General features: G+C 35.4%; 904 protein-coding genes, 1 tRNA gene, 3 other RNA genes, 43 pseudogenes, 12 riboswitches and 11 other annotated features (1 of these 974 running past the window's edge). Of the genes and pseudogenes, 706 read left to right on the forward strand and 245 right to left on the reverse strand.

What is annotated here, in order from left to right; all coding sequences use genetic code 11:
• Positions 1–641 carry the 3' portion of an ABC transporter permease gene (locus tag NSQ40_RS05580; RefSeq protein WP_033797723.1) on the forward strand. Its footprint begins 571 nt before the window's first position, so 641 of the gene's 1212 nt are visible here — the last part of the coding sequence; its start codon lies beyond the left edge, outside the window; it ends in the stop codon at positions 639–641.
• A gap of 13 nt (positions 642–654) precedes the next feature.
• Positions 655–1374, forward strand: coding sequence for an EcsC family protein (locus NSQ40_RS05585; RefSeq protein WP_003195743.1), 720 nt, complete (start codon positions 655–657; stop codon positions 1372–1374).
• A 277-nt stretch (positions 1375–1651) separates the two neighbouring features.
• Here NSQ40_RS05585 and NSQ40_RS05590 read toward each other — a convergent pair whose 3' ends face one another.
• A complete protein-coding gene (locus NSQ40_RS05590; protein ID WP_003195745.1) occupies positions 1652–2131 on the reverse strand; it encodes an NUDIX hydrolase in 480 nt (159 codons plus the stop codon).
• Between the two features lie 518 nt (positions 2132–2649).
• Between NSQ40_RS05590 and NSQ40_RS05595 the strand changes: the two genes are divergently transcribed.
• From NSQ40_RS05595 to NSQ40_RS05650, 12 genes are all read left to right on the forward strand, one after another.
• Positions 2650–3636, forward strand: coding sequence for an alpha/beta fold hydrolase (locus NSQ40_RS05595; protein ID WP_033795934.1), 987 nt, complete (start codon positions 2650–2652; stop codon positions 3634–3636).
• A 34-nt stretch (positions 3637–3670) separates the two neighbouring features.
• A complete protein-coding gene (locus tag NSQ40_RS05600; RefSeq protein WP_033795935.1) occupies positions 3671–4342 on the forward strand; it encodes a response regulator transcription factor in 672 nt (223 codons plus the stop codon).
• The gene (locus NSQ40_RS05605; RefSeq protein ID WP_033795936.1) at positions 4339–5346 is read left to right on the forward strand and encodes a sensor histidine kinase; all 1008 of its coding nucleotides are present in this window, start codon (positions 4339–4341) and stop codon (positions 5344–5346) included. Before NSQ40_RS05600 ends, NSQ40_RS05605 begins: the two co-directional genes overlap by 4 nt.
• A 94-nt stretch (positions 5347–5440) precedes the next feature.
• On the forward strand, positions 5441–5623 hold the full coding sequence (locus NSQ40_RS05610) for a hypothetical protein (RefSeq protein WP_018782678.1): 183 nt from the start codon (positions 5441–5443) through the stop codon (positions 5621–5623).
• A gap of 87 nt (positions 5624–5710) precedes the next feature.
• The gene (locus NSQ40_RS05615; RefSeq protein ID WP_003195753.1) at positions 5711–6187 is read left to right on the forward strand and encodes a PH domain-containing protein; all 477 of its coding nucleotides are present in this window, start codon (positions 5711–5713) and stop codon (positions 6185–6187) included.
• Positions 6180–7589: a PH domain-containing protein gene (locus tag NSQ40_RS05620; RefSeq protein ID WP_097787158.1), complete on the forward strand. Its 1410-nt coding sequence runs from the start codon at positions 6180–6182 to the stop codon at positions 7587–7589. The genes NSQ40_RS05615 and NSQ40_RS05620 overlap by 8 nt, the downstream gene beginning before the upstream one ends.
• Before the next feature lie 730 nt (positions 7590–8319).
• Positions 8320–9768, forward strand: a complete 1449-nt coding sequence (locus NSQ40_RS05625; protein ID WP_191663961.1) for a transglutaminase domain-containing protein — start codon at positions 8320–8322, stop codon at positions 9766–9768.
• Between the two features lie 555 nt (positions 9769–10323).
• On the forward strand, positions 10324–10710 hold the full coding sequence (locus NSQ40_RS05630; protein WP_033796644.1) for a VOC family protein: 387 nt from the start codon (positions 10324–10326) through the stop codon (positions 10708–10710).
• A gap of 464 nt (positions 10711–11174) precedes the next feature.
• The gene (locus tag NSQ40_RS05635) at positions 11175–11708 is read left to right on the forward strand and encodes a TetR/AcrR family transcriptional regulator (RefSeq protein ID WP_018782671.1); all 534 of its coding nucleotides are present in this window, start codon (positions 11175–11177) and stop codon (positions 11706–11708) included.
• 159 nt (positions 11709–11867) lie between these two features.
• Positions 11868–12290 (forward strand): DUF3995 domain-containing protein, encoded by a 423-nt coding sequence (locus NSQ40_RS05640; RefSeq protein WP_003204883.1) that lies wholly within the window; start codon positions 11868–11870, stop codon positions 12288–12290.
• Positions 12291–12467: 177 nt separating this feature from the next.
• Positions 12468–13175: an IS6 family transposase gene (locus NSQ40_RS05645; RefSeq protein ID WP_033796643.1), complete on the forward strand. Its 708-nt coding sequence runs from the start codon at positions 12468–12470 to the stop codon at positions 13173–13175.
• Positions 13176–13418: 243 nt separating this feature from the next.
• Positions 13419–13715, forward strand: a complete 297-nt coding sequence (locus NSQ40_RS05650) for a hypothetical protein (protein ID WP_033796642.1) — start codon at positions 13419–13421, stop codon at positions 13713–13715.
• A 90-nt stretch (positions 13716–13805) separates the two neighbouring features.
• Here the strand turns inward: NSQ40_RS05650 and NSQ40_RS05655 are convergent, their stop codons facing one another.
• Positions 13806–14009 (reverse strand): hypothetical protein, encoded by a 204-nt coding sequence (locus tag NSQ40_RS05655; protein ID WP_003203517.1) that lies wholly within the window; start codon positions 14007–14009, stop codon positions 13806–13808.
• A 175-nt stretch (positions 14010–14184) separates the two neighbouring features.
• Here NSQ40_RS05655 and NSQ40_RS05660 point away from each other — a divergent pair, with 175 nt between their 5' ends.
• From NSQ40_RS05660 to NSQ40_RS05685, 6 genes and pseudogenes are all read left to right on the forward strand, one after another.
• A complete protein-coding gene (locus NSQ40_RS05660) occupies positions 14185–14637 on the forward strand; it encodes a hypothetical protein (protein WP_098217686.1) in 453 nt (150 codons plus the stop codon).
• Positions 14638–15068: 431 nt separating this feature from the next.
• A pseudogene (locus NSQ40_RS05665) lies at positions 15069–15158 on the forward strand (ABC transporter ATP-binding protein); the annotation flags it as partial.
• 289 nt (positions 15159–15447) lie between these two features.
• Positions 15448–16677 (forward strand): serine hydrolase domain-containing protein, encoded by a 1230-nt coding sequence (locus NSQ40_RS05670; protein WP_098217685.1) that lies wholly within the window; start codon positions 15448–15450, stop codon positions 16675–16677.
• 734 nt (positions 16678–17411) lie between these two features.
• Positions 17412–17609: a hypothetical protein gene (locus NSQ40_RS05675; protein WP_018766616.1), complete on the forward strand. Its 198-nt coding sequence runs from the start codon at positions 17412–17414 to the stop codon at positions 17607–17609.
• 222 nt (positions 17610–17831) lie between these two features.
• The gene (locus tag NSQ40_RS05680) at positions 17832–18029 is read left to right on the forward strand and encodes a hypothetical protein (RefSeq protein WP_018766615.1); all 198 of its coding nucleotides are present in this window, start codon (positions 17832–17834) and stop codon (positions 18027–18029) included.
• A gap of 152 nt (positions 18030–18181) precedes the next feature.
• The gene (locus tag NSQ40_RS05685; RefSeq protein WP_003209449.1) at positions 18182–18967 is read left to right on the forward strand and encodes a GNAT family N-acetyltransferase; all 786 of its coding nucleotides are present in this window, start codon (positions 18182–18184) and stop codon (positions 18965–18967) included.
• A 164-nt stretch (positions 18968–19131) separates the two neighbouring features.
• On the opposite strand, the gene NSQ40_RS05690 is transcribed toward NSQ40_RS05685, so the two are convergent.
• Complete coding sequence (locus NSQ40_RS05690) at positions 19132–19386, reverse strand: SunI/YnzG family protein (RefSeq protein WP_003195766.1); 255 nt, start codon at positions 19384–19386, stop codon at positions 19132–19134.
• 435 nt (positions 19387–19821) lie between these two features.
• Here NSQ40_RS05690 and NSQ40_RS05695 point away from each other — a divergent pair, with 435 nt between their 5' ends.
• The 7 genes from NSQ40_RS05695 (at position 19822) to NSQ40_RS05725 (ending at position 26033) form a co-directional block, all read left to right on the forward strand.
• A complete protein-coding gene (locus NSQ40_RS05695) occupies positions 19822–20298 on the forward strand; it encodes a PH domain-containing protein (RefSeq protein WP_003195767.1) in 477 nt (158 codons plus the stop codon).
• The gene (locus NSQ40_RS05700) at positions 20291–21715 is read left to right on the forward strand and encodes a PH domain-containing protein (RefSeq protein ID WP_258248171.1); all 1425 of its coding nucleotides are present in this window, start codon (positions 20291–20293) and stop codon (positions 21713–21715) included. The genes NSQ40_RS05695 and NSQ40_RS05700 overlap by 8 nt, the downstream gene beginning before the upstream one ends.
• Before the next feature lie 380 nt (positions 21716–22095).
• Positions 22096–22170, forward strand: a complete 75-nt coding sequence (locus NSQ40_RS05705; RefSeq protein ID WP_327823658.1) for a hypothetical protein — start codon at positions 22096–22098, stop codon at positions 22168–22170.
• Between the two features lie 30 nt (positions 22171–22200).
• Positions 22201–22482 carry a hypothetical protein gene (locus NSQ40_RS05710; protein ID WP_003195771.1) on the forward strand — a complete coding sequence of 94 codons (282 nt, stop codon included), beginning with the start codon at positions 22201–22203 and terminating at the stop codon, positions 22480–22482.
• 236 nt (positions 22483–22718) lie between these two features.
• Positions 22719–23393 (forward strand): response regulator transcription factor, encoded by a 675-nt coding sequence (locus NSQ40_RS05715; RefSeq protein ID WP_003195773.1) that lies wholly within the window; start codon positions 22719–22721, stop codon positions 23391–23393.
• A 68-nt stretch (positions 23394–23461) separates the two neighbouring features.
• Positions 23462–24724, forward strand: coding sequence for a HAMP domain-containing sensor histidine kinase (locus NSQ40_RS05720; RefSeq protein WP_258248172.1), 1263 nt, complete (start codon positions 23462–23464; stop codon positions 24722–24724).
• Positions 24725–24908: 184 nt separating this feature from the next.
• Complete coding sequence (locus NSQ40_RS05725) at positions 24909–26033, forward strand: hypothetical protein (RefSeq protein ID WP_258248173.1); 1125 nt, start codon at positions 24909–24911, stop codon at positions 26031–26033.
• A gap of 73 nt (positions 26034–26106) precedes the next feature.
• Here NSQ40_RS05725 and NSQ40_RS05730 read toward each other — a convergent pair whose 3' ends face one another.
• Entirely contained in the window at positions 26107–26580 is a 474-nt protein-coding gene (locus NSQ40_RS05730) for an antibiotic biosynthesis monooxygenase family protein (protein WP_006093868.1), read from the reverse strand.
• 128 nt (positions 26581–26708) lie between these two features.
• On the opposite strand from NSQ40_RS05730, the gene NSQ40_RS05735 reads away from it, so the two are divergent.
• The 4 genes from NSQ40_RS05735 to hemY all read left to right on the forward strand — a co-directional run bounded on the left by NSQ40_RS05735 (position 26709) and on the right by hemY (position 32445).
• On the forward strand, positions 26709–28826 hold the full coding sequence (locus NSQ40_RS05735; protein WP_033797562.1) for a transglycosylase domain-containing protein: 2118 nt from the start codon (positions 26709–26711) through the stop codon (positions 28824–28826).
• 176 nt (positions 28827–29002) lie between these two features.
• The gene (gene hemE / locus NSQ40_RS05740; protein ID WP_003195782.1) at positions 29003–30049 is read left to right on the forward strand and encodes a uroporphyrinogen decarboxylase; all 1047 of its coding nucleotides are present in this window, start codon (positions 29003–29005) and stop codon (positions 30047–30049) included.
• Positions 30050–30063: 14 nt separating this feature from the next.
• Entirely contained in the window at positions 30064–30999 is a 936-nt protein-coding gene (hemH, locus tag NSQ40_RS05745; protein ID WP_098101325.1) for a ferrochelatase, read from the forward strand.
• Between the two features lie 24 nt (positions 31000–31023).
• Positions 31024–32445, forward strand: a complete 1422-nt coding sequence (hemY, locus tag NSQ40_RS05750) for a protoporphyrinogen oxidase (RefSeq protein WP_258248174.1) — start codon at positions 31024–31026, stop codon at positions 32443–32445.
• A gap of 346 nt (positions 32446–32791) precedes the next feature.
• On the opposite strand, the gene NSQ40_RS05755 is transcribed toward hemY, so the two are convergent.
• Together NSQ40_RS05755 and NSQ40_RS05760 are read right to left on the reverse strand one after the other, a co-directional pair.
• Positions 32792–33100 carry a carboxymuconolactone decarboxylase family protein gene (locus tag NSQ40_RS05755; RefSeq protein ID WP_033795946.1) on the reverse strand — a complete coding sequence of 103 codons (309 nt, stop codon included), beginning with the start codon at positions 33098–33100 and terminating at the stop codon, positions 32792–32794.
• A complete protein-coding gene (locus tag NSQ40_RS05760; RefSeq protein ID WP_003195789.1) occupies positions 33093–33512 on the reverse strand; it encodes a tautomerase family protein in 420 nt (139 codons plus the stop codon). The genes NSQ40_RS05755 and NSQ40_RS05760 overlap by 8 nt, the downstream gene beginning before the upstream one ends.
• 109 nt (positions 33513–33621) lie before the next feature.
• Between NSQ40_RS05760 and NSQ40_RS05765 the strand changes: the two genes are divergently transcribed.
• A complete protein-coding gene (locus tag NSQ40_RS05765) occupies positions 33622–34497 on the forward strand; it encodes a LysR family transcriptional regulator (protein WP_018766603.1) in 876 nt (291 codons plus the stop codon).
• Positions 34498–34598: 101 nt separating this feature from the next.
• Here the strand turns inward: NSQ40_RS05765 and NSQ40_RS05770 are convergent, their stop codons facing one another.
• On the reverse strand, positions 34599–35441 hold the full coding sequence (locus tag NSQ40_RS05770) for a LysR family transcriptional regulator (RefSeq protein WP_258248175.1): 843 nt from the start codon (positions 35439–35441) through the stop codon (positions 34599–34601).
• Positions 35442–35561: 120 nt separating this feature from the next.
• Between NSQ40_RS05770 and NSQ40_RS05775 the strand changes: the two genes are divergently transcribed.
• The 4 genes from NSQ40_RS05775 (at position 35562) to NSQ40_RS05790 (ending at position 41450) form a co-directional block, all read left to right on the forward strand.
• Positions 35562–36302, forward strand: a complete 741-nt coding sequence (locus NSQ40_RS05775; protein WP_098159222.1) for an SDR family NAD(P)-dependent oxidoreductase — start codon at positions 35562–35564, stop codon at positions 36300–36302.
• Positions 36303–36909: 607 nt separating this feature from the next.
• Positions 36910–37581, forward strand: coding sequence for a response regulator transcription factor (locus NSQ40_RS05780; protein WP_018766599.1), 672 nt, complete (start codon positions 36910–36912; stop codon positions 37579–37581).
• Complete coding sequence (locus tag NSQ40_RS05785; protein WP_098802915.1) at positions 37578–38564, forward strand: HAMP domain-containing sensor histidine kinase; 987 nt, start codon at positions 37578–37580, stop codon at positions 38562–38564. The genes NSQ40_RS05780 and NSQ40_RS05785 overlap by 4 nt, the downstream gene beginning before the upstream one ends.
• Positions 38565–39083: 519 nt before the next feature.
• A complete protein-coding gene (locus NSQ40_RS05790; protein WP_098188000.1) occupies positions 39084–41450 on the forward strand; it encodes a DUF6359 domain-containing protein in 2367 nt (788 codons plus the stop codon).
• Between the two features lie 42 nt (positions 41451–41492).
• On the opposite strand, the gene NSQ40_RS05795 is transcribed toward NSQ40_RS05790, so the two are convergent.
• Positions 41493–42350: a hypothetical protein gene (locus tag NSQ40_RS05795; protein WP_033797564.1), complete on the reverse strand. Its 858-nt coding sequence runs from the start codon at positions 42348–42350 to the stop codon at positions 41493–41495.
• A gap of 363 nt (positions 42351–42713) precedes the next feature.
• Here NSQ40_RS05795 and NSQ40_RS05800 point away from each other — a divergent pair, with 363 nt between their 5' ends.
• The 10 genes and pseudogenes from NSQ40_RS05800 (at position 42714) to NSQ40_RS05845 (ending at position 51049) form a co-directional block, all read left to right on the forward strand.
• Complete coding sequence (locus NSQ40_RS05800; RefSeq protein WP_018766595.1) at positions 42714–43286, forward strand: TetR/AcrR family transcriptional regulator; 573 nt, start codon at positions 42714–42716, stop codon at positions 43284–43286.
• 313 nt (positions 43287–43599) lie between these two features.
• Positions 43600–44010 (forward strand): annotated as a pseudogene (locus tag NSQ40_RS05805) (YhgE/Pip family protein); the annotation flags it as partial.
• 265 nt (positions 44011–44275) lie between these two features.
• Entirely contained in the window at positions 44276–45259 is a 984-nt protein-coding gene (locus NSQ40_RS05810; RefSeq protein ID WP_018766593.1) for a LacI family DNA-binding transcriptional regulator, read from the forward strand.
• Positions 45260–45363: 104 nt separating this feature from the next.
• Positions 45364–46812, forward strand: coding sequence for a sucrose-specific PTS transporter subunit IIBC (locus NSQ40_RS05815; protein ID WP_018766592.1), 1449 nt, complete (start codon positions 45364–45366; stop codon positions 46810–46812).
• A 65-nt stretch (positions 46813–46877) separates the two neighbouring features.
• Positions 46878–48350, forward strand: a complete 1473-nt coding sequence (locus NSQ40_RS05820) for a glycoside hydrolase family 32 protein (protein WP_033795943.1) — start codon at positions 46878–46880, stop codon at positions 48348–48350.
• Between the two features lie 17 nt (positions 48351–48367).
• The gene (locus NSQ40_RS05825) at positions 48368–49351 is read left to right on the forward strand and encodes a carbohydrate kinase family protein (RefSeq protein ID WP_003195811.1); all 984 of its coding nucleotides are present in this window, start codon (positions 48368–48370) and stop codon (positions 49349–49351) included.
• Positions 49352–49506: 155 nt separating this feature from the next.
• Positions 49507–49809, forward strand: coding sequence for a DUF2087 domain-containing protein (locus NSQ40_RS05830; RefSeq protein WP_033795942.1), 303 nt, complete (start codon positions 49507–49509; stop codon positions 49807–49809).
• A 22-nt stretch (positions 49810–49831) separates the two neighbouring features.
• The gene (locus tag NSQ40_RS05835) at positions 49832–50023 is read left to right on the forward strand and encodes a hypothetical protein (RefSeq protein ID WP_003195817.1); all 192 of its coding nucleotides are present in this window, start codon (positions 49832–49834) and stop codon (positions 50021–50023) included.
• A gap of 27 nt (positions 50024–50050) precedes the next feature.
• Complete coding sequence (locus NSQ40_RS05840) at positions 50051–50467, forward strand: hypothetical protein (protein WP_224796020.1); 417 nt, start codon at positions 50051–50053, stop codon at positions 50465–50467.
• A gap of 159 nt (positions 50468–50626) precedes the next feature.
• Positions 50627–51049 carry a YfmQ family protein gene (locus NSQ40_RS05845; RefSeq protein WP_018766587.1) on the forward strand — a complete coding sequence of 141 codons (423 nt, stop codon included), beginning with the start codon at positions 50627–50629 and terminating at the stop codon, positions 51047–51049.
• A 195-nt stretch (positions 51050–51244) separates the two neighbouring features.
• On the opposite strand, the gene NSQ40_RS05850 is transcribed toward NSQ40_RS05845, so the two are convergent.
• Together NSQ40_RS05850 and NSQ40_RS05855 are read right to left on the reverse strand one after the other, a co-directional pair.
• Entirely contained in the window at positions 51245–51769 is a 525-nt protein-coding gene (locus tag NSQ40_RS05850) for a DinB family protein (protein ID WP_003195824.1), read from the reverse strand.
• 94 nt (positions 51770–51863) lie between these two features.
• Positions 51864–52805: a helix-turn-helix transcriptional regulator gene (locus NSQ40_RS05855; protein WP_003195826.1), complete on the reverse strand. Its 942-nt coding sequence runs from the start codon at positions 52803–52805 to the stop codon at positions 51864–51866.
• A gap of 197 nt (positions 52806–53002) precedes the next feature.
• On the opposite strand from NSQ40_RS05855, the gene NSQ40_RS05860 reads away from it, so the two are divergent.
• Positions 53003–54016, forward strand: a complete 1014-nt coding sequence (locus tag NSQ40_RS05860) for a LacI family DNA-binding transcriptional regulator (RefSeq protein ID WP_003195828.1) — start codon at positions 53003–53005, stop codon at positions 54014–54016.
• A gap of 40 nt (positions 54017–54056) precedes the next feature.
• Here the strand turns inward: NSQ40_RS05860 and yhfH are convergent, their stop codons facing one another.
• Complete coding sequence (gene yhfH / locus NSQ40_RS05865; protein ID WP_000567010.1) at positions 54057–54185, reverse strand: protein YhfH; 129 nt, start codon at positions 54183–54185, stop codon at positions 54057–54059.
• 200 nt (positions 54186–54385) lie between these two features.
• Here yhfH and NSQ40_RS05870 point away from each other — a divergent pair, with 200 nt between their 5' ends.
• The 3 genes from NSQ40_RS05870 to NSQ40_RS05880 all read left to right on the forward strand — a co-directional run bounded on the left by NSQ40_RS05870 (position 54386) and on the right by NSQ40_RS05880 (position 57864).
• Positions 54386–55120 (forward strand): MBL fold metallo-hydrolase, encoded by a 735-nt coding sequence (locus tag NSQ40_RS05870; RefSeq protein WP_006093885.1) that lies wholly within the window; start codon positions 54386–54388, stop codon positions 55118–55120.
• Between the two features lie 11 nt (positions 55121–55131).
• A complete protein-coding gene (locus NSQ40_RS05875) occupies positions 55132–56121 on the forward strand; it encodes a lipoate--protein ligase (protein WP_098188001.1) in 990 nt (329 codons plus the stop codon).
• 210 nt (positions 56122–56331) lie between these two features.
• A complete protein-coding gene (locus tag NSQ40_RS05880; RefSeq protein ID WP_003206106.1) occupies positions 56332–57864 on the forward strand; it encodes a fatty acid--CoA ligase family protein in 1533 nt (510 codons plus the stop codon).
• 84 nt (positions 57865–57948) lie between these two features.
• Here NSQ40_RS05880 and NSQ40_RS05885 read toward each other — a convergent pair whose 3' ends face one another.
• The gene (locus NSQ40_RS05885; RefSeq protein ID WP_018782653.1) at positions 57949–58476 is read right to left on the reverse strand and encodes an isochorismatase family protein; all 528 of its coding nucleotides are present in this window, start codon (positions 58474–58476) and stop codon (positions 57949–57951) included.
• 303 nt (positions 58477–58779) lie between these two features.
• On the opposite strand from NSQ40_RS05885, the gene NSQ40_RS05890 reads away from it, so the two are divergent.
• The gene (locus NSQ40_RS05890) at positions 58780–59889 is read left to right on the forward strand and encodes a metallophosphoesterase (protein WP_033795941.1); all 1110 of its coding nucleotides are present in this window, start codon (positions 58780–58782) and stop codon (positions 59887–59889) included.
• A gap of 45 nt (positions 59890–59934) precedes the next feature.
• On the opposite strand, the pseudogene NSQ40_RS05895 reads toward NSQ40_RS05890, so the two are convergent.
• Positions 59935–60090 (reverse strand): annotated as a pseudogene (locus tag NSQ40_RS05895) (anti sigma factor C-terminal domain-containing protein); the annotation flags it as partial.
• Between the two features lie 134 nt (positions 60091–60224).
• On the opposite strand from NSQ40_RS05895, the gene NSQ40_RS05900 reads away from it, so the two are divergent.
• The 3 genes and pseudogenes from NSQ40_RS05900 (at position 60225) to NSQ40_RS05910 (ending at position 63445) form a co-directional block, all read left to right on the forward strand.
• Positions 60225–61133 (forward strand): AraC family transcriptional regulator, encoded by a 909-nt coding sequence (locus NSQ40_RS05900; protein WP_003195840.1) that lies wholly within the window; start codon positions 60225–60227, stop codon positions 61131–61133.
• 172 nt (positions 61134–61305) lie between these two features.
• Positions 61306–61499 (forward strand): annotated as a pseudogene (locus tag NSQ40_RS05905) (SAM-dependent methyltransferase); the annotation flags it as partial.
• An 845-nt stretch (positions 61500–62344) separates the two neighbouring features.
• Positions 62345–63445 (forward strand): acyltransferase family protein, encoded by a 1101-nt coding sequence (locus NSQ40_RS05910; protein WP_239500255.1) that lies wholly within the window; start codon positions 62345–62347, stop codon positions 63443–63445.
• A gap of 218 nt (positions 63446–63663) precedes the next feature.
• Here the strand turns inward: NSQ40_RS05910 and NSQ40_RS05915 are convergent, their stop codons facing one another.
• Complete coding sequence (locus NSQ40_RS05915) at positions 63664–65424, reverse strand: sensor histidine kinase (RefSeq protein ID WP_033795940.1); 1761 nt, start codon at positions 65422–65424, stop codon at positions 63664–63666.
• 9 nt (positions 65425–65433) lie between these two features.
• Positions 65434–66138 carry a response regulator transcription factor gene (locus NSQ40_RS05920; protein WP_003195844.1) on the reverse strand — a complete coding sequence of 235 codons (705 nt, stop codon included), beginning with the start codon at positions 66136–66138 and terminating at the stop codon, positions 65434–65436.
• A 141-nt stretch (positions 66139–66279) separates the two neighbouring features.
• Between NSQ40_RS05920 and NSQ40_RS05925 the strand changes: the two genes are divergently transcribed.
• The 3 genes from NSQ40_RS05925 to NSQ40_RS05935 all read left to right on the forward strand — a co-directional run bounded on the left by NSQ40_RS05925 (position 66280) and on the right by NSQ40_RS05935 (position 67821).
• Positions 66280–67107 (forward strand): CPBP family intramembrane glutamic endopeptidase, encoded by an 828-nt coding sequence (locus tag NSQ40_RS05925; RefSeq protein WP_033795939.1) that lies wholly within the window; start codon positions 66280–66282, stop codon positions 67105–67107.
• Between the two features lie 215 nt (positions 67108–67322).
• Positions 67323–67622 carry a hypothetical protein gene (locus tag NSQ40_RS05930; RefSeq protein WP_026008640.1) on the forward strand — a complete coding sequence of 100 codons (300 nt, stop codon included), beginning with the start codon at positions 67323–67325 and terminating at the stop codon, positions 67620–67622.
• Positions 67623–67632: 10 nt separating this feature from the next.
• Complete coding sequence (locus NSQ40_RS05935; RefSeq protein ID WP_003206100.1) at positions 67633–67821, forward strand: hypothetical protein; 189 nt, start codon at positions 67633–67635, stop codon at positions 67819–67821.
• A gap of 185 nt (positions 67822–68006) precedes the next feature.
• Here NSQ40_RS05935 and NSQ40_RS05940 read toward each other — a convergent pair whose 3' ends face one another.
• Complete coding sequence (locus NSQ40_RS05940; RefSeq protein WP_018766572.1) at positions 68007–68591, reverse strand: SCO family protein; 585 nt, start codon at positions 68589–68591, stop codon at positions 68007–68009.
• Between the two features lie 157 nt (positions 68592–68748).
• On the opposite strand from NSQ40_RS05940, the gene NSQ40_RS05945 reads away from it, so the two are divergent.
• On the forward strand, positions 68749–70011 hold the full coding sequence (locus NSQ40_RS05945; protein ID WP_258248176.1) for a M48 family metallopeptidase: 1263 nt from the start codon (positions 68749–68751) through the stop codon (positions 70009–70011).
• Between the two features lie 317 nt (positions 70012–70328).
• Here the strand turns inward: NSQ40_RS05945 and NSQ40_RS05950 are convergent, their stop codons facing one another.
• From NSQ40_RS05950 to NSQ40_RS05960, 3 genes are read right to left on the reverse strand one after another with little or no spacing between them, the layout of a single operon-like run.
• Positions 70329–70856 (reverse strand): permease, encoded by a 528-nt coding sequence (locus NSQ40_RS05950; RefSeq protein WP_018782645.1) that lies wholly within the window; start codon positions 70854–70856, stop codon positions 70329–70331.
• Entirely contained in the window at positions 70853–71335 is a 483-nt protein-coding gene (locus NSQ40_RS05955; protein ID WP_016113725.1) for a hypothetical protein, read from the reverse strand. The genes NSQ40_RS05950 and NSQ40_RS05955 overlap by 4 nt, the downstream gene beginning before the upstream one ends.
• Positions 71328–71669: a PadR family transcriptional regulator gene (locus NSQ40_RS05960; protein ID WP_003195853.1), complete on the reverse strand. Its 342-nt coding sequence runs from the start codon at positions 71667–71669 to the stop codon at positions 71328–71330. The genes NSQ40_RS05955 and NSQ40_RS05960 overlap by 8 nt, the downstream gene beginning before the upstream one ends.
• 598 nt (positions 71670–72267) lie before the next feature.
• Between NSQ40_RS05960 and NSQ40_RS05965 the strand changes: the two genes are divergently transcribed.
• The 12 genes from NSQ40_RS05965 to NSQ40_RS06025 all read left to right on the forward strand — a co-directional run bounded on the left by NSQ40_RS05965 (position 72268) and on the right by NSQ40_RS06025 (position 95313).
• Positions 72268–73194 (forward strand): DMT family transporter, encoded by a 927-nt coding sequence (locus tag NSQ40_RS05965; RefSeq protein ID WP_033795938.1) that lies wholly within the window; start codon positions 72268–72270, stop codon positions 73192–73194.
• Between the two features lie 260 nt (positions 73195–73454).
• A complete protein-coding gene (aceB, locus tag NSQ40_RS05970) occupies positions 73455–75044 on the forward strand; it encodes a malate synthase A (protein ID WP_003195855.1) in 1590 nt (529 codons plus the stop codon).
• 21 nt (positions 75045–75065) lie between these two features.
• Entirely contained in the window at positions 75066–76343 is a 1278-nt protein-coding gene (aceA, locus tag NSQ40_RS05975) for an isocitrate lyase (RefSeq protein WP_018766564.1), read from the forward strand.
• Between the two features lie 352 nt (positions 76344–76695).
• Positions 76696–76899 (forward strand): cold-shock protein, encoded by a 204-nt coding sequence (locus tag NSQ40_RS05980; RefSeq protein WP_003195857.1) that lies wholly within the window; start codon positions 76696–76698, stop codon positions 76897–76899.
• A gap of 750 nt (positions 76900–77649) precedes the next feature.
• Complete coding sequence (locus tag NSQ40_RS05985; protein ID WP_003206092.1) at positions 77650–78237, forward strand: competence protein ComK; 588 nt, start codon at positions 77650–77652, stop codon at positions 78235–78237.
• Positions 78238–79386: 1149 nt separating this feature from the next.
• Positions 79387–83586, forward strand: a complete 4200-nt coding sequence (locus NSQ40_RS05990; protein WP_258248177.1) for a Cna B-type domain-containing protein — start codon at positions 79387–79389, stop codon at positions 83584–83586.
• A 590-nt stretch (positions 83587–84176) separates the two neighbouring features.
• Complete coding sequence (locus NSQ40_RS06000) at positions 84177–85964, forward strand: PAS domain-containing sensor histidine kinase (RefSeq protein WP_097787221.1); 1788 nt, start codon at positions 84177–84179, stop codon at positions 85962–85964.
• Between the two features lie 399 nt (positions 85965–86363).
• Positions 86364–86957, forward strand: coding sequence for a TVP38/TMEM64 family protein (locus NSQ40_RS06005; protein WP_003195862.1), 594 nt, complete (start codon positions 86364–86366; stop codon positions 86955–86957).
• 58 nt (positions 86958–87015) lie between these two features.
• Complete coding sequence (lepB, locus tag NSQ40_RS06010; RefSeq protein WP_098158814.1) at positions 87016–87579, forward strand: signal peptidase I; 564 nt, start codon at positions 87016–87018, stop codon at positions 87577–87579.
• A gap of 125 nt (positions 87580–87704) precedes the next feature.
• Entirely contained in the window at positions 87705–91220 is a 3516-nt protein-coding gene (gene addB, locus NSQ40_RS06015) for a helicase-exonuclease AddAB subunit AddB (RefSeq protein ID WP_098125539.1), read from the forward strand.
• A complete protein-coding gene (addA, locus tag NSQ40_RS06020) occupies positions 91217–94942 on the forward strand; it encodes a helicase-exonuclease AddAB subunit AddA (protein ID WP_258248178.1) in 3726 nt (1241 codons plus the stop codon). The genes addB and addA overlap by 4 nt, the downstream gene beginning before the upstream one ends.
• Positions 94943–95019: 77 nt before the next feature.
• Positions 95020–95313: an RNA polymerase alpha subunit C-terminal domain-containing protein gene (locus NSQ40_RS06025; protein WP_003195866.1), complete on the forward strand. Its 294-nt coding sequence runs from the start codon at positions 95020–95022 to the stop codon at positions 95311–95313.
• Between the two features lie 85 nt (positions 95314–95398).
• Here the strand turns inward: NSQ40_RS06025 and gerPF are convergent, their stop codons facing one another.
• The 7 genes from gerPF to NSQ40_RS06060 form a co-directional block, all read right to left on the reverse strand.
• Positions 95399–95614, reverse strand: coding sequence for a spore germination protein GerPF (gerPF, locus tag NSQ40_RS06030; protein ID WP_003195867.1), 216 nt, complete (start codon positions 95612–95614; stop codon positions 95399–95401).
• Positions 95615–95659: 45 nt separating this feature from the next.
• Positions 95660–96046, reverse strand: coding sequence for a spore germination protein GerPE (locus NSQ40_RS06035; RefSeq protein ID WP_098125537.1), 387 nt, complete (start codon positions 96044–96046; stop codon positions 95660–95662).
• 12 nt (positions 96047–96058) lie between these two features.
• Positions 96059–96253, reverse strand: a complete 195-nt coding sequence (locus NSQ40_RS06040) for a spore gernimation protein GerPD (protein ID WP_098125536.1) — start codon at positions 96251–96253, stop codon at positions 96059–96061.
• A 6-nt stretch (positions 96254–96259) separates the two neighbouring features.
• A complete protein-coding gene (locus tag NSQ40_RS06045; protein WP_098125535.1) occupies positions 96260–96874 on the reverse strand; it encodes a spore germination protein GerPC in 615 nt (204 codons plus the stop codon).
• 263 nt (positions 96875–97137) lie between these two features.
• Complete coding sequence (locus tag NSQ40_RS06050) at positions 97138–97344, reverse strand: spore germination protein GerPB (protein ID WP_098102085.1); 207 nt, start codon at positions 97342–97344, stop codon at positions 97138–97140.
• A 16-nt stretch (positions 97345–97360) separates the two neighbouring features.
• Complete coding sequence (locus tag NSQ40_RS06055) at positions 97361–97582, reverse strand: spore germination protein (RefSeq protein ID WP_006093916.1); 222 nt, start codon at positions 97580–97582, stop codon at positions 97361–97363.
• A gap of 135 nt (positions 97583–97717) precedes the next feature.
• On the reverse strand, positions 97718–97897 hold the full coding sequence (locus NSQ40_RS06060; protein ID WP_003206142.1) for an aspartyl-phosphate phosphatase Spo0E family protein: 180 nt from the start codon (positions 97895–97897) through the stop codon (positions 97718–97720).
• A gap of 241 nt (positions 97898–98138) precedes the next feature.
• Here NSQ40_RS06060 and NSQ40_RS06065 point away from each other — a divergent pair, with 241 nt between their 5' ends.
• Both NSQ40_RS06065 and NSQ40_RS06070 read left to right on the forward strand, forming a co-directional pair.
• Complete coding sequence (locus NSQ40_RS06065; protein ID WP_003195873.1) at positions 98139–99038, forward strand: fumarylacetoacetate hydrolase family protein; 900 nt, start codon at positions 98139–98141, stop codon at positions 99036–99038.
• Positions 99007–99513 (forward strand): HXXEE domain-containing protein, encoded by a 507-nt coding sequence (locus tag NSQ40_RS06070; RefSeq protein WP_033795951.1) that lies wholly within the window; start codon positions 99007–99009, stop codon positions 99511–99513. Before NSQ40_RS06065 ends, NSQ40_RS06070 begins: the two co-directional genes overlap by 32 nt.
• A 34-nt stretch (positions 99514–99547) precedes the next feature.
• Here the strand turns inward: NSQ40_RS06070 and rocD are convergent, their stop codons facing one another.
• A complete protein-coding gene (gene rocD, locus NSQ40_RS06075; RefSeq protein ID WP_003195875.1) occupies positions 99548–100738 on the reverse strand; it encodes an ornithine aminotransferase in 1191 nt (396 codons plus the stop codon).
• Between the two features lie 161 nt (positions 100739–100899).
• On the opposite strand from rocD, the gene NSQ40_RS06080 reads away from it, so the two are divergent.
• A complete protein-coding gene (locus NSQ40_RS06080; RefSeq protein WP_003195876.1) occupies positions 100900–101259 on the forward strand; it encodes a YisL family protein in 360 nt (119 codons plus the stop codon).
• Positions 101260–101459: 200 nt separating this feature from the next.
• Here the strand turns inward: NSQ40_RS06080 and NSQ40_RS06085 are convergent, their stop codons facing one another.
• Complete coding sequence (locus NSQ40_RS06085) at positions 101460–102014, reverse strand: DUF2777 domain-containing protein (RefSeq protein ID WP_003195877.1); 555 nt, start codon at positions 102012–102014, stop codon at positions 101460–101462.
• Between the two features lie 272 nt (positions 102015–102286).
• On the opposite strand from NSQ40_RS06085, the gene asnB reads away from it, so the two are divergent.
• Together asnB and NSQ40_RS06095 are read left to right on the forward strand one after the other, a co-directional pair.
• Positions 102287–104140 (forward strand): asparagine synthase (glutamine-hydrolyzing), encoded by a 1854-nt coding sequence (asnB, locus tag NSQ40_RS06090; protein ID WP_258248179.1) that lies wholly within the window; start codon positions 102287–102289, stop codon positions 104138–104140.
• Between the two features lie 304 nt (positions 104141–104444).
• Positions 104445–105629 (forward strand): glucan-binding protein, encoded by a 1185-nt coding sequence (locus NSQ40_RS06095; RefSeq protein ID WP_098188346.1) that lies wholly within the window; start codon positions 104445–104447, stop codon positions 105627–105629.
• Between the two features lie 245 nt (positions 105630–105874).
• On the opposite strand, the gene NSQ40_RS06100 is transcribed toward NSQ40_RS06095, so the two are convergent.
• The gene (locus tag NSQ40_RS06100; RefSeq protein WP_003195880.1) at positions 105875–106672 is read right to left on the reverse strand and encodes a LysM peptidoglycan-binding domain-containing protein; all 798 of its coding nucleotides are present in this window, start codon (positions 106670–106672) and stop codon (positions 105875–105877) included.
• Positions 106673–107150: 478 nt separating this feature from the next.
• Between NSQ40_RS06100 and hemH (NSQ40_RS06105) the strand changes: the two genes are divergently transcribed.
• Both hemH (NSQ40_RS06105) and NSQ40_RS06110 read left to right on the forward strand, forming a co-directional pair.
• Entirely contained in the window at positions 107151–108110 is a 960-nt protein-coding gene (hemH, locus tag NSQ40_RS06105; RefSeq protein WP_258248180.1) for a ferrochelatase, read from the forward strand.
• A 57-nt stretch (positions 108111–108167) separates the two neighbouring features.
• Positions 108168–109634 carry a catalase gene (locus tag NSQ40_RS06110; protein WP_003195883.1) on the forward strand — a complete coding sequence of 489 codons (1467 nt, stop codon included), beginning with the start codon at positions 108168–108170 and terminating at the stop codon, positions 109632–109634.
• Between the two features lie 212 nt (positions 109635–109846).
• On the opposite strand, the gene NSQ40_RS06115 is transcribed toward NSQ40_RS06110, so the two are convergent.
• Complete coding sequence (locus NSQ40_RS06115; protein ID WP_097787067.1) at positions 109847–111109, reverse strand: ammonium transporter; 1263 nt, start codon at positions 111107–111109, stop codon at positions 109847–109849.
• A 247-nt stretch (positions 111110–111356) separates the two neighbouring features.
• On the opposite strand from NSQ40_RS06115, the gene NSQ40_RS06120 reads away from it, so the two are divergent.
• Positions 111357–112628: an alpha-amylase family glycosyl hydrolase gene (locus NSQ40_RS06120; RefSeq protein WP_097787066.1), complete on the forward strand. Its 1272-nt coding sequence runs from the start codon at positions 111357–111359 to the stop codon at positions 112626–112628.
• 651 nt (positions 112629–113279) lie between these two features.
• Here the strand turns inward: NSQ40_RS06120 and NSQ40_RS06125 are convergent.
• A complete protein-coding gene (locus NSQ40_RS06125) occupies positions 113280–114620 on the reverse strand; it encodes a SpaA isopeptide-forming pilin-related protein (RefSeq protein ID WP_033798421.1) in 1341 nt (446 codons plus the stop codon).
• A 671-nt stretch (positions 114621–115291) separates the two neighbouring features.
• On the opposite strand from NSQ40_RS06125, the gene NSQ40_RS06130 reads away from it, so the two are divergent.
• The gene (locus NSQ40_RS06130) at positions 115292–116962 is read left to right on the forward strand and encodes an IS200/IS605 family accessory protein TnpB-related protein (protein WP_341286071.1); all 1671 of its coding nucleotides are present in this window, start codon (positions 115292–115294) and stop codon (positions 116960–116962) included.
• A gap of 278 nt (positions 116963–117240) precedes the next feature.
• Here NSQ40_RS06130 and NSQ40_RS06135 read toward each other — a convergent pair whose 3' ends face one another.
• Positions 117241–117732 (reverse strand): YajQ family cyclic di-GMP-binding protein, encoded by a 492-nt coding sequence (locus tag NSQ40_RS06135; RefSeq protein ID WP_003195889.1) that lies wholly within the window; start codon positions 117730–117732, stop codon positions 117241–117243.
• 142 nt (positions 117733–117874) lie between these two features.
• Here NSQ40_RS06135 and NSQ40_RS06140 point away from each other — a divergent pair, with 142 nt between their 5' ends.
• A complete protein-coding gene (locus NSQ40_RS06140; RefSeq protein WP_003195892.1) occupies positions 117875–118741 on the forward strand; it encodes a CvfB family protein in 867 nt (288 codons plus the stop codon).
• A 322-nt stretch (positions 118742–119063) separates the two neighbouring features.
• Here NSQ40_RS06140 and prsA read toward each other — a convergent pair whose 3' ends face one another.
• Together prsA and NSQ40_RS06150 are read right to left on the reverse strand one after the other, a co-directional pair.
• Entirely contained in the window at positions 119064–119918 is an 855-nt protein-coding gene (prsA, locus tag NSQ40_RS06145) for a peptidylprolyl isomerase PrsA (RefSeq protein WP_003195894.1), read from the reverse strand.
• 169 nt (positions 119919–120087) lie between these two features.
• Positions 120088–120219, reverse strand: a complete 132-nt coding sequence (locus NSQ40_RS06150; RefSeq protein ID WP_001120851.1) for a DUF3941 domain-containing protein — start codon at positions 120217–120219, stop codon at positions 120088–120090.
• Between the two features lie 107 nt (positions 120220–120326).
• On the opposite strand from NSQ40_RS06150, the gene NSQ40_RS06155 reads away from it, so the two are divergent.
• On the forward strand, positions 120327–121184 hold the full coding sequence (locus tag NSQ40_RS06155) for a YitT family protein (protein WP_033798103.1): 858 nt from the start codon (positions 120327–120329) through the stop codon (positions 121182–121184).
• 27 nt (positions 121185–121211) lie between these two features.
• On the opposite strand, the gene NSQ40_RS06160 is transcribed toward NSQ40_RS06155, so the two are convergent.
• The 3 genes from NSQ40_RS06160 to NSQ40_RS06170 all read right to left on the reverse strand — a co-directional run bounded on the left by NSQ40_RS06160 (position 121212) and on the right by NSQ40_RS06170 (position 122460).
• Positions 121212–121409: a DUF3813 domain-containing protein gene (locus tag NSQ40_RS06160; RefSeq protein WP_003195898.1), complete on the reverse strand. Its 198-nt coding sequence runs from the start codon at positions 121407–121409 to the stop codon at positions 121212–121214.
• Positions 121410–121550 carry a hypothetical protein gene (locus NSQ40_RS06165; RefSeq protein WP_003195901.1) on the reverse strand — a complete coding sequence of 47 codons (141 nt, stop codon included), beginning with the start codon at positions 121548–121550 and terminating at the stop codon, positions 121410–121412.
• Between the two features lie 100 nt (positions 121551–121650).
• Positions 121651–122460, reverse strand: coding sequence for a Cof-type HAD-IIB family hydrolase (locus NSQ40_RS06170; protein ID WP_003195903.1), 810 nt, complete (start codon positions 122458–122460; stop codon positions 121651–121653).
• Positions 122461–123003: 543 nt separating this feature from the next.
• Between NSQ40_RS06170 and NSQ40_RS06175 the strand changes: the two genes are divergently transcribed.
• Positions 123004–123183, forward strand: a complete 180-nt coding sequence (locus tag NSQ40_RS06175; RefSeq protein ID WP_018763997.1) for a YjzC family protein — start codon at positions 123004–123006, stop codon at positions 123181–123183.
• Positions 123184–123388: 205 nt separating this feature from the next.
• Positions 123389–125989 carry an ATP-dependent chaperone ClpB gene (clpB, locus tag NSQ40_RS06180; RefSeq protein ID WP_003195906.1) on the forward strand — a complete coding sequence of 867 codons (2601 nt, stop codon included), beginning with the start codon at positions 123389–123391 and terminating at the stop codon, positions 125987–125989.
• A 38-nt stretch (positions 125990–126027) separates the two neighbouring features.
• Here the strand turns inward: clpB and NSQ40_RS06185 are convergent, their stop codons facing one another.
• Positions 126028–126210 carry a YjzD family protein gene (locus NSQ40_RS06185; protein ID WP_016113766.1) on the reverse strand — a complete coding sequence of 61 codons (183 nt, stop codon included), beginning with the start codon at positions 126208–126210 and terminating at the stop codon, positions 126028–126030.
• A gap of 157 nt (positions 126211–126367) precedes the next feature.
• Here NSQ40_RS06185 and NSQ40_RS06190 point away from each other — a divergent pair, with 157 nt between their 5' ends.
• The 8 genes from NSQ40_RS06190 to NSQ40_RS06225 all read left to right on the forward strand — a co-directional run bounded on the left by NSQ40_RS06190 (position 126368) and on the right by NSQ40_RS06225 (position 133920).
• Positions 126368–127102, forward strand: a complete 735-nt coding sequence (locus NSQ40_RS06190) for a hydrolase (RefSeq protein ID WP_018783038.1) — start codon at positions 126368–126370, stop codon at positions 127100–127102.
• Between the two features lie 57 nt (positions 127103–127159).
• Positions 127160–128020, forward strand: a complete 861-nt coding sequence (locus tag NSQ40_RS06195) for an NAD-dependent epimerase/dehydratase family protein (RefSeq protein WP_003195909.1) — start codon at positions 127160–127162, stop codon at positions 128018–128020.
• A gap of 417 nt (positions 128021–128437) precedes the next feature.
• Positions 128438–128611 carry a ComZ family protein gene (locus NSQ40_RS06200; RefSeq protein ID WP_003195910.1) on the forward strand — a complete coding sequence of 58 codons (174 nt, stop codon included), beginning with the start codon at positions 128438–128440 and terminating at the stop codon, positions 128609–128611.
• A gap of 346 nt (positions 128612–128957) precedes the next feature.
• On the forward strand, positions 128958–129890 hold the full coding sequence (gene fabH / locus NSQ40_RS06205) for a beta-ketoacyl-ACP synthase III (RefSeq protein ID WP_018764000.1): 933 nt from the start codon (positions 128958–128960) through the stop codon (positions 129888–129890).
• 31 nt (positions 129891–129921) lie between these two features.
• Complete coding sequence (fabF, locus tag NSQ40_RS06210; protein ID WP_003195912.1) at positions 129922–131160, forward strand: beta-ketoacyl-ACP synthase II; 1239 nt, start codon at positions 129922–129924, stop codon at positions 131158–131160.
• Between the two features lie 295 nt (positions 131161–131455).
• Complete coding sequence (locus NSQ40_RS06215; protein WP_003195914.1) at positions 131456–131959, forward strand: SMI1/KNR4 family protein; 504 nt, start codon at positions 131456–131458, stop codon at positions 131957–131959.
• 254 nt (positions 131960–132213) lie between these two features.
• Entirely contained in the window at positions 132214–133002 is a 789-nt protein-coding gene (locus NSQ40_RS06220; protein WP_003195915.1) for a DUF2268 domain-containing protein, read from the forward strand.
• A gap of 171 nt (positions 133003–133173) precedes the next feature.
• Complete coding sequence (locus NSQ40_RS06225) at positions 133174–133920, forward strand: YjbA family protein (protein WP_003206164.1); 747 nt, start codon at positions 133174–133176, stop codon at positions 133918–133920.
• Between the two features lie 275 nt (positions 133921–134195).
• Here NSQ40_RS06225 and trpS read toward each other — a convergent pair whose 3' ends face one another.
• Together trpS and NSQ40_RS06235 are read right to left on the reverse strand one after the other, a co-directional pair.
• On the reverse strand, positions 134196–135185 hold the full coding sequence (gene trpS, locus NSQ40_RS06230) for a tryptophan--tRNA ligase (RefSeq protein WP_003195917.1): 990 nt from the start codon (positions 135183–135185) through the stop codon (positions 134196–134198).
• Positions 135186–135536: 351 nt separating this feature from the next.
• Positions 135537–135756: a binding site (T-box leader), on the reverse strand.
• Positions 135757–135988: 232 nt separating this feature from the next.
• Positions 135989–136324 carry a DUF3899 domain-containing protein gene (locus tag NSQ40_RS06235; protein ID WP_371388987.1) on the reverse strand — a complete coding sequence of 112 codons (336 nt, stop codon included), beginning with the start codon at positions 136322–136324 and terminating at the stop codon, positions 135989–135991.
• Between the two features lie 155 nt (positions 136325–136479).
• On the opposite strand from NSQ40_RS06235, the pseudogene NSQ40_RS06240 reads away from it, so the two are divergent.
• From NSQ40_RS06240 to NSQ40_RS06265, 6 genes and pseudogenes are all read left to right on the forward strand, one after another.
• Positions 136480–136692: pseudogene (locus NSQ40_RS06240) on the forward strand (hypothetical protein).
• Positions 136689–138323, forward strand: a complete 1635-nt coding sequence (locus NSQ40_RS06245) for a peptide ABC transporter substrate-binding protein (RefSeq protein WP_341286072.1) — start codon at positions 136689–136691, stop codon at positions 138321–138323. Before NSQ40_RS06240 ends, NSQ40_RS06245 begins: the two are co-directional and overlap by 4 nt.
• 126 nt (positions 138324–138449) lie before the next feature.
• The gene (gene opp3b, locus NSQ40_RS06250; protein WP_003195920.1) at positions 138450–139379 is read left to right on the forward strand and encodes an oligopeptide ABC transporter permease; all 930 of its coding nucleotides are present in this window, start codon (positions 138450–138452) and stop codon (positions 139377–139379) included.
• Positions 139376–140392, forward strand: a complete 1017-nt coding sequence (gene opp3C, locus NSQ40_RS06255; RefSeq protein WP_018764006.1) for an oligopeptide ABC transporter permease — start codon at positions 139376–139378, stop codon at positions 140390–140392. Before opp3b ends, opp3C begins: the two co-directional genes overlap by 4 nt.
• A gap of 20 nt (positions 140393–140412) precedes the next feature.
• Positions 140413–141456 (forward strand): ABC transporter ATP-binding protein, encoded by a 1044-nt coding sequence (locus tag NSQ40_RS06260; protein ID WP_018764007.1) that lies wholly within the window; start codon positions 140413–140415, stop codon positions 141454–141456.
• Entirely contained in the window at positions 141449–142384 is a 936-nt protein-coding gene (locus NSQ40_RS06265) for an ABC transporter ATP-binding protein (RefSeq protein ID WP_017152841.1), read from the forward strand. The genes NSQ40_RS06260 and NSQ40_RS06265 overlap by 8 nt, the downstream gene beginning before the upstream one ends.
• Before the next feature lie 346 nt (positions 142385–142730).
• Here the strand turns inward: NSQ40_RS06265 and NSQ40_RS06270 are convergent, their stop codons facing one another.
• Positions 142731–144128 (reverse strand): MATE family efflux transporter, encoded by a 1398-nt coding sequence (locus tag NSQ40_RS06270; RefSeq protein ID WP_098159457.1) that lies wholly within the window; start codon positions 144126–144128, stop codon positions 142731–142733.
• A 649-nt stretch (positions 144129–144777) separates the two neighbouring features.
• On the opposite strand from NSQ40_RS06270, the gene NSQ40_RS06275 reads away from it, so the two are divergent.
• On the forward strand, positions 144778–146424 hold the full coding sequence (locus tag NSQ40_RS06275; RefSeq protein WP_098159456.1) for a peptide ABC transporter substrate-binding protein: 1647 nt from the start codon (positions 144778–144780) through the stop codon (positions 146422–146424).
• A 33-nt stretch (positions 146425–146457) separates the two neighbouring features.
• On the opposite strand, the gene NSQ40_RS06280 is transcribed toward NSQ40_RS06275, so the two are convergent.
• The gene (locus tag NSQ40_RS06280; protein WP_000225326.1) at positions 146458–146661 is read right to left on the reverse strand and encodes a hypothetical protein; all 204 of its coding nucleotides are present in this window, start codon (positions 146659–146661) and stop codon (positions 146458–146460) included.
• A 620-nt stretch (positions 146662–147281) separates the two neighbouring features.
• Between NSQ40_RS06280 and spx the strand changes: the two genes are divergently transcribed.
• On the forward strand, positions 147282–147677 hold the full coding sequence (spx, locus tag NSQ40_RS06285) for a transcriptional regulator Spx (protein WP_000258267.1): 396 nt from the start codon (positions 147282–147284) through the stop codon (positions 147675–147677).
• A gap of 412 nt (positions 147678–148089) precedes the next feature.
• Here spx and NSQ40_RS06290 read toward each other — a convergent pair whose 3' ends face one another.
• Positions 148090–148761: a TerC family protein gene (locus NSQ40_RS06290; protein ID WP_098101427.1), complete on the reverse strand. Its 672-nt coding sequence runs from the start codon at positions 148759–148761 to the stop codon at positions 148090–148092.
• Positions 148762–149039: 278 nt separating this feature from the next.
• Here NSQ40_RS06290 and NSQ40_RS06295 point away from each other — a divergent pair, with 278 nt between their 5' ends.
• From NSQ40_RS06295 to pepF, 5 genes are all read left to right on the forward strand, one after another.
• A complete protein-coding gene (locus tag NSQ40_RS06295) occupies positions 149040–150710 on the forward strand; it encodes an IS200/IS605 family accessory protein TnpB-related protein (protein ID WP_341286073.1) in 1671 nt (556 codons plus the stop codon).
• A 528-nt stretch (positions 150711–151238) separates the two neighbouring features.
• On the forward strand, positions 151239–151916 hold the full coding sequence (mecA, locus tag NSQ40_RS06300) for an adaptor protein MecA (protein WP_003195931.1): 678 nt from the start codon (positions 151239–151241) through the stop codon (positions 151914–151916).
• 83 nt (positions 151917–151999) lie between these two features.
• Positions 152000–153544, forward strand: a complete 1545-nt coding sequence (gene cls / locus NSQ40_RS06305; protein WP_003195932.1) for a cardiolipin synthase — start codon at positions 152000–152002, stop codon at positions 153542–153544.
• A 94-nt stretch (positions 153545–153638) separates the two neighbouring features.
• Positions 153639–154880, forward strand: coding sequence for a competence protein CoiA (locus NSQ40_RS06310; protein WP_098158611.1), 1242 nt, complete (start codon positions 153639–153641; stop codon positions 154878–154880).
• A gap of 46 nt (positions 154881–154926) precedes the next feature.
• Positions 154927–156753 carry an oligoendopeptidase F gene (pepF, locus tag NSQ40_RS06315; protein WP_098101357.1) on the forward strand — a complete coding sequence of 609 codons (1827 nt, stop codon included), beginning with the start codon at positions 154927–154929 and terminating at the stop codon, positions 156751–156753.
• A 69-nt stretch (positions 156754–156822) separates the two neighbouring features.
• Here pepF and NSQ40_RS06320 read toward each other — a convergent pair whose 3' ends face one another.
• The 4 genes from NSQ40_RS06320 to NSQ40_RS06335 all read right to left on the reverse strand — a co-directional run bounded on the left by NSQ40_RS06320 (position 156823) and on the right by NSQ40_RS06335 (position 159395).
• Entirely contained in the window at positions 156823–156936 is a 114-nt protein-coding gene (locus NSQ40_RS06320; protein ID WP_157837860.1) for a hypothetical protein, read from the reverse strand.
• 267 nt (positions 156937–157203) lie between these two features.
• Positions 157204–158097, reverse strand: coding sequence for a ClpXP adapter SpxH family protein (locus tag NSQ40_RS06325; protein WP_006093953.1), 894 nt, complete (start codon positions 158095–158097; stop codon positions 157204–157206).
• Entirely contained in the window at positions 158097–158495 is a 399-nt protein-coding gene (locus NSQ40_RS06330) for a globin domain-containing protein (protein WP_003195936.1), read from the reverse strand. Before NSQ40_RS06330 ends, NSQ40_RS06325 begins: the two co-directional genes overlap by 1 nt.
• A gap of 321 nt (positions 158496–158816) precedes the next feature.
• The gene (locus NSQ40_RS06335) at positions 158817–159395 is read right to left on the reverse strand and encodes a CYTH domain-containing protein (RefSeq protein ID WP_097969768.1); all 579 of its coding nucleotides are present in this window, start codon (positions 159393–159395) and stop codon (positions 158817–158819) included.
• Positions 159396–159539: 144 nt separating this feature from the next.
• On the opposite strand from NSQ40_RS06335, the gene NSQ40_RS06340 reads away from it, so the two are divergent.
• From NSQ40_RS06340 to NSQ40_RS06355, 4 genes are read left to right on the forward strand one after another with little or no spacing between them, the layout of a single operon-like run.
• On the forward strand, positions 159540–159911 hold the full coding sequence (locus NSQ40_RS06340) for a UPF0738 family protein (RefSeq protein WP_003195938.1): 372 nt from the start codon (positions 159540–159542) through the stop codon (positions 159909–159911).
• Positions 159912–159941: 30 nt separating this feature from the next.
• Positions 159942–160580, forward strand: a complete 639-nt coding sequence (locus NSQ40_RS06345; protein ID WP_016113795.1) for a GTP pyrophosphokinase — start codon at positions 159942–159944, stop codon at positions 160578–160580.
• 18 nt (positions 160581–160598) lie between these two features.
• A complete protein-coding gene (locus tag NSQ40_RS06350; protein WP_003195940.1) occupies positions 160599–161396 on the forward strand; it encodes an NAD kinase in 798 nt (265 codons plus the stop codon).
• A gap of 15 nt (positions 161397–161411) precedes the next feature.
• The gene (locus tag NSQ40_RS06355) at positions 161412–162299 is read left to right on the forward strand and encodes an RluA family pseudouridine synthase (protein WP_033796974.1); all 888 of its coding nucleotides are present in this window, start codon (positions 161412–161414) and stop codon (positions 162297–162299) included.
• Between the two features lie 34 nt (positions 162300–162333).
• Here the strand turns inward: NSQ40_RS06355 and prpE are convergent, their stop codons facing one another.
• Positions 162334–163074, reverse strand: a complete 741-nt coding sequence (gene prpE, locus NSQ40_RS06360) for a bis(5'-nucleosyl)-tetraphosphatase PrpE (RefSeq protein WP_098158612.1) — start codon at positions 163072–163074, stop codon at positions 162334–162336.
• Positions 163075–163149: 75 nt separating this feature from the next.
• Positions 163150–164310, reverse strand: a complete 1161-nt coding sequence (locus NSQ40_RS06365) for an FtsW/RodA/SpoVE family cell cycle protein (protein WP_018764018.1) — start codon at positions 164308–164310, stop codon at positions 163150–163152.
• A 666-nt stretch (positions 164311–164976) separates the two neighbouring features.
• Here NSQ40_RS06365 and fabI point away from each other — a divergent pair.
• Both fabI and NSQ40_RS06375 read left to right on the forward strand, forming a co-directional pair.
• The gene (gene fabI, locus NSQ40_RS06370; protein ID WP_003195944.1) at positions 164977–165753 is read left to right on the forward strand and encodes an enoyl-ACP reductase FabI; all 777 of its coding nucleotides are present in this window, start codon (positions 164977–164979) and stop codon (positions 165751–165753) included.
• A gap of 437 nt (positions 165754–166190) precedes the next feature.
• A complete protein-coding gene (locus tag NSQ40_RS06375; protein WP_098158613.1) occupies positions 166191–167360 on the forward strand; it encodes a glycosyltransferase in 1170 nt (389 codons plus the stop codon).
• 279 nt (positions 167361–167639) lie between these two features.
• On the opposite strand, the gene pseI is transcribed toward NSQ40_RS06375, so the two are convergent.
• Genes pseI through pseB form a run of 6 tightly spaced genes read right to left on the reverse strand, consistent with a single transcriptional unit; the run spans position 167640 to position 173364 of the window.
• Complete coding sequence (pseI, locus tag NSQ40_RS06380; RefSeq protein ID WP_098128847.1) at positions 167640–168689, reverse strand: pseudaminic acid synthase; 1050 nt, start codon at positions 168687–168689, stop codon at positions 167640–167642.
• Positions 168690–168704: 15 nt separating this feature from the next.
• Positions 168705–169283, reverse strand: coding sequence for a formyltransferase family protein (locus NSQ40_RS06385; RefSeq protein WP_003195948.1), 579 nt, complete (start codon positions 169281–169283; stop codon positions 168705–168707).
• A gap of 17 nt (positions 169284–169300) precedes the next feature.
• Positions 169301–170386 carry a UDP-2,4-diacetamido-2,4,6-trideoxy-beta-L-altropyranose hydrolase gene (pseG, locus tag NSQ40_RS06390; protein ID WP_098158614.1) on the reverse strand — a complete coding sequence of 362 codons (1086 nt, stop codon included), beginning with the start codon at positions 170384–170386 and terminating at the stop codon, positions 169301–169303.
• Positions 170387–170391: 5 nt separating this feature from the next.
• Complete coding sequence (locus NSQ40_RS06395) at positions 170392–171129, reverse strand: glycosyltransferase family protein (protein WP_341286074.1); 738 nt, start codon at positions 171127–171129, stop codon at positions 170392–170394.
• 20 nt (positions 171130–171149) lie between these two features.
• The gene (pseC, locus tag NSQ40_RS06400; protein WP_018764024.1) at positions 171150–172343 is read right to left on the reverse strand and encodes a UDP-4-amino-4,6-dideoxy-N-acetyl-beta-L-altrosamine transaminase; all 1194 of its coding nucleotides are present in this window, start codon (positions 172341–172343) and stop codon (positions 171150–171152) included.
• Positions 172344–172398: 55 nt separating this feature from the next.
• Complete coding sequence (pseB, locus tag NSQ40_RS06405) at positions 172399–173364, reverse strand: UDP-N-acetylglucosamine 4,6-dehydratase (inverting) (RefSeq protein ID WP_018764025.1); 966 nt, start codon at positions 173362–173364, stop codon at positions 172399–172401.
• 667 nt (positions 173365–174031) lie between these two features.
• Here pseB and NSQ40_RS06410 point away from each other — a divergent pair.
• The 3 genes and pseudogenes from NSQ40_RS06410 to NSQ40_RS06420 form a co-directional block, all read left to right on the forward strand.
• Complete coding sequence (locus tag NSQ40_RS06410; RefSeq protein WP_341286075.1) at positions 174032–176731, forward strand: glycosyltransferase; 2700 nt, start codon at positions 174032–174034, stop codon at positions 176729–176731.
• Between the two features lie 161 nt (positions 176732–176892).
• Positions 176893–178128, forward strand: a complete 1236-nt coding sequence (locus tag NSQ40_RS06415; protein ID WP_224796036.1) for a surface carbohydrate biosynthesis protein — start codon at positions 176893–176895, stop codon at positions 178126–178128.
• A gap of 358 nt (positions 178129–178486) precedes the next feature.
• Positions 178487–178621, forward strand: a pseudogene (locus NSQ40_RS06420) (sugar phosphate nucleotidyltransferase); the annotation flags it as partial.
• Between the two features lie 262 nt (positions 178622–178883).
• On the opposite strand, the gene NSQ40_RS06425 reads toward NSQ40_RS06420, so the two are convergent.
• Both NSQ40_RS06425 and NSQ40_RS06430 read right to left on the reverse strand, forming a co-directional pair.
• Complete coding sequence (locus tag NSQ40_RS06425) at positions 178884–179849, reverse strand: CgeB family protein (protein WP_003206191.1); 966 nt, start codon at positions 179847–179849, stop codon at positions 178884–178886.
• Positions 179850–179877: 28 nt separating this feature from the next.
• Positions 179878–180117 carry a hypothetical protein gene (locus NSQ40_RS06430; RefSeq protein WP_003203888.1) on the reverse strand — a complete coding sequence of 80 codons (240 nt, stop codon included), beginning with the start codon at positions 180115–180117 and terminating at the stop codon, positions 179878–179880.
• Between the two features lie 618 nt (positions 180118–180735).
• Between NSQ40_RS06430 and NSQ40_RS06435 the strand changes: the two genes are divergently transcribed.
• Positions 180736–181056, forward strand: a complete 321-nt coding sequence (locus NSQ40_RS06435) for a MerR family transcriptional regulator (RefSeq protein WP_240522695.1) — start codon at positions 180736–180738, stop codon at positions 181054–181056.
• A gap of 15 nt (positions 181057–181071) precedes the next feature.
• Here the strand turns inward: NSQ40_RS06435 and NSQ40_RS06440 are convergent, their stop codons facing one another.
• Together NSQ40_RS06440 and NSQ40_RS06445 are read right to left on the reverse strand one after the other, a co-directional pair.
• Positions 181072–181317 carry a DUF3880 domain-containing protein gene (locus NSQ40_RS06440; protein WP_240522696.1) on the reverse strand — a complete coding sequence of 82 codons (246 nt, stop codon included), beginning with the start codon at positions 181315–181317 and terminating at the stop codon, positions 181072–181074.
• Between the two features lie 273 nt (positions 181318–181590).
• Entirely contained in the window at positions 181591–181821 is a 231-nt protein-coding gene (locus tag NSQ40_RS06445) for a CGEA protein (RefSeq protein WP_170957042.1), read from the reverse strand.
• A 284-nt stretch (positions 181822–182105) separates the two neighbouring features.
• On the opposite strand from NSQ40_RS06445, the gene NSQ40_RS06450 reads away from it, so the two are divergent.
• Together NSQ40_RS06450 and NSQ40_RS06455 are read left to right on the forward strand one after the other, a co-directional pair.
• Positions 182106–182327 (forward strand): hypothetical protein, encoded by a 222-nt coding sequence (locus NSQ40_RS06450; RefSeq protein WP_018764031.1) that lies wholly within the window; start codon positions 182106–182108, stop codon positions 182325–182327.
• A pseudogene (locus tag NSQ40_RS06455) lies at positions 182311–182593 on the forward strand (SDR family oxidoreductase); the annotation flags it as partial. The gene NSQ40_RS06450 and the pseudogene NSQ40_RS06455, both read left to right, overlap by 17 nt.
• Before the next feature lie 76 nt (positions 182594–182669).
• Here the strand turns inward: NSQ40_RS06455 and NSQ40_RS06460 are convergent.
• Positions 182670–183875: a glycosyltransferase gene (locus NSQ40_RS06460; RefSeq protein WP_141521829.1), complete on the reverse strand. Its 1206-nt coding sequence runs from the start codon at positions 183873–183875 to the stop codon at positions 182670–182672.
• Between the two features lie 547 nt (positions 183876–184422).
• Between NSQ40_RS06460 and NSQ40_RS06465 the strand changes: the two genes are divergently transcribed.
• From NSQ40_RS06465 to rfbD, 9 genes are all read left to right on the forward strand, one after another.
• The gene (locus NSQ40_RS06465; RefSeq protein ID WP_098158621.1) at positions 184423–185337 is read left to right on the forward strand and encodes an NAD-dependent epimerase/dehydratase family protein; all 915 of its coding nucleotides are present in this window, start codon (positions 184423–184425) and stop codon (positions 185335–185337) included.
• Between the two features lie 571 nt (positions 185338–185908).
• Entirely contained in the window at positions 185909–186655 is a 747-nt protein-coding gene (locus tag NSQ40_RS06470) for a TylF/MycF family methyltransferase (RefSeq protein ID WP_098158655.1), read from the forward strand.
• A 117-nt stretch (positions 186656–186772) separates the two neighbouring features.
• A complete protein-coding gene (locus tag NSQ40_RS06475) occupies positions 186773–187441 on the forward strand; it encodes a glycosyltransferase family protein (RefSeq protein ID WP_098158622.1) in 669 nt (222 codons plus the stop codon).
• 184 nt (positions 187442–187625) lie between these two features.
• Positions 187626–188249: a cephalosporin hydroxylase family protein gene (locus NSQ40_RS06480; protein WP_098158623.1), complete on the forward strand. Its 624-nt coding sequence runs from the start codon at positions 187626–187628 to the stop codon at positions 188247–188249.
• Positions 188250–188979: 730 nt separating this feature from the next.
• Complete coding sequence (locus NSQ40_RS06485) at positions 188980–189648, forward strand: glycosyltransferase family protein (RefSeq protein WP_098158656.1); 669 nt, start codon at positions 188980–188982, stop codon at positions 189646–189648.
• Positions 189649–189916: 268 nt separating this feature from the next.
• Positions 189917–190666, forward strand: a complete 750-nt coding sequence (locus tag NSQ40_RS06490) for a sugar phosphate nucleotidyltransferase (protein WP_098158624.1) — start codon at positions 189917–189919, stop codon at positions 190664–190666.
• Entirely contained in the window at positions 190663–191229 is a 567-nt protein-coding gene (gene rfbC / locus NSQ40_RS06495; protein WP_098158625.1) for a dTDP-4-dehydrorhamnose 3,5-epimerase, read from the forward strand. Before NSQ40_RS06490 ends, rfbC begins: the two co-directional genes overlap by 4 nt.
• Positions 191226–192197, forward strand: a complete 972-nt coding sequence (gene rfbB, locus NSQ40_RS06500; protein ID WP_098158626.1) for a dTDP-glucose 4,6-dehydratase — start codon at positions 191226–191228, stop codon at positions 192195–192197. Before rfbC ends, rfbB begins: the two co-directional genes overlap by 4 nt.
• Before the next feature lie 6 nt (positions 192198–192203).
• A complete protein-coding gene (rfbD, locus tag NSQ40_RS06505; protein ID WP_098158627.1) occupies positions 192204–193046 on the forward strand; it encodes a dTDP-4-dehydrorhamnose reductase in 843 nt (280 codons plus the stop codon).
• 96 nt (positions 193047–193142) lie between these two features.
• Here rfbD and NSQ40_RS06510 read toward each other — a convergent pair whose 3' ends face one another.
• Both NSQ40_RS06510 and NSQ40_RS06515 read right to left on the reverse strand, forming a co-directional pair.
• Positions 193143–194024, reverse strand: coding sequence for a hypothetical protein (locus tag NSQ40_RS06510; protein ID WP_341286076.1), 882 nt, complete (start codon positions 194022–194024; stop codon positions 193143–193145).
• 369 nt (positions 194025–194393) lie between these two features.
• Positions 194394–195176, reverse strand: a pseudogene (locus NSQ40_RS06515) (exosporium glycoprotein BclB-related protein); the annotation flags it as partial.
• Between the two features lie 310 nt (positions 195177–195486).
• Here NSQ40_RS06515 and NSQ40_RS06520 point away from each other — a divergent pair.
• Positions 195487–196155, forward strand: a complete 669-nt coding sequence (locus NSQ40_RS06520; protein WP_341286077.1) for a CotO family spore coat protein — start codon at positions 195487–195489, stop codon at positions 196153–196155.
• 66 nt (positions 196156–196221) lie between these two features.
• Here the strand turns inward: NSQ40_RS06520 and NSQ40_RS06525 are convergent, their stop codons facing one another.
• Positions 196222–196716 (reverse strand): CotY/CotZ family spore coat protein, encoded by a 495-nt coding sequence (locus NSQ40_RS06525; protein ID WP_003195957.1) that lies wholly within the window; start codon positions 196714–196716, stop codon positions 196222–196224.
• 201 nt (positions 196717–196917) lie between these two features.
• Here NSQ40_RS06525 and NSQ40_RS06530 point away from each other — a divergent pair, with 201 nt between their 5' ends.
• Together NSQ40_RS06530 and NSQ40_RS06535 are read left to right on the forward strand one after the other, a co-directional pair.
• A complete protein-coding gene (locus NSQ40_RS06530; RefSeq protein ID WP_033795971.1) occupies positions 196918–197277 on the forward strand; it encodes a DUF1360 domain-containing protein in 360 nt (119 codons plus the stop codon).
• 113 nt (positions 197278–197390) lie between these two features.
• Positions 197391–197588 carry a hypothetical protein gene (locus NSQ40_RS06535; RefSeq protein WP_003195959.1) on the forward strand — a complete coding sequence of 66 codons (198 nt, stop codon included), beginning with the start codon at positions 197391–197393 and terminating at the stop codon, positions 197586–197588.
• Between the two features lie 232 nt (positions 197589–197820).
• Here the strand turns inward: NSQ40_RS06535 and NSQ40_RS06540 are convergent, their stop codons facing one another.
• From NSQ40_RS06540 to NSQ40_RS06560, 5 genes are all read right to left on the reverse strand, one after another.
• Positions 197821–198288, reverse strand: a complete 468-nt coding sequence (locus NSQ40_RS06540; RefSeq protein WP_098158630.1) for a CotY/CotZ family spore coat protein — start codon at positions 198286–198288, stop codon at positions 197821–197823.
• A gap of 162 nt (positions 198289–198450) precedes the next feature.
• On the reverse strand, positions 198451–200514 hold the full coding sequence (locus NSQ40_RS06545) for an ATP-dependent helicase (protein WP_098158631.1): 2064 nt from the start codon (positions 200512–200514) through the stop codon (positions 198451–198453).
• A 101-nt stretch (positions 200515–200615) separates the two neighbouring features.
• Positions 200616–201038, reverse strand: a complete 423-nt coding sequence (locus NSQ40_RS06550) for a GNAT family N-acetyltransferase (RefSeq protein ID WP_003195962.1) — start codon at positions 201036–201038, stop codon at positions 200616–200618.
• Between the two features lies 1 nt (position 201039).
• A complete protein-coding gene (locus NSQ40_RS06555; protein WP_003195963.1) occupies positions 201040–201558 on the reverse strand; it encodes a YjcG family protein in 519 nt (172 codons plus the stop codon).
• Between the two features lie 92 nt (positions 201559–201650).
• Positions 201651–202382, reverse strand: coding sequence for an alpha/beta hydrolase (locus tag NSQ40_RS06560; protein ID WP_018764047.1), 732 nt, complete (start codon positions 202380–202382; stop codon positions 201651–201653).
• Between the two features lie 366 nt (positions 202383–202748).
• Between NSQ40_RS06560 and NSQ40_RS06565 the strand changes: the two genes are divergently transcribed.
• The 4 genes from NSQ40_RS06565 (at position 202749) to NSQ40_RS06580 (ending at position 206457) form a co-directional block, all read left to right on the forward strand.
• The gene (locus NSQ40_RS06565; RefSeq protein WP_098158632.1) at positions 202749–203660 is read left to right on the forward strand and encodes a DMT family transporter; all 912 of its coding nucleotides are present in this window, start codon (positions 202749–202751) and stop codon (positions 203658–203660) included.
• 398 nt (positions 203661–204058) lie between these two features.
• Positions 204059–204475, forward strand: coding sequence for a VOC family protein (locus NSQ40_RS06570; protein ID WP_098158633.1), 417 nt, complete (start codon positions 204059–204061; stop codon positions 204473–204475).
• A 151-nt stretch (positions 204476–204626) separates the two neighbouring features.
• Complete coding sequence (locus NSQ40_RS06575; protein WP_098158634.1) at positions 204627–205043, forward strand: PH domain-containing protein; 417 nt, start codon at positions 204627–204629, stop codon at positions 205041–205043.
• Positions 205044–205338: 295 nt separating this feature from the next.
• On the forward strand, positions 205339–206457 hold the full coding sequence (locus NSQ40_RS06580; protein WP_341286078.1) for a glycosyltransferase family 1 protein: 1119 nt from the start codon (positions 205339–205341) through the stop codon (positions 206455–206457).
• Positions 206458–206500: 43 nt separating this feature from the next.
• Here the strand turns inward: NSQ40_RS06580 and NSQ40_RS06585 are convergent, their stop codons facing one another.
• Together NSQ40_RS06585 and putP are read right to left on the reverse strand one after the other, a co-directional pair.
• Entirely contained in the window at positions 206501–206890 is a 390-nt protein-coding gene (locus NSQ40_RS06585; protein WP_041488302.1) for an Ig-like domain-containing protein, read from the reverse strand.
• 177 nt (positions 206891–207067) lie between these two features.
• The gene (gene putP / locus NSQ40_RS06590; protein ID WP_018764053.1) at positions 207068–208534 is read right to left on the reverse strand and encodes a sodium/proline symporter PutP; all 1467 of its coding nucleotides are present in this window, start codon (positions 208532–208534) and stop codon (positions 207068–207070) included.
• 305 nt (positions 208535–208839) lie between these two features.
• Positions 208840–209078 (forward strand) — a binding site (T-box leader).
• Positions 209079–209127: 49 nt separating this feature from the next.
• Positions 209128–209371: a binding site (T-box leader), on the forward strand.
• A 52-nt stretch (positions 209372–209423) separates the two neighbouring features.
• On the opposite strand from putP, the gene trpE reads away from it, so the two are divergent.
• The 9 genes from trpE (at position 209424) to scfB (ending at position 217768) form a co-directional block, all read left to right on the forward strand.
• Complete coding sequence (gene trpE / locus NSQ40_RS06595; protein ID WP_003195972.1) at positions 209424–210842, forward strand: anthranilate synthase component I; 1419 nt, start codon at positions 209424–209426, stop codon at positions 210840–210842.
• Entirely contained in the window at positions 210839–211426 is a 588-nt protein-coding gene (locus tag NSQ40_RS06600) for an aminodeoxychorismate/anthranilate synthase component II (protein ID WP_098101371.1), read from the forward strand. The genes trpE and NSQ40_RS06600 overlap by 4 nt, the downstream gene beginning before the upstream one ends.
• Entirely contained in the window at positions 211423–212448 is a 1026-nt protein-coding gene (gene trpD / locus NSQ40_RS06605; RefSeq protein WP_033795966.1) for an anthranilate phosphoribosyltransferase, read from the forward strand. The genes NSQ40_RS06600 and trpD overlap by 4 nt, the downstream gene beginning before the upstream one ends.
• A complete protein-coding gene (gene trpC / locus NSQ40_RS06610; protein ID WP_003195975.1) occupies positions 212449–213210 on the forward strand; it encodes an indole-3-glycerol phosphate synthase TrpC in 762 nt (253 codons plus the stop codon). It begins immediately after the preceding gene.
• Positions 213207–213815, forward strand: a complete 609-nt coding sequence (locus tag NSQ40_RS06615) for a phosphoribosylanthranilate isomerase (RefSeq protein ID WP_041488304.1) — start codon at positions 213207–213209, stop codon at positions 213813–213815. Before trpC ends, NSQ40_RS06615 begins: the two co-directional genes overlap by 4 nt.
• 2 nt (positions 213816–213817) lie before the next feature.
• Complete coding sequence (gene trpB / locus NSQ40_RS06620) at positions 213818–215011, forward strand: tryptophan synthase subunit beta (protein WP_033798131.1); 1194 nt, start codon at positions 213818–213820, stop codon at positions 215009–215011.
• Positions 215012–215014: 3 nt separating this feature from the next.
• Positions 215015–215776, forward strand: coding sequence for a tryptophan synthase subunit alpha (trpA, locus tag NSQ40_RS06625; RefSeq protein WP_003206234.1), 762 nt, complete (start codon positions 215015–215017; stop codon positions 215774–215776).
• 308 nt (positions 215777–216084) lie between these two features.
• Positions 216085–216234 carry a six-cysteine ranthipeptide SCIFF gene (gene scfA, locus NSQ40_RS06630; protein WP_016113838.1) on the forward strand — a complete coding sequence of 50 codons (150 nt, stop codon included), beginning with the start codon at positions 216085–216087 and terminating at the stop codon, positions 216232–216234.
• Positions 216235–216361: 127 nt separating this feature from the next.
• Positions 216362–217768 (forward strand): thioether cross-link-forming SCIFF peptide maturase, encoded by a 1407-nt coding sequence (gene scfB / locus NSQ40_RS06635; protein ID WP_033798130.1) that lies wholly within the window; start codon positions 216362–216364, stop codon positions 217766–217768.
• Positions 217769–217946: 178 nt separating this feature from the next.
• Here the strand turns inward: scfB and NSQ40_RS06640 are convergent, their stop codons facing one another.
• Positions 217947–218510 (reverse strand): DUF4240 domain-containing protein, encoded by a 564-nt coding sequence (locus tag NSQ40_RS06640; RefSeq protein WP_033798129.1) that lies wholly within the window; start codon positions 218508–218510, stop codon positions 217947–217949.
• A 160-nt stretch (positions 218511–218670) separates the two neighbouring features.
• On the opposite strand from NSQ40_RS06640, the gene NSQ40_RS06645 reads away from it, so the two are divergent.
• The 4 genes and pseudogenes from NSQ40_RS06645 to NSQ40_RS29420 all read left to right on the forward strand — a co-directional run bounded on the left by NSQ40_RS06645 (position 218671) and on the right by NSQ40_RS29420 (position 223955).
• A complete protein-coding gene (locus NSQ40_RS06645; RefSeq protein ID WP_258248195.1) occupies positions 218671–220167 on the forward strand; it encodes an L-lactate permease in 1497 nt (498 codons plus the stop codon).
• Between the two features lie 88 nt (positions 220168–220255).
• Positions 220256–220939 carry a YukJ family protein gene (locus NSQ40_RS06650; RefSeq protein WP_258248196.1) on the forward strand — a complete coding sequence of 228 codons (684 nt, stop codon included), beginning with the start codon at positions 220256–220258 and terminating at the stop codon, positions 220937–220939.
• A 504-nt stretch (positions 220940–221443) separates the two neighbouring features.
• Complete coding sequence (locus NSQ40_RS06655; protein ID WP_003203207.1) at positions 221444–221956, forward strand: hypothetical protein; 513 nt, start codon at positions 221444–221446, stop codon at positions 221954–221956.
• Positions 221957–222085: 129 nt separating this feature from the next.
• Positions 222086–223955: pseudogene (locus tag NSQ40_RS29420) on the forward strand (GMC family oxidoreductase).
• Between the two features lie 175 nt (positions 223956–224130).
• On the opposite strand, the gene NSQ40_RS06670 reads toward NSQ40_RS29420, so the two are convergent.
• On the reverse strand, positions 224131–224964 hold the full coding sequence (locus NSQ40_RS06670; protein ID WP_041488701.1) for a hypothetical protein: 834 nt from the start codon (positions 224962–224964) through the stop codon (positions 224131–224133).
• A 182-nt stretch (positions 224965–225146) separates the two neighbouring features.
• Here NSQ40_RS06670 and NSQ40_RS06675 point away from each other — a divergent pair, with 182 nt between their 5' ends.
• Both NSQ40_RS06675 and NSQ40_RS06680 read left to right on the forward strand, forming a co-directional pair.
• On the forward strand, positions 225147–225947 hold the full coding sequence (locus NSQ40_RS06675) for a zinc ribbon domain-containing protein (protein ID WP_258248197.1): 801 nt from the start codon (positions 225147–225149) through the stop codon (positions 225945–225947).
• Positions 225948–225966: 19 nt separating this feature from the next.
• Entirely contained in the window at positions 225967–227226 is a 1260-nt protein-coding gene (locus NSQ40_RS06680; protein WP_033798127.1) for a TcaA 3rd/4th domain-containing protein, read from the forward strand.
• Positions 227227–227552: 326 nt separating this feature from the next.
• On the opposite strand, the gene NSQ40_RS06685 is transcribed toward NSQ40_RS06680, so the two are convergent.
• Positions 227553–227984, reverse strand: coding sequence for a hypothetical protein (locus tag NSQ40_RS06685; RefSeq protein ID WP_033798126.1), 432 nt, complete (start codon positions 227982–227984; stop codon positions 227553–227555).
• A gap of 451 nt (positions 227985–228435) precedes the next feature.
• Here NSQ40_RS06685 and NSQ40_RS06690 point away from each other — a divergent pair, with 451 nt between their 5' ends.
• Both NSQ40_RS06690 and NSQ40_RS06695 read left to right on the forward strand, forming a co-directional pair.
• Positions 228436–229770, forward strand: a complete 1335-nt coding sequence (locus NSQ40_RS06690) for an FAD-dependent oxidoreductase (RefSeq protein WP_258248198.1) — start codon at positions 228436–228438, stop codon at positions 229768–229770.
• 186 nt (positions 229771–229956) lie between these two features.
• Positions 229957–230367 (forward strand): DUF3908 family protein, encoded by a 411-nt coding sequence (locus NSQ40_RS06695; protein ID WP_003203224.1) that lies wholly within the window; start codon positions 229957–229959, stop codon positions 230365–230367.
• A 349-nt stretch (positions 230368–230716) separates the two neighbouring features.
• Here NSQ40_RS06695 and NSQ40_RS06700 read toward each other — a convergent pair whose 3' ends face one another.
• The 6 genes from NSQ40_RS06700 to NSQ40_RS06725 form a co-directional block, all read right to left on the reverse strand.
• On the reverse strand, positions 230717–231307 hold the full coding sequence (locus NSQ40_RS06700) for a class I SAM-dependent methyltransferase (protein WP_258248199.1): 591 nt from the start codon (positions 231305–231307) through the stop codon (positions 230717–230719).
• Between the two features lie 117 nt (positions 231308–231424).
• The gene (locus NSQ40_RS06705) at positions 231425–232990 is read right to left on the reverse strand and encodes a SagB family peptide dehydrogenase (RefSeq protein WP_258248200.1); all 1566 of its coding nucleotides are present in this window, start codon (positions 232988–232990) and stop codon (positions 231425–231427) included.
• Positions 232991–233012: 22 nt separating this feature from the next.
• Positions 233013–234962 (reverse strand): TOMM precursor leader peptide-binding protein, encoded by a 1950-nt coding sequence (locus NSQ40_RS06710; RefSeq protein ID WP_341286079.1) that lies wholly within the window; start codon positions 234960–234962, stop codon positions 233013–233015.
• Positions 234962–236881: a putative thiazole-containing bacteriocin maturation protein gene (locus tag NSQ40_RS06715; protein WP_097787001.1), complete on the reverse strand. Its 1920-nt coding sequence runs from the start codon at positions 236879–236881 to the stop codon at positions 234962–234964. The genes NSQ40_RS06710 and NSQ40_RS06715 overlap by 1 nt, the downstream gene beginning before the upstream one ends.
• Before the next feature lie 357 nt (positions 236882–237238).
• Positions 237239–238483, reverse strand: coding sequence for a 2-oxoglutarate dehydrogenase complex dihydrolipoyllysine-residue succinyltransferase (gene odhB, locus NSQ40_RS06720; protein ID WP_006094002.1), 1245 nt, complete (start codon positions 238481–238483; stop codon positions 237239–237241).
• Positions 238484–238639: 156 nt separating this feature from the next.
• The gene (locus tag NSQ40_RS06725; RefSeq protein ID WP_098715872.1) at positions 238640–241525 is read right to left on the reverse strand and encodes a 2-oxoglutarate dehydrogenase E1 component; all 2886 of its coding nucleotides are present in this window, start codon (positions 241523–241525) and stop codon (positions 238640–238642) included.
• A gap of 881 nt (positions 241526–242406) precedes the next feature.
• Between NSQ40_RS06725 and NSQ40_RS06730 the strand changes: the two genes are divergently transcribed.
• The 18 genes and pseudogenes from NSQ40_RS06730 to NSQ40_RS06815 all read left to right on the forward strand — a co-directional run bounded on the left by NSQ40_RS06730 (position 242407) and on the right by NSQ40_RS06815 (position 257542).
• Positions 242407–242613, forward strand: coding sequence for a helix-turn-helix transcriptional regulator (locus tag NSQ40_RS06730; RefSeq protein WP_098101378.1), 207 nt, complete (start codon positions 242407–242409; stop codon positions 242611–242613).
• A gap of 19 nt (positions 242614–242632) precedes the next feature.
• A complete protein-coding gene (locus NSQ40_RS06735; RefSeq protein WP_341286080.1) occupies positions 242633–243010 on the forward strand; it encodes a permease in 378 nt (125 codons plus the stop codon).
• 46 nt (positions 243011–243056) lie between these two features.
• Positions 243057–243242: a DUF3976 domain-containing protein gene (locus NSQ40_RS06740; RefSeq protein ID WP_006094007.1), complete on the forward strand. Its 186-nt coding sequence runs from the start codon at positions 243057–243059 to the stop codon at positions 243240–243242.
• A gap of 220 nt (positions 243243–243462) precedes the next feature.
• Entirely contained in the window at positions 243463–244866 is a 1404-nt protein-coding gene (locus NSQ40_RS06745) for a 3D domain-containing protein (RefSeq protein ID WP_341286081.1), read from the forward strand.
• 316 nt (positions 244867–245182) lie between these two features.
• Positions 245183–245836: a hypothetical protein gene (locus NSQ40_RS06750; protein ID WP_144568503.1), complete on the forward strand. Its 654-nt coding sequence runs from the start codon at positions 245183–245185 to the stop codon at positions 245834–245836.
• Between the two features lie 587 nt (positions 245837–246423).
• Positions 246424–247531: pseudogene (locus tag NSQ40_RS06755) on the forward strand (RNA-guided endonuclease InsQ/TnpB family protein).
• A gap of 186 nt (positions 247532–247717) precedes the next feature.
• Entirely contained in the window at positions 247718–247927 is a 210-nt protein-coding gene (locus NSQ40_RS06760; protein ID WP_341286082.1) for an SPASM domain-containing protein, read from the forward strand.
• Positions 247928–247952: 25 nt separating this feature from the next.
• Positions 247953–248186, forward strand: coding sequence for a hypothetical protein (locus NSQ40_RS06765; RefSeq protein ID WP_240523075.1), 234 nt, complete (start codon positions 247953–247955; stop codon positions 248184–248186).
• Between the two features lie 243 nt (positions 248187–248429).
• Positions 248430–248699 (forward strand): DUF1292 domain-containing protein, encoded by a 270-nt coding sequence (locus NSQ40_RS06770; protein ID WP_006094014.1) that lies wholly within the window; start codon positions 248430–248432, stop codon positions 248697–248699.
• Between the two features lie 593 nt (positions 248700–249292).
• Positions 249293–249568 carry a TIGR04197 family type VII secretion effector gene (locus tag NSQ40_RS06775; RefSeq protein WP_341286083.1) on the forward strand — a complete coding sequence of 92 codons (276 nt, stop codon included), beginning with the start codon at positions 249293–249295 and terminating at the stop codon, positions 249566–249568.
• A 40-nt stretch (positions 249569–249608) separates the two neighbouring features.
• Entirely contained in the window at positions 249609–249971 is a 363-nt protein-coding gene (locus NSQ40_RS06780; RefSeq protein ID WP_006094028.1) for a DUF3958 family protein, read from the forward strand.
• The gene (locus NSQ40_RS06785) at positions 249968–251587 is read left to right on the forward strand and encodes an EndoU domain-containing protein (RefSeq protein WP_098187872.1); all 1620 of its coding nucleotides are present in this window, start codon (positions 249968–249970) and stop codon (positions 251585–251587) included. Before NSQ40_RS06780 ends, NSQ40_RS06785 begins: the two co-directional genes overlap by 4 nt.
• A gap of 33 nt (positions 251588–251620) precedes the next feature.
• Complete coding sequence (locus NSQ40_RS06790; protein ID WP_018781095.1) at positions 251621–251968, forward strand: hypothetical protein; 348 nt, start codon at positions 251621–251623, stop codon at positions 251966–251968.
• A 584-nt stretch (positions 251969–252552) separates the two neighbouring features.
• Entirely contained in the window at positions 252553–253125 is a 573-nt protein-coding gene (locus tag NSQ40_RS06795; RefSeq protein ID WP_006094033.1) for a recombinase family protein, read from the forward strand.
• A gap of 2031 nt (positions 253126–255156) precedes the next feature.
• Positions 255157–255360: a hypothetical protein gene (locus NSQ40_RS06800; protein ID WP_018781094.1), complete on the forward strand. Its 204-nt coding sequence runs from the start codon at positions 255157–255159 to the stop codon at positions 255358–255360.
• Positions 255357–256481, forward strand: a complete 1125-nt coding sequence (grrM, locus tag NSQ40_RS06805) for a cyclophane-forming radical SAM/SPASM peptide maturase GrrM/OscB (RefSeq protein WP_258248206.1) — start codon at positions 255357–255359, stop codon at positions 256479–256481. Before NSQ40_RS06800 ends, grrM begins: the two co-directional genes overlap by 4 nt.
• 443 nt (positions 256482–256924) lie before the next feature.
• Entirely contained in the window at positions 256925–257260 is a 336-nt protein-coding gene (locus NSQ40_RS06810) for a hypothetical protein (RefSeq protein ID WP_018781092.1), read from the forward strand.
• Between the two features lie 93 nt (positions 257261–257353).
• Positions 257354–257542: a hypothetical protein gene (locus tag NSQ40_RS06815; RefSeq protein WP_098124573.1), complete on the forward strand. Its 189-nt coding sequence runs from the start codon at positions 257354–257356 to the stop codon at positions 257540–257542.
• Positions 257543–257661: 119 nt separating this feature from the next.
• Here the strand turns inward: NSQ40_RS06815 and NSQ40_RS06820 are convergent, their stop codons facing one another.
• On the reverse strand, positions 257662–258060 hold the full coding sequence (locus NSQ40_RS06820) for a hypothetical protein (protein ID WP_018781090.1): 399 nt from the start codon (positions 258058–258060) through the stop codon (positions 257662–257664).
• A 15-nt stretch (positions 258061–258075) separates the two neighbouring features.
• Positions 258076–258387, reverse strand: coding sequence for a hypothetical protein (locus tag NSQ40_RS06825; RefSeq protein WP_018781089.1), 312 nt, complete (start codon positions 258385–258387; stop codon positions 258076–258078).
• Positions 258388–260009: 1622 nt separating this feature from the next.
• Between NSQ40_RS06825 and NSQ40_RS06830 the strand changes: the two genes are divergently transcribed.
• The 9 genes from NSQ40_RS06830 to NSQ40_RS06870 all read left to right on the forward strand — a co-directional run bounded on the left by NSQ40_RS06830 (position 260010) and on the right by NSQ40_RS06870 (position 266153).
• The gene (locus NSQ40_RS06830; protein ID WP_018781086.1) at positions 260010–260219 is read left to right on the forward strand and encodes a helix-turn-helix domain-containing protein; all 210 of its coding nucleotides are present in this window, start codon (positions 260010–260012) and stop codon (positions 260217–260219) included.
• Positions 260220–260248: 29 nt separating this feature from the next.
• Complete coding sequence (locus tag NSQ40_RS06835) at positions 260249–261067, forward strand: MarR family transcriptional regulator (RefSeq protein ID WP_006094050.1); 819 nt, start codon at positions 260249–260251, stop codon at positions 261065–261067.
• Between the two features lie 99 nt (positions 261068–261166).
• Complete coding sequence (locus tag NSQ40_RS06840; protein ID WP_224795964.1) at positions 261167–261904, forward strand: BRO family protein; 738 nt, start codon at positions 261167–261169, stop codon at positions 261902–261904.
• A gap of 95 nt (positions 261905–261999) precedes the next feature.
• On the forward strand, positions 262000–262677 hold the full coding sequence (locus tag NSQ40_RS06845; protein WP_258248207.1) for a hypothetical protein: 678 nt from the start codon (positions 262000–262002) through the stop codon (positions 262675–262677).
• A gap of 75 nt (positions 262678–262752) precedes the next feature.
• Positions 262753–263439 (forward strand): hypothetical protein, encoded by a 687-nt coding sequence (locus NSQ40_RS06850; RefSeq protein ID WP_098124574.1) that lies wholly within the window; start codon positions 262753–262755, stop codon positions 263437–263439.
• Positions 263402–264115 carry an HGGxSTG domain-containing protein gene (locus NSQ40_RS06855; RefSeq protein ID WP_257151598.1) on the forward strand — a complete coding sequence of 238 codons (714 nt, stop codon included), beginning with the start codon at positions 263402–263404 and terminating at the stop codon, positions 264113–264115. Before NSQ40_RS06850 ends, NSQ40_RS06855 begins: the two co-directional genes overlap by 38 nt.
• A gap of 583 nt (positions 264116–264698) precedes the next feature.
• The gene (locus tag NSQ40_RS06860) at positions 264699–265793 is read left to right on the forward strand and encodes a response regulator aspartate phosphatase (RefSeq protein ID WP_006094061.1); all 1095 of its coding nucleotides are present in this window, start codon (positions 264699–264701) and stop codon (positions 265791–265793) included.
• Positions 265790–265924 carry a hypothetical protein gene (locus tag NSQ40_RS06865; protein ID WP_018781079.1) on the forward strand — a complete coding sequence of 45 codons (135 nt, stop codon included), beginning with the start codon at positions 265790–265792 and terminating at the stop codon, positions 265922–265924. Before NSQ40_RS06860 ends, NSQ40_RS06865 begins: the two co-directional genes overlap by 4 nt.
• Positions 265905–266153 (forward strand): hypothetical protein, encoded by a 249-nt coding sequence (locus NSQ40_RS06870; protein ID WP_170959233.1) that lies wholly within the window; start codon positions 265905–265907, stop codon positions 266151–266153. Before NSQ40_RS06865 ends, NSQ40_RS06870 begins: the two co-directional genes overlap by 20 nt.
• Positions 266154–266714: 561 nt before the next feature.
• Here the strand turns inward: NSQ40_RS06870 and NSQ40_RS06875 are convergent.
• From NSQ40_RS06875 to NSQ40_RS06885, 3 genes are all read right to left on the reverse strand, one after another.
• Positions 266715–267497, reverse strand: coding sequence for a helix-turn-helix domain-containing protein (locus NSQ40_RS06875; RefSeq protein ID WP_006094065.1), 783 nt, complete (start codon positions 267495–267497; stop codon positions 266715–266717).
• A gap of 157 nt (positions 267498–267654) precedes the next feature.
• Positions 267655–268575, reverse strand: coding sequence for a tyrosine-type recombinase/integrase (locus NSQ40_RS06880; protein ID WP_006094066.1), 921 nt, complete (start codon positions 268573–268575; stop codon positions 267655–267657).
• 171 nt (positions 268576–268746) lie between these two features.
• Positions 268747–268819: transfer RNA gene (locus tag NSQ40_RS06885), tRNA-Val, on the reverse strand.
• A 304-nt stretch (positions 268820–269123) separates the two neighbouring features.
• Here NSQ40_RS06885 and NSQ40_RS06890 point away from each other — a divergent pair.
• From NSQ40_RS06890 to calY, 9 genes are all read left to right on the forward strand, one after another.
• On the forward strand, positions 269124–269666 hold the full coding sequence (locus NSQ40_RS06890; protein ID WP_003196022.1) for a hypothetical protein: 543 nt from the start codon (positions 269124–269126) through the stop codon (positions 269664–269666).
• Positions 269667–269784: 118 nt separating this feature from the next.
• The gene (locus tag NSQ40_RS06895) at positions 269785–270006 is read left to right on the forward strand and encodes a hypothetical protein (RefSeq protein WP_006094068.1); all 222 of its coding nucleotides are present in this window, start codon (positions 269785–269787) and stop codon (positions 270004–270006) included.
• 160 nt (positions 270007–270166) lie between these two features.
• The gene (locus NSQ40_RS06900; protein WP_098100939.1) at positions 270167–271435 is read left to right on the forward strand and encodes a D-alanyl-D-alanine carboxypeptidase family protein; all 1269 of its coding nucleotides are present in this window, start codon (positions 270167–270169) and stop codon (positions 271433–271435) included.
• A gap of 135 nt (positions 271436–271570) precedes the next feature.
• The gene (gene sipW / locus NSQ40_RS06905) at positions 271571–272146 is read left to right on the forward strand and encodes a signal peptidase I SipW (RefSeq protein ID WP_016113886.1); all 576 of its coding nucleotides are present in this window, start codon (positions 271571–271573) and stop codon (positions 272144–272146) included.
• 203 nt (positions 272147–272349) lie between these two features.
• On the forward strand, positions 272350–272397 hold the full coding sequence (locus tag NSQ40_RS29425; protein WP_371388584.1) for a hypothetical protein: 48 nt from the start codon (positions 272350–272352) through the stop codon (positions 272395–272397).
• 245 nt (positions 272398–272642) lie between these two features.
• The gene (locus tag NSQ40_RS06915; RefSeq protein ID WP_224795965.1) at positions 272643–273479 is read left to right on the forward strand and encodes a DUF4047 domain-containing protein; all 837 of its coding nucleotides are present in this window, start codon (positions 272643–272645) and stop codon (positions 273477–273479) included.
• A 161-nt stretch (positions 273480–273640) separates the two neighbouring features.
• Positions 273641–274231 (forward strand): CalY family protein, encoded by a 591-nt coding sequence (locus tag NSQ40_RS06920; RefSeq protein ID WP_258248208.1) that lies wholly within the window; start codon positions 273641–273643, stop codon positions 274229–274231.
• 73 nt (positions 274232–274304) lie between these two features.
• Entirely contained in the window at positions 274305–274973 is a 669-nt protein-coding gene (locus NSQ40_RS06925) for a TasA family protein (protein ID WP_033795994.1), read from the forward strand.
• A 230-nt stretch (positions 274974–275203) separates the two neighbouring features.
• Positions 275204–275797 carry a biofilm matrix protein CalY gene (calY, locus tag NSQ40_RS06930; RefSeq protein WP_003196030.1) on the forward strand — a complete coding sequence of 198 codons (594 nt, stop codon included), beginning with the start codon at positions 275204–275206 and terminating at the stop codon, positions 275795–275797.
• Positions 275798–275893: 96 nt separating this feature from the next.
• Here the strand turns inward: calY and NSQ40_RS06935 are convergent, their stop codons facing one another.
• Together NSQ40_RS06935 and NSQ40_RS06940 are read right to left on the reverse strand one after the other, a co-directional pair.
• A complete protein-coding gene (locus NSQ40_RS06935; RefSeq protein ID WP_003196031.1) occupies positions 275894–276217 on the reverse strand; it encodes a helix-turn-helix domain-containing protein in 324 nt (107 codons plus the stop codon).
• Positions 276218–276299: 82 nt separating this feature from the next.
• On the reverse strand, positions 276300–276431 hold the full coding sequence (locus NSQ40_RS06940; protein WP_003196032.1) for an anti-repressor SinI family protein: 132 nt from the start codon (positions 276429–276431) through the stop codon (positions 276300–276302).
• A gap of 367 nt (positions 276432–276798) precedes the next feature.
• Here NSQ40_RS06940 and NSQ40_RS06945 point away from each other — a divergent pair, with 367 nt between their 5' ends.
• The 11 genes from NSQ40_RS06945 (at position 276799) to NSQ40_RS06995 (ending at position 290644) form a co-directional block, all read left to right on the forward strand.
• A complete protein-coding gene (locus tag NSQ40_RS06945) occupies positions 276799–279186 on the forward strand; it encodes an immune inhibitor A domain-containing protein (protein WP_003206430.1) in 2388 nt (795 codons plus the stop codon).
• A 324-nt stretch (positions 279187–279510) separates the two neighbouring features.
• Positions 279511–280878 (forward strand): aldehyde dehydrogenase, encoded by a 1368-nt coding sequence (locus NSQ40_RS06950; protein ID WP_003196034.1) that lies wholly within the window; start codon positions 279511–279513, stop codon positions 280876–280878.
• Between the two features lie 235 nt (positions 280879–281113).
• Entirely contained in the window at positions 281114–282097 is a 984-nt protein-coding gene (gene potA, locus NSQ40_RS06955; protein WP_003196035.1) for a spermidine/putrescine ABC transporter ATP-binding protein PotA, read from the forward strand.
• Positions 282094–282939, forward strand: a complete 846-nt coding sequence (potB, locus tag NSQ40_RS06960; RefSeq protein ID WP_018764143.1) for a spermidine/putrescine ABC transporter permease PotB — start codon at positions 282094–282096, stop codon at positions 282937–282939. The genes potA and potB overlap by 4 nt, the downstream gene beginning before the upstream one ends.
• Positions 282940–282945: 6 nt before the next feature.
• Complete coding sequence (gene potC / locus NSQ40_RS06965; protein WP_003206425.1) at positions 282946–283746, forward strand: spermidine/putrescine ABC transporter permease PotC; 801 nt, start codon at positions 282946–282948, stop codon at positions 283744–283746.
• A 35-nt stretch (positions 283747–283781) separates the two neighbouring features.
• Positions 283782–284831: a polyamine ABC transporter substrate-binding protein gene (locus NSQ40_RS06970; protein ID WP_003196038.1), complete on the forward strand. Its 1050-nt coding sequence runs from the start codon at positions 283782–283784 to the stop codon at positions 284829–284831.
• A 225-nt stretch (positions 284832–285056) separates the two neighbouring features.
• Positions 285057–285704 (forward strand): phosphatase PAP2 family protein, encoded by a 648-nt coding sequence (locus tag NSQ40_RS06975; RefSeq protein WP_003196039.1) that lies wholly within the window; start codon positions 285057–285059, stop codon positions 285702–285704.
• A gap of 324 nt (positions 285705–286028) precedes the next feature.
• Positions 286029–288224 (forward strand): MMPL family transporter, encoded by a 2196-nt coding sequence (locus NSQ40_RS06980; RefSeq protein ID WP_258248209.1) that lies wholly within the window; start codon positions 286029–286031, stop codon positions 288222–288224.
• 283 nt (positions 288225–288507) lie between these two features.
• A complete protein-coding gene (locus NSQ40_RS06985) occupies positions 288508–288924 on the forward strand; it encodes a hypothetical protein (RefSeq protein WP_003196041.1) in 417 nt (138 codons plus the stop codon).
• A 100-nt stretch (positions 288925–289024) separates the two neighbouring features.
• On the forward strand, positions 289025–289948 hold the full coding sequence (locus tag NSQ40_RS06990; RefSeq protein WP_003196042.1) for an RluA family pseudouridine synthase: 924 nt from the start codon (positions 289025–289027) through the stop codon (positions 289946–289948).
• A 90-nt stretch (positions 289949–290038) separates the two neighbouring features.
• Complete coding sequence (locus NSQ40_RS06995) at positions 290039–290644, forward strand: DUF1648 domain-containing protein (protein WP_018764147.1); 606 nt, start codon at positions 290039–290041, stop codon at positions 290642–290644.
• Positions 290645–291012: 368 nt separating this feature from the next.
• Here the strand turns inward: NSQ40_RS06995 and NSQ40_RS07000 are convergent, their stop codons facing one another.
• The 4 genes from NSQ40_RS07000 to NSQ40_RS07015 all read right to left on the reverse strand — a co-directional run bounded on the left by NSQ40_RS07000 (position 291013) and on the right by NSQ40_RS07015 (position 296344).
• Entirely contained in the window at positions 291013–291855 is an 843-nt protein-coding gene (locus NSQ40_RS07000) for a CAP domain-containing protein (protein WP_341286084.1), read from the reverse strand.
• Positions 291856–292313: 458 nt separating this feature from the next.
• The gene (locus NSQ40_RS07005; RefSeq protein ID WP_033795993.1) at positions 292314–293642 is read right to left on the reverse strand and encodes a (Fe-S)-binding protein; all 1329 of its coding nucleotides are present in this window, start codon (positions 293640–293642) and stop codon (positions 292314–292316) included.
• Entirely contained in the window at positions 293639–295051 is a 1413-nt protein-coding gene (glcD, locus tag NSQ40_RS07010) for a glycolate oxidase subunit GlcD (protein WP_003196046.1), read from the reverse strand. The genes NSQ40_RS07005 and glcD overlap by 4 nt, the downstream gene beginning before the upstream one ends.
• A gap of 177 nt (positions 295052–295228) precedes the next feature.
• Entirely contained in the window at positions 295229–296344 is a 1116-nt protein-coding gene (locus NSQ40_RS07015; protein WP_003196047.1) for a CdaR family transcriptional regulator, read from the reverse strand.
• A 137-nt stretch (positions 296345–296481) separates the two neighbouring features.
• Between NSQ40_RS07015 and NSQ40_RS07020 the strand changes: the two genes are divergently transcribed.
• From NSQ40_RS07020 to NSQ40_RS07060, 9 genes are all read left to right on the forward strand, one after another.
• Entirely contained in the window at positions 296482–297459 is a 978-nt protein-coding gene (locus NSQ40_RS07020) for a YncE family protein (RefSeq protein ID WP_033798114.1), read from the forward strand.
• On the forward strand, positions 297456–298130 hold the full coding sequence (locus NSQ40_RS07025; protein ID WP_258248210.1) for a response regulator transcription factor: 675 nt from the start codon (positions 297456–297458) through the stop codon (positions 298128–298130). The genes NSQ40_RS07020 and NSQ40_RS07025 overlap by 4 nt, the downstream gene beginning before the upstream one ends.
• Position 298131: 1 nt before the next feature.
• Positions 298132–299532 carry a sensor histidine kinase gene (locus NSQ40_RS07030; RefSeq protein WP_003206404.1) on the forward strand — a complete coding sequence of 467 codons (1401 nt, stop codon included), beginning with the start codon at positions 298132–298134 and terminating at the stop codon, positions 299530–299532.
• Between the two features lie 313 nt (positions 299533–299845).
• Positions 299846–300535: a FadR/GntR family transcriptional regulator gene (locus tag NSQ40_RS07035; RefSeq protein ID WP_255258758.1), complete on the forward strand. Its 690-nt coding sequence runs from the start codon at positions 299846–299848 to the stop codon at positions 300533–300535.
• Positions 300536–300706: 171 nt separating this feature from the next.
• Positions 300707–301426 (forward strand): (Fe-S)-binding protein, encoded by a 720-nt coding sequence (locus tag NSQ40_RS07040; protein WP_003206400.1) that lies wholly within the window; start codon positions 300707–300709, stop codon positions 301424–301426.
• Positions 301427–301442: 16 nt separating this feature from the next.
• Complete coding sequence (locus NSQ40_RS07045) at positions 301443–302864, forward strand: LutB/LldF family L-lactate oxidation iron-sulfur protein (protein WP_003196053.1); 1422 nt, start codon at positions 301443–301445, stop codon at positions 302862–302864.
• Positions 302864–303574 (forward strand): LutC/YkgG family protein, encoded by a 711-nt coding sequence (locus NSQ40_RS07050; RefSeq protein ID WP_003206397.1) that lies wholly within the window; start codon positions 302864–302866, stop codon positions 303572–303574. The genes NSQ40_RS07045 and NSQ40_RS07050 overlap by 1 nt, the downstream gene beginning before the upstream one ends.
• A gap of 53 nt (positions 303575–303627) precedes the next feature.
• Entirely contained in the window at positions 303628–304410 is a 783-nt protein-coding gene (locus NSQ40_RS07055) for a prepilin peptidase (RefSeq protein ID WP_003206396.1), read from the forward strand.
• 64 nt (positions 304411–304474) lie between these two features.
• Positions 304475–304786, forward strand: a complete 312-nt coding sequence (locus NSQ40_RS07060) for a cyclic-phosphate processing receiver domain-containing protein (protein ID WP_016113915.1) — start codon at positions 304475–304477, stop codon at positions 304784–304786.
• A 29-nt stretch (positions 304787–304815) separates the two neighbouring features.
• Here NSQ40_RS07060 and NSQ40_RS07065 read toward each other — a convergent pair whose 3' ends face one another.
• The 7 genes from NSQ40_RS07065 to phaQ all read right to left on the reverse strand — a co-directional run bounded on the left by NSQ40_RS07065 (position 304816) and on the right by phaQ (position 310452).
• The gene (locus NSQ40_RS07065; RefSeq protein WP_003196057.1) at positions 304816–305667 is read right to left on the reverse strand and encodes a formate/nitrite transporter family protein; all 852 of its coding nucleotides are present in this window, start codon (positions 305665–305667) and stop codon (positions 304816–304818) included.
• Positions 305668–305985: 318 nt separating this feature from the next.
• On the reverse strand, positions 305986–306783 hold the full coding sequence (locus NSQ40_RS07070) for a TerC family protein (RefSeq protein WP_033795989.1): 798 nt from the start codon (positions 306781–306783) through the stop codon (positions 305986–305988).
• 75 nt (positions 306784–306858) lie between these two features.
• Positions 306859–307039: riboswitch (yybP-ykoY riboswitch) on the reverse strand.
• Positions 307040–307077: 38 nt separating this feature from the next.
• Positions 307078–308397 (reverse strand): TrkH family potassium uptake protein, encoded by a 1320-nt coding sequence (locus tag NSQ40_RS07075; RefSeq protein ID WP_098159143.1) that lies wholly within the window; start codon positions 308395–308397, stop codon positions 307078–307080.
• Positions 308398–308512: 115 nt separating this feature from the next.
• Positions 308513–308698 carry an alpha/beta-type small acid-soluble spore protein gene (locus NSQ40_RS07080; RefSeq protein WP_000241213.1) on the reverse strand — a complete coding sequence of 62 codons (186 nt, stop codon included), beginning with the start codon at positions 308696–308698 and terminating at the stop codon, positions 308513–308515.
• 189 nt (positions 308699–308887) lie between these two features.
• On the reverse strand, positions 308888–309331 hold the full coding sequence (locus NSQ40_RS07085; RefSeq protein WP_018764158.1) for a MaoC family dehydratase: 444 nt from the start codon (positions 309329–309331) through the stop codon (positions 308888–308890).
• Positions 309332–309432: 101 nt separating this feature from the next.
• Positions 309433–309957 (reverse strand): polyhydroxyalkanoic acid inclusion protein PhaP, encoded by a 525-nt coding sequence (gene phaP, locus NSQ40_RS07090; RefSeq protein WP_003196062.1) that lies wholly within the window; start codon positions 309955–309957, stop codon positions 309433–309435.
• Between the two features lie 42 nt (positions 309958–309999).
• Entirely contained in the window at positions 310000–310452 is a 453-nt protein-coding gene (gene phaQ / locus NSQ40_RS07095) for a poly-beta-hydroxybutyrate-responsive repressor (protein WP_003196063.1), read from the reverse strand.
• A gap of 198 nt (positions 310453–310650) precedes the next feature.
• Between phaQ and phaR the strand changes: the two genes are divergently transcribed.
• The 5 genes from phaR to NSQ40_RS07120 all read left to right on the forward strand — a co-directional run bounded on the left by phaR (position 310651) and on the right by NSQ40_RS07120 (position 315922).
• Positions 310651–311133: a polyhydroxyalkanoic acid synthase subunit PhaR gene (phaR, locus tag NSQ40_RS07100; protein WP_098159142.1), complete on the forward strand. Its 483-nt coding sequence runs from the start codon at positions 310651–310653 to the stop codon at positions 311131–311133.
• Positions 311134–311293: 160 nt separating this feature from the next.
• Complete coding sequence (locus NSQ40_RS07105; protein WP_003196065.1) at positions 311294–312037, forward strand: acetoacetyl-CoA reductase; 744 nt, start codon at positions 311294–311296, stop codon at positions 312035–312037.
• 83 nt (positions 312038–312120) lie between these two features.
• The gene (gene phaC, locus NSQ40_RS07110; protein ID WP_003196066.1) at positions 312121–313206 is read left to right on the forward strand and encodes a class III poly(R)-hydroxyalkanoic acid synthase subunit PhaC; all 1086 of its coding nucleotides are present in this window, start codon (positions 312121–312123) and stop codon (positions 313204–313206) included.
• Positions 313207–313355: 149 nt separating this feature from the next.
• The gene (locus NSQ40_RS07115) at positions 313356–314549 is read left to right on the forward strand and encodes an NAD(P)/FAD-dependent oxidoreductase (RefSeq protein ID WP_003206390.1); all 1194 of its coding nucleotides are present in this window, start codon (positions 313356–313358) and stop codon (positions 314547–314549) included.
• Positions 314550–314572: 23 nt separating this feature from the next.
• Positions 314573–315922: a TrkH family potassium uptake protein gene (locus tag NSQ40_RS07120; protein WP_003196068.1), complete on the forward strand. Its 1350-nt coding sequence runs from the start codon at positions 314573–314575 to the stop codon at positions 315920–315922.
• Between the two features lie 37 nt (positions 315923–315959).
• On the opposite strand, the gene NSQ40_RS07125 is transcribed toward NSQ40_RS07120, so the two are convergent.
• A complete protein-coding gene (locus NSQ40_RS07125; RefSeq protein ID WP_016113926.1) occupies positions 315960–316295 on the reverse strand; it encodes a DUF3905 domain-containing protein in 336 nt (111 codons plus the stop codon).
• Between the two features lie 174 nt (positions 316296–316469).
• Between NSQ40_RS07125 and NSQ40_RS07130 the strand changes: the two genes are divergently transcribed.
• The 5 genes and pseudogenes from NSQ40_RS07130 to cbpA all read left to right on the forward strand — a co-directional run bounded on the left by NSQ40_RS07130 (position 316470) and on the right by cbpA (position 320083).
• Positions 316470–316622, forward strand: a complete 153-nt coding sequence (locus NSQ40_RS07130; protein WP_000240797.1) for a hypothetical protein — start codon at positions 316470–316472, stop codon at positions 316620–316622.
• 266 nt (positions 316623–316888) lie between these two features.
• Positions 316889–317423: pseudogene (locus NSQ40_RS07135) on the forward strand (2-aminoethylphosphonate-binding protein).
• Between the two features lie 28 nt (positions 317424–317451).
• On the forward strand, positions 317452–318234 hold the full coding sequence (locus tag NSQ40_RS07140) for a DeoR/GlpR family DNA-binding transcription regulator (RefSeq protein WP_003196072.1): 783 nt from the start codon (positions 317452–317454) through the stop codon (positions 318232–318234).
• 472 nt (positions 318235–318706) lie between these two features.
• Positions 318707–319336 carry a class II aldolase/adducin family protein gene (locus NSQ40_RS07145; RefSeq protein WP_003196074.1) on the forward strand — a complete coding sequence of 210 codons (630 nt, stop codon included), beginning with the start codon at positions 318707–318709 and terminating at the stop codon, positions 319334–319336.
• Between the two features lie 123 nt (positions 319337–319459).
• On the forward strand, positions 319460–320083 hold the full coding sequence (cbpA, locus tag NSQ40_RS07150) for a cyclic di-AMP binding protein CbpA (RefSeq protein ID WP_018764164.1): 624 nt from the start codon (positions 319460–319462) through the stop codon (positions 320081–320083).
• A gap of 41 nt (positions 320084–320124) precedes the next feature.
• Here cbpA and NSQ40_RS07155 read toward each other — a convergent pair whose 3' ends face one another.
• Positions 320125–320892 carry a divergent polysaccharide deacetylase family protein gene (locus tag NSQ40_RS07155; RefSeq protein ID WP_003196076.1) on the reverse strand — a complete coding sequence of 256 codons (768 nt, stop codon included), beginning with the start codon at positions 320890–320892 and terminating at the stop codon, positions 320125–320127.
• A 552-nt stretch (positions 320893–321444) separates the two neighbouring features.
• Between NSQ40_RS07155 and NSQ40_RS07160 the strand changes: the two genes are divergently transcribed.
• Complete coding sequence (locus tag NSQ40_RS07160) at positions 321445–321726, forward strand: aspartyl-phosphate phosphatase Spo0E family protein (RefSeq protein WP_033798111.1); 282 nt, start codon at positions 321445–321447, stop codon at positions 321724–321726.
• Between the two features lie 29 nt (positions 321727–321755).
• On the opposite strand, the gene NSQ40_RS07165 is transcribed toward NSQ40_RS07160, so the two are convergent.
• Complete coding sequence (locus tag NSQ40_RS07165) at positions 321756–323252, reverse strand: DUF3149 domain-containing protein (protein WP_041488318.1); 1497 nt, start codon at positions 323250–323252, stop codon at positions 321756–321758.
• 238 nt (positions 323253–323490) lie between these two features.
• On the opposite strand from NSQ40_RS07165, the gene NSQ40_RS07170 reads away from it, so the two are divergent.
• The 4 genes from NSQ40_RS07170 to NSQ40_RS07185 all read left to right on the forward strand — a co-directional run bounded on the left by NSQ40_RS07170 (position 323491) and on the right by NSQ40_RS07185 (position 327409).
• On the forward strand, positions 323491–323937 hold the full coding sequence (locus tag NSQ40_RS07170) for a MarR family winged helix-turn-helix transcriptional regulator (RefSeq protein WP_003206377.1): 447 nt from the start codon (positions 323491–323493) through the stop codon (positions 323935–323937).
• Between the two features lie 712 nt (positions 323938–324649).
• Positions 324650–326344, forward strand: coding sequence for a M3 family oligoendopeptidase (locus tag NSQ40_RS07175; protein ID WP_003196081.1), 1695 nt, complete (start codon positions 324650–324652; stop codon positions 326342–326344).
• Between the two features lie 138 nt (positions 326345–326482).
• Positions 326483–327016, forward strand: a complete 534-nt coding sequence (locus NSQ40_RS07180) for a DinB family protein (protein ID WP_018764166.1) — start codon at positions 326483–326485, stop codon at positions 327014–327016.
• Positions 327017–327292: 276 nt separating this feature from the next.
• A complete protein-coding gene (locus NSQ40_RS07185; protein ID WP_000018497.1) occupies positions 327293–327409 on the forward strand; it encodes a DUF6254 family protein in 117 nt (38 codons plus the stop codon).
• A gap of 8 nt (positions 327410–327417) precedes the next feature.
• On the opposite strand, the gene NSQ40_RS07190 is transcribed toward NSQ40_RS07185, so the two are convergent.
• Positions 327418–328626, reverse strand: a complete 1209-nt coding sequence (locus NSQ40_RS07190) for an ATP-binding protein (protein WP_033796979.1) — start codon at positions 328624–328626, stop codon at positions 327418–327420.
• 420 nt (positions 328627–329046) lie between these two features.
• Positions 329047–329090, forward strand: a riboswitch (PreQ1 riboswitch).
• Positions 329091–329183: 93 nt separating this feature from the next.
• Between NSQ40_RS07190 and queC the strand changes: the two genes are divergently transcribed.
• The 4 genes from queC to queF are packed head-to-tail and all read left to right on the forward strand — an operon-like array spanning position 329184 to position 331575.
• A complete protein-coding gene (queC, locus tag NSQ40_RS07195; protein ID WP_258248211.1) occupies positions 329184–329846 on the forward strand; it encodes a 7-cyano-7-deazaguanine synthase QueC in 663 nt (220 codons plus the stop codon).
• Complete coding sequence (gene queD, locus NSQ40_RS07200; protein ID WP_003196086.1) at positions 329846–330340, forward strand: 6-carboxytetrahydropterin synthase QueD; 495 nt, start codon at positions 329846–329848, stop codon at positions 330338–330340. The genes queC and queD overlap by 1 nt, the downstream gene beginning before the upstream one ends.
• Complete coding sequence (gene queE, locus NSQ40_RS07205) at positions 330333–331049, forward strand: 7-carboxy-7-deazaguanine synthase QueE (protein ID WP_018764168.1); 717 nt, start codon at positions 330333–330335, stop codon at positions 331047–331049. Before queD ends, queE begins: the two co-directional genes overlap by 8 nt.
• A gap of 28 nt (positions 331050–331077) precedes the next feature.
• The gene (queF, locus tag NSQ40_RS07210) at positions 331078–331575 is read left to right on the forward strand and encodes a preQ(1) synthase (protein ID WP_003196088.1); all 498 of its coding nucleotides are present in this window, start codon (positions 331078–331080) and stop codon (positions 331573–331575) included.
• 48 nt (positions 331576–331623) lie between these two features.
• Here queF and NSQ40_RS07215 read toward each other — a convergent pair whose 3' ends face one another.
• Positions 331624–331809: a YkvS family protein gene (locus NSQ40_RS07215; protein WP_003196089.1), complete on the reverse strand. Its 186-nt coding sequence runs from the start codon at positions 331807–331809 to the stop codon at positions 331624–331626.
• A gap of 232 nt (positions 331810–332041) precedes the next feature.
• Here NSQ40_RS07215 and NSQ40_RS07220 point away from each other — a divergent pair, with 232 nt between their 5' ends.
• The gene (locus NSQ40_RS07220) at positions 332042–332200 is read left to right on the forward strand and encodes a hypothetical protein (RefSeq protein WP_003196090.1); all 159 of its coding nucleotides are present in this window, start codon (positions 332042–332044) and stop codon (positions 332198–332200) included.
• Between the two features lie 94 nt (positions 332201–332294).
• Positions 332295–332897, forward strand: a complete 603-nt coding sequence (locus NSQ40_RS07225) for a histidine phosphatase family protein (RefSeq protein ID WP_018764170.1) — start codon at positions 332295–332297, stop codon at positions 332895–332897.
• 37 nt (positions 332898–332934) lie between these two features.
• On the opposite strand, the gene NSQ40_RS07230 is transcribed toward NSQ40_RS07225, so the two are convergent.
• The gene (locus NSQ40_RS07230; RefSeq protein ID WP_003196092.1) at positions 332935–333513 is read right to left on the reverse strand and encodes a GNAT family N-acetyltransferase; all 579 of its coding nucleotides are present in this window, start codon (positions 333511–333513) and stop codon (positions 332935–332937) included.
• 217 nt (positions 333514–333730) lie between these two features.
• Between NSQ40_RS07230 and NSQ40_RS07235 the strand changes: the two genes are divergently transcribed.
• From NSQ40_RS07235 to NSQ40_RS07330, 20 genes and pseudogenes are all read left to right on the forward strand, one after another.
• Positions 333731–333925, forward strand: coding sequence for a hypothetical protein (locus tag NSQ40_RS07235; protein WP_003196093.1), 195 nt, complete (start codon positions 333731–333733; stop codon positions 333923–333925).
• 24 nt (positions 333926–333949) lie between these two features.
• The gene (locus NSQ40_RS07240) at positions 333950–334261 is read left to right on the forward strand and encodes a hypothetical protein (protein WP_003196094.1); all 312 of its coding nucleotides are present in this window, start codon (positions 333950–333952) and stop codon (positions 334259–334261) included.
• A gap of 545 nt (positions 334262–334806) precedes the next feature.
• Positions 334807–335166, forward strand: a complete 360-nt coding sequence (gene nrdI / locus NSQ40_RS07245) for a class Ib ribonucleoside-diphosphate reductase assembly flavoprotein NrdI (RefSeq protein WP_003196095.1) — start codon at positions 334807–334809, stop codon at positions 335164–335166.
• Positions 335153–335851, forward strand: a pseudogene (locus NSQ40_RS07250) (ribonucleotide reductase N-terminal alpha domain-containing protein); the annotation flags it as partial. The gene nrdI and the pseudogene NSQ40_RS07250, both read left to right, overlap by 14 nt.
• Positions 335852–336899: 1048 nt before the next feature.
• Positions 336900–338288, forward strand: coding sequence for a ribonucleoside-diphosphate reductase subunit alpha (locus tag NSQ40_RS07255; RefSeq protein WP_003196099.1), 1389 nt, complete (start codon positions 336900–336902; stop codon positions 338286–338288).
• Positions 338289–338469: 181 nt separating this feature from the next.
• The gene (nrdF, locus tag NSQ40_RS07260; protein ID WP_003196100.1) at positions 338470–339438 is read left to right on the forward strand and encodes a class 1b ribonucleoside-diphosphate reductase subunit beta; all 969 of its coding nucleotides are present in this window, start codon (positions 338470–338472) and stop codon (positions 339436–339438) included.
• 415 nt (positions 339439–339853) lie between these two features.
• Positions 339854–341203, forward strand: coding sequence for an APC family permease (locus NSQ40_RS07265; protein WP_003196101.1), 1350 nt, complete (start codon positions 339854–339856; stop codon positions 341201–341203).
• A 219-nt stretch (positions 341204–341422) separates the two neighbouring features.
• On the forward strand, positions 341423–342721 hold the full coding sequence (locus NSQ40_RS07270) for a Glu/Leu/Phe/Val family dehydrogenase (protein WP_003196102.1): 1299 nt from the start codon (positions 341423–341425) through the stop codon (positions 342719–342721).
• A gap of 18 nt (positions 342722–342739) precedes the next feature.
• Complete coding sequence (locus NSQ40_RS07275) at positions 342740–343030, forward strand: SAV0927 family protein (protein WP_003196103.1); 291 nt, start codon at positions 342740–342742, stop codon at positions 343028–343030.
• A 27-nt stretch (positions 343031–343057) separates the two neighbouring features.
• Entirely contained in the window at positions 343058–343306 is a 249-nt protein-coding gene (locus NSQ40_RS07280) for a hypothetical protein (protein ID WP_003196104.1), read from the forward strand.
• A 137-nt stretch (positions 343307–343443) separates the two neighbouring features.
• Positions 343444–345573, forward strand: a complete 2130-nt coding sequence (locus NSQ40_RS07285) for a sigma 54-interacting transcriptional regulator (RefSeq protein WP_003206364.1) — start codon at positions 343444–343446, stop codon at positions 345571–345573.
• A gap of 203 nt (positions 345574–345776) precedes the next feature.
• Entirely contained in the window at positions 345777–347270 is a 1494-nt protein-coding gene (locus NSQ40_RS07290) for an aldehyde dehydrogenase family protein (protein ID WP_033795986.1), read from the forward strand.
• Complete coding sequence (locus NSQ40_RS07295; protein WP_003196107.1) at positions 347271–348653, forward strand: putrescine aminotransferase; 1383 nt, start codon at positions 347271–347273, stop codon at positions 348651–348653.
• A 99-nt stretch (positions 348654–348752) separates the two neighbouring features.
• On the forward strand, positions 348753–349940 hold the full coding sequence (locus NSQ40_RS07300) for a CaiB/BaiF CoA transferase family protein (protein WP_003206362.1): 1188 nt from the start codon (positions 348753–348755) through the stop codon (positions 349938–349940).
• Between the two features lie 13 nt (positions 349941–349953).
• Positions 349954–351171, forward strand: a complete 1218-nt coding sequence (locus NSQ40_RS07305) for an acyl-CoA dehydrogenase family protein (protein WP_003196109.1) — start codon at positions 349954–349956, stop codon at positions 351169–351171.
• Positions 351172–351298: 127 nt separating this feature from the next.
• Positions 351299–351676 carry a GntR family transcriptional regulator gene (locus NSQ40_RS07310; RefSeq protein WP_003196110.1) on the forward strand — a complete coding sequence of 126 codons (378 nt, stop codon included), beginning with the start codon at positions 351299–351301 and terminating at the stop codon, positions 351674–351676.
• Positions 351676–352374 carry an ABC transporter ATP-binding protein gene (locus tag NSQ40_RS07315; protein ID WP_003206361.1) on the forward strand — a complete coding sequence of 233 codons (699 nt, stop codon included), beginning with the start codon at positions 351676–351678 and terminating at the stop codon, positions 352372–352374. The genes NSQ40_RS07310 and NSQ40_RS07315 overlap by 1 nt, the downstream gene beginning before the upstream one ends.
• On the forward strand, positions 352371–353162 hold the full coding sequence (locus NSQ40_RS07320; protein WP_033795985.1) for a hypothetical protein: 792 nt from the start codon (positions 352371–352373) through the stop codon (positions 353160–353162). Before NSQ40_RS07315 ends, NSQ40_RS07320 begins: the two co-directional genes overlap by 4 nt.
• 14 nt (positions 353163–353176) lie before the next feature.
• Complete coding sequence (locus tag NSQ40_RS07325) at positions 353177–354079, forward strand: ABC transporter ATP-binding protein (protein WP_033795984.1); 903 nt, start codon at positions 353177–353179, stop codon at positions 354077–354079.
• Positions 354079–354855: an ABC transporter permease gene (locus NSQ40_RS07330; protein ID WP_003206358.1), complete on the forward strand. Its 777-nt coding sequence runs from the start codon at positions 354079–354081 to the stop codon at positions 354853–354855. The genes NSQ40_RS07325 and NSQ40_RS07330 overlap by 1 nt, the downstream gene beginning before the upstream one ends.
• 30 nt (positions 354856–354885) lie before the next feature.
• Here NSQ40_RS07330 and NSQ40_RS07335 read toward each other — a convergent pair whose 3' ends face one another.
• On the reverse strand, positions 354886–356343 hold the full coding sequence (locus NSQ40_RS07335; protein ID WP_003206356.1) for an alanine/glycine:cation symporter family protein: 1458 nt from the start codon (positions 356341–356343) through the stop codon (positions 354886–354888).
• Between the two features lie 228 nt (positions 356344–356571).
• Here NSQ40_RS07335 and NSQ40_RS07340 point away from each other — a divergent pair, with 228 nt between their 5' ends.
• On the forward strand, positions 356572–357585 hold the full coding sequence (locus tag NSQ40_RS07340; RefSeq protein WP_033796977.1) for a CPBP family intramembrane glutamic endopeptidase: 1014 nt from the start codon (positions 356572–356574) through the stop codon (positions 357583–357585).
• A gap of 59 nt (positions 357586–357644) precedes the next feature.
• Here NSQ40_RS07340 and NSQ40_RS07345 read toward each other — a convergent pair whose 3' ends face one another.
• Together NSQ40_RS07345 and NSQ40_RS07350 are read right to left on the reverse strand one after the other, a co-directional pair.
• Positions 357645–357827, reverse strand: a complete 183-nt coding sequence (locus tag NSQ40_RS07345) for a DUF3913 family protein (protein ID WP_003196117.1) — start codon at positions 357825–357827, stop codon at positions 357645–357647.
• A gap of 96 nt (positions 357828–357923) precedes the next feature.
• Positions 357924–358382 carry an Lrp/AsnC family transcriptional regulator gene (locus NSQ40_RS07350; RefSeq protein WP_003196118.1) on the reverse strand — a complete coding sequence of 153 codons (459 nt, stop codon included), beginning with the start codon at positions 358380–358382 and terminating at the stop codon, positions 357924–357926.
• Positions 358383–358508: 126 nt separating this feature from the next.
• Between NSQ40_RS07350 and NSQ40_RS07355 the strand changes: the two genes are divergently transcribed.
• The 3 genes from NSQ40_RS07355 to NSQ40_RS07365 all read left to right on the forward strand — a co-directional run bounded on the left by NSQ40_RS07355 (position 358509) and on the right by NSQ40_RS07365 (position 360011).
• Positions 358509–358931 carry a carboxymuconolactone decarboxylase family protein gene (locus NSQ40_RS07355; protein WP_018764186.1) on the forward strand — a complete coding sequence of 141 codons (423 nt, stop codon included), beginning with the start codon at positions 358509–358511 and terminating at the stop codon, positions 358929–358931.
• Complete coding sequence (locus NSQ40_RS07360; RefSeq protein WP_003196120.1) at positions 358931–359500, forward strand: cysteine hydrolase family protein; 570 nt, start codon at positions 358931–358933, stop codon at positions 359498–359500. Before NSQ40_RS07355 ends, NSQ40_RS07360 begins: the two co-directional genes overlap by 1 nt.
• 112 nt (positions 359501–359612) lie before the next feature.
• On the forward strand, positions 359613–360011 hold the full coding sequence (locus tag NSQ40_RS07365; RefSeq protein WP_003196121.1) for an SseB family protein: 399 nt from the start codon (positions 359613–359615) through the stop codon (positions 360009–360011).
• A 354-nt stretch (positions 360012–360365) separates the two neighbouring features.
• Here NSQ40_RS07365 and NSQ40_RS07370 read toward each other — a convergent pair whose 3' ends face one another.
• Complete coding sequence (locus NSQ40_RS07370; protein WP_003196122.1) at positions 360366–361274, reverse strand: S66 peptidase family protein; 909 nt, start codon at positions 361272–361274, stop codon at positions 360366–360368.
• A 117-nt stretch (positions 361275–361391) separates the two neighbouring features.
• Between NSQ40_RS07370 and NSQ40_RS07375 the strand changes: the two genes are divergently transcribed.
• Complete coding sequence (locus tag NSQ40_RS07375; protein WP_258248214.1) at positions 361392–362489, forward strand: NAD(P)H-dependent flavin oxidoreductase; 1098 nt, start codon at positions 361392–361394, stop codon at positions 362487–362489.
• A gap of 17 nt (positions 362490–362506) precedes the next feature.
• Here NSQ40_RS07375 and dltD read toward each other — a convergent pair whose 3' ends face one another.
• The 5 genes from dltD to NSQ40_RS07400 all read right to left on the reverse strand — a co-directional run bounded on the left by dltD (position 362507) and on the right by NSQ40_RS07400 (position 366825).
• On the reverse strand, positions 362507–363682 hold the full coding sequence (gene dltD, locus NSQ40_RS07380; protein ID WP_258248215.1) for a D-alanyl-lipoteichoic acid biosynthesis protein DltD: 1176 nt from the start codon (positions 363680–363682) through the stop codon (positions 362507–362509).
• Positions 363679–363918: a D-alanine--poly(phosphoribitol) ligase subunit DltC gene (dltC, locus tag NSQ40_RS07385; protein WP_003196126.1), complete on the reverse strand. Its 240-nt coding sequence runs from the start codon at positions 363916–363918 to the stop codon at positions 363679–363681. Before dltC (NSQ40_RS07385) ends, dltD begins: the two co-directional genes overlap by 4 nt.
• Before the next feature lie 70 nt (positions 363919–363988).
• On the reverse strand, positions 363989–365155 hold the full coding sequence (gene dltB, locus NSQ40_RS07390) for a D-alanyl-lipoteichoic acid biosynthesis protein DltB (RefSeq protein ID WP_018764189.1): 1167 nt from the start codon (positions 365153–365155) through the stop codon (positions 363989–363991).
• Entirely contained in the window at positions 365152–366666 is a 1515-nt protein-coding gene (gene dltA, locus NSQ40_RS07395; RefSeq protein WP_003196128.1) for a D-alanine--poly(phosphoribitol) ligase subunit DltA, read from the reverse strand. The genes dltB and dltA overlap by 4 nt, the downstream gene beginning before the upstream one ends.
• A gap of 12 nt (positions 366667–366678) precedes the next feature.
• On the reverse strand, positions 366679–366825 hold the full coding sequence (locus tag NSQ40_RS07400; protein WP_003206349.1) for a teichoic acid D-Ala incorporation-associated protein DltX: 147 nt from the start codon (positions 366823–366825) through the stop codon (positions 366679–366681).
• A gap of 314 nt (positions 366826–367139) precedes the next feature.
• Between NSQ40_RS07400 and NSQ40_RS07405 the strand changes: the two genes are divergently transcribed.
• From NSQ40_RS07405 to NSQ40_RS07425, 5 genes are all read left to right on the forward strand, one after another.
• Complete coding sequence (locus NSQ40_RS07405) at positions 367140–368318, forward strand: M20 metallopeptidase family protein (protein ID WP_018764190.1); 1179 nt, start codon at positions 367140–367142, stop codon at positions 368316–368318.
• Positions 368319–368563: 245 nt separating this feature from the next.
• The gene (locus NSQ40_RS07410) at positions 368564–368716 is read left to right on the forward strand and encodes a hypothetical protein (protein WP_018764191.1); all 153 of its coding nucleotides are present in this window, start codon (positions 368564–368566) and stop codon (positions 368714–368716) included.
• Positions 368709–369155 (forward strand): flavodoxin, encoded by a 447-nt coding sequence (locus NSQ40_RS07415; RefSeq protein WP_016113977.1) that lies wholly within the window; start codon positions 368709–368711, stop codon positions 369153–369155. The genes NSQ40_RS07410 and NSQ40_RS07415 overlap by 8 nt, the downstream gene beginning before the upstream one ends.
• Positions 369156–369178: 23 nt before the next feature.
• The gene (locus NSQ40_RS07420; protein ID WP_003196133.1) at positions 369179–369952 is read left to right on the forward strand and encodes a hypothetical protein; all 774 of its coding nucleotides are present in this window, start codon (positions 369179–369181) and stop codon (positions 369950–369952) included.
• 97 nt (positions 369953–370049) lie between these two features.
• A complete protein-coding gene (locus NSQ40_RS07425; protein WP_016113979.1) occupies positions 370050–370211 on the forward strand; it encodes a hypothetical protein in 162 nt (53 codons plus the stop codon).
• Here NSQ40_RS07425 and NSQ40_RS07430 read toward each other — a convergent pair.
• The 4 genes from NSQ40_RS07430 to NSQ40_RS07445 form a co-directional block, all read right to left on the reverse strand.
• On the reverse strand, positions 370208–371116 hold the full coding sequence (locus tag NSQ40_RS07430; RefSeq protein ID WP_003196134.1) for an aminoglycoside phosphotransferase family protein: 909 nt from the start codon (positions 371114–371116) through the stop codon (positions 370208–370210). The genes NSQ40_RS07425 and NSQ40_RS07430 overlap by 4 nt on opposite strands.
• Before the next feature lie 229 nt (positions 371117–371345).
• Entirely contained in the window at positions 371346–371495 is a 150-nt protein-coding gene (locus NSQ40_RS07435) for a hypothetical protein (RefSeq protein ID WP_003196135.1), read from the reverse strand.
• A gap of 18 nt (positions 371496–371513) precedes the next feature.
• On the reverse strand, positions 371514–371687 hold the full coding sequence (locus NSQ40_RS07440) for a hypothetical protein (protein ID WP_003196136.1): 174 nt from the start codon (positions 371685–371687) through the stop codon (positions 371514–371516).
• A 74-nt stretch (positions 371688–371761) separates the two neighbouring features.
• On the reverse strand, positions 371762–373120 hold the full coding sequence (locus NSQ40_RS07445; RefSeq protein WP_003196137.1) for an MATE family efflux transporter: 1359 nt from the start codon (positions 373118–373120) through the stop codon (positions 371762–371764).
• Between the two features lie 193 nt (positions 373121–373313).
• Here NSQ40_RS07445 and bacA point away from each other — a divergent pair, with 193 nt between their 5' ends.
• Positions 373314–374108, forward strand: coding sequence for an undecaprenyl-diphosphate phosphatase (bacA, locus tag NSQ40_RS07450; RefSeq protein WP_003206340.1), 795 nt, complete (start codon positions 373314–373316; stop codon positions 374106–374108).
• Between the two features lie 28 nt (positions 374109–374136).
• Here bacA and NSQ40_RS07455 read toward each other — a convergent pair whose 3' ends face one another.
• Together NSQ40_RS07455 and NSQ40_RS07460 are read right to left on the reverse strand one after the other, a co-directional pair.
• On the reverse strand, positions 374137–374691 hold the full coding sequence (locus tag NSQ40_RS07455; protein WP_003196139.1) for a thioredoxin family protein: 555 nt from the start codon (positions 374689–374691) through the stop codon (positions 374137–374139).
• 67 nt (positions 374692–374758) lie between these two features.
• A complete protein-coding gene (locus NSQ40_RS07460; protein ID WP_003196140.1) occupies positions 374759–375202 on the reverse strand; it encodes a YrvL family regulatory protein in 444 nt (147 codons plus the stop codon).
• Positions 375203–375710: 508 nt separating this feature from the next.
• On the opposite strand from NSQ40_RS07460, the gene NSQ40_RS07465 reads away from it, so the two are divergent.
• The 3 genes from NSQ40_RS07465 to NSQ40_RS07475 all read left to right on the forward strand — a co-directional run bounded on the left by NSQ40_RS07465 (position 375711) and on the right by NSQ40_RS07475 (position 378517).
• Positions 375711–376130 carry a MarR family winged helix-turn-helix transcriptional regulator gene (locus tag NSQ40_RS07465; RefSeq protein ID WP_003206336.1) on the forward strand — a complete coding sequence of 140 codons (420 nt, stop codon included), beginning with the start codon at positions 375711–375713 and terminating at the stop codon, positions 376128–376130.
• A 172-nt stretch (positions 376131–376302) separates the two neighbouring features.
• Positions 376303–376458, forward strand: coding sequence for a hypothetical protein (locus NSQ40_RS07470; protein WP_016113985.1), 156 nt, complete (start codon positions 376303–376305; stop codon positions 376456–376458).
• Between the two features lie 715 nt (positions 376459–377173).
• On the forward strand, positions 377174–378517 hold the full coding sequence (locus tag NSQ40_RS07475) for a TrkH family potassium uptake protein (protein ID WP_006094139.1): 1344 nt from the start codon (positions 377174–377176) through the stop codon (positions 378515–378517).
• A gap of 33 nt (positions 378518–378550) precedes the next feature.
• Here the strand turns inward: NSQ40_RS07475 and NSQ40_RS07480 are convergent, their stop codons facing one another.
• A complete protein-coding gene (locus tag NSQ40_RS07480; RefSeq protein ID WP_003196147.1) occupies positions 378551–378913 on the reverse strand; it encodes a hypothetical protein in 363 nt (120 codons plus the stop codon).
• Between the two features lie 355 nt (positions 378914–379268).
• On the opposite strand from NSQ40_RS07480, the gene ytfJ reads away from it, so the two are divergent.
• Positions 379269–379670 carry a GerW family sporulation protein gene (gene ytfJ, locus NSQ40_RS07485; protein ID WP_018764198.1) on the forward strand — a complete coding sequence of 134 codons (402 nt, stop codon included), beginning with the start codon at positions 379269–379271 and terminating at the stop codon, positions 379668–379670.
• 115 nt (positions 379671–379785) lie between these two features.
• Entirely contained in the window at positions 379786–379875 is a 90-nt protein-coding gene (locus NSQ40_RS07490) for a hypothetical protein (RefSeq protein ID WP_016113989.1), read from the forward strand.
• Between the two features lie 351 nt (positions 379876–380226).
• On the opposite strand, the gene NSQ40_RS07495 is transcribed toward NSQ40_RS07490, so the two are convergent.
• Both NSQ40_RS07495 and NSQ40_RS07500 read right to left on the reverse strand, forming a co-directional pair.
• On the reverse strand, positions 380227–380466 hold the full coding sequence (locus NSQ40_RS07495) for a YkuS family protein (protein ID WP_003196153.1): 240 nt from the start codon (positions 380464–380466) through the stop codon (positions 380227–380229).
• Between the two features lie 193 nt (positions 380467–380659).
• The gene (locus tag NSQ40_RS07500; RefSeq protein ID WP_016113990.1) at positions 380660–380899 is read right to left on the reverse strand and encodes a DUF3911 family protein; all 240 of its coding nucleotides are present in this window, start codon (positions 380897–380899) and stop codon (positions 380660–380662) included.
• Between the two features lie 57 nt (positions 380900–380956).
• Between NSQ40_RS07500 and NSQ40_RS07505 the strand changes: the two are divergent.
• The 21 genes and pseudogenes from NSQ40_RS07505 (at position 380957) to NSQ40_RS07605 (ending at position 399612) form a co-directional block, all read left to right on the forward strand.
• A pseudogene (locus tag NSQ40_RS07505) lies at positions 380957–381153 on the forward strand (hypothetical protein).
• 157 nt (positions 381154–381310) lie between these two features.
• Positions 381311–382207, forward strand: coding sequence for a branched-chain-amino-acid transaminase (gene ilvE, locus NSQ40_RS07510; RefSeq protein WP_003196156.1), 897 nt, complete (start codon positions 381311–381313; stop codon positions 382205–382207).
• 16 nt (positions 382208–382223) lie between these two features.
• Positions 382224–382452: a binding site (T-box leader), on the forward strand.
• Positions 382453–382525: 73 nt separating this feature from the next.
• Positions 382526–384226: an acetolactate synthase large subunit gene (gene ilvB / locus NSQ40_RS07515; RefSeq protein ID WP_003206333.1), complete on the forward strand. Its 1701-nt coding sequence runs from the start codon at positions 382526–382528 to the stop codon at positions 384224–384226.
• The gene (gene ilvN, locus NSQ40_RS07520) at positions 384223–384735 is read left to right on the forward strand and encodes an acetolactate synthase small subunit (RefSeq protein WP_016113993.1); all 513 of its coding nucleotides are present in this window, start codon (positions 384223–384225) and stop codon (positions 384733–384735) included. The genes ilvB and ilvN overlap by 4 nt, the downstream gene beginning before the upstream one ends.
• Positions 384736–384762: 27 nt before the next feature.
• Complete coding sequence (gene ilvC, locus NSQ40_RS07525; protein ID WP_098610617.1) at positions 384763–385773, forward strand: ketol-acid reductoisomerase; 1011 nt, start codon at positions 384763–384765, stop codon at positions 385771–385773.
• Position 385774: 1 nt separating this feature from the next.
• Positions 385775–387295, forward strand: a complete 1521-nt coding sequence (locus NSQ40_RS07530) for a 2-isopropylmalate synthase (protein ID WP_041488321.1) — start codon at positions 385775–385777, stop codon at positions 387293–387295.
• Between the two features lie 85 nt (positions 387296–387380).
• Positions 387381–388445, forward strand: coding sequence for a 3-isopropylmalate dehydrogenase (leuB, locus tag NSQ40_RS07535; protein ID WP_003196166.1), 1065 nt, complete (start codon positions 387381–387383; stop codon positions 388443–388445).
• On the forward strand, positions 388445–389839 hold the full coding sequence (gene leuC / locus NSQ40_RS07540; RefSeq protein WP_003196167.1) for a 3-isopropylmalate dehydratase large subunit: 1395 nt from the start codon (positions 388445–388447) through the stop codon (positions 389837–389839). Before leuB ends, leuC begins: the two co-directional genes overlap by 1 nt.
• The gene (gene leuD / locus NSQ40_RS07545) at positions 389817–390395 is read left to right on the forward strand and encodes a 3-isopropylmalate dehydratase small subunit (RefSeq protein WP_018764205.1); all 579 of its coding nucleotides are present in this window, start codon (positions 389817–389819) and stop codon (positions 390393–390395) included. The genes leuC and leuD overlap by 23 nt, the downstream gene beginning before the upstream one ends.
• A gap of 350 nt (positions 390396–390745) precedes the next feature.
• The gene (gene hisZ, locus NSQ40_RS07550; protein ID WP_003196170.1) at positions 390746–392008 is read left to right on the forward strand and encodes an ATP phosphoribosyltransferase regulatory subunit; all 1263 of its coding nucleotides are present in this window, start codon (positions 390746–390748) and stop codon (positions 392006–392008) included.
• Positions 391984–392619, forward strand: coding sequence for an ATP phosphoribosyltransferase (gene hisG, locus NSQ40_RS07555; RefSeq protein ID WP_097787085.1), 636 nt, complete (start codon positions 391984–391986; stop codon positions 392617–392619). Before hisZ ends, hisG begins: the two co-directional genes overlap by 25 nt.
• Before the next feature lie 14 nt (positions 392620–392633).
• Positions 392634–393923, forward strand: a complete 1290-nt coding sequence (hisD, locus tag NSQ40_RS07560; RefSeq protein WP_003196174.1) for a histidinol dehydrogenase — start codon at positions 392634–392636, stop codon at positions 393921–393923.
• Entirely contained in the window at positions 393923–394507 is a 585-nt protein-coding gene (gene hisB, locus NSQ40_RS07565) for an imidazoleglycerol-phosphate dehydratase HisB (protein ID WP_003196175.1), read from the forward strand. The genes hisD and hisB overlap by 1 nt, the downstream gene beginning before the upstream one ends.
• A complete protein-coding gene (gene hisH / locus NSQ40_RS07570) occupies positions 394508–395137 on the forward strand; it encodes an imidazole glycerol phosphate synthase subunit HisH (RefSeq protein ID WP_258248216.1) in 630 nt (209 codons plus the stop codon).
• Entirely contained in the window at positions 395110–395829 is a 720-nt protein-coding gene (gene hisA / locus NSQ40_RS07575) for a 1-(5-phosphoribosyl)-5-[(5-phosphoribosylamino)methylideneamino]imidazole-4-carboxamide isomerase (RefSeq protein WP_018781017.1), read from the forward strand. The genes hisH and hisA overlap by 28 nt, the downstream gene beginning before the upstream one ends.
• Positions 395823–396581 (forward strand): imidazole glycerol phosphate synthase subunit HisF, encoded by a 759-nt coding sequence (gene hisF, locus NSQ40_RS07580; RefSeq protein WP_018764211.1) that lies wholly within the window; start codon positions 395823–395825, stop codon positions 396579–396581. Before hisA ends, hisF begins: the two co-directional genes overlap by 7 nt.
• Positions 396578–396883 (forward strand): phosphoribosyl-AMP cyclohydrolase, encoded by a 306-nt coding sequence (hisI, locus tag NSQ40_RS07585; protein ID WP_016114006.1) that lies wholly within the window; start codon positions 396578–396580, stop codon positions 396881–396883. The genes hisF and hisI overlap by 4 nt, the downstream gene beginning before the upstream one ends.
• Before the next feature lie 12 nt (positions 396884–396895).
• Positions 396896–397219: a phosphoribosyl-ATP diphosphatase gene (gene hisE / locus NSQ40_RS07590; protein ID WP_003196185.1), complete on the forward strand. Its 324-nt coding sequence runs from the start codon at positions 396896–396898 to the stop codon at positions 397217–397219.
• A 14-nt stretch (positions 397220–397233) separates the two neighbouring features.
• Positions 397234–398256: a histidinol phosphate phosphatase domain-containing protein gene (locus NSQ40_RS07595; protein ID WP_003196188.1), complete on the forward strand. Its 1023-nt coding sequence runs from the start codon at positions 397234–397236 to the stop codon at positions 398254–398256.
• A 69-nt stretch (positions 398257–398325) separates the two neighbouring features.
• A complete protein-coding gene (locus tag NSQ40_RS07600; RefSeq protein WP_003196190.1) occupies positions 398326–398490 on the forward strand; it encodes a DUF4025 domain-containing protein in 165 nt (54 codons plus the stop codon).
• Between the two features lie 150 nt (positions 398491–398640).
• A complete protein-coding gene (locus NSQ40_RS07605; RefSeq protein WP_258248217.1) occupies positions 398641–399612 on the forward strand; it encodes a 2-hydroxyacid dehydrogenase family protein in 972 nt (323 codons plus the stop codon).
• Positions 399613–399642: 30 nt separating this feature from the next.
• Here the strand turns inward: NSQ40_RS07605 and pssA are convergent, their stop codons facing one another.
• Together pssA and NSQ40_RS07615 are read right to left on the reverse strand one after the other, a co-directional pair.
• Positions 399643–400350 (reverse strand): CDP-diacylglycerol--serine O-phosphatidyltransferase, encoded by a 708-nt coding sequence (gene pssA, locus NSQ40_RS07610; RefSeq protein ID WP_026008425.1) that lies wholly within the window; start codon positions 400348–400350, stop codon positions 399643–399645.
• A 380-nt stretch (positions 400351–400730) separates the two neighbouring features.
• The gene (locus NSQ40_RS07615) at positions 400731–402617 is read right to left on the reverse strand and encodes an LTA synthase family protein (RefSeq protein ID WP_033795981.1); all 1887 of its coding nucleotides are present in this window, start codon (positions 402615–402617) and stop codon (positions 400731–400733) included.
• A gap of 207 nt (positions 402618–402824) precedes the next feature.
• On the opposite strand from NSQ40_RS07615, the gene NSQ40_RS07620 reads away from it, so the two are divergent.
• From NSQ40_RS07620 to NSQ40_RS07675, 12 genes are all read left to right on the forward strand, one after another.
• Positions 402825–403217: a DUF3888 domain-containing protein gene (locus NSQ40_RS07620; RefSeq protein WP_080547186.1), complete on the forward strand. Its 393-nt coding sequence runs from the start codon at positions 402825–402827 to the stop codon at positions 403215–403217.
• Between the two features lie 88 nt (positions 403218–403305).
• A riboswitch (Lysine riboswitch) is annotated at positions 403306–403488 on the forward strand.
• Between the two features lie 331 nt (positions 403489–403819).
• Positions 403820–405136: a diaminopimelate decarboxylase gene (gene lysA / locus NSQ40_RS07625; protein ID WP_033795979.1), complete on the forward strand. Its 1317-nt coding sequence runs from the start codon at positions 403820–403822 to the stop codon at positions 405134–405136.
• Positions 405137–405240: 104 nt separating this feature from the next.
• Positions 405241–405349: riboswitch (SAM riboswitch) on the forward strand.
• Between the two features lie 69 nt (positions 405350–405418).
• Positions 405419–405562: a YezD family protein gene (locus NSQ40_RS07630; RefSeq protein ID WP_003196202.1), complete on the forward strand. Its 144-nt coding sequence runs from the start codon at positions 405419–405421 to the stop codon at positions 405560–405562.
• Between the two features lie 85 nt (positions 405563–405647).
• Complete coding sequence (locus NSQ40_RS07635) at positions 405648–406352, forward strand: phosphoadenylyl-sulfate reductase (protein WP_258248218.1); 705 nt, start codon at positions 405648–405650, stop codon at positions 406350–406352.
• A 45-nt stretch (positions 406353–406397) separates the two neighbouring features.
• Entirely contained in the window at positions 406398–407534 is a 1137-nt protein-coding gene (sat, locus tag NSQ40_RS07640; protein ID WP_033795978.1) for a sulfate adenylyltransferase, read from the forward strand.
• Between the two features lie 12 nt (positions 407535–407546).
• Entirely contained in the window at positions 407547–408140 is a 594-nt protein-coding gene (cysC, locus tag NSQ40_RS07645) for an adenylyl-sulfate kinase (RefSeq protein WP_003196208.1), read from the forward strand.
• An 11-nt stretch (positions 408141–408151) separates the two neighbouring features.
• Positions 408152–409774 (forward strand): nitrite/sulfite reductase, encoded by a 1623-nt coding sequence (locus tag NSQ40_RS07650; RefSeq protein ID WP_341286085.1) that lies wholly within the window; start codon positions 408152–408154, stop codon positions 409772–409774.
• A gap of 11 nt (positions 409775–409785) precedes the next feature.
• Positions 409786–409998 carry a DUF3906 family protein gene (locus tag NSQ40_RS07655; RefSeq protein ID WP_003196212.1) on the forward strand — a complete coding sequence of 71 codons (213 nt, stop codon included), beginning with the start codon at positions 409786–409788 and terminating at the stop codon, positions 409996–409998.
• A gap of 249 nt (positions 409999–410247) precedes the next feature.
• Positions 410248–411024: a uroporphyrinogen-III C-methyltransferase gene (gene cobA, locus NSQ40_RS07660; RefSeq protein WP_258248220.1), complete on the forward strand. Its 777-nt coding sequence runs from the start codon at positions 410248–410250 to the stop codon at positions 411022–411024.
• 1 nt (position 411025) lies between these two features.
• On the forward strand, positions 411026–411778 hold the full coding sequence (locus NSQ40_RS07665) for a sirohydrochlorin chelatase (RefSeq protein ID WP_003206312.1): 753 nt from the start codon (positions 411026–411028) through the stop codon (positions 411776–411778).
• Positions 411753–412370: an NAD(P)-binding protein gene (locus tag NSQ40_RS07670; protein WP_033795977.1), complete on the forward strand. Its 618-nt coding sequence runs from the start codon at positions 411753–411755 to the stop codon at positions 412368–412370. Before NSQ40_RS07665 ends, NSQ40_RS07670 begins: the two co-directional genes overlap by 26 nt.
• A 176-nt stretch (positions 412371–412546) precedes the next feature.
• Positions 412547–412792 (forward strand) — a binding site (T-box leader).
• 111 nt (positions 412793–412903) lie between these two features.
• A complete protein-coding gene (locus NSQ40_RS07675; protein WP_033795976.1) occupies positions 412904–414262 on the forward strand; it encodes a sodium-dependent transporter in 1359 nt (452 codons plus the stop codon).
• A gap of 84 nt (positions 414263–414346) precedes the next feature.
• On the opposite strand, the gene NSQ40_RS07680 is transcribed toward NSQ40_RS07675, so the two are convergent.
• Together NSQ40_RS07680 and NSQ40_RS07685 are read right to left on the reverse strand one after the other, a co-directional pair.
• Positions 414347–414511, reverse strand: coding sequence for a hypothetical protein (locus tag NSQ40_RS07680; protein WP_003206306.1), 165 nt, complete (start codon positions 414509–414511; stop codon positions 414347–414349).
• Positions 414512–414717: 206 nt separating this feature from the next.
• Positions 414718–415959: a murein hydrolase activator EnvC family protein gene (locus NSQ40_RS07685; RefSeq protein WP_003196224.1), complete on the reverse strand. Its 1242-nt coding sequence runs from the start codon at positions 415957–415959 to the stop codon at positions 414718–414720.
• Positions 415960–416456: 497 nt separating this feature from the next.
• Between NSQ40_RS07685 and gltP the strand changes: the two genes are divergently transcribed.
• From gltP to NSQ40_RS07730, 9 genes are all read left to right on the forward strand, one after another.
• Positions 416457–417728, forward strand: a complete 1272-nt coding sequence (gene gltP / locus NSQ40_RS07690) for a glutamate/aspartate:proton symporter GltP (RefSeq protein ID WP_003196226.1) — start codon at positions 416457–416459, stop codon at positions 417726–417728.
• Between the two features lie 65 nt (positions 417729–417793).
• Positions 417794–418312, forward strand: a complete 519-nt coding sequence (locus NSQ40_RS07695; protein ID WP_018781009.1) for a DUF402 domain-containing protein — start codon at positions 417794–417796, stop codon at positions 418310–418312.
• Positions 418313–418461: 149 nt separating this feature from the next.
• Positions 418462–418566, forward strand: a riboswitch (SAM riboswitch).
• Positions 418567–418660: 94 nt separating this feature from the next.
• On the forward strand, positions 418661–419977 hold the full coding sequence (locus NSQ40_RS07700; protein WP_006094179.1) for a Na+/H+ antiporter NhaC family protein: 1317 nt from the start codon (positions 418661–418663) through the stop codon (positions 419975–419977).
• Between the two features lie 200 nt (positions 419978–420177).
• Entirely contained in the window at positions 420178–420534 is a 357-nt protein-coding gene (locus tag NSQ40_RS07705; protein WP_003196230.1) for a lmo0954 family membrane protein, read from the forward strand.
• Between the two features lie 44 nt (positions 420535–420578).
• The gene (locus tag NSQ40_RS07710; protein WP_341286086.1) at positions 420579–421241 is read left to right on the forward strand and encodes a PspA/IM30 family protein; all 663 of its coding nucleotides are present in this window, start codon (positions 420579–420581) and stop codon (positions 421239–421241) included.
• 108 nt (positions 421242–421349) lie between these two features.
• On the forward strand, positions 421350–422090 hold the full coding sequence (liaF, locus tag NSQ40_RS07715) for a cell wall-active antibiotics response protein LiaF (protein WP_033795975.1): 741 nt from the start codon (positions 421350–421352) through the stop codon (positions 422088–422090).
• Positions 422090–423142: a sensor histidine kinase gene (locus NSQ40_RS07720; RefSeq protein WP_003196236.1), complete on the forward strand. Its 1053-nt coding sequence runs from the start codon at positions 422090–422092 to the stop codon at positions 423140–423142. Before liaF ends, NSQ40_RS07720 begins: the two co-directional genes overlap by 1 nt.
• Before the next feature lies 1 nt (position 423143).
• On the forward strand, positions 423144–423776 hold the full coding sequence (locus NSQ40_RS07725) for a response regulator transcription factor (RefSeq protein WP_341286087.1): 633 nt from the start codon (positions 423144–423146) through the stop codon (positions 423774–423776).
• A gap of 270 nt (positions 423777–424046) precedes the next feature.
• Positions 424047–424310, forward strand: a complete 264-nt coding sequence (locus NSQ40_RS07730; RefSeq protein ID WP_003196240.1) for a DUF3992 domain-containing protein — start codon at positions 424047–424049, stop codon at positions 424308–424310.
• A 27-nt stretch (positions 424311–424337) separates the two neighbouring features.
• Here the strand turns inward: NSQ40_RS07730 and brnQ3 are convergent, their stop codons facing one another.
• Together brnQ3 and NSQ40_RS07740 are read right to left on the reverse strand one after the other, a co-directional pair.
• Positions 424338–425693, reverse strand: a complete 1356-nt coding sequence (gene brnQ3 / locus NSQ40_RS07735; RefSeq protein WP_003206476.1) for a branched-chain amino acid transport system II carrier protein BrnQ3 — start codon at positions 425691–425693, stop codon at positions 424338–424340.
• Between the two features lie 57 nt (positions 425694–425750).
• Positions 425751–426011, reverse strand: a binding site (T-box leader).
• A gap of 43 nt (positions 426012–426054) precedes the next feature.
• Positions 426055–427593, reverse strand: coding sequence for a bifunctional metallophosphatase/5'-nucleotidase (locus tag NSQ40_RS07740; RefSeq protein WP_041488325.1), 1539 nt, complete (start codon positions 427591–427593; stop codon positions 426055–426057).
• Between the two features lie 306 nt (positions 427594–427899).
• Here NSQ40_RS07740 and NSQ40_RS07745 point away from each other — a divergent pair, with 306 nt between their 5' ends.
• On the forward strand, positions 427900–428109 hold the full coding sequence (locus NSQ40_RS07745; protein ID WP_016114037.1) for a hypothetical protein: 210 nt from the start codon (positions 427900–427902) through the stop codon (positions 428107–428109).
• Between the two features lie 35 nt (positions 428110–428144).
• Here the strand turns inward: NSQ40_RS07745 and NSQ40_RS07750 are convergent, their stop codons facing one another.
• Positions 428145–428921: a class I SAM-dependent methyltransferase gene (locus NSQ40_RS07750; protein WP_003206471.1), complete on the reverse strand. Its 777-nt coding sequence runs from the start codon at positions 428919–428921 to the stop codon at positions 428145–428147.
• 126 nt (positions 428922–429047) lie between these two features.
• On the opposite strand from NSQ40_RS07750, the gene NSQ40_RS07755 reads away from it, so the two are divergent.
• The gene (locus tag NSQ40_RS07755) at positions 429048–429884 is read left to right on the forward strand and encodes a hypothetical protein (RefSeq protein ID WP_003196248.1); all 837 of its coding nucleotides are present in this window, start codon (positions 429048–429050) and stop codon (positions 429882–429884) included.
• 53 nt (positions 429885–429937) lie between these two features.
• Here the strand turns inward: NSQ40_RS07755 and NSQ40_RS07760 are convergent, their stop codons facing one another.
• Entirely contained in the window at positions 429938–430135 is a 198-nt protein-coding gene (locus NSQ40_RS07760) for a hypothetical protein (RefSeq protein WP_016131282.1), read from the reverse strand.
• A gap of 308 nt (positions 430136–430443) precedes the next feature.
• Here NSQ40_RS07760 and hmpA point away from each other — a divergent pair, with 308 nt between their 5' ends.
• The gene (gene hmpA, locus NSQ40_RS07765) at positions 430444–431652 is read left to right on the forward strand and encodes an NO-inducible flavohemoprotein (protein WP_033796002.1); all 1209 of its coding nucleotides are present in this window, start codon (positions 430444–430446) and stop codon (positions 431650–431652) included.
• Positions 431653–431673: 21 nt separating this feature from the next.
• On the opposite strand, the gene NSQ40_RS07770 is transcribed toward hmpA, so the two are convergent.
• A complete protein-coding gene (locus NSQ40_RS07770) occupies positions 431674–432186 on the reverse strand; it encodes a Crp/Fnr family transcriptional regulator (RefSeq protein ID WP_018764236.1) in 513 nt (170 codons plus the stop codon).
• 397 nt (positions 432187–432583) lie between these two features.
• Between NSQ40_RS07770 and NSQ40_RS07775 the strand changes: the two genes are divergently transcribed.
• The gene (locus NSQ40_RS07775) at positions 432584–432808 is read left to right on the forward strand and encodes a hypothetical protein (RefSeq protein WP_003196257.1); all 225 of its coding nucleotides are present in this window, start codon (positions 432584–432586) and stop codon (positions 432806–432808) included.
• Positions 432809–433099: 291 nt separating this feature from the next.
• On the opposite strand, the gene NSQ40_RS07780 is transcribed toward NSQ40_RS07775, so the two are convergent.
• The 3 genes from NSQ40_RS07780 to NSQ40_RS07790 all read right to left on the reverse strand — a co-directional run bounded on the left by NSQ40_RS07780 (position 433100) and on the right by NSQ40_RS07790 (position 435648).
• Entirely contained in the window at positions 433100–433900 is an 801-nt protein-coding gene (locus tag NSQ40_RS07780) for a sulfite exporter TauE/SafE family protein (protein ID WP_033796001.1), read from the reverse strand.
• A gap of 117 nt (positions 433901–434017) precedes the next feature.
• Positions 434018–435016 carry an inorganic phosphate transporter gene (locus tag NSQ40_RS07785; protein WP_003196261.1) on the reverse strand — a complete coding sequence of 333 codons (999 nt, stop codon included), beginning with the start codon at positions 435014–435016 and terminating at the stop codon, positions 434018–434020.
• A gap of 11 nt (positions 435017–435027) precedes the next feature.
• Positions 435028–435648 carry a DUF47 domain-containing protein gene (locus tag NSQ40_RS07790; protein WP_000231447.1) on the reverse strand — a complete coding sequence of 207 codons (621 nt, stop codon included), beginning with the start codon at positions 435646–435648 and terminating at the stop codon, positions 435028–435030.
• A 312-nt stretch (positions 435649–435960) separates the two neighbouring features.
• On the opposite strand from NSQ40_RS07790, the gene NSQ40_RS07795 reads away from it, so the two are divergent.
• Positions 435961–438000: a transglycosylase domain-containing protein gene (locus NSQ40_RS07795; RefSeq protein WP_341286088.1), complete on the forward strand. Its 2040-nt coding sequence runs from the start codon at positions 435961–435963 to the stop codon at positions 437998–438000.
• A gap of 70 nt (positions 438001–438070) precedes the next feature.
• On the opposite strand, the gene NSQ40_RS07800 is transcribed toward NSQ40_RS07795, so the two are convergent.
• Entirely contained in the window at positions 438071–438508 is a 438-nt protein-coding gene (locus tag NSQ40_RS07800; protein WP_033796000.1) for a hypothetical protein, read from the reverse strand.
• 146 nt (positions 438509–438654) lie between these two features.
• Between NSQ40_RS07800 and NSQ40_RS07805 the strand changes: the two genes are divergently transcribed.
• Positions 438655–438840, forward strand: a complete 186-nt coding sequence (locus NSQ40_RS07805; RefSeq protein ID WP_050775666.1) for an ADP-ribose pyrophosphatase — start codon at positions 438655–438657, stop codon at positions 438838–438840.
• A 74-nt stretch (positions 438841–438914) separates the two neighbouring features.
• Here the strand turns inward: NSQ40_RS07805 and NSQ40_RS07810 are convergent, their stop codons facing one another.
• Positions 438915–440168 carry an ATP-binding protein gene (locus tag NSQ40_RS07810; protein ID WP_003196267.1) on the reverse strand — a complete coding sequence of 418 codons (1254 nt, stop codon included), beginning with the start codon at positions 440166–440168 and terminating at the stop codon, positions 438915–438917.
• 134 nt (positions 440169–440302) lie between these two features.
• On the opposite strand from NSQ40_RS07810, the gene NSQ40_RS07815 reads away from it, so the two are divergent.
• The 3 genes and pseudogenes from NSQ40_RS07815 to NSQ40_RS07825 all read left to right on the forward strand — a co-directional run bounded on the left by NSQ40_RS07815 (position 440303) and on the right by NSQ40_RS07825 (position 442983).
• Positions 440303–441148, forward strand: coding sequence for a DUF72 domain-containing protein (locus NSQ40_RS07815; protein WP_003196269.1), 846 nt, complete (start codon positions 440303–440305; stop codon positions 441146–441148).
• 428 nt (positions 441149–441576) lie between these two features.
• Positions 441577–442709, forward strand: a pseudogene (locus NSQ40_RS07820) (RNA-guided endonuclease InsQ/TnpB family protein).
• Between the two features lie 64 nt (positions 442710–442773).
• Positions 442774–442983 carry a hypothetical protein gene (locus NSQ40_RS07825; protein WP_224796169.1) on the forward strand — a complete coding sequence of 70 codons (210 nt, stop codon included), beginning with the start codon at positions 442774–442776 and terminating at the stop codon, positions 442981–442983.
• Positions 442984–443107: 124 nt separating this feature from the next.
• On the opposite strand, the gene NSQ40_RS07830 is transcribed toward NSQ40_RS07825, so the two are convergent.
• From NSQ40_RS07830 to deoD, 4 genes are all read right to left on the reverse strand, one after another.
• Positions 443108–443302, reverse strand: coding sequence for a DUF3924 family protein (locus NSQ40_RS07830; protein ID WP_003206602.1), 195 nt, complete (start codon positions 443300–443302; stop codon positions 443108–443110).
• A gap of 131 nt (positions 443303–443433) precedes the next feature.
• Positions 443434–443964 carry a tyrosine-type recombinase/integrase gene (locus NSQ40_RS07835; protein WP_018764243.1) on the reverse strand — a complete coding sequence of 177 codons (531 nt, stop codon included), beginning with the start codon at positions 443962–443964 and terminating at the stop codon, positions 443434–443436.
• Positions 443965–444071: 107 nt separating this feature from the next.
• Positions 444072–445886: a sensor histidine kinase gene (locus NSQ40_RS07840; protein WP_098100771.1), complete on the reverse strand. Its 1815-nt coding sequence runs from the start codon at positions 445884–445886 to the stop codon at positions 444072–444074.
• A gap of 187 nt (positions 445887–446073) precedes the next feature.
• Positions 446074–446781, reverse strand: coding sequence for a purine-nucleoside phosphorylase (deoD, locus tag NSQ40_RS07845; protein ID WP_097836234.1), 708 nt, complete (start codon positions 446779–446781; stop codon positions 446074–446076).
• Positions 446782–447209: 428 nt separating this feature from the next.
• On the opposite strand from deoD, the gene NSQ40_RS07850 reads away from it, so the two are divergent.
• The gene (locus NSQ40_RS07850; RefSeq protein WP_141521846.1) at positions 447210–447992 is read left to right on the forward strand and encodes a hypothetical protein; all 783 of its coding nucleotides are present in this window, start codon (positions 447210–447212) and stop codon (positions 447990–447992) included.
• A gap of 5 nt (positions 447993–447997) precedes the next feature.
• On the opposite strand, the gene mprF is transcribed toward NSQ40_RS07850, so the two are convergent.
• The gene (gene mprF / locus NSQ40_RS07855) at positions 447998–450580 is read right to left on the reverse strand and encodes a bifunctional lysylphosphatidylglycerol flippase/synthetase MprF (protein ID WP_003206592.1); all 2583 of its coding nucleotides are present in this window, start codon (positions 450578–450580) and stop codon (positions 447998–448000) included.
• Between the two features lie 219 nt (positions 450581–450799).
• Between mprF and NSQ40_RS07860 the strand changes: the two genes are divergently transcribed.
• The 14 genes from NSQ40_RS07860 (at position 450800) to NSQ40_RS07925 (ending at position 464524) form a co-directional block, all read left to right on the forward strand.
• The gene (locus NSQ40_RS07860) at positions 450800–451189 is read left to right on the forward strand and encodes a hypothetical protein (RefSeq protein WP_003196277.1); all 390 of its coding nucleotides are present in this window, start codon (positions 450800–450802) and stop codon (positions 451187–451189) included.
• A 23-nt stretch (positions 451190–451212) separates the two neighbouring features.
• On the forward strand, positions 451213–451704 hold the full coding sequence (locus NSQ40_RS07865; protein WP_018764247.1) for a DUF3907 family protein: 492 nt from the start codon (positions 451213–451215) through the stop codon (positions 451702–451704).
• Positions 451705–452054: 350 nt separating this feature from the next.
• Positions 452055–452969 (forward strand): superoxide dismutase, encoded by a 915-nt coding sequence (locus NSQ40_RS07870; RefSeq protein ID WP_003206588.1) that lies wholly within the window; start codon positions 452055–452057, stop codon positions 452967–452969.
• 109 nt (positions 452970–453078) lie between these two features.
• Positions 453079–454200: a D-alanyl-D-alanine carboxypeptidase family protein gene (locus tag NSQ40_RS07875; RefSeq protein WP_033796017.1), complete on the forward strand. Its 1122-nt coding sequence runs from the start codon at positions 453079–453081 to the stop codon at positions 454198–454200.
• On the forward strand, positions 454193–454789 hold the full coding sequence (gene spmA, locus NSQ40_RS07880) for a spore maturation protein SpmA (RefSeq protein WP_016114058.1): 597 nt from the start codon (positions 454193–454195) through the stop codon (positions 454787–454789). The genes NSQ40_RS07875 and spmA overlap by 8 nt, the downstream gene beginning before the upstream one ends.
• Entirely contained in the window at positions 454786–455316 is a 531-nt protein-coding gene (spmB, locus tag NSQ40_RS07885; RefSeq protein WP_033796016.1) for a spore maturation protein SpmB, read from the forward strand. Before spmA ends, spmB begins: the two co-directional genes overlap by 4 nt.
• Positions 455317–455604: 288 nt before the next feature.
• Entirely contained in the window at positions 455605–456333 is a 729-nt protein-coding gene (gene rluB, locus NSQ40_RS07890) for a 23S rRNA pseudouridine(2605) synthase RluB (RefSeq protein WP_098217169.1), read from the forward strand.
• Between the two features lie 186 nt (positions 456334–456519).
• Positions 456520–457041: a thiol-disulfide oxidoreductase ResA gene (gene resA / locus NSQ40_RS07895; RefSeq protein WP_003206580.1), complete on the forward strand. Its 522-nt coding sequence runs from the start codon at positions 456520–456522 to the stop codon at positions 457039–457041.
• Positions 457042–457190: 149 nt separating this feature from the next.
• Complete coding sequence (locus NSQ40_RS07900; protein ID WP_033796984.1) at positions 457191–458816, forward strand: cytochrome c biogenesis protein ResB; 1626 nt, start codon at positions 457191–457193, stop codon at positions 458814–458816.
• A 14-nt stretch (positions 458817–458830) separates the two neighbouring features.
• Entirely contained in the window at positions 458831–459988 is a 1158-nt protein-coding gene (ccsB, locus tag NSQ40_RS07905; RefSeq protein ID WP_003196285.1) for a c-type cytochrome biogenesis protein CcsB, read from the forward strand.
• A gap of 358 nt (positions 459989–460346) precedes the next feature.
• Positions 460347–461063 (forward strand): DNA-binding response regulator ResD, encoded by a 717-nt coding sequence (resD, locus tag NSQ40_RS07910; RefSeq protein WP_026008430.1) that lies wholly within the window; start codon positions 460347–460349, stop codon positions 461061–461063.
• Positions 461063–462838, forward strand: a complete 1776-nt coding sequence (locus tag NSQ40_RS07915; protein ID WP_003206574.1) for an ATP-binding protein — start codon at positions 461063–461065, stop codon at positions 462836–462838. The genes resD and NSQ40_RS07915 overlap by 1 nt, the downstream gene beginning before the upstream one ends.
• A gap of 415 nt (positions 462839–463253) precedes the next feature.
• Positions 463254–463826 carry a cob(I)yrinic acid a,c-diamide adenosyltransferase gene (locus NSQ40_RS07920; protein ID WP_018764255.1) on the forward strand — a complete coding sequence of 191 codons (573 nt, stop codon included), beginning with the start codon at positions 463254–463256 and terminating at the stop codon, positions 463824–463826.
• A gap of 83 nt (positions 463827–463909) precedes the next feature.
• Positions 463910–464524 carry a peptidoglycan DD-metalloendopeptidase family protein gene (locus NSQ40_RS07925; RefSeq protein WP_033796015.1) on the forward strand — a complete coding sequence of 205 codons (615 nt, stop codon included), beginning with the start codon at positions 463910–463912 and terminating at the stop codon, positions 464522–464524.
• A 28-nt stretch (positions 464525–464552) separates the two neighbouring features.
• Here NSQ40_RS07925 and NSQ40_RS07930 read toward each other — a convergent pair whose 3' ends face one another.
• Positions 464553–465236: a hypothetical protein gene (locus NSQ40_RS07930; protein WP_003206567.1), complete on the reverse strand. Its 684-nt coding sequence runs from the start codon at positions 465234–465236 to the stop codon at positions 464553–464555.
• Between the two features lie 266 nt (positions 465237–465502).
• Positions 465503–465640, forward strand: a riboswitch (FMN riboswitch).
• Positions 465641–465803: 163 nt separating this feature from the next.
• On the opposite strand from NSQ40_RS07930, the gene NSQ40_RS07935 reads away from it, so the two are divergent.
• Positions 465804–466382 (forward strand): ECF transporter S component, encoded by a 579-nt coding sequence (locus NSQ40_RS07935; protein ID WP_033796014.1) that lies wholly within the window; start codon positions 465804–465806, stop codon positions 466380–466382.
• A 117-nt stretch (positions 466383–466499) separates the two neighbouring features.
• Here the strand turns inward: NSQ40_RS07935 and NSQ40_RS07940 are convergent, their stop codons facing one another.
• On the reverse strand, positions 466500–466748 hold the full coding sequence (locus tag NSQ40_RS07940) for a ferredoxin (protein ID WP_003206564.1): 249 nt from the start codon (positions 466746–466748) through the stop codon (positions 466500–466502).
• A 319-nt stretch (positions 466749–467067) separates the two neighbouring features.
• Here NSQ40_RS07940 and NSQ40_RS07945 point away from each other — a divergent pair, with 319 nt between their 5' ends.
• The 12 genes from NSQ40_RS07945 to NSQ40_RS08000 all read left to right on the forward strand — a co-directional run bounded on the left by NSQ40_RS07945 (position 467068) and on the right by NSQ40_RS08000 (position 477179).
• Positions 467068–468129, forward strand: coding sequence for a helix-turn-helix domain-containing protein (locus NSQ40_RS07945; RefSeq protein ID WP_033796013.1), 1062 nt, complete (start codon positions 467068–467070; stop codon positions 468127–468129).
• Positions 468119–469666, forward strand: a complete 1548-nt coding sequence (locus NSQ40_RS07950) for a RecQ family ATP-dependent DNA helicase (RefSeq protein WP_033796012.1) — start codon at positions 468119–468121, stop codon at positions 469664–469666. Before NSQ40_RS07945 ends, NSQ40_RS07950 begins: the two co-directional genes overlap by 11 nt.
• Positions 469647–470210, forward strand: coding sequence for a CPBP family intramembrane glutamic endopeptidase (locus NSQ40_RS07955; RefSeq protein ID WP_018780991.1), 564 nt, complete (start codon positions 469647–469649; stop codon positions 470208–470210). The genes NSQ40_RS07950 and NSQ40_RS07955 overlap by 20 nt, the downstream gene beginning before the upstream one ends.
• A 22-nt stretch (positions 470211–470232) precedes the next feature.
• Complete coding sequence (locus NSQ40_RS07960; RefSeq protein WP_006094243.1) at positions 470233–470715, forward strand: LysM peptidoglycan-binding domain-containing protein; 483 nt, start codon at positions 470233–470235, stop codon at positions 470713–470715.
• 137 nt (positions 470716–470852) lie between these two features.
• Positions 470853–471626, forward strand: a complete 774-nt coding sequence (locus NSQ40_RS07965; protein WP_003206555.1) for a metallophosphoesterase — start codon at positions 470853–470855, stop codon at positions 471624–471626.
• 29 nt (positions 471627–471655) lie between these two features.
• Positions 471656–472555 carry a MerR family transcriptional regulator gene (locus tag NSQ40_RS07970; protein ID WP_003206552.1) on the forward strand — a complete coding sequence of 300 codons (900 nt, stop codon included), beginning with the start codon at positions 471656–471658 and terminating at the stop codon, positions 472553–472555.
• Positions 472556–472632: 77 nt separating this feature from the next.
• Positions 472633–473235 (forward strand): genetic competence negative regulator, encoded by a 603-nt coding sequence (locus NSQ40_RS07975; protein WP_003206550.1) that lies wholly within the window; start codon positions 472633–472635, stop codon positions 473233–473235.
• A gap of 259 nt (positions 473236–473494) precedes the next feature.
• Positions 473495–474778, forward strand: coding sequence for an NAD-specific glutamate dehydrogenase (gene gudB / locus NSQ40_RS07980; RefSeq protein WP_003196304.1), 1284 nt, complete (start codon positions 473495–473497; stop codon positions 474776–474778).
• Between the two features lie 98 nt (positions 474779–474876).
• Positions 474877–475098: a hypothetical protein gene (locus NSQ40_RS07985; RefSeq protein ID WP_003206548.1), complete on the forward strand. Its 222-nt coding sequence runs from the start codon at positions 474877–474879 to the stop codon at positions 475096–475098.
• A 139-nt stretch (positions 475099–475237) separates the two neighbouring features.
• Entirely contained in the window at positions 475238–475474 is a 237-nt protein-coding gene (locus NSQ40_RS07990) for a DUF3961 domain-containing protein (protein WP_026008432.1), read from the forward strand.
• A gap of 78 nt (positions 475475–475552) precedes the next feature.
• Entirely contained in the window at positions 475553–476083 is a 531-nt protein-coding gene (locus NSQ40_RS07995) for a peptidoglycan recognition protein family protein (protein WP_003206547.1), read from the forward strand.
• Positions 476084–476195: 112 nt separating this feature from the next.
• Positions 476196–477179 (forward strand): YpdA family putative bacillithiol disulfide reductase, encoded by a 984-nt coding sequence (locus tag NSQ40_RS08000; RefSeq protein WP_003206546.1) that lies wholly within the window; start codon positions 476196–476198, stop codon positions 477177–477179.
• Between the two features lie 28 nt (positions 477180–477207).
• On the opposite strand, the gene NSQ40_RS08005 is transcribed toward NSQ40_RS08000, so the two are convergent.
• Entirely contained in the window at positions 477208–478182 is a 975-nt protein-coding gene (locus tag NSQ40_RS08005; protein ID WP_258248222.1) for an asparaginase, read from the reverse strand.
• Between the two features lie 206 nt (positions 478183–478388).
• Here NSQ40_RS08005 and NSQ40_RS08010 point away from each other — a divergent pair, with 206 nt between their 5' ends.
• From NSQ40_RS08010 to NSQ40_RS08030, 5 genes are all read left to right on the forward strand, one after another.
• Positions 478389–478562, forward strand: a complete 174-nt coding sequence (locus NSQ40_RS08010) for a DUF5359 family protein (protein ID WP_003196311.1) — start codon at positions 478389–478391, stop codon at positions 478560–478562.
• Between the two features lie 133 nt (positions 478563–478695).
• Positions 478696–479373: a (d)CMP kinase gene (cmk, locus tag NSQ40_RS08015; protein WP_098100766.1), complete on the forward strand. Its 678-nt coding sequence runs from the start codon at positions 478696–478698 to the stop codon at positions 479371–479373.
• Positions 479374–479727: 354 nt separating this feature from the next.
• Entirely contained in the window at positions 479728–480876 is a 1149-nt protein-coding gene (rpsA, locus tag NSQ40_RS08020) for a 30S ribosomal protein S1 (RefSeq protein WP_003206542.1), read from the forward strand.
• 12 nt (positions 480877–480888) lie between these two features.
• Entirely contained in the window at positions 480889–481938 is a 1050-nt protein-coding gene (gene fni / locus NSQ40_RS08025; protein ID WP_098187774.1) for a type 2 isopentenyl-diphosphate Delta-isomerase, read from the forward strand.
• Positions 481939–482164: 226 nt separating this feature from the next.
• Complete coding sequence (locus tag NSQ40_RS08030) at positions 482165–482356, forward strand: response regulator transcription factor (protein ID WP_080547189.1); 192 nt, start codon at positions 482165–482167, stop codon at positions 482354–482356.
• A gap of 53 nt (positions 482357–482409) precedes the next feature.
• On the opposite strand, the gene NSQ40_RS08035 is transcribed toward NSQ40_RS08030, so the two are convergent.
• On the reverse strand, positions 482410–482544 hold the full coding sequence (locus tag NSQ40_RS08035) for a YpzI family protein (RefSeq protein WP_003206535.1): 135 nt from the start codon (positions 482542–482544) through the stop codon (positions 482410–482412).
• Between the two features lie 118 nt (positions 482545–482662).
• Here NSQ40_RS08035 and NSQ40_RS08040 point away from each other — a divergent pair.
• The 31 genes and pseudogenes from NSQ40_RS08040 to NSQ40_RS08190 all read left to right on the forward strand — a co-directional run bounded on the left by NSQ40_RS08040 (position 482663) and on the right by NSQ40_RS08190 (position 509833).
• Positions 482663–483273, forward strand: a pseudogene (locus NSQ40_RS08040) (YphA family membrane protein).
• On the forward strand, positions 483266–484159 hold the full coding sequence (locus NSQ40_RS08045) for a YIEGIA family protein (RefSeq protein ID WP_258248223.1): 894 nt from the start codon (positions 483266–483268) through the stop codon (positions 484157–484159). The pseudogene NSQ40_RS08040 and the gene NSQ40_RS08045 overlap by 8 nt, the downstream one beginning before the upstream one ends.
• The gene (locus tag NSQ40_RS08050) at positions 484156–484341 is read left to right on the forward strand and encodes a capping complex subunit for YIEGIA (protein ID WP_016114087.1); all 186 of its coding nucleotides are present in this window, start codon (positions 484156–484158) and stop codon (positions 484339–484341) included. The genes NSQ40_RS08045 and NSQ40_RS08050 overlap by 4 nt, the downstream gene beginning before the upstream one ends.
• 124 nt (positions 484342–484465) lie before the next feature.
• Positions 484466–485776 carry a ribosome biogenesis GTPase Der gene (gene der, locus NSQ40_RS08055; RefSeq protein WP_003206531.1) on the forward strand — a complete coding sequence of 437 codons (1311 nt, stop codon included), beginning with the start codon at positions 484466–484468 and terminating at the stop codon, positions 485774–485776.
• A gap of 18 nt (positions 485777–485794) precedes the next feature.
• The gene (locus NSQ40_RS08060; RefSeq protein ID WP_003196326.1) at positions 485795–486817 is read left to right on the forward strand and encodes an NAD(P)H-dependent glycerol-3-phosphate dehydrogenase; all 1023 of its coding nucleotides are present in this window, start codon (positions 485795–485797) and stop codon (positions 486815–486817) included.
• 115 nt (positions 486818–486932) lie between these two features.
• Complete coding sequence (locus NSQ40_RS08065) at positions 486933–487184, forward strand: stage VI sporulation protein F (RefSeq protein WP_000369751.1); 252 nt, start codon at positions 486933–486935, stop codon at positions 487182–487184.
• Between the two features lie 565 nt (positions 487185–487749).
• Complete coding sequence (locus NSQ40_RS08070; RefSeq protein WP_016114089.1) at positions 487750–487953, forward strand: DUF2768 domain-containing protein; 204 nt, start codon at positions 487750–487752, stop codon at positions 487951–487953.
• Positions 487954–488062: 109 nt separating this feature from the next.
• Positions 488063–488773 (forward strand): hypothetical protein, encoded by a 711-nt coding sequence (locus NSQ40_RS08075; protein ID WP_026008435.1) that lies wholly within the window; start codon positions 488063–488065, stop codon positions 488771–488773.
• Positions 488774–489020: 247 nt separating this feature from the next.
• Positions 489021–490499 carry a stage IV sporulation protein A gene (gene spoIVA, locus NSQ40_RS08080; protein WP_016114091.1) on the forward strand — a complete coding sequence of 493 codons (1479 nt, stop codon included), beginning with the start codon at positions 489021–489023 and terminating at the stop codon, positions 490497–490499.
• Positions 490500–490851: 352 nt separating this feature from the next.
• The gene (locus NSQ40_RS08085) at positions 490852–491124 is read left to right on the forward strand and encodes an HU family DNA-binding protein (protein WP_001043860.1); all 273 of its coding nucleotides are present in this window, start codon (positions 490852–490854) and stop codon (positions 491122–491124) included.
• A gap of 122 nt (positions 491125–491246) precedes the next feature.
• Entirely contained in the window at positions 491247–491816 is a 570-nt protein-coding gene (gene folE, locus NSQ40_RS08090) for a GTP cyclohydrolase I FolE (RefSeq protein WP_003206523.1), read from the forward strand.
• Positions 491817–492199: 383 nt separating this feature from the next.
• A complete protein-coding gene (locus NSQ40_RS08095; protein ID WP_003206521.1) occupies positions 492200–492955 on the forward strand; it encodes a heptaprenyl diphosphate synthase component 1 in 756 nt (251 codons plus the stop codon).
• Positions 492956–492985: 30 nt separating this feature from the next.
• Entirely contained in the window at positions 492986–493699 is a 714-nt protein-coding gene (locus NSQ40_RS08100; RefSeq protein ID WP_003206519.1) for a demethylmenaquinone methyltransferase, read from the forward strand.
• A 32-nt stretch (positions 493700–493731) separates the two neighbouring features.
• The gene (gene hepT, locus NSQ40_RS08105; protein ID WP_003206518.1) at positions 493732–494694 is read left to right on the forward strand and encodes a heptaprenyl diphosphate synthase component II; all 963 of its coding nucleotides are present in this window, start codon (positions 493732–493734) and stop codon (positions 494692–494694) included.
• 125 nt (positions 494695–494819) lie between these two features.
• On the forward strand, positions 494820–495266 hold the full coding sequence (ndk, locus tag NSQ40_RS08110; protein WP_003206516.1) for a nucleoside-diphosphate kinase: 447 nt from the start codon (positions 494820–494822) through the stop codon (positions 495264–495266).
• Between the two features lie 517 nt (positions 495267–495783).
• Positions 495784–496956, forward strand: coding sequence for a chorismate synthase (gene aroC, locus NSQ40_RS08115; protein ID WP_018780987.1), 1173 nt, complete (start codon positions 495784–495786; stop codon positions 496954–496956).
• Complete coding sequence (gene aroB, locus NSQ40_RS08120; protein WP_003206512.1) at positions 496956–498047, forward strand: 3-dehydroquinate synthase; 1092 nt, start codon at positions 496956–496958, stop codon at positions 498045–498047. Before aroC ends, aroB begins: the two co-directional genes overlap by 1 nt.
• A gap of 53 nt (positions 498048–498100) precedes the next feature.
• Positions 498101–498395 (forward strand): annotated as a pseudogene (locus NSQ40_RS08125) (chorismate mutase).
• Between the two features lie 14 nt (positions 498396–498409).
• The gene (gene hisC, locus NSQ40_RS08130) at positions 498410–499522 is read left to right on the forward strand and encodes a histidinol-phosphate transaminase (RefSeq protein WP_258248224.1); all 1113 of its coding nucleotides are present in this window, start codon (positions 498410–498412) and stop codon (positions 499520–499522) included.
• 331 nt (positions 499523–499853) lie between these two features.
• A complete protein-coding gene (gene aroA, locus NSQ40_RS08135) occupies positions 499854–501137 on the forward strand; it encodes a 3-phosphoshikimate 1-carboxyvinyltransferase (RefSeq protein WP_373568678.1) in 1284 nt (427 codons plus the stop codon).
• Between the two features lie 121 nt (positions 501138–501258).
• Positions 501259–502521: a tetratricopeptide repeat protein gene (locus NSQ40_RS08140; protein ID WP_003196347.1), complete on the forward strand. Its 1263-nt coding sequence runs from the start codon at positions 501259–501261 to the stop codon at positions 502519–502521.
• Positions 502522–502594: 73 nt separating this feature from the next.
• Entirely contained in the window at positions 502595–503131 is a 537-nt protein-coding gene (locus NSQ40_RS08145; protein ID WP_003206504.1) for a ReoY family proteolytic degradation factor, read from the forward strand.
• Between the two features lie 164 nt (positions 503132–503295).
• Positions 503296–503757, forward strand: a complete 462-nt coding sequence (locus NSQ40_RS08150) for a YpiF family protein (RefSeq protein ID WP_018764280.1) — start codon at positions 503296–503298, stop codon at positions 503755–503757.
• Between the two features lie 139 nt (positions 503758–503896).
• The gene (qcrA, locus tag NSQ40_RS08155; protein WP_003196349.1) at positions 503897–504409 is read left to right on the forward strand and encodes a menaquinol-cytochrome c reductase iron-sulfur subunit; all 513 of its coding nucleotides are present in this window, start codon (positions 503897–503899) and stop codon (positions 504407–504409) included.
• Entirely contained in the window at positions 504410–505084 is a 675-nt protein-coding gene (gene qcrB, locus NSQ40_RS08160; protein WP_000932700.1) for a menaquinol-cytochrome c reductase cytochrome b subunit, read from the forward strand.
• 57 nt (positions 505085–505141) lie between these two features.
• On the forward strand, positions 505142–505909 hold the full coding sequence (qcrC, locus tag NSQ40_RS08165) for a menaquinol-cytochrome c reductase cytochrome b/c subunit (RefSeq protein WP_003206500.1): 768 nt from the start codon (positions 505142–505144) through the stop codon (positions 505907–505909).
• A 124-nt stretch (positions 505910–506033) separates the two neighbouring features.
• Complete coding sequence (locus tag NSQ40_RS08170; protein WP_098100765.1) at positions 506034–506624, forward strand: DUF1405 domain-containing protein; 591 nt, start codon at positions 506034–506036, stop codon at positions 506622–506624.
• A gap of 27 nt (positions 506625–506651) precedes the next feature.
• Positions 506652–507338 (forward strand): lipoprotein intramolecular transacylase Lit, encoded by a 687-nt coding sequence (lit, locus tag NSQ40_RS08175; protein ID WP_018764282.1) that lies wholly within the window; start codon positions 506652–506654, stop codon positions 507336–507338.
• A gap of 78 nt (positions 507339–507416) precedes the next feature.
• Positions 507417–508205 (forward strand): sporulation protein YpjB, encoded by a 789-nt coding sequence (ypjB, locus tag NSQ40_RS08180; RefSeq protein ID WP_018764283.1) that lies wholly within the window; start codon positions 507417–507419, stop codon positions 508203–508205.
• A gap of 104 nt (positions 508206–508309) precedes the next feature.
• Complete coding sequence (locus NSQ40_RS08185) at positions 508310–508993, forward strand: zinc metallopeptidase (protein ID WP_018764284.1); 684 nt, start codon at positions 508310–508312, stop codon at positions 508991–508993.
• Positions 508994–509194: 201 nt separating this feature from the next.
• On the forward strand, positions 509195–509833 hold the full coding sequence (locus tag NSQ40_RS08190) for a uracil-DNA glycosylase (RefSeq protein ID WP_371391949.1): 639 nt from the start codon (positions 509195–509197) through the stop codon (positions 509831–509833).
• 105 nt (positions 509834–509938) lie between these two features.
• Here the strand turns inward: NSQ40_RS08190 and NSQ40_RS08195 are convergent, their stop codons facing one another.
• A complete protein-coding gene (locus tag NSQ40_RS08195) occupies positions 509939–510820 on the reverse strand; it encodes a YitT family protein (protein ID WP_016114108.1) in 882 nt (293 codons plus the stop codon).
• 384 nt (positions 510821–511204) lie between these two features.
• On the opposite strand from NSQ40_RS08195, the gene NSQ40_RS08200 reads away from it, so the two are divergent.
• From NSQ40_RS08200 to NSQ40_RS08280, 17 genes are all read left to right on the forward strand, one after another.
• Positions 511205–511546, forward strand: a complete 342-nt coding sequence (locus NSQ40_RS08200; protein ID WP_044880798.1) for a nucleotide pyrophosphohydrolase — start codon at positions 511205–511207, stop codon at positions 511544–511546.
• A complete protein-coding gene (dapB, locus tag NSQ40_RS08205) occupies positions 511546–512346 on the forward strand; it encodes a 4-hydroxy-tetrahydrodipicolinate reductase (RefSeq protein WP_003206495.1) in 801 nt (266 codons plus the stop codon). Before NSQ40_RS08200 ends, dapB begins: the two co-directional genes overlap by 1 nt.
• Before the next feature lie 17 nt (positions 512347–512363).
• Positions 512364–512759, forward strand: coding sequence for a methylglyoxal synthase (gene mgsA / locus NSQ40_RS08210; protein WP_003196367.1), 396 nt, complete (start codon positions 512364–512366; stop codon positions 512757–512759).
• An 11-nt stretch (positions 512760–512770) separates the two neighbouring features.
• Entirely contained in the window at positions 512771–513475 is a 705-nt protein-coding gene (gene bshB1 / locus NSQ40_RS08215; protein WP_003196368.1) for a bacillithiol biosynthesis deacetylase BshB1, read from the forward strand.
• Entirely contained in the window at positions 513472–514617 is a 1146-nt protein-coding gene (bshA, locus tag NSQ40_RS08220) for an N-acetyl-alpha-D-glucosaminyl L-malate synthase BshA (RefSeq protein ID WP_018764288.1), read from the forward strand. The genes bshB1 and bshA overlap by 4 nt, the downstream gene beginning before the upstream one ends.
• Positions 514604–515797, forward strand: a complete 1194-nt coding sequence (locus tag NSQ40_RS08225) for a CCA tRNA nucleotidyltransferase (protein ID WP_033796007.1) — start codon at positions 514604–514606, stop codon at positions 515795–515797. Before bshA ends, NSQ40_RS08225 begins: the two co-directional genes overlap by 14 nt.
• Positions 515782–516762 carry a biotin--[acetyl-CoA-carboxylase] ligase gene (locus NSQ40_RS08230; protein ID WP_098100763.1) on the forward strand — a complete coding sequence of 327 codons (981 nt, stop codon included), beginning with the start codon at positions 515782–515784 and terminating at the stop codon, positions 516760–516762. Before NSQ40_RS08225 ends, NSQ40_RS08230 begins: the two co-directional genes overlap by 16 nt.
• Positions 516763–517145: 383 nt before the next feature.
• Complete coding sequence (gene panB, locus NSQ40_RS08235) at positions 517146–517982, forward strand: 3-methyl-2-oxobutanoate hydroxymethyltransferase (protein ID WP_003196375.1); 837 nt, start codon at positions 517146–517148, stop codon at positions 517980–517982.
• Positions 517982–518830 carry a pantoate--beta-alanine ligase gene (gene panC, locus NSQ40_RS08240; RefSeq protein WP_098114633.1) on the forward strand — a complete coding sequence of 283 codons (849 nt, stop codon included), beginning with the start codon at positions 517982–517984 and terminating at the stop codon, positions 518828–518830. Before panB ends, panC begins: the two co-directional genes overlap by 1 nt.
• Positions 518831–518843: 13 nt before the next feature.
• On the forward strand, positions 518844–519227 hold the full coding sequence (gene panD / locus NSQ40_RS08245; protein WP_006094314.1) for an aspartate 1-decarboxylase: 384 nt from the start codon (positions 518844–518846) through the stop codon (positions 519225–519227).
• A gap of 373 nt (positions 519228–519600) precedes the next feature.
• Positions 519601–522393: an ATP-dependent DNA helicase DinG gene (gene dinG, locus NSQ40_RS08250; RefSeq protein WP_098187777.1), complete on the forward strand. Its 2793-nt coding sequence runs from the start codon at positions 519601–519603 to the stop codon at positions 522391–522393.
• 413 nt (positions 522394–522806) lie between these two features.
• Positions 522807–522977 (forward strand): YpmA family protein, encoded by a 171-nt coding sequence (locus NSQ40_RS08255; RefSeq protein WP_000412180.1) that lies wholly within the window; start codon positions 522807–522809, stop codon positions 522975–522977.
• 7 nt (positions 522978–522984) lie between these two features.
• On the forward strand, positions 522985–523461 hold the full coding sequence (locus tag NSQ40_RS08260) for a cell wall elongation regulator TseB-like domain-containing protein (protein ID WP_003206481.1): 477 nt from the start codon (positions 522985–522987) through the stop codon (positions 523459–523461).
• 19 nt (positions 523462–523480) lie between these two features.
• On the forward strand, positions 523481–524668 hold the full coding sequence (gene aspB, locus NSQ40_RS08265; RefSeq protein ID WP_003206480.1) for an aspartate transaminase AspB: 1188 nt from the start codon (positions 523481–523483) through the stop codon (positions 524666–524668).
• A gap of 144 nt (positions 524669–524812) precedes the next feature.
• Positions 524813–525520, forward strand: coding sequence for a DNA replication protein DnaD (dnaD, locus tag NSQ40_RS08270; RefSeq protein ID WP_016114116.1), 708 nt, complete (start codon positions 524813–524815; stop codon positions 525518–525520).
• Between the two features lie 15 nt (positions 525521–525535).
• Positions 525536–526183, forward strand: a complete 648-nt coding sequence (nth, locus tag NSQ40_RS08275) for an endonuclease III (protein ID WP_006094317.1) — start codon at positions 525536–525538, stop codon at positions 526181–526183.
• A 4-nt stretch (positions 526184–526187) separates the two neighbouring features.
• A complete protein-coding gene (locus tag NSQ40_RS08280) occupies positions 526188–526706 on the forward strand; it encodes a YpoC family protein (protein WP_006094318.1) in 519 nt (172 codons plus the stop codon).
• A gap of 191 nt (positions 526707–526897) precedes the next feature.
• On the opposite strand, the pseudogene NSQ40_RS08285 reads toward NSQ40_RS08280, so the two are convergent.
• Both NSQ40_RS08285 and recU read right to left on the reverse strand, forming a co-directional pair.
• Positions 526898–529399: pseudogene (locus NSQ40_RS08285) on the reverse strand (PBP1A family penicillin-binding protein); the annotation flags it as partial.
• Positions 529400–529464: 65 nt separating this feature from the next.
• Positions 529465–530067, reverse strand: coding sequence for a Holliday junction resolvase RecU (gene recU / locus NSQ40_RS08290; protein ID WP_018764294.1), 603 nt, complete (start codon positions 530065–530067; stop codon positions 529465–529467).
• Positions 530068–530170: 103 nt separating this feature from the next.
• Here recU and NSQ40_RS08295 point away from each other — a divergent pair, with 103 nt between their 5' ends.
• The 3 genes from NSQ40_RS08295 (at position 530171) to NSQ40_RS08305 (ending at position 532222) form a co-directional block, all read left to right on the forward strand.
• Positions 530171–531196, forward strand: a complete 1026-nt coding sequence (locus NSQ40_RS08295) for a DUF2515 domain-containing protein (RefSeq protein ID WP_258248227.1) — start codon at positions 530171–530173, stop codon at positions 531194–531196.
• Between the two features lie 423 nt (positions 531197–531619).
• Complete coding sequence (locus NSQ40_RS08300) at positions 531620–531862, forward strand: hypothetical protein (RefSeq protein WP_003206610.1); 243 nt, start codon at positions 531620–531622, stop codon at positions 531860–531862.
• Between the two features lie 33 nt (positions 531863–531895).
• Positions 531896–532222 (forward strand): YppE family protein, encoded by a 327-nt coding sequence (locus NSQ40_RS08305; protein ID WP_006094321.1) that lies wholly within the window; start codon positions 531896–531898, stop codon positions 532220–532222.
• A 23-nt stretch (positions 532223–532245) separates the two neighbouring features.
• On the opposite strand, the gene NSQ40_RS08310 is transcribed toward NSQ40_RS08305, so the two are convergent.
• Positions 532246–532437, reverse strand: coding sequence for a YppF family protein (locus tag NSQ40_RS08310; protein WP_006094322.1), 192 nt, complete (start codon positions 532435–532437; stop codon positions 532246–532248).
• A 175-nt stretch (positions 532438–532612) separates the two neighbouring features.
• Here NSQ40_RS08310 and NSQ40_RS08315 point away from each other — a divergent pair, with 175 nt between their 5' ends.
• The 11 genes from NSQ40_RS08315 to NSQ40_RS08365 all read left to right on the forward strand — a co-directional run bounded on the left by NSQ40_RS08315 (position 532613) and on the right by NSQ40_RS08365 (position 541696).
• A complete protein-coding gene (locus NSQ40_RS08315) occupies positions 532613–533077 on the forward strand; it encodes a YppG family protein (RefSeq protein WP_018764297.1) in 465 nt (154 codons plus the stop codon).
• Positions 533078–533228: 151 nt separating this feature from the next.
• Positions 533229–533654 (forward strand): spore coat protein, encoded by a 426-nt coding sequence (locus NSQ40_RS08320; protein ID WP_258248228.1) that lies wholly within the window; start codon positions 533229–533231, stop codon positions 533652–533654.
• Positions 533655–533710: 56 nt separating this feature from the next.
• Positions 533711–534265, forward strand: a complete 555-nt coding sequence (locus tag NSQ40_RS08325) for a DUF1273 domain-containing protein (RefSeq protein WP_003196406.1) — start codon at positions 533711–533713, stop codon at positions 534263–534265.
• 97 nt (positions 534266–534362) lie between these two features.
• On the forward strand, positions 534363–534698 hold the full coding sequence (gene gpsB, locus NSQ40_RS08330) for a cell division regulator GpsB (RefSeq protein ID WP_016114126.1): 336 nt from the start codon (positions 534363–534365) through the stop codon (positions 534696–534698).
• Positions 534699–534785: 87 nt separating this feature from the next.
• An RNA gene (gene rnpB, locus NSQ40_RS08335) (RNase P RNA component class B) lies at positions 534786–535177 on the forward strand.
• Between the two features lie 180 nt (positions 535178–535357).
• Positions 535358–536497 carry a THUMP domain-containing class I SAM-dependent RNA methyltransferase gene (locus NSQ40_RS08340; RefSeq protein ID WP_018764299.1) on the forward strand — a complete coding sequence of 380 codons (1140 nt, stop codon included), beginning with the start codon at positions 535358–535360 and terminating at the stop codon, positions 536495–536497.
• Positions 536498–536559: 62 nt separating this feature from the next.
• On the forward strand, positions 536560–536745 hold the full coding sequence (locus NSQ40_RS08345; RefSeq protein ID WP_003196411.1) for a DUF3921 domain-containing protein: 186 nt from the start codon (positions 536560–536562) through the stop codon (positions 536743–536745).
• 133 nt (positions 536746–536878) lie between these two features.
• Positions 536879–538816 (forward strand): ATP-dependent DNA helicase, encoded by a 1938-nt coding sequence (locus tag NSQ40_RS08350; RefSeq protein WP_003196413.1) that lies wholly within the window; start codon positions 536879–536881, stop codon positions 538814–538816.
• 147 nt (positions 538817–538963) lie between these two features.
• Complete coding sequence (locus tag NSQ40_RS08355) at positions 538964–540481, forward strand: carboxypeptidase M32 (RefSeq protein WP_098100759.1); 1518 nt, start codon at positions 538964–538966, stop codon at positions 540479–540481.
• 84 nt (positions 540482–540565) lie between these two features.
• Positions 540566–541045, forward strand: a complete 480-nt coding sequence (locus tag NSQ40_RS08360; RefSeq protein ID WP_003206633.1) for a GNAT family N-acetyltransferase — start codon at positions 540566–540568, stop codon at positions 541043–541045.
• 93 nt (positions 541046–541138) lie between these two features.
• Positions 541139–541696, forward strand: coding sequence for an SMI1/KNR4 family protein (locus NSQ40_RS08365; RefSeq protein ID WP_033798090.1), 558 nt, complete (start codon positions 541139–541141; stop codon positions 541694–541696).
• Positions 541697–541786: 90 nt separating this feature from the next.
• Here the strand turns inward: NSQ40_RS08365 and NSQ40_RS08370 are convergent, their stop codons facing one another.
• On the reverse strand, positions 541787–543436 hold the full coding sequence (locus tag NSQ40_RS08370; protein WP_258248229.1) for a b(o/a)3-type cytochrome-c oxidase subunit 1: 1650 nt from the start codon (positions 543434–543436) through the stop codon (positions 541787–541789).
• Entirely contained in the window at positions 543433–543906 is a 474-nt protein-coding gene (locus NSQ40_RS08375) for a cytochrome c oxidase subunit II (protein WP_003196423.1), read from the reverse strand. Before NSQ40_RS08375 ends, NSQ40_RS08370 begins: the two co-directional genes overlap by 4 nt.
• A 439-nt stretch (positions 543907–544345) precedes the next feature.
• On the opposite strand from NSQ40_RS08375, the gene NSQ40_RS08385 reads away from it, so the two are divergent.
• The 3 genes from NSQ40_RS08385 to pbuX all read left to right on the forward strand — a co-directional run bounded on the left by NSQ40_RS08385 (position 544346) and on the right by pbuX (position 547344).
• Positions 544346–545092, forward strand: a complete 747-nt coding sequence (locus NSQ40_RS08385; protein WP_341286165.1) for a type I methionyl aminopeptidase — start codon at positions 544346–544348, stop codon at positions 545090–545092.
• Between the two features lie 125 nt (positions 545093–545217).
• Positions 545218–545319: riboswitch (purine riboswitch) on the forward strand.
• A gap of 106 nt (positions 545320–545425) precedes the next feature.
• Positions 545426–546019, forward strand: a complete 594-nt coding sequence (locus tag NSQ40_RS08390; protein WP_003196427.1) for a xanthine phosphoribosyltransferase — start codon at positions 545426–545428, stop codon at positions 546017–546019.
• Positions 546020–546021: 2 nt separating this feature from the next.
• Positions 546022–547344 carry a xanthine permease PbuX gene (gene pbuX, locus NSQ40_RS08395; RefSeq protein WP_003196428.1) on the forward strand — a complete coding sequence of 441 codons (1323 nt, stop codon included), beginning with the start codon at positions 546022–546024 and terminating at the stop codon, positions 547342–547344.
• Between the two features lie 19 nt (positions 547345–547363).
• Here pbuX and NSQ40_RS08400 read toward each other — a convergent pair whose 3' ends face one another.
• Positions 547364–548527 (reverse strand): DUF418 domain-containing protein, encoded by a 1164-nt coding sequence (locus tag NSQ40_RS08400; protein WP_098187784.1) that lies wholly within the window; start codon positions 548525–548527, stop codon positions 547364–547366.
• Between the two features lie 490 nt (positions 548528–549017).
• Here NSQ40_RS08400 and NSQ40_RS08405 point away from each other — a divergent pair, with 490 nt between their 5' ends.
• The gene (locus tag NSQ40_RS08405) at positions 549018–552677 is read left to right on the forward strand and encodes a dynamin family protein (protein ID WP_341286090.1); all 3660 of its coding nucleotides are present in this window, start codon (positions 549018–549020) and stop codon (positions 552675–552677) included.
• Between the two features lie 3 nt (positions 552678–552680).
• Here NSQ40_RS08405 and NSQ40_RS08410 read toward each other — a convergent pair whose 3' ends face one another.
• Positions 552681–552935, reverse strand: a complete 255-nt coding sequence (locus NSQ40_RS08410; RefSeq protein ID WP_000369734.1) for a DUF3931 domain-containing protein — start codon at positions 552933–552935, stop codon at positions 552681–552683.
• Between the two features lie 71 nt (positions 552936–553006).
• On the opposite strand from NSQ40_RS08410, the gene NSQ40_RS08415 reads away from it, so the two are divergent.
• From NSQ40_RS08415 to ssrS (NSQ40_RS08435), 5 genes are all read left to right on the forward strand, one after another.
• Positions 553007–553462: a GNAT family N-acetyltransferase gene (locus NSQ40_RS08415; RefSeq protein ID WP_003196437.1), complete on the forward strand. Its 456-nt coding sequence runs from the start codon at positions 553007–553009 to the stop codon at positions 553460–553462.
• Between the two features lie 56 nt (positions 553463–553518).
• Positions 553519–553791, forward strand: coding sequence for a DUF2533 family protein (locus tag NSQ40_RS08420; protein WP_003196439.1), 273 nt, complete (start codon positions 553519–553521; stop codon positions 553789–553791).
• Between the two features lie 2 nt (positions 553792–553793).
• Positions 553794–554627, forward strand: coding sequence for a sulfurtransferase (locus NSQ40_RS08425; protein WP_258248231.1), 834 nt, complete (start codon positions 553794–553796; stop codon positions 554625–554627).
• Positions 554628–554742: 115 nt separating this feature from the next.
• Positions 554743–554926: non-coding RNA, 6S RNA (ssrS, locus tag NSQ40_RS08430), on the forward strand.
• Positions 554927–554947: 21 nt separating this feature from the next.
• Positions 554948–555131, forward strand: a non-coding RNA gene (gene ssrS / locus NSQ40_RS08435) — 6S RNA.
• Positions 555132–555432: 301 nt separating this feature from the next.
• On the opposite strand, the gene NSQ40_RS08440 is transcribed toward ssrS (NSQ40_RS08435), so the two are convergent.
• Positions 555433–555882 (reverse strand): hypothetical protein, encoded by a 450-nt coding sequence (locus NSQ40_RS08440; protein WP_018764313.1) that lies wholly within the window; start codon positions 555880–555882, stop codon positions 555433–555435.
• An 82-nt stretch (positions 555883–555964) separates the two neighbouring features.
• Here NSQ40_RS08440 and NSQ40_RS08445 point away from each other — a divergent pair, with 82 nt between their 5' ends.
• The 8 genes from NSQ40_RS08445 (at position 555965) to NSQ40_RS08480 (ending at position 563249) form a co-directional block, all read left to right on the forward strand.
• Positions 555965–556276: a hypothetical protein gene (locus tag NSQ40_RS08445; RefSeq protein ID WP_003196444.1), complete on the forward strand. Its 312-nt coding sequence runs from the start codon at positions 555965–555967 to the stop codon at positions 556274–556276.
• Between the two features lie 3 nt (positions 556277–556279).
• Entirely contained in the window at positions 556280–557512 is a 1233-nt protein-coding gene (locus tag NSQ40_RS08450; RefSeq protein ID WP_003196447.1) for a glutathionylspermidine synthase family protein, read from the forward strand.
• Positions 557509–557895, forward strand: a complete 387-nt coding sequence (locus tag NSQ40_RS08455; protein WP_018764315.1) for a DUF350 domain-containing protein — start codon at positions 557509–557511, stop codon at positions 557893–557895. Before NSQ40_RS08450 ends, NSQ40_RS08455 begins: the two co-directional genes overlap by 4 nt.
• A gap of 67 nt (positions 557896–557962) precedes the next feature.
• Positions 557963–558126, forward strand: a riboswitch (M-box (ykoK) riboswitch).
• Positions 558127–558520: 394 nt separating this feature from the next.
• Positions 558521–559252, forward strand: a complete 732-nt coding sequence (locus NSQ40_RS08460; RefSeq protein WP_003196451.1) for a P-type ATPase — start codon at positions 558521–558523, stop codon at positions 559250–559252.
• Between the two features lie 134 nt (positions 559253–559386).
• Complete coding sequence (locus NSQ40_RS08465; RefSeq protein ID WP_258248232.1) at positions 559387–560253, forward strand: 5'-3' exonuclease; 867 nt, start codon at positions 559387–559389, stop codon at positions 560251–560253.
• A gap of 247 nt (positions 560254–560500) precedes the next feature.
• Positions 560501–560641, forward strand: a complete 141-nt coding sequence (locus NSQ40_RS08470; RefSeq protein WP_006094338.1) for an FbpB family small basic protein — start codon at positions 560501–560503, stop codon at positions 560639–560641.
• A gap of 110 nt (positions 560642–560751) precedes the next feature.
• A complete protein-coding gene (locus NSQ40_RS08475) occupies positions 560752–561003 on the forward strand; it encodes a hypothetical protein (RefSeq protein ID WP_098160399.1) in 252 nt (83 codons plus the stop codon).
• A 266-nt stretch (positions 561004–561269) separates the two neighbouring features.
• Entirely contained in the window at positions 561270–563249 is a 1980-nt protein-coding gene (locus NSQ40_RS08480) for an acetoacetate--CoA ligase (protein ID WP_033798096.1), read from the forward strand.
• 271 nt (positions 563250–563520) lie between these two features.
• Here the strand turns inward: NSQ40_RS08480 and NSQ40_RS08485 are convergent, their stop codons facing one another.
• Positions 563521–563928: a nitrous oxide-stimulated promoter family protein gene (locus tag NSQ40_RS08485; RefSeq protein ID WP_327807416.1), complete on the reverse strand. Its 408-nt coding sequence runs from the start codon at positions 563926–563928 to the stop codon at positions 563521–563523.
• 746 nt (positions 563929–564674) lie between these two features.
• Here NSQ40_RS08485 and NSQ40_RS08490 point away from each other — a divergent pair.
• The 7 genes and pseudogenes from NSQ40_RS08490 to NSQ40_RS08520 all read left to right on the forward strand — a co-directional run bounded on the left by NSQ40_RS08490 (position 564675) and on the right by NSQ40_RS08520 (position 573095).
• On the forward strand, positions 564675–565178 hold the full coding sequence (locus NSQ40_RS08490; RefSeq protein ID WP_258248233.1) for a GNAT family N-acetyltransferase: 504 nt from the start codon (positions 564675–564677) through the stop codon (positions 565176–565178).
• A gap of 156 nt (positions 565179–565334) precedes the next feature.
• A pseudogene (locus NSQ40_RS08495) lies at positions 565335–566384 on the forward strand (IS4 family transposase); the annotation flags it as partial.
• Between the two features lie 513 nt (positions 566385–566897).
• Positions 566898–568205 carry a group II intron reverse transcriptase/maturase gene (gene ltrA / locus NSQ40_RS08500; protein ID WP_098159124.1) on the forward strand — a complete coding sequence of 436 codons (1308 nt, stop codon included), beginning with the start codon at positions 566898–566900 and terminating at the stop codon, positions 568203–568205.
• Between the two features lie 143 nt (positions 568206–568348).
• Positions 568349–568735 (forward strand): annotated as a pseudogene (locus NSQ40_RS08505) (IS4 family transposase); the annotation flags it as partial.
• 742 nt (positions 568736–569477) lie between these two features.
• Positions 569478–570647, forward strand: coding sequence for a serine hydrolase domain-containing protein (locus NSQ40_RS08510; RefSeq protein ID WP_258248715.1), 1170 nt, complete (start codon positions 569478–569480; stop codon positions 570645–570647).
• Positions 570648–571564: 917 nt separating this feature from the next.
• The gene (locus NSQ40_RS08515) at positions 571565–572221 is read left to right on the forward strand and encodes an SMI1/KNR4 family protein (protein ID WP_033796812.1); all 657 of its coding nucleotides are present in this window, start codon (positions 571565–571567) and stop codon (positions 572219–572221) included.
• Positions 572222–572525: 304 nt separating this feature from the next.
• Positions 572526–573095: a dihydrofolate reductase family protein gene (locus NSQ40_RS08520; protein WP_258248716.1), complete on the forward strand. Its 570-nt coding sequence runs from the start codon at positions 572526–572528 to the stop codon at positions 573093–573095.
• 707 nt (positions 573096–573802) lie between these two features.
• On the opposite strand, the gene NSQ40_RS08525 is transcribed toward NSQ40_RS08520, so the two are convergent.
• Positions 573803–573943 (reverse strand): hypothetical protein, encoded by a 141-nt coding sequence (locus NSQ40_RS08525; RefSeq protein WP_162617288.1) that lies wholly within the window; start codon positions 573941–573943, stop codon positions 573803–573805.
• A 118-nt stretch (positions 573944–574061) separates the two neighbouring features.
• Here NSQ40_RS08525 and NSQ40_RS08530 point away from each other — a divergent pair, with 118 nt between their 5' ends.
• Entirely contained in the window at positions 574062–574667 is a 606-nt protein-coding gene (locus tag NSQ40_RS08530) for a hypothetical protein (protein ID WP_003204814.1), read from the forward strand.
• A 118-nt stretch (positions 574668–574785) separates the two neighbouring features.
• Here the strand turns inward: NSQ40_RS08530 and NSQ40_RS08535 are convergent, their stop codons facing one another.
• The 5 genes from NSQ40_RS08535 to NSQ40_RS08555 all read right to left on the reverse strand — a co-directional run bounded on the left by NSQ40_RS08535 (position 574786) and on the right by NSQ40_RS08555 (position 577801).
• Positions 574786–575376, reverse strand: a complete 591-nt coding sequence (locus NSQ40_RS08535) for a DUF4030 domain-containing protein (protein ID WP_003204817.1) — start codon at positions 575374–575376, stop codon at positions 574786–574788.
• 164 nt (positions 575377–575540) lie between these two features.
• A complete protein-coding gene (locus NSQ40_RS08540) occupies positions 575541–575708 on the reverse strand; it encodes a hypothetical protein (RefSeq protein ID WP_003204819.1) in 168 nt (55 codons plus the stop codon).
• A 20-nt stretch (positions 575709–575728) separates the two neighbouring features.
• On the reverse strand, positions 575729–576673 hold the full coding sequence (locus NSQ40_RS08545; RefSeq protein WP_258248717.1) for a tyrosine-type recombinase/integrase: 945 nt from the start codon (positions 576671–576673) through the stop codon (positions 575729–575731).
• Between the two features lie 287 nt (positions 576674–576960).
• Complete coding sequence (locus NSQ40_RS08550) at positions 576961–577188, reverse strand: zinc-ribbon domain-containing protein (protein WP_437435425.1); 228 nt, start codon at positions 577186–577188, stop codon at positions 576961–576963.
• Positions 577189–577324: 136 nt separating this feature from the next.
• On the reverse strand, positions 577325–577801 hold the full coding sequence (locus NSQ40_RS08555; protein WP_258248719.1) for a hypothetical protein: 477 nt from the start codon (positions 577799–577801) through the stop codon (positions 577325–577327).
• A gap of 390 nt (positions 577802–578191) precedes the next feature.
• On the opposite strand from NSQ40_RS08555, the gene NSQ40_RS08560 reads away from it, so the two are divergent.
• From NSQ40_RS08560 to NSQ40_RS08600, 9 genes and pseudogenes are all read left to right on the forward strand, one after another.
• The gene (locus NSQ40_RS08560; protein WP_003204372.1) at positions 578192–578434 is read left to right on the forward strand and encodes a DUF3937 family protein; all 243 of its coding nucleotides are present in this window, start codon (positions 578192–578194) and stop codon (positions 578432–578434) included.
• Positions 578435–578566: 132 nt separating this feature from the next.
• Entirely contained in the window at positions 578567–579016 is a 450-nt protein-coding gene (locus NSQ40_RS08565; protein ID WP_258248720.1) for a GNAT family N-acetyltransferase, read from the forward strand.
• A 123-nt stretch (positions 579017–579139) separates the two neighbouring features.
• Positions 579140–579364 (forward strand): hypothetical protein, encoded by a 225-nt coding sequence (locus NSQ40_RS08570; RefSeq protein WP_258248721.1) that lies wholly within the window; start codon positions 579140–579142, stop codon positions 579362–579364.
• Between the two features lie 1347 nt (positions 579365–580711).
• Complete coding sequence (locus NSQ40_RS08575) at positions 580712–581845, forward strand: aminotransferase class V-fold PLP-dependent enzyme (protein ID WP_097795875.1); 1134 nt, start codon at positions 580712–580714, stop codon at positions 581843–581845.
• 281 nt (positions 581846–582126) lie between these two features.
• On the forward strand, positions 582127–582732 hold the full coding sequence (locus tag NSQ40_RS08580; protein WP_258248681.1) for a recombinase family protein: 606 nt from the start codon (positions 582127–582129) through the stop codon (positions 582730–582732).
• Positions 582733–582769: 37 nt separating this feature from the next.
• Positions 582770–583264, forward strand: a complete 495-nt coding sequence (locus NSQ40_RS08585) for a hypothetical protein (RefSeq protein ID WP_258248682.1) — start codon at positions 582770–582772, stop codon at positions 583262–583264.
• 450 nt (positions 583265–583714) lie between these two features.
• Positions 583715–583875 (forward strand): annotated as a pseudogene (locus NSQ40_RS08590) (DUF6262 family protein); the annotation flags it as partial.
• A 125-nt stretch (positions 583876–584000) separates the two neighbouring features.
• On the forward strand, positions 584001–584534 hold the full coding sequence (locus NSQ40_RS08595; RefSeq protein WP_258248683.1) for a GrpB family protein: 534 nt from the start codon (positions 584001–584003) through the stop codon (positions 584532–584534).
• A gap of 45 nt (positions 584535–584579) precedes the next feature.
• Entirely contained in the window at positions 584580–584711 is a 132-nt protein-coding gene (locus NSQ40_RS08600; RefSeq protein ID WP_255258802.1) for a hypothetical protein, read from the forward strand.
• 312 nt (positions 584712–585023) lie between these two features.
• Here the strand turns inward: NSQ40_RS08600 and NSQ40_RS08605 are convergent, their stop codons facing one another.
• Positions 585024–586457, reverse strand: a complete 1434-nt coding sequence (locus tag NSQ40_RS08605) for an IS4 family transposase (protein ID WP_258248684.1) — start codon at positions 586455–586457, stop codon at positions 585024–585026.
• Positions 586458–586646: 189 nt separating this feature from the next.
• On the opposite strand from NSQ40_RS08605, the gene NSQ40_RS08610 reads away from it, so the two are divergent.
• The 4 genes from NSQ40_RS08610 to NSQ40_RS08625 all read left to right on the forward strand — a co-directional run bounded on the left by NSQ40_RS08610 (position 586647) and on the right by NSQ40_RS08625 (position 590586).
• A complete protein-coding gene (locus tag NSQ40_RS08610) occupies positions 586647–587045 on the forward strand; it encodes a BlaI/MecI/CopY family transcriptional regulator (RefSeq protein ID WP_018768172.1) in 399 nt (132 codons plus the stop codon).
• A 2-nt stretch (positions 587046–587047) separates the two neighbouring features.
• The gene (locus NSQ40_RS08615; RefSeq protein ID WP_258248688.1) at positions 587048–588925 is read left to right on the forward strand and encodes a M56 family metallopeptidase; all 1878 of its coding nucleotides are present in this window, start codon (positions 587048–587050) and stop codon (positions 588923–588925) included.
• 398 nt (positions 588926–589323) lie between these two features.
• Positions 589324–590157, forward strand: coding sequence for a type II CAAX endopeptidase family protein (locus tag NSQ40_RS08620; RefSeq protein WP_098135981.1), 834 nt, complete (start codon positions 589324–589326; stop codon positions 590155–590157).
• A 141-nt stretch (positions 590158–590298) separates the two neighbouring features.
• The gene (locus NSQ40_RS08625; protein ID WP_018767780.1) at positions 590299–590586 is read left to right on the forward strand and encodes a DUF5316 family protein; all 288 of its coding nucleotides are present in this window, start codon (positions 590299–590301) and stop codon (positions 590584–590586) included.
• 299 nt (positions 590587–590885) lie between these two features.
• Here the strand turns inward: NSQ40_RS08625 and NSQ40_RS08630 are convergent, their stop codons facing one another.
• Positions 590886–591086: a hypothetical protein gene (locus tag NSQ40_RS08630; protein ID WP_258248685.1), complete on the reverse strand. Its 201-nt coding sequence runs from the start codon at positions 591084–591086 to the stop codon at positions 590886–590888.
• A gap of 213 nt (positions 591087–591299) precedes the next feature.
• Between NSQ40_RS08630 and NSQ40_RS08635 the strand changes: the two genes are divergently transcribed.
• From NSQ40_RS08635 to NSQ40_RS08660, 6 genes and pseudogenes are all read left to right on the forward strand, one after another.
• Entirely contained in the window at positions 591300–592244 is a 945-nt protein-coding gene (locus tag NSQ40_RS08635; RefSeq protein ID WP_258248686.1) for an ETX/MTX2 family pore-forming toxin, read from the forward strand.
• A 468-nt stretch (positions 592245–592712) separates the two neighbouring features.
• Positions 592713–593333 carry a recombinase family protein gene (locus tag NSQ40_RS08640; RefSeq protein ID WP_258248687.1) on the forward strand — a complete coding sequence of 207 codons (621 nt, stop codon included), beginning with the start codon at positions 592713–592715 and terminating at the stop codon, positions 593331–593333.
• 99 nt (positions 593334–593432) lie between these two features.
• The gene (locus tag NSQ40_RS08645) at positions 593433–594098 is read left to right on the forward strand and encodes a serine/threonine protein kinase (protein WP_033796652.1); all 666 of its coding nucleotides are present in this window, start codon (positions 593433–593435) and stop codon (positions 594096–594098) included.
• Positions 594086–594262: pseudogene (locus NSQ40_RS08650) on the forward strand (recombinase family protein); the annotation flags it as partial. The gene NSQ40_RS08645 and the pseudogene NSQ40_RS08650, both read left to right, overlap by 13 nt.
• Positions 594263–594543: 281 nt before the next feature.
• A complete protein-coding gene (locus NSQ40_RS08655; protein ID WP_341286166.1) occupies positions 594544–594930 on the forward strand; it encodes an IS3 family transposase in 387 nt (128 codons plus the stop codon).
• Between the two features lie 295 nt (positions 594931–595225).
• A complete protein-coding gene (locus tag NSQ40_RS08660; RefSeq protein ID WP_003203502.1) occupies positions 595226–595693 on the forward strand; it encodes a DUF2691 family protein in 468 nt (155 codons plus the stop codon).
• A gap of 59 nt (positions 595694–595752) precedes the next feature.
• Here NSQ40_RS08660 and NSQ40_RS08665 read toward each other — a convergent pair.
• Positions 595753–595935, reverse strand: a pseudogene (locus tag NSQ40_RS08665) (N-acetylmuramoyl-L-alanine amidase); the annotation flags it as partial.
• Positions 595936–596230: 295 nt separating this feature from the next.
• Here NSQ40_RS08665 and NSQ40_RS08670 point away from each other — a divergent pair.
• The 4 genes and pseudogenes from NSQ40_RS08670 to NSQ40_RS08685 all read left to right on the forward strand — a co-directional run bounded on the left by NSQ40_RS08670 (position 596231) and on the right by NSQ40_RS08685 (position 598582).
• The gene (locus NSQ40_RS08670; RefSeq protein WP_003209493.1) at positions 596231–596506 is read left to right on the forward strand and encodes a TIGR04197 family type VII secretion effector; all 276 of its coding nucleotides are present in this window, start codon (positions 596231–596233) and stop codon (positions 596504–596506) included.
• 40 nt (positions 596507–596546) lie between these two features.
• Positions 596547–596909 (forward strand): DUF3958 family protein, encoded by a 363-nt coding sequence (locus NSQ40_RS08675; protein ID WP_098159515.1) that lies wholly within the window; start codon positions 596547–596549, stop codon positions 596907–596909.
• Positions 596906–597877: pseudogene (locus NSQ40_RS08680) on the forward strand (pre-toxin TG domain-containing protein); the annotation flags it as partial. The gene NSQ40_RS08675 and the pseudogene NSQ40_RS08680, both read left to right, overlap by 4 nt.
• A 417-nt stretch (positions 597878–598294) precedes the next feature.
• Entirely contained in the window at positions 598295–598582 is a 288-nt protein-coding gene (locus tag NSQ40_RS08685) for a hypothetical protein (RefSeq protein WP_003205136.1), read from the forward strand.
• 128 nt (positions 598583–598710) lie between these two features.
• On the opposite strand, the gene NSQ40_RS08690 is transcribed toward NSQ40_RS08685, so the two are convergent.
• Positions 598711–599271, reverse strand: coding sequence for a recombinase family protein (locus NSQ40_RS08690; protein WP_258248402.1), 561 nt, complete (start codon positions 599269–599271; stop codon positions 598711–598713).
• A 396-nt stretch (positions 599272–599667) separates the two neighbouring features.
• Here NSQ40_RS08690 and NSQ40_RS08695 point away from each other — a divergent pair, with 396 nt between their 5' ends.
• The 4 genes and pseudogenes from NSQ40_RS08695 to NSQ40_RS08710 all read left to right on the forward strand — a co-directional run.
• Positions 599668–600000, forward strand: coding sequence for a hypothetical protein (locus NSQ40_RS08695; protein ID WP_003196463.1), 333 nt, complete (start codon positions 599668–599670; stop codon positions 599998–600000).
• A 24-nt stretch (positions 600001–600024) separates the two neighbouring features.
• Positions 600025–600216: an RNA chaperone Hfq gene (hfq, locus tag NSQ40_RS08700; protein ID WP_255258825.1), complete on the forward strand. Its 192-nt coding sequence runs from the start codon at positions 600025–600027 to the stop codon at positions 600214–600216.
• Positions 600217–600609: 393 nt separating this feature from the next.
• Complete coding sequence (locus tag NSQ40_RS08705) at positions 600610–601296, forward strand: IS6 family transposase (protein ID WP_341286091.1); 687 nt, start codon at positions 600610–600612, stop codon at positions 601294–601296.
• Between the two features lie 56 nt (positions 601297–601352).
• Positions 601353–601844: pseudogene (locus NSQ40_RS08710) on the forward strand (GNAT family N-acetyltransferase); the annotation flags it as partial.
• Between the two features lie 401 nt (positions 601845–602245).
• Here NSQ40_RS08710 and NSQ40_RS08715 read toward each other — a convergent pair.
• Positions 602246–602806 carry a cysteine hydrolase family protein gene (locus NSQ40_RS08715; RefSeq protein ID WP_003196473.1) on the reverse strand — a complete coding sequence of 187 codons (561 nt, stop codon included), beginning with the start codon at positions 602804–602806 and terminating at the stop codon, positions 602246–602248.
• A gap of 99 nt (positions 602807–602905) precedes the next feature.
• Between NSQ40_RS08715 and NSQ40_RS08720 the strand changes: the two genes are divergently transcribed.
• Together NSQ40_RS08720 and NSQ40_RS08725 are read left to right on the forward strand one after the other, a co-directional pair.
• A complete protein-coding gene (locus NSQ40_RS08720; RefSeq protein ID WP_003196475.1) occupies positions 602906–603076 on the forward strand; it encodes a hypothetical protein in 171 nt (56 codons plus the stop codon).
• Positions 603077–603180: 104 nt separating this feature from the next.
• Positions 603181–603441, forward strand: a complete 261-nt coding sequence (locus tag NSQ40_RS08725) for a DUF6123 family protein (RefSeq protein ID WP_003196477.1) — start codon at positions 603181–603183, stop codon at positions 603439–603441.
• Between the two features lie 2 nt (positions 603442–603443).
• On the opposite strand, the gene NSQ40_RS08730 is transcribed toward NSQ40_RS08725, so the two are convergent.
• From NSQ40_RS08730 to NSQ40_RS08740, 3 genes are all read right to left on the reverse strand, one after another.
• On the reverse strand, positions 603444–604349 hold the full coding sequence (locus NSQ40_RS08730) for a DMT family transporter (RefSeq protein WP_003196479.1): 906 nt from the start codon (positions 604347–604349) through the stop codon (positions 603444–603446).
• Positions 604350–604362: 13 nt separating this feature from the next.
• Positions 604363–604749 (reverse strand): reverse transcriptase-like protein, encoded by a 387-nt coding sequence (locus NSQ40_RS08735; RefSeq protein ID WP_003196481.1) that lies wholly within the window; start codon positions 604747–604749, stop codon positions 604363–604365.
• A 95-nt stretch (positions 604750–604844) separates the two neighbouring features.
• On the reverse strand, positions 604845–605717 hold the full coding sequence (locus NSQ40_RS08740; protein WP_003196483.1) for an aldose 1-epimerase family protein: 873 nt from the start codon (positions 605715–605717) through the stop codon (positions 604845–604847).
• 131 nt (positions 605718–605848) lie between these two features.
• Positions 605849–605893: riboswitch (PreQ1 riboswitch) on the forward strand.
• A gap of 6 nt (positions 605894–605899) precedes the next feature.
• On the opposite strand from NSQ40_RS08740, the gene NSQ40_RS08745 reads away from it, so the two are divergent.
• From NSQ40_RS08745 to NSQ40_RS08755, 3 genes are all read left to right on the forward strand, one after another.
• Positions 605900–606385, forward strand: coding sequence for a QueT transporter family protein (locus NSQ40_RS08745; RefSeq protein WP_003196485.1), 486 nt, complete (start codon positions 605900–605902; stop codon positions 606383–606385).
• Between the two features lie 595 nt (positions 606386–606980).
• Entirely contained in the window at positions 606981–607640 is a 660-nt protein-coding gene (locus tag NSQ40_RS08750) for a ribonuclease H family protein (RefSeq protein WP_006094345.1), read from the forward strand.
• A gap of 12 nt (positions 607641–607652) precedes the next feature.
• Positions 607653–607829 carry a zinc-finger domain-containing protein gene (locus tag NSQ40_RS08755; protein WP_003196489.1) on the forward strand — a complete coding sequence of 59 codons (177 nt, stop codon included), beginning with the start codon at positions 607653–607655 and terminating at the stop codon, positions 607827–607829.
• Between the two features lie 31 nt (positions 607830–607860).
• Here the strand turns inward: NSQ40_RS08755 and NSQ40_RS08760 are convergent, their stop codons facing one another.
• Both NSQ40_RS08760 and cspB read right to left on the reverse strand, forming a co-directional pair.
• Positions 607861–608109, reverse strand: coding sequence for a DUF2564 family protein (locus NSQ40_RS08760; RefSeq protein WP_003206638.1), 249 nt, complete (start codon positions 608107–608109; stop codon positions 607861–607863).
• A 120-nt stretch (positions 608110–608229) separates the two neighbouring features.
• A complete protein-coding gene (cspB, locus tag NSQ40_RS08765) occupies positions 608230–608427 on the reverse strand; it encodes a cold shock-like protein CspB (protein ID WP_003196492.1) in 198 nt (65 codons plus the stop codon).
• A 269-nt stretch (positions 608428–608696) separates the two neighbouring features.
• Here cspB and NSQ40_RS08770 point away from each other — a divergent pair, with 269 nt between their 5' ends.
• The 7 genes and pseudogenes from NSQ40_RS08770 to NSQ40_RS08800 all read left to right on the forward strand — a co-directional run bounded on the left by NSQ40_RS08770 (position 608697) and on the right by NSQ40_RS08800 (position 614868).
• The gene (locus tag NSQ40_RS08770) at positions 608697–609425 is read left to right on the forward strand and encodes a YqcI/YcgG family protein (protein ID WP_003196494.1); all 729 of its coding nucleotides are present in this window, start codon (positions 608697–608699) and stop codon (positions 609423–609425) included.
• A 141-nt stretch (positions 609426–609566) separates the two neighbouring features.
• Positions 609567–610199 (forward strand): LysE family transporter, encoded by a 633-nt coding sequence (locus NSQ40_RS08775; protein WP_003196495.1) that lies wholly within the window; start codon positions 609567–609569, stop codon positions 610197–610199.
• A 19-nt stretch (positions 610200–610218) separates the two neighbouring features.
• Positions 610219–610512: a hypothetical protein gene (locus tag NSQ40_RS08780; protein ID WP_003196497.1), complete on the forward strand. Its 294-nt coding sequence runs from the start codon at positions 610219–610221 to the stop codon at positions 610510–610512.
• 83 nt (positions 610513–610595) lie between these two features.
• Positions 610596–611242, forward strand: a pseudogene (locus NSQ40_RS08785) (sterol desaturase family protein).
• Between the two features lie 191 nt (positions 611243–611433).
• Entirely contained in the window at positions 611434–611772 is a 339-nt protein-coding gene (locus NSQ40_RS08790; protein WP_018764329.1) for a DUF485 domain-containing protein, read from the forward strand.
• A gap of 2 nt (positions 611773–611774) precedes the next feature.
• Positions 611775–613325: a solute symporter family protein gene (locus tag NSQ40_RS08795; protein ID WP_003196504.1), complete on the forward strand. Its 1551-nt coding sequence runs from the start codon at positions 611775–611777 to the stop codon at positions 613323–613325.
• Between the two features lie 190 nt (positions 613326–613515).
• Positions 613516–614868 carry an aspartate aminotransferase family protein gene (locus NSQ40_RS08800; protein ID WP_033796022.1) on the forward strand — a complete coding sequence of 451 codons (1353 nt, stop codon included), beginning with the start codon at positions 613516–613518 and terminating at the stop codon, positions 614866–614868.
• 139 nt (positions 614869–615007) lie between these two features.
• Here the strand turns inward: NSQ40_RS08800 and NSQ40_RS08805 are convergent, their stop codons facing one another.
• On the reverse strand, positions 615008–616165 hold the full coding sequence (locus tag NSQ40_RS08805) for a cation:proton antiporter (RefSeq protein WP_018764331.1): 1158 nt from the start codon (positions 616163–616165) through the stop codon (positions 615008–615010).
• Positions 616166–616458: 293 nt separating this feature from the next.
• On the opposite strand from NSQ40_RS08805, the gene NSQ40_RS08810 reads away from it, so the two are divergent.
• Positions 616459–617292 (forward strand): MerR family transcriptional regulator, encoded by an 834-nt coding sequence (locus NSQ40_RS08810; RefSeq protein WP_003196509.1) that lies wholly within the window; start codon positions 616459–616461, stop codon positions 617290–617292.
• Positions 617293–617388: 96 nt separating this feature from the next.
• The gene (locus NSQ40_RS08815) at positions 617389–618747 is read left to right on the forward strand and encodes an MATE family efflux transporter (protein ID WP_033794770.1); all 1359 of its coding nucleotides are present in this window, start codon (positions 617389–617391) and stop codon (positions 618745–618747) included.
• Between the two features lie 20 nt (positions 618748–618767).
• Here NSQ40_RS08815 and NSQ40_RS08820 read toward each other — a convergent pair whose 3' ends face one another.
• Positions 618768–619445 carry a DUF421 domain-containing protein gene (locus NSQ40_RS08820; RefSeq protein WP_003196513.1) on the reverse strand — a complete coding sequence of 226 codons (678 nt, stop codon included), beginning with the start codon at positions 619443–619445 and terminating at the stop codon, positions 618768–618770.
• Between the two features lie 173 nt (positions 619446–619618).
• Here NSQ40_RS08820 and NSQ40_RS08825 point away from each other — a divergent pair, with 173 nt between their 5' ends.
• The 10 genes from NSQ40_RS08825 to NSQ40_RS08870 all read left to right on the forward strand — a co-directional run bounded on the left by NSQ40_RS08825 (position 619619) and on the right by NSQ40_RS08870 (position 627240).
• Positions 619619–620197 carry a YdcF family protein gene (locus NSQ40_RS08825; RefSeq protein ID WP_033671070.1) on the forward strand — a complete coding sequence of 193 codons (579 nt, stop codon included), beginning with the start codon at positions 619619–619621 and terminating at the stop codon, positions 620195–620197.
• Positions 620198–620309: 112 nt separating this feature from the next.
• Complete coding sequence (locus NSQ40_RS08830) at positions 620310–620627, forward strand: DUF4870 domain-containing protein (RefSeq protein WP_018764335.1); 318 nt, start codon at positions 620310–620312, stop codon at positions 620625–620627.
• A gap of 197 nt (positions 620628–620824) precedes the next feature.
• Positions 620825–621559, forward strand: a complete 735-nt coding sequence (nfsA, locus tag NSQ40_RS08835) for an oxygen-insensitive NADPH nitroreductase (protein WP_003196519.1) — start codon at positions 620825–620827, stop codon at positions 621557–621559.
• A 98-nt stretch (positions 621560–621657) separates the two neighbouring features.
• Positions 621658–622242 (forward strand): DJ-1/PfpI family protein, encoded by a 585-nt coding sequence (locus NSQ40_RS08840; protein WP_033796990.1) that lies wholly within the window; start codon positions 621658–621660, stop codon positions 622240–622242.
• A 132-nt stretch (positions 622243–622374) separates the two neighbouring features.
• The gene (locus tag NSQ40_RS08845) at positions 622375–623346 is read left to right on the forward strand and encodes an ArsR/SmtB family transcription factor (RefSeq protein ID WP_003196523.1); all 972 of its coding nucleotides are present in this window, start codon (positions 622375–622377) and stop codon (positions 623344–623346) included.
• Positions 623337–624146 (forward strand): ABC transporter permease, encoded by an 810-nt coding sequence (locus NSQ40_RS08850; RefSeq protein WP_033796024.1) that lies wholly within the window; start codon positions 623337–623339, stop codon positions 624144–624146. The genes NSQ40_RS08845 and NSQ40_RS08850 overlap by 10 nt, the downstream gene beginning before the upstream one ends.
• Before the next feature lie 11 nt (positions 624147–624157).
• Entirely contained in the window at positions 624158–625141 is a 984-nt protein-coding gene (locus NSQ40_RS08855) for an ABC transporter ATP-binding protein (protein WP_003196527.1), read from the forward strand.
• A 2-nt stretch (positions 625142–625143) separates the two neighbouring features.
• A complete protein-coding gene (locus NSQ40_RS08860; protein WP_003196531.1) occupies positions 625144–625941 on the forward strand; it encodes an ABC transporter permease in 798 nt (265 codons plus the stop codon).
• Between the two features lie 17 nt (positions 625942–625958).
• Positions 625959–626387, forward strand: a complete 429-nt coding sequence (locus NSQ40_RS08865) for an NUDIX hydrolase (protein WP_003196533.1) — start codon at positions 625959–625961, stop codon at positions 626385–626387.
• 31 nt (positions 626388–626418) lie between these two features.
• Positions 626419–627240, forward strand: coding sequence for a GNAT family N-acetyltransferase (locus NSQ40_RS08870; protein WP_003196535.1), 822 nt, complete (start codon positions 626419–626421; stop codon positions 627238–627240).
• 280 nt (positions 627241–627520) lie between these two features.
• On the opposite strand, the gene NSQ40_RS08875 is transcribed toward NSQ40_RS08870, so the two are convergent.
• The gene (locus tag NSQ40_RS08875; RefSeq protein ID WP_018782499.1) at positions 627521–627985 is read right to left on the reverse strand and encodes a VOC family protein; all 465 of its coding nucleotides are present in this window, start codon (positions 627983–627985) and stop codon (positions 627521–627523) included.
• A 334-nt stretch (positions 627986–628319) separates the two neighbouring features.
• On the opposite strand from NSQ40_RS08875, the pseudogene NSQ40_RS08880 reads away from it, so the two are divergent.
• A pseudogene (locus NSQ40_RS08880) lies at positions 628320–629105 on the forward strand (nucleoside triphosphate hydrolase); the annotation flags it as partial.
• Positions 629106–629319: 214 nt separating this feature from the next.
• Here the strand turns inward: NSQ40_RS08880 and NSQ40_RS08885 are convergent.
• The gene (locus tag NSQ40_RS08885) at positions 629320–629922 is read right to left on the reverse strand and encodes an HD domain-containing protein (protein WP_341286092.1); all 603 of its coding nucleotides are present in this window, start codon (positions 629920–629922) and stop codon (positions 629320–629322) included.
• A gap of 181 nt (positions 629923–630103) precedes the next feature.
• On the opposite strand from NSQ40_RS08885, the gene NSQ40_RS08890 reads away from it, so the two are divergent.
• From NSQ40_RS08890 to NSQ40_RS08925, 8 genes and pseudogenes are all read left to right on the forward strand, one after another.
• Complete coding sequence (locus NSQ40_RS08890) at positions 630104–631009, forward strand: DNA-binding domain-containing protein (RefSeq protein ID WP_033796025.1); 906 nt, start codon at positions 630104–630106, stop codon at positions 631007–631009.
• A gap of 99 nt (positions 631010–631108) precedes the next feature.
• Entirely contained in the window at positions 631109–631522 is a 414-nt protein-coding gene (locus NSQ40_RS08895) for an NUDIX domain-containing protein (protein ID WP_003206653.1), read from the forward strand.
• A 209-nt stretch (positions 631523–631731) separates the two neighbouring features.
• A pseudogene (locus NSQ40_RS08900) lies at positions 631732–631877 on the forward strand (alanyl-tRNA editing protein); the annotation flags it as partial.
• Between the two features lie 111 nt (positions 631878–631988).
• Positions 631989–632819: a TrmB family transcriptional regulator gene (locus NSQ40_RS08905; RefSeq protein WP_003196548.1), complete on the forward strand. Its 831-nt coding sequence runs from the start codon at positions 631989–631991 to the stop codon at positions 632817–632819.
• Entirely contained in the window at positions 632819–633544 is a 726-nt protein-coding gene (locus NSQ40_RS08910) for an AzlC family ABC transporter permease (RefSeq protein WP_003196550.1), read from the forward strand. The genes NSQ40_RS08905 and NSQ40_RS08910 overlap by 1 nt, the downstream gene beginning before the upstream one ends.
• Complete coding sequence (locus NSQ40_RS08915) at positions 633535–633846, forward strand: AzlD domain-containing protein (protein WP_033796026.1); 312 nt, start codon at positions 633535–633537, stop codon at positions 633844–633846. The genes NSQ40_RS08910 and NSQ40_RS08915 overlap by 10 nt, the downstream gene beginning before the upstream one ends.
• A gap of 62 nt (positions 633847–633908) precedes the next feature.
• The gene (locus tag NSQ40_RS08920; protein WP_003196553.1) at positions 633909–634079 is read left to right on the forward strand and encodes a DUF3951 domain-containing protein; all 171 of its coding nucleotides are present in this window, start codon (positions 633909–633911) and stop codon (positions 634077–634079) included.
• 83 nt (positions 634080–634162) lie between these two features.
• Positions 634163–634378: pseudogene (locus NSQ40_RS08925) on the forward strand (hypothetical protein); the annotation flags it as partial.
• Between the two features lie 30 nt (positions 634379–634408).
• Here the strand turns inward: NSQ40_RS08925 and NSQ40_RS08930 are convergent.
• From NSQ40_RS08930 to NSQ40_RS08950, 5 genes are all read right to left on the reverse strand, one after another.
• Entirely contained in the window at positions 634409–634768 is a 360-nt protein-coding gene (locus tag NSQ40_RS08930) for a hypothetical protein (RefSeq protein ID WP_003206656.1), read from the reverse strand.
• 12 nt (positions 634769–634780) lie between these two features.
• Positions 634781–635386: a dienelactone hydrolase family protein gene (locus tag NSQ40_RS08935; protein WP_003206659.1), complete on the reverse strand. Its 606-nt coding sequence runs from the start codon at positions 635384–635386 to the stop codon at positions 634781–634783.
• Between the two features lie 3 nt (positions 635387–635389).
• Positions 635390–635725, reverse strand: coding sequence for an antibiotic biosynthesis monooxygenase family protein (locus NSQ40_RS08940; protein WP_003196559.1), 336 nt, complete (start codon positions 635723–635725; stop codon positions 635390–635392).
• Positions 635726–635967: 242 nt separating this feature from the next.
• Positions 635968–636147, reverse strand: coding sequence for an H-type small acid-soluble spore protein (locus NSQ40_RS08945; protein ID WP_003196561.1), 180 nt, complete (start codon positions 636145–636147; stop codon positions 635968–635970).
• A 68-nt stretch (positions 636148–636215) separates the two neighbouring features.
• Complete coding sequence (locus tag NSQ40_RS08950) at positions 636216–637430, reverse strand: helix-turn-helix domain-containing protein (RefSeq protein ID WP_003196563.1); 1215 nt, start codon at positions 637428–637430, stop codon at positions 636216–636218.
• 117 nt (positions 637431–637547) lie between these two features.
• Between NSQ40_RS08950 and NSQ40_RS08955 the strand changes: the two genes are divergently transcribed.
• From NSQ40_RS08955 to NSQ40_RS08995, 9 genes are all read left to right on the forward strand, one after another.
• Positions 637548–638816: an MFS transporter gene (locus NSQ40_RS08955; RefSeq protein WP_033797736.1), complete on the forward strand. Its 1269-nt coding sequence runs from the start codon at positions 637548–637550 to the stop codon at positions 638814–638816.
• A 134-nt stretch (positions 638817–638950) separates the two neighbouring features.
• Positions 638951–639475, forward strand: a complete 525-nt coding sequence (locus NSQ40_RS08960) for a DUF4398 domain-containing protein (protein WP_018782492.1) — start codon at positions 638951–638953, stop codon at positions 639473–639475.
• 21 nt (positions 639476–639496) lie between these two features.
• Positions 639497–639640 carry a hypothetical protein gene (locus NSQ40_RS08965; RefSeq protein ID WP_176523902.1) on the forward strand — a complete coding sequence of 48 codons (144 nt, stop codon included), beginning with the start codon at positions 639497–639499 and terminating at the stop codon, positions 639638–639640.
• Complete coding sequence (gene ucpA, locus NSQ40_RS08970; protein ID WP_003196572.1) at positions 639637–640431, forward strand: SDR family oxidoreductase UcpA; 795 nt, start codon at positions 639637–639639, stop codon at positions 640429–640431. The genes NSQ40_RS08965 and ucpA overlap by 4 nt, the downstream gene beginning before the upstream one ends.
• A gap of 165 nt (positions 640432–640596) precedes the next feature.
• Complete coding sequence (locus NSQ40_RS08975; RefSeq protein WP_003196574.1) at positions 640597–640758, forward strand: hypothetical protein; 162 nt, start codon at positions 640597–640599, stop codon at positions 640756–640758.
• A gap of 171 nt (positions 640759–640929) precedes the next feature.
• Complete coding sequence (locus NSQ40_RS08980; RefSeq protein ID WP_003196576.1) at positions 640930–641556, forward strand: cupin domain-containing protein; 627 nt, start codon at positions 640930–640932, stop codon at positions 641554–641556.
• A 136-nt stretch (positions 641557–641692) separates the two neighbouring features.
• Complete coding sequence (locus NSQ40_RS08985; RefSeq protein ID WP_003196578.1) at positions 641693–642781, forward strand: serine hydrolase; 1089 nt, start codon at positions 641693–641695, stop codon at positions 642779–642781.
• Between the two features lie 142 nt (positions 642782–642923).
• Entirely contained in the window at positions 642924–643487 is a 564-nt protein-coding gene (locus NSQ40_RS08990) for a histidine phosphatase family protein (protein WP_098716161.1), read from the forward strand.
• Positions 643488–643607: 120 nt separating this feature from the next.
• A complete protein-coding gene (locus NSQ40_RS08995) occupies positions 643608–643997 on the forward strand; it encodes a hypothetical protein (RefSeq protein WP_041488385.1) in 390 nt (129 codons plus the stop codon).
• Positions 643998–644043: 46 nt separating this feature from the next.
• On the opposite strand, the gene NSQ40_RS09000 is transcribed toward NSQ40_RS08995, so the two are convergent.
• From NSQ40_RS09000 to NSQ40_RS09010, 3 genes are read right to left on the reverse strand one after another with little or no spacing between them, the layout of a single operon-like run.
• Positions 644044–644976: an alpha/beta hydrolase gene (locus tag NSQ40_RS09000; protein WP_098716160.1), complete on the reverse strand. Its 933-nt coding sequence runs from the start codon at positions 644974–644976 to the stop codon at positions 644044–644046.
• A 14-nt stretch (positions 644977–644990) separates the two neighbouring features.
• Positions 644991–645320 (reverse strand): DUF3147 family protein, encoded by a 330-nt coding sequence (locus NSQ40_RS09005; protein ID WP_018764360.1) that lies wholly within the window; start codon positions 645318–645320, stop codon positions 644991–644993.
• Positions 645304–645714: a MarR family winged helix-turn-helix transcriptional regulator gene (locus NSQ40_RS09010; protein WP_003196588.1), complete on the reverse strand. Its 411-nt coding sequence runs from the start codon at positions 645712–645714 to the stop codon at positions 645304–645306. The genes NSQ40_RS09005 and NSQ40_RS09010 overlap by 17 nt, the downstream gene beginning before the upstream one ends.
• A 162-nt stretch (positions 645715–645876) precedes the next feature.
• On the opposite strand from NSQ40_RS09010, the gene NSQ40_RS09015 reads away from it, so the two are divergent.
• The 5 genes and pseudogenes from NSQ40_RS09015 (at position 645877) to fbpA (ending at position 650060) form a co-directional block, all read left to right on the forward strand.
• On the forward strand, positions 645877–646671 hold the full coding sequence (locus NSQ40_RS09015) for a protein phosphatase 2C domain-containing protein (RefSeq protein WP_003196590.1): 795 nt from the start codon (positions 645877–645879) through the stop codon (positions 646669–646671).
• Between the two features lie 254 nt (positions 646672–646925).
• Complete coding sequence (locus NSQ40_RS09020; RefSeq protein WP_003196592.1) at positions 646926–647492, forward strand: sigma-70 family RNA polymerase sigma factor; 567 nt, start codon at positions 646926–646928, stop codon at positions 647490–647492.
• On the forward strand, positions 647489–648589 hold the full coding sequence (locus tag NSQ40_RS09025; protein ID WP_033796028.1) for a DUF4179 domain-containing protein: 1101 nt from the start codon (positions 647489–647491) through the stop codon (positions 648587–648589). The genes NSQ40_RS09020 and NSQ40_RS09025 overlap by 4 nt, the downstream gene beginning before the upstream one ends.
• Positions 648590–648868: 279 nt before the next feature.
• Positions 648869–649698, forward strand: a pseudogene (locus tag NSQ40_RS09030) (cation diffusion facilitator family transporter).
• Positions 649699–649889: 191 nt separating this feature from the next.
• A complete protein-coding gene (gene fbpA, locus NSQ40_RS09035) occupies positions 649890–650060 on the forward strand; it encodes a Fur-regulated basic protein FbpA (RefSeq protein WP_003196601.1) in 171 nt (56 codons plus the stop codon).
• Between the two features lie 62 nt (positions 650061–650122).
• Here fbpA and NSQ40_RS09040 read toward each other — a convergent pair whose 3' ends face one another.
• Positions 650123–650794 (reverse strand): GntR family transcriptional regulator, encoded by a 672-nt coding sequence (locus NSQ40_RS09040; RefSeq protein ID WP_003196602.1) that lies wholly within the window; start codon positions 650792–650794, stop codon positions 650123–650125.
• Positions 650795–650810: 16 nt separating this feature from the next.
• Positions 650811–651776: a DMT family transporter gene (locus NSQ40_RS09045; protein WP_003196604.1), complete on the reverse strand. Its 966-nt coding sequence runs from the start codon at positions 651774–651776 to the stop codon at positions 650811–650813.
• A gap of 157 nt (positions 651777–651933) precedes the next feature.
• Here NSQ40_RS09045 and NSQ40_RS09050 point away from each other — a divergent pair, with 157 nt between their 5' ends.
• Positions 651934–652248 (forward strand): DUF3784 domain-containing protein, encoded by a 315-nt coding sequence (locus NSQ40_RS09050; protein ID WP_003196606.1) that lies wholly within the window; start codon positions 651934–651936, stop codon positions 652246–652248.
• A gap of 85 nt (positions 652249–652333) precedes the next feature.
• On the opposite strand, the gene NSQ40_RS09055 is transcribed toward NSQ40_RS09050, so the two are convergent.
• A complete protein-coding gene (locus NSQ40_RS09055; RefSeq protein WP_341286093.1) occupies positions 652334–653521 on the reverse strand; it encodes a GTP-binding protein in 1188 nt (395 codons plus the stop codon).
• Positions 653522–653708: 187 nt separating this feature from the next.
• Between NSQ40_RS09055 and NSQ40_RS09060 the strand changes: the two genes are divergently transcribed.
• The 8 genes from NSQ40_RS09060 (at position 653709) to NSQ40_RS09095 (ending at position 661389) form a co-directional block, all read left to right on the forward strand.
• Positions 653709–654683 carry a permease gene (locus NSQ40_RS09060; protein ID WP_033796029.1) on the forward strand — a complete coding sequence of 325 codons (975 nt, stop codon included), beginning with the start codon at positions 653709–653711 and terminating at the stop codon, positions 654681–654683.
• Between the two features lie 15 nt (positions 654684–654698).
• Positions 654699–655589 (forward strand): TIGR03943 family putative permease subunit, encoded by an 891-nt coding sequence (locus NSQ40_RS09065; protein WP_003196609.1) that lies wholly within the window; start codon positions 654699–654701, stop codon positions 655587–655589.
• Positions 655590–655678: 89 nt separating this feature from the next.
• Positions 655679–655855, forward strand: coding sequence for a hypothetical protein (locus NSQ40_RS09070; protein WP_003206688.1), 177 nt, complete (start codon positions 655679–655681; stop codon positions 655853–655855).
• Positions 655856–656206: 351 nt separating this feature from the next.
• The gene (locus NSQ40_RS09075) at positions 656207–656737 is read left to right on the forward strand and encodes a cysteine hydrolase family protein (RefSeq protein WP_003196613.1); all 531 of its coding nucleotides are present in this window, start codon (positions 656207–656209) and stop codon (positions 656735–656737) included.
• Positions 656738–657165: 428 nt separating this feature from the next.
• On the forward strand, positions 657166–658569 hold the full coding sequence (gene nhaC / locus NSQ40_RS09080) for a Na+/H+ antiporter NhaC (protein WP_341286094.1): 1404 nt from the start codon (positions 657166–657168) through the stop codon (positions 658567–658569).
• Positions 658570–658761: 192 nt separating this feature from the next.
• On the forward strand, positions 658762–659547 hold the full coding sequence (locus tag NSQ40_RS09085; protein ID WP_033797739.1) for a TerC family protein: 786 nt from the start codon (positions 658762–658764) through the stop codon (positions 659545–659547).
• 108 nt (positions 659548–659655) lie between these two features.
• Positions 659656–661044 (forward strand): class II fumarate hydratase, encoded by a 1389-nt coding sequence (fumC, locus tag NSQ40_RS09090; protein ID WP_341286095.1) that lies wholly within the window; start codon positions 659656–659658, stop codon positions 661042–661044.
• A 96-nt stretch (positions 661045–661140) separates the two neighbouring features.
• Positions 661141–661389 (forward strand): hypothetical protein, encoded by a 249-nt coding sequence (locus NSQ40_RS09095; RefSeq protein ID WP_018764369.1) that lies wholly within the window; start codon positions 661141–661143, stop codon positions 661387–661389.
• 95 nt (positions 661390–661484) lie between these two features.
• Here the strand turns inward: NSQ40_RS09095 and NSQ40_RS09100 are convergent, their stop codons facing one another.
• From NSQ40_RS09100 to NSQ40_RS09110, 3 genes are all read right to left on the reverse strand, one after another.
• Positions 661485–662705, reverse strand: coding sequence for a macrolide family glycosyltransferase (locus NSQ40_RS09100; RefSeq protein ID WP_258248404.1), 1221 nt, complete (start codon positions 662703–662705; stop codon positions 661485–661487).
• A gap of 608 nt (positions 662706–663313) precedes the next feature.
• Positions 663314–663730, reverse strand: coding sequence for a PH domain-containing protein (locus tag NSQ40_RS09105; RefSeq protein WP_033796031.1), 417 nt, complete (start codon positions 663728–663730; stop codon positions 663314–663316).
• A gap of 596 nt (positions 663731–664326) precedes the next feature.
• Positions 664327–665997, reverse strand: a complete 1671-nt coding sequence (locus NSQ40_RS09110; RefSeq protein WP_341286096.1) for an IS200/IS605 family accessory protein TnpB-related protein — start codon at positions 665995–665997, stop codon at positions 664327–664329.
• Positions 665998–666486: 489 nt separating this feature from the next.
• Here NSQ40_RS09110 and NSQ40_RS09115 point away from each other — a divergent pair, with 489 nt between their 5' ends.
• Both NSQ40_RS09115 and NSQ40_RS09120 read left to right on the forward strand, forming a co-directional pair.
• The gene (locus tag NSQ40_RS09115) at positions 666487–667251 is read left to right on the forward strand and encodes a DUF2087 domain-containing protein (protein WP_003196625.1); all 765 of its coding nucleotides are present in this window, start codon (positions 666487–666489) and stop codon (positions 667249–667251) included.
• A 30-nt stretch (positions 667252–667281) separates the two neighbouring features.
• Positions 667282–668691 carry an MATE family efflux transporter gene (locus NSQ40_RS09120; protein ID WP_003196627.1) on the forward strand — a complete coding sequence of 470 codons (1410 nt, stop codon included), beginning with the start codon at positions 667282–667284 and terminating at the stop codon, positions 668689–668691.
• A 73-nt stretch (positions 668692–668764) separates the two neighbouring features.
• Here the strand turns inward: NSQ40_RS09120 and NSQ40_RS09125 are convergent, their stop codons facing one another.
• Positions 668765–669463, reverse strand: a complete 699-nt coding sequence (locus tag NSQ40_RS09125; protein WP_003196629.1) for a Type 1 glutamine amidotransferase-like domain-containing protein — start codon at positions 669461–669463, stop codon at positions 668765–668767.
• A gap of 169 nt (positions 669464–669632) precedes the next feature.
• Here NSQ40_RS09125 and NSQ40_RS09130 point away from each other — a divergent pair, with 169 nt between their 5' ends.
• The 4 genes from NSQ40_RS09130 to NSQ40_RS09145 all read left to right on the forward strand — a co-directional run bounded on the left by NSQ40_RS09130 (position 669633) and on the right by NSQ40_RS09145 (position 675314).
• Positions 669633–670187 carry a TlpA family protein disulfide reductase gene (locus NSQ40_RS09130; protein ID WP_018766734.1) on the forward strand — a complete coding sequence of 185 codons (555 nt, stop codon included), beginning with the start codon at positions 669633–669635 and terminating at the stop codon, positions 670185–670187.
• A 234-nt stretch (positions 670188–670421) separates the two neighbouring features.
• Positions 670422–670563, forward strand: a riboswitch (cyclic di-AMP (ydaO/yuaA leader).
• A gap of 109 nt (positions 670564–670672) precedes the next feature.
• Entirely contained in the window at positions 670673–672340 is a 1668-nt protein-coding gene (gene kdpA, locus NSQ40_RS09135) for a potassium-transporting ATPase subunit KdpA (protein WP_033796032.1), read from the forward strand.
• Between the two features lie 179 nt (positions 672341–672519).
• Positions 672520–673875: a D-serine ammonia-lyase gene (locus NSQ40_RS09140; RefSeq protein ID WP_003196645.1), complete on the forward strand. Its 1356-nt coding sequence runs from the start codon at positions 672520–672522 to the stop codon at positions 673873–673875.
• Positions 673876–674066: 191 nt separating this feature from the next.
• Complete coding sequence (locus tag NSQ40_RS09145) at positions 674067–675314, forward strand: DUF445 domain-containing protein (RefSeq protein WP_003196647.1); 1248 nt, start codon at positions 674067–674069, stop codon at positions 675312–675314.
• 86 nt (positions 675315–675400) lie between these two features.
• On the opposite strand, the gene NSQ40_RS09150 is transcribed toward NSQ40_RS09145, so the two are convergent.
• From NSQ40_RS09150 to NSQ40_RS09165, 4 genes are read right to left on the reverse strand one after another with little or no spacing between them, the layout of a single operon-like run.
• Positions 675401–676357 (reverse strand): LiaF transmembrane domain-containing protein, encoded by a 957-nt coding sequence (locus NSQ40_RS09150; protein ID WP_018766732.1) that lies wholly within the window; start codon positions 676355–676357, stop codon positions 675401–675403.
• The gene (locus NSQ40_RS09155; RefSeq protein ID WP_341286097.1) at positions 676354–677424 is read right to left on the reverse strand and encodes a hypothetical protein; all 1071 of its coding nucleotides are present in this window, start codon (positions 677422–677424) and stop codon (positions 676354–676356) included. The genes NSQ40_RS09150 and NSQ40_RS09155 overlap by 4 nt, the downstream gene beginning before the upstream one ends.
• Entirely contained in the window at positions 677417–677869 is a 453-nt protein-coding gene (locus NSQ40_RS09160; protein WP_033797407.1) for a hypothetical protein, read from the reverse strand. Before NSQ40_RS09160 ends, NSQ40_RS09155 begins: the two co-directional genes overlap by 8 nt.
• The gene (locus NSQ40_RS09165; protein WP_255258779.1) at positions 677866–678411 is read right to left on the reverse strand and encodes an RNA polymerase sigma factor; all 546 of its coding nucleotides are present in this window, start codon (positions 678409–678411) and stop codon (positions 677866–677868) included. The genes NSQ40_RS09160 and NSQ40_RS09165 overlap by 4 nt, the downstream gene beginning before the upstream one ends.
• 218 nt (positions 678412–678629) lie before the next feature.
• Here NSQ40_RS09165 and NSQ40_RS09170 point away from each other — a divergent pair, with 218 nt between their 5' ends.
• The 5 genes from NSQ40_RS09170 to NSQ40_RS09190 all read left to right on the forward strand — a co-directional run bounded on the left by NSQ40_RS09170 (position 678630) and on the right by NSQ40_RS09190 (position 683738).
• Positions 678630–679268, forward strand: coding sequence for a response regulator transcription factor (locus NSQ40_RS09170; RefSeq protein ID WP_026008651.1), 639 nt, complete (start codon positions 678630–678632; stop codon positions 679266–679268).
• A gap of 4 nt (positions 679269–679272) precedes the next feature.
• Positions 679273–680376 carry a sensor histidine kinase gene (locus NSQ40_RS09175; protein ID WP_033797406.1) on the forward strand — a complete coding sequence of 368 codons (1104 nt, stop codon included), beginning with the start codon at positions 679273–679275 and terminating at the stop codon, positions 680374–680376.
• Between the two features lie 133 nt (positions 680377–680509).
• Positions 680510–681448 (forward strand): ABC transporter ATP-binding protein, encoded by a 939-nt coding sequence (locus NSQ40_RS09180; protein ID WP_018766726.1) that lies wholly within the window; start codon positions 680510–680512, stop codon positions 681446–681448.
• Between the two features lie 33 nt (positions 681449–681481).
• The gene (locus NSQ40_RS09185; protein WP_033797405.1) at positions 681482–682591 is read left to right on the forward strand and encodes an ABC transporter permease; all 1110 of its coding nucleotides are present in this window, start codon (positions 681482–681484) and stop codon (positions 682589–682591) included.
• 1 nt (position 682592) lies between these two features.
• Positions 682593–683738 carry an ABC transporter permease gene (locus NSQ40_RS09190; protein WP_033797404.1) on the forward strand — a complete coding sequence of 382 codons (1146 nt, stop codon included), beginning with the start codon at positions 682593–682595 and terminating at the stop codon, positions 683736–683738.
• Positions 683739–683787: 49 nt separating this feature from the next.
• Here NSQ40_RS09190 and NSQ40_RS09195 read toward each other — a convergent pair whose 3' ends face one another.
• A complete protein-coding gene (locus NSQ40_RS09195; RefSeq protein ID WP_033797403.1) occupies positions 683788–684732 on the reverse strand; it encodes a lipase/acyltransferase domain-containing protein in 945 nt (314 codons plus the stop codon).
• An 85-nt stretch (positions 684733–684817) separates the two neighbouring features.
• Between NSQ40_RS09195 and cls (NSQ40_RS09200) the strand changes: the two genes are divergently transcribed.
• Positions 684818–686029, forward strand: a complete 1212-nt coding sequence (gene cls, locus NSQ40_RS09200) for a cardiolipin synthase (protein WP_033797402.1) — start codon at positions 684818–684820, stop codon at positions 686027–686029.
• Positions 686030–686129: 100 nt separating this feature from the next.
• Here the strand turns inward: cls (NSQ40_RS09200) and NSQ40_RS09205 are convergent, their stop codons facing one another.
• Complete coding sequence (locus tag NSQ40_RS09205; protein ID WP_003196672.1) at positions 686130–686552, reverse strand: GNAT family N-acetyltransferase; 423 nt, start codon at positions 686550–686552, stop codon at positions 686130–686132.
• Between the two features lie 310 nt (positions 686553–686862).
• On the opposite strand from NSQ40_RS09205, the gene NSQ40_RS09210 reads away from it, so the two are divergent.
• Positions 686863–687531, forward strand: a complete 669-nt coding sequence (locus NSQ40_RS09210; protein WP_033796038.1) for a uridine kinase — start codon at positions 686863–686865, stop codon at positions 687529–687531.
• A gap of 173 nt (positions 687532–687704) precedes the next feature.
• Here the strand turns inward: NSQ40_RS09210 and pyrH are convergent, their stop codons facing one another.
• Complete coding sequence (gene pyrH, locus NSQ40_RS09215; RefSeq protein ID WP_003196676.1) at positions 687705–688448, reverse strand: UMP kinase; 744 nt, start codon at positions 688446–688448, stop codon at positions 687705–687707.
• A gap of 379 nt (positions 688449–688827) precedes the next feature.
• Between pyrH and NSQ40_RS09220 the strand changes: the two genes are divergently transcribed.
• The 8 genes and pseudogenes from NSQ40_RS09220 (at position 688828) to NSQ40_RS09260 (ending at position 701665) form a co-directional block, all read left to right on the forward strand.
• Entirely contained in the window at positions 688828–690099 is a 1272-nt protein-coding gene (locus tag NSQ40_RS09220) for a cation:dicarboxylate symporter family transporter (protein WP_003196680.1), read from the forward strand.
• Positions 690100–690123: 24 nt separating this feature from the next.
• Positions 690124–691563, forward strand: a complete 1440-nt coding sequence (gene aspA, locus NSQ40_RS09225) for an aspartate ammonia-lyase (protein WP_003196682.1) — start codon at positions 690124–690126, stop codon at positions 691561–691563.
• A 52-nt stretch (positions 691564–691615) separates the two neighbouring features.
• Positions 691616–693349 carry an oxaloacetate-decarboxylating malate dehydrogenase gene (gene malS, locus NSQ40_RS09230; RefSeq protein ID WP_097787194.1) on the forward strand — a complete coding sequence of 578 codons (1734 nt, stop codon included), beginning with the start codon at positions 691616–691618 and terminating at the stop codon, positions 693347–693349.
• 73 nt (positions 693350–693422) lie between these two features.
• Positions 693423–694736: an ATP-binding protein gene (locus NSQ40_RS09235; protein WP_003196685.1), complete on the forward strand. Its 1314-nt coding sequence runs from the start codon at positions 693423–693425 to the stop codon at positions 694734–694736.
• Position 694737: 1 nt separating this feature from the next.
• On the forward strand, positions 694738–695670 hold the full coding sequence (locus NSQ40_RS09240) for a response regulator (RefSeq protein ID WP_003196687.1): 933 nt from the start codon (positions 694738–694740) through the stop codon (positions 695668–695670).
• A gap of 96 nt (positions 695671–695766) precedes the next feature.
• Positions 695767–696240, forward strand: a pseudogene (locus NSQ40_RS09245) (LysE family transporter); the annotation flags it as partial.
• A gap of 375 nt (positions 696241–696615) precedes the next feature.
• Positions 696616–698289 (forward strand): ribonuclease J, encoded by a 1674-nt coding sequence (locus NSQ40_RS09255; protein ID WP_097787190.1) that lies wholly within the window; start codon positions 696616–696618, stop codon positions 698287–698289.
• A gap of 160 nt (positions 698290–698449) precedes the next feature.
• Positions 698450–701665, forward strand: coding sequence for a DEAD/DEAH box helicase (locus NSQ40_RS09260; protein ID WP_341286098.1), 3216 nt, complete (start codon positions 698450–698452; stop codon positions 701663–701665).
• 131 nt (positions 701666–701796) lie between these two features.
• On the opposite strand, the gene NSQ40_RS09265 is transcribed toward NSQ40_RS09260, so the two are convergent.
• Positions 701797–701934, reverse strand: a complete 138-nt coding sequence (locus NSQ40_RS09265; protein WP_003196698.1) for a DUF3934 family protein — start codon at positions 701932–701934, stop codon at positions 701797–701799.
• Positions 701935–702537: 603 nt separating this feature from the next.
• Positions 702538–702798: a binding site (T-box leader), on the forward strand.
• 69 nt (positions 702799–702867) lie between these two features.
• On the opposite strand from NSQ40_RS09265, the gene asnA reads away from it, so the two are divergent.
• The 6 genes from asnA to cyoE all read left to right on the forward strand — a co-directional run bounded on the left by asnA (position 702868) and on the right by cyoE (position 710944).
• A complete protein-coding gene (gene asnA, locus NSQ40_RS09270; RefSeq protein WP_003196704.1) occupies positions 702868–703851 on the forward strand; it encodes an aspartate--ammonia ligase in 984 nt (327 codons plus the stop codon).
• Positions 703852–704227: 376 nt separating this feature from the next.
• Positions 704228–706243: a class I SAM-dependent methyltransferase gene (locus tag NSQ40_RS09275; RefSeq protein WP_003196706.1), complete on the forward strand. Its 2016-nt coding sequence runs from the start codon at positions 704228–704230 to the stop codon at positions 706241–706243.
• 294 nt (positions 706244–706537) lie between these two features.
• Positions 706538–707428, forward strand: a complete 891-nt coding sequence (locus tag NSQ40_RS09280) for an ABC transporter ATP-binding protein (RefSeq protein ID WP_003196708.1) — start codon at positions 706538–706540, stop codon at positions 707426–707428.
• A gap of 37 nt (positions 707429–707465) precedes the next feature.
• Positions 707466–708986: a hypothetical protein gene (locus tag NSQ40_RS09285; RefSeq protein WP_003196710.1), complete on the forward strand. Its 1521-nt coding sequence runs from the start codon at positions 707466–707468 to the stop codon at positions 708984–708986.
• Positions 708987–709007: 21 nt separating this feature from the next.
• Positions 709008–709811 carry a DUF4097 family beta strand repeat-containing protein gene (locus NSQ40_RS09290; protein WP_033796043.1) on the forward strand — a complete coding sequence of 268 codons (804 nt, stop codon included), beginning with the start codon at positions 709008–709010 and terminating at the stop codon, positions 709809–709811.
• A gap of 209 nt (positions 709812–710020) precedes the next feature.
• On the forward strand, positions 710021–710944 hold the full coding sequence (gene cyoE, locus NSQ40_RS09295; protein ID WP_033796044.1) for a heme o synthase: 924 nt from the start codon (positions 710021–710023) through the stop codon (positions 710942–710944).
• A 190-nt stretch (positions 710945–711134) separates the two neighbouring features.
• Here cyoE and NSQ40_RS09300 read toward each other — a convergent pair whose 3' ends face one another.
• From NSQ40_RS09300 to NSQ40_RS09310, 3 genes are all read right to left on the reverse strand, one after another.
• Complete coding sequence (locus NSQ40_RS09300; protein WP_033797396.1) at positions 711135–712226, reverse strand: sensor histidine kinase; 1092 nt, start codon at positions 712224–712226, stop codon at positions 711135–711137.
• Positions 712223–712942, reverse strand: a complete 720-nt coding sequence (locus NSQ40_RS09305) for a response regulator transcription factor (RefSeq protein WP_033796046.1) — start codon at positions 712940–712942, stop codon at positions 712223–712225. Before NSQ40_RS09305 ends, NSQ40_RS09300 begins: the two co-directional genes overlap by 4 nt.
• Before the next feature lie 144 nt (positions 712943–713086).
• Positions 713087–714316 carry an aspartate kinase gene (locus NSQ40_RS09310; protein ID WP_003196721.1) on the reverse strand — a complete coding sequence of 410 codons (1230 nt, stop codon included), beginning with the start codon at positions 714314–714316 and terminating at the stop codon, positions 713087–713089.
• Positions 714317–714546: 230 nt separating this feature from the next.
• Positions 714547–714733, reverse strand: a riboswitch (Lysine riboswitch).
• Between the two features lie 200 nt (positions 714734–714933).
• On the opposite strand from NSQ40_RS09310, the gene NSQ40_RS09315 reads away from it, so the two are divergent.
• The 4 genes from NSQ40_RS09315 to NSQ40_RS09330 all read left to right on the forward strand — a co-directional run bounded on the left by NSQ40_RS09315 (position 714934) and on the right by NSQ40_RS09330 (position 719464).
• Entirely contained in the window at positions 714934–715842 is a 909-nt protein-coding gene (locus tag NSQ40_RS09315) for a DoxX-like family protein (RefSeq protein ID WP_033797395.1), read from the forward strand.
• A gap of 4 nt (positions 715843–715846) precedes the next feature.
• A complete protein-coding gene (locus NSQ40_RS09320; RefSeq protein ID WP_003196726.1) occupies positions 715847–716467 on the forward strand; it encodes a DUF4166 domain-containing protein in 621 nt (206 codons plus the stop codon).
• Positions 716464–718095, forward strand: a complete 1632-nt coding sequence (locus tag NSQ40_RS09325) for a YndJ family protein (RefSeq protein ID WP_033797394.1) — start codon at positions 716464–716466, stop codon at positions 718093–718095. The genes NSQ40_RS09320 and NSQ40_RS09325 overlap by 4 nt, the downstream gene beginning before the upstream one ends.
• Positions 718096–718201: 106 nt before the next feature.
• Entirely contained in the window at positions 718202–719464 is a 1263-nt protein-coding gene (locus NSQ40_RS09330) for an MFS transporter (protein ID WP_003206737.1), read from the forward strand.
• A gap of 43 nt (positions 719465–719507) precedes the next feature.
• On the opposite strand, the gene NSQ40_RS09335 is transcribed toward NSQ40_RS09330, so the two are convergent.
• Positions 719508–719969, reverse strand: coding sequence for a hypothetical protein (locus NSQ40_RS09335; RefSeq protein ID WP_003196732.1), 462 nt, complete (start codon positions 719967–719969; stop codon positions 719508–719510).
• Positions 719970–720293: 324 nt separating this feature from the next.
• On the opposite strand from NSQ40_RS09335, the gene NSQ40_RS09340 reads away from it, so the two are divergent.
• Together NSQ40_RS09340 and NSQ40_RS09345 are read left to right on the forward strand one after the other, a co-directional pair.
• Positions 720294–720833: a PadR family transcriptional regulator gene (locus tag NSQ40_RS09340; RefSeq protein ID WP_003196735.1), complete on the forward strand. Its 540-nt coding sequence runs from the start codon at positions 720294–720296 to the stop codon at positions 720831–720833.
• A gap of 34 nt (positions 720834–720867) precedes the next feature.
• On the forward strand, positions 720868–722619 hold the full coding sequence (locus tag NSQ40_RS09345; RefSeq protein ID WP_033797391.1) for an MFS transporter: 1752 nt from the start codon (positions 720868–720870) through the stop codon (positions 722617–722619).
• Positions 722620–722719: 100 nt separating this feature from the next.
• Here the strand turns inward: NSQ40_RS09345 and NSQ40_RS09350 are convergent, their stop codons facing one another.
• Complete coding sequence (locus NSQ40_RS09350; RefSeq protein WP_003196738.1) at positions 722720–723121, reverse strand: hypothetical protein; 402 nt, start codon at positions 723119–723121, stop codon at positions 722720–722722.
• A gap of 477 nt (positions 723122–723598) precedes the next feature.
• Between NSQ40_RS09350 and NSQ40_RS09355 the strand changes: the two genes are divergently transcribed.
• Entirely contained in the window at positions 723599–724195 is a 597-nt protein-coding gene (locus NSQ40_RS09355; RefSeq protein ID WP_033796992.1) for a DedA family protein, read from the forward strand.
• 58 nt (positions 724196–724253) lie between these two features.
• Positions 724254–724679 (forward strand): hypothetical protein, encoded by a 426-nt coding sequence (locus tag NSQ40_RS09360; RefSeq protein ID WP_003196742.1) that lies wholly within the window; start codon positions 724254–724256, stop codon positions 724677–724679.
• 162 nt (positions 724680–724841) lie between these two features.
• Here the strand turns inward: NSQ40_RS09360 and NSQ40_RS09365 are convergent.
• Positions 724842–725168: pseudogene (locus NSQ40_RS09365) on the reverse strand (RNA-guided endonuclease InsQ/TnpB family protein); the annotation flags it as partial.
• A 243-nt stretch (positions 725169–725411) separates the two neighbouring features.
• Between NSQ40_RS09365 and NSQ40_RS09370 the strand changes: the two are divergent.
• The 3 genes from NSQ40_RS09370 (at position 725412) to NSQ40_RS09380 (ending at position 728412) form a co-directional block, all read left to right on the forward strand.
• On the forward strand, positions 725412–725978 hold the full coding sequence (locus NSQ40_RS09370) for an undecaprenyl-diphosphatase (protein ID WP_003196743.1): 567 nt from the start codon (positions 725412–725414) through the stop codon (positions 725976–725978).
• Between the two features lie 365 nt (positions 725979–726343).
• Positions 726344–726856 (forward strand): hypothetical protein, encoded by a 513-nt coding sequence (locus NSQ40_RS09375; protein ID WP_003206744.1) that lies wholly within the window; start codon positions 726344–726346, stop codon positions 726854–726856.
• Between the two features lie 272 nt (positions 726857–727128).
• Positions 727129–728412, forward strand: coding sequence for an MFS transporter (locus NSQ40_RS09380; protein ID WP_033797389.1), 1284 nt, complete (start codon positions 727129–727131; stop codon positions 728410–728412).
• A 399-nt stretch (positions 728413–728811) separates the two neighbouring features.
• Here NSQ40_RS09380 and NSQ40_RS09385 read toward each other — a convergent pair whose 3' ends face one another.
• On the reverse strand, positions 728812–729633 hold the full coding sequence (locus NSQ40_RS09385; protein ID WP_003206747.1) for a YwqG family protein: 822 nt from the start codon (positions 729631–729633) through the stop codon (positions 728812–728814).
• Positions 729634–729747: 114 nt separating this feature from the next.
• Here NSQ40_RS09385 and NSQ40_RS09390 point away from each other — a divergent pair, with 114 nt between their 5' ends.
• From NSQ40_RS09390 to cysK, 5 genes are all read left to right on the forward strand, one after another.
• Positions 729748–730554, forward strand: a complete 807-nt coding sequence (locus tag NSQ40_RS09390) for a polyphosphate kinase 2 family protein (RefSeq protein ID WP_018766693.1) — start codon at positions 729748–729750, stop codon at positions 730552–730554.
• 583 nt (positions 730555–731137) lie between these two features.
• Complete coding sequence (hflX, locus tag NSQ40_RS09395; RefSeq protein ID WP_003206751.1) at positions 731138–732397, forward strand: GTPase HflX; 1260 nt, start codon at positions 731138–731140, stop codon at positions 732395–732397.
• Between the two features lie 330 nt (positions 732398–732727).
• Entirely contained in the window at positions 732728–734290 is a 1563-nt protein-coding gene (locus NSQ40_RS09400) for a Vga family ABC-F type ribosomal protection protein (protein ID WP_003203794.1), read from the forward strand.
• A 374-nt stretch (positions 734291–734664) separates the two neighbouring features.
• Positions 734665–735873 (forward strand): MFS transporter, encoded by a 1209-nt coding sequence (locus NSQ40_RS09405; protein ID WP_033797387.1) that lies wholly within the window; start codon positions 734665–734667, stop codon positions 735871–735873.
• Between the two features lie 15 nt (positions 735874–735888).
• The gene (gene cysK / locus NSQ40_RS09410; protein WP_341286099.1) at positions 735889–736806 is read left to right on the forward strand and encodes a cysteine synthase A; all 918 of its coding nucleotides are present in this window, start codon (positions 735889–735891) and stop codon (positions 736804–736806) included.
• 52 nt (positions 736807–736858) lie between these two features.
• Here cysK and NSQ40_RS09415 read toward each other — a convergent pair whose 3' ends face one another.
• A complete protein-coding gene (locus NSQ40_RS09415; protein ID WP_018766689.1) occupies positions 736859–738493 on the reverse strand; it encodes a putative polysaccharide biosynthesis protein in 1635 nt (544 codons plus the stop codon).
• 230 nt (positions 738494–738723) lie between these two features.
• Positions 738724–738947, forward strand: a binding site (T-box leader).
• Between the two features lie 303 nt (positions 738948–739250).
• Between NSQ40_RS09415 and NSQ40_RS09420 the strand changes: the two genes are divergently transcribed.
• Positions 739251–740588, forward strand: coding sequence for a sodium-dependent transporter (locus tag NSQ40_RS09420; RefSeq protein WP_003203801.1), 1338 nt, complete (start codon positions 739251–739253; stop codon positions 740586–740588).
• A gap of 51 nt (positions 740589–740639) precedes the next feature.
• Here NSQ40_RS09420 and NSQ40_RS09425 read toward each other — a convergent pair whose 3' ends face one another.
• Positions 740640–740957, reverse strand: coding sequence for a hypothetical protein (locus NSQ40_RS09425; RefSeq protein ID WP_018783276.1), 318 nt, complete (start codon positions 740955–740957; stop codon positions 740640–740642).
• 291 nt (positions 740958–741248) lie between these two features.
• On the opposite strand from NSQ40_RS09425, the gene NSQ40_RS09430 reads away from it, so the two are divergent.
• On the forward strand, positions 741249–741512 hold the full coding sequence (locus NSQ40_RS09430; protein WP_003206761.1) for a CD3324 family protein: 264 nt from the start codon (positions 741249–741251) through the stop codon (positions 741510–741512).
• Positions 741513–741654: 142 nt separating this feature from the next.
• A complete protein-coding gene (locus NSQ40_RS09435; protein ID WP_003206763.1) occupies positions 741655–742293 on the forward strand; it encodes a FusB/FusC family EF-G-binding protein in 639 nt (212 codons plus the stop codon).
• A 157-nt stretch (positions 742294–742450) separates the two neighbouring features.
• Here NSQ40_RS09435 and NSQ40_RS09440 read toward each other — a convergent pair whose 3' ends face one another.
• A complete protein-coding gene (locus NSQ40_RS09440) occupies positions 742451–743527 on the reverse strand; it encodes an N-acetylmuramoyl-L-alanine amidase family protein (protein ID WP_003206765.1) in 1077 nt (358 codons plus the stop codon).
• Between the two features lie 517 nt (positions 743528–744044).
• Between NSQ40_RS09440 and speB the strand changes: the two genes are divergently transcribed.
• Positions 744045–744989: an agmatinase gene (gene speB / locus NSQ40_RS09445; protein WP_258248526.1), complete on the forward strand. Its 945-nt coding sequence runs from the start codon at positions 744045–744047 to the stop codon at positions 744987–744989.
• Between the two features lie 190 nt (positions 744990–745179).
• Here speB and msrA read toward each other — a convergent pair whose 3' ends face one another.
• Positions 745180–745716 carry a peptide-methionine (S)-S-oxide reductase MsrA gene (gene msrA, locus NSQ40_RS09450; RefSeq protein ID WP_003202698.1) on the reverse strand — a complete coding sequence of 179 codons (537 nt, stop codon included), beginning with the start codon at positions 745714–745716 and terminating at the stop codon, positions 745180–745182.
• 91 nt (positions 745717–745807) lie between these two features.
• Positions 745808–746566 (reverse strand): SDR family oxidoreductase, encoded by a 759-nt coding sequence (locus NSQ40_RS09455; RefSeq protein WP_003202700.1) that lies wholly within the window; start codon positions 746564–746566, stop codon positions 745808–745810.
• A gap of 240 nt (positions 746567–746806) precedes the next feature.
• Positions 746807–747052, forward strand: a binding site (T-box leader).
• Positions 747053–747505: 453 nt separating this feature from the next.
• Here NSQ40_RS09455 and ilvE (NSQ40_RS09460) point away from each other — a divergent pair.
• From ilvE (NSQ40_RS09460) to ilvA, 6 genes and pseudogenes are all read left to right on the forward strand, one after another.
• Positions 747506–748405 (forward strand): branched-chain-amino-acid transaminase, encoded by a 900-nt coding sequence (ilvE, locus tag NSQ40_RS09460; RefSeq protein WP_018783445.1) that lies wholly within the window; start codon positions 747506–747508, stop codon positions 748403–748405.
• 24 nt (positions 748406–748429) lie between these two features.
• A pseudogene (locus NSQ40_RS09465) lies at positions 748430–748951 on the forward strand (thiamine pyrophosphate-binding protein); the annotation flags it as partial.
• Between the two features lie 86 nt (positions 748952–749037).
• Positions 749038–749268 carry an ACT domain-containing protein gene (locus tag NSQ40_RS09470; protein ID WP_141547016.1) on the forward strand — a complete coding sequence of 77 codons (231 nt, stop codon included), beginning with the start codon at positions 749038–749040 and terminating at the stop codon, positions 749266–749268.
• A gap of 15 nt (positions 749269–749283) precedes the next feature.
• Positions 749284–750297, forward strand: coding sequence for a ketol-acid reductoisomerase (locus NSQ40_RS09475; protein ID WP_033796052.1), 1014 nt, complete (start codon positions 749284–749286; stop codon positions 750295–750297).
• Positions 750298–750340: 43 nt separating this feature from the next.
• On the forward strand, positions 750341–752014 hold the full coding sequence (ilvD, locus tag NSQ40_RS09480) for a dihydroxy-acid dehydratase (RefSeq protein WP_098715900.1): 1674 nt from the start codon (positions 750341–750343) through the stop codon (positions 752012–752014).
• Between the two features lie 32 nt (positions 752015–752046).
• Positions 752047–753309 (forward strand): threonine ammonia-lyase IlvA, encoded by a 1263-nt coding sequence (gene ilvA, locus NSQ40_RS09485; protein ID WP_018766679.1) that lies wholly within the window; start codon positions 752047–752049, stop codon positions 753307–753309.
• Positions 753310–753354: 45 nt separating this feature from the next.
• On the opposite strand, the gene NSQ40_RS09490 is transcribed toward ilvA, so the two are convergent.
• Entirely contained in the window at positions 753355–754452 is a 1098-nt protein-coding gene (locus NSQ40_RS09490) for a CapA family protein (protein WP_098715899.1), read from the reverse strand.
• A gap of 461 nt (positions 754453–754913) precedes the next feature.
• Between NSQ40_RS09490 and NSQ40_RS09495 the strand changes: the two genes are divergently transcribed.
• Entirely contained in the window at positions 754914–755627 is a 714-nt protein-coding gene (locus tag NSQ40_RS09495) for a DUF554 domain-containing protein (protein WP_033796054.1), read from the forward strand.
• A gap of 59 nt (positions 755628–755686) precedes the next feature.
• Here NSQ40_RS09495 and NSQ40_RS09500 read toward each other — a convergent pair whose 3' ends face one another.
• Genes NSQ40_RS09500 through NSQ40_RS09510 form a run of 3 tightly spaced genes read right to left on the reverse strand, consistent with a single transcriptional unit; the run spans position 755687 to position 758038 of the window.
• Positions 755687–756415 (reverse strand): ABC transporter permease, encoded by a 729-nt coding sequence (locus NSQ40_RS09500; protein WP_327807170.1) that lies wholly within the window; start codon positions 756413–756415, stop codon positions 755687–755689.
• Positions 756415–757131: an ABC transporter permease gene (locus tag NSQ40_RS09505; RefSeq protein ID WP_018783452.1), complete on the reverse strand. Its 717-nt coding sequence runs from the start codon at positions 757129–757131 to the stop codon at positions 756415–756417. Before NSQ40_RS09505 ends, NSQ40_RS09500 begins: the two co-directional genes overlap by 1 nt.
• A complete protein-coding gene (locus NSQ40_RS09510) occupies positions 757106–758038 on the reverse strand; it encodes an ABC transporter ATP-binding protein (protein WP_003206779.1) in 933 nt (310 codons plus the stop codon). Before NSQ40_RS09510 ends, NSQ40_RS09505 begins: the two co-directional genes overlap by 26 nt.
• Before the next feature lie 177 nt (positions 758039–758215).
• Here NSQ40_RS09510 and NSQ40_RS09515 point away from each other — a divergent pair, with 177 nt between their 5' ends.
• From NSQ40_RS09515 to NSQ40_RS09530, 4 genes are all read left to right on the forward strand, one after another.
• Positions 758216–758887, forward strand: coding sequence for a response regulator transcription factor (locus NSQ40_RS09515; RefSeq protein WP_003202718.1), 672 nt, complete (start codon positions 758216–758218; stop codon positions 758885–758887).
• The gene (locus NSQ40_RS09520) at positions 758884–760233 is read left to right on the forward strand and encodes a HAMP domain-containing sensor histidine kinase (RefSeq protein WP_327807169.1); all 1350 of its coding nucleotides are present in this window, start codon (positions 758884–758886) and stop codon (positions 760231–760233) included. Before NSQ40_RS09515 ends, NSQ40_RS09520 begins: the two co-directional genes overlap by 4 nt.
• Positions 760234–760247: 14 nt before the next feature.
• Entirely contained in the window at positions 760248–761111 is an 864-nt protein-coding gene (locus NSQ40_RS09525; RefSeq protein ID WP_003206782.1) for a GNAT family N-acetyltransferase, read from the forward strand.
• Between the two features lie 160 nt (positions 761112–761271).
• Positions 761272–762486 carry a multidrug efflux MFS transporter gene (locus tag NSQ40_RS09530; RefSeq protein ID WP_033796055.1) on the forward strand — a complete coding sequence of 405 codons (1215 nt, stop codon included), beginning with the start codon at positions 761272–761274 and terminating at the stop codon, positions 762484–762486.
• A 69-nt stretch (positions 762487–762555) separates the two neighbouring features.
• On the opposite strand, the gene NSQ40_RS09535 is transcribed toward NSQ40_RS09530, so the two are convergent.
• Complete coding sequence (locus tag NSQ40_RS09535) at positions 762556–763317, reverse strand: DODA-type extradiol aromatic ring-opening family dioxygenase (RefSeq protein ID WP_003206784.1); 762 nt, start codon at positions 763315–763317, stop codon at positions 762556–762558.
• A gap of 225 nt (positions 763318–763542) precedes the next feature.
• Here NSQ40_RS09535 and NSQ40_RS09540 point away from each other — a divergent pair, with 225 nt between their 5' ends.
• The 6 genes from NSQ40_RS09540 to NSQ40_RS09565 all read left to right on the forward strand — a co-directional run bounded on the left by NSQ40_RS09540 (position 763543) and on the right by NSQ40_RS09565 (position 769256).
• Entirely contained in the window at positions 763543–764466 is a 924-nt protein-coding gene (locus tag NSQ40_RS09540; protein ID WP_327807168.1) for an alpha/beta hydrolase, read from the forward strand.
• Between the two features lie 57 nt (positions 764467–764523).
• Complete coding sequence (locus NSQ40_RS09545) at positions 764524–765129, forward strand: pentapeptide repeat-containing protein (RefSeq protein ID WP_018781419.1); 606 nt, start codon at positions 764524–764526, stop codon at positions 765127–765129.
• 78 nt (positions 765130–765207) lie between these two features.
• Positions 765208–765654 (forward strand): GNAT family N-acetyltransferase, encoded by a 447-nt coding sequence (locus NSQ40_RS09550; protein ID WP_003202739.1) that lies wholly within the window; start codon positions 765208–765210, stop codon positions 765652–765654.
• 27 nt (positions 765655–765681) lie between these two features.
• A complete protein-coding gene (locus NSQ40_RS09555; RefSeq protein ID WP_018766670.1) occupies positions 765682–766026 on the forward strand; it encodes a YunG family protein in 345 nt (114 codons plus the stop codon).
• Between the two features lie 111 nt (positions 766027–766137).
• Positions 766138–767445, forward strand: a complete 1308-nt coding sequence (locus NSQ40_RS09560) for a bifunctional S-methyl-5'-thioadenosine deaminase/S-adenosylhomocysteine deaminase (RefSeq protein ID WP_003206790.1) — start codon at positions 766138–766140, stop codon at positions 767443–767445.
• 182 nt (positions 767446–767627) lie between these two features.
• Entirely contained in the window at positions 767628–769256 is a 1629-nt protein-coding gene (locus tag NSQ40_RS09565) for a peptide ABC transporter substrate-binding protein (protein ID WP_003202742.1), read from the forward strand.
• A gap of 174 nt (positions 769257–769430) precedes the next feature.
• Here NSQ40_RS09565 and NSQ40_RS09570 read toward each other — a convergent pair whose 3' ends face one another.
• On the reverse strand, positions 769431–769961 hold the full coding sequence (locus NSQ40_RS09570) for a GNAT family N-acetyltransferase (RefSeq protein WP_003202743.1): 531 nt from the start codon (positions 769959–769961) through the stop codon (positions 769431–769433).
• Positions 769962–770160: 199 nt separating this feature from the next.
• Between NSQ40_RS09570 and NSQ40_RS09575 the strand changes: the two genes are divergently transcribed.
• The 3 genes and pseudogenes from NSQ40_RS09575 to NSQ40_RS09585 all read left to right on the forward strand — a co-directional run bounded on the left by NSQ40_RS09575 (position 770161) and on the right by NSQ40_RS09585 (position 772921).
• Positions 770161–770859 (forward strand): response regulator transcription factor, encoded by a 699-nt coding sequence (locus tag NSQ40_RS09575; RefSeq protein ID WP_003202744.1) that lies wholly within the window; start codon positions 770161–770163, stop codon positions 770857–770859.
• Positions 770849–771938, forward strand: a pseudogene (locus NSQ40_RS09580) (sensor histidine kinase). Before NSQ40_RS09575 ends, NSQ40_RS09580 begins: the two are co-directional and overlap by 11 nt.
• 83 nt (positions 771939–772021) lie before the next feature.
• Positions 772022–772921: a M23 family metallopeptidase gene (locus NSQ40_RS09585; protein ID WP_003206793.1), complete on the forward strand. Its 900-nt coding sequence runs from the start codon at positions 772022–772024 to the stop codon at positions 772919–772921.
• Positions 772922–772996: 75 nt separating this feature from the next.
• On the opposite strand, the gene NSQ40_RS09590 is transcribed toward NSQ40_RS09585, so the two are convergent.
• Positions 772997–774295: an Nramp family divalent metal transporter gene (locus tag NSQ40_RS09590; protein ID WP_003202747.1), complete on the reverse strand. Its 1299-nt coding sequence runs from the start codon at positions 774293–774295 to the stop codon at positions 772997–772999.
• A 528-nt stretch (positions 774296–774823) separates the two neighbouring features.
• On the opposite strand from NSQ40_RS09590, the gene trhO reads away from it, so the two are divergent.
• Positions 774824–775798 (forward strand): oxygen-dependent tRNA uridine(34) hydroxylase TrhO, encoded by a 975-nt coding sequence (gene trhO, locus NSQ40_RS09595; RefSeq protein ID WP_033796057.1) that lies wholly within the window; start codon positions 774824–774826, stop codon positions 775796–775798.
• 119 nt (positions 775799–775917) lie between these two features.
• On the opposite strand, the gene NSQ40_RS09600 is transcribed toward trhO, so the two are convergent.
• The gene (locus tag NSQ40_RS09600) at positions 775918–776379 is read right to left on the reverse strand and encodes a YfbM family protein (RefSeq protein WP_003202749.1); all 462 of its coding nucleotides are present in this window, start codon (positions 776377–776379) and stop codon (positions 775918–775920) included.
• Positions 776380–776727: 348 nt separating this feature from the next.
• On the opposite strand from NSQ40_RS09600, the gene NSQ40_RS29430 reads away from it, so the two are divergent.
• Positions 776728–776988, forward strand: a complete 261-nt coding sequence (locus NSQ40_RS29430; protein WP_429675430.1) for a hypothetical protein — start codon at positions 776728–776730, stop codon at positions 776986–776988.
• A pseudogene (locus tag NSQ40_RS09605) lies at positions 776940–777703 on the forward strand (IS200/IS605 family accessory protein TnpB-related protein); the annotation flags it as partial. The gene NSQ40_RS29430 and the pseudogene NSQ40_RS09605, both read left to right, overlap by 49 nt.
• Positions 777704–778107: 404 nt before the next feature.
• On the opposite strand, the gene NSQ40_RS09610 reads toward NSQ40_RS09605, so the two are convergent.
• Positions 778108–778653, reverse strand: a complete 546-nt coding sequence (locus tag NSQ40_RS09610; protein ID WP_003196811.1) for a GNAT family N-acetyltransferase — start codon at positions 778651–778653, stop codon at positions 778108–778110.
• A gap of 171 nt (positions 778654–778824) precedes the next feature.
• Here NSQ40_RS09610 and panE point away from each other — a divergent pair, with 171 nt between their 5' ends.
• From panE to NSQ40_RS09625, 3 genes and pseudogenes are all read left to right on the forward strand, one after another.
• Positions 778825–779739 carry a 2-dehydropantoate 2-reductase gene (gene panE / locus NSQ40_RS09615; protein WP_033797945.1) on the forward strand — a complete coding sequence of 305 codons (915 nt, stop codon included), beginning with the start codon at positions 778825–778827 and terminating at the stop codon, positions 779737–779739.
• A 150-nt stretch (positions 779740–779889) separates the two neighbouring features.
• Entirely contained in the window at positions 779890–780165 is a 276-nt protein-coding gene (locus tag NSQ40_RS09620) for a hypothetical protein (RefSeq protein ID WP_018765378.1), read from the forward strand.
• A gap of 64 nt (positions 780166–780229) precedes the next feature.
• Positions 780230–780388 (forward strand): annotated as a pseudogene (locus tag NSQ40_RS09625) (phospholipase); the annotation flags it as partial.
• 465 nt (positions 780389–780853) lie between these two features.
• Here NSQ40_RS09625 and NSQ40_RS09630 read toward each other — a convergent pair.
• The gene (locus NSQ40_RS09630; protein ID WP_041488401.1) at positions 780854–783295 is read right to left on the reverse strand and encodes a PAS domain S-box protein; all 2442 of its coding nucleotides are present in this window, start codon (positions 783293–783295) and stop codon (positions 780854–780856) included.
• Positions 783296–783673: 378 nt separating this feature from the next.
• A riboswitch (cyclic di-AMP (ydaO/yuaA leader) is annotated at positions 783674–783822 on the forward strand.
• Between the two features lie 141 nt (positions 783823–783963).
• Here NSQ40_RS09630 and NSQ40_RS09635 point away from each other — a divergent pair.
• The 18 genes from NSQ40_RS09635 (at position 783964) to NSQ40_RS09720 (ending at position 806652) form a co-directional block, all read left to right on the forward strand.
• Positions 783964–785790, forward strand: coding sequence for an APC family permease (locus NSQ40_RS09635; protein ID WP_003206802.1), 1827 nt, complete (start codon positions 783964–783966; stop codon positions 785788–785790).
• Between the two features lie 662 nt (positions 785791–786452).
• Entirely contained in the window at positions 786453–787976 is a 1524-nt protein-coding gene (locus tag NSQ40_RS09640) for a sensor histidine kinase (RefSeq protein ID WP_033796058.1), read from the forward strand.
• Positions 787939–788613 (forward strand): response regulator, encoded by a 675-nt coding sequence (locus tag NSQ40_RS09645; RefSeq protein ID WP_097787396.1) that lies wholly within the window; start codon positions 787939–787941, stop codon positions 788611–788613. The genes NSQ40_RS09640 and NSQ40_RS09645 overlap by 38 nt, the downstream gene beginning before the upstream one ends.
• A gap of 223 nt (positions 788614–788836) precedes the next feature.
• Positions 788837–789943 carry a hypothetical protein gene (locus NSQ40_RS09650; protein ID WP_003196827.1) on the forward strand — a complete coding sequence of 369 codons (1107 nt, stop codon included), beginning with the start codon at positions 788837–788839 and terminating at the stop codon, positions 789941–789943.
• A 36-nt stretch (positions 789944–789979) separates the two neighbouring features.
• Complete coding sequence (locus NSQ40_RS09655; RefSeq protein WP_341286100.1) at positions 789980–791080, forward strand: hypothetical protein; 1101 nt, start codon at positions 789980–789982, stop codon at positions 791078–791080.
• Between the two features lie 960 nt (positions 791081–792040).
• The gene (nheA, locus tag NSQ40_RS09660; RefSeq protein WP_003196831.1) at positions 792041–793201 is read left to right on the forward strand and encodes a non-hemolytic enterotoxin subunit A; all 1161 of its coding nucleotides are present in this window, start codon (positions 792041–792043) and stop codon (positions 793199–793201) included.
• A gap of 53 nt (positions 793202–793254) precedes the next feature.
• On the forward strand, positions 793255–794463 hold the full coding sequence (gene nheB / locus NSQ40_RS09665; protein WP_003196833.1) for a non-hemolytic enterotoxin subunit B: 1209 nt from the start codon (positions 793255–793257) through the stop codon (positions 794461–794463).
• A gap of 196 nt (positions 794464–794659) precedes the next feature.
• A complete protein-coding gene (gene nheC / locus NSQ40_RS09670; protein ID WP_033797946.1) occupies positions 794660–795745 on the forward strand; it encodes a non-hemolytic enterotoxin subunit C in 1086 nt (361 codons plus the stop codon).
• A 281-nt stretch (positions 795746–796026) separates the two neighbouring features.
• Positions 796027–796965, forward strand: coding sequence for a sugar-binding transcriptional regulator (locus NSQ40_RS09675; RefSeq protein ID WP_003196838.1), 939 nt, complete (start codon positions 796027–796029; stop codon positions 796963–796965).
• A 404-nt stretch (positions 796966–797369) separates the two neighbouring features.
• The gene (deoC, locus tag NSQ40_RS09680; RefSeq protein WP_341286101.1) at positions 797370–798041 is read left to right on the forward strand and encodes a deoxyribose-phosphate aldolase; all 672 of its coding nucleotides are present in this window, start codon (positions 797370–797372) and stop codon (positions 798039–798041) included.
• Positions 798042–798152: 111 nt separating this feature from the next.
• Complete coding sequence (locus NSQ40_RS09685; protein WP_003196842.1) at positions 798153–799334, forward strand: NupC/NupG family nucleoside CNT transporter; 1182 nt, start codon at positions 798153–798155, stop codon at positions 799332–799334.
• A gap of 48 nt (positions 799335–799382) precedes the next feature.
• Positions 799383–800684 carry a pyrimidine-nucleoside phosphorylase gene (locus NSQ40_RS09690; protein ID WP_006094518.1) on the forward strand — a complete coding sequence of 434 codons (1302 nt, stop codon included), beginning with the start codon at positions 799383–799385 and terminating at the stop codon, positions 800682–800684.
• Positions 800685–800722: 38 nt separating this feature from the next.
• A complete protein-coding gene (locus tag NSQ40_RS09695) occupies positions 800723–801118 on the forward strand; it encodes a cytidine deaminase (RefSeq protein WP_003206815.1) in 396 nt (131 codons plus the stop codon).
• Positions 801119–801456: 338 nt separating this feature from the next.
• The gene (locus NSQ40_RS09700) at positions 801457–803808 is read left to right on the forward strand and encodes a xanthine dehydrogenase family protein molybdopterin-binding subunit (protein WP_098187837.1); all 2352 of its coding nucleotides are present in this window, start codon (positions 801457–801459) and stop codon (positions 803806–803808) included.
• The gene (locus tag NSQ40_RS09705) at positions 803795–804631 is read left to right on the forward strand and encodes an FAD binding domain-containing protein (protein WP_033796061.1); all 837 of its coding nucleotides are present in this window, start codon (positions 803795–803797) and stop codon (positions 804629–804631) included. The genes NSQ40_RS09700 and NSQ40_RS09705 overlap by 14 nt, the downstream gene beginning before the upstream one ends.
• Entirely contained in the window at positions 804631–805098 is a 468-nt protein-coding gene (locus tag NSQ40_RS09710; RefSeq protein WP_003196852.1) for a (2Fe-2S)-binding protein, read from the forward strand. Before NSQ40_RS09705 ends, NSQ40_RS09710 begins: the two co-directional genes overlap by 1 nt.
• Positions 805098–806048, forward strand: a complete 951-nt coding sequence (locus NSQ40_RS09715) for an XdhC family protein (protein WP_098187836.1) — start codon at positions 805098–805100, stop codon at positions 806046–806048. The genes NSQ40_RS09710 and NSQ40_RS09715 overlap by 1 nt, the downstream gene beginning before the upstream one ends.
• Before the next feature lies 1 nt (position 806049).
• Entirely contained in the window at positions 806050–806652 is a 603-nt protein-coding gene (locus tag NSQ40_RS09720; RefSeq protein ID WP_080547197.1) for a nucleotidyltransferase family protein, read from the forward strand.
• Positions 806653–806785: 133 nt separating this feature from the next.
• On the opposite strand, the gene NSQ40_RS09725 is transcribed toward NSQ40_RS09720, so the two are convergent.
• A complete protein-coding gene (locus NSQ40_RS09725) occupies positions 806786–807016 on the reverse strand; it encodes a DUF896 domain-containing protein (protein ID WP_018765396.1) in 231 nt (76 codons plus the stop codon).
• Positions 807017–807599: 583 nt separating this feature from the next.
• Between NSQ40_RS09725 and NSQ40_RS09730 the strand changes: the two genes are divergently transcribed.
• Positions 807600–808496: a LysR family transcriptional regulator gene (locus tag NSQ40_RS09730; RefSeq protein ID WP_003196862.1), complete on the forward strand. Its 897-nt coding sequence runs from the start codon at positions 807600–807602 to the stop codon at positions 808494–808496.
• 48 nt (positions 808497–808544) lie between these two features.
• Entirely contained in the window at positions 808545–809393 is an 849-nt protein-coding gene (locus NSQ40_RS09735; RefSeq protein ID WP_003196864.1) for a YitT family protein, read from the forward strand.
• Between the two features lie 174 nt (positions 809394–809567).
• Here NSQ40_RS09735 and NSQ40_RS09740 read toward each other — a convergent pair whose 3' ends face one another.
• On the reverse strand, positions 809568–810800 hold the full coding sequence (locus NSQ40_RS09740; RefSeq protein ID WP_003196866.1) for an ATP-grasp domain-containing protein: 1233 nt from the start codon (positions 810798–810800) through the stop codon (positions 809568–809570).
• 197 nt (positions 810801–810997) lie between these two features.
• Between NSQ40_RS09740 and NSQ40_RS09745 the strand changes: the two genes are divergently transcribed.
• The 28 genes and pseudogenes from NSQ40_RS09745 to NSQ40_RS09880 all read left to right on the forward strand — a co-directional run bounded on the left by NSQ40_RS09745 (position 810998) and on the right by NSQ40_RS09880 (position 837383).
• The gene (locus NSQ40_RS09745) at positions 810998–812038 is read left to right on the forward strand and encodes a YheC/YheD family endospore coat-associated protein (RefSeq protein ID WP_003206826.1); all 1041 of its coding nucleotides are present in this window, start codon (positions 810998–811000) and stop codon (positions 812036–812038) included.
• Positions 812039–812092: 54 nt separating this feature from the next.
• Complete coding sequence (locus NSQ40_RS09750; RefSeq protein WP_176523891.1) at positions 812093–812248, forward strand: hypothetical protein; 156 nt, start codon at positions 812093–812095, stop codon at positions 812246–812248.
• A 553-nt stretch (positions 812249–812801) separates the two neighbouring features.
• Positions 812802–814946 carry a DNA topoisomerase III gene (gene topB, locus NSQ40_RS09755; RefSeq protein WP_003196873.1) on the forward strand — a complete coding sequence of 715 codons (2145 nt, stop codon included), beginning with the start codon at positions 812802–812804 and terminating at the stop codon, positions 814944–814946.
• A gap of 970 nt (positions 814947–815916) precedes the next feature.
• Complete coding sequence (gene fdhF / locus NSQ40_RS09760; RefSeq protein WP_003206898.1) at positions 815917–818856, forward strand: formate dehydrogenase subunit alpha; 2940 nt, start codon at positions 815917–815919, stop codon at positions 818854–818856.
• A gap of 15 nt (positions 818857–818871) precedes the next feature.
• Positions 818872–819354 carry a DUF1641 domain-containing protein gene (locus NSQ40_RS09765; RefSeq protein ID WP_003196878.1) on the forward strand — a complete coding sequence of 161 codons (483 nt, stop codon included), beginning with the start codon at positions 818872–818874 and terminating at the stop codon, positions 819352–819354.
• Between the two features lie 179 nt (positions 819355–819533).
• Positions 819534–819878, forward strand: coding sequence for a DUF2294 domain-containing protein (locus NSQ40_RS09770; protein WP_000041501.1), 345 nt, complete (start codon positions 819534–819536; stop codon positions 819876–819878).
• A gap of 16 nt (positions 819879–819894) precedes the next feature.
• Positions 819895–820692, forward strand: a complete 798-nt coding sequence (fdhD, locus tag NSQ40_RS09775; RefSeq protein ID WP_033796071.1) for a formate dehydrogenase accessory sulfurtransferase FdhD — start codon at positions 819895–819897, stop codon at positions 820690–820692.
• Positions 820693–820712: 20 nt separating this feature from the next.
• The gene (moaA, locus tag NSQ40_RS09780) at positions 820713–821729 is read left to right on the forward strand and encodes a GTP 3',8-cyclase MoaA (RefSeq protein ID WP_341286102.1); all 1017 of its coding nucleotides are present in this window, start codon (positions 820713–820715) and stop codon (positions 821727–821729) included.
• A 215-nt stretch (positions 821730–821944) separates the two neighbouring features.
• Positions 821945–822739 (forward strand): formate/nitrite transporter family protein, encoded by a 795-nt coding sequence (locus tag NSQ40_RS09785; RefSeq protein WP_029427105.1) that lies wholly within the window; start codon positions 821945–821947, stop codon positions 822737–822739.
• 63 nt (positions 822740–822802) lie between these two features.
• Entirely contained in the window at positions 822803–823819 is a 1017-nt protein-coding gene (locus NSQ40_RS09790; RefSeq protein ID WP_003196886.1) for a molybdopterin-synthase adenylyltransferase MoeB, read from the forward strand.
• 18 nt (positions 823820–823837) lie between these two features.
• Entirely contained in the window at positions 823838–825133 is a 1296-nt protein-coding gene (locus NSQ40_RS09795) for a molybdopterin molybdotransferase MoeA (protein ID WP_097786833.1), read from the forward strand.
• A 170-nt stretch (positions 825134–825303) separates the two neighbouring features.
• The gene (locus NSQ40_RS09800) at positions 825304–825768 is read left to right on the forward strand and encodes a molybdenum cofactor biosynthesis protein MoaE (protein ID WP_097786832.1); all 465 of its coding nucleotides are present in this window, start codon (positions 825304–825306) and stop codon (positions 825766–825768) included.
• 4 nt (positions 825769–825772) lie between these two features.
• Complete coding sequence (moaD, locus tag NSQ40_RS09805) at positions 825773–826009, forward strand: molybdopterin converting factor subunit 1 (protein ID WP_003196891.1); 237 nt, start codon at positions 825773–825775, stop codon at positions 826007–826009.
• Between the two features lie 50 nt (positions 826010–826059).
• Positions 826060–827145: a P-loop NTPase gene (locus NSQ40_RS09810; protein WP_003196895.1), complete on the forward strand. Its 1086-nt coding sequence runs from the start codon at positions 826060–826062 to the stop codon at positions 827143–827145.
• A gap of 32 nt (positions 827146–827177) precedes the next feature.
• The gene (locus NSQ40_RS09815) at positions 827178–827399 is read left to right on the forward strand and encodes a hypothetical protein (protein WP_003196897.1); all 222 of its coding nucleotides are present in this window, start codon (positions 827178–827180) and stop codon (positions 827397–827399) included.
• Between the two features lie 553 nt (positions 827400–827952).
• Positions 827953–828306, forward strand: a complete 354-nt coding sequence (locus NSQ40_RS09820; protein WP_003196899.1) for an ArsR/SmtB family transcription factor — start codon at positions 827953–827955, stop codon at positions 828304–828306.
• 1 nt (position 828307) lies between these two features.
• Positions 828308–828748: a hypothetical protein gene (locus NSQ40_RS09825; RefSeq protein WP_003196901.1), complete on the forward strand. Its 441-nt coding sequence runs from the start codon at positions 828308–828310 to the stop codon at positions 828746–828748.
• A 142-nt stretch (positions 828749–828890) separates the two neighbouring features.
• Positions 828891–830654 (forward strand): SulP family inorganic anion transporter, encoded by a 1764-nt coding sequence (locus tag NSQ40_RS09830; RefSeq protein WP_003196903.1) that lies wholly within the window; start codon positions 828891–828893, stop codon positions 830652–830654.
• A gap of 43 nt (positions 830655–830697) precedes the next feature.
• Positions 830698–830937, forward strand: coding sequence for a D-alanine--poly(phosphoribitol) ligase subunit DltC (gene dltC, locus NSQ40_RS09835; RefSeq protein WP_003196905.1), 240 nt, complete (start codon positions 830698–830700; stop codon positions 830935–830937).
• Positions 830938–831064: 127 nt separating this feature from the next.
• Positions 831065–831406: a zinc ribbon domain-containing protein YjdM gene (locus NSQ40_RS09840; RefSeq protein WP_003196906.1), complete on the forward strand. Its 342-nt coding sequence runs from the start codon at positions 831065–831067 to the stop codon at positions 831404–831406.
• A 347-nt stretch (positions 831407–831753) separates the two neighbouring features.
• Positions 831754–833106 (forward strand): branched-chain amino acid transport system II carrier protein, encoded by a 1353-nt coding sequence (gene brnQ, locus NSQ40_RS09845; protein ID WP_018765410.1) that lies wholly within the window; start codon positions 831754–831756, stop codon positions 833104–833106.
• Between the two features lie 186 nt (positions 833107–833292).
• Positions 833293–833712, forward strand: coding sequence for a VOC family protein (locus tag NSQ40_RS09850; protein ID WP_003196910.1), 420 nt, complete (start codon positions 833293–833295; stop codon positions 833710–833712).
• 14 nt (positions 833713–833726) lie between these two features.
• Positions 833727–833894 carry a hypothetical protein gene (locus tag NSQ40_RS09855; RefSeq protein WP_003196912.1) on the forward strand — a complete coding sequence of 56 codons (168 nt, stop codon included), beginning with the start codon at positions 833727–833729 and terminating at the stop codon, positions 833892–833894.
• A 294-nt stretch (positions 833895–834188) separates the two neighbouring features.
• Positions 834189–834608: pseudogene (locus tag NSQ40_RS09860) on the forward strand (copper resistance CopC family protein); the annotation flags it as partial.
• A 209-nt stretch (positions 834609–834817) separates the two neighbouring features.
• Positions 834818–835153: a DUF4064 domain-containing protein gene (locus NSQ40_RS09865; RefSeq protein ID WP_097786830.1), complete on the forward strand. Its 336-nt coding sequence runs from the start codon at positions 834818–834820 to the stop codon at positions 835151–835153.
• Between the two features lie 80 nt (positions 835154–835233).
• Positions 835234–835584, forward strand: a complete 351-nt coding sequence (locus tag NSQ40_RS09870) for a DUF4064 domain-containing protein (protein ID WP_097786829.1) — start codon at positions 835234–835236, stop codon at positions 835582–835584.
• A gap of 151 nt (positions 835585–835735) precedes the next feature.
• The gene (locus tag NSQ40_RS09875; RefSeq protein ID WP_003196922.1) at positions 835736–835888 is read left to right on the forward strand and encodes an IS3 family transposase; all 153 of its coding nucleotides are present in this window, start codon (positions 835736–835738) and stop codon (positions 835886–835888) included.
• A 59-nt stretch (positions 835889–835947) separates the two neighbouring features.
• Positions 835948–837383, forward strand: a pseudogene (locus NSQ40_RS09880) (IS1182 family transposase).
• A 217-nt stretch (positions 837384–837600) separates the two neighbouring features.
• On the opposite strand, the gene NSQ40_RS09885 reads toward NSQ40_RS09880, so the two are convergent.
• Positions 837601–838512 carry a DMT family transporter gene (locus tag NSQ40_RS09885; protein ID WP_041488404.1) on the reverse strand — a complete coding sequence of 304 codons (912 nt, stop codon included), beginning with the start codon at positions 838510–838512 and terminating at the stop codon, positions 837601–837603.
• A gap of 97 nt (positions 838513–838609) precedes the next feature.
• Between NSQ40_RS09885 and NSQ40_RS09890 the strand changes: the two genes are divergently transcribed.
• The 6 genes from NSQ40_RS09890 (at position 838610) to NSQ40_RS09920 (ending at position 843709) form a co-directional block, all read left to right on the forward strand.
• Complete coding sequence (locus NSQ40_RS09890; protein WP_341286103.1) at positions 838610–839479, forward strand: LysR family transcriptional regulator; 870 nt, start codon at positions 838610–838612, stop codon at positions 839477–839479.
• A gap of 133 nt (positions 839480–839612) precedes the next feature.
• Entirely contained in the window at positions 839613–840044 is a 432-nt protein-coding gene (locus NSQ40_RS09895) for an Rrf2 family transcriptional regulator (RefSeq protein ID WP_018765415.1), read from the forward strand.
• Positions 840045–840159: 115 nt separating this feature from the next.
• Positions 840160–840810, forward strand: coding sequence for a DsbA family oxidoreductase (locus NSQ40_RS09900; protein ID WP_098716356.1), 651 nt, complete (start codon positions 840160–840162; stop codon positions 840808–840810).
• Positions 840811–840885: 75 nt separating this feature from the next.
• On the forward strand, positions 840886–841488 hold the full coding sequence (locus NSQ40_RS09905) for a nitroreductase family protein (RefSeq protein ID WP_003196936.1): 603 nt from the start codon (positions 840886–840888) through the stop codon (positions 841486–841488).
• Positions 841489–842084: 596 nt separating this feature from the next.
• Positions 842085–842213: a hypothetical protein gene (locus tag NSQ40_RS09915; protein WP_003196938.1), complete on the forward strand. Its 129-nt coding sequence runs from the start codon at positions 842085–842087 to the stop codon at positions 842211–842213.
• Positions 842214–842674: 461 nt separating this feature from the next.
• Positions 842675–843709: an AI-2E family transporter gene (locus tag NSQ40_RS09920; RefSeq protein ID WP_098101300.1), complete on the forward strand. Its 1035-nt coding sequence runs from the start codon at positions 842675–842677 to the stop codon at positions 843707–843709.
• 74 nt (positions 843710–843783) lie between these two features.
• Here the strand turns inward: NSQ40_RS09920 and NSQ40_RS09925 are convergent, their stop codons facing one another.
• Positions 843784–844728, reverse strand: coding sequence for an L-lactate dehydrogenase (locus NSQ40_RS09925; RefSeq protein WP_003196943.1), 945 nt, complete (start codon positions 844726–844728; stop codon positions 843784–843786).
• A gap of 411 nt (positions 844729–845139) precedes the next feature.
• On the opposite strand from NSQ40_RS09925, the gene NSQ40_RS09930 reads away from it, so the two are divergent.
• The gene (locus tag NSQ40_RS09930; protein ID WP_033798357.1) at positions 845140–846066 is read left to right on the forward strand and encodes a CobW family GTP-binding protein; all 927 of its coding nucleotides are present in this window, start codon (positions 845140–845142) and stop codon (positions 846064–846066) included.
• A gap of 88 nt (positions 846067–846154) precedes the next feature.
• On the opposite strand, the gene NSQ40_RS09935 is transcribed toward NSQ40_RS09930, so the two are convergent.
• Positions 846155–846295, reverse strand: a complete 141-nt coding sequence (locus NSQ40_RS09935) for a hypothetical protein (RefSeq protein ID WP_003196947.1) — start codon at positions 846293–846295, stop codon at positions 846155–846157.
• A gap of 312 nt (positions 846296–846607) precedes the next feature.
• On the opposite strand from NSQ40_RS09935, the gene NSQ40_RS09940 reads away from it, so the two are divergent.
• From NSQ40_RS09940 to NSQ40_RS09980, 9 genes are all read left to right on the forward strand, one after another.
• On the forward strand, positions 846608–847831 hold the full coding sequence (locus NSQ40_RS09940) for a serine hydrolase domain-containing protein (RefSeq protein ID WP_098716355.1): 1224 nt from the start codon (positions 846608–846610) through the stop codon (positions 847829–847831).
• Between the two features lie 312 nt (positions 847832–848143).
• A complete protein-coding gene (locus NSQ40_RS09945; RefSeq protein ID WP_003196951.1) occupies positions 848144–849361 on the forward strand; it encodes a substrate-binding domain-containing protein in 1218 nt (405 codons plus the stop codon).
• A gap of 106 nt (positions 849362–849467) precedes the next feature.
• Positions 849468–850241, forward strand: a complete 774-nt coding sequence (locus NSQ40_RS09950; protein ID WP_018781374.1) for an ABC transporter ATP-binding protein — start codon at positions 849468–849470, stop codon at positions 850239–850241.
• A complete protein-coding gene (locus tag NSQ40_RS09955) occupies positions 850219–850923 on the forward strand; it encodes a branched-chain amino acid ABC transporter ATP-binding protein (protein WP_018781373.1) in 705 nt (234 codons plus the stop codon). The genes NSQ40_RS09950 and NSQ40_RS09955 overlap by 23 nt, the downstream gene beginning before the upstream one ends.
• Positions 850924–850948: 25 nt before the next feature.
• Complete coding sequence (locus tag NSQ40_RS09960) at positions 850949–851809, forward strand: branched-chain amino acid ABC transporter permease (protein WP_003196956.1); 861 nt, start codon at positions 850949–850951, stop codon at positions 851807–851809.
• A gap of 4 nt (positions 851810–851813) precedes the next feature.
• Positions 851814–852815 carry a branched-chain amino acid ABC transporter permease gene (locus NSQ40_RS09965; RefSeq protein ID WP_003206860.1) on the forward strand — a complete coding sequence of 334 codons (1002 nt, stop codon included), beginning with the start codon at positions 851814–851816 and terminating at the stop codon, positions 852813–852815.
• A gap of 322 nt (positions 852816–853137) precedes the next feature.
• Complete coding sequence (locus tag NSQ40_RS09970) at positions 853138–853359, forward strand: hypothetical protein (RefSeq protein WP_003196960.1); 222 nt, start codon at positions 853138–853140, stop codon at positions 853357–853359.
• A gap of 98 nt (positions 853360–853457) precedes the next feature.
• On the forward strand, positions 853458–853634 hold the full coding sequence (locus NSQ40_RS09975; protein WP_003196961.1) for a spore germination protein: 177 nt from the start codon (positions 853458–853460) through the stop codon (positions 853632–853634).
• 238 nt (positions 853635–853872) lie between these two features.
• The gene (locus tag NSQ40_RS09980; RefSeq protein WP_003206858.1) at positions 853873–854322 is read left to right on the forward strand and encodes a DUF6376 family protein; all 450 of its coding nucleotides are present in this window, start codon (positions 853873–853875) and stop codon (positions 854320–854322) included.
• Positions 854323–854397: 75 nt separating this feature from the next.
• On the opposite strand, the gene NSQ40_RS09985 is transcribed toward NSQ40_RS09980, so the two are convergent.
• The 3 genes from NSQ40_RS09985 to NSQ40_RS09995 form a co-directional block, all read right to left on the reverse strand.
• Complete coding sequence (locus NSQ40_RS09985; protein WP_018765425.1) at positions 854398–854736, reverse strand: EamA family transporter; 339 nt, start codon at positions 854734–854736, stop codon at positions 854398–854400.
• Complete coding sequence (locus NSQ40_RS09990; protein WP_018765426.1) at positions 854729–855070, reverse strand: EamA family transporter; 342 nt, start codon at positions 855068–855070, stop codon at positions 854729–854731. The genes NSQ40_RS09985 and NSQ40_RS09990 overlap by 8 nt, the downstream gene beginning before the upstream one ends.
• Before the next feature lie 283 nt (positions 855071–855353).
• The gene (locus NSQ40_RS09995; protein ID WP_341286167.1) at positions 855354–856325 is read right to left on the reverse strand and encodes a S66 family peptidase; all 972 of its coding nucleotides are present in this window, start codon (positions 856323–856325) and stop codon (positions 855354–855356) included.
• 261 nt (positions 856326–856586) lie between these two features.
• Here NSQ40_RS09995 and NSQ40_RS10000 point away from each other — a divergent pair, with 261 nt between their 5' ends.
• Positions 856587–857570 (forward strand): D-alanyl-D-alanine carboxypeptidase family protein, encoded by a 984-nt coding sequence (locus NSQ40_RS10000; RefSeq protein ID WP_098610275.1) that lies wholly within the window; start codon positions 856587–856589, stop codon positions 857568–857570.
• Between the two features lie 250 nt (positions 857571–857820).
• The gene (locus NSQ40_RS10005; protein WP_097786823.1) at positions 857821–858420 is read left to right on the forward strand and encodes a nitroreductase family protein; all 600 of its coding nucleotides are present in this window, start codon (positions 857821–857823) and stop codon (positions 858418–858420) included.
• Between the two features lie 243 nt (positions 858421–858663).
• Here the strand turns inward: NSQ40_RS10005 and NSQ40_RS10010 are convergent, their stop codons facing one another.
• Complete coding sequence (locus NSQ40_RS10010) at positions 858664–858846, reverse strand: hypothetical protein (RefSeq protein ID WP_018781367.1); 183 nt, start codon at positions 858844–858846, stop codon at positions 858664–858666.
• 83 nt (positions 858847–858929) lie between these two features.
• Positions 858930–859703 (reverse strand): sulfite exporter TauE/SafE family protein, encoded by a 774-nt coding sequence (locus tag NSQ40_RS10015; protein ID WP_097786822.1) that lies wholly within the window; start codon positions 859701–859703, stop codon positions 858930–858932.
• Positions 859704–859881: 178 nt separating this feature from the next.
• On the opposite strand from NSQ40_RS10015, the gene NSQ40_RS10020 reads away from it, so the two are divergent.
• Together NSQ40_RS10020 and entFM are read left to right on the forward strand one after the other, a co-directional pair.
• Positions 859882–860664 (forward strand): TrmB family transcriptional regulator, encoded by a 783-nt coding sequence (locus tag NSQ40_RS10020; protein WP_097786821.1) that lies wholly within the window; start codon positions 859882–859884, stop codon positions 860662–860664.
• 409 nt (positions 860665–861073) lie between these two features.
• Positions 861074–862390 (forward strand): enterotoxin EntFM, encoded by a 1317-nt coding sequence (gene entFM / locus NSQ40_RS10025; protein WP_006094561.1) that lies wholly within the window; start codon positions 861074–861076, stop codon positions 862388–862390.
• A 75-nt stretch (positions 862391–862465) separates the two neighbouring features.
• Here entFM and NSQ40_RS10030 read toward each other — a convergent pair whose 3' ends face one another.
• On the reverse strand, positions 862466–863224 hold the full coding sequence (locus NSQ40_RS10030; RefSeq protein ID WP_003196982.1) for an alpha/beta fold hydrolase: 759 nt from the start codon (positions 863222–863224) through the stop codon (positions 862466–862468).
• 294 nt (positions 863225–863518) lie between these two features.
• Between NSQ40_RS10030 and NSQ40_RS10035 the strand changes: the two genes are divergently transcribed.
• From NSQ40_RS10035 to NSQ40_RS10045, 3 genes and pseudogenes are all read left to right on the forward strand, one after another.
• Positions 863519–864100 carry an ATP-binding protein gene (locus NSQ40_RS10035; RefSeq protein ID WP_097786820.1) on the forward strand — a complete coding sequence of 194 codons (582 nt, stop codon included), beginning with the start codon at positions 863519–863521 and terminating at the stop codon, positions 864098–864100.
• A gap of 188 nt (positions 864101–864288) precedes the next feature.
• A complete protein-coding gene (locus tag NSQ40_RS10040; protein ID WP_016114516.1) occupies positions 864289–865008 on the forward strand; it encodes a 3-ketoacyl-ACP reductase in 720 nt (239 codons plus the stop codon).
• A gap of 436 nt (positions 865009–865444) precedes the next feature.
• Positions 865445–865765 (forward strand): annotated as a pseudogene (locus NSQ40_RS10045) (DUF2935 domain-containing protein); the annotation flags it as partial.
• A gap of 269 nt (positions 865766–866034) precedes the next feature.
• Here the strand turns inward: NSQ40_RS10045 and NSQ40_RS10050 are convergent.
• The 4 genes from NSQ40_RS10050 to NSQ40_RS10065 all read right to left on the reverse strand — a co-directional run bounded on the left by NSQ40_RS10050 (position 866035) and on the right by NSQ40_RS10065 (position 870043).
• Positions 866035–866571 carry a PCYCGC motif-containing (lipo)protein gene (locus NSQ40_RS10050; protein WP_097786818.1) on the reverse strand — a complete coding sequence of 179 codons (537 nt, stop codon included), beginning with the start codon at positions 866569–866571 and terminating at the stop codon, positions 866035–866037.
• Between the two features lie 32 nt (positions 866572–866603).
• Entirely contained in the window at positions 866604–867188 is a 585-nt protein-coding gene (locus NSQ40_RS10055; protein ID WP_016114519.1) for an SCO family protein, read from the reverse strand.
• 61 nt (positions 867189–867249) lie between these two features.
• Positions 867250–869694: a heavy metal translocating P-type ATPase gene (locus NSQ40_RS10060; RefSeq protein WP_098715997.1), complete on the reverse strand. Its 2445-nt coding sequence runs from the start codon at positions 869692–869694 to the stop codon at positions 867250–867252.
• On the reverse strand, positions 869687–870043 hold the full coding sequence (locus NSQ40_RS10065; RefSeq protein ID WP_016114521.1) for an ArsR/SmtB family transcription factor: 357 nt from the start codon (positions 870041–870043) through the stop codon (positions 869687–869689). The genes NSQ40_RS10060 and NSQ40_RS10065 overlap by 8 nt, the downstream gene beginning before the upstream one ends.
• A 264-nt stretch (positions 870044–870307) precedes the next feature.
• On the opposite strand from NSQ40_RS10065, the pseudogene NSQ40_RS10070 reads away from it, so the two are divergent.
• The 15 genes and pseudogenes from NSQ40_RS10070 (at position 870308) to NSQ40_RS10140 (ending at position 881135) form a co-directional block, all read left to right on the forward strand.
• Positions 870308–871245, forward strand: a pseudogene (locus NSQ40_RS10070) (flavin-containing monooxygenase).
• Between the two features lie 27 nt (positions 871246–871272).
• The gene (locus NSQ40_RS10075) at positions 871273–871674 is read left to right on the forward strand and encodes a BlaI/MecI/CopY family transcriptional regulator (protein ID WP_097786815.1); all 402 of its coding nucleotides are present in this window, start codon (positions 871273–871275) and stop codon (positions 871672–871674) included.
• Positions 871674–872516: a M56 family metallopeptidase gene (locus tag NSQ40_RS10080; protein ID WP_098187830.1), complete on the forward strand. Its 843-nt coding sequence runs from the start codon at positions 871674–871676 to the stop codon at positions 872514–872516. The genes NSQ40_RS10075 and NSQ40_RS10080 overlap by 1 nt, the downstream gene beginning before the upstream one ends.
• 93 nt (positions 872517–872609) lie before the next feature.
• Complete coding sequence (locus NSQ40_RS10085; protein WP_098187829.1) at positions 872610–872810, forward strand: hypothetical protein; 201 nt, start codon at positions 872610–872612, stop codon at positions 872808–872810.
• Positions 872811–873069: 259 nt separating this feature from the next.
• Positions 873070–873651, forward strand: a complete 582-nt coding sequence (locus NSQ40_RS10090; RefSeq protein ID WP_016114528.1) for an SCO family protein — start codon at positions 873070–873072, stop codon at positions 873649–873651.
• A gap of 489 nt (positions 873652–874140) precedes the next feature.
• Positions 874141–874488, forward strand: coding sequence for an ArsR/SmtB family transcription factor (locus NSQ40_RS10095; RefSeq protein ID WP_258248380.1), 348 nt, complete (start codon positions 874141–874143; stop codon positions 874486–874488).
• Positions 874489–874516: 28 nt separating this feature from the next.
• Positions 874517–875572, forward strand: coding sequence for an ACR3 family arsenite efflux transporter (gene arsB, locus NSQ40_RS10100; RefSeq protein ID WP_016114530.1), 1056 nt, complete (start codon positions 874517–874519; stop codon positions 875570–875572).
• Between the two features lie 25 nt (positions 875573–875597).
• Positions 875598–876002, forward strand: coding sequence for an arsenate reductase (thioredoxin) (arsC, locus tag NSQ40_RS10105; RefSeq protein ID WP_016114531.1), 405 nt, complete (start codon positions 875598–875600; stop codon positions 876000–876002).
• A 65-nt stretch (positions 876003–876067) separates the two neighbouring features.
• Positions 876068–876427, forward strand: a complete 360-nt coding sequence (gene arsD, locus NSQ40_RS10110; RefSeq protein ID WP_016114532.1) for an arsenite efflux transporter metallochaperone ArsD — start codon at positions 876068–876070, stop codon at positions 876425–876427.
• A gap of 18 nt (positions 876428–876445) precedes the next feature.
• Positions 876446–878206, forward strand: a complete 1761-nt coding sequence (arsA, locus tag NSQ40_RS10115) for an arsenical pump-driving ATPase (protein ID WP_097786812.1) — start codon at positions 876446–876448, stop codon at positions 878204–878206.
• Between the two features lie 37 nt (positions 878207–878243).
• Positions 878244–878525 carry a HesB/IscA family protein gene (locus tag NSQ40_RS10120; RefSeq protein WP_341286104.1) on the forward strand — a complete coding sequence of 94 codons (282 nt, stop codon included), beginning with the start codon at positions 878244–878246 and terminating at the stop codon, positions 878523–878525.
• A pseudogene (locus tag NSQ40_RS10125) lies at positions 878515–878610 on the forward strand (methyltransferase); the annotation flags it as partial. The gene NSQ40_RS10120 and the pseudogene NSQ40_RS10125, both read left to right, overlap by 11 nt.
• A 155-nt stretch (positions 878611–878765) precedes the next feature.
• Positions 878766–879638: pseudogene (locus tag NSQ40_RS10130) on the forward strand (aminoglycoside 6-adenylyltransferase).
• A gap of 125 nt (positions 879639–879763) precedes the next feature.
• Complete coding sequence (locus tag NSQ40_RS10135; protein WP_097786810.1) at positions 879764–880609, forward strand: peptidoglycan-N-acetylglucosamine deacetylase; 846 nt, start codon at positions 879764–879766, stop codon at positions 880607–880609.
• A 181-nt stretch (positions 880610–880790) separates the two neighbouring features.
• Positions 880791–881135: an SdpI family protein gene (locus NSQ40_RS10140; protein ID WP_033796066.1), complete on the forward strand. Its 345-nt coding sequence runs from the start codon at positions 880791–880793 to the stop codon at positions 881133–881135.
• Positions 881136–881224: 89 nt separating this feature from the next.
• On the opposite strand, the gene NSQ40_RS10145 is transcribed toward NSQ40_RS10140, so the two are convergent.
• Positions 881225–881839, reverse strand: coding sequence for an NUDIX hydrolase (locus tag NSQ40_RS10145; RefSeq protein WP_003196996.1), 615 nt, complete (start codon positions 881837–881839; stop codon positions 881225–881227).
• 89 nt (positions 881840–881928) lie between these two features.
• Between NSQ40_RS10145 and NSQ40_RS10150 the strand changes: the two genes are divergently transcribed.
• The 12 genes from NSQ40_RS10150 to NSQ40_RS10205 all read left to right on the forward strand — a co-directional run bounded on the left by NSQ40_RS10150 (position 881929) and on the right by NSQ40_RS10205 (position 896570).
• Positions 881929–882567 carry a pyridoxamine 5'-phosphate oxidase family protein gene (locus tag NSQ40_RS10150; protein ID WP_003196998.1) on the forward strand — a complete coding sequence of 213 codons (639 nt, stop codon included), beginning with the start codon at positions 881929–881931 and terminating at the stop codon, positions 882565–882567.
• 473 nt (positions 882568–883040) lie between these two features.
• Positions 883041–883274, forward strand: a binding site (T-box leader).
• Between the two features lie 115 nt (positions 883275–883389).
• Positions 883390–883623 (forward strand) — a binding site (T-box leader).
• A gap of 156 nt (positions 883624–883779) precedes the next feature.
• Complete coding sequence (locus NSQ40_RS10155) at positions 883780–885075, forward strand: homoserine dehydrogenase (protein ID WP_258248379.1); 1296 nt, start codon at positions 883780–883782, stop codon at positions 885073–885075.
• A complete protein-coding gene (thrC, locus tag NSQ40_RS10160) occupies positions 885068–886126 on the forward strand; it encodes a threonine synthase (protein WP_258248378.1) in 1059 nt (352 codons plus the stop codon). Before NSQ40_RS10155 ends, thrC begins: the two co-directional genes overlap by 8 nt.
• Positions 886123–887037: a homoserine kinase gene (gene thrB / locus NSQ40_RS10165; protein WP_258248377.1), complete on the forward strand. Its 915-nt coding sequence runs from the start codon at positions 886123–886125 to the stop codon at positions 887035–887037. The genes thrC and thrB overlap by 4 nt, the downstream gene beginning before the upstream one ends.
• Positions 887038–887220: 183 nt before the next feature.
• A complete protein-coding gene (locus NSQ40_RS10170; RefSeq protein WP_016114540.1) occupies positions 887221–889524 on the forward strand; it encodes a glycoside hydrolase in 2304 nt (767 codons plus the stop codon).
• Between the two features lie 271 nt (positions 889525–889795).
• A complete protein-coding gene (locus NSQ40_RS10175) occupies positions 889796–890794 on the forward strand; it encodes an LCP family protein (protein WP_258248376.1) in 999 nt (332 codons plus the stop codon).
• Between the two features lie 277 nt (positions 890795–891071).
• Positions 891072–891893, forward strand: coding sequence for a peptidoglycan-N-acetylglucosamine deacetylase (locus NSQ40_RS10180; protein WP_258248375.1), 822 nt, complete (start codon positions 891072–891074; stop codon positions 891891–891893).
• A 17-nt stretch (positions 891894–891910) separates the two neighbouring features.
• Positions 891911–892567, forward strand: a complete 657-nt coding sequence (locus NSQ40_RS10185; RefSeq protein ID WP_003197013.1) for a YkyA family protein — start codon at positions 891911–891913, stop codon at positions 892565–892567.
• Positions 892568–893016: 449 nt separating this feature from the next.
• Positions 893017–893694 (forward strand): MgtC/SapB family protein, encoded by a 678-nt coding sequence (locus NSQ40_RS10190; RefSeq protein WP_003197014.1) that lies wholly within the window; start codon positions 893017–893019, stop codon positions 893692–893694.
• A gap of 473 nt (positions 893695–894167) precedes the next feature.
• Positions 894168–894698: a GNAT family N-acetyltransferase gene (locus NSQ40_RS10195; protein ID WP_003197016.1), complete on the forward strand. Its 531-nt coding sequence runs from the start codon at positions 894168–894170 to the stop codon at positions 894696–894698.
• A 165-nt stretch (positions 894699–894863) separates the two neighbouring features.
• The gene (locus tag NSQ40_RS10200; protein ID WP_003197017.1) at positions 894864–895070 is read left to right on the forward strand and encodes an alpha/beta-type small acid-soluble spore protein; all 207 of its coding nucleotides are present in this window, start codon (positions 894864–894866) and stop codon (positions 895068–895070) included.
• A gap of 270 nt (positions 895071–895340) precedes the next feature.
• Positions 895341–896570 carry an MFS transporter gene (locus tag NSQ40_RS10205; protein ID WP_003197019.1) on the forward strand — a complete coding sequence of 410 codons (1230 nt, stop codon included), beginning with the start codon at positions 895341–895343 and terminating at the stop codon, positions 896568–896570.
• A 451-nt stretch (positions 896571–897021) separates the two neighbouring features.
• On the opposite strand, the gene NSQ40_RS10210 is transcribed toward NSQ40_RS10205, so the two are convergent.
• A complete protein-coding gene (locus tag NSQ40_RS10210) occupies positions 897022–897633 on the reverse strand; it encodes a LysE/ArgO family amino acid transporter (RefSeq protein ID WP_098187824.1) in 612 nt (203 codons plus the stop codon).
• Positions 897634–897754: 121 nt separating this feature from the next.
• Between NSQ40_RS10210 and NSQ40_RS10215 the strand changes: the two genes are divergently transcribed.
• The 3 genes from NSQ40_RS10215 to NSQ40_RS10225 all read left to right on the forward strand — a co-directional run bounded on the left by NSQ40_RS10215 (position 897755) and on the right by NSQ40_RS10225 (position 900500).
• Positions 897755–899206 carry an aminotransferase-like domain-containing protein gene (locus NSQ40_RS10215; protein ID WP_098101006.1) on the forward strand — a complete coding sequence of 484 codons (1452 nt, stop codon included), beginning with the start codon at positions 897755–897757 and terminating at the stop codon, positions 899204–899206.
• A 66-nt stretch (positions 899207–899272) separates the two neighbouring features.
• A complete protein-coding gene (locus tag NSQ40_RS10220; RefSeq protein WP_003197025.1) occupies positions 899273–899440 on the forward strand; it encodes a DUF3933 family protein in 168 nt (55 codons plus the stop codon).
• A 226-nt stretch (positions 899441–899666) separates the two neighbouring features.
• Positions 899667–900500, forward strand: a complete 834-nt coding sequence (locus tag NSQ40_RS10225) for a VanW family protein (RefSeq protein ID WP_018781341.1) — start codon at positions 899667–899669, stop codon at positions 900498–900500.
• Positions 900501–900765: 265 nt separating this feature from the next.
• On the opposite strand, the gene NSQ40_RS10230 is transcribed toward NSQ40_RS10225, so the two are convergent.
• Entirely contained in the window at positions 900766–901695 is a 930-nt protein-coding gene (locus NSQ40_RS10230) for a patatin-like phospholipase family protein (RefSeq protein ID WP_341286105.1), read from the reverse strand.
• Between the two features lie 88 nt (positions 901696–901783).
• A complete protein-coding gene (locus tag NSQ40_RS10235; RefSeq protein ID WP_003197032.1) occupies positions 901784–901951 on the reverse strand; it encodes a YjcZ family sporulation protein in 168 nt (55 codons plus the stop codon).
• Between the two features lie 239 nt (positions 901952–902190).
• On the opposite strand from NSQ40_RS10235, the gene NSQ40_RS10240 reads away from it, so the two are divergent.
• The 4 genes from NSQ40_RS10240 (at position 902191) to NSQ40_RS10255 (ending at position 905306) form a co-directional block, all read left to right on the forward strand.
• The gene (locus NSQ40_RS10240) at positions 902191–902928 is read left to right on the forward strand and encodes a YwqG family protein (protein WP_003197034.1); all 738 of its coding nucleotides are present in this window, start codon (positions 902191–902193) and stop codon (positions 902926–902928) included.
• Between the two features lie 206 nt (positions 902929–903134).
• Positions 903135–904295, forward strand: coding sequence for a transglutaminase domain-containing protein (locus tag NSQ40_RS10245; RefSeq protein WP_003197037.1), 1161 nt, complete (start codon positions 903135–903137; stop codon positions 904293–904295).
• 312 nt (positions 904296–904607) lie between these two features.
• Positions 904608–904805 carry a DUF4083 domain-containing protein gene (locus NSQ40_RS10250; RefSeq protein WP_033796073.1) on the forward strand — a complete coding sequence of 66 codons (198 nt, stop codon included), beginning with the start codon at positions 904608–904610 and terminating at the stop codon, positions 904803–904805.
• A 39-nt stretch (positions 904806–904844) separates the two neighbouring features.
• Positions 904845–905306: an NUDIX hydrolase gene (locus NSQ40_RS10255; RefSeq protein ID WP_098101851.1), complete on the forward strand. Its 462-nt coding sequence runs from the start codon at positions 904845–904847 to the stop codon at positions 905304–905306.
• 70 nt (positions 905307–905376) lie between these two features.
• Here NSQ40_RS10255 and nadE read toward each other — a convergent pair whose 3' ends face one another.
• On the reverse strand, positions 905377–906195 hold the full coding sequence (gene nadE, locus NSQ40_RS10260; protein ID WP_098716179.1) for an ammonia-dependent NAD(+) synthetase: 819 nt from the start codon (positions 906193–906195) through the stop codon (positions 905377–905379).
• 269 nt (positions 906196–906464) lie between these two features.
• Between nadE and NSQ40_RS10265 the strand changes: the two genes are divergently transcribed.
• From NSQ40_RS10265 to NSQ40_RS10275, 3 genes are all read left to right on the forward strand, one after another.
• The gene (locus NSQ40_RS10265; protein WP_098101847.1) at positions 906465–908345 is read left to right on the forward strand and encodes an FtsX-like permease family protein; all 1881 of its coding nucleotides are present in this window, start codon (positions 906465–906467) and stop codon (positions 908343–908345) included.
• A 265-nt stretch (positions 908346–908610) separates the two neighbouring features.
• Positions 908611–910752 (forward strand): MMPL family transporter, encoded by a 2142-nt coding sequence (locus NSQ40_RS10270; protein WP_003206908.1) that lies wholly within the window; start codon positions 908611–908613, stop codon positions 910750–910752.
• Positions 910753–910919: 167 nt separating this feature from the next.
• The gene (locus NSQ40_RS10275) at positions 910920–911870 is read left to right on the forward strand and encodes a S8 family peptidase (protein WP_018765452.1); all 951 of its coding nucleotides are present in this window, start codon (positions 910920–910922) and stop codon (positions 911868–911870) included.
• A 40-nt stretch (positions 911871–911910) separates the two neighbouring features.
• On the opposite strand, the gene NSQ40_RS10280 is transcribed toward NSQ40_RS10275, so the two are convergent.
• On the reverse strand, positions 911911–912219 hold the full coding sequence (locus tag NSQ40_RS10280; protein WP_033794805.1) for an ArsR/SmtB family transcription factor: 309 nt from the start codon (positions 912217–912219) through the stop codon (positions 911911–911913).
• A 58-nt stretch (positions 912220–912277) separates the two neighbouring features.
• Here NSQ40_RS10280 and NSQ40_RS10285 point away from each other — a divergent pair, with 58 nt between their 5' ends.
• Both NSQ40_RS10285 and NSQ40_RS10290 read left to right on the forward strand, forming a co-directional pair.
• A complete protein-coding gene (locus tag NSQ40_RS10285) occupies positions 912278–913213 on the forward strand; it encodes an aldo/keto reductase (protein WP_097786775.1) in 936 nt (311 codons plus the stop codon).
• Positions 913214–913251: 38 nt separating this feature from the next.
• Positions 913252–913878, forward strand: a pseudogene (locus NSQ40_RS10290) (MFS transporter); the annotation flags it as partial.
• Between the two features lie 48 nt (positions 913879–913926).
• On the opposite strand, the gene NSQ40_RS10295 reads toward NSQ40_RS10290, so the two are convergent.
• Positions 913927–914151, reverse strand: coding sequence for a hypothetical protein (locus NSQ40_RS10295; RefSeq protein ID WP_033796076.1), 225 nt, complete (start codon positions 914149–914151; stop codon positions 913927–913929).
• Positions 914152–914235: 84 nt separating this feature from the next.
• On the reverse strand, positions 914236–914583 hold the full coding sequence (locus tag NSQ40_RS10300; protein WP_003197058.1) for a DUF4257 domain-containing protein: 348 nt from the start codon (positions 914581–914583) through the stop codon (positions 914236–914238).
• A gap of 199 nt (positions 914584–914782) precedes the next feature.
• Here NSQ40_RS10300 and NSQ40_RS10305 point away from each other — a divergent pair.
• From NSQ40_RS10305 to NSQ40_RS10320, 4 genes and pseudogenes are all read left to right on the forward strand, one after another.
• Positions 914783–915300 (forward strand): annotated as a pseudogene (locus tag NSQ40_RS10305) (DinB family protein).
• 179 nt (positions 915301–915479) lie between these two features.
• Positions 915480–916529, forward strand: coding sequence for a ribosome small subunit-dependent GTPase A (rsgA, locus tag NSQ40_RS10310; RefSeq protein ID WP_141540137.1), 1050 nt, complete (start codon positions 915480–915482; stop codon positions 916527–916529).
• 149 nt (positions 916530–916678) lie between these two features.
• On the forward strand, positions 916679–916993 hold the full coding sequence (locus tag NSQ40_RS10315; RefSeq protein ID WP_006094578.1) for a hypothetical protein: 315 nt from the start codon (positions 916679–916681) through the stop codon (positions 916991–916993).
• A gap of 333 nt (positions 916994–917326) precedes the next feature.
• On the forward strand, positions 917327–917695 hold the full coding sequence (locus NSQ40_RS10320; protein WP_097786778.1) for a DUF3979 family protein: 369 nt from the start codon (positions 917327–917329) through the stop codon (positions 917693–917695).
• A gap of 32 nt (positions 917696–917727) precedes the next feature.
• Here the strand turns inward: NSQ40_RS10320 and NSQ40_RS10325 are convergent, their stop codons facing one another.
• Complete coding sequence (locus NSQ40_RS10325) at positions 917728–918768, reverse strand: YkvI family membrane protein (RefSeq protein ID WP_097786779.1); 1041 nt, start codon at positions 918766–918768, stop codon at positions 917728–917730.
• Positions 918769–919008: 240 nt separating this feature from the next.
• Here NSQ40_RS10325 and NSQ40_RS10330 point away from each other — a divergent pair, with 240 nt between their 5' ends.
• The 3 genes from NSQ40_RS10330 (at position 919009) to NSQ40_RS10340 (ending at position 921258) form a co-directional block, all read left to right on the forward strand.
• Entirely contained in the window at positions 919009–919452 is a 444-nt protein-coding gene (locus NSQ40_RS10330) for a Dps family protein (RefSeq protein WP_003197069.1), read from the forward strand.
• A 95-nt stretch (positions 919453–919547) separates the two neighbouring features.
• Complete coding sequence (locus tag NSQ40_RS10335; protein ID WP_097786780.1) at positions 919548–920003, forward strand: DUF3939 domain-containing protein; 456 nt, start codon at positions 919548–919550, stop codon at positions 920001–920003.
• 304 nt (positions 920004–920307) lie between these two features.
• The gene (locus NSQ40_RS10340) at positions 920308–921258 is read left to right on the forward strand and encodes an alpha/beta hydrolase (protein ID WP_018781332.1); all 951 of its coding nucleotides are present in this window, start codon (positions 920308–920310) and stop codon (positions 921256–921258) included.
• 55 nt (positions 921259–921313) lie between these two features.
• On the opposite strand, the gene NSQ40_RS10345 is transcribed toward NSQ40_RS10340, so the two are convergent.
• Complete coding sequence (locus NSQ40_RS10345) at positions 921314–922315, reverse strand: LLM class flavin-dependent oxidoreductase (protein ID WP_003206914.1); 1002 nt, start codon at positions 922313–922315, stop codon at positions 921314–921316.
• Between the two features lie 92 nt (positions 922316–922407).
• Positions 922408–922611, reverse strand: a complete 204-nt coding sequence (locus tag NSQ40_RS10350; protein ID WP_003197079.1) for a DUF3896 family protein — start codon at positions 922609–922611, stop codon at positions 922408–922410.
• Positions 922612–922746: the final 135 nt, after the last annotated feature.

Below are 922746 nucleotides of genomic sequence, written 5' to 3' on the forward strand. Positions count from 1 at the left end.
ACATCGGAGTAATTCTCTTTGTAATGGTTGTATACCTTGCTTTCATGTATCAAAAGGTACAAGGAAAACCGTTAAACTGGGAATACTTAATTGCAGAAGAAGGAAAGAAAATGATGCGCCTGTACCGCATCGCCAACATGTTTGTCGATGTACCAGCATTAAAAGAGCGAGTATCACGCCGGAAATGGCTTGATTTTGTACTTTCCATGATTGGTGAAAAACGTACATATTTATATTTGTATACACGGACATTTTTAAGATCAGGCAACTACTTTGGTTTATATATGCGCTTACTTGCTATTGGTGGTGTCATTCTTTACTTTATACCGTTTTTATATGGGCGTTTCATTGTGAGTATCGTATTTCTATACTTAATTGGTTATCAACTATTAAGCCTTTGGAAACATCATCGTTTAAAACTTTGGCTTGATTTATATCCAGTGACCGTAGAAGAAAAGAAAAAGGATTTTCTGAAACTGTTAAATGCAATTCTATGTATAGGCAGTGTTGTATTTACCATCATTTTTGCTTTCGCAACAAAAGATATCATCATGACTTGTATTTTACTTGCCGCTAGCATAGTATTTAGTATCGCTTTCGTATATCAATACGGTGCAAAGCGCATCGAGCGTTTAAACTGAAAGGAATGAACTTATGACTGAATATGAAGGGAAGGTCATAAAAGAATTACAGCAGTGGAAACTTACAATCATGAAAAGTTCTTCTATGATGACCAGGTTTTCGAAAAAGGTACAAACGAAAGTACAACAGCTAATTCCAGAAAAAGTGCAAAATGTGTTAACAGAAACAATTAAAAAGATGGTGCAAGGTATTAGCGCCGGATCCAATTTTATAAAACCGAAGTTAAAAGAAACAGACTGGTCGCTCGAAAGAAGAGATGCAGAAGTGTTAAAGAAAATGGACGAGTACAAAAAGATTGCCGCAGCAGAAGGCGCCGGAACAGGAGCTGGTGGTATTCTTTTAGGACTTGCCGATTTTCCGCTCCTGCTCAGCATTAAAATTAAATTTTTATTCGATGCAGCGACTATGTATGGATTCGATACGAGTAAAGAAGAAGAGCGACTTTTTATTCTGCACGTGTTTCAATTAGCATTTTCAAGTGATGATCATCGCAAGGAAATATGGAAAGCGATCGAAACGTGGGACACAGAGAAAGAAAATCATATGGACTGGGAGAAATTCCAGCAAGAGTACCGCGATTATATCGATTTAGCGAAGATGCTGCAGCTTGTGCCGATTATTGGTGCCCCGGTCGGTGCATATGCAAACTATCAATTGTTGCAACGCCTCGGAGAAGTGACGATGAATTGTTATCGTTTGCGGTTGCTTCAGCGGAAGGGAATATCGATTTGATATGTGGCTTTGAAATGAAGTCACGAAGTTTCACCCCCTTTGGTTATGCTTATCAAAGGGGATTTTTATGTCTAAAAGAAGAACATCTGGAGTGGGAGTGTGGATGAGATTTTAGTAAAAAAGGATTATCTTAATCATTCGTACATCAGTTATAAAGAAATTAAAGAGACCTCTATACTTGGAGGTCTTTTGGTATGTATTCTTTACCCGTTTCTATATGTAGAAAAATGATTGGGGAAGTAGTGCTCAACAAATGGAAGTAATCGTGTTACGCTATTTATAGATTGCTTTGAAGTGAGTGATGGTATGAGTATTTTAATTTATAATCTTCGAGTACAGGTCTATCTGGTGGGCTTATATTTTTTGGCAAGTCATATAAAGAGAAAAATTGAAGGTCTGTTGCCTCATTCTTATCATGACTTAAATGACCGTTATATTTTTTACATTCAAAGGCCGTCACAACATTATAGACTTCATCACCATGAGGATATTGATAATAAAAAGCTTCCCCTGAATATGTATGAATTAATTTCAGATTCTCAGCCGTTAGTCCTGTTTCCTCAAACAATTCTCTATGAGCTACTTGTTCAAGTGTTTCTCCTAACTCCATAGAACCGCCAATCAGTCCCCAACATCCATTATCTTTTCGAAGTTGTAATAAAACTCGCTGCTCATGATCTATAACAAGGACACACGCCCCGACCATAATTAAAGGTCTACTTCCAACCAAATTACGCAAATCCATAATATATCCCATATATATGTCTCCTTTAAAAATTCTGCAATCCCTGTACTATCAGAATTAAATTTCATTGTCTTAGTTCGTTACTATGCAATTCCTTTTGGGGCTAAAAGAGCATCAGATCTAATATAAGAGTCTACATGAAAACTAGCTTCATACACTTTTAGAGTTTCAACTGCACACTATTCACTATATTTGTTTTAAAATCTCTCTATATAATTTATTAAACAGGAGTATTCGGCATTAACCATAATATTCCTTCTAAAACAATAAAAAACCTGTCGAAATTGATAGGTAATTCGTTATAAATTAAAGTTTTAAATCAGTAGCATGTAGTTCATTAAAATAATACTTTCATTTCTTTAAACATTACAGAAACAACTTTAAAAGCTTGCCAACAGTCATTGACTGGAAGGCTTAAAATTAAGGGCGCATATTATTCCTTTACAAACAAATGATTTCTATTTAGAAAAATTTATTAGAAATTTATTTTTGTATCGTATCCTTTCAATATAGCTTGAAAGGAGAATTCTATGAGAAAATTATGTAAAGTATTAAAGAATATATGTATTGTGTCGATTGCGGTTATCTTACTGGTGTTACTATCTGTTTTTATATACCATAATTATCAATTAAGTAAAGAATCGTCATTAATCAAAAGTGAGGGAACATTAGTCAATTTTAATAATAAAAAAATCAATGTATACAAGGAAGGGAGCGGTGAGGATACATATGTATTTATGTCTGGATCTGGGATAGCTGCTCCTGTTTATGAACTGAAAGGACTATATAGCAAGTTTTCAAAAGAAAACAAGATTGCGGTTATTGAAAGAGCCGGTTATGGATACAGTGATGCTTTTCACGATGATAGAGATATTGATACGATGTTAGAACAAAGTAGAGAAGCGCTCATACAAAGTGGAAATAAACCTCCGTATATATTAGTGCCACACTCTATCTCGGGTATCGAAGCAATTTACTGGGCACAAAAGTATCCAAATGAAGTGAAGGGAATTATTGCTTTAGATATTGGTTTACCGAAGCAATACGTAACTCATAAAATGAACCTAGTGGATTCATTAAAAGTAAGAGGATTCAATCTGTTAACGAAAATGGGTGTACATCGTCTTTTTCCTTCTGTTACGTATAATCCTGAGGTGATCCGACAATCTTTTTTAACTGAACATGAAAAAGAAATGTATAAAGCACTATCATATAAACAATTTTTTAATAATGATATGGAGCAAGAGCTTTTACAGAGTTACAATAATGGTAAAAAATCAATTAACCTACCGATACCAAAAGAAACACCTATTTTATTTTTAGATGCGATCGCTAAACAGAATGAAAATTCTAAATATACAAAACGAAAAAACGAAGATTATGAGGAGTTTGCAGAGCAACTATTGATAGCAGATGTAATAAAAATTCAAGGTACGCACAGCATTTATTTATATGAGCCTGATGAGATATATAATCTTGCCATGAATTTTATCAATAAAAAAGTAGAAAAACATTAAGAGATTCTTATTTTGAAAATGGAAGGTCTATGTGATGAAGGGATATAAAATTTTAATTGTTGAAGACGATTTAATGATTGGAGATTTATTACAAAAGATTTTGCAACGCGAAGGGTATTATGTATGTTGGAAGAAAGAAGGAAAAGAAGTTATTGATATCATCCACGAGATAGATTTAGTCATAATGGATATTATGTTGCCAGGTGAAGATGGCTATCAAATTACAAAGAAAATAAAAAATCTAGGACTAAATATTCCAATTATTTTTCTATCTGCTCGAAGCGATATGGACAGCAAACTCCAAGGTTTAACAATCGGAGAGGATTATATGATAAAGCCTTTTGATCCTAGAGAACTATTACTAAGAATGCAGAAAATGCTAGATAATCGCTATGGTACTTTTACACAAATCAAACATTTATATATTGATGCTGAGCATAAAAAAGTTTTCAACAATAACTTACATAATGAAGTTGAATTTACTGCGATTGAGCGTAAAATATTCTTCTATTTATATGAAAATAGGAATCGTATTTTAACGAAAGAACATTTCTTTGATTATTTATGGCAACTCGAAGATAGAAATCAAAATATCGTGAATGTGCACATAAAAAAAGTAAGAACAAAAATCAATGATAACACGGGTGAAATTATTCAAAATATATATGGAGAAGGGTATAGATTAAATACCTATATAAAGAAATGAAATTAAAGAAAAAATACCAGTTATTATTATTTTCTGCTGTTATAAGCGTACCGTTTTTATTACTGTTGATTAGTATCTTTATGTCAGTCATTTATAATCTTGCCTTTAAAACGAAAAATAATAATATTCCATTTCATGAATCTTTTGCATATCCTACTATGCTAGGCGTCTTTTTTTTATCGTTATTATTGTTAGCCTTTTTATTTTCGAAATCCATTAATTCACTATTAAATAAAATAAATATATTGAATAAAACCATTCGAAATTTAGCTAGTGATGAAAAAGTTCCGAATAAATTAGATGTTAAAAACGACGATGAAATAGGGGAACTCGTCAGGGCGGTAAATTTATTAATTGAAAGAACTACATATCGAGAATTAGAACTTAAACAGCAAGAGGAAATAAAAAAGGAACTTTTAAATAAATTAAGACATGATATTAACACACCTTTAACAGCTGTTAGGTTACAATTATTCTACTTAGAAGGTCAATATAATGATCAAGCACCAATACTAGAATCGTTATATCAACAAATACAGTATATTGCTGAATTAACCAATGAATTTAATTTACAATCCACTGATACATTAGAGAGTTCTTATGTTTTAAATCATGAGGTGAATATACACGATTTATTAGAAGATATGGTTAAAAAGTGGGACTATTTGTATAGTATTCATGATATTGAATTAATATATAATCCAATAAATAAGGATTTAATATGGACGAGTAACGATTTATGGATTCAAAGGTTATTTGATAACATTTTCCAGAACACGTTAAAACATTCAAAAGCTAAAAAACTTGAGATAACCATTGAAAATAAGGTTGTTTCTATTAAGGATAATGGAATTGGTTTCGATATGAACCGTAAAAGTGCGGGGTTAGGATTAAAAATTATTCAGGATATATCTAGAATGCTCAATGTAAAATATACGTTACAATCAAGTAAAGACGGGACTATATTTTGTTTTACAATAAGTGAAAATAAAAAGAGAAAATGAGTGCAGGTCTTCTTTTGTTTTCATAGCCGAGATGTGGATATTGGGAATCGAAAATAGATAGAATCAATGAATCGGTAGAGAGGAGAAGAAAAAGATGAAATTTCGAAAAGACTGGTGGCTTGGTTTTCTTGGATTAATTGGAGTTTATAAGTTTCCGAATGTAATTGATGCGTTTCAAGGCGAAAAGGAATGGACGGCATTGATTAGCCTCATTTGGTTTATTTGGTTCGGTTATTTTATTCCGGAGAAGAAAGATGATGAAAAGAAAGAATTATAATAAAAACATTTCTATTTCCATGTAATTTTCTGTAAAATAGTAAATGAGAGAATTCATATATTAGATTACTAAATTTGGAGTGATTAGATGCAGCCATTGGAAAATGAAATTCATCCTGATATGGTCAGAGTTTGGAAAGCTCGTGTTTTAATTGAACTAGGCATAAGTGTATTAGTAATCCTTGCTTATCTCTTTTTCATGATTAAATTTAATTGGTGGGCTTGGCTGTTTTATGTACTTATTGGATTGACAGTTGTGTATACACCGTTTGACTACTTTATATTTCCGAAATTACGTCAGCGTTATTACAGCTATCGGTTAAATGAAGAAGAATTAGAAATTCAGCACGGAATGTTTACGGTTAAGCGTGTATTAGTTCCGATGATTCGCGTGCAACACGTTACAATTGAGCAAGGTCCAATTATGAGAAAATATGATTTAGCAGAATTACAAATTTCAACTGCCGCTACTTCGCACAGTATTCCGGGTTTAAAGATGAGAGAAGCAGAACAATTGAAACGACAAATTGGAGAACTTGCGAAGGTGAGTGATGAGGATGTATAAGAGGCAGCATCCAATCACAATGTTACTTGAATTAAAGATTACAGACTTTATACCATTTATTATTTTTCTGTTTAGTTTAAAAGGAAAATTTCCATTTTGGTATTTAGTACCGATAGGTTTCTTAGTGATTTCAGTTATCTCTGTTATTGTTGAGTGGTACTATAAATTATATTGGATCGAAAATAATGTACTGCACATTAAACAAGGACTATTTGTGAAAAAAGAAAGTTACTTGAATAAAGAGCGCGTACAGACGATTAATACAAGTTCAAGTATGTTATATCAAATATTAGGTTTAACGAAGCTCAAAATTGAAACAGCTGGCGGTGGTGGTGAGCCTGAGGTTAGCTTAGCTGGTATTACAGCTGACGAAGCAAAAACATTAATTACAATGTTAAATGAACAGGCAGAGGAACATACAGAAATAGAAGAGGATACTGTAAATGCTAGTTTGACAGAAGAAAATCGGACGGAATATAAGTTGACTTGGAAAGAGATTTTATTAGCATCCGTTACATCTGGTCAATTTGGTTTGTTGTTCTCTTTATTATTCTTTATTTACTCCCAAGTAGATGAATATATCCCGAAATGGATGAAAGAAAGAGTAGAAACATATGTGATGGATCATGATGTGTATGGCTGGATTTATATGGTTGCGGTCTTACTTGTTGTTTCTTGGATTGTATCCACATTTGGTTACGCCTTAAAGCACGCGAACTTTACCGTGCATCGGAAAAATGATGAAGTTCGCATTTCACAAGGACTTCTAGAAAGAAAAGAACTTGTGTTAAAGCTGCACCGCATTCAAGGGATCACGATAAAAGAAGGGATATTCCGTCAACCATTTGGTTACTGCTCTGTACATGTAGAAGTGATTCAAAACAATGAAAAAGGTGAGGAGAATGTTACGCTTCATCCGGTCATTCGGAAAGACCGCGTCGCAGAATTGCTTGCTCATTTGCAGTTGCCATATGAACTAAATCAAAATGTTACAGCCTTGCCAAAAACGGCACTGCGCCGCTATTTATTAGAGAGTTTTCTTTTCTTTTGTATATTAGCAGTTCCGATTACAGGCGCAAGTGTATATTTTGAAAAATATTTTGTGATTTGGACACTGTTACCCTTGTTTGGATTACTTTTGTCACTCGGATATGCGAAATTCCGTGCAGGTGGCTATAGAGTAGAAGGAGAGCAGTTAACGATGGTGTATCGTAACATTGCTAAATATACAGGTTTAGTAAGAAGAAGACATGTACAATCAATCGAGAAAACGCAATCTTATTTTCAGCGTGGAGCGCATTTATGTTCGCAGACTTTCTCTAGTGCATCCACAAATTATAAATTAGAGCATACGCGTTTAGAAGATGCAGAGTGTATGTTAGATTGGTATAAGAATAAGTAGAAACCTAAATAGAAAAAAGACAAACCTTTTCTTTTTAGAGGGGGAATAGAGGATCTGGCCATGCGTAGAAGCGGTCAGATCCTTTTTTAGCCCCATGTCAAGTGAAAACAAAAGGAGAAAATGAGTGGAGATCTGCTTTTGTTTTCATAACCGTAATTTGTATGTTGGAAATCAAAATTATATAAAATGAAAAACTGATAGAAAACCATTCTTTTTGGGTAGGAGAGAGGATTCGATCATGGATAGAAGCGGTCAGCTCTTTTTTTCTCCATGCCAAGTGAAACCAGAGAGAGAAAACGAGTGCAAGTCCATATTGTTTTTCATAGCAGCGACTTATATGTAAAAAAGGGGTTCATCAAGTTAAGGAAAATCATTACCAAAAAAACGAAAAAATACTATTCTTTCTGTATTACGATAGAAAGTGTTGAATGATAATAATGTTGTTTCATTTGTTATGCGAATAACACAGCAGGACAGTTAATTGATAGACAAACAAGTGAATGGCAACCTCTATTTTCTTTCCAATCGTTTTTATGCAATATCGCATGAAAAATGATTGGAATTTTTGTTATAATATTATAATTGTACACTTCAAATCTTGTTGTTTAGTCGCTAATATTGTCTATGAAAACGAAAAACTTATAATATTGGATATTTATTTTAGTTTTGCAACGCCCTCACTGTTAATGCTTGATAGATAAATAGGTCAACAGAAGGGAAATATGAATTTATGAAACAAAACATCAAAATGTTAGCTATGGCAGTTGGTCTAACAGTTATGGGGTCAACAGTAGCTACTTATGCAAGTGCTGATACAGGGTGGAAACAAACTGGATCGGTATGGAATTACTACAATGTAAACGGCGCGAAGCAAACAGGTTGGCAGTCAATTAATGGAGCATGGTACTACTTCAACGGAAGCGGAGCAATGCAAACAGGTTGGCAGTCAATTAATGGAGCATGGTACTACTTCAACGGAAGTGGAGCAATGCAAACAGATTGGCAGTCAATTAATGGGGCATGGTACTACTTCAACGGAAGTGGAGCAATGCAAGCAGATTGGCAGTCAATTAATGGGGCATGGTACTACTTCAACGGAAGTGGAGCAATGCAAACAGATTGGCAGTCAATTAATGGAGCATGGTACTACTTCAACGGAAGTGGAGCAATGCAAACAAATTGGCAGTCAATTAATGGAGCATGGTACTACTTCAACGGAAGTGGAGCAATGCAAACAGGTTGGCAGTCAATTAATGGAGCATGGTACTACTTTAGTGGAAGCGGAGCAATGCAAACAGGCTGGATCCAAGATAATGGTAAAAAGTATTACTTTGAAAGTAATGGTGTTTGGAATCCAAACGCTGCAAATGCAAATAACGTTTCACGACCTGACGGGCAACTATTAGACGCATTTCAAAATGAAATAAAAAAGCATATTAATAATCAAGAAGAAAATATAACAATGACATACAAATCCAAAAACTCTAATATTAATGAAGTTATGGATACACTTGTTAAAGAATACGACAAGGCAGTCGAATCTAACGAATACTTAAATTATAATATCGCAAATACACAATACTCTATTCGTGGTATTCCAGGAAATTACACGTTTACATTAAAGATTACATACCGTGAATCTAAAGAACAAACGAACTATGTAAAGACACAAGCGAAATCAATTATCAATTCCATTGTTCAAGCTGGTATGGATGAACACGAGAAAGTAAAAGCAATTCATGATTATGTTGTAAAACATGTCTCTTATGATACTTCTTTCCAAGCTTATACAGCGTATGAAGCTTTAGCAAACCGTTCTGCTGTTTGTCAGGGATATGCATTATTAACATATCAATTGTTAAAAGAGGCTGGAATAGAAAATCATATTGTAACAGGAACTGGAAATGGACAACCACATGCTTGGAATCAAGTGAAAATTGAAGGAAAATGGTACCATCTTGATACAACTTTTGATGATCCAATTCCAGATGTGCAAGGACGAGTAACTTATTCATACTATAATCTGTCTGATGCACAAATCGCTCAAGATCACCAGTGGGATCGTAATAAATTTGCGGCAGCAACAACAAATTACACGAATGAATTAGCAAATAAAATCCAGTCAGGTAGCTCAAAATCATGGAAATACCAGGACATTTTAAAAGCCATCAAACGTTAAACTGTATCTTTTGGTACAAAAACTTTAATACATTTGCTTAGACATACGGATATGATGAGCCTATAAAGGTGAGTAATATCCGTATGAAAAAGTACATGTATTCACGTAGAGGGCGTTGCAAAACCAAAATAAATATTTAATATTACATATCAATAAAACTAGCTAAACATAGAATATATAGTGATTCAATTTTCACGATAGTAGCGACTATTGGGGCTACACTTAAGAAGTCTAATCTTAACGAATATATATTGTAGTTCTAGACAACTGCATTTGATGGCACATTGGAAGGGAGGAAGCAACTTTAATTGATGAAGAGTGCTTCCTTATTCTATTTTCTAAAGCTTTAATCTCAAAACTTAACCATATAGAGAATATTCTTTCTGTATCACGATAGAAAGTGTTGAATGATCATAATGTTGTTTCATTTGTTATACAGATAACACAGCAGGATAGTTACATGAAACATGAAGGAATATTGGAATCAGTAACGAAATGTTCAATGAATGACGATGGTGTTGGCTCTTCGATAGTATTTTTTAGGAGATGATTGATTTGAAGTTGTTGCAAATAAGACTTTTGGTCAAAGATTTTAAGAAAAGTGCCGTGTTTTACAGAGATCTATTGGAATTTCCAGTGAGTTGGTACGAGGAAGACATGGAATATGCGCTTTTCAATAATGGAGAAACGAAAATTGAGCTTGTATCTCGAAACGTGATGGCCGAATTGGTCGGAGAAGGAAATAAGCCTTTAGAAGCTGAGTCCCAATCAAAATTCTTGCTTCAATTTGAAGTTGAAGATGTCGATCAGACTTATAACCGTTTCAAAGAAAAAGGAATTGAATTTGTTAATGAACCGCATGATCGTGAGGAATGGCGAGCGCGTGTTGCACATTTTCGTGACCCTGACGATAACTTAATTGAGATATATAAAATGCTGTAATTCGATTGTTCAAAATGGGATTAGGTTAAACAACTTTAGTAACACAGTTCGATTTATTTGAACTGTGTTACTTGTGTTTGTAAGAGTAGAATCTTTATAGGGAACGAACAGAAAAGACGGTGTTTTTTTGCATGAGGTATCAGATTAACTTACTTGTTTATCTCCACAAGCTCTCCAACTGCTGGTCAAAAAGGTAGGGAGTAAGTACTAAGCAAAATATTTCATAGCATTATGCGTGTAGTTAAGCTAAAAAGTACATAACGTTAAAAAATGACCTATTTCAGGTTTATTTCGCATGCCTTCCTTCAGTAACGTAGAAAATTGTCTTGTAGAAAGAGTTCTACTCTAGCCATTTATAAATATTTAGCTTGATGGGCATGGGCTGAACCCCTAATTGACAAAAAATGAGAATAGTAGTAATCTAACGTAAAACATACGCTACCGTATTTTACTGGAGAGATGATATGCAATTAACGAGGGAAGATTGGATAAAAGCAGGATTACAACAATTAGCTGATGAAGGGATACATAAAGTTCGCATTGAAGCACTTGCTCGATTGCTAAAAATAAGCAAAGGAAGCTTCTATCACTATTTTCGTGACCATCAAGAGCTTTTAGATTCTATGCTCGACTTTTGGGAAGTACATGCAACAAAGCTGATTGTTCAAAGTATGGAGCAACAGGATGCCTCTTTAGAAAAGCTATTACAGATTAGTTTTAATCGAGATAAAAAAATTGAGAATGGTATTTATACTTGGGCTAAATATGATCCTGTTGTGGCAGTACGTTTAGTAGATATGGAAGAACAGAGAATTTCTTGTGTTGCAAAATTGTATCAAAAAATGGGCATAGACGAAACTGAATCAATTGATCGAGCGAGACTTGCCTATTTAACGTATGTAGGATGGATGACAAGGTTTGAAGCAAATCCTAATTTTGATATTGATAAAATGGTTGAGCTTTTAACTTCTTTCAGCGGGTGTCCAAACATCCGCTGAAAGAAGTTAAAGCCTCCGGACGCAATTATGCCGAGGCATAATTGATTATTCGATAATAAATGTCCCTAATATGGTTATAAAACCTGAAGGGACAAAATTTTCACTATAACATACGGTAGTGTATGTTTTATTTGAAGTTACGACATTGGGGGCGAATAAATGAAATTACTATTAATATTAGTAGCTGTAGGGCTTCTGTGGTTTATCAGTTTTTTGCATATTTATTGGGCTTTTGGAGGTCGATGGGGTTCTGCCGCTGTTCTCCCAGTAAAAGAGGGAGAACATAAGCCTGCTTTTACTCCGAGAATATGGGGAACATTATTCGTAGCCATTCTTATTCTACTGGCTAGTGTCATTATTGTTGTTCAAGGAGGTTATTTGCAAGGGTTCCAAGCAAATAGTTTATCTAAAATCGGAAGTATTGTCTGTGCTTTAGTTTTCATCATTAGGGCAATTGGTGATTTTAAGTTTGTTGGATTTTTTAAAAAAATTAAACATTCTCAGTTTGCTAGATACGACACTTGGTTCTATAGTCCATTATGTTTATTCTTTGGCTTTGTCTATATCATGTTGTTGTTTTAATAAGTATAATGAATTCCCTATAAGGGGCACCGCAACATCGCCATCAAGCTAAGAAAAACATAATACAGAAATATGTAAAATTTTCGGTTCCGGTGCAAAAACTTCAAGATACATGCAAGTAACCTCTAAATCTTGGACATACTGATACTATTACTCTAAAAAAGGTGTGTGATCGGTATGAAAAAGGAAAATTTGTTCAAATGGAAACATTACCAACCTGATATTATTTTGTTAACGGTAAGATGGTACCTACGGTACAACCTCAGCTTTCGTGATTTGGTGGAAATGATGGAAGAACGGGGTTTATCCATTTCCCATACAACGATTATGCGTTGGGTTCATCAGTATGGTCCTGAATTGGACAAGCGAATCCGACGTCACCTCAAACAAACAAATGACTCCTGGAGAATCGATGAAATATATATCAAAGTAAAAGGTCAATGGATGTATCTGTATCGTGCCGTGGATTCCGAAGGAAACACGATTGATTTTTATCTCAGTAAAACAAGAGACAAACAGGCTGCAAAGCACTTCTTTAAGAAAGCTTTGCGGTCTTTGCATGTTTCTAAACCTCGTGTCATAACAGTCGATAAGAATCCGGCTTATCCTATAGCAATTGAACAGTTGAAAAAAGAGAAAAGCATATCTGACGGTATGCAACTTAGACAACAGAAGTACTTGAATAACATAGTAGAGCAAGATCATCGCTTTATAAAGAAACGAGTTCGTTCTATGTTAGGATTAAAAACGTTTCAAACAGCCAAACGGATCATCTGTGGAGTAGAGGTGATGTATATGCTGAAAAAAGGACAACTGCAACAAGGGATGGAGTCTGTCCAAAACGAGATTGAATTCATACATAAATTATTTGGAGTAGCATCATAACTCCTAGATGAAAAGGATATGGAGGCTCTATGTTTCTAACAAATCATATTTGCACCAGAACCCGATAGATTGATAAGCATTTCAAATGCCATTCCACGGTTTCCTAATCCCATTGTTATTCCTCACTTTCTATTAAAAGGATTATTTTGTTAAAAACTTTGTTCAAATTCATATCTAGTATATTTTTCTTATATTTTCCATTAAAATTAAATCAAAACTACTTTACTAACTAAGGAGAAAACAATGAAACATAACATTAATCTATGGTCCTTTATTTGTTCTCTGATTTGTATTGGTTTATTCCGTTTATATTTTGAAATCCCATCTGAAATATTCAAGTTTTTTACGGATTCACTACACATTCACCCTTTATTCATTTTACTAGTTTTAACAGTAGGAACTTTTTTTGCTGGCATGATTGGCTTCTCTAAGGTAAATAATTGGGTAGCGATGCTTAGAAGCATAGTAACAGTCCTACTAACATTTTCATTATCTGTATTTCTAACACTTACTTTGATTGTAGGATATGCGTTAAGTTAAAACGCAATTTAAATACAAGACTGAATAAAACTCAATATTCCGTCAATACTGTAGATACCCATTTCTTAACCTATTCCACAACCTGAGCAGTTAGCTTTTGCTAGCTGCTCTTATTTCTTCTTCTGAAGCATGTCTTAAAAATTCTGTAGAAGCTAACCACCTAGTTTTATCACCACATAATTCAATTCTGATAATTTGATTTCTTGGCTTTATAACTCGTGCTAGCCCATGTAGTTCTGGATAATCTGGATGAACAACCATTACATAGTCATCTTCTTTGAATTCCATATCCATCCCCCTTTTCTACAAAATGAAATTTTAGTTCATATTTTCGTCATATTTCCAAAAAATTTTCATCAACTTACAAAATATGACACTATCTCTATTTCTTAATTGGTCTTATTTAGTATGTCAATTAGGTTATAACACTTGATTGATAGATAACCAATATAGAATAGGAGATGTATTTATGTTAAAAAAATTAGCGATTGGAACATTAGCGATCGGAATTTTATTGCCTGGAAACTTGGCACATGCCACGTCGCCTCCACAAGTGCATAACCCCTTAGAAATTAAACCACTAGTACAAACGTCATTACTCTCAGAACAATATTCTTATAGTTTCTCAAGTTTATCTGATCCTAGACAATTCGGTCACATCTATGTGAATAATGCAGGACATATCACTTTTAATGTTGATCAAAAAACAGTTGATGGTAAAAGAATAACGTACGCCTTCTTAAAAATGGAACCAGATGGTTCTTCGACTATCTTCGGTTCTGGTACATTTAAAGGTACCGGTTCATTTACTTTTACAACTAATAAGCCAGCTCCTGTAGGAACTTATATGCTGTATGTGAAAAAGGTGGACTCTATACGTTCCTCTGATTCATCAGGAACTATCACATTTACCACACCTTGATATTCATACACTTCTCTTTTCGGTTCTGGTGCAAATATAGGGTTCAGCCGAGATACGTGTAAAAACGGGTCATAGGCTTACTTTTATTTCCAGTAGATGACCCGTTTTATGTTTATACCGGTATATTTTCCTCTACTGGTTGAGGGATGCTTTGTAAATCGATGACATAATCACCAAAACGTTTAATGTGCCTTGTAAGGTATGGACTCAGCATAACATGATCTTCTCGTGAAAACTTATACCCTTCATTTATGGGGCGAATTTATTAAGCACACAGAAAAGCTGAAGAGAGCTCTTTTATTTTTGTTCCGCAATCGGGCTATATTCTGGAAAAAGAAAGGGATTTAGATAAGGCATCTAGAAAGTTAAAGTTACTTCCAAAAAAGGGAAGTATTGAATTAGATATGTAGATAGATAAAGATATATAGCTACAAGTCCTAAAGGGCGTAGATTTCGAGGTGGATAAGGGCAGTATTTTCGCCCTGCTCGGCTCCAATGAGGCGGACAAGACAACGGTTGTAGAATAAACGTCTGATGAACACATGGCTCTATGTTAAGTGCAGGACATATCTCGATTCTGATAACCCAGAAAAGGAAGTGAGTCAGATTTTGATTGCCAATATTCATTTTCTTTAATGCATCGAATCCACCTTTTTGACAAAGGGCTTTCAAGCATGAATAACAAAAGAGAATTTGTAGTTTTAAAACAATAGGGCTGATAAAAAAGTAAAAAGAGGGAAACCAAATGAAAAAGATTACAACAGAAGATTTTCGTTCATCAGAAAATGGGGAAAAAAGGAGAGATTCATGATGGGACAAAGTAACAAAGGCTTCTCCGAAACAGGGCTGCACAAAATGCGCAACGTGCTGGCACGACATGTCGATTCCGGGAAGATTCCTGGGGTCGTCGCCTTAGTCAGCCGGAACGGTGAGACGCACGTCGAAGTGCTCGGCACGATGCGCCATGATGGTGGTGCGCCGATGCGCCGGGACACGATCTTTCGGATGGCCTCGACGTCCAAGCCGCTTGCGATTGCGGCGGCAATGATCCTGCTCGACGAGTGCAGGCTGCGGCTGGATGACCTGGTAGAGACGTGGCTACCGGAACTCGCCGACCGGCGGGTGCTGAAGCGGATCGACGGCCCGCTGGACGATACCGTGCCAGCGCGGCGGCCGATCACCGTACGGGACCTGCTGACTTCCACGTTCGGGCTCGGCATGGATATTACGTCGCTGGGCACTCCGATCATGAACGCGATCTTCGAGAAGGGGCTCACGCCCGATCTACCGGTGCCGATGCCCAAGCCGGATGAGTGGATGCGCCGCCTTGGCGAGCTTCCGCTGATGCACCAGCCCGGAGAGCGCTGGCAATACCACATCAGCAACGATTTACTCGGCGTGCTCGTCGCCAGGGTCACGGGCCAGTCGTTTGAGACGTTCCTGCGCGAACGCATCTTCGCCCCCCTAGGCATGAAGGACACCGGTTTCCACGTGCCCGCCAACAAGATCGACCGGTTGCCGACCCTCTACGCCCCGAACCCGCAGAACGGAGAGTTCATCGTGTGGGACGAGGCCAAGGGGGGACGCTGGAGCCAGCCTCCGGCGTTCCAGGGCGGCGGCGGTGGGCTGGTCTCCACCGTCGACGACTACAACGCGTATTTACGGATGCTGCTGAATCACGGGATGCACGAAAGCGAACGGATCCTGTCCCGGCCCGCCGTCCAGCTGATGACCACCAACCGCCTCACGCCCGAGCAGCAAGCCGCTCGAAACGCCATGGCCACAAACAACGTCCATGTGTCATTCGGCCAAGGGCAGCACGGCGGCTGGGGCTTCGGGATGGCGGTGCGCACCTATCGTGGCGACTACGCGCCCATCGGCCAGTTCGGCTGGGACGGCGGAAGCGGCACCACGACCTACGCCGACCCGGACAACCAGCTCACCGGAATCCTGCTTACTCAGGTCGGGCTGTCAGTCCCGAATTCGGCACGGCTTATCCACGACTTCTGGACCATGGTCTACCAGGCAATCGAAGACTGACACCGAGCCCGCGGTTCGTCGTTCGTTTAAAAAAAGGCTGGTGAATTTCATCGACCTTATTGGGGCAGAATCAGGACGTGACGCGGAGTTGGTTGGACGGAGTGGAAGCGGGCAGGGGCATGGCCGCAAGTCCTTGGAGGTCTATTCAAAGCTTGCAATCACCGATGCCCAGCAGGGATATAACGAGGTCATCAATAATTTAATTACATCTACATTGCGGGTGGTGTCAGCTTCGCTGGTACTACCCCCAATAGGGGGCTTAGCTTAACAAGCCAAATTATAAAGTCGGTTCCTAAGGAATTCGACTTTTTTAGGTTGAATTTCACAATTCGTGTTTCTTTAATACTATTTTTGACATTGTTCGATTTGGAAATAAAAGTAATCCTATGACCCGTTTTTACACGTATCTCGGCTGAACCCCATCTAAGCGTACGAAATCTGCGAAATGATGGTGCTACCTCATCACCATCAAGCTAAGAAAAGCGAATACCCCAAAACGAAAAAATTGACATCTCCAGGAGAAAATGTGCATTTTTTGTTTTGGGGTGTTATAAAATTCTTAAGTTGATGGGCATCATGGGGGTCCCGCCATATATAAGTAAAATAAAAAAGAATCCGATCTTTGGATTCTTTTTTGCTACTGATAAGTGGGGTTATGTGAACTGATTTAGATACCCTTACTTGAATTCTACAATATGGTATAATTTGGTTGTGAAATTAAAAGGGGTGTGGGTATGGAAGACGTATATGGAGGACTAAGATATTTTGGTTTTTTACTTGTATTAGTATTTGGTATGGGATTTATTATACGTTGGATTTTTCGTGATGTAATTTCGTTAGATCAATTACTTGGTTTAAGTATAGGAATTATTACGTTAATAATGGCGTTTTTTGTAAAGAAATACAGTAAGGAGCTAAATACTACTAGTTAATTTATGCTTTCTTTGATGAGTATCTCAATAGTGATGAGATACTCATTTTTTTGCTTGCATGGGATTTAATCCCTTTATTTATATTGTTTTGAATGTATACTTTTATTGTTGATTTTGAGGATATCAGAGGATTTGAAAGTAAACTAATAATAAAAAGTTTACATTTGATTTTTAAAATTTTAATTTGTTTGTGCTATATTTATTAGAAAAGGGCACGAATTAATGCTGAAATTTATTTGGTCTTTAGTTTTTGCTCTTATATTTTTTTGGGTGGTACGTGGCCCACTGATACCATACATATCTTCAAATCAAAATATTGTTGCTATTTTAGTTATTTTCACAGTAGTTATTATTAATTCTTGGATTATTGATTTAATAAATCGTTTATACAAGAAAAAGAAAACTGGACTAGATGGTTAATTTAGTTCATTTTTCTTTTTCATTTTTTCTTGAAAATATTTTTTTGAATGGTATGAGATATATTTTAACCAAAAAACTGAAAATTAAAATATTTAAATGTATAATAAAGTACAGAAGATATTGAAGAAAAAATAGAGAAGAGGGAATATCGTATGACTAGTTTAAAAAATGTTCTTGAGCTTGATTTTGCATATCTTGAAACCTTTACTAGCCGAATAGAGAAATCATGGGGTTCTATATTTTATAATGAAAATAACCCATGTTATTATGATGCAAATCATGCACATGTAAGTGTAGTAAGTTTGAATCCACAAATGATAGTAGATGAAGTAGTTCATTTCTATAAGACTAAAAATATAGTACCTAGATTTTATATATACAACTTAGATATGCAAGAAAAACTGATTTCTGAATTACAAATAAAGAATTTTGGGTTTGAAGAATTAATAAGTCCAATCCAATTATGGAATAAGAAATTAACTAAAAAAGATAAAAATGAAAAAGTTACTATTGAAAAGGTATCTGAATTAAATTTTGAAGAAGCTTTAGATATTGAATGTAGTATAAAAGAGTTAGGAGGCGAAGTTAGAAAAAAAGCTTTTCAAGATGAATTCCAACATCCAGCATTCACTCACTATCTACTTAGATACAATGGAGTAGCATGTTCCATCGCTTGTATTTTTGAACATGAAAAACAGGCTCGAATGGAAAGTGTAGCTACAATTGAAAAGTTTAGAGGTAAAGGATTAATAGGTGAACTTATTCACTTTATTCAAAGTGAAGTAATGAATAGAGGACTAGATAATCTTTGGGTGATCCCAATTAACGAAACAGTAGAAAAAGTGTATGAAAAGTATGGATTTGAAACAGTAGAAAAAATTAAAACGGGACATGCGTTTTTAGAAGGAAAAAGCATTAAAGAAATTCACGAGGGGTAGAAAAAATCAACCTATTTTGCTGAAGATAATTATTTAGTTAACAAGTATCTTGAAAGTGAACTAATAATAAGAGGTTTACTTTCATATTTATTATAAGAAGAAAAAAAGACGACTTTACATTAGTCGCCTTTTTTTCTAAAAAATCATGTTAAATCATTAAGTAATTAAGCGTTTATTTTATTTAAAATTGAAACCTTATTAGTGGTAAATAATATATAATTCTGTTTTTTAGTTTTAATTAAAATGCGATCAGTTGTGCCATATGCTGTTCCTATTCGAATCGCATCAGCTTTTTCAATACCAGCATAAGTATCATCTTCAGTAACTTCAATAATTTCATTTAATGGAATACTAACTTTTGCTAATTGCCATTTAATAATTAGTTCCTCTGTTGTTTTTATAACATCAATACCTAACATATCACCAAGACCTTCCTATTCTATTTTCTAAATATAATTATAAATTAAATAAATATATTTGTAATTAACTATCTTTATTGGATATTTATGTTTACGGATGATATGGATAACAAAGTATTTTTATCTATTATTAAAAGTTTACTTTCAACGGTTCACTACATACTTATAATTTAATATGCACATTAATAATAGTGTAATATAGTTAAAAGGTTCAGTTCTATCATAAATATATTGACTCAAATCCAGGGAAATATTCAATGACTGGAAAAGTAAAATACGTAAATCTAATCTATTGTTGGTTGTATTCTACATATTCAGAAAATAACAAGTTTTATTTTTACAAAAAATGTTTATTCTTCCTTGTTTTGTATTGTATGATTATGGCATATTACAAAGTATACATATTTAATAGATTTCTAAATTTGGAGTGATCAAATGCAGCCATTAGAAAATGAAATTCATCCGAATATGGTTAAGGTGTGGAAGATCCATGCATTAATTGGTGCAGGGGTACTTGTAAGTATCGTTTTAGCATATCTCTTTTTTATGATCAAGTTTAATTGGTGGGGTTGGTTGTTTAGTATATTGGTCGTTGCCACGATTATATATACGCCACTAGACTATTTTATCTTTCCGAAACTACGTCAGCGTTATTATAGCTATCGATTAGATGAAGAAGAGATTGAAATTCAAAAAGGGATGTTTGTTGTAAAGCGTGTGTTAGTTCCAATGATTCGTGTTCAGCATGTGACGATTGAACAAGGGCCGATTATGAGAAAATATGAACTAGCAGAATTACAAATTTCAACGGCAGCGACTTCTCATAGTATTCCAGGACTAACAAAGAGAGAGGCAGAACAGTTGAAACGACAAATTGGGGAACTTGCGAAAGTGAGTGATAAGGATGTATAAGAGGCAACATCCGATTACTATATTATTTGATATAAGGATTTCTAGTTTATTTCCCCTTATTATCATTGTTTTATTTGGTCCTAAAGATGAAGTAGAGCCTTGGTACTTATTTCCCATTTTCATTCTAGGTTTTTTGTTGATTTTGGCCATATTTTCGTTTGTGAAATGGTACTTTAAAGTGTATTGGATTGAAAATAATATTTTACATATAAAACACGGGGTATTTGTCAAAAAAGAAAGCTATTTAAATAAAGAGCGTGTGCAAACAATTAGTACAGCTTCAAATATCATCTATCAGTTATTTGGGTTAACGAAGCTCAAAATTGAGACGGCTGGTGGCGGAAAGGACCCAGAGGTGACGTTAGCTGGAATTAAGGAAGAGCAAGTGAAAGAATTAATCGCCTTATTAAATAAAGTAGAAAGTAAGAAAACTTTAAAAGAAGAGGAAACCCTACCGTCAGAAACAAATACAACTGTTTATCAGTTAACGCCAAAAGAAATTTTGCTAGCATCTATTACATCTGGTCAGTTCGGTTTATTATTTTCTGGGTTGATTTTCCTTTATACACAGTTTGATAACGTTCTTCCGAAATGGTTAATAGAAAAAGTAGAAACGTATGTGAAAGACAATAGTGTGTATGATTTGTTATGTATGGTTGCTATTTTAATTGTAATCTCATGGATCATTTCTACAATTGGTTATGCTTTAAAACATGCGAACTTTACAGTGCAGAGAAATGGAAATGAAATTCGTATTTCACAAGGGCTACTTGAAAAGAAAGAGATTGTGTTAAAACTGCACCGGATTCAGGCATTGACAATGAAAGAAGGAATCCTTCGTCAACCGTTTGGGTATTGTTCTATTGAAGTAGAAGTCATTCAGAGCATAGATACAAATAATATGAATGTCATATTGCACCCGCTCATGAAGAAAAAAGATGTGCAAGAGTTGCTGGCATATTTAGATTTGCCTTATGAAATGGAAGAGGAGATCGTCCATTTACCGAAAGCAGCATTACGCCGTTATCTCATTATGAGTTGGATGATTTTTGTAGCTGTAGCAGTACCGATTATAGGAGCGAGTGTATATTTTCAGCAATATAGTGCTTTATTTGTATTAGTGCCATTATTTTTGTTCTTTACGATTCTTGGATATGGCAAGTATAAAACGGGTGGATATGCGATAAAATCTGATCAGTTAACGCTTGTGTACAGGGGCATTGCAAAGTATACAGGATTTGTGAAAAGAAAACATGTACAAGCAATGACAAAAACGCAATCATACTTTCAGCGAAAAGATAGATTGTATACGTATATTGTAGCAGTAGCTTGCAGTGTTGCGGGACGTCATTATGAATTGAAGCATGTGCGTGAAGAGGATGTAGCCCGTATTCATGAATGGTATAAGCAAAAATAAAAAAAAGTTAGATATATAACCCGGATAGTGGATAATTCAAAAATTCTATTATTCGGGTTTCTTGTATGTTATTGCATGTATTTTATGGTCATTTTTAAGATAGAAGTGCTTTTGACGCAAGTATTGTGAAAGAGGGAAGAGATAGGTGAAAATTAGAATTCAGTGCAGGCGATTATAATTAGAGACAACCAAATATTAACGATTAAGAAATATGACTATAACAAGTTTATCCCGCATTAACGGACAGTAACACTCCCACCTCAAAATTCAGCGAAAGCAAGGAAGTTAGGTGGGAGATGAACTGTCCGTAAAAGCCCGATTGGTTCAACTAATAATCAGTGGGGGATGAAGAAAACCCCCACTGATTAAAGTTTCACTTTATGAACATCCTACCTGGTGGTGGTCAAAAACCGGGAGAAACTTTAAAAGAAGCTGTTGTCAGAGAATGTTTGTAGGAAACTGGATTAAAAGTACAAGCAGGAGAATTGCTAATTGTAAGTGATGAGTATATAGGAAAGAATCATGAACATGCCGAGTGGGATCGTAATGTACATGTCGTTGTTCATCTTTTTGAATGCCTGTATCCGGATGACGATCGTTCTTTTGGGGAAGGGACAGAATTTGATCCTGATCAACTAGCACTTGAATGGTTGCCGCTAGAAGACCTTTTAAACACAAACCTTTATCCAAAAGCAATCATACCGTTCTTAACAGAATATGGTCTTCAAAGTAGGAAGTCCGCAATTTATGTTGGGGACATGGGATAATATGTAGCAATTCGTAAATGAAAATGAGAGATTCAGTCAAAGTTAAAATCGTAACTAGATGAATATAAATGATAGAAAACAGCACCTCTTTTCCCTTGCATTAACTGCCCGTAAAGAAGCCTCTCACTGATTAAAGTTTCACGTTATCTAGTTAAAAATAGACACTTATAAGCATATGTTGTGGTTAGGGAAACTCAATAAATGTGTGAAGATTTATTGTAGAGGAGAGAAATGTGATGGGATTAACAATTTTACATATAGAAGATGATAAAGAAATTGGATTATGGGTAAGTGAGTTTTTTACTGAACGGGGATATAAAGTGATTTGGTTAAAGTCTGGCCATCATGCATTTGAATACATGGAACAAACGGACGTTGTTATTATGGACATTATGCTTCCGGGGCTTGATGGTTATACGGTTGGACAGCGAATGAAGCAAAAGTTCCCTGAAATACCAATTATGATGCTCACAGCGAGAGCTTCAATAGAAGATAAACTGCAAGGGCTTGCTTTTGCAGATGATTATATGACGAAGCCGTACCATCCTGATGAACTCGAGGCCCGCATTCATGTTCTCTTAAGGCGACTCGGTGTGGTTTCTCCGGATCATATACAGTTGAACCATTTAAGTATTGACCGGAAAGCCAACCGTATTTTGAGTTCACAAACGAATAAAGAGATTGTCTTAACTGGTAAACAGTTTCATATCTTTATGTTTCTCTTCAATCATCCAAATCAGATTTTGACTCAAAAGCAAATATATGAAGCTGTGTGGGAAGATTCATATATAAAAGGGGATCGGACTCTTATGGTCCACATTCGTCATTTGCGTGAAAAAATAGAGATTGATCCCAGTCATCCTCAGATTATCGAGACGATTCGCGGCATCGGGTATCGGTTGAAGTTATGAATATTCGAAGATCGCTCGTTACCAAATATTTATTATTGATCCTTGCCTCTTTATTCATGTGGCCTATTTTGCCAGCAATCTATTATTTACCTGACATTTTGCTTAAACAAGATACGATACATGAGCCACTGGAAATAGAAAAAATGTGGGAACATGAAGCTGAACAACTAAATGAAGCTAATGAGAATACAATCAATGAAAAGCTCGGTAAGATACAAGGACATTATCCGAAAGCTGAGCTGTTTTGGGTCGATAAAGCGGGGAAAACCCATGTGATCAATCAGCGTATCGTAGAGATTCCTGATCAATGGACACCTTTGAACCTCATCAACTATCTCGATAGGAAAAGGCAACAAGATATATTCACTGTGACAGCTACGATTGGTAAAGATGGTGAACAAGGATTTATGGTATTTCATATCCCAAAATCTATTACGACGCTTGCGATTCAGCCAGTAAATGGAGATCTCTTTTTAATCCTTATTATTTTTGTCGTAGGTGTTTCGATTGTAGTGGTATCTGTGTTGTTTTTTTTAAGTATTCGCAAAAGACTTGTACAACTTCAAAGCGCAATGTCAGATACCGTAAATGATGGAATACCTGATAAGGTTACAGTCAATAACAGTGATGAGATTGGACAATTGGAAAAAGCCTTTAACAGGATGATCAATCAGTTAAAAGACAGCCGGAAGCGCGAGAAGGAAGAAGAGTATCTACGAAAACAATTGATTGCGAATATCTCTCACGATTTACGGACTCCTTTAACCGTTATTAGACAGCATGCCTACTCCATTCAGAATAACCCCTCATCCTTAAAAGCAACCGCATCGGTACAAATTATCGTCAACAAACTAAATGATGTTGGAAAATTACTTGAAAATCTTCTTACTTACACATTACTTTCAGCTGGAAAGTATCCATTAGAGAAGACAAACATAGATGTGATTGAAGAGTTACGTAGTGCTGTCGCCGAGTGGTATCCGGTTTTTGAGAAAGAAGGCTTTGAAGTGAATGTCCATTTGGCTGACTGTTCATTGATTTGGGAGGTGGATCCTCTCTGGCTGCGTAGTATATTGGATAACCTGTTTCAAAATGTCATTAGGCATGCCAGTTCTGGCGGATATATTTGTGTAGAAACAATTGATCGTGACGGCGACTTATTTATGGTCATCAGAGATAAAGGGCGGGGAATGGAGCACCACTCAGAAGCAAAAGGAGCGGGCATCGGGCTATCCATCGTTTCACTCATGACCAGGGAAATGGATGTTTTTTGGGAGGTATCCAGTTCTCCGCAAGGTACATGGCATTATTTAAGGCAAAAATTAAACTAGATTTAAACTTGAGGTCACCTCGATTTTCCATTCGCTCAATACAATGGATATCGAGGTGATTTTTTATGAGAGTTAAAAAAAGAAAGGGGCTGTGAGCAGGTTAGTGTCAAATTTGGATGCATGTGTATACAAAAAAACGGGGTAGATCAGTCTCAAGAAAATAATAGGAAAGGGTGTTTTTTGAGTGGATTCAAAGACTTCCATTGACAAATCTAACGTGGATACAAATTCTGCATTGCCTTCACCAAAGAAAAGAGAAGGAATGAGCCTAAAGCGATGGCCATCTTGGATTGGGTATATAGCCATTGCTTGGTCAGCCATTTATGGATCGATGCATCTTTACTGGTTGCTTGGAGGAGAGGGGTATCCTTTTAAGAATGAAGATGGTATGGATTTGTTTGCTGGAAAGGTTACTTATCTTCCGTCCCAGGTTGGAGGTATCATATTTGTTGTTCTTTGTCTGATAGGTATATTGGTTGGATTTTCAATGAGGAAGCCAGTGGAAAAGACTTTCCAACAGCGGCTTATCCTCATTTATGCCTGGGGGTGGGCGGCTGCTTTACTCCTCTTTGTACCGGATGCCAGTCTGATTGCGGCCATGGCTTATGCTTTTTTATTAAAATTTAAATTTGACTGGCTGATGCTCAATCAAATTATATGTGTTCTAGGAGGAATATCTTTGGGGTTTTTCGCTGTAGCTTATCGAAGAAAAATACGCCATGCATGTGAATATTGCGGAAGGAAAGCGGACGGGAAAACATCTCTTCTCATGCGATGGAGTCGATGGATTACCTATCTTGCGGCTCTTGCTCCTATTCCATACGCAATTACGCGCTATGCTTGGGCATTGAAAATCCCGCTAGGAATTGACGCGAAGTTTTTGCAGGACTTTTCAAATGTTAACCCAGCGCATCATATTACTGAATGGGCTTTCGGATCGATATGTATCGCCGGTAGTATTCTTACGCTGGGTTTGATCCAAAAATGGGGTGAAACCTTCCCGCGATGGTTCCCATTCGTTAACGGTAAAAGGGTGCCAATCCTGCTGGCGGTGATTCCAGCATCGTGTGTAGCGATTGCTGTAACCGCTGCTGGCTTCACCTTTACTTTCGCTTTTATCGCGGTTAAACTTCACCTCGTGTCTACAGATAATATTTTGTTGAGTCACATTTGGGGTTCAATAGGGCCAATGCTTTTATGGATTCTCTGGGGAATAGCGCTAGGTCTTGCTTCTATCGCTTATTATTATCGTAGACGAGGTCAATGTAGTTACTGTGGTAGAAATGAAGTGGAAAGTATTTCAAGATAAAAGGGCGATGAGTTCGTGGAAGACAGAGAAAAAAGCTGTAGCTTCTCCTCAATCGAAGTTACAGCTTTTTTGTTTAAGCTAACACATCAAAAGTAGTCACAAAAGAAGGTCTTGAAAAAATGCTTTTTTGCGGCTCTGCATTTGTTTGTGCAGGGCGTTTTTTATGTGCATTTTCGAAAGAACGTGACTCTGTCCAATCTTTAAAGTTTTGTTCATTTTCCCACATTGTCATAATGACATATGTATCGTTACTTAATGGGCGAAGAACGCGGATTGCTTGGAAACCAGGCTCATTTTCAATCAGTCCTGCACGGTTTTTGAAACGATTTTCAAAAACAGGACGGCCTTCATCTGTAACAGAAATGTTGTTACACACAATATAGCCAGGTTGTCCTTTAAATTCCCCGACAGCATCTAGCACGTCATATTGAAGTGATCCTTCTACAGTTTCCTCGGTATTTTCTTTATAAAACATATCTTTCTCATCATTCTTTGCAGTGAAATGTGGTTGTTCTAGAGGTGTTTCGTATGAAATAATCGCTTTCATTGTAATGCCCCCTTTATGAGTTTAGTTTCATTATAGCAACTCTTACAAAAAACTTCGAAGATTATATACATAAAGATAATCGTTTTTCAAATAATAAACATACCATCATTTGGAAAGAAGGACGATGTATGAAGAAAATAAAGTGGAGCCTAATGGGCGGCGTAGCAGTGTTTGTAGTGGCGATTGTATTCTATAAACTGATTGTGTTAGCTGGTGGTTATATAATGGATGAAAAACGGCTTGTTTTCCACTCTTCATCACGTATCGTTGATCAGCGAGGAAAAGAAATTACGAAGTTATATGTAGAAAATAGAGAGCTTGTACCAATTGAGCGAATTCCAAAACATGTAGCAGAGGCGTTTATAGCTGTAGAAGACGCTAGATTTTATGAACATTATGGAATCGATTACCCTTCTGTGTTTCGCGCGTTGTATAAAGACATTTTAGCAGGAGAGAAAGTGGAAGGCGGAAGTACAATTACGCAGCAGTTAGTTAAAAATGTTTTTTTAACTCATGAAAAAACATTTACACGTAAATTAAAAGAAGTGGCAATCGCTCTTCAATTGGAACATAAATATACGAAGCAACAGCTTCTTGAAATGTATATGAATCATATTTATTTTGGTCATGGTGCTTACGGGATTCAAGCAGCGGCGAAATTGTATTTTAATAAAGATGTAGAAAAATTAACAGTTGAAGAAGGGGCGATGCTTGCAGGTCTTCCGAAAGCACCGAATGGATATTCTCCCTTTTTATATCCAGAAAAGAACAAAGAGCGCCGTGATTTAGTTTTATCTCTTATGCATAAACAAGGATATTTATCAGCTGAGGAGAGTGTTCGTTACCAAGGAAAGACAATTGCTCTTTATAAAAGTTTAGATGAGCGAGAACTTGCTTATATACCATATGTGGATATGGTTGTAGATGAAGCAGCACAGTTATATGGTTTGTCACATCAAGAAGTGCTTCGCGGAGGATATACATTTATTGTATCTATGGATGAAAAAATTCAAAAAGTAGCTTATGATCAATTTCAAGATGCACGAAATTTTCCAGGTAAAGAAAACGGGGCACAAGGTGCTTTTTTATTAATGGATAATGCAACTGGAGGAATTAAAGCCGCAATTGGCGGAAGAGAGTATGTCCCAAGAGGATTTAATAGAGTGTTTGCGAAAAGACAGCCAGGGTCTGTTTTAAAGCCGCTCATTGTGTATGCACCAGCGCTGGAAACAAAAAAATATAATCCGTATTCTTTATTAACAAACGAGCAAACATCTTTTGAAGGGTATGAACCACGAAATTATAATCATAGGTATTCAAAAGAAGTAACGATGTATGATGCACTCTTAGAATCGGCGAATGTACCGGCTGTATCTTTATTACGTGAAATGGGTGTAGAGCAAGGGAAGCAATATTTAGAGAAGGGAAATATTCATATTGCAGAATCTGGTTTAAGTACGGCACTTGGCGGACTTAAAGAAGGGGTCTCTCCATTTGAACTTGTAAAGATGTACCGTGCGTTCTTAGCGAATGGAAAAATTATTGAGCCGCATGTTATTGAACAGGTACTCGATCGACACGGAAAGGTGATTGGAGAATCACCTAAAAACGAAACGAAAGTTTTTTCAAAACAAACAGCATGGTATATGACAAAAATGTTAGAAGGGGTTGTAAGGGAGGGGACAGCGAGAGCGGGAGTATATAACGGTGCATTAGCTGGGAAAACAGGTACAACGTCACTTCCTAATCAAAGTGAAGGCGCTAGGGATATTTGGTTTGTTGGATATACTCCGAGTTTAGTAGGCGCGGTATGGATTGGGTATGATCGTACGGATAAAGAACACCAACTTTATGATGGAAAGCTATCTGCAACAGAATTATTTAAAAAGATTTTAACGAAGGCAAATGTACAAGATAATTCAAATTTCAAGCGGCCAAAAGGTGTCGAAACAATTGGAAAACCAATCCGCCTAAGTAAAATTGAGAACGTGGAAGCACAGTTATCTTTTAGTCCATTTAGCTTGTTTACTGCAAAATTACACTGGACTCCACTTCCCGATAAACGGGTTGTATATAGAATCTATAAAGTAGAACAAGGGAAGCATATTCACGTTGGAACGGTAAAAGGGATTGGTGAGTATGAGGAAAAGTTTATTAACATATTCTCTAAACCAAGCTTTTATGTAGTTCCGTACAATCCACAAACAAATCGAGAAGGAGAAAAGACAAAAGTAGCTAAACCGTAATTTTTGCTTGTGATATAATAAGAATGTTATGAAAATAGTAAGCGGTTTTACGAGCGTTTGTGTCAATTTCATGAACAACGTACATAATGTTATGCATTTTGTTTTTACAAGCTGTATAGTAAAAAAAGATAAATAATAGGATAGGGTTCGTATAGGTAAGGAAGGGAGCAAGGGTTTTGGTAAGAAATATAAATGAGACATTTTTAAAAGCATGTAAAGGGGAACAAACAGAATATATACCAGCATGGTATATGCGACAAGCAGGGCGTTCACAACCTGAGTATAGAAAGATAAAAGAGAAGTATTCTTTATTTGAAATTACACACAATCCGGAGTTATGTGCATATGTTACAAAGCTTCCAGTTGATCAATATAATGTAGACGCAGCAATTCTTTATAAAGATATTATGTCACCACTTCCAGCAATTGGCGTTGATGTTGAAATTAAATCTGGGATTGGACCGGTTATTGATAACCCAATTCGTTCTTTACAGGACGTAGAAAAACTTGGTGAAATTCATCCAGAAGAGGATGTTCCATACATATTAGATACAATTCGTTTATTAACAAACGAGATGTTAGATGTTCCGCTAATTGGCTTTTCAGGGGCGCCATTTACATTAGCAAGTTATATGATCGAAGGCGGACCTTCTCGTAATTACCACAAAACGAAGGCGTTTATGTATGCAGAACCGAAAGCTTGGTTTGCTTTAATGGATAAGCTTGCAGATATGGTAGTTACATATTTGAAGGCACAGATCAAAGCAGGGGCAAAAGCAGTGCAAGTCTTTGATTCTTGGGTTGGAACAGTGAATGTAGCAGATTATCGTTTGTTTATTAAACCTGCAATGGAGCGTATTTTCACGGAAGTTCGCACGATGGGCGTTCCGATGATTATGCACGGCGTTGGAGCAGGACATTTAGCAAATGAATGGAATGACTTATCTCTTGATGTAGTCGGACTTGATTGGCGCCTGTCAATTGAAGAAGCGCGTGCACGCGGCATTCATAAAGCAGTACAAGGCAATATGGATCCTTCATTCTTACTTGCACCATGGGACGTTATCAGAGAGCATGTAAAAGGGATTCTCGATCAAGGAATGAAGCAGCCTGGTTATGTATTTAACTTAGGTCACGGTGTATTCCCAGAAGTAAATCCAGACACATTAAAACGCTTGACGACATTTATTCATGAGTATTCTAAAGAACAGTTAGCGAAATAAAGGAGAATAGGTGTATGAAAAAGAAAATTGGTTTGCTTGTAATGGCATACGGCACACCGTATAAAGAAGAAGATATTGAACGGTACTATACGCATATTCGCAGAGGGCGAAAGCCGAGTCCGGAAATGCTGGAGGACTTAACGGAACGCTATCGCGCGATTGGCGGTATTTCTCCTTTAGCTACTATTACATTAGAACAAGCGAAAAAAGTAGAAAAGCGTTTAAACGAAATGCAGGATCATGTGGAATTCCACATGTATCTTGGCTTAAAACATATAGAACCTTTCATTGAGGATGCTGTGAAAGAAATGCATAATGATGGGATTGAAGAGGCAATTGCCCTTGTTCTTGCTCCGCACTATTCTACGTTCAGCGTAAAGTCCTATGTCGGCCGGGCGCAAGAAGAAGCAGATAAGCTTGGAAACTTAACAATTCATGGTATCGATAGCTGGTATAAAGAACCGAAGTTTATCGAGTATTGGGTAAACGAAGTGAAAAAAATATATGATGGTATGGCAGAAGAAGAACGTGAAAAAGCAGTGTTAATCGTGTCTGCGCATAGTTTACCAGAGAAAATTATTGCGTTAGGTGATCCTTACCCAGAACAGTTAAATGAAACAGCTGATTATATTGCACGTGGTGCGGAAGTTCGAAACTATGCAGTCGGTTGGCAAAGTGCTGGAAATACACCGGACCCATGGATTGGGCCAGATGTACAAGATTTAACGAGAGAGCTACATGAAAAGTATAACTACACTTCATTTGTATATGCACCGGTTGGATTTGTAGCTGAACATTTAGAAGTGTTATATGACAATGATATTGAATGCAAAATCGTTACAGAAGAAATTGGAGCAAAGTATTATCGTCCAGAAATGCCAAATGCATCAGATTCATTTATTTCTTGTTTAGCAGATGTAGTGTTAAAGAAACAAATGGATGTTTCGTAATACCTTGGGAAAGGAGGAGCCGTTTTGAAGAAGAAAGTTGTTATCATCGGTGGTGGAATTACAGGTTTAACAACAGCGTATTACTTACAAAAAGAAATTCGCGAAAAAGGATTGCCGATTGATACATTGTTAATAGAAGCATCGGGTAAACTTGGAGGGAAAATTCAAACCGTTCGAAAAGATGGATTTACAATTGAGCGTGGTCCAGATTCTTTCTTAGAAAGAAAAGAGAGTGCAGCTAGACTAGCAAGAGAACTCGAACTTGGAGATGAGCTTGTAAACAATGCAACTGGTCAATCATTTGTTCTCGTGAACAATCGATTACATAAGATGCCGAGCGGATCTATGATGGGCATTCCAACGCAAGTTACCCCGTTTCTATTTTCAGGATTGTTCTCTCCGATTGGTAAAGTAAGAGCAGGTTTTGATTTTGTATTGCCACGTTCAAAACCTATTTCTGATCAATCACTTGGTCAATTTTTCCGTCGTCGTCTAGGAAATGAAGTGGTTGAAAACTTAATCGAACCATTGTTATCTGGAATTTATGCGGGGGATATTGATCAAATGAGTTTAATGGCCACGTTCCCACAATTTTATCAAGTGGAGCAAAAATATCGTAGTATTTCACTAGGTATGCGTACGTTGGCTCCGAAGAAAATAAAAGATGTAAAGCCGAAAGGGATCTTTTTAACATTAAAAACAGGCTTACAATCCATTGTAGAAAAAATAGAAGAGCAGCTAGAAGATGGAACTGTTGTGAAGGGCACTCGCATTGAAAAAGTTGCAAAAATGGGTGATGGTTATCATATTACACTAAGTAATGGAAAAGAAATTGAGGCGGATTCCATCGTTGTTGCTGCGTCTCATAAAGTATTGCCATCTATGTTTGCACAGTATAAAGAGTTCCGCTTCTTCCGCAATATTCCATCAACATCGGTTGCGAATGTTGCACTCGCTTTTCCGAAAGAAGCAATCAAGCGTGATATTGATGGTACGGGCTTCGTTGTATCTCGAAATAGTGATTTTTCTATTACAGCATGTACGTGGACACATAAGAAGTGGCCGCATACAACACCAGAAGGAAAAGTTCTTCTTCGTTGTTACGTTGGGCGTCCTGGTGATGAAGCAATCGTAGAGCAAACAGATGAAGAAATTGTTCAATTTATATTAGAAGATTTGCAAAAAACAATGGATATTAAGGCAGATCCAGACTTTACTGTTGTAAGCCGCTGGAAAGATGCAATGCCGCAATATACAGTGGGACATAAAGAACGTATGACAAAGTTAAAAACATTTATGGATAAAGAATTACCGGGTGTTTATTTAGCAGGTAGTTCTTATGCTGGATCTGGTCTTCCAGATTGTATTGATCAAGGTGAGGCGGCAGTCAGGCATGTGTTGTCTTATTTAGAAAAAATAGATGAAGCGGAATTAATTGCGCAATGATGAAACAGACCACCTTTAAATTAGAAGGTGATCATACTTTTTCTAACCTATTTTGCGAAGCATAAAAGTGATTATTAAGTTAACAGGCGCTTTTTTAATAATAATCGCAAGAAATGATTAAACTTTTCTATAAAAATCAAAAACATAATTTAAAGAATTAACTCCATTTTGAACAATCTTTATTCAAAATGGAGTTTTTACGTTAGTTGCTAAATTAGGGTTTGTGATTTCATTTAATCAATTCCCCCTATATAAACAGAACTAGAGTGATTACCTGTATGAAAGTTTTTAATAAGTTTCCGAATGCCAATAGGAAACAGAGGATAATGTAATAAGTCATTTATTTTTAACGCAGTATTACGTTCAGTGCTGCAGCTGCTTTTGGCCATCCGGCGTAAAAGGCTAAATGTGTTATGAGAGTGATGATTTCTTGTTGGTTCATTCCGTTTTTTTCGGCTAGTTGTAGATGAAATGGTAGTTGTTCAGTATTACCAATACTAATTAAAGCAGAAAGTGTAATGAAACTTCTTTCTTTTGGTGTTAAAGCAGGGTCTCTCCATACCTTTTCGAATAACACATTTTCACTATAATCAACAAAATTGGGAGCAGTATCCCTCATTTTCTTTGAAATATTGAGTTCGATACGATCATTCATGATTCTTTTTCTCCTTCATTGTAACCATTTGGGCTATTCCCTGACCAAATGACCAATTTTCAGCAGATGTTTCATTCAATGTAATAAAAATATTAGTTGTAGAGATGTTTAAATGGTCATAAAAAGCTTCTGAGATTGATTGATACAAATTTCTTTTTTGCTGTATTGTTCGTTCAGGTCCACATGTAATAGAAACATGTATCATTTTATCTGTTCTCTTTTTCTCCTCTTCTAAGAGATAATGCGGGTCGTAAAAAAAATGATTGGGTGGGTAGGGTAAAAACATGTGAAAGTAATCATTTTCTGGAATGCTAAAATGTTCAATTAATGAATAGTGAATACGATTGCTTACTCTTTTTAACTCTTCTCTATGCAATTGACCGTCTGGATAATAAACAGTAACAAATGGCATATATTCACTCCCTTTCTTATGGATTTATTTTACTGCTGTGATTTTGATTTGTATAATTGAAAATATATAATACAATTATCAATAAAACCGATAGAGATTAGGTGTGAAAATGGAAATAAAAGAGTTAAAAACGTTCAAAATGATTGTCCAGGAAGGAACTTTTTCACTTGCGGCCAAAAAATTAAACTATGCTCAATCAACCGTAACAACACATATAAAAAAACTCGAAAATGAACTTGGTTTTCTTCTATTTGAACGTGGATGGGATGCTCGGTTAACAGAGGAAGGCATTTTATTTGCAGAGGAAGTAGATAACTTATTAATGCATTGGAATTATTCAATATCTCAAGCGCAGCGTATAAGTAATGAGGAGAAAGGAACATTAAGAATCGGGATATTAGAATCTGTTGCAGAAAAATTAATTCCCCCCATATTAAAATATTTAAACGATGAGAAACCGTACATACATTGTGATTTTGTTGTAGGAAACACAGCGCTTTTATCACAAATGATAGAGCAAAATAAGATTGATTTTGCTGTTTGTGCAAACAACGAAAATATTTCTAATCTAAATTTCACCCCACTTAGCAAAGAACAAATCGAATTTATAGTCAATAACCCGAATCATCCAGTATTAAAAAAAGAGTCAGTTGAAATATCTGATATCATTCATTATCCAATCTTGATTGGAGAAAATAGTTGTAATTATTACAAAGCTGTAAACTCTTTCTTAGTAGAAAACAATGTATCTTTTCAAAGAGTCTACAATTGTAGTGCGGTACATCTCATTCCACAAATGGTTTTTGGAAATGCCATAGGTATTCTCCCTAAGGGAACGGTCTTAAAACAAAGTAATATATCATTTAAGATTAAAGGGTTTAATCCTAAAGTGCCTATAGGATTATTAATTTCTTCTAAAAAAAGAAACTATTTGAGCCAAACAAAACAACAACTTATGAAACTAATTGAATCGTTGTTGTTATAAATACACATATTGTTTTAGGAGAGGGGAAAAACGTATCTTCTGTTCAAGTGAGGTTTCAAACAAAGTCCCTTTTGAAAAACTAAAGGGGCTTTGTTTAAAATTTATAACTTTTTTAAAAAACGAATGAATTTCTTTAAGCTTTGCGGTTGTTGTTTTCTACGCTTAATCACAAAGTCAATTTTGACTGTTTCAGGTAGTTCTTCATAATGAATCGCTTTTGTCTTTGTTCGGCTATATGCCACATTAGCCGGTATAATCGTAATACCAAGTCCATTTTGAGTAGCTTGCACGATAGACTCAAGTGAATCAAATTCCATTATCGTTTTCGGATTAAAGGCATGGTCCTTACAGTAATCTAATAGCTTTTTTCTATAGATACAATTTGGATCACTGTTTACAAGTAAAGTTTGATGATGCTTCGTTTCAATTTGAGTATGTTGTGGTGAAATGAGTATGATATTTTCATAATAACTGTACACACTTTCGAATTGTGAATCATTATATAAACCGCTTATGAAAATCCCATCAAGTTCTCCATACAAAAGCATTTCTTGTAACTTTGCGTTATCAGTCGTTTTTATTTTTACATCCATATTTTTATAGCATGCCAAAAAAGAAGAGAATAGCTGAGGCACTTTCACCGCGGAAATGGTTTGTGATGCTCCAATTGCTAAAGATTCTCTCCATTTCTGAGGGTTTATTTTTGATTTTGCCTCATTCATTAAAAGCATAATTTCATTTGTGTAATCTAATAACACTATTCCTTCTTCCGTTAATGTGACACCTCTATTATTACGCTTTAATATTTTAACGCCTAATTCATCTTCTAAATTTTTAATGCGCTGGCTTATATTCGGTTGTACATATCCTAATTTCTCAGCAGCTCTAGATATTGATTGTAGTTCTGCAACATGTTTAAAAATCCATAAGTCATGGCTTTCCAAGAATAGATCCCTCCACTAGGTATCATTTAAAATGATATCGGCTTCATTATTCAGTATTATACTCCTCAAATGAACGAAGATAAAATGAAATGGAATCAGATACAGTGGGGAGATTTTAAAATGGACATAAAAGATAAAGTAGTTATTATAACAGGTGGCGGTACGGGTATCGGAAAGGCTACTGCTTTGAAGTTAGCTAGTTTAGGAGCAAAAGTTGTGATTAATTATAGTCGTTCAGAAAAAGAAGCGTTAGAAGCAGTGAATGAAATAAAGCAGCGAGGAGGTACAGCGATCACTTTGAAAGCAAATGTAGCACAAAAAGAAGAAGTGGAGGCGATGGTATCTCAAACTGTTCATTTTTTTGGAACAGTAGATTGTTTAGTGAATAATGCGAGTATAACAGCTCAAATACCGATGGATGACCTAGAGTCCGTAACGGATCAAGTGTGGGATTCTCTTTTCAGTGTAAACGTGAAAGGGATGTTTCATTGTATAAAAGCTGTTGTTCCTTATATGAAGAAGCAAAAATCAGGTGCGATTGTGAATATGGGGAGCGTTGCAGGGATAACGGGACTAGGATCATCTATACCGTATGCAGCAACAAAATCAGCCATTCATACGATGACAAAGTCGCTCGCTATTGCATTAGCACCTGACATCAGAGTAAATAGTATTTCTCCTGGTGCAGTTCATACGAGATGGTGGTCAGGTAATGAGGAGAAGATGTACCAACTTGCGGGAAATCTACCACTTCAAAGAATTTCAACACCAAATGATATTGCAGAGGCTATCCTTTTTCAATTGACTCAGGAATCTATTACGGGACAGGTATTTACAATTGATAATGGACAGACGCTTTAATAGTATTAGCAACTTAATAGAAAGGTGTATTTTAAGAAGTGACAGTAAAGTGTGTATTGTTTGAAACGAAATGGATTGAACAATGAGAAAAACAATCTTAATGTATTTATATAATTAGAAGAGGATACTATGTTCCACATGAGGACATAGTATCCTCTTTCTTTGCAAGCTATACACCGTTTATTAATTAACAAGAAATTCAAAAATAATCATTTCAGTGTTAATAAAATCTTTATAAATACCCATTACCATAAAGATAAGTTCACTAAAAGGAGTTGATTGTTAATGGGTGTATTATCAGCAGTAAGTTTAATAATTTCTATGGTTAGTTTCATTTTCTCAATAGCTTTGCTTATTAACGAAGTAGTTTTTAAGGGAGTAAGGAAAATGAAGGAAATAAAGTTAAGACCAATTCTTATACTTTTTATTACGTATTTTTTATTTTTTGTATTGTTTCTTGTGTTTCAAAATAGGTAAATGTTAAAAGGCACTTGAAAAATATTATCGGAGTTCATGTAGGGCGATGAATTATCATGTGATATAGTTTAGTTAAATACTGGTTAATTTTGGACTATTCAATCGTACAATTCAAAGAGGTGATTTGCTAATGAATGGATATACTATTTTAATTATTGAGGATGATCACGCCATCGGTTCCATGTTACAAGAGATATTAAAAGGAGAAGGGTATCATGTACTTTGGATAACTGATGGTCAAAGAGTCCTAAAAGAAGTAAAATACGCTGATCTTATAATAATCGATATCATGTTACCAGGTGAAAACGGGTATGAAATATCAGAGAAATTGAAGGCGAATGGATATTCACTTCCGATTTTATTCCTTACAGCCCGAAGTGATATAGATAGTAAATTAAAAGGGTTATCTCTTGGAGAAGACTACTTGGTAAAGCCGTTTGACCCACGTGAACTATTAGCAAGGATACACTTGATACTTAAGAATAAATACGGTTTATTTACTCAAATTCAAAATATATACGTTGATGCAGTTGGTTGTAAAATATTTAAACAAAACATACATTCTGAAATAAAATTGACAGCAACAGAAAGGAAGCTGTTTTTTTACTTATATGAAAATAGAGACAGAATTTTAACTAGGGAACAGATATTCAATTATTTATGGCCATTAGAGTATTCTAAAAACAGTGTATTAAATGTTCATATTAAAAAAATCAGAGAGAAAATTTTGGATGAAAATAATGATATTATTGAAACAGTTCATGGAGAAGGGTACAGATTAAATACCCTTAATCACGGATGAGTCTTAAGAAAAAATATTACTTGTTATTAGCAGCTATAGTCTTTTTTGTACCAATTTTATATTTACTAACTAACCTCATTCTGTTTTTACTTTATTTAGTTATATCAACAGTTTTTTACTTAGAACAGCCGTATAATCAAACATTAATTTATTCAAGCATATTTGGAGTGTTCTTTGGATTACTGATTTTATTAATCGTAATATCTTCTAAATCAATTAATCATATTTTGCGACAAATCAACGAAATAAATAAAACAATCAAAAAGATATCTCAAGACAAAAAGTTACCTGAAAAGTTACCAGTAAGAAAAAATGATGAGATTGGTTGGCTAGCTGAATCAATCAACATACTAATTGATCGTTTAGCTCATAAAGAACTTATGTTAAACACAGAGTTATCCTTTAAAAAAGAGTATTTAAATAAATTGTCTCATGATATTAATACACCTTTAACAGCAATGAGATTAGAGCTATTTTTGTTTCAAAAGAATGGGATGCTGGAAGAAAAATCTGTTTCATCGCTCTATCAACAAATTGAGTATATTTCAAAATTAGTAAATCAATTGAACCAAGAAGATTTAGAGTCTGTTAAAAAATCCTATATAATTTATGAAAACGTTGATATAGCAAACTTAATGGAAAAAATAATTAAGAAATGGACATATATATATAATAATAAAAATATAGAGATTAAATATATGGTTAAGGATGAGAAACTTGTTTGGCGCAGTAACGAATTATGGATAGAAAGAGTACTTGATAATGTATTTCAAAATACACAACGTCATTCAAAGGCGAGTTCTATTCATGTAATGATAGAAAATGGTGCTATTGTTATACAAGATAATGGAATAGGGTTCAATGTGAGGGACTCTCATCAAGGGCTAGGCGTTTTAATAATTAAAGAAGCATGCGAGATATTAAATATTAAATGTGAGTTGTCTTCAAATGATAAGGGTACTAAATATGTATTTAAAAGATAACCATATTAAAAATAATATAGAGCTTACACATTTCCTAGATACACGTAAAAGGCTATCATAATAATATTAGTCATGGCTATTATTATGATAGCCATGACTTTTTACAATTTAGTCTAGATAAATCTTTTAAGAGTGCTTTTGCTGTTATAATACTCTCTTTCATACTCACGAGGTTGCTTAGTAGGTTGGTCATTCAGCGCAATGGATGGTAATGAATTTGCATCAAATATAAGGTCGTAGAGAAAAGATAAGACCAAAACGCTACAGAATATATAGATGAACATTTCTCTTCACTTCTTTCTGTATGATTCTTACTTTTATTGTAAGAAAATCAGCTATCAATAAAATCCATAAAAGGAATGGAATACTGTAAGAAAATAGTAGGGGAATCATAATAGAAATCTCATACGGAAGTATGAGATTAATTTTTTGTGAAATTTGTCGAATTTTAAGTTCTTTATAAAGAATTTTTTGTTATGATAATACATGCTAAGAGAATATTAAAATTAGGGGAGGACGATGAATTTGAAGAAACTAGTAAGTATCTTGCTATCATTTATACTACTGATTTCATTTACTGGAACTTTAGTAAAAGCAGAAGAACGTTCTGCATTGTCTGTGCAGGATGCGATTCAAATGTTTAAGCAGCAAGGAAGCAGTAAAGGGGTAGTGGAAGGGTATATTGTTGGATATACAGAAAGCTCTTCTAAGTATACGAAGGATCCAGCGAAGTTTGGAGATACGAATGTAGCGATAGCAGATTCGCCAAATGAGACGGATCCAGAGAAAATTATGCCTGTTCAGTTGCCAAAAGGTGACGTGAGAACAGCAGTGAATGTAAAGGATCATCCTGAAAATGTTGGGAAGAAAGTTCAATTAACAGGGACGCTTGAGCTCTATTTTAGTAGCCCTGGTTTAAAATCCGTAACAGCTTATAAGTTTCAAGGGGAAACACCACATCGTGTGAGCGATGTTACGGCATCACCAAATGGTGGAGAGGTTGAAAAGGGAACAGCGGTGACATTAACAACAAATACAGAAGGGGCAACAATCTATTATACGTTAGATGGATCTGTTCCTACGAATAAAAGTATTCGTTATAATGAACCGATTGTTTTAAATGAAAACAGTGTTCTAAAAGCAATTGGAGTAAAAGAAGGTCTTTCATCTTCAGCCGTTGCTACTTTTTCTTTTACGGTTGTAAAAAATGAGCAAGTTCGTATTCATGATATTCAAGGTGCATCACATATTTCTCCTTATAATGGGAAAAAAGTACGAAATGTAGAAGGTATTGTAACAGCGCTAGATAAGAATGGATTTTATATGCAAGACTCGCAGCCTGATAATGATCCTGCAACTTCAGAAGGGATTTATGTATATAAAAAAGAGGCAAATGTAGCTGCTGGAGATCTTGTTCAAATTGATGGAGAAGTCGAAGAGTTTATTGGATCTGGATATGCTGACAGATTTGATACAGATTTATCCATCACAGAAATTAAAGCAAGCAATATTGCTGTGAAAGCAAATAATCAACAATTGCCATCTGCGATTGTATTAGGTGAAAATGGCGTAAAGATTCCTGATCAAATTATTGATAATGATGCATTTGGTGTATTCGATCCAAATGAAGATGCAATTGACTTTTATGAGAGTTTAGAAGGTATGCGTGTTACAATGCCGACTCCTCAAATTGTTGGACCGCAGAAAAATGGGAATTTATATGTAACAGTTGCAAATGGTGGAGATAAAGTAACTACGAAATATGGAACGCCGTTATTAGGCGAGAACCAATTCAATCCAGAGCGTCTATCTTTAAAAGTACCTCGTGATTATGTAGCGAAAGCAGGAGACAAGTTTACTGGAGATATAACAGGTGTAGTCGGGTATGACTATGGTGCGTATCGAATTTCACCAGTAACAGAATTACCATCAGTAACAGATGGTGGATTTAAACAAGTAGGGGCAAATATTCAGCCTCGCCTTGGAAAATTAACAGTAGCAACATATAACATTGAAAACTTTTCAGCGAATGCAAAAGAAACATCTGATGAAAAGGTAAAAGCAATTGCTTATTCTATTAAATATAATTTAAAGATGCCAGATATTATTGGTGTACAAGAAATGCAAGATAATAATGGATCAATCAATGATGGAACAACAGATGCTTCATTAAGTGCTAAGCGAATTATTGATGCGGTACAAGAGATTCGTGGACCAAAATATGAGTATGTAGAAGTTGCTCCGCAAAATAATCAAGATGGAGGAGCGCCAGGAGCGAACATTCGCGTTGGTTTCTTCTATAATCCATCACGTGTGAAATTGGCAGATAAGCCAAAGCTATTAGAAACAAATCCAACGCGCATAGGACAAGAAAATTCGCTGTTTGATAATACTCGTAAACCGTTAGCTGCGGAGTTTACATTCCAAGGACAAAATATCGTCGTTGTTTCAAATCACTTAAATTCAAAACTTGGTGATGCGACGCCGTTTGGGAAAATTCAACCACTTGTATTAAAGAGTGAAGAGAAACGAATTCAGCTTGCACAAGAAGCAAACAATTTTGTAAAAGAAATTCAAAAACGAGATGTGAATGCACCAGTTGTTATAGTTGGTGATATGAATGACTTCGAATTCTCGAAACCACTGCAAGCATTAAAAGCAGAAAACATGCAAGATATGTTAGAAACGGTTTCGAAAGAAAATCGTTACACGTATATTCATGACGGAAATGCACAAGTATTAGATCATATTTTAGTAACAAATAATATTGCACCGCATACAGTTGTCGATCCGGTACATTTAAATTCAAACATTATGAAAGAACATGGCCGTGTAAGTGACCATGATCCAGTGCTTGCGCAAATTGATTTAAAAAAAGCTTCCTAAGTATAAATATCCCTCAGCATAATTGCTGTGGGATATTTTACATTACATACTAACTGATTTTTGAATCGATTTTTTACACCGGATTCTTTTTTGAAGTCTCCGCATATATTTTTTCCGATCTTTCTGTACACCTTTCATATACATAAATAAACTAATTCCAAAAAATACGGTGCATTGCATGATTAAAATGTAAGGCGACATTCCTTGGAGCGGCTGTTTTGGGTCGTATAAATGAATAGGTGCTCCTCCAATCGTAGGGAATACGATATTTAAAACAACATATGGTAGAGAGGTTATAGCAAAAGGGCATAGAATTGCCATGTAATCTTTTCTGGACCATATGGATGCAGAGAGACCCAATACCGCCATAAGACCAGCAAACAAGAAAATAATCCCAATATATAGGGAAATATAAGTAATTGGAGAAGAGAAATACAATGATGCAAACATACCGTTGTCTTTTATAATACTTAAGGCGGGTGTAGGAATACCATCTTGGATTGTCAGCTTACAAAAAAGCAATGAAAATACGAATGGGAGAATATAAAGAAGCCCCCCGCTTAGGAAGGTAACGATATATTTCGTACATACATAGGGAAAAAAGGGAACTTCTTTACTTACAAATGATTTAAATTTATCAGCTTTATCAGAGTTATAGCTTGTACTAAAAGGGAGTGCTGCTAGTACAGGCATTAAAAGCAAATACACATCCATTTCATCATCACGAAAGCCAATCCATTTATAAGCCGTTGCTAAAAGCTCGTCAGGTACCCCTCCTAAATATTTTAAAATATAGAAATAATGATAAATTGAAACAAGAATCAACCAACTAAACAAGAGAGTGAGAGAAATCTTATTTAAAAAGGCTTGTTTTATATGTAAGCTAAGTGCACGTATCATGATTGAAAGAGCCCCCACTATTTTTAATAAATATATCTATGTTCTATATTACTACTAATTGTAAAAAATTTCTTGTTTTTTCAATTGATAATTTGAAAAAGAGGGAAAATTCGTAAAAGATATTGTTTTTGTTGCTTAATATTTGCTAATGGATTTTACTACGTTTCTTGACCTTTTCATTTTCTCCCTTTTTTTGATACACTATGACAGTAGTATCTTAAATAAAGGTCGATGTATAGATTTAAATGTTTTATACTTGGAAATAAATAAAAAGAGAACTTGTAAACAATGGAAAACCGTGATAATATCAAAAATGTACTAATTGACTGGATTACCCAATTGGTCATTTTTGGAGGTGAAGATGTGGCTGTCGATCGAAAACGTTCTATTATTGAAGCTGCAACAAAATCTTTCTCAGCATTTGGTTATAAGGCGACAACAATGGATCAAGTCGCAAAATTAGCGAATGTAGGGAAAGGAACAATTTATACTTTTTTCAAAAATAAAGAAGAATTATTTGGCGAAATTATTTCTAATTTAATTACTGAAATGAAGCAAGTTGCAAAAGAAGCAATTCGTCCAGATGTTTCATTTTTTGAAAATGTACATAGGGCATTATATAACATCTTAGAATTTAGAAAAGAACATCAGCTCATGATTAAACTGATTCAAGAAGAGCGAGATATGGGAACAAAAGAAGTACAAGATGTTATGCAACAAGTAGATGTTGAAATTGTATCTGTTATTCAATCTTATTTAGAAATTGCGATTGAAAAAGGTGAAATTAGTAAGTGTGATCCAGAAATTACGGCGTTTATCATGCTTCGGTTATATGTATCACTTATTTTCGATTGGGAAAAGAATCATGAACCATTAGAAAAGGAAAGAATTGCAGAATTATTTGAACTTTATTTGTTAAAGGGATTGTCAAACTAAGATAATCCTTTTATTATAGTTAAAAATGACCGATTGAACAAATTGGTCATAAGTCCAAAAGGAGGAAGTAGAGAAAAAATCAGATTACGTATGTAAGGTTGTGAAAAGATAATTTTTGAATACGTTCACGTTGACCAAATGAATTTAATAGTCATTCAAAATAAAAAGGTGCATAGAGTATAGAGATAAGGTGAAACGTTAATCAGTAGGTGAGCTTCATCCCCGGCTAATTATTAACGCTCACTAATCGGGCTTTTATGGAAAGTTGATTCCACGGAGGTCTTACTGTCCGCAAATAGCGGGATAAAAGTTAGGGTTAGGTGTGGAAGTACAGAGTGTTCCATATTTCATTCTGTTTAGTATTCTTACAAGCTTAGCATTTATTGCGTTAATTCAATGTTTAGTAACAGCTTTTGGAGATGCAGGACGTTTTATTGCGATTTTAACATTAATTATGCAGTTAACAACAAGCGCAGGAACATTCCCGCTGGAATTAATTCCAAAGTTTTTACAACACTTTAATGCGTGGTTACCAATGACATATTCTGTATCCGGATTTAAAGCAGTTGTATCAAGTGGAGACTTCGGATTTATGTGGCAAAATGCAGGGATATTAATGATCTTTATTGTTATATTGTCACTTGGAACAATTGGTTCGTTGACTTGGATGCATAAGCGAAAATATCGAAATTTGGCTGAAGGAGAATATAGTCAGGGAGTTTGAGGTCAATCATAGAAATAAGAGGAACAGTCCTTCATTTGATTTTTTCATCAAATGAAGGACTGTTCTGTATTTACGTAAAAAGGTGTAATAGTTCCATTAAACTTTCTAAATAGAATAATTCACTTTATACTTATGATAAAAGTAGAGTGGCCTATAAGGTTTTGAGCGAAAAGATATTGGATTTTATTTATAAAAGTTTGATTTCTTAGAAGTTGTAGGAAATGTGAAATTGATATAGTAAGCAATCGGATATGGAGATGAAATGATGAAAAAGACGATTTTGGATATAGCGCAAATAGCGGGGGTTGCAAAGAGTACGGTTTCCCGTTATTTGAATGGAGGATCTGTCAGCGATGCGACCAAACGAAAAATTGAGCGTGCGATTCAAGATACAGGATATGTTCCGAATACATTTGCCCAAAGTTTAAAGGCGAAGAAAACGAATATTATTGGTACAATCGTCCCACGTTTGGATTCTTATGCGTCATCGCTCACATTAATTGGTATTGATGAAGAGTTAAGAGAGCTGAATTATCAAATGTTAATATCGAATTCCAATCAAGATTTGGAACGAGAAATTGAAAATATTTATACATTGGTTAATCAAAAAGTTGCGGGGATTATTTTGTTGGCTGCACAAGTTACTGATCGGCATATCGAGGCGTTTCGTAAAATTGATATACCAGTGATGCTTGTTGGACAGCAGCATCAGGAGGTGTATAGCTTTATTCATGATGATTATGGAGCAGCCTATGATATAGGGCGATATATCTTGGCAAGAGGGCATAAAAAAATTAGTTATTTAGGTGTAACAGAGCACGATATTGCAGTTGGTACAAAGCGAAAGCAAGGCTTTAAACGAGCAGTAGACGAAGCTGCTGGATGTGAAGTGAAATATTACGAAACAAGTTTTAAGATTGAAGATGCAATTGAAAAGGCCTCTGAAATTATTGAAGAATTTCGTCCATCTGTTTTAGTGTGTGCAACAGATAATATCGCGCTTGGTGCACTAAAAGCAGCCTATATGAAAGGGTTGCGAGTACCTGAAGATTTGTCTATTACGGGTTTTGGTGGATACCAAGTAACAGGGATGATTCATCCCGCTTTAACAACTGTGAAATTTTATTATAAAGAGGTTGGACAAATTGCAGCTCGAAATATTGTGAAACTCGTAAATGAAGAAATGATAGAAAAAATTTCGGTATCAAAATATGAAATAATTGAAAGAGAAAGCGTTGACAATATATAAACGCGAGCATATAATCTAATTGAAACCGGTTCCAAAAGCTGGTTTTTAATTAGGTTCTTTTTTGGAACCGGTTCCAAAAATAAGTATAATAAAGGAGGAGCATTATGAACTACAATCAAATTGCAAAAGAAATTTTAGATGCAATTGGTGGTAAAGAGAATGTATCGGCAGCAGCACACTGTGCAACCCGTTTACGTTTAGTTCTACATGATGAGGGGAAAGTGGATCAAAAGAAATTGGATCGTATGGATGAGGTTAAGGGGACTTTCTCTACGGGAGGACAGTTTCAAGTTATTATCGGTTCAGGAACTGTGAACGAAGTGTATAAAGAGTTTGCGAGATTGACAGAGATTTCTGGGATGTCTACAACAGACGTGAAAGCTGCTGGAACGAAAAAGTTGAATCCACTTCAACGATTTGTAAAAATGCTTTCTGATATCTTTGTTCCTATTATTCCGGCTATTGTAGCGGGCGGATTATTAATGGGGATTAATAATTTATTAACAGCAAAAGACTTATTTATTGCAGGAAAATCATTAGTAGAAGCCAATCCTCAAATTACAGATTTAGCAGCTCTTATTAATACATTCGCAAACGCAGCATTCGTATTCTTACCAATTTTAATAGGTTTCTCGGCAACACAACGATTTGGCGGGAATCCTTATCTTGGGGCAGCTCTTGGTATGTTAATGGTCCATCCAGATTTATTGAACGGTTATGGATATGGGGCAGCTTTATTGGCTGACAAAGTACCCGCTTGGGATATACTAGGTTTTAGTATTGAGAAAGTAGGATATCAAGGCACTGTATTACCAGTCCTCGTGGCATCATTTATTTTAGCGAAAATAGAAACATATTTAAGAAGAGTCATTCCAACGGCACTTGATAATCTTCTTACGCCTTTATTAACGATTTTTGTTACAGGTTTACTAACATTTACAATTGTAGGACCCATTACACGTTCTGCAGGTAACTTGTTAACAGATGGAATCGTTTGGTTATATGATACAGCTGGATTTATTGGTGGCGGTATTTTTGGATTACTGTATGCACCAATTGTTATTACAGGTATGCACCATAGTTTTATTGCAGTGGAAACACAATTACTTGCTGATGTTGCAAAAACGGGTGGTTCATTCATATTTGTGATTGCGGCAATGTCTAACGTTGCTCAAGGCGCAGCAACTCTTGCAGTCTTTTTAGTTACACGCGATAAAAAAGTGAAAGGAGTTGCCTCAGCAGCAGGGATTTCTGCCCTCTTAGGTATTACAGAACCAGCGATGTTTGGTGTTAATTTAAAATTAAGATATCCGTTTATAGGAGCGATTATTGGTGCAGGAATTGCATCTGCTTTTGTAACCTTTTATAAGGTAAAAGCTATTGCATTAGGAGCTGCTGGGTTGCCTGGTATTATTTCCATTAGACCAGATAGTATTATCCCGTATGTAATTGGAATGGTGATTTCTTTTATAGTGGCTTTTGGTGTAACACTTCTTTTAGCAAAACGAGCAAAAAATGGGGGAATGGACTCTTCTCAAAAAGATGCAGCTTAATTTATTGTAATGAACAGAGAAGAATGATAGGGTTCTTCTTTGTTCATTAAGGGAGTTTGATGGAAATGATATGGACAAAAGAACAACGTTATCGCCGGATTGAGGAAGTAAGCGACGAAAATATGCAAAGTTTAAAAGAAAGAGTAAACGATTGTTTGTGGAGACAAACATTTCATATACAGCCTGAAACAGGTCTACTGAATGATCCAAATGGGTTTTCTTATTATAATGGTGAATACCACCTATTTTATCAGTGGTTTCCGCTCGGACCTGTGCACGGTTTAAAGTATTGGTATCATACGAAATCAACAGATCTTGTTCATTGGAAAAATGTTGGTATAGGGATTAAACCGACAAATGATTACGATAGCCATGGCGCTTATTCGGGAAGTGCAATTGAGCATGAAGGGAAGTTGTATTTACTTTATACGGGTAACACTCGTGATGAAAACTGGGTAAGAAAACCATATCAATGTATTGCTATTATGGATGAAGCAGGGGAAATTACAAAGTTAGAACAGCCTGTTATTGATAAAGTGCCAGATGGATATACAGATCATTTTCGGGATCCGAAGGTCTGGAAAAAAGATGAGATGTTTTATACAGTTATTGGAGCACAGCGGAAAAATGGGACAGGATGTGTTGTAGTGTATTCTTCTCCTGACTTGTTACATTGGCAGTGCGAAGGGGAACTGCAAACTGATTTAAATGACTTCGGTTATATGTGGGAATGCCCAGATTATTTTGAAGTAGAGGATAGAGGCATCCTATTATTTTCTCCACAAGGTTTAAACGCTAAAGGAGATCATTATGAAAATATTTTTCAATCTGGTTATATTCTTGGAGACAAGTTAGATATAAAACAAATGTTTATGCCACACGGCTCCTTTCATGAATTAGACAGAGGATTTGATTTTTATGCCCCGCAAACAACAGTTGACCCGGAAGGCAGACGTATTGTAGTTGGATGGATGGGGTTACCAGAAATAAATTATCCAACTGATAAAAATGGTTGGGCGCATTGTTTGACACTACCAAGGGAATTACTTGTTCGTGGAGATAAACTTATTCAGCGTCCAATCAAAGAATTGCAAGTACTTCGTAAACGGGAGTATAAAATAAAGGATAGAATATGTAGCGAACAGAAAATGTACGAAGGATTTACAGGGGAATCATATGAACTGATTTGTGAATTTGAAAATAACAATGCAGATGAATATGGAATTATAGTGAGAGCAAGTGAAAATGAGGGAACGATCGTTAAGTATGATGCTGTTCAAAGAAAGGTTATATTAGACCGTGCACATTCAGGCGAAGCAGTAGGAGAGGCTTATGGGACACGGAGGAAGTGTTCAATAGAATCACAAACAATTAAATTTCATGTATTTGTAGATGTATCTTCTGTTGAAATCTTTATAAATGATGGGGAAGAAGTATTTACTAGCCGAATTTTCCCGAGAGCTGATAGTAATGAAATTCGTTTCTTTGCTAATAAAGGAAGTGTAATGTTCCAAGCGACAAGATGGGATTATGAATAAGAGAAGAGGTGGAGTGTATGAAACGGTTATATGCGATTGGGGAAGTTTTAATTGATTTCATTCCTGTTCAAAAGGGAATGTTTTTAAAAGATGTGGGAGAGTTTCAAAGAGTTCCAGGGGGGGCGCCTGCAAATGTAGCAGCTGCTGTTGCAAAATACGGAGGAAATGCATCTATAATTACCCAATTGGGCTTTGATGCATTCGGCGACTTCCTTTTAGAACAATTGCAGCAAGTAGGTGTAAATACAGAAAAGGTTATGAGAACGAGCGAAGCGAATACAGGTCTTGCTTTCGTCTCATTACGTGAAGATGGTGAACGTGATTTTTCATTTTATCGTAATCCTTCTGCAGACCTATTGTTTAGTGAAAATGAAATAGATGAAGAATGGTTTGAAGAAGGTGATATTCTTCATTTTTGTTCTGTTGATTTAGTAGAAAGTCCGATGAAATATGCACATGTGAAAGCGATTCGCTCTGCTAAAACAAAAGGAGCGATTATTAGTTTTGATCCCAATGTGCGGCTACCGCTTTGGAAACATGCAGACGATTGTAGAAAGACGATTTTAGAATTTATCCCAAGTGCACATATCGTAAAAATTTCAGATGAAGAATTAACATTTATTACAGGTATTTGTAATAAAAAAGAAGCGATTGCATCTTTATTTATAGGGGATGTAAAAGCTGTAATTTATACAAAAGGATCCCAAGGTGCGGAATTATATATGAAGAATAAACAGTATGAGTTGACTGGATATCATGTAGTAGTACAGGATACAACAGGTGCAGGGGATGCATTTATTGGTGGGTGTTTGTATAAATTATTAGAGAAAGAAGTAAAACAGCACAATGTAGAAGAGGTACTTCATATGCATTGGCAGGAGATACTAGCATTCGCAAATGCTAGTGGGGCCCTTACTACGACAGGAAAAGGAGCGATGTCTTCTATTCCAACGAAAGAAGAAATTGATCAGTTGATTCAAGCTTCACTTTATAAAGTATAAAAAAGAGTCGTATGTATTGTTACGGCTCTTTTTGGCATGAAAGATAAAGAAAGAGAAAGTGAATTAATTGTATTCTGTAGTATTACAGTTTCCAATAATATACTATATAATTTACTCAATAAAGCATGTTTTCCAAAAGGGAAGGGGGAATCGTGATGAACGACAGCCAAATAAAATTCAGAGATACGGTCATTAGAAATTTTTTTGATGCAAATGGTAAGTTAAAAGCAATGCCTAGTCAAAAGAAGAAAAAGTTAGTGAAATTTGAGTACCTCATAAGTAAATTGAATCCTGAACAACAATATACAGAAAAAGAAGTAAATACATTTATTAAACAGTATCATGAAGATTGTTGTACGATTAGAAGAGAATTCATCATTCATGGATTTATGGACCGGAATGAAAGTGTGTATCGTGTAAATAAAGAGCAAGAATGGAAGAAGTGGGAGGAGTTATAAATGAGTAAAGGAGAGATGGGATTTGACGATTGTAGGTATTTTAGGTATGGTTCATGATGAAGAATGGCAAAAGAAATATAAGTTTCCTCTATCCTTAGTTAAGGAACTAATTCTTGAATTTAAGCCAGATGTAATTTGTGGCGAGGTTCATCCAGATAGCTGGAATCTATATTTGAGAGACGGAAATCCAAAGGGAATCTATGAAGAAACATAAAATGAGTATCCCAATCTTATATTTCCATTGTGTGAGAGAAATAATATCACCTTTGTTCCGGTAAACTGGTTTGAATTTGACGTGTTTAAAGGGAGTTTTGATAAATTTCCTAGTGATGAAAGACTTCGGTCAGAAGAAGAATTATCGCATTGGCTTCAGAAACAATTGTCCCTTTTTAATAAGGGAGCTATTCCTTTTAACTCAGTTGAGTATGATAAAATTACACAAGAAAAATATGAGTGGTTACAAAGTGTGAATCCAGAATTGCAAAATATTGTTTCGAATGCAAGGCACTATATTATGGTGGCTAGGGTGAAGAATGTAATAGAGGAAAATGAGGGAAAGAGAATTCTTTGCATTCATGGTGCAGACCATAATTATTGGTATTATGCTGCGTTAAAAGATGAAAAGAATATCGAGGTTATTTATCCGTTACGTTCATGAGAGCAGTAGTAGAATATACATAAATGAAAAACATACTAATCCTAGTATGTTTCTTTGTGTTACCAAGTTTCACATAATGTACAAAAAATAACCATTTACACTATGGTAATATTAATAATGTAATCATATTAATTTAGAACGTAATGGAGATGATACAATATGACGACATATTTTATAGTTATGTTAATTATTCTCGGTGGTCTTAAAATAATAGTGACGTGCCTTCCAAGCTCTGTTGTGAAGTCGCTTTCCAGCAAATTTGAATTGCATCCAAAACTTAGTGATGCGGCTGTCACTGTAACCATCGACGGAAAGCAATTAGAAGGTAAAGATAAAATTCAAATTATTGATCAATTTAATGAAGCGATATTTTTAGAGAAATATTATTTTCCGCCACAGAGCAGTGGGACTCCAGTAGTTATTAATACGAAAAAAGGAAAAACCGATGTTCGTTTTTCTGTGTACAGTTACGACGATCACGTTGATGTAATCAAACAATACAAGAAAAAAGTAGTCGGGTATAGTCTGCGTTCCAAAGGCCTTCAAAACCGTTCTATGTTAGTAACTGAGGACTTAGCCTAAAAGGATTGGTACTGTCTGTTAATGCGGGATAAATCAGGTCAAATTAATTTGAAAATAATCTTTAAGTAAGTGTACTAGTTTACTTCTGTTCCAGATCAAAAAGAGGATTCCTAAAATATAGGGAATCCTTTTTCTTATTCACCAGGAGTTCTTTTAAATTAATAAGCAACTATATCTCTAGTAATAAAGTATCACTTATTTTAGAATAATATGCTGCTCCAGCCTTTCCTTCTGATGAAGGTGGTGAGAGAAATGCATATAAATCAATTGAAACCACTCTACAGCATTTAAGTACCCAAGTCCTGGATGTGCCACTTTATAATTGGCTAGAATTGAAGGGAGTTGTGGCTCAATCCCTTTCATTTTCTCAATGATCTGTAACAATGCTTGTTTAATTTCCTCTTTATCTGTAGGGTTTTCAGGTGTGTATCCAGGGCGATCAGGTATTTTTATTTGTACTGGAGGGAAAGCACCCATTGCATATACTTTTTCACCCATTTCTGTTTTCTTACCATCTATAGTTGCAGAATCAGTTGTACACTTTGCAATGGCATCTAATTGCATATTTGAAGCTGTAAGTAAGTGATTATACATTTGTCCAAGAGACCATTCGTCTTCGGAAGGTTTTCTTCTCAATTGTTCAAGGGAGTATTTCTCTAATTCTTTTATGTAATACATTGTTACACTTTCAAATTTCTCTAAAATGGCATTTGGATTCATAGGGTTAGCTCCTTTTCTTTTATAAAATGTAGTTCTTAAGGATCACTATAAACGAGTGATGTTGACACCATTATGTCAGCAGTGAAAGAAAAAATTACATTTGTAGCATTTTCTTTGCTTCTTCTCGAAGTTTCTCAGAAAGAATAGTCGGTTCTAGCACTTTTACTTGGCTTCCCCAGCTCAATACCCATGGAAATACTTCATCTATACTTCTTGATGTTAGAAGCACATGAAAGCCATCATCTTTTTGTTCATAGGAATCTATAAAAAAGTAGCGAGACTCAATAATTTTGTGTGCAATATGGGATGGAAATAATAAATGAATGATAATGGTTCGATTATTTTCAGGTTGATAGTCTGGTAAATAAAAGTTCTCCGGTTTAATAAAGAACGTTTGCTCTTGCTGTAAGTTGTCCATGCGATCCAAACGGAAATGACGTATTTGTTGCCGAAGTAGACAATGGGCAACAATGTACCAAATCCCTGAAATATTGACTAAACCATAAGGATTTACCGTACGTTTATTTTGTTCACTTTGATTCGGTTTACGATAAGAAAAAGAAACACATTGTTGTTCCTGAATAGCTTCTTGTAATAGAAGAAGTTGTTTCTCTAGTTGTTCTTGAGCAAATGTTTGATGAGAGAAAGTACCGGAGAGGAAACGAAAAGTTCCTCTTAACTCCTTGACCTTCTTTTGCTGTTCAGAAGGGAGGATTGCTTCTAATTTTTCTTTAGCAGATTTTGCATGTGTAGAAAAAGCTGAGTCGAGATTTTGTTCGACATAATCACTTCCTAATAGAAGAGTTACTGCCTCTTCTGGTTTGAATTGAATGGGCGGCAAGAAATAACCATCCATTAAAGAATAACCTTGTCCAGGCATTGAAAAGATTGGGACACCGGATTCACTGAGTGCTTGCATATCTCTGTATATTGTTCTTTTACACGTCTCAAATTTTCCCGCTAAACTTTGAGCTGTAACAATTTGTTTTCTCTGTAACTCAATGAGAATAGAGAGTAAACGATCTGTTCGATTCATGAAATATCATCCTTCATATGTAATAAATATCCTTATTGTGAAGTTCTAAATATGAGTCAAATCTTCCTGCAAATAACAGACTTTTTTCTATGTATAATATTAATATAGTAAAATCATGCGAGCCTGTATTGCGGTTTCCAATAATATACTATATAATCTACTTAAGAAAACGTTTTCATACAAAGGGGGAGAATTTCGTGTCAACGATCGAGGACGTGGCGAAATTAGCGGGGTTATCAAGAACAACGGTTTCTCGGGTGATTAACAACCATCCGTATGTATCAGATGAGAAGAAAAAGAGAGTTCAATTGGCGATGAAGCATTTAGGATTCGTTCCTAATTCTGCAGCAAGAAGACTTCGTAAACAGAAAACAGAAACAATTGCAGTGCTAGTTCCAAGGATTACAAATCCTTTTTTCAGTAGATTTATTGAAGCAATTGAAATTGCTGCTTCTGAACATAAATATAAACTGATTATTTGCCAAACAAGATATTTACCAGAAAAAGAGATGGAATACTTACAACTGTTATCAACAAAACAAGTTGATGGTATTATCTTATGTTCACTTGAGAATCCATGGGAGAACGTGGAGCCATATTTACAACACGGTCCAATTGTGTTATGTAATGAATACATTGAAGAAGCAAATATTCCAACGGTTAAATTTGATCATGCACAAGGGGCATACATAGCTGCGAAACATGTGCTAGAACAAGATTATCGCAACCTTATTTTTTGCCGTGGAAATGAAACAAAAGTAGTGAGCCAACAGCGAAAAATGGGCTTTTTACGTGCAATCACTGAAAAGAGCAAAGAAGTAGAAGCGATTGATTTTCTTGAAAACGCTTTCTCTTGGGAAGATGGAAAAAGAATATTCCATGAAGTATTAAAGGACAAAAAAAATCCTACCGCTATTTTGGCAGGAGGCGATGAAGTCGCAGCTGGAATTATCGCAGAAGCGAAACGCCATGGCTGGAGCATTCCTGATGATTTAGCTGTAGTTGGCTTTGATAATCAAATTTTATCACAGATTACAGAACCGGGTATTACAACGATTGAACAGCCAATTGATGAAATGGCTCATAAAGTTGTTGATTTAATGATGGATAAAATCCATACGAAAAATTATCGCAAAAAAGAATTGTATGAGTTTGAACTGGAGCTCTTGGTGAAAGGTTCAACGGTGAAGAATACGATGTTACTAGCCTAGTAGACAATGTCTGCTAGGTTTTTCTTATGTTTACAAACTATTATTCTTCGTGAACGCAATCGTCACATTTATTATGATATGCTTCGTGTTGCTCATCAATTTCCTTCCCGCAGTGCGCACACGTTTTTGTTGGTAAATTTCTGAAAAATTCCATCGGTTGATCGATCATGTAAATCCCTCCATTTCCATTTCTTAGTATCATTGTATTAGTACAAAAATGAAATGTCAACAACTGTTTTATAACAAAGTGAAAAATAATGAAAAAGTTTAGGAAATGGATTATAGTTAACAATGTAGAGTGTAAGTAAAAATCTTTCTCATTAGAGGAAGAATACTGCATTTCTAGTGGTTTAGAAAGGATGGATACATATGAAAATGACTGTTGTTGGCTTTTGGGGCGGCTTTCCAGAAGTGGGAGAAGCAACGTCGGGGTATTTGTTTGAACACGATGGTTTTCGTTTACTTGTTGACTGTGGTAGTGGTGTACTAGCACAGATTCAAAAATATATAACACCATCTGATATAGATGCGGTTCTGTTGTCACATTATCATCACGATCATGTTGCGGATATTGGGGTATTGCAATATGCAAGATTAATTACAAGCATGGCAAAAGGGCAATTACCAGAACTACCGATTTATGGACATGGATTTGATGTGCAAGGATTCTCTTCCTTAACACATGCACCACACACGAAAGGGATTGTGTACAATCCGGAAGAAACATTACAGATTGGGCCGTTCTCTATTTCATTTTTAAAGACGGTGCATCCTGTTATATGCTATGCGATGCGTATTACGGTGGGAGATAAAGTTATCGTATATAGTGCTGATTCTAGCTACATTCCTGAATTTATTCCATTTACAAAAGATGCAGATTTATTTATTTGTGAGTGTAATATGTATGCACATCAGGAAGCTGCAAAAGCAGGGCATATGAATAGTACAGAAGTAGCGGATATTGCAAAGAATGCAAATGTAAAGGAATTACTGTTAACGCATCTGCCGCACACAGGAAACATATCTGATTTAGTAGAAGAAGCAAAACAAATTTTTGACGGCCGCATTACGCTTGCGCATAGCGGTTATGTTTGGAATTCATGAGGTGAGATATGATGTTATTTATTGATAATAAAGGAATTACAGATCCAACAATTAACTTAGCGATTGAAGAATACTGCGTGAAAAATTTAGATATTAACGAAACATACCTTTTGTTCTACATTAACGAACCTTCTATTATCATTGGAAAAAACCAAAACACAGTAGAAGAAATTAATGCTGATTATGTAAAAGAAAAAGGTATTCATGTCGTAAGGCGCTTGTCTGGCGGAGGCGCTGTATATCATGATTTAGGGAACTTAAATTTCAGCTTTATTACGAAAGATGATGGGGATAGTTTTCATAACTTTAAAAAGTTCACAGAGCCTGTTACGAAAGCGCTTGGAAAATTAGGTGTAAATGCAGAGCTTAGCGGTCGTAATGACATTTTAGCTGAAGGTAGAAAAATTTCAGGTAATGCGCAGTTTTCAACGAAAGGTCGTATGTTTAGTCACGGTACATTACTATTTGATTCTGAAATCGATCACGTTGTATCTGCACTCAAAGTAAAAATGGATAAGATTCAATCAAAAGGGATTAAATCAATTCGTAGCCGCGTAGCGAACATTACGGAATTTTTACATGAAAAAATGACAACGGAAGAATTTAAACAGCTTCTTCTAGCGACGATTTTTGAAGGAGAAACAGAAATTCCAACGTATGAATTAACAGAAGAAGATTGGAAAGAAATCTATAAAATTTCTGAAGAGCGCTACCGTAATTGGGATTGGAACTACGGAAAGTCTCCTAAGTTCAACTTACAACATTCACACCGTTTCCCAGTTGGACAAGTTGATGTTCGCCTAGAGGTAACAAAAGGAACAGTAACTGAATGTAAAGTATACGGTGATTTCTTCGGCGTGGAAGATGTTCATGATATTGAAGAGTGTTTAACAGGAGTACAGTTTGATAAAGAAGCTTTTGCCGCGGCTTTAGAAGATGTAGATGTAAAACGCTACTTTGGTAATATAACAAAAGAAGATTTCTTAGCGTTATTCTTTTAACTCGTAAAAACAGTCATATTGTCCGTATGACTGTTTTTTATTTTGTTGCAAAAAAGCGCATAAAAACAAGAAATGGAGTCTCTAATTAAAAAATGAATGAATGCTCATTTATATGCAGTTAATTAAATGTTACTTGCTAGTTTAATTTTCTTTTAATATAATGTATTTAGAATTTTTAAATTTTCTAAATTTTATAAAGGTGGGGTTTGTGTGAATCTCGTTCAATCTTTAGCTGAAACAGCAAAACAGAAAGGAGAGAAACCGGCGTATATATTTATGGATCAGTCGGTCTCATATGACCAATTAAATAAAATGGTCACACAGTTTTCTAGTAATTTAGCAAAAATGGGCATTGGAAAAGGGGACAATGTTGCATTAGTTGTTGGTAATTCACCACATTTTTTAATTGGTTTATATGGAACAATGAAAGCTGGAGCAACTGTCGTTCCAATTAATCCAATTTATACAGCAGACGAAATGCATTATATTTTACAAAATGGAGATGTAAAAACAATCATCACACTCGACGTTCTTCTACCTGTTATACAATCTCTTACAACAAGACTTCCTTCTCTTGAACATATCATCATATGTGAAACCTCAGCAGATTTCAATCATACAGAAACCGAAAAAATGAAAACGTTTACTAGTCTTATAGGAACCGGTGACCTATCTTATGAAGGTCCTGAGCTAAATGAAGAAGACGTAGCTGTTATTTTGTATACGTCAGGAACAACTGGAAAGCCAAAAGGCGCTATGCTTACACATAAAAATTTATATAGTAATGCTAGCGATGTAGCATCGTATTTACAATATACTGCGGATGATCGCGTTGTTGCTGCGCTTCCAATGTTCCATGTGTTTTGTTTAACCGTTGCAGTCAATGCCCCAATTGTTAACGGTGCAACGATTTTAATGTTACCAAAGTTTAGTCCGAAAGAAGTATTTCGTATTTGTCGTACGTATGAACCGACAATATTTGCCGGTGTACCGACAATGTACAATTATTTATATTTATATGAGGAAGCAAGCGCAGACGATGTTCAGACACTTCGTCTATGTATTTCTGGCGGGGCTTCTATGCCTGTTGCTCTCCTGAAAAACTTTGAAAATCGCTTTAATGTTATTGTTTCAGAGGGATATGGATTATCAGAGGCTTCACCAGTTACTTGCTTTAATCCATTAGATCGTCCGCGTAAACCAGGTTCGATTGGAACAAATATTTGGCATGTGGAAAATAAAATTGTGAATGAGCTTGGGGAAGAAGTTTCTGTAGGCGAAGTAGGTGAATTAATTGTTCGTGGTCCAAACGTGATGAAAGGATATTATAATGCACCAGAAGACACAGCGGCAGTGCTTCGTGATGGATGGCTGTATACAGGGGACTTAGCAAGAATGGATGATGAAGGTTACTTTTATATTGTTGATCGTAAAAAAGATATTGTCCTTGTAGGCGGTTATAACGTATATCCTCGTGAAGTAGAAGAAGTACTATATCAACATGAAGCGGTTGCGGAAGTTGTTGCGATTGGTGTTCCAGATGAAAACTTAGGAGAAGCAGTGCGCGCCTATGTTGTTCTGAAGAATGGTGCGGTAACAGAAGAGGAGTTAACGCATTACTGTTCTTTACATCTTGCAAAATATAAGGTGCCAAAGAGTATCGAGTTTTTGGAGGAGTTGCCGAAGAATACGACTGGTAAACTACTTAGAAGAGCGTTAAGGGAAAAGGCAGTGCAAGCATAAAACATGGATACCTGTTAGGGAAAATAAAACGAACCGTCCGTAAATAAGGATGGTTCGTTTTATTTTTATAATAGAATTCTATATTTATAATTTTATTTTACCATCAATGACAGTTAGGAATCTGTTATTCCAAATCGATTGATGATGATTAATAATATCACCCGCATCTAAAATAGCACCATCTATTGTACTATGTGTTTCTTTGAAAAGTAGATTTTTTTGATACCCTAAACTAAAGGCAGCTCTAATCGTTGTGTCGAGACAAAATTCCGTCTGTGCTCCTGCAAAAATAAGTTGTTCTATTTCATTGGTCTTTAAGTAATCTAAGAGTTCAGTTTGATAGAATGAATCCCATTTTGATTTTTGGATAATTTTATCGGTAGGGGATACGAATAAATTTTTATGAAGTTTCCAGTCATCTTTTCCTTCAAAAAGTTCGTCTTGTTCGTTTTGACTCGTATGTTGAATAAAGATAACTTGTACATTTTTTTCATGAGCTTGCTTAATTAGTTCGTTTATATTTGTAACTAATTGCTCATTGTTAAATAAATAGTTTTGAGGATAATTAAAGAAAATTTCTTGCATGTCAATGATTACTAGAGCCTGTTTCATCAAGTAGCACTTCCTTTAGTTTCTTTTTAAATATAGCAGAAGATAATAAAACTTTTCAATAAAAGAAAATGTCCCTGTCCCTGCTCAACAAAACGTATCCTAAAATGAGCAAACTTTTTTGGGTAGTACGTACTACAACATTCAGCAAAAGCAAAGAGGTTAGGGAGAGAGGAAGAAAATCCCCACTAATTAAAGTTTTATTTTATGAAATGATAGGGAATTGTTAGTCGTTCATGATACGTAATATTTATAGTTTGAATAGCTATCGAGTTATAATAAAAGAAAGAGAAAAGGAGGCACGCTGTGAAAATTCGTCGATATTTTAATATAGTTACTATTTTGATTCTATATACATTACTGATGTTCTACATCGGATGGAACGGATGGGTTTGGCTTCAAACAAGTTTTGGTTGGCAATCTTGGGGATATTATGCTTTGTTAGTTGCATTATTCTCATATGCGTATGTAATCGTCCAGGTTTTCAAATTCCTTCCGTTCTTAAGGACAATTGGTTCCTATTGGTTTGCGGTAATGCAATATGCACTTATTTTGCTGCCGCTAGCTGATATAGCAGTATTTATCTTACAACTGGTAGCGGTGCCGAGAGATACAGCTATTATTTGGACAGGAATTGTTACCCTTATTATGTTTCTTTTCATATTTGGTTATGGAACATTTAATGCATATAGTCCGATTGTTCGAAAGTATGAAATTCACATACCAAAAGAAGCGAAAGGGCGGAAAACGCTTCGCATTGCGATGGCGTCTGATATGCATTTTGGCAAATTATCAGGTGTTTCTCATTTGAAAAGACTCGTGCACCATGTAAATGAAATGAAGCCCGATATTATTTTGTTGCCAGGGGATATCATTGATGACCATCCTGGAGAATTTATAAAAAAGAACATGGGACAAGTTATGAAACAAATGCAGGCGCCTCTTGGTGTGTATGGAGTACTCGGAAATCATGAATATTACGGAAGAGCCATTCCAGAATTTTTGCAAGAAATGAAGAAAATCGATATTCATATCATGTTAGATGAAGTAATCAAAATGGAAGAGGGTTTTTATCTCGTTGGAAGAACAGATAAAACGGAGCGAGATCGTCAAAGTTTCGAAGAGTTAATGAGCACCGTAGATAAATCGCTTCCTGTTATAGCGATGGATCATCAGCCGTTTGAATTAAAACAGGCAGCGGAATCTGGCGTTGATTTATTATTATCGGGCCATACGCATAGAGGACAAATGGCACCGAATCATCTTATTACTAGAAGAATGTATGAACTGGACTGGGGATACTTACAAAAGGAAACATTTCATGCGATTGTTTCTTCTGGATTCGGATTTTGGGGTCCGCCGCTTAGACTTGGGAGCCGGTCGGAAGTTATTCAGATCGATGTTACTTTTGAGTGATGTAATAATAAAACAACCATTCAACTTCGAATGGTTGTTTTCACTTTAGTGACGAGAACCACTTGGACGCTTAAACCAATTCCAAAACTCAATATCTCCAAGAGTAGCGTCGCGAACATGAGGAGAATTTTGTGATTTTACTAATTCTTTCGATGGGCCAGTAATGACAATACCGTACACTTTCACACCATGTTTTTTCAATTATCTCCCTCCTTTTACTTATAACAACGAATGTAATATGAAAAAGTTGCAAATTTCTGTAAAATAAAAGCAAAAAACGTCAAGAAAAGAATTGTCTTCTCTTTTATGATAATACATAAGGCGGGTGAACAGAGATGGAAAGCTATGAAACACAAATTCAAAAAGCAATTGATTATATTGAAGAAGATGTAATGGAGAAGCAAACATTAAGTAATTTGGCTCGTATTGCAGGGTTCTCGGAGTATCATTTTCATCGCGTATTCCAAGCGCTAGTAGGCGATACTGTCATGGAGTATGTTCGTAGGAGGAGGCTAGCCCGGGCAGCTTATCGGCTTTCTCATACGGAAGAAAAAATTCTTGATATCGCATTAGAACATGGCTTTCAATCTCATGAAACGTTCATTCGAGCCTTTAAAAAGTTGTTTCAGATGACGCCAAGTAGCTACCGAAGGCAAGGAATTAAGACACCGATGTATTATAAAGCAAATGTGAAGCAGCGGAAGTTCAATCCATATTTAGGGGGAATACAAATGGAATTTCGTATTGAAAAAAAACCAGCGTTTCATGTGGCTGGATATGAGATAAAGACGTCTAGTAAAGAAGGGAAAAACCTTAAAGATATTCCGGCATTTTGGGACCGTTATTTACAAAACAATCTTGCGAGTAACATTACAAACCGTAAACATACAGATCAATATGTAGAGCTTGGAATGTGCACGGATTTTAATTTAGAAACAGGAGATTTCACGTATATTATTGGAATGGAAGTTACAAGTTTTGATGGGGTACCGACTGAACTAGCGCAGCGCACGTTCCCAGAAGCAACTTACGCTGTATTTACAACGCCTAAAGTACCGCATAAAGATATGGTATCTTCCATTCAACAAACGTGGAATGCAGTTTTCACAGAATGGTTCCCGCACTCAGGGTATGAACATGCTGGAGTTACAGAGTTTGAATTATACGATGAACGTTGTCATGAGGATAAGAGCGAGTTTGCGCAAGTTGAGATTTGGTTGCCGGTGCAGAAGAAACAACAATAAGAAGAGAAAAAGTTTCCTAGATTCTAGGAAACTTTTTTTCGTATTAAGGCTAAGATTAATCATATTAAAGAAGTTGTGTAAACGATAGCTCGGCTTCGGGCGCTGCGTCCAACGATTATGAAAAGTGACGACGGTATGGAAGTAGGGGCTGTTCATGAAGTATTCGTATGAAACGGATTGGGAAGTGTACAAACTACAAAGTCTTAAAAGTGGATTAGGTTTTACAGATGAAAAGCTTAGAGATATCTTTAGAGGTTTTTTTAAGTAGAAATACGTAGAATGAAAGAAATAAAACAATCGAATAAAGTATTTGGTGTCTCTGAACTGTGGACGGCCTTATTTATGAAGAAGCCTACTGAATCGTAAAAAGAATTATGTTTTCTTAAGCGAATTATATATTTCTGTTAGCAAAGACTATGTGAATGAAGAAATCCTTCAAAAGGTTTGAAAGGCTTACATACTAATAGAATATCATTTCATTGCTATTAAGCTGAGGTGAATTTGTATCTAAATAATTAGAAAAACGCCATTTTTTTATATAAGTATGCAGAAAGTATGCAGGAAGTATGGCGTTTTTTGAACAAATTTATCGATTTCTAATAAACTAGAATTGGTTTCTCAAGAATTACAACAATATATGTTACCATATGCTTTGAAACAATTAGCTAGAAAAATTGGAAATGTACTTTGATAATTTTGATTGGATTAAAATTTGGATTATCCATTATCGCTTTAATCGGTTTTAAGCTTTTTTTAAGAAATAGCCAGTATCATATGATTTGCATATCTATTCTACAAATCCTATTTTATCCCGTAAAAGCCCGATTGGTCGGGCTAATAATCAGTGGGGATGAAAAAACCCTCCACTGATTAAAGTTTCACTTTATTTTTTACCACGTTTAAGTACCTATTCCTCTTGTCTATATTACTCTTAAGAGGAGAAATAAAGAAATAAAGTAAAGAAAATGAAAGAACAGTTATATGTGGAAATATTTCAAAATACGTAAAAATTTAATGATGGTGTAATAGGACTGGCATCTCACTATCATTATTCACTTAACAAACTACTTTCTTATCATTAAAAGAAAAACAGGAATTGAGATAGATGCGGCTGTGGATTTTGAAAAATAAGTTGCTTTTCCAAATAAATTTGCTATGTCGAAAATTCATTTGGAATTATGGATATGTAATTTATGTTGAAGGTGGAATGTATGAAAAACAAAGTTTCAGAAATTACTATATTAAGAAGTTTAGCATGTTTAAGTGTAGTTCTCATACATGCCATAACACGAAGTTCTGCAAATTTTGCATCTGAAAATACAATAGATGTATTGGTATCGTATCTTCAATTACTACTTATGTACGGTACACCTATGTTTGTTTTTATATCTGAATTTGTAATAGCTTATAATTATAGGGATAAAGTACCTAATCAATTCATTTTAAAAAGAGTAAAATTTATTTTATTGCCTTTTATATGTATGGGTATTTTTTATGCAGCTATTTCAAATTATACGAATGGATTCCATGCAATCTTAGTACAATCTATAAGAAATATTGTATTAGGAGAGTTCCATGGCTATTTTGTTTTAATTATATTTCAGTTCTACTTTTTGCACATTATTTTTAATAAAATTGAGAAGTTTTTTTCTCCTAAATTTGTTCTTATTTTCTCGTTACTGATTAATTTAATCTACTTAGGCTTTTTTAATTTTATTCAACCGTTTGATATTCCATATGCAAATGATATTTGGTATTACTACTCTTGGATTCCATTTCCAGGCTGGATCATTTACTTCTTTATTGGATATTATGCAGGTGCTCATTATGAATACTTTAAAACATGGCTAAATAAAAACCGTAAATGGATCATCTCTTCATGGATATTAACAGGAATCATCGTTATTCTTTTTCAACATTTTAATATTTTAACTGTTACTAGTTCTAAAAGAGTGGATGTTCTTTTATTTACAATATCTACAATACTGGTGCTTTTCCATATTGCATCAAAAATAAAACATGTACCTAAATTTTTAATACTAATCAATCAATACTCATTTGGAATTTATTTGCTACATCCGTTTTTTCATCGGACTATATCTAATGTGATATTAGCAAAAATGCCTCAGTTTAATACTCTTTTTGGCACAATAAGTATTGATATGTTGGTTGGTATACTATGTCCAATTCCTATGGTATATCTCCTAAATAAGACAAAAATAGGTCCATATATTATAGGGAAAATAAGGGTTAATTCAAAACAAAAGTTAAAAAGTAGATGGTTTCATAGTACAAAGTTTCATGAAATGTAGTACCACGTATTATTGGTGGACTACTATATACGGATTTCCTATTAACTATAGTAGTACTTTCCTAATATCAAAATTGTTACCTGTCTTTTACTTACAACATCGGATATGATGTACAACCATATACATTTCAACCATTAGAATTGGAGCAAATGATAACTAAAGTGAAACTTGAATCAGCGGAGGGAGTTTATCCCCGCTGATTAGAGTTTCACTTTATATTAGGACTCTTTTTTGCTATTAGGTGAGAATGGGAACACCATCGTAATGGTTGTTCCTTTTTCAATTTCACTTTCAATGGAAATCGTACCGTTATGTGCAAGAACAAGTTGTTTTGTAATCGCTAAGCCAAGGCCTGTTCCTGCGTTGTTTTCTTCAGTATTTGTACCGCGGTAATATCGTTCAAATAAAAGCTCTTTCGTTTGCTCATCCATTCCTTTTCCATTATCAGAAATAGAAAGTGTAAAAGATTGTTTATTCTGTCCAAGTTTTACAATAACATTTGTTGTTTCATTATTATGCTTTACTGCATTTGCTAATAAATTCTCAATGATACGTTGGAACCATTTTTCTTCAATAGAGTAATGAATTGCATTGGAACTAGGAACAAATTCTATGTTTTGATTTTGAAGTGTCGGGTTATTAATAAATTGTAACAAGACTTTTTGGACAAATTGATTAATCTCAACTTTAACGTGCTGAGAGGGAATCGCGTTGTTTTTTAATTGGTAAGTTAAGCTTAGATCATCAATTAATGTTGTCATATATTGAGATTTTTCTCGTATAACACGACCGAATTGTTGAATGTCGTTATCATCCCAGTTATATTGTTTCGATTCTAGTAATAGAGAGTACCCATAAATGGAACTGAGTGGTGTTTTTAAATCATGAGTGAGGCCAGTAATCCATTCCTCACGTGTTTGTTGAATAACTTGTCGTATGGACTCATTTTTTTTGAGTGTAATAGAAAGGTGCTCTAGAGCATTTGTTACATCTTTAAACAGTCTGAATGACCATTTTTCTTTACCTGAGCGCCGGAAGCGAACTGTTCTTCCTTTTTTACTTACCGGTTCTTCATATTTTCCACTAGCTATATTTTTGAGCCAACGCATTGTGTGTAATAATGGTTTACCAAATTTTCTTCCGTACCAAATAGAAAGAATAACTAAGTAGACAAAAGCGATTAGAATAATAACTCCAAATCCTATGAATATTTTTTTTGTTAATAAATCTTCATTCATATCAGATGGATAGTAATGATCATTTTTTACTGTTATGGTAAATAAGGTTTGGTCCTCTGGATTATATAAACTCGAGATATTTTCTTTGTGATTCCAAGGCTCTTTTTCAGAAAGTACAGCTTGAATGGCTGAAAAGGAGTTTCTTTTTGTTTTAGGATAAGCAAAAATCTCTTCTCCTTGTGCGTTAAATATTTGCAGCGTAGCACCTTCTGCGGTAAGCTGTTTCTTTTCTTTTTCTGTTAAAGAAAATTCAGCTGATAATGGTGAACCGTGTTCTTGTTTTAACTCTTGAAGTAAAGTATTACTCTTTAGCTTTCCACCATAAATCACAATTGCTGTCTTCTCTTTAACTTCAATGTCCCAATACGTAAATTTGTAAGGGCTTTGTATATGATGCTGCAAATAAGCAACTAATGTTGTTTTTGTATAAGAACCAGGAACATCTTCAGGAGTATTGAAGTCATAGAGTACCTTTCCATTTTTATCGACAATTTGAAGCCAATCATTTTTCTCCTCAATCATTTCTTTTACCTCAGAACTTAATGTAATACGTCCGTTTTCTGAAGAAACATGCTGAGACATAGTAAAGTTATCAAACTCTGGAACATTTGGTTCATAAAGGGTCGTACTAAAAAGATGCCCCAGGTAGACGAAAGCGACGATGACTGCAATGAGTAAAGTAAACAAGACGAAAATATGTTGTATAATAAATTGTATAATAATCCTTCTACTTAAATTCATAGTTGGTACCTACTTTGCGATGAATTTATAACCAAGTCCGCGAACAGTTTTTATGTACTCCGGGTTACTTGGGTCAAGCTCAATTTTTTCACGTAGTTTTCGAATATGAACCATAACTGTGTTGTCATCTCCATTATAGGCAGGAGCCCCCCATACTTTTTCGTATATTTCTTCTTTTGAGAACACGTAATTAGGATGTTCACAGAAAAAGAGTAGTAGTTGAAAGAGCTGAGCTGAACATTCCACAATTTTCCCATCTACTTGTAATTCAGCTGCATGTTTATCGACCTGAAATCTCCCAAATGAAATAAAGTGTGTCTCTTTCATAGGTTGTGTAGTTTGTTTCATATGTCTTCGAAGTTGAGCTTTCATACGAGCGACGACTTCCAGTGGATTGAATGGTTTTGTAATATAGTCGTCTGCCCCGTATAAGAAACCAGATACTTTATCTAAATCAGATGATTTTGCTGTTAGGAAGAAAATTGGACAATCTGTTTTTTGACGAATAATTGGACAAATGTCAAAACCAGATTGCCCGGGAAGCATGACATCTAAAATCATTAAATCATAACGATTTTGTTCTACGAATTGTAAAGCTTCTTCTGCAGATGTAGCAGTTGTAATATGAGAAAATCCTTCTTTTTGTAGAATAGTAGTTAATAGTTGTAAAATTGCCGTTTCATCATCAACAAGTAAAACATTTGCATTATACAATCTGAATCGCCCCCTATTTTCATCGAATATCATAACATTTTATTGTAAGTTATGGGATTTTTAAGGAAAATTTAAGGTTTTCTTTGCTTAAAAATAAGATTCGAATGATATGATAAATGTAACATAGGGGAGGAGATGAGTGTGAATCCGTTTTGTTCGATGCGAGCCAGATATTTTTTGATTGTATTTACACTACTTGTTTTGATTGAACGTATTAGTAAACAATTGTTAGAGAATACATTTCATATATCAATTTCTTCTTTTGCAAGCACACTTGTACTCTACATATTTCCATCACTTTGGTTATGGTATCAATGTAAGCGCCATCGTATTCCATTTACTTTATTTGTGAATAGAAGAGAAGCATTTAATCTTTTACAAGTTTTAATGATTACGGGAATGCTATGCCTTTTTAGTTATGGATATCTTGTATTGTATATGTATAGCTTTGTATGGATTACACCGGATTTTATTATAAATATATTACATGAACCGATTATAGGGAGTGCAGGCGGATACATATATCAATTTATAATAATCGTACTAGTAGCTCCTATTGTATGTGAATTTGTATTTAGGGGATTTCTATTTCAGCGTTTTGCAGCGAAATGGGGAACCGGAAAAGCGATGGTTATTGTAGCGATTCTTTTCGGATGTTTTCATATTGATTTCCTCAGTGCTGTCATGTTTAGTATCGTACTATCAATTGTATACATTCGGACGAAAAGCTTACTGATGCCGATTAGTATTCATATGTTAAATAATGCAATCGTACTTATTACATCTTTTATGTTCAGTAAGGAAGAAATGATAAGCTTCGCAGATTTTTCTAATCAAACTCCATTTTTTACAGGACTTATTATTTTTATCATTGGATTAAATTTAGTACTCGTCTTTTTGTTCGTGAATCGTCGTTATATGAATAAAGAGGTGCCGGTAGTATATATGAATAAAATGAGAGAGTTATAGGTTAGAGAACGTAGAATTTATTGAATAATAAAAAAGATATACCTATTTTTTTTAGGCCGGAGAGAGAATCCGTCTATGGATAGAAGCGGTCAGAGCCTATTTCATCCTCATGCTAAGTGAAAATAAAAATACAGGTCACCTTTTGTTTTCATAGTGGCGATTTGTATGTTGGAAAATCAAAAAAGATTTATATAGAAAGGAATGGATATGATTCTATGAATGAAACAATTCAATCAAATAAATTGTTTTATGTGATTATGGTGAGTTTAATTGTGATTACAACAGTGAATGTAGGCTTTCGCTGGAATGAAGCATACTTTTTTGTTTATTTAGCACTTCATCTTCTAGGGCTACTATGCATTGGGGGCGGTATTGTAGTTGAGAAAAGAAGTGAAGATGGGATTAATTATATATGTGTACTTGGTCTTATACTACTTCTAGCTGTACAAGGAATTATGAAATATAGCTTCATTTCTTTTCAGGATTTAAGTTTTTTTATTAACATTTTTCAATAAGGAGTGCTGATTGGTATTGTCGAAAAAACAAGTTGGATATGTAGTTGTTTTACTTGGATTTATCTTAATTCTTGTAGGGAAGGTTTATCTAAACCATTATGAATACGGGAAATATATAAGTGGTTTCGGTCTTGTTTGCTGGATTGCGAGTGCGCTTCTTATTCCAACATATGAGCCGAAGAAACATACAGAGAGATAAAGTGAAACTTTAATCAGTGGGGGGTTCTTCATCACCCACTGGTTAAAAGCCCTCACCAATCGGGCTTGTACTGCCCGTTAATGCGGGATAAATAGAGAGTGTAGAATGGATAGGTTTAAAGTTTCGTAGCATAGTTTATATAGAATAATATGTGTGAAAAACCTCTTCGAATGATGAAGAGGTTTTTATAATGCATTTTTAATTTTCTCAAGCACTTTTTTACTGTTAAAACCGCGTTCTCCCATACCGAAGACTTCGATTAAACGATCATTTTCATCGAGTAGATAGGAGTTAGAAGTATGAATATAGAGTCCGCTTCCTGGATCGCGGTACTGAAAGTTAAATGTATCTGCTAGTTTTTTCGTTTCATCTTCATCACCGCGCAGTAAGTGCCACCCTTTCGTTTTTTTCATTTCAAACGTGTTGGCATATGTAGTTAATATTTCTTTTGTATCGAACTTAGGATCAATGGTAATTGTAATAAATTCAATTTTTTTACCAAATAGTTTATCCTTTTCTAGTTCGTCTCGTAAATGCTTCATTTTGTATGTAGTAACGGGACAAATATCAGGGCATTTTGTGTATATAAATTCTACGAGTTTAAGCTTTTTTGGTAGTTGATCAAAAGATAGCGTTGTACCATTTACATCCTCCATAACGATTCCACGTGGTATTTCAGCAGAAGCTTTACGATAATCTGTAAAATAGTAAATTCCAATTCCAATTACGATGACTAAACCTAATGTAAACGTAATATAAATTTTTTTCAATTTCCATCCTCCTCCTAATTTTATTTTATAAGAAAAATCCGAAAATTTATGGGGAGGGATTGAAAATTGCATGACAATTCGATGTATTAGCTTGTTCTATTTTAGGAGGAACGAACTTACAATAATAAGAGACAGGCAGCATAGAGGAGGAGATACCGTGAAGAAGGTTGTGAAGTGGTCACTTTTTTTGTACGTTGGTTTTGCATTATTTATATATTGGTATTTATTTGGATGGAATCATGAAATTATTCCAGATATGTATAAAGGAACGAGTGCTGATCCAGAGACGTTTATGAATGCAAAGGAACTTACATTAAGTCAAGATTATTCGCGTGTGAAAAATTTACTCTTTTTTTTAGCGACGCCTCTTGAATGGATTATTTTATTGTTTGTGCTTGTTTTAGGTATATCAAATCGTTTTGAAAAATGGTCAAAAGAAACGACGAAAGTACGGGTTATTCAAGTTGCTATCTATCTCTTTTATTTATCATTGCTTACAACCGTTCTTGCATTGCCTCTGCAATGGATGGGGCATCAAATCTCAATTGATTACGGTATTTCAACGCAATCCACAGCGAGTTGGATAAAAGATCATGTAATTGATTTTTGGGTAAATTATATTATGATGTTTCTCGTTGTTTCTGTTCTTTTATGGCTGATTTATAAATTTCCGAAGCGGTGGTGGCTAGCTGGTTGGGCTTTGTCAGTACCGTTTACAATCTTTTTAACCTTTGTACAGCCCGTTGTAATTGATCCGTTATACAATGATTTTTCTACATTGCAAAATAAAGACTTAGAGAAGAAAATTTTAGCAATTGCGGACAGGGCAGATATTCCAGCTGAGCATGTATATGAAGTGAACATGTCTGAAAAAACAACGGCCCTAAATGCATATGTGACAGGAATTGGATCGAATTCTCGAATTGTATTGTGGAATACAACGCTCCAGCAGTTAAAAGATAAAGAGATTTTATTTATTATGGCTCATGAAATGGGACATTACGTGATGAAACATATATATTGGGGTGTGGCGAGTTATATTGTGTTAACGTTTGTAGGGATGTATTTGATTAGTCGTATTATCAACATGTGCCTCAGAAAATGGGGAGATACATTGCACCTATCAAAGATGGCGTGCTTATCGATTATCCCATTATTTTTTCTTATCTCCTCTGTGTTATCTTTTGCAGTAAGCCCGCTATCAAACTACGTATCACGTATAGAAGAACGGGCAGCTGATCTATATGCTTTAGATATGACGAAAGATGGAAAGTCTGGTGTAAAGACGTTCCAGTATTTATCGAAAACAAGTTTAAGTCAAGTAAATCCACCGGCGTTAGTGAAGTTTTTCTTATATACACATCCGCCAATTTTTGAAAGAATTCATGTGTTTGAGGAGTATGAGAAGCAGAAGAAATGAGGAGTAGCGGTGACGCTGCTTCTCATTTCTTTGCGTATAAGTTTAGGAAAAGAGCGTCCGTCCATGGATAGAAGCGGTCAGAGCCTTTTTTCGCCCGATGCCATGTGAAAACAAAAGAGAGGATATCAATTTTTGTTTTCATAGCTGTGATTTATATGCGGAAATCCCAAAAGTATGAAGTATTTTTTGTGAAATTTTATCATTTTAACTGAGAAGCCCTCTCCTCTAAACGAAGTGAAGGTGGGGAGAGTTCAATTAAAAGTTACAGTTACGAAAGGAGCTAAAAGTTAGAGGCTTAAAGAACGATTCCTCTAACTCTATCCTTCTTTAGTTATATCATATTTCAACAATTGTCGTTTATCATAGAACTTCTCATAAATAATACCCATTAAATAGAAAAATAATAGACCAAAACAAATATGGATGAGTGTAAATTTAGCTCCAAATGAAGAAAATTCATACACCATAACCGGTAATTTTGCAGTTGTCCAAACTCCTAGAAAAAATACAATGTATCGTATGCTCGCTCCTTTTTTTAATAAAAGTGCCGCGATTGGAAAAGCAACATAGAGGGGACCAGCTGCAATTCCTCCTAATAATAGGGAGAATAAGATGCCATAGATGCCAGATTTTTCCCCCATATATTTAATTAATGTTTCTTTCTTCACCCACTGGTCAAGCAATCCTACGAATATTAAGACAGGAGGAAGTAGAAACAGCATATCTAAAATACTTTTTCCTGTTAATTGAAATGCGTTCCATCCCAACGAATGGTTTATAAAAGTACATATAATGAGCCCAAATAATAAAATGAAAAAGAAACGATATCTTCTTAATTCATTCATACCATCACCACCCAAATAATATACGAGAATATGAGAGACATTAACAATGCAGATGCATTACGAGAATAAGCAAAACTTCGCCCAAATATCTTTTGTTCCATCGGTAAAGTTGTGATTCCTACTGACATTAATGTAGACATTAATGCCGCAACTTGAGGGAGGCCCGCACCATTTTGGACTAATGTATTTCCAAGAGGAAACACAACAAAGCTTGGAATGAGTGCAACAGAGCCAATTATTGCTGAATAAACAATACCGATGAATCCAGATTTTTCCCCAATGATGGAAGAAATGAAGGAAGGCGTTAATATAGATAGTGATAGTCCAACGAAAAGCATAATTGATAGCATGGAAGGTATAAGATTACGAAACATTTTCCATGACTTTAATAGAGCATCTTTTGTTTTATTCCGATCCTTTACAAAAGAAATACTGATAAGAATAATGGCTAAAGAGTAAAGGAGAGCGCCATTAATCATGATTAGACTCTTTCCAGTCTTTATATTTGTCTAAGAAAAATGATAAGTTTTTAATTTTTTCTTCAATATCTATTTGAAACTCTTCTAATTGTTTTTTTCCCACTGTAGTAATTTTGTACATCTTTCTCGGCTTATCTTGATCAGATGTGTCCAAATAAGACTCAACAGCACCTTCGTTTTCTAATTTTTTTAGGGTGCGGTATATAATGGCACTATCAATTGGATTGATGGGAAGCTCTTCTTCACATTTCTGCAGAAGTTTCCCTCCATAGCTATCTCCCTCTGTTAAAAACAGCAAAAGAAATGCACCTGTATGTCTCCCTGTATGTTTCATAAAACATCTAACCTCCTTAATGAAATGTGAAAAATAGTTTTGTTATTATAACAGCAATATATCACTGTTAATACCATTATACTGTCATTAACAGTGGTATGTTACTGACAGTATAAACTTAATATAATTTCATGTCAATTCTAAAATAAACAACATGTTTTTGATCAAACTTTATTCCAAAGCTACAACAGGATCTGTCCATGCATAGAAGGATCAGTACCTATTTTCGCCCCATGCCATGTGAAAACAAAAGAGAGGATGTCACTTTTTGTTTACATAGCCGTGATGTATATGTTAGAAAATCAAAATAGATTGTTTAGGAAAAAATATTTTTATGTAAAATATGGTAAAATATATAGGTGGCTATAACGGGGAAAACGAGTATTTCTATATTGCCTTTTATCATCTTTATTTTTTACAATGATGCTTTACATTGTAAAAGGAATGAGGATTGCAAATGCCACTTCGTGAGAATAAATGGCTTTAAGTATCTTTACGATTTTTTACATTCCATTCATCTTATTGTATATTTAAAATTGAGAATATTACGAAACTTGGAATGTAAATGTTCGTTTTAAACTAATGGGGGTTGTTTATATTGTTTCAAAAGAGCGCCACAAATAGGTTATTCCAAACAAAATCATCGCCAGCTATAAAAATGATCATATCGATGTCTATTTTTGGCTCAATCGGATTTTTTTCAGTGAAAACAAATTTACCATCATTTGAATTAGTATTTGTTCGTTGTATTTGTGCCACTATATTTTTAACGTTATGTTGGATTGCAACAGGTCAGTTTAAAGAAGAAAAGTGGAATCGAAAAGAAATACTGCAAATATTAGCGTGTGGTGTCTTTCTTGTTTTTAACTGGGTGTTTCTGTTTAAAGCTTTCGAAGTCATGTCAGTGACAATTGCAATTTCTGTGTATCATCTTGCACCAATTATCGTATTAATGATTGGGAGTGTCGTGTTTAAAGAAAAGTTAACAGTGCTATCTGTTATTTCAATTGTTATTTGTTTTCTCGGTACTGTTTTAGTAGCGGGAGTAGATGGAAGTGTTTCGATAGAAAAGTTAATGTCCTCTGGGATGGTTTGGGCACTTCTTGCAGCATTATTTTATGCATTTACCACCTTGTTAGGGAAAGGAATTAAACAAACAAGTGCATATGCAATGACATTTTTGCAAACTTTTTTAGGGATATTTCTGTTACTACCATTTGTAGACTTTGGAGCGTTTCAAGGGTTAACAGAGAGTAATTGGATTGCGATTACAGCGACAGGACTTATTCATACTGGCTTTGTTTATTACTTATTTTTTGATAGTTTAAGAGATTTACCAACAAGGCTCATTTCTGTATTAGTGTTTTTGGATCCAGGTGTAGCTATTTTACTTGATACAGCATTTACAGGGTTTCGTCCGACCACGATGCAGACAGCGGGAATTATTTTGATTTTTGTTGGGATGGCGTTTACTTTTCAAAAATCCAAAACAAAGACAGTAGTATTAGAGGAAAGTAAAACATAATCAACAAAACGAGTGCAGTTGTTATATAACAACTGCACTCGTTTTGTTTTAGTAAAGGGTAACAGGTAAGAGCTTTAAATATGCTGCAAAATACGATGCTACCTCATTTACTAGTAAGAAAAGTGCCGGTTTTGAATAGATGGATGTTATAGAAAAAGGATAAATTTTCAAAAAACTCCTTCACTTTCAGGAAATTTGTTATATAATATAAAATATAAAATCAAATCTGTTATAAAACAGTTTACGAAGGGGATGCTAATATGTCGACGCAAACTTCGCGGGTTACACTCGCTTTAGAAGTATTACCGGCGTATGGAGAAATTTTGACACCGGAAGCGCTCACTTTTTTAAAAGAGCTGCATGAGAATTTTAATACACGTCGTAAAAATTTACTGCAAAAACGTGTGGAAAAGCAAAAAAGAATTGATGCAGGGGAGTTTCCAAGCTTTTTACCAGAAACAGCACATATACGTGCTGGAGATTGGACGATTGCCCCGCTTCCAAAAGATTTAGAAGATCGTCGTGTGGAGATTACAGGACCGGTAGATCGTAAGATGGTTATTAATGCTTTAAACTCGGGCGCGCATCTCTTTATGGCAGACTTTGAAGATTCTAATTCGCCAACGTGGCAAAATGCGATGGATGGCCAAATTAATTTAAGAGATGCAGTGAAAGGAACGATTTCATATAAGAATCCTAATGGCAAGGAATATCGTTTAAGTGATAAAACAGCTGTACTTATTGTGCGTCCGCGCGGCTGGCATTTAGAAGAAAAACATATGTTAGTCGATGGAGAAAAGATGTCAGGTAGTCTCGTTGATTTTGGTTTGTACTTTTTCCATAATGCAAAAACATTATTAGAAAAAGGAAGCGGACCATATTTTTACTTACCGAAAATGGAGAGCTATTTAGAAGCGAGATTGTGGAATGATGTTTTTATTTTTGCACAGAAATATATCGGGATTCCGAATGGAACGATTAAAGCAACAGTGTTATTAGAAACAATCCACGCTTCTTTTGAAATGGATGAAATTTTATATGAACTTCGTGACCACTCAGCAGGATTAAATTGTGGGCGCTGGGATTATATTTTTAGTTTCTTAAAAAGCTTTCGTAACCATAACGAATTTCTACTTCCGGACAGAGCGCAAGTTACGATGACGGCTCCTTTTATGCGCTCATATTCTTTAAAAGTGATTCAAACGTGCCATCGCCGGAATGCACCAGCGATTGGCGGAATGGCAGCACAAATTCCGATTAAAAATAATCCGGAAGCAAATGAAGCTGCTTTTGAAAAAGTGCGTGCTGATAAAGAACGTGAAGCTTTAGATGGACATGACGGGACTTGGGTTGCCCATCCGGGACTTGTATCTGTTGCGCTGGAAGTGTTTAATCACATTATGAAAACACCGAATCAAATTTTTAGAAAGCGTGAAGAGATTGATGTAACAGAAAAGGATTTGTTAGAAGTACCGGTGGGAACGATTACAGAAGAAGGGCTTCGTATGAATATTAGCGTCGGCATTCAATATATTGCATCATGGTTAAGTGGTCGCGGGGCAGCACCGATTTATAATTTGATGGAAGATGCGGCAACTGCAGAAATTTCACGAGCACAAGTGTGGCAATGGATTCGTCATGAAGGCGGGAAACTGGATGACGGACGTAAGATTACATTTACTTTAGTAGAAGAGTTCAAGGTGGAAGAACTAGCGAAAATAGAACGAGAGATTGGCAAGGAACAGTTTGAGAAAGGTAGATTTGTAGAAGCAACAAAGCTTTTTACTAATTTGGTGCGTAATGATGAATTTGAAACATTTTTAACATTACCAGGTTACGAGATTTTATAAAAGGAAAAGGGGATGGAAGAGATGAAAAACGAAAGAGTACAAAAGTTACAAGAAAGCTGGGAGTTAGATGAACGTTGGAAAGGGGTAACACGTCCTTATTCTGCTGAGGATGTAATTCGTCTGCGCGGGTCAATTGATATTGAGCATACGCTAGCACGCCGCGGGGCAGAGAAGCTTTGGGAATCACTTCATACAGAAGATTATATTAATGCGCTTGGCGCGTTAACAGGAAATCAAGCGATGCAGCAGGTGAAAGCAGGATTAAAAGCAATTTATTTGAGCGGTTGGCAAGTGGCAGCGGATGCTAATCTATCCGGGCACATGTATCCGGACCAAAGTTTATATCCAGCGAACAGTGTACCAGCTGTTGTAAAGCGTATTAATCAAACATTGCAGCGTGCAGATCAAATTCAGCATATGGAAGGAAGCGGTGATACAGATTATTTTGTACCAATTGTTGCGGACGCTGAAGCAGGATTTGGCGGGCAATTAAACGTGTTTGAACTAATGAAAGGTATGATTGAGGCAGGCGCGTCAGGCGTTCACTTCGAAGATCAATTATCTTCAGAAAAAAAATGCGGACATTTAGGCGGAAAAGTATTACTACCAACGCAAACAGCGGTACGTAATCTAATTTCTGCTAGACTTGCTGCGGATGTAATGGGCGTGCCAACAATTATTGTAGCAAGAACGGATGCAGATGCTGCGGATTTAATTACGAGTGATATTGATCCAGTTGATCAAGAATTTATTACAGGAGAGAGAACACCAGAAGGGTTCTACCGTACAAACGCAGGGCTTGATCAAGCAATTGCGCGCGGTTTAGCATATGCACCGTATGCAGATCTTGTTTGGTGTGAAACATCTGAACCGAATTTAGAAGATGCAAAGCGTTTTGCGGAAGCAATTCATGAGAAATATCCAGGGAAATTACTAGCGTATAACTGTTCACCATCTTTTAACTGGAAACAAAAATTAGATGAAAAAACGATTGCAAACTTCCAAAAAGAAATTGCTTCATACGGATACAAATTCCAATTCGTAACACTTGCAGGATTCCATGCATTAAACTACGGTATGTTTGAACTCGCGCGTGGCTATAAAGAGCGTGGTATGGCAGCATATTCTGAATTACAACAAGCAGAATTTGCAGCAGAAGAGCATGGCTATTCTGCAACGCGTCATCAGCGCGAGGTTGGAACAGGCTACTTTGACGAAGTAGCACAAGTGATTACAGGCGGAACATCTTCTACAACGGCTCTGAAAGGGTCTACGGAAGAGGCACAGTTTACGAAGTAAGTGAGGAAGTGGGTGTCCTTTAAGGGCACCTGCTTTTCTTTTGTATGTATCCCGCTGATGGAAGTTTCATTTTATTATGAAGTAAAAATTGTACTAGTGATACTGTATTTTATGAGGGGTACCAAAAATTAGAAAATTAGAATTTCAAAAAATATTGTACATTCTATTTTAAGTATGCTATGATTATCTCAGTTGAATAACTAAATCAAGCAATCCATATATTATCAAGTGCTGAAAACGAACGAGAAAAAGTATGTGAGAACTGTTTTATGTTTCGTATTTGATAATGTGTGGATTCTTTTTTTATGTATGAAGACTAAAAAAACTTATATTTTCTTAGGAGGAAATAATTATGACAGTAACAGGACAAGTAAAATGGTTTAACAACGAAAAAGGTTTCGGTTTCATCGAAGTTCCAGGCGGAAACGATGTATTCGTTCACTTCTCTGCAATCACAACTGAAGGTTTCAAATCTTTAGAAGAAGGCGAAAAAGTTAGCTTCGAAATCGAAGATGGCAACCGCGGACCTCAAGCTAAAAACGTTGTAAAACTATAATTTTATAGTACGTGATAAAAAAGGATGGCATATGCCATCCTTTTTTTGTTGAGAATTTTGTAATCATCTTTCCATTCGAGTTTGAGCGTAGCAAAAAAACTTCCTTTACAATTAAGCCAACGATTGTAAAACATCTACCGAAAAATAATAAACAATACAAATGGATGTATTTAATATTAGAATAACTTTTTATATTACGATCTTTAATATTGAACATGTACCTTTCATGTAAATATTAAATGAAAAAACAAGTGAATCTATTTTCTATTAGTAGACAGTAATACTTCTACTTCAAAATTGTACAGAAAGTAAAGGATTTAGATGAGAAGTAAATTATTCGTAAAGGACTGATTGATAAGGATTTCTGTTAGTAAGTGCGGAAAGCTGTTTATTAATTAAAGTTTTATTTTTCCTGTAAGAGAGATACGTAAATGGGTGTGGAAATATATACGGAATAGGTAATTTGTACAAGTTTATTGAATCATATATGTGAAACAAGATTTTGTTATGTTACAAATATTTCAAAAAAGAAAATTTCTGTTTTTATATAACAATATATCTTTTTCCTGTAGAGAAATATGGAGATTTTATATAGATATTTATATGAAGGAATATTATGAAATTTTAAAGTTTTATAAGAAAATGTAAAATATTTGAAAATATTAACTATTTTGGGTTTTGGGTGGTACAATTATCCATGCAGCTGCTGTTATGGATTGTAAGAAAAAATAATGAAGGAGCGAATGTAAGATGGGTGAACAAGTAGAACGCTACGTCGAAAACTATGTCGTAAACAAGAACACTATGGCCTTACTTCCAGTTATTTTAGGAGAAAAACGTATTGTAACGCGAGTGGTTGAAGTAGAAGACTCTTTTTTTATGTTTCAAAAGCCGCTTGATATTGTCGAACGAAGTTGCCGCAAGCACGGATCTAGTTTTTTAGGTAGAAAAGACGGTACAAAAGAGTTAACACGTATTACGCACAAAGCACCCATTGCGATTAGCCCGACAGATCAACTTTACTTTTTTCCTACGTATTCTTATTCTAGAAAGGAATGTGCCTGGTTGTCTCACTTCCATATTGAAAACAATAAAGAATTAGCAGATGGTAACTTAATCATTCGATTTATTAATGGCCTCGCAGTGAAATTAGAAATATCAAAGAGTAGTTTCGAGAATCAGCAAAATCGAACCGCAAAACTTCGGACAGAGTATGAAGATCGTAAAGATAAACAAAGGGGGCTTCATTTTAAGCAAGTCGATAAGGAATATATATCTACATTGAAACCTGCGTATGAAAAAGCATATCTTGTGAAAGAAGAAGACGAAAAGGAATGATAATTGATAGGTGGAAAGGATGGGACAACCATCCATGGTCATGAAGTTAACAAAAATAAACCAGATGTTTTTCAGCATCTGGTTTATTTTTGTTAGATATAGGTATGAGAAGTAAAATGTTGATTCAAACCATCAGAAGAAAGAGAAACACCAGTTGTCTCAAACCGCTTATGAGCCACTTCAAGAGTTTCAGTAAGTGAGGGTTCTTCTTTTTTAATGTTTAAATATTTTTTTGTTGAAATAGCCTCTTTGTATTACATATTAATTAACGATAAGTGGTGTTATATTAACTTCTAAATAAATGTCGAATTTATCAGAAAATTGTATATTTTTGTCTTGTTATACCTTATGTTTAGTGTTAAACTCATAATCACAAAGAGAGTAGTTGCAAATGGCCTCCTTTAAAATAAAGAGACTGAAAATTCAGCTTTTTTAATTTTCATCTGATTGACGTGTATGTTTACTACTCTTTCTTTTATATATTAAGCATTAAAAATTGATATTTCGGTACAGATAGGAGGGACTATAAAATAGGAGGTCTATCCAAAAGTTGGTATTTATCCATGTTGGAACAACTGTTAGGTTTCTTTAATTACAAAATTGGTTACAAAAGTTACAAAAACTATTTTTATTGTTGAAATAGTCCTAATATTACGGGTGAGAGCATGAAAAATGCCTTTAAGAGGGAGGTGAAGGGTTCTGGTGAATAAAATTGTGAATCATTAAAAAGGTGCTATCAAACTTGGACATAATGATGTTATGAATCTAATAATAACGGAAAGTAATATGAATAAACCAATAGCACTTAAATGAAAACATTATTAACCAGAAATTTATGCTCACAATAAGATGGCATATATGATACAACTTAAGATTTTGAGATTTGATAGGAATGGTGAGAGAATATAATTTTCCTAGTTGTAATACTATCATGATATGTTAGAGATGTAAATATTAAAATTAATAGATTTAGTGTTACATTAGAAAAAATGAAGATGTATGGAGAGTAGAAGAATCATTTATAGAGATCTATTTTCAAGCTTTTAAGCTTATAACAGTCGAAAGAGAAAAATACCATCAGCCTATTGAGTCATTGTCATAGCATATTCATATTAGAAGCCATCTAAAAATAATTGATAGGAGAATGATATGGTAAAAAGAGTAACTTCGATTTTTTCAATTCTAATGCTTTTTATGTTTACAATAGGTCAAAGTTTAATGCCTATAATAGCAAATGCACAAGAGTTAAATACAACAGGATTTGTGGATAGTTTTAAGATTGATAAAACAAAACTAAGTTACGGCGAACAGGCTAAAATAAATGTAACTTTTAGTGATAAATCTGGAAATAATATGAAGTCTGGAGATACACTAACATTAACGCTGCCCCCAGAATTACAAGGATTTAACGGAACGATTCCGTTAAATGATGGGCAAGGTAATAATTTTGGTACTTGTAAAGTAAGTGCAGGTAATGTGGTATGTACATTTAATGATATTGTGGAGAAACTTCACAATATTAAAGGGCATTTTAATTTTACAGTTCAAGCGACTGATGTAGGAACGGATCAAACGAAAAATGTTGAAACAAATTTAGGCACAACTTTAGATAAGCAAACTGTAACGATTACCGGTCCAACCAGTGGTGGTGGTACAGGCTCTAAACCGTTTTTCTACAAAACTGGTGATATTCAACCAGATACCCCGGATGAAGTGCGTTGGTTCTTGAATATAAACTTAAACAAAGAATATTTAAGTAGAGATATTGTTGTGTCTGACAGTTTGCAGGAAGGTCAAACACTTAATAAAGATAGTTTTCGGATAACAGTTAATGACAGAGAGTCTTTATCAATTAAACAATTTGAAGATCAACGTTATGGATATGTTCAGTTTAATGACGACGGTCATTCATTTAAAGTCGTGATTAATTGGAATATGGGAAGTGCTAGGTCTTTTACCGTTTTTTATACAAGTACTATAACGGAAAGCGGAAAGAGCCAAGAATCTTTTAAGAATGATTATAAGATTGATTATCAAATTCTATACAAACAACCGGTTTCTGAGTCGGGTAGTGCCACAGTCACAAATATAACATCTGGTGGTGGTGCTCAAGGTGATTTACCTCCTAAAGGAACATTAAGAATTGTTAAGCACCTTGGAACGGATGAAGACAAAGTAATACCGAATGTCTCGTTTAAGTTGTATAAAGAGTCAGGTGAACAAGTTGGAGATGTATATGTAACGGATGAAAAAGGAATAATTGAAATTCCTAATTTACAATCAGGTAAATATTATGTGCAAGAGGTTTCAGCTCCAGAGTATATTGATTTCAATCCTCAGGAAAAAGTAAGTTTTGAAGTTAAATCAGGTGCTGTAAATGGAGTTAAGCTGCCGATTTCGAATAAAGTGAAAACTACATTCATTACAGGAACAAAAATATGGAAAGGCGATAATGCGACAGAACGTCCGAAAACAATCAAAGTAGACTTACTACAAGATGGTCAGGTCATCGCAACGCAAGAAGTAAGCGAAGCAACAGGCTGGAAGTATGAATTCAAAGACTTAGCGGCATACAATGCAGATGGCAAAGGATATAAGTATGAAGTAAAAGAACAACCAGTAGATGGATATCAAACAGAAGTCAAAGGTTATGACATTATAAATACAAAAGTGGTACAAATAACAAAAGTAGAAGGAACAAAAACGTGGAAAGACGATAATGCGAAAGATCGTCCGAAAACAATCAAAGTAGACTTACTCCAAAATGGTCAGGCCGTCAGCACGCAAGAAGTAACAGAAGCAAGCGGCTGGAAGTATGAATTTAAAGACTTAGCGGCATACGATGCGAATGGCGCTGCCTACAAGTATGAAGTGAAAGAACAAGCGGTAGATGGGTACAAAACAGAAGTAACTGGTTACGACATCACAAATACAAAAGTAGGTCAAACAAAAGTAGAAGGAACAAAAACGTGGAAAGACGACAATGCGAAAGATCGTCCGAAAACGATTCAAGTAGACTTACTTCAAAACGGTCAAAAGATTGATACGAAAGAAGTAAGTGAAGCAACAGGTTGGAAATACGAATTTAAAGATTTAGCGGCATACGATGCGAATGGAGTAGCCTACAAGTATGAAGTGAAAGAACAACCAGTAGCGGGATATCAATCAGAAGTAACTGGTTACGACATCACAAATACAAAAGTAGGTCAAACAACAGTAGAAGGAACAAAAACGTGGAAAGACGATAATGCGAAAGAACGTCCGAAAACGATTCAAGTAGATTTACTTCAAAACGGTCAAAAGATTGATACGAAAGAAGTAAGTGAAGCAACAGGGTGGAAATATACATTTAAAGACTTAGGGGCATACGATGCGAATGGAGTAGCCTACAAGTATGAAGTGAAAGAACAACCAGTAGCGGGATATCAATCAGAAGTAACTGGTTACGACATCACGAATACAAAGGTTGGCCAAACAACCGTGGACGGAACAAAAACGTGGAAAGACGACAATGCGAAAGAACGTCCGAAAACGATTCAAGTAGACTTACTCCAAAATGGCAAATTGATTGATACGAAAGAAGTAAGTGAAGCAACAGGTTGGAAATACGAATTTAAAGATTTAGCGGCATACGATGCGAATGGAGTAGCCTACAAGTATGAAGTGAAAGAACAACCAGTAGCGGGATACAAATCAGAAGTAACTGGTTACGACATCACAAATACAAAAGTAGGTCAAACAAAAGTAGAAGGAACAAAAACGTGGAAAGACGATAATGCGAAAGAACGTCCGAAAACGATTCAAGTAGATTTACTTCAAAACGGTCAAAAGATTGATACGAAAGAAGTAAGTGAAGCAACAGGGTGGAAATATACATTTAAAGACTTAGGGGCATACGATGCGAATGGAGTAGCCTACAAGTATGAAGTGAAAGAACAACCAGTAGACGGATATCAATCCGAAGTGAACGGTTACGATATCACAAATACAAAAGTAGGTCAAACAAAAGTAGAAGGAACAAAAACGTGGAAAGACGATAATGCGAAAGATCGTCCGAAAACAATCAAAGTAGACCTACTACAAAATGGTCAGGCCATCAGCACACAAGAAGTAACAGAAGCAAGCGGCTGGAAGTATGAATTCAAAGATTTAGCAGCATACGATGCGAATGGCGCTGCCTACAAGTATGAAGTGAAAGAACAAGCGGTAGATGGTTACAAATCAGAAGTAAACGGTTATGACATCACGAATACAAAAGTAGGTCAAACAAAAGTAGAAGGAAAGAAAACGTGGAAAGACGATAATGCGAAAGATCGTCCGAAAACAATCAAAGTAGACCTACTACAAAATGGTAAAGTGATCGCAACGGAAGAAGTAAGTGAAGCAAGTGGATGGAAGTATGAATTTAAAGATTTAGCGGCATACGATGCGAATGGTGTTGCCTATAAGTATGAAGTGAAAGAACAACCAGTAGTAGGATATGAAGCAAAAGTGAATGGTTATGACATCACGAATACAAAGGTTGGCCAAACAACCGTAGAAGGAACAAAAACGTGGAAAGACGACAATGCAACAGATCGTCCGAAAACGATTCAAGTAGACTTACTTCAAAACGGTCAAAAGGTTGATACGAAAGAAGTAAGTGAAGCAACAGGGTGGAAATATACATTTAAAGATTTAGCAGCATACGATGCAGACGGCGCTGCCTACAAATATGAAGTGAAAGAACAACCAGTAGATGGATATCAAACAGAAGTCAAAGGTTATGACATCACGAATACAAAGGTTGGCCAAACAAAAGTAGAAGGAACGAAGACGTGGAAAGACGATAATGCGAAAGATCGTCCGAAAATGATCAAAGTAGACTTATTCCAAAATGGAAAATTGATTGATACGAAAGAAGTAAGTGAAGCAACAGGTTGGAAATACGAATTTAAAGATTTAGCAGCATACGATGCAGATGGCAAAGCCTACAAGTATGAAGTGAAAGAACAACCGGTAGATGGATATCAAACAGAAGTAAATGGTTATGATATCACGAATACAAAAATCAAGGACGAACCAGGTGTAGATCCAGACAAAGATCCAGACAAAGATCCAAACAAAGATCCAGACAAAGATCCAGACAAAGATCCAAACAAAGATCCAGACAAAGATCCAAACAAAGATCCAGATACAAATACAAACATAAATAGCGATCCAAAAGTTCCACCTACTAAAGAAAATGATAAGACGACAGCATTACTTCCTAAAACAGGTGGAACACCAACGGAAATGATTTCAATTATTGGAGGTATGGTATTGTTCGTTTTAGGTGGATTCCTATTCGTTCGTCAACGAATGAGATAATAAACAACTGGTTCTGGTGCAAGAAATCTATCAAACGTGGACATGCTGATCCTAGTAACTTAGAAAGACTGGAGATTATGTATATCAAAGTCAAATGATTTCAAATAGAAACTATCAAGGTATTATCTTGTTAATAGTAAGTGACTTAGTGAAGATAATAGGAGAACATAGATTATCTAATGCGTATACCCGATTGGTGAGGGCTTTCCATCAGTGGGAGATGAAGACCCCTCACCGGTGGAAGTTTCACCTTATAGCGTGCCGTTGATTCAGAAGGAAAACTGATTTTTATTTAGGAAAAACAAGAGATCATAAGGCCGCAAAGCGCTTTTTCAAGAAAGCTTTGCGGCCTTTTCATATTTCAAATCCGTGTGCTATCACTCTACACAAGTATCTGGCGTAGAGTCGAAGGAAGAGAAAAAGATACCAGCAAGCATTGCGAAAAGACAGGTGAAATATCTAAATCACAATGTAGAACAAAATTATCGTTGTATTAGGAAGCTGTTTAAAGTGCTCATGTTATTTTCCGAATAATTAGTTTTCCCGAGAGTTATAATGATATATTAAATAAAAAGGAGATGGGTTAAATAATGAGATATACACTTAAAGACCTTATAAATATAAACGAGTTCAAGAACATAACAGAACAATTTTATAATTTAACTAAAGTTCCATACTGTCTCCTCGATAATAATCAAAATGTTATATTTTTCAAAGGCGAACCTTTTTTTTATAATCAAAAAAGCAAATTGTTCAAAGAAACTCATATTCCCATCGTTATTGAACAGGAGCATATAGGGACCTTTGTTATTGGGACAAGTATTAATAAAGAGGTTATTGTAGATTCTCAGATAACACCTTTTAAATGTATTGTAAATCTCATTGAAGAGATGGCAACTCAACAATTATACTTAAAAAATTTTCATGAAAAAAATTCACAAATAAAAACCGTAACACAACATGATGAAAATCATTTATATAGCATATTACAAAATATGCCGATTATGATTAATGCTCTTGATGAAAAAGGAAGTATTATTATGTGGAATCGAGAATGTGAATTAGTAACTGGATATAGTGCAGATGAAATTATTAACAATCCTACAGCAATAGAATTGCTACACCCTGATAAAGCTTATAGAGATCAGTTATGTAACGATTTATTAAAAAATGGAAATGATTTTAGGGATTGGGAAGTGAACATAACTTGTAAAAATGGTGAGATAAAAACTATCATGTGGTCAAATATATTACAGAGTATTCCTATTTTAGGATGGAATATTGGAGCAATTGGGATTGATATAACCAACCGTAAGAGAATGGAAGAAAATCTTAAACAAACATCGGCTGAACTGGAATTAATTTTTAAAGCAATTCCTGATTTATACTTTTTGTCAGACCTTGATGGGACCATTAGGAAGTGTAAAACTAATTCTATATCTAAATTTTATGTTCAAATCGAAGAATTTATAGGGAAAAAAATTCAAGAGGTATTACCTGTTTCTATAACAAAGCAATTTGAGAAAGCTATTAATCAAATACAAATTTCAGCTGTTCCGGTTTTAATAGATTATCCTCTACAATTAGATGATGAAATTTATTATTTTGAAGCGAGACTTTTACCGCTTTTTAAGGATAAAATTATGATTATTGTACGTGATATTACAGAACGTAAAAAAACAACGGAATTATTAAAAAAATCAGATACCCTTAAAGCAGTAGGGCAATTGGCAGCTGGAATTGCTCATGAAGTTCGTAACCCTTTAACAGTAATTAAAGGGTTCATGCAATTATTACAACAAGAAGCAGGAGAAGACAAGGAATATTTTAGGCTAATATTTTCTGAAATCAGAGGTATTGAAACAATTCTTCAAGAATTTTTATCTATTGCAAAACCGAACGTTGTAGTATTTGAACCTAAAAATCTTTGTACTATATTAGATAACGTGGTTGCTTTAATAAGTACGCAAGCAATTATAAAGAATATTCGTATTACATTAAACATGGATTTTGAAAATTTATTGGTTGAATGCTGCGAAATTCAATTAAAACAAGTTTTTTTTAATATTTTACAAAATTCTATTGAAGCTATACAGAATGGTCAAGAAATCACCATTAACGTGAAAAAACATAATAGTACCGAGGTTATGATTTGTATTTCAGATAAAGGAGTAGGTATTCCACCAGAAAGAATTAAAAGGCTAGGGGAACCTTTCTATAGTACAAAAGAAAAGGGAACGGGTGTTGGGCTTATGATTAGTTATCAAATTATTGAAAGTCATGGTGGAAAAATAAACATAAGAAGCCAAGTAGGGAAAGGAACCACTGTTATAGTATTTTTGCCCATTTATAATAATACGGTTGTTGACTTTAGTTGAAAACTGGATTGATAATTTACAATATGAAGGAAGATAAAGGGCGTTTTTGGGGATATAAATTTATCCCGCTATTTGCGAGCATTAAGACTCCCACCTCAAGATTCCGAGAGAAGCGAAGAAGATAGGTGGGAGATAACTGCCCGTAAATACCCGATTGGTGAGGGCTAATAATCAGTGGAGGATGAAGAAAACTCCACTGATTAAAGTTGCACTTTATTTCTCAATATGTAACATCCTGTCAAATAATGATAGATTATCATACAATAATAATGAAGGATTTTTACATAAAACTATGGAACTTTAATAAATACATCTCCATATGTCGTATCTACCATTTCCTCTTTACAATAAGCGATGATAAAGTAGAGGTAGGAATATAGCAAAGGGGTAAATTGTAGAATGGATTTTCAAACAATCAAAGAGTATTTTTCAGCAGAAAATATGGATCAGCTTGTAGCTAGTTATCGGGCACTTGGACCGCTCCTTGGTATTAGCTTGCCGATGGTAGAGGCACTTATCCCGGCACTGCCACTTATTTTGTTTGTGATGGCAAATGCAGTTGCCTTCGGGTTTTGGCTTGGTTTTTTGTATTCATGGCTTGGATCGGTTCTTGGTGCATTAATTGTATTTTCAGTTATTCGTCGTTTTGGAAGAAGTCGATTCTTCTCGTTTGTGAATAAACATCCGAAAGTGCGCAAAGCGATGGGATGGATTGAGCGAAAAGGATTCGCACCTATTTTTATATTATTTTGTTTTCCTTTTACGCCGTCTGCACTTATTAATGTTGTGGCTGGTTTATCACGTATTAGTAGACGACAATTTGTGTTAGCGTTAGCGCTTGGAAAGTCAGTCATGATTCTTATTTTAAGTTATATTGGGCATGATTTAACTTCTTTTATCCATAAGCCTGTGAAAACTATTATTGTCATAGGTGTCATTTTTATTTTATGGTATGTCGGTAAGAAGATTGAGGTAAAGCTAGAACTACATTAAGACTAGTCTTCGCTGTAATTACAACTTCATTATAGGAAAAGGGTGAGGGGAGAGGCAGATGAAGCGAGCTTTGAAAAAAGAAGGCCTAGAGTGGATGAGAACGATCTTTATAGGTGTGCTATTAGCTGTTTTTTTTCGAACGTTTTTCTTCTCAACGTATGTTGTAGAGGGAAAGTCAATGATGCCGACACTTCAAGATGGAAATATGCTTGTTGTGAATAAGGTTAGCTATCAAGTTGGGGAGTTGAACCGATTTGATGTTGTCGTGTTTCATGCGAATAAAAAGGAAGACTATGTAAAGCGAATTATCGGTCTACCAGGCGATCGGATTGAATATAAGCATGACAAATTGTATATAAACGGTCAATTTATTGATGAGCCTTATTTGGAAACATATAAGAGGCAAGCGGAAGGCCGGCAGTTGACAGGTGATTTTAAGTTAGAAGAATTAACGAGAGAAAAGGCTGTTCCGAAGGGGTATATTTTTGTGATTGGTGATAATCGTCTCGGCAGTTGGGATAGCAGGCATTTTGGATTTGTAAAAGCAGATACTGTTGTCGGGAAAGTGGATTTACGCTATTGGCCGATTAATGAAGTGCAAACGAATTTTTCAAAAGGATAATGAAAGAGTTTACAGCTTATAGGGAAGGAAAAGACAAGCAGCCTCTGTTTGTCTTTTTTCCTGTCCTATAATACAATGATGACAGCAAACTAACGTTCGTTATGTAAGTGAAAGGTGGGGATTACATGTCGCTTCGATTTGTGATTGGACGAGCTGGAAGTGGAAAAAGTACATTTTGTTTACATGAAGTGCAAGAAGAATTAGGGCAGCGTCCAAGAGGCGAAACAATTTTATATCTTGTACCGGAACAAATGACGTTCCAAACGCAGCAAGCTTTAATAGGTAATGAAGGAGTTAGCGCCTCCATCAGGGCGCAAGTTTTTAGTTTTTCAAGGCTAGCGTGGAAGGTCTTGCAAGAAGTTGGTGGTGCAAGTCGCCTTCATATTGATGAGGCTGGCGTGCATATGTTACTACGTAAAATTGTAGAAGCGCGTAAAGAAGGGTTGTATGTGTTTCAAAAAGCAGCAGAACAAAATGGCTTTTTTGAACATTTAGGCAGCATGATTGCCGAGTTTAAACGTTATAATGTAACGCCATCGAATGTATATGAGATGTGGCAACAGTTAGATGCTCATAGTAGCGGTGATGAGCAAAAATTATTAGCAAATAAAATGTACGATCTTCAGCTTTTATATGATGATTTTGAACGGGCTTTAATTGGTAAATATTTAGATTCAGAAGATTATTTACAGTTGCTTGTAGAAAAGCTTCCGGATTCTGATTATGTAAAGGGCGCAGAAATTTATATAGACGGATTTCATTCATTTTCACCTGGGGAATTAGAGATTATTAGACAGCTCATGATTTGCGGAGCAAGAATAACAATTACGTTAACAGTAGATGAAAAAACATTATCGCAGCCAACAAGTGAACTAGATTTGTTTTATCAAACAGTACTTACGTATGAAAAGGTAAAACAACTGGCACGTGAGGAGAAAATCGCAGTTGAAAGTACAATTTCAATGAGAGAGCAGCCACGTTTTCTTTCGCCAGCATTGGCACATCTAGAAGCTGAGTTTGAATCTCGTCCGTCTAAGAAGTTCCAAAGTGAACCAGACATTACATTATATACAGCGGCAAACTTGCGAGCGGAAGTTGAAGGTGTAGCTAGGGAAATTCGTAGACTTGTTGCGGAAGAGGAGTATCGCTACAGAGATATTACGGTTCTTCTTCGTAATGGAGAAAGCTATTATGATGTAATGAAAACATTGTTTACTGATTACGATATTCCGCACTTTATCGATGAAAAGCGTCCAATGTCACATCATCCATTGATTGAATGCATTCGTTCTGCATTAGAAGTCATTAGTGGGAATTGGCGTTATGATGCTATTTTTCGCTGTATAAAAACGGAATTATTATATCCGTTGGATGTGAGAAAAGAATCAATGCGCGAAGAAATGGATGAGTTTGAAAATTACTGTTTAGCATATGGCGTACAAGGAAAGAGATGGACGGCAGATGAGCCGTGGACGTATCGTCGTTATCGTTCGCTAGATGGAGTAAACGGAATGCAAACAGATAGCGAACGTGAAATGGAAGAGAAAATAAACCGCCTTCGTGATGTGGTAAGGACACCAATTATTCGTTTGCAGAAGCGTTTAAAACGTGCAAGTTCAGTTGTACAAATGTGTGAAGCGGTTTATTTGTTTTTAGAAGAATTAGATGTTCCTAAAAAACTGGAAGATTTGCGTATGCGTGCTGAGGCAGAAGGGAATTTTCTATTTGCAAGTGACCATGATCAAGTTTGGGAAGAAGTAATGAATCTTCTTGATACATTTGTAGAAATGCTTGGTGAGGAAAAGATGTCTCGTTCAATGTTTATCGATGTAATGACAACGGGACTTGAGGCACTTCAATTTGCAAATATCCCGCCTTCTTTAGATCAAGTGCTCATTGCGAACATTGATCGTTCAAGGTTATCGGATATTCGCGCGGCTTTTGTGATTGGTGCGAATGAAGGAATCATTCCGGCAGCCCCTTCAGATGAAGGGATGTTATCGGATGAAGAAAGGGAATTTCTCGTTACAGCTGGTGTAGAATTAGCACCAACAACAAGGCAGACGTTATTAGAAGAGCAATTTGTTATTTATCAAACAGTAACTCGTGCATCTGAGAAGTTATATATTTCTTGTCCCCTTGCGGATGAAGAAGGAAAGACGCTACTTTCATCTAGCTTTATTAAGAAAGTGAAAAGAATGTTTCCTTGTGTTAAAGAAGTATTTGTAACGAATGATGTGAATGATTTATCTCGTCAGGTACAAATTTCGTATGTAGCAACGCCAGAGGTTACCTTGTCATATGTAACGCAGCAATTACAAAATTGGAAACGATATGGTTTTGAAGGGAACCTTGATTTTTGGTGGGATGTTTACAACTTCTATGTTACATCGCCCGAGTGGAAGCAAAAAAGTAGTCGTGTACTATCTAGTTTATTTTATCGAAACCGTGCGCAGAAGCTTAGCTCAGTTGTAAGTAGAGATCTATACGGAGATAAAATTAAAGGAAGCGTCTCTCGCATGGAATTATTTAATCGATGCGCATATGCTCATTTTGCGCAGCATGGATTATCGCTGAGAGAGCGTGATATTTTCAAGTTAGATGCACCGGATATCGGTGAATTATTCCATGCAGCATTAAAGAAAATTGCAGACAAGTTACTTAGGGAAAATCGTACTTGGGCTGATTTATCGATAAAAGAGTGTGAGCATCTTTCTGCTGTAGTAATTGAAGAAATCGCACCGTTATTACAAAGACAAATTTTATTAAGTTCTAATCGGAATTATTATTTGAAACAAAAGTTACAGCAAATCATTTTCCGTACGTCACTTATCCTTCGTGAACATGCGAAGTCCAGTGGGTTTGTGCCAGTTGATTTAGAGGTTCCATTTGGTATGGGCGGGACAGGCTCACTTCCGCCGATGGAGTTTTCGTTGCCGAACGGTGTGAAAATGGAAGTTGTTGGCCGGATTGACCGTGTAGATAAAGCGGAAGACGAAAATGGTACCTTCCTTCGCATTATTGATTATAAATCGAGTACAAAAGCTTTAGATTTAACAGAAGTATATTATGGGTTAGCACTTCAAATGTTAACGTATTTAGACGTTGTTATTTCAAATGCGAATACGTGGATGAAAAAAGATGGAACGGCATCACCTGCTGGCGTTTTATATTTCCATATCCATAATCCGATTGTGGAGATGAAGGGCGATGCTTCAGAAGAAGAGATTGAAAAGGAAATTTTAAAGAAATTTAAAATGAAAGGTCTCGTACTAGGAGATGCGGATGTTGTTCGATTGATGGATAACAAGCTTTCAACGGGAAGTTCAGACATTATTTCTGCAGGTCTGAAAAAAGATGGTAGCTTTAGTGCACGTTCTAGTATTGCAAGTGAGCAAGAATTTACAACTTTACAGCAATATGTACATCATACATTTGAAAATATCGGGAAAGACATTACAGAAGGTGTTATTGATATCGCACCGTATAAAATGGGGAACAAAGCAGCTTGTACATTCTGTAATTTCCGTTCTGTTTGTCAGTTTGATGAATCACTTGAAGATAATCAGTTTCGCACGTTAAAAGATATGAAAGATAGTGAAGCGATGGAGAAAATGAGAGAGGAGGTTGGCGGAGAATGATAGAGAATTGGCCAAAGAAACCTGAAGGTAGTCAATGGACAGATGATCAATGGAAGGCAGTTGCCCGAGATGGCCGTGATATTTTAGTAGCGGCGGCAGCGGGATCGGGAAAGACAGCGGTACTTGTAGAAAGAATTATTCGCAAAATTATTAATGCCGAGAATCCAGTAGATGTGGATCGTTTGCTTGTCGTAACGTTTACAAATGCAGCGGCACAAGAGATGAAAAATAGAATTGGTGAAGCGTTAGAAAAAGTATTAATTGATGAGCCAGGATCAGGGCATGTTCGGAAACAGCTCAGCTTATTAAATAAAGCATCAATTTCAACCATTCACTCGTTCTGTTTACAAGTGATTCGAACGTACTATTATATGCTCGACGTTGATCCGCGTTTTCGCATTGCTAATCAGACGGAAAATGAATTATTAAAAGAAGAAGTATTAGATGACATATTAGAAGAGGAATATGGAATCGAAGGAAATGACATTTTCTTTGAACTAGTTGATCGATATACGAGCGATCGTAGTGATAATGACCTGCAGCGTATGATTTTAGCGCTTCATACGGAATCGAGGGCGCATCCAGATCCAGAGAAGTGGCTGGATAAGCTTGTCGAAGCATATGATGTGGAAGGGAAATCAATTGAAGACTTAACGTATGCAACTTATTTATTAGAAGATGTGAAGTTTCAGCTGGAAACTGCTGAAAAGCATATTCGGAAAGCAATTGAGTTGGCTATGCTTCCGGATGGGCCAGCGCCCCGCATTGAGACATTACAAGCAGACCTTGTGTTACTCGGGACGTTATCTAGTGCAGCACATCAGTCTTGGACAAGTGTATATGAAGCGATGCAAAATGTTTCGTGGCAAACGTTAAAGCGTATTAAAAAGAGTGATTACAATGAAGAGATTATCAAACAAGTAGATTCACTTAGAAATAAAGCGAAAGATGAAGTGAAGAAGCTACAAGAAGAGTTGTTTGGCCGGAAACCAGAAAGCTTTTTACGTGATTTCAAGGATATGCACCCTGTACTAGAAAAGCTTGTTCAGATTGTAAAAGTATTTACTGAGCGTTTTCAAACGATAAAGCGTGATAAAGGAATGGTTGATTTCACAGATTTAGAGCATTTTTGCTTACAAATTTTAAGTGAACGTACAAATGATGGCGAGCTTCGTCCATCACCAGTTGCGCTTCAATATCGGAATAAATTTGCCGAAGTACTTGTCGATGAATATCAAGATACGAACTTTGTGCAGGAGTCAATTATTAAGTTTGTAACGAAAGACTCTGAACAAGAAGGTAATCTGTTTATGGTCGGCGACGTAAAACAGTCGATATACCGATTCCGATTAGCAGAGCCTGGCTTATTTCTAGGAAAGTATAAACGTTTTACACCTGAAGGAATAGACGGCGGGATGAAGATTGATTTAGCCAAAAACTTCCGCAGTCGTCATGAAGTACTAGCAGGTACGAACTTTATTTTTAAACAAATTATGGGCGAAACTGTCGGGGAAATCGATTACGATGCTGATGCTGAACTAAAGTTAGGTGCGAGCTACCCAGAAGGAGAAGATGTAGCAGCCGAACTGTTATGTATTCATCAGTCTGAGGAAGAAGAATCGGTAGAGGGAGAAGACGGTGTAGAAGTAGAAAAAGCACAGCTTGAAGCACGTTTAATGGCGCAGCGAATTAAAGCGATGGTTGATTCAGGTTATGAAGTATATGATCGTAAAACAGATAGCATGCGCCCTGTGAAATACCGTGACTTTGTCATTTTACTTCGCTCGATGCCGTGGGCTCCGCAAATTATGGAAGAGTTAAAATTACAAGGCATTCCTGTTTACGCTGAGCTCGCGACAGGTTATTTTGAAGCGACAGAAGTGACCGTTATGATGAATGTGTTTCGGGTAATTGATAATTCGATGCAAGATATTCCGCTTGCTGCTGTGCTTCGTTCCCCGATTGTTGGGTTAAATGATGAAGAGCTTGCGATGTTACGTGCTCATGAGAAAAAAGGCTCGTTTTATGAAGTGATGCGTTCCTTCTTACAAGGCGCGCCGCTTGAAGAAGCGGCAGAATTACACGGGAAATTACAATGGTTCTATAATCTCTTGCAAGGGTGGCGTGAATTTGCGCGCCAGCAGTCTCTTTCTGATTTAATTTGGAAAGTATATCGTGAGACAGGTTATTACGATTTCGTTGGTGGTCTTCCAGCGGGAAAACAGCGTCAAGCTAACTTACGCGTACTATATGATCGCGCAAGGCAGTACGAAGCAACATCTTTCCGCGGTTTATTCCGTTTCCTTCGCTTTATTGAACGTATTTTAGAGCGCGGGGATGATATGGGAACAGCGAGAGCGCTTAGTGAACAAGAAGATGTGGTTCGAATTATGACGATTCATAAAAGTAAAGGGTTAGAGTTCCCAGTTGTATTTGTAGCGGGGCTTGGGCGCCGTTTTAATACACAAGATTTAATGAAACGATTCTTATTACACAAAGATTTCGGTTTTGGATCACAGTTTATTGATCCTCGTAAACGAATTAAATATACAACGTTATCACAACTGGCCATTAAACGTAAAATGAAGATGGAACTAATTGCGGAAGAGATGCGCGTATTATATGTTGCTCTAACGCGTGCAAAAGAAAAACTGATTTTAATTGGTACGGTGAAAGATAAAGAAAAAGAAATTGAAAAGTGGCTTGACTCGCGTGAACATACAGATTGGTTGTTACCGGATTACGTTCGTGCAGGAGCATCTTGTTACTTAGATTGGATTGCACCGTCACTATATAGACATCGTGATAGCGAAATGCTTCTTGAACTTGGACAAGGAAATATACCAAATGAAATTTATGAATACGATGCGAGCTGGAAAGTGGAAGTGGTTGATGGTAGCACTTTACTTGCACCGGAACCAGTACAAGAAGAAAAGCAAGAATTGTTAGAAGCGCTTCGTGAGAAAAAACCTGTTCCTCTAGAAAGTGAACGAAAAGAAGAGGTGTATGCTCGTTTAACTTGGGAATATGCGTATGAAGGTGCAACAGCGCATCGGGCGAAGCAGTCTGTTACTGAGATAAAGCGGAATTATCAATCGGAAGATGGAAGTGATAATGCCTTCATTAAAAAACTTCGTACTCCTATAAAAACGCGTCCTCGTTTTATGGAGAAAAAGGGGTTAACTTATGCTGAACGGGGGACAGCTGTTCACGCCGTAATGCAACATGTTAACTTACAAAAACCGATCACGCTTGAAACCGTTCAAGAGCAAATTGCGGAAATGGTAAATAAAGAGTTACTAACATTTGAGCAAGCAGAAGAAATTGCGATTAATCGAATTGTAGCATTTTTTGATACGGATCTTGGTAAGCGTGTGTTAGCTGCGAAAAGTGTAGAACGTGAAGTGCCGTTTACGATGATGCTTTCAGCGGAAGAGGCGTATCAAGATTGGCAAAATCAGAGCAGAGAATCTGTACTTGTCCAAGGGGTTATCGATTGTATGATAGAAGAGGAAGACGGAGTTGTATTAATCGATTTTAAAACAGATACAATTGAAGGAAAGTTCCCAGGTGGATTCGATCAAGCAAAGCCGATTTTAGCAGAACGTTATAAAGTACAGCTTTCATTATATGCGAAAGCGTTAGAGAAAAGTTTACATCATCCAGTGAAAGAAAAGTGCTTATATTTCTTTGATGGAAATCACATAGTACATGTTGATTAACAAAGTAAGTGAAACATACATCAAAGTATAAATGTGAAAAAGGGGAAAGATGTAACTCTAGGAAGGGAGTATGTAAAATGGTAACTTCCAAAAAAAGTTTAAGAACTTGTGATAATAGACACCAATACTATAAAAGTAGCGATTGTCCTTCTTGCCCGATCTGTGAGAAAGAACGAAAACCGGAAAGTGGATTTCTTTCACTTCTCTCGGCACCAGCAAGAAGAGCATTGGAACACAATGAAATAACTTCTTTGCAGCAGCTCTCAAAATGTAGTGAGAAAGAGATTTTACAACTGCACGGTATGGGGCCAGCATCTTTACCTAAACTTAGAACTGCTTTGAAGGAAAGTGGGTTATCATTCAAAGGCTAAACAATAAGAATGATTACACTTATTGAAGCGCGAACAAGAAAATCAAAAGAAAGAAAAAAGTAGGAGAACAATTCTCCTACTTTTTTTAAGCCGTTCCAATTTGATCTTGATCTGCAACATCTGAATCGAATGTATTTGTTGCGCTGACACCGTTAAATGTATTAACAACAAAAGCAACATTTGATGCTCCTGAACCGTTATATGCCTTTGTATTTTCCTTAGGAGAGACATTATAGAAGTCACCTAAGTTAAAAGAGCCATTACTATTTTGAACAACGAGGTTTCCAACGACAGAGGGCATGTTATTCACCTACCTAAGCACTTTTCTTTAACATTACTATATGATTTATTTGTTGAAAGGTGCATCTGTGATATATTGGCGGATTTGGAGAATACGTGAATTATTAAATGCGTAGTCAACGGAGCCAATTTGAAAGCAAGCAGCATTTAATAAGGAACGAATCGTAACATCATTGACTTCAATAAAGGGACATTCATTTATAATATTCATTTTGACATCAGTTGATCGGGTGGGAATTGTGATTTCATCATCTGTAAAGATTTCATAAGCATCTAATTTTCCTTCGCCTTTTAAATAGTAAGGAATTTCACGGTGTACAATAAGCGCTCGGCTTTTTAATTCCATCTGTTTTGCGTCGCCAACTTGAAAAACACCAGCAATCCCCATAGAAATAACTTTGGATTGATGAACAACTGAAATGTGCTGAAGCATAAAGCTCCCTCCTTAACCTGGAGTAGTAGGCACGTCAGTTACGAGAGGTATAAATGGACCCCCAGTAACTGATTCGAAAGGTGTATCGAGAATAGAAGAGAGAATGAGAAGGTTCGCATCACCGATTAAAAAAAGTGCAGATGAAGATACCCCGTTCATTTTAATCTGACCAACTTTCATTTCACGATTAATCACGTTAAAATTCATATAAACTTACTCCTTTCGAAAATTGTTCGGTATGTGCTGAATAAAGGAAAGGAATGCTTTATCAATATCTTGTTTCATAGCTTGAATAATTGCATCTTTCATATACTGAGGATCTGATGTAATCTCTTCATACGGTTGTACTTGTGATAAATAGTAAGGAAGGCGATGCTCCATTTGTTTTTTTATATCATCAATCATCATTTGTCGATACATATCATCGAGTGGTGTCCGCTGTTCTTGTTCAAAATGAAGAATTCTATTATATGCTTCTTCATCTAAATAGCGATGCATTTCTTGAATAATGCCTTGATAAAAATCAGGAGTTGTTTGTGTTTCTGGATTTACTTTTAATGTTTCTGTATCTACTTGAAAATCTTCAATTTGTTGTCCTTTCGTTGCGAATGGATTTAAGCCGATATTTAACGTACCATTTAAGTTTTCTACTTTTAATTGATCGAATTTATATTCTACTTTTCCTATAGAAGAGGAGGGCCGGCCTTTTAGTTCATCAAGTTCTTCCCTTAATGTCCGTACTTGCTCTTCTAATGCATGAATTGCTTCTTGTTGTTTTTGAAGAACTTGTTGAAATTGTTGTAGGTAAATATATACATCTTGATTCACTGTGTGAAGCCTCCTTTTTGAACAGGGAGGTGTGTTTCTGGGTGTTCTACATATATCCACTTTGATTTTCCAACATATAAGTTGTTGCTATGAAGAACAAAAGATGACCTGTATGCGTTTTTTCTCTTTGTTTTTACTTGGAATGGGACAGGAAAAGGATTTGACCGCTTCTATGCATGGCCGGATGCTCTCTCCCACCTAAAAAGAATGGTTTTATGTCGGTTTTTCAATTTGTATTTATATATGTTTATGACATAAAGAGCTTAAGAAGAACCCATCATCGGTTTAATAGAAATAATTTGTCCTTTTGATTTCAAGGGGCGAAGTGGCGCTGTAAATCCACCGGTATTGGAAAATTTAGATAATGCTTTAATGCTGCCGGCACTTCCAATTTGAAAAACGGAGGATGTTGTAATGCTCTCAATTCTTATATTGTTAATGATAATACTTTGCTGTACATAAAAGTTCACTTGCGAATCGCCTCCTTTAGTTGGATCCAATTATAGCTTGATCGATTATGTCTGTATCATTGACTGTTGTCGCATTTTGATAATTGTATACTGAAATATTTTCACCAACATTAAAAGAACCAGCTCCTGCAAAAGCACGTGAGTAACTAATCGGTCTAATTGCAAATACATCTCCAACATGAAAAATACCACTTGATCCAATGTTAACGATATGAATATGTCCAACCATCGCTGGCATAGCAAACACCTTTCATAAATAAAATTTTTCTTGCTGTTATTATGCGTGTTCTATATGAAAAATCAAGATCCTTTTCTATTATTGTATGGGCGTTTTCATTAAAATGTGTCTTTTTTCAAATAAAAGACACACACTTCATTGTGTGTGTTCGTCTATAGTATAAGTTGAGGTAAAATCCGCTTTCAAAAGCCAAACCACATTTAAGAGCCTGTCCAGTTCTTGGCTACAATCCACTGTTTTTTGAGAAGTTATTCCGTAACGTTCAGCAAAATACATCATTTTCTCACGTTTTTTTTCAATCGCTTGCTCAAACATAGAATCGGCTCCATCTCTTTATAAATTTTAAGTATATATGTAGTACATATTATACAAAAGTTCCATAAAAAAGAAATAGCTTCGATAAAAAAAGTAAAAATTCTACATTTTATTCCAAAATAACATCGGACAGTGTGAAAAATGAAGAATCTTGTAAAAATTAAAATGTATTGGCAGGTTTTTTTTAAAGGAATGCGAATACAATTACATTGTATGAGTTTTAGGATGGAGAGTGGAAATCATGCGGTTTGTTACAGTGAAGAAGGAAGAGAAAGTATTTGTTGGCATTGTGGATGAGTATGAAGAAAAAGTGCTGCATATTAGAGAAGCACAGCGGCAAAAAGGCGAAAAGATTACAGTTCCTATTACAATGCTAGAGTGTATCGAAAAAGGAAATGCTTTTATTGAAAAGGTGGTAGAAATTATAAATTGGGCAAAGGAAAATGAAACGACGGCGTATTATCCATTGCAAGATGTTAAAATATTAGCACCTATTCCAAGACCAAGAAAGAATATTCTTTGCGTCGGAAAAAACTATCGTGATCATGCGATAGAGATGGGTGGAGAAGAGTCTATTCCGAAAGATATCATGATTTTCACAAAGGCGCCGACGACGGTTATCGGGAATGGAGAGAAAATTCACAGTCATCCGCATGCAACGAGTGAACTAGATTATGAAGGAGAACTCGCAATTGTGATTGGGAAACGCGGAAAACAAATTGCAAAAGATAAGGCGCTTGAATATGTTTTCGGTTATACAATTGTAAATGACATAACTGCTCGAGATATTCAAAGAAAACATAAACAATTTTTCTTAGGAAAAAGTTTTGATACATTTTGCCCAATGGGGCCGTATTTAGTTCATAAGACGGCTATTGAAACCCCGAATCAATTAGATATTGAAACAAGAGTGAACGGAGAGGTTCGGCAAACTTCAAATACTGCAAATATGATATTTTCAATAGAAGATATTATTTCTATCGTAAGTAAAGGGATGACGTTAGAGCCTGGGGATATTATTGCGACTGGAACACCAGCGGGAGTTGGGAAAGGGTTTATACCACCTAAATTTCTAAGCGCTGGTGATGAAGTGACAATAACGGTGCAGCATGTTGGAACGCTTCAAAACCTGGTCAAATAGTACGTTATATATTTGGCTCATCCCTATTCTATTTGCATTTCATAATGCTGAGGAATATTATTTTTTCCCTGAAATGAAATATTTCCAACCGATTCGTATGGAAGAAAGCGCGGGGCAAAAACAATATTTCTTCATTGCATTATGTTTGTTAACAAGCATTGTCTTTCTGCTTGTGTGTATTCATTCTATATTTAAAAAGAAAGTCACGCTTTATATATTGCTCGTTATACAAGCGATGATTTTTATGAATGGGTTGTTTCATATCACTGGGGCAATTTTGACAGAAAGATATGTTCCAGGATTGGTAACGGCAGTGATATTCATTATACCTTTTTCATTTTTTTGGTTTCGGAAAGGGATAAGAAATGATTGGTGGGAATTGAAACATGTGATTGTCTCCTGTATAGCAGGTGTGTTGCTTCTATTTCCGGTTATCGTTGGGATATTACTTTTCTCAAAAATGATTGTTTCATGAAACAAGCTGCCTCGTAAGAGGCAGCTTGTTTTGATTAAGATAATACCGCTTTAATTTTTTGGAATGCCCACTCTAGGTCTTCCTCAGAAATAACAAGAGGTGGTGCGATACGAATTACATTTTCATGTGTTTCTTTACATAATAAACCCGCTTCTTTTAATTTTTCGCAATATGGACGAGCAGGCTCGTTCAATTCGATTCCGATAAATAATCCTTTACCACGGATTTCTGTGATCATAGGATTATCAATTTCTTTTAATTGTCCTACTAATTTTTCACCTAATTGAAGAGAACGCTCTGTTAATTTCTCATCTAATAATACGTCAAGAGCTGCAATAGAAACAGCACATGCAAGTGGATTACCACCGAATGTAGAGCCGTGAGAACCTGGTTCGAATACGCCTAAAATATCACGATTTGCTGCAACGCAAGAAATTGGGAATACGCCGCCGCCAAGTGCTTTACCAAGTATGTACATGTCAGGAATTATGTTGTCCCAATCACATGCAAATAGTTTACCAGTACGCCCTAAACCAGTTTGAATTTCGTCAGCTACAAATAAAACGTTTTCTTTTTTACATACATCGTATGCTTCTTTTAGGAATCCAGCTGGTGGAATGTTAATTCCTGCTTCTCCTTGAATTGGTTCTAAAATAAATGCAGCTGTATTTGGTGTAATTGCAGCTTTTAATGCTTCTAAATCACCGTAAGGAATCACAATAATGCCAGGAAGCATTGGTCCGAAGCCACGTTTGTATTCTTCATTGGATGACATGGAAACTGCCCCCATTGTACGACCATGGAAGTTATCTTCACAAACGATAATTTCAGCTCTATTTTCTTCTACCTTTTTCACATCATATGCCCAGCGACGTGCTGTTTTGATTGCGGTTTCAACAGCTTCCGCACCTGTATTCATTGGAAGTACCATATTTTTATTTGTTAATTCCGCTACTTTTTCGTACCAAGGACCTAATTGATCACTATGGAAGGCACGTGAAGTTAACGTAACACGGTTTGCTTGTTCAATTAAAGCGTCAATAATTTTCGGATGACGGTGTCCTTGGTTTACCGCAGAATATGCACTAAGTAAGTCCATGTAGCGGTTTCCTTCAGGATCTTCTACCCAAACTCCTTCTGCTTTCGAAATTACGATTGGTAGCGGATGATAGTTGTGAGCTCCATATGTGTCTGTTAGTTCGATAATATCTTTTGTTTGAATCATGATTGTTCCCCCTTTTGTTATTACAAGAAGTTTATAAATACTCTAAATATTATATCATTTAAATGTAAAAAAGCGAAATATTTCCTGAAAAGAAGTGGACATGGTATCATATAAAGTGAAGAAGTGTGAAAAGAGGAGGTTGGGATATCGTGACAACACACATGCATATTACAGCATGGGCATTAGGGATTATTTTATTCTTTGTGGCGTATTCTATGTATACGGCAGGAAGAAAAGGTAAAGGCGTACATATGGGGCTTCGTCTTGTGTATATCATCATCATTGTAACGGGTTTCTTACTGTATCAAAGCATTATGAAAACAGCAACAGGGAACATGCATATGTGGTATGGCCTAAAAATGTTAGTTGGCGTTTGGGTTATTGCTGCAATGGAAATGGTTCTTGTGAAAACAAGTAAGAAGAAACCAGCAGGGGCGTTTTGGGTTCAATTTATTATTGCGCTTGTTATTGTACTATATCTTGGATTACGATTACCGATGGGATTTTCACCATTTGCGTAAAATAAAACCATCTTATTTTTCTGTAAAGGAGAATAAGATGGTTTTTGTTTAATGGTTTGTCAAATTTGAACTTATATGAAATGAAATACATTTATGAGGTTTGATTACGGAAAAGATAGAGATGAGGTATAGCTATTGTAACAAAAATAAGAAGAATCGCTCGTTCTATAGAGAATGAGTGATTCTTCTTATTTTTGTATTCACGTAGATTCTATATGTAGTTGTTCCCCGTTTGTTTTTGTAAATTGAAATATATTTTTATTACAAGTGGAATAACGAACGTAATGATGGTGCAACGAGCAAATCATTTCTTCGTTATCAAATAATAGCAGGTTTACACCTTCACAAGGCCCTTCTTTCGGCTGAAACGATAAGAAATTATGACAATATATACAGTCATATAAAGAATAATTGAAGGATTGCAATGTTTCTGCAAATAACGCAAAAGCGGAATCGGATAGTTCTTCTAACCATTCATGATAACTGAGTAGTAATTTTTTACGAATTCGTATCATTTCACCATTTTGCAATGGATGATGTTCATTTGCAATTTGTAATATGTTTTGTTCGTAGAATCTTGCCGGTAGCCAATTGTTGTTATATAAAACTTCAAATCCATCTTCAATAATATCCTCAAGCAAAAATGCTTCATCATTTTCATCATCAAAGAATATCCATTCATTGTTTATATATTCCACATTCCCAATTGTATGAGCACGCGGTTGATTATACAAAATATGTTTGCGTTGTTTCATTCGTGATTTCTCCTTTTATAGAAGTAGTTATTCCTGTTATGGACAGTTCAGGCATTCTTTATAACTATGGAACACCTAAAGAAAGGTGGGCATAGAATAAAAACATGCTTCATACAGTGAATTTTTTATCCGGACGGAGAAATTCCGTCTGGATCATTAACCCTCATCAACTAGGCTTTTACGTGCAGTCGTTTCAGTTCAGCCTTTTTGGTTCTATTTGGGTTTTGAACGGAGTAAAGTTATACGGATATAGGATAGGAAGGATGATTTATATGTGCGGGATTACAGGATGGATTGATTATAAGCGGTCGTTAGAAGGTGAAAGAGAAACGGTTACGAAGATGGCAGAAACACTTGCAAAGCGCGGTCCAGATGATACGAATGTCTGGATCAAAAGGTATGTTGCTTTTGGGCATAAACGTTTAATTGTGGTTGATCCTGAAGGTGGGAAACAGCCGATGACATGTACATGTATGAAAGAAGAAGAGTATTACACAATTTGTTATAATGGGGAACTTTATAATACAGAAGATATTCGTAAAGAATTAATGCAAAGAGGTTATAGATTTAAAGGGCATTCTGATACGGAAGTATTATTAGCGTCTTATATCGAATGGAAAGAAGAATGTGTGAATCATTTAAATGGAATATATGCTTTTGCGGTTTGGGATGAGAAAAAAGAACAAGTGTTTATTGCACGGGATCGATTAGGTGTGAAACCATTATTTTATAAATATGAAAACGGAAGATTATTGTTTGCTTCAGAATTAAAAGCTATTTTAGCTCATCCAGATGTAAAGACAGAAGTTACGATAGAGGGACTATCAGAAATATTTGGATTAGGACCGTCTCGAACACCTGGACATGGTATTTATGCAGGAATTCAAGAGCTACGTCCAGGTCATGTTCTTACTTTTTCAAAAGATGGTTTATGTATATGGCGCTATTGGAATGTTGAGAGTAAAAAACATGAACATTCATTTGAAGAAACAGTAGAACAAGTACGGTTCCTGCTTAAGGATGCAATTACAAGACAATTGGTTTCAGATGTACCGTTATGTACATTTTTGTCGGGTGGGGTAGATTCAAGTGCCATTACAGCGTTTGCGGCAATGGCATATGAAAGAGAAGGAAAAGGGAAGTTGCATACGTATTCGATTGATTATGAAGATAATGAAAAATATTTTAAAGCAAATGCTTTTCAACCAAATTCGGATGCACCATTTATTGATTTGATGACAGAAACATTTGGTACAATTCATCACCGCTGTGTGATTTCCAATGAACAGTTAGCCGAGTATTTAACAGAAGCAGTACTCGTTCGCGATTTACCTGGTATGGCAGATATCGATTCTTCATTATTATGGTTTTGCCGAGAAATCAAACAAGATTTTGTCGTCGGTTTGTCGGGCGAATGTGCCGATGAAATCTTTGGAGGTTATCCATGGTTTTACCGGGAAGATGATTTGCAATCAAGTACATTTCCGTGGATGCGTTCTACAGAGGCGCGTGAACAACTTCTGAAAAAAGAATGGCGTGATAAATTAAAACTGCAAGAATATGTACAACGACGCTACGAAGAATCTATACAGGAAGTGCCGGTTTTAGAAGGAGAAAGTACAATTGAAGCAAAAAGACGACAATTATTTTATTTGAATATGGTTTGGTTTATGACGACATTATTAGATAGAAAGGATCGCATGAGTATGGGAGCGAGCCTAGAAGTACGTGTTCCATTTGCGGATCATCGTCTTGTCGAATATGCGTGGAATATTCCTTGGGAAATGAAAATGTATAAAAATCGCGAAAAAGGTCTATTACGTAAAGCATTAGAAGGTGCATTACCAAATGATATATTATACAGAAAGAAAAGTCCGTATCCCAAAACGCACAATCCGCACTACACAGAAGCAGTAACAGTGTGGTTACAGAATCTGTTAACGGATAACAACTCAATTTTGCATGAGTTGTTTGATAAAGAACAATTACAAGGGTTGATTCAATCAGGTGGTAGTGCGTTTCAAACGCCATGGTTTGGTCAGTTGATGACCGGGCCACAACTATTGGCACATTTGGCACAAATTCATGTGTGGTTTAAGGAGTATGGAGTAAATATTAAAGAATAGTGAAAAGCGGCTCACAATCATTGTGAGCCGCTTTTTTTCGCTATTTAACTTGAATATACATTTCCAGAATATAGGCCCTTTATCTATTCTTAATGTCGCAAAGAAATAACTAATTTGAAAATTTATTAAAATAAAAATATAACAAAAATGTAATAAAAATTAACTTTAATTAATTTTTATTTCGGTTAAATAAAAAATATTACAAATATATTACAAAAAATGTTGATTATATTGAAATGTCGTAATATAATTCTCCTTGTGGAAATAAAAACACAAATTATTCATTATTTGGGGGATATGGAAAATGAAGAAAACTATTTTACCAGTTTTAATGTCTGCAATGTTTGTAGTTCCTGCAGTATCTCATGCTGAAAACCAAGAAGCTGTAAAACAACTTGCTCCAAAAACAGAACAGGTAATGCAGAAAACAGGTTGGGTAAAAGAGGGGAATACATGGTATTTCTATGATCAAAATGGTGTGAAGAAAACAGGGTGGTTAAGTGATGGAGGAAAGTGGTACTACTTTGATGAAAATGGAAGAATGAAAACAGGTAGTATTTTTGATCAAGTTGATTGTTACTTATTAGGAGCAGACGGTGCGTTATATACAAATGAAGGCTGGGTTCAGTACGAGGGAGAATGGTATTACGTTCACCAAGGAGGAAAGCTACACGAGGGCTATCTTGAATATAACGGTAAGGTATATTCCATGGCTATAGAGAGTGGCAAAATGCAAAAGAACATTTGGTTAGGTTCACATCCAGATGGTAACTATTTTCTTGAAGATGGATCCATGGCAACTGGTTGGAATTTGATTAATAATGAATGGTATTACTTCAAAGAAAGTGGGATGCATTTTAATACTTATAATGGTTGGCTAAGTTATAAAGGAAGCTGGTATTACTTTGTGGCTTCTAAGATGCAAACAGGTTGGATTGAAGATAATGGGAATTGGTACTACCTGAATGCAGATGGAACGATGAAAACAGGCTGGTTAAAAGATAAGGGCGCATGGTATTACTTAAATGCAAATGGCACAATGAAAAGCTCAGCAAATGGGTGGAACGAAGGTTGGTTAGATGAAGGAGGAAAGCGTTACTTTTTTGATGACAGTGGTGCTATGCGGACAGGAAAACTAGCTGAAGGTGGTACTGTATGGTATTTCAATCCAGATGGATCAATGGTAACGGGATGGGAATTAGTTGATGGTGATTGGTATTACTTTGATGATAAAACTGGAGCAAGCCACGCAGGTTGGTTAAGTTATAACGGGAACTGGTATTACTTTTATGATGGCCCGATGACAACAGGCTGGGTGCAAGATAATGGCACATGGTATTACATGAATACAGATGGAACGATGAAAACAGGATGGCTACAAGAAAATGGCACATGGTATTATTTACAGTCTAGCGGTGCGATGGCAACAGGTAAACATTTCATTGATGGGAAATGGTATTCATTCAAAGATAACGGCGCTATGATGTAACGAAAGTTTTTTTATGAGTATGTAGGATACTAGATACATATTTTAAGAGATTTTTACAACGAAAGAAGACACTTGTTAGAGTGTCTTCTTTATCATTTTAACCGAGAAGACTCACTCCTCTAAACGAAGTGAAGGTAGGGGTAGTTGAATATTCTCTATGAATCTATAGAAGAGAAATGAAAAGGGACAGACCTTCCAAGGGAAGAGATCTGTCCGAGAGTAAATATAGTTAATGAATCAATTCCTCATTTAGCAAACACATGATTCCCAATTACTGCAACAGTTTGGCGTGTCGTAATCCATTTGTCGGTAGAGGTTTTTGGATTATAAAAATAAAGCCAATCAGAATTAATTCCTTTAGTAGAAATTGCTTCTTCTACCGCCATTCTCGCTTCGCGGGTTGCTGGTTGATCAATTCTTCCATCTGTAACTGGTGTAAAGGCATAGCCGTATTTAATAGGTTCATAAATAACATCGGTAATTGTATTTGGAAATCCTACTGCATCAACGCGATTTAATATAACTTTGGCCACTGCGACTTTCCCAGCGTAAGGCTCTCCTCCGGCTTCGGCAGTGACCAAACGAGCCATTAAGTCCAGTTCTTGTTCTGAAATACCTGTCGTAATAATTAAGTGTTGACCTGCATAAATCCGATCGCCGTTTGTATTGTTAGCTTGTCTAATTGATTGTATGGATACATTGTATCGTTTTGCGATAGCTTCTAATGTATCTCCTCGTTGAACTTGATAAACAATTTGAGCTGAATGATTTGAAGCTGCCACATCTTTTTGTTGTGTAGATTCGCTTGATGAAGGCGAGACTGGAATGGTTAATTGTTCTCCAATATAAATTCGATCATTCGTCTTATGATTCGCTTGTTTAATGGCTTGAACTGAAACTCCATAGTGGATGCTAATATCCCCGAGAGTGTCATTCTTTTTAACAGTATAAACCGTTGCTGCATCGGCCGTTCCTTGATTAGATACGAGTGTAATTGTTGCAGCAGATATAGGTAGCAAATGTTTCATCTTATGTAACTTCATCTGAAAAAACCTCCTGAAAATCGTTGAGATATACTTAGCTGTGAATAAGAATTCATAAATTAGAATATTTATTGATCATTCATGGTTAAGTCATTTATATACTAACAAATTGAATGAGTATCGTCATTAATTGTGTATCAACATATTAATGATCTTTATGTAACTGAATATCTTAATGATCTTATATCTTACGTATAATTTTTATTCATTTGTTATTCATTTTATTTTGATTTTAGAATGTTAACTGTTACATTTTTATCTCGCTATTTGCGGACAGTAAGACCCTATCTCAAAATTCAGTGGAAGCAAACCAGAATATGACAAATGATATTAAATAAATTGTCAAATAAAATTAAAAATCATATTATAAATAATACTTATTTATAATTATTATTTTGACGTACTCATTATCGATTGGTATACTGGAAACGAATGTTCTTGAAAAAGATTCTCATTTCTGATATTGAGGTGAATATAGATGAATAAGAAGAAAATAGGTTTACTTGTGATGGCGTACGGAACGCCAGAATCACTTGAGGATGTAGAGGCGTATTATACGCATATTCGTCATGGACGTAAACCATCTCAAGAAGCGCTTGATGATTTAGTGGGGCGTTATAAAGTGATTGGTGGTATTTCACCACTTGCGAAAATTACAAAGGAACAAGCTAGAAAATTAACAAATGAGTTAAATAAGAGTTTTTCAGAATTTGAATTTGTATGTTATTTGGGACTAAAACATATCGCTCCATTTATTGAAGATGCGGTGGAAGAGATGAAGCGGGATGGTATTGAGGAAGCAATTAGTATTGTGTTAGCACCTCATTATTCAACTTTTAGTATTAAAGCGTACAACGAGCGTGCCGAAAAGATTTCTGAGAACATAAATGGTCCTGTTATAGAGCCGATTGAGCAATGGTACGATGAACCGAAATTTATTGCGTATTGGGCAAACCAAATAAAAGAAACATTTACTAGAATTACAGACCGAGAGAAAGCTGTTGTAATTTTTTCAGCGCATAGTTTACCAGAGAAGATTATTGCAGCAGGAGACCCGTATGTGAAGCAACTACAGCATACGGCAGATTTAATTGCTGAAGCAGCAGGTATTCAAAATTATACAATTGGCTGGCAAAGTGCAGGAAATACACCAGATCCATGGATTGGACCAGATGTACAAGATGTAACGAAAGATTTATACGAAAAGCATGGTTATGAATCTTTTGTATACTGTCCTGTCGGGTTTGTGGCAGAACATTTAGAAGTGCTGTATGACAACGATTATGAATGTAAAGTTGTAACGGATGAACTAGGTGCATCCTATTTCAGGCCAGCTATGCCGAATGCTCAAGGCTTATTTATTGCTTGTTTAGTAGAAATTGTTTCCAAAAAAGTGAATAAAATAATTGACAAAAAATTAATTTTGAACAATAATTAAATTATAATAATTTTAAATAAGTAATTATTATTATGAAATAATAGGAGGTTCCTCTTGATGAATCCAAATAATCGCTTAACAACAAACCAAGGTGCTCCGGTAGGAGATAACCAAAATTCTCGTACAGCTGGTCGCCGTGGACCGGTATTATTAGAAGATTATCATTTAGTAGAAAAACTTGCTCATTTTGATCGTGAACGTATTCCAGAACGTGTTGTTCATGCGCGTGGCGCAGGTGCTCATGGTGTTTTCGTAACGAAAAATAGCATGAAAGCATATACGAAAGCAGCGTTTTTACAAAACGAGGGAACAGAAACACCTGTATTCGTTCGTTTCTCAACGGTTATTCATGGGCAAGGTTCACCGGAAACAGCTCGCGACCCGCGTGGTTTCGCTGTAAAGTTTTATACAGAGGAAGGAAACTATGATATCGTTGGTAACCATTTACCAGTTTTCTTCATTCGTGATGCAATTAAATTCCCTGACATGGTGCACTCTTTAAAACCAGCACCAGATACAAATATTCAAACTCCAGATCGTTACTGGGACTTCATGACTTTGTCTCCAGAGTCTACACACATGATGACATGGGTATTCTCTGATTACGGTACTCCTGCAAACTATCGTCAAATGGAAGGTTTCGGTGTACATTCATTTAAATGGATTAGTGCAGAAGGTAAAATTGTTTATATTAAATATCATTGGAAACCACAGCAAGGTGTTCGTAACTTGAGTGCAAAAGAAGTAGAACAAGTACAAGGAAAAGACTTCAACCATGCAACTCGTGATTTATTTGATGCAATCGAGCGCGGAGATTATCCAAAATGGGATCTTCACGTACAGGTAATGCAACTTGATGAAATGGATTCTTTAGACTTTGATCCATTAGATCCAACAAAAGTATGGCCAGAAGATCGCTTTCCATTAATAGAAGTCGGAACAATGACGTTAAATCGCAACCCACAAAACTTCTTTGCAGAAGTAGAGCAAGCTGCGTTTACTCCAAGTGCGACTGTACCTGGTATTGAACCGTCTGAAGATAAATTATTACAAGGACGTTTATTCTCTTATCCAGATACACAGCGATACCGTCTTGGTGCGAACTACTTACAAATCCCTGTGAACTGCCCATATGCAGCTGTTCGTAATCAACAACGTGATGGTGCAATGCAAATGAATCAACAACCATCAACAATTAACTACGAGCCAAGTCGTCATGCTGAAAATCCAGTTGAGGATCCAGCATACCGTGATTCAACTATGAAGCTTGAAGGTTATGTATCTCGTGAAAAAATCGATAAACCAAACGACTTCCAGCAAGCGGGTGAGCGTTACCGTTCATTCTCTAAAAAGGAACAAGATAACTTAATTGCCAACTTAACAAACGATTTAAAAGATGTGCATGAGCAAACAAAATTACTTGCAATCTGTAACTTCTTCCGTGCAGATCGTGATTACGGTATGCGCTTAGCAAAAGCATTAAACGTTGATATTTCAGCGTATGTAGGAAATCCTAAGAAATAATAATATTCCTGGTTCTATTTTATTCTCAAATTTTAATTGCTATATGTGTCTACTAATATAATGAATAAAAAGACGGCTGAATTTTCAGTCGTCTTTTCTTTTAAAATACTTATAAGAACTTTATTTTTTATTAGATTTTTTACTTTCTAAATTCGAATTTAAAAAGAGATAAACCTTTTTCTATTATAAAAGTTATATACTTATAAAATGCATCACTTAGCCTCTTTTTGTATTTCCACCTCGCCTAGTGATTTCTCACTATATTCATAAGCCTTCTCACCGTGCATAGAAATATCCAAACCCATTTGCTCTTCATGCTCATGCGCGCGAACGGGAAGGAAGAAACTAATTCCTTTAATAATGGCGTACGTCATCACGATTGTAAATGCATAAGTCGCTCCAATTGCAGCGAGCTGTTTCCAAAGGAGTGCGGCATTTCCATAAAATAGTCCATCAGCGCCGCCGCTATTTACAGAAGTGGTTGCAAATAGTCCTGTTGCAATGCCGCCCCATGTTCCGCCGATACCGTGACATCCAAATGCATCAAGTGCATCATCATAGCCAAGTTTATGTTTTAAAAAGAAGACAGCTCCGAAGCAAAGAACGCCTCCGATCGCTCCGATTAAAAGAGCGGAGAAAGGAGTGACGAATCCGCAAGCTGGTGTAATAGCAACGAGGCCTGATACAGCGCCGCAAGCCGCTCCCATTACGGTCGGTTTTGATTGGAAGAACCACTCTGCTAAGATCCATGTTAAAGCGGAAGCTGCTGCAGCGGTATTTGTATTAATGAATGCGGTCAGTGCTACATCGTTCAGTGTAAGGGCGCTACCGACGTTAAACCCGAACCATCCAAACCATAATAAGCCTGCGCCTAAAAGTGTAAAGGGGAGATGGTGGGGAGAAGATCCGTTTACGTCTTTTCGCTTACCGAGGAAAATCGCTAATACAAGCCCAGCAACACCGGATGTGATATGGACAACGTTACCGCCAGCGAAATCTAATGCTCCGAGTTCGCGAAGCCATCCGCCAACGCCCCATACCCAATGGGCAACGGGATTATAAACGATTGTCGTCCAAAGAAGGATGAAAATGAGAAAAGCAGAAAATCGCATTCTTTCAGCGAATGCTCCTGAAATGAGCGCTGGTGTTAAGATTGCAAACATAAGTTGAAACATCATAAATAAATTGTGAGGAATAGTAGCGGAGTAGTCTGTGTTTGGCGCGTAAGTTACGTTTTGTAAGCCGAACCAATCTAATGTACCAATGACGCCATTCCAATCTGGCCCGAATGATAAAGAATAACCGATAAAAATCCATTGAATGGAAACAATCGCCATCGCGCTATAGCTATGCATTGTAGTACTCAGTACATTTTTGCTACGAACCATTCCGCCGTAAAAAAGTGCCAAACCTGGCGTCATAATCATAACCATTACCGTCGCTAAAAATAAAAACACAGTATCTCCCATGTTCATTCTTTTCCCCTCCTATAATGTTATAAAATATTACATTCAATGTTATGTTTCATATCATATTCAATAATAAATAAAAAATCAACATGTTTTTCAGAAAATTCCAAATGTTGCGTAAGGAAACCTAACATGTCGTTTGTGTAAGTGCGGTTTGTTCGGAAAATTGATATACTATTCTTACAATTAAAAAGAAGTTGGGGGATATTATGTGAAGAAGATATGGAGAAGAGGAGTGTTGATTTGTTTTTGTATGGTATTTGCTTTCTTAGCGCCTATACATACATTAGCGGAAGAAAAAAGAGAGTGGCAAGATGAAGTAGTATATTCTATTATGGTTGACCGTTTTAATAATGGAGATGCAAAAAATGATAAACAGCTTGATGTAGGGAATTTAGAAAGATACCAAGGGGGAGATATACAAGGGATTGTAAAGCGAATAGATTACATAAAAGAGATGGGATTCACTACTATTATGCTTTCGCCAATTTTTAAAGGTGAAACGTATGATGGGTATGGTATGGTTGATTTGCAAAAAGTGAATGAACATTTTGGATCAATGCAAGATGTGAAACAACTTGTACAAGAAGCACATAAACGAGATATGAAAGTGGTGTTTCAATTTGTTGTAGAAAAAGAGCAAGAAACGCTTATTGATTCGATAAAATGGTGGATGAAAGAAGCGAACATAGATGGAAGTTATCTTATGCATAGTAAAGAAATATCTCGTGCCTTTTTAAATACAGTAAAACAAAGTGTTCAAGGAATAAAAAAAGATTTCCTCGTTATGGCTGATGAGGGAGAGGGTATACATAATGAGTACTATAAGCACATAACAGATGTCTTTGCGAAAACGGATACACCTATTAAACCACTTTATGACGTTAGTTTAATAGAAAATGGTAAAGTAACAAGTAATTTTTTAGATAATCAAGATACAAAGCGGTTTGTCAGAATCGCGAAAGAGAACGCATATTATCCGCCGACTCGTTTAAAACTTGCGCTTACTTATTTATATACAACACCAGGGATGCCGATTGTTTACTACGGAACGGAAATTGCGCTTGATGGCGGAGGAGTGCCAGATAATCGCCGTTTAATGGACTTTAAAACAGATGAAAAGTTTTTACAGTATGTAACGAGATTGGGAGAGATTCGTCAAAAATTCCCTTCTCTTCGCCGTGGGACATTTGAGTTGTTATATGATAAGACTGGGATGAGTGTGCTAAAAAGGACGTATAAAGCTGAAGTGACACTTGTTGCAATTAACAACACGAAAGAGACACAAAAAGTTTCACTTTCGGCAAATGAGATAGGAGAAAATCGAGAATTAAAGGGATTATTGGAAGATGAAATCATTAGAGAAGAAGATGGGAATTATTATCTCGTATTGAAGCGAGAAGAAGCAAATGTATATCAAGTTAGAGAAAAAACGGGGATTAATTGGATCTTTATTTCTTTACTAATTGGGGTAAATGTTTTGTTTATTGCTTTTTTAATCGCGGTAAAGAAAAAGAAGAAATAGTAGGAGTGGGTAGGTTTTAGACTATATACAAGCCGTAGTTATGAAAATAAAAGGAGATTATGAAGAACACCTCCAATTGTTAGACACAGTTTAACAATTGGAGGTGCTTTTTAATTTACAATCGAAGAGAAATTAAAGGTTGTAAAACGTTATTTAAATGGTTCAGAGATCTGAAAAGACATCGCAGATTCTATTTAAGTAGCTCCTCCTGTTCTGCGGACATAGGTTCAACAGTATCAGTTTCATGGTGAAAAAGCTTTTTATGCTTTAGTATGTAAATGTAATTGCCGCCAATGAATACCCTTTTTGTGCATTATACGGTTCTATTTGATAAATTTGTTTTTTGCTTATTCTTTATCTCACCTATTTACTAAACTATTACCACTTGCAAAATTGGATGGATTCTCCTGAATACAAAATTAATGTTCATTTATTTTAGTAGGCGTCTCTCATAGTTCCTAGGATAAAAAGACATACCTATAGTTTAATAAACTTTAATTTTGCAAGCGTTTTCATTTTTAAGAATCATTATAAGCTACATTTTCACGAAACATCTGTTAACATTATATAGGGCTATTAAGGTATCTTGAATATTAAGTATTAGCTACTACCTTCTATAAATTTTAATAATAAGCCTCTACTATTTGTAACTTATTTGTGTTTTACTTTCAATATGTAGAGTCCTAAAACAACAAATGATATTCCTATATATGATGTAATTGGAAATTTTCCTCCTGTTGATGGTAAGTAATATTGTTCTTGACTTACATGCTCTTTTTCTTCTGTGTACTCTTTATTTTGTATATCATCAGATTGTTTAGTGTTTTTATATGTATCATGTATTTTTGTAACTTGCAGCTCATTTTTTATTTTTTTATTCTTTATTTCTATTTTTGCTATTTCGCCGTTCTTTACTTCCATTCTCTGTATTGTAGGGTCCAGTACATAACCCTCTGGTGCCTGAATTTCCTTTATAATATATGTACCAATAGGAAGCTGATTTAATAGTGCAACTCCATCTTTAGTTGTAGTGATTTCTTTCCTAAAATCGCCATTTTCACTTGCAACCTCAAATACCGCTCCTTTTAAAGTTTCTCTATTCTCTCCTACCTTCGTAATTTTTAGAGATCCTAATGATTCCCATTGCACTGCTATATCAGTACTACTTTTTTCACTCATTCTTGGCAATAAAGCTGTGGTATTTTGAACCTTTTGTTTGCCATCAAAAATAACTGCTTGTAAACTTTGCAATTTTGTATGTACTCTTAGTTTGAAAGTTCCATTTGTCGATTTTTTTGGAATTAAAATTTTAAATTTTTCCTTTATAGAGAATTCATTCTTTTCTTCACCTTGTTCATTTAAAATTTTCACTCCTTCTGGTGCCCCCTCCAATTGAACGGAATATACTCCAGATAAGGCATTTGATTGAACCGTATATAATTTGGTTTCAAGATAGTCCCCATTTTGCTCTACTGTCTGTTTTTCATTAGGTATTATGTTTAAGTATGTTTCCTGTACTTCAGTACCTTTAGAAGCTTTGTCTATCAGCTGTTTTACAAGATTATATACCGGTTGGTTCTCTGGTTTTGAATCAGCAATTTCGATTTTTTTAGATGCAACCCAGATAGCTAATTGAGTTGCATAGTATGCTTCCTCTTTTGTAGAAACTCCCAGTTCAGCTGGTGTTTTTTGAGGATAGCCATAAAGTAAAACACGATATACAAAATCATTTTCTTTCCCGATTTCAGGAAGTTCCTCTCCGTTTGGTGAATTCAAATCAGGTGATAAACAATATGCAACATCTTTTGATGAAGTTTTTAAGAGATCTGCCTTTATTTTTACTTCAGCACCTTTGAATTTAATGTGATTCCAGTTAATTTGAAACTTTTCTTGATGTATTATCTCAGCTGCTGCTTGTGGAATAGAAACTCCTAGCAACATAATGATTAAACTTATAATTCCAAACCATTTTGTTAATACTTTGCGTTTCATTTCATTCCCACCATTCATTAAAGTTTTAGTAATAAATATGTACATGTTAATTTTTTTTACTTCGGATATTTCAGTTTGATTATTCTGAAAATTTAAATTAAAATAATGGTTATTTTAGAATCTTATAATGTCTGACAATATTTGTTGACTTATCTGAGCTATAACCTTTATTAAGATTACTATGTATTGGACTAACTTTCTTGATATAAATATTATTCTATACTATTAAAAATCTTTTCAAAAAAATGAGTTTTGAAAGGTGAAATCTAACTATTTGAAAATAAACACAATTAATAATTCGTTTATTAGATGAACGTTTTTGGTATTCAATCCGCTCTTTAAAATTACCTTTATTTATTTTCTGAAAATTTAGCCATATTTTATGTTTATTATATTCAGAAAATAGATGGTTTGCAATCTGTTTTCATATGCAATATTGCATATGAAGTTATTATATTTTTATGTTATAATTTATAATTTTATATATAAGGAATATCATGGGTAGAATAATGGATTTTATCATTTTAACCGAGAAGACCCCCTCCTCTAGACGAAGTGAAGGTGGGGGTCTTCTCGGTTTTTTTCTTTTTAAAGAAAACGTCTCTTTTTTGTAGAACGTATGTTTGTTCCGGTGCATAATGATCTTATCAAATAAAATGAGGTGAGAACAGGTGAAGAAAGCGTATTTTTCGAAACGGATCTATAAGACAGATTTACCATATGAAATGGTAGAGGCATTAACACATACAATCGAAACATGTAATCGGGCGAAACGCTTTGCATTTCAAACGATTGTTCGGGAAAAACGTTGGAACCGCAAGATGCATGCGGATAGTCTTCATCTTGTTCTCAAGCGGAACTATCAATTGAATGATTATTATGCAAACAGTGCGGCGCAAGAAGCGAAGGCGTTGTTTACAGGTTTAATGGAATTACAAAAACTATATGAGAAACAGACACAAGAGAAAATTAAGAAACTCAAGAAAAAGTTGAAACAAGAACGGACAAAACTGACAAACCTTCGTAAAATCAAACAAAGTTGTGTGAAAGGAAAGCTGACGTTTCCAAAAAACACTCACTTCGCGAAGCACAACACTCTCATCTCCTTATCCCGTAAAAAAGACACATTGATTTGGCTGAATGAATATCTGTTTGAGCACCAATACTTGGATGTTCAAATGAAAAGGATTCAGGCGAAAATCGGCCTTTTAACCCATAGGCAATACCGTTTAAATCAGAAACTTACATCATATAAAACGCATATTCCAAGCGCGGTATTTGGAAGCAAAAAACTATTTCGCTCTCAATTTACCACCCGCGAGTTTGTACGTAACCATGACAAATGGAAAACATTATTTTCCTGTGCTCGAAATAAACAACTCATTCTATCTGGCCGTAAAGATGCCAAACATGGGAATTTTGTGTTTCAGTATGCGCCTGAGACAAAGGGATTATGGATGACGACAAGTTCCGGAAAAACACTTAAGTTCCCAGCTGTTACGTTCCCGCATGGACAAGAAGTCATTGAGAAAGTAATCACAACCCAATTACAGTGTAAGAATAAGAAAAAGCATGGTAAATCGATTGCATGGTCTGTTGAAGACCACGGGGAGTATTACATTGTAAAATGTTTACTCGATGTGCCGAAAAACCCTCATACGAATTACAGTACATCAGATGGTGTCATCGGTGTAGATTGTAATCTTGAGCATTTTGCTTGGGCAAATGTAACAAAGGATGGAAATTACAAAGGAAGTGGTTCTCTTGGTTTTTCTATCATGGGTAAATCTACCGGACAAATCACAAAGATCGTCGAAGCGGAGGCCGTTCGCTTAGTGGACTTAGCGGAGCGGTATAACAAGCCAATTGTCATCGAGAAGTTAGATACAACCCAATCGAAAACAGGGGATCGTTATGGAAATAAGCGAGCAAATCGAATGAAGAGTATGTTCGCTTATGAAAAGATGACAAGTGCAATTCTAGGTCGCGCGGATAAAAGGGGCGTGGCTGTCTTTCAAGTGAATCCCGCTTACACTTCGATTGCAGGAAAGATGAAATACATGCGGAAATTCGGCATCTCTATTCATCAATCCGCGGCTTTTACGATTGGACGCCGCGGGTTAGGGTATAAAGAAAAAGTACCTGGGATGCTTCAGCCTTATATTCCAAAGAAAGACGCACATCACTGGAGCCATTGGCATCAATTAAACAATCGATTGGATATTCGCACGCATCATTTCTATCAGCTATACGATGTAGATCAGCCGAAAGAGGTCTTACAAATCGAACGGTTACCCTTGTTTGAAAATGAAAAGAAAAAACTAGCAAAACGATTTGCATGATAAAAAAGAGCACTTTGTCCCAGATTTTTACGCTTATTACCAGAGCAGATAACAAGTCTAGGAACTGGATGCATGACAAAGTGTTCGATCCTCGATATAAGAACAAAGTAGTTGTACCTATTTTGTTTGCCTTTCGTCGGAAGATAGAATGGGTCGTCTTACATAAGGACACTACGGAACTTCTATACCGTTGTATCCTCTTTGTTGAACGAGAGGAAGTGTTTTGAAATAGTAGAATCCCCCACCTAGGTAGGTGGGGGTAGTTCAATGTTTTTCTTTTAGCGATAGTTAATGAATTGTACGTCGATTGGTAAATCAGCGCTACGAACTGCTGCGATTACTGCTTGTAAGTCATCGCGGCTTTTTGCTGTTACGCGTACTTGATCATCTTGTACTTGTGTTTTCACTTTTAATTTTAACTCTTTAATAATGTTATTAATTTTCTTCGCGTTATCTTTATCGATACCTTGTTGCAGTGTTGCACGTTGACGTACTGTGTTACCAGTAGCGCTTTCTACTTTTCCGTAGTCTAAGTTTTTAATTGGTACTTCGCGTTTAACTAGTTTTGAAATAAGAACATCTTTTACTTGATCTAATTTAAATTCATCATCAGAAGTTAAAACGATTACTTCTTTTTCTAATTTAATATCACTCTTGCTTCCTTTAAAGTCATATCGATTTTGAATTTCTTTTAATGCGATGTTAATAGCATTTGTTACTTCTGGTAATTCTACTTTTGAAACGATGTCAAAAGAACTATCTTTTGCCATAGTAAGCACCTCCAAATTAAATTCCACCTCTTATTATAGTGAATTTTTGCGAGTTGGACAAATAAAGGAAAATTCGTGTTATAATGAAGCTTTCTTTGGAATGATAAAAATATACTTTATATATAGAAGGGAATTAAAATATATGTATTTGCAGCCAGGATCGATTGAACAGGTAACTGTTTTACGAGAAACGGAAATTGGATATATGGTTGGATTTGACGATGAGGATGGTTATGAAGAAGTATTTTTACATAAAAATGAAGTAGCGGGAGAAATTGAGGAAGGCGATGCGATTGATGTATTTCTATATCTTGATCATCAAGAGCGAATTTCTGCGACAATGAAGACGCCGCTTATTACGATAAGTGATTGGAATTGGGTAAAAGTCGTAGAAGTAAAACCTGATTTAGGTGTGTTCGTTGATATCGGTGTTTCTAAGGATATCTTAATCCCAGCTGATGAGTTTCCAATTTATACACCAGTTTGGCCAGAAGAAGGCGATGAGTTATATTGTACATTAAAATTAACAAATCGTGGTCGTCTTATTGCTCTTCCGGCAAGAGATTCAGATATGCAGGAAATTATTGTAGAGGCAACGCCATCTATGCGTAATAAAAATGTGAACGGACGTGTATATCGCTCACTTCAAGTTGGTTCGTTTGTATTAACGGATGAACATTTCCGTGCCTTTTTACACCACACAGAAAGAAAAGAACAAGTTCGTATTGGTGAGCGTGTAACGGGCCGTATTATTGATGTGAAAGATGATGGTACGATTAATATTTCACTTCTTCCGCGTAAAGAAGAGGGAATGGAAGATGATGCTGCGGTGGTTTATGAGTACATGGAGAGCCGCGGAGGAGCAATGCCGTTTTGGGATAAGAGCCATCCAGAAGACATTAAAGAACGTTTTAATATGAGTAAAGCAGCGTTTAAACGTGCGCTTGGTAAGTTGATGAAAGAAGAAAAGGTTTATCAAGAAGAAGGTTGGACGTACTTCAAGAAATAAAAAAATCCGAACAGGCTCATGCCTGTTCGGATTTTCAGAGTGTTGGGAAACAGGAGTCAGCAGGCTCCTGTTTTTTGTCGTTATGTGTCGGAACGTCGATATATTCGAATTTGCTCCGATAAAGTGAAACTTTAATCAGTGGGGTTTTCTTCATCTCCCACTGATTATTAGCTCTCGCCAATCGGGCTTTTACGAGCAGTTGATTCCTCACTTATCTTTCTTGTTTTTCTCTGAATCTTGAGGTGGGAGTCTTACTGCCCGTTAATGCGGGGTGAAATTTCATTTACTATTTTTCTACCAGCCCACTCTGTTGCTAGATTTTTTATTGTTGTCCGGAAAGACGAGAGAATGTATCTTTCAAATCACTATCTTTTACTTTAATATCAGCTTTCTTGAATTCGTCTAACAATATTTTTTGACCGGTAGTTTGATCTGCTAACAACTTTTCTTCCAGATTTTTACGAATGGAATCTTTTACTTCATCATATGGTTTTAATTCTTTTTTATCGGTAAGTTTAATAATGTGATAGCCTTGTGATGACTTGATAGGTTTGCTAATTTCACCGACATTTAATTTGTAAGCCGCTTCTTCAAATTCAGGTACCATTTTACCTGGACCGAAGTATCCAAGGTCTCCGCCATTTTCCTTTGAACCTGGGTCCTGTGACTGTTGTTTTGCTAACTCTTCGAATGAAGCACCTTCATCCAGTTGTTTCTTAATATCATTTGCCGTTTTTTCATCGTTTACTAAAATGTGGCTGGCTTTAATTTCAGGTTTATAGTTTGCTTTTACATCTTTATCTGTAATGCTTTTCTTAATGGCTTCGTTCATTGCTAATTTGAACCTAATTTGATTTTTAAAGTCATCTTCATCTTTTAGGCGGTTACTTTCTAATACCGTTTTGAATTGATCACCAAATTGATCTTTTGCTTTTTTGAATTCTTTATCGACTTCATCATCAGATACTTTATATTTTTTTGTCATGATATCTTGTGCCATCATTTCATATAGCATATCTTTTCCGTACCGTTCTTTTAACTGCTTGTCAAAATCACCTTTTGTAATGGTTGAAACTTTTGATGTTGCAATCGCCTCTGAGTTATCTTTTGGACCACAAGCAGACAGCATTAACGTTCCGAGCGCAGCTGTTGCTATCCATAATTGTTTTCTTTTCATCCTAACACCTCATCTAATTATGCTGTTATTATTGTAAAATAGTGAGGTGAACATGAAGTGAAATCGATATGTTTTTTGGTTATCCTGCATGAACGGGCAGTGTGAGAGGAGAAGGTTCACTTTATGATACAAAAAAGTACATCAACAAGATTGTTGATGTACGAAATAATTAAAGATGATCTGTTTTTTTAGAATATGCACGTTTTCCTTGCTGAATATTTTTTTGTTCTTGTTCATTTTTTTGTGTGCGCTTTGCATTATTATCGCGTGCTTTTTTGTCATTATCGCTTGTATGCGGCATACATATCAACTCCATTTCTAAACAGTTGTACGTTTATCATTTCCGTTTTCGTAAAGACTATGTATACGAGTAGTGGTGAACCTATTATGTATAAAGGTGGATGGGGTATGGACTTAAAATTAAATTATGCCGAATTAACGAAAAAACTAATTGTTGTTATCATCGCAGGTTTATTAAATGCAATTGGAATGAACTTGTTCTTAACACCAGCAAAAGTATATGCGAGCGGTTTCGCGGGATTATCTCAATTGCTTTCGCAAGTGTTAGGCGATTTTGCATCGATTCACATATCGACGGGAGTACTTTTTGCTTTATTTAATATTCCGGTTGTTATTTTAGCATGGAAAAAGGTCGGAAAAGCGTTTACGTTATTTAGTTTTTTATGTGTTGTATTTATGACACTGTTTTTAGAAATTATACCAGTGAAGGCTGTTTCAAATGATATTATATTGAATGCTATTTTTGGTGGTCTCATTTCAGCGATAGGGGTAGGAATTTCCTTAAAATGGGGAGCTTCCACAGGTGGTTTAGATATCATTGCAATGATTTTGTCAAAAATAAAAGATAAGCCTGTCGGAACATATTTCTTTTTCTTTAATGCAATCATCATTATTGCAGCTGGCTATTTGTACGGATGGGAAAAAGCGTTATACACGTTAGTGACACTATATGTATCATCGAGGATTATTGATGCAATTCATACTCGTCATGTGAAAATTACAGCATTTATCGTTACGAAAAATGGTAAAGATGTACGAAAAGCGATTCAAGCACGTTTAGTACGCGGTATTACAACTATACCAGCGACAGGGGCATATACAAATGAAAATAAAGAAATGCTAATGATTGTGATTACCCGTTACGAGCTATATGAACTAGAGAGAATTATTAGACAGGTAGATCCTGGCGCATTTACAAATGTGATTCAAACAGTCGGTATATTTGGGTTGTTTCGGAAAGATTAAAGAGGACCGGGAATCGGTCCTCTTGTTTTAATGTGTGTTAGTAATGTTTTGCAGTTGCTGTTGCATCTCACGCAGTTGTACCTTTTCAGCAGTTGAAGAATTGGCATAAGCGGATTGCAAAGCATTTTTGGCTCTATAAACGAGTTCCCGCTGTTCTGTGCCGCTTGAACAAGAAACGGCGCCTGCAACAGCATCTCGTGCTTGCTGAAATAATAAGTTACCCATTTAAACCCCTCCGAGAGAAGAGTTGTTTCGTTCTTTTTCTGCATCAGCTAATGTACCGCGGTACGGGAATCTTTCAGCATGCTTCATAACAGCATCGGCCCCTTGTTGGGTGAAACGTTTTGATTTGTTCTTTTTACCCATTCGTAATTCCCCCTTTTTTAGCAGAAAACAACTGACACATCGCTGTGTCTAGTTATAGTATGAGCGTTTTGAGCCAAACTATAAGTAGGGAATTTTTAGATTACAATCCAAGAACCTCTTCTAAATAAAGAGCAATTCCATCTTCTTCGTTTGTTAATGTCGTATGATTCGCTAATGTTTTTAATTCAGGAATGGCATTACCCATGGCGATGCCGTGACCTGCAAACTCAATCATCTCAAAATCATTGTCTTCGTCACCGAACGCAATAATTCGTTCTTGTGGAATGTTATAATAGCTAGAAACTTTTTGAAGTCCAATCGCTTTATTGAGGCCGCTTTTCACAATTTCAATAATCGGCCAAGGAGCACCCCATTTTCGATGATCAATCACTTCTGCATGCATATCTGTTAAATGCTTACGAATAGCTGTTGATTGCTCATCCAGTGCATCGATTAATAAGCATGTTGGATGATCTTGCAAAATGTTTAGTAAGTCTCCTGTAAAAATATTTGGAGAGCCAAATTCAAAGATATGCTTTTTATCCTCATCAATTTCGCGAACATATACATCGTCAATTACTTCGGCATAAATGTTTTTAACGCCAAAATCAAAGCAAGCGCGAACGATTTCTTGTGCAGTAGAAAGCTCAAGGGGGGAATGGTGCGTTCCCCAATTTGTATCAAGGGGGTGATGAACATAAGCGCCGTTAAAGTTAACGATAGGTGTATTCAAACCAAGTTCTTTATAATAAGCGTGACTAGCGCGAAATGGACGTCCTGTTGAAATGACAACAACATGTCCTTGTTCTTTTGCTTTTTCGATTGTTTGTTTTGTTCGTGCGGAAATAATTTTATTGTCTGTAAGTAAAGTGCCATCTAAATCTAATGCGATTAAATGTTGTTTTTTCATGTTTTCACCTCTTATGAAAAATTTTTTGTTTCTATCTGTATTTCCGTTTTAAGATGCAGAAATAAGAGGTTGGAAAGTGTATAGATAAAGTGGAACTTCCATCAGCGGGGGTCTCCATCCCCCGTTAATGCGGGAGAAACAACCATGAATGGAAGTTTCATTATATATTCATCTTACGTCGCGAAACATGTTAGTGTCCACTATTTCCTACCCAAAATCAGAAAAGTCAATGATTTTTTTGAAAGTTCAAATAATGTTTCTTTCATTTTGTACAATTTGTGAAAAGGGTTACATTACGGGCGCAGCAAGACATATAATGAACATGTAATCTTCTCGTATATGTTTGACTCTCCTTTGGAACTGGCCTAGAATAGGTCGGTTTCTTTTTTTTCAACAAGTGATGCTTTTTCTCCTGCTTTATCATGTAAAGTCATACATATGAACAGTAATAAAAAATATGATTCGTTTCCTAAACATAACAGAAAGGCTTTTTCAAAAATGGATATACTAACGGTGTAAAGATGTCATGGAAGGAGAATGAAAATGGGACAAAATCATAGGTTTCGTTCTGGACAGAAAGCACCAAATGATGGGATTTATGTAGAAATTGGTGAAACAGGAAGTATGGTTAAAGATCCACAACTAGTAAAATTAACAGCTGGTCAAAGGTTTCCTGAGAATTCGAATCAGAACCGCCAGTGGACATATAAAAGAAAGCCGTAAGAGAAGCCGCAATTTATATTGCGGCTTTTGTGATTGAAGAGCAGAGGTATACATACTTTTTTGGGAAACAAAGTTCAAATTTCATAATCAAATTCATTGTATAAAAAAGACAATTGGCGTATAATCAAATTAAAGGTCAAATAAAGTCAAAAAATCAAAAAAGGTCAAACATCAAGAGGATTCCAATGTTTGGAGGTTTGTGAAGATGGACTTAAATCAAATGACGACGAAAACACAAGAAGCAATTATGAGTGCTCAATCTTTAGCGGTATCTCATCATCATCAAGAAGTTGATACTGTTCATCTATTACTTGCATTATTACAGCAGCAAGATGGATTAGCAGTGCGTATTTTTCAAAAAATGAATGTCAATATAGAACAATTAACGAAAGAAGTAGAAAGATTGCTTCAAAAGAAACCATCTGTTACAGGAAGTGGTGTAGAAGCTGGCAAAGTGTATGTGACAAATGCTTTAGGGCAATTACTCGTTAAAGCAGAGGCAGAGGCAAAAAAACTGCAAGATGAATATATTTCAGTGGAACATGTATTGCTCGCATTTTGTGAGGAAAAAGGTGATATGAATCACTTGTTCACAGCATTTCACATTACGAAGGATACATTATTACAGTCTTTAATGGAAGTTCGGGGGAATCAGAGAGTGACTAGTCAAAATCCAGAAGTAACATATGAAGCGTTAGAAAAGTATGGCCGTGATTTAGTGGCAGAAGTAAGACAAGGGAAAATTGATCCTGTCATTGGTCGTGATAGCGAAATTCGCCGGGTTATCCGCATTCTTTCTCGTAAAACAAAAAACAACCCTGTTTTAATTGGTGAACCAGGCGTTGGGAAAACAGCCATTGTTGAAGGATTGGCACAACGAATTGTGCGAAAAGATGTACCAGAAGGATTAAAAGATAGAACAATATTTGCGTTAGATATGAGCGCGCTTGTGGCGGGTGCAAAGTTCCGTGGTGAGTTTGAAGAACGTTTGCAAGCTGTGTTAAATGAAATCAAAAAAAGTGAAGGGCGTATTCTTTTATTCATTGATGAGCTCCATACAATTGTTGGTGCTGGTAAAACAGAAGGGGCGATGGATGCAGGGAATATGTTAAAACCAATGCTTGCGCGCGGTGAACTTCATTGTATTGGAGCGACTACTTTAGATGAGTATCGAAAATATATTGAGAAAGATCCAGCGCTAGAACGTCGTTTTCAACAAGTGTTAGCAGAAGAGCCAACGGTAGAAGATACAATTTCTATTTTACGTGGTTTAAAAGAGCGCTTTGAAATTTATCATGGTGTAAATATTCATGACCGTGCGATTGTAGCGGCGTCTGTATTGTCTGATCGATATATATCTGATCGCTTTTTACCAGATAAAGCGATTGACCTTGTTGATGAAGCGTGCGCAACAATTCGAACAGAAATTGATTCTATGCCAACAGAATTGGATGAAGTAACGCGCCGCATTATGCAGCTGGAAATTGAAGAAGCTGCTTTAGGAAAAGAAACGGATCGTGGTAGTCAAGAGCGACTCAAAACATTGCAACGTGAACTATCTGATTTAAAAGAAGTTGCAAATGGAATGCGAGCGCAATGGCAAAAAGAAAAAGAAGAAATCCATAAAGTTCGTGACTTAAGGGAACACCTTGAACGTTTACGTCGTGAATTAGAAGAAGCAGAAGGGAATTACGACTTAAATAAAGCAGCAGAGCTTCGTCATGGTAAAATTCCAGCAATGGAAAAAGAATTAAGAGAGGCGGAAGAAACGGGAGCGCATAACGAACAAGAGAACCGTTTGCTTCGTGAAGAAGTAAGTGAAGAAGAAATTGCAAATATCGTTTCACGTTGGACTGGCATACCAGTTGCAAAGCTTGTAGAAGGTGAACGTGAAAAACTGCTACGTTTAGAGCAAATTTTATCAGAACGTGTTATTGGGCAAGAGGAAGCAGTTAGTCTTGTGGCGGATGCAGTTCTTCGTGCTCGCGCTGGTATTAAAGATCCAAATCGTCCAATCGGTTCATTCATTTTCTTAGGACCAACAGGCGTTGGGAAAACAGAACTTGCGAAAACATTAGCACAATCTTTATTTGATAGTGAAGAGCAAATCATTCGCATTGATATGTCCGAGTATATGGAGAAACATGCTGTGTCTCGCTTGATTGGAGCTCCTCCTGGATATGTAGGATATGAGGAAGGTGGACAATTAACAGAAGCCGTACGCCGTAAACCATATTCCGTTATTTTATTAGATGAAATTGAAAAAGCACATCCAGAAGTATTCAACATTTTATTACAAATGTTAGATGATGGGCGTATTACGGATTCACAAGGACGAACAGTGGATTTCAAAAATACAGTGATTATTATGACATCAAATATTGGTTCAGGGCATTTATTAGAAGGGTTACAAGAAGATGGTACAATTAAAGAGGAAGCAAGAAATCTTGTTATGGGGCAGCTTAGAGGACATTTTCGCCCAGAGTTTTTAAATCGTGTGGATGAAATTATTTTATTTAAACCACTTACAACAAATGAGATCAAAGGAATCGTTGATAAAATTGTAAAAGAGTTACAAGGGCGTTTAATAGATCGTCATATTACAGTGGAATTAACAGAAGTAGCAAAAGAGTTTGTTGTGGAATCTGGGTTCGATCCGATGTATGGAGCGCGTCCATTAAAACGATATGTACAGCGTCAAGTTGAAACAAAGTTAGCACGTGAATTGATTGCGGGAACAATTACTGATAATAGTCATGTAGTTGTTGATGTGGAAAATAACGAACTAGTTGTTCATGTCCAATAAAAAAAGAGTCCGGAGATTGAATCCGGGCTCTTTCTTTATTAGTGTTGTTCTACTGGTTCGTTTGGAATTGCTGCTGCAATTGCCATTACAAGCACAGCAAGAACAATTGAGAATTTAGACGCTAGCGCGAAATCGTATACACCGCCAGTCATAGAGCTAATTACGTAGCTCATCATATGTACAAGCATAAACGACCAAATAAAGGCCCAAATTACACGCATCTTTTCACACCCCTATTCGTTCAATCTGTCCTTATTGTAACACAATTGAAAAAAGAATATAGAAAAAATATTTGTAGATTTTTCAAAGCAAAATTGTATTCCTTTCATACATTATAAAGGAGTAGTTTTTATGTTTAGAAAATAAGGCGGGAGAATGATGAGTGTTACGGAACGTTTTTTTTACTTAGAACAAGAACCATGTGTGATTTATTTGCCAGAGAAGCCCAATGGATTTGGTGTCATGCTTCTTGGTGATTACAATTATTTTATTGAGAATGGTACAAGTTTATGGACGCAGCATGCGGGGCGCGCTCATTTTTTAAATGGGCTGATAGAAAATGGATATACCGTTTTTTCATCTAATTTATACGGGAGACATTGGGGGAATGATCAATCGGTTCGTTTAGCGAAGCGTTTGTATCATGTTGTTATGAAAAAAGAAACACTAAACGAACAAATTCATATCATTGCAGATGGAATGGGGGCTCTTGTGGCTCTTGAAATGATGAATCGATACCCAGAATGTATTCGATCTGTAGTGATGCTTACTCCATGCCTAGATTTGCCTGCACATGTGGAATTTGAAAAAGAGCATAAATTTTTCTATAAAAGGTTAGTGAGAGAGTTATTGCTTGCGTATGATGTGAAGGAAGCTCAGTTAGAAGCGGAAATTGCTAAGAAGTCTTTTTCTTATTTACCTTCTTGTGTGCCTGTAAAAATATTTGTATCCACACAAGAACAAAAAGCGCGTAAGCAATTGTTACGTGAATATGAAAAAAAGCGGATAAATAAAAATTGTGAGACCTCACTATCGTTTCATTTGCAACATGTAAAATATAAGATGGTTCAACATACATGTCATTTCTTTAAAAAATATGAAGAAGATTTATGAAGCTCCAATATACATAAATGAGGAGCTATTTGTTTAGAGGGAGAAAGGGTTGGTGACATGAAGCGCATACTAATTATAGGGGCACTTTCGTTTGTAGGCTATCATCTTGTAAATAAAATGCTTGCGGAAGAAGTAGAAGTATATGGCCTTGATTTTGCTGATCTGGAAAGTATGTCAAAAGTAAGTGAAGAAAAGCTATTTTTAATTGGGCGGAATGATTTGTTTATGTATTCGTCTATAAGAGATGAGAGCGGATGGAAGACAGTAGAAACCGATCAATTTGATGCGGCTTACTTTTGTTTATGTGAACCGAACAGGCAAAGCGGATTTCGAAATGAACGAATCATTTTACAATATTTAAAGCGTGTCATTCATATGTGCGAAAGAAAACAAGTGAAGCTAAATGTACTTTCTTCTATTGAAATAGCAAATGTGCAAGATCAATCTGAAAATAAACGATTATTTATGAAAGTAGAGGAAGAAGTGGAGAAGGGGAATATTCGTTATAGTATACTTCGTGTTCCAACTTTATATGGCCCATGGCAGCCTTCCTTTATGACGTACCACAGGCTTATTCTTTCTGAACTTATGGAAAAGGAATATGAGCTTCTTCAAAATGAAAATGGAGCGGACCTTCTTTATGTAGAAGATGTGTGTGAATATTTATGGGAAAAAGGCAAAAACATAGAAAATTTAGGTGTATATAATATGATCAGTGGTAAAGAAAATCTATGGGAAAAAGGAATTATCCTTTTAAATGCCGAGCATAAAGTGAAAAAAACTGTTAAAGAAGTAAAAGGAGAAGAGATAAAGAGTGTTTGTATTGTAAAAAACACGCCGTTAGAATTCGGTTTAAATAAGCAATTGACACATTTAAAACGATATAAAGAGTTATACGAAGAACACAACATATGTTAAACTATACAAATATAAATTGAAAAACCCATATAAAACCTTTCTTTTTTAGGTGGGAGAGAGCATCCGCCCATGCATAGAGGCGGTCAGGTCCTTTTTTGGCCCCATGCCAAGTGAAAACAAAAGGAGAAAACGAGTGAAAATCTCCGTTTATTTTCATAGCCGTGGTTTGTATGTTGGAAAATCAATATAAATACAAATTGAAAAACCGATATAAAACCTTTCTTTTTTAGGTGGGAGAGAGCATCCGCCCATGCATAGAAGCCATAGCCCATACCAAGTTAAAAACAAAGAGAGAACACGAGTGCAAGTCACCTTTTGTTTTTGTAGCACCGACTTATATGTTGAAAAATCAAAAGGAATTTATATAGTGTAGAAGTAAGGAGATTAGTGCTCCTTTTATGGAAAGGATGAAGAAATATGAATGAAAAAAATATGCAGTTTTTACAAATCGCTATGAAACACCTGCCGGAAGCAAAGGCCATTTTGGATGATAATGGGATTGCACTTGATATGGAAAAAGCGCAGCCAGTACTAGAGTTGTTAATGAAAGTAATGAACGAAGCATATGAGCTTGGAAAAGCGGGAAAATAAGGTGAACTAGACATAAAACCCTTTTTTTGGAGGAAGAGAGCATCTAGCCATGCATAGAAACGGTCAGAGCCTTTTTCTGCCCCACGCCAAGTAAAAGCAGATACGGAAGTATTTTTGTCATTTTAACCGAGAAGACTCCCTCTTCTAAGCAAAGTGAAGGAGGGGGGAGTTCAATTGGAAAAGAGCGGGATATATAGGTAGTTTGCTTTTGGTTCTACTATGAGATAAGGTCGACAATATGTCGGCTTTATTTTTTTACTTAGAAATATATTCTAGACAAATAAACATTTATGTTTTAGAATTAGTACCAAGTCATAATAATTGATATAAAACGGAGGGCTGCGATGTGAACGTAGGCATTTTAGGGATCGGAAGATATGTGCCAGAAAAAGTAGTCACAAATCACGACTTAGAGAAAATCATGGATACATCTGATGAGTGGATTCGTACGAGAACGGGAATTGCAGAGAGACGCATTGCCGATGATACAATAGATACTTCATATATGGCGGTAGAAGCTGCCAAGAAAGCTATTGAAAATGCAGGGATTAGTGGAGAAGAAATTGACCTTATTTTAGTTGCAACAGTAACGCCAGATCGCTCTTTTCCAGCCGTTGCTTGTGTAATTCAAGAACAAATTGGTGCGAAACATGCAGCGGCAATGGATTTAGGTGCAGCATGTGCGGGCTTTATGTACGGAATGATTACAGCGCAGCAATTTATTCAAACTGGAACTTATAAAAACGTATTAGTAGTTGGTAGTGATAAATTATCTAAAATTGTAGATTGGAACGACCGCAATACGGCAGTGTTATTTGGAGACGGAGCAGGTGCTGTTGTAATGGGAGCTGTTTCAGAAGGAAAGGGTATCCTTTCATTTGAATTAGGCGCAGATGGAAGTGGTGGCAAGCACCTTTATCAAGATGAATATGTTATGATGAATGGCAGAGAAGTCTTTAAATTCGCTGTTCGTCAACTTGGTGATTCTTGTCTTCGTGTTGTAGAAAAAGCAGGTCTTACGAAAGAAGATGTGGACTTTTTAGTTCCGCATCAAGCAAATATTCGTATTATGGAATCGGCAAGGGAACGATTAGGTTTGCCACAAGAAAAAATGAGTACAACAATTGAAAAGTTTGGGAATACGTCAGCTTCTTCAATTCCAATTGCGATGGTAGAGGAATTGCAAAATGGACGTATTCAAGACGGTGATTTAATTATATTAGTCGGCTTTGGTGGCGGATTAACATGGGGAGCAGTCGCTCTTCGTTGGGGCAAATAAGGACTGAGAGAAAAAAAGGAGTGTATTTTGTATGGAAAAGAAGCGTGTCGTAATTACAGGACTAGGAGCTGTTACGCCGATCGGAACAGATGTAGAAACAGCTTGGGAAAACATTAAAAATGGTGTATCTGGAATCGGACGGCTTACACGCTTAGATCCGGAACAATTTCCAGCAAAAGTAGCAGCGGAAATTAACGACTTTGAAGCTGAAAAATATATTGAGAAAAAAGAAGCGCGCCGTATGGATCGCTTCACACAATATGCGGTAGCAGCAGCGAAAATGGCAGTTGAAGATGCAAAGTTGGACATTACAGAAGAAAATGCACCGCGTATTGGTGTATGGATAGGTTCTGGTATTGGTGGCATGGAAACGTATGAAGAGCAATTTAAAATCTTTACGGAAAAAGGTCCGCGCCGTGTAAGTCCATTTTTGATACCAATGATGATTCCTGATATGGCTGCGGGTCAAGTCTCAATTGCTACAGGTGCAAAAGGAATTAATACTTGTTCTGTGACAGCTTGTGCATCTGGGGCAAACTCAATTGGTGACGCATTTAAAGTCATTCAGCGCGGTGATGCAGATGCAATGATTACAGGCGGTGCAGAGGCGCCGTTAACAAGTATGGCATTTGCAGGATTTAGTTCAGCGAAAGCATTAACATTTAATGAGGATCCAGCAACTGCTTGTCGTCCATTTGATAAAAATCGTAGTGGATTTGTAATGGGAGAAGGAGCTGGTATTCTTATACTAGAAGAGTTGGAGCATGCGTTAGCACGAGGAGCACGTATTTATGCTGAACTTGTCGGATATGGTGCAACAGGTGATGCGTTCCATATTACAATGCCTGCTCCTGGCGGTGAGGGCGGTGTTCGTGCGATACGTCAAGCATTAGCAGATGCCGGTCTTCAGCCTGAGGATATCGATTATATTAATGCGCATGGTACAAGTACAGATGCGAATGAGAAATACGAAACGATGGCAATTAAAGAAGCATTTGGTGAACATGCATATAAAGTAGCGATTAGCTCTACAAAATCAATGACTGGTCATTTATTAGGAGCAGCAGGCGCTGTTGAGGCGATTTTCTCTGTTAAATCTATTACAGATGGCGTGATTCCGCCAACAATTAACTATGAAACACCAGATCCAGAATGTGATTTAGATTACGTACCAAACAAAGCGAGACATCAAGAAGTACGCACTGTTTTAAGTAACTCATTAGGGTTCGGTGGTCATAACGCAGTGTTAGTATTTAAAGCTTATAAATAATGTAGTAAAAGGGTGTTTTGGGAAGTAGCAAAGGAGAGCTACTTCTTAAAACACCCTTTTTTGGATGGAAGAGAGCGTCCGATCATGTGTAGAATCGATCGGCTTTTTTCATTTATCTTATTCTTCTCTTTTTTTATAATGAACGGTATGATGGAAGGAAACAACAAGATACCTATGTTACATATAACAGAAGTCATTCTAAAGTTTACAAAAATGTAAAAAACATGATGCTCCTTTTAGTTATCAGGTTGGGGTATAAAGAAAAAGCACACGATGAAAAGGAAGTGAAACTCATATGGTGAACACATTGCATACCTTTTGGGAGGACTCTGACGAGTTCGTAAACCCAAATCCAGTTACAGATGAAATGATTCGGATTGCAGAAGAAAAATTAGGTTATAAATTACCAGATTCCTATATTCGCTTAATCAAATCGCAAAACGGTGGTACACCTGTACAGAATTGTTTTTCTACTACCGTACCTACCTCTTGGGCTGAGGATCATATTTACGTAGCGGGGTTCTATGGCATTGGTGGAGAGCATGGGGTTGATACGGAGGGAATTTACATGATAGAGGAATTTGAATATCCATCTTCTTGTATATATGTAGGAGAATCGCCTACAGCTGGACACGATGCTGTTTTGCTAGACTATAGCGAGTGCGGAAAACAAGGCGAACCAAGAGTAATTCATGTGAATGTAGAAAATTATCAAGATCCAATCATTACGTTCTTAGCGGACGATTTCCAAACTTTTTTAGAAGGGTTACTCCCGTACTCTCATTTTGACAAGGATTAAATGTTAGATTGTCGACAAACAGGCTCTTTTTTGAGGGGCCTGTTTGTATGAACAAAAACCAAATTATAATTCTTATACCCGCCTTTTCCCCTCAGTTTAACAGTGCTCCAACAGAAATTTCCTTCAGCAAGCACATGCAGGAAAGATGGAGCTGTGCAATTAGAAATAAATCAAAGCCAATCAAAAGTTTCATTTTATCACTTCGCGTTCGCTCCTTTTCTTGCATATATATAGAAGAAAAGGGAGGAGTGAAGATGGGGGTTATTCAAACGGCAGATTGGCTGCACCTTTATTATGGGCGTCCAGAAAAGCTTTGTGAGAAGTTTACAAAATACATTCCATTGCCAAAGGAGAGGTTGTACCGTTTTTTAATTTCTAAAGGTATGTATCGTCCAGTGATGGAAGGACAAAAAGAAATTGAGCGACTAGAGGAAAAGCAGATTTGGAAAGAGCTTTCTGAGGAGTATGAGGAACTAAAGCACTGGTTACAAGGGCCAGATGTCCCTATCTTTATTTTGTTATCAGATTCATATAATCGCACGGTACAAGCGGAATATAACGGAAAAGCTGGCTTAACAATGCGTCATGTGATTTTCCTGTTTGTCTGTGGACGGAATACCGTGAAGGAATTAAAAGCATTGCTTACCCATGAATATCATCACATATGTCGGTTACATCAAATTGAAAAGAAAGAAAAGGATTATACATTACTTGATACAATGATAATGGAGGGGCTTGCAGAGCAAGCGGTGTATGAAAGGCACTCAGAAAAGAGTTATGCACCGTGGACATCGTACTATACAAAAGAGGAAGCGGTTCATTATTGGGAGAAGGTTGTAAAAAAGAAACAGGATATGAAGAGAGGAACAAGGGAGCATGACTGCTTACTAAATGGAATGCAAATGTACCCGAAGATGCTTGGATATGGCGTTGGATTTCATATTGTAAAAGATTGTGTGGAATTTGAGAAAGATAACACGCTTTCTTTATTGTCCATGGATGCCATATGTATATTAAATAAAGCAAATACTTTTACCTCTTAATAGGTGATAAATATAAAAAACTTGGCGCTGCCAAGTTTTTTTGCATGATGAAAATGGAAGTGAGAATTAGTGAAGAAATAATAAGTAGAATATATTCCCTTGGATGGAATAAATTTCACAAAAAATGAACATAATGAGATGTACAAACAGTAGTGAAGTGAGGGGTAGAAAATGTTATATCTACATGATGTGTGGGTAAATTGGTTTGAAGGTGAAGAAAATGGGTATAACGTTTGTCATTTTTACGAATGGCGGAAGGATGATACGATCGAATTATTAGATCAAGTGCCATTATTAAAAGTAGATTCTACATTATATCATTACATCGAGAACGAATTATTGGAACTTCCGCAAAAACTATTGGAAGACGTACATCATAAGGCGTATATTCGTAAAAATCATGAGCGTTTGCAACAAGAGTATTGTTTTGTTGTTACAGATGGAAAAGGAATTATTGCAGTGGATTCAATTGGGTACAATGTACCGATTCGAAAAAGTAGGCTTATTCCTCGTCAAGAGCAGATGGTATATGAGATGGTGGAAAATGTCCAAGCAGAAAAGTATGAGTTTCAAGTGGAAGAATCACAAAAAGAGCATCATATTTTATCACCATCGCCATATATTATGAATGGCTTAACTCGTAAAGAACGACAATTAAAACAATTGCTTTTTATGGCGCTAGATCAACTACATACAACGAAAAATCCAGCTGAAATTCGCTATTGGTATACAGAATGGGATCCATCTGCATATGGGACTGTTCAACATATGAAATTTGAAGACGTCTGGGAGCGCCTTTATGAGGAAGCGAAATATGGTTGGTCAAAAAAGCATGAACAGCTATGTGAACGCCTTGTAAAAGGGCAACCATTCTTTGAAAAGTTATGGGAAATGGAAAATGAACAAAAGGTAAATTAAAAAACCGCCAAATTGGCGGTTTTTTAATTTGATCCAGCTCCGGTGGCAAGCTCTTCCTGTCTAAGAACCTTCCGCATAAGAAGGCAAAGAACGCCTTCTATACGAAAAAACCTTAGACCGTCAGAGCTGAATGATCCACCTCCGCTTTTTGTATAATCCAGCTCCAGCGGCAAGAATGATGGGTGGCTTCGCGTCTTCCTAAGAGGCAAAAAGCGCCTCTACGTCAGGAGCTCCATCCCCCTCACATTCTAAGCGAGCCACTTCCGCTTTTTTCATTACCTACGTTTTCTGCTTAATCCCATTGCATTTTCAACTTTACGTAGTTGTTTCATTGCAACGCGGTTTGCTTTTTCAGCACCTTTGTCAAGAATTTCATCTAATTCAGGGGAGTTAATTAGTTCGTTATATTTTTCTTGAATTGGACGAATTGCTTCTACGACTACTTGTGCTAAATCACCTTTAAAGTCGCCGTATCCTTTTCCTTCATAGTAAGCTTCTAGTTCTTCAATTGTTTTACCTGAGAATGAAGAGTAGATTGTTAATAAGTTGGAAATACCAGGTTTGTTTTCTTTGTCGTATTTTACGATACCGTCAGAATCAGTTACTGCACTTTTAATTTTCTTTTCGATTGTTTTTGGCTCATCAAGCATACTAATCATTGATTTTGGATTTGGATCAGATTTGCTCATTTTTTTCGTAGGTTCTGTTAATGACATAACACGAGCGCCTACTTTTGGAATGCGAATCTCTGGAATTGTGAAAATTTCACGGAAACGTTTATTGAAACGCTCTGCTAAATCGCGAGTTAACTCCATATGTTGTTTTTGATCGTCGCCAACTGGCACAATCTCAGTGTTGTAAAGTAAGATGTCAGCTGCCATTAATGGTGGATACGTAAGTAATCCAGCTGGAACAGATTCTCTACCAGATGATTTATCTTTATATTGCGTCATACGTTCTAATTCTCCAACATATGCGATAGATTGCATAATCCATCCGAGTTGAGCGTGCGCAGGTACCTCTGATTGTACAAATAAAGTAGATTTTTCAGGATCAATACCACAAGCTACATATAGCGCAGCAAGGCTGCGGATGTTTTTACGAAGTTGTACAGAATCTTGAGGAACTGTAATCGCATGCTGGTTTACAATGCAGAAATAACAATCATGTTCGTTTTGTAATTCTGTAAATTGTTTCATTGCTCCTAAATAGTTTCCAAGCGTAATTGTTCCGCTTGGCTGAATACCAGAAAAAATAACTGACATAATAATGCCTCCTTGAAATTTGTATGTATTGTTGAAGAGTGGGGGAAGTAGGTCAATGCGAGCCGCTTCCGCTTTTTATATAATCCAGCTCCAGCGGCAAGAATGATCGGTGGCTTCGCGCCTTCCTGCGAGGCAAAAAACGCCTCTACATCAGGAGCTCCATCCCCCTCAGATTCTAAGCGAGCCGCTTCCGCTTTTTATATAATCCAGCTCCAGCGGCAAGAATGATCGGTGGCTTTGCGCCTTCCTGCGAGGCAAAAAACGCCTCTACATCAGGAGCTCCATCCCCCTCACATTCTAAGCGAGCCGCTTCCGCTTTTAAATACAAAAAAGCCCATTCATCCCAAATGATCTAGGGACGAATGGACCGCGGTACCACCCTAATTATTTCACAAATAGTGAAATCTCTTTTATCCATTATAACGCCTGGATATAACGCCAAAGCCTACTCCTAAGTTGTTTCGGTTTGGTGCTCAAAAGCCCATTCCATACTGTACAATTACTTGTTCTCACCAACCACAAGCTCTCTGAAATTGCTGCAATATGTACTCTTCTTTCTCATCGCATGCATATGAATTTATTATAATATAGCTCTGTTTTTAACAGCTGAGCGAGCCACTTACGCTTTTTGAGTAATCCAGCTCCAGTGGCAAGAATACTCGGTGGCTTCGCGCCTTCCAGCGAGGCAAAAAGCGCCTCTACGTCAGGAGCTCCATCCCCCTCGCATTCTGAGCGAGCCACTTGCGCTTTTTATAACAAAATGTTTTGCAAGTAATTATATCATATGGAAAAACGTTTGCAAACTACATCAAAATAGTAAAGCTAATGATCGTAGAGATGAGGCCTAAAAGAACACCTGTAATGCAGATGGGGTATGTCCATGTGAAAGAATACGTTTTATATATTCTTTCTTTTTTATCTATTGCTGATTCTTCTTCTTCAATTAAAGATTCTACCTTTTTATTTGTTCCAAATACTTTTTGGAAAGCGTACATTGTTATGTTGAAAAATCCACTTTGAAATAGAAATAAAAAACCTCCTAAAATAACAAAAAATAATGCAATGTAAAACATGATATTGACAAAATTCAACAAAAATTGAGCTGAAAATAGGAATGCACCAATGCTAGAAACGATTATTGCTAACAATATTAATATACAAGTGTGAGAATAAAGTCTATTCAAAATGTTCCCCTCCGTCAAAATATTACTAGAATTATTATACTATAAAAGTTATAATGAGTACTAGGGATAATTATTTGAAAATTATACGCAATTTTGTATTTTCTTTCAATATGATGGGAGCAATGTTGAGTACCTAATTTACAAAAAATAAAAAAAATAAACATTTTATTAAAAATTTTAACAAAAAAACAAAAAACTATATTCACAATCGTCACATTATATGTATAATGAAAATTGTAGAAACTTGGAGATTATTCTTTCAATTCTGCTTTTTAGTAAGTGGGGGTACAGGAGGTGCAATTAGGGGAGGTAGTACAATATGAAGAAAAAGATACCACTAATACTTGCATCGACATTGACGGTCAGTATGCTTGGTGCTTGTAGTTATCAGCAAGAAGATACGAAAGCGAGTACGAAAGAAGGCAGTGCTTCAGGCAAACAAGTACTAAATTTACCTGAAGCTGCTGAAATTCCGACAATGGATACAACATTATCAACAGATGCGGCATCTTCTAACATAATGAATAACACAATGGAAGGATTATATCGCCTTGGAAAAGACGATAAACTCGTTCCAGGTGTGGCAAAGTCTTACGAGAAAACGGAAGATGGTAAGAAGTACGTATTTAAATTACGTGATGATGCGAAGTGGTCTAATGGGGAACCTGTAACAGCTAAAGACTTTGTATATTCTTGGAGACGAGCTGTCGATTCAAATACAGGTGCAAAATTTGCTTACATATTATTCGATGTAAAGAATGCAGAAAAAATTAATAAAAAAGAGTTGCCAGTTGAAGAACTTGGCCTAAAAGCAATTGATGATCACACACTAGAAGTGGAATTAGACAACCCTGTTCCTTACTTTGTTAGCTTAACGGTATATCCAACATTCTATCCATTAAATGAAAAGTTCGTAAAAGAACAAGGGGATAAATTTGGATTAGAATCTAATACGACGCTCTATAACGGTCCGTTCGTCTTAAATGAGTGGAAACATGAACAAAGTTTCCAGCTTAAGAAAAATGAGACGTACTGGGACAATAAAGTAGTGAAGCTGGAAGAAGTAAACTTCAATATTCTAAAGGATCGTTCAACTGCAATAAATTTATATGAAACAAATGCAATTGATCGTGTCGTATTGACATCAGAATTTGTAGATAAATACAAAAAAGATTCTGATTTCAAGACAATTAAGAAACCTTCTACACAGTTTATTCGTTTAAACGAAAAGAACAAGTTCTTAGCGAATAAGAACATCCGTAAAGCAATATCAATGGCCTTTGAACGTGAAAATATCGGGAAAGTTATTTTAAACGATGGTTCACAGGGGATATACGGTTTTGTTCCGAAAGGTTTAGCGAAAGGACCAAATGGAAAAGACTTCCGTGAAGAAAATGGAAATCTGATCAAAGAAGATATAAAAGAGGCTCAAAAATATTGGGAAGCTGGTAAAAAAGAACTTGGTGTTGATAAAGTAGATTTAGAGTTGCTGAACTTTGATACAGATGATGCTAAGAAAATCGGTGAGTATTTAAAAGGGCAATTTGAAAAGAATTTACCAGGCTTAACAATTTCAATGAAAATGCAGCCATTTGCACAAAAATTAAAACTTGAAGCAAGTGGAGAATATGCAATGTCGTATGCAGGATGGGCCCCAGATTATATGGATCCGATGGCATTCCTAGATATGTATACAACAGGAAATCCGCAAAACAAAGTCAACTATGCAAATCCAGCATATGACGAATTAATTAAGAAGGCAAAAGTAGAGACAGATGTACAATCTCGTTGGGATGCACTGTTGAAAGCTGAAAAACAATTGTTGGATGATGCAGCAATTGCTCCAGTATATCAACCAGGAAAAGCATATTTACAACGCAGCTCTATTACAGGGTTGCTAGAACATAAATATGGTGGCGAATTTAGCTACAAATGGGTTGAAGTCAAAAAATAAAAATGGTTTCCATCATGAATAAGGGTATATGCCTATGATGGGCATATGCTCTTATTTAAAAAAATAAAAGTAAGAATATTTCAAACTATCTTATTGCTTTTGAGAAAAATGGGGAGGTGCTTGATTATGGGACGTTATGCATTAAAACGTTTCGTGTACATGGCTTTGACGTTATTTTTAATCACTACGCTGACATTCTTTTTAATGAAATTACTGCCGGGTTCTCCGCTTAAAAACCAAGAGAAATTATCTCCGGCGCAGAAAGAAATCATTTTAGAAAAATATGGTTTGAATGATCCGGTGCCAGTGCAATATGCGCGCTACTTAGGGAACTTAGTAAAAGGTGATTTAGGAGTATCATTCCAGTACGATAACCGTCCTGTAACGGATATGATTGTTGATCGTATTGGACCATCAGCACAGCTTGGTTTCCAGGCGATCGTATTAGGAACATTTATAGGTCTAATTTTAGGGATTATCGCAGCACTTCGTAATAATACATGGGTGGATTACGGGGCAACCATTATTTCTGTACTCGGAATGTCGGTACCATCCTTCGTATTCGCAGCGTTACTACAATATTTTGTAGGGGTAAAACTTGGGTGGTTCCCAGTTGCATTCTGGAAAGGTCCTGAATTTACAGTCATGCCAACGGTTGCTTTATCGATGGCAGTTACTGCGACAATTGCACGTTTCGCTCGTGCGGAGTTAATCGAAGTAATGCAAGCAGATTATATTTTAACAGCAAAAGCAAAAGGAATTAGTCAAGGTGTCATTATTATAAAACATGCACTTCGTAATGCATTGATTCCAGTTGTTACAATTTTAGGACCAATGGTTGCGGGATTAATTACAGGGACGCTTGTTATTGAGCAAATCTATGCTGTACCTGGACTTGGGGAGCAATTCGTTAAATCGATTCAATTGAATGATTATACGGTTATTATGGGAACAACAATTTTCTATAGTGCAATCTTTATTTTAGTAATTTTCATTGTTGATATTTTATACGGAATAATTGATCCTCGTATTCGTTTAGCGGGAGGGAAAAAATGATGAAAGACGTACAAAAATTATCTCCAGATTTATTTCAACCAGCCAATCAAAGCAATGTTGATAATGAAGTCATTGCCCGACCAAGCTTAACGTTTTGGCAAGATGTAAGAAGACGTTTGTTTAAACATAAAGGAGCAATGTTTGGTTTTGTATTGCTTGTCATCATTGCGCTTTTAGCAATTTTTGGACCGATGGTAAGTAAACATTCCTATAAAGACCAAGATTTAGGACGTGCAAAAATGCCGCCGAAAATTCCAGTGATAGAAAATATTCATTGGTTACCATTTGATGGTACAGATCAATATGGTGTTGATCAATATGAGAAACGTGATATTAAAGAGTATTTCTGGTTCGGTACAGATGATCTTGGACGTGACCTTTGGACAAGAACATGGGAAGGAACACGCGTATCATTATATATCGCTCTTTTAGCAGCGGCAATTGACCTAGTAATTGGGGTTGCATACGGAGGTATTTCAGCGTTCTATGGTGGACGAGTGGATAACATTATGCAACGTGTTATGGAAATTATTAACGGTATTCCATATTTAATCATTGTAATCTTAATGGTAATTATTATGGATCCAGGTATTTTATCAATTACATTCGCGATGGCAATTACAGGTTGGATTGGAATGTCGCGGATTGTACGTGGACAAGTATTAAAATTAAAAAACCAAGAGTATGTATTAGCATCTCGTACATTAGGTGCAACAAACACACAATTAATTGTGAAGCACTTAATTCCGAACGTAATGGGACCAATTATCGTTATGACAATGTTTACAATTCCTACAGCGGTGTTTGGTGAAGCATTCTTAAGCTTCATTGGTCTTGGTATTCAGCCGCCAACTGCATCACTTGGTTCTCTTGTAAATGATGGATATAAGTCAATTCAAACATATCCACATATGATGTTCATCCCTGCGGTTGTCATCAGTATGTTAATTTTAGCATTTAACTTAATGGCAGATGGATTACGCGATGCGTTAGATCCAAAAATGCGTAAGTAAACGAGGGAGGAGAAGTGAAAATGAAAACATTGTTAGAGGTAAAAGATTTACAAGTCTCCTTTGATACACATGCTGGTGAAGTACAAGCTGTTCGCGGAGTTACATTTGATTTGAAAAAGGGAGAAACATTAGCGATTGTAGGAGAATCTGGTTCTGGGAAATCAGTTACTTCGAAAGCGCTAATGGGACTCATCCCAAATCCTCCAGGACGTATTAAAAATGGGGAAATTGTATTTGATGGTCGTGATTTAACAAAATTAACAGAAAAAGAAATGCAGCAAGTACGCGGGAAAGAGATTGCAATGATTTTCCAAGATCCGATGACATCACTAAATCCAACGATGACAATCGGTAATCAAATTATGGAAGGTCTTATTAAACACCAAGGGATGAGCAAAGCGGATGCGCGTAAAGTTGCGTTAGAACTGCTTGATCTTGTTGGAATTCCAAATCCAGAAGCGCGTTTAAAGCAATACCCACACCAATTCTCTGGTGGTATGAGACAGCGTGTTGTTATTGCGATGGCATTAGCTTGTAATCCGAAACTATTGATTGCGGATGAGCCGACAACAGCACTTGACGTTACAATTCAAGCACAAATTTTAGAGCTTATGAAGGACATTCAACAGAAAACAGAAGCGGCGATTATTTTCATTACGCATGATTTAGGTGTAGTAGCGAACGTTGCGGACAGAGTTGCTGTTATGTATGCAGGTAAAGTCGTTGAAATTGGTACGGTTGATGAAATTTTCTACAACCCAAAACACCCGTATACATGGGGATTAATCGCATCTATGCCAAGTTTAGATGGCTCAGAAGCAGAGTTATATGCAATTCCTGGAACACCTCCAGATTTATTAAAACCGCCAAAAGGGGATGCATTTGCACCACGTAACCCACAGGCACTAAAAATTGACTTTGAAATGGAACCACCATTCTTTAAAGTTAGTGATACACATTATGCGGCAACATGGTTACTTCATGAGCAAGCACCAGAAGTACAACCGCCAGAAGTCGTTCAAAAACGAATTCTTCAAATGAAAGCAGGTGAACAACATGACTAATCAACGTGAAAAATTAATTGAAGTAAAAAATGTAAAGCAGCACTTCAACGTTAGTGGTGGTGTTGTAAAAGCGGTCAACGACATTTCATTTGATATTTACCGCGGTGAAACATTTGGACTTGTAGGGGAATCTGGTTGCGGAAAATCAACAACTGGAAGAACGATTATCAGGTTATATGATGCAACTGCTGGAGAAGTGCTGTTCGACGGTGAAAATGTACATGGTAAGAAATCACGAGCAGAATTAAAGAAATTTAATCGTAAAATGCAAATGATTTTCCAAGATCCATACGCATCATTAAATCCTCGTATGACAGTTGGGGATATTATTGCAGAAGGCATTGATATTCACGGTTTAGCAAAAAGCAAAAAAGAACGTATGGATCGTGTGCATGAATTATTGAACACAGTTGGGTTAAATAAAGAGCATGCCAATCGTTTCCCGCATGAGTTCTCTGGTGGACAACGTCAACGTATCGGAATTGCTCGTGCACTTGCGGTAGAACCGGAATTTATTATTGCGGATGAACCAATTTCAGCACTTGACGTATCCATTCAGGCGCAAGTTGTAAACTTACTGAAACAACTGCAAAGAGAAAAAGGCTTAACATATTTATTCATTGCCCATGATTTATCGATGGTAAAATACATCAGTGATCGCATTGGTGTTATGTACCGTGGACAAATTGTTGAATTAACAAGCAGTGATGAGCTATACGAGAATCCAATTCATCCGTATACAAAATCACTATTATCAGCAATTCCGCTTCCAGATCCGGATTATGAACGCAATCGTAAGCGTATCGTATATGATCCATCTCAGCATCAATATGGTAATGAAACGCCTACTATGCGAGAAATTCGCCCTGGACATTTTGTTCTTTGTTCAGAAGCAGAATACAAGAAATATAAAGAAATCTATCAATAATAGAAAAGAAGCGGCTGGAGAGGTCGCTTCTTTTTTATATACATACAAATAAGAAAACTGATATAAACCTTTTCTTATTGGATGGGAGAGAGGATCCGCCCAAGCATAGAAGCGGTCAGGTCCTTTTTTCGCCCCATGCCGAGTGAAGACAAAAGAAGAGAAGGAAAAGCTGGAGTAGAGATTTCAGCAATAGAGTGGAGTGATAGAAAAATAGTAAATGAAATTTTATCGGCGCAAATCCAAATATATTGACCGTTCCTCAAAATATATCGGCGTTCCGATAAATAACAACACAAAAACAGGTTGGAGAAGGCTTTCTCCAACCTGTTTTTTCTGAATATCAACATTAATATTGAGCTTGAACAGGAGCTGATTCTTCAGAAGTCTCCGGTTTAACAAGTGCATAATTTTCCCATGCTCTGCTTTTCCAGCGGAAGAACATAATGATGGCACGTGTCCATTCATCAATCGCAATGGCTAACCAAATGCCGGGCAGTCCCATGTGCAAATAAAATACAAAAAAGTAGCCAAGTGGTAAACTCATTAATACCATTGAGAATGCGCCAATTAAAACTGGATATTTTGCATCACCAGCAGCCCGCAAGGAATTAATGATGACAATATTCATCGTTCGGCCTGTTTCTAGTAGAATGCTTAATAAAAGAACGGTTGCGCCTAAAGCGATGACATGAGGATTATCTGTAAATAACCCCATTAACTGCGTGCGAAATGTTATGACGAGAATGACCATACATAACGTAACACCAATGGCCCACTTTACACTTTTCCATACACGTACATATGCTTCGTCTTTCTCATTTCCACCGACTAAACGCCCAACAATGATCGCTGTTCCCATTCCGATGGCGATAGCGAATAAGTAAGTAAACATTGAAATATTTGTTGCATACTGTCTTGCAGCTAATGATTCTGCTCCTAAGTATGTCGCATAATATAAAAAGACAATTTGACATGCTTGGTACATAACTTGTTCAAAAGCCGATGGAATACCAATCTTTAAAATCTTGCCGATATATTCTTTTGATAAGGTAATGTAGTAGTTCAACTTCACGCGATATTCCATGACGCGGTATAGTAACCAGAAGAAGACAATGAGTGCGATTAAACGGCTGAAAGATGATGATATAGCAGCACCTTGAACACCCATTTCTGGAAAACCGAATTTCCCGAAAATAAGTACATAGTTTCCAGCAATATGAAAGATGTTCATTCCTAATGAAATCAACATTGCTTGTTTTGTAAATCCATGAACACGAATAATGGCAGCCAGTGAATTGATAATGGCTTGAAGAAAGATTGCTCCTCCAACAATTGATAAATAATTTTGTGCGTAAGTTAATACGTCACCTTGTAAATTCATTGCCATCATCATATTTTTCGAAAATAAAAGAAAACCGGCGCTTATGATGAGCCCGACTCCTAAGTTTAATGTTACCGCTAAAGCTGATATTTTTGATGCTTCCATATATCGTTTAGAACCAAGGTATTGAGAAACAACAATTGCGGCCCCGTTTCCGATTACTTCTAGTACTAATATTGCGATATGAAGGTATTGATTCGCTGCCCCAACACCTGATACCGCGTCATCTGATAGTGCACTTAGCATAAAAGTATCAGCAATCCCCATTATCATAAAAAGAAAAACCTCTAAAAAAATGGGCCATGTTAAGAAAAATAAATTTAATTTTTCTCCCTGCCCTTTTTTGGACGTAGTCACTGTCATATCATCCCCCACTTTACCGATATCCTTTTTGAAGCAAAATGTATCTTAACACACTTCAGCAACACTTGCATTCATTTTGCAGCTTGGTTATTGAACTACCCCCACCTTCACTTCATTTAGAGGAGGGGGTCTTCTCGGTTGAAATGATAAATATATATTTCGAAAAAATAGGACATATATAAGTACAAATTGAAAAATCAATAAAAATCCTTTTTTTGGTTGGGAGAGAGCGTCCGCTCATGCGTAGAAGCGATCATCCCTTTTTTTCACCCCATGCCGCGTGAAAACAAAAGGAGAAAAGGAGTGGAGATCTTCTTTTATTTTCAAAGCTGTGACTTATATGTTGAAAGATCAAAATGGTGCATATTAGAAGGGAATAATTATACAAAAGATATTATGTGATATAAAATTAATTATACCCTGATAATTTAGATAATTATAAAAACAGGTATATTTAGTATTTCAGGCAGGAAAATAAGTAATATAAAACGTTTACAGAAAATGCTATGGTAACAGAAAATTTTAATAAGATAGAAAAACAAATATACAAATAATATATTTATATGTATAATATGAATTATTAGAACATATAAATATTTCTTTCTGTTTGAAAATGAAAGGGCTAACATTTTTTTAGGGGGATGGAAGGATGAAGAAAAAAGTACCAGTTTTAGTAGCGTCGACATTAGCGATGAGCATGGTTTTAGGAGCATGTAGTTATCAAAAAGATGAGTCGCAAGCGAAAGCAAAAGGGGAAAGCGGCAATAATAATGCGAAACAAGTTATAAATTTAACTGAAACACAAGAAATTCCAACGATGGACACAGCGTTATCAGCTGATGCAGTATCATCGCGAGTGATGAATAATACGATGGAGGGGCTATACCGCCTTGATAAAGGGGATAAACTCGTTCCAGGTGTAGCGAAATCAAGTGAAAAATCAGCAGACGGGAAAAAGTATACTTTTAAATTACGCGAAGATGCGAAGTGGTCAAATGGAGATCCTGTAACAGCGAAAGACTTTGTATATGCTTGGCAACGAGCAATTAATCCAGATAAAGCAGCATTATCAGCATATATTATGTTTGATGTTAAAAACGCACAGAAAATTAATAAAAAAGAAATGACACCAGATCAATTAGGTGTAAAGGCCATTGATGAGTATACATTAGAAGTAGAATTAGAGCATCCAGTTCCTTACTTTGAAAACTTAATGATTTATCCACTGTTTTATCCTGTAAATGAAAAGTATGCGAAAGAGCAAGGGGACAAGTTTGGTCTAGAGGCAAATACAACACTATATAATGGACCATTTGTATTAAGTGACTGGAAGCATGAAAGAAGTTTCCAAATAAAGAAAAATCCATCATACTGGGACAATAAAGAAGTGAAGCTAGAAGAAGTGAATTTTAATATTGTAAAAGACTTGGCGACAGCAATTAATTTATATGACACAAAAGCGATAGACCGTGTTATCTTAAGATCTGAGTTTGTTGATAAATATAAAGGGGACAAAGATTTTAAAACTGCAAGTGAAGCTTCTGTATACTTCCTTCGTTTTAATCAGAAAAACGAAGCTTTAGCAAATAAGAATATACGTAAAGCAATCTCTCTTGCTTTTGAGCGTAAACCACTTGTTGATACAATTTTAAATAATGGTTCGATTGAAGCGACAGGATTGATTCCGAATAAATTTATTACGGGGCCAAATAAAAAAGATTTCCGAGCTGAAAATGGCGAGTTAGTAAAGGCGAACGCGAAAGAAGCGAAGAAATATTGGGAAGCGGGTAAAAAAGAACTAGGTAAAGATAAAATTGAAATTGAGCTATTAAATGAAGATGTAGATTTATCTAAGAAAACAGGGGAGTATTTAAAAGGAGAGTTAGAAAAGAACTTACCAGGTTTCACGCTGAAAATTAAGCAACAACCATTTGCACAGAAGCTTAAACTGGAGGAAAGTGGCGATTATGAAATGACATTTGCTGGATGGAGTCCAGACTTCCCAGATCCAGTTACTTACCTTGATATGTTTATAACAGATGGCACGCAAAATAAAATGAAATACTCTAACCCGAAATATGATGAAATTATCACGAAAGCAAAGACGGATGGCAGCGATGTAAAAGCGCGCTGGAATAGTTTACTTGAAGCAGAAAAAATCCTTATGGATGATGCAGCAATTGCTCCTGTATATCAACGTAGCGCGGCTTACTTACAAAGAGGAACAGTTAAAGATATTTATAAGCATAATTATGGCGGAGATTTAAGCTTCAAGTGGGCATCTGTCGGAAAATAATTTAAAAAGAAGCAGGGAATTTCCTGCTTCTTTTTAGTATGTTCGTTTTTTATAAATCCCTTTGCCGCCAACTTGCTTCCATCCAGATTGTACTTCCGCACTTTTATCAACAAATTTCATTTTCTCTTTCCCACCAAATAGCTTTTCACCGATGCCATTCGTAATGACACCAATCAATGCTGTAATTCCGATGACGAGGGCAGCGACAATTGCAAAATCAATAAAAAAAGCAACCATATGAAAATTCCCCCTTTGCCTGTCTGTATCATTATTGTATGAGAAAAAAAGTTAAAAAGAAAGAAAAGTTAGAAAATAATTATTTTACTTAAAAATAGTCTAGACAATAATAATGAGGTTTGATAAAATCAACAAGAACAAACGTTCCTTTTTCGTAGCTGTTTTACATAGCGGTAAGTCTTACATTTCACCATTGTTTTATCAGAAAAAGGTAATAAAGCGCTATCGGAAACATGTGGTGAAGTACATTATATGAAAGAGAGTCTATCAAAAAAATAGTTCTAAAGACGTATACGAATGGGATATAGGGCTTATGTCTTCAAGTATTTATGCCAGCTTTACTGGTCCTAAGCAACAGTTAAAGACATATGGTGTTTTCCCTATTAATAAGGAAATTTACTGTGTATTTCTTTCTGAATCTATTGTATAATGATTATAGAAGTTACTTATTTAAAGTAATTGTTGTTTATTAAAAGTTGCTTGCTCATAAGTTGTTGTTTACATCGAAAGCAATTTTTCATTTTGTTGTAAGACAAGTCATAGTGAAGAATTGCTGGGAAATAGAAATTCAAACTGTAATTAGTACAGAATCTGTACTCTTTAAGGAGAGTGAGTCTTGTATGGTAACACTATATAGTTCTCCAAGTTGTACGTCTTGTAGAAAGGCGAAATTATGGCTAGAGGAAAATCATATTCCCTATACAGAACGTAATATTTTCTCAGATCCATTAACGATTGAGGAAATTAAAGAAATTTTACGCATGACAGAAAGCGGAACGGATGAGATTATTTCAACTCGTTCGAAAGTTTTCCAAGAGTTAAACGTTAACTTAGAATCTTTACCACTTCAAGATTTATATAAGATGATTCGTGACTACCCAGGCATTTTACGTCGTCCTATTATGATTGACGAAAAACGTCTTCAAGTAGGTTATAACGAAGATGAAATTCGTCGTTTCTTACCACGTACAGTAAGAACATTTCAGTTACGTGAGGCACAGCGTCTTGTAAATTAACAATAAAAGTTTTGTATATGAAAACCTTCTACCTTACAGTAGAAGGTTTTCGCATACATATATTCATTACTGAGTATTATTTATATATAACTTCATTTTGATTTTCCGACATATAAATTAAAGTTATGAAAATAAAAGGAGTTCCTCGCTCATTCTCTTTTTTATTTTTACAAGGCATAGGGCGAAAGAGGTCCTGCTCGCTCCCGCCAAAAAAGAAAGATTGTATGTCGTTTTTCAATTTGTATGTATTTTGATTTCCTAACATACAAATCACGGCTATGAAAATAAAAGGGGCTTTCCACTCATTTTCTCCTTCTGTTTTAACGTGGCATGGGGCGGAAAAAGGCCCTGACCGCTACTATGCATGGCCGGACGCTCTCTTCCACCCAAAAAAGAAAGGGTTATGCATGTTTTACTTTACATTCCCTAATTTGATATGCTGAACAATAAACCCGATTGTTAATACTGTGAAAATAAAGAGGAGGGGTATACTTGTTGCAAAGGCCGGGTTGTGCTGGAAAAAGTTCGCAAGTCTCGCTTCATGGGTGATCATTCTGCCAGCCGTGTAAGCAAGAACTGCTCCTCCGCAATAAATGAGAAAAGGAAACCGCTCCATAAATAGTAAGATGAGTTTGCTTCCCCAAATAATAATAGGGATAGAAATTAATAATCCGATAATTACGAGTGTAAAATTCCCATGAGCCGCTCCAGCAATCGCAAGGACATTATCAAAACCCATAACGAGATCGGCAAATACAATTGTACGGATTGCTTGAAATAATGTCGTTTTTCCTTGTATAGAAGAAAGGTCATTATTATTGTTGATTAGTAAATTTACGGCAATCAGTGTAAGTAGGATGCCGCCAATAAGTTGTAAGAAGGGAATATCGAGTAAGTATACAGCAAGTATTGTAAGGAGAATTCGCAGCACGATTGCTAGGACCGTACCAATAAAAATAGCTTTATTCCGTTTAGATTCAGGTAAGTTTCGGCTTGCAAGCGCAATTACAATTGCGTTATCACCGCCTAGTACAACATCGATACCGACAATCATTAGTATAGATGTCAAAAAATCTAACTCCATCATTTTGCCTCCATTTATTCTGTTTTAATCAGTAATATAGGTGCAGTTGTATGTATGAAACGAAAAAGCTTGACCAGCTCTATTACAATTGTACGGCGCTAGGTGGAATTGTATGTCCGATTTTTTATCATTTTAACCGAGAAGCCCCCCTCCTCTAAACGAAGTGAAGGTGGGAGATGAATCGGTTTTTTCTTTTTGAAAAAAACGTCTCTTTTTTGTAGAACGTATGTTTGTTTCGGTGTATAATGATCTTATCAAATAAAATGAGGTGAGAACAGGTGAAGAAAGCGTATTTTTCGAAACGGATCTATAAGACAGATTTACCATATGAAATGGTAGAGGCATTAACACATACAATCGAAACATGTAATCGGGCGAAACGCTTTGCATTTCAAACGATTGTTCGGGAAAAACGTTGGAACCGCAAGATGCATGCGGATAGTCTTCATCTTGTTCTCAAGCGGAATTATCAATTGAATGATTACTATGCAAACAGTGCGGCGCAAGAAGCGAAGGCATTGTTTACAGGTTTAATGGAGTTACAAAAAATATATGAGAAACAAACACAAGAGAAGGTTAAGAAACTCAAGAAAAAGTTGAAACAAGAACGGACAAAACTGACAAATCTTCGCAAAATCAAACAAAGTTGTGTGAAAGGAAAGCTGACGTTTCCGAAAAACGCCCGCTTCGCGAAGCGCAACAATCTCATCTCCTTATCTCGTAAAAAGGACACATTGATTTGGCTGAATGAATATCTGTTTGAACACCAGTACTTAGATGTTCAAATCAAAAGAATCCAGGCGAAAATCGGCCTTTTAACCCACAGACAATTCCGTTTAACACAGAAACTTGCATCATATAAAACGCATATTCCAAGCGCAGTATTTGGAAGCAAAAAACTGTTTCGCTCTCAATTTACCACCCGCGAGTTTGTACGTAACCATGACAAATGGAAAATATTATTTTCTCGTGCTCGAAATAAACAACTTATTCTATCTGGCCGTAAAGATGCCAAACATGGAAATTTTGTGTTTCAGTATGTGCCTGAGACACAGGAATTATGGATGGCGACAAGTTCCGGAAAAACACTTAAGTTCCCAGCTGTTACATTCCCGTATGGACAAGAAATCATGAAAGAAGTAATCACAACCCAATTACAGTGTAAGAATAAGAAAAAACATGGCAAATCGATTGCATGGTCTGTGGAAGACTATGGGGCGTATTACATTGTAAAATGTTTACTCGATGTGCCGAAAAACCCTCATACGAATTACAGTACATCAGATGGTGTCATCGGTGTAGATTGTAATCTTGAGCATTTTGCTTGGGCAAATGTAACGAAGGATGGAAATTACAAAGGAAGTGGTGCCCTTGTTTTTTCTATCATGGGTAAATCCACAGGACAAATCACAAAGATCATCGAAGTGGAAGCGATTCGCTTAGTGGACTTAGCGGAGCGGTATAACAAGCCGATTGTCATCGAGAAGTTAGATACAACCCAATCGAAAACAGGGAATCGATATGGAAATAAACATGTGAATCGAATGAGGAGTATGTTTGCTTATGAGAAGATGACAAGTGCAATTCTGAATCGTGCAGATAAAAGGGAAGTGGCTGTCTTTCAAGTGAATCCCGCTTACACTTCAATCTCCGGAAAGATGAAATACATGCGGAAATTCGGCATCTCTATTCATCAATCCGCGGCTTTTACGATTGGTCGCCGAGGGTTAGGGTATAAAGAAAAAGTACCTGGGGTGCTTCAGCCTTATCTTCCAAAGAAAGACGCACATCACTGGAGCCATTGGCATCAATTAAACAATCGATTGGATATTCGCACGCATCATTTCTATCAGCTATACGATGTAGATCAACCGAAAGGAGTCTTACAAATCGAACGGTTACACTTGTTTGAAAATGAAAAGAAAAAACTAGCAAAACGATTTGCATGATAAAAAAGAGCACTTTGTCCCAGATTTTTACGCTCATTACCAGAGCAGATAACAAGTCTAGGAACTGGATGCATGACAAAGTGTTCTATCCTCGATATAAGAACAAAGTAGTTGTACCTATTTTGTTTGCCTTTCGTCGGAAGATAGAATGGGTCGTCTTACATACAGATACTACTGAACTCTATATTGTTGTATCCTCTTTGTTGAACGAGAGGAACTGTTTTTGTGAGGGCAGAGACAGGAGAATCCCCCACCTCAAGCTCTTGTAGAGGGAGGTGGGGGTAGTTCAATAAGAAGGAATGAGGGAATTTATATCGCAAGTGTATATAATGGAATATATAAGAGGAAGGAAGTATGATGTATTAGCATAGAATAATCTAGGCGAATGACTGTTTTTCTAAAATGAAACGATTTTATTTCCATTCTGGAGAATCTTATCATAAAATGAAAGTACAAGAATCTATTGATTTGTCATATGAGTGGGGAATCCCTTCATAACAATTCCGAATAGGAAGGGAGAGTTGGATTTTGGACATTGAAAGAATTAACGATCATACGATGAAGTTTTTTATTACGTACGTTGATATAGAAGATAGAGGGTTTAATCGAGAAGAGATTTGGTCCAGTCGTGAACGAAGCGAACAATTGTTTTGGGAAATGATGGATGAAGCTCGCGATCATGATGATTTCTTTATTGATGGGCCACTATGGATCCAAGTACAGGCGATGGATAAAGGCATTGAAGTACTTGTAACGAAAGCACAGCTTTCAAAAGATGGACAAAAATTAGAATTACCAATAGGTCTAGATAAAATCATTGATATTCCTCTAGATGAGCGGATTGAATCACTATTTCAACAAGAGTTAGAGGAAGAGATGGAAGCGGGAACAAACTTTAACGAAGATGGAACATTTGGTTTTTTAATTAAATTTGATGATTTTGAAGACGTTATTTCGTTAAGTCATCGTCTTATATTTGAAGATATAAAAGATGAATTGTATTCGTTTGAAGACCGCTATTATGTATATGTTGAATTTGATGAAGTGCTACACGATGAAGAAGAAATTGACCGTATTTTAAGTATTATTTTAGAATATGGGGAAGAGTCTACTTTAACGGTTCACCGTGTAAGTGAGTACGGTAAACAGGTTGTTAAAGAACGCGCACTTGAGACGATTCGCAGTCATTTTTCTCCTAAAACGTAGGCCGATTTCAATATTATGAAATCGGCTTTTTATATGATGGGTATGATAAGAGTAGAAAAGCTATGTAAGTAAGGGGGGTAGGAATGAAAAATACATTAAAGTTACTTTTCTTTTTTCTAGGTTTATTCGCAGTGTTTGTTTCGTTACGAATGTTTATTGATGTAGCATTTTATTCGGATGTTATAGGCATAAAAGATATTTCGTTTTTAGGAATTATAAGTATTGTATTTACTATTTCTGCATTTTTAATTGGCTGTGTTATTTTCTTGGAAAATCGGCATCCATCTAAAACATTGACATGGTTAATTGTACTCGGTATTTTTCCTGTATTTGGTTTCTTTGCGTATTTATTGTTTGGACAAAACTTCCGCAGAAAACGAATGTTTCAAAAGAAGGCTCTTTTGGATGAACAAGCTTTCTTACAGTACAAAGGACATGAAGATTATCAAGAACGCATTCTACAGAATCATAAACATCAAGAACTGCTATTTCATTTAGCGGATCGGCTTGGTGCGTTAAATATTTCATTTCAGACAGAAACAAAAGTGTTAACGAATGGGGATGAAACGTTTCAAGCAATTTTAGCAGGATTGCAAAAAGCAAAGCATCATATCCATATGGAATATTATATTGTACGTGATGACAAGCTTGGTACACAAATTAAAGACATTTTAATTCAGAAGGCGCAGGAAGGTGTTACCGTCCGTTTTTTATATGATGCGGTTGGAAGTTTTAAGCTGTCAAATGCTTATATTGATGAATTAAACGATGCAGGTGTCGAGATGATTCCTTTCTTTCCAGTGCGTTTTCCGATTTTGAACGATAAAATTAATTATCGAAATCATCGAAAAATCGTTGTCATTGATGGGAATGAAGGTTTTGTGGGCGGACTGAATATTGGTGATGAGTATTTAGGGAAAAATAAATATTTTGGATTTTGGCGAGATACGCATTTGTATTTACGAGGTGAGGCCGTTCAAAGCCTGCAGCTCATATTCGTACAAGACTGGTTTTATATGACAGGGGAAGCAGTATTAGCACCTGAATATTTACAGGCGGAAGCAGTGGATGGAGATCATTGGGGCGGTGTCCAACTTGTCGCAGGTGGGCCAGATAATAAATGGGAGACAATTAAGCATCTTTATTTTGCGATGATTGCTTCGGCAAGGAAGTCTATATGGATTGCTACACCTTATTTTATTCCAGATGATGATATTTTATCTGCATTAAAAGTAGCAGCTCTTGCGGGCATTGATGTCCGTTTATTAATGCCGAGTAAACCGGATAAACGAACGGTGTTTTATGCATCAAGGTCATATTTTCCGGAGTTATTAGATGCAGGGGTAAAGGTATACGAATATGAAAAAGGTTTCCTTCACAGTAAAATTGTCATTGTCGATTCTGATTTAGCATCAATTGGGACAGCGAATATGGATATGAGAAGCTTTCATTTAAACTTTGAGGTGAATGCCTTTTTATATGATACGGATAGTATTCGAAAGCTTGTTAAGGATTTTGAGGAGGATTTACAAGAATCCAGTGAAATTCATGTGGATCATTTTCATAAACGCCGCCTTCATAGGCGAATTGTAGAATCGGCATATCGTTTATTATCACCTTTATTATGAGGAGGATGTTCTTACAAGGACGTCCTCTTTTTGTCTAAAAAGGAATTTGTAATAAATTGTAGAATACAAAGCGGTATAGAAAGGATGTGGTATTATGTTTGTTGCAAGGAGAGAAAATGGAGGGAAAGTTCACCTTCTTGAAAGCCGCAATGAAAAGGAGCTACTTGCAATGCGAAAGAAGGAACGCTTTTTTTGCCCGATTTGCAGGCGAGAGGTGCAGCTCAAGTTAGGGAAGCAAAAGAGATGGCATTTTGCTCATAAAAAATTAAATCAGTGCCTCGTTTCATCTGAGCCTGAATCCGCTTATCATATGCGCGGGAAGGAACAGTTATATAGATGGCTCAAGTCGCAAGGATTTCATGTGAAAATCGAACATTACCTCCCAGAGATTCGCCAAAGACCCGATCTGTTTATTGAAATGAAAGGAAGACAGATTGCAATTGAATATCAATGTGCCTCTTTATCCACTGAGCAGTTATTAAAACGAACGCGTTCCTATTGGGAAATAGGGATACAAATCATTTGGATATTAGGTGGAAATCAACTGAAAAGGCACTCTGCTTATTGGATCTCATTATCCTCGTTTCATTTTCTCTGCATACAATCTTATCCTCAGCCTTCACTTTTCTTTTTTTGTCCAAATAAAAAATCATTTCTTAAATGCGAACTTCTTACCCCGTTTTCTGCAAAGGTTTATTTTTCACAGATCATGTATTTCCCGGTACGTACCGTTACTTTTGAGAAACTCTTTTGCCAAGCACCAATTACGAAAGAACGATTGGAGCGGGAATGGCAGAATAAAAAGACCTACTTTCGAACGAATGTCCTTCCAATATGGAATTATAGTCATAAATTACTTTTACATCTTCTATATCAATATCACCTTTCTCCCTCTTGTTTTCCATCTGAAATTGGTGTTCCTCTTCCATCTGCATTTGCATTTCAAACACATCCTTTTGTATGGCAGGCTTTTCTTTGTATAGACTTTATTGGCAAATTTAAAATTGGAGAATATTTTTCATTACATGCTGTTTTTTACTATGTAAATAAAAAGCGTAGTATTCAGAGGCGCACGTTACCATATTTTTCGCAACATGTATGGCAATTGGCAATCGTAGAGTATGTAACGTTTTTATGTAAAGCGGGAATGATTGAAAGGGTGGATGTGCATAAGTACCGAAAAATAAGGCGATTTATGATGCCGAAAACAGAAGGGGAAATTAAAGAATACGATGCGATTTGTTTGTCGCATGCGCTATCTTTATTCGAAACAAAGTACAACATGGGAAAAGGAAAAGCGGATATAATAAAGGAGTATCCTGAAGGAATTACATAAGCAGAATCGAATTGTACTAGTAGAGATTAAAAGGGGGTTTTTATTGATGTCTAATCAAAAAACAGCAAAAACATTGCCAGACCGCAGTGAGATTGAAGAAATGAACACATGGCGTTTGGAAGATGTTTTCCAAACTGATGAAGAATGGGAAAAAGAATTTCAAGCAGTAAAAGAATTACTACCAAAGTTAACTGAATTTAAGGGGAAACTTGGTGATTCTGCTGATTCATTATTAGCAGCTTTACAATATGAAGATGAAGTCTCAATGAGATTAGGAAAATTATATACATATGCTCATATGCGTTACGATCAAGATACAACAAATTCTGCTTATCAAGCGCTAAATGATCGAGCAACAAACTTATATTCTCAATCGTCCAGCAGCATGGCGTATATCGTCCCGGAAATTTTAACAATTTCAGAAGAACAATTACAGTCGTTCTTACAAGAAAATAAAGAATTAAGTGTGTATGAACATGCGTTAGAAGAAATTACGCGTCAGCGTCCGCATGTACTGTCAGAGGCGGAAGAAGCATTGTTAGCAGAAGCATCTGAAGTTATGAGTGCATCAAGTAATACATTTGGTATGCTTAATAATGCGGATTTAAAATTCCCATCTATTAAAGATGAAAATGGTGAAGAAGTAGAAGTAACACATGGCCGTTATATTCAATTTTTAGAAAGCGATGATCGTCGTGTTCGTCATGATGCATTCCATGCTGTTTTTGAAACGTATGGGAAATATAAAAATACATTTGCAAGCACACTTAGTGGTGCAGTGAAACGTAATAATTTCAACGCGCGCGTTCGTAAATACGATTCTGCACGCCAAGCTGCGTTAAGCAATAATAACATACCTGAAACAGTATATGACCAACTTGTCGAGACAGTAAATGATAACTTACATTTATTGCACCGTTATATTGATATTCGTAAACGTGCACTAGGTCTTGATGAACTGCATATGTACGATTTATATACACCACTTGTACCAGAAGTGAAAATGAATGTGAAATATGAAGAGGCACAAGAGATTCTGTTGAAATCTTTAAACGTCCTTGGTGATGAGTATGTTGAGATTTTGAAAGAAGCATATGAAAATCGCTGGGTAGATGTATATGAAAACAAAGGAAAACGAAGCGGTGCGTATTCATCTGGTGCATATGGAACAAATCCGTATATTTTAATGAACTGGCATGATAATGTAAATAATTTATTTACACTTGCACATGAGTTTGGTCATTCTGTGCATAGCTACTATACAAGAAAAACACAGCCACATGTATATGGTGACTATTCCATATTCGTTGCGGAAGTTGCATCAACTTGTAACGAAGCAATTTTAAATGATTACTTATTAAAAACGACAGAAGATAAGAAAGAACGTTTATATTTATTAAATCATTATTTAGAAGGATTCCGCGGAACTGTATTCCGTCAAACGATGTTTGCTGAATTTGAACATATCATTCATAAAAAGGTACAAGAAGGCCATGCAGTAACGCCAGATATGTTAACAGAGATTTACTATGATTTAAATAAAAGATACTTTGGCGATGCTTTAGTCATCGATAAAGAAATTGGTTTAGAGTGGTCTCGTATTCCGCACTTCTATTACAACTATTATGTTTATCAATATGCAACAGGATTTAGTGCGGCAACAGCTTTATCAAAGCAAATTTTAGAAGAAGGACAACCAGCAGTAGAACGTTATATTAACGAATTCTTAAAAGCTGGAAGCTCCGACTATCCAATTGAAGTATTGAAAAAAGCAGGAGTAGATATGGCATCACCAGAGCCTGTTAAAGAGGCATTACAAGTATTTGAAGAGAAGTTAAATGAATTAGAAGCGCTATTATTTGAAGGTAAATAATAGCGAAAGAGGGAAGGCGAGAGTGGGATTTCTCGCCTTCTTTCTTTTTAAAAACCTTTGAACCGCTTTCTATGATTGAAATAAGAGAGGCCAATAACAATGACTGCAAACAAAAGAGGCAAGGCAATCATCTTTGGAAATGCTTGTAATAGTGAAAGGATGTACAGAAAAAAAGAAATACAAATGCCAAATAGTAGAAAGAAGATATGTGTTTTTTTCATAAAATCCCTCCTAAAAAGCTTCTTTTCATAGCTTATTCAGTAATGAAAACGTTTAGAATGTGACAAAAGTGTGAAATTCGACAAAAAGGCTTGTCATCTGACGTCGAATCTTGTAATATAATAAGCGTGAACGAATTCACATACAAACATATACCCCTTTGTTTGAACGTGAAAATTTCTCCCATCCCCTTTAATATTTTTATAAGCCGTAAAGAAAAAGACCTGGTGTTTACACCAGGTCTTTTTCTTTTGCAATCCATTTCCAATAACGTTCGCATTTCACTTCAATCATTCGTACTTTTCTTTTTAATGACAATTTTTTTAGTTCTCGTTCTATTTCTTGCTCTGAGCAGTTATAAATAAATGCAATTTCTTTCGATGACATAAATTGGACCATTTCTAATAAGAATTCCAGTGGTGGTAAAGGTGCTGGCTCAATGTCACATTTTACAATTTCTTTTAAGAGTTGTACGTACACATCATACGAATAAATTCCTGCAATTTTAATGCCCTCTTCATCTGAATTTGCATGAAAGAATACGAGAGAAGGGATTTCGGTAATGTGCATTTCGTTTGTGAACTTTAAATCGCACTGAAATGCTTTTTTTGCACTAATCGAATGCAAATCTTTTTTAAATTCCTCTACATCAATGCCGCTTTGCTGTGCGCATGCAAGTAGTGATTGCAAATCTGGTTTTGATATATTTTCAAGAAAAATGTATTCTTGAAGTTTCCGTAAAAATTTCGAACCTGCTTTTCGACCTTGCAACTCAGCTGCTTTAATTGCCATAGAAACTAAATACGGTGTAGATGAGGCGTCCTGCATATGTACTTTTCCATCGCATGAAAAGCCGTGCAAACTTGTTGTCTTTTCCCACACAAATCGAATATTAGCAGGTTTATTCCATTTGTGTGGGGAGGCGATTGCCCCTTCCACTTTGCCGGTTAATATGTGCCGAATCGAAAAATATTTTCCGTATTCGAGCCATAATTTAATGATGACTGGTTCGATTTCCCAGCAATCTTTGCAAAGTGGATCAATAAACAAATAGGCTTCCACAGATTTATGTTCGCATTTGGAAAGAGAAGGAATGCGCATATGCTTTGCTTCCTGTTTATCCATTACGCTTCACCTGTTTCGTTTGGAGTGTTGACCATATGCTGCGCAGTTAATGCTAAACGTTCAAAAACAAATTCTCGAATCTGCCCTTGTACTCCTGTATCTTCCATTGCTTGCTCCATACATGCTAACCAGGCTTTCGCGCGCTTTGGTGTAATCTCAAAAGGGAGATGGCGTGCTCTTAGCATAGGGTGACCGTGTTCCTCTGTATACAAATTCGGTCCACCTAAATACTGCGTTAGAAATTGCTTCTGCTTCCTGGCTGTTTCTGTCAAATCGTCTGGGAAGATGGGAGATAAGTCAGGGTGTTTACTGACATAGGAATAAAACGTATCGACTAATGCTGCAATGCCTTGTTCACCGCCAATTGCTTCAAATGGTGTCATCGGTTGCTTGTTCATCCTGTATAAACTCCTTTTTCCATCAAATGTATATCTATTGTAGCAATGGATTGTCACGAAGAGCAACTAAACAGCTCTTGTGTAATCCTTTGCTCATTTTTTCCTTAAGATAAAGCTAAATATAAGTGCAACATTGGTAAAGGTGAACCATTAGTAGGAAAAGCACCTACTGATGGAAGTTTCATTTTACCCAGCTACTCACAATCAGTAACCTTCCTTTTCAAAGAAGAAAAAACAAAGAGGGAAGGACTGACCGTAAGAGCCCGATTGGTGAGGGCTTTCCATCAGTGAGAAAAAACTTCTACTAATGGAAGTTTCACTTTAGCGTGCTTTGTTTTGTTTGGCAAGAAAAAAGCGTTGCACTTTATTTTTTGTATGGCGAACAGGTATATGGTATTTGTTCAATAAATTGAGGAAATCAGCTTTGCCCGCTGCTTCATCTTGTACTTCATATTCAAGTTCATAATCATCGTGATTGTAATAGAAACTATGATCAAATACAAGTGTGCCGCCCTTAAATGTAGTTTCTGCTCGTTCTGTTGTTAAGCTTCCCATATAAGCTAAAGTAGAAACAGGGATTTGCAGGGCATGTAGTTGATCTGCTACAGGGCCTGGAATGAGCCCGTTTGTTTTCATCATTAGTTGTGCTTCTCGTGCTGTTAAAGGTTGATGAGTTTCCAGTAACCCAATTTCAGCTGGTTGTTTTAAAGTTAATGTATAAGCTCCGTCTTTATGACGAATACGAAGAGCAGAGCCTGCTGCTTTTAAAGAAAAATGAGGTGTTTCAAAATAATGATTCACTTGTTTTGTAAATGATTCGATAGAAAACACATCGCATAATGCTTGAAATTCTTCTTCTGTGACCATATTTTTAAATTCAATTTCAATTTCTTGTGTCATTGTATAAGCTCCTTCTTAAGAGTAATTCTTTAGACATTATCGCTTTTTCGCAAATTTGGTTCAATGTTTTATTTGTTTGCGTCTATGTTATGATACAATAATAGTGTGAAGTAAGACAGGAAGTTGATATGGAGGAGTTAGAGCATGCAAAATAAAATCCAAGTTAAGAGCGTAGAAGAAAGAGAGAATGCTCTTATTTTTTGTGCGGAAAATATTGAAATACAAGTGGAGGAGTTAAAGGCGCGTAATCACGTACTTGTAGACTCAGATCATTTATCATTTTTATATATTTTAGAAAACGAATCAGCGTTCATTTATGTAAGTATTCCGCATACATGTTGGGAAGCAATGCACAGTGCAATGAAGAATGATAAAGCAATGTTTGTTCGTGTAAATAATACTGAAATTGAATTAGCACAATTGAAAGAAGAAGTGGAATATTTAATTGAAAATATTGAAGGTAATGCAAATTACGGAGAAGAACTTGTAACGGCTGTAGAAAAGGTATTTCTATAAGTAAATGGATTGACTTTGGTGGTGGTTGAAATGAATCGTAATTGGGAAGAATTTTTAGCGCCGTACCACCAAGCGGTGGCAGAGCTAAAAGTGAAATTAAAAGGAATGCGTTCTCAGTTTACAATGTTAACAGAACACTCTCCGATCGAGTTTGTAACAGGTCGGGTAAAGTCGGTTGCAAGTATTATTGATAAGGCGGAAAAGAGAAATGTACCGCTTGACCGACTCGGAGAAGAAATGCAGGACATCGCTGGTCTTCGGATGATGTGTCAATTTGTTGATGAGATTAAGCCTGTTGTCGAATATCTTCGAAAACGAAATGACTTTGAAATTGTGGAAGAACGAGATTATGTGACGCAAAAGAAAGAAAGTGGTTATCGTTCGTATCACGTTGTAATTAGTTATCCTGTTCAAACGATTTGTGGAGAGAAAAAAGTATTAGTTGAAATTCAAATTCGAACATTAGCAATGAATTTTTGGGCAACAATTGAGCATTCTTTAAATTACAAATATAGTGGGCGTTTTCCAGAAGATATTAAAGTGCGCCTTCAGCGTGCGGCAGAAGCAGCATTTTTATTAGATGAAGAAATGTCTTCGATTCGTCTTGAAATTCAAGAAGCACAAAAGGTTTTTTCGCGCAAACAAGAAGCGAAAGAATCCGAATCATAAACTAAAGGGTGTTGGGCGATGAAATTTGCAATTATGTCAAAGGGAGATCAATCATCAAACGCACTTGCAAGTACAATGACAGGTTACTTGCAAGATTTTGGGTTTACAATGGATGAGGCGGAACCCGATATTGTAATTTCTGTTGGGGGGGATGGGACGCTCTTATACGCGTTTCATCGTTACTATAATCGATTAGATGAGACAGCTTTTGTTGGTGTACATACGGGACATTTAGGGTTCTATGCAGATTGGTTGCCAACAGAAGTAGAAAAACTTGTGATTGCAATTGCGAAAACACCGTTTCAAGTGGTGGAATATCCGCTTTTAGAAGTCATTATTCGCTATGTGAATGGAAGTAAGGAATCGCAGTATTTAGCAATGAATGAAGCGACAGTAAAAAGCGCAGAAGGAACATTAGTAACAGAGGTGGAAATTCGCGGAGAATATTTTGAAACGTTCCGCGGGGACGGTCTTTGTATTTCTACTCCTTCTGGAAGTACAGCCTATAATAAAGCGCTAGGCGGAGCAATCATTCATCCTTCGATTGAAGCGATACAAATTGCGGAAATGGCTTCGATTAATAACCGTGTGTTCCGTACAGTCGGTTCACCGCTTGTTTTACCGAAGCACCATACATGTGTTTTAAAGCCATCGGCAGGAATGAATTTACAAATTACGGTCGATCATTTAACGATGGTTCATCAAGACGTAAAGTCAATTCAATACCGCGTTGCAAACGAGAAGGTGAGATTCGTTCGTTTTCGCCCATTCCCATTTTGGAAACGTGTTCGCGATTCGTTCGTTGCGGGTGAATAGAGAGGATTTATGTATTTGAGAAGATTTACATTAAAATGGTGTATGACAGAAGCAGAGAAGGGAATGCTCATTCGGGAATTTCTAAAAACGAAAGGGATTTCTAAAGCTGCTTTGACAGATATAAAGTTTCAAGGTGGGGCAATTGAAGTTGATGGTAAGCATGCGACGGTTCGGCACGTATTACAGGCCGAGGAAGTATTGCAAGTGTTTTTTCCGGTTGAGGAGAGAAGTGAAGGAATGCTGGCTGAAAATATTCCGCTGACTGTTCTGTATGAGGATGAATCCGTACTGGTAATCAATAAAGCACCATACATGTCAACCATTCCGTCAAGGGAACATCCGGCAGGAAGTGTTGCGAATGCGCTTCTTTATCATTATGACAGGCAGAATCTTGCAAGTACGGTGCATATTGTAACGAGACTGGACCGTGATACGTCAGGACTTATGCTTATTGCGAAAAACCGTTTTATTCACCATCTTTTATCAAAACAGCATCAGCAAAAGAAAGTGAAACGAACATATGAAGCCATTGTTCATGGAGAATGGCTAGAAGAGTCGGGAACGATTGATGCGCCAATTGGAAGAAAAGGCGATAGCATTATTGAACGAATGGTATGTGAAGACGGTCAAAAAGCAGTTACGCATTTTCAGGTGATGGAGAGATTTCCTGATAAAACAAGAGTCTCACTGCAGTTAGAAACAGGAAGAACACATCAAATTCGTGTACATATGGCATATTTAGGCCATCCGCTATTAGGGGATGACTTGTATGGGGGGAGTAAGTCGCAGATGAAACGACAAGCGCTCCATAGTACGAGTTTAACCTTCTATCATCCTATTTTAGAAAAACAGATGAAATTTCATGCGGATGTGCCAGAAGATATGAAAGAATTATTAAAATAAGCTGCCTTCACATGAGGGCAGCTTTATTTTTTAGTTATGTAATTGGACGAAATTTCTCAGGCACAAACGGCATCGAAGAAGGAACTGAAATCGTCTCCATCTCTGGATAGCGCAGCCCTGTTAGTTTCCCGCCAAAAACAGCTCCTGTATCAATATTTACCGTATGATTGACAAAACGAGGTTCTGCCACAGGAGTGTGACCATACACAATCCAAGCTTCTCCTTCATAATGCTTCGCCCAATCACGGCGGACAGGTGAACCATCAGGATGTTTTTCTCCAGTAATGTCCCCATATAATACGAAAGTTTGGACTTTCTTATCACTTCTTCCGATATAATCTTGGCGAATACCAGCGTGACAGACGATGAGTTTTTTGTTATCAAGCACATGATAGAGAGGTGACTGTTCGTAAAGATCGATAAATTTTTTCTGTACTATTTTTTGTTCGCGAGTTTGAAGGGCTTCATATTCAGCGACGGTTGTTTCTAATCCGTGTGCGATTGTTACGTTACGTCCGATGAAAAATCGGTACAACTTATTACAATGATTTCCCGGAGCGTAATAAGCTTCTTTTTTATTTATTACAAGCTCCCATACAATTTCAATCATTTTTAGGGATGCCGGGCCACGGTCAGTAATATCTCCGACAAAAGCAAGTTGTCTCTTCTCTGGATGTACAGGAAGACCGCTATCCCAGTTATAACCGAGCTGCACTGTTAATGTTTGAAACTCTTCTAAACAGCCATGGATATCTCCGATAATATCGTACTTCATTTCACAACCTCCATCTTATTTTTACTTAGTATACCTAAATTGGATATAGAAAAAACCATACCCGCTGGATATGGTCTAATCAAACATAAACGTTTTTGTTCGCGATCGTACGTTCAGTACAAAGCCAATCGCAATCATATATGTCAGTAAGGAACTACCGCCATAACTCATAAGAGGAAGGGTAATCCCTGTAATCGGAAGTAATCCAATTGTCATCCCAATATTTTGGAATACTTGGAATGTAAACATTCCAATCGTTCCTGCACATAAATAGCTACCGAATGGATCATTACTTTCTAAAGCGATATGAATCATACGATAAATTAATAGGAAGAACAGTGAAATAACAACGCTTGCTCCTAAAAATCCAAATTGCTCAGCAATGTTTGTGAAAATAAAATCGGTATGCGGTTCTGGGAAGTATACTTGACCATTCTCCCAGCCTTTACCGTGCAATTCACCTGATCCGGTTGCTAAAACAGCTTGCCTTAACTGATATCCTTGTGTTTCATATTCATAAGGTGCTAACCAGCCGTAGAAACGATCTAATTGATATTCTTTTAAAATATGTTCTTTAAAGAATGCTGTATGCGCAAAGTAAGTGTACGTTAACGCAGAACCAGCTGCTATAACAAGTGTAGCTAAACCGAAAATAAAGCGCCAGCGTATACCTGAAACTAAAATCATCGCGGCGAGCATCGCTGAAATAACCATTGTATTTCCTAAGTCTGGTTCTTTCGCAATTAAAAGTAGTGGTGGTAAACTTGCGCCAAATATTTTGCCGAGTAAAATGAGATCCTCACGCGGCGTCCGAAACGGATACTTTTCATTATGATTGACGATAATGCGGCCAACGACAATGATTAAAAATAACTTCATAATCTCGGAAGGCTGGAAATTACCAAGGCCTGGAACACTGTACCAAGCAGTAGCCCCTTTAATTGTTACAGCTCCAGGAACTTTTAATTCAAGTCCAATAAGTAAAATCATCGCAAATCCATACAAGTACCAAGCGATTTGTTTATATCGGTCAAAATCAATAACCATAATCGCAAAAATTGCGATGGCCCCAATGAAATACCATTGAATTTGTTTCGCAACAAAGTTTACCTGTTGTAAAGCCGGTGGTAAAGATGGTTGTGCACTTGCGATAGCAAAACAACTCACAGCCCCGATTACGAGTACAATCAGGATTAATATGTAATCTATTCGATATTGAGAATTCTTATCTTTCAACGTACGTAGTCCTTTCTATTGCTCTTTGCGTAATACAAAAAAAGACGCTATTACCATATTAGCGGATTTTGGATGGTTTGCAAATATGTTGTTTGGATTTTGAGTGTGAGATGTTAGATTATATAGATATAAATTGAGAAACTGAGATAAAACCTTTCTTTTTTAGATGGGAGAGAGCGTCCGACCATGCATAGAAGCGGTCAGGGCCTATTTTCGCCCCGTACCAAGTTTAAAACAAAGGGAGGAAATGAGAGCAGGTCACCTTGAGTTTTCATAGCAGTAATTTAGATACGAAACCTGAAAAGTGTGATTTTACATAAATACAAAATAAAAAACCACTCTTTTGGGATGGGAGAGAGGATCTGGCAATACATAGAAGCGGTCAGGGCCTATTTTCGCCCCGTGCCAAGTTTAAAACAAAGGGAGGGAGTGAGAGCGGTTCCCTTTTATTCTTCATAGCCGTGATTTATCCAGCAAGTACTTTTAAATAGAGGAAATAAAGATTGAGCTTTCGTAGTAGCAGGAAAGTGAAAGAGCAAAAGAGAAGTAAAGAACCAGTTATACTAATAATTTTGTTTTGCCTTATTTTGAATTTGTGATATGATATAAATATATTACCAGGTACTAATAACTGATATTATTTAATAAATTTAGGGGGATAAATAAATGAATCTTCTCAACTTAAAAGGAAAAAACATTATCGTAATGGGAGTTGCGAACCAACGAAGCATCGCTTGGGGTATCGCTCGTTCACTACACGAGGCAGGAGCAAACTTAATTTTCACATATGCAGGTGAGCGTCTAGAAAAAAACGTACGTGATCTAGCAGAATCATTAGAAGGACAAAAATCACTTGTTTTACCATGTGATGTAACAAACGATGAAGATATCGCGCGTTGCTTCCAATCGATTAAAGAAGAAGTAGGAGTTATCCACGGATTAGCACACTGCATCGCATTCGCAAACCGTGATGACTTAAAAGGTGAGTTTGTTGATACATCTCGTGATGGATTCTTACTTGCACAAAATATTAGCTCATTCTCATTAACAGCTGTAGCAAGAGCTGCGAAGCCATTAATGACAGAAGGCGGCAGCATCGTTACATTAACATACCTTGGTGGAGAGCGCGTTGTAGCAAACTACAATGTAATGGGTGTTGCAAAAGCATCACTAGACGCAAGCGTAAGATACTTAGCAAACGACTTAGGGCAGCACAACATTCGCGTAAACTCTGTATCAGCAGGACCAATCCGTACGCTATCAGCAAAAGGTGTTGGCGACTTCAACAGCATCTTAAAACAAATCGAAGAACGTGCACCACTTCGTCGTAACGTAACGCAAGAAGAAGTTGGTAACACAGCGTTATTCTTATTCAGTGATCTAGCGAGCGGTGTTACTGGTGAGAACATTCATGTGGATTCTGGGTATCATATTTTAGGGTAATAAAGAATCAGAGTTGAAATTAGATGTAATATTTTAGGTGAAAAAGCACCACACATGTTCATCAAACTAAGATAAGCTTATATCCATGTAACATAAAGAACAAACGCTATCCTTTTTGCAAAAATATGCAGAAAGGATAGCGTTTTTCTATTATGCTTCAGATGGGAGAGCAAGTAATAAAAAGGATTACTTAAATTTGATAATTGTATATACGTATGAAAAATATAAAATGTCTAAGTAAACCGAACCGGATGTAGGTGATTTTCTCAAGATGACGGAAATAAACTTTAGTAATCATTCATCTTATTGTAGCGGTTACTTGAAACGAAAGGCATAATCTTGTCTTATTATTTTATGTGAAAATAAATGGTGGAATATTTTTGTTTGCGAAAATATATATTTATAAATTATTGAAGAAAACGAGTTGAAATGATAAGATGAAAAGTTTAAATCAAGGAGGAAGAGCGGTGTCGAAGAGTGCTGGTACTCCAAAAAAGAAAGGCGTTTTATTTGTGATGAATCCTATAGGTGGAGGAGTAGAACATTATCAAAATATGTATATTGAACAGAATTGGCATAAGTATAGAATTTATAAGATGACGTTTAGAGCTGGAATGTTTTGTATAGAAGATATGAATCAGGAACACCCCCTGTACTATGATTTAGAGTTTCATAATGATGATGAAACGAGTTTTCGATCGCTACTCAAGTCAATGGATATTGAACTAATTTATATCAATCATCTCATTAAATTCCCTATATTTAAGTTTATAAACCTTATTCAATATTCTGGGATTGAGTATATTTATTTTATACACGATTTTTTTTGTGTATGTCCTCTAGTTAACTTGATTAAAAGAAATGGCCCTTACTGCAATAATGAAACAGATGTGAATATATGTAAGGCATGTTTGGATGGAGGGAGAGAAACAGATATTCAAGCTTGGAGAAAAAATTTCGAGTTTTTTTTATCAAATGCCCAGAAGGTAATCGCTCCAAGCAACAGTGCAAAAGAAATTATAAAAAAACATTTTCCTGACATTATTATAGATGTACAGGAACATCCTTTATCTCCTAATATCTACTATACATATACCTCTGAATTTGCAAATGAAAAACAGCTTAATGTTGCCTTCGTAGGAAATATATACAAAAATAAAGGATCACACATTTTATATAAACTTAAAATGGAAATTGAAAGGAGGAAGCTACCTTTTTGTATAAAAGTAATTGGGTTAACAGATAGGCACAAAAGAAGATTTGTCAGTCCAAGCGGACATTTTGTTGTAACAGGACCATACGATAATAGGGAATTTTCTAATCTTTTGGCAACACATAAAATAGCTATCGTTATAACTTCTTCGATATGTCCAGAGACATTTTCTTATACAACTAATGAGGCTATGTTTTCAGGGTATCCTGTCATTGCATTTGATATGGGAGCGCCAGCGGAGCTAATCAAAAAATATAACGGGGGATGGATTTTGAAAGAAGTGAGTGATAGGAGTGTCTTACAATTGTTACAAAAGCTATTAGTAAATCGCAGTGAGATTTTAGAAAAAGCGGGTAATCTATCAGTAGTCTGTCAAGATAAAGGGATTTTCTAATCTTTTCAAAAGATGCATTAAGATATTATCGTGTTTTGTAACTCGAATTCAAAAATGATAATTGTGTATGTAGAAGAGTCGCATTAAATCGTGCTATTGTTGATAAAGATGTTTTTAGATGCTTTTTTTAATCATATTAAGTGAAGGGGGCTGTTTTACAGGAAATAACAATAGCCCCCACAGGAAATATTTCATAGGTAAAAAAGAACGATGAAATTTATGCGAGAATTTGATTTACAGAGATAGGAAGTTTACTTTATGTTTTTAAGAGGCTTTTCGTTAAATCAAATCCCAACTTACAGGTGTCCCCTTAGCAACATCTTTTTTCACTTTTTTTCCTAGTAAAATAGGGAGGTATTTTGGTGCTAAACCATAACCAGGTCGAATAGCTTTTATATTTTCTGTTGTTAAAAGATCCCCAGCTTTCATATCTTGTGCCACATATAGAGAACGTCGAAACTTTAATGAGCTTTTTTCCATATCAGTCGGTCCGTAATAAATCTTCCCTAGTGACTTCCATGCCCTTTCTGTTTCAATAACAAGAGAATTTAGTTCATCTGCTTCCATTGAAAACGCCGAGTCTACTCCTCCATCAGCTCTAGATAAAGTGAAATGCTTTTCGATTACAGTTGCACCCATTGCAACACTTGCGATTGCAGCTCCCACCCCTAATGTGTGATCTGATAAACCTACTTCACATTGAAATAATTCTCTCATATGGGGGATTGTATGAATATTAGTGTTTTCTGGAGAAGCAGGGTAAGTACTTGTACATTTCAATAAAATAAGATCTTTACAGCCCGCTGATCTAGCAGCGGTGACAGTCTCATCTAATTCTGAAATTGTAGCCATACCTGTTGAGATAATAAGAGGTTTTCCGGTAGAGGCAGCTTTGCGGATTAAAGGAATATCAGTATTTTCAAAAGAAGCAATTTTATAACAAGGGACATTGAGAGATTCTAGAAAATCAACTGCTGTTTCATCAAATGGGGTGCTGAATGGGATGATACCTAATTCTGTACATTTATCAAAGAGTGGTTTGTGCCATTCCCATGGTGTGTAAGCTTGTTGGTATAGTTTATAAAGTGTGTTTCCTTTCCATAAGCTGTTTGTATCTTCTATTTTAAAATCCTTGTTATCTATATCAAGTGTCATAGTATCGGCTGTGTAAGTTTGAATTTTTAGAGCATGTGCGCCAGCTCTTGCTGCAGCTTCAACTATTTGCAATGCACGTTCTAATGACTGGTTATGGTTTCCGGACATTTCAGCAATGATAAATGGTTGGTGGTGGCGACTGATTTTTCTTCCATTAATTTCAATTTCATTCATTTTATCTTCTCCTTTTTAACCATTCATTTTTGCTTTACCGATTATATCTTTTACTGACGTATTCCATCCATTAGTAAGTAAATGCAAATATATTTTTTTATCTTTTAATCTATGATAACTACCGCCAGAAGGTTGCGGTTTCCTCATAACTTTTCCAGAATAAATGAATTTCCAATTTTCAATGAAAAGTCGTTCTATTTCTTGGCATAGTCTATCGTAGGAGGTTTTTAATGTATCATTTTCTTTGTAGGGAACTTCCGATTGAGTGATAATATCTCCAGTATCTAACCCGTTATTCACATAATGAATTGTAACCCCTTTAGGTGTATCTTCAAGGAAACTCCATAAATTTGGATCAGCACCCTTATTCCAAGGAAGATAAGAGATATGCAAATTAATAATTTTGTTATTAAATTTCTCAATAATAGAAGGAGGAATCATATATCTGTATCCATAGCTGACGATAAAGTCAATGTTAATAAGAATAGGTGAGTGAATGTCTATTCTATTTTCATAGAAAACAACACTATTTCCAGATGATTTAAGAAAACTGTACAAATTATTACATTTAGATCCTAATAATAGAATGTTCATAATATCTTCCTTAACATTTAATATTGTAAAATTTTTGATACTACACGTGTTTTTCCAAAAGCGTCTACAATCTCCAATGCTTTTCTAGAAGATCCCTCTAAATCAAAGTTTCCGCTCCTAACAATCTCAAGGGCATTACAAATATCCTTCTCGTAAATTTCTTCTGATTTTCCAATGTAAAAATCAATCCCTAAATCTCCTACTGTTTTACATATTTCAACTTGATTATGCGCTACTGAGATTAATAGTGCGGGTAATCCTAAACAATATCTTTCCCAAGTGGTTGAACCTCCAGCACATATGGCTAAATCCGCTTCATTCATTAATCTAGACATATAATCAATATTATGATGAAAGACCATATTTGGATGCTTTTTGCATAAATTTTGGATGAAATCTTTTTGAGGATTTGATCGACCGATAACTACATGAATAAGAAGCTGCGTATATTCTATTGCTTCTAGAGCTTTGATTACTTTGGAAGTTTCATTAGTGGGATCACTTCCACCAAAAAATATGAGTATTGTTTTAAGGGGATTTGTTCTTTTTCTTACATTTTTTCGTGCTTTTAAAAATTCGGATCTTAGCAATGCATATTTGGGGCCTAATAATTTTATACAATTTATAGGGATCAATTCTTCGTATCTTTGATCTATGTTTGCATAATAATTTTGATCTAGCAGTAGATCACATATATGTAACCTATCTGCTAAATCATCTATAACCATTATATAGTGGGCGAACTCCTTTAACTTTTCTTCCCACTTTTTATCTAAAGCATAATGATCTACAATGAGCCAATCAGCAAAGCGAATGCTTTTACGTATCATTTCTATTGTTTGTTGAGCATCAATTTCCCAGCTCGTTTGAAGCCATTGAGCATGTGTAGTATTACAATTATTTCTTACTAACTTCATTTTGGGTAACATATATACTGTGTGTCCCTGAGATTTTATAAAGTTACACATATGACCGTCCAATTCCCTAGATATAAAGGAGATCTGATGTCCTTGATTTTTTAACTCTTTTGCTAAGGTTAAACATCGCATAACATGCCCTGTTCCAATCTCTATAGAAGCGTCAACACGAATGAGTATGTTCATTTAAACTATATCCCTAATTTTTTTTGTTCTATATGGCTATTAATATAAAACAGGTCTGGTTCTTGTTTTAATAAATTTAAAATATCAATGAAAGAAAATTGGGGATTAACTGGATATAGTTCTGTAATAATTTTTTTTATAAAGATAAAGTCTTCTTTCGTATCTACAGTCCAGCGATGTTTACTTTCATCTAAGTGATTCTGGACATTGAACAGTTTAAACGTTTTAGGGGTGTTATATATATATGCAGTCACATGCTCGCGATAGGATGGCTGATTTGCTTCTTCATATGTTTGTTTTAAAATTCGGTAGGGCATAATTTCTGTATCTAAACCTCTTGGATAAGTACGGATTAATGTGTTAGATACATAATCATATTTATTTTGATGTTCTAAATAGCAATTAACTATCTTATCAATAATATCAGGATCAATAACGGGACAATCTGAAGTTAATCGAACTACAACATCTACAGAAAATTGTGTTGCAGCTTCATAATAACGTGATAATACATCATCTGCTGATCCACGATAATAAGGAACAGAAAGTTGTTCGCAAAGCTCAATGATTGGATTATCATTTTGATTTGTAGTAGTCGCTACAATAATTTGGTTAATTGTTTTTGCTCTTTTTACTCGTTCAATTTGATATTCTAATAGTGTTTTATCAAGAACTTTCTTCATTATCTTCCCCGGAAGTCTAGTTGAGCCCATTCGAGCTTGAATAATAGCGGCAACTTTCATTTCATCACCTTTTTATTCACTTATTTTTTATAGAAATTGATTACCTTTTTAACTGCTTGAATGACATCATTAGCGTCTTGTTCACTCATTTCTGAAAATAATGGTAGAGTAATGATGCTTTCATATAATTTTTCAGCATTAGGACAAATTCCTTTTTGATAACCTAATTTTTGATAGTAGGGTTGTAAATGAATTGGAATGTAGTGAACATTGACACCAATATTTTCTTGCTGTAACGCTTGAAAGATTTCTTTTCGATCAACTTTTAGCATTGGTAAATTTAACTGAATGATATACAAATGCCAACTTGAATCAACATGATCTAATTGTTTTGGAAGAATAACTTCAGGTAAATCTTTTAGTGCCATATTATACATTGATACATATTGTTTTCTTTTAGCAATAAAAGAATCTAATTTTTGCAGTTGTGATAATCCAAGAGCAGCTTGAATATCTGTCATCCGATAATTATAGCCAAGAAATTGCATTTCATAGTACCAAGGTCCATGATTTTCAGTTAGGTTATTAGGGTTACGGGTGATTCCATGGGTTCTAAACTGAAGAAGTTTTTGATAGTAGTCTTCATTATTTGTTGTAATGATTCCGCCCTCGCCTGTTGTAATATGTTTGACGGGGTGAAAACTGAACATGGTCATATCACTAATTGAACCAATTTTTTTCTTTTTGTAAGTAGAGCCTAATGCATGAGCTGCATCTTCGATTACTGTTAGGTTATATTCTTGGGCAATTTTTGAAATTTTTTCAAGTTCACCTGGCTGTCCAGTAAAATGTACAGGTATAATTGCTTTTGTTTTATTTGTAATCTTATCTTTTATTAAATTAGGATCAATATTGTAAGTGTCGGATTTTATATCCGTAAATACCGGAACTCCACCTTGATAAAGGACACAGTTAGAACTGGCAGCGAACGTCATTGATGTCGTGATGACTTCATCATCATTGGATATCCCCGCTGCAAAACAGGCGCCATGTAGGGCGGCTGTTCCACTTGAAAATGCTACGGCGTATTTCGCACCTACATATGCTGCCACTTGATTTTCAAATTGTTTTATTGTTGGACCGGTTGTAATAAAATCACTTTTTAAAACGTTGATTACGGCTTGAATATCATCTTCATCAATGGATTGCTTGCCGTATGGCAAATAATGATTCCGTACGGGTTTTCCTCCGTGAATTGCTAAACAATACTTCATGATCCTTAATACTCCCTTATATGTTGTTTTGACTTATTTAGACTGTTTTTTTATCTTATTCACTAATTAACCGTTTTAACTCTTCTTTTGTTAACCAATGTTCATTTTTGTCGCTTGTATAACTAAAACCTTCTGGAAGCGGTTTGCCTTCACTTATATACGCTTTATCCCACCAATTAAATTCTGGTTGAATGATATAATAATCTTCAAATTCTAAAGTATGACGGGCATCATCTTCAGTTATCATAGCCTCATGAAGCTTCTCTCCTGGACGGATGCCTATAAACTCAATTTTACATTTAGGTGCAATTACTTTTGCCAAGTCTGTTACTTTCATGCTGGGGATTTTAGGGACAAAAATTTCCCCGCCCTTCATTCGCTGAAGGTTATCAAGAACAAATTGTACTCCCTGATCAAGTGTTATCCAAAATCGTGTCATACGTTCATCCGTTATAGGAATTTTTCCGGTTTTTTTTATGCTTTTAAAAAATGGTACTACACTGCCTCTGCTGCCTACTACATTTCCGTATCGTACCACTGCAAATCTGGTGTCCTTTTTCCCTGCATAAGCATTTGCTGCAACAAAAAGTTTATCTGATGCTAATTTCGTTGCACCGTATAAGTTAATTGGAGAGGCAGCTTTATCTGTGCTCAAAGCAATGACACGTTTCACACCACAATCCATAGCAGCTTCAATTACATTCTGAGCGCCATAGATATTTGTTTTAATTGCTTCAAACGGATTGTACTCACATGCACCGACATGCTTCAAAGCAGCTGCATGAACTACAATATCCACCCCAGCAAAAGCACGGTATAAACGAGCTTTATCACGTACATCCCCAATAAAAAAACGAATACGCGAATCTGTATACTCTTGAGCCATTTCGTATTGTTTCAATTCATCACGACTAAAAACAATAATCTTGTTTACACCAAGTTCTAGGGCTTTTTTTATAAATCTCTTTCCGAAAGAGCCTGTTCCACCTGTAACTAAAATTGTTTTTTCTGTTAAATCCATTTTTTCACAGCCTTTTTTTATTGAATCCATTTTCACTATTTATTACTATGAATATTTCGGGAAAACGTTTGGGTATCATCTCTACATTTCCTTATAATTTTCCCGAAATGGTGAATAAGCCTAGATTGAAGTCTACTTTTAACTGTTTTGTGATTTATTTCTTGGTTCAGGAAATGATAAATATGTTAAATAGTTTTCTATATTATTGAGAGGCTAGAAATCAAAATCTTCGTTTTTAGATATAAGAGGTATCTTCAGGTTTTCTAATCAAAAAGTGTTACATGTTCATAAGCTGTTCAAGTTCAGAGAGGGATTATGTATTTAATATAGAGATAATGCACCATCTTTTTTCAAGCTAGACTATGTAACTATACAAAAAGACAAACAAAACATAGCATAGTAAAAGTAAAAGCCTAAATCTGCTTTCTATTGTTCGATCGCATAGTTTATACCACTAATTAGTAATTAATAAAAACATCGATCGTGTACAACTAGTTGATTAAAAAACTTAAATAATAGAAATGTATCTTCAGTAATAAAAACACGTAATTCAAAGAACTTTGAAATAGATGTTGAATGGCGCAATTAATTAATAAAAAAATATATATCTTTTAATTTTAATAGTTATTTTTTGGTTTTTTGAATTATATAAGCGAGGGTGAACAATGTGTTTCAAGGGTTTTTAAATTTTAAAGGGCAAGAAATAATAATGACCAAGGACTTGTTTAGAAATATTAAAAATGATTTCACCTATGAATTTTGGATAAAGCCTCAAAAGGAAATTCAATTAAATGAGGAATCGGATCAAGGAAAACATGGAATTTTTGGTCAAAGATATATTATTGGTCCAGGGCATCCTGTAATTGAACGAAAAGATGAATCGGGTGCCGGAGTATCGGTTGGAACGAATGGTATAACGGTATATGAACACAGTCACAATTATTTACCTCCTCTACTCACATATGAAATAAAAATAGACGATTGGACTCATATAGCTATTGTTTATGAAAATAAAACTCCAAATTTATATGTGAATGGAAGTTTTGTAAAAAGAGGATTAAAAAGTACTAAGACTAATGTCTTTGCCTCAGGAAGTATTGGAGGATGTGGAGCATACGGATATTTTGAAGGAAAAATGAATAGTTTGAGGATTTGGGGTTATTCAAAAAACGAAAAAGAGATTAAGCTCCATATGGATAAATGTTTAAATGGTGACGAACAAGGATTGATTTTAAATTGGAACTACGAAAAGCCAACATATATCCAATCTATTTCGAATACAAACGAGGAAGCTGATAAACCATCTTTTTTAAATGATTCTATTCGTAATCAATTTAGTTTAGAAACATTAAATGAATCAAATTATATTGAATATAATAATGAATTACTTGAAGATACTGAAGTGGATGTGATTATACCAATATATAATGGCTACGAATTTACAAAGAGATGTATAGAAAGTATATACAATAATATAGACATTTGTTGTAATTTATTTTTGATTAATGATGCTAGTACAGATCAACAGATATATCGTTTTTTGGAAAGCTTGAAATCTAACAAATTACCTCAAAGCTTAAAAAAATTAGTGGTTATACACAATGATAAAAACTTAGGATATGTACAAAGTATTAATAAAGGCTTACTTTTAACAACGAATCACCCCATCTTATTAAATAGCGATACAGAAATTCCACCTCATTGTTTTCGGCGCTTAATCAACCCTATTTTAGTAAATGATAAAATTTCATCCGTTACTCCTTTCTCAAATAGTGCTACGATTTGTTCCTATCCTAATTTTGTTCAAGATAATGAATTGCCCTACAATATGACTGCAAATGAAGTCGATGCTTATTTTTCAAAATATGTCATTAACAAAGGGATAGTAATCCCAACAGGTGTAGGCTTCTGTATGGCATTAAATAGAAATGTTATTCATGATATCGGAATCTTTGATGATGAGGTTTTTGGCAAGGGGTATGGCGAGGAAAATGATTGGTGTATGGGAGCACGTCATAAAGGATATCAAAATATATTGATTCCAAATGTGTTTGTTTATCATAAACATGGTGTAAGTTTTAATCAAATAGATGGAAGTAAACAAGAGCTAATGTCAAGTAATTTAAAAAAACTACTTAACCGATACCCAGATTATAATAAAATCATACAAGACTTTATAAGGCTGGATCCAATAAAAAATATAAGAGAATTCATGAAAAGTATAATGGTTGCCGATAAATATTCTTATAGAAAGGGCAGATTATTTATCGATCATGGCTTAGGTGGCGGTGCCTCAATCTATCAAACTAACTATATAAAAACATTAGAAGATGATGAGAGAATATACACGTTAACACCTGGGACAGATTATGTGATTTTAACTGATCATAATCATTCCGAACCAATAAATTATAATCTTAAAATAAGTAAACTAACTGAAATGAACTTTAAAAAATTATTAAGTGCTCTAAACATTGATTTGATTTTTATTAATCATTTATTTAAGTATCCCATTGAAAAAATGTTTCGTTTAATAAAACACTCACTTGTGGATTATTATTTTTACATTCATGATTTTTATTGTGTTTGCCCAAGCTATAATTTAATAAATCATCAAAAGAAGTATTGTAATGCTGAAACAAATGTAGATATCTGTCAGGGATGTATTGCGAAAATATTTCCGAAAGAAGCTATTCATATTGAAGGTTGGAGAGAAGCGTTTCATTCTTTTTTAATGGGTGCGAAAAAGGTAATTACCCCTAGTCATAACACGAAAGATATTATTCTAAAATATTATAAAGATATTGAGATAGAAGTAAGAGAGCATGTTATTAATCCAAAAATATCATACTCCTTTAAGGAGGAGTTTTTAAATAAAAAAGTTTTAAATATTGCTTTTATGGGAGCCATTGATTATCCGAAAGGATCAAGTATTATATATGAGCTAAAGGATTTAATTGTTAAAGAAAATTTACCAATAAATATAAAGGTGATTGGTATAACAAATATTCATTTTAATCCACACAAAAGTGCTGAAGGAAAGTTTGAAGTCACAGGAAGATATCAGGTGGATAATTTATCTGATATATTAGCTCAAAATGAAATAGCATTGGTTATTAATCCGTCCATTTGCCCTGAAACATATTCCTATACAACAAGTGAAGCAATGTTATCGGGATACCCCATTATTACATTTGACCTAGGCGCCCCTGCTGAACGAGTAGAAAAATATCAGTGTGGATGGATTCTTGACAACATGAATAGTAATGAAATATTAAATTTATTAAAAAACTTATTAAAAAATAGAGAACAAATCCACGAAAAAGCAAAGAAATTAAGAGATTTGCGGGAAGGAAATGAATTTTAGGATAAGGTCCACATATCTAATAGATTTGTAGTGAAAATAGGGATCTTTTATGTAATAAATGCCATTATTGTCTTTGTGCTATCTTTTATAAGAAAGAATATAATAAATGATACTGAAGACAAGGTTATTTTCGATTGAAAAAATAAGAAGGGGTGATGGTTATGTTACAAAAGTTTCTCTACTTACCAATCGAATCAAAAATAAGGGAATTAGACGCAAAATTACTCTTAACCTATTATGCAATTAAAAGAAATTATCGAATTATTCTGGGAACGCACACGCCTATTCTCTCTCACTTGGAGTTATTACCTAAGGGCATCATTTGTTCAAAGGGAACTCCTTATGGTGATGCAAGGAAAGAATATATGACTCGTGCATACAAACTAGGCTATTCTATTGTTGAATTGGATGAAGAAGAAGGATTATTCCTTAATAGTAATAATTATAGTCGTCTTGGAAAAGATGATACGTATGTTAAAATACTTGAGCATGTATATTGCTGGGGAGATGCTCATAAAGAAATAGTTACAAATACTTTTCCTAAATTTAAGGAAAAATTTCATTTAACTGGTCATCCACGGTTCGATTTACTCAAGAAAAAGTTCCGGGGGTTATATAATGATGAAGTGAAAATGATTGAACAGCGGTTTGGAGACTTTATTTTAGTAAATACAAGATTTACGCAATATAATCACTTTATAAGAGGGTTCAATCCTAACGAACATTATATAAAGAAAGTATACGAACATTTTATCCAATTAATTAAAGAATTAAGTGAGAAATATCCGAATCTCAATATTGTTGTTCGTCCTCATATTCATGAAAATGTAGATAGTTATCGAAAAGAATTGTCGGATTATAAAAATGTGTTTGTTGCCCATGATGGTAATGTGGTTATGTGGATTTTGGCCTCAAAAGTCGTGATACACAATCGTTGTACGACAGGCATTGAAGCTTTGTTACTTGATAAACCAGTCATTGCTTATATGCCAATTAATTATGAGAAAGAGAAGAAATATTTACCTAATGCAGTTACCTATAAATCAGTGAATAGTAGTGAAGTATTCAACTTAGTCGACTTCTGTTTATCTAAAGGAGAAATAGGTGAAGAAAAAAAGAGTCTATCAAAAAATTATTATGGGTCCATGGATGTAGAAAATTATGCTTATCAAAATATTATCCGTTTATTAGATACAATCAGTTTCACGGGTGAAAGTTCCATTGAGGAATCTTCAGTAAGAGCGCTCTCTACAATAAAAGGGGATCATACGTTGACTTCAGAGGAAGAAATAAAAAGTTTCTTTGAAAAATTGGATTTAATAGAAATGAATAAAAATGAAGTGAGTGTTCGAACATTAGCTCCTGATTTATTTGAAATAATATCTAATAACAGTTGAGTCCTTTTTCTATGAGGCTTAACGTAACTTCCTTAGTTAGATAAAAACCCTTGGTAACAAGGGTTTTTATTATTTCATAGAATGAAGAATCAAAGTTTCTAAAGCGTGTTTTTTTATAATAAATCAATCATAGCATTTAGTTTTGAAACCGTTGTTAGAAAGAAATTTACGATTGTTAATTCAATGAGCCCTAAAGAATTGTATTAATACTGCAAAGGAATTTTATTAGTACAATGGGGGTTTTGATGAGGGATACGGGAGATGACCTTTAGATACTTTGGAAATATGAATATTACTCTATTTTTACTTAAAACATCGGGGTACGTTTTAGATTGTTAGAGAAGAAGGGAGCAATTTTATGAAAGGGATTATTTTAGCTGGAGGTACAGGATCGAGATTATATCCTATCACTAGAGTGACCAATAAACATGTGCTACCTGTTGGACGTTATTCAATGATTTATCATTCAGTTTGTAAGTTAAAAGAATGTGAAGGTTGTATCTAAGTTTTTTTGTACATTTTTTATATGTTTGAAATCTTTTCGTTTATATATCCCGAGAAAGATAGGTTAATGAAATGCTTTATAAAAAGAAAAATCATCGATAATATAACCGATGATTTTTCTTTTTGATAATGTGGAAAGTAAGAATTGTCCCCAATAAATTTTGGTTTAAACACAGATTGTTTAGAGTGTAATGAATGGATATTAGATATTATTTTTTTTGATGAGTTATATTTGTTGTAGAACATGATTTTTATGATTGAATAGTCTTCACCATTTCTTTTATTCTTTGGCAAAATGTATGCTGTCCTATAACTATTTTTTGAGCTTTTTGAGCAATAATCTCCTTCTTTTTTTTATCATTCATATAGGTAATCACTTTACATAGGCAATCTTCATAATCCTGATAAGATATCATTTCTTCTTCAGTAAAGAAAGAACGAAGATTAGGCTTTTCCTCTATTAATTGAAAAGCTCCACATGCTGCAATATCAAACGTTCGATTATTAATGCTTTCATTCATAACCTTGGACGTATTCTGATTATATAAGAAATTGTTACTTCGATGAGGGTTTAATACAATGCTAGCTCCGTTATAAAAATAAGAAACCTTTTCTGGATTCATCCATGTATCTTCAATCATAACCCTTGCGTTGTTTCTCCAGACCTTTTGTAGTCTATTACGCCATCCTTTTCCAATTAGTGTTAGGGCATAATTTGTATTCTTTAGAAGGAAATGAATAAGGTTTACCCTTGTCTGATATGGATATCCTACAAGAAGCAAGTCACTTTTATATACATGCTCTACTGAGCGCGGTTTAAAAATGGAATGATTCGTACCTAACGGTAAATAGTGGGCATTCTGATGAACGAGTTGGTACTGTTTTAAAGCTCCAGTATCGATGGTAAAGATATAGTCGAACCTATCAATGATTTGATAAGTCTTATCAAAATAATAAGGGTCTTCAGTCATCCAACAAGCCAATTGAATACCATTCTCTTTAAAATACTGGATAGCTTGTATAGAGAGATTGTCTCCTAATATTGTTAGGACTACTTGTGGCTGAAACGTGGTAACAATTGATCTTATATTTTCTATTGGCTCTGATGGATGAAAGCAGGTCCATTTATATCCGTTATCACTAAGCGCAGTTTTCATACTTTGATCTAAATAATCATAAATACCAAGATAACCAGAAGAAATATACAATAACTTCATTACATATCACCAATTGTATTCATCATTTTTAATCTTTTGCTGTTATGATGCTTTCAACACACTTACAATTAATTTGTATAACATTTGTAACGTTTGGAGATGGTAGAGCCTCTTCTTCTAATGTAACGATACCAGTTTTTTTATTAAAGTTTGTTAATTTGGCAGGTCCATAAACAAAACCTGATTTACCTACAACTGTTATAATCGTTCCAAGTGGTATGTTGGAGAATTGACGGCAGATGCTACTTTTACATATCCATAGAAACATAAATAAATCTTCCTCCTTTGTTAATATTTGATAACATATATACTATTATATGCAAATAGATAGAGTTTCGTGAAAATAGTACTTTCATAAATTAAAACGTTTATTTTTAAGGATATATTCACTAGCATAGCGCATGAAAAGGTATGACTGGGAGCAGTATAATGTTCATTTGAATAGTATAGGAAATTCAGCAGTTATTAATAAAAGGGGGAACGGGATTTTAAAATAAAATGAAGAAAATGCAAGAACTTGTCATAAAGTAACATGAAAAAGTAGGTAACACAGTGTTATTTCTATAAAATCCATATAAAGATTTATATAAAAAAATCCATTTTGATCAATTTTTTCAAAATGGATTTTTTTTATGCAATGTAAATAGGGGAAGGTGTTTTTGGTTACATTTTATTGAAAAGCTATATTGGTGTAAGATTTATGAATTCCGCAATCGGGCACGATTCTTAAATAAGAAGGCGTTTTATATGAAGGGCGTTATTTATATAAACAGCAAAAAGTTTAAAAAAGCTACTTGAACCTAACACGGTGTCAGGTTAGTAATGTTGCCGGCAAAATTAACTCGTGCGAAATGAGGGGTTGATTCTGAATAGAAAAACCTGGAAAGTGGGAGAGTTAGCTAAGCAAACCGGACTTACGGTACAGATGCTCCATCATTATGATAAAATTGGGTTGTTTTCTCCCTCGCAGTCTTCCGATAAGGGACAAAGGCTCTACACTGAAACAGATATTGCAAAGCTGCAACAAGTTATGTCACTTAAACAGTTAGGTTTTGCTTTGGCTGAGATTAAAGAGATGATAGAAAATCCAAATTTGAATCCGGTCGAAGTCATAAAAGTACAACTAGAAAGTGTAAAAGAGCACATTCGGATACAAGAACAATTGTGCAGTCTATTACGCCAGCCTTTTCCAATGAGTGTGATTTGATAGTTAGTGTTTTTTTTAAAGAAAATGGATGAAGTTCACCCTGGTTGGATATGGATATCCTACAAGAAGCAAATCACTCTTGTATGCATGTTCCACTAACCGAGGCTTAAAGATAGTAGGATCTGTCCCTAACAGTAGATGATAGGCATTTGAATGAACGGATTGATAGTGCTTTAAAGATCCCGTATCGATGGTAAAGATATAATCAAATCTATTAATGACTTGAATAGTCTTATCAAAATAATAAGGATCTTCAGTCATCCAACAAGCCAGCTTTATACCACTTTTTTTAATATTGAATAATTAGTACAGAAAGACGGTCTCCTAATATTGTAAGGGCTAGCTGTGGTTAAAACGTGGCAACAATAGATTGCAGCTTTTCTATCGGCTCCGATGGATGAAAGTAAGTCCATTCATAGCCATTATTGCTTAGCTCAGCTTTCATACTCTGATCTAAATAATTGTAAATACCGAGTTAATCGGAAGAGATGTACAATAGCTTCACTATATATCAACAATTGTAGTGGTCATTTGCTAATCATTTGTTGCTATGATGCTCTCAATATCGTCACAGCTAATTAGAATAGTAGTCGTAAAACTTGGAGATGGCAAATCTTGTTCTTCTAATATAACTATGCAAGTATTTTTATTAAAGCTTGTAAACTTGGCTGGTCCATATACATAACCAGATTTGCCTACAACTGTTATAATAGCTCCTTGGGACATGTTGGAGAACAAGCGGCAGATACTACTTTCACATGCCATGGGAAAATGTTCCCTCCTTCTTATTCATTAAGTTAATATTTAATAACACTTATACTATATGTTTATAGGTATATTTTTGTGCAGAGAACATCCTAGTGAATACACCCTCTTATACCAATTCAAATTTATGCCTGTAGTTTATATTACCTAATGCAGATAATTAAAAAGCGAGGGAGTATGTCTTTAACATGCCCTGCTAGTGGCTATATGTTTTCGGGAAAGCTTCATACACTACTAAAGAGTAAAAGTCCAATTGAGAGATTATATATATTGATGAATTCTATATGAATCAACTTACTATATACAGGATTGGTTTTGAATTCAAAGGTTGTAATCATTTTTACTTGTTAAACAAGTCTGTATTAGTAGGTAAAGCAATGGAAAGTGTACGTATTCAATCTTTAAATGAATGGGAACTTTGTATGATGGATGACAAGTCTAATAAAGAAACATTACATGTCATTAAACAATATTTGGGTGATTCAAGACTCGCTAGACACAAGTAAAAGGTATTTAGCGAACGACTTAGGATAGCATACATAATATTCGTGTGTCCCCTGTGGCAGTAGGAGAAATTCGTACGTTATCAGTAAAAAGGATTGGTGATTTCAACAGCATCTTAAAACAAATCGAAGAGCGCGCACCATTTCGCCGTAACGTAACACAAGAGGAAGTTGGTAATCCAGCTTTATTCTTATTTAGTAACTTAGCAAGTCGTGTTACTGGTGAGAACATTCATGGGGATTTTGGGTATCATATTTTAGGTAATTAAATATAAAATGATGAAAAAACACCTTCTACCCCCAATGAAATGGGGTATAAAAGGTGTTTTTTATTTCTTATATGAACTAATAAAATTTCGAGTTATTTTCAACAACCTCCGCTATATGTGGTGGTAATTGTTTGATTTTAGATTGGAGACGTTTCTGAGCAGCGCGACCTAAATTACGTTTATTTTCGATATAATACGCACATATGGAAATTTCATGATCAAAAAGGTAGTCGTAGACGTGGTAATCTACAAAAAGAATATCTTCTTTTGGGAATGGAATTTCTTTTCCTTGTAATGCATACATCAAGCTTAAATTATTTTTAGCTTTCAGTCGATACATTCTTGCAAGGTGGGACAAAGGTTCCGCTCTACAGGGTCTGTACTCCCAAGCATTCTGAAGATAAGTAGTAGCAAGAGCAAAAAATTGTTCTTCCTGATGGATGAAGGTATCTATTGTAGATTGATCAATTTTTGATTTATTTTTTTCTGACTCTGTAATTAATTGTTCACGTTGGAAAGAAGCCGTATTTGCCAAACGTTCATAACAGAGACCTATTCGTAAGAGGGCATAAAATACTTCTTCCGCCCATCCGCCCGCTTCAACTCTTTTTTTATACCATTTGATTGCTTCATCTAATTCATTGAGAATGGATAATGTTTGTGCTAAGTAAAACATGTATCTGATTTTTAAATCGGGCGGGGTTGCTTCATCGTGAATTCCTTCTAATAGCAACCGTTTATCTCGTTCAAATTTATCACTCTTACTCCCGCCGTCTCCTTGGTCATTGATAATTAGACTATCAAGTTTTTCAACTGTATCAAAGTAAGTAACTTGATCAGCCTTTAATTTAGAACGATCTAAATCCCAATATTCATGTGTAACTCCAACGGATCGCCATGGCAAAGATGTCTTAAGTAGACGAGAAAGCCAATATTTTATTTGAGGATCATATTGCATAGTCAAATAATGATCCTTATCTAAGTTACATTTATCAAAATGCGGCTTAACTTCTAAGACCATATCCGCATCGAGTAACAATAAATAATCTGCTTCTGGATAAGTTTTTTGAGCCAAGGATACAGCTAAGCTTCGATTATATCCAAAATTTTTAAAAGGTTCATGGTGCACAGTACCAGGTATGTTATTTTCTCTGCACCAGTTTTCAATAATTTCAGGTGTTCCATCAGTCGAACCCGTATCACAAATAGAAACAAAATCAATGATAGATTTAGTTGGATTTAAACATCTTTCTATAATTTTTGATTCATTTTTTACAATCATACAAAGACATATTTTCTTTTGCGATTTTATGTGTTTTGTTGTTTTTGATTTGTTTTTAGCCACTATTTTCCCCCCTATTTTGTTCAAAAGGTTTTATTCGTTCAACAACATCTGATTTTATATACTTTGAACAAATGCTAATAAAGAGTTATAAATTCTCTAAAGCATTGCTAGTAACTCTCAGTTTTACAAATTCTCCTCATTTTAATCATTCGCCTTGCAATCTAATGGGGCGCTATTGGGTATGTGCAACTTCATATACGTAATTAATTACAATAGTAAAGCATGTAAGTATTTTGTTTTACTTTATGTGTGAAACCATATTAGGCATGCGCTAACTTTATCATATGCAGTCGGATTTAATTTTGTGAGTCTCTTTAATTCGGCATTGAACAGTTATAAGGCTTACTGTATCAAAAAATATATAGTCAACATAAATTGTAACAACATTGATTTTATAGAAATAATCATTCAATTAATTGAATGAAATGAATATTTTCAGTTGTCTTATATGTAAGGGAATATAACTTTTTGGGAGGGGAAATATTTGAAAGTTTTAGTCACAGGTGGAGCTGGCTTTATTGGTTCACATATTGTTGAATTCTTATTAGAAAACAATATAGATACAGTGGTTGTTGATAATTTAGTTACTGGGCATAAGTATAATATTCCATCAAAAGTTGCTTTCTATCATTTTGATATAAGGGATCCAAATATCGATAAAATTTTCATGGTTGAAAAACCTGATTTTGTAATACATCAAGCAGCACAAGTATCTGTACAGGAATCTGTAAAACAGCCATTTTACGATTGCAGTGAAAATGTCATGGCTACTGTTAATATTCTTCAAGCTTGTATAAAGTACAATGTAAAAAAAATTATTTATGCATCAACTGCTGCTGTATACGGTAATCCCCAATACTTACCTATTGATGAGAAGCATGATCTTAATCCTGTATCATTTTACGGTTTATCAAAATTGACCAGTGAAGCATATATTCAATTATTTGCAAAGCTTTATGGTTTAAAATATACAATTCTCAGATACTCCAATGTTTATGGTGCAAGGCAGAATCCAGATGGAGAAGCTGGTGTCATTTCCATTTTTATGGATCGTTTATTTAAGAATGATAGTCCAATTATATATGGTGACGGAAATCAGACACGAGATTTTATCTTTGTTAAAGATGTAGCACATGCTAACTTCTTGGCATTTAGAAATGCTGACAATCAAATATGTAATATTAGTTCGAATCAACAAATTTCAGTTAATGAACTGCTAGATACAATTTGCAATTTAATGAAAATAGAAGATAAAAGAATATACAAAGAGGAAAGACCAGGGGATGTTATTCATAGTTATTTATCAAATGATAAAGCTAGAAAATATTTGAATTGGCACCCGAAATTTTCATTGCTTCAAGGATTAAGGGAGACGATTTCTTTTTTCCATAAAGAATAAAATTGAAAATTATCATAGAAGCATATACTAAATTTTATCATATTTAATGTAAATACGATTGATAAAATACAAAAGGGGGGGACATTTATTAATCTATGATGTTGATTGGCCAGTTTCTATAATTTGTGTCCGTATTATAAACAGGTTCCATTTTAATTTAGATACGATCAACTTTTAAATTTAACTTATAAAGGAGGTAGTAATGAGATTGACGCATCATACGAGATTATTTCTACTATGTGTTTAGGTATCGTCCCTATACTTTTAGAAAATGGAATTAGAGTAGGCTTCTCAGTCGTTGCTTCGTATGTCTTCTTCTCTCTTAATCAGGAGGTTTATTAGGAATTGAAATTTTTGTATTCATTAAAGTGTTTGTAATTTTAGAAAGGAAAAAAGTACTTAATGATTTATTTTTTGAATATGTTGAAGAATGTATGAATGAAATGAATGAGGTATATTATATAAATTATTATAACAATTGAAAGTTCGAAATGATTATAGAAAAAGTATAGTTTTATACAGAGTATCGCATAAAGGAGAGGGTAGAGTGTATATTGAGCAAGGAAGAAAGATGTATCTTGAGTTACTGAAGAAGACGATATTATTTGAAATTTGGCAAGAATACGAACAAAGCCTCAGTTTAGATTTACATAATTTTCAATTTAATCACACAACAGTAGATCCTGAAAAACATAGAATGGGAGAAATTTGGCCAAAAATTGCTCATAGTATGATCGGCCGTGTCCGTATGGATAATTTACAGATGTGTATGGAAACCGTTTTAAAGGATAATGTAGAGGGTGATTTTATTGAAACAGGTGTGTGGCGAGGAGGTTCCTGTATCTTTATGCGTGGCTTCCTAAAGGTACATGGAATTGCAAATCGCAAAGTGTGGCTGGCAGATTCGTTTCAGGGATTGCCAACTGTAAATGAAGAAAAGTACCCAAATGATAGATTGCTAAATTGGATACACACCATTGATTATTTACGTGTATCCTTAGAGGAAGTACAGAATAATTTTCGAAAATATGATTTGCTTGATGAAAATGTTCGATTTCTAAAGGGGTGGTTTAAGGATACATTACCCACTGCTCCGATTGAAAAATTATCCATTTTGCGCCTTGATGGGGATCTGTATGAATCTACAATGGATAGCCTAACAAATTTATACAATAAAGTCTCAAACGGAGGCTTTATCATTGTAGATGATTATTTTTTACCTCCGTGTGAAGCAGCTGTTACAGATTTTCGCAGAGAACACGGTATTCAGGCCTCGCTTATTCAGATCGACAATCAGTCGGTATATTGGCGAAAATAAAAAACTGTTGAATTAAGGTAAAAGGAGTTGATTCAATGTTAGTTTTTCTTACCTTTAAAATGTGAAGAAATAAGCACGGAAAATAACTCTAATTTTGAATTAATAGGGGATAAAAAGATGAATGATAAAAAAATAAGCTTCATATCTTGTGTTAACAATTTTGAAGAGTATAACACGTCATTGCGATATATTCATTCCTTAAAAATTCCTGATGGATATGAAATTGAAACAATAGCTATTGAAAATGCTGCTAGCCTTACTTCTGGATATAACCGGGCAATGGGGAAAAGTGATGCGAAATATAAAGTATATATGCATCAGGATGCCTATATTTTAAATACAAATTTTATACACGATATAATTACATTATTTGAGAGGTATTCTAAATTAGGAATGATTGGGATAGCAGGTGCAAAAACATTACCAAATGGATGTATGTTTCATAGTTCACACATCTATGGGGGAATGTATACTACACTTAAAGGGAAAGGTAGCGTAGATTTATCGCTAGATCGTAGCGTAGTAAACGATTATGAGAGCGTGTTGGCTGTTGACGGTGTAATTATGATCACTCAATATAATCTTTTATGGAGAGAAGATTTATTTCAAGGGTGGCATTTTTACGATGTTTCCCAAAGTTTGGAGTTTGTGAAAGCCGGATATGAGGTCGGAGTTGTTAGACAAGAAAGTCCTTGGTGTCTTCATGATACAGGTATTATAAACTGGGCTGGTTATGAAGAAAGTAGAGAGATTTTTGTTCGGAATTATAGGGAATATGTCACTTGAAAGCAGCAGGTATAGGTTTTGTATGAAATAATTTAGTGGAATCAACATACAGTAGATTTATAATACACTAGGAAGATTGAGCATATATGGAATGAATTAATTCATAATTCTTCTTTTTAAACATATTATGTTTGGTGTCACACACTTTTATGAAATAAATGAAAACTAAAAAGAGGTGTTTTATATGAGGGATTTCATTCAAGAGTTTCATAAACATTATTATGATAGCTTAGTATGGGGCACAAACACCCAATGGTTGGGCGTTCCAATCCAAAAATGTCCGTTGGATTTATTTTTATATCAAGAAATAATTTATCAAATTAAGCCTGATCTTATAATTGAATGCGGGACATGTAATGGCGGAAGTGCGCTGTTTTTTTCATCAATGTTGGATCTAATCCAAAAAGGGCAAGTTCTTTCTATTGATATAGAACCTCAGCCAAATCTTCCCATTCACCCACGATTAACTTATTTACGAGCATCTTCAACCTCCTCTGAAGCTATGGAAAAAGTACAAAGCATGATTAATCCGGAAGATGTGGTCATGGTAATTTTGGACTCCGATCATAGTAAAAATCATGTGCTAAATGAATTGGAATTATATAGTAAAGTAGTTACTAAAGGAAGCTATTTAGTTGTAGAAGATACGAACATTAACGGTCATCCTGTATTACCGAATTGGGGACCAGGGCCAATGGAAGCACTAAAAGAATTTTTGAAGGAAAATAATGAGTTTGTCATAGATGGAAGTAAACATAAATTCTTTGTAACTTTTCATCCTAACGGCTTTTTATACAAGGTAAGGTGAAAGGTACATTAAAAAATATATGTAATATACTTTTATTAAATTTAGGTATTCATTTGGATTAGGCGTTCTATTTCCAAAAAAGCACAGTGAGATTTTTAAAAATGTCTTAGAGAACAAAGAAATATTACAGTGAAATTATGAAATGTAAAGTGTATTTAATTACTGGGGCTGTCTTATAACTGATGAGACAGCCCTTTTTTTATAATAGGTATTTCAAAGCTTAGTAAATAATTATGTTTTGAATAATACAATAAAAACCCCTTTTTGTACTTATTGCTTTCGAATATATCGCTTACATGAAAGGCATATATAGGTAGGAAATGTAATGTGTAAGAGAAATAAAAACTAGGAAGGTTTAAGTGTATTCGGAAACAAGTATATTTATTCTGAAATAGGATAGGTTAGAGTGTAAAAAGCAATATGTAGAGAACATTTTCTTTGTTCAAAAGCTGAAGAATACTAGCTGTTTGTATTAATTAATTTTTTCATCAGATAAAGTTAAAGAAAGGCTAGAACAACAGTAAGATTCAATTTCACTTAATTAAGGTGGGAAACGGTGGAGGGGGACAAAATATTGTCTCTAAATAATAATAAAGTTTTTGTACCCTAGTGACTTTCGGAATAATATGCAACCTTAAATAGCGATAAAAGTAATGGACTGTTGACTCTTTTACAAATCATATTTTCAACTAGTTCTTAAACGGCAAATTTAAGGAGGTTGAATTTGGAAATGGCTGAAAATACATTTTTATTTGTTACTTGTGTAAATGATGATCAACTATATGGAAAATGTAAGAGACATATACAATGTTTGTACGTTCCAGAAGCGTATACGATAGAATTCTTAGCGGTTCGTAATTCTAAGAGTATGACACAAGGATATAATCAAGCAATGCTACATGATGCCAAGTATAAAATTTATCTACATCAAGATACATTCATTATTTCCCCCTATTTTTTATTTAACGTATTATCTTTATTTCAAAATGACTCTTCATTAGGTATGTTTGGAATGATTGGATGTAAAAAGATTCCTGAGAGTGGGGTATGGTGGGAGGGAAAAGAGATGGTTGGGAAAGTTATTGAGGAGAGAAGAGGAGCTTTTCGCACTCTTACGTTTGATCAGTACGAGCATCGTATACCTTATGTGCCCGTGCAAGCGGTAGATGGTCTGTTAATGGTTACACAATATGATTTACCTTGGCGGGAAGACTTGTTTACGGGCTACCACTTTTATGATATTTCGCAGTGTTTAGAGTTTATTAAGAAAGGATATAAAGTAGGGGTAGCAAGTCAATTAGAATCATGGTGTATACATTATTGCGGGGATGACTTTGATGCGCTTTCATATGAAGCGTATAGAAAGGTATTTATACAAGAATATATGCCTTTTTTATAAAACCATAGATAGTAAGAGCTTAAGTGTAAGTGTGCCAATATTTCAGATGGTAAACAGGAGAGTGTATAAGCTCTTGTTGTTTAGTAGTCCCTTAACAGAAAGTAATCAACTTTAAAGCAAGGAATTAGATAAAGAGGAATATAGAAAAGCATTATGCACATATATAGGGTATGTAGAGAGTTTACAAGGTTAAATTGATAATGTATGAAAATTGAAGGGTGTAGTGTATGAACCAAAAATACAAATGGTTTGAAGGGGGAGGGATAAAATGAAAGGGATTATCCTTGCCGGTGGAACTGGATCTCGATTGTACCCGATTACAAAGGTCACAAATAAACATTTGCTTCCCGTCGGTCGCTATCCAATGATTTATCACTCTGTATATAAGCTTCGGGAATGCGGGATTACAGATATTATTGTCATTACCGGGAAAGAACATATGGGTGATGTAGTCAGTTTTCTTGGTAGTGGAGCTGATTTTGGGGTGTCCTTCACATATCGTGTACAAGAGAAAGCTGGAGGAATTGCTGAGGCGCTTGGATTATGCGAAACGTTTGTGGGAAATGGGAAGATGATTGTCGTTTTAGGTGATAATGTTTTTTCTGACAGCTTGAAACCGTATGTAGAAAATTACAGAAAGCAAGGGGCAGGAGCCAGAATTTTATTAAAAGAAGTAGATGACCCGCGTCGTTTTGGGGTCCCTCATATTCAAGATGGTAAGATTGTATGCATTGAAGAAAAACCAGCTTTTCCAAAGAGCAACTATGCTGTAATCGGAATTTATATGTACGATAACAGTGTGTTTTCGATGATCAGTCAGTTAAAACCCTCTAATCGAGGAGAATTGGAAGTAACAGATATTAATAATGAGTATTTGGCAAGAGGAGTACTTACCTACGATACGCTGAAAGGATGGTGGACGGATGCCGGAACGCACCCTTCACTGCATAAAGCGAATACATTAGCGCAACATGTAGATTTTGGTGATGAGTTTAATGGAGGGGGAGGGAAGAGTTGAAGACGATTCCTGCATCTCTTTCTGATGTTAAGTTCATTGAGCTGAGTGTGTTTCATGATGCGCGCGGGTATTTTAAGGAAAGTTATAATGAAAAGGTGCTGAGGCATCTCGGTATTCACCACAAATTTGTACAGGACAATACATCGTATTCAAAGGAAGCGGGTGTGATAAGAGGGCTGCATTTTCAGCTAGAACCAAGAGCTCAAACAAAGCTCGTACAGGTTATACAAGGTGCGATTTTCGATGTTATTGTGGATTTGAGGAAGGGATCCCCAACCTATAAGAAATGGCAATCATTTTTGCTAACGGGTGATAATCATCGACTGTTACTTGTACCAAAGGGATTTGCACATGGTTTTTGTACACTCGTTCCTCACACAATTGTACATTATAAAGTAGATGAATTTTACGACGCGTCATGTGATAGTGGGATAGCATGGGATGATGAAGAATTTGCTATTTCATGGCCCGTTAGTAACCCAATTTTATCAGAAAAAGATGGCATGTTGCCTAAATTTACAGAAACAACTCATTACTTTCAATTTAAGGAGACATTGACATGAATGTACTAGTCACAGGAGGAGCAGGATTTATCGGTAGTAACTTTGTCCGTTATTTTCTCAAGAAGTATCCTGATTGCCATGTTATTAATTATGATTTGTTAACATACGCTGGCAATTTATCTAGTATCAAGGATATAGAACCTCTTAGTAATTATACCTTTATACAAGGAGATATAAGAGATGCTGAGAAAATTCAAGCTGTAATGCAAGATTACAAAATTGATAGTATTGTGCACTTTGCAGCGGAATCGCACGTAGACAGAAGTATACAGGGTCCTATGCAATTTTATACGACAAACATAGTAGGAACAGCTGTATTATTGGAAGCTGCTAAAACTTTTGGTATTCAGCGATTCCTTCACATTTCAACAGATGAAGTGTACGGATCTCTAGGGGAAACTGGTTATTTTACAGAAGAGACTCCTGTCTCACCAAATAGCCCTTATTCTGCTAGTAAAGCCAGCTCGGATTTAATTGCTCTTTCTTATTTCGAAACGTACAAAATTCCTGTAATTGTTACACGCTGCTCTAACAATTACGGTCCATATCAATATCCAGAGAAACTCATTCCGCTTATGATTACAAATACAATGGAAGATAAGGAACTTCCTGTATATGGGAGGGGACAAAACGTGCGGGATTGGCTTCATGTATTCGATCATTGCACGGCAATTGATTTAGTTCTGCATAATGGAAGGGACGGAGAAATATACAATGTTGGAGGTAATAATGAAAAGAGAAACATAGAGATTGTGGAAATGATTTTAGAAAAGCTAGGAAAATCAAAGAATATGATATCCTTCGTTCCAGACCGCCTTGGTCATGACTGGCGGTACGCAATCGATTCGTCTAAGTTACAGAGAGAACTGGGATGGAAACCGGTATACTCCTTTACAAAAGGCTTAGGGGATACAATAGAATGGTATAGGAAGAATGAACAATGGTGGAAGCCATTAAAGAGTAGGTGAGATAAAGTGAAAGTACTTGTTACAGGAGCAGGAGGTCAGCTTGGTAAAGAATTTATTGCTTATTTTACAGAAAAAGGGGATATACTCTATAGTTTTACAAGAAAAGAATTAGATGTTACAGATGCTACGTCACTTAATCCTATCATGAAAAACCTAAAACCAGATCTTGTCCTTCACTGCGCTGCGTATACAAAAGTAGATGCTGCTGAAGAAAATTGGAAAGAAGCATATGCTATAAATGCATTGGGGACAAGGAACATAGCGGTAGCTTCGGAAGTAATAGGAGCGAAACTTGTTTATTTTAGTACGGATTATGTATTTGATGGAATGCAAGCGCGTGATTATCACGAATTTGATCAAACAAATCCTCTTAATGTATATGGTGCTTCCAAGCTAGCGGGGGAAGAAGCAGTAAAAAATTTTCACAGTCGGTACTTTATTATGAGAACATCATGGTTGTATGGCGGGGAAGGTCCAAATTTTGTGCGGACAATGCAGACGTTGGCTCAGACAAAAAAGGAGCTACGCGTTGTGTGTGATCAAATTGGGTGTCCTACTTATACAAAAGATCTAGTATGTAAAACCGGCGAAATGATACAAACGAATCAGTATGGAACCTACCATGTGTCAAATCGGGGGGAATGTTCTTGGTTTGAGTTTGCTACTCGTATTTTTCAGGGAATGGGAGCGGATGTTAAAGTCATCCCTGTGAAAACAGAAGAATATGGAGTGAAAGCAGAAAGACCACGCTATTCGGTTTTACAGCATCTGTGCCTAGAATTGAATGGTTTTGCTCCTATGAGGCAATGGGAGGAAGCGTTGAGAGAATATGTAATAGAAACTTTGTAATGACAGATGAAGAAGCATTTATATACAAAGTAGGCTGTGGAGAAGACTTTCTCCACAGCCCGGAAATGGTAGCTCTACTAAGGAGCCGTCATTTCGTTAATCCAGCCCGCATGGATCATCGCAAGGTCCGCCGGTAGGTTGAAATACGATATTGTCAACAAAGGCTGATGCCCCTACTCCGCCTGATGTAGAAGCGTTTTGGAAAGTGATGCAAGCTGTGTCTACAACAGGAATGCCAGTAGGCACACATATAACAAGAGTGAAATGCTGGAAGCCAGATTGAGGTGCAGGTGAAGATGGTACAATGTGTGGGATATCATCTGCAATAATTTCCGCAATAGTAGGAGGACAATCCTGACCAAGGGCTGGGAAAGATACAGAAGCTACGAGTATGCCACCATCCCTTACATCTGCGGCAAAGGAAAGCGTATAGCAACACCCTGGGTTAACAGGGACCGTCTGGCTAATAAATGCGCCTGGTTGAATCTGCACGGTTTGGATACGGAGTAATGGCTCAGTGGGTGGAGTGCCACCGGTTGGTGAAAGTAAAATGCCACTGTGAGCGTTTGGCTGACCGACTACAAGGGCACCTGTCGGTGACTGATTCCAACCTGGAACCGGATCTGCCCCCCCTGTCGGTGCATCATCAAATCCAGGGTTGTCGAGCAGGTTGTTACATGGACAACATCCTTGTCCAGTAGGCCCCGTCGGCCCCGTCGGCCCCGTCGGCCCCGTCGGCCCCGTCGGCCCCGTCGGCCCCGTCGGCCCCGTTGGTCCGGTCGGTCCAGTATTACCTGTTCCAGCTTGCCCCGTCGGTCCAGTAGGCCCCGTTGGTCCGGTCGGTCCAGTATTACCTGTTCCGGCAGGTCCAGTAGGTCCAGTAGGACCAGTAGGACCAGCTGGTCCGGTCGGTCCGGGTTGAGGTAAAGGGAATAAACAATTAAGTGGTATGCAATTATGTTGATTAAACCTATCCAAATTAATTCCTCCTAATCTTTTGTATGAAATTTAATAAATAGAGAAACATCTATACATTGTATGAATGATAAAAAATAATGGTACTGGGCACTCCACAAAATAGGAGCGCTTTTTTTAAATCGCATCTTAACTCAAAGTAATTTAGGAATCTTGGAATCTTTGTGGCCTCTTGATTATTCTAATCATAGCCATAGACAGCGATAAAACAGATAAAGAAAAAAGCAAGAATCCAATTGAATATCGAAGTCTTGCTACTTAAACCGTTATTCTCTTTTAGTGTTCATTCAAACATATTAGTTCAGCTTTTATGTGATGAAAATATCTCTTTTTCGTAAAGCGATCTAGTGATATTGTCTGGTGATAATTTAGTTATTCGAATGTGATACCTGCACTTGCAAAGCCAATGATAGTGGCAACGAGAATGCCAGTGCCAAGTATGTGTGTAGAGACAACTAGTAATATTTTATCTTGTGGAGCTACGAGGATATTTTGAGGAATAATCTCACTTGCAGAATCACCAACAGCTATTCCATTGAAGGGTGGATTTAATAGTAAAGGAGTACCTATTGGTGTAAAGGTATCACTAGAGCCAGGTGAAGAATATAATTGCATCTGAATTTGTACGGGGAATCCTGCTCCTACGACTACGTCTACTGTAGCATTAAAGTAACCTGCTAATGATGTGATTCTTCCAGCACGAGGTGCAACAAATGCGAAATCCAAGAGATCAGAATCATTTAGAGTTATGTCTCCCGCAAGAACATCAACACCAACGCCAAAGAAGCTATTTCCAAACCCAAGGACAGCTCCAGTACTAGCTTGAATAATCCCTGCAATAGCAGTGTTAACTAACTCAACTGGCAAACCAGATGCATATGGAACTATAGCACCACCACCACCAGTCGGCCCAGTCGGCCCCGTGTTACCTGTTCCAGTCAGCCCAGTCGGTCCAGTCGGCCCAGTGTTACCTGTTCCAGTCAGCCCAGTCGGCCCAGTCGGCCCCGTGTTACCTGTTCCAGTCAGCCCAGTCGGCCCAGTCGGCCCCGTGTTACCTGTTCCAGTCAGCCCAGTCGGCCCAGTAGGTCCAGCCGGCCCAGTAGGCCCAGTAGGCCCAGCGCCAGTCCCAGCCGGCCCAGTCGGCCCAGTCGGTCCGGGTTCAGGTAAAGGAAATAAACAATTAAGCGGTATGCAGTTATGTTTATTAAACCTATTCAAATTAATTCCTCCTAATCTTTTTGATAAAAATAATTTAAAATGTCTAACTTGTATATATTGTATGAAGGGTAGAAAATTATGGTACTGGGTAGCTCTAAAAATAGGGCGCTTTTTTTTATCAAAACTTAGCTTAAAATATCTTTATGTAAAATGATGTAGATTCCGTATTGTTTATAAATTTAAAAGCAAGTTCTTCACTTTTGGGAATATACTTTGAAGAGAAGTGTTGTTGACAGGAGGGAGAACCTTGACTAAAAAGCAAACTGAGGAGATAAAAAACCAGCCGCTTCTTTATACGGCGGAACCTAGTTTGGAGAAAGGTAAGTTAAGTATACAACAAACGTTTATTATTAAATTGAATCACAGCGTTTCTGAACAAAAGGAGAACGTGCAAAATGTTGTGAAAGAAGACGAAGTAGAACAGTTGATTCAAGAAGAAACTGTTACATCGGATGAAGAGGTAGATCAACAAGTAAGCTCAGATATTGCAGAAAGTATTGAGTTAGCGAAAGTAGCAGAAGTGGAAGAAGTGGAAGAAGTGGAAGAAGTGGAAGAAGTGGAAGAAGTAACAGAAGTAACAAATGTGGCAGAGGGACTAGAAGAAGCTGAAAAATCAACAGAAGTGATAGATGAGGAAGCGGAAGAAAAAAAGGATGGGAAATCTCAAGTTTTTTTTAAGGATTTGACGAGAAAATCGTTTAAAGATATGAACAATGAAGAGAAAATATATTTTTTTATGCATAGACCGCATTACATTCCAAATGTAAAATGCCGTGTCATAGCAGAGAAGGATATATACGTAGGATTTATTACCAATTACGAAGATGGTTATGTATCTATTAATTCACCACAAACATTTGAAACATTTCATGTGAAGTTTGAAGAGATTGTATCGATTCAAATTATGGGGATATAGAAAAGGTGGTAGTAATACCTACCACCTCATAGTTTTTTAGTTTTACAAATTGTTCTAATCAAGCGATTATACGCCTGGAACATTTACATCACGTAAACATTGAATAGCACAGAAACAATTTAAATCAACTGTGATGGATAAATTTGTAGAGATTAATTGTGGTATTGTTTGTTTTAAAAACGCACAAACAATATCCTCAGGTGTTTGGGACGTTTCTCGTGTAAGTGTAGGTGGAACTAATATCCGTAATACGGCACAGCAATCATCTACACTCTCTACGCGGAAAATAGGAGAACGTGCACAGATATCATCATTTGGTGTTGTAGGATCATTTTCTAGGAAGAATACTGAAGAAAAAAGTTCGCCTTCTGTAGTATATAACAAAAAAGGGCGAGTGTTTGCGAATTTAGCACCTTGATTTGCTCCTAAAAATGGAGCGTCACAGCCTGTCGGGCAAGCGGAAGAAGCACAATCTTGTAATTCATCGATAAATTTTACCACGTCACATACGCAGTTTGAGCGGTGATGGTGATGATCATGTCTTTCATCTTTACAACTCATGAATTTCACTCCTTATATTTAGTTTTCATTTACACTATTAGAGTATTGAAATAGGAGCAAATCGGTTACGGTTCATAGGATGTTTTTTTTTCAAGGATAAGCCTTTATTTGTCCTCATTTAAAGGAGAGTAAAATCTTCCGTTTGTTGGATACTGCGATATGCTTTATGTTTCGGTAAATGGAAATAAGGAGATGGGAAGAATGTTCTTCAATAGTTGGCTTTTATTCTTTATTTTTTCGTTAGCTGTGTTTCGGTTTACGCGTCTCATTGTATATGATAAAATTACCAGCTTTATACGCTCTCCTTTTATTGAAGAAGTACAAATTCAAGAACACGATGGAACTATGTCTACATATATGAAAGTGAAGGGGACTGGACTCCAAAAATGGATTGGTGAATTGTTAAGTTGTTATTGGTGTACAGGTGTATGGATTAGTGCATTTTTACTTCTCTTTTATCATTGGATTCCTAAAGTTGCAGAACCTGTATTAGCGTTGTTGGCACTCGCAGGGGCAGCAGCTATTATTGAAACGATAATTGGGAGATTTGTTGAAGAATAGGGATTTTTAACTGATGATTAGTTGGAAAATCGGACTTTAATAACATAAAAATAGGTGAACAGAAAGGAAAGGCTGTTCATATAGTGAATAGATAGAATTGCACAGCAGAGGAGATGTTTGTTATGGAAGATAACCTGCAACCAAATCCATATGATATGCAACAGTGGCAGCAAATGCAACAACAGTTACAGGAAGAACAAGCGCAGCAACAACAGCAAGCGCAGCAATTACAGCAACAAGGCTTCGTAAAGAAAAAGGGTTGTAATTGTGGTAAGAAAAAGAACATTTCTAATCAACAAAATCAAGGTTGAAAAAACACTCATGTTATCGTGAGTGTTTTTGTTTTGTATGAAAATATATGAAAAGGAATTTTTGTAATAAGACAATGAAGCTATATTGCATCGGAGAGTTATATACCTTTAAAGCAGGGCATATAGCGAAGGGTTAATTTTGCGGACATATTGAGATACTATGGTGAAGAATCGGGAAGTTAATGGACAAGAAAAATTATATGTTAAAAGGTTATACTATGCTGTTATATATTCAGCAGTTTGTAACAAATGCATCACGTAAACATTGAATACCACAAAAGTAATGCAAATCAACCGTGACACAAGAAGAGGTTGCACGTAATTTAGCATGCGGGATCGTTAAGTAAGTACAGACGGGATTTGGGCTCTTGTCAGGTTCTTTACCTATAATAACGATTAATGCCCGAAGTACAGCGCAGCAATTTTCATCTACACTTTCTACACGGAAAATAGGAGAGTGGCAATTTTTATTTGCAGAAGGAACATATGCTTCAAATGGGTCTCCTGATTTTGTGAATAAAATAAATGGACGTGTGTTTGCTGCTTTTGCTGTATATTGCGGACGGAGGAATGGAGCATTATATTGTGATAAATAAGCAGTGGATGCACATTCTTGTAATTCATATATGAATTTGACGATATTACATACACAACTTTCATCAAAGTATATATCATGCTCGTCGCTAGAATTACAGGTCATATTGTTCACTTCCCTATCCTCAAGTTTTTACTATTAGAATATGAGTCGAGAAGAGTTGATATTACGGGAGACAAAGGTGAGGTCTAGGAGATTTTTATAAATTGTGTTGGACAATAAGCAGATATTACTTGAGAAAGATATGAAAAAATCCAGCACCACATGTTAAGGTGTTGGATTTTTTGGTAAGTCTTTCCGGGCAATATATAAAAATCTCGATACATCTAATTTTTTTCCTCTAAAAAATTGCGGGGAGGAAATATAAAGTTCTTCTTTTGCACGCGTGATGGCGACGTACATAAGCCGTCTCTCTTCTTCTAACGCTTCAGATGTGTCAGTTACGCGGTCATTTGCATCTTTTAAAGAAGACGAATGAGGCAGTATGCCATCGCTTGCTCCGAGTAAAAAGACACACGGGAATTCCAGTCCTTTTGCATTGTGAATGGACATAAGAGATACGGCATCTTTTTGTTGCATTGTTTTTAATGCTTCCATTTCTTTTTGGCTTTGAATAGCTGCACTAATAAATTCTAAGTAAGCAGGAATATCAGTAAAACGAGTTGCTGATTCCATAAGTTCTTCAAGCATTTCTTCTTGGATGTCTTTATGCATCGTAAAGGAAGAACGGTCATTACTTTGTAAGTACTCTAAGTATTTACCTTTACCTTTAATAATTTCTTTTAGTGCTTTCTTTGGTTCTAATTCTTTAATGAATTTAATGAAGTCAATTCGTTCGTTTATTTTTTTGACTTGGAATGGTTTTAAACTCGGGTTCAGCAATAGAAAATGCAGGAGGGAAGGGAATCTTCCTTCGCCGTATTTCCATTGTTCACGTTCAATAAATGAGATGCATTCATCACGGCCGATATACATCGTCGGCAATATGCTTGAGAGCGATTCGATTTGAAACGGTTCATATGCGAGACGTAGCTGATCGAGTACGGGCTTAATTAAAGAATGCTCATAGAACGATTGGCTTGCACCGTGTTTAATAAACGGAACTTTATGAATTGTAAGCTGGTCAAGTAAAGAACGGCTGACAGAATGTGTACGATACAGCAAACAGAAGTCTTTGTATTCTCGTTCGCCACTCGCTACTTTATCTTGAATGAGTTGCAGGATTTGATTTGCTTCATCAAGAGTAGTTGCAGGACGCGCATAAAATGGCTGTATACCTTCTTCATGAACGGAATATAATTCTTTTTTAAAGCGTTCTTGATTGAGTTTAATCACTTCGTTTCCAAGCCCCACGATAAAAGGATTAGAACGATAATTTGTATTTAACGCAATAATGGTTGTATCATCAAATTCTTTTGGAAAGGATAAGATAATTTGATGGCTTGCACCACGCCAGCCATATATCGCTTGATCGTCATCTCCCGCGATAAATAAATTATTTCGCGGCGAAGCTAACAGTTTTACAATCTCATATTGCGCATACGACGTATCTTGAAATTCATCGACTTCAATGTAATGGAATCTATTTTGTAATTGTGTTAATAAAGGTGCGTTATTTTCAAGCATATAGAATGTTTCTAGTAAGATATCGTCAAAGTCTATATATCCATATCTTTGTTTTACATCTTCATAACGTTCATACACTTCACGAAATTCTTGTTCAACGGGTGTTTTTGCTTGGACATCTTTTGGACGATTTAATTTGTTTTTTTCGAGTGAAATCATTGCGAGCATCGTTTCAGCGTCATAATCGTCTTTTAAGCGCAATTCTTTTAAGATTTTCTTTATCATAATTTGTTTATGTTTTTCATTTGCTAAGATCTGCTGGTTGTATCCTTGACTGCGAAGTAATTTTAAAAAGACGGAATGGAATGTACCTGCGACAACATAGCGGCTTGCAGCATGGTTCATACCAGGTAAGTTTGCTACACGGCTTCGAATTTCTTCAGCAGCTTTTTGTGTAAACGTAAGCAGTAAAATGTTGCGTGGATGAACATTTTTTACATTAATTAAATAGCCAACGCGAGTTGTTAAAACAGATGTTTTCCCGCTCCCAGCTCCAGCTAATGTAAGAACGGGACCTTCTGTCGTTTGCACAGCTTCTAATTGTTTTTCATTTAAATACACACCTTGCTGCTCTAGGGCGCGAAAATAAGCCGCATCGTTATCTTTCTCTACAATTAAATTGGCAGAAGTTTTTGGAATATGATACGTGGCTTGCGGAACGTCAGCGTGTGTTAATGATTTTTGTGAAAATTTTTCTTGAGTCATATATTCACCTTCAAAACTATAGCATCAACTTTTAACTTTAGCGGAAGAAAAAGAAAATAGCAATGAAAAAAACAGGAGGGGGTTACCTCCTGTTTAGAAAATCATAATTCTTTTATCATAACAACATGTGGTATATCAGCTTCTATAAACACATCGGAAACGGTTTGATATCCGAGTTTCTTATAAAAGGATTCAGCCTGTGTTTGGGCATGGAGTTTCAACTTTGCTAGCGACTCTTCCTTCGCATATGCTTCGAGCGCGTCCATAATGATTTTTCCGATTCCTTTTTTGCGATGAGAAGAGAGGACGCATATCCGTTCCATTTTCCCGATGCCATCAACAATGCGAAAACGACCTGCCCCAACTGGAATATCCTTATCATATATGACGATGTGTTTAGAAGTTTCTTCAAATTCATCGTATTCTTCTTCAGCAGAAACATGTTGTTCTTCAACAAAGACTCGTTTACGTACAGAGAATGCGTCTCTTAGCTGTTCGTCTGTTTGTACGATTTGTGCTTGCAAATTAGTTGTTCTCCTTTCCAATATGGAATGTTTCATATACTGTCCATGTTTCATTTTCTAATTGATATAGAAGGTGGAAGCGGTCGATTGGTTGCTCGTAATAAAAGTCTTTCATACGTAAGCGACCTAATACATCAGCATGCTCTGCATCTGATAAATTTTGTCCAATTGTTAAATGTGGTACGAATGCATATTCACGCTCTTGTGTGAAGAATCCTTTATGCATTTCTTCATTTAACAATGTAAGTTCAGGTGTTTTTTCTACTTTGAAATAAATAACATTATTAACAGGTGCAAATGAGCTTACCTTTCCAACATGAAGGGTAAACGGATTTGTTTTGTTTGCAATTGCATGTAGTTCTTGTACAATCGCTTCTAATTGTTCATCTGGTGCCTCAAAGGGTGTTTTTAATGTGATATGTGGTGGAACCAATGCATAATGCGGATCGTAACGCTTACGCAATCCGTTTGCTTTATCTTGAATCATTTTTGATGGAAAAATCACAATGCCTAGTTTCATCTTTATATTCCTCCCTTTGTAAGTCTAGTTAGATTTCGAGAAAATAAATCTCTTTTTCTATTATATCAAATAATTCTGAACACCGCTTCCTATTATTTCATTGATAGAATATAAGAAAATGCTTTTGGTAAATCATTTTGCCAATATTTCCATGTATGATTGCCTTCAAATTCTTCGTAATGTGTGATGAAGTTTCTTTCTGTAAGTAATGCATGCAGCTCGCGATTTGGCTCTACAAAATCAGAAACTTGTCCATCCGTTCTTTTTACAGCGGTTTCTTCCGTCCCAATTACATGATAAATTTCCAATGCGTGTGGTTCTGTAAAATCTTTTGCAAGACTAAGCACTGTTTCATCAACAAATGGTGATTGCATAACGACTTTACCGAATGTATGCGGATACATAAGTGCTGTCATAAAGGACACTGTACCACCAAGGGAATCACCGATTAATACACGACCTTTTCCCATTTGATAGGTTGGATAATTTTCATCAATATATGGAACGAGTTCATGCGCAAGGAAACGAATGTATGCGCTATTTTTTACATCGTTTGGAAAGTATTTTTCTTTACGATCGTGAACATTTTTATATGGAATACCGACAATAATTGTTCGGTCAATTTCTTCATTTTCACGAAGACGTTCAATTACGCGGTGCGCTTTACCAAGCTGAAAATAATCTCTTCCGTCCTGTGCAATTACAACGGTGTGTTTGTGCAGCGGCGTGTAATTAGCTGGTAAATAGACGAGAAGTGTAATCTCTTCTTGAAGTGATGTACTGTAAAATGAAAGTTCTTCTATTCTCCCTGTTGTTTGATTCATATATGATCCCCCTAAATAAAAATATGCTGTAGTTGCCCTGTGAGGGTAGCGCAGGTAGTGAAGATGTAAGGATGCATCTACTACTGTGCTTCTCATTTTCTATTTTACCATAATGGTAAGAAGAATCTAAAAAATTAGTATTTATATGATGGAAGAAAGATTGAGGTAAAAGCTTTTTTTTAGACGGAAGAGAGGGTCTGGCGCTGGTTAGAAGTGATTCAGCCCACATCCCAAGTGAAAACAAAACGAGGCAGTAAGTGTGGGTTCCCTTTTGTTTTTCGCAACGAAGATTTATATGTTGAAAGATTAAATTAGGTTTATATATAATGAAGTGGGAATTTTTAAAGAGAGAGGGGTAAAGCAACTTTGAAACAAGAAAAATCAATTGCACTACCATTAGCAGTTTCCATTATAGCTATTTCATTTGCAGCTGTTTTCGTAAAGATGTCCTCAGCGCCATCTTCAATTTTAAGTATGTATCGGTTATGGATTATTGTAATCTTTATGCTTCCGATTGTTTGGAAAAAGCGTGAAGAATTTCGCGGAATTCAAGCGCGAGATTGGTGTTTTTTAATAGGATCAGGATTCTTTTTAGCACTTCATTTTCTTTTATGGTTCGCATCTTTAAAGTTTACAACTGTTGCCAGCTCAACGATTATTTTAGCGCTCCAGCCAATCGTATCGCTAGTTGGAGGTTTTTTTCTGTTTAAAGAAAGAACGACTTATTCAGCGATTGCCACAATGGGGATTGCTATCCTTGGTGTAATGTGTATTGGATGGGGAGATTTAGGGTTAAGCAGAGAAGCGATATTCGGGGATATTTTATCCTTTTTAAGTGTAATTGCAGTTGTTGGTTATTTATTCATTGGGCAAACAACGGTAAAAAAAGTTTCGCACTGGATTTATAGCTTTACCGTGTTTGCATTTGCGGGAATATTTATCGCTATTTATAACGTAATCATGAGTGTGCCGTTTACAGGATATTCTACGTGGGACTGGTGGATTTTCAGTTTGCTTGCGATTGTACCAACCGCTTCACATATGATTAATAACTGGCTATTAAATTATGTGAATGCCACAACGATTTCAATGAGTATTTTAGGAGAGCCTGTTGGAGCATCGGTACTTGCGTTTTTCTTGCTTGGTGAGAAGTTAAATATGATGCAAATTATCGGAAGTATTCTCGTATTGTTCGGTGTATTTATTTTCTTGTTGCAGCAGCAAAAGCGCGTGCAGAAAGAACCAGTACACAGCGCAGCAGTTACGCAAGAGCTGTAGTGTATTTATAGATAGTTAGTAAGCTGCTAGGAGAAATCCTAGTAGTTTTTTTAATATAAATGCAATTTGAAAAAACGAAATAAACCCCTTTCTTTTTAGTTGGGAGAGAGGATCCGCCGATGGATAGAAGTGGTCAGAGCCTTTTTTAGCCCCATGCCAAGTGGAATCAAAGAGAGAAAACGAGTGGGAATCTCCTTTTTGTTGAGTACAAATATTACAAATAAAATCGTTACATTTACAATAAAGATGTTTAAAAGCGTCATTCATGTTATTCCGTTCAAGTGCGATCTTCTTGAATAAGAGAAAGGATTATTCTTAAGTAAATCGAAGTTAATTCAGGAGATGGCATTTAGTTTCGCATCGAAACAGATTACTCAACACTAAGGAGGAAATCAATTATGAGCGACGCACAGACATTACGAGGACTTACCACAGTCAGTTTTTGGACGGATGATCTGGCAGCAGCAAAGAAGTGGTACGCTGAGCTAATGGGCATCGAACCATACTTCGAACGTCCAGGATATGCCGAGTTTCGCCTTGGTGACTACCAGCACGAGCTGGGCCTGATCGATAGCCGCTACGCGCCCGATAGTTCAGCGATCGGGCCGGCCGGTGCTGTAGTGTACTGGCACGTCGACGATGTAACAGCAACCTTCAAAAGGCTGCTGTCTATGGGAGCAAAAGAGTACGAGGCACCCACAGAGCGCGGCGAGGGGTTCATCACTGCCTCCGTAGTCGACCCCTTTGGGAACATTCTAGGCATTATGTACAATCAGCACTATTTAGAGGTTCTGGGTTCGACCAGAAAAGCATGACCCTCTCACAGTTCATAGAGGTTTGGTAAGTTGTACTGTCTATGCAGGGTAGCTGTCTCGATTTATGTGTTGAAAAATCAAAATAGATTTATATAGTCTCAAAAGTTTCCTAGTATAAATTGGTATATAATGGGTATTGAGGTGGTTTTATATGCACTTTCCATCAAAAAAAGATGCATGGTTATATCCAATTTATTTTGCGGGAGTCGCTACTTGTTTAGCTCCTTTTCTGGCAGGCAGGGATTATTTTCTTCTATTTTTCACCATTCCTTTTGTAATTCTTCTTATTTGGAGCTGGTTTACAACAGGGTATAAGGTAGAAAATGAACAGATCATCATTCGATATGGGCTGATGAAAAAAAGGATTTCAATCAAAGATATAAGAAAAATTTCAAAAAACCAAAATCCACTAGCAGCTCCGGCATTGTCTTTTGATAGACTGGAAATACTTTATGGTTCTCAATTTGAAACAGCCCTTGTTTCCCCTCGAGATAAGCAACAATTTGTTTGTTTGTTAAAAAGTATCCATCCACAAATTGAAGTAGAACATCATATAATGAACGATTGATAAGAGTGGTCTCAAGGACCACTCTTATTTATATTCCCTCGAGATACAGGGGGAAACGAGGAAGAGAGGCGGGGGATGAAGACTTCCCACTGATTAAAGTTTCACTTTATATTTTGCTATTAAAATTTAATATTTGCTGGCTATATAAGTTGTGAAGTTGATATGTATATGAATTGTATGAAAAGCCGAATAACTAAGACGGAATTTTCATAAATAGTAAAAGGAATCAAATTTGCTTTTATGTAAAAAATGGAAACTTTACTTAATTTTTCCCAGAGGGGAGAGTGGAAAGAAAATGGAATTAATTAGATGGGCTGTTGAACTAGGAGCCTCAGTACATGGTAATACACCCAATGAACTATTACCTGCATTAGAATATTATTATGATCGAGATCATTTGAAAGCCTTTTTGATTGCAGGTATTCTTCTTGAAATGGAGTTGTCACCGAGTCAAAGAGAAATTGTTGAGCTGAAACGATGTGTATCAGCGTACTATGCGGGATTATACAAGATTGGAAAAAATTATGCTGATAAGCTTCTAGCTGAGCATCCTGAAGTAGTTCTTTACCAAAATAATGTAAAAGCATTTGAAGAGTATTTCAACAGTTATTATGACTATTGTCTTTACATATGGCCATATACGTATGGGAGTTTTATAGATGTTGCCAGAGCTTTAAAGTGGAAGTTAGAACAGCAGGGGAAAACGGTAATTATATCAGAAACACTATTAACAAACACGAGTGATACAATAGTTTTTGGTGCACATTCATATGTCCGTACCCCTGGTGAGATTCCAGAAGATGCGATTATTTATAATTTAGAGCAGCTATATGATGGGTGTCCGTATGATAATATTATTTATCGTAATATATTAAAAAACAGGATAGTGTGGGATTACAGTCCTCAAAATATTGCTTGGTTGAAAAAGAAAGAATTAGGAAAAGAAGTGAAACGTGTCAAAATGAATTATGCTCCTACTTTAAAAATTAAAACAGATACTTTTATAAAGCCTATCTCTGAAGATATTGATGTATTGTTTATCGGTGCTATGAATGGACGCCGTCAAGCAGTTTTTGATCAGTTAAAAAAGCTTGCACCAGATTTAAATATTATTTTTAAAAGCAATGTATGGGGAATTCTCAGAAATGAACTTATAGTAAGATCCAAAATTATTTTAAACATACACTACTACTTAACTGGTATTCTTGAAACACCGAGAGTTTCTCACGCTGTCGCGAATCATAAATTTATTATTTCTGAATCTAGTAGCCCTGAAGATGAAGTAGAGTGGCCGGGAATTGTTTTTGTCCCCCATGAAAAGATTACGGAGACAGTTCTAGAGTATCTCCAAAAGCCAGAGGAACGTAAAATGTTAGCAGAGAAGGCACATGATTATTTTAAATCACAAGACTAAATAAAATTGAACTCGCCCCCACTTTAATAAAGTGGGGGCGAGTTCAATTCGGATTTGTTATATAAGGCTGAACATGAACAACACATAAATCTCGAAATTTCCCTTCAGCAGTTGTTACAATCATGACTGCTCGTCCAGGGTTTCTTCCAGTTATGATTGCTTTGTCATCATCTGCATAGACTGTTATGACGTCAGGATTCATATTTGTCCATATAAGCCCTTGATTTGTTGCTTGAACTGGGAGAACAGAAGCAGATAATTCAGCGCTTTGCCCTACTTTTATTTTTAATTTATTTTTTTGTATATGCACACCAATTACAGATACAACAGAAGGAGCGAGTGAAATTTGAGGTTTTGACTGTATGTTTGGACAAGAAGAATTTGTAATAAGTGATAGTTTTTTTGAATTTTGGTGTTGTAGTGATGCCATTATTCTAAAGTCTCCTTTCTGTATAAGTGTTGATACTCATACTATAACGAAGTAGTGTTATGGTAGATTTAACGAAATATAAAGAAATTGTTAATTTCAAGGAGAGAATTGTCGAACAATGAATAAAAAAAGGAACCTCCGCTTTTATGATGAAAGCGGAGGTTCCTTTTTTAAAAAATATTATGCAGTTTTCTCAAATTCCTCGAACTGCTTTTCAACTTCTTTTGAAGGTTTTGTTAATAAACTAATGATGATAATTGCAAGTAAACTTGCTGTGAAACCTGGAATCATTTCATATAGGAAATCTTTTAAAAACTTAAATTGTGTCCACGTGATAACAGTTGCAGCACCAGCGATCATTCCAGCTAACGCGCCCCATTTTGTCATACGTTTCCAGTATAAGCTTAGTAAAACGACAGGACCAAATGAAGAACCAAATCCAGCCCAAGCATAGCCAACAAGCGCTAGGATTGTGTCGTTTTGTTTAAATGCTAATCCACAACCAATAAGTGCGATAACAAGAACGGCCATACGACCAACAAATACAAGCTCACGATCAGATGCAGAACGTTTAAAGAATGTTCGATATATATCTTCCGTTACTGCACTTGATGTAACAAGAAGCTGAGAAGAGATTGTACTCATAATAGCCGCTAAAATAGCTGCTAATAAAAATCCAGTAATTAATGGATGGAATAAAATGTTACCTAGTTCAACGAAAATTGTTTCTGGGTCAGAGAGCTTTAATCCCGCTTTTGAATAGTAAGCGATACCGATAAGACCAGTAAACATAGCTCCTACTACAGAGAAAATCATCCAGCTCATACCAATTCGGCGTGCGCTTTTAATTTCTTTTACAGAAGAGATGGCCATAAAGCGTACGATAATATGAGGTTGTCCAGCATAACCAAGACCCCAGGCAAATAATGAAATAATACCTAATACGGATGTTCCTTTAAAAATATCTAATAGCGCTGGGTCAATAGATTTAATTGTATCAAATGCTGGTCCAAGGCCGTTTACATTCATAATTGTTACGACCGGAACAAGGATAAGAGCAACCACCATGATGATTCCTTGAACGAAGTCTGTCCAACTTACAGCTAAGAAGCCGCCGAATAATGTGTAAGCTACAACAACGCTTCCAACAATAAGTAGTCCAACATGATAATTTAAGCCAAATGAATTTTCGAATAATACAGCACCTGAGACGAATCCTGAAGCTACATAAAATGTGAAAAAGATCATAATAACAAGTCCAGAAACAAGACGTAGCATATGAGATGCATCATGGAAACGATGCTCTAAAAATTCTGGAATCGTAATAGAATTGTTTGCAATTTCTGAGTAGGTACGTAAGCGAGGAGCGACATAGATCCAGTTTGCGTATGCGCCAAGTGTTAGGCCAATCGCAATCCAGCTACTACTTAATCCAACGCTAAACATTGCACCGGGTAATCCCATTAACAGCCAGCCACTCATATCAGCTGCTCCCGCACTTAATGCTGTTACTGCGGGGCCTAGTGTACGCCCGCCAAGCATATAATCTGTTAAGTTGGATGTTTGTTTATAGGCAAAATAGCCAATGACTAGCATCCCGAGCATGTAAATAGAGATAGAAGTTAAAATTAACATCTGCGTACTCATGTAGTTCCCCTTCCTTTTGTGATATCTTTTGATGAATTTTGCATATTTATAATCTATCATGATTATTCCGGAAAATCCATATACAAATACGAATTTTCTGAAATGTAAGCGTTTTTTGACATTGTTTTATTTTTAGAATATATAATCTTCTGACAAAAAACCTTAATTTTAATAGAGTATTTATTATATTTACATAGAAACAGGTTGTTTTGTCAATATAATATTGAATGAAGAAAAAAATATTTTTTTTGAAAAGCATTGACTTTTCGGAAAAGGAGAGAATATAATGAATGCAACTTAAAAAAATGCAAGCGTTGATGAAGAAGAGTACGTATTATGAACATGTCAGAGAGCTGATGGTTGGTGCGAATCAGTATGGAATTAATATGGAATGGCCTTCGGAGCTTCCAAACCGAACCGAAAGAAGTAGGCTTTGGCGACATGATCTCATCGATACAAGAGACACGTATTAACTTTTGATACGGCAAAGTGCGTTACATTTGTAACGAATTAAGGTGGCACCACGGGAGTACCCGTCCTTTCTATAGGATGAGTACTCCCTTTTTGTGTATAAAAATAAATGAACTGAATAAACTAAATCGTTTAAGTAAGAAGAGTACGTATATTGGAGACGTTCCAGAGAGCCGGGGATAGGTGGGAGCCCGGTGCGGTGCCATATGCGGAATGGGCTTACGAGAGGTATGCTGAACAGACTTGAATAAGTAGGCAACCCGGGTTCCGCCGTTACAAGGATAGGGTATATATTTGTACCTGAATAAAGTGGGATGCTTATGCATCCAAACGAGGTGGTACCACGGTAAATTTATCGTCCTCTACATATTTCGATATGTAGGGGACTTTTTTTATTTTAAATAGTGAGGTGACAGTTATGATAACGAAAGAACAATTTAACGTGCAACAGGAGCAGGGAAAGACATTTTTAGTAATTGATGAAGAAGAAGGAGACAGTGTGACGCCGATTGCTTTATATCGCCAAATGAAAGGTGAGAAAAAATTTTTACTTGAAAGCTCACAGCTTCATCAAGATAAAGGACGGTATTCTTATTTAGGATGTGATCCATACGGAGAAATAAAAAGTAGCGGTGCGGCGGTAGAGATTACGATAAATGGTAGGACTAAGCAAATAGAAGAAAATGTATTACAAGTATTGCAAAAGACCCTTGCGCCGTCGGAGGTAGAAAGCCCATTTCCATTTTGCGGAGGAGCAGTTGGATATATTGGCTATGATGTGATTCGGCAGTATGAAGATATTGGAGAAGAACTGTTTGATCCGGTCGATATTCCAGAAGTTCATGTATTACTGTACCGAGAATTTATTGTATACGACCATTTACGCCAAAAACTATCGTTTGTATATGTATGCAGGGAAGAGGATACGGACTCTTTTGAAGAAGTTCACGAGAGATTGCAGGCATATAAACAAGATGTCTTACATGGAGAAGAAGAACAAGTGAAAGAAATACAGCCTTCTCTATCCTTTACTTCTTCTACAACAGAAGAAAAGTTTTGCGAAATGGTGGAGAAAGCAAAAGAATACATTCGAAATGGTGATATTTTTCAAGTTGTACTATCTCAGCGATTGCAAAGTGAATTTATAGGCGATTCATTTGCATTATATCGAAAACTTCGAATTGCAAATCCATCACCGTATATGTTTTATATTGATTTTCAAGATTATGTTGTACTTGGTTCTTCACCAGAAAGCTTACTTTCCGTACGAGATGATAAGGTGATGACGAATCCGATTGCAGGAACAAGACCACGCGGAAAAACAAAAACGGAGGATGAAGAGATCGCGAAAGAATTGTTAGCAAATGAGAAAGAGCGTGCAGAACATATGATGCTTGTAGATTTAGGACGAAATGATATCGGACGGGTGAGCGAAATTGGTTCTGTTGCGCTAGATAAGTATATGAAAGTAGAGAAGTACTCACATGTCATGCATATTGTATCTGAAGTTTACGGAACATTGCGAAAACAAATGGATTGTTTTGACGCATTAGCGTATTGTTTGCCGGCTGGTACTGTATCTGGAGCACCGAAAATTAGAGCGATGGAAATTATAAATGGATTAGAAACGGAAAAAAGAAATGTATATGCCGGAGCGGTAGGATATATAGCTTTTTCTGGAAACCTTGATATGGCGCTTGCGATTCGCACAATGGTTGTAAAGGACCAGAAAGCATATGTGCAGGCGGGAGCAGGTATTGTCTATGATTCAGATCCAATTGCTGAATATGAAGAGACATTAAATAAAGCAAAGGCGCTTTTGGAGGTAATGAAATGATTGTACTCATCGATAACTATGATTCATTCACTTATAACTTGTATCAATTGTTAGGGGCATATGAGGAAGAGATTGTTGTACTGCGAAATGATAAAGTGACGATTCAAGAACTCGAAGAAATGAAACCAAAAGCAATTATTCTTTCACCAGGACCAGGAAAACCAGAGGATGCAGGGATTTGCACCCAGGTGATTCAACATTTTTATAAACAAATTCCGATCCTTGGCATTTGCCTTGGACACCAAGCGATTGTTTCAGCATTTGGCGGGGGAATTGTAAGAGCAGAGCATATAAAACATGGGAAAACATCACGTGTAAAGCATAATGGCACATCGATATTTTCATACGTCGCGCAACCGTTAACTGCGATGCGCTACCATTCACTCGTAGCGGCGAAGCATACGATTCCAAAATGTTTTGATGTATTAGCAACAGCGATGGATGATGGGGAAATCATGGCAGTTCGCCATAACTATTATCCACTCTTTGGACTTCAGTTTCATCCAGAGTCAATTGCGACAGAAGAGGGCGGAAAATTAATACGTGCATTTTTATCCAATGTGAAAGAGGAGGAGCAAGTATGAACAGTTATCTTCGAAAATTAGTAGAAGGACAGAATTTAACGGAACAGGAAATGTATGAAGCAGGCCTTGCACTCTTAAGTGAAGATATATTAGAAAGTGAAATTGCTGCTTTTTTAGCATTGTTAAAGGCAAAGGGTGAAACAGCCGATGAAATATATGGCCTCGTTCGAGCTCTTCGGGAAAAGGCATTACCATTTGCAAGTCATATAAAAGGAGTAATGGATAATTGCGGGACGGGCGGAGATGGTGCACAAACATTCAACATTAGTACAACATCTGCTTTCGTACTTGCCGGGGCTGGTGTGAAGGTGGCGAAACATGGGAATCGCGCGGTTTCTAGTAAAACAGGGAGTGCGGATTTATTAGAAGAACTTGGTGTCAATATTGCATGTACGCCAAGAGAAATTGACTACTTATTAGAAAAGGTTGGTATCGCATTTCTGTTTGCACCAGCGATGCATCCAGCACTTAAACGCATTATGAAAATAAGAAAAGAGCTAAATGTACCGACCATTTTTAATCTGATTGGTCCTCTTACAAATCCGATTGATTTAGAAACGCAGTTTGTTGGTATATACAAACGAGATATGCTAATGCCGGTAGCAGAGGTATTGCAAAAGCTTGGTAGAAAACAAGCGCTTGTTGTAAATGGGAGCGGATTTTTAGATGAAGCATCTCTGCAAGGGGAAAATCATGTAGTGATTTTAAAGGATAACAAAATTATAGAAGAGAGTATTATTCCAGAAGAATATGGGTTTTCTCGTGTGAGCAATGAAGAAATCCGAGGTGGAAATGTAAAAGAAAATGCGAATATTACACTGCAAGTACTAGAGGGGGAAAAGAGTGTATACCGTGATACGGTTCTACTCAATGCAGGTCTTGCACTTTTTGCAAATGGAAAAGCAGGGACAATTGAAGAAGGCATTCATATTGCAGCTCAAAGTATTGATTCTGGAAAAGCGTTATCGAAATTGAATCTATTAATTAGTGCAAGTAATAAAAGATTAGAGAGGGTGAATTAAATGGAAACCATTTTAGAAAAGATTGTTCAGCAGAAGAAAAAAGAGGTAGAAGCGTTGTATAAAACATATACGCCGGTGAAGAAACAACGGAAGTCACACTCTCTTGTAGAAGCACTGCAAAACTTCACAGTCATTGCTGAAGTGAAGCGAGCTTCTCCATCTAAAGGTGATATTCATTTACATGTAGATGTACCAAAGCAAGTAAAAATGTATGAAGAGTGTGGCGCCGGAGCAGTTTCTGTTTTAACGGACGGTCAATTTTTTAAAGGATCTTTTCACGATTTAGAAACAGCACGAGCAAATAGTAATATTCCGCTTCTATGTAAAGATTTTATTATCGATACAATTCAAATTGATCGGGCATATGAAGCTGGAGCGGATCTCATTTTACTTATCGTTGCTGCACTATCAGAAGAAAAACTACGAGAGTTATATGCATACGTGCAAAAAGTAGGATTAGAGGCAATTGTAGAAGTTCACAATGAGACAGAATTAGAGGTAGCACTAGCATTAAATCCTCATGTGATTGGAATAAACAATCGGAATTTGAAAACATTTGAAGTGGATTTGAGTACGACAGAAAATCTAGGGAAACGATTGAATGAAGAAAATATGCTTTGGATTAGTGAGAGTGGTATTCATACGGAAGAAGATATCGTACGTGTGAAGCAGGCAGGTGCAAAAGGAATTCTTGTTGGGGAAGCGCTGATGACTGCACCTTCTGTAGGAGACTTCTTTCAATCACTGAAGGTGACAACGTGAAAGTAAAGATTTGCGGCATTACCGATGTAGAAACAGCAAAGAAAGCGTGTGAATACGGCGCAGATGCTATTGGATTTGTATTTGCGAAAAGCAAAAGGGAAATTACACCTGAAAGAGCAAAACAGATTATTGATGAGCTTCCAGCTGATGTAATGAAAGTTGGTGTTTTTGTAAATGAATCGGTAGAGGTCATTCAGAAAATTGTAAATGATTGCGGTTTAACACATGTACAACTGCATGGAGATGAAGGAAATCATCATATCAGAAGATTGAATATTCCGTCTATAAAGGCGGTTGGTGTACATTCGAGCGAAGATATAGAGCAATCACCAGACTATGAAGCTGATTTTCTCTTATTTGATAGCCCGAAAGAAAAGTTTCATGGTGGAAATGGCAAAATATTTTCATGGAAGTTGCTAGATGATATGCCAAATGAAATTCGTAAAAAGTGTATTTTAGCTGGTGGATTACACATTGAAAACATTAAAGAAGCAATTGAAACTGTTAAGCCATATATGGTAGATGTCAGCAGCGGAGTAGAAACGGATGGAAAGAAAGATAGCGAAAAAATAAAACAATTTATTAGAAAAGCGAAGGAGTGTTAAACATGCAATATGCATATCCAGATGAAAAAGGTCACTACGGTATATACGGAGGACGTTACGTTCCAGAAACACTTATGCAATCTGTTTTAGAATTAGAAGAAGCGTATAAAGAAGCGATGCAAGATGAAGCATTTCAACAAGAATTAGAGCATTATTTACAAACGTACGTCGGAAGAGAAACACCGCTTTATTTTGCGGAGAATCTGACAAAGTATTGCGGAGGGGCAAAGATTTATTTAAAGCGTGAAGATTTAAATCATACAGGAGCTCATAAAATTAACAATACAATTGGGCAAGCGCTTCTTGCAGTGAGAATGGGTAAGAAAAAGGTTGTAGCTGAAACAGGAGCTGGACAGCACGGGGTTGCAACGGCGACGGTATGCGCCTTACTCGGTTTAGAGTGCGTCATTTTTATGGGAGAAGAGGATGTAAAACGTCAAAAGTTAAACGTCTTCAGAATGGAACTATTAGGAGCGAAAGTGGAAAGTGTCGCAGCAGGTAGTGGAACATTAAAAGATGCAGTAAACGAGGCGCTTCGTTACTGGGTTGCACATGTGCACGATACGCACTATATTATGGGATCTGTTCTTGGACCGCATCCATTCCCGCAAATTGTACGTGATTTCCAAAGTGTAATCGGGAAAGAAACGAAGAAACAATATGAAGCGCTAGAAGGAAAATTACCAGAAGCAGTTGTTGCTTGTATCGGCGGTGGAAGTAATGCAATGGGAATGTTTTATCCGTTTGTACATGATAAAGAAGTTGCTCTTTACGGCGTAGAAGCAGCAGGTAAAGGCGTTCATACAGAGAAGCACGCAGCAACATTAACAAAAGGAAGCGTTGGCGTCCTTCATGGTTCGATGATGTATCTCCTTCAAAATGAAGAAGGGCAAATTCAAGAGGCGCACTCCATTTCAGCAGGGCTCGATTATCCTGGAGTTGGGCCAGAACATAGTCTGCTAAAAGATATTGGCCGTGTCTCTTACAACTCAATTACAGATGACGAAGCGCTAGCTGCATTCCAGTTACTAACGAAAAAAGAAGGAATTATCCCGGCATTAGAAAGTTCACACGCAGTGGCGTATGCATTAAAACTTGCGCCTACAATGAAGCAAGATGAAGGACTTGTCATTTGTTTATCGGGCCGCGGTGATAAAGATGTTGAAAGTATAAAACGTTATATGGAAGAGGTGTAAACGATGGGAGTAGAAAGAATTACAGCAGCGTTTCAAAATGGAAAAAAAGCATTTATTCCTTATGTAATGGGAGGAGATGGAGGTCTAGAGAAGTTAAAAGAGCAAATTCGTTTTCTAGATGAAGCAGGGGCGAGCATCGTTGAAATTGGGATCCCATTTTCTGATCCAGTTGCAGATGGACCAACAATTCAAAGGGCAGGAAAACGAGCATTAGATAGTGGAACAACGCTCGGAGGAATCTTTCAGGCACTAGCGGAAGTCAGACAAGAAGTAAATATTCCATTCGTACTTATGACATACTTGAATCCTATTTTAGCATTTGGTAAAGAACGTTTTATCGGAAGTTGTCTTGAAGCTGGTGTAGATGGAATTATTGTTCCAGACTTGCCATATGAAGAACAAGATATTATCGCACCGCACCTTCGTGATGCGCATATCGCACTTATTCCGCTTGTAACAGTAACGAGTCCAATCGAACGAATTGAAAAGATTACGAGGGAGTCACAAGGGTTTGTTTATGCGGTAACGGTAGCGGGGGTCACTGGGGTTAGACGTGACTTTAAGCAAGAAATTCATAGCTACTTAGAAAAAGTAAAAGCACATGTACATCTTCCAGTAGTTGCTGGATTTGGAATCTCAACGACTGAGCAAATTGAGGAAATGATTACGTTATGTGATGGAGTGGTTGTGGGAAGTAAGGTAATTGAGCTTTTAGAAACAGAAAAAGAAGAGGAAATTTGTGAACTGATTGCTGCAGTGAAATAAGAAGAAGAGGCTACCTGTTAAGGGGCCTCTATATTATATGAGCAAGTTTCAAGCCATTAAGACCTTGCACATTAGTGGGAGATTCTTCATCTCCCACTAATTATTAGTTGAGCGAATTGGCTTTTACGGTCAGTTGATTCCCCAACTGACATGAAAATATCAAGAATGATTGACGTAAACCAAAGGTGTTGTTAAAATTATTACTGGAATTAATGTGAAATATTTCACAAATTGTAGTTTTAAATGTGAAAACATTCACAAATATTGAGTTTGTTTCTTAAAAATATTTTTAAAAGGAGTTATACGTCATGAAAAGAATCGTAACACTAAGTACCCGTAAACTGACAGATACAGTAAAACATGGTGGTTGTGGTGCATGTCAAACATCTTGCCAATCAGCTTGCAAGACATCTTGCGGAGTTGCAAATCAAAAATGTGAAAACATAATGAACAGATAGAAAATGAGAAACGTACCGCCCAACTGCTTCCCAGATGGGCGGCCATTTTTATCCCGCATGAACAAGAAGTAAAAGCCCCATTAACGGAAGTTTTACTTTATAGATAAAAGGAGTTTGATTATTAAATATGATTCATCAATATAAATTAAACGGATACAACATCGTACTCGATACCTACAGTGGATCAGTACATGTTGTCGACGACCTCGCTTATGAAATCATCGCGCTTTATGAGACTACTGCTGCAGAAGAAATCATAACAATGATGCTAGAAAAATACGTATATGATTCCGATATCTCTGAGAAGGACATTCGAGAAACCATTGCAGATATCGAAGAGCTAAAAAATGATGGGGAACTCTTTACTGAGGATGAATATAAGAGTCTCTCAATTGATTTAAGAAACCGCCAAACTTATGTAAAGGCCCTCTGCCTCAATGTTGCACATACATGTAACTTATCATGCGAATACTGCTTCGCCAGCCAAGGAAAATACAATGGAAGCAGAGCGATTATGAGTTATGAGGTTGGCAAAAGAGCTATCGATTACCTATTGGAAAACTCCGGTCATCACCGAAACCTCGACATCGATTTCTTCGGGGGAGAGCCGCTCATGGCCTGGAAAGTTGTAAAACAGATTGTCGCTTACGCAAGAAGTAAAGAAAAAGAGTACAAAAAAACGTTTCGCTTCACCTTTACTACAAATGGCATGTTACTAAACGATGAAATCACTGATTTTTTGAATAAAGAAATGTACAATGTCGTATTGAGTCTTGATGGAAGAAAAGAAGTCCACGATCACCTTCGTAAAACGGTAACTGGAAAGGGGAGCTATGATTATATCGTTCCGAAGTTCCAAGAATTCGTCAAAAGCCGTGGAGATAAAGAATACTATGTGCGTGGAACCTATACTCATAACAACGTTGACTTCACCAATGACATTTTTCATATCGCAGATCTTGGTTTTGACAAGCTCTCGATGGAACCGGTCATCTGTAATCCACGGGAACCATATGCACTCACCGAAAAGGACCTTCCAGATATTTATAACCAGTACGAAATTCTCGCCAAGGAAATGCTAAAGCGTGAGGAAGAAGGTAATGGATTCACTTTCTACCATTACATGCTTGACCTCTCAGAAGGCCCTTGCATCCAAAAGAGAATTTCTGGCTGCGGCTCAGGAACCGAATATTTCGCTGTCACACCATGGGGCGAGATTTTTCCTTGCCACCAGTTCATCGGGGATAAAGAATACAGTATGGGAAACATCTGGGATGGGATTACAAAACAAGAGATGCAATGTCAATTTAAAGAGAGCAACTGCTATTCGAAGCCAGAATGTCAGGACTGCTGGGCAAAACTTTACTGCAGTGGCGGTTGCCCTGCTAACGCGCTGCACGCAACCGGCTCCATCAATGGAATCTACGATTTTAGCTGTGACATCTTCCGTAAGAGAGTAGAATGTTCCATGATGGTTAAAGTAGCCGAATCCATGAGAACTATGAAAAAAAACAAACAAGCCGTGGCACAATAAGCATAAAGATAGTATAAGGCTGAGAGATAAGTCAAAATTTGATTTATGCTCAGCCTCTTTGAAAATCTTCTTTTTCTTTTAGACAAAAAACCCCCACTGATTAAAGTTTCACTTTATAAAATGGAATTCATTATGTAAATTATACCATTTCATATACGAGTATTTTGAATTTATTCAGTTAATATAATAAAGGATTTTCACCAAAACGTTCCCAAAGTGTTGGAAAACGTTTTGCTAATCCTTCTTCATCGTCTTCTTCCCAATCGAACTCAATTTCAGGCATAGATGAATCATGTCCCTTTTCATCTAATAAGGAATCAAATGTATCCCAAATATTGTCGTCACATTCTGTATCTCCCGTTTCTTGTAAAGAAAAAGCTTCAAGGGCAACAGATAGTATTTCTTCACATTCAGGAATAATTTCTTCCTCTTCATAATAAGCAGGAATTAAGTTTGCTAGATTTTCAGGATTTTGCATAGCGGCTTCAAACATTTCTTGTCCACATGCGATGAGCCACCCTCTAAAATAATCAAATAAATCATCAGAACATCCGTCAAAAATAATATACGCAGCTGCCCATAGAGAAGATGTATAAGATTCTTTGAGAGCGGTTTGGAAATGAATTTCAAAGTCTGTAATTTCGCTCGCAGACTTTGTAGCTAATTGTTCCACTAGCCATTCACTCGTTTCGTCTTTTGTATTCATTTCTGAAATAAGCTGCCAAAATTGTTCTTTGTTCATCGTTATCGCTCCTTTTAAAACGTAATTTTCTTGTAGTGTAGCATTTTTTCAATAATTCACTTGATAAAGAATAGTGAAAAACTGTATAAAACGAATTGAATATTCTGACATCTATTATATAATAGTTACAATTGTATCTTATAAGAAACGAGATGATGGTATGGCTGTATTGTTAGCCCTTATTCCAATTATGATGATTTTCATTTGTTTATTTATTTTTAAACAAACATCGCTGAAAGCCTCGCTGATTTCTTATGTTGTATGTACTGGAATCGTTTTACTAACACCAATGTTTCGACTGCAAATGGGAGAGGTTATGCATGCAACAATTAAGGGTGGGTTAATTTGTTTTATTGTAGGGTATGTTCTGTTTTTTGGTATTCTTTTATTTCACCTCATGAACAAAATGGGGTATATCGATCAAGTTGCACGTTTTATCGAACAAGTTACACATGATCGATTATTACAAATGCTCTTAATGTGCTTTGGAATTTGTCCACTTATCGAATCAGTGAGCGGGTTTGGAATTGGTTTTATGGTGGCAGCTCCTATTTTTCTTTCGCTTGGTTATAAACCGTTCCAAGCAGTTTTATTATCGTTTATCGGTTTATTGGCGAGTTCCTGGGGAGCGATGGCAACGGGAACGATTATTGGATCGCAGCTCATCAGCATGCCATTAGTGAACTTAGGATCTAGTACAGCATTACTCAGTATTCCTTTTTTTGCGTACTTTGTTTACCTTTCTTTGTATGTAGTTGGTGGTTGGCAAGCGGTGAAGGGAAAATGGAAGGAAGGGTTCGGTTTTTTTTTCTTATTTTCTATATCAATCTATCTGTCTAATGCATACGTAAGCGTTGAACTAGCCGGGATTTTAAGTTCCATCGTAACGATTACATTTGGTTTTCTTATCATTAAAATGACAGCGAGGCAAGGGAAGGCGTTTTTATCGGAGCATGCTGCCACGACGCAGCGAGAAGTTTCTATCGTGAAAATTATAAGCCCTTATTTATTTTTAACAGTTTGTATTTTACTTTCTCGTCTCATTCCGTCGTTACATAATATGCTGCAATCTTATGCTGTCGTTGATTTACCAGCGTACTCTTACAAACTAGCGTTACTATATTCACCTGGATTTTGGCTTGGGGTTACATGTTTATTTACCATTATGTTCTTCCGTATACCTTCCACTATTATAAAACAATCTTTATCGCAAACGATCAAACAATGGATTCCGTTTTCGATTACAACGACAATGTTTATTGCCATTTCAGAATTAATGGGTGCAGCTGGTATGCATACATTGTTAGCGGACGCAGCAGGGCAAACATTTGGAATGTTATTTGTCTTCGTTGCCCCGTTCATCGGTGCAATTGGTGGTTTTTTAACGGGAAGTAACGCAGGATCAAATGCGATGTTTATTAAACTACAAATGCAAACGGCGCAGAATGTAGGACTTCCGTGGCAATATGTTACGACTTTGCAAAATACAGCATCATCCGTAGCGACAATTGCTTGTCCGTCACGGATTACGCTTGGGGCCTATCTATGTAATATCCCGTTTCGAGAGAATGAACTACTAAAAAAGACAACGCTTATGATTTTTGGAGCGGTGTTAATTGTGGTGGTGGAAGTTGCAGGTTGGTATGTATGGCAATAAAATCTTCTGCTTTAGGAGGATTTTCGTTTGTTAGTGGATAATTTATAAAAGAACAAGTGTTTCTATTACATGAAGAGGAGATGATCCCATGCCCTTAAAAAACTACGGCGTTTTAAAAGGTATCGCACTACAATCTATGAGTGGAAAAGGGAAAACACCTCATTATCAAGTTCATTTGCAAGATGAATCGGGAGTAGATTACCGGATTGCAATTAATGTGAAATCGCAGAGCTATCCATCAGAAGTATTATATTTTGCAAGTGAAAATATTAAATCAGAAGCTATTACGATTTTACCGACATTACCTTTTGGTTTTACAGAAGTGAAAAATAATGAACCAAAGGTGGCTTTAGATTATGTGCGGGGAAATTTATTTGAATCAAAACAGATGATTCCTTTGCCGCCAGAAAAATCGGGAGCTGACAACGATTTAAATGAAAAAATAGAACACTATATAAAACGAGCGATAGAGGAAAAGGCAATTATTTATGCATTTGGAGAACGATGGGGTCCAGAAAATGATACACCTGATCGATATTTTCATTTTAAACCTGGTAATGGGATACATGATATTCATATGAATCAAGGAAATGTGGAGAAGTGGCAAGGGGATGATGGCACATGGCAAGATGGTGGCCTATTCATCCATTTTGAGAAAAAGCAGCAATGGGTTGGCATTTTCCTCGCATTTCAGTCGCAGTCTTGGTGTACAGACGAAGAGGGACATGCGCGGATTCCGGTGGAGCATTGCAACTATAAGAGCAAAAATTAATTAAAACAGCTAGTTCATCTCGAACTAGCTGTTTTAATTTTGTGGCAAATAAAGCTTATGATGTTTCAGTTATAAAGTGTATTAGACTGAACTTTATTGATACAATCATATTTTGCCGTCTATTTTCACCATATCTCATAAAATAAAAATTTAGATTCACTATTATATGTTACGAATAGATAATAGGTTGTATTAAAATATTAGACTAAATAGCAGATATGCTGTTTTTATATGGGAATTAAGGACAATTCTGAGAAAGCATACTTAATAAAATAAGTATGTATACATGCTGGCATAAAGCTTTCAAAAGAGAAAAAGGGTTACTCCTTGATGAATAAAGGAGTAACCCTCTTTGTTTATTACGTATAATGATGTGCTATGTTAACTTCACATGAATAGGGCATACATTTATGCTTTTTTGGGGACAAGTAAAGACAATGGCACAAGAAAACTAGCTCGTTTTACATTTAATGTATTAAATACAATAAAGGAGCTTGATTATTCATGTCATCAAAAAATAGAAATTTCTTCAATCCTTGCGCATTTCCCCTCCCAATTCCAGGATCTGTTGTACCACAATCAGCGTTTAGAGCTATCAATGAAACAATCGAACAAAGCGTGGGTCCTGCTGATCTGACCCAAATTGAATATCCGAGTGAAGTATTTGATTTAAACAATGAATATGACCCGAGCACATCGACTTTTATTCCCAAACAGGATGGAGTATATTCAGTTATAGCAAGTATTGGATTTCTCCCTGAAGATGTCATAAGTTATAGTGTGAGGATATTCATCGTAGTAAACGGAAATCTTAGAGTTGCTGACAACGATTTTTTGGGTGAAGAATTGCTGATTGTTAATCTGGTGAGTGTTTCCGCCATCCTAAATTTATCTAAAGGAGATAGAGTGCAGGTCATTGCTCAAGCTACTACGGATGGTAATACTGTTCCCGAACCACTTGAAAATACAGTACACTTCATGCACTTCGAAGCAGCTAGGTTTCCTTCTCCAATATAATAAAACAAGTTTATTTTCTTAACTAACGATAAATCTATGATTTTTGGAAAAGTAAAGACAATGACACAAGAAAACTGGCTCTTTTTACATTTAATATACTAAATGCCAAAAAAAGGAGCTTGATTATTCATGTCATCAAAAAATAGAAACTTCTTCAATCCTTGCGCATTTCCTGTTTCGATGTCACAACCGATCATATCTATGCCATCAAAAAATAGTAGTTTCTTCAATCCTTGTGTATTTCCTGTTCCGATTTCAGAACCTATAAAACCAACAAATCCTAACATATCTGATTATATCGTGATTGGTGCTGGAACTGCCGGAGGGGTAATCGCCAAAGAATTAACAGATGACAATAGTACTTCTGTACTAGTACTTGAAGCAGGAACGAATATGACGAATGAGCTAAGCAGTGGTTCCATTGAAAAAGCAATTAATTTAGCCAGTGATAATAAATTTACATTTAATATTACTTCTAATATAGAGCAAAGCATTAGACGTCCACTTCTTTCACAAAATGGTCGGGTAATTGGGGGAAGCTCAGAAATTAATGACATGTATGCAGTGCGCGGGAGTAAAGAACTTTATGACAAGTGGGCAGAGATTGTTGGTGACCAATGGAGTTACAACAAGATTCGTTCTTTATTTATACAAAATGAAACCTATACAGGAGCGACACAAAGCTCTAACGAGAGGGGAGCTGAAGGTCCTATTTTTGTTAGACAACAACTTATTCCTCCTCATGGGCTGATTGAAACGTTGACTAACGCAACTGCACAGGTTTTGGTTATCGATATTGTTGAGGACTATAATACAGGTGTAAGAGATTGTACATTTTACAAATCGCAATATACCCAACAGGAAAAAGATGGTCAATTTGTCCGTTCATCAACAGCAACAGGATATTTAAATGACCATACAGTCAGTCAAGGAGACCAGTTCCATCCAGATGAGTTTGGAGTTGGTGGAAGAAAGTTGGTTATTTTAGCTAAAACAACCGTTAACAAAATCTTATTTAAGAAAAAAGATGGACTGAACATTGCGGTTGGTGTTGAATTTGTCAAGGACGGTGTTTCACATAGAAGGTTTGCAAGAAAAGGCATTATCGTCTCTGCAGGATTTTTTTCCTCAGTCATTCTACAACGCTCAGGAATCGGTAAATCGGACGATTTGGCTAAAGCAGGTATACCAACATTGATAGAGAGTCAAAATGTAGGTTACAATCTTCAAACTCAAGCTTATGTTGGATTGGGAGTTAGGGTAGACACATCCCAACTAGCACCTAGGGCAATTGGCTGATCCTGATCAGCCAATTGCCCTAGGTGCTTTTAAAGCAGAAAATCCAGAGAGCCTTGAAGGTCGTCGTCTCCAAATGTTTGGAGCGCCCGTATCTTTATTTCTCCCTATTCAAGATGTGCTCAGAAATGGTTGGAATTTTGATATCTCCAGTGGTACCAATATCATGAGTTTCGGTATTTTAGATCTTAACCCGAAAAGCAGGGGTACGATTATGGCAGCACATAGCGATCCTGAAGCTCCTCCATCAGTTATCTTCAATCCGTTGCAAAATCGTGATGATATAGAATATCTGGTGGATCAATATATAAACACTTACAATATTGTTAAGCAGGCTCAAGTAACACCAAATAGTGGCATACATGAGGTTGTCTATCCTCCAGAATATATTTTTAATTTACCTGAATCAGACAAACGAAAGCAACTTGAGAATTATGTCCATGCGTCTTATTCGAACTTCTTTCACTTTGGAGGGCAATGTAAAATGGGGCGGATGATTCAAGAAGGGGTAGTGGATGGATTCCTCAATGTTTTTGGCACCCAAAATCTTAAAGTTGCTGATCTTTCCATTTCACCAATTTTACCAGATGGTAACACTTCCATCCCTGCTCAGATGATTGGTTTAAATGCGGTACGATTTATTCGGGAGGACCCTCATCCTTACGTATTAGATGATAAAGAATTTGAGGATTATAAAGGATAGCACTCATATTTTAACGTTTTTATACGCTAAGAGACTATCAAACCTCAATGAGAAAATAGGTTAGAAATATTTGTTGTCGTACATGAGGTCATTTAGAGGTCTTATCAAATAAAAAAGTACATCACAAAATATAGGAGTGATGTACTTTTTTCTATAGTGTGCAACATGTCATAAATCAAAATGAGCTAGCTGTTTTAATTTTGTAGAAAATAAAGCTGATACATACAGCGATACATGAAAATAGTATGGCAATACTAGAGAAAGCAAGTACATACATATTATATTTCACTACATTCCCTATTAGTTGATTACTATCATAATGAAATAGACCTGCTATTGCATTGAAGAGGAAAAGAACGATAAATATAGTAATTACACCGTCTAATGAACCTTCTATATCCGGCTTGCTCAAGGCAATATGTGCAGAGATACAAATCGCGATAAAAAGAAAAAGCCAAAACAAAAGATTAAATAAGTTGCTAACTGTAAAGAGACTTTTTAATAAGAGAATGGCTGATAATAAAATATTTTGTAACATATCGATATTGATAGAAGCGGTTTGAGTATTTGTTTCAAGAGCATGTATAAAGACCGAATAAGATTGTGGTACGAAATAATACATAAGAAGGATCAAGGCGGCCATTCCCGAGAAAATAGGAGCAATTCCGATGAAGAAATTTCCTATTCGTTGATATATACTTCTTTGATTATATTGATGCCTGACATAACCTAAATAACCGTTATTTGTATTGGTTGGAAAGAGCTGCATTGCCACAATTTGATGCCTAAATACGACACACATAATCGCATGTCCTAATTCATGAATAGGAACACCAATCCAAGCTGATAAAAGGAAGCCTTTTCTACCAAAAGCCCTCGTCCAATACGTTCGTGTAAGAGATTCTAAATATCCTAATAGAAAACCAACTAAAATGATAACACCAAGTAATGAAAATAATTGTATTAAGCTTGTAAGGAATATATGAAAAATTGAGTATGCTAGTTCCATATTCTTCATCCAATCTATGTATTTTACTACTGTTTATCATACCACTTTGTGAATAGATTACTAGAATAGATAGGGTGGAAATGTATAGCATATATAGCTTTTTCTTGTAGGCATGTTTTCTGTCCTTATACATATATTGAATTTGTAGCAGCTTAGAAGATACATGCAAGGGAGATGGTAGGATGATGTGTCCAGAGTGTAAAACTGAGCATGCAAGTGAAGCGAAATTCTGTGGTAATTGTGGACATTCACTTATGGAGCAAGTTGTAGAGCATCATGTAGAACAGGGAGAACAGCAGTTGTCCCAACCAGCACCTGTACAGGAAAACCGTTCGAATGAAACGGTAGAGCAAGCGAAGCAATTTGCAAGTGATTACTTTCAGTTTTTTAAGAATGCATTGAAAGCTCCTTCATCAATTATGAAAAGTGGACATATTGAGGTAAGGAATGGGATTACAAGTCTTGTTCTTATTTGTTTCTTTTTTGCTTGTATGTTTTACCGGCTGATGAGTGCAACGGCATCAATTGCAACTGGAATTATAAGTAGGGCTGGATTTGTACCTGAAGAACAGCCTTCTTTTTTGGGGGAATCAGCTAAGGTCTTTTTATTTTTATTAATTTTATTTCTATTTGTTGGGGGTATAATTTTTGTAAGTGGAAGGCTCATGAAATCATCTTTTTCTTTTTTAGAAGCATTAGGGGTATGGGGAACAATTTCAACACCGGTTGTCGCTATACTTATTCTTGCATTGTTATTTAGCTTTTTGTTAGGCTTCCTATCTCCACTATTTTTAGGATTCGCTGTAACAGGGATGACGATTTGCACAATTGTTTCAATATTAAAGTTAGACAGAGGTGGATTAGATCCAGTGTATACACTTATTATCGCAAATATTTTGATTTCAATTGCGAGCTGGATTGTGCTTTGGTCCTATATAAAAACAATACTTGATACCTTAACTGGAGGTTTAACAAACTTCTAATGAAAAGGTGGATGAATGGATGAACGTTTGTGCAAAATGCGGTTCACAGGTAATGGATGGCGTGCAATTTTGTCAAAAGTGTGGGGCTAGAAGAGATGAGCACCAGCGAGTAGGGAACGAAAAGGAACCACAGATACGAAAGAAAATGAGCAAGGGGAAGAAGATATGGATTGGGCTTGTGATTCTTTTTATTGTCGGTTTTGGCGGAGCATACCTGTATGGAACAAAGTATTATTCTGCAGAAGCACAAATTGATAGAATGGTTACGATTTTACAAGACAGAGATACGGAAAAATTCATTGATATTGTTACAACAGATGACCCACAATTTGTAGTAGATAAAGAGAGTGTAAGACCGTTGTTTTCGTATATAAAAGAATATCCGTCCTATGTTAATGATTTAAAAGCTTCTATACAACAGCAAAAGAAGAAGCAAAATGATGTAGAAAAAGTCGATTTTGTATTAACGAAGGATGGAAAATACCTCTTTCTATTTGATCGATATAAATTGAAAGCAAAAACCTATTATGCAACGCTCCTTACGAATGAAAAAGATGCGTTGTTAAAAATAAATGAAAAAGAGTTAGATAAGACAACTGATAAAATGTTTGAAAAGCAATATGGACCATTTTTCCCAGGTATTCAAACGTTTCAATCAGAGTTTAAAAATGATTATGTGAAGCTAGCGCGTGAAGAAAAGGTTGTACTTATGAAACAAAATCAAAATAATGTAACAGTTGACTTATCGTTAAAAGGTCACTACATTACCATTCAAACAAATGTAGCGGGAGCAACATTATATGCGAACCAGAAACCGATTACGACATTGGTGGGGGAAGAATTTGAGTGGGGACCAGTAGCTACAGATGGAAGCGTCTCTATTTATTTAGAAAAAGAAGGTGCAAATGGAAAAGAACAAACAAAGGTGGAAAATATATCGACAAGTCAATATTATACACTTTCGTTTCAGAAGAGGCCTGAAAAACAAGAAACATCTTCTTCTCCATCAACTGTGACAACAAAATATGTATATAACGGATTTTTCTTTCCTGATAGTCATATTCGTAAGTTAACAAGTGTAGAGCTGCAGTCCCTAACAAAAGAACAATTGCGGATCGCGAGAAATGAAATATATGCTCGGCATGGGCATGTTTTTCAAACGAAAGATATGCAATCATACTTTTTAAAGCAGTCGTGGTATCGTGAAAATCCGTATTATACAGGAGAGTTGAATGATGTGGAGACGTATAATGCTGAGCTTATAAAGTCAAAGGAGTAGGCATTATCACTTTTCATGTTGTAGAAATGAAAGGTACATCAACGATAATGGTGATGTACCTTTATTATTTATCCCGCATTAACGCGCAGTAAGACCACCACCTCAAGATTTAGAGAGAAACGAGGAAGATAGGTGGGGGACCAACTACCCGTAAAAGCCCGATTGGTGAGGGCTAATAATCAGTGGGGGGAAGAAAACCCCACTGATTAAAGTTTCACTTTATGTGTTTGCATTTCATGTAACAAATCCTTTTATGTGTCATGGTAATGATTACATTATTCCGGTTGAAAAATATAGAAGAATTTAAAGGCAAGATTACCTTTTTGTTATTTCTGTAATGGCATGAGGGAGGCTCTAGCTGGTTCGCGAGAAAAAAAGATATGAAAGAGAAAGTTGACTCTGCTTGCTCTGCCACTTGTACTAGCCTGGACATCGGCTAAAGAACTGGAAGAAAGTATGGCTTCCGAGTTCGGTGGAACCGTAATCTCCAGTCTACTGTTTAATTTTTTTGATGTTACAACTGTTATTGTGTCGTAAGAGAGGTTGATAATCTTTAGAATACCAAGTGGATAGACAGCATCGTCAGGCTGAGAGGTGGATGCAAACAGGGTAGATTTCCAAATTTCTTGAAAAAAGGTATCGCTATCAGCCGACCAAGCCTGTGCACCGTAAAGTGTTGCACTAATACTGAATTCTTGTTCCAGTGGTTGGACAACTTTGGGTTCAGCAGGAGTAGAGATAAGAAAATTACTGCACATTGATTCTTTTCACCTACTTTCCATTGCGATTGTTATAGCATATTAATAATTAGGTTTATGAGACACGACACTTTACCTATAGTGTTCAAAGGATGTTTAAAAATATATGAATAAAAATTGAAAAACTGATAGAAAACCATTCTTTTTAGGTGTGAGAGAGGATCCGGCCAAGCATAGAAGTGGTCAGGTCCTTTTTGAGTCCCATGCTATATGAAAACAAAGGGAGAAAATGAGTGCAAGGCTCTTTTTGTATGTATAGCCGCGACTTATATGTTGGAAAATCAAAATGTATATACAAAGGTATGCGTTATTATATTTGGACGAAGTGATTTCATTTATAAACAAAAGGGAGAAAACATATACTTTGTATAAGCTACTTATAGAAAAAAGGATTTATTTACAGTGAATCTGGAGAATGTAAACGATAGAGACTGTACAAAGGAGTGATTTGGTGAACTATGTAATCATTGGCGGAGATGCAGCTGGCATGAGTGCGGCTATGCAAATTATTAGAAATGATAAAGAAGCAAAAGTTGTAACGTTAGAAAAAGGTGAAATATATTCATATGCGCAGTGTGGACTTCCGTACGTTATTAGCGGTGTGATTACTTCTACTGAAAAATTAATTGCACGAGACATTAGCATATTTCGTGATAAGTATGGAATTGATGCGAAAACACACCATGAAGTAACGAAAATTGATACTGAAAACAAAATTGTGCATGGTATACATATAAGTGAAAACGAGGCATTTCAATATAAATATGATCGCTTACTAATTGCGACAGGAGTTAGACCTGTTATGCCGGACTGGGAAGGAAACAACCTGCAAGGTGTTCATCTTTTAAAAACAATTCCGGATGCCCATAGAATATTGGAGACGTTACAGGAACAGAATGTTGAGCAAGTAACCATTATTGGCGGCGGGGCAATTGGTCTTGAAATGGCTGAAACATTTGTAGAGCTTGGGAAAAAGGTGCGAATGATTGAGCGAAATGAACATATTGGCACAATATATGATGCCGATATGGCAGCATATATACATGAAGAAGCAGCAAAATATAATATTGAAATTTTAACAAATGAAAATGTAAAAGCATTTAAGGGGAAAGAGAAAGTTGAATTTGTTGAAACGGATAAAGGAACGTATAAAACGGATCTCGTTCTAGTATCAGTTGGCGTGCAGCCAAACACAGAGTTTGTTAACGGAACAACGATTCGCACGAACAAAAAAGGGGCTATAGAAGTAAATGCTTATATGCAAACGAATGTGGAAGATATCTATGCAGCAGGAGATTGTGCAACGCATTATCACATCATAAAAGAAACGCATGATCATATTCCAATCGGTACAACTGCAAATAAGCAAGGGCGTCTTGCAGGATTGAATATGGTTGATAAACGAAGAGCATTTAAAGGCACTCTCGGTACGAGCATTATTAAATTTATGAGACTCACTTTAGCGAGAACGGGTTTAAGTGAAAAAGAAGCAAGCGGATTGAAAATACCATATAAAACGGTGAAAGTAGATGCAACCAGTATGGCTGGCTATTATCCAAATGCAACGCCGCTTTATGTGAAATTAGTGTATCGTTCTGATACAAAACAACTATTAGGCGGACAAGTGATCGGAGAAGAAGGCGTGGATAAACGAATCGATGTTATTGCAATGGCGCTCTTTCATAAAATGAGCATTCATGATTTAGAAGATGTCGATTTAAGTTATGCACCACCATATAACAGTGTTTGGGATCCAGTTCAACAAGCAGCGCGGCGAGCGGAATAGTACTTCTTATAGAAGTGCTATTTTTTTATTTTGAAAACACAGAATTATAAAAAAGATATATAAAATCATATTTGTCCTTGAAAAATGTAGTACGTATCTATTATATTTTCATATAGTATTTATTTTTTACATACATAAAAATACGATAGAAACAAGCTAGTAATGAATGATGATGGAGGATAAGAAATGGCAATAAATATGAGAACAGTAGAAGAGTGGATTGCAGAGTCAAACGCAAGACATGAGGAGGACTTTGGAGAAATTGTCCAAGAAATAAAGGAACTATGCATTGCGATTGATAACGCTACATTAATTTACCCGAAAAATGTATTTTGCTTTGGAAAAAAAGCGGAAGTGTTCTTCTTTTTCCAAGATCATGTTGTCATTGGTCAGGTGCAAGAAGAGTATATTAAAGTTGAAAAATTAAAGTATGAGAATATTACAGATATAAGCCTAAAAACAAATGATAAAAATACAACATTAGAGTTGAAGTTCTCTAATGGGAATTCTATTATGCTAGATAGTTTAAATGATAACTGCGGAACGAAGAATTGGTTGTTTGCAAGACAGATTAAGAGTATCTTTAAAGTAATTTAGTAGTGAAAGCAGGTCTTATATAAATCCAAATTAAAAACGACAAAACCCCTTCTTTTTAGGTAGGAGAGAGCATCCAGCCATGCATAGAAGCGGTCAAATCCTTTTCCTGCCCTATGCCAAGTGAAAACAGAGGGAGAAAGCGAGTGTAAGGTACCTTTTGTTCTTCGTAGCAGCAATTTACATGTTGAAAAATCAAAATGGATTTATATAAAAGGTCTGCTTTTTTATCCCGTATTAACGGGCAGTAAGACCCTCATCCAAAAATTTAGCAAGAGCAAAGAAGTTAGGTAGGGGTCGGGCTGCTCGTAAAAGCCCGATTGGTGAGGGCTGATTAAAGTTTCACTTTATATTATTTGTTCCCCACTATACAAAGGCATCCTTTTTCTTCGTAACATTTTATATGGTGAAAACCAGTTTCTTTAAAAAGAGTTACTAATTCTTCGGTAGTTTTAAAGTTTTTCATATGATAATTGATCTTAAAGGTTTCAGCGACAATCATAAAGGAACCATTCGGTTTTAATACACGGAAAACTTCTTGTATATCATTTTGTAAATCAGGCCAAAAATAATGGGTTTGAAAGGCAGTGATGAGATCAAAAAAATCATTATGATAAGGAATAGAAGATACGCTTGCCTTACGAATAACAACCTTTTCATTTTTTACATCTTTTATATTGGATTTTATTGAATTTTCAACTGCTTTTTCTGAGTAATCAATCCCGTATACTTTTCCAGAGGGAGTCATTTTGGAAAGGGTATGTATCGTTTTACCGCCACCACATCCAATTTCTAGTATGACTGCATCTTTATGTATATGTGTTTTTTGCAAAGCCCAATTTGTTAATCTTGTATGTACAGTATTCATAATACAAAGCATGGAAGAACCGATAGAACCTCTAGGATTTTTAGCCTGTTCAATTAATTTTTGTAATACACGCAACCTTATCGCTCCTTTTATATATAAATTACCTAAATTTGTATATTCGATTTAGGTAATTAAAATCCCTTCAAAAACACGCCCTTTGCTAGCACAGTGTACTGAGCGCAGGGCGTGTTTTTAGCTATGCAAATATCCTTTTAACCAAGTGCGATGGCGATAGGGACCAACTGGAATTTGAATAAGGGTCGTTTTTCTTTTTGTATCAGTTTCATACAGTTTGTCACATAAGTTTGCATCAAATCCTAAGAGCGGGTGACCTCCCATATCCATAGCTGAGGCTGCTAAGACGAGTTTTTGGACGAGCATTCCAGCTTCCATTTGTTGAATTCGATATCCTCTATAACCTAAATCGTTTTTTAAATAATCTTTATTTCCTATTACATGTAAACAGAGTGGTACTTGAAAGAGATTTACATTGTCCATTGTCATACCGGATTGTAAAGGATAGCGGAGATCTCCTAATTGAATTTTTTCTAATGTATGAGCATTACTGTCGTAGGAATAGGCACCATTTGGCAAACCGTCTACGTTATAAAAGCATCCGTATAGTGAGACACGTGATTTTGTCTTTATATGTGTTCCGTCTAAATCATTTTGATAAGGAAAGGAAAGAGTTGCTTCTTGAAGTAAAGTAGCTAGTTGCGTATCGCTTATTTTCCTTAAGACAAAATCTAAATCAGGTGAATAACGTTTTTGACAAGCTGTTGCGAAATCGTATGATAATCGCTCTACTCTGGGGAGTGTCAAAGTTTGTGTGTGATGTGGAACAGTTGCCTCTTCTGTCACAGTTCGAAATTGTTCAGTTGAATCTAGCATAGATGCTGTATTCATTGTTGTTATTAGAGGGTGATCAGTAAAGTTCTTTGAGCGAACAAAGTGTTCATGCTCTAAAACGGGAAGCTGCTGTGAGAGTTCATAAGAAGTAACGTTTGCGCCTGTATTATTTGGATGAAACCATTCTTCTGCAGGTTGGTTAGATAATGGGATAACTGCATACACACTTTCTTCTTGCTCCGATAGTCCGAGTAAATGATTAATGGCTCTATCAAGAAATTGAAAATATACACCAGATGTATAGCCGAATTGTTTAGAGACTTCTAGTAATTGGCCGATGAGGACACCAGTATCTAGACCTTGGAGACGGTAGGAAAAGTTATTATATTTAAAGAAATTTTTCCAAAACATTGTTGATACAAAGGCGGTGCCAAAACAAGCAGATAGATTGCAGCGATTTCCAAGTGCCTCCGTGAGATAAGAGTCAAAATTTCCTTCACGTAGTAATACGAGACGATGATGTGCTGCGTCATAATGATAGATTCCCTGTGGACAATGATTCATTTTTAAATACAAATATAATTCATTTGGATATAGAGCTCCTCCAGAAGGAATAAATCTTCGGTATATATTTGTTGTATTTTGTTCTTCTAAGCCGAGGGAAGGCTGGCACAATTGAGTTAGGCCAAATGTATACCAGAGACAATGTCCGATTTGCTCGAGAGTAGGTTCTTTAGACAAATTTTGATTTCGCAATGTTAGCGGTACCTCTAGAGAAAGAGGAATGACAGGTAGATTACGGTATAGTTTATAGGGAAGGGGGGCATCAGCCCAGTTAATTTCCTTGTCTTGGGGCATGATTTCATCAATGGAAAAATGCAAATTGTGTAGAAATGTTTCTAGTTGCATCAATCTACCTCCTTATTGTGACTTATGGAAACGGATGAGGATGTGGATTAAGTTGTTCAAATGTAAGTGGCTCATTGGTATATCCAAGTTCCAGTGGTACGGTAAGTACTCTTTGTAGTCCTGTTGTGCGAGTAAGTTGATGTCCAAATGTCATTGGCAACATACCAGGAATTAGTACTTTCACACAATATAATCCGTTCTTTCGTATGAGAGGAACAGTTTGGTCAATGACGATGACTTCAAGGCCTGAGTGATGTAGTCGATCTAAAAGATGGCGAAGATCCGAAGTTAGATCCCTATCGATAGATCTTAACTGATTCATTTGTTGAAATGTTTGTACAGACCGATTGTCATTCAATAAAAATTGAAGGCGTTCTTCGGCTTCTGGTAAACCATATACCATACTATGATCATCCATTTGGGTGACAAGATAGGGATCCCGTAAACATTGTTCGTATTTTTGTTTACTTGCTTCAAATTTTTCATCCATTGTAAGTAACATACCTGCTAATTCATGGATAGCATTTTTAACAGCTCGCATTGGTTCCATGTGGGCACCACCTGCACAGACGAGATTCATTCCATCTTTTTTTGTGTTTTTTGCAATTGCCCATATACTTGGAATACCATGCTCCATCGTTGCATCAAAAACATGTAAATCATAGCCTGTGATCGTGCGCATTCGTTCAATCATCAATTGTAATTCCACATCGTCCGCAGAAGCTAGATCAAGGCGGGGAAGTGGTAATTGTGCATACCAAGTTAGCAAGAAAGCATCGCGTTCGACTATTTCTAAAATGCCATGGAAAATCGCTTCTTCTAAACTACCTCCAATTGCACAGCCGTTTGAAGTTTCATAAACAAAAGCGTCCCTGTGTCCTAGGCTATAATATGCAATCGATTCTGGAACTAAGATGGGACGATTTTGTGATAAAGAATACCCCCATACCCAGTCTTGAGGATAATCAGGATCAAACGGTTTAAATGGGAAATCTGTTTTTTTATAATGTTCATCTGTATGTACACCGATTGTGAGAGGATTGATGGCTGTATCTTCTAACTCTCGGTAGCTACCATGAACATTTGTCCGTTTCCCGCGAGGGGTCATTCCACAATATCTCTCTAACCCTTCTAAAATAGCAGTTGCTTCGCTCGCCCTGAATGAATGTGTTCGGCCTGCAACTCCTTCATTTCCTAAAAGTAACGGCATATTTACAATAACATCAGCAAATGGTAATAAGGAATGCTGCATTTTCCCATTTAAAAGTCCAGTCCGATAATCTAAATAATCTTTAGTCAAAAATGTATTTAAATCTTCAATAGAACGACAACGATAACTTTCATTGCCAGTTTTAAAACTTGACTGGAGTGAAATGTAGGCATCCGCTGCAGTGTCATCAGGTAATGTGCTACACATTGGGCATAGAGGATCAGGAAGAAATGAATGGCGTGAACATTGAAAGGTTTGCATGTTAAGTAAAACTAGTTCTTCAGCTAAAGAGGTATGCCCTTTTGTTACTATCTTCTCTGTTTCAGCATGAATAAGCTGACACATTTGTAGTAACCCAGTTTGCGTTGCACATACATCTCGCTGTATGGCATCATCTGTTTTTAAGGAATATTTCCGCTGTAGCTCCCACATTTCTTTTTGGTCAAAGCCAGCTATGAAACGCCGTGCATCAGCACAATGGGAGCACCCTGCCTTATCGGGTCTAACATAAGGACCAATGATACCCTCACCAAATGAAGTAAAGCCCCGAAGCCATGGAATGTTAGCGAAGCGAAATATTTCTTCAGCTTCATGATGTATAGAGGGAGGAGAACCATCGTGTAATACGAGAGCAAGATAGATATTTTCTGGGAGTTTTTCTTCAAGTGTATGTTGATGAATAATTGGATAGTGAGCGGATAATTGTTGATTTACATAGTCTGCTAGTATGCCATCTCCTATGATTAATATTTTTCGATTCATCATTCTACCTCCTCTTTGATTACCACACCAACTACACCGCCTAATCCTTCTTTTAAAAAGGGTTCAATTGCTAGGTCGAGGACGAAGGGATGAAGTTTATGCTCTTTTAAATTTTGTAAGGCTAATTGCAAGGATTCTAATTGTGGCATTTCTTCTTCTTTTTGTATTTCAACCCTAAACGATTCTGCACTGTGTAAAAGGATAGAGGAGTCCAATAATATATTGGATTTATAGGGAACTTCTTGATTTTGGACATGAAGTAGTACTTGTTGTAATGCATTTCTTAGTGCTAATGTTATATTTAAGTCAGTACTACCGTACCACTGGTTGTGTACACCGATCCAAACCACAGGAAAACCTAGCACATCTTCACCAATTCCTACCATTGGTTCCCCATGTATCGCGGAGAGTGCACGTAAATAAAATTGGCAGTGTTTGTCGTGAATCTCTGTTAATTGTAGTTGTGTAATTTCTTCTGTTTTGGTCAACTGCCTCATTTGTAATGTGTGTGTTAAATGATTTTGTAGTGCACGGTACACGCCCTCTAACATTGTTTCCCCAGCCCCAATTCCAATGAATTCATCTTGTTCAGGAATAATGAAATGAACCATTTGAGTTACATATGTTTCAATTCCGGTTAGACCTGCTTCGCGGCGTGCTTCATCATGAGTCAATCCGCCGCAAATTATGGTAGGCAGGAGCCTAGTAGGTCCTTCTGATAATGGATTCGGAACTTGAGCATAGCACTGAGATAACGGTAATTGTTTTAGGTCTTGTTCATCCCATATGTGAAAAATTCCAGATTTGTTTGAGGTTAATTGGTCAAAAAAGCGAAAAAGTTCATTCGAAGGGCTTTGGTTTGAATGTCTTTTGAGAGTTTCATCAATGTCTTGTATCGTTTCTATTGTAAAGTTTTTGGTTGTTATAAGTGGGTGTTTGATGAAAGTGTGCCAGCTGCCTTCTAGCGTTTCAAAATTTAGTAAAAAGAATTGTTTATTTTGCTCTCTATTTGAAGCGCCTGTAATATTTTTGAATAACTCAAAAACGATAATGTTTGCTAACATAGCCCCAGCGATTGGAGAGAAAGGCTCTAATAGTTGATCTTTTTGAAGGGCAGTCTCATGTACGCGTCGCCATGCAGATTCCCAGCATTCTTCAGATTCTGTAGTAATGACAGGACCAGCTAAGCCTACTTGCTCCAAACATAAAGCAGGAAGAAAGTTTTTCTTTTCTTCTCTACAAATCGCGTGGATCGCTCTTAATTTTTCAATATTTCCATTTTGAGATACATATAGAATCCAATCAAAATGTTGAAAAATTTCCTGCAAGGAACGATCTATCGTTGTATCTATTTCTTGAACAAGTACATTTTGATCAGCATCATGGGCTTTTTGTACAATCTCAATTAATCGAGAGCGATTTGTTGCGGTAGAGTCGGTAATAAGACAGTGAAACTCAGGTAAACCAGATTCAAGTAAAGAATAAACTAATGAAGTGAAAATAGAGCCAGATCCAATTGCTAAGACCTTCGCTTGTCGATACATTTGAAATTTCAAGGCACCTGAATGAGAGGAAGTCTCTAAAAAATCGATTTGCGATGCGTATCTCTCAAGTAAGGCATCCTCTAACTGGTGAGGGGAATCTTGACTTACATCACGTACAAAACCATTTTCGTGCAAAAGTTCTCCAAGTTCAAAAACTCTATTTTGATAAGGGAGGGGGAGTCCGCTTGTTAGTTCTTCCAAAGTATGTTCTCCATTAAACATAGGCATTAATTTTTCAATCCATTCATAGATACCATTACCTTGCATTCGGAATGAACTGGAGTTGTTTCGAAAATAGACACCCCCGTTTGAGTCGGGGAGGAAAAAGGTATCCTTGTTCATTTTTAGCTTTGTGGAAGCTGTGAGAGTACTCATTGTGTTCCTCCTTATCAGTAAATTTGTTCTAGACATACGTTATCAGTGTATGTATTGTGAGTTGTCCTTTATGAGTTCTAAAAGATTATTAGTATTTTAGCGTATCCGTGTAATATATAAACTCATTTTGATTTTTCGATATATAAGTCGCTGCTACGAAGAAGAAAAGGGGATCGCTACTTGTTTTCATTTGTTGTCATGGGGCAGGAAGGGGATCTGATCGCTTCTATGCATGGCTGGATGCTCTCTTCCCCCTAAAAAGAAAGGGTTTATGTCCGGTTTTTAATTTATATAAAAAAAGCTACATGAAAGAATCAATCGATTCTTTCATGTAGCCAGTATGATTTAGAAAGCCTATCAACCTTCTAATAATAATGATTTTGGATCTTCAAGCATCTCTTTAACAGCAACAAGGAAGCTAACTGCTTCTTTACCATCGACGATGCGGTGGTCGTAAGATAGAGCAATGTACATCATCGGACGGTTTTCCATACGTTCTGCATCGATTGCAACTGGTCTTACTTGAATTTTATGCATTCCAAGAATACCTACTTGTGGGCTGTTTAGGATTGGTGTTGACATAAGGGAGCCGAACACACCACCGTTTGTAATTGTAAATGTACCACCTTGTAGTTCTTTTAATGTAAGTTTGTTATCGCGTGCTTTTTTACCTAGTTCACGAATTTCGCTTTCGATTTCAGCAAAGTTCAATTGGTTTGCATCGCGTACAACTGGAACAACTAATCCATCTGGAGCTGCTACAGCGATTCCGATATCATAGAATTTTTTAATGATAAGCTCGTCACCTTGGATTTCAGCATTTAACAATGGGAATTGTTTCAATGCTGCAACAACTGCTTTTGTGAAGAATGACATAAAGCCAAGACGAACATCATGTTTTTTCTCGAATGAATCTTTACGTTCTTTACGTAATTCCATGATTGCAGTCATATCAACTTCGTTAAATGTTGTTAACATTGCAGATGTTTGCTGAACTTCTACAAGACGTTTTGCAATTGTTTGACGGCGGCGGGACATTTTTACGCGCTCAACTGGTTTTTCAAATTCAGTTTTTGCAGCTGGTTTTGGACTTGTTTTTTCTTGTTTTGGCTCTGCTTTTGGTGCAGCAGCATGTGCTTGTACATCGTGTGGTCTTACACGGCCAAGTGGATCAGTGCTGCGTACTTCATTTAAGTCGATTCCTAATTCACGTGCCATTTTTCTAGCAGCAGGTGATGCGATAGGGCGATCTGTATTTGGAAGACCTTGTAAAGCTGTTTTTGGAGCCTCAGCTTTTGGTGCTTCAGTAACTTCTTGTTTTGGTTGTTCTGGAGCTGCTGCTGGAGCAGGTGTACTTACTGCAGCGCCGTTTGCATCTAAAATTGCAATGATGTCGCCAACTTCAACTGTATCTCCAGGCTCTCCTAGTAGTTGTGATACAATACCTGAATCTTCTGCAATGATTTCAACATTGACTTTATCCGTTTCAAGCTCAACAACGCTGCCACCTTTCTCAACTTTGTCGCCTACATTGATAAGCCATTGTGAGATAGTTCCTTCTGAAATAGATTCTGCAAGCTCAGGTACTTTAATTTCGATCATTTTAAATGTCCTCCCCTTATTTGCCTAACGGTGTGTGTTTTGTCTTCTTTTTTCTTCGGTAATCTCAAAGTTTCCAGCTTGATTGGGCAGAAATTCTTTACGTTCTCGGGTGTAAGGAACTCTGCCCGCATGAGCTAGAGCAAATCACTTTCGTTTTTAGTTGCTATAAACTTCTATTTCTTGTTTATCTTGACGAAAGTTATACTTTGTATCTAATGCGTGTGCAACGATAAGTTCTTGTTCTGCTCGGTGTGCATGTGGATCGCCACCTGAAGGACTTGAACGGTCTGGGCGTCCAATGTAGCCTGTTTTTAATTTATCGCCAGCAAGTTCAAACAGAATTGGAGCCATGTAATGCCATGCACCCATGTTTCGTGGTTCTTCTTGTACCCAAATAATTTCTTCTAAGTTTTTAAAGCGTTTCATAATAGATTGAACTTTTTCAGCAGGGAATGGGTACAATTGCTCAATACGAACAATATGAACTTCATCTAAATTGTACTCATGTTTCCCGGATTCAATCTCTGCCGCTAAATCAATTGCCATTTTACCAGTTGTTAAGACAAGACGTTTTACTTTGTTTGGTTTTATGCCAAGGTTTTCTTGCTCTAACGCAGGTTGGAAACGTCCTTCACTTAACTGGCCACCTGATGAAGCTGTAAGTGGGTGACGCAATAAGCTTTTTGGTGTCATGATTACTAATGGACGAACAGCTTCTGTACCAAGGATTGATGCTTGACGGCGCAAGATATGGAAGTATTGTGCCGCGCTTGTTAAGTTTGCAACAGTCCAGTTATTTTCTGCAGCTAGTTGTAAGAAACGCTCTGGACGTGCACTAGAGTGCTCTGGTCCTTGACCTTCATAACCATGAGGTAAAAGAAGAACTAGACCTGATTTTTGTCCCCATTTTGCTCTTCCTGATGAAACATATTGATCAAATAATGCTTGCGCAGTATTTGAGAAATCACCGTATTGTGCTTCCCACATAACTAAAGTTTCTGGAGCGAATACATTATAACCGTATTCATAGCCGACAACAGCAGCTTCTGATAACGGACTGTTATGAACAGAGAACGATGCGCGTATATTCGGCAGGCGATGTAATGGTGAATATGTTTCGTTTGTTTCTGTATCATGCAGTACGATATGACGGTGTGCGAACGTACCACGCTGTGAATCTTGACCAGTTAAACGAATTGGCGTACCTTCTTGTAAAATAGAAGCGAATGCTAAAGATTCAGCAAGTGCCCATTCAATTTTACCGTTCTCTTCAAGAGCATCTTTACGGCGCTCAAGAATCTTCTTCACTTTCGGATATACGTTAAAGCCTTCTGGCCAAGTTAAAAGCCCTTCGTTAATTGCGCGAAGTGTTTCAAGTGGAAGACCAGTATCAATCGGCTGAATTCCTTTCGCAACAACGTCTGGAACTTTAACGTGAATTGCTGCGTCACTTGTATCTGCTGGTGGTACTTGTGCATATTCAGCTTTCAACTCTTCTTGTATAAACTGAGTAATTGTTTCAACCTCATCTGCATTTAGAACGCCTGCAGCTTCTAATTGGCTTGCATATAAAGCTCTTACAGTTGGATGGTTTTTAATTTTTTTATAAACTTGTGGTTGCGTAACTGCTGGATCATCCATTTCGTTATGACCGTAACGACGGTAACCGATTAAATCGATTAAGAAGTCTTTTTTGAACAGCATACGATATTGAATTGCAAGGTTAGCAGCAGCAAGACAAGCTTCAGGATCATCAGCATTCACGTGAACGATTGGAATATCGAATCCTTTCGCAAGATCACTTGAATATTTCGTAGAACGAGAATCATAGCTATCAGTCGTAAAGCCGATTGCGTTATTCGCGATAACATGAATTGTTCCACCAGTTTGGTATGCATTCAATCTGCTTAAGTTCAATGTTTCAGATACAATACCTTGCCCAGGGAATGCAGCATCACCATGAACTAAAATTACGAATGATTTTGAAACGTCTTGTTCAGGATAACCAGCTTGTTTACGATCTTCTTGAGCAGCACGTGCATAACCTTCAACAACTGGGTTAACAAACTCAAGGTGACTTGGGTTATTTGCTAATGTAACGCGTGTGCTAGCTTCTTCAGATCCGACAACTTGTTCTCTACCTAAATGGTATTTCACATCGCCAGTCCAGCCGACACTACTATTTATTACATCTTGTGATTTATCAGACTCAATAGTTGCATGTTTGAATTCTGCGAACATGTGACTATATGGTTTTTCTAATACATGAGCGAGTACGCTTAGACGACCGCGGTGAGCCATACCAATCATGACATCGTTTACGCCGCCTTTAGCACCTTCTAAAATAATTTCATCTAGTACAGGTACAAGCATATCAACGCCTTCGATGGAGAAACGTTTTTGGCCAACGAATGTTTTATGCAAAAATTGCTCGAAACCTTCAACAGCTGTTAAGCGTTTTAAGAGAGCAGTTCGTTTTTTATTTGTTAATGGTTGACGCAGGGAATTTGATTCCACCATTTGATGCAACCACGTGCGTTCTTCACTATCTTGTATATGCGAGAATTCATAGGCTAAAGATTTTGTGTAAACATCTTTTAATCTATTAATTACATCAAAAGCTGTGTGAACATCATTTGGTGCATCTGCCCATACTGTTTTAGCTGGAATCGCTTTCAAATCTGCATCGCTCAATTCATTCATTGCTTTCTCGATGAGAGATTGTCCATCAGCAGGCTCTTCCATTGGATTAATATGAGCCGATGTATGACCGAATGAACGGATATGCTCAACAAGTTGAACGACTTTAAGAATTTTTTCAATGTTTCCTGTGTTTTGAGGAGAAAAATTTGTTTCCTTGTTGTCCCCTGTTACGACATCTGCTTGGAATGGAGGAGCTCCAAAAGTTTCAAAAAGCTCTTGTAATTCCGGATCAACAGAACCTTCTCCTGTCACGTAACGATCATACTGTTCAATAACATAGCCAAGGTTCGGACCATGGAATTTGGCCCAAGGGTTTGTCGTTGTATTCTTCCTCGTCATTTGTTTAAACCTCCCAATGCATGTAATCCTTCTTTCATAATGCGAAAGAATGCATTTTGCTCTTTTCATAATTGATCAACCAGTAATGAATGTAAATGTTATCTTTACTCTTATGTTATTACGATAATTTACATAATACCAAACATTATTACTTATCCGTTTTGTAAAAAAACATTCACAATTACTTATCACCCAAGTTAATCTTTCATGTTATAAAGTAATTTTAAGGAAAAAATAGGTGATTTCATCTGGTACATCCGCACTTGGAACGAAATCTTCCATATGAAAATATAAAATGAATTGTAAGAATGTTTCGTTAAAATATGGTTTGATTTATGTATATTAAAATAATAAGCGCTTTCAAGAATATTATACAACAATATAACAGGATATAGTATAAAAAATAAAAAATTATGAATTTATCGTTAACTTTATTTCAATAGTGTTAAATATTGAAAGGAAAAAAGAAAAATTTGCTTGTAAGTGATGATTATGATTTGAAAATGGTTCATAAATCGTTAGTTTTTGCAAATATAGCAGAAAATAGCTTAAAAAGGGTAGCCAGCTTCATTCGTATAGGAGAAAAAATGTAATATTTTAAAAAGATAAAGTGCAGATAACAATATTAATTTTTCTCATTATAGAGGGATAAATATAACGAAAACCATCTATACAAATAAAGTTAACTATATGTTAGAGATGGAACATATCGTGATGTTCGCTCTCTATAGGATTCCATTTTAGTTATGACAATAGTCGTGATCAAAAAGAAAAGGCGGGAGTAAGAAGGATTGGAAAAGTTATGTAAATAATGTAAATGATACTTGACGTAAAGGTTGCTTTACATTTATACTCTGTTCAAGGAGGAGGGGGGATTTTCCTTGGAAAACAAAATGGTAGAATACAGAAAAAAAATGGGACTGTCTCAAGAGAAGTTAGCCGAAAAACTTGGTGTTTCTAGACAGACGATTATTTCAATTGAAAAAGGAAAATATGATCCATCACTTCCTTTAGCATTCGAAATTGCGAAAACATTTCAGACAATCATTGAGAATGTATTTATTTATGAAGGGAAAGAACGGGAATGATAGAGAAGGGGGAATATTAATGAATTATTCACAGAAGTACTTTTTGATTATTGGAATGTTTTTTTTAATTATGAGTGGATTCATGATATTGGCAGGGATTACGACACATTCTGCGCCGCCAACTCCGACTTATACATTAGCATCGATGATGATTATGTGCTTTTGTTTAAGTTATCTTCACCCACAATTTAAAGAGAAAGACGAAAGGATGAAGTTAATCCGTCAAAAAGGGATGTTTTATTCTTTCTTTGCATTATTGATATATTTCATTATTTTTTCAATTGGGTTACATTTAGAAATCATTATATTGACAGCTGGAGAATTACTTAATATGTTAGCTGCTTTAACAATTAGTACGGTTTTTATTTCGTTTGTTGTTTTATCTAAAAGATATTAAGTGGAAAATAATGAATTATAGGTCTTACATATAGGAAGGAGAAAAAATGCAATTTCTTTATGCGTTTGGTATAAGTATTATTTTAATGCTATTCATGTATTTCTTCGTTCGCAAAGATATTACGAAAGATAATACGCTGACAAAGAGAGGTTTTTATAAACTGATTGGATGTTTAGTGGCGATGTTTGTGGGGATTATTGTGTTGGTGGTATTGGTGAGTAAGAAATTATAAATAGAAAAACCCTGTTTTATAAGCTAGTAAAAGAGGTAGAAGATAGCAGGAATAAAACAGAATCAAGTCCAGTATGCAATAAGTTTGCATCTGGATTTCATTCTGTTTTATTTTTATTACATTTTTGTTACTACTCTTATTCTTATCTTAGAAACAATTATACTTATACATAGTATGACAATTTAGTCAATGGTCAAATTTAGGAAAAAGGAATGAATTTATGAAAAAACAAATTACAGCACTTTCTTTAGCTATGGTTCTGGGCTTCGGTTTCCAACCGATTGCTAGTTTAGCAGAAACATCAAATAACATAACGCAAGATTCTACTCAACAAGCTGGATGGAAATTAGAAAATGGTGAATGGTTTTATTATGAAAATGGTAGTAAAAAAACAGGTTGGTTGAAAGAAGGAACGAATTGGTATTACTTAGATGAAGCAGCTGGCGGAGCGATGAAAACAGGTTGGTTGAAAGAAGGAACGAATTGGTATTACCTAGATGAAGCAGCCAGCGGAGCGATGAAAACAGGTTGGTTGAAAGAAGGAACGAATTGGTATTACTTAGATGAAGCAACCAGCGGAGCGATGAAAACAGGTTGGTTGAAAGAAGGAACGAATTGGTATTACTTAGATGAAGCAACCAGCGGAGCGATGAAAACAGGTTGGTTGAAAGAAGGAACGAATTGGTATTACTTAGATGAAGCAGCTGGCGGAGTGATGAAAACAGGTTGGTTGAAATACGGAGTGAATTGGTATTACTTAGATGCGGCAGCTGGCGGAGCGATGAAAACAGATTGGTTGAAATACGGAGAAAATTGGTATTACTTGGATGAAGTAGCTAGCGGGGCAATGAAGACAGGCTGGTTGAAAACAGGTGGTAGTTGGTACTACTTGGATGCGGCAGCCAGCGGAGCGATGAAAACAGGTTGGTTGAAATACGGAGAAAATTGGTATTACTTGGATGAATCAGCTAGTGGGGCAATGAAGACAGGCTGGTTGAAATACGGAGAAAATTGGTATTACTTGGATGAAGCAGTTAGCGGGGCAATGAAGACAGGTTGGTTGAAAACAGGTGGTAGTTGGTACTACTTGGATGCGGCAGCCAGCGGAGCAATGAAAACAGGTTGGTTGAAATACGGAGTGAATTGGTATTACTTGGATGCGGTAGCTGGTGGAGCGATGAAAACAGGCTGGTTGAAAGAATGGAGTAGTTGGTATTACTTAGACGAAGCAGCCGGTGGAACGATGAAAACAGGTTGGAATAAGATTGACGAAAAAATGAATTATTTCAAAGATAGTGGAAAATGGATAGGAAATACGCGTGAGCTAACGGTTAGATCAACAGCATACTCAAACGACCCAGCAGAAAATGGTGCAAAGCCCGGTGAACATGTTTATACGAGTATGGGAGATGATTTAACTGCTAATCCAAATTTAAAAGTGATTGCTGTGGATACTTCAGTTATTCCACTTGGCTCGAATGTATATGTAGAGGGATATGGACCAGCTGGAGCTAGGGATACTGGTGGAGCTATTAAAGGGAATAAAATAGACGTATTTATACCTTCAAAGCAGGGAGTTTGGAACTGGGGAGTTAGAACAGTAAAGGTATATGTATTACCTTAAAGTCATTGTAGTTAATGTACATATTGTAAAAAATCATTATTACTATAGTAATATGTTTTTATTAGAAACAGCTTTTTCAAGCGAAGACTTGAAGAAGCTGTTTTGTTTAGTGTTGACGCACCAAATTCTCTATTTGTAAAGTCATAAGAAAATCAGGCTTCTTCGAAATATGTGCATTTTGTAGTTACAATCTTTTTCCTTCAAAATCCGACGAATATATTTTTAATATTAAGAATATTCATAAAACTAACATCTCGTTTATCTCTGAAAATTAATAAAATATTAATATAAAAGATGAAAAAAGAGAGGATACCTTATGAAACTATTGAAATCAAAAGCATTATGGGGAGCGGTTGGAGCGATTGTTGTTGCTTCCACTATAGCTTACAATGTAGGTACGATTCCTGGTGATGCAGAAGTAAATGGTAAGGTTACTACATATAAGAGTCTAGTTAGTAATATCGAACAGAAAGAGAATTCACTGGATAAGACAGAAAAAGAATTAAAGACTACAAAAGAAGGTTTGGACAAGGTGAATGCAGAGTTAAAGCTTCGCTCTGCGGAATTCGAAGGGGCTAAAAAATTATTAGAGAACAAGACAAACATCGAGAATGAAATTAAGAACAAGCAATCTGAACTGGATGGTAAAAAGTCAGAGATAAGCAAACTAGATGGTGATATCAACGCTAAGAAAGCTGAGCTGCAGAAGCTTACGGAAGGTGTTGTATTGAAACAGCAAGAGCCTAAGAAACTTGGTGCAGGCTATTGGTCTGTAGGAAAAGATATTCCTGCAGGTAGATATAAGATAACTGGTAAGAGCAACCTCTTTGTATACAGTTCATCTGGAGGTACAAAGGTGAATGTGATTTTAGGTGGAGGAGACTTTGGACTAGAAAGTTATGTGGTTGCTATAGTCGATGGAGATATTATCGATACTCGCGGCGGTGCTACATTTCAAGCGATTCAATAATTGTGATCAGGAGAGTAGTCTCGTGGCTACCAATAGCTTACACTGAACGATATAAATCCTACGTAATGTGACTGTACCTCTTTTCCATGTTCTAGACAAAACAAAACGCCACTTATATTTATAGCTATCAATTTAAACTAAATAAGCCAGATGTTTTTCGACATCTGGCTTATTTGGGCATTCATTTTATGTTGGTATTTCACAATTATATACAGTAGTTGATGTGGTGAGCCGTACCATAAATAAGTGAGTTTTAACGGGGATATATTTAAAAGTACACGATGATTATCAGAATAAAAAAGGATAGTCGAAGGAATCGTCATGTAAAAAAAGCTTCTTTTTTTAGTAGTTACTCATTATGAAATCGTCCCCTTAATAAATTTAACAGTACTCCAACAGAAGTCCCCTTCCTCAAGCGCGTGCAGGACATAGTCCAGTGGTAGGGAGGGGATGAATGTTGATCGTGCACAGCGTGAAGTTTTCAGTTCCTTTTTCTGTAACTCCATGTATACTAGTAGTATGGGAACGTACATTCGTTTCTTTGTTTTTAGGAATCTGAAACACTACAATGAAAAAAGAGGAAGGTGATGACAATGTTGCTGAGCCAAAAATATGAAATTTTCCCAACGAAAGAACAGAAAGAAATGTTAGAACGTTGGCTACAATATTGTCGTCAAACCTATAACTCTGCTCTTTTAGATAAACAGAGAAAATATAAAGAACATCAACAGCTGTATACACGTTCTGACATGCAAAAGCAACAAGTAATCGATAAGAAGAGATATCCTTTTCTAAAAGCAGTGCCATCACAGCCCTTACAAGAAGTATTTTTACGACTCAAAAAGGCATATGATGGCTTTTTGAGTGGGGATACGAACTATCCCAAATTGAAAACGTATAAAGACTATAATAGTCTCACTTTCCCTCAATTTGGATTCAAATCGAATGGGAAACACCGCTTTGCGATGTCATTTGCAGATAACGGAAATTTATATAACAAACAATTAGGAGAAATAGAGATTCATCTGCATCGGCCGATAGAAGGAACAATCAAACAGATGGTACACTATTTTTAGTGTCGAAAGACAGGATGTACCTCCCTCTATTGATATGGAAAATGCAATTGGTATAGATGTAGGACTGAATGAATACGCTGTTCTTTCAAATGGAACGGTATTTGAAAATCCAAGATTTCTTCTACAAAAAGAAAAGCAATTGAGCAAAGCACAGCATAACCTTTCGAAGAAAAAGAAGGACTCTACGAACTATAAGAAGCAAGTAGAACGGATTCGGAGCCTTCATGAAAAGGTAGCGAATCAAAGAAAAGATTTTTTACACAAATTAAGTTATCATCTCACGCAAATGTATTCGGTGATTTGTATAGAAAATCTGGATATTCGAAAGATGGTTCGGAATCGAAAAGTGTCGAAGTCGATCTCTGATGCAGGCTGGGGCGCTTTTCGTAAGATGCTTTTGTATAAGTGCGAGAAATTTGGAGGTTTACTTGTGAAAGTAGACCCAGCGTACACATCACAAGATTGTTCTAGCTATGGGAATCGTGTGGAAAAATCACTTTCGATTCGGACACATATTTGTACAAAGTGTGGAACGGTGTTAGATAGAGATTATAATGCAAGTCTCAACATTTTGCGAAAAGGATTAGAGCAATTACTTGTGAGAACGACTGAAGAATGAAACTGTAAGGCAAGGTTGTGTCCGAACAGTATAAACGACGCCTGTGGAGAGTATGTAAGACTGCTTGGATTCCCAAGCAGCAACGCTCTATGAAACAGGAAGCCCCTTCTTCAAACGATTCGTAAGAGTGTTAAGGAGGGGTAATTCACTGAGTGGGTGCAGCATGATGTAGGGGCGATTTATGTTATGAATTTTGAATGGGCATTAGCTTCCTGGATCGGAATTCCGTCACCAGTCTGTATTTTTGCAAAAGAGTGTGGTAGAGCGGTCGCTATGGAACATAATGGTGATCTGTTTTCTTGTGATCATTACGTTTATCCTGAATATCGATTAGGAAATATTACAGACGGATTAGTAAATATGATAAATTCCCCCATCACAGCTTGCCTTTGGTAAGAAGAAGCAAGATACACTGCCCTTAGTGTGTAGAAATTGCGAGGTTCGATTCGCTTGTCATGGTGAATGTCCTAAAAATAGATTTCTAGTTTCAAATCAAAATGAGCCAGGATTAAATTATCTATGTGCATCCTATAAGAAATATTTTAAGCATATTAACCCTTATATGAAAATGATGAAACAGCTGTTACAAGATGGTTTCCCTGCTTCCTATATAAAAGAAATAATTATGGATCAAGGAGGTCTTTCGAAAATCTAAAATAGGATATTTCTAATTTTTTGAAACCGTTGGGACTTTAATTACTTTAGTTGATCCAATTATCTAATACGAAATATGTTAGTTTATATTCACGAATGATATCTTTTTGGATGGGTATTTACGCTGAAGCAGCAAGAATTTGTTGTTTTTTGCGCATTGATTTGATTTTTTATGGAAAGATATGTTAGTAGGTATGCGATTTGAACGCTCTATTTTTTAGAGTATGAAAGGAGGAGTACGCATATGGAGGAAATTGAAGTAGGCGAAATTTTTACCCTTAGCGATGAGAGTGATCAGGAGCAGGAAGTTGAAGTGCTGGGAACGATGAATGTCGAAGGAGCAGAATACATTGCTGTCGGCTTTGTAGAGGACCTTCAAAAGGAAACAGATGAAGACATTGATATCTTCTTTTTAAGAGTAGAAGATGATGGTGAATTGTCATACATCGAGAGTGACAAGGAGTTTGAAAAAGTGTCTGCTGCGTTTGAGGAAATGATGGATGAGCAAGATTAATATTGGTTGGACAGAAGAGAGGGATAAATATATGCCCTCTCTTTGTGTATATATGGTTGAAAAATATTTCCTAAATGGCTAAATCAACGAATAAATCATCGCATAAAAATAGCGTTCTACCAATTGGTAGAACGCTATTTTACCGTATTTTATGACCCCGGAGAGGCTCGAACTCACGACCTCCACCCTGTCAAGGGAACCTTTCAGTTAACTGTAGAGGTTTAGGATCAGTAAAACTTATATGTATCAAGGCTCTCAAGTTATTATCTTCATTGAGAACCACTTCAATTAGAGTTTCTTACGGAAAATACTAAAGGAGTTATATTCATTGGTCAAGTACTTTTTGCAACAACCTCCACAGGGGAAATTTTTGAGTTGTACTTCTCAGGTGATTTGTAGCTTTCTATGTAGATAGTATATTTATATTGGTTTCTTGTACAATACGTACTATTAAAGATGAAATAAAGAATCTAGGTGAAGAGGTTAGATTCACCTTAACTATATATCCTTTTTCATTACCAACATCATTCCTAATGGAGAAACTTAGAAATATGGTATAATTCTCCATGAACATAGTAGAAAGGATTTAAACAATGGGACAATTTCAAAGTAATTTTCAAGCGGCACAACAAATCGCTACGCAGATGAGAGTAGCTTCGGATACAATCCAAAGTGCGACAAATCGTTCTATAAAAAAGGCGACGCGTACTACGCTATCTGTTAACTCCAAAGCACAAGAAGCGAACCAACAAGTTTTAGATTTAACGAAACAATTTTCTGCCGCCTTTCAACAAGCGGTTGATAATATTCATTCGGTAGCTAACGGGTTTGAGAGAATGGATAACGAACTTCAAAATACTTTTCGCTAATGTGACAACCTACGTAAAGTAAAACGATAGGAGGAAAAAGATGAGTCAAGATATTGAAGAACAAATCCATCAATTAAATCAAAAATTACAAAGTATATTCGAAGAACAGGATCGGAATCAATCTGCGATTCAAACACAGGAACAAGCGGAAACAGATTTTCACGAATGGAAAAGTCGAAGCAATCGTTTATTTAATCGAATTTTCGAAACTTGGCATGGGGATAAAGAGTTATCTCATTTTTTTATGAATATGCGTCAAGAAGCAGGGCACATTGAGCGAAAACTTACATTCGAATTGGAAAACCAAAAAGAAACGTTGCTTAAAGAAAGACGAGACCTTAGTGATTTAGAAAACGACCTTTCCTATCAGCAACAACAATTAGCAAGGGAGGTCAATGCATGAGTTTAAATATGTATTTGGGAGAAGTACAAAGCCAAACTCAAAGCATGAACGCTGTATGTACCGCTACCATTCAAGGTATGGAACAAGCCATTCAGTCGATTGACGCTTTTGCAATTGATACTGTTTTACAAGGGCAGACTTATGATAGTGCGAAAGCATTTTTTGTACAAACCTTTCGTCCTTTAGCACAGGGAATCATTTACTTATGTGAAGAATTAATCCGTCAGAATGATGCCTTTCCAAGTCAATTTCAATCAAAGGTAGCTTCAACTGATGTAATTGAACAAGAAATATTAGAACAAATTCAAGAAATTGATCGAATGAAAGTAAGTATGGAAGCCATCATTCAAACTATACCAATTCCAGGTATGGACGCTATGGCGAATCTTTTCACTGCTATGAGGAAAAAACTGCAAGAAAAGTTAGATCACCTGTATGAGTTTAACCAAACATCTAGTAATAATTATAGTACAGCAATTCAATTAGCCGCTAGCATTGCGACGGGTTTGGCTGAAGTCCAAAGTGGGAAAGGTTTTAGTCCTGTAAGTGGTACATTTAGTACACAAGGATTGAATATGGAGTGGACAACCTCTATTCAATCGATTACAGAAGAAAGGGCACGTCAGGCTGAAAACCATCTAAAGAGTAGTTCAATTGAAGAAGGGGCAATGTGTGGTAAGTTACCTGAAAAATCTACTTTCCGAAAAGTTATAGATGGCACTATAGAAGGTGCAGGAGAAGCAATTGGAGACACCATAGAAGGATTTAAAGCGCTTGGTAAGCGGGAAACGTGGGAAAACATGGGGAATGCTGCGTTGCATCCTATTGATACCCTTAGTACCATGTATAATGTAGTGTCAGACTCATTTATTAATGATGTAATAAATGGAGATGCTGAAAGTCGTGCGAAATGGGGAAGTTATGCTTTAACACAAGTTGCAGTAGGTGTTATTGGCGATAAAGGATTAAGTAAAGCAAGTAAATTGGGTAAAGTGACAACTAAAATAGCAAAAGATAAAATTCCAGAAGTTATTTCTCATACTATTGGTAATTTACAAATGGGGGATCGTTTTGCTTTTGCTGGTGGAAATAATATACGTTCTAGATTTGCTATACCTGATTTTAAACAAACTGAAGAAAAACTATCCACTTATCAGTTCGCTAATTCTGGTGGAAGAAACCATACTCCATCACTCTCTAATAGACAAATCATGTCTAGCTTAAGAGGAACAGAAAAATTCACGAGAAGAGGACTTAAGCATATTCTAGAGGGTGAAATAAATGGCATTGGTAAAGCAGTTGGCTATCACACTGAAGCATTAGAGAATACACCAGGAAAAATAGTTGCGGGAACAGAAAGAACAGTAAATAATCAGGGAGTATATAAAGCTAAGGTAGAAGTAAATGGAGTCCCTAAGACTGCAAATAGGGGATACTCTACATTTTTCCCTAAAGATTGGAGTCCACAGAAAATTGTAGATAATATAAATGAAGCATACAATAATAAAAGACTTGTAATCGATAATACATATAAAGGAGTAGGTCTAGACGGTATAGAAATTATCATGTATATAGCTGACAACGGGAAAATTATCTCTGCTTTCCCAAAAGAATAAATTCTATTTTTAATATAAGGGAGTATGATAGAAATGAAATATAAATATACTTTTGAAGTGCTTGATGATGAAATATTAATCATGAGGGTACCAAAGGAAATTAAACTTGTTGGAACCTTTTTATATGTTGAAGTTTCTGCATTTGGAGATTGGATTTTAGAAGAGATACATAGTGTTTTAAACGGGGAAAAGGATTATGGAGAAGTAAATGGCAACATTTGTGGTTTAGAAATTCGAAGAGATACAACTATTGTCCTAGACAATTTAGCTGAAGATGGTAAAGGTGAATTTTGTGAGATAGAAACGGTTGAATTAGTACATTTAATTAATATTTGGCTGGACAAACAAAAAGAGTTTAAAAAAGAGAAAACACAGGAGTAAAATAATTTAAAAGGCTGACTTCATACAGAAGTCAGCCTTTTAAATTATTTTACATACCACATACTATCTATAGCACGGATTTTCCAGACACCCGGCGAACCAAAATCCCGAAAACCTCCCCCTCGATAAATTCACTTTTGTGTATAACGAATCAGGCCTGCATCTTAAACAAGAGAAGCCGATTAGAATAACTTCTAGGTCACTATATAAGTGATTTAAAGGTATTCTAATTGGCTTTTTATTACTCGTAGGACACTCACAGGTAATGTTCCGAGGTGTGTTAAATAGGTAACCTCCAACCTCGATGCGATCCTTTTTAGCTAAACTCATATCAGAACTATATAGTAACCAATGTAGTGATAGCTCTATGTTGTGTAAATCTGAGGTAGCCAGCTCTGTAGTATACTCCAAGATTACATAAAACGATAAATAAGTGTAATCATTTAACTAGGGAAGCAAACCTTACCGTTAAGCCTTTTGTATGTTACATAAAGTTATTACATAAAAGATTACATAAAACATTTACACTTAGTGAGCTCTCATGTTACATTAAAAGCACAATAAATGTAAGGGGGAGAAACCTGATGAGAATCGCTTATGCTAGGGTTTCAACTGATGAGCAGTTACTTGATAGACAACTGGAAGCACTCAATAAGTATGGCTATGATAGATTAATCCAAGAGAAATATACAGGAACTAAAAAAGATCGAGCAGGACTAACCCAGCTCATGGATACAGTACGAGAAGGTGATACCGTTATTGTAGAAGCTATTAGCAGACTAGGGAGAAACACTCTTGATATCCTTACAACTGTTGAGGAGTTAAATAATATGGGTGTTACTTTCATATCATTAAAGGAAAATATGGATACTTCAACGCCGACTGGAAAAGCTATGTTCTCTATGATGGCAGTAATTAGTCAACTTGAAAGGGACTTAATAGCAGAACGAACAAAAGAAGGACTGGCAAGCGCAAAGAAACGGGGAGTTAAACTAGGTAGACCTCAACTCGATAATGACAAAATAAGGGTAGCTTTACAGATGTATGACTCTGGAGAATATTCCATCAAGGACATTGTTAGTCAAGTGGGGATATCTCAAGGTAAGCTATATAAAGAGATTAATAAGAGAAAATTACAAGAAGGAACTACGAGATAGGTGACAATTAAGTTGCTACCTCGCTGTTTCTTTTTTTGTTTGTATGCGAGTACGGACAATGTAGCTGCACCTCATAGTGGTAGGTATTGGCTACACAAGTACTGCTCATTAGACTACTTCTGAGAAGGTGACAAGTTGTCACTCTCTACTAGAGCTACACCTCTGTAGTGATCCTGCTGGCACATACCAATAGTTATACTCCTGTAGCTGTACCTTTATAGTGATACCACACGAGAGCGTACCATGTAGTTATACCATGAGAGAACGACACTATGTAGTCATCTTAGAAGGTAACAACATTTTACCATCTCATATGTATGTACTTGTGAGGTGAAACCTTGTGAAGGCTTGCCTCGTTAGTCCAGCTCGTGGAGAGGATCGTGTGAGGTTAAGGTTATTGGGAAAGGTTTGAGTATCACCTCATCAGGTGCTCACCAGTTACCCATTCCACAAGGTTAATCTATATATGGTTTGTTAAATATATAAATATCATAACATCCAGGTATGTATATATATTCGATAGTAGCCATATTTAGAAAGTATACCTATGAGTAAAATATATCGTATTTACTGAATGTGATTACAGAGGAGTACAACCAGTTAGTTTTTACCTCGTTAGCCGCCATTTGAGGGGGAACCTCTTGAGTTTTCACCTACCTTGCTTACCACCTAGAGTTATAGCTTATAAATTGAATTTTAGAGTTAAAAATTTTTTAGAACTAAATTTTTGAGTAAAACTTTGGTGATTAAAACAGGGAGGAGGAAGCATGGTAGAACACACCTCAGGGGATTTGTATAGTTTTGCCTACTGAATACCAGCTCAAGGGAAGACTAAAAAAGTTGTAGCCTCACAGTATCCTATACAGGAAACTAGAAGTTAAAGCTTATTGGTTGATCTAATTTAGTTAGTGTTCGTAAATAAAGATAAATAACTTACGAGCTGGCGCTCTTAGGTTAACCTAATTAGTGACTCTTAGGTGTATCTAATTATTTAAACCTATTAGTCCATCTCATAGATAAATAAATATAAATGACCTTATGAGGTGGACTAATTAGTAATACTCAGTAAACGAAAATAAAAAAGAACTACTGAGGTGACCAAGTTAGTTAAACTAAAGGATTTCGTCTCGTAAGATATTTGAAATATTTTATATATACGAGATGGGAATAAATTAGGATTAACTCCACAAGTAAGGCTAGTCGATTCTCGACAAGAAGTAACCTTGTGAATTTACCTTAAAGGCTTTCCTCCTCAGATATTTTATTTTTTTGTTTGAGGAAGTACGATCTACTTTAGTTGAACCCATATAAATTACATATGAGTAAAACTTGGAGCTGTGCTGATGAGTAAACTGTATGGTTTGCTTAGTTGGTATAGCTCTTTTTGTTTGCTACTTGAGATGGGATTAAGGAGGGGGAGTCGAATTAGGTACCACGAGATAGCTATGTAGTCTATAAGAATAAAGAAGGTTTTTCTGATTGAAATAGGGTTAAACCTTAGAGCTGCAAGGGATTGGTCTACTTTGAATCGACGCGTTTTTTTTTCGCGTATTTGAAGAATCGACGCATTTTTTTTACATAATTAACTAGGTTAACTAATTTAATAAAGCTTTAATGCTACTATGGAAGATATTTATTTTCGTAAAATAAAACCAAATTGAATTGTTGAGAACATCCAAAGAAAATACATGAAGTTGTCCAAAAAAGAACTTGTACAACGCCTGAACCTTGCAGAAAATAATTCAAAATGGGTAGCGAAATATTTCGGAATTTTTAAGAGGTGATACAGGTAAAGTATCACCTCTTATTCAATTAAATGGCCCTTTTGTTGAATAAAAACCTCCAAATAATACCGGATATTTATATTATTTTTGTATGAGATTTTGAAGAAATGTACTTAAACTATAGAAGCAGTTTAATTTAAGTACAATACTTCACAAAGGTCGGTTCCTAATTAATTTCCATAGTTATACCATAAGGAAAAAGCACATAACATGGAGTAGTGACTAAAAAGGAAGGAGTGAATAAAACTTGGATGAAAAATTCTATGATCCAAACTTCCCTGTAAAACGTCGGGATGAATTACTTAAACAATTAGAGAAAATTAGTAAGGATAAGGGACTTTCATTTTCTTTTACGACTTCTTCGTATTCTTCAGACCCACGGTGGAGTAACTGGAACGATACTTTTACTGACCATGGCCACTGGTATAAAACATGGGGAAATTCTATATGACAGTTAATTTAATTGTCATTCAGCCTTCTTCGCTTTGTAATCTGAATTGTAGTTATTGCTATGTTCCCGAAAGACAAAATTCAATGATCATTGAAGATTCTACACTGGAAAATATATTTTCAAAAACTCTAAGCAGCACGATTGTTAGTGACCATATCGAGTATCTATGGCATGCAGGAGAACCTTTAACAGTAGGAATATCCTTTTATGAGAAAATAATCGATTATATTAAGAAGTATAATATTGAAAATCGGAAAGTGATCAATTCCGTTCAAACGAATGGCACTTTACTATCAGCAAAATGGTGTGAATTTTTTAAAGAGAACCATTTTAAAATTGGTATAAGTATGGATGGTCCTGAATTTCTACATAACCAAAATCGTAAGGATTGGTCTGGTAAAGGGAGTCATCATATAGCCATGCGCGGTGTCAATCTTTTAAAAGAGTACGGACTTGATTTTGGAGCAATATGTGTTCTTACTAAAGAAAGTCTCCATTATCCGGAGGGAATTTTTTATTTTTTTTATGAAAATGACTTTAAATGGGTCGGATTTAATGTAGAAGAAATTGAAAATAGTAACCATTCAACATCTCTTAACTCCGAAAAATTGGAAAATATTACTCGGATGTATAATTCTTTTATGTCACGTCTTTTTGACTTATGGCAACAACATCGTGATAAAATCACGATTCGAGAATTTCAAAATATGTGCTCTGCTATAAATATCAAACTCAAAGACCGTCATTTTTATTGTGTTCCTGACGAAATACAAAAGCTGCGTATCGTTACGATTCAAAAGAATGGTAGTATTACAACGAATTCTCCTGAATTTGCGGGTAGCAGCAATAAAGAACTTAATAATTTTATAGTTGGAAATATAAACAGTCTGGATTCTTTCGAGCATATTATAAACAATGATATTTATTTGAAACTACAAGTTGAAATTGAAAATGGCGTTAAGAACTGCGCTGATACATGTCTTTATTTTGATTTATGTGGGGGTGGATCTCCTTCAAACAAATACTTTGAGAATGGTTCCATCTCTAGTACAGAAACAATCACTTGCATCCTTCACAAGCAAATACTCGCTTCTGTTGTCATCAATAAGTTGTCGGAATGATCATTTATCCATGATTCCGGGAGACTTTTGATTTTAAAAACGAAAATGTAATGAGGTCATATGTTGTACAAAAAGGATAGATGAACAGGGATTAAACCTGCTTGCATCTATCCTTTTCTTTTTACCCTATATAATATGTGACATTATAATTGAATACTTAATTATAGGGTTTTGTAATTATCTTCCTGACTTTTAATAAAAAAATCAGAACGGGGTTATACGTGTTATAGGTTTTAAAACTAAATAACTTTATTATCATTTTACACAGTCATCTTCGTAACTTTTCGGCTATCGAGGTGTAAGATCCTCGGTTTGAACGAGTTTTTTCTATTAAATATTAGTGCAGTATTACCTCAGCAGACCAATCGTAAAAAATGACTATAAGGTTGTTTCTTTTTAGTTCAGACAACTCTATAATCGTTTATATTGGGAGGTGACATAAAGTGATTCCTGTCTTGGAATATGAAGATTTGTGGGGCACTACCTTAAAAGTTGAATATACATTAGGTTCAATAAACTTTTTTATTACTGATGAGTATAGGAGACTTATTCATCTTGTATTCTTAGAAAGGGACGCTCATAAATTTATAAGTATTCTACATGGTAATAAATCTATGGATCTTATAGATGACGAGGGAAAAATGATGAAATTTCAAGCGTTAAATGATGGTTGTTTTGGGATTTCTATAGTATCTAAGAAGACAAGAGGTGGATTTCGATTTAATAAGATTCAAACTCAAGGGTTAATAAATTGTTTTCAAAGTATATGTGATTTATAAGTATGACTGAGGTGACATCTAGAAAGGGATTCAATGCGGTACTTGTTCTGGATTTTATAAATAAACATTAAAATGAGAAAGGGAGTTTTAACTATGAAGAAAGTAAAATCGGTAGCGTTTAACATAGCAGATCCTATGGAGTTTGACCTATATCACTACGCAGCTAAGCAGCAGTATTTTAGCACTTACATAAAAAGATTAATCCAAAGAGATATGGAAGATGGAAAGAGAATCATGCTTGAGATGGAACAAGCTAGCGAGATCTACTCGAAGAAAAACTAAGGAGCTTACCTATAGAGGTGGGCTCTTTTTTATACTCGAAAGAATCAGACAAGCATAATCCCGTCCTAAATTTAGAACGGGGTTAAAAATATAGTTGTTTAATTTTTGATGTAAACGGCTCACGGGAATGTGATTCCGCGAATTGTACGAAGCATCGCGGCAACCTCATTAACCATACTGTGGGTCTTTTCAATAGTGTTACAACTAGCCATTGTAATTTCTAAGAATATTTCATTTTCCATAGGAAAATGGGTAACGTAAAGCATGCAATCGTCTTTATAACCTACTACCCAACCTTTTTGAGGATAAACTGTTGGTGGAAAATGAAAATGAGGAGAATCACTTCTACTAACATTAGAAAATCCCATTTTTTCCAAGTTACCTGCAATAATACTCCGCACTCTGCCAACTTTTGTTTTACCAGAAAGTAATTGCCCAGATACTCCCGCCGAGGAGGGGGACGAACCGAAGCTGCCAACATGCCGAGTCGAGATATACGTGATTAATGGTACTGCCATAGAATTCCCTCCTAGTTAATCAATAATATAGCTTGGATATTCTATTCGCCGGGCTATAAGCTCAACAGCATGAACCACACTTTGGGCATCTTCTAGAGTGTTTCCAGAACCAACCATAATTTGATAGTATCGATTTGGTCCTGAAACCATAAAAAATTGTATTATGACAGTAGCACCGTTTGTTTCGCTTTCACCAATAACACCTTGTTGATAAAAATTTACATTTGTAAATCTTGAACGCATCATCTCGTCTACAATCAACTGCTTAAATTTCATAAGGTCATGAAGTATAGGTCGTTGATATCCTTGAGGATATACTACCGGCATAAAATTCCCCCCATTAGAGTTTCAACTTTTCAATTGAATATATTCGATATGAAAGTACTTTATGTATGGATATGGCGTATTAGCCCATCCCTTTTGTTCAAGTAACAGGTGGTTTTCTTGAATGTGATTTGTATATTGATTTTCAACAATCGGGCGCTTTAATTCTAAGGTACAGCAAAGAAGATCCTTAGAGGGCTATTAGAAAAAACTGCTTAGGTGAGGGGGCACGATTCGCTCAGTCCTTACCGAAGGAGGTACTCAAGAGAAAGAGTACATCAACGAGGGGAACTTGAATCGCTTAATTATAAAGTCAAAACTACCTAGTGCATAACGCTTCGAAAGATGGGTATTTAATGAAGTACTACCAAGCTTACGACAAAATAAAGGTTATGTAGTTGAGACTAGCGAGACTGAGTTTATCGAGAAACACTTTACAGGGTTATCTGATAATCTAAAGAGAATGATGGTTATGGAGTTAAATGAGAATAAAAAGAAGTTACACGAAGAGATTAAGCAAAAGAACGATATCATCTCAGTATTACAGCCAAAAACAAACTTCTGAGTACATAATTCTTGAGTATAAGGGAGATCAATCGGTTAGTGGTGTCATGTTAATGTTCGAAGATGATATGTTAACTGGAAAAGATAAATACGAATTTGAGAAGGAGAGCCAATAGGTTCTCTTTTTTTTGCATTCTCGAGTGAACCACGAGGTGTGACTTTTAGGTTACCGCTGTTGAATTTCAATTACTGTATTTAGATTACTAATTCAAAACAGTAGAGCGACACGAGACAGCAACCTCAAAAGTTTTTCTCATATAGTTTCGCTCAGAGACCACTTAACGTTTCAAACACCTAAAGGCAATACATGAGTAAAACTATTCGAAAAGTTTTCAATAAGTATAAAACCAGTAGTACCAAAGGTTTGGCGATTCATGAGTCGGACGCAGAGGGTAAGTTCGACAGGGAATGACTTGAAAAATGTGACACTTGTAGTGATTACTGTATGAGGACAAAATTTAAGAGTTTTGTCACAGTTTTTCTATTTATATATATGAAGGACCAGAAAGAGAAAAAGCTATATCTCACAATATAGTATTCTCTGATATGCAACTCTTCTGGTAACTACAGTTATGAAGGGGAAAAATGAGGAAAATTATTTTCCTCCAAAGAATGCTAACTCTTTTGTCACACAAGACTCATATTAGTTTATGTAAGGTGAATTTAAGAGTCTTGTAACACTTTCCGTACATCTTTTATGAGGACAAAAATTTAAGAGTTTTGTCACAGTTTTGCTATCTACACTTATGAGGGCACAAAAAAAGACTTTTTCTAATTTAATGCTTCGAGGTGGATTCTAACTAGCTTATAAATAAATTATTTGTAGGTTGGTAGAGTTCATCTCTAGGGATATATTGAGTTGCTTCTTATTAGCGGATGCTGATTGAGGTTTATCACCTTTCTTCCTCATGAGTTCGCTGTGAAGCTTTTTGTTGTAAGTTACCTCCATTGCTTGGTTAGTCAGTTCGATCCCCCTTGAGCTGGCTCCCTTTTTGGAGAGTAGTTGGTAAACAAGCGAAACTAAACAAATTAACAACAAATAATATATAGGAGGCTACGAGATGGGATTCTATGTAGATATCAAAAGATTAACTTGCAAGAGAGGAATCACATTAGATCAACTCAGTGATAAAACAGGGATTCACAAGGCTAATCTTAGTAGAATGGCTTACGGAGAACCTGTAACAATGAGAACGGTCAATAAGATTGCTATAGCGTTAAACATTAAAGAAGCTAATGAATTGCTAACATTTAGAAAAGAAGAATACTAAAAAAGGGAAAGCAGGGAGGAGAAAACTAAATGGTTACTACAGAAATGACAGGTAAAGAATTAGTCGAAGCAGGATATGAACTTGTGAGTCTAGCTCAAAAGGAAGCCCGAAAGAAATACCTAAATAGTATGAGCCAACGAGATGGGAGACATTTTATCATGATGAAACGAGATAATTTCAAAGTAATCAAAGAGAATTTAACTTTACAGCAGCATGGAGTATTACTTTATTTAGCAACTTGTATGAAAATTAATCGAGGTGGGAAATTGTTCACTGAGAAAGGTGATCTACTAACAGTTAAACACTTGGTAGCAAGCTTAGATAAAACACGTTCTCAAGTTAATAAAACCCTATCAGAATTAGAATCTAATGGATTAATCACTCGTGAGACGGTAGGGAAAACAACTTATGTAAATATGACTGACGCAGTATTTGTTTGTGAGAAATTAAAAGAGGAATACAAGGTAGTTAAAATCTTCAAAGCTCACCTACAAGAGAAAGCAAAGTCTATCTCGTTAAATGCTCTAGGGTTGTTTGGAATGATGCTTTCTTATATGAGTTGGAATACTAACTTAATTGTTGAGAATCCTGATGAGGAAGAAACTAGTAGGATTGTACTCTTAAAGCGTAAGCACCTAGAGGGGTTGCTTGGACTGTCTCGGCCTACTGTTAAAAAGTTAATGGACGAGTTAGGGAAGAATCGCTTGATTGTAGAGATTAAGTCGGTCACAGAAGCTATCTGTTTAGATCCTAAAGCAGTAAGTCGTCAAGCTAAAAAGATTACTTTGGAGGAACTACTGGATAATATCGAGAAAGCCTCCTTCTCTAAAGATAACTTCAAGAAATAAAACTACAGAATTCATCACCGTAACATTACCACAGAGAAATTTCAAAAGTAAAACCCTAATAGTATCACCTTAAGGGAAAAACAAAGGAGATAAATCATGATGAATAACTTACTAGTGTTTGACCATGAAGAATTAGGACAAGTTAGAAGTATCAAACAAGGAGAAGAAATTTACTTTGTAGCTAAAGATGTATCAGACATTTTAGAGTTTAGGGACGCATACACCGCTACTAGAGGGCTGGACGATGATGAAAAGCTCTTACACACAATTTATGTAGCAGGTCAAAACAGAGAAGTAACACTTATTAACGAGTCAGGTCTCTACGGTTTAATTCTAACGAGTCGCAAGCCACAAGCTAAAGCCTTTAAGAAATGGATTACCAGTGAGGTGCTACCTAGTATCCGTAAAGATGGTGGCTATCTTGTAACAACTGAGGAAGATGATGAACAAGCTATCATGGCTAAAGCGTTATTGCTAGCTCAGAGAACACTCGAAAGAAAGAATGTACAACTTAAGCAAGCTGAGGAGACTATTAAGATACAAGTTCCAAAGGTTGAATACACTGACAAGGTTCTTTCCACAGAAGGATACTACACAGCAACCGAGGTAGCAAAGATATTTGGTATGCGATCACCTCAAGGGTTGTATAACAAGTTAGTGGATAAGAAAATTATCTATAAGAGCAGAAAAAAGAATTACCTCCACAAAGCAGAGTATTCATTCCTAAGAGATGAGAATTACATCAGATACCAAACTACAGCGTTCGGACTTCAAATGTTGTTCTCCGAGTTGGGACGCTATTGGATTGCTCAACAGTTAGGAATTATTACTCAGTAATCCCCACGTAGTACAACTTCTAAAATATTAATCCTCATAATTCCCCATGAGGTGGCGAACCCAAACTAATTAAAACTAAGGAGATGTGATCATTTATGTTAAACAAATTATTCGGCTCAAACAAAAAGGTTAAAACTGTAGAGGCTGCACAGAGCGATTTAAATAAAGTTGATGAGCTAGTTGTTTCCTTGGAAACTAAACGGAATGAGCTACAAAGTACTATCTCTAAAATCAACAATGCTATGAATATCATCGAGGCAACTATTCTGATTGACCCTAGCAACGCAAACTTAAATACAAAAGCAAAAGGTGAGAAGCAAATAGGGGAGTTAAACAACGAGGTTCAATCAGTGCAAGCTGAGCTAGATAAAGCTAGAGAACAACGCCAGGAAGCACAGCAAGCCTACGTACACTCAAAAGGTGAGCAAGTGAAGAAAGAACATATTGAGGCTTCTGCTAAGGATAAAGCTACTTATCACTTATCAGACTTTGCAGAGCGACTAGGTAAAGATTGCTTTGCAGGTAAAGGCTACGAGGATTTAGGCTTGGCATTCGGCTTTGGAGAAACTAAGTCATTCCATCCAGATAGTGAAGAGTTCAAGTACATTCAGGAGTTAGGTAAAGAGATTAATAGCGAGTCAGATAAGAAAGGTGAGGCGATTGTTATTGAAGCTCTACAAGCAATGTTGACCGTCCTCAATAAGCATGGCATTGAGTTAACTGAGAAGGGTAACAGCTTAATGAAACACTTTAAAGCAGAAACTAACAAATAATAACTGACAGCAACTCTGCCTTGCTGGTGGCACTGGTGAGGCAGGCAATCTATTAAACTACAGAGGTGAAAACACATGAGTTACAAACGACACGAATTGAATTTAATCGAGTCCTTTTCAGAAGGTATTAAACAAGGTGAAGACCTAGTGAAAGACGCTGAATTGTTCTCGGTAGGCACTCACAGAGGTCAAAAGTATGAGGTAGTAGATCTACAGAGGTTAGCCAATAATTTTAATGCTGAGGAGCAGATACCTATTCAGTTAGATCACTCAGAGTCAATCAAGGATACTGTAGGCTTTCTTGAAGAGGTAAAAGTTCAAGGGGATAAGCTTATTGGCAAACTGCGAGTAATCGATGAGTTCACTAAAGAACGTATCTCCAAAAAGTTAATGAAGAAACTCTCTATCTCATTCTACACAAACAATGAAGGTAAACCTGAGAAGCTACGTGAGGTTCCTCTAGTGGCCTTCCCTCAAGTTAAAACCGCTCAACTATTCCATGAGAACGGCAACTCGATAGCTGATCTACAGCGTAAAGCTGATATTCTCTCACGAGAAGCAAATCTACTATTACAATACTCAGAGATACGAAATAAGGCTCAACGATTGGAGTTAGGGCTAAAACAGTTAACTAAGGAATTCAATAAGCGAGAAGCACCTAAGAAGCCGACAACTCGTGAGATTGAAGCTGCCAAGAAGGCTCAAGAAGAATTTGACAAGTTCTATGCAGAATACACAAGTAATCTACATTGGAGTAACTAACGAGGTGATACTAATGAATAAACCAGCACCAAGAAAAGGAGCTAGACCATCTAAATTAGATGATCCAAGACTGAAAGCTTTAGCTGAGAAGGTTGCGGTTGCCAAGGAGAAAGACAATCAGGAAGCTCTCAAGAAACTCCGTAGCCAGCTCAAGAAGGAACCGACTATATGCGGTGCTATCAAGGGTGACGGTAGGTTGTGCCTGAGAAAGCCACACATTAAAGAGGATGGTTCTACTAATGGAAAATGTCCGTTCCATGGCGGTAAGTCTACCGGGCAAAAAACTGAGGAGGGGAGGAAGAAAGCTATGGCAAATTTAAACCCCAGAGCTAACCTTATTCACGGAGCTTACTCAAAAGAATTCAAAGAGATGCTATCTCAAGGGGAGACTGACTTGTACAACGGGTTAATGGATTACTACATTGAAAACTATGAGGTCGATCCGTTTAACCTTGTACTCGTAGACCGATTTGCTATCAATACTGTTAAATCTATGAGAATGGACTCTAAGGACTTCTTGCGAGATAGCAAAGCTTACAACGATACTGAGGTAAAACTTATCCGTTTCGCTGAGTCCCTAGGATTGAACCAAAAGTTTAAGCAATCTAAGGAACATAAAGATAACGCTAGTAAAGTAGATCTTAATGCGTTATTTGACATGGGAAATGAACAGTAAGTAAATATATGAGATGGCGACCCACTAGGCACACTTTGCAGGTAGAAAAACAGTCGTCCTCAGTGTTAAATCCTAGGAAATTAGTGAATTTGACTACAAGAGAGAAGCTTTCAAGCCTCACAATAAATACAAACAAGCTACTAAGCGAGCTTAAGGAGGAGATGCTTATGAGCAGACACATTACTTACCTAGCTCTGAGGAGGATATCGATTCTGTGAAGCAAAAGCTACTTAGCGTGTATTCTAACATATTTAACTCTATAGTTATCCCGCTCAGATTAACTGTAAGTGAAGTAACTGAGCTAGAATACCAAGGAGGCCAAGCTGAGGAGAAAGCCAATTTACGTCTCCTAGAGAGTGAGTATGGAGAGTTGTAATGCTAAAGAGGAGAGCCTAAAAGGTTGCTCCTTTCTTTGTGTGCATGTGATCTTGGGGAAATAAGGTTTGTAGCTAAGGAGTTATATTTAAAAATATTTTATTCTGAATATTCTTGAGAAATAGAAATATAGCCTTTTTTGTTTATTCAAATTTTGCTATTGTTTATTATAGGGAGTTTTTATATAAAAAGGATGAGGAGGTTATTTATGAACGTTCAAACAAAGGGGAATGAGCAAGTAATCCAATTATTAAACGAATGGTATTTAGAGATTCGCTCGAGACATTTAGATAAAGCAAGGGATTTAAAATTAAAAGTGGAGGCGAAAGTTAATGAGGTTAAAGACAACTCAGAGTTATTGCAGCATTACTTACTTCTCGATTTTCGATACAATTACTTAATTGATAACTTGAGAGTATCTAAAGATAGTTTTGATGAAATCGACCTTTATGGTGTACCAACAAATAGCTCGCTAGCGTACTATTATCATTTTTTTAAAGCTATCCACTCTAATGCAATTGGTGAATATACTTTAGCTAAAGAGCACTATGAGAAAGCTGAATCTCTTCTAAGGTATATTTCTGATGAACTTGAACATGCAGAGTTTTACTATAAATTAGCTACATTCCGTTATCATGTTTATCAAGCGCTGTTAGCAATTACTCATGTAACGAAAGCTAAAGAGATATTCTCTAAACATGATGGCAATGAGTTAAATCTTGCTTTTTGTAATAACCTTTATGGACTAGCTTGTGTTCATTTAAGAGAATGGGAATTGGCTGAGGAGCATTTGACTTCTGCAATGAATACTTTTCAAAAGATAGAGGAAGAGCACTTTATCCTTATGGTTCGCCAAAATCTAGGTTTAATGTATGCAAGTCAAAACCTCTCTTCATTGGCTATTCGTTATTTATCTGAAGTTAATGAAAAAATGCCAACGAATTACAGAGCTCTATTTGTTGAAGCTAGAGAGCAATTTAAATTAGGTCAAACAGAAATTGCTTTGGAGCTTATCGAAAAAGGTTTAACAATATGTAAACAACTAGAAAACAATGAGTATCAGTACCGATTGATAATTTTAAAATCTATGGTTCAAAATATACCAGCTCAAGAGTTAGAAAAAGTAGTTTTAGCAGGAATGGATTACTTTAAAAGAGAACAACTATGGGAGTATGTTCAAGAGTATACTGAAGTAGTGGCTGTGCAGTACCACAATGAAGGTAACTTTGAACAAGGAAGTAAGTACTTTTATTTAAGTTATGAAGCTAAAAAAGAAGTTCACAAGAAGGAGGCACTAAAATGAAGAAAGTGATACTTGGTTTAATGGGAATTGTAACAATTTTGACGCTAACACTTGGAGTATATACTACAGTAGATGAGCAGCAAACTACTACCCTAGTGAAAACTATGGCAGATGGAAACACTGGAGGTTGATCTCTTTAATAAAGAATTAACAGAAGCAGGGAGAAATCCTTGCTTTATTTTTGTGCAAAATCAGAAGTGGAGTATCATTAAATTAGGATATCCGAGGGGGATTACTGTAGGTGAACGCTCCTTTGCTTTTGTTTGGTTTTCGGTTAATCTGTTAACTTCTTGCCAGCGTACATGTGAGTTAGCATTTTATCGATCTTATCCGCTTTGTCTATTGTATGTATCTTGTTGAGTTGAATAAAAGCGGTATAAAACCTTTTAGCGTCCTCAATTGTATCTAGTTCATAGAAGTCTTTGACTTTACCGTAAAACTTTTGTTGTTTACTTTCCAATGGCTCACCTCGTTTCCTTAGTGGCTTGAGTAGATCATAATCTAAAGGTTCTAGAACCATCAATAGATAATTGGAAAGTTTTTTAATTTATTTTCATAAGAATGATAAAATAGACGAAATTTTATTAGAGACATCTATAAGTTTGACTGTGGAGTTTTCTTTTGGTTGGATACAAATCGGTTGCTCTCATAAAGCGTCTTATAAGTCAATGTGAGAGGTTGTTCTCTCTGGTGTGGCATTCCAGCAGACAATGAAACGAGTACAAATATCCTTAGAAGCCGTACAAGCTCGAACAAGAACCTGATAGTTTACCACCCTTAGCATGCAATCAAGAATATACTTAATAGCACCACCTCAAGGGTTAATGCTGAGAAGGACAGAAACCAGTTGCTAGGGATTATTACTTATCAGTAATAACAATGTGTGAAACGCTAGTGACTCGATAGAGGGCGCTCTTCAGGTTAACCTTGTAGGAAATCAAACAGCTCACACTTAAGCCTTCTTTGCCCAACAGACATCATCTTTGCGAGAACGCCAAACAAGTAGCCTTTGAAGCCTTTTCTAATTTTGTTCATCTTCAGAGCAAATACAGATTGTTTAAATGCTGAGATTGCTATCTCGGTTGTATCAACTAAATCAGGTGCATACTTGTAAGCTGCCAATTTAACTTTTCCCCACATAGCATAGATTTCCTTAGCTGTATAAAAGAAAGGGGATACTGTATTGATAAATTCCATCGGTACACATGAGTTAGTCAAATAAGATACATCTAACTCGTCGATATTAACAGATGCGCTATTACGTATCTTTAATTCTTTAGAGCTTTTAGCTTTAAGTGTAATGGCTTCTTCTTCGTGAGATGGCTCCTCAAGTTGCTCAAGAGTAGGCTCAGCAACTTCTTTGCAAGATGCCAACGCATGGTGACGCTCGAAAGGATTAATTACACAGATAAACGCTGAGTAGCCACCACTAACAGGTTTAAACTGCTCAATACGAGTAATGATTCCTAATTCGCTGAAACGTTTGAGGGCACGCTGAACAGTACGCTTAGAGTATCCTGTTAGGTCTGCTAATGTATTATTCTTCAGGTAGCTAACTCCAACGAACTTACATGAGTAGTTTGATAGCTTTAGAAGTATCACTCGTTCGCTGTCCTTTAAATTATATTCCTTAAGAGTGCGATCAATAGTTTTGTCCATCTCAGCAACAGACTGAAAGCTTTCATATTGTCTTAATTTCTTCATGCTCTTTTCCTCCTATGTAATTAAGAAGGAACACCCCTTGAGCTAGTACCAATGAGCATGATACAATAGCAAACAAGGAAGCTCCTTCGAGTTTCTTTAGTAGCTGTAGAGAACCCTGTTCGGTCGCCAAACTAGCAGGGTTCTCTTTTTATTTGTCTTAAATCTCAAGTGAATTAAGTGGATTGAACTTATCGTTTTGCTCTCTCAAGGCTGTTCCCCAAAGAGAAAGATACCTCTCAGTCATTCTCAAATTGCTATGTCTTAGCATTCTTTGGAGAGTAAAAACGTCCATTCCAGCCATTAAGCAACGATGAGCAAAAGTATGACGAAAAGTATGAGCTGATAAGCGAACATCTGAGAAGTTCATTACTTGTTTGAGTCTTTTAAATATGAGCTTCACTGAGTTAGGACTCATCTGTTTCCCTTCTCGTGTGGTGAACACGTACTCGGGTAACCTGCCTAGTTCACGCTCCATGAACACTTTGTACTCACAAAACTCCTTTACAAGCTTGTTTGTAAGAGGGACAGTTTGTTGCTTGCGAGCTTTACCGAATAGGGTTACTGTTTGGTTTACTAAGTCCAACTCACTCCAGCGGATATTAATAAGCTCACCAAGCCTTGAGCCAGTTCCTAAAAGGAAGATAATAATGGTATGGTCTCGATAAGCATAGAAGCTTTTATTCCTAGTTTTGAGTCTCCTATAGTAGCGAAGCATTTGCTTGATATGTTCATCTTGGAAGACCTCAATTTTTATGTCCTCTTTAGCCAGTTTCATTTTACGAATAGGGTTTTCTTTCTCGCTGATAATGTCCTCATGTTGTAAATAATTAAAGAAAATCTTGAGATGGTGAAGCTTGGTATTTCTAGTTACTACGTTGTTCCCTCTTGTCTTTTGGCAATACATGAGGTAGCTCTTAACAGTTGCTTCTCTAATGTCTCGTGTATCAATGAGTTCACGCTCAGAGCAGAACTCTTGGAACTCATGTAGGGTAGCCATATAAGATTGAATTGTACGAGGAGACAGATTAGCGAACTCTTTTTCCTCTTTGAAATCCTTCATAGCAAACTTAAGTAGCATTTTCTTATCAGTCCTTTCTTAGTTTTATAGAAACAAAAAAGAGGACTACCTCTGAGCCAGCTGATTAGCTGACTAGAAGTAGTCCTCTTTTAACTTGTGGTGTCTGATGGAGACCTCCACAGTTTTAGCTTTTGAGAATGTCCTCTCAAGCCTTGATACTATTAAGTTTTATGATCCCGGAGAGGCTCGAACTCACGACCTCCACCCTGTCAAGGTGGCGCTCTCCCTGCTGAGCTACGGGATCATGATAAAAGTGATAATTTATATATATCTGATAATTCTGTTGGTTTGATTATACAAAATTAAGTGGCACCTTACAATAGTTTTTAACTACAATGTTTAAAATGGAACCTGGTAGAATAACACATTTATATTTTGTTGGGAGCACATTTTCATGTAGTTTAATAGTAAATAGTAAGAGAATTACTCACTCATGAAGCTGAAGTGATTTTTTGGGTTTCATTAAGTTAAATATTAATTTTATCCTATAACACAATTTAAAATTGATATAATTTAAAATAGGAAATAATTTAAAGGGGCGTATCACTTTGTTTAGAAGGAGCGGAAAAGGAATTATTCTTGTTGGGTATCTTGTTTTATTTGGATTAATATTCGGTGGCATTATGTTGTTTTATAAAACAGATAAGAAAGAAATGAATGCTGAAAAGACTGAGCAAATCGAAGAGGTAGATAAATCAAAAGATATTGGAATGAAGATAAGAGAAACGCATAGTGATTTAAATACGATTACTGGTTGGGAAAGGTATGAAAATCTTGAGAAGACCGATGCTCCAGATTGGGAAGTGAACGAATGGGGATTCAAGTTAATTGATACCACTTTAAAAGAAGCTGCTTCGTTGACTAAAGGCAATTTAAAGGAAGATTTAGACCGAGCTAGAAAATTGCTTCATACTTCAATTCAAAATCATGATACAACAGCTTTAGTATATGTTCACCGTATTTTACATGATCTTGATATCGGACAAAACAGATTGGAAGCGAGAGATGTGTTTAACAGTGCAAAAGCTGGTGCTGGTGATGCTAGTGCAATACCTACTTATGAGGATTATATTAAGCAACATAGCAAATAAATATTAAATTTATATTTGTTTTGGTAGGATCTTCTTTTTACAATTTCGTGGAAATAGGGTATAACAGAAACAGAAAATAGGTTTATAAATACTTTATAGATTAAAGAGGTATATACAAATGGTAAGAAAATCTTTCAAGATACGTGTATCTAGAAATAGAACGATCTCAATAAATGGTGCGATTCTTGATGTTGATGTCTCTCATGATGAGTTTTTAGATGAGTTTATTGAATGGGTAGATTCAAAGGGTTGGTCCTTCATGGGAATGACCGATGAGATTACAGAAGAGGAAGCAGGGAATAATTTAATAGATTTATTGGCTGATGAGAAGGACAAGTAAGAATGAGTCCTTCTTATTTTTATGCGTATGATTATGTCTTTTCTTGTAAAATTATGATATAGTGAAAAACGGCAATTAATTTTCCATTTAAATACCAATTTAATGTCGGATTGGTAGAATTAGTATATAAGGCAAAAGAAAATAGAAAAGGGAGAGTCATATGGTAAATTGTAAGAAAATTTCGGTTTTTATTATGGTGATTTGTTTATTCTTTTTAACGCCTATGACATTGTACGCTGAAACTGGAACTGAACCAGTGCCGGCACCTGGTCCGGGTCCAAATGTGTTTGGGCAGTTTGCAGTTTCAATTGATGCAAAAACAGGGGATGTTTTGTATGACAAAAATGCACATCAACATGCATTTCCGGCAAGTATGACGAAAGTATTGACTGCTATTTTATTAATGGAGCATACGAAGCCAGAGGAGCAATTTACGTTTTCACAACCTGCATTAGATCAGGAAAAGAGTAATTATCAACTTGAATTTCAGGTAGGTGAAACAATCAATCGTAATACAGCACTAACAATTTTAATGGTATTAAGTGCAAATGATGTTGCGTATGCAATTGGTGAACGTATTGGCGGAAGTATAGAAAACTTTGCGAATATGATGAACGAGAAAGCGAAGCAGTTAGGAGCAAAGGATAGTCATTTTGTAACGCCGAATGGTTTACATGATCCGAATCATTATACGACGGCATATGATATGGCAATGATCACGAGAGGGGTTCAACAATACCCTGAGATTTTACAAGCTATGAATACGAAACGAACAACGGTTACAACATCTAGACAAACGGTTTCTATTTTTAATAAGGCTACTTATTTCGAAAATCCATATAGTATTGGTGGAAAAACAGGTTTTACAAATGAAGCACGCAATACACTTGTATTATTAAATGAGAAAGATGGTAATCGTATTGTCAATGTTGTGATGGCGTCACAAAGACCAGAGATTTACGAAGATATGCGTCAAATTGCAGATCATTCTTTCTCACAATTTGCTAAGCAAATGGTTTTAGATAAAAATAATTGGCATCAGAAAGCAACATATTTAGATAAAAATATAGATTGTGAACTTGAAAAAAGTGCAGAATTGATGTTGAAGAAAGATGAAGGTAAGAATGTAAAAACAGTCTTTAGAACGGCTCCGGTTGATAAAGAAAAACTATATCAAAAGGGGATTCATCGCGGGGATGTAATTGGAATAGTAGACGTGACGAAAAACAATCAAAAGATTGAAAGTATTAATGTTCTTTCTAAGGAAGATGTTACATTTGCAATGCCGAAAAAAAATATAAAGCCAGCTGAACCTACGTATCCTTTTGGGTTGATGGTAAGTATTGGAGCTGGAATTATTGCTTTAATAATAATCGGTTTATATGTGGTAAGACGAGCTAAAAAGAATGCGGTTTCAGAAGTGGAATAGGCAATGATCAATTGCCTATTTTTTATTGCGTTTTTCATTCGTTCATTATAGTATTGATTTGAGTTCTTTTTTAAGAACAACTTAGGATATCCTAGTTTTTACGTGCATATACATAATAAAGAGGAGGAGATAATGATGAAACTAGTTTGGAAGATTATGAGTAACGTCATCTCATTTGTTTTATTTGCGTTAATGGTTTTTTTAGCGTTTATTGTCATCTCATCAAAAGCAAGCGGCGGGGATCCGACTGTAATGGGATATCAATTTAAAACAGTACTATCTGGATCGATGGAACCAACATTTTTAACAGGGTCAATTATTGCAATCGAACCAACGAAAGATGGATCTAAATATAAAAAAGACGATGTAATTACTTTTAAAGAAAGCGATAAAAAAATTGTAACTCACCGTATTATTGATGTGAAAAACGTAAATGGGAAAGTAATGTATGAAACGAAAGGTGACAATAATAATGGGCCGGATTTAAAACCAGTCTTAGCAGAAAATGTTATTGGGAAATATGGAAATATTACAGTTCCATATGTGGGATATTTGTTGAATTATGCGAATTCAAAAGCAGGAGCAGCCTTACTTTTAATTATTCCAGGCATATGTTTACTTGGGTACTCTGCAATTTCTATTTTTAGTGCAATCCGTAGCATTGATAGCGAAAAGAAAAAGAAATCTGCAGATGTAGGACAATCTGTATAATTCCGTTATTTTCTTCATTTTAGAGATTATAAATATAAAGATATTATTGGGGAAACCTTCAATACCAGTTAATAATGATACACTTTTGGAGTTATTAAAGGAGAAGGGAATTAAGGCGGGAAACAAGAATACATTTAAAGTGAAATTTGAGTTTGTAGATAATGGAAAAAAATTAAAATCGATTCCAAGGAGATACGCTTGAGCTGAAATGGACATTTGATGCACAGCAAACAGTTGGTAGCGAGAAATAATTATATAAATAGGCTATCAAATTGATAGTCTATTTATATATATTATTTTCGAACTATTATACGGGGATATGTATACGAGAGATTAGATTGATAGAATTAGGTTTTTTACCATGTAAAAAGGTCATATGTCACAAAAAATGTAAAAAAATTCTATATTTTTTATTTGATTTTCGGATTTTATTCTATATAATGAAATTATGTTCTTTATAGAGAATTGAATGCGAGTAATGGGAGAGGTTGGAATGATGAAATCATCAAAAAAAATAAAAACAATACTCATGTTACCATGTATGTGTTCAATAGCTTTCTATATGGGATCACAAGTAGTTACGTATACAGAGGCTGCTTTTGTAAATGAGGCAAAAATACATTCTACTGTTTCAACTGCAATTGTATTTCCAAAAACGATTGATACTTTGGTGAAAGAAACGCAACAGCATGAGAATTTGATTTTAAATGGAACTGAAGGAATGAATAAGGAAACGCAAGCTGATTCTGTAGAAGTACTCGAACAAAAAGCGCAGCAATGGAGAAAACAGTTTGAAAAAGTGAAAGTGGAACGTGAAGCCTTGCAACACATATATACAGAAATAGAAGATTATTATAAGCAATCAGTAGAAAATGTAAGAGTAAATAATAGCGATTCAAGTAAGCAAGTGCTTCAATATGTACAAGCGGGTTTTACTAAAGTAGGGAGTATTAAGGATAATGTTGATAAGCAAATATCAGTACAAAAAATGGAAGAATTTATTCTAACCCTACAAAAGAAAATAGAAGAGAAAAAAGCGCAACAGGTTAATAACACGTCTGGAAAAACAGAGCAAGAACAAGTCGTACCTTCTTCTGAGCAAAAAGAGTCAAACAGCCAGGAAGAAATAAAGCAACCATCAAACCCTACGCAAGAACAAGTCGTACCTTCTTCTGGGCAAAAAGAGTCAAACAGCCAAGAAGAAACAAAGCAACCATCAAACCCTACACAAGAACAAGTCGTACCTTCTTCTGAGCAAAAAAAATCAAACAAACAAGAAGAAATAAAGCAACCGTCAAACCCTAAACAAGAACAAGTCAATCAAGCTCAATAAGCGAAAAAGACCAATCCAGTATTACAACAGCCTGAAGAGAATAAAGAAGAAGTGCAGAAACAAGATTCAAGCGCTGTACATGAAAACCACTGATTTTTGGGTTATACCTTCTACAAATGTAGAGGTTAACATAAAAAAATGAAGTTCAGGGGGAATATGGAATGGGAATTAAGAAAAAATTAGGAATGGGTGTTGCATCAGTTGCGTTAGGACTATCTTTAATTGGTGGAGGAACATTTGCATACTTTAGTGATAAGGAAGTATCAAATAATACATTTGCAGCAGGTACATTAGATCTTTCTGTAGATCCAACTACGATTATTGATGTTGATAATATTAAGCCAGGGGATAAAATGACACGTGACTTTAAGCTTGTCAATAATGGTTCATTAGATATAAAAACTGTGAAATTATTAACTAATTATAATGTAATAGATTCAAAAGGAGATAATTCAGAAGACTTTGGTAAGCATATCCGTGTGAATTTCTTCTGGAATTGGGATAAATTAAGTGAGCCTATTTTCTCAACGACATTGGCTGATTTAAAGGCTATGTCTCCAGATGCAGTGGAAGAAAGTATTTTTGCAGGTTGGTTTGCTGAAAATGGTGGTTTGAAGCATGGTGATTCCGATTATCTTTGGGTACAATATGAATTTGTAGATAATAAGCAAGATCAAAATCAATTCCAAGGTGATAAACTTGAGTTGAAATGGACATTTGAAGCGGAACAAACAGAAGGGTCAGAAAAATAATAGGATTGATAGAAAAAAGGTAGGTTTTTCCTGCCTTTTTTTCATACCAATTCTTGTTATATGAGGGATGCACATGAATAAGAAGTGGTTATTTATCATGAGTATATGTCTGATTCTAGTAGTTTTCATTGGTATTACAAAAAATATTGACCAAGTGTATGCAGAGGAACGGCGAGAAATAGATATAAGTCTTGAGCCCAAAGAAGTACTATTTCATGTTTCAAATATGAAGCCAGGAGACTGGGCAAATCGAAGTATACGTATTAGTAATGAAGGAACAAAGAAATTATCATATAGTATAAAGAGCGAGGCTTCAGAGGGGTCTACGAAATTATATGAAGCTCTTACGGTCACTGTAAAAGATAAACAAGGAGTGCTGTACGAGGGAAGTCTAAAAGAACTTCAAAGTATGGAAAAGCGTACATTAGCAGTTGATAGAACTGACGAGCTTATCTATACGATACATGTTCCTAAAGAGTTAGGAAATGAGTATCAAGGATTACAAACAATAGTAAAATTTATTTTTTATGCAGAGGGACCAACCGGCAATGGTGAGGGTACCGAAAATGAAATGGGAAGCAATCAAATGCAACCTCCTGCATCCATAAATTCTAATAGTAACTGGCAGCTACCACGTACAGGTACGCAGCAAAGCAGTATGATTTTAATAGGGTTTGGCTTAGTATGGTGTGGATTATATTTTTATAAAAAGTATATTCAAATGAAGTATCGGAAGGATTAAGTCTTTTTAAGGATGAATAGAGAATAGTTTCAAAATTAATATTATTTTATAGTTGCAATTACACCTCTACGTTCTTTATAATGAACATAAGGTAGCTTTTAAAGAACAGATAAATTCAAGGGGTATTGTACATACATTGGCCGTAGAAAAATAACAGGCGTTCTATTGGTTATACCTCTTATCCTACATTAAGAGATAACAATAAAAAAAATAGCTAGGGGGAATTTACAGTGAGTTTAAAGAAAAAATTAGGTATGGGAGTCGCTTCAGCGGCATTGGGATTATCTTTAATCGGTGGAGGAACATTCGCTTACTTTAGTGACAAAGAAGTATCGAACAATACGTTTGCAGCGGGTACATTAGATCTTACTTTGGACCCTCAAACAATTGTAGATATTAAGGACCTTAAACCAGGCGATTCTGTTAAGAAAGAATTCTTATTAAAGAACAGCGGCACGTTAGCAATTAAAGATGTTAAATTAGCAACGAAATATTCAGTTACAGATGCGAAAGGCGATAACGCTGGGGAAGATTTCGGTAAGCATATTAAAGTGAAATTTATTTGGAACTGGGATAAACAAAGCGAGCCTGTATATGAAACAACATTAGCAGATTTACAAAATGCTGATCCAGATCTTCTAGCAAAAGACATCTTTGCTCCAGAGTGGGGTGAAAAGGGTGGCTTAGAAGCTGGAACAGAAGACTACCTATGGGTACAATTTGTATTTGAAGAAAATGGTCAAGATCAAAATAAATTCCAAGGCGATAAATTAAACTTAGAATGGACATTCAATGCAAACCAAACTGAAGGCGAAGAGAGATAATCAATAAGGAAATAACAGACAAAAAAGCGGGGATTCCCCGCTTTTTTTGTAACTAAAAAAAGAGTGCCCCCCAGTATGCACTTCTTTTCGTATATATTATTTCTGATTTCTCTTCCATTTTGTAAACTCTAAAAATTCACGAAATTGTTCTTTTGATACACCGGAGTTCATGGCTTCTTTGACGAGATGTGTCCATTCCGAATCCAATTGATTTTCGGATGGTATTTCGTCATGAAGGAGCGTATCCACGGGAATTTGCAGAACATTGGCAATTTTTTCAAGAAATTGAATGGAAGGGTTCTTTTGTAAATTACGTTCAATGGAACTAATATAAGACTTTGCAACACCTGCTTTTTCAGCAAGCTCTGTTAAAGAAATCCCTCTTTGCAACCGAAGGCGTTTTATACGTTCTCCTATCATCTTTGTGCACCTTTCTGTAAGTATGTAGTCGGCTTATGATGTCATTATTATAACACAAATTTCGTTAAAAAGAACGCCTCTGCTAGTTTCTGGTAGGCTGGTTCATACGTTGGAAAAAGTGTTCGATATCTTGAATAGCAATCCCAGCATCTAAAGCTTCAAGCATTAAATCAATCCAATCCTGATCTAGCGTATCTGCCTTTTCTTTGTACAAAGTGTATTCCTCCCTAATATGTAATGAATCGTACAAAATAAACAATCTTTTAAACACATTATAATATTTCGAAAAGTTAATTTGGTAAAAATAATGTTAATTTATTGTATATTTTGTAGGTAAAATCAATAAAAAGTTATTGTTTTGTCATTCTATAAAGAAATTGTAATAGTTTTATCAAAAATTATCAATATCTTCAGAAATAACTGATATATGGAGAAATATTTTTGTGGAAAATATGTAATTTTTACAAAAATGTTACGAAAGTTACAAAATAGCACAAAATCAAACAAAATATTGAAAAATTACTGAATTTTTATTATTATCTAAATATTGGTACATATTTTATTGGGGGAGGAAAAAAGGGATGAAAAAGAAACCGTTTAAAGTGTTATCAACACTTGCTGTAGCAGCTGTTCTTAGTTGCTCGTTTGGGGCTGGTAGCCAGTCTGTTTATGCAGAAACACCTGCAAAAACAGTACCTACAAGTCCAATTGATGATCATTTAATTCCAGAAGAGCGCTTAGCTAATGCTCTTAAAAACCGAGGAGTGATTGATTCATCAGCTTCAAATGAAGAAACAAAGAAAGCTGTCGAAAAGTATGTAGAGAAAAAGAAGGGTGACAAACCTGGAAAAGAAGAAACAACTGGGGATTCTGTTACAAAAGAAGCGTCTGATTTCCTGAAGAAGGTTAAAGATGCAAAGGCAGATACAAAAGAAAAATTAGAAACACCAGCAAATGGTAATGGAGCTGGAGCAGTTCCCGCTAAAGGCGCATTAAATGGTAAAGTGCCAACTACTTCTGCAAAGGCAAAAGAGTATAATGGAAAAGTTCGTAAAGACAAAGTACTTGTTTTACTTGTAGAGTATGCTGACTTCAAACATAACAATATTGATAAAGAACCTGGTTATATGTATTCTAGTGATTTTAACCAAGAACATTATCAAAAAATGTTATTTGGTGACGAACCATTTGCATTAGATGATGGAAGCAAAATTGAAACATTTAAGAAGTATTATGAGGAACAATCTGGCGGTAGCTATACAGTAGATGGAACAGTTACAAAGTGGTTAACAGTTCCAGGAAAAGCTGCTGATTACGGCGCAGATGCTGGAGATGGTCATGATAATAAAGGACCACTAGGACCTCGTGACCTGATCAAAGATGCATTAAAAGCAGCGGTAGATAGCGGTCTTGATTTATCAGAATTCGATCAATTTGATCAATATGATGTAAATAAAGATGGCAATCAAAATCAACCAGATGGCTTGATTGACCACTTAATGGTTATCCATGCTGGTGTTGGACAAGAAGCTGGTGGCGGTAAATTGGGTGATGATGCAATTTGGTCACATCGTTGGACAGTTGGTCAAAAACCATATGAAATAGAAGGTACAAAATCAAAAGTACCATACTGGAATGGCAAAATGGCAGCGTTTGACTACACAATTGAACCAGAAGATGGAGCAGTTGGTGTATTCGCACATGAATATGGTCATGACTTAGGTCTTCCAGATGAGTATGATACAAAATATTCTGGCGGTGGTGAACCAGTTCAGTCATGGTCTATTATGAGTGGCGGTAGCTGGGCAGGTAACATTGCTGGAACAACGCCAACAAGTTTCTCTCCGCAAAACAAAGAGTTCTTTCAAAAAACGATTGGTGGAAACTGGGCGAATATTGTGGAATTAGATTATGATAAGTTAAACCGAGGAATTGGTTATGCAACATACTTAGATCAAAGTGTAACAAAAACAGCTCGCCCAGGTCTGATCCGTGTTAATTTACCGGATAAAGATGTAAAAGGAATTCAGCCTGCGTTTGGTAAGAAGTACTACTATAGTACAAAAGGTGATGATCTTCATACAACATTAGAAACACCTTTATTTGATTTAACAAATGCAACAAATGCAAAGTTTGATTACAAATCATTATATGAAATTGAAACAGACTATGATCTCTTAGAAGTACATGCAGTAGCAGAAGATGGATCGAAAACATTAATCGATACAATTGGTAATAAAAATGTAAAAGGTGGTGCAGATACCACTCTTGGAAAATGGGTAGACAAATCTTATGATTTAAGCCAATTTAAAGGTAAGAAAGTGAAGCTTGTATTTGAATATAGTACTGATGGTGGTTTAGCATTAGATGGATTTACTCTTGATAATGCAACATTAACAGTAGATGGTAATGTTGTATTCTCTGATGATGCAGAAGGTACACCAAAATTCAAACTAGATGGCTTCGTTGCTTCTACTGGAATTGAAAAGAAAAAGCACAACTACTATGTAGAGTGGAGAAACTATGCTGGTGCTGACGAAGCGTTAAAATATGCTCGCGGTCCAGTATATAACACAGGTATGGTTGTATGGTATGCAGACTCAAGCTATACAGATAACTGGGTTGGCGTGCATCCAGGATACGGATTCCTTGGTGTAGTTGATTCTCATCCTGAAGCAATTGCAGGAACTTTAAATGGTAAGCCAACATTTAAAGATAGCACACGTTATCAAATTGCTGATGCAGCGTTCTCTTTCGATCAAACACCGGCATGGAAAGTTGTATCACAACCTCGTGGAACATTTGAATACAGTGGACTACCAGGTGTTGCGAAGTTCGACGATTCTAAAGCTTATATTAATAAGCAAATTCCAGATGCAGGACGCATTTTACCAAAACTTGGCCTGAAATTTGAAGTAGTTGGCCAATCGGATGATAAGTCTGCAGGTGCAGTTCGCTTATATCGTTAATTATGAAGAAGCTGTTGAAGGTTTTCCTTTCAACAGCTTTTTTTATGAGCAAATGTATTTTATATGAAATGCAAACTCGTATATAATTAAACTTTAAGAATAGGAAAATGTTAAGTAAAAGGTGGAATATATTGAAGAACCAATATAAAACCTTTTTTTAAGGTGGTAGAGAGGATCCGTCCAAGCATAGAAGCGGTCAGATCTTTTTCCTGCCCCATGCCAAGTGAAACAAAGAGAGAAAATAAGTGTAGGTCACTTTTTGTTTTCATAGCAGTGATTTATATGTTGAAATAGCAATGCAAATATAGAAGGAGGAGATAGCAGATGGATATCACTTCTATTGTGAACGAGCAAAAGTCATATTTTTATAAAGGTCACACAAGAAATATAGAAGAAAGAAAGCAACATTTAAAAAGATTATATGAAGGGATTCAGCGTTTTGAGTCTGATATTTTTCAAGCGTTAAAATTGGATCTAAATAAATCAGATCATGAATCATTTACGACAGAGGTTGGATACGTATTAAAGGAAATTTCATTTTTAGTGAAACATCTTTCTTCATGGAGTAAGCCGAAGCGCGTTCGTACCGCACTTACACATGTTGGTTCGAAAGGAAAAGTGGTTCCAGAGCCTTATGGTGTTACCCTTGTAATGGCTCCGTGGAATTATCCCTTTCAACTTGCGGTTGCACCCCTTGTAGGGGCAATAGCCGCTGGAAACACGGTTGTATTAAAGCCGTCAGAATTGACACCTAATGTTTCTAGTCTTCTTGCAAATATGTTACAAGAGTTATTTCCGGCCGAACTTGTTGCGGTTGTTGAAGGCGGTACCAAAGAGAGCACAGCACTGTTAAAAGAGCCGTTTGATTATATTTTTTTCACCGGTAGCGTTGGAGTGGGTAAAATTGTTATGGAGGCGGCAGCTAAAAGTTTGATTCCCCTTACGTTAGAGCTTGGTGGAAAGAGCCCATGTATTGTGCATAATGATGCAAAGTTAGAAATAGCAGCAAGGCGCATAGTTTGGGGGAAATTCTTGAATGCGGGACAAACATGTGTTGCACCTGATTACATATATGTTCATTCTTCTGTAAAAGAACAATTTATTAAAGCACTACGAATTGAAATTAAAAATCAATATGGCGAAAAACCACTGCAAAATGAAAATTACGTTCGGATTGTCAGTAAACGTCATTTTGAAAGATTATGTTCTTTCTTACAAGATGGTAGGGTTGAAATTGGTGGGAAATATAATGAGGAAACTCTGCATATTGAGCCTAGTATTATAACGAATATTACATGGCAGGATTCCGTTATGGAAGATGAAATTTTCGGTCCAATTTTGCCGATTATAGAGTATGAGAAAATAGAAGACATCATGGAAAGAATTCAGCGACAACCTAAATCATTAGCTTTATATGTATTTTCAGAGAGTAAAGAAATTCAAAGACAAATTACACGTAATGTCTCATATGGCGGTGGGTGTATAAATGACGTTGTATATCATCTTGCTACGCCATATCTACCCTTTGGTGGTGTTGGGAGCAGTGGATTAGGAAGTTATCATGGAAAACAAAGTTTTCGCACATTTTCACACTATAAAAGCATTTTATCCCAATCTACAGTATTTGATATGAAAATTCGTTATTCTTCTACAAAAAGTGCTTTAAAATTCATACGAAAGTTGTTAAAATGATGATGGTGTTTATCAGTAGGCGTAGCCGTATGATAAAAACCCCTTCTCGCCTGAAGGGGTTTTTCTGTTCGACATATGTATCATGCGAAAATGAATCAAACATACTACATAAAGAATAGATAAGGACGCTGTTAAACAATCGTTTTTGTTTGGATCGAAACAAAAGAATTGATAGAAAACTAATATTTATTCATGAATATAAAGATTAAAAATTTGAGGTAGATAGGACGGGAAAATGAAAAAGATTATTAAAGTTGAAGCAGTAGAAAAACATTTTGGAGATCAAGTGATTATACCACCTCTTTCTTTAGATATTAAAGAAGGAGAATTTTTAACAATTCTTGGACCGAGTGGGTGTGGGAAAACAACGTTACTTCGTATGATTGCAGGTTTTGAAACTCCTACAAAAGGGAATCTCTTACTTGACGAGGATAGAATTAACGATTTACCACCTTATAAGCGTCATATGAACCTAGTGTTCCAGCATTATGCATTATTTCCACATATGACGGTGGAGAAAAATATTTGTTTTGGTATGAAGATGCAAAAAGTATCAGCGGCAGAACAAAAAGAACGTGCAGAAGAAGCGATGCGCTTAACGCAGCTCCTTGAATTCCGTAATCGTAAGCCTGCAAAACTTTCTGGTGGACAACAACAGCGTGTTGCAATTGCAAGAGCAATCGTAAATAATCCGCGTGTGTTATTACTGGATGAACCACTTGGAGCGCTTGATTTTAAGTTGAGAAAAGATTTGCAGCGTGAATTGAAAAATTTGCAGCGTAATTTAGGAATTACGTTCATTTATGTAACACACGATCAAGAAGAAGCAATGAGTATGAGTGATCGAATTGTTGTTATGAATAAAGGACATATTGAGCAAATCGGAACGCCAAAGGAAATTTATAAAGAACCGAAAACATTGTTTGTTGCGACGTTCATTGGTGAAAATAATATTATAAAAAATGGGGAAAGCTACGTAGCAGTGCGCCCTGAAAATGTAAAAATACGTTCGGTTGAGCAACCGATTTTAAAAGAATACCATCTTGGGCATATTGAAGATGTTGAATTTGTTGGAAATATGGAAAAGCTTTATGTACGCGATGAAAAAACATCAGAACTATTAATGGCATATCAAACTGCCGAAGAAGCAGCGCAGTGGGGTATCGGTGATAATGTATATGTAGGCTGGGAGCAAGAGGATGAGGTGACCTTAAATTGAAAAAAGGGAAACTACTCGCATTACCTACAGTTACATGGTTGCTAATCTTCTTTTTATTTCCGCTTGTATTCGTATTAGCATTTGCGTTCTTACAGCGCGGAGCATACGGGACAGTGGAAATGCAATTTACATTAGATAATATATCGCGCGTGTTTGATCCGTTGTATATGAATACATTATGGGAAACAGTGAAAATTGCAGTTATTACAACAGTACTTTGCTTACTCATTGGTTATCCATTTGCATATACAATTACAATTGTTGATCGTAAATATCGTTCTATTCTTCTATTATTAGCAACGATTCCGTTTTGGATTAACTTTCTTGTGCGCTCATATGCATGGATTGTTATTTTACGTTCACAAGGTCTTGTAAATACATTATTGCTGAAGTTAGGCATTATTAATGAACCTTTAAATTTATTATATAATACACCATCTGTAATATTAGGAATGGTATATTCTTTACTTCCATTTATGATTTTACCAGTGTATGCAGCGATTGAGCAGCTTGATAAACGTAAGTTAGAAGCAGCATATGATCTAGGGGCAACACCAATGAAGGCATTTTGGAATGTGACATTGCCAATGACGATGTCAGGGGTCGCTACTGGTTCGATTCTAGTATTTGTTTCATCTATCGGAATGTTTGTTGTATCAGACGTCATGGGTGGATCAAAAGTAGCATTGATCGGAAACGTGATTCAAAACCAATTCTTAGGTGCGCGTGACTGGCCATTTGGATCTGCATTATCAATTATTGTTGTTCTGTTCTCTGTTCTGTTAATTTACTTATATTATCGTGCGACGAAAGTATATAAATACGGAAACGGAGGGGAATAGACAAAGATGAAGAAGTTTTTAGTATCTTATTCTTGGTTGATTTTATTGTTCTTGTATTTTCCAATGATGGTTCTAATGGTATATTCTTTTAACGATTCGCGTATTAACGCAGAATGGGAAGGATTTACCTTCCATTGGTATACAGATTTGTTTCAAAAGCAAGATGTCATTGATGCATTTGTAAATAGTATTACAATTGCAATCGTGACGACAGTTGTGACAACGGTTCTTGGCGTGATTTTTGCTGTTGCATTACATCGTTATAAATATCGTTTTGAAGGAGCAATTAATGGTCTTGTATATTTACCGATTCTAATTCCGGATATCTTAATGGGATTATCATTACTCATTTTATTTAGTCAAATTGGGATGGAACTTGGACAAGTTACCATTATTATTGCACATATTACATTTAGTATTTCGTTTGTTGTTGTGATTTTAGCAGCACGTCTTTCTGGTATGGGACGTGATTTAGAAGAAGCGGCGAATGATTTAGGTGCAACCCCATGGCAAACGTTTCGTTATGTAACGTTTCCAGGAATTGCACCTGGGGTTATTTCAGCGGCATTATTAACATTTACATTATCAATCGATGATTTTGTGATTAGTTTCTTCGTGTCTGGACCAGGATCAACAACATTGCCATTATATATTTACAGTATGGTGAAACGCGGAGTAACACCTGAAATTAATGCTCTTTCTACAATATTAATTGTTGTTATTGTAGGATTAATGGTTGCATCGGAAATATTCCGTAATAAAGGTGCAGATGGTGAAGAAAACTCTGGAGGACATCTTCCATTATAAGAGAGAATTACAAAGAACGAGGAGGCAATGAATCGATGAAATGGATGAAAACAATAGCTGGTGCAGCAATTAGCTTTAGCCTTGTTGCCGGTGTACTTGCTGGCTGTGGTGAAAAGAAAGAGGAGCTAAATATTTATAGCTGGGCTGATAACTTTGATGAGCAAGTGTTAAAGGATTTTGAAAAAAAATATAACGTGAAAATTAACTATGATAAATACGCAAGTAACGAAGAAATGCTTGCGAAATTACAAGCTGGTGGTGCAAAATATGATTTAATTCAACCGTCAGATTACATGGTTAAAACGATGGCAAAAATGGATTTATTAGAGCCATTGGACAAGAAGAACATTCCAAATGTAAAAAATCTTGTTTCAAATTTTAAAACACCTTCATTTGATCCAGAGAATAAATACTCGCTTGTATACACTTGGGGTGTAACAGGAATTGCTTACAATAAAAAGTATGTAAAAGAAGCGCCAACAAGTTGGAGCGACTTATGGAATGAGAAATATAAAGGACATGTTACTTTATTAAATGATTCTCGTGAAGTGTTAGGAGTGGGTCTGAAAAAGAACGGATTTTCAAACAGCACACAAAATGATGCAGAGTTAAAGACAGCAGCTGCTGACTTGCAAAAATTACTTCCTAACTTACTTGCATTTGATACAGATAATATTAAACAAAAGTTTATTACAGAGGATGCTTGGATTGGAACAGTCTGGTCTGGAGATGCAGCGTTCATTGCAAAAGATAATAAAGATGTAGAGTATGTTGTTCCAAAAGAAGGCGGTACAATTTGGGCGGATACATTAGCAATTCCAAAAGGTGCGAAACATAAAGATCTTGCCGAGAAGTTTATGAACTACTTAATGGATGAAAAAGTAAGTGTGAAAAACTATGAATCCATTGGATATAGTAATCCAAATGAAAAAGCATGGGAACTTCACAGTAAAGAGTATCGTGATAATCATATGATTTTCTTATCGAAAGACGAATTAGCTCGTACAGAGTGGCTTGTTGATGTAGACAATAAATTAAAAGAGTATGATCGTTACTGGACAGAGTTAAAAACAAAAGGAAAATAGAAACAGAGAACTGAATCTTTTAGGTGGGAGAGAGGGTCCGGCCGGGCATAGAAGCGGTCGGATCCTTTTTTCGCCCCATGCGGCGTGAAAACAAAGGGAGAAAATGAGTGGAGATTCCTTTTTATTTTCATAGCCGCGATTTATGTGTTGGAAAAACAAACTGGATATATAATAAAATGCGGTTTCTAAATAGGAACCGCATTTTATTATAATAGGAGGAAAAATTTGAAACGAAAATTACATCGATATGAGCTCGCTTGTATTCTCTTGTTGTTTGCTGCATTTGCTCTCATTGCTTGGAGAGTACAAGCAGATGGTATAACAACACTTGATATATATGTGAAAGATCTTGTAAGAGGATTACAAACAGAAAGTTCATTTGCGTTTTTTACATATTTTACAAAAATGGGATCTGCAATTGGGATTATAAGCACGCTTATTCTTAGTCTGTTCGTGTTTTGGAAGAAACGTTACTATGCAGCGATGATTGTGTATCCTACGGCTGTGTTAATGACACATCTTGTGAATAAAGGAATAAAAGAAATGATGAAAAGAGATCGTCCGAGCTTAAATGAAGCGCTTGATGCCCTTGGATATAGTTTTCCAAGCGGCCATGCTATGCTATCAATGATTACGTATGGATTTCTTGCTTATATCATTGCTGCAAACGTAAAAAATGTGGCTGGGAAAGTTGTTATTACGATTGCGATGGCATTGCTAATCATATGGATTGGATTAAGTAGGATTATTTTATCTGTACATTATCCGACTGATATTTTAGCTGGCTATTGTTTAAGTGGTATTGCATTAATTATCGCTATGTATTTTCATCGCTTATTTTCAGAGCGATTTGGAACGAATCAAGAGAGATGAGACACGTCCGAAAAGGCTCAGATTACCGGGTTTTTCGGACGTTTTTTTTCATACCAAATTCTCTAATTGATTATGGTAATATGTGCTAAAATATATATAAATCCAAATGAAAAAACCGACATAAACCATTTTTTAGGTGGAAGAGAAGATCCGTCCGTGGATAGAAGCGGTCAGATCCTTTTTCAGCCCCATGCCAAATGAAAACAGAAAGAGAAAACAAGTAGCGGTCACTTTTTGTTCTTCGTCGCAGCAACTTATATGTCGAAAAATTAAAATGGATTTATATAGAAAGATTCACTAATTATATAAAGTAGGTGAAGATGTGTGAAGACAAATGTACATAAAATAGATAAATGGGGGAAATTCGGTAGTTTTCTTTATCAACTTCGCTATACAGTCATAATTACATTAGTTGTGTTAGCGATAGCACTCGGCATTTTCGCACCAAAACTTCCAGGGGTATTAGGGGGCGATGGTTTCCAAACAAAAGGAGACTATCAAACGACAAAAGCAATTTTAGATAAAGATTTTAAACAGTCTCAAGATACGCTCCTTCTTGTTTTCCAGAAGAATAAAGGAATTTCAAAAGAGGATTTTCAAAAAAGAATCGAAGACATTACAACAAGAATTCAAACGAAAGAAACGTATGATTCATTCCATCATCCATTAGAAAATAAAGAAATGTTACAAGACGATATTGCGTATGCGACAATTTTATTTTCCGGGAAAACAAGTAAAGAACGGAATGAAAAGACATTACAATTTGCAAAAGAAATAGAAAAGGAAAGTAACGATACTTTGAAAGTATCACCAACAGGTTTTCCAAAGATTAATGAAGAAATTAATGAGCGGACACAAAATGATTTGAAAGTAGCAGAAATGATTGGATTGCCAATTGCCTTTCTTGTACTACTATTTTCATTCGGTAGCTTGCTTGCTTCCATCTTGCCGATTTTAAATGGGGCGCTGAGTGTTATTAGTACAATGGGCATTTTATATTTTATTGGTGTAGATAAAGAGTTATCTATTTTTGTATTAAATGTTGCACCTATGATTGGGCTTGCGCTATCAATTGACTTTGCATTGATGTTTGTGAATCGGTTTCGAGAGGAAGTGGCATATCGGACAGTAAAAGAGGCGATAGCTGTCACATATCAAACAGCGGGGCGTGCTATTGTATTTTCAGGGTTATGTGTTTTTGTTGGTTTATCCGGTTTGTTTTTCTTTGAAATTGATTATATTCAGTCTGTTGCGATTAGCGGGATGATTGTTGTTATAATGAGTATGTTATTTTCACTTACACTTCTTCCGGCATTGTTATCGTTAATAGGGAAGCGAATCTTGAAAAGGGATCAAACTGCACCTCGCACTTCAAATATGTGGCGTAAGTTCGCTCAATTTGTTATGAAGCATCCTATTATGATGATTATCGTTGTTACATTGTTTATTATTGTCTGTTTGTTGCCGCTTCGCACTGCTAATCTGCAATTTCCTGGTGTAGAAGCATTGCCAGAGAAAAGTGATACACGAATTGCATATGAAAGGTATGAAGAGTCATTTAACAAAATTGTAAAAACACATGCCGATGTTACACTAGTACTAGAGATGAAAAGTAATGTCATAGAGAAAGAAAATTTACAGAAGTTAGAAGATGTTATTCAAAAACTGAAAAAAGATAAGCATGTATATAAAGTAAAAAGTCTATATGATGAACTAAACGGTATGAAACCTGAACAGCTTGCTACATTGTTACAATCCCCACAGCGTACGCAAGTGGAACCTGTACTGGAAGCATATACAAAAGGAAATAAAACAACTCTTCAAATTTCCTTGGATACAAAGCCGAGGACGGAAACTGCGAAGCAATGGGTTCGTGATTTTAAAGACACGTATAAAGATGACAGTATTACGTATTATTTAGGTGGTATGACAACATTTCAACAAGAGTTAGAGGATGAAATTAAAGATAAAGTTGTGGTTGGGATGTCTGTCATTTTCGGTTCCACTTTCTTTATTTTGCTCTTTGCATTCCGATCTATACTTATTCCAATTAAGGCCATTGTGATGAATGTGCTTAGTTTAAGTGCAACCATTGGTATTGTGATTTGGCTATTTGAAGGTGGACATTTCGGATTGGAAGAAAGTTCAGTTTTATTCGTGTTACCAATCTTTATATTCGGCCTTGTGTTCGGCTTAAGTATGGATTATGAAGTATTTCTTATTTCTCGTATTCATGAATTGTATGAAGAGACAGGAGATAATGATACGGCAACGTTAGAAGGGCTTGTATCAACGAGTCGTATCATTACATCAGCTGCTCTCATTATGATTGTTGTAACAGGTGCATTCGCATTTACTGATATTTTACCAGTAAAGCAAATGGGACTCGGTGTGGCACTTGCTATTTTTCTTGATGCAACAATAATTCGACTTATGCTTGTACCAAGTTTAATGAAAATGTTCGGAGATTGGAACTGGTGGCTGCCGTTTCGAAAGAAAAAAGTAAAATCATCGGATTAAAAAAGCGCTCATCTTGTAGAGAGACCACTGAAAAACGGAAGTTTTTCAGTGGTCTTTTTTGATCCGTCATTCTTTCCATATATATTCATTTTGATTTACTGACATATCAATCGCGGATATGAACACAAAAGCGGATCTCCTCTCATTTCCTCCCTCTCACCCAAAAAGAAACGTTTTTTAGCAGTTTCTCTTATAGGAGGAGCGCTTTTTTTATGAATAGCATCACCCTCTTTTTGCAAATAGTATGTGGTAAGAACAATACATATAAAAGCAGGTGAAGACAATGTTTCGCTATTTTAAATTTAAGTTAAATGATACTGTACAGTTTGCAGAAAATGATGGGCACATGTATCGCATTGTCGGCTATAGACTAGAAAAAGGGTTTTACCCAAAAGATGAATGGACTCATATTATTTATGAATTACTGAGGGAATTTGATGGGTACACAATGGATGCTGAAGAAGAGGAACTTGTGAAAGTAATTCAAGTGGAGGAAGAATATTATAAAATACATGAGGTGTCCGGTTATCGGTACCCGGTGAAAATGAAATCGAAGCCAAAAGTTTCTCAGGAAGAAACGATAGATGATTTATTAGATGCTTACAATGACTACAAGCGATTAGCAGATTTTTTTAAAGATTTATCTTATGAGCAAAAAGCAGAACAAATGTTACGAGAAATGAAGAAATTACGTGCTTAGAGGGCAGTCTATGCAATAGACTGTCTTTTGCTTTAAACAATGCATAATGAATCATTTTCCGTTACAATAGTAGAATCAATAGAAATAAGGTGGATAAAGCATGGAAATGAAAAGAAAGGGAGAATGGTGTGAAATTACGGTTCCTGCTAAATGGAGCGGTATCAGCATTGATTCTTTGTTAAAAGAAGAATGGGGCGTCCCCAAAAAACTATTACATCAACTTCGTATGGAAAAAGGTATCATCGTCAATGGAGAACGAAAACGATGGAGTGAACCTTTAGCAGAAGGAGATAAATTGCAAGTTCATATGTTTATCCAGGAAGAATATGGTGTCCAGCCGGAGTTCGGTGATTTAGAAGTGATATTTGAAGACGATCACGTATTAATTGTAAATAAACCTGCGCATATGGATACGCATCCTTCTAGCAAAGGTGGAACAGGAACACTTGCAAACCTTGTTGCTTTTCATTTACAAATGCAAGGTGTGGAGACGAAAGTACGGCATATTCATCGATTAGATAAAGATACAACGGGTGGCGTTGTATTTGCAAAACATGGGATAGCTGGTGCTATTATGGATCGGTTATTAATGGAGCGTAACATTAAAAGAACGTATTTGGCATTGGTGGAAGGGAAAGTAAAAAAGAAGCAAGGGATAATTGACGCAGCGATTGGAAGAGATCGACATCATGCAACAAGACGCCGAGTTTCTTTAAAAGGCGATCAAGCGGTAACGCATTATCGGGTAGAGAAATATTTTAAGCATCAAGATGTAACGCTTGTAACGTTACAATTAGAGACAGGAAAAACACATCAAATTCGCGTTCATATGAGTCATAGTGGTCATCCACTAATTGGTGATACGTTATATGGTGGACAATCCACATATATGTCAAGTCAAGCCTTACATGCTATGCGGATTGCATTTTTACATCCAATTACAAAAGAAGAGATAACAGTAGAGGTTCCACTTCCTAGCTATTTAAATAACATCATGAAATCTTTCCAAACGTCGAACAAGTAAAGTTTTTCTGTTTAGTTGAGAAAGATATTTTTTGCAGGAAATTTTTTGTGAAAATCGAAGCCGTAAATAGAAAAGAGAGGTGAAGATTACTTGGTAAGATATAAATATATTATGGGTATATTTTTTGCTGGCCTTCTATTTACGTTGTTTCTATATCCAAATTTACCGAATTATCTAGCGGTGCACTGGAATCAGAATGGTGAACCAAATGAATATGCGAGGAAGCAAGTGGTGGTATTATTTATTCCTTATCTTATTGTTTTTTTTCATGGTCTGTTGTATATAATCTCACGTTACGTATATAAGTTTAATGAGAATGACCACTATATTGTGATGAGATTTAAAGAGAATGTATCGCTATTTTTATTATTTATTCATATGTTTATTCTTGCTATTGGCACTGGAATAGATATACCATTTCAAACGGGTCTTATAATAGGGATTAGCGCGTTTCTTTTTATGGTTAGTAAAGGATTTAAAAAAGGAAGAAAAAAAGAAGAGGAGCCGATTGTGTTACAGAAAATACGTTTGTTTAGTCAGCGTATTTTTCAATACATGTCGCTTATCATATTAATTTGTTTGTTTTTGAAACTACAATGGGGATTGTATCTACTAATCGGTGTGATTAGCTGTGGGTCTATTGCTTTTATGTGTTGTATTTTGTATTCATATATACTAGAAAATTATGAAACATAAAGTAAAACTTTAATCAGTGGGGGCTTCTTTATCTCCCCCCGCTGATTATCGGCCCTCACCAATCGAGCTTTTCCGGGCAGTTGATCCCAAAACCTAACGTCTTGTTTTCGCTGAATTTTGAGGTGGGGGTCTTACTGCTCGCGAATAGAGGGAAAAAAGGAGTCTTCTATAATAGGAGACTCCTTATATATATAAGTCCATTTTGATTTTCCAATATATAAGTCGCGGCTATGAAGACCAAAAGGAGACCTGCACTCATTGTCTCCTTTTGGTTTCACATGGCATGGGACAGAAAAAGGATCTGACCGCTTCTATGTGCGGCCAGATCCTCTCTCCCCCTCTAAAAAGAAAGGTTTTAATTCATATACTTACTTCGTAATAAATTGTTGTGTCCAGTAGTTTCCACTTTCAACATAACCAACACCGATGTGAGTGTAACCGCTATTTAAAATATTTGCACGGTGACCTTCACTATTCATCCAAGCTTGTACAACTTCTTCTGGTGTACGTTGGCCTTGTGCGATGTTTTCACCTGCAGATTTATAAGAAATACCGAACTTCTTCATCATATCGAATGGAGATCCGTATGTTGGGCTATTATGATCGAAGTAGTTATTTTTTTGCATATCTTCAGATTTAGCACGTGCAACTTTACTTAATTCAGCGTCAACTTTTAATGCTGGTAAGCCTTGTTTTGCACGCTCAGCATTTGTTAATTCAACAACGCGTTGTTCAAATTCGCTTAAAGAGCCTTTTGCTTCTTCAGCTGGCTTATTTTCAGCCGGTTTTTGTGCTTCATTGTTATTAGTATTGTTGTTGTTGTTGTTGTTGTTTTCAGCTGGCTTTTGAGCCTCTGGTTTTGCTGTTTCTTCAGCCGGTTTTTGTTCTACCGGTTTAGTAGTTTCTGGTTTAGTAGTTTCTGGTTTAGTAACCTCTGGTGTAGTAGGTACGTTTGGTTGCTGACCAGGAATGAAGCAGTTCCCTTGTTGGAATTTTACTTGATTCCATTGTGCTAGAGAGTTAATTCCCATAGATTGTAAGTATTTTTGTAATTCTTGTTGATTCATATGTTGCATAAAGACTTTAGAATGCTGAATATTCTGAACCTTTATTGTGGATGGTTGTACCGTTGCTGCCTCGGCACTAAGAGTAGATGCTCCGAATGTAAATGCAGTTGCTGCTGCTACAGATAATAAAACACGCTTTTTCATGATATGTGTCCCCCTATGTAAAAGTTTTTTAACTGTTCTCACACAGATTTATTTTTGACAGCCTGTCCGACTGACAAATTCATCGTAGCATACAAATTGCCGGAAAAAAGATGGAAAAAAATACATAGACTATAAAATTACCTATTTTATCCTAGATTTAAATAAGAGATGAAATGCGAGAAAACTAGATTGTAAAAGGAAGTTTCAGCATTTTCTGCCTTGCTTATAAAGGTGATATTTTGGGTGAAATTACCTATTTAGGAAAGATGAAAACCATTCACATCAAGGGTTTTACCACTTTTTTGAGGAATATAATGGATGCTTTTTTACGAAGTTGTAATCTTTTTGTTGTTCTTTTTTTATAGACGGTAACATATTTTTAATCTTGTAGCGAATAAAAAAGCGGCTATCTCTTTACATAGAAGAAAGAGATAGCCGTTTTCACATTGTTACATATATTACGAGTTTGATTCAATTGCTTCTAATAATAAATCTACAATATGAATACCTCTCATTTTATGAGAAAGCTTTTCACGTTCAATGCCGAGTTTCATTTGTAGTAAGCACCCTGGATTTGCAGTGACAATTGTTGTTGCATCGGTTTCATGAACACGTTCCATTTTGTAATCTAAAAATTCCATGGATAATTCCGAATGTACAATATTATAAATACCAGCAGAACCACAGCAACGATCCGCTTCTTTCATTTCACGATATGTCACACCTTGAATTGCTTGTAAGAGCATACGAGGTTGAGAAGATGTCCGCATGACATTACGCAAGTGACAAGAGTCTTGATACGTAATAATTTGCGGAGGAAGGCGTAAATCAGTTCGTTTATGAAAATCTAATTCTACTAAAATAGCAGTGATATCTTTTATTTTCGTAACAAATTGTTTTGCGCGTTCTGCCCATTTTGGATCATCTTTTAATAAGTAGTCATAATCTACGAGATACGCGCCACAACCACCGGCGTTTGTAATAATATAATCAATTTTTAAATCTTCAAAGGCTTGGATGTTTCGTTTTGCAAGCTCTTTTGCGCCACTTTTTTCTCCGGCATGACCATGTAGTGCTCCGCAGCAACTTTGTTCTTTTGGAATCACAACATCACAGCCAGCAAGTTGAAGGAGTTTCATCGTAGCGTTGTTTGTTTCCAAAAACATTGTATCCATTAAACAGCCAGTAAAGAAAGCAACACGTTTTTTCTTTGTTGTTTCAGCTGGTAAAAATTCAGGGCGATTTTTCATTTCTTTCATCTTAGGTACTTTTGGTAAGACGAGATCCATTGTTGCGAGTGTTTCTGGGAACAACTTCATAATGCCTGTTTTATGTGTTAACGTTTGTAAGCCAGAGCGTTGATAAAAACCGATTAGTCCTGTTAATGTTCGCATGCGATTTTGGTGAGGGAATAAGCCTTCGAATACAATTTTACGAACAGCTTTGACGGGCATAGAGAACTTTTTATTTTGATTCATAATATCGCGTGCTTCTTCTAATAAATGTCCGTAATTTACGCCAGATGGGCAAACAGGTTCACAAGCGCGGCACCCAAGGCAAACATTTAATGTATTTTCAATATCTTCATCCGGCTCAATTAATCCATCGACAACGCCCTTCATTAAAGCGATACGACCGCGCGGGGAATGAGACTCTTTATATCCAGATTGAATATAGGTAGGACAAGTTGGTAAACAAAATCCACATCGCATACAGTTTAATAATTCATCTTCATTCAGGCGTTCTTTAAATGCTTTTTGAATCTGTCCCTTATTTAATGTTGTCATCTTTCTACCACCACTCTTTTACGAGAGTCCTTGGCAAACATTTTTCCAGGATTCATAATGTTATGTGGATCGAAAGCTTGCTTAATACCTTTCATAGCAGCGATGCCTTCTTTTCCTAATTTCAACTCTAAATAAGGAGCTTTCATGGCACCAACGCCATGTTCACCTGTAATGGTACCACCAAGTTCAATTGCCTTTTCGAAAATTTCTGCAAAGGCTTGTTCAGCACGGTGCATTTCTTCAGCATTACGAGCATCGGTCATACATGTTGGATGTAAGTTTCCATCACCAGCATGCCCAAATGTACAAATAGAAATATCATATTTTTTAGCGATGGCATTAATTGCTTCAACCATAGGAGCAATTTGAGAACGTGGTACAGTAGCATCTTCTAAAATTGTGGTAGGTTTCAGTCTTGCTAGAGCAGAGAGCGCACTGCGACGCGCTGTACGGAGTGCATCTGCTTCTGTTTCATCCTTTGCAATACGAACATCAACCGCATGCATAGAACGGCAAACTTCAGCCATTTTTTCAATATCGCGGTTCACAACTTCAGGAGAGCCATCTTGTTCGATTAGGAGAATTGCTTTTACATCTGTTGGTAAACCAATCTGTGCAAATTCTTCTACCACTTCAATTGTTGGTTGATCTAAAAATTCAAGTGTTGCTGGAATAATTTTATTGGCAATAATTGCTGATACAGCACGAGCGGCTTCATTGATGTCTTGATATAATGCAAGCATTGTTTTCTTTGTTTCAGGCATTGGAACAAGTTTTAAAATGGCTTTTGTTACAACACCAAGTGTCCCTTCAGAGCCGATGAATAGGCGAGTTAAATCATAGCCAGCTACATCTTTTGCTAATTTACCACCGGTGCGAATGATATCACCATTTGGCAAGACAATCTCAAGGCCCATAACATAATCTCGTGTTACACCGTATTTTAAACCGCGTAAGCCACCGGAATTTTCATTGATATTCCCACCGATTGTAGAAATCTTCATAGAGCTTGGATCTGGTGGATAAAATAGCCCTTTTTCTACCACTGCTTTAATAATATCAAGTGTAATGACACCAGCTTGCACGGTAATTGTTAAGTTTTCTTCATCTATTTCTAAAATATGATTCATATGGCGGAAGATAAGAACAACTCCGCCTTCAAGTGGACATGTTCCTGCGCAAAGGTTTGTTCCAGAGCCTCGTACGTAAACTGGAACTTTATGATCGTTACATACTTTTAATATTTCAGCTACTTCGTTCGTGTTGCGTGGTGCGACAACCGCATCGGGCATCGCTTGGAAATTTGGAGTTGCATCGTAGCTATACGTTAAACGTCCCATGTTGGACGTATCTACATTATCTTTGCCAACAATGGATACGAATGAATCAATAATATGTTGTTCTAACATTAGAAAATCCCCCTCAAACTGTTAACTTGTTTATCCTATTCATAAGAGTTTGACTCATTTCATCATTCAGTGACTATTTACTGAATGATGAAAATAAGAATATACACGTTGTAACAGTGTTTTCATTATAATCATAAAAAAGTAGGGGATTTCTTTCTATGTATAATCAACTGAAGATTAATTGTTTTTGCTGTCTTTTTTTGTATGATTATCTAATAAAAGAAGTGCAAAGTATAAAATAATTAAATCTTTAAATTGTTTTGGGTCAAGTCCTGTATAATCTTCTATTTTTTTAAGTCTGTAATGTAATGTATTAATATGAATGTGTAACAGTTCTGCTGTTTGTTTATAGGATTGATTATGATCGATAAATAAGCGTAGTGTTTGCATGAGTTCAGTTGCAGGTAGCAAGTGATAAATGGTGCGTTGAAGAAATTCTTCACGAGTGTTAGCGGTAATATCTTGTAAACACATTTCTAAACGTAAATCTTCATTAAATATAATGCCTTTTGTTTTAAAGGCAACCGAAAGCGCACGCAATGCTTGTTCGTATGATACATGCATTTCATTTGGCATTACTGTTTGTCCAATACCAATATATAGTATAATCGGAAATAAAGATTCACAATCGTGTTTCAATCTCTTTAAAAATTGAAAAGTTCTTTTCTTTGCTTCCATTGTTGTAAATAATATAAAACGGTCATTTCCCCATCGTACAAATAGTTCCTCTTTAGCTAACAAGTTACGAATATGCTGCCAAATTTTCCGTTGTAGCATTGTATCATCTTGATCAAATGAAAATAAAATAAGTTGTTTTTTCTTATGTAAATCGATACCGAGTGTTTTCGCACGGTCGAGAAAACTAGGAGACCAATCATTGCTTTGCAACCAATCAAAAACAAAAGCTTCATAGGAACGTTGCTCGAGTTCTAGTTGTTCTAAAAAATAATTTTCATGAATTAATAATTCGGTCATTTTTCGTAATATTTCCCCGTATTGTGAAATGTTTTCGGGTTCACCTGTAATGCCAATAACGCCAATTACTTCATCATGGAAAAGGAGAGGCAGATTCATTCCTGCTTTTACCCCTTGTAAATATCGTTCATCTTCTTTTGTAATGATGACAGTTTTCTTTTCTTTCGCACAGCGAAGGGCGCCTTCATGAAATTGTCCAATTCGTGCTGGATTTGTGCTAGCGATAATTGTGCCTTGTATATCAATAATTATAATATTTTCAGTAAGTAGCCTTCGAACTTCACGGACAATTTTGTTTGCTAAATCGGGAAAAAGCATAATTTGCACACCTCTATTTCTATTTGTTGTACATTATATATGTAGTTTTATTAAGACTAGGAAGATTTCACACTTTCCTCACAAATATTTGCTATTTTACAATTATAACGAAATCATCTAAAGATGGAGGGAATCTTTTGAAGAAATACTTTTTTCTGCTATGTTTTTTGTTTCTGTTAGCAGGATGTCAGGGGAATTCATATACACCGATTGCTAAAAATAAAAGTATCATCATAACAACAAATATTAAAGAAGGTAGCGTTAGTTTTATTGATGAAAAGTCGAAAAAGACATTAACAACATGGGAATTAAAAGAACCTATTACAGGAATCGTGCTGCTGCCAAGTGGGGAAGACATGCTTGTATATGGTAAGCAGTTAGAATATGCATATATATACTCGTTAACAGAAGGAAACGAAGTGAACAAATGGAAAACGGGAAAAGGAATTACGAATGTCATCGTATCAAATGATGGAAAACAATTATTTATGGCTGATCAAAATGAACAAAAAGTACGATTCTTTACAATAAATGGGAAAGAGACAGAGAGTGTTTCGGTAGGAAAAGGCCCGCTAACAATGGTGCAGAATGATAAACAATTACATGTATTAAATTTTTATGATACACAGTTATCAACAATTGACTTAGACCAAAAGAAAGTTGTGCATTCATTTATGGTACCACCAGCATCAACAGGGGCAATGGTCAGCGCTGATGGAAAGGAAATATGGATTGGTGGACATGGAGATGGGAAGCAAGTGAATGAGAAAGTATTGGTTTATTCTTTAGCAGATGGACAGATGATTCGCTCTTTACATGCACCATTTATGCCAGTTAGTCTTGCAGGAGATGAAAAATTCGTGTATGCATTAAGTCATGGATCAAATACATTAAGAAAATTTGATGCGCGAACATATCAAGAAGTAGGAGCTCTTGAGGTAGGATCTAATCCATTTGCTTTTTTGAAAAGTGGGAAAGAAGGTTATGTAGCTAGCTATGATAGTAATGAAGTGTATGTAATTGATATTCAGAAAATGAAAGTGAAACAAACGATTGCGGTTGGAAAGGGACCGTTTCAACTTACGCAGCGAGAAGGGAGAGAGGGAGAGAGATGAACAAACATAAAGTATTACTTGTAGATGATGAAAGTGATATGAGACAGCTTGTTGGGATGTATTTAGATAATTTCGGATATGAATGGGGAGAAGCAGAGAACGGAAAAGATGCGCTTCATATGCTTGATACAGATCATTACGATTTTGTTATTTTAGATATTATGATGCCACAGATGGATGGAATTTCAGTCTGTAAAGAAATTCGAAAAACATCGGATGTACCAATTATTTTTTTAACAGCAAAAGGAGAAGAATGGAACCGCGTTAATGGTTTACGGATGGGAGCGGACGATTATATTGTAAAGCCATTTAGTCCAGGTGAGCTCATTGCTCGTATGGAAGCTGTATTAAGAAGATATACGAAGCAAGAACAACAAGAAGAAGAACTTCAATTTGGTTCAATCGTAATTAACGAAAAAAGTCGTCGAATTGAAATAGACGGAGAGTCTATTTCTCTTACTGTAAAAGAGTTTGATCTACTTTATTTTCTTTGCGGGCATAATGGACAAGTGTTTAGTCGTGAGCAATTACTTGAAAAGGTATGGGGATATGATTACGCAGGAAGTACGAGAACGGTAGATACACATGTGAAAACGATGCGTTTAAAACTTGGAGAAAGTGGAAACTACATTCAAACAGTTTGGGGTGTAGGTTATAAATTTGAGGTGTAACATGTTTACGATGGTACAAAAGCTTTGGCTTACGGTGGTATGTGCAGTATGTGTAACAGTTTCTTTTCTTTATTTCGTGTCCTTATATTCATATGAAAAGTTATATGTTCAAAACATTGAAGATTCGTTAGTAATGGAAGGGAAAAGGCTCGTATCTCAATATAAAAAGGACGAGGGTACGTTAGCGTTTGGAGAGAAAGTTCAGGCATTTGATCGTATCTCGAGTGCGGATGTACTTTTCGTTAGTAATCCTCGTGATTTAAGTGCTTGTATACCTTTTGATGTACATCATCATTCCCTTATTAGTGAGAGTGATAGACAAACATTGTTAGATGGAAAGACTGTTACGAAGGTTGGATATGAAGAACATTTCGAGCGTAATATTATGGGAGTTGTTATTCCTGTTTTAGAAGAAAAGAAATTAGTTGGGATTGTGTACTCATATATTCCATTAAAGAGTATTAAAGATTTAATCTATGATATGGGACTTATTTTAGCTCCATTAGCTTTCGTTATGATTTTACTTACAATATGGATTGGTAGAAAAATTATTATTGCGATTACAAAACCGCTCTCACAAATGGAACGAGTTGCAAATCATATGGCAACAGGAGATTTTTCTGAGCGTATTACGATTTCGTCGGAAGATGAAATAGGACGTTTAGGGAAAGCGTTTAATAAAATGGCAAATTCATTAGAAATGGAAGATGTCAAACGTAAGGAATTTTCAGCAAATGTTTCTCATGAACTGCGGACGCCACTAAGTTATATTAAGGGGTATAGTGAAGCGATATTAGATGGAGTTGCAAAGGGACAGCAACAATCAAAATTTACACAGCTCATTCATAGAGAAGCTGGTCGTATGCAACGGCTTGTTCATGATTTATTGGATTTGGCGCAACTTGAAGGAGACCATTTTCCATTAAAAAAACAACCGATTGTATTTGCGCAGCTTATTGAAGATGTATTAGAAACGTACGAATTGAAATGTATGGAAAAAGAGCTGTATATTTCAACGGATCTTGATCCAGATATTATTGTAACGATTGATGAGGATCGGATGCAACAGGTGCTTCATAACTTGCTAGACAACGCTATTCGTTATACAAATCAAAATGGAAACATTTCTATACAATTGAAGAAAAAAGATAGGCAGTGTGAATTGAAAATAAAGGATACGGGAATTGGTATTGATGCTGAGCATTTAGAGCAGCTTGGCGAACGTTTCTATCGGGTTGATAAAGGGCGAAGTCGCAGGCATGGTGGAACAGGTCTTGGTCTTGCGATTGTCAAACAAATCGTGCATATCCATGATGGAGAATGGCGAGTCGAAAGTGAAAAAGGAAAGGGAACAACGGTTATTATAAAATTACCTGCGAATGAAGAAGGAAGTATGTTTTAGTTGTCAATTTCCCCACTTAAACGTAACACGTTTTGAAGTGGGGGTCTTACTATCCGTGAATAGAGGGGGAAATAGGAAATGAAGGCGAATAATACCAGATCAAATACCAGTTACAACCCGCTATTGGGTATAATAACCATCAATTTCCTCTATATAACAAAAATTTGGCTATTTTATGAACAAAACATTTGTACTTCTTACTAATTCGTTCTAAAATGGTTATGGATGCTATGTTCTTATAAATCGTTTGAATTGTTGTTTGGATGATACTGAGGTGATTTAACTGGAGTACAAATCTATTAAGCCGAAAAAAATTTACGAAGAAGTATCTGAAGCCATTTTAACGATGATAAAAAATGGTACATTAAAACCTGGTGACAAACTTCTTCCTGTTCATCAATTAGCCGAGCAGTTTCAAGTTGGCAGATCTGCAGTTCGTGAAGCGCTTAGTGCCTTGCGAGCTATGGGGTTAATTGAAATGAAACAAGGGGAAGGAACATATGTGAAGAACTTCGATTCTTCAGCATTGACAAAACCTTTAAATAACATGTTGTTAATGAAGAAGGAAGATATTTTAGATTTATTGGAAGTACGAAAAGTGCTTGAAGTCGGGGCAGTTCGGGCAGCAGCAGTAAAACGTACAGAAGATAATTTGAAAAATATGAAGCATTGGTTAGATGAAATGGAAAAAAGCATGGGGAATGAAAGGGCTGGTGAAAAAGCGGACTTTCATTTTCATATGGGAATTGCAGAATCTTCACATAACAACATCTTACTCGAACTTATGAATCATGTTTCGGAAATGATTGCTGAGACGATTGGTGAGTCGAGACGCATTATTTTATATGGTGAACAAACAACAGCAGAACGACTTTTAGAAGAGCATCAAGTTATTTATGATGCGGTATTGAAACAAGATGTGGAATCTGCACAGCAAGCAATGCTAAATCATTTAACAAATGTAGAGCATATTGTCACAGGTAGACAAGATATAAATTCGTGATGTAGTCTTTCAAAAATTCATTTTTCTGATAGAATAGAGAAAGATTGAGTAAGCGTTTTCTTTTTAGGGAGAGGTTTAGGTAGGTCAATTATGCCTAGCTTCTTCTTTCTGTTAAGTCATCTGATGACCATATGATTGTTGGCGAAGTTGTAATGAGGGGGAATTATAATTATGAAAGTTACTTTGTTTGTTACTTGCTTAGTTGATATGTTTGAAACAAATGTTGGTAAAGCAACGGTTGAATTGTTGGAGCATTTGGGGTGTGAAATTGAATTTCCAGAAGCTCAAGTTTGCTGTGGACAACCAGCATATAACAGCGGTCATGTAGAAGCAGCAAAAGAAGCGATGAAGCATATGATTGAAACTTTCGAAGATGCAGAATATATCGTTACACCATCTGGTTCTTGTGCGACAATGTTTCATGAGTATCCACACGTTTTTAAGGATGATCCGAAATGGGCACCTCGTGCACAAAAAGTAGCAGATAAAACATATGAATTAACACAATTTATTGTTGATGTGTTAAAAGTTACAGATGTTGGTGCGCACTTAGAAGGAACAGCGACTGTTCACAAATCTTGTCATATGACACGTTTGCTAGGAGTAAAAGAAGCTCCAGGGATTTTACTATCAAATGTAAAAGGGCTAACTGTAAAAGAACTACCAAACGTACAAAATTGTTGTGGTTTTGGGGGAACGTTTTCAGTTAAAATGACACCAATCTCTGAACAAATGGTAGATGAGAAAGTGGATAGTGTGATGGAAACAGGTGCTGATTATTTAATTGGTGCTGACTGTGGGTGTTTGTTAAACATTGGCGGACGTATTGAGCGCTTAGGTAAAGAAGTAAAAGTAATGCATATTGCTGAGGTATTGAATAGTCGCTCATGAAGGGGGAACATAAGCTATGTCTATGAAAATCAGTGAGAAAAAATTTAATGATCGCGTTGGCGATGGAATTCAAGATTCATTTATGCGCGGGGCAGTATCTTCTGCACAAACGCGTTTATATACAAATCGCTTAAAAGCAGCCGATGAATTAGGAAACTGGGAAGAATGGCGTGAACTTGGTGAACAAATTCGTCAGCATACGTTAGAAAACTTAGACTACTATTTAATGCAACTGAGTGAAAATGTATCTAAAAGAGGCGGGCATGTTTTCTTTGCAAAAACGAAAGAAGAAGCAGCACAGTATATTCAAGAGGTAGCAAAGAAGAAGCAAGCAAAAAAAGTTGTAAAATCAAAGTCGATGGTAACGGAAGAAATTAGCATGAACCATGCACTTGAAGAAATTGGCTGTGAAGTATTAGAGAGTGACTTAGGTGAGTACATTTTACAAGTAGATAACGATCCACCATCTCATATCATTGCACCAGCACTTCATAAAAACAGAACGCAAATTCGTGATGTGTTTAAAGAAAAGCTTGGATATGAAAATTCTGATGATCCATATGAAATGACAAAGTTTGTTCGTAAACAACTTCGTGAAAAATTTATGGATGCTGAAATTGGGGTAACGGGATGTAACTTTGCAGTTGCAAATACAGGCTCTCTTTGTCTAGTAACAAACGAAGGAAATGCTGACCTTGTTATGTCTATTCCCAAAACACAAATCGCGGTAATGGGTATGGAACGTATGGTTCCAACTATGGAAGAACTAGATGTTCTTGTTGGTTTACTGTGCCGCAGTGCGGTTGGTCAAAAATTAACAAGTTATGTAACGGTAGCAGGACCGATTCAGGAAGAGGAAGTAGACGGACCAGAAGAATTTCATTTAGTTGTTGTTGATAATGGACGTTCTACAATTTTAGGTTCTGAATTCCGTCAAGTGTTGCAATGTATTCGCTGTGCAGCTTGTGTAAACGTATGTCCTGTATATCGTCATGTTGGGGGTCACTCTTATGGATCCATCTATTCTGGTCCAATTGGGGCAGTATTAACACCACTTTTAGGTGGATATGATGATTATAAAGAGCTTCCGTATGCTTCTAGTTTATGCGGAGCGTGTACAGAAGCTTGTCCGGTAAAAATTCCATTGCATGACTTGTTATTAAAACATCGCCAAGTCATTGTTGAGGAAGAAGGGCGAGCGCCACTTGCAGAAAAATTAGCAATGAAGATGTTTAGTATGGGTGCGTCTTCCGCATCTTTATACAAAATGGGATCTAAAATTGCTCCGGCTGCTATGAGTCCATTTACGTCTGGTAATCGTGTAACGAAAGGTGTAGGACCGCTGAAAAACTGGACGGATATTCGCGAGTTCCCAGCTCCAAGTAAAGAAAGATTCCGTGATTGGTATAAAGATCATAAGAAAGGCGGGAATGACTGATGACAGGGACAATTCAAAACCGTGATTCCTTTTTAGACAACATTGCGAAAGAACTTGGGCGTGCGCGTAAAACAGAAGGAGTACAGCGTCCAGTATGGAAGAATAATGTAAACGTAGAAACGTTGAAAGATTATTCAGAGGAAGAATTGTTAGCAGTATTCAAAAAACAATGTACCAACATTCATACGACTGTAATTGAAACAACAAAGGATGAACTGAGTGCAGTAGTTCGAAAAGTAATTACTGAAAACGGCGGCGGACCTATTTTATTATCGGGGGACGAACGTTTTGATACATACGGTTTGAATGCTCTATTTTCTACAGAACTTCCGAACGAAAATGTTGAAGTAAACACTTGGGATCCAGAGAAAAAAGAAGAAAATATTCGCTTAGCTGAAAAAGCAAATATCGGTATTGCTTTTAGTGATTACACATTAGCAGAATCCGGTACAATTGTCGTGCAAAGTCATAAAGGACAAGGTCGTTCTTTACACTTCTTGCCTACGATTTATTTTGCAATCATTCCACGTGAAACAATTGTACCACGTATTACACAAGCGGTTCATGATATGAATACGCGTGTAGAGAATGGAGAAGAAGTTGCATCTTGTATTAACTTTATTACAGGTCCAAGTAACTCAGCTGATATTGAAATGAATCTTGTTGTAGGTGTACATGGACCATTAAAAGCATATTATTTTGTAGTGTAAAATGGGGAAAAGCAGGCTAAGAAATGGCCTGCTTTTTTATTAGAACAAAGATAATGCGAAATGGAAGTGTCGCTCTCTTTTTGCTATATTTTTTTGGGGAAGGAGAGGATGGTGTGATATTTTATTTATATGCTTTTTTAATAGGGACGGTGCTAGGTTCTTTTTATACGGTTGTAGCAGTACGTATTCCTATTGGACAATCTATTATTGCTCCTCGTTCTTATTGTGACTATTGTCGTCATACGCTAAGGCCGAAAGAGCTTATTCCAATTATTTCTTTTTGTTTACAAAGAGGTCGCTGCATTCATTGTAAAATGAAAGTACCCTTTATTTATACATTGTTTGAGGTGATAACAGGGGGAGCATTTCTTTTTTTTACGTATGTGATTGGAATGGAGAAAGAACTAATTCTTATATGGACGTTACTTTCTTTACTCATTATCATTACAATGACAGATTTGTTCTATATGTTAATCCCGGATGTAATTTTATTCTCTTTTGCTTGTTTATTTGTAATAGAACATATTTTTATTTCACTCGTTCCTTGGTGGGAGGGTTTGATTGGTGGAGGAACGATATTTATTGTGTTATATCTCGTTCAAATTCTATTTCCGAATGGACTTGGAGGAGGGGATGTGAAATTACTTTCGCTACTTGGATTTATAATAGGGGCGAAAGCAATTTTTATTGTGCTTTGTTGTGCTTCTAGTTTGAGTCTTTGTTTCTTTGGAATTGGTATGTTACTCAAGCGTATTACATCAAGACAACCATTGCCATTCGGACCGTTTATTGCACTTGGAACAATATGTTATTTGGCTATGATATATCTGGAATAAAGTGAAACTGTAACCAGTGGAGGTATTACTGTCCGCAAATAGCGGGATAAAGGAGAAGTAGAAAATGAAAGTGTATATGGATGATCAAAGACCTTGCCCCTTTGGTTATGTCTTAGCGACAACAGTCGAAACTGCTTTAAATTTTTTGCGCAATTCTGATGTAGATATTATATCGCTCGATTATAATATGGGATGGCGTCAGAAAAATGGTTTGGATTTTTTAGAAGTTTTTTGTACGGAAGGTCTTTATGTACAGGAAATTCATTTACATACAAATGATTCAATTGGTATGCAGTACATGTTAGAGCGGATAAATAAAGGAAAAGAAACGAGAGAGATTTCCTCAAATATACAGGTGAAATGTACTGGAAGTTAAAAAGCTCCAAGGGGATCCTTGGAGCTTTTTTAGTGTTTCATCTGTGCTTGTAAAGGGATGATTTCTTCTTGTTGAACTGCTTCTAGGTTATCTTCTGCCGCTTTAGGTTCTGGATTTTTTTGAGTTAAATAATGATATACCATCCCAACGAATACGGATCCGCCGATAATGTTGCCAATTGTAACCGGAATTAAGTTATGGATAGCACCAGCGAAAGAAATTGTATCAGGATGTGGTGATACTAAAGATAGTGCAAATAATGATAAGTTTGCAATACTATGTTCATAACCGGATAAGAAGAAAGTAAAGACAAGAAACATCATAATAAGTATTTTTGCTGTATCTCCTTTTACTTGAGAAGGTAGGAAACATGCAAGGCACACGAGCCAGTTACATAAAATCGCTTTGAAAAATAATTGCATTGTAGGTGTACCCATTTTTACTGCAACGACTGTACTCATTAAATGTCCATGATTGATTGATTGGAAAATACCAGTTGCATAAAATAACAATGCAAAAAATACTGCACCTGCTAAGTTACCTGCATAACAAGCAACCCAATTACGAAGTGTATCGCCAATTGTTGTTTCTTTTCGCAGAGTTGCGACTGTAAAATACATTGTATTTCCTGTGAATAATTCAGCTCCACCATATATAATTAATATGAGTGCAATTCCAAAAAACATAGAAGATGCTAAATATGTTGCGGGTGAATTTACAACATTGAAGAAATTTCCTAATTTAAAACATAGTACAATAGTAAAACCAATATAGATGCCAGCTAGTGCAGCGCGAATGAAATATTGCATTGGATTTGCATCCAACATTTGTTTCTTTTTCTGCGCAAGTTGTACAACGTAAGCTAATCCTTGTTCTAGCATAATTAATACGCTCCTTTAGTACATTGTCTGTAAGTACTCTTCATATGAATAAGGTACACGTATTTACTCTTAGTTTCAATAAGTTTGTGCAATATTTCACAAAAAGGACATACCTTCTAAATGAAAGCGTTAACAAATCGTGGTATGATATCATATGTTTGTAAAAATAGAGGGAAATGGCAACTTTTTATGTAATAAAATGAAACTTCTATCATTGGGGCGTTATCTTTCAAGGATGGCAAATGGATTAGTTATCCTCCATCTATCTATTTTGGAAGGGGGACTATTTAGTGTGAGGTAAATGAAAAAACGCTGTTGTTACAGCGCTTTTTCATCCAAATTCTTTTGTGTATTTTGGACACTTGTATCTTTAGATAAGAACCAACCACCCATTGCAATTCCAATTAGTACAATCCAAAATCCAATTTTCCATGGTGCTGATTCTGGGAAACTGTGTGGAATAACGCCTAAAGCAGGATGAGCCAATGTATAAACAGCTAATTTAACACCAACCCAACCAACAATTAAGAAAGCGGCAGTTTCTAAACCTGGTTTGCGTTTTAATAGTTGTACGAAAGCTGATGCAGCAAATCGCATAATAATCAATCCAATCATACCACCTGCAAAAATAACCAGGAATTGTCCAGTATCAAGGCTACCAATTGTACCAAGACCTGTTTTGGGTAAAGTCATCGCTAATGCTACAGCTGCTAAAATAGAATCAACAGCAAACGCAATGTCAGCAACTTCAACTTTAAATACTGTCCACCAAAAGTTTTCTTGTTTTTTCTTAGATTCTTTCTCTTCATTTTCCTCATGCGAATTCTTTTTAACGTATGTTTTGAATAAATGGTTACCAGCGATAAACATTAAGTAAATGGCACCGATTGCTTGCACTTGCCATACGTCGACTAAGAAGGAAATCATAAATAATGATCCGAAGCGGAACACGAAAGCTCCTGCTAATCCATAAAACAATGCTTTTTTTCTTTTTTCTTCTGGTAAATGTTTGACCATGATAGCAAGAACTAGCGCGTTATCAGCTGCTAAAATTCCTTCTAGTGCAACTAAAATTAATAATACCCAACCATACTCCAATAATAATGATACATCCATGTACATTCTCCTCTCATTTGTATAAATATTAAACAAGTGAAGAGGTTTCCCCACTGTTTAGTTTCCCCATACTCCAGCCTATCGACGGTGGGATAAACTGGAAAAAAACAAAAAAGACCTCTGCCGTTGATAGGCAAAGGTCTTGCTAGACATATGTAATGAAAATGCCAACAAAGCCGGAAGAACAGAGTTCTACGTAATGACGACTTTGTTTCCAAGAATAGATTCTTGGACGCTACTCCCCTTTGGAGATATGCTATTGTATTTTCATTATATGGGTGATGTAAATGTTTGTCAACCTGTTAAAATGTCTTCGTTTGGATATTTTATCTTTCTTTGGTTTTTACGTGCAAAAGAAAATGCTAATGTTAAAGGGCCCATCTTTCCAAAAAACATCATAAATATAATGGTTATCTTCCCGATTATTGTCAATTTTGAGGTAAGTCCCATACTGAGACCAACAGTCCCAAATGCCGAAAATACTTCAAAGGCACTCATTAAGAGGGGAACTTGTTCGGTGATACTTAAAATTAATATGGCGAAAAAAATAAATGAGATTGAAATGACTACAATGGCAAGTGATTTTACAATCAAACCATCTTTTATTGATTTTTTAAAGATGACAATGTCATCTTGCTCTTGTAAAAATTTAAGAACCCCGAGTAGCATAATTAAAAAGGTTGTTAATTTAATACCGCCACCTGTTGAAGCACTACCAGCTCCAATGAACATGAGCAACATCATTAGTAAAAGAGATGGTTTTGTTAATTGTGCCATGTCTACAGTATTAAAGCCAGCTGTACGTGTGGAAACAGCTTGGAAATAGGCTGCTAGTCCTTCTTCAAACGGTGTAAATCCTTTCATAGAAATTGGATTATGGAATTCAAATATAAAAATTAAAATTGTAGCAGCAATATTTACAATAAGAGTAGATGAGAGCATAAGTTTAGAGTGTAATGTAAGGTTCTTAAAGTTGCGTTTTCTTTTTATATCCACTATGACTGTGAAACCAATTCCGCCTAAAATAATGAGAGAGGAAATGACTATGTTGACGAGTATACTATGAGATTGTGACATTAAATTATCAGTCCAAATGGAAAATCCGGCGTTGTTAAATGCTGAAATGGCATGAAAAAAACTATAATATAGTCCGCTAAAAACACCGTATTTTGGAACCCATTCAAAAGCAAGAAGAAGAGTAGCGAAACATTCAATGGTAAAAGAAAATAGAAATAATGATTTTGCGAGACGAATCACTCCGCCGATATTTGTTTGATTTAATGCTTGCTGTAGTAAAATTCGATTTTGGAGACCGATTTTTCTCCCGAGCATAATCGCGATTAATATAGCAAAGCTCATAATGCCGAGACCGCCAACTTGTATGAGTGTTAAAATGACAAGTTGCCCAAATAGGGTGAACACTTTTCCGGTGTCAACAACGCCGAGTCCTGTAACTGTAAATGCAGAAACAGTTGTAAATAATGCATCTAGCCAAGAAATTGAAGTTGTAGTGGAGATAGGCAGTTTTAATAGGCATGTTCCGATAATGGATAGTGCAATAAAAGATAACGTAAGTACACGAGGAGGACTCATTTTAATATTAATCCGTTTCATATTATATACCTTTCCTTTCGGCTTGCTCTTTGTAGTATGTCAAAAAGAATTACAATGTATGTTGAAAAGGAAAAGAGGCAGAATATATCTGCCCCTGAATCAATTATTTATAGAATTATCCACGTAATTGTTGTTGTGCTAAGGAAACGAGACGTTTTGTTACTTCGCCACCGACAGATCCGTTAGAACGAGATGCTGTATTCGAACCTAAGCTTACACCAAACTCTTGTGCAATTTCATATTTAAATTGTTCTAGCGCTTGCTCAGCACCAGGAACAAGTAATTTATTTGTTTTTACCATTGATAACACATCCTAATTTATATTCCAGTTTATTTGTTTTTAATGAGCAGTAAAGGAATGTTTTGCTGATACAAGCTAGCTCACTGTATAAACTGGTATCGTTAGTGTATGTGTTATATGTTTGGTCATACACGGAAGTAATCGGTGAGATTAGAAGTTATTGGATACGAAAAAAGAGTAGCACACATGCTACTCTTTTTTCATTATTGTTGCTGTACCTTCGACAACTATATCATTCCATTGATTATATACATTTGTTTGCAACGTAATAATTTTTTTATCATCACGTTTTTTGATAACTTCTGCGACTACGCGTAAGGTATCACCAATTTTTACAGGTGCACGAAATGATACATTTTGTGATAAATAAATTGTGTTTTTTCCTGGTAATTTTGTTCCGAGAATGGTCGAAATAAATCCTGAAACAAGCATACCATGTGCAATTCTTTCTTTAAACATTGTTGTTTTTGCAAAAGAGTCCAGAATATGAATTGGATTTACATCCCCGGTCAGTTTTGCAAAAGTGATAATGTCTTCATTGGTAATCGTTTTTGTTAAGGATGCTTGATCGCCAACTTGAATCTCATCATAATGAAGCTCTGGAACAGACTGCGCTTCTTGAAATGGATTCATTTTTTCCTCCTTCTTTTCCATTTCGAAAAATGTAAGCCATCTTGATGCAATGGGAGGAAGAAAGAGTTTAGTTTGTTCTGCGGTAAGCTGCCACATTTTCCTTACTTGATGGAAGTAAATAGATTTTTTGAGTTTTCCTCGAACTTTTTTACGAGTTCCAGTTGTGTAGATTTGAATTCTTCCAAAAAACCTTCTAATTGTTTTTGACCCTCGTCACGTTGAAGTTGTTGTTGTTCAATGAATTGTTTTGTTGTTTCTTCAAACTTACCGTTCGTTTGAGTAAGAATCGATAAAGATGTTTTTGTTGGAGACACAGTAAGTTGATGAATATGATTAGAAAGTTCGTTCCATTTTTCTTGCCATTCGTTAATTTGTTCATTTAAGGAGTTGCCTGTGAATTGCTTCACGTATTCTGTATATTGACTATTAAATTGAGTAGTGAATTGTTGTAGTTCTTTTTCGAGTTCATCTACTCCTGCTGTTAATTTATGCAAAGCATCCTGCTGTTGTTTTAAAGTTTCTAAAGTAAGTTGCTCCAATTGTTTCCCTGCTGAAGAGAAAAGGGAAAGAGAATGTGACCAATTTTTCCAAAATGCATCGACCAGTTCGTATGGTTTAGTTTCCATGGTTTGACCTCCAAATATTTTTTTGCATATTGTGAACGCAGATTATTCTGCTGTACCACCAGGTGAAGATGAAGATTTTTTTTCATCCTTTTCTGGAGAAGTAGAAAATGGAAAGAATGCATTGGTGTATAACGTGAAGAATGTTCGCAACATATTTTGGTAATGTTCAAAAGAGGTCGCGCATGTTGCTAAATATTGCTCTCCATATTCTGTTAAAGAATAAATTCGCTTTGCTGGCCCTCCTTCACTTGTATCCCAAGTGGAAGATATGAGGTTTTCTTTTTCTAACTTGCGCAAGGTTCTATAAACATTACCTTGGTCAACGGAAGAAAAGCCAATATCCATTAGCATTTGAATCAGTTTGTAACCGTGAAGACTCCAGTCTTTTAGACAGAGAAGTAAGAAGGGAACTAAGAAGTTTTTTGGCATGGAGTTTGGTTGTTTCGCTTGGTTTGTTTCCAAACTTTCTTGTTGTTCTGGTTCATTATGTAGCATGATTGTGCATCACCTCATGAATCAGTTAAATGGAATTTTTTGCTTATAAGTGCAATTTACACCTATCTGTTTTCTATGTCAATACATTTGTTGGAATATAGAAAAAAACAAAATACAGACTTGAAGTTTTATTCAGAATATTGGAAAATAGTGAATAGGTTGAATTGTTTCAAAAACGAATAAAGGAGTGTAGGAGAAGTGATTGATCAAAAATTCGATCCACTGCAAGCATGGAAAGAAGCTTATGAACAGACCGAAACATTTTGGGGAAAAACGCTCAATGAAACAATCAAAACAGAAGAGTATTCTGCTTGGATGGGAAGCGTTCTAGATTTGAATTTGTTTTATCAGAAGATGTTGAATGATGCAACAAAATGCTATTTAGAAAAAGTGAACATGCCAACCCAAGACGATATCGCAAGAGTAGCTACGCTTGTTATTAACTTAGAAAATAAAGTTGATAACATCGAAGAGTTTTTGGAAGAAAAAGCAGATTCTTTAGGACAATCTCCTACGCTAAAACGTGATGTAACAAAAGTGAAACAAGATATTCGTACATTAGAAGATAAAGTGGATAAGATTTTAGGATTACTTGAAAAACAAAATGAAGTGTTAGCAAAATTACAGGAACCAGCGAAAGAAGTGGCGAAAGCGCCTCTGAAACCAGAGAATAAAAAGTAGTTAAGAAGTGTTGTTTATACGTTCAAAAAGGGAAAGTAAGAACCTCTTTTACGAATGGTATGAACAGCTGAAAATAGTTTGTATGTAGAATATCGTTTTAAAATATGTATCAAGGTGATGCATTCTTATATCTAACAAATTCAATAAAGGGGGAATAGAAATGGTTCAATTAAATGGTAAAGTAGCAATCGTAACAGGTGGGGCAAAAGGAATTGGTAAAGCGATTACAGTAGCATTAGCAAAAGAGGGAGCAAAGGTTGTTATTAACTATAATAGCAGTAAAGAAGCGGCTGAAAATCTAGTGAATGAATTAGGAACAGAAGGTCATGATGTATATGCAGTTCAGGCAGATGTTTCTAAGCTAGAAGATGCGAAGCGCCTTGTAGATGAAGCTGTGAATCATTTTGGTAAGGTAGATATTCTTGTAAATAATGCTGGTATTACAAGAGACCGTACTTTCAAAAAATTAAACCGTGAAGATTGGGATCGCGTAATCGATGTAAACTTAAGTAGTGTATTTAATACAACGAGTGCGGCACTTCCTTACATAACAGAATCAGAAGAGGGTAGAATCATTAGCATTTCTTCTATTATTGGACAAGCTGGTGGATTTGGACAAACAAACTATTCAGCAGCAAAAGCTGGTATGTTAGGATTTACAAAGTCATTAGCGCTAGAACTTGCGAAAACAAATGTAACAGTGAATGCGATTTGCCCAGGATTCATTGATACAGAAATGGTAGCAGAAGTGCCGGAAGATGTTCGTCAAAAAATCGTTTCTAAGATTCCAAAGAAACGTTTCGGACAAGCGGATGAAATTGCAAAAGGTGTTGTATACTTGTGCCGTGATGGAGCGTATATCACTGGTCAACAGTTAAATATTAACGGCGGATTATATATGTAATGAAGCAAGGAGAAAGTGCATATCCATAGCAGGAGTGCACTTCTTTCTTGAAGAAGGAAATCAGTTAAAAAGGAGATAGGAAAATGACTACATTCGTAACAGAATGGGAAAAGCAATTGGAACTATACCCAGAAGAATATCGAAAAGCATATCGTCGTTTTAAAAGAGCGAGTGAAGTTTTACTGCGTGAACCAGAGCCACAAGTTGCTTTAACTCCAAAAGAGGTCATTTGGACGAAAAATAAAACGAAGCTGTATCGTTACATTCCAAAGCAGGAAAAAACACATTCAGTTCCCATTTTATTGATCTATGCGCTAATTAATAAACCATATATTATGGATTTGACACCAGGAAATAGTTTGGTGGAATATTTAGTAGATCGTGGTTTTGATGTGTATATGCTTGATTGGGGCACATTCGGTTTAGAAGATAGTCATTTAAAGTTTGATGATTTTGTGTTCGACTATATTGCAAAAGCAGTTAAAAAAGTAATGCGAACTGCAAAAGCGGACGAGGTATCTCTACTCGGATATTGTATGGGTGGTACGCTAACATCCATTTATGCGGCACTTCACCCACATATGCCGATTCGAAATTTAATTTTTATGACAAGTCCATTTGATTTCTCTGAAACCGGATTATATGGTCCATTATTAGATGAAAAGTATTTTAACTTAGACAAAGCAGTTGATACATTTGGAAATATACCGCCGGAAATGATTGATTTCGGAAATAAAATGTTAAAGCCAATTACAAACTTTGTTGGTCCGTATGTTGCTTTACTTGACCGCTCAGAAAATGAGCGCTTTGTTGAAAGCTGGAAGCTAATTCAAAAATGGGTTGGAGATGGTATCCCATTCCCAGGTGAATCGTATCGACAATGGATTCGCGATTTTTATCAAAATAATAAATTGGTTAAAGGTGAGCTCGTGATTCGAGGTCAAAAAGTAAAACTTGAAAACATTAAGGCAAATGTCTTAAATATTTCTGCAAAACGTGATCATATTGCATTGCCATGCCAAGTAGAGGCGTTGCTGGATCATATTTCTAGTACAGACAAACAGTATGTGTGCTTGCCGACAGGACATATGTCAGTTGTATATGGTGGAACGGCTGTAAAACAAACGTATCCTACAGTTGGAAATTGGCTTGAGGAACGCTCTAATTGAAGTGAAAAAGTGATTAATATGGCTTGAACAAATATCTTTTTTGTTCATACGAATGAAATGGAAAATCCAGCTAGCATAGGCTAGCTGGATTTTTTTATGTAAAGTAACAAAAAATAAAAGGGAGGAAATTCAATTGTAGGAGAATAGTTATGAAATTAGCATTAGGGAAGTTATACTGGAATGAAGAAGCTTGTATGCCTTGTTATCCGATATTAGAAAATGATATGATATGTGATGTGCTTATTGTTGGAAGCGGAGAATCAGGCGCTCAAATTGCATATTTTTTAACAAAATTAGGAATGAGTGTCACGTTGATTGATAAACGAAAAATTGCACACGGAAGCACAGTTGCTAATACAGGATTACTACAATTTGTTCATGATAAGTCATTGACATCTTTGATTCATACATTTGGGGAAGCAAAAGGGGTGCGAGCTTATCAGCTTTGTTACGAGGCACTGCGAACATTGGAACAGGTTGTTCCAATGTTAGATATTGATCCTTGTTTTATTCCGAGAAGAAGCTTATATTATGCAAGTCAAAATGAAGATATTTCATTCCTTCAAGAAGAGTATCGTACATTACAACGTTACGGATTTCCTGTTGAGTATTTTACAGAATCTGATATTAAGAAACGATATTCATTTACAAAACCGGCAGCATTATATACAGGGGGGGATGCAGAAGTGAACCCGTATATGTTAGCTCATGGTCTTATACATAAAGCAAACCAGCTAGGTGCTTCTACTTTTGAAAATACAGAGGTTGTGCATATTAAGCCTGTTCAAAAAGATTTGGTTTCTTACACAAAAATAGGTAAGAAAATTGTAGCGAAAGCAGTGATTATGGCTACAGGATATGAAACACTATTTGGGAAAAAAGAAGCAAATACAACGGTAGAAACCTCTTATGCTATTGTTACAAATGAGCAAGAGCATTTTAATGGGTGGCACGAACAATCATTAATTTGGGAAACTGCTCGGCCGTATTTGTATTTTCGTACGTACAAAAATAGAATTATTGTAGGCGGATTAGATGAAGCGATGCAACTTCAGAAATTTGGTGATACAAAGTTATTGCATAAACGAGAATTGCTAACTAAAATTATACAAGAGATGTTTCCAAATCTTTCAAATATAAGAGCTGAATATTATTGGGCTGCTGCATTTGGCGGAAGTCATGATGGTCTTCCTATTTGTAAAGAAGATGATAAAGTCTCTAATTTGTATTATGCATTACCGTATGGGGGAAATGGAACTGTATATGGAATGGTATTTGCAAAACTATTTCAGCAGTTATTTACAAATAAAGAAAATGATGATTTTTCTTTGTTTAATCGATAGAAAAAAGGTAGCGAAGTGATGGGATGAGAGATATAAAGAAATTTTTGCAAAAATTGCGTCCGGTACAGCTTATTGTTTTATTTTATTTCATAGCAGTAATTGTTTCTGTAATTTTATTAAGTTTACCATTTGTCATTAAGCCAGGTGTAAAATGGACTTTTATAGATGCGTTATTTATATCTGTTAGCGCTGTTAGTGTTACGGGGCTTTCAGTGGTTTCTATTCCAGATACGTTTAATACGGCAGGTATTATGATTTTAGCACTCGTATTACAATTAGGCGGTTTAGGAATTATGGCACTTGGTACATTTGTTTGGATGATAACAGGTAAGAAAATAGGTTTGCAGCGAAGACGATTAATTATGGCAGATCATAACCAAGGAAATTTATCAGGGCTTGTTGAGTTGATGCGGTCTATTTTAATTTTGATTATTTCGATAGAAGTGGTTGGGGCGCTTCTATTAGGAACAAGATTTTTACTCTATTTCCCAAGTTGGAAAGAAGCGTATTTTCATGGTTTTTTTGCCGCTGTTAGTGCAACAACGAATGGTGGATTTGATTTAACTGGTCAGTCGCTTATTCCATATCAGAAAGACTATATTGTACAAATAATTCATATGCTTCTTATTATTTTAGGAGCAATTGGCTTTCCTGTGCTAATGGAAGTAAAACAGTATTTGAGTAAGGAAAAACATCAATTGTTTCGTTTTTCACTATTTACAAAATTGACAACAACGACATTTTTCTCGCTTATTATTGTGGGAACAATCGTTATTTTTTTATTGGAGCGAAATCAGTTTTTATTAGGGAAATCCTGGCATGAAACGGTATTTTATACGTTGTTTCAATCCGTTACAACGAGAAGTGGTGGATTAGCGACAATGGATATACGTGACTTGTCACAGCCGACGCTTTTATTTATGAGTGTTTTAATGTTTATTGGTGCTTCTCCAAGTTCAGTTGGAGGGGGAATACGTACAACGACGTTTGCTGTGAATATTCTTTCCCTATATACGTTTGCAAAAGGTGACAGAACGGTACGTGTTTTTAAACGGCAATTGCATGAGGAAGACGTTTTAAAAGCGTCCGTTGTTATGACTATGGGGATTTTATTATGTGCTTCTGCTTTATTTATTTTATCGATGACTGAAAATGCACCATTTATGAGTTTAATTGTTGAAGTATGTTCTGCATTTGGAACGACTGGGTTATCAACAGGTATCACTTCTGATTTAACAACTGCTGGAAAACTTGTATTAATTGTTCTTATGTTTATTGGTCGTGTTGGTATTTTAACATTTATTTTAGCAAGTGGTGGAAGGGAACAACCACCTCGCTATAAATATCCCAAAGAGAGAATTATTATTGGATAACATGAAACCATTCTACCTATAAAGGTAGAATGGTTTTTTAATCGTTAATACCAAATTGAGGGTGCATAAATGAATCTTCAACCCCGTCTGTTTTGTTTCGTAACACTTCTTGATTTTCTTCTGAAATCCATCCGATATCATTTGTTGGATGGATCCATTCTTCGCCAGCCATAATGGCCGGATCAACTTCATCACTCCAATTGTTAAGTGGGCTATTTTTAGAATTGTATTTACTATCTCCAATTACAACATCGTATTGATTAATAAAGGGTTGTTGCATTTGTTTTCCTGTTCCTTTAAAGGAGGGGAAATTCATTTGATGCGGCAAGGTTTCATCTAAAATGGGTGAATGAATTTGTTGTTTTTTCTTCAAAGTAATCGTTCCTTCTTTATTTATAGTAGGAAATATGAATTTCCTGTTCAGATATAGTGTTTCCATATATACGTTGCTTTGTACTTGTTAACACTTCCCATCAATAATTTTTGAAAGTTTTCTCAAACTAATATAGAAAGTAAGATGTCATTACAGTGAAGGAAGGTATTGTAAGTGGTAAAACGAAAAGTAAAACAACATGCGGCAATGAATCATAATAAAACTCCAAAAGAAAGCCTACCGGATGCGGAATTTGCGGTAGAGTATGAAAATGAAAATCCAGCGAAATATGCAAATCGTAATTCAAAAAAGGGTAAGCAAAAATGAGGCGTTTTTTACAAACGCCTCATTTTTTTGTGGAATTTTTAATCTTTTCTTAATTAATTGTAAATTTTCTGTTTTTTTGTTGTGAAAAAATATGAAAAAACATTGAAGTAGCAACGTATTACACAAAAACAAACAACAAACAAAAGATTAATGTTAGTTTAATACTGTTTTTACACTTGGCGTTTATATTGGAGTTGTACATAAGAAAAATAAAAGGAGAGAGAAAAAGTGAAAAAACACTCTTTAAAGCTGTAGCAACCGGGGGAATGTTTTCTTTATTAATGGGATGTGGTACTAAGAAAGAAGAAACTGCTGGGGCGAAAGTGAAAGATGACAAACTGTCTGGATCATTAGCAGCTTACACAGCAATTGAAGAAGAACTTGTACCTATTTATCTTGATTCCTTTAAAAAGAAATACCCAGATGTGAAATTAAATATTGTTCGTGATTCAACAGGGGTTATTACAGCGAAATTGTTAGCAGAAGGGAAAAATACACAAGCAGATGTTGTATGGGGAATAGCAGCTTCTAGTCTTTTAGCTCTAGAAAAGAAAGAAATGTTGAAAGAATACTCTCCAAAAGGTGTAGATCGTGTACTTCCGCAATTTAAAGATGATAAAAAGCCAGAAAAATGGATTCGCGACGATTAAAAATGATTATAAACTTCCGGATGGTTTCCCAAAAGATGTAACAGACAAGTTATATAAAAATAACGATTTTAAATGGGCGGCTGATAATCGCGATAAAACTTTAGAACGTTGGGAAAAAGAATTTGGGCAAAAAGCAGAACCGAAAAAGTAAGTGGGAGAGAGAAAAATGAGGTGAAGTTATGTCTATTGTTGGAGAAGAGAGAAAGCGTAGTATTCTTGAAAAAGTAGAGTTTAAGGGAAAAGTGAAAGTTTCAGAGCTAGCAAGTGAATTTTCAGTATCAACAGAAACCATTCGCAGATATTTAGAAGAGCTTGATCGGGAAAAGAAGTTGAAGAAAGTATACGGGGGAGCGGTTCAACTTCCGGGGGCAGGGATAGAGCCCCCTATGCTAGAAAGAGAAATGCTATATATTGAGGAAAAGAAAAGAATTGGCTATAAAGCAGCAACTTTTGTAGAAGATGGAGATGTCATTGTTATCGATGATGGAAGCACGCCCCTGCAAATGGTCCCGTATCTCGTTCATCGGAAAAACTTAACTGTTGTGACGAGTTCATTTCCTGTTGCAACCCAATTCATTTCTTCTATAAATAAAAAAATGTTTGATGGTGAAGTATTATTTATTGGAGGAAAGGTATCTCCAAAACACTGTCGTGTATCAGGATCTATTTCACAGCAAGTCATTCGTCAGTTTCATTTTCATAAGGCATTTATTTCAATTGATGGATTGTTACCTAGTTTTGGAATCTCGAGTTTTGAATTGGAAAAAGCTAAGTTATCAGAAGCGATGATTCAATTAGCGGAAAAGGCATTTATTTTATGTGATCATACAAAACTGGGGGTAAAAGGAAATTATCGAATCGCCGGTTTTTCTGATATTGGGCACGTAATTTGCGATAAAAAAATGCCGCATAGTTTTGAAGAATTTATTACAAAAAATAATATTCGCTGGACGATTAGTTAAATATAGGTTTCCAATCCGAAAGTTGTAGGGCCTATTGTTTTATTGTTTTACACATAGATGAGAGAGGTACTTTGAAAAGTTTTGTATCAGTGCAAAAAAAATGGACACATTTTTCGGTTTCCTTCATATAATTTACCAACAGAAAAAAAGTTGACTGGAGGAAAGAAGGGGAAAAGGTGTCGGAACGCTTGTATAATAAACTTATATTGTATACAAATATGTTACAAAAGATCGGCATTATTAATGAGCAAGAGAAGAGTGAGATGCTTCAAATGATGAACAAAAAGGCTCTGTGAAAGAGCTTTTTTTGTTGTGTAACACGTGCCTAATTTTCAGGTAGATGAAGAAATTGTATTGACAAAAAGAGATTCTCATGTGATAATTCAATTAAATTTTTAGAATAATCAAAAAATACTTCTTTTACATAGAAATGGCTAAACCATTACAGTAATATTCTCATGGGGGTGACGAAATGTTATTTTTTTTAAAGAAGTGGAAAGAGTTAAGAGATGTAAAAATGGAATTGGCTCTCCGTGATTGGTTTTATGGTACAAAAATTAGTTTATCTATGCGGACATCACAAGAACCATTAACATTTTTAGTAAATATTGAAGGAAGAGACAAAGGGTTATTTGCAGAAGAGGATTTTATTGTAGTAAATAGTATGTGCGAGCCTGTATTTGCAAACGATGAAAAACCAGCAGTTGAATCGTTTATGCATGCAGATATTTATAAAAAAGGTAATGCGGAGTGTATTTTGCAAGTTCAAACTGTAGATAGTCATTTAATATCAGAGTTATATGGAAAAGAAGGAGCAGTTACATTTGAAAAACGCACTGTAGAACGTGTTTTTGGAAAAGAAGGAATTACAGAGATTACGATTCCGATTGTAGAAAATGAAAAGAAGTTTGCTGATTTATTAGAGAATCATGTTCCTAATTTTATAGAAGGCGGCGGTGCTATACTTGTTCATAATTACGGAATGATTGTATGGGGAAACTCGCCAGAAGAGACGAAAAAATGGCTAGAAGGGTTAGAGTATTTAATGAATTATCACGTGAAATTATTGATGATTAAAGGAACTAAGAGTTCAGTTATATAAAGAGAATAATTCGTTACGTGCAAACTAATAAATGAAAGCGTTTTAAAAAATAATTTCACTCATAAAATATGGGTCTCCTTATTATATATAGATTACATGTCGTCATGTGAGGAGGAACGTATTTTGCGAGTTAAATATCATTTTCTGCCGAAACAACAGGTGACATTTTGTAAGGATAATGATTCGGGGGAACAGGCGTTAAAAATTATGGACGTGAAGGGATATAGAGCAATCCCTGTACTTGCAGAAGATGAGAAGAGATTTAAAGGGATCATTTATAAAGTAGATATTTTAGAACGTAAATGTAATGAGGGTTTAGAAGATGTATGTGTGAAAGATATTATGGAAGATAAATCTGCATTTATTTTTGAAAAGGATTCTTTTTTTCGAGCCTTTTATGTAATTAGGCGTCTTCCATTTTTAGCTGTATTGAATGAGTACAATGAATTTGTTGGCATTTTAACACATTCTAATATATTTGATGTCATTGAAGATTCATTTGGGATGCAAACGGGTGGTTATATAATAACAATCGCAACGCAAGATTGTAAGGGGACAATTAAGGAGTTAGGAACGTTGCTCAGGTCTTATCATATTGGTGGATTATTTACATTGGACAATGGTGATCAATATATTCGTCGTGTTATTGTGAACATTACAGATGACTTAAGTGAAAAAGCATTAGAATCATTAATTGCAAAAATAGAGAAAAAAGGATTTCGCGTGAGTCATGTAGATTATATATAAGGTAGTAGTATGAAAAATAGAGAGCAGCATATAGCTGCTCTCTATTTTTGTTTGGAGACAGGTGGTGGTGAGAGGACAAGGTCGGATAAGAAAATAAAGTCTGCATGTTCACGTACTTTAGGAATGGTGGACTCAATAACACGAGAAGTAATTTCCCCAGGAGGGCCGACATGACCAATTGCTACTACGACAGGTTTTTCTTTAATTTTTTGTAGAAGTAACTGTGCTTGCTTTGTAATATGAGATGATGTATAAACATCATCAAAGAATAATTGATTTTCTACAATAGGAACTCCTAATTCCTTTCCGATTTTTGGTACTATGCTATTGGGATTTGTTTTACTATCTAAATAAAATAGGCCATGTTTTTTACATACTGATAGTATGATTCGCATAATTCTTTCATCAGCTGTTACTTTAGAACCCATATGATTATTCATCCCAATTGCATGTGGTACTTCTTGAATCGCTTGTTCGACCCGACTTTCAATTTCATGATCACTTAAATCAGTTGTAATGGCTTTAGGACCAAGCCATTCTTTTTTTCCTTTAATAGGCTCCATTGGCATATGAATAATAACTTCATGCCCTTTTTGATGTGCAGCTACTGCATCTTGTTTTGTAGATGGAAGAAAGGGCATAACAGCTACAGTAAGTGGAATGGGAAGTGATAACATCCTTTCAGTTCCCTTCATATTATTTCCAAAGTCGTCGATTACAATGGCAACTTTATTTGTATGGGCATACGTTTGAAAAGGAAAAATGACAGTAGATAATAAAATGAAAAAAATAATGATATGTTTACGCATATAAAAAATTCCTTTCTGAGTGGGTGATTTGTTATAAATAAAGCTTTATCAAATTTCTAGTTAGTGAAACAAATTAGATATGTAATTTGCATGAACTGCACTAAAATCCTGATTGGTAAGTGCTAATAATCAGTGGGGATGAAGAAAGTTCGCACTGATTAAGGTTTACCTTTATAGAAAATTTATCTTTTTTAATAAAATAAGGTACTGTATTTGTGAAGATGGAAACGCAAATCTATAATTATGATTTGCGTTTTTTACATAAATTAAACGAGAAAAATGTCGAAGTACTGGAAATTAAAAATGTAAAAGTAGAGTTTATTTGTCGTTTGGAAAAAATACCATGAAAAAAATGTCTATTATTGCGAATGTATTTACAAAGATAGAATAATTTGTAATAATTCTCAAAGTGAGGATAAAGATTTGTAAATTACAGGGAGAAAATGTTAGAATTTCTGAGTATTCTAATTCGGTTACAATATACATTTGTAGTCTGAATGTATGGAGTGAAAATGAAGTAGAGAGTATGGAAGAATAATGAGGGGGATATGGATGTTTACAGCAAAACGGGAGTACACAATGGAAAAACTTTCGCGTGATATTCATATGAAGCGTGAAGAAATGATTCATTTAGGTTTAACAAACGGATTAAACAGTACTGAAACAATTCAAGTGAGTCAAGAATTGGACAAGCTTATTGTACAGTATCAACGATATAAAGAACAAAAAACACCAAGATGGTTCGCATTTATGAAGGTACCCTTTTTTCAAATGGAATATGAAGGGAAATCAAGTGCTTTTTGGAAAATGTTTGTGACTGCTTTTATGAAATAAACATAATTACCCTCCGCAGAGAAGGATAATTATGCTGAATCTAATGGAAGCTTTATATGAACTGTGGTTCCTTTATTTTTTGTACTATCAATCACAATTTGTCCATCATACATTTCTATAATTCGTTTGCATATGACAAGACCAAGACCTGTTCCGGTATCTTTACTGGTAAAGAACGGATGAAAGAGGTGTTTTTGAATATGCTTTGGAATACCTTTTCCTGTGTCAATAATGTGTAATTGTGCGTGCTCTTTATTACTGGTTACCTGAATTGTTAATACATCACCAGATGACATAGCTTCAATTGCATTTTTTGTAATATTTAAAACCACTTGTTTCATATGATCTTTTGAACAACGGATATGAACAGGATGGTCTGGTAACTGCAAGGTGAATATAATATTATGCAAATTTGCTTCGGATCGAATAATTAACGAGACCTCTTTGATAATATCCCTTACATCATACTTTTTTTCGATAATCGCTGTTGGTTTACCAAGAATAAGAAATTCGCTAACAATTTCATTGATACGTTTTATTTCTTGTTCGATAACAGAAAAATAAAATTGGTCTTGTTCTTGTATATGTTTTTCCTTTAAGAGTGTTACAAGACCTTTAATTCCAGTAAGTGGATTACGGATTTCATGAGCTGTACTAGCTGCAAAAGTACCAACTAATTCAATTTTTTGTATTTCATTTTGTTGTCTCTCCAATCTTGTTTGTCGTTTCAGCAAAATATATTGAACGAGTAAAAATAAAATTGTCATTAAAAATAAAGTAACCAGACATTCTACCGCAACGGTTTTGTATAAAGTTGTTTTATGAATAGGTAATGGAGAAACAGCAACTTTCCATTTTAATTTTTGTAGTGGAGTAGAAATTTTGTTTGTATGTTGCCCAGTTGGTTCGTTATTATCATCTGTTAAAAAGACTACATCATGCTCATCGGTTACTTCAAAATGATATTGTGGTTTAATAGCATTTAAAGCAGACGATATATAATCAAAGCGTAAACTAGCCAACAATAAACCAGAAATTTGTTTGTGTTTTGTAAAAATGGGTGTGGCAATCATAATAGCTTGGTGTCCAAGAACCCGATCTGTAATGACAGATGATACAGTTGTTTTTTTGGATTTAAAAGCTTCTGCTATATAATACCGATCTGCAACCTGAATTGGTGTTGTTAAACCTTTTGATGCTACAGTAATTAGGCCGTTTTTATTTGTATAATATAATCCAGAAAAACGCTCGTCTTTTTCATCGGTATCGTGTAATATTTGCTGAATTCCGTTTGTATTTTCTGTTTCTGTATTTACGACCATAGCAAGCATCTCTAAGGCGGAAATTGCTTCGCCAATACGGTGATCTAAGTAGTCCCTATATAAAAATAAAACAGTATGAGCAGCTTGTTTGTTTTCCTGTTGCATTTGGTAGGTGTGATAAGAATAGAAAGTTGCACCGATTCCCAGTGTCGGTAATATAACAAGCAGTATATAAAAAGTTATGCTTCGTAATTTTCCATTCAAGATTGCTACTCCTTTTTTTTATTATCATTATATATAAACTGTGTTAAAATTGTCATGTTTTTATTTCATGTGTGAAAGTTAGTACTTAGCATGTGGGAAAGAGTAAAAATGAGAAATGATTGAGCGATCATTCGTAGACAAAGATGAACCATTGGTAGCTATTTTGCTTTATGGAAAAACTTTTTATTTGGTAGATTGTCTCGAATTTTTGTGAATTTAAGTGAAGGGTTGAAATCGTATGAAGTTGAATGATGAGAGGGAAGAGATTTCTCAATCTTTAAAATTGTTTATTGCATTATCGCGTGTGCACCGCTTTGTTATGGATGCTACAAATAAATCAATACAAAGTAACGGACTAAATCCAACTGAGTTTGCTGTATTAGAATTGATATATCATAAAGGTAGTCAGCCGCTTCAACAAATTGGAGAGCGTATTTTAATTGCAAGTGGAAGTATTACGTATGTTGTTGATAAGTTAGAAAAAAAGGGGCTTGTGAAACGAATTCCATGCCCGAATGATCGCCGTGTTATATATGCACAGTTAACAGGAGAAGGAGAGACCTTCATCGCTTCTATTTTTCCAAAGCATGAAAAAGTTATACAGGATTCCTTTGGAATGTTAACAAAAGATGAGAAAAATGAGCTGTTATCTTTGCTTAAAAAAGTTGGGAAATATGAAAAGTGATAGAAAACCTTTCTTTTTTGATGGGAGAGAGCGACCGGCCATGCGTAGAAGCGGCCAAATCCTTTTTCAGCCCCATGCCAAGTGAAAACAAAAGGAGAAAATGAGTAGTAATTTCCTTTTGTTGTTCATAGCCATGACTTTATGTGTTGGAAGTTAACAAAGGGTTATCTCGCAAAGTCCCGAGTAGTGATGGGAATTTCAATTTATATAAGTACAAATTGAAAAAACGGCAGAAAACCTTTCTTTTTTTGATGAGAGAGAGCGACTGGCCATGCGTAGAAGCGGCCAGATCCTTTACCTGCTCCATGCCAAGTGGAAACAAAGAGAGGAAAAGAGTGCAGGTCATCTTTTGTTATTCATAGTAGCGATTTATATGTCGAAAAATCAAAATGGTTTTATATAACATGTTAAAAAAGCTTTCGATGTAAAATGGTCAAAGGCTTTTTTGATTATCCCGCTATTTACGGGTAGAAAAACCTCTTCCTCAAGATTCAGAGAGAAGCGAGAAAGATAGGTGAGGGTTTGAGGGATAAAGAAAAAACTCACGGATGGAAGTTTCATTTTATATAGGTAGTAATTTCATTCACCGTTCTACAAGAAGTATGGATGGAATGTTACAGTTTCTAATGGATTCTGTTGAAGAATAAAAGGAGATTCAGAAAAGGAAATGGAATTATAGTAAGGGTACATATAATTGAGAGGAGGCATATTCATGTCATTTAAGAACTATGAATATACACGCCCAAATACGGAAGAGTTGCAAGAAAAATTCACTGTAGCTTTAGAACAGTTTGAGAATGTAAAGACGATAGAAGAGCAAAAGCAAGTAATTGGTGTAATTAATGAGATTCGCAATGATTTTGGTACAATGGGAAATATTTGTTATATCCGCCATTCTGTTGATACAACGGATCCCTTTTATAAGGAAGAACAAGATTTTTTTGATGAGTATTCTCCGATTGTACAAGGCTATGTAACGAAATATTATAAAGCATTGATGAATTCTCCGTTTCGTGATGAACTGGAGGCTTATTATGGGAAACAATTATTTGCTTTAGCAGAATGTAATTCAAAAACATATTCAGATGAGGTTGTGAAAGATTTACAATTAGAAAATAAATTATCTTCGCAATATACACAACTTTTAGCGGCTGCAAAAATTGATTTTGAAGGAGAAGAGAGAACATTATCACAACTTGGACCTTTTATGCAACATACGGATAGAGATATGCGTAAAAGAGCAAGTGAAGCTTATTATGGTTTTTTAGAAGAGCATGAAGAAGAGTTAGACAGTATTTATGATGAACTTGTAAAAGTAAGAACGAAGATTGCGAAAACACTTGGTTTTAAAAACTTTGTTGAACTTGGATATGCAAGAATGTATCGCACAGATTATAATGCGGAAATGGTTGCAAATTATCGTAAACAAGTACTAGATTACATCGTTCCAGTTGCGACAGAATTACGAAAAAGGCAGCAAGCACGCATTGGTGTAGAAAAGCTTGCTTACTATGATGAGAATTTTGAATATGCAACAGGTAATCCGACTCCAAAGGGAGATGCAGAGTGGATTATTAATCATGGGAAGACAATGTATAAAGAATTATCAAAAGAAACAGATGAGTTCTTCAACTTTATGTTAGATAATGAATTATTAGATTTAGTTGCGAAAAAAGGAAAAGCTGGTGGCGGTTATTGTACATACATTGAAAATTATAAAGCTCCGTTTATTTTCTCGAACTTTAATGGAACATCAGGTGATATTGATGTGTTAACACACGAGGCAGGTCATGCGTTTCAAGTATATGAGAGCCGGAAGTTTGAAATTCCAGAGTACAATTGGCCAACGTACGAAGCGTGTGAAATTCATTCTATGAGTATGGAATTTTTCACGTGGCCATGGATGAAATTATTCTTTGAGGAAGATACGGATAAATATTATTTCTCTCATTTAAGTTCAGCACTTCTATTTTTACCATACGGTGTATCTGTTGATGAATATCAACATTATGTATATGAAAATCCGGAAGCATCTCCAGAGGATCGCAAAGCGGCATGGCGTAATATTGAGAGAAAGTACTTACCACATCGAGACTATGAAGACAATGATTATTTAGAACGTGGTGGTTTCTGGCAGCGTCAAGGGCATATTTATAGCTCACCTTTCTACTATATTGATTATACATTGGCTCAAATTTGCGCACTGCAATTTTGGAAGCGAGCAAGAGACAATAGACAAGAAGCGTGGGAAGACTATGTGAACCTTTGTCAAAAGGGGGGAAGTCAATCCTTCTTACAATTAGTAGAAATTGCGAATTTGACATCTCCATTTACAGATGGGTGTGTGCAAGGCGTAATCACTGAGATTCAAACGTGGTTACATGCAGTGGATGACACAAAATTGTAAAAATCAACCTTGTTTTTTTCACATTTTGTAATCGACACATTCATAAAACAATGAGATAATATAAGAAAATTCAGATTTATTCAAAGGTGTTTCTAAGTTGGAAACACCTTTTTTTACCAAAAAAGAGGGGGGAGAATTATGCTTCAATCTAATATGAATGTTAGTTTGGAAACTTTGCTGCAATCGTTACAATCTACAAGAAACACACTATTATCAGAAATTGAGATGTTAAATGATACGGAAGTGAATGTAAAACCGCGCCGTGATAAATGGAGTATCATTCAAATTATGCATCATCTACACCTAATTGAACAATCTGTCACTTCATCCCTTGTGTATGCTTTACAGAAAAAAGACAAAAAAGTAGTTCCACTCAAAGATCTCCAACTTACTCTTGATCGAACATATAAACGAGAAGCACCTCAACAAATGCAACCAACAGAAACATTAATGAAAAGACAACAAGGAATTCAATTACTCGAACATTCACGCGCAGAATTATTGCATACGCTGCATAGTATTATAGACGAAAAAGAATTGTTCGAAAATTCGTTAAAACATCCTGTGTTTCAGGAGCTTAATCTATATCAATGGATACAATTCCTTGATTTACATGAACAACGCCATCTTACACAGTTAAAAGAAGCAAAATATGCGATTTTGCAAAGGTAAAGAAAAATTCCCATTTACATGGGAACTATATTGAATAAATAAGAAGAAGCGAGGTAGTAATTATCTCGCTTCTTCTTATTTATCCCTGCTTTTCGAGGGTAGTAATATCCACTTCTTAAGATGCAGAAAAAGAAGATGGGTAGGGGATAAACCACTTATAAAATCCTAATTAATGAGGACTAATTATTAATGGAGGATGAAGAAACTGGATTGATGCATATTTTTATCTTTTATTTTGGAATAATACATAAAGAGAACATAGAAGGAGTTGAAAGCATGTCACACAAAAAGAAAGAGCAAGAGCGTAGTTGGAAGGCACGAAAAGAAAATCAAAAACCGCATGGGAAAGTAAAGACTTTTGCGGAACTTGTTGATGAAACGGAAAAAACGTGATGATTTCATCACGTTTTTTGTATGAGTGGGAAAGTTAATAGAAAGGTTGTACCAATGTCTTTTTCACTTGAAATATCGATTTTTCCACCCATTGCTTTTACGATGCTGAATACGACCATCATCCCAAGTCCAGTGCCTTTTTCTTTCGTTGAATAGAAGGGAGAACCAAGACGTTTCAGTTGTTCTAGATCCATGCCAATACCAGTATCTTTTATGGCCAACTGTATCTGTGTATGACTCGGTATTAATGTGAGAATAAGATCTCCCCCTTTTGGCATGGCTTCAATACAATTTTTTAAAATGTTTAATAAGCATTGGTTAAATTTTTGTTTTTCTCCAGAAATACAAAAGATGTTGCTTTGCTTTGTGTAAGTTATACGAACATTTGTCAAATTAGCTAGTGGAGTAATGAGAGATACAGCATGAAGTAATTCATCTTCGATTTGTAATACTTGTTCTTTTTCTATACTTGGTTTTGCAAATGTTAGATAATCTGTGAGTACGTGATTTGCTTGTTCAATACCACGTATAGCAATTTCTGTATATAATTTTCGATCTTCTTCAGAGCATTCTTCGGATTGTAGGAGTTGCAAAAAACCTTTCGTTGAAGTTAAAGGATTACGAACTTCATGAGAGATAGAGGCAGCCATTTCTCCGATTAGGTGAAATTTTTCAGCGTTAATTAGTTCTTCTTGTAGGCGTATTTGTAATTGTAGTACGTTTAGTAAATAAAGAATAAGAATGGTACCAATGATGGTACATAATTCATACACAATAATATGAGGGAGGTAATATTCAGTGCTAGGAACTTCAGCAAGGAAAAAAGGAATCCAGCTAAATACGTATACAAAACTATATAAAATAGCAAGTACTACTTTTATATGATTGCTCCCTCTTTGAAAGAGTCTGTATGTGGCAAGGAGAATAATATATAAGCAAATGGAAGCTATAATAGATGGAAAAACTCCTATGCCTCCTAATAAAAAACGGTATATGTTTAATACAGCTAAAATCGATCCACCCGCAATAGGACCTCCTGTTAACGTACCGACAATTAATACAATATGACGCATATCAAATTGAAATCCATTATCCATCCTTGCTGCAAAAGAAATACAAAGAATTGTTGCAGCACTGCAAAATAATATAAATACGGTTGAATTTAACTTAGGTGAATGTTTCCCTTTTTGATTCCAAAATGAGTGATACATTAGCATCATAACGAGGATGGATAATATGTTTAAAAAGAGATAAATAATAAAGAGTTTCAGGTTTATCTCCTCCCTATTCTCATATGTATGGTGTTATATAAGTACAAATTGAAAAACCGACATAAAACCTTTCTTTTTAGGTGAGAGAGCATCCGGCCATGCATAGAAGCAGTCAGCGCCTCTTTCTGCCCCATGCAAAGTGAAAACAAAGAGAGAAAATAAGTAGCGGTCACCTTTTGTTCTTTATAGCAGCGACTTATATGTTGGAAAATCAAAATGGATTTATATAAGTATAATCATACTATTAAAATACAAGAAAATGAATCTTAAACCTGCAAAAAAGACAGAAAAATCAGATGTTTTTCTGGATATGTGCAGTATGTTACAATATGTGTTGTTAATGAAAGAAGAAATTCCATGTATAACATGGGAGAGGTTCGCGAACTCCCTCTATAAAAAACTATGGAAACAACAATATCCTTAGGTATTGTTTTGTTTTTTTATTGTGACAGTTCAAGAACGTTCTTTCTTCTTATTCGTAGTAGAGAAGGAGAATGAGTGAGATGAAAAAAGAAAAAGCAGTTGTCGTTTTTAGTGGTGGCCAGGATAGTACAACATGTTTATTTTGGGCAATGCAGCAGTTCGCAGAAGTCGAAGCTGTGACATTTAATTATAATCAACGTCATAAGTTAGAAATTGACTGTGCAGCTGATATTGCGAAAGAGTTAGGAATTAAACATACAGTACTTGACATGAGCCTATTAAATCAACTTGCTCCAAATGCGTTAACGAGAACGAATATGGAGATTACACATGAAGAAGGTGAATTGCCATCAACATTTGTAGATGGACGAAATTTACTATTCTTATCATTTGCAGCTGTGCTAGCAAAACAAGTTGGAGCACGTCATATTGTAACGGGCGTATGTGAAACAGATTTTAGCGGTTACCCTGATTGTCGTGATGTATTTGTGAAATCGTTAAACGTTACTTTAAATTTATCTATGGATTATCCATTTGTTATTCATACACCACTTATGTGGATTGATAAAGCAGAAACATGGAAATTGTCAGACGAACTTGGCGCATTTGAGTTTGTTAGAGAAAAAACATTAACATGTTATAACGGAATAATCGGTGATGGCTGCGGTGAATGTCCAGCTTGTAAACTTCGTAAAGCAGGTTTAGATACGTATTTACAAGAACGCGAAGGAGCGAACGCATAATGGAACAGAATTTTTTTGGATTTCGCATTGTAGAAAATTTACAAAAAGTGGACAAGGACATTCAACGTGAACAACTGAAATATCATAATAAACGAGTGATGGTAAGTAAGGAATTTACATTTGATGCAGCGCATCATTTGCACTGTTATGAAGGGAAATGTAAAAATTTACATGGTCACACATACAAAGTTGTTTTTGGAATTAGTGGATATGTAAATGAGATTGGACTTGCTATTGACTTTGGAGATATAAAAGAAATTTGGAAAAATGAAATAGAAATTTATTTGGATCATCGTTATTTAAATGAAACATTACCAGCGATGAATACGACAGCTGAAAATATGGTCGTTTGGATATATGAGAAGATGGCAGAGGCACTTACAAAAGAAGACCGTGCAAATGAATATAAAGGAGCACGGGTTGAATTTGTTCGTCTATTTGAAACACCAACAAGTTATGCGGAAGTAAGACGGGAGTGGATGATCGGTGAGTAAAATTCCTGTTCTGGAAATTTTTGGGCCGACCATTCAAGGTGAAGGAATGGTTGTTGGACAAAAGACGATGTTCATTCGTACAGCAGGTTGTGACTATAGTTGCGCGTGGTGCGATTCGTCCTTTACATGGGATGGATCAGCGAAAGAACAAATTCGGCAAATGACTCCCGAAGAGATATGGAGTGAGCTTGTAGAAATTGGTGGAGAAAATTTTTCACATGTAACGATTTCAGGTGGGAATCCAGTGTTGTTGAAAAATATAGACGATTTTCTGTCTTTATTACAAGAAAAACAAATTCGCACCGCCATTGAGACGCAAGGAAGTAAATGGCAGGAATGGTTGCTTCATATTGACGAAATAACAATTTCGCCAAAGCCCCCAAGCTCACAGATGAAAACTGATTTTATTATGCTGGATTCTGTTATTGAAAGATTAGCAGGAAAAGATTTTAGCTTAAAAGTCGTTGTATTTGATGATCACGATTTTGAATATGCGATAAAAGTGCATGAGCGTTATCCGCATGTACCGTTTTTCTTACAAGTTGGAAATGATGATACGAAAACAGTGGATGATGCAATTCTTATTAGGAATTTACTACAAAAATATGAATGGCTCATTGAAAAAGCTGTTCATTGCAAAGAAATGAATGACGCAAAAGTATTACCTCAGCTTCACGCGTTAGTGTGGGGAAATAAACGAGGCGTATAAGGAATCGAATTGAAGGGATGTATGAAAAATGGCAGGAAGATTAGATGAAGATTTAAAAGATGTAACGTTACTTGGAAACCAAAATACAAAATATTTATTTGAATATAGCCCAAAAATTTTAGAGACATTTGATAACAATCATCCAAACCGTGATTATTTTGTAAAGTTCAACTGTCCTGAATTTACAAGCTTATGTCCAAAAACAGGACAACCAGATTTTGCAACGATCTATATTAGTTATATTCCAGAGCAAAAAATGGTGGAGAGTAAATCATTAAAATTGTATTTATTTAGTTTCCGTAATCATGGAGATTTTCATGAAGATTGTATGAATGTCATTATGAATGATTTAATCAAATTAATGGATCCACGTTATATTGAAGTGTGGGGGAAATTCACACCACGTGGTGGTATCTCGATTGATCCATATTGTAACTATGGTCGTCCTGGTACAAAATATGAAAAAATGGCAGAATATCGCATGATGAATCACGATTTATATCCTGAAACAATCGATAATCGTTAATGAAAAAGGATCTGTATGATACATGCAGATCCTTTTTTTTCTATTATATTACGCATGTTGATTGATAACTGTATAGTTTTTGTGATTTACAACTGTAAGAGGTTCCATATCTAGTTCTCTAAAATTCTCCATGATTGTTATATCGACAATAACGGAGTTTTTATTTACTTTTTGAACACGGCCTTGCATTCCACCTTTAAATTCGATAATATCTCCAGTTTCTGCGGTTTTCATAAGCAACTCTCCTTGTTACAGTTTTACCAAAAAAAGAACAATGTTGTTCTTTTTTATTTCCCTTTATTTTGAACTATATTCCCCTGTTTGTAAATGTTTCCATGAGAAAATTTCAAAAAATAGTCATTTTTCATAAGAAATGTATAAAGTATTTTTCTATTTTAGGAGAGGGAATTGATAAAAAAGTGCTTATATCAGTATATAGGGGTATAATAAACTGGGGGCGGTAAAAATGTTGTTTAAAATTGTTGGAAGTTTTATAATGATCCTTTTATTCTTATTTTCATATAAGCAATTAAAAATAATTCGTATCCATGAAACAGATACATATTTTGATGGATTAGATGGTATGCATGCTTCTGTCACTCATGAGAGCGGTGCGGATATGTAAGGAAGTATGACTTTCTCTTTCTCCATGGTATGATGATAATAAGAAAAAGTGCATAATAATATAGGTGATGAGCGGTGAATGGAGAGTGGAGAAGATGCGAATTTCTTTTATTCGTCACGGTCGCTTGAACAATGTTACAGAATCAATGACAGTATCATCGTTCCACAAATGGATGGAGCGGTACGATTTAGACGGTATGGAAAAAAGTATGGACATACCAATTGAGACGGTTGAAGTAATCGAATCTGCGAAGCTTATTGTAACGAGTGATCAAAAACGTACGGTACAGTCAGCAGCAGAATTAACGAATTCTCTTTCTTTTATACAAAGCTCCCTTTTTCGAGAGGCAGAAGTACCATCTAGTTTCTTTGTTCCGAAATGGGTGAAGTGCAAACCGGAAGTATGGACATTTATTGGGCGTACATTATGGATGATTGGATATTCTAAAGGTGTTGAGTCTTATCGTGAAGTACAAGGAAGAGCGAAGCAAGCAGCTGATACATTAGTCGGATATGCGTTAGTACATGGGCAAATTGCGCTCATAGGGCATAGTTATTTTAATACGATGATTGGGGCTGAGCTACGTGCTAGAGGATGGTCTGGTCCGCCTATTTTTCATGGGAAGCCATGGAGTTGTACAGAATATACATTTCATGAAGCAATGAATGGAAATATATTGAATACCAATTTAACATAAAGGCACACGATTACAATAAAGAATCGTGTGCTTTTTTTTAAGAAACGAAAGCTTTTTTATATAGTGGTTTCACTAAATGAGCATATGGCTCTCCAACAAGCATAACCGTTTTATCCTCTTGGTAGCCAAGTTTTTTATATAAAGAGAAAGCTCGCTTGTTTTCTAAATTTACAAGTAATGCGATTTTCTCATAGCCTTTTTCATAGGCATCATTTTCTGCTGCTTTAATCAATTTTGAGCCGATCCCTCGTCCGCCATATGTGTTTGAAACGGATAATGTGTCAATATAATATTCATCGAGCTCAGCTTCTTTTTCTAGCGTAATAGATGAATCTTGATGGATTTTTCGTAAGTGTTTTACAATGGGAGTATCTAGTTGTTTTGCATGGCTGCCATGATAGGCTACGATGATTCCAATTGCTTGTCCATCTTGTTCTTCAACGAAACAGTTCTCGTAGCTAAGTCGATTTTCTTTTTTTGAAAACCAAGTTTCAAGCCCTGTCAAGACTTCTGTTCCTGTTCTCCCACCTGTGATTTTTTCAGCAATTTCATGCAGAGCGTTATACAATAAGGGAGATATTGCCTTCGCATCTGTCTTTTTTGCTTTCCGAATCATATTATCCCTCCTAGTTGTCATTCTTATTGTAACATAAAATAAAGTTTCAACCAGTTATTCATCAATTTCTTGAATTTTATAGGATAAGCTTGAATATCGAATTGATTCAGTATAGATGAACCGTTATGGTAGTATATGATACTTGCTGTGAATGTAAGAAATTTAACATTGTCGACTTGTGAAAGATAGGATAAAATATTGCAGAGAGGTGAAATACATGGATAAACAATTAGCAAATACAATTTTAGATCAACTGAAAAATGGAGAGATAGAAGAGTATATTGTAACTAAGGATGTATTTTATACGTTTCGTGAGGTTGTAGTAAATCGAGAAGATTTTAAACATTTCAGTGGGAATGCACAGCACGGCGGGAAAATTATTTATACATATATAGAAACACCACGTTCTTAATAGAAGGAAAAGGAGAGGAGAATTATGGGAGAATTTAAACAAGGTATTTTACCGCACTGGGACTACATGTGGAAAGATGGTACAGGAAAACGATTCGTAGGAATGGTTATGTTTCCTGAGAAACGTACAGAAGAAGTTATAGAAAAATTGAAAGTAGCATATGAGCAAGAAATTCACATTCGAGCAACTGTGAAATTTCAGCATATGAATCAATATGTAGAGGGAATGGTTGTATATTTTGATGAAGAAGCGCCAGTATTTACAATGCAAGATAAAGACGAAAATTTTCATCATTTATTTATAAAGGATATTTTACGTATTGAACATTGCGAATGAGCGGTGCTTTGTGTACAGTCTTTTTAAAATTCTCATCACACTAACGAATAAATTGGTGTGCCATAATAATTGTCCTTTTCATTACAATAATATGTTTTATTGTGTAACAAAAAAGAAAGTATATGTACTCGATTTAATAAATGTTTAATCCACAAGAGAGAGAAGTCCTTACTTGTGTGATCTGAATAATGTGTAACCGGTTTCGAACAGATTATCTCGTAAATTCTGTTCTTTTTTATGTGATGCTGGAGAAATATATTTCTCCAGCATTTACTGTTTTTTGACAAAACATATTGATAACATTTTTGTAAATATGATTAAATTCGTTGACAACTTTTTCGAAAAGCACTTTATTGACATGAGTTTTAGAATGTTGTTTCATAGTCTTTGTATTGAAAAAAAGGACTTGTCATGTCGAAAAGTAAAAGTTAAAAAAAGAAAGAATTTATACATATATCTTGTGTCTTGTTTTGAAACGTAATACAATATATAGAGAAATCATGAAACGACATCTAGATATTAAAGAAAGAAGGGGAGGGTCGGAAATGTTAGTTGCATATGATTCTATGACAGGAAACGTGAAGCGTTTCATCCACAAATTAAATATGCCGGCCGTTCAAATTAATGACAATCTAGTATTAGACGAAGATTTTGTTCTTATTACGTATACAACAGGTTTTGGAAATGTGCCGGAACGTGTTTTAGAATTTTTAGAACGCAATAATGCAAATTTAAAAGGCGTATCTGCAAGTGGCAATCGCAACTGGGGAGATATGTTCGGAGCAAGTGCAGATAAAATCTCATCCAGATACGAAGTACCTATTGTATCAAAATTTGAGTTATCTGGAACAAATAAAGATGTAGAATATTTTAAAGAAAGGGTGCGGGAGATTGCGACACATTGAACTGAATAATGAAATCACGCAAATGCAAGACGGTTTCTACCAGCTTCATAAAGATAAAGAAGCATTAGAAGTCTTTATGGAAGAAGCGAGAGCGAATACCGTTCATTTTGATAGCGTGGCAGAGCGAATCGAGTATATGAATAAGCACGATTACTATTACAACGTTCTGGACGAGTATAAGTTGGAGGAAGTAGAGGAAGTATACAACGTTGCATACGGTGAAAACTTCGAGTTCCAATCTTATATGGCGGCATCTAAGTTTTATAAGGATTATGCATTAAAAACAAATAATCAAAAACAATACTTAGAAAGCTACGAAGATCGTGTATCAATTGTGTCATTATACTTAGGACGCGGTGATGTTAATAAAGCAAAACAATTTGCAAGCATGATTGTAAAACAAAACTACCAACCAGCGACACCAACCTTTTTGAATGCAGGAAGAAGCAGAAGAGGAGAAATGGTGTCTTGTTTCTTGTTAGAGATGGATGATAGCTTAAATTCGATTGGATTTAATATTAATACGGCGATGCAGCTATCAAAAATTGGTGGCGGAGTCGCTTTAAACCTTTCTAAGCTACGCGCACGCGGTGAGCAAATTAAAGGTATTGATAACGCAGCAAGCGGTGTTGTACCAGTTATGAAATTGCTTGAAGATTCGTTTTCATATGCGAATCAGTTGGGTTAACTTATGGCTCAACTATAAAACCGGGTCAATTGCTGGAACGCCTGAGTATATCTAGGTAGGATACTACGAAGAAATTACGTAGCGCCCCCTAAAAATCCAAGATTGCAGGAAATCAGCAGCCGAGCTCCTAAGTCTATTAGATAGGGAGAAGGTTCAACGACCAAGTGGCTATGTAGGTGACTATATAGCTCGAACCTGGCTTCTCAAACCAACCAAATTCAAAGGGTGTATCCAGTTATGGGGAGAAAAAAGAGCTTTATAACAAAAATATGTCCTATTTGTAAAAGTAAATATGAGGTTAATCAGAATAATAAAAGAGAGATGGAACGATCCAAAACGTGTGGAATATTAGAGTGTCGGAAGAAGCTTGCACTTATTAATACAAACTATAATTTAATATGTTTTGGATGTGGAAAATCATTTGTAGGAAAAAGGATAAATCAAAAGTTTTGTAGTAAGAAATGTCAAACTAAAAGATATAAATTAGTTTGTGTTATATGTGCGAGTGAATTTTATTCTGATAAAAGTGTAACAAAAACATGTTCGCATGAGTGTAGGTGGACATTGAATAGAAGTCAGCTTGTAAATTTAATATGTTCTTACTGTGAAAACCCTTTTTCTAGGCCAGCATATACTGTTAGAGATTCAAAAGTTTTTTGTTCAAAAAGTTGTAATAATAAATTTTTTGTGGAGCTGAATTACGGCACAACGAACAAGTATGGGAAAAACTGGTCCAGGATGCGAGAGTATATGTTTGAGTTTTATGATTTTCGTTGTCAAAGGTGTTTAGAAAAATATGATATAAATACACTAAGATTACATCACATTATTCCATTCCGTTTTTTGAAAGCTTTGATCAAGCAAACCTTATGATGAATTTATTGCCACTTTGTGATTTATGTCATATTCATGTACATCAAAAATACGATGAGTGGTTAAACAAAGAATTTGGTGAGAAGAAGATATGGTCTGAACTCTATAGCGATATAGAGAGGATAGCAGAAATGACTATCCCCCATACGTTTTAAAGGTATGGAGTAACAATATGCAAAGAAAAGGTGCCGGAGCAGTATATTTAAACATTTTCCATTGGGATATTATAGAATTCCTCGATACAAAAAAAATAAATGCCGACGAGAAGAGCCGTATTCAGTCCCTATCAATCGGTATTATCGTTCCGAGTAAGTTCTTTGAGCTTGCAGAGAAAAACGAACCATTCCATGTTTTCGCACCTTATACAGTATATAAAGAGTACGGAAAACATTTAGATGATATAGATATTGATGAAATGTATGATGAACTGATGAGTAATCCGAATGTGAAGAAGAAGCCACTTGATATTAGTGCACGTGATATGCTCATTAAAATTGCTATGATTCAGCTTGAGTCTGGTTATCCATACTTAATGTTTAAATCAAATGCGAACAAACAACATCCGTTAAAGGATATTGGAACTGTGAAGATGTCAAACCTTTGTACGGAAATCTTCCAGTTACAAGAAACATCTGAAATTAATGACTATGGTACAGATGACATTATCCGCCGTGATATTAACTGTAACTTAGGATCATTAAATATTGTAAACGTAATGGAGAATAAAGAAATTCGTGAAGCAGTTCATGCAGGAATGGAAGCATTAACAGCTGTTTCTGATATGACTGTTATTCCAAACGCGCCGACTGTGAAAAAAGCAAATGATGAGCTTCATTCAGTTGGACTTGGTGCTATGAACTTACATGGATATTTAGCGAAAAATAAAATTGCTTATGAAAGTGCAGAAGCGAAAGAATTTGTTCGTACATTCTTTATGATGTTAAATTACTACTCCATTGAAAAGAGTATGGGTATTGCGAAAGAAAAGGGCGAAACATTTAAAGACTTCGATAAGTCGGATTATGCAAATGGCTCATACTTTGAAAAGTATGAAACAACAGACTATAGTCCTGTAACTGATAAAGTACAGCAGTTATTTGAAGGAATCTATATTCCAACAAAAGAAGATTGGACAAGTCTAAAAGAGGAAGTACAGAAGCACGGTTTATACAACTCATATAGATTGGCTATCGCTCCGACACAATCGATCAGTTACGTGCAAAATGCAACTTCAAGCGTAATGCCGATCGTAAGTCAAATTGAGTCAAGAACGTATGCAAATGCGACAACATATTACCCAATGCCGTATTTATCAAAAGATACGTTCTGGTATTATAAATCTTCTTACGATATGAATCAGTTTAAACTAATTGATTTAATCGCAGAAATTCAAGAGCATATTGACCAAGGAATTAGTACAATTCTTTATGTAAATAGCGATATTTCTACGCGTGAATTAGCACGTTATTACATCTATGCACATAAAAAAGGTCTAAAGAGTTTGTATTATACAAGAACACGTAAGTTAAGCGTGGAAGAGTGCGTTGCTTGTACAGTTTGATGCAAACTATAATTGATTGATATACAAAATAAAGAGTAAGACATCATGAGCAGGGTTTTTCTGACCCTGCTCATGCTTAGTTATAAAATTTAAGACGTCTAACATGCGGTTAAGTTTTCATTACAAATTGAAAGCTTTACCGCATGTTAGAAAAGCTTATTGATAGAGAAGGGGCGATTCAATGCGCGCGGTAAACTGGAACAAAAAAGAAGACGATTTTAGTTTAATGTTTTGGAAGCAAAACATCGCTCAGTTTTGGACAGAAGAAGAAATTGCGGTATCTTCTGACAAAAATACTTGGGTGCAATTATCAAAAGAAGAGCAAATTGTGTATAAGCGTGTATTAGGTGGTTTAACACTTTTAGATACAAAGCAAGGCGGCGAAGGGATGCCACTTGTACTTGTTCATCTTGAGAATTTGCAAGCAAAAAGTGTATTAGCTTTCATGGGTGCTATGGAAGAAGTACATGCGAAGAGTTACAGTCATATCTTTACGACACTCGCAACGGAAGAAGAAATTGATGAGATCTTTGAATGGGTAGATAGCCATCCATTGCTTGAGAAAAAAGCAGGTATTATTACAGGTTACTATCGTCGTTTATTGAAGCCACAAGTAACGAAAAAAGAATTATACATGGCTATGGTAGCAAGTGTATTTTTAGAAAGTTACTTGTTCTATAGCGGATTTTTCTATCCGCTTTACTTAGCAGGACAAGGAAAATTAACAGCGAGTGGTGAAATTATTAACTTAATAATTCGTGACGAGTCAATTCACGGCGTATTCGTTGGTATTTTAGCACAGCAAATCTTTGCGGAATTTTCTGCAGAAGAACAACAAGAGGTGCAAAAAGAAACACAAGAGTTATTGATGGAACTGTATGAAATTGAAATGGCATATACAGAAGAAATTTATACATCCATTGGTCTTGTTGAAGATGTAAATCGCTTTGTTCGTTACAATGCGAATAAAGGGCTTATGAACTTAGGATTAGAACCACGCTTTGAGGAAGAAGAAATTAACCCAATCGTATTAAACGGTTTACGTACAGATACGAAAAACCATGATTTCTTCTCTGTAAAAGGGAATGGTTATGTAAAAGCAACAAATGTTGAAAAGTTATCAGACGATGATTTCGTATTCGATTTTTAATAGATAAGATTGAAAAAGCTGTCTTTCATATAAAGGCAGCTTTTTTGTTATGAATAGTTTACATAATGTTATTATCTCATGATAAGTTTTTATTCGCCGACTGATTAAAGTTTCACTTCATTTGTATTTATTGGTATGAGAGATTGAATAAGTTATGTCAAAATGAATAGAAAATTAACGAAGCAATTAGAAAAATAATCCCACCTGTAATTTCATTGGAGCATAAAAAAATATGGCTGTTTAGTAAATTTTTTAACAAAGACAATTTTGGCTCAAAAATTGCATGAATATTTAAAAAATAAAGAAAGGGGTTTTGTAATGCATTATATGACATATACGGTTCGTTGAAAGCGTTTTCTGTTTAGTTATCAATCTGTACATGAAAATTAGATAGAGAAAGTAGGAGGAATGATAGGTGGGAAAAGGAGTTGGGTTAAAGCGTTCATTAGGACTTTGGTCAATTGTTATGCTAGGCGTTGGGTATATGACACCAATGGTAGGATTTGATACATTTGGAATCGTTTCTGAAAAAACGGGTGGGCATGTTCCTGGAGCTTATCTTATTGCATTAGCAGGGATGTTATTTACAGCTGCAAGCTACGGAAAAATGGTAAAGGTTTTTCCTACTGCTGGATCTGCTTACACTTATACACAAAAGACAATTAGTGCAAGGCTTGGGTTTCTTGTTGGATGGTCAGCATTATTGGATTATTTGTTTTTACCAATGGTGAATGCACTATTAACAAGAATTTATATGTCGGCACTTTTTCCAAGTGTTCCAGATTGGGCATGGGTCATTGGTTTTGTTCTACTTATTACACTTATCAATATTATTAGTGTAAATGTTACTGCCAATTTCAACACGTTCTTAGTAACATTTCAAGTGCTAGTAATGGTTGTGTTTGTAGTTCTCGTTATAAAAGGATTGATAGCAGGAGAAGGAACTGGAGAAGTCTTTTCCATTCAGCCGTTTTTTCAATCAGATATACAAATATCACCGTTAGTTGCAGGGGCAACAATTCTTTGTTTTTCATTTTTAGGTTTTGATGCAGTAACTACATTTTCAGAAGAAACACCAAACGCAAAGAAGACGATTCCTCGAGCTATTTTTCTTACTGCTTTAATTGGCGGAATTTTATTCATTGTCACTACGTACTTTACACAATCCTTTTTTCCAGATGCATCCGTATTTAAAGATCAAGAATCAGCAGCTCCAGAAATTGCATTATACGTCGGAGGAAAATTATTTCAAACTTTCTTTTTAGTAGGAACATTTATGGGAACAATAGCATCAGGCTTAGCTTCTCATACAAGTGTATCGCGATTATTATACGTAATGGGGCGAGATAATGTAATTCCGCAGAAGATATTTGGATACATTCATCCTCGCTTGCGAACTCCAGTATATAACATTATTTTTGTGGGAATTATTGCGCTCTCTGCTATGTTTATTGATTTAGAAACAGCAGCATCTCTTATTAACTTCGGAGCGCTTATTGCATTTACATTTGTTAATTTATCTGTAATTGCCTACTATGTTATAAAGCAAAAAAGATATAAAACAACAAAAGATTTTTTAAATTTCTTAGTTATGCCTATTTTAGGTGCAGGTACAGTGGCTGTGTTATGGTTTAACCTCAATATTCATTCGCTTATTCTTGGACTTAGCTGGGCTGCCATTGGAATCGGTTATCTTTTATATATTACGAACATGTTTCGTTCAGCACCTCCGCAAATGCATTTTGAAGAAGTGCAGGAAATGTAAAATAATAAAAAACATCGGGATTTATCCGGTGTTTTTTATTTTGTAGAGGCTACAATTATGCAATAATGCATAAATCATTCAACTATTCATAAAGAACGTGAGACATTTTGTAAATAAGAGAAAGAGTTGAGGTTGAAACGATAATATAAACATTATATTTCCAGTTGGCACGATTATTGCTTTATAACACTAGTAAAAATAAATAAATGAGGTGTTATCGTGGCAATTCAATCAGAAAAAGAGGATGTAACACAATCTATTCAAGAAAAAGTTGAGTCGGAAAATGCTTTAGAGGAATTTCAATCCATATTAAAAGAAGCACTCCATGTTTTGCATTATCCAGAGGAAGTATTCGAGTTTCTTAAGAAGCCGATGCGTTTTTTAGAAGTAAGTATTCCTGTTCGAATGGATGATGGAACAACAAAGGTATTTCAAGGATATCGTGCTCAGCATAATGATGCAGCAGGGCCAACAAAAGGTGGTATCAGGTTTCATCCAGATGTTACAGCAGAGGAAGTAAAAGCGTTGGCCGGATGGATGAGCTTAAAATGCGGAGTTACAGGACTTCCATATGGAGGAGCAAAGGGCGGAATTATTTGTGATCCGCAGAAGATGAGCTTTAGAGAATTAGAGTTACTTAGCCGTGGCTATGTAAGAGCAGTAAGCCAAATTGTTGGACCTACTAAAGATATTCCAGCTCCTGATATGTATACAAATGCTCAGATTATGGCTTGGATGCTGGATGAGTATGATCATATTAGGGAATTTGATTCTCCTGGTTTTATTACTGGAAAGCCGTTAATGCTAGGAGGATCACAAGGACGAGAAACAGCTACTTCTAAAGGGGTATTATACACGCTCCAATTAGTAAGTGAATTAAAACATATTCCAATTCAAAATATGCGGGTAATCATTCAAGGGTTTGGAAACGTTGGAAGTCATTTGGCAAAATATTTATATGATATTGGTGTGAAAGTAGTAGGAGTATCTGATGCTTTAGGTGGCATTTATAACTCAGACGGTCTAGATGTTCCTTATTTATTAGAGAATCGAGATTCTTTTGGTGTTGTATCGAACCTCTTTAGTAAAACAATCTCTAACCAAGAGTTGCTAGAAAAAGAATGTGATGTACTCATTCCAGCAGCAATTGGAGGAGTAATTACGAAACATAATGCAGAAAGACTTGGGTGTAAGATTATCATTGAGGCTGCAAATGGTCCGACAACGAAAGAGGCGATAACAATATTAGAAGAGAAAGATGTTTTAGTTGTTCCGGATATTTTAGCGAACTCTGGAGGTGTTATTGTTTCTTATTTTGAGTGGTGCCAAAATAACCAAGGATATTATTGGACAGAGCAATATGTAGACCAATGTTTAAAAGAAAAAATTACATCTAGCTTTTCTGATGTATTTAACACTTCAAAACGGTTTGGGGTAAATATGAAAATTGCTGCTTATATAGAAGGGGTTCGTAAAATTGTAGAAGCGTCGCGTCTAAGAGGATGGTTGCATTTTTAAGTTAAAGGGAGGAATCAAATGAAACTGGACATTTTATTAGAACAAATTGAAAAGCAACCAATTGGTTATTACTGTATTGTGTCGCATCATCATCGCTATGATATAGCAGTCACGTATTCACAGCAATTTTTTGGAAAAGCAATGGTCACATCTATTCAAAATGGAAGAATGATTTTATTAAGTCAGGAAGATATCGAAGAAGAGCAATACTGGGCACCTAAGCTAGGAATTGAAATAGAAGATGTAGAAGATTTTCAAAGCTTTTTTCATATGATTCTCCAGTCACAAATGTTGGCAGAGCAATATTAATAGAATAAAGGAAGGGAATGATTTATTTTGTATTATGAAATAGTTACGAGCCCATGCTATGGAACAGTTGAAAAAGTTGCTATTGATAAGGACTCTCGAATTTATGAATGGGAACCACTGTTTGCGATTAAAAATATGAATGGTAAGCTGGAAGTAATTAAAATGGGATGTAGCGGAGAAGTACAATCTTTAGAAGTAGAAGCAGGAGATAAAGTAATCCCAGGGATGGTATTAGCGTATATTCAAGAAGATATTTTAATTAGTGGTAGTGATTAATTTTAGGGAGGAAGATGGAACTATCCATCTTCTTTTTTTATTTAAGTAAGTAAAAAATGTATATTGTCAGATTAATTAAAAAAATCTGATTTTAATGATACAATACAAGTTAAGCAGTTTAAAGGAGGAGTAACAAAATGTTTTCCATTGCTCATGATAAAATTAGACCTATTGTTTCCATATCGATCGATCAATCTGAACAGGAATGGAATATAGACGCTGAAAATATGAAAGAATCTTTTCTGTTTTTAAAAAGAGAAGATCAATTATCTGCATACGTCCATGTTAAGGAGCTGCTATCAAGAAGTGAGCGCTTAACGACTAAAATGTTACTTTCAAATGCTGTTTCATTAGATACAATATGTCATCTTAGCAAAAATATTTCCTTAACAGCTCTCTTTCAAATTATTGGGGCACCTATTGCCATAGTGAAAAATGAAAGAGGAGAGTTAACGGGATACATAAGAAGAGAAGATGTTTTTGCAGAACTATTTAAACAAGAAAATAAAAGTGTGGATCTACTGAAAATTATTTTAACTTCTATTCCAATGGGGATTTTTGTAGTAGACCGTGAAAAGAAAATTGTAAATTGTAATGAATCTGGTTTGAAGATGATTAAATCTACTCTTGAAAAAGTAATGAATGCACCAGCAGAACAGATTTTTAATGGGGAACATATTAACAATGTATTTGCAACAGGAAAAACGATTTTAAATCAATTACAAATAACAAATGAGATGGGAGTATTAGTTGACTACAGTCCTATACCAAGCTTCGATCAAAGAATCGAAGGAATGGTCATTATTGTGCAAGATTTACCGATGGTTGAGGATATGGCTATGGAAATTGAATATATAAAGGATTTAAATAAAGACTTACATGCAATTTTATCTAGCATTTATGATGAAATATTAGTAGTTAATCATAAAGGGGAATTAATCCGTTATAGTGAAACCGTTATCAATGATTTTTGGGGAAGAGATTTGAAGGATCTTTTAGGAAAAAATTTGTTAGACTTAGAGAAAAAAGGGTTATTTAGTCCATCAGTTACACGATTAGTGTTGGAACAACAAAAAAAGGTATCGATTGTACAAGAGACAAAAAAAGGTAGAAAGATATTAGCCGTTGGAAATCCTGTGTTTAATGAAAATGGAGAGCTTCATCGTATTATTATTGCCTCAAGAGATATTACAGAAGCAACGCGATTAAAGACGGAATTGCATGAGATAAAAAAGATATCCGAACAATATAAGAAAGAGTTGGACAGCTTTAAAAATAAAGATCGCTTTCTTAAGAAACTTATTTATTGTAGTCCGAAAATGGAGCAAATTATTACTCAAGCAAAAAAAATAGCTGATTTTTCTTCAAATGTTCTTATTTCTGGAGAATCAGGTGTTGGGAAAGAAGTGATTGCACAAGCGATTCATCAACTTGGAAACAGATCTTCAAAGCCATTTTTAAAATTAAATTGCGGTGCGATTCCAGAGACATTGTTAGAAAGTGAACTGTTCGGCTATACGAAAGGTGCTTTTACTGGTGCTGATAAAAATGGAAAAGAAGGGTATTTTAAGCGGGCGGATCAAGGGATTTTATTTTTGGATGAGATTGGAGAAATGCCTTTACATCTGCAAGTAAAATTACTCAGAGTATTGCAAGAACAAGAGGTAATTCCAATTGGAAGCACAATACCTACGAAAATCAATGTTCAAATTATTGCCGCGACGAATAAACGTCTTGAAAAAATGGTGGAAGCGGGCACGTTCCGGGAAGATTTATTTTATCGCTTAAATGTCATCCCACTGCAAGTTCCACCGCTTAGAGAACGAATGGAAGATGTTCCACTACTCGCGTTTCATTTTTTACAAGAGTTAAATGAAAAATATAATAAAAACTATCATTTAACTCCTGATGCACTAAATTTACTAGAGTTTTATTCATGGCCAGGAAATGTAAGAGAATTACAGAATATGATTGAACGTTTAGTAGTATCGGCAGATGATTCAGTCATTGATGCTGAATTTGTTAGTAAATTCCTTAATCCTGGATATGATTTTAAAAAATCAAAGCCAGTGATTACAAGAGTTTTGCCACTACAAGAAGCATTGCATTCTGTAGAAGAACAATTAATTTTACTTGCAATGAAGCAGTATAAAACGACAACAAAGGCAGCAAAGGCTCTTGGGATAAGCCAGTCTTCTGTTAGTCGTAAATATCAAAAAATCATGAATGAAAAGGAAATAGCAATTGATACAATTTCGTATTTTTAAAGGAGAAAGGGGGAGTCTACATAGACTGCCCCTTCTCTTTGTTGTAATTATGCGAAATGTAATAATCTATGCAAAAATGCATAACTTTGTATAGGTTATTTAAAGAAATCGTCAGTTTTTGTATGATTGCTTCGTATTTCAAATGTTGGCACAATTATTGCTTATATAATATATGAATGATTGACAAAGGGGGGCTATATACAGTGCTAGATTTAAAAATGTATCTAAACGGTGAATGGAGAGATTCTAGTAATCAAGAGAAAAGACCGATTATTAACCCTGCGAATGGCAAGGTTATCGCATATGCACCTGAAGGAACGATCGAGGATGCGAAATACGCGATTGAAGTGGCAAGAGCTACTTTTGATAGCGGAATTTGGTCAGAAACTTCTGCTGCGGAAAGAGCATCTTATTTATTTAAAATAGCAGATGAAATTGATAAAAATTTGAAAGAACTTGCGCGTCTTGAAACAATGGATAATGGAAAAACATATCGAGAGGCAGAAGGAGATATTGGAGATGCGGCAGCTTGTTTCCGCTATTATGCTGGGTTGATTACAAAGCCAGACGGACAAACGTATCATGTAGCTGATCCGATGCAAGCTATGGTAGTGAGAGAGCCAGTTGGTGTTTGTGGTTTAATAGTTCCTTGGAATTATCCGTTACTAATGAGTGTTTGGAAAATTGCACCTGCTTTAGCAGCTGGAAACACAATTGTATTTAAGCCTTCTGAGGTTACACCAATCACTGTAATGAAATTATTCGAAATAATGGAAAAAGTAGAATTACCAAAAGGTGTTGCCAATATGGTAATGGGCGCCGGGCCAATAGTAGGAAATGAGATTGCAGCAAGTAATAAAGTTGATATGATCTCCTTTACGGGCGGAACAAAAACAGGAAAGCACATTATGAGAACAGCGGCAGATAATATGAAAAAGATTTCGCTAGAACTAGGCGGGAAATCTCCAAATATTATTTTTGCAGATGCAGATTTTGAAACAGCTGTTGATTATGCTCTGTTTGGTATTTATGCAGGTGCTGGACAAGTATGTTCAGCAGGATCAAGAATTCTTGTAGAAGAAAGCGTTTACGATAGATTTGTTAATCGTTTCGTAGAACGAGCAAAGCAAATTAATGTTGGACCTGGTGATAACCCAGAATCAGAGATGGGGCCACTTGTAAGTCAGGAGCATATGGAAAAAGTATTACGCTATATAGAGATTGGAAAAGATGAAGGAGCAGAAATTGTTTGCGGAGGAAAGCGTATACTGGCGGATGGGAAAGGTGATGGCTTCTTTATTGAACCAACGGTCTTTGTCAATGTAAAACCTGATATGCGTATTGTGCAGGAAGAAATTTTTGGTCCTGTTGTAGTTATCCAAAAATTTAAGGATGAACAGGAAGCAATTGAACTAGCAAACGGTACAGATTACGGCTTAGCTGGAGGTGTATTTACAGTTGATGGTGCTAAAGCGATGCGTGTAATCCGCAAGCTTCGTGCAGGAATTACGTGGATTAATAGTTACCACCCAACATACAACGAGGCGCCTTGGGGCGGATATAAACAAAGTGGTATCGGTCGTAGCTTAGGAACGTTTGGTTTAGAGGAATTCCAAGAAATTAAGCAGATTAATATAAATCTAGAAGTAGAACCAATTGGTTGGTTTGCAAATAAAAAGACTGTAGAGGTGAAATAGATGGAAACGAATGTGAAAAGTAAATCTAATGAACAAGATGTGAAGAATACGAGTGTAAATGATTATATTACAAAAGTACTGCAACTAATTGAAAAAGAGAAAGTTTCTGCAGAAGAGGCGAACTGGATCCAAAAAGAAACAGTAGATGGATTTAGAGAACACGTAAATCCTGGCTTCCTCGCATATAGAAAAACAGTAACAAAAGATGGGCAATTTGCAGCAGTAGAATGGTCTGATGAAGGATCTTGCTTCATGGATATCAATGGGAAAAAATATATTGATTGTTTAGGTGGATTCGGGATTTATAATGTTGGACACCGTAATCCGAAAGTTGTAAAAGCTGTAACGGATCAATTAAAGCGTCAAGCATTGCATAGTCAGGATTTACTAGATCCACTTCGTGCGATTCTTGCAAAAATTTTAGCGGATATTACACCTGGTGATTTGAAATATGCTTTCTTTACAAATAGTGGGACGGAAAGTGTGGAGGCAGCATTAAAACTAGCAAAAATGTACAGTGAACGAACAACTTTTATTTCCACAACACGTGCTTTCCACGGTAAGAGTCTTGGTTCTTTATCTGGAACAGCAAAAGGAATGTTCCGTAAACCATTCTTACCATTAATTCCAGGCTTCCGTCACGTCCCATTTGGTGATATTGATATGATGAGAAAAACATTTGAAACATGCGCGTTAGTTGGAGAAGATGTTGCAGCTGTTATTTTAGAACCAATCCAAGGAGAGGGCGGTATTATTTTACCTCCAGAAAATTATTTGAAACAAGTGAGAGAGCTTTGTGATGAATTCGGATCACTACTTATTTTTGATGAAGTACAAACAGGAATGGGACGCACTGGGAAAATGTTTGCTGCAGAATTATATGATGTTGTACCGGATATTATTTGTCTTGCAAAGGCATTTGGCGGGGGCGTAATGCCAGCGGGTGCAATTGTTGCTAAAGAAAAAGTATTCAAAAGCTGGTTTGAAAATCCATTCATGCATACAACAACGTTTGGTGGAAATCCACTTGCATGTGCTGCTGCAATTGCAACAATCCATGTATTATTGGAAGATAAATTACCAGAACGAGCTGCGGAAGTTGGGGAGTATTTCTTAAAAGGGTTGAAAAAGGCAGCGGAAGGACATGAAGACAAAGTATTTGAAATCCGTGGCCAAGGTTTAATGATTGGGATTGAATTCCATAAGGATGAAATTGGTTATGAAGTATCGAAGGCGATGTTTGATCAAGGAATTCTTGTTGCAGGAACGTTAATTAATTCGAAAACAATTCGTATTGAGCCATCGCTTACAATTAGTTATGAAGAAGTAGATACAGTAATCAATGCATTTAAATCAGTGTTGGCACAAGTAAAAGTACAATAATTTTTTACACAATAGCTTGTAAATACAAACCAGTAAAACCAACATGTCTCCTTTTTTTCTCATTGGTTTTGCTGGTTTTTACTATAGGAGGAGAAGGAGTTGGAGGGAGCACTACAAGGGATTACAATTATTGATTTATCTCGGGTTCTTGCCGGTCCTTTTTGTACAATGATTCTCGGTGATTTAGGAGCTGAGGTAATTAAAGTTGAGAATATAGGAAATGGTGATGATACAAGAGGATGGGGACCGCCTTTTGTAGAAGGAGAAAGTGCTTATTTTCTTTGTGCGAATCGCAATAAAGAGTCGCTTACATTAAATTTAAAATCAGAAATGGGAAAGGATATTTTGAAAAAGCTTGTTTCTCATGCTGATATCGTTGTGCAAAATTTCAAGCCTGGGACACTTGAAAGAATGGGACTTGGTTATGATGTGTTACAAGAAGTGAAGGGAGACATTATTCTAGCTTCTATTAGTGGGTTTGGTCAAAAGGGTCCTGCTTCACATCTTCCTGGCTATGATTATATGATTCAAGCAATGAGTGGGCTTATGAGTATAACAGGAGGAAAGGATGAAGAGCCTGCAAAAGTAGGGGTTGCAATTTCAGATGTTCTCACAGGTCTTTTTACGTGTATCGGGATTTTAGCGGCTCTGCAGCACCGAAATAGAACGGGAGAAGGGCAAGAAATTGATATTTCTTTATTGGATTCCCAATTAGCAGCATTAGTAAATGTAGCGAGCAATTATTTATGTACAGGTGAATTACCAGAGAGACTTGGCAATCAGCATCCGAATATTGTTCCATATCAAGTATTTGAAGCGGAGGATGGTGATCTTGTTGTTGCGGTCGGAAACGATGAGCAGTTTCATAAGTTTTGTTTGTTGCTAGGTAGACAAGAGTTATCCAGCTTAGAACGTTATAAAACAAATGCAAGTCGCCTTCAGCATAAAGATGAGCTCGTCAATATGATTGCTATTGAAATGAAGAAGAAAAAGAAAGAGGAATGGAAACAACTTTTGGATGAAGCAGGAATTCCAAATGGACCAATTCTTAATGTGAAAGAAGCGCTAGAAACAGAGCAAGCCGTGGCGAGAGATATGACGGTTCATATGAAACATCCAACAATTGAAAATCTTAAACTTGTAGGTTCACCATTAAAGCTTTCAAGGACACCAGTACAGATGCAAAAATATCCACCACTCCACGGGGAACATACAGAAAAGATTTTGCGAAAATTAGGGTATTCTCAGGAAATCATTACGAGAATGACAAAAAATCAATGGATATAAGGAGGCAGTACAAATGAATTTTTCGTTAACAGAAGAACAACAAAGTGTTAGAAAAGTAGTGAGGTCCTTTGTAGATAATGAAATTATTCCATATATTAAAGAATGGGATGAAAAAGGACATTTTGAACAAAAAATCTTGAAGCGTTTAGCAGAACTGCAATTTATGGGCGTTTGTATCCCAGAACAATATGGCGGCGTGGGTATGGATTATAATACGCTGGCTATTGTTTGTGAAGAATTAGAACGCGGTGACACAGCTTTCCGTACAGCTGTATCTGTACATACAGGTCTAAATAGTATGACACTTCTGCAATGGGGAACAGAAGAACAAAAACAAAAGTACCTTGTTTCACAAGCGAAAGGTGAAAAAATTGGGGCTTTCGGTTTAACAGAACCAAATGCAGGATCAGATGTTGTTGCGATGCAAACGACTGCGGTAAAACAAGGCGATTATTACGTCTTAAATGGATCAAAAACGTGGATTTCGTTATGTGATGTGGCAGATCACTTTTTAATATTCGCGAAAACAAATTCGGAATTAAAGCACCGCGGTATTTCTTGTTTTATCGTAGAACGAACATTTCCTGGAGTATCGACAAAAGCGATAAAAGGAAAGCTTGGCATTCGAGCTGGCAACACAGGTGAAGTATTTTTAGATGAAGTAAAAGTACCAGCGGAAAACCTTCTTGGAGAAGAAGGTGAAGGGTTTAAAATTGCAATGGCTTCATTAGATAATGGACGTTTCACAGTAGCAGCAGGTGCGTGCGGACTGATTCAAGCAAGTTTGGAGGCAAGTGTAAAGTATTGTGAAGAGAGAAAAACATTTGGGAAAGAAATTGGGAAACATCAGCTTGTGCAGCAAATGATTGCGAAAATGTCTGCAAACCTTGAAATATCACGTTTATTGGTTTATAAAGCTGGGTGGTTAAAAAATGAAGGGAAACGTAATACACGTGAAACTTCTTTAGCAAAATGGATCGCTTGTGACGCTGCATTTGAAGCGGCAAATGATGCAGTGCAGGTGCACGGGGCATATGGATATTCAAATGAATTTCCAGTAGAACGATATTTGCGAAATGCAAAAGCTCCAGTTATTTACGAAGGAACACGTGAGATTCATACTATTATGCAGGCAGAATACGCACTGGGTTATCGCTCTGATAAGGAACTCCGTAATATGTTACCGAAGTGGCCTTTTGAAGAAAGTGAAGCAGAAATGGTAACGAAATAAAATAGGAAGGTAGTGCAACGAAGGTTGCACTACCTTTTTTTGTTATATTTTTAACTTACAAGTATTTACATCCCTTTTGTCTTAGTGTACTATTTAACTAGTACACTAAGACAAAAGGAGGGGGGAAATGAAAATTGAGTTTTCTCCTAACATACCGATTTATATTCAGATGATGGAATACATAAAAAAGGAAATTGTAACAGGTCATTTATTACCTGGTGACAAAATTCCCTCTGTACGTGAATTAGCGAGTGAGTTACAAGTCAATCCAAATACAATTCAGCGTACATTTCAAGAACTAGAGAGAGAAGGTATCGTTGTAACACGCAGAGGGATGGGGAGATATGTAACGAGCGAAGGGGAGAAAATTATGGAGCTGCGCAAAGATATGGCAAAAGAGTTGCTTCATTCTTTTATAAACGGAATGGACAATTTAGGTTTTACAGAAGAGGAAATTCTCTCAATCCTTCGTTCCTCATTGGAAGAGAAAAGGGAGGAGAGCTGATGACAGAGCTATTAAAAATAGAGAACTTATGGAAGCGATATGGTTTAAAAGCAGTGATTCGTGAGCTAAACATAGAGATTACAGAAGGAAAAATCGTTGGTCTTGTTGGAGATAACGGTAGTGGAAAAACAACATTATTGAAAATGATCTCAGGTTTGCAGCACCCTTCGGAAGGAAATATCACAATAGCAGGTGAGAAAGTAGGTTTAGAAACAAAAAAGATTGTTTCATTTATGCCTGATAGACCAGTATTTGATGAATGGATGACTGTAAAAGAGGCTTTATTTTTCTATAGAGACTTTTATCAAGATTTTGATATTCAAAAGGCGGTTGATACGATAGCTGAATTTAAAATACCGCTAGAAGAAAAAATTACAGTACTGTCAAAAGGAATGGTTGAAAAGCTACAGCTGATTTTAACATTTTCGAGAAAAGCAAAACTTTATATATTAGATGAACCACTTGGCGGAATCGACCCTGTTTCACGGGAGCATGTGCTAGAACTTATATTACAATTTTATCGTGAAGATTGTACTATCATCATTTCGACCCATTTAATTGGCGAAATTGAAAACATTTTTGATGAGGTTATCTTTTTGAAGGATGGTGAGATTGTACTGCATGAGAATGTAGAAGAGCTTCGTTTTCAGAGGGGAAAAGCTGTAAATGAGTTGTTTAAGGAGGTGTTCAGGAAATGAGTTCACTTCTTCGATATTTATATAATTGTAATAAAAAGAAGGTATGGATAATTTATTTTGGATTTATTACTATTTCATTAATTTTATTATTTAATATGAAGGGGTCCTCAGGGATAAGGGTTTCAAATAGACAAGATATAGCATTAATCATATTTATATTCTTATTTTGTATGACTGCATTTTCTATCTTCTTATTGGCGATCTCTTCTTTCAGAAAAATAGTAAGAGGGTCTATGATTCAATATGTTGCCATCACATCAAAGAAATATATATATGCGAATTTATTATTTTTTATAATAATGTTTACTCTATTGTCGTTAATAGGAATTGCTTTTTTACATCTTCTTTCTATCAATATATATGAGAATAAAGCAAATGGAGGGGTACAACAAGCCATTAATAGGTTATACAATTATGGGCTTTTACACCATTTGTTCTCTATCTTCTTATGGATTATAGATTTAGTGAGTACATTAGTTTCTCTGTATTTCATAATCATAGTTGTAAAACTATTTAATGTGAAATCCTCATTAAATAAAATGTTATTTATAATTTTCTTTGTTGTTTTCGGTGGAATCCAGTTTGTTATAACTAATATGCTAGACAAAATAAATATATATGTATTTTCGATAAAAAATGTTGGAGTTATAGATAAAAATGGTTTTTTCGAAACATCTTTTTATTTTAATGATGCTTCAAATATTTCTTATTTAATTTTTAGTTTATTATTAACTTTTTTATTGATGGTAATAACAAGTCATATCATCGACAAAAAACTAGAAGTCTAAAGGAGGAACAATCATTGGGAAACGTAGTAGTGAAATTAGAAAACGTCCATAAAAAAATAGGGAAAAATGAAATTATTCGTGGTCTTTCATTTGAGGTTCGTGAAGGGGAAGTATATGGATTTCTTGGACCGAATGGAAGCGGGAAAACGACGACAATTCGGATGATGACTGGTCTGATTTCAATGACAAAAGGCGATATTACAATTTGTGGTCATAGCATTCGGACAGAACGTGAGAAGGCGTTAGAACAAATTGGGGCGATTGTCGAGAATCCGGAACTCTATGACTATATGACAGGAATGCAAAATTTAAAGCATTTTGCAAATATGGCAGTTAAGCCGATTAGTAAAGAACGAATTACTGAAATTGTAAAACTTGTAGAATTAGAACAGGCTATCCATAAGAAAGTGAAAACATATTCACTTGGAATGAAACAACGTCTGGGGATTGCGCAAGCGCTTCTGCATAACCCGAAAATTTTAATTTTAGATGAACCGACGAACGGATTAGATCCGGCTGGTATTCGTCAAATTCGTGATTATTTACAACGATTAGCGAAAGAGGAAAACATTGCGGTTATCGTATCAAGTCATTTATTAAGCGAAATTGAACTTATGTGTGATCGTGTAGTTATTATTAAGCAAGGTCAGTTTGTGCAAGAGTATAACTTACATGAGCAAGCAAAGCATGGTGAAACGGTTGTAGTGGCATTTGAGGTAGATCAAATTCAGAAAGCGAATGAAATTATTAAAGGTAAGGCACAAGGGAGCGTAGTTGAGACATCTGTAGCGAAAGAAAAGATTCCGCAAATTGTAAAACAACTTGTGCATGCTGATGTACTTGTATATGGCGTTACAGTACAAAATAAAACGTTAGAAGATGAGTTCTTAGCGATTACAGGGGGAGTGAGAGCGTAATGTTTAAATTAATTCAAAATGAATTGCTAAAATTACATGCAAAAAAAGGTATGTATATTTTAATAGGTGTAATTGCTGCATTAGAAATTTTAGGTGTCCTCGCAATATTAAAATGGGGTGAAGCTAAAGATTTTAATGGAACATATTTAGATTTTACGAAGTCAGATATTAGTTTAGTTATTTTATTTGCAACAATTTTCGGTATTACGATTGCTTCTCGTACGATTACAGAGGAGTTTCAAAAAGGAACGATTAAGCAATTATTAATTCGTCCGAGAAAAAGAATTATGATTTTATTTTCTAAATACATTTCTGTATTACTAACAATGTTATTTGTTGTCTTTGCTGGTATGTTAATTGTAATGATTATCGGTGCAATTGCAATGGACGGAGGGAAAACAGATTTAACGTTAAGCATATTGCTTAAATCAATCTCATATCAACTTCTTGCACCGTTCTTCTTTGCAACACTTGCCTTTTTCTTGGCAAATGTATTTAGAAAATCTGTGTTGCCATTAATTATTACATTGTTCCTATTTTTCCTACAAGGGCCAATTAAGATGGCACTTATGATGTTTGGAAAAGGTACTGTGAAATTTGTTGTGTTTTTCCATTTGAACTTAAGTATGTACGACAGCAACAAATTAATTAGTGGCGGCGCTGAACCACCATTTACAGAATTTAATTTCACAACATCTTTACTGCTAGTACTTGCTTATTTTGTAGTATTACTCGTTGCATCAAGTACATTATTCCAAAAGCGTGATGTACTATAATAGAAAAATCCCCGCTCGCGGGGATTTTTCTTAACCAACTTTTTCTTCTGTTTTTTCACGATCCCAGCATTCTGTATTTTCTAAACCAGGAATGCTGTCGGCGTAGAAGACAGGATCTTTTCCAGCCTCTTTTTGCTTCATATAATCTTTTAATGCTGCAAATGCGTATTTGCTTAAGAATATGATTGTAACTAAGTTGAAGATTGCCATAACGCCCATAAATAGGTCGGCTAAATCCCAAACAACTTGAATGGTTGCAACAGAACCTAGGAATACCATACCAATTACAGCGATGCGGTAAATCATAAGTGTTGTTTTGCTTCCTTTTAAGAACTCGATATTTGTTTCACCATAATAGTAATTTCCGATTAGAGAACTGAAAGCAAACAAGAAGATTGCTACAGCGACAAAGATTGGAGCCCAAGGACCAATATGTGCTTTTAACGCTTCTTGTGTTAACTGAATACCGTTTAAATCTGTTCCAGTATGAACGTCTGATAAAAGGATAATAAAAGCAGTACAACTGCATATTAATAATGTATCTGTAAAGACACCAAGTGTTTGAATAAAACCTTGTTTAACAGGGTGTGTTACGTTAGCAGTCGCAGCTGCGTTTGGTGCACTACCCATACCAGCTTCATTGGAGAATAAACCACGTTTGACACCAAGTAAAACAGCTGCACCAAAGCTACCGCCCGCGATTTCTTTTATGCCAAATGCGTGTGCTAAAATTTCTTTTATCATTTCTGGAATCAATGTAATATTTGTCACGACAACAAATAGTGCAACTGCAACATAAATGATTGCCATAACTGGTACAATCATTTCTACAACACGTGCGATTCGCTTTACGCCACCAAAAATAATAACAGATAATAGGGCAGCTAATGAAACTCCAACTATTTTTGGATCGATATGAAAAGCACCATCGAATGCAGATGTTACGGTATTTGCTTGTACAGCGTTAAAGACTAAACCGAAACTAACTGTGATTAAAACGGAGAAAATCATACCCATCCAGCGTTTGTTTAAACCTTTTTCCATGTAGTATGCTGGTCCACCACGGAATGTTTTACCGTCTTTAATTTTATAAATTTGTGCAAGTGTACTTTCAACGAAAGCAGATGCGCCGCCAATCATAGCGATAAGCCACATCCAAAAGACAGCACCTGGTCCACCCGTAGAAATAGCAATTGCTACACCAGCTAAGTTACCTGTTCCAACACGTGATGCTGTACTCATGCAAAACGCTTGGAATGAAGAAACACCATGCTTTTCTTTTTGTGCTTTACGTGTAGAAGGGCTTGCGCCATCGCCTAGCAAACGGATCATTTCACGAATGTGACGGAATTGAACAAATCCAGCTCTTATTGTAAAATAACAACCTACAGTGATTAACAATGTAATTAAAATATAACCCCATAAATATTCGTTTGTTGTTGTAATAAACTTATGAATCGGAGTAATGACATTTTCAAAAAAATCCATGTGCGTAATCCTCCTTATTCCTATCATGATAATGTGTTTTGAAAAAACAGGTATAAAAAGCGACGTTTAACATTATAACAGAAAATCTTGCAAAGAGGAAATTACAAAATAGATTCCTTATTATATATTTTAATAGGTATAGTATTTAAAAGCGAACTGAGAAAAATAGGAAGAATTTTAATGATATTCATATTAAAATATAAATATATCATCTTGGGGGTGTTTTTTATTCAATACGCATTTTCACGTATACGACTTCGTAATTTTTTGGCATGGATGATTTTGGGTATAGTAGTAATGGTGCTACCGCTATCCTTTGCGGGCGCTTCAGAAAATGTCATGGATGTTGCAGTGCAAATTTCGGTGTTTTTTGTATTTCCACTACTATGGTTATATTTAAAAACACGAAAAAATAATGTTATATTTACTAGCTTCTTTGATAAACCATCACGGTTAAACTGGAAGATAATCATAGTTGCAACCGCAATGGGAATGATTTTTGCATTCGGTGTATCTTTTATTCAATTTTACATATTAGCACATCTTGTTCCAGATTTCTTAATGGGTGTATTAAGTGATGATAGTGTAATTGATATGAGTAGCACATATACAAAAATCTTTAGCTTTATTTCAGCATGTATTTTTGCACCTATTATGGAGGAAGTTATCTTTCGAGGTTTCTTTTTACAGCGTATGACGTTTAAGTGGGGGATAAAACGTGCTGTAATTGTGTCCTCTCTTATTTTTGGTTTAGGACATTTTGATGTAGTCGGTGCTTTTGTATTTGGTGTTGTCATGTGTCTTCTTTACATAAAAACGAAAAATATATGGACGAATATTGCTGTTCATGCGTTGAATAATTGTATAGCAACTACCATCCAATTAACGAGTGGTGAAGGAACAGATGATGTCATTTCGATTGCTGAATTACAAGGACAAAGTAATTTATGGATTGGACTCGTTGTAATTCTGATCAGTTTATTATGGTTGGCACCTTTTATTCGTAAAAATTGGCGAACTGTAAAAGAAGTGGGGGTACCACCTCTTCGTTTTATCAATGAAGATAAGGCAGTTGTACCATTACAGCAAAATAAAATGTATAGTCAAGTCATTTTAACGGATCAACTTATGGCTGTAGAGTTGCCAGATGAGGCTGTGAATCAGTTGAGATTAGAAGAGAATGATTATGTAACGGTTGTAGTAGAGAATGAAAAAATTATTATAACAAAGGCAGAACACTGATAAGAGTATAGGAAATGAAAAATAGCAGCTCTCCAATATAAATGAGGAGAGCTGCTATTTTAATGGATAACAATTTCAACGTGGAAGTTGTTTCCGTTTTTTACATATTTAATATCTGTGACTGTACGAACCATTTTTAAAATTTCTACCTTTTCCCCAATTCGAGGGATGGTGGGAACATTATCCCAAATGCCAAGTAAATCATCTTCTTGTATCGTTTTTTCGTAAAACCAAATTTTCAATGTAATGCCCCTTTCTCGAACTTTATGTATTTTAATACATAATAAAACATTTTTATTCTTTTTGTAAGGGGTTTTTTATTATATTTTGAATAAAAATTAATTTTGTTCTTCTGGAAAAATATGTTCGATATCAGGAGTAAGGGATACTTCCGATAATACGATATGAGAAACAGTTGTTGCATATGAAGAAACATCATTAATAAACTCTTCAAGTTCAACTAATGAAGGAACAGAAATTTTAACGATATAACAAAGACTTCCAGTTACGCGATAGCAAAAGCTTGCCGATGGATACGATTGAATAAATTGTTGCATGCGCGTTGTATCACCATTTTTTAAGGTGATTTCTAAAATACAATCTAAGACGAGCCCGGCTTTTTTATAATCAATATCAATTGTATATTTTTGAATGACTCCTTCATTTTCTAACTTACGAACACGTTCTGCAGTAGAAGGCGCGGATAAGTTTACGCGTTTTGATAATTCTCGCATAGAGAGGCGACTATCATTATATAATTCATTTAAAATTTTACGATCTACACGATCTAATTGCATATGTAACTATACCTCCAGTAAAATAATAATTTTTGTAAAGAAAATATATAAATAAAGATTCATATGAAATGTGAAAAGGCTATACTTTATTTTACAATAAAACAGAAAGGAATAGGAGGAGAAATGATGGAGAGAATTTCATTATCAGATGTAGGAGAAACAAAGTTTCAAAAATTATTAGGGCATTGTCCAGATATACTACATACTTGGAGTGTATTAGAAAATACATTATATGAAAAAGGGGCACTTTCTGCAGAATTAAAAGAACAAGTACGTAGAACACTTGCTTTTGGAAATGAGTGTTTGTATTGCATGGCAAAAGGAAAGCCAGATGATGTGCAAAAGGTAGAAGAGATTAGTACTGCTGTAACCTTTGCACATGTATTTGTACATAATCGTTCAGCGATAGATGATAAGATGTTTGATGTGTTGAAACAGTATTGGAGTGAGGCAGAGATTGTAGAGCTCTGTGTATATATTTGCTTTATTACTGCTTCACAACAACTTGGATTTTTATTTCAATTACAGCCAGGAGAGGAGAAGGAATAATGCTGAAACAGTCAGCACTTGTTATTATTGATGTACAAAAAGCGTTTAATCTACCTTATTGGGGCGAGCGAAATAATCCTTTTGCAGAAGAGAATATGAAAAGTTTATTAGAAGAGTGGAGACGAAGAGATTTGCCGCTTTTTCATATACAACATGTAAACAAAGAAAATATAGAATCGATGTTTCATCCAAATGCAGAAACAAGTCAGTTTAAAGAGGAAGTACAGCCATTACAAGGGGAGATAGTTATTCAAAAGTGTGTGAACAGTGCATTCATGGGAACAAATTTAGAAAAGCAATTAAAAGAGAAGAATTGTAATTCGATTATTATTGTTGGGTTAACGACGAATCACTGTGTGGAAACAACAACACGGATGGCTGGAAATTTAGGCTTTTCAACGTATTTAGTAAGTGATGCAACAGCTACATTTAATCGAAAAGGGCCGGATGGTTTACAATATTGTGCAGAAGAAATTCATAATATGACCCTCGTAAATCTTCATGAGGAATTCGCTACCATCGTTACAACATCGGAAATATTAGAGAAGGTAAGATTGGTTCAGTTGTAACGATGAATGATTGATACTATTTCAATAAAATATTTGAATAATTATGTAGAAAAAAATAAGAATATTTCGTATAATTAAAGTATAATTATTTTGAAAATAGGGGTGGCAGCATATGGAGCAAATTCCAGTAAAGAAAATAGAAACAGTACTCGTTTTAGCAGAAGAGGATAAACAAAAACAAAAGGAATTTTATGAATTGTTGCTAACAACTCATTTTTATGTTGCTGGATCTATAGAGGCGGATGATTCTGCATCAGAAGGAACACTTCGTTTGCGTTATTTCCAAGGAGAGGGTAGATGGATCGTACCGTTCTTTACACAATTGGAATTTGTGAAAGATGTGTTGCCGGAAGAAACGCCCCTTATTACGATACGTGGAAAAGAATTATTTGAAAATCTAGATCAAGAAGCGACGGCGGTATTGAATGTTGGTACAGAGCTTAGCAAAACGTTTATTCCAGAAGAGGTTGCGGATATAGCATCTGGGCGTATATTTAATTATTATCAGTAAAAAAATTGTTGTCAGCACTCCTTATAGTCAACTCGGTATAAGGAAATATATATAAATACAAATTGAAAAATCGACATAAAACCTAATATGTAGGTGGAAGAGAGCATCCGACCATGCATAAAAGCGGTCAGACCCTCTTCCTGCCCCATGCTAAGTGAAAACAAAGAGAGAAAGTAAGTGCGGGTCACCTTTTTTCTTCATAGCAGCGACTTATATGTTGAAAAATCAAAATGGATATATATAGTAAAAAGGAAAAGCGATACACGCTCTTCCTTTTTTTGCTGTGAATGAAAAATTATATAGAGTATTTCCTTCTAACCTAATATAAAGTGAAATCTTAATCAGTGAGGATGATTAAAATTTCACACCTGAAGGGATAGAAAGTGTATTTCTTTCCGTGTCCATTGTGGCAGTAACACCGAGTGGTATTCCGACATTTGGCTGTATATGCCCGATAGGAAGGCCGAATAATACAGGAATATTGTATGGAGCGAGATAGTTATACAATATGGTTTGTAATGATAGAGACTGCTTTGAGGCTATACAATCATGGCAGCTTGTGAATACAACTCCTGCACATTCATTCAATTTTCCTGCTAAATGTAATTGATTGAACATGCGATCAATACGATACGGTTCTTCTCCAATATCTTCAAGTAATACAATTTTATTCGCTGTATAGATTTCATAGGGGGTACCCAGTGTACTTACTAAAACGGTTAAATTACCTCCAACTAATGGTGCGGAAACTGTACAAGTAGATGTAGTGGTAATGCATTCTGCTGCTGGTAAAATAGTTGAATACGGATAGAATAGTTGATTGAAAGAAGATAAAGAAAGAGAATTCACTCCTTTTCCTAATTCTTCAATCATAGGTCCATGGAATGTAATGAGTCCTGCATATTGTGAAAAGGCAATATGTAAAGCAGTAATATCACTATATCCCCAAAAAATCTTCGGGTTGTTTCGAATGAGTTCATATTGAATATGAGGAAGGAGACGACCACTTCCGTATCCACCTCTTGCGCAAAAAACGGCTTGCACTTCAGGATTGGAAAAAGATTCATGTAAATCCTGAAGGCGGATTGCATCATTTCCAGCTAGATAGCCGTATTTCTCGTAAACACTTTGACCAATTATTACGGATAGGCCCATTGTTTCTAATACTTTTTTTCCTGCAAGGACGTGTTCTATTACTGGAGGGCCTGCTGGAGCAATAATCATTACCGTATCGCCTTGTTGTAAGACATTTGGCTGAATCATTTAAATCTCCTCCTTCGTTTTCAATATATTCGTTTATAAGCAGTTCGATCCTTTTAAAAGAAGGGAAAAGTTTGTTGAGTCGAGAAGATATAAGAGGGCATAGGGAGGGGAAGAAGGATGTTTACAAGCAGAGTAAATGATGTATTACAAATAAAGTATCCAATTATTCAGGCTGGTATGGCAGGTGCAATTACGACACCAGAGCTTGTTGCGGCTGTGTGTAATAGCGGCGGCCTAGGAACGCTCGGGGCTGGTTATATGAGTTCGGAACAAATTCGTCAATCTATTTATAAAATAAGAGAGTTAACAGATAGGCCGTTTGCAGTAAATTTGTTACTTACGAAAGAAATACAAATTGAGGAAGAAAAAGTACAAGTAGCAAGAAATTTATTAGAGCCGATACGAAAAGAATTAGGTATAGATGAGTATAATCAATCATTACAACTTCCGAAAAGTTATAAAGAACAATTGCACGTGTTAAAGGAAGAAAAAGTTCCGGTTATAAGCTTTGCATTTCACACGTTAGAACAAGAGGAAATTGTATCGTTGAAGAAAGAGGGCATAAAGATAATTGGAACAGCTACAAATGTGGCAGAAGCGAAGGTGCTTGCTGAATTAGAGGTAGATGTAATTGTTGGACAAGGTAGCGAAGCTGGAGGACACCGCGGGACTTTTATTGGGAAAGAACAAGATTCTATGATCGGTACATTTGCATTAATTCCACAAATGGTAGCCGCAGTATCAAATATCCCAATTGTAGCGGCAGGAGGCATTATGAATGGACAAGGTCTTGTTGCAGCAATGGCACTAGGTGCAGAAGGCATTCAAATGGGAACAGCATTTTTAACAAGTGAAGAAAGTATTACACATAATGTACATAAAAAAGCGGTACTGCACAGTACAGATACGAGTACAACTGTAACGAGATCATTTTCTGGAAAATATGCAAGGGGGGTTCGAAATACATTTATAGAACAACATGAAGAAAAAGAAGAAATGCTCCCAATGTATCCGGTTCAAAATGTATTAACCGCTAAAATACGTCAAGAAGCTGCAAAACAAAACAAAGGGGAATATATGTCACTCTGGGCTGGACAAGCTTCTTCATTAGCAAGAAAAGAATCAGCTCAGCAAATTGTTGAACGAGTGTTGGGAGAAGTAAAGGTAACCGTAGAAAATTTACAAAGCCTATATATAAAAAGACCACTTGAATAATTCAAGCGGTCTTTTTATTAGTTTGTTTTATAAAATTGCTGGATCGCTTCGTCGATGAATACCCAGCCTTTCCAGCCTAAGTGCATATGATCTTTTAAGAAGTATTTGTCATACTCATGGTTTGAAAAGTCAGCAATTGGATAGCCAGCTTGTTTAATTTGCTCATGAACTTTCTTATAGTATAATTCGCGTCGTTCTTTCGGGAATCCAGCATAATCATACCAAGGACCTTTTACAGGAACAGAAATGAAGAGTGGTTTTGCACCAGATTGTTTTAATAAATCGAGCGCAATTTGTAAATCTTCATATTCTGGAGAGTGATCATAAGCGTCATTTTTTAAGTAATCTTTGCGTTGCTTCAATTTCTTTTTAATTTTGCTATTGAAGTAATCATCTTCGATACCATACTGATTTGATTTTGATTCTAATTCACCAGTTTGATCCGCGTGTTTACGTGCTTCATTCCAGTTCATTTGTTTCAATGCTGGATCAAGTTGTTCTTTATGCGGTTTAATATCGAACATCACTGTAAATATGTCTTTGCGATCTAAAATATTACGGTAAAGATAAGCAAATGGTTTCGCTGCAATTGCTTTTATCTTATGTTTAGTATCATCATAGACAATGCCTTCTAAAGATATTTTTAATAACGTCTCTTTTTTTACAATTTCAAAGTTCAATAAACGTTTTGCAATTTGTTTTTTCATTTCAGGCTTTAAATCATTGTTAAAAATGAAATGGTAGCCTTGTTGTTTTGAAAAGTTAGGTGCAAAGTGTGTTTCATCAATGCCTTGTGGTACAAACCATTGTGGTGAAAGAACAAAGACCATTTTTTTATCTTTTAATTGATCCATTGTAGATGCAAAGTTTAGCACATGGATAAGGTCTTGCGTTCCACCACGACCAAGAAGAAATGGTGTGAATCCTTCAGGTTTTACTTTAAAGTAATTGGATGGATGAAAAGCATCCATTCTTGCAAATTCCGATGAACCATACATCGGAAGGTATTTCGGATCTTCTAACATTTTTTGCTGTAAAATCATACTTTGTATTTTCTCTGATTTTAGAGAAGTTGCCGCCTCTTCTACTTTCTTATCACTGACAAGCGGAAGTAGAAAGCGCGTTGGAATAAGTAAGAATACAGCAAAAAGGGCCAATGCTAAGAGCATCGGTCCAAAAGTTGCTTTTTTCATCGGATTTCTTCCAACTTTTTAATAATCATGTTTGGTGTTGCCCACTCATCACGATCAAAATCAGAAATAGATACTTCGATATCTAGACGTTCTTGGAATTCTACTAATAAAGATACTGTACCGAAAGAATCAAGGATACCTTCTTCAAATAATTGTACATCTGGATTTTCTTTTACAATATCATTTTCACAAACTTCTTCTAAAATATCTAATACTTGATCTTTAAATTCTGCCATTTTTAAAATCTCCTTTATATCCGAAATATATTATGTGTAACTTCTTAGCTGTAAGAAAAGAAGCTATTCATTAAAAGTATCTGTTAAGGTGACCAGAGAAGATTAGGAAACCGAAACATACGAAATGGAACGTAATCACTACTGCAAGAACATGCATGAATTTATTGTTTGGCCAAAATTTATGTTTCTTGTTTTTTCGTTCGAAAATATCAAACGCAATAAACAAAACAGTATGGTAAAGGCCGTAAATAATGTACTGGTAAACATGTTCACCTAGAATATGCCAAACGCCCATAATGAAAAAGTTTAAAAATGCACCGATATATGAAATCGTGTAGCGATTTTTAAGTAGCTTTTTCTTTGTTGCGAAAAAGACAAAGCGCATATAAATAAAATCACGGAACCAGAATGATAAGGTCATGTGCCAACGGTTCCAGAAATCTTTAATGTTACGACTAATAAATGGTTTATTAAAGTTTTCTGGTGTTTTAATACCCATCATATAACTGACACCAATTACGAATGCACTATAACCTGCGAAGTCGAAGAATAGGTATAAACTGTAACTATACATATAAATCGCATTAGAGAAAATGGTATCTTGATTTGCAAATACTGCATCAACAAAATGCTTCTGCAATAAATAAGCGATAATAAACTTATACAGGAAACCTTGGAAAATACGATTAATACCTGTATAGAGTAACTTTTGATATTCTTCAGCACTTGGTGGCTTTTGAATATCTTTTTGGAACCTACGATAACGATCAATAGGTCCAGTCGAGATAGCTGGGAAGAACAGAACAAATTCCCAGAAATTAAAGAATGAGAATTCTTTAATTAAACCGTCACGAATCTCAAATACCATTTGTACTGCTCTGAATGTTACATAAGACATACCAGCAAATACAATGAATTTTAATTCATGTACAAATGGTGCGATTTTTGCCAGAATTAGTGGCAAAATCGATAAAATAACAGCCATGTAAAACATGGACGTATTATTATTTTGTTTTCTTAATAATAAATAGCCTTTAATAAGGATGTATTGCCAAATGATAAATGCTGCTAACATCATTGCTTGCTTCGGTTTGTCAGAGAAAATAAGTGCAAGCATTACTAACGTTAGAACGGCATTATATTTACGCAACATTTTACCTTTTAATCCAGCTATGATAGTAGGTATTAATAAAATGCCCACTATAGCGAAAAAATAAAATGATCCATATGCGGTCATGCTGTAACCTCACTCAATAATTTTTTGCGATCTACCTTTCCATTTGGTGTCATTGGAATAGAAGATTGATACATGAATTTACGTGGAATCATGTAGTTTGGTAATCGCTCATTGAGTTCTTTTTTGATTGCAGATGTCAATTTGAATTCTTTTTCAAATGAATGCTCTCCAGGAACAACAACCGCTAATAAATAATCGTATTTTTCACCTTTTTTAATTGGAACAACAACTGCTCCTTCTACGTAAGAACATGCGCGAAGGTGATGTTCGATTTCTTCTAATTCCATTCGATAACCATGAAGCTTAATTTGGAAATCAAGACGACCATTATAGAATAGAAGACCATTTTCTACATAGCCAGCATCACCTGTTTTGTAGGCGCGCTCACCATCAATCATTGTGAATACTTTTTCTGTTAATTCAGGGCTTCCTAAATAACCAACGCTTACGCTTGGACCAACAATTACGATTTCACCTTTTTCACCATCTGGTGCAATCGTGCCATCTTCTTTCATAATAAGAAGGCGACAGTCTGATTTACAGTAGCCAACAGGAAGAGATTTATATTTATCAACAACCTCTTGTGTAACGTGAATGCCTGTTACAGCAACAGTAGCTTCTGTAGGACCGTACGTATTCATAATTGCTGCTTTCGGGAAGCGCTCAATTAATTTTCTAGCTACTTCATTTGGTAATACTTCACCGCAGAATAAGAATGTTTTCAAGTTTGGTAGCATACTTTCAGAGAAAGAAGCTTCCATTAAACACATTTCTGCGAAAGATGGTGTGGAAGTCCATACTTGAATATCCGATTGCTCTAAAGAAGCAAACAAGTCTTTTGGACGTGCAATCATATCTTTATCGATTGCCCAAAGTGTACCACCTGTTACTAACGATGGGTAAATGTCCATTACAGATAAATCGAATGAGAACGGTGCTTGGTTTAAGAATACTTGTCCTGTTTGTAAGTTGAAATCTTGGGCAGCCCATTTTGTAAAGCTAACAAGACAATTATAAGTAATCTGCACACCTTTCGGGTTACCTGTGCTCCCTGATGTGTAAATAATGTAGAAGTTCTCATCATCTTTTACCGCATGCTCAGGGTTTGGCGTTTGCCCTTTATGAGTAAAGAAAATGTCTTTTAAGTTGTCTTCACATACGATGCGAACTGGTAAGCCAGTTACAGCAACTTCTACCGGAGATAGAAGTAACTTCGCACCAGAACTTTCAGCAATACGTAGTACACGATCAGCTGGAATAGATAAATCTACAGGAATGTAAGCATGTCCAGCTTTCACACACCCTAAAAAGTTGATGATCATTTCAGGTTGCATATGGCCATAAACCATAATTGGTGAACGATCATCTGGATACTCAGAAGAAATCCAGTGCGCCAATGCATCAGAATCTTCCTTTAATTGTTTGTACGTAATTTTCGCATCTCGCCAAACGAAAGCGGTTTGATCAGGAGTTTCAACTGCCCACTTTTCGATTTGTTCTAATAACTTCATAACGCTCCCACCCTAAAATTCATTGTAAATAAATGTGCTTGTGTTTGTATCATGGAAACCATACAACCAAAGCAAAGCAAATAAAATTGCAAGGTAATAAAAAGTTTTTGCAAACCATTGTGTGAGTGGTCGAGACCATATCTCTTTTAATCTTTCCATGTCTTTCCCTCTCTTATGAAATAGTAACTATATGTAGGTATCATGTCCTACATCATTGTGAAAAAAACGAAATTCCACATTTTAGGTAAAATTTAGACAAAAAGGCTCTTTTTTGATAGTAGCACTAAATACAAAAAAAGAAAATCCCTAACTTAGCAATTATATTACATTCTATATGAATTTGTAATGGATTTGTCTTTTTTTAATGAGTTGTGAGTGTATAAATCGATTTTTTGAAAATGAAAATCTTACAAGGAAATTAAATAATCACAGTGAAATAAGAAATGTGAAGAATGAAAAGGAGGTTGTCAGGAATGGAGGGTTTGAAAAAGGTATGGCAGACATATGTGTCAGAGGAAAATATTATAAAGTGGCGGAGACATTTTCACCAATTTCCTGAACTATCATTCCACGAGGAAAAAACTTCACAATTTATATATGATACATTATGTTCATTTTCAGCTTTTGAGGTGACAAGACCGACGCGGTATAGTGTGATGGCAAAGAAAAAAGGAAAGAAGGCAGGCAAAGTAATAGCAATTCGTGCAGATATGGATGCCCTGCCAATTCAGGAAGAAACGTCTAAACCATATGCATCAGTTATTTCAGGGGTTATGCATGCATGTGGGCATGATGCACATACCGCTATTTTATTAGGTACAGCAGAAGCGATAGCAAATAAGAATGAGGATTGGGAAGGAGAAATTCGCCTTTTATTTCAGCATGCTGAAGAAGTGTATCCTGGTGGTGGACAGGAAATGGTAAGAGCTGGTGTGATGGATGGTGTGGATTATATTATCGGCCTACATGTAATGTCTGGATTAGAAACGGGGAAGGTTGGAGTTGTATATGGGCCTATGATGGCTGCTCCCGATGTATTTACGATTGAAGTAAAAGGAAGAGGTGGCCATGCTGCTAGGCCGGAAGAAACTGTAGATCCGATAGCAGTTGGTGCGCAAATCATTACGAACTTACAACATATTGTATCTAGAAATACAGGCGCTTTTATGCAAAGAGTTGTTTCCATAACACAATTTCACGGGGGAACAGCAGATAATATTATTCCTGATACAGCATATTTAATGGGAACAGTCCGGTCCTTTGATCAAAAACTAAGGAAAGAATCGGAAGAGATGATTGAACAAATTGCTAAGGGGATTGCAGAGGCACATGGTGCAGCGTATACGTATACATATCGCTATGGATATGACCCGGTTATCAATGATACGTTTATTACAAAAATAGTAGAAGAAAGTGCGGTAGAGTTGTTTGGAAAGGAGCGAATTGTAAAGCTAGCTCCTTCGATGGGAGGGGAAGATTTCTCGGCATATTTAAGAAAAGCGCCAGGCTGTTTTATTAAATTAGGAACTGGAAATGAGAAAATCAAAACTTGTTATCCTCATCATCATCCAAAGTTTGATGTGGATGAATCAGCTTTAATTAATGGGGCAGAGTTATTTTTACAGGCGACAATGAATTTACTAAAAGCTTAAAAGAGTACAAAAAAAGGCAACTGCGCTTATCGCAGTTGCTTCTATTTCTTTCCGTTAGAGAGGGCTGAGAAAGAACTATGCTCATTTATAGTATATGAATAGCTGGCGGACAAGCTTGTACCTTTTCATTATTTTTTAAAAAATAGTTATTGACTTTGATAATCATTTTCATTTAATCTGAAAGTATAGTTGAAATTGATAATTATTATCAATATATTCACAAGTGCAGAATGGATGAGGGAGAGATGAAAAAGATATTTCGCCTTGGGCAAAGGGAAATTAAAAATAAAGATATAAAATGGCAACGGCGTGAAATTCGTGCTGAATATGTAGAGGAGAAGAAAGGAAACAAGGAAGAAGAAGCGATACATAATCAAGGGAGAGATTCAGTTGAATAAATTTGTAATGATTTTTGCAAGTATGAGTGGAAATACAGAGGAGATGGCTGATCATATAGCTGGAGCGATTCGTGAAACAGGAAATGATATTGAAGTGATTGACATTATGACGACGCCAGAAGCTTCTATATTAGAAGAATATGATGGGATTATTTTAGGAGCGTATACGTGGGGAGATGGTGAGCTTCCTGATGATTTCTTAGATTTTTATGACGAAATGGAAGAAATTCATTTAGCAGGTAAAAAAGCAGCAGTATTTGGATCTTGTGATTCTGCTTATCCGAAATACGGGGCAGCTGTTGATATCTTAATAGAAAAGTTACAAGAGCGCGGTGCTGAAGTTGTAATGGAAGGGCTAAAAGTAGAACTAACGCCAGAAGATGAAGATGTAGAGAAATGTCTTCAGTTTGGTGCTGAATTTGTAAAACACCTTTCTTAATGGTGAGAGGGAGATGAAGATGGGTGCAGGGGAAAATATCAATTAAAACGATGACAGATTATCATTTATATGATTTTATGCGTTGTCCACATAAGTTTTATTTTCGCTATATAAAAAGAAGAGAACCTTCTTCGTTTGAATGGAAACAAATGGTTCAATCGATTGTAAATCAAATTATTATTGACTATTACACATCACCTGTAGAAAAACAAACAACAATGCTGTTGTTAAAACGATTAGAGAAACATTGGGATAAAGTGCGTATTGGAATGTTCGCTTCTAAAGCAGAATATTATATTGTTCTTGCAAAGTTAACGGACCATCTAATACAGTTTGTGAAAAATGATGCGAGTAAAACACCACCTTTATTTTTATATGAGAAGTTACAAACATATATGGACGAGTTAGGTGTGCACATTTCATTAACGTTTGAAGTGGGTGAATGGTCTACACAATCGTTTGTAATTAAAAAGTATGTTGTTGATGCAAATGAAGAAATGCTTGCTCTTTTTCAAAAGCTTACGGCAGTGTTTAGCTACAAAGTTTTTGGGATTCTTCCCGAAAGAATTGAAGTTGTTAATTTAATAGAAGGAACTAGGTACGAATCTGTTCCAAAAGAGCAAGATATTATGGATGGAATGAACGATTTATATAGAATGAAAGAAATGTTACAGCAACCAGAATATTACACAGAACGTACATTTTGTTCTGGATGTATTGGATGTGCTTTTCGTAATGAATGCAAAGTAGACGAGATGCAAGATGCATTGATAGCGAAGAATACTATACTACATTAGGGGGTGCAAATTTGCATCTCTTTTTGGTGTTGACATGAAAAGCTTTTCATCATTTACGGTATATACGTAGGGGAACTTATGATGGGAGGAATACTTAATGGGAAATGGAGTAAAAGTATTTCAATGGTTAAAAGAACAACAGGCTCCTTTTTGGGTCCAATTGCAAATTTTGCAGGCGTTTCAAATGTATAAATTAATTGTAGAAATGGATAAAAAATTAATGATATACGAGGAAAAGAAGAATAGGGAAAGAAGTTAACTCCTTCCCTGAAGTATAGTTTGTAAATGTTTTCGATTCTTCTGTATCTCCTGTTCGTTATTTGTTTCAAAGTTATAAACAAGGTTATGGAGTAATGGACTATACTGATAAAATTGAATGACACGCTTAAAGAAAGATAAATCATGATGGGGAGTGAGAGTATAGTACCGTTTATATATGGCATTTGTAAATTCACTACCAAAATTGTTATATAATCCAGCGAAGTCAAAGGCAGGATCTCCAATTTGAGCATCACCAAAATCGATAATACCAGCAATGCTTCTTTTCTCCCCATCAAATAAAATGTGATGATGTGTAAAGTCAGCGTGGATCATTGTTTTTTGGAAATCAGATGCATACATATGTTCAAAAAAATTCTCGAATAAACAATCAAAGGCTTTTTTTTCTAACAATGTAAGTGTGCAAGCAAGATGAACGTGTAATTTCGTTTGAATCTGTCGCCAATATGAGATAGGTTTCTCAGTATCAAATCCCCATTTTACAGCATGTTCTATTGGGATGGTATGTAAAGAAGCGAGAAAGATAGCAAGCTGCGAGATAACTGTTTCACGTTCTTTTACAGTTAATCTTTCTATTGTTTGTACTGTTAATGGCTCCCCATGAATGAGTTTATAATAACTACAAAATGGAATTAAATCTAATTCATTTTTATATAAGATGTGGTATTTTGGGACCTTTATCTCTTGTGACGATTGAGAAAGTATTTCGCATAGTTCTTTTTCGCGAGGTATTCGTTTTGCATACTGGGATTTACGTGGAAAACGGAAAAGCCATTCATTGTTAATGATAATGGCTACATTATCCCAGCCATTATCGTTTTGTTCATAAGAGTGTATAGGAATATTGGGTAGTGATTGCTGGATATCTCGCATATAAGATGTCATATGATTCTCTCCTTTTTTGTGGATATATGCATTAATATTATCAGAATTTTTAAACTCTGTGATAATATGGAATAAATATATCGAAAAAAGAGAGGGACATAATGTTTAAATGAAATGCAGTTAAGTTATAGAATGAAGATTATAAAAGAAGATAATACGTTTAAAATTGCGAAGCAACGGCAACGTGTAGAATAAAAATGTCCCCGAAAAGTGGGGACATTTTTTGTATTCACAGGTTCTCGTTTTGTTGCCCAATTTCTTTTTTTGCAATTTCTAGATTGCCTTGTTCGACTTGTTTATGCACATTTATAGAATCACCAGCATAACCTTTTTGTGTTTTTACAACTCTTTTAGAAAAGAGTGAGGATTGTTTGGTCATAATATAGTTCCCTTCCCATTAAAAGTAGACGAAAATGATGAGTACAAGTAATATTGTCCCGAAAATACCAATCCCAACTAAAAAGGAAGTATTTTTATATTGAGTCGGTTTATGAATATCTTGCCTGTATCCAGGTGAGATTTCAGGAGCAAACTCTTCATCGTAGGGCTGCTGTTTTTTCTTTTCATCCATAGATTTACACCTTTCTTTTTTATTATGTTACACGTTTAAAGAGGAACTATGCATGATGAAAAAAGCCGCTATGATTAGCGACTCTTTTGTGATGTATATTTACGTTGTACTTGCAAGAGACGAACGAGCAGAAAGGTAGCTCCAAATGCTAGCCCTATAATAAGACCAATCCAATAACCTTTAGCTGCCAAAGAAGTATAGGTTGCTAATATATAACCTAGAGGTAGACCAATGATCCAGTAGGCAATAAGTGTCATAATCAAGGTAACATTCACATCTTTATAACCACGGAGTGCACCTTGCACTGGAGTAGCAATTGCATCGGAAATTTGAAATAAAATCGCAAAAATGAGAAACTCTTTTGCTAAATCATGAACAGCAATATCTGTTGTATAAATAGATGCAATTTGATCGTCAAAGAAAAAGAGTAAGATAGAATATAACAAGGCAAAAGCAAGTGCCAAACCAATTCCAATAAAACTGTATTGTTTTGCGTTTTCACAGCGATTTGCTCCAACTTCAAAACCCACTGCAATTGTCATGGCCATTGCTAAACTTAAAGGTGTCATATATAAAAGGGAAGCAAAGTTCATTGCTGCTTGATGTGCAGCGATTGTTGTTGTGCTAAAATTACTCATCATGAGTGTTACGGCAGCGAAAATACTCGTTTCAAAAAAGATGGCAAATCCGATAGGTACCCCAAGTTTTAATAATTCTTTCCAGCTTGAAATAGAAAGTCGGTATAAGCGCCTGAAGATACCAAAAGATGTAAACGGTTCTTTCGTACGGATAATAATAATCGTAATAAATAAAATGCACCAATATGTTGCGGTAGAAGCAATTGCTGCACCAACGCCTCCTAGTTTCGGAAAGCCGAAATGACCGAAAATAAATACATAGTTTAAAATGACGTTAATAGGTAAGGAAAGTAATGTAATAATCATTGTTGTACGTGTTTTTCCTAATGCATCAATAAACCCACGTAATACAGTATAGACAAATAAAGGAATGATACCAATTGCAATAATGCTTAAAAATTGAGAAGCAATGTGTTCGACCTGCTCTTCTAAATGCATGCCTTTTAGAATTGGTGAAACGGCAAAGAAACCAATGAGAATAACAAGTAAACTAACTCCGATTGCCAAATACACGGCTTGTATCACGATATGAGGAACATCCTCTTTTTGTTTTGAGCCAACAAGTTGAGCGATAATAGGCGTGGTAGCCATTAAGATTCCTGTTAATCCCGTACTAATCGGAATCCATATACTTGTTCCAATTGCGACCCCTGCTAAGTCAGTAGCACTTGCATGCCCTGACATTGTTGTATCAAAAAAACTCATTGCAAATAAAGACATTTGCGTTACAAAAATCGGGAAAAATAGTAATACAAATTGTTTTATTTTTTGTGAAAATGAATTGGTTTCTTTCATAAAAGCTCCTTTCTATGTAGGACCAAACTCTTTCTATCATACAATTTAATAAGAAAATAGAAAAGAAATACACATATGTGAATGTATTGTTATATTTTGAAAGAATGAAAAAAGAGATGCACTTTGAAATTGGATAAGGTATTATGATAAGGTGTGAAAAAAGTATATATAAGGTATTAAGGAGGCACTACTCGTGGCTGATTGGTTAATTGGTTTAATCATGGGAGCTGTTGAAGGATTAACGGAATTTTTACCGGTTTCATCAACGGGACATATGATTTTAACAGGACATTTAATTGGATTTGATGATGATAGAGCAAAAGTATTTGAAGTTGTCATCCAATTGGGATCGATTTTAGCGGTTGTCGTTGTATTTTGGAAACGTTTATGGTCATTAGTTGGGATTGGCAAGGTAACACAAGGACCATCTTTAAATTTATTACATATCATTATCGGTATGATTCCAGCAGGAGTACTTGGTGTTTTATTCCATAGTAAAATTAAAGAAGTTTTATTTGGACCAGGCCCCGTTGTTATCAGTTTAATCGTTGGTGGTATTTTAATGATTGTTGCTGAGAAATTTTCAAGACCAAGTACAGCGAAAACATTGGACGAGATTACGTATAAACAAGCATTCACAATTGGAATGTTCCAATGTTTAGCACTGTGGCCAGGATTTTCACGTTCTGGATCTACAATCAGTGGTGGATTATTAGCTCGTGTATCTCATACAGCCGCTGCTGAATATACATTTATTTTAGCGGTACCAATGATGGTTGCAGCATCAGGGTTAGATTTAATTAAAAGCTGGGACGTATTAAGTTCAGCAGATATCACATTATTTGTAACTGGTTTTATTACGGCTTTCCTTGTAGCAATGCTTGCGATTGTTTCATTCTTAAAATTATTAGCTCGTGTAAAGTTAACACCATTTGCTTATTATCGTTTTATTTTAGCTGCGGTGTTCTATTATTTCTTCATTATGTAATAAAAAAACTGCCATTTGGCAGTTTTTTTTATTTTACTATTTTTTCAATCATATTTTCCATCGCATGTTCCCAAAGTGAAGTGTCGTCAGCTAATGTAGCACGGAAATTAGCATACATGTCTTTCTGTTTTTCTTCAAATTGTGGATCATCTTTTTCAGGTAATGTAGCACGCATAGAAGTTACTAATTCTTGCACTTTTGGAGCACGTGGTCCCCAAACCGCCTGTTCTTTTCCATCCTTATCAATAAAAATAAAGATTGGAATGGCACGGGCTGTTCCATTTGTTAAATATTGATCCATTAACTCTAAATTTTCATCACGGATGAGTAATCTCATTTCAATATTGGAAACTTCGCAAATACGTTTCATAACAGGTACGCAAAGAAGAGCGTCTCCGCACCAATCAGCGGATAGTACAATAACACGCCATCCGTCGTTTTGACGTTCTTCTAAAATAGGAAGCAATTCGTTCGGAATTAAAAAGTTATTATAAATATGTAGTAATTCATACTGGTTCACAGTCATGTTATTTACGTATGTATCAAAGGACATACCTTTATCAGCCCATTGTTGTAATGTCATATGTAACACCTCTTTAGTATATTTTTGTTTTTATTGTATCAATTTTTATCGTGAAATGCTTGTAATCTTACTCTTTCCTTTTGTTATCAGTAGACCATAATTTATCCAAGATAAAAAAGAAAAGGACAATAAGTAATTCAGCTTTATTGGAGATCGTTATACTTTCTATCCAATCATCTGCAGTATGAATAACGAGCCAATCAAGCGAGATTTCTATGAGGGAAAGCAGTAAAAAGGATAGCCATTTTGACATGTGCGTGAGCAGAGGGGTTAAAAGTACTTTGAAAAATAAAATCAAGAAACTACTAATTCCATCTAGTATAAGGGCTAATAAAAAAAAGAGAAGCAGTGCAGATCGTGATGTATATTCTACACCAATGAGGCGAAAAACTCCGACATACATAAAGAAAATGAGTGCAAAAGCAATAATTATAAGAAGGGTAATACTACTAATAACAATCGTTTTATCTTTTCCACTTAGATCTGAAAACTTTTCTTCGTCTGGATTCATGATATACCCCCAAAAAGTTCATCTTATAAAGTGAAACTTTAATCAGTAGGGGGCTTCATCCCCCACTGATTATTAGCCCTCATCAATCGAGCTTTGCCCCCACCTAACTTCTTTGCTCTCGCTGAATTTTGAGGTGGGGGTCTGACTGCCCGTTAATGCGGGATAAAAGGAAAAAAATTCATATTTTATTATATCATGAATACTTGATGGGAAGTGAAAACAAAAAAGGTGCGACGAATCGCACCCTTTTTGTGGCTGATGTGAGTTTCAGCATGTTAGAAAAGCAACCTGTATCATTTATTTCCAAATAGATAATAAATGATACGTGCTCTAGTGAATAACGGAGATTTTTTACTATTGGGTTTTGTTTTGGGAGTGTATCTATCAAATAAGTGAATACATTATGAGTGATTGTATGGGAAAAAAAGATGACAAAATGTAAAATATAAGGTAATATAATTCATAATATTTTTATTTAACTATATGAAATAAAAGGGAGATGTAAACGGTGTCTCATAATCGCGAACAATTAATGGAGGATCTATCTGCAAATGTTTTTGCTATGTTTCGTTCATTGCGGAATGATATGGGGAAAATTTTTGGAGATTACATACCATGGAATGAATTTCTCGTGCTCCGTATATTAAATCGTAATGAAAAAGAGATGGTTTCTCGCGTAGCAAATGAACTACATGTATCAAACAGTCATATTACAGCTGTTACAGAAAAGCTAATTAATAAAGGTTTTGTAACGCGTTCACGTTCTACATCTGATCGTCGTGTTGTATATTTGGAAATTACGGAACAAGGAAAAGAGTTAGTTGCAAAAATGGAATTGGCAAAAAAACAGTATTTAAAAGAAAGGTTTTCGGCCCTATCTGAAGAAGAAATGCATCTAATGATATCTATTTCGAAAAAACTTATATAGAAAAAAAGCCAGATGAACTATGGCTAATCGAGAAACCTTCCTTGTTTTAGGGAGGTTTTTTTATTCATACTAAAATGAAAAATTGAAATTTGTTACATAGAAGAATGCGATGTGTATGATTGGGATGGGAAAGGCATACTAACAATGATGGAAGATGAAAGGAGGAAGAAAGATGACGAATCGCAACGGGAGTCAAGGAAGTGGAAATCAAGGTTCACCAAAAACAGGGCAGTTTCAACAAGAGTTTAGTTCGGAGTTTATAACTGGTAATGATAATAAGGGAAAAGAATATCGTTCGAACAAAGGAAGTAAGTCAAAAAAGGAGTGAATAGATTCACTCCTTTTTTGTTAGGAAATTTGAATTGTATTTTAAGATAAGAAAATAGACCATCTTGTTAATACAAGATGGTCATGGAAGGGGACAATTTATGTCAATTTTAATTAGGGATGGAAAGCTGTTCGAGACACTGGGGAATGTCTCATTATTAGGGAGGAACAGCTTCGATAGATATAATATAAAAGATAGATGTGACCTCAATGTGAACTTGAAGTGAAAGGTATGGGGATTTTAAAAATTCCCCTCTTTTTAAATAATAGAGGGAAGGTAAAACATAGTTAGAGGTCCCATAGTCTAATGAATAGTGGATAAAAAATAGACCATCTCGTTAATACAAGATGGCCATGGAAGGGGACAATTTATGTCAATTTTAATTAGGGATGGAAAGCTGTTCGAGACACTGGGGAATGTCTCATTATTAGGGAGGAACAGCTTCGATAGATATAATATAAAAGATAGGTGTGACTTCAATGTGAATTCGAAGTGAAAGGTATGGGAATTTTTCAGTTGAAATCTATGGAAAAAAGGATTATGCTCAACTATATTATGAGATTATAAAGATTTATCCAAAATAATGAGTTTGCTCTAAAAGTATGAGGAATTGAAAAAAGTTAGGTGAAAAATTACTTTCCGTAAGATTTGGTCCGGTCAAAACGAACGATTAGTGTATGGAAAGAGGTTTTACTTTATTAAGGGAGTTAGTGATATGGAAGCAACAAAAAAACAAGGATTTTATAATCGTTTTATACGATTAAGTCCGCCGCAAATTTTAGCAATGGGCTTTTTTTGTTTAATTGTTGTCGGGGGAATGTTATTGAAACTACCATTCGCGACAAAAGAATCAATTAGTTGGGTAGATGCGTTTTTTACAGCAACCTCGGCAGCGACAGTAACCGGTTTAGGAGTTGTAGATACTGCTAGTACTTTTACAATGTTTGGTCAAATTATCATTATGTTGTTAATTCAGACAGGTGGTCTTGGATTAATGACAATCGCAATTTTAATTGTATGGGTGTTAGGAAAAAAAATTGGTTTACGTCATCGATTATTAATTGGAGAAGCGTTTAACCAAACGAATATTGGCGGTCTTGTAAAATTAGTGAAGCGTGTCTTTATTTTTTCTATTTGTATTGAGTTAGTAGGAGTTGTTTTTTTATCCATTCGATTTATCCCGGAATTTGGTTTCGGCAAAGGTTTATATTATAGTATTTTTCATGTTATCGCCTCTTATAATAATGCGGGATTTGCACTATGGCCAGATAATTTAACAAGATATGTAGGAGATCCTATTATTAATATTGGAATTTGTTCTTTAATTGTTATAGGTGGTTTAGGTTTTACGGTGTTAATTGATATATGGTATAGCCGTAGTTTTCAGAAACTATCACTTCATTCGAAAATTATGATTGTTGGAACAGTAGCACTTAATGTTATTGCGATGATTGTGATTTTTATATTGGAGTATAATAATGTGAAAACATTAGGATCACTATCTTTAGGTGAAAAGATATGGGCTTCATTTTTCCAGGGGATTACACCGCGTACAGCAGGATTTAATACGGTTGATTATGGAGGAATGGAAGAATCATCAATATTGTTTACGATGATTTTAATGTTTATCGGTGCAGGAAGTGTGTCGACAGGTGGCGGAATTAAGTTAACAACATTTGTTATTTTAATTACATCGGTTATTTCCTTTTTTAGAAAGAAGGAAGACTTTGTTTTATTTCATCGTACAATCAAAATGTCAACGGTAACGAGAGCGTTAGCAATTGTAGTTGCCAGTCAAATTCTTATTTTTACAGCAGTATTTTTATTAATGCTTACAGAAAACTTTAGTTTTATTCAACTTTTATTCGAAACAATTTCAGCGTTTGGTACAGTGGGGTTATCAATGGGAATTACGGCTAAGTTATCTGTAATTGGAAAATGTATCATTATGTTTGTTATGTTTTGTGGGTTAATTGGTCCGTTAACGCTTGTATTCTCTCTAGCGCGACCAGCTAAACAAAAAATTCGATACCCATCAGAAGATGTTTTCACAGGATAAGGTATCTCGCAAAAAGCGAGATACCTTTTTTCTTTAAAAAAGTGAGAACAATAAACCGATGATTGCAGCGCGGAATAACAGAGCAACAATAGCAGCAATGCCGCCCACAATAGCAGCGATGCCACCGGTTACAGTAGCTCCACGATTATAGGCATAAATACCTAGTAAAACAGAAACAAGTCCGAAGAGTGTAGGAAATGTAAAGAGTGATAATACAGCAAGAGCAAGAGCGATAAACCCTGCTGTGGATCCTGCTGTTTTTGATTTTACATCGTCTTTATCGTTATAGTTGATATGCTGAGGAGCAACCTCTGCTGCGTACTCTTCTTTATAGTCCCCTTCTTCGGTTCTATGTTGTTCATTAATTTTATCAGTCAACGTAAAGTCTCCTTTCATAGCAAGGTTCATTAGTAGTATGTATATCTTTTTCTTTTTTATCCGGCAAGAAATAGATAGGCATATCATTACTTTATTTCGCTATTTGCAGGCGGTAACACTCCCACCTCAAAATTCAGTGAAAGCACAGGAGTTAGGTGAGAGATAAACTGCCCGTAAAAGTCTGATTAGTGAGGGCTGATTAAATTTTCACTTTATCAGACTGAAGTGAAGGATATGTATATTGTTTTTAGATTCTAAGCTGAAGAAAGCTGATAATGGAACAGTGTTTTTTCATGAATTGTAAAACTTGGTATGAGTTCCTCTATTTTGGAAAGTATAAAAAAGAATTAAGAGGAAAAAGGTGGTTTAAATGATGGAACATCCAATTGAAAACTTAATGAAAACGGCAATGACAAATTTAAAAGAGATGGTCGATGTAAATACAATTGTCGGAAGCCCTGTTTCAACAGCGGACGGAAAGGTTGTTTTAACTGTTTCAAAAGTTGCCTTTGGTTTTGGCGCAGGGGGAAGCGATTTTAAAGGGGAAACGTCTGTAGGGAAAAGTTTGGCAGGACAAGGACAACAAAAAGAGGCGAAACAAGGGCATCCGTTTGGAGGTGGAAGTGGTGCAGGAGTTTCAATTGATCCTGTTGCGTTTTTAGTAGTAGGATCTAGTGGTGTACAAGTTTTACATTTACATAGTGGCACACACTTGATTGAAAAGGCTTTGAGTACAGTTCCAAGTACTATAGATAAGTTTGTAAACGGTCGTTAAAAAGTAAACTTGCATTTTTTAGGAATTATGATATATTAGAAAAAGTGTGTTCAGAAACGACAAATATAATTGGAATGTAAATATATATGATTTATGAAATAAGGGAGAGGTAGTTATGATTAACATCAAGAATTTTGCTGTCGGCTTATGTATGTTAGTAAGCGGATTTGTTGTGTATGTAGTAAAAGAAAAGGCTCCATTCTAAAACAGACAGATTGTGATGTCTGTTTTTAATTTTTTAAAATAAATATTGACGAATTTATTTTTAAGTGTTATGATGATATTTCGTGTCTCGGTTACAGCTAGTATATATTGGATATTTCTTGTAAATGCAATATGAAAAATTTGCGAAAGATCGGGTAATTTTACCAACAACTTTTGTGAATAGACCCAAAAAGTTGTATTTGTAAGCTTATACACATGCTAGTGTATCAGGAGCGGTCAGAGGAACCGTGTTGATGAGAGAGAGGTAGGGCTTTCATCCAGTATATGTTACTTTCCCGTTTAGGTGAATATAAAAAAAGAAGTCTCCTTGTTATAAGGAGGCTTCTTTTTTTTATAAACTACTTTCAATTCGTTGACAAATTTCATCAGTTGTTAAGCCACTTGCTTCAATAACGGGCCCTTTTATTACTGCATTACTAATTCCCATTACATTAGAATCTTGTCCAGTTACGACGCAACAATCGCACCCTTGCACGTCATTTTCAGAACGTAGTGAAATTACTTCATGTCCTTGTTGTTCTAAAGCTTGTTGAACATCGGTTAAAGAATTTTCAACACCAATTTTCGCCATACTCTTCACCTCCTACCATCTAGTAATATGCTCCATTTTTTAGGAAATATTTATGTTTTTAAGGAAAATATGGTAGAAATGTTGATGTATTTAATATTTACGAACAGGGAAATCCCCCTCCTAAAACAAAGAGGTGGGGGATAGCTGCTCAGAAAAGCCCGATTAGAGAGGGGAAGAAAAAATACGTAATGTATTAGTCGTTATATACACCTGTGAGCATTTGACTTACAAACTGATCATTTAATTGATCTTGAGCAGATTCATCATTTGATTGAATGTCAATTGAGGCAGTGAAGTTGTTATTCTGTTCTTCATTTGGAGATACCTCTACGTAATTGTTAAATTTACACAAACCTTTCGTATCCATTAAATCAAATAGTTGTAACATTTCTACTACCTCTTGTCTCGTTCCTTTAATTTGTACACATGCCATATTATTTTCCTCCTTCATTTGACAATTTGTTTTTTTAAATAGGATTATGAAAGCTGCATGAAAAATATGATTTTTATTTTTATACAATGTTATTTTGCTTATTTTCCTCCTTTTCAATCAAAAGTCGTTTTTATTCCCGAATATACGAAATCGGACGCCCGTTTATTGAATACAATAGATTCGCATCATTTGACAAAACTCCTTCTTTTAAGTAAATATTTTTTAGGATGAAAAATGGCGAAAAAAATTTTTGACATTTTGTAAACGTTAACAATGTTGATAAATCAATATAAACAAGGATGTATATAAATTAAAAATTATAAATTTTCTAAAAATTGTCTTGATTTATTTAAAAAGGAGAGTAAACTAGGAAACAATAAAAAATTCATAGAACATAGGGGGCGCTTTTAAGTGAATGAGCAATGGATTTTCTTAAATGGAGAATTTGTTCCAAAAGACGAAGCAAAAGTTTCAGTATATGATCATGGTTATTTATATGGCGATGGAGTGTTTGAAGGGATTCGTGTCTACAGTGGCAATGTCTTCAGGCTCAAAGAACATCTTATTCGTTTATACGAGTCAGCAAAATCCATTATGTTGGAAATTCCATATACGTTAGAAGAAGTGACAGATATTGTTGTTGAAACGATTCGTCAAAATAAGTTATCTAACGGATACATTCGTTTAGTTGTATCACGAGGTGCTGGGAATCTTGGGCTAGATCCTGATTCTTGTTCGAAACCGAATGTAGTTGTAATTGCGGAACAGTTATCTTTATTTCCGTCGGAATATTACGAAAAAGGTATACCGGTTGTGACAGTTGCCACACGTCGTAATCGCCCAGACGTATTAACACCACAAGTAAAGTCTTTAAACTATTTAAATAATATTTTAGTTCGAATTGAAGCGAAGCTTGCTGGTGTGCAAGAAGCACTTATGTTAAATGAACAAGGTTATGTTGCAGAAGGGTCTGGCGATAATGTGTTCATTGTAAAAGGAAATAAATTAATTACACCACCAAGTTCTGCAGGGGCATTAGAAGGCATTACAAGAAACGCTATTTTGGAAATTGGAGAAAAGCTTGGATATGACGTAAGAGAAGAATTATTTACAAGACACGATGTATATGTAGCTGATGAGGTATTTTTAACAGGAACTGCAGCTGAAGTTATTGCAGTTACGACAGTTGATGGAAGAACGATTGGGCTTGGGAAAACGGGTCCACATACAAATCGTTTATTAGAAGAGTTTCGTAAATTAGTTGTAGAAGATGGAGAGAAAATTTACGAAGAAAATAAAGTTGGATGATAACTCATTATAAAGTTGTAAAGCGTTGATAGGGAGGAGTAGTTGATTGTGAAGCCTCACAGAGAGTCGGTGGTTGCTGGAAACCGATGGTTCACGTTGACGAACATCGCCCTTGAGTGCTAAACTGAAGCATTTGCCTAGGTTTAGACGGTAGCTCCGTTATTAGCTAGACTCATCCCCGAGTCACTGAGGCAAGAAGTATTCTTGCGAAGAAGGGTGGTACCGCGAAATCTTTCGTCCCTTCAGCACATAGCTGGAGTGTGGACGTAGGATTTTTTTATTGTAAAAAAACAATTTTAAAGGAGGTTCGTAAGAGCAATGTCTTCAAAAACGGAAGAAAAGATGGCAACTGGTGCACAGCTGTTGTTAGAAGCGTTAGGAAAGGAAGATGTAGAAGTTATTTTTGGTTATCCAGGAGGTGCTGTATTGCCGCTCTATGATGCAATTTATGATTGCGAAATTCCTCATATTTTAACAAGACATGAGCAAGGAGCGATTCATGCAGCAGAAGGGTACGCGCGAATTACAGGAAAACCTGGCGTTGTCATTGCAACAAGTGGTCCAGGTGCGACAAATGTGATTACTGGTCTTGCAGATGCAATGATTGATTCTTTACCGCTTGTTGTTTTTACAGGTCAAGTAGCTACAACGTTGATTGGAAGTGACGCTTTTCAAGAAGCGGACATTATGGGACTTACGATGCCGGTAACAAAACATAATTATCAAGTGCGCAAGGCATCAGATTTACCAAGAATTATTAAAGAGGCATTTCATATTGCGAAAACGGGTCGACCAGGACCGGTCGTTATCGATCTTCCTAAAAATATGGTAGTAGAAAAAGGTGAGCGATGTAGTAACGTGCAAATGGATTTACCGGGATATCAACCAAATTATGAGGCGAATCCATTGCAAATCAACAAATTATTACAAGCGATTGATACTGCTGAAAAACCGTTGATTTTAGCCGGAGCAGGTGTACTTCATGCGAAAGCTGCAAAAGAATTAACAGATTTTGCACGAATGTATCGTATACCTGTTGTTCATACACTTCTTGGACTAGGTGGATTTCCGCCAAATGATAAATTATTTCTTGGAATGGGAGGAATGCATGGTTCTTATACAGCGAATATGGCTTTGTATGAGTGTGATTTACTCATAAATATCGGAGCAAGATTCGACGATCGTCTTACAGGAAATTTAGAGTACTTTGCTAAAGAGGCTACAGTTGCACATATCGATATTGATCCAGCAGAGATTGGAAAAAACGTTCCTACAGAAATTCCGATTGTGGCTAGCGCGAAACATGCTTTGGAGGCACTGCTCTCCTGTAAAAGAGGAAAAGAAAATCATAGTGCATGGCTATCGCTTTTAAAAAGCAGAAAAGAACAATATCCATTTTTCTATGATCAAGATTCTGAAGTGATTAAACCACAATCAGCAATTGATATGTTGTATGAAATTACAAAAGGAAAAGCAATTGTCACGACGGATGTTGGTCAGCATCAAATGTGGGCTGCTCAATATTATCCACTTGAAGACCCAGATAAGTGGGTAACATCAGGAGGGCTTGGCACAATGGGATTTGGATTTCCAGCTGCCATTGGTGCACAAATTGCCAGACCAAAAGAATTAGTTGTAGCGATTGTTGGTGATGCGGGTTTTCAAATGACATTACAAGAACTTAGTGTATTGAAAGAACATTCCTTACCGGTTAAAGTTTTGATTTTAAATAATGAAGCTTTAGGGATGGTAAGACAGTGGCAAGACGAATTTTATAATCAAAGATATTCTCACTCGTTGCTCTCTTGTCAACCGGATTTCGTAGCGCTTGCCCATGCATACGGCATAAAAGGGGTGCGAATTGAAAATCCGTTACTTGCGAAGGGACAGTTGCAAGAAGCGATTGATTTGCAAGAGCCTGTTGTAATTGATTGCAGGGTACTACAGTCTGAAAAAGTTATGCCGATGGTTGCTCCTGGAAAAGGAGTTCATCAAATGGAGGGGGTGAAGGGACAGTGAAAAGGATTGTTACGGCGACAGTTCGAAATCAAAGTGGGGTTCTGAATCGGATTACGGGTGTTATGACCAGGAGGCATTTTAATATTGAAAGTATTTCGGTTGGACATACAGAGTCGTCTGATATTTCAAGGATGACATTTGTTGTTCATGTTGAAAACGAGCAACAAGTGGAGCAACTGATCAAGCAACTTCATAAACAAATTGATGTGTTAAAAGTATCTGATATAACAGAAGAAGCAATGATTGCAAGAGAGTTGGCTCTTATTAAAGTAGCGACAACAAGTGTATCGAGAGCAGAATTATATAGTTTAATTGAACCGTTCCGAGCCGCTGTAATAGACGTTGGGAAGGATTCCATCGTCGTACAAGTAACGGGTACACAAGAAAAAGTAGAAGCTCTTATAGAGTTAATGCGTCCATATGGTTTAAAAGAAATTGCAAGAACAGGTGTTACTGCATTTACGCGGAGTATGAAAAAACAAGATAAACAAATTATGTTAATTCATTAATCATTTTAATATAGGGGGAGAAAGAATATGGCAAAAGTTTATTATGAGAAAGATGTAGCGGTAAATGTATTAAAGGGGAAGAAAATAGCGATTGTTGGATATGGATCACAAGGTCACGCTCATGCACAAAACTTACGTGATAATGGTTTTGAAGTAGTAGTTGGACTTCGGAAAGGAAAGTCATGGGAAAAGGCGAAAGAGGATGGTTTTTCTGTATATTCAGTGGCAGAAGCTGCAAAATCTGCGGATGTAGTAATGATTCTTTTGCCTGATGAACTACAGCCAGAAGTGTATGAAACAGAAATTGAACCGAATTTACAAGCTGGAAATGCACTTGTGTTTGCTCATGGATTTAACGTTCATTTTAATCAAGTTACACCACCAGAAGATGTAGACGTATTTCTAGTAGCGCCAAAAGGACCTGGACATTTAGTACGTCGGACTTTTGCTGAAGGCGGAGCGGTTCCAGCGTTATTTGCTGTATATCAAGACGCAACAGGAACAGCCATTGAAAAAGCATTATCCTATGCAGATGGAATTGGAGCAACAAGGGCTGGAGTATTAGAAACTACATTTAAAGAAGAAACAGAAACGGATCTATTTGGAGAACAAGCTGTACTTTGCGGAGGTGTTACTGCACTTGTAAAGGCGGGATTTGAAACATTAGTAGATGCTGGTTATCAGCCGGAACTTGCCTACTTTGAATGCTTACATGAACTAAAGCTCATTGTTGATCTTATGTATGAAGGCGGACTTGAAAATATGAGATATTCCGTTTCTGATACAGCGCAGTGGGGAGATTTTGTATCAGGACCACGCGTTGTAACAGAACATACGAAGAAAGCGATGGATGAAGTGTTAAAAGAAATTCAAGATGGCACATTTGCAAGAGGGTGGATTGCAGAGCATAAAGCAGGAAAACCGCATTTCCATGCAACGAATGCTAAGGAAAATGAACATCAAATTGAAGTTGTTGGGCGTAAATTACGTGAAATGATGCCGTTTGTACAACCGAAAGTAAAGGCGGGGGTTAAATAATATGAAACAGATTTTGTTCATGGATACGACGCTTCGTGATGGCGAACAATCACCCGGAGTCAATTTAAATGAACAAGAAAAGTTACAGATTGCCAGGCAGTTAGAAAAACTCGGGATTAATGTGATGGAAGCAGGATTTGCAGCAGCTTCTGAAGGTGATTTTCGCTCAGTAAAACGAATTGCGGAAACGATTCGAAATGCTTCCGTTATGAGTCTAGCAAGGGCGAAGGAAAGTGATATTCAGAGAGCGTATGAAGCATTGAAAGGTGCAGCATCTCCGCGGTTACACGTCTTTTTGGCAACGAGTGATATTCATATGAAATATAAGCTTTGTATGTCAAAGGAGGATGTATTAGATAGTATTCATCGCTCTGTAACTTTAGGGAAATCCTTATTTCCTACAGTGCAATTTTCGGCAGAAGATGCAACGAGAACGGCTCGCCCTTTTTTAGCAGAAGCTGTGGAAGTTGCGATTCGAGCTGGAGCGGATGTTGTTAATATTCCGGATACAGTAGGTTATACAAATCCAGAAGAATATTATTCTCTTTTTAAATATTTACAAGAATATGTTCCTTCTTATGAAAAAACTATTTTCTCTTGTCATTGTCATGATGATCTTGGTATGGCAGTAGCAAATTCACTGGCAGCCATTGAAGGTGGGGCACTGCAAATAGAAGGGACTATAAATGGGATTGGAGAGCGTGCAGGTAATGCGGCTTTAGAAGAAGTAGCAGTTGCTTTGCACATTAGAAAAGACTATTATGAAGCCGAGTCTTCTATAACACTAAAAGAGATTAAAGCAACAAGTACATTAGTAAGTCGGTTAACGGGTATGGTAGTTCCAAAAAATAAGGCGATTGTTGGAGCGAATGCATTTGCGCATGAATCAGGTATTCATCAAGATGGTGTATTAAAAGAAGTAACGACATATGAAATTATTGAGCCAGAACTAATTGGAGAAGCACAAAATTTATTTGTACTTGGAAAACATTCTGGTCGCCACGCTTTTACTGAAAAAATGAAAGAACTCGGTTATGAGTTTACGGAAGAAGAGCGAGATATAGCATTTAGTGCATTTAAGAGATTAGCAGATCGTAAAAAAGAGGTTACAGAAGAAGATTTACGTGCATTAGTACTAGGAGAAACAGCATTTTCAACACAGCAGTATAACATTAAACAATTACAAGTGCATTTTGTATCCAACAGTACACAATGTGCAACAGTTGCACTGGAGGATGAGGCAGGTAATGTGTACGAAGATGCAGCAACAGGAGCAGGTAGTATTGAAGCGATTTATAATGCAATTCAAAGAATTCTAGGACTTGAGTGTGAGTTAGCCGATTATCGCATTCAATCCATTACACAGGGACAGGATGCACTTGCTCATGTTCATGTTGAATTGAAAGAAGAAACACATCAAGTTGCAGGTTTTGGTGTTGCGCAAGACGTGTTAGAAGCATCAGCTAGAGCTTATGTACATGCAGCGGGAAAACTAAAGGCTTTGTTATTCCTTGCAAAGTAATGTTTTGATAAGTGGGGGGATACCCCTACTTATCGAAAGTTAATTCTGAATAATCAGTAAAATTATAAAAAAGGGGTGCTGATCATTGGAAAAACGTATTGTTTGTTTAGCGGGTGATGGTGTTGGACCAGAAATTATGGAGAGTGCCAAGGAAGTTTTACACATGGTAGAAAGGTTATATGGTCACCGTTTTTATTTACAAGATGAACAATTTGGAGGCGCTGCGATTGATTCGTTTGGGCAACCATTGCCGTCAAGAACATTAGCAGCATGTTTAGCGAGTGACGCTGTATTACTAGGTGCGGTTGGTGGACCTCGCTGGGACGAAGCGAAAGAAAGACCGGAAAAAGGATTGCTGGCGCTTCGAAAAGGGCTTGGTGTATTTGCTAATGTTCGTCCTGTCACTGTAGATGCAGCAACTGCTCATTTATCCCCATTGAAGGCGGCTGATGAGGTGGATTTTGTTGTCGTTCGTGAGTTAACGGGAGGGATTTATTTCTCCTTTCCAAAAGAAAAAACAGAAGAGGTAGCAACAGATACACTTACTTATCATCGTCATGAAATTGAGCGCATTGTTTCTTACGCTTTTCAATTGGCAAGTAAACGTCGTAAAAAAGTTACTTCCATTGATAAAGCAAATGTTTTAGAGTCGAGTAAACTTTGGAGGGAAGTAACAGAAGAAGTAGCACTTCGCTATCCGAATATTGAACTTGAACATATTTTAGTAGACGCAGCTGCTATGGAGTTGATTCGTAATCCGGGCCGGTTTGATGTCATAGTAACTGAGAATTTATTTGGGGATATTTTAAGTGATGAAGCCTCTGTATTAGCAGGGTCTTTAGGGATGCTTCCATCGGCGAGTCATGCAGAGAATGGACCTTCGCTATATGAACCAATTCACGGATCAGCACCAGATATTGCAGGGAAAAATAAAGTGAATCCAATTGCAATGATGCGTTCAGTTGCAATGATGCTTGGGCAATCTTTTGATTTAAGAAGAGAAGGAGAAGCGATTGAAGAAGCAATTTCTGCTGTTCTCCGATTGGGGAAATGTACAGCTGATATAGGTGGAAATGAAACAACATCGTCTTTTACAAAATATGTACTACAAGAAATGGAAGAACAAGCGCTAGTAGGGAGAGGGAGATAATGGCAAAAAGGTTACTAGATAAACTGTGGGAGAGACACGTTGTTACAACAAATGAAAATGGGTTAGATTTATTATATATTGACCTTCATCTCGTGCATGAAGTAACATCACCGCAAGCCTTTGAGGGCTTGCGGCTTGCAAATCGGAATGTTCGGAGACCAGATTTAACATTTGCAACGATGGATCATAATATTCCAACAAAAGATGTTTGGAACATTACAGATCGTATTGCTAAGCAACAATTAGATACGCTTCGTGAAAATTGTAAGCAATTTAATATTCCGTTGGCGGATATTGATGATGAAAATCAAGGGATTGTTCATGTTATTGGTCCAGAGCTAGGACTTACACAACCGGGAAAGACCATTGTATGTGGCGATAGTCATACGGCAACACATGGAGCCTTTGGAGCGTTGGCGTTTGGGATTGGTACAAGTGAAGTCGAGCATGTATTAGCAACTCAAACATTGTGGCAGAGCAAGCCGAAAGCGATGGGGATTGAATTAAAAGGGAAATTACCTAAAGGAGTATATGCAAAAGATATAATTTTACACCTTCTAGCTACATATGGGGTAGCAGTTGGAACTGGATATGTGATGGAGTTTTACGGAGAAGCAATTACAAATATGGAAATGGAAGAGCGTATGACACTTTGTAATATGGCGATTGAAGGTGGAGCAAAAGCAGGGATTATTGCGCCGGATGAGAAAACATTTGCTTATGTAAAAGGGCGTGAGTATGCGCCGGAAGAGTTTGACTTGGCAGTGGCGAATTGGAGGGAATTCTATACTGAGCCAGATGCAATATATGATACTTATATTTTGGTAGATGTTGCTGAACTAGCGCCATATGTAACATGGGGAACAAACCCGAGTATGGGTATGCGTATTGATGAACAGTTACCAGAAACACGTGATAAAAATGATGAACGAGCTTTTGCATATATGGGGCTTCAGTCAGGACAAAGTGCATTTGAAATTCCAGTTCAGCATGTATTTATTGGTTCCTGTACAAATTCCCGTTTATCAGATTTAGAAATTGCCGCAGCTGTTGTAAAAGGAAAGAAAGTAAAAGAAGGAGTGCGAGCACTTGTTGTACCAGGATCCAAACGAGTACGAAAAGCAGCGATGGAAAAAGGACTGCATCGTATATTTGAAGAAGCTGGATTTGAATGGAGAGAGCCTGGGTGTTCTATGTGTCTGGGGATGAATCCAGATCAAGTGCCTGAGGGAGAGCATTGTGCATCTACTTCCAATCGGAATTTTGAAGGACGACAAGGGAAGGGTGCGAGAACACATTTAGTCAGCCCTGCGATGGCGGCCGCAGCAGCGCTTTATGGTCATTTCGTTGATGTGAGAAAGGAGAGTTATGATGGAGCCATTTCATATTCATAAAGGTACTGTTGCTGTACTAATGAACGATAACATTGATACAGATCAAATCATTCCAAAACAGTATTTAAAGAGGATTGAACGAACTGGTTTTGGGAAATTTTTATTTGATGAATGGCGTTATGAGGACGACAGGAAAGAGAATCCAGATTTCCCACTAAATGCACCTGAGAGAAAAGGAGCAAGCATATTAATTACAGGTGAAAATTTCGGCTGTGGTTCATCAAGAGAGCATGCGCCATGGGCACTTGCTGACTATGGATTTCGTGTTATTATCGCGGGGGGATTTGCAGACATTTTTTATATGAATTGTACGAAAAATGGTATGCTTCCTATCATTATGGAAAAGGAAATGCGTGAAAAGCTAGCAGCTGTGGATCCAAGAGATGTGATAGAAGTTGATTTAGAGAATGAAGTGATTACAACTCCGCTACATCGTTTTCATTTTACAATCGAAAAGATGTGGAAAGAAAAGCTATTAAGTGGTTTAGATGAAATCGGAATCACGCTTCAATATGAACAAAACATTGAAGAATATGAACGAGAAACAGCTCGCTAATTTGTTTAGTGAGCTGTAATGAAAAACACAAAAAGTTTTGGATTTTGTTTACATTCTGAATTATGTGTTATATACTATGTGAAAATAAGAGGAGAAAGGGAGTAAGGATAATGTTTACATTACAATCTATCAATATGCTTACACAACTACATCATCATACATAAACCCTTGAACCTAGCGTGAACAACGTGTAGGTACAAGGGTTAGTCCCGTTGTACCTACACCCTATGAAGGGGCCTTGTAGGTATTTTTTCTACAAGGCTCTTTTTATTTTGTTCGTGATTGTTATAGTGTGCATACACTAGAAGGGGAAAGTTTGGTGAACAGAATTGAAAGGAGTGTAAAGCAGTATGACAAAATGGAAACGAGCAAATCCAGATGGAACAAGAGATTATGTATTTGAAGAGTGTACATTAATAGAAGAAGTTGAACACAAATTACGACGTACTTTTTTAGAAAGAGGCTATGAGGAAATACGAACGCCTACGATTGAATTTTATGATGTCTTTTCTTTTCGGAATCGGCCGATAGATGAAGAGAAAATGTATAAGTTTTTTGACCAACAGGGACGCATTATCGTGTTAAGGCCTGATATGACAATTCCACTTGCAAGAGTAATAGGAACCCACGGTGAGGAAGCGCCTGTAAAATTAACATACAGCGGGAACGTGTTTCGAGCGAATGAATCACTATCTGGAAAATACAATGAAATCATTCAAACAGGTATTGAAATAATCGGGATTGATAATATACGTGCTGAAATTGAATGTATCGTAAGTGCAATTCATGCTCTTCAAGCTGTAGGGATTCAGGCTTTTACAATAGAATTAGGGCAAGTTCAGTTATACAAATGTATTGTTAAAAAGCTGTCATTTGGAGAAGAAGAGGAGTCGCTCTTACGTACGTATATTGAAAGTAAAAATTATGCAGAGTTATCCCGTTTTTTACAAGAAAAGAATTTAGATCGACGTGATGAAACTGTACAGTTACTTGAAAAATTACCAAGATTATTCGGAAAACTCGAAGTAATTGAAGAAGCGGAAAAGCTTGCTTCAAACTATGAGATGAAGCAAGCAATCGCGCGGGTAAAAGAAATCTATAAAACGATTGAAAAATTAGGATATGGTTCGTATATATCAATTGATCTTGGGATGATTCAACATTTGCATTATTATACAGGAGTTATTTTTAGAGGTTATATATATGATGTTGGGGGAGAAATTGTTAGTGGCGGAAGATATGATGAATTGCTTGGTAATTTTGGAGAACCGATGTCAGCAGTCGGCTTAGCTGTACAAGTAAATCAAATTGTCCGGACATTACAAGAACAGCAAAAACAATTCAAACGAAAAAAATTAGATATGATCATTCATTATTCTTTGGATAGGATAGCAGAAGCAGAAAGACTATGTGGTTTACTTCAGAAAGATGGGTGGAAAGTGGAATTATCTATGTTTGAGAATTTGCAAGATACATTTCAGTTTGCGAAGAAGAAAGGGATTATAAAAGTGATCGAAGCGACTGGAAAAGCATTAGTGGAATATGTGTGGAAAGAAAAATGGGTGATACAGAAAGAAGGGGAAACTTCATGCGTAACATTCAAATTGCGTTAACAAAGGGGAGGCTTGAGAAACATGTCATTCCACTGTTTGAAAAGATTGGGATTGATTGTTCGGAACTGATGGATAAAGGAAGAAAGCTTGTATTCCAAAGCGCTAGTAGGAATGTTTCATTCATTCTAGTGAAAGCAGTAGATGTTGCAACTTATGTGGAACATGGTGTTGCAGACATTGGTATTGTTGGAAAAGATATTTTAATGGAATATGAGAAAGATATATATGAAATGGTGGATTTAGAAGTAGGATGTTGTAAGTTTTGTGTCGCTTCTATCCCAACATATAATCCGAAAAGCTATCGGAAAAAGAGAATTGCTACAAAATATCCGCATATTACTTCCACTTATTTTCGTGATAAGGGAGAAGATGTAGAAATTATTAAAATAGAAGGTTCGGTAGAAATCGCTCCACTTCTTGGATTAGCAGATGCGATTGTTGATATTGTAGAGACGGGAAAAACATTACAAGAAAATGGATTGATTGTATTTGAAGAAATGTATTCAATATCAGCTCGCATGATTGTAAATAAAGCTGCTTTAAAAACAAAAAAAGACGAAATATTCGATATTATCAATAATATGGAGTGTGTAATCACTGCAGATAAATAAAGGAGGGACTCTGGGTGGAGGTAATATCTGAAAACTACACGGAAGCGCTGAAGAGAATAAAACAGTTAAGAGAACAGGCTAATATAATAGAAGAAACTGTACAGATACGCGTAAGAGAAATTGTTGAGCGGGTGAGAGAAAGGAAAGATGAGGCGCTATTTTCTTATACAAAAACTTTTGATGGAATTGAATTACAAAAGTTACGTGTTGCAAAAGAAGAAATTGAAAAAGCGAGTGAATATGTAGAATCTTCATTTCTAGAAGCATTGCAATGCGCAAAGAAAAACATCATCTCATACCATGAAAAACAAAAAAGGCAATCCTTTTTAGATTGTGAAAACGAAGGTGTGATTCGTGGGCAACTGATTAGACCATTGCAAACAGTTGGTGTATATGTACCAGGAGGAACTGCATCTTATCCGTCATCGGTACTCATGAATGTATTACCTGCTAAAATTGCCGGTGTTCAGAAAGTTGTAATGGTAACACCACCAGGGAAAGAGGGAATAGATCCACATATTTTAGCAGCTGCTGAAATTGCCGGTGTAGATGAAATTTATACCGTAGGTGGTGCACAAGCTATAGCGGCATTAGCATATGGGACGGAATCGATTCCGAAAGTCGATAAAATTGTCGGTCCAGGGAATATATATGTGGCTTTTGCAAAACGTGAGGTATTTGGAGCTGTTCATATCGATATGATTGCTGGACCATCTGAAATCGTTGTAATTGCTGACAAAACTGGAAATGCGTCTTTTATCGCAGCAGACTTATTATCTCAAGCTGAGCATGATGTGAGGGCAACAGCGATTTGTATTACAACTTGTGTAGAACTTGCTAAAGAGATAGAAAGAGAAATAAAGCAGCAACTTCGAGTATTACCAAGAAGTGAAATAGCTCGTGAGTCGATAGAAAGAAACGGAGCAATTCTCGTTGTTCCTTCGCTAAATCACGCGTTTCAATTGTCGAATGAAATAGCACCGGAGCATTTAGAGTTGCATATAAATGAGCCGATGAATGCCTTGGCATATATTCAGCATGCGGGTTCGATTTTTATTGGACCGTATGCCCCAGAGCCTCTTGGAGACTATTTTGCAGGACCGAATCATGTACTGCCAACAAGCGGAACAGCGCGTTTCTTTTCGCCGTTATCAGTTGATGATTTTGTGAAAAAATCGAGCTTTGTATCATATACAAAAGAAGCGTTACAAAACGTTCAACACCATATTACAACGCTCGCCGATAAAGAGGGATTACACGCGCACGCGAGAGCAATTCAAATTCGATTTGAGGAGGAGAAATAATGCGTGAGGCAAGTCAAGTACGGGGAACGACAGAAACAAAAATTAAACTGAGTTTACACTTAGATGAAAGTACAAACGTTTCAATTCAAACAGGGGTTGGATTCTTTGATCATATGCTAACTTTGTTTGCGAAGCATGGCAGATTTGGTTTGCAAATTGAAGCAGAAGGTGATGTGTTTGTTGACGCTCATCATACTGTTGAAGATGTTGGGATTGTGCTTGGAAACTGTTTGAAAGAAGCATTGCAAAATAAAGAAGGTATTAACCGCTATGGAGCAGCATATGTACCAATGGATGAAGCATTAGGTTTTGTAGCGATTGATATAAGTGGACGATCTTATCTTGTCTTTCAAGGTGAATTGAAAAACCCTAAGTTAGGAGATTTTGATACAGAACTGACAGAAGAGTTTTTCAGAGCGGTTGCTCATGCGGCGAATATAACACTACATGCTCGCATTTTATATGGCAGTAATACCCACCACAAAATTGAAGCGTTATTTAAAGCGTTTGGACGTGCACTGCGCGAAGCGGTAGACAAAAATGACAAAATTGTTGGTGTAAACTCTACGAAAGGACTGTTGTAATTGATTGCAATTGTAGATTATGGAATGGGGAATATGCGCAGTGTTGAACAAGCGTTAACACGTATTGGGGCTGAGCATATTGTAACAGATGATAAAGAGAGGATATTACAAAGTGACGGTGTGATCTTACCAGGAGTTGGAGCTTTTCCAAAAGCGATGATCGCTTTGCAGGAAAAAGATCTTGTTTCAGTGATTCAAGAAATTGGAGTGCAAGGAAAACCACTCCTTGGCATTTGTTTAGGGATGCAGCTTTTATTTGAAGAAAGTGAAGAAATAGAGAGAACGAAAGGATTAGGTTTGTTGCCAGGACTAATTCGAAAGCTGAAAATTCCTTATAAAATCCCGCATATGGGCTGGAATCAATTAAAGAAGAAACGAGAAATTAAGTTGTGGAATGAAGTAGAAGATGGTTCATTTGTGTATTATGTTCATTCCTACTATGCAGATTGTCCAAGTGAGATTGTATGTGGCAGTAGTGACTATAAGATTGATATTCCAGGGATTGTTGCGAAAGGAAATATATTTGGGGCACAGTTTCACCCTGAAAAAAGCGGTGATATCGGAATACAAATGTTAAGAAATTTTAAAGGAGTGGTAGAATCATGGAAATCTTCCCAGCTATCGATTTAAAACAAGGACGGTGTGTTAGGCTTTATCAAGGAGAATTTAATAAAGAAACAGTTATGAATGAAGATCCAGTTGCTCAAGCATTATTGTTTGAAAAATTAGGAGCAAGAACATTGCACATTGTTGATCTAGATGGAGCGGTTGCAGGTCAATCAATGAATCTTTCCGTAATTGAGGATATATGTAAAGCAGTTCGAATTCCGGTTCAAGTAGGCGGAGGAATACGTTCTCTCGAAACGGTTGAAATGTTACTGTCAGTAGGAGTGAAAAAAGTCATTTTAGGAACGGCAGCATTGTATGATCGTCCTTTTTTAGAAGAAGCAGTTCGTTTATATGGAGAAAACATTATTGTTGGTATTGATGCGAAAAACGGTTACGTTGCAACGAGAGGCTGGTTAGATGTGTCTGAAATTTCTTATATCGACCTTGCGAAGAAAATGGAAAGTGTCGGCGTACAAACAATCATTTTTACAGATATTGCAAAAGACGGTACGTTAGAGGGTCCGAACTTTGAGCAATTGCAATTACTACAGAAGGCGGTGGCAATCCGTATTGTTGCATCGGGCGGCGTATGCTCATTGCAAGATGTACAGAAGTTAAACGATATGAATGTATATGGCGTTATTATTGGAAAAGCGCTATATAAAAAAACAATTGATTTAGAAGAGGCATTGCAGGTGACAAAGATATGTTAACGAAGCGAATTATTCCATGTTTAGATGTGAAAGGCGGCCGCGTTGTAAAGGGCGTGAATTTTGTAGGATTACAAGATGTTGGTGATCCTGTTGAAATAGCTGCTTTGTATAATAAAGCAGGTGCAGATGAAATTGTTTTTTTAGATATTACGGCGACGCATGAGGGGAGAAAAACAATTATAGATGTTGTAGAGAGAGCGGCGTCGAAAGTGTTTATTCCGCTTACAGTAGGTGGCGGGATTGCAACTGTTCAAGATATGTATGCCTTGCTAAGAGCAGGCGCGGACAAAATTTCACTTAACTCAGCGGCAGTACGAAATCCAAATTTAATTGAGGAAGGTGCCGAACATTTCGGTTCTCAATGTATTGTGGTCGCAATTGATGCAAGGGAAGTAAAAGAAAATAAATGGAATGTATATGTAAACGGTGGACGGATTGATACGGGAATCGATGCTGTACAATGGGCAAAACAGATAGAACAGTTAGGAGCTGGTGAAATTTTACTTACGAGTATGGATGCAGATGGGACGAAGGATGGCTATGATATTCGTTTAACAGAAACAATTTCAGAAGCTGTTTCGATTCCAGTTATTGCGTCAGGAGGATGTGGAAGCGCAGAGCATATTGTAAAGGTGTTTCAAAAAACATCGGTAAATGCAGCATTAGCAGCCTCTATTTTTCACTATGGTGAGGCAACAGTGCAAGAGGTGAAGCGAAAATTACAAGAAGCGAAAATTGAGGTGAGAATATGACACCTGATTTCTCCAAGGGATTGTTGCCAGCTGTTGTGGTAGAAGAAGAAACAAAAGAAGTTTTGATGCTAGCATATATGAATGAAGAAGCATATAAAAAAACGTTAGAAACGAAGAAAACATGGTTTTATTCACGTTCGCGGCAAGCGTTATGGAACAAAGGAGAAACGTCTGGGCACATGCAGTATGTTCAGTCTCTTTATTTAGATTGTGATCAAGATTCGATTGTAATTATTGTTAAGCAAGTAGGACCAGCTTGTCATACAGGAGAGAAAACATGCTTTCATTATAAAATCATATAGGGGGACCTGAGGATGGAAGACGTACTGAAGTCTTTATATGAAACCATCGAGCAGCGTAAAGAAAGTCCAATTTCGGAATCATATACAAATTATTTATTTACAAAAGGTGAAGATAAGATTTTAAAAAAAATAGGGGAAGAGTGTACAGAAATGGTAATCGCTGCAAAAAATGATGATAAAGAAGAACTTATAAAAGAAATGGTCGATGTGATTTATCACTGCTTTGTTTTACTAGCCGCAAAAAATATTCCATTAGAAGATGTGTTAGAAGAAGTGAAAGAGAGACAAGGAAAGCTCTCAAAAACAGGAGAGCGTAAAGAAATTGATACGTTATAAGGGGGGGGGAAACTATGAAAGTGGATTATCACCTTCATTTAGAAGAGGGGCCGTATTCGCTAGGGTGGTTGGCGAGAATAAATCAATCAATAGAATATTATCAACCGTTAGAAGAAGAGCGGCATTCGATTGAATGGCTTATGAAAACACAAGAACGCTTGCAAAAAAGAGTACAAGAGGGTCCATTTACAATAGAGTGGATTGATTTCTATTTAGAAGAAGCACTGCGAAAAGGAATAAAAGAAGTTGGTATTGTTGATCACTTATATCGTTTTTATGAGGCGAAGGAATATTATGAGAAATATGTAGACATTAGTGAGTCAAAGCTCGGTCGTCTGCAGAAAGAATGGCTAGATCAAGTGCGAGTAGCATCGATTTCTGATTTTACAAAAGCAATCCAAGAGGCAAAGGAGCGCTGGAGAAAAAGAGGAGTAGTACTGCGTCTAGGGATTGAAGCTGATTATTTTATGGGTGGGGAAGATGAATTACAAAAATTATTGGCATTAGGAGATTGGGATTACGTAATTGGTTCTGTGCATTTTATTGATGGATGGGGATTTGATAACCCAGATGCGAAAGAATATTTCGAAAACCATCAGCTAAATACATTGTATGATGTATTTTTCACAACAGTTGAAAAGGCCGTTCGTTCGAGAGTGTTTGATATTGTAGCGCATCTTGATAATATAAAAGTATTTAATTATCGATTAGATGAAAATGTACAGATTCCACATTACGAAAGAATTGCTAAGGCATTAATAGAAACAAATACAGCAACGGAAGTAAATGCTGGATTATATTATCGTTATCCTGTTCGAGAGATGTGTCCAAGTCCACTTTATTTACAAGTGTTGGCAAAATATAAAGTGCCAATTACTCTTTCATCAGATGCTCATTACCCAAATGATTTAGGAAATTATGTCCAAGAAAATGTGAAAACATTACGTAATCATGGTATTTCTCATGTTGCTACATTTGAAAAACGGGTGAGGAAGATGCAACTGCTTGAAGAAGAATCGGTAATTGTTTCAAAGTAAAACATGATTTCGTGATGAAAACCTTTCTTTTTGCTCAAAATAAGAAAGAATGATAAAGGAGGGTTTTAAATGGTAAAACAAAATAATAAACAGAGTATGAAAGTGACGAATCAAAGTTATACTTCCCAAACAAACGAGGAAGTTGATTCTGTAGTACAAGAACAAATTAGTGATACGGTAGCAGAGGGAACGATTGATGCAAAGCTGGGAAAACAATCTAGTGAAGAACAATAAGTAAAAGGGGAGATATCCATCTCCCCTTTTCTTATGAGAAAAAGTGTCGATTTTCAAAACTGTAATCAAATTTCTTGGCTTTTTTGACATAGATTTCTTACAATAAAATGTAAGGAAGTTCTCATTTTTAAATAGAAGAGGTGCTTAGTAATGGCGAAAATATTAGTAGCAGGAAATATTCCAGAAATCGGATTACAGTTATTACAAAATCATGAAATAGAAATGTATGACAAAGAAGAGTTAATCAGTACCGAAGAATTAGCAAAGCGAGTTAAGGATAAAGATGCACTGTTAAGTTTACTTTCTACAAAGGTAACAAAAGAAGTGATTGATGCAGCATCAAATTTGAAAATTATTGCCAACTATGGTGCAGGTTACGATAATATTGCTTACAAGTATGCAGCAGAAAAAGGAGTTGTAGTTACAAATACACCGAAAGTTTCAACAGAAGCAACAGCAGAGTTAACATTTGCTATTCTTTTAGCGGCTGCAAGACGAATTCCAGAAGGAGATACACTATGTCGTACAGTGGGATTTAATGGCTGGGCACCACTCTTTTTCCTCGGCCGAGAAGTATATGGGAAAACAATTGGAATCATCGGTCTTGGTGAAATTGGAAAAGCAGTTGCGAAACGTGCAAAAGCATTTGGAATGAATGTGATTTATACAGGTCCAAACCGTAAGTATGAGACAGAAAGTGAAATAGAAGCAACATATGTAACATTAGAAGAACTATTACAAACAGCAGACTTTATTACGATTAATTGTGCGTATAATCCAAGTCTTCATCATATGATTAATGAAGAACAATTTAAAATGATGAAGAAAACTGCATATATTATAAATGCAGCACGTGGTCCAATTATGAATGAACTAGCGCTTGCTCATGCGTTAGAGACAAATGAAATTGAAGGGGCAGCTCTTGATGTATTTGAGTTTGAACCGAAAATTACAGAGAGATTAAAGGGACTGAAAAATGTTGTCCTTACTCCGCATGTTGGAAACGCAACATTTGAAACTCGTGACGCTATGGCTGAAATAGCAGTGCGTAACATTTTAGCTGTATTAGAAGGAGAAGAACCATTAACACCTGTAAACCAAAAGGAATTTGTTACAAAATAGAAAGAACCCTTCCAACTGGAAGGGTTCTTTCTATTTTTCTTTATTTGCTCGTTTTTTATGAGAAGGTCTTTGCCTAATAAATTGAGATAACATAAACAAAATATAAAGTGGAATAGCAATGAATAGAAATACTGAAATGTTGCCAAAACTTGTTTTATACATTGTATAAATACTGCCAATTAAAAATAGTGTAACAATGATACTGTATCGTGGAATTGGCACATCTTTTAAACTTGGGATGCGAATACGGCTTACCATTAAAAATGCAAACGTTACAAATACTGTAATGAGGACAATTTTTGGAATGGTATGTGAAAACAATGTTAAGAAGGCAACAAGTCCTCCTGCTGCAGTAATAGGAACGCCAGTGAAATATTTCATAGAAGTAGAGGAAGGCGTTACATTGAATCTTGCTAAGCGATATGCTCCGAACAGAGGGAATAGGCCTGCTATGTATAGTCCGATAATTCCGTAATTGGAAAAGGAAGTGTAGTACATTAAAACTGCAGGCGCAGCACCGAATGTTACAACATCTGCGAGTGAATCAAGTTCTTTTCCCATTTGTGAATCAACACGCAATAAACGAGCAACCCGACCATCAAGACTATCTAACATCATCCCGATTAGTACTAAAATAGCAGCTGGTTTATAATACCCTAAAGATGCATAGCCGATTGATAAAAATCCACTGTATAAATTTCCGAGCGTAAATAAGTTTGGAATTGCTGCTCTATACAAAATCTGATCCCTTGCTTTCTGTAATAAATTCTTAATTAGTGTATGAAAGTTTACTTGTTTTATCATAACATAAATTTCTTTCCACGTACGAAAAAATTCCCATTTTGTGAAAGATTTCATCAAGTGAAATCGTATTCAGTGATGTGGTTCATTAAGGCAGGCTTTCATGAGTAGTTTATCCCTTGTCTAACTTTTTTATCATTTTAACCGAGAAGACCCCCTCCTCTAAACGAAGTGAAGGTGGGGGGAGTTCAATTCTACTGAGCTTTGAGTTGGGGGAGAGATTTTGTTAGATAAGATCATCATGTTTATGAAAGGGTAAAAATTTAATTAAGAAATAAGCAACCTCAAATTGTTATCATTTAAGGTTGCTTTTAGGGTTATTCAAATTTAGTTATCATTGTTCCCGTTTTGTATTTATTGTTAGGATCAAATCGTAATAAATCGCCATAGATAAGTTTATCAGAATAACTTAATTCTGTTTTTGATTTTTCAATATATGGCTGGCAAATTGCTAAATCAATAGATTCACCTGTGCTTTTTTTATAGCACATATTTTTTGTATAAACATAATCGTTTGTTACGAAACTACCATCACGCATAATCATAAGTGGATGCTCATTTTTTGCAAATAAATCGGTACCAAACTCAATGGATTGGTTTGTTTTGACACCAAGTAAATGGAGCAATGTTGGTTTTATATCGATTTGTCCAGATACTTTCGAAATAACTTTTCCTTCTTGACCAGGTACATGAATAATAAGTGGTACACGTTGCAATTGCATCGAATCAAATGGAGTTATGGATTCTTTACCGAGAAATTGTGCCATAGCAGCATTATGATTTTCAGAAATACCGTAATGATCTCCGTAAATAACAATAACTGAGTTATCGTATAACCCTTCATCTTTTAATCGATTGATAAATAGTTTCAGAGATTCATCTGTATAGCGAACGGTTGGGAAATAACGATTTAGTACACCACTCTCAGAATTATACTCATTAATATATTGATCTTCTGGATTTAAAAGAAATGGGAAATGATTTGTTAATGTAATAAATTTTGTATAAAACGGTTGTGGTAAAGATTTAAGCTTGGAGATCGATTGTTCAAAGAACTCTTTATCTTTTAGTCCCCATCCAACAGACATTTGTTCTGTTCCTGTATAATCATTTAGGTTAAAATAACGATCGTATCCGAGTGCTGGATACATTACATCACGATTCCAGAAAGTTTTATCATTCGAATGGAAGACTGCGGAATAATATCCATATTTTTTTAACTGCTCAGGAGTTGCTGTGTACTCATTGTTTGCATGTGTAAAGAATACAGAGCCACGGTCTAATGGATATAATGAATTTTCTACAATAAATTCGGCATCGGATGTTTTTCCTTGTCCAGTTTGATGATAAAAGTTATCGAAGTAATAACTATCTTTTATAAATTGATTTAAAAATGGAGTAATTTCTTTTCCATTTATTTTTTTGTTGATAACAAAATTTTGTGTAGATTCCATTGAAATTAAAATGACATTTTTTCCTTTTGCAACTCCAAATAAACTTTTATCAGCTTGTTTATCTTTTGAATTCACGTAGTTTTTAATCTCAGAAAAACCGTCTCCACTTGCAAATACACGCTCTGCAGAAGATTTAGACTGAAGTGTAATGTCAAATAGATGATATGTGTATAAACCTAGATTTTTCACAACGGTTTGACGATCAAAAGAGTGTGAAAATAACTGCGGTTTATGAACGACAGAAACAATAACTTGCAATGCTAACAGAGCTGTTATACCACTAAAAAAGCTTTGTTTTTCAGAGCGAGATAGTGGCGTATTATCACAAAATTTCGGGAACTTACGTAAAATAAACATTAGAATAATTGCATCCGCAAATAGAAGTAATGTCTTGTACGTAAATAGTTCTTTAATACTGGTTCCTAAATCAGCCATGTTATTTGTTTGGAATAAAACAGGGAATGTGACAAAGTCATTATAAAAACCGTAGAACATCGCGTTTCCAAATAAAATAAATGACAGCAAAAAGCTGATTCCAATAATAATTCGATTTCGATACTTTGATGCTAATAAAGCTAGACCAAAAAATAAAAGCAATGAAGCAATTGGATTAAACAAAAGCATCATTTCTTCAAAGAAGCTATCAATTTTAATATCGAAGGCTAGCTTGTACACTATATATGTTTTTATCCATAATAAAACGACTGCAACAAGTGCAAATCGTAATTTTGGAAACAAATGTTGTAGCATAACATACTCCTCTCCTACTGTAAGTGACGGTTCTAGTGATTGTAGTTCTAATGATAGAAGTTTCACTTTAAATATACGAACAGTCGTATATCTTTATGTACTATTATACGAAAACAAAGCAGAATTGTGGATAATTTTTATAAGAATTGGTTAGAAAAAGAGAAAACGGAGACAATAACCATATCGCATTTTGATACGGAGGTTATGATGAAAAAGTTATTTTGTTTCATATGTAGTGGTTTTTTATTCTTTTCTCCCCCTACAGTTTTTGCTGCACAATATGATGCGCCATTATTAGAAGATGCTCTTTATTCCGTTTTGTTTCCGCAAATAAATGTAGCGATTGAGAAGCATTATGGGAAACAAAAACCGTATGAATGCCCGAAGATTGTTAGTTTGAAAAAAATGTATAGTGGTACATATTTATTTCAAGCGGTAATTGAAGTGACGAAATATGAAGCCATAGGTGGGAAAGTACTTCCGCCATTCGAAAAAATAAGAATTACGTTTAATAATGATGAGGGAGAATGGACTGTGAAAAAAATAGATATAAAGCGCTTACCAGATGATACGAAATTAAATTGTAAAAAAACAATGTGAAAAATTGTTTGACAAATAATTTATTCGTTTGGTATTGTTAATACCAATATAAGATGTTTGAAAATTAAATAGACTTACCTCATCTACTCTCAAAGGTAGAGGCCGCGATAGGAAAGAGTAAGCTATGGGAGATTTAGTGGAATCTGTGATCATAGATTGAAAGGGACTATTGCCGAAATATAAGAGTGACCACGTCATTCATATATTGGGACTGCATTGAATAAATGTAGTACTGTCATAAGATTTTATTTTATGGAGAGCTATTTGGAGATGTTGATGCGGTTTCTTATTTGAGAAGATAACAACTCGTTTATTTTTTCATGATACATTATTCCTAATAAGAAACGCGTGTGAACATTGTTCCGCGCGTTTTTTGTTTACCCCGCTTTAACGGGCAGTAGGATCTCATATCTTAACATTCTGAGAAAACAAAGAAGTTAGGTGGAGGATCAACTGCCCGTAAAAGCCCGATTGGTGAAGGCTAATAATCATTGGGGATGAAACTCCCGCTGATTAAAGTTTCACTTTATCTAAAAACGCGCTGCAATGAATAGAAGAAGATTGGGGTTATGAGTTTTAGAGGAAATAAGGGAGGAATTCAAATGTATTTACACGGCACAAGCCGAATCAATGAGCAAGGACACTTAGAAATTGGAGGATGCGATACAACGCAGCTAGCTAAACAGTATGGGACCCCACTTTATGTATACGATGAGGCTTCTATTCGGGAAAAATGCCGCGCGTTTCATCGTGCTTTCCAGGAAAGTGGATTCTCTTACCAAGTAGCGTATGCAAGTAAAGCGTTCTTGTGCATGGAGATGTGCCGAGTAGCTCGTGAAGAAAATATGTCTTTAGATGTTGTTTCTGGGGGCGAATTGTATACTGCTTTGCAAGCTGGTTTTCCTGCATCACGCATTCATTTTCATGGTAATAATAAGACCGAAGAAGAGATTGTCATGGCGCTGCAAGCAGATGTTGGCTGCTTTGTGGTAGATAATTTCTTTGAAATGGAAATATTACATGACTTAGCACAGCAGTATGGAAAAATTGTAAATATATTAATTCGAGTTACACCTGGAGTAGAGGCGCATACACATGAATATATTACAACAGGGCAAGATGATTCGAAATTTGGTTTTGGAGTTTCGGCTGGTCAGGCAATGCAGGCGATTCGAATAGCGCTAGAGAAATCAAATTATAATGTGTTAGGTATTCATTCACATATTGGGTCACAAATTTTTGAAACAGCAGGATTTGTTCGAGCGGTTGAAGTATTGCATAATTTTTTAGAAGAGATAAGGGAGCAGACTGGTTATGTTGTAACGGTGTTAAATGTTGGTGGAGGTTTTGGTATTCGTTATACGGAAGCTGATACACCACTTACCCTTGAAACATATGTGCATGCTGTAACAGATGCAGTGAGAGAACAATTTACAAGAAATAATTATCCACTTCCTGAAATATGGATTGAACCAGGTCGTAGTATTGTTGGGGATGCAGGAACAACAATTTATACAGTAGGAGCTGTAAAAGATATCCCTGGCATTCGTAAATATGTGTCAGTCGATGGGGGAATGACAGATAATTTAAGACCAGCTTTATATGGAGCTCGTTATGAGGCGATGCTAGCAAATCGAGGGAAAGAAGAGGCTGAAGAAGTTGTTTCAATTGCTGGAAAGTGTTGTGAGAGTGGAGATATGCTTATTTGGGATATAGAACTGCCGCAAGTTGCTACAGCAGATTTGTTAGCGATCTCTTGTACAGGAGCATATGGATATTCTATGGCTAATAATTATAATCGTATTCGCAGACCGGCTGTAGTATTTGCAAAAGGCGGGGCATCACAAATTGTTGTTGAACGTGAAACATATGAAAATATAATTGGGAACGATCGCATACGTATAAAAGAGCTTGTGTAATGGTAAAAGTTGTTCAAATAGAGCAACCCCTTTTTAAAAAATATAAAATATATCGGAAAACTAGGATTGAAAAAAATCAGAATTATGATAAAATACAAATACAAAGCTTATCAAGAGAAGCGGAGGGAACTGGCCCTACGAAGCTCAGCAACCTGCTTATAAGAAGCAAGGTGCTAAGTCCAGCAAAATGGCATCCATTTTGAAAGATAAGGTAAATATATTACCGAACAGTCTTTTCGAAATGGAAAAGATTTTTTTTATGAATAAAAAGGGGGGCTGTTCGTGGGAGTGCGTGGACATTTTGACGAAGTAGCTGAGAAAATTCAAACGATGCTTGCGGATATGAAATATGGTTCTATTACAATTGTTGTGCAAGATGGAAAAGTGATTCAGCTTGAAAAAAGTGAAAAGGTACGCTTAAAGTAAAAAGCGCTGACTAGAAAAACTAGAGGCGGTTTTAATCTATTTTATTAGGTTAAAACCGTCTTTTTTGCGTTACAGGGGGGAGAACATGCTGACGTATGAAATGTGGAAAGAGGATTTCGTTTCTTTTTTTGAGAAAGATGAAACAAAAGGAGCGTTACAAGTATTAGAGTGGGCCTATAAACATTATGAAAACGAAATTGTATACGCATGTAGCTTCGGTATAGAGGGGATGGTGTTGTTACATCTTATAAACCAAGTAAATCCATCTGCAAAAGTTGTATTTTTAGATACAAACGTTCATTTTCAAGAAACATACGATTTAATTAAGCGGGTGCGCGAAAGGTTTCCAGATCTTGAAATTATTGAAAAGCAACCCTCGCTAACGCTTGAGGAGCAAGCAAAAAAGCATGGGGATCGTTTGTGGGAACATAATCCGAATCTTTGTTGTAAATTAAGGAAAATTTTATCACTTGAAGAATCTTTATCGAATGGAAAAGCGTGGATATCAGGGCTAAGAAGGGAACAATCTGAAACGCGTAAACATACAAGGTTTATAAATCAGGATCACCGCTTCCAATCTATTAAAATTTGTCCGCTTATTCATTGGACGTGGAAGGAAGTGTGGCGTTACGTATATAAGCATGGTTTGCCTTATAATTCATTGCACGACATGGGTTACCCAAGTATAGGGTGTGAAAAATGTACGTTGCCTGTGGGAGAGGGGGGAGATTCAAGGAATGGACGATGGGCTGGAAAGATGAAAACGGAATGTGGCCTTCATGATCAATAAGGACATGGTTGATTTTAAATATATGTGAAAGAGGCGGACAGGAGAATGAGTAAAACCAAAATATTAGTAAATCGTATTGATGAAACATATGAAATAAAGGGGATTACAAAAGAAATTGAATTGGACAAAATTGCTTTAAGTGATTTAGAGCTTGTTGCAATAGGTGGTTATAGCCCGCTTACTGGATTTTTAGGGAAGAAAGATTATCAATCTGTTATAGAAAACATGCGTTTAGTAAGTGGTGATGTATGGAGTATACCTATTACACTACCAATAACAGAAGAGAAGGCGAAGCAATTAAAAATTGGTGAAGAGGTTCGTCTTGTCAAAGAAAGGACCACATATGGTGTGATTCAAATAGAAGATATTTTTACACCGGATAAAGACAAGGAAGCATTGCTTGTTTATAAAACGACTGATACTGTCCATCCAGGTGTGAAAAAGTTATATGATCGACCAAATGTTTATGTTGGAGGAACAATTACGCTTGTGAAGCGTTTTGAAAATGATAAGTTTGCTTCTTATCATTTAGATCCAAGTGAAACACGTGCAGAGTTTGCAAAACGTGGCTGGAAAACAGTGGTAGGTTTTCAAACGAGAAATCCTGTTCATCGTGCACATGAATATATTCAAAAGTCTGCACTGGAAATTGTAGATGGCTTATTTTTAAATCCGCTCGTTGGTGAAACGAAATCAGATGATATTCCAGCTGATGTACGTATGGAAAGTTATGAAGTGCTTTTGAAAAATTATTATCCGAGTGACCGTGTCTTTTTAAGTGTTTTTCCAGCAGCAATGCGCTATGCGGGACCACGTGAAGCGATATTTCACGCACTGGTTAGAAAAAACTTTGGTTGTACACACTTCATTGTGGGACGTGATCATGCTGGGGTAGGGAATTATTACGGTACGTACGAAGCGCAAGAGATTTTTACGAATTTTACAGTAGAAGAGTTAGGGATTGCACCACTCTTCTTTGAACATAGTTTTTACTGTACAAAATGTGAGGCGATGGCCTCTACAAAAACATGTCCGCACAGTAAAGAAGAACATGTTATTTTATCAGGGACGAAAGTAAGAGAAATGTTGCGAAATGGAGAAATTCCACCAAGTGAATTTAGCCGTAAAGAAGTTATAGAAATATTAATTCGTGGTTTACAAAAAGAAGTCGTTACAAAATAAGGAGAGAGTAGGATGGAAACAAATATCACTTGGCATACAGCATCTGTTTTAAAAGAGGAAAGACGAAAGAAAAGTGGTCACCACAGTTTTGTCCTTTGGTTCACAGGCTTATCAGCTTCTGGAAAATCAACAGTAGCAAATGCGGTTGCCCGAAAATTATTTGAAAAAAATATTGGTAATTATGTACTCGATGGCGATAATATTCGTCATGGTTTAAATAAAGATTTAGGATTTTCCGAAAGTGATCGGACAGAAAATATTCGTCGTATTGGTGAAGTGGCGAAGTTATTTGTAGATCAAGGGACAATTGTATTAACAGCATTTATTTCTCCATTTCGAGTGGATCGCCAGCAAGTAAGGGATATTCTTGAAAAGGACGAATTTCTCGAAGTGTTTGTAAAGTGTCCAATAGAAGAATGTGAGAAACGTGATCCGAAAGGGCTCTATAAAAAAGCGAGGCAAGGCGATATTAAGCAATTTACGGGCATTGATTCGCCATATGAAGAGCCGTTTGGAGCAGAAGTGGTTGTAGAAACGCATCTTTATTCGATTGAACAATGTGCAGAACAAATCATCGGTTACTTACAAGAGCGTAGCTTTATATAGGGGGAATAAAAATGAATTATGACAAAGTGTGGGCAAACAATGAAAAGTTAAATGCTACAGAGAAAAAGAAATTAGAAAAAGATGGCTTAGAAATCTTTAAAGCTATTCTGTATTATGCTGAAAATGGATTTGATTCTATTCCGAAAGAAGAGTGGGATTCATTTAAGTGGGCGGGGTTATATTTACAACGTCCAAAAGAGGCAGGGTATTTTATGATGCGCGTTAATATTCCTTCTGGTATTTTAACGAATGAACAAGTGGAGGTATTGGCTTCAATTGCGGAAGATTATGGTCGTGATGTTCTTGATATTACTACAAGACAGGCGATTCAATTCCATTGGCTTGAAATTGGTCAAATACCAGATATTTTTAACCGCTTAGAAAAAGTAGGATTATCATCAGCGGGAGCTTGTGGTGATATTACAAGAAATATTATTGGGAACCCCCTTGCTGGTATTGATGGTGATGAACTATTTGATACAGCGCCAATTGTAAAAGAGGTATATGATTTCTTTCAACATAATGAAGAATTTTCAAACTTACCTCGAAAGTTTAAAATGTCGATCAGCACAAACGTATATAATGCAGCAAATGCTGAAATTAACTGTGCTGCCTTCATTCCGGCTACAAAAGAGATTGATGGAAAAACGGTGGAGGGATTTCATTTACGAGTAGGCGGGGGGTTATCTGCCCGTCCGTATTTAGCACAAGAACTAGATTTATTCATACTTCCTGGGCAAGTGAAAACAGTTGCGATTGCAATTGCTACTGTTTTCCGTGATTTTGGATATCGTGAAAAACGACATTTGGCACGTTTGAAATTCTTAGTTGCGGATTGGGGACCGGAAAAATTCAAAGAAAAATTATTAGAATATACAGGACATTTACATGATAAGGGGAAGGATGCTTTAAAAGGATGGAATGCTGGATATTTCTACGGTGTTCATAAGCAAAAACAAGGGGATTTATCATACGTTGGTTTTAACGTACCGGTTGGTCGCTTACACTCTGAGGAGTTCTTTGAAATTGCTAGAATTGCGAAACAGTACGGAAATGGTGAAATTCGTACATGTAACTCACAAAACCTCATTATTCCGAATGTTCCGAAAGTCAATATAGAAGGACTGTTAAAAGAACCTTTATTTGAATCTATTTCTGCAAGTCCAAAATCTTTCATCGGATATGCGGTATCATGCACAGGTATTGAGTATTGTAACCTTGCATTAGTAGAAACGAAAGAAAGACTACGTAATATTGCAGATTATTTAGATACACAGCTTGCTTTAGATGTTCCGGTTCGTATTCATATGGTAGGATGTCCAAATTCATGTGGACAAAGACAAATTGCGGACATTGGTTTGCAAGGGGTGAAATTGAAAACGAAAGAAAAAGGAATTGTTGAAGCATTTGAAATTTATGTAGGTGGTACGTTATTAGATGGTGGTGTCTATAACCAAAAATTAAAAGGAAAGATTGATGGAGAAGACCTTCCCAATGTTCTTGTATCGTTTTTAACATATTTTAAAGAACATAAACTGCCAGCTGAAACATTTTATGAGTTTGTAGGACGCGTTGGTATAGAAGATTTACAAGGGGCCTTAAACCATATTTTAGAAGAAGTGATTGCATCTTAGGAGGGAGCAATATGGATTTGTATCGTTTTGAAGCAGTATTGGCAAATGGTGTTGTTCCTGTAGTGGTTGTTGCGCAAAGTGAAGAACAGGCGTTTAAACTTGTGGAAGTAGAATTAGAGAAGTATTTTTTACCGCTTCCAGAAGTGAAGGAAATCTCTCTATATGAAAAAAAGAAGATTCGAAAAGGTGCAGCATTTGTCATTCGTGAGCAGGAGACAGTGTAATACAAATTGAAAAACCGATATCAAACCTTTCTTTTTAGATGGGAGAGAGCATTCGACCATGCATAGCAGCGGTCAGCTCCTCCTCTTGCCTCATGTCGAGTGAAAACAAAGAGAGAAAACGAGTGCGGGTCACCTTTTGTTCTTTATAGCAGTGATTTATATGTTGGAAAATCAAAATGGATTTATATAGTAACTTCTATTTGTAATAGGGATGGAAGTTTCACCTTATAGTAGAAATGAGGAGAGATGATGGGAAAAGTATATATCGTTGGTGCGGGGCCGGGAGATCCAGAGTTAATTTCTGTAAAAGGGGTAAAGTGTATCGAACGAGCGGATGTCATTTTATATGATCGTCTTGTAAATAAGGAATTACTTTCTTATGCAAAGCCAGATGCAGACTTAATATATTGTGGGAAGCTACCAAACTATCACACCATGAAACAAGAAACGATTCATGCTTTTCTTGTTAAATATGCGAAAAAAGGAAAAATTGTAACCCGTTTAAAAGGTGGAGATCCATTTGTATTCGGAAGAGGTGGTGAAGAAGCGGAAGCGTTAGCAAAGCATGGTATTCCGTTTGAAATTGTACCTGGTATTACAGCTGGGATTGCTGCTTCAGCATATGCTGGTATTCCTGTTACACATCGGGACGCGAGCGCAAGTTTCGCTGTTGTGACAGGGCATCGGAAAGAGGGGGCTGAAGAAGAAGTGAAGTGGGAAAACTTAGCGAAAGGTGTTGACACGCTTGCTGTTTATATGGGAGTAAGCAATCTTCCTTATATATGTGAACAGCTTTTGAAACATGGAAAAGGAGAAGATACGCCAGTTGCTATTGTGGAGTGGGGAACTACATCATCTCAGCGAACCATTACAGGAACGTTAGGAACAATTGTAACGATTGCTGGAAAAGAGCGGATTCAAAATCCGAGTATGATTGTGATTGGAGAAGTTGTTCGTTTTCGTGAAAAAATTGATTGGTTTGAACGCCAGGCTGACATTACGTATCCAGTAAGCGGAGTGTTATAAAATGAAAGCTGTGTTATATATATGCCATGGAAGTAGGTTGCGAGAGGCGAAAGAGGAAGCGATAGACTTTGTTTCTTCTTGTATGAATCGTGTATCAGCTCCTATTCAAGAGCTGTGTTTTTTAGAGTTAGCAAAGCCTTTTATTTCAGAAGGCTTTGCTGCTTGCGTAAGAAGAGGCGCAACAGAAATTGTTGTTGTTCCGGTCTTTTTATTAGCAGCAGGGCATGTGAAAGAAGATATCCCAAATGAGTTAAAAAAAATGAAAAATAAATATCCTCACATTGTAATGACTTACGGGAATCCGTTTGGTGTTTCGGAATCACTCGTATCGGCTGCGTATAAGGGAAGTGGCATTAAAGAGTATGAAAATGAAGTGACCCTATTGCTTGTTGCAAGGGGGAGTAGTGATCCTGAGACGTTACAAGATATTAAGCATATTGCTTCTTTGTTTGAACAAGAAGAGAAAGTTGGAAAGGTAGAAGTATGTTATTTAGCTGCAGCGGAGCCGCGATTTGAGGAAAAGTTAAAAGTAGTTGTAAACCGAGCTAATGAGAACATCGTTGTTCTTCCTTACCTACTATTTACAGGATTGTTAATGAAACATATTGAACGAGAGGTTCGCAATTATAGTTATTCGAGTATACATGTATGTCCTTATTTGGGGAAAAATCATGTATTTCAAGAAATGTTGATTCAGAAAACGGAAGAAATTTTAAGGGGAGATGTGCGTGTACCCACTTACAGTTCGAATTAGAAATAAACGAGTTGTTGTCATTGGTGGTGGCCGAGTGGCATCATATAAAATCGCGCCTTTACTAAAAGAAGGAGCGAATATAGTAGTAGTGAGTCGTGGTTTAGATAAGAGTTTAATGAAGCTTGTAGAATCAAAGAAAATTCGCTGGTTTCAAAAAGACTATGAAAAAAGTGATCTAGAAGATGCATTTTTAGTAGTAGCAGCTACAAGTGATGCAATATTAAATGAGCATATTGCACAAGATGCATCATTAAACCAGCTTGTGAATGTGATTACTAATCCTGAAAGTGGAAATGTTCATTTTCCAGCAACTATGCATAGAGGAAAGCTCAATGTTGCCGTTTCTACTGGAGGTGCAAGTCCAAAACTTGCGAAAAAAATTCGGGATGATATTGCGATGAAATATGATGAGACATATGAAGACTATCTTGATTTCTTATATGAAGTAAGGATGAAGGTGAAACAATTACGACTAGAAAAAAGACAACAGAATATTTTATTGCAAGAAGTGTTGAAGCTTGAGTATATTCAAAACCAGCAGAAAAGAGGAAGGTTTTTACAAGAGTTAGCTGAAAGAGTATGTGTAGAATAGAATACACGTATTGCTTAAAATATAAATTAAAAAACTGAGATAAACCTTTCTTTTTAAGTGGAAGAGAGCATCCGACCATGCGTAGAAGCGGTCAGATCCTTTTATATAGCCGGACAAATTAAATTCCTCTTTACAAATATAGCAATCTACTCTATAATCACAAGTAACTTCAATAGATGAAATCGATGAGCAAGAAGAGTACGTATATTTGATGCGTTCAGAGAGCTGGGATAAGGTGTGAGCCTGGTACGATAAAATATACAGAATGGGCTTGCGAGAGGTATGCTGAACTATTTAGTAGGCACCCCGGGTTCCGCCGTTACAAGGATAGGGTATCGGAATTTTTCCTGTACCTGAACAAGTGGGATTGTTTAATCCAATCGAGGTGGTACCACGGTATTATTACATATATCGTCCTCTACATGCATAGTAGCGTGTAGGGGGCTTTTTTATTTTCTAAAGGAGGTGTGCGAGTATGAAATGAAAGTGTATAATTAAGAAAAGTGGAAAAATTCAGAAAAGGAGAATTTACAATGAAAGAAACACAGCAATGGACATCGAAAATAGGTTTTGTACTCGCAGCAGCCGGAGCCGCAGTAGGACTTGGAGCGATATGGAAGTTTCCGTACGTTGCAGGTAATGGCGGAGGGGGAGCGTTTTTTCTAGTCTTCTTATTATTAACTTTATTTATTGGTATGCCTCTTCTTTTAGCAGAGTTTGTTATTGGTCGTAGTACACAAAAAGAAGCGGTTACTGCATATAAATTGTTAGTACCAAATAGTAAATTATATCCATGGATTGGTCGTATGGGTGTTGTCACTTGTTTTAGTGTATTATCCTTTTATAGCGTCGTAGGTGGATGGATTTTATTATATTTATATTATAGTGTGACAGGAAGCTTTTGGAGTGGGGCAGTTGAATATGGAAAATTGTTTGAACAAACAATTTCGAATCCTGCTAGCGCAGTAGGTGCTCAGTTAATCTTTATGCTTTGTACTATTTTTGTTGTAAGTAAAGGTGTAGAAAAAGGAATCGAAAAGGCAAGTAAGTATATGATGCCGCTATTATTTATTTTGTTTATTGCTATTATTATTCGTGCTCTTACACTTGATGGTGCATGGGCTGGTGTAGAGTTTTTCTTAAAACCGGATTTTTCAAAGCTAACAGCCGATACGATTTTATATGCGATGGGACAATCTTTCTTTTCACTAACAGTAGGTGCTTCGGTAATGGTAACATACAGCTCATACTTAAAGAAAGAGGAGCATTTAGCGAAATCAGCAACATCAATTGTAAGCTTAACGATTTTTATTACAGTGCTTGCGGGACTAGCAATTTTCCCGGCGATTTTCGCATTAGGGGTTAAACCGACAGAAGGACCAGGTTTATTGTTCATTATTCTTCCAGCTGTATTTGCGAAAATACCATTCGGACAATTTTTCTTTATTATGTTTTTAATTTTATTCTTCTTTGCAACCTTAACTTCTGCAATCTCGATGCTTGAAATTGTGGTTGCATCTGTAGCGAAAGATAATGAGGAAAAACGTCCTTCGGCATCATTTGTTATTGGATTACTAATTTTTGCGGTTGGAATTCCATCTGCACTATCATTTGGAATTATGAGTGATGTAAAAGTTTTCGGAAAAACATTTTTTGACTTAGTGGACTTTACGGTAAGTAATGTATTGCTGCCGTTAGGGGTACTAGCAATTTCATTGTTTGTACCGAATAAAATGAGTAAAGATTTACTAATGAAAGAATTAGAAGTTACAGAAACAAAGGGAAAAACATTATTTAACATTTGGTTTTTCTTACTACGTTATATAATTCCAATTACAGTAGTAATCGTATTTTTAAATGCAATTGGTATATTTAAGATGTTTGCAAAATAAAAAGGCGAGGGGAGATTCCCCTGCCTTTTTTATTTTATCCCGCTATTCACGGACAGTAATACTCTCGCTGATTAAAGTTTCAATTTATTGTGATGTAGATGTTTTTAATAAACGAGTATATGTTTTATAAGCTGTAGCAATTGATATAACGGAACCAATTAAAAATAGGATCGCACTACCAAGCGTAAATAATCGGCCAACATATGTTTCTTGGGCTTCTTGTAGTTCTGCTTGTTGTTCTGTATTCATGTGTATCCCCCCTAGATGAATAGGCATTTTGTTTTAGTTTATGTAAAATGCCTACAAAGTGTTAAAAATAATTTGGGGGACAAAACCATTGCTTTCGGGATAAATAGAAGACTCGGTATGTACCGAGTCTTCTATTTATCCGCCAGTAAAACCCATGCCTCAAAATTTCCACATGCGGAGGAAAAAACAATGATTAAAGTTTCACTTTATAATCCGATATAACTAGAAGGATCAACTGCATTTGTTTTACCCACGTTCCATTCGCCAATATGAAGTTCAAAATGTAAATGTTGTCCGAAAGATTGACCGGTGTTTCCCATAAATCCTAATTGTTGACCTTGTTTTACAGTTTGTCCATTAGATACAGAACGGCTGCTCATATGAGCATATACTGTTGTATAAGTTTTTCCGTTTATACGATGTGATAAGTAAACGACGTTTCCATAACTGGATGATAATTCGGAACGAATAACAACACCGTCTGCAGCGGCGATAATTGGAACTGTTCCAGCGGCTGCGATATCAATGCCTTTATGATTATCTAGGGAACGAGCGCCGAATCCAGAAGTTTTTGAACCAGCGGCTGGCTTAATAAATCCACCTTTGTTCGTATCTTGCGGTGTTGGTGCAGATTGTTTTTTTGCGTCCTCTGCCTTGCGTGCCTCTTCAGCTTTACGAGCTTCTTCCGCTCGTTTTTCTTCTTCAATTGCTTTTTGAACCGCTTGTCGTTGATTTTCTAAAATGCTTTTCGATTCTTCTAATCCCTCAATCTCAGAATCTACTTTGGATACTTTCGTATGTAAATCGTTAATGAGCGCTTGTTGCTGCTGTTGATTCGCTTGCAATTCTTGTTGCTTATGTTCTAATTTTTGTTTGGATTCCTCTAATTGCTGTTCCTTTTTCTCAACAGCCTCTTTTTCTGCTGTTACAGCCTCTTGATCACTTGTTTGTTTTTTTACAATATCGGTATCATTATTTAAAATCAAACTTACGGAATATATATTGTCAACAAGATCTGCGATGTTATTTGAATTTGTTAACACTTCCGTAATGATATTTGTGCGAGGTTTTTCTTGCATAGATTGCAGTCGTTGTTTAATGACATCTTGACGTGTATCTATGTTTGTTTGTAATTGCTCAATATGTTTCTTTTTCTCAGCAATGACTTGTTGAGTCTTGCTAATTTCTTTCTTTGTATCATTTAAATCAGCTTCATTTTTATTAATAGAAATAGTTAGTTCATCAATCTTTTTTTGTAATTCTTGTATTTCTTTTTCAATTTGTTCTTTCTCTGCTGATTTATTTTGTAAGTCGCTTTGTTGTCCTTCTAATTCTGATTCAATTGTAGATAATTTATCTTGATTTGTTTCCGCGTGTACTGGTGAAAGTAACGGAGAAACAAAAATAGTTCCTGCTGCTAAAACGCTGAAAGTTGCAAATTTTTTCATTGTTGTCTAGCTCCTTTCCCTATGAATGTATATATCATAAGAAGAAGAAGGGTGTCTATTGTTGTAATCATACTGTAAAGAAAATTTTATAAAATTGCTAAGTATTGTCGGAATTAAGAATATTTTAGGAGAGTTTGTCGTCTAATTGTAAAGTTGAAATTGGTATTAAGAATCGAATTTTTTAATTTTAGCAGCACGTAAAATGAATAAAAATGATTTCATTTTACACAATAAAGCTTTGTTTTAAAATCTATAAGTGAATAGTGAGGAATCGTTCTCATGTTAGGTTTTCTGACATGAGTTTTATTTTTGTCAAGAAAATTATTTGTATTCACACAAATTTATTTTGTTGTCAGATTTCATTTTTTGATTTATGATTTTTAACAGGGACAAAATGTAGTGAATTGTCGAATAATATGTAATACTCTTAATTTCTTAGTTTCATAGAACGAGAGAAGGGGAGAGTTAATGCATCTAAGAAGGGGGTTGCAGCAAGTATGAAAAGGATAGGACTTGCATGGCAAATTTTAATAGGTCTTGCGCTTGGTATTGCAGTTGGGGCAATTTTTTATGGCGATAGCACAGTGGTAGGATACTTAAAACCAATTGGTGATATTTTCATCCGATTAATTAAAATGATTGTTGTACCAATCGTCGTAGCGAGCATCATTGTTGGGGTTGCAGGAGTTGGTGATGTTAAAAAGCTAGGTCGATTAGGCGGAAAGACAATTATTTACTTCGAAATTATTACAACGATTGCGATTGTTGTTGGCCTACTGGTAGCGAATATTTTTCAACCAGGAAAAGGCGTGAATATGGATCAATTAACAAAGACTGATATTTCTAAATATGCAGAAACGACAGCTCAAGTGCAAAGTCATTCGTTTGCAGATACATTTGTAAATATCGTTCCGACGAATATTATGAAATCATTGGTTGATGGCGATATGCTTGCCATTATTTTCTTCTCTGTACTATTTGGTTTAGGAGTTGCGGCGGTTGGTGAAAGAGGACGACCGGTTCTTCAATTTTTCCAAGGCGTAGCAGATGCAATGTTTTACGTAACAAACCAAGTTATGAAGTTCGCACCATTTGGTGTATTCGCATTAATCGGTGTTACAGTTTCTACATTTGGTTTAGCTTCATTAATTCCGTTAGGGAAATTAGTAATCGTCGTTTATGGATCCATGATTTTCTTCGTCGTAGTTGTATTAGGACTTACGGCAAAATTATTCAGGATTAATATTTTCCAATTCTTCAAAATTTTAAAAGATGAGCTGATTTTAGCGTATTCTACTGCGAGCTCAGAAACGGTTTTACCGAAACTGATGGAGAAAATGGAGAAATTCGGTTGTCCGAAAGCAATTACATCTTTCGTTATTCCAACTGGTTACTCGTTTAACTTAGATGGATCGACGCTATACCAAGCGATTGCGGCAATTTTCTTAGCGCAAATGTACGGTATTGATTTATCCATTACACAACAAATTACATTATTACTTGTATTAATGGTTACATCTAAAGGGATTGCCGGTGTACCAGGAGTATCATTCGTTGTACTATTAGCGACACTTGGTACAGTAGGTATTCCAGCAGAAGGTTTAGCATTTATCGCAGGTATTGACCGTATTTTAGATATGGCTCGTACAGCAGTTAACGTTGTAGGTAACTCTTTAGCAGCTGTTGTTATGTCTAAGTGGGAAGGTCAATATGACGATGCAAAAGGACAAGCCTATTTAAAAGAGATTTCAGAGAAACAAGCAGCGTAATAATTGTCGTAAAAGCCCTCACATAAGATGTGGGGGCTTTTCTGTATAGTAAAGGAGAGAGAATAATGAAACGGAAATACGGAGATGGTTCGTCCTGGGAACGGCTAATAGAGAAAACATATGAAGTGAAGATCATAGAGCAAGGAATGTTAGGGATACTGCATACGCCCAAAGTGACAGAGCCTAGTTACAAGCAATATAATAATCAAGAACTTTGCATTGTAAATGATGGATACACATGGGTGCAGTATTTTATAAATGATAAGAACTTCGCGATTACAGCTATGCTCGATGAAAAGAAGAACTTAGTGCAGTATTATATTGATGTGGCAAAAAAATTTAGAATAGATGGGCGAGGTATGCCCTATTTCGACGATTTATATTTGGATGTAGTGTTATTACCTAATGGTGAGGTATATTTACTGGATGAAGATGAATTAGAAGAAGCGTATATAGCTGGAGATATTTCTGAAGAAGAACATAATGTAGCGTGGGATACGGCCAAATGGCTTATGGAGGAAATTGAAAAAGAAAAGCTTCCTTGGATTGCAATTTTAGAAAAAGAAATTCAAAAATTAAAATGACTATTTTCCTTTCTTTATGCTGATTTATTCGTGTTTTTGTATAAATATCAAAAAATACCAACTGTTTTTATACAAATAATAATTGACTTTTGATTTGTAAGCGAGTAAAGTTAGGAAAGAAATTATTATTAAAAATAAAATATGAAACCTTCTTATAAAGAGAGGCGGAGGGACTGGCCCTACGATGCCTCGGCAGCGGACTCACGATGGAGTGCTGTGCCAAATCCAGCAAGCATGTGCTTGAAAGATGAGGAGAGTGTTTCTTATAGAATTATAAGACCTCTTCTTTTCGGAAGAGGTCTTTTGTTATTGAATAGAAAAGGTTTAGAAATAGGGAGAGATGTTATTTTGAAACAAACGAGAGGGAATGGTTTGGCGTTATTACCGCTTGGAATATTTTTGGGGCTATTTATTGGTTCTGGCATTATTACAGGTGATTTCTATAAATTGCCGATACTTGTTGCGATTTTAATAGCTGTAGGAACAGCGTTAGTGATGAATCGTAAGGAAAGCTTTACAGTGAAAGTTGAACGGTTTGCCAAAGGGGCTGGTAATCCGGATATTATGATTATGGTGTTGATTTTTGTACTTGCTGGTGCGTTTTCTGAAACAGCAAAAGGAATGGGTGGAGTTGACTCTACAGTTAATTTAGCACTATCTATTTTACCGCAAGGGTTTATCGTTGCTGGGATTTTTGTTATAGGGGCCTTTATTTCACTAGCGATGGGAACTTCGATGGGGACTATTGCAGCGTTAGCACCAATTGCTGTAGGGATTAGCCAGCAAACAGATATTTCTATTGCGTTAACGATGGCAACAGTTGTCGGTGGGGCAATGTTTGGTGACAATCTATCATTTATTTCTGACACGACAATTGCAGCTGTTCGTTCGCAAGGAACAGAAATGAAAGATAAGTTTAAAACGAACTTTTTAATTGTACTGCCAGCTGCAATTATAACGATTGTACTATTAGTAGTTATTACATTAGGGAATCATACAGAAATTAAAGCTCATATGTTTGATTGGGTGAAAATTTTACCATACGCAGGTGTACTTGTTACAGCGTTGCTTGGATGGAATGTGCTCATCGTATTAACAGGTGGAACTGTATTATCTGGCATTATCGGCCTAATAGATGGAAGTTATACATTAGCGAGTTTCTTTAAAAGTGTAACGACTGGCATTGGCGGTATGATGGAGTTAGTATTACTAGCAATTTTAATCGGTGGAATGGTTGAACTCATTCAATATAATGGTGGTATTCAATATTTAATGGATATATTAACACGTAATATTCGTTCGAAAAAAGGCGCGGAGTTTGGAATCGCCGGTTTAGTGAGTATGACGAATATGTGTACAGCGAATAACACAATTTCTATTATTTTCACAGGACCGCTTGCAAAAAATATTGCCGATCAATATGAAATTGATCCACGAAAATCAGCGAGTGTGTTAGATCTTTTCTCTTGCTGCATACAAGGATTAATTCCGTACGGTGCACAAATGTTAACAGCAGCAGGATTTGCCGCATTATCTCCAATTGAACTGTTACCATATGCGTTTTATCCAATTTTAGTTGGAGTATGTGGTATAGTCTCCATTTTAATTGGTTTTCCGCGGTTTTCGAAGGTAGCGGAAAAAAAAGAATATCATAAAACAGCGTAAAGAAGAGGATGTCTTATATAAGGCATCCTCTTTTCTTTATGAAGCGTATATACACTTTGTTTAACTTTATATGCATCTTAATGTAGGGCTGACCCGGAATAGGTCTTAAGTCTGATTCGAAAACGGTTCTTAAGCTCGTTATGGAAAGTCAAAAAAATAGTTAAGATAAGAGTATCAAATCGAAGGGAGGCAAGCACAAGATGAAACAATTTTTAGCGTTTATCGCGGCCGGTATTTTGGCTTTGATTGCTCTTGGTAGTCTTGCTGGTATTGTAGGATTCGCAATTGGAGCAGGGATTGTGTACTGGAGCTATAAATCATTTGTGCGAGCACAATCATTTTTTGGAAAGTTAGCTTGGGGTATTGTCGGTTTAATCGGCTTGTCAATTGCCCTTTCCCATTCCCCAGCATTAATCGGTATCGTAGCATTAGTAGTTCTATACTATGGATACCGTGAGTGGAAAAAAGAAAAAGATGTAGTAGTTGATTCTGCTTCAGAAGGCTCTAAACGATATAGCAACTTTGAAGATGAGTGGAACAAGTTAATGAAAAACTAATATAAAACAATTTAAATCATAAAGTAGAAGAGAGGAAGATTATAATGAAACAATCTTTATTCGGACGTGTACGCGATGCAATTTTAGCAGATTTTCATAATGTTTTAGATGAGAAAGAAAGAAAAAATCCAATCGCTATGTTAAATCAATATTTACGCGATAGCGAGCGTGAAGTAACAAAAATTGAAAAGTTAATTCAGCGTCATAAAACACTAAAATCTAATTTTGCTCGTGAACTTGAGCAGGCTCGTTATTTCGTAAATAAGCGATCACAACAGGCGATAATTGCACAAGAAGCAGGGGAAATGCAATTGCATGAACGTGCATTAGAAGAAGTAGCATATTATGAAGGGCAAGTAGCTCGACTAGAAGAAATGTATGCAGGTGTAGTGGAGCAAATCGATGAGTTAGAACGACGTCTTTCTGAAATGAAAAATAAACTAAAAGAAATGAATGCAAAGCGTATGGAATTAATGGCACGTGAAAACATGGCTCATGCGAACCGTCGCATGAATACAGCTCTTCATAAAATGGATGAGAACAACCCATTCTTACGATTTGAAGAAATTGAAGATCACATTCGTGATTTAGAACTTCGCATGAATGAAGATCATGAGCGTGATACATTTGATATGAAAATTGCAAAACTTGAGCGTGAAATGAAAGAAAAGGATGAAGTATCCTTAACAAAAGAAGTAACAAAATAATTGTAGTACATTATAAAACGAGCTTATGATATAGTGATAGAAGAAAAGGTGTTGGAAAGCAATACCTTTTTCTTCTATTTATATGTGACAAGAAGGAGGGGAGCTGAAATGAAGAAACAATTTTCAAAATCACAACTAGTGGGGATGCTCCTCATCATATTTGGATTTGGTCTTTTTCTTGATATGATTCTCGGACATTTTGAACCGGGTGCTCTTATTTTTGCATTTATTATGATTATGTTCGGAAGACATTATCGGAAAAAGAATCGCTATGTGAGAGGTAATGTGTTTTTATTTGTCGGAGGACTTATTTTTTTATTCTTCCTGTTTTCATCAGCAGCCTTCGTGCTTGTTGTAGTTACTTGCTTAGCTTTCATCGGTTATCAGCTTATACAAGGACAGCAGAAGCCAAAAACTGTACAGGTAGAAATTAAGGAAAAAGGATATATAGATGAAGAAAAACAAATCTATCGTACAGAACCATATCTTAAAAATATGATGGTAGGTAACGTAAGAATGATGGATCATATTTATGAATTAGAGGATATTAATGTCCAGTACGGAGTCGGTGATGTTGAAATTGACTTGACGACGGCGATGATTCCTGAAGGAGAAACGGTTATCGTTATTCGTGGCGTTATTGGTAACATTCGTTTGTATGTTCCGTACGATATTGAATTATCTTTAAATCATTCTGTTATTGTTGGTAGAGTATTACTTCCAGGACATGAAGAGACAGGATTTAATCGAAATGTTACATTCAAAACAGAACAGTATAGGGACGCTCCTCGGCGTATTAAAATAATTTCTTCGCTTGTCGTAGGCGATACGGAAGTGAGGAAAGTATAATGAAAAAGCAAAAGAATATTTCATGGATGTATATTCGTTACTCTATGTTATCTTCTGTTAGTATTGCAATTATTTGTACGATTGTATATGTATGGAAAAGTAGAGAAGACGTATACGATTTATTGTGGAAAGAATCCATTGCTTCTGTTCCAATTAGCTTGTTCATTATGAGCACAAGTCTTCTTATTGGGGGAATTGTTGGATATGCAATTGGTTACTATATGCAGCAGCGTATTCAAGGTTTAAATACTTTTTTATTTGAAGTAGAGCGAGGTAATTTCCCAAAAGACGTTTCGTTTACTGCAGAGGATGAATTTCATGAAGTAGAGAGAAAGGTAATTGCGCTTGCTAAGCGATTAGAGGAACAAGCCGGATTATTTCAAAAAGTAACGAATGAACGAGCTCATTGGAATGAAGAGATGAGACAAGAAGCTATTTCTCAAGAAAGGCATCGATTAGCTAGAGAACTGCATGATTCAGTGAGTCAGCAGCTTTTTGCAATGTCTATGATGATGTCAGCTATTAATGAACAGGTAGCTCAAATTCCAGAAACAACAAAAAAGCAATTGCAGCTTGTGGAAAATATGGTCGTAAATGCACAATCAGAAATGAGAGCATTGCTGCTTCATTTACGTCCTGTACAACTTGAAGGTAAAAAATTAACAGAAGGTATAGAAGAGTTACTAACAGAGCTTTCAAGAAAACAGCATATGAAAATTGAATGGTTGATTGAGCCAATTCAATTGAAAAAAGGTGTGGAAGATCATTTATTCCGTATTGTGCAAGAAGCTTTATCCAATACGTTACGGCATGCGAAGGCAAAGAAAACAGAAGTTCGTCTTCGTCAAATCGATCAATATGCAATTTTAAAAATCATTGATGATGGTGTTGGGTTTGAAGTAGGTGTCAATAAAGCTGGATCATATGGTCTGAGGTCTATTCAAGAGCGTGTTCATGAAATTGGTGGAACACTAAAGGTACTAAGTTTTCCGAATAAAGGTACACAAATTGAAGTGAAAGTACCAATTATAATAGAGAGAGAGGGGGAGTAGCATGATTAAAGTACTGCTTGTAGATGATCATGAAATGGTGCGGATGGGTGTATCAGCGTATTTATCAACTCAGCCGGATATCGAAGTGGTTGGCGAAGCTGAAAATGGAAGAAAAGGTTCAGAATTAGCATTAGTATTAAAGCCAGATATTATTTTAATGGATCTTGTTATGGATGAAATGGATGGTGTTGAGGCAACGCGTGCCATTATTCAAGAATGGCCGGAAGCAAAAATAGTTGTCGTGACAAGTTTTTTAGATGATGAAAAACTATATCCTGTTATTGAAGCAGGTGCAACGAGCTATTTATTAAAAACATCAAGAGCGAGCGATATCGCAGATGCAGTACGAGCGACTTATGATGGGGAAACAGTACTTGAGCCGAAAGTTACTGGGAAAATGATGTCGCGTATGCGTCAAAAGAAAGAACAGCCACTTCATGAAGATTTAACAGAACGAGAGTTTGAAATCTTATTATTAATTGCAGAGGGAAAGAGTAATCAAGAAATTGCGGATGAGTTATTTATTGCATTAAAAACCGTAAAGACACATGTAAGTAATATATTAAACAAGTTGAATGTAAGCGATCGTACACAGGCTGTTATTTATGCATTTCGACATCAATTAACGAAATAAAATGTGGCTTCCACTGTATATGACTTGTTTCATTGGTGGAAGTTGCCTTTATTCCGCTATTTACGGGCAGTAAGATCTCCACCTCAAAATTCAGTGAAAGCAAAGAGGCTAGGGGTGGAGCAACTGCCCGTAAAAGCCCGATTGGTGAGGGTTAATAATCAGTGGGGGATGAAGAAAACCCCACTGATTAAAGTTTTACGTTATTGACGCATTCGTTTGTAAGCGTTATCATTTGATTGGAAATAGTACATATAAAGGGGGAGATTGTGTATGTTAGTTCAAACAGTATTTGAAATGGGTAAAAATAAAAAGTTAGGAAACTACGTGAATGCATTGCAAGCACTTAAGGTGCAATACGATATTGAAACAGGTTGTATTGCGATAATTGAAGCGACAGAAGAATATTATTTATTTCTAGTAAAACAAACAGATTGCTATGATGTTGTGAAAGTAGAAACAGTTGATACAAACCTTGAGTATTATACGAAAGCGTATAAAATAAGTAGTTTCAATCATACTTCCTACCAAGTGTGAAAAACTCCCTTAATCGGGAGTTTTTCACTAAGACACTTTAGGTTCAGAAGGAGTTTCAGTTAGTGGTATTGGTTTTGTGCTCTTTAATTTTGCGACTACAAGCCCGATTGTTGCTCCAGCAATCGCTGGTAATAACCAACCAATTCCTTCATTATAAAATGGAATGAATTCAAAGTAAGAGGTAATGAATGTAACAGATACATTTCCTTGCTTTAGCCCATCAAACATACTTATTACTGCAGCCCCGATTAAAGCACCAACATAAACAGAACGGTAACCACCAAAGTACTTATGGAGTAATGATAATAGTACGAGTACGATAGCAATTGGATATACAACTAGTAAAATTGGAACAGAGATTGCAATGATTTTTGTTAAGCCTAGGTTTGCTACTAGAAGTCCTAATACACAAATGATACCTGCTATCCCTTTGTAAGAAAATTTTGTAAATAATGTTGAGAAATATTGGCTACATGCTGATACAAGTCCAACGCATGTTGTTAAACAAGCCAGTGTAACGATAACCGCTAATAAGGCAAGGCCATATGGGCCGAATAACTGTTGTACAATAACAGTAAGTAATTGACCGCCATTTTTTGCATATCCAAGTGAAACGCTAGTTACACCTAGCCAGCCAAGTGCTCCATATACGAGTACGAGCCCTGTAGCTGCAATAAGTCCTGCTTTTGTCGTTGCAATTGCAACAGCTTTACGATCTTCTACACCTTTTGAGCGAATTGCATTCACGACGATAATCCCAAATGCAAGTGCCGAGATCGTATCCATTGTTAAATATCCTTCCATAAATCCTTTGAAAATAGGAGAAGTTTGATACTCTTGCATCGCTGGACCTGAATTTCCGAGTGGTGTGAAAACACTTTTTACAAACAATAAGAAAATAGAGAATAGTAAAATAGGTGTTAGCACATTTCCGATACGATCAACGAGTTTAGAAGGATTTAAGCTAAGCCAAAATACGATAGTGAAAAAAATGACCGTATATATAAATAAGGATAAGCTACTAGTACGAATTGTTTCTGGTAAGAAAGAACTAACACCCATTTCGTAAGCGACGTTAGCGACACGTGGAATTCCCATGGAAGGGCCAATTGCAATATATACAACTACTGTAAATGAAATTCCAAATAAAGGGTGAACATGACTTGCAAGTTGTTGCATTCCATTTCCTGAAAGAGAGATTGCAATAACAGTTAATAACGGTAAGCCAACTCCTGTTAGTAAAAACCCGAGCATTGCTGGCCAAAAGTTTTCACCAGCGTTTTGTCCAAGCATTGGAGGGAAAATTAAATTACCTGCTCCAAAAAATAAAGAAAATAGCATAAGACCTGTGAAAAAAACATGTTTTTTTGATACAGTGTTCATTGTGTTTCCTCCTTTTATAAAAATTCATTCGTAAGAACACAAAAAACTCGCCCCTTAAAAAGGGACGAGTTATATTTACCCGCGATACCACCCTAGTTCATACACGTAGAAATACATCTATATGTATGCGGCTTTGCAACGTACAACATGATACGTGTTCCTTGTAACGGGGGACGACCGGTAAGAACTTACTACATCCTTCGGTTCTACTTCTCGGAGATGATTTTCGGTTACGAGCTGAACGTTGGCTTTCAGCAAGATGCCAACTCTCTGGGGAACAGCTTTATATAACGTACTCGTTCTCGTCAATGAATTTTGTTCAAGTATTCTGACAGTATTTTTACATGTTTTTTTCATAAAGTCAATAGATTTTCCGTAAAAAATTTTGAGGGAGTGTATCTATATGAGAAATAGAACGAATAAAATTTGCAAAAGCTTCCTGATCTGTCGGGCCTTCGGAGCGATTTCTGCCCTCTTTAAATGTCAAAAATTTATCTCCTCCATTTGCTAAGAAAGAATTGACTACTACAGAGTATATTTGATCATCGCGTAATGGTGTTCCGTCATCTAATGAAATTGTTTGGACGATGTTATTTTTCCAACTATAACGAATCCCTGAAATTTGTAGCATGCGAGTTTCTTCTTTCCATTGCTCTTGCAAGACGTTTCGAATTTCTTTTCCAGACAAATACATTTTAATTAATTTGTTGCCGAATGGTTGTATGAGGAAGGTATCTTCCCATGTAATTGTTCCTTTTTTTAAATTATGCCGGATGCTCCCAGGATTTACAAAAGCAATATCCGCCTGCATAGTTTGGCGCTGGGCTATTGCGAGAACTGTTCCTAAATTTGATTGGCCGTGTTCATTTTGATTACGAGTTAACTCATGGTCCGTTATTCCGAGTTGTTCCTCTACTTGAGATTGGATTTTTGAGGCGTAAGAATCTATCCAGTTTCTTGTGTGTAAATCAGGAGAAATTGCATTTTGATAGACAGGGACAATTGTTGCAGCTTTTTTCGTAATATCTTTCGTTTTACGATTTAATGTAAAGGTGACGTTTGAAAATGCTTTTCCGTATGAGTAGGCTTGAACAAGCAATTTGCCGTTCACATTTCCATTTATATAGGAGTGGGTATGACCACCAAAAATGATATCAACATCAGGATCTATTTGATTAGCTAAATCAGCTAAAGGTCCATTTGTATTACTTTCTGTCGTATTACCACCTAGGTGGGCAAGAATAACAAATGCATGAATGCCTTTCTTTTGTAGTTGATACACATAAAGATTAATCGAAGAAGCTTCATCTAAAAAACGAATAGAAGACATATCGTTGTACATTGTTAAAAAAGGAGTATCGTTTGTAGAAACGCCGATGAAGGCGATTGGAATCCCATCAATCCATTTAATTATATAGGGGGGGAAGAGTGGTTGATTCGTTTCACTGTATACAATATTTGCGGATATATAAGGAAAGGAGCTACCTGAAAATGAACTTGTTTGTGTAACGGATTCGCCATTAATTAGTTGTTGCAGAGCAATGGGACCCCTATCGAACTCATGGTTTCCTATTGTACCAACATCAAATTGAAGATTATTTAAAAACTCCATCGTTGGTTCATCATGAAAAAGTGCTGAAATCGGAGGACTCCCACCAATCATATCTCCTGTATGAACAAGTAAGGTGTTAGGGTTTTTATCGCGGTAGGATTGAATGTAAGCAGATATGTAATCAGCACGCCCTACAGCTTTATCGTGCAACGCTGAAGTCGTATTTAATTGGCCGTGGAAATCATTGAGGCCGAGAATTTGCACGGATACGTCGGTAGGTGGAGAAGAAGGGGATAGAAAAGAAAAAATTAGTTTGATAAGAAAAGGGAGTAATAAGAAATAGTTCATATTGACACTCCTCAATTAAAATTATTTTAGGGTGTGGATTTTTACTTACTGCCCGTAAAGACCCGATTGGTGAGAGTTGATAATCAGTGAGGGATGAAGAAAAGCCTTACTGATGGACGTTTCACTTTATTGTATGAGAAGTGGAAGGGAATCTTTTGTAAAAAGTACGTAAAAGTATAGAGATTATGTAAAAATTTTTTGAGAAATATGACAATTAGAACAGGAAGGCAGGAATCTTTTTTATTAATAGAGAATAATACTACAATCCACTTGCTGGAAAGAACAAACCAAAAAGAGGTGACGGAAATGCTTGCGATGGGTGTATTGTTCGGAATTATAGTAATTTGTGGTTTCATATGGTTATATTATTCGCGGTCATTTAAACAAGCAGAAGTGTTACTTTTTCAAAAAGGAAGTTTGTTGACAAGTCAATCCAGATACTTAGTATGTCCAAAGTGTGGAAGTGCACAGGCCAGAAGTGGAGGGTATCAAGAATGTTGCAAAATTAGGTTATGAAAGGAGAAAGCCTCACAAAATTATGTGAGGCTTTCTTAAAATTTTGTGGCACTCCAAATAGTCCAACGATCTTGTTCAATAATCGGAGCTATATTGTTTAGTTTAGAGTGAATGTGATGGAGTAATTGAGAAAGTTCATTGTCTGTTAATTCGTATAAAATGGATCGGCCTGTGCGTGGTGATAAATCTTGTAATAATGTTTCAATAGAATCATGGATTTTTCGCACTTCCCACATTGTTTGAAGGGGAAGTGGATACATGCCGTTTTGTGCGATTAGTTGTTGTATGTGCGTTGCTTTTGGTCTTCGCTTTTCCTCTATTTGAATGAGTTTAGGATAGATGGAGAAGAAATACCCACGAATATGTTCTGGGCTTCCTGGAATTGTACAATCTTCAATGGTACGATCTTGAAGAATGAGCATTCCATTTTTCTTTAAGATACGTGAGGCCTCTTGTAAAAATTTCGGGATGTCTTGTAAATGATGGATAACAGCACGAGAAATCACAATATCAAAAGTTTCATTAGCAAATGGCATATGGTGGGCATCACCATGAATAAATGAGATGTTTGGGACAGAAGCGCAATTTTCTGTTGCCGCGTGCAACATTTTTTTTGAGAAATCGAAGCCAATGACTTTGTTAGCTCTCATAAGAGCCAGTTCTTTCGTATAAATACCACCACCGCAGCCGATATCAATTATGTTTTTACCACTTACATCAATTATATTTTGAATCATTTCACACCAAGAGGAATCTGCTTTTCGCGTGGCGTAGGTGTACTTATTATGAGCATCATGAAAATTAATGGACATGTGAAAACCTCCCTTCGTATTTAGTATATCTTATTTCATCATACATAACGTTTTTGTTTCATTTTCAAGAACAATAAGCTTTTCTTATTGTTCTAGATAGGAGGGAAAAAGTTGAAAAGAAAATGGATGTTTTTCTTACTATTTTGTTTATTAGCATCGTGTAGTCAAGTTGAACAAAAAAAGGAGAAAAAACAAGCAGAAGAGACGGTGAATCCTATGCAGGAAAGTATACAAGTAACAATTATACAAAAAGGAAAGCTTGAAAAGGTTTTAAAGCAAGAGGAAGCAAAGAAAGTGGTAGATATTATTAATAAAGCTGAGAAACAACAAATAACAGGGGGTTTTGGAGAACCAGAGTACGAAATCCAAATTGAGAAAAACGGAAAGAAGAAAATATATCGTGCATGGCTAAGAGGGGAATCTCGCCAAGGGTGGCTGCAGGATGAAAAAGAGACGTATATGCTTACAAAATCTGATACAGAGCAACTTTTATCTATACTTCCAGGTGCTACTGAGCAACAAAATGATGATACAAAAGTGAACGCTTTAATAGAAGTGACAAAAAAGGACATGCAAATTACTGCTTTTCATATTAAAACAGATGAGAAAAAAATAAAATACACAGTATTTTATACAATCTCGGATTCTTTATATAAAACTTTAGAAAAAGAAGGGGAGTATTATTTTCAATTGATCTTTCCTGAAAAAATGCAACAGGTAGTCGGAAAGAAAATGAGTGAAACTATTGCAGGAGAAAAAGTTAGAGAAGGATATAAACAATATGAAGTGAATCTTACTGTACCTATAGAGGGGGCATCAACTTCCCAGTTAAAAGCATTAGAAACTTATTATGATCATTATGATTTACAAGTATTGAATCATAAAAAAGAAAAAGTAGGTACGTTTCAAAATATTATTCAAATTGTAAAAGAGTATGGTGAAAAAATGAATTTGCAAAGATAGTCAAAAACTTTCCTAGGAAATGATAATAGAGTGAACCTAAAAGGTTCACTCTATTATTTTGTTTTGGTAGACGGCTCATTTAACGATTTTCGTGTAATAAGATAGGAAATCATAAGAGCAGAAAGAATAATAAGAATAATAAAGAGATGCTTTGGTAACAAATCTAATAGTAAGACATAGCCAACTGTATAAAAGATTAATGCCGAAGCTAAAAAAGAAAGGGCACTAATCATGAAAGATTGTAATCTCATTTTTGTCTACCTCCTTTCGTTATTAGTTTTGGCTAAAATTGGATGAAATAAACGTCATTTTTAATAATTGAACACGCTCTACAAAAAAAGAAATAAGCTATCCAAAATTTTGGTTAGCTTATTTCTTTTTTGGAAAAATATAAAGGTGTATATTTAATTCGTTAGTTTAGTAACAAATAGCGGGATAAATCTAAATCGTTCATATATTTTTCACAAAAACACCATGTTTATAGTGATTAAAATCACAACCTTCCATTTTGGCTTCGTTTACAATAACAATAGACAAGGAAATAGAGGAGTGGGATACAATGTTAAGTGAAAAAACAATGGAAATTGTAAAATCAACAGTACCATTATTACAAGAAAAAGGTGTTGAAATTACGACACGCTTTTATCAAATTATGTTCTCGGAACATCCAGAATTATTAAATATTTTTAACCATACAAATCAGAAAAAAGGAAGACAGCAACAGGCCTTAGCAAGCGCAGTGTATGCAGCAGCAACGTATATTGATAATTTAGAAGTTATTATTCCTGTTGTAAAACAAATTGCTCATAAACATAGAAGTTTAGGAATTAAAGCTGAACATTATCCAATTGTAGGGAAATGTTTACTACAAGCAATTAAAGAGGTTGCAGAAGCACCACAAGAAGTGTTAGATGCTTGGGGAGAAGCGTATGGTGTAATTGCTGATGCATTTATTAGTGTCGAAGCAGGAATGTATGAAGAGGCAGCGGAAAAAGAAGGTGGATGGAAAGATTTCCGTAACTTTATCGTTGTAAAAAAAGAGAAAGAGAGCGACGTAATCACATCATTTTATTTAAAACCAGAAGATGGAGGGAAGCTATCTTCATTCTTACCTGGTCAATATGTAACGATCCAATTAAATATAGAGGGTGAAACATATACACATAATCGTCAATACAGCTTATCAGATGCTTCTGGCAAAGACTATTATCGTATTAGTGTAAAACGAGAAACAGCTACAGAGACACCGGATGGAAAGATATCTAATTATTTACATGATCACATCCAAGAAGGAGATATTCTTCCATTAAGTGCACCAGCAGGAGATTTCGTATTAAATATGGATTCAAACTTACCGGTTGTGTTAATCAGTGGCGGTGTTGGTATTACGCCGATGATGAGTATGTTAAATACATTAATTGAGCAAGCTTCAAATCGTAAGGTATACTTTATTCACGCAGCATTAAATAGCAATGTGCATGCGATGAAAGAGTATGTACAGCAAGTAGCGAGCGACTATGAACAAGTAGAAGCATACACTTGTTACTCTTCGCCAACAGAACAAGACCTACAAATGAAAAACTTTGATAAAGAAGGTTTCATTGATTTAGATTGGCTGCAATCTATCATTCCTACGTCTGAAGCAGAATTTTACTTCTGTGGCCCGGTACCATTTATGAAGCATATTAATGCGGCTTTAGTAGAATGGGGAGTTTCACCTGAACACATTCATTATGAATTTTTCGGACCGGCAGCAAGCTTATCATAAGGCAAACAAAAAAACGAGGTGTTAGTTTACCTCGTTTTTTGTTTGTTCTCGTAACAAGCGATTTACTGTTTCACGACGTACACCGATAAGTTGTCCAATTTCTGTTTGTGTTAATATTTCATAAATGGGAATTCCTCCTAAATAGAGTGCGAACCACTCTTGTAGACGGTGGAGACGTTCTTTTGGAGAAACAGTTGTTAATTGATCGATTCGTTGCTGCATCATTCGCAATTTCGTTTGTAGTTGCATGGCGATGTCAGCATATAATTCTGGATTCTCCTGTAGTTTTTCGTACCATGTATTACATACAATGGGCTGGACCTCTGTCTTAATTAAAGCGATGGCTGTACCATGATATTCTTTCGGTGAAATTAAAGAATGGTGAGGAATTGTCTCACCAGGAACGATAATATTAAATAAAAATGGTGTTCCGTCTTCTTGTAACCGAACGACCTTTAATAGACCAGTTTTAATAAAATATAAAGGTCCTTCTTCACCTTGACGAAATAGTATATCCCCTTTATGTAGAATCAATGTTAGCACCCCATTATTTAGTTCTATTAGTTTATTGTAAGTGACATACATATAAATTCAAATACAAATACAAATACAAATACAAATACAAAAGGTGATGTATATATCCATTTTAATTTTCCAATATATAAATCGTTGCTATGAAGAACAAAATGTGACCGCACTCGTTTTTCTCTTTGCTTTCACTTGGTATGGGGCAAGAAGAGGGGCTGATTGCTTCTATGCATAGTCGGATGATCTCTCTCACTTACAAAGAAAGGTTTTATGTCAGTTTTTCAATTTGTATTTATATTGTTATAAACAGCAATTTTATTGACGAAACGTATGCTATTACAGTAGTATACTATTTAGTGTGTAATAGTACTAGCAATGAATACGCTGTAGGGGGTTTAGTATATTGTTAGATGCGAAAATGACTGATATGAAAATTCCAGCTAATGCTGTCATACATGTGGAAGAGATGAAAGGTGGAGTCGTTCTATCAGTTGAAATAGATGGTCAAATTATTTATACAATGGCTTATGACGAAGAAACGGATAGCTACGCTGAATTGTATGATAGAAATGATAAACGAGCACGTCAAGTACATGAAGATTTTATGGGGTGGTCACTCCTTCACTAAAAGATGTCAATATGACATCTTTTTTTGTTGAATCGATTGATTATACGAATTTATGTAATAAATAGATAAAATTTGTAATAATTGATTTTGCATTGTTAGCATATTGTAAAGGCAAAGTGTCCTTTTTTTCGCTATCATAGAGGTAACAGCCCAGCTATAGGAGTGTGATCACCATGGACAAATTATATATTTCAAATTTGATGTTGTTGTGTGTGTGTACAGTATTATGTTTTATTTTAGGGATGTTTTTGTATTCCTGCGTATGAAAAAACGCATTCTAAAAAGAACGCGTTAGAGGAAAGAACTGATAATCAGTTTAGTTCCAAGAATAAGTAATGTGATACGCAATAAATTGATAATCGCATTACCGCTTAATTTTGTATTAATGTAAGCTCCGATTTTTCCGCCAATCCAAGCGCCTGGAATAAGAATCAATGCATAAATCCAGCTTACATTGCCAAGAGAAATATGAGTCAAAGAACTTACAATTGCTGATAAAAAGACAATAAACATTGAAGTTGCAACAGCAATTTGTGCAGGGAATGCAAAAAGAAGCATCATTGCTGGAACGAGCAATACACCGCCACCAATTCCAAATAATCCAGATATGAAACCAACTACAAATGCGATAATAATCGAAAGAAACGGTGGGAATTGATAATAAACGGTTTTACCTTCAGAATCCGTGAAAGAACGTTTAATAACAGTTGCATTTGAGAGGGAAAGAGGTTTCAATTTATCACGTAACAAGAGAAGGATAGATACAAAAATAAGGAAAATTCCAAAGTATAAAGAGAAAGAATCCTGATTCAAAAATTTGTTTGCCCACGATCCAATAATCCCTCCAGGACCGCTCCCTATAAATAAAATAAGTCCACTTTTATAATCTACTCGCTTATGTTTCATATAAGTAAGAGTAGAGGAGAGACCAGTGAAAACTACGGTCACAATTGATGTTCCAACTGCGAGTTGTGGTGATAAACTATGCAGTCCAATTAGTAAAGGGACGATGATAATTCCTCCGCCAAGCCCTACTAGGCTTCCGACTGTTCCTGCGATTAATCCAATGAAAAGTAACATGATATATTCCAAAATTGCCAACTCCTCTGTATAACTAATCCAACATTCATTATACACACTTTTTGAAAAGAAATAAGATTGTTCACAAAAAAGTCGTCTTCCTAGAAAAATAAGGAAGACGACTTTTGATTAGAAAATTAAATGTAATAGGCAATAGAATAGAGCAGCTAATGAAGCTGAAATTGGAAGTGTAATCACCCATGTAATTAACATGCGCTTTGCAGTTCCCCATTTTACACCTTTTACACGATGTGAAGCACCTACCCCTAAAATAGAAGAAGAGATAACGTGCGTTGTACTAACTGGTAAATGAATAAATGTTGCTCCGAAAATGACAAGAGATGATGATAAATCAGCAGCTACACCGTTTACAGGACGAATTTTCATAATTTGTCCCCCAACAGTTTTAATAATTTTCCATCCACCGACAGAAGTACCAAGACCCATTGCAAGAGCACATGAGAATTGAACCCATAAAGGAATATCTCCAGAATTATGAAGGCCATTTGTCATTAATGCCATTGTAATAATACCCATTGCTTTTTGAGCATCGTTTGTACCATGTGTATAAGCTTGTAGTGCTGCGGTAAACACTTGGAATAAACGGAAGTTTTGATTCGTTTTCGTTAAATTAAAGTTTTTAAAGACAACTTTAAAAATACTATACACGATAAAACCAATAACAAATGCAACGATTGGTGAAATAATTAAAGCTTCAATAATTTTAATAAATCCTTTGAAATTAATTGCACTTAGACCAGCAGCAGCAATTGCAGCACCTGCGATTGCACCAATAATTGCATGCGAAGAACTACTTGGGATTCCATAGTACCAAGTAATTAAGTTCCAAACAATTGCAGCAAGCAGAGCGGCTAAAATAACATATGATCCATGTTCTAAAGCAAAAGGATCAACAATGTCTTTTGTAATTGTTTTTGCTACACCTGTAAATGTCATTGCACCTAAAAAGTTCATAATAGCTGCCATGATAATGGCTTGTCGTGGCTTCAAAGCTTTGGTAGAAACAGCTGTCGCAATGGCGTTTGCTGTGTCATGGAATCCATTAATAAAGTCGAAAGCTAAAGCACAAATGACTATTAAAACAGTTAAAATCAAGACTGTATCCATGATCAAACTCCTTATGCGTTCTTCATAATAATTGTTTCTAATACGTTTGCAACGCTTTGACAGCTATCAGCAACTTCTTCTAGCTCTTCATAAATCTCTTTGAATTGAATGATCTTGATCGGATCTTTTTCACGAGAGAATAAATGTTTAATGGCGTGACGACGAATATCATCACACTGTGATTCGTAATCCTTAATTTTAATTGCATTTGTGCGAATGTCCACTAATTTCTTATTCGACATAAGTTCAACGGAATTTGCAATTTCAATCGCACATTGATTAATTGCCTCCACAAATTTAATCATGTATTCATCTGCCTCTGTAATAGAATACATTTCGAATAAACCTGCACTGTGGTCTAATCCGTCTAGTACATCATCCATGCTCATTGCAAGTTGCAGGATGTCTTCACGTTCAATAGGAGTAATAAACGCTTTGTTTAGCTCCATAATGATTTCGTGAATAAATGAGTCACCTTTTGACTCATATTCTTTCATGCGCATAGAAAATTCTTTTAAATCGCTAGCATTTTTAATTTTATACTCCACGAAAAATTGCGCGCCTTCTTTTAAATTTTCAGAAACATTCATTAACATTTCAGAAAATTTATCTTTTTTAGATTTAAATACCATTATTGTTACCCCCACGAAAAGTAATATATGTAAAATATATTGGCTAGTCAATTCTAACAAAAAACTGTCGGTTTTTAAAACATTTTATCGAAAAGTTTACAAAAACTTAACATAATACATATTGATGCATTAATAATATTAATAACGACTAATGAATATCTTACTTGTAGAATGTCCTTTTCTTGCAAAAAGTATGAATGAGAAAGAAATACTTTACACTTGAAGAACTATTACGTTATTATAATAAATTTAAAAGGAGGGAGTTTCTTCCTTTTTCTGATGAAAGTGTAAATAAATGAAGGAAGTGAATAAATGAAATGGAACAACACTCATTTCAAAAAAATGCTTAAGTGGTTCAACAAGAGGAAGAAATTGCGCAATATATTATTAATTTTTGGCGGTTTTTTCGTTACCCTATTTATTGCGGTAAATATAATGATCTCCATTCAAGACATATCTGCATTAAAACAGGCTGTTCCGCAGCCAACACTTATTTACGATGCAAATAAAGAAGTGGCAGCAAAGCTATCTTCTTCCAAGGCGGAAGGTATTAAAAGAAAAGATATTCCCGATATTATGATTCAAGCGGTTGTAGCAGTAGAGGACAAAGAGTTTTTTAGCCATCATGGTATTGACTATAGTGGGATTATGAGTGCCATATTAAAAAATATTACGGCGGGAGAAGTAGTTGCTGGTGGCAGTACAATTACACAACAGCTTGCGAAAAATGTATTTTTAACACAAGAACGTACATTTTCACGTAAGTTTAAAGAGTATTTTTTGACGAAGAAGATAGAGCGTACGTATACAAAAGATGAAATTATTGAAATGTATATGAATCAAATTTATTTTGGTGAAGGAGCTTGGGGGATAAAAAAAGCAGCGAAATCATATTTCGATAAAGAAGTAAAAGATTTAACAATAGCAGAAGCTGCGACAATAGCAGGATTAATTAAGGCACCATCAACCTATTCACCATATAAAAATTTTAATAAGTCAATTGAAAGACGGAATGTTGTTTTAGCACTAATGAAAGAGCAAGGGTATATTACAGAAAATCAATACAAGAAAGAGCAAGAGACAGGCCTTGCATTACGACGAGGTGTTGATGATAAGTATAAAGGAAAATATTCGCAATATGTGGATTATATTGTACGTGAGGCAATGGAGAAATATGAATTGACGCAAAATGAAATTTTAGCTGGTGGATATCGTATTTATACAGAGCTTGATCCGAAAAAACAACAAGCAGTAGAAGATGTTGTGAATAATGACAATTATTTCCAAGAAAGTAACGCTGATCAGCTTATGCAAACGGGCGTTGTTTTGATGGACCCGAAAACTGGTGGTGTACCCGCACTAGTCGGCGGGAGGGGGACGTATCAATTTTTGCAATTTAACCATGCAACGCAATTAAAAAGGCAACCTGGTTCAACCCTAAAACCTTTTGCCGTATATATACCAGCATTAGAACAAGGATATGAAGTATATGATGTTTTAAAAGATGAGCCGCTTAATATAAAAGATTATGCGCCCCAAAATAGTGATCATGCTTTTCATGGTGATGTTACCATGTATGAAGCGATTGCTAAGTCCTATAATGTACCAGCTGTTTGGTTGTTAGAACAAATTGGATTGGAAAAAGGTTTGAAGTCATTAGAGCGTTTTGGTATCCCACTACAAGCAGAAGACCGTACTCTTCCTATTGCTTTAGGGGGAATGCATACTGGAACTTCTCCATTTGTAATGGCTCAAGCTTACGCTACTTTTGCTAACGATGGTATACAAGTTGAAGGGCATGCAATCCGGGAAATACAGAATGCTGAGGGAGAAACAGTTGGGAAATGGTATAAAAAAGAAACCCGTGTAACGAGTGAGAAAGTTGCTCAAAAAATGACGTACTTATTAAAGGGTGTTGTTGAAAAAGGAACGGGTGAAAAAGCAAAGGTGAAAAATATTGATACTGCTGGAAAAACGGGAACCACTCAGCTTGTGGATGGTCCAAGCAGCGGAGCGAAAGATTCTTGGTTTGTTGGCTATACACCGGATTTAGTGGGGGCTATTTGGATAGGATATGATAAAACAGACAGTGAGCATTATGTGCCAGGTGGTAGTCAAATTACAACGACAATGTTTCGAGATATTATGAAAAAAGCTGATGAAAACCCTAGTCAAAAAGCATTTCAATTATCGCTTATATCAGAAGCTGACTATTCGAAACAATTAAAGACAATTGAAGAAGAAAAGAGAAGAAAAGAAGAAGAGAAAAAGCGTCAAGAAGAAGAAAAACAGAGAAGAGAACAACAAAAAGAATGGATTGATAAAGTAAAAGAGTGGATTCCATTTTTGTAAAAATAAAAAGAGGCGAATGATTATATTCGTCTCTTTTTTTATGAAGGGAAAAAAATTTTTAGCAAGTGTATTATTGTTCGTTGAGACGAATGATTACGTTGGAATGGGATTGTGAAGTGTAAATAATGGAAATTGTTCCTTTGCTAATTGGCTCATAAGGTAGGTCTTCTTCGTATTTTCCAATATTTTTATTGTGAATGGATAATGTGATTTCATCGATTTTCCGATTTTTATATTGTTCTTTAATTTTTTTAGCAATCTGATTCAGGTCATGATGGGAAGCAGCTTCTGTAATAATCATTCCTTTGATAACTTTTTTTTCTTTAGATGAGGAAGAGGATAGAGGGACTGTATTTTGTTTTGCATATAGTAGCTCATATGGAGCTATATTGCTGTTTTCTGCTGCTTTTGATGTAGCCGTATATTCTAAAGTTAAAAAGAATGCTGAGCATAAAAATATACATGACATAAGGGAAATCCAAAAGCGTATTGACAATAAGACTTTCATTTTCATCCCTCTTTCATATCATTGTCTTCTTTATCTATCATACAAAATAAGCGTTAAGCTAGAGTAAATTTGAAGTAAAGAAACGTAAAGAAGGAAATCAAATATTTAAGATGAGATGAATAGCATCTAGTTATTTCTTACTGTGTATGTATGTTAGATTTGGAATGGAGGAAGAGACAGCAGTTAGAAAAGTGAAAAAAGAAACAGGAATAGACATTGAACGAATTAAGCTTTGTGGCATTTCTCATGAAAGAGGAAAAGGAAGAGATAATACATATTGTTTAGGGGAATGGATTGGCGGGGAGCTAATGACGTGTGCTGAAAGTTTATAAATCGTATATTTTGAATATATTTATTTGATTATATCAGTGGGGCTTCATCCCCACTGATTATTTTTAGGGAGATGCTATAAGCCAGCCCCTTTTTGCGCTAATGGAATTGAGATGATAAATGTTGTTCCGTTTTCATTACTAGAAACTTTTAAAGTTCCATTGTGATTTTGAATGATTTTTCTTGTTACTGATAATCCGAGTCCAGTTCCTGCATCTTTTGTAGAGAAGAATGGATCAAATATATAGTCTTGAATCGCTGGAGGAATACCAGTTCCATTGTCTTGGAAAGTAATGCGAGCAAAATTATCCAAACGATGACTAGTGATTTGAATGGACAAAGGTTTATCACTTTTTGCATCCACAGCATTTTGAAATAAGTTTAGGAAAACTTGAACGAGCTCATGTCGATCAATATTCACTAATATGTCTTCTAAATCGGAGGACAAATTATATTCAATAGAAATGTTATGCAAAAATACTTCACTAGCTAGTAGCTGTTGGATATATTCACGTAAAAAAGTATTGATGGGAAATGGTTCTCTTTTAAATTCGTGTGCTTTTGAAATAGATAAAAATTTCGTAATGATACTATTGGCACGATCTAATTCAGGAATGAGTAAATTTTGAAAAAGCTCTTTATTAGAAGGTGAAACACTTTCTTGTAAAAATTGTAAATAACCGCGTACTGTTGTAAGTGGATTACGAACTTCATGTGCAATTCCAGCTGCAATTCGACCTGCTAATGCAAGTTTTTCGGCATCACGTTCGGTATTTAAATAATGAAAGACACTAATCACACGGAAGATCTCTCCATTATAGTCACGAATAATTCGGTTATTAGAAATTCCATAATTTGTATCTAACACCTCTTCGTTATAAATTTCTTTTCCGCTTCTTAATGTTTCTAATGCCTTAATTTTTTCTTCAGGTAGGTTTAATAACTGTTGAATCGGTTTGCCGATGATATCGCTCCGTGATATTCCGAAATCATCTGTTGCAGATTGATTACATAATGTAATGATGCCTTTATTGTCAATAAAGGTGACATGATGCGAAAATGCATCAAAAATATGAACAAAGTGCTTTTCAAGTTGCTCAAATAGAAATAAGGAATCGCAAGTTAGTACAAGGTTTGATTCTCTCTCTTGCTTTGGTATGCGATTGATGGAATGAGAAGTCCCTTTTTTATGTAACTGTAAACCTAGTTGTGAGTTTTTATATGTAAAATGATGTGGTAGTTGATTCACCAACTGCTCATAAAACTGTACTTTTCTTTCTAATTCTTTTATTTGCTTTTCATGAGATAAAGTAGTATCCTCTTGAATCATAAATAAATAACTCCTCAATTTAAAAATTCTTCCATCTAGTATATCATATTTTATAAAGATGCTCTTGAAGAAGATTGAAACTTTGTTAATTAGGTGTGTACGGATTTATAGAAATGGGATAAGGAGGGGAAAAGGTGATTTCTATTGGATTAACAGGATGGGGAGATCATGATTCTTTATATGCAGATTCCTATGAAAATAGAAATAAATTGCGAACATATAGTGAGTATTTCCCTATTGTTGAAGTAGATAGTTCATTTTATGCTATGCAACCGGTTCGAAATTATATGAAATGGGCGGGGGAAACGCCAAAAAATTTTTCGTTTGTTGTTAAAGCGTATCAAGGGATGACGGGACATATGCAAGGAGAGATTCCATTTTTAAATATTGATGAGATGTTTGAAATATTTAAACAATCGATTATTCCGCTTCAAGAAGCGCATAAATTAAAGGCGATATTATTCCAATATCCACCTTGGTTTGATTGTCAGAAGAAAAATGTAGATTTACTTCGTTATACAAAAGAAAAGATGGAAGGCTTACCGTGTGCCATAGAGTTCCGAAATCAAACGTGGTTTCATCCTAGTATGCATGATAAAACGTTGCAATTTTTAGAACAGGAAGAATGGATTCATACGATCTGTGATGAACCACAAGCTGGCATTGGTTCTGTTCCACTTGTATTAGAAGCAACTCATCCTGAAATGGCACTGATACGCTTTCATGGTCGTAATATTCATGGATGGCTTGATAAAGGAGAAAATTGGCGAGCAGTTCGCTGCTTATATCGTTATAATAAACAAGAGCTAGAAGAATGGACAGAGCGATTACATACATTGCAGAAAAAGACAAAAAACATATATGTACTATTTAATAATAATTCAGGCGGGGATGCTGCTGATAATGCAAAACAACTTATGGAGATGATGCATATTACATACGGCGAACCAAAACCGGAGCAACTCAATTTATTTGAATAAACGCAAAAAAGAAAAACACTGTACAAACAGGGGGAATGTACAGTGTTTTTCTATATGAAAAAGAGGGGTAACAATGTTACTGAGCGTTTGGTTGATTCATCAATTGTTGGCTTCTTAATAAATGATAATGGTTATCATTATCGTTGTCAATATTTTTTCGTAAATAAAATAAAAAACTTGATGTTTATGTGGAAATAGCCTGGTGTGAGTTTTGAATAAAGTTTAACAGTACTCCAACAGAAGTCCCATTCCTCAAGCACGTGTAGGGCATAGCCCAGGTGGTAGGGAGGGGATGAATGTTGGTCGTGCATAGCACGAAGTTTCTATTTCCTTTTTATGTAACTTTGTGTATACTAGCAGAAAAGGGAACGTACATTCTATTTCGTGTTTAGGAATCTGAAAAACTATATCGAAAAAAGGGGGAGGGGATGACAATGTTGCTAAGCCAAAAATACGAGATTTTCCCACCAAAGAACAAAAAGAAACGTTAGATGGTTGGCTACAATATTGTCGTCAAGCTTATAACTCTGCTTTTTTAGATAAACAAAGAAAATATAAGGAAAACAAACGATTGTATACACGTTCTGATATGCAAAAGCAACAAGTAATCGATAAGAAGAGGTATCCTTTTCTCAAAGAAGTGCCATCACAGCCCTTACAAGAAGTATTTTTACGATTGGAAAAGGCATATGATGGCTTTTTTCGTGGGGATGCCAACTATCCAAAATTGAAAAAGTATAAAGACTATAATAGTTTCACTTTTCCTCAATTTGGATTCAAACCGAACGGGAAACACCGCTTTGCGATGTCATTTGCAGAGAACGGAAAATTATATAACAAACGATTAGGGGAAATGGATATCCATCTGCATCGTCCAATAGAAGGAACCATTAAACAATTGATTATAAAACGCCAATCTAAGAGATGGTACGCTATTTTTAGTGTCGAAAGACAAGTTGTACCTTCCTCTATTACGATAGAAAATGCGATTGGTATAGATGTGGGACTGAATAAATATGCTGCTCTTTCCAATGAAACCGTATTTGAAAATCCAAGATTTCTTCTGCAAAAAGAAAAGCTACTGAAGAAAGCGTAGCGTAACCTTTCGAAGAAAAAGAAAGGCTCTGCGAACTATAAGAAACAAGTAGAACGGATTCGGAGCCTTCACGAAAAGGTAGCGAACCAAAGAAAAGATTTTTTGCATAAATTAAGTTATCATCTAACGCAAGTGTATTCGATGATTTGTATAGAAAATCTCGATATCCGAAATATGGTTCGGAATCGGAAAGTATCGAAGTCGATTTCGGATGCGGGCTGGGGTGCTTTTCGCAGGATGCTTTTGTATAAGTGCAAGAAATTTGGAGGCCTACTTGTGAAAGTAGATCCAGCATACACATCGCAAGATTGTTCTGGTTGTGGAAATCGTGTGAAAAAATCACTTTCTATTCGGACGCATATTTGTGCAAAGTGTGGAACGGTATTAGACAGGGATCATAATGCAAGTCTAAACATTTTGCGAAAAGGGTTAGAACAATTACTTGTGAGAACGACTGAAGACTGAAACTGTAGGGCAAGGTTGTGTCCAAACAGTATAAACGACGCCTGTGGAGAGTATGTAAGACTGCTTGGATTCTCAAGCAGCAACGCTCTATGAAACAGGAAGCCCCTTCTTCAAACGACTCGTAAGAGTGTTAAGAAGGGGTCATTCACTTGAAAGTGGTAAACAAGCTGAAGAAATATTAAGGAATCAACGTGCAGACGTAACAGCAATCGGAAGGCCTTTATTAGTAAATCCATTTTGGAGCGTCAACGCATCGAAAAGTTTAAAAGTTTAAAAGTTTAAAAGTTGAAATAGATGGTCCTGGTGTATATAAGAAGTATTGGTACGCTTAATGTGTATTTAAAACAAAGCTTAACCGTTTGCAATAAAGTTGTATGGTTTATAAAAAAGAACAGCGATTAGCGCTGTTCTTTTTTTATTACATATTGTTGTAAATCAAAAGGAGTGATTTCTTGAATAAACTCCTTCGAGATAAGTGATTGAACGAGTGTACTTTCTGAGATTGTAGCACCTGTTTTCTTTTGATAAGCCTGTTTTAATAAACCAAGTTTTTCTGCTATTTCTTTTGGTAATTCAATTGTTAATGTGTTCATAATTTCTCCCCCTTGTTATTAGAGTACCACTACAATATAGGAGAAACAAGAAAAGAGAATATGAAACATAAAAAAGGTTACCAAGTTTAAAGTTGGTAACCTTTTTTATGTATAAGAACCATGGCTGTTTTTTATGCAATACCGATATATTTTAAAGTTTTTGATGGGGTACTATGATCAAAGAAGTGTTGTAAAAATGCAATATCAACACCAGATTTATATGCACAATATCCCCAAGTTTTTCGAAGTGTATGTGAGCTAATCCCTTCTAAACCAACTTCTTTTGCAGCTTTGTTTAAAATATACCATGCATGCTGTCTTGTAATGGATTTTGTTCCTTTTTGAGACTTTAATAATGGTTCATTTCGTTTCCATGTTTTACGTTCTCTCATATAATCTTCGATTGCATGCTGTAAGTCTTCGTTTACAGCGAACCATTTATGTTTTTTAACTTTTTCATTGTAAAATAAAATGGAGTGACGAACATTTTCATTCTCATCGATGACATCACCAACTTTTAATTGTAAAATCTCGCTTACTTTTAGACCGGAATTTACAGCTAATACGAATAATAAGCCATCACGTTTCGAAGATTGTAAAAGTATATTTTTGATTTTTTCTAATTGTTTTTCGTTTTGAATAGGTTGTCCTGCTTGTTTCATTTCACGCACTCTCCTCTTTTATATGTGTAAAGGAAAGGATTAACTTGTTTACTACTATAAAGGGAGAGTGTGAATTTCATGTGAACTCCTCGTGAAATTAAGACAAATTATTTGACTTCTTTTATTTTTTGTAAATCAAAATAAAAGACGACACTATCATTGGTATTATATACACCATATTTGGCATGGTGAAGTTCCAAAATGTTTTTTACAATTGATAAACCAAGTCCAGTTCCTCCAGTATGGCGGCTACGGGAAGCGTCTAGACGATAGAAGCGATCCCATATTTTTTGTAAACTTTCCTCTGGGATTGGATTGCCAGTGTTCTCAATTTCCACTTTTACTTTTTCTTCATCTTCTATGACGTGAATACGAATTTCTTTACCATCAGGTGTATAGCGAATTGCATTGCTGAGTAAATTCACAACAACTTGCTCAATGCGATTGCGATTTGCTTCAACATATATAGAGGGATTTGCATCGATTTCTACTTGTAATTGTTTTTCTTCCATACTAAATAATAGCTTCGTATACACTTGTTGGACAAGTTCACCAAGTGAAAAAGTATTCATTTCTAGTTTATACGTGCCAGATTCTAGTTTTGCTAATTCTAGCATTTCGACGATGAGTCGATTCATGTTTTCCGTTTCCTCTAAAATCACATCCGTATAGTATGTGTTATCTTTGCTGACGCCATCTTTAATACCTTCTGTAAAGCTTCTAATAACACTTAGTGGTGTTTTTAATTCATGAGATACGCCAGAAATAAATTCTTTTCTAGTTTTTTCTAATTGGCGTTCTCGTTCGATATCTTGCTGTAATTTTGTATTTGCAATGTTTAATCGATCGATTCGATCTTTTAAGTTTACTGATAATGTATTAATACTACTAGATAAACCGCCAATTTCATCATCTACTGAAACGGGTAACTTTTCGGTGAAATCAAAATTAGCCATTTTTTTTGTGACTCGGTTCATTTTAATAAGCGGTTTAACAATGATTTTTGAATAATAAAAGGATAATAAAATAATGACGAGAAATACGACAATTAAGGCATAAACGTAATAATCTTTTAAAACGAGCATTGCTTCATTAACAGGCTGTAAGGAGGTCATCGTAAAAGCAAATTCTTTAATTTTACCGTTTTCGATGACTGGCTTTACAAAAATTTGACTTTTTCCATTCTCCTCTTCTCCGATTGTAAATGTTGTCAATTCATTTGAATTTGTTTTACCTAGTATCACAGATAGTTCCCAGCGCTGAATTCCTTGCAATGTCTCTAAATTATTTGCGAGACGAAGGTCGTTTTTTGAAGGAAGGTGTATTTTGGATACAATCCCTTCAAATGTATGGACGACAGGTCCTGTGTCTTTTGCATATTTATTTTTCTTAGCGTTTGTCCAATCAATATTGAATAATGTAAAGTCAGAAATGATGTTATCATTTTTCCATGTATTATAAGGAGTCCTAATCTTAACAGGTATAACTATATCTTTTTTAAAAATTCCATCTATGATAATAACATCATTACTTTTTAACTGTAAATTCATAAACTTCGTATATTCATCGATTGTTAAAATATTGTTGAGTGGAATGGAATACGATTTATTTGATTTATCCACAATCTCAATATAGTAATTATTTTCATCTTTTATAATTCCATTTGGATCTAAGAAAACGACGTCAGCGTTTGTTTTTTCGTGAAATTCTTGTTTGAGCTTTCTTATTTCCTCAAATGTTCCCTCACTCTTTTCATAACTTGATAAAAACTTTTCAAAGGCAGTTTGGACAGTGTGAACCTTCTTATTAATATAAAATGTTTCTAAAAACAATGATTGCCCAATGAAAAAAAGGAGGAAGGTAACAGTAAATAATGTTGATGTTAATAAAAATAGTTTAAAGACAATACTTCTTTTTTTCACTTCTTCACCTCATAAAAGAATATTCGCATAAGTATTTTCTTTATTATAACAAACGATAAAAGAAAGTAGGGACTGAAAATCTTTCTCTATCTGGAACTGTTTTTTATAAAAAGTCATATAAAGTAATTATTTGATTTAGAAAACAATAAAAAGAACTCGCCAGACGTATGACAAGTTCTTTTGTGCATTATTGTTGAATTGCCGCGTCTAAAGCGATTTCAATCATTTCATTAAATGTAGTTTGACGCTCTTCAGATGTTGTTTCTTCTCCAGTGAAGATGTGATCACTTACTGTTAATACGGATAATGCATTTACACCGTATTTCGCTGCTAATGTATAAAGAGCAGTTGTTTCCATTTCTACAGCTAATACACCGTATTCACCAAGTTTTTTCACCATGTCCATGCTTTCACGGTAGAATACATCTGCCGTTAAAACATTACCAACACGAACCTGTAATCCTTTTTCTGTTCCTGCATCATATGCTTTCTTTAAAAGATCAAAGTTTGCAGCTGGTGCAAAATCAAATCCAGGGAATGTTAAACGGTTCATGTTAGAGTCTGTACAAGCCGTCATTGCAATAATTACGTCACGTACTTTTACATCTTTTTGAATCGCGCCACATGTACCTACGCGAATTAAGTTTTTCACTCCATAGCTTTGGATTAATTCGTTAACATAGATAGAAATAGAAGGAACACCCATGCCTGTCCCTTGAACAGAGACACGTTTTCCTTTATAAGTTCCAGTGAATCCTAACATACCACGTACATTGTTATAGCAAGTTACATCTTCTAAAAATGTTTCTGCAATATATTTTGCACGTAGTGGATCACCAGGTAGTAAAATAGATTCAGCAATTTCACCTTGTTTTGCTTCAATATGAACGCTCATAAAAATCCTCCTTGTTATGTATAGATATAAATCAACATCACCTGCATTATACACTAGGAATCCTACCAATTAAAATCTTTTTCTTATTTGTAGTATATGCAAGATTCAACGTTTTCAATAGGTTGTTATTTATTACATAGCGGGTTTTTGTAAAAAAGAAATATATAAATACAAGTTGAAAAACCGATATAAACCTTTTCTTTTTAGGGGAGAGAGAGCATCCGACCATGCATAGAAGCGGTCAGACCCTCTTCCTGCCCAAGCCAAGTAAAAACAAAGAGAGAAAACGAGTGCGGGTCACCTTTTATTCTTCATAGCAACTACTTATATGTTGGAAAATCAAAATGGACATATGTAGAAAGAAGATGTAGCAATGTTCTTTTTATAGGTGTAATAGTCGGAATTATGTTACAATTTATAAAAAAAGTATGGCAGGTGATTGTTTGAAAAATCTTGTCATTGGGCTAATTGCGTTACTATTTATTGTAGCTGGTGGATTTTACATGCAAAAGTATAAAGGAACGACAGCAACAGTAGGGGACATTCGAGAGGTAAAATGGGATATAAAAAATAGAAAGGGAAATGAAAAAATAGATATTACATTTCAACTGTTTAATAAAAATAACAACGAAATTCGTGGAGTTAATGATCGTATTAGAGCTATTATCGTGGACGAGCAGTTAAAGGGAATTCAGCGAATCACTCCTGCATTTGCTGGAAATGGTTCATATAAGCTATCCTCAGGCAAAACGAAAGATAAAGCATATACGATTTTCTTATATGAGGATCATGGTAAAACAGAACAGTTCTTTTCTAGGAAGAATTTTGGGGAAGAGGAAAAAGAGAAGAAACAAAAGAATGTAATAGAAGATACAGTGCTCACCAAAAAAATTGGTGATTACCAAATGTCGCTTTTATTTGGAGCGCTACACCCAAATGAAGCAGCTACATTGACATTTCAGCTGCAAATAAAAAAAGGAGAAAGTGTGAAATTTAATTCCAATACTGGAGAACAAGCGACGCTTTATATAATCGATGAAAAACGAGAACATTTTTTATATGCAGTCCCTGTAAATGAAGAAGAGCAATTGCAATATCGTATTACATTCCCAGAGGAAGGGACGTATAAAATATGGGGAACATTTTATATAAACGGAAAAAAGTATGAAAAAGAGTTTATACTCCAAGTTCAGAAACGAAAAAACAGCTAGTGATGCTAGCTGCTTTTTCGTTTTCCTATTAATTTTGTTACGGCAAGCATTGTAATTGGCAAGGAATGATTTTTTCGGAATGCTAAATATTTTCCACTCCACGCCGGTTTATATTTTTCTTTAAAATGCCGTAAACCACTAAAACTATATGTATAACGAACGTTATTGAAAATTGCTGCAGCGACGCGCTCAGACCAAAAGGATTGTGTGGATAAACCAACATTAGAGAGCGGGGCCATACCGATGTTAAAGGAATGATAACTGTTTTCTTTTGCCCATTGGAATAAATGAATAAAGATTGCATCCATAATCCCGCCAGGTGCATCTGGATAATAACGCATTAAATCGATAGAAAGTTCACCAGTTTGGTAAACAGGCATAAACGTTGTAAATGCAATGATTTTTCCCTCAGCATCAGATAAAGTTGCAATAGGGGCGCGACTTATATACTCACGATCAAAGTATCCAAGAGAAAAGCCTTTTTCTTTTTTTCCCCCAAGCCAAGCGTCTGAAACATTTTTTAATTCTTCATATAACTCGTCTGAAAATGGTGGTTGATGAATGGAAAAGGTATAACCTTCACGTTCAAAACGGTTAAAAGTTGCACGTAATCCAGCACGCTTTTTCCCTGATATAGTAAATGTATTTAAATCAACAACAGCTTCTTCACCAAGTTTAAAGAAGTTATAGCCAAAATCATGGTATAAACTCATCCATTTGCTTTCAATTTGATAGAAAACGCAAATATATCCAAATCGATCCGCTTCAGCTAAAAATTCTTGTAGTACGTTACGGAAAGAAGACGGATCCCCAATTGGATCGCCGAGTACAACAAGTCGTTTTCCTGTTGTTGAAAATAAAAGAAGTGCTTTTCCATCACTACTAAAGAAGAATTGTTTATCTCCTAAAAAACCTAAATGACTTAGTACATTTCCGCCATATTCATCTAAGAAGTTTTGCAGACGTTTATCGTTTGCTGATTGCTCTGGGAATACACTACGATAGCGATTCGCGATAAGAGAACCGATGAGTAAAAAAGTTGGAACAAAGAAAGCAGCTGCAAGTGCACTTCTCTTTACTTGCGTAATATTGCGAACGACAAAATCGGGCTTGAAAGCTTCTTTTGCTCCTGCGAATAGGATGCCTAAGTTTTTATACAAGTATAATGTTAGTAGTAAAAATATAAATACTTTTACTACATCGGAAAGCGAAACTGACATTTTTTCACGTACAAATCTTTTGCGAAGCATATATAATACGGCTAGCACGATTAGTAAAATAAAGGTTTCTTCAATATCGATTCCTTTAAGTGTATTAAAAATGGCTGCTCCAATTAAAGAAACAATAGTCATATAGTAGGAACGTTTTGTTCCATAATAAATACCTCTTGATAGAATAAGGAGCAGAATTCCAAATGTTAATGATAAGCTAAAAGAAAATTGAATAAGATGTTTTGGAGCTAAAATGTGTAATGCGTGAGCACGATTTATACTCGTCGGTAAAATGGTCGATAAGATGACCATTAGGCCGGTAAAGACTGTTAAAGCAGCTGATGCCCATGGACCTAGCTTTCCTAAAAAATCACGTTGTAATGTCCAAATGACACCTGTTGTTTCTAAGGCGGGTGCAATAAATGGTTTATCTTCAATCTTTTTTAGGGCAGCTCCGGTCATTTCAAAAGCGGCAAAAATTAACCCGAGACAAAATGGTAAAATATAGTATACGAGGCGGTATAATAACATGGCAGGTAATAATACGCCTGTATCGATACCGTATTGTCCTAATCCAGTTAAAAAGACAAGGTCAAAGGAACCAAGACCACCGGGTACAAGACTAACAACCCCTGCTAATGCTGCAATAACATAAACCCCTAAAAATTTCCGGAAATCGATGTCAATTCCAAATAATATTAAAATAACATACATGACGATGCCGGCAGAAAGCCATTCCACTAATGAAACAAGTGAATATAGAACGGTTGGGTTCTTCTCTTTGATTTCTTCCTGTCCTTCTATGTGTTGCTTTTTTCGATTTTTAATTTTGGAAAATCCAATATATAGCGGTACAAAAAGAGCAAAAAAGATGAGGACAGGCCATAGCCAAGGTTTTTCATGTAAAATAAAACTTGTATCTAGTATTCCTATAAGACCGAGGAATGAGAGAAGGGATAATCCATTTATAAAAGCAGTTGTCATCCAAGCGATGCTTTTGATAAGTTTACCATTCTCTTTTACGTGAGGCCGATATAACATTGTCCGTATACCTGCTCCAACAAGTCCACCAAAACCGATAAATCCATTTAAGGTGTTAGCAATCCAAGAAACACGGAAAATCTTTTGAACAGGTACATCTGCTTTTAAATAGCGGAGCATAACAAAGTCATAAAAGAACATTGTTGAAACAGCAAACGCACCGAGCGTAATAGCTAAAAAGACTCCTCCAGTCGGAATGTTTTTAATTGTTTCAATTGCTTCTCGAAATGAAATACCTGACAATTCTTTCCGAGCTTGAAAGAATACAATTGTCAAGACAACAAATGGGAAAATAATTTTTCCGATTTGTAAGAAACGTTTCCACGAAAACGACATAAATACAACTCTCCTTGCATAAGAAAACTGAGACAATATTCTTATTATGACAAACTTCATGAAAAATAAAAAGGTAAATTGCAGGATATAAAAACTATTTTTTATATAAATATAGAAATGTTATATATTTTTTTGCTAAGAATTAATAATAAATTAAAGTTTTGTTTATTCAGAAAAGTGAGTTAAAATGGAACGAAATAAGGAAGAGGGGGAAAGCGGATGGTTATAGTAGGTTACGCAGGCCATGAGCTAGAAAAAGCACAACCTAATACATCAGAAGATTTCTTTAATCGATCCGAAGTAACTTATATTTTGGGTGAACAAGAAAAAACATTTTCTGTATTATATGTCCGTTATTTTGAAGAAATTTTACAAGGAATTACTCCGTTTGAAGGAAATCCAGTTTTTAAAATAGAAGAACAAGACATATATTTACGTGATATCGTTGCTCTAGCTTGTTTTATTAAAAATAAAGAATTTCGTGGGCAAAAGCGTGTATATATTAACAGGATAGAAGATTTTCAAAAAAATTTTGATGATAAAACAGTGGTAAAAGTACAAGACATAATGGCTGAGTTACATAAAAATAAAAAAGTAGAAATAGCGTAAAATGGAAAAGGAGAGAAAAGGATATGTCTAATTCAATGGTTGAAAATCAAACGCATCAAGTTTCTGAATTTTTAGAAGAAGTTATTGATTTAATGACTGATTTTGTTAATTATCATACATTACCTTCTTTATTAGAAGAGTCACCAGAAGGGAATAAACATTATTATGAAGGTTTATTATCATCATTAAGACGACTCCTTGTATTTTGTGAAGAAGGCTTGGATGCGTGCCTTGTTTTATTGAGTAGTCAACCATTTCGAAAAACGGCTGCTGAGAGAACATTATATAAAATCTATCATCAAGTAATTGCTGAATTCTTTTCGCCAAAAAGTGATCAGTGGTATGAAAATAGTCGCTCGGCATATACAGGGAAAAATTCCATTGCTTTTCAACAAATACCGCCTAGCTCAATTGAAAAAGTAATGCAAGAATTAGAAGGAAAGTTTCAAACAATGCGTGAGGAGCTGGAATATTACGAAACGGACTATCAAACAAAGATGTTACACAAGTATTAATAAAACCATTTTCTTTAGGTGTGAGAGAGGATCCGGCCATGGATAGAAGTGGTCAGATCCTTTTTCAGCCCCATGCGAAGTGAGAACAAAAGGAGAAAGTGAGTAGGGGGTCCTTTTTATTTTTATAGCCGCGACTTATATGTTGGGGAATTAAAATGGATGTATATAATAAGATGAGGGAACTGCTGTCTTTGATTGTAGGGATGAATAGCTCTAGTATATGTTTTATATAAGTATTAGAGAATACTCAAAGAAGCTAGAGAAAGACTAGCTTCTTTTGCTGTTTTGTACGGTATATACGATGCGGACGCTGAATATAGTTAAAGTGGATAGCATAGAGGAGGTGTCGTATGAATCAGCAAGGTGTATTTACGGATTATTTTCATGAAGTAGAAAATTGGTGTGAAAGCGTTCTTCACGTATTAGATAGTCGTGCAACTGAAGTTTATGACGTCCATATGCTTGCTTATAAAATTCAAATGCTATTAGACCGTATGAAAGAAAATGAGTATGAAACAGATGCTGAATTCCTGTATGAGATAAGTGATGATGTGGAACACATCCAGAATCATTTACAAGAAGTATTTATGCAAGAAAATGAGCAATATGAGTTATATGAAAGAACGTATACTGAGAGATCTGTTCCAATTGGGGGTCACACGCTTCCTCCGTTACCCTATCCATATAATGCGCTGGAACCATATATTTCTCGAGAGATTATGATGCTACATCATGATAAACATCATCGGAGTTATGTGGAAGGGCTGAATAAAGCAGAAAAAATGATGGAAGAAGCAAGGAAAACAAATAAGTTTGATTTAATCAAGCATTGGGAAAGAGAAGCGGCTTTTCACGGTTCAGGTCATTATTTGCACACGATATTTTGGAATAACATGAAAAAAGATGGAGGGGGAAGTCCAAGAGGTGCATTATCTCGAGAAATCGAGAAAGATTTTGGGGGTTTTTTACGTTTTCAAAAGCATTTTACAGAAGCTGCATCGAAGGTAGAAGGATCTGGCTGGGCTATTCTTGTGTGGGTACCTCGTTCGGGAAGATTAGAAATTTTACAAAGTACCCTTCATCAATTATTCACACAGTGGGATACGATACCGTTACTTGTGCTTGATGTATGGGAACATGCATATTATTTGCAATACCAAAATCGGAAAGATGAGTACATTAAAAATTGGTGGAATGTTGTGAATTGGTCCGATGTGGAAAAGCGATTTGAAAGTGCGAAACAGCTTGAGTGGACACCGTATTAGACGCATATTTGTGCGTCTTTTTTGCTGGTATAGAAAAGAATATTTCGTTCATATTTTAAGGGGCCAAGCATACACTTGTACAAAAAGTGCCAAAAGGACGTGGGGGAATATGAGACGAACTTGGATTGTAATTGCACTTATTATAATGTGTGCAAGTGTTATACCGATTCATACATATGCACAAATGAATGATGTAAGCGCCCATAATGCCATATTGATGGAAGAACATTCAGGACGTGTGTTATATGGAAAGTTAGAACATGAATCACAAAAAATTGCTAGCATCACGAAAATTATGACTGCCTTACTCGCTGCCGAATCAGGGAAAATGAAAGAAGTTGTACCTATTAGCGATAAGGCTGTTCGAGTAGAGGGGTCGGCAATTTATTTACAACCTGGAAAAAAAGTACCGCTAGAGGATTTAGTTTATGGTTTAATGCTTCGTTCCGGTAATGATGCAGCACAAGCAATTGCTGAAAATGTTGGGGGAAGCATAGAGGGGTTTGTTTATTTGATGAACGAAAAAGCGAAACAAATAGGAATGAAAGATACACATTTTTCAAATCCACATGGTCTAGATGGGGATGGAACGCACTATTCGTCTGCATATGATATGGCACTTTTAACACGTTATGCAATGGGAAATGAAACGTTTCGGAAAATTTTTGGAACAAAAACATATCAATCGAAAATGTGGGATTATCCATGGAAAAACAAGCATAAACTTGTAACTTCTTATTATGAATTTGCAACAGGAGGCAAGACGGGATTTACAAAAAAAGCAGGGCGTACACTTGTTACAACAGCTTCGAAAGATGGATTAGATTTAATTGTAGTGACACTTAATGCGTCTAATGATTGGGACGACCATATGTATTTGTTTGATCAAGGGTTTAAGCAATATGAGTTAACGAAGGTTCTACGGCAAGGAGCGCTCTCTGGACTGCAGGAAAAGAAGTATACAAATCATGTTTATATAAAAAATGATTTCGCTATACCGCTAACGAAAGATGAGAAGAAACAGGTTATGCTAAAGGTTGAACTTGATAGGAGTGCAAAATTAGTAGATGGAGAGAAAGTCGGCAAGACAATAGTTTATATTAATGAAGAAAAAGTAGGGGAACGTAATCTGTTTTATAGTAAGCGAAAGTTGGTTGCTACAACTGGAGTATATTGGAATGATGTGATAGAAATCTTCTCTCATATGTTAGGTGTTGGAACAGATGGTTAACCTCGTATGGGTGGCGATGGCGGTTATTGGGATTGTATATGCGATGATAAACGGAACGATGGAGGAAGTGAATAAAGCAGTCTTTGAAGGGTCAAAAGATGCAGTAACCATTTGTATTGGGCTGATTAGTGTTTTAGTCTTTTGGCTAGGGTTAATGAAGATTGCTGAAGAAGCGGGCTTATTAAAGAAATTAGTCTCATTTTTTATGCCAGTTGTAAAAAGATTGTTTCCAGAAGTACCAAAGGATCATCCTTCGATGGGATTTATTTTGTCAAATATGATGGCAAACTTTTTTGGGTTAGGAAATGCAGCGACGCCACTTGGTATTAAAGCAATGGAACAACTTAAGGAACTGAATGGAGGAAAGGATTCAGCAAGTCGTTCTATGGTGACATTTTTAGCTTTGAATACATCCGCAATTACACTGATACCGACTACTGTGATTTCAATCCGAATGACGTATGAATCGGCGAATCCGACTGAAATTGTTGGTGTTACGTTTATTGCACAAGTACTATCGATGATTGGGGCTATTTGGATTGACCGCTATTTTTACCGCAGACGGAGTAGAAAGGGGCGGAAAAAGTGAGTATTGTTAATACAATTTCATTATGGGTGATACCTTGTGTGATTGGTTTTATTCTATTATATGGCACGATAAAAAAAGTTCCAACGTACGAATCATTTGTAGAAGGTGGGAAAGAAGGAATCCAAATTGCTATTTCTATTTTACCATTTATGGTGGGGATGCTCGTATCCATTTCTATTTTCAGGGCATCTGGGGCTTTAGATGCCATGATTTCTGTAATGAAGCCAATGTTGGATATGATTCACGTGCCAGCAGAAATTGTACCACTTGCGCTCATACGCCCCATTTCTGGTTCGGCAGGATTAAGTATTACTACAGATTTAATTGCTACATATGGACCAGATTCATTTATTGGTAGGCTCGCTTCCACAATGCAAGGAAGTACAGATACAACGTTTTATATTTTAACAGTGTACTTTGGAGCTGTTGGTATTCGTAAAATGGGTGATGCTTTAAAGGTAGGGTTGTTTGCAGATTTAATTGGGATTATTTGTTCTATTGTGTTTGTTTCTTTATTGTTTCAGTAATCGGTATTCATTTTTTGAGTTAATTCGCTTATAATACGTATACGACCACTATTAAGGGTAGGCTTAATAGTGGTTTTTTTGTGGAATATTTTTGACAAAATAATGAACTTTTGTTGTGAACAACTATATGAGGGTAAACAATAATAAAGAATTGAAACCGAATTCGGCCTTTATAAGTTTAGAAACATAGCTATGTTGTTTACGATATGTTAGGCTGGCTGCTATATGTTCTGGCGGTTGCCAACTCCTTCTAATGAAGGTAAGATAAATTTGAGGTGAATAATGGAAATGGAACGATTACAAAAAGTGATTGCGCAAGCAGGAATTGCATCAAGAAGAAAAGCTGAAGAACTTATTCAGCAAGGAAAAGTTAAAGTTAACGGTAAAGTAGTGACTGAGTTAGGAACGAAGGTAACTCCTCAAGATAAAGTAGAAGTAAATAATATCCCTCTTGAAAAAGAAGAACCTATTTATTTCTTACTATATAAACCAACTGGCGTAATTTCGAGCGTATCAGATGACAAAGGAAGAAAAGTTGTTACAGACTTTTTCCCTGAAATCACACAGCGCCTATTCCCAATTGGTCGTTTAGACTATGATACGTCTGGCGTACTTCTTATGACAAACGATGGTGATTTTGCAAACATATTGATGCATCCAAAATATAAAGTTGAGAAAACATATGTTGCAAAAGTAAAAGGCCCATTAACAGGAGAGAAAATTCGCATGTTAGAAAAAGGTGTTGTATTAGAAGATGGAAAGACAGCACCAGCACATGTGAAAATCCTTTCTTGGGATAAGCGTAAAGAGATGGCAATTGTACAATTAACGATCCATGAAGGACGTAATCGTCAAGTTCGTCGTATGTTTGAGGCGCTTGGCTGTAAAGTAATGAAATTAAAACGTGAACGTTATGCTTTCTTAGAAGTAGGAAGTCTACGCCCTGGTGATGCAAGAGAGTTATCACCTCATGAAGTAAAACAATTACGTGCGCTTGCTTCTACAAAGCCGAGATAAGTGGTAAAGTGAAACTTCCATCCGTGGGGGAGTTTTATCCCCTATGGATGATTAGTTGAACCGATCGTTTTGGGGAGTGATTATGGAGGCATATATATTAAAATAAACAAATGCTTGAAGTAAAGGACAAGTTAGTAGTTACAGAAATTTTTTACATATAAATTCATCAAAGAGAGGGGAGAGAGTATGAAGAAGAATCGCTTACTATTTCGCATTCTCATTTTGCTTATTTTAAGCGTGGCAGTAGGATTCACACTTTATCAAGGTTTTTTTGTTGATAAGGAAAAAATGCAAATCGGGAAAAAAGCACCTAACTTTGTTGTTTCAGATTTAGAGGGAAAAAAAATCGAGCTAAATGACCTGAAAGGAAAAGGGATATTTTTAAATTTTTGGGGAACGTGGTGCAAACCGTGTGAAAAAGAGATGCCTTATATGAATGAATTATATCCTAAATATAAAGAAAAAGGCGTTGAAATCATCGCATTAGATGCAGATGAAACGAATATTGCGGTGAAAAATTTTGTGAATCAATATGGATTAAAGTTCCCTGTTGCGATTGATAAAGGGCAAGAAATAATTGGTACATATGGCGTTGGTCCACTGCCAACAACATTTTTAATTGATAAAGAAGGAAATGTAATCGAGAAAATTACTGGTACACAAACAAAGGAACAAATGGAGGAATATTTAAAGAAAATTACTCCTTAGTAAAGAAAGCCTTTACATAACGAATGGTAAAAGAGTTTGATAGATGAAGGTGCTTTGCTTCGTCTTAGTACCTATCTTGAAAATTCTGAGTATTGCGGTAACTTGTGTTTGGAAGATACAATGATAAATAGAAACAAGAGGCGGTGAGAATATTGGAACAGATAAAGTGTGAATGTGGACATGTAAATCCAATAGGCACAATTTTTTGTGAAGCTTGCGGGAAACCTTTTGAAAACAAGGAAGATACGAGGTTATTAGATATGCGATATGAGGGGAGTGCCCGGCGCTCTCTTATTCATACGAGAACGATAGTAGATAAAGTTTGGAGTTTTTTTTCTTCCGTAAAGGTGGGGGTATGGCTCATTGTTATCACTCTATTAGCATCAGCAGTTGGAACCATATTTCCGCAAGAAATGTATATACCTCCAGGTGTTACACCAAGTGAATATTATGAACAGGAATATGGTTTTCTTGGACAACTATATTACCAATTGGGTTTTAATAAATTATATAGCTCATGGTGGTATATAATTTTAATTGCGTCGATTGGTGTGTCACTTGTGATATGTAGTTTAGATCGTGTAATTCCGCTTTATAAAGCTTTAAAAAAGCAGGGTGTAAAAAGACACCCAAGTTTTTTAAAGAGACAACGATTGTATGGGACAGGCTCTCCAAAAGAGGGGGATCTAGAACAGATTCAAGCCAATTTAAAGAAAAAAAATTACAATGTAAGAGTCGAAGGCGAAAATATTTTAGCGGAAAAAGGAAGATTTTCTCGCTGGGGTCCATATGTGAATCATATCGGTCTTATCATTTTTTTATTCGGAGCAATGCTACGTTTTCTTCCGAGTATGTATGTGGATGAAGCACTGTGGCTACGTGATGGGGAAACAAAAGAGATCCCAGGAACTGATGGGAAATATTATTTGAAGAATGAAAAGTTTATAAAAGAAGTTTATGACAAGAGTAAAGATGATAAAGTATTTAATGATGCGATTGAGCGTGTAGGCGACAAAATGATCGCTAAAAACTACCAAACAAATGCTGTATTGTATAAAGCTGTAGAAGAAAATATAGCTGGACAAAAACCAAAGTTAGAAAAGGTAAAGGAATCTAAAATTAAAGTGAATGAACCGTTAAAATTTGATCAGTTTGCTCTATATCAACTAGATTTTAAAGAAAATGAATTTGGTAGTATGTCTTTTTCTTTACAGAAAAAAGACAATCAGCAAAAATGGAAACCCATTAAAGTTAACTTGGAAAATCCAAAAGAAACATACGATTTAGGAGATGGGTATTCTATAAAATTATTAAGTTATTTTCCTGATTTTTATTTTGATGAGAATGGTCAGCCCAATACAAAAACAAAGATTCCGAACAACCCAGCTTTCGTTTTTAAAATGTTTACACCAGAGACGCCAGAAGGAGAAGTGAGTTTTGTAGGTATACAACAAAACATAGAACCAGAAGGAAATAATCAATATAAAATGACCTTTGCAGGAGTAGAAATGCGAAATGCAACGGGGCTTATTGTGAGAAAAGATTTGACACTATGGATTCTTGGAATCGGAGGATTTATCTTCATGGTTGGTGTGATTCAAGGGATGTATTGGAATCATCGTCGTATCTGGATACAACGTGTTAAAGATGAATGGTGGATTGCTGGCCATACAAATAAAAACTGGTTTGGCTTGCGGAAAGATATTGAGAAAGTACTTGAAGGAACAACGATTCCACAACCATACGACAAAGTAAATGATCAAAAAATTAGTTGAGGTGGGGAGAATATATGGTGCAAATCAGCAGTAATTTCTTATTTGCCGCTTTCATCTTCTATTTAATTGCAACACTGTTCTTCGGGGGGGCGATTAAAGAAAAAGGTCGGAAGTGGGCAAATATAGGTATAACCATAACAATTTTAGGATTTGTCGCTCAAACTGTATACTTTGTAACAAGGTGGATCGCTTCAGGGCATGCACCAGTAAGTAATTTCTTTGAGTTTGGTACATTCTTCGGCATGATGCTTGTTGGTGCTTTTATTGTTATGTATTTCATGTATCGTGTAAGCATAGTCGGATTATTCGCTTTACCAGTAGCCCTTTTGTTAATTGCATATGCAAGTATGTTTCCGAGAGAAATTTCACCGCTTATTCCATCGTTGAAAAGTAATTGGCTACATATTCATGTAACAACGGCCGCAGCTGGACAAGCTATTTTAGCAATTAGTTTTATTACAGGTGTCATATATTTGCTTAAAAATGTAGATCAGTCAAAAAGGACGAAACGGACATTTTGGTTAGAAACAGTTGTGTTTACACTCGTTTGCGCTGTCGGATTCATAGCGGTAACAACAGTTTATTCGGCAACGAAATATGAAGCAAAGTTTCAATGGGTGGATAAAAATGAACAAAAAGTCGAGATGAAATATAATCTGCCTGCACTAGTTGGACCCCATGAAGGGAAGTTAATAACAACTGGAAAACTTGAACCGATTGCAGAAATGCCTGCTATAATAAATGCAAAGAAATTAAATACAGTAATTTGGTCACTGCTTATTGGAACGGGACTATATATTGTATTAAGATTAATTTTACGAAAAAGAGTATCAGCAGCCCTTCAGCCAGTAGTGAAAAACGTTAACAGTGATTTACTTGATGAAATTGGATATCGATCTATTGCAATTGGATTCCCAGTCTTTACGTTAGGAGCGTTAATTTTTGCGATGATTTGGGCGCAAATTGCGTGGACACGTTTTTGGGGCTGGGATCCAAAAGAGGTATGGGCGCTCATTACATGGCTCTTTTATGCTGCAGTTTTGCATTTACGTTTATCTAAAGGATGGCATGGTGAGAAGTCAGCATGGCTTGCGGTAATTGGATTTGCGATTATCATGTTTAATTTTATAGCGGTAAACTTAATTATTGCTGGTTTGCACTCATATGCGTAAGGTTTTACCTCTTTTTTGGAGGGGGGGTACACGATTCAGTGAAGCATGATAAAATAGGAAAGTGGTTGTCACTTTCCTATTTTATTTTTGCCAATTTCTTTTCTTTTTTGAGAAAAACATGGCAAAATAAAGGCTGATTTTGTAAAATGATGTCGGGGCCTAAATGTCCTGTTCAAGAAAAATACATATTTTTGGAAAAGAAATGAACAAATTTTATTATTCTTGTGAAGTATAATGTCTAAGGTGGAAGACTAACATTTTAGAATTATCTATTATGAGATAAGAGTAAAAATCGTATTACATCATAGAAAGGTAGGTGTGAACCGTTGTCATGTTTTTTTACGGGCAGCGGGAAGCAATGGAAAATGAACCAAGAATTTTAATTGTAGATGATGAAGATCGTATTCGCCGTTTATTAAAAATGTATTTAGAAAGAGAACAATATACGATTGATGAGGCTGATAATGGTGATACAGCTTTAGAAAAAGCATTGCAAAATGATTATGATTTAATCTTATTAGACATCATGATGCCTGGAAAAGATGGGATTGAAGTATGTAAAGGAATTCGTGAGAAAAAAGCAACACCAATTATTATGCTGACAGCTAAAGGTGAAGAAGTAAACAGGGTGCAAGGATTTGAAGTTGGCTCGGATGATTATATCGTAAAGCCGTTTAGTCCACGTGAAGTAGTCCTTCGTGTAAAAGCGGTCTTGCGACGTTCTGTGACAACAACATTCTTTACACAAGATACAACAACAAAAGATATTATTGTATTCCCGCATTTAACAATTGATAACGATGCGCATCGCGTTACTGCTGATGGTGATGAAGTCAATTTAACACCAAAGGAATATGAATTGTTACTATTTTTAGCAAAGGCTCCTGATAAAGTATTTGATCGTGAGCAATTATTAAAAGAGGTATGGCAATATGAATTCTTTGGAGACCTGCGTACAGTAGATACGCACGTAAAGCGTTTACGTGAAAAATTAAGTAAAAAATCAGCTGATGCAGCGAAGATGATCGTAACTGTATGGGGTGTTGGTTATAAGTTTGAGGTTGTGAACGACTGATGCTTTGGAGAAGTGTAGTAGGAAAGCTATGGATGACCATATTGCTTCTTGTTTCATTTGTTCTTGGCTTTGTTGCCATTTTGCTTTCGCAGTTTTTTGATAATTACTATATTGAAATGAGTGAAAACAGGCTTACAAAAGTAGCGACAAGTGTTTCGGAATTAATTGAAGAAGGTGCAGACGAAAAAACGATTGAGAATATCGCGTATAAGTTTGCTGATCCGCTCTCACGAATTATTATTGTAAAAGGGGATCATGAAGTTTCTTCTTCACCGAAACAAGAAGGATTGGTAGATCTTACAATAGAAGATCTGAAAAAGGATAAAGATTTAGCAGCTGTTTTTATAGATAAAAAAGAAAATAAAGAAAAAATAAAAAAAGTGTCTGATGACAAAACGAAGAAGAACTCTGAAAATGATATTATGATTGTTGGCAAGCCGCTGCAATCATCAAATCATAGTGCGGTGTTTGTGTATCAATCATTGCAAGTTCCAAAACAAGGTATGGAAAAAGCGACAGATTTTATTTTTTTATCAGCGGGAATTGCGATTATTTTAACAACGTTCTTTGCGTTTTTCTTATCGACACGAATTACAGCTCCACTTCGTAAAATGCGTGAAGTGGCCTTTGAAGTAGCGCGCGGGAAATTTGATACGAAAGCACCTATGGTTTCGCAAGACGAAATAGGAGAGCTAGCAACGGCGTTAAATCAAATGGGAAAACAATTAAAGTTTAATATTAATGCACTACAGCAAGAAAAAGAACAACTTTCTAGTATTTTAAGCAGTATGGCAGATGGGGTTGTAACGCTAAATCAAGAGTGTGAGGTTGTTGTTATCAATCCACCGGCGGAGCATTTTTTACAAGTTTGGCAAGAAGAAAAAGAGTTGGAATTAAGTAGGAATTTACCGCCGGAACTTGTTGAGTTGTTTCATCTTGTAGTAGAAAGTGAGCAACAGCAAGTCATTGAAATTAATTTACAAAAGGGTAACTACGTTGTCCTTATGACGCCGCTATATAATCAAACAAAAATTCGCGGTGCTGTGGCGGTGCTTCGTGATATGACAGAAGAACGTCGCCTTGAAAAAATGCGTCAAGATTTTATTGCGAATGTGTCTCATGAATTGCGCACACCGATGGTTATGCTCCAAGGGTATAGTGAGGCAATCTTGGATGATATTGTTCAAACAAAAGAAGAAATAAATGAATTTGTACAAATTATTTATGATGAGTCAGTTCGTTTAGGTCGCCTTGTGAATGAGCTTTTAGATTTAGCGCGTATGGAAAGTGGTCATGTTGAATTGCATATATCTGAAGTGGATATTCATCCATTTGTTGAGAAGATTGGACGCAAATTTCAAGGGATTGCAAAAGAAAAAAATGTGCGGTTAACAGTTGATTTCCGTAATCCAATTGAGCAACATTCGTTTGATCCAGATCGTATGGAGCAAGTATTAACGAACTTAATTGACAATGCAATCAGGCATACAAATGCAGGTGGTCATGTTGAGCTTATTATTGATACGAAAAATAATGGACTCATGTTTGAAGTGCAAGATTCAGGTGCTGGTATTCCTGAAGAAGACATTCCGTTCTTGTTTGATCGTTTTTATAAAGCTGATAAAGCAAGAACACGTGGGAAAACAGGTGGTACTGGTTTAGGGCTTGCAATTGCTAAAAACATTGTACAAGGGCATAATGGTAAAGTTTCTATATCAAGTGTCGTTGGAGAAGGAACAATATTCTCTGTATATTTACCAGGTCAATCAATATAAGTGATATTGTTGTGAGTCAATACTGAAGTTCTAGTATTTTTTATTCTTTTTGAGTTTATAATATTTTCTCAATGGAATGAAGAATATTAGAGCTTTTTGTTTTATTGTACTATTTGTAGATGGTAGTCTCTCTATGAAAGTTGATTGAAAGACAAGAAGCTTAGACTAAGGAAAGAATAAATCCATGTTGATTTGCTGGCATATAAGTCACGGCTATGAAAATAAAAGAAGGTCTCCGCTCATTTTCTCCTTCTGTTCTCACATGGCATGGGGCTAAAAGGTACTGACCGTTTCTACGCATGGTCGGATGCTCTCTCCCATCAAAAAAAGAAAGGTTTAAGTCGTTTTTTCAATGTATACTTACATTTGATGGATCGTGTAATGAATAAAAATTTAAAAGAGAGGTGTAGAATATTTGAAACTATATACGAAAACAGGAGATAAAGGACAAACGAGTATTATAGGTGGACGAGTTGATAAAGATCATATTCGTGTAGAAGCATATGGAACAATTGATGAGGCGAATTCTCATATTGGATATGCGATGACTATGCTTCAAGAAGAATGCTTTCAAGACATACATGAGGAGCTTGAAAAGATTCAGCATGAATTGTTTGATTGCGGTGGAGATTTAGCAATTGTGCAGCAAAAATTACCTTATAAAGTAACAGAAGAAATGGTCATATATTTAGAAGGACGAATTGATCACTACATAGAAGAAGCGCCACCATTAGAGTGTTTTATTTTACCTGGCGGGAGCCCAGCATCTGCGGTGACCCATGTTGCACGTACGGTAACGCGGAGAGCTGAGCGCTATATTGTATCATTAGGAAAGCAAGAGGAAATAAATGAAGTTGTATTACGATATGTCAATCGATTATCTGATTATTTATTCGCAATAGCTAGGGTGATAAATGCTCGCCTTATGGTGAAAGATGTTGAATATAAACGAAGTGCAATTGTTTTTCGTAAAAAGGAAGTGGAGTAATTCACTTTCTTTTTTGTATACTTTTTTCCGTAATATACCACAATAGAGAAAGTGTGGCGGTTATTAAAAAACGGAGGATGTATATGAAAGGCTTAAAAGTCGGGATACTTGTCTTTGGATTGTTTTTTAGTTCTCAATTATATGCTTATGCTGAGGACGGACGATGGACATGGCCGGTAGATGGAAGAATTAGTGACTATTTTGGAACAAGAAATGGAAAACACTATGGTATTGATATAGCTGCTCCAATCGGAACACCGATTGCCGCTATTCGAGGTGGAACGGTGACAAAATCCTATTTTTCAAATAGTTATGGAAATGTAGTGTTTATTAAGCATGGAGAATATGAGGCCGTTTACGCCCATCTAAATAAGAGATATGTATTTCAAGGGAATCATATTACAAGAGGTGAGGTAATTGGTGAAGTGGGAAACACAGGTGAATCACGAGGTGCACATCTGCACTTAGAAGTTCATAAAGGTGCTTGGACATTTGGGAAAAGAAATGCAATGAATCCATTGTTTGTTTTAAATGAAGAAAGGGATCAAGTGGTTTCATCATCGATGTATATTGTGCAAAAAGGGGATACATTGGTCAGTATTGCCCGTAAGTTTGGCATGACTGTTCATGAGATAAAAGTAAAAAATGCATTACAACAAGATCGAATTTATCCAAATCAAAAATTATATATGAATTAAAAAAGGGCTAGTAGGACTAGCTCTTTTTTTACCAAAAAATAAAGACACATATAAATCCAGAAATGGCTAAATAGCTATAATAATAAAAGACCTTTGTCCTTGTTTTTTCCTTCGTTCGAAATAATACAATGGTTGGTTCGATTAGTCCAATTGTAAAGCAAAGTAGACCAAGGAGCATACAGCCGATAGAAAACGAATACAAGGCAACTTGTACTTGAAATGGAATTATCCACTTTAATAAAAATGCAATAAGTGCTGTATAACAAATGCTGCCTATATATTTGTTTAAAGTTGTATTGGAACGAAAACCAGGAAGCTTTTTCAAAAAGGATCGGGAAACAACTTCTGTTTGTAAAGAAGTATGTTCTTTAATTATTTTTTGGGCCTCTTTCCCTTTATGAAAGAGAGAGAGAATCCAATTTCGTTTTCCTTGGAAAACAAATTGTGATGTTGTTAAATAGTGATCAATTTTCACTTTATCCCAACTTTTCCACAGGTGACGCTCGCGTAGCTTTAGTTTACTTTCTGTTGTTTTATCATACTGATATACACTAATTCCTTCTTTGTCAAAAGTAGCATAGTATGTTTCTCTTGAAAATGTGCCTAAATCAATTGGACAGTAGAAAAGTAATTCCTTTTTTAAATAAAAGTATTCTTTTCTTAAGTTTTTTTTCATCGTTTCTTGAATAGAGTGTCTTTTTTCTTTCTTCATGACATTTCCTCCGTATTAAGAAAATGCTCTTATCTTAACAATTCAACATCTTATCACTTTTCTGTATGAATGACTAGGGAATTACGCAGGAAAAAGTCAGATTGTAAAAAATATGGATTGTGTTGTCAAATAATTCGATAGCTTTTTTATTGAGTATTAATAAGACAAATCTTATATAGAACGATGCTTACTATTCGTAAGTTATAAACATTTTTATTCACAACTGTATGATGTTGTTGTATAATGGTGAAGAAAATAGAATATCGGTCTATCTTCGGGGCAGGGTGAAAATCCCGACCGGCGGTGATGAACAGTTGCTTTTCGTTCTAAGCCCGCGAGCCGTTAAGGCAGGATTTGGTGAGATTCCAAAGCCGACAGTACAGTCTGGATGGGAGAAGATGGAGGTTCAAGCGTTCAAAAAAGATAGCTCTTTGAACGTCTGTTTGATGTGCCTAAAAATTCTCCCTTTGTGTAAACCACAAAGGGTTTTTTCGTATCATGAAAAAATAGGCATAGCAGAACCTTTCCACTTTCCATGAGATGATCGATGGAAAAGGAGAGAGAATGATGAAACAAAAAAACAGTGTAGTACAAATGGTGAGTGTAGCGATGCTTAGTAGTATTGCGTATTTGCTTATGATGTTGGATTTTCCATTTCCAGGACTTCCGCCATTTTTAAAAATTGACTTTAGTGATGTGCCAGCTTTAATTGCAGCGATTATTTTTAGTCCGATTGCAGGTGTAGTTGTAGAAGGGATAAAAAATATCCTTCACTATGGGATTCAAGGAAGTTTAACCGGAGTTCCGGTTGGAGAGGTAGCTAATTTCATTGCGGGATGTCTATTTATTGGTCCAGCGGCATTCTTATTTCGTAAGCATCGCACAGTAAAAAGTTTAACAACAGGGTTAATGTTAGGAACGGTTGCTATGTCTATCATTATGAGTGTGTTAAATTATTTCATTATTTTACCAGCGTACACTTGGTTTTTAAATCAGCCTGCTATGTCTAGCAGTGGTATGCGACAAATGATTGTAGCGGCAATTCTACCATTTAATTTAATTAAAGGAATTGTTGTAACAGTTGTGTTTGTAGCGCTGTTTTCACGTTTAAAAGTATGGGTATTTGCAAAAATGAAAAATGCATAGAAATTTTGGCCATCAGAGGAGAGAATATCGCTGATGGCTTTTTAAATTGTAAGTTAGATGAATAACAAAAAATCCCCCTCATAAAATGAGGAGGATTTTTTGAAGTTAATAAAAAGACTATTCGAATTTTAAAGCGTCGCCATCGAATGATTCGTCAGCAACTTTAATTGAGTCAGTTGGACAACCTTCAAATGCGTCCATCATGTCGTCAATTAATACATCTGGAATTTCAACGATACCTTGGTTATCATCTAATGTTACAAATGCAATACCTTCATCATCGTAATCATAAATGTCTGGTGCAGCAGCTCCGCAAGCTCCGCATGCGATGCAAGTGTCTTTATCAACAATTGTATATTTTGCCATATTCTTTTCCCTCCTGATAATATGTATGTGAAAATATTCGCTATAAAAATTATAACCTTATTGTAAAACGGTTTTTCAAACTTTTCAACATAAAATTATAATGATAATGCTTATCAATTAGAGTGTCAACTTATTTTTGATTTATTTCACAAGATTTTCAAAATGCCTAAATGCTGTACAGTTTGATACAATAGAAAATATAAAGTGAAACTTCTATCAGTGGGGTTCTCTTCATCCCTATCGATAGAAAGCTTTCACCAATCGGGCTTTTACTGCCAGCAAATAGCGGGATAAATGTAATTGAAAGGTGGAAGCGGTGATGCAGTTACAATATACTTTACTATATTGCATAAAACAATTAAATGGTGAACGAACTGTTTCTTCCATTTATCACCTTTTAAAAGGAAAACGTTCTTCACAAACACTACAAGACGGAAATATATTTCACATTTCTTTTCTGTTTGGAATATACAAATCATTACAACGTTCTGATTATGATCAGGAAATTGAACATCTATTGCATAAAGAATGGATTCAGAATGTACATGAAAATACGTACATTTTAACTGATGCTGGAAAGGAACAACTGGAAACGTGGAAAAAAACACTTTCTTTTCCACAGTATTTACATGGTTTACACTATGGTGATCTTGGCGAGCTTTTTTGGAAACGACTTTCATTAATTATTCAAACTGTGTCAAATTTACAACAGCAAAATGCGAAATTTATTCCTATTCAACAAGATACAGAGATCATGATGTGGGTCAAGCAGTTCCTCATCGGGATACCGTATACAAGAAGTGAACTTGCGGCAGGTTTGTGGAAAGAGATACATATGCTGTTGAAAGATACTTTGCCAATAGAAGCCACGATTTTTACATATCGACTAACTGGGTATGAACGGATTGGATATACATTAAAACAACTTGCAGAAATTACAAACCAAGATGTATTTCGCATCTATTTCTTATTTTGGGGTACCATTCATTTCTTTATTCAATCTGTTCGAGAGAATGAAAAAGAGTTTCCGTTATTAACAAAAATTATTTCTTATCCGAATGAAAGGGCAGATTTGTTTAGTTTATCCACGCAGAAAACATATCAGCTTTGGAGACAAGGGCTCTCTTTAGATGAAATTGCAACGATTAGAAATTTAAAGGTTGCAACAATAGAGGATCATTTTGTTGAAATTGCATTACGAGAACGAGATTTTTCTATTGAAATGTTCATGGGGAAAAATAAAATTAAGCATGTGCAGCGCATTATTGAAACATTACAAACACGTAAGTTGCGTGTATTAAAGCAAGCGGTAGGAGAAACAGTTTCTTATTTTGAAATTCGTCTTGTGTTAGCACAGATGGAGGGTGTAAATGAGACTTGAGGATTATCTGTATAAGTGGTTTGGTTATAACGAATTTCGTCAAGGACAGAAAGAGGTTATTGTGGATTTGTTGCAAGGAAAAGATGTTGTGGCGATGCTTCCAACTGGAAGAGGAAAATCAATGTGCTATCAACTTCCAGGTCTTATGCAAGATGGAACAGTACTGATTGTTTCTCCATTACTATCCTTAATGGAAGATCAGGTAGCGCAGCTTAAATATATAGTAAAGGATCGTGTGATTGCGTTTAATAGTTTCCGTACATTAACTGAGAAAAAAGAAGCGATAAAAAGATTATCTTCTTATAAATTTGTCTTTGTCTCGCCTGAAATGCTGCAAACTGAAGCAATAATAAGAGAACTAAAAAAGATTCATATTTCGCTATTTGTCGTTGATGAAGCACATTGTATTTCGCAATGGGGTTACGATTTTCGAACAGACTATAAAAAATTAGATCAAGTTATAGCGGCTATTGGACATCCTCCGGTATTAGCATTAACAGCTACTGCAACAAAAGAAGTATTACAAGATATTATAAAAAGTTTAAAACTTACGAATGTAGCAGAGCATGTGTATTCGATTGATCGTCCAAATATTGCAATGGAAGTACAATTTGTACAAACAATAGAAGAAAAAAAGGAAGCGCTTCTCACGCAAGTTACTTATTTACAAGGACCAGGAATTATTTATTGTTCTAGCAGGGCTTGGACGGAGCGCCTGACAGAATATTTAAGGAGTAAAGGTATAGCAGATGTTGCATTTTATCATGGTGGAATGGAACATGAAGAGCGGATGTTAATTCAGCAACAATTTATGAATGATCAACTGCAGCTTGTCATATGTACAAGTGCATTTGGTATGGGGGTAAACAAGCCGAATACAAGATATATTATTCATTTTCATTATCCAGCAAATATTGCTTCTTATTTACAAGAAATCGGTAGAGCGGGAAGAGATGGAGAGATGAGTATTGCGATTCTACTTTGTAGTCCATTGGATCATGATCTACCAGTTTCTATCATTGAGGATGAATTACCAAATAAACAGCAAATTCAATTTTTATTTTCCTTACTACAGGAGAAGATGTTCCAAACGAAAGTATTGCCAATGGAAGATGTGGAAGAAATTTGTTATAATGCCGCAAGGTTTAGTGAGCAGCATTGGCGTTTTGTACGTTATCATTTAGAAAAGATGAAAATCATACAACAGAAGAAGCTCATTATGGAATCCTTGTCAGATGAGAAAATGAAAAAATTGATGTTAGAAGTGGACGGGCGTCTTCGGAATAAATATAGGCAATTAGAAAATATGAAATCGTGGCTCCAGTTTAAAGGGTGTAGACGGGAACAAATGCTACATCAATTTGGATATAAGAAGGAAGCTGAGGTAAAAAACTGCTGTGACTACTGCGGTATTTCCAAAGAAGATTATAAAAAAAGACGAGCAAGACAATCAATTTTCGACTATAATTGGGAAGCGGAGTTACAATTGCTCTTTGGTATGAGAGAACGGAGGAATGATGGACATTCAAAGGCGTAGTATTGAAGACATAGGTCCGAAAGAAATACGGCTTAACCTCTATATAACACAATTAATAATTATAGGTGTTGGCTGCGCATTAGCCTATATATTATTTCCAAATAGGAATGAATTTTATGATTTGTGGAAATGGGAACCTGTTTCCATCCTTATAATAGGTAGTGGAGTTGCGGGTGGTGTCATCTTATTTGATTATATTGCAATGCAAGTGTTCCCAGAATCGTGGTTTGATGATGGTGGAATTAATGAGCGGATGTTCCAAGGGATTTCTGTCATACAATTATTAGTTATTACGTTTGTTATTGGATTTGCTGAAGAATTTTTATTTCGGGGTGTGTTACAGACGCATTTCGGACTTGTAATTGCTAGCCTTATTTTTGCTGTTTTACATATTCGATATGTGATGAAGCCATTCTTATTTTGCTTTGTATGTATGATTAGTTTTGTATTTGGATATGTGTTTCAATGGACAGGAAATTTGTTTATAACAATTTTTGCACACTTTCTTGTTGATTTTATAATGGGACTTCAATTAAGAAAATAAATGAAAGGTGGTGGTGAACAGCATGAGGAAACAAATTCCCGATTTTGAAGAAGAATTGGAAGAAGAGCAAACAGAAGAAGGTTTACCGCCGCGAAGTGAGGTTCATAGAAATAAAGAAAAGAAAAAATCTAAATTTAAGATTAACCACTTTTTTGTTCGAGTTTTAACATTTTTATTTATTTTGTTACCACTTAGTATTTTATGGTATACGGATAAGTATATCGAAGTAAAAAGTGCAAAAGAGAATGATGTCCCTGGAACAAATGCGTTTGAAGTGATTTTTTTCGATTCAAATAAACATGGTGAAGGAAAAAAGAAGCAGCCAGAAAAATTTGAAACGCATATTGTAAAAGCAGGTGAGACATTTGAAAGTATTGGGAAACAGTATTTTCCCAATGAAGATGGGGCTACAATCATTAAACGCTATAACAATTTACAAGACAATCAGTTAGAAGTGGGAAAAGAATTGAAAATTCCTGTCAAAAAGAAAACGGAGAAGGAATAGTAGCTGTAAAATAATAGTTATACGAGTGATTGAAAAGGTGAATGAAGTCTTTTGTATCGGATGAGATTTTATTCATCTTTATTGCAATATAGCTTGATAAAATTACATTTTGTTGAGAGGGAAGTTGAGAAAAATATATGTTGTGGATTTTAGGTGGCACGTTCATATGTATTGGCTTTATTTGTCTTTTTATGATGTATAGAGAAGCATTGCGTAATACATTGCTAGAACACACTTTATCATTTGTAAATTTCCCGGAAAGCTTTGGAAAGGTCAGGATATTTTTCATTTCAGATATTCATAGGAGAGTTGTTTCGCCTTCTTTAATTGAAAATGTAAAAGGAAAAGCTGATTTTGTTATTATTGGCGGTGATTTAGCTGAGAAAGGTGTATCGTTATCACAAATTGCTGCTAATGTTCAAACATTAAGTAAAATTGGTCCTATATATTTTGTATGGGGAAATAATGATTATGAAATTGACTATCATGAACTAGATGCGTTATTACTAGAACATGGTGTGAAAATTTTAGATAATACAAGAGTGCTGTTTGAATCAGATTCTGGCGACAAGCTTTGCTTATTAGGGGTGGATGATGTTGGATTAGAACGGGATCGTTTAGACTTGGCACTAGCAGATTGTCAAGAAAATGGCTTTCGTATTCTTATTAGTCACAATCCTGTTATTGTAAACAAAATGTCTGGACAAGAACAAATTTCCCTCGTATTAAGTGGTCATACCCATGGGGGACAAATTCGTCTATTTCATTTTAAACGATATCTAAAAGGCGGCGTATATAAGTATCCGAATACAACTTTATTTGTGAGTAATGGGTATGGAACGACATTGATACCACTACGTTTTCGAGCTCCAGCCCAAACGCACTTAATTACGTTGCAAGGAAAAAAATAAGAGATGTTCGGTTTAAAGGTGGGAAAAACATGCCAACTTTAAAAGGAAAATATAATATAAAAGCTGTTTCGAATATGCTTGGAATTCAGCCGAGTACGCTGCGGGCTTGGGAGAGACGATATCATATTATTGCTCCAAAGCGCAATGATGCTGGGCATCGCCTATATACAGAAGAGCATGTGAGAATTTTAAAATGGTTAATGTATAAAGTGAATGAAGGATTTACGATTGGTCAAGCAGTCCAGTTATTAGAGAGCAATCGATTGCAAAATCACAATTTAGTTGAGGTAGCGTACAGTACAGAAGTGTTTTTAGTAGACGATATCCTTCATTATTTGTTAAAATTTGATGAAAAGCATGCCCGTGAATTATTAAACGAGGCATTTGTTATTTATACAACAGAAAAAGTAATCACTCATATATTTGTTAAGATTATTGATAAATTGGAGACTATGCGGAGAAATGATGAGATAACAGCTGTACAAGAGCGGTATATAGATTCATTTTTATGTTCACGCATTGGAATGATTTATCATAATACGCATACTAATTTTATTTTGCCAAAAGCTTTGGCTATATGCGCACCAGGAGAATTGAATACATTAAACCTTTTTGTTTTCACAATATATTTACGTTTGAAAGGCTATCAAGCAACATATTTTGGGACAGGCCTAGAGGAAGATGAGATTCATACAGTTATTAAGCAATTTGCACCCAAATATGTGTTTATATCATGTTCAAAAGAGCGATATTTGAAAGGCGCACTAAATTTGATTAAGAAGTTGCAAAGTCAGAATTCAAAGATCTGCATAGGGCTTGTTGGATTTGCAAGTCAGTTTGTTTCAGATGAAGACAAGATTGGACTTCAAAATGTGTTCATTGGTGATACAAAAAAAGAATGGGATAAATGGTTAAATACGTCGGAATAGTTGTTCGAAAAGAACCATCTATTTTCTATTTCATATAATAAAAATTAGATACAACGGTTACGTAGGGAGGTTACAAGATGAGGCTGGAACGTTTAAATTATAATAAAATCAAAATTTTCCTAACGTTTGACGATTTATCTGAGCGAGGATTGACGAAGGAGGATTTATGGAAAAATGCTCCGAAAGTGCAACAGTTATTTCGCGATATGATGCAAGAAGCAAATAAAGAACTTGGATTTGAAGCGGATGGTCCAATTGCGGTTGAAGTTTTTTCTTTACAAGCACAAGGAATGGTTGTAATTGTCACAAAAGAAAATCACGAAACCGATACAGAAGATGAGTTTCGTGATGAGTTTATTGAGATGCAAGTAACTCTAGATGAGAGTGAACATATATTGTATGAATTTGCAACGTTTGAAGATGTGATTACGTTGGCAAATCGTTTGTATAATCTCGGTGTAACCGGAGGGAAACTTTACACATGGGATGGGCGTTTTTATCTTTGGATGGAAGAAGAAACACCATTATTAAAGGAAGATATTATTGCGATTTTAGCAGAATACGGTAATTCTTCTACAGCAACAATTTATCGTATTATGGAATATGGAAAAGAATTAATGGATTCTCAAGCAATTCAGCAAATATACAAGTATTTTGTCTTAAAACAAAACCTCAGCTAGTAGAAATAGCTTGAGGTTTTGTTAGTATTTTGCGATATTAGAGAGACTAAAATACATTGTGATATAAAAAACATTTAAATATTTAAGTATTTTACTTTTCTAAAAGCGATAAAAAGACTATAATAATAGTGAAAACGCTTGCAATAAAGAATAGTTTGTATACATTTGTTAGCGTTTTCTATTGCATTCCAAATTTAACGGTGTATACTAGGCAATGAAGGTTTACTAAACAAGTGAAATTACAGGGGGTTTACTTACTATGGTAGCCGAAAAGGGAGCTCAAACACAAACACAACAAAGGGAGCAACATTTTGAATTGTTGAATTCAACACAAATTGTTATTAACGAAGCCCTAGAAAAGTTGGGTTATCCAAACGAGGTATATGAATTACTGAAAGAACCAATTCGTATGATGACAGTGAAAATTCCAGTTCGTATGGATGACGGGACTGTTAAAATATTTACAGGATATCGCGCACAGCACAATGATGCTGTTGGTCCAACGAAAGGTGGAATTCGCTTCCATCCAAATGTAACAGAAAACGAAGTGAAAGCACTTTCTATTTGGATGAGTTTAAAATGTGGTATTGTTGATTTACCATATGGTGGAGGTAAAGGTGGTATCATTTGTGATCCACGTGAAATGTCTTTCCGTGAATTAGAAAGATTAAGCCGTGGATATGTACGAGCAATTAGCCAGATTGTTGGTCCAACAAAAGATATTCCTGCTCCAGATGTATTTACAAACTCACAAATTATGGCATGGATGATGGATGAATATAGCCGCATCGATGAATTTAATTCGCCTGGATTTATTACAGGTAAACCGCTTGTATTAGGTGGATCTCATGGGCGTGAAACAGCAACTGCAAAAGGTGTAACAATCTGTATTCGCGAAGCTGCGAAAAAACGCGGTATCGATATTAAAGGCGCTCGCGTTGTTGTCCAAGGGTTTGGGAACGCTGGTAGCTTCTTAGCTAAATTTATGCATGATGCTGGTGCAAAAGTAATTGCGATTTCTGATGCTTACGGTGCACTACATGATCCAAATGGATTGGATATCGACTACTTACTAGATCGTCGTGACAGCTTCGGAACAGTAACGAAATTGTTCAACAATACAATTTCAAACAAAGAGCTATTAGAACTTGATTGTGATATTTTAGTTCCAGCTGCAATCGAGAACCAAATTACAGAAGAGAATGCTGCGGATATTAAAGCGAAAATTGTTGTAGAAGCAGCAAATGGTCCAACTACATTAGAAGCAACTAAAATTTTAACAGAACGCGGTATTTTACTTGTTCCTGATGTATTAGCAAGTGCTGGTGGTGTTACTGTATCTTACTTCGAATGGGTACAAAATAACCAAGGTTACTACTGGTCAGAAGAAGAAGTAGAACAACGTTTAGAAAAAGTAATGGTAAGATCATTCGATTCTATTTACGAAACATCACAAGTTCGTAAAGTGAACATGCGTTTAGCAGCCTATATGGTTGGTGTACGTAAAATGGCAGAAGCTAGCCGCTTTAGAGGCTGGGTATAATAGAATAAAGAGTTTAGAGAGAACGTGGTTTCCTTCAAGGAAACCACGTTTTTTTATTGAAGTACATAATAAGGATCATAGAAAAGGTGGAGATAAAATTGCAAACGAAGATTGATGTAAGTGAGCGAGTGGATGAATTGGAAAAGAGAATCGTATATTTAGAAGAAAGGTTAAAGAAAAGGAATTCTAGTGAAAGGGAGAGTGTACTGCAAATATTTGGAGAAGGAATTATGTCTTTGTTGTTTGGAGTATGTATTGTTGGGCCAGTGATAGCTATCGTCTGGGGAATTATAATATTACTTTTAAAGTGGTTCGGTTAAATAATTACTGTTAATAGGTGTAATATTGTTAAAAATGGATGATCGATTACAAAAAACAAAAAGAACACTTGTTCTAATAGAACGTTTGTGCTATACTCTCTTTAGATAAACAAAACAGAAACAAGATAAGGAGAGATTAATAATGAAAATGACAGCAGACCAAAGATTTATGATGCCAACAGATGTTATGGAACGGGTAGAGGTTTTACGAAAAAAACATGTAAAACGTTCCTCTTTGTTACAATCCGTAAATAAATTTTTCGGTTTAGATACAAAAGAAGACTGTGTTTGGTTTTATGGGTTTTATGGAACGGCTGTAAGTATTTTATTATTTATGGTATTTACTTCGAATATTTTTGATTTTCTCTTTGTGTAAGAAATGTGCTATATAGATATCGAGGTTGAATACATATATAAAGAAGAAAGGTAATTTTCTAGAGCGGAGTTGATAGACATGGTGATGTTCCCTATAGAGCGAAATTATATTGGGTACGGAAGCTCCCGACCAGGAATCCGCCTTTCGAAGGTGAGGTTCATTGTAAGCCATGATACGGGGAATCCTGGCAGCAATGCGATAGGAAATCGAGATTACTTTAACGAAATACAACCGAAAGCATCGGCGCATACTTTTGTAGATGATACAACCATTTTAGAAATTATCCCAATTGATGAGGTAGCGTATCATGTAAGATATAATGTACCAACAGACAATGATTTGTTTGGTTATGATGCGAACAAAGCAGCAATTGGTGTTGAAATGTGTTATGGAGGTAATGTTAACTTTTGGGATTCTTACACGCGGTTTACATGGTACCATGCTTATTTATGTCATACATTCAATTTAAATCCTAAAAAGGATATTGTATCTCATAAAACACTTGATCCTACGAGGAAGATTGATCCAGAAAATGTATTGGGACAACAAGGAATACGATTTAGACAATTTTTAGCGGACGTCTATCGAATGTACGTATCGTTTAGATGACAAATATATGAAAAATGAATACAATAAAGATAGGTGCCTACTGCTGAAAGTAGGTTTTTTCTTGTTTTGTAATAAATAGAGATTGAGGCAGAAGACTAGGAGTGAACCGAGTATGCAAAAAGAAACAGCTATTATAATCGGGGGCGGACCGTGTGGATTAGCAGCAGCGATTTCACTGCAGCAACAGGGAATCAATCCACTAGTAATTGAAAAAGGAAATATTGTGAATGCGATTTATCATTATCCGACTCATCAAACGTTTTTTTCCTCTAGTGAAAAGTTAGAGATTGGTGATGTTGCTTTTATTACAGAAAACCGCAAACCAGTTCGTAATCAAGCGCTTGCGTATTATCGTGAAGTGGTAAAGCGTAAAGGTGTGCGAGTAAATGCATTTGAACGCGTAGAACAAGTGCAAAAAGATGGGAACTTCTTTAGAGTAAGTACGACGAAGCGTGATGGAAATACGGAAACATACGCTGCGAAATATATCGTAGTGGCAACGGGATATTATGATAATCCAAACTATATGAACGTTCCTGGAGAAAAATTGGAGAAAGTATCTCATTATTTTAAAGAGGGACATCCTTATTTTGACCGAGATGTAGTTGTAATAGGAGGGAAAAATTCAAGTGTAGATGCTGCGCTAGAACTTGTAAAAGCTGGAGCACGTGTAACGGTGTTATATCGCGGGGGAGAATATTCGCAGAGTATTAAGCCGTGGATTTTACCTGAATTTGAAGCGTTAGTACGTAATGGTACGATTCAAATGCAGTTTCATGCTCACGTAAAAGAAATTACCGAACATACGCTTACGTATACAAGCAACGGAGAGTTATTTACAATTCAAAATGACTTTGTATTTGCGATGACGGGATACCACCCGGATCATAGTTTCCTAACAAAAATGGGAGTAGAAATTGATAAAGAAACAGGGCGTCCGATATTTACAGAAGAAACAATGGAAACGAATGTAGAGAATATCTTTATTGCGGGTGTTATTGCAGCTGGAAATAATGCGAATGAAATTTTTATTGAGAATGGAAGATTTCATGGTGGAGCAATTACACAAACAGTTGTATCAAGAGAACAAAAATAAGCTGTCGAATTTTTCGACAGCTTATTTTTTAATCGTGCATAAACATTTGTTGGATTTTATCTTGAGAATGAGTACATTCTAAAGCAACAAGTAGTTTAATACGAGCTTTTTGGGCATTTAAACCGTATGTGAAAACAATTCCCATATCTTTTAATTGTTTTCCTCCACCCTCATAGGAATATACGTCTTGGACAATTCCATTAAAGCAGCGAGAAACGAGAACAATTGGAATTCCTTTAACTATTAAGCGTTGTAAACTAGAAAGCGTTCGTGGTGGTAAATTACCTTGACCAAGTGCTTCGATTACAATCCCATCGACCGGTAGGTTTTCAATTGCTGCTAATAATGTATCATCCATACCAGCGTATGCCTTTAACACAACAACATTTTTAGAAATTTGCCCAATCATGTATGTTTCATGATTTACGAGAGCGTGATGGAAGACAACGCCGCGTTTTGTCACCATACCGATTGGTCCGTATTGAGGGCTTTGGAATGTTGCAACATTACTTGTATGTGTTTTTGTTACATTTGTTGCACAGTGAATTTCGTCGTTTAACACGACAAGAACACCTTTTCCAAGCGCTTCGCTGCTACTTGCAACCTTTACAGCTGATAAAAAGTTATATAAACCGTCAGCACCCAATTCATTGCTAGAGCGCATTGCACCTGTTACAACGATTGGAATGTTCGCTTGTACAGTTAAATCTAAAAAGTATGCAGTTTCCTCTAATGTATCTGTACCATGTGTAATGACAACGCCATGGATATCTTCATGTTTTACTCTTTCGTCAATGATGATTTGTAATTGTAACATCTCGCTAGGAGTCATATGAGGAGATGGAAGATGAAAGACATCTTCAACGATTAAATCAATATCATCCGCTAAATTTGGAATGAATTTTAAAAGAGGATTTTGTTCCCCTGGTTGTACAACCCCAGTTTCTTTATCTTCCTCCATTGCGATTGTTCCACCTGTGTGTAAAACTAGGATTTTTTTCAATGCTTATACCCCTTTCTAGTCAAAAAATACATTTAGAACATACCATGTTTTTACTAGATTCGACAATGGAAATGTATAAAAGTTTGTATTAGAAATGAAAATAAAGTTGACTACTTTATTTTGGAAATAATTGAAGGGAATGGATTCTTAATTTTTTTATCGTGAGTTGTTAGAATGAGTGAGAAAAATGAAAAGAGGATATTTCTTTGAAAAAAATTGAGGGAGCTTTAATTCGTATATTATTGATTCAATTTATTTGTCTCTGCATTATTCAATTGCTTTTCATGCAAGAATCCACAGTGAAATATTTATCAAAAATTGTTTATTATGAAGGAGTTACAAGTGAAAATATAACTGATATTTTACAAGTCAATAAGTAGTTTTCATTTTCTTCTAGTAAGGATTGTGCTACAATAATTGAGGGTTTAATCGGTATGAAACAAGCGTAGAGAAGCAGGGGATTTGTACCTGCTTTTCATTTTGTTTTATAAGTGAAAAAAATGAGGTGTTACAGTGGATAAACGAATTTCAATTGCGATAGATGGTCCAGCAGCTGCTGGAAAAAGCACAGTTGCAAAGGTTGTTGCGAAAGAACTTTCTTATGTCTATATTGACACAGGTGCAATGTATCGTACGCTTACATACGCTGCTCTGGAACAAAATGTAGATATTGAAAATGAAGAAAGTTTAATGGAAGTTTTAAAAAATGTGAATATTGATTTTCAGCAAAGTGAAAATACACAACTAGTTTTCTTAAACGGCAAGGATGTATCTGAAGCGATTCGTACGCCGAATGTAACAAATCGCGTATCAATTGTTGCCAAGCATCGTCTTGTTCGCGAAGAGATGGTGCGCCGCCAACAAGCTCTAGCAGAAAAGGGCGGGGTGGTAATGGATGGTCGTGATATTGGTACGCATGTGTTACCTAATGCGGAAGTGAAGATTTTTATGCTTGCTTCTGTTCAAGAGAGAGCGGAGCGTAGACACCTTGAAAATACGAAGAAAGGCTTCGCTTCTAGTTTGGAGCAATTGAAAAAAGAAATTGCCGAGCGTGATAAATTAGATTCAGAGCGCGAAGTTTCTCCGTTAAAAAAAGCGGATGATGCATTGGAGTTAGACACAACTTCTTTATCAATTGAAGAAGTTGTCCAAAAAATTATGGATATTGTTTCTGGAGCGTTTGCAAAATAAAGAAAGAGGGAATCCTCTTTCTTTTTTTATTTTAAAAATATTAGTATAACAGAGAATAGTGAAACACTTTCCTTGACAAATAAGTCAATTTGTAAGAAGTTAGTAAAAGAAGAGGAACTGTCAGAATATATTCGCTATTATATTTTAAAACATACTTTATTCAAGGAGATTTTGCTGTATACTATTTATATAGGCTTCTATATCTTCTATGAAGTGTATAGCAAAAAATAGGTTGTTGTATGTATTGAAAGCGAGTATATGCTAAAAATTTCTTATAACATGCAAATGAAAACATTTGTTTTCATTTCGTATATACATAAAAAAGCTTTGTCAATTCTGTAGGGAGGTATTTCCATGGTAGAAAAAATGAATGAAGAAGTTGTGGATTCAAAAGCATTACAAGTGGGTGACGTTGTTACAGGTTCTGTAACAAAGGTTGAAGAAAAACAAGTTCTTGTAAATGTTGGATACAAAACAGATGGCGTTATTCCGATTAGTGAATTAGCTAACGTTCATATTGAAAAAGCGAGCGATGTTGTAAAATTAGATCAAAATCTTGAATTAAAAGTTATTAAATTAGAAGATGATGATCTTGTATTATCGAAACGTGCTGTTGATGCAGAAAAAGCATGGGTAGAGTTGCAAGAAAAATTCACTTCAGGTGAAGTTTTTGATGTTACTGTAAAAGATATTGTGAATGGTGGTTTAGTTGTGGATCTTGGTGTCCGTGGATTTATTCCAGCTTCACTTGTAGAAATGTACTATGTAGAAGATTTTACTGATTATAAAGGAAAAACATTAGCGGTGAAAATTGTTGAATTAGATCGTGAAAAAAATCGTGTTATTCTTTCACATAAAGCAGTTGTAGAACAAGAATTAGAATCAAAGAAAAAAGAAGCGATTTCTTCTTTAAAAGAAGGAGACGTTGTGGAAGGTACAGTTCAACGATTAACTGACTTTGGTGCTTTTGTGAATGTTGGTGATGTAGATGGTTTAGTACACATTTCACAAATTTCTCATGACCGCGTTGAACAGCCTTCTGATGTGTTAACACAAGGACAAAGTGTAAAAGTCAAAGTATTATCGGTTGATGCAGATACGCAGCGTATTTCTTTATCGATTAAAGCGGCTCAGCCAGGACCTTGGGAAAACGTTTCTGCTGAAGTTAAAGCGGGTGATATTCGAGAAGGTATAGTGAAACGAATTGTTACATTTGGTGCTTTCGTTGAAATTTTACCAGGTGTAGAAGGACTTGTGCATGTATCACAAATTGCAAATCGTCACGTGAAAAATCCAAATGAAGTATTAGAAATGGGACAAGAAGTAAAAGTGAAAGTACTTGAAGTACATGCAGCAGAAAAACGTATTTCTTTAAGTATAAAAGAAGCTGTTGAAGAAAATAATGAAACAGAAGATTATAGCCAATATGAGCCGACTTCTGAGTCTGCAACTTTCCAATTTAGTGATATTATTGGTGAACAACTGAAAAAATTAAAGAAATAAAGAGGGGTACAAGTGGTAAGGGCAAAACGAAAATTAGAACATATTGAATACGCTCTTTCCACCGGACAGTCTCGTATACATGGCTTTCATGATATTGCTTTTGTCCATCAAAGCTTGCCAAATTCAAGTTATGAAAGCATTACATTTGAAACGGAAATCGGCGAACTTTCATTAAGTTCGCCGATTTTTATCAATGCGATGACTGGTGGTGGTGGGGATCACACATTACATATTAATGAACAGTTAGCACACGTGGCTAAGCATCATAACCTTGCGATGGCTGTCGGTTCTCAAATGGCTGCGTTAAAAGATGAAAAAGAAGCATCTTCTTATCAAATTGTTCGAAAGGTAAATCCAAATGGAATCGTTTTTGCAAATTTGGGTAGTGAAGCGAGCGTTGAACAGGCAAAACGAGCGGTTGATATGATTGAAGCGAATGCTTTGCAAATTCATTTGAATGTCATTCAAGAACTAACGATGCCAGAAGGTGATCGGGATTTTACAGGCGTATTAGAGCGGATTGAACAAATTGTTACAAGTTCTCCGGTTCCAGTTATAGTAAAAGAAGTAGGTTTTGGTATGAGTAAAGAAACGGTACAGCAGCTAACTGATGTTGGTGTTACGGCTGTAGATGTTGGTGGTTATGGTGGCACAAATTTTGCTGCAGTTGAAAATGAGCGAAGGAAGCGAATGCTTTCTTATTTTAATGATTGGGGCATTCAGACGGTAGCTTCAATCATAGAAGCATCCTCTACAAATAAAAACCTCTCTCTTATTGCATCTGGCGGTATACAAACTGCGCTTGATGTAGCAAAAGCAATTGCATTAGGGGCACGGGCGACTGCTTTTGCTGGGTATTTTTTACGTATATTGATGAATGATGGTATCCAGAAATTAATGGATGAAATAGAACTTTTACATACGGATTTACAATTTATAATGACGGCTCTTGGGGCGAGAACACTCTCTGAGCTTCAGCGAGTGCCGCTTATTGTGAAGGGTGACACGTATCATTGGTTATCGCAACGTGGGATTGATACGACGTGCTATAGCAATAGGTAATGTTTTTTAAGTTTTTTTGCAGGTTATTTATAAATCAGAATAAGATAAGAATAAAAAATCAACCGAAAGAATCAACCGTTCGGTTGATTTTTTTTATGTACCCGCCTCGTACAATGAAGAGGAAAGGGGAAGATGAAATGAATTAGATTATTGAAGTGGATAAAGTAACGAAGTGCTATGAAACTTTTAAAGCACTATCTTTAAAAGTGAAGAAGTAACAAATACAGTGCTAAGTCAGAGAGAATTAGAGGTGTTAATTGTTCTAGCTACTGGAGCGACAAATAAAGAGATTGGTAAGAAACTCTTTATTTCAATTTCAACGGTTAAAACACACATTATTAATATATATACTAAGCTCCAAGTTTCTAATCGTGTAGAAGCAATAAAGAAAGCGTTGGAGCATGGATTAATAACATAATGTATTGTGGGAAAATGAAAAAACAGCCGATGTCGGCTGTTTTTTCATTTTGTTTAATGCTGATTTTGCTTGCGAGCTTGCTCTGGTGTATCAAGCCCAGTTGCTCCAGGATATTGCAGCGATTGGTCGCGGTCAGACTCGACACGGCGCGATTGTTTTAGTTTCTTTTCTTGGCGGTCTTTTCCCATCGTTATCAACACCTCCTTAATAGAAAGTGTTGCTGTTATAAGAAAAACTATGCAAAAAGAAGAAAAGGATTAGTTTTCATAAAAAGTTCCCATAATGGAAATGATAGGAGGAGAAAATATGGATGGAAGTTATTTTTATTTTTTAGCGTGGGTGGGATGGGTTGTTACAACGTTTTTTTTGAAAAAAGATGAAATTCGTTGGAAAGTTAGTGCTGCTATATTAATATTTATTATTTGTTCACAGATAACGGTATCTATTGCTTCTTTCACTGTATCAATAAACGCTCTTATACTCGGTATTATTTCCTTTTTGGGGATTGCTCTATATTCTGTGTGGAAAAAAATATATGCCTTATTGTCGGCACTTATCATTGCTATGCTATATACAAGCTTTCATTTATTAGAGGTGTATGATCCGATTTGGATTGTTATTAATCGAATTTTTATGTTAAGCGGTACTCTTGTATATGCATCAATTTTATTACATCGAGATCGTTTATTGCGTCTATGTTCTTTATATGCCGGAGCACTACAAGGAGAAATATTGGTAACATTTATTTTTCGCAGGCTTCATTTTCCATACGAATTTGGTGGTTTGACATTCTTTGATATCATTGCTGTTTCTACACTACTGGTTATGATGATGTCTTATATCGCAAAATTATCGGCGTATAGAGGACAATTTAGAAAAAAACATGTAAAAGAAAGGCAAGGGTAATACATGACTGAATATACACCAGCCATTTTATGTGGCGTCATTGCTGGAACAGTAACGCGAATTTTGATGCTTCGTACAGATACGAGGCAGTATCCGACACGTTTACATGGAAAAATCATTCACATTGCTATGGGATTAATTGCAGCAGCTTTAGGAGCAATTGCTATTCCATCCATTTTGAAGAAGGATTTTTCAGCGATTACTTTCTTAACATTAGCTGCGTCTCAATTTCGAGATGTTCGAAATATGGAAAGGAATACACTGCAGCAATTAGATGGGTATGAGCTTGTACCGCGTGGAAACACATATATTGAGGGGATAGCTCTTGTATTTGAAAGTCGCAACTATTTAGCGATGTTAACAGCATTTGTGACAACATTTACATATATAGGGTTTCATTCGTGGATAGCTGGTGTAGTTGCTGGCACAGTGGGATTCTTTATTGCCAAAATATTGATGTCTGGTAAAAGGTTACGTGATCTTGTAGACATTGAGCATGTCCCTCTCCGCTTTGAGGGAGCAGGACTATATATTGATAATATTTATATTATGAATATTGGATTGCCCGCAAGGCAAGAAGAAATTATGAAGTATGGAATGGGCTTTATTTTAAAGCCTAAGTCTATTGACGCAAGAATAACAATTTCCAATCTTGGACAACGACAAGCAATCTTACATGATGTATCGGTTGCATTAGGCATATTTAGAGATTCTGGAACCCCGGCGTTAGTCCCCTTAGCTAAGCGCGATTTAGAAGATGGAAGAGTAGGGGTATTTGTACTCCCGCAAGATCAAGATGTAAAAAAAGCGATTGTAGTAATAGGGAATGTACCAACATTAGAAAGTGCGGTTCATATGTCATCAGAGGCCCCAAAAGGAAGGGGAGATATACGATGATGTTAGAAAGCTATATTCTTGCTGTAATTACAACGACGCCAGAAAAGTTTGCTGGGGGGGCACCTTTATTTACTTGTGACTCAAAAGAAGAAATGGAATTTGTAGCAAATAATTTAGAAGCGATTTTAGACGGTATCGCACACCGCTTACAAGAGAATGTATATATTATTGTGAAACATTAGTAACGTGTGCTATAATATGAGATGTTTTGATACGATGAGAAATATTCTGGAATGCAAATCCCTTCTTGCACAAAGAAGGGTTTTTTACATAATAAACAGAAGCAAGTTGAAAGGATGAAATTATATGCCGAAACCAGTAGTGGCAATAGTAGGACGCCCGAACGTAGGGAAATCTACTATTTTCAATAGAATTGTTGGAGAGAGAGTTTCAATTGTAGAAGATATCCCAGGCGTAACGCGAGATCGTATTTATAGTGCGGGAGAATGGTTAAATCATGAATTTAACATTATTGATACAGGTGGAATTGATATTGGAGACGAGCCGTTTTTGACACAAATTCGTCAACAAGCAGAAGTTGCGATTGATGAAGCGGATGTTATCATTTTTATGACAAATGGCCGTGATGGTGTAACAGCTGCAGATGAAGAAGTAGCAAAGATTTTATATCGTTCTAAAAAGCCGGTTGTACTAGCGGTGAATAAGGTTGATAATCCAGAGATGCGTAATGATATTTATGATTTCTATGCATTAGGATTTGGTGAGCCATTCCCAATTTCAGGTACACACGGATTAGGTTTAGGTGATTTATTAGACGAAGCAGCAAAGCATTTCCCTAAGATTGAAGAAGAGGCATATGATGACGAAACAATTCGTTTCTCATTAATTGGGCGTCCAAATGTAGGGAAATCATCACTTGTAAATGCATTGCTTGGTCAAGAGCGTGTAATTGTAAGTAATGTAGCAGGAACGACCCGTGATGCTGTTGATACACCATATAGTAAAGATGGTCAAGATTACGTTATTATTGATACAGCAGGGATGCGTAAAAAAGGGAAAGTATACGAGAGTACTGAAAAGTATAGTGTACTTCGTGCATTGAGAGCGATTGAACGATCTGACGTTGTTTTAGTCGTTTTAGATGGTGAAGAAGGAATTATTGAACAAGATAAAAAAATTGCTGGTTATGCACATGACTCAGGAAGAGCAGTAATTATTGTTGTGAATAAATGGGATGCAGTTAAAAAAGATGAAAAGACAATGAAAGCATTTGAAGAAAATATCCGTGCGCATTTCCAATTCTTGGATTATGCACCGATTGTATTCTTATCTGCGAAAACGAAAAAACGTACACAGACATTATTACCAGTTATTAATGAAGTTAATGAAAGTCATAGTATTCGTGTACAAACAAACGTATTAAACGACGTGATTATGGATGCTGTTGCAATGAATCCAACACCAACGCATAATGGACAACGTTTGAAAATCTTCTACGCAACGCAAGTCGCGGTGAAACCACCAACATTTGTTGTATTTGTAAATGATCCAGAATTAATGCACTTTTCATATGAGCGCTTCTTAAAGAATCGTTTGCGTGAGTCGTTTGGCTTCGTAGGAACGCCAATTCGAATTATTTCTAGAGCAAGAGACTAATGGAGAGGATGTGATTTTATGAAAAAAATCACAGTAGTAGGAGCAGGTAGCTGGGGCACAGCGTTAGCGATGGTATTAGCTGACAATGGTCATGATGTACGTATTTGGGGAAATCGTTCGGAGCTCATGGATGAAATCAATATGAAACATGAGAACAGCCGGTATCTCCCAGGAATTACATTGCCAAGCACAATCGTAGCCTACTCTTCTTTAGAAGAGGCATTAGTAGATGTAGATATAGTACTTTTAGTCGTGCCAACGAAAGCGTATCGAGAAGTATTGAAAAATATGAAAGATATTGTTTCACAGCCAATTACTTGGATTCATGCAAGTAAAGGGATTGAACCGGGAACTTCAAAACGTATTTCAGAAATGATTGAAGAAGAAATTCCAGCGCATCTTATTCGTGATGTTGTTGTCCTATCAGGACCAAGCCATGCGGAAGAGGTAGGGCTTCGTCAAGCGACAACTGTTACTTCAGCTGCTAAACGTATGGAAGCAGCTGAAGAAGTACAAGACTTGTTTATGAATAGTTATTTCCGAGTATATACGAATCCTGATATTGTCGGAGTAGAGCTCGGTGGGGCATTAAAAAATATTATTGCACTAGCCGCGGGTATAACGGATGGCCTTGGATTAGGTGATAATGCAAAAGCAGCTCTTATGACACGTGGTTTAACGGAAATTGCTCGTTTAGGAAGAAAGATGGGTGGTAATCCGTTAACATTTGCTGGTTTAACGGGAATGGGTGACTTGATTGTAACTTGTACAAGTGTCCATAGTCGAAATTGGCGTGCGGGAAATATGCTTGGAAAAGGATATTCATTAGAAGAAGTATTAGATAGTATGGGTATGGTAGTTGAAGGTGTACGAACAACGAAAGCTGCATATGAGATGGCTGAGAAAATGAAAGTTGAAATGCCAATTACGGCAGCCTTATATGATGTACTATTCAATGGAAATAATGTGAAAGATGCAGTAGGGTCATTGATGGGGCGTGTTCGTAAACATGAAGTTGAAGCGATACCTGATTTATTGTAAATAAAAGCTGTATGCGTGAAAAAACACGTATACAGCTTTTTGTTTTTCTGGGTTTTTTCACCATTTATTTCTTTTTGCATACGATGGATTGTAACTTGAAGAGAGGGTGAAGAAAATGGATAATAACATTTTCAATAATATTGAAAAAGAAGCGAAAGTAAATAAAGACGATATTTTTAAATTAGCATCATCTGTACAAAATGCAAATTTACGCGATGAGAAAGTACTACGCCAATTAATCCATCAGGTCGCAGTAATGGCAGGGCGAGAGGTACCAAAAGAGCAAGAAGATCAAATTGTAAAAGCGATTATTAATAATAATATGCCAACAGACTTTAGCTCGTTAAGTAAAATGTTTAAAAAATAAAGCATGAGAAACAAAGGGTTCGAGGATTGCATACGATAGCTATGAAGAAATGGGATTGGAGCTGTTTGTGGGCGTATTTGGTCAACCGAAGCGAAGATGATACATTCGCTTCGGTTTTATTTTTGTTTTTTTATTTACATTTATCCATTTTGATTTTCCAATATATAATTCGCCATTATGAAGAACGAAAGGTGACCTACACTCATTTTATTTATTTGTTTTCACTTGGCATGGACAGGAAGAGGGGCGGACCGCTTCTATGCATGGTCGGATGCTCTCTTCCGCCTGAAAAGAAACGCTTTCTGCCGTTTTTTCAATTTGTACGTATACATAAATATTCTCCAATATATAAGTCTTAGCTGTGAAAATAAAAGGGAGTCTCCACCCACTTTCTCCTTTTGTTTTTACTTGGCATGGGGCAGAAAAAGGATCTAACCGCTTCTATGTATGGTCGGATGCTCTTTACCAGCTAAAAAGAATGGTCATATATTATTTTTCTATTTGTTTAAAATTTTTAATTTGTTAAAATAGTATAAAAATAGATTGATAATTAAGGGGTGTGTATATGTCTGAAGGACTTATAAAAATGTGGTTTTCTTTAGGAGCAATGGGATTCATGTTTATTGCAGTAGCTTTTATTTTATTAAGTAGGCATAAAATAAAGAATAAAATTTTGAAAGGTATTACAGCGCTGGTTGCTTATACACTTATGGTTGTATCTGGGATTGTTATTTTCCTCGTTGTATTTAGTGGGCCAGTCGAACAATAAGAATGAATAATCGCCACTCTTTGTTTTCAAATAGATTGTGGAGAGGTAGGTGGAAATGAATAAACAAGATTTAATAGATGTGAGCGAGAAAATAAAGGATGGATTGTCTGTGAAAAAAAACTATATTATTTTAATATTTTGTTGTATAAGCCTTTTGTCAGGATGTATGTATCCTAGAGAAAATATGAAACAGAATGCTGTCCCTTATGAAGATCAGCTGCAAGCTGTACAAAAGGCAGTCAATACATATAAGGAACAAAATAATGGTTTATTGCCAATTAAAACGCGTGATATGAGCACACCAATTTATCAAAAATATCCAATTGATTTTCAAAAAATTGCACCACGTTATATACAAGAAGCACCTGGAAATGCATATGAAAGTGGTGGTGTATATCAATATGTATTGGTAGATGTAGAAACAAATCCAACGGTAAAATTAATCGATGTAAGAATGGCAGAACAAATTCGGGATGTTAAGTTGAAATTGCAAATGTATCGTGATGAACATCAATATCCTCCTTTTAAAAAGGTTATTGCAGATGGTGTTTATGAGCTAGATTTCAAAAAGATGGGATATAAAGATGTGCCTCAAGTGACAAGTCCATATTCTGGAAAAGGATTACCGCTTGTAATTAATGAAAAAGGGGAAATTTTTGTTGATTATCGAATGGATTTATATGAAATGTTACAAAAAAACGGAGAAAAGTTGAAAGAGGGGGAAGATATTCGTAATATGCTTTTAAAAGATACACCATTTGTGCCCGCATACTCTTTACCGTATACAGTAAGAAACGGAGAACCAATTTTTTTTAAATGATAAGTCATGAACCTTTCTTCTAGCGAATAAGTTCTAGAAGAAAGGTTTTTTCATGTATTACAACTTATGATGCAAACAAAAAGTTTTTTTTAAATAGTCATATGAATTTAGGACAAAATCATATGATATATTGTCCACACTTCTAGAATATTTTTATGTTATTTCATATGATAGGAGACATCAGTGAAGGATATTGTATGTGAATACAAATTGGATTATTCCCAAAAATTTTGAGGGAGGGAATCACTTGGAAAAGGTCGATATTTTTAAAGATATTGCTGAGCGCACAGGCGGTGATATTTATTTAGGGGTTGTAGGAGCTGTTCGAACAGGAAAATCAACGTTTATTAAAAAATTTATGGAGCTTGTTGTTATTCCAAATATCGAAAATGATTCAGATCGTCAGCGAGCACAAGATGAATTACCTCAAAGTGCTGCTGGACGTACAATTATGACAACAGAACCGAAATTTGTTCCAAACCAAGCGGTTTCCATCCATGTTGATGACGGTCTTGAAGTAAATATTCGATTAGTAGATTGTGTTGGTTATACGGTTCCTGGAGCGAAAGGGTATGAAGATGAGAATGGCCCACGCATGATTAATACACCTTGGTATGAAGAACCCATCCCGTTTCATGAGGCTGCTGAAATTGGAACGCGTAAGGTGATTCAAGAACATTCTACTATTGGGGTTGTCATTACAACTGATGGAACGATTGGAGAAATTCCAAGACGAGATTATATAGAAGCAGAAGAACGTGTTATCAATGAGTTAAAAGAAGTGGGTAAACCGTTTATCATGATTATTAATACAGTACAGCCGTATCATCCAGATACAGAACAGTTACGTCAAAGTTTATCAGAGGAGCATGATATTCCTGTATTAGCAATGAGTGTGGAGAGTTTAAGAGAAACAGATGTTTACAATGTACTTCGTGAAGCTTTATTTGAATTCCCTGTTTTGGAAGTAAATGTGAATCTACCAAGCTGGGTTATGGTATTAAATGAGGGACATTGGTTACGTCAAAGTTATCAAGAAGCTGTTCAAGAGACAGTTAAAGATATAAAAAGGCTTCGTGATGTAGATCGTGTTGTTTGGCAATTTAGTCAATATGAGTTTATTGATCGAGCGAGTTTAGCTGGGATTGATATGGGGCAAGGCGTTGCAGAGATTGATTTATATGCACCAGATGAATTGTACGATCAAATATTAAAAGAAGTTGTAGGTGTAGAAATTAGAGGGAAAGATCATTTATTAAAGCTTATGCTTGATTTTTCTCATGCAAAAACGGAGTATGATCAAGTTTCAGAGGCTTTAAGAATGGTCAAACAAACAGGATATGGCGTAGCTGCGCCGGCCTTAGCTGATATGAGCCTAGATGAGCCAGAAATTATTCGTCATGGATCGCGATTCGGTGTGAAATTAAAGGCAGTTGCACCGTCTATTCATATGATTAAAGTTGATGTTGAATCTACATTTGAGCCAATTATTGGTACTGAAAAGCAAAGTGAAGAGCTTGTCCGCTACTTAATGCAAGATTTTGAGGATGATCCGCTTTCTATATGGAATTCTGATATCTTTGGACGCTCGCTTAGTTCAATTGTTCGAGAAGGAATTCAAGCAAAATTGTCTTTAATGCCTGAAAATGCTCGTTACAAATTAAAAGAAACGCTAGAAAGAATTATTAACGAAGGATCTGGCGGATTGATTGCCATTATTTTATAAGGACCCCCCTGCGAGCAGGGGGTTTTTGCTTTTTTATCCCGCTATTTGCAGGCTGTAAGACTCTAGTCTCAAGATTCAGAGAAAAGTGAGGAAGATAGGTGGAGGCGAGAAAAGAAATAGCCATTATCTAATATTTTGTAGCATATTGTCAAGTTTCATCGTTTTTTCACATTTTCGAGGTAACAATTTCTTTAAAAATATTGAATTATACAGGAGAATCGTATAATATAGGCGTTGATAATGATTTATCTACATCTTTGTAGTATAGAATTTGTAAAAATTGCCTACAAATGAAAGTAAGACTCATTTTATGATCATTATACAGTCTTATCTTTGGGAGGAGGTGAATGGCATGAACAAGACAGATTTAATCAATGCTGTTGCAGAAGCAAGTTCCCTTTCTAAAAAGGACGCAACAAAAGCAGTTGACGCTGTTTTTGATTCTATCTTAGAAGCTTTAAAACAAGGTGATAAAGTACAATTGATCGGATTCGGTAACTTCGAAGTTCGTGAGCGTGCGGCTCGTAAAGGACGCAACCCACAAACTGGTGAGGAAATTGAAATCGCTGCAAGTAAAGTACCTGCATTCAAACCTGGTAAAGCGTTAAAAGATGCGGTTAAATAATCCTTACATATTAACAGGGAAGAAGAGTTTCCTTTTTGGAAACTCTTCTTTTTGCTTTTAAAATCATAAATATGCTAGAATGTGTTCGTATCACTTTTAGGTTTTTCGGGAGGGTTAAGCGGATGGCAAAAGTTAACTTAGAACAAATCGAGCAAGCAGTGCGTCTTATTCTAGAGGCAATTGGAGACGATCCAAATCGTGAGGGAGTACTTGATACACCGAAACGTGTTGCGAAAATGTATGCAGAAGTATTTTCAGGTATGCATGAAGATCCAAAGGAGCATTTGCATAAAGTGTTTGGAGAAGAGCACGAGGAGCTTGTATTAGTAAAAGATATTCCATTTTATTCGATGTGTGAGCACCATCTTGTTCCGTTTTACGGAGTTGCTCATGTTGCATATATTCCACGTGGTGGAAAAGTAACAGGTTTAAGTAAATTAGCTCGTACTGTAGATACAATTGCACGTCGTCCACAACTTCAAGAACGTATTACGTCAACAGTGGCTAATTCTATTATGGAAGTGCTAGAACCACATGGTGTTATGGTAGTTGTTGAAGCGGAGCATATGTGTATGACAATGCGCGGTGTGAAAAAGCCTGGTGCAAAAACGGTAACTACAGCAGTGCGCGGTGTGTTAGAAAATGATGCAGCGGCACGTAGCGAAATTTTGTCTTTTATTAAGGCAAAGTAAAGGAAAGCGGGAAACTGCTTTTCTTTTTTATTTATATTATTTTACTTTTGATTCCGGTTGTTTGTAGGAAATACTGTCTATATCCAACAAAACTAGGTGGGGATTACTGCCTGTGAAATCTAAATTCTTATAATGAGCAAGGAGAAATGAGAATTCCATTTTAATGTGTGTTTATGGAGTGAGAGATATAGTCTTTAAAAAATTACATATATTTTGATAGCTGTCCATAAACTTATAGGTGAATGAGTTTTTGTTTTTTATGCGTATTGTATGAATAGAAATCTAACGTATAGTTTATCTTGATTCCCCAAGTTTTGGTTATAGAAAATAGAATGTATGTGTTATAATAGGTTTTATGAATTAGAAAACAAGGGTGATTTTTTGTGTGTGACATCTACGGAGGGTATGCGGATATAAAGGAGCAGTTGCTATCAAAACTGCGCCATCCTTATTTTATAAACTATATTGAAGAACCATTTATTGATGAAGAAAAGGTAGTGCTTTTATACGCTGCTTTAAAAAATGCAAATTTACATAAAGAACAAATTGATCACTATGTTTTAACGATTATGCTTGTACAAATCGCTCTTGATACACATGAAAAAGTATCAAACAAAGCAGATGAAGAAACAAGTGGATTTCATAAGCGTCGTCAGCTTACAGTACTTGCAGGTGATTACTATAGTGGACTGTATTATTATTTACTTTCAATGAATTGTGATATTGTATTAATTCGTGCACTTGCCGAAGGGATTAAAGAAATTAATGAACATAAAATTATGTTATATCAGAGGGCATATGAAACAGTTGATGAAGTAGTCAAAAGTGTTATGACAATCGAATCGGCACTTTTACAAAAAACATGTGATCATTTTCATTTATCACATTGGAAACCATTTATAGCGTATATGCTAGGGAATAAGCGTCTTAAAAAAGAGTATCAATTGCATGCTAAAAGAAAAACTGCACCTGTTTTTCAAGCGGTTCAAGCAACTCTATCAAATGATGATGACAGAAATGTGGAAGCGGTCTTTACAGAGTGGTTGAAAAAAATGGATGAACAAGAAAAATCATTTCTTCAAAGCCATAAAGAAATTGATGAGATAGTTTCCGCTTTAAAAGATAAATTGAAAACATAAGCAATTTTATATTGGAAGAAGGGTAAGCGCATGCAACAATCAAAAGAAGAAAGAGTACATGACGTATTTGAAAAAATCTCTGATAAATACGATGTAATGAATTCAGTTATAAGTTTTCAAAGGCATAAAGCATGGCGAAAAGAAACGATGCGAATTATGGATGTACAACCTGGAAGTAAGGCGTTAGATGTGTGTTGTGGGACTGCTGATTGGACAATTGCACTTGCTAATGCTGTTGGTCCAAACGGAGAGGTACATGGTTTAGACTTCAGTGAAAATATGCTATCTGTCGGTAAAGAAAAGGTAAAGGCATTAGGATTGACTCAAGTGGAGCTTCTGCATGGAAATGCAATGGAACTTCCATTTGAAGATAATACATTTGACTATGTAACAATTGGGTTTGGATTACGTAATGTTCCTGATTATATGCATGTATTAAAAGAAATGGCGCGAGTAGTAAAGCCAGGCGGGAAAGTGATTTGTTTAGAAACATCTCAACCAACGATGATTGGTTTTCGCCAGATGTATATTTTGTATTTCAAATACATTATGCCTTTGTTTGGCAAAATGTTTGCAAAAAGCTATAAGGAATATTCATGGCTTCAGGAGTCTGCTAGCACATTCCCAGGGATGAAAGAATTAGCGAAGATGTTTGAATCAGCAGGACTTGAGCATGTGCAAGTGAAACCATTTACTTTTGGTGTAGCAGCTATGCACTTAGGATTAAAACCGAAATTAAAATAGAAAAAAGACGTTTTTAGGTTAAGGTGAACAATATGAAGTTACAACTTATGTACTCTTTTTTACGATCGGATATTGATGTAATAGAAAAAGAATTAAAAAAGGTTGTTGCCTCAGAGCAACAACTAATAGAAGATGCGGCATTACAGCTTATCGAAGCTGGTGGTAAACGAATTCGTCCTGTATTTGTGCTACTTGCGGGGAAATTCGGAGACTACAAGTTAGATGCAATTAAACATGTTGCAGTTGCTCTAGAGCTCATCCATATGGCTTCGCTTGTTCATGATGATGTAATTGACGCAGCGCTCTTACGAAGAAGTAGTGCAACTGTAAATGCAAAATGGGGAGATCGTATTGCGATGTATACGGGAGATTATTTGTTTGCAAAGTCTCTAGAGTGCATTACGAATTTAGAAGTTCCAGAAGCTCACCAGGCATTATCGTATACAATTTTGGAAGTGTGTAAGGGTGAAATCGAACAAATTAAGGATAAGTATGATTATAATCAAAATTTAAGAACGTATTTACGACGGATTAAGAGAAAAACAGCATTGTTGATTGCGGCTAGTTGTCAGTTGGGAGCTATTGCTTCTGGGGCAAGTCGTGATACTGTAAATCGTTTGTTTTGGTATGGTTATTTTGTTGGAATGTCGTATCAAATTATTGATGATATTTTAGATTTCGTTTCAACAGAAGAAAAATTAGGAAAACCTGCTGGTGGAGATTTATTGCAAGGAAATGTCACACTTCCAGCTTTGTATGCAATGGAAGATCCAAAGCTTCGTGCAAAAATTGTATCCGTACATGAAAATACAACTGCAAGTGAGATGAAAGAAATTATTCACGATATTAAAACAAGTCCAGCAATTGATCGGGCATTTGCATTTAGTGAACGTTATTTACATAAAGCATTAGAGGTAATAAAACCTTTGCCACGTGGACAGGCAAAATATGCGTTGCAAAATGTTGCAAAGTATATTGGAAAACGAAAATTTTAATGACTTTCTTTTACAAATAAAAAAATCTCTCTATTTCAAAACTATTGCACAATTGTGATAAGGGTGTTAATATGTGTGTGGGGATATACAATTACATACATAATTCAGAAGTGGAGAGATTTTTTATGGAAAAAACATTTCTAATGGTAAAACCAGACGGCGTACAACGTGCCTTCATTGGGGAAATTGTAGCTCGCTTTGAGAAAAAGGGCTTTCAATTAGTTGGTGCGAAATTAATGCAAGTTACTCCAGAAATTGCAGGAAAACATTACGCTGAGCACACAGAAAAACCTTTCTTTGGTGAATTAGTAGATTTCATTACATCTGGTCCTGTTTTTGCAATGGTATGGCAAGGGGAAGGTGTAGTAGATACTGCTCGTAATATGATGGGTAAAACAAGACCTCATGAAGCAGCACTAGGTACAATTCGTGGCGATTTTGGTGTAACAGTTGCGAAAAATATTATCCATGGTTCTGATTCTCTAGAAAGTGCAGAACGTGAGATTGGTATTTTCTTTAAAGAAGAAGAATTAGTAGACTACTCAAAATTAATGAATCAATGGATTTACTAATTATTTTAAAATAATTTGTAAACGCTTTAATTACTGTGGTAATAGTGAAAAGTGCAAGGAGAGTGTGAATACTCTTCTTGCACTTTTTTAGTTTCAAATAGTTACGAAGTAAGGCTCGGTATGATATATTGATACATAAAGTAAAACCTCTATGAAGGAAGAATAACTTTTGAACAAGACATAAAATCTTTCTTTTTAGGTGGGAGAGAGCATCCGTTCATGCGTAGAAGCGGTCAGCCCCTCTTCGTGCTCCATGCCAAGTGAAAACAAAGCGAGAAGTGCGGGTCACCTTTAGTTTTTCATAGCAACGAGTTATATGTTGAAAAAACAAAATGGAGTTATATAGTAGAAAATAGGGAAATCCTATATCTTCACTATATATACATACAACTTGAAAGACGACATAAAACCTTTCTTTTTAGGTGGGAGAGAGCATCCGCTCATGCGTAGAAGCGGTCAAATCCTCATCCTATCATTAATGTGGGATAAAATAATTACAAGAAAAGGGGAATATCCGATGCGATACATCACAGCGGGTGAATCTCATGGTTCGCAGCTTACGACAATTTTAGAAGGTATTCCAGCAGGGTTATCTTTAGTAGCAGATGATATAAATGAAGAATTAGCAAGAAGGCAGAAAGGTTACGGACGTGGCAGACGTATGCAGATTGAAAAAGATCAAGCACAAATTGTCAGTGGTGTTAGACATGGACTTACGCTTGGGTCTCCAATTGCACTCGTTGTCGAAAATCGAGATTTTACCCATTGGACAAAGATTATGGGAGTAGATCCGTTAACTGAACAAGAAGCAAAAGAAATGAAAAGACAAATTACAAGACCGAGACCTGGTCATGCTGATTTAAATGGTGCAATTAAATATGGACACCGTGATATGAGAAATGTACTTGAACGCTCTTCAGCACGTGAAACAACAGTTCGAGTTGCAGCAGGAGCTGTTGCGAAAAGACTTTTAGCAGAGTTAGGTGTAAAGGTTGCTGGACATGTAATTGAAATTGGCGGTGTGCAGGCAGAAAAGCTTACATATGACTCAATAGAACAACTACAAGAAATTACAGAAGCATCCCCGGTTCGTTGCTTAGATGAGGAAGCATCTAAAAAGATGATGCAGGCAATTGATGATGCAAAAACAAGTGGAGATTCTATTGGTGGAATTGTTGAAGTGATTGTAGAGGGAATGCCAATTGGAGTAGGGAGTTATGTGCATTATGACCGAAAACTCGATGCGAAATTAGCAGCGGCAGTAATGAGTATAAATGCTTTTAAAGGTGTGGAAATTGGCATTGGATTTGAAGCGGCACATAAGCCAGGAAGTCAAGTGCACGATGAAATTCTTTGGGATCAAGAAAAAGGGTATACGAGACGAACAAATCATGCTGGTGGATTAGAAGGTGGCATGACAACAGGTATGCCGGTTGTCGTACGCGGCGTCATGAAACCCATTCCAACGCTATATAAGCCGCTTCAAAGTGTTGATATTGATACGAAAGAATCTTTTTCAGCGAGCATTGAACGTTCTGATAGTTGTGCTGTACCAGCAGCTAGTGTTGTGGCGGAAGCAGTTGTTGCATGGGAACTAGCAGTAGCTTTAGTGGAACAATTTGGAGCAGATCGTATGGATTGTATTCGTGAAAATATTAAGAAACATAATGAATATGCGAGGGAATTTTAATGGAGAAAATACATATTCAGACGCAGTCTAAAGAGTATGATGTATATGTAGGAAAAGATGCGTTGTCACATTTGACAGCGCTTGTTCGAAATATGGAACCGACTGTTTCTAATGTAATGGTCATTTCTGATGAATCTGTCGCATCATTTCATTTAGAAGAAGTTATGGATGCATTGCAAGTAGAAAAACATGTTTTTTCATTTGTTGTTCCAAGTGGAGAGAAAGAAAAATCATTTGAAAACTTTTATGCGGCTCATACGTCAGCGCTTGAAAATGGGATGGATCGACATTCTTTAGTTGTTGCACTTGGAGGAGGAATGATCGGTGATTTAGCTGGTTTTGTTGCGGCGACATTTATGCGCGGTATTCGCTTTATTCAAGTTCCAACAACGTTACTGGCACATGACAGCGCAGTTGGTGGAAAAGTTGCCATTAATCACCCTCTAGGAAAAAATATGATAGGAGCGTTTCATCAGCCAGAAGCAGTTCTATATCATACACCATTTTTAAATTCATTACCGGAAAAAGAGTGGCGTTCAGGATTTGCTGAAGCGATTAAACATGCTTTTATCGGTGATGTTGAATTATATCATTGGTTAAAGCGAGAAGTGAAAACATTAGAAGATGTACGGGATGAAAAATTAATTTATATATTACAGCGAGCAATTCCTGTAAAAGCAAATATTGTAGCGCAAGACGAAACTGAAAAAGGTGTGCGTGCTCACTTGAATTTTGGACATACATTAGGACATGCTCTTGAAAAAGAGATGGGGTATGGGAAAATTACTCATGGTGATGGAGTAGCAATTGGTATGTTATTCGCGATATTCTTAAGTGAACAAATTTATAAAGTAGACCTTGGTTATAAGGAAATTAAGCGGTGGTTTTCTCAGTATGGTTATCCACATATGCCAAGGAATCTAAATATAGAACGTCTTGTGCAAGTGATGAAGCAAGATAAAAAAGCGAACGCAGGAATAATTCGTATGGTACTTATGCAGGAATATGGGGTAGTGAATGTCGTATCTATTTCAGATGAGACTGTCCATACTACATTAGAAGCATTTCAAAGAGATGAGGAATCTATTTGATTCGCGCAATTCGCGGCGCGATTACAGTCGAACATAATGAAGCTGAGGAGATATTGACTGCAACAGAGCGTTTAGTGAAGAGAATAGCAAATGACAATGGAATCTATCCGGCTGATATTGTATCGGTGTTAATTTCTACAACAGCTGACATAAATGCATGTTTTCAGGCAGCGACTTGGAAGACTTTACTTATTACCGGTGATGTGTGTAAAAGAAATAGATGTACCGAATGCTTTGCAGAAGTGTATTCGTGTGATGATGACAGTCACGACAAGACAGTTGCAGCATGAAGTAGAGTGTGTGCATGTAGAAAAGGCGATTGTACTGCGGTCTGATCTAGTAAAATGACAGGGGGAATCAAAATGAGAGTAAAAGAGCAATTGTTAACTTTGAAAGCATATGTACCTGGCAAAAACATTGAAGAAGTAAAAAGAGAATATGGATTATCTAAAATTGTAAAATTAGCATCTAATGAAAACCCGTTCGGCTGTTCAAAACGTGTAACGGAAGCTTTAGCTTCATTAAGCACACAATATGCTTTATATCCAGATGGAGCAGCTTTTGAACTTCGTGAAAAAGTAGCCGCACACCTTCATGTGAAACCAGAGCAACTTTTATTTGGTAGCGGTCTAGATGAAGTAATTCAAATGGTTAGTCGCGCTTTATTAGAAAAAGGTACAAATGTTGTGATGGCAAATCCAACATTTTCACAATACTATCACCATGCTGTAATTGAAAGGGCAGAGGTTCGTGAAGTGCCACTTAAGGACGGTATTCATGACTTGGACACGATGCTAAAGCAAATTGATGAACAAACGCAAATCGTATGGATTTGTAATCCGAACAATCCAACAGGAACATATGTAGAAAAGCAAAAATTACTTTCATTTTTAGAGGCGGTTCCGAAGTCAACACTCGTAATTATGGATGAAGCATACTATGAATATGCAGGAGCGAAAGAGTATCCACAAACATTGCCACTTCTTGAAGAGTATGAAAATCTCATGGTGTTACGTACATTTTCAAAAGCATATGGCTTAGCTGCTTTTCGTATTGGTTATGCTGTAGGGAATGAAAAACTCATACAGCAATTAGAAGTAGCAAGATTACCATTTAATACATCAGCTGTTGCACAAGCTGTTGGTTCGGTAGCGATAAAAGATCAAGAATTTTTACAAGAGTGCGTGAAGCAAAATGCTGAAGGATTAAATCAATATTATACGTTCTGTAAGGAGTACGACGTTTTTTACTATCCATCACAAACAAATTTCATATTCTTAAAGCTTGGGATTCCCGGTAATGAAGCATTTGAAAGATTAATGAGAAAAGGGTATATTGTTCGTTCAGGTGCTGCGTTTGGCTTGCCAGATGGTATCCGTATTACTGTTGGTTTAAAAGAAGAGAATGATGAGATTATTGAATTGCTGACGGAACTTGTGAAAGAGCAAAAAAAGAAAGAAGAAACATATTCTTAAGAAAAGGCGCGGCTCCCATTATAGGAGTCGTTTTCTTTAGGCTATACATATTTGCACGATGAAGAAGGAAAGCAGTACAATAAAGATATATACATACAAATTGGAAAACCGCCATAAAACATTTCTTTTTAGGAGGGAGAGAGGATCCGGTCGTGCATAGAAGCGGTCAGAGCTTTTTTCAGTCAGTCCCATGCCAAGTGAAAACAAAGAGAGAAAATGAGTGGGGATCTTCTTTTGTTTTTATAGCCGCGACTTATATGTTGGAAAATCAAAATGGATATATAGAGATGATATAGGTGTACAAAAGTATATATTATTTTTAATAGGGGTGATAAAAATGAGGAGACTCATAAGGCGGAAAAATGGTTTGAATGGAACGATTGCTGTGCCTGGAGATAAATCTATTTCACACCGCGCTGTGATGTTTGGAGTGATAGCAGAGGGAACAACAAAAATTTCAAATTTTTTATTAGGAGAAGACTGTTTAAGTACGATTGCTTGCTTTCGGAAATTAGGAATAATGATTGAGCAAGATGGTAACGATGTCATTGTATATGGAAAAGGATTAGCTGGATTACAGGAACCGAAAGAGGTGCTAGATGTAGGGAACTCAGGAACCACTATTCGTCTCATGCTTGGTATTTTAGCGAATGCTCCTTTCCATTGTACTATAATTGGGGATGAATCTATTGGAAAACGTCCTATGAAACGTGTTACAGCCCCTCTTCGTGAAATGGATGCACAAATTGAAGGTCGGGAAGATGGACAATATACGCCGTTGTCGATTCGTGGAGGAAACATAAAAGGTATACACTATCATTCTCCTGTAGCAAGTGCGCAGGTAAAATCAGCTATTTTACTTGCAGGATTGCAAGGAGAAGGGGTGACATCAGTAACAGAACCGTTACAATCTCGTGATCATACGGAAAGAATGCTGCGTGCATTTGGTTGTGAAGTGAATGTAGAAGGGCGAACTGTTTCTTTACAAGGGGGGCAATCGCTTGTAGGAACGGAAATAGAGGTTCCAGGTGATGTCTCTTCAGCTGCCTTTTTCTTAGTAGCGGGTGCAATTGTACCAAATAGTAAACTTGTATTGAAAAATGTTGGTTTAAATCCAACAAGAACAGGGATTCTGGATGTGTTATCAGAAATGGGAGCGCTTATTTCAATTCGTAATGTTCGAAATGAAGAGTTTGAACCATGTGGAGATATTACAATTGAAACTTCTGAACTGAAAGGAATTGAAATTGGCGGTTCACTTATTCCAAGGTTAATTGATGAAATTCCTATTATTGCTTTACTGGCGACACAGGCGACAGGAACAACAATTATTAAAGATGCAGAGGAGTTAAAAGTAAAAGAAACGAATCGCATCAATACGGTTGTTGATGAGCTTCGAAAACTGGGAGCGGAAATTGAAGCGACACCAGATGGTATGATTATTAATGGGAATCAGAAGTTACAAGGGAATATTGTTAATAGTCATGGGGACCATCGCATTGGCATGATGCTTGCAATTGCGTCTTGTATAGCAGAAGGAGAAATGCAAATTGAAAATGGTGATGCAGTTGCTGTATCCTATCCGAATTTTTTTGAGCAGTTAGAATCTCTGTGAAGCAAAAGGATCTTTTCAGTTTGGGAAGATTCTTTTCTGCTTCTTTGAGTTGCTTACATGGCAACAGTTGTTTATGATTAATGAACAGAAGAGAATATTATAAGAATTAAAGGAGACATTTATGCAAAAGTTTGAACAGGCTGTTTCTTATATTGAAAATGGGGAAGCGGAAAAAGGATTAACACAATTAAAAGAATTGGTAAAACAAGGGACAGATGAAGAGAAGTATGATATTGCTCGCTACTATCATACGCTTGGATTTATTGATGAAGCGTTAGCGATTACAGAAGATTTACGTTTGTTATATCCAGAAGAAAGTGAGTTTACAATATTTTTAGCAGAATTATATATTGATTTAGATAAAGAAGATGAGGCAATTGAAGTGCTTCATGATATCTCTGAAGACGATGAACTGTATGTTCAATCTTTACTACTTGTTGCGGATCTATTTCAAATGCAGGGCTTCGATGATGTTGCAGAGCAAAAACTATTAAAAGCAAAAGAAATGATGCCAGAAGAGCCTGTTATTACTTTTGGACTAGCAGAACTTTATAGCAGTAAAGGTGAGGAGCAAAAAGCGATTGCTTATTACCAGTCATTACTTTCTGATCACAAAGTAATGGGAGGTGTTGTAATTGCCCTTCGCTTAGCTGAAACGCTAAGTGCAATTGGAAACTGGGAAGAAGCAATTACGTACTATGAAGAAGGATTAGAAGAACAAAAAGATATTCATTCTTTATTTGGGTATGCATTTACACTTTATCAAGGTGAAGAGTATCAAAGGTCGATTGGAGCTTGGAAAGAATTAAAAGAACTAGACCCAGAATATGCATCCTTATATATGTATTTGGCTAAATGTTATGAAAGAGAAGGAATGCTTCAAGAAAGCTATGAAACACTTCATGAAGGAATTAAAATTGATGAATTATCTGTGCCTCTTTATGTAGAACTTGCAAATATTGCAGCGAAGATAGGGAAATTAGCAGAAGCAGAAGAATTGCTTCAAAAAGCATTACAGATTGATCCAGGACATTTAGGTGCGATATTAAAATATGCATATATCTTAAAAGAACAAGAGAAATATGAAGAACTAATTGTTGTTGTAGAAAATGCAATGGATAGTGGAGAACAAGATACACAATTACTTTGGGATCTGGCATTTGCGAAAAAACAATTAGAAATGTATTCTGATGCATTAAAACACTATGAGAGTGCATATACTTCTTTTAAGAATCATCCGGATTTCTTGGAAGAGTACGGTTATTTCCTATTAGAAGAAGGGTTGCGAAAAGAAGCGAAAGAAGTATTTACACGCTTACTACAACTGGATCCAACACAAATTCACATCGAAGAATTGCTATATAATTTAGAGGATTTTTCATAAGTTGGAAGGAAAGTGAATGCTGCTTCTTGAATCTAAATAAGAAAAGAGAAAGACAGAGGAGGGACTGAGCGCTATGAATACCCCTGTTTCTGTAAACGAGAAGAAGGATTTTGTAAAATGGTTTTTAAACAATTATCAACTGAAACAGCGTGAATGTGTATGGATTTTAAATTATTTAATGAGTCATGATCAATTAATGCACAAAGTCCACTTCGTAGAACATGCAAAATATTGCCCTCGTGGTTTAGTGATGTCAGCAAATTGTGTGAAAGATACACCGTTTCACTTCTTTAAACAAAATGTTATGACGACGGATGCAGAAAAATCATTTCATGACATTCGTTTAAATCGAGATGAGGATATTTATATTCAACTTAATTTTAAATCATCGTTCCAAAATGCAAATTATGTAGCAGTATTAGAAGAAAATCCGTACTTGCCAAAGCATATTGAAGTAAATGAAAAAGATCGTTTACTTGCAGAACGATTTTTAGAAGAGAGTGTATTTTCATTTCGAAGAGATCGACTTTTAAAGCAAATTGATGAAGCGCTGGACAATCAAGATAAGGAAGCTTTTTGTAAGTTAACAGAGGAATTGAAAAGTTTGTAGGGAATGATGATTTTCTTTAATTTTGACAAATTTCTAACTATTTAAAGAAAAACTACCTAATATAGGTAGTTTTTCTTTTTTTACCTGTTTTAGTATGGTTTAATAGATATAAAGTGAAAGTTCTGTCATTTAGAATGAGATAATGGGCAAAGGAGGGAATTATGATGAAATGGGCTGTAAAAGATGCGGAGCAATTTGAACAAGCTAGAGAGTATGTGGATACTGGTATTATACCCCTTCTTTCTATTTCAGTAGCAAAAGAAATGAAGAGTGTTGTAGCGCAAGGGGAATTTATTGAAACTTTAAGCATGGAGTTAGAAAGAGAATATAAAGGAAGAGTGCTTTTGTTACCGCCGTTTACGTACTTAACGGAGCAGCAAAAGCAAGAGAAAGGGCGTTTACAAGATTGGACAAGTCATTTGCAGGAGCAAGGATTGAAACATATTGCTTATGTTACAAGTGACTTTGCATGGAAAGAGGGTGTAGATACGTTACCAGGTCATTTGTTTTGGTTACCTGCTTTATCGCTAGAGGAATTTAGTGATCAAGCGAAAAGAGAAGTAATTCATGCGCATGTAAAAAATATAATGGAATTATTGACAGAAAAGTGGGAAAATAAAAAATAAGCAGATAGTTCTTATGATTATGAGTAGTATGATATTGACCTGCGCATGTGGGTATTATATCATGATAGTGTCCTAGTTTTTATTTTTTTATACTGTTTTGTCACGAGGGGACAATTTCTGATAGAGGGGGGAAATTTTCGTGAGCGAGAAAGAACATCGTGTGTCAAGAAGACAATTTTTAAACTACACGCTTACAGGTGTAGGAGGTTTTATGGCAGCTGGAATTTTAATGCCAATGACGCGCTTTGCACTTGATCCAGTTTTAAGGAAAGAAGCGGGGGGAGAGATGGTTGCTGTTGCGCAAGTTAAAGAGATTACAACAGAACCAAAACGCTTTGACTTTAAGGTAAAGCAGGTTGATGGATGGTACAAGTCCGAAGAACCAAAATCTGCTTGGGTGCATAAAGATGAAAGCGGAGACATTGTAGCGTTTTCTCCAGTGTGTAAACATTTAGGGTGTACGGTTAACTGGAATTCAGACAAGTCGCATCCTAATCAATTTTTTTGCCCATGTCACGGGGGACGTTACACAAAAGATGGCATAAACATAAAGGGAACGCCGCCTCTTGCTCCACTTGATGTGTATGAATCCAAAGTGAAGGATGGAACGCTTTATTTAGGAAAAGCAAAGCCAAGAGGGGGTGCGAAATAGATGTTAAATAAAATTTATGATTGGGTGGACGAACGGTTAGATATTACACCGATATGGCGTGATATTGCCGACCATGAAGTACCCGAACATGTAAATCCAGCACATCACTTTTCTGCATTCGTCTACTGCTTTGGAGGACTTACGTTTTTTGTTACTGTAATTCAAATTTTGTCAGGAATGTTTTTAACAATGTATTATGTACCGGATATTAAAAATGCTTGGGAATCGGTTTATTATTTACAAAATGAAGTTGCGTATGGACAAATTGTACGTGGCATGCACCATTGGGGTGCCAGCCTTGTAATTGTAATGATGTTTTTACATACACTTAGGGTTTTCTTCCAAGGTGCATATAAGAAACCTCGTGAATTAAATTGGATTGTCGGTGTTCTTATTTTCTTTGTTATGCTAGGTCTTGGTTTTACCGGATATTTATTACCATGGGATATGAAAGCGTTATTTGCAACAAAAGTAGGGATTCAAATTGCGGAGCAAACACCGCTTATCGGCCCTTATATTAAAACATTACTTGCTGGTCACTCCGAAATTGTCGGGGCTCAAACATTAACTCGCTTCTTTGCTATTCACGTCTTCTTCTTACCAGCAGCACTTCTAGGCTTAATGGCCTTCCACTTCATCATGATTCGCAAACAAGGTATTTCTGGTCCGCTATAAGTAAGAGATTGCTAATTTGAAAGAATAGGAGAAAAACTGAATTGAAGGAGGGAGATTATGCATCGCGGCAAAGGGATGAAGTTTGTGGGAGATTCACGAGTACCTGTAGCACGTAAACCGAATATCCCGAAAGATTATTCTGAATATCCAGGGAAAACAGAAGCGTTTTGGCCGAACTTCTTGTTGAAAGAATGGATGGTTGGTGCGGTTTTTTTAATCGGTTATTTATGTTTAACGGTGGCGCACCCGTCGCCACTTGAGAGAATGGCGGATCCTACAGATGCAGGATATATACCACTTCCAGACTGGTATTTCTTATTTCTGTATCAGCTTTTAAAGTACTCATATGCATCAGGCTCATTTACTGTAATCGGCGCGTTTATTATGCCAGGGATTGCATTTGGAGCATTACTATTGGCGCCATTTCTCGATCGAGGTCCTGAAAGACGTCCATTGAAACGACCAGTTGCAACTGGATTCATGCTTTTAGCAATTGCTTCTATCATCTTTTTAACATGGGAGTCTGTGGCACATCATGACTGGGAAGCTGCAAAAAAACAAGGTGCAATTGTGAAAACGACACCAGTAGATAAAAATGATGAAGGTTATAAATTGATGCAAAAAAATACATGTTTAACATGTCATGGTGATAACTTGCAAGGTGGTGCAGCGGCGCCAGCGCTGCAGAATTTAACGTTAAAACCAGAAGAAATTGCAAAGATTGCGAAAGATGGAAAAGGTGCGATGCCTAAAGGAGTATTTAAGGGCACAGATGAAGAATTGAAGAAGCTCTCAGAATTTATTACGAAATATAATAAAAAATAATTGAAGGCTGACTACGAATTTGTAGTCAGCTTTTCTGTTTGTAACACAAAGTTTGCTATAATAAAAGCATAGCGTTTTAGAGAATAAAAAAGTTACTTTGTTTGAAAGGTGTTGTATATACATATTGGTCTACGTGTATGCGTTATTAAGACAGCGTTCGGTTTTACTACTTTTGTTCATCATTAACATTTTAGGGACAATATATGGTTTTATTTGGTATGGAGATCAACTGATGGAAACTTCATTGATATTCTGGCCATTTGTTCCTGATAGTCCTATTGCAAGTTTCTTCTTTGTTTTTGTATTACTGGCCTTTTTGTGTAATAAAAATTGGGGACTAATAGAAGCTTTAGCAATCGTTTCCTTAATGAAATATGGTATTTGGGCTGTTGTTGTAAATGGCATTATGTTTATGGTTAAGGGCAATCTTGAGTTTATGAGTTATATGTTGGTGCTTTCTCATTTTGCAATGGCTATACAAGGTTTATTATATGCCCCGTTTTACCGTATAAAAAAGTGGCATTTTATTGTAGCAGGTATATGGACGTTACATAATGATGTAATCGACTATTTGTTTTGGCAAATGCCGAGATATGGTATTATGCATTTGTTTGTAGAACAGATTGGTTACTTTACATTTTGGTTAAGTATTGTTGTATTAACTATTACATACTATTATTGTTTGAGAAAAAATCGAAAACAGTTTTCGTTATGAAATTAAATGAGGAATTGGAGAAAGAAAATGAATAAAAATAAGATAGGTGTAAGAATATTCGATCGTTTGATAACTACTATTGTCTCATACTGTATAGCATTTTCTATTTTTGCTATTGCAACTACAATTGTTGTATATGGGAAATGGTTATATTATGCAGATATACATTTTTTAAATATACCAGATTTAGCAAATATGACAGAATCAGAAATTAAGAAGAACTATGATGTACTGATGACATACCTTTCTCCTTTTTATCATGAATCATTACAATTGCCTACACTAGATATGTCAACAAGTGGAAGAATTCATTTTGTTGATGTGAAAAATATTTTAGTGAAGATTCAATACGGGATGTGTATGGCGCTCAGTATTGCTTTATTGGGCGGGGGGTATTTATTGCGTAAACGAAAGATGAAGTTTTTATTACATGGCGCAATTTTGACCATTATATTTCCGATTGCGCTTACTTTGCCTATTGCAATTAATTTTGAAAAGAGTTTTGTACTATTCCATAAACTTCTTTTTAGCAATGATTATTGGCAATTTGATAGTGAAACAGATCCTATTATTTTAATGCTACCAGAACAGTTTTTTATGCATGCAGCATGTGTAATTTTAATATTGATTTTATGTGGGAGTGCTTTTTGTTATTGTATGTATAGATATTTATTAAAAAAGCGGAAGTCTTCAATGGAAAATCTTTATTCATAAAATATTTTTCGGTTTCGTTCTGTTCTATTCTTGTCCACCTTAACATATTTTGTACTAGTAGTTATAGGGGGGACCGGAATGAAGAGAGTCTTAATTGGAATGATAGCATTTCTGATTATATTGTTTCCAGTACGTATATACGCTGAAAAATGGAATGAGTTAACGGGGCTATTAGATGATTCCTTGCAACTTGTAAAACAAGAAGAATATAAGAAAGCAACGCAAGTATTGCAACATTTTTCAGAACAATTTGTATTGCGGGAGAATGAAAAGGAAAATAAACTAACACCCATGCATTTTCGGGTAATCTCTTTAGCGTATGACAGGGCACAGCGATCGCTTGGGGAAGAAAGTTTAGATCAGCAAATAAAAATAGATGATGTATTGGCACTACAATTGGTGGTAGATGCGGAAGTATCTAAGTATCAACCGCTTTGGATAGAACGAGAAGGACGTGTTATGGGGGCTTTTGATAAAGTTGAAAAGGCACTTCAAACAGAAGATGATGAACGATTCCAACAATCATTAAATACATTTTTGCATGAATTTGATGTGATTTATCCAAGTTTAATGATTGCATTGCCGGAAAATCAATCACAGCGTGTAAATGCGCATTTATCGTATTTGGATGAATTCCGTAATGTGATGTTAAAAAATAAAAGTGGACAAATGCAAGTAGGGATTATAAAAGGAGATTTACAAAAAATATTTCAAACAGCAAAGAAAGATGAAGTGGACTCTTCTCTCATATGGTTTATGACAATTACAGGTGGACTTATTTTCTTTACATTAACGTACGTCGGTTGGAGAAAATATAAGGGAGAGAAAGCGAAGCGTACCAGTGGGATACATTCTAAAAATCGATAAGATCACTAATATAGACAAGGATTGTAAGGTTTCTTTATTGACAATATATAAAGAAGAAAATAGAATGGATAGTACTATAATTACGACTTCAATGGAGGTTCATAATGGCTTTTTATTTAGTTTATTTCGCGATCATTATGATCATACCGTTGTATGCACAGTCAAAAGTACGCAGTGCTTATAGCAAATATTCACAGGTGTATTCAACATCGGGTATGACAGGAGCGGAAGTAGCTCGAAAAATTTTAGATGAAAATGGTTTGTATAACGTAGCTGTAGAAGAAACACCAGGGCATTTGTCAGACCACTATGACCCAACAGCCAAAACGGTTCGCTTGTCAACTGATAACTATTATGGTCATTCAGTTGCTGGAACAGCTGTAGCAGCTCATGAAGTAGGGCATGCGATTCAAGATGCGAAAGATTATAAGTTTATGCGTTTTCGTCATTCTTTAGTTCCAGTTGCAAGCTTCGGATCGAACATGTCATGGGTGTTCATTATGATTGGTATATTTGCATCGATGACAAAGCTATTGTTACTAGGGATTATTTTAATGGCAGCAGGTGTAGTTTTCCAGCTCGTTACATTGCCGGTTGAGTTTGATGCTTCAAAACGCGCAATGCAGCAAATTGAAGCACTTGGAATTGTATCAACAGACGAATATGGGCAAGCACGTAAAGTATTAAATGCAGCAGCTTTAACATATGTTGCAGCGGCGGCAGTAGCGGTATTTGAATTGCTTCGTCTAGTATTAGTTTATACAGGGATGCAGCGTAGCGATGATTAAAGACTATCGATTTCGATAGTCTTTTTCTTTATCCCGCTATTTGTGGACAGTAAGACTCAAGCCTTAAGTTTCAGAGAGAAGCGATGAATTTTGTTTTATAATTTGTTTATTATTGTAAATTGATAACAAGTAGCATAATGAAATTTAAAGAGCAAGTTATAATAGTAAGAAGCATAGGTAAAATGATTATGAGTGAAGGTGATGGAAATGCAATATCCAGATTCATTAGTACTGCATGTGAAAAAACTTAGTGCTCCCTATCCATTAGAAGGTTTTTTATGTGGACAAGGTCCTGAAAAGCCGAAACTAATGCTTGTTGGAGAAGCGCCAGGAGAAACAGAAATTCATAATGGCATTCCGTTTAGTGGAAGAGCAGGTAAGGAGTTAATGGGATTTTTAGAACGTATCGGCCTTACAAGGGAAGAAGTATATATTACGAGCACTGTACGTAGCCGGCCTTATATATGGAGAGAGAAAAGAGAGCGGAGCGGGCAAGTTGCTCAGCAGAAATATAATCGAACCCCAAATCAGGGAGAAATACTTATACATGCTCCTTTGTTAGATTATGAGATGGAGCACGTGCAAGCACCGGTTATTGTCACACTTGGAAATATTGCATTAAAGCGTTTAGTGGGACCAGATAAAAAAATTACTGATGTTCATGGACAATTATTGCAGCAGCCAGTACGAAGACTAAAAAATAATCAAAGTACAGATTTTATATGGACCGAGAAGATATATAATATTTTTCCGACATTTCATCCAGCATCAATTTTTTATAATAGAGGCTTGTTGGATTTGATTTATGAGGATTTAGAAAAATTAGGGAAGTATATATAGTAGAAGTTTTCTTTATAGTGGTTTACAACTTAAAAAGCTATCGGGTTCGATAGCTTTTTAAGTTGTGTATTTGGAAAGTGTAGTAATGTTAGAGATCTAGCATGTTTAATTATGTAATGGATTTTTATTTTCGTCTAATGTAAAGCCTTCACCAACTACATCATGTACATCACTTACTGCAACAAATGCATGAGGATCTACTGAAGTAATAATATTCTTTAGTTTTACGATTTCATTTTTTGCCACAACACAATAAAGTACGTTTCGCTCAATCTTTGTATAAGAGCCAACTGCTTTTAAAAAGGTTGCCCCGCGCTCCATCTCGGATAAAATCTTGGCAGCAATCTCGTCGTTTTTATCTGAAATAATGGTTGCTCCTTTTGCTGCATATGCTCCTTCTTGCATAAAGTCAATGACCTTTGCTCCGATAAAGACCGCAACTAACGTATACATGCCCTCGCGATAAGATAGATATGTAAGAATGGAGATGACAATGACAACAGCGTCAAACATAAACATTGTTTTTCCCATGCTCCAGCCAACATATTTATGAGCTAATCGAGCAATAATATCGACGCCACCAGTTGTTCCACCGTATTTGAATATAATTCCGAGACCAATCCCAATAAATGCTCCAGCGAACAGGGCTGCTAATGTCATATCATTTTGCAAATTCAAATGTAAATTTAATGATTCGTAGCGCTGAAAAATCCATAGAAATAAGGAGACGCTAAACGTTCCGATTAATGTGTATAAGAAAGTTGTTCGGCCGAGTAATTTCCAACCGACAAAAAAGAGAGGGATGTTTAAGATTAAGTTTGTATACGATGGATCAAGGGAAAAGAGAAAATAAAGCAATAACGTAATTCCTGTAAAGCCACCTTCTGCTAAGTGATTTTCAATATTAATATTTACGATGCCAAAAGAGAAGATAGCGGAACCAATCAAAATAAATATAATGTTTCGAATCTTTAAGTTGGTTTTCATGTAGCAAGCCCCCTAATATGTAATTGTTACTTCGCTCCGTTGAAATAGCTAATGACGAAGAAACACGATAAGAATAGTAAGTCATTTGTATGATTGTAATTGGTAAGAGGTAACCTTTTACAGGAAGAACATTTGCAAAAGAAAGTTTCACTTTACCCCGCACTAACGGTTGGTAAGGAGTAAGGTGAGAAGAAAAGACTAACTAACCGTAAGAGCCCGATTGGTTCAACTAATCTTTTGCAAGAAGAACATTTGCAAAAGAAAGTTTCACTTTATTATAGTCTATCCAAAAATACGTGGCAAATAGGGACGAAAGAGGAATAATATTTGTCAAATCGCCATGAATTGGCTAACATGAAAGAGGAAGGATTAGAGGTGAACAACATGGAACAAAAAACGATGAAAGATATGCAGAAAGAAGTAGATGCATATATTAGTCAATTTAAAGAAGGTTATTTCAGTCCGCTTGCAATGATGGCTCGTTTGACAGAAGAAATGGGTGAACTTGCAAGGGAAGTGAACCACTATTACGGTGAGAAGCCGAAGAAAACGACTGAAAAAGAACGAACAATTGAAGAAGAACTTGGAGATGTATTATTTGTTATGATCTGCATGGCAAATAGCTTACATATTGATTTAGAAACAGCACATAACATTGTAATGGATAAATTTAATACACGTGATAAAGATCGCTGGACACGTATTGAAGAGGGAGAGAAAGAATAATGAAAGATATTAAAGTGATTATTGCTGGACCAAGAGGACGTATGGGACACGAAGCAGTACTTCTAATGGAAAGAACACCACATTTTCAATTAGTAGCAGCAGTTGATTATAAGCATGGTGGTGAAATGATTTCAAATCTTCCTGGAATGCCTACATTACATGCACCAATCTATGCGGATTTACATACTTGTTTAAATGAAGTAGAAGCGGATGTATTGCTAGATTTAACGACACCAGAGGTCGGCAAAGAACATGTTACACTCGCTGTTGAACATGGTCTTCGTTCCGTTATTGGTACGACAGGGTTTACAGAAGAAGAACTTCAGCATTTAACAGACACTGCGAAAGAAAAACAGGTAGGTACTATTATTGCTCCAAACTTTGCAATTGGTGCAATACTTATGATGAAGTTTTCTCAAATGGCAGCGAAATATTTCCAAGATGTTGAAGTGATTGAACTACATCATGATCAAAAATTAGATGCACCATCAGGTACAGCTGTAAAAACGGTAGATTTAATTCGTCAAAATCGTGAACCAAAACAACAAGGTCATCCAAATGAAACAGAACAATTAAAAGGAGCACGTGGTGCAAATGTAGATGGTATTCATATTCATAGCGTGCGTTTACCAGGGCTTATTGCGCATCAAGAAGTATTGTTTGGCGGAGACGGACAGATGTTAACAGTTCGTCATGATTCATTCAACAGAGCATCATTTATGTCTGGAGTAAAATTATCTATTGAAACAGTAATGAATCTTGACCATCTTGTATATGGATTAGAGAAGATTATCGATTAAAGGGGGGGGGAAGACGGATGAAGATTTCCTTAATTGCACATGACAAAAAGAAAGATGATATGGTTTCGTTTGCATACGCATATAAACCAATTTTTGAACAACATGAACTTTTTGCTACGGGAACAACAGGCCTTCGCATTATGGAAGCGACAGGACTTACAGTCACAAGATATCAATCTGGTCCTCTTGGCGGCGATCAAGAAATTGGTGCAATGATTGCAAAAAACGATTTAGACATGGTGATTTTCTTTCGGGACCCGCTAACAGCACAACCACATGAGCCAGATGTAAATGCATTGCTTCGTTTATGTGATGTGTATGCGATTCCGCTTGCAACGAATATGGCAAGTGCTGAGATGTTAATGCATGCATTAGAACGAGGAGATTTAGACTACCGAAAGTTACGAAAATGAGGGAACAAATTATGAGAGGATTACATATATTAGCGTTTGGTGCCCATGCCGATGATGTTGAAATCGGCATGGCTGGCACTATTGCCAAATATACAAAACAAGGATATGAAGTTGGCATTTGTGATTTGACAGAAGCCGATTTATCCTCAAATGGGACGGTTGAACTAAGAAAAGAAGAAGCGCAAGCAGCCGCTCGTATCATGGGAGTGACAGAGCGAATCAATTTAGCAATGCCAGACCGCGGTCTGTATATGAAAGAAGAATATATAAGAGAAATCGTAAAAATTATTCGGACATATAAGCCAACGCTTATTTTTGCACCATACTATGAAGATCGCCACCCAGACCATGCGAATTGTGCGAAACTCGTGGAAGAAGCTGTGTTTTCAGCAGGTGTTCGTAAATATATGCCAGAAATGTCACCACATCGCGTACAATCTTTTTATTATTATATGATTAATGGTTTTCATAAACCGAATTTCTGCATTGATATTAGCGAACATCTTTCTGAAAAGATAGCCGCGTTAGAAGCCTATGAAAGCCAATTTACAGCAGGAAGTGATGGTGTGAAGACACCTTTAACAGAAGGTTATGTCGAAACAGTAATCGCTCGTGAGAAAATGTTTGGAAAAGAAGTTGGAGTTATGTATGCTGAAGGATTTATGAGTAAAAAGCCAGTTTTATTACATGCTGATTTAATAGGGGGATGTAAATGAAATTGAAAATAGGTATAACATGTTATCCTTCTGTTGGTGGTTCTGGGGTTGTAGGAACTGAATTAGGAAAACAATTGGCTGAACGAGGTCATGAAATTCACTTCATTACCTCTGGAGTTCCATTCCGATTAAATAAAGTATATCCAAACATTTATTTTCATGAAGTAACGGTAAATCAATATTCTGTCTTTCAATATCCACCTTACGATTTAGCATTAGCAAGTAAAATGGCAGAGGTTGCACAGAGAGAAAACTTGGATGTTTTACATGTACACTATGCAATACCACATGCAATTTGTGCATACTTAGCAAAGCAAATGATTGGAGACGATATTAAAATCGTTACGACGTTACATGGAACTGATATTACTGTACTTGGTTCAGATCCTTCTCTAAATAATTTAATACGGTTTGGTATTGAGCAATCTGATGTTGTTACAGCTGTATCTCACTCGTTAATTCAAGAAACACATGAGCTTGTAAAGCCAAATAAAGAAATTCAAACTGTATATAATTTTATTGATGAGCGTGTCTATTTTAAGAGAGATATGTCCCAACTAAAAAAAGAGTATGGCATACGTGAAGATGAAAAGGTATTAATTCATATTTCGAATTTTCGCAAGGTCAAGCGTGCACAAGATGTTGTCCAGTCATTTGCTAAAATTGTAAAAGAAGTGGCAGCGAAATTATTACTTGTTGGTGATGGGCCAGAATTTTGTACAATTTTACAGTTGGTGAAAAGCTTACATATTGAAGAACATGTTTTGTTTTTAGGAAAACAGGATAATGTTGCTGAGCTTCTTGCAATGAGCGATTTAATGTTGCTTTTATCAGAAAAAGAAAGCTTTGGCCTCGTTTTACTAGAAGCAATGGCGTGTGGTGTGCCATGTATTGGTACGCGTGTTGGAGGTATTCCAGAAGTTATTCAACATGGTGAAACGGGATATATATGTGAAGTTGGAGATATCAAAGGTATAGCTAAGCAAGCGATACAATTGCTTAAAAACGACGATCTCCATCAAAATATGGCACAGCGCGCCATGGAAGCTGTATATGAGCAATTTCGTTCAGAAAATATTGTTTCACAATATGAGGCAATTTATTATGACATACTAAGGGATGACAAAAATGAAACGATTTAAACAAGCTGGAGCAATTATTGAGACATTGAAACAACATGGGCATGAAGCATATTTTGTTGGGGGAAGTGTGCGTGATTTTATTATCAATAGACCAATTGGTGATATTGATATCGCAACATCAGCTCTTCCAGAAGAAGTGATGCATTTATTCCCAAGACATGTCCCTGTTGGGCTTGAACATGGTACGGTTATTGTTGTTCAAGAAGGTATTCCGTATGAAGTGACAACATTTCGAACGGAGAGTGATTATGAAGATTTTCGCAGACCAAGTAGTGTTCAGTTTGTTCGTTCATTAGAAGAAGATTTAAAACGACGAGATTTTACTATGAATGCGATTGCGATGAATGAAGAAGGAAACATCATTGATTTGTTTGCGGGGCAAGAGGCAATTCGTAAACAAGAAATTGCAACAGTAGGGAATGCTGCGGATCGCTTTCAAGAAGATGCACTACGTATGATGCGGGGTATTCGCTTTGTTAGTACTTTAGGATTCTTTTTAGAGGAACAAACGAAACGTGCGATTGAGGAGTATGGGCATTTACTGGAACATATAGCGATTGAAAGAATTACAGTTGAGTTTGAAAAGCTGTTGACGGGTAAATATTGTGTAAATGGGCTTCAACAACTAGTAGAGACGAAACTAGTTACGCACTTACCATATTTACAAATGTCAGAAGAAAGAATTTTAAAAGCTATGCAATATAACTGGGATTTTTTTGAAACCGATATCGAGGCGTGGGCATTTTTCTTATATTGTATTGGTGAAGAACATCCATCAGTTTTCTTGCGTCAATGGAAATTTTCAAACAAAAAAATAAAAGATATTGTAGCTGTTATATTAGCAATCCGCTCTAGAAAAACAAAGTCTTGGGATGCAGTTTTTCTATACAAGACAGGTTTGCATACTGCTTTAATGGCGGAAAGAGTATATCAAGCTATTATAAAAAAATATGATATATTTTCTGTAAATCAGGTACAGTCATTATTTGATTCATTATCCATTCATAATCGTCAGGAAATGAAAGTAAGCGGTAATGATTTGTTAGGTTGGACAGAAAAAACGCCTGGACCATGGGTGGCAGAAGTGTTGCAAAGAATCGAAGAAGAAATTTTACAAGAACGATTAGAAAATGAGAAAGAGAAAATAAGGGAGTGGCTACAAGGATGCAATCTACTATAAGAAAACAATTGCTGCAGATTTTTTCTGCAGCAGATGGCGAGTTTGTATCTGGTCAAACAATTAGTGACAAGCTTGGCTGCTCAAGAACCGCTGTTTGGAAACATATGGAGGATCTTCGGAGCGAAGGATATGAACTAGAAGCTGTGCGCCGTCTAGGATATCGGATTGCTAGTAAGCCAGATAAAGTAACAGCGAATGAAATTCAATTAGGCTTACAGACAGAATTTATAGGGAGAACTGTTTATTTTAAAGAATCTGTAGAGTCTACGCAGCATATTGCAGCAAAACTTGCTTATGAAGGGGCGGCGGAGGGAACAATTGTCGTTGCGGAAGAGCAAACAGCAGGACGCGGCCGTTTGAGTAGAAAATGGCACTCACCAAAAGGGACAGGGATTTGGATGAGTATTATTTTACGTCCAGCTATTCCCGTTCATCATGCCCCTCAGCTTACTTTATTAGCAGCTGTTAGTGTAGCACAAGCAATTGAGAAATGTACAGGTGTGAATGTGGGAATTAAATGGCCCAATGATATTTTAATTGAAGGAAAAAAAGCTGTCGGTATTTTAACAGAGATGCAGGCTGACCCAGATAAGATTAATGCTGTTATTATGGGAATTGGAATTAATGCAAATCAAGGGCAAGAACATTTTGCAGATGAGATTAAAGAAATTGCAACATCTTTAGCAATTGAATCAGGAAAACCAATTGTGCGAGCAGAGATTATGCAACAGATCTTTTTACAAATGGAAAAGTTATATCAAGAATATGTAAAAAATGGTTTTTCGGTTATTAAACTTCTTTGGGAAAGTTATGCAATAAGTATTGGAAAAGAAATTACGGCCCGAACGATGAAAGATACGATTACAGGTGTAGCAAAAGGAATTACAGCGGATGGTGTACTTATGTTAGAAGATGATAAAGGTCAACTTCATCATATTCATTCTGCTGATATAGAAATTAAGTAGAGAGAAGTTCCTGCTTGGGAGCTTCTTTTTATTTGTACATTGGATGACAGTAAGAATAGAATTGTTTACTGTTATATTCGTTGCTATTCTTGAAATTTCACATACTGTAATAGGAATAGAAAATTATTTTTTCAAAAAAATGTAGCAATTTTATTTCTTAGTTTGCTATAATTAGTTCGAATATGGGCAGTATCTGAGTGAACTGCACCATTATTTCAAGCAATGAAGAAAAATAATTTGGATTCTGCCTTGATCCAACAACGGACTGGGACAGAGGGATGAATTTTGCCGACTAACACAACCCATCTGCCCTTTTTTGGTCAGATGGGTTTTTTATATGATTTCGGCCATCTCCTCTCTCCTGAATAAAGGAGGAGTAGTTTTTGAAAACGACAACAGATTTTTTAAAAATGAAAGAGAAAGGTGAGCCGATTACGATGCTTACTGCGTATGATTATCCATCTGCAAAGCTCTCAGAAGAAGCTGAAGTTGATATGATTTTAGTAGGGGATTCCCTTGGAATGGTTGTACTTGGATACGATTCTACCATTCCAGTAACGGTAGATGATATGATTCATCATACGAAAGCAGTGCGCCGCGGCGCAAAGGAAACTTTTATTGTAACGGATATGCCGTTTATGTCTTACCATGTATCTTTGCAAGAAACGATGCATAATGCGCGCCGCATCGTGCAAGAGAGCGGAGCACATGCAGTGAAGGTAGAAGGAGCGGATGAGGTAGTATCAATCATTCGCTTCTTAACGAATGCAGGAATTCCTGTTGTATCTCATCTTGGTTTAACACCTCAATCTGTAGGTGTATTAGGTGGCTATAAAGTACAAGGAAAAGATGCTGAAAGTGCAAAGAAATTGTTAGAAGATGCTAAGAAATGTGAAGAGGCTGGTGCAATGGCAATCGTTTTAGAATGCGTACCAATGCAACTAGCAGAGCTTGTATCACAGCAGCTGACGATTCCTACAATAGGTATTGGTGCAGGTAGTAAAGTAGATGGTCAAGTACTTGTTTATCATGATCTCATTTCGTATGGAGTGGAGCGTGTTCCAAAATTTGTGAAACAATATACATCAGTTCAAGAAGAAATTGTACGCGGAATCGCGCAATATGTTGCTGAAGTAAAAGCAGGACAATTTCCGGAAGAACAACATTCATTCACAATGAAAGAGGAAGAATGTGTAGCATTATACGGAGGGAAACAGTGATGAAAATTGTAACAACAGTGCAAGAGATGCAGCAAATTGCTAGTGAAATTCGTGCAAGTGGTAAAGATAGCGGTTTTGTTCCAACGATGGGATATTTACACGAAGGGCATGCAACTTTATTACGTCAAGCAAGGGAAGAAAATGAAGTTGTTATTTTAAGCGTATTTGTAAACCCATTACAATTTGGACCAAATGAAGATTTAGATTGCTATCCTCGGGATATCGAGAGAGATGAGAAAGTAGCAAAAGAAGCCGGGGTGGATTATTTATTTTATCCGAGCGTAGAAGAAATGTATCCTGCAGAACAGACAACAAAGGTTGAAGTTATAAAGCGTACAGACGTATTATGTGGTAAGCAAAGACCGATTCATTTTGAAGGTGTTGCGACTGTATTGATGAAACTATTTAATATTACAATGCCAAAGCGTGCCTACTTCGGTATGAAAGATGCACAGCAAGTCGCTGTTATCCAAGGATTTGTACGTGATTTCAATATTCCAATCACAATTGTACCTGTTGATATCGTTAGGGAAGAGGACGGATTAGCAAGAAGTTCTCGTAATGTATATTTATCAGAAAAAGAACGTGAGGAAGCACCACATTTATATCAAAGTTTATGTATAGCGAAAAAACGAATTGAAGCTGGAGAGCGTAATCCGCAAATCATTACACGTCTTGTGAAAGAATATATTGAGAAAAATACACAAGGTATCGTCGATTATGCAGATCTATATGCGTACCCAACTTTGACGGAAGTTGAAACAATTGGTGGGCGTATTATTCTTGCAATTGCAGTGAAGTTTGATAATGCACGTTTAATTGACAATATTACATTAACGGTTGAATAAGGGGGAATCATCTATGTTTCGCACAATGATGAGAGCAAAGTTACATCGCGCGACTGTAACAGAAGCAAATTTAAATTATGTAGGTAGTATTACAATTGATGAAGATTTAATGGACGCAGTGGAGATTGTAGAAAATGAAAAAGTACAAATTGTAAATAATAACAATGGAGCTCGCTTAGAGACGTATGTAATTAAAGGAGAACGTGGCAGCGGTGTTGTTTGTTTAAATGGTGCAGCTGCAAGACTTGTACAACCTGAAGATAAAGTTATTATTATTTGTTACGGTCTCGTAGCGACAGAAGATGTAGATAAACAAGTACCAAAAATTGCGGTGTTAGATGATAACAATCAAATTGTTGAAATGTTAGGTGCTGAAAAAGCAGGTACGATTTTATAAAATGAAAAGCTATCTCATATGAGGTAGCTTTTCATTTTATCTTGCTATCACGGCGGCAGTAAGAGATCTACCTCAAGATTCAGAGAGGCGCGGCAAATAGGTGAGTGGGGATAATAGCATGTGAAATCCCGCGGATGGAAGCTTACTTTATGTAAATACACGTAAAAAAACGGTTCGGAAAAATTATTCATTGATAAAGAAGATTAAAGATTTTTTTGAAACTATATACTTGAATGAATAGAAAGAGTCCTTTTTTCAACACCAGGCTCTTCTATTTTTTGTCCATCTTTTCATTAAGATGATATAAAACGTGGTATAGTAACAATATATGAATTTTTGTTGTTTGAAAGGGTAAGAAATTGAGGTGTTACATATGAGTAAGCGTTATGTCGTTGTCGATTTAGAGACGACAGGGAACTCCTGGAAAGATGGGAAGGACAGAATTACACAAATTGCAGCTGTTGTAGTAGAAGATGGAGAGATATTGGAAATCTTTTCGTCTTTTGTTAACCCGAAGAGAGAGATTCCTCCATTTATTACAGAATTAACAGGGATTGATGAAAATCTCGTGAAACAAGCCCCGCTATTTTGCGATGTAGCGCCGATGGTAGCCGAACTATTACAGGGTGCTTATTTTGTTGCACATAACGTTCACTTTGATTGGAATTTTTTGAAGGAAGAATTAAAACAGGCTGGATATGGAGAAGTAAACTGTCCAAAAATTGATACGGTTGAATTGGCACAAATTTTATTGCCGACAGCTGATAGCTATAAATTGCGTGATTTAGCAAAAAAACATGAATTGGAACATGATCAACCGCATCGTGCGGATAGTGATGCTCTTGTGACAGCGGAATTATTTTTACAATTTCTAAATCAATTAGAAAAACTACCGCTTGTCACATTACAATCTTTATATGAACTAAGCGATGTATTCCAAAGTGATATAGCGAATATCATTTCAGAAAATATTTTAAATAAAGTGATGCTTGGTACAGAAGATGCAAAGGAATATGAAGTATATCGAAATATTGCGCTTCGAAAACGAAATTATTCATTAGAAATCGGTGATGATTGTTTATCTAAATTTGATGCTTTTTTACACAAGTCAATGGGACAACTTGAGCTAAAGATGCCAAATTTTGAACAAAGAGAAAGTCAGCAGCGAATGATGAAGGAAATATATACAGCATTAAGAGATTCTCGTTTTTCATTAATTGAAGCAGGAACAGGTACAGGGAAGACACTTGCTTATTTACTTCCAAGTATTTATTTTGCAAAGAGAAGAGAAGAGTCAGTTGTTATTAGTACGCAAACGGTACAACTGCAACAACAAATGATTGAAAATGAAATTCCTTTATTACAAAGTATATTACCATTTCCATTCGAAGTGGCTCTTTTAAAAGGAAGAAAACATTATCTTTGCTTACATAAATTTGAATATGCATTGCAAGAAGAAGAGAAAAACTATGATGCTGCGCTTACGAAAGCAAAAGTATTAGTATGGTTATTGCAAACGGAGACTGGTGATCGTGACGAGCTTAATATTCCAGAAGGTGGGAAGTTACTGTGGGATCGGATTTGTAGTGATACGTACAGTCCGGGCGGCATGCAAAGCAACTGGTTTAGTCGCTGCTTTTATCAACGAGCAAAAAATAAAGCGTTATTTGCAGATATTGTTATTACAAATCACGCTTTACTATTTCAAGATTTTGTTAGTGAAGATCCACTTTTGGCATCTTGTGAACATATTATTTTTGATGAAGCTCATCACATCGAAGAAACAGCGACTAGGACACTTGGAGAGCAGTTTTCATGCATGTACTTTCAATTAATCTTATCACGCTTTGGTACGTTAGAGACGGACGATGTGCTATCAAAGGTATATGAATTGATGAAAAAATCTCATCATTCGTCACGCTCAGCTTTTCGAATGGTGAGTCATAGGTTAAAGGAAATTAAATTCGATGCTGATGAATTATTTCAAATGTTACGTACATTTATATTTCAGCAAACGAAGCAAGAACAAGGGGCAAATAATATGCCGCTTATTTATCGATATAACGCGGACCAAGAGGATGGAAAGCTATGGAGAAGTATAGCTGAGTTAACAAATCGCTTCGTATACGAAGTGAGAAAAATACTTACTGCGCTAGAGCAACAAGCGGACTTATTACAAAGTAAAATCGAATGGGAGATGCATGTTGTTACAGGCGAGTTTATGCATTTAATTGAATTATTGCGTAAAATGGTCGACTCATTGCAGCTGCTTATATTAGAAAAAACAGAGTATGTGACATGGATGGAAACGGAAACGAAAGGTACAATTCATTCCACTGTGTTATATGCACAACCTGTCCATATAGGAGAAAGGTTTGCGGATGAGTTCTTAACAAAAAAGCGAAGCGTTATTTTTACTTCGGCGACTTTAACTGTTAATAGTACATTCGATTATATACAGGAACAACTTGGATTATATGACTTTGCACCAGACACATTAACAGTTCCATCGCCGTTTCATTATGAGGAACAAGTAAAGCTAATGGTTTCTACTGATGTTCCTCTTATTAAGCAAGTAAGCGAGGATGTGTATATAAGAGAAGTATCACATCATATTATGAAGATTGCTAAAGCGACAAATGGGAGAATGCTCGTTTTGTTTACATCCTATGAAATGCTAAAGGAAACATATACAAATTTAAAACAAGCGGATGAATTAGAAGGCTTTGTATTACTAACACAAAGTGTTCATAATCGTAGCCGAAGTCGTTTAGTTCGGAAATTTCAAGAGTTCGACAAAGCAATTTTGTTAGGAACAAGTAGTTTTTGGGAAGGGATTGATATTCCTGGAGATGCATTAAGCTATCTTGTTATTGTTCGGTTACCATTTACACCGCCTCATCAGCCAATGATGGAAGCCAAAAGTGAATGGTTGAAAAATAAAGGAGACGACGTATTTACGAAACTGGCACTTCCGCAAGCAATTCTTCGTTTTAAGCAAGGGTTTGGACGATTAATCCGTACAATGACGGATACTGGAACGGTGTTTGTTTTAGATCGTCGTTTAACCAACTCTTTCTACGGAAAAAGATTTATGCAATCTATTCCAAATGTTCCTCTTTATGAAGGGTCGTTAGAAGAACTGTTAGATCACTTAGAAGAATAAAGCGGATAAAGTGAAACTGTAATCACTGAGGGTTCCTTCATTTCTCACTGATTCTTCGTCTTCGCCAATCGTTTTTTGACGGGTAGTATATCCTACCTCACTTTTGTTATTTTTTAGATAACTTTGAGGTAGGTGGAATTACTATCGGTAAATAGCTAAAGGAATAACAGTAAGTGAAAAAATATGCCTGAAGTACGACGTACTTCAGGCATGAAATGTGGGTAGGAGGAAATTTATTTTTTCTTACTTCTTGTATACAAATGTTTCGGTTTTCAATTTGAAACCTTTTTTTGCTGAACATGTCCTGCTATAATAGATGGGTGATGAAGCAGGGGTTGTAAAGAATGTACTCTTATTGTAACCGTATTGCGTTCTTCTATAATTAGAAATTTTTGTGTAACGGAGGAGTTTTCATGGAGAAGAAAATCGAAGTGCTATCAACGACGCGTATTAAATATTCGTCTGACTTATATAAAATTGTTGATAGTTTGAATCGCACTTTAAAAGAGCAGGACCTCATGTTCGGATTGGCATTAGACGAAAACGAAAAAGAAACAGCAGTATTTACGATATACAGAACGTAGTGATGCAATGAAGAAGTGGATCTTTGCCATCATTATCGTTATCGTTGCCATTGGATTATATGGGGTGCATGTTTATAATGCGACAATGGAAAAGAAAATTCCGAAAGAGTCAAAAGTTGTAGAAATTGCAAAAGAAAAAGCAAAGCTTACGAAAGTAAAAACGGTTGATTATTATAACGGAAAATCTTCATATGCAGTCGTACAAGGTGTAGATGAAAAAGGAGAACAAATCATTGTTTGGGTACCTGAGAAAAAAGGGAATGTTCTAGTACGTAAAAAGAACGAGGGCATTTCTGAAAAGAAAGCTTTACAAATTGTGGCTGGGGAACGCAAGCCCAAAGAATTGGTAAAGGCAAAATTAGGTGCTGAAAACGATGTTCCGTTGTGGGAAATTACATATATTGATCAAGAAGGTCGTTATACGTATTATTATCTAGAATTTCAAGATGGGAAATATGCTGGATATTACAGCATTGAAAAATAGATGCAGGGGGAAACCACAAATGAAATTAGCAAAGCGAGTAGCTGCTTTAACACCGTCTTCAACTTTAGAAATTACAGCAAAGGCACAAGCATTGAAAGCTGAAGGCCATGATGTAATTGGATTAGGAGCAGGAGAACCTGATTTTAATACGCCAGAGCATATTATGGATGCTGCACATAAAGCAATGTTAGAAGGACATACGAAATATACACCAACTGGTGGATTAGCAACACTAAAACAAGAAATTGCGAAGAAATTTACTCGTGATCAAGGATTAGCGTATGATCCAACTGAGATTATCGTATGTAATGGAGCAAAACATGCACTTTATACACTATTTCAAGTGCTACTTGACGAAGGGGACGAAGTTATCATTCCGACTCCTTATTGGGTAAGTTATCCAGAACAAGTAAAGCTTGCTGGTGGTAAGCCAGTTTATGTAGAAGGACTAGAAGACAATCAGTACAAAATTAAGCCAGAGCAGCTACGTGAGGCAATTACAGAGAAGACGAAAGCTGTTATTATAAATTCACCGAGCAATCCGACAGGGATGATTTACAGCAAAGAAGAATTACAGCAGCTTGGAGAAGTATGTTTAGAGCACGACATTTTAATTGTTTCTGATGAGATTTATGAGAAATTGGTTTATGGCGGCGTGGAATATACTTCAATTGCCCAGCTTTCTAATGCATTAAAAGAACAAACACTTATTATTAATGGTGTATCTAAATCGCATTCCATGACAGGATGGCGTATTGGCTATGCAGCAGGAAATAAGCAGCTTATTAAAGCGATGACGAACTTAGCAAGTCATAGTACGTCAAACCCTACTTCAATCGCTCAATACGGCGCAATTGCTGCGTATGCTGGGTCGCAAGAGCCTGTGGAAATGATGCGTCAAGCATTCGAAGAACGATTAAACATTATTTATGATAAATTAATTCAAATTCCTGGTTTCACTTGTATTAAACCACAAGGTGCATTTTATTTATTCCCGAACGTAAAAGAGGCTGTAGCGTTAGCTGGATATGAAACCGTTGATGAGTGGGCAAAAGCATTGTTAGAAGAAGAAAAAGTAGCTCTTGTTCCAGGAACAGGGTTCGGTGCACCAAACAATGTTCGTTTATCCTATGCGACATCTCTTGAACAATTAGAGAAAGCGTTAGAGCGAATTAATACGTTTATGAGAAGTAAAGTACAGGCTTAAAAGGCTAATTACTTTCATTTTTACCACATAAGTTACTTTGAACAAATGAAGATGACCTCCCTATCTATAGGGAGGTTTTTTGACGAATTGTGGTAAAAGAAAATTATAACAGGTGTGTTATACTAGAAAGCGAGGTGTATGGTCATGAAGAAAAAAATGATGTTACAATGGTTTGAACAAGGCAGCGTCGCAATTCCAAAATTGCTTATGATGCATTATAAAAAATTAGGCTTAAATGAGATGGAATTTATGGTTGTACTCCATGTGCATACTTTTCTAGAATCGGGTAATTCTTTTCCAACTCCTTCAGAGATTGCAGAACGAATGACAATAACAGAAATGAAATGTATGGAAATCATTCAAGCGTTAATTCAAAAAGGCTTTTTAGCATTAGAAGGTAGTCAAAAATCTGAAGCTATGATGTGCGAAAGTTATTCGTTGCAACCACTTTGGGAAAAAATCTTACATTTTTTAATGAATGAAACAATAGAAGAAGAAAAAGAAGAACAAAAGAAACTTCAAGTGAATTTATATACAATTTTTGAACGGGAATTTGGGAGACCATTATCGCCTTTTGAATGTGAAACATTAGCGATGTGGCAAGATCAGGATCAACATCATCCGAATTTAATTCAAGCAGCTCTTCGAGAATCTGTAATGAGTGGGAAACTTAATTTTCGATATATTGACCGTATTCTCTTTGAGTGGAAAAAGAATGGAATTAAGACAGTTGATCAAGCGCAAGATCAAGGGCGGAAATTTAGAGCGAATCAACAACGCTCGCAGCAAGTAACGAAACAAGAGACCAAATATACGGGGAAAGTGCCTTTTTATAATTGGTTGGAGCAGTGATATAGGAGGAAAGGTATGTTAAACAAGACACAAATTCGCTATTGTTTAGATACAATGGCAGAAATGTATCCAGAAGCACATTGTGAATTAAATCATGATAATCCATTTGAACTTGTAATTGCAGTTGCATTATCTGCACAATGTACAGATGTCCTTGTAAATAAAGTAACGAAAAGTTTATTTCAAAAGTATAAGACACCTGAAGATTATTTAAATGTGTCCTTAGAAGAGTTGCAACAAGATATTCGTTCAATTGGATTGTACCGGAACAAAGCGAAAAATATTCAAAAGTTATGCCGAATGTTGCTTGAAGACTATAATGGAGAGGTACCACAGGATCGGGATGAACTAACAAAACTACCAGGGGTTGGTAGAAAAACTGCAAATGTAGTTGTTTCTGTAGCATTTGGTATCCCAGCTATTGCTGTTGATACACATGTGGAACGTGTAAGTAAACGCTTGGCTATTTGCCGTTGGAAAGATTCCGTTCTAGAGGTAGAGAAAACATTAATGAAGAAAGTGCCAATGGAAGAGTGGGGAGTTACGCATCACCGAATGATTTTCTTTGGACGTTATCATTGCAAAGCACAGCGGCCGCAATGTGAAGAATGCCGGCTACTAGAAGTGTGTCGTGAAGGTAAGAAGCGAATGAAGGGGAAATAAAAAGATGGAACAAGTTGTACAAGTACCGGATGAGTTTCAATGTAATCCTTTTTTTGAAGGGGAGATAGATAAGATTATATATCATACAGATGAATCGTTTGTGCAATTGCTAGAAAGCCATTATTTCTTATTTGATATAGGAAAACAATATGAGCCATGGAATGAAATAGAAATGGGAATTCCAGCTGTATTAGATATATGGAAAGACAAAAAAGAGGATATATCGATATTTTTTCAGGATCGAAAGCGAAATGAAGCAAAAAGGCCAATGATTCACTTTGCAGCTCATTTATTATCGAGTTTATATTGGTTAAACGGAAAACCAGTGTCAGGGTTAAAGGATATTAAAAACAAGATTGATGAGCTACAAATAAAACCGATTAACTTTATGGAACGTTATTCATTTATTACAAAGCAACCAAATCACTATCATTCCTATATTCAATTGGCACAGTTGTATGTAGAAATAGAAAAGCTGTATGCAAAAAAAATAATACAAAAAAAGAAGTCACCATCTCGTTAGAGAAAGGTGACTTCTTCTTTGTATTATGGTGTTGGGATAACAGGCTCTTTTGGCTGATCAGGTTTTGGTTTCTTAGCGTCGTCTTCAGCTTTTTTCTTAGCGTCGTCTTCAGCTTTTTTCTTAGCGTCGTCTTCAGCTTTTTTCTTAGCGTCATCTTCAGCTTTTTTCTTAGCGTCGTCTTCAGCTTTTTACTTAGCGTCATCTTCAGCTTTTTTCTTAGCGTCGTCTTCAGCTTTCTTAGCGTCTTCAGCTTTCTTAGCGTCTTCAGCTTTCTTAGCGTCTTCAGCTTTCTTAGCGTCTTCAGCTTTTTTCTGCTCATCTTGTTGCTTTTTGGCGTCTTCCTCAGCCTTTTTCTTAGCGTCGTCTTCAGCTTTCTTCTTGACATCTTCGCTCTGACCAGGAACAGTAAAGGATACACCAGCTGCATCGCTTGTACCTGTTCCTTTTTTCGCTACTACTGAGAAGCTGTAAGTTACACCTGGTTTCACCCCGCCAAGTGAAGCGTTTGTACCGCTCACGGATAGGCTACCACTAGAACCGTCGTTTGCTTTATAGCTTGCTGAGTAAGCTTCAGCGTCTGAAGGACCAGACCAGTTTAATGTAATCGTATTAGATGATGCATCATAAGATGGCGTTACACCAGTTGGTGGATCTACTTTAATCTGCTTAACAGCATCCTTTTTTGCACCTTTCACATAGAGTTCTTCATTTAAACGTTCTACAGAAGAAGGTTGTTCAAAACGAGATGTATCTGTAGCAAACTTACTCATCATTTCTTTGAATATTTGCTGTGCAATTCGGACTGAAGGTGATTTATCTGCAATATAGTTTTCTTCAGAATCTTTTTCATATCCTGTCCATACTGACATCGTATATTGCGGTGAATAACCTGCAAACCAACTATCTCTGTTGGCACTTTCTGGGATATTATATTTTTTTAATGTATCTGGATCATAGTTCTGTGTTCCTGTTTTACCAGCCACATCAATTCCTGATACATAAGCCGTTGGACCTGTACCACCAGAACCTGGTTTTACAACATCACGAAGAACATCCGTAATCATATATGCTGTGTAGTCTTTCATTGCTCGTATTTCTTTTGGTTTAAAGTTTTTCTCTTTTCCATCAGGAAAGACAACTTTTGTTACGAAATGTGGCTTGTTATAATTTCCTTCGTTACCATAGGCGGCATATGCACCAGCTACTTGTAATGGGGAAGCGCTGTTACTACCAATGGCTGTTGATTCGTATACTGTGTTGTCCTTGAATGTCATTCCAAGTCCTTCGGCAAATCCTTTTGATTTGTCTAATCCAACTGCTTGTGCTGTTTTTAAAGCAGGGATGTTTAATGACTTTTTCAATGCCTCACGTAAAGAGACATCACCTTTATAGCTGTTTGTAGCATTTCGGATTTTTTTACCGTTGGAATACGTATATTCTGAGTCATTTAATTGATGGTATGTAGACCATTGCATATATTCAATAGCAGGACCATAGTCAAAAATTGGTTTCATAGTCGAACCTACTTGGCGCTGCATATCAACGGCCATATTATGTCCTTTAAATGTCGTTTTATTTTCTTTACGGCCCGCACCAATTGCACGAACCTCACCATTTTTTGTATCCATGAATACGAAAGAACCTTGGAAACGATCGTTTGGATAGTTAATAATATCCCCATCCAGTAATTGTTCAGCGTATTCTTGTGCCTTTGTATCAATTGTCGTATAAATCTGTAATCCGTCAGATCCAATATTTACATCGGGCATTTCTTTTTCGATTTCTTTTACGACTGCGTCTAAAAAGGCTTGATAAGGCATTTCGGTTACATCTTTAGATGGAAGAAGTCCTTCTGTTACAGGGATTTTTATCGCTTCATCCATTTCTTGCTTTGAAATAAAGCCATGTCGATTCATTAACGTTAATACAACGTTACGACGTTTTGTTGCTCGATCGATATTTTCTTTTTTTGTTGGATCGTAAATATTTGGACCTTGAGGTAATCCAGCAAGCATCGCTGCTTCGTGTAATTTTAAATCTTTTAAGTCTTTTCCATAATAGGTTTTCGCTGCTGTTGCAACCCCATAAGAGCGATTGCCGAGGTTGATTTTGTTTAAGTACATTTCTAAAATTTCATGTTTGGAATATTGTTGCTCTAATTTATAAGCTAAATACCATTCCTGTACTTTACGTTTTGATGTTTTTTCCATCGTTAGAAAATAGTTTTTAATTACCTGTTGGGTAATTGTACTACCGCCTTGAGAACCAAAACCACCTGTGACATTTTCAAGGATTGCTTTTCCAGTACGCTTAACGTCGATTCCGTTATGTTGATAGAAGCGAGCATCTTCTGTCGCTAGGAATGCGCTTTCTACTACTTTCGGAACTTGATCGTAAGTAATATTCGTTCGCTTTTCGGCACCATATTCATAAAAGAAATTCTTGTCTTTATCATAAAATTTAGTTGATAGCGGATTGACAAGTTTTGCTTTATTTAGCTTTGGAGCATCTTGTACCATTACAAAAAAGGCGGAAACTCCAGCTATAAGACCAACAATGCCAAGAAGTAGGCAACCAATTAAAAATTTTTTGAAAAAGGAAGCTTTTTTCTTTGGTTTCTCCGTTTGGTTTGTTTCTTGTTTTTGATGTTGTGCATGTTTTCGTTCTGTACGAGAACGATAATTTTCTGACATTATACTTTCTCCTACCTTTCATTTTTTCCCCAAAAGTCGAAAAAAGAGCCTTATTGTTGACTCTATCACGAAAAATAAGCCATGTCTAGTACACGAATATAATCAATTCGAGGATGATAACCGCATGATAACAAGTATCCGTGCTCTTCGATTTCATGTTTCGCAATCGATTTGCGTCCACCAGCATCTTGGCGATTCCAAAATGAAACGACATGTTTTGCATCAAGTAAATAAAACTCGTCATAAAGTGTAAATTTAATAATAACAAATGCAATTCCGTTATGAGCTATTACTTGTTCCATATGCTTAATTTGATGAAGATGGAAATTTTGTAGCGGAAAACTTGTTTTATTTTTTGTTTCTTTCGCTTCGAAGTCAATGTATTTCCCCTTGTATACACCGTTGTAGTCTGTTGTAGAAGGCTGTTTAAAATAAGCTTCTTTCACAACCGCCGCACTTCGAGCGGGGTAATCCACCTTTACAATTTGAAGAGGAGTGGGTTTTTTATGTACGCATGCAATATTATGGGTTAAATAATATTGATTTGTTTCATTTAGTTCCTCTTCCAGAGACATACCTCTATTGCTATAAGTATGTTTTTTAAATTGTGTTTTTTGAGGTTGTAACGCTTGATTATACCTTTTTCCGTTTGGATAACGAATGGTCATAGTTTGTCCACCTCAACTTACCTAGAATTACTTACAAAGGTGATTATATCAAAAAAAACAAAAAAGATGCGATTTTTTTCAAGAGAGATGTGGTGATTCCTGTATGCATATGCAGAATGAGTATGAGAAAATAAATAGAGAGCGCAGTGGACTTTCTTGTACAATAGAAGAGAAACAATTAATAGCATATATAAAACAACAGACGACTCTAGCAAATATAGATAATATTTCACGCACACAGGCTTATCAAGAATATTACTTGAGAAATAAAGAAATCCGGTGGTCATTTCTGGCGAGTATGGTTTCGAGAAATTCTGGTTGGAATATGACAGATTTAGCAGGGGAATATTATCCGAATATTTTATCTGAAAGAATGAGGAAGCAACTGTTCCTTACTTATGAAAATGCAAATTGGCTTGTTTTTTCAGATGCATACCCACAATTGTTGTTATACGAGTACAGCAAGAAAATGAATAAACCAATCTTTTACTTATTACAGTTTTTTAACGTATCTATTTTTATGGAGAAGGAATGGAATGATTTTTGGAATAAAAGAGATCTCACACGTCTTATTACAGCACTTATTATTAATGAACAAAATAGGATTCAAAAACCGATTATTGAACACCCATATTTTCAAAAGCACGTATTCCAAACTTTACTGTTTAAATTTCAAGAGCTCTTTCATTTTAGTGCTGTAATTTTTCCGACTACAAAAGGGCAACTATATGGTTTTTCGGTTTATCAATTTGAAACATTACAAAAACGTATAGAACTCGGAAAGAAATTAGCTTGGCTATTATTTCATCCTAAATATGAAACGTTATTTTACGATTTTTCCTTGCGAACGTTTCCTACAGGATCAAGAATGGATTACGAGCGGTACTTTATAATTCCAAAAGAAAAAGATACACCGCAGTTAAGAGATGCTTTCTCAATTGTTTTACATCACCATAACGTAACGAAAGATTGGTTCCATAAAAAAATGGATATTGAGGCATTGTTTTTCTTTCAGGAACTGAAAGAAGAAGTTAATATTACAGAATGGTTTTTACAAAAACAACAACAAATACATCTTTTTTCTTCATTGAATAGCTTTTTTAAAAGGAACAATGACTTCATGATATAATAAGAAAAGTCCCGCTCTCTGACAGGGAGTCGGGACGAATGGATTACATAAATCGATTCATGTTTTTATACAGTTTCAATAAATATGATTCCAATTGAAATGTAGGGAAAATTGAGGAAGCTAGGTAAGAGAAATAGACCCGCCGATTAAAGTTTTACTTTATGTAGCAGGAAAGTTCGGACCATCTAGCTTCGGATTTCCAGTTTCAGGTTTATTTTGCTGTGTGTTTTGTTTTTTCTTCTTCTCATTTTTATTTTTAGCCATGGTAAACACCTCCCTTTTGTATTGTTACCACTTCTATAAAACTCATACAAACCGATTTCTTTGCCGAATATCAACTAGTTTTGTCAGTCGTGCAGGAGTGGTAAGTGACCCGTCGAAATAACATGACAAAGGAAAAGCAAAGAAGGAGGCGTTTTATAAATGGCGATGGTTCAGAAGGAAAATGTAATGAAAAAAATGGATCAAATGTTAAGTGCTCTTGATTTGCTGGAAATGAATGTTTCACTTAGAGTTAATCATTCTTTAAAAGATAAACGTGAAGATATATGTAATCGAGGAGAAATAACAGAAATGCACATTCAACATATGGAGGATAAATTATTACATCACGAAGAAAAAGGAAGTTGGCTTCAAACGTTTCAAAACGTCATAGTAAGTGCATAAGAGGGTGGAAATAAATTGGATTATGGAAAATTAATGCAGTCTTCAATAAAATTAATACAGTACAATGATGAAACGATTATAAAAAAAAGAGAAGAGAAAGAATTTGATTTTTATCAAGATATGAAGCCTTTTGTGGATATGGTTGATCAAGAGTTAGAAGTGTGGAAAGAATTAGCTTATCAATGGATAAAACATGAAAAGCCTAAGTATATACATGTGCAACAAATTGACCAAGTGTATGAGAATTTACAAAATAATGCACTGCAATGTTTTGTAAATAAGGGAAAAGGTAAGCGGTTTTATGAAACACATCAGGCGATTTTATACACGTTGCAGAATATAATAGAACAATGTAAGTGACAAGAGGGAAAACCCTCTTGTTTTTATGATTCTACAGTTGTATGTGTGGGCTTCGCCCCATTTATTTCTAATTCACGTATTAATACTCGGTATTCTGAGATACAGATTTTTCCTTCTAAATAGTGATGTCTAGCAAAATCAAGCAACTCATTCATATCCTCTGTAGAGTACCCCTTTTTTTGAGCGAAAGCTTGTTTTAAATCCCCTAATATCATGTTGATTCCTCCCCAATGAGAATCTTCTTCTTCATTATCATAACATGAAAAGGCTTACTTTCTTATTTTTTTAAAAATTTAAACTTCCGACAAAAATAGACATTTATAAGGTTACACATTTTATTTTATAGGTACATATTCTATATGTAGAAACTTAGTTAAAGGGGGAGAATGCATGTTTCAGCAATCTAATGTATACCAACACATCAATTCGTATACACAACCGGATTTTTATCAATATAATGAAGATCCATATTTACGCTATAATATGCACCCATTTGCACCTTATTATGGAAATCAAGCGAATTATTATCAGCCATTTGAAGTATCCTTTATGAATCAGCAACCACAGTCCTATATGAATCAACAATCTTATGTACCACAGCAACCACAATCCTTTATGAATCAGCCATCAATGTTTTACCCACCGAAACAGCCTTTTCAACCGTATCCAACGATGAATAAACAAAAGCAACAGCAGCAGCCAAGTCAATTTTCTAGTTTCGTATCTCAATTTAAGACGTCAGATGGTAACTATGATGTGAATAAAATGATGAATACAGCAGGCCAAATGATGAATGCTATGAATCAAGTCACTGGGATTGTAAAACAAGTTGGCGGCTTTTTTGCTAAAGGATGATAGTTGCGTGTCCAAGTTATCATATTTAAATGGCTATTATATAGACAAATTTCCATTAAATAAATGGGTATATATAACAAGCGGCTTTTATCCCTTTCTCATATTGTAAAGTGTAGTCAGATTTTTTAATGAGAGAGGAGAGAAAAAAACTATGTATCATTGTCATCCTTGTTTTGGAGGACATAAACCTGTAGGACCTATTTGCACTACACCTCCTGTCGTTCATCCAACAAAGCAATGTGTAACGAACACTTTTTCCACAACGGTGGTACCACATATTCACCCAACTCATACAACACATGTTCATCATCAACAAGTTAAAAATCAACATTTCTTCCCGCAAACAGTTTCAAATGTGAATGTTGTAGAACCTGTTGCTCCAGGATTCGGCGGACCTGGAGTTGGAGGATTCGGCGGACCTGGAGTTGGAGGATTCGGCGGACCTGGAGTTGGAGGATTCGGTGGACCGTGTGGCCATGGGCATCATGTATCTCCATACGGACCAGGACCAAATGTAGGACCACAAGTATCTCCATACGGACCAGGACCAAATGTAGGTGGAATGTTTAAAAAGTAAATGTTATGTTAGAACTAGCAAAATGCTAGTTCTTTTCTTTTTATTGGAGTGTTGATATGAAAGTTGTTGCGGTAACAGGATATAAACCATTTGAACTTGGGATATTTAAGGATGATCATCCAGGCGTTATTTGTATAAAAAAAGCATTGCATCGTAAGTTACTGGCTTTTATAGAAGAAGGGTTGGAATGGGTTATTATTAGTGGGCAGTTAGGAGTAGAGTTATGGGCTGCTGAAGTTGTTTTTGACTTGCAGCTAGAATATCCTAATTTAAAGCTTGCTGTGTTTACTCCTTTTTTAGAACAAGAGGAAAATTGGAAAGAGGGAAATCGAGAACTGTATGAGTTTATTCTAGGGCAAGCAGATCATGTTGATAGTATTACGAAAAGAAAATATGAAAGTCCTGAGCAATTTCGATTAAAAAATCAATTTTTTATTGAAAAAAGTAATGCACTTTTGGCAGTGTATGATGAAGAAAAACCAGGAAGTCCTAAATACATAGTAGAAGCAGCAAAGAAAAAAGGCGAAATAGAAAATTATCACAGTTATTTCATTCTTTTTTCTGATTTACAAGATATAATAGAAGAGGAACAGTGGGATAATGCCGAGTAATATGTAATATAGCTCATGTATATAGGATTGACAAAAGACATTGTTTCTGAAAAAATTTAGTTAATGAAAGTTTTGGTAAAAATTTGAGGTGAAGAAAATGATTTCGGATAAAATTAAATTAACAGCGAAAGATATTTTGGAAAAAGAATTTAAAACAGGTATGAGAGGTTACCAGCAAGAAGAAGTAGATAAGTTTCTTGATATGATTATTAAGGATTATGAGGCATTTCATAAGGAACTTGAGCAATTACAGCAACAAAATGTTCGTTTAAAACGTGAATTAGAAGAGCAAAAAGTAGCGGCAGTGCAAGTACCGCAACAACCAGCTCCAACACCGGTTGCACAACCTGTATACAACAATACGAACACGGATATTTTAAAGCGTTTATCTAATCTGGAAAAAGCTGTATTTGGAAGTAAGTTATACGAGTAATCTAGGGATAGAAAAAGATTAAAGCATTTTACATATAAAAAAGCATTGCAAAATCTTTTTGTTTCCACTATACTAATGTTTGTCATAACGTTTGGGTAATCGCTGCAACGCCAACGTTGTAGAGGAAAGTCCATGCTCGCACGACCTGAGATGGTTGTAGTGTTCGTGCCTAGCCAATTCATAAGCTAGGGTATTCTGGCTGTAAGGCTGGATTAACGGCAGGGAAAAAACCTAAGTCCTTTTGGATATGGTTTGACTACCTTTAAAGTGCCACAGTGACGAAGTCCTTGAAGAAATGATAGGAGTGGAACGAGGTAAACCCCACGAGCGAGAAACCCAAATAATGGTAGGGGAATCTTTTCCAAGGAAATGAACGATGGAAAAGGACAGGTTCGAGTAACCTGTAGATAGATGATTGCCACCGGAGTACGAGGCGTGGGCCGTTTGCAGTACAAAGGAACAGAACATGGCTTACAGAACGTTATGAACCAATTATGGAATGACTCAGCTCTCCTTTGTAAGAGGAGGGCTTTTTATTTGTATGAAGTTATAACTTGTGAGTTAAAATGGTAAATAAGAAAATACTTCGTAATATTTAATAATTAATAGAAGGAAAATCTATTAATTATTGTTTGATTATACATAAGAGGTGAATGCAAATGGGAAAAGTTACTTTAATTGCAACAGCAGCAATGGGAATTGAAGCTTTAGTTGCAAGAGAAGTTCGCGATCTTGGTTATGAATGCCAAGTAGAAAACGGAAAAGTAACGTTTGAAGCGGATGCAAAAGCGATTTGTCGCACTAATTTATGGTTACGCACTGCAGATCGTGTGAAAATTAAAGTTGGTGAATTTAAAGCAACAACATTCGATGAATTGTTTGAAAAAACAAAAGCATTGAACTGGGGAGATTACATTCCAGAAAATGGAGAGTTTCCTGTAATTGGGAAGTCTTTAAAATCAACATTATTTAGTGTTTCAGATTGTCAACGTATTGTGAAAAAGGCTGTTGTTGAGAAACTAAAGACAACATATAGACGTACAACTTGGTTTGAAGAAGATGGTCCTTTATTCCGTATCGAGATTGCGATGCTAAAAGATATTGCAACATTGACAATTGACGCGAGTGGCGTTGGTCTTCATAAACGTGGATACCGCCTTGACCAAGGGGAAGCGCCTTTGAAAGAAACATTAGCGGCATCTTTAATTAAACTTACAAATTGGAAGCCAGATCGTCCGTTTGTTGATCCGTTTTGTGGATCTGGAACAATTCCGATTGAGGCAGCTTTAATTGGTCAAAATATTGCTCCTGGTTTTAACCGTGAGTTTGCATCAGATGCATGGGGTTGGATTGGTAAAGAAAATTGGCGTGAGGCTCGTCAAGAAGTAGAAGATTTAGCGAATTATGATCAACCATTGCAAATTATTGGATCAGATATCGACCACCGTATGATAAGAGTTGCACAGGACAATGCTGATGAAGTTGGACTGGGTGACTTAATTTCATTTAAACAAATGCAAGTAAAAGATTTTACAACAAAAGAGGAATATGGCTATGTTGTAACGAATCCTCCATACGGAGAACGTTTAAGTGAAAAAGCGCTTGTTGAAAAATTATATAAAGAAATGGGAGAAGTATTCCGCCCATTAGATACGTGGTCACTGTATTTATTAACGAGCTATGAAGCGTTTGAAAAATGTTATGGAAAAGATGCATCGAAAAAGCGTAAACTATTTAACGGTTTTATTCGTACAGACTATTACCAGTACTTTGGTAAACGCCCACCTCGTAATTCATAGTATAAAACCTCTTTGACGCGCATATACTGGCTATTATGTAATGTGCAAAAGGAGGAATAAATATGGATGGTTTCCAATTGTCGATGATTCAAAAGGCCATTCATCGTACGTATGATGAGCTTGGAAAAGAAATTAATCTTCAGGGTGTAGTTGCAGATGAAATACAGAAAGCACAGGAAGAATATTTATCTGCATTATCATATGAGACATTGATTGATAAGCGTTACTTAAAGTCATTAATAGAGTGAAAAATTTTCCTTTATATAAAGGAAAATTTTTTTCGCTCATTTCTATGTATTGCAACAGGGGAAAGCAACTGCTATTTAGATATCGCAGTTGCTATATCTTTTTATAGAAAAACTTTTTGGTTGGAGGCTAAGGATGTTTACTGAGAAGAGATTACCATTTGAAGTAGGGAAACAAGATAATTTTTATGATAAGTTGAATGAGTGGATTGGAGATGTGTTTTACGATATCCTCCCAGAAAAAGGTTTTGAAGAACGCGATGAACAAATTTTTATGGCATTCCAATTAGAACGAGCGTTTCAAGAGAAGAAAGTTATGTTCGCAGAGGCGGGTGTAGGAACGGGAAAAACGATTGTGTATCTTTTATATGCAATTTGTTATGCGCGTTATACAGGAAAGCCAGCTATTATTGCTTGTGCAGACGAAACGCTAATCGAGCAGCTTGTGAAAGAAGAAGGGGACATTGCGAAATTATCAGAAGCATTAGGGTTATCTGTTGATGTACGTCTAGCGAAATCAATGGATAATTATTTATGTTTACGTAAACTTGAAGATGTAATGAGTGGACGAGCTCCAGAAGTAATTGAAGATCTATATTATGAATTACCTCAGTTTGTATTTGATCATGGAACAATGCAAAACTTTACGCATTACGGTGATCGAAAAGAGTTTCCATTATTAAATGACGAAGAATGGTCAAAGGTATCTTGGGATTATTTCCAAGACTGCTTCACATGTGATTCTCGTCACCGTTGTGGTCAAACGCTCTCTCGTGAACATTACCGTAAAGCAGCAGATTTAATTATTTGCTCTCAAGATTTCTATATGGATCATATTTGGACATATGATGCTCGTAAACGCGAAGGGCAAATGCCGCTTTTACCAGAAAGCAGTTGCGTTGTTTTTGATGAAGGACACCTTGTGGAATACGCAGCGCAAAAAGCACTGACGTATCGATTAAAGCAAACGATGATGGAGCAACTCTTAACAAGATTATTACAAAATGATATTCGAGAAGAGTTTGCTCATTTAGTAGAAGAGACAATTTGGCAAACAGAGCGTTTCTTTGATGTATTAAGAGAAAGTAAAAAAGAAATTGCTGGATCAGATCGTTTAGAAATTACAGTAACAGAAAAAGTGATTACAGAAGCGAAACGACTTTATGCAAAAATTGCTGAAGTTGGTGATGCTCTTGTATTTGAAAGTGAAATGTATACAGTAAACACTTATGATTTAAATATCGTTGATGAGCATTTAGATGTACTGGAACATTCACTTCGTCTCTTTATGCATGAGAAAAATGTAATTACATGGGGAGAAGAAGGTGATGGTGCCTTTACGTTAGTTATTATGCCACGTGCGGTAGAAGAAGTGCTACAGGAGAAAGTATTCTCGAAAAAGATTCCGTATATCTTCTCTTCTGCTACATTATCTGAAAATGATTCATTCGCATTTACAGCAAATAGTTTAGGGGTAAAAGATTATTTATCATTCTCAGTAGCTTCTCCATTTGATTATGAAGAGCAAATGAAAGTATACTTACCATCGTATAACCAGGAAAATGAATGGGAACGAAAATGTCAGTATACGCTTGAGAACATTCAAAAAACAAATGGGCGTACGCTTGTATTATTCCGCACAACACAAGAACTTGCGGCGTTCAAAGAATATGTGAATAAAGAACAAATGTCTGTTCCGTTCTTATATGAAGGAGATCAAGAGATTAGTCAGCTTGTTTCCCGCTTCCAAAATGAACAAGAGACTGTGCTTTGCGCTGTTCATTTATGGGAAGGTTTAGATATTCCGGGTTCTTCACTATCACATGTCATTATTTGGTCGCTACCATTCCCTCCAAACGATCCTGTGTTTGAAGCGAAACGTAAGCATGTTAATGATCCGTTTTGGGATGTAGATGTACCATATATGATTTTACGTCTTCGTCAAGGAATTGGACGTTTAATTCGTACGAGCGAAGATAAAGGTGCTATTTCGTTATTCTTATCAGAGAATGAAAATGAAAAGGTTATTGAGGCTGTAAAGAAAGTACTTCCAGTAGAAGGTACGGTACTATAAAGTGAAACTGTAATCAGTAGCGGTTTTCTGCACCCCTCACCAATGGAAAAAGCTTAGCGTTTGCTAAGCTTTTTCTTTCTATATGGAAAAGGACTTTATATCTTTATGTCGAAATATAGGTGAGGTAGAAAAAGGAGGCAATAAAATATGACAATCGCTACATATGAAGTAGAAAAAGAGTTTTTAGCACACGTGAAAAAGATAAATAATTATGGGGAAGCATTAAGCCTAATATTTTGGGATTTACGTACAGGAGCACCGAAACAAGGTGTGGATCAACGCTCTGAGGTAATAGGAATGCTTTCATCAGAGGTATTTTCATTATCAACTACTGATGAGATGGAAAGATATTTAAAAGAATTAGAACAGCTAATAGTAGATAATAAAATTTCCGAAACAACAAAGAAAATTGTAGAAGAGTGCCGCAAAGCGTATGATCGAAATAAAAAAATTCCACAGGCCGAGTATGAAGAGTTTGTTAAATTGCAAGCAAAATCGGAAAGTGTTTGGGGAGAAGCACGTGAAAAATCTGATTTTGAAATGTTCCGACCATACTTAGAAAAAATTGTTGAATATAAGAAAAAATTTATTACATATTGGGGTTATGAAACTTATAAGTATAATACGCTTTTAGATATGTATGAGCCAGGTATGACAGTAGAAGTGTTAGATCATGTATTTGGACAACTACGTGAGCGTATTGTTCCACTTGTAAAAGATATTGGTGAATCAAATAAAGAATTAAAAACAAATGTCTTATTTGAACATTTTTCAAAAGAACAACAAAAGAATTTTACTTTAGAGTTACTAACGCAATTAAATTATAATTTCGAGGCTGGCCGTCTTGATGAAACGATACATCCTTTTGAAATTACATTAAATAGAGGGGATGTTCGCATTACAACTCGTTATGATGAGAATGACTTCCGCATGGCAGTTTTCGGAACAATTCATGAATGTGGACATGCTGTATATGAACAAAATATTTCAGAAGAATTAGAAGGAACACCGCTTTGCAGTGGTACATCGATGGGAATTCATGAATCGCAATCGCTATTCTTTGAAAACTTTATTGGACGTAATAAATCGTTCTGGAAGAAAAATTATGATATATTGAAACAATTTAGTGATGGGCAATTTGAAAACGTATCTGTAAATGAATTCTATGATGCGATTAATGAATCAAAGCCTTCCTTTATACGTATTGAGGCAGATGAACTTACATATCCGCTTCACGTTATGGTTCGTTATGAACTGGAGAAAGAATTATTTGATGGAACATTAGAAGTAAAAGACTTGCCGGCAGCATGGAATGACAAGATGGAGAGTTATTTAGGTATCCGTCCAGAAACGGATGCACAGGGTGTGCTACAAGATGTACATTGGTCAGATGGATCTTTTGGATATTTTCCATCTTACGCACTTGGTTATATGTATGCAGCGCAATTTAAACATAAGATGTTAGAGGAAATTCCAAACTTCGATGCATTGCTAGAAGAAGGAAATGTGACACCAATTCGTGAATGGTTAACAAGAAATATTCACCAATATGGTAAAACGAAAAAACCATTACAAATATTAGAGGATATAACAGGTGAAGGGTTAAATGCAAATTATTTAGCGGATTATTTAGAAGCGAAATATAAAGAGATTTATGAGTTATAAAAAGAAAAGGAGCTGCTTTAATGCAGCTCCTTTTTATGAATTAACATTTTACTGTATATGTGCGTTGCTTAAGGAGGAAGAGAAGTGAATTATACTTTTGAAGTGATGACACAAGAGCAAGCAGAAGAAATTGCGTTTAAATGGCACTATGAGGATAAGTATTCTTTTTATGATATGGAAGCCGATCAAGAAGATTTAGTGGAGTTTTTAGATCCTAAAATACGCGGAGAAACGACTTTTGCTGTTAGTGAGAATAATAGGCTTGTTGGATTTTTTAGTTTTAATAAAGTAGATATACATACAGTGGATATTGGACTTGGAATGAAACCAAACCTGACTGGAAATGGATTAGGTTTGGTATTTATAAAGGCAGGTCTGGTTTTTTGTGAAAAAAAATATCAACCTAAGTATATAACGTTATCAGTGGCAACATTTAATCAAAGGGCAATTAATGTTTATAAGAAAGCAGGTTTTGAAGCAGTTGGAGCTTTTATTCAAGAGACAAATGGAAGTCGCTTTGAATTTTTGAAAATGATGTATGTGACTTTATGTCCATCAAGATAAAATAGTTTTGAAACGATTTGCTTAGTAGTGATTTATGTTTTTTTATGGATTCTATCGTATATAAAAAATACATTTTTTTGAAATTTAGGGGGGATGAAAGTGGGTTGTTTTGATAATTTTGATTTTAATAACTTTTGGGATGACAGCGAATATGCAAGAGATGAATATATTTCTGAATATCCTACAGATGAAATGATTTCTAAACTAGAAAATGAATTAGGGTATAAGCTACCTGAATCTTATATTTGGTTAATGAAGAAGCATAATGGGGGAATTCCAATAAACGATTGTTTTCCTACAGATATTCCTACAAGTTGGGCAGAGGATCATGTTGCTATAACTGGTATTTATGGTATTGGATATAAAAAAAGTTCTTCATTAGGTGGAGAATTTGGTAGTGAATTTTGGATTGAAGAATGGGGATATCCTGAAATAGGAGTAGCTATTTGTGATTGTCCCTCGGCTGGACACGATATGATATTTCTTGATTATAGGGAGTGCGGCCCGAAAGGAGAGCCTTGTGTTGTACATATCGATCAAGAATATGATTATAAAATTACATGGTTAGCAAAAGACTTTGAGAGTCTTATTAGAGGGCTTGTAAATGGGGAAGTCTATGATGATAGCGAACAAATTAAGGAAGAATATTAAGAAAAGGAATATACTTATTAAGCCTGCAGGTACATGATTAAATAGCTATTCTCGAAATAAAGCAGAGGGGATATCCCCTCTGCTTTTCACTTACCATAATTTAAACCCTTTTGAACCGGGCGGAGCATTTTGAATCATATCGATAAACGGAATGGTATAAGCGAATAAAATGAGTAGAGCTGTAATGCAAATCCAAAGCTTCCAATTATCGAAAACCATCGGTGTCCGTTCAGATGCATCAGCTACTTCACCAATTGGGAATTCCGTTTGTCCTTTTGGAGCGAAGAAGACAAGATCCACATAAATAATAATTACGATAACAATGCCAACGAATAAAATGGCGCCTCCGACTGCTTGCGCAATTTGATATGGAATCCATTCAAGTGCTTGCTGCGAATTTCCATATGTAGAAAAAGCAGAACGCCGAGGTGCTCCGAGTAACCCGGAAAAGTGCATACCAGCAGACATGAAGAACATACCGATAGCCCACACGCAAGTTTGAATCATGGCAAGCCGGTTCATTTCCTTTGTCATGACGCGTCCTGTTAGATGTGGAATTAACCAATAGGCGATTCCGAAAAATGTTAATACAACAGATGTTGCTAATGTTAAGTGGAAATGCCCAGTTATCCATACAGTATTATGAACGACCTGGTTTAGTTGGTTACTTGCATTGACAAGTCCACCAGCACCAGCTGGAATAAACATTAACATACCGACGAATGGAGCGAAAAATCTAGCATCTCCCCATGGGAGCATTCGAAGCCATCCGAATAGTCCAGTAGCTCCTTTTGAACGCCCAAACTGTTCAAAGGTTGCAAATAAAGAGAAGGCGGTCATTAAAGATGGAATGACAACCATAAACGTTAAGACAACTTGTAAGTATTTCCACCCAGGGTCAATACCTGGTTCTGTTAATTGGTGGTGGAATCCTACAGGCATAGAAAATAGTAAAAATAAGATGAATGACAAACGAGCTAGTGAGTCACTGAAAATTTTACCGCCAATAATTTTCGGTATAATGACATACCAAGCCATATAGGCAGGAAGGAGCCAAAAATAAACGAGCGGATGACCGAAGTACCAAAATAGTGTTCGGCTGACCAGGACGTCAATTTTATCAATAAAGCCTAGGCTCCATGGAATAAATTGAATAAGTGCTGCTGCCGCTACACCAAGTGTTGCAACAAGCCATAGTGCCATTGTCACAACAGCCATAAAGCTTAACAGAGGACCTATTTTTCCTTTGTTATGTTTTTTCCATGTACGATACTGAGCAAACATTGCAAATCCGCTGAACCAACTTCCGACAATAACAAGGGTAAGGCCAATGTAAAATCCAGGATGTGCTTTTAATGGAGCATAGAACGTATAGAGTACAGTAGCTTTATTGAGTAGGATAAAAATTGCAGTAATTGTTGTTCCAATTGTCATAAGCCAAAAACCAATCCAGCCTGTTTGTCGGGCACCTTTTGAGAGGACACCAGTTGTTTTACTCATACAAGCAAATAAGAAACCGATAATAAAGAACGTTGTTAAGACGAGCCCGAGTAAAACACCGTGTGTTGTTAACACTTGATAATAACCAATACCAGCAGGTAAATTGAATTTTCCTGAACGGACAAGAACTTGTAGTAATCCGCATAACCCACCTAAAAACAGGGCGATAAATGCGATGTGAATATGAGCCATTGCTAATTTTGCATCTCGTTTGCTTATTTTATCCTGCAGTGCAATCATTTGTCGGTCACCTCTACTTTCGCGCTCATCATATGATGGCCAGTACCACAATATTCATTACAGACAATTAAATACTCTCCAGATTTTTTGAAAACTTGTGAAGCGGTACTTACATATCCAGGTTCAATCATCATGTTGACATTTGTCCCTGCGATTTCAAAACCATGTACAACATCTTTTGTTGCAACGACAAAATCTACTTTTGCACCTTTTGGTACTTTAATTGTATTTGGTGTAAAAGAAAAAGCTTGTGAGACAATCGTCACTTGATAATGATTTTTTCCAACTTGTTTAACGCCGGGTTGATCAAATGGTGCGGTCGCTTGAACCTTTTCTGGGTCAATTGTAGTTAAACAACTCGGTGGTTTGTTACCCATATAAAAAGCACTAATCCCTAAAACAGCCAAAAATACGAACAGTGAGCCGACACCGAAAATGAGCCAAATTTTTTCGTATTTATGTAAGTGCATATCTCCATCTCCCTTTTCAGAACTATATCTTATAGCCGATTAACAAAAATTTGATAGACGCTAAACCACGTGAAAATAATGAAAAAACCAATAAAAAAAACAGAGATTAAAGTTCCTTTTAACGAACTTTTTTGAGTGTTTTCAGTTTCTGTCTGATGTACATTATGTTCCCCCATGATACCCCTCCTTGGATAAATGAAATCTTACATTTTTATAATACAAAAAATTTAGATAATTTCATCACGTCCGAATGTGCTTTCAAAAAGTGTTCATTGATACAATAAAAACTATGTCTATGATGAGAACTTATAAAGTCGCGGATTCTTACAAGTTTTGGAATGTTAATTTGTGAAAAAAATGTGAAATGAATGCTCTTTTGAAATTGTTGAGGAGGATGTGTATGATTGAATTTGGAAAGCTTTTATCGAGGGGAGATTTCATGAGTACAATAAAAACGAAAAAAGAAATAAATTTGATGCGCGAATCGGGAAATTTACTAGCTTCGTGTCATCAAGAAATTGCGAAAATAATAAAACCAGGTATCACGACATTGGAAATTAATACATTTGTTGAAACGTATTTAGAAAAGAATGGTGCGACACCTGAACAAAAAGGATATAACAATTATCCATATGCAATATGTGCATCTGTGAATGATGAAATGTGTCATGGTTTTCCGACTACTCACCCATTAAAGGGAGGTGATATTGTTACGATTGACATGGTAGTGAACTTAAATGGTGCTCTTGCTGATTCTGCATGGACTCATAAAATAGGGGATATTTCTAATGAAGCAGAAAAGTTATTACTAGTAACGGAAAATGCTTTATATAAAGGAATTGAGCAAGCGATAATCGGAAATCGTGTAGGTGATATTGGATATGCGATTGAAAGTTATGTAGCTTCGGAAGGGTTTTCTGTCGCAAGGGATTTTACAGGGCATGGAATTGGTAAAGAAATCCATGAAGAACCAGCAATTTTTCATTTTGGAAAGTCAGCTCAAGGATCAGAATTACAAGAAGGAATGGTAATAACGATCGAACCGATTGTAAATGTAGGTATGCGATATTCAAAAGTAGATTTAAATGGATGGACTGCACGGACGATGGATGGAAAATTGGCAGCGCAATACGAGCACACGATAGCAATTACAAAGGATGGACCAGTTATTTTAACGAGTCTCTAGTAGAAGAATACAAAATGTAAGAGGTTTCAAAACTCGAACGAAAAAGATGTTTTTGTAAAATTTGTACGTGTTTTTTCTAGAAACGCTTTTCAAAGTAAAAAAAGTGCGTTATAATCCTTCTATAAAATAAATAGGTTAGCTACACTCATATAATCGCAGGGATATGGCCTGCAAGTTTCTACCGAAGTACCGTAAATACTTTGACTATGGGTGAGGACGAATATATTGCTGGTTTAGCATTCTTTTTTGCGAAGCTCCAAAAGCACGTCTCTCACTTGTAACGAGTGGTGGCTGCTTTTGGAGTTTTTTATTTGCATAAGAGGGGGAGCAAGCATGAAAGTATTACAAGAAAAGATTTTAAACGAAGGAAAGGTTTTATCTGGTGATGTGTTGAAGGTAGATGCCTTTTTAAATCATCAAATTGATCCAGTACTTATGCAAAAAATAGGAAAAGAGTTTGCACAGCGTTTTAAGGAAGATAATATTACAAAAATCGTGACGATTGAATCTTCGGGTATTGCACCAGCGGTTATGGCAGGTTTAGAGCTTGGTGTAAAAGTGGTTTTTGCAAGAAAGCGGAAATCGTTAACGTTACAAGATAATATGTATGTTGCAAAAGTATACTCATTTACAAAACAAGAAACGAATGAGATTTCATTATCTAGAAATCATATCCATGAAAATGATCGTGTATTAATCATTGATGACTTTTTAGCAAACGGTCAGGCTGCTTTAGGCTTAATGAGTTTAGTAGAGCAAGCCGGTGCAAGTATTGCTGGGGTTGGAATTGTTATTGAAAAAGCATTTCAAGACGGAGGAAAGAAACTACGTGAGAACGGTGTTCGTGTAGAATCACTTGCAGAAATTGCATCACTTGATAACGGTACTGTTACATTTGTTCAGCATGAGACTGCGGAGGTGAAATAGTCATGAAGCAACACCCATTTAAAATCGCATCCCTTGGCGTGCAACATATGCTTGCGATGTATGCAGGGGCAATAATTGTTCCACTTATTGTTGGCGGAGGACTTGGCTTAAATCAACGAGAATTAACATACTTAGTATCCATCGATTTATTAATGTGTGGTGTCGCAACAATTTTACAAGCTTTATCGAATCGATTTTTTGGAATTGGCCTTCCTGTTGTACTTGGTTGTACGTTTACAGCAGTTGGACCGATGATCGCCATCGGTAAACAGTACGGTGTTTCTTCCATATATGGAGCAATTATTGCAGCAGGATTGTTCGTTGTTATTTTTGCAAAATTATTTGGAAAGCTTGTGAAACTGTTCCCGCCTGTAGTAACGGGTTCTGTTGTTACAGTTATTGGAGTTACATTAGTTCCAGCGGCTATTAATGACATGGCTGGAGGAGTTGGAAGTAAGGATTTTGGAAGTCTAGAAAACTTAGCGTTAGCATTTGGTGTTTTACTATTTATTATAATTATGTACCGCTTCTTTGATGGTTTTATCCGTTCTATTTCTATATTACTTGGTCTTTTATTTGGTACGATTATTGCAGCATTTATGGGAAAGGTGAGCTTGCAGGCTGTTGGAGAAGCTGAGTGGTTTCACGGTATTCAACCGTTTTACTTTGGCACACCAACATTTGAGTTAACGCCGGTTATTACGATGATTCTCGTTGCTTGTGTTGGGATTGTGGAAGCAACTGGCGTGTATTTCGCTTTATCCGATATATGTAACAAAAAGATTGGTGAAAAAGAGCTAACAAAGGGTTATCGTGCCGAAGGATTAGCGATGATCTTAGGTGGTATTTTTAATGCATTTCCATATACGACTTATTCGCAAAACGTAGGTCTTGTTCAATTAACAGGTGTACGAAATCGCGTCATTATTTATACGTGCGGTGGTATGTTAATCGTTCTTGGTTTTATTCCAAAAATTGCAGCTATCACAACGATTATTCCAAAGCCAGTACTTGGTGGTGCCATGCTAGCAATGTTTGGGATGGTTATGGCATACGGTATTAAAATGTTAAGTAGTGTAGACTTTGCAAAACAAGAAAATTTATTAATCGTAGCATGCTCTGTTGGAATTGGCCTTGGTGTAACAGTCGTTCCAACGTTATTCTCTCAGCTTCCAGAAAGTATTCGTATTTTAACAGATAACGGAATTGTACTTGGAAGTGCGTCAGCTGTACTCTTAAATATTGTGTTTAATATGATTCCGCAGCGCAAAGCGAAAACAAAAGAAGAGCAAATTCCAATGCAAAGTGCTGTAACAGAAGCATAAACAAAAAGCAAGGTTCTCATTAAGAGACCTTGCTTTTCTTTTTTAGAGGCATCATTTTTCCATATGTGCCAAGGCGCCAAATATATTCAAGTGGACCGTACTGATAATGAGAGAGCCACCAGCGACTAATACAGATTTGTAATGTATAAAAGCCGATGCAAAATATTGGGCCGATCCATAATGGTACTGGTAAATAATTTTTGAAAAACAGACCAAACACAAGCAATGTAATGATTGTGCTTGAAATGTAATTTGTTAGTGCCATTCGTCCTACATATTGGAATGGACGTAATAGCTTCTGCCAACGCTCCTTCTGTAATAAGCGCATAAGTGTGAAAATGTAAAAGATAAATAATGTTTTCCCGCTAAACATTGTAAGACCTCTCATGTAGATTGGTTCATATGGTTGTTTTGCCACAAAGTAGCGAATCATGAAGAACCAAATAGGTAATGTTAAAACGAACATAATGATTTGCCACTTTTTTAGTTTTGGATCTAGTTCATTCGTTCGGCGGAAAATGTCGTTTTTGCCGGCATATAAGCCGAGCAAGAATAATCCAACTATTTCTGGAAGTATAAAAAGGTTTGTCTGGATTACTTCAGAATAAAAGTCTGTAAAGCGATCTTGCACTTGTACTCCCCAATTTTCTAAAGGCATAATGGGGAGGGAAGTTCTTAATTCTTCTATTGGCATAAACATAAGGAGTAAACTCATTAGTAGCATGAAAAACTGGAAAAGTCCTAATAGAACTAAAGCCCATATTAAAACAGTACGAGGCTTTCTTTTATAAAATAAAAATAAGAAAAATCCTGCAATTGCATAGCTATGTAAAATATCCCCATCCCATAAAAGGACATAATGCATGAAGCCGAATAATAATAAGATGAGGAGACGACGAACAAATAATGTTTTTGGATGATCTGTTTTTGTCTCAGCACGCTGCATGAAAATGTAAAATCCTAGTCCAAACAAAAATGAAAAAATAGTATAAAATTTTGTTTGAATAAACATGTCATAAAATAGGCGAATATAACGGTCTATTCCTTCATAACCTCCTGTGATTTCACTAGTGTCAACACCAGCAATAACAGGCCAGTTAACAAGAAAAATACCAAATACAGCAATCCCTCTAATAATATCGATAGAATGAATCCTCTCACCGTGCGAAACGCTTTGTTCCATTATTTTCCTCCTTTGAATAAAGCCCTTTTATTATACAAAATGTTATCAAAAGGAGATAGAGGGGATTTCCAATTTTTGAAACTGTTAAGATGTTTGTTATGAGATATAATAAGGATGCACAGCAAGTTTTTCACTCCTTTAAAACAGGTAGTAAAGAAGCTCCTTATTTTCAAGGAGCTTCTTTTTTAGAAATTAATATTGATAATGATTCTCTTTAATGATAAAATATACTCAAAAGTGATAATCATTATCAAAAAAGGTTGGTGTGCTAAATATGGTATATGCATTAGTTGCAGGAACGGTGGCTGTGTATGCTGTCGTTACAAAATATGTGTTAAATGGAGTCGGAGCAACAAAATGAATAAACTTACATAGAATCCCTTTCATCTGTCAAAAGAATGAAAGGGATTTTTTATTTTTAATGAGAATATCCTGAAAATTTAGTATGATAGTAGGGTATATACATCTTGGAATAAAGGGGAACAAGGGGATGACAAACATAGTACAGACAAACAGTATGAAAAAGCTTGTTTGTTTTTATGAAGAATGGCAGAAGCATGGTGATACGGAAAATAGTTTGAAGTTGTTTGAAGTAATTCAAAAATATAAGCAAGAACAGCTTATGATTGCTTTTTGCGGTCACTTTTCTGCTGGAAAATCGACAATGATGAATCACTTATATAAAGCGCAGTTATTACCAACAAGTCCGATTCCGACAAGCGCGAATGTTGTTAAAATTGAAAAGGGACAGGACCGTGTTGTTGTGACAGTGAAATCTGGAGAGCATTATGAATATGATGGTGCATACTCGGCGGAAGAATTGAAACAGCTTTGTAAAAATGGTGATGAAATAATTGGCGTTCATATTTATCGAAATGATGCGCCAATTCCTGATGGCGTTATGCTCGTTGATACACCTGGAATTGATTCAACAGATGATGCGCATCAATTAGCAACAGAATCAACACTCCATCTTGCGGATGTTATTTTTTACATGATGGATTATAACCATGTTCAGTCAGAAGTGAATTTGCAGTTTGTGAAAGAATTAAAGCAGCGTAATAAAACAGTTTATCTTGTTATCAATCAAATCGATAAGCATAAAGAAAATGAGCTATCATTTGAAGATTATAGGCAAAGTGTGAGTCAATCGTTTTCTAACTGGGATATTGAAGTAGATGGTATTTTTTATACTTCTTTACGAATGATGAACCATCCGTATAACGAAATACAAAGATTAGAGAAATTACTTTCTTCGATTATGAAAGAGCGTGAGCAGTATGTGGGCAATGGTATGGAAAGAGAAACGGCATATTTATTACAAGAACATTTTTCATTTATTCTTGCAGAAAATGAAAAACAATTAATGCCCTACCAAAAAGAATTAGCATCACCTCTATCGCTTACAGACGTAATGGAAAAGAAAGAAGAGCTTATTGAAAATAAACGACGTGTGGCTAGTAAAGAATCGGACGTGAAAAATGAATTTATAAAAGGATTGCAAGCAATATTAGACAATGCTTACTTAATGCCATTTGAAATGAGAGAGCTAGCAAATCAATATTTAGAAACGAAGCTAACGAAGTTTAAAGTTGGTTTGCTATTTGCAAAAGGAAAAACAGAGCAAGAAAAACAGCGACGTTTAGATGCATTTTATTTAGCACTAGGGAAGACCGTTGAAACACAGATTGATTTTCATGTGAAAGAGTTTATTGTGGCTTTCTTAAAAGATGAAGGGATGTTTACAGAAGAAGTCGGAAAAGACATATATGCACTGCGAATTTCTTTTGGTCCAGAATTATTAGCAGAAACCATTAAACAAGGTGCAGGGTTTACAGGAGATTACTTGCTTCTTTATACAGCGGATGTTGCGAATGAGCTGAAGAAACGCTACTTTATGAAAGCACAGCAAATTTTTGAGCAAAGCACGGGCGTTTTACGGAAAAAGATGGAGAAAGAGATTGCTCATATTGAACAAGAAATTGAGCAATATACTATGTTACAGACAGCAAAAGAAACAAAATTACAATATATTGAGGCGTATGATAAATACGAGAATTACTTACAAGGTATTTGGAGCGATCATGTACCGGTGCCAAATGAATTGCAAGTAGAAAAAGTATTACAAGGGAAGAAACAGGTTGTAAATGAGAAGTTTATATTACAAGAACAAGAGGTACAAAGTGATAGTATTTCGTATAAGGAAGAAAATATAAAAACAACAGCAACATTAAATATTCATCGTATATTAGAACAAGTAAAAGATGCGGAAACAATATTAGAAACTCTTCCTACACTTAAACATTTGCATCAAGAAGTTGTTGGGAAAAGAAAACGTGTTGAAACAAAGCAATTTACAGTAGCGTTATTTGGAGCTTTTAGTGCAGGGAAATCATCATTTGCAAATGCATTACTGGGTGCGAATGTACTCCCGGTATCACCAAATCCAACAACGGCGACGATTAATCAGATTTTACCGATTACAGAAGACAAACCTCACGGCACAGTAATTGTTCAGTTTAAATCGAAGCAGGCGCTATTAGAAGATATGAAAGCAGTTTATAAATTGTTTCATTATGAAATAAAGACATTTGAAGAAGCGTTATTACAAATAGATACAATCCTACAATACCCGTCACCAAGTGGAAAGCAGAAAACAACATTTAGTTTTTTACGTGCAGTGCAGAAGGGATATCAAGCAGTTTCTAATCATTTGGGAGAACAAGTGCAAGTTACGTTAGAAGAATTCTCTGATTATGTAGCGAATGAAGAGAAATCATGTTTTGTTGAATATATGGAATTATACTATGATTGTGCTTTAACGAGACAAGGTGTTGCACTTGTTGATACACCAGGAGCAGATTCTATTAATGCTCGACATACAGACGTTGCATTCCAATATATTAAAAACGCTGATGCGATTTTATTTGTAACATACTACAATCATGTCTTTTCAAGGGCGGATCGTGAATTTTTAATTCAACTTGGCCGTGTCAAAGATACATTTGCGCTTGATAAAATGTTCTTTTTAATTAATGCAGCGGATTTAGCTCAGTCTGAGGATGAACTTGAAATGGTAAAAGGCTATATAGCAGACCAGCTCCTGCAATACGGTATCCGAAATCCACGTCTATTTGCAATTTCGAGCTTATGTGCACTTGAGGAGAAACAAGGAAAGAGTATTGCAAAAGAAAAGTATGGTATCTTGAAAAATTCGGGGATTACAAAGTTTGAAGAATCATTTACATCCTTTATGATGCGTGATTTAATGCTCGTATCTGTCCATTCTTTATATAGCGCATTGCAAAGTGCTGAGCAGCTTCTTGTAAATATGATACAAGGAGCAAAGCAAGGGAACGATGAGAAAGAAAAACAAATAAAAAAATATGAAGCAGAACGTGAGCAGCTACTTCATATTATTTCATCGTATAGTGTACTTGCAGAAGAGCAAGCGATGCAAAATGAAGTGAAAGAACTGTTATATTATGTGCAGCAACGTCTATTTTTACGTTATAACGATGTGTTTACTGAATTTATTAACCCAGCATCCCTTCGAACAGATGGAAATGTGAAAATTAAGTTGCAAGAATGTCTCATGGAACTTGTAGCCTTTATCCAACATGATTTATTACAGGAAATGCGAGCAACGTCACTACGTCTTGAAAAATGGATGGATGAAGCGATGCAACGTGCAAAAGATGAAATTGCAGTGAAATGTAAGTTGGAAAACGAATCTATTTCTATGAATGGGACAGCAGATTATGAATACCAAGTTATTACGCATAAAGAGCCGTTTCCTTCTATAGAAATAAAGCATTTTAAAAAGGCATTATCTCATTTCAAAAATGAGAAAAGTTTCTTTGAAAAAAATGATAAAGCAACAATGCAGGAAGATACGAAGGAATCACTTGAGTCTGTCGTATCCCAATATGTAGCTGATGAAGAAGAGATATTTATCCAGCATTATAAACAAGAATGGGAATTGAAATGGGACTTATTCAAAAAAGTGATGCAGGAAGATGTTAAGCAATATTATGCAAGTGTATTATTCGCTTTAGCAGAGACAATTGATGTGTCGCTATATGAACAAAGTAAGGAACAATTACAGAAACAGTTAGCAGCAATCGAAAAAGAAATTCATATTTTATAAGCTCTATGAAAAAAAGATTCGTTCAATTTTCTTTTGTAATACAGCATCCAGAGATTTTACGAATCCTGCAAATTCATCTGTAGAAATCATATGAGTCAGAACTAACCGTCTGCCATCTGGTGTTTCACCGCATAAGACGAATGAAGAAAACTCATATGTTTTTCCATCTACAACTAATTTTGGGTGGGAATATGTTCCGTTTTTCTTTTTCTTTCCATCAATCGAGATGACGTTGCATTTTTTCTCATTGTTGTCCATGGTGAATCCCTCCTTTGTATTACTTATGGTAGACAAGGAGGGTTTAGAACAAGAGAGAAAGGGGAAATTTCATGAAAATTGTCATGGAACGTATTTCGCAAGATAAGGCGCCGATGTCATTATTGTTGCTTGCTGATCCCAGTGAGAGGCAAATTAATTCATATTTGAAGAGAGGTCTTTTATATATTGCAAAATATGAAGAAAATGTTATAGGCGTATATGTATTACTTGAAACAAGACCGCAAACAATGGAAATTATGAATATCGCTGTTTCAGAAGAAATACAAGGGCAAGGACTTGGAAAACAGTTATTACAGCATGCAATTGCAACTGCCAAAGGAAAACACATGCATAACCTTGAGGTAGGGACAGGGAATTCTAGTATTTCACAGCTTGCTTTCTATCAAAAATGTGGTTTTCGTATTTTTTCTATTGATTTTGATTACTTTTCGAAGCATTATGAAGAAGAGATTATTGAAAATGGGATTGTATGCCGAGATATGATTCGGCTTACAATAGAACTCTAGTCATTTTCTTATGAAGAATTGGCGAGAAAGTATAAATTATTTAGGGGGAAGAGAAGATGGAAGTACATAAAGCAATTACAGCACATTCTCGTAAACAAAATGAAATTGTGACAACATTTTTACAGTTAGAAGCACAGCGTGAAGCGGCAATTGAAGCAGCAGTAGCACTTGCGTCAAATGGAAAACATTTCTCAGTAGATGCAATTAATATGGTAACGAAGCAAATCAATGCTCTTGCTAAACGAGGTGTTGCACCGCAACGTAAAATTGTAACAGAAGATATGGTTATGGAGTATGTAGGTCGTCTGCAAGAGAAAGAAGGTCGTTAAGCATGATTGTTACAGTCGAATGGTTACGTGATCACATAGAAGATGAACATGTCCGTGTAGTCGATTGTCGTTTTGACTTAGCTGATTCAAATTTGGGACGAAAGCAGTATGAAAAAGAACATATTCCCCATGCATTATATTTTGACTTAAATCTTGATTTATCAAGCGCTGTTACGGAGCATGGTGGTCGTCATCCACTCCCAAGTCTTGAGAATTTTGCCGAAAAGCTTTCTCAGGCTGGTATTGATGAAAATACGACAGTGGTTGCATATGATAGTCAAGCTGGTGCAATGGCTTCGCGTCTATGGTGGCTATTAACATATGTAGGACATCAAAAAGCATATGTGTTAAATGGTGGGTTTCCTGCTTGGAAAGACCAAGATTTATCTACAACAGCTGAAGTTCCAACCATTGAACGGAAAAAATTCATACCGAATGTGCAAGACAACATGCTTGTAACGATGAAAGATGTGAAAGAAAAAATTCGTACAAATGCAGATTTTACGTTAATTGATTCGAGAGAGCCAAAACGTTATGCTGGCGCTGAAGAATCTGTTGATCCTAAAGCTGGTCACATTCCAACAGCAGAAAATTATTTTTGGAAAGATGGAATCACATCGGAAGGTCAGTTCAAAGATAAAGAGGAACAAGAAGATCGTTTCCGCTATCTTAGTAAAGAGAAGGAAACAATCGTCTATTGCGGATCTGGTGTAACAGCATGCCCTAATGTATTAGCGTTACAAACAGCTGGTTTTCGTAACGTGAAGTTATATGCTGGAAGCTGGAGTGATTGGATTTCTTATCCAGAAAACCAAATTGTAAAAGAAGGACAGTAACCTCTTGCATGCAAAAATATTTTGTATTAAAATAAGGTCACAAGCAAGAATTTGCTTCAAAACATTACATTTTACACATTGCATGCAATGTGATAAGATAACGACAAGTAAATAAAACATCCTGCGGTGTACGTAACTTATTTATGTCTAAAACCGATGTTAGTTATACGGAAGCTCAACATTTAGCGACCATCATCAAGCCTTCCATGTGGAGGAAGATGTACGGTAGCTGTGAGGGCATCCACCTGCGAGTAGCGGGTTTTTGGACATTTACGAGGGACGGCACGTGCGGGGGGTCTTATTTTAACTAACATTATATAAAATTCCTACGGTGTACGTAGCTTATGTATGTCTTAAACCAATAAGTATAATACGGAAGTTCAATATTTAAATGTAAACAGCATGCCATCTTTTTAAGAAGGAAGCTGAAAGCATTTATGAGAACATCCACCTGTGAGAGCAGGTTTATGGACATCTAGAGAGAACGGCATGTGTGGGGCTATATAAAAAACCTTACGTTTTATACGTAAGGTTTTTTTGTTTTAGGAACCTTTTATCGGGACTATGGAAATGATTAGAATTTCATTGTGTGGAGAGCATAAAAATATTAGAAATCAAATGAAACTCCCAATTATGGGAGTTTCATTTGATTGTTACCCCGCATTAACGGACAGTAAGACTCCCACCTCAAAATTCTGCAAAAACAAAGAAGTTAGGTGGGAGATTAACTGTCCGTAAAAGCCCGATTCGTTCAACTAATAATCAGTGGGGGATGAAGAAAACCCCCACTGATTAAAGTTTCACTTTATCTGTGCCCACCTGTAAAATTTCCATAATAAACATAGCACTTTCGGTCTTCATCAATCTCTCTGGAATCTAAGGCGAGTTCCATAAATATTCCGTCTTTTTGAACGTACAAAATATCTGAATGGAGATACGTTAAAATCTCGTCATGGTTCCATACATCTTTACTTTCTATTAAAATTGAATTTGCCTCTTGTAGTTCTCTAATCTCAAAACCTATATGGGAATATGTAGGCTCTGAAGGATCATCGAAGAACGCTTCTTTTTGGACATATAATACTGCTGTTCCATCAGGATCCATCGCGGTCGCTGTTACGACATATGTATCTCCTTCTTTAATGAAATACTCACAAGTCATCCTTGCGACGGTTTCGGAAACAGGAATGTTCGCGTAGCTCCATAGGGCAGGGTATTGTTTCGCTTCGTCATTGAGTCGATATTCTAACCGCAATTGTACTCCCTCTTCCTTTTTCTTCTATTTTATCATGAATTCTATTATAATAAAAAAATAATATACAAAGGAGCGTTGGAAAGTGACAAAAACCAAATGGTTAGTAACAGGTGTTCTTACTTCTTTAATGACTAGCACTTTATCTGGATGTACAGAAGATCTCCCTCCAAAACCGAAGGATAAGAGTTGTGCTGATTGGGATTGGGATGATGAACTTGGTGTGTGGCGATGTGATGACAACCGTTCAAGTTATCATGGGCATTATTATTACGGTAGTACATACTATCAAAATAAATCCACCTTCAAAAATTCATCTGAATTTAAGTCCTACCAAGCTTCGTCCAATTTTAAAGGGGGAATTGGAAGCGGTTCAAAGGGTGGATTCGGAGGTTAAATTATGTCGCTTTACATAAAGAAACGAAGTGAATTTTATTCAAGGTTCCCTCACTTTTGGTCTGACTTATACGGGAGTGAGTATAGCCTTTTTCATGTTTTTGAAATAACAGAACAAATAATCCAAGATTTGCAATTAGCAACAGAAAGAATGGGGAAAGTATTTTTTAAGACTGCTAGGCTTCTTCGGACCTTGTCTGACGCTCAGCTTCTTGAATTTGGTTTTCCATCTTCAAGTTTGCCTTTTATTAGAATGAAATCTCTGTTTCCTGAATCTATTATTTCACGGTTTGATTTTGTTTTGAAGGATAGTGGTATCAAAATGCTTGAGTTTAATAGTGATACTCCAACTTTTATCGTGGAATGCTTTCAAATGAATGGAGTGGTTTGTAAAGAATTAGATTATCATGATCCGAATAAGAATCAGGAACGTCTTCTCTCTTCTGGTATCACAAAAGCTGTGATGGAGGCTGCTAAGGGAATAGAAAGTCCAAACGTTGTCTTCACAGCCCATCATGAAAATATAGAGGATTGGAATACGACTGCGTATTTGAGTCAGCTATGTCAGGTTAAAAACAAAATGATGTCAATGCCAGAACTCAGAATTACTGACGATGCTTTGGTCGACAGAGACGGTGTGCCAATTGATATTTTGTATCGTCAGACATATCCTATTGAAGACTTGGTTGAGGACAGGGATCCCAAAACCGGAGATCTTGTAGGGATTGAGCTACTGCAACTTGTAAAGGAAGGAAAGCTCTTTATTATAAATCCTATCTCATCCTTTCTGCTTCAGCCAAAATCGATTCAATGCCTGATTTGGGGATTGGCCGAGGCGGGCGCTTTTTATACAAATGAGGAACGACAATGGATAAAAAAATATATGCTCCCTACTTACCTAGAACAGGATCCTTTTTTAGGGAAAAGTTCTTTTGTTCAAAAGCCTTCGTTCGGTAGAGAAGGCGACACGGTTACAATTCGTGACAAAGACACCAATATTGTTAATCAAAATTCATATCAAACGTATAAAAAAGAACTTCCTGTATTTCAAAAATATATAAAGCTTCCAGTTGTTTCACTTGAGACTGAAAGGGGAAACGAGGAGCTGTCGTATGTGTTTGGATCGTTTTTAATTGCAGGAAAACCAAGTAGTATTGGTATACGTGCCGGTGAAAAAATTACGGGGAATGAATCTTATTATTTACCTGTAGGAATTAAAAAGGAGGATTATAAATGATAAATTTCTTACTTTATTTAGCGATTTCAATCGGTCTTTTATGTATCGGTCTGTTTCTTATGGAAGTGACAACGAAAGTCAAGGAATTTTCGTTAATGGCGAAAGGTAATAAAGCAGCAAGTTATGCACTTGGAGGAAGACTTCTTGGTCTTGCTATTGTTTTGTATTCGACCGCAGCTAATTCTATTTCATTTTTGGATATGGTTTTATGGGGAGCGATTGGAATTTTAGCACAGATTATTGTGTTTTATTTAGCTGAATGGCTCACACCGCGTTTTAATATCAATCAAAGCATCGAAGAAGATAATCAGGCCGTCGGACTTTTCCTTATGTTTTTATCAATTTCCATCGGAATCGTGATTGCTGGGTGTTTAACGTATTGAAAAACCTTGAACTGAAGGTGTTGACATCTATTTTAAATAGGAGTAACATTTTCTATGTAATAAAAAAATAAGTCTCTGTTAGGTGAGGCTCCTGTATAGAGAAATGCTACTGCCCAAAAATGTCGAGAGACGCCAATGGGTCAACAGGAATGATCGAATTAAGGTTTTTCTTAACGTAGCTGGTAATGTACCTATGCTATACAGTGCTAAAACTCGGCGAGGGAGAGGTTCGCAGATTTCTATGTTGATTAGGAATCGCTTATTTACGTATGTAATGACCTTTACTCGCTTATGAGTAAGGGTCTTTTTATTAACAAACTATGACCATTTCCATAGTATAAATACTGACTAACAAATGAAAGAGGAGGTGAGGAGCATGTCAAATTCTGACTCGGTTCCGTTACCCATATACTGCAAAACAAAAATATATGATGTAGGCAGGAAACGACTTGTTCCTCCCTCTATAATTTATCACTAAAATAGCGGGCAGCTTATAGTTATGTGCTGAAATAATTATGAGTTGAGCGTAGACACTTTAACTGAGTTTAGGGATATCCATTGTTAAAGTGAGATAAATTGAGAAACAAAGCGTTTCTTCCTATGTTGTAAAGGAGGAGACGATAATATGTTATATGTAAATAAACTTGTGGGTAACATGTCTCATAAACAAAGTAAAAGAATGATGAAAGAGCAATCTATGTTAAAACAAAATAAAGACTTGTTAATTGAAATTGCAACAAGAGATGTAAAGTCTGTATTTGCTTATTTTAAAACGACAAGAGATGGTCTTTCTATTAAAGAAGCGCAGAAACGCATGCATGTGTACGGGAAAAATGAATTACCTTCAAAAAGAGCAATTCTTTTTGATGTAATGATGAAATTATGTGAAATGCTCCCTGGATTTACAAAGCAACGTGTTCATAATCAAAATCAGTGTGAGATTGTAATGGTTACTGTTTCTAGGATAGAAGGATGTACAACTGCGGAGATGAATAGCGAATCAAAAATAATGAAACTTCCAGTTGAGGAGCTAGTTCCCGGGGATATGATTTTTCTTTCAGCAGGTGATACAGTTCCAGCTGATGTACGTATTATTTTTGCAGAGGATTTGTTAGTAAATGAATCGGTGCTAACAGGGAAAGAAACGAATGTAGAGAAATTTGAAAGCTGTTATCATCTTGAACGCAAACGTTTTATTCCGTTAAAACGAATGAAAGATTACAATCCACTTCAACTTGAAAATGTATGTTTTAAAGGCACACATGTTGTAAATGGAAGTGCGAAGGCTGTGGTCGTTTCAACAGGTAAAAACACGTATTCTGGATTACTTCATACATGCTGTAGTCAAACATGTTAAACTATTAATGGTGCTAAATATATGAAAACATTGTATAATAGATAAAGTTGAACAGAAACGTAGAATGGTAATCTATTTATATAACCTTACGTGATAACGTGAGGTTATTATTTTTTGTTAGTAGGAGAGGAATTATGAAAAAAGTATTGTTAGTTGATGGCATGGCACTATTATTTCGTGCCTTTTACGCAACAAGTGTTTACGGCCAATTTATGAAACGACAAGATGGTACCCCAACAAACGGGATTCATGGTTATATGAAACATTTATTAACAGCGGCGCAAGCGATTGAACCGACGCATATTGTAACGTGCTGGGATATGGGAAGTACGACATTCCGAACAGAATCTTTCTCAAACTATAAAGCAAATCGTGCAGCACCACCAGAAGAATTGATTCCGCAATTTGATCTCGTGCAAGAGATGACATCGAAGTTATCTATTCCTGTAATTGGACTGAAAGGCTATGAGGCTGATGACTGTATTGGTACGTTGGCAAAAGAATACGCTAGTGAGGCAGAAGTATATATTTTAACAGGCGATACAGATTTATTACAGCTTGTTGATACAAATGTTACGGTAATGCTTCTTCGTAAGGGTATTGGAAACTATGAGTATTATACGTCAGAGAAGATTAGGGAAGAAAAGGGTGTAGAGCCTTGGCAAATCGTTCATGCGAAAGCATTTATGGGAGACACGAGTGATAACTACCCAGGTGTAAAAGGAATTGGCGAAAAGACGGCATATAAACTAATTCAAGAACACGGAACCGTAGCGGCAGTATTAGAAAATATAGCGGCATTAACAAAAGCACAGCGTACAAAAATTGAAAATGATTTGGAGAATTTAAACATATCATTACAATTAGCACAAATTCATTGTGAAGTTCCGATTTCATGCTCGCTAGAAGAAGGACTGCATACAATTGATGAAGAGAAAGTACGATTTGTTTGCGACCAAATGAACTGGGGAAGACCTGAAATATTTATAAATATGCTGTAAAAGCAATGCTAGAGAGATTGCTTACCACTATAGATAACGTCTGATCAAATATATTTTGATTAGGCGTTATTTTTTATGTGATTTCTTTTAATTGATAAAGTTATCAGAAAAAATACTTAGTTTTCATTTGGAATTCAAATAGATTTCACACGAATCTTTTATTATAAGACTACACAGATAATTACTTATCTTTTATATAAATGATCCTTTGATAAGTTATTTGTAATAGTGAAGGAGGAAATTAAATATGCGAAAAAAAATACGAAAATCATTTAAACAATTATTGATAGAGAATAAACAATTATTATTAAGCGATAAAGAGAATATAAGAGAAATAGAAGAAAAAATCGAAAAAAGGCATGTATCATATCGTGTATCAAGTAACTGAATAAGATAAAAAATTATGTAAAATCCCTTCATTTATGGTTCGAAGGGGTTTTATTTATATATGGATCATACTTAAGAGCGGGGTTGTAACGGAGAAAGAAGGGGAATGAAATGAGTGAGTTAATAGAAAAGGTGGCGTTACAATTAATTCTTTCTGTTCCATCAAAAAAACAAAGGATCGTTAACAAAAAATTCAAGTTACTAAGAAAACAAAAGTGGTTTCAAGATAAATATGATACCACTGTGATGTTTCAACCAGAGGTAAGAGAGTGTATTATGAAATACGATATTGAAAAGATGTTAAAAAGTGATTTAGAAATTATGATATTTCAGAAAGAATTGAATGGAATATTGATAAAGTAATTTGTTATCCCGCTATTCGCGGGCAGTAAGACCCCCACCTCAAAATTCAGCGAAAGAAAAGAAGTTAGGTGGGGGATTAACTGCGCGCAAATGCCTGATTGGTGAAGGCTAATAATCAGTGGGGGATGAAGAAGTCCCCTCCTGATTAAAGTTTCATTTTATTAAATCACGAACTCTCCCTTCTGAAAAAAGGTTTTTTAAGAGCATACGCTGTATATAGATATTATTTACTTCTTAAAAAAATTGATAGCTAAGGAGGAATAATAATGAAAGCGATTACTGAAGGTGTGCTGTTATGGGAGCCATCACAGCAACAAATAGAAAGCTCAGGTGTCAGTCTTTTCATGAAATGGCTCAAACAAGAGAAGGGGCTATCTTTTGGAAATCAAAAGGAACTATGGAAATGGTCTGTTGAAGAACTTGAAGCGTTCTGGGAAAGTATTTGGAATTATTGCCAAGTTATTTCTACTACACCGTATCATCAAGTTTTAGAATCAAGAAAGATGCCCGGGGCAAAATGGTTCCCGGGTGCTACTTTAAATTATGCGGAACATATTTTTCGAAATGCAAGAAAAAATAAACCGGCAGTAATTTTTCAATCAGAAACCACTCCGAGAACAGAATTAAGCTGGAAAGAACTTCAGGAAAAGACAGCGATGGTGGCCAATTCTCTAAAGGAATTAGGGGTTAAACCAGGAGATCGTGTTGTGGCTTATATGCCTAACGTTCCTGAAACTATAATTGCTTTTTTAGCATGTGCCAGCATTGGAGCGGTTTGGTCCAGCTGTTCTCCTGATTTCGGGACAAATACTGTTATTGATCGATTTAAACAAATTGAACCGACAATTTTATTTGCAGTCGACGGGTATTCCTATAATAGTAAAATTCAGAATAGAATAACAAATGTTTCGGAAATTCAATCGAGCCTACCTACCTTAAAGCAGACAGTTTTAATCCCGTATGTTGGCAGTAATGATTCTGAATTGAATAATCGTACAATGTATTGGAATGACCTATTGCGAGGAGATTGTGATCTTGTTTTCGAAAAGGTCCCATTTGATCATCCTCTTTGGATTTTATTTTCTTCTGGAACGACAGGGTTGCCAAAGCCAATTGTACAAAGTCAAGGTGGAATATTATTAGAACAGCTTAAGACATTATTAGTTGAGCAAGGTGTTAACCGAGATGATGTGTTTTTTTGGTTTACAACGACAGGGTGGATGATGTGGAATCTTTTAGTGGGTGGTCTTTTAGCTGGAGGTACAATTGTTTTATATGACGGCAGCCCATCTTATCCTAGTATACATAGATTATGGGATCTTGCCGAAGAAGTTGGTGTGACTTTCTTTGGTACAAGTGCCGGTTTCCTAAGTGCATGTATGAAATTTGGGATTAAGCCGAAAGAAAGAAACAGTTTTTCTAAGTTAAAGGCTATTTGTTCAACTGGTTCACCTCTACCTGTGGAAGGGTTTTTATGGGTATATGAAAATGTGAAAACAGATGTATGGCTTGTTTCGACCAGTGGAGGAACTGATGTATGTACTGCATTTGTTGGTGGCTCTCCTATATTGCCTGTTTACGCAGGTGAAATACAAACTCGTTCTTTAGGTGCAAACGTACAATCATTTGATGATGAAGGGAATTCGATTACTAATGAAGTTGGAGAGTTGGTTATAACTTCTCCAATGCCATCTATGCCTATATATTTATGGGGAGATGACAATAATAAGCGTTATCTTGAAAGTTATTTTGAGATGTATCCAGGGATTTGGAGACATGGTGATTGGATTAAATTTGATGATAAAGGCAGCTGTGTCATTTTCGGGCGATCAGACTCTACGATCAATCGGCTAGGAGTACGTCTAGGGACGAGCGAAATCTATCGTGTAGTTGAGTCCCTGGATGCCATTATAGAGAGTTTAGTAGTGGATTTAGAGCTCCTTGGACGTAGATCATTTATGCTGCTATTTGTGGTATTAAAACCTGAAGTAAATATGAGTGATAACTTAAAAGAAACAATAAGAGCTGAAATAAAACAAAAAGTTTCGCCTCGGTTTGCCCCTGACGAAATTTACGTAGTAGAGCAAATTCCGAAAACATTGAGTGGGAAAAAACTAGAAGTCCCAATTCGCAAAATTCTATTAGGATTTCCGGCAGAAAAGGTAGTCAATCAAGGTTCCATGGCGAATCCTGAATCATTAAGCTTTTTTATGGATTTAGCACGAATTATCAATAAGCAAGAATAATAGAGTTCTTCCTTATTTATCCTGCTATTCGTGGGCAGTAAGATCTCCACCTCAAGATTCAAAGAAAAACGAGGAAGGTAGGTGGGGATCGGGTTGCCCGTAAAAAAACGATTGGTGAGGGCTAATAATCAGTGGTGGATGAAGAAAACCCCCACTGATTAAGTAAACGACAAATAGACCTAGAAATATAATAAAATTGATTTTTTAGGTCTATTTGTCGTTTACGTTAATAAAAGAAAAAATGGGCTTGTTAGACAACCCGTTTTTTCTTTTAGCTCTTTTTTCTTTTCGGTAAGTCAGGAGCCTTCTTCATTGTGTCAACAACATGCATGACCGCGAAATATGGATATTTTAAAATCATTTTCGGTCCGCTCTTCTTCATAACATCCTTAACGAAATCTTTCATATCTGGTTTATAACAATGAATTTTGCAATTTTGACATGCTGGCTTCTTTTCTTGAAATGGACATTTTGATAAACGAAAATAAGCATACTCTTTTAACTTCTGACATTCTTCACATATAGTATCTTGTTCATGTTCGTTTTTACAATACATATCAATCATAATGCTAATTGTTTTCTCTTCACGTTCAATTCGATTCATGGCTAGTGCCTCCCGTTCCAAAGTCTCTCTGCTTTGATTGTAAGACTTTTTTAGAGGGTTTACATGAATTTTCATTGACAGTTTTTCTAATGTTTATCTCTTTCCTACGAATTATTAATGGAGAATGTCCCTACCAATCATAACCAACAGTAAAAGCGAACGCATTAAGACTTAAATAAACATCTTTCTTTTTCTTACGAGCTTCGGATGCTTAAACCACTGGAACGACAAGCGTCCACCCGATTCTTCCACGCTATTGATTGATCTATTTTAGCCATGTCAAAATCTCCTTTCCGTCTTGTACGTAAGGAGATTTTGACATGGAACTGATTCTATTGGTAGTTGGGGACAGTTTGACGCTTACTGTTATATCAAGTAATTCAGCCTTAGCGTACGGAATCCGCGTTTTGTTGGTGCTACCCCATCACCATCAAGCTAAGAAAAGCAAATACCCCAAAACGAGAGAATTGACCTCCCGAGGTGAACTGTATAATTTTTTTTGTTAGGGGGCGTTATAAAAAAGAAATACCCTTTCCTATAATCGATGTTGCATGAGCTTAACTTGACGGCAATGTAGATTTAAAATAAAGTTTGATAATTTATAATAAAGATTGATACTTAGTAAAAGAGTTTGATAAAAAGGTCTATTTTGTAGGGAAATTGCTTATGCATAAAATAATACTAATTTTTTGTATACAGTAGCTATAAACTCTCTCGAGATTTGGAAAATAGATTCGCGAATCAACCAGGTTTCCAACCTGATGTGGTGATGAGCTGCGAAGCTATTATGAGTGCAGTGACATAATTAGGAGGTTTCCACTATGACAACTTTATTTAAACCTATGGCGTTCCATCTGAAAACTGAACGACTTGACCTGAGTATGTGGGAGGAATCCGATTCAGCCTGGTTTAGAAAATTAATTGGCGAACGTGGTGTGGACATGCCAACCCTTGACTCCGTTCGTAGCTATCTTATTGTGATGCGCAAGAAAGCGGCTGAAAATGGCATTTCTCTTCTCACTATCCGTAGGCGAGACGAAGGCGATTTCATCGGATACTGTGGCTTGATTATCGGCCGTTCCACCCTTGAAGAGCCTGAGATCGCATACGAGTTGTTCCGCAGTGTTCATGGTAAAGGATATGCGACCGAGGCAGCATCCGTTGTGCTGGACGCTGCGATTGCTACCGGGCGTCACAGACTTTGGTCGACTGTGGGCGCTTGGAATGTTGCGTCCCTTCGAGTTCTGGAAAAAATAGGATTTAATCGACATCACAGTACGTGGGACGAGCGCGGTGAGATTGTTTGGAACGTACGCGATTTTTAGAGATCCCGACCTAATTCGAAACTATGGAAAAGGAGAAAAGGTCATTAGTTTAGGGGAGAATCCACATCGCTATCAACCAAATAAAAAAAATACCCCCTAAAATGAAAAAATACGCTATTCTTTCTGTAGACTTATAGGAAAGGATGGCGTTTTTGTATGTCTATTTCTGTATCTGATGAATTACAACTATTTGCTCAAGAAATTCAAAGCTTTTTATCCCCAAATATCTTACGAACTCTTGCTAGAGATGTTGGTTTTGTGCAACGAACCAGTAAGTACCAAGCAAAAGATTTAGTCGCTTTATGTGTATGGATGAACCAAAATGTCGCTACGACGTCTTTAACGCAGTTATCTAGCTGTTTAGAGGCATCAACAGAAGTACTTATCAGTCCTGAAGGACTGAATCAACGATTTAACCAAGCAGCTGTCCAATTTTTAAAACATATACTAGCTGAACTACTAAACCAAAAATTAGCCTCATCTATACCGATTTCTTCTCCCCATACTTCTGTTTTCAAGCGTATTCGTATTTTAGATTCAACTGCATTTCAACTCCCAGATTCCTTTTCATTCGTTTATCCAGGCGCAGGAGGATGCAGCCATACAGCGGGGGTGAAAATTCAGCTTGAATATGACCTGCTAAGTGGACAATTCCTTCATATTCATACAGGTCCAGGTAAACAACATGATCGAACCTACGGTTCCCTGTGTGCCCCAACTGTAACATCGAATGATTTATGTATCCGAGATTTAGGTTATTTTCATTTGAGAGATCTTCAACATATACAAGATAACAAGGCTTATTATATCTCACGTATCAAATCGAATACACGTATTTATCAAAAAAATCCTAAACCTGATTATTTTCAAGATGGCAGAATCAAGAAAGGTACAGAGTATATCCAGATAGATATGGAGGTTTTAATGAACTCTCTTCAGCCAGGACAAACATGCGAAATATCCAACGCTTATGTAGGAATAACTGATAAAGTCCCAACTCGTGTGATTGTTCATCGACTAACAAAAGAACAACAAAAAAAACGATTACAAGATCAAACTGTAAGAGAAAAAAAGAAAGGAATGAAGTATTCTTCTCGTAGTAAACGACTTAGCGGTATCAATGTATATATGACAAATACCCCTATAGATGTTGTCCCGATGGGACAAGTACATGATTGGTATTCTTTACGTTGGCAAATCGGCGTGTCCAGATAAGGACACATTATCTAGTTGGTGAAAGTCCAATCGGGAGAATAGACTCCACTCCCGTAGCCTGAGAGGCACCATGAAGTGAAAGCGACATGGCGAAGCCCTCTGACATCACATGCAAAAGGCATGTGGGCAAATCTCCAGGTTGTAACGTACAGTGAACGTAGACGTAGCCTCGTTACACGCAATTCCGGTGGCTGAGACGGTCGATAACGTGCGAAAGCAGCAAGAACTGACCGAAACGAGTCTGGAACGGCAGTTCTCACCGGCGGGGTATCAGCGGCGACATGGAGAGAAAGATAATGTGGAAACTGGAGAAGCCCTCGACACCCGATGAAGAAACCTCATCGAGGAGACCGTCTCTATAACCGCGATCGGGAAGTGAGAACGGTAGGTGTCAGGGTGGCGGAACGGATCGTAGTACCAGAGATCTGCGTGCAGCAAAACGCGCGGGGAGGGAAGGGTCCGAACCTGTAAATATTTCGTACGACCAAAGGAGGCAAGGGTGCCATGACAAAAACACCTATTACTTTGCAGGAACTAAGGCGACGAATCTATCAAAAGGCGAAGTCTGAACCTACGCATCGGTTTTGGGGACTATTTTCCCACATTACCAAACTAACAACCCTCCATGAAGCATATCAGCATGCGAGGAAAAACGGCGGTGCCCCAGGTATCGACGGTCAAAGTTTCGCTGATATAGAAATAGAGGGAGTTATACCGTTTTTAAAGAACATCCAAGCAGAACTGCAGGCTGGAACATATCAACCACAAGCTAATCGTAAAGTAGAAATCCCAAAAGCAAACGGCAAAATGCGGACACTGCAAATCCCATGTATACGGGACCGTGTGGTCCAAGGAGCGCTAAAACTCATATTGGAAGCTATCTTTGAGGCTGATTTCTGCCCAAATTCCTACGGATTCCGACCAAAACGCTCCCCGCATCAAGCGCTGGCAGAAGTGCGACGCAGTGTACTGCGTCGTATGACCACAGTCATTGATGTTGATTTGTCACGTTACTTTGATACAATTCGGCATAACATCCTACTGAGGAAAATCGCAAATCGTGTCCAAGACCACCAAGTTATGCGCCTAGTAAAACAGGTGGTAAAAGCCGCAGGAAAGATTGGAGTCCCGCAAGGGGGACCGTTCTCGCCACTAGCGGCAAACATCTACTTGAATGAGGTAGATTGGACATTTGATACCATTCGGCGTAAAACGACGGAAGGCAACTATGAAGCTGTGAACTATCACCGATTTGCCGATGATATGGTTATCACCGTAAGTGGGCACTCCAGTAAACGGGGGTGGGCTGAACTGGCACTGCGACGACTGCAGGAACAATTGGAGCCTTTGGGAGTTGAACTGAATCTTGAGAAAACTCGGATGGTCGATGTCTTACAGGAAGAGTCTTTTGCCTTTCTGGGATTTGATTTCAGGCGAGTACTGAACCGAAATAAGACCCGACACTTCATATGCATGACCCCAAAGAAGAAAGCCCGTACGGCAGTGAAAGCAAGGATCCGCGAACTCATTCAAAACGGAGGAGCCAAACCAGCACAAGACTTAGTAAAACAAATCAATGCCGTACTAACAGGATGGGTGAACTACTTTCGAGTTGGAAACTCCAGCGGAGCATTTAGCGAAGTGCGTGACTATACGGAGATGAAAATCCGTACACTGCTGACAAGAAGGAAACGGCGACGAAAGCGTAGTATCGGATGGCAGAGATGGAGTAATGAATATCTCTATGGTGTACTGGGGCTCTACTGGGACTGGAAAGTCCATTCCCTTAAAAGCGCAGAGGGATACCGATGAAAGTGTCTGCGATTTGATAGGTCTCATAACCCTTTTGATGAAGTTTATGGGGTGAGCTGCTTGAGGGAAAACCTCACGAGCAGTTCTTATGGGGAGGGGTTGGAAACGGGTCATAACTGATACCGCGCCAGTTCTTTACCCGACAGATTTTATTTAAAACGTGGAAATCATTCTTCCATATTCATCATTGTAAAAAGATAAAACGAGAACGATTGAAATGCCATTTGTATGGGCAACTGATTGCTATTCTACTCTGTTCTTCTACCATGTTTCAAATGCGGCAATTACTTCTTATGAAAAAGAAACGAGAACTGAGTGAATATAAGGCCATATACATGATTAAAGATTACTTTCTTCTTCTTTTCCAAGCTATACAAAAAGACACCCAAGAGCTATCAAAGATTCTAATTCGCCTGTTCAACCTCCTACAGCAAAACGGGCGAAAATCACATCGTTATGAGAAGAAAACAGTCTTTGATATATTAGGTGTCATTTACAATTGTACCATGTCTGATAATCAAGCGGCTTAATTCAAAAAAATGAAACCCGTTAGGGTTTATTTCGTATGAAAATCTTTAAATTCCCTATATGTAGCCTTTAGAAAAGAAGAAATAACCTCTACTATAATTGACGTTGTATGAGCTTAGCTTGATAGCGATGGGGTAGCACCACACATCCATCAACTTAAGAAAAAGAAACACTCCAAAAACAAAAAAATGAGATGACTTCTCAAAATAACTAACTGTAGAGAAAGAAAAATTTCATTTAGTGGGTACTTCAAAACCTTAGCTTGATGGCGATGGGGTCACCATATCAAAAAAAGAAAATTGTGCGTATAGACATATTTTTCAACCGCTTCCTGTACGTTAAGGGACTCGTTATTTTTTTTACAGTTTTTTATTATGAAATTCTAAATAACTAATTATAATAGGTGAAAAAAACGATCAATAGTTGGGTTACGGAAAGGATTCGAATTTACATTATTTCTCAATACATATTATGGATAAATAAAGTAAAATATGGGTTGAGATTATGTCTCATGTTGTGTTAATCCTAACAATAACTAAGGGTACATAATATGCTTTCATACCTTTGAATAATTTTGTTATAGGAGGGATGGAGATTTAAATGGCTCAAATTGTTGGTATTGATAGATACCTTTGTACTGGGGCTTTAATCTATATGCGTGAGGGCCTTTCCCTAAGTCTTGTCAGGAAGTAAGGAACAGTAAGCAAACACTTATACAATATGAATAGAGGAGAGGAATGCCTTATGAAAATACGTAGTCAAATTACATGTGCAAGTCTGGCCCTTTTAATAGCTGGAAGTTCCCTGTTATACACAACACCAACCTCAATTGTAAAAGCAGAGTCCACTCAAAATGTATCTAGTTCGTTACAAACAAGCACTCAACGAGATCGTAATTCCGTCAAACAAGTAATGCGGGATACATTGCAACTTGGATTCCCGGGGATACTTGCTAAAACTTCCGAGGGTGGAAAAACGTGGAGTTATGCCGCTGGGATAGCGGATCTGAGAACCAAGAAACCAATGAAAACAGATTTTCGCTTTCGCATTGGCAGCGTGACGAAGACGTTCACCGCAACAGTTGTACTTCAATTAGCTGGAGAGAATCGTCTGAATCTAGACGACTACATCGAAGACTGGTTGCCTGGTGTCATTCAAGGAAATGGATATGATGGTAACCAGATTACTATCCGGCAGATATTGAACCATACAAGTGGTATCGCTGAATACTCAAGGTCAAAAGACGCTGATTTTACGGATACAAAAAAATCGTATACGGCTGAAGAGTTAGTGAAGATGGGGGTTTCTCTGCCTCCAGACTTTGCCCCAGGAGAGGGCTGGTCTTATTCAAACACAGGATACGTATTACTGGGCATTCTTATTGAAAAAGTAACCAGAAACAGCTATGCGGAAGAGATTGAAAATCGGATTATTGAACCACTTGAATTGTCGAATACATTCCTACCAGGCAATTCAAGTGTTATTCCAGGCACTAACCATGCCCGTGGATATGTCCAACCAGACGGAGCAAGTGAGCTAAAAGACGTTACTTATTATAACCCAAGTGCAGGTAGCTCTGCTGGAGATATGATTTCTACTGCTGACGACTTAAACAAATTCTTCTCTTACTTGCTCGGTGGCAAATTACTGAAGGAACAGCAACTAAAACAAATGCTTACTACAGTTCCTACAGGAAAAGAAGGAATCGATGGATATGGTCTTGGAATCTATGAAACTAAGCTTCCAAGCGGTGTCTCGATATGGGGACACACAGGTGGCATTCTAGGGTTTACAACTCTTGTTGGAGGTAAACTTGGAGGCAAGCATACGTTGGTCGTCAATTGGAATAGTTTGGGTAGAACTGATAGTCCTAATCCTTTTAAAAATATTTTACTTGCTGAATTTAGCAAGTAGGAAAAAAGGAAAAATTTATCGTAGTTTTCATAGTTAAAAATATACTTTTCTGGTTCAAAAGCCCCAACTTATTTTCAAGAAAAATTTGGGGCTTTTTTTGTTTTGGTGGCGTTTATTCTTCTTAAGTTGATGGATGTGGGGTCACCATACATGCCCATCAACTTAAGATTTTGAAATATCCCCAAGTGTAAAAAAACGTTATTTTCTAAAGTTAATGAATTTCAAAAACCTAATGGGGTACAGCCGAGATACGTGTAATTTTGAGTATTAGCCTTACTTTTATTTCCAAACAAAACCTATTGAACGTATAACTAGGTTTTATTACGTCTATTTACAATAAAGATTCTGTCTTTGTCTATTATGGGTTAACCCTAATCATCCATTAGTTAGTTACTGAAAACACTATGTTTCAATTGTATGATTAGGGTGTATGATAATAAGTTAAAAAATAAAAGATTAGACATATGTGGATTTGAAATAAAGTTTAATCGTTTATAACAAAGTTTAACCGTTTTGAAAAAAGATTAACTGTTTATAAAAAAGATGCACCGTTTTATCCCTTTGAATTTACTTATCTATGGGGATATTTTTATTAAGAAAAGAAATAAAATATATGAATTGAATATAAAACCGTTTTGATTCTTTAAAAATATTCCACAATTTAGTATTATTTGTATATGTGTCGATTTGAAATAAAGTCACGATGTTTCTAAAAAAGATACGATGTTTATAATAAAGTCGCGACGTTTTAAAGAATGTAGCGATGTTCTAAAGTTTGTTTAGATCCTGTTTTACAGGATCTTTTAATTGAACCTAGGTAATCCAATATCTATTATTAATATTCTTGTCTTAGGTTTTTAGTAAAAAAAAAGATAAAAAAAGAATAAATATAAAATATGAATAGGGATGTAGTAAAAATGACAATGATAAAATTTAATTCTTATCATCAAAAAGAAGAAATTAAGAGGAATTTAGAACTTATTAACTTAGAACATGAAAAAATTAGAGAATATGTGAATTTTGATATATTTTCTTTTGAACAATTAGATGAATTTCAAGTAGGATATAGCATTGACACCGATGGAAACTCCCTTGTAACCGATGAGGAAGATACTTGGGATGCAAATTGGATTGTTATTGCATATGAAACTATGTGTGGAGATCCAATTATTATTGATTTAAATGAAGATGGATACCCTATATCTTCATTAATGCACGGAATGGATAGTTGGGGTGTTGGCGGTTTCCTTGCAGATTCTATGGACTCATTTATCAATTTTATAAAAGATATAGGTAATTTTCTTACTGAGAAACAAGTGTTAGAAGGAAAAAGAATTATACAAAATAGAGAATTAAAAACATTGCTAAATAAGTTTTTGGAAAAAAATAAATTTGCTGATTTTGAAATATGGCACTCTTTATTGAGTCCATTATTTGATATTGCAGAAGAATACGAGCAAACATTGGAGGCAAAAGTAAAAAAGATGAAGAAAGAAGGAAAAAAAATAACGGAAATTGCTCACCTGCTTAATATAAAACCTAAAGAAGTGTATGAGTATATTAAGAAAGTTTAATAGAAACTATTCACTTTTTAGAGAACAATTGGGCGCGATTATGGAGCAATACAGGCAGAAAATGATCAAACTTTTTTATAAAGCCGAAACAAAAATCTGCTGAAGAAGAATCCATTTTGATCAATCTTTTTTCAAAATGGATTCTTTTTATTTATCGTAAAACTTGGGATTGCGAGGTATTTTTGATTAAACTTTATTTCAAAGCTACAACATACGAAGGATTTTTATAAAAAATAATAGTGTGGATTTTAAAAAAAACTTGGCGGGAGAACCAATATCTAAATGATTAAGGGGAGGAAGAATTATGTCCAATAACGTAAGACCAAGAAGAATAATTTTAGATTTAGCAGTTACTTTAGACGGTTTTATTGAAGGGAAAAATGGGGAAGTTGATTGGTGTATCATGGACTCTGAGATGGGGTTTATTGATTTCTTAAATCAAATTGATACTATTTTATATGGAAGAAAAAGCTACGATTTATGGGGACAATTTACTCCAGAAATTGAAGGAACTAAAACTGAAAAAGAACTTTGGGAATTAATTCACAGTAAAGAAAAATATGTGTTTTCCAGAACACAAAAAGGGAGTGCTAATAAAGCAATATTCATAAATGATAATATTCTTGAAGAAGTAAATAAATTAAAGAAAAAGTCTGGTAAAGACATTTGGCTATATGGCGGAGCAAGTCTAATTACAACATTTATCAATTTAGGGCTTGTGGATGAATTTAGATTATCTGTTCACCCTGTTATTTTGGGAGAAGGAAAACCGTTGTTTATTGATATAAAGCAGAGGTTGAATTTAAAAATGGTCAATACAAGAACGTTCTCCTCTGGCGTTGTGCAACTAATCTATCATTTGAATGGGAACTAATAATATTGCACATTCCAAAGATAAAATACAATAAATATCATTAAGAAATACTCGATAGTAATTGTCATTTCTTCAACAATAAGGCGAGATTCTTGAATAACATAGGTAGAAAATAATTAAACTTTTTTATAAAAACCCAAACATAGATCTGCTAAGGAAGAATCCTTTTTGATCAAACTTTATTTCAAAGCCACAAATAGATAAAAAACCCGATTTAAAATCAGGTTAGAAATAAAAGTAATCCTATGACCTATTTTTTCACGTATCTCGGCTGTACCCCCGTATCGTTAACATACCCCAGTCATGCTGATACTTGGTAAAAAGCATTAAAAAAAGAGCCCTTTTGTGGAAAGGACTCTTTTGTAGTGAGGTAAATGATTTCAATTCAATTCCAATATACAACATTTAAACTAAAAAATTCAAATTTTAATTGGACGGAATTTGAATTTTTAAAAGGCCATAATACATAAAGTTATAATTAAATGTCTCAAAATAAGCCTGAGGGTATCTTGTTTTTTGAATATATATAAGAAATATGGTTTTATTTAATAACATACTCTGTTACTTCACTTATTAGGGGTAACCTTATCAAAAAAAGAAGGTTGTACGGAATTCCCGAAATGATATGGTGAGGCCTAATACATACTAGATTTATGTAAATATTTCTCAATATTATATTATTAATATATAAGTTATTCTTTTATTGTTTATATTTTGTTATTTTCTGTTGCAGAATCCTTATGATAAGGATTCCTTTTTTTATTGTATTTCAACAAAAATATTTTTGCCCCCATAATTTTTAAAATTTCTCTTGTAACCCTTATCCCTATTATTCTCCTGCAATTCATAAAAATGCCCCCATAATTCAAAGGTGAAAAAATATTCTGAAAATACATTTACACATACAATATTTGTAAGATATGATGACATTGTTCTACAAATTTAAGACAATAGGGGGATGATGTTATGAAAAGAAAATATTTAGCTAAAGCTGGGGTATTTGCATTAGCAGCAGGAATAATCTTACCTTCAACTGTTGCACATGGAGAAGCTTTGCCTTCTTCTGTATCTGCATCTACAGCAAATGTCGATAATGCAGAAATTGATGATGTATCTGTAGAAGTTTACGATAAAGATAGGAATTTGGTTAAAACATATTCTAAAGAGGAATTAGAAAAATTTAATCAAGACATGGCTAAAACTCCTTTAAGAAGTTCTAAGTTCGATGGCAATATGCAAAATAAAACAGAAGTTAACTCTCTTGCTATGAATGTTTATAATTTTGGATATATGGAATTTAGTAACTATCAGTGGATTAAAGATGGCACATCATTTTACCTACCTCAAAGTGTACAGGTAGAACCACAAACTAAGACTTATGGATTGGCAGTACAAGTATTTCATAATAGTTCGTTGTGGGAAGAATATGTAGTTAAGGGTTCCTTTTCAAGTGGATTAAACATTCCTATTTCTCACCTTTTAAATGCTTCTGGTAATTATTATCAACTTAGACTTAAAAATTATGGTGGGGGAACTATATATCTTGATAGTGGACAAGTTTATTATAAATAATACAATTTCTAAATTTAATAGTTATATACATGTAAAAAAAACTGGGTATGAATCCAGTCTTTTTCATCAAATACAAGCCTATTGATACTAAGTTTCCTATATCCTGTTCATAGACTTGTTAGTTGATTCTTTGATTATCTTGACTATAAACTTCAATAGTATATAAATCATTTTCAATCCATTTTTGTGCTTGCTGTGTTTTAAGTAGATTATCAATTTCTTTCTCGATCTTCTCCCCAAACTCTTTAGCTCCTGAATCAGCACTATTTATAGGCGTATATATAGCAAATGGAATAGGTTGCCCTGATTCTACATAAGCCCGCATTGAAAAGCCTTTGTATCCTTTTTTATGGAACAATTCTTCAAGAATATAACTGCAAATTCTGTCCCACCTGTTCTCTATTTTTACAATGTTCATATCTCTTTGACTAATATTAATAGTATATGGTCTAATATCTTGGTTCTTTAACTGAATGTTAATCTCTTTTTTTAATTTACTTGTATTTACAGTATCCGCTATTTCTAGGTCTACAACTCTCGCTTTATCATCCACAGACGAACTGAGAAAATCTTTTTTATTCACTGTATTCCTAACAGTATCCATAACTTTTGAACCTTCACTTTTTGCTTCTTCTATATCGCTCTGTTGGCAGCTACTTAATACAATAGTTAATAAAAAAGGTAACAATAACCCTTTTCCTTTATTCATCCCAATCTCCTTTCCAGTGATTCCTTGTTATATATTTGAGCCGTATCTGAGCCTAGATTATAAAAAAAATACTTCAAGTGTAATTGATCTAACTTCTATTTTCATATTGGATTAGGTATTCTCCAAAACAAACGAAAAACCTTCATCTCATTATGGGGGTTATTTTACTTTGCTATTAACTGAATTTGAAAAATATCCGATTCTTTTAGACCTAGAACTCTCATTTCCTCTTTAAACGTTCGCCAAGATTCAACTTTAATGGATTTGGTACTTCTATCCCTTAATGTATACACTCTTATATACTGTAGCTCTTGTTTTTTATTTTCCTTCACACTATCTTCCTCCGTTATTTTTAATCGATGTAATGATAATATCTTTTCAACGAAAGTTTAGATTTAAAACCTACCTGTTTTATAATTTGATCCTCTGAAATTTGATGTTTTATTAACCTTAAAATAAAGGTATTCCGCAAGTGTTGTGCTGAAATTCCTTTTCGTAAATTCGCCCTTTCAACTTCAAGTCGAATCATCTTTTGAACAGCAATCTCTGTTAGGGCTTTTGGCGCATCATTTTCATATGACCAATGATAAGTTTTCCGAGTAAAATCAAAGGCTACGAACAATGGATCATTGCTATGGTATCTTGGACGAACAGGTTCAGGAATGGTTTTGTAATAGTTAAATAAGCGCTTTTTATCGTCTTCAGTTAAAAAAATCGTTCTTTCTATACCCACTATTCCTGGTACTGAGATCGTATTGTTTTCAAAATGGATGTACTTCATCTGTAAACCGACAAGTTCTTGTAAGGATAATCCATTATGAATGAGCAAATGCACAATTGAAATGTTACGATCCATAAGTAATGGACGAACAGAACGCTGTTTTTCTGTTAATCCTTCTAATGAACTTAAAATGGACTTTAAAGTTTTCTCTTCCTCCTTTGTAATAAAATCTTCATCACGTAACGCACGGTTCGGTTGAATACTAAGTTGCATGCCCTCTAACGGATTTGGCAGTTTTAAATACTGATACAGTCTATTTAAGACAATATAAACACGATGCATTGTTTTGTCAGAGTACTGTCGTTTCTTCTTTAAATCGTAAAAATACGCTTCATAATCCTTTTTACCAAGTGTCGTCCATATATTGCATGTAGGGAGTTTTGAAGATTTTTGCAACCATTGACCAAAATCTTCAATATCATAAACATACCGTTTAATTGTGGAAGGTTTTCTTCCTTTATCTAGTAAGAAAGAAGCAAAATGCTGTACTGTGTCTTGGAATTCCTTTGTTGACATACCCTTATCATCCTAATTTTTTCTTTTAGTATATCAGATATTATATAGCTCATATAAAAAAGACCTGTTTGCAATATCAGGCCTTTTTATCTAACGATTCCATTTTTAAATTCATTCATTTTCTTTACGTATTATTTTTTCTTTTAACTGATTTTCAAAAATAACACGTCTATCTTCCATGTCAGTGTACCTCTCAAATTTCCCTTTTCTTTTTTGGGTAGCAGTTCTTCCTTTGGTTTGTGATGGGTGACAAACCTTACATTTTACTTCTCCTCTATGTCTAGCACCTACTTGTGCTTTATATTCGTTTCCACAGGGGGTTTAACTCCATACTGTCCTTCATTTTTAATAGGATGCCACTCTTTAGCTAACTCAGGATCTAAAAGGGCTAAAGAATTTCGAAACAATTCACACTTCCGGCACCCTTTTCCATTCTTAACCCTTTGACTAATTTTTTCTCTCCCTACATGCCCCTTTTCACAAATCCAATATGCATCCTCTGAAGAATTATACATCACATTATATGCCGTCCTAACTTCAGAATACGTACTATTTTCAAACACAAACCAATTCTTTGCTATTTCTGGATAAACTGTGGCTAAACAGTTATCCTTGCATACCTTCTTATTTGCACAATATGGGCAAACACTTTTATTTATTTTTAAGCAAGTTTATTAACTTCTTTGAATCACTATCTGTTAATTTGTATCCTGGAACTTGAACTTGTTCCATGCTCGTTTTCTCTCCTAATGTAACAACCGTTTCATTATCGGTTACCCACACTAGATATTCTTGATTTGAGCCATCTTGGAATTTCACATTTATCTTATTCTCTACAAAAGATAAAGCTTCTTTGTCTATTGATAAAGATTTTTCCTTTGCATGGTGAATTCCATCCACAAAAGTCTTTACATTTTCTCTATTATTAAGAATTTTTGATGTTTGGTCTTTATTAGATGTAATCTTGATTTCTTTTATTTCCTTGTTTTTAAATTGTACAGCAGATGCCTTAGTGTCTTTTTTTGTTTCTTGACTTTCTATTGTTTTAGAAGTGTTAGATTGAGTAGTACATCCCACTAAATTGCTAAGCAATAGAAAAGAAAGTAGTAAAGTAATCCAGAGTTTCATAATGTTATCTCCTTAATCTAAAAATTGATTTCTTTTACTATGTTTTTTAAGAATATCATATAGTAGAGAAAGATATACAAATAAAAATTAGGTATAAGTTGAGAAATTACAATCAAACCCTTAATAGGGGTCACCGTACATGCCCATCAACCTAACAGAACAGGTTGCCCCCAAAACGATAAAAATGAGCTTTTTTGTTACAAGTTAGCAAAAAATTTCATTCTGGGGTACTATAAAAATTTTAGCTTGTTAGCAATGTGACGGGACCACTAACCTAAAAAATAACAGGACATTTAAAAATCCCTTCTACTCCCGTCATATTGACAGAAAATTAAACAAAATTTACAATAACTATATATATAAATACAAAATTATAAGGGAGGGAAAAATATGTTTACAAATAAAAAAGGGATTCGAATAGGTTTAGGTTTATTTATCTTTTTATCTGTAATTCAATTTACTATCAGTTATATAAAGGCATATTATAAATCTTCTACAGGTAATGAGTTATTAATTTCAGGAACATGGAAAACTGTGTTATTAGATGCTCCTGAAGGTATACTTGTTATTTTAGGAGCAATTGCTTTATATCAATTTACGAAAAAATCACCAGAAAAAATGGAATCTATGTAGATTCCATTTTTTTCTGGTTTGCTACCGATAATGAGACATTATGTTAACCTGACATGTATGGAATATACAAAAAGGGATTACTCTTTTTTAACAAGAATATAGTGTATAGACTTAATCATCAGGGAGGGAAATATGAAAGGTTTTGAAGTCAAACAGATACAAGATCTCTTTTATAATGATCTCACTCATTTAGTACAAGAGAGCAAAAAAGATGGCTTTCGTTTTCTTGAAAGACTAGTTAATGATTATAAGGCTGGTATCAACACTTTTGATAAGCCCGGGGAATCTTTATACGGCGTATTTAACAAAGAAAATGTATTAGTTGGTATTGGAGGGCTTAATATAGACCCGTCCTCAAAGAGACAAGAGATTGGACGATTGAGGAGATTCTATATTGCTAAGGATAATCGGAGAAACGGGCTAGGAAAGTTCCTGTTAAATACCATCATTTGTGATGCGAGAAAGCATTATAAAGTCTTGGTACTTTATACGGACACAGAACAGGCTGACAAATTCTACATCTCCACAGGATTCTTAAAAGGGGATATCTACCTCCACACTACGCATTATCTAAATTTGTAAAAAGAAATTCATTGACTTCCGAGTTCGATAATTATGTTAATAATATCTCATAATGTGGTAAAATTTAGGTGTTTTATTAATGTGAATATACATGAAGTTTAGAAAAGAAAGAGGAGGATTTTTATGGTCGATAATTATATAAATGAAAAAGATCATCTTTTTTATAAAAAACGTTTTTATAATGTTTTAGCTTCAATTCCTATTGTAGTTATCACGCTAATAGTAACCTATTTATCAGGTTTGGGATTAACTTTTTTTGTAACCTTAACTGGAGTTTCAGTAATAACTTTATTAATTCAGTTAATTTATTATTATTCAAATTGGAAAAAGTCTCTTCAGAAGATCTGAAGGGACTTTTTGAGATTTCTAGATATATGGACTACTGATAAGTGAGATTATGTTAACTGAACAATCGTACTTACAAATAATCCTAATTATAGTAAAATTTATAATGGTGATAATTATGAGAAAAAGCGAAAAAGATGATTTATCTTGGAGAATATTTAAATTATGGATATCAATTCTAAGAAGTATCCGTTTAGCATTTTTATGGTCAATTCTTATAGGATTTTCTTATTTAGGTTGAGTAAAAATCATACGTAAACTATTTGAATAAATATATTGTGACATGTTCAATAACTCCTTTATTCATATTGTTTTGAATGTATACTTTTGTTGTTAATTTTTAAGATGTTAGGAGATTTGTTGTGAAGTCAATATTTTAGAGGGTTTGAATGTAAACAAATGTTAAAAAGTTTACATTGGAGTATTTAAAAAAATTAATCTCTCAGACGAACTGAGCGGTTTTTTGATATTATTATGTTTATTTTTATAAGGGGATAGTTCCTGGTTTCACCCTAGCCATTGCACTCACACCCAAAAACAAGGGGATAATAAAAAATACAGGAGTGCTATATGAAGCCAAGTCGAACATATAATAATAATTGATATTAGAAAAATTTGTAATGAGCGGTACTCATCAGGAAAGGGTGAAAATACTTGAATAAAAATCATATATGGTTAGCTATATTATTATCTTTGTTAATAGTAATGCCTTGGAATTTACTTTTCTTTTATACACCTATCCTTTTACCAATTATGGGGTTTATATCTAAGTTCATTTTATATTTTCTCTTAGTGTTAGTAAGTCTTCGATTTCTTCAATATTTAAAACATAAAACTAACTATGAAAAAGAATTAATAGAACTTATTAAAAAATCTAATCACCTAACAAATAAAGAAAAATAATGTAAATTTTAAGAGTTCTCTCAGCTTATCTGAGGGATTTTTTTATTTCTGGGTGTTTTTTATAGGGGTCCCACCAACAAATAGGGGTCACTATATCATTCTGGGAAAATTGTACGCTAAGGAGTACAAATCCTTATCCTTACAGCATTCTTTAAAGGTGCATACAAGTTCAAAAAGATAAAAATATAAGTTTAATTGAACATTGATTTGCTGACACACTTTATGAACACGATTATAGCTAGAAAACGTTGATATTATTGAGTTTAATCCTCTGTTCATAAACTTAAGAGTTTTGGAACAAATATTGGGTTTAAGAAATATTGACAGGCTGCTTTTTTGATAAAAAGCGCTTTTTTAATTTTATTCCGCAATCGGGCCATTTAGTTGAGGAAGGATTTTAAAATTTACACACAGAATTATTTTGTGTGAAGAAAAGGGGGGAAAGAATTGAACCATGATTTTTATCGCTCATTATTTCCTATATTAGCTACCCACACACACCTAGCTAGTTGTTCCCAAGGTGCATTAGCAAAGTCTGTTTCAAAAGCTATTGAGGAATATCATAATAGCCTACTTCTGTCAGGGAGTAATTGGAATGAAGCAATAAGTAAAGTGGATGAGACTAGGGTGAAATTTGCTGAACTTATTGGAGCCGAAACAGGTGAGGTTGCTGTATTATGTTCTGTTTCTGATGCTATTTCTGCTATTGCAGCTTCCCTTCCTTATCAGCAAGAGAAAAATAAAATCATGTTTACGGATATAGATTTTCCAACTGTCGGTCATATATGGTTTGCACAAGAACAATTTAAGGATAATGTTTCCGTTATTCGTTCTTCCAATGGGGAAATATCTCTGGAACAATATGAAAAAGAAATAACAACTGATACGCTTATTACATGTATTCCCCATGTAAATTATTACAACGGATATAAACAAAACGTTAGAGAGATTGCTGAGATTGCGCATAGAAAAGGCTCGCTTTTATTCGTCGATGCTTACCAATCAGCAGGACATATTCCGATTGATGTGAAAGAGATGGAGATTGATATATTAGCAACGGGAACTCGTAAATACATGTTAGGTATTCCCGGCGTAGCGTTTTTGTATATAAAAAAAGAACTAGCAGAGCAATTGAAACCAAGAGTTACTGGATGGCGTGGACAAGAGCAAGCATCTTCTTTTGACATTTATAATCCTGTTTTTGCAATGGGGGCTCGTCGATTTGAAACAGGTACACCTTCTTTTATAAGTATATATGCGGCTTATGAGGCACTAAAATTGTTACTTGAGGTTGGGATAAGTAATATTGAAACCTATTTAAAAGAGCTAACCCAATTCACCATACATTATGGACAAGAAAAAGGATTGCATCTCATTGGACCACAATCTATTGATAATAGGACGAGTTTGATGTCTTTTCATGTTGAAAATGCATCAAAAGTGGAAGCGATGTTAAGAGATAAAAATATTATTGTTTCTGCAAGAAAAGATGTTATAAGAATTGCCCCTCATTTCTATACCCTTAAAAATGAAATAAAATGTGCAATAGATGAACTTGTAATCTTAAAAAATAGGGGTTAAACAAATATTTACTCCAGAAATCCTGAATTGCGGACCCACACAATACATAACGATCTTCAGCAAACGGGCGCTTTAATGGAGCAACGAAAAAAGCCTAATTTCTCAATTTTAATGAGAAATTGGGCTTTTTATATTTACTTATAGTGCAAAATAACTCCTAAAGTGACATTCCAAAACCTCAAAAATACATTTTTGAAACGTCCCTAAAAAATAGACACCTTTTGGAACTATTTTGTTATAATATGTATTATAAAACATCAAGAGAAGGAGATTTTGACACCTTGAATAACAGAAAATTCGGATATATTCGTGTAAGTAGTAGAGATCAAAATGAAGGTAGACAGCTAGAAGCGATGAAAAAAGTTGGTATTGACGAAAGAGATATTTTCATTGATAAACAATCTGGTAAAGATTTTAATCGTCAAAAATATCAACTTGTAAAAATGATGTTACGGGAGGGCGATGTTTTATATGTACAATCATTAGATCGTTTTGGGAGAAACAAAGAAGCGATTTTAAATGAATGGAAGGATATCACTAAAAATATTAAAGCCCACATCGTTGTAATTGATATGCCTTTATTAGATACAACTAAGTATCAAGATAATTTGGGAAATCTCATTACAGACTTAGTACTTCAAATTCTTTCTTGGCTTGCTGAGGAAGAGCGATCAAAGATAAAAGTTCGACAACAAGAAGGAATACATCTAGCTAAAAAACTAGGGAAACATCTCGGAAGACCGAGGGCAGAAATTACAGATGAATTTATCACTGCTTATAACGCTTGGAAAACAGGTACGATAACTGCTGTTGAGGCAATGAAACAAACGAATCTATCTAAAACTACATTTTACAGGCTTGTAAAGAGATATGAAAATAAAGCATAAGAGTGACTGTGAGAGAAAACAGAATAGGAAGTGAAACATGGGAGGGTTTTTCAGTAAAATATGGGATGATTTAAAAAGTGGAGAGATTTTTCACCTAGGTAGACTTTTATGTTTAGTTATATTTATTTACTACATCATGAATTCAGTCTATCAATTATCATTAAGATATAACATTATTTTAATTAACAAAAAACCTATACCTCAAAACATCATATATATCAACAATAAAATATTAAGCTTGTTAAATGAATATATGCCCTTAATAATTGTCATTTCAGTTAGCTTATTTATTAGTGGATTAACACTTAAAATAATTACTTATTTTATTTTCAATCATGATATTAAAGGTGGTTATTCAGGTCAACTAATTGCTTCTTCATTTTGGTTATTGATTACGACAATAATTCATTATTCCTATCAAGAATTTGGTACTTATTTTTTAACAGAAATACTAAGTGGTCTCATATGGTTAATAATTTTTATAATACTTAGGGCATTTCTTGAAGAAAAGAATTACTATTTTTTTAGATAAAACCTTTTTCGTTTACTTATGGCGTACCGCCAACATTTTAACCAAAATATACGCTAAGAAAAATTCGACATGAGAAAACGTTGGTTTTACTACTCTAAGCGATATCACCAGTAGGTATTTGAGACAAATGCACTTCAATGTAAAAGGTGCTGAAAAGAGCTTAAGTAGTGTCTCAAAACTCATCTTTAAATCAAATTCTCAATTCAACTCGTGTTATGGAGTTTTGAGAGTCCCTTAGCGTATAAAAACGTTAAAATGTGCGTCCTCCCCCTAATAGGCCTCACCATATCAAAAAAAGAAAATTGTACGTTAATTAGAGTATTATGAAGAGAGGATTGTTCGTTCAATATAGAGACGAATATCCTCTCTTTTTATAGATATTAGAAATATAAATAATAGCTTACATATTTAGTATAATTCGTTCATTATGTAGATCATGTTTAAATTATGCAAGTTCCTACACCGAAACAAGTGAAACGTGAGCTGGATGATAATAACAAAGATGCCATTATAGCTTCATTACAACGTCGCATGAAGAAGTTGGAAGAAGAAAAAAGGAATTACGAGAACAGTTAAAAGTGGTCTACTCAGAAGTTTATAAAAAAATATAAACCATTTTATAAGAGAATGTCATACCCATACTTATTCAACTAAAAGGTGCGGGTTAGTTTGAGAAGGGTTAAACCATGAATCATAGAATTAATTTAATCATCTCTAATGTTGGAAGGAGAAAAGAATGGAATTAGGATTAAAAAAAGATGAAGTAAAAGTAGTTCCATACACCGCTGATTGGAGTAAAGAATTTTTAAAAGTACAAAAGGAAATATACCAATGTACAGGTATTAGTGAAAATCGTATTGAACATATCGGTAGTACAGCAATCAAAGATATGTTAGCAAAACCCATTTTGGACATATTAGTAGCAGTAGATGATCTAGGCACATTAAATTCTTCCATTATAAACGGGCTAAAGAGCATTGGATTCCTTCGGTTAAGAGTAGAAAAACCTAATGAAATTGTATTTGCGAAATTTACAGATAACACTTATGAGGAAAGAACCCATTATATTCACCTTGTAGAATTTGAAAAAGAACTATGGAAAAACTTAATTTTTTTTAGAGATTATTTAAATGTGAATGAAAATGCACACAAAGAATATATCAACATAAAATTGGATTATTTAAAGAGGCATTCTACGGGGATAAATGAATATACCAACCACAAGGAAAGTTTTGTGAAAAGTATATTTGAAAAAAGGATAGATAACTAAGTTATATACGATTGTCGGTCACAAGGAGGAGGTACAACAGGACATATGACCTTCAACTTCGTGATTTCACCACTTTTGCCAGATGATACTTCAGGAGTTGAATTAGTCTTTAAAGGATTTAGCACACCATTTGCGGACAAGCCAATAGGTACTGGATTTGTAATTAAACTAGACTAATACAAATTGTCTTAAAACAATTATACGTTTATTGGGCCAACTGGGGACTTTAGTTGAATTTCATTTAATACAAGCTGTTCAACATGTTGTACATGACTAATATGTTTAACAGCTTATTTTTATGGATTTTTTTATATTAGGTCTTGATAATGTACGATTTTCTTTTTTTGATATGGTGACCCCATGCCCATCAAGCTAAGGTTAGGTATTCCATGAACTTCCGTTCTTGTTGCCTACATGCTTGATAATTTGTTTATTTGTTTTTAAAAATACGCATACCAAATAAACCTTGATACGGTGTGTTTTTAAAGATTATGCAGTTTTCTGCTTTAGATTGGATACAGTAAACTGATAAACGACACCTAAAATATCAAAGACTGTCTTTTTCTCATATCTGTGAGATTTCCGTCCGTTTTTCTGTAAGAGGTCAAACAGACGAAGGAAAATTTTTGATACTTCTTGGGTGTCTTTTTGTATAGCTTCATATACTAAGTACAGATGATCTTGAATCATATAAATTGCTTTATATTCACTTAATTCTTTTTGTTTTTTCTGTAGTAACAGCTGTCGCATTTTGAACATAGTAGAAGAACAAAGAAAAATAGCGATTAACTGCCCATAAAGATGGCATTCTAGACGCTCTCGTTTAATATTTTGACAATGATTGATACCAAAAAGAGATTTCCATGTTTTAAATACAATCTCTATTTGCCAACGTAATGAGTAGATATAATGAACCTGTTCCATCGGAACAATTTCCCATGGTATGTTGGTAATATAAATATTGATTTCTGTTAAACGTTTACTTTTTTCAGAGTATATAACTCCTTTTTTCTTTTCAACATAAGATTGCTGTTTCCTACGCTTATGAATTTGAGTTGATGTAAGTCTGTATATTACAACTCGTGAGGGCAATTTTTGTTGTCCAATGTAGGCATTCCGAATTTCATAAGTATCCCCTGGTTTTATCTGATGCATGATATCTTCAAGGTTAAGTAAAACATATAAAGATTGCTTTTTTACTGTCCCATCCCGAAAGAATTCTGGAAATTCATTTTTTACATATACTCTATTATTTAATTTCAACCGTGAAACATAGAATACCCCTCGTTGATCCATCTGGTCTAAATCTTTTAGAGAAAAGTATCCTAAATCTCGAATACATAAATCTCCTGGTCGTAAGGTATCCAAACACTCTGTTCCAAAGGTTTTATCATTATTTTTACCTGGTTCCATTTGAAAATTGAGGAATTTCCCACTATGTAAATCATACTCTAGTTGAATCTTAATACCGGCTGTTTGTGCACATCCTTCTGAACCAGGATAAATAGGAGCTAAATGATTGGGTACTTGAAAAATAGTAGCATCTAAAATACGTATACGTTGAAAATAAGAGGTGTATTGGTTTGAGATTCGAGACGAATCGTTTAGTTTGCTTTTGATTAAAAGGGAAAATACACGCTGTAGAAATAAAACAGCGTATCGGTTAAAACGTTGATTAAGTCCTTCTGTACTCATGAGTGTAGCTGTATTTGCATAAAGTTGACTACATAATCGAGTGAGGGAATCGCTTGCTACCTGTTGACTAATCCAGATACATAAAGCAGCCAAATCTTGTGCGCCATACTTGCTTTTACGTTTTACAAAACCTGTCTCTTGTGCAAGTTGTTGAAGAATATGTGGAGATAGATATCGCTGTAGTTCTTCAGCGAACAAATGAAACTCATCTTGAATCGATAGATTCATACAAAAATGCCGTCCTTCCTGTATATTTCTACAAAAAGAATAGCGTATTTTCATTGTTTTTTGGGATTAATTTCTAAAGTTTCATGAGAATGTATTTACAAACCCAAAATATGGTTGACAATTAAGGATTACGTTTGTAATATTAATTTACAGATTACAAATGTAATACAAGGGGTGGAATTTTATAAAATGAAAGAATTACCTAAAATATCGGAAGCTGAATTGGAAATCATGAAAGTTCTTTGGTCAAAATCGCCTCAAACAGCAAATGAAGTGATTGAAGCACTAGAGGTAATGATGGATTGGAAACCGAAAACGATTCGAACGCTTATTAATCGATTAGTCCAAAAAGAGGCTGTTTCTTACCATCAAGATAAAGGGCGTATGTATGCATATTATCCTTTAGTGTCGCAAGATAGTTATCTACAAGTAGAAACAAAATCGCTCCTCAAACGTTTCTATGGTGCAGCATTTAAACCTTTACTTGTGAATTTTTTAAAAGAAGAAAAACTTTCTTCAGAAGATATTAACGAACTCAAACGTATTCTGGATGAGAAGACTGAGGAAAATCAGAGGAAGGATAGATAATGATGATAGATATGCTTGTAAACGTCTATCTACCTCGATTTTTTGATTGGGTGATAGAAACATCCATTATGGCAAGTATATTAGTTGGTTTAATCTTATGTGTCAAAATCTTGCTTAGAAACAAGTTAACCCCGCGATGGCAGTACATGTTATGGATGATATTAATTGTAAGACTTCTATTACCATGGTCACCAGATAGTTCCTACAGTATCTACTCTATTCTTTCGTACAGTAATGGAACTTCTGATACCTTTTACCAAGAGCCTGTAGCTGTTTCTTCTTCAAAAGAGCGGACAGATATAGGCGATACAAAGATAGTCACAAAAGAAGATAACTATGCATCTGATTTAACACAACCAGTCGAAAGTAAGAAACAAACGCACAGTAATAAAAAGCCACAGGATGATACGTTTTCATTTTATACAATCGCTCTATATATTTGGCTTGCTGGGGTTATCATTCTAGGTTTTGCCACCATCATTATGAATAGGCGTTTACTTCTCTACATAAAAAAACAACCTGTTATTACAGATGAAAGGATTGTCAAAATATTTAAGAGCTGTAATAAATCTATGTCCGTTCAGCAGGATATCCCACTCCTCTTAGCTGGAAAAATTGCAAGTCCAACTGTTTTCGGATTTTTTCGACCAAGGGTGTTATTGTCAAGTGCACATATGAAAGTATTAGATGATCAACAACTACGATATATTTTTTATCATGAATTGGCTCACATCAAAAGAAAAGATGTCGGTGTGAATTGGCTTATGCATGGCTTACTCATCCTAAATTGGCTTAACCCGATTCTTTGGTATGCCTACTCATGCATGCGGGAAGATCAGGAACTGGCATGCGATGCATTTGCTCTTACATTTATAGATTCAGAGGAAAAACTTGCATATGGTCATACCATTATTACCCTTTTAGAACACTACTCAAGTTATTATCAAGTACCAAGCTTAGCGAACTTAAGTAGAAATAAAAGAACATTAAAAAGGAGAATTCTTATGATTAAAAAATTTCAAAAGAAATCTTATCGTTGGTCTGCATTTGGAGTTGTTGCTATTATTGCTGTATCATCTGTATCTTTATTAAATGCACATGCAGATATACCAACTAACCCGCAGAAAGAACAAACTGAAGTGAAAAATAATATCAAAGAAGCAAAAGCACAAACTAAAGTTCCTATTCAGCAAATTGTAGAAAAGATGATTGGTACAAAAGAACAAGCATTTGCAGAATTTCATATTTCAGAGGGTCGATATGAATATATACTTCAAGAAATGGAAGTGGTACGGAATCTGTTAACAAAAGAAGAATTTGACCAATTAATCAAATTGCAAAGAGAGGAGTATATCATAGACAAGAAGATAAAATCAGTAGGGACATTTGAAAATTTAGAACCAGAAGATCAAAAAAAATTAGAGGAGAATAGCAAAGCTATTGAACCATTATGGGGAAAAATTTATTCACATTTCACATCTCGTTCATTTGATTTTCCATACAAGAAACCAACTTATGTAGCGAAAGGTTATGAACTAAAGAGGGGAAAAGTTGAACCAGTAATTACAACAAAAAAGCTGAATCCTATCATTAACTCAGAATATAGAGCCGGGGAGTTTGGCTATACCATTTATCAATCCGCCGTTTTAGAAAAAGGAAGGGATCCATTTTACTTTTGGATTAATGATAACGATAAGATCGAAAATTATGAACGAGAAGGAGCAAAATTCACGTTTGCTAAAATGACGGGAAGCAATGTAAAGGGCATGAAGATGATTGTTCCTGCAAAAGGAAAGGACAATGCCTATCAAGTTGTAATTATTGACGATGTTTTAAATAAAGCTGAATTAGAGAAAATCATGATTTCCTTTTTAAAATAAAAAATAGAGTCTCGAGAAAAAAATCTTGAGACTCTATTTTTTATTTGAGTTTGAAAGAAATCTTCATGTGTTAAAAGAAATTAATAATTTATAGAACAAAAAAGTGAGATGAAATTTGTGTTTTGGGGGTACTGTAAAATCTTAGCTTGATGGGCATGGGGTACCGCCAGCATTTTAGAAAAAAACACGCTAAGCAAAAAATACAATAAGCTGCCCATATGGACAGCTCATTTACATAATTATCGTTATAAGCAGTTAAAAATGTATTATATTAATTGACTAGTAATATTTTGAAAAAAATATAGCTAGAATAGAAAGAAAATTCAGCGTTATTATAATGATGTACTGAATAGGTACATTATTGTATTTTAAAAATTTAACTTAAGGTGGGATTGTATGTGAATGGAGATAAAAAACTGAAAAAACCAGTGGTAAGTTTTATATTATTAACCAACATTATTTTTTGGCCACTGTTTCTTCTTGTAGGAGTCATAAAGTTATTAAATTTTCCAGTGTGGATTTTTGATGTAATGCTTTGTATATCAGCTTGGTCTTCCACTTTTGCTTTTGTATTGCTATTTAAAAAACTCTATCCTGAACAGAGTTTTATTCGATTCGTAAAAGATAGATTTAAAAATAAACTTAGTTTCCCCATAGTTCTTACTGTAAGTATGATTCAAATAATTATATTTTTGACAATGTTGTTTCTCGTGTCGATTAACAGTGAAGCAAACTCGATTTTTAATAGAACTACATGGGGTGTGTTAATTTATTACTTTATTAAAACTATTGTGTCCGGACCACTAGGAGAAGAATTAGGGTGGAGAGGTTTTGCACTAATGGAGCTTCAAAAAAAATATTCGCCATTAAAATCTTCAATAATTATTGGTTTTTGGTGGGGAATGTGGCATTTACCTATATGGTTTACTACAGGTTTTACAGGCAGTAATTTAATCAAATATATTTTGTTTTTTATGATTGCAATTATATCTACTACAATTGTCATGACAACATTTTATAATTTAAATCGAAATTTAATTATTCCAATGATCATCCACTTTTTCTTTAATTTTTTTATAGGCATAATAAATGGACAATTAATTGAATTAATTATGTATAATGCAATTTTTTATTTAATAGTTGCAGTTTTAATTATAGTTATAAATCCAAAGAAAGTATTATACGGGAACGAAACTACAAAGTTTGTTAATGGAGATCGTGATTTGATTTAGTAATAGTTTTTACAGTTTTTTCATGTATGTTCTATACGAGATTAGTAGACATAACGTCTCATTATCGGAATTTGTTTAAAAAATATACACTTAACAATATGGTATAATGTGGATATTGTTTTTTTTGAAAGAGGGATCATAATGATAAAGAGAGGACTCATTTCAGGAATACTCCTATTACTTATCGTATCTGTAGTAGCTTATTTTAGTCGGGATTGGAGCTACATTTATTATGTATGTGGAACTTTCGGATTAATTAGTATTGGGTTAGCTTTAGCTTACTTCATTGATAGCTTAATTTTAGGTAATAAAGGAACTCTATTTTCAAAAAAGGAAACGCGAAAAATTGGTCGTATCGACCAATCAAAAGGTTTTTTAATAATGGCTATTCCAAATCTTATAGCAGCACTAGTTTACATCGTTATTTAATGTATATCGTATACAAATCTAGCTACCATAACACTAAATTATCGGTAGCGAGGAAAAGGAGGATCCTCACTCTCACAAGGAATCCTCCTTTTTTTGTTCTATGGATCTATGCATTTTTTTATACATTCCTATCCTGGCTTTGGTTTTAGGGTTCTTGTTTGTTACTGGATTAGCCGAAAAACTGTATAAAATCTTGCATCCTCTTAGCGTGGTTTTTTTCCGAAATGCTGGCGATACCCCAGATAGATATCGCTGTAGTTCTTCAGCGAATAAATGAAACTCATCTTGAATCGATAAATTCATACAAAAACGCCATCCTTTCTGTATATTTCTACAAAAAGAATAGCGTTTTTTTGATTATATAGATACAAATTTATCTTAGCTTGATAGCGATGTGGTGCTACCCCATCACGAAAAATCCAACGTATAATAAATCCCATCCCAAATACTAATTCAAGTAGAAAACCAAAATATCTTAACCCGCCATATATGTCTTCCATACCCACACCCTTTTTAACTTCATTTCTACTTTCATTTTTAACTAGTATTTCATTAATTTTCTCAATATGGATATAATCACTATTTTTGGGTTTTTAATTCTAATCAAGCAAAAATTACAATATGTTACTCAAGTGTGGAAATAAGAGCTTCATTCACACCGAAAGTGAGTATTTTGGACAATAGAATAGTTAAATTTAAGGAGGAATAGTGTAATGGCAATTGACGATATTAATTCTAATGCGAGGAATTTTATGGAGTGGCGTTTAAGAACACATTATAACCCAAGTAGACTTGGAGAAGTTTATTTCTACCCATATGAAATTCGTAATGCCATTGCTGTTCCTAAAACTACAAGTTTTAGGGTGACACCACAGCAAAAAGCAACATCTATTCAAGTGCTAGAAAATAATACAAGTATACCACAATCACAAACTGTTAAATTTAGCGAAAAAACAATAGAAACCGTTAGTAACTCGACAACTGAGGGATATAAGATTGGGACAGGGGTAAAATCAACAACTAAGGCTTCTCTTCAAGTGAAATTTCCTTTTGGAAGCGGAGGGGCTGAACAGTCTCTTGAGCTTTCAGTTACTTCAGAATATAACCATAGTTCTACATCAACTACAACACATACAACAGAAAGATTGTGGGAAGTAACACAACCTGTAACAGTTCCTGCATATTCAAGAGTAACAGCAACTCTTGTAATTATGGGAACTACATTCTCAGTTCCTATGGATTTAACTGCTAATCTCCACGGGACTCGTGCAGGCGGTGATGGTTTTTGTGCACAGGATTATTGGAATCAGAAAAATGAAAAATGGTGGGTGTTATGGACCGCCGGTCATCTTGCAAACGGAAGTTGGCCTAATAGACCCAAAAGTTTTGTTTCAGTTGGGCCGAATAGCTCTCTGAATCTAAAAGGTGCATCAATGACTACTGTGGGACCAGGACTATATAGTACTGTTAAATTTGATCAGACGCCATTGGAAGGATATGAGAATGCGCTTGAATCTAAAACTTGGTATTCGAATGAAATACAACTCAGAGACGGACAAATTGTAACGGTACCAAGCATAGACCCGGTTACTGGTGACTTTAGTGAGCTAGATCCTGAAATTGAAATAATGGGAGGTCCTGATGATATAGAGCTTTAATCTCAATAATTTTTTAAAAAAAGAAATTATATAAGATAGAAAGATTGAAATATATGGAGAATAGTTACTCTTTCTCATCTGAATATGATATTCTTGCAAAATCTAGAGTTGTTAAAAAAAATAATATCAATGATAAGAAAGTAAACTAGTGGGTAAAAGTTTATTTTCGGTTTTTAAAAATTTACAACTAGTTTTGAAATAAATTTCTCGATGTGGAAATATATGTTATATATGGTTTTTATATCGAAAATTAACAAAAAATATAACATTTAGAAATTTACACAAAACAAAAGCAGGGTCCATTTCGGATTCTGCTTTTTCTCTGTTCGTAAAAGTATACCTTTACAGATACATAGGAAACTATAAAAAACCACGTCTATAAACATCCGTTTCTCATTTTACAGACATCCGTTTATTTTATATACCTTTACAGACATAATTGTTATAATTATCAATGAGGTGTAGCATATGAAATATAAAAAATTTGGATATGTGCGAGTTTCGAGTAAAGATCAAAACGAAGAACGGCAAATTCAGAATATGAAGAATTTAGGGATAGAAGAACGGGATATTTTCATAGATAAAGAATCTGGAAAAAATATGGAGCGAGAGAATTATCAAATGCTAAAACGTCTTGTCCGTACAGGAGATACCATTGTGTTTGATTCCTTGACAAGACTTGGAAAAAATATGAATGATACATTAGAAGAATTTAGATATTACGAAAAACATAAAGTAAATTTACAATTTATAAAGGAACCATACATTAACGTCAATTACACCAGAGAAAGTACAAATGATGTTATTCAGAGCGCAATTCAAAAAGCAACACTGACAATATTATCTGCCTTTGCAGAAAAAGAGCGCATTGATATTAAACAACGTCAAGCTGAAGGAATTGCTCTTGCCAGAAAACAAGGTAGACGTTTAGGACGTCCGTCTGTCGAAATAACAGAAGAATTTACGGATGCTTACAAGGAATGGAAATCTGGTTCAATTACAGCAGTAGGAGCCATGAAAAAGTATGGCATCAAACGTTCTTCTTTTTATAAGCTTGCTAAACAGTATGAGGAAAGAATGAAAGAATAGAGAGACAAAATTTTAATTTGTTAAGTTAGGAATTGAGGTAGCACCAACATTCGTTAAAATGTGGGTGGGCCCCCTTTTAGCAAAACCGGAGTGGAAATGATGAGTATAAATAGTTTTGTGGGATTGATAAAGGACGAATTATTAAAAGAGGTAAGCATAAGAAGTGAGGATGAATTCGAGCCTGTAGTAGTTAAAGATATTCCTAGACTTTGGAAGTGTTTAGGGACAGGTAATTATGCCGCAGTATTTATGCACAAAGAATACAAAGATTGGGTAGTGAAAGTTTACGCGCGAGAAGGAGAAGGAATTGAAAAAGAGTCAGAAGTATACCGAAGAATCGGAAATCATCCTTCTTATTCGATGCTTATATATAAAGGAGAAAATTTCATAGTATTGAAACGTTTAAAAAAAATCACCTTATACGATGCTATTCATAAGGGGATTAAAATTCCTAAGCAGGTAATCCTTGATATCAATGAAGCTTTAGAGTATGCAAGGGAACAAGGATTAACTCCTTGTGATGTTCACGGGAAAAATGTGATGATGGAAAACGGAAGGGGATATGTAGTCGATGTATCTGATTTCTTAAAAACAAAAGAAGATAGTAAGTGGAGAGACCTAGAAAAGGCATATTTTACATTTTACTTGCCTTTCATTTATAAATTGCCTTTCCCTGTTAAAATACCGTATTTCATGTTAAACATTGTTAGACGTTCATATAGAAAATATAAGAAGCTTAAAAAGAAATTCAAATTGCTAAGTTGATTCCTAATTTTAAAGAGGGGCGACCGAAGAAATATAATAAGGAGCAAATAGAACATGCTCTTGGTTTGTTAAAAACAGAATCTTATAGGAAAGTGGAAAGAATGACGGGAATTAGTGTAAGTACCTTGCAACGAGAAAAAAGAAATCGTTTAAAAACTGAGTGAATAAAAAATGGTGGGTACTTTTATGAATGTTCATTTTGGAGAACTTGAAGAAAAAGGCATAGGTGAATTAGAAGAAACAGAGTATGTTATTAAATAAAACCATATTTCTTATATATATTCAAAAAACACGATACCCTCAGGTGCATTTTAAGGCATTTAATTATATTTTTGTGTATTAAGGCCCTTTTAAAATTGCAAATTTCGTTCAACTAAAAAGGTCGATTATCCTTTAGCGTACGAAATTCGCGAAATGTTGGTGCTACCCCATTTATAACAATGAAATTGTTGCTTGGAAACTCTCACATCGTAATGATTTACAACTTGTCCTAAAAACGTTAGATTTAGCAGCACAAAAAAGAGATGTGTATGGAACCAGCATCCACTCAAATCAAGGATTCCAATATACATCTCATGCTTATTACCGTACGCTTCAACAGCTAGGCGCCATCGGCAGCCACTCCTGCAAAGGAAACTGCCATGACAATGCTTGCATTGAATCATTCTTCTCTCATTTTAAATCTGAAATGTTTTATCTTAATTATTATCAAACAAAGGAAGAACTAATTCAAGCTATTGAAACATACATCTATCATTACAACTACAAACGATTCCAAAAAAGGCTTAACCATCGAGCTCCGATTGAATATCGAATCTCGATGGCTGCATAGTCTTTTTTTACAGCTGTCCACTTGACGGGGGTAAGACCAGACCAGTCTGTCCAAAACCAGAAAGAATTCATCCATCAATTGTTTGGACTTGCAGCATAAGATACGATTCCGTTAGGAATCTATGCGCTTTATTATCTTTTATTCTATTTTTGCACCAGAACCGATATTATTGATGCTAAATGAGTTTAGTTAATGCTTTTATTAAAATAAATAGATTGCATCGAGATTATCAGATATTATACATATAAAATTGAATATATTAATACAAAAAAATAAAGAAAGAGGTTATTATACAATGAATATAGGAATACATTTCCATGCCCCAGAAGATGAAAATTTTGATTTATCCATATTGAGTTTATTAGAACCTTTTAACTTTCAAGATTATATGTGGCAAATAGATACTGCTGAAATATACCTTAAAGATGAATGTGGTAACTTCACAAACAAAATGTTGTTTGATAATGAACGTTTTATCACAGGACACAAGTTGAAGAAAGCACTACAACACAAAGATTATTATTTAATCTTCCTAACGATGGTTGCTTTTCCTGATATGAAAAAGAGTAGCCCTACATGGGTAACTACAGCAACAGACTTTATTAATAGTGATTGTGAATTTTTACTAAGTATAGTCGATGGTTTTGATATTAGTATTTTATGTAAAGACAAAGATTTATTAAAGACGTTATATCAACATGTTCAGGATCTTGGTTATGTAGATACCAAGTATTTAACAGAAAGTAATAGCGGGACGTTTTAATCCAACATGGATTAAATAAAAAAAAGAGGGTCTGCTCATATTTAGGCGGACCCTCTTTTTTACTTCACATATACATAGGCTTCATTTGCAGTAACATAGTATGTTTTACCTTTGCTATTGTGTACTTTATATTGTTGTGAACCATTTACACTTACTTTCGCATCAATAGTAAATCCTAATCCAACATCTACAGTACCAGCAACATCTTTATCTTGCCATGATGGATAATTATATAATCGTAGGACTTTAGAATAGAAAGTTATAGATAAATAATAATCAACCTTGTTTCTCATCTCCTTCTTCCTCTTTACTTCTATACTATATCAGATTAATTCTTGTCCCCCTGTTGAGAACTACGAGAAACACATGTGGTATAAACTGTATTTTTCAAGGGAATTTTAACCATTTATTGTTATAATTATATCCGCAGTATTTTTTCCAGGAGTGTTCCTATGAAGAACAGTAAGATAATGGACATACATACTAGGCGCTCCTCTTCCTTAATACGTTCATAGAAATATAGAAAGGATTTGAGCGATGGGACAATTTCAAAGTAATTTTCAAACCGCTGCACAAATCGCAACGCAAATGAGAGCAGCTTCGGATACAATCCAAAGTGCGACAAATCGTTCTATAACAAAGGCGGCACGAACTACGCTAACTGTTAATTCCAAAGCGCAGGAAGCGAATCAACAAGCGTTTGATTTAACGAAACAATTTTGCGCCGCTTTTCAACAAGCGGTCGATAATATTCATTCGGTAGCTAACGAGTTTGAGAGAATGGATAACGAACTTCATAACACTTTTCGCTAATGTGACAACCTACGTAAAGTAAAACGGTAGGAGGAAAAAGATGAGTCAAGATATTGAAAACCAAATCAAACAATTAAATCAAAAGTTACGAAGTGTATTTGAAGAACAGGACCGAAATCAATCCGCGATTCAAACCCAGGAGCATGCGGAAGCAGATTTTCACGAATGGAAAAGTCGAAGTAATCGTTTGTTTAACCGAATTCTAGAAACTTGGTATGGGGATAAAGAATTATCTCATTTCTTTATGAATATACGTCAAGAAGCACAACACATTGAGCGAAAACTTACATTCGAATTGGAAAATCAAAAAGAAACGTTGCTTAAAGAAAGACGAGACCTTAGTGATTTAGAAAACGACCTTTCCTATCAGCAACAACAATTAGCAAGGGGGACCAATGCATGAGTTTAAATATGTATTTGGGAGAAGTACAGAACCAAACTCAAAGCATGAACGCTGTATGTACCGCTACCATTCAAGGTATGGAACAAGCCATTCAGTCGATTGACGCTTTTGCACGTGATACTGTTTTACAAGGACAAACTTACGACAGTGCAAGAACATTCTTTGCCCAAACCTTTCGACCTTTGGCTCAAGGAATCATTTACTTATGTGAAGAATTAATCCGTCAGAATGATGCCTTTCCAAGTCAATTTCAATCAAAGGTAGCTTCAACTGATGTCATTGAACAAGAGTTGCGAGAACAAATTCGAGAAATTGACCAAGCGAAAGCAAGTATGGAGGTCATCAGTCACGCTATGCCAATCCCGGGTATGGACGCTATGGCGAATCTCTTTACTGTCATGAAACACAAACTGCAAGAAAAGCTAGATCATCTACATGAATTTAATCAAACATCTAGCAATAACTATAGTACAGCAATTCAATTAGCCGCTAGCATTGCGACGGGTTTAGCGGAAGTCCAAAGCGGAAAAGGTTTTAGTCCTGTAAGTGGCACATTTAGTACAACAGAGTTGAATATGGAGTGGACGACTTCTATTCAATCGATTATGGAAGAGCGAGCTCATCAAGCCGAGACTCTTGAAGGTGACAATCTAGCTGAAAGTGAGACAGTAGGTAATACGTCTTCTTCTGAAGAAAATGGAGATAATTTAAAGAAAGCAGCCAGGGATTTAACGGGTGAACTATCGGGCGAATATGATGTAAGGCGTGTTATAGAAGGTGTTGACCCTGACACGGGCGAAAAACTTTCATGGTGGAAACGTGGTGGGGCAGGTGTCATGGTTTTTGCAGGTATTACACCCGTTGGGAAAGGAATCAAATTACTTAAAGGCGGAAAAAAGGTTGTTAATGCTGCAAAAAACTTACTTCGGTCAGACGATTATTTGCGTTCTGTTAAGAATGCAAAGGGCATCAAAAAATCATATATCGATGAATCTGGGAATCTAGTTCCGGCTAATAAAGAAGGAATGTACAAAGGTAGACAAGTTACAGTTACTGAGCATATATTAGGAGGATATAGGAAAGGTGCAAAAAATAATAGTCCCTATACAAGTTTTTCTCCTAATAGCGGTGCGACAGTAAAGTATGGAGATAACTCAATCGAACTAGACTTTAATGGTTTACGAACAGCAATCCGTAATGGAGATGTAAAAGATGTAGCAATCTTAAGTCCAAAACAAATCGAGCGTTTAATTAAACAAGATAAAATAACGACACCTCATTGGAAAAATCTTGCTCTAAAGTGAACTAAAAGAGACAATGAGTATTTGATAAAAGGGGAAATACCAAAAGACTATTTCAAAATTCATGAATAAGAAGGTGCAAATATGAAATTATACTTTAAAGATACTGAAATAGGCGAAATCACAGATGTTTTTGTAGAAACACCATGGATGTATGGAACAATACATTTAAATGATAATAGTAAACCATTTCAGGAATATTTTCGTGAAATGGTAGATGAGGATAGTACATTTGATTTTGAAAGTATCAATCCTGAATTTCTAGACGATGAAAATTGGTCTATTTTCGATGAAAATGAGGGGAAATATCTAGGAATTGATATTCCAGCTATTCACATCGAAGATACAACAATCGCATGGCGATGGAGATAACAGCTACTCATTTATTGTACAAAGAGAATAGTAAATAAAAAAGCCAACTCCAAATGAACTGGGGGTACGGAAACGATTCTGGGTATGAGGGGCCACTCTGGGATTTAATTACAAATAAAAAAAGAACTTTATTCAAGTTCTTTTAATCTACGATACAGAGCGGCCTGACTCACTCCTGTAATTTGACATATTTCCTTAACAGTTTTTTTGGTATGCTTCCTTAATTCAATCGCATGATTCATACCTGGGTGCTTATCCGTGTATTTCTTCAATCTTCCTCTATACACTCCTTTTTGTTTCGCTAACTTTATTCCCGCACGTTGTTTTTCTCTAATCATTTCTCGATCTAGTTCACTAAAGGCAGCCATGACAGTTAAAAAGAATTTTCCTGTTGGAGTTCTAGTATCTATTCCTAAATTTAAAATCGCAAAGTGAACATCCTTTTCCCGAAGTTGTTCTACTAATTGTAATAACTGAATGGTATTTCGACCTAAACGATCCATTCTAGTTACGACCAAAGTATCCCCAGTAGTTAGTTTTGAAAGTATAGTGTCTAACTCCGGCTTTTGTTTTGTTACTCCACTTATTTTCTCTTTTATAATTTCATCTACTCCATATTTCATGAGCTGTTCGATCTGTGTATCTAGATTTTGATCTTGTGCACTTACACGAGCGTATCCATAGACCATTTTTCTCCTCATTTCAAATATATTTTTGATAAGTGTTATTGAGAGTCACTGAGACTAATAATATCAAGGAAAAGGTTTATTCTCAATAGGGTACACTCTATTGATAAAGAGAAATTTAAACAAAGTTCTCTTTATGGGCTGATGCTTTATTTATAATTGAAATTAGGGATATAAAAGCCTAATTTTAATTATTAGCCTCTTGTTTTTGTATTTATTTTCCAGAGTGGCCCCTCATACCCAGAATCGTTTCCGTACCCCCAATACATATCAACTAAGGGATTATTCGCCTCACTAATGAATACTGAGACGTCCCTTTCTGATCCCTGTAGCATCATATGGATGTATTTATGATACGATAGTTATATATTCGTTTTGACATTAATAGGAGGCGTGTCTATGAAAAATCATATAAAAGTTAATGGACAGATCCGTCAAACAAATAAAAAATGGTCACATCTCAGACAACAACAAAGAGAACGCATTTCTAATTGGCTTCGTTGGGAATATACAAAATTTGTACAAGTGAATCATAGAAGACCTAAAAAATACGAGCATGATGAGATCCTTAGTGAAGTAATGGATCGAATAGAGGAACGTGAAATTTGGATTCCATATGGGGAAGTAAAAAGATATTATTTAAGTAAAATCGGTAAATGGTTTCAAAAAACAGAAAGCGAACGGGAAACACAAACACCCAGTAATGAAGAGCAGCATACCTTAGAGAAATAGTAAAGACAATAGAAAGGGGAATAGATAAGGCTAAATTTTCAAGACGATATGTTTGAACAACTAAAAAAGAAAAAAGGGCAGGTTACTTTGTTTTTAAAGAGTGGAGTTCCAATACGTGGGGAGATCATCACGATAGATAAATTCACTGTTTTTATGATGGCTCAGGGTAAAAAACAACTCATTTACAAACAAGCTATATCGACGATTGTTACGTAATATATACTAGCTTTATGTAAATATTTCTCAATATTATAATATTACTATATATACTATAAGTAATTCTTTTTATTGTTTATATATTGTTGTTTCCTGTTGCAGAACTCTTATGAAAGAGTTCTCTTTTTTCATTCTAAAAATTCACACAATATTCAAATACTACTCCTAAAAATGTTAATATCTGTTATATAATAAAGAGGTCCTAGAAGTCTTAAGATATATTAATCCCTAGTTTTCTAATAAGATAGTTTGTTTTGCCCTTCAGTTTGCAATATCTTAAAAAGAACTTGTATTTTTTACAAGTTCTTTTTGTTTTCACTACAAAAACGGTTCTGTTGCAAAGTTTTCTAAAGTAAGTTAAACTCTGTAAAAAACAAACAAGGAGCGTAACAAATGGGATATTTTAAAGGAAAACAGTTCGAGAAAGATATTATCTTGGTAGCCGTTGGCTACTATTGTCGTTTTTCTTTAAGCTATCGCGATGTGTCTGAAATTCTCAAAGAACGTGGTATTTCTATTCATCCAACAACTATCATGCGCTGGGTTCATGAATATGGAAATCTTATCTATCAAATTTGGAAGAAGAAAAACAAAAACACATTGTTATCTTGGCGTTTGGATGAAACCTATATCAAAATTAAAGGAAAGTGGTGTTATTTATATCGAGCAATTGATAAAGAGGGACAAACACTTGATATTCAACTTCGTCAAAAACGAGACAAACAAGCAGCATATGCTTTTATGAAAAGACTCGCTCGAACTTTTGGAGAACCAACGGTTCTGACGACAGATAAGGCTCCTTCTTTAGCTTCCGCATTCAAAAAATTAAAGGAGATAGGTCTTTACAAAAATACCTTTCATCGTACAATAAAGTACCTCAATAATATCATCGAGCAAGATCATCGACATGTGAAACGTCGATTTTCCCGTTCCTCAGGCTTTCAAAGTCTTCGCCATGCCTCACGTACTATTAAAGGTATAGAAACTATTCATGCCATATACAAGCAAAAGCGAAGTCTTCAACCAAACTTCGTTTTTTCGACGTATAACGCATTACATGAATTATTAATAGTTTCATAAAACTGGTCCGCAATATTCCCCATCTCTTTATGTCTTCGGAAACTTTGCAACAGAATCTTTCAAAGTATATATGTAATCAGTATGTAACTCCCAAAGATTACGATAGAAATGAGCAACATATTTTTATGGATTATGATAAGGGAGATAGTAATGGGATTGTGAAGTTAGATGAAGCCGCTTTCGGGGTAAATAGAAGTAATTTTATACAGAGAAGAATTGAACAATCTGAGCAATGTATAGTTGTAAAAGACAAAGAAAATTATATTGTGGGATATGGAATGAGCGTACAAACTCCAGAAAATAGAATTATAGGATCAATTGTCGCGCCGAATGATCATATCGCAACTACAATTGTTCATCATTTGGCAAAAGATTATAAAGGAAAGCTTAGAATTGATGTACCAGAAGGAAAAGAATTTTTTATGACAGTGCTCGAGACAGTTGGATTTCAAAAGGTAAATCAACCACCAATTATGTTGAAAAACAGCACTCAATTTTTGAAAAGAAATGGTGAATTATATGGAATTGCTGCACAGATATTTGGATGAAAAAGATTCCTTGTGAACTACCCGCCACTTAAATTCTAACGAATTTTGAAGTGGGGGCTTCTCAGTTCCACGACGAAAGCAACCTTTCGTCTCCCTGAGCGTTACTTCGGGTTATTCCACCCCTAGATGTCCAACGCTTGGACGTTCTTTTTTACGGTTGATATTTTACGCAGGAACCGAACGGCTTGGTTTTCGCACTTTGTTTTCTTCCTGCAACCTTATATATCAAGTTATCAAAGAACTTCATGTGTCTAGTTTATCAAAAATCTTTTTGCTATGCCAAACCGAAATTCATCTCCCACCTAGCGTTGGGCTATCGCCCTACACACGCTTGAAGAAGGAGAATTCTTTCGGATAGAGTGTTAAAAAAGGAATCTTTTAAATTTATAAATGTGATTTTTCTATTCTCGATATTGATTATGAATAGGGGAAAATAGATCTTCTTCGACATCTCTAACAACAGAAAAATGATCCACATTATAATGACCATGTAGTGTTTTATTATGATGTTCAATAATTTTTTTGGCTGATAAAATCGTAGAATCATTCGTGGAATGCCCATTTTTAATTAAAGTGACATCAAATCCCTGTACAGTTGCTGTTCTAACGGCAGTATCAATACAATGCTCTGTTTTGCAGCCGCCTATAACGAGATGACCAATTTCTTTCTCTTTTAAAATGGCATGTAAAGAGGTGTTATAAAATGAATTGGTTGCTTGTTTGTCTATGATTTGTGCTGCATGCGGAATTCTGAGTTCCTCATGTACTTGAAATCCTTTCCCCATACCAGAAGCAACATCAGTATCTCTGACGAAAATAATAAGAGCATTGGATTGAATTGCTTTTTGAATGGCTATATTTATGTTCGTTAATAATTGCTCTTTATGAAATACTGCAGATTCTTGCTCGTTTCCATCAATAAGTTCTTGTTGAGCATCAATAATTAATAGAGCTTGTTTCATTATATTTCTCCTTTTTATTTCGTGATTTGTAGGTAATAAGTTTGTCTCGATGTTTAGAATATAGATAGAGAGACAGGTACGGAATAAAGAAAATTCCCGTTGATTAAAGTTACACTTTATTTATTTCGTGATGCTGTACATGAATCCTTTTTATATAAGGGAATTATTTCATTTTCTTTATTGATCTTCACATCATGTAATACCTTACAATATAACCAAGGAGAGAAAGTGAAAATTAGTGAAGTATTTAGTGTTGTTTTTATCTTTTAGGAAATCAAGAAATCTAAGAGAGATTGTCAAAGAAAATTCATTCTCATAAAGCCTAAAAAAATGTATGATAGGAAGTGGAGAATTTTTTGGTAGGTGGGAACAGCATGCAAACGGTACAAGAATATCTTTCATTCTTACACACAAAAGGATTTAAATTATCAGAGGACGCACAAGGGTTTATTATGTTTGGTCAAGGGTATACTGGTGCGTCGGATGGGATTGTGAATGCAGCGATTGAGGCAACAATTAAACATCAACTACAATTTGATGGTAGTTATTTTATCGCTTTATTGGAGCGTTTGAAGGAAGAGGAAATTACTGATAAAAAAAGCGCAAAGGCTTTTATGTGGACGTTACAAGCGTAACATCACGCAGCCTGCGCTTCTTTTTTTGCTTTTGAAGGAAGTTCAACGAAGATCATGCCTAAGAAAATACAAAGGCAACCAAGTACTGTGGGAATAGAAAGTTGTTCGTTTGCGACAAGAACACCTGTTAATGCAGCAAAGACAGGTTCCATTGCGAAAATAATGGCAACTCTTGTTGGAGAGGTGTGTTTTTGCGCAGCTGTTTGAATAAAAAAAGCGATGGATGTTGCGAACACGGATGTTGCAAGTAGAGCAAATAAAAAAGCAGAATTTGTCCATAAAGAGATTGAAAATAACTTTTTCCAATCCTCGAATAAAAAAGCGCAGATAGAAGAGAAAATTCCAACAGATAATACTTGAGATGTGCTTAATAATAAAGGGGATATTTTTTTAGAAAAGACTCCGTTAATGAGAATATGGGCTGCAAAAGCAATTGCACAGCCGAGAACAAGTATATCACCAATATTCAATTGAAAAGAATCACCAGCGGTTAGTAAATATAAGCCTGCTGTTGCGGCAGTAATGCCAAGTATGATAAAAGGTGTAACTCTTTGTTTTAAAAAGATAAATGAAAGAATCGGAACCATAACAATGCTGAGTCCAGTTAAAAATCCTGCTTTAGAAGAAGTGGTATATAGTAATCCAAATGTTTGTAATAAATAACCGATAAATAAGAAGAATCCGATAATTAAACCAGCAATGCTACTATGTTGAACTTCTTGTTTTGAAGTTTTTTTCGAGAATATAAATTGGACAAATAATAAAATGATTCCAGCAAATAAAAAGCGAATACCATTAAAAGTAAATGGCCCAACAAATGACATTGCATTTTGAACGACAACAAATGTGGCTCCCCAAATAAAGGAGACAAATAATAAAGCGAGAGGAGCAATCCATCCTTTTTTCACACTAAAACCCCCATTAATTTTGTAAAATGGCTTTTCTTGCTAATTCATCGGCAACTTTGTTTTGACTATTTGGAATCCACTTTATAAAGAAAAGATCAAAGCTTTTGATGTACGCTAGTGCTTCTTCTAAAAGTGGTGCATACGTTTTGTTTTTTGCATATTCTTTTTCTACAGCACGTTCAACAAGCTGTGAATCTGTGCGAAAAGATACAATGCTATAATTATGTTCCATGCAATATTTTAATGCGACCAGTAATGCATGATATTCAGCTTCATGGTTGGACATGATTCCAAGTGGCAGTGATAATTGCACAGGTGGCTGCACACCTTTAATAAAAACCCCAGCACCAGAAGGACCTGGATTTCCCTTTGATGCACCATCAATATATACTTCAATCAAAATTGAATACCTCCATTATTATATAGCGTTAGCTGATAGTAATCACCCCGCCTAAAAACTTCTAGGGGCGGGGGATAGAATATGAAAAATGTACTTTATCCAATTGTAATGCTGTAGCGACATGTAAACGTTTCATTTGCTTGTAAGGATTGTACGCCTTTTTTCTCTTTGAAATCTTTAGCTGGTTCTACTTCATCAGCAATTCCATACCACGGTTCGATACATAAGAAAGGAGCGTCATTTCCTAGTGTCCACACACCAACGAATGGGAAACCTTCAAATGCTACTTTTACAAACTTATTATGTTTATGAGAGCGAATGGAAATTTCATTTGTATTCATATTTTCAAAAATAAGGGCATCATTTTTGAATAAATCGTATGTAAGTGGTAATTCTGTCTTGTTTTCAACCATTAGTTGTTTTTCTTTTGAAAGAAATGGTCCTTTTAGAACATTTGTTTCTAAATGTTCAGGGCCATTAAATGATAAATGGTAATCTGTAAATGATTCACCTTCTATTAAAGGACAATTGAAGCCTGGATGTGCTCCGATAGAAAAGAACATTTCTTTTGAAGTAGGGTTGATAACTTCATAAGTAACATGTATATTTTGCTCGTCTAGTTCATAAGAAACACGTAACTCAAATTCGTACGGATATTTTTGTAAAGTTTCTTGATTACTAGTGACTGCATAAGTAATTTTTGTTTCACTTTGCTCTTTTACTGAAAATGTAAGATCGCGAGCGAAGCCGTGCTGTGTTAATGAATAAGGTTTACCATCTACATAATATATATTGTCCACTAATCTACCGACAATTGGGAATAAAATTGGTGCACGGCGCCCCCAATAGTTAGGATTTCCTTGCCACATATATTCTGTGTTGTCTTCTTTTAAGCGAACGCTTTGTAACTCTGCACCTTTTTCAGAGATGGAAACGATCACTTTTTCATTTTGAATTGTTGCTGTCATGAAGTGAAACCTCCTAAATCTTTCATATTCTTTATTATACGTGGTCTATAAGAAAAAGGGTAGTGGATGGTAGGAATCTATTGACGAATGGTTTGCTATTGCGTACAATATAAAATTGTTGTTTAAAAACGAATCACGTGGTTCGAAACCATCCCACGTAAAAAAACTAAGGAGATTTTGTCATGAATATAAAAACATTAGTTGGTAATGGTATTTTAGCAGCATTATATATTGCTGTTTCAGCACTTATTCAGCCGTTTGGCTTTACGAATGTACAATTTCGTATTTCGGAGATGTTTAATCATCTCGTTGTATTTAATAAGAAATCAATTTATGGAATTGTCTTAGGGGTATTTTTAACAAATCTCTTTTTCTCACCTATGATTGCGTATGATTTAGTATTTGGAGTGGGGCAATCCATTCTTGCACTTCTTGCTACTATTATTTCCATGCGTTTTATTAAGGGTGTTTGGGCGCGCATGATTTTTAATACAGTTATCTTTACAGTTACAATGTTTATGATAGCAATTGAACTTCATCTTGCATTCGATCTGCCATTTTTATTTACATGGCTTACATGTGCAGCTGGTGAATTTGTCGTGATGGCAATTGGTATGCCTGTTATGTATTGGATTAATAAACGAGTGCAATTTGAAAAGGTGATGTAATAAATAAAGAGGCTGAACCAAATCGAAAGGATTGGGTAGCCTCTTTATTTGTATATAAGTAAGTTCTCTCAGTATATCTAATAGCAGTAAAGAAACCGAGATTCAGAAAAAAATTGCATTTGTTGGATTAGGAACTTTAATGATTGTGATGTTAGAATTAATAGTTTTTTCATTACTATAACACGTGTCTGAATTTTCTTTTTTGTTTTCGAAGAGGATAAGGGCTAAATCTAAGTTAGTATTTCTATAAGTAATTGCTTTATCCCGATTTGTGAGGACTGATTAAAGGTTCATTTTATCCCGCATTAACGGACAGTAAGACCCCTACCTCAAGATCCAGAGAGAAATGAGGAAGATAGGTGGGGGATAACTGCTCGTAAAAGCCCGATTGGTTCAACTAACCATCAGTGGGGGATGAAGCTCCTCTAATCATACAGACTCTTCCCTTTCTTGTGAGTTAGGAGAGCAATCTAAGTTAAGTTCAGATAATGGTAGTTACTTACAATATGATTTGATTCATTCGCATATAATACTGTGACTCTTGGTAAAATATAATAAAATAAAAATATGAAGTCTTATATAAGGGGAAAATAGTATGAAGTATAAAATGAATTGGTTGTATAAAACAAAACATGGTCTTCAAACAGAATTAATAACAGATTATATGAGTATGGAAGAAGCTCTCCAATTTGCAGTGGATTTTGAGAAAACGGGAAGAGTAAAAGAACTCGTATTTTATGATGAAATGGGCGCGGAATGGACGCTGAAAGAAATGAAAAAATTGAGTAAACAAGTGGAAGAAGATCCGCAAGAAATTCGCATTTACTTTGATGGAGGATATGACATCGAAACGAAAGAGGCGGGACTTGGAATATGCGTGTACTATAAAAAAGGGAAAAAAGTGTATCGTGTTCGTCGAAATGCTTACATAGAAGGTATATATGATAATAATGAGGCAGAGTATGCAGCGTTATTATATGGAATGGATGTATTAGAAGAATTAGGAATCAAATATGAATCAGTTACGCTTCATGGTGATTCTCAAGTCGTACTTCAGCAATTAGCTGGACAGTGGCCATGCTATGATGAACATTTGAATCACTATTTAGATCAAATTGAACAAAAAGCAAAGCAAATGAAATTGAAGCTTGTCTGTGAGCCAGTAACAAGAAAACAAAATAAAGAAGCACATCAATTGGCCGCGCAAGCATTGGAAGGGACACCGATCGATAGTCATAAGGAAGTAACAGAATAGAGAGGTGCACTGGTGAATAAGAAGCAGCTCATTATAGAGGTAAATGATTTATTAGAGACGTATTGTGAAGGATGTTTTTTACAAGAACACTATAGAAAAACACAAAGTAAGTACTATGCCCATTCTTTTTGTATTCGGCAATGCACAGTGGGAGCGAAGTTAAAAGAATATGGCAATCAATTATCATAAAAAACATCCAGAGGTAGCTCTGGATGTTTTTTTAATGCTTAGCTTCTTTCAATTGGTGTTCGCATAGGCTTAGTTTTTTTTCTTCATTCATTAAGAAAGGCTCGTCTAAATCTGTTGCAACAGATTTCATTGTTTCAAGCTGAGAGCGTGCAGATTCTACTGCAGTTGTCGCATGCTGCAGTGATTCAGGATCCATTGTAATTGTTGCAGAACCTACCATTTTTTGTGCTGTTTCTACGCGGAATTTTACTTCTTCAAAATCATTTACATGTGAACCCATTGTCGATTCCTCCTTTGTATTCTGTCACATTTCACATAGTTTTTACTCTGCAAAAAGGAAATATACAAAGGAATAACAAAGGAGGTTACCAAATAAGGTAACCTCCTGTTATATGTTGGATTAAAGTTTTACTACGTTAGCAGCTTGTGGTCCACGGTTTCCTTCAACGATGTCGAAAGATACTTCTTGACCTTCTTCTAAAGCTTTGTAGCCTTCGCCTTGAATAGCTGTGAAATGTACGAATACATCGTCAGCACCTTCAATTTCGATAAATCCAAAACCTTTTTCGTTGTTAAACCATTTTACTTTTCCTTGCATGTTACAATTCCTCCTAAAAAACGATTACTTTTTCATTTAGTGAAGTTCATTTGAAATATTTGCGAATTCATAAAACTGAAAATGCTATATTATCGAATATTCTGCTAAATGATATTTTAAATATACACGAAATGGTAGATTTTAGTCAAGTAAGCGGTTTTATATTTTTGTATTTTCAAATAATTTTTTACACAAGTTTTTAAAATGGTATAGGACAACTTTTATTCTTAATATGCTTAAATGAATGCTGTACATAATGAGGTGAGAGAATGAGTAAGTCTTATTTGTTAGATAATCAAGAAATTAAAACTAGGAGTGATATACCAAGTTGGGTTTCAAAAGAATTTGAGAATTTTTCTAATGTTGTATTAGAGCCAACTTTTCCGTGCTATTTTGGCTTAACGGCCTTAAAGAAAAATGAACTTCGTTACTCGTTTTTATCTCAGGATGATTGGAGTCATTTACCCAAGACTCTGTTTTCTTTTTTACAGTTAATGAATGAGCGACCAGTTGTAAGAAGAGGTTTTTTTCTTTTTGTTGAGCCAGAGTGTGAAGAAAGATCGCTCGAATATTACCGCATGTACTTTTGGAGAGTGCTACAATATTTACATGAAAAGGATGAACAGCCATGGCCAGAGCAAATTCCAAAAAATCCAGATCATTACTTATGGGAATTTTCATTTGGTGGGGAGCCGATGTTTGCATTTGGGAATGCTCCTGCCTATAAACAGAGAAAAACGAGGCATTTAGGAAATTCGCTCATTATAGGATTTCAGCCACGGATCATATTTGATGGATTAGAAGGAGATCGACCGAAAGGGGCATATTCCAGACAAACGGTTAGAGAACGAGTGGAAAAGTGGGATCAGCTGCCGAAACATCCCAATATTAGTCACTATGGTGATCCGAATCATCAGGAATGGAAACAATATTTTATTGGAGATGACATCGAACCAATCGAAGGAAAATGTCCATTTCATCATAAAGTACTAAAATGAAAGCCATCATTAAGGATGGCTTTTTTGCATATTTTGGATAAAAAAGGGCATTTTATATATGTATATTTTTTATAAAAGTTAGTCTATTTTTAGTACTGTTTACATTAGCTAATAGTAAAATGATATAGAAAGGATAGAGCGATGTTTGGAGCAATTATACAGCAATTTATACTAGGAATTTCACTAGCGGCACCAGTAGGGCCAATTAATATTGAAATGTTAAAAAGAGGGATCGAACGTGGGTTTTGGCATGCTTGGCTTGTTGGGGTAGGAGGCATGAGTGCAGATATTTTATTTATGCTGCTTATTTACTTTGGATTATCTTCTGTATTTATGTATACATATGTACAAGCATTTATGTATTGTATAGGTTTTTTCTTATTGTTTTATTTAGGATTTCAAAGTGTAAAACAAGGAATTTTACATTCAAATATGGAATATAAACAAGAAGAGGTAGGTGGACTTCGTCAATCCTTTATGGCAGGATTTTTAATTGCGGTATCTAATCCGTTAAATCTTGTCTTTTGGTTTGGTGTATATGGGAGTACGCTTAATTCACTGCTCACGAAAGTAACAAAACAAGAGGCCTTTTTATATAGTCTTTGCATAATTGGTGGCATTATTTTATGGAATTTAAATATTGCCTTTTCTGTTCATTTTGGACGCACAGTGCTTAAACCAAAGGTACTCGGTTATATTACAGCGGGAGCTGGTTTTATCTTAGTCGGGTATTCGATTCATTTTGCGTATAAAGCTTTACAGTTGTTCATATAAGATTGAAGGGGAGATTTTTATGTATCGAACCACAGTTAATGGAAAAGAAATTATCATTACATTAGCACCAAAAATTCGAAAAGAAATAACGGATAGGGACCCTTTATATGAGGCCGTTCTTCAAACTGTTGAAAGACTACTTCAAACAAAGCAGCCAACATTTGCTGTAAATCATGCAATACTGGGACTGATTATTGGAGAGGTACAGGAAGGTGAAGTAACTGTCTTTGCAGTTGAACACATTATACCGAAACAAAATATATTTGGTTCGCAAAATTTTTTCTCTACAATAGAACAGCGAGCAAATTTGTGAGTAAAAGAGAATAAGATAGATAGAATGAAAACAGTCGTAACGATATGTTATGGCTGTTTTTTCTAAGAAAGGGGATAGGATGAATGAAAAGGGTGATGAAGGAGTTCTTTTTCCAACATGATATTGTGATTATGTTTGGAGTATTTATATTGTTTATCATTATTTTGAAAATGCAATTATTTACAGGGGTGGCCATTTTATCATGTCTTGCGGGAATCGTTTTTTATACAATCAATGAGTATATAACACATCGGTTTTTATTTCATATGAAACCTCCTAAAAATCCATTTTTACTAAAAATCCATTTTTACTAAAAATGTTAAAGAGATTACATTATGATCACCATGTGTACCCGGATGATTTAAAGCTATTATTTTTACCAGTATGGTATAGCATGCCAGGATTTGCAATTTATTTGTTCATTCTGTATGGACTTACAAGGAATATAACGATTACATTTTCATTTGGAATTGGGATGATTGTCATGTTGCTCGTTTATGAATGGAAACATTATATAGCGCATAGACCAATCCGTCTTTTGACTGGTTTTGGTAGATGGCTAAAAAAACAACATATTTTGCATCATTATAAAAATGAAAATTATTGGTTTGGTGTGTCGAATCCAGTTTATGATTTCTTATTTGGAACTTATAAAAACGGAAAAGATGTTGAATTAAGTAGGACGGCACGTAACTTAGAAAAAGAGAAGGACAAGAAAGTGGTGCGATGAGCACTTCTTTTTATTTTAAAAAAATATATTAAAAAATTAGGAAAATATGACGAAAAATGTCTATCGAAAAATCTTTGCAGAGGAGAAGAGATTGTCTAAAATAAATGTAAGTTTCTGAATATTTATAAAATTTAGTTTTTGTTTATGAGGGGAAATTTTATTTAAGGGTTGAAGGAAAGGGGAGAGGACAAATGAAACGAGAGAGTTCAGCACGTAAGTTGCAAAGTGAGGTGAATTATACAGAAGTCGTCCAGTCAGCGGAATTTCAAGCATTGCTAGAAAAGAAGCGAAAGTTTATTGTTCCGATGAGCATTTTCTTTTTAAGCTTTTTTATTGCTCTGCCGCTTTTGACTTCTTATTCAAAAGTGTTGAATACACCAGCGTTTGGAGATGTTACATGGGCGTGGATCTTTGCTTTTACACAATTTGTTATGACGTGGTCGTTATGTATGATGTATAACAAAAAAGCGGAATCGTTCGACAAGACTTCGCAAAAAATTCTTCAAGATATACAAAAAGGGAGGGGATAAATTTGAACGTAACGGCGTTTGCACTTTTTTTAATTATCGTTCTTGGTACGCTCGTCATTACATATTTTGCATCGAAAAAGACGAAAAATGCGAGCGAGTTTTATACGGCAGGAGGAGGCTTAACTGGGTGGCAAAATGGTTTGGCCATTGCGGGAGATTATATGTCAGCTGCTTCTTTTTTAGGGATTGCAGGGGCAATCGCATTAACTGGATTTGATGGTTTCTTTTATAGCATAGGCTTTCTTGTTGCCTATTTAGTTGTATTATATCTTGTTGCTGAACCGCTTAGAAACTTAGGGAAATATACATTAGCTGATATGATTGCAGCACGTTTTGATGCGAGAAAAGTGCGCGGAGTTGCAGCTTTAAATACGATGACGATTTCAATTTTCTATATGATTGCACAGCTTGTGGGAGCAGGAGCACTTATTAAATTATTATTAGGGATTGAATATACGACATCCGTTTTAATTGTTGGAACGTTAATGACGGTGTATGTGATTTTTGGAGGTATGACAGCGACGAGTTGGGTACAAATTGTAAAAGCTGTCTTGCTAATGGCAGGGACATTTATTATTTCAGTAATTGTATTTGCTAAATTTAATTTTAGCGTGACAGAAATGTTTGCGCAGATGAAAACGGCAACACCTCTAAAAGAGGCATTTTTAAATCCAGGTGTGAAATATAAAAATGGATTAGATACGATTTCTTTAAATTTAGGTCTTGTTTTAGGAACAGCTGGTTTACCTCATATTCTTGTTCGCTTTTTCACTGTTCGTGACGCGAAAACAGCACGTCAGTCTGTTGTATATGCAACGTGGTTAATTGGTGCATTTTATATTATGACCATTTTCCTAGGTTTTGGTGCAGCTGCATTTGTAGGGAATGCTGCAATTATTCAGGCAAATCCAGCTGGTAATATGGCAGCACCTTTATTAGCAAAAGCACTTGGGGGAGATTTCTTATTTGCATTCGTTTCTGCAATTGCATTTGCGACGATTTTAGCCGTTGTAGCTGGTTTAGTTTTAACAGCCGCTTCAGCTTTCGCACATGATTTCTATAATGAAATTATTCGCCGAGGAAAATCAACAGAAAAAGAGCAGGTGTCCATGGCACGCTATGCATCAATTGGTGTAGCTGTATTATCTATTATTTTAGCGTTATTTGCTCAAACGTTAAATGTTGCGTTTCTAGTGTCGTTAGCATTTGCGGTTGCTGCAAGTGCTAACTTACCAGTGATTTTGTTTACAATTTATTGGAAACGCTTTAATACAACAGGAGCAATTTGTGGAATGGTTGTTGGGTTAGTATCAGCTATCGTATTAGTGGCACTAAGCCCGAATGTTTGGAATCCTGAAGCTGGGAAAGCAATCTTTGTTGGAAAAGCATTATTCCCTTATACAACACCTGGAATTATTTCTATTCCACTTGGATTTTTAGCAGCGTATTTAGGGACAATCTTTTCAAGTAAGAAAGAAGATGCAGCGAAGTTCGATGAAATCCTTGTTAAATCTAACACAGGTCATGGAGTTAGTGACGTGTCTGCGCATTAAGAAAAAAGAGAGCTTTCCAGTTGCTTGGAGAGCTCTTTTGTTTTGTAATGTTGCTTGAAAATATTACTCGGCAGTCGGTAGGATTTATTTTGTTCATGTGGAATGAAAATAAATAGGGAAAAGTTTTATCTCATCATGGCGCCAGTACAGCTTGGGAAAATATAAGTTGTTTTGGAAGGTGGAATGTATGATGAAAACGAAACAATCAGATGCATTATTAGCAAAGGATGAAAAGTATGTGTGGCACGGAATGCGTCCTTTTAGTCCAAATAGTACAATGGTCGGGGCAAAAGCAGAAGGATGCTGGGTAGAAGATATAGAGGGGAAACGGTACTTAGATGGGATGAGTGGGCTTTGGTGTGTGAATAGTGGATATGGAAGAAAAGAGCTTGCTGAAGCAGCGTATGAGCAATTGCAAAAATTATCATATTTTCCAATGTCACAATCTCATGAACCTGCAATTCAGCTTGCTGAAAAGTTAAATGAATGGCTTGGAGGAGAGTATGTTATTTTCTTCTCTAACAGTGGATCGGAAGCGAATGAAACAGCATTTAAAGTTGCTCGTCAATATTATGCTCATAAGGGAGAGTCACACCGTTATAAATTTATGTCACGTTATCGTGGTTATCATGGAAATACAATGGCGACGATGGCAGCGACAGGACAGGCACAGCGGAGGTATCAGTATGAGCCATTTGCTTCTGGTTTTTTACATGTTACGCCACCAGATTGTTACCGAATGCCAGAGATTTCGTCACAAAATATTTATGATGTAGAGTGTGTGAAAGAAATTGATCGTGTTATGACGTGGGAACTAAGTGAAACGATAGCTGGATTGATTATGGAACCAATTATTACAGGCGGAGGAATTTTGATGCCCCCGCAAGATTATATGAAAGCTGTTCATGAGACGTGTCAAAAACATGGTGCATTGCTAATTAGTGACGAAGTAATTTGTGGTTTCGGTCGTACAGGAAAAGCGTTTGGTTTTATGAATTATGATGTAAAGCCTGACATTATTACAATGGCAAAAGGGATTACAAGTGCATACCTACCGTTATCAGCAACAGCAGTGAAGAAAGAGATTTATGAAGCATTTAAAGGAAAGGGAGAATATGAATTTTTCCGTCATATTAACACGTTTGGTGGCAATCCAGCAGCTTGTGCGTTAGCACTTAAAAACTTAGAGATTATGGAAAACGAAAATTTAATTGAGCGTTCTGCACAAATGGGATCGCTTTTATTAGAGCAATTAAAAGAAGAAATAGGAGATGATCATCCACTTGTTGGAGATATTAGAGGGAAAGGGTTGCTAGTTGGCATTGAGCTGGTAAATGACAAAGGAACAAAAGAACCAATTGATAATGATAAAATTGCCAGTGTAGTGAATGCTTGTAAAGAAAAAGGATTAATCATTGGACGTAACGGAATGACAACAGCAGGCTATAATAATGTTTTAACGTTAGCACCGCCTCTTATTATTTCAAGTGAAGAAATTGCTTTTGTTGTCGGGACATTGAAGACAGCGATGGAACGTATTTAAAAAAACCGATTCATCCCCCACCTTCACTTCGTTTAGAGGAGGGGGTCTTCTCGGTTAAAATGATAAAAAATGAGATGATTGTCTTTTGAAGAGAATCATCTCGTTTTTTATATTATGAAACTAGTACTCTATATAGCTATTATGCACTTTGTTTTAATTGCTTATCTTTTACACCGAAAGAATATTTTAACATTGGTGGTGTAATCATTGTTGTTAAAATAACGACAATTACAATTGCTGTAAAGTAATCTTGTGCTAGTAGTCCAGAAGTAAGCCCCTGTCCTGCAATGATAAGAGCAACTTCACCGCGTGAAACCATTCCGGACCCAATGATTGTAGATGATTGTAAATCAAATCCTGTCATGCGCGCTCCGAAGCCACAACCAATCAGTTTTGTTAATACAGCAATTACAGTTAAAGCCAAGATAAACCATACTTTATCTCCAATGCCTGCAAACGTAATATTCATACCAATGCTTACAAAGAAGATAGGAACGAACATTGCATAAGCGATTGGTTCTACTTTCTTTTCTACTTCATGTTTGTAATCTGTTTGAGAGATAGCAATACCTGCTGCAAATGCTCCGATAATGCCTGCGATTCCTAATAGTTCACCGAAATATGCAAAAGCGAAACAAATGATAAGAGCCGCACTAATTATAGACTCTGATACGCGTAGTGGTGATAACCAACGCATAATCATTGGAACACCTTTCCAACCGATTAGGATGATAGAAAGGAAGAAAACAACCTTTTTCAAAATAATCATTGTTAAGCTTACATCACCTGAGCCTAAGAAACTCATGGCAAATGCTAGTAAAATAACAACAAGAATATCATCAAATACAGCTGCTCCCAACATTGTTGTGCTTTCGCGAGTCTTCATTTTTCCTAAGTCACGAAGTGTTTGTACAGAGATACTAACACTTGTTGCACATAGAAGTAATCCTAAAAAGACAGCATTTGCTTGTTCCATACCCATAATTAGTCCTGAAACATAACCACCTACAAATGGAAGAATAATACCGCCAACAGCAACAGCTAAAGATGAATTGCGATTTTCATTTAGTTCTTTTAAATCTGTTTCTAGACCTGCCATAAACATAAGGAGAATAACTCCTACTTGACTTAACTGTGTGAGTAAATCTGAATTGTTAACTAAACCTAATACCGCCGGACCAATTACAATACCAACAATTAATTTCCCGAGTACAGAAGGTTGTCCTAATCTCACACTAATGTCACCAGCAATTTTGGTGCTTAGTAAAATTAACGCAATTTGAAAGAAAAATTCCATCTCATCTCTCCTTTTCATTTTTTGTTTTTATTAAACGATTTCTCGGAGTTTGCCTAATGTACTAATATGTAAAACACATTAAACAAGAGGTCTTTATACGAGTTCTTTTGAACTTGTAATTTGAACCTGTAATAAATATATAATAAATTTCAAGAAAAATCAATGTTAAATCGGAAGATTTTCATGGGGATGATTCATTTTGAATAAGGAATAAATGTCTATATAATGAAGGGGAAGAAAAACAAATTTGTTTTTAACGAATCAATTTATTTGAAAGAAACGGAGTAGAAAATATGTTATTCAATCAACGCTTTACTATTGGAGAAATGGCAAAAATGCATAATATTGCGGAGTCAACATTACGTTATTACGATGAAAAAGGTATTTTTCATCCATCCATTGTTGATCCACAAACAAAGTATCGATATTATACAATCGACCAATTTGCACTTTTAGATACAATTAAATTTTTACGGCAGTTAAATATTTCTTTAAAAGAAATAAAGGAATATATTGATGAAAGAAACCCATCTTATGCCTTAAATTTACTTAAAAAACAACAAGAGATGATGTTAAAAAAACAAAGAGAAATTGAATATGCATTGGCTAAAATGAAGCATAAAATCGATTTGATGAAAGAAGCTACAAAGTCAAAAGCTAATAATGTGACACTTAAAAAATTACCAAAGAGAAAAATTACAGCGTTAGCTATTGCACCAAATATAACGGATGATATGTTTGAATATTATATCCATTCACTCCAAAAAAATATGAAGCAAATAGATGATAGTTTATTTTCAGGAGACCTAGGTGTGACAGTGTCAAAAGAAGGGTTGCTTCAAAATGAATTTCAAGCATATAACAGTGTTTTTATTCTCCTTGATTATATGCCGTTTCAAATTATTACTTCAGATGAAATTAAAGAAGGGATGTTCGCTTGCTCTTATCACCATGGGCCATATGAAAAAACGGATGGAACTTATAAGAAGCTGTTAATGGATATCAAGGAGAAAGGATATGAAGTGTCTGGAGATGCAATTGAGCTCGCTTTAATTGACTGTTCTGTAACGGAGAATCCAGAAGAGCAAGTTACAGAAATACAAATCCCGGTAATAAAAAAGAAGTAAGAGGTTGTATAATAAAAATGTATTTTTAATTCTCACTTGACCTTCAAGTTGCTTGAAGGTTTAAAATGTGAACAGAGAATTGAAAAGGAGCATTTTATTATGGAAACAACTGAGAAATTAAGAGAAAAACCAATGAAAAATTTATTTATATCTTATTTAATACCAGCGGTTCTTGGAATGGTATTAATGTCGGTGAATATTGTAATCGATGCCGTTATGATTAGCAGAGGAGTCGGAGCGAATGGCTTAGCGGGAGTAAACGTTGCTATCCCGGCCTTTTCCATTTTTTTCTCTATATCATTGTGGATTGGAATGGGCGGAGCTACACTATATTCCATAGCATTAGGTGAAAATAAAATAGAGCGAGCGAGATCCATTTTTACTCAGTCTATGACAGTGGCTGTTGTAATTGTTGGTGCTTTAATGGTCATCTGTTTATGGAGAATAGAAGATTTGGCCTATTTATTTGGAGCTAATGAAGTAATCTTACCATATGCATTAGACTATTTAACTGTATTATTAACATTTGGAATGATATACGTATTAGAAAATATTTTAAGTACATTTATACGAAACGACGGAAATCCAAATTTAGCGATGGCAGGACTTGTTGTAACAGCGTTGTTAAATATTGCTTTTGATTATATTTTTATTTTTATTTTTGGCTGGGGTGTAACAGGAGCGGCGGCAGCGACTATCCTGTCAGCAGCAATTGGTTTTCTTGTTTTATTAAGTCATTTCTTTAGAAAAAGTAGCATTTTAAAATGGACGAAATTTCATTTTGAATGGAATACAGTCAAACAAATTATGGTGATTGGTTTTCCAAGTTTCACCGCAGAAATAACAGTAGCGATTGTAACGATTGGTTTTAACATAACCTTTATGAAATATGCAGGAGAATTAGGTGTAGCATCTTACGCAATAGTGAATAGTATTCACTCCATGATGCTATTAGTATTCTTAGGTGTTGGAGCGGCATTGCAACCAATTGCAAGTTTTCATTACGGTGCAAATTTACCTGAACGTTTGAAGGAAGGACTAAACTTTGCAGTCAAAACAGCTATTGTACTTGGATGTGTAGCAATTGTGAGCGGATTATTCTTTGGGGAATACATTATTGGTTTATTTGATGTTCAATCAAAAGAGTTACTGACACTAACTGTAACAGGAATGAGTCTGTTCTTTGTTCAATATGTATTTTTTGGCTATAACATTGTATATGGAGAGTATTTCCAATCGGTGAGACAAACAAGAAAGTCTATCTTGATTATTTTGAACCGCGGTTTATTACTCATTATTCCACTCTTATGGATTATGCCAAAGTTGTTTGGAGTAAATGGAATTTGGCTTGTAATGCCTGTATCTGAAGTATTAACAGCGATTGTTGTATTTGGGATGAATCGTATTTCTCATCCTGTATCAGTACGAAATATAGAAAGAGAACATGTGGCATGATAGAAATCCCCTTAATGTATTTAAGGGGATTTCTTATTTTTTAGGCTAATTGCAAAAGAGCCTTCAGTTTCTTGTACAGAAGCAAATGCAATGTTTTTTATATCTTCAAATCCTTTTTCTAGTAACTCTTTCCGAAGCCATTTTTCATTTTTATGGATTAATTTTAAATTATCGTATTGAATTTGTGCATCAACGATAAGGGCAATTGGTAATCCTGCATATTTTACATCTATATGCATATCTTTTGGAGTGAGAGGAACAAGCTCTCTTTTTGGTAAAATACTAATGGCGCCATTCGCTTCTAAAATGGCATATTCGATTTCATGTACGCTAGGATATCCTGCTACGCGAAGATTAGATAGTAACTCAGCAATTGGATATCTACTTTTCTTTAGATTTTCAAAAACAATATCTCCATGTTTAATTAAAATAATGGGGTGACCAAGAATGAAACGATTCAGTTTATTTAGCAAGCTCAATTTTGTAATCAAGAGATGAAGGCATGTAATCACAATTATACCTACAATAGCTTGCAGAGCGCCATCAACCGGTATAGCTCGAAAAGCTAAATAAGATAAAAAGATAATCGCCCCGAAATCGTGTGGTGTAAGCTGTGCGAGTGCGGATTTTCCTAGTAGTTTAAGCGAGATAAGAAATAATAAAAAGAAGAAGGTTATATTACATAAAAAAACAATCAATGTTTACACTCCTTAATGCAAAGTTCCAATTATCTTATATATACCTTATCCACTATTCCCTTTATTTATTGTAAATATTACTTATCGAGGGTTATTTAGGAAATTAAATCTATACAAATAATGAGAAGAATATTATGATGAGAAAATAGAAAAAATAGGAGTAAATGTAAATGATAAAGAAGAAAAAGATGATGAAGTATAGTTTAGTTGTGATAATGATTATAGTAGGTTATATAGGATTTTTACAATATAACATTTATAAGCATGGTCATATGGAAGCACCGAACGATGCAGACTACATGATTCTTTTAGGAGCAAAGGTGAAAGGAACAGAGCCTTCTTATTCTTTACAATATCGTATTGATAAAGCAGCGGAATATTTAAAAACACATGAACAAACGATTGTTATTGTATCCGGTGGTAAAGGAAAAGGAGAAGACATTTCAGAAGCACGGGCTATGAAAAAAGGATTAATGAAACAAAGTATTGCAGAACAAAGAATTATAATGGAAGATCGTTCTACAAATACAGATGAAAATATTGAATTCTCAAAGTCTCTTATTCCAGCAAATAAGAAAAAAGGGATGATTGTTACAAATGATTTTCATATGTTTCGGGCCAAAAAAATTGCTGAAAAACAAGGGTTGAAGGTAAATGGACTTCCTGCGAAAACACCTAAATCGATTATTATTCAGTCAAATGTGAGGGAATATTTTGCGATTACACAGTATTGGCTAACGAATCGTATATAGTAATAAATCTTACAAAAATGTAATCTGATTGAAAGGTAAAACGATAGTTCCTAAAGTAGTGAAGTGCCATAATAAAGGTAACAAAAACAACGAAACTTTAGGAGTGAATCGTATGAAAGGCAATAATATTTTATCTTCACTTTGTTATTTTAGTATTTTCTTTGCACCGTTTCTATTCCCAATCATCGTCTACTTTATTGCAGAAGATGATGTGAAATATCATGCGAAAAAGGCATTTTGGACACACATTTTCCCATATGCAATTTTGTTTGGTGGATTGGCATTTTCAGGTGTATTCGGTTTAAGTTTTGGAGAATCCGCAAGTGTTGGAATCGGAATGATTGTAACCTATGTAACTTTTGCAATTGTAGGTATTTATTACTTTGTTTGGAATATTGTTAAAGGTGTTAAAGTGCTGAGAGCAGCTTAAACGATTTATTTTTTCAAGAATGAAAGAGGACGAATGGTTAAAAATTCGTTCTCTTTTTGTATAGGTTTGAAGGGTTCTGCTTTAATTGAGGTGAAAAAAGAGCATATTATATAGAAATTTTTAGATGGGCATAAAAGTTGTGATAAATGAAAAGGATATGTTAATTTTTCAGTAATAAGAAATAAGGAGGCTTTACTATGAATGAGATGATACATAAAATGGAGCAACATACATCAGTTCGGAAATATAAACAAGAACCAATTCCTAAGAATATAGTGGAAAGAATGGTACAAGCAGCGCAGTATGCAGCATCATCACATTTTGTTCAGGCGTATTCAGTTATGTACGTTACAGATGAAAATTTAAAGGTGCAATTGGCAGAGTTATCAGGTAATCGTCATGTGAAAGATTGCGCGGCATTTTTTGTTTGCTGTGCAGATTTAAAGCGCTTAGAAACAGCATGTGAGAAACATGGAACAGAGATTAAACATGATGGTGCAGAGGACTTTATTGTAGCTACAGTAGATGCATCCTTATTTGCACAAAACTTAGCGCTCGCTGCAGAATCACTAGGATATGGCATTTGTTATATTGGAGGAATCAGGAATAATCCAGAAGAAGTGAGTGAACTGCTCCATTTACCAGATAAAGTATACCCGGTATTTGGGATGACAGTTGGAGTACCTGATGAAAGTCATGCAGTGAAACCGCGTTTGCCAGTTGAAGCGATTTTACATGAAAACGTATATGACGAAAATAAATATGATGAATTACTAGAGGAATATGACCGTACGACTAATGAATATTATAAGGGAAGATCTACAAATCAAAAGGATGTAACATGGACAGGATCAATGAGTGCTTTTATGTCAAAAGAGAAAAGAATGCATATGAAGGAGTTTTTGAGTAAAAAAGGGTTTAATAGAAGATAAGGTAAAAACAAATCTGCATTAGCAGGTTTGTTTTTAGAAGGAGAAGTTTTTTACTTTCGAATATGTATAAGTGTGTCGAAAGTAAAGGGGCTGATGAAATGAAAAAAGCATTGTTTTTTCTATTTGATGGATTTGCAGAATTTGAAGTGAATCTAGCGAGTTTATTTTTAAAGAGTAAGGGATTTGAAATTGTCACAGCAAGTGTAGATAATGCGACTGTTACAGGAGAAGGAGGTTTCCAGTGTAAACCGCATATTTCCATAGATGGCATAATTGCAAAAGAGTATGAGATTTTAATTGTCCCCGGCGGAGATATCTTTCATCATCTAGAAAATCCTAAGTTATTATCGCTTGCCCGAGAGATAAATGAACAAAATAAATGGTTAGCTGGTATTTGTGCAGGAACCGCTTTATTACAAGCAGCTGATGTGTTGCTAAATAAAAGATTTTCAACTTCTTTAACACCAGAAGTGGAGAGTCTAGCACATCTCCATGAGTGGAAGTATAAACAAAGTATAGATGTAACAGTGGATGGGAAAATCATTACAGCAGTTGGCTCTGCTTATGTCGAGTTTGCAGCTGAAATCATTAAACAACTCAATTTGTTTGATGAGGGAGAAGAGAAAGAAGCACTCCTGTATTTTAAAAACATAAAAGAATTAAGTAAAAAGACCTTAGCGTAGCTGAGGTCTTTTTTTATGAAAATATTTTTAATTTTTCATTGACGTTTACATTGTAAGTTGTTAATATACTGAATAATTTTGCAAAATTATAAAATTGATTCGATAGAAATCGAATCAAAGAGAGGGGAATTTATGTTGCGAGTTACATCATGGTTTGAACGACATGTCAAAGTTGTATATTCACCATTTCGCGAAATGTTATTAAGCTTACATGTTTTATCTAATCCTACCCATCATGTAAAACGATTAGAGTGGGCAGAAAATGTATTAAATCAGATGGATCAGGAGGAAAAAGAAATATTATATGAGATTAATGAGAAAAGCGATGACTGGTTACATTTTATAGATTGGTGCTCTGAGTTTCAGGCTGAAGTCTATGTTGAAGAAGGGATTGAAAAATTACGAGTAACGGATACAAAAGGCTTTCAATCATTTTTTCCTAAGCTAGAGAAAGAATTAGTTTGTAATTTTTTATATCAATATCATCAGCGCTATTTTGCACGAGAGTTATTTCAAATAGAACCATGGCTAGAACGATCTGTATATGATGTGAAAGAAACAATCAAACAAAACCCGTTGTCCCTTTCTAAAAACTTGCATCCGAGATTTTTAATTGATGAAAAGGAAATAATCTTTTTAAAAGCCCGTACTTGGCAATATCGTTATGAGGATTTATCAGCAATTACATTATATCCATCAACTTTTGTCGCACCTCATTTACTAATAGATAATCTTATTTCTACTCATATAAAAGTCTATTATGAGGTGGAAATCGCATCGTCGTATACAGATGAAGTACCAAAGGATCTTTTGCGAATTCTACAAGCGATATCAGATGAAACGAGATTAAAAATGCTAAGAGATTTATCCTTTCAATCTTTTTGTACACAGCAATTAACAGAGCGGTATAGTCTTACAAAGTCAACGGTTTCCAATCATTTAAAAATGTTAGAGTCTACAGGTCTTATACAAAAGGAACGAAAAGGTTATTACGTATTTTATAAAACAAATCGAGAACGATTAGAACAAATTCGTGTTGATTTAGATCAATTTATGGATTTCCCAATTGTTCAAAAATTAGAGGAGGGGAGAACATGTGGCTAACGTTTATGGCTACATTTCGTCGTGATTTCTATACGATGCGTAGAGCGTACCCATGGTCATTTTTTTTAGGGCATATTTTAACTGGTGTATATATCGTATTGTTTGCTTATCTAACATATCATTTTATGTTTCAAGGAAAGTTAGATGCTAATTTTGCAAAGTTAGGGAAGACGGATGATTATCTTTCTTACGTTATATTAGGAGCTGTTTTTTATTCATTTTCTGTTTCTCTATTAATGATTGTGAGCCGGACATTGATAACCGAACTGCGTGAAGGGACGCTTGATGTTTTATTATTAACGCCATCATCTCGGCAAGGTTATTTTCTAGGAGCAGCTGCGCAAGGAATATTGCGTGTGGGACTTGAATTTATCACGATTTTTATTTTTGGTTTGTTTTTTGGATTACAGTTTCGAGAAATAAATATGATACCAGTGGTACTTTTATTATTTATTTTCTTTTTTGCTATATTCGCTCAAGCACTAGTGTTGGGGGCTTTTATGCTCTATTTTCGTGATACATATTTAACACAAAATACATTGTTTATTTTTATGAGCCTTGTCAGTGGTGTGTTTTTTCCAGTAGGTTATCTTCCGGCATTTTTACAACCTATGAGTGTATTGATGCCGCTCTCACATGGTTTATCAGCATTTCGATTGTGTATGATTGAAGGTGGGAATTTAGCTTCCATACAAATTGAACTTATGTGGTTATTGGGATTAGGAGTTGCGTATTTTATTGCGGGTGTATATGCGATGAAACGAATGGAAAAGTATGTGATTGAAAAACATTTTGCATAGGAGGGCTTATCATGATACAAGCAAAACAACTTGTAAAGCGGTATGAGTTAAAAGAGAAAGTAGGTTTTTTTCGTAAAAAAAGAAGAGTAGTTGAAGCAGTAAATGGACTAGATTTAACAATTCAAAAAGGAGAGATTGTAGGATTGCTAGGTGTGAACGGGGCTGGGAAGACAACAACGATTAAAATGCTAGCTACGCTTCTTGAACCAACTTCAGGTGCTATTGAAATTGATGGTATAGACAGCACAAAGCAAGATTTACTTGTAAAGAAAAAGATCAATATGATTGCAGGTGGAGAACGCATGTTATATTGGCGTTTAACAGGTAAAGAAAACTTGCAGTATTTTGGAAGTTTGTATGGATTAAAAGGAGCCGAATTAGAGGAACGTATTCAGTTTCTCCTTGGTCAAGTAGAGCTCAAAGAAGTTGCTAATACACCTGTAGAACGATATTCAAAGGGAATGAAGCAGCGTTTGCAAATCGCAAGAGGTCTTATTAATGATCCAGATTATTTATTTCTTGATGAACCAACATTAGGACTTGATGCACCTGTAGCGAAAAAGCTGAGAGAAATGGTATATCGATTGGCGAAGGAACAAAATAAGGGTATTTTGTTAACGAGCCATTATCTTGAAGAAGTAGAGGAACTTTGTGATCACCTTTATATTATTGAAAAAGGACGACTTCTTTATGAAGGAACTCCCGATAAAATTATCCAGTCTATTGTCCGTGAATATCGTTTAGAAATTGTGATTCCTGAAATGAAGAATGAAACGATAGAACGATTAGAGTATTCTTTAGGGCTGAAGGAAATTCAATATGAAAAAGAACATACGGGTGAACATATACGATATGAACTAAAGGCATCTTTTGATATGACAACAACGGTTTTATCATTATTAACAAAATATCAAATTCGTATATTACAGTTAGAAACACATAAAGCAAGATTGGAAGATGCAATATTACAAATTGCAAATGAGGTGAGTGCGTGAATATGTTTTTTGCAGAATGGAAAAAAAGTCACCGCAATCATTTTCATAGTAAGATGGTTTATTTTTCTTTATTCATTTGGCCGGTTTTATTATTTGCAACTGCTGATTTTTCGGTGAAGCCATTTGATACTTCAAATAGTAGTACACTTGCCAAATGGATGGATCCAAAGCAGATTAGTTTTTTTCTCCTTACAGGTTATATTGGATATGTTTTCTTTTGGAGCCTCGTTCAATCGGCATGGCAAATGTCATGGGAACGCCAAAATGGAACACTTGAACTTATATTTTTAACACCAGCATCGCGTGTATGGATGATGTATTGCCGGGCAGGAGCAAATTTAATAGAAGGAGTATGGATGTTTACGATGTTTTCGATTCTCATCGCATTGTTTCTGAATGACACACCGATACCACCAGTTGAAAATATTGTATTTGCTTTTATGATTTTATGTATTTCGGCTGTTGTGTGGGGGGGTTGCTTAAATACGATTTTTTTATTTTCACGAGATGCTAGTATTCTATTTACAATATTAGAAGAACCGATGCAATTTTTTGCGGGTGTACGCATTCCCATTGTTGTATTACCACTATGGGGCAAAGTACTAGCAGCTTTGTTTCCATTAACGTATGTACTTCAAATTTTCCGTTCATTATTAATGGAAGGAAAAAGTATTATAAATGTATTTCCAGAGTTAGGTTTATTAGCTAGCTTATTAATCATTTTAATTGGAATATCATATGTGCTTGTTCGAAAAGCAGAAAAGCATGCGAAACGAACAGGAAATATGGTTTTATTTTAAGGAATGGGGAGAGAGAAATGGGAATATTTCAAGGTGCAGCGGCATTATGTAAAAATAATGATGGGAAATTGTTAATGGTATTGCAAGGGCGCCCAGATGTAAAAGAAGCAGAACTAAAATGGTCTATTCCATCTGGTGGGAAATTGGAAGAGGAAACATTTGAGGAGTGTTGTATACGAGAAGTGAAAGAGGAAACGGGATATGATGTACGTGTCATTAAAAGTATGTACGAAAAGAAGGGGAATAGTAATGGATATGATGTTCACATTGTGTATTATGAGGTAGAAGTGATTGGAGGAAATAAAGAAATATGCGATCCAGATGGATTAATTTATGAAGTGGCTTGGAAAAGCAGTGAAGAAATAGCAGGTATTACCCTTTCTTTTCTAGAAGATAGAAAGTTATTGCAGGGATTCATAGATTGTACAGCAGGTGATGAAACCTAAGCGCTGATACACATGAAAGGAAAGAAAAAAGATGATATACGAATTGCAGAAAGACCAGTTTATGAATTGCAAACATCTTCTACAAAAGGAAAGGCATATAGAAGTGCAAGCTATCATTGAAGGGAATAATTCGGGCCGTATATTTGTTGACAATGCGAGCGAACCACGGTCTGGTTTAGTTTGGCTTGGAAATTTAGATGGTTTTGTATTTATTGGTGAGGCAAATAACAAAATGTTTAACCTTGAAATAAAAAAGGTTTTAAGGGAACAAATTGCACAAGAAGCAGCCTGTTTGGACTTGAAGTGGTTTGAAGGATTTGGTCATCAAGTAGGGTGGGATCGTACAATTAGAGAAATATTATGTGAACAATCATACGAGGAATCCAATCAAAAAGTATACAAATTATATGAAAGTGCGTACAAAACATATAATGAACCAATCATTGATGAGGTATATACAGTATTAAAAGTAACGAAGGAAAATCTTGTGACATACTCTTTGCTCAAGCAATCATTTTTCGTTTCACAAATTACATCATTTTGGAATTCGGTGGAATCATTTTTTGAAAAAGGAATTGGGTATGTGATTTTGCATGAGGATCAAGTGGTGAGTCTTTGTTTTTCAGGATTTGTAAGTGGGAATATGCATGCGGTAAATATCGAGACAATTTTGGAACATAGAGGGAAGAATCTTGCCAAGAAAGTCGCACATATATTTGTTCAAGAATGTTTCAAACAAGGGTATGTGCCCTATTGGGATTGTATGGAAGTGAATAAACCTTCAATTGCTGTGGCAGAGGGCTTAGGGTTTACAAACATTTTTGATTACATTGTATATGAGTATCAATTTTAATTTGACTAAAGAAAATAAGAAATATCTCAAGGGAAAAAGAATGTATTTGATCTTTTTCTGCTTGGTATATTTTTTTCAATATATTTGTAATTGCAGTGGGTGTACTTTTAACTTTGAAATATTTGATGTAGAAAAGCGACTTGTAAAAGTCGCTTTTCTTTATAAATGTGTAATGCCAAAATGATGGGAGAAACACTATTAATAAAAAAGCCTTCACATTAATTATTTGAGCAATCATATTGCCCAGTGAGGTACCGATGATATCTAGTTATTAAATCATCTACAAATAGGATCGTGATAGTGTAGTCCACTCTTCTAAAGAAAGTTTTTCTGTAATATGTTTTAGTTCATCTGGAACATTAACAAAACTAATAAACTCAATACTATTATCATCTGGATCTTTAAAATAGACAGAAGCATTGCCTTGGTTAGGGCGAACAAAAGGTCCAATGGTAGTTCGATTACTAAATGGAACGGGCGTAATATTTCGGTCTTTCAGCCACTTAATAGATGTATGAAGAAACTCGAAGTCTACTTGAAACGCAATATGGCGAAGGGAAGGATGATACGGCGTTTTATATTCTTCTCCTTCCCAAAGTCCGAGCCAACTTTGTTCTTCTACAATCCAAAAGAAGGCAGTATCCTCATATCTTTTATATAGTTTTAATCCCAATGATTCATAGAATGGTATGGATCTTTCTAGGCTGCGAACGGGTAGATGTGATTCGTATAATCCTTTGATCATAAATAATCCTCCTCTTTAGATAATATATTGTTCTTATTTGTAATTGTAATCTATGTCCTTCTAGGTTAAATCAATAAAAAGAATGGAGAATGATTCATACAAAAGTATGAAATATTCTCCATTCTTTTTATTTTATATTACAAAAAGTATACATTAATCTGTTTAATATCTCAAAAATTCATTTAAAGTTACTTTTAAATGAATATATTTTCTATGAAGTTAAAAATATTACGATTTCATTACAAAAAAGTATTGATTATATTTGTATATAATAATACAATTCTCTTTGTGGAAATAAAAACAAAAATTAAACATTATTTAGGGAATATAGAAAATGAAGAAAGTTATTTTGCCGGTTTTAATGTCTGCAATGTTTGTAGTTCCTGCAGTATCACATGCAGAAAAACAAGAGAATGTGAAACAAAATGCTCCAAAAGCAGCACAGAAAATGCAACAAAGTGGTTGGGTAAAAGAGGGAGATACATGGTATTTCTATGATCAAAATGGTATGAAGAAAACTGGTTGGTTACAAGATGGAGGAAAATGGTACTACTTTGATGCAAACGGAAAAATGAAAACGGGTCGTATTGAAGAGCAATATAATGGTTACTTATTAGGAGCAGACGGTGCGCTATATACCAATGAAGGATGGGTTCAGTATGAGGGAGATTGGTATTACGTTCACCAAGGTGGAAAGCTACACTGGGATTTTCTTGAATATAATGGTAAGACATACTTTTTAAATCCAGATAATAATAAAATGCTATTAGGTTGGATAGGTTCACATCTGGATGGTAATTATTTCCTTCCTGATGGATCAATGGCAACAGGTTGGAATTTAATTGACAACCATTGGCATTATTTCGGCGGAAACGGAGCTGCTTATAATGGCTGGCTAAGCTATAAAGAAAGCTGGTATTACTTTGTTGGTGCTAAGATGAAAACAGGTTGGGTACAAGATAATAATACATGGTACTACATGAATGCAGATGGCATGATGAAAACAGGCTGGTTACAAGAGAATGGGAATTGGTATTATTTACAGTCTAACGGTGCAATGGCGATAGGTAAACATTTCATTGATGGAAAATGGTATTCATTCAAAGATAATGGTGTTATGAGTTAAAGAGAACTCTTTAACTATCTTAAAAGATTTTGACAGGAAAAGATGGCAACTGAAATGTTATCCAAGCATAAAAAGTGAAAACATAAAAATTAAAAGGTGACACACATTGTACATCATTAATGTGTGTCACCTTTTGTAATTTAATATTCTATAAAACGGTATATACTTCTTTAATCATCTGCAAAAAAGTATGAAAAACAGTGAGTTGCTACTGTTTGCATGTCTCGACATCAATGCCGGCAGCAATTAATTTTTTTTCGCCTTCTTGTTCAATAATTTTTTGTAATTTTGATAAGAATGAGTCAAAGTCAGTATGTTTGGCAACTTGGAACGTCATTTTATGTTCGATGGGAATCCAAGTATCGATATCGGCTTCGTTATGCTGAATTTTAACTTCTAGTTTATCAAGAGCATTTGCCACTTTCGCTTCGTATGTTTCTTTTGCTTCAAACTCTATCCATAAATTGTACAGTTCGTCCCCAAGAGGACCTTCTAATGTATGTTTAATATTCAAAATGGCTTTTTGTTCATTTTCTTGTTTTTGTAATTGTAATTGTTCGCTGTTCATTGTGTCAAAAGCAGGAATATCCCCGGCTTCTGCTTCCACGAGATCATGGATAATAACCATCTTTAATAGTTTTTCCATGTTTACTTCTTTATCTAAATAAGGCTGAACTAAAACAGCCATAAGGGACATACGCCACGTATGTTCCGCAACACTCTCTTGTCGACCATTAGAAAGCCAGCTATGTCGCATTTCGTATTTAAGTTTTTCTGCTAGTGCAATGACTTTTAAAATGTTATGTTCCATATGGATCCCCCTCATATTGCTATAAACTAATATTAATATAAAAATAGAATGTGTCAATTTTACGTTCGTTTGACTAATAATTCAGAAATATTATAAAATATTTCCATAATATTTTTTTATTTTTACAAAAGACAAAGAAGAAGTTGAAATTGCAAAAATGCTGAGTGGGAGTGAATATAAAATGTACCAACAGACAGCAATTCATGTACTAGATCTTTTGAAAAATATTGTAAATGGAATGAAAAATATTCAGAAAGTGGAAGAGGAATGTAGAAAAATAGAAAGAGAGTTCCATGTGACGTATGCAGAATTAATGGACTTATATGATAAAATGATAGCTTTTCAAAGAGAGATTGAAAAAATGGGTGGTTTATTTGCATACGAACAATCTCAAATGATGTGGTTGAAATCTGAATTAGAACTTTTATATGCTACGTATCAATTTTGTCAGCATTACAATTTAAATATTTCAGATACTTCAAAGGCAATTAGTAAAGAGAATCTACAATTATTTCCGAAAACAGAAAGTCAACTGCAGAATACGTATTATAAATTAAAAAATCAAGAGCTGCCATTTGAAAATATAAAAAAGGGTAAGCCGGGGCGTAAGAAAAAGCACGAGCCAGAACAGTATGTTTGTGAGAAGGAGAATAGAGTAAAAAGTATAGTGGTCCAAAGTGAAAAGACAGAGAATAATCTGGTTACTATATTATCAGGGATTGTCGATAATTTTGAAACAATTGGTGTAGAGGGCAAGAAACAAGAACTATATCAATTTATGGAAGGGATTTACAAACTTTCGAGTATGGCAGCTGGGCATACAAAAGAAAATAATACACATGAGATACAGAAAGAGCTTCAAAATCTTCGTGCTGAAAATGAGAGATTGAGATATGAAAAAGAAGAGGTTATTTCTAGTATGGACGAAATGACAAATCAAATGAATCGTTTTATTGAGAGCTCTGATATTGATCAAATTCGAACATTACCAGCTTTTGTGAATATGTGTAAACAATATTTGGAGAAAAACAAACTTCATCATGACAAAATGGATACAAAAGAACAAATAATATCTATGAAACAATGAGAGCTACTTTCTATTGTTTTTTATGAAGCTGATAGAAAGTAGCTCTATTATTTTTATGTTAAAATCAAGAAAACTTACAAATTAAGAGGAGAAGTTAATATGAACCAAAAGTTACATCCACGCGTCGGTGTTGGAGCGTTTCTTTTAAACGAGCAAGGCGAGTTATTACTTGTACGGAGAAAGAAGGCACCAGAGCAAGCGCACTGGAGTCTCCCAGGTGGAAAAGTGGAATGGATGGAAACAGCAGAAGATACAGTTGTCAGGGAGATTCAAGAAGAGGTAGGGTTAGAAATTGAACTCACATCGTTATTATGTGTGACGAATCACATTTTACCTGAAGAAGAAGCACATTGGGTATGTCCGACGTATATTGCAAAAGTAACTAATGGGATAGCAGAAAATCTGGAACAACATGCTATTAGTGAAGTGGGGTGGTTTTCATTAGATAGTCTTCCAGAACCATTAACTTTAACTTTACAAAATGCTTTGAAGGAATATGAGAAACTTAAATAAGTATATGGAAATATAATGTATCGAGCTCTTAGTAGAGAGGAAGAAAACCTTCGCTGAGGATTAGCAGCGGGATAAATGTAATCAAGCTATCTTGTTTTAAAGGTAGCTTATTACTTGTTAATTGAATTAAAATTCAGAATTTTATTGACTATACATTTTTTTCTTTTTATATTAGTAGGTATAGTAATAACTACTAAAGGAGTAGGGATATGACAGAGGCATTATTTTTACAGGATACATATAAAAAAACTGTCAAACAGAAGTAACAAGAGTGGATGGAAACCGAGTATTTGTAAAAGAAACGATATTTTATCCAACTGGCGGAGGACAAGAATGCGATACAGGCGTACTTACATAAGGTGAGAATACTTTTGAAGTTGTAAAAGTAAAGAAAGCAAAATCGTCGTTTTGAAGTACGCGCTGTCATGTAAATGCAAATAGAGGTAAATTGAAGTGAGGGATTACAGTGGATGAAGTCATGAAAGAATTGCAAAAGTTAGGGTTTTCACAATATGAATGTAAAGCATACATCGGTTTATTAAAACATTATCCTGCGACAGGATATGAAATTAGTAAACAAACGGGTGTACCGCGTTCCATGATTTATGAGGTACTTGGGAAATTGATGGATAAAGGCGCAGTGCATTTAGTACCATCAGAACCAGTTAAGTACGTTCCAGTATCGGCAAGTGAGTTAATGAATCGAATGCGACAAGATTTTGAAAAGTCATTTGATTTCCTTGATCAGAAGTTAAATTGTTTAGAGCAGGAGCGTCAAGTAGATGTAATCTCTCATATTCGTACGGATGAACGAATTTTAAAGGAAATAAGTAACATTATTGAGCGTGCAGAAGAAGAGTTATGGATTTCTGTATGGGAACAGCAAGTGAGCGAGCTGGAGCCTCTTATTCACAAAAAGGAACAAGAAGGTGTACATGTTTTTTCGATACTTTTTGGGGCACCTCAAACAAAAATAGGAACAACATTTCATCATAATTATATGACTCCAGATGTTGTGAAAGAGCGGATGGGGGGGCATTTAACAATTGTTGCACGAGATGGAAAAGAGGTGCTTATTGCCAATTTTTCAGAACATAGTACATCATGGGCTGTTACAACATATGATCCAGCATTAGTGCTTGTCGCAACAGAATATATTCGTCATGACATTATGGTTGAAGAAATTACACAGGAATTTGGTCCTGATAAATTAGATGCATTATGGCGTGGTAATGCAGATTTAGTTCACGTTGTAACGGGTAAACGCTTGATGCAAGAAACGAAGGGGGAAGAGTGATGGCAAGGGCTGAAGTACAGATGACAATGCACGGGAATGAAACATTTCAACAAGGAGTGAAAGATTGTTTACCAACTGTACTAGGGTATTTAAGTATTGGTATCGCAGCTGGTGTAATTGAAAAAACAGCAGGGTTTTCGTTAGCAGAAATAGCATTAATGTCTACTTTGATTTATGCTGGTTCCTCACAATTTATACTCGCTGGTATGTTTGCCGCTGGAGCACCTACTTCTGCAATTATTTTCACCGTATTTTTTGTCAATCTACGTCATCTGTTAATGAGTGCTGCGCTTGCCCCGTATTTAATGAAGGTTCCTTTCTTGAAAAATATGATAATTGGCTCGCAAATTACAGATGAAACATTTGGTCTTGCGGTTCAGCAAGCTTCAAAAAAGAAGTATCTAAGCGAGAGATGGATGCTTGGTTTAAATGTGACAGCATATTTAAACTGGATCATTGCGAATGTCATCGGTGGTATTTTTGGTGAGTGGATACCAAACCCTCATACGTATGGTATGGATTATGCTTTACCAGCTATGTTTATTGGATTATTTGTCCTGCAGTTAATGAGTAGTCATCCAAAATTAGTCATTCATCTCAGTGTTGCGATTGTGGCAATTGTAATCGCATATAGCATACATTTTTTCGTTCCGGCAAGCGTAGCAGTTATAATTGCAACACTTACGGCAGCGACAATAGGGGTGGTGATTGAAAGATGGAAGTAAGAATCGATGTGTTATTACTCTTAATTGGAGCAGGTCTGGTTACTTTAATTCCGCGCCTATTACCGCTCATTGTATTTAGTAAAATACAAATTCCAGATTGGGGATTAAAATGGTTAAGTTATATACCAATTGCTATATTGGCGGCGCTCCTTGCTGAAGTGCTCTTTATGAATAAAACGATGCAATGGGATTATATAATTGCAGCAATTCCGACATTCTTTGTTGCTGTTTATACACGTAGCCTTTTAGGAACAGTGTTAACTGGGGTGATTGTGATTATTTTGTTACGTTTGTTTATATAACAAGGATTTCTTTCATAGTATATCGAAGAGTGTAATATCATGAATGAAATAGGGGTGGTGTTATGATTCTTTTAACGATAGGTGCTATTTTGTTTATAGTTTTTATCTTCTTCATCATTGGTCTGCTTACTTTTACAATGCTTGTTAATAAAGCAACTCCACAAATTTACTACACACCTTGTGATTCCATGACAATACAATCTCATAAAAAAAATAGAGGGAAGAGAAGTTGATTTTAGGCTTTTCTTCCTCTTTTTATTTATCCCGCGTTAACGGACAGTAAGACCCCATCTCAAAATTCAGAAAAAGTAAAGAAGTTAGGTGGGGGATTTTCGGCACCGGGATAGGGTTGTTTTTAGATACTTTCATTCTTTATTCTTCCTCTAGTATTTGTTCGACGCTTTCATCACAACAAGTTCTATCTTTCGCAATTTGGATGGCTATAGCCTATGCACTATATCTGTTCATTCCTGTATGGATGGAACGATCGTTTGCGAAATGCTTCCTATTTACGTGTAGAAAAAGGAGCTGATTCTTAAAAATCAGCTCCTATAAAACAAACTTACATTTTAGCAATTCCTTGTAATAGTATGCCGAAGAGTAGACTGATAAAAGAGAAAGCACCGACGGATACAGAAATAATTCGATTATTTTTCCATTCTTTTATGAAAACCATAAATCCTAAAATACAAAGAAAATACCAGATTGGTAGAAAAATAAAATCGCTAATATAATCAGGGAGTAATGTATAAAAACTAGTCAAAACTAAAATCCAATGTCCAAGAAATAAGGTCATAACGATAAAGGAATGTCGATAAGGACGGTTTAAATATTTACGATTTTTAAGAGTTGTAAAAATGAAAGCTAACGTTATGAGAATGATTAGAATAACGAAAGCAAGTAAAAGTAATGTAAATGACATAGCAAAACTCCTTTAATACATTTGTTTCGTTATAGTTTTTAGAAGAAATGAATCAATCATTTCATATGCTTGTTTTGTAGATTGTTCGTTATAGTTTGTAGTATAAGGATCCAGAAATCCATGATTTCCTGGGAACTGTTGTATATGTAGAAATGAGTTGTCTTGTCTTTGCAATGTCGTAATAAGAGAAGAAATGGAACAGTTCAATTCTGTTTCTGGAAAAATTAAAAGAGTAGGACATGTAGGAATAATATAAGAGTAGTCTCGTATGCGAGAGCCATAGCAGCCAATAATAAAATTAACTTTTGGATTGTTACTGCATAGCCAAGAGATGGTTGCGCCAATGCTAAAACCTATGATTCCAATATATGGGTAATTTTTTGAAAACTGTATAATCATTTCTTCAATTTTTTCTTTTCCATGTTGAAATCCAACGTTTTGCATAAAATGGGAGTAAGCTTTTTGTTCATCATTATAATGAAAAGGAGCATCTAGCTGTAAAAGACTTGGGCAGAAGATATCTATCTGTGGTGAAGAAAACCTGGATATGACATCCTGCATATGCTGATTTATGCCGTATATTTCGTGAACAACAATCAAAGCTACTTTGTTCTTCATTGATTATAAACCTTTCCTCTTAAAATTATATTCTCTTTCTACAACACATATTTTCATATGAAAGCTTTCATACCATTGTTCACGACCTCTTTGTCTTGCTATAGTATGTACTGCATTTTCTCTCCATTGTTTAATTGCTTCAAGTGACTCCCAATATGAAATTGTAATACCGAGACCAGATGCATCCCGTACGCTGTCAACGTTTATAAAGCCAGGTTGCCCTTTAGCGAGTTTTTCCATTTCTTCAGCGACATCGCCATAATCAGTCGTGTCTTGTGAAAGCTGGGAAGTGAATATAACTGCATAATAAGGTTCGTTACTTTGCTTTGTATCCCTCATCGTATCCCTCCAAATATACTTATGGATTGTATCATATCATAAAGATTGAATAGTATGTCTTTTGAGTATAAAAAAATTTTAGGAAATATCATGTACCGTATTAGGGTAGATGTTAAAAAAATAGAAATTCACGTTATTTGTGAAGTAATGCTCTAAATGGTTGGAAAGGCAAATTGGTGGCCTTCCATTTCATATAACACAAAAGAAAAATCCCACTTCAAATAAAGCTGAAGTGGGATTGCTTATAGTTCCTCTAGACTATTAATTGGAACAGTTAATTCACGATTTGGATTTGTTACATCATATATTCGAGCGGTTTCATTGCTTTCATCAACATGTTGAATCATAACAGGTAGGCCTTGAAAACTAACATGCGCTTGTTCTGATGACTCGGAAAGCTCTTTTGCACGTTGTACATTCATTCTTACATTCCTCCCATCTTTATTATTTTTGCTGAAAAGGAGGAATAATATACCATTTTGAGATGGCTTTAAAGTTTTTGTATTATTTGTAATGTTTCTTTAATAAACGCAGTAAATGTCGAATCAGGGAATTCTTGTATTGCATGAAAGGCTTCGGTTGCTTCTTGAAGCGCTTTTTGTTTATTCTTGAGCTCCATATAACAAAGAGCACGGTAAGCACCTCCGGTTATAACCCATGCTTGATCCAGTGGATGAAGCATGTAATCCGGAATTGTCGCTTGTTTTAATGTTTCTAATGCCTCTTCATATTGTTTAAGGCCGTATAGAGCTTTTCCTTTTTCTACGTAATAAAGTCCGCTTTCTATAAAGGTCGGTTCGTTTTGGAGTTTTTGTCTAAATAGCTTTAGATAGTGTAAGGCTGAAGGATACTCATCCATTATTGTGTTATAGTAATAAGCTTTTAATATATCTATATTTGCAATAGATATGGTATCTTCTGTAAAAATAGCAAATTGCTCTGATTTATTTATATAGTGTAAATATTTATCTTTATCAGCTACTAATACCTTTTGATAAGAAAGAATTCGATATAATTCATCCGTTTTATAATATACTTGATGTTTTTTTGAGAATTCCAATGCTTGTAAACTAACCTTTTCACAGTCTTCATAATTGCCGTATGCGAGTAAAACAATTGCTTCACATAAGAAAAGTTCTATTTGTATAATAAGGTCCATTTCTAATTGTTTTGTTTCATATTCTTTTTGAATAGATGCAAGAAGATCTAGACATTCTTCATATTTTTTTCGTGTAAATAATACATGACAAAGCATTAAATTTGTTTGTGTACTTTCACGATATAAAGCATATTTTTGAAAAATTGCTACGGCTTTTTCGATATAAGAATGTATGTTGTAATCTTTTAAATGGAAAGCAGCGCTTATAAATTGTTTATATAAACGAGCTGTATTTAAAGTGGACGGTAGTTCCTTTTGAACAATAGGTAGCAGTGTATGATATACTTCTTCAAACTTTTTATGTTTTATAGCTTGTTCCATTTTGGGAAGCAGTTTTGCCACTTCTTCATTATCTTCTTCCAGTAAAAAACTCGCCTCACATTCAAGCTTACTAGCAAGATATTGTAATGTCTTCATAGAAGGCGTTGCTTTCCCATTTTCAATTTGACTCAGCATACTTTTCGTTAATTCTGAGCCCGCTAATTCTGTTTGTGTAAGACGCTTTTCTTTTCGTAATGCTTTAATTTTTTCACCAAGAGTAGCCATATTGTTGCTCCTTTATCATAAAAAGTTAAATACGATTAAACTTTTTATTGTCAAAATCTGAAGAATGATTATATAATAAGTTTAACACAATTTAACTTTTAAGGGGAGAGTGACGTAATGGGGGATGTAAGTATAAGTCAAAATGATCCCAGAATCAAAATTGCAACGAGAAATATCATTTTGATGATGATTGGAAAAATGACTTCTTTATTAGGTGCAGGGATTTATACGTTTGCAATGGGGTTATATGTTTTAAAAACAACAGGATCAGGAGTAGGTTTTGCAATTACACTTATTTGTGGCTCAATTCCAAGAATGGTATGTGGACCAATTGCAGGGGCTGTGGCAGACCGAATAAACAGACGGTGGGTTGTTATTGGTGCAGACCTATTAAGTAGTCTTATCATGTTAACAATGTTTTTATTTTCTACTTTATTTGGTATTTCGCTTCTATTCATCTATGTATCTGCAGCACTGTTATCAATATGTGCAGGTTTTTACTCTGTTTCCTTTACAGCTTCTATTCCAACTTTAGTTGACAGTACACGTATTCAACAAGCTAGTTCTTTAAATCAAACAGCGACATCACTTTCGACTATTTTAGCACCGATTATTGGTGGAATGGTGTTTGGTTTGTCTTCAATGAAATTCTTTTTTCTTTTAAATGGTATTACATTTTTTTTAGCGGTAATTGTACAGTTCTTTATTGTATTTGATCTGTATAAAGTACAAGCAGAACAGAAGAAAGCTGATTTTTTATCCAGTATTAAAGAGGGATTCTTATATGTAAAAAGACGTGATGATATGTATACGATGTTAAAAGTGTTTATTTGGATTAATTTCTTTGGCAGTGCACTGTTTGTTGCACTTCCGTATATTATCATTCAAAACTTACGTTTATCGTCTCAGCAACTAGGTGTTGTGGAAGGAATGTTGGCGGTAGGAATGTTGGTTGCATCAATTGTTTTATCTGTTCGTAAGGAAATGAATAATTTATTTCGCGCGGTTCGCATTAGTTTATTTGTCTTAGCGGGTTTGTATTTGTGTACTGCATTTCCGTTATTAGTTACAATTCCAGGGACGGTAAGTTTTATTTACTATATAATTTTTATGCTTATTTTTGGAATGACGAGCATTTCCATTAATGTTCCCCTTCAAGTATATGTTCAGAAAACAACTGATTCACAATATCTAGGACGGGTTTTTGGATTAATTGAAACAATTTCTACGGCAATTACGCCTCTTGGAATTATTTTGTATGGATTTTTATTAGATATAATGCCAACTAGTATGGTAATGGTTATTTCGGCTATTGGAGTATGGATGGTAGTATTATTAGGGATGAAACAAATGGATGTGAAAAAACAAGTGGATGTATCAGCATAGATGTACAATGTTTTTCTAGGAAAACTTCATTTTGAAGGAAATGAAGTTTTTTCTTTTTTGAAAGTGTTTTTTAGTTATGATAAATTAAATTTAGAAATCCATGTTGAATGGCAAGAGAGAGGGAGAAGAACAACATGAAATACAAAATGGTTGTAATGCTTTTTGTACTGTTTATAGTGGCTGGATGTAGCAGTAATTACGATATCCAAGTTGATACAGGTATGCAGGCATTAAAAGATGAGAAATATAGTGACGCAATTATGTGGTTTGAAAAAGCAGAAAAAGAAAAATCTACGAATGAGGTAAAAGCCTATAAAGAAGTTGCTAGCCTGATGGATCATGGTGCAACGGCGTTAAAAGATGGTAAATATTTAGAAGCAAAGGATGACGCGAACCAAGTATTACAAAAGAAAAAGGATGCATCCCTTGAGAAATCTGTAAAGTCAAACGCAGAAAATATGCTTCAAAAGGCAAAAGACATTGAAGAAAAAGAAAAGGAAAGAATTGCAAAGCAGAAAAAAGTGGACGAAGAAGGAATTGATAAAGTAATTAAAGCGGTAGATAGTATTGATGAAGTAAAAGAAAAGCAGAAGAAAGCTGGAGAAGTATTGGATAAAGCTGAAAATGCACAAGAAAAAATAGAAGCGAAGAAAAACTAATAGAATAGTATTTGAAAAGGTATGTATGAGGCTGTCATTTTTATGACAGCCTTTCTTTTTGAACATTTTTTAACAAATGAAAGAAATAAAAAAACACAGGAAATATTTGGTATAATAAAATTATTGGAAAAGTTTTCTACAAATCATAAGGGGGCTATGAAATGAGAAAATTAGATGGAAAAGTTGCTTTTGTTACCGGTGCTGCAATGGGGAATGGTGCTGGAATTGCCCATGTATTTGCTGAATTAGGAGCGAAAGTATTACTTGTTGATATTTCAGAAAAGGTTCATGAAACAGCAAAAGAAATTGTTAGTAAGGGGTTAGAAGCAGCTAGTTACGAAGTAGATGTAACTGACTTTGCAGCTGTAAAAGAAATAGCAAAAGATGTATACGAAAAATATGGGAAGATTGATATATTAGTGAATAACGCAGGAGTTATTCGTCTTGCTAACTTTTTAGAGATGTCAGATGAAATGCGTGATTTTCAATTTCAAGTAAATATTAACGGTGTGTGGAACTTCTCTAAAGCAGTCTTGCCATATATGATTGAGAAAAACTATGGAAAAATCGTGAACATGTCTTCTGTAACAGGAACGCTAGTTGCAGATGAAGGAGAAACAGCTTATGCGACAACCAAGGCCGCTATTTGGGGATTCACAAAAGCGTTAGCACGTGAAGTAGCCAAGCATCATATTACGGTAAATGCGATTTGTCCAGGCTATATTATGACGCCAATGGCAGAGCAAATTGCAAATGAGTCTGATCCAAATGAACCGAATAGTGTTATTGATGGAATCGCTTCAGGTGTTCCGTTAGGACGTTTAGGGAAAATTGAAGAAGTAGGACAATTAGCTGGATTCCTTGCATCTGACGAATCAAGTTACATAACAGGAACACACATTGTAATTGATGGTGGAAGTACATTGCCAGAAACAGTTTCTGTTGGTGTGGAGTAATATTTAAATATAGGAGGAATCTTAATGTTTTTAGGGTTTCTCCTATTAGGGTGTTTTTTTGTATAATTAGAAAAATCAATTTTGTTACAATAACTTGAATTTCCACTATTTCATCAAAAAAAGGAATATAATAAATGTATAACCTATTACAAGGAAGTGTAACTTATGAGTACAGTAGCTATCGTATATGGTATTATTCTTTCTACTATTATTGCTTTATTTGTTTTTGGAGTTTCACGTTATATCCACAAATGGAAAGAAGGGATTGCAAAGTTAAATCATATTGAAGAAGAACTTGGCGATTTAATGTTACATCATGGTAAGTAAAGAGGTTTATTTTTTAGTTAAACAATGTGAAGGATATCACAAAACATGCTAGCATTGTGGAGCATGTTTTTTTGTTATGTAAAAACGATAGTAGATAGGCACATCAGTTTGATTTCTTCCATACGATACAATGTTAAGTATGAAATGTTGGGAATAGAAAAGAGGGATCGAATGGCTAATTCAGGATATGTTCCAGATAATAAAAACTTAAAGAAAAGTTCTGGGACACCAAATCTTTTCTTTGACTCACGGGAAAATATATTTTTTAAACGAGATGATAAAAATATTGCTTATGAAGTGACTTCAACACAATTACCAGCAATGATTGGAGGAGCGTTTGTCGATCTTTTTATGACGAAAGGTCATATGAGGGAACCACATTGGCATCCAAACGCTTGGGAATTAGATGTCATCGTTTCTGGAGAAGCAATTACTTCTATTTTAAATCCAGAAACGAATCAACTGCAAAATTATCGAGCGAAAGCTGGGCAAACGGTATTTATTCCAATGGGTTGGTGGCACTGGATTACGGCTGTATCAGAAGAAGCCCATTTACATCTCTTCTTCAATAATGATCAATTTGAAACAGCTGAGGGTTCAGATGTCCTTAGAATGACCCCACCAGAAGTATTCCAAGTCGCTTACGGTGTTAATGCTGAACATTTAGCTAAGGATCTTGCACCTATTAAAGAATCTGTTGTGATTGGACCACCTAATTTAAAGCGTTTTACGGATGAACAGCGGTCTGATATAGTGGTTGTATTAAACGGAGAGGTGACTTCGTGTGAGATAGAGTAGCCCTTGTTCTTGAGTGAGGGCTATTTCATTTGTGTGTTTCTAGCAAAATACTGGATTTTTTTACATAAAACCCCCTTGTATATTTGATATAATGAATATATTGATAAAAAGGTATTTTGTTAGGGGGAGCAATATAGTGAAGGTGTTAAAGGTTATAGGATGGAGTATTTTTATTATTATAGCAATCATCATAGCGATTTTAGCGATTATGGAATATTACTATTCAAAAGAAGATCCAAACTATGTGCTAGATTACATAAAAGAGCATAAGAATGAGCAAACATGTTCATTAATGATTAGAAGAAATGGTGAAATTTTAGCTACTGTGAATGAGAATAAAAAACTACCGTTAGCAAGTATGGCAAAAATAGTAGTAGCAGTGGAATTTGCAAAACAAGTTTCAGAAGAAAAGATAAATCCACAGGAGCAAATTCCATTACAAGATTTAGAAAAATACTACGTACCAGACACAGATGCTGGAGCGCATCCGGCATGGTTAGAGGATGCAAAAATAAGAAATGCAATAAAAAATGAAAAGCTTTCTTTAGAAGAAGTAGCCCGAGGTATGATTCACTTTAGTTCTAATGCAAATACAACCTATTTATTAGAAAAATTAGGACTCGAAAGAATAAATAATAGCTTAAAAGAATTAGAGCTAAATAGCCATGATGCATTCTATCCATATACATCCCCCTTATATATGAGAGGGTATGTAGAAAAAGAACTGAATGTACCTAAAGATCAATCATTAGAAGTGTTACGTAAAATGTCTATGGATGAATATAGAAAGCATGCTTTGAAAATACATGAATGGATGAAAGATGAAGCGGAATGGAAAAAACACAATATACCATTAAAAGTTGACATGGAATTTCAACGTATTTGGTCTGATAGGCTAGTAAGGGCAACTGCAAAAGACTACATGAGTCTAATAGGGAAAATCAATAATAGAACTGCTTTTCCAAAGCCAATGCAAGATGAGATTGAGAAGATTTTTAATGGGACTGTTGGAGATAGTATATATGAACATGCTGGTAAAAAAGGAGGTTCAACTCCATTTGTATTGACAAATAGTTTTTATGGTACAGATAAAGAAGGAAACAAGGTTGAAATAGTCTTTATGTCTAATGATTTAGATTCTATGGAATTACAAAAACTTAAGAATAACTTAGATTATTTTATTCGATCTGTAGTAATGAGTGAGGAATTTAGAAAAAAGTTATAACAATATAATTTTATTATGTAAACAAAAGGTGCTTTTTTCATGAAGTGCCTTTTGTTTGTTATACAGCAAAAAATATTGAAAGGAATTGGTCTATATCTAATAGAATCAATGGGATAGAAGAGGAAATAAAAGGAGGATTTTCATGACTCATATATATTTTGTCCGTCACGCCCATTCTATATATACACCGGAAGAAAGAGAACGTCCATTATCCGAAAAAGGACGGAATGATGCGCAAAGTGTGCCAGAGTTATTAAAAGAAGAGAAAATTGATGTTGTAATCTCTAGTCCATACAAAAGAGCGATTCAAACGGTTCAAGGGGTTGCAAACCAATTCCAATTGCCAATACAAATTGAAGAAGAATTGCGTGAGAGACTACTAAGTAAAGAACCGGTAGAAGATTTTGAGGAAGCAATTATGAAGGTGTGGGAGAATCCCATCTTCTCGTTTAAAGGCGGGGAATCAAATAATATTGCACAAAAGCGTGGTGTTACATGTATTCAAAATATATTAAAACAATATAAAGGGAAAAATATTGTAGTTGGTACCCATGGAAATATTATGGTATTAATAATGAATTATTTTGATTCTACATATGATTATCATTTTTGGAAAACACTCGACATGCCAGATGTATATAAATTGACTTTTAATGAAGAGAGTTTACTTTCTACTGCAAGAGTAGAAGAGCGCACTAAAATATAGAAACAAGTCATCATGTGAATAATTTGTAAAATTTTATCGAGAAAGCAGGAAAGAACGGGTTTGTTAGAGAAGTATGCTTTTGTAACATAAAAAAAATGCATGATAAAGGAGGCTGTTTACATGTTTGAGAAAGAGAAGGGGTTAGTAGATCATCCAGAAGGGCTCATTGAAGTTCATAACGTATATGAAATTGTGCCACCTGATGGAACGATCATTGGTATGGCAACACCAGAAGAGATGGAAGTTGCTGCCGAACTCGAATTACAGCACTATGCCTATTCTCGTTTACTAGAAGCAAATATTCAGCTAGACGGTTCCTCCTACAAGGATATACTTCAGGAGTTCCAGGAGTATGAAAGAAAGTCAATAGGGTTTTGGCGGGCATTACATAAACGCTTAGCTGTACCTTGGGCATGGGTACTTCGTGTTGATGTTGCGAATGGACCTATATATGTGAATAATGGAAACTCGTATTATGATGGTGATGAAGACGAGGAAGATTATGAATAGATGAAAAGGCAAGAAAGCAGTGAAGGCTGCTTTCTTTTTTGCATGTTTATTTAATTCTAGAATGCTCATTGTTTTCAGGGGCATGTACGTCACTTACTTCGAAGGAATGGATTGCCTGAATTATGATATCAGGGCGATCACTTTCGATTCCATGACTAGCATTTTGAGCGAGAATATATCGGCTGTTTTGGGAGAGCATACGTTGTTCTTGAATAAGTTCTTGCCATGTTTTTTCAAGCTTTTTAGCTTCTTCATTAGGCATTCCCTCTTGAATCATTTGCCCGATAGAATGATTGGGATCTCTTCCAATGACGATTAATGGTGTTTTTAATGTGACTCTAAGTTGTTTTATTCTATGTGCACAAGATTTCCACTCTGAAAGTTCAGAAGTAGTAGCCTTATATAAGAAAGGTGATGTAAGGAATTTCACGTATTGTTTTTGTTTATATGGTGACAAGTGACTGTATTGATTTAATGTAGAGTCTAGTTCTGCACGAAGTGCTTCTGCATTCATATTGGAATAATCCCTATATTTTTGTAGCCATATATCATCCGAATCGGTTTGATCAGAGGTAGGTAAATCCAGTTCATCTAATCGATGTAAGTTTACAGAAGTAGAATCAACAAGAATCAAAGCTTTTAACTGATTGGGGTGTACCATAGCAAAATGTTGCGCACATAACCCTCCATAAGAATGACCAACTAAAATTATGGGTTGTCGAATAGCTAACATATGTAATAGTTCCTGTAATTCTTTTGTTGCGTGTAGTGTTGTACGTGGTTCGTTACCAAGTTCACTTTTCCCATAACCAGGGCGATGAAATAGAACTACGGTATAATTTGAAGAAAGTTTCTCTGCAATTTGGAACCAATCATAAAAGGAACATCCCATCCCTGTTTGAATTACAACGGTCTGAGAGCCATTTCCCATTGTGCAAACTTCTATTTTCTTTCCACGTACTTTTACAAAACGATTCATGGTAATAGCCTCCACTAAGATTGAAATGTTTTTTGAAAAGCAAATACGATACACCAAATGCCTACACCGAATAGTACAGAGGTACTGAGTGAAAAAGAATTTTTTAATCCAATATAAACAACAAATAATAGAAGTGCTGATGCAGGAAAGCCGTATAATACTCCTAAAGTAAATTGACTTAAATCTTGTTTGCTCCCACCTTCAAATGAAAGCCAAAACAAGCTAAGCAAACTGATAAGTGGAAGGGCAGCGATAAAACCACCAATTGTACTATAATGTTTGGCAAACTCAGTTACACCACCGATGATGAGGGCGGAAACGATTACTTTAACGAGGAAATGCATATTTTGACTCCTTTGCTAGTAATGAAAAAGCCTTTTCGATTAATTGCTGTTCTTCTTTTGAAAATTGAGATTCTAATATTTTTAATTTTTCTTCATCTAATAATGTATGTTTCGTTAACGCTTCCTTACCTTCTGTAGTCAATGTTAGATTAACGACTCGTTCATCTTGTTTATTTCGCTCCTTTATAACGAATCTTTTTTGAATAAGGCGTTTCACATGCTCTGATGCTGTATTATGAGATAAGCCTAATTCAGATGCAACTTTACCAATTGTAGTCTCCGTTTCTCGGGAAATGATTTGAAGAATCCGAATGGCTTGGTGAGAAAGATTATCTTCATATTCATACCGTAAATGATAATAAATGGTTTCCCAATTTTGATTGATGTTCTTCATAATGATAATATTCCTCCGTTTTTTATTTATATCTTACAATACGATATATTCGTTTTACAAGAAGTAAATTCCTTTATTTGCATAAAAATTATTGAAAAAGTTTATTTTTCTTGAAATATACGGTACTCTTAATGTAAAGGCATACAAATAGCAAGAGAGAGGATGATAGAAGTGAATACATTTAAATGGATTAGTCATGAAAAGATGTATTTAGACCAAATACATGTTGAAAAATGTGGTCCTCTTTCAGTTGGTGTATATGGCGGGAATCAAGAGAGTGATGCGTATGAAAGAGGAGATGCAGTACTAGCTTGGTGGGATCCGCAATTAGAATTTGAATTTGTTATGATCTTTGATGCTCATCATAAAACGAAAAATATACATTATATAATAGAAGCAATTTCTGAAAGAAAAGAGAAATTACAAGAATTATTCTCATATCCAGTTCATCTTGCGTTTCATCATACACATATGTATTTATTAGCGTTATTTACAGATGAGTTATTTATTGAGAAATGTGAACAAGAGAATGAAGAACTCGCGTGCTTAATTTGTTTACGAAAAGGTGAATTTTTATATTGGTTATCAGTAGGAGAGTGCTTTGCTTATTTATTTCATTCGGAACAATTACAGAATGGAAAAGGGAGATTAAATAAACGTAAATTTTATGAATATATTGGAAGGAAAAATGTTTTTGCTGCTAATTCGCCCTGCTTCACTTCTGGGGTTCGTGGATTAGAGAAGGGAATGAATCATATTGTTTTGGCGACAGACGGTGTGTTAGAGTGTGATAAGCAAACGTTTGATGATGATCAATCTTTACTTGAAGTACTGCATAAAGGAGATTCTCTTCAGATTGAACCTGCATTAGCTAATGTGCTTGAATGGAAGGGAAGAGATTGTGCGACTATCATTGGGTGGTCAATTGATACAGAAAATAGAGAATATGCGAATTAATATTTTTCATAAAGTGAGCTTAGGATAAATCTATTCTAAGCTTATTTTCTTTTTCTTGAATAAACGTAAAATTCAAATAATCCAATGCGAACAAACCTTCAGTATATTTCTAGTGTATCGAAGGTTTATTGTATATGTGGAAACACATTTACTCTGTGAAAATGAAAAAATGATTATAAATATGAGAGAAAAAATTTTCCTGTACGTTATATAAGGTGTAAAAGCTTTTACAAAAAAATAAGGGGAATTGCGAAATGAAATCAAATGAGAAAAATTTTATAAAAAGGCTGCAGCGACAAAAAGAAGATGCGTTAGAGTTTATTGTCGATACTTATTTGTCATTAATAAAAGCAATCGTACATAAGGTTCTTATTCCGCTTAAAAATGATGGACTTATAGACGAATGTATCAATGATATTTTTCTTTCAGTTTGGAATAATGCAAACAAGTTTCATGGAGAGCCGGAAGATTTTAAGAAATGGATTGCAGCGGTTGCTAAGTTTAAAGCAATTGATTACTACAGAAAATCCATTAAGGAAGTTGAGGTTACCTCAGATGATTTTGATGTAAATACAGGAAAATCGATAGAAGATGAACTGATTATAATGGAAGATAGGGATGAACTGATAAAGTTAATTAATCAATTAGAGCCTATAGATCAAAAGATTTTTATCATGAAATTTCTTCTAGGGTTAAAGACGGAGGAAATAGGAGAAAAGCTCGGTTTAACGCGAGCGGCGATAGATAATCGGATTTATCGAGGGAAAAAGAAATTACAAAAAAATGCTACGAATCTTAGTTTAGGAGGTAGTGTAATATGAAAGACATTTACGAGCTGTTAAATGACATTGATATAGATGAAAAAGAATTAGAGGAAATGAAGGCTTATGAATTTGAAAAGGAAAAAGTGAAACGTAACTTAAAACAGGCTATATATATAAAGAAAAAAACGAAGAACTGGAAAAAGGGTGTCGCTGTTGCATCTATTTTAGTAGGGTTGTCAGTTGCAACACTTGGAATTGGATTTCCTACTTATGCAGGAGGGCTTCCGATTGTAGGTAATATTTTTCGATTTTTAGATAATGGTAGAACGGGACTTTATGAAAATTATAAAGAATTTTCTACTGAGTTAAATATGGTGAGGGAAAGTAATGGGATTAAAATAACAATCAATGATGTGATTTCTGATGGACGAACTGTATCAATAACATATTCAATGGAAAGTGAGCAAGATTTAGGGGATGACCCAATTATATTAGGTGGGTTAGATATAATGGGGTCTGATGGAGGAACAGGAAGTTCTCAAATTTCTAAAGTTGCAGATAAAAAGTATGTAGGTATGGCGACAACGACACATCATAGCAGTAATAAAAAAGACAAAATAAACCTTAGATGGAATATAGACAAAATAGAAATACCGGATAAAAAGAAAGAAATAAAAGGGAATTGGAATTTTGCTCTTACTGTAAAGGCAATGGATAGTAAAGAAAAAATAATTAGTGGAAGTTCCGAAAAAGAAGGCGTAAAAGTAAATATGGAAAAGGTGGCAGTGTCACCGATAACGTTTATTCTTTATTACAATCAAGAAGTTTCTAAAAATACAAGGAAGGAATGGGATGCTGTAGATGTTGAGTTGGAAGTTAAAGATGATTTAGGTAATCATTATTCTGGAGAAGGAAATGGTGGATCAGGTAAGGATTCCTATAATATTCATTGGAGTGATACATTTCAAAAGCTACATGAAAATGCAACGAAACTAATTATTACTCCCCGGATTAATTTGCGAGTTCATACTCCTGAAAACCATGGCGGGGTAGAAATGAGTGGTGGAAAAGAGAAGAAGATTGAAGTACCTAAAAAAGAAGCAAAAAGTAAAGATATTGTTTTAGATGATATCATTATTGATTTGAAGAAGTAATAGGTGTAAGGACTGTCTTATTTACATAAGGCAGTCCTTTTTCATGAAACCACTATAAACAATAAATAGTTATATTTTTTGCGGGGAAACAAGGAACTGGTGTTAACAATCACGAAGAAATTAAGTAAAGGAGTGACTCGTGGTGTATGAATTGAAATGGATAAATCATGATAAATTAGTAATATTTGTCGCATAATAGAATGCTGGAATTATTATTGAAGGGGTATTTATAGGGGACATTCACATAATCATGGTCATTCACAAAATAAAAAAGCGTTAATGGTTGTATTCATATTAACGACAAGTTTTATGATTACTGAGGTTATTAGTGGATTTGTAACGAATAGTTTAGCACTTTTATCAGATGCTGGGCATATGCTAAGTGATGCAGTCTCTCTTGCTTTAAGTTTACTTGCCTTTAAAATTGGAGAAAAAAAGGCGACTTTAGACAAAATATATGGGTATAAGCGAATTGAAATATTAGCCACATTGTGCAATGGTGTCGTTCTTATTGCTATCTCGATATACATTTTTATCGAAGCAATTCGCCGTTTTCATGAACCAGTAGAGATTGCAAGCAATGGCATGTTAATGATTGCTGTTTTCGGTTTGTTCATTAATATTACGTCAGCATGGATTTTAATGCGAGGCGGAGATGTGAAAGGAAATTTAAATGTACGAAGTGCTTTTTTGCATGTCTTAGGTGATTTATTAGGATCAGTGGGGGCAATTATTGCAGCGCTACTTATTAAATTTTTTGGCTAGACAGTTGCCGATCCAATTGCCAGTATCCTCGTTTCCATCTTAGTCATTATAAGTGGCTGGCGTGTAACACATGATACCGTTCATATATTGATGTGGAAGAAGTGAAAGATACATTATTAAACATTGCAATTGTAAAAGAAGTACACGATTTACACATATGGTCGGTTACATCAGATTTTCAAGTTTTAACGTGTCATCTTGTTATAGAAAAAGGTGAGGAAGCACAAAGTGTATTAGCAGAAGCAACACGTTTATTGAAGGACAGTTTTCATGTAGAGCATGTTACGATTCAAATAGAAATAGAGAGGGACTCTATCCATAAAGAACCACTTTGCAAAGTATGAAAGAAAAAAGATGATAAAAAGTGTCATAAACCATCTTAGGAAACATACATATATATAATGTGGCCACAAACAGTTTGTAAGGTAAATATTTCATGATATTACTTTACTTCTAAAATATCATCTTTTATAATCAAAGTGGTAATTGATAGAGATTATCATTTTCAACGATTGTGGAAAGGAGTTTTTAAAAGATGAGTAGTCAACTTCGTTTTGCTGTTGAAAATCGTAAGAGACAGTTAATTGATCAGTTAATTGGGGCGGGTGTGTTTAAAATTCTCGATCGACAATTATACGAGCTTTCTTTAGAGGAACTAGAAAAAGAGTATAGGGACATTGAAAAATATGCCGAGATCCGTGCATAGTTATATAGAATTGTAAAGGAAGAGCCGTTTGTGTTGAGAGAACACGTAAACGGCTCTTTTCATTATTTCATAGAGATTATTTTTTGGATTTCTTTCATTGGTCGTAACCAGTTTTGAGACATGATTTGTTCTATTTGCGCTGCATCCTGGTTTTTTAATGCCTCAATTATTAAATTGTGCTCTTCAATCGATTTACGTGCAGGAATGAAGTTTTGGAAAAAAAGGTATTCAAGACGTAACACATGAAGTTGTATGTTTGCTAAGAAAGGCTCGATATATGAATTCTTAGCGATTGATACGATTGTATTATGAAATTGTATATCTAAGTTTAATGCTTGTTTTGAATTTTTTTCATCTATGGCATTTTGAAATGCCTCGTTTATTTCAGAAAGTCTTATCAGGTCGGTGTCGTTTATTTGATGAATTGCTTGTTTTCCAATAATGGTATGAAGACCAGCGATCGTTTCATAAATGACAGATACATCTTCTAATTTTATAGGGGCGATTTTTGTTTTTTGTCCTGGAACCATCTCGACCAGTCCTGAAAGTTCTAACACTTGCAGTGCTTCTCTAACCGGTGTTCTGCTCACACCTAAAGCTTCAGCTAGCTCTCCATCATTAATCTTTTCATCAGGTTGTAAAACACCTTCAATAATCCAATCTTGTAGTTGATTTAAAACGAGGGATTTAGCAGATACTCTTTCTTGCTTTCGATAGTTTTGAGGAATAGGCATGATCGAACAGTTCCTTTCATTTTATGTTTTGTTTTTTCGTAACGGCAAGTCGTAGTTTCGGTTTTCCTTCATCTGGCTTTTGGCTTAGTACAAGTACCATTACAATAATACAAAGAGCGCCTAAAAATTGAAATGATTGAAACGGAACATGCAAAATGAGAATAGAAGAAATGATAGCTGCAAGTGGTTCTGTACAACCAAATAATGTAGTTTCTTTCGGTGTAAGATATCGTATGCTGTCTAAATATAAATAAAATGCGATGAGTGTGCCGAAAATAACAACGAATGTAATGAGAAAAAGATTGTTAGGCTGAAAATATTTCATGCCAGATAATAAGATAAACTCGTTCGTGGAGAGAAAATGTAAGACGGTTACACCAACTCCTCCAATAATCATCCCCCATCCAACAATGACAGATGAAGACCATTTCTCTAATAATTCCTTTGAATAAAGGCTATAGAATGCTAGTGATAAACCGGATAAAATGCCCCAAACGATAGCTGGTGTTGAAACAGCTAAATTATCAATGGATCCATTCGTTAGCAAGAAAAAGGTCCCGATTAAAGATAGTACGATAGAAATAAAATCGATTTTAGTAGGACGAATATTCCATTTAAAGATAAGGTAAACAGTTATAAATATTGGTGCTAAATATTGTAACAATGTTGCGACTGCAGCATTTCCTTCCTGAATAGAAGCAAAATAGGTATATTGTACAGCCAGCATACCTAACAATCCAAACAGAATTATTTTGTTTGCCTCGGCTTTTTGCTTCCAAATGCCAAGTACTTCTGATTTTTTACTGCCAAATGAGGAGAATAAGAGCAAAATAATTCCGGATATAAGTAATCGAATTGTAACTAACCATTCTGTAGAAACATTTTCTTGTTGAAACAGTTGTTGTGCAGCGGTCCCGGATAATCCCCATAAACTAGCACCTGTAATGACCATAATAATGCCTTTCAATCTTCCTGAATCCATAGCTGGGTCCTCCTTTCAGAAAGAAAATCTAATTGAAATATTGAATACAATATGTAATATATCACGAGTAATATTAAAAATAAACAGAATTTTTTAATATTAAAGATAGACATGTAATAGTTATAATTATGGTAAAATATTGTAAAGGAGGGATTTGATGATCGGTGGATTTATAATCAGTTTTCTTGTAGGCATGTTAATCATTATTATGGGATACCAAATTCATATAAAAAAGCGATTATTTCTCATTGCAGGATACCAAGAAGAGACTTTCGTGGGGGATAAAGAGAAACTTGCAAAAATATCTGGGATTTTTTCTTACGTAATAGGAATTACTACCGCTCTGTTACCATTTGGACTAGAATCAATTGGTGATGCTGCAGGGGTTGGGTATGGGATTTTTGTTGTTATAAGTACAATTGTACTTGTTATATGGGCTAATGTAATAAATAAGCCTCACAAATCTGAATGATAAACGAAAGCAAGATGGTAACCTTTTGAGGAAGCCATCTTGTTTTTGAAATCACTTTATAGTTAGTAATCTTGTGAATTTTGTATTATGAGACAACGGTAAAAGGGGGAATTGGATCAACAAAATCATCCCACTCCTGATTCATTTCTTCCCCGGTTAATAAGCATGTATCCAAAGAGCGTTCAATTTCATATTGATTCATTTCAACACCAATAAAGACTAGTTCTGTTATTCGATCCCCATATTGATCATCCCAATTTTTTAAGACTTCTGGTTCTTCCCTAAGTATTTGCTGTTGCTCAGCTGCAGGTAATGTTGCAACCCATTCACCAGCTCCTTGAATGGTAATGGAAGAGCCAGCTTGAGAGAGAAGCCCCATCATGTGATTACGAGATGCAAGCCAGAAAAAACCTTTCGCTCTTACAATATCTAATGGCCATTTTTGTAACCAATTCATAAGTCGAACAGGATGAAATGGACGTTTGCGGCGATAAACAAAGGAACTAATGCCGTATTCTTCTGTTTCTGGTGTATGGTGTTCGCTATTTAACTCCTGAATCCAACCAGCTGCTTGACTTGCTTCATCATAGTTAAATAAATTTGTATTTAAAATTTCATCTAGTGGAACCACGCTAAATGAAGATTCAATGATTTTTGCTCCAGGATTTAATTTTTGTAAGAGGCGATAGAGTTCCATACTATCTTCTTTTTCTAGTAAATCCACTTTGTTCAAAAGAATAACATTTGCAAATTCAATCTGATCAATTAGTAGATCGATAACTTCTCGAGTACCTGTTTCATCAATTGCTTGCTTTCGATCTAGTAAACTTTCACCAGCTGCAAAATCATCCCAAAATCGGTTTGCATCGACTACGGTAACCATTGTATCAAGGCGACATTTGTTCGTTAAATCAATTCCTAGTGCCTCATTTATATACGTAAATGTTTGTGCAACAGGGATAGGTTCACTAATGCCGGAAGATTCAATCACAATATAGTCAATATCCCCTGCCTCTACAAGACGGTTTACTTCAATGATTAAATCTTCTCGAAGTGTGCAACAGATACAGCCATTTTGAATTTCTACTAATTTTTCTTCTGTACGAGAAAAGCCTCCTTGTTTCACAAGTGCGGCGTCAATATTTACTTCGCTCATATCATTTACAATGACAGCTACTTTTAAGCCTTCTCTATTTGTCAAAATATGATTCAATAATGTTGTTTTTCCAGAACCTAAAAAACCACTTAATACGGTAATGGGTACTTTTTTCATTGTATATTCCTCTCCTTAAATCGTAATCATTACGTTTTATGATAAATGACTTTAAAAAGAAATGCAAGAATAAATCATAATGATTACGATTTGTGAATAGAAATGAAATGTGAAAAATGTTTGGGAATTGTCATAGAAAAAGAGGACAAGCATACGTTTAAATATGAATAAAGTGGAGGCGAGGAATTTGGTTTTTAATAGAATATCAAAGGAGTTAATTGGTACACTTCTCATTGCTATTTTTCTTTTTTTATTATTTTTTGTAGATTTCACAAACTTAGCAAATTTACATAAGAGTATTCCGAAAGAATGGCTGAATGTGAATACAATTTTCTTAAGTATTTTTTTTGAAGCAGTACCGTTTATTTTATTAGGTGTTATCGTCTCATCTATTATTCAAGTGTTTGTTACGGAAGATATGATTCAAAAGGTATTACCTAAATCTCCTATTGTAGCGATGATTCCAGCTGTCTTTGTAGGCATTATATTTCCGATGTGTGAATGTGTCATCATACCTATCGTTAGAAGGCTCATTCAAAAAGGGTTACCTCTTCATATCGGTATTGTCATTTTAGTAAGTGCTCCAATTATGAATCCGATTGTATTTTTATCAACATTTTATGCATTTCAAACAAATACCGCTGTTATATATGCTCGTTTTGGAATAACAGTTCTTGTTGCCCTTCTAATTGGAATTGCTGTGTATTATTGCTATCGTGGGAAAAATGTTTTAAAAGACACCACTATCTCGGCACATGAAAATAACCAAAAGAGCTGGAAAGATGTTGCCAGTCATACAGTTGATGAGTTTTTTGATACGGGAAAATATTTATTGATGGGTGCTTGTTTGGCAAGTATATTTCAAACGTTTTTAGATCGGAATGCGCTTGATGTAATAGCACATAGTGAGATGTTTTCACCATTAGTGATGATGGGATTTGGTTACGTGTTATCTCTTTGCTCTGCTGCAGACGCTTTTATTGCTGCATCTTTTGGACATATATTTTCAATCAAAGCATTGTTAGCATTTCTTGTATTCGGTCCAATGCTTGATTTTAAAAATACGTTTATGTTATTTGCTTATTTCAAAAATAAATTTGTATTCTTTTTGATTGGGAGTGTAATTATGTCTGTGTATGTTGTTGTTCAGTTGGTAATGTGATTAGGGGGGAGAAAAATGAGTAATCAAGAACGAAAAGTATTTCATCGTTATATCCGCGGCATTATTTTAATCGGTTTAGCGATGCTGTTATTTAAACTGCTTGTAACAGGAAATATTGATCACTTTATTGCTCCCAAAATGACGAAGTTTACATATGTGGCTTTTGCTGTATTTCTGCTTCTAGGGTGCTTACAAGTATGGGAAAATGGAGAAGAAAAAGAAAAGGACTGTCATTGTTGTGAGCATCATGTACTACCAAAATCAAGAATGAAGATTGTTCTTCTATATGCACTGTTTGTTATTCCGATTGTAAGTGCGTTTTTATTTTCCAACGTAACAATTAATGGTAGTCTCGCAGCGAACAGGGGAATGAATCAGAGTGCACAGGCAAAAAGTGTAGAGCAGAAAGTACCACAAACGAAACAGATCAGTTCTGATTGGAAAGAATTATTAGTTGATCAAGAAGAAGAGCCAATTCAAAATCTACCTACATCAGAACAGTCACCAGAACAGTTAGAGAAAACGATAATGAACCAGAAGGAAATACAAATAGATGATAAAAACTATATTCAAACAATGAATATAATCGGAAAAGATGTTCTTGGGTTTAAAGGGAAACAAATTACAATTACAGGTTTTATTTATAACGATAAAGAAGTAAAAGGAGATAAAACAGTAGTTGCCAGGTATGGTATTACATGTTGTATTGCAGACGCTTCAGTATGGGGAATGATTGTATCTGGTGAGGAAATCAAACAGTTCCCAGAAGAGACATGGGTCAAAATAACGGGATTACTAGATGAAACAACATATAAAGGAACATTGTTTCCGCTTGTGAAAGTAAGTAAAGTTGAAAAAATTGAAAAACCAAAAGACCCGTATGTATATGACGCTTTGCGGCAGTAATGGATTGAGGTAATCATTAGCTCAATGGTATTTGGAAGAGTCATAATTTTAAATGCAGAATAGAAATAGAGTAATTTAGTTAGAAATCCATGTATACAGAAGCGTTATCTGTTATTCCATATTTCATCTTTGGTTATACAAAGTTTCATGAGAAAATTTTGAATCATGATGGTGTGCTTTTAGGAGTAGGCATCTCGTTTGTACACTTTGCACTTTTTCTCGTATTAAGTTTGTATGATTTTAAAAAGAAAGACTTTGTACATTAGTTTATATTACGTCATTCATTATCCATGTTATTTGGATTTTTATAGCTTTACGACTATCAAGAAATCTTGATAGTCGTAAAAAAACATTCATCCCTAAGTATTAGGGATGAATGTTTTTTGCTTGTCTTATAGAAAATTAGAGATTCTTAAGAAGGGGATCGGTTTATGTATGGGGATCATTTCTTATTAAAAACTCAGATATGAAATGCAACGCTATCATTCAAATGCTAATTTCGTTTTGTAATGATGAGTAATCGAATCATATATTTTGGACACACTTAAAAATGGGAGTTTTTTAAGTGAACATGTTTAGAAATTGTATTAGAAAGAAATGTTTTGGAGGTATTTTTTATGAGAAGAGATTGTGCAGCATTACTCATTATTGATGTACAAACAGGTTCTTTTCAAGAGAAGCAACCTTTATATAAAGGAAAGGAATTGTTAGAAAATATTCAGTTGTTAATTTCAAAAGCTCGATCTGCTCAAGCACCTATTTTTTATATGAAGTATAATGGGGAAACTGGTTCACCACTTGAACCAAAGACTTTAGGTTGGGGGATTCATAAATCTATAGCTCCATTAGCAGAGGATATTGTTCTTAAGAAAAATCACCCAGATTCATTTCATAGAACGAATCTGCAACAGGAGCTAGACGAAAGAAATATAACACAAATTGTAGTGACAGGAATTCAATCTGAGATTTGTGTGGATGCAACATGTAGACGTGCTTATAGTCTTGGATATGATCTTACTCTTGTAGAAGATGGACATAGTACATACGACTCCACAATCTTATCTGCATCCCAAATTATCGATCATCATAACCAAGTAATTGGACAATGGTTCGCTCATGTTAAACCTGCTGAGCAAATTAGATTTTAGTGGGTATTTTGATTGCGGATGAATTTTTAAGAATGGCAACTATAATAATATAGCGCGGATATTTCTATTTATCCATATATATTATTTTTTGACGTGCATCATTCTAAAATAACAATGTTAGAAAAGGGAAAAATGGAATAATTGTTGTACATATGGTTTCACTTTAGATAAAAAAGTGTTTTAAATTACGTATATTTCTATTTTAAAATCTATTTTTTAGACTTTCTTATAAATAAAAATACAATATTTTTTATAATTTTCATTGCGAAATGTCCGCTCTACTTTTACAATAGAAAAGGTGTATATTTATTATACTAAAAAAACAAATCGGAATAATATGAAAATTATAGTTTGTCTTTGTGCATTATATACAAAAGTACATATTAGGCGACATACATCATGTTATCGACTTGTAAGGAGAGAAGCAAATGAAAAGTGTAAGATTACCATCAATTCCAGAAATCATTATTCTTTTATTACTATTTCTTGCTGTTGTCTTTTCCTTTCAAACGATCTTTAATTTGCCGATTCAACTAGCGCTATTTATTTCATGGTTTTTAGTAATTGCGCTTGGACTAAGGTTAGGGTTTCGTTATCAAGAATTGCAAGATGCAATTACAAAAGGAATTTCCAACGGATTAGAAGCTGTTCTCATCTTAGTTGCTGTAGGAGCATTAATTGGGACATGGATTGCTGGCGGTGTTGTACCGACATTGATCTACTACGGATTAGAATTTATTCATCCGAGTGTATTTTTATTAGCAACCTTAATTATTTGCTCAATTACTTCCATTGCAACAGGTACATCATGGGGAACAGTTGGTACAGCTGGTATTGCCATGATGGCAATCGGTGAAGGTCTTGGTTTACCGCTTCCACTAGTTGCTGGAGCAGTACTTTCAGGGGCATACTTTGGAGACAAGTTATCTCCGCTTTCTGATAGTACGGTACTTGCTGCTTCAATGGCAAAAGTAGATGTTATTGCACATGTTCGAGCTATGCTTGTATTAGATGTACCAGCATATATTATTACCGGTATTATGTTTACAGTTGCCGGATGGATGTATGGTGGAGATAATGTTGATTTAAACAAAGTGGAATTTTTAAAAGAAGCTTTATTAAAGCAATTTGATATTAAAATATGGATGCTTGTACCAGCAGTTATTGTCATCGCACTATTAGCAATGAAAAAACCATCAATGCCAACAATTGCAATGGGAGCGCTTCTCGGTGCAGTTTGGGCAACTCTGTTCCAAGGTATGCACTTTGGAGAGGCAATTGGAACAGCATATAACGGTTTTTCTATTGAATCAGGTGTGGACTTCATTGATAAGTTGCTAAATCGCGGTGGAATCAATGGTATGCTTGGTTCAGTAGCAGTTATTATTTTTGGATTAGGTTTCGGAGGGTTACTTGAAAAACTCGGTGTTTTAAAAGTAATCGTATCAAAATTTCAGAAGAAACTAAACTCTGCAGGAAATGTAACACTGTCCACATTAATCGTCGCTTTCCTGGCAAACGTATTCGGCTGCGCAATGTACGTATCACTTATTTTAACTCCAAAAATTATGCAAGACAGCTATGATAAATTAAAGCTCGATCGTCGTATATTGGCTCGTAACTCAGAAGTGGGTGGAACGCTAACTTCAGGTATGGTTCCATGGTCTGATAATGGGATTTACATGGCTGGTATATTAGGAGTCGCAACATTATCATACATTCCATTCATGTGGATGAGCTTTGTATCATTAGCATTGGCAGTTATATACGGATATACAGGGAAATTCATTTGGTATGTTGATGATGCTGAAAAAGGGAAGCAAGTGTCATAATATAAAATCATCCCTTCCATTGGTGTATTAGAGATTTTTAATTTCTATAGAAGATGACAATTCTTCATCGTATAGTACGAAGTTAACCCGTAAGTTCGATTAGAACTTACGGGTTGTTCAGTTTCTAATGAGATTAGTATATTTCCCTTATCAAAAAGCAAAATATATAGTATCAAAAACAGGAGGAGAAATATGACTGAATCATTACTGCTGGAGTATGGGGGAGTTATATTAATTCTTATTGCATTAGAAGGAGTTTTATCTGCAGATAATGCTCTTGTACTTGCTATTATGGTTAAACATTTACCTGAAGATGATAGAAAAAAGGCTTTATTTTATGGATTATTCGGAGCATTCATATTTCGATTTGGGTCATTATTTTTAATTTCATTTCTTGTGAATGTATGGCAGATGCAAGCGATTGGTGCAATTTATTTATTGTTTCTCTCTGCTAGAAGTTTGGTTAAAGTATATCGAAAAAAGAAGTGGCAAAGAGAAAAGTACGGAGATCACGAAAAAAAGATTGAAGAAAATACTCCAAAAAAGAAAAGTGGTTTTTGGCTAACAGTTCTGAAAGTAGAGGTTACAGATACTGCATTTGCGATTGATTCGATTTTAGCAGCAGTGGCCCTTACACTGACAATTACACCCTTGAATAAAGGAATGATAGGTGGCCTTGACGCAGGGAGATTTTTCGTTATTTTAACTGGTGGAATGATTGGTTTAATTATTATGCGATTTGCAGCTACTTATTTCGTGAAGATATTGCGTGAAAGACCAGGTCTTGAAACGGCAGCTTTTATGATTGTTGGGTGGGTCGGTGTGAAACTTATTATTTCAACGCTAGCACATCCTATGGGTGGAATAATTAATAAGGATTTTCCCCAATCGGTTACGTGGAAAGCTATTTTTTATATCGTATTAATTGCGATTGGCGTTTCTGGTTGGTTTTTATCTCCCGATTCATCTGAAATATAATTTTTTAAATATAGAATTATGAATAAACGAGAGTGAGAATCCTTATCATTAGAAGGGAAGTCTGTTACAATAAAAGCGTAGCTATTATATTTTCAAGGGGATGAAAACATGGAGTACAGAATTGAAAGAGATACATTAGGAGAAATGAAAGTTCCAGCTGATAAATTATGGGCAGCGCAAACACAACGCAGTAAAGAAAACTTTCCGATTGGAACGGAGCATATGCCGATTGAAATTGTACAAGCATTTGCAATTTTAAAGAAAAGTGCTGCGATTAGTAACCAGAAACTAGGGAAGTTATCAGAAGAAAAAGCGCAGGCGATTGTAGAAGCAGCGGATGAAATCCTAGCAGGAAAATGGAATGAACATTTCCCACTTGTTGTATGGCAAACAGGTAGCGGTACACAATCAAATATGAATGTGAATGAGGTAATCGCAAACCGGGGGAATCAAATTTTAAAGGGAAAAGGGCTTGATGTACATATTCATCCAAATGATGATGTAAACATGTCTCAAAGTTCAAATGATACATTTCCGACAGCACTTCACGTTGCATGTGTGATTGCGGTGGAAAACCAAGTGTTACCGGCAATTACAAAATTAAAAGTAACATTAGAGAAAAAAGTAAATGAGTTTCAAAATATTATTAAAATTGGTCGTACGCATCTGCAAGATGCAACGCCTTTAACGCTAGGACAGGAAATTAGCGGTTGGCATCGTATGCTTGAAAAAACAGAGCGTATGATTGCGGATAGCAATACATATATGAAAGAACTTGCGATTGGTGGTACTGCAGTTGGAACAGGAATTAATGCTCATCCTAAATTTGGTGAGATGGTCGCAGAGGAAATTAGTCAGTTTACAGGAAAACAATTCGTGTCTGCACCGAATAAGTTTCATGCATTAACGAGTCATGATGAAGTTGTGTTTGCACATGGTGCATTAAAAGCATTAGCAGCTGATTTAATGAAGATTGCTAATGATGTACGTTGGCTTGCGAGCGGTCCACGTAGTGGTCTCGGTGAAATTATTATTCCTGCGAATGAGCCAGGAAGCTCTATTATGCCAGGTAAAGTAAATCCAACGCAAAGTGAAGCATTAACAATGGTTGCAGCGCAAGTTATGGGAAATGACGCAACAATTGGATTTGCGGCGAGCCAAGGTAACTTTGAGTTAAACGTATTTAAGCCAGTAATTGCATATAATTTCTTACAATCTGCTCGTTTATTAGCTGATGCAACAGTTTCGTTCAATGATAAATGTGCGGTTGGTATCGAAGCAAATAAAGAAGTGATTAACCAAAATGTAAATCGTTCTTTAATGCTTGTTACAGCGTTAAATCCACATATTGGCTATGAAAATGCAGCGGAAATTGCTAAACATGCTCATAAAGAGGGATTAACGTTAAAAGAAGCAGCATTACAATCAGGATTATTAACGGAAGAACAGTTTGATGAAATTGTAGATCCGAAGAAAATGATTGCGCCGAAAGAATAATTTTAATTCATAATGGAGAGAGAGCCAGGTTCTAATTTTAGAATCTTGGCTCTTTTTTCATGGTAAAATATTTGAAATGAAAGGCAGGTGAGGAGAATGAAATACGCCATTTCTACACTAGCGGTGCTGATTACATTTATCGTATTACAATTGTTACCAAGAACTATATTCACATACTTTTACATGCAGGATTCACGGGATTGGACGAGCGTTGCAACAATAACTCCAGCAGTATCTGCTAATCACTTCTTTGATGTTGACTACATACAATTATTCTTCGTTTTTTTATCTTTCATCGTAGGATTTGTTACACTTAAATTTATTGAGAGAAGGAAAAGAGTTTAGATTAAAAGTAAATCCGGTAATTGGAGCTACAAGATAATGCCTATGGGCTATGAAAAAAGATCTATGTTAGTGAAAACATGGATCTTTAATGATTTTCATGAACGAGTAAATTTGAAAATCTTATTAGCAGCCCTAGAATAACCACCCGCGTTACGAAATGATTGACTAATTTTTTTCGTATTGTTCTTATAAATAGGATTCCTTAACACTTCACTAACAGCTTCTTTGATATCCTCCGCCGATAGTTGTTGAATATTTAACATAGCTCCTGCACCAAGTTCTTTCACTCGTTCAGCAATCGTATGTTGATCATTTATGATAGGAAGCATAACTAAGGGTACTTCAAAATAAAGTGATTCACTGGTGCTATTCATTCCACAATGGCTAATAAAGACATCAGTTTGGCGAAGTACATCTAATTGAGGAACATAGTTTCGAACAATAAAATTATCGGGTATATTCTTTAGCTGCTCTGCTTTTAATTGTTTGCCTATACTAAGCACCACTTTAACCTTTAAATCTTTTAAAGCGGTAAAGCACTTTTGATAGAAGTTTGGCTGGTTGTTCATTATCGTTCCCATAGAAATGTAAATCACATGTGTGTCTTTTAATAGATTCATTGGAAAATCGTTTGCAGTTTCATTTTTAGTAATGGAAGGTCCGACAAAAATATAGTTATTCTTAAAAGCGCTGCTATTCCTTTGGAAATAGGAAGAAGTGAAGACGATATTTAAATCTTCTGAACCAGGACAAAGTAAGAAGTTGTAAGATAATGGAAGTTCGTATTTGTTTTCTAAATATTGTTTGCGTTTGGCGATTTCTTCTAATTGTAAAAATGCTTTTAGCATGGTCAAACGCTCTTGTTTTTGTTCCATATCATCTATTCCTGTCAGGGACATATTTATTTTTGGATCTTGTGAATATGCAAAAGTGGTCCAAGTTGCAATAGATAATAATTTGTTTTGGTGGGCAATCCATTTTCCAGGTAAAGACTGTGCATCGTATATAATATAATCATACGTTTCGTTGGAAATTTCTTCTAGGATGGAGTCGGTGATCATTTCCATTGCATTTAGAAATTGCAATAAATATTCTTGAGGCTGGGAAGCCATAAGACCCATACTTTCTGCAAGTTTTCTGTGTGCCTTTTGATCAACGGGACGGAACTGGGCACCGGCTTTTTTGATTTTTTCTTCAAAATGATTGGATGAATAATAGGTGATATGTTCTCCTCGTTTTACTAAATCATTTACTAATCCAAGTGTTGGATTTACATGTCCTTCTCCACCAATGTTGATGTAAAGCGCTTTTTTCATCTTTATCCCTCCAGTAAATATAGTTTGATACATACCTTAGCAAAGAGAATACAAGTTTTATCAGTAATGATTCCTATAGCAGTGCGAAGTACAAAATATGATGATTGTCATAATAAAATCTCTATTTTTTGTGGATGTATATTATATTTTCAGATGAATAACGTCGGATTAAAAAGTAAACATATTTATCTTTTGTCCGGATTACAACAAACTATTTTTGAATTTGCCTATAAAAATAAAAAATTTGTGTGGGGGGTATAGATTGCACTTATATGGAGCGGATTGAATAGAGAGGAAGCAGTAATGTTATCTTGAGAAACAGATAGATAAGAAATAAGAGGGAGTTTCATTTATCCTGCTATTTGCGGGCAGTAAAACCTTCATCTCAAAATTCGGTGAAAGCAAAGAAGTTAGGCTGGGGATTAACTGTCCGTAAAAGTCGGATTGGTGAGGGATAATACTCAGTGGGAGATGAAGAAAAACTCAACTGCTTTTCACTTTAGGGTCAGGAAACTGAACGTATAATAAGTCAAGTGATTCTGATTAACGGGAAAGAAGGAAATTAGCAAGTTTGACAATTCATATGATAGACAAACTTGCTAATATGATTAATTGGTAGGTTTGTCAATTACTTTTAGGTTGGGACATTTGTCTTTTAATAAACTGATAAATTTTTCTTCTTCTTTTGGCACACAAACCGTTAAAGTATCAAATAGTTCATACATAATTTCTAATCGTTGTCTGGTCCATTTTTCCGAATCTAATTGTTTTCCATAATATTTTATGTGACGTATATTTTCAAAGGGAATTTCAGTATTTGTAAAAAAGTACTTAACGACAAGTGAATGATTAGTTATTTCATAAGTAGATCTATAAAGAGAGAAAAAGTTGAAGAGATTCAATAGCATAATACAACTAAAATAGATATGATCATCACTTTGAAGGGAAATTTGTGTACACAAAATAATGGTCACTAATATAAAGATAAATACATGTATAGGATTTTTTTTTACTTTGAATTTCATTTCTATTCACCCCTGAATTCTTACTACGTTAAATAATTTAATCATAATATTATGATTAATAAAATCAGTATGCGTAATTGCATATTTTGTTCTAAGTGAATTCATGTAATATTTAAAAATATGAATGATGCTATTTATACTTGAGATTTGGTAACGAATGAATACTTTGCCTAGTTTTTACGATTAAGGGTGGTTTAGCGTGAGTTGTAAAAAAGGTATTATGATAGGTGTACTGTGTGCATGTCTTTTTACCTTGAATGGTTGTGAATATTCGAATAGATCTCGAGGGGATTGGAACCAACTAACGATTGAACTACCCCCACCTACCTCTACAAGAGCTTGAGGTGGGGGATTCTCCTGTCTCTGTCCTCACAAAAACAGTTCCTCTCGTTCAACAAAGAGGATACAACGATATAGAAGTTCCGTAGTGCCCTTATGTAAGGCGACCTATTCTATCTTCCGTGGAAAACAAAACAGGTACAGCTACTTTTTTCTTATATCGAGGTGTAGAACACTTGGTCATGCATCCAGTTCCTAGACTTGTTATCTGCTCTGGTAACAAGTGTAAGAGACTGGGACAAGGTGTTCTTTTTTCTTTATGCAAACAATTTTGTTAGCTTTTTCTTTTCACTTTCAAATACGTCTAATCGCTCGATCTGTAAGGCCTCTTTCGGCTGATCTACATCGTATAGCTGATAGAAATGATGCGTGCGAATATCCAATCGATTGTTTAATTGATGCCAATGGCTCCAGTGATGTGCGTCTTTCTTTGGAAGATAAGGCTGAAGCACCCCAGGTACTTTTTCTTTATACCCTAACCCTCGGCGACCAATCGTAAAAGCCGCAGATTGATGAATAGAGATGCCGAATTTGCGCATGTATTTCATCTTTCCGGAGATTGAAGTGTAAGCGGGATTCACTTGAAAGACAGCCACGCCCCTTTTATCTGCACGATTCAGAATTGCACTTGTCATCTTCTCATAAGCGAACATACTCCTCATTCGATTCGCATGTTTATTTCCATATCGATTCCCTGTTTTCGATTGGGTTGTATCTAACTTCTCGATGACAATCGGCTTGTTATACCGCTCCGCTAAGTCCACTAAGCGAATCGCTTCCACTTCGATGATCTTTGTGATTTGTCCTGTGGATTTACCCATGATAGAAAAAACAAGGGCACCACTTCCTTTGTAATTTCCATCCTTCGTTACATTTGCCCAAGCAAAATGCTCAAGATTACAATCCACACCAATCGCGCCATCTGATGTACTATAATTTGTTTGGGGATTTTCCGGTACATCGACTAAACATTTCACAATATAATACGCCCCATAGTCTTCCAGAGACCACGCAATCGGTTTGCCATGCTTTTTCTTATTCTTACACTGTAATTGGGTTGTGATTACTTTCTCAATGACTTCTTGCCCATACGGGAACGTAACAGCTGGAAACATAAGTGTTTTTCCGGAACTTGTCGTCATCCATAATCCCTTTGTCTCAGGCACATACTGAAACACAAAATTCCCATGTTTGGCATCTTTACGGCCAGATAGAATGAGTTGTTTATTTCGAGCACGGGAAAATACTGTTTTCCATTTGTCATGGTTACGTACAAACTCGCGGGTGGTAAATTGAGAGCGAAATAGTTTTTTGCTTCCAAATACTGCGCTTGGAATATGCGTTTTATATGATGTAAGTTTCTGATTTAAACGGTACTGCCTGTGGGTTAAAAGGCCGATTTTCGCCTGAATCCTTTTCATTTGAACATCCAAGTATTGGTGCTCAAACAGATATTCATTCAGCCAAATCAATGTGTCTTTTTTACGGGATAAGGAGATGAGAGTGCTGTGCTTCGCGAAGTGAGTGTTTTTTGAAAATGTCAGCTTTCCTTTCACACAACTTTGTTTGATTTTACGAAGGTTTGTCAGTTTTGTCTGTTCTTGTTTCAACTTTTTCTTAAGTTTCTTAATTTTCTCTTGTGTTTGTTTCTCATATCGTTTTTGTAACGCCATTAAACCTGTAAACAGCGCCTTCGCTTCTTGCGCCGCACTGTTTGCATAATAATCATTCAATTGATATTTCCGCTTGAGAAAGAGATGAAGACTGTCTGTATATATCTTACGGTTCCAACGTTTTTCTCGAACAATCATTTGAAACGCAAAGCGCTTCGCCTGATTACATGTTTCGATTGTCTCTGCCAATGCATCTACCATTTCATGCGGTAAATCTATCTTATAGATCCGTTTCGAAAAATACGCTTTCTTCACCTGTTCTCACCTCATTTTATTTGATAAGATCATTATACACCGAAACAAACATATGTTCTACAAAAAAGAGACGTTTTTTTTAAAAAGAAAAAACCGATTCATCCCCCACCTTCACTTCGTTTAGAGGAGGGGGTCTTCTCGGTTAAAATGATAAAAAAGAAATCATAAAAGTAAGTAAGATCTTGATAGATGTTGTGGTGAAACAGTAATCTGTTGCTTTTGATCATGATATGGAAATGAACATGAAGCGTAAATAAGGCGATATAATCGGGCGTAAAAAAACAAAAATCTTTTCACGGATTTTTGTTTTTTTATTAATTATAAAATCCCTTTCATTTCACATTGTATACAAACGTTTTTAAATTTGTTTATAAAATAAGTAAACGTAATGTTGAAATGTTTGTGAAGTTCATGCTAATATGATAAAGAGGATAAACGATATCGTAATTTGTTTGGGTTTATAATAAACTTTTTGGAGGATTGTTTAGTATGGGTGATGTTTCAGAGAAGTTTTGGGATGCTTCAGTTGAAGAATTAAAAAAAGGATATGTATTTGAAGAGGATACAGAAGAATATATTTGCTTAGCTTGCGGAGAAACTTTTATAAAAGGTGTTATTTATCAAGATCATAATGTTTTATATGAAGCAGAGAAATTCGCACAGCTACATATTGAAAAGGAACATACATCTATGTTCGCATATTTATTAAGTCTGGATAAGAAGTTTACAGGTTTAACAGATTTACAAAAGAAAATGGTGCAGTTTTTTTATATGGGTTTAAATGATAAAGAAATTGTGAAAGAGATGGATGGAGGCAGTACATCGACAATTCGTAATCATCGATTTACATTACGGGAGAAGATGAAACAGGCTAAGGTGTTTTTAACGCTGATGGAATTGTCAGAAGAAAAATCAAAAGTGCAGTCTAAATTTTTACCGATTCACCGCACAGCTACAATGGTGGATGACAGATATAACATTACGGAAGAAGAGAATGATGAAGTGTTGAAATTGCATTTTACCGAAGGATTAAATGGGCCGCTTGTTAAATTTCCGAAGAAACAAAAGCGTAAACTTATCATATTGAGACATTTAGTGAAAAAGTTTGATAGTAGTGAGAAGTATACAGAAAAAGAAGTGAATCAAATTTTAGAAAGTGTGTATCCGGATTTTGTAACCTTGAGAAGGTATTTAATTGAATATGGTTTTCTAGATCGAACAGCTGATGGAAGTAAATATTGGGTTAAGTTATAAGAAAAAGACAAAAGAAAGGAGAAATGAATTTTGAAATCACCTACAGATAACACCCAAGAAGGTGTAGAATCACAAAATCACGAGAAGGAAAAGAAACCGATATGGAAATCAATGTCCATGTTCTTAGTTCCTTTACTTTTAAGTAATGTATTACAATCAGTTGGACAATTGTTTGGGATGGTAGTGGTAGGACGATGGCTCGGTGTGAATGATTTAGCGGCCATTTCTGCATTCTTTCCATTGTTCTTTCTACTTGTTTCATTTGTAATTGGAATTGGCTCTGGTAGTTCAATTTTGATTGGGCAAGCGTTTGGTGCTCGTAATGAAGATCGTTTAAAAGCAATCGTTGGTACAACATTGACCTTTACATTTGTTATTGGAGTCATTTTAGCGATAGTTGGAAGTATATTCGCAATGGACATTATGCGTCTTATGGGTACACCAGAAAACATTATTGATATGAGTGTTCACTATGCACGTATCTTATTTATTTCAATGCCGGTCTTATTCTTATATTTTGCATATACAACATTTATGCGAGGTACAGGAGATTCCAAAACGCCATTTTACTTTTTAATTGTTAGTACAGTATTGAACATGATATTGTTGCCTGTTCTTATTTTTGGTTGGTTAGGGTTGCCGGAACTTGATGTTTATGGAGCAGCTTATGCTTCTGTTATATCAACGATTATAACATTTGTTGTAATGCTTATTTATTTAAAGAAGAAAAATCATCCATTGCAATTGGATGGGGCAGTACGAAAATATCTTCGGATGGATTGGGAATTATTAAAGTTATTACTACGTCTTGGTATTCCAGCAAGTATTAATATGATATTAGTTTCGTTATCTGAGATTGCAGTCATTGCATTTGTAAATCGCTTCGGTTCTGATGCGACCGCAGCCTATGGAGTCGTGAACCAAGTGGCAAGTTATGTACAAATGCCAGCAGTGAGTCTTGGAATTACAGTATCCATTTTTGCTGCACAATCCATTGGTGCGAATCAATTCGATCGATTACAGAAAGTTGTTCGGGCAGGTATTGTGATGAATTATATCATCGGCGGGGTATTAATTGCTCTTATTTATTTGTTCTCAAGAGAAATTTTATCGTTGTTCTTAACAAGTCCAAATACAATCGAAATTGCTCATAGTTTAGTGATGATTACATTATGGAGTTATTTAATTTTCGGTCATGCGCAAATTATTGGTGCGACAATGCGGGCAAGTGGAACCGTACTATGGCCGACTATTATCAGTGTTGTATCAATTTGGCTTGTAGAAGTTCCTGTTGCTTATTACCTTTCGTATCATACAAGTCTTGGTATAAAGGGTATATGGATTGGATATCCAGCAGCATTTATTGTGAGTTTACTTTTACAATATGGGTATTATAAACTTTCATGGCAGAAGAAACGGATTACGCGACTTGTTAGTTAGATTGAAAGTAAATAAAAATGTCCCTAAGCTTGAAAGCTTAGGGACATTTTTATTTTGTATGAGTACAAAGAACTCATAAATAACTTTTCAAAGTTACATCAAAATGGTGTCTTATGAGTTTTCCATCATTCATATAGAATTCCCAAGCTTTCTCTGGATCTCCGATAATCTCAAAGGAATTTTCTGTTATATATAAAGCACAATTATCCTCTAAAGCAATTCCATCTATATCACATGCATGATTTTGTAAGAATAAATGGAAAGCAGTTGCTCTATCTGGCTGATTGTAATGGGGACAGAAGTGTTTGTTTACCATATTCCAGCCATCGCTTTCTATATAGCCATCTCCTTTATAATTAGAACGGAAGCCGGTTGTAAACCAGCACATAGCACCAGAGCTATATCCTGCAATGAATGTTCCATTGTGTAGGGCTGCTATTAACTTTTCATCTATTTTGTTTTCTTTCCACTTTTCAAGCATATTGATATAATTTCCTCCGCCTAGATAGATGAAATCAGCAAAATGAATCATTTCACTTATTGTATCTTCGCTATAGCTTTCTTTTATGCAACATAGAATGTGAACATCACACCCTAACTGCTTTTCAAATGTTTCTCTAAATTCTTTTATATAACCTTCATCATCATTGCTTGCTGTTGGGATAAACAATACTCTTGGAGATTGTTTCCCAGTTAGTTCTATAAGTCGTTGATTTATATGGAAATGATCTGTCTGTTCGAGATAACCTCCGCCAATTACAGCTAACTTCATAATGAAGCACCACCTAATAGATTTTTATTATTGATAAAATTTCGCTACAGGAGAGTGGCTTTCCTTCTGCAACAAAAGATGAAAAGTAAAAAGTATGAATGAATAAAGGAAAGGTGTGTGATATACCGAAGTTAAATAAAAAGTGAACTCGATAATAGGAGGAAAAATAGTGAAAAAATTAATTGTAATTATACTAGCTGGAGCACTTATTTGGGCTGGAGTTAACTTTTATAATTCCAAGCAAGAAGAAAAAGAACGGAAAGCAAAACAAGCAGCACTGCAAGAGAAAGAAGTATTACCTCAAGTAGGATTTAAGGCGCCGAAAATCACACTAAAAGGATTAGACGGAAAGCTTTATTCATTAAATGATGCAAAAGGAAAACCGTATGTTATCAACTTCTGGGCGTCATGGTGTGGACCATGTGAAATGGAAGCGCCGGACTTAGTTCGTCTTTACGATAAATATAAAGGTGAAATCGAAATTTTTGCGGTGAATGCAACGATTGGAGATGCAGTACAAGAAGCAAAGGCGTTTGCAGATCGTTTTGGATTTAAGTTCCCAGTTTTATTAGATATGGATGGGGTGGCGGGACTTGATTATAAAATTGTTTCACTGCCAACAACGTTTTTTGTTGATAAAGATGGGATTATTGTAGATCAAGCGCGTGGAGTATTACCTCCGGATCAGTTGGAAAAGAAATTCAAACAATTAATTGAGAAGTAAGAGGGGGATAAAGGTTACAAAGCTTCTCATAGGGATAGGAAATGGAAGTGGGGGATTTCCAATGATATCATTTTTCACTATTTCATGTGCTACTATACTTATATTAGCATTATTCATATGTATTGGGAATTTATTGTGTGAAGATTCCCTCTTTTTTGTTTTCTCTCTCTTTACAACTATCATTTAGAGGAGTATATTAACAATCAGAATAGCTCAATGTAGATTTTACAGCCAAATAATAAATCGCTTAATCCACTTCAGGAGCGGGGGAACCAAATTTGTGCATTGTCACTAGGGGTGAATCCTTTTATAGGTAGGGCTACTCTCAAGGCCCGAATCCGACAGCTAACCTCGTCAGCGTTTTGAGAGGGGGGCTTGTGTGTGTAAAAAACACTAGGTGCAACCTGGTGTTTTCTTTTTATTCTCTTAATGGTAAAATATAACATTTGTTTTTGGGTGTAATGGAAACAGAGAGGGGAAAGAGGATGAACTGGCTTACAAGTCTAATTACAATTGGCCTATTCGTAATTGTTGCAAAACCGATGGGAGACTATATATACAATGCTTTTCAGCGTAAGGAACCATTTCAAAAGGTATTTGGTCCACTGGAAAACATCTTATTTAAAGTTGCTGGGATTAAAGGGCATAGTCAGACTTGGAAACAATATATGTTTTGCTTAATGAGTACAAATTTTTTCTGTATCTTGGTTGTATATTCGATATTTCGATTACAAGGGATTCTTCCATTAAACCCGAATCACTTTTTAGGATTAGAACCAACATTAGCATTTCATACAGCAATTACATTTATGACGAATGCGAATTTACAACACTATGGGGGAGAAAGTAGTTTATCATATTTCTCTCAAATGGTAGGTGTGACATTTATGATGTTTGCGGCACCTGCAACTTCATTGTCAATTGGTATTACGTTTATTCGTGTACTAGCGGGGAAAAGAATAGGAAACTTCTTTGTTGATTTTGTACAAGCAATTACAAGAGTATTATTGCCAATTTCATTTGTGGCATCATTGATATTTGTGGTTTTAGGGACACCGCAAACACTGGATCCAACAATTGTTGTGAAAACGTTGGAAGGAACGGCACAAGAAATTCCTCGTGGACCGGTAGCGTCTTTGCTTTCTATTAAAGAACTTGGTGACAATGGAGGAGGTTTTTTTGGAACAGTTTCTGCGCATCCTTTTGAAAATCCCAATATGATAAGTAACGTGCTACAAATGATGTTACAAATGTTAATTCCGATGGCTTTTCCATTTGTATACGGAAGAATGGTTGGCAATCGGAAACAAGGTAGAATGTTTTTTATATCAATGTTCATTCTTTTGATTATCGGATTTTGTACGCTTGCTATATCTGAATTGAAGGGGAATCCATTGTTAAATCAATTAGGGATAGAAAGTTCACAAGGAAATATGGAAGGGAAAGAAACTCGTCTTGGCGTCATCTCTTCTGCTTTATATGCAACTGTTACAAGTGCCTCTGGAACAGGTGGTGTTAATACAACACACGACACATTAACACCGATTGGTGGAATGGTTCCACTTATAAACATGCTTTTAGGTACCGTGTTTGGAGGGATCGGACTTGGGTTTATGAATGTCGTCATGTATGCAATGATTGCTGTGTTTCTAGCCGGATTAATGGTGGGACGTACACCGGAGTTTCTTAACAAAAAAATAGAAGGAAAAGAAATGAAGTTAATAGCAGTCACGATTGTGTCTCAGCCATTACTTATTCTTGGAACTGCAGCGATTGCATTTTCTACGAATCTAGGAACAGATGCAATTTCTAATCCGGGTTTTCATGGTTTAACGCAAATTATATATGAATACACGTCATCTGCTGTTAACAACGGATCCGGATTTGAAGGATTAAGGGATAACACGCCTTTTTGGAATCTTTCAACGGGAATTGTTATGTATATTGGTAGATATTTAGGTGTGATTACAATGCTTGCCGTCGCAGTTGGACTCAAAAGGAAAAAGGTTGTACTTGAGACTAGAGGAACCTTTCAAACAGATAATCGGCTATTTGGAGGAATTCTACTTGGGACTATCTTTTTAATAGGTGCCTTAACATTTCTGCCGGTACTTATACTAGGACCGGTTGCTGAATTTCTTACAATATCATAGTGAAACTTTAATTTGTTTAGGCTTTTACTAATGCATTCTCTTTAACAAAGTGTTAAATTTAATTTAATTAAAGTAAATAAAATTAACATAAAAATGATTATATGTTAAACTGTATTAAAATTAATTTAATGTAATTTTATTGCGCAAATTGCTACAAGAAAATTAGGAGGATTAGATAAATGAAGGAGATTGAAAGCAAAGATATACAAAAATGGAAAGGCCAATATCCTTTACTAAGCAGGCTCATTTCGATGGAAGAAGTATTTTGGATTAATCCCAATATCGAAAAATTTCAAACGGGAATTAAAAAATCCCCCCTCACTCAAGAAGATGTAAGGGATGCAGAGGAAAGGTTGAAACGTTTTGCTCCATATATTGCTAAGGTTTTTCCAGAAACAAAAGGAATGAACGGTATCATAGAATCACCTTTAGTGAGAGTTCCTTCCATGAAACAATCCTTAGAACAGGATTATCAACAACCTATATTAGGTGAATTATTGTTAAAGTGTGATAGTCATCTTCCTATATCAGGATCTATTAAAGCAAGAGGGGGAATTTATGAAATTCTCAAACATGCAGAGGAATTAGCTTTTCAACATCAAATGTTAACGATACAAGATGATTATTCGATTTTAGATAGTGATAAGTTTCGAAGTTTCTTCTCGCAATATTCAATTGCAGTAGGCTCGACTGGAAATTTAGGTCTTAGTATAGGTATTATGAGTGCTAAGTTAGGTTTTAATGTGACTGTTCATATGTCAGCCGATGCAAAAGAGTGGAAAAAAGATTTGTTAAGAAGTAAAAATGTGACAGTGATTGAATACGAAGCTGATTATAGTAAAGCGGTAGAAGAAGGGCGACTGCAAGCAAATGCAGACCCTAGTTGCTATTTTGTTGATGATGAAAACTCCCATGATTTGTTTTTAGGATATGCGGTAGCGGCATCTCGTTTGCAAAAACAATTAGAAGAGTTAGAGATAACAGTAAATGATGAACATCCTTTATTTGTTTACCTTCCGTGCGGAGTAGGTGGTGGGCCTGGAGGAGTAGCATTTGGCTTAAAGTTATTGTATAAAGACAATGCCCATTGTTTCTTTGCAGAACCTACCCACTCTCCATGTATGTTACTTGGTTTAATGACTGGACTTCATGATAAAATTTCTGTACAAGATATTGGCATTGATAATGTCACAGACGCGGACGGACTTGCTGTAGGAAGACCATCTGGATTTGTGGGTAAAACTATGGAACCTTTTTTAAGTGGTAGTTATACAGTTAACGATGAACAGTTGTATAAGTTACTTAAGAAATTAGTCGATACAGAGGGGCTCCATTTAGAACCTTCTGCACTAGCAGGGATGATAGGACCAATGAAATTATGTAAAGAGGGAACCGATTATTTATTGAAGCATAATGTAACAGAAAAAGTGAGGAAGGGTACACATATTATTTGGGGGACTGGTGGAAGTATGGTTCCTGAAGAAGTGAGGAAGCAATATTATCAAAAAGGCTTGAATTTAGCGATAGAGAACTAGAAGTAATTTAACACGAGGGTAGTTTAACCCCCGTGTTTTTTTATTCGAATTTTTTTGTTATTTTTAACGTGGTTCATTATAGTATAGATATAGGCTTTTTTTGAAAGTAAGGACTTGACGATATAAGCTTAATAAATTCGTTATACAATAGAAAGCTTCATTTTACATAAATAAGAGGATGTGTATATACAATGTCACTACAGTCAAAATATTTAGCGGGTATTTCACTTGGGGTAATGGGAGTAGGGTTTGCGGCGACTATTCCATTTCAGGAATCGATGATAGGAACAATTGTACAAGGTGGATTTGAAGCAGGATTAGTAGGGGGGCTTGCTGATTGGTTTGCAGTCACGGCACTATTCCGTCATCCAATGGGAATTCCAATTCCGCATACAGCCCTACTTCCAAAAAATCGTAAACGGATTACGAAAGGCCTCGTTTCCACACTGGAGAATGATTGGCTGACAAAAGAAAGCATAACAAATAAAGTGAAGGAAATGAAGTTAGCACAAATGGTGCTACAGATTGCAGAAAGAGAGCTGCAATCTGATGCTGTGAAAAAAGGGATTGTTACAATTGCTGAAAAAGCGATTCTTCAAATTGATATCGAAAAGTTAGCTATTGTAATTGAAAAAGAATTAAAAACATATTTACATACGATTAATACAGGAAATATACTGCAAGTCCTTATTGATCAATTGGTTGTACAAGAATATGATGAAAAAACACTTGATTACATGTTAGTTAAAGCGAAAGAGTGGACGGCTCAAGATGAAGCCCGTTATCAACTTGGAAGTTTAGGCATGAAAGCGATGGAAAATATAAAAGTGGATGGATTCTTGCAATTTACTCTAAAATCTTTCATGAATATTGTAGATGAAGAAAAAATCGGAAGCATATTGCAGAAGTTCGTGATTAGTAATATTAGTAGTTTACAAAATCCTGATAATACCACAAGACAACTTATATTAGTGAAAGTTCGTCAAGAACTTATTAATGTGAAGGAAAATGAAGCGGTATTACAGGAATTAGAGAATTGGAAAGAAAGTTGGATCGCAAATTGGAATGCGGCTGACAAGATAAAAGAATTGTTAGGACAAGCGCAGGTAAGAGCAGTCGCTTTTATTAAAAAAGAAGAGTTTGCAGATCAATATCTTCTTCCATTTTTAACGAAGCAAATGAACAAAGTGAAAGAAGATCCAGTAACAGTTCAAAAAATAGAAGGCTGGTTGCAAAAGCAAATTGTAAATCTTGTTGAAAATAATCATTCCAAGATTGGAAAGCTTGTACAAGAAAACCTTGATAAGTTAGACGATCAAACATTGATTGAAATGATTGAAAATAACGTCGGCAAAGATTTGCAATGGATTCGTGTGAATGGTGCTGTTTGCGGGTTTATGATTGGGTTAGTTTTGGAAGGGATTAAAGCACTTATATAGAAAAAAACCTTCCTCATGATATGAAATGCATGTGGAAGGTTTTTAGTATCCGAAGAAGTTTCCTTCCTCAATTATATGCTAGCGTTTCATTCTTCAAGAAGGCTTATGTTTGTATTATAAGCTTTTTGAATGTTTAGCTGATGTGTTCCGTTTCCGAGCTTTAGTGTGTTTTTATACCATTGTTCTTGCTGATTTGAATCTGGATTTTCTTTTGAAGAATTATTCACCTTTTTCGTTAACTCTTCTACATGTTCCCAAGGTGTATTCCCATGAGAATCTTTTTGATTTGTTACTGCTGATAGTGTTATGTCGCTATCTTTTACAAGATGAACAGACACGTTTGATCTTTCTTGTACAGACCAATTGCTTTGTAATTGGCCTGGGTAAAGAGAGAGTTCTCTTTCAGAACCGCGAATTTCCACATTTTTATTCTGCGGGAGGACAAGTGTTGCTGTCATTCTTGACTGTGAAGCAAAGAATTTATGGTGAACAGGTAATGGTTTTAATGTCACATACATTGTTTCACCAACTGTGTGAATGGCAATGAAATCTTCCTGTTTTAGTTTGTTCTTTTCATTTGCTTTCATAGTCATTTCATATGTTCCTAATAAATGCACTTTATTAATGTTACTACCTTCTATTGTAAGAGGAGTATTACTCGTATCAACTACAATCTTTTTAATAGAATCAGGGATGTCATGTTGCACTTCTGGGATGTTATTCGTTTGCTCAGTTGTTCCAATGGAATAACGAATCTCCTCTAGTAATCCAGTGGATAATAAGAAATAGAATGAAATTCCAACGGTCCCTAATGCGCCGATAAAGAAAATACTAAATATATCATATTTAATAATAGGCTGCTCTTTTTTAGAGAATGTAACGTATAGTAAAATCTCGATGCCAAGCACAATGAAAAGAATAGGCCACCATGCTGTGAAGTTATCAAATACTTGTATACCTTTTATAGTTGAAAATAATAAGAAACAACCTAATGTGATAATTGAAATCCCCATAGATATCGTTCCTACACGCCATGTTCTCATTCTTTAGCACCGCCTTTTTCTTCTTTATTCCCTAGTAATAATTTAAAGCCACCACCAATTAAAAGGAGGGCAACGATAGATGTTTGGAAATAGCGATAATATAATTCACTAATATGAATATTGAATATAGTAGCGAAATAATCGTCAAAAATAGGGAGGAGTGTTTGATCTAGTAAATAATAGCATCCTAACCCGATGAGTCCGATACCAAGCCATTTTTGATGATTAATAAAATAATCGATAATAGGTGTGTCTTGTAAATCTTCTTTTCCGTATTTGGATGTTTGCTGTAATGTATCGAAAAAGCTATAAAACCAAATGATAGGTACTAAAAATAAGAAGGCGGAAAGTCTTAATAAATCAAGCATATAAATGGCAAGTAAAAAGGCTGCCATTAGTTGAAGACCACGGCGCTGTAAGCCTAAATACATATGACCCGCTCCAGGGAACATCGCTAAAATAGAAGCGAATGTTTTACTTTTCCTTCCTTGTTCTCGGTGCTCCTCAAAATCTTCGAAAATAGTACGATCGACTAATATTTCCCAACGTTCTTTTTTCTGCAGCTGCTGGACGACATCGAAGAAATTATAAATCCATAGAACAGGTAACGTAGCGAGAAAGATAAGAAAGCTTTCACGAGATGTTAATAGTGTAACGAATATAATCATGCTACCTAGTCCTGTAAAAGCGACTAAAAATGTAAGTCCACGCTGCATAAGTCCTAATTGGAAATGCCCAAGTCCAGGGATGATGGATAAGAGAATGATATAAAATCGTTCACTTTCACGTGCTGCTTCTTGCGTTAGGTCTTTCTCTTTTTTCCATGACTGATTCACTATAGAAATAATTAAGTCTAGTATATTTATTCCCCATACAAGTGCTAATAAAAATAGGATAAGGAAAGTAATCCCGTGATTTCCGAAGTTAATAGTAAAGCCTATCGCAGCGAGAAATAATAATAATGAACTACCACCATATATAATAAAACGACCAATTCGCTTTAAATATAAATGTCCAAGCCCAGGAATCAACCCTAGAACTAGCGCTAAAAATGGGTTTTTATTCATGTTTTGAACCTCCGTTCGTTTTTGAAGTGTGTATAGTTTTGTTTAAAATTTGTTTTGAAATCGAAATCCCACTTTGTTTGGAAGATTGTTCAAAACTAGAAGTCACTGTGAAAATATAATGGAATAAACCGCTTGCCATAAAAATTAAAGTAGCTGCAGTTGCAATTATGTAGTGAATGAGCGTACTTTTTATTTGTCTTGGTTGCTTCTTACTCATTTTTTCTTCAGACTTAAGTTTTTCGAATTTGATTTGCTTCATAACCTCATTTGTAAATGAATCATCATTTATGATTGGAAGGTTTTCATTTTGTTCATCAATGATTTCCATATAAAGTGCTAAACAATGATCACATTCATAAAGATGTTGTTCCATAGATTCACGTTCGTTATGTGATAGAAGATCTAAAGTGTAATTGCACCAAGCTTCTTTTGAAAAATGCGTCATAAAAAATCTTCCTCCTTCCAATGTTTTTTGATCCATTTTCTTGCTCTATAAAGCTTCATTTCGACTGTTTTGACTTCAGCATTTTGTTGAGCAGCAATTTCTTGATAACTTTTTTCTTCTAAGTAATGTGCGAGAACGACATCACGATAATTCTCTGGAAGTTCTCTTAGTTTTTGAGCAATCAGCAATTTTTGCTCTTTCCTCAGTAACGATGCCTCAATATTATGAGAAGATTTTATATCTTCCTGAGTTTCGTTTGATAAGGAGAGCTCTACTTTTTCCCTTTCTTTCTTTCTCTTATAATCAATGGCATGATTTGTAGCAATCCGTGCCATCCACGTTTTTAATCCGCGGAATTGATAGTTAGGGAGAGAGGCGTGAATCTTTACGAATACTTCTTGTGTGATATCTTGTGCATCTTCCTCATGTCTTAAAATAGCAAAAATAACTTGGAAAATATAATGACGATATGTTTGTACAAGGATACGAAAAGCATGTTCACTTCCTTGTTGTGCTTTTTCAATTAATTGTTTTTCCTCAATGGTTCTCTCCCTCCTTTTTGACGCATTCTATTATATAGACGTAAGAAATGGGAAGTCCCCCTACACATGATGTAAAAAAAGAATAATATATTTTAAGAGAAGAGGCTACTTCAAAAGGTGTGAAAAAATGTTATAGAGAAGTATATAATGAGAAATAGGGAAATGTTACATGGAGAAAGGATGTGAATGTTAGTAGAGGAACTCCTATACTAACAAACATGAAAATAAAAGTATTGATAGCCGATGATAACTCTTTTATTAGAGAAGGCATGAAAATTATTTTAAGTACATACGAAGAATTCGAAGTGCTAGAAACAGTAAATGATGGGCAAGAGGCTCTAGATTATTGCAAAAAACATGATGTAGATATTGCACTTTTAGATGTTCGAATGCCAAATATGAATGGTGTAGAGGCGACGAAGCTAATTTGTGAGGAGACAAAAACAAAGCCGCTTATTTTAACGACATTTGATGATGATGAGTATATTTTGGAGGCAGTAAAAAACGGAGCGAAAGGTTATTTGTTAAAAAATAACGACCCGGAGCGCATTCGTGATGCGATAAAAGGAGTATATAACGGGCAAACTGTTATGCAAGACGTAGTGCTTGATAAAATTAAGTGTAACTTACTGGAAAATAAAGAAGAGGAGTCGAAAATAGATAAGACTCTTTTTACAGAGAGGGAACTTAGTATTATTGCATTAATTGCAAAAGGTTTCTCTAATAAAGAAATTTCAAAACAGCTTTTTATATCAGAAGGAACAATTGCAAATTATATTACGTCTATTTTAGGGAAAACGAGTCTTGAACATCGTACGCAAATTGCGATTTATTATTTAACAGGGAAAGTAGACTGATTTTATGGAGTTTTGGTTCATTGTAAGTAAATTAATTGTCTTCTTATATATAGTGTTCAGTTATATTCACTCAAATGTTACGAACTTACCGTGGGTTATATTTACTTTGCTTTCGTACCTTTGTGTAAACGTGACAATTTCTATTTTAAAAAAAGATGCGTATAAAAAAAGATTAATTGGACTATCAATCGGTATTATCGCTTTGTTTACATGGAGGATTCATCCGTTTTTTATTTTGTTTTTACCTTTGAACTTATACGAAATTGTATCTTATTACATAGAAAAGAAATGGCAGATCTTTTTCATTATGATTCTCCCTATCGTTTTTGCGGATGAAAGTGTTCAAATGACATATGGACTCATTACTGCATTTTGTTTTCTTGTTTTAACGATGGCAGACCGTTACATAGTACGATTACTAAAGCTTGAAAAGCAAAATGATAAGATGCGAAAAGATATGCAGCGGCTCACAAAAAGTTTACATGAAAATAAAGAATACATAAGGCAATCAGAATACACATTTAAATTAGAAGAACGAAATCGATTATCACAAGAAATTCATGATAAAATTGGTCACTCCATGACAGGTGCACTTATTCAAATGGAAGCAGCAAAGAGATTGATGGAAATAGATAAAGACAAAGCTACGGAGTTACTACAAAATGCGATTCATATTTCTAAAGATGGGATTGAAAATATTAGAATTACCCTTAAAAATATGAAACCACCAACTGAACAAATTGGAATTCATCGTATGAAATTATTCATAGATGAGTTTGCGAGCAAGCATGATATAAAAATTCCGTTTGTGTATAAAGGGAATTTGGATACAATTTCCCCTATCCAATGGAAAATCATTGGTGAAAATATTACGGAGGCGTTAACGAATGCGATGAAATATGCTGATGCGACAGTTATTTCAATAGATATTCATGTACTTAACAAGATGGTCAAGGTACAGGTGAAAGATAACGGAAAGGGTGTAGTCTTTGTTAAAAAAGGACTCGGTATTATTGGGATGGAGGAGAGAACAGCGTCTGTTAATGGGAAAATAATTGTAGATGGAACGAATGGCTTTTCGGTAACAATGTTGTTGCCGATTCAGTAAGACATGATTGAGATGAATGATCTCATATGAAAAAAGTGAATATTCTCATGTGAAAAGAATGAACTTCTGCACTGAGCAGGTTCATTCTTTTTGTTTATAATAACAGCAGAGAAACTGAAATAGGGGTGAAATGATGAACGCATTAGAAATAAAAAATTTAACAAAAAAATTTGGTGATTTCATCGCAGTAGATAATATGTCTTTAGCTATTAAAGAAGGAGAGATATTTGGATTTCTAGGATCAAACGGTGCTGGTAAAAGTACAACAATTAATATGATTGCTGGGTTGTTAAGAAGTAATGAAGGTGAGATTAGCATACTAGGAAAAAATACAAAGAAACATAATCGTTTTGCGAAAATGAACATTGGAATTGTACCGCAAGATATAGCAATTTATGAGGAGTTAACCACCTATGAAAATGTGAAATTCTTTGCGGGTTTGTATGGATTACGAGGTGCAGAATTAAAAGCGAGAGTAGAAGAAGCATTGCAGTTTGTAGGACTAAGTGATAAACATAAAAGTTATCCAAAGAACTTTTCGGGTGGGATGAAACGAAGACTTAACATTGCTTGTGCCATTGCGCATCATCCGAAGTTAATTATTATGGATGAGCCGACCGTTGGAATTGATCCGCAATCAAGAAACTACATTCTTCAGTCTGTACGAAAATTAAATGAGATGGGGAGCACAATTATTTATACAAGTCACTATATGGAAGAAGTAGAAGAAATTTGTACAAAAATTGCAATTGTAGATCACGGTAAAGTAATTGCAGAAGGTACGAAAGAACAATTAAAAGCGATTATTACAGATACAAAGGATATTTGGATTGAAGTGAAGTCAGTCGAAAATCTAGACGTAGCTAAATTAAAAGAGATTAATGGCGTCAAAGCTGTTCAAATCGAAGAGAACGTGATTAAAGTGCATTCTGATGCAGGGTTGAATAATTTAAACAAAATTATTCAACATTTTATTAATCATGATATTGAGATCCGTTCGTTAGAAGAACAAGCGCCTAACTTAGAAACAGTATTCCTTACACTGACAGGCAGAAACTTACGAGATAAATAAATTTTTATTAAGAGAAAAAGGGAGGTTCATCGATTGAACATCTTCAATATTGCGATTATGCACATCAAAAGAGACTTTCGGGATATTAGAACATTAGTTTTTATGTTGGCATTCCCAATTGTGCTTATGCTTGTATTAGGAACAGCTTTAACGAATGCATTTAATGGGGAAGGCCAGTCTATTAAAGATATACAAGTATTATATAAAGATGAAGCAAGTAGTACGTTCTCTCAATCATTTGAAGCATTTGCGAAAGAAACAAGTAAATCGGGAATTCACTTTAAAAAAGCCTCAAATGAAATAGATGGCAAAGAAGAAGTGAAACAAAATAAATATGCCGGATATTTAGAAATGAATAAAGACGGTGTGAAATTATATGAGAGTGATCGAAATAGTGTTGAAGGAAGTATCATTGAAGGGATGCTTACGACATTTGTTGATAAGTACAATGTAGCAGTAGAAGTTGCGAAAGTGGATCTTAGTAAGGTTAGCACAGTTATCTCAAATGGAAATCATGATGATTATATAAAAGAAACATCTTTACAAGCTGCTAAAAAACCAAGCTCTATGGATTACTATGCAATTGTAATGACGACAATGATTGCTTTATATGCAGCGATGGGAGCAAGTTATTTAATTCGTGGAGAGCGACTTAGAAAAACGGGTGATCGCTTAATTGCGGCACCTGTTAGTAAAGCAGAAATTTTTATCGGAAAAATATTGGGTAGTCTTGTAGCAAATACGCTTTGTCTACTTCTCGTCGTTTTCTTTAGTAAATTTGTCTATAAGGCGAATTGGGGTGACCATCTTGGAGTAATCTTTCTTATTTTATTAACGGAAGTCTTGCTTGCAATTAGCTTTGGATTAGGAATTGGATATATTACAAAAACAGGAGAAGCATCTAAAGCGATTATTATGGTTGTTGTGCAATTAGCTTCTATTTTTGGAGGAGCATATTTCGTAGTTGAAGAAAATGTAGTTACGAATTTATCACCATTAACATGGGCGAATACAGCGATTATGAAAATTGTTTATGCAAATGACATAGGAGCTGCATTACCCGTTATCTTTTTAAATCTTGGTATTTCAGCACTCTTTTTATTGCTTGCGATTATCGCATTACGCAGACGGGAGGGGTTATAGTATGAAAGATATTTTATGGCTTATACAAAAAACATTATCTGTGCTTTTGAAAAATAAAAAAGGATTACTAATTATTATTGGTTTACCAATAATAGGGTCTTTAATTTCTTTTTCGATATATGGAAATGTAGGGCAAGGGACGTTAAACATTGGGGTTGTAAATAAAGAAAATCAGTATATAGCAAATGATACGGTGAAGTTTTTAGAGGGATTAAATCATGTAAAAGTGAGTAAGATTAAGGAATCAGAAGTAGAAGATAAGCTTACTTCGAAAAAACTTGATGGAGTAATTACGTTAAATAAAGGTTTTTCACAAAGTGTTCGAGATGGGAAACCGAGTCATATTGAGGTTGCATCGATAAAAGGTGATCAAGTAACAGGGTTTGTAAAATCATACTTGTATAATTATATTGATAATATAGTTGCTATTAGTAAAGTTGCGCAAAATGATCAAAGTACGTTTGATAACATGTATGCGGGTTATCAAAAAAGTTCAATTAAAGTAAAAGCTGAGACGCTTCAAGATACTTCAAAAAATAAAGATATGACGAATCAAACTGTCGGTTATCTCATTATGTTTATGTTGTTTTCAGCGGTGAATTTATCAGAACTCATTTTAAAGGAAAAAGAGAATAGAACGTATTTTAGATTATTATCAACACCGATAGATGGAAAAAAATTTATATTATCTAACGTAGCTGTTAATATGATTGTTTTAGTCGTTCAAATTGTTGTCGCAGTGTTATTTATGACGAACGTTTTTCATACGAATATCAATATGCCATTTATGGTCATGATTGGCGTACTGATGATATTTGCTTTAGTAGCAATTGGTATGTCACTAGCCATTGTATCTTTTGCGAAAAATGCAACTTCTGCAAATGCTATGCAAAATATTATAATAACACCAACGTGCTTACTTGCCGGATGCTTCTTTCCGTTTGAAATTATGCCAACATCCGTGCAAAAAATAGCTGATTTTCTCCCTCAACGTTGGTTATTAGATACGATAGGAAAATTACAACAAGGGACGCCATTTGCAGATTTATATTTAAACATTTTAATTTTGTTTGCTTTTGCAATTGCCTTCTTCTTAATTGCGATTTATAAGTTTGGTCGTAATAATGACGCGAGGAATTTTATGTAATAGGAAGGGATGCGGTATGGTGCTGCATCCCTTTTTGTATGTTTGTAATCTAAAGTATCTTTTGTAATATTGGTATGCTTTTATATAAAACTTCATTATGAGCACCTTGCACAATATATTTGTCACCTTCTAAAAGGAAAACGCTATTTGTAACGACATTGCCATCACCCAACTTTGTGAGTATGTCGCCTACAACTTTACCATTTGCCCATTTTACTTTTGAACGTGAGGGAACCACTTGTAAATATTGAATCGTTTCTTCCATATCACCTGCAATTAGTATAGTTTGAATATTTCTTTTCTGTATAATGCCCCTGTTTTGATTTAGTTCATCGAGAAACTGATTTTGGGTGTGCATTTTACTATAAGGTAGGAATTTAAGAGAAGATCCTGTCTTTATAAATAAATAATTTCCGTAATATTTACAAGGAATAATATCTTTTAGCCCTTGAAAGTGTGTTTGAATTGCTTCGACTTTATTCATCTTATATAAGATGCTTAAGTAGTTTATATACTGTTCCATATATAAATGAACGATATTTATTTTAGAGGACATACATACAGGGAGAGTGCCTCCTGTCCAATAGCTATAATTGGGAGGTGAGCCAGCGTTTGGTGTGCAAAGGAGGATTAATTGATCTACATCTGTATGATATTCCTCACTTTGAACATAAGATCGTGCCACGAGCCCTCCCATACTATGACAAATCAAATTTACTTTATGGGATCCTGTTATGTGTTTTGCTAAATTAATGGTTTTTAATAAATAATTTTGAGCAGCGGTCTGAATTCGTTGTCGCCAATCATAAAAAGAGATAAAAAGATTTTTATTTCTTTCGTATCCCATGTTTTCTAACATCATGATGAAAGGCTCATATACAAACGCAGAGATTCCGAAATTCCAATCACCTGTGCTGGGAATAATTATATTGCTCATAGAGCCAAATAGTCCTGGGACAAAAACGATAGGTTTTTTTCTTGTATTGTTTTTCATAGCGTCCTCCTTTTTATTGAGCATTAAAATTAGATTTTGTTGAACACTATATAATGAAAGTGAGTCTAAGCTAAAGGGGACTGACATGGCAAAAAAGATATTATGTATTATTTCTATTATCATTAGTGCAGTGATTTTTCTAGTTGTTTGGATGCATATTGATGTAACGCTAGGAAGGAAAGTGGAAGCTGATAAAAATCAACGGAAAGAGTATGCTCCTCGTTATAGTGATTTTCAATTATATGTAGAGGGAAAAACGCTATATCATCAGCTTTTTTCCGATATAAAAGAAGCGAAAGATTCTATCTTCACGTATTTCTATATCATTTCGAATGATAAAAGTAGCCATACTTTCTTAAATTTGTTAAAGGAAAAAGCAGAAGAAGGGGTACAAGTATACTTATCGGTTGATTGGATTAATGATTTATCTTTTGAAAGAAAATATAAAAATGAATTGCAGGCAAGTGGTGTCCATTTTACATACAGCAGGAAACCGGAGTTCCCATTCTTTTTTTATTCGCTCCATCATCGTAATCATCGCCGTATTACAACGATAGATGGGAAAATAGGGTATAGTGGTGGTTTTAATATAGGTAATGAATACTTAGGGAAAGATAAGCGCTTTGGATATTGGCGAGATTATCATGTGCGATTGCAGGGAGAAGGGGTAACGGATTTAGAGGAGCAGTTTGCGTTAGATTGGAAACGGGATACTTCAGAAGAAATTGCAAGAACAGCTCAATCTACTATTAAAGGAAAGACGTTACACACTATGTCTAGTTATAATGGACATAAAGTTGTTACGAAGTATATGGAATTAATAAAAGAAGCAAAGCGTTCTATCGTGATTGCCACGCCCTATTTTATACCGACAGATAAAGAACTTATGAATGCTTTAATTCAGGCACGAAAGCGGGGAGTATCGGTAAAAATACTTTGGTCTTACAAACCGGACGTTCCGCTTATTAAAGAAGCAGCGTACCCATATATTCGTCAGTCAATTGAAAATGGAATCACTGTATATGGATATAAAAAGGGGATGTTTCATGGGAAAGCAATGATACTCGACAACGAAATAACTGTGATTGGTACAACAAATTTCACTTCGCGTAGTTTTCATATTAATGATGAGATGGATTTTTATGTATATGGTGGCCCGATGATTCAACAAATAAATCAAGCGTTAACACAAGATTTTCAAGATTCAAAGGAGATAACTTCATCATTCTTTGCAAATTTATCATTTTTAGAGAAGTGTAAAGAAAAAATAGCATGGTTGGTTAATTATTATTTATAGGAATCATATAAATGAAAATTAAAATGCTTAGAGTTTATTCTCTGAGCATTTTAATTTTCATTGTAGTGTTTTCAATCCAAGTTTTCAAAAATTAAATGATCTATAAGTCTTTTTTTAAATAGTAATGTTTATAGTCTCTGCCGACATTATCAAGGACACCAAATTCTTGATAACCGTGCTTTTTATAAAAGTCTAATGCTTGAAAGCTTAAAGTATCCACTTTTATGAAATCACAATTCTTTTCTAAAGCTATTTGTTCGATTTCTAATAAAAGTTTAGTCCCATAACCTAGTTTGCGTATGTCTTCATCAATTATAAAAGTATGAATCTCTAACCAATTCCAGCAAATTTCACCTAATATTCCTCCGCGAACCTTGCTGTTTTCATCCTTAAGAAATAAATTAATCTCTTGGTATCTACCTCTTAAATCCACTGGGAAATACTTTAAATTATATTCATAAAGCCGATTGTTAACGTTGTTTTTATCAGTTCCATTTAATTCTTTCGTAATATGTAAATTCATTAATTTCTCCTCCTGCAATTTTTGTGAAATGATTTAGAATATAAAATGAATTACTTTTTCTTGAATACGTATCTTCATCATCTCAATATACTTATTTTAACATAAATATCCTAATATTCTGGTTATTGTTTTTTAAAACATCTATTGTGAATGTGTTGAAAGTAATACCATTCAGAGTGTTATTTTAATTGTTCAAACCATATAACAATTAAAAAGCGAGAATAAATTGTATGAAATTTCATACTCGAAACGTATTTTTTCATCAAAATATCTTTTGAAGGATAAACAAAGATGGTTGAGGAGGATGGAATTGAATCGTCAAACTATTATTCGTGAGATTGTAGAGCGTATGTTCATGGTTAAATTAGATCATCCCTTAAGAGTCGGTGTTAGTGGTATAACAGCTTCTGGGAAAACAACATTTGCAAATGAGTTACAGAAAGAAATTCATTTGCAGGGAGGAAAAGCTGTTCGAACAAGTATAGATAATTTCCATAATCCAAGAATAGTTAGATATTCACAAGGTAAGGAATCGGCTAAAGGATATTATGAAGATGCTCATGATTATAAGGCATTTGCTGAGCGGTTATTGATTCCGTTAGGGCCTGGTGGTGATATGCGATATGATATGAGATCACATGATTTAGAAACGGATATGTATATTGAACCAGATCCCATACTTGCTTCAAAAGACATGGTATTTATAATTGATGGTACTTTTTTATTAAAAAAGGAGTTGCAACATTTATTTGATTATAAAATATTCGTAGAAACGGATTTTGAAATTGCGAGAGAACGTGGTTCGAGTCGAGAAGCAAAAAACTTTTGGAATAAAGAAAAGGCAGAGAGAATGTTTTTACAAAGGTATCACGCTGCTTGTCATATGTATATAGAAGAGCATGGACCGAAGGAATGTGCAGAGGTAGTTTTAATTAATAATGATATTGAAGCACCGAAGGCTTTATTTAAGAGTTTGTGATTGTAACAGTGATACTGATAACAGTTATTGGAAGGGCGTTTCATGAATTGTGTATAATTGGGGCACAGTTTTTTTATATTGTTATGATACTACTTTTTTAGAAAGAGTAAGGTGCGGAAAATACCGCACCTATTTTTAAAGTCAAAGTTGCAGTTTTTTTACTCTAGAAAAAGTCACTTTTCTTCTACGAGTTCCGTTAACTCATGATTAATTAATGTGCCAATATGCTCACCTAAGCATATTTTTTTCATAACTCCAGGTTCATCAAAATTAAAGATATGAGCTGGTAAATGGTAGTCGCGAGCAAGTAATAAGGCTGATTGATCCATCACTTTTATATTGTTTCGAACGACATCATTATAATTTAAATGACGATACATTTTTGCTGATTTATTTCGTTTTGGGTCACTTGTAAAAACACCGTCTACACCTTGTTTTGCAACTAAAATGGCATCGCTATTCATTTCGATTGCTCGCTGGACACTCGGGTAATCTGTCGTAACGAACGGTTGCCCATTCCCGCCGCCAAAGATAACGATATATCCTTTATCTAAATGATGAACAGCCCGTAAACGGATGTAGGGTTCTGCCACGGCTGTAAAGGGGATAGATGTCATAACGCGTACTTCTTTATCTGTCTTACTTGTTAATACACCGCGCAGCATGAGACTATTAATAATTGTACCTAATGTCCCTATATTGTCTGCTTCAACGCGATCAATCCCCCATTCTTCAGCTAAGTTTCCTCTGAAAATGTTTCCTCCACCAACGACAAGAGAAACTTCAATACCTAAATCGACGATTGATAAAATCTCCGTTGCGATATGTTCTAAACGTTTGGAACCGAAACTATTTCCATCTTGATCAGCTAAAGCACCACCACTTAATTTAATTAGAACACGTTTGTATGGTTTCATGGATTTTCCCTCCTATACATATGGCAATAAAAAAGGAGCAGAGGCGAATGCCTTTGCTCCTTTACGAGAAAATGAAATAGAAAAAGGAAGAGCTATAATGAGATCTTTTGTATGATTCTTCATAATATCAACTCCTTTTCATCTCATTTACGTTCAAATAAACTTACTTTTTAGATTATATAAAATAATTTGGTGTTTTATCAATGTTATTTTCATTTTTTTATCTTCAAAGGGTGTCAATGAATATTTAAAGAAAAAAATTCGAATTTTTTGTGACGAATCTGTAGTTTTTTGTCTGATTTTGTAGGTTCACCTATATTATGTGAGTAAGCTTTTGTAAATACAAATTGAAAGCGTTCGCATGAAGGGATGAAAATATATGAAAAAATTCGGATTAGCAACACAGATTTTTGTTGCACTTGTTTTAGGGATTGTAGTAGGGGCAATCTTTTATGGCAATAAAACAGCAATTTCTTATATCACACCAATTGGGGATATATTTATCCATTTAATTAAAATGATTGTAGTACCGATCGTTATTTCAGCGCTGATTGTTGCAGTAGCTGGTGTAGGGGATATGAAAAAGCTCGGAAAATTAGGTGGTAAGACAATTCTCTATTTTGAAATTATCACAACAATCGCGATCTTAATGGGATTAATCGCAGCAAACGTGTTCCATCCAGGAACGGGTGTTGATATGAATAACTTACAGCAAAGTGATATTTCATCATATAAACAGACGGCTGATGCAACAGAGAAAAAAGGTTTTGCAGAAACGATTGTTCACATCGTACCAAAGAACGTATTTGAATCAATTGCACAAGGAGACTTATTACCGATTATTTTCTTCTCTGTGTTATTTGGTTTAGGAGTTGCAGCAATTGGGGAAAAAGGAAAACCGGTGTTTAATTTCTTTGAAGGTGTGCTCGAAGCGATGTTTTGGGTTACAAATCAGGTTATGAAGTTTGCGCCATTTGGTGTATTTGCACTGATTGCTGTTACGGTTGCAAAATTTGGTGTGGCAACACTACTTCCTTTAGGAAAATTAGTGCTAGCTGTGTATGTAACTGTTATACTATTTGTTATTGTTGTATTAGGTATTAATGCACGAATGGTAGGGATAAACATTTTTACATTAATGAAAGTTTTAAAAGAAGAACTTATTCTTTCGTTTACAACAGCAAGTTCAGAAGCTGTTTTACCTAATATAATGAGAAAAATGGAAGAGTTCGGTTGTCCGAAGGCAGTTGCTTCTTTCGTTATTCCAACAGGGTATACATTTAATTTAACTGGTTCGGCTATTTACCAAGCATTAGCAGCATTGTTCGTCGCTCAAATGTATGGAGTGCACATGCCATTAACGCAGCAGATTACATTGTTATTTGTTCTCATGCTGACGTCAAAAGGAATGGCAGGAGTTCCAGGTGCTTCATTTGTTGTTGTATTAGCAACATTAGGTTCAATGGGATTACCGTTAGAAGGTATCGCGTTAATTGCTGGTATCGACCGCATTTTAGATATGATTCGCTCATCTGTCAATGTATTAGGGAATGCATTAGCGGCCATCGTGATGTCGAAGTGGGAAGGCGAATTTGATCATGAGAAAGCGAAACAATATGTAGAAACAGTCAAACAAACAGAAGCAGCATAAGAAATAGATGAGGAGTGAGTAATAATGGCAACATTAACTGAAACTACAAAAAATGTACGAATTGAAAAAGATTTTTTAGGTGAAAAAGAAGTGCCAACGCATGCTTATTATGGAGTTCAAACGATGCGTGCTGTAGAAAACTTTCCAATTACAGGGTATAAAATCCATGAAGGTTTAATTAAAGCTTTGGCAATTGTAAAAAAAGCAGCCGCACTGGCGAACACTGATGTAGGAAGATTGGAACTGAAAAAAGGTGGCGCAATTGCCGAAGCAGCACAAGAGATTCTTGAAGGGAAATGGCATGATCATTTCATCGTCGATCCAATTCAGGGCGGAGCAGGAACTTCTATGAATATGAATGCGAATGAAGTCATTGCCAATCGTGCCCTTGAATTATTAGAGATGGAAAAGGGAGACTATCATTATATTAGTCCAAATAGCCACGTGAATATGGCACAATCAACAAATGATGCATTTCCAACAGCAATTCACATTGCGACATTAAATGCACTAGAAGTGTTACTACAAACAATGGGCTATATGCATGATGTATTCGAATTAAAAGCAGAACAATTTGACCATGTGATTAAAATGGGGCGCACACATTTACAAGATGCTGTACCAATTCGTCTTGGACAAGAATTTAAAGCATATGCTCGTGTAATTGGACGTGATATGAAACGAATTCAGCAATCCCGTCAACATTTATATGAAGTAAATATGGGAGCAACAGCAGTTGGTACAGGATTAAATGCGGATCCTGAGTATATTGAAGCGGTGGTAAAACATTTAGCTTCAATTAGTGAACTACCTCTTGTTGGAGCGGAAGATTTAGTAGATGCAACGCAAAATACAGATGCATATACGGAAGTATCAGCTGCACTGAAAGTATGTATGATGAATATGTCCAAAATCGCGAATGATTTACGCTTAATGGCATCTGGTCCACGTGTTGGACTTGCAGAAATTATGCTTCCAGCTCGTCAACCAGGTTCATCTATTATGCCAGGGAAAGTAAACCCTGTTATGCCAGAAGTGATTAATCAAATCGCGTTCCAAGTAATCGGTAATGATCATACGATTTGTCTTGCGTCAGAGGCGGGTCAATTAGAGCTAAACGTTATGGAACCAGTACTTGTTTTCAACTTACTTCAATCGATTAGTATTATGAATAACGGTTTCCGTGCCTTTACAGATAATTGTCTAAAAGGAATTGAAGCAAATGAAGGACACTTGAAAGAATATGTTGAGAAAAGTGTAGGAATTATTACGGCAGTGAATCCACATATTGGTTATGAAGCAGCGGCTCGCGTTGCTAAAGAAGCAATTGCGACAGGGCAATCTGTTAGGGAGCTTTGCTTAAAAAATGGTGTGCTGTCACAAGAAGAGTTAGATTTAATTTTAGATCCATATGAAATGACACATCCGGGGATTGCGGGAGCAACTCTTTTAAAGAAAAATTAAAAGAGGAGGGGACATTCCCCTCTTTTTTGTTTACAATATAGAAATGGCATATATAAATAAAGGTAGGGATGGTATGAGTAAATTTACAGTTACCTCTAATGGTGTATTAGAAACGACATTAAGAGGAGTAGAAGTATTAGCTACACCACTTTTAAATAAAGGGGTTGCTTTTACAGAAGAAGAAAGAGAAGAACTAGGGCTAAAAGGGTTATTACCACCTGCGGTATTAACATTGGATGAACAAGCACGCCGTGCGTATGAACAGTTTTGTTCACAGCCAGACGATTTATTAAAAAACGTATATTTAACAGCACTCCATGATCGTAATGAAGTGTTATTTTATCGTTTACTTACAGATCATTTACGTGAGATGCTTCCAATTGTGTACACGCCAACTGTTGGTGTAGCCATTCAAAGATATAGTCATGAGTATCGTAAACCACGTGGAGTGTATTTATCTATAAATGATCCTTCTGGCATAGAAGAAGCGTTTTCTAACGTTGGTGCAACAGCTGAAAATATTGATTTAGTTGTTGTAACAGATGGTGAAGGAATATTAGGAATTGGTGACTGGGGTGTTGGTGGTATTAATATTGCTATTGGGAAGTTAGCAGTTTATACAGCAGCAGTTGGAATCGATCCTAGTCGTGTATTACCTGTTATTTTAGATGTTGGTACGAACCGTGAGGATCTTTTAAGTAATCCGTTTTATATTGGAAACCGTCATCCTCGTATAACTGGCGAGGCCTATGATACATTTATCGATACATTTGTAAAAGCTGTATGTAACAAGTTTCCAAAAGCATTGTTGCACTGGGAAGACTTTAGCTCACGCAATGCACGTAAAATTTTAGACAAATATCGTGATCATGTATGTACATTTAATGATGATATTCAAGGAACTGGTGCAGTTTCACTTGCAGCTGTATTATCAGCAGTGAAAACTTCAGGTGTCCCACTTTGTGAACACCGAGTTGTTGTCTTTGGAGCTGGTACAGCTGGAATTGGAATCGCTGATCAAGTGCGAGATGCGATGGTTCGTGCTGGGCTATCAGAGAAAGAAGCAAACGAGCGCTTCTGGTGTATTGACCGTAATGGTTTACTTACAGATAATATGGAAGGTCTTCTTGATTTCCAACTCCCATATACACGTATGGAATCTGAAGTCAACGAATGGAAGCAAAGTGAAACGGTTGGGCTTGCAGAAGTTGTGAAACATGTACAACCAACAATTTTAATTGGTACATCAACAGTAGCTGGTGCATTTACAGAAGAAATTGTAAAAGAAATGGCTTCTCATGTAGAACGACCAATTATTTTACCAATGTCGAATCCAACACCGCTTGCAGAAGCAAAACCGGTGGATTTAATACATTGGACAGAAGGACGGGCACTTGTGGCAACTGGAAGCCCATTTGAGCCAGTTACATATGATGGTGTTACGTATGTAATCGGACAATCAAATAATGCGCTTATCTTCCCAGGTCTTGGTCTTGGAACAATTGTTGTTCGTGCGAGTGTAATGACAGATGGTATGTTTGCAGCAGCAGCAGAAGCAGTGGCAAGCATGGTAGATACAAGTCAACCAGGAGCACCTATTCTTCCGGAGGTAGAAGAACTACGTAACATCTCAGAGATAGTAGCAATTGAAGTAGCTAAAGCAGCAGTTGCTGAAGGGGTTACTCGTGAGGAATTCAGTGATAACGATATCAGAAAAGCTGTTAAAGAGGCAATGTGGCAACCTGAATATCGCCAAGTAAAAGCAGCTAAACAGGTAACAATATAGAAATAAAGCCCGTTTATATTATAAGCGGGCTTTCCTTGTTCAATTTTTGAAAAATATATTTCATAAATAGGAAGTGGCATCTTTGAATTGGAATCAATTGTGGAAGAAAGATATGTCCCTTTTAATTATTTTAATATTAATTGTTCCAATTGCCGGAGAATTAAATTTTCATCCGTTTAATGATACCTTTCGTGTAAGTTTTGGGACGCCAATCTTTTTCTTTTTATTGTTATTTTTACGTAAAATACCAGCGGCAGTAGCCGGTGTACTCGTCGGGTTATCGGTGGTAGGAGTTCGGATTTGTCTTGATTGGATGCTACAAGGGTCTTTTCATATAACTGATTCTTTTTATTTGCGTTATCCAGTGTTCTTTTATTATTTTGTGTATGGAAGTCTTTTTTCATTATGTAGAGTGAATAAATTTCATCAGAAACCATTTATAATAGGGTGCCTTGGGATTACAATTGAGATTATAGCAAGTATGTCAGAACTTACTTTTTATCATGTTTTAGTGCTTGGTACAACAATTACGATTTCTGAAATAAATAAATTGATTATTATCGCTGTTTTTCGAAGCTTCTTTGCCCTTGGTTTCTTAAATATGATGAGTCTATATGAAACGAAATTAAAGGAAGCACAAGTCCGGAAAGAAAATGAAAAAATGTTAATGCATCTTTCTAACTTATATGTGGAATCTGTTCATTTAAAAAAGACACTTCAAAATGCAGAATTAATTACACAAGAAGCATATCAATTATATCGAAATTTACAAGCTAGTAATGATGCAGGTGGCATAGAAATACATAGTAAAAAAGTATTAAAAATTGCTGGGGAAGTACACGAAATAAAAAAAGACAATCAAAGAATTTTTGCGGGGTTATCAAAGCTTTTATTAGATAAAAATCTTTCTGAATACATAGAAGGTCATGAGTTGACAGAAATGATTGTCAGGATAAATGAGAAGTACACCCAGCTATTAGGGAAAGAGATAACATTTTCTAAAAACATAGAAGGTGAGCATGAGGAATATCATGTTTATACTGTATTGTCGATATTAAATAATTTAGTTGCAAATGCTGTTGAAGCAATTGAGAACACTGGTACAATTATAATAAAGACATATAAACAAGAAAGAAATATAATGTTTGAAGTAATAGATGATGGTCCCGGTATTTCACCAAAATATAAAAAACTCGTATTTAAACCAGGTTTTACGTCGAAGTATGATCAAACAGGTACACCATCTACAGGAATTGGTCTTTCTTATATAAAAGAGATGGTTACAGAACTTGGGGGAGAAGTGAATCTGCAATGCAGGGAGAGCGGCAGAGGATGCAAGTTTATTGTCCGTTTACCAGAGTCTAGTTTAACGCGAGAGGGGGAATAGAGTGTTTTATTATATCGTAGATGATGATGAAGTATTCCGCTCTATGCTATCACAAATTATTGAAGATGGTGATCTTGGAGAAGTAGTGGGAGAAGCGGAAGATGGTGCTTTTGTTGAAGTAGATCAGTTGAATTTTAAAAAGGTAGATATTTTATTTATTGATTTATTAATGCCAATTCGCGATGGCATTGAAACAGTACGTCATATTGCACCGTCGTTTACAGGAAAAATAATTATGATTTCTCAAGTTGAGTCGAAACAATTAATTGGAGAAGCGTATTCTCTAGGTGTTGAATATTATATTACGAAACCATTAAATAAAATTGAGGTTGTATCTGTTGTCCGAAAAGTGATGGATCGTATTCGTCTGGAGCGATCTATACAAGATATTCAAAAATCACTGAATAACGTCTTTCAATGGGAACAACCGCAGGTGCGAAATGAACCGTTGCTAGAAGAGAAGAAGATAATGGACTCAGGTCGCTATTTATTATCAGAACTTGGTATTGCTGGAGAGAATGGAAGTAAAGATTTACTTAGTATGTTGGAATATTTATTGGGACAAGAAAAGGAAAAAACATTTGAATATGGTTTTCCAGCATTGAAAGATATTTTTCACTATATTACGGTCAAAAAATTAGGTGGTGCAGCCTCAGAAACGGAAATTGATAAAGAAAGAAAAGCTTCAGAACAAAGGGTGCGCCGAGCGATTTATCAGTCATTAAATCATTTGGCCTCTCTTGGTTTAACTGATTTTTCAAACCCTAAATTTGAAAGCTACGCTCCGAAATTTTTTGATTTTACCATTGTTCGTAAACGTATGACAGAAATGACGAAGGAAGAACTAGCAACTTCCGGGCATACGAGAATTAATACGAAGAAGTTTATTCAAGTGTTGTATTTTGAGGCGAAAAGGTTGATGGAGGTAGAATAGAAAAGAGGATGCTTACAAATGAGCGTCCTTTTTTCTATGATTAAAATTTTGAATATTATCCATTTAATAGTAATAAAAGGGTGTAATTGAATATAAATTTGTTTTGGTGTTTCTGTCTATTTAACAACACCTGGTGCGAAGTTAATTATTTGGATATTTGGCTTTTTTACGCTACTATATCTTGGATATGAAAGTATAAAAGATGCTTCTAAGCAGGTGGAGAGTAAAGGGAATGGAGAAAGAGAACACCCAATGAAATCATTTGCTTCAGGATTTTTAATTGCAATTTCTAATCCACTTAATATTATATTTTGGATTGGCATTTACGGAGCTGTCTTAACAAGTGCGATTAGTGCAGTAGGCAAAGAACAAGCGTTATTGTACAGCATTACAATATTTGTTGGGATTATGATTTGGGATTTATTTATGGCGACTTCTATTCATTTTGGAAGAAGATTTGTAAATAACCGTATGATGAAATGGATTTCTATTTTTGCGGGAATTGTTTTAGTTGGGTTTGGAATGTATTTTGGATATGAAGCAATTAAAGGGGTTGGGGATCTCATATAAGAGAAGGATAGCCAAGGAAGAAAATAATTATGCCTTAGCTATCCTTTTAAAAATATAATTAGAGTATGTCTTTTTTGAAATGGCAAAAGCCACCTTTTCTATTATTTATTTTATCATTCGTATCTTCCACTTTTCCAGGTGAATGCACTTTTTGTATTTTAGAGTGATCCACATATTCATCTGAAAACTCCATAGCATATTTATCACGATGATGTATGTTAGATGACGGACGTAAATCTTCATCTTCATGTAAATATGAAAAAATATTTATTCGGCTATAAATCAGAATAATCTTTAGTTAGATGGGTTAATCATAAAAAAGAATTCCATATTTCTTCGAATATATTTGAATGTTTTCCCAAAGGGGGATTAACTTTGAGCACAGTAGAAAATGCACTATCCATTTTTGCTTTAGGTGGAGTAAATGAAATAGGGAAAAATATGTATGCCATACAATATTCAAATGATATTGTGGTAATTGATTGCGGTTCTAAGTTTCCAGATGAAAGTTTATTAGGAATTGATCTGATTATCCCGGATACTACATACTTGCAAGAAAATAAGGATAAAATTCGCGGTTTAGTTGTTACACATGGACACGAAGATCATATTGGCGGTATCCCGTATCTATTAAAACAATTGAATGTACCAATTTATGCAACAAAATTAACAATCGGTTTAATTGGAATTAAATTAAAAGAACATGGGCTTCAAAATTTAACGCAATTATTTGTTATTGATTCTGAATCGGTTATTGAATTTGGTTCAATAAGCTTGACGTTTTTTAAAACGAATCACAGTATTCCTGACTGCCTTGGTATTGCTTTTTATACACCAGAAGGTACTGTAGTACATACAGGCGACTTCAAATTTGATTTGACTCCTGTAAATAATCAATACCCAGATATTCATAAAATGGCTAAAATCGGAAGTGGTGGCGTTTTAGCTCTGCTCTCTGAAAGTACGAATGCAGAACGCCCTGGATTTACTCCATCAGAACGATCTGTAGGTGAGCGTATTGAAGAAGCGTTCATCAAAGCTCGTAGAAAAGTCATTGTTTCTACATTTGCTTCTAATGTTAATCGCGTACAGCAAGTGGTAGATGCGGCTATAAAAACGAATAGAAAGCTTGCTTTGCTTGGGAAGAGTATGGTTAATGTAGTGTCTGTTGCTTTAGAACAAGGTTATTTGAATATTCCTGAGGGAATGTTAATAGAAGCAAATGAGATCAATCAAATGGACCCAGAAAGGGTAGCTATTCTTTGTACTGGAAGTCAAGGTGAACCTATGGCTGCTTTATCCCGTTTAGCCAGTGGAAACTATCGACAGGTAGATATCCTATCTGAAGATACTGTCATTTTAGCCGCAACTCCTATCCCAGGAAATGAACGTAATGTTTCACGTATTATAGATAATTTATTTTTATTGGGAGCCAAGGTTATTTATGGGTCGGGCAGTTCAACGGGAATGCATGTTTCTGGACATGCCTATCAAGAAGAATTAAAATTAATGCTTACTTTAATGAAACCTAAATATTTCATTCCTATTCATGGTGAATTTAGAATGTTACATCATCATAGTCTATTAGCAGAGTCCGTTGGTGTTAAGAAAGAGGATATTTATGTTATTAGTAATGGTGATGTTGTTGATATAAAGAATCAAGTCGCTTGGAAATCCAGACGAATACCTGCAGGAAATATATACGTAGATGGATTGGGTATTGGAGATGTTGGAAACGCAATCTTACGCGATCGTAAACAGCTTTCTGAAGATGGTATGCTTGTTATAGTTATCATACTTAGTAAAACAGAAGGGAAAATTATTTCTGGTCCGGATATGATTTCTCGTGGATTTGTATATGTTCGTGATTCGGAAGACTTTTTGCAGAGGATTAACCAATTGGTTGTAACAACCATTAACAATTTACAAAAAGAAAATGTTAGTCAATGGAATGTTCTTAAAAAAGAAATAAAAGAAGTACTTGGACAGTTTGTATACTCACATACAAAAAGAAAACCAATGATTCTTCCTATAATAATTGAAGTTTAAACGGACTGTTTTAAGTAATTGCTGTTTGATATTACTGTGTATACATGTAAAATGTTGTATAAGAGTAGATAAAAAACATTAGAAATGTTTGTATTCTAATGTTTTTTTTATATAACGTTAAGAAAGATAAATTTTTTATTTTTAGGGAAGGGTCAAAATAATGAGCTTTACATTAAATAAAACAATAATTAAACGATTATGTGGAGAAACCTCATATAAAAAGGGTGAGGCCTATTATAAGACAGACAAGGTTGATATTACTAATTACGATACTCAGAGAAATATTTGCGAGGCAACAGTGAAGGGGAACGGAGATTTCTATGTCAAGATAGAAACCGCTCATAATGGTGATATTGTTGGGGAATGCAGTTGTCCTTCACTTGCTTCTTTTCATACATATTGTCAACATATTGCAGCTGCATTACTATATATAAATAATTTTCAACGAAGTGGACAATCGTTAGAAGTTAATTCAAAAAAAGATCCCATGAACTCTAAAGATGCTCAACTAGCGAGTGGTATGTTGGATTTATTTGATGAAAAGCCACTGCGACCTAAAAGTAAGCAACACGGATTTGATACACGAAAAATACTTGATGTGGAATTCTTTTGTATTCCAGTATCTTCTAAAAACGGGGGGGCGCTGTTTGGTATTCAGGTAAAGTTAGAGAAGTTATACACTGTATATAAGCTTAGAGAGTTTCTTAATAGAGTGGAACAAAGAGAGCCTTTCATATGTTCAAATAATTTTACTTACACGTCAGATGCTTATAGTTTTCAGCCAGAAACGGATGCTGTTATTCAACAACTGATTCAAATTTACCGAAATGAAAAAATGTATGTAGAATCGTTGCAAATAAACGCTGAACAAGATGAAAGTATGATTTTAATTCCACCTGCGTCCTGGGATTATATGCTTTCACTGCTTTCCGCTACTTCATTTGTAACGGTTGAGCATGATGGAAAATCATTTCATGGTGTACATGTCTCAAAAGGATTATTACCTATAAATTTTGAGTTCAATAAAGGTGTAAATGGGGGATATATACTTGAGATTAGTGGGTTACAACAAGTTCAAGTAATGGATACATATAGTTATGCTCTTTTTGGAGGGAAGCTATATCGTTTAAACGTGGAGGATTGTAATCGGCTTATTGAATTAAAGAGAATGATGAATCGTTCTAGAAGTAATCAATTTCATATTTCAATTGAGAAAATGGAACATTTCGTAGCGAAAGTAGTACCAGGTTTAATGAAGCTTGGTAACGTTCGGATTGATGAGGTTGTATCGGAACGCATTGAAAAAACACCTCTCAAAGCCAAATTGTTTTTAGATCGAGTCAAGGATCGGTTACTGGCAGGACTAGAATTCCAATATGGAAATGTTGTTATCAATCCGTTAGAAGAGGATGGACAACCTTCAGTTTTCAATCGGGAGGAGAAAAAAGAACAAGAAATTTTAGAAATTATGAATGAGAGTGCCTTCGCGAAAACAGAAGGTGGTTATTTTATGCATAATGAGGAAGCGGAATATAATTTCTTATATCACGTTGCTCCGAAATTGAAAGATTTACTAGAGATTTATGCGACTACAGCTATTAAGTTGCGCATTCATAGAGGAAACAGTGCACCTCTCATAAGGGTAAGGCGGAAAGAGCGAATTGATTGGTTATCATTCAGTTTTGATATAAAAGGAATTCCGGAAGCTGAGATTAAAGGTGTATTAGCAGCACTTGAGGAGAAACGTAAATATTATCGATTAGCGAACGGTTCCTTGCTATCCCTAGAGAGCGAGGAGTTTAATGAGATTAACCAGTTTATAAAGGAATCGGGTATTCGCAAAGAAATTCTAAAAGGAGAAGAAGTGAATGTACCGCTCGTGCGCAGTGTAAAATGGATGAGTTCACTTCAAGAAGGAAATGTTTTGAGTGTAGATCAATCTGTTCAAGAGTTGGTAGAAAACATTCAAAGCCCTAAAAATCTAAAGTTTACTGTACCAGATAGCTTAGCTACAGTCCTTAGAGAATATCAAAAATATGGATTTGAATGGATGAAGACACTCGCATATTATCGTTTTGGTGGCATATTAGCAGATGATATGGGACTTGGTAAAACGCTGCAAAGCATTACTTTTATCGCTTCTATTTTGCCTGAAATTCGAGAGAAGAAGCTACCTGTATTAGTCGTATCGCCATCTTCTTTAGTTTATAACTGGCTAAGTGAATTAAAGAAATTTGCTCCAGATATTCGAGCTATTATTGTGGATGGAAATCAAACAGAACGCCGAAATATTTTAAAAGATGCTACAAAGTTTGACGTTATTATTGCATCGTATCCTTTGTTACGAAGAGATGTAAAGTTATATGCACAGCCATTCCATACGTTATTTCTTGATGAAGCACAAGCATTTAAAAATCATACGACGCAAACTGCAAAAGCAGTGAAAGCGATTCAAGCAGAGTATCGTTTTGCACTGACTGGAACTCCTGTAGAGAATTCATTAGAGGAACTTTGGTCTATTTTCTATGTAGTATTCCCGGAATTGCTTCCAGGAAGAAAAGAGTTTGGAGACTTAAGGCGTGAAAACATTGCAAAACGGGTGAAGCCGTTCGTGTTACGTCGTTTAAAAGAAGAAGTCTTGCAAGAATTACCAGAGAAAATAGAGCACTTACAATCATCTGAACTATTACCAGATCAAAAAAAGCTTTATGCAGCTTATTTAGCAAAGTTGAGAGAAGAAACATTAAAGCATTTAAACAAAGATACATTGCGTAAAAACAAAATTAGAATTTTGGCTGGTTTGACGAGACTTCGGCAGATTTGTTGTCACCCAGGTTTGTTTGTCGATGACTATAGGGGGAGTTCAGCTAAATTTGAACAGCTTCTAGAAATTGTGGAGGAGTGCAGAAGTACAGGGAAGAGAATTCTTATATTTTCACAATTCACGAAGATGCTTTCCATTATTGGACGGGAGTTAAACCGTCAAGCTGTCCCGTATTTTTATTTAGATGGGAATACTCCGGCGTTTGAACGTGTAGAGTTATGCAATCGGTTTAACGAAGGAGAGGGGGATTTGTTCCTTATTTCTTTAAGGGCCGGTGGTACTGGTCTCAATTTAACAGGAGCGGATACCGTTATATTGTACGATTTATGGTGGAACCCTGCAGTCGAACAGCAAGCGGCAGACCGTGCTTATCGAATGGGACAAAAGAATACTGTACAAGTGATCAAATTAGTAGCGCATGGCACGATTGAAGAAAAAATGAATGAGTTGCAAGAGAGCAAGAAGAATTTAATTGCAGAAGTGATTGAGCCAGGTCAGGAGAAGCTATCTTCGATTACGGAGGAAGAAATTAGAGAGATTCTTATGATTTAACATCGTAAATATTAGAGGGTTTTAAGGAAATAAAAGCTATTCTTTCGTAAATGCCAAAGAATAGCTTTTTTCATTATGAACGTAATAATTACATTCTTTTTCGAGCAAAGTAAGTGGATCATATATTTTTGTTAACTATTTTTTGTACCTTTACTTTTATAAGGTTTCGCATTTTTCTTTTTCTTAGCGCTAGATTGCCAGCGGTTCCAGCCTTTACTTCCTGTTCCTTGACCTGTCCCCTTTTTAGCTTTAGCTTTCGTTTTACTCATATAATCACTCCGTTATTATTATAGAAAATCTACTTTGATAGTAGTCAATGTCTTTGAAATATAATCTCGATCCATGACTATGTTTGTTCCTAACAGTTGCTGATCAGAACAAACAACTGAATGCTCTAGTATATCATAAAATGGGAAGTAATTTGATGCATTATGAAATCATTATCGAAATTTGTATAGATTTATTCGAATTGTAGAATGTTATTACATATGATAAAAATTATAAAGAAAATGAAATTTATGAGAAATACAATGGATTCTGTTTTTCGGACAATTACACTACTTGTCATATACATGATGGTTACGTTGAGTAAATTATTTTTTGGATTGAAGCCACAAAAGAAGCGATAAATTTTATCCCGCTATTCGTGAACGGTAAGATTCACACCTCAAAATTCAGCAAAAGCAAAGGAGATAGGTGGGGGATGAAGCCCCCACCGCTAATTAAAGTTTTACTTTATAAAGATGTTTTATTTACAACAATCAATAAAGCCGTAAAATAAAGAATTGAAAAATATTTTCAAACTTTTTGTTGACTTTCTTGTTTTTTTGTATAGAATAATCATTAATAAAATGTTTCAGAGATGTGACAACAAAACGACTATGAAAGGACGAGTAGTAGTAGGATGTAGTCAAAGCGAGTCAGGGGTGGTGTGAGCCTGATACGAAGCCTGTTATGAAGAACCTCCTGGAGTCGCTAACCGAAATCCTTTAGAGGAAAGTAGACTTAGCCGGAAACTTCGCCGTTACAAGAAGAACAGTATCGAGATTTCTCTAATCTCCGTACTGAATAAGTGAGCAACCTCTGTTGCTAATTTGGGTGGTACCGCGGAACCAAAGCCTTTCGTCCCAGTTTTTGGGAAAGAAGGGCTTTTTTTGTTGGCTTCTTTCCACTACATCCAAACATTTTAGGAGGAAACCAACATGTATCAATCATTAATGACAGTAAGAGAGACACAAATCGCAATTAAGGAAGTTAAAACATTTTTTGAGGATCAATTAGCAAAACGTCTTGGACTATTCCGCGTATCTGCACCATTATTCGTAACGAAAAAATCAGGTTTAAACGATCACCTAAACGGTGTAGAACGTCCAATTGAATTTGATATGCTTCACTCAGGAGAAGAATTAGAAATTGTTCATTCACTAGCGAAATGGAAACGATTTGCACTACATGAATATGGTTACGAAGCTGGTGAAGGTTTATATACAAACATGAACGCGATTCGCCGTGATGAGGAACTTGATGCAACGCATTCCATTTACGTTGACCAATGGGATTGGGAAAAAATTGTTCAAAAAGAATGGCGTACAGTGGATTACTTACAAGAAACAGTACGTGCAATTTATGGAATATTCAAAGATTTAGAAGATCATTTGTTTGAAAAATATCCGTTCCTTGGGAAGTATTTACCGGAAGATATCGTATTTATCACATCTCAAGAATTAGAAGATAAATATCCAGAGTTAACGCCGAAAGATCGTGAGCACGCGATTGCGAAAGAGCACGGTGCAGTTTTTATTATCGGAATTGGCGATGCACTTCGCTCTGGTGAAAAGCATGATGGACGCGCATCTGACTATGACGATTGGAAATTAAACGGAGATATTTTATTCTGGCATCCAGTACTGCAATCTTCATTTGAATTATCATCAATGGGAATTCGCGTTGATAGTAAATCACTTGATGAACAGTTAACGAAGAAAGGCGAAGATTTCAAACGTGATTACGATTTCCATAAAGGAATTTTAGAAGATGTGCTCCCGCTTACAATTGGTGGTGGCATTGGACAATCAAGAATGTGCATGTACTTCTTACGTAAAGCGCATATTGGTGAGGTTCAAACTTCTGTATGGCCTGATGAAATGCGTGAAGCGTGTAAGAAGGAAAACATTCACTTGTTTTAATAAAGAATGCATCGAATTATTTTTTGAACGGGGACTGTTGATTCATAAGTTTACCAAACATGATTTAAATTAGCTCTATCTTTTCATTAGTTTTGAGGTATGAAACTCTTCAAAAAACATCCGAAATATCAAGAGATATCTTTTTCTGTAGTATATAAAGCAGAAAAAAGAGACACATGATATTTTTGGATGTTTTTTATGTTTCGTAAATTGGAATGCTGTACATTATCAAAAAAATAACAACTAATTGTGTGATAGACTGGAATTTGAAATAACATGTATGTAGTAGTTCGGCTATTAGGATACAGGTTACGCATTTAATTTATATATGTCTCTGACAGAATGTTTATTGGATAACCAAAAGGGGGAGAAAAGTATGTTACATAGTTTACATGCAATAGAAGAAGTACGAAATGGAAACATGTATACGAAAGAAGCGAATATATGGTTAGGATTTTTATTGGAAGAATATGGAGTGGTGAGTGTAGAAAGGAATTACCGAAGTATATTAGAGTATGTGGAACGGACGCTAAGGCATTTAGAAAAAATGAATGCTTCATACGGTATTCGTGCTCGTGTAGAAACTGTATTATGCTGGAGTGAAGTATCGAAGTGTGGTTCTGTAACGCAGCGCAAGAAGTGGAAGGATTTAGGGGTATCGTTTTTAGCACATAACGAAGATTCAGCTTATATTTATAGACGCTATTTTCCATATGATGATGTAACGTTTACACTCATTCGTACACATGGATTAATAGGGCAAGTATTACGAGGAGAAGTATCCATGACTTCTCATGACGAACTGGTAAGATTATGGCAGCGAGGTGTGATTCAAAAAGATGAACTGCGTGAAGTGCTTCGTGTTTTAAATGAATGTATTATTACCGGGGTATCTGATAAGTTATGGATAAGAGTGAAGGAAGAGGTATATGAACGTATTGAACAAATACTTTGTGGAGAACTGATTGAATATAGTGTAAAGCAGCGAATTCGGCGGTTACGTACGAATGCTTCACCTAACGATACATATTTTGTTCAAGAGTATGATTCAATTATGAATGATAGGTTAGAAGAAATGTTTACAGTTTTATTTGATTATGACCTTTGGTATGTAGAAGCAGCATTAACTCATTTTAGTTTTGAAGAATTCGTGAAAGTATTTGCATTAGCCTACCAACATATTACTCAGAAGAATATAGATCATATCAGTTTCCAGCCTCTTATGGACGCATTGTATTATGAGAGAGAGGGAGATAAATACTTAAATATTTATACGAAACGAGCAATTGAAAAAGTATTGCGAAGTGTATCAATAGTAGAATTGCTAAATATGAGTCGAATTCCTCAATCAGAAATGTATCCTGAATTAAAGGAAACTGAAAACGTATTAACAATTGGTTTTGGAACAAGTGAGGTTGGAAAAACACTCATCGAATTTTGTTTAGCCTGTAAAAAAGAAAATAATGCTCATTATGAACAAGCTGTCATGATGTTATGTGAAATATTTGGCTTACGCCGGGATGTGTTTGATCGATTGGAAAATGAGGAAGAATATCTTTCGCATATGAATGGAAGTGTAGATGATAAAGTTGTGGTTCTTCCATATGTAGTAGGAGATACAATAGTAGAAATTGGTCCCGGTGGGGGCGTAATGATGAATAAATTTAAAGAGGTTTATCCGAATAAATCGGTTATTGGAATAGATTTATCACGAAATGTAATTGAGAAGTTAACAAGTGATAAATACGAAAAAGGCTACAACTGGGAAGTTACACTAGGCGATGCTTTACATCTTGCAGATACATTCCATCCGGAAAGTATTTCTACAGTTCATTGTGGTTCAGTAAATCATGAGATTTTTTCTTACGGAGAAACAGATGGTAAGAAATTTAATGTTGCGACAATGGAACGTCTAGTGAGAAGTGTATTTCGAGTATTGACTCCTGGAGGACGTTGGATTATTCGTGATGGAGTAAAGACAGAAAGTAAAGAATGGTGTGAATTACATTTTCATGATGAAACCGCTATGCCTTTCTTAAAAAATTATCAACGTGATTTTCAGGGGCGACAAATTAAGGTGAATATATTAGATGTGGATCGAGTAAGAATGCCAGTTAATGATGCAATGGAATTTTTATATACGTATACGTGGGGAGAAGAAGCGTATCCACATGAGGTGCAAGAACAATTTGGTGTATTCACACTTCAAGAATATATTGATTTTGTAGAGAGTGTTGTAGGTTCAGAGAATGTAAAAGTAATTGAGGCCAAGCAGTACCTTCTAGAAGGTTATATAGAACATTTATCGCAAAAGGTTACATTGTATGATGAACATGGTGAACAAATAGCATTGCCGAATAGTACATGTTTGATTGTGTTTGAGAAAAGATAAAAGAGACGGAATCATGTTTTTTACTTAAAAGATAGAAGATGGGGCTAGCAAAATTCGATTTCGCTGCCTCGTTCCAGAAAAGATTCTGAAACGGATTTACATATAATCTGTTTCGGAATCTTTTTTTATGAGTATGTATAAATTGAGCTTTAGAAATTATGTTTACTAGTTTTATATTTTAAACTAATTTTCCCTAGATTTTACTTAGATTTTACTTTCACCACCTACAATGAAAATAAGAAAACGTAAGTGATAAAAATTTACACTTGTTTCATAAAGTGAGGAGGTAACGTGATGGAATTAATAATTGACCACGTAACAAAAAAATATGGTGAGAAAATAGCATTGAATGATTGTAGTTTACATTTAAAATCAGGAGTATTAGGACTTTTAGGCCCGAACGGTGCGGGGAAGTCTACACTTATGCGTATGTTAGCAACAATTGAACAACCGACGAATGGTAGTGTGATATGGGATGGGGAAAATATTCAAAAGAAACCGAAGTTGTTACGTTCAGAGCTCGGATATTTACCGCAAGACTTTGGCGTCTATCCAAATATGAACGCGGTCGAATTTCTAGAGTATATCGCAGCGATGAAAGGTTTATCAATGAGCTCTTCAAAAAAGCGGATCAATGAATTGCTTGAAGCGCTGAACTTAATGAATGACCGGAAACGACTATTAGGTGGCTATTCAGGTGGAATGCGGCAAAGAGTTGGAATTGCACAGGCGCTATTAAATGATCCGAAATTATTGATTGTAGATGAGCCGACAGTAGGATTGGATCCTGAAGAAAGAATTAGATTTAGAAATTTATTATCTAGTCTTTCTACGGATAGAATTGTTATTTTATCGACGCATATTGTAACGGATATTGAATCAATTGCGACAGATATTGCTTTATTATCAAAAGGAAATGTATTAGCTCATATGAGACCTGAACAACTATTAAAGCATGTAGAGGGAAAAGTATGGGAGTGGGTTATACCAGCTTCTGAGTTACATCATGTTCAAAAGAAATATATAGTAAGCAGCGCGATTCACCGGAGTGATGGAATTCATGCACGCATCGTTTCCAGCAATGCGCCTAGTGCTAAAGCACATATAATCGCAGCCTCTCTTGAGGATGCTTACTTATATTATGTTTCTTCGAAAGGAGGGCATAAAATTGAACAATGTATATAATCTATTTTATTTCATTAAAAACAATTTAATTAGACAAATGAGAAGTTATCCATTTCTAATTGTAATTGGATTAACGATTTTTTTGGGATATGCTTGTGTGCCAGCAGCTTCAGCAGGCTATGAAATATTTTATCTTGGTGGAGTTAGAGGAATATATAATTCAAATTGGCTTGGTGGTATGGGAGCAATGACTTCTACTTTATTTATTTGGTTGCTTGGTTTTTATATGTTAAGAAGTCAAATTTCAGACGATCAACAGTTAGGAGTAGGGCAATTGATTGCCGCTTCACCTATAAGTAAATTTCAATATATTTTTAGTAAAACGATTTCTAATTTTATTGTTTTAGTGGTCATTGAGACGGTATTTATCATTGCTTTTATGGTAATGCAATTTATACGTGGGGAAGACCTTTCGTTTCAATTAGGTGGTTATTTATATCCACTCTTTTATATTGTATTTCCTTCATTATTGCTTCTAGCGGCATTCACAACTTTTTTTGATGTGTTTCCTGGTCTAAAAGGTGTAGTAGGCAATATTGTGTTCTTTTTCTTGTGGGTGTTATTAGCGATTATGTCGTTTGAAATGTCAAATCGTTATTTAGATGTATTTGGTTTAGGAATCATTCGTTCTGATATGATACATGATGCAATGAGAGAATATGAATTTTTAAGAGGAACAAATGGTGGAGGATTCGGGTATAACCCGGTAGAGGGAAAGATTAAAACATTTCACTGGGATGGATTGACTTGGGATGCAGAAATACTTGTAACAAGTTTGGTTTGGATTGGAATGGCGATGTTACTAATTTGGCTAACGTCCCTTGTGTTTAATAGATTTCTTACATTTACCAAAGTAAAGGAAAAGGTAAGAGAGGTTGAAGGGAATAAGAAAACAATCGCTGTGAATGAACAAAATCATAGCTCTTTTATATTGACTTCTATAACGAAAACAAAGAGCATTAGTATGTTTCGTTTAATTAAAGCGGAGCTATCGATTATGTTAAAAGGGTTTACGATTTGGTGGTATGTAATTGCGATTGGGCTTATAGCATTTGGATTGATATGTCCGGTAGATATATCAAAAGGATGGCTACCTATTATTATAATTTGGCCAATTGCAATTTGGTCACAGATGATGACGAGAGAAAAATACTATGGTACGGATCAAATTATTATTTCGAGTTGTTCCCCATTGTATAAGTTTTTTGCAACATGGATTTCAGGTGTTATCGTGGGTCTCATTATCTCCAGTGGTCTTATCATTCAATTTATATTAATTGAAGATATTGCATTCTTGTTTTCTTGGCTTAGCGGTATAGTGTTCATTCCAACGCTAGCGTTAGTATTTGGAGTGTGGAGCCGAACGCATAAATTGTTTGAAGTCGTGTATATACTTTTATGGTATTTAGGACCAGTGAATCATCTTCCATATGTAGACTTCTTAGGAATATCAACATCATACGCTATTTTGTATATGGGGTTATCTATCTTATTGCTAAGTATGGCGTTAATTGGACAGTTACAGCAAATGGGAAGGCTACGGCTAATATTCAAGTAAGTAGTCAAGAGGGGTGATGTAATGAAGGGAATCAAAGAGAAAATATATTTATTTTCATCTATAAGTCTAATGACTTTAAGTATAGTGGCTTGTGGTACAAAAGAGAGTGAAGCGCCAGTCTCCAAACAGTTCGCCGTGAAAAATATAAATGAGATTTATATAAAAACAGTAGGAGAAAATATTAAACTCCATTCTACAACAGAAACAGATATTAAAGTTGATATAGGAGAGATAAAAGATGTAAAAGTGAAAGAGAATGGGGAGAAATTAGAAGTTATTACAGAACACTCTTCATCCATTGTAAATTTAAAAACAGCTACTGTGCATATATACCTTCCTGAAAAAACATATGAAAAAATAGATGTTAAAACAGAGTCAGGTGAGGTAATAGGTGAAAATATAGCATCTGAACAATTGAATTTATATAGCGATTCAAGTGATATGACAATAAAAGAGTATAAAGGAAACAATATAAAAGGAGTTTCCAAATCAGGAGGGATTACGTTACAGGGAGTGGAAGGAAGCTTCGATATTCAAAACGATACGGGAGAGGTGAATGTATCCGCTGTTTCAAATTTAAAAAATGAAAGTAAAATAAAAACCGAATCATCTCATATAAATATAAATTTTAAGAGAGAGCCAAAAAATCTAGAGATTGACTTGTCAACGCGTGCGGGTCAAATAAAAAATGAATTTTCACTTTCGTCTGGTAAACAAGGAAATGATCATAGTGTAAAAGGTCGTATAGGAAATGGAAAAGAAAATGATACAAAGCTAACGGTGCAGTCTATGACAGGAATGATTGAGCTAAAACGTGATGAGTAATAAGAGTATGAAAGGGCTTTAAAAAAAATCATTCTGAATGGGTACTTTCACTTTATTTGAGTTTTTTAATTTTTCTAGATTAATCTTCATTGGTACGCCCTTTACTCTCTTTTTCTTGACAGGAATATCATATAGTATTAATATACCGGGGAGTATATTAATACTATATACATGGTAAAAACGTCTAATGAAAAGGAGTACAGGGTGTCATGCGAAGGAAAAAAGAATTAACAAATTCGAATTCGAAACGACAGTTATCGAACATTTTAGCCCAAACGGTTAAAACCGGAATTATTAAATCGAATTTGGTCCCAATGTTTGCTGGGTTAACATTGGCTTTATATAAATATAAGATTAGCCCGTTTGAGAAAATTCCAGAGATTATATTTGCTTTCATCGGTTCTATTTTAATCATAGGTGCAGCAGGGGCTTTTAATAATCTGTATGATCGTGATATTGATTCGATTATGGAGAGAACCAAAAATAGACCAACTGTAACCGGAGAAATAAGCCCTAAGGCTGTATTATGGATTGGAATATTGATGACAATCTCAGGGTTAGTATTTCTTGCACTAACCACATATTTAGCAGCCTTATTAGGGTTTTTAGGCTTATTTTTGTATGTTGTACCGTATACAATGTGGAGTAAGAGAAGAACAATTTATAACACAGAAATTGGAAGTGTTTCAGGGGCAATGCCGCCACTCATTGGCTGGGCTGCTATTTATCCGGATATAATGCATCCGGCTATTATTGGGCTTTTTATCATAATGGTTATTTGGCAAATGCCTCATTTCTACGCCATAGCTATTCGCAAACATGATGAGTATAAGGCTGCAAAGGTTCCGATGCTTCCAGTAGTCAAAGGTGTTAAAAGAACATATATACAAACGAATATCTATTTAATTGTTTTAATTGGAATAAGTGTTCTTTTAGGATCTTTAAGCATTGGTCTTATGCTAGTAGCGCTTCTTTTAAGTATTTTATGGCTTGTTTTAAGCATTTATGGTTATAAAAAGATGGATTCAGAGAAATGGGCAAAATCATTGTTTGTTTTTTCTCTTCTCCATATGACGATTTTATTTTCAACGATCATTATCTATTCCCTTATAGGTGTCTTTTTTGGAAGATGAATATAGGTAACGAATGAAAAGTTTTAGAACGATTTAATTTGTAAAGAATAAGAAAAAACCAATTTCTCGTGTATTAGAATGAGCGATTGGTTTTTTAGCGTGTGAATAAATTTTACTTACGTTTGTGCTACTAAGTTGAACGAAAGTAATCGTCACTTTAATAAAACTATATTTTTGTCGATAATAAGTACTATAGAGTTGGAAGGGTAATATGAATCGTTGTTCCTTTCTCTATTTCACTGTTTACTTGAATGGTTCCACCATGTGCCGTTATAATTTTTTGGGCGATAGCCATTCCTAAACCAGTTCCTTCATTTGAAACGTTTGTAGTTGTACCTCGGTAGTACTGTTTAAATAGATTTTGAACTGTCATTTCATCCATACCGACGCCAGTATCTTCTATTATAATATGTACAGTGTCCTTTAATAGAATCGAGGTATGGATCTTTGTTTCTACAGGGTTATGTAAAACGGCGTTCATAAATAAATTTTGCAAAGAGCGATGTAGTAATTTTGTATCAATAGGAATAATAATGTTCGTTTTGTCTGCGTGAAAGCTAAAATGATAGTGTTCAGATCGTGGATCATTTGTCATATCAGCTATCATTCTTCTTGTAAATTCAATGATATTTATTTCTTCTTTTTTTAGCGGGATTTGTGAATCATGAAGGCGGAACGAGAGGTTTAAGTCTTCAATTAACTCCTTCATATGATCCCCTTTTTGTTGAATCTCTTGCAGAAACTTCTCTTTTTCTTCCTCACTCCATTCATGGTCGGGTGATAACATAAGTGCACTGTATCCTGTAATATAAGTGAGAGGTGTCTTTAAATCATGAGAGATTCCTGCCATCCATTCGCGTTTCATTTTCTCAAGTTGTTCTCGTTCATTCTCTATTTCTCGTAATCTATTTGTTAAATGTTCTATATTTAGAAAGACGTCTTTATATAAGCGATAAGGGCCTTTTAATTTTCCTGTTTTTTTATTGTACATTTGTTTCATACTTTCTGGAGTTACATAAGAGCCTTCTGCTAGATGGTTAATCCATGAAATTATTCGAAATAAAGGTTTCCCGATATGCCATCCATATAAAATAGCGCCTAAAATAAGAGTACATACAAAGAGGCAAAAAACGATAAGAGCTTCCGTGTCTTTGTTCTCTTTGCTTATTCCGATAAGAGGTAGTATGCCTTCCATGAAGATGGCCATGAAAATCCCCATAAAAAAAGTACCGATACATAAACTACGAATAAAATGAAAGCCTAGTCGGAAACCAATTTTCATTTTTGTTGCTCCTTAGTATGCGGAATAAATTTATAGCCAATTCCTCTCAAATTAACAATGTATGTAGGGGATTTAGGATCTTCTTCTATTTTTTTACGTAATTTAGAAATATGCATGACTACTGTTTTATCATCACCCATAGAAGTAAGTCCCCACACTTGTTCATATAATTGCTCAGCTGTAAAAATCCGATTTGGATGTGTGCATAAGAAAGTAAGTAATTCTAGTTCTTTAGCAGTGCAATGTACAGATTTTCCGTTTACTGTTATCAGTCCCTCGCTTGGATATAGAGAAAAGGATTCAAAATGTAAATTAGAGTGTTCTTCCTTATGATGACGTATTAACATTTGTTGTCTGCGTAATTGTACGTTAATTCGAGCAGCTACTTCTAAAGGGTTAAATGGTTTTGTTATGTAATCATCCCCACCAATTCCGAGGCCTGTTAATTTATCTAAGTCACTAGAGCGCGCTGTCACAAATAGAATAGGGGTATTTGTATAGTTTCGTATTTGTCTACATAATTCGAAGCCGTCTATATCTGGTAGCATAACATCGAGTAAGATAATATCGAATGGATGATTTTTAACTAAGTTTAACGTCTCACTTCCGTTTAGAGCGGTTGTTACATGAATAAAATTTTCTTTCTTTAAGGTTAGTACCAACATATCTAATATACCTTGCTCGTCATCTACTAAAAGAATATTTTCTGTTCTCATTATGTATCCGCCTTTACATGTTTTTTGTCTCATTAAAATGATTTGGAAAATATTTCACATGTAATAGTGTAACATAATACGATTTTGCTAGATAAAAAAATAACAACAAAGAAATATTCCTTGTTGTTATTTTTGAAAATGAAATTAATTCATTTGTACCATCTGTTCAATTTTTGCCATAAAAGATTGATGAAGAGCTTCTACACCATCTACTAAATGTAGACGATCAATGACAACAGATACTTTGATTTCAGATGTACTTACCATTTTAATATGAATATTTTCGTCTTTTAATGTAGAGAACATGTCAGCGGCAACACCTGGATTGGATACCATGCCAGATCCAACAATTGATACTTTTGCTAGATGATTTTCATATTCTACAGATTCATAGTGAAGTGCTTCTTGATTTTGTTCTAATACTTCTAATGTTTCTCTTAAGTCATCCGAATGAATAGAGAAGGATAGATGTACAGTACCTTCATTTGTAATACTTTGAATAATAATATCAACATTAATGTGAGCGGTAGCCAACGTAGAGAAAACAGTTGAAAGTGCTCCTTGTTCTAATCCTTTAATTGTTACGCGTGTAATATTATCTTCAAATGCAATACCTTTTACGATTGATTGTTGTTCCATGTTACATTCTCCCCTTACAATTGTTCCGTTTTCTTGTTCCATACTTGAACGAACTTCTAAAACTACGTTATGATTTTTCGCGAATTCAACAGCACGTGGATGCAGTACACCAGCACCAAGATTTGCGAGCTCTAACATTTCATCATAAGAAATTTCATCTAATTTATATGCGTCTTTTACAACGCGTGGATCAGTCGTGTATACACCTGTTACGTCTGTGTAAATATCACATTTTTTCGCTTTCAGCGCAGCTGCTAATGCAACAGCAGTTGTATCAGAACCACCGCGACCTAGTGTGGTAATTTCGTTCTCTTTACTTAGTCCTTGGAAGCCAGCAACGATTACAATTGTTCCTTCTTGTAAAAGGGATTGAATGCGTTCAGTATTAATATCAGTGATTCTTGCACTTCCATGTACAGATTCAGTCGTAATACCAGCTTGCCACCCAGTTAGTGAAATAGCGTCGTATCCTTTTGCTTGCAGCGCCATTGTTAATAAAGAAATGGTAACTTGTTCGCCAGTTGTTAAAAGCATGTCCGTTTCACGTTTACTCGGATTTTCGGTAATAGCAGTAGCAAGTGCGACAAGCTCATCTGTGCTTTTTCCCATTGCAGATACAACTGTAACAACACCGTTCCCTCGTTCATATTCTTCAATAATTAAATTTGCTACATGTTGAATGCGCTGAATACTTCCGACAGAAGTACCACCGAATTTTTGAACAATCGTTTCCATTACAAATTCCTTCTTTCATCCATTTTTATTAATTGATCAGGAAAGGTGTAAAAAACATATAAGAGAGATGTATAAGTCCCTAAATATTCCTGTAGTTACCGGAAAGAAAAACAAAAAAACACCATCTCAAATAGGTGAGGATGGTGCTGTTACAGGAAAAGGGAAACAGAAAAAGGAGCTAATAAAAAAACCGCCAAAAAAGAATATCATATAAAGCATGATATCTCTTTTTTGTAGATAGCTCTTCATATATACACGTCTGTACATATGACAGTTCTGTTTCTATTCGAAAACAGCCCCAATTAATAAATGCAGAGAAATTTATTAATTTCGGCAACACTTCCTTTTTTCTAAATTCATCGACATCTCTGTGTCTCCTTTAGAATACTTATAAGCGTTGCAACCTCTATCTCACGTTTTGGGCGAGAGTGTTTGGTTTATAAAGTTGTTTGGTAACATTTGTTTTATAATAATTAAAATATTTTAGGAAATCAAGTGCTTTGTTAATATTTTGAAAATTAAGTCTTTTCGTGTAATGAAAGAATTATTTGAAAAATATAGATAGAATCGAATTTTACGTATACATTAGTGATATAGAGGGAGTGGAGGGAGAGAGGATGAAGAGGCAGAAACCGATTTATGTTCAAACAGAAATGGTAACATCAATGGATGAATTATGGAAGTATACGCAAGATCCGATGTTACATACAGAGTGGGATGCTCGCTTTACTGAAATATCATATTTAGAGAAACAAGATGATGAACCACAACGTTTTTTATACAAAACAAAAATCGGTTTTGGGCTTGAAATAGTTGGTGAAGGGGAATCGGTAGGGGAATTCCAAAAGGAAACAGGAGAAAGAATATCTTCGCTAAAATTTTGGACAGACAATAGACTTTCATTGATACAAATAGGAAGAGGCTATTGGAAATATACACCGAATGGAGAAAAGATTTGCTTTGAAACGCAGTATGATTATGAGACGAGATTTGGTGGTGTAGGGAGGATTATAGATTCATATGTATTTCGGCCGCTATTAGGATGGGCGACAGCATGGAGCTTTGATGCTTTAAAATTATGGTTAGAAAAAGGGTTGCATCCTCGCTTGTTAATAAGAAAATCGATTACGTATTGGCTTATTTGTTTTTTACTTTCTTTTGTATGGATGTATCAAGGGCTTATGCCAAAAGTATTATTTAATCACCCAGAAGAGGTACAGATGCTTTCTGTACTTATTGGTTCAAACGAAAATAGCATTCTTGCTCTTAAAATAATTGGCTTTTTAGAAATAGGATTCGGGATCATGTGGTTGTTGCCGTTTCAAAAACAGAAGTTATTGCTGCTGCACATTATTATTTTAATTGGTCTAACCATAGTAGCAGGATTCACAAATATTTTGAGTTTTATCCAACCATTTAACCCCATTGCCTTAAATTTTATATTAATTGGATTATCAATTATTGGGTATATGAACAGTAGTGATTTACCAAGAGCGAAAAATTGTAAGAGAAAAAGAAGGGGGTAAATGCGTGGCTAGCATCTATGAACTATTATTAGGAGAATCTTATCAGCAGCTACACCCGAAATTACAAAAACGTTATGCAATTACGGAAAACAATAGTTTTATAGGTGAAGGGAAAATGGATGAAATTGATGAAGGATCGTTCCTTGTCAAAATACTTTTAAGAGTTGCATCTAAGTTTCGCATGTTCTTTTCAGAAAGAGGAAAAGAAGTACCGTTTACAATACATAATATTGCTGAAGAGGATGTGAAAGGAAATGTTTTTGTAAGGTGGAATCGGATGTTTCGGTTTGATAACAAAAAACGTTATTTCAATGCCGTTATGTACCTGAATACAAAACAGAATGAAATTATTGATTACTTTGGTGAACCGTATTTGCTCGTATCAACACTTGCCTTTTATGTTGATGAAGAAGGAGCAATGCATATCTCATCAAAAAAACAATGGTTTTACATACTTGGGAAGAAAATACCACTACCCAAATTTTTATATGGAGAGGCGAAAGTTATAGAGAGCTATGATGATGTATTAAACTGTTACAAAATTCATGTTCAAGTACGAAATCCATTATTTGGCCCGCTTTTCTCATATAAGGGAACGTTTGTAGAAAGGGATCAGACTAGATGAAAAATATAATTCTTGGCCTTATTTGTTATATGGTTTTTATTATATTGGAATGGCCGAAACTAAATCCCGTTGAATGTATCATAGTGTTATCTGTTTTTTTATTTATACCAATGTCATTATGCATTGTTGATAAGGAAAAAAGAGATGGGTCACAGGTTTTATTTTATAAACTTGTATTGTTACTTTATCCGGTTGCTGCAATCAGTGCGATGCTTGCCTTCATAACAGATTATTTTTTATTTGCAATGATTTGGTTTATATATACAGGCATTATTGCATTATTCGGCGTAAGTAGGTTACTAGAAAGAGGATGGAAGCCGTTAGAAGAGACGGCAATTGATAGCGGATTTATTTATTTGTTTTTAGGTGGTTTTTGGTTCTTTGCCTCTGTAGCAAATATATCCATTATGCAGTTTAGTTCAGATATTGTTTTGCTTACAGCAGCTCACTTTCATTATTCAGCCTTTTTACTACCTTTATCTGTAGGTTTACTTGGGAGAAAGCAACAAAAGAAAAGTAAACTATATAAATTTATCACGGTTATTATTGTTATTTCACCGATGACAGTAGCGATTGGTATTACTTATTCAAGAACATTCGAGTTCTTTGCGGTATTAATTTATCTCATCTCACTTTATGCTTATGGTGTTTATGTATGGAAAACAAAATTCACTTCGATAATTGCAAAAATCCTTCTTATCATTTCATCGAGTACACTTATGATAACGATTTTATTTTCGTTAGTATACTCATATGGGAACTTTAAGCAAGTTATGACGATCACAATTACGCAAATGGTTTGGATTCATGGTGTTGTGAATGGAATTGGTGTAACATTGCCTGCTTTTATTGGCTGGATGATTGAAAAGAATGTGCCAGCTTACATTCATTATGGAAAACCGATGAGTCGTATCAAAGGGAAGATGAAAGTGGGGGAAACGCTTTTCTTGCAACAGGATTTCATAAAGAAGAAAGAGTATACAGGTCTTGTAGAGCAAATGAGTGATTTTCATAGTATGGGGTTTGATGAAAGAAAAGTATCTCCACTTATCATTGATTTTTATGAGCATACGAAAAATTATCAATTAAAAGCAAACATTAAGTGGTCTCGTTGGTTTCGGCCCTTTGCCTTTCTCTATGAAAAAATAAGTAGACATATACAGCAAATTCATTTAGGAATGGGAAATAGATGGGAAGCTATGTATGGTAATATCATTGCGGTAAAAGGTGAACGAGATGGTAGAGAAGATGTGAGGGCATGGATTCGAAAAAATGAGCAGGATGAAACGATCTTTGTAGCTCTTTATTCACAGCATACATATAGAGGAGATACATATATGAATATTGCTTTGCCGCTACCATTTTCTAATATGACGGGTATTTTAAAATTACGTAATGATAACAAAGATCTTATCATTACTAGTCAGTTAAGAGAGAGTATAAAAGGAGACGAAGGGATTTATTTACATACCCCTTTCTTTACGATTCGATTACCGTTAGCTGAGACTTTTACGATAAAAGAAAAAACTGATCAGATTTTGACAGCGCACCATCAAATGTGGGTGTTTGGTGTGAGGTTTTTAGAGATTGATTATGAGATTGAGAGAACGGAAGGGAGATGTCGTTGAAATTTTTTTTGATATATCTAAAAACTAAATTATTAGAAAAGAAAGAAAAAATAAATGTTATAATAAAAGGAAAAAGAAGGAAGATGTTTAGAGGAAGGGGATACGTATGCAAGGAGAAATACAGGCAAAAAATAAGGGGAGTTATGTAAGTAATTTATTGTTACCTGTTACAAAATCACGTCATTTTACTTTCTTATGGATTGGTCAGCTGCTTTCTGTACTTGGAAGCTCGGTTACAATGGTAATTCTTCCAGTAGTAGTATATACATTAACAGGTTCAACGGTGGTTATGGGGATGACGATGGCTATGTATATGCTTCCGAATATTCTTGTTTTACCGTTTTCTGGGTTAATCGTTGATCGCATGAATCGAGTTAAATTAATGTTATTTACTGATATTGTTCGATGCATAGTGATGATAACACTTGCGACACTTATTTTTACAGACACTTTAACAATCAATATTCTATATGTATTAGTAGCAGTATATGGACTAATGGAAGGCCTGTTTCAACCGGCATATGCAGCGGTGCGGGCAAGGGTTTTCGTGCCAGAAATTCGGAATGCAGCTAACGCATTAACGCAAATGAGTAATCAAGGCGTTCGTTTAATAGGCCCAGCGCTTGGCGGGCTTATTGTTTCAGTTGCATCGGCTGGAATCGGGTTTGGGTTAGATGCATTGACTTATTTGTTATCTTTTATTTGTTTATTGTTTTTAAAAGATGTAACAGCTAAAAAAGTACAGGAACAAACAAATCAAAAAATGAATCTCAAAAAAGATTTTACAGAAGGTATTGTTGTTTTAAAAAGCCATCCGTGGCTTTGGATTACAATTTTAGCATTTTCATTTATTAATATTTGTTACGCAGGAATTATCGTTGTATTAATCCCTTGGCTATTTAATATACATCATCAGTTTGAACCGTTTGTTTATGGACTTGGAATGGCGTGTTCTGGAGCTGGGGCTGTTGTGGCAGCTCTTATTTTTGGCGGGAGACAGAGGTGGCATAAACGAGGATTGCTTGCCTATGGAGGTGTTCTCATTAGTGGGATGTCACTTTTACTAATGCCTTTTGTTTCTTGGGCACCAGGATTAATAGGGTTAATGGCATTAGAGGGGTTTGGAATTATGATTTTTGGCCTAATATGGGAAACGAGCTTGCAAGAACTCGTGCCAGAAGAAGCGTTCGGAAGGGTAGCAAGTCTTGATATGTTAGGGTCTTTTGCACTATTACCGTTAGGGTATTTAGTCGTTGGTTGGTTGGCTAATATAATTGGTGGTACTGTGACAATTATCATTCTAGCTATTGCAGCAATTGTCGTAGTAGCAATCGCGCTACTTGTTCCGAGCATTCGCAAGTTTGATTAATATAGGTTAACAAAAAACAGTAAGCCCTGTTAAACGGTAGAGCTCACTGTTCCTGAAATACAAATGTTTGCGTAAATTGTTTTTCTGCTTTTTCGGGGTGACCATTATAACTAAAATCTTTCTCTTCCCAGCTAATAACAATATCAAATGAATTGGCGTCTTCATATAATGGGAATTTCATTTTTGTAAAACTAGTTTGACTATATGACACGCTCATATCAGACTTGTTGAAAGGCTTGAAAGAGGCTTTTGATTTCGGGTTATTGTGACGTATTTCAACTGATACGTTAGATACGTCCTTACCGATATTCTTTACAAGCAAGCTGTATGAATGAAACATATCTGCTTTTGATGGTAATGCTTGAGGATCCTTAGCCTTATCAACTTCAATATACCACTGCTTAGATTTTGATGTAACAGGGAGTTCTGCAAAAGTAAAAGCGCTTGTTTGAAGTGGAACTGCAAAACATATGAAAGCAAGTAAGAATAATATTTTTCTTGTCATGTATGATTCTCCAATTCGCTATAGCGGATAGTTTTGATTTTGTTAGCATTTGCTAATTGGAAAGGAGTTATGCACACATATTTGATTTAACAGTTATAGAAAAGTGACGTTACATTCATCTTTAGTTTGTGAATGAAAGTGGATATATCAGTGCAAAAAAGACTGTGTAGAATTTTTCTACACAGTCTTTTTGTATTTAAATGTTTTAAAGAATGTGAAATTAATTGGTTGCATTTTACAAATACTAAAATATAATATATAATCAACAATCATATTAACATTGTTAATATGATTGTTGATTATATGAATTGCGAGGTGTCTTGAATGAAAGGAAGAGACGTTGTTTTAGGGCTATTGATGGAAAAAGAGTTGTCTGGCTATGACATAAAAATTGTATTTGAAGATGTGTTCACTCATTTTTTCGATGGAAGCTTTGGTATGATTTATCCAACTTTAAGGCAGTTAGAGAAGGAAGGGAAAATCAAAAAAGAGGTTATTATGCAAGAGGGAAAGCCAAATAAAAAAATGTACTTCATAACGGATGAAGGAAGAGAAGAGTTTTATCAATATATGAAGACTGATGTAGAGAAGGATGTGTTACGCTCGGACTTTTTAATGCGAATGTATTTTGGTAATTATGCTGATGGAGAGACAATGAAGAGATGGATTGAAGAAGAAATTGAAAGGAAAGAAGCATATATTGCAGATCTTCGCTTGAAATATGAGAAATGGAGAGAGGGTATAACATTTGTAGAGGAGATTTCGCTTGATGTTGGTATTGCATCGTATGCTGCGCAAGTTGAGACATTAAAGAAGAAATTAGTCCAACTTACACTGGAAGAAGATAGGGAAAACAAGGAATAAAAAGAAGTGCTAATTTATAAAGGGGGAGATTGCAATGGAGCAATCAAGGGGGCTTAAGATAGTGTTTTTGATGTGTTTAGGTATTTTTCTTTGTATGATTGATACCACCATTATGAACATCGCTTTACCAGCAATACAATCTAGTGTAAATACGTCATTAGAAAAAATGTCATGGATTTTAAATGTGTATACAATGACAATTGCGGTGCTAGCAGTTCCGTTAGGGCGTATTGCAGATATTTTTGGTAAGGCAAAAATGTATATCATTGGTTTAATCGTTTTTGGTGGTGGTTCCGCACTTTGTGCATTTGCGAATACTGGAGATTTTCTTATCTTTTCTCGCTTTATTCAAAGTATAGGAGCCGCGATTTTATTTCCGACGAGTATGATAATTGGAGTGTCAGCAGTTCCATTAGCTAAGAGACACATTGCGCTTGGTATTTTAGGAGTAACACAAGGTTTATCAGCTGCGATTGGCCCTGTAATAGGCGGGATTATTACACAAAATTTAGGATGGAGATGGGTATTCTTTGTCAATATTCCAATTTGTATTATTGGGATTGTTTTATGCTTTAGTATGCTACAAATAAAAAATGAAGAACGAGTTGTATCGAAAATTGATTGGATCGGATTAATACTAAGTAGTTCAGCAATTTTCTTTTTCACCCTCGTATTAGTAAAGGGAAATACATGGGGATGGTTGAGTACTTTAGCGTGGATTTGCTATATTACTAGTATTATTTCTTTCCTATTATTTATTGTAGTCGAAAGAAAAGCCGTAGCGCCTATGGTGAATTTACAACTATTTAAAGATCGAACGTTTGTTGGAGCTTCTATTGTTGTCATATTAAGCAATTTGTTTTTAATTGGAGTGACTGTATTACTCCCAACCTTTCTTACAAAAATACAACATCGAACAGAAATTGAAGCAGCTCTTTTAGTTACGCCTATTTCAGCGATGATATTTGTTGTTTCCCCATTTGCTTCTTTGTTGATTAAGAAGCTAGGAAAAGTGTTTATTATTTTATCGGGTTTTATCGTGATGAGCTTAGCTTATTATTGGTTACAAATGATTGGAGTAGATTCAACGAGTAAAGATATCATTGTTCCTTGTATGATATTGGGTGTTGGATATGGTTTAGTCGTAGGCCCCATTACGATTTTAAGTGCTTCTTCATTTGAAGGGGAATTACTAACCGCTTCCCAAAGCATTGTATCGATGTTGAGACAAGTAGGGATTGTATTAGCTGTTGCTATATTTGTATCAACTTTAACTCATAATCTATCTGTAAATAAAGATAAGGTTTACAGTTATGCTGAAGAAAAAGTTCGTAATATTCATGTGGATCAGGTTGAGCAAGAAAAAATATTGCAAATAACAAAAGAAAAAATCCGAAATAAAAGTTTAGAATCAAATGCTGAAAAAAAACAAAGTGAAGACAATCTCGGCTTGAACAAGGAACAAAAAGAGAAATTGATTCATGAAAAAGTGAATGAAGCTTTAAATGGAGTTCCAGTGGAATATAGAGAAGGAAAAAGAGAAGGAATTACAAGGCAAGTAACAAAAGGAGTGGAAGAAAAAGAAAAAAGCATAAAGAAAGATATCCTTGCATTCTCAAATGATGTTAGTCATTATGCCGAAAATAAGATGGCAATGAGCTTTACAGATTTATATAAAGTAAGTGCACCAATTATTTTACTTTGTGGTTTGGTGAGTTTGGTGTTTTATAAAGGAAAGTTTCGAGTTGGTAGGAGAAGAAAAGGGTTAACGAGTAAGGGATGGTGAAGTAAATAAGGAATTAATATGATTTGATTAATGAGAGAAAAGCATTCCACAGCTACAATGGTGGAATGCTTTTTTTATTTTAGATAAAGTGACTAATCGCTTAAAGCTCTTTTGAAAATATGCTTTGAGCTAATTCTTTAAAACTCGTTTCGTCTCTCGGTACGATTGATAAGTCCTCATGCCAAATCTCAACAATTTCCCAGTTATTTGTAGTTTGAAAGCCTATCGCATCGCCAGCAAAGTTATCACCAAATAATAAAACAGTTTTTATTTCTGGATTTTCATCTGCGTCATATATTTCATCCGCTTCAATAAGTCCTCCATAGAACATAAAATACGCATTAGAAACAGATCCATATCCAACTTCTTTTAAGAAGATAATGTAATCTTGGGGTATACCATTAAGCATAGATTCTTCATCAATAATGGATTCAGTTAATTTACTAAAATCATAATCAGTTGGTGCATCATGGATCTTTTTTAGAATATCTTTGTATACCATATGTACACACTCCAAACGTTTTTGTGTAACCCCATATTATAATTTTATCTGTTTTGTTAACTTTGATTTTTCTTATAAACCATAAATCTTATATAACTTGCTTATTTATCTTTTATATTTCTAATTCTAGAGATACACACTATGAAATAAAGGCTATTATTAACACAATACAAAATCCATATTTAATTATATTTGGATAAAAAAGAGAAATCAATACAATTTCATTTTGAAAATATAGAAAAAAGTGGAGTAACACATTTTATCCCGTAAAAGCTCGATTCGTTCAGCTAACCATCGGCGGGGAAGTGAAGACTCCCACTGATGGAAGTTTCACTTTATATTCGGAAATAAGTTATACGGTTAGAATTTTAATGGGGTTTATTGGAATAATACTAGGAGGTATATAATGTCTTTTGTTTAAAAAGGTGTCTCAATGATTGAGATACCAGTTCGTAATTGGTATGGACGGTGATTACAATAGAACAACAATTACATTATCTCATTTCGCATTTTGGATATTTCGGGATTATTATTGCTTTAGTGGGTGGAATTATCGGGTTACCGATACCTGATGAAACGTTGTTAACGTTTGTAGGGTACTATGTATATAAAGGGGAAATGAAATTTCTACTTGCATTACTAAGTGCATGTATCGGTTCGTCAATTGGTATTTCTATTAGTTATGTGTTAGGAGTGAAACTTGGGATTCCGTTTTTAAAGAAATTTGGTCCGAAAATACATATTACAGAAAATAAAATAAATCGAACACAGATTTTGTTTCAGAAGATTGGTCCTGCCTTATTATTTATTGGCTATTTTATTCCTGGGGTTCGCCATGTTACTGCCTATTTAGCTGGTATTTCTCGTTTTCGATTTTGGACTTTTTGCCTTTATGCATATTCAGGAGCATTATTATGGAGTTTCACCTTTATCAAGTTAGGATTAGAACTGGGAGAAAAGTGGCGTCATGTAGTACACTATGCTCACCGTTATAGCCTCATTCTTTTAATTGTGCTAGTTATCCTTGTGGGTTTGATTTTTGTATATTTTCGCTTCAAAAAAGATAGAAACTAAGTTATCCCGTTATTCGTGAGCAGTAATACTCCCACTTCAAGATATTCTCAGTAATTTTTTGGCATTAAAACGAGTAATTGATTATGATACAAGCCTTATTACACAAGGAGCGCTGAAGATTTATTTGAAAAGTGGCATGTTTCATACGCACAGTAAGCGACTTGCAAAAAAATATGCAAAAAAATCGATACTATTACATCAAGAAATTAAAAGACAACTCCAAGATTGTGAAGTTAGCATTGACTATAAAAGGCCGATTTCTCTTGATACAAAGTTACATCTTGCCTTACCGCAAAATATGAATGCAACTGAGTTGATTCAACGTTTACATGCTGAACATGTACTATTGAGGCCTATTGATGAAAATTATTTATCAAATTTTTATAAAGAAAATATCATTAAAATAGATGCAAGAAATATAAATGCATCTATTATTTCAACCGGAATTCAAACTATAGTTCAAACAATATCTAGAATGAGCTAAGTAGTTGACTTGTGAATGACTCCTTCTTAACACTCTTATGAGTTGTTTGAAGAAGGGGCTTCCTGCTTCATAGAGGGTTGCTGCTTGGGGTTTCCCAAGCAGTCTTACATATTCTCCACAGGCGCCGTTTATACTGTTTGGACACAACCTTGCCCTTCAGTTTCAGTCTTCCGTCGTTCTCACATGTAATTGTTCTAATCCTTTTTGCAAAATGTTTAGACTCGCATTGTGATCCCGGTCTAATATCGTTCCACACTTTGTACAAATATGTGTCCGAATCGATAGGGATTTTTTTACGCGATTTCCACAGCTTGAACAATCTTGTGATGTGTATGCTGGATCTATTTTTACAAGTAGACCTCCAAATTTTTCGCACTTTTACAAAAGCATCTTGCGAAAAGCGCCCTAGCCCACATCAGAAATCGACTTTGACACTTTTCGATTCCGAACCATATTTCGGATATCGAGATTCTCTATACAAATCACCGATAAATCTTTTCATATAAACATTTTAAATAAGTTAAACTATCAAAATGAAAAAAGAACCTTACAAAAATGTAATGTTAATGTCACAAAATAAGATAGTACATTGTGAGTAATCTTATTAAAATTGAATAGATTATGATTTGTAGGTGGAAACAATAAAAAAATATAATAAGAATTTATTAGAGTCCAAAGGTATATTTTGTTGAAATGTAGCGTGGACTCTATAGCAATAAAGGAGATTATGTAATGAATTTTAAAGACTTAGATTATGAATGGTTCAACTTTATAAATAATAAAGTACAGCAATATCCACTGATAGATGATGTAATGATTATATTTGCAGAATATGTACAATATGCTTTCGTGTTACTACTCATCCTGTTATGGATAAAGAATAAATCTAATTTTCGTGTAATGGCTTTTCAATCGATGGTTGCGTTTACTTTAGCGTATTCCATCAATAGAATCATCGAGATATTTATTTATAGAGAGCGTCCTTTTGTCTCACATAACATCACAAAACTTGTAGATCATGCTGCCAATTCTTCTTTTCCAAGTGATCATGCAACATCAGCTGTTGTAATTGCAGCTACACTATTGCTATCTGCCTATCGTTTTAAATATACCTGGTTTTTCTTAGCACTTGGTGTAGCTTTTTCGAGAATATGGGTAGGAGTACATTATCCATTGGATGTAATTGCAGGATGTGTACATGGAATATTAATAGCATTATTTACGCAGTATGTTGTATTTAGGATACGTCCTGTCGCTACATTAATTGCGAAACCTATTTTTCAAGGGAAAACTAGCTGAAAAGAGTCGAGTCGGTGGAGTAAGTGCTAACGTGTGCATGAGAGAATAGTCAGCAATAGAAAAATAGTTACACGATTTTTAGTAAGTATATATTGAAAAATGTTCTATTGTGAAATCATGTAAATGAACCAATCATCGAGGGTTGGTTCTTTTTATTATAGAGAATTTTACTCAATACTTTTTCTCATTCCTCAGAAAGGTTCTATATGCATCAAAATCTTCAAAGGGATAGAAAGCATTTGTAAAGAAATTATGTAATGTATATTATAATATTAAATTTAAACATTATAATTTTAAATGAATGTATCGTATACTGGGTTTAAAACTAAATGAAAATGTATATGAGAAATTGAAGGTGAGAAGTTTTGGATTGCATTCAAAAACTAACTAGTATTTATGGCTTAGGGCTTTGTTGCGGATTGTGGAGCAAAGAAGAAGTAATTCAATGGTGTGATAAAGTGATTGAAGTGAGTGACAGCCCGCCATATGAAATAATTGAGATATCCTTAATGTCTAAAGAAAAGATAGATGATATTGAAGGGAAGTTATTTGAGTTTAGTAGAATAGTTGATGAAGAGTATGCTGTGAAATTAACTCTTTCTGTAATTCATGAAAAGTTAGTACGAAATGAGCTGGTGATTGAAGAGTCAATTAAATCCACAACTAGACTTTTAGTCAACAGGGGTTTGTATTGGGAAGATGAATATCGTGATTTATATAGTGTTGATGATAGTTATGAATTAGCTAAAAATGGCGATCATTTTGATTTAGTTGAAGTTGTTAACATTTACATTGAAATGTTAGGGTTTTATGGTAAATATTTTAGTGAGTTTGAAAATTTGTATTTTAAAGTAATGAAGAATAAATGGGGTAGATAAAAGAATTGAAGATAAATTTAGTAACAAGAAGGCTTATTCGTAATCATATTAACAATGTGATGTGTAGAGTTTGCAAATAAATGAGGGAATCTTAGTTTAATAAATAAAAAATATTTGTGCTTAAGAAAAAACGGCCCTAAATCAAAGCATTTGGGCAGTTTTTTTGTTTTTCTCTTTTAGAAAGAAAAGAACGGATGAAAATGTTATTGAATATGAAACATTAAACATAGTACATTTAAAAAAGGAAAATCTTTCATAAAGAAGGTGAGAAAATGCTTGATACAGCTGATGGTTCAATAAGGAATCATATGTATACAGTAGAAGAACAACAAAAGATATATAAACGAACATTAGTGATCGTGAGTATTTCACAAATGTTTGGTGGTGCGGGATTGGCTGCTGGAATTACGGTAGGCGCACTTCTTGCGCAGCAAATGCTTGGAACAGATGCATTCGCGGGATTGCCAGCAGCCATGTTTACAATGGGATCTGCAGGAGCAGCTTTAGTAGTAGGCAGGCTTTCTCAGCGTTATGGACGCCGGATCGGGCTTGCGACAGGATTTATGGTAGGAGGGCTTGGTGCTATTGGTGTTGTAATCGCAGCTTTAACAAATAGTATTATTCTCTTACTTGCTTCCTTACTCATATATGGTGCAGGCACAGCCACAAATTTACAAGCCCGTTATGCCGGTACGGATTTAGCAAATAAGAAGCAAAGGGCAACTGCTATTAGTATTACAATGGTTATGACGACTTTTGGTGCGGTAGCAGGACCAAATTTGGTAGGGGTAATGGGGAGCTTTGCTCTTTCTATTGGTATTCCTGAACTTGCTGGTCCGTTCATATTATCAGCAGCTGCATTTTTGTTAGCAGGTCTCGTACTTTTCGTTATGCTTCGTCCAGATCCATTAATAATAGCGAACAGGATAGAAACATATAAACAGGAACATACAAATAAAGGGCGTGCGATAACTGAGAAATCGATAGCAAATAAAAGGGGCGTTACAGTTGGGGCCATCGTTATGATACTTACTCAAATTGTTATGGTTGCAATTATGACTATGACTCCCGTACATATGGAACACCATGGGCATGGATTAAATGAAGTGGGCCTTGTTATTGGATTTCATGTAGGAGCAATGTACCTTCCATCACTCGTTACAGGAATTCTTGTTGATAAGATTGGTCGAATGGCAATGAGTATTGCTTCCGGAGTTATACTACTTAGTGCGGGAGTGGTAGCTGCCATTGCACCGAGCGATTCTTTAATTCTCCTGATCATTGCTCTTTCTTTACTTGGATTAGGATGGAACCTTGGATTAATAAGTGGCACTGCTCAAATTGTTGATGCAACAGAACCTTTAACGCGTGCAAAGACACAAGGGAAAGTGGATGTTTTTATTGCATTGGCAGGAGCTTCTGGGGGAGCGATGTCAGGCATTGTGGTAGCGAATTCGAGTTATGCGGCATTATCATTAGCTGGAGGGGCGTTAGCCTTATTACTCATTCCTGTTGTGATATGGTCTAGAAAAGGTGAAGAACATGAAATAAAATAGAAGTCCTGGAAGTTTTGCAGATTGATTTGTACTGACAGAGAAAAAGAGATGGATAAATAGTTACTAAAAGAAATCAAAGAAGTTACTGCACAAAATGAATCTCATAAAATTGTAAGAGGTATATCTTCTTTTAATAGCTTAGTAGAGGATGAAGCCCTCCGCTGACTAAAGTTGTATCGTATTAGAAGGCTTGTCCGCAATCATATTAGTAATGTGATGCAAAAACTAAGGGTTAAAGGAGTACACAAGCGGTTATTGAGCTTTTTCATATAGAAGAACTGAAATTATAATAGATGGGCCAACTTTGTAGAAAAAGTTGGCCATTTTTTCTATTCTTTTTCGCTTTATACGAATTACAGTATAGAAACAGAGGAGATATGTTGAAAATGCATGGTTGATTTAACAACATTGCAAAATCAACCATGTATTTTCAAAGTTTCTTTGCAATAAATCTTCTTTTTTGATCCAGAAATATAATAAGCCAGTGTCTCCCCAATCCATTTCAGATTCATCATTGGTATCAAGTTGTAACAGTAACATCCAATCTTGGGCGCTGCCAGGCAAATGTTTTATCTCTTGATCTGAGGGGTACCCATTTCCTAAATAGATTCCGTTTGTAACAAGATGACACTCTTCCGCCATTGCTTCTGATTGTATAGCTTGTGCGGAGCCGAGTAAATGATGCAATCCATCGATATACAATTCTTCTATTTCTTTATAAAGATCCCATTCATCATCATTTGATAAACCTGTTTCTCCGACTTTTTCTTTTGCTAATGTCCAAGTTTCTTGAAAGGAGATGATGGAAGGAGGGAACACTTCTGTTTGAAGTTCTCGTCGTTTTAGGTTTTCTATATTTTCCGTGTACAGAACGCGATGTCCTCCAATATCTCTTAGGTCAAACCCCCATGGTTGTTCTTCTGCGTCATAAAAGAAATATAACATGCCCTTCGTAGGCAGTGGGTTTCCTTTGTGATAAGGTTGTATTTCTTCTAAATTCAGCTGTCCAATAAAGTGTAACGGTATGTCGTTGTATGTTGGAATCTTTAATTCATCAGGTAAGTCTGGAAAACCTCCTAATTTTGAGGTTCCCACTGCTATTTGCTCATCAGATCCTTTACGTAGACGAATTTGAATTGTTGGCTCAAGAGAATTTAAAATATGTTTTTCTAGATGCATGGCACTATATTTTTCGAGCACGTTTTGTAGTGTTTGTTTCATAATGTATCACCCCATTCTTATTGTACAACAACTTGTTTGTATTTTATGGAAATAATCAAAAATATTGAAAATTATGTTAAAATAGCGTTAGTGTAGGGAAAGGGGAATTATTTTATGACAAAAGATCGTCTTGCTCAAGTAGATTTAACGAAAAGAATGGAATCAAAATCAAAGTATAATAAGAAGCTTGAAAAGTATCAAAGGCGCTTATTAGCGTTGCAGCAAATTTTACAAAAAGAAAAAATAGCCGTTATTATGGCGATGGAAGGTTGGGATGCGGCTGGAAAAGGAGGGGCAATTAAACGAATTACTGAGCATCTGGATCCGCGTGGATTTCAAGTAAATCCAATTGGTGCGCCTGCTCCTCATGAAAAACGTTACCATTATTTGCAACGCTTCTGGAGGAAAATTCCTCAGTATGGTCAAATCACAATTTTTGATCGCTCTTGGTATGGTCGTGTATTGGTAGAGCGTGTAGAGGCATTCGCTACAAAGGAAGAATGGAATAGAGCATACGATGAAATCAATGATTTCGAAAAATTATTAACAGATGATCATTACATAGTAGCAAAATTCTTCTATCATATTAGTAAAGATGAGCAGTTAGTGCGATTTAAAGATCGAGAGAAAAATCCTCTTAAGAGATGGAAAATTACAGATGAAGATTGGCGCAATCGTGAAAAGTGGGATGAATACGCCCGGGCAATGGAAGAAATGTTTGAGAAAACAGATAAACCGAATGCAAGATGGAATATTATCGCTAGTAACGATAAATTATATGCGCGTGTGAAAACATTGAAAGTGATCATTTCATTGATTGAGGATTATTTCTTGCAGCATAGAATAGAATTGCCATCATACTATTATGAAATGAAAGAAGAAAAAGAAGAGATTGAACACGTGCAAGATATAGGTCGTTAAGCTTGTATGGGGTGAATTCGATTCATTAATTATAGATTTCACCCATAAAGTGATGCAAAACAAAAGACGAGAACTTTATTAAATTATGCGTAAAAAAATGAAGAATGCAGTAGAAAAATAATGATTTTATTTATGCCCGTAAGTGAAGTTTAATGTTGTGAAAACTACATAATTATGCTAAGATTTATGTAACTTTTAATGAACGGAGGGGTCTCCTTTGATTTTAATCAGATTACGTCTCAAAGCTTTGTGCCGATAATTGAATAGCGCTCAAAGGCTCTGTCTGTGTACAGAGTGAACGGGATTGGTCTGCCTATTTTAAAGGAACCCTTTATTGAACTGATATGTGAAAAGAGGGAGGGACGAATACGCCCTCTTTTTGTTTTGCCTTTATAATAGAATGATGTGATATACGTATATGTTTTTGGATACGTATATCATTTGTGACGTATTGACCATGTAGCAATTTGGAAGCAATGTTGCTTTCTTTTGTTTATTTGGTGTACTCTCATCCGTTTACGAAAAACACAGGCAGTGACCTGTGTTTTTTAATTTTACGTAATCGAAATGGAGGAATAAATATATGGAAGAACTAGTACAAAAAGCGATATTAGTTGGAGTTAATTTAAATAGTGAAAGTGATTTTGAATATTCAATGGAGGAGTTAACGAATCTTGCAGAAGCTTGTGATGTGGAAGTTATAGGGAGAGTTACGCAAAATTTACATCGCGTGAATCCATCACATTATATTGGAAAAGGGAAAATTGAAGAGGTTTCTGCTTTTGTGAAGGAAGCAGATGCGAATATGGTTATTTTTAATGATGAGTTATCGCCTTCACAAATTCGAAATTTAGAAGCTGACTTAGATTGTAAAGTAATTGATCGTACCATTTTAATTTTAGATATTTTTGCGCAGCGTGCTAAGACGAAAGAAGCGCAGTTGCAAGTTGAAGTCGCGCACCTACAATATATGATGCCGCGTTTAATTGGTCTTCGTGAATCTTTAGGAAGACAGAGCGGCGGCGTTGGTACGAAGAATAAAGGTGTCGGTGAGAAGAAATTAGAGCTGGACCGTCGTAAAATTGAAGAGCAAATTGCAGTATTAAATAAAGAATTAGAAGCGCTTGTTGCACAACGTCAAACGCAGCGTAAACAGCGTAAGAAAAACGAAATTCCCGTTGTTTCATTAGTAGGATATACAAATGCAGGTAAATCAACGATTATGAATACGATGCTTGAAATCTTTAATGGTTCGACTGAGAAGCAAGTGTTTGAAAAGGATATGCTATTTGCAACCTTGGAAACATCCGTACGCAATATTGAACTTCCAGATAATAAATCATTCTTATTAACAGATACAGTTGGTTTTGTAAGCAAATTACCGCATCATCTTGTGAAAGCATTCCGTTCAACGTTAGAAGAAGTAGCGGAAGCGGATTTATTGATTCATGTAGTGGATTATGCAAATCCAAATTATGAACAATTAATTGAGATTACAAACCAAACATTAAAACAAATTGGTGTTGAAAACATCCCAACGATTTATGCGTATAATAAATCAGATATGATGGATGTTGAAATTCCGAAAATCCAGGAGGACCGAGTATATCTATCTGCAAAACAACAAATTGGGATTGAAGAGCTTGTAGAAATGATTCGTTCTTACATTTACAAAGAGTATACAAAGTGTGAGATGTTAATTCCTTATGATCAAGGGCAAGTTGTATCCTATTTCAATGATCATGCTCATGTTGTATCTACGAGCTATGAAAATGAAGGTACAAAACTTTCACTCGAATGTAAGACGAGTGATTTTGAAAAATATAAGCGTTTTGTTATTTAAAATGAAAAAAACATTGATTTTATTTGAAATTTCTAGCTATACTAAAAATAGTGTTAATGAAATTGAAAGAACGGAAGGGTGACCCAATTACATGAAGTACTAATCCTATTTACGAAAACAAACAATTGAAGGTTATTTTTAACAGATGATTATGCTGTTATTTGTGATGCCTTTAATTCGCGTTTTTCAGAATAGGATTGGCTTTGTATAGTTGGATCTAAAAGGGATAGTCTCTTTTGGTGTACACCTATATATAATTATGCCTCCTATTCTGAATGGATATAGGGGGCATTTTTTTGTCTCCTAAACTGGATAAAAGGGGATGTTACTATGTTTTTATTAGAAGCTAATCATATAAAGTACTATGTACAGGATCGTTTATTACTAGATGTGGACCAATTGCAAATTCATCAAAATGCTCGAATTGGGTTAGTTGGTAGAAATGGAAGCGGGAAAACGACGTTATTTCAAATGTTGGCTGGAAAAATTTCTCCAGAAGAAGGAAATGTTATTCAACGTACTAGGTGTGAGCTTTTGCCGCAGCTTAAACGAACAGATACAACAAAAAGTGGTGGGGAAGTGACGCAAGAATATGTCCAAAAAGCTCTTATGAAAGATGCCGAGCTTTTACTTGCAGATGAACCGACTACAAATCTTGATACAGAACATATCGAATGGTTGGAGAAAAAGTTAAAAAGTTGGCAAGGGGCATTTATCATTATTTCGCATGACCGTGCATTTTTAGATGCTCTTTGTACAACGATATGGGAATTGAATGAAGGGAAAATAAAAGAGTATACAGGCAACTATAGTGATTATGTAAAACAAAAAGAAATAGAGCTAAATCAAGAACAATTAGCGTATGAAAAGTATGAGAAAAAGAAAAAGCAGTTGGAAGAAGCGTTAAAGTTAAAAGAGAAAAAAGCTGAAAGAGCAACAAAGGCGCCAAAAAAGGTAAGTAAATCCGAAGCGAGAATTACAGGAGCAAAGCCATACTTTGCCAAAAAGCAAAAGAAGCTACAAAAAACAGCAACGGCCATCGAAACGAGATTAGAAAAACTTGAAAAGGTAGAAAAAGTAAAGGGGCTCTCACCAATTAAGATGAATTTGCCAAATGCAGAAACGTTTAAAAACCGGATTATTCTTCGTGTAGATGGTGTAACAGGTAAAGTTGGGGAACGTGTGCTTTGGAGCAAAACAAGTTTTCACATTCGGGGCGGTGATAAATTAGCGATTATCGGTTCAAATGGAAGTGGGAAAACGACATTTGTCAAAAAAATCATGAACCAAGAGTATGGTATTAAGCTTTCACCAGCTGTTAAAATTGGCTATTTTAGTCAAAACTTAAACATATTAGATACGGAGAAATCAATTATCGAAAATGTCCAACTCTCTTCAAAACAGGATGAAACACTGATTCGAACGGTTCTTGCGAGAATGCATTTTTTCAGAGATGATGTTTATAAGCCAGTAGGGGTTTTAAGTGGCGGTGAGCGAGTGAAAGTAGCGCTGACAAAGCTATTTTTAAGTGATATTAATACTTTAGTGTTAGATGAGCCGACGAACTTTCTTGATATGGAAGCTGTTGAAGCGTTAGAGTCTCTTCTAAAAGAATATGAAGGAAGTGTAATCTTTGTCTCGCATGATCGCCGGTTTATCGAAAATATTGCTACGCGAATTTTAACAATCCGTAATCAAAAGATTGAATTATTTGAAGGGAACTATCAGCAATATAAACTTAATCAAGTGGAAAAGACGCGAGATACGAAAGAAGATAAGCTTCTTTTACTTGAAACAAAAATATCGGAAGTGCTAAGTCGCTTAAGTATTGAACCGTCCGAAGAATTAGAAATAGAATTTCAAAAACTTTTAAAAGAAAAACGAGAATTATAATTAAAGTTGATTAGAAAAAAGTACATCACGACTAATGGAGTGATGTACTTTTTTGAGCTAGGTGTTGTCTTTTGTTTTTGCTAACATGCGGATAGAATTACTGATCATGGAAGTAAGAGTGCAACAATCTTGTTTGTCTCTTTCTTCATCTTTGCTGATATAAAATAATCTAAAGAAAACTTCTTCCATTCAACGCTATAAAAATATATAAATTTAATGATTTTATGTATATAGATGAAATCGAAGTTGTGTTGCTGGAAAAAGAAATAAAACCAGTATAGAATAGAAAATGTTTTAAAAATCAGAAATTATTACAGTAAGTGTAATGTTAATTAGTTACATTTTCTGTTTTTTAGGGAAGGAGAGAGTGAATTATGCAGGCAGTTTCAAAGGAAAATAAAATAGCTTCACCAACGATATATCGTATTTTATTTGCGATTAGTTTCGGTCATTTTTTAAATGACTCGATGCAAGCTGTTGTACCGGCACTGTTTCCTATTTTGGAAAAGTCGATGAATTTGTCTTATATGCAGGTAGGATGGATTGCATTCGCGTTAAATATGACGTCATCGATTATGCAGCCGGTGTTTGGGATGTATTCAGATAAGAAACCATCTCCATTTTTATTACCGCTCGGTATGTTTTCGAGTATGCTTGGGATGATTGGACTTGCGTTCGCACCAAACTTTATTATCGTTATTATTTCAGTTTTATTTATCGGATTAGGATCAGCAGTCTTTCATCCTGAAGGCGCACGTGTTGCTTATATGGCAGCTGGTGCAAAGCGAGGGTTAGCGCAGTCAATTTATCAAGTAGGAGGAAATACAGGGAATTCTCTTGCACCAATTTTTACAGCGCTAATTTTTGTTCCGCTTGGGCAAGTTGGATCACTTGGATTCACGGCTTTTGCAGCGGTAGGTATTGTGTTATTAATTTTTGTTTCAAATTGGTACAAAAATGAGTTAGTAAATGGTGCGGTGCGAAGAAAGAAACGAGCTGCACTTGAGGCGGAGAATGCAATTGTTAGTAAGCATATTAAGTTTGTAATTGTTCTTCTTGTTTTCTTAACCTTTGTTCGTTCTTGGTATGGAGCTGGCATTGGGAACTTCTATCAGTTTTATTTAATCGAGCATTATGGTGTGTCTATTAAAAATGCACAGTACTTTGTATTTGCTTTTATGATTGCTGGGGTACTGGGTACATTCTTTGGTGGGCCATTAGCAGATCGATTTGGTAAGAAAAATATTATCGTATTTTCAATGCTAGGTTCTGCGCCGCTTGCACTTTTATTACCACATGTTTCTCTAGCGTGGGTTGTGCCGTTATTTTTATGTATAGGTTTTATTAGTTCCAGTAGCTTTAGTGTTATTGTTGTGTATGCGCAGGAGCTCGTTCCGGGAAAAGTTGGAATGGTGTCAGGATTAATTGTAGGTCTTGCGTTTGGCCTTGGAGCATTAGGTGCCGTTGTTCTTGGGAAATTAGCAGACGTGTATAGTCTGCAATTTATTATGGTATTATGTAGTTGTTTACCATTAATTGGACTTACGTCATGGTTACTACCAAGCGATCGAAAAACACGATAGAATAGGGGATGCGCTATGAAACTATGTCAAAATGTTACAGAATTAATTGGAGATACACCTGTCTTACGGTTATCGCGATTCGTTCCAGAAGATGCGGCAGATGTGTATGTGAAATTGGAAATGTTTAATCCATCTCGTAGTGTGAAAGACCGAGCGGCGTATAATTTAATTCATATGGCGGAAGAGCAAGGGCTCATTAAGCCAGGTGATACGATTATTGAACCAACAAGTGGAAATACAGGGATTGGTTTAGCGATGAACGCAGCTGCTAAAGGATACAAAGCGATTTTAATTATGCCAGATAATATGTCAAAAGAACGGATTAACTTGCTTAAGGTATATGGGGCTGAAGTTGTTTTGACACCCGCAGAACAAAGAATGCCAGGAGCAATTGCGAAGGCGGTAGAATTACAAAAACAAATATCAAATAGCTTTATTCCGCAGCAGTTTGAAAATCCAGCAAACCCGAATATTCATCGCTATACAACAGCTCTTGAAATTTATGAACAAATGGATGGAAAGCTAGATGCATTTGTAGCAACTGCTGGAACTGGTGGAACCATTACTGGCACAGGAGAAATATTGAAAGAGAAACTACCAAATTTATATATTGCAGTAGTTGAACCGAAAGGATCTCCTGTTTTATCTGGTGGTGTGCCGGGTCCTCATAAACTAGTTGGAACAAGCCCAGGGTTTATTCCGAAAAACTTAAATACTGAAATATATAATGAAATTATTCAAATTGCGGATGAAGAAGCGCTTAGTACAATGAGAAATCTAGCAAAACAAGAGGGAATATTAGTAGGACCATCTTCAGGTGCCTCGGTCTATGCTGCAATCACGATAGCAAAACAATTAGGTGCTGGTAAGAAAGTGTTATGTATTGCACCTGATACGGGAGAGCGTTATTTAAGTATGGGATTGTTTGAATAAGAAACATAACAAAGAAGAGATTGTATGTATCATATACAATCTCTTCTTTGTTTTATTTTACTAATTTTTTTAATATAGGTAAACGACCAATCCGATCACCAAGAATATGTGATGCTAGGCCACTTGTTAATACGAAAGTAAGATAGACAATTCCTCCAACCACGCCGCAAATAATAACGATTAGCAATGATTCGATATAAGGTTGTCCAGGGATCAACCATCCGATAATCGCTTTTAATCCTATTACGACAGCGGACATTGCTGCGGAGTAAATTGTAATAAGAAATACTGTTTTAGCTGTTTCTGCAATATCAAACTTTGCAAATTTGACGATGCAATATAGCATAATGATATCAGAAACGAGATATCCAAGAATTGTTCCAAGTACTGCTCCATGCCCACCTAATAGATATAGAAGTGGCGTATTCACTAAGATTTTTACGAGAATACCAACTGAGAATGCAATCATTGTTTTTCGCTGATAATCAATGCCTTGTAAAATGGCTGCTGAAACAGTGAAAATCGCACTTAATACTGCTGATGGTGCATAAGAAATTAAATATTGAGACCCGCCTAAAGCGGTATCAGGACTCATATATACCATGCGGAATGCATCATATGCGATGCTAGCGAGTCCAAATGCAGCAGGGATTGTGAAGAATAACAATAATTGGAAAATCTTTGTAATTTGTTCTTGTAATTCTTCTAGTTTCCCGCTTGTAAATGATTTTGTTATCGCTGGAATAATCGTAAGTGAAAATCCAGTTGCGAGCGAAGCGGGAATCATAATTAATTTTTGAGCATAGTTCGTTATATAAGCGAAAATCGCATTCGCAGTTTCAAGCGGTGTTCCAATTGCTCTTAGTGCATCAGCAACTGTATATTGATCCACTAAAGTATAAAGTGGAATAGCGATCCCTACAAAAACAATAGGGATTGCGTAACGAAGTAGCTCCATATAAATGCTTTTTAATGAAACGTTTGAAGCCCTTGTTTTTAGTTCGCCTGCAGGTGGTTTTAAATGATTATATTTTTTCCAATACATGATTAAAATTGAAACGCTGGCAATTGCTCCAATAACAGCTCCGAATGTAGCGACTGCAACAGAAGAAGCAACGGAACCACCTAGTAATTTTGAAACGATAAAACTACCTACTAAAATGAAAATGACACGTGCAATTTGTTCCACAACTTGAGAAACAGCACTTGGCTTCATATGTTGGAATCCTTGGAAGTATCCACGTGTTACACTCATTGCTGGAACAATAATGAGCGCAAAACTTAATGCTCGCATTGTAAGTGTTACATCAGCGATAAACCCCGGATCAGGTGTTTTGGAACGAATAATAAACTGCGATACGTAAGGTGCTCCGATAAATAAGATTAAAAATCCAGCGAAACCCATAAGCAGCATGATTTTTACACTAGAATTATACAGTTTCTTACTTGTGTTATAGTCACCTAATGCATTATATTTAGCAACAAATTTCGACACAGCAATTGGAATGCCGGCTGTTGAAAAGCTAAGCAAGATGCCATACCAAGAATATGCATACGCATATAAAGCAACCCCTTGTTCACCAACTAATAGTTGAAAGGGGAAGAAGTATATAAAGCCTAAAATACGCGAAATCATTGTGGCACCGCTTAGTAAAGCTGTACCTTTTAAAACTTTTGAAGTAGACAAAACCTTTCCTCCTACTCGTGCTCTGTTACAATCATCCTATACTACTATAAACCTGTCAGTGGATTTTATAAAGCATAAACCATAAGTCGTGCAATAGTATTCATCAAAAAGTCATATTTTGAATTTTTATAGCAACAAATAGCAAATTAATACATAAAAATTCAAAAAAATCAGTTGACACTCCTTTTATTGTATGATAAAAATGATAGTAATCAATTCGGAAAACATATAGTTGGGCAATGAAAGGGTAAAGTAGTGAAAATCTCCCTATGACAGAGAGCTGATGGTTGGTGCGAATCAGTATATAGATTATTCATGAAGTTCGTCCTGGAGCATCTTTCATAAATCTCACATTGTGAGGAAATGAAAGACGGTAGTATATACCGTTATCAAATAAAGTGGTGAAGAATTTTTTCACAACTAGGGTGGTACCGCGATATATATCGTCCCTACGTTTTTGCGTAGGGACGTTTTTTATTTCGGGGTTATTTTAGTTGTATCTTCATAACTAGGGTGGTACCGCGATATTTTATCGTCCCTACGTTTTCGTAGGGGCTTTTTTTATTTCGGCAGTTTCTTAGTATTTTTCACAACTAGGGTGGTACCGCGATATTTTTATCGTCCCTACGTTACTGTAGGGGCGATTTTTTGTTTCTGAAGGGAAGTGGTTGTATTAGAAAGGGAAGAGGATAGAACAATACGAGTAAGTATGAAATGTAATAACAAGAAAAAATAGAAGAAGAGAGGAGATAGAAAGATGAATTCACAGCAATGGACATCGAAATTAGGTTTCGTTTTAGCTGCAGCAGGTTCAGCAATTGGCCTTGGCGCAATTTGGAAGTTTCCGTATATGGCCGGTATTGGAGGGGGCGGTGCCTTCTTTCTAATATTCATTGGTTTTACTTTACTGATTGGTTTACCTTTATTATTGGCAGAATTTTCAATCGGAAGAAGTACGCAAAAAGAGGCTGTTGATGCGTATAGAGAGATCGCTCCTAAAACATTATGGCCGTGGGTTGGTAAGTTAGGGATTGTAACATGTTTCATATTGCTTTCTTTCTACAGTGTTGTAGGAGGTTGGATTTTATTATATTTATGGAATGCAATTACAGGTAGACTATGGGAAGGAAATGGTGCATACGAAGCAACATTTGGTGAAATCATTTCCAATCCATATTTAGCAGTTGGATCACAGCTATTATTTATTCTTATTACTATTTTTATCGTGAGTAAAGGCGTGCAAAATGGTGTTGAAAAAGTAAATAAATACTTTATGCCAGCACTATTCGTTTTGTTCTTTGTGTTAATTGTTCGTGCGCTTACATTAGATGGAGCGGGAGAAGGGGTACGTTTCTTCTTACAACCTGATTTTTCGCATGTAACGTCTGAGATTGTTTTATATGCGATGGGGCAATCGTTCTTCTCATTATCTGTCGGTGTGGCAGTAATGGTAACGTATAGCTCGTACTTGCCGAAAGAAGAAAATTTACCGCGTTCAGCATTTTCTATTGTTGGTTTAACACTTGTTATTACATTACTTGCGGGACTTGCAATTTTCCCGGTTGTATTTGCATTTGGAATGGAGCCATCTCAAGGACCGGGATTACTATTTATTGTATTACCGGCTATCTTCAGTAAAATGGCATTTGGAAAACTATTTTTCATTATTTTCTTATTACTATTCTTTTTTGCTACTGTAACATCTGCAATTTCTATGTTAGAGATTAGTGTTGCTTCCTTAACAAAAAAAGGAAAGGGAAAACGTGAAAAAATGGCATTGATTGTTGGATTACTAATCTTTGTTGTTGGAATTCCATCGGCACTATCATATGGTGTATTAAGTGATGTGAAGCTTTTTGGAAAAACAGTGTTTGATTTAGCAGACTTTGCAGTAAGTAACGTTCTTATGCCGCTTGGTGTATTATTAGTTGCAATTTTCGTGCCATTAAAAATGAAGAAAGATGTATTAATGAAAGAACTGGGTGTCAGTAAAAATAAAGGCTATAAATTATTTGTATTATGGTTATTCTTACTTCGCTATATCGCACCAATTGCAATTATTATCGTATTTTTAAATGTAATTGGAGTGATTTAAAGTACAAAAGGCTCTAGCATAACGTTATGCTAGAGCCTTTTAATTATAGAATTATCTTTTCTGCAATTCGTTTACTGTAACAAATTGATAGCCTTTTTTAGATAAAGAATCTAAAATGCTTTCAATGGTCTTTAAGGCATTATTAGAATCGTCATACATGGAATGTAATAAAATGATAGATTCAGGTTCTACATTTTTTGTAGGACCATCATCAAAGGTTAGGGCGACGACTTTTTGATTTGTTTCTACCCGATTTGTTAATTTACCAAATAGTTGATACGTTCGTGAATTCATTAATTTATAAGTTCCAAAGAGTAGGAAGAGAAGAGTGGTTAGTATAATCAATGATGTAATGATTCTTTTGTTCATAAAGCGCCCTCACATTATTTTTAATTTTAAAAAGTAGTGGGATGCAAGTGAGGAAAATTTATCATATAATAAAGTTGAATCAAAAGGTATATTAGGAGGTGTTGATATGGCGATTACAATACAATTGCCAGACACTGCAGCGTCTCATGCAAAGCCAAGTATGGAAATGGCGATACTTTGCGTGAGGTAGACAAGTAGTATTCAATCGCCAAAATGAGCTCGTATCATTTCTTTTATATTTGGCTTTGCACCTTATTGAAATGAACCATAAAAAATAAGGGGCGAGCAGAAATGAAATACGTAAAGGCAGCGACTGTTTTACCAGAAAGCTTAATTGTAGAAATTCAAAAGTATGTACAAGGTGAAACAATTTACATTCCCAAACAAGAAACTAAACATTATAAATGGGGTACACGATCTGGCGGAAGAAAGCAACTTGATGCGCGGAATAGAGACATTAAACATGCTTTTAAAAGTGGAACTACCATTCATCAATTAGCAGAGGAATACTTTCTTTCTACGGAAACGATAAAAAAAATCGTGTATTCAAAATAATAATGAAAAGCACTGATTATTCAATTAGAAATAATCAGTGCTTTTTGTGTATACTTTGTTTATGAATCGTTTTCGACATTTTATAAAATAAGTGTATTGTATACAATAAAAAGAGATCAACAATTTGTATGGAGTGATAATAATGGAAGCATTTATTAGAAGTGATCAATATAATTTTATAAAATCACAAACTCATATTCTAGCGCATGGACACGCAACAGCAAACGATAGAGGTGTTATTGCTGCGCTGAAGTCTCTTGCAATAGAAAAAGTGTTACATGTTTTTGAAAATCTTACTGATGCACAAAAAAAAATAATCGATACGATTTTGGCAGTTGAAAATAGAGAGAACGCAGAATCGTTTTTACTTCAGTTAAATCCATATGTTATTCCGTTTCAGGAAATTACACCACAAGCGTTAAAAAAAATATTTCCTAAAGCTAAAAAATTGAAGCTTCCTGAAATAGAAGAAATAAATATGAAAGAAATGTCGTATTTAGGTTGGATTGATAAAGGAACGGGCAGAAAGTTTATTGTAGCAAAGAATGGAAATAAGTTTGTTGGCCTACAGGGAACGTTTCAAAGTATAAATAAAAAGAGTATTTGTTCATTGTGTCATGGTCACGAAGAAGTAGGTCTGTTTTTAGTTGAAATAAAAGGTGATGTACCAGGTACTTTTGTTAAAAAAGGAAACTATATTTGTAAAGATAGTATAGCATGTAATCAGAATATGACTTCGCTTGATAAATTACATGACTTTATTGAGAGATTGAGGAAATAAATTATTGCAAAAGATCGTACTAAACTACATTCATCACTATAATTGTGTGTGAGTTCAAGAAAACAAAAATGACCTGTTCCCTAAAGAATAGAGGGAACAGGTCTAGGGATACTTTTCAATAGGTAGGAGATGTAAATCTCTACCCATTGAAATTCACTTAGATCATAACGCCATTATCTGCAAAGTGATACCACTTTCCATCAATGAACAGGTAGCTAGTAGCCATGGAACCATTTGTATTTAGATAATACCAAGTAGATCCTTCTTTTAACCAGCCAGTAGCCACAGAACCATTTGTATTTAGATAATACCAAGTAGATCCTTCTTTTAACCAGCCAGTAGCCATAGAACCATTTGTATTTAGATAATACCAAGTAGGTCCTTCTTTTAACCAGCCAGTAGCCATAGAACCATTTGCATTTAGATAGTACCAAGTATCGCCTGCTGGTAACCAGCCAGTAGCCATAGTCCCATCTCCATAAAAGAAATACCAAGTCCCTTTTATATTTTTCCATGCTGTAGCCATGGAACCATCTTCATTATAGTAATACCAAGTGCCTTTATAGGGCCCACTAGTAATCTCACGCCAACCTGTCACCATAGTCCCATTATCATTAAAATAATACCCTTTATCATTAATCAATTTTTCCCCTATAGCCATGGAACCATCTTCATTGTAGTAATGCCATCCGTCGGAACCACCAAAGTGTTTCCAACCTGTCACCATGCTGCCATTATCATTAAAGTAAAATGTTTGTCCTATAATCGTTTTTTTACCTGTGGCCATGAATCCTTCTTCATCGAAGTAATACCAAGTGCCTTTAATATTTTTCCAATCTTTAACCATGGAGCCATCTTCATTAAAATAACGCCATTTTCCGTTATAAGACACAGGTCCATTAAATTGTTTCCAACCTGTCATCATAGCTCCATTATCATTAAAATAATATGTTTTTTTATTAATAGTTTTCAAGTCTGTAACCATAATTCCATCTTTACCAAAGAAATACCAAGTGCCGTCGATCTTTTTCCAATCTTTAGCTGTATTACCATCTTCATTAAAGTAATACCAAGAACCTCCATATTTTGACCAATGTGGAACCATAGCCCCATTTTCTTCACCTTGCTCAATTGCATATGTATGATTCTGAACAACTACATTTTCTTCTGCATGAGAAACTGTAGGAACTACAAACATTGCAGCCATTAAAATTGGTAAAATAGATTTCTTCATTTTCCATATCCCCCAAATAATGAATAATTTTAGTTTTTATTTTCACAAAAGAATTATATTCTGTAATATTGAAATAATCAATGTGTCTTGTAATATAAATGTAATGTTTTTTGATTTATTGAAATTTAATTTGCTTTTTTGTCATAAATTAAGTGGGTTTGCAATTTAAGTAATTTACTTTATTTCTTGAATCATTATCATCCCTTGAATAGACCGCACCAATTACAATTATATATGTAAAATAAAAACGCCTATTATATCATGTGTGCCATTTTATAAACGCACTCTTTTAATAAGTGATTTATGAAATTTCTTGCCTTTTAATAAAAACTATTTTTCATACTTTGTATGTTGATTAGAATAAGCTATGCAATTATGCATAGACAGAAAAAGAGTGAATAGAGGGTAACGAATCATTTTCTATATGGCATGATTTTTGCATTTTAATAAAAAACATTCATATAAAAAAAGTTTCTTTCGGGTGCAAAAAATTATGTTTGAAAAGGGGAAATGAGAAATGAAATATCCACTAACACCAGATGTAAAACCAGAGTTTTGTACGACAGGTACATTTGTGAGATTGCCATCAAGTAATGAGCAAGCAAAAGTTGCTATTTTAGGAATGCCATTTGATACTGCTGCTTCTTTTCGCGTTGGTGCTCGTTTTGCTCCACAAGCAATTCGTCAGGCATCGATGACCTTATTTCCATATCATCCAATTCACCATGTATACCCATTTGATGACACAAATGCGATTGATATTGGTGATGTTTCTGTGATTCCACATAATATTCATCGCAGCTATGATTTAATAGAGGAAGCCGTTTTTGGGTTAATGCAGCAAGGAATTATCCCGATAGGTCTTGGAGGGGATCATTCTGTTACATTAGCAAGCCTTCGTGCGGCAGCGAAAGTTCATGGACCTGTGGCAATGATTCATTTCGATTCGCACACAGATACATGGGATACATATTATGAGGAAAAATATTGGCACGGTTCGCCGTTTATACGTGCACATGAAGAAGGGCTACTACAGCCAGACAAAGTATTTCAAATTGGAATTCGTGGAACATTGAATCATCCTGGTGATATAGAAGCTAGCAATGACTTAGGATATAACGTTATTACAACAGCAGAATTATGTAATCGTGGTTTTGAAAGTATCCTTGAGCAAATGCGAACAACGATTGGCGATACACCGTGTTTCTTAACGTTTGATATTGATTTTGTAGATCCATCTTGTGCGCCTGGTACAGGGACATTAGAAGTTGGGGGATTTAACAGTCGTGAGACATTAAATATGGTGCGTTCATTAAGTGGTTTTAATTATATTGGTTTCGATTTAGTGGAAGTGTTACCGCCATATGATCAAGCTCAAATTACTTCTTTATTAGCTGCGACACTAGTACATGATTTTGCTAGTTTGATTGCGTTGCAGTTGAAAAATGAAGCGAATAAGTAGAGAAATGATTTATTATATTGGAAAATAAAAAAGGTCAATGAGAAGATCTTCTCATTGACCTAAAGTATTCTCGTTGTTCATGAAGCAGGAATTTTTAAAAGATAATAAAAGTATGCTAATCATAGCAAGACGTCAGGTAATAAAAAAACACTACCTGTTCAAATTATTGAAAAGGTAGTGAGAGATATGATTAATTCTTTTTCCAATTTGACTTAATAAAATCTTCACGACCAGACTCTTTACGCTCCTGAGCATATTTCTCAGGATTTTTTTTATAAAAATGTTGATGATATTCTTCCGCTTCGTAAAAAGGAGCAGCTGAACGAATTTCCGTCACGATTGGATCCTTAAACATACCGCTTTCTGCTATTGCTAGTTTTGATTTTTCGGCTAGCTCTTTTTGCGATTCATTATGATAAAAAATCGCTGTGCGATAGGATGGTCCACGGTCAAAAAATTGCCCGCCATCATCAGTTGGATCAATTTGTGGCCAGTATAAATCTAGTAATTTTTGATAAGAGAAAATAGAAGGATTGAAAGTAATTTGAACAACTTCTAAATGCCCAGATGTTCCAGACTTTACTTGTTCGTATGTTGGGTTTGGGGTGTGGCCACCAGCATAGCCTGAAACAACTTTTTGAATACCTGGAAGTTCATCAAATGGTTTTACCATGCACCAAAAGCAGCCGCCTGCAAAGGTTGCGAGTTCGTATGTTTTTTCTGTCATTGCTGTAATCCTCCTAAATAGATATGTTTTATCTAGTATTATATAAATTGTTTTATTGCGCAATAAAAAAGATTTGAAACTATATGTTTTTTTATAAACAAGAACCACCGCTCACATCAATTAATTGTCCAGTAACCCATCGGCTGTCAGAGGAAGCAAGAAATGCAGCGGTATCTGCAATATCTTCTACTTCTCCTAAACGGCCGAAAGCAGAGATTTCAGTTGCATATCGTTTCATCATTGGATCACTTAAGAGTTCAGCATTCATATCTGTTTTAATAAAGCCTGGTAGTATCGCATTAACTGTAATCCCTCTTGCTCCAAGTTGCTTTGCTAGTGTAAAAGTCATTGTGTTGATCGCGCCTTTTGTCATGCTGTAGGCAATGAAATCGGGTAAAGAAATTCGTGTTGCAGCTGATGAAATATTGATAATACGGCTATTGTCACGTAAACGTGACAATGCCTGTTGAATAATAAAAAATGGGGCTTTTGTATTCACGGAAATCATTCGATCGAAAAAGTCTTCAGTTGTTTCTTCAATAAAGGCTCCCGGACCGATTCCTGCGTTATTTACTAAAATATCAAATTTATTTTCACCTGTATGTTTTTGCAATTTGTCATCTAAAGATTGGTAAAGAGATTCTACACCATGTAACGATTTGAGGTTACCATTTATAGAAAAAGCTGAACCGCCATTTGATTGAATTTCCTGCACTGTTTCTTCTGCATCGCTTTTACGATTTCCATAATGAACAGCAACTAATGCACCGTCGTTTGCTAAGCGTTTCGCAATAGCGCGTCCAATTCCACGGCTTGCTCCAGTAACCAATGCAACTTTGCCTTTTAACATATTCACATCATCTCCTTAATAATTTTACATATGTATGAAGCTGTCTTTTCTAATAGACAAGCCTTAAGTAATATATGAGTGTTGGATTGAGATTCATTCCTTTTTTATTTTGATAAAAAGTTTGGATTATAATTTAAAATAAAATTTTTCAAAAAACATGTTGACAATGAAAAGAATGAAGTCCTATAATACGTGTAACAACTTAAAAGTTAATTTAGAATTTTCTAATTTTTATATATTGTATATGCAAAGAAGAGGAAAGTAGATGATTATGAAAGTTTCAGAGAGCTGCCCCATGGCTGTGAGGGTGGTAACGATCGAATCATTGAAGATCACCTTGGAGCATCGCTTGCGAAAGGGAAACCGAGTAGAGAGCGGCGGTTTCATCCCCGGTAAAAGGGTGATAGTCTGATAGGACTTACAGAGCTTATATTTTGTGAGAAATATAAGGAAGCTGAGTGGTACCGCGAAACTCTCGCCTCAGCAATCAAAGCTACTATGACGTAGTGATTGATTGCTGAGGCGAGAGTTTTTACTTTAGAAAAGAGAATAGAAGAATGCAAAGAAGAGGAGAGTAAACGATACAAATTGTTTCAGAGAGCTGCCCCGTGGCTGTGAGGGTGGTAACAATTGTATCGGTTGAAGATCACCTCAGAGCACTGTCCTTGAAAAAAATGAGTAGAGAGCAGCGGAGTTGTTCCCGGTAAAAGAACAAAAGTCTACAGAGCATATATTTCGCGAGAAGTATAAGGAAGCTGAGTGGTACCACGATTCCCTCGTCTCAGCAATGGATTGCTACACGTTTGTAGAAAATCGATTGTTGAGGCGAGGATATTTTTATAATTAATATACATAATATTCTGATAAAACGCATTCTTCTCAGCAATCGATAAAAAGATGGATTGCACATAAAGAGATAAAAAAGAGGAGCGATGTAAGATGGGAAACCAGTATATCTATATGAATGGGGAATTAGTAGAAAAAGAAAAGGCTGTTGTATCTGTTTACGACCACGGTTTTTTATATGGAGACGGCGTATTTGAAGGGATTCGTAGCTATGGCGGAAATGTATTTTGTTTAAAAGAGCATTTAAAGCGTTTATATGAATCTGCGAAATCGATTTTACTAACGATCCCGATGACAATCGAAGAGATGGAACAAGCGGTTTTACAGACACTACAAAAAAATGAATATGCAGATGCATATATTAGATTAATTGTTTCAAGAGGAAAAGGGGATTTAGGGCTGGATCCAAGAAGCTGCACGAAACCAAGTGTCATTATCATTGCTGAACAGTTAAAGTTGTTCCCGCAAGAGTTCTATGATAACGGTCTTAGTGTTGTATCTGTTGCATCTCGTCGAAATATGCCAGATGCACTTGATCCACGTATTAAATCGATGAACTATTTAAATAACGTACTCGTAAAGATTGAAGCAGCACAAGCAGGTGTGCTAGAAGCGCTTATGTTAAATCAACAAGGGTATGTTTGTGAAGGATCGGGAGATAACGTATTCATTGTGAAAGATGGAAAAGTAGTAACGCCACCTGCATATTTAGGAGCTCTTGAAGGGATTACAAGGAATAGTGTCATTGAACTTTGTGAAAGGTTAAATATTCCTTGTGAAGAAAGACCATTTACTCGTCACGATGTATATGTAGCAGATGAAGTATTTTTAACAGGAACTGCTGCTGAATTAATTCCAGTTGTAAGAGTGGATTCAAGAGAAATCGGAATTGGAAAACCAGGAGAAGTAACGAAACAGTTAACAGAAGAATTTAAAAAGTTAACGAGAGAGCGAGGAGTGCGAGTTCCGGGACTAGCAGAAAGCTTAGCTTAACGAATAGGGGAAGGAGTTAGCAAAATGAAGGAACAACATGCAGTGTGTGATGAAGTGGATCATGGAGAAGTAAAAAAAGTAACAGGTGCCGGACATGTTATTCAATGTTTAAAGAAATTAGGTGTAACAACAGTATTTGGCTATCCGGGCGGAGCTATTTTACCAGTTTACGATGCGCTGTATCGCAGTGGTTTGAAACATGTTTTAACGCGTCATGAACAAGCAGCTATTCATGGAGCAGAAGGGTATGCGAGAGCTTCTGGAGAGGTCGGGATAGTATTTGCTACCTCCGGCCCTGGGGCTACAAACTTAGTTACTGGTTTAGCAGATGCGTATATGGATTCGATTCCTTTAGTAGTAATTACAGGGCAAGTAGCAACACCTCTCATTGGAAAAGATGGTTTTCAAGAAGCGGACGTTGTGGGAATCACAATGCCGGTTACAAAGCATAATTATCAAGTACGAGATGTGAATCAGCTATCACGTATATTGCAGGAGGCATACTATATCGCTAAAAGTGGACGGTCAGGACCAGTTGTTGTGGATTTTTGTGTAGAAGAGGGCGAAAACGTATTTCCAATGGTTCCTCCTAATAAAGGGAATCATGAAATGATCATGAAGAGGTGGGAAGAATGAGTCATACTTTTTCACTCGTTGTCAATAACGATCCCGGTGTTTTATTAAGAGTAAGTGGGATTTTTGCTCGGCGTTGCTATAACAATTCTTCTTTAAACTTAAATGAAGGAGAAACAAGAGAAGTTTCTAAAATGAAACTTACAGTAGCTTGTACAGAAAAGGAAGCAGTATTACTCGTTAATCAGTTAAAGAAATTAATTGATGTTCTGCAAGTAAATAAATTATAAGGAGTGTATGTGAAGATGAAAACATATTATGAAAAAGATGCAAATTTAGAGGTATTAGCAGGGAAAACGGTGGCAGTAGTTGGTTATGGGTCACAAGGTCATGCGCAAGCTCAAAATTTACGTGATTCCGGTGTTCATGTTGTAGTGGGTGTTCGTCCAGGAAAATCTTTTAGCGTAGCGAAAGCGGATGGTTTTGAAGTAATGTCAGTTTCAGAAGCGGTAAGAACCGCAGACGTTGTACAAGTATTATTGCCAGATGAACAGCAGGCGCATGTATATCGAAATGAAGTAGAAAAGAATCTTCGCGAAGGACAGATGTTACTTTTCTCACATGGATTTAATATTCACTTTGGACAAATTCAGCCACCAAGTTACGTAGATGTAGCGATGGTTGCGCCAAAAAGTCCAGGACATCTTGTTCGCCGCGTATTTCAAGAAGGAAATGGTGTTCCAGCTTTAGTTGCCGTTTATCAAAATGCGACTGGAAACGCTTTTGATGTAGCTCTTGCATATGCCAAAGGAGTTGGTTGTACACGTGCTGGTGTAATTGAAACATCATTCCAAGAAGAAACAGAGACGGATTTATTTGGAGAACAGGCTGTATTATGCGGCGGGGTAACTGCACTTGTGAAAGCAGGCTTTGAAACGTTAACAGAAGGTGGATATCGTCCGGAGATTGCATATTTCGAATGCTTACATGAGCTAAAGTTAATTGTTGATTTAATGTACGAAGGTGGTCTAACGAATATGCGCCATTCTATTTCAGATACAGCAGAGTTTGGTGACTATGTAACAGGATCTAGAATTGTTACAGATGAAACGAAAAAAGAAATGAAACGAGTTCTTGCGGAGATTCAGCAAGGCGAATTTGCAAAGAAATGGATTTTAGAAAATCAAGCAGGACGTCCAACTTACAATGCGATGAAAAAGGCAGAGCAAAATCATCAACTTGAAAAAGTAGGAGCAGAATTACGAGAGATGATGACTTGGATCCAGCAGCCAAAGGGGAAAGAGTTAGTGAAAAAGTAGTAGGAGATAGATAAGTGAAAATGAACAGAAGGGACTTGAAAAGATGAGAAGTGACATGATTAAAAAGGGATTTGACAAAGCACCACATCGTAGTTTATTAAAAGCAACTGGTTTAAAAGATGAAGACTTTGATAAGCCGTTTATAGCAATTTGTAATTCTTTCATTGAAATTATTCCAGGTCATAAACATTTAAATGAATTTGGTCGTCTTGTAAAAGAAGCGGTACGTGCAGCTGGTATGGTTCCGTTTGAGTTTAATACAATTGGGGTAGATGATGGGATTGCGATGGGGCATATCGGTATGCGCTATTCGCTCCCAAGCCGTGAAATTATCGCCGATTCAGTGGAAACGGTAGTAAATGCACACTGGTTTGATGGGATGATTTGTATTCCGAACTGTGACAAAATCACACCAGGCATGATGATGGCCGCATTACGTGTTAACATTCCGACTGTATTTGTTTCTGGTGGTCCAATGGCTGCAGGGAAAACATCAAAAGGAGAAGTAGTCGACTTAAGTTCTGTTTTTGAAGGGGTAGGTGCCTATCAATCTGGGAGAATTTCAGAAGAAGAGTTAAAGGATATTGAAGATCACGGTTGTCCATCTTGTGGTTCTTGTTCAGGTATGTTCACTGCAAATTCAATGAACTGTTTATGTGAAGTATTAGGGCTTGCGCTTCCTGGGAATGGTAGCATTTTAGCAACAGACCCAAGGCGTGAAGAACTAATTCAACAAGCAGCTGAAAAATTAAAAGTATTAATTGAATGTGATATTAAACCACGAGATATCGTAACAGAAGAAGCGATTGACGATGCATTTGCATTAGATATGGCGATGGGAGGATCAACAAATACGGTATTACATACGTTAGCAATCGCACAGGAAGCGGGACTTGATTATGATATGAGCCGAATTGATGCAGTTTCAAGACGCGTTCCACATTTATGTAAAGTGAGCCCAGCTTCTAATTGGCATATGGAAGATATTGATCGTGCAGGTGGTATCAGCGCTATTTTAAAAGAGTTAAGTAGAAAAGAAGGTGTACTCCATCTGGACCGTATTACAGCTACTGGCCAGACATTACGAGAAAACATCGCTCATGCAGAAATTCAAGATAAAGAAGTAATTCACTCTCTTGAAAATCCTCATAGTGAAGAAGGTGGTCTGCGTATATTAAAAGGAAACCTTGCAAAAGATGGTGCTGTTATTAAAAGTGGTGCAACAGAAGTGAAACGTTTTGAAGGACCATGTGTTATTTTTGGGTCTCAAGACGAGGCGCTTGCAGGGATTATGCTAGGTAAAGTGAAAAAAGGAGATGTTGTTGTTATTCGTTATGAAGGCCCAAGAGGTGGACCTGGTATGCCAGAAATGTTAGCTCCAACTTCAGCAATTGCTGGTATGGGATTAGGCGCAGATGTTGCACTATTAACAGATGGTCGGTTTTCAGGGGCATCACGTGGCATTTCAGTAGGACATATTTCACCAGAAGCTGCTGCTGGCGGAGAGATTGCACTTCTCAAGCAAGGCGATATTGTATGTATTGATGTAGAGGAACGTTTACTTGAAGTGAGAGTAAGTGATGAAGAATTAGAAAAACGGAGAAAAGAATGGAAAAAACCAGAGTTAAAAGTGAAAACAGGATGGCTTGGGCGCTATGCACAAATGGTAACATCAGCGAATACAGGTGCAGTGCTAAAAATGCAAAATTTTGATTAAATCCATATAAAAGAGATAAGGAATGATACGAGATGGTGCAAAATGTAAGGGAAAGAGTGAAAATCGAAGATATCCTTGTGGCTCATAATCATATGAAGGATATCGTCAATAAAACACCGCTCCAGCGGGATTCAGTTTTATCTGAGAAATATGAATGTGATGTATATGTGAAACGAGAAGACTTACAAGTAATTCGTTCGTTTAAAATTCGAGGTGCTTACAATTTAATTCAAAGCTTATCGAAAGAACAATTACACAATGGGGTTGTATGTGCTAGTGCTGGTAATCATGCGCAAGGGGTTGCTTATACGTGTAATTTATTGAATATTCAGTCTAAAATTTTTATGCCAACAACAACACCTAAGCAAAAAGTATCTCAAGTACAATTTTTTGGTGGTACTTATGCGGAAATTGTGTTAGTTGGGGACACATTTGATAGCTCTTTCCAAGAAGCGCAGCGCTATTGTGAGGAAAATAGCATGATGTTTGTTCATCCGTTTGATGATCCATATGTAATTGCGGGTCAAGGGACAGTCGCTGTTGAAATCTTACACGATATGGAGAAACATGTGGATTATGTCTTCACAGCAATTGGTGGCGGTGGTTTAGCATCAGGTATTGGTACATATGTAAAAGGTGTGAGTCCTACGACAAAAGTAATCGGCGTGGAACCAAAGGGAGCAGCATCGATGAAAGAAGCTTTTTTACAAAATGAAAACGTGGCCCTAGAAAAAATCGATAGTTTCGTTGATGGAGCAGCTGTCAAAAAAGTAGGGAAATTAACCTTTGAAACGTGTAAAGACGTATTGGATGATATTGTATTGATTCCTGAAGGGAAAATTTGTACAACGATTTTAGAATTGTACAAGAAAAATGCAATCGTTGCGGAGCCAGCTGGTGCTCTTTCAATTGCGGCACTCGATTTTTATAAGGACGAAATTAAAGGGAAAACCGTTGTTTGTACGTTAAGTGGTGGAAATAACGATATTGATAGAATGCAGGAAATGAAAGAACGCTCTCTCATTTACGAAGGGTTAAAACATTATTTTATTATTGAATTTCCGCAACGTTCAGGAGCATTGCGAGAATTTCTTGATAAAGGATTAGGACCAGAGGATGACATCACTCGTTTTGAGTATATTAAAAAACATAATAAAGAAAATGGACCTGCACTCGTTGGAGTGGAGCTAAAACATAAAGAAGATTATGAACCGTTAATTACCCGTTTTCGAGAAAATAATATTCAATTTATGGAGTTAAATAAAAATCCTGTTTTGTTTGATTTGTTAATTTAATATACAAAAAGAAAGGAAGCTTTTTAGTGAAAAGCTTCCTTTTTTCTAACTACGTTTATTTTTGATTGTTCCAGTTTCATCAATTTCTACATCAGTTGAAATGGTTTGTAAATATTGTAGTGTTTTTTTCTTTTCCTCAGGGGTGGCTGGTGAAATTTGATCTTTACGAATGATATAAGGGTTAATTGACATTTGTACATCTTTTCCTTTAAATGTAAGGGTCAATACACCTGTTTCAGCACTTTTTCCTTTTACATAGTTAGGGAATAAGAAGTTTCCTAATGAATAAGCGACAGGGACTTTGTTGTAGTATTCAAATCCTTGTAACCAATGTGGGTGACTTCCAACAATCGCATCAGCACCAGCTTCGACTATTTTCGGTACATATTGTTTTTGGTAGTCTACAGGTCTATTAGATTTTTCAACACCCCAATGCATATATACAATCAGATAATCGGCGTCTTTCTTTTGTTCTTTAATCGTTTTTGTTACTAGATTGATATCATATCCATTTGCAACACCTGGCTTGTCTTTACCAGCTACCCAGGTAAAGTCAGGCATAAAACGAACAAAGGAAAGGAATTTAATTTTTTTCCCTTTTACTGTGATTTCTCTAGCTGTGTATGCATCATCTGCATTTTTTCCAGCTCCAATATAAGGGAGTTTTAGTTTTTCTACATGAGATATCGTATCCATTAAACCATCTTGTCCATAGTCGAGCGTATGGTTATTGCCAATATTCACAATGTCATAGCCTGTGTTTTTAATAGCTTGTAATGTGGAAGGATCGCTTTTGATCCAGAATGACTGACCAGGGGCCTTTTTCTCCCGTGTTGTAAATGCAGATTCCAAGTTTATAAAGGAAATATCAGCTTTGGTTATTTCATCTTTTACATGCTGGAACGGATAATCAGCACCGTTTTTTTGAATAGCTGGTCGTAAATTCCAATCGAACATCGTATCACCAGAGAAAGTAATTGTAATTTCAGGATTCTCTTTCTTCTTTGTGTCCGTTGCTTTTTTCGTTTTATTTTCTACCCCAGCTGTATCTTTTGCTTTTGATGTAAAGGAGTTATTTATCAATAAAACAATCGGTGTAATGAGAATTACTATTAAAATAAATCGTTTAAATAAAGGTGTCATAGTTATCTTTCCTTTTTCTTTTTATATCATGACTTTCTTTTAGAAAGTTCAATGATGAGAGTTTCATATAATATGTACAAAAATGAGTAAGTGCTTAATAGTTTATCCCGCTATTTATGGACAGTAACACTTCCGTCTTAAAATTCAGCGGAAGCAAAGAGGTTAAGGTGGGAGATGAACTGCCCGTAAAAGTCTGATTGGTGAGAGCTGATTAAAGTTTCACTTTATGTATGCTAGACATGGTATGTAAGATGAAAGATGCTTATGTCAGATGATAGCTATGTATTAAGAGCTCATCTCATAGTGTAATATTACGGTAACATGAAACGAGGAAAAAATACAATACATAAGTCGATTTTACTTGTAGAGTTTTGAAAATTCTGTTAAAATTCCGTGTATTTTGTTGTATGTTAGATATAAAAATTTGAAAAATAATGGTTGAAGAGGATGGAGAAGGCATAATGGTTATATTAGGAGCAGTAGTGAACGGAATTTGTATACTAATTGGTACTATATTAGGTAAACTATTAAGTAATATTCCAGAAAGTATGAAAGGGACAGTTATGCATACAATTGGTTTAGCTGTTACTGTACTTGGTCTTCAAATGGGATTAAAAAGCGAAAACTTTCTTGTTGTAATTATAAGTCTTGTTATTGGTTCAGTGATTGGAGAATGGTTGGAGTTAGAAGGAAAGTTAAAGAGTTTAGGGGATTGGCTAGAAAAAAAGGTTGGCTCAAAAGGAGAAGGGAGTATATCTCTTGGATTTGTGACAGCTACATTAATCTTTGCTATCGGAGCAATGGGGATACTTGGAGCTTTGGATAGCGGTATTCGTGGAAATCATGATGTGCTATTTACAAAAGCAATTATTGATGGATTTATTTCGCTTATTTTAACGACAACGCTTGGAATAGGCGTACTATTTTCAGCAATACCAGTCATTTTATATGAGGGAGGTATTGCGATTTTCGCGACGCAAATTAATAGTTTTGTACCAGAGAAGCTAATGAATCAGTTTATCGTAGAAATGACCGCGACTGGTGGGATTATGATTTTTGCAATCGGACTCAATTTGCTTGGATTTATTAAGATAAAAGTGGCAAGTTTATTGCCTGGGATAGTGGTAGTTGGGATTATTGTTTCTATTATATATGGATATGATTTGTATGTTTAGTTAGGCTGAATAGCCCAATCCTGTTTTGAAACAGTTTTGGGCTATCTGTATGTAAAAAATTAATATGCTTTTTTCATAAAATGAACAAAGCCACCTATAAATACAATCACAAAGCTCCCGATTACGACAAATACTAGTGTTTGAACAGAGATATAAAACAGCCCAGAGCCTTCTTTAGGAAGCATAGCAAGAAAAGGTTGGGACCATGGATAGATGGGACCGAACCTTGCAGAATTCGCAATTATCATAGCGGGTATGGAAGCTATAACATTTAAAGCAATCGGTGCTGAAAAGCTGGACCAAATACTTGAAACCCATAATTGTAAGGCGATTAAAGGGAGGGTAGCAATCCAGCCGCCTACTACACTTTTTACTATAGTAGCTAGAGGGAATGGCCCAGGGACATGCAAAAGTTGTCCAACGCTAATATAACTTATAATGAAGAAGACTTGCATCGCACCTATAAATAAGAGAATAAAGAGAAATTTTATAATATAGACGTGATATCGTGATATAGGTTGTACTAAAAGTTGTTTCCAACCACCATTTGAATGTTCATATCGGCAAATAAATGCAATGAAAATGCCTGTTAATAATGGAAGAAGCAACATACCATGTACCATTATCATGATATTATAAATTAACTCCCAATGTTTATAATCGGGATAGTTTGAGGCATTTGCATAAGCTATTACTCCTGCTAAAATCGGGCTTAAAAATAGTAATGTCCATATTTTGGTTTTTTTAATTTTATAAAATTCAGCTTGTATGGTTTTAAGCCAAAGCATTATTTATGCACATCCCTTCTAGTAAAATCTGCTGTTTCAATACATAACATACATATACCAACGATTAGACCTATTGCTACACATAGAAGTGGAGATCCCCAGTCAATACGTAGGCTTGGCCATCTCCATATGAACCAATTGGGAAGAGCTACTGAAAACATTGTGAAAATAGTTCCTAAAAGTCCGATTGTAAATGCGATACTTTGGTTTTGAAATATGATAGCAATCCATAGTTGTAGCGCTACAATTGGCAGTGCCGACCAATAAGGATAGAAACTCATTTTAAATATAGAAAGCCATGGAATGGAAGCATCGAATTGTAATGCTAAACCCAATCCAACTATGCCAATTAATAATAAAGAACAAGATACAGCAAGCAGGAAAAATACCAGTATGAATTTTACTAGAAAAATATGTCGCTTATTAATAGGTAAGGATAAGAGATGCTTCCATGAACTAGAATGATGCTCTATGTGCGCAATTAAAGAAGTAACAATCGTAATTCCTAATATAAGAGTTGTGAGAGCAAGCGGTTGAGCTTCAGAAATGAGGCCGCTCCATAAGTCTTTCGCATATTTCTTTGTCAACCAATCATATCGAAGAAAGAAGTTACATGCTTGAAGAGAAATAACACCTATTGGTCCTAAAAAGATTAAAAACCAAATCCACTTCCTTTTTATTTTTAAAAGCTCAGATTGAAAGAGGCGTTTGTACATGTGTCTCTTCCTCCTTTATAAGCTGTAAGAATATCTCTTCGAGTGACTTTTTATTTTCTTCAATTCGGAATACAGAAATGTTATGTGTTACAAGTGTTTTTACAATTTCGCCAACAGTTTCATTTGATACATTTGATAGAATAATTCGCTGCTCTTCTTGCATAGAAGGAATCCCCTTAGCGAGAATGATTTTCCAAGCTGCATCTGATTTGTCTGTCATAAGTGAAATAGAGTGCTGAGCATGGCGGCGCAATGTTTCTATTTTGTCTTGAAAAATAAGCTTTCCTTTTGCAATGATACCAACATAAGTTGCCATTTGATCAATTTCACTTAATAAGTGACTAGATATAAGGATGGTAATTCCTCTTTCTTTTGCTAATTGCTTAATTAACGTACGAATCTCATGAATCCCCTCTGGATCGAGTCCGTTTGTCGGTTCATCTAAAATTAATAGCTGTGGATCACCAAGTAAGGCAATTGCAATTCCTAACCGTTGTTTCATTCCTAATGAGTATTCTTTTACCTTTTGTTTGGCAGCATGTTGTAAACCGACAATTTGTAACACTTCCTCAATTTTTTCTTTCGGAGCATTTCTTAAAATCCGGTAAACCTCTAAATTCTCAATGGCATTTAGGTGGGCATAATAAGATGGATTTTCAACGAGAGCTCCAATTTTAGATAATATGGATAAGCGTTCTTTAGCCAAATCTTGTTGAAATATCACGACCTTTCCTTGCGTTGGTTTAATAAGGCCTAATAACATGCGAATGCTAGTTGTTTTACCAGCTCCGTTAGGCCCGAGAAATCCATAAATCTCTCCTTTTGGAATTTTTAAATCTACGTTATGTACTACATAATCATTTCGATATCTTTTTGTTAACCCTGTCGTTTTCAAAATATAATTCATGTTCCTATCACCTCAAATCAAGTATAGGAAATAAAGGTTAATGATAATGTTAGAAGAGTTTAAGATTTGTTTAAATTTATACAGTATTCCCTAATTTTGGAGTGTGCTGGTTTTCAAATCGTGTTGTATTCCTTATGATGGAAGAGAAAGGTTAAATTTGTATATGAAGGTGAAGAAATGACACACATTTTATATGTTGAGGATGATCACGAGATTGGGGAATGGGTCAAAAGAGAACTGCAGAAACAAGAGTATGAAGTTGCATGGTTTACTTCAGAGAATGGTACGAATGAAGTATGTGAAATAGCAGATGTAATTGTTTTAGACGTTATGTTGCCAGGCCTTGATGGTTTTACACTAGGTCAACGTTTTAAAAGTGAATATCCAGATACCCCTATTATTATGCTAACTGCAAGAACAACATTAGAAGATAAAATATATGGATTAACATTTGCTGATGATTATATAACAAAGCCATTCCATCCAAAAGAGTTAATGGCACGTATTGAAGTTTTATTAAGGCGGTACAACAAAGATGGAGCAGAAGTGCAACATGTGAAACATTTAAAAGTATTTATGAAAGAATACCGGATTGTTGATATAGACACGGGTGAAGAAATTGTTTTATCAGGAAAGCAGCATCAAATCTTTTTTTATTTGATGAAGAATATGAATCGTACATTAACGAAAGAACAAATTTTTGAGGCAGTATGGAATGAATCCTACATAGAAGGAGATAAATCATTGATGGTTCATATCCGTCATTTACGCGAAAAAATAGAGAGAAATCCAAGTAGTCCTCAAATAATAGAAACAATACGTGGAATAGGTTATCGGTGTAAAGTATGATAAAAAGTACATCACTATTACGAAAGTACTTATTTATCATATTTATAGCGGTTATATTGTTACCTCTCATTGTCCCACTCAGTTCGTTTCTCTTCATTAAATATATCGAGTGGATAGAGGATTTTAAAGTTGCGTATTCTAGTGTGCAAATAGAAGAGGAATGGAGAAATAAAGCGACAGATTTACACGAAAAAAATCCTGAAGGAATTGAGCGAACTTTTCAAGAATTTCAAGGGAAATATCCAGAAGGATCAATGTTTTGGGTAGATAATAAAGGGAAAACGAACCTTCAAATTCCTGGAAAACAAAATATTCCACAGGAGTGGAGTGTAAGTGATGCAGTTGCATTTATGAAAAGGAGTTTTGAAGGGGATCCATTTACAGTTGTATCTTACATTGGAAAAGAGAAGCAAGGGGCATTTATGGTATTTCAAATTCCGAGGAAATATGTGAAGGCACCAATTGCTCAAATACGTGAAAGATATGAAATTGTTTTTGAAATGGTTATTATTGGATGTTTTACAACATTTATCATTATCTCTATCATCTTTTTTCTTAAGATTAGAAAAAGATTATTAAAGCTACAAAAAGCAATGGAACTTCCGCAAGACCAGACACTTCCGTCAAAAATTTCTATATCAAAGCAAGACGAGATCGGCTTATTAGAAGAGTCTTTTAATCGTATGGTAGAGGCTTTACAGCAAAGTCGATTGAAGGAGGAGGAAGAGGAGCAATTTCGTAGAAAACTAATTGCCGATCTTTCTCATGATTTGCGAACGCCATTAACGACAATGCGTGCACAAATAGATTCTTTAAAAGAAGAAGTTATCTCAGTCAAAGGACAGAAAACAATCGTACGAATGGATGAAAAAATTAATTACTTAGCGGAGTTAATAGAGAACTTACTATCGTATTCATTAATAACGGCAAAGAAATATCCATATCATCCGGAACGAAGGGATATGACACGTTTAATGAGAAAGGTTGTTGCATCATGGTATGACATATTAGATGAGAAAGGTTTTGAGGTTGATATTGTGATTCCAGAAAAGCAATTGTTTTGGAATATCGATGAAAATTGGTTTCAAAGAATTATAGATAATGTAATTCAAAATGTAGTTAGGCATGCAGATGATGGGAAATTTATAGGGGTATATGTAAACCATGGGGAAAAAACAATTACAGTTGTTGACCATGGGCCAGGTTTTCAAAATACTCATTCGCAAAATAAAGGTGCGGGAATTGGATTATCTATTATTGCTGTTATGGCGAAAGAGATGGGTATCGACTGGAGTATAGAATCTGATGATACAGGAGCGAAGTGTATATTTAAAAAATTGCCGTAGAAGGGAGAATATACATGGAAGAGTTTCGATTCACAAAGCGTGTAAATAGAATCTTTCAAATTGCAAGCAAAGAATCTAAATATAATGAGTATATCATTCGCCCGTTAGATTTATTTATAGGAGCCTATAAAGAAGGAACAGGGGTTTGTAGTGAATTATATATGTATTTATTTCATAATATAGGGCTAGATTTTGTAACGAAATTTGTACAATTACAACAAAGGGGCTTTCAAGATAAAAGATATATAGAAGTACAAGGATACAAAGTTTCTTATAAAACAATGGGGATATTACAGTTAGCTAAACATAAGATGGCGCGATTTAATCAATTATATGTGAATGAAGGACATATTTTAAGCGTGATCCTTCAGCAAGATGAGACAATAGCAAGTCTAATAGACGAAGATATGAAACAAAGTATTTTACAGATTGTTTCAGTACCAAGAGATATGACTGTAAATTTGAATAGTTGTGAAATACCAACAAGTATGAAACATGCCGTTTGCAATGTTAGACGAGCTGTTCAATCTGATTTAGAAGAACTTCGTCAATTTGTTATGTTTGAATTTGGAGAAAGATGGATCGATGCAATTCATAATGGTTTTCAAATATATCAAGAAATGCCAATATATATCGCAGTGCAAGAGAAGAAGATTATTGGTTTTGCTTGTTATGATGTTGTAAGAGGAAAGAAGGGGCTGTTTGGACCGATGGGAATCGCTAAAAATAATCGTGTAAAGGGTGTAGGAAGAGAACTATTACATAGATGCTTGGCTGAAATGCAGCAAATTGGTTATGAATATGCAGTGATTGGTCAGGCAGGTCCGATTGAGTTTTATGAGGAGAGTTGTGGTGCGCAAGTAATACATATTATATAAAGATTGCTTTGATTAGAAATGTCACAGAAGCAATAGGAGTGTTGTTTATTGTTCTTACATGTTATTGTAGTTTTTGAATAAGGTTTGATCTATGAATCATATTGCTAAACTTTTTCAGTAGAAGGGTGTAGAATGGGTATCTAAGAAAGAAGGTGTGCAAATGGCCAGCTGGAAAAGAAATTTAATCATTTGTTGGCTTGGGTGTTTTACCACTGCAGCCGGTATGAGTTTAGTGATACCATTTTTATCCTTTTATATTGAGGATCTAGGAGTAACGGGTACATCTGAAATTGCACAGTGGTCAGGAATTGCATTCGGTGTAACTTTTTTAATGGGTGCGATTGTATCACCAATATGGGGGAAACTCGGTGATATACATGGTCGGAAATTGATGCTCATTCGTGCGAGTCTTGGTATGGCAATGATTATGACGCTTATGGGATTTGTTACAAATGTATATCAATTAGTTGCACTTCGTTTTTTAATGGGGGCAGTGTCAGGATTTCTTTCAACTGCAATCACATTTATAGCAGCAGAAACACCGAAAGAGCATTCAGGCTGGGCAATTTCTACTATATCAACAGGTGGTGTAAGTGGTTCCTTACTTGGCCCGATGCTTGGTGGCTATTTGTCTGAATTAATCGGAATGCGTCATGTATTTTTAGTAACGGGTGCTTTTTTATTTCTTTCATTTTTAATTGTTTTTTTCTTTTTACATGAATCGAATCATTCTGTTCAAGCAAAAAAAGAGCAACCAAAAAAAGTATGGACGATGGTTCCGGCGAAACATTTTATTATAAGCCTATTTGTAGTAACCTTTATAATTCAACTTGCAAATATGTCCATACAACCTATTATTACGTTGTATGTGAAACATTTAGCGGGTCCTCATACGGATCATATTGAGATAATTGCGGGGGCAGTGATATCTGCAACAGGTCTAGCAGTCATTTTAGCAGCTCCTAAACTAGGGAGATTATCGGATCATATTGGCCCTCAAAAAACGTTAGTTGTAGCATTGTTCGTTGCAGGAATTGTTTTTATTCCACAAGCATTTGTGACAGCCGCTTGGCAATTATTCATATTGCGTTTTCTATTAGGGATTGCACAAGCTGGATTGTTACCTTCCGTACAAACTCTACTTAAACAACATACACCACAACATGTGACTGGACGTATTTTTGGATATAATCAATCCTTTCAGTTTTTAGGAAATATGATTGGACCAGTACTCGGTGGACAAATTGCCGCACATGCCGGGTTTCAATATGTATTCTTCTCTACAGCATCGCTTTTATTCTTAGCTTGCATTTGGGTATATTTCAATAGTAAAGGTGCAGTGGTGTCAGAAAAAGAGCATTTGAAAGTTAGTTAACAAGGTGAAATATGTAAGTTGTAAAAAGGATGAAGCGAACCGTGCTTCATCCTTTTTGTTCGAAATCAGTTAAAACTGGAAGCAAAGGTAACTTAATGTTCCAAGCTCATAGCTACGATGAATGACTTTCCCTTCAGCATTACCACTTCCCATAGCGATGAAAAGAGGGACAAAGTGTTCTGCTCTTGGAACGGCTAAACGGGCGTGAGGAGCGGCAGTTTCCCAGTTAAACAATGAATCTTTATCGTTATTTTGCATATGATTTATAATCCAATCATCAAATTCAACAGCCCATCGTTCAGGAGTCACTTGATCCCATTTGAGTGCACGTAAATTATGGACAGTAACACCGCTGCCGATTGCTAAAATATCCTCTTGACCAAGTCCTTGAATCGCTTGTCCAATTTCATATTGCTCTTTTGCGGGAAGGAATGGATTTACTGAAATTTGAACGACGGGTATATCGGCTTTTGGATACATACGATGTAATAGTGTCCATGAACCATGATCTAATCCTCGAGTTGTATCTTTGTGAACGGGAATCCCGTTATTCTTAAATTTTGTTTCTAGCATTGTTGCAATGGCTGAAGAACCTTTTGCTTTATATTTTATTTCATATAATTCAGGAGGGAATCCGCCGAAATCATAAATTGTTTCATATTCATTATCTGAAGATGAGATAGTTAATACTTCAGTTTCCCAGTGTGCTGTAAAAATAACAATTGCTTTTGGTTTATATGTTTCTCCAAGTGTTTTTAGAAAACGTGTATAATCTGTATCTTGAATAGCAAGCATTGGTGAGCCGTGCGCTAAAAATAATGATGGCATCATAAGTGAAACCTCCTAAAATATATCAATTACTTTATGTAAGTAACTATAATATTTAATTTGTTGTTCGTCAAGATAATGGTTTGAGTCTTTGCTTAGAAAGTGCAGTGTTTGTCATAATACAAACAATTGCATATAATACATAGTAAGAAGAATGAATAGTGATTCATTTTTTAGATATATAGATTGCTATTGTTAATAGATTATATAGATTTGGGGGCCTTCAAAATGAACATACAGGAAAGCTTTGTTACAGTGTTGGATGGATCGGAAATTTATTTGCGTAAGTGGCTGCCGGAAAGTGAAATTCGTGGAATTGTACAGATTGCACATGGTATGACGGAACATGCTGGTGTCTATACAGAATACATTGATGCCTTATTGAAGGCTGGTTATGGTGTATATGCTCATGATCACCGGGGACATGGAAAAACAGCAAAACAAGAAGAGGATTATGGCCATTTCGAACCGAATGTTGGCTGGGATCAAGCTGTTTCTGACATAATCTTTGTATCGGAACTTATTCGTAATGAACATACTTGTCCGCTCTTTTTATTAGGTCACAGTATGGGTTCTTTCTTATCTAGACGTACTGTACAACTTCGTGGTGACCTATATGATGGATTCCTTATTTCTGGGACAGGTGGAAACCTTGGATTTTTAGGTGTACTAGGTCATAAAGTGGCAACGATTGAAATGAAGCTTCGCGGCACAAAAACGAAAAGTCCAATGTTGAACTTTTTGTCATTTGGAAACTTTAATTCCAATTTTAAACCGAATCGGACAAAGTTTGATTGGCTTTCTTCAGATACAAATCAAGTTGATAGATACATAGAAGATCCGTTATGTGGTTTTATTTGTTCAACGAGTTTTTACCGTGAATTATTTAGTGGTATGCTTGAAGTGAATAGACCAGAAGAATATAAAAAAACGCCGAAAGACCTTCCTATACATATTTTTTCCGGAGATCGTGATCCAGTGGGAGATATGGGGAAAGGCGTAAAAGAAGTATACGATATGTATAAAAATTGCGGTGTGAAAGATGTAACACTTCGCCTATATGAAAATGGAAGGCACGAAATGTTCCATGAAGTAAATAGGGATGAAGTATTTCAAGATTTGATTTCTTGGTTAGATGAACATATTATATAAAAAGAAACCTCACTTTTGTTGTAGTGAGGTTTCTTTTTGGGAATTTGGAGGGAAAGCATGAGTGAATTTGTAAATAACGAGTATATAGAAATAGATTTTCGTGATGTTGCTATAAAAGAAGAGGAATTAAAAAATTGTACATTTATAAAGTGTCGTTTTAGAGGTGTAGATGCATCAGAAATTGTAACGGAAAATTGTAATTTCATAGAATGTGACTTCACAGGCGCTCTTTTTAATGCTTCAATTCACCAGGGAAGTACGTTTGCAAATTGTAAATTTTCTGGAGCGAATTTATTTGTTTCTAAGTTTGAGGAATGTAAAATGACGGGTTCTGATTTTGAAGAGGCGAATTTAGATGGAATAACGATTGTATTTGGCGATTGGTCATATACAAATTTAAGATTTGCGAATTTAAGTAAACAAAAATTAAAGGGTATTCGCTTAGTTGAAGCGGATCTTTGTGAATGTAATTTAGAAAAAGCTGATTTACGTGATGTTGATTTAACAGGTGCACAATTAGGAAAAGCGAAGCTTATAGGTGCAGATTTAAGAGGAGCTGTAGTGGATAGAATTGACTTTAGAGCATTTGATTTACAGAATGTAAGATTGGATATAACGCAGGCGGTTGCTGTGGCGAGGTGTTATGGAGCGAAGGTAGATTAAAATGATGAGAGAACTCTTACTATGATAAAGTATCAGTAAGGGTTCTTTTTGTAATTTAAAGGAAAGGGAGAGGGAGAAATGGTAGTGAGGAAAGCATTATTAAACGAGGCAAATGAACTAAGTCATATAGCACTAGCATCAAAGGCAACTTGGGATTACAGCGAAGAATTTATACTAGCATGTAAGGAAGATTTAACGATTACGGAAGAGTATATTAAAAATCACTACGTATATATTTTAGAAAATGAAGGAGTGAAAATTGGTTTTTTTTCATTTCAACGAAAAGAAGAAGATGTTCTCGATTTTTTATATTTACATCCAAATTATAAGGGAAAGGGTTATGGTAACATTCTATGGCAAAGTGTCGTAGAAAAAGCAGTTGAATTAGGAATTAAGAGTTTTACAATTGATAGTGATCCAAATGCGAAAGGCTACTACATGAAAATGGGTGCAAAATTGATTGGAGAGACACCTTCAACAGTTTTTAAAGATCGTGTTCTGCCACTTTTGCAATATGATGTATAAAAATGAGTATACATGGGAGATGCTGAAATGGATGGTTTTGAAATCGCACAAATCTACAAGATTTTAATGAAATCTTGGTCACTTGAAACAAGTTCAAAGTGGACGATAGAAAATCCGGCAAAAGGGCAATGTGGTGTAACAGCACTTGTTATACATGATTTGTTTGGAGGGGAAATAAAAAAGACGCAAGTTGGCGAAGATTGGCACTTTTATAATGTTATAAATGGAAAACGATATGATTTTACAGCAACACAATTTTTTGAAGAGATAGCTTATATGGATATGCCTTCTAATAGAGAAGAAGCATTTGCAGACACAAATGATAGGCAATATTATGCTTTAAAACAGAAAATGCATATCTTTATGCAATAGAATTTGTTTGAAGTGAAATATCTTTTGACTCCTAATGTCCAATGAGTTACTATAATGGTGGTAACTTTTTAAAGGGGAACATACTTTATAGAGTCGAGAGGGGAAATACTTTTGAAAACAGCTTATGTAAGCGCTACGATTGCAACGCTAAATGAACAGAATGAAGTGTTTGAAAACGGATATATCATTGTAGAAGATGATAAGATTATAGAAGTACAAAATGGAGAATTTTCTAATCGAAATCAAGTGGATCAAGTGATAGATTTGAAGGGAAAGTGGCTATTTCCAGGTCTTGTGAATACGCATACACATGTTGTGATGAGTCTTTTACGTGGCATTGGTGATGATATGTTATTACAGCCGTGGCTTGAAACAAGAATTTGGCCTCTTGAAAGTCAATTTACGCCAGAGCTTGCTGTTGCTAGTACAGAACTTGGTTTATTAGAAATGGTAAAAAGTGGTACAACAACATTTTCTGATATGTTTAATCCAATTGGTGTAGATCAGGATGCGATTATGGAAACGGTTCGTAATAGTGGAATGCGAGCAGCGGTTTCAAGAACTTTATTTAGTTTTGGAACGAAAGAGGATGAAAAGAAAGCAATTCAAGATGCTGAAAAATATGTAAAACGATATTACAGTGAAAACGGCATGTTAACAACGATGGTTGCTCCTCATAGTCCATATGCATGCTCTACTGAAATGTTAGAAGAGTGTGCGAGAATCGCGGTGGAAAACCATACGTTGGTTCACATCCATCTTTCAGAAACAGAGCGTGAAGTACGCGATATTGAAGCGCGATATGGCAAACGTCCTGTAGAATATGCAGCGAGCTGTGGTTTATTTAAGAGACCGACAGTTATTGCACATGGCGTTGTGTTAAATGAAGATGAGCGCGCATTCTTAGCGGAACATGACGTTCGTGTAGCACACAATCCAAATAGCAATTTAAAATTAGGGTCCGGTATAGCGAATGTTAAGGGAATGTTAGAAGCGGGAATAAAAGTTGGTATTGCAACAGATAGCGTTGCATCTAACAATAATTTAGATATGTTTGAGGAGCTTCGAGTTGCAACTTTATTGCAAAAGGGTATTCATAAAGATGCGACTGCATTACCAGTTGAAACAGCTCTTTCACTCGCAACAAAAGGAGCGGCAGAAGTCATTGGGATGAAACAAACAGGTTCCATTGAAGTAGGAAAGTGTGCTGACTTTATTACAATTGATCCATCCAATAAGCCGCATCTACAGCCAGCAGAAGAAGTGTTGTCACACCTTGTGTATGCAGCAAGTGGAAAAGATGTATCTGATGTTGTAATTAATGGGAAACATATTGTGTGGAATGGTGAATGTAAAACATTAGATGAAGAGCGAATTATTTTTGAGGCAAGTCGTTATAAACGAGGATTGAAGATGTAGTTGAAATAGAGGAATTGATAACGAACGCTTCCCTTTTTAATAAAATACAAGAGGGAAGCGTTTTTTTGTGAATTTTATGTGAAACGAATAAATATTCAATAGAATATCACGACTTTATACTGATCCTTCTGTTATAATATATAACGTTTTATAATATTATTTGAATTTAAGGAGAAAAATTCATGAAGCAGAAAAAGAGCCGCTTACTAGTAATTACACTTGTCACATCTTTGATTTTATCGGCTTGTAGTAGTACAGCGAATAAAGTTAATAAAGAGGTTCAAAAACAAGTGTTAAATGTAACAGTATCAGAAGAAATTCCTTCTCTTGATACAGCGAAAGTGATGGATGGTACATCATCACATGTGATGCAAAATATATTTGAAGGGTTGTATGTGCTAGATAATCAAGACAAGCCCGTACCTGGTGTGGCGAAGTCATTTGAGAAAAGTGAGGATGGGAAAAGATATACATTCCATTTGCGTAAAGATGCAAAATGGTCAAATGGGGAATCGGTAACAGCACATGATTTTACTTTTTCGTGGAAACGGACATTGAGTCCTGAAACAGCATCTCAATATGCATACATGCTATTTTATATAAAAAACGCACAAGAAATTAATAAAGGTACATTGGCTACTGATCGACTAGGAGTAAAGGCATTAGATAATTATACGCTAGAAGTACAGTTAGAGCAGCCTGTCCCTTATTTATTGCAATTATTAGCGTTGCCTATTTATTTACCACAGCATGAATCATTTGTGAAAGAACAAGGAGATCGTTATGGATTAGAACCAGATAATCTTATATATAATGGAGCGTTTGTGTTAGAAAAATGGAAGCATGAACAAGAATTTCAATTAAAGAAAAATGATACATATTGGGATAAGCGGAAAGTGAAGCTAGATGAAATAAACTTTCATATTATAAAAGATACAATGACAGCTGTAAATTTATATGAATCTGGTAGTCTCGATCGAGTACCTATTAATTCTACATTTGTAGACCAATATAAAAACAATAAGGAGCTACATGTGTCAAGTGATCCTGCTATAGCTATGCTTCGCTTTAATGAAGGGAATACTTCACTAGCAAATAAAAAACTTCGGCAATCAATTTCTTTAGCAGTAAATAAAGAAGAGCTTATAAATCACTTTATAAACAACGGTGCATCTCCTGCGCATGGCTTGATTCCAACAGGGTATAAGAATGAAGTAACCGGGAAAGATTTTCGAAAGGAAAATGGGAATATTGCTGATTACGATTTAGAAAAAGCAAAAGAACTTTGGGAAGACGCGAAAAAAGAGCTTGGCACGGAAAATGTTACAGTGGAGTTCTTGACATTTGAGCAAGATAATGCAAAACGTATAGCTGAATATATAAAAGGAGATTTAGAAAAGCATTTACAAGGTTTAACAGTGCAGATTAAACAGCAACCATTTAAGCAAAAATTACAACTAGAACAAACAGGGCAATATGATATATCTATGGTAGTATGGGGGCCAGATTACAAAGATCCGATAAATTACTTAGAATTATTTACGACAGATAGCCCTAATAATAAGATGGATTACTCGAATTCTGATTATGATGATCTTATAAAGAAAGCAAAATATGATATTGTACTAGATCAACAAAAAAGATGGAAAGCCTTACAAGAGGCAGAGCGAATAGTATTGGAAGATGCGGCAGTTGCTCCTCTTTATCATACTGGTTCAGCATATATACAGAAGGAGCGTATAAAGGGCATTGAGAAGCATCAATTTGGCGGTGTATACACGTATAAACATGCTTTTATAGCTGAAAAATAAAAATACTGAGGTGGAAAAGAGCTAATTGCCTGATACAGAAATATTAGCTCTTTTTTTATTGGTTTTTGAATCATTTTAAAACAAATCTAGAAAAAGCTTTTTCAAGGGAAATGTTGTATTTAAGTTTGAAAATTACATTTTAGTTAAAGTAAAGGGATTGTGTTATTCTTTCTATTAAACAGATTTTAGTAAAGAATAAACGTTTGTATCATGTGGAACTCCATTTTGATACATATAATTTTGTAGAACTCCCTCTTTTTTAAACCCTAGTTTGGTTAACAATTTATTGGATGATTCATTTTCAAGAAAAACAATCGCTCCAATACGTGTTAAATGAAGTGTATGAAAACCATATGATATAACTTGAGAGACCGCTTCAGTAGCATATCCATTTCTCCATTGCTCAGGGAAAAGTGCATAACTTATGTTAGCTCTTTTATGTTCAGAAGACCAATCGTGAAAACCGATTGTTCCAATAATGCCTTTCGTCCCCTTTCGTTCAATTCCCCATTTTATACCATGTTTTTCATTGTAACTTTCTGCAAAATTTCTAATAATTTGTTTTACCTGATCTATACTTTTTAATGGATTTTGACCATAGTAACGTAATACATCTGTATTAGAAAAGCAATTTAATATACTTTGTGCATCAGATTCTGTAAGTTCTCTCAAAATGAGTCGTTCTGTTTCTAATATCGGAAACATTTTTCCACTCCTTTTTGTATAAAATTAAAATCTATTTATTATTCTACATTAAAATCAGTAAATAATGAATTTTAAAAATATAGAGAAACAATTATAAGAAGAACTTTGGAAACTTGCTAAAAAAATGAAGCTTCTCTTTTGCTACGTGTTAATATAGTTTTGTGGAATATATTTCAAATAAAATTAAAGAGGATGGACTATGAAACAGCATTCTATATTAATCGTAGATGATGACACAGATATTGTTCAATTAATTGAAGTGCACTTGAAACAAGACGGTTTTAAAGTTTTTAGAGCTTATAATGGGGTAGAGGCATTAGATATTTTAGATTCGAATGACATTCAGCTGACTATTCTTGATATTATGATGCCAGCTATGGATGGTATTGAAGTATGCCGAAGAATAAGGGAGCAATATAATATTCCTGTTATGTTCTTAAGTGCAAAAACGACGGAAATAGATAAGGTTATTGGACTAAGCACAGGCGCAGATGATTATATAACGAAACCATTTAGTATGATGGAGCTCGTAGCACGGGTGAAGGCACAATTAAGAAGATATACCTATTTCAATCAAGTTCCAAGTGAAGTACATAAAAACAAAATTCAAATTAGAGGTTTGGAAATAGATGAATTATCTAGAAAAGTGCTGCTTTATGGAAAATCAATTAATCTCACAAAAACAGAATATGATATATTGCATCTTATGGCTAAAAATAGAAATCGAGTATTCACATTAGAAGAAATATATGAAAGTATTTGGAGAGAAAGAGCGCATGAAAGCAATAATACTGTCATGGTTCATATTGCAAGGTTAAGAAACAAGATAGAAGAAGATCCAAAGAAATCAACAATTATACAAAATGTTTGGGGAGTCGGTTATAAAATTGAAGACTAAATTATTGCAAGGGATTAGGGTGAAATTTTTTCTTGTTTTTATAAGTAGTATTTTATTCTCTACTATTTGCATTATAGTATTCCAAAGTTTGGTTGGAAATATCTATGGGGATGTTGCGAGATTTGAAGAAGAGTATTCTTTTATTTATTTTGTTATTTTTCTTATTTTAACTTCGCTCTTTTTCCTACTATTATCAAAGAATATGATGAAAAGATTGGAGCAAATCAATCAGGGTGTGAATCAGATAAGCAAAGGTAATTTAGAAGTACATATACCCACAATAAAAAATGATGAGATTGGAGAATTAGCAACAAATATTAATGGAATGGTAGAAAATTTAAATGAATCAATTGAAAAAGAAAAAAAATCGCAAGAAAGAAAAAAAATCGCAAGAAATGAAAAATGAAATGATTCATAATATCTCTCATGATTTACGGACGCCCGTAACATCTTTAATCGGTTATGTTGATTTAGTGGAAAGTAAGCTTCATTCCAACATAGAGGAATGCGATCAGTATGTAGCAGTACTAAAGCGAAAAAGTTATGAGTTGAAAAATCAAATAGATGATCTACTAGAATATTGTCATATAAACTATAAGGAAATCCAGTTATATAAAGAAATAGTAGAAGTTAAACCATTAATAGAACAAATCATGATTGATTTTGTACCGCAATTAGATGAGGAAAAGATGCATTTTGACATTGAGTGTAAACAAACTGTACAAATTGAAGTAGATATGAAATTAATGATAAGGCTAATGCAAAATGTAATCAGTAATAGTATTTTATATGGAAAATCTGGAAAGAAAATCGTTATTGAAATGTTAGTTGAAAACATGAATGTCCAAATAAAAATAAAAAATTATGGGCAATGCATTTCAAGCAAAGACCTTCCATATCTATTTGAAAAATTTTATCGTGGAGAGAAATCAAGGAATGCTCATACTGGTGGAAAAGGAATGGGGCTTGCGATTGCTAAAAGTATTGCTCAGATCCATGAAGGTGATATAACAGTATGTAGTAGTAATAAGGAAACAACATTTACAATCATTTTACCTGTATATAAAAAAGAATCGTAAGAAAGTCGTAAGTATTTCTTTCATATGTCGTAAAGTCTGTTTTGTATCATAGCGAATGAAGATATGAAAACGGAGGATATAATATGTGGAAGAAAATTATACTTACTATTTTTGTTGCAATTTTGTTGATAGGTTGGAGCTTAATTTATTTAGCTAGGGGCATTGTATCTATCTTTGCTTGGTGGGGAATACAAGCTTTTAGTTTCTTTTCTATCGTTATTTTAATCATCACAATGACTACAATTATTTGGAATTGGTTTTTTAGAGGCTGTATAGATAAAACAATTATTTTTATTTTTGTTTTATCTATAGTTGGAGCTTGGCCAGCATGTTGGTTTGTCGGGATAGGACAAATCGCTTACCCAGCAGATGTTCATTCTGCAACTCCAAAAGCAACGATTCGTCTTCCATTGAATCAAACTGCATTAGTAGGATGGGGAGGAAATCGACTTGAAACGAATTATCACGCCTGGGCACCAAATCAACGTTGGGCATATGATTTTCTCGTTCCACCAGCAGGAATAAAAAGCTCAAAATTAGAAGATTACGGTATATATGGGGCAGAGGTAGTAGCTCCGGCTTCTGGAACAGTTATATCGATTAATACTGATGAACCTGATTTGAAACCAGGAACTGATGATTTTGATTCTATGGCTGGTAATCACATATATTTACGCTTAGATGAAACAGGAACATACCTTATCCTTGCTCATTTGAAGAGAGGATCGGTACGAGTAAAGGAAGGACAACATGTAACAGAAGGCGCAATCATTGCACAAGTTGGAAACTCAGGGAATTCAAGTGAGCCACATTTACATATTCATCATCAACGGCAAGATCCATCCAAGACGAGCATGTTTCTTTCGGAAGGCTTACCGTTATATTTTCGGGATATTGATGGGCACGCTATGCCAGAAGGTGGTATTCGTGTGAAAAATGGAAATGCGGTACCAATAGGTGATGTGATTTCACCTTTAACCTAAAATAAATCCCCTTTGTTTAAGCAGAGGGGATTTATCATGGCATCTTATAAAATAAAAATCAAAAACATAATAGCTTTATTGTCCAGTAAATGTTTGATACAGTAAGAAAATATTTAAAGCAATAACGAGCCCAGCAATTAACCAGGCAATTGCGCTTGTAATACGATGATTCACTAGCACGCCCATAATTTTTTTGCTACTTGTAAACATAATAAGAGGTACTAATGCAAACGCGATTCCAAATGATAATACAACTTGACTCATAACAAGAGCGTAAGTTGGATTCACCCCTAAAGCAATAATAACAAGAGGCGGGATCATTGTAATAAAGCGTCTTACATATAAAGGAATATGCATGCGGATAAATCCTTGCATAATAATATCACCAGACATTGTACCGACGGAAGAACTAGATAAACCAGCAGCCAACAATCCAATTCCGAAAAGGCTGGCTGATACAGGTCCAACTAAATTGCTAAATTCATTAAAAGCAACGTCTAAATCTTCAACATGTAATCCGTTTTTGAAGAACAAGGCAGCTGCTACGATTAGCATACTTGCGTTAATTGCTCCAGCAATCACCATTGCAATAATGATATCAATGAATTCAAAGCGAAAAATCTTTTTGCGCTGTTCATCTGTTGTTCCAACTACGCGGCGCTGCGTTAAAGCAGAATGTAGATAAATTGCATGTGGCATTACTGTTGCACCTAAAATCCCAGCTGCAAGTAAAATACTATCTACACCCTGAAATTTAGGAATAAATAGTCCCGAAAGAAGGGGACTTAGCTCTGGTTTCGCATAAAACATTTGTACACCAAATGCAACAACAACAATAAAGACCATCCCTGTAATAACAGCTTCTAATGGGCGGAAGCCTCTGCGCTGAAATTCAAGAATAATGAATGATCCGATTGCTGTGATTAAAGCAGCAGGTAACATTGGAATGCCAAATAGCAAATATAATCCTAAAGCAGCACCGATAAACTCGGCTAAATCAGTAGCCATAATAACGAGTTCACCCTGTATCCATAAACCAATTGAAACGGGTTTTGGGAAATGTTCGCGAGCAACTTCTGGAAGGTTTTTACCAGTAGCAATCCCGAGTTTCGCTGATAGAGACTGAATTAAAACGGCCATTAAATTGGAAGCGAGAATTACCCAAAGTAGTAAATAACCATATTGTGATCCAGCTGCAATATTTGTAGCGAAGTTCCCTGGATCAATATAAGCAACAGATGCGATGAATGCAGGTCCTAGAAAAGGTAATAATCTTTTTAGTCCCTTTGTTTCACCACTTAAAGCTAGATGGGCAGATTGAACGGTTGTACTTTGAGAAGGGACATGTTCATCTTTTGTTATATTTTTATTCATAGTAGTTTTCCCCTTTAGTTTCTTAGCATGATGCAATTATTGTATTTATTCTTACTATCTATTTCAATACATTTAGATGTTTTAGTTGATTTTTTATTTGAACACAAATGTTTCCTTAATGCAAATTATATGACTGTGTACAATAAAAGGTGTACTTGAAATAACTATGTAATAAAAATAAATAAAATAGCTAACATACAGTTATAACTTTTGGGATTGTAGGAAAATTAACCTATAATATGGAATGGAAAAGGCTGTTTTTTTAATTGTAAAATAGGGATTACAGCATATTAATTGCTGGAAACCAATTTGTATGTTATATAATATATTGGGATTACATCACAACTCTATTGGATTGTGATGTAATCTCGTTTTTCATTTGCGTTAACTTATAGGAAAACATTGTAAATAGGAGAAAGTTATTTGAACAATAGTTAACATATCTTTTCTTATTCTTATATGTTCCGATATGATCGTTAACTTATACATGATTTTAAAATATCGAATTAGATAGGTGGTAAAAATAAAATGTCAAATACAAAACCATACAGAGTGTTACTGTACTACATGTACACTACAATTGAGAATCCGGAAGAATTTGCTGCTCAGCATTTAGAATTTTGTAATTCACTTGAGTTAAAAGGAAGAATTCTTGTAGCAGAAGAGGGGATTAACGGAACTGCTTCAGGTACTGTTGAACAAACAGAGAAATATATGGAAGCAATGAAGAACGATTCACGTTTTGACGGAATCGTGTTTAAAGTGGATGAAGCTGATGAACATGCGTTCAAAAAAATGCATGTGCGCCCTCGTTCAGAGCTTGTTACACTTCGTTTAGAAGATGATATCAATCCGAAAGAAACAACAGGTAAGTATTTAGAACCAAAAGAGTTTTGTGAAGCAATGAAGGAAGAAAATACAGTTATCATAGATGCAAGAAATGATTATGAATATGAGCTAGGGCATTTTAGAGGCGCGATTAAACCTGATATTAAATCATTCCGCGAACTACCAGATTGGATTGATGAAAATAAGGAAATGTTCGAAGGTAAAAAGATTTTAACATATTGTACAGGTGGTATTCGCTGTGAGAAGTTTTCAGGCTGGTTAGTGCGTGAAGGCTTTGAGGATGTAAGTCAGCTTCACGGCGGAATTGTAACGTACGGAAAAGACCCTGAAGTGCAAGGTGAACTATGGGATGGACAATGTTACGTATTCGATGAGCGTATTGGTGTACCAGTAAATAAAAAAGAACATGTTATTGTTGGGAAAGACCACTTTACAAAAGAACCATGTGAGCGCTATGTAAATTGTGCAAATCCAGAATGTAACAAACAAATCTTATGCTCGGAAGAAAATGAAGAGAAATATTTACGTGCATGTTCACATGAATGCCGTGTACACCCGCGCAATCGTTATGTAAAAGAGCATGAATTAACAGAAGAGCAAGTGGCTATCGCATTAGAAAAAATTGAAGAAGAAAATAAAGTGAAATTAGGATAATCGTTCACTTTCATAAAAAACGGATCTTATCGCAAAAGATAGGATCCGTTTTTTTATCGTTTTAACCGAGAAGCCCCTCTCCTCTAATAGAAGTGAAGGGGAGGGTAGTTCACTTCTATTTAGATAATGAAAAAAATTACACATTGCTTGTTTGAAACAGCTTGCTTATATAAATCCTTAATTTCTAAAAAGTAACTATAGGTATATTCTAATATTTCATCCGGGTCATCATCTTCAACAAGTGGATAAAGCTGTTCATCCATTAATTCTTGAAAGTTGTACATGTTGTTGAAATCAGATGCACTTAAATCTTTTATTGCAGAATAGGTCTCTTCGACTTCATTAGATGTAAGGTAAAACGTACCGAGAGAATCGTTATCTATGATGGAATCATTAAGCGGTACGACATGTCCAAGCGGTGGTTCGCCTCCGCCAATCTCACCACATAAAATATAATGAAGTAACTGCCATGACTTATCGATATCTAAATCAGATTCTCTAAAATAAATATCTAACTCGTTATTTTTGATTTTACTTAATTCCTCATCTGTAACTAATATATACTGTCCAATCATCCCCATAATAGCCAGCTCCTCTAAAACTTTTGAATTTAGTATATCATTTTTAATCCCACATTAACGAGCAGTAAGACTCAACCTTAAGATACAAAGAGAAACGAGGAAGATAGGTGGGGTCTTACTGCTCGTACAAGCTCGATTCGTTCAACTAATAATCAGTGATGGATGAAGAAACCTCCCACTGATTAAAGTTTCACTTTATCATTTTAACCGAGAAGCCCCCCTCCTCTAAACGAAGTGAAGGTGGGGGTCTTCTCGATTTTTTCTTTTTAAAGAAAACGTCTCTTTTTATAGAACGTATGTTTGTTTCGGTGTATAATGATCTTATCAAATAAAATGAGGTGAGAACAGGTGAAGAAAGCGTATTTTTCGAAACGGATCTATAAGATAGATGTACCGCATGAAATGGTAGATGCATTGGCAGAGACAATCGAAACATTTAATCAGGCGAAGCGCTTTGCGTTTCAAATGATTGTTCGGGAAAAACGTTGGAACCGTAAGATATATACAGACAGTCTTCATCTCGTTCTCAAGCGGAAATATCAATTGAATGATTATTATGCAAACCGATTGCATGGTCTGTTGAAGACCACGGGGCGTATTACATTGTAAAATGTTTACTCGATGTGCCGAAAAACCCTCATACGAATTACAGTACATCAGATGGTGTCATCGGTGTAGATTGTAATCTTGAGCATTTTTCTTGGGCAAATGTAACGAAGGATGGAAATTACAAAGGAAGTGGTTCCCTCGGCTTTTCTATCATGGGTAAATCCACAGGACAAATTACAAAGATCATCGAAGTGGAAGCGATTCGCTTAGTGGACTTAGCGGAGCGGTATAACAAGCCGATTGTCATCGAGAAGTTAGATACAACCCAATCGAAAACAGGGAATCGATATGGAAATAAACATGCGAATCGAATGAGGAGTATGTTTGCTTATGAGAAGATGACAAGTGCAATTCTGAATCGTACAGATAAAAGGGCGTGGCTGTCTTTCAAGTGAATCCCGCTTACACTTCAATCTCCGGAAAGATGAAATACATGCGGAAATTCGGCATCTCTATTCATCAATCCGCGGCTTTTACGATTGGTCGCCGAGGGTTAGGGTATAAAGAAAAAGTACCTGGGGTGCTTCAGCCTTATATTCCAAAGAAAGACGCACATCACTGGAGCCATTGGCATCAATTAAACAATTGATTGGATATTCGCACGCAGCATTTCTATCAGCTATACGATGTAGATCAACCGAAAGAAGTCTTACAAATCGAACGGTTACACTTGTTTGAAAATGAAAAGAAAAAACTAGCGAAACTATTTGCATGATAAAAAAGAGCACTTTGTCCCAGATTTTTACGCTTATTACCAGAGCAGATAACAAGTCTAGGAACTGGACGCATGACAAAGTGTTCTATCCTCGATATAAGAACAAAGTAGTTGTACCTATTTTGTTTGCCTTTCGTCGGAAGATAGAATGGGTCGTCTTACATACAGATACTACTGAACTCTATATTGTTGTATCCTCTTTGTTGAACGAGAGGAACTGTTTTTGTGAGGACAGAGACAGGAGAATCCCCCACCTCAAGCTCTTGTAGAGGTAGGTAGGGGTAGTTCAATAGTAGTTAGATTCCATAGTTAACAAGCAATGAATCAAAAAGTTCTGCTTTCATAAATCTAGAAAGCAGAACTAAAGCTTTCGTATTATTGATATTCGCTAAAAAGAAGAGAAGCTACTTACTCTTGTTATAATCAGATCTTGTTAAACCATAAACAACAGTATCTTCATACACTCCCCAATACAAACAACTTTGTTTAAATGTTCCCTCATGTTTCAATCCTAATTTTTGCATGACTTTAGAAGAGGCTGGGTTTTTAGTAAAAGCATCGGCGTAAATACGATTTAGCTGTAATTCTTCAAATGCATATGTAACGATGACCTGACCGGCTTCTGTACAGTATCCTTTACCCCAATATGATTTACCCAGCCAGTATCCTAGTTCTCCTTTATTGTGTTTTTTGTTAATAAAAAGGTAAATACAACCGATGAGCATATTTTGCTCATTAACCATTGCAAAGTGAAAACTGTCCCCCTTATCCATAGCTGTATGAGTAGAGGTAATCCACTCTTCTGCCCAGCCATCTGGATAAGGGTGAGGAATAATTGTAGTAGTTTTCGCAACCTCTTTATCGCCTGCTAATTCTTGAACTCTCGGAGCATCATCTAATTCAAATGGGCGTATTGTTAATCTTTTAGATAAGAACATTGGATATTGCATTTCTTCTCATCCTTTCTAACTATACAAGTCTTTACTAAGTCTATAATACATAATTTTAAAATAAAACCTTATTAAAAAGTTGAATCTTCTGTTTAATTAATGAGTCAGATGTATAATATAGTTATGCTACAAGGAAGTAAAATTTTCATGTTTGGAAAAGGGGAGTTCTATATGCGTATTCTAGTACTAGGAGCTGGAGGAGTCGGAGGGTATTTTGGAGGCCGTTTAGTAGAAAAAGGGGAAGACGTTACTTTTCTCGTTCGTAGTGGACGAAAACAACAGCTTGAGAAAAATGGTCTTGTTATTCGTAGCATAAATGGAGATTTCTCCTTTATACCACAATTAATCACAAAAACTGAATCCGCAGATCCATTCGATTTAATTTTATTTTCAACAAAAACTTATCATTTAGAAGAAGCAATAAACGATTTGAAGCCATTTGTTGGTGAGAACACAATTATTATACCACTACTAAATGGTATAGCCCATCTATCTGTATTACAACGGGTATTTGGTGAGGATAAAGTTATTGGAGGTTTGTGTTTTATTGAAACAACATTAAACGGTGAGGGAGATGTTGTTCAAACTAGCTCTGCTGACCGACTTGTATTTGGGGAAATTAAACATCTACATACAGAGCGAATATATGGGATTGCCGATGCATTAAAGGGTACAAAAGCAAGTTTTGTTTTGAGTAATCATATCGTGCAAGATATGTGGCATAAATATTTATTTATTACTGTTATGTCAGGTGTGACTACGCTAATGCGCGCACCAATAGGACCAATCCGTGAAAGTGATGGGGGACGGGACTTGATTCGGAATTTATTTGAAGAATCAGCACAGATTATGAAAGCAACTGGAGCCCCAATTCAGGATAATATTGTTGACGAACATATGAAGACGATCGATAAGATTTCATATGATATGAAATCTTCTATGCAGCGGGATATGGAGAAAGATTCACCTATCGAGGGGGAGTACTTACAAGGATATTTGTTAAAATTAGCAAAACAATTTCATATAGATGCGCCATTGTTAAAAATTGTTTATCAAAATTTAAAAGTTTATGAAGAGATGCTGTAAGCGAACATTCCAACAGTCTATAGAGAGATTCGTAGACCTGCTGGTGTGACGGGTTTTCGAGGAGACATTTCCAAGTGAGTTACTGTAAATGAGATATAATTGGCTTGTTGTCTCTTGAAACAAGCTACAGCATAAGGAGAGGTGATTGCATTGATTAAATTTGTCCAAGTTATGTTCGGTAAACCTTGCAAAAAAGGTGATACGTTCCAAATTAAATTTGCACGTTTTGTTTATTGGAGTGCAATTGTAGGCTACTTTTTTGCGGTGATTCTTTTTGGGATCGCTTCACTTTTTAATAAAATATTCATTCCATCCCTTGTAGGCTCTTTGTTGTTTCCGTTTATATTTAGATTGGTTTATTATGTGAATTTAAAAATGAATGGTCTCGAAAAAGAAGGTGGATATAAAAAAGTACAAATCAGGTAATTGTATACGAACATTCAATATTTTATCCCGCTATTCGCCGATAGTAAGACTCTCACCTTAAAGTTCAACGAAAGGTTGGTTTATAAAAGCGGCTGTGTCACAAGACTCTGCTGATAAATGGCGTGCTGAGGTAACACCAGTAACAGGAAAACGCTTAATAGAAGCGCAACGTATTACAGCTGGATATATCCATTTATGGTTTGATACGTACGTGAATCAATAAGAATTGAACTACCCCCACCTTCACTTTGTTTAGAGGAGGGAGTCTTCTCGGTTAAAATGATAAACTTACACATGACACAACTTAATAGAAAGAGAGGAGCTCTTACCAGAAAGGCCCTCTCTTTCTATTAAGTTCATTCGATCAATCTGTGTATTACAATCATGTTTGGTATACCAATTGTCTGTGCAACAAGGATGTCTTTATTAAGATACGGCAACGATTCTAGGAATAATCCACCATATCTAAAAATTTTCCCATTTATGTTTCGAATTTGCTGGTATTTTTACACTATCATCAGCTTCTAATAGATATTGTTCTTCATTTTTTAAAATTAAATTATCCATAATATTTAAAAGTAAAAAATTTCTTCTTCTAAACTATAGAAAAGAAACTTTTTACTTTTGAGATGTTTTTATTTTTAAATTTCTGGTGATACGGTGGTACCTAAAAAGATAAATAAGAATATTAGTTTTCGAGAGTAGATATAGGAAGATTTACATTGATTGTCGTTCCTTTACCTACCTCACTTTCAATAAGTATCTTTCCTTGGTGCTTTTCGATCATTTTATAACAGATCATTAATCCTAAACCGATACCATCTTCTTTAATACTATAAAATGGCTCTCCTAGATAAGGTATACGATCTTTTTCAATTCCGCATCCGTAATCAGTAAATCGAATGTTTACCTGGTTTTTATCAGGTATATATTCGATTTGAATCAAGACTTCCCCTCCCATTGCTGTCGCTTCAATCGCATTTTTTAAGATATTTATAAAAACTTGCTTTAATTGATTTCCTTCACAAAGGATGAATGAAGTATCAGATGTAAACTCAGTTGTAATTTGTATGTTGTTCATCATTGCTTGAGGCTGAAGTATCATTACAACTTGTTTCATTAATACATTAAGATCATTTGTTTTAATTTCTAACGTCTGAGGCTTTGCTAGTGCCATAAATTCATTTGTAATACTTTCTATTCGCTCAATCTCTGATAACACGATATCTATATAATGTTCATTTTTCTTATTTTCCGATGATTTTAGTAAATGCATGAATCCTTTCATTGCTGTTAAAGGATTGTTAATTTCATGGGCAATTGCAGTGGCTAATTGACCAACTACAGCAAGTTTCTCTGATTTTCGTAATAATTCCTCTGTTTTTAACCGCTCAGTGATATCTCGAGAGATACTCAAGAAAACGTTTTTGCCATTCAAGTTAAAAACACGGACACCAAACTCAGTTGTTATTGTTTTTCCTGTTGGAAAAACAAATTCATCTTGCAAAGTGAAAGAAGTTTGCCCTTCTCTAATTTTTTTTATTACTCTTTTGACCATTGGAGAATCTAGCGGAACGGTACTAGGAAATGGCATTGAGAGAAGCTTCTCTCTACTATATCCAAATCTTTTACACCCAACAGGATTTACCTCTATAAATCCTGTTGGAAATTGATCCTCATTCAGCTCTACTACATATACTGCGTCAGTTGCTTGTTCGATTAGTGCACGGTATTTCATTTCACTGTCTTTTAATTGTTGATGTAATCGATGGAGTTCTCTTTCTGCTTGTTTCCTTTCAGAAATGTCTCTACAAATTCCTGATAAAGCAATTACATTGCCCCTTAAATCTAGAATGGGTGAAACCGTCAAGCTTACATCAATTAGAGTTTTATCTTTTCTTTGTCTAACTGTTTCTAACCTAGTAATAACAGGGTCTTGTATATTGGTATTTTTAATATTTTTTATAAATTCTAAAGTTTCATTCATTAAAAAATCAGGTATGCAAGGTAATTTTTTTCCCAAGATTTCTTTTTCTGACCATCCAAATATCTTTTCATAAGCTTTATTGGCTTGTATCATATGTCCATCTAAATCAAATATAGTGATAGCATCTACGTTATGATTAATAAATGATTCCAGCCGATCTTTCGTCACCTTTAGTTCATCTTCCGCATTTTTTCTTTTCGTTATATCAACAGTAGAACCAACTACCTCAATAACTGTTCCTTCTCGTTTAACAGGCCTAAGAGAGAAAAGTATAATAGTCTCATCATTGGGCCATGGCAGTTCGAAACTGACTTCTTCACCATCCCATGCCTGTTGATAATATTTTAGTAGTCGAGGAAGTAAATGAAATGAAATAATGGAAGAATCTATGGTAAGTAAACTTCTTCCTACCACTTGTTCTGAGTGAAACCCATGTTGATAAAATAACTGCCCATCACACATAGTATGAATAAAATTTCCATTTACTTTTTTAAATTTAAAAATACCTCCTTGCAATTCATGTACGGTATCCCTTAATTCTTGCTTGGATTCTAGTAATGTTTCATTCGCTTTAGTTAAATTTTGTGTTAAACAATATAATTTTTGATAGGACTCCATAAGAAAAATACAGATCAATAGTCCAGAAGATATAAATAATGTACCTTGAATGTCAAAAAGTATAAGAGGTATAGAAGGAAAAAAGAATCCGAATACCAAATGGATCATAGCTATATAAACAGCTAGATAGAGAAAGACTCTCTTAAAGGGATGAAGCTTCTTGAGATAAGTTTCAAAAATAGTATATATAGTAGCTATTCCTAAAGAAACAATCAAAGATGGTCCCCAATTACCACCAAGATAGAAAATACGCATAATTATAATAAATGTTATTGTAATCCAACCGGCTGTACGACCAAAATAAATGTACGAAATTATAAGAGGAGCCATTCGGAGATCATAAAACAATCCCATGTGCTTAAAATTAAAGACCATCAGAATAGCAGCTATGATACCGGCAACTACTCCTCCGTATAGCCGGTTTAATTTAGAATTAATATTCAAAATCAACACTCGAATGAATATAGCTGAGCTAACTAGGAAAGCAAAAATAGATAGATTAATGAAGAATCCTTTGAAAATCATGTAATATTCCTCCTTCCATTGAATATATTCGACAAAAAGTAAGGAAATCCTACAAATAAAACGGGTTTTAGATTTAATATTTCGAACAATAAGAGTATTAATAGGGGAATTGATAGAAGTAATCGATGGGTCTAGATATATGTATACTGTAGTTGAAAAAAGGTGAAGTCTATTCATTAATAGATAGCGTATATATAAATAATTTGATTGTGGTGCAAAAACTTCAAAAGCTAATTTTATATGATGCATTATATTCATTCACGAAGTAATACCCTATATAATCATCACAATTTTTCTATTTCTAAAAATTTAAGCCATTGTTTAAAAATTTTTGTTTACTTTTTCTAAATAAGGGAGTATGATAATCGACAGTTTCGAATTTCTAAATCGCTGAAACCTGATGGTACGGGGGAACCGTTTTTGTGGATTGATACATAATCCAAGGGGTGAATCCTTGCAAAAGAGGTAGGGCTACTCACAGGCCCAAATCCGACAGCTAACCTCGTAAGCGTTATATGAGAAGGAAGGTGGAGCTTGTGCGACAAAAAAATTAATGTCTACAAGTCTATTTGTTATGGCTTGTAGACATTTTTTGTTTTCTGAAAAATAGCGTATTAATTTGACTAAAAGAGAAATGTACGTACAAAGTTATTGGAGAGTGGACAGCAGTGGTTTCAACTATAAAGAGGTTTTTAATTGGAAGACCATTAAAATCAACCGAATTAGGAGAGCAAAAGCTTAATAAAACGAAAGCGTTAGCAATTCTATCTTCTGACGCATTATCATCGGTTGCCTATGGTCCGGAGCAAATATTGATTGCTCTATCTACAGTGGGGGCGTTAGCATTTTGGTATTCTATTCCAATCGCAATAGGAGTCTTAGTTTTGCTAACAGCTCTAATTTTGTCTTATAGACAAATTATTTTTGCCTATCCTCATGGCGGGGGAGCATATGTAGTATCAAAAGAAAATTTAGGTGTTAATCCAGGATTAATAGCTGGAGGTTCCTTATTAGTAGACTACATTTTAACGGTGGCAGTAAGTGTATCTGCAGGTACAGATGCTATTACATCTGCTTTTCCTAGCTTACATGCTCATAATGTAATTATTGCTATTATCTTTGTATTATTTATTACAATTTTGAACTTAAGAGGAGTAACGGAATCAGCTTCTATTTTAGCTTATCCCGTTTATTTATTTGTTTTAGCGTTATTTATATTAATCGGTGTAGGTATATACAACATTGTAACAGGTGAAGTCTCACCTAATTTGCATACACCAATTGGTACACCAGTAGCAGGGATTAGTTTGTTTTTACTTTTAAAAGCATTTGCATCAGGTAGTTCTGCTTTGACAGGTGTTGAAGCCATTTCCAATGCGATTCCAAACTTTAAAGATCCGGCTCCTAAAAATGCTGCTAAAACGTTACTTGCGATGGGCTCCTTACTTGCAGTGTTATTTTCAGGAATCGTATATTTAGCTTACTATTATGGTATTACTCCAAGTGGAGAGGTAACAGTTGTTTCACAAATTGCCGAAGAAACATTTGGACGGAACTTCATGTATTTCTTTATTCAAGGAACAACAGCGTTGATATTAATACTTGCTGCTAATACTGGTTATTCTGCTTTTCCTTTATTAGCAGTTAATCTTGCAAAAGATAAGTTTATACCTAGAATGTTTACAGTTAGAGGAGACCGATTAGGGTATTCAAATGGAATTATCATACTTGGAATTGCTTCAATTCTTTTAATTATTGCTTTCCAAGGGCAAACGGAACATCTCATTCCACTTTATGCAGTAGGCGTGTTTATTCCATTTACGTTGTCCCAGTCTGGAATGGTAGTAAAATGGATTCGTGAAAAGCCTCAAGGATGGATTTTAAAATTAACGATTAATTTAACGGGTGCTATTATTAGTTTTATAGTTATGAGTATGTTCTTTTTAACTAAGTTTTCACAAGTTTGGACAGTCTTAATTTTCTTACCTGTCATTATTATTGTTTTTCATCGAATTAGAAAGCATTATGAAGCGGTAGGTGATCAATTAAGTCTTAAAACTTGTGAACCAATTGTGCCGATTGAAGGGAATGTCATAATTGTTCCTGTTGCTGGGATGACTCATGTAGTAGAGAATTCATTAAATTATGCTAAATCCCTTTCACCAGATCAAGTCATAGCTGTTTACGTTTCTTTTGAAAGAGAAGATGAGAAGAAGTTTGAAGAAAAATGGAAGAAATGGCAGCCTGAGGTTAGACTGGTGACACTACACTCTCATTACAGAAGTATTATTCAGCCGCTAACCAAATTTATTGATACAGTTCAATATAAAGCTAGCGAATCAAATTATCGGGTTACTGTAGTAATACCGCAATTTATTCCTAAGAAAGGCTGGCACAATATTCTTCATAACCAGTCTAGCTTATTGATTCGTGCATTCTTGCTTTATAAGAGAAATGTAGTTATTACAACTGTACCGTATCATTTGAAAAAATAAAGATTATAGAACAAGCAATTTCTAAGGTAGCTTTACTTATGTAGAGCTACCTTTTTATACAAATAGGTTTTATATCTTATCTTTGTGTATCCAATCCTTATGTTAAATTTGGTATTTCGAAACTTTTTATCACTCCAAAAGTTATTCTTTCTAACCTTGTTAAAATTCCTATCCATTTACTTTCACCAATTCTTTGAACGACCCTGGTTTTTAAAATGATTATCTACATTTTATGAATATATTTACTACTATTAAGGCAATAAAGATATATAGTTTTTGATTTTTTCTTTAAGAATATTATTACAAAAGTGCATGTTCCACATCCACATTCGTCATTAAGTAGAAGGGGGGAGTTTATATCTGTTTCTCCATACCAATCTATCTTTTTAAGAAGTTGTTAAAATAGAGTGAATGATAAGACGGAAAAGGATTTGATTTACAGAAGAGCAGGGAGAGGATATATTCGTGCACAAATAATTTTAAGGGTACGCTAGGAAATTTCTAATTTATCAAGAAAAATTAAATTTAGAATGAATTATATAAAGAAGCTTCTTGGGGGGAGGAATATTAAATTTCAATACATATTTTATAGTAGGGAGTAGATTTTAGTGGGAATTGAACAATACGGTGGTCACTATACTTTCAATTAGGAAGGGAAAAACATGAAATTTTTGTCTCGTTTTGTCCGGCATTTCCGCCGCTTGCAGTGGAAACTGACTTTATTTTATGTATTAACAACCATTGGTGTTCTATTAACCCTTGAAGTGGTAGGCTTTCTTATTTCACTTAGTCTAGTGAAATATAATGCGGACCAAATGTTTGAACAACAGATAAGCATACAGGCCCAAAATATATCTTCTAACTTTAATGGACCATTGATTAATCAAAATCAACTGAAGAAGGCATTAGAAGATTGGCCCATAGAAGTAGGGACTGAATTCGATGGATTTTCTGTGGTGACTAATCCAAATGGGAAATTACTTGCAAGTGCTGGAGAGAATGTGCCTCAGTTTATTGATTTTAAAACAGAGTTCCCTGCGAAAGTTCATCGAAATATATATACAGCTCTGTCACTGAAACCATCCGAAGCACGTAAGTTAAAAACATATAGCTATCATAAAGGTGGGGTTTTATATATTGTTGCTCCGTTATCTAATGAGAAAGATGTTCTTGGGGTATTAGTAGTTAAAGCAGAAAACATACATTTTTCTTTGTTCGATTTTTGGAAGGCTACTTTTCAGTTTTTTGGATTTAGTATTTTGGCTTTCTTTATTGGTGCAGCAATTGTTGGTATTACTTTTGGAATTATCACCTCTCGAAGTCTCGTTCGTCGTATTCAAAAGATATTAAACTCTACAGATCAATGGAGTCAAGGAGATTTCACAACATTTGTACATGATCCTTCAAAGGATGAATTAGGGCAGTTGGCACATAAGTTGAATCAAATGGCGAAACAATTACGTACCTTACTTAGAGTGCGGCAAGATTTAGCGACACTTGAGGAACGCAATCGATTAGCTCGTGAGCTACATGATAGTATTAAGCAGCAACTGTTTGCTACATCTATCTGGCTGAATACTAGTAAATCTCTTATTGGAAAAGATGATGATATCGCTAAAGACCATTTGCTAAAGGCAGAAAACTTGTTACATCAAACGCAGCGGGAGTTAAGTGCATTAATACGGGAATTACGTCCTGTCGCACTTGAGGGAAAGAATTTGGCACATGCATTAAAAGATTATGCGGGGATGTGGCAAGAACAAACGGGTATCATGGTTAATTTGGAGACAAGTGGACAGCAACAAGTATCCCCCATTATTGAAGAAACATTTTTTCGCATCACACAGGAGGCACTGAATAATGTTGCACGCCACAGTCAAGCAAATATGGTAATGATTCATCTAGAGTGCGAAGAAGTAGTAACTCTTTCTATTCATGATAATGGTTGTGGGTTTGATATTCAAAGGGGAGCTCGACAAGGAGTAGGTTTGTCCTCTATGCGTGAACGGATTCATGCGTTAAAGGGGAATATCGATATCCAAAGCGGGATAGAGAAAGGTGTGAAAATTACCGTTCAATGTAAACAAGCAGACATTTGGAAAGATAACAATCCGAATGCCAATGGTTATTTAGAAGAGGTGACAGAAAATGGAGAAGGAAGATCCGATTTCGATTTTAATTGTTGATGATCATGCAATTGTAAGACAAGGATTGAATACTCTGTTCACAATTCAACCTGACTTTCACGTGGTTGGAGAAGCAGAGAATGGTGAGAATGCTACGGACCTAGCTGCTGAGCTTGTGCCAGATATCGTACTCATGGATTTAGTGATGCCGGGTATCAGTGGTGTAGAGGCGATACGAATGATTAAACAAGTTAGTCCTCGTTCTCAAGTGATTGTGTTGACTTCTTATCATGAGGACGAGTACATTTTTCCAGCGTTACGTGCAGGGGCAATATCATATGTGCTTAAAGACATTGAGCCTAATCAATTGGTTGAAACGGTAAGGAGAGGCGTACAAGGCGAATCCATTATGCATCCACGGGTGGCTGCACGGGTTGTTAATGAGATTCGTGCTACGAAACAGGCATCTCCCGATCCATTTTCCGAGCTAAGTGAACGAGAATTGGAAGTATTACGATTGATTGCTAGGGGGCTCACGAATGCTGAAATTGCTGAAAGTCTTTTCATTAGTGAAAAGACAGTGAAAGGCCATGTTAGTAACATTTTAAGTAAGCTTCATATGCTTGATCGTACGAAAGCTGCTGTTTTTGCATGGGAACAAGGGTTTATGCGTCCGAATCAGGAAAGCGATTATTAATTTATATTTAGAAAGTTCTCAACCCAATTCCTTTACATGGAATTGGGTTTTTGTTTTCTAGCGACATTTACAAGAAGTGGGCCTAAAGCCTTAATCATGTAAACTCCTGTTTATAAACGGATCTTTAGACCTGTTTATAAACAGGTCCGTGGATTCGTTTCAAATTGTTTCTCCTATTATAGTATGAACTTACTCATCACTATCCACTAAGGAGTTGGAGACTATGGTTTTTAAATTAAATCATATACGACAGTCGACTGAGAATAACTCAGAATACACATTGAAAGATAGGAAGAGGAATCAAAATAAACTGCTGTCAGATTGGCATAGATGGGTTGCTTATATAGCTGCAATCTGGTCTTTCTTGTATGGGATTTTGGGGCTTTATTGGGCTTTAGGAGGCGCAGGATTTCCTTTTGGTGAAAATGATTCAAGAGGGGTTATGATGGGATCATTTTTAGCAAACATACAATCAGATGTGGGAGGAGTGACAATCGCTTGCATTGGAGGGATTGGAGCAATCGCTGCATTGGCTACAATCCGAATGTGGGGGGAAATGATTCCACGTGTAGTCCTGCTCATTTTCGCATGGATAATGTGTATGACTCTAGTGTTTGTGATTCCTGATGTCCGGGTATTACAGAATTTCGCTTATTCATTCATGCTACACTTTCAACTCATTGATTGGTCTGTAATAAATCAACTTCTATGTATGGTAGGGGGATTTTTGTGGGGAGCCACAGCCTTGGCTTATCAGCGGCGTAGCCGGGAAGCATGTGTGAATTGCGGGCGCCAAAAGGAGACTCAGGATAACTCAATTGCCGGAAACAGTTTGGGGAAATATGCAACCTACATTGCTATCGCTATGGCACTTCCTTATGGCATTGTCCGCTTAGCGTGGGCTGCAGAGATTCCATTGGGAGTGAGTGATGCAGCAGCAACATTAATTAGCAATCAATCATTTACGGAACGTTTGATAGAGGTCGTACTTGGGGGATTACCAATATGCGGTGCTATTCTTACATTGGGACTTATCCAAAAATGGGGAGAAAATTTTCCTCGTTGGTGCCTTTATTTGGCTGGAAGACGTGTTCCTATTTGGTTCGCGGTGATACCAGCGACATGTGCATCTGTTCTTATCACTCTTGCGGGATTAAAAATAAGTCCGATTATCATTTTGAAAATATTGGATGGTTCCATCAATACTGGAAATTGGGGAGAATTAGGACCTTCACTATTTTGGCTTCCATGGGGAATAGCATTAGGAGTGGCAACTCTTGCTTATTATCAAAGAAGGAAAGGCCAGTGTGGATTTTGCGGAAAGTTTTAGCATTTGAACTTTCTAATAGAAGGGGTGGTTTTCGAGATGTTAAAGATAAAGAAAACAAGTGAAACCGGAATTCATATTGTTGAGCGGTTATCGCTATGGCCAAAATGGATTGGGTATGTTGCAGGTGCGTGGTCGTTTATGTATTTCATATTAGGTTTGTATTGGGCGTTGGGAGGAAAAGGTTTTCCACTTGGGATAGGGGATCCACATTCTGAATACTCAATGCTAGCTGGTTTGAGGCCTGAGATCGGTGCATCTATGATGGTTGGATTTGGATTAATGGGAGTCATTGTAGCTGTCCTGATGATTCTTGGCTGGGGCAAGGGACTTTTCCGAATGATGTTGCTCACGTTTGTGTATATGTTAGTAGCAATTCTATTATTTGCAGTTATCGATTACCGTATTTTGGCGACTGCGGCGTATGGAATTGTCTTTCTGGTTGGAGCGCCATTTGATTTTCCATCTGAAGCTAATTTTTTTGAACACATGATGTATGGGACGGTTATAAATCAATATATTAGTATGCTTGGATCCTTTCTATGGATTGCTACTGCTTTAGCCTACCAACGCCAAACACGAAATGCTTGTCCGTATTGTGGCCGAAATAGTAATCCTTCTAAATGGACATCACAATCCTCAGCAGCATCTTGGGGGAAATGGTGCACTTACATTGCTATTATAATTCCCATCTGTTATTCCATAACAAGATGGTGTTGGGCGATAGGCATTCCACTAGGAACGACTAAAGAATTACTTGATTCTTTTGAACGTGATTCACCTGGAATTTGGTTAATGGGTGCGTCTTTGGCAACCGTAGCGCTTGGAGGGGCAATTCTTACGCTAGGGCTTATTCAGCGATGGGGAGAAAATTTTCCGCGTTGGTTTCCATTTGTTGCTGGTAAGCGTGTACCTCTTTCATTAGCGATTATCCCGGCTTCACTGGTTTCCATTATGGTTACTTCAGCTGGTTTGATGTACATCCGAGGTTTTATTAATAAAGGGGGCCTAGATCATAGGGGATGGGCATTGGAAGGTCCAGAGTTATTATGGCCAATTTGGGGAGTGGCTCTGTTTGGCGCTACGATAGCTTACTATTATCGGAGGCGTAATAAATGTAGACACTGTGGTAGTTTGTAGTGTACTTTGCTAATCAAAAAATAGAAATAGAATAGGATTTCTCAGTAAACTTTACCATTTAATTGGTGCTAGTGAGCGCTCGCTTTTAGATAATGAATATAGGATATAGATGGGACTTACTACCTATGAATAAAAGAGCAGAAAGGGAATGTTTTTATCAGGAGGATGATTAATTCATTTTCTTTTTTATAAAAAGAGAAAATGAATTGTTTTCTGTAAGGGAGAAAAAGTTTTAAAGTAAGGAAATCTGCTTTGTGAAAAGAGTGTATGCATAATTGCATACACTCATAATAGTTATATCGAAATAATAATTGTTATGGCGATTCTTTTAGAGATAAAGGTGCTTTTCAATGAAAAATACTCCTATTAATATTTTATAAAGTTAATGTTACTTTATATTGAAATAAAGACAAAAAGCCTATGGAATAACGGAAGAAAAAATACACCTTTACGATAAAAAATAGCTGTGTTTAAATGAGGCTACAGTATAAAACTTGAATTTAAACACAGTTATTTGTTTCATAACCTTATTAATGAATTGTGAAAAATGAATAATATTTTTGTGTAACATATGCAATCTTCTTTCTTAGTTTTATAGGGAATTGGAAGAAGATTCATGGTAGGAAATTCATTCAGTAAATAAAAGGTATGATGAATAGCTTATATGATTTAGTTTAAGTCCAAGTGGTGCTATATTTTAAATCTAATGAATCGAAAGAGGTGGATATAGTAAAATATGATTTTATTTTCTTATTAAGATAGTAGTTCTAATTTGAATCAAAAAAGTAAGGGATGAAATCGCTAATAAGGAAATATAAAAACTAATAGAGTTCATACATATTCGAAAAAGATTGATATGTATGGAAACGTTTCCTATATTTGTCTATTACAAAGAAATAAACAGTATTAAATCTATATAAAAAAATATAATTAGTTACTAATATATTAGGAGGAGTTAAAGTGAAAAAGACTTTACTTACAGGGCTATTGGTTACGGCAGTATCTACAAGTTGCTTAACACCTATAAGTGCTTTCGCAGAAAGTAATCAATCAGAATTTAAACAAACAAGTGTTCAAAATATTACGGCTAGAAATACATTGTCAAATTCGATAAGAACTTTAGGGGCAAACACTCCTTTAATACAAGCTTACGGATTAGTTATTTTACAACAGCCAGATATTAAAGTAAGTGCTATGAGTAGTTTGACAGATTTTCAAAAGATCGCAAAAACGAATGTCCGTGAATGGGTAGATGAGTATAATCCGAAGTTAATGGATCTAAATCAAGAAATGATGAGATATAGTACAAGATTTAATAGCTATTATAGTAAATTATATGATTTAGCTGGAAAAGTGAATGAAGATGAACAAGCAAAAAATGATTTTGTAAGCGCTTTCGGTAGACTCCATAGTCAATCACAAACAATTCAAGATGACATGGAACAAACTTTACTTGAGTTAAATCGTTTTAAAGCTTTATTGGATAAAGATAATGCAAGTCTATCTCAAAAGGCTGACACAGCAATTCAATCATTAAAGGGCTCAAATGGAGATATTGTACAAATAAGAGCGGATATTAAAAGAATTCAAGAAGAGATTCAAGCGGAACTTACAAAGATTTTAAATCGACCAAATGAAATTATTAAAGGCTCAATTAATATTGGGAAACAAGTTTTTACAATTACGAATCAAACAGCTCAGACAAAAACAGTAGATTTTGTATCGATTGGATCTCTTAGCGATGAAATCGTAAATGCTGCAGATAGTCAAACAAGAGAAGCTGCGAATAGAATTCAGCAGAAGCAAAAAGAACTACTACCACTTATTCAAAAGTTATCACAATCTGAAATTCAAGTAACTGAAATTACATTTATTGAAGATCAGGTAAAAAGTTTTACGGAGCTAATTAATAGACAAATTACAACTTTGGAGTATTTGGTGAATGATTGGAAGTCAGTGAATGAAACTATGCTTCAAATGAAAGAGAATCTTGCAACAGGTGTTTCTATTGATAGTAGTACACTCCAAAAACAATTTAGTCAACTTAAAAGATTAAATGATGAGATGGCTAAACAAACGAAGCAATTTGAAGATTACGTGACAAATGTAATGGTACATTAAATTTCTTGCAGACAATACATCATAATAATTAATGATATAGGGAGAGAAGAAAAATGACAAAAAAACCTTATAAAGTAATGGCTCTATCGGCAATCATGGCAGTAGTTGCAGCAGGTAATATCCTACCAGCACATACTTATGCAGCGGAAAGCACAACAAAACCAATTCCGATTCATGCTAGTGTATCAGATGCATCGGACAAGTACTCTGAATATTCATTAGGGCCAGACGGTCTAAGAGATGCGATGGCAAGAACAGGTTCAAATGCTTTAGTAATGGACCTATATGCTTTAACAATTATCAAACAAGCTAATGTTAATTTTAATGGTATAACGACAGTTGATGATTCTTTAAAAACAAAAGTCGTTCATCATCAAGATGTTGCTAGAGGAAATGCAAATCATTGGTTGGATACAATTAAACCGCAATTGATTTCCACGAACCAAAATATTATTAATTATAATACGAAATTCCAAAACTATTATGATACGTTAGTAACAGCGGTAGATAATAAAGACAAAGCAACACTAACAAAAGGACTTACAAGATTATCTGCTAGTATTACAGAGAACAAAGAAAAAGTAGATAAGTTAGTGGAAGACTTAAAAAAATTCCGAAATAAAATGACAGCAGATACACAAAACTTTAAAGGCGATGCAAATCAATTAACGTCTATTTTAGCAAGTCAAGATGCTGGTATCCCACTTATGCAAAATCAAATCACAACGTATAATGAGGCGATTGGTAAATATAACGCAATTATTATTGGATCGTCAGTTGCAACAGCTTTAGGACCAATCGCGATTATAGGTGGTGCAGTTGTAATTGCTACTGGTGCAGGGACTCCATTAGGAATTGGACTTATTGCAGGTGGAGCAGCAGCGATAGGAGGGGGAACTGCTGGAATTGTTTTAGCGAAGAAAGAACTTGATAATGCACAGGCAGAAATCCAAAAGATAACAGGACAAATTTCGCAAGCTCAATTACAGGTAGCTGGCTTAACAAATATTAAAACTCAAACTGAATATTTAACAAATACAATCGATGTAGCCATTACTGCACTGCAAAATATTTCAAATCAATGGTATACAATGGGATCAAAATATAACTCTTTACTTCAAAACGTTGAATCTATTAGCCCTAACGATCTTGTTTTCATCAAAGAGGATCTAAATATTGCTAAAGATAGCTGGAAAAATATTAAAGATTATGCTGAAAAGATTTATGCTGAGGATATTAAAGTAGTGGATACAAAAGCGTAATAAATCACTAATGCTTTATATGGAGATACTTGATAATTTTTTCGGACATATAAAGTATGGGATGCAGGTCTCCTGTTCAATTTTGAGCAGGAGATTTTTAATCTCATTATTCGTGAACAGAGAGACACAGAGAATGGTTGAGATAAAGAGAATCTCAGCTGATAGAAGTTGTACTTTATACAAAGTAGGTGGAGATATGAATAAGAGGCTTTATAAGAAAATCATGTTGTCAATGATGGTTCTTGGGGTTACGACAAGTAATATTGTACCACTGCATCCACTTGCAGCAGAACAAAAGGGGCAAATACATTCATTGCAAGAAAGTAATAAAAACTATTCTCTTGGTCCTGCAGGATTCCAGGATGTAATGGCACAAACAACATCTAGTGTATTTGCAATGGATGCATATGCGAAAACAATTCGTGATCAACAAGAAACAGATTTGAGTAAAATAAGTGCAGTAAATAGTAGTTTACGAGAAAATATGATCAAGCACCAAAAAGAGGCCAAGTTGAATGCGACATACTGGTTAGATGAAATGAAACCTCAAATTTTGAAGACGGATCAAAATATTGTGGAATTTAATGATACATTCCAAGCATATTACAACAATTTATTAGCAGCTATGGACCAAAAAGACAGCGGAAAATTGAAATCTGATTTAGAAAAATTGTACAATGTCATTTTGAACAACCAGAGTGAAGTGGATAAGCTGTTAGGAAATCTAAAAACGTTTCGAAATAGAATGGCAGAAGATACAAAAAGTTTTAAGGATGATTCCAATCAATTAACCTCAATTTTAGCAAGTACGAATGCTGGAATTCCACTTTTACAACAGCAAATCAATACTTACAATGATTCAATTAAAAAAAGTAATGATATGGTTATTGCGGGAGCAGCACTTTGTGTGGCGTTAATCACTTGTCTCGCTGGTGGGCCGATGATTGCTGTCGCTAAGAAAGATATTGCAAATGCAGAACGAGAAATCGAAAACTTAAAGGCTAGAATTTCTGGGGCACAGGCGGAAGTAGCTATTTTGACTGATGTTAAAAATAAGACAATCAATATGACGGAAACAATTGATGCAGCCATTACTTCTCTTCAAAATATATCGAATCAGTGGTATACAATTGGAGCGAAGTATAATAATTTGTTGCAAAATGTAAAAGGCATCAGTCCTGAGGAGTTTACTTTTATCAAAGAAGATCTGAATACAGCTAGAGATAGTTGGCAGGATGTTAAGAATTATACAGAAAAATTACATGAAGGTGTAGTAGAATAAAGTAAGACTCTAATCAGTGGGGGGCCTCCGCTGATTTTTTTGTTTTGGTTGAAGTTTGAAACGAGGATAAATAGAGGTTTAAGGAACTTCATATGTGTTAATTCAAGGGACCGAAAAAAGAAACTTATTGATAGAAATTTTTTTCGCCCAATAAATAAATTTGATTGAAGTTACTCTGAAAATGTTGGCTATCAATTTAGATGGTCGAATTTCCTAGAATAAAGCGGTATAATGCTTGTAAATGATAGAAAAATGTAGGAAAGGATATATAAATAGCTACTATGGATAAAGATAAACAACAATTAAGTGTTGAAGTTGCAAGATTATACTACCAATCTGATTATAGCCAACAAGAAATTGCTAATAAACTGAATATTTCCAGACCGACCATCTCAAGGCTTTTAAAATATGCGAAAGAAAAAGGATTTGTTCAAATTAACATAGCAGATCCATTTGCTGATTTAGATAATGTAGGAAATCTACTTAGAGAAAAATATAATTTATTAGAAGCGCACGTCGTATTTTCTCCGGTACCAGAGTATGCGACTATTACGGAATATATTAGTAAATATGCTGCTGAGTATATGGAGAAGACTGTTACAAATGGTGATATCGTTGGTGTGAGCTGGGGAACCACTATGTATGAAATCGCAAGAAAAATTGTGCCGCAACATGTAAAAGGGGTAGAGGTTGTTCAATTAAAAGGGGGTATTAGTCACTCAAGTGTTAATACCTATGCGAATGAAACAATCGCTTTATTTGCAGATGCATTTCAAACGACACCACGAAATCTACCGCTTCCAGTTATATTTGATAACGCAGTTACAAAGGAATTAGTGGAACAGGATAGACATATTCACCATATTATTGAAATGGGAAAACAAGCAAATATTGCAATTTTTACGGTTGGAACTGTTAGAGACGAAGCTCTATTATTTCGATTAGGCTATTTAGATAAAGAAGAGATGAGTTTATTGAAAGAACAAGCTGTTGGTGATATTTGTTCACGTTTCTTTGATGGAGCTGGTAATATTTGCAGTGAGGAAATTAATCAGCGTACAATTGGTATTGATTTAGAGGAGTTGCGCTTAAAAAAACGCTCTGTTCTTGTTGCTGGAGGTTCTAGAAAAGTAAAAGCAATAGATGGTGCGTTAAGCGGAGGATATGCAAATGTGCTGATTATAGATCAGCATACCGCGAAAGAGCTTTTAAATTATTAAAAAGGTTAAAAAAGAAGGTTTCTCAAAAGTATAAATTTGAGAAACCTTCTTTTAGTATGTGGCTGTGCAATATATGAGTTTTTCAGTAAAAAATTCATGATGAAATAATGGTTTGTATAAGAGATTTGTGAAAGGAATTTTTTAATCCCGTAAAAGTCGGATTGGTGAGGGCTGATAATCAGTGAGGGGTGAAGCCCCTTCACTGATTAAAGTTTCACTTTATAAATGAATAAATACTGTGTTTTATGAGGGAGCTGTTAATAGGGTATCCCCTTTTTTGTGTCAATTTTAAAAACTTAGTTCGCTATCTCAAAAAAATATTGAACATAATTTCAAAAGTGTGTTTACATTTGTTCAAAGTGGAGTTAGAATGAAGTTGTTAAAAGATATGAGGAGTGAAGAAAATGAACATTGCAAAGTTAATTGATCATACAGTTTTGAAACCGGATACTAAAAAAGAAGACGTTATGAAAGTTTTAGAAGAAGCAAAAAAATACAATTTCGCTTCTGTTTGTATTAATCCTACATGGGTGAAATTAGCAGCCGAAGAATTAGCAGGACATGATGTAGATGTTTGTACAGTTATTGGTTTCCCTTTAGGTGCGAATACAACTGAAACAAAAGTATTTGAAACAAAAGATGTAATTGCAAAAGGTGCAACTGAAGTTGACATGGTAATCAACGTTGGCGCTTTAAAAGATGACAATAATGAATTCGTTGAAAAAGATATTTACGAAGTTGTACAAGCTGCAAAAGGAAAAGCACTTGTAAAAGTTATTATTGAAACATGCTTATTAACAGATGAAGAAAAAGTACGTGCTTGTGAATTATCTGTAAAAGCTGGAGCTGACTTTGTAAAAACTTCAACTGGATTCTCAACTGGTGGAGCGACTGCTGAAGATATCGCATTAATGCGTAAAACTGTTGGAGAAAATGTTGGTGTGAAAGCATCTGGTGGTGTTCGTACAAGAGAAGATGCAGAGAAAATGATTGAAGCTGGAGCTTCTAGAATCGGAGCAAGCGCTAGTGTTGCAATCGTATTAGATGACAAAAATGGTGCTTCAGATAACTACTAATTCATAAAACGTTGTAAGTAATAGATAAACAAACTGCAAGGAGCATGGTGTATCTATTACTTTAACACTTGATAAATATGTAAGCGGATACGGAAAAGGAGGGGGGATTTTATGAAATATGTAATCGGTATCATAGGCTTGATCATTGTGTTAGGCATTGCATGGCTTGCTAGTAATAATAGAAGAAAAGTGAAATATCGCCCTATTATAACGATGATTGTACTTCAGTTTATTTTAGGTTTCTTACTATTAAATACAAGCATCGGGAACGTGTTAATTGCTGGGATTGCAGATGGTTTTGGACAATTGTTAAAGTATGCTGGTGATGGTGTTAATTTTGTATTTGGTGGTTTAGCAAATCAAAAAGAATTTTCATTCTTTTTAGGGGTATTAATGCCAATTGTTTTCATATCAGCTTTAATTGGTATCCTGCAACACATTAAGGTATTACCATTTATTGTGAAATATATTGGTTTAGCTTTAAGTAAAATAAATGGAATGGGGAAACTTGAATCGTATAATGCTGTAGCTTCAGCGATTCTAGGACAATCAGAAGTATTTATTTCGGTTAAGAAACAGTTAGGTTTATTATCGGAAAGAAGATTATATACATTATGTGCATCTGCAATGTCAACGGTTTCTATGTCGATTGTTGGATCATACATGGTGTTATTAAAGCCTCAATACGTTGTAACCGCTTTAGTGCTTAACTTGTTTGGTGGTTTTATTATCGCTTCTATCATTAACCCTTACGAGGTTACTGAAGAAGAAGATATGTTAGAAGTACAAGAGGAAGAGAAAAAGACCTTTTTCGAAGTATTAGGGGAGTATATAATTGATGGCTTTAAAGTTGCTATTACAGTAGCGGCTATGTTAATTGGATTTGTTGCTTTAATTGCTTTCATTAATGCAATTTTTAAAGGGGTAATTGGTATCTCATTCCAAGAAATCCTTGGCTATGTATTTGCGCCATTTGCTTTTATTATAGGTGTCCCTTGGCATGAAGCTGTTAACGCAGGTAACATCATGGCAACGAAACTTGTATCAAATGAATTTGTAGCTATGACAAATTTAGCACAAGGGAACTTTAATTTTTCAGGCAGAACAACAGCAATCATATCAGTGTTCCTTGTTTCATTCGCAAACTTCTCTTCAATCGGAATTATCGCCGGTGCTGTTAAAAGTTTGAATGAAAAACAAGGGAATGTAGTAGCAAGATTTGGTTTGAAATTACTCTTTGGTGCAACTTTAGTAAGCTTTTTATCAGCAACAATAGTTGGTTTAATATATTAAGAATTTAAGAGCTAGACGAATAAAAAATAAAAAGGATTGGTGATTCAGATGAGAATGGTAGATATTATCGCGAAAAAACGTGATGGTAAAGAATTAACAACAGAGGAGATTCAATTCTTTATCAAAGGGTATACAGATGGATCAATACCTGATTACCAAGTAAGTGCACTGGCAATGGCTATCTTTTTCAAAGACATGTCTGACCGTGAACGTGCCGATTTAACGATGGCTATGGTGCATTCTGGAGAAACAATTGATTTATCTGAGATTGAAGGAGTTAAAGTAGATAAACATTCAACTGGTGGTGTTGGTGATACAACAACATTAGTGTTAGGACCATTAGTAGCTGCTTTAGATGTACCAGTTGCAAAAATGTCTGGTCGAGGTTTAGGTCATACGGGTGGTACAATTGATAAATTAGAAGCAGTAGAAGGCTTCCATGTTGAAATTACGAAAGAGCAATTCATCGAATTAGTGAACCGTGACAAGGTTGCAATTATTGGACAAACAGGAAATTTAACGCCTGCCGATAAAAAAATATATGCACTACGTGATGTTACTGGAACAGTGAATTCAATTCCGTTAATCGCAAGTTCGATTATGAGTAAAAAGATTGCGGCTGGTGCTGATGCGATTGTTCTTGATGTTAAGACAGGTGCTGGTGCATTCATGAAAACAGAAGAGGATGCGAAAGAATTAGCACACGCAATGGTACGAATCGGAAATAATGTTGGACGTCAAACAATGGCTGTTATTTCAGACATGTCACAACCTCTTGGCTTTGCAATTGGTAATGCTCTTGAAGTACAAGAAGCGATTGATACATTAAAAGGGGAAGGTCCAGAAGATTTAACGGAATTAGTACTTGTATTAGGTAGTCAAATGGTTGTACTTGGGAAAAAAGCGAATACGTTAGAAGAAGCACGTGAAATGCTAAAAGAAGTTATGAAAAATGGAAAAGCAATTGAGAAGTTCAAGGAGTTCTTGAGTAATCAAGGTGGAGATAGCTCAATTGTAGATCATCCAGAAAAGTTACCACAAGCTAAATATGTAATTGATGTACCTGCTAAAACTTCAGGTGTAGTCTCTAACATTGTGGCAGATGAAATAGGTATTGCTGCCATGCTTCTAGGGGCAGGTCGTGCAACAAAAGAAGATGAAATTGATTTAGCTGTTGGCTTAATGCTACGTAAAAAAGTTGGTGAAGCTGTAAAAGAAGGGGAACCACTTGTTACGATTTACGCGAATCGTGAAAACGTGGAAGATGTAAAAGCTAAAATTTATGAAAACATTTCTGTATCAGAAAAGGCTGAAACTCCTAACTTAATTCATACAATTATAACTGATTAATGGTTCATAGGATTAATTTACTCTGAGGAGGAAATAACTTGGATAAAAAAAGATACATTGAAGAAGCAACGAAGATGTTAGAAAAAGCTTATATTCCATATTCTAAATTTCCTGTTGGTGCAGCGTTGGTTACGAAAGAAGGTAAGATCTATACAGGTTGTAATATAGAAAATGCTTCTTATGGTCTATGTAATTGTGCTGAAAGAACGGCTATATTTAAAGCAGTATCAGAAGGGGAACGTGATTTTAGTTATTTAGTAATTACAGGTAAAACAGATGGGCCTATTTCACCATGCGGAGCTTGTAGACAAGTCATTGCAGAGTTTTGCGATCCTAAAATGCCAGTGTTATTAACAAATCTAAAAGGCGATGAAAAAGAAGTAACGGTTGAACAATTGTTACCGGGTGCATTTTCGATTGAGGATTTAATCTAATTTCAAATGAATATAAGAAAGAAGCTGTCCTAAAATTTATATGTTGGGAGAGCTTCTTTTTTTGTGTGAAGAATATGTTTTTATTTATATAACCATTGAAATTCTGTTCATGAAAGACATTTTTCTATTTGAATGGGAATTTGCTGGGGATGGATCGACCGTTTTGCAGGATTACTCTTTCTGTCTGCTTCTTATCTATTTCAAACTCGTAAACTGTCCACAAGGTTAGGTGAAGTTCTCTCTAATGGTATTGTGCATCTATAAAGAGTTCCGTACTAAATGAGGGTGGCTACGAATAAGGTTGGTAGAAGAGTAGAAGGAAGGGAGGGAGGGCTAAAATGAAACCGTATCACATTATTGGAAAAAGTATTAAACGAAAAGAAGGTGCGGATAAAGTAACGGGTAGAGCAAAATATGTGGATGACGAGATTGAGATAGGTACTTTATACGCAAAACTCTTAACAAGTGTGTATGCGCATGCTTTTATTGAAAGTATTGATATAAAGAGAGCTGAGGAAATCCCTGGTGTTCATGCTGTAATAACAGGCGCAGATTATCCTATTCTGGTCGGTTCCAGTATTGTAGATCGTCCCCCGTTAGCCTACGAAAAAGTTCGGTATTTTGGTGAGCCTATTGCACTTGTCGTAGCGGATAGCGAAGCGATTGCTAAACACGCAACAGCACAAATACGTGTTACATATAAGAAACTGCCTGTAGTTCACGCCCCGCTGCAAGCCTATTTAGAAAGGGATATACTCGTACATGAAAATATAGAACAATATGAATTGGAAGAAGAAGTATATCCAGAAGCGCATACAAATATTGCAAATAGAACGAAAATTCGTAAGGGAGATATTCGAGAAGGGTTTGTAAATAGTGAAGTTGTTGTAGAGGAAACGTTTTCTTTTCGGCAATCTGATCATACTGCAATGGAAACTCGATGTGCGAAAGTAGAAATTAAGCCAAATGGAGAGGTTATTATTCATTCTACTTCGCAAGCCCCTTTTGAAATTAAAAGATTGCTTAGTAAGACGTTTCAAATTGATGAGGAAAAAATAATTGTACATGTGCCTTTAGTTGGAGGGGCGTATGGTGGAAAAACAACGGTACAACTTGAGTATTTAGTGTATCTTGCTTCTAAAGCAGTGGGTGGGAGGCGTGTTACCCTGCGGAATAGTAGAGAAGAAGATTTTGTAACATCGCCTGTTCATATTGGTTTACAAGCAAAAGTAAAGCTTGGATGTACAAAGAATGGGAAATTGCAAGCTGCAGAGATTTTATATTTATTTGATGGCGGTGCGTATGCTGATCGAGCAGTGACCATGAGTAAAGCGGCCGGATTAGACTGTACAGGTCCATACTCAATTCAGCATGTATCGTGTGATTCGCTTTGTATGTACACGAATCATCCATATGCGACATCGTTTCGTGGATTTAGTCATGCCGAGTATACATTTGTAATTGAAAGAATGATAGATATATTGGCAAAGAAAGTAAATATATGTCCGCTTGAGTTTCGTATGAAAAATACAATTGAGCGAGGAGATACAACACCAACACAAGTATTAGTCACAAAAAGTAATACGGGGGATATTCGGGCGTGTTTACAAAAGTTAAAATTGCTTATTAGTTGGGAAGAAGGGAATCGTATTGTTTTACCAAATGGGAGGATACGGGCAAAAGGAATTAGTTGCTTTTGGAAAAATTCGACTACACCAAATAATGCTGGAGCGGGTGCGACTATAACCTTTAATGGTGATGGGAGTGTAAATGTCAATTGTGGTGCAGTGGAAATTGGACAAGGAACGAAAACAACTTTAACACAAATGGTTGCAGAAAAAATGAATATGAATGTTAAAGATGTATCTATTATGATGGAAGTCAATACACAAATAGCGCCAAAACATTGGAAAACAGCTGCCAGTCGAACGACACATCTCGTTGGAAATGCAGTTGTAAAAGCGACGGAAGATGTAATGAAGCAGTTACTAGATACGGCGGCTAATGTACTTGGAATACCAGCAGGTGAATTAACAATTGCAAACAAGACTGTATATGTAAAAACAAATCCAGATATTTACGTACCATTTTCAAAAATTGTTTTTGGATATGTTGATTCGAGTGGGAATGTAGCAGGGGCGCAAATAATCGGAAGAGGTACATATATCTTTGAAGGAATAACAAAGATTGACTATGAAACAGGAAAAGGGCAACAAGGACCAGAGTGGGGAGTGGGAGCACAGGCAATAGAGGTTGAATTTGATCCACAATTATATACGTATAAATTAATTAAAGCAGTAACGGTTGCAGATGCTGGAAGGATTTTAAATAGAAAAGGAGCAGAAACACAAATTATAGGGGCTATGAGTATGGGATTAAGTTTTGCGACGAGAGAAACATTTCACTATGACTTGTATGGGAGAGTTCTTAATAATCAGTTTCGTTCTTATAAAGTGATGCATTATGGGCAACACCCAAAATACATTGCTGAATTTGTAGAAGTACCGCATGATCAAGCTGCATTTGGGTCTAGAGGGCTTGGTGAGCATGGAATTATCGGTATGCCAGCTGCTTTAGCGAATGCGTTATCTATTGCGGCTAGTATTTCACTTCGTCAATTACCTATTAATCCTGAATTGATTTGGAAAGTAAAACAAGCGGAGGAGAATGGTGTATATGATACCATTTGACTTTGAATATTATCGTCCGAATTGTATCGAAGAAGCAATCCGATTATTTCATCAGCTGGATAAAGAGGGAAAAAGGCCTATTTATTATGGAGGAGGCACTGAAATTATTACAATGGGGCGTTTGCAACAAATAATTGCGAAAGCGGTCATTGATTTGAAAGATATTCCCGAAGGTAATATTTGTGCATGGAATAACCAAAAGCTTATTCTTGGAGCTACATTAACATTAACACAAGTTCAAGAGGAAAAAGTATTCCCCCTTCTTGGAGAGACTGCCGGAAGAGCTGCAGATCACACAGCAAGAAATAAAATTACGCTTGGTGGCAATATTGCAGGGAAAATTATATATAGAGAAGCAGTACTTCCTTTTTTACTAGCTGATAGTACATTTGTTATTGCAGGAAAAGAAGGTGTAAAGTATATCAAGGCACAGCAAGCGTTTATTGAGAAGTTACAATTGCAAAAAGGTGAGTTTCTCATACAAATTATCACCGATCAAAAATATATAGAATCTCCTTATTACAGTGTGAAAAAAAGGCAATTAGAGAAAATTGATTACCCACTTGTAACAGTTGCTGCGTTAAAAAGTGATGAAGACATTCGAATTGCATTTAGTGGATTGTGTGCCTTTCCATTTCGGTCGCTCGCAATAGAGGCAGTGTTAAACGATTGGGATATTCCAGTAAGGAAGAGAATTGAGCGCGCCCTTCTTCATATTCCCGCACTTATATTAGATGATATACGAGGTTCGCGTGCTTATCGTATGTTTATTTTGCAACATGTGCTTTATGATGTGCTGATGAAGCTTGAAGGGGTGAAATAATGGGGAATGGGCAATTTATTCTTCATGTGAATGGGGAAGATAGTGAAGTGATTGTCAGAATGGCAGATACGCTATTATATACATTACGACATAACCTCGGTCTAACTGGAGCTAAGCCGGGATGTGAAAACGGTGATTGTGGTGCTTGTACAGTTCTTGTTGAGGGGCTACCAATTAAGTCTTGTATTATGTTAGCTGTGGAAGCGATTGGTAAGCGGATTACAACGATTGAAGGCTTATGGGAAACGCCTATTCAGCGAGCTTTTGAAGACAAATGGGCTTTTCAGTGTGGGTATTGTACGCCTGGGTTTATTATAAATTGTCATGCGCTCGTTACACAAAAAATGGATGTGGATGATTCAGTTATTGAAGAATGGTTAAGTTCTAATATTTGCCGGTGCACAAGTTATCAAGAGATTGAAGAAGCTGTGAAATCTGTCTTACAAAAACAACGGGAGCATCAATGATGACTTCTGTTCATACTGTACTAGAAGCACTACTATCTTGTGAACAACGATGTGCTTTAGCGACGATTATTCATGTAGAAGGATCTGCATATTGTAAAGAAGGAACAATCATGCTTTTTGGTGAAGATGGAACGAAAGTCGGAATGTTAAGTGCAGGTTGTTTAGAAGAAGAGGTTTCTGTTTATGCAGCTGAAGTAATAGAGAATCAAACTTGGTCTATCCATCAGTTTAATACAAAAGCAGAAGATGATTTATCTTGGGGAATGGGATGCAACGGCATCATTCGTATATTAGTTGAGCATATAGATGAGGAGTACAAAGCTTTTTTGCAAACACTATATGAATATCTTAAGAAGGGTATTTCAGTTCGAATGATAAAGAACCTTTCTTCATTACAGACTTTGTTTGTAAGTGAGAATGGTGACATGTTTGGGAATGAAGAAGCTTTATTTTCAACTCATTCCTTACATGGTTTATACGGTAAATGGTTTTATCAACACTTTGCACCAAAACCACGATTCTTTATTTTTGGAGCGGGGGAGGATGCGAAACCTCTTGTTCGGTTTGCAAAAGAAGTAAACTTTTTTGTAACAGTTTGTGATTGGCGTGAATCGTTATGTAATTCTTTACATTTTCCGAGTGCAGATGTTTGTATGAATGGGTTTCCGAAAGAGATTGTACCACGACTTCTATTAAGAGAAGAAGATTTTGTTGTGATTATGACTCACCATTTTCAACGCGATCAGCAATTGGTTGAACTTTTATTGAAACAATGTGTTCGCTATATTGGTATTTTAGGTCCACGTCACCGCACTGCTCGTCTATTAGAAGGAAAGACGATACCAAAAAATGTTCATTCTCCGGTAGGGCTTGCAATTGGTGGAAAAGGGCCAACTGAAATAGCGATTAGTATCATAGCTGAAATTGTTCAAGAATTAAGGGGGAAGTAAAATAAAGATTGCTGGTATATATTTAGCTGCTGGAAACAGTCGAAGGATGGGGCCAGGAATAAATAAATTATACTTACCATTACAGGGGAAACCACTTGGAAACATAGCGTTACAAGCGGCATTTTCTTCAAGGCTCTCTCATATTATTGTTGTTACAAATGACCCCACGTGGATATTAAAGAGGATGTGCCGTGAAAATGTGTATATTCTTTCTTGTCCAAACGCTGATAAGGGACAGTCATATTCTCTTCAGTGTGGTGTTAAAATGGCGAAAAAAATAAATGTAGATGCAGTGGTTGTTCTTTTGGCGGATCAACCATTCGTTACAGCTGAATTTATTAATAAGATAATGGATTGCTATGAGCAAAATAAAAACATTCATTTTGTAGCAGCGAGTTATAGGGGAATAAGGCAACCTCCTGTTTTATTTACAAAGAAAGTGTTTCCGTTTTTTAAAGCGTTGAAAGGGGATGAAGGAGCACGTGCAATTTTTATGAAGCCTACGATAAATGGAATTTCATTGTTGTCTCAAAACGACAAAATATTTTTTGATATCGATACATGGGAAAAATATCAACAGGTGAAACAAAAATATGCGGATTGATATGGTGTTTGAATTACAATGTAGTAGACATAGAATTATGTCAAAAAGAGCCGGAATTTCTCAATATAGAAATTTGGCTCTTTTTACGTTGATATTATTTTGTAAAATTGGTCGTTTGAATCGATTTTGGATCTCAATTTGTAAGGTTCATACGATTTTGTGCATGCTGTAAAGCAAGTGGAGTAACGTTTTCCCCGTTAGGATCTACAATCGTTGTATTTAATAAAATGGAATCTAAACTTCCGCGAAATTCTGTCATATAGTGTTGTCTTAACATTTGTTGTTCCTGTTTTTCAGTTTTTTTTAGTCCGGAAGCTTTTTCTTTTTTTGCTAATTCATTAATGCGAAATAATATATTTTTCATTTTGTTCACCTCTTTTAACTATAAAATAGTAACTCACTAATTTATAGTGATATTGATATTTCTTTTTGATTATGTCAATAGTTGTAAATGAAAAAAACACCCCTTTTTTAAAAAAGGTGTCTAACTAGATTACATTAGGTTTATCCATCAATTTTATAAATGATTTCTATTAAAATAATTCATTTTATTTATTTGCATTCTAAATATATAATAGCGATTAGGTGAGTGCACAGGAACAGCTATTTAATTGTCCTTCTTTTCGGAATGCTATTTGTGCATAAATCGTTCGATTTAATAAGTCGTTTAGATAGTTAATCAATGATTTTTTAGGAAATCGCTCAAGCTCGCAGAATAGAAAATATATGAGATTGTTACTAAAACCAACTAATTTCATGAGAATGATTATTTTTATTGGTGTCTCGGTGAACAATGGACTGCATTTCTGCGTAAGAGAAAACTATGTAACCTACATATTAACTTTTTCATTATTATGAAGATATGGTTATAACAAGAAAAACATCTGGAAATTATATTTTAACTTTATATAAAATAAAAGAATGATCGTACAACAGGAGGAGTAAGTATGGAGCTGCGCCATTTGAAAACTTTTATTATTGTAGCGGAAAGCGGTGGCTTTACACGGGCTGGAGAACAACTTGGGTATACGCAATCGACAATTACTAATCATATTCGATCATTAGAAGAAGAGATTGGAAATCCATTATTTGATCGTCTTGGAAAAAAGGTAATTTTAACTGATGTAGGGGAGCATATGCTTTCTTATGCGCATAAAATATTGGAATTATCAAATGAAGCATTGGAATCATCTCAAATGAACGGGAAATTTTCAGGGACAATACGCATTGGAGCGAATGAGTCTTTAATGATTTATCGATTACCTGCTGTTTTATATGAATTTAAAAGGAAGTATCCGCAAGTACATATCATTTTACAACCATCAGAGAGTCAAGAATTGCACAATGAGCTAAAATCAGGAAAATTTGATTTCGCTTTATTTACACATCCGGAGCAACTGGGTACAGACATTGTTACTCATTCTCTTGTTCAAGAGAAGATTGTGCTTATTGCTCCGCCCAAACATCCACTAACAAAAAAGGTGAGCGTTAGTCCTGCTGATTTAGAAGGAGAAATGTTGTTGCTTACAGAGCCAGGGAGTTACCGAGATTTGTTAGAAAGACGGATTAAAGAAGATGGTATTAATTGTTCTCATATTCATTTTTGGAGTATTGAAGCGATTAAGCAAACCGTTATGTGTGGGCTAGGGATATCTTATTTACCGTTTATAACGGTAAAGGAAGAAATCGAGCAAGGCAAGCTAAGTGTACTACCATGGACGTATAGTGAAGATTTCGTTACAACTGAATTGGCATATCATAAAAGCAAATGGTTAACTCCTGCAATGAAGAAATTAATTGAAATGATAGAAAAGCATGCAGAGAAATGGAAAGAATTCGCTTGATTCTCTGATCTGAAAGTAGGCTGGAAACTATATATTGGGGGAAAAGTAATGAATGAAAGAGTAATAAATGAAAGAGTGAAAGAAGTAGCGCTTGTCGTAATAGGATCCTTATTGTTTGCGATTGGGATTAACTTTTTTGCTATTCCAAATCGGTTATCTGAAGGTGGAGTTATTGGGCTTACAGTTATTACATATTATTTGTTTGAATGGTCACCAGGTACTGTAAACCTTTTAATAAATGCAGTATTACTTGCAATTGGGTATAAGTTTTTTGATAGAAAGACAATGGTGTATACAATACTTGGTATTGTCTCTTCATCTTTCTTTTTATATATCACAGAAGATATAGCGACTCCGGTAAATCATGATACATTGTTAGCAGCTCTATTTGCGGGTGTTTTCGTTGGTGTTGGTTTAGGATTTATGTTCCGTGCAGGTGGTACATCAGGTGGATCTGCAATCATAGCACAATTAGCAAACCAATATTTAGGTTGGAGTGTTGGAAAAGGTGTATTAATTATTGATATCGTCGTTATTGCAGGTTCAGTATTTATTATTGGGCAGGAAAAAGCGATGTATACGCTGGTAGCGGTATTTATCGGTGCAAAGGTTATTGATTTTATTGTAGAAGGATTGAATACAAAGACTGCTGTAACAATTATTTCAAACTATCCAGACATGATCAGAGAATCCATTATGAAGAGTATGACACGAGGTGTAACAGTACTAGATGGGAAAGGTGGTTACACAGGAAATAACAAAGAAGTATTATATGTTGTCATCAATAAACAAGAGCTCATTCAATTAAAGAAAGTCGTGAGCCAAAAAGATGAAAATGCATTCGTTGTCATTCACGATGTACGTGATGTATTAGGTGGTGGTTTTAAAGCGAGTTAAAAAAGCTGGTCTTCAAATTTTGAGGACCAGCTTTTTGTTTAAGGAGGTAAAAAAATAATCATTAGTTTATAGTTTTAAGAAACAACGTCATAACAAATACGATAAAAAAAACGAAACACTATAATGTATAAGGGTTTCGTTTTTATTTTGAGTATCGTTTGAATGCAGCATAATCTATGCTGTTGTATTCATTGGTTCAATGTCAAAAGAAATTTCTTTAGCTGCTTCTAAAGCTATTCTTTTAGCTTCTTGTTTAGAAAATGATGCTGCTAAAACGTAGCCGCACCGATCCCCCATTGATTTAGGAGGTTTTAGGATACTTCCCTTTTTAGGTTTTATATATACTTCTTCTACACCAGGATATTTAGAGCTACGCTTTTTTCCTGTAACTCGAATTAATTTCCCTCTATAAGCGACTGTTAAGTAGTGCGTATACACATATTTATAATGTTTTTTATTCAGTGAAGGTTTATTTCCTAACATTAACTGAATCGTTTCCTGTACTAAGTTGATTCCATGTCCAACTTCAATCATACGATTCATAGCTCCGCCTGATATCCTTGGGTTTATCTCAATTAACTTCCAAATACCATTTACTCTGCGGAGCTCCAGATGACAAGCACCATTTTTTATATCAAAAGCATGTACAACAGAATGAATAGCGTTAAGAAGACTATAATGTAGTTTAGTGTCTAATTGTCCTAACAAAGAATAACCAGTGACGATAAAACGTTCAAAAAATGTAATTTCTTGTTCAATCACTGCAATAATATGAACCTTTTTATTGTGAACTAAAACTTCAACTAAGTACTGAGGTCCATCTACATATTCTTCAAGTAGAATTTCTTCATTAGGTCGTTTTTTTAAAAGGGTTTGCATAGATGAAATTAATTGATCTCTATCCTTTGCCAACAATACATCTTTTGATCCTGCTGATTCAGGGGATTTAACGACAAGAGGAAATTTCATCTCTACAGTTTTAAGAAAAGATGATAAGGATTCTGTTGGTTTGTAAATTAAATAATTGAGTGAAATCGGTAAATTCTTAAGCACGTTACGGGTCAATATTTTATTTTCCATATGATAAATTGCGTCAGTAGATACCATACTTTTACAGAACTTCTCAGACAAACATGCAGCGACATAAACAAAATAATCAATAAAACTAAAAATTCCTTTTATATTTTTCCCTGTTTTTTTTAGATTGTGGATTACTGTAATTAAATTATCATAATCATTTATATCGGTAAATATCATCTGATGTACATCCGGAAATTCACTTCGTTCTTCAAGAAATCTTTTTTGGTCTGTTAACAAAACCGTAAAGAAATTAAGTTTCTCTGCTGCTTTAATTGCTTCCCTACTCGATCCAGATTTATTTGTTTCAATAAAAACAATAGTATTCATAATCTTACCCCACCCTATCTTTACTTGTTTTTATAAAATAAGCTCTGTTATCTATATAAATAGAATATAAAAATGGGACAAAGGTTGTTCTTAATCTTTTGGAAATTGGTTAAATGTGGAAAAAATATGAATATATATAAGTTGAATTTGATCTGTATGTTGAAAAAGAACTTTAGAAAGAGGGGAAGGGAACCAATATGACTATAATTGGTATGCTTCATCATCGAGAAGATCCAAGAAACGTAAGGAGAGCATATGCTTGTGCCGCTGTAGCAAAAGCTGAAGGTGTCAACTTCTTTTACTTTACCCCAGGGAAAGTAAAAATAGAAAATCAAACGATTTTAGGAAAAATCTATGAAAACGGCGAGTGGATTGAAAAAGAATTTTCTTTTCCCGATGTCATTTATAATGCAAGCGCTCCTGTTAGTGATAAAACTGAGAAAATCTTTGATTATCTATACGATAGGATTCCATTCACAAGTCATTCAATTGGAGATAAATTAAGTGTATATAACAGAATTAAAAAAGCAAAAGAGTTTGAACAATATCTTATTCCTTTTTATGAATTAACTAATGCTAGGAAGTTTTTTGACATGATTAAGCGCTATAAAAAAGTTATTATCAAACCGATGTCTGGGCATCAAGGTGGGGGCATCGTTTTTATTGAAAAATATGGGGTAGAGCATTACAAAATGAATGAGGCAGGGCAAGTCTCATCTATTAATGAAAAACAATTGTTAGACTTTATATCTCATAAAATACAAGAACAAGATTACCTAGTTCAACAATTTATTTCATGTCAAATGAAAACTGGTCATGTTTATGATTTCAGGCTGCATGTTCAAAGAAACGGAGAAGGAAAATGGGTCATTACTTCAATTTTTCCAAGGATAGGTCCATTGGGAAGCATTGTATCAAATATGGGTAGTGGTGGTTATAGCACGTATCTAGAAATTTTTTTAAAAACAGAGTTTGATGACAACTGGTACAATATTCAAAGGTATTTGGAGCGGTTTGCAGTAAGCTTTGTTAACCATTTTGATTCTTTATATGACAGTGTATCATTTGATGAATTAGGAATTGATGTTGGGATTGATGAGGACCAAAAATTGTGGTTGTTTGAAGTGAATTGGAGACCAGGTGCACCTAATATATTTAATCTTGAATTAGATGTAGTTAGAAATACGATTCACTATGCTAGATATTTAGCCAATAAATACAAACAAAATAGAGGATAAAAACAAGGGAAACGATAGGCAGATGCTTTTAAAAAAATCAATATTAGTGAAGAGATGATTGAGAATGTACTACATGGAAATCTATACAGTGGGATTGCAACGTATCCCAATCGTTTATTTGCTACTGGCTTTTTTGATAATATGGTATTGAACAGTATTGGAGTCCCTATTCAAAACAATGATCAACGATATACACTATTTTTTTGTTAATAACTGTATAAAATTTCTGATTAATTGTTAAAAGGTTAGGAACTTCAAGCACTATGGTAACTATTAATTGTCTTTATTATTATAAGATCAATGCAATTTTGATCATTTTTTATTTTTTTGTTTTTAAGGAAAAATATATATAAATAGGCGGCATGCAAAAACAAATTTTAGTGTAGAGTTGAAATAAAGTTAATATGCTTAAAATAAAGCCCCGGTGTTTGTAAAAAAGTTGCATGGTTTCATCCCTTTAGGTTCGAATATCTAAAGGGATGTTCTTATATCTAAGGGAAAAGGAACGGGTTCTCCGCAAAAGATGGTTTATTTGCATGGTTTTTCTTTGGATCTCCCGCACCCTATATGAATTCCATATCTTTATTAAATCTATGGTTTATATAGTCTCCTATTGTGAAGGTGTGAAGGTTAAGCGTATAATATTATAGGTCTAAAAAATATAAGATAAATTGTGAATGATAAAAATGATAGATATTTTTCATCACTTATAAAACAGAGATAAAATGAAAGTAGCATTGGAATTTAGATAGGGAGTTATAAAATGAAATTAATCATAGCCGAGAAACCAGATCAAGGTTTGGCCCTTGTTTCTCAATTTAAATATCGCCGAAAAGACGGCTATTTAGAAGTAGAAGCAAATGAGTTATTTCCAAATGGAGCTTACTGTACATGGGCAATTGGTCATTTGACGCAGTTATGTAATCCGGAACATTATCACGCTGAGTGGAAAAAGTGGTCACTCGATACATTACCAATGATTCCGGAACGTTTTCAATTTGAAGTTACAAAATCAAAGTATAAGCAATTTAATGTTGTGAAACAGCTGTTACATAATCCGCAAGTGACGGGAATTATTCATGCAGGCGATGCGGGGCGTGAAGGGGAATTAATTGTACGAAATATTATCAATCTTTGTAACGTGCAAAAACCGATGAAACGTCTATGGATCTCCTCCTTAACGAAGCAAGCGATTTATCAAGGATTTAAAAATTTACTTGATGAAGCAGATACAATCAATACGTACTATGAAGCATACACACGATCATGTGCCGACTGGGTGGTTGGGATGAATGCATCGCGTGTCTTTAGTATTTTGCTAAAGAAAAAAGGAATGAATGATGTGTTTTCGGCTGGCCGTGTACAAACGCCGACATTAGCTTTAATTGTGAAACGTGAAAAAGAAATAGAAAACTTTAAATCAGAGCCGTTTTGGGAAGTGTTTGCAACTTTTAATATAGAAGGAAAGAAATATGAAGGGAAATGGGAGAAAGATAATGAGTCCCGTTTAAAAGACCCTGATATGGCAAATAAAATTGCAGCATTTTGCCAAAATAAACCGGCTGAAGTAAAAGAAATGAAAACGGAGCGGAAGGAGTTTCAACCACCGTTTTTATTTAACTTATCATCACTGCAAGCAACAGCGAATAAAGCATTTAAGTTTTCACCAAAAAAGACTCTTGATATTACACAAGCATTGTATCAAAAAGGTATTGTGTCTTACCCACGTTCGGATTCTAACTATGTAACACAAGGAGAAGCAGCAACGTTCCCTGACATCTTACAAAAATTAAGCCAGTTTGAAGAATATAAAGAGTTATTACCAGCGCCGATTGAGTCCATTATGAATAATAAGCGATATGTGAATGAGAAAAAGGTTACAGATCACTATGCAATTATTCCAACAGAACAAGCGACAAATCCAAATAAACTATCTGGCGATGAAAAGAAAATTTACGATATGATTGTAAGGCGTCTTATTGCGGCTCATTATGAAGTTGCGATCTTTGACTATACAACAATTACAACACTTGTTGATAGCCGTGCTGAATTTATTTCAAAAGGGAAACAGCAAATTCAAGAAGGCTGGCGCAAAGTTATTTTCCAAGATGATAAAGAAGATGAAACCATTCTTCCAATCGTAGCAGAAGGCGAGCAAGGAAAAGTTGTAAAGGTGAAAGTGAAAGAAGGAAAAACACAGCCACCAAAGCGTTATACAGAAGGGCAGCTTATTACGCTAATGAAGACAGCTGGGAAATATTTAGAAAATGAAGAGCTAGAGAAAGTATTAAAAAAGACAGAAGGGTTAGGGACAGAGGCAACCCGTGCAGGCATCATTACAATGCTGAAAGATCGTAAGTATATTGATGTGAAGAAAAATCAAGTGTATGCAACAGATAAAGGAAAAGTATTAATTACCGCAATTGGTGATAAAATTTTAGCTTCTCCAGAAATGACTGCGAAGTGGGAACAGCGTCTTGCTGAAATTGGGGAAGGCATAGCTTCTCCAGCAACCTTTATGGAACAAACGAAAAAGCTATCAGCGAAAATTATTGAAGATGCGATTGAAATGTCTGAGAAATGGGACTTTACTGGATTACATGTTGAATCGATTGAACGTAAAGAATCGAAGTTTACAACAGGTAAAAAAGTAGGGAAATGTAAAAAATGTGATGGTGATATAATCGATAAATCAACTTTTTATGGGTGCTCGAACTATAATACAACACAATGTGATTTCACGATTTCAAAAAAAATATTAGGGAAAACAATATCGCAAAAGAATATGACTAAGTTATTAAAAGGTGAACAAACAGATTTAATTAAAGGTTTTAAGAAGAATGATAAAACTTTCGATGCGAAATTAGAGTGGAAAGAGAATAAAATCAATTTTGTGTTTGAGAAGTGAGAGTTGTCAGCTAATAAAAAAGTTCTTTACTAGGTAAAAAGGTTCTGTAGCAAGATGGAGTGCTTTTTTTCGTATATCTTGCGTCAAGACAATATAAGCCATTCAGAATAAGAATAACTATACAAAGGTTTTATTTGGGGAATTAATGTTCACGAATTAAAAAGGTATTTAACAAATAATAAAGCCATTTAAAAAATAATAAAATAGCATTGCACGTTGATTCTAATATAAAACAACGTGTGATATGAAGTATAACTTTGCATAAAATGCAGATGTATGCTTTCTTTTTGTTGTACAAAGATATGTTTCATCAAAGTTTGCTAATTCAAATTATGATTATAAAAAAGCTGGAGGATTTTTTATAAGAAATCCTTTAGCTTAATAAATAACCGTGTATTTAAAATTAAGTTACATTTATTTTTTTATGTGAGCTAATACTTATTATTAAGTGAACTTTTATTGCGAGAATAACAAAAATAAATAATTAGTCCTACAGCTATCAAAGAACTGAGTTTGACTCATCTGTAATATCTTGTTCCTCTGGTACTTTGGGAAAGCAAACAAAGCACGGTGAAGGCTGGATACAGGAACACTTATCCCTATGTTGAAACGGATGGAGACTGCAAAGTTAATTCACCGAAAGCTCAGTAGCATGCGTTGAATTATGCTTGTCAATGCATGGCTTCGTGATTAAACGAATATATCCAAACAAGTCAGAGCATTGAGTGCCGTGACTTTTTTATCATTTTTATATTGTGTATTTTTGGATTAAACGCTATAATTATAGTGTTAAAGATGGAATCGTGATATGACCTGTTATGAATCTATCATTTTACTTATGAATAAATGGATTGGTATTTTAGCAAGATGTGCTAATAAACTACTCCACCATGATGATAGCGTACCTATTAATTCGGTGCGTATATTTTCGTGGTGGAGTTTTTTTTATTCTCAAAAAGGGGGAAAGACCATGAATGACAGCATGGTTCATATTACAATTGACGGCAAAGAATATAGTGCTAAGCCCGGTTCAACTATATTAGGCATCATTAATGAGAACGGGATTGAACATCCACAAATCTGTTATGTGCCTGAAGTGGATCCTATTCAAACATGTGATACTTGTATTGTAGAAGTTGATGGAAAACTTGTGCGATCCTGCTCGGCAGTAGCAACGGACGGTATGAATATTGAGTTGTCCTCTATTAGTGCAAAGGCAGCACAAACGGAGGCGATGGATCGCTTATTAGAAAACCATTTACTTTATTGTACGGTCTGTGACAACAATAACGGGAACTGCAAATTGCATAATACGGCAGAATTAATGGAAATTGAGCATCAAAAATATCCTTACGAGCCAAAAGTAGATGCAAGTGAGGTTGATATGTCTCATCCATTTTATCGCTATGATCCTAATCAGTGTATTGCGTGCGGTCAATGTGTAGAGGTGTGTCAAAACTTACAAGTAAATGAAACGTTATCTATTGATTGGGAAGCGGAACGTCCTCGTGTTATTTGGGATGATGGAGTGGATATTAACGATTCTTCATGTGTTAGCTGCGGTCAATGTGTAACTATTTGCCCTTGTAATGCTTTGATGGAAAAATCGATGCTTGGTGAAGCTGGATTTATGACTGGGCTGAAGCCGGACATACTTGAGCCTATGGTTGATCTTATAAAAGAAGTGGAACCTGGATACAGTGGTATTTTCGCTATATCAGAAGTAGAAGCTGCGATGCGTGAAACTCGTACGAAGAAAACGAAAACAGTATGTACGTTTTGTGGTGTAGGGTGCTCATTCGAAGTGTGGACGAAGGGACGTAAAATTCTTAAAGTCCAACCAACTTCTGAAGCGCCGGTTAATGCAATTTCTACTTGCGTAAAAGGAAAATTTGGTTGGGATTTTGTAAATTCTGAAGAACGACTCACTAAGCCTTTAATTCGTAAAAATGGAACATTTGTTGAATCAACGTGGGAAGAAGCACTTGAATTAGTGGCAAATAAATTAGGATCTATTAAACAAGAGTACGGCAGTGGTTCTGTAGGTTTTATTTCTTCTTCTAAAATTACGAATGAAGACAACTATGTTATTCAAAAATTAGCTCGACAAGTATTCGAAACGAACAACATTGATAACTGCTCTCGTTATTGTCAATCGCCAGCAACAGATGGGTTATTCCGTACGATTGGTATGGGCGGAGATGCCGGAACGATTAAAGATATTGCACAATCAGGTCTTGTTATTATCGTTGGTTCAAATCCAACAGAAGGCCACCCAGTTTTAGCTACTCGTGTGAAACGTGCGCATAAACTTCACGGTCAAAAACTAATTGTTGCAGATCTTCGTAAAACCGAAATGGCAGAGCGTTCAGATATCTTTATTAGTCCAAAGCAAGGAACAGATCAAGTATGGTTAATGGCTGTTACGAAATATATGATTGATCAAGGTTGGCATGATCAACAGTTCATCGACGAGAATGTAAACTTCTTTGAAGACTTCAAAGATAGTCTTGCAGAATATACGCTTGAATATGCAGAAGAGATTACAGGCATTTCAAAAGAAACTCTCGTTAGAATGGCAGAAATGATTCGTGACGCAGATGGTACTTGTATTCTTTGGGGAATGGGTGTAACGCAAAATACGGGTGGTTCAGATACTTCCGCTGCGATTTCAAATTTACTTCTTGCAACAGGAAATTATCGTCGCCCAGGTGCTGGTGCATATCCGCTACGAGGTCATAACAACGTACAAGGTGCTTGTGATATGGGAACTCTCCCAGGCTGGCTTCCAGGATATCAGCACGTTACTGACGATGTAGAACGTGCGAAATTTGAAATAGCTTACGGGGTAAAAATTGATAACAAACCAGGTCTTAATAACATTGAAATGCTTCACGCAATTGAAGAAGAGAAAATGAAAGCAATGTATCTAGTTGGGGAGGATATGGCCCTTGTAGACTCTAACGCAAATCATGTACATGAAGTTTTATCAAGTCTTGAATTCTTTGTCGTTCAAGATGTTTTCCTTTCTAAAACTGCTCAATACGCCGATGTAGTGTTACCAGCAGCACCATCTCTTGAAAAAGAAGGTACTTTCACAAATACAGAGCGTCGTGTACAAAGGTTATATCAAGTTCTTCCAACGCTAGGTGATGCGAAACCAGATTGGTGGATCGTACAAGCGATTGCAAATAAATTAGGCGCAAATTGGAACTATAGTCATCCAAGTGAAATCTTTGCTGAAATGGCAAGTTTATCGCCACTTTTCGCACAAGCAAACTATGAAGTACTTGAAGGCTGGAATAGTTTCCATTGGGGAAGCTTTGAAGGAACGAATACGCCGCTTCTTTTCCAAGATGGATTTAACTTCCCAGACAAAAAAGCTCGTTTTGCGCTAGCTGATTGGGTACGTCCTGCTGAATTCCCAGCGGAATATGATCTTCACATTAATAATGGTCGTATGCTTGAACATTTCCATGAAGGTAATATGACAAATAAATCAACTGGTATTCAAACGAAAGTGCCTGGTGTATTCGTTGAAGTTTCTCCAGAACTTGCAAAAGAACGTGGAGTTAAAACTGGTTCGTTAGTGCGCCTTGTTTCTCCTTTTGGAGCACTTAAATTACGTGCACTTGTAACGGATCGCGTAAAAGAAAATGAGCTTTATTTACCGATGAACTCAACTGATAAAGAATCGGCGATTAATTTCTTAACTGGTCCGGCGGTCGATCAACGTACGAATACACCTGCATATAAACAAACGAAGGTTCGTATGGAAGTGTTACAAGTAGAAGGTGAAAATCCGATGCCAAAAGCGAATCCACGTAACAAAAAGCGTCATCCTCAAAATGGGATTGAGGTAAATCGTAAGTGGGCTCGTCCAGGATACGTACATTTAACGGATAACTAGGGAGGAGAAAAGAATATGGCAGCACCTATTAAGGCGATCCAGAAGCAGGGGCTAACTGAGGAAGAACAAAAGCAACAAAAGCTAGAAGATTTAAAAGAACTTCTAGCTAATAATGAAGAAGCTTTAAATCAAATGTTTAATATTGTAGGTGAACTGAATGATATTGGGATGCTGGAAGCTGCAAATTCTATGCTTAAAGCGAAAGAACCAATTGCAAAAATTGTTTTAGGACAAGTCACTCGTGAACCAGTTACAAATTTAATTAATAATATGATGGGCGCTGCAGGAGCTTTAACAGAGCTTAATCCGGAACTTACTAAAAAGCTTGTAGGTAGTGTATTAACAGGCATGGATGAAGGTAATCAGCATCTGCAAAGTAATAAAAAAGTAGGAATACTGGACCTTATGAAGGTACTTAAGGATCCGGATATTAACCGTGCTATCGGATTCGGTCTTCATTTCTTAAAAGGTATGGGTAAAGGGTTAAAAGACGAATAGGTAAGCAACAATAATATTATTTCATATGTTGTATGCATGTTTGAAATAATTCCAAAAGATGAGCCTTTTCGTTTAATTATTTGAGTGAATAATTTAGACGAAAAGGTCATTTTGTTAAAATATTTATGATGAAGTAGTATTTGAAAAGTATTATTAATGAATCGGGGAGGAATGCAAGTATGTCAAAAATGGTACATGAATTTAATGATATGATACGAAAACTTCGAAAAGATTTGTTCGGAAAAGGGCCGGAACGAATTCATACTGTATTTGCTGAGAATATGGCTATTGCCACACTTTATGGAAATTTGACACCTACTGAGAAATTCATTTCGGGAACTATGGATGGTGCGGAAATGGTTCATATGGCTCGAACGAAAATGATTCAGGAGGTTTATGCTGTCAATTCTCGTGAACATTTGGAGGAACTTGTTGGGGCAAAATTAGTTCATCTGTTTTCGGATATGAAAGTGGAAGAAGATATTGCAGTTTCAGTCTTTGTCTTTGATAAAAATATAACGTGAGAGAAGGATACTGATCGTGAAATCGATACAGGTGGAACGGGGAATTTTCCGTTATGAACAAGGGGAATTTAAACAAATAGAGGACAGCATTGTAACAGAGTTTCCAGTGACGGTTAAAATTAACGGACAGGAATTTGTTACAATGGTTAGTACTCCAGAGTATATTGAAGATATGGTAATAGGCTTTTTAGCCTCTGAAGGTATAATCCGAAAGTATGAAGATATTGATGAAATATGGGTACAGGAGAAAGAAGGATATGTACATGTAAAAACGACAAAAATCAATCCTTATTATCGTGATATCCAAAATAAGCGTTATATTACTTCATGCTGTGGAATGAGTAGGCAAGGATTTGTTTTCGCAAACGATGCGCTGACTGCGAAGAAGATGAATGATATTCGCGTAAAAGTATCTGCCGAGGATTGTTTTCGGTTAATGAATGATATGCAGCAATCTGCGTCTACTTTTCAACATACAGGCGGGGTTCATAATGCAGCTTTATGTGATGTGAATGGGATTGTTTTAAGCCGAATGGATATAGGAAGACATAACACTTTAGATAAAATTTACGGCTATTGTTTAAAAAACAACATTTCTATTGGTGATAAAATTATTGTTTTTAGTGGCCGTATATCTTCAGAAATTCTATTAAAAGTTGCGAAAATTGGTTGTGAAATCATATTGTCAAAATCCGCTCCAACTGAGTTAGCGCTGGAGCTAGCAGAACAGTTAGGGATTACTACAATAGGCTTTATTCGTAATGGATCCTTAAATGTATATACGCATCCAGAGCGGGTTGTAAATATAAAATAAGTAGAAGCGAGGCAATAAACATGAAATCTGTCACATTAGACAAATTGCACCGTCCTTTAAAGGATTTACGTATTTCTGTTACTGACCGCTGTAATTTTCGCTGTCGATATTGTATGCCAGAGGAAATATTTGGTCGTGATTATTCTTTTTTGTCTAATGATAAAATTTTATCTTTTGATGAAATTGAAAGGGTAGCGCGTATTTTCGTTTCTTTAGGTGTAAGAAAGTTGCGTATTACTGGGGGAGAGCCTTTACTTCGGAAAAATCTTTCTGAATTAATACAGCGACTTAACAAAATTGATGGAGTAGAGGATATCGGTTTAACGACAAATGGATCACTACTTAAGAAGTTTGCTCCTGATTTATATAAGGCGGGTTTATCACGTGTGACAGTTAGTTTGGATTCTTTAGATGAAGAGCGTTTCTCTTATTTAAATGGGAATAGAAGTAAAGTGAAAACGGTCCTTGCAGGAATACAGGCTGCAGCGGAAGTCGGAATGAAAATTAAAATGAACATGGTTGTTCAAAAAGGAAAAAATGAGCAAGACATCGTTCAGATGGCACAATACTTTAAAGAGAATAACCATATCTTGCGGTTTATTGAATATATGGATGTCGGAAATTATAACGGCTGGGAATTAGGTGAGGTAGTCTCTAAGCAAGAAATATTAGAGATGATTCATAAAGTTATGCCGCTTGAACGAATTGAAGCGAACTATCCTGGTGAAGTTGCTACTCGCTATCGTTATATCGGTAGCGATGAGGAAATAGGAATTATTTCATCTGTAACAGATTCTTTTTGTTCATCATGTACAAGAGCTCGTATTTCTGCAGAAGGAAAATTATATACTTGTTTGTTTGCTTCTAAAGGAAATGATCTTAGGGAATTACTTCGCTCTGGATATACCGATGAGGAGATTACTGATGTTATTCGTGACATTTGGAATAATCGTTCAGATTGCTATTCAGATGAACGGCTAAGTAATACAAATAAAAAAGCATTGCCGAAAATTGAAATGTCGCATATTGGTGGTTGAGAAATCACTATGACAGAAGGCTGTTCGTAGCTTCTTTTTGTTAAAGTAAGTAGTGGAAAGTGTGCAAGTTTTGCAGATTTTCTATTTTATAGTAAAAGTGATGATTGATATCTCTGTAAGAGAAATGCAGGGAGATTAAGCAGCATTCAAAAATCCTTATTATGTTAAGGGTTTTTGAAGCTGCTTTTTTAATTGGAAAAATGGAGGAATTGGTTATGTCATTTCATAAACCGGAACAAATCGCTGAGCTTGTGATTGAATCCGGTGTTCAAAAGGTAAGGCAATCGCTATCCGCAATGCTTATTCTTGGATTTTTAGGAGGAGCATTCATTTCGTTAGGATTTTTGCTTAATATTCGCGTTCTAGGTAATGTACCTCAGCAATGGGGAAGTTTAGTAAATTTTATAGGAGGAGCGGTTTTTCCTATAGGTCTTATGCTCGTAGTCTTAGCAGGAGGAGAATTAATTACGGGAAACATGATGTCACTGTCCATGGCACTTTATGCACGAAAAATTTCATTGAAAAATGTGTTGAATAACTGGGTTTGGATAACTTTAACTAACTTTGTTGGTGCACTTTTCGTAGCTTATTGTTTCGGCCACCTTGGCGGGCTAACAGAGGGGGCGTATTTAAATAAAACAATCGCGATAGCTCAAGATAAGTTACATGAATCGTTTGGGAGAACGTTAATTTTAGCAATTGGTTGTAACTGGCTCGTTTGCCTTGCGATTTGGTTAGCTTATGGAACGAACGATTTGATTGGAAAGATTGTTGGAATTTGGATTCCGATTATGGCCTTTGTAGTAATTGGATTTCAGCAAGTAGTAGCAAATATGTTTGTTATTTCAGCAGTTATTTTTGCTGGTCATCTTACGTGGATGGATCTTGCTAAAAACTTTGTTCCTGTCTTTATCGGAAATGTAATTGGTGGAGCTGGATTTGTTGGGTTTGCTTATTTTTCTTGTTATCAGAAACAAAGTGCTACAGAGAAAGATGTATTGAGAAAATGATCGAATATGAAGCATGTTTTTTTAATTAAATGATGAGTATGTACATGAAAGGAAGGCTATCTAATGATAGAGCGGTATTCACGTCAACAGTTGTTCACTCCTATTGGAAGTAAAGGACAAGAGAAGATTAGAAATAAGCATGTGTTGATTGTGGGGGCAGGTGCATTAGGAAGTGCAAGTGCAGAAGCGTTTGTTCGTGCAGGTATTGGAAAGTTAACGATTATTGATCGTGATTACGTAGAATGGAGTAATTTACAGCGACAACAGCTTTATGTTGAACAAGATGCGATAGAAAAATTACCAAAAGCAATTGCAGCTCAAAATCGGTTGAAACAAATCAATTCAGAGGTACAGATTAATGCTTTCGTGATGGATGCAAGAATAGAAAATATGGAAGCTTTGTTAGGCGATGTCGATATAATCATTGATGCAACAGATAATTTTGATATTCGATTTGTGATAAATGACCTATCACAAAAATATGATATTCCGTGGATTTATGGTTCTTGTGTCGGGGGGTATGGCATGAGCTATACGATTATTCCAAAGAAAACACCGTGCTTACATTGTGTACTTAAAAGTGTTCCAGTTACAGGAGCGACGTGTGACACAGTTGGAATTATTAGTCCCGCTGTCCAAATAGTGGCAGCGTATCAAGTGGCAGAAGCATTCAAAATTTTAGTGGAAGATTTCGCAGCAATTAGAAAAACCTTTTTAATGTTTGATATATGGAGTAATCAACACCATTCCATCAAACTAGAAAAAATAAAAACAGACAATTGTCCTTCGTGCGGAACGCATAGGATTTATCCTTATTTATCTTATGAAAATCAAACGAAGACAGTTGTTTTATGCGGGAGAAATACGGTTCAAATTAGACCGATGCATAATAGTCGTTACAATTTTGACCAGTTAGAAAAACAATTAAAAAAACACGGGAAAGTAGATCGAAACCCGTATTTGCTTTCTTGCCAACTAGAGGATTATCGTGTGGTCATTTTCCAAGATAGTCGTGTATTTATTCACGGGACAAATGAAATTCAAAGAGCAAAACAAATATACTATCGTTTATTAGGTTAACAGAATGGATGGGTAATTATGGAAAAGAGAATACCGATTGCAGTTGGAGAGGCCGTCCATAAAGTAATGGAATTTGCCAATCGTGGTTTAAAAGAACTACTGCCACTTGAACTAGCTTATGGGCGTACATTAGCAGAGGATTTAATAGCTGATCATGATGTTCCTTCCTTCGATCGCTCACCATATGATGGATTTGCTATTAGGGCAGAAGATACTGCCTGGGCAAGTTATGAGAATCCAATTTTGTTCGAAGTAATTGGCGAAATTGGGGCAGGTTCCATATTTCCTCAAGAGGTAGGTCAATTTCAAGCAGTTCGAATCATGACGGGGGCACAAATTCCAAAAGGATGTAATGCAGTTGTGATGCTGGAACTGACCCGTCAATATGAGGATGTCGGTAAAGCCTATATGGAAGTGAAACGCTCATTCAAAAAAGGAGAAAATATTTCCTTTCAAGGTGAAGATACACGTAAAGGGACAATTCTTGCGAAGAGAGGTTCTTACATTAATCCAGGTATTTCAGCTCTCCTTGCTACATTTGGTTACAGCGAAGTGCCAGTTGCAAAAAAGCCTGTAGTTGGAGTATTGGCGACTGGGAGTGAGCTTCTTGATGTAAATGAATTACTACAACCTGGGAAAATTCGAAATAGTAATACGTACATGATATTGTCCCAAATTCGAAGAGCAGGGGGAAGAGTGAAATACTTTGGTAAGTTTAGTGACGATTTTGATACGTGCCACGCAGCCGTAAAAGAAGTGTTAAGTCAAGTGGATATGTTAATCACAACCGGTGGTGTTTCGGTAGGGGATTATGATTATTTGCCAGCTATATACGAAAAATTAGGGGCATCGGTTCTTTTTAACAAAGTTACAATGCGGCCAGGTAGCGTCACGACCGTAGCACAATTAAATAAAAAACTATTATTTGGGTTATCAGGTAATCCTTCTGCTTGTTATGTAGGCTTTGAGTTATTCGTAAGACCTAGCATTCGTACCTATATGTTTAGTGAAAAGCCACATTTAAAAAAAGAAAAAGCATTACTAGGAGAAGATTTTTTAAAACCTAATCCATTTACAAGATTTGTACGAGCAAAGCTCAAATATAACGAAGGACAAGTAATCGCCTATCCATCAGGGTTTGATAAGTCTAGTGCGGTTTCTTCATTAGCTGAATCAAACGCTTTTATCGTACTCCCAGGCGGTACAAGAGGATATAAGAAAGGGATGTTCGTAGATGTTCTCTTATTAGAAGATAATCAAGGCAGTGAATGGCCTTGGATCAATATTATTCCATCCTATAAAGTGAAACTTTAATCAGTGGGGGATGGCCCCCCACTGATTATTAGTTGAACCAATCAGGCTTTTACGGGCAGTTGATCTCCCACCTAACCTTTTTGTTTTCGCTGAGTTTTGAGGTGGAGTCTTACTGCACGCAAATAGCGGGATAAATAATAGAGCTTTAAAACAAGAGGAGGATCATGTTGATGGGACAAGTATTATTTGAAATTGTAGCTACTCCTATTTTAGTCGAAGAAGTAACGAATAAGGTAGTAAGAAGAGAAGCAGGTGCTATTACAACCTTTATTGGAACAGTAAGAGAATTGACAAAGGGAAAAAGAACTTTGCATTTAGAGTATGAAGCGTATAAACCAATGGCAATAAAAATGCTTACTCAAATTGGTGAAGAAATTAAGAAGAATTGGCCGGGCGCAAAGATAGCAATTACACATCGAGTGGGACGACTAGAAATAATGGATATTGCAGTTGTAATTGCAGTGTCGTCGCCGCATCGTAAAGTTGCCTATGAAGCGAATGAATACGCAATTGAACGCATAAAGCAAATCGTCCCAATTTGGAAAAAAGAATTTTGGGAAGATGGAACAAAGTGGATTGGAGATCAGCTCGAAAATACGCCGTACCCGGAAGGGGAACCAAAGAAGGAAGAGTGAGAAGATGATTACAATTTTACTGTTCGCAAATTTGCGAGAGGAAGTCGGCTCAGACCAATTAGTAATAATAGAAAAACAAAAGATTAGTGTTCATCAATTAAAAGAATGGCTTAAAGATAGTTATCATTTACAATCGTTGGATAGAGTCATGGTGGCTATCAATGAAGAATTTGTAACTGACGAACATATTGTAAAATCCGGAGATGACGTTGCGTTTATCCCACCTGTAAGTGGAGGATAATGTTGTTTGTACTAAAAATTATCAAATAAAAATGAAAAGGACTGAGATTTATGCTTACTCATGAACAAATTATGAAAGTTCTAAGCCATGTTCAGGATCCAGAGTTGCACAAAAGTATCGTGGAATTAAACATGGTAAGAAATATTCAAATTGATGGCACACATATTTACCTTGAAGTTATTTTAACGATTCAAGGTTGTCCATTAAAGGCAAAAATTCAACAAGATATTGAAGACTCTCTTCGGAACATTGGGGCCTCTAAGGTGTCTTTGACTTTCGGCTCCATGACACCGGAAGAACGAGCTGCATTAACAGAAACTTTAAAGAAAAATTCTAGAACGGAAACCGGCATGCCTAGTATATTGCGACCAGATTCAGGTGTACGTTTTATTGCTGTGACAAGTGGAAAAGGTGGAGTCGGAAAATCAACTGTGACGATTAACCTTGCTACTGCTTTAGCCCGTATGGGGAAAAAGGTTGGGATTTTAGATGCAGATATATATGGATTCAGTATCCCTGCTATGATGGAAGCTAATCAAAAGCCAATAATGATAGATCAGACAGCGATTCCGGTCGTTAGCCACGACGTTAAAATTATGTCAATGGGATTTTTTACAGAGGGTAATAACCCAGTTATGTGGCGAGGGCCAATGTTAAACAAATGGATTCAAAATTTCATTGCCAATACTCATTGGGGAGAATTAGATTATCTTCTTCTTGATTTGCCTCCTGGTACAGGAGATGTCGCGATTGATGTGGCTGCGATGATTCCTCATGCGAAGGAAATTATAGTTACGACTCCTCATAGTGTAGCTTCGTTTGTTGCTTCCAGAGTAGGGGTAATGGCAAAGCATACAAAACACGATATTTTAGGTATCGTTGAGAATATGGCATATTATGAGGAACAAGATGGTTCAAGAAATTATCTCTTTGGGAAGGGTGGCGGCGAAATGTTAGCAGAACAACTGCAAACAGAAGTGAAGGCACAAATACCTTTTGCAAAGCCTGAAGAAAATAAAGGTTCGTCCGTATATGACGAAGATTCGCTTGTTGGAGAGATGTTTACATCTTTAGCTCAAGATCTTATCTACAAATGGAAATTAAATATCAACATAGTAAAAGAACGGAACTTTTAAAAGAGAGGGATATAAGGAGGGATTTTAATAGAATGTGTAATATAGATCATTCTTTTGAAGATGTAATCAATAAACTTGAAACGCAGCAATGTTTTTTATCCGAATTTTTGGTTAAAGACTTACATGAATTTCTAAAAAGCAATCATTCACAGAAAATATTAAATGAAATATTTCACCTTTTAAAAAAGTACGACCTAGCAGCTAAAGAAGAACGGGAGAAAAGAAATGAAAAATTAATGTTACTTATAAGTTAATTAATAGAATTTACAGCAGTATTTAACTTGTGTTTTCTTTAGTTAGCTTTTCGGAAAGGGTGAATCTTATGGATATTAAAAAGTAAAAGATAAAAAATTTTTTACTAAATGAGTTATTATAAAATGCATGAAAAAAGCATGACAGCGAAATGTCATGCTTTTCTTGTTAGGCAACAAATGAGGGTAGAAGAAACGTGGCAAAGTCAAATTTGAATATATACTGTCCTCATTTTAAAACTTCACATCATTAAGGATGCGAGGTTTTTTCGTTTGAAATATTTCACTCAGAGGGAATTATAAATGAGAATAGACGCAATGATTTAAAAGAAAATAATGGATAAATTGTTTGTCTCAATTCCTATCAAACTAATACTAAAAACCTTATCGAATTAAAATAAGGAACTTTGTTCTGGTACAAAAAACAGTTAGGTTTTTAAAGTTTCAAAATTTATATTGAAACTTGTAAGTTTTAGAAGTATCATATACATATTCAAACATTTGAAGATGTATATGATGATTTTTCAAATTAAGGATAAATAACGGAGGCGTTTGAATGGGAAACGAAATGCAACAATTTAAAGCTGATTTTTTTAAAGCCTTATCACATCCTTTGCGAATAGGTATTCTTGAATTATTATCAGAGGGCGAAAAAAGCGTAAATGAAATGCAAACGATTCTTAATAAAGAAGGTTCAGCTGTTTCTCAACAACTTAGTGTACTACGCTCAAAGAACATTGTTGTTGGTACGAAAGACGGAAAACGAGTTTTATATTCCTTGCGAGATCCTATGATTGTGGATTTACTGGTAGTTGCTAAGAAAATTTTTAACAACCATTTAATCGATACAATTTCAATGTTAGAAGAGTTGGATGAAACAGAACGTGAAGTGATGAGTAAGGAGGATTAGATTGAGTATTGAAGTTAAGAAAGAGGATATTATTCAATACGGAATGGAACTATTTCGCTCAATAGGAGCTCATCACGTTTGTAAAGTTTGTATTGAAAGTGGGAATTCTTGTTGTTTTTTATGCCAACATTTGCAAGAAGGAGTAGGATGTCAAAAGAGAAATACGGCTTGCACAGCTTGGCTATGTGGGATGCAATGTTTTTTATTTGATCAAATCGGAATATTGGACGAGTGGAATCGTTTCTGGAATGAAGTTCCAGGGCAAATGTTTCGTAGAGATATTACCCCAGATATAGTAAAGGTTACATCGTTTATAGATATGAAAAAATTAAATAATCGAGATGGATTACTTTTAGCAGAAAGGTTAAAATCCTACATGCAAGAAGGTGGAGACATAGGGAAATTAGAACGACATTTAAGCAAAACGTATAGCCAATACTAGGCTGATATTTTCTTGTAACGAGATAAAGAACTCTTGTACAAAAGTATGAAACATACATTTAGGATTCAAATTTATCACAAGAAAATATTCTTTCAGAAGAAAAGAAGCAAGATTTATTAAAAATAGAAAAGAAGGTTTTGTAATGAAAGGGTTATTTACAGGAAGGTTTGAAGGATATTCATTAGGACATTTTCAAAAGGATCTTCTTTCTGGAATGATTGTCGGAGTTGTCGCGATTCCACTTGCTATGTCTTTTGCTATAGCTTCTGGCGTTAAGCCGGAGTATGGAATTTATACAACATGTATTGCCGGGATACTCGTTTCGTTATTTGGTGGTTCAAAGTATCAAATTGGAGGGCCTACAGGTGCTTTTGTTCCAATTCTTTTAGGGATTGTAATTACCTATGGGTATGAAAATTTACTACTGGCCGGTTTATTAGCCGGAATTATCTTATGCCTTATGGGAATTTTTAAACTAGGATCTTTAATTAAATTTATCCCGCGCCCTGTAACAATTGGTTTTACATCAGGTATTGCTGTTAGTATCTTTACGGGACAAATTGCTAGTTTTTTAGGTCTAACAGGTATAAAAAAGCATGAGGCATTTATAGCAAATCTAAATGAAATCTTTATCCATATTGATACCATCAATTTTTATAGTATTATAACTGCTTTGATTTGCCTTTTTGTTATATTGATAACACCAAAGATTTTTCCAAAAGTACCTGGTTCATTAGTAGGTGTTGTTATTTCAACTATAATTGCTGCTGTATTTTTCTCAGGGCATATACCTACTATTGGCACAGCGTATGGTACGATTCCAAATACACTTCCTCATTTTGCTATACCAGAAGTTACATTAGAGCGGGTACAACAGTTAATTGGTCCAGCATTTGTTATTGCAATGCTGGGTGGTATTGAATCCCTTTTATCTGCTGTCGTAGCAGATGGTATGACAAATAGTAAACACAACAGTAATAAAGAACTGTTTGGTCAGGGTATTGCTAATATTGTTACACCGTTATTTGGAGGGATTCCTGCAACTGGAGCGATTGCTCGCACAGCAACCAATATCAAAAGTGGAGCCGTATCTCCGATGTCAGGTGTGATTCATGGGGGATTTGTGTTATTTACGCTTCTATTGTTAGCTCCATATGCTTCGCATATTCCTCTTGCTAGTATGGCTCCCATTTTAATGGTAGTAGCTTGGAATATGAGTGAGCAAAAACACTTTGTTCACATACTGAAAATGAAGACAGGGGATTCCCTTGTATTACTTGTAACTTTTTTACTCACTGTATTTACTAGTTTGACAACTGCTGTGGAAATCGGTCTTATTTTAGCTATTATTTTGTTTACAAAACGTATGAGCAATATGCTCGTTATATCTAAAGTGCTTCCTGATCACACAAAAAAGAACGAAAAATTGCTACCACATGTGGTAAGTAAAGCTCATGATTGTCCGCAAATTAGTATTTATACAATAGAAGGTCCGTTATTTTTTGGTGCTGCTCAGACGTTTGAACAAAACATTTTAGCAACCATTCATTATAAACCTAAAGTTTTAATTTTACGTATGGGAAAAGTTCCTTTTATTGATACAACAGGAGAATCATACTTTAGGAATATTGTCCAGCATTTTAAAAAACAAGGTGGCGTACTTCTCATTTCGGGAGTTCAATCAGAGTTAAAAACAACTCTAGACAAGAATGGATTATACGCTGAGATTGGAGAAGAAAACTTTTTTGATCATACAGGAGAAGCGATTAACTACGCTCTAGAGCATTTAAATACGAAAAAATGTATAGGGTGTAAGCATTTCGCTTTTCGTGAATGTACCGGGCTTTCTCAGCAATCCCAGGAAGGGAATACAATAAATAATAAAGCTAATGCACTAGATTTTTAAGAAGAAATGTATTATAAATCATGGATATAAAGGAGAATAAATAATGTCTGAATTTCAAGATCAAGTATTAAACATTTTAGAAGAAGTATGTGAAAATGATATCGTAAAAGATAACCCAGATGTGCAATTATTTGAAGAAGGGATTTTAGATTCTTTTGGTACGGTATCTTTATTAGTAGAATTTCAAGAACGTTTAAACATTGAAGTATCTATCTCTGATTTTGATCGCGATGAATGGGCGACACCAAACATGATTATTAAGAAATTGAAAGAAATTCGATAAAAATAGAAGTTTGAGAAATGGATAAGAAACAGTTTAACTTCGTAATTGTTTTTCTTATGAAGTCGTAAAAAGGAAATTGAAAATAATTCATATATATTAGAATGATAACAAGTGGAGGAAATAAAATATGTCTAATTTACCAAATTGTCCTAAATGTAATTCGGAATACACTTATGAAGATGGGAATCTTTTCGTATGCCCAGAATGTGCTCATGAGTGGACTTTAGAATCAGAAACTGAAAATAGTGAAGATACAAAGGTAATCAAAGATGCAAATGGAAATGTACTAAACGATGGTGATTCTGTAACAGTCATCAAAGATCTTAAAGTAAAAGGAACTTCATCAGTTATAAAAATCGGTACAAAAGTAAAGAGTATCCGCTTAGTTGATGGAGATCATGATATTGATTGTAAAATTGATGGTTTTGGAGCAATGAAATTAAAATCTGAATTTGTTAAAAAGATATAAATGTTGCTTTGTAATAAAAGATAAAAAATCTTTACTACTTGGAAAACATGTTGATTTCGCTATTTATTAGTAAAGAACTGTTTATATAACGATAGAGGGAAGGTGTTGTGATGATACGCAACACCTTCTTAAATATTGATGCGGAATTATATAATAACAGGAAAATTGAGTCTCTATTAATATTTGTATATCTAAAAAAAAAGAAAAGTTCGAAAATAGTATTGCAATATATTATCCTTGGGACTATAATAAATGAACAGAATACTTAACTTTTAAGTTAAATATTCAGAATCTTCAATTAGTTAAATTTGGAAATGAGATACGTTATTTTTAATGGAGGTTTTATGATGACGAACAAAGTACCATTTTCGTTCATAGTAGTTATTGGATTAATGTTGTTTGCTCTCTTTTTTGGGGCAGGAAATTTAATTTTCCCTGCGATGCTTGGACAATCAGCGGGAACGAACGTTTGGTCAGCGAATGCAGGATTTTTAGTGACTGGAGTTGGACTACCGTTACTTGGTGTATTAGCATTTGGAATTTCAGGTAAAGAGGATTTACAATCGCTGGCAAGTCGTGTTCATCCTGTTTTCGGTGTTGTGTTTACAACAGTTTTGTATTTAGCAATTGGTCCTTTGTTTGCTATACCGAGAACGGGTAATGTTTCCTTTGAAATTGGTGTTAAACCTTTTGTACCAGAAAGTTTAGGTTCTATGCCTTTAATCATTTTTACAATTATATTCTTTAGCATTACATGTTTTTTTTCGCTCAATCCTGCGAAAATTGTCGATATTGTTGGGAAAATCTTGACGCCAATCAAATTAACGTTCATTGGAATTTTAGTAATTGTTGCTTTTATTCACCCAATAGGGGATATGCAAGCACCTGTTGAAAATTATACATCTCACGCATTCTTTAAAGGTTTTCAAGAAGGATACTTAACAATGGACACGCTTGCATCTTTCGTATTTGGCATTATTATCATTAATGCTATTAAAGAAAAAGGTGCGAAGACGAAAAAACAAATTATGGTTGTTTGTGCAAAAGCAACAATTATTGCAGCAACGACATTAGCGATTATTTATACAGCGCTTTCTTATATGGGAGCTTCAAGCGTAGCGAAGCTTGGACATTTAGATAATGGAGGAGCAGTGTTAGCGAAGGTTTCAAATTACTACTTTGGTTCATATGGCGGAATACTGTTAGGATTAATGATTACAGTAGCTTGTTTAACGACTAGTGTAGGGCTTGTCTCAGCATGTTCTTCATTTTTCCATAAATTATTTCCAAAGGTATCTTACAAAAAAATCGCGATTATGTTATCTGTGTTTAGTGCAATTGTTGCGAATGTAGGATTAACACAATTAATTGCTATTTCTGTTCCTGTATTAACAGCTATATATCCATTAGCAATTGTATTAATCTTCTTAACGTTTTTACATCCATTATTTAAAGGGAGATCAGAAGTTTATCAAGCAAGCTTACTTGTAACATTTATTATAAGTTTATTTGATGGACTTGGTGTAGCTGGAGTAAATATTCAAGTAGTTAATCAGCTGTTCACTCAAATTCTTCCGATGCATGAAGTAGGGCTCGGATGGATTTTCCCAGCTATTATTGGTGGACTTATTGGATATGGGATTAGTTATTTACGAATGAAAAGTGAAATTCATTCTAACGTAGCGAGAGTAAATAAGTAGTTATATGTACCAAAAAAAGTTATAGAATTCGTTTCTATAACTTTTTTATTATTATAGGAGATGAATAGCGAGAGTTTTTATAATAATTTAGATGTATAATAAATATAGAGATCTGGATCATTCATAGATGGCAATTTGATTAGATGTCTTTTATAAAAGAAGTAAAATGAATCTAGGAGAAACGAAATGAATAAAAAAATTGATCATATTGGTATTGCTGTTCGTGATATAGATAGTAGTATACGTTTTTATGAAAAAGTCTTATCAGGAACATTAATAGATCGTTACATAAGTGAAGCGATAGGTGTTGAGAGTGAAGTGGCTATTCTTGAAGTGAACGGAGATAGAATTGAGTTACTTGCGCCGACGAATAATACAACTTCGCCAATTGCTAGGTTTATAAAGCAAAAAGGAAAAGGCGTACATCACATTGCTTATCGTGTAGATAATTTGGATCAAGCTTTAGAAGAATTAAAACAACAAGGAATTCGAACGTTGGAGCATACACTCCGTATAAACAAGCATGGTAGAAGATTAATTTACCTCAATCCAGCAGATACAGAGGGGACAATTATCGAATATTGTGATTACCCAGAGGAACAATAATTTGTATATGAAGTGTGATAAAAGGTGTCGCGGCAGCAAGTTTAGAAGCCTGGACAATCGCGACAACACTTACTGCAGTAACGCATCGATTAGATAGAGTAGGTTGTATAATATTGATTAAAAAACAAAAAGGTGTTACGCATTGGCGTAATACCTTTTTTGTGAGGAATTACGCTGTATGAAAGTGGATTTCACACTTTCTTCACAAATGATTCACTGTTTCTTTTCGTTTTTAAAAACTTATATTTATATATTATATGTTATAATCGTAACTAACTTTATAAAGATAAGTTATATTTGTATAAATAGTAGCTTTATAAGTGTAAGTTAAAGGTGGTGTGTGAACAGTTCATAATGAGAATTTATATTTTATTATTTGATATTTAATGAGGTTAATTTCTAAAAAAAGAGAGTAAAAATAGTGGTACTTTATTAACTTCCAAGTGAAATATAGTGATGCAAAAGAAAGAAGTGAAATGAATGTGAGTGTAGTAAGAAAACTAGGAATCTGGATGGTAATGGTATGTGTGTTACTGATACTGGCACCGAGCGCGGCTTCCGCTCATGCTTATATTGTTAAATCAAATCCTGCAGAAAATGAAACATTAGAAAAAGCACCTTCCGTTGTAAGGATTGAATTTGATGAAATGCTTCAATCCTCACACTTTAATACAGTATTCGTAAGGGATGCTTCAGGGAAACGAGTAGATTTAAAAAATGCTCATATTGATAAAAAGAATCCCAAATTATTAGAAGCTGGAGTGGAACAAAATATACCAAATGGTACGTATTCCATTCAGTGGAAAGCTATTTCTGCTGATGGGCATCCCATTCAAGGGGTCATTCCGTTCCGTATTGGAACAGAGGGAAAGGGAACGAGTGATATACAAGCCGAAGTTCCCTTACATATCAAATCTATATTTTGTTAAAGTTTGCTGTTTAGAGATTCCTCTAACATATCTTCTAACTCGTTCTTTGTCTCCTCAGTGCACAATTATTTATTGAACTAAATACATTTATGCATAGTTTTTCCAAATTATATTTGATAATATAGATAAACGGACATTAAATACATAATATATTAATAGTTAGGGAGGTATTAGAATTGAAAAGAACACCTGAATTTATACTAGGTTTAATTGGTGGTATTTTTGGAGTTATAGGTTCTTTTATTATATTGATGATAGCTATAACTGCTATGGATGGTTATATTGATTATAAACTTTTAACTTATTATTCTATTTTATTAATTATTCAAATAGGGCTGTTAGTTTTAGCATGTTCAGTAAATAAGGTTAACAATATAGCCTATGGACTTTGTATGATATTACTCCCAGTAGTAACATTGGTTATGTCATTATTCCTTTTACTTATTCCAGTAATTCTTCAAATTATTTCTGGTGGATTTGCATTTCGATCTTTAAAGCAAGAACCTCATTAAAACATTTAGTTATTACGAAATAACAGTAATTATATATAAGGATTAATTTAAAAAATATTTTTGAAGGATGGTATTGTAATTTGAAACGCACTGTAGAATTTGTAATCGGCTTAATCGGAGGAATCTTAGGACTCTTACTTTCTTTATTTATTGTAATTGGTAGTATTTCCTACACTAATTCTCACACTAGTTCTGGAGGTATTGAAGAATATATTATCATTACTTCTAGCATCGCCTTAATTATTCAAATAGGCCTATTAGTATTAGCTTGTTGTGTTAATAAAATAAATAATAAAACTTATGGTATTTGTATGATTGTATTAAGTATAATTTCATTGTTTTTAGGATTATTTATATTATTTCTTCCAGTGGTTTTACAAATCATTTCAGGTGCATTTGCATTTAGAACATTAAAACAGGAATATAATTAAAACTACAACCGACTAATAAATCTAATAAAAAACTTCCTTATCATACAAATAATAGGGTGTTTTTTTGTTGTATGAAGGTACAACGATAGAATTCATTTTGAAATATAATCTAGGCACGTAATAAACAAATAGATAGAAAAGGGGTATTAAATTGTTACCTACAGTATTAGATTATGCAGTTAGAACTGTATTCTTTGTTCTTCAAACGTTCCAATCTCTTCAACTGGTAATCGAGAAGTATATGCAAGATTATAATTATGATCGTTATCAATGGACACTCAAAAAAATGGCTCCGGTACAATAGAGGGCACTGAAAAAGTCCTCCTTATAAAAAAGTTGTACTAATTCTAGGTGGTGTCTAGAATGATTGTAAAACAACAATCTCTAAATCTTAGTCCATTCATGGCAATTTACGATACCGTCGTGCCAAAAGATAATATGCTTCGTCAATTCAATGAAATGGTTGATTTTTCTTTTGTTTTAAAAGAATTGAGGGATAAATATTGTCTTGATAATGGCCGCAATGCAGTGCCGCCTGTTCGTATGTTCAAATATTTATTGCTAAAATCCATTTTTGATTTATCTGATGTGGATGTTGTCGAACGCTCAAAATATGATATGTCTTTTAAATACTTCTTAGATATGGCACCAGAAGATATGGTGATTGATCCTAGTTCATTAACGAAGCTTCGTTTGAAAGATGTAGGGTTACTTGACATGCTCATTCAAAAAACAGTAGAAATCGCAATGGAAAAGGATTTGATTACAAGTAAATCGATTATTGTTGACGCTACACATACAAAAGTACGCTTCAATCAGAAATCACCGAAAGAATTTTTAGTGGAGAAATCCAAACTACTTCGCAAAGCTGTTTATCAAATTGATGAAGGAATGAAAGAAAAATTCCCGCCCAAAACAAAGACGAACTTGAATACTGCCAAAAAGTCATTGAAGCTGTAGAAAAAGAAGAAATCATTCGTGAATATCCAAATGTAAAAGAAAAGCTCAACTATTTAAAAGAAATTGTAGAAGATCACGAAGAACATCTTTTATTTTCACAAGACCCTGATGCGCGAATTGGGCATAAAACAGCCGATTCCTCTTTCTTTGGATATAAAACACATATTGCGATGAACGAAGAACGTATCATTACAGCTGCTGTGATTACAACGGGGGAAAAAAGCGATGGAAAATATCTTCAAACATTGATTGAAAAGAGCCAGGAAACGGGTATGGAAATCGATACAATTATTGGAGATACCGCTTATTCGGAGAAAGGCAATATTCAATATGCGAACGAACATAAATTACAATTAGTATCAAAATTAAGTCCAAATATTACCCAAGGTAAACGTCATAAAGAAGATGAATTCGAGTTTAACAAGGACGCCGGCATGTACGTGTGTAAAGCTGGGCATATGGCTATTCGTAAAGCACGGCAAGGAAAGAAAAATATAGGTGAAAATCAGAGAGATACCTATTACTTTGATATAGAAAAATGTAAACGATGCCCTTTCAAAGAAGGGTGTTATAAAGATGGCACAAAATCAAAAACGTATTCAGTCACTATCCACTCAACAGAACATAGTAAACAAAAAATGTTTCAAGAAAGCGAGCTGTTCAAAGATAAAGCAAAAGAGCGTTATAAAATTGAAGCGAAAAATAGTGAACTCAAACATAGACACGGGTATGATGTGGCATCTTCCTCGGGTCTCATTGGCATGCAAATACAAGGGGCGATGGCCATATTCGCAGTTAATTTAAAACGAATCATGACCTTAATAAAGGAAAAGAAGTAAAAAAAGCATAAGAAAAAGGTGACTTTCCGTTCAAAATTGAACGGAAAGTTACCTTTTTTCGTTTCACATCATTGGAGGGCACTGGAAAACGTAAGTTTTTCAGTGCCCTCGTACAATACCGGAACCATCTTTTAAGTGCCTAATTTTTAAAGGTCTTTTTATTAAACTGCCCATTTTATAGGGTACAGTTCATAGGCTCTTTCTTTTTTATATTTAATTAACATTTTTTGGGTTCAATAGACTGTTTCATGATGAGCGATTTCGGTTTTATATTTACAAAGCAAATGCTTACGACAATAAATAGAAGGCCAACAAATAAGCTAATTGTAATCGCCTCATGTAGGAAAATAGAACTTATAATAATTGCGATAAGTGGAATAAGAAATGTATAGGCACCAACTTTACTTGCTTCTCCAGCTCCGACAAGTGTAAAGTAAGCGAGCCAGCCCATTGCGATAACAAAGATTGAGATGAATAGTAGTACGATTACAAATGGTATGCTCCAAGCGATGCTGGACCAGCTTTCAAATTCTGAACCGAAGCCAATTAAGCAAAATCCACCGATAATAAGTTGAAGTGTCACCATCCAAATTGCGTTTACACGGTTTCCAGTTTTTTTGATAAAAACTGTACCAAGCGCCCATCCAATTGCACATCCTAAAGCAAGTAAGATGCCGATGACAGAAATATGTCCAGTTAAGCTACTAGAGCTAATAACAGCAACGCCCGCAAATCCAAGAATAAGACCAAAAATTTTCAAGCCATACATTGCTTCTTCCAGCCAAATCCAAGAGAAAATTCCAAGTAAGACAGGCTGAAGAAATACAATAGCGGAAAAGAGTCCAGCGGGCATATACTGAAGCCCTACAGTTTGTAGTCCGTAAAATAAAATAATGTTGAGTAGAGCTGAAATAAAGTATAAATGCCAAGTTTCTTTTAGATGTAACTGTTTGTATTTTGGCAATGCAAAAATAAGTAGAATGAATCCTCCAATTATTGTTCTAATTCCTGCAAACAATACGGGCGGTGTATAATGCAGAGCGAATTTAGATAAAGGCCAATTACCCCCCCACATAAGAACGAGAAATGAAAGGATTATGACCGTTTTTGTTCGTGAAAGCTGTGTCACGATAATACCTCCTTGTTGTATATCATTTCACTATGATATGATATTGAACACGATAAATAAAATGAATCTTTTTTATAAGGAGTATAAGTAATTTGTTATGACCATTACACAACTTCAAGTTTTTATAAAAGTAGTTGAACTAGGAAGTTTTACGAAGGCAGCTCGAGTTTTAAATATGACACAACCAGCTGTGAGCCATGCTATTTCTAGTGTTGAATCGGAACTCGGTGTAACGCTTATTATACGCGATAAAAGGAAAGGTCTAATTCTGACTGATGTAGGAAATCGGATTCTTGTTCATTTTCGAGAAATTTTAAATGGCGTTGAGAAAGTAGAACAAGAGGTTGCGATGGAGAAAGGGCATGAAGTCGGGACGATTCGAATCGGAAGCTTTCCAAGTGCATCAGCATATTTCTTGCCTAGAATGATTAATATCTTTCGTGAAAAATATCCGAATTTAGAGCTAGTTCTCCATGAAGGAACACTGAAAGAAGTAGAAGAGTGGCTATTATCACGTGTAATTGATGTCGGAATTGTTATTTTGCCCAATAAAGAAATGGAGATTGTACCGTTAACGAGGGGGAAAATGGTTGTTGTCCTGCATAATGATCATCCTCTTTGTGAGAAAGAAGCTATTACAATAAATGATTTAGAGGGTGAACCAATTATTTTATTTAAGGGAGGATACGAACCACCAATTATTGATATGTTTAAACAAGCAGGTGTACCACTTCGAGTTGAGTATGCGGTGTCTACCGTTACAACATCTTTAAATATGATTCAAGAGGGGTTAGGTTTAGCGATATTAGCTGAATTATCTTTAACGAATCTATCTCCAAATGTCAAAACGAAAGAATTAGCACCTCAAGTATGGAGGGAAATTGCTTTAGCTGTTCCTTCATTAAGGGAATCTTCACTAGCTGTTCAACTATTTATTGAAGAGTTCCAAGGGCTATTCGCAGAATGATAAAGAGCGTCTCATATATGATAATGAGATGCTTATTTGTTTTTAACTATAATAATGTCCAAAAAAATCTATAAAAAGGATTGACTTATTTTTTAGTTGTAACTATAATTATTACATCGAGGTGGTGATCATGATGAAAATTAGTAGCCGCTTTTCTATAGCTGTTCATATTTTATCTATTTTGAAAAACAATTCATCTTCTATTTGTACTTCAGAATTTATCGCTGAGAGTGTAAATACAAATCCGGTTGTAATTCGAAAAATAATGTCTGACTTAAAACGGGCTGAGTTTGTTTATGTAAATCGAGGGCCAGGTGGGGCTGAACTATTAAAGGATTTAAATGAGATTACATTATTAGATGTGTATCATGCAGTAAATGTAGTTGAGGCAGATAAGTTATTTCATATTCATGAACAACCCAATCCAGATTGTCCAATTGGAGCAAATATTCAAGCTGTATTAGAAGTGGTTTTGGTTCAAGCGCAATCTGCAATGGAAGAAGTTTTAAAAAATATCACGATGGAGAATTTGTTTGAATCGTTACAAGAGAAAATAAATGCTTGAAATAAGGATTGAAACATGCAAAGTTCTATAAAAAAGAGAGTGCATATTTTTTTCTTATAAATGTAACTACTTTAGTTACAACTAATGACAATTAATGAAGGTAAGGTGTAATTATATGACTGTAAAAATGAAAGTGTACTCTGATTTTATTTGTCCATTTTGTTTTTTGGCAAAGGGCCCATTGGATGAAGTAGCTAAGGAAAAAGATGTAGAAATTGAATGGATGCCATTCGAATTACGTCCAAGTCCATATGCAAAAATTGATCCATGGCAAGAACCAGATAAATTAAGTTCTTGGGATTCGTTTATTCTTCCTACTGCGAAAAAGTTAGGAGTTGAGATGAGTTTACCACGTGTTTCACCTCATCCATATACACACTTTGCGTTTGAAGGATATCAATTTGCGAAGGAACATGGTTTGGAAAATGCTTTTCATCATCGAGTGTTTACAGCATTTTTCCAGGAAGAACAAAATATTGAAGAGATAGATGTACTAACAAAGTTAGCAGGTGAAGTAGGGCTTTCTGAAGCTGAATTTAAAGAAGCTTTAATAACTCGTAAATATAAAGAGAAACATCAAAAAGCAATCCAACACGCATACGATGAAGCAAATATTATGGCTGTTCCAACGGTAATGATTGGAGATGAAGTAATTCAAGGTCTTGCTAGTAAGGAAATGCTAGAAAGAGTAATTGATAAAGAAATACAAAAGGGAAAAACAAATTCATTTGATGGAATGCGATGTACAACTGATGGATATTGCTAATACTTGTCTTCAATTGAAGAATCAAATCTATTTGTTTAAATAAATTATACAACTTATATACTTGGAGGAATTAACATGTCAGTAACTAGAACAAATTTAAAAGATGCAATCGTGAACCGTCGTTCAATCCGTAAAGTAACAAAAAATGCTACGATTACAAAAGAAAGAATCCAAGATGTTTTAAAAACAGCTTTACACGCACCATCATCTTTCAACATGCAAAGTGGTCGTATGGTTGTATTAATGGATGCAGAGCATGAAAAGTTCTGGGATATTGTAAAAGAAACACTTAGAGCGCGTGTGCCAGCAGAAAATTTTGAAGCAACTGTTGAAAGACTAAAAGGTTTCCATGATGGAGTGGGGACAGTATTATTCTTTGAAAATCAAGCAACTGTAAAACAAATGCAAGAAAATGCACCTTTATATAAAGAGCAGTTCCCATATTGGTCTCACCAAGGGAGTGCAATGTTACAATATGCTGTTTGGATGTCATTATCTGCAGAGGGAATCGGAGCATCATTACAACACTACAATCCAATTGTAGATGCTGAAGTGAAAGAAACATGGGATATTCCAGCAGAATGGAGCTTAGTAGCACAAATGCCATTTGGTGAGCCAAATGAACAACCAGGAGAAAGAACGTTCTTACCTACTGAAGATGTAGTGAAATTTTATTAAAATGTACGACTGAAAGTATAAATATATATAGCAGAAAAAGAAGCTGTTTTGACAAATAGCTTCTTTTTTTATGTAAATGATTTTAAGGATTAATTGAAAAATATAAATAAAGTTGTTTAATCTTTTATGGGAAATTTGGTTTTAAAACCGAAGGCATTCTAAAAAATGACAAATTCTGTTCTGCCGACCAATACTATAACACCGTTGATGTGGGAGGATTTCATGTGTGATGTCTTGTGCACAGTCTGTATTTTACTGCGCAATAAAAGAATGAAACAACTTTATTATAAATTAAACGACTTTATTTGTAATTAAAAACCTTTTTCCCGCATTAGCGGGCAGTAAGACCCCCACCTCAAAATTTGGCAAAAGCAAAGAAGTTAGGTGGGGATGAACTGCCCGTAAAAGCCCGATTGGTTCAAATAATAATCAGTGGGGGATGAAGAAAAACCCCACTGATTAAAGTTTCACTTTATTGTTCAGGTACACTAATACTTAATTTGTTATGGTATGAGTATGAACTCTTCGTTTAGGGAAGAAATATAATAAATAATATTTGCTCGATTCAATGAAAGTTTATAAAAGGATGTGTAATTATGAATAAAGAGAAGAAATATACAGTTGTAGGCACAGATATTGATGAAGTGAAACGTTTAAATAAAAATTCTGGGTTAACGTATAATCAAGTAAAGGAGTTACTAGCAAAGCGGATGAAGCGGAAATAAGGAAATAAAATAGTAGTCATGAATCATACGTTTATCTCGCTATTTGCGGGCAGTAATCCCCCCTCAAAATTCAGTGCAAGAAAAGAAGTTAGGTGGCAGATGAAGCCCCCGCTGATGGAAGTTTCTAGTTATGGCTTATTTGTTTCTGTATTTTGAATAAAAACTCTTAAAATATCAGAAAATGATAGAATTATTTTGAATAGGTTATGTATATCAGTAGTTATCCAAAAAATGAAAAAGACTAAGATTGTGTGTTGTGATGTATATACTAATATAGTGTTACTCTTTGATATGGAATAAGAAAATAAGACAATTAAAAAGAAAAAGAGGACACTTTCAAATTAGTGAGAAAGATTGTCTTTAGAAGTTCATAAAATGTCTTAATATAGTAACAAATAAACGGTTAGTACTTTCATGAATATATGGAATTTCCATCCGTCGAAGGGGGAGAGTGAGACTTAATGATTCAAATGAAAAATTTCTTTCAAAGTAGAGGGTTTCAGAGGCTTCTTATATTAGTCATTTTAGCCCTTATATTATACGGGCTAAAAAGTATGATTAATTTAATATTGATTACCTTTATCCTTACGTTTCTAATGGATCGCTTTCAAAGATTTATTTCTGAAAAACTTAATCGTTTTGTACGGATAAATAGGAAAGTGATTATCGCCTTTTTATACATTGTTTTAGTTACGTTTATTGTTGCTACGTTATATAAATATTTGCCTGTATTAACGATACAAATTTCACAATTGATTTACCAGTTCAAATTGTTTTTTAAAAATCCCCCTGATAATGAAATGATAAGATATGTGTTTTCTGCAATTAATCAGATGGAAGTATCAAAATATATTGAACAAGGTGTGGATGTTATTTATCAATCTTTGGCGAATATTGGAAAGATAAGTTTACAAATTTTACTTTCCCTTATTTTAAGTTTATTTTTCTTATTAGAAAAAGAGTGTATCATTGTTTTTACTTCAAAATTTGAGGATAGTAAACTTAGTATTTTTTATGAGGAAATTGCATACTTTGGTCAGAAATTTGCGCGTTCATTTGGAAAAGTCATTGAGGCACAGTTTTTAATTGCCGTTGTAAACTGTATTCTTTCTGTCATTGCACTAGTATTTTTAGGTTTCCCGCAGCTACTTGTATTAGCGGTTATGATATTCTTGCTTGGTTTAATTCCTGTTGCAGGTGTTATTATTTCACTATTTCCACTTTGTATCATTGCGTATAATATTGGTGGAATTGCATATGTCGTATACATATTAATTTTTATTGCAGTTATTCATGCAATTGAAAGTTACTTCTTAAATCCGAAATTTATGTCCGCAAAAACGAATTTACCCATTTTTTATACGTTTATGGTTCTTATCTTTTCAGAGCATTTTTTAGGAATATGGGGACTCATTATTGGAATTCCAATCTTTATCTTTTTACTTGATGTGCTTGAAGTGTACGATGGAGAGAAATCGGACCTAAATACGGAATGAATTTTTAAGCTATGCAAAAAGCAATCCAAGTATTTTGGATTGCTTTTTTTGCAAGGTCATAATTAGCATGTATTTTACAGTATAGGAGCCATTGTTTCTTTTAGTACTTGAACAGAGTGATCGAACTTTAATTCTTCATCTTCACTTAATTCAACTTCTAAAATTTCACGAACACCTTGACGATTCAAGACTGCAGGAACACCGATATAAACATCTTTTTGTCCATATTGACCTTCAAGATATGCAGATACAGTTAATACGCTATTTTCATCATTTAAGATTGCTTTTGTTACACGTAAAAGGGACATACCGATTCCGTAGTATGTTGCACCTTTTCGTTCAATGATGTGATAAGCAGCATCGCGAACATTTATAAAGATTTTATCTAAATCTTGTTGATTAAGGTCATTATCTTTTTCAAGAATCGTTTGTAGTTTTTGAATTCCGATTGATACGTGGCTCCAAACTGGAAGTTCTGTATCACCATGTTCACCGATGATGTAAGCATGAATATTGTGAGAGTCAATATTGAAATATTCTCCTAACATATAGCGGAAACGGGCAGAATCTAGAGTTGTACCAGAACCAATTACACGTTCTTTTGGTAATCCAGATTCTTTCCAAGTTACGTAAGTTAAAATATCTACAGGGTTTGTAGCAATTAAGAAGATACCATCAAATCCGCTATCCATAATACTACGAACAATTTGTTTAAAGATTTTAGCATTTTTTTCAACTAAATCTAAACGTGTTTCACCTGGTTTTTGTGGTAAACCAGCAGTAATTACAACAAGATCTGCATCTTTACAATCTTCATAGCTGCCTTTCCAAACTCTTGTTGGTGCTGGAGCAAAGGGAACTGCATGACTTAAATCCATTGCTTCTCCTTCTGCTTTTGCCTCGTTTACATCAACGAGAACAAATTCTTCTGCAACCCCTTGGTTAATCATGCAGTAAGCATAACTACATCCTACTGCACCAGTTCCTACTAATACAACACGGTTAATACCTTTTTTCATATGATAATTCCTCGCTATTTCAGTAATTTTGATATGTAAGAAAGAACATGTCTTACTTCTATAGATTCTAACCTAGTTTATTACATTTCATAAAAGATATTCAAGTATTTCAAAATACATTCGTTTATATAGTTGTGAATCATAGGGAATGAAACATAAGTATCCTCTCTTGAATGTAATCTTTATTAAGAGAAGAAAATTAGGATGCTGAATCCATTAACAATAGAACAGATAATTTATATTATTCATACTATACTTATGAAGACAGAGCATCCGAAATATATATAGGAATACAAAACAACCGGAGTGTTTTGTTTACAAATTGCAGTTATTTTAATAAAATAATAAATATAAATCGTAATAATTACGCTTTAAAGTATATTAAAAGCATAGAAATGGATGGTCGGTCATATGAGTAAAGTAGAAATTCATATATTAGGTGGGTTTTTAGGAAGTGGGAAATCCACATTGCTACAAAATTTACTACTAGCAGAAAAGAAGAAAAATCGAAAAGTTGCTGTTTTAATGAATGAAATAGGAGAATACTCGGTAGATACAGATATTATAGGGAAAGAGAATATTTTAAGAGAACTTTTAAAAGGTTGTATTTGTTGCACCTTAAAAGATGAACTTGAGATTCAGTTACATTCTTTATATCAACAAGAGAGACCAGATGTAATTTATATAGAAACAACAGGAGTTGCTCACCCAATTGAAGTATTAGATGCATGCCTGTCACCTATTTTAGCTCCTTATCTTGACGTGAAATCCATCGTTGTTGTATTAGATGCAATGAGATGGTTAAATCGTGATACACTAAGTAAAAATATTCAACAACTTTTAAATGAACAAATCAAATACGGAAGTCATATCCTCATTAATAAATCAGATTTATTAAAAGATGAGGAGAAGAAAAAAGTTTTAGAAGAAGTAGCAGCAATTAATAAACATGCGAAATTGTATGAAACACAGTATTGTAATATATCTTTAGAGGATATAGAAGTTGTGGAACTTACAGAAAATGAAGAGCATGAAACATTACATATGAAGCAGCATTTACATATACAAACGATGACATATCAATTTACAAAATCAATCGATCAAGATCAATTATATGAATGGCTTTCCAATTTATCGCAGGAAATTTATCGTGTAAAAGGATTTGTAAAATTTCATGGAGATAAATATCCGCACTTATTACAATACTCATTTGGTGTACCAATTTTATTGGAACAGGACTTTGGGTTTCCCACAAACTTGGTGATTATTGGTGAGAGTTTAGATAAGAAACAATTGGCAGAAGGATTAGGTGGTTTAGAGAGTAACTCGATTTCATAATTTTTGTTGATATAGAAAAGCAGCGTAGAATTATAGATTCTACGCTGCTTTTGCATGTATAAAAATGATAGTGATTGGAAAGTTAATATTATTTAAAGGAAGCGTAACCTTCATATGCTATAACAACTCTACTATTAATTAAACTTGCTTCTTCCAATGAAATAAGATAAACAGTATCTGCGATCTGCTCAGGTTGAGTTAATTTATTTCCTGTTACTTTTGTTTTCATTACATCAATTAACCCTGAATCGTTATAGCCTTGAATGATGGGTGTATCGACAATGACACCCGATTGCTACTGCAACCACGCCAATACCGTACCGAGCCAATTCTAAAGAAGCTAAGAGCTTTGTGAATAGATTCATACATGAAATGTAAATCGCACTGCATACTTTGGTTTTTTGAAGTGGATTATATTAGAATTAACTAGGGAGTAATCTTTCTGTGTTGTTCATAATTGACATTATTAGGGTGAATATGAGTTTTTTAAGTATAGGTTAAGAAGGTTGAAAGTAATATGCTTTGATCCAAGGAGAATAAGATGAATAAGAAATATAGTTTTAAAAGAACTATTATGATTCCAGCTTCAATAGCCGTTGGTTTAAATAATTTACTAAATTTAAGGAATAAGAATACTACAAATAAGAAGCGTTTTGTGGATTTTCATATACTATTTGATAAGAAAAAAACAATTGAAAACTTCCGTAATCTTTCTGAAGTATACCCAGCCCAAAAGGTGAAACGTAAAGGACATATTTCTCGATTTGATTATGATTTGAAGGATATGAATGTTACGTACAGCTATAATGGGAAACAATCAACTCTTGATGAGTTTCTTAAAAACACGACGGCGACAGGCTTTTTCATTATGAAAGATCATAAAGTTGTAAATGAGCGATACTTTCATGGAAATACGTGCAAATCTCTTAATACTTCATGGTCTGTAGCAAAATCTTTTTTATCTGCTTTAGTAGGTATAGCGATTGATGAAGGGGATATTAAATCAGTAAAGGATCCAATCATTGCTTATTTGCCAGAGTTAAAGGACTCCGGATATAAAAATGTTTCTATTAAGGAATGTCTACAGATGTGCTCTGGTATTTATTTCAATGAAGATTATCATAATTTGTCATCAGATTTTTATATGCTGATGCAAGCGTCATTGACTGCAAGTAAGAGTGTAAATGTGTATATAAATCAATTTAAGTATAAAGAATTTTCTGGGAAATTTTCTTATAAAAGTATAGATGCGCAAGTGTTAGGCATGTTGATTGCAAAAGCAACTGGACGGAACTTAGCACAATATTTGCAAGAGAAAATATGGGAACCGCTTGGAATGGAGTCCCATGCATTTTGGAATATAGGTAGTGATGGGAGCATGATATCTTATTCTTTCTTGAATGCTACGTTGAGAGATTTTGCTAGATTTGGATTACTCTACTTACATAATGGAAATTGGAAGGGGAAACAGATTATTTCTCAAGAGTGGATTCGAGAATCAACCATACCTGAAAGATATAATCTACTGAAAGATAATCAATCTCATTTCACTGATAATTATCAGTATCAATGGTGGACTCCTGGACCAGATTATATAGTTGGAGAATTTCTTGCTATAGGAATTTGGGGGCAGAATATTTATATAAACCAACCAGAAAACCTTGTTATTGTGAGAACAAGTGCTGATCCTAGTTTTGAAAAACATCACTACGAAATGTATGCTGTTTATCGTGCAATAGTAGACTTTTTACGTAAAGAGTCTTAAGAGTAGTGCGATTGGGGGAAAAGATTAACTCATTTTGGAAGTTAGTCTTTTTTGTAGGGCTAATATATTAGAGGAAGAGAACAGTTATTTTAATGTATTTGTTCAAGGGATGATATGTATAATGCGAATAATTGTATGAATATTTACAAATGTATTGGAAGGGATTTGGAAATGTCTGGCGAATGTAGAGGTACTTCGAGAAATTTCTATTGACAACATAGTTCACATTGTTAAAAACAAGAAGTCATGATTACGGATGGTTACTTTGGCGTATTTGATTCTATAAGAAAGTAAAGTATGGGGAGGATCACAATGTCAGCAAAAAAACGTAAGTGGCTAAAAATGGTGTTTACGGGATGTATTCTTGGTTCATTATTAGTAACAGCAGGATGTTCAGGGAAAAAAGCAAGTACAGATGATGAGAAGACGATTAAGGTAGGTGTTCTTGCTTCGTTAACAGGACCGCTTGAATCATATGGGAAACAAACGGTAAACGGGTTTGAACTAGGGCTAGATTACGCAACAGGCGGAACAGGGAAAGTGGATGGGAAGAAGATTAAGTTTGTTGTAGAAGATACGGAAACAAAAGCGGATGTAGCAGTTAAAAAAGCTACGAAACTATTAGAGGAAGACAAGGTTGATTTTCTTGTTGGATCTTCGAGTTCAAGTGATACATTAGCAGTGTTACCACTAGCGGAAGAATATGAAAAAATAATGGTTGTTGAACCTGCAGTTGCAGATAGTATTACGGGGAAGAACTGGAATAAATATATTTTTAGAACAGGCAGAAATTCATCTCAAGATGCAATTGCTGGTGCTGCATCCATCGCTAAGAAAGATGTAAAGATTGCAACACTTGCTCCAGATAACGCCTTTGGTCGTGAAGGAATTGCTGCATTTAAAGCGGGAGCGAAGAAGCTAGGGGCGAATATTGTAAATGAACAATATGCTGATACGAATTCTACTGATTTTACTGCAAATATTCAAAACATCATTAGTTCAAAACCAGATTATTTATTTGTTGTTTGGGCTGGTGCGAATTCACCATGGAAGCAATTAAAAGATATGAATGTAGAAGCGCAAGGGATTAAGATTTCAACGGGGGCACCGGATATACCAGCATTAAAGACGATGGATGCATTAGTGGGCATGCAAGGATTTTCAGTATATTATCATACACTTCCGAAAAATAAAGTGAACGAGTGGCTAGTGGAAGAACATAAGAAACGTTTCAATGGAACAGTTCCAGATTTGTTTACAGCTGGAGGAATGTCAGCAGCAATTTCCATCGTTGAAGGATTAAAGAAAACAAAAGGCGATACAGATGTTGATACGCTTATTAAGAAAATGGAAGGAATGGAATTTGAAACACCAAAAGGAAAAATGAAATTTAGAGAGAAAGACCACCAAGCTTTGCAAGCGCTTTATTCTGTAACGCTACAAAAACAAGAGGGTGTTGATTATCCAGTACCTGTTCTAGAGCGAGAATTAACAATGAAAGAAACAGAGCCACCAATTCAAAATAAATAGATTGAATATTCGGTAATAAAAAGATGTAAAGAGAGGAGGTTATCTCTCTTTACATCAACTTCTCTTTTTCACCCTGAAAATATGAATTCTTTGAGGAGGGTATAGAGTGAAGAACTTGTTAGAGACTAGAAATCTTTGTGTCTCATTTGGAGAACATCATGTCATTAAAGACGTAAATTTGATGATACCAAAAGGAAAACTTATTTCTATTATTGGACCCAACGGAGCAGGGAAGACAACTCTATTTAACTTGTTAAGTGGACAGATTTCTCCAACAAAAGGTGAGATTTATTTTAAAGAACGTGACATTACAAAGTTATCGATTCCAGAGCGAACCCGCCTTGGTATGGGACGCTCTTTCCAGCTTACAAATATTTTTCCGGAATTAACAGTGATTGAAAATGTACGCTTAAGTGTACAGTCGTTTGTTCAAGATTATTATAGTTTTTTTCCAAACTTCTCACGATTCAAGCAGCAGATGGGAGAGGCGAGACGTCTTTTGAAGACAGTATTGCTTCACGAAAAAGAAGAAGTGCTAGCGAAAGATTTAGCACATGGGGAAAAGAGAAAATTAGAACTGGCCATGCTGCTAGCGCTCAGAACAGATGTATTGCTACTTGATGAACCAACAGCGGGTATCTCTGTTGAGGAAGTCCCAGCTATTCTTCAAGTGATAGAGAATATAAAGAAAAATCGTGAGAATACAATTGTACTTATTGAACACAAAATGGATATGGTTCTACATGTATCAGATCATTTAATTGTACTATTTCATGGCGAGTTATTGGCCGAAGGGTTACCAGAAGAGATTATGAAGGATGAACGTGTACAAACGGCATACTTAGGGGGATTATACGGTGACACTATTAAAAGTGGATAATATAGAAACGTATTTGGATCAGTTTCATATTTTGCAAGGCGTTTCTTTTATGGTTGAGAAAGGAACAATCACCGTATTGTTCGGAAGAAATGGGGCTGGAAAAACAACGACTTTACGTTCAATTATGGGGTTTAATCGGATTTCTAATGGAGAAATTTATTATTGTGATGAGAAAGTAAATGGTTTATCTACTCATCTGATTTCGCGAAAAGGAATGGGCTATGTGCCAGAAAATCAAGGGATCTTTCATGATTTAACGGTAGAAGAAACATTTGCTCTCGCTGGAGTAAAGAAAGGGATAGAATATGCAGAAAAGGTAGAATGGATGCTCGATTTATTTCCAGATTTAAAACAATATTGGAATAAAAAAAGTGGGCTGTTGAGCGGAGGACAAAAGCAAATGCTGGCGATTTCAAGAGCGTTCATTAATAGTGATGGATTGCTATTAATTGATGAGCCAAGTAAAGGATTAGCGCCGATTATGATTGAAAAGTTAATGTCGGCTATTTTGAAAATGAAAGAGAAAACGACTGTTTTGCTTGTAGAACAAAACTTTATGATGGCAAGCCAGATAGGTGATTATTTTTACATTATGGACAATGGAAAAATCGTGCATAACGGTCCAATGAATGAACTGAAAGAAGATAAGGAAACATGTCATAAGTATCTAGGGATTTCTTAACATTGATACGGAGGAGGTATGGAACGTGGATGTGTTAGTTAACTTATTTGTAAATGGAGTTTCGACAGGTATGCTTATTTTCTTATTAGCATCGGGACTTTCACTTATTTTTGGTTTAATGAGTGTACTCAATTTTGCCCATGGTGGATTGTTTGCCTGGGGAGCTTTTACAGGGGTTTGGTTATTCAATATGACTGGTAGCTATGTACTTGCATTAATAGGTGCGATTTTGATGGGAATGTTTCTTGGTTTCGTTTTAGAAAGATTCCTTATTCGTCCTGTTTATGGAAATCATGTTCGACAACTTCTCGTTACACTTGGTGGAATGCTTGTACTTAGTGAATGTATAAAAGTATTTTGGGGACCGAATCCAATTAGTGCTAAATTACCAACATGGTTACAAGGAAGCTTGACATTTGATGGAATTATATTAATAAAGTATCGATTGTTTGTTATTATTGTTGGGGTGCTTATTTATATTGGCCTGATGTTGTTACTACGTAAAACAAAAATTGGTCTTATGATTCGTGCGGGTGTAATAGATAAGGAGATGGTTCAAGCTCTTGGTATTAACATAAAGGCGATATTTTCATTTGTCTTTTTATTAGGGGCTGGAATGGCCGCGTTAGGGGGATTTCTCCTTGCTCCATATTCAGGAGTTATTTTCGCTGAAATGGGTATGCAGTATGCAATTTTGGCTTTTATTGTTGTCATTATCGGAGGGTTGGGAAGCGTGCAAGGTTCAGCGATTGCGTCTTTAATTGTTGGATTGGCTGGAGCGTTTACGGCTTATTATTTACCTGATTTATCACTCGCAATAAATATGTTAATGTTGTTGTTTTTCTTGGTAGTCAAGCCAACGGGGCTCGTTGGTGAAAAGGGGTGAAAAGGTGAATAATACATTTAATCGGGCCGGGATATATTTTGGGCTAGTTGTATTGATTTGTTTAAGTGTATTCCCTTTCGTAAATGATTCACGGAGCTTACTCATTTTGTTTACACAAGTTTTCATCTTTGCTATATTTGCAATGAGTTTTGATATTCTTCTTGGATATACAGGAATTGTTTCATTCGGTCATTGTATGTTTTTTGGAATAGGTGCTTATTGTGTTGCACTCTTACTAGATCGACAAGAGGTTTCTATAGCAAGCTTTTTAATCGGTATTGGGATAGCTGTTGTACTATCAGCGATAATCAGTTATATAATCGGTATGCTTTCTTTACGATTAAAAAGTCATTTTTATGCAATGTTAACACTTGCGATTTCCCAACTATTCTTCGTACTTGCTGAAAAATGGCGGTCTTTCACACATGGAGGAGATGGCTTTACATTCCGTGTACCTGATATGTTTCGTGACCGTTTCACATTTTACTATATTACACTCATATGTCTAGTCGTCATCTTTCTATTGCTTCGCTTATTTACACAATCTTCTATTGGAAAAGTGTTAAAGGCAATTTCGCAAAATGAGCAACGTGTAGAAGCACTTGGATATAAAATTCTCCACTATAAAATTATTGCGAGCATAGTTGCGGGAGTAGTAGCAGCGCTTAGCGGTGGTTTATTTGTTATCACATTACGCTTTGTAAATACAACTGTTTTTTCAATTGAAATGACTTTAAATGCTCTGTTAATGACAATGATTGGGGGAGTTGGCACATTAGTTGGAGCAATCGCTGGCGCAGGGATTATTGAATTTTTAAAGTATTATTTATCAGAACTTGCAGCGCAGTATCCAATCTTTGAGAGATGGACGATCTTTCTTGGGTTACTATATATTATTGTGTTATTAGGTTTCCCAACAGGGTTAACTGGTACGGTTAAAAAAATAAGAAGTATAACAAAAAAGAAGGGGGCAGAGAAAAGTAAGGAAGTTGAGCATAGTACATGAAACTCCGCCCTTGAAATTTAGAGAGAAATGTGGAAGATAGGTGAAAGTTAGCCATCAGCGGTGGAACCTTACGTTGATGAAGATATCACTTTATGAGATGGATAAAGGAATGTGAAATCGTATGTAATAAAAGTACAAATTCTTGATGTGTCAAGGTTTGTGCTTTTTATTTTGGAGATTTTCAGATGAGTGATTAGTATGACTATGGGAAATGGGCGTTTTATCGAATGAAGAGTATCGTACTATTTGTAAATGGGTTTAGAACTCAGCAGGTAAAGGCAATACTGAGCCATATTAGGAACGTATGTGAAAGGATGATTGTATGTTTGAGGAAGAAGGCATAGTTTTAATTATGGAACCTGTGGATGAAAGAGATCTTAGGAAATTCATTTTGACTATACCTCAGTCAGTTTATAAGAAAAAAGAAATTTCCTTACAATATGGAGCGGCTATAGGGGAAGGATACACAAATATTATTGAGGAAATTATCGGTGTACATATAGAGTCGGAACTTGTAACAGTTATAGGATATGTAGGGAAGTAAACGTTAGTATAAAGGAATCGGCATACTTAATTGTATCTTAAGTATGTCTTTTTTCGGATGTATACAAATTTGAAATAGGCACTGCGACAAGTAAAGAAATGAAGGAGTTTTTGAAAAACTATGTACTAACGGTAGGTAGCATGAAAGAGTGTGATGTAGTAGAAGGTACGATTTCTGAATCGTTAACAGGTTATACCGTATTACTAATAGATGGAATGGGAGAAATACTACTATTAGAAACACAATTATGGAAATCAAGGAGTGTTAACAGCTAGAGAAAAATCAACAAATGAGCTTGTTGTATATGAAATTCGTTCCATGAAAACCCCCGTATGTTTTTCAAAATTGATTATGAAAAGGAAATTGAAAAGTCCAGCTAGAATATATAAGTTGAGGTAATGAAAATGGAAATGAAGTAGCTAGTATTCTAGAATGACAGTATAACGAAAGGGATAAGTGTTTATAAATATAGTAGAAGAAACAATAGGTTAGTATTCAGCTAGGAGGTAAAAAATGAAGTTGAAAAAGACGATATTACTTGTGTTTTTAATTACAATCGGTTTAATGGGCTGTTCTATGATTGAAGAGGGTAAGAATTCAATTGATTATGCTCAAAAGGCGACAGACTATGTTAATAAAGTGAGTGCGTTTGCAAATGAAGCGCCGGGGTTAGTAGAAAAAGCAATCAATGATAGTGCTGCTCGAAAAGAATTAGAGACTAAGCTCGGAGATATTCAAAAGGATATCCCAGCTTTTAATGAATTGACACCCCCGGATGTAGCGAAGGACATCCATCAGCAAATTGTTGGATATAACGAAAAATTAAATGCATTAATTGATACAACTATGAAAAAGATAGAAGAAGGGAAAATAGATGTAGAACAATTTAAAAACTCAGAGCTTATGAAGACAGTGCAACAAGTTCAAGATTTAAAAGATAAAGTTCAAAATTTAGGGCAGTAGAGAGGATATGAAAAAAGTCCGTTATTTATAACGGACTTTTTTAACGCGAGAATATTATAATAAGGCGTGTACTTGTTATTGGATAGAAAAAACGACGATCCCAATTATAATAATAATGTTACCAATGACTTTTCTTTTTGTTATTTTCTCTCCTAAGAAATACCAACCGAATACTAAAATAATGACATAGCTAAGAGATTCTAATACAGGAGCCTGTTTTAATGGAACACCTTTTAGTGCAATAACGTTTAGCCCAGCATTAATTACAAATAAAGAATAGCCGATAATAACATAAGGGTTGACATATTCTCTTAATTTGGAATCATATTCTTGTAGAGTTGCTTTTTTGAGTAAAATTTGTGAGTAATTTGCTAAAATAATACCGAAAATATATAACAATATATAATTATTCATCTTTCGTCACCACCACAATTCCAATCATAATGATAGCTGCACCGAGTAAATTGTTCCATTTTATCGTCTCACCTAAAAAGATAACGGACCATAACATGGACCATAATATGATGATCCCTCGGTGGGAATATGCTTTAGAAATTTCAAAATGTTTAATTACCTGTTGCCAAAGAATAGCATAGCCAAATAAAATTACAACAAGTCCAAAATAGGCGATGAAAAACGAAATGGATGAAACAGGGAATTTAGCTGCCCATTTCATATAAAGCAGGATGATAGAATATAGCAAGAAAGCTACATGTAAAAATACATAATTTTTCATAGTCGGTTTCATATATTCACTCTCTTTTAGATGTAAATACATTAATTTGAAAAGAATGCATTTCATCTATGTTTTCTTATTACATGGAATGTGGTTTGAAATGGTTTTTTGTTTTATAATGTGTATACTTTGTCTATCTCTTCACATTCCAAGGTATATAATACCATGAGTGATGTTGTAAAACAATATAAGGAAACGAGTGGCTTTTTAATATAGAAGTCACTCGTTTCCTTATATTCATTATGTAATTTCTATTTCATTATTAAAGTAAAGATATTCATAGAATCGTTAAACTTCATATTTGTTTTTTCCATTGCTCAATGATTCTTACTCTTTTATTGGTTGCATCCATCTCCACTTGTACACCAATTGGCATCGTCATCATCGGATGGGTATGGCAACAATCAAAGTCTGCTAGAAATGGAATGTTACGATTTTGGAGTACTTCTAATAATATTTCATAAGGTTTCCGATGTGTACCACAATCATCAAATTGCTCATGCTTTCCAAGAATGATTCCTGAAACTTTATCAAATACACCGTTAATTTTAAGTAATGAAAAACTTCTTTCAATGGTAGCTGCATCTTTGGAGCTATCTTCAATAAAGAGAATATCTCCTTCTTTAATACCAGGCATAAATGGGCTACCCCATATACCTTGTATTGTATTTAAGTTGCCACCAATTAGTCTTCCAGTTGTTTTTCCGCCATTTACACAAATCCACTCGTTTTTTCTTAGTTCTTTGTCCTTTGTTTTTTCTTCCCAGTTTATAAAGTCATCTGTCCAAAATAAAGGTTGCTTTACCTTGTAGGGAATTTCTTGTTCTTCCATTAAAGCTTCTGCAAAGTATGTATAAGTGGAATCCACAAAAGGCTCAAATTCACCAAAAGAAGGAACAAGTGCTGGTCCATAAAATGTAGTAATGCCTGTTTGTGCATAGATTCCAAGTAGTAAAGCTGTAGTGTCTGAATACCCAATCATAATTTTTGGATTTTCTTTCAATGCTTTGTAATCAATATAAGGTAAAAGAGAATTTGAATTCATCCCGCCAATTGTTGACATGATGCATGTAACATTCAGATTTCTAATTAATGCATTTAGTTCTTCAGCACGTTCTTGAATGCTTCCTGAACGATAAAAATCCTGCTTACCTGTAAGGTTACCTTCCAATATATGGATCCCTTTATCTTGTAAATATTTTTTAGCTCGATTAAATCTTTTGGGAGATGTATATGTTACAGGTGAAGAAGGAGAGTAAATGCCAATAGTATCTCCTTTTTTTTAAGGGATTAAGTAGTATCATTGTATCAAACCTTTCTTGTTTCGATTAGGAATTTAAGTAGTTTCAGGATTTAATATTTGAAAATTTATATTATTAAATTTTTGGTAGTATAACATATTCTTAACAAATAATCTTGAAAAAATAGTTATCGTAGATTATTTACTGTTTGACCTTGACGGTTTAAAGACATTGTTGTTATGGTTAAATTTGAAATTATAATAGGTAGAGTAAAAGGAGTTTTATTGATGAAAAGGTTAGGATGGGGAAGCGTAACAATACTCTGTGCTATTATTTTAGGTTCATGTTGGTTCTTTTTCCAAGGGAGTATTCTAGAGAAGAATGGTATTAATGTTTCCAAAGCAAAAGAAAAAATGACAATAGATGGTCCGCCCCTACAAGTAGCAGAGTTACCAAAAACAGGATTAACTGAAAAGATGATCCCACAAAAATATGTACCAGTAGTTGAAGCGAAAGCAGCAATGATCATTGATGCAAGTAATGGGCAAGTCATGTATAAAAACAATGAAGAAGAGCTACTTGCCCCGGCGAGTATGTCAAAGATGATGACAGCATATATTCTTTTAGAAAACATACATAAAGGAAAGGTCCATTGGGAAGATCAAGTGACAATAAGTGCGAAATCGGCACAAGCAGAAGGTGCGAGAATTCCGGTACAAACGGGGGATGTATTAACGGTTAAAGACCTATACCATGCGTTAATGATCCAATCGGCCAACAATTCTGCAGTTGCTTTAGCGGAACATATAGCAAAAACTGAGCAAGATTTTGCCCATCTTATGAATCAAACAGCGAAACAACTGGAGTTATCAGAAGCAACCAAGTTTGTAAATGCTTCTGGATTGCAAGAGCCTGATGGAAGTGAAACGAAGATGACTGTAGCTGATGTAGCGAAGTTAGCGTATCACCTTGTAACAGATTACCCGGAGATATTAGATGTTACACATTTACGTCAAAGTCAGTTAGCATTTAAAAGCACGATGGTTACGAGTACGAATGAAATGTTGAATCCGGCCAACCAAGGACTTTACTTAGAAGGAATGGATGGACTGAAAACAGGCTTCACTGATAGTGCGGGTTATTGCTTTACTGGGACTGCCAAACAAGGTGATAAGCGACTTGTAACAGTTGTTATGGGTACGAAGAGCCAAATGAAACGTTTTACAGAAACGCATAAACTAATGTCCTATGGTTTCGAGAGTGTTAAGTAGGTGAAGGATCTATTATGAAAGAAGACGGCTTGTTTAAAACTCGGATTGAGTGGAAAATAAGCTGTTTTTTTATTTTAAGGGAATATAAAAGGTATCAAAAACAAAAACTAAAAAGTATGAGTGCTATTGTTTGAAAATGTTTTTCTATGTAGATATAATAAAGTTATAAACTTATTATTAATAAGTTTAGGACGGGATATACCATAATACAGATTAGTAAGCCTCAAAATAAAAATTGGAGGGAATTAGTATGGCAAAAGATTTTTATTCAGCAATTGAAGACAGAAGATCAATTTATGCAATTAGTAAAGAGCAAGTTGTTTCTGATGAGAAAATTCAAGAAGTAGTGAATCATGCCGTAAAGTATACACCTTCATCTTTTAATTCTCAGAGTGCAAGGGTTGTTGTGTTATTAGGAGAACAACATGATAAACTATGGGATATTACGAAAGAAACATTACGAAAAATTGTACCAGAAAATAATTTTGCACCAACCGAAGAAAAAATGAACGCATTTAAAAGTGGCTATGGAACAGTTTTATATTTTGAAGACAGAAAAGTAATAGAAGATCTTCAAGAAAAGTTTGCATTATATAAAGACAATTTCCCGACTTGGTCCCAGCAATCATCAGGAATGCTACAGTTTGTGATTTGGACAGCATTAGAAATTGAAGGGTTTGGTGCAACGCTGCAACATTATAACCCATTAATTGATGAAGAAGTAAGAAAAGAATGGGATATTCCAGAGACTTGGAAGCTGATCGCTCAAATGCCATTTGGTAAGCCAGTTGCGCCAGCAGGTGAAAAAGAATTTCAGCCGTTAGAAACTCGTGTGAAATTTCATAAATAAAATGGGAAAAGGATTGCCTATATAGGTAATCCTTTTTTGTTTTGTACGAGACCAATAAAAGATTTTTAAAATCTTGTGACTTCTAGTCATTAGAAGTTCAATGTAAGGTATCATTATGGGCATGGAATGACAGATAGCGAAATCCATCATGTGACGCAGTGGTTTCAAAATAAATGAAACAGACAAACAGGGAATGCGGTTATTAGCAATTCCCTGTTTGTGCGATAAATTATTAAAAAATAATTATAATTTATAAGGATTCTTATGATTTAAATTATTACTTTGATTTTCAATAGTAACTTTTAATTCGGATTTTTTTGTTTCAATGGTTGGGATTTTTCTGAACGTTACCAAAGATAGCGTACGAACCAATGCATAGTGAAAATCGATATAATGCTTCGAACCATTATCAATAATTTGTTCCATGGATAATACTCCTCCTCCTAATTATTTGAACTATATTGGTTATTTTAACAATATAAGCATAAAGATTCCAAATAATCAGGTCTTCAATCAAAAAAGCCTAAATAATCTAAAATATTTTTGCTGATAAGGAGTAACGTTACAATGATAAATAAAATTCGTACGTAAGATACTCCTTTTTTTATAGCGAAATTTGAGCCTACGAAAGCCCCGAAAATCATTGCAACTCCCATTGGAAGTCCATATGCAAAATTAACAACATCTAAATAAAGAAAAATGATAAGTGCAGCGATGTTACTACCAAAATTTAAAACTTTGGCATTTCCAGCTGATTGCACAAAATCAAATCCAATGATCAAAAATGTAAATAACAAAAATGATCCTGTTCCTGCCCCGAAAAATCCATCATAAAATCCAATGATAAAAATAACAGAAGAGAAGATAACTCTTTTTTTTACACTCATTCCATTATAACTTGCATCTTTTCCCCACTCTTTTTTCATAATCGTATAAATCGCAACGGCAATTAATAGAACAAGTACTAATGGTTTTAATATTTCAGATGAAATGTGTTTGACTACAAAGGCGCCAAGTATAGCCCCGATAAAAGTTAAAGGGAATAGCTTAGAGACCAATTTGAAATTCACATTTCCAGATCGAATAAATGAAATGGTACTCATAAGTGATCCCATTGAGCTTGCCAGTTTATTAGTTGCAATAGCTGTTGAAGGTGGGAGGCCGGTGAATAATAAAGCTGGTATAGAAATTAATCCACCGCCACCTACAACAGAATCGATAAAGGCAGCTAAAAAACCTGAAGCAATTAAAAAAAACATTGTATAAAGATTGATGTCCTCCATATGTATTTCCCCCATCCTAGAATAGTCACTACTAAGATAGTATCTGTTTAATTGCTTTGTGTAAATGAAAATTTGATAATGCCTCTTTAATATTTACTCCAACCACTTTTGTGTTTACTATTAAAGTAATAATTACTGTCAATGTTGCGGCAAGTACAAAATATGCGGGAGGCTTACAATGGAAGATTTACTACAAAAAATTCAAATGCTTGGCTTAAATCAATATGAAACAAAAGCCTATATTTCATTAGTTCAACAAGGAGCTTCTAGTGCTTATCAAGTTAGCAAAAATTCTGGAGTCCCTCGTGCACGTATATATGAAATATTGAATACCCTTGAACAAAAAGGCATTGTAATGAAGGAAGAAATAAATGAAGCAGTACAATATTCTCCTTTACCTGTAGATGTGTTTTTAGAGGCAGTAAGAGAGAAATGGGAAGAGACATACACGTATGTAGAAAAAGAATTAAAAGTATTTGAAAAAAAAGAACCTGAGGTGGATCCGAGAGTAACCACTTTGAAAGGTGAAGAAAATATACTAGCTTTCTGCAGAATATTAATTCGAAGAGCAAAAAAAAAGATTATTTTGTCAATTTGGGATACTATGTATAAAAAACTATTAGTAGACTTAAAAGAAAAAGAAAGAGAATGTAGTTTAAAGGGTATTGTCTTTGAAGTTGACGATCCGTTGCAAGGATTAGAAATTCATAGAAAAACAAGTTACGTTAATAATATTGGAAGTCATAAATGGTTTATCTTATCAATTGATGGAAAAGAAATGGTATATGGTCACTCGATAGAACAAAAAGGAAATGCTTTTTATACAGATGATCCTGTTCATATATATTTACTAGAAAATTATATATGGCATGATATATTAGTAAATCGTTTAGTAAGGGATAGCGATCAAAACATGGATTCTTGGATTGCTCCAGAACGAGAAAAGTTCTTTTTCATATAAATATAATTTTTTAGGATACTATATAGTTGATAAATGGCGGAATTTTTGTAATGATAAGAAGGTGACTCATGAAAAGAACTATTTTGTAAGACCAGTAGAAAAACCAATTGTTTACTTAGATATCATGATTTTATTAGTGGAGTAAGTAAAGAATGGATACTACTAGAAGCTTTGATTCGTTTTGTAATAGAAAAAATTAAATGTTTTATTACGAAAACGCTGTATATGAAGCTGGAATTCACATGAAGTTCACATGAAGTTCACATTGGTAATTTAAAATAGTTGACGTGTGAAAAAGAAAGCCCTTGTATAAAAATGGAATTTAACATGAAATCATTTCCAATGTTTTGGTAGGATATTAAAATCATTTTTTTAAGAGGGTAGTAGGGAAAGGGAGTTAATACAACTTATGAAAAAAGTACTAGCAGGTTTAGCAGCAGCTTCTGTAGCCGGCGCAGTAGTTCCTGGAATGGATGCTGCTCACGCACAAGTTTCAACAGACGCGCTAAAAGAAATCGATGGACAAACACAAAAACAAACACAAACAGTTGATCCGAAAGTAACTGAAACACAAACAGTAGAGAAAAAATCTGACATTAAATACACAGTAACAGCTGATGTATTGAATGTACGTACAGGTCCTGGTACAGGAAATGATATTATTTCTAAAGTACAAGAAGGACAAGTTCTACAAGTAACTGGTGAAGAAAATGGTTGGTTTAAAGTAAATGTAAACGGTAAAACTGGCTATGTAAGCAGTGATTTTGTAACAACTGGTGAGAAAACAGGAACTGCTGTTCAACAAGGAACAGGTAACTATACGGTAAACGTTTCTTCACTTAATGTACGTACAGGTCCTAGTGCTTCTCATACAGTTGTAGGTACTGTAGGCAAAGGACAAACTGTACAAGTTGTCGGTGAAGTACAAGACTGGTTTAAAATTAACCACAACGGCGGAACTGGCTATGTAAGTAAAGACTTTGTAACAAAAGGCGGTACAACTACAAATGTAAGTACGGAAACAGAAAAGCCAAACAACAATGAAATGACAATCCGAAAAGACGGCTCATATGTTGTTGATACAGGAGCTTTACGTGTACGTACAGGCCCGGCTACATATAATGCTGTAATTGGTGGCGTAGTACAAGGCCAAACATTACAAGTTATTGGTGGAGAAAACGGTTGGTATAAAATTAACCACCAAGGAAGAACTGGCTATGTAAGTGCAGACCATGTTAAGTTTGTAAAAGGTGGTACAGCAAATGTAACTACGCCTTCTCGTCCAGCTACTGGCGGTGAGCAAGGAAATACACAAACAGAAAAACCACAAACAGAAAAACCGACAACACCATCTGCTAATGGCTCATCAATTGTGTCTATTGCACAATCGCTAAATGGTTCACCATATGTATATGGTGGTACAACACCATCTGGTTTTGACTGCAGTGGCTACGTTTACTACGTATTAAATAAAGCAGGTCATTCTGGTGGACGTCAAACTGTTGCTGGCTACTGGAGCAGCAAGACGCATACTAGTAATCCACAACCAGGTGATTTAGTATACTTTAAAGATACTACTGGTGCTGGTGCAGGTATGACTCATATGGGTATTTACTTAGGAAATGGTCAGTTCATCAGTGCAGAAACTGAAAAAACTGGTGTAAGAATTAGCTCGGTAAATAACTCTTACTGGAGTAAGCATCTAGCAGGTTACACAAAAGCATAATAAGAACCGTATTCTTACATATTATAAGAAAAAGCTTTCTAGGAAACTAGAAAGCTTTTTCTGTTTTAGATGTCTTTATGCGTCCAGTAAAAATTTGGAATATAAATCATGGAAGTAGCTAGGACGGAATAAGTTTGCTGCATGGCCGGCTAGTGGGATTTCTTTATATAAAACGTTTGGAAGAATGGATTTTAAATCAAATAAACAGGATTTATAGAGATGATCGTGTTCACCCATTACCCATAGAATAGGTTGTGATAGTTCTCGTAGTCGAGATTTTAAATCGAATTCTAGACGGTGTTTGAGCGATTCGACAATAATCGATGAATGCAATTGTAATCCAAACCGATAATAAATGTTTTTTGAAATAACCGCAAAAGGACTTGCTTTTAGTATACCACTTGGGAAAATTGTACTCGCATATTGATAAAGCCAAGTGGAATATTCATTTTCACGGTTGTCCCAAAACTTTCGAAAGACGTTATATAAAAGGGAGGGATTATTGTAATGACCTCCAATATGACAAAGACTTAATACTTTCTCTGGATATTTGTGAGCGAATATAGTGGCAATGTAACAGCCATAGCTTAGGGCACAAATATGAGCTTGCTGAATACCTTCTTTCTCATACAGGTCTGATAATTGCTGTACTAATCGATCTAAAGAAAAGTCTATTGCTTGCCCTTTGTCTTCACCATGACCTAGTAAATCATACGTTATAATATTGTAAGAAGGAGAAAATCGTTTATATTCTTTTTTGAAGGCACGACGATTTCCGACTAATCCATGAATGAATATAATGGTCTTCTTTTCAGAATTCTTTTTTGCTTGCACGGTATACCCCTTTCGGTGAATGAAGATTAGTGAGATGCGTATGCTATGAAAATATATATTTTTATAGTTATATATGGGTAATCATTCTAAATTCTTTTTGCGTAGACTATAGAATGGTAATTTTTTATTTTTTTTTATTTTTTTTTATTTTTTATTAAGTACCAGGTAATAATATCAGATGATTATATCTGTTGTAAAGATAAGATTAGATGTGTTTTATTACCAAATCAGTAGATTAATCGTTTGACTGTTTACATTCATATCGTATTCTAATTTTAGAAATAACCGTTTGGTTTGAAAGAAGGCAAGGTTCAAGCTTTAATTACATCAGTTATGTCATTTGTTTTAATGGCGTTACTTGTCATTATTGTAGGATATGGTGGAATGCGAGTTTCTAGTGGAGCATTAACAATTGGAGAACTTGTGACATTTATTTTATATTTAATGCAAATTGTTATGCCAATGAGTCAACTTTCTATGTTCTTTACACAATTCCAAAAGGCAATTGGCGCAACGGAACGCATTAATACAATTTTAGAATATGAAGTGGAACATCATATAGAAGGTAAAAATGTGGATTTTGAATATAAAGAGGAAGAGAAAGTACTACAAAATATTCAATTTACGATTGAATCAAGAAAAGTGACTGCAATTGTAGGTCCAAGTGGTAGTGGGAAAACGACATTGTTTTCTTTATTAGAACGTTTTTATAAAGCTGATTCATCACGAAATCGTGCACATGGAGGTAGTGGTTTAGGATTGGCAATTGTGAAGAAAGTGATTGATCTTCATAAGGGAGAGACCCGGATAGAGAGTGTAGTTGGAAAGGGAACGGAATTTATCGTTTTGATTCCTGGGAGTAAACATAGCACTTGAAAATAGAGAAGTGGGGGCAGAGGAAACTGTCTTTTACTTCTCTATTTGTTTAGTAAGAAATAAAAAAAATTTATAGGTTACCTAGAAGTAACCTACGCACATCAAAGTGCATAATTGCATTTAGGATGATATACATATAGAATTCATGGTATGAAAAAGCAACTTAGAATGATTGAGGAGTGTTATATTTGGCAGAATTATTACAAGGAAAAAATGCATTAATTACAGGAGCAGGAAGAGGAATTGGCCGTGCTGTGGCAATTGCTTTAGCAAAAGAAGGTGTGAACGTTGGTCTTTTAGCACGCTCAGAAGAAAACTTAAAAGCAGTTGCGAAGGAAGTAGAAGCAGAAGGTGTAAAAGCTGTTATTGCTACTGCTGATGTATCTTCATATGAAGAAGTTACTACTGCTATTGAAACATTAAAAAAAGGATTAGGTTCTATTGATATTTTAATTAATAATGCGGGTATTTCTAAGTTTGGCAAATTCTTAGAATTAGATGTTGCTGATTGGGAAAAAATCATCCAAGTAAACTTAATGGGTGTATATTACGCAACTCGCGCAGCGCTACCAAGCATGATTGAACAACAGTCTGGTGACATTATTAATATTTCATCAACAGCAGGACAAAAAGGTGCACCAGTAACAAGTGCATACAGTGCTTCTAAATTTGGTGTTCTTGGTTTAACAGAATCGTTAGCAATGGAAGTACGTAAACACAACATTCGTGTAACAGCTTTAACACCAAGTACTGTTGCAACTGATATGGCGGTAGAATTAGGATTAACAGATGGTAACCCTGAGAAAGTCATGCAAGCAGAAGATATCGCTGAGTTTATCGTAGCGCAGCTGAAATTAAATAAACGTACATTTATTAAATCTGCAGGACTTTGGTCTACTAATCCGTAAGAAGTTGTATATGAATAAAAAAGATTTGTTTTAAAGCCAAATCCTTTTTATTTATTTCTTTTTAATTCTGAATTTTACGAATTGTAATGAGGGATGAAAGTTATTGAAGGATTATCCTATACAATTCGAAGGGAATTTACGTGAATAATATTGATAAATGGAAAGCTGTTGATCATTTTATTACGGATTTACTTATACCAACTGATTCTATTCTTGAAGAGGTACTTCTGTATAATTACAACAAAGTCGTGGATTATACAAGAAGGTTGTAGAATATACAACATAGTTATGGACTTTACAACAAAGTTGTAAATTGAAGAATACAATTGATAAATTATATAGATAAAAAGCATGGCTATTTTTAAGTCATGCTTTTATCTTGTTAATGAGTTACTTGCAATGTATACTACTTGCAATGTATACTACCTGTAATTAATCAGAAAGAGATTTGGTTCGTACTGCTTTATAATTTGGTGATGATTTTGAAGTTCTTCTCAGTCAAGCTAGGGATGTTGAATCAATGTTGTATCAGAAACAACCAACATACCCAATTATTTCGAAAATGAATAAAGATAGTGAAAATGCTACTATTGAGTTAAAAAAATTTAAAAAGACAGGACTGGAACTTATTCAAACATATCAAATTAAAAATGTAATTAATCCGCTATTAGCTGATCATGTGACAAGGGAAGCGGAGCACTTTCTCTTTATGATTCATGTTTTGGAACAACGATTAAAACAAAAACAAATCGAAAGATTTTTGAGTCTACATAGTTGTAAAGAAGGAGTGTCCATAATAAAAATCTGTATAAACATAGGATATGAATTTTTAAAATTTTATTTTAAAGCTAATGTACCATTTTCTTGTAATGCAACACCAAACCAGACTTACTAATATCCTTTTTATTAGACTATATGTGGGAAAATTATTACTTAAAGAAAGAAACATTTGATTACTAAACTAAACAGCTATCGGTATATCGATAGCTGTTTAGTTTAGTAATAGATATTGTTATAGTGTAGACATTATGCACTTGGCATAGGAGTTGGAGTTGGTTTTGCATATCCTTCTTTATATTGGTTGTCAATGTATTGACGAATTTCAAGTGTAGACATTCCATTTTTCTTTAGTGAGACAGATTGCAGAGCAATGTCTAAACAATTGGCACATGTTGTCGCATGAGAGTCCCAGACGATTTCACCACTTTCTTTCACTTCACGAACAAAGCAATTTTTGTTGCTCTTATGACCAACGCTTTCTCCACATCCACAATAACAAGGAATCCATTCTAATAATTCATGATCTTCTCCTGCCATTTGATAAATTTTTTGCATCTGTTCAGGCTTCGTAGATAGGAATGAAGGGAGAGTATCAGCTCCCTTTGTTGTTTCTGTAATATCAGTTACGGTATGGTCATCTCCCATGGTATGTTTCTGAGTACTTTTTTGTGTTTCTTTTGGTTCTGAGGAAGATTTTTTCTCTTCATTTGAACTGCATCCTGCTAAAGCAATTAGAATAGACAAGCAGATTAATAGTAGGATAGAAAAAAGTGGTCTTTTCATATTTGTTCGCTCCTTAATTTTTATTTTGTAAATTAACGAATGGTTTTAATATCCTGAATAATTTCTTTATATGGTGTGTTTGTAAGAGCTGAGTAGCTCTTTACGACAATTCCATTCTTATCTACAAGATAAAGTTTTGTCCCATGAATGACTTGTGTTGTGCTTGCTGGTTTATCTACAAATGCTTGGAAGCTATTTTTAGCAAAAGAGGTGATTTCTTCTTGTGTATAATTGGTTAGAAAGTGCCATTTGGAAACATCGGTATCATAGCGTTCCATAAATTCTTTTAGTTTTTCTGGTTTGTCCACAGTAGGGTCTACACTGAATGAAACAAATTCTACATCATTGATTCCTTCTTCTTTCAACATGTTTTTAAGTTTTGTCATATTGGCTGTCATAGGTGGACAAACGGTTTCACAACTTGTGAAAATAAAGTCTGCGACCCATACTTTCCCTTTTAGGTCCGATAGCCCAAAAGGTTTTCCGTTTTGATCGGTATACGAAAACTTCTCTACTTTCCAGTCCAATGAGTCCTTCAATTTTGGTTCACCACATGCACTTAAAAATACAATCATGCTGACAATCATCAGTAATCTTATAGTACGAACTTTTTTCATATGTATCCCCTTTCATTTCTTTATTATGTATAAGGAGGCTATGTGATAGCCTCCTAACAGATTACTTGTTTTGTAATAAGCGCATACTATTTAAGATAACAAGAAGTGCGGCCCCTGTATCGCTAAGTACAGCAATCCAAAGTGTGAGCCAACCTGGGAAGATAAAAGCAAGTGCAATAAATTTAATAATCAATGAGAACCAGATGTTCTGTTTGATTATGTGTAGTGCTTTACGGCTTAGTTTCATTGTATAAGGAAGCTTTTCAAGGTTATCTGCCATAAGTACAATATCTGCTGTTTCCATTGCTGTATCAGTTCCAGCACCACCCATGGCAATCCCAAGGTTCGCTGTAGCAAGAGCAGGAGCATCATTGATGCCATCTCCAATCATAGCCACAGTTTTCCCTTCAGATTGGAGATGTTTTACAGAGCGAACTTTATCTTCTGGAAGTAAATTAGCAAAGTAACGATCCACTTTTGCTTTCTGGGCAATGTGATTAGCTGTTCCTTCATTGTCTCCCGTTAACATAACAGTTTCTCGAATGCCTGTTCGTTTTAATTCTTGGATTGTTTGATAAGTTGTCGAGCGGATGGAATCAGCTACAGAAATCATTCCAAGAATCGTATGATTTGTTCCGATAAGTACTACCGTTTGACCAATTCGTTGCATTTCTTGAATCGGTTCTTTCCAAACTTGAAGAGAGGTACCTAAATCATCAAATAGAGCAGCATTTCCAGCATAATAGGTTTCTCCATTGATATTTACTTGCGCACCTTTTCCTACAATTGCACGGAATTCCTTTCCTTCTTGAACGGAAATTTGTTGTTCCTTTGCGTATGTTGTGATTGCTCTTGCGATTGGGTGATTAGAATATTCCTCAATCGTTGTCGCAATTGATAATAATTCATTTTCAGGGCAATCTAGGCTTCTTACATGCATTACCTGTGGTTTCCCTTCAGTCAATGTTCCTGTTTTATCAAATGCGATAGCATTTAATGAGCCTGCTATTTCTAAAGCTGTACCACCTTTGATGAGGACACCGTTTCTCGCAGCATTTCCAATAGCAGATACAATTGCGACAGGGGTAGAGATGACTAAAGCACAAGGGCATGCAACAACAAGAAGTTCTAGTCCTCTATAAATCCAATCCATCCATGTACCCATGCCAAGGAGAGGAGGGAGTATCATTACGCTAATCGCTAATAGAAAGACGATTGGTGTATAGATTTTTGCGAAACGATCAACAAATGCTTCTGTAGGTGCTTTCTTTTCTTGTGCTTCCTCGACAAGGTGAATAATTCGTGACAGTGTAGTATCCTCAACGAGTTTTGTTACCGTAATCTCAAGAGAGCCTTCTTCATTAATCGTTCCTGCATACACGGAATCACCAATTTGTTTATCAATAGGGATGGATTCACCAGTAATAGGTGCTTGGTTTACAGTAGAATTTCCTCCTATAACGGTCCCATCCAATGGGATTTTTTCACCTGGTTTCACTACAATTGTTGTGCCTACTGTAATATCTTCTACGGATGTTTTGACAAGTTCCGTTTCAACTTTTACCCATGCTTCAGAGGGAGCTAAATCAATCAATCCACGAATTGATTCGCGCGTACGTTCAATAGATTTATTTTGTAGTGTTGCTCCTAATGCGAATAGCCAAACAACCGTTGCACCTTCTAACCATTGTCCAATTAGAGCAGCACCAATAGCAGCAGATATCATGAGAACATTCATATCTAGTGCCTTACTTCTTAAGGCATAAAAAGCACTTTTTGCAGGTTTATATCCTCCAATTAGGGTACTAGCTGCATAAAGAAGTGTAATGAGAAGGGGGGATGTATTTGCAAAACCACTGAAAAATCCTAAAGCTAAAAATAGTCCTGAGAGAATCAAAGTTGTATCTTTAGATTTTGAATTTGGTGTCGCTCCCCTACGACTTCCTGCTAAGGATGCCTCAAACCCTGCGTTAGAAATTTCTTTTATAATGTCATCTGCACTTCGGTCATGACGAATATGCATTTTTCCAGTAGCAAAGTTTACGTGGACTTCTTGAACGCCTGAAACATTTTGTAGATGTTTTTCGATTGTTAGAGCACACGCACCACAATCCATCCCTCCGACCAGATATGTTTGTACGCCATCACCTGTTACTTTCGGTGTATCACGAGGTAGTGTGTCTTCACATGAACTATCACTACAACAAGAAGAAGCTTTTGGTGTCACTTCTTCTTTTGGTGTGGCAAATGAAGAGCAGCATAAAGATACCTTTTCTGGTTTGGGCCCACAACAAGAATCAGAAGAGTCATTTTCTGTTTTCGCAGTATCGGTGCTATTACTACAACAGGAAGCCTTTTTAACAGTGAGTACAATTGGACTCTGATTTTGAGAAGAGCAACATGATGATATTTCCTTTGGTACTTCTTTTTTGATGGGAGTTAGTGAAGAATCACTATACGAAGAAGTTTGACAACAACTCGTTTGTTTCTCTTTCTTATCAGTCATGACAACTCGCGCCCTTTTGAGATAAGCATGCATCGTTTTTATCACATGATGCTACCTCGTTCTGCACTTCATGAAATACAACATCAAACATTGTAAGTAATTGTTTGATTTGTGTATTTCGTAAAGAATAGTAGACATACTTTCCTTCTTGTCTTCCCAGGATAATACCGCATCCTTTTAAACAGTTTAGGTGTTGAGATATATTCGACTGATTTCCTTTGATAATCTCTACAATTTCAGAAACCGTTTTTTCCCCATCCATCATACATTGAAGAATCTGAAGTCTTGTTTTATCAGCAAAGCCACGAATAAACTTGGCTTTTATATCTAAATCATTTATATTGCACAATTGTATTCACTCCAATCGTATTAGTCATTACTAATATGTTTATTCTTCATTCATATTAGCATTGACTAATATGTGTGTCAAAATATTTTTAAAAAGTCTGAAAAATATATATTTGCTCTATTTTTAACTATGAAGATTTAAGGATAAACTGGATAAAAATCCCTTGACGTGCAAAAAGGGAATACTATAATGAATGAAAATATATGAACATATGAACGATTGTTCATATAAAAAACTTGAAAAGTAAGTAATAGAGGTGGACTCATGTTAGATGTTATTATAATTGGTGCTGGGCAAGCTGGTTTAAGCATGGGTTACTACTTGAAGAAAGAAGGCTATTATTTTGTAATATTTGAGGGAGAAAAAAGAATTGGAGATTCGTGGAGAAACAGGTATGACTCTTTGGTTCTATTTACACCTAAGTCATATAGTTCACTGCCAGGGATGAAGTTAGAGGGAGATAAAAATGCGTTTCCTACAAAAGATGAAATTGCAGATTATCTTGAAATGTATGCTGTTCGTTTTTCGTTACCAGTATAGTTGGAAACGACTGTACATAAAGTACAAAAAATAGAAAGTACATTTGAAGTATCTACCGATAGGGGAGTATTTCTTTCTAAACATGTCATTATCGCATATGGTTCCTTTCAGAAACCATATATTCCTTCAATTTCTCAAAACCTCTCACAAGGGGTGTTTCAGATTTATTCTTCTCAATATCAATTACCAAAGAAAATTCCAGATGGCCCTGTCCTTGTAATAGGAGGAGGAAACTTTGGTACGCTAATTGCGACTGAACTTGCAGAAAGTCAAGATGTAACGATTGCTATTAGCTATCCATTTAAATTTTTACCACTCAAAATCATGAACAAAAGCATCTTTCATTGGTTAGAAAAGATTGGTCTCTTATATGCAGGAACTAATACAAAGCGCGGATTATGGTTTCGAAAACAAAGTGATCTATTTTTGGTTTTGACTTGAAAAATTAATTCGCGGAGGAAATATTGAGGTCAAACCAAGGATTATATTATATTGGATTGCCGTGGCAACATCAAAGGGGCTTAGCACTTATTTGCGGAGTAGGGAAAGGTGCTAAGTTCTTACATTTAGTTATAAAAGAAAAGAATGGAGAATGGGTTGGTTTTCCTGCTGTGCATTCACATACTTCTTTATTTCTTTTATACTTAAATCGAATCATATAAGATATATCGAAAATAGGATGAGTAAAAATGAGTGACTATGAAAATAAAGCATTGTTAAAAATTCTAGGGCCTTTGGAGCTTGAAGTAATGAAAGTTATTTGGATTAGAAAAGAAGCAACAGTTCAAAATGTGTTAACAGAATTAAATAAGCAAAATGATTATGCTTATACAACTATTATGACAGTAATGAATCGATTGGATAAAAAAGGGGCTCTTACGCGTAGTAAGTTGGGAAAGGGATATGTATATAAACCACAGTACACCCCTAATGAACTCATCCAACAAAATTCTTCTGAACAAGTGGAACATCTTCTCCATCATTACGGAGATATAGCTATTATGCAATTTGTGGATGCTGTTGGACATAACCCTGATCAACTTCATAAGTTAAAGGAACTTATTCAAAAATTAGAGCAGGTTGAAAAATAATGTATCGATTATTTCCAACTTTAAATATATACGTTTTATGGTTAGTTGATGTTACGACTGTGTTTATAAGTTCTTGTTTTGTTTTACATTATCAAACAATGCCAGGTTGTATGGGGATGGGCAGTATATTGGACTGTTGCAACATTCAATTGAATCATTGGCTTACCTTTATACCGATTATTGTAGGAGTTCTTTTTATATGTTTAGCTGGGACCTTTTTGTTTTTGTTTAAAAAGACGAAAAAATTTATTGCTGAGTTAGCTTTATATCAAATAGATTGTTATGAATCAATTGTAATCGAAGCTTTTCAACGAAAACATTCTGTAAAAGTTCAAATAGTAGAAGTTGCATATCCATTAGCATTTACACATGGATTTATTCGCCCTCATATTTTGGTTAGTACTGGTTTAATTGACTTATTGCAAACCTATGAATTAGAAGCTGTATTAGCACATGAGTATTATCATTATCAAAACAGAGATCCATTTAAATTATCAATAGGGTACAGTTTGGCACGTGTTTTTTCATTTTTACCAATCTCTCAAAAGTTTTATACACGCTATCTGATGGAAAAAGAAATCAACGCAGATACTTTTGCTATCCGAGAGGTAGGAATGAAGCCTGTTGCATCAGCACTATATAAGTTAATGACAAATGTACCTCCTTCTTCATTTGCAATGGCTCATTTTCAAAATCATTCTTTTCAGGATACTAATACTAGAATTGAGGTTCTTCTGACAGGGAAATATAAGCGGCCATCTATTGCATTAGTAGATTGGATGGAATCTAGTATTCACATTCTCTTAATTGTTTTACTTATAGCATGTGTGTCATTTTTGTGACAAATTCTCTTTTCTATAACAATTATCTACTACGAAATCGTAGTAGATGGTGGTTTTATCATCTGGATTATAAGATGTTGGGAGAGGAAAATAATGAAAAAGCTTATTTTAGGCGCTTCATTTATTTCATTAATGGCATTTGGCGGAACGGCTTTGGCTGCTAGTCCAACGCCACACAAAACAACGAATCAAGAAGATTGTATGACAATGATGAAAGATTGTATGTCTAAAGATGACTGTAATACAATGGGCATGGAAGACTGCATGGAAATGATGAAGAATATGCAAAAATAAATGTCTATATACGGACTGTAACGATACCATCCATGATATAGACTGTGAGTAAGACGCATACTAGATAAAAGTAAAGCATAAATAAGAGCTGGTAAAGGAATAACCAGCTCTTATTTATGCTTGTTCCTATAGAACGGGAATAGTTAGATACAATTATGCATGTAGAGACAAACAGTGCCATCGTGTGAATTATTTCCTATTACAAATGGTTATAACAATAGTATGACACTATAAACACATAAAGAAGGGAAAAATTCGTATGAAAAGCTTTCGTATTATTAGTTTTTTTGTTCTTATTAGCGTAATTCTTCTATTAACAGCATGTGGATCTAAACTAAGAGACCAGTTAAACTGGAAATTAGATAATTTTTCATATACTGATCAGAACGGAAAAACATTTGGACGGGATGATTTAAAGGGGAAGGTTTGGGTAGCAGATTTTATTTTTACAAGTTGTAAAACAGTATGCCCACCTTTAATAGCTAACATGGAAAGGCTTCAAAGAATGTTAAAAGATGAAGGAGTTCAAAATGTTGAGTTTGTATCATTTAGCGTAGATCCAACTGTAGATACTCCTTCGAAACTCAAAGAATTTATGAGCCGTTATGATATGGATGAATCCAAGTGGCATTTTCTTACTGGTTATTCGCAAGAAGAGGTTACCGAGTTTGCTAAGAAAAACTTTCAAACACTTGTAGATAAACCACAAGATTCTGATCAAGTCACTCATGGAACAAGCTTTTATCTTGTAGATCAGACTGGAACTGTTGTAAAAAAGTATTCAGGTCTCTCAAACCCTCCTTATAAAGACATAGTCAGAGATATAAAGAGAATTCAATAAAAGTACTTTAGTAATTATTGATAATAAAAAACATATAAAGCGAAAAAGAGCTGGTGGTATGCCAGCTCTTTCTTTTTAAGTAATGTCGCACACATTTGTTCACACATCATGGCACAGTCTTGAAGAGATTTCATAGTTTTACATGCATTTGTACGGTACCTACTCTATATTCCATCCATATACCCCGTTATTTAGATAGTCATTAATTAAGGTATGTTTACCGTAGTATAGTTATGCCTTTGTGTAAGGAACTAATAAAGATGAACCATAATTCGATACAAGAGCCATCTTCTGAGTATATGGGTTTTTCAACAATCTTTTTAATCAACTGTAAAGATGAATTGTTTTCAGTTGAGTATATAAGCAGTTAGTTATATACTTATTTCGAAGTAGAGGAAATTAAAATAAATCCTTTTAACGAATATTACGTTTAATTTCCGTTCAACATATAAGTATATGCTTATTTAACTATAAAAGGGTAGGTGTGGTATGGAAAAAACAGTTATAAAATTAACAAGAGCATCGCAGTTATTAAAACTATTAGGAGACAAAACAAGACTAACAATTGTATCTATTCTCAAACAACGTGAGTGTTGTGTCTGTGAACTTCTTGAAGTATTTGATATGAGTCAACCTTCTATCAGTCAGCATCTTCGAAAGTTAAAGGATTTAGGCTTAGTGCAAGAAGAGCGTAGAGGTCAATGGATTTATTATTCTTTAAATCAGGCAAGTGATTTATATACGCTTTTAGAAGATATTTTAGGCCATGTACCAGATCAAATAGAGAAAATCAAACAAATTGAGAAGAGCAATCCTACACTCCGGTGTGGTTGTTAATAAATAGTTAGAAAGGGAAGTGAGAAGGATGAGCAACACGGGGAAAAAACGTCTATCTTTCCTAGATCGATATCTAACCCTTTGGATTTTTCTTGCGATGGCAGTAGGGATTGGAGTTGGATATCTATTCCCTGGGTTCGTTGATGGAATGAATAGTCTACAGGTAGGAACAACTTCTATCCCACTTGCGATTGGCTTAATTTTAATGATGTACCCGCCGCTTGCTAAAGTACGCTACGAAGAGATGGGGCGCGTTTTTAAAGATGTAAAAGTATTAGTATTATCACTCGTGCAAAACTGGATTATTGGTCCGGTTTTAATGTTTACTTTAGCAATTATATTTTTACAAGATAAACCAGAATATATGGTTGGATTAATCATGATTGGTCTAGCACGTTGTATCGCGATGGTGATTGTATGGAATGACCTTGCGAAAGGTGATACAGAATATGCAGCAGGGTTAGTTGCTTTTAACTCTGTATTCCAAATGTTATTTTTCTCAGTATACGCGTATGTGTTTGTAACAGTCATTCCAGAATGGTTAGGAATTGAAGGAGCTGTTGTAGATATTACAATGGCAGAGGTTGCAAAATCAGTCTTTATTTATTTAGGAATTCCTTTCATCGCAGGAATGTTAACACGTTTTATCTTTGTAAAAACAAAAGGGCGAGAATGGTATGAAAAAGTATTCATACCAAAGATTAGCCCCATTACATTAGTCGCATTATTATTTACAATCATTGTGATGTTCTCATTAAAAGGAGAAGTGATTGTTAGCGTACCATTTGATGTTGTACGTATTGCGATTCCATTACTTATTTATTTTGTAGTGATGTTCTTTGTTTCTTTCTTTATGGGCAAAAAAATCGGTGCAAGTTATGGGGTATCAACAACATTAGCATTTACAGCTGGAAGTAACAACTTTGAATTAGCAATCGCTGTAGCTGTAGGGGTATTTGGAATCCAGTCTGGTGCAGCGTTTGCAGCAGTTATCGGTCCTTTAGTAGAGGTTCCAGTTATGATAGCTCTTGTAAATGTAGCACTGTGGTTCCAACGTAAATACTTTCAAACACAACCAAAATAATTATTGATATAAAGGTGGAATTAACATGGAAAACAAGAAAACAATTTACTTTTTATGCACAGGAAACTCTTGTCGTAGCCAAATGGCAGAAGCTTGGGGTGAAAAATATTTAGGTGACAAATGGAATGTACTTTCTGCTGGTATTGAGGCGCACGGAGTAAATCCGAATGCAATTAAAGCAATGAAAGAAGTAGACATTGATATTACGGACCAAACATCTGATATCATTGACCGTGACATTTTAGATAAAGCAGATCTTGTTGTAACACTTTGTGGTCATGCAAATGATGTATGTCCAACAACACCACCCCATGTAAAACGAGTTCACTGGGGATTTGATGATCCAGCTGGTCAAGATTGGTCTGTATTCCAAAAAGTTCGTGATGAGATTGGCGAACGTATTAAAAAATTCGCTGAAACAGGAGAATAATTGAAAACAAAATAAGCCGAGAATTCTTTTTCGGCTTATTTTGTAAAGAAGGGGAGAAATCAGAGATGAAAAAAATTGAAATTTTTGATCCTGCTATGTGTTGTTCTACGGGGGTTTGTGGACCCAGTGTTGATCCAGAATTAATTCGTATTTCAGTAGCTGTTAATAATTTGAAGAATAAAGGAATTGATGTGACACGCTATAATCTTGCGAGTGAGCCGGATGCTTTTGCAAATAACAATGTTATTAGTCAATTATTAATGGATAAAGGACCAGACGTGTTGCCTGTAACTTTGGTAGATGGAAAAGTAGTAAAAGAAAAAGGTCATCTTACAAATGAAGAACTTGTACAGTTAACGGATATAACGGAAGAAGAGTTGAGTCAAAAGCCAGTCGTACGTTTAAAGCTAAACGTGAAAAAATAGAGAAAGAAGTGAAAGGCAATGACAAACTTATACAATCCAAACACAATAACATTCACACCATTTTTATTCTTTACTGGTAAAGGCGGAGTAGGAAAAACATCTACTGCATGTGCAACAGCAATTACTTTAGCTGATATGGGGAAACGCGTTTTGTTAATTAGTACTGACCCAGCTTCTAATTTACAAGATGTGTTTGAAATCGAACTAACCAACAAGCCGAAAGTAATTCTTAATGTTCCGAACTTACAAGTAGCTAACCTGGATCCAGAAACAGCGGCTTATGAATATAAGGAACGTGTTGTTGGCCCATATCACGGGAAATTACCTGACACAGTAATTGCGACGATGGAAGAACAATTATCTGGGGCTTGTACTGTAGAAATTGCAGCATTTGATGAGTTCTCTACGTTACTTACAAATAAAGAGTTAACATCGAAATTCGATCACATTATCTTCGATACAGCACCAACAGGTCATACGTTACGTCTTCTTCAGCTCCCAACGGCATGGAGTGGTTTCCTAGAAGAAAGTACACATGGAGCTTCTTGTTTAGGACCATTAGCAGGTCTTGGAGATAAAAAAGAGTTATATAGTCAAACAGTTCAAGCATTATCTAATCCGAAACAAACAACATTATTGCTTGTTACACGTCCTGATAGTTCTCCGTTACAAGAAGCGCAACGAGCAGCTAAAGAATTAAAAGAAATTGGTGTAAGCAACCAATATCTACTTGTAAATGGCATCTTGAAAGACTATGTGCAAGATGATGGTGTTTCAAAAGCATTGTTTACGAGACAATTACGTGCGTTAGAAAACATGGCAGAAGAATTAAAAGGTCTTCCGATTTATGAAATTCCATTAGTACCGTTTAATGTTACTGGCATAGAGAATATGAGAAATTTGGTGCGACCAATAGAGAATCTTTCAATTTTAGATGAAGAACAACAAGAGGTTGCTGTACCTTCTCTTCAAAATTTGATTGCGGATCTTTCTGAGACTGGAAAAAGAGTTATTTTTACAATGGGAAAAGGTGGAGTAGGAAAAACAACTGTAGCCTCTGCAATTGCAGTTGGTCTTGCTGAAAAAGGCCATCATGTACATTTAACTACAACTGATCCAGCAGCCCACATTGATTATGTCATGCATGGAGAACAAGGGAATATTACGATTAGTCGAATTGATCCGAAGGTAGAAGTAGAAAATTATCGTAAGGAAGTCATTGAGAAAGCAAAAGAAACGGTAGATGAAGAAGGTTTAGCTTATTTAGAAGAAGATTTACGTTCCCCTTGTACAGAGGAAATTGCAGTCTTCCGTGCTTTAGCCGACATTGTTGAGAAAGCAAATGATGAAATTGTGGTAATTGATACAGCGCCAACAGGTCATACATTATTGTTACTGGATGCGGCACAAACGTATCATAAGGAAATTGTACGCTCTTCCGGTGAAGTACCACAGTCTGTGAAAAACTTATTACCTCGTCTTCGCAATCCAGAGGAAACAAGTGTTGTCATCGTAACATTAGCGGAGGCTACGCCAGTACATGAAGCAAGTCGTCTACAAGGAGACTTAAAACGTGCAGATATTAATCCAAAATGGTGGGTTATCAATCAAAGTTTTTATGCAACACATACAAGTGATCCAGTGTTAAGAGGAAGGGCGCAGTCTGAAGTACAGTGGATTCAAGCGGTTCAAAAGGAATCACAAAATAACTGTGTTATCATCCCGTGGCAATCGGAAGATATTGTGGGATATGAGAAGCTTAAATCTTTAGTAAAATAAAAAATTTGAATAGTTATTGTGAAGGGGAGAAATGAAAATGAATATTACAGATAAAGCAAAAGAGTTTATTGAAAGTGCTATGAAAGAAAACAGTGTTTCAACACTACGTTTTACATTTGAGGGTGCTGGATGCTGTGGACCAAGCTACGGTATTAATTTAGGAGAAGCGCAAGAAAATGATGTAACAGAAACAGTAAATGGTATTGAAGTTGCCATGGATCCAAAGGTCGTTGAAATTGTAAATACATTGACACTAGACTATGTAGAAGATCAACAAGGTGCAGGTCTTGTGATAAGTGGCGGATCGAATTGCTGCTGAACCGCGTGTTACTGCTACTGTGATCCAAACTGTAGGGAGTAAGGGGTATGATGGATTTGTAATTGCGCTTGTAACAGAAGAATGAGGTCTAGATGCCAATTATAGATCTACTAGACTAGGAGGGGGAAACAAAAAATGTTTGATATGTTATAATATGGATGGAAAACAGGGAACTCTTCTCGTGCTCCTCCAAAATGAATGCAGTACAATACACTAATAAAATTTGGAGGTTATAAAAATATGAGAAGCGAAAAAGAAATGATGGGTTTAATATTAAATGCAGCAAGAGAAGATGAGCGTATTCGCGCAGTGATTATGAATGGTTCTCGTGTGAATCCGAATGTGAAGAGAGATTGTTTTCAAGATTACGATATTGTATATGTTGTGAAAGATATACAGTCATTCACATCTGATCACAGTTGGATAAATAGATTTGGAAAAATAATGATTGTACAAATGCCAGAAGAAAGCACTTTAGTTCCACCCGAAGAGGATGGAAGCTTTCCTTATTTGATGCAGTTTATAGACGGGAATCGAATCGATTTGACTTTAGTTTCAGTAGAATTAATAGATGAAATTCTTGGTGGAGATAGTTTGAGTGTACTTCTTTTTGATAAAGAGGGTGCTATTGAGCCATTTCCACCAGCAAATGATTCGGATTACTGTATAAAAAGGCCAACAGCAAAAGAATTTGCAGATTGCTGTAATGAGTTTTGGTGGTGTAGTACAAATGTAGCAAAAGGGTTGTGGAGAGAAGAACTTCCTTATGTAAAAGGAATGCTTGAAGGTCCTGTTCGAAATATGCTGATGCAAATGCTAAAATGGCATATTGGGATAAAAACAAATTTTACAGTAAACGCCGGAAAGTTTGGGAAGTATTTTGAATAATATCTTGAGGATGATTTGTGGAAACAATATATAGAGACATTTTCAAATGCAGATTATGAGAATATTTGGAAGTCGTTCTTTGTAATGGGGGATTTATTTAGGGAAACTGCAATCGGAATTGCTAGCTATTTTAGTTTTGAATATCCACAAGGTGACGATGCTAGAGTAACAAGCTATCTAAAACATGTGAGATCTTTACCAAAAGATAGTCAAACAATTTATTAAGTGTATGATAGATAGAAATAAGACCGTTCCAAAATGGGACGGTCTTATTTCTGTTCAGGAACATGAATCATCCTGACAAAATAAGAATGAACTGCATATAAAATTTTAGGGAGGTTTTATTAATTATGTATTATTTTTATCCATCAGAGATACTAACTCCTTTTCAAGGGGGTTCAGAACGTAATACGCCTTTATATAATATGTATTCTTATTTGCCATACTCGAATGTATTTTATTATCAAAACTATTTGAGTGTAACGCCTGATTTGCTAAATGCTGGTTTGAAGAATGAGGTTCAAGGTGCAGAAGAAGATAGAGGCTCGTGGACACCTTTTTCTTGGGTTGAAAAATATGCTTATGCATTTTCTGGTCCATATAATAAAGCGGAAGTTGCCCTTACATTTGATGATGGACCAGACTTTGTATTTACTCCGCAAATACTAGATAAGTTGAAAAATTATGGTGTGAAAGCTACTTTTTTTCTTCTTGGTGAAAATGCAGAAAGATATCCTGATGTAGTAAAACGAATTGCAAATGAGGGTCATACTGTTGGGAATCATACGTATAACCACCCAAATTTAGTTAAAGTAAGTGATGAAGAATATCGTAATCAAATTGTAAGAACGGAAGAGATATTGCGGAAGTTGATAGGGTATGCACCAAAGTTTATACGTCCGCCTTATGGTGAAATACGTGAAAAACAATTAGAGTGGGCGACAGAACAGAATTTTATGATCGTACAATGGAGTGTAGATACAGTTGATTGGAAAGGAGTAAGTGCAGAGCAGGTTACAAATACTGTGTTAGGGAATGCGTTTCCAGGAAGTGTTATACTCCAGCATTCTACACCGGGAGGACATTTGCAAGGATCTGTGGATGCGCTAGATCGAATCATTCCTGAACTGAAAGTGAAAGGGTCACGTTTCGTGACGCTTCCTAACATGTTTCATACGTCGAAACAGAGAAAGTAAATGACCGATAAGGTGGACCTATAAATATAAAATACTGTATTCAGCTTGTACATCATTTAAACAAGAGTGGTGTATTTTTGTTTTTGGAAAATATAGGTTTTCGGTTGGTTTTTGTTGTATAATAAAACTATAAACTGTCAAATAAGTTTGAAAATATGTGTGTGGATATGGAGGGAATAAGATGACATATGCGCTTGCAAATATAGGAGTGAGCTTGTTAATCGGTATTATATTTATACTATCCGCACTCATATTGCAAAAAAATCCACCAACAGATATTAACGCAGTATACGGATATCGAACAAAGCGATCAATGAAAAATAAAGATTTGTGGGATGTTGGAAATCAATATAGCGCTGAAGTTATGAAACAAAATGGACTTTTAATGATTTTAATAGGAAGTTTAATCGGATTGCTATTTTGGTACCCACATACAATGATTGCTATTTTAATCCTTATGATAGTATTAATCATTCGTTTGTTTATACGGGTGGAGAAGAAATTAAAGGTACTGGAGAAACAATAAACTTTACTTGTGAAATTTTCAAGCTGTTCTATTAAGGAAGTACAAATAGTTTTGACCCCTGCACTATTTAAGTGGGGGTCAATTAAATTTTAGAAGTTATTGATTTTTAGCATATCTCGTCCTTTTTCTACGACAAATTCATAATATTCAAGCTCATATGGATAAATATCTTCAAATGTTATTGTAATAGATTTAGCGCTTTTGTTTAAAACTGGAATGCCTGTTGTAGATGAGATTTCTCCTTTTAAAAGCTGTAAAAAAGAAGTCGCATTTACTTTCATTACATCTTCAACTTCATCACCTGGAGCAAATGGAAGTGGTTTTGTAACAGCATGAAAATACATATGACACATTTCACGGTCAATGAAATGCGGGATTTCATGGTTGATTTTAAAAATGCCTTTGTACTCTAAATCAGTAGCTTGAAAGGAAAGTCCTAATTCCTCTTTTACTTCACGAAGACCCCCTATTCGTACATCTTCATCATGCATAATATGTCCCGCTGATGTAATATCCCATTTTCCTGGGAAATCTTTCTTGTTTTTAGCACGTAATTGGAAGTGTAGAAAGATGTCTTCATTATCTTTTTCTACAAACCAACAATGGAATGTTTCGTGCCAATCACCGTCACGATGTACATCATCACGTAGTTTTTTTCCAATTTTGTTTCCTTCTGTATCAAATATCGTTAACCATTCTGCCATTGATATTCCCCTTTCTGCACAGTTTATTATACAATGAATGTATGTAATTTTGGGAAAATAACGATAATTAAGTAGGGAGTGTATATGGAATGGGACTAGGCGAGAAAAAAATAAATTCGCTCATTTCAACAGAAGAAGAATTACGTCTTATTTTAGGATATCCAAGTGAACGTGCGGTGAAAAAAGTGATCCCATCACTCGATTATCATTGTCGTGAATTTCTATCTAAGTCTCCTTTTCTAGTAATATCTACTTCAGATGAATTTGGTCATTGTGATGCATCACCAAGAGGGGATGCACCTGGATTTGTATATGTTTTAAATGAAAATCAAATTGTAATTCCAGAAAGACCGGGGAATCGGAGAGTGGATTCTATCCTTAATATTTTATCTAACTCACGGGTGGGACTTATCTTTTTTATTCCAGGGCTTGGAGAATCATTACGGATAAATGGGCGTGCAACTATCACAAAAGACGAAGAGATTTTAGAGAAAATGCAAGTAAGGGGTCGCAATCCACTTCTCGGAATCGTTGTAAAAATAGAGGAGTGTTTCATCCATTGTGCAAAAGCATTTATACGTTCTGAATTATGGAATCCAGATTCTTGGTTAGAAAAAGAAGCATTACCATCAGCAGCAAAAATGCTTGCTGATCATGCCAAAGTAAATGCAAATGAAGAAGAAGTCGCACGTTCTTTAGAAGAAAGTTATACAAAAAGATTATATTGAAAATATTGCATAGTACATTGATTGATAAAATATATAAATATAATTAATGATTTAGGAATCTAAAGAGCATTCATTCTATTGGTAATCAGTATTTAAAATCAAAAGCATAATTGTTTTACTTGATATTTTTATCCCGCATTAACGGGCAGTAAGACCCCCACCTCAAAATTTGGAAAAGCAAAGAAGTTAGAAGGGGGATGAGCTGCCCGTAAAAGCCCGATTGGTGAGGGCTAATAATCAGTGGGGGATGAAGAAAACCCCCACTGATTAAAGTTTCACTTTATGTGAATTCCAATTTTAAAAAGGTAATTATGTAGGTTTAATCATTTTTTTAGTAGTTTAAATTATTATCTTGAAATAAGTTATAAAAGTGTAATTATCTTGTGGAAAATAAAAGGTATAATTTTTTTCTCAAAAACGGGCTTGTTTTTTCGAATTTTCTTAATTATAATAATTTAACAAATAGACATGAACGAAAAGTAACGATAAGGACATGAGATAATTTTTACGGTTTACAGAGAGGGAAGCCAAAGGCTGTGAGCTTCCTAACACGGGGAATTCTCTTACCACCTTTGAACTTCAATAGTGAACGAGTAATCTAGTAATTATTGACGGTCTCAGCCGTTATCTGATCTTGAGCAATCCGAGGTGAATGTATATTTGGATTGGAACAAGGGTGGAACCACGAAAACACATTCGTCCCTTTTATAGGGATGAGTGTGTTTTTTTATACAAAGTTAATATTAGAAAATTAAAAATATAAAAAATATTCCTTGCTTTTGTATGATATGTACGTATAATAATTTAACAAATAGATATGAACGAAAAGTAGTGATAAGGACATGAGATAATTTTTACGGTTTGCAGAGAGGGAGGCCAAAGGCTGTGAGCTTCCTAACACGAGAAATAATCTTACCACCTTTGAACTTCAATAGTGAACGAGTAATCTAGTAATTATTGACGGTTTCAGCCGTTATCTGATCTTGAGCAATCCGAAGCAAATGTATATTTGGATTGGAACAAGGGTGGAACCACGAAAACACATTCGTCCCTTTTATAGGGATGAGTGTGTTTTTTTTATAAAATGTATTACTGAATTGAAAGGAGGTGCAGTGGAGTGAAACGAGTGATCCGAACGAGAATCACCATTAACTGCGCAAATAGGAAGAAGATAATGGTCAAGTAGTTTAAAAAATAGGAGGAGATTAAAAAATGAGCAATGTAGTACATGTTGGAGTATTAGGACTTGGAACAGTAGGGAGCGGTGTCGTTCATATTTTGGAAGATCACAAGGAGAAAATAAGTCTTGATACAGGATATGAAGTAAAGGTAAAGGCAGTGGCAGTACGTGATGTGGAAAAAGAACGAGATGTTTCAATTGATGGAATCATGATAACAAATGATGCAGATGAAATTTTAGAAGATCCCAATATTGATATCGTAGTAGAGGTGATGGGTGGAATTCAAGAAGCAAAACAGGCTATTATAAGGGCGTTATGTAATAAGAAACATGTCGTAACTGCAAACAAAGATTTAATGGCTGTATACGGTAATGAATTGTTAAAATTAGCGAATGCAAATGGTTGTCAGTTGTATTATGAAGCAAGTGTAGCTGGAGGAATTCCAATTTTAAGAGGACTAGTAGACGGCTTAGCTTCTGATCATATTGAAAAGATTATGGGAATTGTAAATGGCACAACGAATTATATACTAACAAAAATGAGTCAAAATGGTTGGTCGTATGAACAGGCGCTTCAAGAAGCTCAAAAGCTAGGCTTTGCAGAATCAGATCCGTCAGCAGATGTAGATGGACTGGATGCTGCACGAAAGGTAGCTATTCTTGCAAACTTAGGATTTTCGATGAATGTTTCTTTAGATGATGTACATGTTCGAGGTATTCGAAATGTAGAAAAAAAAGATTTAGAAATGGCTGGGAAGCTAGGTTTTACTATGAAGCTAGTCGGGAAAGCGGAGAAGCAAGGTTCAGCTATTAATTTAAGCGTAGCACCTACTTTATTACCGAGTCAGCATCCACTATCCAGTGTGAATAACGAATTTAACGCTGTATATGTACACGGTCATGCGGTTGGTGAAGTTATGTTTTATGGGCCAGGGGCTGGAAAATTGCCAACAGGATCTGCTGTAGTAAGTGATATTATTTCAATCGTTAAAAATATGAATCAAATAGTGAAAAGTCAAGGTGTGTTAAAAGAGTCAGTGCCTTATACACTAAAAGGGGATGAAGAAGTTGTCTCGAAATATTTTTTACGCATTTTATTACGTGATGAACCAGGGATGTTTCGCGAAATCACAGAATGTTTCGTCAATGAATCAATTAGCTTAGAAGAAATTGTGCAACTTCCATTAAATCAAGAGCTTGCGGAAATTGTGATTGTGACGCATCAAACTTCAAAGTACCAATTCGAAAAAGTTTTAACATTACTAGAGAATGTAGCAAATGAAATAAAAAGTTATTACGCTATTGAGGAGGAAAAACAATATGTATAAAGGATTATTAAAAAAATATGCTTCATATTTACCAGTGAATGACAATACACCAGATGTAAGCTTGATGGAAGGGAATACACCACTCATTCCACTTCTGAATATTTCTAAAGAATTAGGGATTCATTTGTATGGAAAATATGAAGGTGCTAACCCTACAGGATCTTTTAAAGATAGAGGGATGGTGATGGCAGTTGCGAAAGCAAAAGAAGAAGGATCACAGGCAATTATTTGTGCATCAACAGGTAATACATCAGCAGCGGCAGCGGCATACGCTGCTCGTCTTGGGCTGAAGTGTATTATCGTTATACCAGAAGGGAAAATTGCTCATGGGAAATTAGCACAAGCTATTGCGTATGGAGCAGAGATTATTTCAATTGAAGGAAACTTTGATGACGCACTTCGAGCTGTACGTCAGATTGCAGATGAAGAACCAATTACATTAGTAAACTCTGTTAATCCATATCGAATTGAAGGACAAAAAACAGCTGCGTTTGAAATTTGTGATCAGTTGCAAAAAGCACCAGATGTCCTTGCTATTCCGGTTGGAAATGCAGGGAATATTACGGCATACTGGAAAGGTTTTTGTGAATATGAGAAAGAAAAGGGATTCAAGAAACCTAGAATTCACGGTTTTGAAGCCGAAGGAGCAGCTGCAATTGTAAAAGGTCATGTCATTGATTCACCAGAAACAATCGCAACTGCAATTCGTATTGGTAATCCAGCAAGCTGGTCCTATGCTGTAGAAGCAGCAGAGCAATCAAACGGTGAAATTGATATGGTATCAGACGAAGAAATCTTAAGTGCCTATCAGTTGCTAGCAAAAACAGAAGGAGTTTTTGCAGAACCAGGGTCAAGTGCTTCTCTAGCAGGTGTAATTAAACATGTTCAAGCAGGGAAAATCAAAAAGGGAGAGACAGTTGTTGCTGTATTAACAGGGAATGGTTTAAAAGATCCTGATATTGCTATTGCCTCTAATCACTTCGAGATTGCAAGTGTTTCAAACGATATGGAACAAATAAAAGAACATATTAAAGGAGTGATTGTTTCGTGATTCCATTTAAAGTTCGTGTTCCAGCTAGTACGGCAAATGTAGGTCCGGGTTTTGATTCTGTTGGAATAGCATTATCATTATATTTGGAAGTGGCTGTGAAGGAACAATCAGCTCATTGGCATGTTATACATTCATTCGATTCTTCTATCCCAAATGATGAGAGAAACTTAATTGTAAGTACAGCACTTAAAGTATGTCCTTCGTTATCTTCCTATATAATAGAAGTTACTAGTAATATTCCACTTACGCGAGGATTGGGGAGCAGCGCATCAGCCATTGTAGCAGGAATAGAACTTGCCAATGAACTTGGAGAATTACATTTAACAACAGATGAGAAAGTTCATCTTGCTACAAGTTTTGAGGGACACCCTGATAATGTAGCTGCTTCTATTTTAGGAGGTACTGTTATTGGCGCGATGGATGGGAATCATGTATCTGTTGTTAGAATAGAGAGTAAAGAATTAGGTGTAATCTCTCTTATTCCTGATGAAGAATTAAATACAAATAAAAGTCGTTCTGTATTGCCAGAAACATTTCAGTTTCATGATGCTGTTCGTGCAAGTGCAGTCAGCAATGTTTTAGTAGCAGCGTTATGCCAAAAGAAGTGGGAAATTGTTGGTGAAATGATGGAAAGAGATCAATTTCATGAACCATATCGTTCACAGCTTGTTCCATTTTTACCCGCAGTTCGGATGTATGCGAAAAAGTTTGGAGCATATGGGACAGCACTTAGTGGGGCTGGTCCATCTCTTTTTATATTGACTCCATATGAAAAACGCGAGGAAGTTGCTGAACAATTAGCAAAAGTGTTTCCGGCGATGCCAGTTTGTGAGCTGGAAATTGATCATGAAGGAACAGTTGTGAAAAGGGAACAAAGTGCTGGTAGAACAGAAGAGAAGTATAGTATATAGATAAGGGATTAAAGAAGCGAAGTCTCTTATATAATAGACATAAAGGAGTCGAACTCTTTTCTTGTTTTAGGTTGGTGTAGTAACAACCGTAATACAAGAATTTTGAGACAGGCTTCTTTTTTATGCTCTTTGCCATATTCCTGTAACAAACCACCTATATATTCAGTGGTGGAGGTGCAGAAGATGAAAAAAATGATGACAATATGTCTTCTTACAACAATGACAATTACGGCTGGATGCAATTGGACACAAAAAAATGTTTCACAGGAATTCAAAGCAAAAAAAGTAACATATAAAGATTTTACGTATGAGGTTAATCCAGAAACGTTTGCTTTAACGATAGACCATGATGGAGTGAAGGAGCAAGCATCACAGCCTTTACCGAAAATGAAAGTATCAAAGTTGAAAAAAGATGATACACATACATCATGGGAATATCCTGATCAGAAAATAAAAGTGAATTTAGAAAAGAAAAAAGATCATGTAGATATTGCGATTGAATCTACAGGTGCAGAAAGCTTTACTTGGCCAAAAGTACAAGCTGAAAATTATACACTTCCTTTATGGGAAGGTAAGTATATTCCGAGCAATGATGAAAATTGGAAGAAATTCTTAAAGGATGAAACGTATTCATTTGCGGAATCATTTTCAATGAAATTTTTTGCATTAAATGGTTCGAAATATTCCATGGTATTTGTTGCAAACAATATGTTTAATAATGAAGTTGAATTTCATTCTGATCCGAAAATTGGATTTGATTTTACCCATGAATTTCCGAGTATTAACAAAAATAAATCATACGGTTTTCAACTGTATGTGACTGATAATGATGCGGTGAATATTGCAAAATTGTATAAGAACAATATTGTAGAGAAAGGTGAATTTAAAACATTACAAGAGAAAGCAAAACAAAATAAAGAAGTTGAAAAGTTATACGGAGCAGCTCACTTTTATTTTTGGAATCAAAATGCTTTATCGCAAAGTAATATAGATTGGCCAAAACTAAGACAACAAATCAATAGTCCTATATTTGGGTGGATGAAAGAACTGATTCAAAAATATAGTAAAGAGCCTGGCGAATTAAATGTATTTGATCAAATTAATAAGCAAGATTTTATTGATAAGTATCAGGAAAATGTTGTTTTACGTTATATAAATGAAGTGTTAGGAATGAAGGAGTTTTATAAAGAAGATATGTTTCCGAAAGTTGATGATGAGGCAAATCAATTATTGAAAAAAGGCGTAGATCATTTAACTGAAACGGAATTGTATAGTTTAAATAAACATTTGTTAAAATCAACACTTGGTGATGCAGTTGAGGATGTTGACAAATGGGGTAGTGCAGATGGAACGAATGTATTAAAAGAGATGGATGAAGCTGGTATTGAACATGCATGGATTGGACTGCCGAACTGGGAACAAGGATTCATTCAACCGGAATTTGTGAAGCTAGCTGAGAAAATGGGATATTTAGTTGGTCCATATGATTCTTATCATTCCATTCATGAAAAAGGCGATAAAAATTGGAATACAGCTTCCTTTAAAGATCCTTCACTATTTGAAGATGCAACGGTTGCCAAAAAAAATGGTGAGAAAATACAAGGATTTCTAGGAAAAGGTCGTAAATTAAATCCGACATTATCTTTACCTAGTGTGAAAGAACGAGTTAGTGGCATATTAAATAATGGTACCCCATTTAATTCATGGTTTATTGATTGTGACGCCACAGGGGAAATTTATGATGATTATTCTCCAAAGCATATTACAACACAAGAGCAAGATTTAAAAGCACGTTTAGCACGAATGGATTATATAGCGAAAGAAAAAGGTATGGTTGTTGGTTCTGAGGGTGGAAATGATTTTGCAAGTCAAGTGATTGCTTTTGCACATGGTATTGAAACACCCGTTATTAAATGGGCCGATGAAGATATGAGAAAGAATAAGACAAGTCCATATTATGTTGGGGGTTACTGGTCGCCAAATCAAAATGTTCCAGAAAAGTATGCAAAACAAGTACCAGTGAAGGAAGAATATAAACAAGTGTACTTAAACCCAGTGTATTCAATACCTTTATATAAATTAGTGTACAATGACTCTGTCATTACAACTCATCATTGGGAATGGGGTAGCTTGAAGGTAAAAGATGAAGTCGGAAATCGTATGTTATATGAACTATTGTATAACGTTCCTCCTTTATATCACTTAGATGAAGTTGAATGGAAGAAGCATAAAAATGAAATTACACATCATTTAAAAACATGGGAAGCATTTCATAAAAAAGCAGTAACAGAAGAGATGACGAATTTTGCATATCTTTCAAAAGACAAACTTGTGCAAACAGCTTCCTATGGAAAGGACATAAAAATAATTGTAAACTTCTCTGATCAAGATGTAAAAACAGAAGATACAGAAATACCAGCAAAATCGGCTGTTATTTTTGACGAAGGTAAGAAAATGATTTACAAACCTGAAATAAATAAACAGTGATAAATGTAGCAGGTTCCCACTGGTATGGTAACGAAAGTGCTAAACTGGTTTTTTTTTTACTAGTATACAACGGAATTGTAAATTTTTTGAAATTATCATTTGATGTCTTGTTAAAATCCAACACGAGAGTATAATGTGAAATGAAATACATATTGATTTTACTTCTTTACAACGAAACCTTACAAAAATGTAAGGTGAATGAAATGAAATTCAATATGAAGATTGATAGACATGGAGTATACTAGGAAAAGAGAAAGAGAGGAGAATAGACATGAGCTCTGAATTAGAACAAAACACAAGAAGTAAAAAGAAACGTTCTAAAAGAAAATCTGTGAAGTGGTTCATTTTGATTCCATTTTTACTACTCATTTTTGGTGGAGTAGGATATGGTTCGTTTTTATATAATAAAGCAAATGCGGTTGTAAGTGATGCGTATGCAAAAATTGAGAAATCAACTAAACGCGATAAAGAGGTTGAACCGTTAAAAGATAATATTTCTGTTTTAATTATGGGTGTTGATGGAAGTGATATTCGAAAAGGACAATATGGAGAAGCTGTTCGTACGGATGCGCTATTATTGGCAACAATTAATAAAGATGATAAATCAGTAAAATTAGTAAGTATTCCACGTGATTCTCGCGTGTATATTCCATCAAAAAAGAAATTGGATAAAATTACGCATGCCCATGTATTTGGTGGAGTTGAAAGTACACGGGATACAGTAGAGAGATTTTTAAATGTTCCAGTTGACTATTATGTGAAATTTAACTTTGATTCCTTTGTGAAAATTGTAGATTCACTTGGTGGTATTGATGTGGATGTACCAGTTGCATTTACAGAACAAGATAGTAAAGATCAAGCAGGTATGATTCATTTAGAAAAAGGTTACCAACATTTAAACGGAGAGCAAGCTCTTGCGTTAGCACGAACTCGTAAAATTGATAGTGATGCAATGCGTGGTCAAAGACAACAGCTCGTTATTGAAGCAATTGCGAAAAAAGCAATGTCTGTTCAATCGATTAGTAAATTAGGTCCCCTTTTAGATGCAGTTGATAGCAAAATGAAAACAAACTTAACATTTAATGATATGCTTTCCATTACAAGAAATATGGCCGGAACTGATTTACAGATGGAGAAAATGCAAATAGAAGGTACGGATAAACGTATCGGTGGTATTTATTACTACATTCCAAATGAAAAAAATGTGCAAGACATTTCTAAAAAGTTAAATGAACATCTAGGTGTTACGCCAAAAGCAGCACGAAACTAATTGTAAAAGGTTGGCGCCTGGCCAACCTTTTTTGATTTATAATATATATGGGTATTAAATAAATCAAAATATTATTGGAGTTATTTAAAAATGTTTACATATATAATAAAATGCATATATATAGTTAGCGAGGAATTACGAAGTACACGAATTAGGGTGAAACTTCCTTTGTATACAGTTTGTTAATGTTCATTTTAGAAGATTGAAAAGAAATTGAATAGATATACTAATATGAATGGAAGAATTATATAAGATTAATAGAAAGGAATTTAATAGAATGGGAAATGTATTTAATGTAAAAAGCATTATAGTCACAATAGTGGCTGTTGTTGCGATCGCAGTGGGGTATTTTATGTTTCAATCAATCACATCACCAGCTAGGGCAGTAGCAAATCAAGCGAATTCTTTACAGCTTGCAAGTGAGCAGTCAAAAGTGGAGATGAATAAAACAGCACCAAGTCAATTTAATGGTCAAGTTAGAAAAGTTGCCTACCTCACATTTGATGATGGGCCAGGAAAATATACGGCTGAACTACTTAATATATTAAAACAAAATGATGCGAAAGCAACATTTTTCTTAATCGGTGCAAATGTAAAACAATTTGCAGATTTAGTAAAGCGTGAGAAAGCAGAAGGTCATTATGTGGGCATGCATAGTATGACACATGATTCTAAAAAATTGTATACAAATGGCGAGTATGTGAATGAAATGAAAGAAGATCAAGGCTTAATAGCAAATATTATTGAAGAATTTCCGAAATTAACACGTCCTCCGTACGGTTCTATGCCTGGTTTAAATGAAGCGCTTCGTAATAAAGTAGTAGAAGATGGCTTAAAAGTTTGGGATTGGACGATTGACTCTTTAGATTGGAAATATAATAAAATGCCTGTTGATGCTGCTTCAGCAAAAATTGTTGAAAATGTAATTACAGGTGCAACGAATCCTAAAGAAGTTATCTTAATGCATGATATTCATCCGCAATCTGTTGCAGCAGTACCGGCAATTATAAAAGGATTAAAAGAAAAAGGTTATGAATTTGAAGCGTATCATGAAGGTGATCACTTCCCGTTGAATTTTTGGCATGACAAACGTATGTAACATAGGAGGAAAAGAAGTTGGGTTATAGAAAATTAGCACTAGTTGGAGCATTATCAGTAGGATTATTATCAGGTTGTTTTGGCGAAAAGCCAGAAGAAAATCTATTTGTTGCATTTGAAAACGCAGCTAAACAAGAAAAGTCATTGTTTGAAGATGCGAAAAAATTAGAGACGCTGGAAAAACAAGGCCAGGAATTATATGCTCAAATTATAAAAGAAGGAAAAGAGCATAATGAAGCTGTTGCCCCAAAATTAGACCAAGCAGTTTTAAATGTGGGCGAGCGTGAAAAAATATTAAAAAATGAAAAAGATGCATTAGAGAAAGCACAGAAAGAGACGAACTCAGTTCAAAGTAATGTAGAGAAAATTGAAGATAAAAAAATACAAAAACAAGCGAAAAAAGTAGAAGAAGCTTATAAGAATCGTTATGATGCTTTTCAAAAAATGAACGAAAGCTATGTGAAATCAATGGCGATTGAAAAAGAACTTTATGCGAAGTTAAAAGTAAAAGAAACAAAGTTAAAAGAAATCGGTGAGAAAGTGAAAGCTGTAAATCAATTAACGGAAGAAATGCAAAAAGAAAAAGAGAAGTTTAATGGATATACAAAAGAGTATAATGAAGGAAAACTAGCATTCTATAAGGAAGCGAAAATCAAGGTTAAGGAACAAAAATAAAGTATATAAATCCAAATTAAAAAACCGACATAAATCCTTTCTTTTTAGGGGAGAGAGCATCCGGCCATGCATAGAAGCGGTCAGATCATCTTCTTGCCCTATGCCAAGTGAAAACAGAGAGAGAAAACGAGTGCAAGTCACCTTTTTTCTTCGTAGCAGCGATTTATATGTCGAAAAATCAAAGTGGATTTATATAGTATGATGTTAGGTAATACATAAATTTAAGGTGTAAGGCTCAAATGCAAAAAGGTAATGAAATACCTTAATCAAATAATATAGACAAAAAAGCTGAAAGACATTTAAATTATAATGTTTTTCGGCTTTTTTAACTTGTAGGACAGAAAAGACTGGAAATGAAATTCTAAAAGAGTTATAGTTTAATGTTTAAGGAGAAAAAAGATGTTTAAGAAAAGAAATGATGAACATCATATAAGTAAGGAGAATGAAAAATGACATATGAATTTTTACTCAAATTAGGTTTGGCACTCTTTTTAGGTTTATTTATAGGGATTGACAGGCAACTAAAGAATAAACCACTCGGTGTGAAAACAAGTATGGTCATTTCTGTAGCAAGTTGTTTAATTACGATGGTTTCGATTGAATCTGTGAATGTTTACTCTTCACCAGGACATACAAATATGGACCCAATGCGTTTAGCAGCACAAATTGTAAGTGGTGTTGGTTTCCTTGGAGCAGGTGTAATTTTAAGAAGAAATAATGATGTGATTTCAGGATTAACAACAGCATCAATGGTTTGGGCAGCATCTGCTTTAGGGATTGCAATTGGGGCAGGTTTTTATATACAAGCAATCGTTGCAATGATTCTCATTATATTAGCTATAAATGTATTGCCACACCTTGTTAAAATAGCAGGTCCTTATTCTTTAAGACAAAGGGATTTAGCGATTAAAATTATCGTAAAAGAGCACCGAGAATTAGATGGCATTTTTAAACAAATTAAAAACTTAAACATGCAAGTGAAACGCGTGAAAATTAAAGATATTGATAGTGAATCTCAGCAATTAGAAATGGTTATATTAGCACCTGAAGATTTATATACAACCGAATTATACAGTTCCTTAAAGGAAATTGATCATATTGTTTCGGTTGAGGTTGAAAGTAGATAATTATAAAGTTTAATGAGTGAAACAAGGTTAAATCAAAAAAGGGTGATGAAATTCACCCTTTTTTATTTGAAAAGTATTGTTTTTTTACACTATTATGAGTAGTAATAACCATCCTTCAGTTTTAGAAAAAATAAAGAAGTTAAGCGAATGATGAAGAACCTCCCATGATTAAAATTCCACTTTATCAGTAGGGAAAACAAGACCGATTTGTTGTCTAGCCTCCTTCATAATTTTTTTGCTCTAACCTTGAATAAAACGCTGTAAGAGAAAAGTCTTGTAATATACGTGAATCTTCGATAGATCTAGTTGTGATTGTATTTGTTCCAACTATTCTAACTTTAAAATGTTTTTGATATGAATTGCCATAGGAAATTAATTATATAGGGAAGAATGGGAAATATTAAATGATTTGCTTAATTGATATAGATGCTATGTTACCCTTTGGTATAATGAGGGACAAGAGGGGAGACGAAATGGATATAACAATTAGAAAGGCAACAGAAAAAGATATAAAAGGGATCGCAAAAGTGCATGTTGATAGTTGGAAGATAACATATAAAGGAATAATATATGATGAAATCATAGACAATGCAACGTATGAAAGTCGGGAAAAGCAATGGGAAAATATCTTTAAACAAGCGGTAGGAAATGAATATAGGTATGTGGCAGAAACGTTTGATCAGAAAATTATAGGATTTATTGATGGTGGTCATGAAAGAACAGGAAAGTATAATTGTGACGGAGAACTGTATGCGATTTACTTATTGAAAGAATATCAAGGAAATAAATTAGGAAAGAGATTATTTCAAGAACTTGTGTCAGAATTTATAAAAAATGATATGTCTTCTGTATTAGTATGGGTTGTTTCTAGTAATCCTTCGAAGCTTTTTTATGAAAAATTCAGACCAGAACTTATTGATACAAAATTTTTGGAAAGGTTAGATGTAGAAGAAACGGCATATTGTTGGAGAAATATTAAAAGTCTGTATAAGAGCTTAACATAATAAAATATGAAGTTTTCAGCTTACGAATGTATTTAGCCCATGGGAAGGTGTATTCATACTAGGACTTTTATTCCAGAATTAAAAAATGCATATTTTTACCAATAAATACCAAGTATAAAACGTGTAATTTTTAAACATTTTAATATATAAAGGAGGTGAACGGTAATGGCTAGAAATCGTAATTCAAATCAGTTAGTATCAAACGGAGCACAAGCAGCTCTTGATCAAATGAAGTATGAAATTGCACAGGAATTTGGTGTACAACTTGGAGCCGATACTTCTTCACGTGCGAATGGTTCTGTAGGTGGTGAAATCACAAAACGCCTTGTAGCTATGGCAGAACAACAGCTTGGTGGCGGGTATACTCGTTAATTTAAAGCAGTATGAAAGAAAGGAAGAATTCTTCCTTTCTTTTTTTTGTATAGTTTTTACTAAAACAAAAGTGAGTTTTCCATTTAATAGCACGAATATACTGTTGTAAGGATTGGGAAAATAGAAGTAATGCTATGATATACTCCAATTTCTTTTGTTATATAAGTTGAAAAGCAGACAAAATGTGATAGCCCTGATGAAATTTAAAAATGAATTTCATCAGGGTTACTATATGGAAAGAAATACGTGAGGAAGGGTCTCGAAATCAACATGCTAAAAAAAGAAAACTGTTGTTTAATTGCACTTGCATCTGTTCCACTTGTTATGACATTAGGAAATTCCATGCTAATTCCAATCCTTCCGACACTTGAAAAAAAACTCCATATCTCTTCTTTTCAAGTATCCATGATTATTACAATATATTCTATCGTTGCTATTGTATTGATTCCGATTGCTGGGTATTTATCGGATCGCTGGGGACGTAAAATGGTAATGGTTCCAAGTTTGTTAATTGCAGCTATCGGTGGTGCAATAACGGGTTGGGTATCATGGAAAGTGGAAAATCCATATGTTTGGATTCTAATTGGAAGAGCGATTCAAGGGATAGGTGCTGCTGGAGCGATGCCAGTTGTAATCCCATGTGTTGGCGATTTATATAAAGATGAAAAACAAGTAAGTACGGGATTAGGGATCATTGAAACGTCAAATACATTTGGGAAAGTGCTAAGTCCAATATTAGGTTCTGCTCTCGCAGCAGTAGTATGGTTTTTACCATTTTGGGCCATTCCAGTTTTATGTGCTGTTGCTATCATCTTATTATTACTGTTAGTAAAAGCAAAGAAACAAGAAAATCAAGCACCACCTTTCAAAGAATTCATTCAATCAATCGGTTCAACTTTCCAAGAAAAGGGAAGATGGTTAGTCGCAATTTTTGCATTAGGTGCTATCATTATGCTCATATTATTTGGAATTCTTTTTTATTTGTCTACGATATTGGAAGAGAAATATAACATTCATGGAATTTGGAAAGGCTGTATACTTGCGATTCCGTTGCTTGTATTATCAATAAGCTCATACATGGCAGGAAAGAAAATCGGTGATGACCAAGATGTTATGAAAAAATGTATATATATCGGATTTATATTAGCAGCCGCGTCTGTTATACTTCCATTATTTTTAAAAGGCATTTACTTGTTAATTCTTTGTCTTGTTGTTATGGGAATGGGAATCGGGATTGCTTTACCGTGTTTAGATGCTCTTATTACACAAGGAATTGAAAAAGAACAAAGAGGAACTGTTACCTCTTTTTATAGTTCAATGCGTTTTACTGGTGTAGCAGCGGGACCACCTCTGTATGCTTACTTTATGAAGGGGACAGATCATGAAGTATTTTATTTAACCTGCATATTTGCAGTTGCTGGAGCAATTATTACAATTGTGTGGATTAAGCCTAAAAAGAATAATAAACCTTTAAATTCAGTTCCGGAACCTACATCTTAATTCAAAATTTTATAAGAGATATCAAAAAATCCATCTGCAAATGATTGCAAATGGATTTTTTAATATCTCATTTCAACCTGTTAATTCTCTTTCGTATGATCAACATAGCGATCATAATCAGGTATTGCCAGTTAATCAAAATTTTCAACAAGTTTATTTAGGCCCGCTGTTAATGGCTTACCGGATATCGGAATTCCATATAAGTAACTGCTCCTTTTATGAACATTATACAAGAAATACAACTTTAATTATTGTTTAACAATTACCTATAAAGTGAAACTTTAATCAGTGGGGGTTTTCTTCATCCCCCACTGATTATTAGTTGAACCAATCGGGCTTTTACGGGCAGTTCATCCCCCTCCTAACTTCTTTGCTTTTGCCAAATTTTGAGGTGGGGGTCTTACTGCCCGTTAATGCGGGATAAATATACTGAACCGTTATACTTTCTTTTCTAAAAAATGAGTTGTTTTAGCATGTAAAGAGCAACTCCCCAAATAATAACCCCTGAAATTTTATTTAGAATTGCAATTGAGTTTCCTAATGAATTTAATTTTCCAAGCACGTGCCCTGCAAATGCTAAGCCAATAAACCAAAGCCAAGAAACTATAATTGTTGTAAAAGCAAAGGCCCATTTTTCGTTGCCTACATATTGAATAGAGTTTGTGCCAATGACGCCAATTGTATCTAAAATTGCATGAGGATTCAATAAGGAAACAGAAGCGGCAAAGATAATTTGCTTTTTGATAGTCATCGTTTTTGCTTCAATCGTCTCTTTTGTAGAATCACTTTTCCAAATCATCCATCCCATATAAATCAGAAAGAAAAATCCAATTACATAAAGTATTGTTGTTAGCCATGAAAAGGTCAGAAGCATAAGTGATACACCTTGTACTGCAATCAAAATTAAAATTGTATCGCAGATTGATGCGGTTAGAACAACTGGTGTAGCCCGTAAAATATTTGGCTGACTAGCAGCTTGGTTAAAGACAAAGACGTTTTGTACACCTAATGGAATAATGAGTCCAAACGCAAGAACCATTCCGTGAAGAATTGCTTCAATCATTTTATTTCCTCCCATATAAATTACTGAAATATGATAGTGTATATTGTATAGAAGAAAATCGAAATTGTATCCATCCATATGGTTGGATAATAAACCAACCAAAAAGAAGTGAGGTGATAAAATGGAGCGATTTGACTGGAAGCCAAATGGATTCTCTCCGATTCCCTTATATAAACAAATTGAGGAATATATAAAAGAGAAGATTATAAATGGAGAATGGACGATTGGTACAAAATTACCGTCACAGCGAGCTTTTTCACAAGCATTTGAAGTGAATCGAAGTACAATTATAATGGCTTTAGATGAATTAGCAGCGCAAGGATTGATTGAGGGAAAGGGTAGAAGAGGAACAATTGTGAGAAACGATACAGGGAGTGTATCAACTTTGGTGCCTCCTCCTAACTGGAATTCTTATGTAGAAACAGGTATTTATTATCCGAATCTTCCTACCATTCAAGAAATTAATGAAGCCGAATTTTATCCACATATCATTCGATTGGGTACTGGTGAACTTTCACCAGAACTTTTACCTGAAAAGAAAACGAAGCAAATCATGAAAGAACTTTCTCGTGGGAAAATTCCTTTAGGATATGAGGAACCAAGAGGAGACTTCAAGTTGAGAGAACAAATAGCCACGTATTTACAAAAATATGATATTTTTGCATCGCCGGCATCTATATTAATTGTTTCGGGAGCAATTCAAGCACTGCAACTTATTTCGATGGGACTTCTATGCAAAGGCTCATCCATTTTACTTGAAAAACCATCTTATTTATACTCCCTCAATGTTTTTCAATCTGCAGGAATGCGTTTGTTTGGTATTCCGATGGATGAAAATGGGGTTCAGCCATCACTTATTTCAAAATATAAAAGACGATTCAATGGTTCAATTTTATATACTATTCCGTCTTTTCATAATCCAACAAGTCTTGTCATGAATGAACAAAGAAGGCAAGACGTTATGAAAGTATGTAATGAAATTGGATTACCTATAATTGAAGATGCCGTGTATCAAGATTTATGGCTTGATTCGTCTCCACCAAAACCATTGAAGGCATATGATACAAATGGGATCGTATTACATATTGGAAGTATGTCAAAAGTCATTAGTCCGGGTTTAAGAATCGGCTGGGTTGTTGGACCAGAACCAGTTATTAAAAGATTGGCAGATATAAAAATGCAAATGGATTACGGCTCGAGTTCGTTATCACAACGAGTTGCTGCAGAATGGTTTGCAAGTGAGTTATATGAGAAACATATACAGCAAATACGAATTGAGTTAAAAAAACGGAGAGACTTTATGCTTGCAATGCTAGAGAAATACTGCAGAGATATAGCAACTTGGCAAATACCAAGCGGTGGATTTTATATTTGGCTACATATTGAACAAAACATTTCGATGCGGGAGTTGTTTGAAAAAGCATTACAAGAAAAAATTCTACTCAATCCTGGGAATGTGTATGATAGAAATGCAAGCCAATATTTACGTCTTTCTTATTCATATGCCTCAATGCATGATATAGAGAAAGGAATTGAAATGGTTGCGAGATTGATAAAGAATCTCTCAGTATAATAATCACAATTTTTAGAAGTGAAAAATGATATCATAAATACCAGTAATTGAAAAAGGAGAAGAAATATGAAACAATATGTCATTTGTCAGGTTATCGATGGAACAAAGTATTTAGCTGCCTATGCAGAAACAAAACAAGAAGCGATTGAAAAAGCAGAATTATTAGGGTTAAGGACGGGAAGCCGCTACGTTGTTGTTACTGCTGAAGAAGCGGAGGGATTACAGTATCCCTAATTGTTAAGCTACTAAAATAGAGAAAAAGAGTGAATCTAAGATTCGCTCTTTTTTCATATTTGTATAAAATTAACTTCAAATATCATTTCTTTGTTTCTAAGATAATACTATACTTATTTCTGTATATTATAATATTTCGTTTGAAAACAGTAATAAGAATGCTGTATGAGCTTATAAGTATTATTTTAACCATAGAAAATACATAGATGATAGAGGAGAGAATAAAATGAATGAAGTAAACATACGGCCTAAAAAAAGGTCTAAGTATCGTATTATGTTAGGAACGTGGTATTACTCTGTAAAAAGGAATATTCAATGGTTAACGGATGGGAAAAAGTATGCTAAAACTTTTCAACAAGAAAAGTTACCTTGTACTGTTATACAGCATCGAACAATACTGCTTCGTAAACTTAAAGATGTAGATATGTGGTATCAAGAGAATAAAATTATTAATTTGAAAATCGCTATTAAACAGTTAAATGGTGTTGTAATTAAGCCGGGAGAAACATTTTCTTATTGGCGTTTAATAGGTAAGACTACAAAGAGAAAAGGGTATGTAGAAGGAATGGTATTGCATTATGGTACTTTTAAACCAGGAGTTGGAGGTGGGCTTTGTCAACTATCAAATTTAATATACTGGATGACATTACATACAACACTAACCGTAACAGAGCGATATCGTCATAGCTATGATGTATTTCCTGATTCAAAGCGTACACAGCCGTTTGGAAGTGGTGCGACTTGCTCCTATAACTATCTTGATTTACAAATAAAAAATGAAACAGATCAAGCTTATCAACTTCATCTTTACGTGACAGACGAACACTTAGTAGGGGAATGGAGAACAGCCTATCCTCAGCTTTACCAATATGAAGTATATGAAAAAGAACATGCAATTAAGCCAGCGTATTGGGGTGGCTATATACGATGTAATGTCATACATCGTAGAGCGTTTAATCAACAAAAACAGTTTGTTGAGGATCAATATGTAACGGGAAATCACGCAATAATGATGTATGAGCCACTTCTGGCTTATAGTAGTGGTAAAAGTGAGGAGTAGTACTTTATGAAGAAGCCTAATAAAATGAAACTTTAATTTTACGGGTAGTTAATCTTACCTCTAACATCTTTACTTTCGTCGGACTTTGAGTTGGAGGTATTATTGTTCGTAAGTAGTAGGATAAAACATTTAGTTTATTAGGCTTATTTCTTTTTTATGATTTAGTGGTCTTACAATATCCATGTGAAAATAATGAAAAAAGTAAATGAATACAGTAAGAAGTATTTTTCTAAGGATTCTATGGATAGTGATGCTAATTTCTTTTTCAAATTCGATTCCCGTTTCTAAATCGATTAATATATGTTTTGAAATTCCAAGACTGTAAAAATTTTCCGGCAGTGTGAAAACCAGACTGATAAAGCCATTCTTTTTCCTCAGTAGTTAATTGGAATTTTGTACTTGTAATTGTTCCAGTTGGAATTGCAATGGTTCTTGCTTTCGATTCTTTATCTAGATGGCGTAAGTCATGTGCTTGCATCATCGTTTTGAATAAGCCTTTAAACATCGAGATGGGATCTTCATAAGGAACAGGTTCAGCTTGTATTTCATTTTTTACAAAATGAAAGCCAAAAGTTGGCCAACGGGGTATATTAGGTGAGTCAAAAATCCAAATTGGATAATTGCTAAGAAGACCTCCATCAACCATATAACAAGGTTGTTTCCATTTAGGTGTTTTCCATTTTACTGGTTCGAAATAGAAAGGGATAGTACTGCTCATTCTAACAGCTTTTGCAATAGAGAAATCTTGAGTTGTAAATCCATAGTTTGGTAAATCATCAGGGAAAATAACCATCTTTCCATTACTAATATCTGAGGCAATGATTTTTAAGTTTTGTGGATTAGATAAGTCGCTAAAATTATGAATCCCTTTTTTGTGTAGTAAGTCTTCTAACCATGTTTCTAAAAAAACATTTGAATAAATCCCTAATTTAGCCCATGCATTTAATCCCTTTCCTACAAAAGGAATTTTATCAAGTAAAGTTTTTTTTATAAATTGATGATAATTAACGTTACTAATAATTGTTTTTAATTCTTCACAAGAGTAACCTGCTGCCAGAAGGGCTGCAATAATAGCTCCAGCTAATGTTCCCGCTACACGTTCACATTCATAGCCTTGCTTTGCTAATGCACAAATTGCACCAACATGTGCAATTCCTCGAACGCCGCCACCTTCAAAGACACCATCGATTTTCATAGGAATAATTCCTTTCAAAGATTGGATTTTCCGTATAGCAAAAAAGCACGTGATTCACGTGCTTTTTTACAATAGTTTTTAAAGCTACTTAGCAACCGATGAAGCCGCCACAGCAGCTAGCTCCAATGATGATTAGAAGGATGAATAAAACGATTAATAAAGCGAAACCGCCGTAACCGCAACCACCACCATAACCGCCGTAACCGTAACCGCCACCACAACTGTAGCCGTAACCGCCACCATAACCATAACCCATATGGAATGCCTCCTTAAAATAAAAGTTGAAATAAAGAAAAATGAACAATTTGAGGATCTGCTATAAGGAATTATGAAAGATCGTGTTTGTAGGAACACTGTATACTATGCTGTTTTAAACTTATTCGCGTCCTAGGGATAAGCCCGTTTTTTTGAATAACTTATTTCGATTTTTTAGGATGAAGGATGTACTGTATGTGTGTTATGATACGGATAAGCACATTTACGTAAGGAGAAGTTATGAGAAACCAGATTGATTTATTAATTGATAAATATGATTTAACACATATAAAACCAGAACTATTAGCTACTATATTTCCATGTGTAAAAGTTATTCCGAGACAAGAGGAGTCACTTTCAATTGGCTGTTCAAAGATGGGGGGAATGCCTGATGTTCCATCTACATTTGAATACCCAACTTATGAAGGGAAAGCATTAGATTTTATTGCACAATTCAATCTAGCTGACCTACAAGGCGTGAACATAGAGCATGACTTACCTGAAACAGGTATGTTGTATTTCTTCTATAATGGCAATTATCAATATGATGGTACTTGGCGTGTTCTATATTATAACGTTCCGCTAGAACAATTACAGAGGATAAGTGATCAACCATCAAAATATACACAATGTGCATTATCATTTAAGCTAACATATAAACTCCCTGAGCTATTTATTGAAGATGAAGCTGATTCGGATCGTTTTCTACAACTATTAGAGGAGTTAATGCCAGATCATTATGATAATCATCAAGTATTTGGTGAACCGTTCTCAGTGCAAAGAGAAGTATTTGAGGAGGCTGGAGAATATGCTGGTATTAATGATCAGGATATGACATTGTTATTCCAAGTTGACTCTGACTATACAAATTGTAATATGATGTGGGGAGATTTAGGGATGCTGTATTTCTGCATTGGAAATGAAGATTTAAAGCAACGTCGTTTTGAAAATACATGTTGTGTATTGCAGTCTTGTTAGAAGGAAAAGCAGTAGTTAATTCTTATTGAAGAGTTTACTGCTTTTCTTTCACGATATATTTTTTAAAAATTCGATATTTAGTGATGATAAAATAATGATTAATAAATATGCACAATCCCATATTTTCTTTTTGAAAAAGTATTGTATACTTTAAAAGTATATGAACATTTTTTATGATTTTAAGTAGAAGGGCGTGACAAGATGAGATGAAGAAATCAAACAAGTACTTAACAGCTGTCGCACTTTGTTCAACGATTATGATTGGTGGTTTACAAGTTCCAGCAGTATCTTATGCAGCTACAAATGAAAAAGTAGACGATATAAAACCGGATGCCAAATTATTAAAAAGTTTCCAAAAAGAATTAAAAAAACATATTGATAATCGTGAAGAAAATATTACAATCACATATAAAACAAAAGCTAAGAATGGTAGAGAAGTGATGGATACGCTCTATAAAGAGTATACTAAGATAGTAGATGCAGATGAGTACTTAAAATACAATGTAGCAAGTACAAAATATTCAATTCGTGGTATACCAGAAAATTATACTTTTACATTAAAAATTACATATCGTGAATCAAAAGAACAAACGCAACATGTAAAGGCGCAAGCAAAATCAATTATAAGTTCTATTTTGAAGGTTGGCATGGATGAGCATGAAAAAGTGAAAGCAATTCATGATTATGTTGTGAAACATGTTTCATACGATACTTCCTATAAAGCTTATACGGCGTATGAAGCGTTGGTGAATCGTTCAGCGGTTTGTCAAGGATATACATTATTAACCTATCAATTATTAAAAGAAGCAGGTATTCAATCCCATATCGTAACTGGGATGGGGGATGGGCAAGCGCATGCCTGGAATCTAGTGAATATCGATGGAAAATGGTATCATCTCGATACTACGTTTGATGATCCGGTTCCAGATAAAGAGGGACGTGTAACCTATTCATATTTTAATATGTCTGATGAACAATTCAGTAAAGATCATAGCTGGGATCGGAGTAAATATCCGGCAGCAACAACAAATTATTATAATGAATTAACAAGTAAAATCAAGGTAGGAAGTCCAAAAACACTGGTATATCAGCAAATGTTAAAGGATACAAATCTTGTATATTTATCTGCTAAATATGGAGCGGATAACTACAATGAATTAAAGAAAAAATTACAGAAGCAATTTGCAGGACAACCTAAAAAAGTAGAAGTGCGCTATAAGCGGTCTATGGATGGAACGATGCAAGATGTTAAAAAAGTATTAAATGAAATTTCTTGGCCAAACGGAGTGAAACGAGTTTCTTATCAAGTAGCCCCATATAGTGCGCAAGCTGACTATTCATTGGCGACGATTACGTTTAAGTATTAATGAAAAGAGTATCTCCCGTAGATACTCTTTTTTCTTAGTTGTTAGTAGAAAGAGAAGCTAAAATAGCTAAGTCATATAAAATGAAAATTTAATCAGTGGGGCTTTCTCCATTCCCCACTGATTATTAGCCCTCACCAATCCGGCTTTTACGGGCAGTTGATCCTCTTTGCTTCTGCTGAATTTTGAGGTGGTGATCTTACTGCCCACAAATAGAAGAAAACTATTATTTTTAGAATGGATAACACATAATTAAAACCTTATTTATTGTAAATTTATGTTAAAATCATCAAAAATAGGAATCAGGTGAATGATGTGTCTTTATTTGAAAATGATATATTTGCAATGATTTACTTGTGCGTCATGATAGGTCTTATTGTGTTATTTGTCGTATCTTTCACTCTTTTCATTCGGAGATTACTAATAAAATCTTCTACAAAAAATGTTCATTCCGATCAGATAGAGAAGAAGCTCGATAAAATTATAGAATTACTTGAAAAAGATAAAAAATAATTAAATAGAATAGGTGAAGGATATATTGGAGGAGTTAAGATGGCTGATTATATTAGAAAATTAAGAACAAAATTAGGGCATGATTATGTAATTTTGAATTTTTCTGGCGGCTGTGTTTTTAATGAAGTAGGTGAAGTGCTTCTTCAAAAAAGAGGGGATAATGGTGCATGGGGATTTCCTGGCGGGGCAATGGAAATTGGAGAATCGGCTGAAGAAACTGCAATTCGAGAAATAAGAGAAGAGACTGGGTATATGGTGCAAGTGGATGAGCTTATAGGCGTATATACAAAGTATTTTCATACATATCCGAATGGAGATCAAGCACAGACGATAGGAATGTTCTTTAAATGCTCCATAATTGGTGGAAGTAAAAACATAGATGGAGAAGAAACTTTAGATTTACAGTTTTTCCCGTTAGATCAAATGCCTGTACTATTTAATGAACAGCATAAGGATTGTTTGCAAGATATTCTGAAAGGGAAAACAGCTGTATATCGTTAATAAAATAATATTTTAACAAAGTCTGCAAAAAAGAAGCCAATATAAATTGACTTCTTTTTTCTTTATATGTTTATTTCCACCAATCATCAAACATTGATGCCGGTGTTTGTCTTTTATGTTCACTTACTGTATAACGTTTTTCGATTTTTTCTGCAACGTCTTCAGGAACTGCTTTTCCTTCTAAGTAATCATCTAGTTGATCGTAGGTAATGCCTAATTCTGTTTCGTCAGCTTGACCTGGCTTTTCGTCTAATAAATCAGCTGTTGGCATTTTTAAGTAAAGACGTTCTTCAGCACCTAATTCTTGTAATAAAGCTCTTCCTTGACGTTTTGTTAATCCTGTAAGTGGTAGAAGGTCAGCACCGCCATCTCCAAATTTTGTAAAGAATCCTGTTACAGCTTCAGCAGCGTGATCTGTTCCGATAACAAGTAAACCTTGTTGTCCGCCAATTGCATATTGTGTGACCATACGAATGCGAGCCTTGACGTTTCCTTTATTGAAGTCTGTTAATGACTCTCCTAATAAGTCTTTATATTGATTTGAAAATGCATCAACTGTTGATGCAATATCAAAAGCAACAGATTGATCTGGCTGAATGAATTGTAACGCTAATTGTGCATCATCTTCATCTTTTTGCACGTGATATGGAAGACGTACAGCAATAAATGTTACGTTGCCTCCTTCATTACGAACTTCTTCAACTGCAAGTTGTGCTAAGCGACCTGCTAGTGTAGAATCTTGTCCACCACTAATTCCAAGCACAAATCCTTTTGCTCCGGTTTTTCTTAAATAGTCTTTTAAAAAATCAATTCGTTTACGAGTTTCTGCCTTCGGATCGATTACAGGTTGAACATGTAGTGCTTTCATAATTTGTTCTTGTAATGTCATTATGTTTTCCTCCTATTCATATAGAACAAGCAATACGTTTATATGTACTGATTCATATATCTCCACCCTTATTATTTCGCAAAATTAGCGAATATACAATAGGTTGAACGTATGAATATGAATGTAGTCATTATAAAAAAACTACGTTGTTTAATCAATTTTTCTGTAACCTTTCAAAAATGTAAGGTTTTTGTCATTTGAATCGATGGAAGATATTTCTTCGCTTCATTATGATTGCAGTATAGTGATTGGAAGGGCGGAGAAACAATATGAATATTAGGGAATTAGCGTTTCGTAATGTAACGCGAAATAGACGAACATATTCAGCTTATTTTTTGAGTAGTGCATTTGCAATTATGGCCTTTTTTGTTTACTCATTTTTTGCTTTTCATCCTGCATTAAGCGCAGGCCAATTAGGTCAATATGTATTTGTAAGTATGTCTGTTGCACAGGTCATTATTTATCTTTTTACGTTTTTCTTTATTTTGTATTCAATGGGAATGTTTTTAAAAACAAGAAAGCGTGAATTAGGGATTTTAATGATGCTAGGTATGACGAAATTTCAATTAAAGCGTCTTATCTTTTTTGAAAATGTTATGATCGGTATCGCTGCAATTATTACAGGTATCATTTGCGGCATGCTGTTTTCGGGTATATTGATTTTGGTAGCGCCATTATTACTAAAGTTAGATTTATCTTTATCATACTATGTACCAACAACAGCAATCGGTGTAACAAGCATTATGTTTTTCATATTATTTATTATCATTTCATTCTTTAGTGCAGGGCTGATTCGTAAAAATCAGATTATGAAACTATTTAGAGGCTCAGTAAAAGCAAAGCCTGAACCAAAAGCTTCAATTATTTCTTCGTTCTTAGCTATAGTATTGCTTGGAGCGGGATATATAGGTGCTGTAACTTCGCATGGTGTAATGGTTTTTATTATGTTGATTCCCGTAACGACAGTTGTCATTATTGGTACATATTTACTGTATAAGCAGCTCAGTGTATTTATTATTCGAGCATGCAAGAAGAGTAAGCGGTTCTATTGGACAAGAACAAATATTATAACTCTCTCAGATTTAGCGTACCGTATGAGAGATAACGCACGGATGTTCTTTATTGTTACGATTATTTCAACTGTAGCTTTCTCAGCTATTGGTACATTAGTTGGCTTTGCTTCTATGACAAAGGGAGTCATGAATCAACCAATTGCATTTCATTATTACTCTAAACAAGGAAATGAAAATGAATCACAGCATGTACAAGCCATTGAGCAAACATTGAAGAAACATAAGATATCTGCTGAAAAAATAGATATTGTATCAAAGAAAACTGAAAATAAACCACTAAGAGATGCGACATTTGTAAGAGAATCTGATTATAAAAAGTATGCAAAGTTAACGGGGGAGCCAGTTGATTTATTAACTGAAAATGCAGTACTATTTCTATCGATAGAAATACCAGGTCCACCGAAAAAAGAAAGAACAACAATTGAATTACCGAATGATAACAAATCGTTGCAGGTAAAAAAAGTTAACACATCTTCTCTTGGTAAAGTACTTACTGGAAATATCTATGTAGTTTCAGAAGCTCAATATAATTTACTACAAGATGGATTCAAAGAAGTAAAAGATTACATGTATAAAACAAACGAAACAAAAAATGAAATTGAAGCTGGAAAAGAACTTACCCACCAGATAAAAGCTTATCAAGAATATTCAAGATTTAGTGCTGCAGAATATGATCAAAATCAGGCTTTACAATTTGCTGGACCTATCTTTTTTGTAGGATTCTTTATTGGTATTGTATTCTTTGTTTGTGCAGGTAGTTTTTTATACTTCCGCTTATTCTCTGACTTAGAAGAGGACTATCGTTTATTTGATTCCATTCGAAAAGTAGGTTTAACAAGTGGTGAGTTAGCAAAAGTAGTAACGATCCGGTTAGGGCTATTATTCTTTGTTCCAATTGGTGTTGCGACATTACATGGTGCAGTTGCGTTAACAGCTTTAGGGCAAATGTTTGAGTATTCACTTGTAAAAGAAAATGCGATTGTATTAAGTATCTTTGTAGGGATTCAAATTGTGTACTTTATCCTGATACGATCACGTTATTTAAAGCAATTGAAAGAAAGATTACGAATGAGTTAACATATAGTAGTTCATAAAACTCCCCTAACACATGAGGTTAGGGGAGTTTTTATTATATAAATAAAAACTTGGATATTTTTAAGAGTTTACATGTAATGTTTTAATAAATGTATATACAAATATTAATTTGTAGTTTTTGTGAACAGTCTTGTTTTTCACATATATTTGTCCTACACTTTATTTGTTTGTAAGAAAGCAATATACATATAGTGTAAAGTTAATAATTAACTTTATTAAATATTAATAATGTGTAAGGAGGGTTTGTATGTTGAAATGGTTACAGAGCACAACAGACTTTGCGAGTAGTAAAAAAGGTGCGAAAATCATTGTTGTATCTTGGATTATTATTATGCTTGTACTAACAGGAGTCTCCAAACCAGCAAAGAAATACGCAAATAATGTAAGTGGTGATGGCATTCCGAAAAGCGCAGCATCCTTGCAAGCTGAAAAACAAGTAGAAAAGTATTTTCCAAATGATGAAGGATTACCGGCTATTATTGTATTTGATCAAAAAGAGGAAATGAAGGAAGAAGAGTTACAACATATTCAAGAAATGACCAAGAGGCTAGAGGATAAGAAAATAAAGCATGTCGAGAAAATTGTACCAATTAGTGAAATGCCAGTTCAAATGTTAACGGGTTTTTTATCTAAAGATAAAACAAGTTTTATTTTACCTGTTACAATGACAAATAATCTAGAAGTAAAAGAGATTCACAATACTGTAAATCAAATAAAAAAAGAATTGAAACAGGAATTACCTTCTAGTATGGAGGCGAAGGTAACGGGTCCAGCGGGGATTGCTGCGGATACGTTAGAAATTTTTAAAAATGCTGATGTAGTACTTCTATTATCAACAATTGGGTTGATTTTTGTATTATTAATTATGATTTATCGTTCGCCACTATTAGCAGTTATTCCACTCATAGCGGCAATTATTGTGTACCAAGTAATCGACCGAACCCTTGGTTTATTTGGTAAATTTGGCCTCGAAATAAAATCACAATCCTTGTCGATTATGTCAATCTTATTATTCGCCGCGTTAACGGATTATGCTTTATTTATTTTTGCAAGGTACAAGGAAGAGTTGCAAAAGCGTGAAGATAAATATGAAAGTATGAAGCAAGCGATGAGAAGGGTAGGCGAACCGATTTTCTTTAGTGGGAGTACTGTGCTTGCTTCGATGTTAATGCTGTTTTTCGCAGTATATAATGGTTATCGAAACTTCGCCCCGCTATTTTCTATTGCGCTTGTTGTCATTATTCTAGGTGGAATTACATTACTACCTGCCCTCTTTACGCTGTTTGGTAGAAAAGCATTCTGGCCGTTTATTCCAAAAGTTGGGCAGCAAAAAGAAAAACATGTGATATGGAAAAAGGTGAGTCATGTTGTAGTAAGTAGACCATATATTATTGGAGGAGCGGTTGCTGTATTTCTAATTGTATGCTCAATGAATATTTTTCAAATTAAGTATTCATTCAATCTATTAAAGTCTTTCCCGGACAATTTAGAATCCAGACAAGGATATGAATTAATTGAAAAGAAATACTCTCCTGGTCAATTGGCACCAATTACAGTTGTAGTAAATAAAGAGGGAAAATTATCAAATGAAGAAATCGTACAGTTTGTAGAAAAGCTAGACAAACAAAAAGGTGTAGAAGGGTTGAATCCTTCTATTGAAACGATTAAAAAGAACACAAGTCAATTATTGTCTGAGGATGGAAAAGCGGCAAAAGTACAATTAATTTTAAAAGATCAACCATACTCATTACAAGCAATGGACACGATTCAATCGCTTCAAAGTAAAGAAAGTGAATTTGTAAAGGATGGTCATGTTTATTTCGCAGGTGAAACAGCAAAGCAAGCGGATCTGTATGACATTAATAATCATGATACAACATTAATCGTTGTGTTAATCTCTATCTTAATTTTTATTTTATTAGGTATTCAAACAAAATCACTCATTGCACCAATTTATATGATTGGAACGATATTGTTATCATATTGTGCGGCATTAGGGCTTAGTATGTTCTTATTCCAGCATTTGTTTGGATATACTGACATGAGTTATCGAATTCCGTTATATACGTTTGTGTTCCTTGTTGCACTTGGTGTTGATTACAATATTATGCTCGTTTCACGCATTAAGGAAGAAGCAGCACAGCATTCGTTACAAGCAGCAATTGAAAATGGGTTAACAGCGACAGGAGGCGTCATTTCTTCTGCTGGTATCATATTAGCGGCTACATTTGCTGTATTAACTACTCAGCCCTTATTAGAGCTGTTTATGTTTGGATTTGTAGTTGCACTAGGGGTTATTATCGATACATTCCTTGTGCGGACATTGCTTGTTCCAGCGATTATGCTTTTATTAAAGAAATGGAGTTTGTGGCCGCAAAAAATGAAGTAATATAGGATTTCAAAAACGTCTTTTTCGTCAGAATATCTGGTGGAAAAGATGTTTTTTTATATTGAGAAAAATATTGAAGCAGGAAAATGGAAGTGAGAAAACGAATGTTATTTATAAATGTAAGCGCATTCAATTGGGAGGGTAATATATTTTTAGGAGGGGTTATGGTGAACAGTAGTACAGCGAATAAACAAAAAGGTATTCAATTAATTCCGTTTACGGTCGATAAAGTAATAGAGCAAGTGAACGAAATTCCACCAGGTGTACAACTGATTCATGCTCCTGGTGCTTGGGAAAAGAGTGCAAAAGGAAAAGACATTGTCGTTGCTGTTTTAGATACAGGTTGTGATATAAATCATGTTGATTTAAAAGATCGAATTATTGGCGGGAGAAATTTTACTGAAGATTATGAAGGGGACCCGAAAGTCTATCTTGATAATAATGGTCACGGTACGCATGTTGCAGGAACAATTGCAGCAGCAGAAAATGGGGTAGGGGTACTGGGCGTTGCTCCACTTGCTAAGTTATTAGTGTTAAAAGTATTATCAGGAGATGGTTCAGGAAGCTATCAACAAATTATTGAGGCTATTGATTATGCAGTGCGCTGGAGAGGGCCTAATCAAGAACGGGTACGAATCATTTCTATGTCACTCGGCGGGCCACAAGATGTTCCAGAGTTACATGAAGTCATTCAACATGCGGTGAAACAGGACGTACTCGTTGTATGTGCAGCAGGAAATAATGGAGATTGCAGTGATGAAACAGAGGAATTAGACTTTCCAGGTGCTTACTCAGAAGTAATTGAAGTAGGTGCTGTTAATTTAGAAAGGAAACTTGCTTGTTTTAGTAATTCAAATCAGGAAATTGATTTAGTCGCTCCAGGAGAAGAAATACTTTCTACTTATCCTGAAGGAAAGTATGCGGTATTAAGTGGGACGTCAATGGCAACGCCGCATATTGCGGGAGCATTAGCCCTTCTGATTAAACAATGTGAAAGAGAATATGGAAGAAAGTTATCAGAACCAGAAATCTATGCACAACTCATTAAACGTACTGTACCATTAGGATATGAGCGAACATCTGAAGGAAATGGTTTAATAGATTTATTAAAAGAATAATTGCTATTAAAAAACATCTCATATTTATATGAGATGTTTTTTAATACGGTTCCGTTGCTTGCAAGACAGCATCTAATAGTCCAGGAAATCGAGCATTTAAATCTTCCGTTCGAATCGAAATAAAACGCTGCGTTCCTTCTATACGTGTATACATTACACCTGATTCACGCAAAACTTTAAAATGATGGGATAAGGTTGATTTTGCCACAGGAATATTTAGTGCACCACATGATTGTTCATTTTGTTCCATTAGCATGCTTACAATTTGTAAACGAATTTGGTCGCTGAGGGCATATAAGACAGAAGAAAATTGAATTTCTTCTCGGTTTGGATGGTATAGTGTTCGCATAATGTCACCTACTTTTATAAGTTCTTTCAGTTGCACTATATCATATAGGGGGATGAAAATGAATTATACGACGTTGCAAAAGGGAGAATTACAGATTTCTCAAATTGGTTTAGGAACAAATGCAGTAGGGGATCACAACTTATATTCGAATGTGAATGAACAAGAAGGTATGAAAATGATTGAGGAAGCTATAAGGCAAGGAATTACATTTATAGATACAGCGGACGCATATGGGGTTGGAAGGTCTGAAGAATTAATAGGGGAGACAATTAAAGGAAAACGACAAGATGTTGTGCTTGCTACAAAAGGAGGAATACAGCCTTTATTTAAGGGCTCTACTTGTATTAACAATGAACCAAATTATTTAAGAAGTGCAGTAGAAAATAGTTTGCGCAGACTTCAGACAGATTATATTGATTTATATTATTTACATTTTACCAATCCAGAAACTATGTACATAGATTCAATTGGGGAACTTGTTCGTTTAAAAGAAGAAGGAAAAATTCGTTCAATCGGAATATCAAATGTAAATCTAGCTCAGTTAAAAGAGGCAAATCAGTTTGGAGATATTGATGTACTGCAGTCTCCCTATAATATGTTAGATCGTACAGCAGAGAAGGAACTTTTACCATATTGCATAGAAGAAGGGATTTCATTTATTCCATATGGACCTCTTGCTTTTGGAATTTTAGGTGGTAAATATCCGGGAAATTTGAAATTAGATGAAAAAGATTGGCGCCACGATGTTTCATTATTTGAGGAACGTACATATAAGAAAAACTTTATGAAAGTTGAAAAATTAAAAGAGTTTGCTAGAGCAAAAGATACAACGTTATCTAATATAGCGTTAGCTTGGCTTCTAAATCAAAGGGGAATTGATACGGTGATTCCAGGTGGGAAACGTGCAGAGCAAGTAAGAGAAAATGTAAAGGTAGTAGATGTCTCGTTAAATGAGTGTGACTTGGAATATGTACAATCTATTCTAGAGGATTAACAAAGAGGGGGAAACGCTTCTTACCCCTTTCTTACCATTCTATTGTAAGTCGTTATAAACAACTATTAGGAGATGCTAAAACCTCACTTACTTACTTTGCATATTTTCTTTTTCAAACTGGTAACTTTGCAGCATTTTCATTTTTGGGAGTATGGTTAACAACTCAATTTAAGTTACAAGTAAATGAAGTAGGAACGGCAATGCTTATACTTGGATTAGGAAATCTAACAGGAAATATTGTAGGACCTAGACTTGTTAAAAAATTAGGTTATATGTATTCATTTTATGGTGGTATTTTTGTCTTAGCTGGTTTATATGTTATTTTACCGTATTTGAAACATATTCTATTGGTTGAGTTATTTTTCTTTATTTTATTTTTTATTACAGGAATTCTATTTGTACTCATGATGAGTTATTTGCAAAAGATATCTAGTGTAGCTAGGGGAACAGGAGCGGCGTTAGCAAATTCTTCTATGTATATTGGGCAAACAATTGGATCGGCAGTAGCGGGGGTGCTGTTTGTAGCATTTGATAATTTTATTTTCATTGGTGTATTTACGGCTATCTTATATGTGGTTTCACTGTTAGTGTTCCGAAAAAGTGATCGATACATGACAGGAGAAATAGGAGAAAAACAGAAAACGGCTCTATATAATCAACAATAACATTATTATGTAAACAAAATGATGAAAAGCACTGTTTTAGACACATTACTAAAACAGTGCTTTTCGTTTAGATTGAATAGTTGCAGCATTTTCATCTTCTATGCCTGCTTCTTCAATAATTCGGTTTCTAGCTTTATCTAATAGGTGATTGACTTTTTCACCAAAATGGTTAGCTTCGCGTTTTGTGCGGGCTGCTCGTAAACATTTATAGTTTTCTATCAGTTCCTCTTTTTCAGAGTCAGTTAAGAAATCTTCTATTTTCTTTTTTTGCATACGAAACACCCTTTCTTCTGACAAACGACGCAATTCAGAAACATTTTTATACATTATAACAATAATTTTAAAGTGAAGTACATATTAACGTCGTAATAATTTGTCAATTTCTTGAATTTTCTCATCCGCTTTTCCGATTTGAGTATTCTTTGCTTGTTCACCACCAAGAGCTTGGTGTAGTAAAAAAGTTTGACCAGAGATGGCAGTAACAATAGAAACTTTTACAATCTCTTTTACTGTTGCTGCATCGAATAAAACAAGTCCAAGAAGTGCAGCAAGACTACCAGTCAAAATATCAGTAAAAAAACCAAGGTGGAAAAATGTTTTTAAACGGCGTGGAAGCAATAACTTGCCTTGGTTATTGATAAGATGGGAAACGAAACCAGTAACGCCACCAATGAGAACAGCAGTTAGCCATTGATACATCTCCATCAAATCCACTCCTTTTAGTGAATAAGATTCGTTTTTTACATCCGTATTCCTTTTTAAATTTTATATAAGTATATTGAGAAAATTTGGTTTGGCTACATGCTCGTTCACTTTTATTATAACAGAAAATTCTGGTATATTTCAGTCTATTATGTGACGTTCTTTTTCATTATCATAAAATCTAGAAAAGGAGGATGAAAAAATGAAAATAGATTACCGAATACGAAGTATAGAGAATTATACGCCAAATGTAGGACAACTTGTTAGCATGCAAGAGCGGTTACATTGTATGAAATAAAAGATTTAACAGTAGAAAATTTAGATTTTATCTTGGTCGATGGTGGGAATTCTATCGGCGCATTGCTAAAACATATTGCCGCAATAGAAAAAGTTCATCAGCTCATTTCTTTCCAGAACCGAGATTTTACAAAAGAGGAGTTGAAGGGATGGAATAACGCTCTTTTCTTAGGAGAAGTGGGAAGAAGAATTCGCGGGCATGAGGTGAAATACTACGTACAACTTTTTAATAAAGTTCGAGAAGAATCACTGCGATATTTAAAAGAAAAAGATGATGCTTGGTTAATGTCAGAAGGTCGATGGGATAACGGGGGCATATATAATCAGTACTATTTGTGGTTCCATGTACTAGAAGATGAAATCAGCCATCGCGGACAAATAAGGACGATAAAAAAGTATATATCTGAAAATTTAGTTAAATAAAGTAGCTTTTCAAAATAATATTACATATAATGAGATTAACTAAACTAAGAACGGAGTGATGTATTATGGCGATGATTTATATGGATGTTAAAGTAAGTACAAAGGTGGATGGAAAGAGCGAGACTTTGTAAAGAATCGCGTCATCCTTCCACTGAGCTCAAAATAGGGAGGATATGGATTTGAATCAAAATTGTTTAGAAACATTCGGATGGGATTCTTTTTTTGAGGATCAATCTTTAGAAAAGTATGAAATAGGTCGAATTTTACTTGAACATAAGCACATGTACCGTATTATTTGTGATGATGGCGAATATATGGCAGAGTTATCTGGAAAGTTTCGTCATGAAGCATTAGATAAAGGTGATTATCCAGCAGTTGGTGATTGGGTGCATGTAAAGAAAATAAAAGAGGAAAGCAAGGCAATTATTCATAGTGTTTTTCAAAGAAAAAGTTCCTTTTCTAGGCAAGCAGCTGGCGAAAGAACGATTGAGCAGATTGTGGCAGCAAATGTTGATTATCTATTTTTAGTAAATGCGCTTAATCATGATTTTAATGTAAGAAGAATTGAACGTTATTTATTATTAGCTTATGAAAGTGGATCAATGCCTGTTATTGTTTTGACGAAAAGTGACTTGTGTGAAGATGTGGAGCAAAAGATATTGGAAACAGAGGCAATAGCTATTGGTGTTCCAATCTTTGCAGTGGATAGTTTACAGCAAGCGGGAGTTGAGTCCTTACAACAATTTGTCACTTCTGGAAAAACGATTGCTCTTGTTGGTTCTTCAGGCGCCGGGAAATCTACTTTGCTAAATGCATTAATGGGAAGTGAAGTTGCAAAAACAGGTGGTATTCGCGAAGAGGATAGTAAAGGACGGCATACTACGACACATCGTGAGTTGTTTCAATTACCAAGCGGTGGTTTAGTAATTGATACGCCAGGAATGCGAGAACTTCAACTATGGGAGGGGAGCGAAGCGATTCATGCGACGTTTTCTGATATTGAAAAATTTGCAGAAGAGTGCCGTTTTCGTGATTGCCAGCATGAAAATGAGCCTGGGTGTGCAGTTCGCACCGCTATTGATGAGGGGATTTTAGAAGCAAACCGTTTGCAGAATTATAAAAAATTGCAAAAGGAAATTGCATACGCAATGAGAAAACAAGATCTAGCGCTTGCTCGTGCTGAGCGGGAGAAGTGGAAAAAAATAGCGAAGCAGAATCGGAGAAAGTAGAATAGAATGAGAAGCCAAAAGCTAATAGAATGCTTTTGGTTTTTTGTCATTTATTCTATAAAAATAGGCAATTATAGTCGAAAAATAAAGGAATTTGTTATAAGTATGTATAATTATTGAAAAGTAGACTATTTATAAAGGAGAAGAGTATGGGAGTGTATTGGGGAACGAAAAGATATTCTTGGCTTAGCTATGCCTCATTTTGGTTAAGTATTTCATTTTTTCTTATCTTTTTGATTGAGGTGTTTGTACTTAAAACACTTTTAAATAGTTCGAGTGGTGCAATGCAAATTATTAAATATTTTTATTTCATATTTGTACCATTAAATATCGTGATTAGTTTAAGACTATTGTTTAAAAAGAATGAAAAGAAAACATTACCAATTTTCAGCTTTATTGTATCGGTACTATTCGCCAGCTTGATAGTGGTATTAGCTTTAGTTGCTATAGGGAAAGTATTTTGATGAAAAAACAGGAATGATAAATGTCATTCCTGTTTTTTCATGATTTATATACAGTGAAACTTTAATCAGTGAGGTTTTTCTTCTCCCCACTGATTATCAGCCTTCCCCAATCGGGCTTTTACTGGCAGTTCATCCTCAACCTAATTTCTTAGCTTTCGCTGAATTTTGAGGTGGGAGTGTTACTGCCAGCAAATAGCGGGATAAAAGTAGTGGAGTATAATAGGCAGAAGAATATAGCAAGTCAATTGATGTATGGTACAATAAGCTTGATAGTGATAGAGAAAAAGGGTATATAAAATACTCATCGTTTTTTAGTAAGAGAGGGGTTATCTTATGCTATACGAGGATTTAATGTCATTATTTCAAGCTGCTCCAATGGAAGATGGAAAAAATGGCTGGAAATATGTAATCCAAGAAGAAGATGGTAAGTACTCAATTGTTAATAGTGTATCAACAGAACATATGAGTGTAGAATTGTTTTTTAATGAATATGATGAGTTGCGAATTACTTTATATAAAGAGGATCAGCCGATTACAACTATACAACGAATAGTAATCTTAAAAACCGAGTTAGAAGAGGATGAAGAAGGTATTCAGTTTGTTTTAGAGCGTATGCCAAGCCGAATGATTCGGTTACAATTAAAGCCATTCCTCGCAGTAGAAATGGGTTTGTATTGGGAAGTATGTGAAGATTGTGAGTAAAAAAGCATCCGTACATAACGGATGCTTTTTTACTATGTTTTTTCAAGCTGCTTATATGCGATAATTGGAAGAAGAACGATGCTAACCCATCCGATTATTGGATACAAGATGTGAAGGAGTTCACTGTAACCAATATAGCTAAAACAATAACTAATTAGTAAAATAAAATAAATAATATTGTTGTTCTTCCAGCCAGTGATAGACTGCATTTGTTTTGTCATCCCAAATACATTTCCAACTAATGTTGTAAACACTTCCCCAAAAATAATCAGGACAAAGAAGAAATGGAAGGTAGCATTAAATCTTCTTACTACTTCAGCCATAGGAATATTATATTGATAAAATTGGTCAATAGATAAAATGGCTAAATGACTACATAATAGAATAAAGCATAGTCCAGCTCCTCCTAAAATTCCGCCCCATAGAATCGCTTTTCGATCTTTTACTTCACTTGCTAACGGTACTAAAACACTTTGGGCGAGAGAAAGATTTAAGGCGACATATGTAAGTGGACTTGTTATCCATTTCATGTTCCAATTTTCTGTAGGTACAGTGTTAAAGATAGGTGTTGTGCCATGAATAAAAGTTGTAATAGCAAGTCCGATAATGAAAATCATCATAATTGGTACTACAAGTGTATTCACCTCAAATACACCTTGTAATCCACGACTACCAATAATGATACATGCGATAACTGTAATGAAAATACCGAGCTGTCGTGGTAGCCGAAGTTGTTCTTCGAATACAGCACCAGCGCCTGATAGCATAACACTTGTCACACCAAAAAGTACGAGTAATAACAAAGTGTTTACCACATTTCCAAATACATCACCAAATAAATATCTGTTAAATTCCTGAGCGGAAAATGCACCGATTTGTGAAGAAAGCAACATCATTTTCGTTCCTAACCAAATGAAAAAAAATCCACTTACGCATATTCCAATTGTTCCGTATAATCCGTTAATCGTAAAAAACTCAACAATTTCTCGCCCAGTTGCAAATCCAGCTCCGACGACAGTCCCAATATAAGTAGCAGCAACTTTTTTAGCTACTTGCCATTGTTGATTATCCATGTAATCCCTCTTTCTACTATGATGAGCTTGACCTATTATTATGCATATGTGTGAGCTTGGGCAATTAGACATGTGAAGTGCAAGAAAGGGTACATGGATTTCTCAACATTTAGGAATGATTAAAGTTGTTAAAACTTTGTTACATATAAGCGGATGATTTGGACGAGTAGGGAATTTATGGTACAATAAGAATGTATTATTAAAAGAGAATAATTCTAAAAATAAAGAGGAGTGGATTGAATGAGTACGAAAACAAATGTTGTTGAAGTATTAAACAAGCAGGTAGCAAACTGGAATGTGTTATATGTAAAAATTCATAACTATCACTGGTATGTGACAGGCCCACACTTCTTTACATTACATGAAAAATTTGAAGAATTTTATAATGAAGCAGCAACATATATTGATGAATTAGCAGAACGTATTTTAGCGTTAGAAGGAAAACCACTAGCAACAATGAAAGAGTATTTAGAAACATCTACTGTACATGAAGGAACAAGTAAAGAATCAGCTGAAGAAATGGTGAAAACATTAGTAAATGATTTCTCAGCAATCATTCAAGAATTAAAAGAAGGTATGGAAGTAGCGGATGAGGCTAAAGATGAAACATCAGCAGATATGCTATTAGCTATTCATACAACATTAGAACAACATGTTTGGATGTTGAGTGCCTTCTTAAAATAAGACAAAAAAACCTATTGAAAATTCTTTCAATAGGTTTTTTTATGATTTTTCAGCTTTCTTTCTATGGTATAATATAGTAAAAAGGAGGCGATGCAATGTTTCGCTTTTTCAAAAGTGGAAAAGAGGAGAGGTCAATTACGAAAGACGAATTAGAGCAAGCAATGGCTAAATTTCTGGAAACAAATGCAAATATTGTTTATACAGTATTAGTCAATGAAGATTATACAGTGAATTATGACTTGTTAAAACCGTATTTACCAGCATTTCCTACAAATACGTTCATTATAACGAAGGAAACGCTCGAGGTATTTGAACATACAGAAGAAAATCTAAAACTCGTAAAAGAGATTGATCTTGTGCAAAAAGCAGTAGACCAATATGTTACAGAAAAAGAAATGTTTCCTATTGTAGAAGGTGATGAGGATCGTCTTATATGTGGAATGAAACTAGCGCCGTATTTAGATCGTATATTAAAGCGAAAATTATATATTTCAGAGAAGCATTATTTAGTTTCAAGTCAGCCAGATAAAAGTAAAAAAAATATTGTTTAACATGAAAACAACAATTATATATTGTTGTTTTTTTGTTGAAAAGAAATGTGAAAGTATAGTATAGTTCGATTTATAGATTGACTTTTCTGTTAATTCTGTATTTAATTGTATGTAAGAGATAGAAAGGAGTGATGTATTATGAAAAATTGTAAGTCAGTTAGCAAACGTCATCCTAAGAGTAGGGGGAGTTACTGTTAATCTGATATTCAAAAATTGACAGTATGTATTTACCGGAACCTTAGGATGACTGAAACCGTGTTAGAGAAGTATATATTCCTAAAAAGGTTACGGGAGGTAAGTGTGGATGAGTAAGATTACTTATATTGGTTTGTTAAATGAGACATTAGAATGTTATGCAAAGGATGGTAGTTTAGAAGCATACCATTATATTACCAAAAATGCTGATAAGATAACTGGTAATAAAGCTCAAATATATAATTTTAAATATGCATTAGCAAGCGCATCTGGGCTTGAGAAAGAAGCCTTACATATAATGAAAGAAGCGATTGTAGAAAATGAGTTTTGGTATGGGTATGAGTATTTAATTACAGATGCCGATTTGAACCCCCTTCATAGATATGAAGAATTTCATCAGATGATTCAGTTATGTAAAGAAAGAGAAGAGGTAGCAAAGAAATCTGAACAATTTGATTTGAAAGTTATACAAGGAAATAGCGGTATTCATAACAATCTACTTATTGCATTGCATGGTGATCAAGAAAATATAAAGATAGCAGAACCATATTGGCAATCCGTTGTGTCTCAAGGGTATTTATTAGCATTACCGCAGTCTTCTCAAATTCAATTTTCAGAAGGATACGTATGGGATGATATAGAAAAGGGATCTCGTGAGTTAAAGGAACACTATGAAAGTATTGTAGCTAGTAATCATGGTGAGGTAGAGCATGTAATTATTGGAGGATTTTCCGCTGGAGCAAGAGTTGCGTTACATGCAATCTTAAACGAACATATTATTGTAAAAGGCTTTGTTTTTGTAGCGCCATGGATTCCTGAGATTGAAGAGTGGGAAGACTTGCTGGATAAATTGAAAGATAAAGGTATTAAGGGATATATTATTTGTGGAGATCAGGATGAAGATTGCTTTGAATGTACACAGAAGTTTGTGAAACGATTGGAAACGAAAAATATAAATCATGAGTATAAGGTTATTTCTAACTTAAATCACGATTACCCTGAGAATTTTGAAGAAATCTTACAAGAAGCAGTTAAATATATTGAGGGTACAGATTTATAAAAAACTTAGGCTGAAAAAAAGTGCATCACTTTATGTGACGCACTTTTTTTGTATATTATAAATGAAAAGCTTCTGCTAATAAACGATACGATTTTAATTTATCCTCAAATTGATGGGTGATGGTTACAATCATAAATTCCTCAGTATTGTAAGCTTTACTCAAGTTTAAGATTTGTTCTTTGACGTAACGTTGATCACCTACAATCATACGTTGCCGATTTTCTTTAATGCGGAACAAATCATAGGCACTATAAGGATAGTTTTGTGCTGTTTCAATGGAAGGGGTACCAGTTGTGCGTTTTCCTTGTTCTAATAATAGAATTGATAAATCTAGACTAGACGCAATTTTCTCAGCTTCTTCAGTCGTTTCTCCACAAACAACAAAAATAGAAACAATTGATTTTGGTTTGTCTCCTAAGAAAGATGGTTGGAATTGTTCTTGATAAGCTTTCATCACTTCAGGACCACCATAGCCGTTGATAAACTGAGCGAAGGCAAAAGAAGCCCCTTGTTTTGCTGCAACCATGGCACTTTCTCCACTGGATCCAAGCATCCATATTTCAGGTGCAGTAGGAATGACAGGCGAAGCTTTTAGGTTTGCATATTGATGATTTTCAGGTACGTTGTCATGTAAGTACATGGCTACATCCTGAATTTGTTCTGGATATTGGTCGAGTGAAATCATTTTTCCTTCTTGCAGCGCGCGAGTTGCGATGGGCATACCACCTGGTGCTCTACCAACTCCAAGATCGATTCGATTTGGATAAAGCGCTTCTAATACACGGAAATTTTCAGCGACTTTATATGAGCTATAGTGTGGAAGCATAACGCCACCGGACCCCACACGGATGCGATTTGTTTTCGCTGCAATATGAGATATGAGCACTTCAGGACTTGAACCAGCTAAACTGACAGAATTATGATGTTCAGACACCCAAAAGCGAGTAAATCCTAGTTTTTCCACTTCTTGAGCAAGTGTTACTGTATTGGAAAAAGCTTCAGTTGCTGTACTGCCATCGGAAATAGGGGATTGATCTAATACACTTAGTTTAATCATAGAAAATACCTCTCTATCTTAATGTACATTCTATTATATATTTACTTACGAAAAATGCGTAAAGAAATGCTCACATGAAAAAGCGAATGCTTTCACATCCGCTTGTTATGAGAAATTCCACGTTCATAATGATTCATTTCCACTAATGTTAAAATATATTCGTAGTTATCGATTTCCATCTTAATTTGATTACGATCATCTTCACTTAAATTTACATCCAATAATTTTTTGCATAGTAGTTGTTTTTTCAATTCCAAATGTTTTTTTGTTTCAGGATAGTCGTAAGTACGTTTCATATTTATCAATCCCTTCCTTACATTTCCTATCTATATCTTCATTATATGATAAGAAAGGGATGATGAGAGCAAATCTCTGTGAATTATTAGTGAATATTCAGAAAAAAGTGTTGTTCTACTATACTCATGAATACA

Source organism: Bacillus sp. FSL K6-6038, assembly GCF_038050455.1.
Taxonomy (GTDB): Bacteria; Bacillota; Bacilli; order Bacillales; family Bacillaceae_G; genus Bacillus_A; species Bacillus_A pseudomycoides.

Coding starts and splice junctions, on each gene's coding strand:
- cls (WP_033797402.1), top strand. CDS start 684,818: ATGGCAAAAAAGATATTATGTATTATTTCTATTATCATTAGTGCAGTG.
- NSQ40_RS06725 (WP_098715872.1), bottom strand. CDS start 241,525: ATGACGAGGAAGAATACAACGACAAACCCTTGGGCCAAATTCCATGGT.
- NSQ40_RS05795 (WP_033797564.1), bottom strand. CDS start 42,350: ATGATACGTGCACTTAGCTTACATATAAAACAAGCCTTTTTAAATAAG.
- NSQ40_RS08705 (WP_341286091.1), top strand. CDS start 600,610: ATGGGATATTTTAAAGGAAAACAGTTCGAGAAAGATATTATCTTGGTA.
- NSQ40_RS08950 (WP_003196563.1), bottom strand. CDS start 637,430: ATGGCTACTCTTGGTGAAAAAATTAAAGCATTACGAAAAGAAAAGCGT.
- NSQ40_RS09140 (WP_003196645.1), top strand. CDS start 672,520: ATGAAGGAGATTGAAAGCAAAGATATACAAAAATGGAAAGGCCAATAT.
- NSQ40_RS09990 (WP_018765426.1), bottom strand. CDS start 855,070: ATGAAACCGACTATGAAAAATTATGTATTTTTACATGTAGCTTTCTTG.
- NSQ40_RS08930 (WP_003206656.1), bottom strand. CDS start 634,768: ATGTCATTTACATTACTTTTACTTGCTTTCGTTATTCTAATCATTCTC.
- NSQ40_RS06950 (WP_003196034.1), top strand. CDS start 279,511: ATGGATATCACTTCTATTGTGAACGAGCAAAAGTCATATTTTTATAAA.
- NSQ40_RS07240 (WP_003196094.1), top strand. CDS start 333,950: ATGGGAGAATTTAAACAAGGTATTTTACCGCACTGGGACTACATGTGG.
- NSQ40_RS07375 (WP_258248214.1), top strand. CDS start 361,392: ATGTTTACAAGCAGAGTAAATGATGTATTACAAATAAAGTATCCAATT.
- NSQ40_RS09525 (WP_003206782.1), top strand. CDS start 760,248: ATGGAAGAGTTTCGATTCACAAAGCGTGTAAATAGAATCTTTCAAATT.
- NSQ40_RS07620 (WP_080547186.1), top strand. CDS start 402,825: ATGAAAAAGTTATTTTGTTTCATATGTAGTGGTTTTTTATTCTTTTCT.
- NSQ40_RS05990 (WP_258248177.1), top strand. CDS start 79,387: ATGGTAAAAAGAGTAACTTCGATTTTTTCAATTCTAATGCTTTTTATG.
- rpsA (WP_003206542.1), top strand. CDS start 479,728: ATGGTAGAAAAAATGAATGAAGAAGTTGTGGATTCAAAAGCATTACAA.
- yhfH (WP_000567010.1), bottom strand. CDS start 54,185: ATGATCGATCAACCGATGGAATTTTTCAGAAATTTACCAACAAAAACG.
- spmA (WP_016114058.1), top strand. CDS start 454,193: ATGGTTAACCTCGTATGGGTGGCGATGGCGGTTATTGGGATTGTATAT.
- NSQ40_RS06855 (WP_257151598.1), top strand. CDS start 263,402: ATGCAGAATACACAAGTAATCTACATTGGAGTAACTAACGAGGTGATA.
- NSQ40_RS09345 (WP_033797391.1), top strand. CDS start 720,868: ATGGAGCAATCAAGGGGGCTTAAGATAGTGTTTTTGATGTGTTTAGGT.
- NSQ40_RS08645 (WP_033796652.1), top strand. CDS start 593,433: ATGAGTATAAATAGTTTTGTGGGATTGATAAAGGACGAATTATTAAAA.
- bshA (WP_018764288.1), top strand. CDS start 513,472: ATGAAATTGAAAATAGGTATAACATGTTATCCTTCTGTTGGTGGTTCT.
- NSQ40_RS08980 (WP_003196576.1), top strand. CDS start 640,930: ATGGCTAATTCAGGATATGTTCCAGATAATAAAAACTTAAAGAAAAGT.
- NSQ40_RS09440 (WP_003206765.1), bottom strand. CDS start 743,527: ATGAAGAAATCTATTTTACCAATTTTAATGGCTGCAATGTTTGTAGTT.
- NSQ40_RS06310 (WP_098158611.1), top strand. CDS start 153,639: ATGTTTGTTGCAAGGAGAGAAAATGGAGGGAAAGTTCACCTTCTTGAA.
- NSQ40_RS06685 (WP_033798126.1), bottom strand. CDS start 227,984: ATGTGCAGTAATTTTCTTATCTCTACTCCTGCTGAACCCAAAGTTGTC.
- NSQ40_RS08230 (WP_098100763.1), top strand. CDS start 515,782: ATGCAATCTACTATAAGAAAACAATTGCTGCAGATTTTTTCTGCAGCA.
- cysK (WP_341286099.1), top strand. CDS start 735,889: ATGAAACTATGTCAAAATGTTACAGAATTAATTGGAGATACACCTGTC.
- NSQ40_RS08140 (WP_003196347.1), top strand. CDS start 501,259: ATGCAAAAGTTTGAACAGGCTGTTTCTTATATTGAAAATGGGGAAGCG.
- NSQ40_RS10325 (WP_097786779.1), bottom strand. CDS start 918,768: ATGGATAATCAACAATGGCAAGTAGCTAAAAAAGTTGCTGCTACTTAT.
- NSQ40_RS07065 (WP_003196057.1), bottom strand. CDS start 305,667: ATGCTAGAACAAGGATTAGCTTACGTTGTACAACTTGCGCAGAAAAAG.
- NSQ40_RS08470 (WP_006094338.1), top strand. CDS start 560,501: ATGCGAAAAAAAATACGAAAATCATTTAAACAATTATTGATAGAGAAT.
- NSQ40_RS09820 (WP_003196899.1), top strand. CDS start 827,953: ATGGGAAACGAAATGCAACAATTTAAAGCTGATTTTTTTAAAGCCTTA.
- NSQ40_RS07730 (WP_003196240.1), top strand. CDS start 424,047: ATGTTAGTTCAAACAGTATTTGAAATGGGTAAAAATAAAAAGTTAGGA.
- NSQ40_RS05695 (WP_003195767.1), top strand. CDS start 19,822: ATGCAGCCATTAGAAAATGAAATTCATCCGAATATGGTTAAGGTGTGG.
- NSQ40_RS07950 (WP_033796012.1), top strand. CDS start 468,119: ATGAGACTTGAGGATTATCTGTATAAGTGGTTTGGTTATAACGAATTT.
- NSQ40_RS10195 (WP_003197016.1), top strand. CDS start 894,168: ATGGATATAACAATTAGAAAGGCAACAGAAAAAGATATAAAAGGGATC.
- NSQ40_RS08910 (WP_003196550.1), top strand. CDS start 632,819: ATGGCAAGGGCTGAAGTACAGATGACAATGCACGGGAATGAAACATTT.
- NSQ40_RS08920 (WP_003196553.1), top strand. CDS start 633,909: ATGATTCTTTTAACGATAGGTGCTATTTTGTTTATAGTTTTTATCTTC.
- NSQ40_RS10255 (WP_098101851.1), top strand. CDS start 904,845: ATGGCTGATTATATTAGAAAATTAAGAACAAAATTAGGGCATGATTAT.
- putP (WP_018764053.1), bottom strand. CDS start 208,534: ATGAGTACGCAGATGTTAATTTTAACTTCTATCTCTATTTACATGCTC.
- NSQ40_RS09505 (WP_018783452.1), bottom strand. CDS start 757,131: ATGTACAAACGCCTCTTTCAATCTGAGCTTTTAAAAATAAAAAGGAAG.
- NSQ40_RS10170 (WP_016114540.1), top strand. CDS start 887,221: ATGAAAAAAATGATGACAATATGTCTTCTTACAACAATGACAATTACG.
- NSQ40_RS06555 (WP_003195963.1), bottom strand. CDS start 201,558: ATGAAACTAGGCATTGTGATTTTTCCATCAAAAATGATTCAAGATAAA.
- NSQ40_RS08405 (WP_341286090.1), top strand. CDS start 549,018: ATGACAAACATAGTACAGACAAACAGTATGAAAAAGCTTGTTTGTTTT.
- NSQ40_RS07225 (WP_018764170.1), top strand. CDS start 332,295: ATGCGAATTTCTTTTATTCGTCACGGTCGCTTGAACAATGTTACAGAA.
- NSQ40_RS06000 (WP_097787221.1), top strand. CDS start 84,177: ATGAGATATACACTTAAAGACCTTATAAATATAAACGAGTTCAAGAAC.
- NSQ40_RS05735 (WP_033797562.1), top strand. CDS start 26,709: ATGAAGAAAATAAAGTGGAGCCTAATGGGCGGCGTAGCAGTGTTTGTA.
- NSQ40_RS05760 (WP_003195789.1), bottom strand. CDS start 33,512: ATGCCATTTGTTACTGTTTATTATCCAGACGGTCAATTGCATAGAGAA.
- NSQ40_RS06695 (WP_003203224.1), top strand. CDS start 229,957: ATGGCAATAAATATGAGAACAGTAGAAGAGTGGATTGCAGAGTCAAAC.
- NSQ40_RS09470 (WP_141547016.1), top strand. CDS start 749,038: ATGAGTCATACTTTTTCACTCGTTGTCAATAACGATCCCGGTGTTTTA.
- nrdI (WP_003196095.1), top strand. CDS start 334,807: ATGTTAGTTGCATATGATTCTATGACAGGAAACGTGAAGCGTTTCATC.
- NSQ40_RS08745 (WP_003196485.1), top strand. CDS start 605,900: ATGAATATAAAAACATTAGTTGGTAATGGTATTTTAGCAGCATTATAT.
- NSQ40_RS08830 (WP_018764335.1), top strand. CDS start 620,310: ATGAAAGGCAATAATATTTTATCTTCACTTTGTTATTTTAGTATTTTC.
- NSQ40_RS08520 (WP_258248716.1), top strand. CDS start 572,526: ATGTCCAATAACGTAAGACCAAGAAGAATAATTTTAGATTTAGCAGTT.
- NSQ40_RS06065 (WP_003195873.1), top strand. CDS start 98,139: ATGCGGTTTGTTACAGTGAAGAAGGAAGAGAAAGTATTTGTTGGCATT.
- NSQ40_RS06440 (WP_240522696.1), bottom strand. CDS start 181,317: ATGACTGAAGATCCTTATTATTTTGATAAGACTATTCAAGTCATTAAT.
- NSQ40_RS05645 (WP_033796643.1), top strand. CDS start 12,468: ATGAAAAAGGAAAATTTGTTCAAATGGAAACATTACCAACCTGATATT.
- NSQ40_RS08945 (WP_003196561.1), bottom strand. CDS start 636,147: ATGAATGTACAACGTGCAAAAGAGCTTTCCGAGTCATCAGAACAAGCG.
- NSQ40_RS10265 (WP_098101847.1), top strand. CDS start 906,465: ATGAATATTAGGGAATTAGCGTTTCGTAATGTAACGCGAAATAGACGA.
- NSQ40_RS08475 (WP_098160399.1), top strand. CDS start 560,752: ATGAGTGAGTTAATAGAAAAGGTGGCGTTACAATTAATTCTTTCTGTT.
- hemH (WP_258248180.1), top strand. CDS start 107,151: ATGAATAAGAAGAAAATAGGTTTACTTGTGATGGCGTACGGAACGCCA.
- nheC (WP_033797946.1), top strand. CDS start 794,660: ATGAATAAGAGGCTTTATAAGAAAATCATGTTGTCAATGATGGTTCTT.
- NSQ40_RS08740 (WP_003196483.1), bottom strand. CDS start 605,717: ATGACAGCAACAATTCAAAATGAAAAAGTGATCGTTTCCATCTCTGAA.
- NSQ40_RS10055 (WP_016114519.1), bottom strand. CDS start 867,188: ATGAAAAAAGTTCGTACTATAAGATTACTGATGATTGTCAGCATGATT.
- NSQ40_RS05680 (WP_018766615.1), top strand. CDS start 17,832: ATGCTGAAATTTATTTGGTCTTTAGTTTTTGCTCTTATATTTTTTTGG.
- NSQ40_RS08200 (WP_044880798.1), top strand. CDS start 511,205: ATGGAACAAAAAACGATGAAAGATATGCAGAAAGAAGTAGATGCATAT.
- NSQ40_RS06375 (WP_098158613.1), top strand. CDS start 166,191: ATGAAAAGTTTAAATCAAGGAGGAAGAGCGGTGTCGAAGAGTGCTGGT.
- NSQ40_RS08490 (WP_258248233.1), top strand. CDS start 564,675: ATGACAACTTTATTTAAACCTATGGCGTTCCATCTGAAAACTGAACGA.
- NSQ40_RS09290 (WP_033796043.1), top strand. CDS start 709,008: ATGAAGGGAATCAAAGAGAAAATATATTTATTTTCATCTATAAGTCTA.
- NSQ40_RS09530 (WP_033796055.1), top strand. CDS start 761,272: ATGGCCAGCTGGAAAAGAAATTTAATCATTTGTTGGCTTGGGTGTTTT.
- rluB (WP_098217169.1), top strand. CDS start 455,605: ATGGAACGATTACAAAAAGTGATTGCGCAAGCAGGAATTGCATCAAGA.
- NSQ40_RS09195 (WP_033797403.1), bottom strand. CDS start 684,732: ATGAAAAACAATACAAGAAAAAAACCTATCGTTTTTGTCCCAGGACTA.
- NSQ40_RS07480 (WP_003196147.1), bottom strand. CDS start 378,913: ATGAAAGGAGACTTTACGTTGACTGATAAAATTAATGAACAACATAGA.
- NSQ40_RS06580 (WP_341286078.1), top strand. CDS start 205,339: ATGGAATTAATTAGATGGGCTGTTGAACTAGGAGCCTCAGTACATGGT.
- NSQ40_RS09740 (WP_003196866.1), bottom strand. CDS start 810,800: ATGAATACTATTGTTTTTATTGAAACAAATAAATCTGGATCGAGTAGG.
- NSQ40_RS07060 (WP_016113915.1), top strand. CDS start 304,475: ATGAAAGTGTATATGGATGATCAAAGACCTTGCCCCTTTGGTTATGTC.
- NSQ40_RS07285 (WP_003206364.1), top strand. CDS start 343,444: ATGTTTTCCATTGCTCATGATAAAATTAGACCTATTGTTTCCATATCG.
- NSQ40_RS08185 (WP_018764284.1), top strand. CDS start 508,310: ATGGCTTTTTATTTAGTTTATTTCGCGATCATTATGATCATACCGTTG.
- NSQ40_RS06035 (WP_098125537.1), bottom strand. CDS start 96,046: ATGCTTCAGCACATTTCAGTTGTTCATCAATCCAAAGTTATTTCTATG.
- NSQ40_RS07755 (WP_003196248.1), top strand. CDS start 429,048: ATGTTTTTCTTACTATTTTGTTTATTAGCATCGTGTAGTCAAGTTGAA.
- trpA (WP_003206234.1), top strand. CDS start 215,015: ATGGGAGTAGAAAGAATTACAGCAGCGTTTCAAAATGGAAAAAAAGCA.
- brnQ3 (WP_003206476.1), bottom strand. CDS start 425,693: ATGAACACTGTATCAAAAAAACATGTTTTTTTCACAGGTCTTATGCTA.
- trpC (WP_003195975.1), top strand. CDS start 212,449: ATGGAAACCATTTTAGAAAAGATTGTTCAGCAGAAGAAAAAAGAGGTA.
- NSQ40_RS05830 (WP_033795942.1), top strand. CDS start 49,507: ATGAACGACAGCCAAATAAAATTCAGAGATACGGTCATTAGAAATTTT.
- NSQ40_RS08635 (WP_258248686.1), top strand. CDS start 591,300: ATGGCAATTGACGATATTAATTCTAATGCGAGGAATTTTATGGAGTGG.
- NSQ40_RS09800 (WP_097786832.1), top strand. CDS start 825,304: ATGGGACAAGTATTATTTGAAATTGTAGCTACTCCTATTTTAGTCGAA.
- arsB (WP_016114530.1), top strand. CDS start 874,517: ATGAGCAACACGGGGAAAAAACGTCTATCTTTCCTAGATCGATATCTA.
- NSQ40_RS05790 (WP_098188000.1), top strand. CDS start 39,084: ATGAATTTGAAGAAACTAGTAAGTATCTTGCTATCATTTATACTACTG.
- NSQ40_RS07965 (WP_003206555.1), top strand. CDS start 470,853: ATGTTGTGGATTTTAGGTGGCACGTTCATATGTATTGGCTTTATTTGT.
- NSQ40_RS06345 (WP_016113795.1), top strand. CDS start 159,942: ATGAATCGTAATTGGGAAGAATTTTTAGCGCCGTACCACCAAGCGGTG.
- NSQ40_RS10340 (WP_018781332.1), top strand. CDS start 920,308: ATGAGTAAGATTACTTATATTGGTTTGTTAAATGAGACATTAGAATGT.
- arsC (WP_016114531.1), top strand. CDS start 875,598: ATGGAAAACAAGAAAACAATTTACTTTTTATGCACAGGAAACTCTTGT.
- hemH (WP_098101325.1), top strand. CDS start 30,064: ATGAAAAAGAAAATTGGTTTGCTTGTAATGGCATACGGCACACCGTAT.
- kdpA (WP_033796032.1), top strand. CDS start 670,673: ATGAACTGGCTTACAAGTCTAATTACAATTGGCCTATTCGTAATTGTT.
- pepF (WP_098101357.1), top strand. CDS start 154,927: ATGTCTAATCAAAAAACAGCAAAAACATTGCCAGACCGCAGTGAGATT.
- NSQ40_RS05670 (WP_098217685.1), top strand. CDS start 15,448: ATGGGACAAAGTAACAAAGGCTTCTCCGAAACAGGGCTGCACAAAATG.
- NSQ40_RS07745 (WP_016114037.1), top strand. CDS start 427,900: ATGCTTGCGATGGGTGTATTGTTCGGAATTATAGTAATTTGTGGTTTC.
- NSQ40_RS08255 (WP_000412180.1), top strand. CDS start 522,807: ATGGAGAAGAAAATCGAAGTGCTATCAACGACGCGTATTAAATATTCG.
- NSQ40_RS09370 (WP_003196743.1), top strand. CDS start 725,412: ATGAATTTTAAAGACTTAGATTATGAATGGTTCAACTTTATAAATAAT.
- NSQ40_RS10240 (WP_003197034.1), top strand. CDS start 902,191: ATGAGAAACCAGATTGATTTATTAATTGATAAATATGATTTAACACAT.
- aceB (WP_003195855.1), top strand. CDS start 73,455: ATGTCGACGCAAACTTCGCGGGTTACACTCGCTTTAGAAGTATTACCG.
- NSQ40_RS07120 (WP_003196068.1), top strand. CDS start 314,573: ATGAGAGATATAAAGAAATTTTTGCAAAAATTGCGTCCGGTACAGCTT.
- NSQ40_RS06140 (WP_003195892.1), top strand. CDS start 117,875: ATGTATTTGCAGCCAGGATCGATTGAACAGGTAACTGTTTTACGAGAA.
- NSQ40_RS08485 (WP_327807416.1), bottom strand. CDS start 563,928: ATGAAAATTCATGTAAACCCTCTAAAAAAGTCTTACAATCAAAGCAGA.
- aceA (WP_018766564.1), top strand. CDS start 75,066: ATGAAAAACGAAAGAGTACAAAAGTTACAAGAAAGCTGGGAGTTAGAT.
- NSQ40_RS05875 (WP_098188001.1), top strand. CDS start 55,132: ATGTTATTTATTGATAATAAAGGAATTACAGATCCAACAATTAACTTA.
- NSQ40_RS09160 (WP_033797407.1), bottom strand. CDS start 677,869: ATGACGCATTTTTCAAAAGAAGCTTGGTGCAATTACACTTTAGATCTT.
- NSQ40_RS06275 (WP_098159456.1), top strand. CDS start 144,778: ATGAAGAAAAAAGTACCAGTTTTAGTAGCGTCGACATTAGCGATGAGC.
- deoC (WP_341286101.1), top strand. CDS start 797,370: ATGAACATTGCAAAGTTAATTGATCATACAGTTTTGAAACCGGATACT.
- NSQ40_RS08585 (WP_258248682.1), top strand. CDS start 582,770: ATGGGAGGGTTTTTCAGTAAAATATGGGATGATTTAAAAAGTGGAGAG.
- NSQ40_RS07915 (WP_003206574.1), top strand. CDS start 461,063: ATGCTTTGGAGAAGTGTAGTAGGAAAGCTATGGATGACCATATTGCTT.
- NSQ40_RS05730 (WP_006093868.1), bottom strand. CDS start 26,580: ATGAAAGCGATTATTTCATACGAAACACCTCTAGAACAACCACATTTC.
- NSQ40_RS07850 (WP_141521846.1), top strand. CDS start 447,210: ATGGCAGGTGATTGTTTGAAAAATCTTGTCATTGGGCTAATTGCGTTA.
- nfsA (WP_003196519.1), top strand. CDS start 620,825: ATGAATGAGATGATACATAAAATGGAGCAACATACATCAGTTCGGAAA.
- NSQ40_RS08355 (WP_098100759.1), top strand. CDS start 538,964: ATGACAATCGCTACATATGAAGTAGAAAAAGAGTTTTTAGCACACGTG.
- lepB (WP_098158814.1), top strand. CDS start 87,016: ATGAAGCGAGCTTTGAAAAAAGAAGGCCTAGAGTGGATGAGAACGATC.
- NSQ40_RS05635 (WP_018782671.1), top strand. CDS start 11,175: ATGCAATTAACGAGGGAAGATTGGATAAAAGCAGGATTACAACAATTA.
- NSQ40_RS08965 (WP_176523902.1), top strand. CDS start 639,497: ATGTATGAGGCTGTCATTTTTATGACAGCCTTTCTTTTTGAACATTTT.
- NSQ40_RS06245 (WP_341286072.1), top strand. CDS start 136,689: ATGAAGAAAAAGATACCACTAATACTTGCATCGACATTGACGGTCAGT.
- NSQ40_RS09915 (WP_003196938.1), top strand. CDS start 842,085: ATGAATAAAGAGAAGAAATATACAGTTGTAGGCACAGATATTGATGAA.
- NSQ40_RS09790 (WP_003196886.1), top strand. CDS start 822,803: ATGATAGAGCGGTATTCACGTCAACAGTTGTTCACTCCTATTGGAAGT.
- NSQ40_RS08345 (WP_003196411.1), top strand. CDS start 536,560: ATGGATGGTTTCCAATTGTCGATGATTCAAAAGGCCATTCATCGTACG.
- NSQ40_RS07530 (WP_041488321.1), top strand. CDS start 385,775: ATGAAACAGATTTTGTTCATGGATACGACGCTTCGTGATGGCGAACAA.
- NSQ40_RS07315 (WP_003206361.1), top strand. CDS start 351,676: ATGACAGAGCTATTAAAAATAGAGAACTTATGGAAGCGATATGGTTTA.
- NSQ40_RS07605 (WP_258248217.1), top strand. CDS start 398,641: ATGGCGAAAATATTAGTAGCAGGAAATATTCCAGAAATCGGATTACAG.
- NSQ40_RS09685 (WP_003196842.1), top strand. CDS start 798,153: ATGAAATATGTAATCGGTATCATAGGCTTGATCATTGTGTTAGGCATT.
- NSQ40_RS07275 (WP_003196103.1), top strand. CDS start 342,740: ATGAAACTGGACATTTTATTAGAACAAATTGAAAAGCAACCAATTGGT.
- NSQ40_RS08385 (WP_341286165.1), top strand. CDS start 544,346: ATGAGTACAATAAAAACGAAAAAAGAAATAAATTTGATGCGCGAATCG.
- NSQ40_RS08450 (WP_003196447.1), top strand. CDS start 556,280: ATGTCGCTTTACATAAAGAAACGAAGTGAATTTTATTCAAGGTTCCCT.
- dltB (WP_018764189.1), bottom strand. CDS start 365,155: ATGACCGCATATGGATCATTTTATTTTTTCGCTATAGTGGGCATTTTA.
- NSQ40_RS06430 (WP_003203888.1), bottom strand. CDS start 180,117: ATGTTTCTATGGATATGTAAAAGTAGCATCTGCCGTCAATTCTCCAAC.
- NSQ40_RS06645 (WP_258248195.1), top strand. CDS start 218,671: ATGGCTGTATTGTTAGCCCTTATTCCAATTATGATGATTTTCATTTGT.
- pseC (WP_018764024.1), bottom strand. CDS start 172,343: ATGAAGTATTGTTTAGCAATTCACGGAGGAAAACCCGTACGGAATCAT.
- NSQ40_RS06480 (WP_098158623.1), top strand. CDS start 187,626: ATGAGGGATTTCATTCAAGAGTTTCATAAACATTATTATGATAGCTTA.
- NSQ40_RS06705 (WP_258248200.1), bottom strand. CDS start 232,990: ATGCAACTAGAAACATTTCTACACAATTTGCATTTTTCCATTGATGAA.
- NSQ40_RS05885 (WP_018782653.1), bottom strand. CDS start 58,476: ATGAAACAGGCTCTAGTAATCATTGACATGCAAGAAATTTTCTTTAAT.
- folE (WP_003206523.1), top strand. CDS start 491,247: ATGGCAAAAGTTAACTTAGAACAAATCGAGCAAGCAGTGCGTCTTATT.
- NSQ40_RS10330 (WP_003197069.1), top strand. CDS start 919,009: ATGAGTACGAAAACAAATGTTGTTGAAGTATTAAACAAGCAGGTAGCA.
- liaF (WP_033795975.1), top strand. CDS start 421,350: ATGAAGAAACAATTTTCAAAATCACAACTAGTGGGGATGCTCCTCATC.
- NSQ40_RS06745 (WP_341286081.1), top strand. CDS start 243,463: ATGAAAAAACAAATTACAGCACTTTCTTTAGCTATGGTTCTGGGCTTC.
- NSQ40_RS09115 (WP_003196625.1), top strand. CDS start 666,487: ATGGGTGATGTTTCAGAGAAGTTTTGGGATGCTTCAGTTGAAGAATTA.
- NSQ40_RS06350 (WP_003195940.1), top strand. CDS start 160,599: ATGAAATTTGCAATTATGTCAAAGGGAGATCAATCATCAAACGCACTT.
- NSQ40_RS08660 (WP_003203502.1), top strand. CDS start 595,226: ATGAATATAGGAATACATTTCCATGCCCCAGAAGATGAAAATTTTGAT.
- gpsB (WP_016114126.1), top strand. CDS start 534,363: ATGATTTCGGATAAAATTAAATTAACAGCGAAAGATATTTTGGAAAAA.
- NSQ40_RS06265 (WP_017152841.1), top strand. CDS start 141,449: ATGACTAATCAACGTGAAAAATTAATTGAAGTAAAAAATGTAAAGCAG.
- NSQ40_RS08510 (WP_258248715.1), top strand. CDS start 569,478: ATGAAAATACGTAGTCAAATTACATGTGCAAGTCTGGCCCTTTTAATA.
- NSQ40_RS09905 (WP_003196936.1), top strand. CDS start 840,886: ATGTCAGTAACTAGAACAAATTTAAAAGATGCAATCGTGAACCGTCGT.
- NSQ40_RS06840 (WP_224795964.1), top strand. CDS start 261,167: ATGAATAACTTACTAGTGTTTGACCATGAAGAATTAGGACAAGTTAGA.
- NSQ40_RS08000 (WP_003206546.1), top strand. CDS start 476,196: ATGCAAAAAGAAACAGCTATTATAATCGGGGGCGGACCGTGTGGATTA.
- NSQ40_RS10145 (WP_003196996.1), bottom strand. CDS start 881,839: ATGGCAGAATGGTTAACGATATTTGATACAGAAGGAAACAAAATTGGA.
- rocD (WP_003195875.1), bottom strand. CDS start 100,738: ATGATTCAAACAAAAGATATTATCGAACTAACAGACACATATGGAGCT.
- NSQ40_RS07725 (WP_341286087.1), top strand. CDS start 423,144: ATGATTAAAGTACTGCTTGTAGATGATCATGAAATGGTGCGGATGGGT.
- NSQ40_RS09515 (WP_003202718.1), top strand. CDS start 758,216: ATGACACACATTTTATATGTTGAGGATGATCACGAGATTGGGGAATGG.
- NSQ40_RS09400 (WP_003203794.1), top strand. CDS start 732,728: ATGTTTTTATTAGAAGCTAATCATATAAAGTACTATGTACAGGATCGT.
- NSQ40_RS06770 (WP_006094014.1), top strand. CDS start 248,430: ATGGAGGAAATTGAAGTAGGCGAAATTTTTACCCTTAGCGATGAGAGT.
- nhaC (WP_341286094.1), top strand. CDS start 657,166: ATGAAAAGTGTAAGATTACCATCAATTCCAGAAATCATTATTCTTTTA.
- NSQ40_RS08715 (WP_003196473.1), bottom strand. CDS start 602,806: ATGAAACAAGCTCTATTAATTATTGATGCTCAACAAGAACTTATTGAT.
- gudB (WP_003196304.1), top strand. CDS start 473,495: ATGGTAGCCGAAAAGGGAGCTCAAACACAAACACAACAAAGGGAGCAA.
- NSQ40_RS08350 (WP_003196413.1), top strand. CDS start 536,879: ATGTTTACTGAGAAGAGATTACCATTTGAAGTAGGGAAACAAGATAAT.
- NSQ40_RS08085 (WP_001043860.1), top strand. CDS start 490,852: ATGAACAAGACAGATTTAATCAATGCTGTTGCAGAAGCAAGTTCCCTT.
- scfA (WP_016113838.1), top strand. CDS start 216,085: ATGAAAAGAATCGTAACACTAAGTACCCGTAAACTGACAGATACAGTA.
- NSQ40_RS07400 (WP_003206349.1), bottom strand. CDS start 366,825: ATGGAAAGATTAAAAGAGATATGGTCTCGACCACTCACACAATGGTTT.
- NSQ40_RS08595 (WP_258248683.1), top strand. CDS start 584,001: ATGGAATTAGGATTAAAAAAAGATGAAGTAAAAGTAGTTCCATACACC.
- aroC (WP_018780987.1), top strand. CDS start 495,784: ATGCGATACATCACAGCGGGTGAATCTCATGGTTCGCAGCTTACGACA.
- NSQ40_RS09570 (WP_003202743.1), bottom strand. CDS start 769,961: ATGTTTCCGATATTAGAAACAGAACGACTCATTTTGAGAGAACTTACA.
- NSQ40_RS10300 (WP_003197058.1), bottom strand. CDS start 914,583: ATGGAGATGTATCAATGGCTAACTGCTGTTCTCATTGGTGGCGTTACT.
- NSQ40_RS07685 (WP_003196224.1), bottom strand. CDS start 415,959: ATGAAAAAATTTGCAACTTTCAGCGTTTTAGCAGCAGGAACTATTTTT.
- scfB (WP_033798130.1), top strand. CDS start 216,362: ATGATTCATCAATATAAATTAAACGGATACAACATCGTACTCGATACC.
- NSQ40_RS09325 (WP_033797394.1), top strand. CDS start 716,464: ATGAAAAATATAATTCTTGGCCTTATTTGTTATATGGTTTTTATTATA.
- NSQ40_RS09000 (WP_098716160.1), bottom strand. CDS start 644,976: ATGAATCGTTTTGTAAAAGTACGTGGAAAGAAAATAGAAGTTTGCACA.
- trpS (WP_003195917.1), bottom strand. CDS start 135,185: ATGTCAGTTATTTTTTCTGGTATTCAGCCAAGCGGAACAATTACGCTT.
- dinG (WP_098187777.1), top strand. CDS start 519,601: ATGAGTAAGCGTTATGTCGTTGTCGATTTAGAGACGACAGGGAACTCC.
- NSQ40_RS10075 (WP_097786815.1), top strand. CDS start 871,273: ATGAGTGACTATGAAAATAAAGCATTGTTAAAAATTCTAGGGCCTTTG.
- NSQ40_RS08630 (WP_258248685.1), bottom strand. CDS start 591,086: ATGGAAGACATATATGGCGGGTTAAGATATTTTGGTTTTCTACTTGAA.
- fumC (WP_341286095.1), top strand. CDS start 659,656: ATGGAGTACAGAATTGAAAGAGATACATTAGGAGAAATGAAAGTTCCA.
- hisE (WP_003196185.1), top strand. CDS start 396,896: ATGGAAGACGTACTGAAGTCTTTATATGAAACCATCGAGCAGCGTAAA.
- speB (WP_258248526.1), top strand. CDS start 744,045: ATGAAATATCCACTAACACCAGATGTAAAACCAGAGTTTTGTACGACA.
- NSQ40_RS10345 (WP_003206914.1), bottom strand. CDS start 922,315: ATGATTAAACTAAGTGTATTAGATCAATCCCCTATTTCCGATGGCAGT.
- NSQ40_RS09190 (WP_033797404.1), top strand. CDS start 682,593: ATGAAAGATATTTTATGGCTTATACAAAAAACATTATCTGTGCTTTTG.
- der (WP_003206531.1), top strand. CDS start 484,466: ATGCCGAAACCAGTAGTGGCAATAGTAGGACGCCCGAACGTAGGGAAA.
- NSQ40_RS09700 (WP_098187837.1), top strand. CDS start 801,457: ATGAAACCGTATCACATTATTGGAAAAAGTATTAAACGAAAAGAAGGT.
- NSQ40_RS07055 (WP_003206396.1), top strand. CDS start 303,628: ATGCGAAATGGAAGTGTCGCTCTCTTTTTGCTATATTTTTTTGGGGAA.
- NSQ40_RS09930 (WP_033798357.1), top strand. CDS start 845,140: ATGAGTAAAGTAGAAATTCATATATTAGGTGGGTTTTTAGGAAGTGGG.
- NSQ40_RS10205 (WP_003197019.1), top strand. CDS start 895,341: ATGCTAAAAAAAGAAAACTGTTGTTTAATTGCACTTGCATCTGTTCCA.
- NSQ40_RS07145 (WP_003196074.1), top strand. CDS start 318,707: ATGTTATTTTTTTTAAAGAAGTGGAAAGAGTTAAGAGATGTAAAAATG.
- NSQ40_RS08515 (WP_033796812.1), top strand. CDS start 571,565: ATGACAATGATAAAATTTAATTCTTATCATCAAAAAGAAGAAATTAAG.
- NSQ40_RS07370 (WP_003196122.1), bottom strand. CDS start 361,274: ATGATTCAGCCAAATGTCTTACAACAAGGCGATACGGTAATGATTATT.
- arsA (WP_097786812.1), top strand. CDS start 876,446: ATGACAAACTTATACAATCCAAACACAATAACATTCACACCATTTTTA.
- trpB (WP_033798131.1), top strand. CDS start 213,818: ATGCAATATGCATATCCAGATGAAAAAGGTCACTACGGTATATACGGA.
- trpD (WP_033795966.1), top strand. CDS start 211,423: ATGAACAGTTATCTTCGAAAATTAGTAGAAGGACAGAATTTAACGGAA.
- NSQ40_RS07790 (WP_000231447.1), bottom strand. CDS start 435,648: ATGGTATTTAAATCTAAAAAAGATAAATTTTCTGAAATGTTAATGAAT.
- NSQ40_RS07595 (WP_003196188.1), top strand. CDS start 397,234: ATGAAAGTGGATTATCACCTTCATTTAGAAGAGGGGCCGTATTCGCTA.
- NSQ40_RS09900 (WP_098716356.1), top strand. CDS start 840,160: ATGACTGTAAAAATGAAAGTGTACTCTGATTTTATTTGTCCATTTTGT.
- NSQ40_RS09730 (WP_003196862.1), top strand. CDS start 807,600: ATGGAGCTGCGCCATTTGAAAACTTTTATTATTGTAGCGGAAAGCGGT.
- NSQ40_RS07070 (WP_033795989.1), bottom strand. CDS start 306,783: ATGGATGTATCATTATTATTGGAGTATGGTTGGGTATTATTAATTTTA.
- fdhF (WP_003206898.1), top strand. CDS start 815,917: ATGAATGACAGCATGGTTCATATTACAATTGACGGCAAAGAATATAGT.
- ilvA (WP_018766679.1), top strand. CDS start 752,047: ATGGTGCAAAATGTAAGGGAAAGAGTGAAAATCGAAGATATCCTTGTG.
- NSQ40_RS09920 (WP_098101300.1), top strand. CDS start 842,675: ATGATTCAAATGAAAAATTTCTTTCAAAGTAGAGGGTTTCAGAGGCTT.
- NSQ40_RS09305 (WP_033796046.1), bottom strand. CDS start 712,942: ATGAGAACAGAAAATATTCTTTTAGTAGATGACGAGCAAGGTATATTA.
- dapB (WP_003206495.1), top strand. CDS start 511,546: ATGAAAGATATTAAAGTGATTATTGCTGGACCAAGAGGACGTATGGGA.
- NSQ40_RS06780 (WP_006094028.1), top strand. CDS start 249,609: ATGAGTCAAGATATTGAAGAACAAATCCATCAATTAAATCAAAAATTA.
- NSQ40_RS08410 (WP_000369734.1), bottom strand. CDS start 552,935: ATGGACAACAATGAGAAAAAATGCAACGTCATCTCGATTGATGGAAAG.
- NSQ40_RS07995 (WP_003206547.1), top strand. CDS start 475,553: ATGGTGATGTTCCCTATAGAGCGAAATTATATTGGGTACGGAAGCTCC.
- NSQ40_RS07830 (WP_003206602.1), bottom strand. CDS start 443,302: ATGAACACATTAACAATTGAATTACCAAAAGAAATAGCAGAAAAACTT.
- NSQ40_RS07185 (WP_000018497.1), top strand. CDS start 327,293: ATGTCACACAAAAAGAAAGAGCAAGAGCGTAGTTGGAAGGCACGAAAA.
- NSQ40_RS08695 (WP_003196463.1), top strand. CDS start 599,668: ATGAAAAATCATATAAAAGTTAATGGACAGATCCGTCAAACAAATAAA.
- NSQ40_RS10010 (WP_018781367.1), bottom strand. CDS start 858,846: ATGGAACAAATTATTGATAATGGTTCGAAGCATTATATCGATTTTCAC.
- qcrB (WP_000932700.1), top strand. CDS start 504,410: ATGTTAAATAAAATTTATGATTGGGTGGACGAACGGTTAGATATTACA.
- cobA (WP_258248220.1), top strand. CDS start 410,248: ATGGGAAAAGTATATATCGTTGGTGCGGGGCCGGGAGATCCAGAGTTA.
- NSQ40_RS07405 (WP_018764190.1), top strand. CDS start 367,140: ATGGAGGGTTTGAAAAAGGTATGGCAGACATATGTGTCAGAGGAAAAT.
- fbpA (WP_003196601.1), top strand. CDS start 649,890: ATGAGTAGTCAACTTCGTTTTGCTGTTGAAAATCGTAAGAGACAGTTA.
- NSQ40_RS09540 (WP_327807168.1), top strand. CDS start 763,543: ATGAACATACAGGAAAGCTTTGTTACAGTGTTGGATGGATCGGAAATT.
- ucpA (WP_003196572.1), top strand. CDS start 639,637: ATGAGAAAATTAGATGGAAAAGTTGCTTTTGTTACCGGTGCTGCAATG.
- ccsB (WP_003196285.1), top strand. CDS start 458,831: ATGGTGCAAATCAGCAGTAATTTCTTATTTGCCGCTTTCATCTTCTAT.
- NSQ40_RS06450 (WP_018764031.1), top strand. CDS start 182,106: ATGAATCAACTTACTATATACAGGATTGGTTTTGAATTCAAAGGTTGT.
- NSQ40_RS06190 (WP_018783038.1), top strand. CDS start 126,368: ATGAGTGTTACGGAACGTTTTTTTTACTTAGAACAAGAACCATGTGTG.
- NSQ40_RS10320 (WP_097786778.1), top strand. CDS start 917,327: ATGCTATACGAGGATTTAATGTCATTATTTCAAGCTGCTCCAATGGAA.
- NSQ40_RS06875 (WP_006094065.1), bottom strand. CDS start 267,497: ATGAAGAAATTAAGACAATATGAAAGCTTTCAGTCTGTTGCTGAGATG.
- NSQ40_RS09725 (WP_018765396.1), bottom strand. CDS start 807,016: ATGAAAAATATATTATTTCGCATTAATGAATTAGCAAAAAAAGAAAAA.
- NSQ40_RS05755 (WP_033795946.1), bottom strand. CDS start 33,100: ATGAATGATCGTATCGAACTCAATATTTCAAAGAAAATGAGGGATACT.
- NSQ40_RS08145 (WP_003206504.1), top strand. CDS start 502,595: ATGAATACCCCTGTTTCTGTAAACGAGAAGAAGGATTTTGTAAAATGG.
- NSQ40_RS06680 (WP_033798127.1), top strand. CDS start 225,967: ATGAACGTTTGTGCAAAATGCGGTTCACAGGTAATGGATGGCGTGCAA.
- NSQ40_RS09935 (WP_003196947.1), bottom strand. CDS start 846,295: ATGAAAACAAAAGTAACAGGAAATAAATTAACTCAACCTGAGCAGATC.
- nrdF (WP_003196100.1), top strand. CDS start 338,470: ATGCGCGCGGTAAACTGGAACAAAAAAGAAGACGATTTTAGTTTAATG.
- NSQ40_RS06925 (WP_033795994.1), top strand. CDS start 274,305: ATGAATAAGAAGTGGTTATTTATCATGAGTATATGTCTGATTCTAGTA.
- NSQ40_RS10220 (WP_003197025.1), top strand. CDS start 899,273: ATGAAACAATATGTCATTTGTCAGGTTATCGATGGAACAAAGTATTTA.
- NSQ40_RS07760 (WP_016131282.1), bottom strand. CDS start 430,135: ATGAGATTACAATCTTTCATGATTAGTGCCCTTTCTTTTTTAGCTTCG.
- NSQ40_RS09830 (WP_003196903.1), top strand. CDS start 828,891: ATGAAAGGGTTATTTACAGGAAGGTTTGAAGGATATTCATTAGGACAT.
- NSQ40_RS06795 (WP_006094033.1), top strand. CDS start 252,553: ATGAGAATCGCTTATGCTAGGGTTTCAACTGATGAGCAGTTACTTGAT.
- NSQ40_RS06880 (WP_006094066.1), bottom strand. CDS start 268,575: ATGCTACTTAAGTTTGCTATGAAGGATTTCAAAGAGGAAAAAGAGTTC.
- NSQ40_RS06830 (WP_018781086.1), top strand. CDS start 260,010: ATGGGATTCTATGTAGATATCAAAAGATTAACTTGCAAGAGAGGAATC.
- queC (WP_258248211.1), top strand. CDS start 329,184: ATGAAAAAAGAAAAAGCAGTTGTCGTTTTTAGTGGTGGCCAGGATAGT.
- NSQ40_RS06445 (WP_170957042.1), bottom strand. CDS start 181,821: ATGGCATGTGAAAGTAGTATCTGCCGCTTGTTCTCCAACATGTCCCAA.
- prsA (WP_003195894.1), bottom strand. CDS start 119,918: ATGAAAAGAAAACAATTATGGATAGCAACAGCTGCGCTCGGAACGTTA.
- NSQ40_RS08280 (WP_006094318.1), top strand. CDS start 526,188: ATGGAACAAGTTGTACAAGTACCGGATGAGTTTCAATGTAATCCTTTT.
- NSQ40_RS08955 (WP_033797736.1), top strand. CDS start 637,548: ATGGGGGATGTAAGTATAAGTCAAAATGATCCCAGAATCAAAATTGCA.
- NSQ40_RS05850 (WP_003195824.1), bottom strand. CDS start 51,769: ATGAATCCAAATGCCATTTTAGAGAAATTTGAAAGTGTAACAATGTAT.
- NSQ40_RS05775 (WP_098159222.1), top strand. CDS start 35,562: ATGGACATAAAAGATAAAGTAGTTATTATAACAGGTGGCGGTACGGGT.
- NSQ40_RS08315 (WP_018764297.1), top strand. CDS start 532,613: ATGTTTCAGCAATCTAATGTATACCAACACATCAATTCGTATACACAA.
- sipW (WP_016113886.1), top strand. CDS start 271,571: ATGAAACTAGTTTGGAAGATTATGAGTAACGTCATCTCATTTGTTTTA.
- NSQ40_RS08320 (WP_258248228.1), top strand. CDS start 533,229: ATGTATCATTGTCATCCTTGTTTTGGAGGACATAAACCTGTAGGACCT.
- NSQ40_RS07740 (WP_041488325.1), bottom strand. CDS start 427,593: ATGAACTATTTCTTATTACTCCCTTTTCTTATCAAACTAATTTTTTCT.
- NSQ40_RS08775 (WP_003196495.1), top strand. CDS start 609,567: ATGTTTGGAGCAATTATACAGCAATTTATACTAGGAATTTCACTAGCG.
- addB (WP_098125539.1), top strand. CDS start 87,705: ATGTCGCTTCGATTTGTGATTGGACGAGCTGGAAGTGGAAAAAGTACA.
- NSQ40_RS10095 (WP_258248380.1), top strand. CDS start 874,141: ATGGAAAAAACAGTTATAAAATTAACAAGAGCATCGCAGTTATTAAAA.
- NSQ40_RS09750 (WP_176523891.1), top strand. CDS start 812,093: ATGATTGAGAATGTACTACATGGAAATCTATACAGTGGGATTGCAACG.
- fabI (WP_003195944.1), top strand. CDS start 164,977: ATGAATCTTCTCAACTTAAAAGGAAAAAACATTATCGTAATGGGAGTT.
- NSQ40_RS08065 (WP_000369751.1), top strand. CDS start 486,933: ATGGATAATAACATTTTCAATAATATTGAAAAAGAAGCGAAAGTAAAT.
- nth (WP_006094317.1), top strand. CDS start 525,536: ATGTTAAACAAGACACAAATTCGCTATTGTTTAGATACAATGGCAGAA.
- NSQ40_RS07490 (WP_016113989.1), top strand. CDS start 379,786: ATGATTAACATCAAGAATTTTGCTGTCGGCTTATGTATGTTAGTAAGC.
- NSQ40_RS05845 (WP_018766587.1), top strand. CDS start 50,627: ATGACGACATATTTTATAGTTATGTTAATTATTCTCGGTGGTCTTAAA.
- NSQ40_RS07935 (WP_033796014.1), top strand. CDS start 465,804: ATGAAACAAAAAAACAGTGTAGTACAAATGGTGAGTGTAGCGATGCTT.
- NSQ40_RS07945 (WP_033796013.1), top strand. CDS start 467,068: ATGCAGTTACAATATACTTTACTATATTGCATAAAACAATTAAATGGT.
- NSQ40_RS08995 (WP_041488385.1), top strand. CDS start 643,608: ATGTTTGAGAAAGAGAAGGGGTTAGTAGATCATCCAGAAGGGCTCATT.
- NSQ40_RS09550 (WP_003202739.1), top strand. CDS start 765,208: ATGGTAGTGAGGAAAGCATTATTAAACGAGGCAAATGAACTAAGTCAT.
- deoD (WP_097836234.1), bottom strand. CDS start 446,781: ATGAGCGTTCATATTGAAGCAAAACAAGGTGAAATTGCTGAATCTATT.
- NSQ40_RS08885 (WP_341286092.1), bottom strand. CDS start 629,922: ATGGAACATAACATTTTAAAAGTCATTGCACTAGCAGAAAAACTTAAA.
- pseG (WP_098158614.1), bottom strand. CDS start 170,386: ATGAACATACTCATTCGTGTTGACGCTTCTATAGAGATTGGAACAGGG.
- NSQ40_RS07180 (WP_018764166.1), top strand. CDS start 326,483: ATGCTTCAATCTAATATGAATGTTAGTTTGGAAACTTTGCTGCAATCG.
- NSQ40_RS07045 (WP_003196053.1), top strand. CDS start 301,443: ATGTCTATGAAAATCAGTGAGAAAAAATTTAATGATCGCGTTGGCGAT.
- odhB (WP_006094002.1), bottom strand. CDS start 238,483: ATGATCGAAATTAAAGTACCTGAGCTTGCAGAATCTATTTCAGAAGGA.
- NSQ40_RS07105 (WP_003196065.1), top strand. CDS start 311,294: ATGGTTCAATTAAATGGTAAAGTAGCAATCGTAACAGGTGGGGCAAAA.
- NSQ40_RS07875 (WP_033796017.1), top strand. CDS start 453,079: ATGAGACGAACTTGGATTGTAATTGCACTTATTATAATGTGTGCAAGT.
- NSQ40_RS10015 (WP_097786822.1), bottom strand. CDS start 859,703: ATGGAGGACATCAATCTTTATACAATGTTTTTTTTAATTGCTTCAGGT.
- NSQ40_RS06070 (WP_033795951.1), top strand. CDS start 99,007: ATGTTGGAACGCTTCAAAACCTGGTCAAATAGTACGTTATATATTTGG.
- NSQ40_RS07750 (WP_003206471.1), bottom strand. CDS start 428,921: ATGTCCATTAATTTTCATGATGCTCATAATAAGTACACCTACGCCACG.
- grrM (WP_258248206.1), top strand. CDS start 255,357: ATGACAGTTAATTTAATTGTCATTCAGCCTTCTTCGCTTTGTAATCTG.
- NSQ40_RS06125 (WP_033798421.1), bottom strand. CDS start 114,620: ATGAAACGCAAAGTATTAACAAAATGGTTTGGAATTATAAGTTTAATC.
- NSQ40_RS10200 (WP_003197017.1), top strand. CDS start 894,864: ATGGCTAGAAATCGTAATTCAAATCAGTTAGTATCAAACGGAGCACAA.
- NSQ40_RS06110 (WP_003195883.1), top strand. CDS start 108,168: ATGAATCCAAATAATCGCTTAACAACAAACCAAGGTGCTCCGGTAGGA.
- NSQ40_RS08300 (WP_003206610.1), top strand. CDS start 531,620: ATGGCGATGGTTCAGAAGGAAAATGTAATGAAAAAAATGGATCAAATG.
- NSQ40_RS05600 (WP_033795935.1), top strand. CDS start 3,671: ATGAAGGGATATAAAATTTTAATTGTTGAAGACGATTTAATGATTGGA.
- NSQ40_RS06735 (WP_341286080.1), top strand. CDS start 242,633: ATGAATTATTCACAGAAGTACTTTTTGATTATTGGAATGTTTTTTTTA.
- NSQ40_RS10315 (WP_006094578.1), top strand. CDS start 916,679: ATGGGAGTGTATTGGGGAACGAAAAGATATTCTTGGCTTAGCTATGCC.
- NSQ40_RS09275 (WP_003196706.1), top strand. CDS start 704,228: ATGTTACATAGTTTACATGCAATAGAAGAAGTACGAAATGGAAACATG.
- NSQ40_RS08375 (WP_003196423.1), bottom strand. CDS start 543,906: ATGCACTTACATAAATACGAAAAAATTTGGCTCATTTTCGGTGTCGGC.
- NSQ40_RS09925 (WP_003196943.1), bottom strand. CDS start 844,728: ATGAAAAAAGGTATTAACCGTGTTGTATTAGTAGGAACTGGTGCAGTA.
- NSQ40_RS06870 (WP_170959233.1), top strand. CDS start 265,905: ATGGAAACACTGGAGGTTGATCTCTTTAATAAAGAATTAACAGAAGCA.
- NSQ40_RS10120 (WP_341286104.1), top strand. CDS start 878,244: ATGAATATTACAGATAAAGCAAAAGAGTTTATTGAAAGTGCTATGAAA.
- NSQ40_RS07835 (WP_018764243.1), bottom strand. CDS start 443,964: ATGAAACAAGCAGGACAACCTATTCAAAACGAAAAACAATTAGAAAAA.
- NSQ40_RS09340 (WP_003196735.1), top strand. CDS start 720,294: ATGAAAGGAAGAGACGTTGTTTTAGGGCTATTGATGGAAAAAGAGTTG.
- NSQ40_RS06270 (WP_098159457.1), bottom strand. CDS start 144,128: ATGACAGTGACTACGTCCAAAAAAGGGCAGGGAGAAAAATTAAATTTA.
- NSQ40_RS06600 (WP_098101371.1), top strand. CDS start 210,839: ATGATTGTACTCATCGATAACTATGATTCATTCACTTATAACTTGTAT.
- NSQ40_RS06655 (WP_003203207.1), top strand. CDS start 221,444: ATGTCATCAAAAAATAGAAATTTCTTCAATCCTTGCGCATTTCCCCTC.
- NSQ40_RS06080 (WP_003195876.1), top strand. CDS start 100,900: ATGCATATTACAGCATGGGCATTAGGGATTATTTTATTCTTTGTGGCG.
- NSQ40_RS09220 (WP_003196680.1), top strand. CDS start 688,828: ATGAAAAAATTCGGATTAGCAACACAGATTTTTGTTGCACTTGTTTTA.
- NSQ40_RS05910 (WP_239500255.1), top strand. CDS start 62,345: ATGAAAAACAAAGTTTCAGAAATTACTATATTAAGAAGTTTAGCATGT.
- NSQ40_RS07495 (WP_003196153.1), bottom strand. CDS start 380,466: ATGGCGAAAATTGGTGTTGAAAATTCTTTAACCGATGTTCAACAAGCT.
- NSQ40_RS07350 (WP_003196118.1), bottom strand. CDS start 358,382: ATGCAATTAGATCGTGTAGATCGTAAAATTTTAAATGAATTATATAAT.
- NSQ40_RS05780 (WP_018766599.1), top strand. CDS start 36,910: ATGAATGGATATACTATTTTAATTATTGAGGATGATCACGCCATCGGT.
- NSQ40_RS09645 (WP_097787396.1), top strand. CDS start 787,939: ATGGAGAAGGAAGATCCGATTTCGATTTTAATTGTTGATGATCATGCA.
- NSQ40_RS06150 (WP_001120851.1), bottom strand. CDS start 120,219: ATGCCGCATACAAGCGATAATGACAAAAAAGCACGCGATAATAATGCA.
- NSQ40_RS09175 (WP_033797406.1), top strand. CDS start 679,273: ATGGAGTTTTGGTTCATTGTAAGTAAATTAATTGTCTTCTTATATATA.
- NSQ40_RS09975 (WP_003196961.1), top strand. CDS start 853,458: ATGAAGGAGTTTTTGAAAAACTATGTACTAACGGTAGGTAGCATGAAA.
- NSQ40_RS07860 (WP_003196277.1), top strand. CDS start 450,800: ATGGTTATAGTAGGTTACGCAGGCCATGAGCTAGAAAAAGCACAACCT.
- NSQ40_RS06085 (WP_003195877.1), bottom strand. CDS start 102,014: ATGAAACAACGCAAACATATTTTGTATAATCAACCGCGTGCTCATACA.
- topB (WP_003196873.1), top strand. CDS start 812,802: ATGAAATTAATCATAGCCGAGAAACCAGATCAAGGTTTGGCCCTTGTT.
- NSQ40_RS06670 (WP_041488701.1), bottom strand. CDS start 224,964: ATGGAACTAGCATACTCAATTTTTCATATATTCCTTACAAGCTTAATA.
- mprF (WP_003206592.1), bottom strand. CDS start 450,580: ATGTCGTTTTCGTGGAAACGTTTCTTACAAATCGGAAAAATTATTTTC.
- NSQ40_RS06280 (WP_000225326.1), bottom strand. CDS start 146,661: ATGGTTGCTTTTTTTATTGATTTTGCAATTGTCGCTGCCCTCGTCATC.
- NSQ40_RS06820 (WP_018781090.1), bottom strand. CDS start 258,060: ATGGCAGTACCATTAATCACGTATATCTCGACTCGGCATGTTGGCAGC.
- NSQ40_RS06195 (WP_003195909.1), top strand. CDS start 127,160: ATGAAGCGCATACTAATTATAGGGGCACTTTCGTTTGTAGGCTATCAT.
- NSQ40_RS05640 (WP_003204883.1), top strand. CDS start 11,868: ATGAAATTACTATTAATATTAGTAGCTGTAGGGCTTCTGTGGTTTATC.
- NSQ40_RS09170 (WP_026008651.1), top strand. CDS start 678,630: ATGAAAATAAAAGTATTGATAGCCGATGATAACTCTTTTATTAGAGAA.
- NSQ40_RS06095 (WP_098188346.1), top strand. CDS start 104,445: ATGAAGAAAACTATTTTACCAGTTTTAATGTCTGCAATGTTTGTAGTT.
- NSQ40_RS08875 (WP_018782499.1), bottom strand. CDS start 627,985: ATGATCAAAGGATTATACGAATCACATCTACCCGTTCGCAGCCTAGAA.
- nadE (WP_098716179.1), bottom strand. CDS start 906,195: ATGACATTACAAGAACAAATTATGAAAGCACTACATGTTCAACCTGTA.
- NSQ40_RS09265 (WP_003196698.1), bottom strand. CDS start 701,934: ATGAGTAAAACGAAAGCTAAAGCTAAAAAGGGGACAGGTCAAGGAACA.
- NSQ40_RS08615 (WP_258248688.1), top strand. CDS start 587,048: ATGATAGATATGCTTGTAAACGTCTATCTACCTCGATTTTTTGATTGG.
- NSQ40_RS10000 (WP_098610275.1), top strand. CDS start 856,587: ATGAAAAGGTTAGGATGGGGAAGCGTAACAATACTCTGTGCTATTATT.
- resD (WP_026008430.1), top strand. CDS start 460,347: ATGGAAAATGAACCAAGAATTTTAATTGTAGATGATGAAGATCGTATT.
- dltC (WP_003196905.1), top strand. CDS start 830,698: ATGTCTGAATTTCAAGATCAAGTATTAAACATTTTAGAAGAAGTATGT.
- NSQ40_RS10350 (WP_003197079.1), bottom strand. CDS start 922,611: ATGAAACGTACTTACGACTATCCTGAAACAAAAAAACATTTGGAATTG.
- leuD (WP_018764205.1), top strand. CDS start 389,817: ATGGAGCCATTTCATATTCATAAAGGTACTGTTGCTGTACTAATGAAC.
- NSQ40_RS08455 (WP_018764315.1), top strand. CDS start 557,509: ATGATAAATTTCTTACTTTATTTAGCGATTTCAATCGGTCTTTTATGT.
- NSQ40_RS09125 (WP_003196629.1), bottom strand. CDS start 669,463: ATGAAGTTAGCTGTAATTGGCGGAGGTTATCTCGAACAGACAGATCAT.
- NSQ40_RS10270 (WP_003206908.1), top strand. CDS start 908,611: ATGTTGAAATGGTTACAGAGCACAACAGACTTTGCGAGTAGTAAAAAA.
- NSQ40_RS05900 (WP_003195840.1), top strand. CDS start 60,225: ATGGAAAGCTATGAAACACAAATTCAAAAAGCAATTGATTATATTGAA.
- NSQ40_RS08420 (WP_003196439.1), top strand. CDS start 553,519: ATGGAAGTACATAAAGCAATTACAGCACATTCTCGTAAACAAAATGAA.
- NSQ40_RS06415 (WP_224796036.1), top strand. CDS start 176,893: ATGTTACAAAAGTTTCTCTACTTACCAATCGAATCAAAAATAAGGGAA.
- NSQ40_RS05605 (WP_033795936.1), top strand. CDS start 4,339: ATGAAATTAAAGAAAAAATACCAGTTATTATTATTTTCTGCTGTTATA.
- NSQ40_RS10190 (WP_003197014.1), top strand. CDS start 893,017: ATGACATATGAATTTTTACTCAAATTAGGTTTGGCACTCTTTTTAGGT.
- NSQ40_RS10020 (WP_097786821.1), top strand. CDS start 859,882: ATGGAAGATTTACTACAAAAAATTCAAATGCTTGGCTTAAATCAATAT.
- NSQ40_RS09600 (WP_003202749.1), bottom strand. CDS start 776,379: ATGGGGATGATTGGACAGTATATATTAGTTACAGATGAGGAATTAAGT.
- NSQ40_RS06055 (WP_006093916.1), bottom strand. CDS start 97,582: ATGCCAGCGATGGTTGGACATATTCATATCGTTAACATTGGATCAAGT.
- NSQ40_RS07335 (WP_003206356.1), bottom strand. CDS start 356,343: ATGGATTTTTTTGAAAATGTCATTACTCCGATTCATAAGTTTATTACA.
- NSQ40_RS10225 (WP_018781341.1), top strand. CDS start 899,667: ATGAATGAAGTAAACATACGGCCTAAAAAAAGGTCTAAGTATCGTATT.
- NSQ40_RS09765 (WP_003196878.1), top strand. CDS start 818,872: ATGGCAGCACCTATTAAGGCGATCCAGAAGCAGGGGCTAACTGAGGAA.
- NSQ40_RS06385 (WP_003195948.1), bottom strand. CDS start 169,283: ATGAACATTCTATTATTAGGATCTAAATGTAATAATTTGTACAGTTTT.
- cls (WP_003195932.1), top strand. CDS start 152,000: ATGAAAAATACATTAAAGTTACTTTTCTTTTTTCTAGGTTTATTCGCA.
- NSQ40_RS07320 (WP_033795985.1), top strand. CDS start 352,371: ATGAGTTCACTTCTTCGATATTTATATAATTGTAATAAAAAGAAGGTA.
- NSQ40_RS08035 (WP_003206535.1), bottom strand. CDS start 482,544: ATGGGAAAAGACCGCCAAGAAAAGAAACTAAAACAATCGCGCCGTGTC.
- NSQ40_RS07440 (WP_003196136.1), bottom strand. CDS start 371,687: ATGGATGAAAAGAAAAAACAGCAGCCCTACGATGAAGAGTTTGCTCCT.
- NSQ40_RS07650 (WP_341286085.1), top strand. CDS start 408,152: ATGAATTATGACAAAGTGTGGGCAAACAATGAAAAGTTAAATGCTACA.
- NSQ40_RS09640 (WP_033796058.1), top strand. CDS start 786,453: ATGAAATTTTTGTCTCGTTTTGTCCGGCATTTCCGCCGCTTGCAGTGG.
- NSQ40_RS09895 (WP_018765415.1), top strand. CDS start 839,613: ATGAAAATTAGTAGCCGCTTTTCTATAGCTGTTCATATTTTATCTATT.
- NSQ40_RS07695 (WP_018781009.1), top strand. CDS start 417,794: ATGAAACGGAAATACGGAGATGGTTCGTCCTGGGAACGGCTAATAGAG.
- NSQ40_RS09335 (WP_003196732.1), bottom strand. CDS start 719,969: ATGACAAGAAAAATATTATTCTTACTTGCTTTCATATGTTTTGCAGTT.
- NSQ40_RS09650 (WP_003196827.1), top strand. CDS start 788,837: ATGGTTTTTAAATTAAATCATATACGACAGTCGACTGAGAATAACTCA.
- NSQ40_RS09585 (WP_003206793.1), top strand. CDS start 772,022: ATGTGGAAGAAAATTATACTTACTATTTTTGTTGCAATTTTGTTGATA.
- NSQ40_RS07235 (WP_003196093.1), top strand. CDS start 333,731: ATGGATAAACAATTAGCAAATACAATTTTAGATCAACTGAAAAATGGA.
- NSQ40_RS06760 (WP_341286082.1), top strand. CDS start 247,718: ATGAATTTTGAATGGGCATTAGCTTCCTGGATCGGAATTCCGTCACCA.
- NSQ40_RS09435 (WP_003206763.1), top strand. CDS start 741,655: ATGGAAGCATTTATTAGAAGTGATCAATATAATTTTATAAAATCACAA.
- NSQ40_RS06920 (WP_258248208.1), top strand. CDS start 273,641: ATGGGAATTAAGAAAAAATTAGGAATGGGTGTTGCATCAGTTGCGTTA.
- NSQ40_RS07635 (WP_258248218.1), top strand. CDS start 405,648: ATGCTGACGTATGAAATGTGGAAAGAGGATTTCGTTTCTTTTTTTGAG.
- NSQ40_RS06710 (WP_341286079.1), bottom strand. CDS start 234,962: ATGAATCGAAAAATATTAATCATAGGAGATGGCATACTAGCAGACTAT.
- NSQ40_RS05870 (WP_006093885.1), top strand. CDS start 54,386: ATGAAAATGACTGTTGTTGGCTTTTGGGGCGGCTTTCCAGAAGTGGGA.
- NSQ40_RS09010 (WP_003196588.1), bottom strand. CDS start 645,714: ATGAAGAACATCAATCAAAATTGGGAAACCATTTATTATCATTTACGG.
- NSQ40_RS10245 (WP_003197037.1), top strand. CDS start 903,135: ATGAAGAAATCAAACAAGTACTTAACAGCTGTCGCACTTTGTTCAACG.
- NSQ40_RS09675 (WP_003196838.1), top strand. CDS start 796,027: ATGGATAAAGATAAACAACAATTAAGTGTTGAAGTTGCAAGATTATAC.
- NSQ40_RS07785 (WP_003196261.1), bottom strand. CDS start 435,016: ATGGATACAGTCTTGATTTTAACTGTTTTAATAGTCATTTGTGCTTTA.
- NSQ40_RS08670 (WP_003209493.1), top strand. CDS start 596,231: ATGGGACAATTTCAAAGTAATTTTCAAACCGCTGCACAAATCGCAACG.
- NSQ40_RS10060 (WP_098715997.1), bottom strand. CDS start 869,694: ATGACTGATAAGAAAGAGAAACAAACGAGTTGTTGTCAAACTTCTTCG.
- NSQ40_RS06175 (WP_018763997.1), top strand. CDS start 123,004: ATGGGACAAAATCATAGGTTTCGTTCTGGACAGAAAGCACCAAATGAT.
- NSQ40_RS09705 (WP_033796061.1), top strand. CDS start 803,795: ATGATACCATTTGACTTTGAATATTATCGTCCGAATTGTATCGAAGAA.
- NSQ40_RS09350 (WP_003196738.1), bottom strand. CDS start 723,121: ATGGTATACAAAGATATTCTAAAAAAGATCCATGATGCACCAACTGAT.
- NSQ40_RS09055 (WP_341286093.1), bottom strand. CDS start 653,521: ATGAAAAAAGTACCCATTACCGTATTAAGTGGTTTTTTAGGTTCTGGA.
- NSQ40_RS06155 (WP_033798103.1), top strand. CDS start 120,327: ATGGACTTAAAATTAAATTATGCCGAATTAACGAAAAAACTAATTGTT.
- hisG (WP_097787085.1), top strand. CDS start 391,984: ATGCGTAACATTCAAATTGCGTTAACAAAGGGGAGGCTTGAGAAACAT.
- NSQ40_RS08685 (WP_003205136.1), top strand. CDS start 598,295: ATGAAATTATACTTTAAAGATACTGAAATAGGCGAAATCACAGATGTT.
- NSQ40_RS07305 (WP_003196109.1), top strand. CDS start 349,954: ATGAATTTTTCGTTAACAGAAGAACAACAAAGTGTTAGAAAAGTAGTG.
- NSQ40_RS07475 (WP_006094139.1), top strand. CDS start 377,174: ATGGAAGCAACAAAAAAACAAGGATTTTATAATCGTTTTATACGATTA.
- NSQ40_RS07500 (WP_016113990.1), bottom strand. CDS start 380,899: ATGGCATGTGTACAAATTAAAGGAACGAGACAAGAGGTAGTAGAAATG.
- NSQ40_RS07005 (WP_033795993.1), bottom strand. CDS start 293,642: ATGACAACATTAAATAAGGGACAGATTCAAAAAGCATTTAAAGAACGC.
- NSQ40_RS06775 (WP_341286083.1), top strand. CDS start 249,293: ATGGGACAATTTCAAAGTAATTTTCAAGCGGCACAACAAATCGCTACG.
- NSQ40_RS08480 (WP_033798096.1), top strand. CDS start 561,270: ATGAAAGCGATTACTGAAGGTGTGCTGTTATGGGAGCCATCACAGCAA.
- NSQ40_RS09510 (WP_003206779.1), bottom strand. CDS start 758,038: ATGAATTATATTTTGAAAACGACAGGGTTAACAAAAAGATATCGAAAT.
- NSQ40_RS09180 (WP_018766726.1), top strand. CDS start 680,510: ATGAACGCATTAGAAATAAAAAATTTAACAAAAAAATTTGGTGATTTC.
- NSQ40_RS10180 (WP_258248375.1), top strand. CDS start 891,072: ATGGGAAATGTATTTAATGTAAAAAGCATTATAGTCACAATAGTGGCT.
- NSQ40_RS05590 (WP_003195745.1), bottom strand. CDS start 2,131: ATGGGATATATTATGGATTTGCGTAATTTGGTTGGAAGTAGACCTTTA.
- NSQ40_RS09970 (WP_003196960.1), top strand. CDS start 853,138: ATGTTTGAGGAAGAAGGCATAGTTTTAATTATGGAACCTGTGGATGAA.
- NSQ40_RS06560 (WP_018764047.1), bottom strand. CDS start 202,382: ATGAATCAAACAACAGGGAGAATAGAAGAACTTTCATTTTACAGTACA.
- aspA (WP_003196682.1), top strand. CDS start 690,124: ATGGCAACATTAACTGAAACTACAAAAAATGTACGAATTGAAAAAGAT.
- NSQ40_RS08895 (WP_003206653.1), top strand. CDS start 631,109: ATGAACCAAAAGTTACATCCACGCGTCGGTGTTGGAGCGTTTCTTTTA.
- NSQ40_RS08780 (WP_003196497.1), top strand. CDS start 610,219: ATGTATCGAACCACAGTTAATGGAAAAGAAATTATCATTACATTAGCA.
- dltA (WP_003196128.1), bottom strand. CDS start 366,666: ATGAAGTTATTAGAACAAATCGAAAAGTGGGCAGTTGAAACTCCTGAT.
- NSQ40_RS09745 (WP_003206826.1), top strand. CDS start 810,998: ATGACTATAATTGGTATGCTTCATCATCGAGAAGATCCAAGAAACGTA.
- NSQ40_RS05765 (WP_018766603.1), top strand. CDS start 33,622: ATGGAAATAAAAGAGTTAAAAACGTTCAAAATGATTGTCCAGGAAGGA.
- NSQ40_RS07455 (WP_003196139.1), bottom strand. CDS start 374,691: ATGACATTACAACAATGGGCTGATAAAGGTATGTCCTTTGATACATAC.
- NSQ40_RS06675 (WP_258248197.1), top strand. CDS start 225,147: ATGATGTGTCCAGAGTGTAAAACTGAGCATGCAAGTGAAGCGAAATTC.
- NSQ40_RS07015 (WP_003196047.1), bottom strand. CDS start 296,344: ATGCTTTTTCCCGATTTAGCAAACAAAATTGTCCGTGAAGTTCGAAGG.
- NSQ40_RS10280 (WP_033794805.1), bottom strand. CDS start 912,219: ATGCGAACACTATACCATCCAAACCGAGAAGAAATTCAATTTTCTTCT.
- moaA (WP_341286102.1), top strand. CDS start 820,713: ATGAAATCTGTCACATTAGACAAATTGCACCGTCCTTTAAAGGATTTA.
- NSQ40_RS07655 (WP_003196212.1), top strand. CDS start 409,786: ATGGATTTGTATCGTTTTGAAGCAGTATTGGCAAATGGTGTTGTTCCT.
- hisA (WP_018781017.1), top strand. CDS start 395,110: ATGGAAATCTTCCCAGCTATCGATTTAAAACAAGGACGGTGTGTTAGG.
- NSQ40_RS08870 (WP_003196535.1), top strand. CDS start 626,419: ATGATATACGAATTGCAGAAAGACCAGTTTATGAATTGCAAACATCTT.
- NSQ40_RS09520 (WP_327807169.1), top strand. CDS start 758,884: ATGATAAAAAGTACATCACTATTACGAAAGTACTTATTTATCATATTT.
- potC (WP_003206425.1), top strand. CDS start 282,946: ATGAAGAAGTTTTTAGTATCTTATTCTTGGTTGATTTTATTGTTCTTG.
- gltP (WP_003196226.1), top strand. CDS start 416,457: ATGAAAAGGATAGGACTTGCATGGCAAATTTTAATAGGTCTTGCGCTT.
- NSQ40_RS07170 (WP_003206377.1), top strand. CDS start 323,491: ATGAAGTTGAATGATGAGAGGGAAGAGATTTCTCAATCTTTAAAATTG.
- NSQ40_RS09300 (WP_033797396.1), bottom strand. CDS start 712,226: ATGAAAATTGGTTTCCGACTAGGCTTTCATTTTATTCGTAGTTTATGT.
- queF (WP_003196088.1), top strand. CDS start 331,078: ATGGCAGGAAGATTAGATGAAGATTTAAAAGATGTAACGTTACTTGGA.
- NSQ40_RS06650 (WP_258248196.1), top strand. CDS start 220,256: ATGCCCTTAAAAAACTACGGCGTTTTAAAAGGTATCGCACTACAATCT.
- hisI (WP_016114006.1), top strand. CDS start 396,578: ATGACACCTGATTTCTCCAAGGGATTGTTGCCAGCTGTTGTGGTAGAA.
- NSQ40_RS09565 (WP_003202742.1), top strand. CDS start 767,628: ATGAAGCAGAAAAAGAGCCGCTTACTAGTAATTACACTTGTCACATCT.
- NSQ40_RS06895 (WP_006094068.1), top strand. CDS start 269,785: ATGGTAAGAAAATCTTTCAAGATACGTGTATCTAGAAATAGAACGATC.
- NSQ40_RS09430 (WP_003206761.1), top strand. CDS start 741,249: ATGAAATACGTAAAGGCAGCGACTGTTTTACCAGAAAGCTTAATTGTA.
- NSQ40_RS09890 (WP_341286103.1), top strand. CDS start 838,610: ATGACCATTACACAACTTCAAGTTTTTATAAAAGTAGTTGAACTAGGA.
- NSQ40_RS09590 (WP_003202747.1), bottom strand. CDS start 774,295: ATGAATAAAAATATAACAAAAGATGAACATGTCCCTTCTCAAAGTACA.
- NSQ40_RS07365 (WP_003196121.1), top strand. CDS start 359,613: ATGGAGCAAATTCCAGTAAAGAAAATAGAAACAGTACTCGTTTTAGCA.
- NSQ40_RS09005 (WP_018764360.1), bottom strand. CDS start 645,320: ATGCATTTCCTCGTTAAAGTAATCGTTTCCGCCCTCATCATCGGTGGT.
- NSQ40_RS08370 (WP_258248229.1), bottom strand. CDS start 543,436: ATGATTGCACTGCAGGATAAAATAAGCAAACGAGATGCAAAATTAGCA.
- NSQ40_RS06225 (WP_003206164.1), top strand. CDS start 133,174: ATGTTATATCTACATGATGTGTGGGTAAATTGGTTTGAAGGTGAAGAA.
- NSQ40_RS08260 (WP_003206481.1), top strand. CDS start 522,985: ATGAAGAAGTGGATCTTTGCCATCATTATCGTTATCGTTGCCATTGGA.
- queD (WP_003196086.1), top strand. CDS start 329,846: ATGGAACAGAATTTTTTTGGATTTCGCATTGTAGAAAATTTACAAAAA.
- NSQ40_RS09945 (WP_003196951.1), top strand. CDS start 848,144: ATGTCAGCAAAAAAACGTAAGTGGCTAAAAATGGTGTTTACGGGATGT.
- NSQ40_RS07220 (WP_003196090.1), top strand. CDS start 332,042: ATGTTGTTTAAAATTGTTGGAAGTTTTATAATGATCCTTTTATTCTTA.
- NSQ40_RS09630 (WP_041488401.1), bottom strand. CDS start 783,295: ATGATTTTCAAAGGATTCTTCATTAATCTATCTATTTTTGCTTTCCTA.
- hisF (WP_018764211.1), top strand. CDS start 395,823: ATGTTAACGAAGCGAATTATTCCATGTTTAGATGTGAAAGGCGGCCGC.
- NSQ40_RS08640 (WP_258248687.1), top strand. CDS start 592,713: ATGAAATATAAAAAATTTGGATATGTGCGAGTTTCGAGTAAAGATCAA.
- NSQ40_RS06100 (WP_003195880.1), bottom strand. CDS start 106,672: ATGAAGTTACATAAGATGAAACATTTGCTACCTATATCTGCTGCAACA.
- NSQ40_RS07295 (WP_003196107.1), top strand. CDS start 347,271: ATGGAAACGAATGTGAAAAGTAAATCTAATGAACAAGATGTGAAGAAT.
- NSQ40_RS08935 (WP_003206659.1), bottom strand. CDS start 635,386: ATGAAGAACAAAGTAGCTTTGATTGTTGTTCACGAAATATACGGCATA.
- msrA (WP_003202698.1), bottom strand. CDS start 745,716: ATGACAGAAAAAACATACGAACTCGCAACCTTTGCAGGCGGCTGCTTT.
- NSQ40_RS08390 (WP_003196427.1), top strand. CDS start 545,426: ATGAAAGTATTACAAGAAAAGATTTTAAACGAAGGAAAGGTTTTATCT.
- hisC (WP_258248224.1), top strand. CDS start 498,410: ATGAGAGTAAAAGAGCAATTGTTAACTTTGAAAGCATATGTACCTGGC.
- fabF (WP_003195912.1), top strand. CDS start 129,922: ATGGAAAAGAAGCGTGTCGTAATTACAGGACTAGGAGCTGTTACGCCG.
- NSQ40_RS07330 (WP_003206358.1), top strand. CDS start 354,079: ATGTTTAAATTAATTCAAAATGAATTGCTAAAATTACATGCAAAAAAA.
- NSQ40_RS10050 (WP_097786818.1), bottom strand. CDS start 866,571: ATGAAAAGACCACTTTTTTCTATCCTACTATTAATCTGCTTGTCTATT.
- pyrH (WP_003196676.1), bottom strand. CDS start 688,448: ATGAAACCATACAAACGTGTTCTAATTAAATTAAGTGGTGGTGCTTTA.
- NSQ40_RS08195 (WP_016114108.1), bottom strand. CDS start 510,820: ATGAAAACCAACTTAAAGATTCGAAACATTATATTTATTTTGATTGGT.
- NSQ40_RS08860 (WP_003196531.1), top strand. CDS start 625,144: ATGTTTTTTGCAGAATGGAAAAAAAGTCACCGCAATCATTTTCATAGT.
- NSQ40_RS07175 (WP_003196081.1), top strand. CDS start 324,650: ATGTCATTTAAGAACTATGAATATACACGCCCAAATACGGAAGAGTTG.
- NSQ40_RS08940 (WP_003196559.1), bottom strand. CDS start 635,725: ATGAGGGATACAAAGCAAAGTAACGAACCTTATTATGCAGTTATATTC.
- NSQ40_RS05595 (WP_033795934.1), top strand. CDS start 2,650: ATGAGAAAATTATGTAAAGTATTAAAGAATATATGTATTGTGTCGATT.
- NSQ40_RS09980 (WP_003206858.1), top strand. CDS start 853,873: ATGAAGTTGAAAAAGACGATATTACTTGTGTTTTTAATTACAATCGGT.
- phaC (WP_003196066.1), top strand. CDS start 312,121: ATGACTACATTCGTAACAGAATGGGAAAAGCAATTGGAACTATACCCA.
- NSQ40_RS10335 (WP_097786780.1), top strand. CDS start 919,548: ATGTTTCGCTTTTTCAAAAGTGGAAAAGAGGAGAGGTCAATTACGAAA.
- NSQ40_RS09815 (WP_003196897.1), top strand. CDS start 827,178: ATGTGTAATATAGATCATTCTTTTGAAGATGTAATCAATAAACTTGAA.
- NSQ40_RS05815 (WP_018766592.1), top strand. CDS start 45,364: ATGAACTACAATCAAATTGCAAAAGAAATTTTAGATGCAATTGGTGGT.
- hepT (WP_003206518.1), top strand. CDS start 493,732: ATGAAGTTACAACTTATGTACTCTTTTTTACGATCGGATATTGATGTA.
- NSQ40_RS06545 (WP_098158631.1), bottom strand. CDS start 200,514: ATGACTCAAGAAAAATTTTCACAAAAATCATTAACACACGCTGACGTT.
- ytfJ (WP_018764198.1), top strand. CDS start 379,269: ATGGAACATCCAATTGAAAACTTAATGAAAACGGCAATGACAAATTTA.
- NSQ40_RS07800 (WP_033796000.1), bottom strand. CDS start 438,508: ATGAAAGTCTTATTGTCAATACGCTTTTGGATTTCCCTTATGTCATGT.
- NSQ40_RS06325 (WP_006093953.1), bottom strand. CDS start 158,097: ATGGATAAACAGGAAGCAAAGCATATGCGCATTCCTTCTCTTTCCAAA.
- recU (WP_018764294.1), bottom strand. CDS start 530,067: ATGACCATTCGTTATCCAAACGGAAAAAGGTATAATCAAGCGTTACAA.
- NSQ40_RS09475 (WP_033796052.1), top strand. CDS start 749,284: ATGAAAACATATTATGAAAAAGATGCAAATTTAGAGGTATTAGCAGGG.
- NSQ40_RS06715 (WP_097787001.1), bottom strand. CDS start 236,881: ATGAGTACTCTCACAGCTTCCACAAAGCTAAAAATGAACAAGGATACC.
- hflX (WP_003206751.1), top strand. CDS start 731,138: ATGGAAGAACTAGTACAAAAAGCGATATTAGTTGGAGTTAATTTAAAT.
- NSQ40_RS09085 (WP_033797739.1), top strand. CDS start 658,762: ATGACTGAATCATTACTGCTGGAGTATGGGGGAGTTATATTAATTCTT.
- dltD (WP_258248215.1), bottom strand. CDS start 363,682: ATGAAAAAAGCAACTTTTGGACCGATGCTCTTAGCATTGGCCCTTTTT.
- NSQ40_RS08890 (WP_033796025.1), top strand. CDS start 630,104: ATGTACCAACAGACAGCAATTCATGTACTAGATCTTTTGAAAAATATT.
- NSQ40_RS09390 (WP_018766693.1), top strand. CDS start 729,748: ATGACAAAAGATCGTCTTGCTCAAGTAGATTTAACGAAAAGAATGGAA.
- NSQ40_RS06785 (WP_098187872.1), top strand. CDS start 249,968: ATGAGTTTAAATATGTATTTGGGAGAAGTACAAAGCCAAACTCAAAGC.
- NSQ40_RS07460 (WP_003196140.1), bottom strand. CDS start 375,202: ATGAATCCAGACGAAGAAAAGTTTTCAGATCTAAGTGGAAAAGATAAA.
- NSQ40_RS08850 (WP_033796024.1), top strand. CDS start 623,337: ATGTGGCTAACGTTTATGGCTACATTTCGTCGTGATTTCTATACGATG.
- NSQ40_RS06135 (WP_003195889.1), bottom strand. CDS start 117,732: ATGGCAAAAGATAGTTCTTTTGACATCGTTTCAAAAGTAGAATTACCA.
- NSQ40_RS08800 (WP_033796022.1), top strand. CDS start 613,516: ATGAAAACGAAACAATCAGATGCATTATTAGCAAAGGATGAAAAGTAT.
- NSQ40_RS05700 (WP_258248171.1), top strand. CDS start 20,291: ATGTATAAGAGGCAACATCCGATTACTATATTATTTGATATAAGGATT.
- NSQ40_RS06815 (WP_098124573.1), top strand. CDS start 257,354: ATGAAGAAAGTAAAATCGGTAGCGTTTAACATAGCAGATCCTATGGAG.
- NSQ40_RS09330 (WP_003206737.1), top strand. CDS start 718,202: ATGCAAGGAGAAATACAGGCAAAAAATAAGGGGAGTTATGTAAGTAAT.
- NSQ40_RS07360 (WP_003196120.1), top strand. CDS start 358,931: ATGCTGAAACAGTCAGCACTTGTTATTATTGATGTACAAAAAGCGTTT.
- NSQ40_RS08050 (WP_016114087.1), top strand. CDS start 484,156: ATGATGTTAGAAAGCTATATTCTTGCTGTAATTACAACGACGCCAGAA.
- NSQ40_RS06640 (WP_033798129.1), bottom strand. CDS start 218,510: ATGAACAAAGAACAATTTTGGCAGCTTATTTCAGAAATGAATACAAAA.
- ilvE (WP_018783445.1), top strand. CDS start 747,506: ATGGGAAACCAGTATATCTATATGAATGGGGAATTAGTAGAAAAAGAA.
- NSQ40_RS05855 (WP_003195826.1), bottom strand. CDS start 52,805: ATGAATCGAACAGATCGTTTACTCTCTATTCTCATTGAGTTACAGAGA.
- NSQ40_RS07155 (WP_003196076.1), bottom strand. CDS start 320,892: ATGCGTAAACATATCATTATTTTTTTCATTTTATTATCTACTGTCATT.
- NSQ40_RS06330 (WP_003195936.1), bottom strand. CDS start 158,495: ATGAACAAGCAACCGATGACACCATTTGAAGCAATTGGCGGTGAACAA.
- NSQ40_RS10085 (WP_098187829.1), top strand. CDS start 872,610: ATGAAAAAGCTTATTTTAGGCGCTTCATTTATTTCATTAATGGCATTT.
- NSQ40_RS05825 (WP_003195811.1), top strand. CDS start 48,368: ATGAAACGGTTATATGCGATTGGGGAAGTTTTAATTGATTTCATTCCT.
- NSQ40_RS09735 (WP_003196864.1), top strand. CDS start 808,545: ATGAATGAAAGAGTAATAAATGAAAGAGTGAAAGAAGTAGCGCTTGTC.
- NSQ40_RS07665 (WP_003206312.1), top strand. CDS start 411,026: ATGAAAGCTGTGTTATATATATGCCATGGAAGTAGGTTGCGAGAGGCG.
- NSQ40_RS05785 (WP_098802915.1), top strand. CDS start 37,578: ATGAGTCTTAAGAAAAAATATTACTTGTTATTAGCAGCTATAGTCTTT.
- NSQ40_RS06490 (WP_098158624.1), top strand. CDS start 189,917: ATGAAAGGGATTATCCTTGCCGGTGGAACTGGATCTCGATTGTACCCG.
- panD (WP_006094314.1), top strand. CDS start 518,844: ATGTTTCGCACAATGATGAGAGCAAAGTTACATCGCGCGACTGTAACA.
- NSQ40_RS05650 (WP_033796642.1), top strand. CDS start 13,419: ATGAAACATAACATTAATCTATGGTCCTTTATTTGTTCTCTGATTTGT.
- NSQ40_RS08565 (WP_258248720.1), top strand. CDS start 578,567: ATGAAAGGTTTTGAAGTCAAACAGATACAAGATCTCTTTTATAATGAT.
- NSQ40_RS09840 (WP_003196906.1), top strand. CDS start 831,065: ATGTCTAATTTACCAAATTGTCCTAAATGTAATTCGGAATACACTTAT.
- NSQ40_RS06825 (WP_018781089.1), bottom strand. CDS start 258,387: ATGCCGGTAGTATATCCTCAAGGATATCAACGACCTATACTTCATGAC.
- NSQ40_RS08150 (WP_018764280.1), top strand. CDS start 503,296: ATGAAATGGGCTGTAAAAGATGCGGAGCAATTTGAACAAGCTAGAGAG.
- moaD (WP_003196891.1), top strand. CDS start 825,773: ATGATTACAATTTTACTGTTCGCAAATTTGCGAGAGGAAGTCGGCTCA.
- nheB (WP_003196833.1), top strand. CDS start 793,255: ATGACAAAAAAACCTTATAAAGTAATGGCTCTATCGGCAATCATGGCA.
- NSQ40_RS07600 (WP_003196190.1), top strand. CDS start 398,326: ATGGTAAAACAAAATAATAAACAGAGTATGAAAGTGACGAATCAAAGT.
- NSQ40_RS07675 (WP_033795976.1), top strand. CDS start 412,904: ATGAAAGAAACACAGCAATGGACATCGAAAATAGGTTTTGTACTCGCA.
- NSQ40_RS07865 (WP_018764247.1), top strand. CDS start 451,213: ATGTCTAATTCAATGGTTGAAAATCAAACGCATCAAGTTTCTGAATTT.
- entFM (WP_006094561.1), top strand. CDS start 861,074: ATGAAAAAAGTACTAGCAGGTTTAGCAGCAGCTTCTGTAGCCGGCGCA.
- NSQ40_RS07025 (WP_258248210.1), top strand. CDS start 297,456: ATGAACAAACATAAAGTATTACTTGTAGATGATGAAAGTGATATGAGA.
- NSQ40_RS08070 (WP_016114089.1), top strand. CDS start 487,750: ATGTCTGAAGGACTTATAAAAATGTGGTTTTCTTTAGGAGCAATGGGA.
- NSQ40_RS05675 (WP_018766616.1), top strand. CDS start 17,412: ATGGAAGACGTATATGGAGGACTAAGATATTTTGGTTTTTTACTTGTA.
- NSQ40_RS09850 (WP_003196910.1), top strand. CDS start 833,293: ATGAATAAAAAAATTGATCATATTGGTATTGCTGTTCGTGATATAGAT.
- NSQ40_RS08570 (WP_258248721.1), top strand. CDS start 579,140: ATGGTCGATAATTATATAAATGAAAAAGATCATCTTTTTTATAAAAAA.
- NSQ40_RS09145 (WP_003196647.1), top strand. CDS start 674,067: ATGTCACTACAGTCAAAATATTTAGCGGGTATTTCACTTGGGGTAATG.
- NSQ40_RS08190 (WP_371391949.1), top strand. CDS start 509,195: ATGGAAATGCAATATCCAGATTCATTAGTACTGCATGTGAAAAAACTT.
- NSQ40_RS06060 (WP_003206142.1), bottom strand. CDS start 97,897: ATGTTTGAGCAAGCGATTGAAAAAAAACGTGAGAAAATGATGTATTTT.
- NSQ40_RS07310 (WP_003196110.1), top strand. CDS start 351,299: ATGAAAATTGAGTTTTCTCCTAACATACCGATTTATATTCAGATGATG.
- NSQ40_RS06115 (WP_097787067.1), bottom strand. CDS start 111,109: ATGAACATGGGAGATACTGTGTTTTTATTTTTAGCGACGGTAATGGTT.
- cysC (WP_003196208.1), top strand. CDS start 407,547: ATGGAAACAAATATCACTTGGCATACAGCATCTGTTTTAAAAGAGGAA.
- NSQ40_RS09285 (WP_003196710.1), top strand. CDS start 707,466: ATGAGAAGTTATCCATTTCTAATTGTAATTGGATTAACGATTTTTTTG.
- NSQ40_RS08810 (WP_003196509.1), top strand. CDS start 616,459: ATGTTATTCAATCAACGCTTTACTATTGGAGAAATGGCAAAAATGCAT.
- NSQ40_RS07805 (WP_050775666.1), top strand. CDS start 438,655: ATGTATGTTAGATTTGGAATGGAGGAAGAGACAGCAGTTAGAAAAGTG.
- NSQ40_RS08100 (WP_003206519.1), top strand. CDS start 492,986: ATGCAACAATCAAAAGAAGAAAGAGTACATGACGTATTTGAAAAAATC.
- NSQ40_RS08325 (WP_003196406.1), top strand. CDS start 533,711: ATGAAAGTTGTTGCGGTAACAGGATATAAACCATTTGAACTTGGGATA.
- NSQ40_RS07925 (WP_033796015.1), top strand. CDS start 463,910: ATGAAAGGCTTAAAAGTCGGGATACTTGTCTTTGGATTGTTTTTTAGT.
- NSQ40_RS07435 (WP_003196135.1), bottom strand. CDS start 371,495: ATGACCAAACAATCCTCACTCTTTTCTAAAAGAGTTGTAAAAACACAA.
- NSQ40_RS07085 (WP_018764158.1), bottom strand. CDS start 309,331: ATGAATCCATTTCAAGAAGCGCAGTCTGTTCCAGAGCTTCATTATGAT.
- NSQ40_RS07355 (WP_018764186.1), top strand. CDS start 358,509: ATGGAGAGAATTTCATTATCAGATGTAGGAGAAACAAAGTTTCAAAAA.
- dltC (WP_003196126.1), bottom strand. CDS start 363,918: ATGGCAGAATTTAAAGATCAAGTATTAGATATTTTAGAAGAAGTTTGT.
- NSQ40_RS08675 (WP_098159515.1), top strand. CDS start 596,547: ATGAGTCAAGATATTGAAAACCAAATCAAACAATTAAATCAAAAGTTA.
- NSQ40_RS06850 (WP_098124574.1), top strand. CDS start 262,753: ATGAGTTACAAACGACACGAATTGAATTTAATCGAGTCCTTTTCAGAA.
- NSQ40_RS08045 (WP_258248223.1), top strand. CDS start 483,266: ATGACTGAATATACACCAGCCATTTTATGTGGCGTCATTGCTGGAACA.
- aspB (WP_003206480.1), top strand. CDS start 523,481: ATGAAATTAGCAAAGCGAGTAGCTGCTTTAACACCGTCTTCAACTTTA.
- NSQ40_RS06040 (WP_098125536.1), bottom strand. CDS start 96,253: ATGAATTTTAACGTGATTAATCGTGAAATGAAAGTTGGTCAGATTAAA.
- ilvC (WP_098610617.1), top strand. CDS start 384,763: ATGGCAAAAGTTTATTATGAGAAAGATGTAGCGGTAAATGTATTAAAG.
- NSQ40_RS06835 (WP_006094050.1), top strand. CDS start 260,249: ATGGTTACTACAGAAATGACAGGTAAAGAATTAGTCGAAGCAGGATAT.
- NSQ40_RS10080 (WP_098187830.1), top strand. CDS start 871,674: ATGTATCGATTATTTCCAACTTTAAATATATACGTTTTATGGTTAGTT.
- NSQ40_RS10210 (WP_098187824.1), bottom strand. CDS start 897,633: ATGATTGAAGCAATTCTTCACGGAATGGTTCTTGCGTTTGGACTCATT.
- NSQ40_RS05930 (WP_026008640.1), top strand. CDS start 67,323: ATGAATGAAACAATTCAATCAAATAAATTGTTTTATGTGATTATGGTG.
- NSQ40_RS06915 (WP_224795965.1), top strand. CDS start 272,643: ATGAAATCATCAAAAAAAATAAAAACAATACTCATGTTACCATGTATG.
- NSQ40_RS05625 (WP_191663961.1), top strand. CDS start 8,320: ATGAAACAAAACATCAAAATGTTAGCTATGGCAGTTGGTCTAACAGTT.
- NSQ40_RS09205 (WP_003196672.1), bottom strand. CDS start 686,552: ATGAATTTACATATTACGAAAGAATTAAATGGAACTGATAAAAACAAC.
- NSQ40_RS09075 (WP_003196613.1), top strand. CDS start 656,207: ATGAGAAGAGATTGTGCAGCATTACTCATTATTGATGTACAAACAGGT.
- NSQ40_RS06260 (WP_018764007.1), top strand. CDS start 140,413: ATGAAAACATTGTTAGAGGTAAAAGATTTACAAGTCTCCTTTGATACA.
- NSQ40_RS08725 (WP_003196477.1), top strand. CDS start 603,181: ATGCAAACGGTACAAGAATATCTTTCATTCTTACACACAAAAGGATTT.
- NSQ40_RS08400 (WP_098187784.1), bottom strand. CDS start 548,527: ATGGAACAAAGCGTTTCGCACGGTGAGAGGATTCATTCTATCGATATT.
- NSQ40_RS08990 (WP_098716161.1), top strand. CDS start 642,924: ATGACTCATATATATTTTGTCCGTCACGCCCATTCTATATATACACCG.
- NSQ40_RS06865 (WP_018781079.1), top strand. CDS start 265,790: ATGAAGAAAGTGATACTTGGTTTAATGGGAATTGTAACAATTTTGACG.
- NSQ40_RS08690 (WP_258248402.1), bottom strand. CDS start 599,271: ATGGTCTATGGATACGCTCGTGTAAGTGCACAAGATCAAAATCTAGAT.
- NSQ40_RS08960 (WP_018782492.1), top strand. CDS start 638,951: ATGAAATACAAAATGGTTGTAATGCTTTTTGTACTGTTTATAGTGGCT.
- NSQ40_RS06005 (WP_003195862.1), top strand. CDS start 86,364: ATGGATTTTCAAACAATCAAAGAGTATTTTTCAGCAGAAAATATGGAT.
- NSQ40_RS08465 (WP_258248232.1), top strand. CDS start 559,387: ATGAAAAAAGTATTGTTAGTTGATGGCATGGCACTATTATTTCGTGCC.
- cspB (WP_003196492.1), bottom strand. CDS start 608,427: ATGCAAGGAAAAGTAAAATGGTTTAACAACGAAAAAGGTTTTGGATTT.
- trpE (WP_003195972.1), top strand. CDS start 209,424: ATGATAACGAAAGAACAATTTAACGTGCAACAGGAGCAGGGAAAGACA.
- NSQ40_RS06790 (WP_018781095.1), top strand. CDS start 251,621: ATGAAATATAAATATACTTTTGAAGTGCTTGATGATGAAATATTAATC.
- NSQ40_RS09545 (WP_018781419.1), top strand. CDS start 764,524: ATGAGTGAATTTGTAAATAACGAGTATATAGAAATAGATTTTCGTGAT.
- NSQ40_RS09040 (WP_003196602.1), bottom strand. CDS start 650,794: ATGCCTATTCCTCAAAACTATCGAAAGCAAGAAAGAGTATCTGCTAAA.
- NSQ40_RS09770 (WP_000041501.1), top strand. CDS start 819,534: ATGTCAAAAATGGTACATGAATTTAATGATATGATACGAAAACTTCGA.
- NSQ40_RS07720 (WP_003196236.1), top strand. CDS start 422,090: ATGAAAAAGCAAAAGAATATTTCATGGATGTATATTCGTTACTCTATG.
- NSQ40_RS08225 (WP_033796007.1), top strand. CDS start 514,604: ATGAAACGATTTAAACAAGCTGGAGCAATTATTGAGACATTGAAACAA.
- NSQ40_RS07075 (WP_098159143.1), bottom strand. CDS start 308,397: ATGAAACGGATTAATATTAAAATGAGTCCTCCTCGTGTACTTACGTTA.
- NSQ40_RS08305 (WP_006094321.1), top strand. CDS start 531,896: ATGCAGTCTTCAATAAAATTAATACAGTACAATGATGAAACGATTATA.
- NSQ40_RS08915 (WP_033796026.1), top strand. CDS start 633,535: ATGGAAGTAAGAATCGATGTGTTATTACTCTTAATTGGAGCAGGTCTG.
- NSQ40_RS07470 (WP_016113985.1), top strand. CDS start 376,303: ATGACGAATCGCAACGGGAGTCAAGGAAGTGGAAATCAAGGTTCACCA.
- lit (WP_018764282.1), top strand. CDS start 506,652: ATGAATAAAAATAAGATAGGTGTAAGAATATTCGATCGTTTGATAACT.
- NSQ40_RS08770 (WP_003196494.1), top strand. CDS start 608,697: ATGAGTAAGTCTTATTTGTTAGATAATCAAGAAATTAAAACTAGGAGT.
- NSQ40_RS08425 (WP_258248231.1), top strand. CDS start 553,794: ATGATTGTTACAGTCGAATGGTTACGTGATCACATAGAAGATGAACAT.
- ilvD (WP_098715900.1), top strand. CDS start 750,341: ATGAGAAGTGACATGATTAAAAAGGGATTTGACAAAGCACCACATCGT.
- NSQ40_RS06860 (WP_006094061.1), top strand. CDS start 264,699: ATGAACGTTCAAACAAAGGGGAATGAGCAAGTAATCCAATTATTAAAC.
- NSQ40_RS08845 (WP_003196523.1), top strand. CDS start 622,375: ATGTTGCGAGTTACATCATGGTTTGAACGACATGTCAAAGTTGTATAT.
- resA (WP_003206580.1), top strand. CDS start 456,520: ATGAAGAAGAATCGCTTACTATTTCGCATTCTCATTTTGCTTATTTTA.
- NSQ40_RS07870 (WP_003206588.1), top strand. CDS start 452,055: ATGAATCAGCAAGGTGTATTTACGGATTATTTTCATGAAGTAGAAAAT.
- NSQ40_RS07140 (WP_003196072.1), top strand. CDS start 317,452: ATGTCTATTGTTGGAGAAGAGAGAAAGCGTAGTATTCTTGAAAAAGTA.
- prpE (WP_098158612.1), bottom strand. CDS start 163,074: ATGAAGTACGATATTATCGGAGATATCCATGGCTGTTTAGAAGAGTTT.
- NSQ40_RS06900 (WP_098100939.1), top strand. CDS start 270,167: ATGGTAAATTGTAAGAAAATTTCGGTTTTTATTATGGTGATTTGTTTA.
- NSQ40_RS08550 (WP_437435425.1), bottom strand. CDS start 577,188: ATGTATAATTCTTCAGAGGATGCATATTGGATTTGTGAAAAGGGGCAT.
- NSQ40_RS10235 (WP_003197032.1), bottom strand. CDS start 901,951: ATGGGTTATGGTTATGGTGGCGGTTACGGCTACAGTTGTGGTGGCGGT.
- NSQ40_RS05915 (WP_033795940.1), bottom strand. CDS start 65,424: ATGAATTTAAGTAGAAGGATTATTATACAATTTATTATACAACATATT.
- bshB1 (WP_003196368.1), top strand. CDS start 512,771: ATGAGAGGATTACATATATTAGCGTTTGGTGCCCATGCCGATGATGTT.
- NSQ40_RS07810 (WP_003196267.1), bottom strand. CDS start 440,168: ATGATTCAAGAGGATACTACTTTATCTCATGAAAAGCAAATAAAAGAA.
- NSQ40_RS09655 (WP_341286100.1), top strand. CDS start 789,980: ATGTTAAAGATAAAGAAAACAAGTGAAACCGGAATTCATATTGTTGAG.
- NSQ40_RS08855 (WP_003196527.1), top strand. CDS start 624,158: ATGATACAAGCAAAACAACTTGTAAAGCGGTATGAGTTAAAAGAGAAA.
- NSQ40_RS07040 (WP_003206400.1), top strand. CDS start 300,707: ATGAAAGTTACTTTGTTTGTTACTTGCTTAGTTGATATGTTTGAAACA.
- lysA (WP_033795979.1), top strand. CDS start 403,820: ATGTATTTACACGGCACAAGCCGAATCAATGAGCAAGGACACTTAGAA.
- NSQ40_RS06120 (WP_097787066.1), top strand. CDS start 111,357: ATGGTATTTGCTTTCTTAGCGCCTATACATACATTAGCGGAAGAAAAA.
- NSQ40_RS09455 (WP_003202700.1), bottom strand. CDS start 746,566: ATGTTAAAAGGCAAAGTTGCATTGGTTACTGGAGCAAGCCGTGGAATT.
- NSQ40_RS07680 (WP_003206306.1), bottom strand. CDS start 414,511: ATGAATACAGAACAACAAGCAGAACTACAAGAAGCCCAAGAAACATAT.
- NSQ40_RS05660 (WP_098217686.1), top strand. CDS start 14,185: ATGTTAAAAAAATTAGCGATTGGAACATTAGCGATCGGAATTTTATTG.
- NSQ40_RS05955 (WP_016113725.1), bottom strand. CDS start 71,335: ATGATTAATGGCGCTCTCCTTTACTCTTTAGCCATTATTCTTATCAGT.
- NSQ40_RS09940 (WP_098716355.1), top strand. CDS start 846,608: ATGAATAAGAAATATAGTTTTAAAAGAACTATTATGATTCCAGCTTCA.
- NSQ40_RS09785 (WP_029427105.1), top strand. CDS start 821,945: ATGTCATTTCATAAACCGGAACAAATCGCTGAGCTTGTGATTGAATCC.
- panE (WP_033797945.1), top strand. CDS start 778,825: ATGCGTATTCTAGTACTAGGAGCTGGAGGAGTCGGAGGGTATTTTGGA.
- leuC (WP_003196167.1), top strand. CDS start 388,445: ATGGCAAAAAGGTTACTAGATAAACTGTGGGAGAGACACGTTGTTACA.
- NSQ40_RS09795 (WP_097786833.1), top strand. CDS start 823,838: ATGGAAAAGAGAATACCGATTGCAGTTGGAGAGGCCGTCCATAAAGTA.
- NSQ40_RS09260 (WP_341286098.1), top strand. CDS start 698,450: ATGAGCTTTACATTAAATAAAACAATAATTAAACGATTATGTGGAGAA.
- NSQ40_RS07960 (WP_006094243.1), top strand. CDS start 470,233: ATGAGGAAACAAATTCCCGATTTTGAAGAAGAATTGGAAGAAGAGCAA.
- dnaD (WP_016114116.1), top strand. CDS start 524,813: ATGAAGAAAAAAATGATGTTACAATGGTTTGAACAAGGCAGCGTCGCA.
- NSQ40_RS06200 (WP_003195910.1), top strand. CDS start 128,438: ATGAATGAAAAAAATATGCAGTTTTTACAAATCGCTATGAAACACCTG.
- NSQ40_RS09100 (WP_258248404.1), bottom strand. CDS start 662,705: ATGAAAAAAGCGCTTTACATCAACATTGGTGGAGAAGGACATGTAAAT.
- NSQ40_RS07160 (WP_033798111.1), top strand. CDS start 321,445: ATGTTTACAGCAAAACGGGAGTACACAATGGAAAAACTTTCGCGTGAT.
- NSQ40_RS08600 (WP_255258802.1), top strand. CDS start 584,580: ATGACCTTCAACTTCGTGATTTCACCACTTTTGCCAGATGATACTTCA.
- NSQ40_RS07000 (WP_341286084.1), bottom strand. CDS start 291,855: ATGAAAAAGCGTGTTTTATTATCTGTAGCAGCAGCAACTGCATTTACA.
- NSQ40_RS06485 (WP_098158656.1), top strand. CDS start 188,980: ATGGCTGAAAATACATTTTTATTTGTTACTTGTGTAAATGATGATCAA.
- brnQ (WP_018765410.1), top strand. CDS start 831,754: ATGACGAACAAAGTACCATTTTCGTTCATAGTAGTTATTGGATTAATG.
- NSQ40_RS06165 (WP_003195901.1), bottom strand. CDS start 121,550: ATGGGTAAAAAGAACAAATCAAAACGTTTCACCCAACAAGGGGCCGAT.
- NSQ40_RS06425 (WP_003206191.1), bottom strand. CDS start 179,849: ATGAAGTTATTGTATATTTCTTCTGGTTATCTTGGTATTTATGATTAT.
- NSQ40_RS10005 (WP_097786823.1), top strand. CDS start 857,821: ATGGCAAAAGATTTTTATTCAGCAATTGAAGACAGAAGATCAATTTAT.
- NSQ40_RS09380 (WP_033797389.1), top strand. CDS start 727,129: ATGCTTGATACAGCTGATGGTTCAATAAGGAATCATATGTATACAGTA.
- NSQ40_RS09065 (WP_003196609.1), top strand. CDS start 654,699: ATGAGTAATCAAGAACGAAAAGTATTTCATCGTTATATCCGCGGCATT.
- opp3C (WP_018764006.1), top strand. CDS start 139,376: ATGATGAAAGACGTACAAAAATTATCTCCAGATTTATTTCAACCAGCC.
- NSQ40_RS08310 (WP_006094322.1), bottom strand. CDS start 532,437: ATGATATTAGGGGATTTAAAACAAGCTTTCGCTCAAAAAAAGGGGTAC.
- NSQ40_RS09420 (WP_003203801.1), top strand. CDS start 739,251: ATGAATTCACAGCAATGGACATCGAAATTAGGTTTCGTTTTAGCTGCA.
- NSQ40_RS05655 (WP_003203517.1), bottom strand. CDS start 14,009: ATGGATATGGAATTCAAAGAAGATGACTATGTAATGGTTGTTCATCCA.
- NSQ40_RS09050 (WP_003196606.1), top strand. CDS start 651,934: ATGATCGGTGGATTTATAATCAGTTTTCTTGTAGGCATGTTAATCATT.
- clpB (WP_003195906.1), top strand. CDS start 123,389: ATGGACTTAAATCAAATGACGACGAAAACACAAGAAGCAATTATGAGT.
- NSQ40_RS06990 (WP_003196042.1), top strand. CDS start 289,025: ATGGAAATGAAAAGAAAGGGAGAATGGTGTGAAATTACGGTTCCTGCT.
- rfbB (WP_098158626.1), top strand. CDS start 191,226: ATGAATGTACTAGTCACAGGAGGAGCAGGATTTATCGGTAGTAACTTT.
- NSQ40_RS09045 (WP_003196604.1), bottom strand. CDS start 651,776: ATGGATTCAGGAAGATTGAAAGGCATTATTATGGTCATTACAGGTGCT.
- NSQ40_RS07615 (WP_033795981.1), bottom strand. CDS start 402,617: ATGCTACAACATTTGTTTCCAAAATTACGATTTGCACTTGTTGCAGTC.
- NSQ40_RS09715 (WP_098187836.1), top strand. CDS start 805,098: ATGACTTCTGTTCATACTGTACTAGAAGCACTACTATCTTGTGAACAA.
- NSQ40_RS06935 (WP_003196031.1), bottom strand. CDS start 276,217: ATGATAGGAGAACGTATAAAACGCCTTCGGTTGCAAAGAGGGATTTCT.
- NSQ40_RS07970 (WP_003206552.1), top strand. CDS start 471,656: ATGCCAACTTTAAAAGGAAAATATAATATAAAAGCTGTTTCGAATATG.
- NSQ40_RS09575 (WP_003202744.1), top strand. CDS start 770,161: ATGAAACAGCATTCTATATTAATCGTAGATGATGACACAGATATTGTT.
- NSQ40_RS06530 (WP_033795971.1), top strand. CDS start 196,918: ATGTTCTTCAATAGTTGGCTTTTATTCTTTATTTTTTCGTTAGCTGTG.
- NSQ40_RS06170 (WP_003195903.1), bottom strand. CDS start 122,460: ATGAAAAAACAACATTTAATCGCATTAGATTTAGATGGCACTTTACTT.
- qcrC (WP_003206500.1), top strand. CDS start 505,142: ATGCATCGCGGCAAAGGGATGAAGTTTGTGGGAGATTCACGAGTACCT.
- NSQ40_RS09710 (WP_003196852.1), top strand. CDS start 804,631: ATGGGGAATGGGCAATTTATTCTTCATGTGAATGGGGAAGATAGTGAA.
- aroB (WP_003206512.1), top strand. CDS start 496,956: ATGGAGAAAATACATATTCAGACGCAGTCTAAAGAGTATGATGTATAT.
- NSQ40_RS07705 (WP_003196230.1), top strand. CDS start 420,178: ATGAAACAATTTTTAGCGTTTATCGCGGCCGGTATTTTGGCTTTGATT.
- NSQ40_RS08525 (WP_162617288.1), bottom strand. CDS start 573,943: ATGAATTGCAGGAGAATAATAGGGATAAGGGTTACAAGAGAAATTTTA.
- NSQ40_RS09315 (WP_033797395.1), top strand. CDS start 714,934: ATGAAGAGGCAGAAACCGATTTATGTTCAAACAGAAATGGTAACATCA.
- NSQ40_RS09500 (WP_327807170.1), bottom strand. CDS start 756,415: ATGCTTTGGCTTAAAACCATACAAGCTGAATTTTATAAAATTAAAAAA.
- NSQ40_RS05960 (WP_003195853.1), bottom strand. CDS start 71,669: ATGAAACATACAGGGAGACATACAGGTGCATTTCTTTTGCTGTTTTTA.
- NSQ40_RS07215 (WP_003196089.1), bottom strand. CDS start 331,809: ATGAAAACCGCAGAAACTGGAGATATTATCGAATTTAAAGGTGGAATG.
- NSQ40_RS10175 (WP_258248376.1), top strand. CDS start 889,796: ATGAGCTCTGAATTAGAACAAAACACAAGAAGTAAAAAGAAACGTTCT.
- sat (WP_033795978.1), top strand. CDS start 406,398: ATGAGTAAAACCAAAATATTAGTAAATCGTATTGATGAAACATATGAA.
- NSQ40_RS06470 (WP_098158655.1), top strand. CDS start 185,909: ATGTATCTTGAGTTACTGAAGAAGACGATATTATTTGAAATTTGGCAA.
- NSQ40_RS10215 (WP_098101006.1), top strand. CDS start 897,755: ATGGAGCGATTTGACTGGAAGCCAAATGGATTCTCTCCGATTCCCTTA.
- NSQ40_RS07975 (WP_003206550.1), top strand. CDS start 472,633: ATGAGGCTGGAACGTTTAAATTATAATAAAATCAAAATTTTCCTAACG.
- trhO (WP_033796057.1), top strand. CDS start 774,824: ATGTCAAATACAAAACCATACAGAGTGTTACTGTACTACATGTACACT.
- panC (WP_098114633.1), top strand. CDS start 517,982: ATGAAAATTGTAACAACAGTGCAAGAGATGCAGCAAATTGCTAGTGAA.
- NSQ40_RS08840 (WP_033796990.1), top strand. CDS start 621,658: ATGAAAAAAGCATTGTTTTTTCTATTTGATGGATTTGCAGAATTTGAA.
- NSQ40_RS07430 (WP_003196134.1), bottom strand. CDS start 371,116: ATGACATCTTATATGCGAGATATCCAGCAATCACTACCCAATATTCCT.
- NSQ40_RS05950 (WP_018782645.1), bottom strand. CDS start 70,856: ATGAATGAATTAAGAAGATATCGTTTCTTTTTCATTTTATTATTTGGG.
- addA (WP_258248178.1), top strand. CDS start 91,217: ATGATAGAGAATTGGCCAAAGAAACCTGAAGGTAGTCAATGGACAGAT.
- NSQ40_RS05685 (WP_003209449.1), top strand. CDS start 18,182: ATGACTAGTTTAAAAAATGTTCTTGAGCTTGATTTTGCATATCTTGAA.
- mgsA (WP_003196367.1), top strand. CDS start 512,364: ATGAAGATTTCCTTAATTGCACATGACAAAAAGAAAGATGATATGGTT.
- NSQ40_RS09690 (WP_006094518.1), top strand. CDS start 799,383: ATGAGAATGGTAGATATTATCGCGAAAAAACGTGATGGTAAAGAATTA.
- NSQ40_RS05690 (WP_003195766.1), bottom strand. CDS start 19,386: ATGTTAGGTATTGATGTTATAAAAACAACAGAGGAACTAATTATTAAA.
- NSQ40_RS07955 (WP_018780991.1), top strand. CDS start 469,647: ATGGACATTCAAAGGCGTAGTATTGAAGACATAGGTCCGAAAGAAATA.
- NSQ40_RS06540 (WP_098158630.1), bottom strand. CDS start 198,288: ATGACCTGTAATTCTAGCGACGAGCATGATATATACTTTGATGAAAGT.
- NSQ40_RS06570 (WP_098158633.1), top strand. CDS start 204,059: ATGAGCGACGCACAGACATTACGAGGACTTACCACAGTCAGTTTTTGG.
- NSQ40_RS07940 (WP_003206564.1), bottom strand. CDS start 466,748: ATGGCAAAATATACAATTGTTGATAAAGACACTTGCATCGCATGCGGA.
- NSQ40_RS05820 (WP_033795943.1), top strand. CDS start 46,878: ATGATATGGACAAAAGAACAACGTTATCGCCGGATTGAGGAAGTAAGC.
- NSQ40_RS10090 (WP_016114528.1), top strand. CDS start 873,070: ATGAAAAGCTTTCGTATTATTAGTTTTTTTGTTCTTATTAGCGTAATT.
- NSQ40_RS07050 (WP_003206397.1), top strand. CDS start 302,864: ATGACAGGGACAATTCAAAACCGTGATTCCTTTTTAGACAACATTGCG.
- NSQ40_RS06970 (WP_003196038.1), top strand. CDS start 283,782: ATGAAATGGATGAAAACAATAGCTGGTGCAGCAATTAGCTTTAGCCTT.
- NSQ40_RS09025 (WP_033796028.1), top strand. CDS start 647,489: ATGAAAGACATTTACGAGCTGTTAAATGACATTGATATAGATGAAAAA.
- NSQ40_RS10140 (WP_033796066.1), top strand. CDS start 880,791: ATGACATATGCGCTTGCAAATATAGGAGTGAGCTTGTTAATCGGTATT.
- NSQ40_RS09425 (WP_018783276.1), bottom strand. CDS start 740,957: ATGAACAAAAGAATCATTACATCATTGATTATACTAACCACTCTTCTC.
- NSQ40_RS08805 (WP_018764331.1), bottom strand. CDS start 616,165: ATGGAATTTTTCTTTCAAATTGCGTTAATTTTACTAAGCACCAAAATT.
- pseI (WP_098128847.1), bottom strand. CDS start 168,689: ATGAATGAAATTGAAATTAATGGAAGAAAAATCAGTCGCCACCACCAA.
- NSQ40_RS08790 (WP_018764329.1), top strand. CDS start 611,434: ATGAAACGAGAGAGTTCAGCACGTAAGTTGCAAAGTGAGGTGAATTAT.
- NSQ40_RS09150 (WP_018766732.1), bottom strand. CDS start 676,357: ATGAGAACATGGCGTGTAGGAACGATATCTATGGGGATTTCAATTATC.
- NSQ40_RS07255 (WP_003196099.1), top strand. CDS start 336,900: ATGCAAAGAAAAGGTGCCGGAGCAGTATATTTAAACATTTTCCATTGG.
- gerPF (WP_003195867.1), bottom strand. CDS start 95,614: ATGCCCTCTGTCGTTGGAAACCTCGTTGTTCAAAATAGTAATGGCTCT.
- NSQ40_RS10285 (WP_097786775.1), top strand. CDS start 912,278: ATGAATTATACGACGTTGCAAAAGGGAGAATTACAGATTTCTCAAATT.
- NSQ40_RS06475 (WP_098158622.1), top strand. CDS start 186,773: ATGAATGATAAAAAAATAAGCTTCATATCTTGTGTTAACAATTTTGAA.
- NSQ40_RS09535 (WP_003206784.1), bottom strand. CDS start 763,317: ATGATGCCATCATTATTTTTAGCGCACGGCTCACCAATGCTTGCTATT.
- NSQ40_RS08555 (WP_258248719.1), bottom strand. CDS start 577,801: ATGAAACTCTGGATTACTTTACTACTTTCTTTTCTATTGCTTAGCAAT.
- NSQ40_RS06525 (WP_003195957.1), bottom strand. CDS start 196,716: ATGAGTTGTAAAGATGAAAGACATGATCATCACCATCACCGCTCAAAC.
- NSQ40_RS09610 (WP_003196811.1), bottom strand. CDS start 778,653: ATGCAATATCCAATGTTCTTATCTAAAAGATTAACAATACGCCCATTT.
- NSQ40_RS09070 (WP_003206688.1), top strand. CDS start 655,679: ATGTATACAGAAGCGTTATCTGTTATTCCATATTTCATCTTTGGTTAT.
- pseB (WP_018764025.1), bottom strand. CDS start 173,364: ATGGATTTAACAGAAAAAACAATTTTAGTTACAGGTGGAACAGGCTCT.
- NSQ40_RS09020 (WP_003196592.1), top strand. CDS start 646,926: ATGAAATCAAATGAGAAAAATTTTATAAAAAGGCTGCAGCGACAAAAA.
- NSQ40_RS09280 (WP_003196708.1), top strand. CDS start 706,538: ATGGAATTAATAATTGACCACGTAACAAAAAAATATGGTGAGAAAATA.
- NSQ40_RS08605 (WP_258248684.1), bottom strand. CDS start 586,457: ATGAATCTATCGATTCAAGATGAGTTTCATTTGTTCGCTGAAGAACTA.
- NSQ40_RS07030 (WP_003206404.1), top strand. CDS start 298,132: ATGTTTACGATGGTACAAAAGCTTTGGCTTACGGTGGTATGTGCAGTA.
- NSQ40_RS05610 (WP_018782678.1), top strand. CDS start 5,441: ATGAAATTTCGAAAAGACTGGTGGCTTGGTTTTCTTGGATTAATTGGA.
- NSQ40_RS06335 (WP_097969768.1), bottom strand. CDS start 159,395: ATGACACAAGAAATTGAAATTGAATTTAAAAATATGGTCACAGAAGAA.
- NSQ40_RS09310 (WP_003196721.1), bottom strand. CDS start 714,316: ATGGAAACGATTGTTCAAAAATTCGGTGGTACTTCTGTCGGAAGTATT.
- NSQ40_RS07930 (WP_003206567.1), bottom strand. CDS start 465,236: ATGAAGAAAGAAAAAAGACACTCTATTCAAGAAACGATGAAAAAAAAC.
- NSQ40_RS08865 (WP_003196533.1), top strand. CDS start 625,959: ATGGGAATATTTCAAGGTGCAGCGGCATTATGTAAAAATAATGATGGG.
- NSQ40_RS08295 (WP_258248227.1), top strand. CDS start 530,171: ATGCATATGCAGAATGAGTATGAGAAAATAAATAGAGAGCGCAGTGGA.
- NSQ40_RS06985 (WP_003196041.1), top strand. CDS start 288,508: ATGTTTCGCTATTTTAAATTTAAGTTAAATGATACTGTACAGTTTGCA.
- NSQ40_RS07190 (WP_033796979.1), bottom strand. CDS start 328,626: ATGCTAATGTATCACTCATTTTGGAATCAAAAAGGGAAACATTCACCT.
- NSQ40_RS09105 (WP_033796031.1), bottom strand. CDS start 663,730: ATGAAATTCAAAGTAAAAAAAAATCCTATACATGTATTTATCTTTATA.
- ilvB (WP_003206333.1), top strand. CDS start 382,526: ATGTCTTCAAAAACGGAAGAAAAGATGGCAACTGGTGCACAGCTGTTG.
- NSQ40_RS06740 (WP_006094007.1), top strand. CDS start 243,057: ATGCAATTTCTTTATGCGTTTGGTATAAGTATTATTTTAATGCTATTC.
- spx (WP_000258267.1), top strand. CDS start 147,282: ATGGTAACACTATATAGTTCTCCAAGTTGTACGTCTTGTAGAAAGGCG.
- NSQ40_RS06290 (WP_098101427.1), bottom strand. CDS start 148,761: ATGGAGTTAGATTTTTTGACATCTATACTAATGATTGTCGGTATCGAT.
- NSQ40_RS08610 (WP_018768172.1), top strand. CDS start 586,647: ATGAAAGAATTACCTAAAATATCGGAAGCTGAATTGGAAATCATGAAA.
- NSQ40_RS05985 (WP_003206092.1), top strand. CDS start 77,650: ATGGGTGAACAAGTAGAACGCTACGTCGAAAACTATGTCGTAAACAAG.
- asnA (WP_003196704.1), top strand. CDS start 702,868: ATGTATCAATCATTAATGACAGTAAGAGAGACACAAATCGCAATTAAG.
- NSQ40_RS05615 (WP_003195753.1), top strand. CDS start 5,711: ATGCAGCCATTGGAAAATGAAATTCATCCTGATATGGTCAGAGTTTGG.
- ndk (WP_003206516.1), top strand. CDS start 494,820: ATGGAAAAAACATTTCTAATGGTAAAACCAGACGGCGTACAACGTGCC.
- NSQ40_RS05810 (WP_018766593.1), top strand. CDS start 44,276: ATGAAAAAGACGATTTTGGATATAGCGCAAATAGCGGGGGTTGCAAAG.
- NSQ40_RS07425 (WP_016113979.1), top strand. CDS start 370,050: ATGGGAAATGGAGTAAAAGTATTTCAATGGTTAAAAGAACAACAGGCT.
- NSQ40_RS09155 (WP_341286097.1), bottom strand. CDS start 677,424: ATGAATAAAAACCCATTTTTAGCGCTAGTTCTAGGGTTGATTCCTGGG.
- phaP (WP_003196062.1), bottom strand. CDS start 309,957: ATGGAAACTAAACCATACGAACTGGTCGATGCATTTTGGAAAAATTGG.
- NSQ40_RS10155 (WP_258248379.1), top strand. CDS start 883,780: ATGAGCAATGTAGTACATGTTGGAGTATTAGGACTTGGAACAGTAGGG.
- NSQ40_RS09405 (WP_033797387.1), top strand. CDS start 734,665: ATGCAGGCAGTTTCAAAGGAAAATAAAATAGCTTCACCAACGATATAT.
- arsD (WP_016114532.1), top strand. CDS start 876,068: ATGAAAAAAATTGAAATTTTTGATCCTGCTATGTGTTGTTCTACGGGG.
- NSQ40_RS06025 (WP_003195866.1), top strand. CDS start 95,020: ATGGTAACTTCCAAAAAAAGTTTAAGAACTTGTGATAATAGACACCAA.
- NSQ40_RS05585 (WP_003195743.1), top strand. CDS start 655: ATGACTGAATATGAAGGGAAGGTCATAAAAGAATTACAGCAGTGGAAA.
- NSQ40_RS10295 (WP_033796076.1), bottom strand. CDS start 914,151: ATGCAAAAAAAGAAAATAGAAGATTTCTTAACTGACTCTGAAAAAGAG.
- NSQ40_RS08560 (WP_003204372.1), top strand. CDS start 578,192: ATGTTTACAAATAAAAAAGGGATTCGAATAGGTTTAGGTTTATTTATC.
- NSQ40_RS05715 (WP_003195773.1), top strand. CDS start 22,719: ATGGGATTAACAATTTTACATATAGAAGATGATAAAGAAATTGGATTA.
- NSQ40_RS10230 (WP_341286105.1), bottom strand. CDS start 901,695: ATGAAAATCGATGGTGTCTTTGAAGGTGGCGGCGTTCGAGGAATTGCA.
- NSQ40_RS09555 (WP_018766670.1), top strand. CDS start 765,682: ATGGATGGTTTTGAAATCGCACAAATCTACAAGATTTTAATGAAATCT.
- NSQ40_RS08975 (WP_003196574.1), top strand. CDS start 640,597: ATGAGTACAGTAGCTATCGTATATGGTATTATTCTTTCTACTATTATT.
- NSQ40_RS06340 (WP_003195938.1), top strand. CDS start 159,540: ATGCAAAATAAAATCCAAGTTAAGAGCGTAGAAGAAAGAGAGAATGCT.
- hisZ (WP_003196170.1), top strand. CDS start 390,746: ATGACAAAATGGAAACGAGCAAATCCAGATGGAACAAGAGATTATGTA.
- thrC (WP_258248378.1), top strand. CDS start 885,068: ATGTATAAAGGATTATTAAAAAAATATGCTTCATATTTACCAGTGAAT.
- NSQ40_RS08060 (WP_003196326.1), top strand. CDS start 485,795: ATGAAAAAAATCACAGTAGTAGGAGCAGGTAGCTGGGGCACAGCGTTA.
- NSQ40_RS09490 (WP_098715899.1), bottom strand. CDS start 754,452: ATGACACCTTTATTTAAACGATTTATTTTAATAGTAATTCTCATTACA.
- NSQ40_RS09385 (WP_003206747.1), bottom strand. CDS start 729,633: ATGAAACAAACACTACAAAACGTGCTCGAAAAATATAGTGCCATGCAT.
- hmpA (WP_033796002.1), top strand. CDS start 430,444: ATGTTAAGTGAAAAAACAATGGAAATTGTAAAATCAACAGTACCATTA.
- NSQ40_RS08760 (WP_003206638.1), bottom strand. CDS start 608,109: ATGGGTTCACATGTAAATGATTTTGAAGAAGTAAAATTCCGCGTAGAA.
- NSQ40_RS08535 (WP_003204817.1), bottom strand. CDS start 575,376: ATGAATAAAGGAAAAGGGTTATTGTTACCTTTTTTATTAACTATTGTA.
- NSQ40_RS07410 (WP_018764191.1), top strand. CDS start 368,564: ATGAAAAAGATATTTCGCCTTGGGCAAAGGGAAATTAAAAATAAAGAT.
- NSQ40_RS08750 (WP_006094345.1), top strand. CDS start 606,981: ATGAAGTATAAAATGAATTGGTTGTATAAAACAAAACATGGTCTTCAA.
- NSQ40_RS06460 (WP_141521829.1), bottom strand. CDS start 183,875: ATGATTGTAAAAAATGAATCAAAAATTATAGAAAGATGTTTAAATCCA.
- NSQ40_RS06215 (WP_003195914.1), top strand. CDS start 131,456: ATGGTGAACACATTGCATACCTTTTGGGAGGACTCTGACGAGTTCGTA.
- NSQ40_RS08625 (WP_018767780.1), top strand. CDS start 590,299: ATGATAAAGAGAGGACTCATTTCAGGAATACTCCTATTACTTATCGTA.
- NSQ40_RS10135 (WP_097786810.1), top strand. CDS start 879,764: ATGTATTATTTTTATCCATCAGAGATACTAACTCCTTTTCAAGGGGGT.
- glcD (WP_003196046.1), bottom strand. CDS start 295,051: ATGTTAGAACAACATATTATTGATTCATTCGTATCCATTGTTGGCAAA.
- NSQ40_RS07445 (WP_003196137.1), bottom strand. CDS start 373,120: ATGAAAGAAACCAATTCATTTTCACAAAAAATAAAACAATTTGTATTA.
- NSQ40_RS06220 (WP_003195915.1), top strand. CDS start 132,214: ATGGGGGTTATTCAAACGGCAGATTGGCTGCACCTTTATTATGGGCGT.
- ypjB (WP_018764283.1), top strand. CDS start 507,417: ATGAAGAGAGTCTTAATTGGAATGATAGCATTTCTGATTATATTGTTT.
- NSQ40_RS08545 (WP_258248717.1), bottom strand. CDS start 576,673: ATGTCAACAAAGGAATTCCAAGACACAGTACAGCATTTTGCTTCTTTC.
- NSQ40_RS09015 (WP_003196590.1), top strand. CDS start 645,877: ATGATAGAAGTGAATACATTTAAATGGATTAGTCATGAAAAGATGTAT.
- NSQ40_RS05620 (WP_097787158.1), top strand. CDS start 6,180: ATGTATAAGAGGCAGCATCCAATCACAATGTTACTTGAATTAAAGATT.
- NSQ40_RS06845 (WP_258248207.1), top strand. CDS start 262,000: ATGTTAAACAAATTATTCGGCTCAAACAAAAAGGTTAAAACTGTAGAG.
- NSQ40_RS09985 (WP_018765425.1), bottom strand. CDS start 854,736: ATGAATAATTATATATTGTTATATATTTTCGGTATTATTTTAGCAAAT.
- NSQ40_RS08460 (WP_003196451.1), top strand. CDS start 558,521: ATGTTATATGTAAATAAACTTGTGGGTAACATGTCTCATAAACAAAGT.
- NSQ40_RS07710 (WP_341286086.1), top strand. CDS start 420,579: ATGAAACAATCTTTATTCGGACGTGTACGCGATGCAATTTTAGCAGAT.
- NSQ40_RS08340 (WP_018764299.1), top strand. CDS start 535,358: ATGGGAAAAGTTACTTTAATTGCAACAGCAGCAATGGGAATTGAAGCT.
- cyoE (WP_033796044.1), top strand. CDS start 710,021: ATGCGAAGGAAAAAAGAATTAACAAATTCGAATTCGAAACGACAGTTA.
- NSQ40_RS08530 (WP_003204814.1), top strand. CDS start 574,062: ATGAAAAGAAAATATTTAGCTAAAGCTGGGGTATTTGCATTAGCAGCA.
- NSQ40_RS06160 (WP_003195898.1), bottom strand. CDS start 121,409: ATGGGTAACTTATTATTTCAGCAAGCACGAGATGCTGTTGCAGGCGCC.
- NSQ40_RS06395 (WP_341286074.1), bottom strand. CDS start 171,129: ATGAAAGTTGCCGCTATTATTCAAGCTCGAATGGGCTCAACTAGACTT.
- asnB (WP_258248179.1), top strand. CDS start 102,287: ATGTGCGGGATTACAGGATGGATTGATTATAAGCGGTCGTTAGAAGGT.
- NSQ40_RS06575 (WP_098158634.1), top strand. CDS start 204,627: ATGCACTTTCCATCAAAAAAAGATGCATGGTTATATCCAATTTATTTT.
- hisB (WP_003196175.1), top strand. CDS start 393,923: ATGCGTGAGGCAAGTCAAGTACGGGGAACGACAGAAACAAAAATTAAA.
- NSQ40_RS07230 (WP_003196092.1), bottom strand. CDS start 333,513: ATGATTCGGAAAGCAAAAAAGACAGATGCGAAGGCAATATCTCCCTTA.
- NSQ40_RS08415 (WP_003196437.1), top strand. CDS start 553,007: ATGAAAATTGTCATGGAACGTATTTCGCAAGATAAGGCGCCGATGTCA.
- NSQ40_RS06535 (WP_003195959.1), top strand. CDS start 197,391: ATGTTTGTTATGGAAGATAACCTGCAACCAAATCCATATGATATGCAA.
- NSQ40_RS09495 (WP_033796054.1), top strand. CDS start 754,914: ATGGTTATATTAGGAGCAGTAGTGAACGGAATTTGTATACTAATTGGT.
- potA (WP_003196035.1), top strand. CDS start 281,114: ATGAAAAAGATTATTAAAGTTGAAGCAGTAGAAAAACATTTTGGAGAT.
- NSQ40_RS07795 (WP_341286088.1), top strand. CDS start 435,961: ATGAAATGGAACAACACTCATTTCAAAAAAATGCTTAAGTGGTTCAAC.
- NSQ40_RS07115 (WP_003206390.1), top strand. CDS start 313,356: ATGAAATTAGCATTAGGGAAGTTATACTGGAATGAAGAAGCTTGTATG.
- NSQ40_RS07080 (WP_000241213.1), bottom strand. CDS start 308,698: ATGGTAAAAACAAATAAATTACTTGTTCCTGGTGCTGAGCAAGCGCTA.
- phaQ (WP_003196063.1), bottom strand. CDS start 310,452: ATGCTACATAATGAACCAGAACAACAAGAAAGTTTGGAAACAAACCAA.
- NSQ40_RS09810 (WP_003196895.1), top strand. CDS start 826,060: ATGCTTACTCATGAACAAATTATGAAAGTTCTAAGCCATGTTCAGGAT.
- opp3b (WP_003195920.1), top strand. CDS start 138,450: ATGGGACGTTATGCATTAAAACGTTTCGTGTACATGGCTTTGACGTTA.
- NSQ40_RS08365 (WP_033798090.1), top strand. CDS start 541,139: ATGAAAGTGGGTTGTTTTGATAATTTTGATTTTAATAACTTTTGGGAT.
- NSQ40_RS06185 (WP_016113766.1), bottom strand. CDS start 126,210: ATGCGTGTAATTTGGGCCTTTATTTGGTCGTTTATGCTTGTACATATG.
- NSQ40_RS06750 (WP_144568503.1), top strand. CDS start 245,183: ATGAAACTATTGAAATCAAAAGCATTATGGGGAGCGGTTGGAGCGATT.
- NSQ40_RS10150 (WP_003196998.1), top strand. CDS start 881,929: ATGGGACTAGGCGAGAAAAAAATAAATTCGCTCATTTCAACAGAAGAA.
- NSQ40_RS06945 (WP_003206430.1), top strand. CDS start 276,799: ATGAAAAAGAAACCGTTTAAAGTGTTATCAACACTTGCTGTAGCAGCT.
- NSQ40_RS05980 (WP_003195857.1), top strand. CDS start 76,696: ATGACAGTAACAGGACAAGTAAAATGGTTTAACAACGAAAAAGGTTTC.
- NSQ40_RS09095 (WP_018764369.1), top strand. CDS start 661,141: ATGAAATACGCCATTTCTACACTAGCGGTGCTGATTACATTTATCGTA.
- ltrA (WP_098159124.1), top strand. CDS start 566,898: ATGACAAAAACACCTATTACTTTGCAGGAACTAAGGCGACGAATCTAT.
- pbuX (WP_003196428.1), top strand. CDS start 546,022: ATGAAGCAACACCCATTTAAAATCGCATCCCTTGGCGTGCAACATATG.